646 protein-coding genes, 8 tRNA genes, 1 other RNA gene, 1 pseudogene and 2 riboswitches (2 of these 658 cut by a window edge) are annotated in these 922,746 nt (G+C 40.9%); of the genes and pseudogenes, 457 read left to right on the forward strand and 199 right to left on the reverse strand.

What is annotated here, in order from left to right; translation table 11 throughout:
• Both LH29_RS05255 and LH29_RS05260 read right to left on the reverse strand, forming a co-directional pair.
• Positions 1-272, reverse strand: partial view of a carboxypeptidase-like regulatory domain-containing protein gene (locus tag LH29_RS05255; RefSeq protein ID WP_052670611.1) — the 5' end (the start) only. It extends 2,932 nt beyond the left edge of the window; the window shows 272 of its 3,204 coding nt (coding positions 1-272); the start codon lies at positions 270-272; its stop codon lies off the left edge, out of view.
• Positions 273-455: 183 nt separating this feature from the next.
• Positions 456-1,577, reverse strand: a complete 1,122-nt coding sequence (locus LH29_RS05260) for an AraC family transcriptional regulator (RefSeq protein ID WP_045026427.1) — start codon at positions 1,575-1,577, stop codon at positions 456-458.
• A 342-nt stretch (positions 1,578-1,919) separates the two neighbouring features.
• Here LH29_RS05260 and LH29_RS05265 point away from each other — a divergent pair, with 342 nt between their 5' ends.
• The 5 genes from LH29_RS05265 to LH29_RS05285 all read left to right on the forward strand — a co-directional run bounded on the left by LH29_RS05265 (position 1,920) and on the right by LH29_RS05285 (position 9,144).
• The gene (locus LH29_RS05265) at positions 1,920-2,906 is read left to right on the forward strand and encodes a 3-keto-disaccharide hydrolase (protein ID WP_045026429.1); all 987 of its coding nucleotides are present in this window, start codon (positions 1,920-1,922) and stop codon (positions 2,904-2,906) included.
• Between the two features lie 275 nt (positions 2,907-3,181).
• On the forward strand, positions 3,182-4,186 hold the full coding sequence (locus LH29_RS05270; RefSeq protein ID WP_045028745.1) for a glutamate ligase: 1,005 nt from the start codon (positions 3,182-3,184) through the stop codon (positions 4,184-4,186).
• Positions 4,187-4,210: 24 nt separating this feature from the next.
• The gene (locus LH29_RS05275) at positions 4,211-5,578 is read left to right on the forward strand and encodes a glutamate--cysteine ligase (RefSeq protein ID WP_045026432.1); all 1,368 of its coding nucleotides are present in this window, start codon (positions 4,211-4,213) and stop codon (positions 5,576-5,578) included.
• Between the two features lie 18 nt (positions 5,579-5,596).
• The gene (locus LH29_RS05280) at positions 5,597-7,363 is read left to right on the forward strand and encodes an ABC transporter ATP-binding protein (protein WP_045026434.1); all 1,767 of its coding nucleotides are present in this window, start codon (positions 5,597-5,599) and stop codon (positions 7,361-7,363) included.
• Entirely contained in the window at positions 7,363-9,144 is a 1,782-nt protein-coding gene (locus LH29_RS05285) for an ABC transporter ATP-binding protein (RefSeq protein ID WP_052670612.1), read from the forward strand. The genes LH29_RS05280 and LH29_RS05285 overlap by 1 nt, the downstream gene beginning before the upstream one ends.
• Here the strand turns inward: LH29_RS05285 and LH29_RS05290 are convergent.
• Positions 9,141-9,761 carry a YqaA family protein gene (locus LH29_RS05290; RefSeq protein WP_045026436.1) on the reverse strand — a complete coding sequence of 207 codons (621 nt, stop codon included), beginning with the start codon at positions 9,759-9,761 and terminating at the stop codon, positions 9,141-9,143. The two genes, LH29_RS05285 and LH29_RS05290, sit on opposite strands and share 4 nt — an antisense overlap.
• Before the next feature lie 537 nt (positions 9,762-10,298).
• On the opposite strand from LH29_RS05290, the gene LH29_RS05295 reads away from it, so the two are divergent.
• The gene (locus LH29_RS05295) at positions 10,299-10,631 is read left to right on the forward strand and encodes a hypothetical protein (protein WP_045026438.1); all 333 of its coding nucleotides are present in this window, start codon (positions 10,299-10,301) and stop codon (positions 10,629-10,631) included.
• Positions 10,632-10,993: 362 nt separating this feature from the next.
• Here the strand turns inward: LH29_RS05295 and LH29_RS05300 are convergent, their stop codons facing one another.
• From LH29_RS05300 to LH29_RS05325, 6 genes are all read right to left on the reverse strand, one after another.
• Entirely contained in the window at positions 10,994-11,401 is a 408-nt protein-coding gene (locus tag LH29_RS05300) for a response regulator (protein WP_157493573.1), read from the reverse strand.
• Positions 11,402-11,482: 81 nt separating this feature from the next.
• Positions 11,483-12,853 (reverse strand): sigma-54-dependent transcriptional regulator, encoded by a 1,371-nt coding sequence (locus LH29_RS05305; RefSeq protein ID WP_045026441.1) that lies wholly within the window; start codon positions 12,851-12,853, stop codon positions 11,483-11,485.
• A 66-nt stretch (positions 12,854-12,919) separates the two neighbouring features.
• The gene (locus tag LH29_RS05310) at positions 12,920-15,349 is read right to left on the reverse strand and encodes an ATP-binding protein (RefSeq protein WP_045026443.1); all 2,430 of its coding nucleotides are present in this window, start codon (positions 15,347-15,349) and stop codon (positions 12,920-12,922) included.
• Positions 15,350-15,528: 179 nt separating this feature from the next.
• On the reverse strand, positions 15,529-15,753 hold the full coding sequence (locus LH29_RS05315) for a hypothetical protein (protein ID WP_045026446.1): 225 nt from the start codon (positions 15,751-15,753) through the stop codon (positions 15,529-15,531).
• 39 nt (positions 15,754-15,792) lie between these two features.
• Complete coding sequence (locus LH29_RS05320) at positions 15,793-16,158, reverse strand: hypothetical protein (RefSeq protein WP_045026449.1); 366 nt, start codon at positions 16,156-16,158, stop codon at positions 15,793-15,795.
• A 33-nt stretch (positions 16,159-16,191) separates the two neighbouring features.
• The gene (locus LH29_RS05325; RefSeq protein WP_052670614.1) at positions 16,192-16,488 is read right to left on the reverse strand and encodes a YtxH domain-containing protein; all 297 of its coding nucleotides are present in this window, start codon (positions 16,486-16,488) and stop codon (positions 16,192-16,194) included.
• A 299-nt stretch (positions 16,489-16,787) separates the two neighbouring features.
• Between LH29_RS05325 and LH29_RS05330 the strand changes: the two genes are divergently transcribed.
• Entirely contained in the window at positions 16,788-16,997 is a 210-nt protein-coding gene (locus LH29_RS05330; protein ID WP_045028756.1) for a hypothetical protein, read from the forward strand.
• 142 nt (positions 16,998-17,139) lie between these two features.
• Here the strand turns inward: LH29_RS05330 and LH29_RS05335 are convergent, their stop codons facing one another.
• Entirely contained in the window at positions 17,140-18,048 is a 909-nt protein-coding gene (locus LH29_RS05335) for a YihY/virulence factor BrkB family protein (RefSeq protein WP_052670615.1), read from the reverse strand.
• A complete protein-coding gene (locus LH29_RS05340) occupies positions 18,045-19,139 on the reverse strand; it encodes an AI-2E family transporter (RefSeq protein ID WP_082063419.1) in 1,095 nt (364 codons plus the stop codon). The genes LH29_RS05335 and LH29_RS05340 overlap by 4 nt, the downstream gene beginning before the upstream one ends.
• A 184-nt stretch (positions 19,140-19,323) precedes the next feature.
• On the opposite strand from LH29_RS05340, the gene LH29_RS05345 reads away from it, so the two are divergent.
• On the forward strand, positions 19,324-19,575 hold the full coding sequence (locus tag LH29_RS05345) for a DUF7218 family protein (RefSeq protein ID WP_045026451.1): 252 nt from the start codon (positions 19,324-19,326) through the stop codon (positions 19,573-19,575).
• 55 nt (positions 19,576-19,630) lie between these two features.
• Here LH29_RS05345 and LH29_RS05350 read toward each other — a convergent pair whose 3' ends face one another.
• Positions 19,631-20,512: a diacylglycerol/lipid kinase family protein gene (locus LH29_RS05350; RefSeq protein WP_045026454.1), complete on the reverse strand. Its 882-nt coding sequence runs from the start codon at positions 20,510-20,512 to the stop codon at positions 19,631-19,633.
• A 53-nt stretch (positions 20,513-20,565) separates the two neighbouring features.
• On the opposite strand from LH29_RS05350, the gene LH29_RS05355 reads away from it, so the two are divergent.
• The 5 genes from LH29_RS05355 (at position 20,566) to LH29_RS05375 (ending at position 36,617) form a co-directional block, all read left to right on the forward strand.
• Positions 20,566-21,699: an App1 family protein gene (locus tag LH29_RS05355; protein ID WP_045028764.1), complete on the forward strand. Its 1,134-nt coding sequence runs from the start codon at positions 20,566-20,568 to the stop codon at positions 21,697-21,699.
• 58 nt (positions 21,700-21,757) lie between these two features.
• Complete coding sequence (gene bamA / locus LH29_RS05360; protein WP_045026457.1) at positions 21,758-23,563, forward strand: outer membrane protein assembly factor BamA; 1,806 nt, start codon at positions 21,758-21,760, stop codon at positions 23,561-23,563.
• 8 nt (positions 23,564-23,571) lie between these two features.
• Complete coding sequence (locus LH29_RS05365) at positions 23,572-27,450, forward strand: translocation/assembly module TamB domain-containing protein (RefSeq protein WP_045026460.1); 3,879 nt, start codon at positions 23,572-23,574, stop codon at positions 27,448-27,450.
• Between the two features lie 216 nt (positions 27,451-27,666).
• Positions 27,667-29,280, forward strand: a complete 1,614-nt coding sequence (locus tag LH29_RS05370) for a tetratricopeptide repeat protein (RefSeq protein ID WP_045026470.1) — start codon at positions 27,667-27,669, stop codon at positions 29,278-29,280.
• Positions 29,281-29,528: 248 nt separating this feature from the next.
• The gene (locus tag LH29_RS05375) at positions 29,529-36,617 is read left to right on the forward strand and encodes a S8 family serine peptidase (protein WP_045026480.1); all 7,089 of its coding nucleotides are present in this window, start codon (positions 29,529-29,531) and stop codon (positions 36,615-36,617) included.
• Between the two features lie 112 nt (positions 36,618-36,729).
• Here LH29_RS05375 and LH29_RS05380 read toward each other — a convergent pair whose 3' ends face one another.
• On the reverse strand, positions 36,730-37,038 hold the full coding sequence (locus tag LH29_RS05380) for a hypothetical protein (protein WP_045026482.1): 309 nt from the start codon (positions 37,036-37,038) through the stop codon (positions 36,730-36,732).
• A 228-nt stretch (positions 37,039-37,266) separates the two neighbouring features.
• Here LH29_RS05380 and LH29_RS05385 point away from each other — a divergent pair, with 228 nt between their 5' ends.
• Complete coding sequence (locus tag LH29_RS05385) at positions 37,267-37,725, forward strand: hypothetical protein (protein WP_157493574.1); 459 nt, start codon at positions 37,267-37,269, stop codon at positions 37,723-37,725.
• 34 nt (positions 37,726-37,759) lie between these two features.
• On the opposite strand, the gene LH29_RS05390 is transcribed toward LH29_RS05385, so the two are convergent.
• From LH29_RS05390 to LH29_RS05410, 4 genes are all read right to left on the reverse strand, one after another.
• A complete protein-coding gene (locus LH29_RS05390) occupies positions 37,760-38,983 on the reverse strand; it encodes a serine hydrolase domain-containing protein (protein WP_045026488.1) in 1,224 nt (407 codons plus the stop codon).
• A gap of 71 nt (positions 38,984-39,054) precedes the next feature.
• Entirely contained in the window at positions 39,055-41,817 is a 2,763-nt protein-coding gene (locus tag LH29_RS05395) for a phosphoenolpyruvate carboxylase (RefSeq protein WP_045026490.1), read from the reverse strand.
• 278 nt (positions 41,818-42,095) lie between these two features.
• Positions 42,096-42,467, reverse strand: a complete 372-nt coding sequence (locus LH29_RS05405) for a hypothetical protein (RefSeq protein WP_045026495.1) — start codon at positions 42,465-42,467, stop codon at positions 42,096-42,098.
• A 239-nt stretch (positions 42,468-42,706) separates the two neighbouring features.
• A complete protein-coding gene (locus LH29_RS05410) occupies positions 42,707-45,253 on the reverse strand; it encodes a M14 family zinc carboxypeptidase (protein WP_045026498.1) in 2,547 nt (848 codons plus the stop codon).
• A 223-nt stretch (positions 45,254-45,476) separates the two neighbouring features.
• On the opposite strand from LH29_RS05410, the gene LH29_RS05415 reads away from it, so the two are divergent.
• The 9 genes from LH29_RS05415 (at position 45,477) to LH29_RS05455 (ending at position 60,173) form a co-directional block, all read left to right on the forward strand.
• The gene (locus tag LH29_RS05415; protein ID WP_157493575.1) at positions 45,477-48,194 is read left to right on the forward strand and encodes a TonB-dependent receptor; all 2,718 of its coding nucleotides are present in this window, start codon (positions 45,477-45,479) and stop codon (positions 48,192-48,194) included.
• Complete coding sequence (locus tag LH29_RS05420) at positions 48,194-49,255, forward strand: DUF4249 domain-containing protein (protein ID WP_045026501.1); 1,062 nt, start codon at positions 48,194-48,196, stop codon at positions 49,253-49,255. Before LH29_RS05415 ends, LH29_RS05420 begins: the two co-directional genes overlap by 1 nt.
• A gap of 11 nt (positions 49,256-49,266) precedes the next feature.
• The gene (locus LH29_RS05425; RefSeq protein WP_157493576.1) at positions 49,267-50,916 is read left to right on the forward strand and encodes a hypothetical protein; all 1,650 of its coding nucleotides are present in this window, start codon (positions 49,267-49,269) and stop codon (positions 50,914-50,916) included.
• Positions 50,913-51,638, forward strand: a complete 726-nt coding sequence (locus LH29_RS05430; RefSeq protein WP_045026507.1) for a hypothetical protein — start codon at positions 50,913-50,915, stop codon at positions 51,636-51,638. Before LH29_RS05425 ends, LH29_RS05430 begins: the two co-directional genes overlap by 4 nt.
• A 62-nt stretch (positions 51,639-51,700) precedes the next feature.
• Positions 51,701-52,471 carry an outer membrane beta-barrel protein gene (locus LH29_RS05435; RefSeq protein ID WP_045026510.1) on the forward strand — a complete coding sequence of 257 codons (771 nt, stop codon included), beginning with the start codon at positions 51,701-51,703 and terminating at the stop codon, positions 52,469-52,471.
• Between the two features lie 13 nt (positions 52,472-52,484).
• Positions 52,485-53,765 carry an LVIVD repeat-containing protein gene (locus LH29_RS05440; protein ID WP_045026512.1) on the forward strand — a complete coding sequence of 427 codons (1,281 nt, stop codon included), beginning with the start codon at positions 52,485-52,487 and terminating at the stop codon, positions 53,763-53,765.
• A 252-nt stretch (positions 53,766-54,017) separates the two neighbouring features.
• The gene (locus tag LH29_RS05445) at positions 54,018-54,932 is read left to right on the forward strand and encodes a lytic transglycosylase domain-containing protein (RefSeq protein WP_045026515.1); all 915 of its coding nucleotides are present in this window, start codon (positions 54,018-54,020) and stop codon (positions 54,930-54,932) included.
• Positions 54,933-55,012: 80 nt separating this feature from the next.
• The gene (gene uvrA / locus LH29_RS05450) at positions 55,013-57,886 is read left to right on the forward strand and encodes an excinuclease ABC subunit UvrA (protein ID WP_045026518.1); all 2,874 of its coding nucleotides are present in this window, start codon (positions 55,013-55,015) and stop codon (positions 57,884-57,886) included.
• A gap of 622 nt (positions 57,887-58,508) precedes the next feature.
• The gene (locus LH29_RS05455) at positions 58,509-60,173 is read left to right on the forward strand and encodes a nucleoside kinase (protein ID WP_045026521.1); all 1,665 of its coding nucleotides are present in this window, start codon (positions 58,509-58,511) and stop codon (positions 60,171-60,173) included.
• A gap of 214 nt (positions 60,174-60,387) precedes the next feature.
• Here the strand turns inward: LH29_RS05455 and LH29_RS05460 are convergent, their stop codons facing one another.
• The 6 genes from LH29_RS05460 to LH29_RS05485 form a co-directional block, all read right to left on the reverse strand.
• Positions 60,388-61,482, reverse strand: coding sequence for a glycoside hydrolase family 53 protein (locus LH29_RS05460; RefSeq protein ID WP_045026524.1), 1,095 nt, complete (start codon positions 61,480-61,482; stop codon positions 60,388-60,390).
• A gap of 73 nt (positions 61,483-61,555) precedes the next feature.
• On the reverse strand, positions 61,556-62,857 hold the full coding sequence (locus LH29_RS05465; RefSeq protein ID WP_045026526.1) for an MFS transporter: 1,302 nt from the start codon (positions 62,855-62,857) through the stop codon (positions 61,556-61,558).
• 82 nt (positions 62,858-62,939) lie between these two features.
• Positions 62,940-63,692: a subclass B1 metallo-beta-lactamase gene (bla, locus tag LH29_RS05470; RefSeq protein WP_045026528.1), complete on the reverse strand. Its 753-nt coding sequence runs from the start codon at positions 63,690-63,692 to the stop codon at positions 62,940-62,942.
• A gap of 133 nt (positions 63,693-63,825) precedes the next feature.
• Complete coding sequence (locus tag LH29_RS23660) at positions 63,826-66,216, reverse strand: ATP-binding protein (RefSeq protein WP_052670619.1); 2,391 nt, start codon at positions 66,214-66,216, stop codon at positions 63,826-63,828.
• A gap of 284 nt (positions 66,217-66,500) precedes the next feature.
• Positions 66,501-66,836, reverse strand: a complete 336-nt coding sequence (locus LH29_RS05480; protein WP_045026531.1) for a hypothetical protein — start codon at positions 66,834-66,836, stop codon at positions 66,501-66,503.
• 417 nt (positions 66,837-67,253) lie between these two features.
• On the reverse strand, positions 67,254-69,536 hold the full coding sequence (locus LH29_RS05485; RefSeq protein ID WP_045026534.1) for a glycoside hydrolase family 3 C-terminal domain-containing protein: 2,283 nt from the start codon (positions 69,534-69,536) through the stop codon (positions 67,254-67,256).
• Positions 69,537-69,767: 231 nt separating this feature from the next.
• Here LH29_RS05485 and LH29_RS05490 point away from each other — a divergent pair, with 231 nt between their 5' ends.
• Positions 69,768-70,763 carry an adenosine kinase gene (locus LH29_RS05490; protein ID WP_045028772.1) on the forward strand — a complete coding sequence of 332 codons (996 nt, stop codon included), beginning with the start codon at positions 69,768-69,770 and terminating at the stop codon, positions 70,761-70,763.
• Positions 70,764-70,896: 133 nt separating this feature from the next.
• Here the strand turns inward: LH29_RS05490 and LH29_RS05495 are convergent, their stop codons facing one another.
• Both LH29_RS05495 and LH29_RS05500 read right to left on the reverse strand, forming a co-directional pair.
• Entirely contained in the window at positions 70,897-71,514 is a 618-nt protein-coding gene (locus LH29_RS05495) for a deoxynucleoside kinase (RefSeq protein ID WP_045026537.1), read from the reverse strand.
• Between the two features lie 40 nt (positions 71,515-71,554).
• Entirely contained in the window at positions 71,555-73,075 is a 1,521-nt protein-coding gene (locus LH29_RS05500) for a GH3 auxin-responsive promoter family protein (RefSeq protein WP_045026540.1), read from the reverse strand.
• Positions 73,076-73,312: 237 nt separating this feature from the next.
• Between LH29_RS05500 and LH29_RS05510 the strand changes: the two genes are divergently transcribed.
• The 3 genes from LH29_RS05510 (at position 73,313) to LH29_RS05520 (ending at position 75,351) form a co-directional block, all read left to right on the forward strand.
• Complete coding sequence (locus tag LH29_RS05510; RefSeq protein ID WP_045026545.1) at positions 73,313-73,837, forward strand: CvpA family protein; 525 nt, start codon at positions 73,313-73,315, stop codon at positions 73,835-73,837.
• A complete protein-coding gene (locus tag LH29_RS05515) occupies positions 73,821-74,912 on the forward strand; it encodes a DUF3667 domain-containing protein (protein WP_045026548.1) in 1,092 nt (363 codons plus the stop codon). The genes LH29_RS05510 and LH29_RS05515 overlap by 17 nt, the downstream gene beginning before the upstream one ends.
• A gap of 79 nt (positions 74,913-74,991) precedes the next feature.
• Positions 74,992-75,351: a DUF6249 domain-containing protein gene (locus LH29_RS05520; protein ID WP_045026552.1), complete on the forward strand. Its 360-nt coding sequence runs from the start codon at positions 74,992-74,994 to the stop codon at positions 75,349-75,351.
• 75 nt (positions 75,352-75,426) lie between these two features.
• On the opposite strand, the gene fmt is transcribed toward LH29_RS05520, so the two are convergent.
• Positions 75,427-76,401 (reverse strand): methionyl-tRNA formyltransferase, encoded by a 975-nt coding sequence (gene fmt / locus LH29_RS05525; RefSeq protein WP_045026555.1) that lies wholly within the window; start codon positions 76,399-76,401, stop codon positions 75,427-75,429.
• Between the two features lie 2 nt (positions 76,402-76,403).
• The gene (locus LH29_RS05530) at positions 76,404-76,604 is read right to left on the reverse strand and encodes a DUF5522 domain-containing protein (protein ID WP_045026558.1); all 201 of its coding nucleotides are present in this window, start codon (positions 76,602-76,604) and stop codon (positions 76,404-76,406) included.
• 66 nt (positions 76,605-76,670) lie between these two features.
• Between LH29_RS05530 and LH29_RS05535 the strand changes: the two genes are divergently transcribed.
• On the forward strand, positions 76,671-77,066 hold the full coding sequence (locus LH29_RS05535) for a hypothetical protein (protein WP_045026560.1): 396 nt from the start codon (positions 76,671-76,673) through the stop codon (positions 77,064-77,066).
• Here the strand turns inward: LH29_RS05535 and LH29_RS05540 are convergent.
• From LH29_RS05540 to tyrS, 3 genes are all read right to left on the reverse strand, one after another.
• A complete protein-coding gene (locus LH29_RS05540) occupies positions 77,063-78,523 on the reverse strand; it encodes an O-antigen ligase family protein (RefSeq protein WP_045026563.1) in 1,461 nt (486 codons plus the stop codon). The genes LH29_RS05535 and LH29_RS05540 overlap by 4 nt on opposite strands.
• Position 78,524: 1 nt before the next feature.
• The gene (locus LH29_RS05545) at positions 78,525-79,475 is read right to left on the reverse strand and encodes a GumC domain-containing protein (RefSeq protein ID WP_045026565.1); all 951 of its coding nucleotides are present in this window, start codon (positions 79,473-79,475) and stop codon (positions 78,525-78,527) included.
• Positions 79,476-79,544: 69 nt separating this feature from the next.
• Positions 79,545-80,837, reverse strand: a complete 1,293-nt coding sequence (gene tyrS / locus LH29_RS05550; RefSeq protein ID WP_045026568.1) for a tyrosine--tRNA ligase — start codon at positions 80,835-80,837, stop codon at positions 79,545-79,547.
• 250 nt (positions 80,838-81,087) lie between these two features.
• Here tyrS and LH29_RS05555 point away from each other — a divergent pair, with 250 nt between their 5' ends.
• Complete coding sequence (locus LH29_RS05555; protein WP_045026570.1) at positions 81,088-81,669, forward strand: RNA polymerase sigma factor; 582 nt, start codon at positions 81,088-81,090, stop codon at positions 81,667-81,669.
• Positions 81,662-82,021 carry a hypothetical protein gene (locus tag LH29_RS05560; protein WP_045026573.1) on the forward strand — a complete coding sequence of 120 codons (360 nt, stop codon included), beginning with the start codon at positions 81,662-81,664 and terminating at the stop codon, positions 82,019-82,021. The genes LH29_RS05555 and LH29_RS05560 overlap by 8 nt, the downstream gene beginning before the upstream one ends.
• Before the next feature lie 47 nt (positions 82,022-82,068).
• Here LH29_RS05560 and LH29_RS05565 read toward each other — a convergent pair whose 3' ends face one another.
• The 3 genes from LH29_RS05565 to LH29_RS05575 all read right to left on the reverse strand — a co-directional run bounded on the left by LH29_RS05565 (position 82,069) and on the right by LH29_RS05575 (position 85,449).
• Positions 82,069-82,458 (reverse strand): hypothetical protein, encoded by a 390-nt coding sequence (locus LH29_RS05565; RefSeq protein WP_045026576.1) that lies wholly within the window; start codon positions 82,456-82,458, stop codon positions 82,069-82,071.
• A 235-nt stretch (positions 82,459-82,693) separates the two neighbouring features.
• Positions 82,694-83,629 carry a glucosaminidase domain-containing protein gene (locus tag LH29_RS05570; RefSeq protein ID WP_045026578.1) on the reverse strand — a complete coding sequence of 312 codons (936 nt, stop codon included), beginning with the start codon at positions 83,627-83,629 and terminating at the stop codon, positions 82,694-82,696.
• A 251-nt stretch (positions 83,630-83,880) separates the two neighbouring features.
• The gene (locus LH29_RS05575) at positions 83,881-85,449 is read right to left on the reverse strand and encodes a carboxylesterase/lipase family protein (RefSeq protein WP_045026581.1); all 1,569 of its coding nucleotides are present in this window, start codon (positions 85,447-85,449) and stop codon (positions 83,881-83,883) included.
• A 120-nt stretch (positions 85,450-85,569) separates the two neighbouring features.
• On the opposite strand from LH29_RS05575, the gene LH29_RS24920 reads away from it, so the two are divergent.
• A complete protein-coding gene (locus LH29_RS24920; protein ID WP_045026583.1) occupies positions 85,570-85,800 on the forward strand; it encodes a hypothetical protein in 231 nt (76 codons plus the stop codon).
• Between the two features lie 34 nt (positions 85,801-85,834).
• A complete protein-coding gene (locus LH29_RS05585; protein ID WP_045026585.1) occupies positions 85,835-86,317 on the forward strand; it encodes a cytidine deaminase in 483 nt (160 codons plus the stop codon).
• A 204-nt stretch (positions 86,318-86,521) separates the two neighbouring features.
• Here the strand turns inward: LH29_RS05585 and LH29_RS05590 are convergent, their stop codons facing one another.
• Entirely contained in the window at positions 86,522-87,229 is a 708-nt protein-coding gene (locus LH29_RS05590; RefSeq protein ID WP_045026588.1) for an RluA family pseudouridine synthase, read from the reverse strand.
• Between the two features lie 174 nt (positions 87,230-87,403).
• On the reverse strand, positions 87,404-88,219 hold the full coding sequence (panB, locus tag LH29_RS05595; protein WP_045026591.1) for a 3-methyl-2-oxobutanoate hydroxymethyltransferase: 816 nt from the start codon (positions 88,217-88,219) through the stop codon (positions 87,404-87,406).
• Positions 88,220-88,388: 169 nt separating this feature from the next.
• On the opposite strand from panB, the gene LH29_RS05600 reads away from it, so the two are divergent.
• The gene (locus LH29_RS05600) at positions 88,389-89,735 is read left to right on the forward strand and encodes a hypothetical protein (RefSeq protein ID WP_045026592.1); all 1,347 of its coding nucleotides are present in this window, start codon (positions 88,389-88,391) and stop codon (positions 89,733-89,735) included.
• Positions 89,736-89,738: 3 nt separating this feature from the next.
• On the opposite strand, the gene LH29_RS05605 is transcribed toward LH29_RS05600, so the two are convergent.
• Positions 89,739-90,848 carry an acyltransferase family protein gene (locus tag LH29_RS05605; RefSeq protein ID WP_045026593.1) on the reverse strand — a complete coding sequence of 370 codons (1,110 nt, stop codon included), beginning with the start codon at positions 90,846-90,848 and terminating at the stop codon, positions 89,739-89,741.
• 152 nt (positions 90,849-91,000) lie between these two features.
• Here LH29_RS05605 and LH29_RS05610 point away from each other — a divergent pair, with 152 nt between their 5' ends.
• From LH29_RS05610 to LH29_RS05820, 43 genes are all read left to right on the forward strand, one after another.
• The gene (locus tag LH29_RS05610; protein WP_045026596.1) at positions 91,001-92,392 is read left to right on the forward strand and encodes a hypothetical protein; all 1,392 of its coding nucleotides are present in this window, start codon (positions 91,001-91,003) and stop codon (positions 92,390-92,392) included.
• Between the two features lie 244 nt (positions 92,393-92,636).
• Complete coding sequence (gene dnaK / locus LH29_RS05615; protein ID WP_045026598.1) at positions 92,637-94,550, forward strand: molecular chaperone DnaK; 1,914 nt, start codon at positions 92,637-92,639, stop codon at positions 94,548-94,550.
• Between the two features lie 242 nt (positions 94,551-94,792).
• Positions 94,793-95,362, forward strand: coding sequence for a helix-turn-helix domain-containing protein (locus LH29_RS05620; RefSeq protein WP_045026601.1), 570 nt, complete (start codon positions 94,793-94,795; stop codon positions 95,360-95,362).
• 11 nt (positions 95,363-95,373) lie between these two features.
• On the forward strand, positions 95,374-96,633 hold the full coding sequence (locus LH29_RS05625) for a site-specific integrase (protein ID WP_045026604.1): 1,260 nt from the start codon (positions 95,374-95,376) through the stop codon (positions 96,631-96,633).
• Between the two features lie 1,002 nt (positions 96,634-97,635).
• Complete coding sequence (locus LH29_RS05630; protein WP_045026607.1) at positions 97,636-98,313, forward strand: hypothetical protein; 678 nt, start codon at positions 97,636-97,638, stop codon at positions 98,311-98,313.
• Positions 98,314-98,424: 111 nt separating this feature from the next.
• Entirely contained in the window at positions 98,425-98,775 is a 351-nt protein-coding gene (locus LH29_RS05635) for a helix-turn-helix domain-containing protein (protein ID WP_045026610.1), read from the forward strand.
• Positions 98,775-99,179 (forward strand): hypothetical protein, encoded by a 405-nt coding sequence (locus LH29_RS05640; RefSeq protein ID WP_052670620.1) that lies wholly within the window; start codon positions 98,775-98,777, stop codon positions 99,177-99,179. Before LH29_RS05635 ends, LH29_RS05640 begins: the two co-directional genes overlap by 1 nt.
• Positions 99,133-99,858: a hypothetical protein gene (locus LH29_RS05645; RefSeq protein WP_157493577.1), complete on the forward strand. Its 726-nt coding sequence runs from the start codon at positions 99,133-99,135 to the stop codon at positions 99,856-99,858. Before LH29_RS05640 ends, LH29_RS05645 begins: the two co-directional genes overlap by 47 nt.
• A 216-nt stretch (positions 99,859-100,074) precedes the next feature.
• Complete coding sequence (locus LH29_RS05650; RefSeq protein WP_045026616.1) at positions 100,075-100,443, forward strand: plasmid mobilization protein; 369 nt, start codon at positions 100,075-100,077, stop codon at positions 100,441-100,443.
• A gap of 9 nt (positions 100,444-100,452) precedes the next feature.
• Entirely contained in the window at positions 100,453-101,355 is a 903-nt protein-coding gene (locus tag LH29_RS05655; protein WP_045026619.1) for a relaxase/mobilization nuclease domain-containing protein, read from the forward strand.
• A 289-nt stretch (positions 101,356-101,644) separates the two neighbouring features.
• The gene (locus tag LH29_RS05660; RefSeq protein ID WP_045026621.1) at positions 101,645-102,667 is read left to right on the forward strand and encodes a LacI family DNA-binding transcriptional regulator; all 1,023 of its coding nucleotides are present in this window, start codon (positions 101,645-101,647) and stop codon (positions 102,665-102,667) included.
• Positions 102,668-102,848: 181 nt separating this feature from the next.
• Entirely contained in the window at positions 102,849-105,956 is a 3,108-nt protein-coding gene (locus LH29_RS05665) for a SusC/RagA family TonB-linked outer membrane protein (RefSeq protein WP_052670621.1), read from the forward strand.
• Positions 105,957-105,967: 11 nt separating this feature from the next.
• Entirely contained in the window at positions 105,968-107,461 is a 1,494-nt protein-coding gene (locus LH29_RS05670; RefSeq protein ID WP_045026623.1) for a RagB/SusD family nutrient uptake outer membrane protein, read from the forward strand.
• Between the two features lie 234 nt (positions 107,462-107,695).
• Positions 107,696-109,090, forward strand: coding sequence for a hypothetical protein (locus tag LH29_RS05675; RefSeq protein WP_157493578.1), 1,395 nt, complete (start codon positions 107,696-107,698; stop codon positions 109,088-109,090).
• 8 nt (positions 109,091-109,098) lie between these two features.
• Positions 109,099-111,960 (forward strand): glycoside hydrolase family 38 N-terminal domain-containing protein, encoded by a 2,862-nt coding sequence (locus LH29_RS05680; RefSeq protein WP_045026628.1) that lies wholly within the window; start codon positions 109,099-109,101, stop codon positions 111,958-111,960.
• Positions 111,961-111,984: 24 nt separating this feature from the next.
• On the forward strand, positions 111,985-114,645 hold the full coding sequence (locus LH29_RS05685) for a glycoside hydrolase family 38 N-terminal domain-containing protein (RefSeq protein WP_082063424.1): 2,661 nt from the start codon (positions 111,985-111,987) through the stop codon (positions 114,643-114,645).
• A gap of 12 nt (positions 114,646-114,657) precedes the next feature.
• Positions 114,658-117,363, forward strand: coding sequence for a glycoside hydrolase family 38 N-terminal domain-containing protein (locus LH29_RS05690; protein WP_052670622.1), 2,706 nt, complete (start codon positions 114,658-114,660; stop codon positions 117,361-117,363).
• Between the two features lie 67 nt (positions 117,364-117,430).
• Complete coding sequence (locus LH29_RS05695; protein WP_045026633.1) at positions 117,431-118,876, forward strand: sugar porter family MFS transporter; 1,446 nt, start codon at positions 117,431-117,433, stop codon at positions 118,874-118,876.
• Between the two features lie 36 nt (positions 118,877-118,912).
• The gene (locus LH29_RS05700) at positions 118,913-119,335 is read left to right on the forward strand and encodes a hypothetical protein (RefSeq protein WP_052670623.1); all 423 of its coding nucleotides are present in this window, start codon (positions 118,913-118,915) and stop codon (positions 119,333-119,335) included.
• A 2-nt stretch (positions 119,336-119,337) separates the two neighbouring features.
• Positions 119,338-120,030 carry an RraA family protein gene (locus LH29_RS05705; protein WP_045026635.1) on the forward strand — a complete coding sequence of 231 codons (693 nt, stop codon included), beginning with the start codon at positions 119,338-119,340 and terminating at the stop codon, positions 120,028-120,030.
• Positions 120,031-120,047: 17 nt separating this feature from the next.
• A complete protein-coding gene (locus LH29_RS05710; RefSeq protein WP_045026638.1) occupies positions 120,048-120,848 on the forward strand; it encodes an SDR family NAD(P)-dependent oxidoreductase in 801 nt (266 codons plus the stop codon).
• A 49-nt stretch (positions 120,849-120,897) separates the two neighbouring features.
• Positions 120,898-121,950 carry a lactonase family protein gene (locus LH29_RS05715; RefSeq protein WP_045026641.1) on the forward strand — a complete coding sequence of 351 codons (1,053 nt, stop codon included), beginning with the start codon at positions 120,898-120,900 and terminating at the stop codon, positions 121,948-121,950.
• 25 nt (positions 121,951-121,975) lie between these two features.
• Entirely contained in the window at positions 121,976-123,115 is a 1,140-nt protein-coding gene (locus tag LH29_RS05720; RefSeq protein WP_045026643.1) for an extracellular solute-binding protein, read from the forward strand.
• Between the two features lie 4 nt (positions 123,116-123,119).
• Positions 123,120-123,890, forward strand: coding sequence for an enoyl-CoA hydratase/isomerase family protein (locus LH29_RS05725; RefSeq protein WP_045026646.1), 771 nt, complete (start codon positions 123,120-123,122; stop codon positions 123,888-123,890).
• Between the two features lie 2 nt (positions 123,891-123,892).
• On the forward strand, positions 123,893-125,080 hold the full coding sequence (locus tag LH29_RS05730) for a CaiB/BaiF CoA transferase family protein (protein WP_045026649.1): 1,188 nt from the start codon (positions 123,893-123,895) through the stop codon (positions 125,078-125,080).
• A gap of 20 nt (positions 125,081-125,100) precedes the next feature.
• On the forward strand, positions 125,101-128,520 hold the full coding sequence (locus LH29_RS05735; protein WP_045026652.1) for a glycoside hydrolase family 38 N-terminal domain-containing protein: 3,420 nt from the start codon (positions 125,101-125,103) through the stop codon (positions 128,518-128,520).
• A gap of 15 nt (positions 128,521-128,535) precedes the next feature.
• Positions 128,536-129,612: a mannonate dehydratase gene (locus LH29_RS05740; RefSeq protein ID WP_045026655.1), complete on the forward strand. Its 1,077-nt coding sequence runs from the start codon at positions 128,536-128,538 to the stop codon at positions 129,610-129,612.
• Between the two features lie 220 nt (positions 129,613-129,832).
• A complete protein-coding gene (locus tag LH29_RS05745) occupies positions 129,833-133,393 on the forward strand; it encodes a glycoside hydrolase family 38 N-terminal domain-containing protein (RefSeq protein WP_198152347.1) in 3,561 nt (1,186 codons plus the stop codon).
• 61 nt (positions 133,394-133,454) lie between these two features.
• Positions 133,455-135,764: a GH92 family glycosyl hydrolase gene (locus LH29_RS05750; protein WP_045026657.1), complete on the forward strand. Its 2,310-nt coding sequence runs from the start codon at positions 133,455-133,457 to the stop codon at positions 135,762-135,764.
• A 12-nt stretch (positions 135,765-135,776) separates the two neighbouring features.
• Positions 135,777-136,382: a hypothetical protein gene (locus tag LH29_RS05755; RefSeq protein ID WP_157493579.1), complete on the forward strand. Its 606-nt coding sequence runs from the start codon at positions 135,777-135,779 to the stop codon at positions 136,380-136,382.
• A 142-nt stretch (positions 136,383-136,524) separates the two neighbouring features.
• Positions 136,525-137,562, forward strand: coding sequence for a sugar kinase (locus tag LH29_RS05760; RefSeq protein WP_045026663.1), 1,038 nt, complete (start codon positions 136,525-136,527; stop codon positions 137,560-137,562).
• 36 nt (positions 137,563-137,598) lie between these two features.
• Entirely contained in the window at positions 137,599-138,267 is a 669-nt protein-coding gene (locus LH29_RS05765) for a bifunctional 4-hydroxy-2-oxoglutarate aldolase/2-dehydro-3-deoxy-phosphogluconate aldolase (RefSeq protein ID WP_045026666.1), read from the forward strand.
• A 584-nt stretch (positions 138,268-138,851) separates the two neighbouring features.
• Positions 138,852-140,339: a Gfo/Idh/MocA family protein gene (locus LH29_RS05770; protein ID WP_045026668.1), complete on the forward strand. Its 1,488-nt coding sequence runs from the start codon at positions 138,852-138,854 to the stop codon at positions 140,337-140,339.
• A 176-nt stretch (positions 140,340-140,515) separates the two neighbouring features.
• A complete protein-coding gene (locus tag LH29_RS05775) occupies positions 140,516-141,559 on the forward strand; it encodes a FecR family protein (protein ID WP_045026671.1) in 1,044 nt (347 codons plus the stop codon).
• A 181-nt stretch (positions 141,560-141,740) separates the two neighbouring features.
• Positions 141,741-144,950 carry a TonB-dependent receptor gene (locus tag LH29_RS05780; RefSeq protein WP_052670625.1) on the forward strand — a complete coding sequence of 1,070 codons (3,210 nt, stop codon included), beginning with the start codon at positions 141,741-141,743 and terminating at the stop codon, positions 144,948-144,950.
• A 20-nt stretch (positions 144,951-144,970) separates the two neighbouring features.
• Complete coding sequence (locus LH29_RS05785; protein WP_157493580.1) at positions 144,971-146,443, forward strand: RagB/SusD family nutrient uptake outer membrane protein; 1,473 nt, start codon at positions 144,971-144,973, stop codon at positions 146,441-146,443.
• 30 nt (positions 146,444-146,473) lie between these two features.
• On the forward strand, positions 146,474-148,744 hold the full coding sequence (locus LH29_RS05790; RefSeq protein ID WP_045026677.1) for a tetratricopeptide repeat protein: 2,271 nt from the start codon (positions 146,474-146,476) through the stop codon (positions 148,742-148,744).
• A gap of 88 nt (positions 148,745-148,832) precedes the next feature.
• Complete coding sequence (locus tag LH29_RS05795) at positions 148,833-149,441, forward strand: RNA polymerase sigma-70 factor (protein WP_157493581.1); 609 nt, start codon at positions 148,833-148,835, stop codon at positions 149,439-149,441.
• A 91-nt stretch (positions 149,442-149,532) separates the two neighbouring features.
• Positions 149,533-150,225, forward strand: a complete 693-nt coding sequence (locus LH29_RS05800; protein ID WP_082063430.1) for a Crp/Fnr family transcriptional regulator — start codon at positions 149,533-149,535, stop codon at positions 150,223-150,225.
• A gap of 323 nt (positions 150,226-150,548) precedes the next feature.
• Entirely contained in the window at positions 150,549-151,460 is a 912-nt protein-coding gene (locus LH29_RS05805; protein ID WP_045026685.1) for a discoidin domain-containing protein, read from the forward strand.
• Positions 151,461-151,517: 57 nt separating this feature from the next.
• The gene (locus tag LH29_RS05810; protein WP_052670626.1) at positions 151,518-154,505 is read left to right on the forward strand and encodes a SusC/RagA family TonB-linked outer membrane protein; all 2,988 of its coding nucleotides are present in this window, start codon (positions 151,518-151,520) and stop codon (positions 154,503-154,505) included.
• Between the two features lie 33 nt (positions 154,506-154,538).
• Positions 154,539-156,200: a RagB/SusD family nutrient uptake outer membrane protein gene (locus LH29_RS05815; RefSeq protein ID WP_052670627.1), complete on the forward strand. Its 1,662-nt coding sequence runs from the start codon at positions 154,539-154,541 to the stop codon at positions 156,198-156,200.
• 89 nt (positions 156,201-156,289) lie between these two features.
• Positions 156,290-157,621, forward strand: coding sequence for a DUF3472 domain-containing protein (locus LH29_RS05820; RefSeq protein ID WP_045026688.1), 1,332 nt, complete (start codon positions 156,290-156,292; stop codon positions 157,619-157,621).
• Positions 157,622-157,719: 98 nt separating this feature from the next.
• Here the strand turns inward: LH29_RS05820 and LH29_RS05825 are convergent, their stop codons facing one another.
• The 3 genes from LH29_RS05825 to LH29_RS05835 all read right to left on the reverse strand — a co-directional run bounded on the left by LH29_RS05825 (position 157,720) and on the right by LH29_RS05835 (position 161,266).
• Positions 157,720-158,814, reverse strand: coding sequence for a phosphotransferase enzyme family protein (locus tag LH29_RS05825; RefSeq protein ID WP_045026690.1), 1,095 nt, complete (start codon positions 158,812-158,814; stop codon positions 157,720-157,722).
• 1 nt (position 158,815) lies between these two features.
• A complete protein-coding gene (glmM, locus tag LH29_RS05830) occupies positions 158,816-160,192 on the reverse strand; it encodes a phosphoglucosamine mutase (protein WP_045026693.1) in 1,377 nt (458 codons plus the stop codon).
• A gap of 171 nt (positions 160,193-160,363) precedes the next feature.
• Positions 160,364-161,266 carry a nucleotidyltransferase family protein gene (locus tag LH29_RS05835; protein ID WP_045028796.1) on the reverse strand — a complete coding sequence of 301 codons (903 nt, stop codon included), beginning with the start codon at positions 161,264-161,266 and terminating at the stop codon, positions 160,364-160,366.
• A 317-nt stretch (positions 161,267-161,583) separates the two neighbouring features.
• Between LH29_RS05835 and LH29_RS05840 the strand changes: the two genes are divergently transcribed.
• The 8 genes from LH29_RS05840 (at position 161,584) to LH29_RS05875 (ending at position 168,506) form a co-directional block, all read left to right on the forward strand.
• Complete coding sequence (locus tag LH29_RS05840; protein WP_198152348.1) at positions 161,584-161,973, forward strand: hypothetical protein; 390 nt, start codon at positions 161,584-161,586, stop codon at positions 161,971-161,973.
• A 110-nt stretch (positions 161,974-162,083) separates the two neighbouring features.
• Positions 162,084-162,872, forward strand: coding sequence for a toxin-antitoxin system YwqK family antitoxin (locus tag LH29_RS05845; RefSeq protein ID WP_045026698.1), 789 nt, complete (start codon positions 162,084-162,086; stop codon positions 162,870-162,872).
• A gap of 698 nt (positions 162,873-163,570) precedes the next feature.
• A complete protein-coding gene (locus LH29_RS05850) occupies positions 163,571-164,653 on the forward strand; it encodes a S8 family serine peptidase (RefSeq protein ID WP_394330984.1) in 1,083 nt (360 codons plus the stop codon).
• A gap of 2 nt (positions 164,654-164,655) precedes the next feature.
• A complete protein-coding gene (gene xseA, locus LH29_RS05855) occupies positions 164,656-166,086 on the forward strand; it encodes an exodeoxyribonuclease VII large subunit (protein WP_045026701.1) in 1,431 nt (476 codons plus the stop codon).
• A gap of 4 nt (positions 166,087-166,090) precedes the next feature.
• Positions 166,091-166,291 carry an exodeoxyribonuclease VII small subunit gene (gene xseB / locus LH29_RS05860; protein WP_045026703.1) on the forward strand — a complete coding sequence of 67 codons (201 nt, stop codon included), beginning with the start codon at positions 166,091-166,093 and terminating at the stop codon, positions 166,289-166,291.
• 28 nt (positions 166,292-166,319) lie between these two features.
• Positions 166,320-166,550, forward strand: coding sequence for a putative signal transducing protein (locus LH29_RS05865; protein WP_045026705.1), 231 nt, complete (start codon positions 166,320-166,322; stop codon positions 166,548-166,550).
• A gap of 3 nt (positions 166,551-166,553) precedes the next feature.
• Complete coding sequence (gene deoC, locus LH29_RS05870) at positions 166,554-167,234, forward strand: deoxyribose-phosphate aldolase (protein WP_045026708.1); 681 nt, start codon at positions 166,554-166,556, stop codon at positions 167,232-167,234.
• Between the two features lie 141 nt (positions 167,235-167,375).
• The gene (locus tag LH29_RS05875; protein WP_045026711.1) at positions 167,376-168,506 is read left to right on the forward strand and encodes a chorismate transformation enzyme, FkbO/Hyg5 family; all 1,131 of its coding nucleotides are present in this window, start codon (positions 167,376-167,378) and stop codon (positions 168,504-168,506) included.
• A 586-nt stretch (positions 168,507-169,092) separates the two neighbouring features.
• On the opposite strand, the gene LH29_RS05880 is transcribed toward LH29_RS05875, so the two are convergent.
• Positions 169,093-171,534: a TonB-dependent receptor gene (locus LH29_RS05880; RefSeq protein WP_045026714.1), complete on the reverse strand. Its 2,442-nt coding sequence runs from the start codon at positions 171,532-171,534 to the stop codon at positions 169,093-169,095.
• Between the two features lie 42 nt (positions 171,535-171,576).
• A riboswitch (TPP riboswitch) is annotated at positions 171,577-171,677 on the reverse strand.
• Between the two features lie 215 nt (positions 171,678-171,892).
• Here LH29_RS05880 and LH29_RS05885 point away from each other — a divergent pair.
• On the forward strand, positions 171,893-174,592 hold the full coding sequence (locus LH29_RS05885; protein WP_052670629.1) for an alpha-L-rhamnosidase: 2,700 nt from the start codon (positions 171,893-171,895) through the stop codon (positions 174,590-174,592).
• Here the strand turns inward: LH29_RS05885 and LH29_RS05890 are convergent, their stop codons facing one another.
• From LH29_RS05890 to LH29_RS05915, 6 genes are all read right to left on the reverse strand, one after another.
• Positions 174,593-175,012 (reverse strand): acyl-CoA thioesterase, encoded by a 420-nt coding sequence (locus LH29_RS05890; RefSeq protein ID WP_045026717.1) that lies wholly within the window; start codon positions 175,010-175,012, stop codon positions 174,593-174,595.
• Positions 175,013-175,014: 2 nt separating this feature from the next.
• A complete protein-coding gene (locus LH29_RS05895) occupies positions 175,015-176,055 on the reverse strand; it encodes a glycosyltransferase family 2 protein (protein ID WP_045026720.1) in 1,041 nt (346 codons plus the stop codon).
• 3 nt (positions 176,056-176,058) lie between these two features.
• Entirely contained in the window at positions 176,059-176,535 is a 477-nt protein-coding gene (locus LH29_RS23665; protein WP_052670630.1) for a hypothetical protein, read from the reverse strand.
• A gap of 71 nt (positions 176,536-176,606) precedes the next feature.
• Complete coding sequence (locus tag LH29_RS05905; RefSeq protein WP_045026724.1) at positions 176,607-177,404, reverse strand: inositol monophosphatase family protein; 798 nt, start codon at positions 177,402-177,404, stop codon at positions 176,607-176,609.
• Between the two features lie 32 nt (positions 177,405-177,436).
• On the reverse strand, positions 177,437-178,741 hold the full coding sequence (gene mtaB, locus LH29_RS05910) for a tRNA (N(6)-L-threonylcarbamoyladenosine(37)-C(2))-methylthiotransferase MtaB (protein WP_198152350.1): 1,305 nt from the start codon (positions 178,739-178,741) through the stop codon (positions 177,437-177,439).
• Between the two features lie 85 nt (positions 178,742-178,826).
• Positions 178,827-180,158, reverse strand: a complete 1,332-nt coding sequence (locus LH29_RS05915; RefSeq protein ID WP_045026729.1) for a PhoH family protein — start codon at positions 180,156-180,158, stop codon at positions 178,827-178,829.
• A gap of 145 nt (positions 180,159-180,303) precedes the next feature.
• Between LH29_RS05915 and LH29_RS05920 the strand changes: the two genes are divergently transcribed.
• The 7 genes from LH29_RS05920 (at position 180,304) to LH29_RS05945 (ending at position 182,851) form a co-directional block, all read left to right on the forward strand.
• Complete coding sequence (locus tag LH29_RS05920) at positions 180,304-181,554, forward strand: bifunctional folylpolyglutamate synthase/dihydrofolate synthase (protein ID WP_232302819.1); 1,251 nt, start codon at positions 180,304-180,306, stop codon at positions 181,552-181,554.
• A 100-nt stretch (positions 181,555-181,654) separates the two neighbouring features.
• A tRNA-Val gene (locus LH29_RS05925) sits at positions 181,655-181,729 on the forward strand.
• Between the two features lie 65 nt (positions 181,730-181,794).
• Positions 181,795-181,869 (forward strand) — tRNA-Val (locus LH29_RS05930).
• Positions 181,870-181,912: 43 nt separating this feature from the next.
• Positions 181,913-181,981: transfer RNA gene (locus tag LH29_RS05935), tRNA-OTHER, on the forward strand.
• Positions 181,982-182,136: 155 nt separating this feature from the next.
• Positions 182,137-182,382 (forward strand): GIY-YIG nuclease family protein, encoded by a 246-nt coding sequence (locus LH29_RS23670; protein ID WP_052670737.1) that lies wholly within the window; start codon positions 182,137-182,139, stop codon positions 182,380-182,382.
• A tRNA-OTHER gene (locus LH29_RS05940) sits at positions 182,373-182,449 on the forward strand. Before LH29_RS23670 ends, LH29_RS05940 begins: the two co-directional genes overlap by 10 nt.
• Positions 182,450-182,605: 156 nt before the next feature.
• A complete protein-coding gene (locus tag LH29_RS05945) occupies positions 182,606-182,851 on the forward strand; it encodes a GIY-YIG nuclease family protein (protein ID WP_045026735.1) in 246 nt (81 codons plus the stop codon).
• A 209-nt stretch (positions 182,852-183,060) separates the two neighbouring features.
• Here the strand turns inward: LH29_RS05945 and LH29_RS05950 are convergent, their stop codons facing one another.
• The 4 genes from LH29_RS05950 to LH29_RS05965 all read right to left on the reverse strand — a co-directional run bounded on the left by LH29_RS05950 (position 183,061) and on the right by LH29_RS05965 (position 186,550).
• Positions 183,061-183,597, reverse strand: coding sequence for a glutathione peroxidase (locus tag LH29_RS05950; protein WP_045026738.1), 537 nt, complete (start codon positions 183,595-183,597; stop codon positions 183,061-183,063).
• 112 nt (positions 183,598-183,709) lie between these two features.
• Positions 183,710-184,321, reverse strand: a complete 612-nt coding sequence (locus LH29_RS05955; RefSeq protein ID WP_045026740.1) for a hypothetical protein — start codon at positions 184,319-184,321, stop codon at positions 183,710-183,712.
• Between the two features lie 119 nt (positions 184,322-184,440).
• Positions 184,441-185,640, reverse strand: coding sequence for a SpoIIE family protein phosphatase (locus tag LH29_RS05960; RefSeq protein WP_045026743.1), 1,200 nt, complete (start codon positions 185,638-185,640; stop codon positions 184,441-184,443).
• On the reverse strand, positions 185,618-186,550 hold the full coding sequence (locus tag LH29_RS05965; protein ID WP_045026746.1) for a PAS domain-containing protein: 933 nt from the start codon (positions 186,548-186,550) through the stop codon (positions 185,618-185,620). The genes LH29_RS05960 and LH29_RS05965 overlap by 23 nt, the downstream gene beginning before the upstream one ends.
• 235 nt (positions 186,551-186,785) lie before the next feature.
• Between LH29_RS05965 and LH29_RS05970 the strand changes: the two genes are divergently transcribed.
• From LH29_RS05970 to LH29_RS06015, 10 genes are read left to right on the forward strand one after another with little or no spacing between them, the layout of a single operon-like run.
• Entirely contained in the window at positions 186,786-187,130 is a 345-nt protein-coding gene (locus LH29_RS05970) for a hypothetical protein (RefSeq protein ID WP_045026749.1), read from the forward strand.
• The gene (locus tag LH29_RS05975) at positions 187,130-187,540 is read left to right on the forward strand and encodes an ATP-binding protein (protein ID WP_045026751.1); all 411 of its coding nucleotides are present in this window, start codon (positions 187,130-187,132) and stop codon (positions 187,538-187,540) included. The genes LH29_RS05970 and LH29_RS05975 overlap by 1 nt, the downstream gene beginning before the upstream one ends.
• Positions 187,540-188,910 carry a [Fe-Fe] hydrogenase large subunit C-terminal domain-containing protein gene (locus LH29_RS05980; RefSeq protein ID WP_082063434.1) on the forward strand — a complete coding sequence of 457 codons (1,371 nt, stop codon included), beginning with the start codon at positions 187,540-187,542 and terminating at the stop codon, positions 188,908-188,910. The genes LH29_RS05975 and LH29_RS05980 overlap by 1 nt, the downstream gene beginning before the upstream one ends.
• Complete coding sequence (locus LH29_RS05985; protein ID WP_045026755.1) at positions 188,897-189,229, forward strand: DRTGG domain-containing protein; 333 nt, start codon at positions 188,897-188,899, stop codon at positions 189,227-189,229. The genes LH29_RS05980 and LH29_RS05985 overlap by 14 nt, the downstream gene beginning before the upstream one ends.
• 4 nt (positions 189,230-189,233) lie before the next feature.
• Positions 189,234-189,974 (forward strand): PHP domain-containing protein, encoded by a 741-nt coding sequence (locus tag LH29_RS05990; RefSeq protein WP_045026756.1) that lies wholly within the window; start codon positions 189,234-189,236, stop codon positions 189,972-189,974.
• Positions 189,971-190,519: an ATP-binding protein gene (locus LH29_RS05995; protein ID WP_045026758.1), complete on the forward strand. Its 549-nt coding sequence runs from the start codon at positions 189,971-189,973 to the stop codon at positions 190,517-190,519. The genes LH29_RS05990 and LH29_RS05995 overlap by 4 nt, the downstream gene beginning before the upstream one ends.
• A 19-nt stretch (positions 190,520-190,538) precedes the next feature.
• Positions 190,539-190,934: a (2Fe-2S) ferredoxin domain-containing protein gene (locus tag LH29_RS06000; RefSeq protein WP_045026760.1), complete on the forward strand. Its 396-nt coding sequence runs from the start codon at positions 190,539-190,541 to the stop codon at positions 190,932-190,934.
• A 17-nt stretch (positions 190,935-190,951) separates the two neighbouring features.
• Positions 190,952-192,745 (forward strand): NADH-quinone oxidoreductase subunit NuoF, encoded by a 1,794-nt coding sequence (locus tag LH29_RS06005; RefSeq protein WP_045026761.1) that lies wholly within the window; start codon positions 190,952-190,954, stop codon positions 192,743-192,745.
• A gap of 17 nt (positions 192,746-192,762) precedes the next feature.
• The gene (locus LH29_RS06010) at positions 192,763-194,514 is read left to right on the forward strand and encodes an NADH-dependent [FeFe] hydrogenase, group A6 (protein ID WP_045026763.1); all 1,752 of its coding nucleotides are present in this window, start codon (positions 192,763-192,765) and stop codon (positions 194,512-194,514) included.
• Positions 194,515-194,562: 48 nt separating this feature from the next.
• On the forward strand, positions 194,563-195,045 hold the full coding sequence (locus LH29_RS06015) for an NADH-quinone oxidoreductase subunit NuoE family protein (RefSeq protein ID WP_045026765.1): 483 nt from the start codon (positions 194,563-194,565) through the stop codon (positions 195,043-195,045).
• Between the two features lie 77 nt (positions 195,046-195,122).
• Here LH29_RS06015 and LH29_RS06020 read toward each other — a convergent pair whose 3' ends face one another.
• The 4 genes from LH29_RS06020 to LH29_RS06035 form a co-directional block, all read right to left on the reverse strand.
• Positions 195,123-195,902 carry an alpha/beta fold hydrolase gene (locus LH29_RS06020; protein WP_045026766.1) on the reverse strand — a complete coding sequence of 260 codons (780 nt, stop codon included), beginning with the start codon at positions 195,900-195,902 and terminating at the stop codon, positions 195,123-195,125.
• A 102-nt stretch (positions 195,903-196,004) separates the two neighbouring features.
• Positions 196,005-196,778, reverse strand: coding sequence for an NIPSNAP family protein (locus tag LH29_RS06025; RefSeq protein WP_045026768.1), 774 nt, complete (start codon positions 196,776-196,778; stop codon positions 196,005-196,007).
• A gap of 33 nt (positions 196,779-196,811) precedes the next feature.
• Entirely contained in the window at positions 196,812-197,999 is a 1,188-nt protein-coding gene (locus LH29_RS06030) for an aldo/keto reductase (RefSeq protein WP_157493584.1), read from the reverse strand.
• A 156-nt stretch (positions 198,000-198,155) separates the two neighbouring features.
• Positions 198,156-200,582 (reverse strand): alpha/beta hydrolase family protein, encoded by a 2,427-nt coding sequence (locus LH29_RS06035; RefSeq protein WP_082063436.1) that lies wholly within the window; start codon positions 200,580-200,582, stop codon positions 198,156-198,158.
• Between the two features lie 200 nt (positions 200,583-200,782).
• On the opposite strand from LH29_RS06035, the gene surE reads away from it, so the two are divergent.
• The 8 genes from surE to LH29_RS06075 all read left to right on the forward strand — a co-directional run bounded on the left by surE (position 200,783) and on the right by LH29_RS06075 (position 208,717).
• On the forward strand, positions 200,783-201,556 hold the full coding sequence (gene surE, locus LH29_RS06040; protein ID WP_045026771.1) for a 5'/3'-nucleotidase SurE: 774 nt from the start codon (positions 200,783-200,785) through the stop codon (positions 201,554-201,556).
• Positions 201,557-201,566: 10 nt separating this feature from the next.
• Positions 201,567-201,869, forward strand: coding sequence for a hypothetical protein (locus LH29_RS06045; RefSeq protein ID WP_045026773.1), 303 nt, complete (start codon positions 201,567-201,569; stop codon positions 201,867-201,869).
• Position 201,870: 1 nt separating this feature from the next.
• Positions 201,871-203,016 carry a lipid-A-disaccharide synthase gene (gene lpxB, locus LH29_RS06050; RefSeq protein ID WP_045026776.1) on the forward strand — a complete coding sequence of 382 codons (1,146 nt, stop codon included), beginning with the start codon at positions 201,871-201,873 and terminating at the stop codon, positions 203,014-203,016.
• Between the two features lie 8 nt (positions 203,017-203,024).
• Positions 203,025-205,433: a gliding motility-associated ABC transporter substrate-binding protein GldG gene (gene gldG, locus LH29_RS06055; RefSeq protein WP_045026779.1), complete on the forward strand. Its 2,409-nt coding sequence runs from the start codon at positions 203,025-203,027 to the stop codon at positions 205,431-205,433.
• A 113-nt stretch (positions 205,434-205,546) separates the two neighbouring features.
• The gene (gene dnaN / locus LH29_RS06060; protein WP_045026781.1) at positions 205,547-206,674 is read left to right on the forward strand and encodes a DNA polymerase III subunit beta; all 1,128 of its coding nucleotides are present in this window, start codon (positions 205,547-205,549) and stop codon (positions 206,672-206,674) included.
• A 74-nt stretch (positions 206,675-206,748) separates the two neighbouring features.
• Positions 206,749-207,555, forward strand: a complete 807-nt coding sequence (locus LH29_RS06065) for a 3'-5' exonuclease (protein WP_045026782.1) — start codon at positions 206,749-206,751, stop codon at positions 207,553-207,555.
• A gap of 40 nt (positions 207,556-207,595) precedes the next feature.
• Positions 207,596-208,210: a fumarylacetoacetate hydrolase family protein gene (locus LH29_RS06070; RefSeq protein WP_045026783.1), complete on the forward strand. Its 615-nt coding sequence runs from the start codon at positions 207,596-207,598 to the stop codon at positions 208,208-208,210.
• Between the two features lie 84 nt (positions 208,211-208,294).
• Positions 208,295-208,717, forward strand: a complete 423-nt coding sequence (locus LH29_RS06075) for an acyl-CoA thioesterase (protein WP_045026785.1) — start codon at positions 208,295-208,297, stop codon at positions 208,715-208,717.
• Here LH29_RS06075 and LH29_RS06080 read toward each other — a convergent pair.
• From LH29_RS06080 to LH29_RS06090, 3 genes are all read right to left on the reverse strand, one after another.
• Positions 208,714-209,334 (reverse strand): hypothetical protein, encoded by a 621-nt coding sequence (locus tag LH29_RS06080; protein ID WP_045026788.1) that lies wholly within the window; start codon positions 209,332-209,334, stop codon positions 208,714-208,716. The genes LH29_RS06075 and LH29_RS06080 overlap by 4 nt on opposite strands.
• 5 nt (positions 209,335-209,339) lie before the next feature.
• Positions 209,340-209,978, reverse strand: a complete 639-nt coding sequence (locus LH29_RS06085) for a YkgJ family cysteine cluster protein (RefSeq protein ID WP_045026790.1) — start codon at positions 209,976-209,978, stop codon at positions 209,340-209,342.
• Positions 209,979-210,085: 107 nt separating this feature from the next.
• The gene (locus tag LH29_RS06090; RefSeq protein ID WP_045026792.1) at positions 210,086-211,459 is read right to left on the reverse strand and encodes an alanine/glycine:cation symporter family protein; all 1,374 of its coding nucleotides are present in this window, start codon (positions 211,457-211,459) and stop codon (positions 210,086-210,088) included.
• Between the two features lie 183 nt (positions 211,460-211,642).
• Here LH29_RS06090 and LH29_RS06095 point away from each other — a divergent pair, with 183 nt between their 5' ends.
• From LH29_RS06095 to LH29_RS06115, 5 genes are all read left to right on the forward strand, one after another.
• Entirely contained in the window at positions 211,643-212,131 is a 489-nt protein-coding gene (locus LH29_RS06095) for a hypothetical protein (protein WP_045026796.1), read from the forward strand.
• 27 nt (positions 212,132-212,158) lie between these two features.
• Positions 212,159-212,647: a hypothetical protein gene (locus tag LH29_RS06100; protein ID WP_157493585.1), complete on the forward strand. Its 489-nt coding sequence runs from the start codon at positions 212,159-212,161 to the stop codon at positions 212,645-212,647.
• 2 nt (positions 212,648-212,649) lie between these two features.
• On the forward strand, positions 212,650-213,135 hold the full coding sequence (locus LH29_RS06105; protein WP_045026800.1) for a hypothetical protein: 486 nt from the start codon (positions 212,650-212,652) through the stop codon (positions 213,133-213,135).
• A gap of 102 nt (positions 213,136-213,237) precedes the next feature.
• Complete coding sequence (locus tag LH29_RS06110) at positions 213,238-213,642, forward strand: hypothetical protein (protein WP_045026801.1); 405 nt, start codon at positions 213,238-213,240, stop codon at positions 213,640-213,642.
• Positions 213,642-213,842, forward strand: coding sequence for a helix-turn-helix transcriptional regulator (locus tag LH29_RS06115; protein WP_045026802.1), 201 nt, complete (start codon positions 213,642-213,644; stop codon positions 213,840-213,842). The genes LH29_RS06110 and LH29_RS06115 overlap by 1 nt, the downstream gene beginning before the upstream one ends.
• An 86-nt stretch (positions 213,843-213,928) precedes the next feature.
• On the opposite strand, the gene LH29_RS06120 is transcribed toward LH29_RS06115, so the two are convergent.
• The 6 genes from LH29_RS06120 to nuoE form a co-directional block, all read right to left on the reverse strand.
• Positions 213,929-214,762, reverse strand: coding sequence for an endonuclease/exonuclease/phosphatase family protein (locus tag LH29_RS06120; RefSeq protein ID WP_045026805.1), 834 nt, complete (start codon positions 214,760-214,762; stop codon positions 213,929-213,931).
• Complete coding sequence (locus LH29_RS06125) at positions 214,759-215,718, reverse strand: alpha/beta hydrolase (RefSeq protein ID WP_052670631.1); 960 nt, start codon at positions 215,716-215,718, stop codon at positions 214,759-214,761. Before LH29_RS06125 ends, LH29_RS06120 begins: the two co-directional genes overlap by 4 nt.
• A 234-nt stretch (positions 215,719-215,952) precedes the next feature.
• The gene (locus LH29_RS06130; RefSeq protein ID WP_045026807.1) at positions 215,953-216,438 is read right to left on the reverse strand and encodes a methylated-DNA--[protein]-cysteine S-methyltransferase; all 486 of its coding nucleotides are present in this window, start codon (positions 216,436-216,438) and stop codon (positions 215,953-215,955) included.
• Between the two features lie 51 nt (positions 216,439-216,489).
• Complete coding sequence (locus LH29_RS06135; RefSeq protein ID WP_045026809.1) at positions 216,490-218,280, reverse strand: NADH-dependent [FeFe] hydrogenase, group A6; 1,791 nt, start codon at positions 218,278-218,280, stop codon at positions 216,490-216,492.
• A gap of 21 nt (positions 218,281-218,301) precedes the next feature.
• On the reverse strand, positions 218,302-219,486 hold the full coding sequence (locus LH29_RS06140; protein WP_045026812.1) for a complex I 51 kDa subunit family protein: 1,185 nt from the start codon (positions 219,484-219,486) through the stop codon (positions 218,302-218,304).
• A 10-nt stretch (positions 219,487-219,496) separates the two neighbouring features.
• Positions 219,497-219,973 carry an NADH-quinone oxidoreductase subunit NuoE gene (gene nuoE, locus LH29_RS06145; protein WP_045026815.1) on the reverse strand — a complete coding sequence of 159 codons (477 nt, stop codon included), beginning with the start codon at positions 219,971-219,973 and terminating at the stop codon, positions 219,497-219,499.
• 442 nt (positions 219,974-220,415) lie between these two features.
• On the opposite strand from nuoE, the gene LH29_RS06150 reads away from it, so the two are divergent.
• The gene (locus LH29_RS06150) at positions 220,416-220,817 is read left to right on the forward strand and encodes a carboxypeptidase-like regulatory domain-containing protein (RefSeq protein WP_045026817.1); all 402 of its coding nucleotides are present in this window, start codon (positions 220,416-220,418) and stop codon (positions 220,815-220,817) included.
• A 24-nt stretch (positions 220,818-220,841) separates the two neighbouring features.
• On the opposite strand, the gene LH29_RS06155 is transcribed toward LH29_RS06150, so the two are convergent.
• Positions 220,842-222,485: an alkaline phosphatase family protein gene (locus tag LH29_RS06155; protein ID WP_045026821.1), complete on the reverse strand. Its 1,644-nt coding sequence runs from the start codon at positions 222,483-222,485 to the stop codon at positions 220,842-220,844.
• Between the two features lie 216 nt (positions 222,486-222,701).
• Between LH29_RS06155 and LH29_RS06160 the strand changes: the two genes are divergently transcribed.
• The 4 genes from LH29_RS06160 (at position 222,702) to LH29_RS06175 (ending at position 227,726) form a co-directional block, all read left to right on the forward strand.
• Positions 222,702-223,724 (forward strand): hypothetical protein, encoded by a 1,023-nt coding sequence (locus LH29_RS06160; RefSeq protein WP_157493586.1) that lies wholly within the window; start codon positions 222,702-222,704, stop codon positions 223,722-223,724.
• A gap of 105 nt (positions 223,725-223,829) precedes the next feature.
• On the forward strand, positions 223,830-224,321 hold the full coding sequence (locus LH29_RS06165; protein ID WP_045026825.1) for an RNA polymerase sigma factor: 492 nt from the start codon (positions 223,830-223,832) through the stop codon (positions 224,319-224,321).
• On the forward strand, positions 224,314-225,174 hold the full coding sequence (locus LH29_RS06170; RefSeq protein ID WP_052670632.1) for a FecR family protein: 861 nt from the start codon (positions 224,314-224,316) through the stop codon (positions 225,172-225,174). The genes LH29_RS06165 and LH29_RS06170 overlap by 8 nt, the downstream gene beginning before the upstream one ends.
• The gene (locus tag LH29_RS06175; RefSeq protein ID WP_045026828.1) at positions 225,174-227,726 is read left to right on the forward strand and encodes a TonB-dependent receptor; all 2,553 of its coding nucleotides are present in this window, start codon (positions 225,174-225,176) and stop codon (positions 227,724-227,726) included. Before LH29_RS06170 ends, LH29_RS06175 begins: the two co-directional genes overlap by 1 nt.
• 251 nt (positions 227,727-227,977) lie before the next feature.
• Here the strand turns inward: LH29_RS06175 and LH29_RS06180 are convergent, their stop codons facing one another.
• The 4 genes from LH29_RS06180 to LH29_RS06195 form a co-directional block, all read right to left on the reverse strand.
• The gene (locus tag LH29_RS06180) at positions 227,978-228,820 is read right to left on the reverse strand and encodes an SDR family oxidoreductase (protein ID WP_045026830.1); all 843 of its coding nucleotides are present in this window, start codon (positions 228,818-228,820) and stop codon (positions 227,978-227,980) included.
• A gap of 123 nt (positions 228,821-228,943) precedes the next feature.
• Positions 228,944-229,828, reverse strand: a complete 885-nt coding sequence (gene ygiD, locus LH29_RS06185) for a 4,5-DOPA-extradiol-dioxygenase (RefSeq protein WP_082063438.1) — start codon at positions 229,826-229,828, stop codon at positions 228,944-228,946.
• Between the two features lie 84 nt (positions 229,829-229,912).
• Entirely contained in the window at positions 229,913-230,476 is a 564-nt protein-coding gene (locus LH29_RS06190) for a YceI family protein (protein ID WP_045026834.1), read from the reverse strand.
• A gap of 11 nt (positions 230,477-230,487) precedes the next feature.
• Positions 230,488-230,865, reverse strand: coding sequence for a hypothetical protein (locus LH29_RS06195; RefSeq protein WP_198152352.1), 378 nt, complete (start codon positions 230,863-230,865; stop codon positions 230,488-230,490).
• A gap of 239 nt (positions 230,866-231,104) precedes the next feature.
• Between LH29_RS06195 and LH29_RS06200 the strand changes: the two genes are divergently transcribed.
• Positions 231,105-231,815, forward strand: a complete 711-nt coding sequence (locus LH29_RS06200) for an AAA family ATPase (RefSeq protein ID WP_198152353.1) — start codon at positions 231,105-231,107, stop codon at positions 231,813-231,815.
• 6 nt (positions 231,816-231,821) lie between these two features.
• Here LH29_RS06200 and LH29_RS06205 read toward each other — a convergent pair whose 3' ends face one another.
• Entirely contained in the window at positions 231,822-232,412 is a 591-nt protein-coding gene (locus LH29_RS06205; RefSeq protein ID WP_045026839.1) for a Crp/Fnr family transcriptional regulator, read from the reverse strand.
• Positions 232,413-232,540: 128 nt separating this feature from the next.
• On the opposite strand from LH29_RS06205, the gene LH29_RS06210 reads away from it, so the two are divergent.
• Complete coding sequence (locus LH29_RS06210) at positions 232,541-233,092, forward strand: DUF1697 domain-containing protein (protein ID WP_045026842.1); 552 nt, start codon at positions 232,541-232,543, stop codon at positions 233,090-233,092.
• Here the strand turns inward: LH29_RS06210 and LH29_RS06215 are convergent.
• The 11 genes from LH29_RS06215 to LH29_RS06265 all read right to left on the reverse strand — a co-directional run bounded on the left by LH29_RS06215 (position 233,089) and on the right by LH29_RS06265 (position 242,349).
• Positions 233,089-234,069: a CHAD domain-containing protein gene (locus LH29_RS06215; protein ID WP_045026844.1), complete on the reverse strand. Its 981-nt coding sequence runs from the start codon at positions 234,067-234,069 to the stop codon at positions 233,089-233,091. The two genes, LH29_RS06210 and LH29_RS06215, sit on opposite strands and share 4 nt — an antisense overlap.
• Positions 234,070-234,153: 84 nt before the next feature.
• Entirely contained in the window at positions 234,154-235,272 is a 1,119-nt protein-coding gene (locus LH29_RS06220) for an ABC transporter permease (RefSeq protein ID WP_045026847.1), read from the reverse strand.
• Positions 235,273-235,319: 47 nt separating this feature from the next.
• A complete protein-coding gene (locus LH29_RS06225) occupies positions 235,320-235,670 on the reverse strand; it encodes a four helix bundle protein (RefSeq protein ID WP_045026849.1) in 351 nt (116 codons plus the stop codon).
• Positions 235,671-235,742: 72 nt separating this feature from the next.
• Complete coding sequence (locus LH29_RS06230; RefSeq protein WP_045026851.1) at positions 235,743-236,849, reverse strand: ABC transporter permease; 1,107 nt, start codon at positions 236,847-236,849, stop codon at positions 235,743-235,745.
• An 88-nt stretch (positions 236,850-236,937) separates the two neighbouring features.
• A complete protein-coding gene (locus LH29_RS06235) occupies positions 236,938-237,663 on the reverse strand; it encodes an ABC transporter ATP-binding protein (RefSeq protein WP_052670633.1) in 726 nt (241 codons plus the stop codon).
• Between the two features lie 81 nt (positions 237,664-237,744).
• Positions 237,745-238,119, reverse strand: a complete 375-nt coding sequence (locus LH29_RS06240; RefSeq protein WP_045028824.1) for a four helix bundle protein — start codon at positions 238,117-238,119, stop codon at positions 237,745-237,747.
• Between the two features lie 49 nt (positions 238,120-238,168).
• Positions 238,169-239,071 carry an ABC transporter ATP-binding protein gene (locus LH29_RS06245; protein WP_045026852.1) on the reverse strand — a complete coding sequence of 301 codons (903 nt, stop codon included), beginning with the start codon at positions 239,069-239,071 and terminating at the stop codon, positions 238,169-238,171.
• Between the two features lie 30 nt (positions 239,072-239,101).
• The gene (locus LH29_RS06250) at positions 239,102-239,479 is read right to left on the reverse strand and encodes a four helix bundle protein (protein ID WP_045026854.1); all 378 of its coding nucleotides are present in this window, start codon (positions 239,477-239,479) and stop codon (positions 239,102-239,104) included.
• A 76-nt stretch (positions 239,480-239,555) separates the two neighbouring features.
• Complete coding sequence (locus LH29_RS06255; RefSeq protein ID WP_045026857.1) at positions 239,556-240,437, reverse strand: HlyD family secretion protein; 882 nt, start codon at positions 240,435-240,437, stop codon at positions 239,556-239,558.
• A 23-nt stretch (positions 240,438-240,460) separates the two neighbouring features.
• Positions 240,461-241,738 (reverse strand): TolC family protein, encoded by a 1,278-nt coding sequence (locus LH29_RS06260; protein WP_045026860.1) that lies wholly within the window; start codon positions 241,736-241,738, stop codon positions 240,461-240,463.
• Positions 241,735-242,349, reverse strand: coding sequence for a TetR/AcrR family transcriptional regulator (locus LH29_RS06265; protein WP_045026862.1), 615 nt, complete (start codon positions 242,347-242,349; stop codon positions 241,735-241,737). The genes LH29_RS06260 and LH29_RS06265 overlap by 4 nt, the downstream gene beginning before the upstream one ends.
• Before the next feature lie 161 nt (positions 242,350-242,510).
• Between LH29_RS06265 and LH29_RS06270 the strand changes: the two genes are divergently transcribed.
• Positions 242,511-243,332, forward strand: coding sequence for a 3-keto-disaccharide hydrolase (locus LH29_RS06270; RefSeq protein WP_045026865.1), 822 nt, complete (start codon positions 242,511-242,513; stop codon positions 243,330-243,332).
• A 152-nt stretch (positions 243,333-243,484) separates the two neighbouring features.
• On the opposite strand, the gene LH29_RS06275 is transcribed toward LH29_RS06270, so the two are convergent.
• Complete coding sequence (locus LH29_RS06275; RefSeq protein WP_052670635.1) at positions 243,485-244,414, reverse strand: DMT family transporter; 930 nt, start codon at positions 244,412-244,414, stop codon at positions 243,485-243,487.
• A gap of 229 nt (positions 244,415-244,643) precedes the next feature.
• Here LH29_RS06275 and LH29_RS06280 point away from each other — a divergent pair, with 229 nt between their 5' ends.
• The gene (locus tag LH29_RS06280) at positions 244,644-245,108 is read left to right on the forward strand and encodes a MaoC family dehydratase (protein WP_045026866.1); all 465 of its coding nucleotides are present in this window, start codon (positions 244,644-244,646) and stop codon (positions 245,106-245,108) included.
• Between the two features lie 103 nt (positions 245,109-245,211).
• Here the strand turns inward: LH29_RS06280 and LH29_RS06285 are convergent, their stop codons facing one another.
• The 5 genes from LH29_RS06285 to LH29_RS06305 form a co-directional block, all read right to left on the reverse strand.
• A complete protein-coding gene (locus LH29_RS06285) occupies positions 245,212-245,718 on the reverse strand; it encodes a low molecular weight protein-tyrosine-phosphatase (protein ID WP_232302822.1) in 507 nt (168 codons plus the stop codon).
• Positions 245,719-245,771: 53 nt separating this feature from the next.
• Complete coding sequence (locus tag LH29_RS06290; RefSeq protein WP_045026868.1) at positions 245,772-246,521, reverse strand: shikimate dehydrogenase family protein; 750 nt, start codon at positions 246,519-246,521, stop codon at positions 245,772-245,774.
• Positions 246,522-246,593: 72 nt separating this feature from the next.
• Entirely contained in the window at positions 246,594-247,529 is a 936-nt protein-coding gene (locus LH29_RS06295; protein WP_045026869.1) for a DUF368 domain-containing protein, read from the reverse strand.
• A gap of 282 nt (positions 247,530-247,811) precedes the next feature.
• Positions 247,812-249,224 carry a tetratricopeptide repeat protein gene (locus tag LH29_RS06300; RefSeq protein ID WP_045026870.1) on the reverse strand — a complete coding sequence of 471 codons (1,413 nt, stop codon included), beginning with the start codon at positions 249,222-249,224 and terminating at the stop codon, positions 247,812-247,814.
• A 52-nt stretch (positions 249,225-249,276) separates the two neighbouring features.
• Positions 249,277-250,803, reverse strand: coding sequence for a DUF4301 family protein (locus LH29_RS06305; protein ID WP_045026871.1), 1,527 nt, complete (start codon positions 250,801-250,803; stop codon positions 249,277-249,279).
• A gap of 158 nt (positions 250,804-250,961) precedes the next feature.
• Here LH29_RS06305 and LH29_RS06310 point away from each other — a divergent pair, with 158 nt between their 5' ends.
• Positions 250,962-251,906 (forward strand): TIGR01212 family radical SAM protein, encoded by a 945-nt coding sequence (locus LH29_RS06310; RefSeq protein WP_045026873.1) that lies wholly within the window; start codon positions 250,962-250,964, stop codon positions 251,904-251,906.
• 4 nt (positions 251,907-251,910) lie between these two features.
• Here the strand turns inward: LH29_RS06310 and LH29_RS06315 are convergent, their stop codons facing one another.
• From LH29_RS06315 to LH29_RS06330, 4 genes are all read right to left on the reverse strand, one after another.
• Entirely contained in the window at positions 251,911-253,860 is a 1,950-nt protein-coding gene (locus tag LH29_RS06315; protein ID WP_045026874.1) for a DUF3857 domain-containing protein, read from the reverse strand.
• On the reverse strand, positions 253,860-255,719 hold the full coding sequence (locus LH29_RS06320; RefSeq protein ID WP_045026876.1) for a DUF3857 domain-containing protein: 1,860 nt from the start codon (positions 255,717-255,719) through the stop codon (positions 253,860-253,862). Before LH29_RS06320 ends, LH29_RS06315 begins: the two co-directional genes overlap by 1 nt.
• A 243-nt stretch (positions 255,720-255,962) precedes the next feature.
• Complete coding sequence (locus LH29_RS06325; RefSeq protein WP_045026879.1) at positions 255,963-256,718, reverse strand: DUF4197 domain-containing protein; 756 nt, start codon at positions 256,716-256,718, stop codon at positions 255,963-255,965.
• Positions 256,715-258,574 (reverse strand): YgiQ family radical SAM protein, encoded by a 1,860-nt coding sequence (locus LH29_RS06330; RefSeq protein ID WP_045026881.1) that lies wholly within the window; start codon positions 258,572-258,574, stop codon positions 256,715-256,717. Before LH29_RS06330 ends, LH29_RS06325 begins: the two co-directional genes overlap by 4 nt.
• Positions 258,575-258,799: 225 nt before the next feature.
• Here LH29_RS06330 and LH29_RS06335 point away from each other — a divergent pair, with 225 nt between their 5' ends.
• A complete protein-coding gene (locus LH29_RS06335; RefSeq protein ID WP_045026884.1) occupies positions 258,800-260,590 on the forward strand; it encodes a GNAT family N-acyltransferase in 1,791 nt (596 codons plus the stop codon).
• Positions 260,591-261,098: 508 nt separating this feature from the next.
• Here LH29_RS06335 and LH29_RS06340 read toward each other — a convergent pair.
• The 3 genes from LH29_RS06340 to LH29_RS06350 form a co-directional block, all read right to left on the reverse strand.
• Positions 261,099-261,299 (reverse strand): YwbE family protein, encoded by a 201-nt coding sequence (locus LH29_RS06340; RefSeq protein ID WP_045026887.1) that lies wholly within the window; start codon positions 261,297-261,299, stop codon positions 261,099-261,101.
• A 71-nt stretch (positions 261,300-261,370) separates the two neighbouring features.
• The gene (locus tag LH29_RS06345; protein ID WP_045026888.1) at positions 261,371-262,987 is read right to left on the reverse strand and encodes an ABC-F family ATP-binding cassette domain-containing protein; all 1,617 of its coding nucleotides are present in this window, start codon (positions 262,985-262,987) and stop codon (positions 261,371-261,373) included.
• 536 nt (positions 262,988-263,523) lie between these two features.
• Positions 263,524-264,246: a DUF6261 family protein gene (locus LH29_RS06350; RefSeq protein WP_045026891.1), complete on the reverse strand. Its 723-nt coding sequence runs from the start codon at positions 264,244-264,246 to the stop codon at positions 263,524-263,526.
• 647 nt (positions 264,247-264,893) lie between these two features.
• Here LH29_RS06350 and LH29_RS06355 point away from each other — a divergent pair.
• A complete protein-coding gene (locus LH29_RS06355) occupies positions 264,894-267,785 on the forward strand; it encodes an HD domain-containing protein (protein WP_045026894.1) in 2,892 nt (963 codons plus the stop codon).
• A 223-nt stretch (positions 267,786-268,008) separates the two neighbouring features.
• Here LH29_RS06355 and trpB read toward each other — a convergent pair whose 3' ends face one another.
• The 3 genes from trpB to LH29_RS06370 form a co-directional block, all read right to left on the reverse strand.
• Entirely contained in the window at positions 268,009-269,217 is a 1,209-nt protein-coding gene (trpB, locus tag LH29_RS06360; protein ID WP_045026896.1) for a tryptophan synthase subunit beta, read from the reverse strand.
• A 225-nt stretch (positions 269,218-269,442) separates the two neighbouring features.
• On the reverse strand, positions 269,443-271,107 hold the full coding sequence (locus LH29_RS06365) for an AMP-binding protein (RefSeq protein ID WP_045026898.1): 1,665 nt from the start codon (positions 271,105-271,107) through the stop codon (positions 269,443-269,445).
• A gap of 86 nt (positions 271,108-271,193) precedes the next feature.
• On the reverse strand, positions 271,194-272,405 hold the full coding sequence (locus LH29_RS06370) for an S-adenosylmethionine:tRNA ribosyltransferase-isomerase (RefSeq protein WP_157493587.1): 1,212 nt from the start codon (positions 272,403-272,405) through the stop codon (positions 271,194-271,196).
• 186 nt (positions 272,406-272,591) lie between these two features.
• Here LH29_RS06370 and LH29_RS06375 point away from each other — a divergent pair, with 186 nt between their 5' ends.
• The 3 genes from LH29_RS06375 to rnpB all read left to right on the forward strand — a co-directional run bounded on the left by LH29_RS06375 (position 272,592) and on the right by rnpB (position 274,570).
• Positions 272,592-273,632: a DUF2027 domain-containing protein gene (locus LH29_RS06375; protein WP_045026904.1), complete on the forward strand. Its 1,041-nt coding sequence runs from the start codon at positions 272,592-272,594 to the stop codon at positions 273,630-273,632.
• A 97-nt stretch (positions 273,633-273,729) separates the two neighbouring features.
• Positions 273,730-274,092 (forward strand): four helix bundle protein, encoded by a 363-nt coding sequence (locus tag LH29_RS06380; RefSeq protein ID WP_045026907.1) that lies wholly within the window; start codon positions 273,730-273,732, stop codon positions 274,090-274,092.
• A 66-nt stretch (positions 274,093-274,158) separates the two neighbouring features.
• Positions 274,159-274,570: RNase P RNA component class A (gene rnpB, locus LH29_RS23765), an RNA gene on the forward strand.
• 175 nt (positions 274,571-274,745) lie between these two features.
• Here rnpB and LH29_RS06385 read toward each other — a convergent pair.
• From LH29_RS06385 to LH29_RS06415, 7 genes are all read right to left on the reverse strand, one after another.
• On the reverse strand, positions 274,746-276,560 hold the full coding sequence (locus LH29_RS06385; protein ID WP_045026910.1) for a rhamnogalacturonan lyase: 1,815 nt from the start codon (positions 276,558-276,560) through the stop codon (positions 274,746-274,748).
• 364 nt (positions 276,561-276,924) lie between these two features.
• Entirely contained in the window at positions 276,925-277,485 is a 561-nt protein-coding gene (locus LH29_RS06390; RefSeq protein ID WP_045026912.1) for a fused DSP-PTPase phosphatase/NAD kinase-like protein, read from the reverse strand.
• 147 nt (positions 277,486-277,632) lie between these two features.
• Entirely contained in the window at positions 277,633-278,946 is a 1,314-nt protein-coding gene (locus tag LH29_RS06395) for a class I SAM-dependent methyltransferase (RefSeq protein WP_045026915.1), read from the reverse strand.
• Positions 278,947-279,065: 119 nt separating this feature from the next.
• On the reverse strand, positions 279,066-280,118 hold the full coding sequence (locus tag LH29_RS06400; protein WP_045026917.1) for an NAD-dependent epimerase: 1,053 nt from the start codon (positions 280,116-280,118) through the stop codon (positions 279,066-279,068).
• 9 nt (positions 280,119-280,127) lie between these two features.
• Positions 280,128-282,056: a sulfate adenylyltransferase subunit CysN gene (gene cysN / locus LH29_RS06405; RefSeq protein ID WP_045026920.1), complete on the reverse strand. Its 1,929-nt coding sequence runs from the start codon at positions 282,054-282,056 to the stop codon at positions 280,128-280,130.
• A gap of 79 nt (positions 282,057-282,135) precedes the next feature.
• Entirely contained in the window at positions 282,136-283,044 is a 909-nt protein-coding gene (gene cysD, locus LH29_RS06410) for a sulfate adenylyltransferase subunit CysD (RefSeq protein ID WP_045026923.1), read from the reverse strand.
• Between the two features lie 224 nt (positions 283,045-283,268).
• Entirely contained in the window at positions 283,269-285,077 is a 1,809-nt protein-coding gene (locus LH29_RS06415; protein WP_045026925.1) for an SLC13 family permease, read from the reverse strand.
• A 316-nt stretch (positions 285,078-285,393) separates the two neighbouring features.
• Here LH29_RS06415 and LH29_RS06420 point away from each other — a divergent pair.
• The 14 genes from LH29_RS06420 (at position 285,394) to LH29_RS24525 (ending at position 305,135) form a co-directional block, all read left to right on the forward strand.
• Positions 285,394-285,469 (forward strand) — tRNA-Lys (locus tag LH29_RS06420).
• Between the two features lie 375 nt (positions 285,470-285,844).
• A tRNA-Lys gene (locus LH29_RS06425) sits at positions 285,845-285,920 on the forward strand.
• 652 nt (positions 285,921-286,572) lie between these two features.
• Positions 286,573-287,154, forward strand: a complete 582-nt coding sequence (locus LH29_RS06435; RefSeq protein WP_045026931.1) for an RNA polymerase sigma factor — start codon at positions 286,573-286,575, stop codon at positions 287,152-287,154.
• Between the two features lie 64 nt (positions 287,155-287,218).
• On the forward strand, positions 287,219-288,211 hold the full coding sequence (locus LH29_RS06440) for a FecR family protein (RefSeq protein ID WP_045026934.1): 993 nt from the start codon (positions 287,219-287,221) through the stop codon (positions 288,209-288,211).
• 216 nt (positions 288,212-288,427) lie between these two features.
• On the forward strand, positions 288,428-291,652 hold the full coding sequence (locus LH29_RS06445; RefSeq protein ID WP_198152355.1) for a SusC/RagA family TonB-linked outer membrane protein: 3,225 nt from the start codon (positions 288,428-288,430) through the stop codon (positions 291,650-291,652).
• Between the two features lie 12 nt (positions 291,653-291,664).
• Positions 291,665-293,272: a RagB/SusD family nutrient uptake outer membrane protein gene (locus LH29_RS06450; RefSeq protein WP_045028830.1), complete on the forward strand. Its 1,608-nt coding sequence runs from the start codon at positions 291,665-291,667 to the stop codon at positions 293,270-293,272.
• A gap of 111 nt (positions 293,273-293,383) precedes the next feature.
• Complete coding sequence (locus LH29_RS06455; protein WP_045026936.1) at positions 293,384-294,904, forward strand: glycerophosphodiester phosphodiesterase family protein; 1,521 nt, start codon at positions 293,384-293,386, stop codon at positions 294,902-294,904.
• 54 nt (positions 294,905-294,958) lie between these two features.
• Positions 294,959-296,437: a sulfatase family protein gene (locus LH29_RS06460; RefSeq protein WP_045026938.1), complete on the forward strand. Its 1,479-nt coding sequence runs from the start codon at positions 294,959-294,961 to the stop codon at positions 296,435-296,437.
• Positions 296,438-296,452: 15 nt separating this feature from the next.
• The gene (locus LH29_RS06465; protein ID WP_082063440.1) at positions 296,453-297,985 is read left to right on the forward strand and encodes a sulfatase family protein; all 1,533 of its coding nucleotides are present in this window, start codon (positions 296,453-296,455) and stop codon (positions 297,983-297,985) included.
• A gap of 3 nt (positions 297,986-297,988) precedes the next feature.
• Positions 297,989-300,115, forward strand: coding sequence for a DUF2961 domain-containing protein (locus LH29_RS06470; protein ID WP_045026941.1), 2,127 nt, complete (start codon positions 297,989-297,991; stop codon positions 300,113-300,115).
• 55 nt (positions 300,116-300,170) lie between these two features.
• Entirely contained in the window at positions 300,171-301,328 is a 1,158-nt protein-coding gene (locus LH29_RS06475; RefSeq protein WP_045026944.1) for a glycoside hydrolase family 172 protein, read from the forward strand.
• 169 nt (positions 301,329-301,497) lie between these two features.
• Positions 301,498-302,664, forward strand: coding sequence for a DUF6786 family protein (locus LH29_RS06480; RefSeq protein ID WP_045028834.1), 1,167 nt, complete (start codon positions 301,498-301,500; stop codon positions 302,662-302,664).
• A gap of 17 nt (positions 302,665-302,681) precedes the next feature.
• Positions 302,682-304,112 (forward strand): L-fucose:H+ symporter permease, encoded by a 1,431-nt coding sequence (gene fucP / locus LH29_RS06485; protein WP_045026947.1) that lies wholly within the window; start codon positions 302,682-302,684, stop codon positions 304,110-304,112.
• A gap of 885 nt (positions 304,113-304,997) precedes the next feature.
• Positions 304,998-305,135 carry a hypothetical protein gene (locus LH29_RS24525; protein WP_157493590.1) on the forward strand — a complete coding sequence of 46 codons (138 nt, stop codon included), beginning with the start codon at positions 304,998-305,000 and terminating at the stop codon, positions 305,133-305,135.
• Positions 305,136-305,333: 198 nt separating this feature from the next.
• Here the strand turns inward: LH29_RS24525 and LH29_RS06495 are convergent, their stop codons facing one another.
• Complete coding sequence (locus tag LH29_RS06495; protein WP_045026949.1) at positions 305,334-307,703, reverse strand: WD40/YVTN/BNR-like repeat-containing protein; 2,370 nt, start codon at positions 307,701-307,703, stop codon at positions 305,334-305,336.
• 203 nt (positions 307,704-307,906) lie between these two features.
• Between LH29_RS06495 and LH29_RS24530 the strand changes: the two genes are divergently transcribed.
• From LH29_RS24530 to LH29_RS25050, 3 genes are all read left to right on the forward strand, one after another.
• A complete protein-coding gene (locus LH29_RS24530) occupies positions 307,907-308,083 on the forward strand; it encodes a hypothetical protein (protein ID WP_157493591.1) in 177 nt (58 codons plus the stop codon).
• 292 nt (positions 308,084-308,375) lie between these two features.
• Complete coding sequence (gene rlmD / locus LH29_RS06500) at positions 308,376-309,791, forward strand: 23S rRNA (uracil(1939)-C(5))-methyltransferase RlmD (RefSeq protein ID WP_045026952.1); 1,416 nt, start codon at positions 308,376-308,378, stop codon at positions 309,789-309,791.
• Positions 309,792-309,936: 145 nt separating this feature from the next.
• Entirely contained in the window at positions 309,937-311,481 is a 1,545-nt protein-coding gene (locus LH29_RS25050) for an OmpA family protein (RefSeq protein ID WP_052670638.1), read from the forward strand.
• Between the two features lie 110 nt (positions 311,482-311,591).
• On the opposite strand, the gene LH29_RS06510 is transcribed toward LH29_RS25050, so the two are convergent.
• The 11 genes from LH29_RS06510 to LH29_RS06560 all read right to left on the reverse strand — a co-directional run bounded on the left by LH29_RS06510 (position 311,592) and on the right by LH29_RS06560 (position 322,685).
• Positions 311,592-312,245, reverse strand: a complete 654-nt coding sequence (locus tag LH29_RS06510) for a response regulator transcription factor (protein ID WP_045026955.1) — start codon at positions 312,243-312,245, stop codon at positions 311,592-311,594.
• 9 nt (positions 312,246-312,254) lie between these two features.
• Positions 312,255-313,493 (reverse strand): sensor histidine kinase, encoded by a 1,239-nt coding sequence (locus LH29_RS06515; protein WP_045026958.1) that lies wholly within the window; start codon positions 313,491-313,493, stop codon positions 312,255-312,257.
• A 117-nt stretch (positions 313,494-313,610) separates the two neighbouring features.
• Positions 313,611-314,081 carry a hypothetical protein gene (locus tag LH29_RS06520; protein WP_045026960.1) on the reverse strand — a complete coding sequence of 157 codons (471 nt, stop codon included), beginning with the start codon at positions 314,079-314,081 and terminating at the stop codon, positions 313,611-313,613.
• A 21-nt stretch (positions 314,082-314,102) separates the two neighbouring features.
• Positions 314,103-315,938: a V-type ATP synthase subunit I gene (locus LH29_RS23685; RefSeq protein ID WP_052670639.1), complete on the reverse strand. Its 1,836-nt coding sequence runs from the start codon at positions 315,936-315,938 to the stop codon at positions 314,103-314,105.
• Complete coding sequence (locus LH29_RS23690; protein ID WP_052670640.1) at positions 315,935-316,543, reverse strand: V-type ATP synthase subunit D; 609 nt, start codon at positions 316,541-316,543, stop codon at positions 315,935-315,937. Before LH29_RS23690 ends, LH29_RS23685 begins: the two co-directional genes overlap by 4 nt.
• A complete protein-coding gene (locus LH29_RS06535; RefSeq protein ID WP_198152356.1) occupies positions 316,543-317,031 on the reverse strand; it encodes a DUF2764 family protein in 489 nt (162 codons plus the stop codon). The genes LH29_RS23690 and LH29_RS06535 overlap by 1 nt, the downstream gene beginning before the upstream one ends.
• A gap of 11 nt (positions 317,032-317,042) precedes the next feature.
• Entirely contained in the window at positions 317,043-317,648 is a 606-nt protein-coding gene (locus LH29_RS06540) for a hypothetical protein (protein WP_045026962.1), read from the reverse strand.
• Positions 317,649-317,667: 19 nt separating this feature from the next.
• The gene (locus tag LH29_RS06545; RefSeq protein WP_052670641.1) at positions 317,668-318,972 is read right to left on the reverse strand and encodes a V-type ATP synthase subunit B; all 1,305 of its coding nucleotides are present in this window, start codon (positions 318,970-318,972) and stop codon (positions 317,668-317,670) included.
• Positions 318,969-320,741 carry a V-type ATP synthase subunit A gene (locus LH29_RS06550; RefSeq protein ID WP_045026964.1) on the reverse strand — a complete coding sequence of 591 codons (1,773 nt, stop codon included), beginning with the start codon at positions 320,739-320,741 and terminating at the stop codon, positions 318,969-318,971. The genes LH29_RS06545 and LH29_RS06550 overlap by 4 nt, the downstream gene beginning before the upstream one ends.
• A 288-nt stretch (positions 320,742-321,029) precedes the next feature.
• Positions 321,030-321,899, reverse strand: a complete 870-nt coding sequence (locus LH29_RS06555; protein ID WP_045026966.1) for a universal stress protein — start codon at positions 321,897-321,899, stop codon at positions 321,030-321,032.
• A 36-nt stretch (positions 321,900-321,935) separates the two neighbouring features.
• Positions 321,936-322,685: a hypothetical protein gene (locus LH29_RS06560; protein WP_045026969.1), complete on the reverse strand. Its 750-nt coding sequence runs from the start codon at positions 322,683-322,685 to the stop codon at positions 321,936-321,938.
• Between the two features lie 1,455 nt (positions 322,686-324,140).
• On the opposite strand from LH29_RS06560, the gene LH29_RS06565 reads away from it, so the two are divergent.
• The 6 genes from LH29_RS06565 (at position 324,141) to LH29_RS06590 (ending at position 334,257) form a co-directional block, all read left to right on the forward strand.
• On the forward strand, positions 324,141-327,317 hold the full coding sequence (locus tag LH29_RS06565; RefSeq protein ID WP_052670741.1) for a SusC/RagA family TonB-linked outer membrane protein: 3,177 nt from the start codon (positions 324,141-324,143) through the stop codon (positions 327,315-327,317).
• Positions 327,318-327,336: 19 nt separating this feature from the next.
• A complete protein-coding gene (locus LH29_RS06570; protein WP_045028846.1) occupies positions 327,337-329,151 on the forward strand; it encodes a RagB/SusD family nutrient uptake outer membrane protein in 1,815 nt (604 codons plus the stop codon).
• A gap of 97 nt (positions 329,152-329,248) precedes the next feature.
• Positions 329,249-330,544, forward strand: coding sequence for a Gfo/Idh/MocA family protein (locus LH29_RS06575; protein WP_045026975.1), 1,296 nt, complete (start codon positions 329,249-329,251; stop codon positions 330,542-330,544).
• A 292-nt stretch (positions 330,545-330,836) separates the two neighbouring features.
• Positions 330,837-331,640: a ThuA domain-containing protein gene (locus LH29_RS06580; RefSeq protein WP_082063442.1), complete on the forward strand. Its 804-nt coding sequence runs from the start codon at positions 330,837-330,839 to the stop codon at positions 331,638-331,640.
• Between the two features lie 31 nt (positions 331,641-331,671).
• Positions 331,672-333,024: a Gfo/Idh/MocA family protein gene (locus tag LH29_RS06585; RefSeq protein ID WP_045026977.1), complete on the forward strand. Its 1,353-nt coding sequence runs from the start codon at positions 331,672-331,674 to the stop codon at positions 333,022-333,024.
• 21 nt (positions 333,025-333,045) lie between these two features.
• Positions 333,046-334,257 (forward strand): MFS transporter, encoded by a 1,212-nt coding sequence (locus tag LH29_RS06590; protein WP_045026980.1) that lies wholly within the window; start codon positions 333,046-333,048, stop codon positions 334,255-334,257.
• Positions 334,258-334,492: 235 nt separating this feature from the next.
• Here LH29_RS06590 and LH29_RS06595 read toward each other — a convergent pair whose 3' ends face one another.
• Together LH29_RS06595 and LH29_RS06600 are read right to left on the reverse strand one after the other, a co-directional pair.
• Entirely contained in the window at positions 334,493-336,373 is a 1,881-nt protein-coding gene (locus LH29_RS06595; RefSeq protein ID WP_045026983.1) for a hypothetical protein, read from the reverse strand.
• Between the two features lie 112 nt (positions 336,374-336,485).
• Positions 336,486-339,002, reverse strand: a complete 2,517-nt coding sequence (locus tag LH29_RS06600) for a glycoside hydrolase family 9 protein (RefSeq protein WP_045026986.1) — start codon at positions 339,000-339,002, stop codon at positions 336,486-336,488.
• A gap of 947 nt (positions 339,003-339,949) precedes the next feature.
• Between LH29_RS06600 and LH29_RS06605 the strand changes: the two genes are divergently transcribed.
• The 3 genes from LH29_RS06605 (at position 339,950) to LH29_RS06615 (ending at position 345,492) form a co-directional block, all read left to right on the forward strand.
• Positions 339,950-343,183, forward strand: coding sequence for a SusC/RagA family TonB-linked outer membrane protein (locus LH29_RS06605; RefSeq protein ID WP_082063443.1), 3,234 nt, complete (start codon positions 339,950-339,952; stop codon positions 343,181-343,183).
• 30 nt (positions 343,184-343,213) lie between these two features.
• Positions 343,214-345,073 (forward strand): RagB/SusD family nutrient uptake outer membrane protein, encoded by a 1,860-nt coding sequence (locus LH29_RS06610; RefSeq protein WP_045026988.1) that lies wholly within the window; start codon positions 343,214-343,216, stop codon positions 345,071-345,073.
• 125 nt (positions 345,074-345,198) lie between these two features.
• Positions 345,199-345,492, forward strand: coding sequence for a hypothetical protein (locus tag LH29_RS06615; protein WP_045026991.1), 294 nt, complete (start codon positions 345,199-345,201; stop codon positions 345,490-345,492).
• 18 nt (positions 345,493-345,510) lie between these two features.
• On the opposite strand, the gene LH29_RS06620 is transcribed toward LH29_RS06615, so the two are convergent.
• Both LH29_RS06620 and LH29_RS06625 read right to left on the reverse strand, forming a co-directional pair.
• The gene (locus LH29_RS06620; RefSeq protein ID WP_045028853.1) at positions 345,511-346,989 is read right to left on the reverse strand and encodes a TolB family protein; all 1,479 of its coding nucleotides are present in this window, start codon (positions 346,987-346,989) and stop codon (positions 345,511-345,513) included.
• 25 nt (positions 346,990-347,014) lie between these two features.
• Positions 347,015-348,733, reverse strand: a complete 1,719-nt coding sequence (locus LH29_RS06625; RefSeq protein ID WP_045026994.1) for a DUF6057 family protein — start codon at positions 348,731-348,733, stop codon at positions 347,015-347,017.
• 362 nt (positions 348,734-349,095) lie between these two features.
• Here LH29_RS06625 and LH29_RS06630 point away from each other — a divergent pair, with 362 nt between their 5' ends.
• The 65 genes and pseudogenes from LH29_RS06630 to LH29_RS06950 all read left to right on the forward strand — a co-directional run bounded on the left by LH29_RS06630 (position 349,096) and on the right by LH29_RS06950 (position 464,620).
• A complete protein-coding gene (locus LH29_RS06630; RefSeq protein ID WP_045026996.1) occupies positions 349,096-349,932 on the forward strand; it encodes an alpha/beta hydrolase in 837 nt (278 codons plus the stop codon).
• Positions 349,933-349,992: 60 nt separating this feature from the next.
• Positions 349,993-351,753, forward strand: a complete 1,761-nt coding sequence (locus LH29_RS06635; RefSeq protein ID WP_045026999.1) for a glycoside hydrolase family 43 protein — start codon at positions 349,993-349,995, stop codon at positions 351,751-351,753.
• A gap of 111 nt (positions 351,754-351,864) precedes the next feature.
• The gene (locus LH29_RS06640; protein ID WP_045027003.1) at positions 351,865-353,790 is read left to right on the forward strand and encodes a glycoside hydrolase family 97 protein; all 1,926 of its coding nucleotides are present in this window, start codon (positions 351,865-351,867) and stop codon (positions 353,788-353,790) included.
• Positions 353,791-353,803: 13 nt separating this feature from the next.
• Positions 353,804-356,413, forward strand: a complete 2,610-nt coding sequence (gene xyl3A, locus LH29_RS06645) for a xylan 1,4-beta-xylosidase (protein ID WP_045027004.1) — start codon at positions 353,804-353,806, stop codon at positions 356,411-356,413.
• Positions 356,414-356,516: 103 nt separating this feature from the next.
• Complete coding sequence (locus LH29_RS06650) at positions 356,517-358,874, forward strand: endo-1,4-beta-xylanase (protein ID WP_045027009.1); 2,358 nt, start codon at positions 356,517-356,519, stop codon at positions 358,872-358,874.
• Between the two features lie 29 nt (positions 358,875-358,903).
• A complete protein-coding gene (locus tag LH29_RS06655) occupies positions 358,904-360,274 on the forward strand; it encodes a glycoside hydrolase family 43 protein (RefSeq protein WP_045027011.1) in 1,371 nt (456 codons plus the stop codon).
• 49 nt (positions 360,275-360,323) lie between these two features.
• Positions 360,324-362,369 carry a glycoside hydrolase family 5 protein gene (locus LH29_RS06660; protein ID WP_082063444.1) on the forward strand — a complete coding sequence of 682 codons (2,046 nt, stop codon included), beginning with the start codon at positions 360,324-360,326 and terminating at the stop codon, positions 362,367-362,369.
• Positions 362,370-362,386: 17 nt separating this feature from the next.
• Positions 362,387-365,179, forward strand: coding sequence for a T9SS type A sorting domain-containing protein (locus LH29_RS06665; protein ID WP_052670643.1), 2,793 nt, complete (start codon positions 362,387-362,389; stop codon positions 365,177-365,179).
• A gap of 20 nt (positions 365,180-365,199) precedes the next feature.
• The gene (locus tag LH29_RS06670) at positions 365,200-365,763 is read left to right on the forward strand and encodes a DUF3237 family protein (protein WP_052670644.1); all 564 of its coding nucleotides are present in this window, start codon (positions 365,200-365,202) and stop codon (positions 365,761-365,763) included.
• A 184-nt stretch (positions 365,764-365,947) separates the two neighbouring features.
• Entirely contained in the window at positions 365,948-367,312 is a 1,365-nt protein-coding gene (locus LH29_RS06675; protein WP_045027018.1) for a glycoside hydrolase family 43 protein, read from the forward strand.
• Between the two features lie 182 nt (positions 367,313-367,494).
• Positions 367,495-369,885 carry a glycoside hydrolase family 127 protein gene (locus LH29_RS06680; protein ID WP_045027021.1) on the forward strand — a complete coding sequence of 797 codons (2,391 nt, stop codon included), beginning with the start codon at positions 367,495-367,497 and terminating at the stop codon, positions 369,883-369,885.
• Between the two features lie 35 nt (positions 369,886-369,920).
• Complete coding sequence (locus LH29_RS06685) at positions 369,921-371,885, forward strand: alpha-L-arabinofuranosidase C-terminal domain-containing protein (RefSeq protein WP_082063445.1); 1,965 nt, start codon at positions 369,921-369,923, stop codon at positions 371,883-371,885.
• Between the two features lie 81 nt (positions 371,886-371,966).
• Positions 371,967-373,550 (forward strand): glycoside hydrolase family 43 protein, encoded by a 1,584-nt coding sequence (locus LH29_RS06690; protein ID WP_045027023.1) that lies wholly within the window; start codon positions 371,967-371,969, stop codon positions 373,548-373,550.
• Positions 373,551-373,588: 38 nt separating this feature from the next.
• Positions 373,589-375,478 carry a sialate O-acetylesterase gene (locus LH29_RS24745; protein ID WP_198152357.1) on the forward strand — a complete coding sequence of 630 codons (1,890 nt, stop codon included), beginning with the start codon at positions 373,589-373,591 and terminating at the stop codon, positions 375,476-375,478.
• Positions 375,479-375,506: 28 nt separating this feature from the next.
• Entirely contained in the window at positions 375,507-376,658 is a 1,152-nt protein-coding gene (locus LH29_RS06700; protein ID WP_082063446.1) for an alpha/beta hydrolase-fold protein, read from the forward strand.
• A 24-nt stretch (positions 376,659-376,682) separates the two neighbouring features.
• A complete protein-coding gene (locus LH29_RS06705) occupies positions 376,683-380,552 on the forward strand; it encodes a glycoside hydrolase family 3 C-terminal domain-containing protein (RefSeq protein ID WP_157493592.1) in 3,870 nt (1,289 codons plus the stop codon).
• 20 nt (positions 380,553-380,572) lie between these two features.
• Positions 380,573-381,544 carry a hypothetical protein gene (locus LH29_RS06710; protein ID WP_045027025.1) on the forward strand — a complete coding sequence of 324 codons (972 nt, stop codon included), beginning with the start codon at positions 380,573-380,575 and terminating at the stop codon, positions 381,542-381,544.
• A gap of 122 nt (positions 381,545-381,666) precedes the next feature.
• Positions 381,667-385,479 (forward strand): glycoside hydrolase family 3 C-terminal domain-containing protein, encoded by a 3,813-nt coding sequence (locus LH29_RS06715; protein ID WP_045027027.1) that lies wholly within the window; start codon positions 381,667-381,669, stop codon positions 385,477-385,479.
• A gap of 25 nt (positions 385,480-385,504) precedes the next feature.
• A complete protein-coding gene (locus tag LH29_RS06720) occupies positions 385,505-386,704 on the forward strand; it encodes an alpha/beta hydrolase (protein WP_045027030.1) in 1,200 nt (399 codons plus the stop codon).
• A gap of 28 nt (positions 386,705-386,732) precedes the next feature.
• Positions 386,733-387,908 (forward strand): alpha/beta hydrolase, encoded by a 1,176-nt coding sequence (locus LH29_RS06725; protein WP_045027032.1) that lies wholly within the window; start codon positions 386,733-386,735, stop codon positions 387,906-387,908.
• Between the two features lie 242 nt (positions 387,909-388,150).
• A complete protein-coding gene (locus tag LH29_RS06730; protein ID WP_045027035.1) occupies positions 388,151-389,275 on the forward strand; it encodes an alpha/beta hydrolase-fold protein in 1,125 nt (374 codons plus the stop codon).
• Between the two features lie 3 nt (positions 389,276-389,278).
• The gene (locus LH29_RS06735; RefSeq protein WP_045027037.1) at positions 389,279-390,421 is read left to right on the forward strand and encodes an alpha/beta hydrolase-fold protein; all 1,143 of its coding nucleotides are present in this window, start codon (positions 389,279-389,281) and stop codon (positions 390,419-390,421) included.
• A gap of 10 nt (positions 390,422-390,431) precedes the next feature.
• Positions 390,432-391,604, forward strand: a complete 1,173-nt coding sequence (locus LH29_RS06740; protein ID WP_082063450.1) for an alpha/beta hydrolase — start codon at positions 390,432-390,434, stop codon at positions 391,602-391,604.
• Positions 391,605-391,622: 18 nt separating this feature from the next.
• Positions 391,623-392,819: an esterase gene (locus LH29_RS06745; RefSeq protein WP_045027042.1), complete on the forward strand. Its 1,197-nt coding sequence runs from the start codon at positions 391,623-391,625 to the stop codon at positions 392,817-392,819.
• A 17-nt stretch (positions 392,820-392,836) separates the two neighbouring features.
• Positions 392,837-394,402, forward strand: coding sequence for a carboxylesterase/lipase family protein (locus LH29_RS06750; protein WP_045027045.1), 1,566 nt, complete (start codon positions 392,837-392,839; stop codon positions 394,400-394,402).
• Positions 394,403-394,435: 33 nt separating this feature from the next.
• Entirely contained in the window at positions 394,436-395,326 is an 891-nt protein-coding gene (locus LH29_RS06755) for an alpha/beta hydrolase family protein (RefSeq protein ID WP_045027047.1), read from the forward strand.
• 315 nt (positions 395,327-395,641) lie between these two features.
• Positions 395,642-397,597, forward strand: a complete 1,956-nt coding sequence (locus LH29_RS06760; protein ID WP_045027049.1) for a glycoside hydrolase family 97 protein — start codon at positions 395,642-395,644, stop codon at positions 397,595-397,597.
• A gap of 27 nt (positions 397,598-397,624) precedes the next feature.
• The gene (locus LH29_RS06765; RefSeq protein WP_045027052.1) at positions 397,625-399,697 is read left to right on the forward strand and encodes an alpha-glucuronidase; all 2,073 of its coding nucleotides are present in this window, start codon (positions 397,625-397,627) and stop codon (positions 399,695-399,697) included.
• 44 nt (positions 399,698-399,741) lie between these two features.
• A complete protein-coding gene (locus tag LH29_RS06770; RefSeq protein WP_045027054.1) occupies positions 399,742-401,094 on the forward strand; it encodes a family 43 glycosylhydrolase in 1,353 nt (450 codons plus the stop codon).
• Between the two features lie 49 nt (positions 401,095-401,143).
• On the forward strand, positions 401,144-403,591 hold the full coding sequence (locus tag LH29_RS06775; protein ID WP_052670646.1) for a glycoside hydrolase family 95 protein: 2,448 nt from the start codon (positions 401,144-401,146) through the stop codon (positions 403,589-403,591).
• Between the two features lie 43 nt (positions 403,592-403,634).
• Positions 403,635-404,903: a glycosyl hydrolase family 8 gene (locus tag LH29_RS06780; RefSeq protein WP_157493593.1), complete on the forward strand. Its 1,269-nt coding sequence runs from the start codon at positions 403,635-403,637 to the stop codon at positions 404,901-404,903.
• Between the two features lie 44 nt (positions 404,904-404,947).
• Positions 404,948-406,483 carry an alpha-N-arabinofuranosidase gene (locus LH29_RS06785; protein WP_082063452.1) on the forward strand — a complete coding sequence of 512 codons (1,536 nt, stop codon included), beginning with the start codon at positions 404,948-404,950 and terminating at the stop codon, positions 406,481-406,483.
• A 307-nt stretch (positions 406,484-406,790) separates the two neighbouring features.
• The gene (locus tag LH29_RS06790) at positions 406,791-410,708 is read left to right on the forward strand and encodes a hybrid sensor histidine kinase/response regulator transcription factor (protein ID WP_052670647.1); all 3,918 of its coding nucleotides are present in this window, start codon (positions 406,791-406,793) and stop codon (positions 410,706-410,708) included.
• 302 nt (positions 410,709-411,010) lie between these two features.
• Positions 411,011-412,753 (forward strand): glycoside hydrolase family 43 protein, encoded by a 1,743-nt coding sequence (locus LH29_RS06795; protein ID WP_045027056.1) that lies wholly within the window; start codon positions 411,011-411,013, stop codon positions 412,751-412,753.
• A gap of 205 nt (positions 412,754-412,958) precedes the next feature.
• On the forward strand, positions 412,959-416,114 hold the full coding sequence (locus tag LH29_RS06800) for a SusC/RagA family TonB-linked outer membrane protein (RefSeq protein ID WP_198152358.1): 3,156 nt from the start codon (positions 412,959-412,961) through the stop codon (positions 416,112-416,114).
• An 11-nt stretch (positions 416,115-416,125) separates the two neighbouring features.
• On the forward strand, positions 416,126-418,060 hold the full coding sequence (locus LH29_RS06805) for a RagB/SusD family nutrient uptake outer membrane protein (protein WP_045028876.1): 1,935 nt from the start codon (positions 416,126-416,128) through the stop codon (positions 418,058-418,060).
• Positions 418,061-418,103: 43 nt separating this feature from the next.
• Positions 418,104-420,950: a SusC/RagA family TonB-linked outer membrane protein gene (locus LH29_RS06810; protein WP_045027058.1), complete on the forward strand. Its 2,847-nt coding sequence runs from the start codon at positions 418,104-418,106 to the stop codon at positions 420,948-420,950.
• A 25-nt stretch (positions 420,951-420,975) separates the two neighbouring features.
• On the forward strand, positions 420,976-422,748 hold the full coding sequence (locus LH29_RS06815) for a RagB/SusD family nutrient uptake outer membrane protein (protein WP_045027061.1): 1,773 nt from the start codon (positions 420,976-420,978) through the stop codon (positions 422,746-422,748).
• Positions 422,749-422,781: 33 nt separating this feature from the next.
• Positions 422,782-423,816, forward strand: coding sequence for a DUF5627 domain-containing protein (locus LH29_RS06820; RefSeq protein ID WP_045027063.1), 1,035 nt, complete (start codon positions 422,782-422,784; stop codon positions 423,814-423,816).
• A gap of 20 nt (positions 423,817-423,836) precedes the next feature.
• Positions 423,837-425,993: an endo-1,4-beta-xylanase gene (locus LH29_RS06825; protein ID WP_045027066.1), complete on the forward strand. Its 2,157-nt coding sequence runs from the start codon at positions 423,837-423,839 to the stop codon at positions 425,991-425,993.
• A gap of 181 nt (positions 425,994-426,174) precedes the next feature.
• Positions 426,175-427,383: a glucuronyl esterase domain-containing protein gene (locus LH29_RS06830; protein WP_045027069.1), complete on the forward strand. Its 1,209-nt coding sequence runs from the start codon at positions 426,175-426,177 to the stop codon at positions 427,381-427,383.
• Between the two features lie 246 nt (positions 427,384-427,629).
• Positions 427,630-430,179 carry a glycosyl hydrolase 115 family protein gene (locus LH29_RS06835; RefSeq protein WP_045027072.1) on the forward strand — a complete coding sequence of 850 codons (2,550 nt, stop codon included), beginning with the start codon at positions 427,630-427,632 and terminating at the stop codon, positions 430,177-430,179.
• Between the two features lie 3 nt (positions 430,180-430,182).
• Entirely contained in the window at positions 430,183-432,108 is a 1,926-nt protein-coding gene (locus LH29_RS06840; protein ID WP_045027074.1) for a sialate O-acetylesterase, read from the forward strand.
• Positions 432,109-432,139: 31 nt separating this feature from the next.
• Entirely contained in the window at positions 432,140-433,594 is a 1,455-nt protein-coding gene (locus tag LH29_RS06845; protein ID WP_045027078.1) for an MFS transporter, read from the forward strand.
• 59 nt (positions 433,595-433,653) lie between these two features.
• Positions 433,654-434,802 (forward strand): endo-1,4-beta-xylanase, encoded by a 1,149-nt coding sequence (locus LH29_RS06850; protein ID WP_045027080.1) that lies wholly within the window; start codon positions 433,654-433,656, stop codon positions 434,800-434,802.
• Between the two features lie 119 nt (positions 434,803-434,921).
• Positions 434,922-435,893, forward strand: a complete 972-nt coding sequence (locus LH29_RS06855; RefSeq protein WP_045027083.1) for a glycoside hydrolase family 43 protein — start codon at positions 434,922-434,924, stop codon at positions 435,891-435,893.
• 191 nt (positions 435,894-436,084) lie between these two features.
• Positions 436,085-436,891 carry an SDR family oxidoreductase gene (locus LH29_RS06860; RefSeq protein WP_045027085.1) on the forward strand — a complete coding sequence of 269 codons (807 nt, stop codon included), beginning with the start codon at positions 436,085-436,087 and terminating at the stop codon, positions 436,889-436,891.
• A gap of 225 nt (positions 436,892-437,116) precedes the next feature.
• Positions 437,117-438,331 (forward strand): mannonate dehydratase, encoded by a 1,215-nt coding sequence (gene uxuA, locus LH29_RS06865; protein ID WP_045027088.1) that lies wholly within the window; start codon positions 437,117-437,119, stop codon positions 438,329-438,331.
• Between the two features lie 295 nt (positions 438,332-438,626).
• A complete protein-coding gene (locus LH29_RS06870) occupies positions 438,627-439,859 on the forward strand; it encodes a pyridoxal phosphate-dependent decarboxylase family protein (protein WP_045027090.1) in 1,233 nt (410 codons plus the stop codon).
• A gap of 261 nt (positions 439,860-440,120) precedes the next feature.
• A complete protein-coding gene (locus LH29_RS06875; RefSeq protein ID WP_157493595.1) occupies positions 440,121-440,693 on the forward strand; it encodes an RNA polymerase sigma factor in 573 nt (190 codons plus the stop codon).
• A 204-nt stretch (positions 440,694-440,897) separates the two neighbouring features.
• On the forward strand, positions 440,898-442,052 hold the full coding sequence (locus LH29_RS06880; RefSeq protein WP_052670648.1) for a FecR family protein: 1,155 nt from the start codon (positions 440,898-440,900) through the stop codon (positions 442,050-442,052).
• A 102-nt stretch (positions 442,053-442,154) separates the two neighbouring features.
• Positions 442,155-445,742 carry a SusC/RagA family TonB-linked outer membrane protein gene (locus tag LH29_RS06885; protein ID WP_045027096.1) on the forward strand — a complete coding sequence of 1,196 codons (3,588 nt, stop codon included), beginning with the start codon at positions 442,155-442,157 and terminating at the stop codon, positions 445,740-445,742.
• An 18-nt stretch (positions 445,743-445,760) separates the two neighbouring features.
• Entirely contained in the window at positions 445,761-447,173 is a 1,413-nt protein-coding gene (locus tag LH29_RS06890) for a RagB/SusD family nutrient uptake outer membrane protein (protein ID WP_045027099.1), read from the forward strand.
• Positions 447,174-447,270: 97 nt separating this feature from the next.
• Entirely contained in the window at positions 447,271-448,446 is a 1,176-nt protein-coding gene (locus LH29_RS06895) for a TlpA disulfide reductase family protein (protein WP_045027102.1), read from the forward strand.
• Positions 448,447-448,728: 282 nt separating this feature from the next.
• The gene (locus tag LH29_RS06900; RefSeq protein WP_045027105.1) at positions 448,729-450,021 is read left to right on the forward strand and encodes an L-cysteine desulfidase family protein; all 1,293 of its coding nucleotides are present in this window, start codon (positions 448,729-448,731) and stop codon (positions 450,019-450,021) included.
• A 694-nt stretch (positions 450,022-450,715) separates the two neighbouring features.
• Positions 450,716-451,291, forward strand: a complete 576-nt coding sequence (locus LH29_RS06905; protein WP_045027107.1) for an RNA polymerase sigma-70 factor — start codon at positions 450,716-450,718, stop codon at positions 451,289-451,291.
• 151 nt (positions 451,292-451,442) lie between these two features.
• Positions 451,443-452,426: a FecR family protein gene (locus LH29_RS06910; protein WP_045027110.1), complete on the forward strand. Its 984-nt coding sequence runs from the start codon at positions 451,443-451,445 to the stop codon at positions 452,424-452,426.
• 107 nt (positions 452,427-452,533) lie between these two features.
• Complete coding sequence (locus LH29_RS06915) at positions 452,534-455,905, forward strand: TonB-dependent receptor (protein WP_045027112.1); 3,372 nt, start codon at positions 452,534-452,536, stop codon at positions 455,903-455,905.
• Positions 455,906-455,916: 11 nt separating this feature from the next.
• On the forward strand, positions 455,917-457,407 hold the full coding sequence (locus LH29_RS06920; RefSeq protein ID WP_045027114.1) for a RagB/SusD family nutrient uptake outer membrane protein: 1,491 nt from the start codon (positions 455,917-455,919) through the stop codon (positions 457,405-457,407).
• A 222-nt stretch (positions 457,408-457,629) separates the two neighbouring features.
• A complete protein-coding gene (locus LH29_RS23695) occupies positions 457,630-459,450 on the forward strand; it encodes a family 43 glycosylhydrolase (RefSeq protein WP_052670649.1) in 1,821 nt (606 codons plus the stop codon).
• A gap of 125 nt (positions 459,451-459,575) precedes the next feature.
• Entirely contained in the window at positions 459,576-460,949 is a 1,374-nt protein-coding gene (locus LH29_RS06930) for a carbohydrate binding domain-containing protein (RefSeq protein ID WP_045027116.1), read from the forward strand.
• A gap of 87 nt (positions 460,950-461,036) precedes the next feature.
• A complete protein-coding gene (locus tag LH29_RS06935) occupies positions 461,037-462,488 on the forward strand; it encodes a sulfatase family protein (protein ID WP_052670650.1) in 1,452 nt (483 codons plus the stop codon).
• A gap of 128 nt (positions 462,489-462,616) precedes the next feature.
• Positions 462,617-462,853, forward strand: a pseudogene (locus LH29_RS25200) (transposase); the annotation flags it as partial.
• Positions 462,854-463,373: 520 nt separating this feature from the next.
• Positions 463,374-463,718 carry a MobC family plasmid mobilization relaxosome protein gene (locus tag LH29_RS06945; protein WP_045027119.1) on the forward strand — a complete coding sequence of 115 codons (345 nt, stop codon included), beginning with the start codon at positions 463,374-463,376 and terminating at the stop codon, positions 463,716-463,718.
• Positions 463,715-464,620, forward strand: a complete 906-nt coding sequence (locus LH29_RS06950; RefSeq protein WP_045027121.1) for a relaxase/mobilization nuclease domain-containing protein — start codon at positions 463,715-463,717, stop codon at positions 464,618-464,620. The genes LH29_RS06945 and LH29_RS06950 overlap by 4 nt, the downstream gene beginning before the upstream one ends.
• Positions 464,621-464,947: 327 nt before the next feature.
• On the opposite strand, the gene LH29_RS06955 is transcribed toward LH29_RS06950, so the two are convergent.
• The 3 genes from LH29_RS06955 to LH29_RS23700 form a co-directional block, all read right to left on the reverse strand.
• A complete protein-coding gene (locus LH29_RS06955) occupies positions 464,948-466,228 on the reverse strand; it encodes a site-specific integrase (protein WP_045027124.1) in 1,281 nt (426 codons plus the stop codon).
• Positions 466,229-466,521: 293 nt separating this feature from the next.
• Positions 466,522-466,596 (reverse strand) — tRNA-Pro (locus LH29_RS06960).
• A complete protein-coding gene (locus LH29_RS23700) occupies positions 466,573-466,842 on the reverse strand; it encodes a GIY-YIG nuclease family protein (RefSeq protein WP_052670742.1) in 270 nt (89 codons plus the stop codon). The genes LH29_RS06960 and LH29_RS23700 overlap by 24 nt, the downstream gene beginning before the upstream one ends.
• Positions 466,843-467,167: 325 nt before the next feature.
• On the opposite strand from LH29_RS23700, the gene trxB reads away from it, so the two are divergent.
• Entirely contained in the window at positions 467,168-468,172 is a 1,005-nt protein-coding gene (gene trxB, locus LH29_RS06965) for a thioredoxin-disulfide reductase (RefSeq protein WP_198152359.1), read from the forward strand.
• Positions 468,173-468,251: 79 nt separating this feature from the next.
• Here the strand turns inward: trxB and trhA are convergent, their stop codons facing one another.
• Both trhA and LH29_RS06975 read right to left on the reverse strand, forming a co-directional pair.
• A complete protein-coding gene (gene trhA / locus LH29_RS06970; protein ID WP_045027130.1) occupies positions 468,252-468,905 on the reverse strand; it encodes a PAQR family membrane homeostasis protein TrhA in 654 nt (217 codons plus the stop codon).
• Between the two features lie 160 nt (positions 468,906-469,065).
• On the reverse strand, positions 469,066-469,572 hold the full coding sequence (locus LH29_RS06975; protein ID WP_045027132.1) for a VOC family protein: 507 nt from the start codon (positions 469,570-469,572) through the stop codon (positions 469,066-469,068).
• Between the two features lie 112 nt (positions 469,573-469,684).
• On the opposite strand from LH29_RS06975, the gene LH29_RS06980 reads away from it, so the two are divergent.
• Entirely contained in the window at positions 469,685-470,092 is a 408-nt protein-coding gene (locus LH29_RS06980; RefSeq protein WP_045027134.1) for a hypothetical protein, read from the forward strand.
• Between the two features lie 42 nt (positions 470,093-470,134).
• On the opposite strand, the gene LH29_RS06985 is transcribed toward LH29_RS06980, so the two are convergent.
• Together LH29_RS06985 and LH29_RS06990 are read right to left on the reverse strand one after the other, a co-directional pair.
• Positions 470,135-470,584: a hypothetical protein gene (locus tag LH29_RS06985; protein WP_045028884.1), complete on the reverse strand. Its 450-nt coding sequence runs from the start codon at positions 470,582-470,584 to the stop codon at positions 470,135-470,137.
• A 132-nt stretch (positions 470,585-470,716) separates the two neighbouring features.
• Positions 470,717-471,559 (reverse strand): N-acetylmuramoyl-L-alanine amidase-like domain-containing protein, encoded by an 843-nt coding sequence (locus tag LH29_RS06990; protein ID WP_052670651.1) that lies wholly within the window; start codon positions 471,557-471,559, stop codon positions 470,717-470,719.
• A 343-nt stretch (positions 471,560-471,902) separates the two neighbouring features.
• On the opposite strand from LH29_RS06990, the gene LH29_RS06995 reads away from it, so the two are divergent.
• Positions 471,903-472,592 (forward strand): hypothetical protein, encoded by a 690-nt coding sequence (locus LH29_RS06995; protein WP_045027137.1) that lies wholly within the window; start codon positions 471,903-471,905, stop codon positions 472,590-472,592.
• A gap of 23 nt (positions 472,593-472,615) precedes the next feature.
• On the opposite strand, the gene LH29_RS24535 is transcribed toward LH29_RS06995, so the two are convergent.
• The 10 genes from LH29_RS24535 to LH29_RS07040 all read right to left on the reverse strand — a co-directional run bounded on the left by LH29_RS24535 (position 472,616) and on the right by LH29_RS07040 (position 481,628).
• Positions 472,616-472,771: a hypothetical protein gene (locus LH29_RS24535; protein ID WP_157493596.1), complete on the reverse strand. Its 156-nt coding sequence runs from the start codon at positions 472,769-472,771 to the stop codon at positions 472,616-472,618.
• Positions 472,772-472,890: 119 nt separating this feature from the next.
• On the reverse strand, positions 472,891-473,394 hold the full coding sequence (locus LH29_RS07000) for an O-acetyl-ADP-ribose deacetylase (protein ID WP_045027139.1): 504 nt from the start codon (positions 473,392-473,394) through the stop codon (positions 472,891-472,893).
• Positions 473,395-473,450: 56 nt separating this feature from the next.
• Positions 473,451-473,951: a hypothetical protein gene (locus LH29_RS07005; RefSeq protein WP_045027142.1), complete on the reverse strand. Its 501-nt coding sequence runs from the start codon at positions 473,949-473,951 to the stop codon at positions 473,451-473,453.
• A 42-nt stretch (positions 473,952-473,993) separates the two neighbouring features.
• The gene (locus LH29_RS07010) at positions 473,994-474,659 is read right to left on the reverse strand and encodes a C40 family peptidase (RefSeq protein ID WP_045028889.1); all 666 of its coding nucleotides are present in this window, start codon (positions 474,657-474,659) and stop codon (positions 473,994-473,996) included.
• Between the two features lie 11 nt (positions 474,660-474,670).
• The gene (locus tag LH29_RS07015; protein WP_045027144.1) at positions 474,671-476,251 is read right to left on the reverse strand and encodes an amidohydrolase family protein; all 1,581 of its coding nucleotides are present in this window, start codon (positions 476,249-476,251) and stop codon (positions 474,671-474,673) included.
• 303 nt (positions 476,252-476,554) lie between these two features.
• The gene (locus LH29_RS07020) at positions 476,555-477,289 is read right to left on the reverse strand and encodes an MIP/aquaporin family protein (RefSeq protein WP_045027147.1); all 735 of its coding nucleotides are present in this window, start codon (positions 477,287-477,289) and stop codon (positions 476,555-476,557) included.
• Between the two features lie 56 nt (positions 477,290-477,345).
• The gene (locus LH29_RS07025; protein WP_045027150.1) at positions 477,346-478,905 is read right to left on the reverse strand and encodes a glycerol-3-phosphate dehydrogenase/oxidase; all 1,560 of its coding nucleotides are present in this window, start codon (positions 478,903-478,905) and stop codon (positions 477,346-477,348) included.
• 23 nt (positions 478,906-478,928) lie between these two features.
• Entirely contained in the window at positions 478,929-480,434 is a 1,506-nt protein-coding gene (gene glpK / locus LH29_RS07030; RefSeq protein WP_045027152.1) for a glycerol kinase GlpK, read from the reverse strand.
• A gap of 5 nt (positions 480,435-480,439) precedes the next feature.
• The gene (locus tag LH29_RS07035) at positions 480,440-480,799 is read right to left on the reverse strand and encodes a PadR family transcriptional regulator (RefSeq protein WP_045027155.1); all 360 of its coding nucleotides are present in this window, start codon (positions 480,797-480,799) and stop codon (positions 480,440-480,442) included.
• Positions 480,800-480,974: 175 nt separating this feature from the next.
• Complete coding sequence (locus tag LH29_RS07040; protein ID WP_045027157.1) at positions 480,975-481,628, reverse strand: carbohydrate-binding family 9-like protein; 654 nt, start codon at positions 481,626-481,628, stop codon at positions 480,975-480,977.
• 164 nt (positions 481,629-481,792) lie between these two features.
• On the opposite strand from LH29_RS07040, the gene LH29_RS07045 reads away from it, so the two are divergent.
• Positions 481,793-484,735 (forward strand): DEAD/DEAH box helicase, encoded by a 2,943-nt coding sequence (locus LH29_RS07045; protein ID WP_045027158.1) that lies wholly within the window; start codon positions 481,793-481,795, stop codon positions 484,733-484,735.
• A gap of 287 nt (positions 484,736-485,022) precedes the next feature.
• On the opposite strand, the gene LH29_RS07050 is transcribed toward LH29_RS07045, so the two are convergent.
• Both LH29_RS07050 and LH29_RS07055 read right to left on the reverse strand, forming a co-directional pair.
• On the reverse strand, positions 485,023-485,763 hold the full coding sequence (locus tag LH29_RS07050; protein WP_045027159.1) for an NYN domain-containing protein: 741 nt from the start codon (positions 485,761-485,763) through the stop codon (positions 485,023-485,025).
• A gap of 47 nt (positions 485,764-485,810) precedes the next feature.
• Positions 485,811-486,263 (reverse strand): cold-shock protein, encoded by a 453-nt coding sequence (locus LH29_RS07055; protein ID WP_045027160.1) that lies wholly within the window; start codon positions 486,261-486,263, stop codon positions 485,811-485,813.
• Positions 486,264-486,861: 598 nt separating this feature from the next.
• Here LH29_RS07055 and LH29_RS07060 point away from each other — a divergent pair.
• From LH29_RS07060 to LH29_RS07085, 6 genes are all read left to right on the forward strand, one after another.
• Positions 486,862-487,116 carry an OadG family protein gene (locus LH29_RS07060; protein WP_045027161.1) on the forward strand — a complete coding sequence of 85 codons (255 nt, stop codon included), beginning with the start codon at positions 486,862-486,864 and terminating at the stop codon, positions 487,114-487,116.
• Between the two features lie 134 nt (positions 487,117-487,250).
• Positions 487,251-489,146, forward strand: a complete 1,896-nt coding sequence (locus LH29_RS07065) for a biotin/lipoyl-containing protein (RefSeq protein WP_045027162.1) — start codon at positions 487,251-487,253, stop codon at positions 489,144-489,146.
• A gap of 9 nt (positions 489,147-489,155) precedes the next feature.
• Entirely contained in the window at positions 489,156-490,361 is a 1,206-nt protein-coding gene (locus LH29_RS07070) for a sodium ion-translocating decarboxylase subunit beta (protein WP_045027163.1), read from the forward strand.
• 938 nt (positions 490,362-491,299) lie between these two features.
• Positions 491,300-491,695, forward strand: coding sequence for a hypothetical protein (locus LH29_RS07075; RefSeq protein WP_045027166.1), 396 nt, complete (start codon positions 491,300-491,302; stop codon positions 491,693-491,695).
• Between the two features lie 204 nt (positions 491,696-491,899).
• Positions 491,900-492,301, forward strand: coding sequence for a hypothetical protein (locus LH29_RS07080; RefSeq protein ID WP_045027168.1), 402 nt, complete (start codon positions 491,900-491,902; stop codon positions 492,299-492,301).
• A 58-nt stretch (positions 492,302-492,359) separates the two neighbouring features.
• The gene (locus tag LH29_RS07085; protein ID WP_082063457.1) at positions 492,360-493,241 is read left to right on the forward strand and encodes a transglutaminase-like domain-containing protein; all 882 of its coding nucleotides are present in this window, start codon (positions 492,360-492,362) and stop codon (positions 493,239-493,241) included.
• Positions 493,242-493,270: 29 nt separating this feature from the next.
• On the opposite strand, the gene LH29_RS07090 is transcribed toward LH29_RS07085, so the two are convergent.
• Entirely contained in the window at positions 493,271-494,539 is a 1,269-nt protein-coding gene (locus LH29_RS07090; protein WP_045027170.1) for a replication-associated recombination protein A, read from the reverse strand.
• A gap of 516 nt (positions 494,540-495,055) precedes the next feature.
• A complete protein-coding gene (locus tag LH29_RS07095; protein WP_082063459.1) occupies positions 495,056-497,032 on the reverse strand; it encodes a tetratricopeptide repeat protein in 1,977 nt (658 codons plus the stop codon).
• 233 nt (positions 497,033-497,265) lie between these two features.
• Here LH29_RS07095 and LH29_RS07100 point away from each other — a divergent pair, with 233 nt between their 5' ends.
• From LH29_RS07100 to LH29_RS07130, 7 genes are all read left to right on the forward strand, one after another.
• Positions 497,266-497,829: a DNA-3-methyladenine glycosylase I gene (locus LH29_RS07100; RefSeq protein WP_045027175.1), complete on the forward strand. Its 564-nt coding sequence runs from the start codon at positions 497,266-497,268 to the stop codon at positions 497,827-497,829.
• A 154-nt stretch (positions 497,830-497,983) separates the two neighbouring features.
• On the forward strand, positions 497,984-499,186 hold the full coding sequence (locus LH29_RS07105; RefSeq protein WP_157493597.1) for a C1 family peptidase: 1,203 nt from the start codon (positions 497,984-497,986) through the stop codon (positions 499,184-499,186).
• Between the two features lie 168 nt (positions 499,187-499,354).
• On the forward strand, positions 499,355-500,254 hold the full coding sequence (locus LH29_RS07110; protein WP_045027181.1) for a hypothetical protein: 900 nt from the start codon (positions 499,355-499,357) through the stop codon (positions 500,252-500,254).
• Positions 500,255-500,338: 84 nt separating this feature from the next.
• Positions 500,339-501,286 carry a glycosyltransferase family 2 protein gene (locus LH29_RS07115; RefSeq protein WP_045027183.1) on the forward strand — a complete coding sequence of 316 codons (948 nt, stop codon included), beginning with the start codon at positions 500,339-500,341 and terminating at the stop codon, positions 501,284-501,286.
• A 75-nt stretch (positions 501,287-501,361) separates the two neighbouring features.
• Positions 501,362-502,045: a TonB-dependent receptor plug domain-containing protein gene (locus tag LH29_RS07120; protein ID WP_045027186.1), complete on the forward strand. Its 684-nt coding sequence runs from the start codon at positions 501,362-501,364 to the stop codon at positions 502,043-502,045.
• Positions 502,046-502,075: 30 nt separating this feature from the next.
• Positions 502,076-502,525: an SRPBCC family protein gene (locus tag LH29_RS07125; protein ID WP_045028893.1), complete on the forward strand. Its 450-nt coding sequence runs from the start codon at positions 502,076-502,078 to the stop codon at positions 502,523-502,525.
• Entirely contained in the window at positions 502,522-502,749 is a 228-nt protein-coding gene (locus LH29_RS07130; RefSeq protein ID WP_038559178.1) for a putative signal transducing protein, read from the forward strand. Before LH29_RS07125 ends, LH29_RS07130 begins: the two co-directional genes overlap by 4 nt.
• Positions 502,750-502,801: 52 nt before the next feature.
• On the opposite strand, the gene LH29_RS07135 is transcribed toward LH29_RS07130, so the two are convergent.
• From LH29_RS07135 to LH29_RS07160, 6 genes are all read right to left on the reverse strand, one after another.
• Positions 502,802-505,549 (reverse strand): S9 family peptidase, encoded by a 2,748-nt coding sequence (locus tag LH29_RS07135; protein WP_045027190.1) that lies wholly within the window; start codon positions 505,547-505,549, stop codon positions 502,802-502,804.
• A gap of 174 nt (positions 505,550-505,723) precedes the next feature.
• A complete protein-coding gene (locus LH29_RS07140) occupies positions 505,724-506,119 on the reverse strand; it encodes a hypothetical protein (RefSeq protein WP_052670654.1) in 396 nt (131 codons plus the stop codon).
• Between the two features lie 80 nt (positions 506,120-506,199).
• Complete coding sequence (locus tag LH29_RS07145; RefSeq protein ID WP_045027193.1) at positions 506,200-507,327, reverse strand: saccharopine dehydrogenase family protein; 1,128 nt, start codon at positions 507,325-507,327, stop codon at positions 506,200-506,202.
• Positions 507,328-507,369: 42 nt separating this feature from the next.
• Positions 507,370-508,017 (reverse strand): response regulator transcription factor, encoded by a 648-nt coding sequence (locus LH29_RS07150; RefSeq protein WP_045027195.1) that lies wholly within the window; start codon positions 508,015-508,017, stop codon positions 507,370-507,372.
• Positions 508,018-508,188: 171 nt separating this feature from the next.
• Positions 508,189-509,232 carry an ATP-binding response regulator gene (locus tag LH29_RS07155; protein WP_198152360.1) on the reverse strand — a complete coding sequence of 348 codons (1,044 nt, stop codon included), beginning with the start codon at positions 509,230-509,232 and terminating at the stop codon, positions 508,189-508,191.
• A 234-nt stretch (positions 509,233-509,466) separates the two neighbouring features.
• Complete coding sequence (locus LH29_RS07160; protein ID WP_157493598.1) at positions 509,467-510,075, reverse strand: hypothetical protein; 609 nt, start codon at positions 510,073-510,075, stop codon at positions 509,467-509,469.
• 28 nt (positions 510,076-510,103) lie between these two features.
• On the opposite strand from LH29_RS07160, the gene LH29_RS24930 reads away from it, so the two are divergent.
• The 4 genes from LH29_RS24930 to LH29_RS07175 all read left to right on the forward strand — a co-directional run bounded on the left by LH29_RS24930 (position 510,104) and on the right by LH29_RS07175 (position 513,092).
• Entirely contained in the window at positions 510,104-510,247 is a 144-nt protein-coding gene (locus LH29_RS24930) for a hypothetical protein (RefSeq protein WP_157493599.1), read from the forward strand.
• A 355-nt stretch (positions 510,248-510,602) separates the two neighbouring features.
• A complete protein-coding gene (locus LH29_RS07165) occupies positions 510,603-510,929 on the forward strand; it encodes a 4a-hydroxytetrahydrobiopterin dehydratase (RefSeq protein ID WP_045027203.1) in 327 nt (108 codons plus the stop codon).
• Between the two features lie 69 nt (positions 510,930-510,998).
• The gene (fumC, locus tag LH29_RS07170) at positions 510,999-512,414 is read left to right on the forward strand and encodes a class II fumarate hydratase (RefSeq protein WP_045027206.1); all 1,416 of its coding nucleotides are present in this window, start codon (positions 510,999-511,001) and stop codon (positions 512,412-512,414) included.
• A 12-nt stretch (positions 512,415-512,426) separates the two neighbouring features.
• Positions 512,427-513,092: an FAD-binding oxidoreductase gene (locus LH29_RS07175; protein WP_045027209.1), complete on the forward strand. Its 666-nt coding sequence runs from the start codon at positions 512,427-512,429 to the stop codon at positions 513,090-513,092.
• Between the two features lie 370 nt (positions 513,093-513,462).
• Here LH29_RS07175 and LH29_RS07180 read toward each other — a convergent pair whose 3' ends face one another.
• The 4 genes from LH29_RS07180 to LH29_RS07195 all read right to left on the reverse strand — a co-directional run bounded on the left by LH29_RS07180 (position 513,463) and on the right by LH29_RS07195 (position 516,731).
• Positions 513,463-513,819 (reverse strand): SpoIIAA family protein, encoded by a 357-nt coding sequence (locus LH29_RS07180; protein ID WP_045027211.1) that lies wholly within the window; start codon positions 513,817-513,819, stop codon positions 513,463-513,465.
• Between the two features lie 18 nt (positions 513,820-513,837).
• Positions 513,838-515,853, reverse strand: coding sequence for a copper-translocating P-type ATPase (locus tag LH29_RS07185; protein WP_045027214.1), 2,016 nt, complete (start codon positions 515,851-515,853; stop codon positions 513,838-513,840).
• Between the two features lie 55 nt (positions 515,854-515,908).
• A complete protein-coding gene (locus LH29_RS07190) occupies positions 515,909-516,124 on the reverse strand; it encodes a hypothetical protein (RefSeq protein ID WP_045028899.1) in 216 nt (71 codons plus the stop codon).
• Positions 516,125-516,401: 277 nt separating this feature from the next.
• The gene (locus tag LH29_RS07195; RefSeq protein ID WP_045027217.1) at positions 516,402-516,731 is read right to left on the reverse strand and encodes a LapA family protein; all 330 of its coding nucleotides are present in this window, start codon (positions 516,729-516,731) and stop codon (positions 516,402-516,404) included.
• 363 nt (positions 516,732-517,094) lie between these two features.
• Between LH29_RS07195 and LH29_RS07200 the strand changes: the two genes are divergently transcribed.
• Positions 517,095-517,550, forward strand: coding sequence for a hypothetical protein (locus LH29_RS07200; RefSeq protein ID WP_157493600.1), 456 nt, complete (start codon positions 517,095-517,097; stop codon positions 517,548-517,550).
• Positions 517,551-517,606: 56 nt separating this feature from the next.
• Here LH29_RS07200 and LH29_RS07205 read toward each other — a convergent pair whose 3' ends face one another.
• Together LH29_RS07205 and LH29_RS07210 are read right to left on the reverse strand one after the other, a co-directional pair.
• Positions 517,607-518,056, reverse strand: coding sequence for a plastocyanin/azurin family copper-binding protein (locus LH29_RS07205; RefSeq protein WP_198152361.1), 450 nt, complete (start codon positions 518,054-518,056; stop codon positions 517,607-517,609).
• A 177-nt stretch (positions 518,057-518,233) separates the two neighbouring features.
• Entirely contained in the window at positions 518,234-518,899 is a 666-nt protein-coding gene (locus LH29_RS07210; RefSeq protein WP_045027222.1) for a BON domain-containing protein, read from the reverse strand.
• A gap of 302 nt (positions 518,900-519,201) precedes the next feature.
• Here LH29_RS07210 and LH29_RS07215 point away from each other — a divergent pair, with 302 nt between their 5' ends.
• From LH29_RS07215 to LH29_RS07310, 21 genes are all read left to right on the forward strand, one after another.
• Positions 519,202-519,654 (forward strand): hypothetical protein, encoded by a 453-nt coding sequence (locus LH29_RS07215; protein WP_045027225.1) that lies wholly within the window; start codon positions 519,202-519,204, stop codon positions 519,652-519,654.
• Between the two features lie 148 nt (positions 519,655-519,802).
• Positions 519,803-520,393: an RNA polymerase sigma-70 factor gene (locus LH29_RS07220; protein ID WP_045027227.1), complete on the forward strand. Its 591-nt coding sequence runs from the start codon at positions 519,803-519,805 to the stop codon at positions 520,391-520,393.
• A 129-nt stretch (positions 520,394-520,522) separates the two neighbouring features.
• Entirely contained in the window at positions 520,523-521,503 is a 981-nt protein-coding gene (locus LH29_RS23705; protein ID WP_052670657.1) for a FecR family protein, read from the forward strand.
• Between the two features lie 223 nt (positions 521,504-521,726).
• A complete protein-coding gene (locus LH29_RS07230) occupies positions 521,727-525,101 on the forward strand; it encodes a TonB-dependent receptor (protein WP_045028907.1) in 3,375 nt (1,124 codons plus the stop codon).
• A gap of 20 nt (positions 525,102-525,121) precedes the next feature.
• The gene (locus tag LH29_RS07235) at positions 525,122-527,008 is read left to right on the forward strand and encodes a RagB/SusD family nutrient uptake outer membrane protein (protein ID WP_045027230.1); all 1,887 of its coding nucleotides are present in this window, start codon (positions 525,122-525,124) and stop codon (positions 527,006-527,008) included.
• Between the two features lie 18 nt (positions 527,009-527,026).
• Positions 527,027-527,713 (forward strand): DUF3823 domain-containing protein, encoded by a 687-nt coding sequence (locus LH29_RS07240; protein ID WP_045027233.1) that lies wholly within the window; start codon positions 527,027-527,029, stop codon positions 527,711-527,713.
• Between the two features lie 100 nt (positions 527,714-527,813).
• Positions 527,814-530,318, forward strand: a complete 2,505-nt coding sequence (locus LH29_RS07245) for a glutaminase family protein (protein WP_157493602.1) — start codon at positions 527,814-527,816, stop codon at positions 530,316-530,318.
• 244 nt (positions 530,319-530,562) lie between these two features.
• Positions 530,563-530,799: a glycoside hydrolase family 88 protein gene (locus tag LH29_RS24245; RefSeq protein WP_198152362.1), complete on the forward strand. Its 237-nt coding sequence runs from the start codon at positions 530,563-530,565 to the stop codon at positions 530,797-530,799.
• Between the two features lie 171 nt (positions 530,800-530,970).
• Positions 530,971-532,077 carry a glycoside hydrolase family 88/105 protein gene (locus LH29_RS07250; RefSeq protein WP_045027235.1) on the forward strand — a complete coding sequence of 369 codons (1,107 nt, stop codon included), beginning with the start codon at positions 530,971-530,973 and terminating at the stop codon, positions 532,075-532,077.
• A gap of 156 nt (positions 532,078-532,233) precedes the next feature.
• A complete protein-coding gene (locus LH29_RS07255) occupies positions 532,234-533,844 on the forward strand; it encodes a sulfatase family protein (RefSeq protein ID WP_045027239.1) in 1,611 nt (536 codons plus the stop codon).
• 91 nt (positions 533,845-533,935) lie between these two features.
• Entirely contained in the window at positions 533,936-535,333 is a 1,398-nt protein-coding gene (locus LH29_RS07260) for a 3-keto-disaccharide hydrolase (protein WP_045027242.1), read from the forward strand.
• 42 nt (positions 535,334-535,375) lie between these two features.
• Entirely contained in the window at positions 535,376-536,788 is a 1,413-nt protein-coding gene (locus LH29_RS07265; RefSeq protein ID WP_045027245.1) for a Gfo/Idh/MocA family oxidoreductase, read from the forward strand.
• Positions 536,789-536,942: 154 nt separating this feature from the next.
• A complete protein-coding gene (locus tag LH29_RS07270) occupies positions 536,943-537,866 on the forward strand; it encodes a glycoside hydrolase family 43 protein (RefSeq protein WP_232302823.1) in 924 nt (307 codons plus the stop codon).
• 7 nt (positions 537,867-537,873) lie between these two features.
• Entirely contained in the window at positions 537,874-538,932 is a 1,059-nt protein-coding gene (locus LH29_RS07275; RefSeq protein WP_052670658.1) for a glycoside hydrolase family 43 protein, read from the forward strand.
• A 13-nt stretch (positions 538,933-538,945) separates the two neighbouring features.
• On the forward strand, positions 538,946-540,100 hold the full coding sequence (locus LH29_RS07280) for an aldose epimerase family protein (RefSeq protein WP_045027250.1): 1,155 nt from the start codon (positions 538,946-538,948) through the stop codon (positions 540,098-540,100).
• Positions 540,101-540,357: 257 nt separating this feature from the next.
• Positions 540,358-541,458: a glycoside hydrolase family 43 protein gene (locus LH29_RS07285; protein WP_045027253.1), complete on the forward strand. Its 1,101-nt coding sequence runs from the start codon at positions 540,358-540,360 to the stop codon at positions 541,456-541,458.
• 12 nt (positions 541,459-541,470) lie between these two features.
• Positions 541,471-543,033 (forward strand): family 43 glycosylhydrolase, encoded by a 1,563-nt coding sequence (locus tag LH29_RS07290; protein WP_052670659.1) that lies wholly within the window; start codon positions 541,471-541,473, stop codon positions 543,031-543,033.
• Between the two features lie 8 nt (positions 543,034-543,041).
• Positions 543,042-544,037, forward strand: coding sequence for a glycoside hydrolase family 43 protein (locus LH29_RS07295; protein WP_232302824.1), 996 nt, complete (start codon positions 543,042-543,044; stop codon positions 544,035-544,037).
• Positions 544,038-544,064: 27 nt separating this feature from the next.
• Entirely contained in the window at positions 544,065-546,068 is a 2,004-nt protein-coding gene (locus LH29_RS07300) for a beta-L-arabinofuranosidase domain-containing protein (protein WP_045027256.1), read from the forward strand.
• Between the two features lie 134 nt (positions 546,069-546,202).
• Positions 546,203-547,177 (forward strand): glycoside hydrolase family 43 protein, encoded by a 975-nt coding sequence (locus LH29_RS07305; RefSeq protein WP_045027258.1) that lies wholly within the window; start codon positions 546,203-546,205, stop codon positions 547,175-547,177.
• A gap of 27 nt (positions 547,178-547,204) precedes the next feature.
• Entirely contained in the window at positions 547,205-549,019 is a 1,815-nt protein-coding gene (locus LH29_RS07310; RefSeq protein ID WP_045027261.1) for a glycoside hydrolase family 2 protein, read from the forward strand.
• 109 nt (positions 549,020-549,128) lie between these two features.
• On the opposite strand, the gene LH29_RS07315 is transcribed toward LH29_RS07310, so the two are convergent.
• From LH29_RS07315 to LH29_RS07350, 8 genes are all read right to left on the reverse strand, one after another.
• Positions 549,129-550,148: a family 43 glycosylhydrolase gene (locus tag LH29_RS07315; RefSeq protein ID WP_045027264.1), complete on the reverse strand. Its 1,020-nt coding sequence runs from the start codon at positions 550,146-550,148 to the stop codon at positions 549,129-549,131.
• A 104-nt stretch (positions 550,149-550,252) separates the two neighbouring features.
• Positions 550,253-552,988 carry a glycoside hydrolase family 76 protein gene (locus LH29_RS07320; RefSeq protein WP_045027266.1) on the reverse strand — a complete coding sequence of 912 codons (2,736 nt, stop codon included), beginning with the start codon at positions 552,986-552,988 and terminating at the stop codon, positions 550,253-550,255.
• A 126-nt stretch (positions 552,989-553,114) separates the two neighbouring features.
• Positions 553,115-554,254, reverse strand: a complete 1,140-nt coding sequence (locus LH29_RS07325) for a SusE domain-containing protein (protein WP_045027268.1) — start codon at positions 554,252-554,254, stop codon at positions 553,115-553,117.
• Positions 554,255-554,286: 32 nt separating this feature from the next.
• Positions 554,287-556,215, reverse strand: a complete 1,929-nt coding sequence (locus LH29_RS07330) for a RagB/SusD family nutrient uptake outer membrane protein (protein ID WP_045027270.1) — start codon at positions 556,213-556,215, stop codon at positions 554,287-554,289.
• A gap of 29 nt (positions 556,216-556,244) precedes the next feature.
• Positions 556,245-559,553, reverse strand: coding sequence for a TonB-dependent receptor (locus LH29_RS07335; protein ID WP_045028920.1), 3,309 nt, complete (start codon positions 559,551-559,553; stop codon positions 556,245-556,247).
• Positions 559,554-559,761: 208 nt separating this feature from the next.
• Positions 559,762-560,928: a FecR family protein gene (locus LH29_RS07340; RefSeq protein ID WP_045027273.1), complete on the reverse strand. Its 1,167-nt coding sequence runs from the start codon at positions 560,926-560,928 to the stop codon at positions 559,762-559,764.
• A gap of 82 nt (positions 560,929-561,010) precedes the next feature.
• On the reverse strand, positions 561,011-561,616 hold the full coding sequence (locus LH29_RS07345; protein ID WP_045027275.1) for an RNA polymerase sigma factor: 606 nt from the start codon (positions 561,614-561,616) through the stop codon (positions 561,011-561,013).
• Between the two features lie 287 nt (positions 561,617-561,903).
• Positions 561,904-562,635, reverse strand: coding sequence for a GntR family transcriptional regulator (locus tag LH29_RS07350; RefSeq protein ID WP_157493604.1), 732 nt, complete (start codon positions 562,633-562,635; stop codon positions 561,904-561,906).
• A 227-nt stretch (positions 562,636-562,862) separates the two neighbouring features.
• On the opposite strand from LH29_RS07350, the gene LH29_RS07355 reads away from it, so the two are divergent.
• From LH29_RS07355 to LH29_RS07380, 6 genes are read left to right on the forward strand one after another with little or no spacing between them, the layout of a single operon-like run.
• Positions 562,863-565,988 carry a GH92 family glycosyl hydrolase gene (locus LH29_RS07355; RefSeq protein ID WP_045027278.1) on the forward strand — a complete coding sequence of 1,042 codons (3,126 nt, stop codon included), beginning with the start codon at positions 562,863-562,865 and terminating at the stop codon, positions 565,986-565,988.
• 10 nt (positions 565,989-565,998) lie between these two features.
• The gene (locus LH29_RS07360; RefSeq protein ID WP_045027281.1) at positions 565,999-567,273 is read left to right on the forward strand and encodes a glucosidase family protein; all 1,275 of its coding nucleotides are present in this window, start codon (positions 565,999-566,001) and stop codon (positions 567,271-567,273) included.
• 14 nt (positions 567,274-567,287) lie between these two features.
• Positions 567,288-569,621, forward strand: a complete 2,334-nt coding sequence (locus LH29_RS07365; protein WP_045027284.1) for a GH92 family glycosyl hydrolase — start codon at positions 567,288-567,290, stop codon at positions 569,619-569,621.
• Positions 569,622-569,678: 57 nt separating this feature from the next.
• Positions 569,679-571,442: a class I mannose-6-phosphate isomerase gene (locus LH29_RS07370; protein WP_045027286.1), complete on the forward strand. Its 1,764-nt coding sequence runs from the start codon at positions 569,679-569,681 to the stop codon at positions 571,440-571,442.
• A gap of 5 nt (positions 571,443-571,447) precedes the next feature.
• Positions 571,448-572,383 carry an ROK family protein gene (locus LH29_RS07375; RefSeq protein WP_198152363.1) on the forward strand — a complete coding sequence of 312 codons (936 nt, stop codon included), beginning with the start codon at positions 571,448-571,450 and terminating at the stop codon, positions 572,381-572,383.
• A 13-nt stretch (positions 572,384-572,396) separates the two neighbouring features.
• Positions 572,397-573,539: an MFS transporter gene (locus LH29_RS07380; RefSeq protein WP_045027292.1), complete on the forward strand. Its 1,143-nt coding sequence runs from the start codon at positions 572,397-572,399 to the stop codon at positions 573,537-573,539.
• An 18-nt stretch (positions 573,540-573,557) separates the two neighbouring features.
• Here LH29_RS07380 and LH29_RS07385 read toward each other — a convergent pair whose 3' ends face one another.
• Positions 573,558-574,136 carry an RNA polymerase sigma factor gene (locus LH29_RS07385; RefSeq protein ID WP_045027294.1) on the reverse strand — a complete coding sequence of 193 codons (579 nt, stop codon included), beginning with the start codon at positions 574,134-574,136 and terminating at the stop codon, positions 573,558-573,560.
• Between the two features lie 163 nt (positions 574,137-574,299).
• Between LH29_RS07385 and LH29_RS07390 the strand changes: the two genes are divergently transcribed.
• The 99 genes from LH29_RS07390 (at position 574,300) to LH29_RS07895 (ending at position 752,962) form a co-directional block, all read left to right on the forward strand.
• Positions 574,300-575,271: a FecR family protein gene (locus LH29_RS07390; RefSeq protein WP_045027297.1), complete on the forward strand. Its 972-nt coding sequence runs from the start codon at positions 574,300-574,302 to the stop codon at positions 575,269-575,271.
• Positions 575,272-575,461: 190 nt separating this feature from the next.
• Positions 575,462-578,806 carry a TonB-dependent receptor gene (locus LH29_RS07395; RefSeq protein WP_157493606.1) on the forward strand — a complete coding sequence of 1,115 codons (3,345 nt, stop codon included), beginning with the start codon at positions 575,462-575,464 and terminating at the stop codon, positions 578,804-578,806.
• 11 nt (positions 578,807-578,817) lie between these two features.
• Complete coding sequence (locus LH29_RS07400; RefSeq protein WP_045027299.1) at positions 578,818-580,455, forward strand: RagB/SusD family nutrient uptake outer membrane protein; 1,638 nt, start codon at positions 578,818-578,820, stop codon at positions 580,453-580,455.
• A 47-nt stretch (positions 580,456-580,502) separates the two neighbouring features.
• Positions 580,503-581,642 carry a SusE domain-containing protein gene (locus LH29_RS07405; protein ID WP_045028928.1) on the forward strand — a complete coding sequence of 380 codons (1,140 nt, stop codon included), beginning with the start codon at positions 580,503-580,505 and terminating at the stop codon, positions 581,640-581,642.
• Positions 581,643-581,708: 66 nt separating this feature from the next.
• Positions 581,709-582,854, forward strand: a complete 1,146-nt coding sequence (locus LH29_RS07410; protein ID WP_045027302.1) for a glycoside hydrolase family 76 protein — start codon at positions 581,709-581,711, stop codon at positions 582,852-582,854.
• Positions 582,855-582,891: 37 nt separating this feature from the next.
• Positions 582,892-585,279, forward strand: a complete 2,388-nt coding sequence (locus LH29_RS07415; RefSeq protein ID WP_045027304.1) for a LamG-like jellyroll fold domain-containing protein — start codon at positions 582,892-582,894, stop codon at positions 585,277-585,279.
• Positions 585,280-585,328: 49 nt separating this feature from the next.
• Complete coding sequence (locus tag LH29_RS07420) at positions 585,329-587,326, forward strand: glycoside hydrolase family 97 protein (protein ID WP_045027307.1); 1,998 nt, start codon at positions 585,329-585,331, stop codon at positions 587,324-587,326.
• A gap of 37 nt (positions 587,327-587,363) precedes the next feature.
• Positions 587,364-589,526: a GH92 family glycosyl hydrolase gene (locus LH29_RS07425; protein ID WP_045027309.1), complete on the forward strand. Its 2,163-nt coding sequence runs from the start codon at positions 587,364-587,366 to the stop codon at positions 589,524-589,526.
• Positions 589,527-589,560: 34 nt separating this feature from the next.
• Complete coding sequence (locus tag LH29_RS07430) at positions 589,561-590,997, forward strand: glycoside hydrolase family 125 protein (protein ID WP_045027312.1); 1,437 nt, start codon at positions 589,561-589,563, stop codon at positions 590,995-590,997.
• Positions 590,998-591,395: 398 nt separating this feature from the next.
• Positions 591,396-593,591 carry a family 43 glycosylhydrolase gene (locus LH29_RS07440; RefSeq protein ID WP_198152364.1) on the forward strand — a complete coding sequence of 732 codons (2,196 nt, stop codon included), beginning with the start codon at positions 591,396-591,398 and terminating at the stop codon, positions 593,589-593,591.
• Positions 593,592-594,435: 844 nt separating this feature from the next.
• Entirely contained in the window at positions 594,436-595,722 is a 1,287-nt protein-coding gene (locus tag LH29_RS07445; RefSeq protein WP_045027319.1) for a glycoside hydrolase family 27 protein, read from the forward strand.
• 113 nt (positions 595,723-595,835) lie between these two features.
• Positions 595,836-597,305 carry an arylsulfatase gene (locus tag LH29_RS07450; RefSeq protein WP_198152365.1) on the forward strand — a complete coding sequence of 490 codons (1,470 nt, stop codon included), beginning with the start codon at positions 595,836-595,838 and terminating at the stop codon, positions 597,303-597,305.
• A 16-nt stretch (positions 597,306-597,321) separates the two neighbouring features.
• Complete coding sequence (locus tag LH29_RS07455) at positions 597,322-598,737, forward strand: sulfatase (protein ID WP_045027322.1); 1,416 nt, start codon at positions 597,322-597,324, stop codon at positions 598,735-598,737.
• A gap of 429 nt (positions 598,738-599,166) precedes the next feature.
• Positions 599,167-600,594 carry a glycoside hydrolase family 27 protein gene (locus tag LH29_RS07460; RefSeq protein WP_052670662.1) on the forward strand — a complete coding sequence of 476 codons (1,428 nt, stop codon included), beginning with the start codon at positions 599,167-599,169 and terminating at the stop codon, positions 600,592-600,594.
• Between the two features lie 215 nt (positions 600,595-600,809).
• Positions 600,810-604,022, forward strand: coding sequence for a SusC/RagA family TonB-linked outer membrane protein (locus LH29_RS07465; protein WP_045027326.1), 3,213 nt, complete (start codon positions 600,810-600,812; stop codon positions 604,020-604,022).
• 18 nt (positions 604,023-604,040) lie between these two features.
• The gene (locus tag LH29_RS07470) at positions 604,041-605,912 is read left to right on the forward strand and encodes a RagB/SusD family nutrient uptake outer membrane protein (RefSeq protein WP_045027328.1); all 1,872 of its coding nucleotides are present in this window, start codon (positions 604,041-604,043) and stop codon (positions 605,910-605,912) included.
• Positions 605,913-605,946: 34 nt separating this feature from the next.
• The gene (locus tag LH29_RS07475) at positions 605,947-608,970 is read left to right on the forward strand and encodes a SusC/RagA family TonB-linked outer membrane protein (RefSeq protein ID WP_198152366.1); all 3,024 of its coding nucleotides are present in this window, start codon (positions 605,947-605,949) and stop codon (positions 608,968-608,970) included.
• 12 nt (positions 608,971-608,982) lie between these two features.
• The gene (locus LH29_RS07480) at positions 608,983-610,647 is read left to right on the forward strand and encodes a RagB/SusD family nutrient uptake outer membrane protein (protein WP_045028939.1); all 1,665 of its coding nucleotides are present in this window, start codon (positions 608,983-608,985) and stop codon (positions 610,645-610,647) included.
• Positions 610,648-610,659: 12 nt separating this feature from the next.
• On the forward strand, positions 610,660-611,691 hold the full coding sequence (locus LH29_RS07485; protein WP_052670664.1) for a DUF5627 domain-containing protein: 1,032 nt from the start codon (positions 610,660-610,662) through the stop codon (positions 611,689-611,691).
• A gap of 188 nt (positions 611,692-611,879) precedes the next feature.
• Positions 611,880-613,466, forward strand: a complete 1,587-nt coding sequence (locus tag LH29_RS07490; RefSeq protein ID WP_052670746.1) for a sulfatase family protein — start codon at positions 611,880-611,882, stop codon at positions 613,464-613,466.
• A 203-nt stretch (positions 613,467-613,669) separates the two neighbouring features.
• Entirely contained in the window at positions 613,670-615,916 is a 2,247-nt protein-coding gene (locus tag LH29_RS07495) for a T9SS type A sorting domain-containing protein (protein WP_045027334.1), read from the forward strand.
• 36 nt (positions 615,917-615,952) lie between these two features.
• Positions 615,953-617,626: a family 16 glycoside hydrolase gene (locus tag LH29_RS23710; protein ID WP_052670665.1), complete on the forward strand. Its 1,674-nt coding sequence runs from the start codon at positions 615,953-615,955 to the stop codon at positions 617,624-617,626.
• 112 nt (positions 617,627-617,738) lie between these two features.
• Positions 617,739-619,913, forward strand: a complete 2,175-nt coding sequence (locus LH29_RS07505) for a hypothetical protein (RefSeq protein ID WP_157493607.1) — start codon at positions 617,739-617,741, stop codon at positions 619,911-619,913.
• A gap of 2 nt (positions 619,914-619,915) precedes the next feature.
• Positions 619,916-621,661 (forward strand): DUF5060 domain-containing protein, encoded by a 1,746-nt coding sequence (locus LH29_RS07510; protein ID WP_082063467.1) that lies wholly within the window; start codon positions 619,916-619,918, stop codon positions 621,659-621,661.
• A 9-nt stretch (positions 621,662-621,670) separates the two neighbouring features.
• Positions 621,671-623,200: a nucleoside hydrolase-like domain-containing protein gene (locus tag LH29_RS07515; RefSeq protein WP_052670667.1), complete on the forward strand. Its 1,530-nt coding sequence runs from the start codon at positions 621,671-621,673 to the stop codon at positions 623,198-623,200.
• A gap of 7 nt (positions 623,201-623,207) precedes the next feature.
• Positions 623,208-623,996 carry a 3-keto-disaccharide hydrolase gene (locus LH29_RS07520; RefSeq protein WP_045027340.1) on the forward strand — a complete coding sequence of 263 codons (789 nt, stop codon included), beginning with the start codon at positions 623,208-623,210 and terminating at the stop codon, positions 623,994-623,996.
• 7 nt (positions 623,997-624,003) lie between these two features.
• The gene (locus LH29_RS07525; protein ID WP_045027343.1) at positions 624,004-625,053 is read left to right on the forward strand and encodes a TolB-like translocation protein; all 1,050 of its coding nucleotides are present in this window, start codon (positions 624,004-624,006) and stop codon (positions 625,051-625,053) included.
• A complete protein-coding gene (locus tag LH29_RS07530; protein ID WP_045028953.1) occupies positions 625,043-626,464 on the forward strand; it encodes an arylsulfatase in 1,422 nt (473 codons plus the stop codon). Before LH29_RS07525 ends, LH29_RS07530 begins: the two co-directional genes overlap by 11 nt.
• 168 nt (positions 626,465-626,632) lie before the next feature.
• A complete protein-coding gene (locus tag LH29_RS07535; RefSeq protein WP_045027345.1) occupies positions 626,633-627,880 on the forward strand; it encodes an alpha-amylase family protein in 1,248 nt (415 codons plus the stop codon).
• Between the two features lie 26 nt (positions 627,881-627,906).
• Complete coding sequence (locus LH29_RS07540; protein WP_052670669.1) at positions 627,907-629,706, forward strand: SLC5 family protein; 1,800 nt, start codon at positions 627,907-627,909, stop codon at positions 629,704-629,706.
• Positions 629,707-629,742: 36 nt separating this feature from the next.
• A complete protein-coding gene (locus LH29_RS07545; RefSeq protein WP_045028956.1) occupies positions 629,743-631,050 on the forward strand; it encodes a glycoside hydrolase family 27 protein in 1,308 nt (435 codons plus the stop codon).
• Between the two features lie 69 nt (positions 631,051-631,119).
• Positions 631,120-635,352 (forward strand): hybrid sensor histidine kinase/response regulator transcription factor, encoded by a 4,233-nt coding sequence (locus tag LH29_RS07550; protein ID WP_045027350.1) that lies wholly within the window; start codon positions 631,120-631,122, stop codon positions 635,350-635,352.
• Positions 635,353-635,710: 358 nt separating this feature from the next.
• Complete coding sequence (locus tag LH29_RS07555; protein ID WP_082063468.1) at positions 635,711-638,686, forward strand: SusC/RagA family TonB-linked outer membrane protein; 2,976 nt, start codon at positions 635,711-635,713, stop codon at positions 638,684-638,686.
• A gap of 96 nt (positions 638,687-638,782) precedes the next feature.
• The gene (locus LH29_RS07560; RefSeq protein WP_045027356.1) at positions 638,783-640,420 is read left to right on the forward strand and encodes a RagB/SusD family nutrient uptake outer membrane protein; all 1,638 of its coding nucleotides are present in this window, start codon (positions 638,783-638,785) and stop codon (positions 640,418-640,420) included.
• Positions 640,421-640,608: 188 nt separating this feature from the next.
• A complete protein-coding gene (locus tag LH29_RS07565; protein ID WP_045027359.1) occupies positions 640,609-642,243 on the forward strand; it encodes a glycoside hydrolase family protein in 1,635 nt (544 codons plus the stop codon).
• Positions 642,244-642,276: 33 nt separating this feature from the next.
• A complete protein-coding gene (locus tag LH29_RS07570; protein WP_198152367.1) occupies positions 642,277-643,692 on the forward strand; it encodes a sulfatase family protein in 1,416 nt (471 codons plus the stop codon).
• A gap of 7 nt (positions 643,693-643,699) precedes the next feature.
• Positions 643,700-644,731 carry a nucleoside hydrolase-like domain-containing protein gene (locus tag LH29_RS07575; protein ID WP_157493609.1) on the forward strand — a complete coding sequence of 344 codons (1,032 nt, stop codon included), beginning with the start codon at positions 643,700-643,702 and terminating at the stop codon, positions 644,729-644,731.
• A 422-nt stretch (positions 644,732-645,153) separates the two neighbouring features.
• Positions 645,154-646,719, forward strand: a complete 1,566-nt coding sequence (locus LH29_RS07585; protein WP_045027368.1) for an arylsulfatase — start codon at positions 645,154-645,156, stop codon at positions 646,717-646,719.
• Positions 646,720-646,828: 109 nt separating this feature from the next.
• The gene (locus LH29_RS07590; RefSeq protein ID WP_198152368.1) at positions 646,829-647,500 is read left to right on the forward strand and encodes a 3-keto-disaccharide hydrolase; all 672 of its coding nucleotides are present in this window, start codon (positions 646,829-646,831) and stop codon (positions 647,498-647,500) included.
• Between the two features lies 1 nt (position 647,501).
• On the forward strand, positions 647,502-648,488 hold the full coding sequence (locus LH29_RS07595; RefSeq protein WP_045027372.1) for a hypothetical protein: 987 nt from the start codon (positions 647,502-647,504) through the stop codon (positions 648,486-648,488).
• Positions 648,489-648,544: 56 nt separating this feature from the next.
• The gene (locus LH29_RS07600) at positions 648,545-650,146 is read left to right on the forward strand and encodes a glycoside hydrolase family 43 protein (protein WP_045027374.1); all 1,602 of its coding nucleotides are present in this window, start codon (positions 648,545-648,547) and stop codon (positions 650,144-650,146) included.
• Between the two features lie 116 nt (positions 650,147-650,262).
• Complete coding sequence (locus LH29_RS07605) at positions 650,263-651,909, forward strand: glycoside hydrolase family 43 protein (protein ID WP_045027377.1); 1,647 nt, start codon at positions 650,263-650,265, stop codon at positions 651,907-651,909.
• A 32-nt stretch (positions 651,910-651,941) separates the two neighbouring features.
• On the forward strand, positions 651,942-652,610 hold the full coding sequence (locus tag LH29_RS07610) for a TonB-dependent receptor plug domain-containing protein (protein ID WP_045027379.1): 669 nt from the start codon (positions 651,942-651,944) through the stop codon (positions 652,608-652,610).
• Between the two features lie 231 nt (positions 652,611-652,841).
• Positions 652,842-653,921 carry a family 43 glycosylhydrolase gene (locus LH29_RS07615; protein ID WP_045027382.1) on the forward strand — a complete coding sequence of 360 codons (1,080 nt, stop codon included), beginning with the start codon at positions 652,842-652,844 and terminating at the stop codon, positions 653,919-653,921.
• 9 nt (positions 653,922-653,930) lie between these two features.
• On the forward strand, positions 653,931-655,991 hold the full coding sequence (locus LH29_RS07620; protein ID WP_045027385.1) for a glutaminase family protein: 2,061 nt from the start codon (positions 653,931-653,933) through the stop codon (positions 655,989-655,991).
• 7 nt (positions 655,992-655,998) lie between these two features.
• A complete protein-coding gene (locus tag LH29_RS07625) occupies positions 655,999-658,146 on the forward strand; it encodes a hypothetical protein (RefSeq protein WP_052670670.1) in 2,148 nt (715 codons plus the stop codon).
• Between the two features lies 1 nt (position 658,147).
• Positions 658,148-659,272: a glycoside hydrolase family 43 protein gene (locus LH29_RS07630; protein ID WP_045027387.1), complete on the forward strand. Its 1,125-nt coding sequence runs from the start codon at positions 658,148-658,150 to the stop codon at positions 659,270-659,272.
• Between the two features lie 108 nt (positions 659,273-659,380).
• Positions 659,381-661,309, forward strand: coding sequence for a glycoside hydrolase family 97 protein (locus LH29_RS24250; protein ID WP_082063470.1), 1,929 nt, complete (start codon positions 659,381-659,383; stop codon positions 661,307-661,309).
• A 291-nt stretch (positions 661,310-661,600) separates the two neighbouring features.
• The gene (locus tag LH29_RS07640; protein ID WP_082063472.1) at positions 661,601-662,932 is read left to right on the forward strand and encodes a family 43 glycosylhydrolase; all 1,332 of its coding nucleotides are present in this window, start codon (positions 661,601-661,603) and stop codon (positions 662,930-662,932) included.
• A gap of 6 nt (positions 662,933-662,938) precedes the next feature.
• Positions 662,939-664,327, forward strand: a complete 1,389-nt coding sequence (locus LH29_RS07645) for a sulfatase (RefSeq protein WP_052670671.1) — start codon at positions 662,939-662,941, stop codon at positions 664,325-664,327.
• 18 nt (positions 664,328-664,345) lie between these two features.
• A complete protein-coding gene (locus tag LH29_RS07650) occupies positions 664,346-665,875 on the forward strand; it encodes a sulfatase (protein WP_045027393.1) in 1,530 nt (509 codons plus the stop codon).
• Positions 665,876-665,908: 33 nt separating this feature from the next.
• Entirely contained in the window at positions 665,909-667,345 is a 1,437-nt protein-coding gene (locus LH29_RS07655; RefSeq protein WP_045027395.1) for a sulfatase family protein, read from the forward strand.
• Positions 667,346-667,690: 345 nt separating this feature from the next.
• Entirely contained in the window at positions 667,691-669,169 is a 1,479-nt protein-coding gene (locus LH29_RS23715) for a DJ-1/PfpI family protein (protein ID WP_157493610.1), read from the forward strand.
• 126 nt (positions 669,170-669,295) lie between these two features.
• Positions 669,296-670,402, forward strand: coding sequence for a hypothetical protein (locus tag LH29_RS07665; protein ID WP_052670673.1), 1,107 nt, complete (start codon positions 669,296-669,298; stop codon positions 670,400-670,402).
• A 167-nt stretch (positions 670,403-670,569) separates the two neighbouring features.
• Positions 670,570-673,698: a SusC/RagA family TonB-linked outer membrane protein gene (locus LH29_RS07670; RefSeq protein WP_082063474.1), complete on the forward strand. Its 3,129-nt coding sequence runs from the start codon at positions 670,570-670,572 to the stop codon at positions 673,696-673,698.
• 18 nt (positions 673,699-673,716) lie between these two features.
• Positions 673,717-675,468: a RagB/SusD family nutrient uptake outer membrane protein gene (locus tag LH29_RS07675; protein WP_045027401.1), complete on the forward strand. Its 1,752-nt coding sequence runs from the start codon at positions 673,717-673,719 to the stop codon at positions 675,466-675,468.
• Between the two features lie 22 nt (positions 675,469-675,490).
• Complete coding sequence (locus LH29_RS07680; RefSeq protein WP_198152369.1) at positions 675,491-676,156, forward strand: DUF3823 domain-containing protein; 666 nt, start codon at positions 675,491-675,493, stop codon at positions 676,154-676,156.
• A gap of 151 nt (positions 676,157-676,307) precedes the next feature.
• The gene (locus tag LH29_RS07685; RefSeq protein WP_157493611.1) at positions 676,308-676,976 is read left to right on the forward strand and encodes a GntR family transcriptional regulator; all 669 of its coding nucleotides are present in this window, start codon (positions 676,308-676,310) and stop codon (positions 676,974-676,976) included.
• Positions 676,977-676,987: 11 nt separating this feature from the next.
• Complete coding sequence (locus LH29_RS07690; RefSeq protein WP_045027408.1) at positions 676,988-678,280, forward strand: MFS transporter; 1,293 nt, start codon at positions 676,988-676,990, stop codon at positions 678,278-678,280.
• Between the two features lie 48 nt (positions 678,281-678,328).
• On the forward strand, positions 678,329-679,192 hold the full coding sequence (locus LH29_RS07695; RefSeq protein ID WP_045027410.1) for a sugar phosphate isomerase/epimerase family protein: 864 nt from the start codon (positions 678,329-678,331) through the stop codon (positions 679,190-679,192).
• A 63-nt stretch (positions 679,193-679,255) separates the two neighbouring features.
• A complete protein-coding gene (locus LH29_RS07700) occupies positions 679,256-679,717 on the forward strand; it encodes an RpiB/LacA/LacB family sugar-phosphate isomerase (protein WP_045027413.1) in 462 nt (153 codons plus the stop codon).
• Between the two features lie 18 nt (positions 679,718-679,735).
• Positions 679,736-680,740 carry a dihydroxyacetone kinase subunit DhaK gene (locus LH29_RS07705; RefSeq protein WP_045027415.1) on the forward strand — a complete coding sequence of 335 codons (1,005 nt, stop codon included), beginning with the start codon at positions 679,736-679,738 and terminating at the stop codon, positions 680,738-680,740.
• 11 nt (positions 680,741-680,751) lie between these two features.
• On the forward strand, positions 680,752-681,393 hold the full coding sequence (gene dhaL, locus LH29_RS07710; RefSeq protein ID WP_045028972.1) for a dihydroxyacetone kinase subunit DhaL: 642 nt from the start codon (positions 680,752-680,754) through the stop codon (positions 681,391-681,393).
• Between the two features lie 73 nt (positions 681,394-681,466).
• Positions 681,467-682,435, forward strand: a complete 969-nt coding sequence (locus tag LH29_RS07715) for a sugar phosphate isomerase/epimerase family protein (protein ID WP_045027418.1) — start codon at positions 681,467-681,469, stop codon at positions 682,433-682,435.
• Between the two features lie 39 nt (positions 682,436-682,474).
• The gene (locus tag LH29_RS07720; RefSeq protein ID WP_045027421.1) at positions 682,475-684,295 is read left to right on the forward strand and encodes a DUF5060 domain-containing protein; all 1,821 of its coding nucleotides are present in this window, start codon (positions 682,475-682,477) and stop codon (positions 684,293-684,295) included.
• A gap of 15 nt (positions 684,296-684,310) precedes the next feature.
• Positions 684,311-685,084, forward strand: a complete 774-nt coding sequence (locus LH29_RS07725) for a hypothetical protein (protein ID WP_198152370.1) — start codon at positions 684,311-684,313, stop codon at positions 685,082-685,084.
• A 406-nt stretch (positions 685,085-685,490) separates the two neighbouring features.
• On the forward strand, positions 685,491-687,356 hold the full coding sequence (locus tag LH29_RS07730; protein WP_045027423.1) for a family 43 glycosylhydrolase: 1,866 nt from the start codon (positions 685,491-685,493) through the stop codon (positions 687,354-687,356).
• A 3-nt stretch (positions 687,357-687,359) separates the two neighbouring features.
• Positions 687,360-688,367: a glycoside hydrolase family 43 protein gene (locus LH29_RS07735; protein ID WP_052670674.1), complete on the forward strand. Its 1,008-nt coding sequence runs from the start codon at positions 687,360-687,362 to the stop codon at positions 688,365-688,367.
• A 6-nt stretch (positions 688,368-688,373) separates the two neighbouring features.
• Positions 688,374-689,735 (forward strand): sulfatase, encoded by a 1,362-nt coding sequence (locus tag LH29_RS07740; RefSeq protein WP_052670675.1) that lies wholly within the window; start codon positions 688,374-688,376, stop codon positions 689,733-689,735.
• A gap of 175 nt (positions 689,736-689,910) precedes the next feature.
• Entirely contained in the window at positions 689,911-694,167 is a 4,257-nt protein-coding gene (locus LH29_RS07745; RefSeq protein ID WP_082063476.1) for a hybrid sensor histidine kinase/response regulator transcription factor, read from the forward strand.
• A gap of 150 nt (positions 694,168-694,317) precedes the next feature.
• A complete protein-coding gene (locus tag LH29_RS07750) occupies positions 694,318-698,388 on the forward strand; it encodes a hybrid sensor histidine kinase/response regulator transcription factor (RefSeq protein WP_045027428.1) in 4,071 nt (1,356 codons plus the stop codon).
• 97 nt (positions 698,389-698,485) lie between these two features.
• Complete coding sequence (locus LH29_RS07755; protein ID WP_157493612.1) at positions 698,486-700,825, forward strand: family 43 glycosylhydrolase; 2,340 nt, start codon at positions 698,486-698,488, stop codon at positions 700,823-700,825.
• A 98-nt stretch (positions 700,826-700,923) separates the two neighbouring features.
• The gene (locus tag LH29_RS07760; RefSeq protein ID WP_045027433.1) at positions 700,924-704,028 is read left to right on the forward strand and encodes a SusC/RagA family TonB-linked outer membrane protein; all 3,105 of its coding nucleotides are present in this window, start codon (positions 700,924-700,926) and stop codon (positions 704,026-704,028) included.
• Between the two features lie 22 nt (positions 704,029-704,050).
• Positions 704,051-705,517: a RagB/SusD family nutrient uptake outer membrane protein gene (locus LH29_RS07765; RefSeq protein WP_045027436.1), complete on the forward strand. Its 1,467-nt coding sequence runs from the start codon at positions 704,051-704,053 to the stop codon at positions 705,515-705,517.
• Positions 705,518-705,630: 113 nt separating this feature from the next.
• Positions 705,631-707,799: a Sip1-related alpha-galactosidase gene (locus LH29_RS07770; protein ID WP_045027438.1), complete on the forward strand. Its 2,169-nt coding sequence runs from the start codon at positions 705,631-705,633 to the stop codon at positions 707,797-707,799.
• Between the two features lie 79 nt (positions 707,800-707,878).
• Positions 707,879-709,945: an alpha-L-arabinofuranosidase C-terminal domain-containing protein gene (locus tag LH29_RS07775; protein WP_052670676.1), complete on the forward strand. Its 2,067-nt coding sequence runs from the start codon at positions 707,879-707,881 to the stop codon at positions 709,943-709,945.
• Positions 709,946-710,070: 125 nt separating this feature from the next.
• Entirely contained in the window at positions 710,071-710,397 is a 327-nt protein-coding gene (locus LH29_RS07780; protein ID WP_198152371.1) for an alkaline phosphatase family protein, read from the forward strand.
• Positions 710,398-710,453: 56 nt separating this feature from the next.
• Positions 710,454-712,004: a sulfatase family protein gene (locus LH29_RS07785; RefSeq protein WP_045027441.1), complete on the forward strand. Its 1,551-nt coding sequence runs from the start codon at positions 710,454-710,456 to the stop codon at positions 712,002-712,004.
• Positions 712,005-712,084: 80 nt separating this feature from the next.
• Positions 712,085-712,855 (forward strand): RagB/SusD family nutrient uptake outer membrane protein, encoded by a 771-nt coding sequence (locus tag LH29_RS07790; RefSeq protein ID WP_052670677.1) that lies wholly within the window; start codon positions 712,085-712,087, stop codon positions 712,853-712,855.
• A gap of 365 nt (positions 712,856-713,220) precedes the next feature.
• Positions 713,221-714,807 (forward strand): beta-N-acetylhexosaminidase, encoded by a 1,587-nt coding sequence (locus LH29_RS07795; RefSeq protein ID WP_045027442.1) that lies wholly within the window; start codon positions 713,221-713,223, stop codon positions 714,805-714,807.
• Between the two features lie 1,045 nt (positions 714,808-715,852).
• Positions 715,853-718,981: a glycoside hydrolase family 2 TIM barrel-domain containing protein gene (locus LH29_RS07800; protein WP_045027443.1), complete on the forward strand. Its 3,129-nt coding sequence runs from the start codon at positions 715,853-715,855 to the stop codon at positions 718,979-718,981.
• Between the two features lie 13 nt (positions 718,982-718,994).
• Positions 718,995-719,360 (forward strand): hypothetical protein, encoded by a 366-nt coding sequence (locus LH29_RS07805; RefSeq protein WP_045027444.1) that lies wholly within the window; start codon positions 718,995-718,997, stop codon positions 719,358-719,360.
• Between the two features lie 114 nt (positions 719,361-719,474).
• Complete coding sequence (locus tag LH29_RS07810; RefSeq protein ID WP_157493613.1) at positions 719,475-722,009, forward strand: alpha-amylase family protein; 2,535 nt, start codon at positions 719,475-719,477, stop codon at positions 722,007-722,009.
• 555 nt (positions 722,010-722,564) lie between these two features.
• The gene (locus LH29_RS07815; RefSeq protein ID WP_045027450.1) at positions 722,565-723,074 is read left to right on the forward strand and encodes a glycoside hydrolase family protein; all 510 of its coding nucleotides are present in this window, start codon (positions 722,565-722,567) and stop codon (positions 723,072-723,074) included.
• An 85-nt stretch (positions 723,075-723,159) separates the two neighbouring features.
• Positions 723,160-724,608 carry a sulfatase gene (locus tag LH29_RS07820; protein WP_198152372.1) on the forward strand — a complete coding sequence of 483 codons (1,449 nt, stop codon included), beginning with the start codon at positions 723,160-723,162 and terminating at the stop codon, positions 724,606-724,608.
• 324 nt (positions 724,609-724,932) lie between these two features.
• On the forward strand, positions 724,933-729,015 hold the full coding sequence (locus tag LH29_RS07830) for a hybrid sensor histidine kinase/response regulator transcription factor (RefSeq protein ID WP_198152373.1): 4,083 nt from the start codon (positions 724,933-724,935) through the stop codon (positions 729,013-729,015).
• A 480-nt stretch (positions 729,016-729,495) separates the two neighbouring features.
• A complete protein-coding gene (locus tag LH29_RS07835; RefSeq protein WP_045027458.1) occupies positions 729,496-732,666 on the forward strand; it encodes a SusC/RagA family TonB-linked outer membrane protein in 3,171 nt (1,056 codons plus the stop codon).
• A 19-nt stretch (positions 732,667-732,685) separates the two neighbouring features.
• Positions 732,686-734,491, forward strand: coding sequence for a RagB/SusD family nutrient uptake outer membrane protein (locus tag LH29_RS07840; protein WP_045027461.1), 1,806 nt, complete (start codon positions 732,686-732,688; stop codon positions 734,489-734,491).
• A 23-nt stretch (positions 734,492-734,514) separates the two neighbouring features.
• On the forward strand, positions 734,515-737,583 hold the full coding sequence (locus LH29_RS07845) for a SusC/RagA family TonB-linked outer membrane protein (protein ID WP_045028988.1): 3,069 nt from the start codon (positions 734,515-734,517) through the stop codon (positions 737,581-737,583).
• 18 nt (positions 737,584-737,601) lie between these two features.
• On the forward strand, positions 737,602-739,392 hold the full coding sequence (locus LH29_RS07850; RefSeq protein WP_045028990.1) for a RagB/SusD family nutrient uptake outer membrane protein: 1,791 nt from the start codon (positions 737,602-737,604) through the stop codon (positions 739,390-739,392).
• 17 nt (positions 739,393-739,409) lie between these two features.
• Entirely contained in the window at positions 739,410-740,294 is an 885-nt protein-coding gene (locus LH29_RS07855) for a DUF1735 domain-containing protein (RefSeq protein ID WP_157493614.1), read from the forward strand.
• Positions 740,295-740,364: 70 nt separating this feature from the next.
• Complete coding sequence (locus LH29_RS07860) at positions 740,365-741,843, forward strand: arylsulfatase (protein ID WP_045027467.1); 1,479 nt, start codon at positions 740,365-740,367, stop codon at positions 741,841-741,843.
• Between the two features lie 84 nt (positions 741,844-741,927).
• Complete coding sequence (locus LH29_RS07865; protein ID WP_082063548.1) at positions 741,928-743,373, forward strand: sulfatase; 1,446 nt, start codon at positions 741,928-741,930, stop codon at positions 743,371-743,373.
• 78 nt (positions 743,374-743,451) lie between these two features.
• On the forward strand, positions 743,452-745,524 hold the full coding sequence (locus LH29_RS07870; RefSeq protein WP_045027472.1) for a sulfatase-like hydrolase/transferase: 2,073 nt from the start codon (positions 743,452-743,454) through the stop codon (positions 745,522-745,524).
• Positions 745,525-745,539: 15 nt separating this feature from the next.
• Complete coding sequence (locus LH29_RS07875; protein ID WP_045027474.1) at positions 745,540-747,435, forward strand: sulfatase family protein; 1,896 nt, start codon at positions 745,540-745,542, stop codon at positions 747,433-747,435.
• A 79-nt stretch (positions 747,436-747,514) separates the two neighbouring features.
• Complete coding sequence (locus LH29_RS07880; protein WP_052670679.1) at positions 747,515-748,612, forward strand: glycoside hydrolase family protein; 1,098 nt, start codon at positions 747,515-747,517, stop codon at positions 748,610-748,612.
• A 285-nt stretch (positions 748,613-748,897) separates the two neighbouring features.
• Entirely contained in the window at positions 748,898-750,403 is a 1,506-nt protein-coding gene (locus tag LH29_RS07885) for a sulfatase family protein (RefSeq protein ID WP_045028995.1), read from the forward strand.
• Between the two features lie 527 nt (positions 750,404-750,930).
• On the forward strand, positions 750,931-751,545 hold the full coding sequence (locus tag LH29_RS07890; RefSeq protein ID WP_082063479.1) for an ankyrin repeat domain-containing protein: 615 nt from the start codon (positions 750,931-750,933) through the stop codon (positions 751,543-751,545).
• A 175-nt stretch (positions 751,546-751,720) separates the two neighbouring features.
• Complete coding sequence (locus tag LH29_RS07895) at positions 751,721-752,962, forward strand: glycoside hydrolase family 140 protein (protein WP_232302825.1); 1,242 nt, start codon at positions 751,721-751,723, stop codon at positions 752,960-752,962.
• Between the two features lie 189 nt (positions 752,963-753,151).
• On the opposite strand, the gene ribB is transcribed toward LH29_RS07895, so the two are convergent.
• A complete protein-coding gene (ribB, locus tag LH29_RS07900; RefSeq protein WP_045027477.1) occupies positions 753,152-753,820 on the reverse strand; it encodes a 3,4-dihydroxy-2-butanone-4-phosphate synthase in 669 nt (222 codons plus the stop codon).
• A 99-nt stretch (positions 753,821-753,919) separates the two neighbouring features.
• A riboswitch (FMN riboswitch) is annotated at positions 753,920-754,041 on the reverse strand.
• A gap of 542 nt (positions 754,042-754,583) precedes the next feature.
• Between ribB and LH29_RS24545 the strand changes: the two genes are divergently transcribed.
• The gene (locus tag LH29_RS24545; RefSeq protein ID WP_157493615.1) at positions 754,584-754,736 is read left to right on the forward strand and encodes a hypothetical protein; all 153 of its coding nucleotides are present in this window, start codon (positions 754,584-754,586) and stop codon (positions 754,734-754,736) included.
• A gap of 973 nt (positions 754,737-755,709) precedes the next feature.
• On the opposite strand, the gene LH29_RS07915 is transcribed toward LH29_RS24545, so the two are convergent.
• Positions 755,710-756,930 carry a site-specific integrase gene (locus tag LH29_RS07915; RefSeq protein WP_045027484.1) on the reverse strand — a complete coding sequence of 407 codons (1,221 nt, stop codon included), beginning with the start codon at positions 756,928-756,930 and terminating at the stop codon, positions 755,710-755,712.
• 492 nt (positions 756,931-757,422) lie between these two features.
• Here LH29_RS07915 and LH29_RS07920 point away from each other — a divergent pair, with 492 nt between their 5' ends.
• From LH29_RS07920 to LH29_RS08125, 42 genes are all read left to right on the forward strand, one after another.
• Positions 757,423-758,628 (forward strand): site-specific integrase, encoded by a 1,206-nt coding sequence (locus tag LH29_RS07920; RefSeq protein WP_052670681.1) that lies wholly within the window; start codon positions 757,423-757,425, stop codon positions 758,626-758,628.
• Between the two features lie 2 nt (positions 758,629-758,630).
• Positions 758,631-759,362: a hypothetical protein gene (locus LH29_RS07925; RefSeq protein ID WP_045027486.1), complete on the forward strand. Its 732-nt coding sequence runs from the start codon at positions 758,631-758,633 to the stop codon at positions 759,360-759,362.
• A 199-nt stretch (positions 759,363-759,561) separates the two neighbouring features.
• On the forward strand, positions 759,562-760,002 hold the full coding sequence (locus LH29_RS07930; RefSeq protein WP_045027489.1) for a MerR family transcriptional regulator: 441 nt from the start codon (positions 759,562-759,564) through the stop codon (positions 760,000-760,002).
• An 89-nt stretch (positions 760,003-760,091) separates the two neighbouring features.
• Entirely contained in the window at positions 760,092-760,559 is a 468-nt protein-coding gene (locus LH29_RS07935; protein ID WP_045027490.1) for a hypothetical protein, read from the forward strand.
• Between the two features lie 25 nt (positions 760,560-760,584).
• The gene (locus LH29_RS07940) at positions 760,585-761,256 is read left to right on the forward strand and encodes a hypothetical protein (RefSeq protein WP_045027492.1); all 672 of its coding nucleotides are present in this window, start codon (positions 760,585-760,587) and stop codon (positions 761,254-761,256) included.
• 4 nt (positions 761,257-761,260) lie between these two features.
• Positions 761,261-762,589, forward strand: coding sequence for a replicative DNA helicase (locus LH29_RS07945; protein WP_045027495.1), 1,329 nt, complete (start codon positions 761,261-761,263; stop codon positions 762,587-762,589).
• Between the two features lie 21 nt (positions 762,590-762,610).
• Positions 762,611-763,147: a helix-turn-helix domain-containing protein gene (locus LH29_RS07950; protein WP_045027498.1), complete on the forward strand. Its 537-nt coding sequence runs from the start codon at positions 762,611-762,613 to the stop codon at positions 763,145-763,147.
• Between the two features lie 241 nt (positions 763,148-763,388).
• On the forward strand, positions 763,389-763,832 hold the full coding sequence (locus LH29_RS07955; RefSeq protein WP_045027500.1) for a hypothetical protein: 444 nt from the start codon (positions 763,389-763,391) through the stop codon (positions 763,830-763,832).
• 51 nt (positions 763,833-763,883) lie between these two features.
• On the forward strand, positions 763,884-765,998 hold the full coding sequence (locus tag LH29_RS07960) for an ATP-dependent helicase (RefSeq protein WP_082063480.1): 2,115 nt from the start codon (positions 763,884-763,886) through the stop codon (positions 765,996-765,998).
• An 817-nt stretch (positions 765,999-766,815) separates the two neighbouring features.
• Positions 766,816-767,826 carry a LacI family DNA-binding transcriptional regulator gene (locus LH29_RS07965; protein WP_045027503.1) on the forward strand — a complete coding sequence of 337 codons (1,011 nt, stop codon included), beginning with the start codon at positions 766,816-766,818 and terminating at the stop codon, positions 767,824-767,826.
• 23 nt (positions 767,827-767,849) lie between these two features.
• On the forward strand, positions 767,850-768,461 hold the full coding sequence (locus LH29_RS07970; protein ID WP_045027505.1) for an RNA polymerase sigma factor: 612 nt from the start codon (positions 767,850-767,852) through the stop codon (positions 768,459-768,461).
• Between the two features lie 189 nt (positions 768,462-768,650).
• Positions 768,651-769,649 carry a FecR family protein gene (locus LH29_RS07975; protein ID WP_045027508.1) on the forward strand — a complete coding sequence of 333 codons (999 nt, stop codon included), beginning with the start codon at positions 768,651-768,653 and terminating at the stop codon, positions 769,647-769,649.
• Positions 769,650-769,779: 130 nt separating this feature from the next.
• Positions 769,780-773,184, forward strand: coding sequence for a TonB-dependent receptor (locus LH29_RS07980; protein ID WP_082063481.1), 3,405 nt, complete (start codon positions 769,780-769,782; stop codon positions 773,182-773,184).
• Between the two features lie 11 nt (positions 773,185-773,195).
• Positions 773,196-774,851, forward strand: a complete 1,656-nt coding sequence (locus LH29_RS07985) for a RagB/SusD family nutrient uptake outer membrane protein (protein WP_045027511.1) — start codon at positions 773,196-773,198, stop codon at positions 774,849-774,851.
• A gap of 573 nt (positions 774,852-775,424) precedes the next feature.
• Positions 775,425-776,939, forward strand: coding sequence for an alpha-L-fucosidase (locus LH29_RS07990; RefSeq protein WP_082063482.1), 1,515 nt, complete (start codon positions 775,425-775,427; stop codon positions 776,937-776,939).
• A gap of 333 nt (positions 776,940-777,272) precedes the next feature.
• The gene (locus LH29_RS07995; protein ID WP_045027514.1) at positions 777,273-777,827 is read left to right on the forward strand and encodes an RNA polymerase sigma-70 factor; all 555 of its coding nucleotides are present in this window, start codon (positions 777,273-777,275) and stop codon (positions 777,825-777,827) included.
• 66 nt (positions 777,828-777,893) lie between these two features.
• Positions 777,894-779,048: a FecR family protein gene (locus LH29_RS08000; RefSeq protein ID WP_045027517.1), complete on the forward strand. Its 1,155-nt coding sequence runs from the start codon at positions 777,894-777,896 to the stop codon at positions 779,046-779,048.
• 76 nt (positions 779,049-779,124) lie between these two features.
• On the forward strand, positions 779,125-782,580 hold the full coding sequence (locus LH29_RS08005) for a TonB-dependent receptor (protein WP_045027519.1): 3,456 nt from the start codon (positions 779,125-779,127) through the stop codon (positions 782,578-782,580).
• 10 nt (positions 782,581-782,590) lie between these two features.
• Positions 782,591-784,495: a RagB/SusD family nutrient uptake outer membrane protein gene (locus tag LH29_RS08010; protein ID WP_045027522.1), complete on the forward strand. Its 1,905-nt coding sequence runs from the start codon at positions 782,591-782,593 to the stop codon at positions 784,493-784,495.
• A 25-nt stretch (positions 784,496-784,520) separates the two neighbouring features.
• Positions 784,521-785,702, forward strand: a complete 1,182-nt coding sequence (locus LH29_RS08015) for a DUF5000 domain-containing lipoprotein (RefSeq protein WP_082063483.1) — start codon at positions 784,521-784,523, stop codon at positions 785,700-785,702.
• 19 nt (positions 785,703-785,721) lie between these two features.
• Complete coding sequence (locus LH29_RS08020; protein ID WP_082063484.1) at positions 785,722-786,936, forward strand: DUF4998 domain-containing protein; 1,215 nt, start codon at positions 785,722-785,724, stop codon at positions 786,934-786,936.
• Between the two features lie 1,208 nt (positions 786,937-788,144).
• Positions 788,145-790,625 carry a GH116 family glycosyl-hydrolase gene (locus tag LH29_RS23720; RefSeq protein WP_052670683.1) on the forward strand — a complete coding sequence of 827 codons (2,481 nt, stop codon included), beginning with the start codon at positions 788,145-788,147 and terminating at the stop codon, positions 790,623-790,625.
• 6 nt (positions 790,626-790,631) lie between these two features.
• Positions 790,632-791,612: a family 43 glycosylhydrolase gene (locus LH29_RS08030; RefSeq protein ID WP_082063487.1), complete on the forward strand. Its 981-nt coding sequence runs from the start codon at positions 790,632-790,634 to the stop codon at positions 791,610-791,612.
• A 27-nt stretch (positions 791,613-791,639) separates the two neighbouring features.
• Positions 791,640-792,611 carry a hypothetical protein gene (locus tag LH29_RS08035; RefSeq protein ID WP_045027532.1) on the forward strand — a complete coding sequence of 324 codons (972 nt, stop codon included), beginning with the start codon at positions 791,640-791,642 and terminating at the stop codon, positions 792,609-792,611.
• A 135-nt stretch (positions 792,612-792,746) separates the two neighbouring features.
• Positions 792,747-793,613 carry an alkaline phosphatase family protein gene (locus tag LH29_RS08040; RefSeq protein ID WP_045027534.1) on the forward strand — a complete coding sequence of 289 codons (867 nt, stop codon included), beginning with the start codon at positions 792,747-792,749 and terminating at the stop codon, positions 793,611-793,613.
• A 126-nt stretch (positions 793,614-793,739) separates the two neighbouring features.
• Entirely contained in the window at positions 793,740-794,885 is a 1,146-nt protein-coding gene (locus LH29_RS08045) for a DUF6786 family protein (protein WP_052670684.1), read from the forward strand.
• Between the two features lie 25 nt (positions 794,886-794,910).
• Positions 794,911-796,206, forward strand: coding sequence for an L-fucose:H+ symporter permease (fucP, locus tag LH29_RS08050; RefSeq protein WP_045027537.1), 1,296 nt, complete (start codon positions 794,911-794,913; stop codon positions 796,204-796,206).
• Positions 796,207-796,226: 20 nt separating this feature from the next.
• Positions 796,227-798,521: a family 20 glycosylhydrolase gene (locus tag LH29_RS08055; RefSeq protein ID WP_045027539.1), complete on the forward strand. Its 2,295-nt coding sequence runs from the start codon at positions 796,227-796,229 to the stop codon at positions 798,519-798,521.
• Between the two features lie 143 nt (positions 798,522-798,664).
• Positions 798,665-800,626, forward strand: coding sequence for an alpha-L-fucosidase (locus tag LH29_RS08060; RefSeq protein WP_198152375.1), 1,962 nt, complete (start codon positions 798,665-798,667; stop codon positions 800,624-800,626).
• 15 nt (positions 800,627-800,641) lie between these two features.
• A complete protein-coding gene (locus LH29_RS08065; RefSeq protein WP_045027545.1) occupies positions 800,642-802,693 on the forward strand; it encodes an alpha-amylase family protein in 2,052 nt (683 codons plus the stop codon).
• A gap of 76 nt (positions 802,694-802,769) precedes the next feature.
• Positions 802,770-804,836 carry a glycoside hydrolase family 172 protein gene (locus tag LH29_RS08070; RefSeq protein WP_198152376.1) on the forward strand — a complete coding sequence of 689 codons (2,067 nt, stop codon included), beginning with the start codon at positions 802,770-802,772 and terminating at the stop codon, positions 804,834-804,836.
• Positions 804,833-806,323 (forward strand): glycoside hydrolase family 172 protein, encoded by a 1,491-nt coding sequence (locus LH29_RS08075; RefSeq protein WP_045027548.1) that lies wholly within the window; start codon positions 804,833-804,835, stop codon positions 806,321-806,323. The genes LH29_RS08070 and LH29_RS08075 overlap by 4 nt, the downstream gene beginning before the upstream one ends.
• A gap of 2 nt (positions 806,324-806,325) precedes the next feature.
• Complete coding sequence (locus LH29_RS08080) at positions 806,326-808,080, forward strand: glycoside hydrolase family 172 protein (protein WP_052670686.1); 1,755 nt, start codon at positions 806,326-806,328, stop codon at positions 808,078-808,080.
• 36 nt (positions 808,081-808,116) lie between these two features.
• Positions 808,117-810,162, forward strand: coding sequence for a glycoside hydrolase family 172 protein (locus tag LH29_RS08085; RefSeq protein WP_045027550.1), 2,046 nt, complete (start codon positions 808,117-808,119; stop codon positions 810,160-810,162).
• A gap of 17 nt (positions 810,163-810,179) precedes the next feature.
• Positions 810,180-811,808 (forward strand): beta-N-acetylhexosaminidase, encoded by a 1,629-nt coding sequence (locus LH29_RS08090; RefSeq protein WP_045027553.1) that lies wholly within the window; start codon positions 810,180-810,182, stop codon positions 811,806-811,808.
• Positions 811,809-811,888: 80 nt separating this feature from the next.
• Entirely contained in the window at positions 811,889-813,553 is a 1,665-nt protein-coding gene (locus LH29_RS08095; protein ID WP_045027556.1) for a ribulokinase, read from the forward strand.
• A 61-nt stretch (positions 813,554-813,614) separates the two neighbouring features.
• Positions 813,615-814,448, forward strand: coding sequence for an inositol monophosphatase family protein (locus LH29_RS08100; RefSeq protein ID WP_045027559.1), 834 nt, complete (start codon positions 813,615-813,617; stop codon positions 814,446-814,448).
• 91 nt (positions 814,449-814,539) lie between these two features.
• On the forward strand, positions 814,540-817,026 hold the full coding sequence (locus LH29_RS08105) for an outer membrane protein assembly factor BamB family protein (RefSeq protein ID WP_052670687.1): 2,487 nt from the start codon (positions 814,540-814,542) through the stop codon (positions 817,024-817,026).
• A 23-nt stretch (positions 817,027-817,049) separates the two neighbouring features.
• A complete protein-coding gene (locus LH29_RS08110; protein WP_045027561.1) occupies positions 817,050-817,730 on the forward strand; it encodes a DUF2490 domain-containing protein in 681 nt (226 codons plus the stop codon).
• A 209-nt stretch (positions 817,731-817,939) separates the two neighbouring features.
• Entirely contained in the window at positions 817,940-819,721 is a 1,782-nt protein-coding gene (locus tag LH29_RS08115; protein ID WP_157493617.1) for an L-fucose isomerase, read from the forward strand.
• Between the two features lie 568 nt (positions 819,722-820,289).
• Complete coding sequence (locus tag LH29_RS08120) at positions 820,290-820,997, forward strand: hypothetical protein (protein ID WP_045027563.1); 708 nt, start codon at positions 820,290-820,292, stop codon at positions 820,995-820,997.
• A 32-nt stretch (positions 820,998-821,029) separates the two neighbouring features.
• Positions 821,030-821,746: a GNAT family N-acetyltransferase gene (locus LH29_RS08125; RefSeq protein ID WP_045027565.1), complete on the forward strand. Its 717-nt coding sequence runs from the start codon at positions 821,030-821,032 to the stop codon at positions 821,744-821,746.
• Between the two features lie 22 nt (positions 821,747-821,768).
• On the opposite strand, the gene LH29_RS08130 is transcribed toward LH29_RS08125, so the two are convergent.
• From LH29_RS08130 to LH29_RS08140, 3 genes are all read right to left on the reverse strand, one after another.
• Positions 821,769-822,638, reverse strand: coding sequence for an SOS response-associated peptidase (locus tag LH29_RS08130; RefSeq protein WP_045027568.1), 870 nt, complete (start codon positions 822,636-822,638; stop codon positions 821,769-821,771).
• 207 nt (positions 822,639-822,845) lie between these two features.
• Positions 822,846-822,934: transfer RNA gene (locus tag LH29_RS08135), tRNA-Leu, on the reverse strand.
• A 99-nt stretch (positions 822,935-823,033) separates the two neighbouring features.
• Positions 823,034-823,363: a hypothetical protein gene (locus tag LH29_RS08140; RefSeq protein WP_045027571.1), complete on the reverse strand. Its 330-nt coding sequence runs from the start codon at positions 823,361-823,363 to the stop codon at positions 823,034-823,036.
• 368 nt (positions 823,364-823,731) lie between these two features.
• On the opposite strand from LH29_RS08140, the gene purL reads away from it, so the two are divergent.
• Positions 823,732-827,421, forward strand: coding sequence for a phosphoribosylformylglycinamidine synthase (purL, locus tag LH29_RS08145; protein WP_045027572.1), 3,690 nt, complete (start codon positions 823,732-823,734; stop codon positions 827,419-827,421).
• A gap of 186 nt (positions 827,422-827,607) precedes the next feature.
• Here purL and LH29_RS08150 read toward each other — a convergent pair whose 3' ends face one another.
• Positions 827,608-828,156: a DJ-1 family glyoxalase III gene (locus tag LH29_RS08150; RefSeq protein WP_045027574.1), complete on the reverse strand. Its 549-nt coding sequence runs from the start codon at positions 828,154-828,156 to the stop codon at positions 827,608-827,610.
• Positions 828,157-828,401: 245 nt separating this feature from the next.
• A complete protein-coding gene (locus LH29_RS08155; RefSeq protein ID WP_038554909.1) occupies positions 828,402-828,911 on the reverse strand; it encodes an RNA polymerase sigma factor in 510 nt (169 codons plus the stop codon).
• 311 nt (positions 828,912-829,222) lie between these two features.
• On the opposite strand from LH29_RS08155, the gene LH29_RS08160 reads away from it, so the two are divergent.
• Together LH29_RS08160 and LH29_RS08165 are read left to right on the forward strand one after the other, a co-directional pair.
• Positions 829,223-831,319 carry a TonB-dependent receptor plug domain-containing protein gene (locus tag LH29_RS08160; protein ID WP_045027579.1) on the forward strand — a complete coding sequence of 699 codons (2,097 nt, stop codon included), beginning with the start codon at positions 829,223-829,225 and terminating at the stop codon, positions 831,317-831,319.
• Positions 831,320-831,466: 147 nt separating this feature from the next.
• Positions 831,467-831,889: a DUF5606 family protein gene (locus tag LH29_RS08165; RefSeq protein ID WP_045027581.1), complete on the forward strand. Its 423-nt coding sequence runs from the start codon at positions 831,467-831,469 to the stop codon at positions 831,887-831,889.
• On the opposite strand, the gene LH29_RS08170 is transcribed toward LH29_RS08165, so the two are convergent.
• Positions 831,886-832,425 (reverse strand): 3'-5' exonuclease, encoded by a 540-nt coding sequence (locus LH29_RS08170; RefSeq protein WP_045027584.1) that lies wholly within the window; start codon positions 832,423-832,425, stop codon positions 831,886-831,888. The two genes, LH29_RS08165 and LH29_RS08170, sit on opposite strands and share 4 nt — an antisense overlap.
• A gap of 162 nt (positions 832,426-832,587) precedes the next feature.
• Between LH29_RS08170 and LH29_RS08175 the strand changes: the two genes are divergently transcribed.
• Together LH29_RS08175 and argS are read left to right on the forward strand one after the other, a co-directional pair.
• Positions 832,588-833,889, forward strand: coding sequence for an OmpA family protein (locus LH29_RS08175; protein ID WP_052670689.1), 1,302 nt, complete (start codon positions 832,588-832,590; stop codon positions 833,887-833,889).
• A gap of 103 nt (positions 833,890-833,992) precedes the next feature.
• Positions 833,993-835,783, forward strand: a complete 1,791-nt coding sequence (gene argS, locus LH29_RS08180; protein ID WP_045027586.1) for an arginine--tRNA ligase — start codon at positions 833,993-833,995, stop codon at positions 835,781-835,783.
• A 347-nt stretch (positions 835,784-836,130) separates the two neighbouring features.
• Here argS and LH29_RS08185 read toward each other — a convergent pair whose 3' ends face one another.
• The 8 genes from LH29_RS08185 to LH29_RS08220 all read right to left on the reverse strand — a co-directional run bounded on the left by LH29_RS08185 (position 836,131) and on the right by LH29_RS08220 (position 845,238).
• Positions 836,131-836,769 carry an MOSC domain-containing protein gene (locus tag LH29_RS08185; RefSeq protein ID WP_045027589.1) on the reverse strand — a complete coding sequence of 213 codons (639 nt, stop codon included), beginning with the start codon at positions 836,767-836,769 and terminating at the stop codon, positions 836,131-836,133.
• A 103-nt stretch (positions 836,770-836,872) separates the two neighbouring features.
• On the reverse strand, positions 836,873-837,607 hold the full coding sequence (locus LH29_RS08190; RefSeq protein WP_045027591.1) for a TerB family tellurite resistance protein: 735 nt from the start codon (positions 837,605-837,607) through the stop codon (positions 836,873-836,875).
• Positions 837,591-838,190, reverse strand: a complete 600-nt coding sequence (coaE, locus tag LH29_RS08195) for a dephospho-CoA kinase (RefSeq protein ID WP_045027594.1) — start codon at positions 838,188-838,190, stop codon at positions 837,591-837,593. Before coaE ends, LH29_RS08190 begins: the two co-directional genes overlap by 17 nt.
• A gap of 2 nt (positions 838,191-838,192) precedes the next feature.
• Positions 838,193-839,182, reverse strand: a complete 990-nt coding sequence (locus tag LH29_RS08200; protein WP_045027595.1) for a CdaR family protein — start codon at positions 839,180-839,182, stop codon at positions 838,193-838,195.
• 135 nt (positions 839,183-839,317) lie between these two features.
• Entirely contained in the window at positions 839,318-840,235 is a 918-nt protein-coding gene (locus tag LH29_RS08205) for a DUF4249 domain-containing protein (protein WP_045027596.1), read from the reverse strand.
• Positions 840,236-840,240: 5 nt separating this feature from the next.
• Entirely contained in the window at positions 840,241-842,589 is a 2,349-nt protein-coding gene (locus LH29_RS08210) for a TonB-dependent receptor (protein WP_198152377.1), read from the reverse strand.
• A gap of 226 nt (positions 842,590-842,815) precedes the next feature.
• The gene (locus tag LH29_RS23725) at positions 842,816-844,003 is read right to left on the reverse strand and encodes a T9SS type A sorting domain-containing protein (RefSeq protein WP_157493618.1); all 1,188 of its coding nucleotides are present in this window, start codon (positions 844,001-844,003) and stop codon (positions 842,816-842,818) included.
• A 209-nt stretch (positions 844,004-844,212) separates the two neighbouring features.
• Positions 844,213-845,238: a LacI family DNA-binding transcriptional regulator gene (locus tag LH29_RS08220; protein ID WP_045027597.1), complete on the reverse strand. Its 1,026-nt coding sequence runs from the start codon at positions 845,236-845,238 to the stop codon at positions 844,213-844,215.
• A 121-nt stretch (positions 845,239-845,359) separates the two neighbouring features.
• On the opposite strand from LH29_RS08220, the gene kduI reads away from it, so the two are divergent.
• From kduI to LH29_RS08235, 3 genes are all read left to right on the forward strand, one after another.
• The gene (gene kduI / locus LH29_RS08225) at positions 845,360-846,202 is read left to right on the forward strand and encodes a 5-dehydro-4-deoxy-D-glucuronate isomerase (protein ID WP_045027600.1); all 843 of its coding nucleotides are present in this window, start codon (positions 845,360-845,362) and stop codon (positions 846,200-846,202) included.
• A 36-nt stretch (positions 846,203-846,238) separates the two neighbouring features.
• On the forward strand, positions 846,239-847,036 hold the full coding sequence (locus LH29_RS08230; protein ID WP_045027602.1) for a gluconate 5-dehydrogenase: 798 nt from the start codon (positions 846,239-846,241) through the stop codon (positions 847,034-847,036).
• A 93-nt stretch (positions 847,037-847,129) separates the two neighbouring features.
• Positions 847,130-848,395: a DUF4861 domain-containing protein gene (locus LH29_RS08235; protein WP_045027605.1), complete on the forward strand. Its 1,266-nt coding sequence runs from the start codon at positions 847,130-847,132 to the stop codon at positions 848,393-848,395.
• A gap of 190 nt (positions 848,396-848,585) precedes the next feature.
• Here LH29_RS08235 and LH29_RS08240 read toward each other — a convergent pair whose 3' ends face one another.
• Positions 848,586-850,817 (reverse strand): GH92 family glycosyl hydrolase, encoded by a 2,232-nt coding sequence (locus LH29_RS08240; protein ID WP_045027608.1) that lies wholly within the window; start codon positions 850,815-850,817, stop codon positions 848,586-848,588.
• Between the two features lie 44 nt (positions 850,818-850,861).
• Entirely contained in the window at positions 850,862-851,740 is an 879-nt protein-coding gene (locus LH29_RS08245) for a hypothetical protein (RefSeq protein WP_045027610.1), read from the reverse strand.
• 405 nt (positions 851,741-852,145) lie between these two features.
• Here LH29_RS08245 and LH29_RS08250 point away from each other — a divergent pair, with 405 nt between their 5' ends.
• The 3 genes from LH29_RS08250 to LH29_RS08260 all read left to right on the forward strand — a co-directional run bounded on the left by LH29_RS08250 (position 852,146) and on the right by LH29_RS08260 (position 858,574).
• Entirely contained in the window at positions 852,146-855,316 is a 3,171-nt protein-coding gene (locus LH29_RS08250; RefSeq protein WP_045027613.1) for a SusC/RagA family TonB-linked outer membrane protein, read from the forward strand.
• 37 nt (positions 855,317-855,353) lie between these two features.
• A complete protein-coding gene (locus tag LH29_RS08255; protein ID WP_045027616.1) occupies positions 855,354-857,186 on the forward strand; it encodes a RagB/SusD family nutrient uptake outer membrane protein in 1,833 nt (610 codons plus the stop codon).
• A 155-nt stretch (positions 857,187-857,341) separates the two neighbouring features.
• Positions 857,342-858,574: a nucleoside recognition domain-containing protein gene (locus LH29_RS08260; RefSeq protein WP_045027619.1), complete on the forward strand. Its 1,233-nt coding sequence runs from the start codon at positions 857,342-857,344 to the stop codon at positions 858,572-858,574.
• A gap of 432 nt (positions 858,575-859,006) precedes the next feature.
• On the opposite strand, the gene LH29_RS08265 is transcribed toward LH29_RS08260, so the two are convergent.
• The 10 genes from LH29_RS08265 to LH29_RS08310 form a co-directional block, all read right to left on the reverse strand.
• Positions 859,007-859,426 carry a Dabb family protein gene (locus LH29_RS08265; protein ID WP_045027621.1) on the reverse strand — a complete coding sequence of 140 codons (420 nt, stop codon included), beginning with the start codon at positions 859,424-859,426 and terminating at the stop codon, positions 859,007-859,009.
• Between the two features lies 1 nt (position 859,427).
• Positions 859,428-859,904 carry a hypothetical protein gene (locus tag LH29_RS08270; protein ID WP_052670693.1) on the reverse strand — a complete coding sequence of 159 codons (477 nt, stop codon included), beginning with the start codon at positions 859,902-859,904 and terminating at the stop codon, positions 859,428-859,430.
• A complete protein-coding gene (gene kdsA, locus LH29_RS08275; protein ID WP_045027623.1) occupies positions 859,905-860,726 on the reverse strand; it encodes a 3-deoxy-8-phosphooctulonate synthase in 822 nt (273 codons plus the stop codon). It lies immediately after the preceding gene.
• A 50-nt stretch (positions 860,727-860,776) separates the two neighbouring features.
• On the reverse strand, positions 860,777-862,159 hold the full coding sequence (locus LH29_RS08280) for an efflux transporter outer membrane subunit (RefSeq protein ID WP_045027624.1): 1,383 nt from the start codon (positions 862,157-862,159) through the stop codon (positions 860,777-860,779).
• Positions 862,149-863,183, reverse strand: a complete 1,035-nt coding sequence (locus LH29_RS08285) for a hypothetical protein (RefSeq protein WP_045027625.1) — start codon at positions 863,181-863,183, stop codon at positions 862,149-862,151. The genes LH29_RS08280 and LH29_RS08285 overlap by 11 nt, the downstream gene beginning before the upstream one ends.
• Positions 863,173-864,309 (reverse strand): HlyD family secretion protein, encoded by a 1,137-nt coding sequence (locus LH29_RS08290; protein ID WP_045027628.1) that lies wholly within the window; start codon positions 864,307-864,309, stop codon positions 863,173-863,175. The genes LH29_RS08285 and LH29_RS08290 overlap by 11 nt, the downstream gene beginning before the upstream one ends.
• Complete coding sequence (locus tag LH29_RS23730; RefSeq protein WP_052670694.1) at positions 864,287-864,748, reverse strand: potassium channel family protein; 462 nt, start codon at positions 864,746-864,748, stop codon at positions 864,287-864,289. Before LH29_RS23730 ends, LH29_RS08290 begins: the two co-directional genes overlap by 23 nt.
• A gap of 812 nt (positions 864,749-865,560) precedes the next feature.
• Complete coding sequence (locus LH29_RS08300; RefSeq protein WP_045027631.1) at positions 865,561-867,351, reverse strand: alpha-L-fucosidase; 1,791 nt, start codon at positions 867,349-867,351, stop codon at positions 865,561-865,563.
• A 34-nt stretch (positions 867,352-867,385) separates the two neighbouring features.
• Positions 867,386-868,522, reverse strand: a complete 1,137-nt coding sequence (nspC, locus tag LH29_RS08305) for a carboxynorspermidine decarboxylase (RefSeq protein ID WP_045027633.1) — start codon at positions 868,520-868,522, stop codon at positions 867,386-867,388.
• 70 nt (positions 868,523-868,592) lie between these two features.
• A complete protein-coding gene (locus LH29_RS08310) occupies positions 868,593-869,786 on the reverse strand; it encodes a saccharopine dehydrogenase family protein (protein WP_045027635.1) in 1,194 nt (397 codons plus the stop codon).
• A gap of 454 nt (positions 869,787-870,240) precedes the next feature.
• Between LH29_RS08310 and LH29_RS08315 the strand changes: the two genes are divergently transcribed.
• The 3 genes from LH29_RS08315 to LH29_RS08325 all read left to right on the forward strand — a co-directional run bounded on the left by LH29_RS08315 (position 870,241) and on the right by LH29_RS08325 (position 872,978).
• Entirely contained in the window at positions 870,241-871,656 is a 1,416-nt protein-coding gene (locus LH29_RS08315; RefSeq protein WP_045027638.1) for a type III PLP-dependent enzyme domain-containing protein, read from the forward strand.
• 241 nt (positions 871,657-871,897) lie between these two features.
• Positions 871,898-872,464, forward strand: a complete 567-nt coding sequence (locus tag LH29_RS08320; protein ID WP_045027641.1) for a nitroreductase family protein — start codon at positions 871,898-871,900, stop codon at positions 872,462-872,464.
• 37 nt (positions 872,465-872,501) lie between these two features.
• Positions 872,502-872,978, forward strand: coding sequence for a hypothetical protein (locus LH29_RS08325; protein WP_157493619.1), 477 nt, complete (start codon positions 872,502-872,504; stop codon positions 872,976-872,978).
• A 478-nt stretch (positions 872,979-873,456) separates the two neighbouring features.
• On the opposite strand, the gene LH29_RS08330 is transcribed toward LH29_RS08325, so the two are convergent.
• From LH29_RS08330 to LH29_RS08345, 4 genes are all read right to left on the reverse strand, one after another.
• Positions 873,457-874,911 carry an aminoacyl-histidine dipeptidase gene (locus tag LH29_RS08330; RefSeq protein ID WP_045027647.1) on the reverse strand — a complete coding sequence of 485 codons (1,455 nt, stop codon included), beginning with the start codon at positions 874,909-874,911 and terminating at the stop codon, positions 873,457-873,459.
• 65 nt (positions 874,912-874,976) lie between these two features.
• Positions 874,977-875,576, reverse strand: coding sequence for a carboxymuconolactone decarboxylase family protein (locus tag LH29_RS08335; RefSeq protein ID WP_045027649.1), 600 nt, complete (start codon positions 875,574-875,576; stop codon positions 874,977-874,979).
• A 16-nt stretch (positions 875,577-875,592) separates the two neighbouring features.
• Positions 875,593-876,624, reverse strand: a complete 1,032-nt coding sequence (locus LH29_RS08340; protein WP_045027650.1) for an AI-2E family transporter — start codon at positions 876,622-876,624, stop codon at positions 875,593-875,595.
• A gap of 155 nt (positions 876,625-876,779) precedes the next feature.
• Entirely contained in the window at positions 876,780-878,138 is a 1,359-nt protein-coding gene (locus LH29_RS08345; RefSeq protein ID WP_045027651.1) for a saccharopine dehydrogenase C-terminal domain-containing protein, read from the reverse strand.
• Positions 878,139-878,742: 604 nt separating this feature from the next.
• Here LH29_RS08345 and LH29_RS08350 point away from each other — a divergent pair.
• The 7 genes from LH29_RS08350 (at position 878,743) to LH29_RS08380 (ending at position 887,454) form a co-directional block, all read left to right on the forward strand.
• On the forward strand, positions 878,743-880,311 hold the full coding sequence (locus LH29_RS08350) for a hypothetical protein (protein ID WP_045027652.1): 1,569 nt from the start codon (positions 878,743-878,745) through the stop codon (positions 880,309-880,311).
• The gene (locus tag LH29_RS08355; protein ID WP_198152380.1) at positions 880,304-881,026 is read left to right on the forward strand and encodes a 3-oxoacid CoA-transferase subunit A; all 723 of its coding nucleotides are present in this window, start codon (positions 880,304-880,306) and stop codon (positions 881,024-881,026) included. Before LH29_RS08350 ends, LH29_RS08355 begins: the two co-directional genes overlap by 8 nt.
• Positions 881,010-881,666, forward strand: coding sequence for a 3-oxoacid CoA-transferase subunit B (locus LH29_RS08360; protein ID WP_045027654.1), 657 nt, complete (start codon positions 881,010-881,012; stop codon positions 881,664-881,666). The genes LH29_RS08355 and LH29_RS08360 overlap by 17 nt, the downstream gene beginning before the upstream one ends.
• Positions 881,667-881,684: 18 nt before the next feature.
• Positions 881,685-883,028 carry an aspartate aminotransferase family protein gene (locus LH29_RS08365; protein WP_052670695.1) on the forward strand — a complete coding sequence of 448 codons (1,344 nt, stop codon included), beginning with the start codon at positions 881,685-881,687 and terminating at the stop codon, positions 883,026-883,028.
• Complete coding sequence (gene pcaF, locus LH29_RS08370; protein WP_045027660.1) at positions 883,021-884,223, forward strand: 3-oxoadipyl-CoA thiolase; 1,203 nt, start codon at positions 883,021-883,023, stop codon at positions 884,221-884,223. Before LH29_RS08365 ends, pcaF begins: the two co-directional genes overlap by 8 nt.
• A 121-nt stretch (positions 884,224-884,344) precedes the next feature.
• Positions 884,345-885,886: an L-piperidine-6-carboxylate dehydrogenase gene (gene amaB / locus LH29_RS08375; RefSeq protein ID WP_045027663.1), complete on the forward strand. Its 1,542-nt coding sequence runs from the start codon at positions 884,345-884,347 to the stop codon at positions 885,884-885,886.
• 218 nt (positions 885,887-886,104) lie between these two features.
• Positions 886,105-887,454 carry a saccharopine dehydrogenase C-terminal domain-containing protein gene (locus tag LH29_RS08380; RefSeq protein ID WP_045027665.1) on the forward strand — a complete coding sequence of 450 codons (1,350 nt, stop codon included), beginning with the start codon at positions 886,105-886,107 and terminating at the stop codon, positions 887,452-887,454.
• 17 nt (positions 887,455-887,471) lie between these two features.
• Here the strand turns inward: LH29_RS08380 and LH29_RS08385 are convergent, their stop codons facing one another.
• The gene (locus LH29_RS08385; protein WP_045027668.1) at positions 887,472-888,260 is read right to left on the reverse strand and encodes an endonuclease/exonuclease/phosphatase family protein; all 789 of its coding nucleotides are present in this window, start codon (positions 888,258-888,260) and stop codon (positions 887,472-887,474) included.
• A gap of 95 nt (positions 888,261-888,355) precedes the next feature.
• Between LH29_RS08385 and LH29_RS08390 the strand changes: the two genes are divergently transcribed.
• A complete protein-coding gene (locus LH29_RS08390) occupies positions 888,356-889,630 on the forward strand; it encodes an outer membrane protein assembly factor BamB family protein (RefSeq protein WP_082063495.1) in 1,275 nt (424 codons plus the stop codon).
• 97 nt (positions 889,631-889,727) lie between these two features.
• Here LH29_RS08390 and LH29_RS08395 read toward each other — a convergent pair whose 3' ends face one another.
• The 3 genes from LH29_RS08395 to LH29_RS08405 form a co-directional block, all read right to left on the reverse strand.
• Positions 889,728-890,219, reverse strand: coding sequence for a DUF4252 domain-containing protein (locus LH29_RS08395; RefSeq protein ID WP_045027671.1), 492 nt, complete (start codon positions 890,217-890,219; stop codon positions 889,728-889,730).
• A gap of 98 nt (positions 890,220-890,317) precedes the next feature.
• Positions 890,318-890,806 (reverse strand): hypothetical protein, encoded by a 489-nt coding sequence (locus LH29_RS08400; protein WP_045027673.1) that lies wholly within the window; start codon positions 890,804-890,806, stop codon positions 890,318-890,320.
• Positions 890,799-891,293: an RNA polymerase sigma factor gene (locus tag LH29_RS08405; RefSeq protein WP_045027674.1), complete on the reverse strand. Its 495-nt coding sequence runs from the start codon at positions 891,291-891,293 to the stop codon at positions 890,799-890,801. Before LH29_RS08405 ends, LH29_RS08400 begins: the two co-directional genes overlap by 8 nt.
• 305 nt (positions 891,294-891,598) lie before the next feature.
• Between LH29_RS08405 and typA the strand changes: the two genes are divergently transcribed.
• From typA to LH29_RS08500, 19 genes are all read left to right on the forward strand, one after another.
• Positions 891,599-893,410: a translational GTPase TypA gene (gene typA / locus LH29_RS08410; RefSeq protein ID WP_045027677.1), complete on the forward strand. Its 1,812-nt coding sequence runs from the start codon at positions 891,599-891,601 to the stop codon at positions 893,408-893,410.
• Positions 893,411-893,816: 406 nt separating this feature from the next.
• On the forward strand, positions 893,817-895,028 hold the full coding sequence (locus LH29_RS08415; protein WP_045027679.1) for an outer membrane protein assembly factor BamB family protein: 1,212 nt from the start codon (positions 893,817-893,819) through the stop codon (positions 895,026-895,028).
• Positions 895,029-895,137: 109 nt separating this feature from the next.
• The gene (locus tag LH29_RS08420; protein WP_045027681.1) at positions 895,138-896,193 is read left to right on the forward strand and encodes a sensor histidine kinase; all 1,056 of its coding nucleotides are present in this window, start codon (positions 895,138-895,140) and stop codon (positions 896,191-896,193) included.
• Positions 896,186-896,911, forward strand: coding sequence for a LytR/AlgR family response regulator transcription factor (locus LH29_RS08425; RefSeq protein ID WP_045027684.1), 726 nt, complete (start codon positions 896,186-896,188; stop codon positions 896,909-896,911). The genes LH29_RS08420 and LH29_RS08425 overlap by 8 nt, the downstream gene beginning before the upstream one ends.
• A gap of 19 nt (positions 896,912-896,930) precedes the next feature.
• The gene (locus LH29_RS08430) at positions 896,931-898,163 is read left to right on the forward strand and encodes an outer membrane protein assembly factor BamB family protein (protein ID WP_045027686.1); all 1,233 of its coding nucleotides are present in this window, start codon (positions 896,931-896,933) and stop codon (positions 898,161-898,163) included.
• Between the two features lie 59 nt (positions 898,164-898,222).
• Entirely contained in the window at positions 898,223-899,650 is a 1,428-nt protein-coding gene (locus tag LH29_RS08435) for an outer membrane protein assembly factor BamB family protein (protein ID WP_045027690.1), read from the forward strand.
• A 26-nt stretch (positions 899,651-899,676) separates the two neighbouring features.
• Positions 899,677-900,651 carry an NHL repeat-containing protein gene (locus tag LH29_RS08440; RefSeq protein ID WP_045027692.1) on the forward strand — a complete coding sequence of 325 codons (975 nt, stop codon included), beginning with the start codon at positions 899,677-899,679 and terminating at the stop codon, positions 900,649-900,651.
• Between the two features lie 14 nt (positions 900,652-900,665).
• Positions 900,666-900,872 (forward strand): hypothetical protein, encoded by a 207-nt coding sequence (locus LH29_RS08445; RefSeq protein ID WP_045027695.1) that lies wholly within the window; start codon positions 900,666-900,668, stop codon positions 900,870-900,872.
• Between the two features lie 130 nt (positions 900,873-901,002).
• Positions 901,003-901,581, forward strand: coding sequence for a 4Fe-4S dicluster domain-containing protein (locus LH29_RS08450; protein WP_045027697.1), 579 nt, complete (start codon positions 901,003-901,005; stop codon positions 901,579-901,581).
• A gap of 8 nt (positions 901,582-901,589) precedes the next feature.
• A complete protein-coding gene (locus LH29_RS08455) occupies positions 901,590-902,915 on the forward strand; it encodes a 4Fe-4S binding protein (RefSeq protein ID WP_052670697.1) in 1,326 nt (441 codons plus the stop codon).
• Between the two features lie 27 nt (positions 902,916-902,942).
• Entirely contained in the window at positions 902,943-904,802 is a 1,860-nt protein-coding gene (locus LH29_RS08460) for an outer membrane protein assembly factor BamB family protein (protein ID WP_052670698.1), read from the forward strand.
• 19 nt (positions 904,803-904,821) lie between these two features.
• Positions 904,822-907,164 (forward strand): NAD(P)H-dependent oxidoreductase subunit E, encoded by a 2,343-nt coding sequence (locus tag LH29_RS08465; protein WP_082063497.1) that lies wholly within the window; start codon positions 904,822-904,824, stop codon positions 907,162-907,164.
• A 60-nt stretch (positions 907,165-907,224) separates the two neighbouring features.
• Positions 907,225-908,778 (forward strand): FAD-dependent oxidoreductase, encoded by a 1,554-nt coding sequence (locus LH29_RS08470; protein WP_045027700.1) that lies wholly within the window; start codon positions 907,225-907,227, stop codon positions 908,776-908,778.
• A gap of 178 nt (positions 908,779-908,956) precedes the next feature.
• On the forward strand, positions 908,957-910,063 hold the full coding sequence (locus LH29_RS08475) for an outer membrane protein assembly factor BamB family protein (RefSeq protein WP_045027703.1): 1,107 nt from the start codon (positions 908,957-908,959) through the stop codon (positions 910,061-910,063).
• A 38-nt stretch (positions 910,064-910,101) separates the two neighbouring features.
• Complete coding sequence (locus LH29_RS08480) at positions 910,102-911,397, forward strand: glycosyltransferase family 4 protein (RefSeq protein ID WP_045027706.1); 1,296 nt, start codon at positions 910,102-910,104, stop codon at positions 911,395-911,397.
• Between the two features lie 48 nt (positions 911,398-911,445).
• The gene (locus LH29_RS08485; protein WP_045027709.1) at positions 911,446-911,772 is read left to right on the forward strand and encodes a GIY-YIG nuclease family protein; all 327 of its coding nucleotides are present in this window, start codon (positions 911,446-911,448) and stop codon (positions 911,770-911,772) included.
• A gap of 38 nt (positions 911,773-911,810) precedes the next feature.
• The gene (locus LH29_RS08490) at positions 911,811-912,488 is read left to right on the forward strand and encodes an ABC transporter ATP-binding protein (RefSeq protein WP_045027712.1); all 678 of its coding nucleotides are present in this window, start codon (positions 911,811-911,813) and stop codon (positions 912,486-912,488) included.
• A 43-nt stretch (positions 912,489-912,531) separates the two neighbouring features.
• A complete protein-coding gene (locus tag LH29_RS08495; RefSeq protein ID WP_045027714.1) occupies positions 912,532-915,774 on the forward strand; it encodes an FtsX-like permease family protein in 3,243 nt (1,080 codons plus the stop codon).
• A 132-nt stretch (positions 915,775-915,906) separates the two neighbouring features.
• Positions 915,907-917,208, forward strand: a complete 1,302-nt coding sequence (locus tag LH29_RS08500; RefSeq protein ID WP_045029043.1) for an NAD(P)/FAD-dependent oxidoreductase — start codon at positions 915,907-915,909, stop codon at positions 917,206-917,208.
• 73 nt (positions 917,209-917,281) lie between these two features.
• Here LH29_RS08500 and LH29_RS08505 read toward each other — a convergent pair whose 3' ends face one another.
• A complete protein-coding gene (locus LH29_RS08505) occupies positions 917,282-917,614 on the reverse strand; it encodes a type II toxin-antitoxin system PemK/MazF family toxin (protein ID WP_045027717.1) in 333 nt (110 codons plus the stop codon).
• Positions 917,601-917,843: a CopG family transcriptional regulator gene (locus LH29_RS08510; RefSeq protein ID WP_045027719.1), complete on the reverse strand. Its 243-nt coding sequence runs from the start codon at positions 917,841-917,843 to the stop codon at positions 917,601-917,603. Before LH29_RS08510 ends, LH29_RS08505 begins: the two co-directional genes overlap by 14 nt.
• 98 nt (positions 917,844-917,941) lie before the next feature.
• On the opposite strand from LH29_RS08510, the gene LH29_RS08515 reads away from it, so the two are divergent.
• The 4 genes from LH29_RS08515 to glmS form a co-directional block, all read left to right on the forward strand.
• Positions 917,942-918,415: a nucleoside deaminase gene (locus LH29_RS08515; protein ID WP_045027722.1), complete on the forward strand. Its 474-nt coding sequence runs from the start codon at positions 917,942-917,944 to the stop codon at positions 918,413-918,415.
• A 65-nt stretch (positions 918,416-918,480) separates the two neighbouring features.
• A complete protein-coding gene (locus tag LH29_RS08520; protein WP_045027725.1) occupies positions 918,481-919,470 on the forward strand; it encodes a PAS domain S-box protein in 990 nt (329 codons plus the stop codon).
• A 185-nt stretch (positions 919,471-919,655) separates the two neighbouring features.
• Positions 919,656-921,689: a DUF4954 family protein gene (locus tag LH29_RS08525; protein ID WP_045027728.1), complete on the forward strand. Its 2,034-nt coding sequence runs from the start codon at positions 919,656-919,658 to the stop codon at positions 921,687-921,689.
• Between the two features lie 17 nt (positions 921,690-921,706).
• Positions 921,707-922,746: the 5' portion of a glutamine--fructose-6-phosphate transaminase (isomerizing) gene (gene glmS, locus LH29_RS08530; RefSeq protein ID WP_045027730.1), read on the forward strand. The gene runs 799 nt beyond the window's last position; only the first 1,040 of its 1,839 coding nucleotides appear in the window; the start codon lies at positions 921,707-921,709; its stop codon lies off the right edge, out of view.

The raw sequence follows: 922,746 nt of genomic DNA on the forward strand, positions 1-922,746 counted from the left end.
GTAAGTACGATATAGGTTGAGCGGATTTCTTTAAAATTAAAAATCCTTCGGCTTAAATCGTCGGCCAGGTTTTTATTTTGACTGGCCATAAAGAGTGTAATCAAAACCGGAGCCAGTAAGCCTAAAAATGCAATAATGCTGGCCAATGATTGTGGTGCTGAACCATTGTTTTCGATGTGACTTATATGGCCCGCCAGAATCCATAATATCCATGGAATTAGTGTTGCCAGACCATAAAATAAAGCTGTTTTGTTGTAAATCCTGGTGTTCATAATTTCGCGTTTTAAAATTGTTTCTGAGGCAAAGATTTATCAAAAACAAAGGCGCATCGCCCAAACGTGAAAGACTGAACTTTTTTGAGGTACAAACATACAGGAGTGTACCCTAAATTGATTGTGAATGAGTGTTTTGGCTGATTTCTGCTAAAATGTAATTTTTAGACTGAAAAATGTGATTCAGAACTTTAATTCTGAAATGTATTGCGAAGGAGTGACTGATTTGTGTTTCCTGAAAACATTGTTAAACGACGATTTTGAATTAAACCCCGAATCGAGCGCATGTGCCAGCAGGCTAAAATTTTTATTGGATTGAACCCGCTGAATAAATTCTTCAACACGATACTTATTTACAAAATCGTGAAAGTTTACCTGCTCGTATTGGTTAATGATTTGCGACAGATGATTCGAAGACAATGATAAAGTGTTCGCCAGTTCGCTTAAAGTTAGTTTGGGATTTAAATAGGGTTTTTCTTTTTGCATTAATTCCAGCAATTCACCGTGTTTCTGGATAGCTAATTCCTGTTTTAATCCCGATCTTTTGTATTCGCTTTCAGTCCTCAGCAAATCAATTTCATTTTTCACAGTGTTGGTAAAAAGATCCTGTTGCCGTATTCCCGAATATCCGATAAATACCACAAATGCCACAATAATTGAATAAAATAAAATGTCGGCGTTAAACGGAAACTGAAGGCGCAGCATTTCGCGCATGATGGTAACTGCAGCAGCGGTTATAAACACAGAGCCAATTCCAAGAATCGCAAAACGCAGCCAATTCATATCGATGCGGTTACTGTACGAGTAATTATCCTCAACAATTTTATGTCTTTTCAGTAACATTCTGTAGGCTAAAATTGCATAGGCGATTCCTGATATAATGAAGGATAGGAGAAGAATTGTTGAAAAAAGGCCGTAATCGTCAATCAGGCCTTTGTCAACCTGAACTTTTTCGTCGGCGGTGTATGTAAAATAGAAGGGCATCATTAGCAGGTAAGAAACCAGTGCCGGGGCAAAATGGATATAATCTCTTTTTTGTATGTGTTTTTTACTCTTTAACGAATACCGAACATAGAGGTACAAAAAAGGGCCGTATAAAAGCGGGAAAGGCGCGGTAATTCCAATCAGGTGAGGATATAGATCCCAGTATCCCTTATAATTTAGAAAATACCCGGTAAGATGAATTCCGATAACGACCAGCCACAACGATAGTATGTTGTCGGTAAGCACTTTGTCTTTTTTCGAAAATAGGAGAATACCCAAAAAGAATGAGAGTACAATTCCGATATTTAAAACAACAGTCATATCTTATCTAAATTAGTCATGCAGGTATTTCCTTCCAATTTAGTTTTTAATTGGCACGAATAAAAAAATTGTATGAAATATAGGTAGAAAACAGTCATTTATATCTATTTGTTGAATTGAAAATGTATACAGCCTGTTGGGAAACTGATAACCTGTTTCTGCAAATCGGGGAACAACTTCTTGCTGTTGCCTATGAGTATCTGCATAAATAGTTGAATAAGAGTGTTCCCGCTATTTTGGAGAGATAATTTTCCTATTTGTTTTTTAACGAACACTGTTTTTAAGTAGTTTTGTGTTTATTAGAAACAAGATGATCAAGTTTAATCATCAAAATAAATAACAATGAACAAACTAAAACCTATTATTTTATTAATTGCAATTGCATTTACGGCTATTGTGCCGGCACAGGCACAACGTGTTGAAAGCGACTCGCCATTAATTGGCAAGTGGGATCTTACGATAAATATGACTGAAAAGCAGATCGAGAATCTAGGTCTTTTCCGCCATGGATTAATGACTTCCAACGGTTTCCCAGGGTGGCTTATGGTTAAATTATCAGGTTTCTCTACGCTAACCGGATACTATGTTGGTTATGAGGGAAGTGCCCGACCAATTTCGGAAGTGGTTTACGATGAAGCTACGGATAAATATCATTTTACCATTCCACCGCAATGGATGGATATTGATGATCTGTATTTTGAGTTTTCGCTGAAAGATGATAAGCTGACAGGTTATCAAATGCTTGATGGTAATAAACTGGAATGGACAGGTGTTCGTGCTCCTTCGCTGGAAAGAACAGAACCACCGATTTGGGGAAATCCTATTGAGATGATTACCAATAACATGGAAAAATGGGTTATTCCACAGAACAGCAAGTTCCAGATGATTGACGGTGTAATGGTAAATACCGAATCAGGTGGTAACCTGGTTAGTATTCAGAAGTTTGAGGATTTTAAACTTCATGTTGAATTCCGTTACCCGGCAGGAAGTAACAGCGGAATTTATCTCCGTGGCCGTCACGAACTACAGATCGAAGATTCAAAAGGAAGAACTGACGATGTTAGTATTGGTGGTATTTACGGTTTTATTGCACCTGCGGTTTATGCCGCTAATGCTCCGGGCGAATGGCAAACTTATGACGTGACACTTGTTGGCCGCCATGTTACCGTTTTGCTTAATGGAATAGAAGTTATTTCTAACCGCCCTATTCCTGGAATTACAGGTGGTTCGTTGGATAGCAACGAAGGAGAACCTGGTCCATTTCAGATTCAGGGTGACCACGGACCGGTGGAATTCCGCAAATTTACTGTTACTCCGGCGGTTAACTAGAAAGTTGCAGCTTTCTGCAAATCATCGCATAAAATATTTAAGAGGCCTTACTATAAGGCCTCTTTTTTTATAACATTAATTTGAGAATTGTCATCGAGGAAACCTAAACAAACGGATCTGGATTGGATTTCCTTTCGCATTTCAAGCCAACTTTAAATTACAGGCAATAATTTGTGCTTTCGAAAACTATTCTAAACACAATGTGTTAATTTCAAATGTTATTACGAAGAGGGATGTTTCGCCGCATTGGAATATTTCCCGAAAAGCAATTTGTTATGATGGAAAAAAGCAACTATAATTTTAAACCGCTACCTGGTTATGAGCAATTTGAAGCCACAACCCAGATTATCATTGCTGAAATTCTTCGTCGTAAGCTGAATTTTGAGATTATCGATGCCGATAATAACCTCATCTCGGTTCAGTACAACCATAAAGAATACATTATTCACGAAGGAACCATTTCGGATGCCAACAGCCTGATTGCCTTCTGGATATCAAACGATAAATGGATGACCCGGCAATTCCTTCAGCGAAAAGGTATTCACCAGGCAAAAGGTATTTTGCTAAAGCCCGGTTATCAGGCCGATGTGCTGGATGCGATTCCTTTGCCCGCTGTGGTAAAACCGGCTAATACCGATCATGGAATTGCAGTAAGTACAAACATTCAATCGCGCGACGAGCAAATTGCCGCTATCAACAATGCATTTAAATTTTCGGATAAAGTGATTGTTGAAGAATTTTGTCCGGGGCAGGAATACCGCTTTCTGGTAATCGATTATGTGGTTCGGGCCATTGCCTGGCGTGAACCGGCCAATGTATTGGGCGATGGAAAATCATCAATTCAGCAATTGGTTGATATGAAGAATAAAGGCCGCGGAACGGATTATACGCATCCTTTGTTAAAAATAAATATTGATGAGGAAGTGATCCGACATTTGAAGGCGCTTTCGATGACCCCGGAAACGATTTTGAAAGAGGGAGAGAAGGTGTACCTGCGTAAAAATTCAAACCTGAGTACCGGAGGAGACAGCATTGATGTAACCGATGAAATTCCGGATTTTTATACAAATGTTGCCGTTGAGGCTGCAAAATCGGCAGGCCTGAAAATTGCCGGGATCGATATTATAATCAAAGACATGGAACAGACTGCTTCGCACGATAATTACATTGTGGTGGAACTGAATGCGCCGGCCATGTTGTCGATGCACGACTATCCGTACATCGGGAAAAACCGTCATGTGGAAAAATATGTTCTCGACAGCATTTTGAATTCAAAGTGATCGCTGACAGCAAAAAACAATTAAATGACAGAAACAGAAAAAAGAATAGAAATAAACCATAAATCGCAACTGATCGATTATTTCGAGCGGGGGAGCAAACCTCCCGAGAGATGGGGAATTGGTACTGAAAACGAAAAGTTTCTATTTCGCAAAGAAGATTTTGGCCGCCTTCGTTTTGAGCAGGATGGCGGAATTTTGAAGATCCTGAACAAGATGCAACAAGATGGCTGGGCGCCAATTCTTGAAAACAATATTGCCATTGGTCTTCGGAAGAATGGTGCATCAATTACGCTGGAGCCCGGTGGGCAATTCGAGCTTTCGGGCGATAATTTTAGCACGATTCACGAAACGTATCGCGAAACCAAAAAGCATTTTAAGGAACTCAACACGATAAGTCAGCACTACAATTTTTTTAGTCTGCCAATGGGCGTTGATCCCTTGTCGGACGTTGCCGATGTGCCGTGGGTACCTAAAGAACGCTATCGTTGGATGCGCAATTACATGCCCACAAAAGGCGATCTTGGGCTGCACATGATGACAAACACCGCATCAACACAGGTAAACCTCGATTTTTGTAGCGAAAAGGATATGGTGAAAAAGATGCGCGTATCGCAGGCATTACAAGCGGTTGTTACCGCGATTTTTGCGAACTCGCCATTTTCTGCAGGAAAACCCAATGGCTATTTATCGTATCGTTCGCATATCTGGAATTATACCGATCCGGATCGATGTGGTTTTTTACCTTTTATTTTTGATGAGGGATTTGGTTTTGAGCGTTGGGTTGACTACTTGCTGGATGTGCCGATGTATTATATTTTGCGCGATGGGGAGTATATTTCGACAAACGGACTTACCTTTCGTGGATTTTTTGAAGGCAAACATTCGCTAAAGCCAACGCAGGAAGACTGGGAAACGCATGTATCAACGATTTTCCCGGATGTACGGCTCAAACAGTTTATTGAGATGAGAGGCGCTGATGCAAGTTGTGTGTCGCACATTGCAGCTGTTTCGGCCTTGTGGGTTGGTTTGTTGTACGATGGTGATAGTCTGGCAGAAGCCGATGAACTTATTTCTAAATGGGACGTTGACACCATGCAGGAGCTTCGTGCCCAGGTTCCCGTAAAAGCGTTGAATGCAGAAAGTGGCAATCTGCACGCCGGGACTATTGCAAAACAAATTTGCCGAATTGCCTCAGATGGACTTAAGCGGCGAGCAAAGGTGCGCTGTTCGGAAGATGAAAGCCGGTTTTTAGCTCCGGTTCAAGAAATTACCGAAAGCGGAATTACCGTGGCAGAAAGGCTGTTGAAGCGCTATCACGAGGGTAACGAGACCTTGCCGGAACTGGTATACAACTGGCAAAACGAGCAGATGCAAAAATATATTGATGCTTAAAAGGCAAAAACTGGGAGCATGTTATCGAAACTAAAATTCTTATTAAAATACACGCATCAATACCGCTGGTGGTACACAGGGGGAATTATCTTTCTGATACTTACCGTTTGGACTTCGATTACGATTCCCGGATTTATCCAGAAAACCATCGACCTGATTGCCGCCGGCCGTGTAGGAAATGAAAGTGAGTTTCATAAAAATGTTTTGATAATTGTAGGTCTGGCTGTCGGATTGATTTTGGTAAGAACACTTTCGCGGATTTTGATCTTTTTCCCGGCCCGTTTGATCGAACGGCAATTAAAAGGCGAAATGTTCCAAAAGCTGGCCTCTTTCGGGAAGGATTATTACGATAAAAACTCAACCGGAAATATCATATCGAGGGTGAATAACGACATTAACGGTGTGCGAATGATTACCGGCTTTGGCATTTTGCAAATCGGTAATATACTCTTGTCCTTGTCGCTTACGCCATACATGATGTGGAAACTGTCGCCCATGCTCACGTTGTATTGTATCATCCCTATGGTGGTGGTTTTTTTTATTGTTCGTTATGGCATGAAGGTGATGGTTAAAAACACACACGCCAGAATGGATACCCTGCAAATGCTTTCCGGAAAAATCATCTCTTTTCTTTCGGGAAACAGTGTGATTAAAAGCTACAATATTTACGAACATGCGGAAAATAAGGTGGAGACCGATAATATTTCTTATTACGAGGCCTCGCTAAAAATTTCGTGGATTCGCTCATTTGTTATTCCCTTGCTTGGCAACCTTGGGCAGATTTTAAAAATCATCATCTTTTTTGTGGGTGGCATGTATGTTATCAACGGCAAATTCACTATTGGCGAATTAACCGAATACATTGCCTACGCTGCGCTGCTGGCTCATCCGATTATGGGGCTGGGCTGGGTGCTCACCATTTTCCAACAAGGTATGGTGGGAATCAGCAGTATTCAAACCATTATGGATAGGAAAGGAACCGATGATGATCGGAAAGCGCTGCCCGAATCGAAAAAGAAAGAGCTTTTTAAAGAAGGAATTCGCGTAGAAAATCTGAATTACACTTACCATAACGGCGATAAACCGGTTTTGAAGGACATCTCGTTTTCGATAAAACCCGGTCAGATAGTTGGAATCACCGGAAAAGTAGGATCAGGTAAAACCACTTTGATTCAGTGTTTAAATGGTTACTTACGACCCGGAGCAGGACAGATCTTTTATGGCGATATTGATGCCGATTCAATACGAAGCGAAGACATCAGGTCGGTGGTAAATACGGTAAGTCAGGAGGTGTTTCTGTTTTCCGATTCCATTGAAAACAATATTGGGTTAACATCGGACGAAACGATTGACGAGAAACGTTTTGATGATGTAATTTACAAAAGTGCTTTTGCCGACGAACTGTTGCGTTTCCCCAAAAAAGGCCAAACAATGGTGGGCGAAAAAGGTATTATGCTTTCAGGCGGGCAGAAACAACGAATTAGCCTGGCACGGGCACTTTATACGCAAGGTGAATTGTTAATCCTCGACGATGTATTTTCAGCTGTCGATACTGATACCGAGCGTTTTCTGATCAAACAGATTGTGGAAAACTATGCAGTGAAAAGTATGGTTGTGATTTCGAACCGGGTGAGTGTACTGGAGAAAACCGATTTTACCATTGTGCTGGAAGATGGAAAGATGGCGGCCATAGGAAATCACGAAGAATTGCTAAAATATTCGGATTTCTACCGCGACATTGCGAAACTGCAACAGGAAGGTGAAACGAAAAAAGAAAGGCAGTAATGAGCAAAGGCAAAAACAATATTATAAAAAATGTTGACTGGCAGTTGTTCCGAAAGTTTGCCGGCTATTTTAAACCGCACAAAAAGTGGTTCTTTCTGAGTCTTGCTTCCATTCCGGTTACCACCGGAGCAGGCATTCTGTTTCTTTGGTTGATTGAAGATATCGTTGATAATTATATCGTTCCGGGCAATGTGGACGGCCTGATCAGACAAAGCATTTTTCTTGCTTTAGCACTGATTCTGAATATTCTGTTCGACGGGGTTTACAGTTACTCTTTTTCAAAAGCAGGGGGGCTGGCAGTGGTTGATTTGCGCCGGCGCTTGTTCGGAAAATCCTTACGTTTCCCATTGAGTTATTTTGATAAAAAGCCTATTGGAGTAACCTTGTCGCGGTTGACCAGTGATATGGAATCGGTTTCGGATTCGTTTGCTGCCGGGGTGCTCGGTTTGCTGGCCGACAGTATAAAAACCTTGGCGCTGGTGGGCTACCTTTTTTACATCAACTGGCGACTTACCTTGGTGTTGTTACTGGTGGTTCCGGTAATTATTCTGGCAATAAACTTTCTGCGAAAAAAGATCAGAAAAGCTTACAATACATCGCGTACCAGTTTAGCAAAATCGGCTGCTTATTTGCAGGAGGCATTAACAGGAATGAAAACCGTTCAGCTTTTTGCCGCTGAGGATAAAGTGTTGAATAAGTACGACGACCTGAACAAACAATTTTGCGATGCCCAAAATAAATCGAATGTTTACGATTCGTTCCTTTATTCGATTGTGGAAGGAATTACTTCGGTAGCCACAGCCTTGGTGATTTGGTACGGCGCTGTGCAAATATGGGATTACGGTTATACGCTTGGAATCCTGATTGTTTTTGTAACCACTTTAGAGCGCCTTTTTGTGCCGGTAAAACAGTTTGCCCAGCAAATTTCAACCATCCAGCGGGCCATGTCGGCGCTTGAGCACATCAGCGAAATGTTCGATCAGCAGGTGGAAGATCCTAAAGCAGAGTCTTCAGACACAGTTCCCGAAGCAATTGCTTTGCAGGAAATCGAGTTCAAAAATGTGTTTTTCCGCTACTCCGAAGATACGCCCGATGTACTGAAAGATGTGTCGTTTAAATTGCAAAAAGGCGATCGGCTGGCCTTGGTTGGAACAACCGGATCGGGAAAATCAACCATTATCCGTTTATTGGCAAAAACATACACCGGTTATCGCGGAAGCATAAAAATTAACGGAATCGAATTGTCTGAGATTCCAATAGGACAGATTCGCGAAACGATTTCCATTATGCAGCAGGATATTTACATGTTTAACGATACGGTTGAATTTAATATCTCGCTGGGACGTAAATCCATTTCACGTAACGATGTGGAGCAGTCGGCATCGTTTGTTTATGCCAATTATTTTATCGACCAGTTGCCCGGAGCCTACAACTTTGTTATTCAGGATAATGGTGATAACCTTTCGAAAGGACAGGCGCAGTTGATCTCGTTTGCACGAGCCATTGCCGGAAACAGCGAGCTTATCATTCTTGATGAGGCAACCAGTGCTGTTGATTCAATTACCGAACAGTACATCCAAAAAGCTATTGCCAATATTTTCTCCCGAAAAACGGTAATTGCTGTAGCGCACCGCTTAAGTACAATAAAAAACTCGGATATGATTCTGGTGCTGGAAGACGGACAGATCATTGAACGTGGCAATCACGAACAACTTCTGAAATACGGCGGAAAATACGCCCGGCTTTTACACCAGTTTGAGGAGGAAGAGCAGCAAGCTTAAAAAATTCCGAAAATTACCAGGGCATAAATTACAAAACGAAAATATCTAAAGAGCGACCAAAGTAAATAGCTTTTAAAATTGTATCCGATAAGGCCTGATGCAAGGCTAACAACTGAGTGGGGAACAGGCGAAACAGCTCCCAAAAAAACAAATATGCCACCCCATTTTCGAAGGTTGACGATGTGTTTCTGCACTTTGTTTTCGATGTGGTTTTTTACCGAAGGAATAAGAAACAGGCGTGTTCCCAAAAAGTAGGAAATAATACCGCCAATGTATGATAAGGTGGCTAAAATAAACAACGCTCCCCAAGGAATTTCCAGTTTCGACGCCCAGGCGATAAACATTTCAGGAGGTACCAATCCTAAAAACGTTTCGGATAAAAGAAATACCGAATAAATAATCTTTGGCGAATAAGTATCCACCAGGTTATTGAGAATTAAATTGAAATCCAACAGAAAAATTTCGAGGCTAACCAACAACAGCACAAACACTGTTGCAATTGTTGCAGCTTTGTAGGCAGTGCTTTTCAGAAACGGATAAAACTGCGTTATGCGGTAATAGCGGTTTAATATCAATAAGCGCCTGGGGGACAGACTATATAGTAAATTCCTAATCATTATGTTCTATTATCGGTACCGTAAAATCAAAAAACAGTACTATATAACACAATTTGATTTTGAAATGTTGTGATGTGAGGCACAAAAAATAAACTTTAACATCTTATTAACGGGGACTGAAAAGGAAGCTTAAATTCTTTATGGAATGAAATATCAGTTGATAGTAAACTAGGTGAGGCTTTTTATCCGGACGACTGTGTGGATTTACCTACTCATTTTGGGGAAATTATAAATGTATTTCATTTTTCCTGTAAGTTCAGGAAACATAACCTGTGTTAAAGAATTTTATAAACTTGCTCAGAGATAGGGAAATGGTGTTTGGTTTAAGAGTCAGAAAATCAGGTTGTTGTGTTGGTTTTCACCAGGCGCTTAAACAATGGTGACTTGATTGATATTTAGAAAAAACATCCTGATTAACCTTGATAACAAAATGGCAGGATTTTGCCATATAGTATAGTAACAGGGGATTATGAAATTTGGAGAATTGAACAGGTTTCAGGAATTCTCGCGATTAGTAACGCTATAAAATTTAAAGAAATGAAACGAGTAAATAATAATTACGAAACAATGGTGGAAGCCATTGAAGACCTAAAATCAAGAGGTTATACGCACAACTTTAATGTTGAGCCGAACGGAGTACTTTCTGAAGGAAAAAGTTCGCGCAAATATTTACCATCAAGTGTTGAGCTGCATGAGTTGCACCGTTTCGAAGGAGCAACAAATCCATCGGACATGAGCATTTTATATGCTGTTGGAACCGATACTGGTGAGAAAGGAACAGTTGTAGATGCATTTGGTGTTGATGGTTCGGAAACCGTTTCGAAGTTTATGAACCATGTGGCTCAGAAACAATTTGAGATGGGGAAATAGTAAATAGATTAAATAATACGATCGTTCAAGGCAGGCAATTCGCTCTGTCTTTTTTTGTGAAAGCCAATAACAATTTGTAGCAAAATGTACTTCAAAATTTATTGACTCACCCTGATTATGCCTTCGACACAATCGTCCCTCTCTTCTCTCGAAGAGAGGGAATGAGGGAGAGTTCGCTGAAAATTTGCATTACTTTCATCACTGTTGGTGATTCACCGGAATCATGATTGTTTTTTTATGAAAGCACCGGGATTCAATAGCTGTGTAAAAATCTGGAAAATTTGAGCATAAAAAATTGCCTCGGTGTTTTCAGGCAAGAGGAGGTGTTGTAGATTTTTTTATACAAATTGAGGAAACAGCTTCTAGTGCTCGCAATCTTCAATCAACAGTTCAAGAAAATCAGTCGACAAGGGTTTTTCAAGGTATGCACTTACAAATGGATATTGCATAACCTTATTCCGGTCGTCTTGTTTTTGTGAAGATGTACATACAAAAACCTCTATCGATTTTTTCAATTTTTTCAGCTCGTTAAAATATTGCAGAAACTTAAATCCGTCCATAACCGGCATATACAGGTCTAAAAGAATGTAATCCGGTAGATCTTCCTTGTTTTTTATTTGTTTTAAATAGTCGATACCTTTCTGAGCGTTTTCGAAATGTATGAGATAATCCGATAGTTTTTTTTGTTCCAAAATAGAGTTATAAATACGCACCATCTCCGTATCGTCATCTATGAATATAATTTTCTTATATCCTGTATTCATCTCCATTTTATAATTTGTTTTGCTATTGGTAATCCAAATACTATTCCAAAAACCAAGCAGCAAACTTCATTATTAAACGCATTTAAACTATAGTTTTATATCATACAATTTAATTTTGTTGTAGAGTGTTTTGCGGTCGATATTCAGAATTTTTGCCGCCTTCGATTTATTGTAACCGGCTTCCTGGATGGTTTCAATGATCAGCTTTTTTTCAATTTCCGAAGACGCATGTTTTAATTTCGAATCGGTGTTAATGTTTTGTACCGTAACGGTTTGAGTATGGTTGCTACTGGTCTCCGGATGTAAAATCTCTGAGGGGAAACATTCGGTGTCAATTTGTTCTCCTTCAGCCATTAACACCGCTCTTTTTATCACATTCTTCAGTTCGCGGAGATTGCCGTACCACGGATATTTTAAAATAACCGATTCGGCTTCGGGCGTAACGCCACTAATATTTCGCTTAAGCTCTTTGTTGGCACTGTCGATAAAATGGCTCAAAAAAGCCTTTATATCTTCGGGGCGTTCGCGCAGTGGGGGCAGGGTAATTTTAAATTCGTTGAGGCGGTGATACAAATCCTCTCTGAAATTGTTTTCTTTTACCTCGTGGTTTAAATCTTCGTTTGTTGCTGCAATTATGCGTATGTCAATACTTTTTTGCTTGTCATCTCCTAAACGCGAAACAACCCGTTCCTGGATGGCGCGTAAAAGTTTTAACTGAACATCATAACTCAGGTTACCTATTTCATCAAGAAAAAGGGTGCCACCATCGGCTTTCTGAAAAACACCAACTTTATCGGATATTGCACCTGTAAACGACCCTTTTATATGTCCGAAAAGCTCGCTGTTTGCCAGCTCTTTCGGAATGGCACCACAATCGATCGCCAGAAATGGTTTGTCTTTTCGCAGGCTGTTTTCGTGAATAAAACGCGCAATGTATTCTTTCCCAATTCCGGTTTCGCCCGAAACAATTACCGACATATCAGTAGGTGCTACCTTTCGAGCCAGGTTAATTACGTACTTTATTTTTGCGCTGTCGCCAATAATAAAATCGCCGTTTGAATAAACCGTTCTCCGGCTTTTTTTTGCCACTGAAGGCTCAGGTTTTGACAATAGTTTTTTTATCAGCCCCAAAAGTTCCTCTTGCTGAATGGGCTTTGTAATGTAGTCGCTGGCACCCAGTTTCATTAATTTTACTGCCATTCTTACATCCGCGTAGGCGGTCATTATAATTACCGGAACCGACTGTTTTATAGATTTTAGTTGTTGCATCAGGTCGAGTCCGCTGGTGTCGGGCAACCTGAAATCGCATAAAACAAGGTCGAATTTATTCTCCTTAAAAAGTTTGAGTGCGCCTTTTCCGTTAAAAGCAATTTCGGCACTGTACTTATTGTTTTGAAGATGTTTTTTTAATAGCTCACAGATGAATGTATCATCGTCAATAATCAATATCTTCTTCATATATTGAATTTATGTTGGTATAAGTTTATACAAAAGTGTAACTAAAAAGTTTACCCGACCTGGTGTCTATTTTTTAGCTGCTTTTGCCTGTTTTACTATCTCTTCTATTTGGGCGGAAACCTTCAGCACCGTATCGGGCAGCGCATCAAACTGCCGGTCTTTTAACGCCAGATCCTCGATTTTTGACAGTACGTTTGCTGTGCCGTTTAGTTTAAAAAATTTAAACGATGGAATGGCTTTATGTGCTCTTTCTCCAATAGTTTTCCAATCCTCGTTTTTCAACCCAACTTCAAATTCTGCCAGCAATGTTGCTGCATTATCGGTAAAATTGTCAATCATCGAATTAAAAAACTGCTTGTCGCCGGCAGCTGTTTTTTCCAGGTCGTGTACATTAAATGTATCGCCAGTTTCCGGTTCTTCAAAAATGGTTTCGCTGATTACCGCACTCGGTTTCTCGTTATGCTCAATCTGCAAAATGTTACAAACTTTATTGTATAAATCAAGCTCGTAGAAAGGTTTAATAACATAATCGTTAAAACCCACTTTCAGATAGGTATTAATATCGGTTTTTAACGCATTTGCCGTTAATGCAACAAATGGTGTATCGGCATTCAATCCTTTATTAGCACGTACTTTTTTTACCACATCAACGCCATTTTTTCGTGGCATGTGAATATCCAGCAATACCAGATCGAACTGTTTATCTTTTAGTTCTTCCAAAGCTTCTGCTCCGTCTTTTACCAGTGTGAAATCAGTTTGCCAGCCTTTTAAAATCAATTCTGATAACATGCGGTTATGCTTGTCGTCGTCGGCCAAAAGAATTCTTTTTCCACGCAGAAGACTTTCGTCAAGATCGTACGATTTTACTTTTTCTTTCCGCGGTTTAGCCTTTGATAATTCCAAAGGGATGTTTACCCTGAATGTGCTGCCCTCGTTCTTTTTGCTACTCACGGTAATGTCGCCTTTAAAAAGAGTAACAAGCTTTTTGCATATTCCCAAACCCAGCCCGGCACCGCCGCGAATTTTTTCCGTTCGTTTGTTTCCCTGCTCAAAAACATCGAATATATAAGGCAGGTCTTTTTCATCAATTCCAATTCCCGTATCGCTTACCTCAAAAATCAGTTCAACCATTTTTTTTGTTTTTCGGGTAACCGTTGTACTGAAGGTAATTTCACCTTTTTCCGTGTATTTTAAGGCGTTAACCAGCAAATTCATTAGTATTTGGCGTAAGCGGAAAGGATCTCCCTGCACAAATTCGGGGATTGCATTGTCGGTTGCCATCTTAAATTTCAGGTTTTTCGCGGCAGCTTGTTTGGTATAATCATCAGCCAGCTCGTTGAGTAATTCTTTAATCGAAAAGCTGGTTTTTTCAATGTAAACCTTGTCCATTCCCAGTTTAAAAAGGAATACAATTTCGTTTACCAAATAAAGGAGGTGCTCGGATGAGTTATTGATTAGCGAAATAAATTTCTGCTGCTGTGCATCCAGTTTTGTTTTCTTTAGCTGATCGGTGAATCCGATAATTGAATTAAGTGGAGTGCGGATTTCGTGGCTCATATTGGCCAGAAATATCGATTTTGCCTTGTTGGCACGCTGTGCTTCCTCTTTACTTTTAATCAGCTTTTCTTCCAGTATTTTGTCTTTTGTAGCATTCTGCGATATAAGAATTCCGGCTACTGTATTTCCTTCAATGTCTTTTACCGGAGCTGCAGCAATGTAATACACGTCTTTTTTATACCGAACTTCTCCTTCGGTAAATTCGCCGTTTATTGCTTTGTTGTAAAACGGAAAATACCGGCGTTGATCTTGTTTGGTATACACATCAAAAAGTGTTTTCCCGATAAAGCTTGAGTTGGTTAAATTGTACTTCTCTTTTTCTTTTCCACCCGCCAGAATATAACGGTATTCCGGGTCGAACAGAAATACATCCATTCCAGGTAGGTTATTTAAAACAATTGATTGGAAATCGGCCAGGTGCACATGCTGAAGATCCTTGAACGAATAATAAACAATAACCCGGTTGTTATCGGTATTACTGGCCAACATATCAAATTCAAGAACACATTCGCGCTGCCGGTTTATACCCGTTTTAAGCAGCACTTCGGCTTTTGTGTTCTTTTTTTCGCTCAAAGCTTCAAGAAATGCTGAATTAAATTCGTTTAGCGAACTTTCTTCAACCAAATCGGCAAGATTCAGTTTCTCCGGACGCTCGGTATAGTCGTTATGATAATTCTGAAATCCGGGGTCGAGAAGTATATCTCCGGCAGTATTTAAAATAAAAACGCCATCTTTCTTTGTGCGTTCTTCGGTTTCCTTTTCCCCAACGATGGAAACATCTTCGAGTTTTCTTATGCGTATTTTATTGAGATGAAATGACAACCACTGTTCTATCTGAATCAGGTTTTCTTCGTTCAGTTCCTTTTTATTCAGTAAGCTGTTAATCGTTTTTGAAAGTGAACTAAGGGAAAGTTTAAAATTATTTGAGTTGTCGGGCATTGATTATAATTGAAATACACTGTTATTAAAAGCATAAGATAAAGATACTTTTGCGGATTAAGGAATAAAGTGTCTATTATTTATACGATTTTAACGAATTGCCCAATTTTAGAAAAGTGATGCGTCTGGCAAATATAGTTTATGGCTTATAGGTTGATGAAGTGCTGCGATGGACGTTTTTATTCTTCTTCTTCTTCTTCTTCGCGAGTTCTATTTTTGCTACCGCGAATTAAATCAAGGAACAAATGGGTGCCAAATTCAAACGCCCAGTCTTTTAGCCCATCGGTAAAGTTATTAATTATCCCCACCGACGAACCCAACAGCTGCTTTTCGTTTAATTTCTGGCGGTACTCCAGGTTTTCCTTCATCAGCTCCAGTTCCCGCATATTTTTTACTCGCTTCATATTTGTAATGGTTTATGCTAATTTTTCTTCCCGGTTAGTTTATTTATGGTCTACTTCATCATCCTCGAACAATATTTCCGAGAAATTTGAAAGGAAGAACGAGGTCAATAGTTTGTTTCGGAATAAAAGAAAAACGATAAGAAGTACAACTAAACTGCCGAGCACAATAAATGCACCATCAAGGTAACTGCCGTAGGTTTCGCCATACCAAAAGGTGAACACAACCCCGGCGGAAGCCAGTATTAGCGTACACAATAAAATTATAATGAGCATCCCGAACAGAATGCTCATGTATTTCGATGTTTTCTTTAAAAACAGGAGCTTAACCAAGTCGATTCTTGTTTGCACATATTGTTTAACGGCTTCGTTAAGCCCTGCTATACTTTCTGTTAAATGATCACTCATTTTTTTACTTCTAATTGTTATTAATTACAATTATTAGTTCGCGGCTGCATCTTTGGCTGTTTTAGCCTTCGAATTCACTTTTTCTTTAATTTTTTCTTCCGTTTCTTCGGCTTTCGAGCGCATTTCAGAAACAACATCGTTCAGTTTTTCTTTAATATCATCCACTTTTTCACTAATGGTGTCCGATACATCTTGTGATGTTCTTCTAATCTGTTTGTTTAGTTTCTTACGTGTTTTCACGCCTTTGTCCGGAGCTACTAAAATTCCGGTTAAAGTTCCTGCTGCTGCTCCGGCAATAAATCCCATCAATACATTTGTTGCTTTACTCATGATAAAAGTTTTTAAGGTTATTATTAAATTGTTTCTAATCTCTGTACTCCCTGATAGAAAATTCCATTCCACTGTGCCAGTCTAATGTTTTGAATTGATATAAGGGCCAGATTTAAAGAGGTGTACGAGGTTTCGTGTAGTTTGGTTGCATACCGCCATTGTTGAGAATATTCTACAGTTTTTGTGTATTGTGTAGAATTGTTTCAGTTACGAGAGTGTTGAACCATTGTGTTTTAAAAGCTTTTTTGTGCATGGCACAATTTTCCCTTTTGTTAAGCGAAACATTAAATATGAAAATTATGAAAGCAATAGGAACTATTTTACTTCTAATTGGATTAGCAGGAACAGTATTTTTTGGAATAGAGGCCATAAATAACTCAGAAATATTTAGCTTTTTAGGCGTTGATGTTGCCTTAAGCAGTGCCAACTGGACACCTGTAATTATAAGTGGCGCCGTAGCGGTGTTGGGGATTGTTTTACTATCGGTGAAAAAGAAAAAACTGGCGTAAATTTTCAATATATAAACTTACTCATTTAAACATAAAAACGCAGTTGCAATGCTTGTTGCAACTGCGTTTTTATGTTTAAAGTTGCTGGTGTTTGATGAAGCAGAATATGTAAAAAGCACTTCCTGTTTTAATACCTGTAAAGCTAGTCGTTTGCCGCGCTTATTTTAAAGGGCTCGGCAAATTTTAATGGTTTATTGTCATGCTTATAATATACCGAATACTGATGGCTAAGTTGTACCCCAAAATAAAAAATTAACGAAACATAATAGATCCAGAGCAGAGTAACTACAAACGAACTGGCTGCCCCGTAAATTACGCCAAGTTGACTTTTTCCAATAAAAATACTAATGAGGTATTTACCAATAAAAAACAGCACCGAAGCACAAACGGCAGCAAATAAACTTGCTTTCCATTTTACCTCAATATCCGGAAGATAACGAAAGATTAGCGTAAATACGACCACCGTAATTAATAAAGCGGCACTCATTTCCAGTAGGTTAAAGAGGGTAATAAACTCCGGATCGAAGGTGCTGGATAACCAGTCCTGGAAAATGCTCATGGATGCGTCGATAACCAAGGAAATAAGCAATACCAGCCCAAGGCTTAAAATCAGTCCGAACGAGAACAGGCGGTCTCTTAAAAATTTCAGCACATTTAATTTCAGTTTCGATTTTACCCGAATTCGCCAGATATAGTTAATCGAGTTTTGCATAATGCTAAAAAGTGTTGTTGCCGAAATCAGAAAAAGGCCGCCTCCGATAAGTGCTCCCAAACCGCTTTTTTCGCTGATGTTGTAATTGTCGATGGCGGTTTGTAAAAGCCGGCTGCTGTCGTTACCAATCAGCCCCGATACTTCGTTAAAAAGTTTTGCCCTGATAATGGCATCGTTGGTAAACATACCAAACACCGAAATGATGATAATAAGCATGGGAGCAATGGAAAAAATAGCAAAAAACGATGTTGTCGCGGCCATTCCAACCGGATTATTCGCCGCGAATCTTTTTATTGCTTTCAAAACTATTTTTAGGTGATCTCTGAGTATTCGCATCATTTTTTATTCTTATTTTTTCGTTTGAAAATTTTGAGCCGATATTGCTCGGTTCCTCTATCGCTTATCAGGTATGCATAAGGTTTTAAGCTATCGATTTGACGCATAATAATTTTTAGTGTTGCCAATACCGGAATTACCACCAACATACCTGCTATACCCCAGATTATATTGGCAAACAGTAAACTGACTATAATCGCCAATGGATTTATTTTAATACTGTTTCCTACGATGTTTGGTGTTAGTAAGTTATTCTCAATAAATTGTATAATAATAAACAATACCACAACTTTTAGCATTGTTGGCAACGGATGCGGATAAGTAAAAAAGACATACATGAACGGTATAAAACCACCCAGAAACGTTCCAATGTAAGGTATAAGGTTGAGAAGCGCCGCCAGTACTCCAAGTACCAGGGCATGTTTAATTCCGATTATTAACAGCCCTGCCGAATTGAGAACGGCCAGTATCGCAACAACCAAAAAAAGTCCGCCAAGATATTTGGTTATAACTTTCGATATTTCGCGTAAAATCGTTAGCGTAACAAACTTTTTGTCTTTTGGAGTAATGCGTAAAATGAAGTGTGCTGTTTTTGTTCGGTAAAACAAAAGAAAGAAGGTGAACACCGGTAAAATACCAATCTGAAAAATTGTTGTTGTTGTAGTCGTAAAAACATTTCCTATTCCGGCTTGCCAGGTGTCAATAAAATTTTCTACAGCCCGGTCGAAATATTGCTCCACTGTTGACACATCAATTTCCAGTTTATCGGTTAGTACATTTTGTACATTAAGGCTTTTTTTGTCAAACTGCTCTTTTACATCATTAAAATCAATTTCAATATTTGAGGCTTTTAACGAGAATAAAAGTGCAATACCACCAATAAAAGTAATTACCACCAGCAACACCATTAAAATGGAAATAGCCCGGTTTACTCCCCATCGTTCAATTTTCCATACCACCGGGTAAAGCAAATAGGCGAAATACATCGCTATTACAATTGGGATAAGAATATTTTTGGTCAGGATTATAAAAGTCACAAATAGTGAGATTATAACCATAAAAAGTGCTGTTCTTGTTAATCCTGTGCTATTCATGCTGTTGGTGTATTTGCAGGATATATTGTAATAATTGTGCCAATTATCGGATTTACTACAAGCTCGCCATACATGCAATTACGTTTGGTGAAAAACAGGCATATGATTTCAATGCAGTTTTCCGGTTTTTCTTGAATCTGGCAAGGTGTTTTCTGTTTGTTGGTTAAATCAAAACAAATTAGTTATGGCAAAAAAGAACAATATTCCACAAGTGAAAAACGAAGAACAATACGAAGCCTTACGAGACAAAGGCTACAGCAAACAAAAGTCGGCACGAATAGCCAATACGCCGGATTCGGGAATAAAAGGCGGAAAAAGCAGTAAATACGAAGAACGCACAAAACAAGAGTTGTACGAAAAAGCCCAACAAGTGGGAATTAAAGGGCGAAGTAAGATGAATAAAGAAGAGTTAATTGAGGCCTTACGGAATAACTAAGAGCTATCGGTTGACTATCAAGGCAGGGCGATGAACTGCCCATGAAAAATTTTGTCTACGGAATAATCATCTCCACACAGCGGGGTAAAATTTCTACATTTACATGTAGTGGCTGACCCATAATTTCCCCATCAATTTGTAAGTTCTGCAGCTCCGGATTTTTGATTTTTACCTTTTTGCATTTGTAAGTATCAACAAAATCAAGGGTGTGAATCTGGCGGGTGTAGAAAGGTACAAGCATCTCCAGAAATTCGCTAACATTTTGCGGGCGAAGAATTACCAACTCAAAATAACCGTCATCAGGTTTTCCTTCGGGATTGATAACCGCGCCGGTTCCAAATTTCGAGGCGTTGGCCAAAACCACCATAAATGCTTTTTTCGATACGGTTGCGTCTTCTAAAGTAATTTCAAAGGCTGCCGGATCTGCATTTCCAAACTCCTCGATAAACGATTTGGTATATCCCAATAATCCTCTGCTGTCGCTTTTTTCGTAGGTGCTAATCAGTTGCGCGTTAAAGCCTATGTCGCTTAAATGCAGGCAAATGTACTTTTCGTTTATTTGCAGCACATCAATCTTTTTCGATTTTCCTTTTGTTATCAGTTTCAGGTTTTCTTCAACGCCTGTTGGCAGGTTAAGTTCCGATGCCATTCCGTTTGCCGAGCCCATGGGGAGTATACCCATTTTTGTGGGTTGGTTTAACACTGTTTGTGCTACCAGGTTGATAGTGCCGTCGCCACCTACGGCCACTACAGTCGATGGCTGCAACTTTTCGATTTTAGCACTAATTTTTTGCTTGTCATTTTCTCCGGTGGTATAAAAGAATTCAACAGCCTGGTCGTGTTCTTTCATAAAACGGCGAATCTCGTCCTGTAAATCGTCCTTTTCAATGTCTCCCGAAATAGGATTTATCACGAATAGTAACTTTTCTTCTGGCATATCTTATGTATTTGTTTCCCGTAAATAGTATAAATTCTGTGCCGAAAACAGCTATGACAGACAAAAATGAAATGACCGATTATTTTGAGCGGAAAAACAAAGGTTTCCTGAAAAAGCAAAAGTTCAGGCTAAAAAATAAACTGGGTTGGCTTGGCGTTCCACAGGTTGTTCCTTATCGTGGATTTGGCTCGTACGCATCGGCCGAAGCCATCATTACCGGGGCATTGTACGAAGATAAAGGACTGGAAAAACCTGAAGGGAAAAATTCATCGCGCGAAAATATACTGGCCATGTTAAAGCGGTATTCGGGTGATCAGATTCCCGGAGCACGAATAAAAATTTATTTAGGAAACGAGCAAAAGCAACGATTAACCGAAGAAAACGGTATTTTTAAAGTAACAATGCCCTTAAATGAAATGAACGGTGAACGGAAAACTAAATGGATTCCTTACCAGGCCGAGTTGATGGATCAGATAGGGCCTGAAACAAATAATTCCAGGGTACCGGGTGAAATTTTAATACCGGGAAAAGATGCTGCATTTGGTGTGATTTCAGATATTGACGATACGATAATGATCAGCCATTCTACACAAACATTGCGAAAGTTGCGGTTAATGCTTACCCATAATTCGCGAACCCGAAAACCATTTCCGGGGGTAGAAGCTTTTTACCGGGCGCTGCACAAGGGGGCCAGCGGAAACAGCAACAATCCGTTTTTTTACCTGTCGAGCAGCGAATGGAATTTGTACGACCTTATTGATGATTTTTGTTCGTACAACCAGTTTCCGAAGGGCGTTTATTTGCTTCGCGAAATTAATCCGGGGCTTTTAAATTTATGGAAACAGGGTGGCGGAAATCATGAGCATAAATTTGATAAAATAATCAGGCTTTTTAAAACCTATCCCCGGCTGTCGTTTGTGCTGGTGGGCGATAACGGACAGCACGACCCCGATATTTATGCCCGCGTGGCACGTTTATTTCCACAGCGTATTAAGGCCATTTATATTCGAACGGTGCGGAAAAAGAAAGACCGGCACATGAAAAAACTGATTGCCGAAATGGAAGAATTGAATGTGCAAATGGTTTTTACACCCGATACAATTAATGCAGCTCAGCATGCGCAAAGTATAAATCTTATTGCCGAATCTGCAGTTAAACCAATTATCGAAAACAGTTTTACCGATTAAGGTGTTTTATGTTTGCCACGCAATAATTATGATCAAAAAAATAGTCAACATATTCTTCATGTCGTTAATCCTGCACCTGTTTGGCTTCGGTCTGCAAGCCCAGGAAAATTACGAAATCAGAAAGATAAGTTTCAAAGGAAACCGATCGTTGGAGAGTAGCTATTTGCTCGATAAAATGGTGGTTGATGAGGTTTCGTACCTGGAGAAATTGTTAACCGATAACGATCCTTCGTTGTTTAGCCGCGAGTTACTGGATTTGGATTTGGAACGCCTGAGAAAAACCTATCAAAGCGAAGGTTTTGTGAAAGCGCGGGTAGTGCTTGATTCGCTAAAAGTAAACGATGAGAAACAGACTGTAAAACTCCATTTTATTATCAACGAAGGCGAACCATACACCATTGATACGGTAATTTTTAAATTGAAAAAAGCCAATCCTCAGATAAACATTGATTCTATTGCCAGCCGAAACATCCGAAAACTTTCTTTAATCCATTCAAAACGATTCAGCGACGAGGCTTTGAAAGTAGACATTGCCGCAATCCGAAATATTTTTTTAGACATGAGTTATGCTTATGTTGATGTAGATTATGAAATTCAGCTCGATACCACACAGCAGCTGGTTGGGATTACTTATCTAATAAATCCCGGGCCTGTCAGTCATTTTGGAGCCACAACCATAAAGGGAAATAAACATGTGGATGAGGAATTTATTCGGAAGCAGTTTAACTACAGGGAAGGAGAAGATTACAATAAATCGCTGTTAGATAAAACGCGCGAGTCTTTGTATCACTTGCAGCTTTTTAGTGTGGTTTCGGTGCTTCCACAAAAGGATAAAACAACTTTGCGCGACCCGATTCCGGTGAATCTATACATTGAAGAAGCGCCACGATTGAACACCGAGTTTGGTGCCGGTTATGGTACCGAGGATAAATTCCGTGCCTTTGTCGATTTAACTTATCTCGGATTTTTGGGTACCGCCCCGCGCATCAATATTTACGCAAAACATTCGGCAATTGAGCCTTATTACCTGAGTATGAAATGGACGCAGCCACAGGTGTTCGATAAAAAAGGAAGCGTTTCCATCAATCCATTTCTGGGGAGTAATAAAGAGCCGGGGTACCAAACGCGTACCTATGGATTAAACCTGCCTTTAACCTATCGTTTTAACAAAGAGCTTGATGCAACGCTCACGTATTATTACGAGAAAGTAAAACAGCAAATAGAAGAGGGCGATCCTGAATTTCCCGATCCGGAAGATGAGAACTATCTCTACAATAAATCGGGTGTGTTGTTAAGTTCGGTTTTTTCAACAGCGCGCCCGAAATTTTCGCCTGATCAAGGTGTTAACCTGTCGATGGGAATGAAGCTGAACGGTTATAAGTTTGGTGGCGATTTTAGTTATCTGCGTCTTTGGGGCGATTTTCGAACCTATCAAAAAATTGATGATCTGGTGTTGGCACTTCGTGGCATGATCGGGGGGATTCACTCCTCTGACGAAAGTGGTTTTATTCCTGTTGAAGACCGTTTTTATTCCGGAGGCAGCAACTCAATCCGTGGTTGGAGCCGCTCGGATTTGGGGCCAAAACGCGAAAGCGGAACTCCCCTGGGCGGTAAAAGTATTTTGGAAGGAAATGCAGAGCTTCGATATCCGCTTTTTTGGCGCCTGAGTGGTGTAGCCTTTTTTGAAGGAGGTAATGTTTGGGAGAAAGCGTTTAGCTACAAAATAAACGAACTGGCATACGCAGCCGGTGGTGGATTGCGTGTTGAAACGCCAATTGGTCCGGTGCGTTTTGATGTTGGATTTCCGTTGTGGAACGAGAAAAAAAGCCCGCAGTTTTTTATCAGTGTCGGACAGGCATTTTAAGGAAAAGAATGAAAAGTATAGTTCGGAAAATATTGCTCGTTATGGCTTGGCTGCTGGCCGGCATCATCATTTTACTGCTCCTTTCCGGATTGCTGATTCAAACACAGCCGGTAAAAAACAAACTCGCACGAGTGGTTGTAAAACAGGCTGAGAAAGTTGTAAATGGGGAATTGACGATTGGTAAAATAAGCGGCAACTTTTTCTCCAATTTATCATTGGAGGATGTGCTCTGGACGTACCGGGAAGATACTTTTATATACATCAATTCGGTAGCTGCATCGTACAGTTTGTGGCCGCTAACCCGAGGTGAGTTACAACTGTCAAAGGCCAGTATAAATGCACCATACGTAAACTTTCAGCAACACCAAGACTCCACCTGGAATTTCAACTCTTTAGTAAATGAACAAACTGAAAGTTCAACGGATACTACGTCGGCATCCGGTAATTTTCGATTGCTTTTATCCAACTTCCAAATTAACGCAGGCCGGATGCAAATTCAGGCGCTCGATTCGCTTATTCCCAACGAAGTGCGAAATATAAATCTGGAGGCAGACGGCGCTTATTCCTCCAAAGAGCAAACGCTAAACTTAAAGCGCTTTGGTTTGCAAACTCACAGTCCTGATTTTGATTTACGCGAATTAAGTTTTGCCGCCCGACGCACTGAAGAAAACATTTCGCTTAATGACTTCCATTTAAAAACAGCACAAAATGGGTTGGATGCAACAGCTAAATACTCCGGTGATGAAACGAAGGAAATTTTTGCTGAAATGCAAACAAACCCAATAACCATTAATGAGTTTGAGTTTTTGTTGCCAAATTTCACTCTTCCTGCTCAACCGGAAATTAGTTTCAAGGCAAATTCTACACAAAAGGGCGTTGAAGCAACACTTTCTGTTCGGGATAAAAATCAGCAGTTAAACCTCGATCTTTTTTCCGAAAATCTACTGCAGTTTATCAATGGTAGTGATAAAACAGGGCTGAAATACAACGTTTCCGGGAACATAGAAAATATTAATCTGGCACACTGGATTGGGAACCCGGAGTTGGATCATACGATAAACGGCAACTTTAAAATTGATGGAAACGGAACAGATCCGAAAACTGCAGATATAAAAGTAGATGGAGATTTTAGGGATTGTGTCTTTGCGCAAAAGCCGGTTAAAAGGATAAATCTGAAACTCCGGATGAATCATGGAGATCTTTCGGGAAGGATCAATGCCAAAGGAAATTTTGGATCGCTTACCGTTCTGCCGGAAATAAAAGATCTTTTGGAGCGTCCAACATCCAAAATGCAGCTGGTGACAAAAAATTTGAACCTGGCGCCTTTGTTGGGTAACGATTCTTTACAATCGGATATCAACTTAAAAGCCGATTTGAGTGGTGAAGGTTTTGATCCTGAGATACTGCAGGTCCGTGCAAATTTGAAACTGAGTAAGTCTTCTTTAGCCGGATACCAATTGGATTCTATGATGGGGCAGGTTAATTACAGCCAACAAAATATTGTAATAGATTCGCTTTGGGCAAACGCAGAATCGCTGCATTTAACGGCTTCGGGGAATTACAATTTAGCCGGAAGTTCAGCTATTGAGTTGGTGGCAGAATTTGAAAATCTAGAGGATTTTTCAGCTTTTATACCATTGGATAGTGTCTACGGGAAGGGAAATGTAAATGCCCAACTTTCGGGTAGACAAGACTCTTTGTCGTTGGCAGCAAACGTAGAATTACAAAAAGCAGGATTTACTGATATCTCAGCCGGAAAACTTGTGGTGAATGCTACCGGACAACTTACTCCGGGTGATACCACTTTTTCTGCAGTTGCTCAGCTAGAAAGTTTCAAAGCCGGAAGTTTTGAGTTGGATAGCATTCGTGCCGCTGCCAATTATTTTATCGATTCATTGCAGTTGGAGATGCAGGCAAATGGCAACGAGCTTCAAACACAACTGAAGTCCGAAATCGCACTTGGAAATGTGATAAAGATTGCTCTTTCGGAATGGGATCTGGATTTTAAAAACCAACATCTGCACCTGGCTGAAACACCTGCGGTACTCGAACTGGATTCGTTGGAATACAGGCTAAGTAACCTGAAAATGGTTTCCGATAATACCGATTCAGCCCAGTACATAAAAGCCGGTGGAGTATTTTCGCAGCACGGCGATGAAGATTTTGAGTTTGAAGTGGCCAATGTGGATATTCCCGGCTTGCTGGAAAGTTTTGGGGTAAATGCCGAAATTTCCGGAAGAATAAATGCTGAAGCGAGACTTAACGGAACAGCGTCGTTGCCGGAGTTGAATGGAAGTTTGGAAATTGATGAGGCCCTGGTTTATGGTTATAAATTTACCGATTTTGGCGGAACGTTTAACTTAAAAGACGACCGTCTGAATTTTGACGGACAAGTTGTTCCGCTTGATACAGGCATGCTTGAAATAAAAGCCAATATTCCTTTAGAGGCCAGGTTTGACAGTATGAGCTTTTTAGTAGACTCAAATGCCGCGGTTAGTGGTGGGGTAACTGTGCAGCGTTTTCCCTTGTCGGCAATGCAGTTTTTAGATGAGGCCGAAAAGGTGGAAGGATTTTTAGACGGGCAGCTAAATTTGGGCGGTACCTTAAAATCTCCTGAGCCGGATGGAAATCTAAGCCTGAAAAATGCTGAAATTTTAATTCCCAAATACGGCATTGAATACAAAAACATTATACTCGATCTTCAGTTTTCGGAAAATGCGGCTCAGCTCGATTCGTTTTTCATAAAAACGGACGACGGAAATCTAAAAGCCACCGGTGCAGTTGATTTTGGATCTGCCATTTACAACGGAAAAATCAAACAATCTGAAATAAATATTCATTTCAACTCCTTTAATCCGGTAGATCACCGGCAGTTTAATATGGAAATGTCAGGCGATGCCAGTTTAAAGGCCGAGGGCGGGAAAATGGTTTTTGACGGCGATCTGGAAATACCTGAAGCCAATATTTATTTGCCGGCAATTATGAATTTAACCGGGCAGTTTACCAAACCGGAATTACCTGAACCGGTATTGATGCGCGAAATACAAAAACTAAAAGACACAACAATTGTATCCGTGGCAGTAAACGATACGATTTCTGTAAATGATACGCTCAGTATTGGTTCGCTTTCTAACTTAACCGGGCGGCTTTCTGTTAAAATTCCACAGAATACATGGATAAGAAACAAGGAGCTGTATGTGGAGGTCTCCGGAGATCTGGAGGTTATAAAAAACCCTGAGTTTTTCGAGCTTTTTGGAAGTATTAATGTGGTGCGCGGACAGTATCAGCTTCTTGGAAAAACCTTCAAAATTGATGAGGGAAGCATCACTTTTCAGGGCGGAGAAGAACTGGTGCCGCGGCTGAATATTCAGGCAGTGTATGCTTTTCGTAATCCCGAAAAAGTAAAGCAGGAACTAACGGCCCGGGTGTCGGGAACTGCCGGTGAGCCGGAGATTAGCTTTACACTCGATGGTAGCCAAATCAGTGAAGGTGATGCCCTTTCGTATATTTTGTTTGGTACGGCAATGAACGAGTTAAGCATTGCACAACAGGAGAATGTTTCTGGAGCTGGGCAAATTGCAGGTTCGGCAGCTATGTCGTTGCTTTCGTCGCAATTAACCGAGTTACTGGGCGAGAAACTTGATGTTGACTACATTGAGCTAAAAGGTGAAGGTGATTTTGAAAATGCCACTGTTGTTGTGGGCAAATACATTACCAACGACCTGTTTGTAAGCTACGAACAGCGCTTTGGCGAAACCGATGAAAAAGATCTTTCAAAGTACGAAGTAAAACTGGAGTACGAACTGTTCCGGTTCCTGTTTCTTCAGCTAAATAACTCGTCGAGCGAAAGTGGTTTTGATGTGATTATAAAACTCAATTCGAATTAGTTTACGAAGCAGCGATTACCCGCATAATTTCAAATTCAGGATTAAGTTTTAAAAATGGGGCTGTGCTAAGTGGTTTAATAACAGAATGGTGATTAATATTATTTCTGTTTTGTTTTTTGTTAAATTACGATTTTTCAGATGTTACACAACTACAGTATAACTATATTTGCCACGAATTCGTAGGTGTAGTACCGGATAAAACTGAAGAGAGATAAAATGAATAAAATTGTATGCTTGCTGTTAATACTTCTTTTTTCGTTTTCCCTCAAAGCACAAAATAATACCGGCTTTCGTTCGCTTTTGCAGCAACTTCAGCAGGCTGACGATGATGCAACCAGAACCGAGTTACTCATCGAACTTTCACGACAAACCCGGGCCCAAAACCTTTCCGAAAGTTTGAGTTATGCACAACAGGCTTTAACTACTTCTGAAGAACTTGATGATCCGTTGTTAACAGCACAGGCGCACAATAATATGGGCATTATTTTGTACCATATTGGCGGGTACGACAGGTCTTTGGAGCATTTTCTCGAAAGCAAAAAAATATATGAAAATACCGGCGAAGATAACCTGTTGATTGGGCAGATCAATAACATCTGCGGGGTGCATTTGCAATTGGAAGAATACGACAAAGCCTGGATTTTATACCAGGAACTGTTTGATAAACAGAACGAATTGCTGGCACGGGGCGATTCGTCGAACCTCCCGCAAATGCATGTTTTTTATAACCGCATGGGAATTATCAGCGAAAAACGGGGAGAGCTGAAAAAGGCACAATCGTTTTTTGAAATGGCGGTTGAAAATGCGACCAAATACAACTATCAAAACCGGCTGGCTTCGATTTATAATTCGATGGCAGAGAATTATTTTCGCTTAAATCTTGAGGAAGAAGCACTGCAAACCCTGCAACTGGCTGTAAAATTTAGCGAGGAATTCGACGACATGATCGAATTATCGCGGGCAAACCGGCAGATTGGCCAGTATCATTATGAGAAAAACAATATTGACGAAGCGCTGACAAAAGCATTACAAAGTCTACAGGCTGCCGAAAAAACAAAGTCGTTTGTGCTGGAAAGTGAAGCTTATTATCTCTTGTACGAGATTGAGCAAACGGCAGGCAATTTTTCCGATGCACTGGATTATTATAAAAATTATACCACCCGGCAGGATAGCATTTTTAACGAGCAAACCATTAAGGAAATTACGCGTCTTGAGATGACGCACGAGTTTGAAAAAAAGCAGGAACAATACAAAAACCAAAATGCTCGAGTAAAACTTACATACGGAATAATAATTCTGGGACTGCTTCTTGGCCTTATCATTTTTGTATTGTATTTCAGGCTAAATAAAAGCAAAGACAAAGGTGCGTATCTGGCCATGAAAACACTGGAAAAGGATCTGGAATTACGCGAAAGAGAACTTGTAATGAAGGAACTTTACCTGGTGGAGAAAAACCAAACCTTACAAAAAGTTATAAAACAACTTTCGGATGCCAGGGGTAAGGCCAGGGCGGAAGTGAAAGCCATAATTGAAGATTCGGAGAAGTTGTTAAAGGCAAGTTTAAACACTTCGGTGTGGGAAGAGTTTGAAACCAGGTATCAGCAGGTGCACGAAGGATTTTATGAAAAAATTCGTGAACGATTCCCTGATCTGTCGCCAACCGAAGAGAAATTGTGTGCTTTACTGCGACTCGGAATGTCGTCGAAAGAAATTGCCGAGCTGTCGCAACAAAGTGTAAAAAGTGTTGAAGTTGCCCGGTCGAGGTTGCGAAAAAAGCTAAATCTTACCAATACCAATGTTAATTTAAGCACATTTCTCGCCAATCTGTAAACGAACTTATTTTCTCTTTTAATTTTTACTTCTTTTTCGTTTGATATTGAAGGTTTATGCCGTGTAAGTGTCATGTGTTTAGTGTTTTATGTGAACGTGCAACTGCTGGTTATTAGGTGGTAAATTTCGTGTGAGTGGTATTGTTATGGTCGTTTTTTAGGTTGTAGTGCACAAGCTAAGGAGCATCTTATATAATAATATCTCATGAATTTGATATTTGTGTTCCATAAAATATAAAAATTCTAAAAATGCGAAATTTCTACATCTCTAAAAAAATTGCTTTTGTTTTCCTGATGCTGTTTCTTGTAGCAGGAAAATTATTTGCGCAAGAGCCGGATGCCAGTCCGGTGAAAGGCGTTATCCGGGTAAAACTAACCCAGGAAGCTGCTCTTCAAATGGAGGGACACTCAGATGTTTCCCAGTTAAACCCGCTTCAAACTGCTATTCCCGGGTTTAATATTCTGAACAAAGAATACAACGCAACAAGCATGAAGCCGGTTTTTCGTGTAGCCGGAAAATTTGCCGAACGTCAACGAAAATATGGTTTGCATTTGTGGTACGAGATCAATATCGACAGCACCACAAATTTAAGCGATGCACTTTCGAAATACGGAGATCTGGATGCTATTGAATCAGCCGAATCAAAGAACCACTACTTTAGTTTGTCGGGTGGTGAAATGGTTGAAACTTCACCTGCAACAGAAAGAACTTTAGATGAAAAACCCAACGATCCGCTGCTTTATACGCAGTGGCATTACGAAAATATTGGACAAAGCGGCGGTACTCCGGGCGCTGATATTAACCTGATTAAAGCCTGGAAACTTGAAACCGGTAATCCGGATGTAGTGGTGGCTGTTATTGATGGTGGTGTGGATTATCAGCACGAAGATCTGGCAGCCAACATGTGGACCAACGAAGATGAAATTCCAGGAAACGGAATTGATGACGATAACAACGGTTACATCGATGACTTTTATGGATGGAACTTTGTAATGGGGGTTCCAACCATTGTTCCGCACGAGCACGGAACACACGTAGCAGGAACTATTGCCGCGGTAAACAATAACGGTATAGGTGTTGCCGGTGTTGCCGGTGGAAGTGGCAACGGCGATGGTGTTCGCATCATGTCGTGCCAGGTGTTTAGTGCAGTTCCGGGAGGTACTGATGAGTACGCAGGTGGTTTTGAAGAGGCGTTTATTTATGCTGCCGATAATGGTGCCACCATTTCGAATAACTCGTGGGGTGGTGGTGCTCCAAGCCAGGTAATGCTGGATGCCATCAACTATTACATTGATAACGCCGGTATCGACGAAAACGGTAATTCAACCGGCCCGGTACAAGGTGGCGGACTTCCAATTTTTGCTGCAGGTAACTTCAATAGCTACAGCGACTACATTGGTTTACCACGTGCTGCATACCCATCACAATATGATCTTGGAATTTCGGTGGCCAACACCAACCACTACGATATGAAATCAACATCGTCGTACTTTAGCGAGGTGGTTGATATTTCTGCTCCAGGCGACCAGATTTATTCAACACTGCCGGGCAACCGCTACGGTGGTCCGCACTGGGGGGGAACATCAATGGCCTCGCCACACGTTACCGGTGTAGCTGCTCTTATTGCATCAAAATATGCCTATCACATTACTACTGATGAAATCACAGAACGCTTGTTAAGCACTGCAAAAGATATTTATCACCTGAATCCGTCATTTACAGGCTACCTTGGAAAAGGACGTTTGGATGCCTACGCCGCGTTGGTTGATAATCCCGGAGTTGTTCCGGCAATTGATGACTGGGGATTTTACAGCATTGATGAAAATACTTTCCACATTGGTTGGATGCTCGTAGAAAATATTCAGGGAATCACCATCACCGATTACGAAATTTTGGTTGCTCCCGGCGAAATCACCGATACTACTTTCTTCAAATCAACCGCAACTGCCAGTGCTTTCCACTCAGCAGCCAGGTATTCATTCGATCAGTTTTATATCGAAAACCTGGAGCCAAATACAACTTATACAATAGCTGTTCGTGCCAAAGACCGTTTTGGCAATTTATCAGGTCTTTCAGAACTGTTTACAGCAACAACCTGGAAAGCTGCCGATGTGGAATTGCTTTCGAACGATACACTGGAAGTAAATATCGATGTTCAGGAAAGTAACCTGGGCTACGATAATTATTCTTTCCGTAACAGAGGAGAGGCATTTTCGCGTTATGACTGGGTAGTTAAAGGTTACGAAACTTTAGAGTTAAAATCGGCAGAGACTTTGCCTTCAACATACGGATTCCGCCTGGCCATGCAGGAATTAAGCGACGGTGGCCAAATTAGTATTGGAATGTATGCCAGCCCAAGCTGGAACGAAGAAACGTCGACTTACAGTTTTACCGACTCGGTTAGCCATGAAGATTTAAGTACACCTGATGAAATGGTGGGCCCCGGAAACTTAAGTTATGCCCAGGAAACTACCTACGAGAGCTGGATGTATGCCAACAAATTCGTGGCAGATCATGATATGGAACTTTCGCATGTGGGAGCATATATCGCAACCGAAATGTACGATGGATCGATGTTTAATTTTTCTATTCACGTAGGAGGTGAAGAATACCCCGGAGGCGAACCGGTGGCATCAGGCGGAAGTTATATAACCGGTTACCGCGATGGAGGCTGGTACCACACTACGCTTTCGAAAAATGTGGCCGTGAACGAAGGCGACATTTTCTGGGTTACCGTAACTGCGCCAAGAGGTGTTTACTTGCCTCTTGGAGCTAAAAATGCAACAGAATACAGCTACCTGCGAAAAGGGAAAAGTTATGCCCGTGTAGCTCCCGAGCAAAACTACATGACCGATATCGGTTCTGTGTTTGGCAAATACCTGATGATTCGTGCATACGAGTCGGTACGCAACAGCAATCTGGTAAAATTTACTCCAAGAAACGGAGACATTCAGCCTGATTCTGTTCAAAAGATCGACATTGAAGTAAACGGTAACTATTTCGATAATGGTACCCATCTGGTTGAACTGATGATGCGACACGATGATCCGAAAAAAGGAGCTTTATCGAAATTTGTAAAAGTTAATATAAGCGGACAGGAACCTAAGCTGGAAACCAACCTGAGTGCAGTTGATTTTGGCACCCAGTTTTTCGGAACTACAGAAAAAATTGAGCTGGAGTTAATGAACAAGGGCAAAGGAAACCTGAAAAACATTAACCTGAGCGGATTGAACAGCGAGTACGTAACCGTTTATCCAACTTCAATTCCGGAGTTGAAAGCGGGACACAAAACAGTTGTTACTTTAACAACAAAACCACAAAATACAGTGGCTTATTACCAGGGAGCATTAACCATTGGCAGCGACGATGGTCAGTTGCAAATTCCGGTACTGGCGAATTTTATTGAAGGTCCGGTTTTGGAAGCCACTGCACCAATGGAATGGTTAGGCGAAAACGCCCGTTTATCAGGCGATATTATCGATACCACCCTTGTTATTCATAACGTTGGAACTTATCCTACAAATTTCAATATTTCGGGCTATAGTTACCTAAAGAATATTACTCCTGAAAGTGGTGTTATTCTTGCCAACGACAGTGTAGTCGTTCATCTTACTGTTGATTTAACCGACCGTTCAGCCACAAATTCATCGAATACAACAATGACTGTTTATTACGATGGAAATCAACGTTTAAGTATTCCTTTCAAGGTTGAAATTCTTGGCGATCCGGAAATTACAATCGACACCAATTCGCTTGACTTTGGTAGTTTTATTGCCGGCAGCGGTATTACTGCAGCACAATCATTTACGGTTACAAACACCGGAACTGCAAGCGCTTATTACACGCTCGACAAACCATCGGCACCGTTCTCGAACAGCGAATATGTTAGTGCATATTCGTCAATTTCTCCGGGAACCAGCAAAACCTTTACGGTTGATTTTGCTCCTCAGAGTGTTGGAACATTCACCGATCAAATTGTTTTCAATCTGCTAACAGAACGCAGTGGTTCAGTAGTTGAATCATACATTGTTAGCCTTAATGGAACAGGAGGTACTTCGCCTGAAGCCGGATACAATTTTGCAGGCGATTTTAGCAAGGATACACTGGCTTATGGCAATAATCTGGGTAAATCGGCCAATATTACTATTAGCAATACCGGATCGGAAAAAGACCTGAACTGGTCAGTTTCGGCACCGGGATTTATTACCATCGATGGTAAAAAAGCAGAAGCCGATGGTTTTGATAACGGATATGGCTACTCGTACAATTATACCGATTACGAATGGATTGAGATTTCAGAGACGGGAACGTCTTTGGCCGATAACTTCACAAATTCAAGTCAGCGTTATGCTACGCTTAGCTTCGATGGATTCAAATTTCCTTATTTCGGAAATGAATACACTTCTCTTGTTGTTTCACGAAACGGATGGTTTAGTTTCGATCCGGCACCAGGAGCGTATTTCGGAAGCACTCCACACGATCTTCCTAACAGTTCAGCCGGCTCAAGCTATGCAAATGCTGTTGTTGCTCCGTTTTGGGTGAGCAATGGAGCCTTTTTAAGCAACGAATCGGATCTGTTGATATACGAAACCGACGAATATGTTGTACTTCAGTGGAACCACATTGGCTACTACTACCGTGGTTATGGTGGTGATTTCACTTTTCAGGCTGTTTTGTATCCAAATGGCGATCTCAAATTCCAGTACAAAGCCATGGAGACAACCGGCGAAATCTACCTGCCATATTACCGCGTAGGATTTGAAGGACCTCACGGAATTTATGGTTTAACAGAGAACGAAGATTACAGGTACGGACATGCTGCTTACCAGGGTAAAGCAATTAGAATTCAGCCGCCACTTTCAGGAACACTTGCAGCAGGCGAATCAAAAAACATTCAATTGCAATACACATCCGAAGGTTTAGAGGTGGGCGATTACACCGGAAAAGTGAATATACTTACAAACGACGTTAATAATTCAACTAAAGTTGTTGATGTGGCGCTTGCCGTTACAGGTGAATCAAATGTTACAATCAACCGCAACGAAGTTGTTTTTAATGATGTAAGTTATTTGTCAGCAAATCCGATAAGCGGAACAGAAACATTGTTGTTGGCCAACAGCGGAAGCAAACCGGCAAAATTAATTTCTGTTGAATTTGCAGGTGCAAATCCTGAGTTATTCTCTACCGATTTGGCTGTTAACGCTGAAGTTCCGGCATTCGATACAATTGCCTTTGAAGTGATTTTTGCAGCTGAAAATGCGGAAGCCAATACGGCTGAACTGATACTGACTTTTGAAGATGGAACTGTACTAAACGTTGCGCTTTCCGGCGATGCGGTTCTTCCTCCGGTATTTGCATACGACCTGTTGGAAACACTCGAAAACGATACCATGAAACTGGTGGTTAACGAGAATGAGCAAAACAATTTCCTTATTCAATTGGCTAACCAGGGAACTGAAAGTGCGTTGAATTATTCCATAACAATGGGAATTCTGCGCCAGGGCTGGGGAACCGATGGAATTAGCGAAGCAAGCCAAACCGGTGAAATTTTTGCCGACTCGCTGAACTATGATATGGCAGGCGAACCAATGGGACTATATGGTAATGGTGGCGAAGCAAAAGTTAGCACTGCTACTTTGTTTACTGTATCGCAACCTGAAGGATTTACTTTAACGCACATCAGAGACTACTTTAAACGTGGCGAAACAACCGCACCATACGTGATCCGAATTCTGAAAGGAAACGACCTGAGCACTGCCGAAACGATCTACTCCGAAGAGTATTTTACCGACGAGTCGGAGTTTGGCTTGTATACCATTCCTCTTTCGCAATCATTCTACTTCGAACAGGGAAGTCAGTTCTTTGTGGTTATCGATTTCCCAATGGAGATGCAATCGTTGTTTGGTTTCGATTTTGGCTCGCCAAGTACCGAAGGAAAATACTGGATATCGTACGACGGATCGACAACCTGGGAAGAGCTGCCTTTTACTTATACCTGCAAAACACACGCGCTTTCTGCCCATCCGGGACAGTGGCTGACTATTGACCCAAGAACGGGAGGAATTGTTGCCGGCGCTACGCAAGATGTTAATATCACTGTGGATGCTTCATTGTTTGAAGCCCGCTCGTACGAGGCAAGAATGAGCATTGTTCACAACGATCCAACACAGAAGAACCTTAACGTTCCGGTAGTGTTAAGGATCAATTCGGCACCTGTTATTGAGTTGCCTGATACCTTAACGATTGCAGAAGGAGAAGTTAAAGTGCTGGAAATTCCAGTTACCGATTCTGATAATGATTTAGTTGCTTCAGTTGAAGAAACTGCACCACTTATATTCTCCGAAAGCAATTACGCAAATGGAATGCTGACAGTGACTTTATCTCCCGATCATTTTGCAGCGGGAACATACACACTTGCCTATAAGGTTACTGACGAGTATGGCGCAGCAAAAGAATACTCTTGCGAAGTAAGGGTTGAAAATTCCAACCGCGCCCCCGTGGTGGTAACTGATTTGAGCGATCAAACATTGCATGTGAACTACGATTACCGCTTTAACTTTGGGAAATTATTCGCCGATCCTGATGGTGATTTGTTAACGTACACATTAACCACTGATGTTGATGGTGTGGTTGAAATTTTCACAATGAATTCGGAAGCTATTATTGTTCCGGTAGAGAAACACGCGGAAACTGTACTGAGGATAACTGCGACCGATATCTACGGCGAAAATGCTGAAACCAGCTTCATCGTTTCAACCAAACCCGGAAAGCAAACCTGGGTGCCAAATGTTTGGAATCCGAATGCTATGGTGATCGAGGCCGGAACTCAGCACGAAGAAGTATTTGGTGTTACCATAACAAAATCGGCCGAAGTTGTAGAGAGTTACATTGCTGAAGGTCCTGATTTTGTTTCTGCAAGGTTGAATGGAAAAGATATCGTGCTAGAAATGGATCCGGATATGAATGTTGAAGGCGAGTATTTTGTTAGCCTGGTAACGGAAGATGAAGACAATAACACTGTTTACCACGAAATTAAGGTAGATGTTCTGAAATCGGGCAGTACAGTAACTGACATCGACGATTTGAATGATAAACCTGAAATAAATGTTTATCCGAATCCGGCTACTGAACTTATACATATCAGCGGATTGGAAAATACCGGGAAACAAACCGTGCGTATTTTCAATAGCCAGGGAGCGGTTGTTTACAGCAAACTGCTAAACGAGTTGAACAATGACATTTTCGAATACAACGTTTCTGGGTTGACCTCAGGAACTTATCATATTCAAATTATTACTGACAATGATGTTGTGAGTAAAACCTTCATTAAATTGTAATAGTTAACTGTAGCTGTTAAAGCCGCCGGGGTTTCCGGCGGCTTTTTTTTGCTTAATATTTCTGAATCTGGTTCGCTTGAGGTATATCTAAAACAGATTAGAATATTTTGATTTAGTCTCTTAATTCAAAAAGGATATCGATAATTTCAACCGAAGGGGGTTCAACAACTTTGTAGGCTTTGCCAATGGTTTGGGCAAGTTCTGATTGGCGAAACTCATTCAGCGATTCATGTGAATCCCAGATGTAAACACCACCAAATTCGCCGGGGGCTCCAAGTTTTACATAGTACTTTTGAACAATGCCAGAGAGGGCTTTAAATTGCGGTTCTCTTTCGTGTGCTACCTGAAGCAATTCTTCTTCAGACAATGTTGTTTTTAAGCGAACAAACTGCATCACGGTACCTTTTTTCTTGTCACTCATAGCTTTTGTTTTATTTGTTCCGATGGTGGTTTTTCCTGCCCGAAGCGGACTCTTACATCATCTTTTCTGTTAGTATAAATTCAACAAGCAGGTTTGTGAATTGGTTTATATCGATCTTTAGGGCTGGCTGAATGTGTTGTTTGGTAGGTGAATGAATGTATTGGTTTTTCCAACTTTTTTGTAATTTCACTTATAATAAAAAATGGTTTTCCAAAAACGCTACCAGTCATGAAACACACATCCGTCATTTTTTTATTTGCTCTTTTGTTTTCGTGTTCTACCACCGGGAAATTAACCGATGAGGTGTTTAAGTCTACCTTGATCGGGAAGAGTGAAATGGAAATATATGCCCGATTGGGGCAGCCTGCCAAAACAGTTCCCATTGCCGATGGCGGGAAAGAAGTGATTTACGAATTCTACGGTAGAGACATTTCATTGGTACCTGACAAATCTCCGGTTGTAATAAATTCTCCCGGAGCGCAATCGAGCTATCGTACTCAGAACTGGAACAACTCAACTCTTACAACATCGCCCGATTACTCGGCCTACAACCGAAATGTAACCTACCTGAAAGTGTTGTTTGATAAAACAGGCAAAAGTTACCGTTTTGAACAAAACCTGTCGCGCGAGCAGCAGGAAATGTTTTACGAGAGCTTTAAACAATACCTGCCTGAAGAGAAGAAATAAAACGCCTGTTACGGGCCCAAATTGCTGTGCTTGTTTATTTTAACTTGTCGGCTACATTCCAAAGATCAAAATCACCGTAGTGTTCCAGCGAATTGCCACAGTGAACGATGATGATTTCCTTGTGTGGAATTACATAAATATTTTGTCCCAGGTTGCCGGAAGCCACAAACTGAAAAGTTGAATCGCAATTGGCGTGTCCCCACCACTGGTAGGTGTAATACACATGTTTACAATTATCGCCACCAAACCAATCGGGATAAATGTTACGAGCAATATCTTTCTTCTCGCGGGTAGATTCGGTTACCCAGTTTTCGGAAATTACCTGCTTGCCGTTCCAGTTGCCGTTATAAAGGAAAAGCCTGCCAAAACGCGCATAATCAATGGCACGTGCAATTAGCCGGCTGGGCATGTATTCAAAGCCCGATCGTTTACTGTCGATCGAAAACAGTGCATCGTACGCCATAATTTTCGACCACAATTTTTCTTCCAGGTATTCCGAAACGGTTTTATTTGTTACCCGTTCAACAATCAATCCTAAATAACTGGTATTGTAATTATTGTATTGAAACGATTTTCCGGGTTCTCTGGCGATTTCAACTTTCTTAAGTAATAGTTTTCTTACATTGGGGTGATAGTATCCAACCGCCTCGGCATGCCACGGAAGATGAATGTAAGTGCCCGGAATATAACCGGTAAAATATTTTAATCCCGAACGCATTTCAAGCAGATTTTTAATTGTTATTTTCTCAAAATCAGGATCACGTTCCTTTAGTTCGGGAATGTATTTTGTCATCGGATCATCGATACTTGTAATCAAGCCATCGTCAATAGCTGCACCGATTAAAAAGGAGATAAACGATTTGGCCATCGATTGCGAATGGAAATAGGATTCGCGCGAAAATCCGTTAAAATATTTTTCATAAAGAATGGTGTCTTTACGGATGTAAATCAGTGCTGTTGTTTGCGATTTCTGTGCCCATTCGTCAAATGAATCAAAGCCCGATTGATCGACTCTATCCTGAAATAAATTCTCCACATAATCATCATCAATCATTTTAACAAACTCAAAAGTGTCTGTAGAGCCTTCTATTTTTCGGTTCTCAAATTTTTGATAATCGTAAACATCGGCCACATTCATGATAGCCAAACGATAAACATAAGTTGGCGAATATTTTAAACACAACACCAGCAGGAAAATTACCAGCAGAACAAGAGGCGATAGGAGGACTATTTTTAGTACTTTAAAAAGGGTTTTCATTGTTTTGATTTATTCCTGAGATAGGTAACGTTTTGCGGTTTTAATTACAGCATATTTTTTGGGTATGGAAATTAGCCGGTAGTTCCCATGGCATTTGCAATGGCATTTACCGATAACAACAACTGGTTAAGCATTTCTTTGTTTTCGTCGGCATTGGCATCTTGTTGCCCGCGCCACTTATTAATGTAATGTACCTGGTAATTGTGAAGCGTATTAAGCGCTTCGGCACGTAACTGCGTGGAATAATAATGACTTTTTCGCCGCTCCTGCATCGGGCGTCCCAACAGCTCATTCATAATTTGCTGTGTTTTTTCAAACTCCTGCAGCAAGAGGTTTAAAACCTCAGAACGTGTTTCTTCATCTTTTACCAGGCCGCCGTAAAGCTGCATAATGTCTTTGTCGGTACTGGCCAAACTGGTATCAACATTGGTTAAAACATAGCGAATAAACTGGTTTTTCGGAATCAGCTTTTTTAGTTTGAGATATTTGTCGGGGTATTCTTTTTTCATTTTTTCAAGTGTTGATCCAACCCCGTACCAGCTGGTAATGTGGTAACGTGATTGTCCCCAGCTAAATACCCACGGAATGGCCCTGAGATCGGAGAAACTTCTTTTGCCGGTTCGTCGTGCCGGGCGCGAACCAATTTTACTTTGCTCAATTACATCGATGGGGGTGGCCTCCTGGTAAAAATCAAGGAAATGCTGATTTTGAAGCAATTCGGTGTAGGTGTTGAAACTTTCCTGCCCCATAAATTCCATTATCTCAGCAATATCGTCGCCATCTTCTTCTGGCATTTTGTGCAGCAGCGTGTTCAATGCATTCCCCGACATCATTAACTCGAGGTTGTAAACGGCATTTATTTTATTGGCAAATTTCTTTTCAATGCTTTCACCCTGTTCGGTAATTTTAAAATTGCCCGAAAGTGTTCCGTGTGGTAACGAACGCAAAAACCAGTGAATTGGCCCGGCACCGCGGCTTATCGAACCTCCTTTTCCGTGGAAAAATTTAATGTCGATACCATATTTTTTACCCACTTCCGTAATTTCTTTTTGCGCTTTGTATAAAAACCAAGCACTGGCCAGTATTCCTCCGTCTTTATTGCTGTCGCTGTAACCGATCATAATTTCCTGTGTTTTTACCGGCAGGTTTTGTGCCTTGCGCTGGTACTCCAGGCTGTTCTGAACTTCAGGATAACTAAAATATTCATCTAGTATGGCCGGACTGTCAATCAAATCCTGAATGGTTTCGAAAAGCGGAACAACATGCAGTTTTACAATCATGGTGTCGCGGAAAAGTGTAAGGCCGGCTTCGCGTGCCAGAATGTAAACCGTTAGCAAATCGCTGGCACTTTGGGTCATGCTAATAATTAGCGAGCCGATGGAATAGTGCGCATATTTTGAAATGTGGTTGTTAAGCAACTGAAAACATTCGATGGTGTTTTTCGATTCGGTATCGAGCTGGCTGTAGTCGTGCGTAAACGGACGCGCCGAGCGTAATTCCTTTTCCAGAAATGCTTTTTTAGCCTCCCCGGTCCATTCAGTATCTTTGGCGTTAAACGGATCTGATTTTTCTACCAGCTGTTGTAAGGCCAGGTGGTAATAGCGACTGTTCTGTCTGATGTCGAGTTCGGCAAGATGAAAACCAAATGACTGGATAAAATATATCGAGCGGTTAACCGATTGGTGGGCAATGTCGTTATAATTTGCTTCCAGCAAGGCGCGTTTTAGCAATTCCAGGTCTTCAAGCAATTGTTTTGAATTATCGTAAGTGCCTTTTTTTTCATCCAGCTCAAACAACTGCGAGTTTCCGATATTAAGCGGCAGCTTATTAATAAAAAGCTGTACAATAAGTTTAAATGCTTCGTTTTTCGATGCCGAAATAATCTTTTTCGTTTTATTACCCGTTTCGGCCACCAGTTCTTTAAACCGGTTAATCATAAACTCAGGCAAATCCGATATCTCGAAATAAAAACTCAGGTCGTCGGACAATCTGTTCAGTTCATTCTTAACCGTGATAAATGCGTTTAACCGAAGTTTATGTAAGGCTTTTTGGGTTACCTCGGCAGTAACCAGCGGATGTCCGTCGCGGTCGCCGCCAATCCATGTTCCAAATTTTAATCGCGGAAAATGGTTGTTCTGAATGAGTTGAGTAGAGTCGAATCCGGAAAATTCCCAGGCCTGAACAAGTCGCCGGTTTAACAGCGGAACCACTTCGGGGAAGACATTTACAAAGTAGTGAATCGCATTATCCAGCTCGTTTTCAACGGTTGGTTTTTCCATGTAAAACTCGTCGATGTGCCAGATGGAGGAAATAACACGTTTCATTTCCTCGCGGTTTTCCTGCAGTTCGTACGAATTGTACATCGAGTTTTCGCGTTTTACCAAAAGCAGGTACAGTTCGCGGTATTTTTTCAGAATTACCGGACGTTTGGCTTCGGTGGGGTGTGCGGTTAAAACCGGCTGAATCGAAATGTTATCAAACGATTCAAGTATTTTTTCTTCGGCAATTCCTTTTTCTTTTAAAAGATTTATGCTGTTGGCCCACAGTCCGTTTGTTGCCAGTAGTGAGTTAACTTCTTCGGTTTTTCGGCGTTGTTGCACAGCTCCGTTTGTTTCGGCAAGGTTTAACAACTGAAAACAAACCGAATACATATTAAAATGTTTTTGCGAAAAATGCCCGGCATTTTGTGAGTTTTCGTCACCAATCCACGGCATTACAGCTGCTACTTCGTTTTCGCCATTTTCGATTAGTACTTCGCGGAAACAGGTTAAGAGAAATTTGAGATCGGAATATGGTTTTCCAAGTTCTTTGATCAAAATCTGCAGATTCGACATCTTGCTATTGTTTTTATTTATAAACCATAACAATTTAAAAGAAAAAAGTTTTTCGTCATAATATTTTTTGCCGGGGAGTGGTTGGCAAAATCTGTTTGTTTGGGGTGGCAGGTTGTTGAAATTAAGTGTTTTGAGGTTAGTCGATTTCTGGTTTTATTGAAAAGCTGTGGTGCCGGGAACTTTGGCTTATGCCGGGCAAATGACACTAGTAAAAAGGCGCTGCTAACACTTATGGAAATTTGGGAAAGCAGACAGGTTCAGTGTTTTCTGCAATATTTTTAAGCAGGAACGGCGCACATTCGCATGGCTTCTTCGTTTAAAAAGGCCTGTGCCTGACCATAAGATTGCAGGTTTCTTTTTGTGGTGAAAATATGAATCTTCAGATCAGGGTGATCAACCTCTTCTGAAAAAACTTTAAGTTTCCGCGGAACATTTTGCATTGGAATAATTTCACCGGTTTCGTAGTTGTACGTGTAGTCATCATGCTCGGCAAACACAAACTCAATACCTGATTGTCCGATTGCCAAATCGTAAAAACGCGAGAAAACGATGTAAATCCTTCCGTTGGGCATTCCGTAATAATGCGCCGGGAAAGCAGTGGGGAGGTATGATGCGGGGGTTTGGTGAATGATTTTTGCAAGTGCTTTCATATCTTTTTAAATTAAAATGTATCAATAAGCGTATTGAACCAATTGATATTGATATCGACTATAGCCAGTCGTAACACTATTAACTCATCATAACTCCACTTTTGGTGGTGCCTGATTAATTTGCCTATATAAGTATGTTAAAACGTCCTTCTACTATATATTCTGCAAATTGCCAAAAGGTAATCCTGTAGTGCTTTGTAATTAACCGATTTAAGGTTTTTTGAACAGGATCTAGGCAATTAGCGGATTATGTCTCCGAAAAATACTGAATTCGAAAATAGCTTATTGGTGCCCAGCCATGTTCCTCTGAAAGTCATATTATCATGGTAGCTTATCAGCTTACCTCTGCCAATATTTTGAACAGTAACAACAGGCGCATTTTTTAGCCGGTTTATATTGTCATCCGAAACCCATCCGCTGAGGTAAGGCGATTGGCTGAATTTAACCGGCTCGACATATTTCTTTTCTAGTGAATTGGCAACTGTTGTGCTCGATTTAAAAATAGCCAGTTGTTTATCGGAATAGCCAAAACATAATGGGTGTGTTACGTCGATGTCGGTTTCGAAAATAGCGCCGCTAATGTAATTCAGACTTTCTTCTTTACTGCGTTCTGCATAGCTTAAATAACGTGTTGAATCGGGCGAAACGGGCTTTTGAAAAGTGGTGTTGCCGATTTGGTTTTTGGCAGCCCAGGTGGTTGCGTCTTTATAGGCGATTAAAGTTCCGCCTTCGCTAACCCAGCTTTTTAACTTGTTTATCTCTGTTGTTCCCCATTCCGTGAAATTTCCACTCAGGATAATCGTGGTGTAGCTACTAAGTTTTATTTTGCTTAGCGAACTGCTTTCGGCAAGTGTTAAAGGAATATGATAACGTTGATCAAAAAGATGCCAGATCTCGCCAATATCGCGGCTGCTGGCACTGCCACCGGCAAAAGTTAAAATTTTAGGTTTGGTAAGCGGCTCAAAGCTGTTGCTTCCCAAATCAATGCCTGTGGGTGTTAATCCGCTCGATACGGCGTAGATATCAACTCCGGTATTTTGTGCAACATTTTCCAGAAACGCCTTTGCCTGGCTGCCCGACATAATTTGGTCCTGAACCGGAATAAAAATACTCCCGTACGAAAATGCTTCTTCCTCGTCATTGCCCGCAATCGTGAATTCTTTTGTGGCTGCATAGGTACGCAACCCGGCATTCTGAATTTTATAAAGTGCTTCGGCTGTTGAATATTCGTCCCAGCGGAACAGGTAACCAACTGGATTATCTGCTTCAAGAAGTTTCCCTGCAATTTTTTGAGCTTCAACCGGCTCGTCGGACAGTGAAACGCCGTTAAGACTGCCTAGTTTTGCAGCGTGCAAATCGTAGGCGTGCGGGAAAGTCCAGGTGGATACATCGTAAAAAGTAGTGTCGGTAAACTCATGCACTTCTTCAAAAATTGAATGGATCAGGCGGTATTGCTTTTGATTAAGCGGAACAACATAAGAAGTGCTGCTTTCAAAAGTTTGTCCATCGGCTTCCAGCTTACTTTCGTTCTCGTAAACTTCAATTTGATGGCGGTTTAGCAAATCAACAAAATGTTGCGTTTTAACGCGGTCGGTGCTACCGCCAAAAATGTAGGCTTTGGTTTTGCTTTTCGCCCCAAGGTCGAGTGCCGAGCTGTAAAATTCTTTTTGCATATCAAGCAATTCGTCGTGTAAATTCATAGCGGCTTCCAACGTCGACAGGCTGGTTGCAAACTGGTTGCGTATACCAAATGCCAGAGCCTTTTGTCCATTCGATGTATTTCTGTATCGGCCTCTAAATCCAGCTTGCTCGAAAAGAATACCAATGCTTCCGTTCACATCTGGATATGATGATCCTTTGCCGAAATAATAGTCGTCAAATTGTTCTTCAGTAAAATATGTTGAACCGATTTTATCCAAAAACTTTGCGTGGTAATCGCCTATTTTATGGGTAAGCTCGTAGTTCTTTTCGGGAGTAAGCGGATTGTTTCGGCTTGGTACACCCGGCTGAAAGAAGAAAGTGGAGTTGGCTCCCATTTCGTGGTGGTCGGTAACAATGTTCGGTTTCCATTCGTGAAATTTCTGCACGCGACCTCTACTCTCGGGATGTACCAACAACAAATAATCACGGTTCAGGTCGAACCAGTAATGATTGGTTCGTCCGGCCGGCCACACTTCCTGAAACTGGCGGGAATTATTATCGCCGTTGGGTGTTGCACTTTGGTGCATGTTGGCCCACATGCTGTGACGTGTAAATCCATCGGGATTTAAACACGGATCAACAATAATGATGTTCTTTTCCAGGAGTTTATCAATTTTTGCCCCTTCGGCGGCAGCCAGGTAGTAGGCGGTTAGCACCGAGGCATTTGTGGCACTCGATTCATTTCCATGAACACCATAAGTTAAACTAACCACCAGCGGCACATCGCTTTTGGCAATATCTTTTCCCGGCTCAGAGAAATTATAATGTAGCTCTTTTAATTCGTCCAGATTCTGCTGGTTTTCGGGCGAAGTAAAAACCAGGTGAACCAGCGGTCTGTTTTCATACGATCGGGCATATTCATATAGAATTGCCCGGTTGGAACTTTGGGCAATTGTTTTTGCATAGTACAAAACCTGGTCGTGGGTGAGGTGCCATTCTCCCATTTTTTGACCGAAAAACTTTTCAGGTGTGGGTATTTCACTATTATAAGTAACGTCGTCAGGTAAAAAGTAGGACAGTTTTTCCTGCGCTTGTGAAAAAATAATAAGAAATAAAATAAAAATTGTTGTAACAGATCGCTTCATTTTTATACTATTGTTAAATAAGAAGAAGGGTAATTGGTTTATTGGTTTCGAAGATTGAAAAAATATCAGACATTTCAAATAAAGATGCTAAAAAAAGCCTTGTTGCAATGGATGATTGTTTTTGTTTATTAAACTTATTAAACAAATTGTATAAAATTCTTAGAGGCTTAAACCTACAGAGTAAATCAAAGTCAAATAAATTCTAAACCAAGGTTCAAAAAAATTGAAAAAGTCTTTAATTAGTTATGTGCTCCTGTTTTTAGCTCTTTTGTTGGGGAATAATACTTTTTTGTATGGCCAGCAAATTGAAGAGATAAAAATAACTGGTTCGTACCAAAATCAACCACTTGAGCAATTTTTGAATGACCTGGAAACCAATTATAGCTTACGGGTTTACTACAAAAAATCGTGGGTTGATAAAACTACCATTTCCAATCAGTTTGAAAATACGCCTTTATTGCAGGCGCTAAATAATGTATTTTATGATTCTGAACTGAGCTATGATTTCTTTCAGAATGATGGAATTGTTGTTTTCAGAAGGTCGGCTGATACCCGGTCGAAGTTTGATGATTACTCTCAAACGTTGGTGGTTGGCGATCCAATGAATTTAGGACGGTACAAAACAGCAAAGTTAAAAGGGCGTATCCTCGATGGAAAAGACGGTACTCCACTGGTTGGTGCCGTGGTTTATTGCAATAAGCTGCAAAAAGGCACAACATCTGATGCAAACGGAAGTTTTGAACTGGACTTGCCTACCGGAGATTTTAAATTAACGATCACCTACATTGGTTTCGAGGGCTCTGCAATAGATATTCGCCTGATAGAAGATGGCACAGCAGATTTTCGCTTGTTTGAAGAATCGCATAACATTGATGAGGTAACCGTACTGGGATCGGATGGTGATGTGCCACGCGCGCAAATGAGTATGGTGCAAATGACCGGGAAAGAGATTCAGCAATTACCTGCATTAATGGGCGAGGTTGATGTGTTAAAAGGGCTCACTATTTTGGCAGGGGTACAAACGGTAAGCGAACTGTCGTCGGGGTTTAACGTGCGTGGTGGAAACACCGACCAAAACCTTATTCTGGTAAATGGCAGCCCTGTATTTAATTCGTCGCACCTTTTTGGCTTTATGTCGCTTATTAATCCCGATGTTGTGGAGAATGTACGACTGTTTAAAGGCGGCATGCCGGCGCGTTACGGCGAGCGGGTGGCATCGGTAATGGAGGTCGATTTTAAAGAAGGGAATGACGAAACCATACGCTTTTATGGTGGAATTGGAATTATAAACTCGCGCCTCGCGCTTGACGGGCCACTAACAAAAAATAAAAAGTTTACCATTGCTGTTGGCGGCCGTAGTTCGTATACTGACTGGTTGTTACAGGAAATTCCTAATCTCGACCTGAATGAGGGAGTTACCCATTTTTATGATGTGTCGGGGAAACTTACTTATAAGTTCAATCAACACAACAAATTAAGTGTAATGGCTTATACCAGTTTCGATGAGTTTAGTACCAGTTCGCAATCGATAACCGAATACGGAAACCTGCTGGGCAACTTAAAATTGAACAACCGTTTTGGTGAAAAATTTTACGGTGAGCTGGATGCGGCTTACAGCCGTTACGATTACCGACTTTCCGACCTGGCCGACAATAAACCTTTTGAAGCTTATTATCTCGATAATCAGTTGCAGTACAGTTCTGTTGCCTATAACTTTAAATGGCACCCCAACGAGCGCCATAATTCCGAAGCCGGTTTTAAAGTTGTTTACAACGAAATCAGTCCCGGAGAAATTATTCCGAAACAGGATACAACGGTAATTGTTGGTCGTAAATTAGCAATGGAGAAAACACTGGACTGGTCGGTGTATGTAAGCGACGAATTTCAGGTTTTGCCAAACTTCTCGATAGTGGCCGGTTTGCGTTATAATCATTTTAGTAATATTGGCACTCCGGTTGTTTATTTGTACGATGAGGGTCAGCCTAAAGAACCCGGAACGGTGGTCGACTCGCTGCAGTTTGGCAAAAACGAGGCTTCTGCAACTTACGGAGGAATTGAGCCAAGGCTGGCAATGAACTACGATCTTGATATGAATACCTCGCTGAAGTTCAGTTATCAGCGCACACGACAAAATATTTTTCAGCTTAGTAATAATGCGGTAATCTCGCCGGCCGAAACATGGAAGGCAGCCGATTACCATTTAAAACCACTTATTTCCGATCAGGTGGCAGTTGGTGTTGAAAATAACTCCTTGTTATCACGTGTTGACCTTTCCGCCGAAGTGTACTACAAATACCTGCAAAATCTGATTGAGTATAAAAATGGTGCTCAGCTGATTATGAACGACCATGTTGAAACGGCACTTGTGCCTACAAAAGGTTATTCATATGGAATTGAGCTGAGTGCACGCAAAAATACCGGCCGCTTAACCGGTTATGCCAGCTACGTGTATTCACGAACAATGCGGAAAAATACCAGCGATTTTGGTGAAGAAAATTTGTGGAACGGCGATTATTATCCGTCGATTTACGATAAGCCACACGATTTTTCGCTTACGGCAACCTATAATATTAGTCGCAGGTGGCGTTTCTCCGGTAACTTTGTTATGGTTTCAGGAAGGCCAACCACTTTGCCCGAAATTAAATACAGATTTGCCGGCGAAGACCTGGTTTATTATTCCGATAGAAATAAATACCGCATGCCATCGTATCATCGATTGGATTTGTCGATCACTTTCGATCAAAACCTGCGAAAAAAACGGATGTGGAAAGGCAGCTGGACCTTGTCGGTATACAATGTTTACGGCCGCAATAATCCGTATTCGGTGTATTACAAAAAATCGGTGCCGGGCGAAAGCAATAATTACACGCGTTACTCGCTGTTTAAACTGTCGGTAATCGGTATTCCGGTACCTTCGCTAACGTATAATTTTAAGTTTTAATGAAGCGCATTGTAACATATAGTTTTATACTATTCATTCTGCTGGCAGGCTGTGAGGATGTTTACCGGCCTGAAATTGATGTGGTTGACAATGTTCTGGTAGCCGATGCACGAATAGCTGCCGACCAATCGGTTAATTACATTGATTTATACGAATCGGTAGCTTACTACGACAATGCAAGCACCGGCCCTGCTGTTACCGATGCTATCGTTCGGCTTATTGATAATAACGGTAGTGAACTGAAGCTGCCGCATTATTCCGGAGGCCGATACAGGTTAAATAGCCTTCTTAACCCGAATTTACAATATAAATTGAAAATTGAATACCGGGGAGAAGAATATGAATCGGCCTTTGAGGTTGTGCCCCAGAAACCATCGATTGACAGTGTTTATGGATTTGAGGAAGTTGAAATAAGACAGGAAAGCGGTGATAACGATGTTGATAACGTGGATCGGTTGGAAGGAGTTCGTTTGTATGCTGATATAACTCCCAATAACGAAAATCCTTATTGCCGGTTTACAACCCGCTTTGTTTTGCAATATAATTATGTAATTGATGTTCCCGGGCCTTTTGGCAGTACGATGCCTGAAACCGTGTATGGATGGAAATCCTCTTATCCGCAGAAGACATTTAATATTGCCGCACCACCTGAATATTCGGCTTCTAAAGAAATTAAAAAGCACCCCTTATACTTTTTAAAAAATAGAGTAAAATACAAAGATGATCATATTTTCTCGGGTTGGATTGTGATCCTGTATCAACACGGAATAACTAAAAGTGCTTACAACTATTACGATGATTTGAACAAGCAGCTTGAAGCCGGTGGAAAAATATTTGATCCCTTGTATGTGCAGGCACGAAGTAATTTGAGATGTACAACCAACAGTGATCAGAAGATACTCGGAAATTTTGAAATATCAGTGAATAGCGAAACAAGGTATTTTTTGCGATATATTTCTGAAACATCAGGATTTGCATTACATGAGATTGAGGAGCGTTACCACATCCCTTCATCAGGCGAACAAGTGAGTATTATGCCCGAATGGTGGGAGCATCCCTAAATAAAGAACCAATGAGCAGAGCATTCAAAATATTATTTCTTGTTGTAATGGTATGTGCCGGGTTAAAATCCATGGCGCAAACCACCGCCAACAGGGAACTTGTAGTTTTTACCGATCGCGATTTTTGTATTTCGGGAGATACGCTATGGTTAAAAGCATATGTACCAAAAGAGTTGCAACGATATGGTAATATTGTTCATTTGCAGCTGGAATCGCAAACCGGAAATTTAATTGCTTCGCGTGCCGTAAAATGCAACAATACACAAGCCGAAGGTTTTATTGCTGTACCCGATTCCCTGCAGACCGGATTGTATTTTGTGCATGCATTTTTTAATGCGCAACGTAGCAATGGCGTTCTGAAATGTACAGGCAGGTCGGTATACGTTTATAATCGTTTTGAGGAAGCCATTGAACGGTTACCGGTTGTGGAAGATAAAGCAGCCGTTGTTACACCGGAAAGTGCCGATAACCAGATCGATATAGATCTTGAGGATAAAAATTACCGCCGGCGTGATGAGGTAAAGGGGAGTATTAATACCGGAGATAACGAGTTTGTATACATGGTGGCAAGTGCGCGGATAATCGAACCTTTTTCTCATAAAAATTCCGGGTTTATGCGCTTTGGAATGAAAGACCGGAATACGGGTATTCCACCATTCCCTGAAGAAGACGGCGTATTGATAAGTGGTAGTCTTAGCAACCGGGAAACAGGTGATGCAGCCAACAGTCTGGTGTTGTTAACAGTAACCGGAAACGAAACATATTTTGATTATTATTATCCCGATTCAACAGGGCTGTTTCATTTCTTCCTGCCTGATGCAAGAGGTAATGCCAATCTAATTCTTCAGCCACTTGCTGTTGGCGATAAACAGTTTGATATTAAGCTGACCCCGAATTTTATGTCAGCCGTAGAACAACTAAAATTCGACTCCACTTTTGTAAATCCAAAGCAGGCTGAAATTATTGAGAACAGCATAAAAGGTACATTCTTTAATAAACTTTTCAGAGGTGTTTCAATCAGAAGTAAGGATGATTTCGAGATGCCAAATCCTTACGGAATGCCATTTTACGGTCAGCCCGATAATCATATAGTTCCCGAACTCTTTATTGATTTGCCCAATTTTAAGGAAATATCGCGCGAATTACTTATAGGGTTTCAGTACCGCGACAGAAACGATGAGGTTACTTTCAGAATGTTAGACTACGGACAGGATCGGTTTTTCGACACAGAGCCGCTACGCCTTATCAACGGAATTCCGGTGTTTAAAAATTCATTCTTTCAGGATTTACAATCTACTGACATTGCCTCCATCGATTTGGTAAAAAGTGAACGTATTTTTGGCGACCTTCGTTTTAAGGGCGTGCTAATGGTGTCGTTAAATGATAAATCGAATAGCTGGCTGGCGCAACAACCAAATGTTTTTCAGCTAAAAGTGCCGTGTATCGAATTTCCGAAACAGGCGAACTACAACCCGATCGCTGAGGGCAGAACACAACCCGACACCCGTTGGCAGTTTTTAAACGAAGTGGTTGACTCCAATGAAAAATGGCCATTTAGTTTTCAGCTATCTGATGTAAAAGGAGATTTGGAAATAAAAGTTGAGGCGATAACAAAATCGGGTAAACTCTACAGAACGTCAAAAATAATATCGGTACAATGAGCAGCTTAATAAAATATACAGGAGTGATTTTGGGAGTGCTGTTGGCTTTTGTTGTACAGGCTCAGGAGATGGGAATCGATACCTACGAACTGAATAGTGAATCCAATAATCTTCAGGGTAAAATGCTCGGCGAGGTTATTACGCTTGATGCTGAGGTTAATACCTATTTTTTGTATCCCGATGATTGGGTGCCGGGCTCGCTAAAATTTACAAACGGTAATGTATTCGACAACCTGCGAATACGTTACCAGGCATTTACCGATGAGCTGATTACCTATAATAAGAACGGACGGTTTTTATACCAGATAGAGAAAGAGTTGGTAGAAAGTTTTACGTTTCAGGATGGAAGCCAAAGTCGCAAATTTGTTCGCCTTACAAAAAACAACAACCAGCAGACCAATATGTATTTGGAAGAGCTGTATAAGGGAACTGTTAGTTTGATGGTTAACTGGTATATTTACGAACAATCGGTTAGTCCGTATAAGGATAAAAACGGCATAACACGCGCTGTTGAATACCACCTGCGCAAAGACTATTATTTATACACCGAACAGGATGGTTTAACTAAAATACGACTTAATAGAGCCGCTTTACTCTCCCGGTTTCCTGAAAATCAGAGGCAAATAAGAAAGCTCCTGCGTCAAAATAAATTGCACGTAAACAACGAATTCACAATGGTTAACGCCCTTCGGCTGTTAGCCGAAAACAATCTTACAGAATAAAAATTTCTGTTTAACGCAACCAAATCACAACGCATAACATCTTCATAAAAACAAAAAACATTATGAAGAAACTAATTGTGCTGCTGTGCATCTCGGCATTGTCGCTTTCCGTTTTTGCGCAATCCGAAAAAGGTCATGTCTACCTGAAAAACGGTTCCATAATAAAAGGAAAATACACGTATATAAACGACGGAAAACAATTGCAAATTGAATCGGCAGGAAATGTATGGATTTTCGATGCCGGTGAAGTGGATCACATCGCCTCAAAGCGTGACGTAAAAACAATGTTCGATGAAGAAACGGTAACGGATGTAAAATGGTTTTTCAGAACCGAAATGGGTGTTTTAGCCGGAAATTCGGATAACAGCCAGTCGGCGCCATTTTCCCTTACCGGATCGGCAAACTACCTGGTAGATCAGAATTTATCGGTAGGTCTTGGCTTTGGGGTTGAATTTCTGAAAGAGTCGTATATGCCCGTTTTCGCCAATTTCGAATACCGTTTTAAGAACCAATTATCGAGCCCCTATGTGTTTTTAAAAGCCGGTTACCAGGTTCCTATCGAAGACTCCAACGAAATTTATTACGATGTGTACCCCATCTGGAGCAGTTTTGCGCCCTGGCCGCAAGATATGGGGCAAAACGGTTTCGACTGCAAGGGTGGAGTGCTTATTAATCCCGGACTTGGATATCAGCAAATGCTTTCCAATGGTTTAGGGATAAACTTTGCCGTGGGCTACCAGTTTCACCGCCTGAATTATGATGGAGAAAACGACTATTCGCTCGACATCGACTACAACCGCGTAACCGTTAAAATCGGTATTATTTTCAACTAAAAAACCACAGAAAATGAGAACAATCAAAAATATATTCCTGCTACTGTTTATTGCGCTGACTTTTTCAGCGTGTATGGATGAGTACACCGAAGAGTTTACGGCCAATTCACCTGTTTACCTGTCGTATGAAGATTTGCGTGCCGCAGTTAAATCTGTCGACTCGCGCGAACTTGTAAACCCGGGTAAAATCTATTTTAAAGATGGTTACCTGTTTATTGTTGAGGAATTTGAAGGCGTGCATATTATCGACAATCAAAATCCGGCCGATCCGCAAAATGTGGGTTTTATCGAAATTCCCGGGAATGTGGATATTGCTATAAAAGAGGATATTCTATATGCCGATAGTTACATCGACCTGGTGGCCATCGATATTAGCGATATAAATAACCCCGCAGAAGTTGACCGTGTTGAGGATGTGTTGCCGTACACATTGCCACCTGCCAATGACGAGTACCGTTTTGCCGAAGTTGACGAAGAAAAAGGTGTGGTTACCGCTTGGGAAATTAAAAAGGTGCGTCAGGAAATGGAATACCATTATTACCCGATATATCGTTGGGGCTACGCCGAAGATGCTCTGTCTAATGCCGCGCCGAAATTGAGCAGCGCAGGAGGACAAAGTACATTTGGTGTTGGCGGGTCGATGGCGCGCTTTGGTTTGTACGACGATTATTTGTATGCGGTTGATGAAGCCAACCTTCATGTTTTTGATGTAAAAGTTCCTGGAAATCCATCGGAAATCGGGCAGCAAAACGTAGGTTGGAATGTCGAAACTATGTTTATATATGACAATCACATGTTTTTGGGAACACGATCGGGCATGCGTGTTTTTAATATCGAAGTGCCTACTTATCCCGTTTATGTAAGTGATTTTTGGCACGTTACCAGCTGCGATCCGGTAGTAATTGCCGATGGTTATGCTTACGTAACTTTGCGTGGCGGAACTACCTGCGGAAGCACGGTTAACCGGCTGGATGTAATACAGCTGGCCGATGATTATGTGGATAACGATTTAATTGCATCGTATCCGCTGCACGGCCCATACGGGCTGGGAATTGATGGCGATGTGCTTTTTGTATGTGATGGTGATGCCGGACTTAAAGTTTACGATGCTGAGGATAAAACTGCCATCGACGACCATATGATCTCGCATTTTACCAACATTAACACTTATGACGTGATTCCATTGGGCGGTTACCTCTTTATGATTGGCGACGATGGATTTTACCAGTATGATTATTCTGATTTGCAAAATATTACCCAGGTAAGTCACATCCCTGTATATCGCGAAGATTAACAGGTGAAGGTACCTTGGGTCCTCCAACTCTTTTAAGATATCTTAAGGCTCGGCAAACTGTCGGGCCTTTTTATTGTTATACCGTTTAAAGTAATTGATTGCGATTAATAGTCGGCCGATAGCTATGTGAAACCCAATAATGAACAACGTAAATTTATTGATGATTTTCAACTACAAATCGGTAATATTCAATCAGTAATCGAGTCAAAATTGTATTTTTGTTATTTGAAAAACTAAAGGAAGAATAGACGGATGAAGACGAAAATTTGGAGAAGATTTGTAGCACCTTTATTGGTGGTGATGAACATTGCAGTGGTAGTAGTTATTCTGGTGTCAGCGCAATCGGGAAAAACTGAAGTAATTGTGGAAAAGGAGGTCATGTACGAACCTGTTGAGTTACCTGACGCGGTTAGTTTTGCCGGAGAAAAAATGCCGCTCGAACGGTTTTATGTGAAAGAAGCACTCGACCGCGAACTGCTTTCCAACGCCTATTTCCATTCGCAAACCATTCGCTACATAAAATTGGTACCTCGTTATTTTCCTATTATCGAGCCCATCCTGAAAGAACACGGAATTCCTGATGATTTTAAATACCTGGCAGTAGCCGAAAGCGGTTTAGACCCGAGGGCCATTTCGCCTGCGCGGGCAGCCGGTTTCTGGCAATTAATGGAAGGTACAGCAAAAGATTACGGACTGGAGATAAACAGCGAAGTTGACGAGCGTTACCACATCGAAAAAGCAACACATGTTGCCTGCGAATACATAAAAAAAGCCTACGAAAAATTTGGAAACTGGACCATGGTTGCCGCAGCCTATAATCGCGGAATGACAGGGGTTAACCGTCAGGTTGTAAGGCAAAAAGAAGATGATTATTACGATTTGCTGATTACCACCGAAACAGCTCGTTATGTGTACCGAATTGTGGCCTTGAAGTTGATTCTCGAAAATCCGGAAAAGTATAAGTTTTTTATTCCCGAAGAGGATAAATACCAGATAATTCCAACAAAAAAAGTGGAGATTAAAGGCTCAGTTGCCAATTTTGCCGACTATGCAATTCAGCATGGAGTGAATTATAAAGTACTCAAAGATTTTAATCCGTGGTTACGGGAGAATGAACTCACTTATTCGGGAAGAAAAAGGTACTGGGTAGAAATTCCGGAATTGTAAAAGCAGATTACTAAAGTTACATCGGCCCAAACTTATATTGATTGTGATGCTGAATTGTTGGCAGCACGAAATTGCTTAAAATGACTAAAAAGAAAGTAGAAACAGATACCGAGGTGCAACTGGCTGAACTTGAATCGGAAGAGAAGATCATTATTCAGGGAGCCCGCGTGCACAACCTCCGCAATATTGATGTTACCATTCCGCGAAATAAACTAACCGTTATAACCGGATTGAGCGGAAGTGGGAAATCATCGCTGGCATTCGATACGATTTATGCCGAAGGGCAGCGTCGTTACATCGAAACATTTTCGGCTTATGCGCGCTCATTTCTCGGAAACATGGAACGCCCTGATGTGGATAAAATCACCGGTTTAAGTCCGGTAATTTCCATCGAACAAAAGGTAACCACCCGAAATCCGCGCTCAACAGTTGGAACGGTAACCGAGATCTACGACTTTTTGCGTTTGTTGTTTGCCCGCGCCGGCGAGGCATTTTCGTACAACACCGGCGAAAAAATGGTGAAGTACACCGAAGAAAAGATCATTAACCTGATTAAAAGTGATTTTGCCGGGAAACGTATCAATATTCTGGCACCGGTGGTAAAAGGCCGTAAAGGGCATTATCGTGAATTGTTTGAGCAAATCCGCCGGAAAGGATTCCTTACTGCGCGTATCGATGGAGAATTGACCGAACTGATGCACAACCATAAAGTGGATCGTTACAAAAATCACTTTATCGAGATTCTGATCGACAAACTGGTGGTTGACGAAGCCAGTACAAAACGCCTGAAAGACAGTGTGCAGACGGCCATGAAACATGGCCATGGAATTCTGATGATCCTTGATCACGATACCAACGAAGCTAAATATTACAGCCGTTTGTTGATGTGTCCGACAACCGGAATTTCATACAACGAACCGGCTCCGCATAACTTTTCTTTCAACTCGCCGCAAGGTGCTTGTCCAAAGTGTAACGGACTTGGCCGCGTAACCGAGATCGATTTGGATAAGATTATGCCCGAGAAAGACAAAAGCATTAACAAAGGTGGAATCGCGCCGCTTGGCCCTTATAAAAACACGCTCATTTTCTGGCAGATCGAAGCGCTTGGAGAGAAACACGGTTTCACGCTAAAAACGCCGGTAAAAGATATTCCCGAAGAAGGGCTGAACGAAGTTTTATTCGGCACCAACGACCGCATTCAGCTAAAAAATACGCCGCTCGGTAATAGTCTGAACTACATGATGAGTTACGACGGGGTGATAAAATACATCGACAATCAGCGCGAGGAGAGTACATCGAAAACGGCGCAGAAATGGGCCAATCAGTTTGTAAAAACCATTGAGTGCCCTGAGTGTAAAGGCATGCGACTGAAAAATGAATCGTTGCATTTTAAAATCGATGGAAAAAACATTTCGGAACTGGCAAAAATGGATCTCGACGAACTGGGCGAGTGGCTCAATGGTTTGGAAGAACGTATTTCAGAACGCCAGTTAAAAATTGGCGCTGAGGTGATCAAAGAAATCCGCGATCGTCTTGGTTTTATGCTGGGCGTGGGTTTGAATTACCTGGCACTTGATCGCACTGCACAAAGTCTTTCGGGGGGAGAATCGCAACGTATTCGTTTGGCTACACAAATTGGCTCGCAGCTGGTAAACGTGCTTTATATTTTGGATGAGCCAAGTATCGGGTTGCACCACCGCGATAACCTGAAGCTGATTCAGGCGCTTGAGCAATTGCGCGACTCGGGTAACTCTGTAATTGTGGTGGAACACGACCGCGATACGATGTTACATGCCGATCACCTGATTGATATGGGGCCACATGCCGGTCGCCACGGAGGAGAGGTTGTGGCCGCCGGAACACCGCAGGAAGTGCTGAAATCAAAATCACTCACTGCTGATTATCTCAACGACAGAAGACAAATTGAGGTGCCGGCCGTGCGCAGAAACGGGAAATCGGATATTTTAAAAATCACAGGTTGTACGGGTAATAACCTGAATAACGTAACGCTCGAAATTCCGCTGGGTAAATTTATCTGTGTTACAGGTGTTTCCGGTTCGGGAAAATCAACGCTGATAAACGAAACACTACAGCCTATTTTAAGCCAGCATTTTTATAAATCATTAAAAGATCCGCTGCCCTACAAAAAGGTGGAAGGACTGGAACTGATCGATAAAGTTATTCGTGTCGACCAGTCGCCGATTGGACGCACACCGCGCTCGAACCCGGTTACCTATACCAATGTTTTTGGCGATATCAGAAGTTTGTTTGCCCAATTACCTGAGGCCAAAATCCGTGGTTATAAACCCGGTCGCTTTTCATTTAACGTAAAAGGCGGACGCTGCGAAGAATGTCAGGGTGGAGGCTTGAAACTTATTGAAATGAACTTCCTGCCCGATGTGTATGTGCATTGCGATAAATGTAATGGCAAACGCTACAATCGCGAAACACTTGAAGTGCGCTACAAGGGAAAATCCATCAGCGATGTGCTGGATATGACCATCAACCAGGGAGTGGAGTTTTTCGAGCATATCCCATCCATAGCCACTAAGCTGAGTACTTTGCAGGATGTTGGTTTGGGCTACATCACGCTGGGGCAGTCGTCAACTACGCTTTCGGGTGGTGAATCGCAACGGGTAAAACTGGCTGCCGAGCTGGCCAAACGCGACACCGGGAAAACCATTTATATTCTGGATGAACCTACAACAGGTTTGCATTTCGAGGATGTACGTGTACTGCTCGAGGTGCTGAACAAGTTGGTGGAAAAAGGAAACACCGTAATAGTTATCGAGCACAATATGGATGTTATAAAGGTTGCCGATCACATTATCGATATTGGTCCGGAAGGCGGAAAACACGGAGGAAAAGTGCTTTGCACCGGAACACCTGAAGAGGTTTGCAAAAACAAAAAATCGCACACCGCTAAATACCTGAAACAAGAGTTGGGATTGTAAAATTTATTAGAGACAACCCAATCCTTGAAGAATCATAAATTTTAGAGGTTGGTTTTAATTGGCTATAATCATAGGTTTCAAGGGGTATTGTAGCTTTTCATTGGACTTTGTGTGATGGATAATTTATGTTGCTTTTGTCTTCATGCCAGACGGGCAGTTCCTTTTCCAGTCGATGAAAAGGAACCAAAAATCTTGTCAAAAAATAACCTTTGCGTTTTTTCAATGCAACGAATTAGCCCGACTGACGGATTTTTGACGAGCCCGCATAAAATTTGCCCTATAGTCCGCCTTCGAGAAAAAGCGTTAAGAAAATAAATGGAAAGAACGTAAAGAAATCAAGTTTGTTTGACGCTCGTTAGACCTGAAGCATGAAGGTCTAAAAGGAGGAGTTTCTTGATTTTAGTGCAAGGAATTTATTTTTAGTTTTTTATCGTCAGCGGTGGCTTTTTTGAATACTTTTTCAGCTATAGGAAAAAGTATTTCCCGTCCGGAAGGACAATTGAGAAAAGTTGTTTATAAAACTGAACGTTGTAGGTACTCCATACCTGAAAAACTTGGGTCACTACTGTAATTGCTCATCGCATTTTCATACTTTTACCTGAAGAAACAGATGACAGTTACTATGAAAGACATTGAAATTTATTGCCGAAATACACATACATCCCATACTTATCCTATGGGTACCTCATTGCTCGAAATCAGTAATGACCTGAATATAAAACTACAAAACCAGGTTTGCGGTGCTATTGTAAACCACCAGGTTAAGGAATTGTCGTTTTGTGTGGTAAAACCCAAGCACATCGAGTTTATCGACTTTTCACATCCCGACGGAATGAGAATGTACATCAGGAGTTTGATTTTTGTGTTGTATGCCGCCGTTAAAGAGGTTTTTCCGCATGTCGCATTTAAAGTGCAAAATGGCATAAGTAACGGCTATTTTTGCGAATTGCAGGGACTGGAACGCGAAATTTCCGAATCTGATATTTTTTCCATAAAACAGGAAATGAATGCGCTTATCGAGGCCGATATACCTTTTGTAAAGAAAGGTATTATTACATCGCACGCCGTTGATTTACTGGCAAAACAAGGGCTGGAAGATAAGGCTCAGTTATTCGAGCAGCAGGGGCGTATGTACTCGTACCTTTATTTTCTGAACGATCTTGGCGATTATTTCTATGGTAACCTGTTGCCCTCAACCGGATACATTTCGAATTATGGACTGGTGCCGTATTTTGATGGTTTATTGTTGCAGGTGCCCCGGCGAAAACATTTCAAAAAGCTGCATAAAGTCGTATACAACGATAAACTGTTCGAGATTTTCCAGGAGCAAAAAGACTGGGCCGAAATTCTGAACGTTTCCACCATTGGCAGTTTAAACGATTTTGCGCTTCAGAACCGAAGTGGCGATATCATAAAAATATCGGAAGCACTGCACGAGAAAAAGATTGCGGAGATTGCCAACCAGATATCGGCACGCGGAAACGGAACCAAGGTGGTGCTTGTTGCCGGACCGTCGGCATCGGGGAAAACCACATTTAGCAAACGTCTTGGCGTGCAGCTGGCAGTAAACGGTATGCGCCCGTACCAGGTGTCGCTCGACGATTATTTTGTTGATCGCGAACATACCCCGAAAGATGAAAATGGCGAATACGATTTTGAAGCGCTCGAAGCCATCGATATAGAGTTCTTTAACCACCAGCTGATCGAACTTTTTGAAGGCAAGGAAGTACGCTTGCCGAGGTTCGATTTTCATAGTGGCAAACGTATGCAAAATGGCAAAACGCTGAAACTCGAAAAAGATGATATTCTGATTGTCGAAGGTATTCACGGAATGAATCCCGGCCTGCTGACCGATGTGGCGGAACAGAACACCTTTAAGATTTTTATTTCGGCACTTACCCAGATTTCGGTGGATGAACATACGCATATTTCTACAGCTGATAACCGTTTGCTGCGCCGTATGATTCGCGACAGCCGATACCGCGGCTACCGTGCTGCCGATACGATTAAACGTTGGCCATCGGTGCGTAAAGGTGAGGAGAAAAATATTTTTCCTTACCAGGAAAATGCCGATATAATGTTTAACTCGGCAACCATTTATGAGCTGGCCGTTTTGAAAAAATATGCCGAGCCGATATTAAAATTGGTGCTCGAGAATCAGCCGGAGTACATGGAATCTACGCGTTTACTGGAATTCCTGTCGTACTTTAAACCCATCAGCGATGTGGAAATCCCGCCAACTTCGCTATTGCGCGAGTTTTTAGGGGGAAGTAGTTTTGCGTATTAAATTGGAGTTTAAAGCTTAATTCTGGAATTATTTTTTGCACCGTTCTTTAGAGCGGTGGTTAAGCACAGAGTAAGTAGCTGTAATTTTTTAGGATTTTTGTATCATGAAGTATACAAAAATCCTAAAAAAATATTTTGTCTGGGCAAATTCATATCACCGCCTTGAAAGACGGTGCAAAAAATACGGTTCTATTTGAGCGTATTTTCAAACCCAATTATTCCCCAAAAACCATCAACACCGGCAATGCTTTATTGTCAAAATCGAAAACAGCCTGGTTTTCCCATGGTGATGCGTCGGTGGCTTCCGGGCCTTTCCACGCAATGAGTTCGGCTCCCCAGTAACAAAAGCCACGGCCTTTTTCCACTTCGTCAAACGAAATTTGTTTGATCCGTTCGATAAACTGTTGCTGTCCCGTTTGTGTGGCCGGGTAATCGGGCTGAATCAACTGGTCGTTTTGCCCCACAATGTTGTTGGTCCAGTCGTTCCAGGCAAGCGTAAAAGGGTAGGCGGTTTCAGCCAGTACAATTTCTTTGTTAAAGGTTTCACTCAGGTTGGTCATGGTAGTTTTCAGGCTCGTTAAACTTTTGCCATGCCAAATAGGATAGTACGATAATCCAATCATGTCGTAATCGAGGTTACGGACCACATTAAAAAACCAGTCGGCATTGTTGAGGCCTGCATAATGGATCATAATTTTTGTGGTCGACGAGTTATCGCGTACAGCCTGAATTCCGTTTTCCATCAACTCCAGAAACTGGAAAGTCTGGTCCTGAATGTTTCCTTCAGGATGTAAAAAACCACTGTTAATCTCGTTCCCGATCTGAATGTAGTCAGGCGAAATTTCGGTCATTATTTTTTGTGTGTAGGCATAAACGCTGTCTTTTAAAGCCGGGTAAGAAATGTTGCTCCAACGTGCCGGTTTGTTTTGTTGTCCCGGATCGGCCCAGGTATCGGAATAATGAATCGTTAGCCAGATCGCGAAACCTTTGGCCTTTAGCTGGGTGACAAAAGTTTTCACCTCGTTAAACCCCGAATGTTCGTTCTCCGGATCGACCCACAAACGCAGGCGAACCGTATTTACACCATTCTCTTTTACAATGTTGAGAAAGTCTTTTACATTGTTTTCATGATCGTAAAATGTTGGGTTGCTCAATTCAATTTCAGGTAACTGCGACAAATCCATGGCCGAAATCAGTTCCTTAGTTTCCGGATCGGGAGTCGGATCAACCGGATCCTTATTATCGTCGGAGCAGGCAGCAAAAAATAGAACTGCCACCAGTAGTAAGTGTATCCATTTAATTCGTTTCATCTTTTCTGTTTTCTTATCATTTTCAGAATAACAAATGTACTTTTCATGGGAACAAGAACCAACTTCAGTAGCCCTAAATTTGCTCCACATTAGGCAGTTTGTAACTTTTGTAAGCACCGGCTAGTCCAAGAACCGACAACAGTAGAATCACGCCTTCAACCGACAGCAACGAAACCAAAGCACTTAAGCCACCTACCATTAAAAGTATAATGCCAATAACGGTATTGCTAACCGACACGTAGCTGGTGCGCTCATTTCCGGTGGCCATATCGATTACATAGGTTTTGCGGCCCAAACGAACGCCCTGATGGGCAATGCCTAAAATAAACAGCACAACCGGGTAGAGCCATTTTGCACTTCTCAAGGCCTCGAAATACGAAATGGTGAAAAAGATAAATATGCCAAGAACGGAAGCGATAAGCACCGCCACCGCCATAATATTTTTGCTCGACTTATCGGCATATCTGCCCCAAATCGGCGAGCTTACTATCGATGCAACACCTTTGGCAATAATAAACAAACCGAGCAGGTAGGCCTCTTTACCCACATGCTCCTGCGCCAGTACAACATAAAACGGAGCCGACAAAGCGGTACATAAAAGCAGGGTGCGGGCAATAATAAAATCGCGGAAATGTTTATCGGTTTTTAGCAATTTAAATCCCGATAAAATGCTTTCGGTGTTAGAGGACTTCTCTTCAACCGGGCTTGGGAATTCCTTAATTCGTGAATAAATAAATGCTGCCACCAGCCAGGTTGCCGATGCAAAAAAGATGATATTGGTGTAAAAGTTTATGGTGGTATCTTTTTCCGACTGATACAACATAAACAAACCTGCCACCAGAACCAATACTCCCGACACCGAAACGGAATAACCTTTCATACGCCCGCGGCGGGTTTTGGGGATGGTTTTCCCGATAATGTCTTTCGAGGTCAGCGAGCTCATACTTCGCGATAAACTAAAAAGTACAACCGCAGCCACGATTAGCCATCCGGCAGTAAAGCCTTTAAAGTTCAGAGCAATAATACCAATGGCGCCGATGGCCAGAAACTGCAATAAAGCCCCAATTACCCATAGCCATTTTCGTATGGCGCGTTTGTGGATAATGGGAACAAAAAACACCTGTGGCACCATCGACCCCGATTCGCGCAACGGAACAATTAAACTAATCAGGTACACCGGTGCGCTTACATAGCTCATTAACCAGGTTAAAACGGTTTTGGGGTTGCTCAGCGTATCGCCAAGCTGGGTAAATACATTACTGAAAATTTGTAAAAAGAAGTTGCGGGGAACATATTTGCATGCCTCGTCGGTAATGTCGGTGCAAACACCTTTTTTGTCTCCTTTATTCAGGTAATGGTAAAGTCTCTCAAACATGCTTTGTTTCTCTGTTCAGCTATATTTTTGAAAATTACTGGTATAACATTTTTTCAGAGCTATGGTTTGTTGAGGCTGGGATTTATTTGTTTTTCTCGATGGCAACCAAATCTATTGTGTGTGTTAAAAGCTCCGATCCTCCCAAAGCACCGTGCCCCGGAACTATTACTTTAGCATCAGCATATTTGGTTTTTACCTGCTGAGCCGTTGTGTCCCAGTCTTCTACAATTGCATCACCCAGATTGCCGAGATTTCTCGAATTGGCCGATTTTACCAAACAGCCACCGAACAGAATCTTTTCCGATGGAAGGCAAACCGTAATGTTGTCGAACGAATGACCGGCACCAAAGTAGCGGCATTCGATGGGCTCGCCGTAAAAATCAAAAATCAGCGAGTCGGTGAAAGCAGTTAACGGTTCTTCGATTCCCAGTTCTTTGCATTTACCGATGGTCATCGAATTTGCAATTGATTCCACTCCGATGCGGTGAAGGTAGCTGAGGCCTCCCAAACAATCGTCGTGGAAATGACAGGCGATAAGTTTTTCCACTTTGGCAGAAAACGAATCCTGAATGTATGTTGTAAGCTTTTGGGTTTTCTCATTATCCATCGGCGAGTCAATAAGCAAGGCATGGCCATTTCGGATAATGACCAAACCATTGGAAGAAAAGCGGCCAAAGTTTTCCAGTTCGTCAAAGGTAATATGCAGAAAAACCGAATCCTGAAGATGTACCAGTTGGATATCGTCGTTAATCACAATTCGGTCACTGGTTTGCGCATCACAGAAAGTGATTGTGATTAGTCCGATTATCAGAAGAACGATGCTTTTGTTGTTCATTTTGTTTCTGGTTGTTGTTGACTTTTTCGTTTTTAACGGTTTAGCTATACGAAGTGCAGGTCTTTTAAATGCTTAACAGCCGCGAATCACTTTGCCAAATCATGAACGACGAATTGACCTTGTTTGCAACAAATTAATTCACCCTGTTTTTGAATAGTTTGCGGATTAATGAAACTAATTCGTGTTTTTGTATTGGTTTTGCAATGTAATCGTCGCAACCCGCTTCAATTGCTTTTTCTCTGTCGCCCAATTGTGCAAAAGCAGTTTGTGCTATAATTATCACATCCTTATTTAATTCGCGTATTTTCCGCGTTGCTTCGTAGCCGTTTACAACAGGCATTTGAATATCCATCAGCACTAAATCAACATCAGGATTATTTTTGCATGCCAGAATTGCCTCCATTCCTGATTGAACATTTATTATTTCGTGCGCGAAATCGTTAACAGAAATGGTAAGTAGTTTATTAGATATTTCATCATCGTCAGCAATTACTATTTTCAGATTTTTGTGTTGTACCGGATCTGCTTTTATGGCATCAGATTCAACAATTTCAGATAGGTCTCCTTTATCATATGCTATTGTGAAATAGAATGTTGATCCAATGTTTTTTTCGCTTTCCAGCCATAATTTACCCTCCAGCATGTCGATATATGCTCTGGCAATTGCCAAACCTAAACCGGCACCTTGCCTTGCCATTTTATCTTCAATATCAGCTTGTACAAACCGTTCAAAAATTGCAGTCTGCCTGTCTTTTGGTATTCCTATGCCGGTATCTTTTACAAAAAACTCCAGTTCAGAGCCCGGGGCTTTCAAATGATATCCAAACTCAATGCTTCCTTTGTCGGTGTATTTAATCGCATTTTTTAGCAGATTGGAAAGAATTGCATAAAGCTTGTCGCTATCTGTATTCAGCACTGCATTCTTATCCGGTAAGCCTTTTATCAAACGTAATTCAATTGATTTTCGGTTGGCTTCTTCTATAAAAAAACCATATAAATCTTCCAAAACCTGATTTACATTCAATTTCGTGTTAACCACAGCCATTTGCCCCGATTCGATTTTGGAAATATCAATAATGTCGTTAATAATATTGAGCATGCGATCGCCACTTTTAACTATGATGTCGACATACTTATTGTGCTTTTCATTTTTAAGGTTTGCATCTTTTAATAAATTGGCAAATCCCAGAATACCATTCATCGGGGTTCTGATTTCGTGACTCATATTGGCCAGAAAAGCCGATTTCAGCCGGTCGCTTTCCTCTGCTTTTTCTTTGGCTTGTGTTAACTCAAACTCGGTTTCTTTGAGTTTGGTTATGTCAAAGGATATTCCTCCTATTCCCGGCTTATCATCAGGTAATTGAATAAAAAACTTATAATCGTGGAGCCACGTTTTTTTATTGTTCAGGATACATTCGTATTGTAATTTCATTTGTTTTGTCTGCGAAGTCAAAATCTCCTGATCAGTTTTCTCAAGCATTGCAGCAATATGTGGTTCAAAAATAGTTTTCGCCGAACTGTTTTGTTCTTCACCTGCTACCTTATTTACCATATCTACCATTCTGTTCCGGTAAATATGATTTAGCTTGCTGTCTTTTATGTAAACATAGGCAGGGGTGTTTTCCATGAACGTTTTAAAAATCTGTTCGCTATGTTTTATTTTTTTAGTGGCTATTTTAACCTTATAACGAAGTAGCCCAATAAAGATTATCAAAATTAAAACGATAATTAATGTCAAATAGATCAGTTCTTTTAACCATTCCGGGAAAACCTCTATCGCCCCAACTTTATCGTGCGACCATTTTTGGCGGGCAACATTAAAAACTGAATTTCTATCGTGTTTCCAGCTGATCAAATAGTTATCTAAAAGTTCTAAAAGCTCATTGTTTGAGTCTTTCTTTACGGTTAGAAAAATATCAAATGGATTTAAAATAATCCCGGTGGATAAAAGTCCGTATTCAACCGATTTGGGAGAACCAAATGTATTGTTAACAACACCGGCATCAACCTTTTTATCGTGTATTAATTTGAAGACTTCTTCAAAATCTGCCACTTCAATAAAAGAACAGTTTATTTCCAGTTTTTCAATAAGCTGTTTTAAGTGCCCGCCATTATAATCCATTTTCATAATGGCTATTGTTTTCCCTTCCAAGTCTAAAATCCCGTGAATTTCTGAATTGGGGAGTGTATAAACTTCGCTCCAAACGGTTAGTAAGGGCGTGGGTACGTAATCCATATAATTCAAGCGCTCATCAGTAAGTGCAACGCTTGTCAATACGTCAATCTCTCCGTTTTTAATGCGTTCAAGTCCTTCTTCCCATGAACCGTAAACGTAAACAAAGTTTATATTTTCTTTTTTCCCGAGTTCAGTCAACGCATCAACATAAAACCCTTCAATCTCTCCATTGTCAGCCTGGAAAATCCCGGGATAAAAGTTAAAAGCACCAACTTTAACAACTTCCTGTGCTTTTGAACTTCCCAGAAATGAGATAAATAAGAAAAAAAGATAAACTGTTTTTTTCATATGATTAGTTGACAATAATCGACAATTGTTCCGATAAAGCGTTTTTGCAATGTAAGAAATTTTTCAGCATTGGCTTTATGTAGGTGTATGTTAACATTAATATCCATCTTATTTCGTGTATTATTGCGAGCTGTTGTATTACAAGTGTTTTCAGAAAAAATCGGGTTGTTTTCAGCTACTGTATTGTAAGAACAGGTTTTTAATGGGTTCGTCAATTTTGATTTTCACACCAATAAAAATAATATTTTTCCAACAGATTGGAAATAACCGGTATATAGCTGTTTTTATTTTCCGGCCAGTTCGCGAATGGTTTGCCGAAGTATATTAACTTCCAGCTCCAGCTCTTTAACCCGGTTTTGCAGGCTTGCATTTTCTTCTACCTGTCCCTGATCGGCACAATCGGGTTCTGCATAGGGGAATTTGGTGCCCAGTTCGCGAAAGAAGTTGTATTGCAGTAAATCGCTCAGGTCGGCCAGCTTTTGCACCTGTATGGTAGGGCGGTGTAACATTCCGTTAACCGAAGTGGGGTGCAAATTTAGTTCCCGGGCAATGTCGGCACCTGTAATGTTCCTGCTTTTCATTACTCTTTTTACGATCGGAAGTACTGAAATCTTCTCCATAAGTATTCGTTTAATAGTATTTACCTTTAAATATATGTAAAAAACATAATAGGATAGGTACAAAGCATTAAACGCGATGCTAATAACATCAAGCTCGATGCTAATAGCTTCGAAAAAGATGTAAAAAGCATTTAAAAATAGTTATATAAGATTTAAAAAGATGTAATAAGTATTTATAAGAATGTATAAAAGCTCGAAAACTATTGAATAAGCCTATGTTTTGATGTGCGGAAGTACCTCGTTTGATCTAAAAGCTTCATCTTAGTTGGGAAAGCATGTGCTGGTCGGTTTCCAGATGGAGCAGTAGAACAGTTAAGCGATAAAATAAAAGCCCGGCATAAAACCGGGCTTTTGAAAACTATTTTTCTTTAGCAGAACTGCACTTTTAGCTTGCCGCGCTGCTTCATGATAAGATCATTATTTCAGCGAAACCTGTTTCTTTAAACGAATATCGGCCGATGAAGCGCCAACCAGCAATTCAATATCGCAAAGGTCGTTGGCCCAGGCCTGGGTTTCTTCGTTCCAGTATTGCAGGTCTTCCACCGGAATTTCCAGTGTTACGGTTTGGTTTACACCCGGCTCAAGCGGCACGCGTGTAAAAGCTTTTAGCTCTTTAAACGGCCATTCAACCGATGGGTTAATACGGTGCACATACACCTGAACCACTTCTTCGGCAGCCATATCTCCGGTGTTGCTCAGGTTAAACGACAACGAAATAGTTTCGTCGGCACCGTAACTTTCCTGCGTGGTATTTATATCGGCATACGCAAATTCGGTGTACGATAAACCGTACCCAAACGGATACATTACCGGTTTGTTTTTGGTGTCGAACCAGCGGTAACCCACAAGCGACTCTTCCGAATAATAAGCCGTGTTCGGATCGTTTTCCAGTTTACCGTCGGCAGCATGTGCTTCCGATTCCTTCTCTTCAACAAGGTCAACAAAAATATCGCCTTTTTTTGCTCCCTGCGGATAGCTGCCCAGCGCATAAGCCGGCGAATCTTCCAGTTTTATTGGCAGGGTAAAAGGCAAACGTCCGCTTGGCGAAATATTTCCAACCAGGATGTCGGCCAGTGCATTTCCGCCTTCGGTACCGTTAAACCACGATTGCAACAAGGCTTTCGACAGTGGTTTTACGGTGTTTAAATCGTTGGGCGCGCCGCTAACCAGCACAGTTACGATATTTTCGTTTACCGCACTAATTTGTTGAATTAAATCATCCTGTCCCGATGGCAGGAAGATGTTTTCGCGGTCGTTGGCTTCGGTTTCCACGGCACGGTTGTCTCCACCAATGAATAACACAATATCGGCTTTGGAAGCCAGTTCAACCGCTTCTTTATTTAGCCTTTTGTTCAGTACTGCTTTTTCTTTATCCTCACGGTCGATATCTTCCTGTGATTTGCCACCGAAAATACGTGCAAAATCCAGCTCCACCGGAACATAACCCTGTGCATACTGAATTTCGGCTCTGTCGCCAATTCTGTTTTTCAATCCTTCAAGCGGAGTAACTTCGTACAGCGTTTTAACGCCTGCACCAATACCTCCGTTACCCATTTCGCGAACGGCGTTTTCGCCAATTACAGCAATCAATGGTTTTTTACTTAAATCGAGTGGAAGGATACCTTCGTTTTTCAGCAGCACTACCGATTTACAAGCCACATCATAAGCAATTTTCTGGCTTTCGGGTTGCGAGGTAACTACCTGGTTGGCCTCTTCGGCAGGAATGGGCTCGATTGCCAAACGCACACGCAGAATCTCGCGTACACGCTGGTCAATCACTTCTTCCGAAACAGCACCGGCTTTTACCGAGTCGAGCAGGGCCGTGCCCAAATAACGGCTGTCGGGCATTTCAACGTTCAGTCCGTGTTTTACCGATTCAACAGAAGAATGTGTACCATTCCAATCTGATACCACAAAACCACCAAATCCCCATTCATTGCGCAGAATCTGGTTCAGCAGCACGTCGTTTTCGGCGCACCACCAGCCGTTTACTTTATTGTAGGCCGCCATTACACTGTAAGCATCTGCTTCCTGAACAGCCGCTTTAAATGGTGGCAGGTAAATTTCGCGCATGGCACGCTCGCCAACAATTACGTTTACCGTTCCGCGGTTGTTCTCCTGGTTGTTCAGCGCATAATGTTTTAAACAGGCCGCAACACCATTGTCCTGCGCACCTTTTGTGTACTCAACTGCCAGTTGCGAGCTTAGGAACGGATCTTCGCTCATGTACTCGTAGGTACGTCCGCCGGTAGGAATTCGCTGAATATTAATGGCCGGCCCAAGAATTACATCTTTTCCTCGTAAACGGGCTTCTTTTGCCATTCCTGTTCCGTAAGCATAAGCCAACTCCGGGCTCCAGGTGGCTGCGAGCGCCGATCCGGTAGGGAAGAAAGTGGCTTTGTCGTTTTCCCAGCCAAGCGGTGCCCAGCTTTTGGGTTCCATTTCCTCGCGAATACCAAAGGGCCCGTCGGCATAAACCATGTCGGCAATACCCAGGCGCTCAACTCCGGCCGAAACAAACATGTATTTTCCGTGCAGCATATTTACTTTTTCGTCCAGTGTCATTTGTGAAATGATACCGTCGATTTTTTCGTCGTACTGCAACAACGACGAGGTAAAAGTTTTTGTTTTCGAAGATTCTTCTGTACATGCTCCGAGCAAAACTGCCAAAAGCATTACGATTGTGATTTTGTAGTTCATAGTATAATTTGGTTTTATAATTCTTTTCGCCTCAGTAGCGTTGCAAATAACACTCCGGTATAAAAAAGCGTTAAAATATTTTCATATGGTAAAAATAACAAAAAGAAATAGATTACAAGTCTAATTGGTTTCAAAATGTCATAATAACACAATGGAATTTTTGATCGGGTGATTGTTTTTTTTCGCTTCGATAAAAATGCTGATATTTGCAGCACAAAAAATTTGATAAAAATGACAAAACAAAATATTCCGGCTGTACTTGGTATGGGCAACGCTTTGGTTGATGTAATCTCGGTTTTGGAGAGCGATGCTTTACTTGAGCAGTTTGGATTACCACGAGGTAGTATGACGCTGGTTGATGCCGCTCAGTCGAAAACAATTTACGATGCTACTTTCTCTGAAAAGAGTGAGGTGGCCACCGGCGGATCGGTTGCCAATTCCATTCGTGCCTTAGCCAACCTGGGCGGAAAGGCCGGATATATGGGAAAGATTGGCCGCGATGATCTGGGTGATCTTTTTCGTAACGACTTCGAAAAACGAGGTGTAAAAACACATTTGTTCCACAGCGAAAATGCCACAGGAAGAGTGATGGGACTGGTTAGTCCTGATTCGGAAAGAACCATGGCAACCTACCTGGGCGCTGCTGCCGAAATGCTTCCTGAAGAGGTGACCGAAGAGCTGTTTGCCGGCTACGAATATGTTTACATCGAGGGCTACCTGGTTTTTAATCACGACCTGATAAAAGCCTGTGCCGTGGCTGCCAAAAAAGCCGGGGTGAAAATCGCTGTCGACCTGTCGAGCTTTAACGTAGTGGAGGCCAACCTCGAATTTCTGAAAGAACTGATTCGTGATTATGTGGATATTGTGTTTGCCAACGAAGAGGAAGCCAAATCATACACTGGACTGGATCCGGAAGCTGCACTTCACGAAATTGCAAAAGGCGATAAAATTGCCGTTGTAAAAGTGGGGAAAGAGGGGTCGATGATTAAACAGGGCGATGCGGTTGCCCGTGTTGGAGTTATTCCGGCAAAAGCACTGGATACCACCGGGGCGGGAGATGCCTATGCGGCCGGTTTCTTTTATGGCCTTACCAATGGTTACGACCTGGAGAAATGTGGCAAAATTGCCGCACTGGTTTCAGGGAAAGTAGTTGAAGTTATGGGGCCAAACCTCGCCGACGAACAATGGCCGGAAGTAAAAGCTGAAATTGCAAAGATTGTTGGTTAAAATTAAAGCAAAAAAAAACTGTCATTTCGATCAGTCGGCTGACGGAGAGAAATCTGCTAAAGATTTAGCTTCGCTGATTTTCAATTCTCAGCCATTCTTCCTTCGAAATGACAGTTTTTATTTTATATCTAAGCTACTGAAATAAACCGTGGATTTGTGCATCGATCCTGTCGATAACAAAACTCAGGTCTTCGGGATTGGCTGTAAAATCAAGGTCATCCACATTAATCACCAGCAATTTCCCCATTTTATAACTACTTATCCAGTTTTCGTAACGCTCGTTTAGCTGTTTCAGATAATCCAAACGAATCGAGTTCTCGTATTCACGGCCCCGCTTCTGAATCTGGTTTACCAGCGTTGGAATCGATGCGCGCAGATAAATCAGCAAATCAGGCGGCTGAATCAGGCTGGCCATCAAGTCAAATAACGATTTGTAGTTGCCAAAATCGCGGGTGCTCATCAATCCCATGGCGTGCAGGTTGGGAGCAAAAATTTCGGCATCCTCGTATATTGTACGGTCTTGTATAATCGTTTTTCCCGACTTGCGGATATCGATAATCTGTTTAAAACGCGAATTCAGGAAGTATATCTGCAGGTTAAACGACCAGCGTTGCATGTCGTTGTAAAAGTCATTCAGATACGGATTTTCGTCTACGTCTTCGTAATGTGGGGTCCATTTATAGTGTTTCGCCAAAAGTCCGGTCAGTGTTGTCTTACCGGCACCAATGTTACCCGCTATCGCAATGTGCATATTCAATAATTTTTTTTTGAAATTCTAAAGTATAAAAAAATTACCTGCCGGACCCCAGAATGTTCATAAGTTCGTCGAGATATTTTCGGTTATTGGCCAGGCGAGGAATTTTATTCTGCCCGCCAACTTTACCACGTTGTTTCATCCAGTTGTAAAACGTGCCTTTTGGTGCCACCGTAAGATGCAGCATTTCAAGGGTCATGTTTTTATGGCGCTTGGCTTCGTAATCCGAGTTCAGCGTTTTTAACGAATTATCCAGTATGGTTTTAAAATGATCGATGTCTTTTGGTTCTTTGGCAAATTCAATAATCCACTGGTGAGCTCCTTTGCTGTTGTCGCTCATAAATACCGGTCCGGCAGTGTATTCGTTTACAATTGCCCCGGTGTGGTGGCAGGCAATTTTCAGTGCTTGCTCGGCATTGTCGATGATTAGCTCTTCGCCAAAGGCATTAATAAAATGTTTGGTGCGGCCCGTTACTTTTATCTTGAACGGGTATTTGCAGGTAAATTTTATGGTGTCGCCAATTACATAACGCCACAACCCGGCATTGGTAGAAATTACCATGGCATAATTTTGGTCCAGTTCCACATCTTTAAGATTAACAACCGTTGGATTTTCGCTGCCAAATTCCGACATCGGAATAAACTCGTAGTAAATACCATAGTCGAGCATTAATAGCATATCGTCCTGGTGCTCGTTATCCTGGATGCCAAAAAAACCTTCCGAAGCATTGTAGGTTTCCACGTAATGCATTTGCGGCGACGGAATAATTTTCCGGTACTGTTCGCGATAGGGCTCAAAATTTACACCTCCGTGCGCAAACACTTCCAGGTTGGGCCACACTTCCAGCAGGTTCGATTTGCCGGTTTTTTCCAGCACGCGTTTAAACAATACCAGGTACCACGACGGAACACCTGCAAAAGCAGTAACATTCTGGTCGAGGGTGGTATCGATTATCTTTTCTACTTTCTCTTCAAATTCTTCGATAAGGGCAATTTCTGCTGCCGGTGTCCGGAACAGATCCGACCAAAAGGGTTCGTTCTCAATCATAATTGCCGACAAATCGCCATGAAACGAATTGTTGTTAAAAGAGCTGACACGGTGGCTGCCTCCCAAAGTCAGTATTTTTCCTTTTAAAACTTTCGATTCGGGATTGGAGGTAATATACTGGGCAAAAATATCTTTTGGGCCGCGCAAATGGCATTCTTCCAGTGCTTCGTTGGTAACCGGAATAAACTTGCTTTTGTCGCTGGTGGTTCCGCTCGATTTGGCAAACCACTTTACCTCGCCCGGCCAAAGCAGGTTTTTTTCCCCCTGACGCAAACGGTCGATGTATGGTTTTACATCTTCGTAGGTCTGCAAAGGCATTGCTTTTTGGAATTCGCGGTACGAGGTTACATCATCAAAATTGTGTGCTTTGCCCCATTGCGTATCTTTTGCGCTTTGCAAAAGCTCAAATAAGGTTTCACTTTGAATTTCATGTGGATATTCGCGGTAATACTGTATTTGGTAGGCACGTTTTATATTCACCCACTTGATAACTGAATTTATGAGAGGCATCTGTTTCGTTTAATTTTATGAAGTCCAAATTTATGAATAAATGTATCAAATATGCAATCAAAAGTCATCTTGAAAAGGGCAATAATTGCGCGTCCTGAAAAATAAATTGAGGAAAAAGTTCGTTTAACCATAAAATCTGTTCGCTGGCCGATTGGCCGGTTTTTTAACTGATCACGAATTTTTATATTTACCGCTGCAAATTGTTTCGGGAAACCTAACATCCATAGAAATTACAGTATGAACTACATCGATATTATTTTAGGCATTTTGTTGCTACTGTCGGCAATAAATGGTTTTAGTAAAGGCCTTATTTCAGAGGTGGCCTCTATTGCAGCACTCATTTTAGGAATTTGGGGAGCTATTAAATTTTCATACGTTACCACCGAATTTCTGATCGAGAATTTCAACATGCATTCGAAACACATGAATATCATTTCGTTTGTAATCACCTTTGTAGTTATTGTAATTTTGGTGCACATTGTTGGCAGTGCGGTAAGTAAAATGGCCGAAACCGTTTTGTTGGGATTTGCCAATAAACTGGCCGGACTGGTTTTCGGTGTTTTAAAATCGGCCTTGATATTAAGCATAATATTGGTTATTTTTGACAAAATCGATGAAGACGTGCATATTCTTTCGCGCGAAACCAAAGAAAATTCACGGATGTATGAACCGATTCGATCGTTTGCACCATCGATCTTCCCCTTTATTGAAGGGTGGGAAATTGACATGAAAGAGAATCGCGAATATGAAGATGTGGTCTAAACTTACAGAGCGTTTTAAGGGGAAAGACAAATCCTCCTGGCACACTGATGTTGATTGTTTAAACTGTGGAACAAATTTTTCGGGGCATTTCTGTCCGAATTGTGGCCAGGCAGTTAAAGAGTACGACAAACCTTTTGGGTTTATATTTTTCAATTTTCTCGGCGATTTTTTTGCTTTCGATACCCGTTTCTTTAAAACATTATTTGGCTTAATTGCTCGCCCCGGTTTTCTTACCAAAGAATATTTTGCCGGTCGCAGAGTTCGCTATACCCCTCCATTGCGTATTTTTATTTTTGTGAGTTTTATACTGTTTTTGTTGTTACAAATTGTTACTAATCGTGGTTTGTCAACCGTACTGGACTCGGATTTAGAAGATGCAAAAATCGGGCTCGACTCCGTTTCAGTAGCGGCAGCCGACTCTATCCTAAACCAGGTAAACGATAAGATAGCATCCGAAGAAAAGCAGGCATTGGATAAAGTTCTGAGTAAGGGAAATATTCAGCTGGATAGTATCGATGTGGCCAAATCAGCCAATGAGTTGGATTTGGGAAGTTGGGGCGGTGCACGAAATATAAGACTGGCATTGAATAACTATGCCGACAAAATGGAAAAGGAACTGGAAGAGGAAAAAGACCCGGGTAAGCGAGCCGAATTGCAGGAAAACATTCGGATGTTGCGCTCGCCCGAAGCTACCATGGCCAAAATACTCAAGTACATCTCGTACGCATTTTTCCTGTTGCTACCACTTTTTGCGCTTATCTTAAAGCTTATTTATATTCGTAGGCGCCATAACTACATGCGGCACCTGGTTTTTTCCATTCATATCCATTCGTTTATTTTTTTGGTAATGACTGCCATAATTGGCCTGTATCTGTTATTTGACAAAGACTTTGCTACTGTGTCAGGTATTTTATTCTTGTCGGTTCCCATTTATATTATAATAGCTTTAAAGAAATTTTACGGGCAGTCACTCGGTAAGGTCGTGCTTAAATTCTTCGCACTTTCGTTTATCTATAACATCGTATTTTTCACCGTAATACTGCTCGCCTCGCTGGATGCGATTAATGTGCTCTGAAAATTATTTTAAAAAAGTTGCAACATTTCATTCTTCCGTGTAGTCAAACGGTCAGAAAATAAATTTTAAAACAATAATTATGGAAGAATTAATTGCAGTAGGCGTAGTATTTTTTGGAGCATATCACATTATCAAACTATTTTCTACTCACTTATTAAAACGAAAACTGATTAAAGCCGAACAGTACGACAGAGTTGGTATTCTGGAAGAGCCAAAAGTTGAAAATGATGAATCGAACCGTTATCCTTCGTTGAAATGGGGCTTGGTTGCCTTAATGACCGGTTTGGGATTTATAATCATTGAAGTGATGGGATTATTTAACCGTGACATGGTTAGAGGCCGTGATGCCGTTTTACCACTGGGAATTTTGATGGTTTGTATTTCGCTCGGATTTCTGATCTACTTCTTTATTATGAACGGAAAAGCCGTTAAGAAATAACAACGACAAACAAAAAACAGTAAAAATATACACCCGGCAACTTTGGTTGATCCAAAAGTTTGCCGGGTGTATATTTTACAGAAATGTATAATCTCCTATTTGCTGAAATCCCCGAAGAAAATCCTGAACTTTCATTCTTTTTTTACCTGCAATTTGCAGATCGGTAATTTGCAGCCAGCCATTGGCGCAGGCCACTTTTAAAAAGTGTTTGCCATCGCTTTCCAATGTTCCCGGAGGCGTGTTTTTATTGTCTTCAACACGCATGGCCATAAATATTTTGGTGGCAGTTTCTTGCCCCGTTTCTTTGTGTTTTAAGTTACTCCAGGCAGCCGGGTAAGGCGATAGTCCGCGAATAAGGTTACGAACCGCATCTGCATCTGCCGTCCAATCTATTTTGCAATCTTCCTTAAAAATTTTCGGGGCATGTTTTATTTCTTCACCGTCCTCAACCAGCTCCTCCTGTGGAATGGCTTTGTAATCTCCCGCAGCCAGCGCATCAACGGTTTCAACAACCAGTTTGGCACCAATGCCCATCAGTGCATCGTGAATCGTTCCAACGGTGTCGTTTTCCCAAATGTCAATTTCTTTGCGGAAAAGTATTTTACCGGTATCAATTTCATGAGCCAGCAAAAATGTGGTTACCCCGGTTTTTGTTTCGCCGTTTATAACCGCCCAGTTTAGCGGGGCAGCACCACGGTATTGTGGCAACAACGATCCGTGCAAATTAAAAGTTCCCAAACGCGGCATGTCCCAAACCACTTCGGGTAACATTCTGAAGGCAACCACCACCTGTAAGTCGGCTTCCAAAGCTCTTAGTTCATCCAGAAACTCCGGGTTTTTAAGTTTTTCGGGTTGCAGAACATTTAGTCCTTGTTCAACAGCATATTGTTTTACTGCCGATTCGTGGAGTTTTTTTCCGCGTCCTGCCGGTTTGTCGGGCGCTGTAATTACACCAACAATAGTGTAACCGCCTTCAACCAGGGCCTGCAAACTGGCCACGGCAAAATCGGGCGTTCCCATAAAAACGATTCTCAGGTCTTTTCCTTGCATAACTATTTTTTTCTGAGATTGGTATTTCCTTTTTGCGCTTTTGGCCAGTACGGGCAATGGCGGCATCCGTTGGCACAACAGTAGCCGCGGTTGGTAAGATAAGATTCGGTCATCACCCGGTAGCCATTTTCCATGTAAAAATCTTTCCCCTCCTTTAATTCTTCCTCGTATCGGTCAGGAAAAAGGTCATCGAAATATCCCATTCTCAAATTTTTTTCAAAAGTAGCCAAATTGACTTATCTTTCAGAACACGAATCACAGTTTTTATCATGGGAGTTGAGAAAGATTATTTAATGCGGCAGCTGATGATGTTGTTTGAAGTCATCCAGAAAATTTTGCGTCACCGCAGAAAAGGCGAAGATGAAGAGGCTGAAAAGCAAATTCAGTTTTTTTATGAGTACCTGAAAATTGATGAAGATGTGGAGAAACTTTCGGTTGAGGCTTTAATCGATTTATTGGAGAAAGATAAAAACCTGGTAAACGAACAGTTGGAAATGGTGGCTTTTGTGCTAAAAGAACAGGGCGAGCTGGCCGCCTCGGATGATAAACGTTTGGATTTTTTTAGAAAATCATATTTCATTCTGCAAAAGGTGGAACGCGAAAGCATTTCCTTTTCAATGGACCGCCAAATGAAAATAGCAGAACTGAGTGCTTACCTGAATTAATCTTGTTTCTGTTCAGTATCCATTTCCTGCTTTCGTGAAAGAATATCAATGGCAACTATCATGGCAGTGAACCCCCAAAACGGCACCGAAATTTTGTCGGTATCCAAAAAGTTATTCAGAAATCCGTGGATGTAATAAGTAACCAGCCCAATAAGCGCCGCTAAAACTATCGACCGTAGCCTGTAATCGCTTAAGCGCGTGTAAGTGCTAACCGCAGTATAAATCACCAGGATTATAATTAACAGGTAAGTTGCCAAACCAAGCACTCCCGATTCGGCCATGGGGCCAAGGTATTCGCTGTGTGCATTTCCACCGTCGGCAGAGTTGGTACTGATTATTGTGCGGTCTTTGCTCAACTGGTATCTGGCATATTTAAACATGTAGGTTCCCGGGCCGAAGCCAACTACAGGTTTGTCGGCAAACATGCGCACGGCACAACTCCAGCGGTTAATACGCTCCATGTTCGATGCATCGGAGCTAATGTTCGATATCGAGGAAATGTGTGTCATTATATTTGCCGACGACTCTTCCGAGTTTTGCTCCAGTTTCATAACAATTTGCGATTGAAAGGTGAAGAACAAAACAAGTACAGAAACCACGGTTATAAAAAGAGGCTTAAAGCGTATTCGCAATTTTATGATGGTCCAAACGCCAAAAGCAACTATTATACTCAACCACGCTGCCCGACTGTACGATAACAAAAATCCCAGCGTTACAACGGCAAGCGCTCCGGCTGCCAGTAAGCGGACGTTTTTCGAATAGGTTTTACTCAGAATAAACATAACCAAAAAGGGGATGTAAATGGCGGTGGCAGCACCATACGAAGTGTGGTCGCGGTAAAACGGCGAAACCACAAAATGCGCAGCTTGTTTGTCCCACAAACCATAACCGAGATGCCGGTATGTAGAATAGAAAATTACCAGCATCAGTGGAATAACGTAAAGCCACACGTATTTTTCCATGTTTTTGCCGTCTTTAAATATTTTGGCGGTAAGCAGGTAAAGACCTACTACAAACCAAATGCGCATCAGCAAAAACTTAAACGAGACCATGGGCATGGTGCTGGTTACACTGGTAATGAGAATCCAGAACAGGTTGAGATAAACGGCCAGTGATACCGGGTGAAGTAATATTTTACGATCGAATTGACGTTCCTGTATAACTTTCAGAATAAAAAGCAGCAGCAATCCAAACAGCAGCGGTTCGGTGGGGATGTACATATCAAAACCGATTCCGGGCAAATATTCACGCAGTGGAATGGATAAGGGCGCCAGAAAAGCGATGAGGTAAATAACTTTATCAAACGAATAAACGGCCAGTAAAAGAACAGCAAAAACAAGCGGAAGCACATTGGCATACAGCATATGTTTTTCTACCACAAACCAAAGGTTCAGAAAAATAAATCCAATGGAAATGAGATAAAAAAGTGCAATTCGTATGACTGCTTTTTGTGGCACTTTAGTCTTTTTTTCTGTAGTCGAGAACCAGGAAAACCAATAGTGCAAAAAATACTGCCGACAGCGTTGTAAAAGCAACGATCAGCCAGCGAACAGGATAAGCTTTTTTATCAGCCGGGAATGGGTATTCCACCACGTGGCTGTAAGTAATTTCTTTTTCGTATTCAGTTAAGTAGGTGTCGTAAACGATCGAGAGTGAATCAATGACCTGAATAGTTTTATTGTATTTGTTTTCAAGCATGTAAGCACGCGAACCTTCTTTCGAAAAATTGTCATAAAGCTGTTCAATTTTCTTTGTATCGCCTGCCGATCCACGTCCTGCCGCAAGTGCATTCATATAACCACGGGTAATTTCATCCACCTGGTTGTTATAACTGATAATGCCATATTTCTCACGTATGCTATCCAGTTGGTTTTCGTAACCTTTCAACTCAGTATATTTCCTGTCGAGCTGTTTGCCGGTTATGTCAACCATTTCCTTTTCTTTGGTTTTATGCAATTCCTGCACTTTTTGGTTGAAAAACGAAATGATTGAATCGCACATATCTGAAGCACGTTGCGGGTCTTCATCCAACACACTTATTTCAGCGGTTTCGTATTCTGTTTTACCGGTACTCACATTGGTGTTGTATTCGCCAAGCATATACGTAATGTACTGCGGATCATCTTTTTTAATGTCGTACACCTTGGCGAGGTCAAACGAATCGAACATTCTGAACTTGATGTCATTCGAATTCAGAATCTCAAGCATCTGTTCGGTCTCCGACTCATCACTCATCGTCCAGATGTTTGTAGGGTAGAGGCGCGCCGTGGATTTAAATTTGGGTGTAATAAACGCCGGGCCCGAAAAAATGGCCGATAAAACAACAGCAATTGCACCAATTAGTACAAAATGAAATTTGCGTTTCCAGATGAGTTGCAGGATACGTTGGTTGTCAAAAAAGTTATCCATAAGGTGTGGTTTCAATTTGATCGTGTAATTTCAACGCACCCGAACTGTTTTTAGTATCTAAACACCTGATTATTCAGCAATAATAAGGAAGTAGTTTTTCTTCCCTTTTTGTGCCAGAATGTATTTGCCGCCAATTAAAATGTCGTTGTCTACAATCAGCTCAGGATCGTTGATCTTATCTTTGTTAATGCTCAGTCCGTTACCTTGTATAGTACGGCGCAATTCTCCTTTCGATGGAAATACCTCTGTTTTTTCAGCCAGCAAATCGATTACATTAATACCGGCTGCCAACTCGTCTTTCGAGATATTGAATTGAGGAACGCCTTCAAACACAGCAAGGAAAGTACTTTCGTTTAGTTTGCGTAACTGTTCGGCAGTACCTTTTCCAAACAAGATCTGCGAGGCTTCAACAGCCATGTCGTACTCTTCACGTGAGTGAACCATTATGGTTACTTCCTCAGCGAGTTTTTTCTGCAACGCACGGGCATGTGGTGCTTCTTTGTGCGCTGCAACCAGTGAGTCGATCTCTTCTTTCGATAGCAGCGTAAATATTTTTATGTAACGTTCGGCATCGTCATCCGAAGTGTTCAGCCAAAACTGGAAGAATGCATAAGGCGAAGTACGTTCCGGGTCGAGCCAAACGTTGCCCGATTCTGTTTTTCCGAATTTGGTACCGTCGGCTTTGGTAATCAACGGACAAGTTAATGCAAAAGCTTCACCTCCGTCCATACGGCGTATCAACTCCGTACCTGTTGTAATGTTTCCCCACTGGTCTGAACCTCCCATTTGCAGTCGGCAGTTGTTGTTTTTGTACAAATGGTAAAAGTCGTAGCCCTGTACCAACTGGTAAGTAAACTCGGTGAACGACATTCCTGATTTTGACTCTTCACCCAAACGTTTCTTTACCGAATCTTTGGCCATCATGTAGTTTACGGTAATACGTTTACCCACGTCGCGAATAAAATCAAGGAACGAAAACTCCTTCATCCAGTCGTAGTTGTTTACCAAAAGCGCTACGTTGTCTTCCTTGCTTTCAAAATCGAGGAATTTTGCCAGCTGAGCTTTAATACATTCCTGGTTGTGGCGCAGTGTTGGTTCGTCCAAGAGGTTACGCTCCTGCGATTTTCCTGATGGATCGCCAATCATTCCGGTAGCACCACCAACCAATGCAATAGGCTGGTGACCTGCAATCTGAAGATGTTTCAACATCATAACACTTACCAGGTGGCCAATGTGCAACGAATCGGCAGTTGGATCGATACCCACATAAGCCGCAGTTAATTCTTTTTCCAGTTGTTCTTCAGTTCCCGGCATTATATCGTGCAACATGCCTCTCCATTTCAGCTCTTGTACAAAACTCATCAGTGTAAAATTTATTTATGATCGTGATCGAATCAATCGTTTCTTAAAAATCTGCGCAAATATATAAAATGCTGAGTGTTATTCGGTGGCTTTCCGTTCAAAATCAAATCCTGCGAAGGAAATTAACGATTTGCAAACCACCATCTTCTTTCACTTCCGACTCCCGGCTTTGGTCTTCCGACTTCATTCTTCAAACTTTTCAAAAATAATTGTAACATTTGCCTACCTTGTTTAGTCTGATGAGATAATTATGAATGATGCGCAACTGGTTCAACAGGTTTTAAACGGAAACAACCATGCGTTCAGGTTTTTGGTATCGAAGTACCAACGGCTTGTAACGCATGTGGTTGGACGCATTATTCAGCAGGAAGATGAGTTGGAGGACATTTGCCAGGAGGTTTTTATAAAAGTGTTCAAAACACTGAAACGTTTTCGGGGCGATTCGAAACTGTCGACATGGATTTCAACCATTGCTTACAATACGGCAATAACGCATTACCGAAAACTGAAACGAAGAGGTGAACTGTCCTACAGCGAAGAACCCAACCTTATTCTTGCTGAAAAAGACCCGGGGCTGAACCAGAAAAGTATTGAAAAGGAAGAAGCTAAAAAATATCTCATGCAACTGATTGAGTCGTTGCCGGTGAACTACCGAACGGTGATTACGTTATTTCATCTGGAGGAGTTCTCGTACAAAGAGATAGAAGAGATTACAGGAATGCCCGAAGGAACTATAAAAAGTTACCTGAGCCGGGCACGAAAATTATTAAAAGGCAAGATTGAAAAAGTTGCCCGTTTGGAACAAACTAATATATTTGTTGACTATGTATAACGAAGATCGGAATTTTGACACAGACAAACTGCTGAAAGAGGCATTCACTTCGGAGCCTGAATTCAAGCTGTCGGAGAATTTTACCGATGCCCTTGTTAAACAGGTGGAGCGGCGTTTTGCCTGGAAACAATACCTCAGGGAATTTGCTATTTACCTGGCCGTTATACTCGGAATTATGTTGGTTGCTGCAGTACTGGCCTTTGTTTGGTACGATGTTACCGTTTCGGGCTGGATGGCGTTCTTTACAAAAAATGCTTCGCTGGTGGTTGGCATAAACCTTTTGCTGGTGTTTGTTTTGTTTGCCGACCGCGTACTGTTAAGGTATTTCATGTACAAGGCATCAACAGAATAATACCTCGATTTTCAAATTAAGAAGGTGCTTAGGAAAATAAGCGCTTTTTACTCGGTTACCTTCCTGTAATCGGTAAGGAAAAGAAGAAAAAGTGCGATAAAAGCAATATCGATCAGTCCAAATACGGCAAAAACAACATGCGGCAATTCGCCAATTCCCCAGTTGTATAAAGCTACCCAGGCATAGGCCAATTTGTAGGCTACCGCTACTTTTACAATGTCGACATTTCGTTTAATGTTGCGGTAAACAAACCAGTACAGTATTCCCTGTGCAAAAACAAAAGCGGCATTCAGTTGCAGGTAAGCTTCTGTTTCGGGCAGCGGAATGTTAAACATGGCGTACACATTTGGATACAGCAGAAAAAAAGAAACGCCCAGAATAAGATCGTAGGCGGCAGCAATAAGAAAAACTGTTTTGTAAAATTTCAATGTTCTCATAGTGGTTCCTCCTTTCGGTTAAAGAACGCTGAAGCAGCGATTTTTGGTTATCTATCGCTGTTTACGAGAAGCAGGTTGAAATGGTTGTGGAAATAGAGTTGCATGCCACAAGTTGGAGATCAATAGAAAAATCTGTGATGATTTATTAACGCATTTAATCATTAACGCATTTCCGCATTAACACAATTACCCATTCATCAATCAATCCATTGGTCTTTCAGTCCCTCATTCCTTCTCACTTCTTATTCCGCAGGTAAATCACCTGGCCCAACCGGGGCTGCTCACCTTTTTTCATATCGTTGCGGCGGTAAAGCGGTTTCAGTTTTATACCATACAGTTGCGAGATGTAATGCATGGTTTCGCCTTGCTGTGCACGGTGTGTAAGATGGTCTTTTCCTGATTTATTCTTTTTGTACTGAATATAAACCACCTCGTTAGGAATTGGGCGGTGTCCGGGTGGCTGATCGTTATATTTATACAACTCCCAGTCTTTTAAACCAAGCTCCTGTGCCAGGATTTCGTAGGTGTCGCCTTTTTGTGACACCACAGCTTTTACACGGTTAATTTTGGTAACCTTGTGCGTGTTGAATGGCCTGATCGTAAGTGCTCCGGTTTTATCGGTATCAAGCACATTGTGTGCCGTTTGTTCACCCATGGGGCGAAAAGTCATTTTCTTGTCGAGCCGGTGAAGTTTGTTCTCTTCAATTATTCGAATCAGACGTTTGTCGTAATCGTGAGCCGTAGCATAACCCGCTTTTTTTAATCCTTTTGCCCAGGCTTTGTAATCGGTAGGGTCGAGCAGAAACAAGGAGGCGTAACGCGGATTTTCCATCAGGAAATTGGTGTGGTCGATGTACGAATCTTCCACCGAGCGGTAACTTCTGAAACACTCGTTACGGCGGTCGTCGTCGTAATACACTTTTTTACCTTTCCAGCTACTTTTACATTTTATGCCAAAGTGGTTATTTGATTTTCGCGACAGTTCGCTGTTGCCGTTGCCCGACTCCAGACAGCCCTGTGCCATGGTAATACTTGCCGGAATTCCACTGCGGTTCATCTCTTCAATAGCCAGTAGTTGCCACTGCCTGATGTACTCTTCGCGTGTTATGTTTTGCGAAATTGCGCTTGCGGCCAGTAAAATAAAAAGGATAAAGGAAATTATGTGTCTCATGTTTCTGTTACAACGTTTGCTGATGCCAAAAATAAAATACCCTGGGGCATTTGCCTACCAAATGCAGAGCATTTTATAAACAATGAAACGTGAGTAAGATGGGTTTATTGGCTATTGATGAAAAGAAATTGGGGAGAGAACCACAATATTATGTCAGTAAATGGCTGTATTGGCAGAATTACTAATTGCCCGAAGACGTTTTCATAAAAGTTGGGATTTCGGAGCCGGTTCTCCATCAAGGTGTAATAACTTCAATGGAGAACCGAGACCCGAATAAAATTCATCAACGCTCTGTCGTGATTATTTACAATTCTACATTCGTTATCAAAATACATGGTAGCACCGTTTTCCGGAGTGTATTGCTCCCATGTTGGCAACACACCCTCAACATTAGGATTGCCTGTTTTTACAAAGTTTATCCATGCCGAGCTCATTTTGTCAGCCAATTCCCAGGCTTCTTCCGTATTGCCGGTCCAGTCAGCTCTCAGGTCAACCGTATTGAATGCCAATGGAATGTCGAGGCCATGAAATGAACCTTTCGAAGCATTGTCAACAGCGCTTTTCCATGCCAAAAAGTAAACGTACAGCGGGGCATCTGTTTCCTGTGCCCGAGCGTCGGCAGTTCGAATGGTAAATGGCCTGAAAGTCTTGTCAACAGAAAGCAGATCCTGCGGAGTGAAATCGGGATAAGCCTCTGCAAACAGCGAAATGTATTCATCGGTTTTGTCGCCATATTCTTTTGCCAGGCGTTCTTTAGCCTCTTCCAAAGTCAGTTCTTTTTCGCCATAAGCGGTACGCATCAGCTCATTTAATGTGGTACCTATCATCAACGGAATATCTTTTGAAATGTCTGCAAATCCCGGACTGAAAGGTTGCTGAAGTAAAACATCGCCATCGGCTGATGGAGCAAATCCAAACATGGTTGGCGAGCCCGGTATTCTCGGACCCGATGTTTTGGCAATGGCATCGTTTCCTGCTTTAACCAGGTCTTTGTAAGGAATCGTATTCAGTTTGTCAACCTCATCCGGTGTAAGTCCCAGGTTTTCAAGTACGGCTAATCCCAGGGCTTGCGATTTCTCTTTGGTCATAGTATTTATCAATGTTCCACTCTGAATAATGGCCTTGTGAAACAAACCTTTTACCGCCGGCATACACATTATGGTACCCACTTTTCCACCGCCTCCTGATTCGCCAAGAATGGTTACATCAGCAGGGTTTCCACCAAACTGCTCAATATTTTTATGAATCCATTCCAGGGCTTTTACAATGTCGAGCACACCCACATTGGCCGATTTTGCATACTTATCGCCACATGCCGAGAGGTCGAGAAAACCAAGAATGTTTAAACGGTGATTAATGGATACAAATACTACATCACCTTTTTTCGCCATTGCTTCACCATAGGTCATCGGATCGTTGCTGGCGCCGGTGTGGAATCCGCCACCATGCAACCAAAGCATCACCGGGCGCTTTTTGCCATCCAGTATTCCCTGTGTCCAAACATTTGCACTAAACAGTTCTTTTTCGTTTTGAACCGAATCGGGATACCAGGGTACCACTTGTCGGGCTACCGGCCCAAACTCGGTGCATTCGCGAACTCCTTCCCAGGAATCCGGATCCTGCGGAGGCATAAACCGTTCGGCTTTGGCGTAGGGAATTCCCTTAAAAGCGTATACACTGTCGTTAATACTGCCCGAAATATCACCAGCGGTGGTTTTTATAACCGGTTGCTGATTGATGTCTGGATTTGGCGTACAAGCCGTTAAGCAAAATCCGGCTGTTAGGGCAAAAAGGAATATAACCTTAACTATTCGTTTCATACTTTTAAATTTACTTAGGTTTAAATCTTATTCAATACACTGCTGAAATCTCATTTTATTGTTTGTTAACCAGATAGTGGTATGTTCTGATCTGGTATTATAATATGCTTTGACTCCGAAATGAAAAATGGTTTAATCGCTGATTTAAACTTGGTTAAACCAAATGGATTATTGTGGGGGGGATCGGGAAACGCGGTTTTCATTGCCATGTGGATTTTAATTGAGAAAAAGCAGAACAACAAAAGGCTGCCCATACCAGGAAATCTTTTTGTATCAGGTAGTGTCCTGCTCTCACGTATGCTTTCTGTAAGTATAAAAAGCGACCATAGTGAAGAACATACTTCCATTTAATATAAAATTGTACATTTGAGAAAAATACCCGTTTATGCGAAAGAAGGAACTCACAATAAAGGTTTGCGAATACGATGCGGTAGAGGAATTACCTGAGAGCGATCAGAAATTGTTGCAGGCAGCCCGCGAAGCCAGTAAAAATGCTTACGCACCTTATTCGAAATTTTGTGTGGGAGCCGCACTTTTGCTCGAGAACGGCGAAGTAATTACCGGCAGCAACCAGGAGAATGCCGACTTTACCGATGGCCTGTGTGCCGAGCGGGTGGCCTTGTTTTATGCTAACTCTACTTACCCCGATCAGGCTGTAAAGGCCATTGCCGTAACGGCACAAAACTCGCACGGATTTCTGGAACTTCCGGCGCAACCTTGTGGTTCGTGCCGCCAGGTAATGGTTGAAACTGAGGTGCGCTACAATGAGCCCATTCGTATAATTATGGATGGCCGTAAATATATTCAGGTATTTGAAGGTGCCGACAATCTGCTGCCCTTTGCATTTAAACCTGGCGATTTGGAGTAAAAGAAGCTACGAGCTGCTAGCTACGAGTGGCGAGTTTTATGTTATAGCAGAAATCATGGTAGGGTATTGACGCATTTCTGTATTGAAGCGCTTTAACCGCAAAGTTAAACAAAGCTGAAAACAAGATTGAATCATTAAAGCATTGCCGCATTTACGCATTAAAGCATTAATTCACTCAATCCTTCAATCCCTCTGTCCTTCAATTCAAACTTCCACAGGACTAAATTTCCCGGCTTTAAAAAGTTTCATAAACTCGTCCCACACCGGATCTTTTGGCGGGTCGGCAACAATAGTAAGCGGTTCTTTGCGCACGGGGTGCATCAATTCTACTTTGCGTGCATGCAAGTGAATGCCTTTGTTTTTGTTCGACCGTGGTGCACCGTATTTTAAATCGCCTTTAATGTGCATTTTTAGCTGGCGCAGCTGAACCCTAATCTGATGATGACGCCCGGTGTGAATTTCCACCTCCAGCAAATGATAGCGGTCGATACTGGCTACGTGACGATAGGTGAGGCTGGCAAATTTTGATCCCGGTTTTGGCTCGGTATAGGCGTAACTTCGGTTTTTCTCTTCGTCTTTGCGCAGGTAGTGTTCTAGCGTTTCGGTGTATTTTGGCGGACGTTTATCAACCACTGCCCAGTACACTTTTCGCATGCCGTCTTTGGTTTGGAAAAGTTTGTTTAACCTTGGCAGTACTTTGCTGGTTTTTGCCAGGATAAGAATACCGCTTGTTGGGCGGTCGAGGCGGTGCGGAAGGCCAAGGTAAACATTGCCCGGTTTGTTGTATTTCACTTTCAGGTAATGTTTCACCTTGTCCAAAACGGTTTCGTCGCCGGTTTTATCGCCCTGCACAACATCGCCGCATGCCTTGTTTATTGCAATAATATGGTTGTCTTCGTATATTACTTCCATCGTTAGCGCCTAGCTTTTCCTATTCAAAATTAATCTCAGTTTCGTCATCCCCCGGTTCTTCGTCCCTTCCCCCTTCGAAGGGGGACTATGGGGGATGTAACTTTTCTGACTTTTTGCCTTTTACCTTTTGCTCCCGACGCTACGGTCGGGATTTCACTGCGTTCAACTTGAATCCTAATACTGTTCCTTATCGCTAGGGAAATCCTGCGATTTTACATCGTTTATATAATTTCCTACGGCGCCTTTAATTTCGGCTGCCAGGTTGTGGTATCTACGTAAAAAACGTGGCGAGAACTGTTGCGTAATTCCCAGCATATCGTGAATTACCAACACCTGACCGTCAACACCGCCACCGGCACCAATTCCAATTACCGGAATCTTTAGCTCATTGGCAACCTGTTCGCCAAGTGATGCAGGAATTTTCTCCAGCACAATTGCAAAACAACCGGCTTCTTCCAAAAGTTTTGCATCGTTGATCAGTTTCTCTGCTTCTGCTTCCTGCTTGGCACGAACGGTATAGGTTCCAAATTTGTGAATCGACTGCGGCATTAAACCCAGGTGCCCCATCACCGGAATTCCGGCCGAAAGGATACGTTTTACTGATTCTATTACTTCTTCGCCACCTTCCAGTTTTACCGCGTCGGCAGCTGTTTCTTTCATAATACGAATGGCTGAATTTAATGCTTCGCGCGAATTGCCCTGGTAGGTTCCGAAAGGAAGGTCGACCACCACAAGCGCACGGTTTACGGCACGCACTACCGACGACCCCAGAAAGATCATTTCGTTAAGTGTAATAGGCAGCGTGGTCTCATGGCCCGCCATTACGTTCGAGGCCGAATCGCCAACCAGAATAACATCTATACCGGCTTCATCAACCAACTGCGCCATACTGTAATCGTAGGCTGTTAACATCGATATTTTTTCACCGCGCAGTTTCATTTCTGATAAACGGTGCGTGGTAACTTTTCGAACTTCGCTATGTACTGACATGTCTGTTTGTATTCAAATTAGAAGGCAAAATTAACCAATCCTTTCATTTTAACCCAAAAGCAGCCATTTTTTCGCTCGCCGATGGTTGGTGCTTAACTTTTATTAACCGGTTTATGCGCGTAGTTTTCAGAAGGTTTATTTTCTTTGTGGCTAATTTCAAAGTCGGAAAATGAGAAAACTAAATAGCGTATTCCTTCAAATTTGTTTGCTCCTTATTTTTGTATTTACCGTGTTTATTGCCGGGGCGCAGCAGCAGGAGATCAATAACGAGGTGGTTTCGTTTAAAAAACAAGAACTGAATTGGGGATTGATTTTGGGCGTGAGTAAAGAGACGGAAGAATTGTTAAGCGACGAAAGCCGTTTTGATGAAGATCGTACTTTGCTGAATGGCAAATTCAGAATTGAAAATACCTATTGGAATTTATTGGATTACAAACAGGAACGTTTGAATATGCGATTCGAAGTTGGTCCGTATGGCGGTTATGGCGATTGGATCGACAGCTCGAAAGTGGAATACATTATTGCCGATCAGGATTTTTATGGCGTAAGAACTTCGGCGAATATCGATTACAGTTACCGTTTTTATTACGATACAAAAAGTTATACCGTAATTGACGTAAGCGCCTGGGGGCGTTACGAAGTGTATAAACAAAACCTGGACGGAACCAGCACCGACTCGCTGGGTGTAACTACGCCGGTTGACGTAAGTGATACCAAAGACCGCCTGCGCTATGGTTTAAATGCAAAAGGAGGTTGGGGATCGGGACGTTTGAGCCCGATGAACCATTTAATGACCGCACACTATCTGCTCGAAAAATATTACCCGGGGCGTTTGTTCTCGGATTACGAAATTGCACAGTTTGCACAGGTTATTGCCAATATAAAACACAACCGCGATTTTAAAGGAGGACACGTTCCTGAAAAAGAAATGGAGGAAGTGGTCGATTTTATCCGCAGTACTTTTGTGCTGGCTTCTCCTGAATCGATGGCTGCCGAATGGCATTTCAGCGAATTTGACCCGCGTTACCAGGGAAACCGCTTCGAGATTGGCCCGCATTTTAAGTATTACAACCAGGAGCCCGATTTTCTGTTTGGTGGCTATATTCAGTACGACAATGCCAAATATGTGAACGTAAAATGGAACCGTAATCTCTCGGCCGGGCTGGTGTATAACCGCTACACCAAAACAGATATGGAGTATATTGATGAGTACCTGGTTAACTCGAATGTGAGCCGCGACTGGGCAACCGCAGATATTAACCTGGGCTGGAGTTATTACCCCAACCTGAAAACACAGTTCGATTTTGGAATGCGCTATGTGCCCGGTATTCAGCTGAACAATTTTGATGAAGTGGGTACGTTAAGTAATAATTTTATTCCTTATGTAGCCTACTTCACCCAACTGAACAGCAAGTCGAGGGTAAATCTGAACTTTGCCTGGCGTATAGCCGATGGCGAACAGTTTGTTGTACCGGGACCGGAATTTTCATTGTCGATTTACCGCAGTAAATATTAGAACTTAAACCCGCAGGAAAATCTTCTTTTTGTACATATAATAAAGTAGGCCCCAAATCAGTGCAAGTCCAAACAGTAACATCAGGAATTGGCCTGCTTCGCCCATTGGTTTTGTGATCCATCCAAAAAAGAATTCGGTAACAAATTGCATATCAATGATGCGCACAAAAAGGTAAACGAAAATGGAGTTCATTCCAATTACCCTGAAATAGAATGCCCAACCACGTATTTTCCAATGGTCGATAATAAGGAAAAACAAAGCCATCAGCAGAAAACTAATTCCACCGGCAAGCATATTGAATGTTGAAGTCCAGCAGCTTTTGATAATGGGGTAGAAGGTCGAAAAGGCAAGTGCCAGAGCGATCAACCCAACTCCGGTGGCAGCCATGTAGCCAATTTTTTGCCAGTCGGTGGTTTTACGGTTTCGCAGGATGTTACCGGCAATGGTGCCCATCAGTGTAATTCCTGTTGCTGATAGGCTGCACATTATTCCTTCCGGATCGAAGGTCCCGCCATATAATCGTCCCGGTAAAAACAATTGGTCGATGTAGCCGTTTATACAACCTTCGGGAGTAAGCACTCCTGCTCCAACTCCCGGCACCGGAATAAGCAACTGAATAATTCCGAAACCTGCAAGAATACCCGCCAGCCAGTAGATCCGGCTTTTAAACGAATGGAAATAAATAACAATAAGCGAAGCGAAAAAGTACCCGATACCAATTTGCCCCAGCACACTGGCAATGCGGCCGTTGGCGAATCCGTTTTGGAAAACACCATTGTAAAGAATTCCGAGGATGATTAAAATAACCATCCGTTTTAGGGCTTTTAATGCCAGTCGTTTTTTAGGTACGTTTTTTTCAATTTTTGCTTTTATCGAAAATGGTATCGCTACTCCGGCGATAAACATAAAAAGCGGGAAGATCAGGTCTTCGAAATGAAAACCGGCCCACTTAACATGGTGCATTTGTTCGCCAAGCCAGTCGGCACCGGTAATTTTCGAAATAGCTGTTGCCAAAACACCGCCTCCGGTTATCCAAAACATATCAAATCCGCGAAGTACGTCTAGTGATTGAAGTCTTTTTTGTGGTTCAGTTCTTAAAGATTTAGTTGCCATAATGGATTTAGTTTAGTTGTCTTAAAAATAGTAAACATTCTTGAAGCAGACAGCTAAACCATTTTTTAGTTTCATGTTGTATAATATTATGTATTTTGTTAACTGGCATAGTTGTTGCAAACCACTCAACATTATCTTAAAAACCAATTACAATGAAACGAATTTACCCTTTTTTCGCATTACTGTTTATCAGTTATTTTTCTTTTGCCCAGTTCGAAAACTTTGATCTTTCGAAGTATAAGTTGCCGGAGATAAAGCGGCATCAGTTGGATTTTAACTTTAGTTACAATAACAACAACCAGAAGCATTATAATGATGATACACCTGATCATTCGAATTTTGACCTGGATAATGATTTGAGATTGGATTATTCTTTCGACAGGAATACGCCAAGAGTTCAATCGAATGGTTGGGGAAGCTTATCTACCACGATGACTTTGGATCGGGAAAAGTATGAAGACAAAGAAAAAGTTAAAGATGACTATTTCAATTTTAGATTTAACGCTGGTTTCCAGAAACGTATCTATCCCAAAAATGATGACAGGTGGTTTTTGTTATGGTCCCCAAATCTTAACGTCAGCAACTCTTTGAATCGAGACCAGGATTTTTTGGATTACAACAATAATCAAATTGAAAAGTATAAGACTCGTTATCTTACTTTTCAACCAAGATTAAATGTTGGAGGTGGATTTGGACGAATTGAGCAGACTAGTGATGCTCGGAGAGCTATTTATATAGTTGAAGATTTATATAAAAAGGATAAGTTAAACCGGCTTCCGGATGAAGATGAACTTATCGTTATCGCCAACAGGGTGGCAGAACTTCGTAATCAACGATTTTTCGATGCACGATTACGGCATATCTACGAAATGGAAAGTTTGGATTCGCTATTGAATACAATGGAGTTGGTTTCGGATAATGATATTGGTTATTTCACCTCATTAAACGATATGTGGTCGTATGGTCACGAATCAAGGTATTCCGGAACGAGATTGCAGGCTGTGGTTGTAGGTCAGTTAGACTATCGTTTTGTTAAAGAAAAGACTGTAACCGATGATTACGAAAACTCAAGCGTTACTATTGAAGATGATAATACTGATTATAACGAAAATCTTCAATTCGGTCTGGCACTTAGTTCATACAAACCAATAGGATTGAAATGGCAACGTTATTTGTTTGCAAATGTTAATGCCAGTAACTATTTTAATGATTCAAATGTTAATGCTTGGTCAACAGATTTCAATAGTTTCTCAGGGATTATTAGTTATGGTTACGACTGGTTCTTTAATACACGAACATATGCCTCGTTTGGGGTGAATGGTCAGTATTCGAGGTATGACTATGATGAAGAAGAAACGAATCGTTATGATAGCAATAGTTTTTATACAGGCATTTCAGGAAGTTTGAATTACTATTTTTCCCCTAGGTTAAGGGCTAGTTTTCGAATTAACTCCAATTATAACTGGTATCAGAACAGTGATTCATCTTATGACAAACAATTTCGTTTCGGAAGCAGTGCCAGTCTTAATTACGCCATCTTCTAAAACCAATTCAGCAGGTGACTTTAAACCGAACACAGGAGTCACCTGCTAAATCTAAAATCGTTAATCGTCATTCAGAATTCGTTATTCTCCTGTCGTTTTGTCACCACATCTGACATGATTTTTACTGTTGCGGGGCAATACCATGTCAGATTTTACATTCATTCCACTGATTTTCCCATGGCACAATCATTGATTATTTCATGACGTAAATTTTTGAAACAATAAAAACTTAAAAAATATAACAATGGGAAAAATTATCGGAATTGACTTAGGAACCACAAACTCTTGTGTTTCTGTAATGGAAGGTAACGAACCTGTAGTTATCCCTAATAGCGAGGGAAAACGTACAACACCTTCTATCGTTGCTTTCGTAGAAAACGGAGAACGCAAAGTTGGTGATCCTGCAAAACGTCAGGCAATCACTAATCCTACAAAAACTATCTTCTCGATTAAACGATTCATGGGAGAAACTTTTGACCAGGTATCAAAAGAAGTAAACCGTGTACCTTATAAAGTTGTGAGAGGCGACAACAACACACCACGTGTTGAAATTGACGACCGTAAATATTCACCACAGGAAATCTCGGCAATGACACTTCAGAAAATGAAGAAAACAGCTGAAGATTACCTTGGACAGGAAGTAACAGAAGCAGTAGTAACTGTTCCTGCATACTTTAGCGATTCGCAACGTCAGGCAACAAAAGAAGCCGGTGAGATTGCCGGTTTGAAAGTACGTCGTATCATTAACGAACCTACTGCTGCATCGTTGGCTTACGGTTTGGACAAGATGGACAGAGACATGAAAATCGCAGTATTCGACCTTGGTGGTGGTACTTTCGATATTTCTATTCTGGAGTTGGGTGACGGCGTTTTCGAAGTTAAATCAACCGACGGTGATACGCACCTTGGTGGTGACGATTTCGACCAGGTAATAATTGACTGGTTGGCCGACGAGTTTAACAGCGAAGAAGGCATAGACCTGCGTAAAGACCCGATGGCATTGCAACGTTTGAAAGAAGCTGCTGAGAAAGCAAAAATCGAGTTGTCGAGTTCTTCTCAAACCGAGATCAACCTGCCATACATTATGCCGGTTAACGGTATTCCAAAACACCTGGTGAAAACCTTGTCGCGTGCAAAATTCGAGCAGTTGGCCGATTCGTTGATCAACGCTACAATTGAACCTTGTCGTAAGGCATTGAAAAATGCAGGAATGACAGCAAGCGATATCGATGAGGTAATCCTTGTAGGAGGATCAACACGTATTCCTGCCATCCAGGATAAAGTAAAAGAGTTCTTTGGTAAAGAAGCTTCAAAAGGTGTAAACCCTGACGAGGTGGTTGCAATTGGTGCAGCTATTCAGGGAGGTGTTTTAACCGGTGAAGTAAAAGACGTTCTTCTGCTTGACGTAACTCCGCTTTCATTAGGTATTGAAACCATGGGTGGTGTAATGACCAAGTTGATCGAGTCGAATACAACTATTCCGACTAAAAAATCGGAAACATTTACAACCGCTGCCGACAATCAGCCTTCCGTAGAAATTCATGTTCTGCAAGGCGAGCGTCCAATTGCATCGGGTAACAAAACTATCGGTCGTTTCCACTTAGACGGAATTCCTCCTTCACCACGTGGTATCCCACAAATCGAGGTAACTTTCGATATCGATGCAAACGGTATTCTGCACGTACACGCAAAAGATAAAGCAACAGGTAAATCACAATCAATCCGTATCGAGGCTTCTTCAGGTCTTTCGGATGATGAGATCAACCGCATGAAATCGGAAGCAGAAGCAAATGCTGAAGCCGATAAAAAAGCAAAAGAAACCGCTGACAAAATCAACCAGGCTGACAGTTTGATCTTCCAGACTGAGAAGCAGTTGAAAGAATACGGTGACAAATTGCCTGCTGACAAAAAAGGTCCGATTGAAGATGCATTGAAAAAGCTGAAAGAAGCACACGCTTCAAAAGATTTGGCTGCAATTGAAGCTGCAATGAACGAGTTGAACACTGTATTCCAGGCTGCTTCGCAGGAGATGTACAACGCTTCGCAAGCACAGGGTGGTGCTCAGCCAGGTCCTGATGCCGGTCAGCAAGCCGGTCCACAAGATCAACCAAAAGACGACGGAGAAGTAACCGACGTTGATTTTGAAGAAGTCAAATAGGGCACGATTATTAAGGATAATCAATAATTAGTAAAACGCAGTAAGTTTCTGACTTACTGCGTTTTTTGTTTGTAGTGATTTGATTTAGTTAACTTGTTTTTCATATGTTTTTAGCATATATTTGTACCGTATTTGTACCGCGCGCTATTTGACGTTGATGTGCGCCTTAAACAGTCATATTAGGTCTAAATAGGTCTTATTTATGCTTTTTTAGCTTGGTGTAGTGATAATTGATAAAATATATGGCAAAAAGTAAACTTAAAATACCCAAGATATGTGAGCAGTGTGGAAAGCCATTTGAAGCCAAAACCGTAGCAACTCGATTTTGTAGCCCTTATTGTGTTGATAAATCAGGAAGAGTAAAAAGAAGACGAGCCAAGGAGGCAATAGAAAAGCAAACATTGTTGGAAGAATCGATAAATAAGATAGCTGAGATCCAAACTCGGCCATTTATTTCGGTTTCAGAAGCTACAGTTCTTTTTGGTATATCAAAAGATACTATTCGTCGACTTATTAAAGCAGGGAAAATTCCAGCTTATAATTTAGGACAACGATTAACTAGAGTTAGTCGAGTACATATAGAGGCAATGTTTACAGCCGTAGACTTACCTGAAGATCCTGAAGAAAGGCCTGTTCGAATGCAATACGATAAAAGTGAGTGTTATAATATTGCCGAAGTATCAGAAAAGTTTGGAATATCTCCTTCGACCGTAAACAAAACGATCCGTAAATACAGCATTCCCCGAAGGCAGATTGGGAAATACGTATATGTACCCAAAGAGCAAATTGAAGAGCTATTTTCAAAAAAATAAACTAATACCCCATGAAACAATTATCCAAAACTAAAGTAACCGTTAGGCTTCGCAAGGCTGAAAATAGAAATGAGTGGTACATTTATTTAGAGAGTTATCCCGTATTTGTTCCAGGAAGGAAAACGCCTAAACGTATTCGGGAATATCTGAATAGAAGTGTAACTTCAGTGTTATGGAATAAAAAGGGGAATGTCCGAATGAACACAAAAGGAATAAAGACCTACAAACCTAAGCGTGATGATAATGGAATAATTATTTGTAAGAGTGAAGTTGACCATGAAAGCATGTTATATGCAGATGGCGTTCGTAAACTCCGACAACTTGAATATGATCATTCTGATCTATACAGTGATACGGAAAGCGCTCAGGCCGAGCAAAAGGAGCGATTACAGCAGAATTTTATCGATTACTTTACCAAAGTATCCTATAAACGTCATTCAAACAGCTCGAAATCCATTTTGATAAATTGGGAGCGTTCCATTGAGTTCCTAAAACTATTTGCAGGAGATACACTTTTATTTTCTGAATTAGATATACGTCTGGCAGAAGATTTCAGACTTTTTCTTTTGTCAGCACCACGAGGGGGCAACAAAGGTGGTAAGCTATCCCATAATTCCGCATCCACCTACTTTTCTGTTTTTAAGGCAGCGCTCAAACAGGCCTTTATTGATGGTTATCTGGCGAGTGATTTATCAGCTAAGATAAAAGGGATTCAGTGGCAGGAATCTCGTAGGGAATACCTAACCGTAGAGGAACTAAATAGACTTGTAGCTACTCCCTGTGAGCGGGATGTTCTTAAAAGAGCTGCGCTTTTCTCTGCTCTATCAGGATTGAGGCTTATTGATATTCAGCAACTAAAATGGAATGAAATTATTGTTGATGGAAATCAAGCGCGTTTGCAATTTACACAACAGAAAACCAAAGGATTTGAGTATACTCCAATTTCAGAACAAGCCTTGCAGCTTTGTGGGGAAGTAGGAACGCCAGAGCAATTGGTCTTTGAAGATTTGCCGGGGCCGGCATGGATTTCGCGGCCATTAAAAAATTGGATTGAAGCTGCAGGTATCAAAAAGAAGATCACATTTCATAATTTCAGACATACATTTGCAACCCTGCAATTATCAAGCGGTACAGATATCTATACGGTTAGTAAAATGCTTGGACATACAAATGTAAAAACCACTCAGATTTATGCAAAAGTGGTGGACGAGAAGAAAAACAAAGCAGCACACGCTATAAAATTGGATGACATCAAAAACATAGGTGAATAGTCTTTCGATGTTTCATATTATTAAAATTTTAGAACACTTTTCAGATAATCAATTTTTGATTCATGCTATAGGGGTTATGCTCTGAGTGGTTTTCAAAGAAGAAAAGCGAAATAACAATACAAGAACTTTATTAAATATCGATAATGAGTAGTAGGGCTACTCAATAAATGATAAATTTAAAGTGGGACATGCTAAATTTCTGGAAGTGAATATTAGTCCATTCTGAATCACGTATGAAAAGTTACCTGTATCAAATCTGATACAAGTAGTTATATAGGTAGTGCGACAGGTACTGATACCGGAAGTAATACCGGAAGAATTGTAGTAAATGAATTATCGTTACAAATGATCTGTTTCTTCCTGTGCCGCAGCCATTTCCCCTGACCGACTCTAATACTCCCTGATCCCGTTCGCTCACTCACGGAGAATGGTCGCTTTTTCCGCCGTTACAGCGAAAAGCGCCTTCAGGCACCGCACATAAAAGAGCCATCCTTTCGTTTCACTACAGTCCTGCACTTTCCCTTAGCCGCCCACATATACGACCTTACAGGTTTTAATGACCTTACAGGTGGAAAAACAAAAAAGAAAACCAAGATCGCCGGCCTCCCCACAAATCCCACGCTTGGAAAAATGCAAGATCAAGATGAATGCCCCGGATTAGTCATTTTGTAGGTAGCTCTAATATTTTCACAGGTATCCGTGGCAATCCTGCATTTTATCCACGGCCGTCAACTATCCGGCTTTCTTTTCTTTTTTTCCCTTTTTTCGTTTCTTTTGAGGAATGTTTTATTTGTTCAAATAAAATCAATTCAGATTTTTTGTTTCACAGGTATTATTTATTGGGTTGAGTAACAACACTCAAAATGCATATACATCTTTTGGATTCAATTTTCATTTGTTACCTTGCAATAGTTAGAAACACATATCATTAATTAGATTCAATAAAAACCACGGAATTACAGAAGTTTGTAGCTCTGCATTTAAAAGTAAGCTGAGAAAGAGATGCACTCCAAATATTTTGAAAATATCGTTATTTATTTATCCGTATTACTGGCGTGTATCATTCTGGGTGTTGTTGCAAGAATGTTTGTAATCGGTGTTGGAGCAGATGAGTTCACGGCTAATATTGTTTTTCTGGCCGTTACTTTGTTTGGAGTACTGGTTTATGGTCTGCTTTCTATTTTTATAAAGGACCTCTTTACAATTATAAAGAAAAGATTCTTCCCTAAAAAGAAACAGTTAAAAGAGTCCAATGAAAAAGCTAATGATACGGCCAGGGTCAATAAAATCAGGATCGAACAAATACAGTTGATCACAGATCAGGAAAATAATAAGATTGCCATCGCAGTTCAATACACACAAACCGTTTTCGCAGCCTATACCTCCGAAAAGGATTTAGTTCTGCTTTCCCGGAACATAACATCCTATGCAGAAAAGAAGCCGACTAGTGAAATACTACCGGTAGAAGTAAAAGAATTAAGCAGCATCGACCTTTATCATTTTGGCTGGAATATCTGGAACCATTTCAGAAACGGTAATCAGCTGCAAATGGCCGCCTTTCTTAAAAAAGTCTTTCCCTCGATTCTTGGTAATGTGGAAACAGAAACCATCAAACGGCATTTGAAAGACGATGAGCAGAGAGGTATAATTCAAATCAGGAAAGATCTTTCCGAAGAATAAGCACAAATAAAAATCATCATCTCCTGTGTTTTTTTAGTGTTTCTCCTGTGTTTTTCCGACACAGAAAAAACACTGGCTTTATTTGCTTCATAACGATTAAAAAACATAGTTATGGATGTCAATGAAATTTCTTTTGAAAACTTACCCAAAGCAGTAGCCCACCTGGTTACCGAAGTGGCGGAATTAAAAGTTCTGGTTGAAAAAGGTCAGACACCTGTTGAAAATCAAAAACGTATTCCGATCGGAATTGACCAGGCGTGTAAAATCATCAAAAAAGCCAAACCAACTGTTTACACGCTTGTGCGCAAACGTATGATTCCCTGCTACAAAAACGGAAAACAACTCTACTTCTTCGAGGATGAATTACTCGAATGGATCACCAGTGGCAAAAAGAAAACACTGCAGGAGATTGAAAACGAAGCAAAAGCCGGATTCAGAAAGCGTTCGCAAGTGAAAGGATAATGAATCTGTTTGAGTTGATTAACAACTTCTGGCGACTGGATGAACAGCTGAATTTTACCGGAAATGAAACCCGGTTGTATTTCTTTTTGCTTCATGTGGCCAACCGTTCACGATGGTCGGAATGGATCGAATATGCCGACAAACGACTGGCAGCGAATGCAAATGTTTCGTTGCAGGTACTGAAATCGGCCCGGGGACAATTGAAGGAAGCGGGCTTGTTAAACTATGTTCCCGGGGGTGGATTTAGGGTTAAAACTAAGTATCAGATTCTGACACCTAGGTCTACACTTAGGTCTGACCTTAGACGCACACCCTATAATATAAATACTGAAGACAAAAACATTAAGACAAAGACGAATGGAAAAGGGAAAGGATTTGTCCACACAGGAAGTGATTTCGACTAAGCAAAAATTCTGTGAAGTATTGCTTAACGATGCCCAAAAGATAATTGCCGGTGAAAAAGAAAAAATGCGCCGCCGCCGATTAATTTTTCCTTTTGAATATCCTGAATTTCAAAATCTGATAAAAGCATTCGGGAACACGTGCCTGGCTCAACGAAATCAGGACCGGAATTTTGTTATCGATAAATTCAACGAACCGGTGATAAGGCAACTTTACTTGTACGTTACCTGCAATTCTTCTTTCACCGGGGATCTCGCAAAGGGATTGTTATTGCAGGGAAAATACGGATGTGGCAAAACAGTTTTGCTCGAAACCTATTCCATGCTTCATAACCATATCGTCAGAAAATTGAATCTGAATTATCCGGTACTTCGGTTTATTAAATCCGTTCAACTCCAGGAGCAGATAAAAGAGCAGTCCATGGAAATGTTTGTCAAGAGACCCTTAATCATCGATGAGTTTGGAAGGGAATCAAAAACAGTTATGGATTACGGAAATATCAGCCGGCCTATCTCCGAATTAATAAGCCTCAGAAGTGATGTCGGAACCATAACTCATGCCACTTCAAATTTTACACTCAAGACCCTTTCTTCCGATGAATTTTATGGTGGAATGATCGGTGACCGGCTAAAAACAATGTTCAATTTTATCACTCTGCAGGGAGAAAGCAGAAGAAAATAATTCAGTAAGGATTGACTTTTTCATGGATACAATTTGGGAATTCCCCGACCTGAGAAGACCTCGAAAAGTCACTAAGAAATAACTACGGGGGGAGGGGACTGCAAGATGTGTTTTTATTACCATAAAAACCTTCGGTATCTTGTCTGGCAGGAACCCCTGGTTTTTACCAAACCAACTTGCAGTCCCCTCCCCAAAAAAACAAAATAAAAGTAAAGTATGCGACCAATATTACCGGAGCACGAAAAACGAACCGAGATCATTCGGCTGCTTCTTACGAAAGAGGAAAAGCAGCGACTGGATAGTTTGGTGCGTACCGGAAAGTTTGGCTGCCGGAGTGATTATATTCGCTATGCCATATTTCGGAGATCAGTTAAGAAAGAAGTTCACTTAGATCCGGAGACAAAAGATCGGTTGAACAATCTGGACTATGAATTGAACAGGATTGGTGTGAATCTTAACCAGCTTTCCAAGAAAATGAATTCATTTTCTACATACAATGTTGGAGATAATGACCGACACCTACTAAGACAGGCTTTTCAGATGATGATGCAATGCCTGGCATTTTTACAAAAACACCTGCGCTAAATTTTTACTATGGTCATCGTAATCCATCAGTCGGGTAATACGCAAAATGCTTTGTTTTACAACGAAAAGAAAGTAGAACAAAAGAAGGCACACTTTTATAAAAGCGGCAATACGCCAACCATAAATCCTTTTGCCGGAACAAAACACGACCGGCTGAATATTCTGAAAGAGATTGAGGATAGAAATACACGGGTGAAAAAGAAGGGTTTGCATATCTCTGTGAATCCAACAGTAACGGATTTAGTAAAAATGGGAGATAAGGGAATTCGCACCGAAATCGGAAACCTGATGGAGCACATGGGCTATGGAAACCAGCCTTACTTTGTGTATAAGCATTCAGACCTGGACCGGACACACTTTCATATTGTTTCCACACGGATTGATTGCCAAACCGGGAAGAAGATCAAGGACAATTATGAGAAGGAGAAAACACAACGTTTCATCAAATCCCTGGAACAAAAGTATGATCTCACCAAAGAACAAAACCAGGCACGATCTAATTTGAAATTTTCAGCAGGTAGCAGAAACCTGAAACAGAACCTGGAGAGTTTATTTTATCAGCTAAACCAGATTGAATCCATATCGACAAAACAACTTTACGATAAATCGCTGGAGCTTTTTAATGTGGAAGTACGGAGATCGGGAAGGGGATACGTTGTTTTTGTTACTGATGAAATAGGGAATCCGATACGATATCCGATCAGGCTTTCCGAGTTTCAGGAAAGGCCAAAGTTTTATTTGGCAAAAAGTGCCGAACAGGAAATCCAAGTTCCTATACAGATGATTGATAAATTTCAGATGGCACAGTGGGCGAGAGATCTGAGTCGGTTGGTAGAATGGAATAGCCGACATCAAAATGAACCAGTGGTGAAGTATAAAGTGAAGAACAAGGATAGAGGAATTACTCGCTGATGCCTTTGATTTTTGATATGTTTTGAACATTAGTGAATTGATCAACAATTAAATTTGATCTAACTAATAATATAGTTCTGCTATTTGGATCAGTAAGCTATAAAGAAACAGATAACAAAAGCTTATATTCGTATAATTTTTTTTGTAGAATAAGTGGTTTAAACGTCATCTCTATTTTTTATCTTTTATAACTCGATTAATTTATTAAAATATTTTTTTTCATCTTAATATTTGCATTTGTGAAAATTTTTTATCTATATTTGCCAAAACGGTTTGGCAATTGGTTATTATGATGAAAAAAGTTTCTTTACAAGACATTTCACAGAGCTTGAACATCTCTAAAGGTACAATATCATTGGTATTGAACGGTAGAGGAGATGAGAAACGTGTTAGCAAAAAAACTCAGGAAAAGATTATCAAATTTGCTCAGAAACATAACTATAAAGCAAACCAACTTGCGCGAGGACTTAGCATGGGCAAGAGTGATATGATTGGCCTTATTGTTCCAAATATATCAGATAGTTTCTACGCGAGGATTGCCCGTCGGATTGAACGGAAAGCAAGGCTACATGGATACAATGTTGTGTTTAGTAGCGCAGGAGAGAGTAAAGATAGAGAATCAGAACTTATACAATCAATGCTTGACAGGCAAGTGGATGGACTGATTATTGCATCATCCCAAAAAAATGAGAACGATATTAAACGACTTAAAAGAAATAAATTTCCCTTTGTACTTATTGATAGGCATTATCCAAATATTAAAACCAATTATGTTGGTGTGGATAACATCGGTGGTATTTCAGCGGCTGTTGAACAGCTTATTACTTTGGGGAGAAGACGCATAGGTTTTGTTACATTAAAACCGGGATTGGAAGCAATACATGAACGTGCTCTTGGTTACACGCAAACTATGGAAAAGCATGGGCTTTCTATCGAGGAGGGGTTTATTAAGGAATTAGATTATGAAAATATTGAAGTCGAAATATCCAATGCTATTAAAACCATGGTAAGTTCCCCCACCAGTATTGAAGGTATTGTCTTCGCGACGCATTATTTGACCGCAGCAGGTCTGCGGGAACTGAAGAAATTGAAAATACGTGTACCATACGATGTGGCTATTATAAGTTTTGCTCAAATGAGTGCATTTGATTTAATAGAACCTCCGATAACGTCTGTAATTCAGCCCGTTGATGAACTTGGTGATAAGGCAGTTGATATTCTCTTAAAGAATTTGAGAAAAGAGGTTAAAGATTACGAACGATTTAAATTGAAAACTGAACTTGTTATCAGAAAATCATGTGGAGCACAATAGATTTTTTTGTGAACAAAAGCCAAACCGGTTTGGCTAAATCGAGTTAAAATAAAATCTTTAAATATGAATAAGTACTAACCAAAAATGAATTGCTTATGAAATAAGGCTCTGTGATTATTAAGGAAATTTATTTTAAGAATGAGAAGTGGATAAAATTAATTAAATCATCAAAATTTGACTTATGAAAAAACTATTAAAATTGTTAGTAGTTGTGTGCGTGATACTGGTTGCAAATGTCAGTTGGGCACAACAAAATAGAGTTACAGGAACAGTAACGGACCAGGATAGAAATAGTCTGCCTGGAGTAACAGTGGTCGTTAAAGGCACTACGCAGGGAACGGTTACAAATGCTGATGGGGAGTATTCTCTTGCAGCTATTCCTGTAGATGCGACGTTGGTGTTTTCTTTTGTTGGCATGCTAACACAGGAAATTGCTGTAGACAATCAATCCACAATTGATGTGACAATGACTGTTGACGCCATTGGTATTGAGGAAGTTGTGGCTGTTGGGTATGGTACAGTAAAACGTTCCGACCTTACCAGTTCGATAAGTACTGTTTCGAAAAGTGAATTGGAAACCCGTGTAACAACGAATCCTCTTCAAGGATTAGCTGCCAAAGTTCCCGGACTTAACATATACAATAACAACGGAACTCCAGGAGGAGATCTTAGTTTTAATATCAGGGGATTTTCTTCTATTAATGGTTCAAATACACCATTAATTCTGGTGGACGGAGTGATAACATCAAATATGTCAGGATACTCTGCTTCAGATATTGAATCAGTTTCTATCCTAAAAGATGCTTCAGCAACAGCAATTTATGGTGCGCGAGGAACAAATGGCGTTATTCTGATGACTACCAAAAAGGCCAAAAAGGGGGATTTTAGCATAAACTATGATGGCAAAGTTAGTATTGGTGTACAAGCACGCCGGATTGAAATGCTGGATGCTGCAGGTTACATGGAGTTATTTAAAAGAATGTGGGAGTATAACCCGGCTAGAGGGGCATATGATAGTGTAATTAAGCCGCGACTTCATAGTGATTATCCCCTTTTGTTTGATGCCAATAATAATCCGATTTATGATACAGACTGGCAGGATGAAGCTGTTGGAACTGCTATCTCGAACTATCATCATGTATCAATAACCCAGGGAACTGAGAAGTCTAGGTCAGGAATATATCTGGGAATGAATAATGAAAGAAGTCTTTTCGAAATGGATTATCAAAAAAAGTACACTTATCGATTCAATTCTGAATATAATTTGAGGAAATGGTTAATTGTTGGGGGCGAATTAAGTGGTTGGTCAGTTGACCAGCAAATAAGGGGTGCATCAGGTACGGGGGGATTAAACCTTGCCAGAACATTAATTGAGACTCCTCCAATTTTACCGGTACAATTTCCTGATGGTACTTTTGCAACGTTTCGGGATTGGGGATATAATGCAAATGGTGAGCCACAACAATATTATTCACAAGGGAATAATCCTGTTGCACAATCAAATAATTCTTTAGGATTGTCTCCTGTTAAAGCTTCAAATTTGAGATTAAGCCTTTATACAGATATTAAACTTAATGATGAGTTGACATTTAAGTCGATATATACCAATGAAAGAAGTAATCGATTGGCTTACGATTGGGGAATTCACACCAATATTGATGGAAATGGACTGGGACATGCTAATGGAAATACCAGTCGAGTTTCCACCTGGACATCAGATAATACGATTACTTACGATAAAATAATTAACGAGGAGCATCGTTTAACAGCACTTCTGGGGGCTCAATGGTCTTCTTCATATACCAATTCATTGTCAGCATCCAGTTCCGGATATACAACCGATTTCTATAAGTATTATAATATGGGTGTTGGTTCGCAGCCTTCATCTGTAGGTTCTGGCTATAGCGCTTTTTCTACCAATTCCTTTTTTGGTCGTTTGAATTATGTCTACGACGATAAGTATTTGGTTACCCTTAGTTCCCGATACGATGGTTCATCTGTATTTGGAGCTGATAATAAATATGCAATGTTCCCTTCCGGTGCATTAGGCTGGATTCTTTCTAACGAAAATTTCTTTGCTGATAGGGCAACACTTTCCGACCTAGTTTCTTTCTTTAAAATAAGAGGTAGTTATGGTATAACAGGGAATTCGCCCAGCGCGTATTCTTCTCTCGGTACAATCGGAAACTACACGCTTAATTTAAACAATCAAATTATTAAAGGTTCCGGAATTGGAGGAGCCCCAAATGCAGATTTGCGTTGGGAGAAAACGGCTCAATTGGATATTGGTGCTGATATAAAAATGTTTAAAAATAGGTTATCACTGACGGCTGACTGGTATTCAAAGAAAACCGAAGATCTTTTATTCAATGTTCCGGTATCAGTTGTGTCGGGTTACACTTCGGTAACAACAAATATTGGTAGTGTTGAAAATAAAGGGGTAGAACTATTTATTTCAGGAGATATTATTCAGAAAAAAGATTTTAATTGGAACGCAAGTGTTCTATATGCAAAAAATAATAATAAAGTACTTGCATTAGGTACTAATGATGCAGATGTGATTACCTCTGGCTTCTTGGGTGCTTCAACAATTCTTCGGGTTGGAAAACCAATGGGATCATTTATTGGAGTTGAAAGAATTGGAACCTGGGGAACTGATGAAGCTGCAGAAGCTGCTAAGTATAATAAGAAGCCAGGCGATATCAAGAGACTTGATGTTAACAAGGATTACAAATTTGATCAGGAGGACATGCAGTTTTTAGGAAGTCCGTTTGGAAAGTATGACATGACTTTTTCAACTTCGGTAAGATATAAAAACTGGGATATGAGTGTTGATATTCAAGTGAGACAAGGGAACAAAATTGAGAATGTTGCTGCGTTAACCGTTGAAGATAGAACTTGGTATGCAACCGGATATGCTACAATATTGGAAGAAGCCTGGACTCCAGACAATCAAAACACCATGGTACCGGCAATTCGAATGCATGTTGACCCTTGGAGTACTGATTTTGGAAGTTATATGGACAGCCATTGGTTAGAAGATGGTTCTTTTATTAGGGGACGAAGTTTAAACTTGTCTTACAGAATGCCTAAAGATATAATTAGTTTCTTAAGCCTGCAAAGTGCAAAGTTATATGTAAATCTTGACAATTTCTTTTTGATTGCTAAAAATAGGGACTTCGATCCAGAAGCATCATCATTTGGAGGTGGATATTCAGGACAAGGACAAACTTTTTATGGTACACCAAGGGCTCGTACATATACTTTGGGCTTAAATATTAACTTTTAAAAAAATAGAAAATGAAAAAATACATAATAATATTATTTGTTTTATTTAGCTCTGTGTCTTGCGAGGAATTTCTTGTAGAAGATGCACGTAGTGTACAAACAAGTGATAATTTTTATAAAACAGAAGCAGATATGAATTCTGCAGTAAACGCAATTTATGCTTTTTTATACAGCCCGTATAATAAGAGTGGTTATGATGATTTACCATGTGCTATGTTAGAAATGATAACTGGGCAATGGAACAATGTATCACAGTGGCCTGAAACAGGTTTCTATTACGATTTGACAAATTCATCAGGAAGTTCATATACGCTTAATTTTTGGCAAAATTGTTACAAAGGAATTGAGTCGGCTAACTTAGTCATCGATAAAATTATAGACGTTCCATTTAAAAATGAAGCAGATAAAAATAGTCTCATTGGAGAAGCGAAATTTTTAAGAGCCTACTATTATTATTTATTAGTAAATATTTTTGGTGATGTTCCAATGAAAACTACACATACATCGTCTCCAGCAAATGATGGTTTGCTGCCAAAAACTTCTGTAAAGACAATTTATGAGGAAGTAATTGTACCCGATTTGATTTTTGCAGAAGGGAATTTAAAATATGCTACTACAGTTGGTAATGGAAGAGTATCTGTTGGTGCCGCCAAAACGCTTCTTGCAAAAGTATATTTAAGCATGGCGGGAAATCCAGTTAATAGCACTACTACTATGAATTTGGCAAAAACTAAAGCTTTGGAAGTCATTACTAGTAATTCATTTTCATTGTTTCAAAGTGATGAAAACTTAACTTGGTTTGATAAGTTAAATAATTCTAGTTATGATAACACAGAGGAGCATATATGGGATCTGAATTACAATTATCCTGATTTCCAATCAAGCATGAATATATATTTTCTTCCTAAAGACAGAGTTATGACAGAAGCAGGATTTCCAGGATTTGGTGGTTTTTATCCTGATGCTGATTATTTGAATAGTTTTGATGCAGATGATTTAAGAGGGCGAAACAATATGGGATTCTTTTATAATAGTTATACTATTGATGGAATTACCTACGAATTTCCCTGGGCAGTATATAAGTTTTTCGATAAAGAAATAATACAGACAGGTCCTGGAAGTGGAAAGAATTTTCCTCTTTTAAGGTATGCCGATCTTTTGTTGATGTATGCTGAAGCACAAAATGAGTCAGATGGCAGCCCAAATGCAACAGCCTATAAAGCGGTAAATGATATTAGAGAAAGAGCAGGTCTTGCTCCTGTTTCTGGATTAAGTCAGGATCAGTTTAGAGAAGAAGTGTGGAAACAAAGATATTGGGAGCTAGGAGCCGAAAATAAAACATATTTCGATATTGTTAGAACCCAAAAGGTATATGATGCAAAACAAAATGCTTTTGTACCGATTGTAGGTTTTGAATTACCTAGTGGAGCGGTTGTAAAGGAAGGTTACTTACCATTTCCAATTCCAATGACAGAAGTTCAAATCAATCCTTTATTGGCGGATTAATAGTTGAGTTAGTTAGAGCCCGGCATTTGCCGGGCTTTTTAAAATAATGTACATATTCTGATTGCTTATTTTCATTTGTTAGAGTTTTATTGCTGATAAGTATTTTGTCGTCAGGTATTTAGGCTATGCTGAAAGTTTAGAGTCGGGAGTTTTAAGTCACATGTAACGCAAGTCATTTGTTTTGTTAAAACGGTACAGCTATAGGTACAAAGGATAAAGAATAAATCTATATACATGGACAGAAGAAAATTTATACAATTCACAGGAATCACTGGCTTGTCAATCGGTGGTGGAGTTTCTTTGTTTTCTTGTTCTAATTCTACATTAAATAAGGAAGAAGAAATCAAAACGAAGTCAATTCTGGCCTTTAAGCGTTTTGAGGAAGTTTGGGACTTCAATGATTTCTGGAAAAGGGGAAATACATTCGATGCCTGCCTTGTTTTTGTGCAGGCTGTTCAGCAACGCTGGCCCAATCATCCACAGGTAAAAGAAATGACAACTGCTGTTCATGAAATGCTAAAAAAGAATCTTGCTTTTTTCAGAACGGTCAAGGTGGAAGATATGTGGGCCGACGATTTTGGCTGGTGGGGACTTATGGGATTAAACGCACGTAAGTTTTTACTCAAGATGGGCGAAACCGAACTGGCAGATCAATACTGGGAATTAGCAAACGATTTGTGTTGGGAATACAAAAAAAATACGGCCTACGATTACAGCAACGATGCCCTTCCTGTTCCTCACGGATGTCGAAATGGCGATGCGGCGGGCAATAGTTTGGGTGTGAAAAACACTGTCACTAATGTGCTGCTGTTTTTATTATCGTCACGAATTTACAGGGTGGCAAAAGATGAACAACGGCAAGATACAGACAAATACCTCGATATGGCTTTCCGCCAATGGTTATGGTTCCGCCAATGGTTTAAATTAGAAGAATTTCAGTATTTGAAAAGTCTTTCTACCGAAGAAGGAGCAATGGTGCAGGAGCGCCCCATGGCTGAGTCTGAAGGCTCTGGCTACACCGAGAAAATTCACCCGCCCTGGGCCGAAGGTTGGGTGTGGTCTGGTGATCAGGGAATGCTTGTAGCTGCCCTAACCGATATGATTGCCGTGAAAAACGACCTTGAACTTCATGTGAAAAAGAACAATCCGGACACAGCATTCAAGGCTGATGAATTTAAAAATCAAGCCTTGAATATAATTCAGCAAATAGGTAGCGGTGTTAAAAACGCCTTGGTTGCCAATGTGGATGGTATTATCCGCGAAGCGCCTTGCCTGGCGAGTTTTGGACCGGAACATGGACGCGATTATGTGGCAGGTCGCGGAATAATGATGCGCTATCTGGGTAGTGCCGAAGAAAAAGCGCTTTTGGGAGTCAAGCTTGATAATGAAGTTGAACAAACAGTAAAGGCTATTTGGGAAACCAGAGATAATAACAACAACCAATTTCAACCCGAATTTACCAGCGAAGAAAACGATATGTTGTATGTGGAGCAGTTCCAGGAATTATGGGGAATTGCAGACAATGTGTATAAATGGAACCTGGATAAAATGATAGAAAAGAATAAGTATGGCGTTTGTCAGGCTATTGGTTTAGATATGATTGGAGCTGCCATAAAAACAATTAAATAAGCATTGATATGAAAAAAATAGTATTGTTATTGATCGCCGTTGGGCTACTGTTTAATTTGGTATTTGCGAAGCCAAAAGAAAAGATGTTAAACTTTAGCTATGATAAACCCTACAAATATGAATTAACAAATGGAAGGTACTGGGTTTCGGCTATAGTTACTGAGGATTGCTGGACAGAGGAAATGAAACTGAGTTTTAATAACGAAATTCTTTCAGTTGTAAAACTGGAAAATGGCGACTGGGAAATTGAACTCCCATTGATTGGCGATCCAGGATTTCTGGAGATTTCAAAAAGTGAAAAAGAGGTACAGAAGCAGTATTTCGAGCCGCTGATTCCGGCCGACTGGGATTACTTTACCGGAGGAAAAGTTCATCTGATTGTTTCGTCGCATCAGGACATTGCCTGGATGAATACCCCCGATTATTGCCGTGACGAACGGGTGCATAAAATTGTTTTGCCAGCCTTGGATCTTATGGACAGCGTACCTTCTTTTAAATTCGAGATGGAGCAAACGCTTAATTTGATGGAGGTGTTGGAAGATTCTCCTGAAAACCGACAACGTTTAATCGATACCTATCAATCGGGCAACTTTGAGTGGGGAGCCACATTTACCCAGCCATACGAAGGATTTGAATCGGGTGAGCAGCTGGTTCGTCAGTCGTATCTTGGCCGCCGCTGGATTAAAAAGAATCTGCCGGGCATGGATGCCGTTGTGGCCTACAATGTTGATGTTCCTGGCCGTTCTATTCAGGTGCCTCAGTTGTTCAAGAAATCGGGCATCGATTATTTGTTTGTTTCGCGAATGAAAGAAGGATTTTACAACTGGTACAGTCCTGATGGTTCAAGCATATTCACATACAGCCCGGGCAACTATGGCTGGTATCATTACCACGAAAAAATATTCGATGCCGATGCGATTACTGCTATTCACGAAATGGCCAAAATACTGAAAAGCTGGAACAGTTATTACCGAGAACGAAACATCCCGGCACACTACGGAGCAGTAATGAGCGCCGATGCCGGAGGCCCTAAATATTACAAAGAGGTAATTGAAGACTGGAACGAAATAGCCAAAACAGCAGGCATCAATATGCCTGAAATTCACCATTCAACGGCATTGGAATTTTTGCAAGAAGTAAATGTTCCCGAAGCAAAAATCGATTCCATTTACGGCGAGCGACCTAACCTGTGGTTGTACATTCACGGTGCAGCGCATTACCAGGCTGCCAAAGCCAAAAAAGAAGCCGCAGTAAACATTCCTTCTGCTGAAATTTTCAATACTATCAATTGTCAGCTGGAAGACGATTTTTCAAAATACCCTCAAGACGAACTCGACAAGGCCTGGTTTAATGCCATATTCCCCGATCATGGCTGGGGCGGAAAGCATGGCGAGATAACCGACAGTATCTTTCGCGCAGCACTGGAAACCGGAAACGAAATAGGTAAAAAACTGCTCAACGAGTCGCTGAACAGTATTTCGGATAAAATTGATTTGTCAGAATCACAAAACATTGTTGTTTTTAACGACCTTTCATGGAACAGAGATGGCTTTGCAAGTACAGATATCTCACACCTGAAAGGAAACGAATGGGTTGTGGTTGACAACAACGGGAAAGAAGTTCCCACCCAACTGGTTCAATCCGAAGGCAAAAAGGAATTGGTTTTCAACATCGATGAGATACCTTCCATCGGTTACAAAACTTTTAGTATCAAGAAAGGCAAGCGACAAACTCCTGCCATAACCGTTGCTACAAACTATTGCGACAACCAGTTTTATACCATGAGCCTTGGCAAAGGTGGCATCACCAGCTTGTTCGATAAAAGCCTGAATAAGGAAGTGTTCAACACAGCTACCATGGCTGCAGGCGATTTGTTCCATATGGGATACAGCGGAAACGGGGCAGGCGAGTTTGTAATTATTACCGCACCCAATTATGGCGGTATGGAACGTGCCCACGAAAAAGAAAGCAGCTGGAGTTTAGTGGAATCCGGCGTCGTGTATTCCAAATTCCAATCGGAATACAAAATGACGAACTTCTCAGTAAAGCAGTATATCACGGTTTATCACCAGAAAAAACAAATCGATTTGGAATACGATATTCCTGATTGGCCGGGCGAACACAACCGCCAGATTCGGGTGATGTTCCCGCTGAACATGGAAGAAAATGCTCAAATATCGTACGATGTACCCATGGGAATGGTGCATGTTGGCAAAGACGAGTTGCAAATGCGTCCTGGCGGTTCAGCCTGGGGAGGCACTTATCGCCAAAAGTCAGAAGAAATTAACCCACGTGAGATTCAGAACTTCATGACCGCCAATGGCAGTGGTTTTGGATTTACCATGTCAACTAATGTGGTAACGGCTGATTATGTCGATCCGAGCATGAACTCGGCACCTTATCCTGTAATCAATTCTGTGTTGCTTTCAACGCACAAAAGTTGCCATGGAGAAGGGCCTTATTACCATCAGAAAGGGGCACATTCGTTTAAATTCTCCATTAAATCGCACGAAGAAGGATGGAAAAACGGTTTCCAATTCGGGATAGCTGCCAACCACCCGCTGCATGCGCTTTTAAAATCGGGCAAACAAAAAGGGGAGCTTCCTGCTGAGAAAAGCTTTGTGAGCACTTCAAATCCGTTTGCAGTGATAACAACCATCAAGAAAGCAGAAGACGATAACGACATGGTGATCCGCTTGTTGGAAGCAGAAGGAAAAACAAAGGCTGTAGAACTGAACCTGTTTGAAGCTGTTAAGGAAACCTTAAAAACCGATATGATTGAGGAGAACCCCATAGACATGAAACAGGCTGGAAAGGAAATAAAATTAAACTTAAAAGGACATTCAGTTGAAACGTATAGAATGAAGTAGAACTTAGATAAACCAATAAAAATCATGAGAAAGATTTCTATAATACTAATTATACTAGTCAATTCTTTTCTGCTTCAGGGACAGGAGAGCATTAAAGACCATTCTTATTTTAAAGGTGGACAAATACATGTTGTAAGTTCTTCGCACCAGGATATTGCCTGGATGGATACACCTGAAAAATGTATTGAATTCAGGGATGTTAATATGATAACGCCAGCATTAAAGCGCATGGCCGAAAATCCTGAATTCAAGTTCAATGTTGAAAATGCAATGAACTTGTATGAATACCTGGAGCGCCATCCTGACAGTTTTGATGAAATTAGAAAGTTTACCGAATTAGGTCAGCTGGAATGGGGAGCAAACTACAATCAGCCCTATGAAGGAATGTATGATGGCGAAGCACTTATTCGCCAAACATATTTAGGTAAGAAAAGACTTCGAAAAATGATTCCTGGTGGAAATTATACGTGTGCCTGGGATGAAGATGTACCTGCACGTGTTATGCAACGTCCACAAATGTTTGCCAAAGCTGGTATCAAATATTTACAGTTTAGTCGTTTCGAACCCGGTTTGTATAACTGGTATAGCCCGGATGGTAGTTATATTTCATGCTGGACACCAGGACAATATGAATGTTCGGGTAGACCAATCCGAAATGCGAAAGGTGATGATAACCGGACTGCTGCATTCACTGAAATCCTAAATAACTGGAACGACTATTACAAGCAGAGAGAGTTTTCGCCAGATTACATTTATATCAGTTCTCATGATTTCTCGAAACCACTGGATTACGATTCATATTTTTCGGAATGGAATAAAAAGGTAGATAATGGTGAATCTCCTTTGCCATATATAAACTACTCTACCGGTGCTATGGCAATTGAGGCGGCAGTTCGTAAGGGAAAGCCTGACTCAATTATGGGAGAACGTCCTAATGTGTGGTTATATATACATGGACCAGGGCATGAAAGGGCATTGAAAGCATCTCGTTATGCTTCCCGAAGATTAGTCGCTGCCGAAAAGTTTGCAACTTTTGATGCAATGCTAAAAAAAGATTTCAGCGATTATCCACAAGAAAAGTTGACCAAAGGTTGGGAAGATGGAATTTATGCTGATCACGGTTGGGGTGGTCGTTTTGGGCATATTACCGATAAGCTTTTTCGTACAAAGTTTGAAAATGCAGGAGAAGTTGCTGATGAGGTTGTTGAAAAATCCATCACCTGTATTGCCAATGATATCAATTTTAAAGAAGATGGAATTCCTGTAGTCGTGTTTAATTCACTTTCGTGGGAGCGCAACGATCCTGTTACTTTCAGTTTGAATACAGAAGGGATGTATGATCAGGATTTCAAGCTAATTGATGGTGAGGGAAAAAGTATAAACTATCAGTTTATCCCTACTGACAACACAGATAGTGATTCCTGGTTAAAATTCGTTTTTATTGCAGAGGGCGTTCCTGCTCATGGCTATAAAACCTACTACTTGATGCCGGGTCAGTCGGGCGAAGATGAAAAGCTCAGAATGGATTATGATGGTAAAGAGTTAACCAATCAATTTTATAAAATAAAATTAGAACAAGGTGGAATTAGCTCAATTATGGATAAGTACATCCAACAAGAATTGGTTTCTGAAAGCGACTTTCTGTTTGGAGAAGTCTTTGCATTGGAATCGGTAGGACACGGTGCAGGGGAATTTACAAGAGTTCAACAACCCACCATGAAAGGATTTGCTAAAATGAGCCAGTATTCTCCGAATTGGCAATTGCTTGAAAATGGTGCCGTACGCACTGTACTGGAAACAAGCCACCCTTGGGAGCATTGTACTGTAAAACAACGTTTAATTGTTTATAACAGTTATAAAAGAATTGATTTTGAAGTTGATATTTTGGGATTCGATGGTGTTCATTCAAGAGAATATCGTTTAGCATTTCCGATGAAAAATGATGCAGGAAGAGGCAAGGTCGCATACGAAAGCCCAATGGCTGTTATTGAAGTTGGTAAAGATGAATTGCCTATGCCTGGTGGCTTTTCAAAACCTGAGCAGATATATGATACGCCATGCCCTGAGATTCACCCACGTGAGGTACAGGATTGGTTTTCGTATTGGGACGAAAATAAAGGAGTAACGATAAGTACCGATGTTGCAGCATTCGATTGGGTTAATCCGGCAAATAATAATTCAAAGGAAATTGTATTACAACCCATTCTCTTTGCTACCCGAAGGAGCTGTAACGGAAGTAGTGATTCCAACTGGTATCTTCAACGGGGAAACCACCATTTTAAGTTTAGCCTTACTTCTTTTGGTAGCATTTGGTGGAGTCCGTCGTCGGATTTTGATTGGAAAGAAGGGCGTCAATTCGGCGATCAGGCCAACCAACCAATGGATGCGCTGGTAATTATGGAAAAGCTTCAAAACGGGAAACTCCCTGATAAATATTCATTTGTAAAAATAAATAGCCGAAATGTAATTGTTTCTACCATAAAAAAATGTGAGGACGACAACAATGTAGTGCTACGCTGTTACGACATTGAAGGAATTGACTCAGATGTTAAAGTAGATTTCTTTAAGCCGGTAAAAGAAAGTTGGCTAACGAATATAATTGAAGAAGAACCTGTAAATACATGTAAAGACAATGTATATAAAGTTGGCAAATATGCCATCGAAACATTCAAGTTAAAATTTTAAAACCGAATCTATATGAGACAATATCATCAAATATTATTCAATATTCTTTTTATTGTATTTTGCTTTAATGCTACAGGTCAGGAACGTTTAGAAGTTGACAATGAAACGTTTGATATTTTAAAGAAAGCTTCAGAAAGTGCGCTTGCCAATGGCAGCATTTTATTGTCGTTAACTACACACCAGGATTTGGCTTGGGCAGATGAAATTTCTAAATGCGTAATCTGGCGTGATGAGCAATGGATTAGTCCTTTTATGGAGAGATTAGAGAAGGAAAGGGGATTCGAAATGGATATCGAACAAACTTCTATTATTCAGGAATATATCGAAAGGCATCCGGAAAAAAAGCAGGAAATAACAAAACGTTTGAAAGAAGGACGAATGTTGATTGGGTCAACTTATACCCAACCTTATGAGGAAATGTATTTTTCCGAATCATTAGCTCGCCAGTTTTACCTTGGAAAATTGTGGTTGAAAAACGAATTTGATGGATATAATGCCACATCATATTATAACTCCGATGTTCCCGGAAGGAGCTTGCAAATGCCACAACTAATGGCAAAAGCCGGCGTAGATAATATGTTCATCAGCCGTCATGAAAGAGGTGTGTTTGATTGGCTAAGCCCTGATGGTTCTGCAGTAACTACCTATTCGCCTGGGCATTACATTGACTTTTATAATATCCTTGGAAAGGAAAATGACGAGGCTGTTAAAGAGTTGGCCAAACAGGTTTTGGTATGGACCGATGGTTACAATGATATTGAAAGCGAAGAGGCTGTAATGCCGGCTGTATTAAATTTTGAGCCTATTTGGGATATGGGACCGGTGGAAAACCTCGACCCGTTTTTAACGCTTTGGAATAATCTGACCGAAGTTGAAAATGAAGATGGCGAAATATTAAACGTACAACTCCCTGCAATTAGATTTTCCACCCTCGATAAATTCTTCAAACAAATACGAAAGTCGTCAAAAGAAATACCGAGCATTATGGGAGAACGCCCTAATGTTTGGATTTACATACACGGACCATCTCATCATTGGGCAATGGATCATAGTCGTAAAGCAGATATATTGTTGCCGGCAGCAGAAAAGTTTGCTACAGTAAATGCTTTGGTCGACGGGTCTTATAGCAAATATCCGATAGATTTATTTTGGCAGGCATGGGAATCGAAAATATATCCCGATCATGGATGGGGTGGAAAAGGAGGTGTAAGTACCGATAATATTTTTCTGCAACGCTTTGCCGATGCTCATGAAAAATCAAAGCAACTGTTAGGTAAAGAAATTGAAACTTTAGCTTCAAAAGTAAAAATATCCGAAGATAAGGGAATTCCTGTAATGGTTTTCAATAGTCTTAACTGGAACCGCACCAGCCCGGTTGTTTGCAAAATGAACTTTGATCCACAGAGCGCCAAATCTGTAAAACTATTTTCAAAAGAAGGGAAGGAAGTTGCGGTCCAATTGGAAAATGTAAAAGCGGATAAGGACGGATTTTTAAAATCAGCAGAAATTAATTTCATCGCGGAAGATGTACCTTCTGTTGGTTTCGACACCTACTATATACAACCTTCGAAACAAGGTTTAGACGAAGTTGATAAAACAGTAGAATCGACTTTTGAAAATGATTTTTTTGTTGCAGAACTGGGCAATGGAGGTATCTCAAGTATGTTTGATAAGCAATTAAACAAAGAGTTGATTAATTCAGAGTTTTTTAAAGCCGGTGAAATTTTTACAATGAAATCAGAGGGAAACGGGGCAGGCGAGTTTGATGCTGTTCAACAACCAACTATGGAAGGATTTGATAAAACTGGTAATTACCAAACCAAATGGGAAATAATAGCAAATGGAAAGGTTTTCAAAACCTTCAAATTCCGCCAGCCAATACGAAATTCCGTCGCTGAAGTAGAGGTTACATTCTACAATCAGATAAAAAAGGTTGATTTTGATGTAGCGGTTAAAAACTTTGATGGTACAATGTATCGTGAATACCGTATGGCACTTCCTTTAAAAATGGAAAATAACACAGTAAGTTATGAAGTTCCTTACGGAGTAGTTGAAGTTGGCAAAGACGAAATGCCCGGTGCAGCTGGAGAAAGGTATTATACACCGTGTAATGAATTGCATCCTAGGGGAATTGAAAACTGGATCAATGCTTCGGGTGATGGTTTTGGCGTAACATTGGCATCAAGTGTAGTGGGGATGGATTATCTCGATCCTACTGGAAACGGTTTAAAGGGAACCATTCTGCAACCAATTTTATTAGCTTCCAGAAAAAGTTGCCATTGGGAAGGTAACGAATACCATCAAACCGGTCATCATCATTTTAATTTTTCAATCACATCGCATGACGAGGGGTGGAAACATACAGGACTACGTTTTGGAAAGGAAAGCAATGAACCCGTTTTTGCGGTTGTTGCACCTATCCAGTATGCCGATGCTTCTCTAAATGAAAGCGAATGTTTCTTGAAGGTTGACAATGATAATATCATTGTTACGGCCATGAAAAAAGCTGAAAACGAAGAGGGAGTGGCAATTCGCTTTTACAATCTTGAGGACAATGACTTGAAAGTAAAATTTCAATTATTTGATAAATTTAATCAAGCTTATAGAACAAACCTTATTGAGGAAGTAGAGGCTGAACTAAAGCTGAAAGGGAAAGATTTGGAATTAAATGTTGGCAAATTTGAAATTGGGACAGTTAAACTGAAAAAGTCAAAATAAGTGTAAGTCTAATCCCAATTTAAAGAAATCTAACAATGGTCTCTAATTTTATAAGAAATAATTGAAAATGAAGACGAAAGGTTCACTTTATCTACTCACTATTAGTTTTGTATCTACCATTGGAGGGTTTCTGTTTGGTTACGATACAGCTATCATTTCGGGATGCAACACGTTTTTGCAAACCCATTATAACCTGTCAGCAGCTATGTTGGGATGGGTAGTGTCATCGGCACTATTAGGTACTATTGCCGGATGTGTGGTTTCCGGAATTATTACGGATAGAATCGGGCGTAAAAATGCACTTATTGTTGCAGCCGCCTGTTTAACCCTTTCTGCAATTGGATCCATGCTTCCACCACAGTTTTTGGGAAACATAGATCATACGCATTGGATAAGTTCCAGTGAAACTTTTTCATTTAGTTTTCTGATTGTATTTCGAGTAATAGGAGGAATTGGTGTTGGAATAACCTCAGTAGTGGCACCCATATATATATCAGAATTAACGCAGCCTGAAAAGCGTGGTAAGTTTGTTTCCATCTATCAGTTATCAATAACACTGGGAATTCTGCTGGCTTTTTTGGTCGACTGGATTGTGCTTAACAATGCAGGAGATGCGGCTGGTGTAATAACAAATGAAGCCTCTGGATTATTTAGCTGGTTGTTTGTTTCTGAAATCTGGCGAGGCATGTTCGGAACCGAAATTCCTATTGCTACGCTGTTCCTTGTTCTGCTTGTCTTTTCTCCTAAAAGTCCGCGTTGGTTGGTGGCACAGGGAAGAAACAACGAAGCTTTGGGGATAATGGAACGCTTAAATGGCAAGGAAGAAGCCAAAGCACAAATGGCTGAAATTAACGAAATGGTTAATGAAGAAACAGGCGGTTTTAAAGAGTTAATGAAACCGTTTATGCGCTTGCCACTTCTAATTGGAATCCTGCTTCCCATGTTCTCACATTTAAGTGGAATTGCGGCCATCATGTACTTTGCTCCTAATATTCTAAATGAGTCGTTTCAAAATGTTGAAAGTTCGTTTTTAGGTGCTGTTCTGGTTGGTGTGGTGAATTCGGCATTCACGTTTGTGGCAATTCTGAATATTGAAAAATTTGGTAGAAGAAAATTACTATTGGTAGGGGTAACCGGAGCTTTTCTTTCGCTAACCGGAGTGGGACTTTTGTTCACAATTGGTTCTAATTTAGTGATTATTCCATTGTTGTGTTATGTGGCCAGTTTCGCCTTCTCATTTGGACCGGTTACCTGGGTTATTATAAGCGAAATTTTTCCGACCCGTATTCGAGGGTTGGCTGCATCAATAGGAAGTTTCTCACTTATGGTAACAGGTTTCTTTATCACCCTTACCAACCCTGTATTTATTAAAACAATAGCTCCTGGCGGCACATTCTTCTTATACGGAATACTTACGTTGCCTGCTATTTGGTTCATCTGGAAATTTGTTCCCGAAACCAAAGGAAAAACACTAGAGCAGATTGAAAAATACTGGCGCGAGAAGAAATGGTAGTCACCCAAACAATTATAGTTTAAACTGATTTAAAAAATGGCATTGTTAGAAAAATACGAAATAAAGGAAAAAGGATATGATCCGTTTTTAATACGTGAAGGTTGGCAGGTAGCTCAACTTAATGCGGATGAAAACCAACGTGTTGAGAATATTGTACGTATAGATATTCACTATCAAACGGATGAGGTATTTGTATTGACCAAAGGAAATGCTGTGTTGATTACTGCTGCCATAACCGACAATGAGCCCCGGTTTGAACTGGAACTGATGCAGCCGGGGATTACATACAATGTTCCGGTTAAAACATGGCACAATATAGCCATGCAAGAGGGTAGCGAAGTAATCATTGTGGAAAAAGACAATACCCATTTAGGAGATTTCGAATTTTTCGATTTATCAAAGGAAAAGCAAAGCCAATTGGTTGAACGTGTTAACGAATTATTCAATAAAGTTATATAGAAATGAAGATTTGGAAAGATGACAAGGAGCTATATAGTATAGCAAAAAAGGAACTTTTTGTTGCCTTGGTTGGAGATGTTCTGGATAAGCTGGGGTATCAACACCAGTTTCTACCGCCAACAATAAAGCCATTAAATACAGATTTTGTGGTAATTGGACGTGCCATGACTGTTTTGGAAGCTGATGTTTTCGACGAGGTGGTTGAGGAAACCAACAATCCAATTATGAAAAAGCCTTTCGGAATTATGTTCGAAGCGCTGGACAGCTTAAAAGAAGACGAAGTGTACATCTGCACCGGATCTTCGCCGCGTTATGCACTTTGGGGCGGATTAATGAGTACCCGGGCTATGAAATTGGGAGCCGCAGGAGCTGTATTACATGGTTATTCGCGCGATACCAACGAGGTGCTGAATCTGAATTTTCCTACTTTTTCTTATGGTGGTTTTGCACAAGATCAGGGACCCCGCGGAAAAGTAATTGACTACCGTGTTCCTATTGAAATTGACGGGATTAAGATTAACCCAGGCGATATTGTTTATGGTGACCGCGATGGAATTGTAATTGTTCCGAGGGAAGCAGAAGAAGAAGCTTTTACGGGGGCTATTGAAAAAGCACGCGGAGAACAATTGGTAAAAAAAGCGTTGGAAAATGGAATGAGTACCGTTGATGCTTTTAATAAATTCGGAATAATGTAAAATTATAAAATCTTACTATGAGTAATATAGATTTGACAGGAAAGAAAGCTTTGGTTACAGGGGGAAGTAAGGGGATTGGCGCAGCCATTTGTAAAGAGCTGGCAGCATGTGGAGCCGATGTATTAATTAATTATTTCTCTCATAAAGAAGAAGCAGAGCAACTTGCCAAAGCGGTTAGGCTGGAGTACAATGTGAATACGTGTGTTGTAGGCGCTGATGTATCCAATTCACAGGAGGTTAAACAAATGTTCAATGTTATGGATGCGGAATTGGGAGGCATCGATATTTTGGTAAATAATGCTGGAACAGAAAGTGTAATTCATGTTTTAGACATGGCAGAACGTGAGTGGGACAGGGTGATAAATACCAATCTGAAGGGATCGTTTTTGTGTGCTCAGCAAGCTGGTAGAAGAATGGAGAAAACCGGCGGTGGTGTTATCATTAATATTTCTTCGATACACGATACAACGCCCCGAAAAGGATTGATTCACTATTGTTCGGCAAAGGCAGGAATTAAAATGCTAAGCAAGTGTTTGTCGCTGGAACTGGCCGAAAGTAATATCCGGGTAGTATCGGTTGCCCCTGGCGCTATTGAAACGGAAATGAACCGTGAAGAGATAAAAAAATTCGGTAAGGAGAAATTTAATAACTGGATACCTTCCGGCAGAGTGGGTGATGTTTCTGAAGTAGCCAAAACAGTTGCTTTTATGGCAAGCGATATGGCCGATTATATCAACGGTGCCGACTTGTACATCGACGGCGCTTATATGAATCATACCATCCAGTACGATCCGCGCCCGCCAAGAAAGAAATCGTAAACAGAGAGGCAGAATGAATCTTTATTTTTTGACTCTAATTATCAATGCCATGGTACTATTTTTCACCGGAAGTTATACGCAGGACGGGTCACCTGCTTCAAACCCAACAGGCAAAGGAATTGGCTGTTTTCAGTTGAATACGGAAACAGGCGAAGTAAAATTTCTACGTTATTCAGAACAACGAAGTCCGAGCTACATGGTGGTAAGCAACGACAAAGAGTATTTGTATACAGTTGAAGAAATGTATGAGAACCTGAATCCTGAGGTTTACGCCTATAAAATTGGAGAAAAGGGGGAACTAACATTTCTGAATAAGCAAAAGATTGCTGGCGATTATGCCTGCCATCTGGCTATCATTCACGATCGCCTGGTGGTTGCAAGCTATGTATCGGGTAATGCGCTGTCGTATCCAATTCTGGAAGATGGTAGTCTTGCACCTTTCAGTCAGGAAATAAAGCATGAGGGAACGGGGCCGAATACCGAAAGGCAGGAAGCAGCCCATGCGCACATGGTATATCCATTCGGGGAAGATCAGATGTATGTGGTTGACCTGACTTTGGATATGGCCAAAGCCTATCAGCTTGATACCGAATCGAAACAATGGACAGCAACTCCAAATCTGGATATCAGGGTTGATTCAGGAAGTGGCTCGCGTCACATGGTTATGGATCAGAGAGAAGAGTTTGCCTTTGTTTTAAGCGAGTTAACCGGTGAAGTATTTGTGGCTGATTTGCGTGGTGGCGAACCTAAAATCATTCAAAAAGTTTCATTCATTCCTGAAAGCCACAATGGAGCTGTTGGAGGTGCGGCTATTCGCATACATCCCAACGGCGAATTTCTGTATGCTTCCAATCGTGGCTCCGAAACCATTGCTATTTTCAGAATTGAGAAAGATTCACAGGAACTATCGCTCGTAGGTTTTCAGTCAACCGAAGGTAAAACACCACGCGATTTTAATATCGATTCCAGCGGGCGGTGGCTTATTGCTGCCAATCAGGATTCGAATACCCTGGTTGTGTTCGAAATCAATCCCCAGGACGGAACCTTGAAAATGAAGTCGAAAGTTGAGGCAGAAACCGTAGTTAATATCTGCTGGTTATAAAAACAGAAAGAAAGTACATTCGAAAATGATTGAATTAAAAGGAATAGCATGGGATCACCCCAGGGGGTATGAGCCACTAATTGCAGCAGCAGAGGAATTCAAAAAGAATAATCCTGAAGTGAGCATCAAATGGGATGTGCGCTCACTAAAGGAATTTGGCGATATGCCCATCGAAAGCCTTATTGAACGTTACGACCTCATTACCATTGATCATCCGTACATGGGGCAGGCCGACAAAAACGGTCTGTTGCTTAAGTTAGAGCAACACCTTTCTCCGGAAGTGATTAAAAAGTTGGAGGATGAATCTTTGGGACAGTGTTTCAATATTTATCACTACAACAAGCACATGTACGCCACGCCAATTGATGCGGCGGCTTTGGTGGCATCTTACAGGAAAGACCTAATTGCTGAAATTGGAGTTATATTGCCAAATTCGCACCAAGAGCTAAAACGTTTTTACAAGAATTTACCTGCCAATTATAAAGTTGCATGGGCACTTTGTCCTACCGATATTTGGTGCACATTTCTTAGTTTGTGCGCACAAAATGCGGGTCGTAGTTTTATAAATGAAAAGCATATTGACAGCAAAGTTGGAGCAGATGTTATTGATGAATTAAAATCTCATCTTGAATACTTACATCCTGAATCGATGAATTGGAACCCTATCCAAATTTTGGATCGCATGGGCAAAGAGGATGAAATTGTCTATTCTCCTTATTTATTCGGGTACACCAATTATTCAAGAGCGGGCTATACGAAGAATCTTGTTCATTTTGCTAACAGCCCGGTTGGTCAACAGGAGAATATCTCCACCATTATGGGAGGTGTTGGTTTGGCAGTTTCGGCATTGACCAAACATCCTGGAGTGGCTGCGAAATATGCAGGATACGCGGCTGCCGCTGAAATTCAGGAAGCAATTTTTACGCGAAACGGTGGTCAGCCAGCTAATAAACTAGCTTGGCAAAGTGCAGATAACGATAAGCTATGTACTAATTTCTTTAAGGATACGATGTGGACCATCGAAAACGCCTACATCCGCCCGCAACATCCGGGCTGGAACCATTTTCAGGAGCAGGGAGCAGATATTATTCACGAAGGAATATTGAAAGACACGAATTCAGATCAAATTATGCGCCAGTTAAATGAATTGTATAAAACGATTTAAGCACATGAAAACATTTAAAACCATACAGATTGAAATAAAGGATAAAATCGGGGTGTTGAAATTCAACCGTCCCGATCAACTCAATGCCATGAACAGGCAAATGATGGATGAAATAATCGAAGGTATTCATTTCATCAACAATAACGACAATGCCGCAGTGGCTGTTATTTACGGAGCAGGCAGGGCGTTTATGGCGGGTGCCGACATCAAGGAGTATGGCAGCCAAACTACCGAAGAATTTGAGGCCTTTCAGGAAAAAGGAAAGCAGTTGTACGCTGCCATTGAAGGGGCATCGAAGCCATGGATTGCTGCTGTTAACGGATTTGCTTTAGGGGGCGGCTTTGAAATTGCATTGTCGTGCGATATGATTGTTGCTTCCGATCGGGCTAAAATGGGATTGCCCGAGGTATTTTTAAGTCTCATTCCCGGAGGCGGAGGTACCCAACGTTTAATCCAAAAAATTGGTATTAATCGTGTTAAGGAGATGTTGTTTTTTGGCGGACAGTTCGATGCAGAAACCATGTACAATTGGGGGATTGTTAATCACGTATTTGTTGACGATCGCTTTTTAGTTGAAGCCATGAATTTTGCGGGCAAACTTTCGCGCCGACCAAAAAACTCAATTGCACAATTGAAAAGATTGGCCAACCTGAGTCTTACCGAAATGGCCTTTGAAAAAAAGATTGAAGACGAAGCGAATACGGTTAAAGCGCTGTTTTTGCACGATGAGGCACAAACAGCCATTCAAAACTTTATAAAAAAATCGGAGAAGTAATTATGGAACAACATGGACCATTGAAGGGATTGGTGGTGGCCGACTTGTCGCAATTGGCACAAGGACCGTGGGCAACACAAATGATGGGAGATATGGGGGCAGAGATCATTAAGATTGAACCTCCCAAAGGAGATTGGATGCGCCATTACTCCTATGGAAACCTATACCCCGAAGGGGAGAGCATTTCATTTATCAGCTTTAACAGAAACAAGAAAAGTATTGCGCTTGATTTAAAGTCCGATGAAGGAAAAAAGATAGCTAGAGATATCATTGCCAAAGCCGATATATTGTTGGAGAATTTCCGCCCCGGAGTGATGGAAAGGCTGGGACTTGGTTACGATGAGATGATAAAGCTGAACCCAAAGTTGGTCTATTGTTCCAGTTCTGGGTATGGTTCATCAGGTCCCTATTTAAAACGCCCGGGTCAGGATTTGCTGGCGCAATCTTTAAGTGGTGGTCCATTCTTAAATGGGAAAAAAGGCGATTTGCCCGTTGTAACCGCTGTTGGCCAGGCCGATTTGTTAACCAGTTTATTTATTGTACAATCGGTTTTGGCAGCCATTTATTCGCGCTCGGTAACCGGCAAAGGGCAGAAAATTGAAGCGAACCTTCTGAATTCTGCGGTTGGTTTTCATATACAGGAAGTTACAGCTTACCTGCATAAAGGCTCTAACCCGGAACGTAGCCAAAGTGGAATTCCCAATCCTTGGCTGGGAGCTCCTTATGGCTTGTATGATACCTCCGATGGATACATTGCTATCGGTATGAGCTCTGTTCGTAAAGTAGCAAAAGTTATTGGTCTTACTAAATATGATGAGGAGAAGTTCGATTCCAATAACATCATCGAAAACCGCGATCAGATACGCTGGGATTTTAATGCTGTTTTCAAGACAAAAACCACCAGCTCGTGGCTTGAGTTATTGCTCGCCGACGATGTTTGGTGCTCACAGGTAAACAGCTTTGATGAGATGGTGGAAGATCCGCAGATCAAACACAACAATATGATTTTGGAGTACGAGCATCCAACTGTGGGTAAGGTTAAAACCACCGGGTTCCCGGTTAAGTTTAGCGACACACCACAGAAAATTGAGAAACCCGCTCCATTACTAAATGAACATGCTGCCGAGATTCTGAAAGAATTTTGTGGTTACCCTGAGGAGAAGATTCAGAAGTTTTTTAATGACAAATAAACCAGTAAAAATAGATAAGAATGAAAAGCAGATTTAAAGTTCTAAATTTTTTATTGCCAGCATTATTATTTTCCATAATTGTGTGCACAAACCATACATTTGCACAAAACAATGAAGCAAATATTGCCCTGTCAAAGTGGGGAACAACGGCAACGGCCAGTAGCTTTCAAAAGGATGATTACGGGCCATCGTATGCCATTGATGGCAAATGGTCAACCAAAGAGGACAACATCGGGCGCAAGTATTTGTGGAATTCGCAACCGGGGCAAAAAGAGCATTGGCTAGCACTTGATTTTGGATGCGAACGAAACATCCATAGAATTGTAATAAGGCACGAAGGGATATACGAAATTGATCCAAAATACAACCTGGCTGATTTTACGCTGCAATATGCTAATAGTTCTAAAGGTCCGTGGAATAACTTAACAGAACCGATTGTAGGCAATACGCTTAGTATTTCGGAACACGTATTTAATCCTGTGAAAACCCGCTATTTGCGCATTTGGATTGATAAAGCCGAACAAAACGGCAACGAATGGGCACGAATCCATGAAGTGGAGGTGTATGCAACACTTTCCTCCGAAGAAATGTTGGTTGATACTGAATTTTTACCTTCAGATATTCGTATGGGTGAAAAAGAAGAAGAAATAAAAATGGTACTAAGCCTTATACCCCAAAATGCTGCCGATACCTACAAAAGTTTTAGTATTTCGTCTGGAGATTCGCAATTAATAATAAATAAAGATGATCTGGTAGCCTACGGTAATGGCTACGCAGTTGATGTTTGGCTGCCTGTGAGTATGATTGCTAAGGAGCTTCAGCTCAATGGAGTAATTGGCGGCAAAAGTCAGAAAATAATGGCATTGCCCGATTACTATTCAGATCTAAACCGCTGGGACTATCTGGCGAATGGTGAAGTAAAAATTGTGTGTTCAAGCCACCAGGATATTGGTTGGGAAGATACCCCAATGCATACCGCTGATTACAGAACGACTAAATGTATTCTCCCGGCTCTGGAGCGTATGCGTATGCGGGACGATGTAACCTTTAGCATGGAGAATGTGCTATACATGGATGAGTTCCTGGAACGCAATCCTGAATTAAAAGATGAGGTTTTTGCCTTGTCGGCTGCCGGAAGATTTGATTGGGGGGCTACTTATAATCAACCGTACGAATCGCTATTGTCGGGCGAACAATTGGTTCGTGAAGTATATCGTGGAGCAAAAAAAATCCGAAAAATGGTCGCGGGGATAAGTGCGCGAGTGGCATACAATGTTGATGTTCCGGGGCGTTCGTTGCAAATGCCGCAAATTCTGGCAAAAGCAAATGTTCCATATTTTGTGTTGAGCCGCCACAAACGCGGACTGTTTAACTGGGAAAGTCCTGATGGCAGCAGTATTCTTTGCTGGAGTATGGATCATTATTACGATGCACACCGACTCGGGTTTATAAACGAAACCAAAGAGTTTATGTCGATTATTGAAGGGAGGGCACAAGCCTGGAAACCTTTTTATGAAAAATATGATTTGCCTCCCGTAAACGGGGTGCTTTATTCGATGGATTATATCGGCCCGGGCGATTTCGACAAATATATCGACGAGACAAAAGAGATTCGAAAAGAGATGAAGGAAAAGGGTGTAAAAGAAACTTCACGTTATTTTCCACCAAATTTTAAGTACACATCTACTGAACTGTTTTTTGATAAAATTGCCAACAGCAATGCAGATTTGCCAACCATAAAAGGCGAACGACCCAATATGTGGTTGTATATTCACGGACCAACGCATCATTGGGCCGTTAGCTCAAAACGCGAGGCCGGTATGTTGCTGCCGGCAGCCGAAACATTCACTACCATCAACTCGGTATTGGAAGGATCGTTTGCCAATTATCCTCAGCAGAAATTCGACGAAGCTTGGGAGGCCTCAATTTACGACGACCACGGATGGGGTGGAAACAACGGCCACATTACCGATTCGGTTTTTAAAGCCAAACTCGACTTTGCCAAAGAACAGGGGCAGGAAATGTTGAATGACGCTTTGGTAAGCCTTACCGAAAAAATCAGTACCAACGATCAAAAAGGAGAAGCCATAGTATTATTCAATGCACTTTCGTGGGAACGAACCGATCCCGTGGTTACTACCATAAAAGCTAAAAACAACAAGTTTGGTATTGTGGATCGCGAAGGAAAAATGGTTGCTCACCAGATTTTGGAGCAAGTAAATGGCGAATACAAGGTGATGTTTATTGCCGAAAGCATTCCTTCGATGGGCTACAAAACCTATTATGTAAGTAAATCGGGAAAAGGAGCTCCTGCCTCAGTTAAAACCGTTGCAGCCAATAAGTACGAAAACAAGTTCTATAACATTGAATTTGGGAATGGTGGTATTCAGCAAATTATGGATAAGGAACTCGGTAAAGAGCTGATTGATGTGAAAAATTTCAGAGCTGGAGAGGTGTTTACCATGGCATCGGTTGGAACCGGAGCTGGTGAATTCTTTAGTATTCAATTGCCTGACATGACCGATTTCGATCAGGTAAGCTTGCATTATCCTGAATGGAAATTGGTGGTTGATGGACCTGTTTTTGCAAAATACGAATTGGAACAACCGCTTAAAAATGTACGCGTAAAACAATACCTAACTATATATCATCAGTTAAAGCGCATCGATTTTGGTGTAGATTTATTGAATTGGAACGGCACAAAAAACAGGGAGTTACGCATGGCGCTGCCGCTAAAAATGGCTGATGCTAAAGTAACCTACGAAGTACCTATGGGAACTGTAACCATTGGCGAAGACGAAATGGACGGTTTTTCCGGAGCGCGCTACTGGCCTGACAATAAGGATGTTCATCCTCGCGAAGTACAAAACTTTGTATCGACCAATAACAGCGAAATGGGCGTAACCATGAGTTCAAGTGTGGCGGTGTTCGATCATCTCGATCCTACCGATAACCCAACAGAATATCCTGTTATTCAGCCTTTATTATTGGCTGCTCGTAAAAGTTGTCATTGGAATGGTAACTGGTATTTGCAAGAAGGCGATCATCATTACAGCTTTTCGGTGTTCTCGCACGAGGCAGGCTGGGAGAATGGTTACAAACAAGCCATTCAGGCCAACAATCCGTTGGTTCCTGTAAACAGTGCCAACAAAAAGGCAAGTTTACCATCGCAAAAAAGCTTCTTCTCCGTTTCGCAACCCAATACCCTGGTTAGTACCGTTAAAAAGTGCGATGATGATGAGAATGTGGTGATTCGTCTGGTTGATATGGAAGGGAAAGACACGAATGTAGATGTCAATACCTTCTTTAATATTTCAAAAGCAGCGCATACCAATATCATTGAGGAAGATGGAAAAGCAATTCCTGCATCGGGTGAAATGTTGAAAACAAAAGTGGGGCATCATGCCATTGAAACGTATAAAATTGAAGTAAAAAAATAAGTTAATCAGAATATAATGAAACTGGGATTTGGATTATATCGTCACATGCTGAATGAGCAGCATTACAAATTTGCCAAACAATGTGGAGCTACTCATCTGGTGGTACACATGGTTGATTATTTCGGAAATGCCGATAACGACAAGTCGAATGCCAATCAGCCCATTGGTGCCAAAAAAGGCTGGGGAAGAGCCGGAAACGGTGAACTCTGGTCGTTGGAGGAATTGCTTAAAATTAAAGCTGAAATTAACAGTCATGGACTTGAATGGTATGCCATCGAGAATTTCGATCCCTCCATTTGGCACGATATTCTTTTGGATGGCCCCAAAAAAGCGGAACAAATGGAATTGGTAAAGGAGCAGATTCGCATTGTTGGAAAAGCTGGTATTCCAGGTTTTGGCTATAACTTTTCTCTGGCAGGCGTTTCGAGTCGGGTGGTAAAACCCTTTGCCCGTGGTGGCGCTGTTTCAGTGGGGATGGAAGGTTCTGTTGACGAATCTCCCGTTCCCAACGGCATGGTTTGGAACATGGTTTACGATGAAAATGCACCTAAAGGAAACGTGCCTTGCGTAAGCCACGATGAACTGTGGAACCGTTTGCAATATTTTTTGGAGAATCTTGTGCCGGTTGCTGAAGAGGCCGGAGTAATACTGGCGGCACACCCCGATGATCCGCCGATGCCTTATGTGAGAAATACGCCTCGTTTGGTTTATCAGCCGGATATGTACCAACGCCTTATTGATATGGTGGATAGCAATAGTAATCAGTTGGAAATGTGCTTAGGTACTATTGCCGAAATGACTGAGGGAGATGTGCATGATGCAGCAGATATCTATAGCAAACAAAATAAGGTAGGGTACATTCATTTCAGAAATGTAGTGGGTAAAGTCCCCACTTATAAAGAAGTATTTGTTGATGAGGGGGATATTGATATGATGAAAATTTTAAGCATTTTGAAAAAGAATAATTTTCAAGGTGTACTTATTCCTGACCATACACCGCAAATGAGTTGTGATGCTCCATGGTATGCCGGCATGGCCTATGCCATGGGCTATATGAAAGCGGCTATATCGATTGTACAGAACGACAATTAAAGTTTGAAATGGATGATAAGTTCTCGTGTTTTCGTCACAAGAGAACTATCATACGTATTTATACAAATGTTTTACTTGCGAGAACAAAGTATAAATTCTATTTTGTACCATTATGATGGTAAGAGAATAGGTTCATATCTGATTAGCAGATGTTAGCCTATTTTTTTACCAAAAAGCCAAACCGATTTGGCATGTGTTGAAATCAATGAAACAAAAGAATATGAAAACTACAGCTTGTTCAAAATGGAAACGAGTAATTTATTCAATTATTGGTCTTATAATTTTAGTTCCGGGATACATACGAGCTCATGAAAGTGCCGGGAAAAGCAAAATTCACAGTGTAAATGTTAATTATGAATTGTACCAAATTAGTAAAGACGATATTGAAGGATTTTCTGAACAACTCGGTGGAGGTATGTATTCATACCCATCGTTAAGAGACGATGTTAGAGACGCAATGATAGCCCGTGCATCAACCGGTGAAGCAGGATTTGAATTTCTTACTGAAATGGTGCCAGCCAATTATCCAAACGAAGTTGTTAACTTCTTTTTTTATTCCGATATCGATTTAAATATTAGGGAGCCATACGATATCTTGGTAAATGGGAAAGCCTTACTTACCCTTAAAGCGAACGAAAATGGCGGGCTGGAAATACTCCAAAACCCGGGCAAGGGTAACGCAACTTACTATTTGTACCGCCGCGATGGCAATGGCGATGGTATTGGTGCTTTTCGTTTAACGGTACCAACCGCTATGCTGAAAAAAGGAGAAAAGGCGCAAGTTAGCGTATATGGTCAGCACATGGGTACAAACGGTTGGTTTATGCTTTTTAAACTTCAGAATGCCATATCGTGGTTAAAAGGTGCGGGATTAAATGATGTTTCTTTTTCCATCAAACAATTTAACGATAAGCTTTTAATTGATGCTCCGGTTCATTTGGTGGGCGAAAAAGTTTCGGTAGTGGCAGATGGCAATAAAAGTAACGAGGCTGTATTTAAGAAACAAGGCGAAATGGCTAAAGCATCTGTAGTTGCAGAAGCTCCCAAAAAATCGTTAACAATTAATTACGGCGACAAAACGTATGACGTAAAATTTAAGAAAGGCAACGGTGAAATCAATGAAAATGTAGCTGCAGGTGAATTTTATTATAATTCAAACGCTCATTTTCATAACAGTTGGGTAGCTGATTTTACAAAACGTTATCGACCTGATTTCTACGCTGCATACGAGCCATTCTTCGAAAATAAATACGAGAAAGGTTTGATTTCGATTATGAATTCGAGTCATCAGGATATAGCCTGGGTAGACCGCCCGGAAGCGTGTATTATAATGCGCGATACCCTATTGTTAAGCCCCATTATTAAAGATGCTTTTGTCCGTAAAGACTACGGCTTCGATATTGAAGACGGTTTAATGTTGAGAGAATACCTGGAGCGTCATCCCGATGCACAAGAGAAATTAACCACATTACTGAATCGCAAGTTGCTTTCGGTAGGAGCCACTTACAACTGCCCTTACGAAGATATGTACGATGCCGAAGATTTGGTACGCCAACTTTATTTGGGTAAACTTTGGGTGAAGAAATATTTTGGTGGTTACGACTCAAAGGTATATTGGAATGTGGATGTGCCGGGTAAAACTATGCAGTTCCCACAAATTCTGAAAAAAGCCGGGGTAGATTATATGATTATCAGTAGACACGCTAAAAGCATGACCCACTGGGGGAGTCCCGACGGAAGCACGGTATTTACATATTCACCCGGCCATTATGGCGAAGATTTAATCCACCTTTCAAAAGATATTGACGAAAAAGTAAAATATGGCGCCGAGCAGGTAGTATGGTGGAGTCGTTATTTCAAAGATAGTGAAACGCAAACACCATTGTTGTCAAGTCAGGATATGTTGCCGGCTATCGATTATTCCAATTTTATTGAAACATGGAATGCTACAGAAGAGGTGTATAACGAGAAGGGTGAGAATATTGATGTTCATTTCCCAAACATGGAGTTAATGACCGTTGATGAATACATGCCATTGGCCGAGCAACATGCTATCAGTGTGGATACCATTTGGGGTGAACGCCCTAACGTTTGGGTATATATTCACGGCCCCGGACATCACGATGCTTTAACGGCCAGCCGAAAAGCCTCAAAACTACTCCCGGCAGCCGAAAAATTCTTAACAGTCGCTGATGTGTTAGATGAAGAAAGAATGCCTTATCCTTATGAGGAGTTGGACAAGGGATGGCAAGCTAAAATATTCCCCGATCACGGATGGGGGGGACACGATGGCGACATTACCGACAACCTGTTCAAAGAGCATTTAGTAAAATCGCAGGTAATTGGTGAAAAACTATTGGACGATGCTACAACGTTTATCGCACAGCGTGTAAAAACCAGCGAGAAAAAGGGCATTCCGGTGGTACTTTTCAATAGCCTTTCGTGGGAACGTACTGACCCGGTTACCGTTGAGCTTGATTTTCCTAAAGGTAAAGCAAAAGGATTGAAAGTAATTACAAACGATAATAAAGAGGTGCCGTTTCAGTTGGCAAAAGTTATTAAATACGACGACGGAAGTTTCAATCGTGCCAACATTGTATTTGTTGCTGAGAACATTCCATCTGTTGGTTACAAAACCTACTATGTACAGACCAAAACAAAGAGAAATACCATAGCTGATGATGTGGCTTTTAATCCGGTATATGAAAACGATTTTTACAAAGTAACATTTGCCGAGGGAGGTGTTGAGCAGATATATGATAAGGAACTGAGCCGCAACTTATTTACAACTAAAGCATTTAAAGTGGGTGAGATATTCACCTTGCAATCAGAGGGGAATGGTGCCGGCGAATTTGGCGATGTGCAACAACCCTTTATGAAAGATTTTGACCAGGTTAGTGTGCATGGTGCAAAATGGGAGTTGGAACAAACAGGCGATGTGTATACAACGTACAAACTGCAACAGGAAATTAAGCATGCTCGTGTTGAGCAGCGAGTTACTATTTACCACCAGCTAAAGCGCATCCAGTTCAACAATAAACTGATTAACTGGGATGGTACTTTATACCGCGAGTTCCGCACGGCATATCCGGTGGCTATCAAAAATTCAACCATCAAACACGAAGTGCCTTTTGGTACGGTAGAAGTGGGGAAAAACGAAATAACAACGGCAGGAGAGCGTTACACCGTTCTTTGTAAAGATGTTCATCCCAGAGCGATTATGGATTGGATTTCGGCCAATAACGAAGATGTTTGCGTTACCGTGAGTTCTTCGGTAGCAGCTGCCGACTGGATCAATCCAACTCAAACTACAGATGCCGACTTTTTACAACATGTTTTACTGGCCAGCCGTACGTCTTGTCATTGGGAAGGTAACGAATATTCTCAGGCCGGAAGTCATGACTATAGCCATGTACTCACTTCAACAAAAGAGGGAGATATTGCCGGTTCGCGCATTGCAAAACAGTTTAATGAACCCATTAAAGTGGTGGTAAATCCGGAGCAATCGGTAAAAGCTAATCTGGAAGAAAGCATTTCGTTTTTCAATATAGACAAAGAAAATGTAATTGTTTCTGCAATAAAAAAGGCAGAAGATGGCAAGGGGCTGGTAATGCGTTTATACGATGCTGAAGGGAAAGCTGCAGCGCCTCATTTGAATTCGTATTTCAAATTAAATAATCTTCGACACACCAACCTTATTGAGGAAAATCCTAAACAGGTTAACCAAATTAAAGTGAGTCCTTACAGTATTGAAACGTATATCTTAAATTCAAAACAGTAAGTTACAATTCCTGCATTACTCGAATGGTCTTTAATAAGCAATAAAATCGGTTACAGAAAATATGCGATCAACAAAACTTACTTTTTACCTTTTGTTAATTCTGCTTGTTTCATTGCTTTTTCCGGCATGCAACAGTAAACAGCCAGAAACAGACTATACTCAATATGTAAACAGCTTTATCGGTACCCAGCACGAGGGGCATTGTTTCCCCGGAGCAACAGCGCCAATGGGCATGGTACAACCCAGTCCAGAATCATATAATAATCATTATCCCGGATACGAAATGGATCATGTTACAGGATACCAGTATAACGATCCATGGATTTGGGGGTTTACTCAAACACATCTAAATGGAGTGGGTTGTCCTTCTATGAGCGATATATTGTTGCTGCCTTACTGTAACAACGAAATTGATCCATCGTTGCGCAGCAATTTTAAATCTACCTATGATAAAGAGAGCGAATATGCTACGCCTAGTTACTACAAGGTATACCTTAACAATCATCATGTAAATGTGGAATTAACGGCTACCGAGCGAGTGGCTTACCACCGATATACGTTCGATAATCCTGAATCGGCAAAGCTTTTAATAGACTTACAATATGGCGTTTCGTGGGATATTAGCACAATCTCAGAAAACATTATAGAGGCTTCACAGCAGTTTGAAGATGAATATACACTCACAGGGTATCGTAAGGCAAGAGAATGGACTCACCGCGAATTGTTTTATGTAATTAAGTTCAGCAAAAAAATTGCTAATAAAAAAGAACTTGAAACTCCGGAAAACAAAGAAGAAAATGCACCACGGTATTTGTTGGATTTCAATATGGATGGCAATGAAAAATTAGAAGTTCAGATTGGCGTTTCAACGGTAGGAATAAGCGAAGCAAAGGCGAACCTAGACGCTGAGATCGACGGCTGGAATACTTTTGATAATGTTCGTGAAGCGACTAACAAAAAGTGGAATGACATTCTGTGCAAGGTTGAGTTAAAAGGAGATGAAGAAAAAAAGATCGCGTTTTATACTTCCTTGTACCATCTTTATATTCAACCAAACAATATTGCCGATATTGATGGTCGTTATCGCAGCAGAGAAAATAATATTGAGCAGGCTACAGGAGGTGAGTTCTTCTCAACATTATCCATTTGGGATACCTATCGTGCAGCAAATCCAATGTACACTATTTTAAGTCCTGATTTGGTGAGTAAATTTCTTACATCGATGATGGACAGCTACCGCACCATGGAGCCTGACCCTAATAACCCAAGGGAGGCCAATAAATATCTTCCGCGTTGGCAATTGTGGGCAAAAGAAACACATACCATGGTGGGGAACCACGCTGTGCCAATTTTTGTTGATGCCTGGTTGAAAGGCATCAAAACTTCGGGCTATTCCGAAGAGCAGGTTTTTGAAGCCATCTGGAATTCTGTAAACAAACCACATTACCGAAACCACGTAGCGCTGGTAGATTCATTTGGATACATTCCATACGATGTTCAGCTTTCATCTTTGGATGACGGCCGGGAAACAGTAGCTCGTTTGTTGGAAAACATTTACGACGATTATTGCGCTGCCTTGTTGGCAAAAGAGTTGGGCAAGGAAGATGAATTCAATTTTCTTATGAATCGGGCAGGTTTTTATAAGAACGTACACCACACCGAAAGTGGATTCATGCGAGGTAAAAATGCTAAAGGTGAGTTTAAAACTGATGTGGATTTATCAGAAGTAGTTGGAGAATGGTTGCCAGAATCTGACTTTACCGAAGGCAATGCCTATCATTATCAATTTCATGTGCAGCATGATATTCCTGGTTTACTTGAATTAATGGGTGGCAAAGAAAGATTTGCTCAACATCTCGATTCAATGTTTTTTTCAAGCGAAAAGCCGGAAGTGAAAACATTGGTTTGGAATATTCATGGTACCATTGGTCAGTACTGGCACGGTAACGAGCCTTGTCATCATGTGCCATATTTGTACAAATACACCCATCAGCCCGAAAAAACCGATAAGTTAATACGCCAATTGGTTGATGAGTTTTATTACAACAAACCTGATGGATTAAAGGGTAATGATGATTGCGGACAGATGTCGGCGTGGTACATGTTTGCAACTCTTGGATTTTATCCTGTTAACCCTTGTGGTGGAGAGTACATTATTGGTGCTCCTCAGGTAAGTGAGGCAACCATTAATTTACCAAATGGTAAAATATTTACAGTTAAAGCCCACAACTTGAGCAAAGAAAATTATGTGGTAAAATCGGTTCAAATTAATGGTAAGGTTATAGATAGGAATTATTTAACACACAGCGAAATAATGAATGGAGGGGAATTGGTTTTTGAAATGAATCACATGAATCACCATCGAAAATAAAATTACAGACGAATGAAAAAGTATAGAGGACTACAATTAGGAGTTTTAGTTGTGCTGGTTTATACTTATGGTCTAAAAAAAACGGATACCATCGTATTAAATTATGTTGATACCCGGGTAGGTCCAGCAACCAGTATTGCCGATATAACGGTTACAGAAGAGGAGGAACCTATGGGATATGTATCACCCATTGTAGGAAACCCATCGGCGCTAACCCATTGGAAACCACAAACTGCTTTATGGACTGATCGTGTAATAACCGTTCCCGTTCCGTATTGTTACGATCGGGAAAAGATGCAAGGCTTTCGAGGAACCCGTTACCCCAATGGTTCGGTAACCGGAGACTGGGGAGCCATGTGCATAATGCCTCTTGTAGGAGAGGTGAAAATTAAAGCAAAGGAACGTGCCTCGGCTTTTAGCCATGATACAGAAATTGCAAAGCCGCATTATTATGCTGTTCAGTTAGACGATTATAACATAAAAACAGAATTTACAGCAGCTGTTAAAACTGCGTTTTTCCAGTTTCCTTTCCCCGAATCAGAGCAAGCTTCGTTACTGTTTGATGTGGATTATCTGTCGGGTATCTTCAGAGTTATTCCTGAAACAAAACCGGTATGAAAGAATACTTATTCCGGATCAGATCTCGCGAATGTGTTGCGACGGTTCGAGGTACTCCGAAATAGCTTATGCAATGAGTTATATGAATGCTGCAAATTCACTATATAGAAATGAATCTTAATTTACAATTAGAAATAATCATATGAAGAAAAAAGTAGTCACTTTTGGAGAGATAATGTTAAGGTTATCCACTCCTGGATATTTGAGATTTACTCAAACGAAAGAATTTACAGCTACCTATGGAGGTGGCGAGGCAAATGTTGCTGTTTCTTTGGCCAATTATGGTATACCTGTTGATTATGTGAGCCGTTTACCTGAAAACGATTTGGGGCGAGCTTGTAGAATGGATTTACAGAAATATGGAGTGAATACTGAGAACATAATTCACGGTGGCGACCGCCTTGGTATCTATTTTCTTGAAACCGGAGCAGTTAGCCGGGGTAGTAAGGTGGTTTACGATCGTGCTAATTCGTCTTTTTCAGAAATCAAACCGGGAATGGTTGATTGGGCAAATGTATTTCAAGAAGCAAGTTGGTTCCATTGGACCGGAATTACACCTGCAGTTTCACAGGGAGCAGCTGATGCTTGTCTGGAAGCTATCCAAAAAGCCAATGCAATGGGGCTAACAGTTTCGTGCGATTTGAACTATCGCAAAAATCTGTGGAAATATGGGAAGGCCTGTTATGAGGTAATGCCCGATTTAGTTTCAGGGACAGATGTGGTTTTGGGGAATGAAGAAGATGCTGCAATGGCATTAAACATACACCCGGAAGGTGTTGACGTAACAGCGGGTCATGTTGAGGGGAGAGCATATGAGTCGGTATCGAAACAAATTATGGAAAAATTTCCGAAGGTTAAAAAAGTAATTACTACGTTAAGAAGTTCAATCAATGCGAATCACAATAATTGGGCAGGTGTACTGTATAATGGAAAATCATTATATGAGTCGCACCAGTACCAAATTACGCACATTGTTGACCGTGTAGGTGGAGGCGACTCATTTATGGGCGGATTAATATATGGATTACTAAGCTATGAAGGAGACGATCAGAGAGCGCTGGAATTTGCGGTAGCGGCCAGCTGTTTGAAACATACTGTATTTGGTGATTTTAACCAGATTAGGATAGAGGAGGTGGAGAAGCTGATGGGAGGAGATGCTTCAGGTCGTGTCGCACGATAATTTTGAATATAGAACTTTAAACCAGAAACATTTGTAATGGCAAGATTCTCAAGAATAGAAGTAGCATTAAAAATGAAGGAAACAGGAATCATACCCGTTTTCTATCATAAAGATTTGGAAGTATGTAAAGCTATCGTAAAAGCCTGTTATAATGGAGGCATTCGATTGTTTGAATTCACAAACCGTGGCGATTTTGCGACCTTAACTTTCGCCGCCTTGAATCAGTGGATTATTGAAGAATGTCCTGAAATGATAATGGGTGTTGGTTCGATTATAGATGAAGCAACTGCTGCAATGTATATTGGTTTGGGGGCAAACTTTATCGTAGCTCCCTTGATTGATGAGGCAACAGCAAAAGTGTGCAATAAACGCAAAATTTCCTGGAGCCCTGGTTGTGGTTCGGTAACCGAAATAGGTCGTGCGCATGAATTGGGTGCAGAGGTTGTAAAAATATTTCCAGGTTCACAAGTAGGAGGTCCTAGTTTTGTAAAAGCGATAAAAGGCCCAATGCCCTATGCAAACATAATGCCTACGGGTGGAGTATTACCAAACAAGGATAATTTGAAACAGTGGTTCGAATCAGGGGTGACTTGCGTTGGGATGGGATCTCAACTATTTCCAAATGAGGTCCTTGCTGATAAAAACTATACGTATATTACTGAGAAATGTAGCGAATTATTGGCAATTATTAATCAGCTACGATAGTATAATTGTAGATCATAAATACAAAAATAATGAAACGGTCTCAGAATAGAATGGCATAAATCATTATGATAGATGAATTTGAAATTTAACAAAGAATTGGATGATTGTTCATTGCAGACCTTGATTTTTTATTTCAAAAGATTCATCAACGATATAGAATCATTTAAATCTAAAATGATGGCATTCCGGTTTTTCTTAAGTATTTTTGTTTTATTGAAAAACGGAAATGATACCGATGTGGCGTAGAAAAATAGATGATTTATTTTGTGTCATATTTGTACCATTAGCTTGTAAAGTATTCGTAGTCAGATGTGGTTATTTTTGAAGAAGTGAAATAAAAGACGATTAGTAAAATAATCAATAGATTAAAGCGCAGTAAGTTCCAACTTGCTGCGCTTTTTGTTTCTGCAAACTGCTCCCAAATCATTTTCTGATACGCTATCATTTCTATTCACAACTTTTTACATCATCTGATAAATCCATTTTGGGTATTCAGATATTCTGCATTTCAGTGTAGGGTAGAGCCATTAAATATTCGTCAATAATTCAAAACAGTTACACGAAAACTAAAATTAACGAATAAGATGAGTACAAATCGTAGAACATTTTTAAAAAATATTGGACTTGGAGCAGGAGTTGTTGCCAGTACACCACTAATGGCATCGGGTAGTGTTAGTGAAAAAGAACAGGTTAAATTTATCCGCAAATCGGCTGAGCGACTTCCTTCAATGAACTTTAACATGTGTGGTTATGCCGCACCAAAACTGGACAAAGTACGAATTGGTTTTGTAGGAATTGGCGACAGGGGTATTGGTGCAGTAGATCGTATGGGTTTTATTGATGGTGTTGAAGTTACTGCCCTTTGCGACACACGTCAGGCGGCCATTGATGGAGCCCAGGCTTCTTTGGCAAAATCCGGCCTGCCCAAAGCAAAAGAATTTACAGGAAGCGATACAGCATTTAAAGCACTGTGCGATAGCGGACTGGTTGACCTGGTTTACATTGCAACCCCATGGGAGTGGCACGTACCTGTTGCTTTGGCAGCAATGCGCGGTGGTAGCCATGCAGCTGTTGAAGTTTCAACTGCAAAAACCATGGACGAATGTTGGGAAATGGTTGAGGTTTCGGAACAAACCAAAAAACACTGTGTAATTCTTGAAAACTGTTGTTACGATTTCTTTGAACTGTTAACCTTGAATATGGCTCGCCAGGGTGTATTTGGCGACCTGGTGCATGGTGAAGGCGCTTACATTCATGATTTGGATTACTGGCACTTTAATAAACCACAAGACGATAAACCACGAGGCGATGGAGCCTACGATAAATTATGGCGTTTGCACGAAAACACACGTAAAGCAAACGTTTACCCAACCCATGGTTTAGGCCCGATTTGCCAGGCAATGGATATTAACCGGGGCGACCGTTTGGATTACCTTACTTCAATGATATCGGACGATTTTACATTAAAAAACCGCATAAAAGAATTAGCACCTGATCGTCCGGATTTACAGCAGTTTATAGGTGTTGAAATGCGTGGAAATATGGATATGCAAATGATTCGTACCGTTAAGGGGCGTACAATAATGATTCAGCATGATATTTCATCTCCGCGCCCATATTCACGTATTCATATGTTGAGCGGTACTAAATGTTTTGCTCAGAAATGGCCATTGCAACACATTGCATTCGGGCACGAAGTTGCCGATGAGGCAAAAATGAAAGAGTTGCAGGAAAAATATACGCCTGAGATTGTTAGTAGAATTGGTACTATGGCAAAACAAGTTGGAGGTCATGGAGGAATGGACTTCTTAATGGACTGGCGTTTAATCGACTGTTTACGAAACGGTTTACCAATGGATATGGATGTTTATGATGCCGCAACATGGTCGTGTATTACGCCATTAAGTGAATGGTCGATCGCAAATGGTTCGAAACCAATCGACGTTCCTGATTTTACCCGCGGTGCATGGAAAACCAATAAACCGATTGAATTAACATTGAAAGGTGGCGGCACAACAAAAGTGAAAAACCTGAACAATGCCAATTCCGAAGGTCAGCTAAACGTAAAATAAGCAGTCGGGAAAAAATAGCTGAACGGACAGAGTATTCTGCCTAAGAATTATAATTTTGAGCCATATAAATGGCCTGAAAGATTAGAACTTGTGCCTTAATCTCAAAAAAAAATAAAATTTGATGTAGGGGGTGCACAAGCGGGATACGTCTTATAAAAAGGAATCAATTTGAATTAATGTCTGGTACGAATAAAAATATCGAACACCTGCTCTCGAAATCCGTTTTTGGTGGATTGAGTGATGAGGAGAAATCGCAGCTCAATGGATGGATTTCAGATTCGGAAGAGAATGCCCGGGAATACGAGGCTTACCAGCAACTTTGGAAAAAATCGGAAGATTTGGTTGTTGGTGGCGCTATTGACGTTGAGGCTTCTTTGCTAAAAACAAAAGAGCGAATTTCATTTACCCAATCGAAGAAACGGTGGTTGGTGATTGCAAGGCAGGTAGCTGCTGTTTTATTGGTGTCAATTGCAATTTCCTCGCTGTATAAACATATTTCGTCGTCAGGGAAAGAGCATGTTGTGTACCAGGATATATCAACAGCTTTTGGCACACAAACACAGTTTGAACTGGCTGATGGAACCAAGGTTTGGTTAAACTCGGGAAGCCGCCTGCACTATCCAAACTCTTTCGATAATTTGGAAGAAAGACGTATTGAATTGGTTGGTGAAGCCTTTTTCGAGGTGACAAAAAATGCAGCGAAACCATTCATTGTGCAAACATCGGCGCTTGATGTTAAAGTGCTGGGAACGGCGTTTAATGTTTCGGCCTACGAGAATGCACCTGAGTTAACTGTTGCTCTCAAAGAAGGAAAAGTAAGTCTTCTTAAAGCAAATTCCGACGATGAGGATGCTTTGGTTTCGTTAACACCAAACGAAGTGGCTATTTACAATAACGAGAAACATAATATCGTAATTCAAAAAGAAAAGAGTTTGAATAAGTACAATGCCTGGAAAGATGGAAAGATTGTATTTTTTGAGGATGGAATTGAAACGGTAGTACAAAAACTGGAAAATTGGTACAATGTGGATATTGAACTTGCTGACGACGATTTGAATGTGTTGATATTTACAGCAACATTCATTAACGGATCGATCGATCAGGTGCTTGATTACCTCTGTATCTCATCGCCTATTGAATACTCCATAATTCCGGCATCGAAAGATCAGGACGGTACTTATTCGAAAAGAAAAATCATATTAAAGGAGCGCAATAAATAGAAGTAGTTTTTAAGTTTTAAGAAAAAAACACAGGGAGGATTGGAACTCTTCCCTGTGTAACTTACCTGAATTGCCCTCAGGTAATAAATTTGATTGAATCTAATTCACGTCAAAAATAATAAAAAATGCAGATTGACAGGTTTAACTGTCGATACCATTTTATTTTTAAGTGTATTAGATTATGAAACTGGTAATTTTTGTAGCAACATTACTAGCCCTCTCATTTATCTCAATAACGGCTAATTCGCAGGATTCGCGCATTAGCCTAAATCTGGTTGATGTAAGCATTAAAGAAGTTTTGCTGGAAATTGAAAATCAAAATCAATATTATTTTCTATACAACAACAATTTAATGGATGTTGAACGAAAAGTTGATTTGAATATCCAAAACAAGAGCATAATTGAAGTTGTAGAACTTCTTTTCGAGGGGCAGAATGTGGATTTTACGATAAAAGACCGGCTCGTAATTCTGTTTCCTGTTGATGTGGATGAAATCGATAGCGATAAAATTATTGTTGAAGGGAAAGTCGTTGACAAGTCGGGGCAAGCACTACCGGGAGTTACAGTAATCGTTCGCGGAACAATATTGGGTGCCGTAACAGATGCTGAAGGAAATTTTAGTCTTAACGTAATTAAAACACCGGCAATTCTCGAATTCTCGTTTGTTGGTATGGAAAGCCAGACGGTGACTTATACCGAAAAGCAATTTTTAATTGTAACCATGAACCAGTTGAGCCGCAATATCGATGAGGTAATTGTGGTGGCCTATGGCACGCAGTCGGCATCTTCGCTTACCGGTTCTGTTCAGGCATTTAACCAGCGACAGTTGGCGAATGTAACCAGTCCACATTTGCTGAATCAGTTGCAGGGTGAAGCAACAGGAGTCCTGGTTTCCAGTTCGTCAGGAACACCCGGCGAAAAACCAAGCCTGCGCATTCGCGGCGAAGGATCAATCAACTACACAAACGAACCACTTTGGGTGGTTGATGGTGTTATTTTTGGAACTACTTCGCCCGATATAAATCCTAATGATATTGAGTCGGTTTCGGTACTTAAAGATGCTGCAGCAGCGGCCTTGTACGGTTCGCGGGCTTCAAACGGTGTCATCATGGTTCGGACCAAAACCGGAAAAATTAACTCATCAAGTTTTAACTTAAAAACCAGTACCGGAATTACGCAGGTGAATCACGGTAATTTAACCCTGATGAACGGGCAGGAGTTGTACGATTATGTGATGTCGATGGATGGCGATAAGTTACCGGGGCAGTTTCCTCCGGCCAATTCTGAAAATGTAATAAATGGTGTCGATTGGCAGGATATTGCCTTTCAAAACGGCATTGTTCACGATTATAATTTATCGTACAGCGGCGGAAATGAAAAAACAATGTTGTACACCAGCTTGGGCTACTTTAACGAAGATGGAGCTGCGCGCGGGCACCAATGGGAAAAGTTCTCGGGCCGCGTAAACCTCGACTATAAAGCTTCTGATAAATTAAAATTGATACTGAAAGTGGAAGGGATCTTCCAGAATAATTTCAACAACGAAAACGATTTGGTGTTTGGCTCGTATGTGCTGCTTCCGTGGGATAATCCTTACTTCAGCGACGGCACAATAAAAGTTGGCCGGACAGAAGCGGATGGCGTGAAGTGGTATAGCCGAAATCAGGGGAATCCCTTGTACGAAATGCAATACAACTACATTAAAAGCCGAAGCACCCAGTACATGAACGACGTAGGAGTGGAATACAAACTCACCGACTGGCTTACCTTTGTTTCGAACAACCGGATTAAAACAAGAACATCGCGATTTGAACAGCTCTCTGATTCGCGTACACCGGATGGAGAAGCTGATTCCGGAATTTTATACAACGCTTATGGATATACGCGTGATTTGTCGACCAGTAATGTGTTGCGTTTTAACAGAGAATATACCGATCATTCGGTATTTGGAATTGTAGCTTACGAGTATACGCAGTCGTACATTGATGGAATGAACGGCGAAGGGAAAGGTATTTACCCCTCGCTTGAAATTTTGAACGGAGCTTCAGAGTCAAAATCCATTGGAGGAAGTAAATCAAAATCGGCCTTTTTATCCATTTTGTCGAATGTGCAATACGTGTACAAAAACAAGTATATGATGCAGCTTTCTTACCGCCGCGACGGATCGTCGAGATTTGGTGCCAACCAACGATTCGGAGATTTTTATTCGGTGGGTACGTCGTGGATTGTCACAAAAGAGGATTTTATGCAGTCGCTGGGTTTCGTAAATAATTTAAAGCTGCGCCTTAGTTATGGTTCGGTAGGAAATGCCAATATTGCCGATTACGTAGCGCTGGGACTTTATAACATGACCGTGCAATACAATGGCGAACCCGGAGGATTTCCGCGCAGGTTACCTAATCCCGATCTTACCTGGGAGTCGAACAAAAACTTCAATTTCGGAATTGACACGCGATTGTTCGACCGGGTAAACATAACAGTTGATGCCTATGATAAAAGGACTGATAACCTGCTGCAGGATGTTCCGTTACCATTGGTAACCGGCTTTTACTGGTATACCGACAATGTGGGCTCAATACAAAACCGCGGACTGGAATTCAGCCTGGAAACCGAAATTGTAAAGTCATCTCCATTTTTATGGAATACCAGCCTGAATATGAGTTTTAACAAAAACAAGGTGCTGAAATTAAACGATGGGAAAGACATTTCGAAGGGCACCAAAATTATTCGCGAAGGCTGGGATATCAACACCTGGTACATGCGTAAATGGGCAGGTGTAAACCCATCGGATGGTAATCCGTTATGGGAAAAAGTAACCACAGCTGAAGACGGCACGAAAATCATTGAAAAAACATCGAAATACAGCGAGGCAACGTTGCAAAACATGGATAGCTCGTCGCCCAAATTTTTTGGAGGTTTTATGAATACCTTCGTCTACAAACAGTTTAAGCTTGATGCCAACTTTAACTTTGTTTATGGCAATAAAATCTATCATTTGTTGCGCGAGTCGCTAGATAACGACGGTGCTTACCCCACCTATAACGCAATAAAATTACCCGACGGTTGGAGCCGCTGGGAAAAACCGGGCGATATTGCCACACATCCGCGGCCGGTGTTGCTGGGCAATAAACTGTCGAACAAACCATCGTCGCGTTATTTAGAGGACGGTAGTTACCTGCGCCTGAATTACCTGAGTTTATCTTATTCAATACCTGTAAAGTGGGTTCATAAAGTAGGGTTAAACCGTGCCGAACTTAAACTTGCCGGCGAAAATCTGTGGACATTAACCAACTTTTCAGGAATGGATCCTGAAGTGGGAATTCAAGGATATGGCGGAACGCTGTATCCGGTTACGCGCAAGTATATATTTGGAGTAGAAGTAAACTTTTAAATCAGCAAATGGAATTCACGATGATAAGGAGATTGTTTTTATACCTGCTAATTTTATTTGGTACTTTCGGCTGTAACTTAAATTACCAGCCTTACGAAGGGATTCCAGAGTCGGAACTGAAAGAAGACATTATTGGTTTAAATGGCGCCACAGTTGGGAATTACAACTATTTGAAGGATAGTTATTACCAGCGTAATTTCCACTTTTTTGGCGAATATGGCGGCGATAATGTTTCGTTGAGCGGAACAACCAGCGACGATTTATTTTATTGCTATAACTACCAGCATTTTCCGGCTATGTATACCACCTCTCACTTCTGGGAAAAAGCGTACCAGTTAATGGTGGGTTGTAACAAAGTGATTTTGTCAGTTGAAGATGATTCTTCAGCCGAACTAAAACAACTAAAAGGCGAAAATCTGTTTTTACGGGCACAAACGCTGTTTCACTTGGTAAATACGTTTGGTAGGCCTTATTACCAAAGTCCGGAGACGAATCTGGGTGTTCCAATAAAATTAGACGACCAGGTTATAAATGTGCCGAATCGTGGAACCGTAAAAGAAGTTTACGACCAGATAATTACCGATTTGTTGCAGGCCGAAGCGCTGATGGGAAGCGAGCGGTCGAATATTTATGCGTCGAAAGAAGTGGCGCAGGCCATGCTTTCGCGCGTGTATCTGTACATGTCGGGTACACCCGAAAATCCAAATGTAAGCTATGCGCAAAAAGCAAAAGAATATGCCAGTAAAGTCATCGAATCCGACCGATACCGGCTTTTGGGAACCGAAGATTTTAAAACGTATTTCCGAAAATTACCCGAGCAAAATACCGAAACAATATTTGCGGTAAAACACAATGTTGATGTCGACGATCGTGGGTGGGAATCAATCGGTTCCATGTATAATCACATCGCCAGTCAGGGCTGGGGCGAAATGTATGCATCTGAACCTTACCGCGATTTGCTTGACGAGAATCCAGAAGATGCACGCCATGCTTTTATCGAACCGCAATACGAAAGCGACGGTGTTACTTTAAAAGAACGAAATGGCTACCCGATATACTACATCAACAAGTTTTCGATGCAGGAAGAACGGCCCACTTTAAGTTCGCCGGTGTACCTGCGTTTAGCCGAAATGTATTTAAACCGCGCCGAGGCCAATGCCAAACTGGGCCTAAACGGCGAGGCCATTAACGATGTGAATTTAATTCGTGAACGTGCCGGTTTAAGTGGTGATGCGCTTTATTCTCCAAACGATTTAAAAGGCCGGGAAAGTGTGTTCGCAGTGGTGCTTGAAGAGCGCCGACTGGAACTGGCTTTTGAAGCACAACGAAAATGGGATATTTTCCGGAATGGTTTGACTTTGGATCGCAACTACCCCGGAACCCACGAGCAGGGTGACGCCTTGTTGTTTGTGCCTCCCGATCATCCACGAGTTGTGTTTTACATCCCCGAATCGCAAATTCTTGTGCAGGATAATTTAGTTCAAAATCCGTAGGACCAAAATGGTCATTGTCAATCAATTTATATGCAAAATAAAGCTATCATCGTAAAAACAATTTTCGTATTCGCTGTAAGTGTTTTAATGCTGGCGTGTAATACGCAGCCTCCCAACACAATTGATGCGAAAATCAGTTATCCGGCCGATGGAACTGTTTTTCCACCCGAATTTCCGTCTCCAACATGTTTTTGGGAAACTACTGACAACACAAATCCGTTGTGGAAGATAAGTGTGCTGGATGCTGAAAATCAAGTTCTGCACGAATCAAAAGTTAGCAGCGAAATGCGCTGGTCGCCGTCAGCTAAAGTTTGGGAAGCGCTTAAACAACAAGCAAAACAGCAGTCATTATCACTTGTTTTGGCAGCTATCGACGATAAACAAAAAGCATTTCCGGTAGATACGGTTTCCTTTCAGTTTTCTAAAGATTCGGTTGGGGCACCCATTTTTTACCGCTCGGTGCCGCTGCCTTTTAAGTTTGCCCGCGAAAATTTAACCGAAGTGCGTTGGCAACTGGGCAATATCGGTTCTTCCGACGCTCCGGCTACTGTTTTAAGCGATATTCCGGTTTGTGGTAACTGCCATTCGGTTTCGGCCGATGGAGGAACTTTGGCCATGGATGTGGATGCCCGCGACGAAAAAGGAGCGTATGCAATTGTTGAGGTGGGCGAAGAAACCGTTATGTCGGAAAAGGAGATCATGAACTGGAGCAATTTTGTAAACGGTGAGTTTACTTACGGTCTGCTTTCGCAAATATCGCCCGACAGCCGATATGTGGTTAGTACACTTAAAGACTCGGAGATTTTTGTCGACCGTAACGACCTTGAATATTCGCAGTTGTTTTTTCCGTTTAAAGGTATTTTGAGTGTTTACGATCGGGTAGAAGAAAAATACTTCGAGTTGGAAGGAGCCAACGATACCAATTACGTACACAGCAATCCCAGCTGGGGGCCAAATGGCGAGTACATTTACTTTACGCGCTCGCGTGCTGCTCACCTGGAAGAAAGTGGAATTTTCAGAGGTTCGCAAGCCGTCGATTACAAAGCGTACAACAAATTTTTGAATGCTTTTTTAGAACGCGAAAAACTTTTTAAGTTCGATATTTACCGCATTCCTTTTAACAATGGCAAAGGCGGAAAAGCCGAGCCCGTTCCGGGAGCTTCAAACAATGGTATGAGCAATTATTTTCCACGTTTTACTCCCGATGGTAAATTCATGATCTTTTGTAAAGCCGAAAGTTTTATGTTGCTAATGCCCGACAGCAAACTGTATATTCAGCCGGTTGAAGGAGGCGAAACACGTTTAATGAATTGTAATTCGGAGAACATGAACTCGTGGCACTCGATTTCGCCAAATAGCCGCTGGATGGTGTTTTCATCAAAAAAATACGGGCCATACACGCAGTTGTTGCTCACGCATATTGACGAGGATGGAAATGACTCGCCACCGGTTTATCTCGAGTATTTTGCTTCAGGAAACCGGGCTGCCAATATTCCTGAATTTATTAATATGTCGCCCGAAGCAAAATTTGAAATCGTTCCTAAATTTTTGGAAGACGATGCTTTTGCATTGCGTATGGGTGAAATCAAATCAAAGGAAAATCAGTACGGGGAAGCGCTGGAATATTTTAATAAAGCGCTTGAATTTAATCCCAAAAACGCGGATGCACATCATGGCAAAGCACATGCGCTGATGATGCTGAAACAGCCAACTGAAGCAATAAAGCATTTTAATAAGGCAGTAGAGCTAAATCCCGGGAAAGCGGAATATTTGCTAAGCCGTGGAAATGCCAATCTTACGTTAAAAAACGAGGATAAAGCTTTAGATGATTTTAACCGCGCCATTGCCATCGACGAGTTTAATTTTATGGCTTACAGCAACCGCGGAATGTTGTGGCGCCAAAAGCGAAATCTGGAAAAAGCACTGGCCGATTTTAACCGCTCAATCGAGCTGAATCCCGAAAGTAATGTTACGTATATCAACCGTGGCGTTATTCATGCTATTACCAAAAAATACGACGAGGCACTTGTCGATTTTGAGGCTTCGATTCGATTAAATCCGTCCGATTTGTCGGCTTATTTTGGTAAAGCTAAAGTGTATCAGGAAATACAGGAAAATAACAAGGCGCTGGAGGTGTATTCGCAGGCCGTTTCGCAGGCGACGAATAACCCCGAAACTTATTTTAACCGTGCAATGTTTTTTATGCAAACCAACGATAAAACATCGGCAAGGAACGACTTGCAAATTGCAGCCGGAATGAATTACCAACCGGCACTAAAAATGTTAAGCGAGATGCGCTGAAACGGGCATCATTAGCAGTGTTCAAGAGTTTTGTTAAATAGGAAAACAAATGTGATTAACCAGTGAATTTAGGCTTTAATGGCTATATTTGAGCCGAGAGAAAACAGGAATGCCGGAAAGCGAAATCCAAAATAATAGCTTCGTATTAGCTGAACTTGCCAGGGGGCAGGAAAGAGCGTTCGACTTTATTTTCAGAAAATACTACAAAGCACTGTGTGCCCAGGCAACGGTGTATGTAAAAGATATTGATGAAGCTCAGGGCATTGTTCAGGAATCGTTTATTAAACTTTGGGGAAAACGCGAAGAGGCAGAGTCGATAAAAAACCTGCCCAGCTACCTCACTTCGATGGTGCGTAACCAGTGTATCGACCATATGCGAAAGGTGAATGTGTTGAATAAAACGCATCAGCAGGGAGCCGCAAACGACGAGGTTGAAAACACCACCGAAAACCTGGTTTTGGCACACGAGTTCGAGGAAAAACTGGTTGTAGTATTATCGAATTTACCCGAACGCTGCCGCATTGCTTTTGAATACAGTCGCTTTGAGAACCTCACCTATCCCGAGATTGCTGAAAAAATGGGAATCTCGGTAAAAGCTGTTGAAGCACTGATTAGCCGTGCCTTAAAAACACTACGCGCCGAACTAAAAGAATATCTTCCACTTCTGGCTCTGCTCTTCAAAATATCACAATTTTAATTTCTCAAAGTAGGGTACACGCGTCTCACTTTCGTCAATAAGCAAATGGCAGACGAACTGCATCATTCAGTAAATTAATAGTGAGATTGAATTGAAAAAGAGTAGAATAAATAGTACAACCGTTAACGTAAGGTTTATTCATTTATTTAAACACTTAACGCTTGAAGAGCTGGCTGGCTTGAGTAAGGATTTACAGTTGGTTGAGCTGAATGTTGGCGAAACGCTTTACCGCCCCGGACAAAAATTGAAAGGGATTTATTTTATTGAGCGCGGGGTATTAAAACAGTTCAAAATCGGATCGAAAAATAAGGAGCAGATTTATCAGATACTTTGTTATAACGATATGGTGGGTTTCGATTCGGCATTAAACCAGATACCTGCCACCGAGTTTACAACCTGCATGGAAAAGGCCCGGTTGATTTTTGTTCCCATTCAAATTGTAAACAAACTATTTGCCGAAAATGTACAGGTTCGGATGATGCTTTTACAACAAAGCTGCCGGGAGTTGGGAGCCGCACAAAATACCATTCTTAGTTTTTCGCAGAAAACGAACAGGCAGCGGATTATTGACCTGTTACTGGATTTGCGCGAACGGTTTAACCTGGACCAGGACAATATGATAAACGTTTCGATAAAACGAATGGAAATTGCCGGACATATTGGAGCTAACGAAGAAAATACAATACGAATATTATCCGATTTACGAAAAAAACGACTTATACAAACTAAAGGCAGAAAAATAGGCATACTGGAATTAAACCGTTACGGAGAAGCTTATTCCTGATCCGATTTATTCAACTTCCGCGCTTCAACTTTCTTAGGTTGAGGCTTATACAAAACATAGCATAATCGACTTTGGGTTGATGTCAATTTGCTGTGGATTTGCGCAATTATAAGAATTAAGCAATAGTACTTGCCGTAAATTAGACAAAAATTCATCTTTCTTTCATTTTTATCAATTTTTGGCATAGGGTGTCCTGCATTGAGGCTCGTCAGTTTATAAATAATTGGCGGGAGCTTATTCTTGAGCCACGCCGAGAGGATACAAGAATTAATAATTAGTTGAGAGAATTATTTATGTCAAATTAATCTACAAAAATCAAAAAAATGAAAAGAAGTAATTATGAAAAAATGCTGCATAACGGTGCTACCAAACTCTCCGTTTTTATGCTTGCATTGGCGGCAGTTTTCTTTACTGCAAGTTGCGACGACGAGGAAGTTGGTACCCTGCCAACCACTGTAACCGGCGAGGTTACTGAAATTGCTGACATTAACGCAGTGGTTAGCGGAAGTCTTACCGACAACGGTGGATCGGATGTACTTGCATTGGGAATTTGCTGGACTGATGAAGACCGTGAACCAACAACAATGGATAATTTTGTTCCTGTTGGAAAATTCACCCAGAATGGAATACCGGAAGAATACTGGAACTATTCGATTACGCTGGGTGGTTTAACCGCAAAATCGGACTACAAAGTGCGCGCTTACGCTGCCAACGAAGCCGGTACTTCGTATGGCGAAACAATCGCATTTACAACCAAAGCTGGAAAAACCTTCCATCCGCTTACTGCAGGCATGTTAGAGACTTTTACACAGGAAATCTGGGAAGGCCCGAAAGAAAATCTTGTTGATGGTGATCCTTCAACTTTCTGGCATTCGGCATGGTCTGATGAGGAAACTGCAATCGTACAACCACTTCCTCACTACATTCAAATCACTTTCCCTGAAGCCAAATATATTGGTGGATTCCAGTTCTGGACCCGTTCACCTTCTGCAAGAGGTATCGACCCGGCTCAGTTCGATGTTCAGACCAGCTCAGATGGTACAAACTATACTACCGTGTGGACTTCAGATCGTTTTGATGCAAAAGTACGCCCCGACTATAACGAGTTGTCGCTGGACAAAAACTACTCTTCAAAATATTTCCGCATCCGGATTTTGGATACCCGTACCACCGGTCAGTCATTTACCACAATGGGCGAGTTGAAAGTATTCGATGATGGTTTGCTTGATTACTAAGGCAGAGCAATTACGGATAAAAAGTCATTCTAAAGTTACAGAACAAAGACAAAAATTATGAGATATATACAAAATTTCGGTTCTGATCGAAAAAACAATAAAAACACTTTCCTTTCGGGCATAAACAAGGCAATCGGCCTGGTTATGTTTATGTTCTTGTTTGCAATAGTTGCAAATGCACAATCAACCACAATTTCCGGTACCGTAACGGATAGCAAAACCAACGAATCGTTACCGGGTGTTAGTATTATTATTAAAGGCACCACAATGGGTATTACCAGCGATTTTGATGGTAATTATTCGCTTGAAGTGCCCGATGCCAATGCAACTTTGGTGTTTTCGTTTGTAGGTTACGAAAAACAGGAGATTGCAACAGAAGGCAAAACTACAATTGATGTTTCGTTGGTAAGCTCAACTACCGACCTCGACGAAGTAATGGTTGTGGCATACGGAACTACCAAAAAATCGAATTTAACAGGTTCGGCAGTTGCCATCGACGCTGAAGAACTAAAAGATGTTTTTGCTCCAAACGTAGCAGCAATGTTACAAGGTAAAGTGGCAGGTATGCACACCAGCGCCAGCAGTGGTAAACCGGGTGCAGGAACACAAATTACTATTCGTGGTAAAGGTTCGTTGTCGGGTACTACCAAACCACTTTGGGTTGTTGATGGTATTATTATGGGTAACGACGATCCGGGTTTTAGCCCAGACGACATTGAAAGTATTACCGTTTTAAAAGATGCATCGGCAACCTCGTTATATGGTTCGCTGGCTGCAAACGGTGTTATTCTGTTGCAAACCAAAAGAGCTGAAAAAGGTATGTCGGTTGTTAATGTTAACGCATCATACGGTGCTACTACATTTAATACCGGAAACTTTTCGTTAATGAACTCTCAGGAGTTATACGACTACCAAAAAACCTGGAATCCGAACATTACTGAAGATGTATTGAATACCGATACCGACTGGATGGATATTGGTACACAAACCGGACAAGCACAGGAATACAATGTAAACTACTCGGGTGGAAACGATGTTATTCTGGCTTATTTGTCGGGTACGTACTACAACGAAACAGGTGCATTGAAAGGCTACGAATATGAGCGTTTTTCTGGTATTGCCAATCTTGAAATCAATGCTTCAAAACGACTGGTGATCAAAGCAAATCTTTCAGGTAACTATACCAATACATTCAACCAGGAGCACTCAACTTATAACATGTTTACTTACATGCCATGGGATGAGCCTTATTTACCTGACGGATCAGTTTTGGATCCACGAGTTGACAGTGGCAAAAAATACTTGCTTGACAATGGTAAAGTATGGTATGGCCGCGATGAAAACAACTATTTGTATGACCTTCAATACAATTACGGCAAATCGCGCGGTAACAATTTCCGCATCAATGTTGGCGTTGATTACAAAATTAACGAGTGGCTTACATTCTCGTCGATGAACAACGTTGCCTTAGGTTACGGACAAAACGAATCGTACACCGATCCACGTTCAATTGGAGGCCAGGCCGACCGTGGAAGATTATATGAAGCATATAGCTTTAGCAGAACACGTTTCACCAACCAGATGCTTCGTTTTAAGAAAACATTCGACAAGCATAACCTTAATGCCTTTGTGGCATGGGAATACAGCGATTATTATTCAGATGGTGCCAATGCAACAGGTAAAGGTGTTGCGGCTGGTTTAACTGTGCTTAATGCAACTGCCGAAGCTGTTAGTGTAGGTGGTTCGAAATGGGAAAGTGCCAAACAAAGTATGTTGGTAAACTTGCAGTATGCTTACGATAACAAATACCTGGCAACTGCATCTTTCAACCGTCAGGGTTCAAGTAGTTTCGGCCCGAACAATCAATACGGTAATTTCTGGTCGGCAAGTTTAGGTTGGAACCTTCACCACGAAGATTTCATGAGCAACGTAAAATGGGTTGATGTATTGAAATGGTCAGCCAGTATGGGACAGGTTGGTAACGCTCCGGGCGGATTCCAGTACCTTGGTTACTATGCATTTGTTGCTCAATACAACGGAAACAGTGCAGCAACTCCATACCAAAAAGGTAACCCTGATATTAGCTGGGAGAAAGTTACCAGCTACAACACTGCTATTAACACACGTTTATTTAACCGCGTTGGTTTAAACCTCGATGTGTATTATAAAAACAGCGACAACCTGTTAACTTATGTACCACTTCCGGCATTGTCGGGTTACAATGGTGTTTGGATGAACGTTGGTCGTGTTACCAACAAAGGTTACGAATTATCGGTAACTCCTGAGATCGTAAAAACGTCGAAATTTAACTGGGACATGACCATCAACTTTGCCTATAACAAAAACCGGGTAGAGGAATTGTTTGAAGATAAAGCTTACACATCAGGTAACGTGCGTATTGAGCAAGGTTACGACATGGATTCGTACTACCAGCGTATTTGGTACGGTGCAAATCCATCGAACGGTGAGCCTTTGTGGGAGCAGATTGTAGTAAACGAAGATGGTACTGAATCCGTTGAGTTGACATCGAACTATGCCGATGCAACTTTACAGTATACCGGCTCGAAAGCTACACCAACATACACCGGTGGAGTTTTGAACACCTTTACTTACGATAACTTTACTTTAACTGCAAACATCAGTTTTGTTGAAGACATTTATAAATACAACGGTAACCGCGAGTTATTTGACAGCGACGGTTCGTATGCATCGTTTAACAACATGAATCTGGCTGATGGCTGGAGTCGTTGGGAAAAACCGGGCGATATTGCTACGCATCCGGCACCATTTAACGGTGGTGTTAATGCGAACAAAAACTCATCGCGTTACCTGGAAGATGCCAGTTACATTCGTTTGCGCAACGTAACCCTGTCGTACCGTTTGCCAAAAGTAGCTACTGAGGCTATCAAGGTTAAAAACGCTTCGGTTTATATCAGTGGCGACAACCTGGTAACTATTTCCGATTGGTCGGGAATGGATCCTGAAACAGGAGCGCTTTACCCACTGTCGAAAAAGATATTGGCAGGTATTAAAATCGACTTTTAAGCAAAAACAGTATTCATGAATAACAGTATTAAGATGAAAAAAATATATTCTTTTATAGCCATTCTTGTTGCGCTCTCTTTCGCAGCCTGCGATATTACACGAGACCCGTTTCAGGATTTATCAGACGAAATGGTGTTTGCCGACGAATTAGGAATTGAGGCAGCAGCATTAGGAACCTATGCCTTATTAAAAACCAATGAATTTATGCGCCCTTACCATTTTCATGGTGAATTTGGTGGCGATAACATTGCACTTAGCGGATCAACTACCGACCATTTGTACTACATGTACAACTATCAGCATACACCAACAAACTATCACTTGAATAGCTTGTGGTCAACCTGTTACAAAGGTATTGTTAACGCCAATAAAGTAATTGATAAAGCGCAGGAAGGAACCGACCGTATGAACCACGTAATTGGCGAAATGTATTACCTGCGTGCTTTCTTCTACTTCAACCTGGTAAATATTTGGGGCCGTCCTTACAATCAGGATCCTGCCAACAACTTAGGTGTGCCTATCGTTTTAGATGCAGAACCTGATGTAGACAACATGCCTCCGCGTGCCACTGTACAAGAGGTATACGATCTGATCATCGAAGACCTGACAACAGCAGCCGAGCTGATGAGCAACTTTAAACGTGTAGATTCTGAGTACAATATTTATGCTTCGGAACAAGCTGCAAAAGCATTGTTGTCGAGAGTGTATCTGTATATGGAAGACAATGCAAAAGCATCAAGTTTTGCTACCGAAGTTATTGAATCAAACAATTTCGCGTTGTTGCAGGGATCGGATTACGAAACTTTCCCAACGATGGTTCCTGAAGATAACTCGGAAGTTATTTTCGCTTGCCGCGCATTAAAAGACGAAGACGACTACGGTTGGTATGCGTTTGGTGGAATGTATGCAACAATCGACGGAGTTGGTTGGGGCGAAATGTACGCTTCAGAACCTTACCGCGACTTGCTTGATGAAAATCCGAGCGACAGAAGACACAAATTTATCGATCCGCAGTACATCGATGGCGATACTTACGAAATCACTTATTCATACGACAAATCTTCTCCTGCTGGTTCGAGAATGTTTAAAATGTACGATGTTACAAACAACGGCGACAGCTGGGAGTACGAGTACAACGGAACGCAAACTGTGATGACCGAAGACGTTGATGGCGTAACAAAATATTACATCACCCAAGGCGAATTCATTAGCGGAAAAACCTATGTGCGTTTGGATAAAAAAATGCCGGTACGCCAGGGATATCCTAAGTTCTTCGTAATTAAATGTTCGAACCAGGAAGGTCAGCCACAATTGTTCTCGCCAATTATTTCGCGCTTAGCCGAAATGTACCTGAACCGTGCAGAAGCCCGCGCAAAAACAGGCGATACCGATGGTGCTCTTGAAGATGTTAACCTGATCAGGGAAAGAGCAAATATTCCTACTTACGATGACGTTCCTGAAGGAAAAACAATTCTTGATGTTGTTCTTGAAGAGCGTCGTTTAGAGTTGGCTTTCGAAGCTCACCGTCGTTACGATATTTTCAGAAATGGTTTAACATTGGATAGAAAATATCCCGGAACTCACGACAGGGGAGCAAACCCACTGTTAACAGTGCCTGCAAGCAGCCCACGTGTAGTGGATTATATTCCTGAGCCACAGATTTTGGCACAACCGAATTTAATTCAAAATCCGTAATCAATTATATAGATAATAAATCAGGCTTTTGTGGTGTATATTTACATCAGCGAAAGCCTGATTTTTTTAACAGCAAACAGATGAGACAGATGAGACAAAAATTTAGACTGAATTTGTTATTTGTATTATTGGTTTTTCCACTTTCGGTTATTTCATGCCAAAAAGATGAGGTACAAGTAGAGGAAATTCCAACGATGTCTTACCAAATTCCGTGCGAAGGAAACAGTTGGTTTGTTACCAATGTTGGTGGAAACCAGTTAAAAACTGACGATTTTAAAAATTTCAACTGGAGTTCAAAATCTTCAATTCTGCGTACCTGGTTTCGGGTGGAGTCAGCAGGCAGCATCCATATTGGTGTAAAGGGAAAAGTAAGTAGCGGTAGCTCTACACTAAAGGCTACTTTTTTGAATGAAACAAGAGAGCTTGTTTTTGATAACACCACTAACCGGATGGAATTTGTTGGAACATTCACCGTATCAGAGCCGGGCTATTATTACCTCGATTTACAGGGAGAAGATAAAACTGCCGATCAGTTTGCAACAATTGAATCGGTTTCGCTTGGTGGCGATGCTTGCAAGTCAGGCGTGCATTATTCAAACGAAGATTATTTTTACTGGGGACGCCGCGGACCGTCGGTGCATTTAGGTTACATAGTGCCTGCTGAGGCATCGGATGTAGTTTGGTTTTACAACGAGATCACTGTTCCTGTAGGTAACGATGTAATTGGCTCGTATTACATGGCAAATGGTTTTGGACAAGGCTACTTCGGAATGCAGGTAAATTCTGTCTCTGAACGCAGAGTACTGTTTTCGGTTTGGAGCCCTTATTCTACCGATGATCCAAGTACAATTCCTGAAGATCAGCGCGTACAACTGCTTGCCAAAGGGTCAAATACAACCACCAACGATTTTGGAAATGAAGGTTCGGGTGGACAAAGTTACATGCAGGTGAACTGGAAAGCCGGAACTACTTACCGTTTTTTACTGAAAGGTGAACCAGGCGGAGATAATAAAACTGATTATTCGGCGTGGTTTTATGATACCGAGCAGGAAGAGTGGCTTTTTGTTGCTAGCTGGCGACGTCCGAAAACAAGTACCTATTTAACCAGTATGTATTCGTTCTTAGAAAACTTCGATACCAAAACCGGACCGATTGAACGTATGGCTTACTACAATAACCAGTGGGTTTACGATACAAACGGTACATGGCACGAAGTTACCAAAGCAAAGTTTACTGCTGATGCTACAGCACGCGATGAAGCACGCCTGGACTATGCCGGAGGTTACATTAGCGGCGACAATGGTTTTTATTTAAAAAACTGCGGATTTTTCAATGAAACTTCTGTGGTTGATACCAACCACGAGCGCCCGGTTTTGGGAGTGGCTCCAACAATCGACTTTAGCACTTTGCCACAGGAATAATTCAATTGGAATATTTCGGGAGTTAGCCCGGAAGTTTAAAACGAAGAAATCACCAAAAGACAATTTATTTCAATTGTCTTCTGGTGATTTTTTTATGCTTAATTAGCAGTTAAACTGCTTACTACCTTTTTCATTTCTTCAAATTGTTGCTCAATGCTTTGCAACAATTTGTATTGGGCATGTGTACGCACAAGGTTATGTTTCGGACTTTTTATTTTGTAATAATTATCGCCGTCAATGTAATCCATTAAAAAGCGCAGTACCTGCTCGTAGGTGATGTATTTAGCCGAAAACGCCAGATAATCAAGCTCCGGTTTTGTTAAAAATGAGCTGGTTTCTTTAAGATAACCCTGGGCATAAGCCGTAAAAGTTTCCATATTCATCGAAACGTTTTCAAGATTCTCGTCGTCTTCCAAGCCGGTGTTGGTATACGAACGGATCGCATCGCCAAAGTCGTTTAGGGCGGTGCTGCTCAATACCGTGTCGAGGTCGATCACACATAACACATCGCCTTTGTCATCAAAAAGAATGTTGTTGATTTTGGTGTCATTATGCGTTACGCGTGCCGGAATTGTTCCGTCTTCAACCAACTTCCAGAAGTTGAGCATTTCTTCTTTGCGGCTTTCAATCCAGCTGATTTCCTCCTGTACTTCGGCTTTTCGTTGTACCGGATCTTCGGCAAGCACTTTGTCCCACTGCTCAAAACGATAGCGGATGTTGTGGAAACCGGGCAGGATATCAGCCAGTGTTCCTTTAAAATCAGAAGTCATCGCCTGAAATTTGCCAATTCCCCGTCCTCCGGCGTAAGCCAGTTCCGGAGTGTCAGCTTTTTCGTAAGTAACACTACCTTTAATAAAATAGCACATGGCCCAGAATTCACCTTCTTCATCCTGGTAATAAAGTGCGTTGTTTTTACTTTTTGTGACGGTCATAGCTTCGCGCATCGGGTCGCCGCCGTTGCTTTTAATCTTCTCTTTTAAATGAAGCGTTACGCGCTCGATGTTGTCCATCATTGCCGGAACGTCGGTAAAAATCGATTTGTTTTTACGTTGCAACAGATAGTCGGGGGTGTCTTCTTCAACGGTTTTTAAATAATAAGTGTCGTTAATAAAGCCCTCGCCAAGAGGTTTTATCGACTCGATTTCTCCTTCGATTTGAAAATTTGCTGCGATTTGTTTTAGATCAGCGTTCATATTAATTGGTTTTAGTGATTGAACGAATTTTACTGTTTATCTCTTTAGCCTTGTCAAGCGATGTACTTTCAATATAAATCCTGACAATTGGCTCGGTGTTCGATTTGCGCATGTGTGCCCAACCATCTTCGAAATAAAGTTTTAAGCCATCAATTTCATTTGTTTTACATTCCGGAAATGATGCTTTAACGTCCTGCAATAATTGGTTCAAATCAACATTTTCATCAAACTCAATTTTGTCTTTCAACATTTCGTAACTGGGGTATTGCGCCCGAATTTCTGATGCACTTTTTTTCGACTTTGCCAGTTGCGTAAGAAACAATGCGATGCCTACCAAAGCATCGCGGCCATAATGAAGTTCGGGATAGATCACGCCTCCGTTTCCTTCGCCACCAATTACTGCGTTCACTTTTTTCATTTGCTCCACAACATTTACTTCGCCAACTGCCGACTCGTAAAACTGAACATTGTGTTTTTTGGCAATGTCTTTTAACGCGTTGGTCGACGAAAGGTTAGCTGCAATTGTTCCGGGTGTGTTCGCCAAAATGTAATCGGAGATCGATACCAAAGTATATTCCTCGCCAAAGGCTTTTCCGTGTTCGTCAACCAGTGCCAGTCTGTCCACATCGGGATCGACAGCAATTCCAAGGTCTAAATTATGTTCGCTAACAGTTTTACACAGCTCGGTTAAGTTTTCTTCCAGCGGTTCGGCAACTCTCGAGAAAAGGCCATGTGGTTCGGCAAAAATTTCAACCACATCATTCACGCCCAAAGCTTTTAACAATTTTGGAATTGACGGATTACCAACCGAGTTTACAGTGTCGATAGCTACTTTTAGTTGTGCTTCTTTTATCGCTTCTTTATCTACCAATGGCAGGCTCAAAATGCTTTCGATGTGCTTGTCGATGTACGATTCATTTGTAATGTAGCTCCCAATGTGTTGTGCTTCTACAAATTCGAAGGTGGCTTTTTGTGCCTGTTTCAGAATTTCTTCACCATCAGCCTGCGAAATAAATTCGCCTTTGCGGTTCAGTAGTTTTAGGGCGTTCCAATTGCCGGGATTGTGGCTGGCGGTGATAATTATTCCTCCGTGTGCATTTTCCATCGGGATGGCAATTTCCACGGTTGGGGTTGGTGCCAGTCCCAAATCAATTACATCGATTCCGAGGCTGTTTAATGTGCCAACAATCAAATTCAGAACCATCTGCCCCGAAACGCGTGCATCGCGACCAATAACTACTGTTGGTTTCTCTGCTGTTTGTTTTATCCAGGTTCCGTATGCACCCGCAAATTTTAGTACATCAAAAGGGGAGAGCGACTCTCCGGGCTGCCCGCCAATTGTTCCGCGGATTCCTGATATTGAACTTATTAATGTCATTTTATTAATTTTTTATTTAGATTTTTTTAATTCTGGATCATAAAAGCAAATGGGTACTTCCACTACTTTTGCGATGGTCTGTTTTGTTTAGGATCCCAGCTTCTAAAAGCTGGAATCGATACATGGTTTCCCATAAAACTCCTGGCTGGTAGCTTAATTCGTTGGCAAGCTTTAGTTTTGCCAGAGTTTAGCAGGATAAACATTTTTTTCGATCAGATTATTGATCGCTTCAACCGCTTTCGCTTTGTCTTCGCTGTAAGTAACTCCAAACCATTGCGCATCCGACTTCAACACTTTAAACTGCGTAACTTCACTTTTGATAATTTCCGAAACTACAAATGGTATGTAAAACTCGGACTTAAGTTCTTCGCCTCGTTCATCCAGAAAGGCGATAAACTGTGCTTCCAGGTGATTAAAAAGCTGTGGTGTAAATCCCCAGAAATTCATCGAAACGGTTGTATCAGCTGCAAGCGAAATCCACTGTTCATTTTCCTTGTAGGCAATACCGTTTTTTGTTTGCTCAATGTGTGTGCGTTCATTTACCTCTTTCAGAAAACCGTTTTTATCGGTTGAACAAACACCTCTTGAAACGTAACCGTTTTCCGAGATTGTATTTTTTAAGTTGTAACCTATCATGCAGTTTTGTTCGTCGGTGGCTTCGGTGGCAAGAAAATCGGCCATTGTTTTAAAGGCACCGGCTCCGTAATAATCATCGGCATTAATAACCGCGAACGGTTCGTTAATGCAGTTTTTTGCCATTAATATGGCGTGACCCGTTCCCCATGGTTTTTCTCTTTCCGGATTGTACTTTGAATTCTGCGGGACTTTATCAATCTCCTGAGTTACATACTCTACTTCAATTCTTCCCGCAATTTTTGAATTAAAGAGTGCTTTAAATTCCTGCTCAAAACTTTCCCGAATAACAAAGACTATCTTGCCAAATCCGGCTTCAATAGCATCGTAAATCGAGTAGTCGATAATCGTTTCGTTCGATGGGCCAATCGGATCCATCTGTTTTAATCCTCCGTATCGGCTTCCCATTCCGGCCGCTAACACTAATAATGTAGGTTTCATTTCAATATGTTTTTCTTTCATTTTTGTTGTAATCATTGCTGTTTTATCAGCCTTAAATTTTTTCGTTTGATACCTGATTTCATCATATCTGTATCTTTTTATAAAGAAAACATATTAAAAATATTAAAAAGATGATATTTTAAAGGAAATAAAATTAATAATTAAATTTCTTGCGAGTTTGGGAAATAGTTAAGTTTCCTGTAAGTGTTTGTTTAGAGCATATTTATATACAATCTGTATGGGTTTCGTTCCATCAGATTCGTTATTAAAGTGGCTTTTTTGTTTCCGCCCTAAACTTTCCCAATAAAATTGTGTTTGTGAAATATGAAATAAAAAATGCAGAAATGAGCAACGAATACGAAGAAACCAGAAGAAGCTTTCTAACAAAATTGGGCTTAACCCTTGGAGCCGGTGTTGTGGCAGGAGAGAAACTATCAGCAAAAGTATTGAACGATAAAACTGAATTTCCGTTGGAAGCCGATCAGCAAAAATTAATGGACCGTTACGAAGACTGGATGGATGAATTTATCCCGGTAATTAAAGCATTTCGTGCCGATCCAAACGATAAAGAAGCCGGTCGACGTATTGCAGAACTGTCGGAAGAAGCAGAAGGCTGGCGCGAGCAACTTACCGTTTTTATGAAAGACGATAACTTTGCGCGTTACTACATGACGGCTACCGAACGTATGACGAAAGAAATTTACTAAGGACACACTTTATTTACATAGTTGCAGGCTTTTCATCGATTGATGGAAAGCTTTTTTTATGCCAACTGAAATAAATCCCTAATTTCGCGTTCTACCTAAAATAGTGTGTTATGAGATACTTACTTGCTTTACTCATCTTTCTTCCGTCGTTGGTTTTTGCACAAACAAACCAAACCGATGCCAATGGTTTGCGCCAGGGGTTTTGGCAAAAAAAACAAGACAACGGGCGTTTGTTGTACGAAGGACATTTTAAGGATGACAAACCGGTAGGAGAGTGGAAACGCTACCATCCCGGGGGGCAGGTTAAAGCACTTATCGAGTATAAAGGCGATACGGCCTACACGCAATTGTTTGATGTTTGGCGAAAGAAAGTGGCCGAAGGAAACTACGTAAATCAGCAAAAGGAAGGTGTCTGGAAAATTTACAAGAATGAACAGCTTACTGCCGACGAAGAATATAAACTTGGTTTGAAATATGGTAAATCGCATAAGTATTACGATACCGGCGAAGTAATGGAAGAAAAAGAGTGGGTAAACAATCAGGAAGACGGCGATTATCAGATTTTTTATAAAAGTGGCGAACCCTACATGCAGTGCAAAATGAAACTGGGAATGCGGCATGGTTTGTTTTTAGTGAGTTACGAAAACGGTCGTCAGGAAATGGTTGCCGAATACCGTAATAACCTCCGCCACGGCGAATGGAAGTACTTCGATAAAGAAGGTAACCTGCAGTACACTCTTTATTACGATAACGGGCAAATTCTGAATCCGGCTGTTCGCGACAGTGTCGATAACCTAAAAATGAAAGATCTGGAAAAAAACAAAGGTTCTATCCCCGATCCGGAAAAGTTTTTGCAAGACCCGTCGGAATATATGATGCGCGATCAGCGGCAGCGATAAAACTGTTTTCCCTTCAAGGTAAAAAGCTATTTATTCATTAACTTGGCTTTTTTATTGGTAAGGTGTAAGAGAAACTTTTGATGGCGTCGTTTTGGGAGCTAAGCAAACTTCTCGTTGCACAAAGAATAGAACATTTTATAAGAATGAGGTATATAATTTTACTCCTTGGCACGCTGTTAATGGGTTTGCAACAAGTTAGTGCGCAGAATTATTTCTGGATCGGTTTTACCGATAAAAATAATTCGGAGTATTCGCTTGACAATCCTGAACTATATCTTTCAGAGCGCGCTATACAGCGCCGTTTCAATCAAAATATTGCTATCGATTCATTAGACCTTCCGGTAAATCAGAATTATATCGACTCGGTGCTCACGCTCGATGTGGAGTTGGTGCACACTTCAAAATGGTTAAATGGTATTACCGTGCGCTGCGATTCGGCAACTTTGGCCGACAGCCTTGGGTACTGGAGTTTTATCCGGGAGGTTCAGCTAACGAAACCCGATTTAAGTACCAAAAGTACATTTAATAAGTTTGCAGATGAAAGTTCGATTGATGCAGCACCCATCGATACTTCGTTGTATGGAAGTTCGGTGTATCAGGTCGGATTAATGGAAGGACAGTTGTTGCACAATGAAAACTTTCGCGGACAGGGAATGCAAATTGCCGTGTTGGATGCCGGCTTTTATAAAGTTGATGAGTTGCCGGCTTTCGACAGCCTGTGGGTGAATAACCAGATTTTGGGAACAAAGGATTTTGTAAATCCCGCCGTTGATTTTTATGCTACCAATTACCACGGTATGAGTGTACTCTCCTGCATGGGAGGAAATATTCCCGGAGAACTAATCGGCACTGCACCCAAAGCTTCATATTGGTTATTGCGTTCGGAAGACAACGATTCTGAATACATTGTTGAAGAAGACAACTGGGTGGCAGCAGCCGAATTTGCCGACAGCGTTGGAGTTGATATTATTAATTCCTCGCTGGGGTATACCGAATTTCAGGATGCCTCAACCAACCATACTTATGCCGATATGGACGGAAAAACAACACGTGTAACACGCGGGGCTAATATTGCAGCTTCCCGGGGTATACTGGTGTTTTCAAGTGCCGGTAACGAGCGGAATAATTCCTGGTTTCGTATTGTGGCACCATCCGACGGAACAAATGTAATTGGTGTAGGTGCGGTGGATATGAATTTTGAACCGGCCTATTTCTCATCTGCCGGTCCGGCTGTTGATGGGGCTTTAAAACCAAATGTGTCGGCAATGGGCTACCAAACGGTCTTGCAACGATCTAACGGAACAGTTGGAATGGCCAATGGAACCTCATTTTCGTCGCCGGTATTGGCAGGAATGGCAGCCTCGCTGTGGCAGGCCTATTCTGAAAAAACGGCTGAAGAAATAAAGGATGCTCTGGAGAAAAGCGGGCACCTGTATTCAACACCCGATTCGTTGCAGGGTTACGGTGTGCCCAATATGCGGGAAGCCACTTCCTTGCTGAATCCTCTGTCGGTGGAAGTTCCTTCAGAATATAAAACGTGGATTGTCTTCCCAAATCCTGTGCAAGACCGGATTGAACTGCAGGCTACAACAAGCCAACAGGCAGACAACCTCGATATAAAACTTTATGCGCTGGATGGGCGGGTGGTAAAAAGCTGGCAAGTTCCGGTTTCTCCTACCGTTACGCTGAATGATCTGGGAACAACAGAGCCGGGGATTTTTCTGCTTGTTCTAAAAACAAAAAATAGTATTGAAACCTTTAAAATCAATAAAATCAGGTAACAATGAACCAGCAACTCACCCTTTCTCAATTAAACGGATTAATTAAAGATGCATTGCTTGATGCATTTCCGGGAACGGTGTGGGTAGTTGCCGAGGTGAGCGAGTTAAAGCATAACCGAAGCGGCCATTGTTACCTGGAGTTGATTGAAAAGGAAGGAAACACGATAACGGCGCGTTCGCGGGCTACAATTTGGTCGTACACTTACCGCATGTTGAAGCCGTATTTCGAAACCACTACCGGGCAGCTTTTTACCGAGGGTATAAAAGTGTTGGTTCAGGCAACGGTTGAATATCATCCGGCGTATGGTTTGAGTTTGAATATTAAAGACATCGACCCCACTTACACGGTTGGCGACATGGCCATGCAACGAAAGGAAATTATAAATCGATTGAAGGCCGAAGGTGTTTTTGATATGAACAAGGAACTGGCACTGCCGCTGGTGCCACAAAAAATCGCTGTTATTTCGTCGGCAACGGCTGCGGGTTATCAGGATTTTATGAACCAGCTGGAAAACAACGAATACGGTTTTAAATTCTACACCAAATTGTTCGAGGCCTATATGCAGGGCGCGGAAACGGTGCCGTCAATTATTCGTGCGCTGGATCGGATTTTTGCGCACGACGATTTTTTCGATGCGGTGGCTATCATCCGTGGTGGAGGGGCAACTGCTGATCTGAGTAGTTTTGATGATTACGACCTGGCCATGAATATTACCCAGTTTTCGCTGCCGGTAATTACCGGAATTGGCCACGAAAAGGATGATACCATTATCGACCTTGTGGCGCATACCCGCATGAAAACGCCAACAGCGGTGGCCGAATTTTTTGTAAGTGGGGTTGAGCGCTACTACGAACGTTTACTCGAACTGGAAAATGGCATTGTGCAGCTAACCCGCGAAACTTTGGATACGCAGCAGGAAAAGCTGGAACGAGTAGCCGAAGGTTTAAAATATTCAGTAGCCGATTTTATTAACGACAGGCAGCGAGAGTTAAGCAAACGAGGCAACGAACTGCAGCAAAATGTGAGTCTGTTTTCGTTTAAAAAGCACAACGAGCTGACAGAACTGAGACATCATCTGGATTCCGGACTTTCGGTGTGGTTTGTGGAGACGAAAAATAATATCGGCAAAACGCAACGAATCCTGAGGAGGCTTGTTGGAGAGGCAGTGTTTAAGGCGGATGCAAAATTGAATCATCAGCAGGATATGTTATCCGGACGTGTACGAAATGTGCTTGCAAAAGAGCGTGATCGTATTCTGATAAACGAAAATTCAGTACGTTTATTGAATCCTGAGAATGTATTGAAAAGAGGATTTACACTAACTTTGAAAGAAGGTAAAATAATAAAATCGAGCAAAGATGTGGCAGTTGGAGAAGAACTGGAAACACGTTTTGCCGATGGAAAAGTAACGAGCAAAATCACAAAAAAATAAGATAATGGCAACTAAAAAGATTTCATACAGCGAGGCGATGGCCGAGATAGAAGAAATTCTTGAAAAAATAGAAAACGAAGAGCTGGATGTGGATGAACTGGCCGAAAAAGTAAAACGCGTGTCGGTGTTGCTAAAAACCTGCAAAGACAAACTGACCAAAACAAACGAGCAGGTGGAGCAGATTTTAAAAGAAATGGAAGACTAACGATAGAAGAAATAGAAAACTAAATACTATGAACGATCACGGTAAAATTGTAGAGCTTTACTCAGGCGACGAAGTAACCATTCAGCACTTAAAGCAGGAATTGGAAGCTGCCGGAATTGCAACAATGTTAAAAGATGGTTTTAACCAGGGAAATGCCGCCGGTTTTGTTGGCGGAACGCCTTCAGTCGTTGAACTTTTGGTTAATGAAAAAGATTTGTTGCGGGCGCAGGAAATCCTAAAAACAATCCAGGGAGCGTAAAATATGTATACAAAAGAACAAGTAGCTCAGACTATCGACCACGCGGTTTTGAAGCCGGAACAAACACTGGCCGATTTGAAAGCCAATGCAGAAATGTGCATTAAGAATAAGGTTTTTAGTATGTGCGTGAAACCTTGCGATATAAAAGCCGCCAAAGAGTTATTGAAAGACAGTGGGGTAAAAGTATCGTGCGTACTTAGTTTTCCGCACGGGGCTGATGCAACACCGGTAAAGGCTTTTCAGGCCAAACAGGCGATTGAAGACGGTACCGATGAAATTGATATGGTTATGAATATCGGCCGCTTTTTATCGGGCGAATACGATTATGTTCGCGACGATATTAAAGCCGTAGTTGAAGTGGCTCATCAACACAATGTGCTGGTAAAAGTTATCCAGGAAAGTGGCCATTTAACACTCGGGCAAATTGCCAAAGCCTGCGAATTATCGTATGAAGCAGGTGCCGATTTCGTAAAAACATCAACCGGATTCGGACCGGGTGGCGCCAAACCTGAATACATTGAGGTGATGGTAAAAACCGTTGGCGATAAAATGCAGGTAAAACCTTCGGGTGGCATCCGCGATTGGGAAACGGCAGTTGCTTTTTTGGAGCAGGGTGCCGATCGATTGGGGATAGGTTCAACAGAGGCAGTGCTAAACGGAGCAACTGCAACCGGCGATTATTAGTCAGGTTAGAATGTTTGTTGTTAATGTGAAGTGTAATAATAGCTCATTGTACTTGTAACAAGAAATTTGACTGAAATCGTCTTTTTCAACTAAAAAACGCGCATATTTGTGCTTCATTTCTTTTTGAGTGAGAGGAGTAGGATGTATTTTCTAAACGGAGACAGAACATATATAAAACCTGAAAACGGCTGTAAAGGCTTAAGTTTGCAACTTCAAAATTGCCTGGAGCAGCTGGAAAAAATCAATTCAGGGAAACGGATCTTCAAGCTAAATTTCTTTGTCGATACCAATTCAAATTCAGAGTACGATAAACTGCTAAAGGATCTTCGTATTCAGGTTAAGGAACTGATAGGAAGCGAAATTCTGATAAGTTTTATTTCGCAAGCGCCATTAAGTTGTAAGGTAATCGTTGAGGCATATTATTACGATCCTGAAAACTGGGATTGCCAGATGCTTTCGGAAGGCGAAAACGGCACGGCCTTGTTTCTGAATGGTACCACCGAGATTTTGATGGGAACCGTTCATGCCAATCAAAACAGCGATTGTAAGTTAAATGCCGAGAAAGCATTTGATGAACTTGTTGAGACTTTTGAGGAAGCACAGTTTCCGTTGAATTCGATTGTGCGCCAGTGGAATTACCTGGAAGATATTTTGGGTTTTGATGGCGAAGAGCAGCGCTATCAGGAGTTTAATAACGTGCGATCGGATGCCTATGGGAAAGCTTTTGAGCAAAGCGGATACCCGGCAGCAACAGGAATAGGAATGAGCCACGGAGGTGTGCTTATCGAATATGTTGCGGTAAAATCAAAAGAAGTGCTTACCCAACCGGTTGATAATCCCGACCAGATTTCGGCACATCAATACACCGAACAGGTTTTGGTTGGCGAGGCGTGTAACCTGAAAACCACACCAAAGTTTGAGCGGGCGCGTTATTTCAGGTACCGCAATAAAAAGCTGATCTTTATTTCAGGAACCGCATCTATAATCGGCGAAAATACCGTGGGTGTTGGCGATGCGGCAAAACAAACCGAAGTTACCATTCAGAACATGCAGCGTTTGTATGCCGATGAGGTGCTGGCTGCCTTGCCCGACGAGGTTGCTAATCCAAAATTCGGACACACCCGTGTATACGTTAAAAACCGAAAAGATTTCACTAAAATTCGTAGCGTGGTGAAAAAGTTTTACGGCGATTTGCCGGTAGTTTATATTCTTGCTGATATTTGCCGCGATGATTTGCTGGTTGAAATTGAAGGCAAGGTGATTCTTTCTTAATAAAACAATTTCATTTTGCCTCTGAGGACTGTGGGATAGAAACCTGTCTCAATTAATGTTATGCCCACTTATTGCTTAAAGTAGCTAACTGCTTGATATAGGAAGGTCCCCCGAGTACTATTTGTAGCTTTCGTAGGGCTACGAAAGGTGCAAATTCTCCATTTTAGTCTTTTCGTAGCAATACGAAAGGAGTAAATTACCCAATTTGGTGCTTTTGCAGGGCTACAATTGTTTCGCTATAATCAATTTGGTCGTTTCGTACCTGTACGATAGCACTTTTGTGTTTAAAAAACCACTTGCGAAGAGCTACGATAGCACTTTTGAGTCCAATTTGTTGCTAGCGTAGAGCTACGATAGCACTTCTGTCATCAATTTAATACTGGCGTAGGGCTTCCGTAGTAATTTTGTCTGCAATACGGGGGCGTTAAATTTCTGCACGATATGTTTTGTGATTGTTTTGCTGCTTTTGTGGTTTTGCAACGGGGGGTAAACCTCAAATTGACAGATAAAAAAATAACGATTGCAGAACCGACCGTTAAATCAGCATTCTGCAATCGTTAATCTTCAATCTTTATTCTGGTGTGTCTTAAAACGTAAAGTCTATTCCGAACATGAAGTGTACACCGGCTTGCGGATAATAACCATCCATTTTATAACGCTCGTTACCAAGCAGGTATGGGTAAACCCATGCATTGGTTTCATATTCCACATCAAACAGGTTGTTAGCCATAAAATGCAGCGAAATCTCATCAAACAGATTCGTTTTAAAGGTGTAATCCGCTTTCAGGTGGTTTACAAAATATGCATCCAGCATACGGTCGTCGCTCGATGTGTTGTCGATGTACTGATCACCAACATACTGCGAAACAAAGGAGATGCTAAAATGCTCTCCGGGAGTGTAAACAAACTGGCTGTTGGCAATTACATTCGGAGAGAATGCCAAATCGGTAGTTCCCAAATCAAATGCATCTTGTCCCCAGGTGTCCCAGTTGTCAACGTATTCAGTAAAATCTTTAATCTTGTTAATGCTTAAAGTGGTGTTACCGTTCCATTGAAAATCGGTGGCAATTTGTACGCCCGCCTGTAATTCAATTCCGGTGCGGTAACTCTTATCAACATTAACCATAATTGCCGAACCCACATCGTTGATCTGTCCGGTTACCACCAACTGGTCTTTGTAGTTCATAAAATAGAAGTTGGCTCCCAACGAGAATTTCGATGAAGCATAGTTGTATCCCAGCTCCCAGTCGTGCAATGTTTCGTGCACCGGTGGCTCGTTACCTTCCGGGTAATCGACAAAAGCAGTGCGGTTCGGTTCGCGGTTGGCCACTGCAAACGACAGGTATAAATCCTGGTTGTCGGCCACCTGATAGAATATACCAAGCTTTGGGTTAAAGAAATTGAAGTCGTGATCCTGGTCAAGATTACGAAGATCGTCGTCGATTCCTTCAATGGTGTAATCAATCCGGCGGTATTGCAGGTCGGCAAATAAATTCAGCTTTTCAGCTACCTGCCAGTTGTATTTCGCGTAAACGTTAAAGTCTTTTTTCAAACCAGTGCCGCGGTACCATTCGTGGTTAAAATCGGCTTCGCCCAGGTACTGCGCCCAAATTACATTTCCATAGTGACGGCCATCGTACACATTGTAGCCACCGCCCAGCGTAAAATCGCTGTTGTTATTATTGTAGTTCAGCGAGTAGGTAAATCCGTAAAAATCGTTGTCGAGCCACTTGCGGTTGATCAAGTCGGTGGTTTCAATCACTTCGTCACCAATTTCAATGTTAGGCAACAGGTAATCGGCCAGGTCTTCGTCGGCTTTGTAGTTCTCGTAATAACCATTACCATAAGTGTAGTGCAGCGAAGCATTTAAATTCAGGTGCGGATTAAATTTATGCGAGAAATGCAACTGGTAATGATCCTGCACATAGTGGTCAACCTGGTTTTCGTAGGTATAATAATTGTAGGTACGGTTATCCGAAGCCATCATGTGGTCAACTTCTTCCTGAGTCATTAGCCAGTGGTCGGCATACTGCTGCATTCCTGCCATATCGTTGTTCAAGCGAACAGAAGGTACACCGTACCAGGCCTGGTAGGTTTCTTCGTAGCCGGAAAATACATTCACTTTTAGTATGGTGTTTTCCGAGTAATAACCGCCTGAAATAAAGTACGATTTCAGATCGGAACTGGCGCGGTCGATAAATCCATCGGACGTAACCTTTGACAAACGAACATCGAAAGTAAAATGATCGTTGATCAGTCCTGTTCCTGCCGAAACGGTGTTTTTGAACGTATTGAATGTTCCGGCAGCGGTTTTATACGAACCGTATGCTTCTTTGTTCAGCGAATTGGTTTGCAGGTTTATACTGGCACCAAAAGCTGCAGCACCGTTTGTCGATGTTCCCACACCACGCTGAATCTGTACATTCTCCAGCGATGAAGCCATATCCGGCTGGTCCACAAACCATGTTCCGTGCGATTCTGCATCGTTCAACGGAATACCGTTCACACTCACATTAATCCGGTTCAAATCGGTACCACGCACACGGAAATTGGTGTAACCCACTCCGGCACCGGCGTCAGAAGTTGTAACAAACGAAGGTGTAAGGTTCAGCAGGAAGGGAATGTCTTGCCCCATGTTACGTTTGGCAATTTCGTCGCTGCTTACGTTGCTGTAGGCTACCGGTGTTTTATTGCCTGCACGAGTTGCAGAAATCAACACTTCATCGGTCATAATAACATTGGGTTTCAGGTCAACGGCAATGTTTTTACTGGCTGAAAGTTGCAGGTCGATCTTTTGAGGTTCAAAACCGATAAACGAAACCAGCAGGGTGTAATCGCCGGGTTTCAGGTTTTTTAATTCAAAACTTCCGTTGGCCTTGGTCGATACGCCATAAAACGATTTTTCGATTACCACGCTGGCACCGGCCAAAGTTTCTCCATCTCCTTTAACAACACCTGTTAAATTAATTTGCCCGAAAGCAATTACTGCCATAATTTGCAACAGCAGCACTAAACTAAGTCTTTTCATTTTTTTTGAAAAATTGGTTAAAAACTAACCAATGAGGTAGGACTTTATCCTTTTCGCTCTCCCTACGCCGGTGCTAACCGGATCAGGTTCATTGAGTATAATCTCAGTCCCGAAGTTTAATCGGGACACCCCATTGCGTAAATGTCGGGTCAAAGTTATAATGGATTTTTAAACCAACAAAATTAGGCTTAGAGAAAAGGTGAAATTCGTATTTTATTAATAAATGCCTTAACACTTCATCGATGTGATTTATTTAAGTGTATCGGCATAATTAATTTGGAATGCAGTATTCAACTCAATAATAAATTAGCAATATTTGTGGTTGCATGATTTTTTTTATGACTTAAACCAACTGAAAATGAAGATTCGGGTAGTAGCATTTTTCATTCTGTTATCAATTAGTAATTATTTGATTGCTCAAACACATGGGGAATCAGTTTCCAATCTTCGATGCGAGTATTTGCATAATCCGCTCGGAGTAGATTCGGCACAGCCCCGCTTGTCGTGGAGGTTAAATGATACGGAATTAGGAGCAAAGCAGGTAGCATTTGAGCTGCTGGTTTCTACCGATTCGTTAAACATAGTCAATGGTGAAGGGGATGTGTGGAATTCCGGGAAAACGACGTCAGACAAAATTCTTACGCGTTATGCAGGAGAGAAGCTGCGGCCTTTTACTCGTTATTTTTGGTCGGTATCGGTATGGAACAATCGAAATGAAAAAGTCTCTTCTCCGGTGGCTTCATTTGAAACAGGAATGATGGGCGTGGAGAACTGGACCGGATCATGGATCAGCGATGATAAGGATATTCACGAAAAGGCTGCCCCTTATTTTCGGAAAGAGTTCAAACTGGAGAAAAAAGTAAGCCACGCCAGAATTTATATTGCAGCTGCCGGTTTGTATGAGCTTTCTATTAATGAGGAGAAAGTTGGTAACCATGTGCTGGATCCTGGTTATACACGTTTCGATCGCCGTAATTTATATGTAACACACGATGTAACCAATGAACTAAAAAATGGCGAAAATGCCTTGGGTATTTTGCTCGGAAACGGCTGGTATAACCATCAGTCAACTGCTGTTTGGTACTTCCATAAGGCCCCGTGGAGAAATCGTCCTGCCTTTTGTTTGGATCTGCACATTACATACGAAGACGGTACAAAAGAGATTATTACTTCCGGAAAAGACTGGAAAACATCACTTAGCCCGGTAGTTTTTAACAGTATTTACACCGCCGAACATTATGATGCCCGTTTGGAGCAACCCGGCTGGTGTTCACCCGGTTTTGACGATTCAGAATGGAATGATGTAATTTACCGTGCTGCGCCATCTCAAAATATAGTGTCGCAAATGATGCATCCCATCCGGCATGTGGAAAAGATTGTACCCCAAAGTATTTCTCAGTTAGATGATACAACATTTGTATTCGATTTGGACCGAAATATTGCCGGGGTTAGTGCCATCACACTAGCCGGTGAAGAAGGAACCATTGTGCGACTAAAACACGGCGAACGTTTGTATGAGAACGGACACGTCGACTTATCAAATATTGATGTTCATTACCGGCCTGTTGATGATTCCGATCCTTTTCAAACGGATATATACATACTAAACGGGAAAGGTGAGAAAACTTTTATGCCGCGTTTTAACTACAAAGGATTTCAGTATGTTGAGGTAACTTCAAATAAACCAATAAATATCAGTAAAGAAAGCCTGGTGGCTTATTTTATGCATAGCGATGTTCCCGAAAGTGGCGAATTAGTGACCACTAATCCGACATTAAATAAGATTTGGGAGGCCACTAATAATTCCTATTTGTCGAATTTGTTTGGTTACCCAACTGATTGTCCTCAGCGGGAGAAAAATGGCTGGACCGGCGATGCACATATTGCCATTGAAACAGGCTTATACAGTTTTGACGGGATAACGGTTTACGAAAAGTGGCTGGCCGACCACCGGGACGAGCAGCAGCCAAATGGCGTTTTGCCGTCGATAATTCCTACTGATGGTTGGGGATACGAGTGGGGAAACGGCCCTGACTGGACCAGCACCATTGCGCTTATTCCCTGGAATATTTACCTTTTTTACGGCGACGCATCGTTGTTGGAATCGTGTTATGAAAACATCAAACGTTATGTCGACCACATTACGCAAATTAGTCCTTTGGGAACAACCACCTGGGGTTTGGGCGACTGGGTTCCTGTTAAATCCAAATCGCCGGTTGAGTTAACTTCTACCTGTTACTATTATGCCGATGCTGTTATCCTGTCGGAAGCCGCTAAACTGTTCAATAAACCGGCAGATGCCAATAAATATTCAGCTTTGGCAGCAGAAATAAAACAAGCTTTCAATAACAAATTTTATCACCCGGAAACAGGTATATACGCCAGCGGAACTCAAACCGAATTAAGCGCACCGCTTTATTGGGGATTAGTGCCTGAGCAGGAAAAGGAACGGGTAGCCGAAAACCTTGCCAGAAGAGTTGAGGCCGATCAATTTCATTTAGATGTAGGTTTGTTGGGGCAAAAATCAATATTAAATGCGTTGAGTGAAAATGGATATGCCGAAATAGCCTACAAAATTGCTGCACAGGAAAGCTATCCGTCGTGGGGATGGTGGATTGTGAATGGTGCAACAACACTGTTGGAAAACTGGGATATACATGCACAGAACGATATTTCGATGAACCACATTATGTTTGGAGAAATTGGTGCGTGGCTGTACAAGGGATTAGGGGGAATATATCCTGATCCGAACAATCCGGGATTTAAAAATGTGATTCTGAAACCTGCTTTTATATCAACGCTTGAAGGTGTTGATATTTCGCATCAGTCGCTTTATGGCGAAATAAAGTCTGCCTGGAAACACGAGGGTAAATCGGTAGTTTATTCGGTGACTGTTCCTGCCAATTCTTCTGCCGACTTTTATATTCCTGAAGGTTATGAAATACAAAAAAGCAGTGACGCAGTAACAGGGAAGAAGATAAATTTACTTTTAGCCAATGATGGCACTTGTAAATTACAAGCCGGAAATTATTTGATTGAGTTGTTTGAAAAGAAATAGCTACAAATCGGGCAGGTAATATTTGTTAAAATTCTCTCTGTATTTTACAAACTTACGTGAAGGACGTTGTGTGGCGCGGTCGATGAACAAAACTTTTTGTTGCGCGGTAGAGCAGATTTCACCTTTTTCGTTGCGGAAACGGAATTTAAAGTTTGCCGATACATTAAAGATCTCTGAAACCCACACTTCAACATGCACTTCGTTACTCAGGAAAAATGGCTTTTTGTACTGAATGTTTGTTTCTGTGATGATGGGCAAAATATCGTCTTCGACAGCAATTTGAGTAATCGACAAACCCATTGCTTCGATGAGTTTTACCCGGGCGTTTTCCAGCCATTGCACGTAAATAATGTTGTTTACGTGGCCAACAAAATCAATGTGATAAGTATAAACGGGTTCCTGAAATTTTAATTTTTGCATGTTTATTCCGGCTTAAAATTTAGTTCGGCAAAGTTATGTTTTTTCTGTACAAAGAACTTCCACATAATACTTTTTGGGTAAATCTGTTTGTGATTGTTAACGCTTGCCAACTTTAGCAATTCCTTTCTTTTTTTGCGAAGTGCCGAAAGGTTTTTGTAAAAATCGCGATGTGCTTTTGCCACGGCACCGAAAGCTTTAAACTCTGCCCCCAGCAGAAACTTGGCAGCAGCAACGCCATCTAAAATCATTCGCGTTAAGAAGATGGGCAGGAACTTCTTTTTCGGCAGGTTTTTAAATAGCATGTAAAGGTTGTTGCGAAAGTTGAGATACACCTTTTTCGGGTTTCCGTATTCGAGGCTCCCGCCACCCAAATGATAAACTACGCTGCGTGGTTCGTATACAATTTTAAAGCCCTGGTTTTTCCAGCGCCAGCACAAATCAATTTCTTCCATGTGTGCCCAGAAATCGGCATCAAGGCCGCCCGAGTTTTTTAAAGCTTCTGCTCTCACAAACATACATGCTCCGCTTGCCCAAAATATTTCGCCCGGCTTATCGTATAGATTTTCATCTTTTTCTACGTGATCAAGAATACGGCCACGACAAAACGGATAACCAAACTTATCAATAAAACCTCCGGCTGCACCGGCATATTCAAAAAGTTCGGGTTCGTTAAAACTCAAAATTTTGGGCTGAACGGCAACAACTTTTTCATCCTGTTCAAATTGATCGATGCAAGGTTGAATCCAGTTTTCTTCCACTTTAACATCCGAATTCAGCAACACAAAATAGTCGGCCTCAATTTGATTTAGAGCGACATTGTAGCCTTTAGCAAAACCGTAATTTTCTTTGAGGTCGAGTAAGGTTACTTCCGGGTAATTGGCAGCAAGAAATTCCAGCGAATGATCAGTCGATCCGTTGTCGGCAACAATTACCTCAATATTTTCGCCTTTTGAATGTTCGATTACAGATGGGAGATAATCGGGGAAAAGTTTTACCCCGTTCCAGTTTAAAATAACTATGGCAATCTTTTTGTTTTTGCTCATAAATCAGCTCAAAAGTAGTTTTGCGATCAGCAAAGAAAGGTTTTCTTTGTCAAGATTTTCAAGAATTTCGCCGATTTTTTTCGCTCTCTCTTTTTCGTCTGATTTTATCAAAGCATCAATTTCTTTCACCTGTTTTCCGGTTAATTCGTCCTGCAGCAATTCCCAAAGTTTTTGCGGTTCTTCTTCTCCTTCCGGCAGTCCCAGTGTTTCCAATTCAAGAATAGTAGCTTCCAGAATTTCGCTGGCACGCATTTTTACCGGGTCTTTGTCTTTTGTTTTTCCGGCAGCAGCTGTGTCGCGCAGGCTCCAGCTCGAATAATCGTAATGCAGGTCCTGAATGAGTTTCAGCTTCGAATTGTCTTTCCCGAAAATACGTTCCAAAAAAATAAGGGTGTGCGTTTTCCAGGCATCGAGATCGAATTTCTTTTCGTCTAATTTAGCCAGCTGCTCCCGAAGAATTGCAATTTGTTTTTCTGCCATGGTATTTTGTTTTCTGCAATTTACAAATTTTACCACAGAGTTTACTACGAGAAAACTACCGGGAAAGAAGATTATTTCTCGCCGAGATACTTGTTTACAATTCCAAAGAATTCTGGGAAATAAGCGTTGCTGGCCGAAACAATTTCGCCACCAAACAACCAGTTGTCGCCACCACTAAAATCGGTAGTTTTTCCACCGGCTTGTTGTAAAATAAATACGCCCGCTGCCACATCCCAGGCATGCAGGGCATGTTCGTAAAAAGCATCGAAACGACCGTCTGCAACGTAACACAAGTCGATAGCTGCTGATCCAAAACGACGAATTCCGCGGGTTGATTGCATTAGTTCTTTCATTGCTCCAATGTACTCATCCACTTTGTCGAAATCGTAATATGGAAATCCTGTGGCAATCAGTGTGTCTTCCGATTTTGAACGTTTTGCTGTTTCAATGATCTCTTCGTTGCAGTACGCCGGGCCACCTTTCCACGAATAAAACATCTCGTCGGCGCCAATTTCATATACAACGCCCAATACTAATTCGTTGCCTTCGGCCAAAGCAATACTAACCGAATGCGGTGCCAATCCGTGCAGGTAGTTGGTTGTACCATCCAGCGGATCGACAAACCAGGTGTATTTTTCGTTATTTGATTCGGCAGTTCCTTCTTCGGCAACAAAACCGGCTTCGGGAAGCAGCTCTTTTAAAGCATCAACAATTTGTTTTTCTGCCGTTTTATCAACGTAGGTTACCAAGCTGGCAACACTTTTAATCTCAATATTTTTCTCGGTAATCTTTTTTTGTTCTCCACGAATAAAATTACCTGTGCTGTGGGCAATATTTTGTACCTGAAAACAAAGTTCTTTGTAATCCATCTTTAGCTGTTTTGCACAAAAGTATTGAAAAATCAGGCGTTGAATTCTACCGCAACGTTACCGTTTGGCAGAATTGACTTTAATTTTACGCTGCCCAGCTTATTTACCAGTTCTTCCTGAAAAGGCACCTCCACTTTAATATAGTTTTCGGTGAAACCATGCATGTTATCCTGGCTTTTCTGCGCCTCGAATAGTGCTGTTTGTGATGAGCCTATGTGTTTTTCGTAGAAAGCACGTAGCTTTTTCTCCGACAGGTTGATGTATTTCTGCGTACGGTTTTTACGTTCTTCCACATCTACTTTCCACGGAATTTTCAATGCCTGCGTTCCACTTCTTTCCGAGTAGGTGAAAGCGTGCAGTTGCGAAATCTCCAAACTATTGAGGAAGTCGAACGATTCCTGGAAATACTTTTCGGTTTCGCCATTGGTGCCGGCAATTACATCAACTCCAATAAAAGCATGCGGAACGATTTCGCGAATACGATCCACACGTTTTCGGTACAGGTCGGTAGAATATTTTCGTTTCATCAGCGACAAAATTTCATCAGAGCCCGATTGCAAAGGCAAATGAAAATGCGGCATAATGACTTTCGACCTGGATACCAGTTCTATAATTTCGTCTTTTAACAGGTTGGGTTCGATTGATCCTAAACGCAGTCGTTCGAGGCCCTCTACCTGCTCAAGCGCTTTTAACAAATCAAGAAAATTCTCTCCGGTAGATTTGCCGAAGTCGCCAATGTTTACTCCGGTAAGTATAATTTCTTTGTAGCCTTTCTGAACGGATTTTTGTGCTTCTTTAACCGTATTTACAACATTGTCATTTCTGCTTCGTCCGCGTGCATACGGAATGGTACAAAACGAACAGTAATAATCGCAACCGTCCTGCACTTTCAGGAAACTACGTGTGCGATCGCCCCACGAAAATGCTTTGTGGTAACTTTTTATGTTGGCTAAACGTGTTGTTTTAATTTCGGTGGTTTCGCGTTTTTGCAGATCGCCAAGGTAGTGCGGAATATGAAACTTTTCCTGCGTACCCAGCACCATGTCAACGCCTTCAATGTGTCCTACTTCATCAGGTTTTAACTGCGAGTAGCAACCCACCACAATTACCATGGCATCAGGGTTTTGTTTTACGGCCTTGCGCACAATATTACGACTGGCTTTATCGCCCTGGTTGGTAACCGAACACGTATTAATCACGTACACATCAGCTTTTTCATCAAACTCAACCCGATCAAACCCAACCTCTTTAAAAGAGCCGGCTATGGTCGACGTTTCTGAAAAATTAAGTTTACAGCCTAATGTATAAAAAGCAGCTTTCTTCCCCTTGTAGTCCATCTTGCTATCTTGAATTATTCTAAATAGGCTGCAAAGGTAGAAAAAAGCTGCTTATTGCAAATACTTCTTTATGAATCAATTATTCTTATAACAAGTTACTTGCCAGTTCGGCCAAATAACTACGTTCGCCTTTCACCAAATTAATGTGTGCAAACAATTCCTGGTTGCGCATGCGGTCTACCATGTAGGCCAAACCGTTCGATTTCATATCGAGGTAAGGCGAGTCGATCTGCCACAAGTCGCCGGTGAAAACCATTTTTGTTCCTTCGCCGGCACGTGTAATAATGGTTTTGATCTCGTGCGGAGTAAGGTTTTGTGCCTCGTCGATAATAAAAAAGGCGTTCGATAAACTTCTACCACGAATGTATGCCAGCGGAGTGATGTTCAGCCTTTCTTCCTTCACCATTTCTTCAATGAGCTGATACTCGTTGCTTCGAGGGTTAAAAGTATGTTTAATTACAGCCAGGTTATCGAATAACGGCTGCATGTACGGATTGATCTTTTCGTTGGCATCGCCGGGCAGATAACCAATGTCGCGGTTACTTAATGCCACAATCGGACGGGCCAAAAGTATCTGTTCATACTGGCGGTGTTGTTCAATTGCGGCAGCCAAAGCAAGCAAGGTTTTTCCCGTTCCTGCTTTTCCGGTAAGTGCTATCAGCCTTACTTCCGGATCCATCAGCATGTTCAAACTAAAAGTCTGTTCGGCATTTCGTGGTTTTATGCCATAAGCTGATTTTTTCTCTACGCGGTAAATGCGCTCAGATTTGGCGTCGTAACGCGCCAATGCGCTCGACTGGTTGCCTCTGAAAATGTAACATTCGTTGGCATCGGGATTAAAACCTTTTACATCGGCTTTTGCAAATGAACCCTGTTGATAAAGCTGGTCGATAACCACATCATCAAAATTATCGAAGGTAGTGATGGTTTTGTCCAGCACATTCTCATCGGTAACCTGGTCGGTTTTGTAATCTTCAGCCTGAATTCCCAGCGACTTGGCCTTCATCCGAAGGTTAATGTCTTTACTGATCAGAACCGTTTTCCGACGCGGATACGTCTTTGCGGTAAAATCAGCAATAGCCAGGATTCTATGATCGGGAATATCCTCACGAAACGAAGCTTTTAACTCATCCGAGAATGGTTTTCCCGTTTCAATTCGTAACCGGCCTTTTCCTACACCAAGCGATTTCCCGCCGTTAAAAATGTCATCTCCAACAATTTCATCGAGCACCCGGGTAAATTCGCGTGCCTGAAAGTTGATAAGGTCGTTTCCTCGTTTAAACTTATCCAGCTCCTCGAGTACTGTAATCGGAAGGATAATGTCGTTATCCTGGAACTGGTAAATACATGTGTGATCGTGTAAAATTACGTTCGTATCAAGAACGAAAATTTTACTCTTTTTGGTTTTACTCAGCATATATAAATGATTTGTTCTAAATGTATATAATTTCGTCAGAAATCGGGGCTGATGCGCCAAAAATTAATAAACTTGCACCAGTTAATAAATATTGAATTCATTGGATTACAAAGCTACTTTAGACTACATGTTTAGTCAGTTGCCTATGTTTCAGAGAACTGGGCCTGCTGCCTATAAAAATACCCTGGAAAATACTTTGAAACTGGATGAAAATTATGGTCATCCGCACCGAAAGTACCGAACAATCCACGTTGCCGGAACAAATGGGAAAGGATCGGTTTCGCATATGCTGGCATCGGTGCTTCAGGCGGCCGGGTACAAAACAGGTTTATATACTTCGCCACACCTTAAAGATTTTCGGGAACGCATAAAAATTAATGGACAGATGATGCCGGAATCGGCAGTGGTTGATTGGGTAAGTAATTTTAAAGCTAACAACGAATTGTGGAAAATTCAGCCTTCGTTCTTCGAACTGACGGTAGCTATGGCATTCGATTATTTTGCCGATCAGGAAATTGATGTGGCTGTAATGGAAGTGGGGCTTGGCGGACGGCTCGATTCTACCAATATTATTACGCCCGATGTAAGTATTATTACCAATATTGGGTTGGATCATACCAATCTGCTCGGAGATACTTTGGAGAAGATTGCCGGCGAAAAAGCCGGGATAATAAAATCGGGTGTTCCGGTGGTGATTGGAACTACACAACCTGAAACTGCTCCGGTTTTTAATGCCAAAGCGCAAGAGCTTGATACTTCAATTTATTTCTCCGACCAGGAATACAACGTTGCCTATTCGCTGTTGAGAATGGATGGCAAACAACAACTGAATGTGGCAAAGAATGGGAAAGATGTTTATCCTGAATTGGTATTGGATTTATTGGGTCAATACCAGCATAAAAATATTCCGCCCGTATTAAAAGCTGTTGACCTTTTAAATGAGAAGGGGTATAAAATAACAGAAGATAATTTACGCGCAGCACTTGCAAGTGTGGTTGCAACTACCGGCTTGCTGGGGCGCTGGCAGGTAATTGGCAATAATCCGTTAACAGTTTGCGATACCGGGCATAATGAAGACGGAATAAAGTCGATTGTTGAGCAGTTGAAAAATACAGCTTACAAGAAGTTGCATTTTATTTTTGGCACTGTTGGCGATAAAGATCCGGGGAAAGTTTTGGCACTTTTGCCCAAACATGCAAAATATTATTTTGTAAAAGCTGATATTGCCCGGGCCATGGATGCGGAAGAGCTGGCAAACAGAGCAAAAGACTTTGGGTTGGTTGGCGAAGTTTATCCATCAGTAAACGAGGCATATAAGAAAGCACAGCGTGTTGCGGATAAAACGGATATGATATTTGTTGGGGGCAGTACATTTGTAGTAGCGGAAGTACTTTGAGAAAATTCTTGAAAAAACTTTTGCAGAACTAAAAATAGGTTTTATATTTGCAGCGCCTTACTGAAAAGGGGGCGCGTTCAGAAACAGAAATAAGCATATTGGGGGGTTAGCTCAGTTGGTTCAGAGCACCTGGTTTACACCCAGGGGGTCACTGGTTCGAATCCAGTACTCCCCACAAAAGAGGTTAATTTCGGTTGACCTCTTTTTTAATGTGTTTCGCTGTTAATGTTTAAAATATTTGGGGGGTTAGCTCAGTTGGTTCAGAGCACCTGGTTTACACCCAGGGGGTCACTGGTTCGAATCCAGTACTCCCCACAAAAAGAAAGGTCGACGTTTGTCGGCCTTTTTTGTTTTAAAATACTCAGTTGGTTCAGAGCATCCCGATGTTTTATCGGGAGGGTCACTGGTTCGAATCCAGTAGTTCCCACGAAAAAAAGGTCGACGTTAGTCGGCCTTTTTTGTTTTCAAAAATCTCAGTTGGTTCAGACCCTCCCGATTTGCATCGGGAGGGTCACTGGATGGAATCAATTACTCCCTGCAAGAATAGTCGACATTTGGATCGCTTTTTTGTATTTTAACCTCATGTATTATTGTTACATAATATATTCTCAAAAATTGGACAAATTCTATATCGGTTCTACAGCTGATCTCGAAGGCCGATTGCAACGCCATAATACTTCAAATACAGGATTCACTTCAACCGGGAAACCATGGGAGTTAAAATATTATGAAACCTTTGATGAAAAAAGTGATGCAATGAAACGCGAGATGCAACTTAAAAAATGGAAAAGTAGAAATGCAATTTTGAAATTAATAGCGGAGTTTTAGCTCATTTGGTTCAGAGCATCCCGATGTTTTATCGGGAGGGTCACTGGTTCGAATCCAGTAGTTCCCACGAAAAAAAGGTCGACGTTGGTCGGCCTTTTTTGTTTTCAAAAATCTCAGTTGGTTCAGAGCATCCCGATGTTTTATCGGGTGGGTCACTGGATGGAATCAATTACTCCCAGCAAGAATAGTCGACATTTGGTTCGTTTTTTTGTATTTTAACCTCATGTATTATTGTTACATAATATATTCTCAAAAATTAGATAAATTCTATATTGGTTCTACTGGAGATGTGGAAGGACGTTTACAGCGACATAATACCTCGAATAAAGGATTCACCTCAACCGGGAAACCATGGAAGTTAAAATATTTTGAAGCCTTTGAGGAAAAAAGTGATGCAATGAAACGCGAAGCGCAGCTTAAAAAGTGGAAAAGCAGGGATGCAATTTTGAAATTGATAGAGGAGTTTTAGCTCAGTCCCGATAAAACAGAAATCTATGATTTCATTTTTTATCGAGGATGCTCGAAAATTTAAGAAATCAAAGTTTAAAGGTTTTCGGCATTGGTTCAGGGCATCCCGATCTGCATCGGGAGGGGTCACTGGTTCGAATCCAGTAGTTCCCACGAAAAAAAGGTCGACATTTGTCGACCTTTTTTGTTTAGTTATATAAATTACTGCAATTAATTCGTAATCCAGCTGATGATTTTAGCATCATCAGGTTTTACTTTGGGTTCAATTACCTCAACTAATTTTCCGTTTTCGTCGATCAGGTATTTTTGAAAGTTCCAGCCAACTTCCGAATCCTGTTTTCCGTTTTTACTCTTCTGAGTCAGCCACTGATAAACCGGATGCATATCATCGCCTTTCACCGAAATTTTCGACATCATGGGAAAAGTAACTCCATAGTTCATCTCGCAAAATTCAACAATTTCGGCGTTGCTCTTGGGTTCCTGGTTGGCAAAATTATTGGCCGGAAACCCGATAATAACAAAATCATCGCCACCATATTGCTCAAAAACACTTTGTAGTTGTTCAAACTGCGGAGTCAGTCCACATTTCGATGCGGTGTTTACAACCAATACTTTTTTTCCTTTCAATGTGGAAAGGTCGAAATCTTTTCCTTCAATATCTTTAACCGTAAAATCGTGCAGCGAACTTTGTCCAAAAGCTGTGATTACAGCTAAAAGTAATACGTTTATAAAAATTAGCTTTTTCATATTTTTTTCTTTTTTACATCTAAAGAACAGCCGGAATGCCTAAAAGTTTGTGTGGAGTTGTAAATGAGAATGATAAATGGGGTAGCGAAAAAGATATTTGTGATGAATTCTCCTACTTATTTTTCTTTTTCTCCAATTCCTCGCGGGTTTTAGGTGTAGAAAAATACTCATCCGATTGATCTTTTTTCCAGAGGGTGAAAAGTTTACCGACATTTTCGGAAGGAGAAAAACGGAAAAGGCTTATCGATGAGGCCTCAGAACGCATTAAGCGGTTATTTTCGGTCATGATCACGCTAACCGGATCACTTTCCTCTTCTGCCATACGAAATTTAATAGGTGGGTTATATTCCTGCATAAAAGCAAGGTTTTGTTCAGCCTTGTCTAATTCCGAAACCTGTTGGGGCGACACAACAATCTCCGGGATGTCGACATTTTCGGAAACCATCTCCACTTTTGGATTAACAAGCAGCGTGTGCACCGAAACTATTTTTCTGAAATACGAAATGTGCGAAAGTACCAATGAATCGCCTGGCGATACCCATACCGAAAATACACCGTTTTTCTGGCTGATATCTTTGTCGTGGTTGTCAAGATTTACAATATAGACATCACTAATCGGGTTGTCGTTTTGATCCACTATCTGTCCCTGAATTAAAAAACGTTTAATTTGCCCAAACGAAGTCAGAAACAGAATTGAGAATAAGATGGTAAATATTGTTTTCATATCCGGTCTTGTTTTTATTTTGAAAGATTCACTGTTCAAATTATGGGGAAGACCCTCAATAGTAGTACGAAATTCGGACTGCTTTGTTCAAGCTCTTACGGATATTCTTGCTTTTGTTGTTATACGTATTCGATTTTAACCTTCTTAAAGAATTTATGTATCAGTAATTTAACAATGCGTTTTACTACGAATTTCCTAAGTTCAAGTTCCAGCGGTTGTTCCGGATCCTGATGTGCCCAGTTAATACGGGTTCCCACAATAATATCTATGCAGTCGTGCTGCAGCAAAAGTTTCACAATTTCTTCGGGCGGGCTGTCTGTCAGTCGGGTATCGCTGTCGTAATTTTCTAATATTTCTTCCACTTTTCCTAGAGTCAGAATCCCTTCTGTAACCATTTCAAAACCCTGCATTTTAGCTGTTGGCGGTAATTTGTCCAGATTTTTATTGCCGTGTTGAATTTCAACAGTAAGGTCGAGTTCGCGGGCAATGATTTCGGCCGTGGTTCCTCCACAAATGATTTTCTTTCCTTCAAAACCCTGGATGCGGCCAACAAAATCGTAGTCTTTTATTTTGTAAAAAGGCGGACCGGTAATCAGCATAAATTTACGCGGCTCGCGAAAATACATTACGCCGCAACTGGTATCGTCTTTTACCGAAAACTGGTCGTTCATTACCGCCTGGTTAACAATTTTTCGTGCCAGTTTTGTAGCTGAAATATCAGGCATTCGTTTGATCTGGTTTAACGCAAAATCCTCGATATTTTCCATACCCCAGCCCAGCGGGTAGCGTTGGTTTCCAAGGCCCGATTGTGGTACACCGTCCGACATAAAAATTATGCGGTCTTCTTTACGTGCAGTAAATTCCTTGCAATGCAATACTTTGCCCTGGTTTTCCTCGCCCTCGATCGTAAGGTTGTATTCTTTTCCCTGCATGGCAACTCCGTTTCGGAGCACCAGAATTCCGGGGTTGTCGTAATTCACAATTCGCACATGTCCTTCGCCGTCCAGCTCGATTATAGTGAATGTGGCATAACTTTCTTTTCCGTCGCTGCTTTTTGGCAGGGTCTCCATTATTATACGTGCGGCCACTTCGGGTTTGGTGTGCAGCTGCGAATATTTTAATGCCATGGTGGAGGTTAGCGTTGCCAAAACACTTGCTTTAATTCCGTGCCCGATGCCGTCGCTCAATACCAAAATGGTGCGTCCTTCTTCGCGAATAATACTCGACTGAAACACGTCGCCACAGGCAATTTCGCCTTTCGGCCTTTTTTGCTGGAATTCTATTTCAACGTGGTAATCAGGATTTGTCGTCGTTACCATAGCGATAGGTTTCAATTATGGAGTTTAGCAATTCTTCTGTTTCGGCCGCGTTTTCGCCCAGCAGAAAAGCAATTTTCTGTACCGTTTCAATATTTTGTTTGTTGATTTTGCGGGCACGGTTAATAATTTCGTCCTGTACCAGCATTGGCGCCGACATATCGCGGAAAACCACGCCAACCACTTTGTTTTTGTACAGCGTGCGTACCGAAACGTGCATTAGCTTATTGTTGAACTTTAAGTCGCGTTCAGCCAGTTCATCGCCCGATGTAAGAACGCTCGAAATCATTTTGTAAATCAAATCAGGCACCAGTCCTTTAACGTCGGCTCCCGTGAGCCCTGGAATGGTTTCGTACAAATCTTCGGTGTCTTCGCCCATTAGTTTGGCAAAATATTCATTGGAGTCTACTATTTTAAAATTACTGTCCACCATTACAATTCCCGACGATATTTTATGAATCATTTGCGACGAAACCTGCATGGTTTCCTGAGCTTTCTCCAGGCGTTTTTCGGTTTTTTTCAGTTCGGTTATGTCGTTTATCGAACCAACAATTCCAACTATTTTATTCTCATTATCGCGGATCACCGCTTTATTCAAAATAACGTGGTGCGAGGTACCGTCGCCATGGCGTACCTGGGTGTTGTATACCTGCACATCGGGGTTGGCAATCAGCTCCTTATCCTGCGCCAGGTATTTATCGGCCATTTCTTTTACATGGACTTCGTGTAAGGGTTTGCCTAAAATTTGCTCCTTTGTTTTTCCCGTGAATTTTTCGTGTGCGGCATTACACATTTGGTAAACTCCTTCTGTGTCGCGGTAAAAAATCGGTATCGGCAGTGCATCAATAATTTTCTGATGAATTGCCGGGTCTTCAATATTGCCGGTCAGAAATGATTCTTTATCGTAAATCATGTTTCGTTTTTTCAGGTTTTACCACAGAAAAATACACATTTTACAAGGCATATAAAACCACAGGCACTTTATATTTTGGCGAATTGTTTAAAAACAGATTTTTAGAAATCGATTCATCAGAAATAGAGACGAATAGGGCTTGTTTTTATTCATTATAAATTCGGCATAACTTGACTTGTAGCAGTGAAAAAATTATTGGTAGAATTATCTTTGTGCCAAGTTTTAAACGAACCAAGTGAAGTTATCTGAGATTATTGATTTGACCAACGCAAAAGTGGTTGCCGGAGATGCCGAAAAAGACCGCGAATTGCTGAGAGCTTTTAGCTCCGATCTGATGAGCGATGTGTTAACGCTGGATACGGAGCATATACTTTTAATTACAGGACTGACCAATTTGCAAATTGTTCGTACAGCCGAAATGGCCGACATTGAAGTGGTGTTGCTGGCACGCAACAAAACTGCCACCCCCGAAATGATCGAGCTGGCCAACGAAACAGGTCTTGTTCTGCTGGAAACACCCTTTTCTATTTATCGTGCGAGCGGCTTGCTGTTTCAAAACGGTTTAGACCCGGTTTATTAATGAAATTGGAATTTGACATAGCGAGTGGCGATTTTAGCAAGGCAGGAAGAGCTTCGAGCCGAATTAAAAAAATGCTGAAACAATTGCAGGTTGATCCGAAAGTGATCAAACGAATTGTCGTGGCCATTTACGAAGCCGAGGTAAATGTTGTTGCTCACTCTGTTGGAGGAAAAATGCTGGCTGAAATCGACGGAACAGGAATTACAGTAATCGTGCAGGATAACGGCCCCGGTATTGAAGATATTGAAAAAGCAATGCAGGAAGGTTATTCAACTGCTTCCAAAGCCGTGCGAAATATGGGTTTTGGGGCAGGAATGGGATTGCCGAATATTAACCGAAACACCGATGAATTTACGATTGAAAGCGAGTTAGGAGTGGGAACAGTTTTAACTTTCAGAAATAATTTTTAATGATGAAGGTTGTAGAAAAATATCATGCCATAACAGTTGACAAAGATAAATGTACGGGCTGCACGCACTGCATGAAATCCTGTCCAACCGAGGCAATCCGGATACGTGGGGGAGTGGCAAAAATAAATGCTGATCGTTGTGTGGATTGCGGAAACTGCCTGCGCGCATGTCCGGTTGATGCTTTTTATGTGGAGCAGGATAGTTTGGAACAACTGAATAAATACAAATACCGGGTGGTACTTTTCCCGTCGGTAATGATCGGGCAGTTTCCCGAGATTTATACAGAAGGCAAAATTTACGAAGCATTGCTGAAACTCGGTTTTACGCATATTTTTGAGGTGGAACAACCCATCGGATTGCTGATTGATGAGATAAAGCAGGAAGTTCAGAAATCTACCCGTAAACCAATGATTTCATCGTTCTGCCCTGCTATTGTGCGTCTGATACAATCGCGCTATCCATCGCTGGTTGATAACATTGTACCGGTAAAAGCACCTCACGATTTGGCAGCTTGTCATGCCATTGAGCTGTTGGCCAAACAAGGCGTTAAACGCGAAGAAATAGGCACTTTTTATGTGTCGCCCTGTTCGGCAAAGATGGCTGCTGTAAAACGTCCTTTGGGCGAAGAAGTGTCGGCAGTGGATGGCCTGATAAAAATGAGTGATTTGTACAATCACATCATGCGGGTAATTGAAAAAGAAGAAAAAACGGATACGGCTCCCTTACGCAAAAACCTTACACTTGATGGTATTCTGTGGAGTCTTCCGCGTGGCGAAGCAAGGCACTTTAGACGCAACTCGATGGCGGTTGACGGTATACACAATGTGGTTAAAATTCTGGAACGCATGGAAAACGACGAGGTTCCGGTGCTCGATTTTCTGGAACTGAAATCGTGTCACCAGGGATGTGCCGGCGGAATTTTGCTTACCGGAAACCGTTTCTTAACTGTTGAGCGATTACAAAAACGTTCAAAACGTTATCCGCATGCTTCGTCCATCGATGTTTCGGCAGTAAGTTGTCTGGGGATAAAAAATAAAATGAAAGCGGATCCGATTGAACCCAGTTATGTTTTTGCACTCGATCCCGACCGGCTGAAAGCGCTGGAGAAAATGCAGAAAGTAGATCGAATTTTATGTCAGCTGCCGGGAATTGATTGCGGAAGTTGTGGGGCGCCCAACTGCCACGCACTGGCCGAAGATATGGTGCAGGGACAAGCAAAAATGACCGATTGCATTTTCTTGCAAAACAGATATTTAAACGAGAAAAAAATAAACATCGAAAAAGCGACAAAGAACCTGGAAAAAGCCTGGGGGAAAAATCGTTTTGACGCTGACTGTAACAGAAGAGGAGGTAGAAATGAAGGTTTCTGAACTGGTTGAAAAATTTGGATTAAAAGTTTTTTCCGGCGAATCCGGATTAGAGAATGAAATTTCCGGCGGGTACGTTTCCGATCTGCTGAGCGATGTAATGGGAAATGCGCAGGAAGGAGAGGTGTGGATAACACTGCAAACGCACCAGAATGTAATGGCCATTGCCTCGTTGAAGGAGCTGGCAGCAGTGATACTGGTAAAGGGTTTCGAGCCCGAAGAAGACACCCTTGAACGCAGTAACGAAGAGGGGATTCCTGTACTTGGAACCGACAAAGCTACTTTTGAAATGGCAGGTAATTTATACATTACTTTAACCTAATACGATGCAAAAATTCAGGGCCGACCTACATATTCATACCGTACTTTCGCCCTGTGCCGACCTGGAAATGGCTCCGCGTAAAATTGTGGAGCAAGCCCGGGAGGCCGGATTGCATATTATTGGAATCACCGATCATAACTCAACCTTAAATGCTAAAGTAATTCGCGATTTGGCGCGCGAAAAAGGAATACTGGCACTTACCGGTGCCGAAGTTACTACCAAAGAAGAAGTGCACTGCCTGGCATTTTTCGAAAATGATGAAGCTTTGGATAAGTTTCAGCAGTACCTGGAGCAGAATATTACCCGTATCCCAAATCCCGACGGCCACTTTGGTTACCAGCCGGTGGTCGACGAAAACGAAGAGGTGTTGGAGTTGGTTCCGTATTACCTCACATCTGCATTAAAAAAAGGTATTTCGTCGGTTCAAAAGTACGTGTACCAACTGGGCGGTATTTTTATTCTGGCCCATATTAACCGCCCGCTAAACGGATTGTTTAGCCACCTGGGTTTTGTGCCAACCGACCTTGAATTCGATGCCATGGGGATTACCGGAAAAACCAGCGAAAAGCATGTTCGAAAACATTATGATTTAAGTGATAAAATTTCCCTGATTTATAATTCTGATGCTCATTTTTTGGAACAGATTGGCACCCGGTATTCCGTATTTAATATTCACGAATTAACTTTTAGTGAGGTGAAAAAGGCTCTGAATCAGCAGGATGAGCGATTTGTTGAAATCAAATGAAAACACTGTCCGAACATATTCTTGATATTGTGCAGAACTCCGTAAGTGCAAAAGCGACATTGATTGAAATCATAGTTGAGGAGGATAAAATAGCAGATCTTTATTCTTTGGTAATCAGAGACAACGGCTGCGGAATGAGCAAAGAAACGCTGGCCAAAGCCATTAATCCGTTCTTTACATCGCGAACCACCCGAAAAGTGGGTTTAGGCATTCCTCTTTTAAAGCATAATGCCGAGGCGGCAGGGGGCAGTTTTTCCCTCGAATCAGAGCTGAATGTGGGTACTGTTTTAACCGCCCGTTTTCAGCTTTCGAATATCGATCGGCCGCCGTTGGGAGATATATGGGAAACCTTGTACCTGATGTTTTTAAGCTACACCGTTGGAAATTTGGTGTACCAACACAAAACCGAAAAGGGCGGGTTTCAAATAAGTTCCGATGAGTTAAAAGAAGTGCTAGGCGATGTTTCGTATCAGCAAAAGGAAATACGAGAAGGGATATTGGAACTGATAAAAACGAATTTAGAAGAAATAGAAGTAACGAAATAACAATAAATAAAATAGCGATATGACTAAAATTAAATCATTGGCTGATCTTCGGAAGATGAAAGAAGAAGCACAGTCGAAAATCAAACTCAGGGAAAATAGTACAAACCCTGATCAGGTGGTGCAAGTAAAAGTGGGAATGGCCACATGTGGTATTGCATCGGGTGCAAAAGATACCATGAAATATTTTGTGGAAGAACTGGAACAGGAAGCTATTGATGCGGTTGTTACTCAAACCGGTTGCATGGGCTACTGTTATGCTGAACCAACTGTTGAAGTAAAACTACCGGGAAAAGAACCGCTGGTTTACGGACATGTTAACAAAGAAAAGGTTCACGAAATAATTGATAAGTACATAAAACGCGGGGAGCTGGTAGACGGTATAATTCCGGTAAGTTTTAAAACCATTGACGACTAATTACTAAACCTTTAACTATGACTGATTATAAAATGCATCTTTTAATTTGTGGCGGTACCGGGTGTAAAGCTTCGGAAAGCGACGAAATTAAAAACAGGCTAAACCAATTGATTGGTGACCTTGGACTCGCAGATGAAGTTCAGGTGGTGCTGACCGGTTGTTTTGGTTTCTGCGAAAAAGGACCCATTATAAAAGTATTACCCGACAACACTTTTTATGTGCAGGTTACGCCAAACGATGTGGTTGAAATTGTAGAGGAGCACATTGTAAAAGGGCGTCCTGTAAAACGTTTATTATATACCGACCCAAACAGCGCTGAGCAAATCAGCGATTCAAAAGGCATGGATTTCTACAAAAAACAAATCCGTATTGCCTTAAAAAACTGTGGTTTTATCAATCCGGAAAATATTGACGAATATATTGCCCGCGATGGTTACCAGGCTTTGGGAAAATGTTTGTCTGAGCTGACGCCTGAAGAGGTTATTAAAGAGGTGAAAGACTCTGGCTTGAGGGGCCGCGGTGGTGGTGGTTTCCCTACAGGATTAAAGTGGGAGATCACAAAAAATGTAGAGAACGACCAGAAATATGTGGTTTGTAATGCCGACGAGGGCGACCCTGGTGCGTTTATGGACCGCTCGATTTTGGAAGGCGACCCGCACTCGGTGCTGGAGGCAATGGCCATTTGCGGTTATTGTATTGGTGCCGACAAAGGACTGGTTTATATCCGCGCCGAATATCCGCTGGCAATTCAACGCTTAAAAATTGCCATTAAACAAGCCGAAGAGTATGGTTTGATTGGTGATGATATATTAGGAACCGGTTTTAATTTCCATATTGAATTGCGTTATGGAGCCGGAGCTTTTGTTTGTGGCGAAGAAACTGCGCTGATTCATTCCATGGAAGGTTTACGTGGCGAGCCAACTTTTAAACCGCCGTTCCCATCCGTTTCAGGGTATATGGGAAAACCTACCAACGTAAATAACGTGGAGACTTTTGCAAACATTCCGGTTATTCTGAATAAAGGTGCCGAATGGTTCAGTAAAATTGGTACGGAAAAATCGAAAGGAACAAAAGTGTTTGCCCTGGCCGGAAAGATCAACAATGTAGGTTTGATTGAAGTGCCAATGGGAACAACCCTGCGCGAAGTGATTTATGATATCGGCGGTGGTATTAAAGACGGAAAAGAGTTTAAGGCCGTTCAAACCGGAGGACCGTCGGGAGGATGTTTAACGAAAGACTCGTTGGATATTCCAATTGATTACGATAACCTTCTGGCATCTGGTTCAATGATGGGATCGGGTGGAATGATCGTAATGGACGAAAGCGATTGTATGGTTTCTATTGCGAAATTCTATCTGGATTTTACGTTGGAAGAGTCGTGCGGAAAATGTACACCATGCCGTGTTGGAAACAAACGTCTTTACGAGCTGCTGGATAAAATTACCCAGGGAAAAGGAGAAGAACAGGATATTGAGAAGTTGAAAGATTTAAGTGTGGTTATTAAAGATACGGCACTTTGTGGTTTGGGACAGACTTCGCCTAACCCGGTGCTTTCAACCATATCTAATTTCGAACACGAATATAAAGCACACGTACACGACGGTAAATGTCCGGCGGGTCAGTGTAAATCGCTTTTGCGTTACGACATTGTTGAAGATCTGTGTACCGGTTGTACACTTTGTTTCCGCAATTGCCCGGTAGGAGCTATTTCCGGCGAGCGCCGTGCACCACATTTCATCGATCAAACATTGTGTATCAAATGTGGCGTGTGTTTCGAAAAATGTAAATTCAATGCAATAACCCTAACCTAATCAGAAACCTGGAAATTATGGATATAGTAAATCTTACGATAGATAATAAACCGGTTGTGGTAAAATCAGGAACCACAATTCTTGAAGCGGCATCGGGTGTTGGCATGCATATTCCAACGCTGTGCCACATGAAACTTGAAGACCTGAATATTGAGAACAAACCGGGTGGCTGCCGCATTTGTGTAGTGGAGGTGGAAGGAAGAAGAAACCTGGCACCGGCTTGCTGCACCGATGTGAGTGAAGGAATGAAGATCAACACGCACTCGATGCGGGTGATTAATGCGCGCAGAACAGTAATGGAATTGATTCTTTCAGATCATCCTTTCGACTGTCTGATCTGTGCCAAATCAGGCAACTGTGATTTGCAGGATATGGCGCACAACCTCGGAATTCGAGAAATTCATTATAAAGGTGAGCAGTCGACTTACCGCGAAGATACTTCGCCGGCCATCATTCGCGAGGTAGACAAATGTATTATGTGCCGCCGTTGCGAAACCATGTGTAACGAAGTGCAAACCGTTGGTGTTTTATCGGCCATTAATCGTGGTTTCGAATCGGTTGTTTCACCTGCTTTCGAAATGAACCTCGATCACTCGGTGTGTACATATTGCGGCCAGTGTGTGGCCGTTTGTCCAACCGGAGCATTAACTGAAGTTGACGAAACCGGAAAAGTGATTCGTGCACTTTCCGATCCTACAAAAACTGTAATTGTACAAACAGCTCCGGCTGTACGCGCAGCGTTGGGCGAGGAGTTTGGAATGGAAGCCGGATCGTTGGTAACCGGAAAACTGGTAGCTGCTTTGCGCCGTTTGGGTTTCGATCATGTTTTTGATACCGACTTTGCCGCCGACCTTACCATTATGGAAGAAGGCACCGAGTTGCTGAACCGTCTGGGAAAACATTTGGCAGGCGATAAAGAAGTAAAACTACCTATTCTTACTTCTTGCTGTCCGGCGTGGGTGAAATTCTTTGAACACCAATTCCCGGAAATGAAAGATATTCCTTCAACTGCACGATCGCCACAGCAAATGTTTGGTGCGATTGCCAAAACCTATTTTGCCGATCAGTTGGGAATTAAACGCGAAGATATGGTTGTGGTTTCGATTATGCCATGTGTGGCTAAAAAATACGAGTGTGGCCGCGATGAGTTTAAAACCAACGATAATCCGGATGTTGATCATGCACTTACTACACGTGAGTTGGCAGCGTTGATCAAACTTTCGAATATCGATTTTACGGCGCTACCAAACGAAGACTTTGATAATCCGCTGGGTGAATCAACCGGAGCCGGAGTGATCTTCGGAACAACAGGTGGTGTAATTGAAGCGGCAGTTCGTACGGCGTATGAAGTTCATACCAAAAAAGAATTACCAAAATTGGATTTTGAGGAGCTGCGAGGTATGGAAGGAATCCGCGAAGCTACTATCGATTTTGACGGATTGCCAATTAAAATTGGTATTGCACATGGATTGGGTAACGCGCGTAAACTGCTGGAAGATATTCAGGCCGGTAAAAGTGAATTCCACGCCATTGAGATTATGAGCTGTCCCGGTGGATGTATCGGTGGTGGCGGACAGCCATACCATCATGGTGATGCGGGTATTCTGAAAAAAAGACAAGCTGCCCTGTATACAGAAGACAAGAACAAAACGCTGCGCAAGTCGCACGAGAATCCACATATTATTGAGTTGTATGAAAAGTTCCTGGGTGAACCGATGAGTGAAAAAGCACATCATCTGTTGCACACCGAGTATTTCGACAGGACTTAGAAATGTATGCGTGAATTTTTGAATGTTTAAATTTTAAAACGTAAGAAAATGCCAAAAATTAAATTAGCAGAGAATACAGTACAACTCATAAAAGATATTTGCAAGGAGTTTGAAAATAAAGAAAGCGAGCTGATAAATGTGCTGCACCAGGTGCAAAGCAAATTGGGTTATTTGCCCGCTGAGGTTCAGGAAGTAATTGCAAAAGAGCTTAAAACATCGGTGGCTAAAGTGTACGGTGTTGTAACTTTTTACAGCTTCTTCACAATGATCCCACAAGGCGAGAATCCAATCTCAATTTGTATGGGAACGGCCTGTTATGTTCGCGGTGCCGAGCAGGTATTAAACGAATTCAAACGCCAGCTGAAAGTGGAAGTGGGTGAGTCGACCGAAGACGGTAAATTTTCCATCAACTGCTTACGCTGCGTGGGAGCCTGTGGTTTGGCTCCGGTGGTAACCGTTGGCGAAAAAGTGTACGGCAGGGTAGCGCCAACTGATGTAAAAAAGATTATCGCCGAATATAAGAACCACTAGACGGTTGGATAAAATATTGTTCTGATGAAATTTCCCTCCGTATTTTACGGGGGGATTTTTTTATAAGAGGTTTGAAATTAAGACGAGATACTTTTAATAAACTGAATACTTCGTTCGTTAAAAATATCGGGCTGATCGATATTGCAAACGTGACCGCTGTTTTTAATAATCTCCAGTTTTGAGTTAAAGTGTTTTTTCACCAGGTTCGATACGGTTGGTAAAAACATATGATCGCGGTCTCCCATCAGATACAAAACAGGAGCCGAGGCTTCTTTTATCAAAAACTCTTGCAGATTATCCTTAATTTCGGTCGACATGCGCAACCATTTCTTAAATTCTTTTTCACCTAAACGAATAGCTTCACGGATAAACAATTTTCGCGATGCAATATCTTTTTTATAAGGAATAAGAATCCACGCATTGATTCTGTACAGCCACATATACGGGAAAATCGTTTGCAGCAATTTGGCCACCGAAACAAGTGCGTTGATACGTGTGTTAAACTGAACCACAGCTCCGCCTAAAATAATCGACTCGGCACGGCCCGGAGCCAGTTTATCCATGGCGCGAATGACAATACAGCCTAACGAAATGCCTACCAAATGTGCTTTCTCAATCTTCAGGTGATCCATTGTTTTGATCACATCCAATGCGATTTCATCAAAAGCATAAATTTCAGCCTGGGTGTATTCTTTTTTCGATTTCCCATGCCCGCGCAGGTCTACCAACAGCACATTAAAATGCTTTTTGAATTCGCGCAGTTGCCTAAACCACACAACATTACTTCCCCCGGCGCCGTGTACAAACACCACCCAGGTATGCGAGCTTTTATGTGGAAACACTTTGTTGTAAAGCATGCTGCAAAAGTAAAATTATTTCAATATAACAGCAAGCCTGGTTTTTGGTTGGCTACAATAGGTCTTATTTTTAAGGATTATTAAGAGTCGCTTAGCACTAAATTAAAAATCGGAATAAGCGGTTGGATGGCACAACCAGTTGTCGATGTGCGAAACTGTATTGGCATAAGCTTTATCGTTTTTTAATACCTCCCATTTTGGATCGGTCCTGAATGCCTGCCAAAGTTTTTCATTTGTCTCGATGTTTTTAAACGAAGTCATGTAAATAAGATTAGGCATATTTGCTCCGGCCAAAACTTCGCCAAAAAACACAGCGTTAAAACCAAGGTTGTTGAAGATTGCAAGTTCTCCGCCCTCGTTAAACATTTCAACTTTCTTTTGGTAAAGTTTTTCGGTGGCCCCTTCATAACTTCTTATTTGAAAGATCTGTTCCTGTTTGGGCGTGTCGAAAGCCGGCTTGTGATAGACTGGCATATCCGAAAATGCTCTTAAAAGAATAGTCTCAACGCGTGTAAATGGCGGATTGTCGTGTGCTGCATTTATGTAAGCGGCACCTTCTGCATTTAATTCAACACGACTGAGTTGATCTTCTATCTTCTCAATTTCGCTCAGATTGTTTAAAGGAATGAAAACAAATATTTTTTTGCCGTAATCCGGATCGGTTTCAATGGGTTTAAATACACCAACGTGTTCAATTCCTGCCTTGTGGGCAGCCTGAATAAAAGTGCTTTTAAGGTAGTTATCAATACGTTCTTCCTGACCGGGATTTTCAATGCTGTATACTTTTATTTGGTAATAGTTGCCGGCAAGAAGTTGGGAAAAGGAAAACAATGCAATTATAAAAACTGCGATTTTAAGAATTGGTTTAGATTTCATTTTTAACGGTTTTTGGTTTATCGCACTAAGATATTAATTTTTAGCTAATTTGTATTCAGGTTTATACAAAGCCCGATGAGTTTCAGCAAGTAGTTCTTTTAGCGGAATATGACCAGGAATTTTTGAAGTATCAATTTTGTTCAAATTTGCTTGGGTGGGTAATTCTCCCGGAAACCAGTGGCTTTTTTCATTAAAGGTTTTGTAGCGGTATTTTGCAAAATCGATCATGTCGTATGATTTCCACAGCCTGCGCAAGCGCAAAACTTCTGGAATGTTTATTCCCGACGGATCGTTTTGCATCTCAAACCCCTCGAAAACGGCATACGGATCGTCGAATAAAAAGCTATCCAGTTTTATTTTGGTTTCGTAATCAGCCTTGCTCCATGGCGAAGTGTTTGGGAAAATGCCTTTCATTTCCTCAAAATGTTCTTTTTCGGTTATGCCGAACGAAAGCGTGTGAATGGCCGGATTATTTAAACAAAACCGGGCATTCCACTGAATGGGTGTTAACGGAGAAGTGGCATTTTTTACCTTGTCCGGTGCATTAAATAGTTGTCCGCCTTTATCGTTTGGCGAAATAATAAAAACCCCCATGTCGTGCACTTCGGCCATTTGTACCGCTGCCAGGTTTCGCTGGTTAAAATAGTAGTAGTGCAGGTTCACAAAATCGAACAAGCCTGTTTCAATGGCGCGCACAATAACCTCCACCGGGGCGTGTGTACTAAAACCAACGTGTTGTATTATGCCTTCTTCTTTTAATTTCAGCAGCGCTTCAACCGCTCCTCCTCTTTTGCAACTTTGTTCCAGCAATTCGGGGGTGTTTATTCCGTGCCATCCATAAAAATCGAAGTAATCGGTTTGCAAATCGCGCAACTGGTTTTCAACCATCTCATAGGTGGTATCAGCTGTCATCGGGTTTCCTTTGGTCATTAAATGATACGAGGTACGCGGAATGGATAATTCTTCATTTAACACTTTACCGTAAACGGTCTCGCTTTTTTTGTAGCCCCAGGCCGTTTCAATGTGGTTGATACCCGCATCGAATGCCAGTTGAACCGTATTCAAACATTCTTCCAATGTATCTTCAGGAATTTCTCGCCGCGGATCGTCCCAGCCATGCTTAAAACGCATGCCGCCAAGTGTTATCGTACTCAGGTACTTTTCGGTTTTCCCAAAACGTCGGTATTGCATTCCCTCTTTTTTATTCAGAATTTTTGGCATAACAATGCATCATTTTTTATCTACGATCGACAAAGGTAGGCTTTTATATCATCTTCGAAATTGAAAGTGCTTGAAGAAAATGTTAAGTGATATTTGAAATAAAAAGGCCCAAAATAGCTTTTAACTATTCCGGGCCTTCTACTCACTTTGGTGATCTTATTTCTTATTTTTTACATATTTTTCCAGCCATTGATCCTGCTCCCATAGCATGTGTGAAATTGATTCGCGGGCTGAATAACCGTGGCTTTCTTTTGGTAACATTACCAGTCGAACCGGTGCGCCCAATCCTTTTAAGGCATTAAAGTAACGTTCACTTTGCATTGGATAAGTTCCCGAGTTGTTATCCGCCATTCCGTGAATAAGCAATAGTGGTGTTTTCATTTTATCGGCATGCATAAACGGACTCATGGTGTAATAGACTTCCGGAGCTTCCCAATAAGTTCTTTCTTCGCTTTGGAAACCAAATGGTGTAAGCGTGCGGTTATAGGCACCACTTCGGGCAATTCCGGCAGCAAAAAGATCGGAGTGCGACAACAGGTTGGCAGTCATAAAAGCACCGTATGAGTGACCTCCAACTGCAACACGGTCACGGTCGATGTATCCCAACTCGTCAACCGCATCAATGGCTGCTTTTGCGTTTGCCACCAATTGTTCGCGGAAACTGTCGTTGGGCTCTTTATCGCCTTCTCCAACAATTGGGAACGCAGCATCGTCGAGAATTGCATATCCACGAGTTACCCAAAAAATAATCGATCCGTACGACGGGTAGGTAAACGTATGTGGTGATGAGGTCACCTGTCCTGCAGCTGATTTGTCTTTATACTCTCGCGGATAGGCCCATAATACCATTGGTAGCTTTTCTTTTTTGTCCATGTCGTAACCGGCAGGCAGATACAACGTTCCCGATAAGTCTAAACCATCTTCACGTTTGTAGTTAATTATCTCTTTGTGAATGTCGGCAATACTTTGGTAAGGATTTTTAAAGAAAGTAACCGGCTGTGGTGCGATACGTTTTTTTATGTTCCGGATGTAGTAATTCGGATACTGAGTGCTGGTTTCAACACGAGTTAAAAGAACACCTTTGTCGGCATCAATAACACGAATAATATTCTCAAGAGTTGTTTCTCCATCAGCACGCCATAACCGTTCTGTTTCTTTTGTTATCAGGTCAAAGGCATCGAAAAAGGGACGCATTCCTTCCGGAGAATAACCACGCCCGGTTAAATACAATGTGTTTTTGTCCATCTCGAGTGTGTAAGTTCCTAACTCGTTCTTGGTGGTAACAAATGATCCGGGATCGTTATAACGGTCATTTGTATTGCGGTCGAAAAGAACAATTGGTTCAACTGACGCATCGCCCGGGCTGAATAGATATGTTTTTTCATTGCGGGTATTCCACCACTCGTCGGTGGCAATTGCAACAGCATCATTTCCCCAGATAATTTTGCCAAAACGCTGTTGAGTTTTTAAAATGGATTTTGGTTCCCCTTCAAACGGAGCATCAAGCGTAAACACTTCGTCTCTGAAATCAACTTCAACGGCCGGGTCTCCTTCGTCAAGTGCTTTGACGTAACAAATAGTTGCCGGTTTGTCGGCACGCCAGCGCAGGCTACGTATTTCTTTTGTGGTCGACATAAAGCCTTTCGGACGTACTTCTTCAAGCGGAACATCGCGAATAACTTTTACCAGCGTGCCCGATTTGTCGTAAATAGTTGTTTTCGATGGAAAGCGACCGTATGTTACGATGTATGAAAATGGTTCGCCAAGTGTCGTGATCAGAATATATTCACCATCAGGAGAAAAACTCATGCCGGTATACATGGCGGTTTCTTTCCATTCCGACTTGTTTCCATCAAGATCAACCGTGTAAAGTGTCGACTGAGCTAATTGTTTAAAGTTGAACTCATCGGCTTTGTCTTTTAGCAAATCCTGATAAGTTCTGTTTTGAGCTTTTTGCCCGTCGCTAACCGAAACTTTTGGGCCGGTTGGTATCGCAGTCGATTTGTCAATCAACGGTTTTTTGTCGGCCGGAAGCATTTTTACAAGCAACTTACTGTTGTCTTCAAACCATTCAAATGCAGAGCCAATATTGGCGTTTAGATTTGCACCTGTAAGTTTTTTACATGTAGCTTCGTTAATATCCAAAATCCACAACTCAACACCTTCGTCAACAGTGTTGGTAAACGCCATTTTGCTTTGGTCGGGCGACCATGTAAAATTTGCAAGACGCCCGCTTGCCGGTACATTACTAACTTTAATTTCCTTTGGTTCGCCAACTTTCATTAACGAGATGTTGGTATAATAACGCGTTCTGCTACCAATGTTGGTTACCGGATTAATTCGTAATCCGGCCAAACGTAATTCGGGTTCCGATAATTCGTTAATGCTTTTAAACTGATTGCGATGCAGTAAAACAATATTTTCGTTTTTAGCATCGAAAGATGCTGAAGGAACCGCCGGAGCATCGATCAATTCCAGAATTTCTTTAGGTGGTTTCTGGTATTCGATATCTACCTGGGCCGTAGCTCCATACCAAATGAGGGAAACAATACAAAATGCAGTGAGTTTTTTCAAGTATTTCATTATTCAAATTTTAAGAATATGTTTCTGACCGAACTTATTTAAGACTTATAAAAACTGGCGATCAACGATCTCCGGAAAATATAAATAATACTAAGTACAAAATGTTCATAAATCCCATATGGGTAAGGACGTATAAGATATAGTTGGTATAAAATTGGTTTGATGCCACAAGATAGTAATTTCTAATTATCTTTGCTCTCATGCAAAAAAACGATTCTGAAAAACCATTAATTTTGGTTACAAACGACGATGGAATTCATGCAAAAGGTTTGCGTGAACTGGTGGAGGTAATGCAATTTTTTGGTGATGTAGTGGTCATTTCTTCCGAAGTTTCCATGTCGGGGAAAGCTTGTGGTATTACAGTTGATCAGCCGCTGCGGGCAGTGCCTGTGGAGAAGATTCATGGTGTACCAACCTATAAATGTAACGGGACGCCGGTTGACAGTGTAAAACTGAGTTTTAACAGTTTGTTCGAGCGAACACCCGATTATGTGGTGTCGGGAATTAACCACGGATCCAATGCATCCATCAGCGTAATTTACAGCGGAACAATGGGAGCTGCCATTGAAGGTGGCTTGCACGGTGTGCCGTCCATCGGTTTTTCACTGGATGACTATGGTTCAGAGGCAGATTTTTCGAAAGCGAAACTGGTTGTAGCCCGTGTATTTCAGAGTGTTATTGAAAATGGTATTCCTGCGTTTACCTGTTTGAATGTGAATATTCCGAAAGGGAAACCTGAGGGGATAAAAGTATGCCGCCAGGCGCATGGAAAGTGGATGGAAGAGTTTGAAAAAAGAACCGATCCACACGGAAGAGAATACCACTGGCTTTCGGGATATTTTCAGAATTTGGATGAAGACACCGAAGACACCGATATTTTTGCATTGGAAAATAATTTTGCCACCGTGGTACCCGTTCGGGTTGATATGACTTGCTACGAAACCATGGATCAAATTAAGTCGTGGAAGTTTTAATCCGTCTTCTATGCCAAAAAACAAACAGCATAAATACGACAAAGTAGGAGTTGGTGTTTTAACCGGACTGGTTTTGCCGCTGATTATTTTTTTTATCGTATATCTGACCGGCGAAAACGATATGTCGTTTCTCGATTACATTGCCGGAATGAGGCGCATGCAGGCGCTTGTTAAAATTGGCAGCCTGTGCGTTTTTACCAATGTTGGCGCCTTTTGGATCTTCCTGCACCTAAAATACGAAAAGGCGGCCCGAGGAGTGTTGGGAGCCACAATTCTTTATGCCTTACTGGTATTAATTTTAAGAGCAGGTTAATATGCGGTACTACATTATAGCTGGCGAAGCATCGGGCGATTTGCATGGTTCAAACCTGATGAAGGAACTGAAAGTTGCCGACAAAGAGGCTGATTTTCGTTTTTTTGGCGGCGATAAAATGCAGGCAGTTGGCGGCGAATTGGTAAAACACTACCGCGAAATGGCGTTTATGGGTTTTGTGAATGTGATTCTGAATATCCGAACCATAAAACGCAACATGGAGTTTTGTAAAACAGACCTGCTTAGCTATGAACCCGATGTACTTATACTGATTGATTACCCCGGATTTAACCTGCGGATTGCGGAGTTTGCCAAACAGAACAACATAAAAGTTTACTATTATATTTCGCCAAAATTGTGGGCCTGGAAGGAATACAGGGTTAAAAAGGTGCGGGCTTTTGTTGATGAAATGTTTACTATTTTTCCCTTTGAAACCGAGTTTTACAAAAAGCACGGCATTGAGGTAAATTATGTGGGAAATCCGCTGTTCGACTCGATTACGGAATTTGAAAACACAGCACAGCCGGCAGCTGATTTTAAAACCAAAAAGAATTTAGATGAACGCCCGATAATTGCCTTACTGGCCGGAAGCCGTGTGCAGGAAATAAAAGGAACCTTGCCGGTAATGAAAAAGGCTGTTGAGGGCCGCAATGATTACCAGGTGGTGTTGGCCGGTGTTTCGTCGGTCGACAAAGAGTTGTATGCCGGAATTTTGCAGGGTAGCAACATCAAAGTGATTTACGAATCTACTTACGATTTGCTGAATAATGCACATACGGCCTTGGTCGCCTCCGGAACGGCCGCATTGGAAACGGCTTTGTTTCATGTGCCGCAAACTGTGCTTTACAAAGTTGAAGGCGGCGTGTTGGTTCATTACATTATGGCTGCTGTTTTAAAAATTGACTGGGTGTCGCTGCCTAATATTATTTTGGGGAAAATGGCAGTAAAAGAGCTGCTTCAAAAAGATATGACCGTTAAGAAAGTAACGGCAGAACTGGATCGATTACTCAGTGATGAAACCTATCGTAACAGAATTTTATCGGATTACCGCGATATGCAAAAACTAATGGGCGAACCGGGATGCTCAAAACGGGCCGCTGAAAAAATGGTTGAATTGTTATCTTTGAGTTCTGAACATAAATCGTAAGAATACAAGTGTATAGCTTATTCAAAAAAGAAATAAAAACTTTCCTCGGATCGCTGATCGGGTACCTGGCCGTGCTGGTTTTTTTATTGGTTACCGGTTTGTTTTTGTGGATTTTCCCGGGGAATTACAATATCCCGGAAAATAACTATGCAACGCTGCAGGGGCTTTTTACGCTGGCACCGTGGTTGTACCTGTTTTTGGTTCCTGCTATTACCATGCGCATGTTTGCCGACGAAAAACGCAGTGGTACCATCGAAATCCTACTTACGCGGCCACTGGCAGATTTTCAGTTGGTAATGGCAAAATTTTTGGCCGGGCTGGTGCTGGTGGTTTTCTCGTTGTTGCCCACTTTATTATATTTTTTGTCGGTTTTTTGGCTGGGGAATCCGGTAGGAAGTATCGACACCGGTGCAACCTGGGGATCGTTTTTTGGGCTTTTTTTCCTGGCAACAATTTATGTGGCCATTGGTATTTTTGCCTCGTCGCTTACCGATAACCAGATCGTTTCCTTCATCTTCGGAATGTCGCTGTCTTTTATCTTTTACCTCGGTTTCGAGTTTGTGGCATCGGCCGAAGTTCCTTATTTGCTGGAGCAAATTTTTTCATGGTTAAGCATTAACGATCATTACCTTTCCATTTCGCGGGGAGTGGTTGATATGCGCGATATCCTGTATTTTATTGGTATGGCCTTTTTGTTTTTGTATGGCACCACTCTGATTTTACGAAAAGGAAAACTCCGAAAAACAAAAGCAAAAGTTCGGGCGGTGGTTGTTCCGCTAGCCGTTTTGCTGATACTCGCCATTTCATCGAACTTTTTATACCGTATCGACTTGACGGCCGAAAAACGTTATTCGCTTTCGGATGTAAGTAAACAAATGGTAGGCGGTCTGGAAGGTCCGGTGGAAGTGGAGTTGTATTTGAGTGGCGAGCTGGAAGCGGGATTGCGAAAAATACAAAACGAAGTGCTGGAAAAGATTGCTGTGCTGAATGCTTACAGTTCGGCTCCGATTCGGGTTCGCGTTTTTAATCCGTACAGTATTGCGAATATTGAAAAGCAGGAAGAATTTATTACCGGACTGATAAACAAAGGTGTACCGCGAATTAATTTTGGGCATAAAACCGAGCAGGGCGTGAGTTCGCGATTTATTTTTCCTGGTGCGATTATTCGTTATCAAAACAAAGAGCTGGCGGTTAATTTTCTGAAAAATAATCCGTACACGAGTTATGAAAATAACTTTAACCATTCGGTGGAAACCATCGAGTTCGAGCTGATAAACGCATTCCATAAACTGATGCGAAAGAAAAAATCGGTACTGGCATTTTTGCAGGGGCACGATGAGGCGAATCAGTACGAAGTGGCTGATATTGCACGGGCATTGTCTGCCGATTTTGAGATTGACATGATGGAAGCCTCTGATCTGGAAGATTCGGATGTTGATATTTTGGTAATTGCCAATCCCAAAAAGGAATTCCCGGAGACCTCAAAAATTGCCATCGACCAGTACCTGATGAAAGGTGGAAAACTGATGTGGCTGGTTGATCCGGTTCAGGTAAGTTTAGACAGTTTGAGTAAAGGATTTCAAACTTATTCATTTCCAAACGACATGAATATTGGCGACCAACTGTTTCGATACGGTGTTCGCCTGAATTATGAGTTGCTGCAGGATGTAAACTGTATTCAAATTCGGGTAAATACAGCCGCGCCGGGTAATGCGCCACGTTACACCTTGCATCCGTGGTATTATTCGCCATTGCTTACGCCCAACGATAATCACCCGATTAGCCGAAACCTAAACTGGGTAAAGACAGAATTTGTTTCATCGCTCGATACGGTTTCTGCCAGTTCAAATCTCCGAAAAGAGGTGATTCTGAGTACATCGCCTTATGCCCGCCGGATAAAAGCACCGTCGTCAGTGAGTTTGGCAAACATTAACAATCCGCCGGCACGTGAGTTGTTTACACAGTCGGATATTCCGGTTGGTGTTTTGCTGGAAGGCGTTTTTACTTCGAACTATAAAAACCGTATGGTGGAAAACTACGGCTATTCATCGGCAGAAATGATTACGGAAAGTCAACCCACACAAATGATCGTAATTGCCGACGGTGGTATGATGACCAACAAAGTAAATTATTCTACCAATCCACCTAAAATTCAGGAACTTGGTTTCGACGAAATATCGGGTCAGGTTTTCGGGAATAAGGAGTTTCTGATCAATGCCATTTCGTACCTCGATGACAGACAGGGAATTATGCAGTTGCGGGGCCGCTCGCTAAAATTACGTTTGCTCGACAAAGTTAAACTGCGCGAAGAAGCAGCTTTCTGGAAATGGCTGAATGTATTGCTGCCACTGCTTTTAATCATTGTTTTTGCACTGGTTTACAACCTTGTTCGTAAATACAAATACAATCGTTCATAAAAACGGGTAAAATCAAACGAAGCACGATAGGGATAATTCCTGAAAGTTTGTATATTCGTATACTTAGATGAGTTGTAAATAAGACAAGAATTCAAAAAAATAAATCGAAATAAATGAAGTTTGTAGTTTCAAGCACCGAATTACTGAGCCACCTTTCTGCAATTAGTAAGGTTATCAGCAGTAAAAGTACAATGCCAATTCTCGATAACTTCTTGTTTCAGTTAAGCGAAACAGAGTTAACCATAACAGCTTCCGATCTGGAGTCGACCTTAATTACCAGCCTCGAGTTGGATAATATTGAAGGCGAAGGAGCTGTGGCAGTTCCGGCAAAGTTGATCACCGATACGCTGAAAGAATTTCCGGAGCAGCCACTGACATTTCAGATCGATGGTGATTCTTATCATGTTGAAATTTTTTCCGACAATGGTAAATTCAGCATCATGGGACAAAATGCCGAGGATTTTCCTGAGCAGCCGGCGTTGGATGAAGAAGGTGCATCTTCAATTGATGTTAGCCACGTTGTACTTCAGAAAGGAATTGAAAAAACTTTGTTTGCCACGGCCGACGATGAATTACGTCCGGTAATGAATGGTATTTACGTTGAGCTTACTCCTGATTTTGTGAGTTTTGTAGCATCTGATGCGCACAAGCTGGTACGTTACCGTCGTTTGGATGCAAAAGCTGAATTCGAGTCTTCGTTTATTTTGCCTAAAAAACCGGCTAGCTTGTTGAAAAACCTGTTGCCAAAAGAAGAGTTTGATGTAAAACTGGAATTCGACGATAAAAACGCCTTTTTTACCTTAAGCAACTACAAACTTATCTGTCGTTTGGTTGAAGGAAATTACCCAAGTTATAATTCGGTAATTCCAACCAACAACCCGAACAAAATGATTATCGACCGCCTGAATTTCTTTAACACCGTAAAACGTGTTTCCGTATTCTCGAACCAGGCGAGCAACCTTGTAAAACTGAATATTACCGACAACCAGTTGGTGGTTTCGGCACAAGATATCGACTTTTCAATTTCGGCAGTTGAGCGCATCAATTGCGAATACGAGGGCGAAGAAATTGAAATTGGTTTCAAATCAACCTTCCTCCAGGAAATTCTTACCAATATTTCAACCGGCGATGTAAAGGTTGAAATGAGCGATCCAACACGTGCAGGCTTGTTGCTTCCGGCTGAAAACGACGAAGACGAAGATATGTTGATGCTGCTGATGCCAATGATGATTAACGTTTAAAAAGATACAACGATAAACCGAAAAGGTATCCGGGAACGCAGGTTTTAGGGTACCTTTTTTAATTCATACCCACCATGAAATTACATTTAAAAAACGCTTTGGTTTTTTTAGATCTGGAAACCACCGGAATAAACATTGTTACGGATCGAATTGTGGAGATTGCTTTAATAAAAGTAAATGTTGACGGTACCGAGGAAGAAAAACTGTTGCGGATAAATCCTGAACAACCCATTCCGATTGAGGCTTCTTTGATTCATGGAATTTACGATGAGGATGTAAAAGACGCGCCAACTTTTAAGGAAGTAGCAAAAACGCTGGCTAAATTTATGGAAGGATGCGACCTGGCTGGTTTTAATTCTAACCGTTTTGATATTCCCTTACTGGCCGAAGAGTTTTTACGTGCCGAGGTGGATGTTGATTTTAAAAAGCGCAAATTTATTGATGTGCAGGCCATCTTTCACAAAATGGAAAAACGCACACTGGCAGCAGCATACAAATTTTATTGTAACCAGGAATTGACTGATGCGCACAGTGCCATGGCCGATACAAAAGCAACTTATGAAGTGCTGAAATCGCAGCTCGATAAATACAAAGATGTGGAGTATGAAGATGCCAAAGGGAAAAAATCAACGCCTATTGCAAACGATGTGGAGAAGTTGAGCGAATTCTCGTCGTACGACCGCAATGTTGATTTCGTGGGCCGCATTGTTTACGATGAAAATGGTGTTGAAGTCTTTAACTTTGGAAAGAACAAAGGAGTACCGGTTGAGCAGGTTTTACAGGAGCAACCCGGTTACTTCGGCTGGATTTTGAACAGTGAATTTCCGCTGTATACAAAGAAAGTTTTAACACAGTTGAAACTAAGAATGATGAATAAATAAAGCTCGTAGCTAGAAGCTCGAGGCTCGTAATTAGATTATTATGAAAATAATTTGCATAGGAAGAAATTACGTGGCTCATGCCAAAGAGTTAGGGAACGACATACCCGAAGAACCCATCTTTTTTATGAAGCCGGATACCGCCTTGTTGCGAAATAACGATCCGTTTTATATCCCGGACTGGACCAACGAGGTGCATCACGAAATTGAGTTGGTGATCAAGATAAACCGTATTGGTAAAAACATTGAAAAACGCTTTGCTCATCGTTATTACGACGAGGTGGGCTTGGGAATCGATTTCACGGCCCGTGATGTGCAGGCGCAACTAAAAGCAAAAGGTCTGCCCTGGGAAAAAGCAAAAGCTTTTGATAAGTCAGCGGTGTTAAGCAGTACCTTCTTGCCAAAATCAATTTTCCCCGATCAGGAGGCAATCAGTTTTCGCCTGGACATAAACGGCGCTACTGTTCAGGAATCGCATTCGGGAATGATGATCTTTGATTTTGATGAATTGATTGCCCATATCTCTAAATATGTTACCCTGAAAATTGGTGACCTCATTTACACCGGGACACCGGCAAATGTTGGCCCGGTTGCCATCGGCGATCGTTTGGAAGGGTATCTGGAAGACAAGAAATTATTTGATTTCGAGGTTAAGTAAACCATAATAAATACATTTTCACCGGCTTTTAAGCCGGTGTTTTTATAAATTGTAGAATCAGGCTGTAGCCTTTAAACCTATAAAATGCAGGATTACCATTTTGAATTAGAGATGCAGGTTCGCGATTACGAATGCGACATCCAGGGAATAGTAAATAATTCTGTTTACCAGAACTATTTGGAACACACGCGCCATAAATTTTTGAACCACGTTGGGCTCGATTTTGCACAATTGCACGAAGATGGAATTGATGCTGTTGTTATTAAAGCCGAGTTGGAATACAAATTTCCATTGCGCCCCGGCGATGATTTTTTTGTTCGTTTGAAAATCGGGAAACAAGGTCGTTTACGCATTGTATTTTTGCAGGAGGTAATTCGTAAAGCCGATGAAAAACTGATGGTAAAAGGCCGCATTACTTCGGTACTTACAAAAAATGGTCGTCCATTGTCGCCAGAAATTCTGGAGAGTAAATTTGAGGAGGCTGGAATAGCTATTGAGGAAGTTTAGTTGCTGCTGTTGAGTATGGTACTTAAATGATCGGTTTTTGTATCGCTCCCAAATGTCGATATATAATCCTTTAGTAATTCACCGGCTTTATCGCAGTTTGAATTCTCTTTCTGGCATTCGTACACGTAGCTTGCTGCCAACCCGAAAAGCGCATCCTTGTTCTCAGCATTAACTTCTAAAACCCGGTTGAACTGATATCTCGCATTTTTGTAATGACTTTTATTTAGCCATTCATAACCGGAGTCAAGCAAATAGCTGATTTGCCCGATCGTAATTTCTGCTTTTTGCTTCTCTGCTTCAGAAACATAGGGGTGATAATTTTTTTGACTGATGCTAAAGAAAAATTGAAAGATTCCAAAAGTTATCAGGGGAATAAAGATTACCAATGATACAATGGTAAGAAATAGTGTACGTTTCTGATCTTTTTCAATTTTCGTTCGGTATTTCGTTTTTAATTGGGCGAGTTGTTCCGGTGAAACTTGTTTTGAAACCAGCTTATATTTGTTTTTGAAGATTAGTTTCTCACCCTTATCCCAGTTCTGGTAGGCATGGTGTTTGGGGCGCGCATTGGCGCGTAACGATTGTATCATTGCAAGAACCGATCCGCCAAATCCCATAACCGTTATTTTATTAGTTTCTCTTCAATACGAAATTCTTTAGCCTCAACACCATTGGTTTTTAGCGCCGATTTAAATCCTTCGTTCATCATTCGTCCCAAACGCATTGGCATATCCAAAAGGGCAGGGTAGGTGTTTTTATCATCGGGGTGCTTATAAAAGTGAACACAACTTTTCACATCCGACGAAAGATAAATACGGCAGGCCATCGGGCGAGCTTCATACGCGGAACATGCATCGTCTTTTAAAAGCGGGCAGGGATGTTTGGCATTCATCAGTTCATCGCCTTTTAATTGGCTCAGTTTGGCTTGTTTTTGTTGGGCTTTTTCGGTGATTACAGAAATCGTTTCAGCATCAAAAGATTTCTCAATAAACGCCTGTAAATAATCCAACTCATAATCCAGCGCAAAAACCGGTTGGTGGCAACACCAGCTGCAGCCCCGTTTACAATCGATACTTTGATTTTGTTGCCGGGCGTAAATAAACAACGAATCAATCAATCCGTCGATAGCGGCATACATTTCTTTTATTGACTGATGCACAGCTTCCTGCTCCATGTTGGCTTCAACAGCTTTCATGGCCAGTTGGTATCCATCGTGAAAAAAGGCTTTTTCGAGTTGTTCAAATTGCGGATTAGTGGTCATTTCAATATTTTGATTGAAAATATTGAAATTATGATAGAAAAACAACAATTAATCAATTTTGGGTAGTTAAAAGTTACACTTCTACTGAAAAATTGATTTTCACTTGTTTAGCATTTTCCCTTTTCTATTTTCAATCGTGCAAAATAATCTTTAGCTGCTCGTTTAACATGTGGCGAAAGCAGCATGGTTGTAATTACCGTGGGGAAAGCCATTAGTGCAAAAGCAATGTCGATTAAACCAATGATCGTGCGCAGGTTGGCAACGGCGCCCACTAAAATTACAGCAACAAAAAGGTAGTTGTAAATGTGTTGGTATTTGGTTCCGGCAACAAACCCGAGGCATTTTACCCCGTAATACGGAAAGGCAAACATGGTTGACATGGAAAAGAAAATTACGCAAATAGCCAGAATGTATTTACCGTAAATGGGAATGCTCGAATCAAAAGCCTGCGCGGTAAGAGTAATTCCATCGGCGCTGCTTACTTTCCAGGTATTGGTGATGATGATCGCCAGGGCGGTCATGGTACAAACAAGGATAGTATCGATAATTGGGCCCAGCATAGCTACTAATCCTTCACGGATGGGTTCATTGGTTTTAGCGGCTCCGTGTGCCATTGGCGCTGTTCCCAATCCTGCTTCGTTCGAGAAAGCAGCACGACGGACTCCGGTGATTATTATCGCTCCCAGCGATCCTCCCAATACAGCATTTCCGGTAAACGCATCTTCAAAAATGGTTCTAAACGCCGGAACAATTTCTGATGAGTTGGAAAAAATAATGTATAAAACGGTTACCGTATAAACCACTACCATGGTTGGCACCAGGCTGCCGGTAACTTTTCCGATTCGTTTAATTCCGCCGATTACAACCAGTCCCACAAGAATGGAAATAACAACTCCGGTTAAAATATTTGAGGTAAAATTGCCCTCAATTCCGTTGGGAACCAAAACCACATCGCGAACCATTTGGGTAAGCTGGTTGGCTTGAAAAAGAGGCGAGACACCTATCATAGCCATGATGGCAAAAAATACGGCAATGGGTTTCCACTGTTTGCCCAATCCCTCTGTGATGTAATACATGGGGCCACCCTGAATTTCGCCGGCATCGTCTTTTCCACGGAACATCACAGCCAGCGAGCAGGTGAAAAATTTGGTGCTAACTCCCAGTAATGCCGATACCCACATCCAGAAAATGGCTCCCGGGCCCCCCATGGTAATCGCTACGGCAACACCACTAACGTTCCCCATTCCTACCGTTCCGGCAAGGGCGGTAGATAGTGCCTGGTAGTGCCGCAATTGTCCGGCTTCGTTCGGATCGTCGTACTTTCCGGTTAAAATGGAAATGGCATGACCGATGTAACGCAGCGGTGCCAAACGCGAATACACCAAAAAGTAAAAGCCACCACCAAGCAGCAAAATTAAAATAGGAGCTCCCCAAATGCCATCGGAGATTTTTATAATGAGTTCACCAAGATTTTCAAACATTCCGCTAAGAAATGTAAAACTTATCAATTATCAAACAGCAGAATGAAAGATAAAAGTCAGGTTTTGTGATAAAATGATTGAAATGTTATTGATGGTAAAGATGTTGTAAAATATGTAAAGTATACTTGATTTTTTAAAAAATGTAAAGTATGTTTGTCATATTATAAAGTAAAGTTTACATGAATGGAAGCGCTAACTCTCATTAATTTCCTTTTTATGGCCGGGTACATTGGCTTGGGTAGCAGATTAATTAAAACGGTGAATAGAACATGGGATGTGCTGGAGTTACGTTTTAATCTTGCCCCTTATTATTTTAAATATATTGGTCTGGCTCTAATTCTAATTTCTATTGGTATTTATATTTGGGTTTCCAAAGTAAATAGCTTATCCAGAGCAGAAGAGATGCTGTTGTATCACATAAATCTTGGTTTTCTTTTGCTTGTTTTTTCTTGCGAGAGAAATGAAGATGAATTGTTTAATCAAATAAGGCAGAAAGCAATTGTGGCTAGTTTTATAGTAAGTTTGCTTTTGTATGCTATCGTTATTCCATCTGTAATAATACTAGAAGAAATACACCATGAATGGCTTTTAAGTTTTGGAGCCATATTGGTCTTTTTTAATCTTGGTTACCTGGTTTACTTTTGCTCCACCAAGTTCCGGATGAGAAGATAATTTAATTAACTGAAGGAGCTTTTATATATGAATACAATAATAGGTACAATCGTAATTATTAGTTATTTAGTAATATTTGTCAGAATTCTTCCAACCGGAAAAAGGAATATGGATGTTTTTGAACGTATTCCAGTATTGTTACCCTTTTGGTGGAAGTATATTGGGATAGGCTGGCTTCTTTTTGTTTTTGGTTATTCCATATATCAAGGTGATTTTAATCCCAGTACAAATACCTTTCTACTCTCAGGGATGTATTTTGGTTTGATACAGATTTCTTTTTCAAAAGAAAAAAATGAAGATGAGTTTGCCGAACAGACAAGAACAAAAGCAATGTTTCTTTCGGTAATTTCCTTGTTTATGCTTGTCGGAATCTACTCGGCTTATGAGATGATTGCACCAAACTCATTCTCAGAGAACTCGTTTACCTGGTTTATGATGTTGTTAAATGCGACCCTAATCGTGTATCTTGGTTACTTCTATTTCACAAAATACCGATCACTTAAAAATCAGAATTAATTATGGATATAAAACTGGTACAAACACTATTGTTCGTAGTTTTCATTCTCTCTCTCGGACTATTTTCATTGCTTTTTAAAGAAAAGAATGAGGAGGCGGTGTTTAAGAAACTCAAATTATTTCCACGATGTTTTAAACTTATAGGATTGGTAATACTGCTTTGTTCCGTTTCTTTGCCATGGATTTTTCAACGCTTATTGGTTGATGGGACTAACCATTTGGGAATGATATGTGTAAATTTTGGATTGTCTCTTATTTGTTTTTCGAGAGACAAAGTTGAGGACGAAATGTCGAACCTCATAAGGTTAAAATCATTTTATCGTAGTTTTGTGGCAGGGATTGTAGGATTCTTTTTTCTAACCTGGATGGAAAATAAGGTTTCAGATGGTTTTAGTCAACTTTCAGCGGACACATTACTGGGAACTATTTTAGGAATATACTTAGTGAGTTATTACGTTACCAAATCAAAAATACGAAGTGCAGAATAGGCTCAAAATAGAACGTGCTATTAAAAACCTCACACAAGACGATCTGGCAAAACTAATTGGTGTTTCGCTCCAAATCATACATTAATTGACAAATTTTACGTGATGAACAAAACTCAAAATAACTTGCGCCTATTGCCACGAAGATTTAAGAAAGCAGCCTTTAGTTTAATCGCTTTAACTATTTTTTTTGTAGTTCTTATTTTTAGTGAATTTGTTACGGTTGAAAAAGAATTAGCTAAAACAGTAACAAGTTCCGGAATTTTATTGTCGTTTTTATTATTGGCCTTAACAAGAGATAAGGTAGAGGATGAACTAACCCTGATAATAAGATTAAAAGCTTTGGCGGCGTCATTTATTTATGGAGTAGGTTATGTGGTAATAAGTCCTTTTGTAAATTTACTTTTCGATGGGGAATTTATAAACGATGAAATGGGAACGGAGGGATTGTTATTAACAATGTTTCTGTTTTATTTTGGAATGTTGTGGTTAATGAAAAAGAATAGATAGTGCAGAATAGGCTCAAAATAGAACGTGCTATTAAAAACCTCACACAAGACGATTTGGCAAAATTGATTGGCGTTTCGCGCCAAACCATTAACTCGATTGAAAAGGGGAGGTATGTGCCCTCAACTGTATTAGCCCTAAAAATCTCGGAAATATTTGATAAGCCGGTAAATGAAATATTTGAGCTGGAAGATACGGATTGAAAACATTTCCAGCCGATTACGCGGATTACGCAGAATCTCTTGGGAGACATATCTGCGAAAATCAGCGTAATCTGCGAGAACGATTCTTATTTTAACTGTATTTGCACAAAAATCGGCAAATGGTCAGATGGCGATCGGCCTTCTTTTGTATCGCTAATGGCTGCATATTCCAGCACCTTAATTTTGTCGTTCACAAAAATGTAATCGATGCGGTTATCGCCTTCACTGCCCGGTTTAAACCCGTTGTAAGTTCCAACTGGTCCGTAAGGTGGTTCTTGTGTAACTTCGCGGCTGTCGCTCATGTATCCTTTTATCAGTGCTATTGGTTGTGTCTCCGGAGTCAGGTTAAAATCGCCTGTCAGAATTACCGGCAACCCTGATCCCGCCGTAAACTCTTCCATTTTTTCATGAATCAGTTTTGCTGAATTTTTTCGGGCTTCTACGCCAACGTGGTCAAAATGGGTATTAAAAACGAAGAATTTCTTTCCGGTAACTTTCGATTTAAATTTGCCCCAGGTTACAATTCTGTTGCATGCGGCATCCCAACCCAGTCCCGGTTCATTGCAGTTTTCCGATAACCAGAAATGTCCTTTTTCTTCCAGAATCAATTTTTTCGGATTGTAAAAGATGGGCATAAACTCGCCGGCTTTATCACCATCGTCGCGACCAACGCCAAACCATTTGTATTCGGGCAAACCTTTTTCAATGTCTAAAAGTTGACCAAACAAAGCCTCCTGCAAACCAAAAACATCAGGATCGTAAAAATGCAGCAATCCGTTTACCATTTCAATACGGTTTGGCCAGGCATTAACGCCGTCGCTTGCCGTATTCATTCGGATATTAAAGGTCATTACATTCATTTGCTGCGCAAATAATATAGTTGGGAATAATAAAAGTATTCCTAAAATTAATCGTTTCATTCTGAACAGAAATTATAAGTGGTGTATTTATCCGTGTTTTGTTTTCCTTCTATAATGGTATCCCGTTGCTCATCTTTCTTGTCGATGGCAAAATCCTTACAAAATTCAATAATCTCATCGAAATAATCAGTAGTTGGTGTAATGTTTATTTCGTGACCGGCACCACATGATGTGTGTAACCAGTAAGGAGCTTCAAGTTGCCTCATTTTTTCAGCAATAGTGTACGATCCATGCAAGATCCAGTAGCCTTTAGTACCTTCATCGCAATAATGGTGAGGTGCCGTTCCGTAGGGAACCAGGTTATCGTCGGTTCCGTGGAATAAAAGCGACGGAATTGCCGATTCATCGTATAATGCCGTAGTGTCAGGTATGGCTCCGGCCATGCCAATTACTCCTGCAAACGAAACCGGCCCCGAATCCAGACCATAACAATAAGGCGGCTGGTAGGCCGTGTACAAAACGGTTTCTGCTCCGGCGCTGCTTCCCGACAAAATAACTTGCTGCGGATTAATAGCGTATTGATGACGGTTTTCTATCAAAAAATAGGTTGCATCCAATAAGTCTTCGCTGGCGGCATGAATGGTATTTAATTTTTCGGTAGCGGGGCAATCGCAACCAAAACCTTCGGGCTTTCCTTTGCGTGTTAAACGATAGGATATGGAAGCCACTACATAACCGTAATTGGCGAGTTGCGTACAAAATGTTTTAATGTTCTCTCCATTTCTTTGTCCACCACTAAAACCGCCGCCGTGTACATAAATTATAGTTGCACGTTCCTGCTCGTAATCGTTTTGCGGAAGGTAAATATCCATATCCAGATTTTCGCCATCCTTGGTCGCATAAGTAGCTGTTTCTACTCGTATCTCATCGAAAACGTTAGCTGTATATCTTTCCTGGGCCAGGCATACACCAGCCAGAAAGTACAACAGAATAACCAGGATCAATTTTTTAGGCATAAAATTTTTTGTGTGAATATAAGGATATATCAGACTTCATGCAAAAGAAAATGGAACCCATAATTGAGTTCCATTTCTAAGGTTAACTATATCAGTTTCCTTATTTTTTATCTTCCTGATTTCGTAAGAATAATTGCAAAGGGTATGCCATAATGTTTAATGTGCAAGTATCCAGTAGTATAGCAGTTTTGCTTTCCTTTAGAGGTTCTTCATTCTGGGACAATATTCCCGAAATTAGAATAATCGGGTGGTAGATGGAGTGTGTAACAACTCGTGATTGAGGAGCCAACGTTTGCGTTCCAAACCACCGGCGTAACCGGTAAGTTTTCCCGAACTTCCAACAATACGATGACAAGGAATAATAATTGGAATTGGATTTTTTCCGTTTGCCAGCCCTACAGCACGTGTATTTTTTTCTGAGCCGGATAGTTTGGCAATATCGAGATAGCTGGCAGTTACTCCATAATCAACGTTTTGCACCAGTTCCCAGATTTTTTGCTGAAAGTCTGTCCCTTCAGGAGCCAATTGCAGATTGAAGTTTTTTCGTTCGCCGGCAAAATACTCTTGTAGCTGAGTTTCAGTGTTTTCCAATATTTTTGGTTGAACAGCAGAATTTTCGGCTTTTTCAGCATAAAAACTGATCGCTGTTAATGCCATTTCTGTCGACTGTAGTTTGAGCCAGCCAACGGGAGAATTAATATATCGGGTAAATTGTGTCATAAAAAATCCGGTACCAAAGATACCGGATTTTAATAAAAGTTAGGTTAGTGATTAATACCTTTCGCGTTGCGTATATTTTGTGTGCAATAAATGATGCGATACTTCTCCAAGCGGTTCTTTTAAGAAGTCTTTGTACAACTTGGTAATTTCATGATTCTCATGTGACTTACGAATTGGCAATCCTTCATCTTCAGCGTAAATTGCCTCTGCACGTTTCTGCCTGATTTCCGGATTTGTTGGAATAGGCTGCCCGCCGCCACCAAGGCAACCGCCCGGACAGGCCATAAATTCAATAAAATGGTAATCGGAAGTACCGGCCCTAATTGATTCCATTACTGATTTGGCATTTATCAGCCCGTGGGCAATGGCGCATTTTAGTTCAACACCATCAAGGAATGCCCACTCTTCAACAGGGTTTTCTATTTTTATGGTTGCTTCACGAATACCATCAACTCCACGCACCGGAGTAATGTTGAGGTTTTCGAACGGAACTTCGCGGCCGGTAACTATTTCGTAAGCGGTACGCAAAGCAGCTTCCATAACACCACCGGTTGCACCGAAAATAACCGCTGCCCCCGATGATTCTCCCATTAAGCGGTCGTATTTTGCCGGCTCCAGTTTATTGAAATCCAAACCGGCTTGTTTAATCAGGATTGCCAGCTCTCGCGTGGTTAATACATAGTCAACATCGCGATAGCCACTGTCATGCATTTCAGGGCGGAAAGCCTCGTATTTTTTCGCCGTACACGGCATTATTGATACCGAAACAATGTCTTCCGGTTTTATATTTCGGGCATTGGCGTAATACGTTTTTACCAGCGCTCCGAACATCTGTTGCGGCGATTTACAAGTTGAGAGGTTTTTCAAATGATCGGGGAACATGTGTTCGATGTATTTGATCCATCCCGGTGAACACGATGTTGCCATTGGCAACGAAACCGACTTGTCTTTGTCGACCAGGGCTTTTTTCAAACGGGTAAGTAATTCGGTTCCTTCTTCAATGATGGTAAGGTCGGCGGTAAAATCGGTATCCAAAACCGAGTCGAAACCCAAACGTTTTAAAGCCGCAACCATTTTGCCGGTTATGCTTTTACCTGGTTTCATTCCCAGTTCTTCGCCCAATCCCACTCGCACGGCAGGCGCTGTTTGCACCACAACGTGTTTGTTCGGATTGGCAATGGCTTCCCAAACTTCTTCAATGTAGTTTTTCTCAACCAGCGCTCCGGTAGGGCAGTGGTTTACGCACTGTCCGCAGTTAGTGCAAACCACGTCGCGCATGGCTTTTTCAAAGAAGGTGGTGATTTTCATTTTGTCGCCTTTGTGCGCCACGGTAAGCGCATTAACACCCTGTAATCCGGCGCAGGTTCGCACACAACGCTGGCAGCGTATACATTTGCTGTCGTCTTTGATAATCGATGGAGAATAGGAATCTATTGAGGCGTGTTTTAACGGAACCAGTTCGATAAAGTCCTGGGTCATAATTTTATACTCAGAGGCGAGTGTTTGCAGTTCGCAGTTTCCGTTGCGGTAACATTTGGTGCAATCGGCGTTGTGTTCGGCCAACAACAATTCAATAATTTGTTTTCGCGAGTTGCGTACTTTTAAACTGTTGGTAAGAATTTCCATCCCCTCTTCGCAGGGTGTTGCACAGGCTGCCGATAAGCGGTTTTGCCCGGCTACCTCAACTACACAAACACGGCAGTTTCCGGCAACGCACAAATCTTTATGATGACAAAGTGTTGGAATGGTTATCCCTTGTTCTTCTGCAGCTTCAAGAATGGTTTTCCCGGCTGAAATCTCCACCGGAAAACCATTTATACTGATATTAACTTTTTTGTTCATAATCTTTCTTTTTCCGGTTTATTAATAGATCATCTCTTCTCTGAAGTTCTCGACAATCGACGAGAACGAATTCGCCACCGATTGCCCAAGGCCACATTTGGCCGTGTATTGCATCGTTTCGTTGAGGCGCAATAACTTGTCGAGATAGGAGGCCGGTTTTTCACCTCGTTTTACCGCTTTAATACCCAGTAATAATTGCTGGCATCCTACGCGGCAAGGTGTGCACTGCCCACACGATTCTTCGCGGAAAAATTCGAGGTAATTATCGAGTACATTAAACATCGAACGCGAACTATTAAAAAGCATCATCGATCCGCCTGTAGGCAGCGAAATACCAGTCAGTTTGCCTTTAAAACCAATAGCGGCATCTTTAAATTTTTTGCGCGGAACAAGAAAACCCGAAGCTCCGCCAACCTGTACGGCTTTGGTATCGCCGTCGCCAAATTCGTAAACGAAATCCTGCAGGCTCATTCCCAGCTCCAATTCGTAAATACCCGGTTTGGGTGTATCGCCCGATACCGAGAACAACTTGGTGCCACGCGAGTATTGAACGCCCAAATCATAGAATTTTTTTGCACCGTATTTAAAAATAGTGAAAGTGTGTACCAGTGTTTCCACATTGTTGATTACGGTAGGTTTTCCCATAAAACCGGCTTGCGTTGGAAATGGTGGTTTGTTTCGCGGCTCACCACGTTTTCCTTCCATAGATTCCATTAAAGCGGTTTCTTCACCGCAAATGTAAGCGCCACTACCCATAAAAATCGAGATCTTGAAATCAAGATTTGTCTCCTGGCAGTAGTAGTCGAACTCGTCGATGACCTTGTTTAACTCGGGCAACAGAAATTTATATTCGCCCCGTAAATAGATAAAGCCTCTTTTAGCTCCGGTAATGTATCCACAAATAGCCATTGCTGTTAGAACTTTATAGGGAACGCGCGATAATATTTCACGGTCTTTAAAAGTGCCGGGTTCGCCTTCATCGGCATTACATATCACGTATTTTTCTTTCTCTTTTGATTCCGCAGTCAATTTCCATTTTAGCCCGGTTGGAAATCCAGCTCCGCCACGTCCTTTTAGTTCTGAACTGATGAGCTCGTTGATAAGATCCTGTGGTTTCCTTTGTAGCGTTGAAGACAGAATTTTTTCCCAGTCGTTTTCATTTCTGAAAATGAAATCTACACGTTTTAATTGATTTGAAGTTGCCATAATTGCCGGTTTAGTGGTTTTGATTTACTTTCATGTAGGCCGATAATATCTCCCTCACTTTCTCAGGAGTGAGTTCGGTATAAATTTCATCGTTAATCAGCATTGCCGGTGCCTTGTGACACCAGCCCAGGCAGTTGGTTTCCAGCAGGGTGAATTGTTTGTCGGGGGTGGTTTCCCCTAAACGAATTTTTAGCATGTCTTGTATGGCAAACAAAATCTGGTTTTTACCCTTCATGGCGCAGGTAATGGTTTTGCACACCCGAATAATGAACTTTCCGGTAGGTTTGGTTTCAAGGAATGAATAAAAAGTGGCAGTTCCGTACACATCGGCAGCCGGAATATCAATTTCCCGCGCAATCTCGATCATCGAACGTTCTGAAAGGAAATTTTCCTGTTCAACCACTCCTTGTAAAATGGGTAAAACACTCTCCCGGCTACGACCATGTTTCTCAGCCAGGTTTTTAACTAAGGTTTGGATTGGATCCATGAGGCAAGTTTTAGTTATTAAGATTGGTTTTTAGTTGTTATTGTTAAGTAGAGCGCCAGTTAAGGCTGGATCGATTTTTAATTGCTGCATGAAATAAAGAAATAATTCTTTATTTATTATAAACAAATGTACGGAGTAATCGCATAAAATAACAGCATATTTGCTTCATAACATTATGTTTTTCAGCAGAAAACAGATAATGTGATCAAGTCGGGTTTTAAATTGAGCGGAGAACCTAATTTTTGTCATGTATAAAAGTGTTCTAAAAATGGTTAAGAAGGGGCGGAGTGCAATGTAGTCTAAATAAGAATTATTAGCTGAGGTCAAAACTTGAGATTCATTAACAATTTATTTAAAGAAAATTAAAGAATGAAGCAACCTTTTGGTGCTGTTTTTTGTCTAATTTTATAGAGCCATAAAACAATTTAACAAGTTCATTAAAATGAAAACAGTATTAATCACCCATTTCGCTGTTCTGTTATTAATTATTCCGGGCATGAGTTGGGCCCAAATTGTAACCATAACAGGTTATGTTAATAATGGATCCAACGGAAAAGCTATGGAAAACGTAAGTATTTTTGAAAAGAATTCAGGAATCGGAACAATTACCAATCAGAATGGATTTTATAAACTAATTCTTGATAAGGGCGATATTGATTTGTCCATTTCAAATGGAGGTTTTAAACCGGTTTTACACCACGTTGAAGCCGTTTCAGATACTACATTGGTAGTTAGCCTTCAGCCACTGTTGAGCAGTAAAAACCGACAGAAAAAGAACGATCAGGTACATGCTGAGCTGGAACTGGAAAAGAAGAATGATAGAAAGGGATTTAAACTATTCTAGCACCTTAGCCGGCCAACAGCTTTTCTATTTCGTTTCCACAATTTCTTTAATAATTTTTCCCTGGCATTTGTCGGGTCTTGGCACCGAGATTAATTCGGCCAGCGTTGGCACGAGGTCAACAGCATTGTGCGTTGTGCTAATGGTTTGAGCTTTAATTCCTTTTCCCCAGATTACTACCGGAATTCGCGACTGATCGGTGTAATTGGCACGTTTAAATTTATAACCCGGTTGCCAGCCTTCCTTTAAGGTATAGATAAAATCGCCCGAACGGTTTTTGTGGTAAGTATTGTACAGCGGTTCGAACAAGCCGTTTGCCGAACTGCCCTGTTCCAGCTGGAAAGCGGGCATCGATACCTGAACGCCGGTAAACTGGTTGATGAAATTTGAGGAAACCTCGCGCAATTCATTTAGCGTTACATTATCGTTTTTATTAATGATGTCGTGATCGAGGTAAAGCTGAAGATCGGAATAATGTTCGATCCATTTTTCTTCGCCGTAAGTAATATTCAGGTATGAAGTAAGCAGTGCAATGGCACTTTCAACATTAAAATAATCAACGGTCAGGTGAAATTCTTCTTTCAAATATTCAACGGGGTATGAAGCAGATGTGTTGGCTGTTAGGAAAAACAATACATTGTCTTTTCCGAATTTCTGTTCGGCGGCATCAATCAATTCGCCAATGTACTGGTCGAGATACAGGTAAGTATCTTCCATTTCAAGCGACGCCGGCCCAAATGAACCATTTTCGTAATCCATGCTCGAAAATACTGCGGTAACAAAATCGGTTATGTTGTCCGTTCCAATTTCCTCGTTTTCCAACAAACGCAGGGTAAAATCCTTGATCATCATATTGGCCGATGGCGTTGTTTTAAACGGCCGGAAATTGTTGGTGCGGCTAATGTATTTGTTTATAGAATGCGGGAAAGTATTAAACTCTCCGAAATAACCACGCTCCAGCAGGTAGTCGTCGCGCAGGCTTTCGGTGTATTCGATTTCCGGAAGCAGCGTTGTCCAGGTACGGTGACTGTAAATATCGGCGTAATTTTCGCTGTTGAACAAACGCACCCAGTCGGGGAAAGTGCTGATATAAAACGAACTTGATATCATTCTTCCCGATTCAATGTCGAACCAGTAAGCTCCGTCGGCAGCATGACCGGCTGCAAAAATGGCCGATTCGCGGTTTAAAGCAGCGCTAAAGATTTTTGCTTTTCCTCCGCTTAATATTTTCAAATTATCAGTAAGTGTTGTTGAAAGCAGGTTCTGTGGCGAGGCCGCACCGGATTTGGTATCGGCACCAACCGTAAAATAATAGTCGTCCTCGGTGCTGTCAATTTCCTTTTTCTTTAGTCGGTCGTACCACGAAGTTGAAACAATTCCGTGAATGGAAGGATGAACCCCGGTAAAAAGCGTTGCTGTTCCGCTGGCGTAGTTTTGCTCGTGCAGCGTAAGTTTCACATTCTTGCAAACGGCACCCTGCGTATAAATCTTCTTAAATCCGTTGGGTTGAAATTTATCCCAATAGCGCTGAATGTAATCGGGGCGCATGTTTTCAACAATAATACCAATTACCACTTTGGGTTTATCGCTGTTAAGCGGTTCATTGTTTTGTGCCTGTGTTTGCACACCAAAAAATAAAAGAATAAAACCTAAAACTACAACTGCTTTCATATTCTAAACTGATTTGAGCAGCCAAAAGTAAACAATTTGAGCGCTTTCAACAAAGGAATTTTGTAAAGCCTGTGAAAAAATGATTAGCTCAAGATGTTGTTTGTCAGAGGTTTGAGCTAATGGTCAAAAATAATTCTAAAAAAAATGCCCAAAAGAGTAGGGTGCTGGGAGTCTTGTGCGGATAACAGGTAGAAATAATCATTAAAATATAATGTCATGAAAAGAATTATTGGATTTTCAGTTATTGCATTAGCAATATTCATGTTCTCGTGTAATACAAATACCGATGAAGGTATTGATATTCCGGGGATGAGTGACGAACAGACCTTAAAATCGGCCGAAATTACAGTGGCCGAAGTGCAGGCTGAAGCAGCAGTTGCCGAATGTAATTACGAAGTGGAATTTTTTGCCAATGCCGAACGAATTCTTAGACGTTGGTGGCAAATGGGCAAATTTTTTGGATGGCACAACAAATTGCGCTATTTCGAAAATCAATGTCCGGATTTAACTATTGAGCATAGCGACAGTACCGCATATCCGCTTACAATCACGCTTGACTATGGCGATAGCACTGTGCTAAACAACGGTAAAGTGTTAAGCGGAGAAATTGTATTGGTAATTTCGGCACCACGAAACAGTCAGGATTATTCGCGATTGGTAAGTTTCAATGATTTTATGGTTGATTCGATGCTGATTAACGGTACCACGGAAGTAATAGTCGACAAAGTGGATAGTACATTCCGTAAGTTTGAGTCGGAATTAACCTTTGTGTATCCCGATGGTACAACTGTTACGCGAAGTGCCGAACGGGTTTGGCAATGGCTGGCAGGTCTTGATACTCCCGAAATTCAAAGTGATGATGTGGTGATTATTACCGGCGAAGTTACCGGAACCATTGTGTGGCCCGATGGAACCGAAGAAACCTACAGCAAAATAATTACCACTCCGTTAAAACGACTGGCAATGTGCCGATATATGGTTGAAGGAGTGGTTGAAGTGCGAATAGATGGTAATCTGGTTTCGGTACTTGATTATGGGTATAACGAAAGCGGCGAGGAATGCGACCATTATGCACTGTTGTCAACCAATGCCGGAGACGAAGTAATCGACCTCTCGGAAAAACATTATAACGGAATGGCAAAACAATATCAATATAGGAATCAGCATCAGTACACCGGAGAGAACGGAAATCAAAATGGTAGTCAGAATCAAAATAATAACCATAACGGCAACGGATAGTTAGTAATGGGGAGATAATACCGGGATGTGTTTTCATGGTCTCCCGGTATTTCTCATTCCCGTAAATTGCTGTAACTTTAAAAGTCTAATCATTGTTGCTGCGTTTTGACAAAAGAAGAATTCAAAAAGCTTTTTGATGAACATTTTAGCCAGGTTCGTAACTACATGTTCTATCGTTCGGGAGATACCGAACTGGCTACTGATATTGCGCAGGAAACATTTCTGAAGATTTGGGAGAAGAACAATAAAATTGACGACGCCAGGGTGAAAGGCCTGCTTTTTAAAATAGCCAACAACCTGTTTGTGTCGTACTACCGAAAAGAAAAACGTTCTTTTGAGTTTTTTAAACATTATGAACCGGATGGAAAATTGCGCACACCGGAGGAAGATCTGGTTTTCGGGCAATTGAAGGAAACTTACAATAACGCACTGCAAAGAATGCCTGAAAAACAACGAACCGTTTTCCTGATGAGCAGGGTTGATCAGCTAACCTACAGCGAAATTGCCGAAATGATTGGTGTAAGTGTAAAGGCCGTAGAAAAAAGAATGAAGCTCGCTCTGCACTTTTTACGAACTAGTTTAAAAACAAATGAATGATAAAAATAAACATAGCAACCCGTTAAACGATTTCGAAAAAGATCTTTTCGGAAAGGGAAAGATTAGCTGGGAGAAATCGGAGGCTGATGTTTGGAATGAGCTGCAAGGCAAAATGGTTATAAAACCGGCAAAAGTGGTCGCTATCCGGAACAAATGGATTCAGTGGTCAGCGGCGGCGGTAGTCCTGTTAATTTTTGGAATAGGGGCAGTCGTTTCGTCCTGGCAGAAAACCATAGAATGTTTGCCGGGTGAACATCTAACAGCTGTATTACCCGATGGCTCAAAGGTTAATTTGAATGCAGCATCAAAACTGGTTTATAATCCGATAAAATGGAAATGGGATCGTAAACTGAAATTTGAAGGGGAAGGTTTTTTTACTGTTGAAAAGGGATCAACTTTCACCGTTGAGTCCAAAAACGGAACAACGCAAGTGCTCGGAACTTCGTTTAATATTTATGCCCGCGCAGAAAATTACCGCGTAACCTGCCTCACAGGAAAAGTACAGGTAACATCGCCGGGCAACGAGAAAGTGATTCTACTGCCTCAAAACCACGTTGAACTGGAAGAAGGGAAACTGGTTGTTACCAGAATGTTTGAGCCCGAAAAGGCAATAAGCTGGAAACAAAATTATTTTTATTTCACCGGGCGCCCGTTAAAAGAGGTAATCGACGAAATTGAGCGTCAGTATGCCGTAACCATAAAACTCGATCCGCAATTAAATAATCGTAATTTTGGAAGTAATTTTTCAAAACAATACAGCGTTGAAGAAGTGTTGGATTTTGTTTGCAAACCAATGGGGCTGAAGTTTGAAAAACAAGCGAATAATGTTTACATCGTGACAGACGAAAGTTAATGAACAGGTTAACCGTTGTGGTTTTGGTAATGCTGCTGGCCATATCGCAAGTGGCGGCACAAAACCACGAAAAAATAGAAATCAACACACGCAAAACCCCGTTAAATCAGGTTTTAATCGATTTAAAGGAACAGTATGGCTTTCAGTTTGCTTACGACAGCGATTTACTTTCCGGCTTTTTAGTTAGTGCCAACCACAAATCTTTCGATAACGATGAAGAGGCGCTGCGTTTTCTCATTAAAGATTTTCCGCTCGAAATCGAACGATCGGGCGATGTAATACTGATCATACCAAAACGGGAACGCAAGCCGGAGCTCACACAAATTTCCGGACGAGTGCTGGAAGCCAACACTTTCGAACCTTTGCCGTATTCATACATTCTTATTAACCGCCGGCCGGTACAATCCGATTTGCAGGGACATTTTAATTTTATCGCTTCGGCCGATACATCATACAATCTACAGATATCGCACCTGGGTTATTTTGTTTACGATACGGTTGTTACCCAAAGTCTTTCGCGTAATTTTTTGCTTTATCCGCAAATCGAACGTATTCAAGAGGTGCAGATCTACAGCAATCCTATCGAAAAATCAACACTTATCGGTTACAATGCCGGACGAATGAAAATTAACCACCAAATAGCACCCATACTGCCCGGGTACGGCGATAATTCAGTGTTTAATCTTTTGCGCTTAATGCCCGGAGTAATGGCCTCAGGCGAACAATCGAACGATCTGCTTATTTGGGGCGCTTACGAGAGCCAAAGTAAAATCCAATTTGATGGATTTACTGTTTTTGGGTTGAAAAATTTTAACGATAACATTGCCGTTGTCAATCCATTGGTGGTAAAAAATATTGAGGTGATGAAAGGCGGTTACGAAGCCCGTTACGGCGATCGCGTTGGAGGAATTGTTGATATTCAGGGCAAAGACGGAAGCTTACAAAAACCAAGTCTTACATTCAGTATCAATTCAACTACTGTAAATTCGATGGTTCAGCTGCCGCTTTCAAAAAAGTCGTCGTTGCTGGCAGCTTACCGCCAAACCTACCATCAGCTGTACGGCCCAACACGAATAAGTGTTGTTACAAGAGAAGAAAGTTCAACACCGGGTTCCGGTGCCGGATCAGGAAATTTCCTGGGGAAAGGTCCTGCAGCCAGTCGTATTTCTGATGTAAAACCCGATTTTGTTTTTCGCGACGCCAACCTGAAGTATACATTTAAAGGCGATGACGGAAGCCGGTTTTCGCTTAGTTTATATGGTGGTGGCGATGATTTTAATTACGATATGGATGCCCGTATTGCAGGCGTTTTATGGACGAGGGAGGAGCAGGAACAGAATAACGAGTTGGGCGGATCGGCACAGTTGAATTATCCCTGGAGAAATGGGGATGCTACCAACCTGACTTTTGCTTATTCGGCATTCGAGCGTAAGTTGTACCAAAAAGCCCAAACAGAAAGGTCTCAAGACGGGTTTATCGAAATAAAGAGTCATTTAGACTCGGAAAATACCGTGGACGAACTAAGTTTTAATGCCGAACATACCCTAAATTTTCGTCAGGGACATCGTTTGTTGGTAGGTGCGGGAGTGATTAACAACAATGTTGAATTATCACGCTTTTCCGAGGGCGAACAACAGATTGATATCAATAACCAATCGCCACGTATTTATTCTTATCTGCAGGATGAATATCCGTTAGGGGAGTTGCTGGAGTTAAAAACGGGTGTTCGATTAATTTATAACTCCAAACCAAATAAATGGTATGTTGAGCCGCGTGTTTCGGCATCGCTCTCTGTTTTTGATGAACTGAAAATAAACGCTTCGTGGGGCCTTTCCAACCAGTTTCTATCGAAAACAACGGTGCTCGACAGTACAAATAATTACACCGAGTTTTGGACGAATTCCGATGAGGAACAAATTCCGGTTTTAAATGCCGAACATTTTGTGGCCGGAGTATCGTATCAAAAAAACGGATTTACGGCCAGTGCCGAGGCTTTTTATAAAACCACTGAGGGATTAAGTCGATATAGGACCGGCAATTTACGCATTAGTGAGGGATTTTATGAGGGGAAGGCAAGAAGTAAAGGCCTTGATATTTTTCTTAAAAAAGAGTACAAACGGAACATGGCCTGGATTTCGTACACCCTGAGTAACACGGAGGAGCAGTTCCCCTATTTTAGGGTTAATGTTTGGCGGCCGGCACCACACCAGCAAAAGCACGAGCTAAAATTCGCCGGGGTTTGCAATTATAAATCGTTTTATCTCTCGGCAAATTACGTTTACGGTTCCGGTTTCGAACGTTATGAATTTGAGGTTGATAACGACTTAAACTTCGATAAAGCTTACAGCCGGATGGATGCGGCTTTGGTTTATAAATTCAAACCGGGAAAAGTGAAAGCCGAAGCCGGAATTTCAATACTGAATATTTTTAATACAGAAAACATTAAATACTCGAACATAAGGATTAGCACCATCGACGAAGTGAGTCTTGTTGGTGTTTATTCCGATGCCATCTCGTTTACGCCTGCCGTGTTCCTGAATATTGAGTTCTAATAAAACAATCATGATTCCCATGAATCACCAACAGTGAGGAAAATAATTCAACCTTTCAGCGAACTCTCCCTCATTCCCTCTCTTCATGAAGAGAGGGACGATTGTGTCGAAGGCACAATCAGGGTGAGTCAATAAATTTAAAGCAGATTTTACTACTAATTTTTATTGGATCTTCAGAAAATAAAAGCTGCCTGCATACTTCCTTGCGGAAAAATACAGACAGCTTTTAACAAATGCTATTTTTAATAGATTTATAAAACGGCTTTTACAGCATCGGCCATTGGAGTTGTTGGTCTGCCAATTAATTCTGACAGTTGTTTTGAGTCATCGAACAAGTCTCCTTTTGATGCTCCCGTATCCCAACTGGCAATGGCATCGGCAAATAGTTCGGGTAAACCAATGCTTTTTAAAATTTTAGCGTACTCACCTTCAGGAAGGTTGTTGTAAGGAATGTCTTTTCCTGTTTGTTTCGAGATTTCTGCAGCCAGGTCGGTTAGAGTATAACTTTCGTCGCCTGCCAACTCGAAAAGTTTGCCTTTATGTTTTTCGTTTGTCAATACCACTGCTGCAGCTTCGGCAAAGTCGGCACGAGTTGCTGACGATATTTTTCCATCACCGGCGCTTCCAACAAATGCTCCGGCACCCAATGCCCCTGCTATCGAACCGGTGTAATTTTCGGTATACCAGCCGTTACGCAAAATGGTATGTTCAACACCCGAGTTTTTCAATGCTGCTTCGCTTGCCAGGTGTTCACCTGCCAAACTTAACGATGAGGTGTCGGCGTGTAATAAACTTGTGTATACGATCCAGCTAACACTGGCTTTTTTCGCCGCTTCAATCACGTTTTTGTGTTGTTGTTCGCGTTTTCCGATCTCGCTGCTTGAAATCAGTAGTAATCTATCGATACCTGATAATGCTCCGGTTAGTACTTCCGGTTTCTCGTAGTCGAAGGCACGTACTTCAACGCCAAGTCCGGCTGCTTTTTCAGGTGTGCGCACCAGTGCTACAATATTTTCTGCTGCTGTTTTTTGTTTTAATTGTTCAACCACCAATTGTCCTAATTGTCCGCTTGCTCCTGTTACTCCTATTTTCATTTTATCAAATTTTAATTGTTTATACTTAAAATAATTGTTTTAGTTTCTTGCAGATTTCACTGAAAGCGCAGATTTAAGAAATTCAAATTCTGCGAAAATCTGTGTTATCTCCGTGAAACATTTTTACCCGATTTTTACCGAGGTCATTGCTAATGAGCCACCAACCGGGTCATCATTAAAAATACTTATTTCGTCTTTTTTATCCTGCAGTGCCAGCGCGTAAAGCAATGGCAAATAGTGTTCAGGCGTTGGAATTGATAACTGGAATGCCCTGCCCAATTTTGAATAGTTGATCAAATCGTGGTGATTACCGCTCATTATCAATTCTTTCATTTTTTCATTGGCCTCATTGGCCCAGTCAAAACCAAAATTTTCGTTCAGTTTTCCCCAGTGTACCATTCGTAAATTGTGTACGTTGTTACCGCTGCCCACTATTAAAATCCCTTTTTCACGTAGTTTATTTAGTTCCTGTGCCAGCTCATAATGTTCCTGTGGTGTTTTTCTGTAATCCAAACTCAGCTGAATTACCGGAACATCGGCTTTGGGATACATGTGCCGGATAACCGACCAGGCTCCGTGATCGAGGCCCCACTTATCATCGAGATGAACGGTAGTGTTCTGCACGAGATCTTTTACATCCTGCGCCAGTTCTAGCATTCCCGGTGCCGGGTATTGCACTTCGTATAGTTCCTGAGGGAACCCACCAAAGTCGTGAATCGTCTGTGGTTGCTCCATCGCGGTAACGCGTGTTCCCTGTGTTTGCCAATGTGCAGATACAACGACAATTGCTTTTGGCTTTTCAATTTCAGAAGACACCTTTCTGAAACCCTGAACAAATTCATTCTCTGTAATGGCATTCATCGGGCTTCCGTGCCCCAGAAACAACACCGGCATTTTGGGAGTATTCTCCAACGATTCGGCTATTTTATTTAATGCGCTAAGTTTCATCCCTGCAACTGTTAGCGGCACTGCTGCCATTACTGTTTTTAAAAATTGTTTTCGTTCCATTTTTCACTTCCCCGCAACTGTTTTCATGCCTGTCGGCTGTAATCTCAAAACCGATTAATGCCTCATATTGTTCTCCGGCACTTTTTAAAGTGCAAGAGAAATCTTGAGGGTGAAAATATCGTTTATGGCTTTGTCGCCCAGGTTATCGAAGAATGAGTTTGAGCCGTAACGTACATCAAATTTCGCTCGGTCAATCTCAACTTCTGCGTTGTAGGCATTTCCTTCTTGAACAACATCGAACGTTATTTCTTCGGTGTTTTCTTTAATGGTGAGTTTTCCTGTTATACTGGCTTTCCCGTTTTCGAATTTTGTTGCTTTGGTAACCACAAATTTTGATGTCGGGTATTTCTCAACGTCAAAAAAATCATCTGATTTTAAGTGACCCACCAGTTTCTGATTGTACTCTTCGTTATCAAGGTCTTTATTGGTAATGCTATTCATATCAATTACCACTTCGCCACCAACAATGTTGTCGTTTTTGAATTCGAAATAACCGCTTTTTACATTGATCTCGCCGTGGTGAGACCCACCAATTTTTTTACCTGTCCATTTTACAAGCGATGTTTCTTGTTTTACTTCTTTTTTCTGTGCAAATGTTGCAACACTCGCTGCTAATACCAGCGCCAGTACTAATCCTGATGTTTTCATTGTCCTAAATTTTAATTGTTGTTATAAATTGTTTCACTAATTATTTGTCCATCGCAATTCCATTTTTGTAACGTAATGTGGCTGTACTTTTGTTCACCGATATCTTCGTGGATGTAATCAAATTCCCATTCCACCACCGAAATTTTATCGCCAATAATTACTTTTTTCACAATGGCTTTTCTGAACGCTGTTATACCGGTAACCAGATTTTCTTCTTGCAAACGACACGCGTTTTTTCCAACAATTTTTTCACAATCGTTTTTCTGCCGGATTACATCATCGGCATAAAATTTTTCGAATGCTTCTAAAATGTGTCCTCCAACAATCATGTCGTTAAGCTTTTCAACTCGCTCCTGAACGGATAATTTTTTGGGATCTATTTTTCGCATCGTTTTTTGTTTTAATTGTACAACACAAAAGTAGGGCACCGGCATGCCTTGCACACTTGACCTATGATAAGAAATGAAATTGATCTATGTTAAGCGGATAACATTCTGATTATGCTTATCTTCGGAATTCATTGAAAAATGACTGCGAATTTAAGCTGTTAGAAAGGGAAGCATTTTTTTTTAAGGGTGATAACGGCTTTTATCCAATTTTTGAAACCAATAACTTCAACATGTACCATTTGAACAGTATAGAACTTGAAGCGGAACAATACCCAACAAGGGAGCACTATCCGTTTAATCTTCCTTTGTTTGCGGAAACAAAAAAACTTGATTTTACCAATCCGGTTACTTTGTTTGTGGGGCAAAACGGGTCGGGAAAGTCAACATTGCTTGAGGCCATTGCAGTAGCAGCAGGCATTTATATCTGGAGGAATAATATGACTTCGCGATACATGGTTAACCGTTACGAAGCCACATTGCATCGGTATTTGAAGGTTTCGTGGGTGAATGGATCGGTTCCCGGTTCTTTTTTCGGAGCGCAGATATTCAAAGATTTTGCTTCGATGCTGGAAGAATGGGCAACAACAGATCCCGGCCAGTTGGAGTTTTTTGGTGGTAAATCCTTGATTTCACAATCACACGGTCAATCACTTATGTCGTTTTTTAGAAGCCGTTACAAGTTAAAAGGATTATACCTGCTTGATGAACCGGAGACGGCACTTTCGCCTTCCAGTCAGTTGGAATTACACCGGTTGATCAGCGAAAACTCAAAAGGGGGCCATGCCCAGTTTATTGTTGCCACACATTCGCCAATTTTGCTGGCGTGTAAAAATGCCACCATTTACAATTTTGATCAGATGCCGGTTTCGGAGGTGAAATATGAAGATACTGAGCATTTCAGGGTGTATCGCGATTTTTTAAATCATCGGGAAAAGTACCTGATGGATTAGCTAAATCTATTTTGCTGACTTTTTGCGGATGCGGCTCAGGCTTTCGGGTGTAATTCCAAGATAAGAAGCAATGTATACCAAAGGCACGCGCTGAAAAATGTCGGCATGTTCTTTTAGCATGTTGTTATAGCGGTCAACCGCCGATTCCCACATCGTAGCGTTTAAACGCTCCAGCGCATTAATGTAGGCCTTTTGGAAAAGAATTCTAAAGTAGCGTTCTAATTTTGGAACTTCGCTGTAAAGTTGCTCTAAACGATCAAACGAAATTCGCAGTAACTCGGAGTCTTCCAGAGTTTCGATGTAATATTTCGAAGGGCGTTGCGAAAAGAAACTTTCCAGGTCGCTTATCCAGCTGTTGTCTAACCTTATTTGGTAGATATGCTCGATCCCTTTTGCATCAACGTAATACGAGCGCAAACAACCTTTAATCACAAAATAAATGTATTTACAGGTTTCGTCGGGTTCCAGCACGTCTTTTTTCTTTTTAACAGAAAGCGGTTCAAAAGCAGCTAAAATCAACTTTTCATCGTCTTCAGAAATATTGTCGACCCACTTTTTTATGTAGTAAATTAATTTGTGATCTGTTGCTGTTGTCATTTCGTTTTTTGCTAGCCTTTAAATTTAACGCTTACAATTTAACCTTTGTTCTTTCTGCTGACGAAAATTGGTTTTGGGAAAAAAGACAAAGTATAAGAACTTACTTTTGGACTTGACGTTATGGAGGTATGAAAACGTATGTGGCCATTTTGCGCGGAATAAATGTTAGCGGGAAAAACAAAATAAAGATGGATATTTTGAAATCCTCATTCAGCAGCCTTGGTTTTGAACAGGTGCAGACCTACATTCAAAGCGGAAATGTTATTTTTCGTTATCAGGAGACAAGTTCCGATAATTTGGAAGAATTGATCAATAAACAAATTCTAAAAGACTTTGGATTTGATGTGCCGGTGTTGGTTTTAGATGAAAAGGAATTGGCGAATATCGTTAAAAACAATCCGTTTGCAGGTGATGGAAATCGGGATGCTCAATTCCTTCATGTTACTTTTTTGAAAGAACATCCGGCAAATGTGAATGATGAAAAAATCAGTGTTCATGTAAAAGCCGGAGAGGAATTTGCGATTTCTGATGACGCCATTTATTTGTATTGTCCGCATGGATATGGAAAAACCAAACTCAACAATAACTTTTTCGAGAGCCAATTGAAAGTGAGTGCAACTACCCGCAATTGGAAAACTACTTTGAAGTTATTGGAAATGGCGAATGAAGCTGATGCTTAATTGCCGTCGCAATCACATTGAATGTCATTCTTTGATTTGCGGCCACTAAAAAGCTTTAGATGTTTTTTATGTATCACCGCATTTTCCCAGTTTTTGAAAATGCGCAGGGCAAAAGCGTCGCTACTTTCTGTAAAACATTGTTCGCCTAGATCCTGAACGCGTTTTCTTAGAACCGACCGACGGTTGTATAAGTACCGCATCAGCTTTTTGCGTGAATCTTTATCGGGAATTAAAATGCTTTTGTTTTTTATAGCCTCATGAAATAAATTCAGGTCGTGCAGTTTTCCGAGCGTACTTCCCAATAAACTCAAATCGCTAATGTATACACGTATTGAATTTGGCCAGGCTTGATTGAGCAGCATTAAATGGTAGGTCAGGTATTTAACCTGTTTTCGCCAGTAGTGGTAAATCTCATCATCACTTAAAAACTCGGTGGTTTCAAATGCGCCTCGTGCTTTTTTATAAATATGTTGCAGGCTTTTCAGAATGAACGATTCCGGATTGCCTGCAAAATTCAGGCTATGCATCATTTGCTGCAGGCTCAGTATCATCTGCTTTATGTCTTGAGAGTGTCCGGATTGTTTAAAATGTTCAAATGCATTTTTTCTTTTTCTACGATGTTCGGATATAATTTTGTCGAGCGCTTTTGTAACCGCAGGATTACGCAACTTAACTTTTATTTCCTGGAGCAGTTCAATTTGTGAAGTATCGTCGCGTAACAGGGCTACTTCTTGCGCCAGATCGCGGTAGTAGCTGTTCATTTCGTTGTAGTTGTCTTCGCCGATTTCGTGTCGCAGCAAACGCAACAAACCTCTTATTTTTTTTATGTTTGTGCGTACTTCATGTATGTAAAAGTGCTGGCGGTTGGTGCGGGTAATAAACTTCGCAGAATCGGAATGCAGTTTATCAAGCACACGAAAAATGCCCTCTTCAAAATATTCACGTTCTTTTATTTCCAGACTAAAATCTTCGTTCATAGTACTGCTTTAATAATCGACAATTCATGCCATTATGCTGCTTACAGATAAACGATATCTGAATAAAAAGGTTAACAGCTATTGCTATGCCGTTTTTCGGTAACGCCAAATAGCCAGGCTTAAGAATGTAATTCCTAAAATCGACAGGGAAACGAGTTCCCGCAAAAGGTCGGAAATGTTTGAGCCTTTTAAAACAACCATACGCATTACCCGCATAAAATAGTAAATGGGGTTAAGCCGGTCGATGGTTTGTGCCCAGTTGGGCATACTTTCAACCGGGGTGAAAATTCCTCCCATCAGAATAAAGATCATCATAAAAAAGAAACTGACGAACATAACCTGCTGTTGGGTGTCGGCTACTGTTGAGATAAACAGGCCGAGGCCAAGCACTCCGATGAGGTAAATGCCGGCCATAAAAAACAGGGTGAACAAACTGCCAACAATGGGGAGGTCGAAAACAATCCAGGCAATGGTTAATCCAAAGGCCAGATCGAACAAGCCGATTATCCAGAACGGAACAAGTTTGCCAATAATAAACTGGTATTTTTTTAGCGGTGTTACGTTGAGTTGCTCAATAGTGCCAATTTCCTTTTCGCGCACCAGGTTCATCCCCGACATAAACATACCAATGATGGTAACCAGAATGGCCAAAATACCGGGTGCCATAAACCATTTGTAATCCAGCTCCGGGTTGTACCAGTAGTTCTCCGTAATTTCAACTTTTGTGGGTGGTGTAAATTCCGGGATTCCTTTCCAATCGGCAATAATGTTTTTGTTGAAATCGCTGATGATGTTGGCCGAATAAGAATAAATCAGCTGCGCCGAATTACTTTCGATAGCATTTATCAAAAGTTGCACTTTTGCCTCATCATCGCGGATGAGGTTACGTTCAAAATCGACCGGGAAAACAAGAATTGCATCTGCTTCGTCATTTAATAACTTGTCTTCCGCAAGTTTCTCCGACTGCTCTAAATGATGCACATGAAAAAAAGGAATTCCATCAAATTTGGCGATCAAGTGCCTTGAGTTTTCTGACATGTCGTGATCTACCACAACCAGATCGATACGTTTCATGTCGTAAGTTGCCGCAAAAACCAAAATCAGCATTTGCATAATTGGCACAACAAAGATCATCGGCAGGATGGTCTTGTTCCGAAATATTTGTCGGAATTCTTTTTGTAGTATGTAGAGTATTGTCTTCATAGAATGAGTTTCGAGTTACGAGGCGCGAGTTACGAGTTTGCCAAGGATTATTTTAGACTCTTTTGAAGTCCAATTATCATTTTTTGCTCTTCGTCGAGCTGTTGATTGAGACTGGAAAAGTCCTCTTCATTTATAAAATCCAATCGTTTGGCTATAATTAATTGTGTTTCCAGTTCAAAAGAAGAGCCCAAAGAAATATCAAGAAATCTATTGAAATCTCTTTTTGAACCTCTTCCTGAGCCTTCTGCAATATTGGAAGGAATAGAAATTGCTGAGCGTTTAATCTGACTGGTTAATCCGTATAATTCTTCATTCGGAAAATTGTTTGTTTTCTTGTAAACATCAACAACTAGTTCAATTCCTTTCTGCCATACTTTTAGATTCTTAAAGTTTTTCATATTTAATTATTTAAAGGTTACTATTCTTTATCTAATTACTCGCCACTCGGTTCTCGAAACTCGTCACTTCTTTTACTCCAACCTAATCTTAAACTTCTTCACACTAACCGCTATAAAAAACAATGTCATCGCAATTAAAACAGCTGTCTCTTTCCAAATAAAAAGGATGCCGGTTCCTTTCAGCATAATGGTTCTTACGATCGTGATAAAATAACGGGCGGGCATTATGTGACTGAAATATTGAAGTACTACGGGCATATTTTCTATTGGGAAAATAAAACCCGATAAAAGGATGGTGGGTAGCATTAACCCAATCATCGAAATAAACATGGCTGCCATTTGGTTTTTTGCTGCTGTGGAGATTAGAATTCCGAGGCACAGTGCCATCAGAATAAATAGAATGGTTTCCAGCATCAGTAAAATGAAACTGCCATTTACGGGGACACCAAATACAAAATGCCCGATTAGCACTATAATAAAGGCATTGGCGATTGAAAGTAAAAGATAGGGGAGTACCTTGCCAACAATTATTTGCACAGGGCGAAGTGGTGAAACAAGCAGAATTTCCATCGTCCCCAATTCCTTTTCGCGGGTGATAGAAATGGATGTCATCATAGCCGAAATGAGCATTAAAATCAGCGCCATTACTCCCGGAACGAACATGTAAGCACTTTTCATTTCTTCGTTAAAGTACATGCGTACTTCGGGTGTAATTTGCATAGGCAGCTGCATTTCGGGATACAGTTTTCGTATGTAGTCGTTCACGATAGCAGTTGTGTACGAAATGGCCAGTTTGGCGATGTTCGGATCGGATGCATCGGCGATCAGCTGCATTTTGGCGATTCCTTCTTTCCCTAGTGTTTGTCCGAAATTGTTCTCAAAAACAATTACCTCGCGCACTTTACCTTTTCTGAAAATGGCATCGATATCGTCAAGGTTATCCAGGTTTTTATCTAATATAAAATAGCCCGACGACAGCAGTTTATTGGTGATCTCAAGTGTTGTTTCATCTTTCGATTGGTCGTAAATGGCAATGTGCACATCCTTGATTTCGCTTTTAATCACTGTTCCGAAAACCAGCAGTTGCGCTACCGGAATGCCAAAAAGTATCAGCATCGTCCGCGGATCGCGAAAAATGTGGAAGAATTCTTTTTTTATGAATGACTTTAGTTGTTTCATTTTTTTAGTATTTAGTTGCAAGCCGCGAGTTCCGAGTATGCTTATGCAGAGGCTTTTTTACTCGAAACTCGTTTCTCGAAACTCTTAGCTATCTTGCTATCTTCAAAAACACCTCGTCCATGTTTGTTGCCTTGTATTTTTCTTTCAGTTTTGCCGGCGTGTCGAGTGCTTCAATTTTCCCGGCATTCATTATCGAAACGCGATCGCAATATTCGGCTTCGTCCATGTAATGTGTAGTTACAAAAACGGTAATACCGTTATGTGCTGCTTCGTAAATCAAATCCCAGAATTTACGTCGTGTAACCGGGTCAACACCTCCGGTTGGTTCATCAAGAAACACAATTTTTGGGTCGTGAAAAATAGCCACTGAAAAAGCCAGTTTTTGTTTCCATCCCAAGGGCAGATCGCCGATAAGTTTGTTTTTTACCTTCTCCAGTTCAAGCTTTTGTAACAGCTCAGCTTCTTTTACTTTACGCTGTTTACGGCCAATTCCATAAATCCCTGCATATAATTTAATGTTCTCCGAAATTGTCAGGTCTTCATACAACGAAAACTTCTGACTCATGTAACCGATATTCTTTTTGATCTTTTCAGTTTCATGGTAAATATCAAAACCTGCAACTTTCACCTCACCCGATGTTGGTGACGAAAGGCCACAAAGTATTCGAATTGCCGTTGTTTTACCGGCACCGTTCGCTCCCAGAAACCCGAAGATCTCACCCTTTTTTACTTCAAACGTCAGGTTGTCGTTTGCCGTAAAATGCCCAAATTTCTTTATCAGGTTTCTTGCTGAAATGATTGTTTCTTTTTCCATGATAGATAGTTTGCAGTCTCAGTATTCAGTCTCAGTATTCAGTCTCAGAATGCAGTCCCAGTAATCAGGTTCAGTTTACAGTTAAAGAACCGGGGCGCTTCCGAATTTCTCAGGATGGTTCATCATATAATTTAACAGTTTACCAATTTCCACACATTCGTTATATAGTTTCTTATGAATGTCATTGTTCAGGTATTCACAGGCGAATGCAAAATCAAGCCAGGTTGCAGTTTCGCTGTTTTCTCCATCGGAGTCGGTAAGCTTGCTTAAGAAGTGTTTTGGATATCGTCTTTTTCGATAAGCTTCTGCAATGTTAGTGCATGTTGAACGGGAAGATCGTCGTATTTGATCGGTAAGTGAATACTGCTCTTCTTTGGGAAAAGATTTCGAAATCTCAAAAATGTCCATCGCCAATTTAAAAGCTTTTTGATATACGATTAATTCTTTAAAATCCATGCTATTTATTTTTATTTTACTGTTTACTGCGACTGTCAACTGCGACTTCTCATTGTTCCATTAAACTCATAAAAACATCTTCAATGCCGGCCGGAATTTCTTCTGCAATTATTTTCTCATGACCAAGGTTTTGCAAATAACCTTCGAGTTCTATGGTTTCTACTTCATCATTGAAACCCGTAAAATGGGCAAACTGACCAAAAGCATAAACAGCTTCTGCTTTTTTGTAAGCACGTAAATCGTTGATGAGTTTGTACATATTTTGGGCTCCCACCTGAATAATTTTTCGTGGAAATTTATCCGTTATGCGTTTGGGAGAATCTACATCGAGAATCTGTCCGTTTTGGATCAGTGCCACCCGGTCGCAAAGGTCTGCTTCGTCCATATAGGGTGTTGATACCAAAATGGTGATGCCTTTTTCCTGAAGGTTTTTCAGCATTTCCCAAAACTCTTTACGCGAAACTGCATCCACACCGGTTGTTGGTTCGTCGAGCACCAGAATTTTGGGTTTATGAATTAAGGCACACGAAAGCGCCAGCTTTTGTTTCATTCCGCCCGACAGTTTTCCGGCCCGGCGAGTTTTAAACGGCTCAATCTGGTAATAAATGTCACGAATCAAATCGTAATTTTCCTCAACGGTGGTGCCAAAAACAGTCGCAAAAAAGTTCAGGTTTTCTTCCACGCTTAGGTCCTGATAGAGTGAAAACCGCCCCGGCATGTAACCAACCATTTTGCGGATATGTTTGTAATTTTTAACCACATCGAGGCCATCAAGTTTTGCTTCACCGGAATCAGGCAAAAGCAGAGTCATAAGAATGCGGATTAAAGTTGATTTCCCGGCACCGTCAGGTCCGATCAATCCAAAAAGTTCTCCTTCATCCACGTTTAGATTGATACCCGAAAGTGCCTTGGTTTCTTTGTATGACTTAGTTATGTTGTTTATTTCAATCATCTTTTTAGTATTCAGTCTCAGTCTCAGTTTTCAGTCCAGCACTTTGCTACTTCCAAATTTTTCAGGGTTACTCATCATGTAATTTAAGAGTTTTCCAATTTCCACACATTCGTTGTATAATGTTTCATGAATGTCATTGCTCAGATAGTTGCAGGAAAAAGCAAAATCAAGCCAGGTTGCAGTTTCGCTGTTTTCGCCATCGGAGTCGGTTAGTTTGCTTAAAAAGTGTTTTGGATATCGTCTTTTACGATACGCTTCAGCGATGTTGGTACATGTTGAACGGGAAGATCTTCTAATTTGATCGGTCAGTGAGTACTTTTCTTCTTTTGGAAATGTTTTGGAAACCTCAAAAATATCCATAGCCAGTTTAAATGCCTTTTGATATGCGATTAAATGTTTAAAATCCATAATATGTATTTTTGTTTTTACTGCTAACTGAAACTGCTAACTGAAACTGCTAACTGTGACTGATTACTGCGACTGGTCACTGCCAACTAACCTCACCAGGCATTCCAATTTTCAAGGTTCCGTCATTCTTTACGCTTACTTTAACGGCATATACCAGTTTTACACGTTCCTCCTTGGTTTGAATGATCTTTGGTGTAAATTCTGCTTCCGATGAAATCCAGGTAATCGTTCCGGTGAAATGTTGGTTTTCGGTAGCATTCTGATCGACCAATACGTCAAGTTGCTGACCAAGTTTTACATGGGGCAGCTGGGCGCCGCTTACATACACTTTTAGTTCCAGTTCGCTGATATCGGCAATTTTAAAGAGGGATTTACCGGCAGCGGTTAGTTCTCCTTGTTCGGCGTAGGTTTCCAATATGGTTCCCGAAACGGGTGATTTTATGTTGCAACGATTTAACTGATCGCTTACCGAAGCTTTTTGTGCTTCCAAAACTTCCTGCTCTTTGCTGATGAGTGTAAATTGCGTTTTTGTATTGGCAATCTGTTTGTCGATCACACTGATCTGTCCCTGAATATCGTCAAGTTGCTTTTGAGTAGCGGCTCCGTCATTCAGCATTTTCTGAATACGTTCCTCGTTGATCTTTAGGTTGGTCTTTTGCTCCTCGAAAACGGCAATTTGCGACTGAGTCGACTTACGTTTGGCCACTACCGCAGTTTGTTGTGCATCAAGTTGTAACAGCTGTAAGTGCAGTTGAACAGTATCGATGAGAGCAGCAGAATAACCGGCTTCAATTTTATCGCCTTTGTCAACATTTAGTTCAAGGATCTTTCCCGGAGTTTCAGCAGAAACAATAACTGTTTCTGCTTCGAAATTGCCATAAGCATCAGCCGTGTCGTTATTCGTTTGGCAGGCCATAAAAAGAAATGGCAGAGAAAAAATGTATAGTATCTTTTTCATGGTAATGATGTTTTGCTTGTTGTTTAGTTCTGTGTTAATGTGCCCGGTAAGGTTTTTCCTTTAATGAGGACATATTTTTCCCGGGCTTCGTTCAGTTGAATTTTGTGTAGTTCCTGTTTTAGTTTTGCTATTGTTTCTGCTTGCAATTCCTGAACATAGTCGGAAGTGGTAATTGTTTCATTCTCCAATTTTGAGGCGGCGGCTTTCGTAATCCCGGAACGCAGTTCTACCAGTTTTTCATCGTTGCTGATTAATTGTTCCAGTTTCCCAATCTGCTCTTTTTGTTGAATAAGTAAAAGATTGAGGTTTTGTATAAATGTGGCTTCCTGGCTTTGAAGCATTTCTTGCCGTAATTTGAGAATCTGTTGCTGTCGCGAAGTTTGTTTCCAGTCGAAGGCATTCCACGAAACGCCCACACCAAAAAGGTAGTATCCTTTAAATTCGTCGAGTAACATGTTTAATCCCGGTTTGCCATAACCTAACTGGCCAAATCCGAAAAGTTTCGGGTTTCTGGTTTTGGAAAGCATATTGCTTTGAACCACCAACTGTTCACGTTGATTACCCAGCAATTGTAATTCCGGGCGTAGCAATTCTGAATTGAATGAAAAGTTGGTTTGATAGGTGAATGTTCCGTTTTTATCAAACTGCTTGCCTGTCAGCAATTCAAGCATTTGGCGCGATGCATTTTTTGCAGCGTCCAGCTCTACTATATTTTGTTCGAGGTTTATTCGCTCGGCTTTTAATACCATAGCAGCCGAAGGTTCAGTCACTCCGTTACGGATTCCAGATTCAACGCGGCTCAATTGTTCATCAATGGTTTTTATTTGAGCGAGAATCACCTCTTTTTGCTGGTCGACAACCAAAGTTGTGAAAAACGCTTGTGCAACCTGCTCGTTCAGTTTATAGAGTTCCACCTCAAGTTGACTAAGGTTGCTGTTCAAAATGGCCGTTTCAAGGGTTTTGTTTGTTTTGGTAAGTCCACCGTCCCAAATGGTTTGTTGCAACTCGGCGTAAGCATTGTAACGATCTTTCGATACAGTTGGAATTGATATTCCGGGCATTGAAACAGGAACCTCGGTTACTGCCGATTGATAACTGATCTGCCCATTCAGCGTTACCTGCGGCAGGTAATTGGTTTCGTGGTTTTGTATGGAAAGCGAATTAATTTCTTTCCACAATTCCGTCTGTTTCAGGTTGGGATAGTTTTGCCGTGCCCACACATAACAACTGTCTAATTGAACGTTGTTTTGGGCAACTGCCAACTGAACCGGAAATAACAATAGAATCAGGATCTTTCTCATTTTATCAGGATTGAGTGAAGGACAAACTCCTTTACGGTTACTTTTCTTTTTTCGATAAATTCGTTGTAGCTTTTTGGGTCATCATCAAAAAACAACAGCGACAGTAGAGGTTTTGAGGCAATCGGAAATATGATTAAACTAAGTATGCTAATCAATAGGTCGCGTGGGTCCATAGTTCGAATAGTCCCCTTCTCTATTTCGTTTTTGAACATCTCAACAACTTTTTTGGGTTCCAGTCCGCTGCTTCTAATCAATCCTTCCAAAAACTCCGGATCCTGGTGAATTTCTTTTAGGATAAAAGTTGGCAGGAAAGGGTTTTTCATTAACACATCAATGTAATTTTCAATAAAGAATTCCAGCTTTACTTCAATCGGTTGGTCCGACTGAACCATGCGCATTACATTGGGTATTATTTTGGAAAAAAGACTTTCGAACGTAGCGTTAAACAACTGTTGTTTCGAACGAAAATAATAGTGAAGCAATGCTTTGTTTATCCCGGCTTCATCGGCAATTTCCTGCATGCGTGCTCCATCCATTCCTTTCCGAATAAAAACAGTTTGTGCGGCGCTCAGGATTTTTTCCTCGGTATTGTCTTTTTTTATGTTTGTCATGAAATGTAATTAACTAAATAGTTTAACCAGTTGGTCAAAAGTAGGCGCTTAAATTTAAATATCCAAGAAAATAACCAAATAGTTTAACCAAATGGTTAATTTTTGTTTTTTGGATAATAGTTTATCTTTACTGAGCATTACTAAACCAATTAAAAATATTGATGATGACAACTACGTATAAGTTTATCCTTGTGGCATTAGTGGCGTGTTCGGTAGTTCTTTCGGCATGCAACTCAAAACCGAAAACACAACAAAAGGCTGAAAAATCGGGCGAGGAGTGGATTCAACTTTTCAATGGGAAAGATTTAAACGACTGGCAGGTAAAATTCAAAGGCGAGGTGCTGGGCGAAAATTATAATAACACTTTCCGGGTTGAAGATGGTTTGCTTCGGGTGTCGTATCAGAACTGGGAAGAGTGGAATGGTAAATTTGGCCACTTATTTTACAAAGATGAATTTTCGCATTACCGTTTGCGCGTTGAGTACCGGTTTATTGGTGAACAGGCCAAAAACGGACCCGGCTGGGCATTCAGAAACAACGGTTTGATGATTCACGGACAAAGTGCCGAGTCGATGGAGTTGGATCAGGATTTTCCAACATCAATTGAAGTGCAGTTGTTGGGCGGCGTAACCGGACAAGGTGAACGTTCAACCATGAACCTTTGTACTCCCGGAACCAATGTGATTTTAAACGGCGAGTTATGGGAGCAGCACTGCACCGATTCAAAATCGAAAACACAATATGATGACGAGTGGGTAAGTGTTGAAGTGGAAGTGCACGGCGGAGAAGTGATTCGTCATTTTGTTGATGGAGAGGAAGTGCTGAGTTACGAAAAGCCACAACTGGATCCACGTGATCAGTATTTCGAAAAATTATTGCCGGCCGATGGCAATGAAATAATCAGCGGCGGAACGATATCCATTCAGGCTGAAAGTCATGGTACCGATTTCAGGAAAATAGAATTGTTGATTTTGGAAGAGTAATTTTAATTTGACAGAATCATTTAACTGTGCACAAAATCAATCTGTATTACCCTAATCCCTAAAGGGAACCAGATTGATTTTTTGGATTCACCCTTTAGGGGCGGGGTCAAAATCCAAAATATCATGTTGGAAAGTAATCTGTTAAAGAAGAGCTATTTCTGCTCCTTTTGGGCGGCCATTTTTTGTTCTCTGCGGTTGGCATAATTCAGGCTAAGCAACGACACCGCAATTATCATCATGCCAACAATTGAAACGAGATCTGCTTTTTCGTTGCTCAACAAAATCCAGCTGAGTGCTGCACCTGAAACGGGAATCAGAAATTTCCACACATTTAGTAACGAGACTTTTACGCCCGGACGTTTCAGTAATGAATACCAAATAGTAATGGCAGCTGCTGATAAAAAGCTCAGCCACGCCAAAGCGTACCAGTATTTTGGAGGAAATGGCCCCAGATGAATGCCTTCAACAGGAATGGAAACAATGGATAGCATCAAACCTCCGATAATGAGCGAAGTGGAGCTTAAAACAACCGGTGATATTGTGCCTGAGTGTTTCGCGACAATTACATTGGAATAGCCTGATACAATATTATTAACCAGTAGTATTATAATGCCAATATATTCCAGGTAGCCGGTCATCTCAACCTTCGAGCGGCCCAGTGTGATGATGGCAATACCTACCACGCCAATTAATATACTAAACGTTTTTAGCGGGGTCATTTTATCGTTGCTAAACGAGTAGTGTGCCACCAGTGCTATAAAAAGCGGTTGCGATCCCACGATCATTGCCGATAAGGAACCGGGAAGTAAATTTATACCACTGTAAAACAGCGCATATTGTGCAAATATTTGCACCACTGAGAGCAACAGGATAAATTTCAGGTTGTGTTTTAATTCTGAAAAATAGCGTTTTGGTTTTCCGAAATACAAAAACATAAGAAGGCCGGATATAGTAAAACGGATACCTGCAAACTGGAACGGACTATGATATTCCAGCCCGATTTTTACTCCCGCAAAGGCGGTCGACCAAAAAAGGCAGGCAACAATTGCCAGGAATGTTGTTGTTCGGAAAAGATTTCTCATGCGATAAATTGAAATGCAAAGGTGACCATTTTCTGATAAAAACCGGACGTGTAGGTCTGAATTTTTCAATATAACTTCAAAGTCGTTTTAAAAATGGAACATAAAGTATAAAAGTTCAGTTTTTCTTTGTGAAAGCTTTATAAAAACTAAGGATTCGCAACACTGAAAACTGCTATACTTGCGGAAAAAGGATTAACTTGGCACATCATTTACCAGAATTATTTTTTCAATGGAAAAACGAATTATCAACAACTACGAAGAGTTTGAAGCCCTTTTGGGGCAGGTTATTGGAGTTTCAGATTATGTTCAAATAACTCAGGAGCAGATAGATAAATTTGCAGATGCCACGCTCGATTACCAGTGGATACATACCGATCCGGAGCGTGCAGCCAAAGAATCGCCGTTTAAAACCACCATTGCACATGGCTATTTATCCTTGTCGATGCTGACTTATCTGTGGTACAATGTTGTTGATGTAAGAAATGTAAAGATGATCGTAAATTACGGTATCGAGAGTTTACGTTTTCAGCAGCCGGTAAAAGTGAACGACAAAATCAGGGCAACGGTATCGTTAAACGACATTAAAAACCTGCGTGGAATTGCTAAAATTCAGGTGAAAATTGTGGTTGACATTGAAGGTGAACGCAAACCTGCTTACGATTGTTTGGTAAATTTTCTTTACCACTTTGAATAAAAACAGAACTACTTATAAAGTTTTTTCATCCCCCGTTCCTTCGTCGCTTCCCCCTTCGAAGGGGGATAGGGGGATGAAAGTAACGTTCGAGGAAAACGAAACTTTAACTTATTTTTTCTAACAGCCCCTCGCAAGCATCTTCCAGCAGATCGAGTACCAGCTCAAAACCTTCGGCTCCACCGTAATACGGATCCGGAACCTCGTCGTATTGACCATCGCTGCAAAAATCTGTCATTTTGTGCAGCTTTTGCAGGTCGTTACCATTGCGGGCCATACTTTTTAAGTTCTGCATATTGCTGTCGTCCATCCCGATAATGTAATCGAAATAATCGAAATCGGAATGCGGATCAAACTTCCTGGAAAGCGATGTTAAATTATAATCGCGGCGTATGGCGTGTGATTGCATTCTTTTGTCGGCAGGTTCGCCGGCATGCCAGCCCGATGTTCCTGCAGAATCCACCTCAAACTGTTTGCTTAAACCTGCTTTTTTTACAACGCCGTTGAATACTGCCTCTGCACTTGGCGAGCGGCAAATATTTCCGAGACATACAAAAAGTACTTTTGTTTTATCCATGTTCTTTAGTTGCGAGCTACGAGTTACTAGTTTCAAGTTTAAGTACGCAGATATCTGAAAACTGTATACTGTGACTGATCACTGAATACCTACTCTTCCGCGTTCCAAATCTCATAAGACTTTTTTGCCTGGTTCAGCAACATCTCGTAGCCGTTTTTAACAGTGGCTCCGTTGGCTTGTCCTTTGGCCATAAACTGTGTTACCTCAGGATTGTAAACCAGATCAAAAAGCAAATGTTTATCAGTAATAAATTCGTAAGGAATATTCGGGAAAGTATCAACTTTTGGATAGGTTCCCAGTGGAGTGGCATTAATGATCAGCAAACGCTCGCATATTAACTGCTCATCGATGTCTTCGTAACGAATCTCATTTTCCTTTAACTCTTCAATCGATGCTGAAATATATTCGATTCCCAATTTTTTAAGAACATATTTTAATGCTTTTGAAGCACCACCTGTTCCAAGAATCAGTGCTTTTTTATGATGATCTTTTAAAAGCGGTTTCAACGATGATTCAAAACCAAAAGTGTCGGTATTAAATCCTTTTAAATGCACACCATTTTCAGTCCGTGTAACACGAATGGTATTAACAGCACCAATCTCTTTAGCCGAATCATTCAGTTCATCCAAATAAGGAATTACCTGCTCTTTGTACGGAATGGTAACGTTAAACCCAATCACTTCCGGGTTGTCTTTTACCACCTCCGGGAATTTAGTGATCGAATCGATTTCGAAATTGTCATAAGTTGAATCTATCTTTTCTGTTTCAAATCGTTCGGTAAAATATCGTTTCGAGAATGAGTGGGTGAGTGGGTAGCCTAATAATCCGTATCTTTTCATTTTATAAGTATTGAGTCGTGAGTATCAAGTATCAAGTATCAAGAATCAAGAATCAAGTATCCGGAAACCAGTTTACTTCTTCAATTTCTTTCCAATTCCTTCAACAACAAAAATGAGTGCAAATCCGGCAATTGCCAGTAGAATTGCACCAAGCAACCAGGCTTCGTGTCCTGTAATTTGCTCGTATGTGGCGGGTAAGATATTACGTTCGGCGATGGGTTTTAGTTCACCGTGACGGTCGATTATTGTTTGTGTAACTTCTTTCCACGGCCATACTTTGTTTAGCGATCCTACCATAAAACCAGCTAACACGGCAATTGTAGTATTGTGATATTTTTTCAGTAGCCACGATAATACATTTGAAAAAGCAATGATGCCAACTGCAGCTCCAATAAGGAAAGTAAGGATAACAGCAATATTCACATCGCCAACTGCCGATAGGATGAATTTGTACATGCCCAGCAGTACCAAAATAAAACTACCTGAAATTCCCGGTAGGATCATGGCGCAAATTGCAATGGCTCCCGACAGAAAAATAAACCAGTAGCTGGTGTTAGCTTCGGCAGGTGTGATAACTGTAATCAGGTAGGCAATTACAATTCCGGCCAAACCGCCAATAATGGTATCGGCTTTCCACCGTTTTATGGAGCGCGCCACATAAATAGCTGATGCAACGATCAATCCGAAAAAGAACGACCACACTAAGATAGGATAGTGGTGTAGCAAATATTCCAGCCCTTTGGCCAGTGAGAAAACACTGATGCCTACTCCGATGAATACACTGATAAGAAATGTTCCGTTAATGGCGTTCCAAAACTCAGCCAGTTTAAAACTGAATAAGAGTTTAATAGCGGTTAAATTGATTGACTTTATCGAGTTAATCAATTCTTCGTAAATACCGGTTATAAAGGCAATTGTTCCGCCGGAAACGCCCGGTACCACATCGGCAGCACCCATTGCCATTCCTTTTAATACCAGTGTAAAATAATCTTTTGCTGATCTGTTCATTTATGGTCTGAATTTGTAACGGTGTAAATACCTATTAGCTTCAAAATGTCGCATTTTTTCTTTCAGTCAAAATGTTCCTTTTTCAGTCTATCGGCATTAACCATTGTAAAATGTAAAATTTGCTTTGCGGCATTTTACATTACAATTAGTATAATTTTAATTTCGGGATGCCAAAATACAAAAACAAATTGTAAAACAGGGATTCGAAGAAGAAGGTTGACTCCCAGCTGCTGATTTTGATCGGGGATTTAATAAATTGGATAAAGAATAATCCTTAATTGTTTATTTATCCCCCCGGCGGAAATCGTCGACAACCTTTTTAAGCTGCTTACTTTTTAAAGCTCTCGGGTAAATATCGAACAGGTAATTGATGTTTTCAAAATCCTGCAGCATTGCCGAACGCAACCATTCATATGCTTCCTTGCGTTTCCGGTTCCCGAGCAATATGGCCACCAGGCGGTATTTTAGCATTGAGTCGTCGTTATTGTCGATCGCCTTTTTCAGAATTCGGATGGCACCGTTTGTATCACCGTTCTTCATCAAGGTCTCGGCCCATGTGAGCCAAATCTCGGTATTTTCAGCATCAACACGTGCGCCTTGTTTATATGCTTTTATTGCATCATCCAGGTATTCGGCATCGCTGCTAACTTTACCTAACGTCAGCCAATATTCCGAATTTTGCTTGTCGATTTTTATGGCCTTGTTGATGTAGTCGATACTTCTGTCGTACTTTTTAGCGATCCACATAATCAGCCCCACACCAAAATGAGCGGTATCGTTCTCCGGATTTATCGAAATTGCTTTTTGGTAATTGTGCTCCGATAATAACTGGTCATCCAGGTTCAGATAACACTCGCCAATGTAGCAGTAGGCATCGTCGTTATCCGGGTCAAACTCCAGAAATTCCCTGTATTTATCAATGGCCTCTTTAAAACGTCCTGAATTGGCCAGCGCGTTTCCGATATTGAACAGGGCCATATGGAAATTCTCGTTAATGGCCAGGGTGTACTCATAAGCCTCAATGGCTTTGTCGTGCATGTCGGCTTTGTTGTAAACAATACCCAGGTTAAACCATGCAGAGTAATTGTATACATCGTAATCAATAAAACGATTGTAATACTTAATACTGTTTTTGTAATCGCCAATCTGGTCGGTAAAAAATGCAAGATCGTAAAGTGCCAGTTCGTGTTTTGGATTCAGTTTTAGCGCTTTTTTGAAATAGGAGATGGCCTCACTTATTTCGCCAATTTGCACAAACGCCGAACCAACGTGATATAAAATATCGTCGGTTTCTCCGTTTCCGACTTTGATTGCTTTTTTGAATGATGCTTTTGCAAGATCTTCGTTGCCCATAATCAACGATGCCGAACCTCTTAACAGGTGAACATCGGGATTGGTGTTTTCAACTCTTTCAGCAAAATCGAGGTATTTCTGAGCCTGGTCGTATTTGCCTTTGCTCAGCAGAATTTGCGCATATTTTAAATGAAGAGGAACAGCATTCGGGTGGATTTGTATGCCTTGTTTAGCCGCAATTTCAGATGACTGCAAATCGCCTTCTTCCATTAGTTGCTCAACAATTCCTTCAAATTCCGACACATCGAAATACTTTGCACGTCCTGAGACCAAAGAGCTCTTAAAACGCTTAAGTGCTTCACTAATATCCTCTTCCCTCCAATTATCTCTTTCCTCGTTCATCGTATATTAAGTTCGCGAAATTAATAATTCGGCCCGAATCTCAAAAACAATCTTACAAGTGTTGATCGCGCAACAGGTCGTTCACCGTTTTTACCGGGTTGAATGTTTCAATCGGCACCTCTACAAAAAGGGTGTTCCAGTTGCTCATCGCTCCGTTCCACAAGCCCGGCAACTCCTGTGCTTTCAGCTCTTTTCCGTCTTTCGATTTTTGCGAAATAAAACCGGTTGCCGGGTCGGTAAATTGGGTGAGATCGTATTTTTCTCCTCTGTAATTTTTTACTGCACAAACCAGATCAACCGGATTAAAGTGAGTAGCGTGGTGAACAATATCCTGTTGTTGAATACTGTCCGGATCGATCTGCGAGCTTTCAACTACCTGCAACGAAATGGTTCCGTCGGCATTCATTGCCCAAAACGGTCCGCCACCCGGTTCGCCTTCATTTTTTACCATTCCGCAAACGCGCAATGGGCGGTTATATTTTTCTTTCAGGTATTGATAAAGTTCTTCGCGCTCGGTGTAATAATGATTTTTAGCCGGTTTGGTATTCAGCGTAAACTCCAAAAAGTTGGCGGCTTCGGCCAAAAAATTACTACTAAGCGCTGTATAATGTTTCTCGTTTAATTCATTCTGATAATAAAACAGCTTTTCCTGGTGTTTTAACAACACACCGGCCAGGCCTTTTTTGAAGTCGATTGTTGGCTGTTTCAAACGATCAGGAACTACATTGTCGATGTTTTTTATGAAGATAATATCGGCATCCAGGTCGTTCAGATTCTCGATTAACGCACCGTGGCCACCCGGACGAAACAACAAACTACCGTCAGAATTTCGGAAAGGTTCATTTGCCAAGTCAACAGCAATCGTGTCGGTCGAAGGTTTTTGCTGGCTGAAAGTAACATCAAATTCAACACCCAACTGTTCTTCGTACCTTTCTTTTATTTCGGCCAGCAAAGTTTCAAATCCCGGTTGATGTTCGGGCGAAACAGTAAAGTGCAGACTGGCTTTACCGTCTTTGTCGGCGGCGTATTTTGCGCCTTCCACCAGGTGTTCCTCAAAAGGAGTCCTTGCCCCGTCTTCATACGAATGAAATTTAAGCAACCCTTTTGGTTTGGCACCGTAATTCAATCCTTTTTCGTTTAGCAGATAGTCCAGTTTATTCATAGCAGAAAGTTGCTCTCCGGCATCAGCAACGGCCTTTTTTAGTTCTTCAGCAAAAGCAAATTTGTTGAGCTCGGTAACATATTGCGCAGCATCTCTGTTGGCGGCAAGTACATCTTCGTGTGGTTGATTTTCGAAGTCTTCCAAAGCCTGGAAAAGTGCTTTAAACATGCGGCTTGCGGCACCCGATGCAGGTACAAATTTTAAGGCTTTTGTTCCTTCTGCAATTTTGGCATCATAACGTTCGCCACGTTTTTTCAAATCTTCGGGGCTTAAACGAATAATGCCTTTTCCTACCGAAGCGGCGTCTTCAATTGCGAGGTAGGGGAAGCCTTTTTTGAAATTTTCGATCTGATTTTGCACGGTTTCGAGTTTACTCCCGCGCTGTTGAATTTGCTGCTTATCTTTATCTGAGAACATATCTGCCTGATTTTTCCTTAAAAATAAAGATTTGAAGCTGTATTTGAAAAGCAAAACCGTTGATATTCGCGGAAAGTTTTCAAGAGTTGTTGATAAGTTTTATGAAGAAAATCCGGATTCACAATTTTACGTACTTTTGCAATTTCAAATAAACGGGGATGCAAAACGGAACATACAGCTGGGGACACGACAGGAGATACAATGATTTTCCAACTTATTTCAGAGCGCTTTTTTCAGAGCGGGTGCAAAAAGTATCGATAGATGCCGGCTTTACCTGCCCTAACCGCGACGGGACAAAAGGTACCGGCGGATGCGCTTATTGCAACAACAAAACGTTTAAACCCACCTATTGCAACCTGGAGAATAGCGTAACCAGCCAGGTGGAAAAAGGCATTGCTTTTTTTGCCAGGAAATATAAGTCGATGCGGTTTTTGGCCTATTTTCAGGCGTATACCAATACTTACGCGCCTATTGAGGACTTGAAGCGTTTGTACGAAGAAGCGCTGGAACATCCAAAAGTAGTTGGATTGGTTATATCAACACGCCCTGATTGTATCTACCCGGAATTGCTGGACTACCTGGCCGAACTCAGCAAAAAAGTGTATGTAATGGTGGAGTTGGGAGTCGAATCGCACCTCGACAGGACTTTGGACAGCATTAACCGCGGGCACTCGTTTGCCGAAGCGGCATGGGCAATTGAGGAAACTGCTAAACGTGGCATTAACAATTGTGCACACATGATTCTTGGTTTGCCGGGCGAAACACGCGAAGAATTGCTTGATCAGGCAAAAACAATATCGAAACTGCCGGTAAAAAACTTAAAGTTGCACCAGTTGCAAATTCACAAAAACACGCTGCTTGAAAAACAGTTTCAGCAACACCCTGAAAATTTCGATCTGTACACTGCCGACGAATACATTGATTTGGTTATCGATTACCTGGAGCTTTTAAATCCCGAAATCATAGTTGAACGTTTTATCAGCCAGGCGCCACCCGAAATGCTGATCGCCCCAAAATGGGGATTAAAGAATTTTGAGTTTGTTGCCAAAGTGGAAAAACGCTTAAAAGAGCGTGATACGTGGCAGGGGAAACGGTTTATTTAACCGGCTATATTTTTTTAAGGACTATTTTCTCATTACCTCGTTTAACGATCTCATTAAAATAGAATTGAATTTTGGAGTAGTCGCTCGCATCGTACACAGATTCTTTAAAATCGGTTAATAAAATCACCCGAATACGATCTTCAATCTGCTCAACTGAATAATTAAGTTCAAACAGGTTGTTCTTTATTTTATAATTTTCAGGTTGGTAATCAAGTTCATATCCTTCAGGTATAATAATATTTGAAGTTAAAATCGATTTTGTTGGGTATGTCATGTCAATCGGATATGACCTTGACGGTTGATTTAAAGGATTATCCTGAAGGGATTTATTTAAGAAAGGTTTGATATATAATTTTTCGTTAATCAACTCCGGTGTCATTGTCAGATCATATTCATAACGAAACTCTTTGCTTTTATCTGAAATCTCAGAAAAATCAGCTCTGTCTATTTTATAATCTCTTTCTTCAAGGTAGTCATCAAGTTTATTTTTGTCATCACCGATAATACTTTTTAACCTGAAAGCTTTGTATTCAGAAGCGAATGATCTCACCATTACGTTTGAGGTTTCCTTTGCCGGATCGATGGTGAAATCGAGGGCTGAAATGGACGGGAATTTGCATTGTAAGCCAATCCATTTTACATCCTGATCGGGATTGATGATTAAACCTTTGTCGTTAATACACCGCGATGGAATTCTGTTATTTGCCACATTTGAATTAGTGGCATCGCTCAACACATTTTTTCCATCAATATTAGCCATCAGAATAACATAGTTAAAATAGTGAGCAAAAGGATAGTTGTCACTTACTTTTCCATTTTCGCGGGTGCTTATTAAAACCGGAGTGGCTTCTATTCCTGCGGCTCGCAATAACCCGATGGTTAGTAAATTCAGGTCTGCCGCATTACCATATTTATCCTTTAAAATATCATTTACTGATTTGGAGGAATATTTCCCATTGTACTCATTCCAGCTATAATTGTTTTTAACATAGCTAACTATGTAATCGAATTTGTCTTTTGTTGTTTTGTCTTTTAAAGCATCCAAGTCAATAATTTTGGAAGCTGACTTCTCACATTTTTTTACGTATTTGCCAAAATTGGGATGATCACTGTATTCCTTGATTAAATTTGGCCAGGTTGTCATTATCTCTTTATCACCACCATTCGGGTAATTAATTTTCGCGAGTTGGAAATCAAGTTTAATGATGTAGTCGTTTATTGAAGTGATATAGTCTTCGCTGTTAAATGCAGGTATGTCTCTCATCAAAAATTTGTTAATAACATCTTTGTACTCTATGCGGGCAAATTCGTGAGAGCTTTTGTCTGTATATGATTCTTTCTTAAGAGAAGTTCCTGTCCGTTGGGCCAGGTAAATGTATTCATAAAAAGGAATCATGGCTGCGGTATACTCGCTGTAGATGGTTGGTATTTTGCTCTGGAATTCCCAGTCTCGCAGATTAAAGACGTATTGTGAGGAGATTTTGTACGTAAACTCAATAATAGAACCTGCTTTTACGTTGGGCATCGCAATTTTTCTGACCATCCAGTAATCATTGTAAATTTCATCATTCCAGGAATCTGCTTGTAATTCGGTTCGGTTTAATCGTCCGTCCTCAAAATTGTAAGTGCAGGCCTTTAAATCATATATTTTTTCGTAAATGTTTCCTTCGCGATAAAATGGAATTTCAATTTCAGCATATTCAATTCCAGCTTCTTTTAGAATTTTGATTCGTTTTGATCTTTCAAAAATCAAATCGAAGCCACTATTAATATTCTGACGAAAATACGATGATCCTTTATCATAAATAACCACAGCCTCTGCGGTCTTATCTTTATCGTATTCTTTCAGGTCAATATCTGCTTTACTTACTTTTCCGTAATCAAAGGAGAAATTCTGGGCATTGGCAACACTAAAACAAAGAATAGTAAATAATGCGATTAAAAGGTTTTTCATTATAAGGATTTTTTAGAAAGGGTAATATAAAACTTGTTCTCAAATTCCACTATTTCGTTGATAAACGAGTAAAACGCCTGGTACTCAGAAATTGGATATTTTCCACTATTTAGCAGGAAGGTTTTACGTATTTTAAAGTGATCATCCACTTGCTCTGTTCGGGTTGAAAATGATCCGTATTTGCTCTCTATTGATTTGTGCTCAGGAATGTTATTGGCTATGTAGCCAGCAGGTATTTTGTAGTTTAATTCGTCTTTGTTGTAAATAGGGTAATCAATTTGGACGGGAAGAACTCTTTTTGAGGGTGAATCAAAACTACTGATTTCAAAAGGCAGAAGCCTGATAATCATATCGCTTCCGTATTTTTCATATAAACCGTTTGATTTTGCTGAGTAGGACAGCTCAGCTTTAAGCGAATCCTGTTTGGCTCGATGGTTTATAATTTCAATAGGCTCAAATCCGTCAGCAATGAGATGTTCTCTTACGATTTCCAGGTTGTCGTTTTCATTTGTTGAACTGATAAGATTGTGTAATAACTCGAAATCCTCTCCTCTGTAGGTATTGAAAAATTCGGTTTTACACTCATTTCTTGTTACATGTTCAAGATTAACATGGCGTTCGCAAAGCACTTGTTCTTTTGTTAGAGCCGGAATTCTTGAGAAGTGACTTTTTTCGCCATTAATAACAAATGCTTCCCGGTTTTGAATAAAGGTACCAATATATTCGAAGGGATTATCGCTTGTGCAATCCAGCCAAAGTGTATCATTTTTTACCGGCACACAAACAACGATGTGATTTGATTGCATCGAAGGGAGCGAATGATCGACCTCTTCGATCGGGTCTCCGGCTGCAAGTTTTGCGTAAAAGCATTCAATCCCGAAACTTTTTAGCAACGCCATAAAATAAATGCTTAGCGCTTTGCAATCTCCATAATGATTTTGAGATACATAACTTGCCGGATATGGTTTTAGTCCTCCGGTTTCAAGGCTAATATTTATGTACCGGGTTTCATTTTGCACATATTGGTATATGGTTTTAATTACTGCTTTTTCATCTTCAATTCCATTAATAAGATTTTCAATTGTTTTTACTTCATTATCAGGAATATCGAACAAACTGGCAATAAGTTCATCTTGCCAGCTACCATAGGTTTCCCATGAATCAAAAGAACCCTTAATTTCAAATTTGAATTTTTGAGGGACCACCTGTACCGAAGGAACATGGTCTAAAAGCGGAGGTGCAAACACTTCATTTTCCATACTTCCATCGTAGTTTGTTTTCCAACGATAACGATATTCATCATCAATAGAATCCCGGCTAAATGACGAAACAAAACTGTTCTTGTAAGTAAGCTCGATATCTTTTTCCGCAAGAACCTCCAACTCAGCGTTTAGCGTGGGAATATCCAGATCGAGAATTGGAACCCAATGCGCTACATAAAGAAACTGATCTTCTGATTCTTCATATTCATAGAAAAGGGTGTAGGGATAAACGTTATGCTTTAACTTGAATTCTTTTACAAATTCATCCTCGTAAAAGGTGCCGCTCGAAAAAGAACTTCTTTCAGAGATGTCGCTTTTCTTTAGTTTTTTTACAATCTCCCCGTTTTTATCTTTTATGTAAGCCTTTATGTTTGTGACTTTCAATAAACTTGAAAATGGGATTGTAACTTCAGTGTATTCTTCTCCGTGGCGATTATTGATAAGAATTTCAAAAGAACTGATTCTGGATAAGTTGTTCTTTTTTAATGCTACTGATGTTTTCTGGTTTAACAGAACTGCATCAAGGCATTGTGCAAAAAGTGTATGCTGAAAAAGTAGGGTAACAATAAAACAGAATAAAGTCAATCTGTTTCGCATAAGTACAGGGTTTGTTAAGTTAAATTAGTTATTTCTGAAAGTCTGCATTTTAGGTTCTTTGCTAACAAAAATAATATTTTGAATAAGTTAACAAAATGATTTAAGGGATTGAATAAAATTTAGAATGCGTCTAAAGTGTTGGTTGAGAAGGTTTAAATAAAAATGCCCCGAAAAATTAATTTCGGAGCAGCGATATTCTGATTTTAGAATGACCTGTCTGTAAGCAATAGTTAAGCCGGTCGTTCAGCTGTCAACCGAACCAAATACTTTTTTTAGCAAACTGGTTACACGTGCTGCCGGATCTTCCCGGATCAGTTTTTCTTCTCCGGCAATTTTCAGGAATACACCGTCAAGCGCTTTGGCGGTGAGGTAGTCTTCCAGCTGGGTGTCAACCTTTTCCAATCCCGCTGTTTGCCCGAGAAAAGAACCGGCCACCTGGTTCCATTTACCAACCATGGTGTCCCAGCTTTCTTTGGTCGATACACCGCCAACTAATTCTTTCTCCACCGATTCCTTAATTTTTGGTCGGTAAAGCTGAAAAAGCTGATCGTAAGTGGTTTTATGCAAATAGGCCGTAGCGGCATTGTCGTTGCCTTTTAAAATTCCAAGGGCATCGTTGAAAGTCATACTTTTTATGCTGTTCACAAAAATTGGAGCGGCATCCTTTGCAGCGTCTTCAGCAGCACGGTTGATATGTAATAATACATCATCGATCAATTTCTCACCTCCCGGAACTTTCCCTGCATTTTCAACAATCATATCGGCTTCGGGTGGAAGCAAAATTTTTACCAGGTCGTCTTTGTAATAACCGTCTTGCGCACCAAGAATATCCACCGAATTGTTAGTGCCTCTAATGAGCGCTTCTTTTAATCCTGCAACAATTTCCGATTGAGTTAAAGGCGTTTCTCCTTCCAGGGTTTGCTGGGCAATTTGCATTACTTCGGCGCAGCCCGATAGCATAATTGCTACTGCCAGCGTTAACATTCTGAGTATCTTCATTTAGTGTCGTTATTTTGTTTTTTACTGAAAAGCTGTTTCACGAGGTCTTCGCGGCCTTTTGCTTTTAGGTCGCGAATAATTTTATTCCGAAATTCCTTTTTATACCAGAAGAAGAACTGGCGTTGTTGTTCTTTGGCGTTTTTGTTTCGGGCCGTATAAATTTGCTCCATCGTGTAGGGGTGATACCCCGAATAATAAACCACGGTAGCCAGCGTCATCGGTGTAGGTGTAAAATCCTGCACCTGCTCGAGCTTGAAATTCATGTCTTTTGTCTGGATAGCCAGATTGGCCATGTCTTCCGATTTACTGCCCGGATGACTCGAAATAAAATACGGAATCAGCTGCTGATTCAGCTTTTCTTCCTTGTTTATTTTTATAAACTCCTGATTCAGTTCCTCAAACAGTTTAAACGACGGTTTTCGCATAAACTTCAGGACCTCGTCCGACGAGTGTTCCGGAGCCACTTTCAATCTTCCCGAAACGTGATGTTTGATCACCTCACGCAAATATTCCCGATTGGTTTCGTTTACTGCTTCATCATTGGTTTTCTCCAATATCATATCATATCGGATTCCACTACCGATAAAAGCCTTTTTTATCTTTGGATTGCTTCGGACTTTTCTATAGAGATCGAGCATCCCTTTATGGCTAACATCCAGGTTTTTACAAACCGACGGAAAAATACACGACGGACGTTTACACTTTCGGCAAATCTCCTCGTGAATACCTTTCATTTTGTACATGTTGGCCGACGGGCCACCCAAATCGGAAATGTAACCTTTAAAATCGGGCATTTCGGTTACTTTCTCTACTTCCCGAAGAACAGATTTCTCGGAACGGCTGGCAATAAATTTCCCCTGGTGCGCCGAAATGGTACAAAAGGTACAACCGCCAAAACATCCGCGATGGATATTTATGGAGTGCCGGATCATTTCATAAGCAGGAATAACGCCTTTATTGTTGTAGCGCGGATGCGGCAAACGTGTGTACGGCAAATCATAAATGCGGTCGATCTCTTTTTCCTTAAAAGTTGGCCACGGCGGATTTACTACCACTTTTTTATCGCCAATTCGCTGCACCAGCTTTTTGGCCTCCATCTTGTTCGATTCCTCCTCGATGTGCATAAAGTTACGTGCATACTCTTTCTTTTCCTGCAAACAGGTATCGTGCGAGGCCAGTTCCAGCTCATCCCAGTTCTTTTTGGTAGCATAGGCTTCATCAGCATCAACCATAAAAACAGTTTGCGGAATGGTGGTCAGCGAATCTACAGGAATTCCACGTTTCACCAGGCGCGCAAAATCAACAATCGATTTTTCGCCCATTCCGTAAAACAGTAAATCGGCCTGTGTATCAGCCAAAATCGAGGGCATTAAACGATCCGACCAATAGTCGTAATGCGTTAAACGGCGCAACGAGGCCTCAATTCCTCCGATTACCAGCGGCACATCGGGATACAGTTCTTTTAATATTTTCGAGTAAGTAATGGTGGCGTAATCCGGACGTTTTCCAATCTGCCCACCCGGCGTGTACGCGTCGTTCGAGCGTTTGCGCTTCCCGGCGGTGTAGTGGTTTACCATCGAGTCCATGTTTCCTGCCGTAACAGCAAAAAACAGGTTTGGTTTCCCCAGCTTTTTAAAGTCGCGTAAATCATCGGTCCAGTTGGGTTGCGGAACAATTCCTACGCGCAATCCTTCGGCTTCCAGTACCCGGCCAATAACAGCCGCTCCAAACGATGGATGATCAATATAGGCATCGCCGGTAAATAAAATTACATCCAGCTCCTCCCAGCCCAACTGTTTTACTTCCTTCTTCGATGTGGGGAGCCAGTCTGTAATCTGTAGTTTGTTTTCTGTCATTTATCTAATTTGTAACCTTATAACAAATAAAGTTCAAATATGATTAAAAAATTATTCTCAGTGGTCAAATTGCCGTTTTTAGCCCCCAAAGGGCAACCTTAAAATAATTGTGTAGTAATAATAATGTAACGGTGTTAATTCAAAAATCGTTTTATTTTTGTAATGAACTGAGTTCATCATTTAAACAACTCAGATAGACAGTGTATTTGAACTTAAAAGCAATAAATGGAATTACCAGAGCCAAAAGATTTGTTCAAAGACCAACTCCCTGCACCTGCCAACGGCGATTATTTCGCCAAGTTCCTGATGTTTATTCTTCGTTTTAAAAAGCTGGATAAAATTTACGAGAAGATTGTAGATAAGCGAGGTGTGGATTTTATCGACGAGCTGATTAAAATGCTGGAGTTCGATATTGAGTTTGACGAAGAGCAGCTAAAAAAAATACCAAAAGAAGGTCCGCTCATTATTGTGGCCAACCATCCGCTTGGAGGTTTCGACGGTTTGTTGCTGATTAAATACCTGTCGCTGGTGCGCAAGGATGTTAAGGTGCTGGCGAATTATTTGTTGAAAAAGATAGATGCTGTTTCGGAGTATTTTATGGAAGACAATCCGTTTGATGATTCGGAGCAAGGAACTTATTATGGATTAAAAGAAGCCGTTATGCATTTGAATAGCGGGGGAGTGCTCTGTCTTTTTCCTGCTATCGATGTACACACAAAGGACCCGTTTGGTGGCGTAACCGACAAAGTTTGGCAGTTTCCGGTGGTGAATTTTATTAAAATGGCGCGCGTTCCTGTTGTTCCGGTATTGTTTCAGGGAACCAACAGCCGTTTGTTGCATTTGGTGGCCAAAATCAATCCGGCTTTGAAAAGTGCACGTTTACCCTCGGAGATTTTGCGAAAAAAACATAAGAAAATAAAGTTGCGAATTGGCAGCCCCGTTAAAGTTGACGAGCAGGATACTTACAACGATGTGTATCAGCTGGGGCGGTTTCTGCGTGCCAAAACATACAGTATGGAATCGGACATTGAGGTGCGGCGCTTTTTTAACTATGCGTTGAAAGCCAATGTAAAACCCGAAACCATTATCGACCCGGTTCCGTTGGCAAAAATTCAGAAAGAAATTCAGCTGATAAAATCGAAGCACACACTGTTTACGCTAAAAAATTATACGGCGTATTGTGCACCGTCGTCGCTGATCCCGAATATATTGAATGAAATCGGTCGTTTGCGCGAAATAACTTTCCGCGAAGTAGGCGAGGGCACCAACCGCAGCATTGATATCGACGAATATGATTTGTACTATAACCAGATGTTTATCTGGGACGAGGACGAGCATCGGATTGTTGGGGCATATCGACTGGGGAAGGGCAAAGACATTATGGAGCAGCTGGGCCGGCGGGGCTTTTACCTGCATTCGCTGTTCCGCATCTCCGAAAATTTTAAACCCATTCTGAAAGAAAGTATTGAGTTGGGGCGCTCGTTTGTTATTAAAGAATACCAGCGCAAACCCATGCCGTTGTTTTTGTTGTGGAAGGGTATTTTATATTTTCTGCTGAAAAACCCGGAATACCGTTACCTGATTGGGCCGGTGAGCATTAGTAATAATTATTCAAAGGTGTCGAAAGACCTGATCATTAAGTTTATTATGAAGAACCATTTGAACTGGAAAATGGCTCAGCATATTAAACCGCGCAACAGCTACAAATTTAAAAGCGATAACGCGGATCTGAATTCACTGATGGAAAATGTTGAGCACGATATTAACCGGCTCGACAAAACCATTGGCGATTTGGATGAACTGAACTCAGGTCTTCCGGTGTTGCTGAAAAAGTACATTAAACTGAATGCTGAGATTATTGGATTTAATGTAGACCCGAAATTTAATAACTGCCTCGATGGACTGATTGTGCTCGACGTTTACAATGTGCCGAAAAATACCATCGAGTCGCTGTCAAAAGAAGCCAACGACGGCTCTATTCTCGACCGCTTTTATGGCAGCCGCGAAGTAGAGTAAAATCAAGGCAAAAGTAAAAAGTTGAGAACTGCTGTCATTTCGACGAGGAACGAGGAGAGATCTGTTACAAGTTTTCAGTCTCAGTTCTCAGTCTCAGTCACAGTTACCAGATAACAATTTGTCAATTTAGCAATTCAGCAATTTTCTTCTTTGAGTGAATGAGTTATTGAGTAAATAAGTTGGCAGTACGCAAGTAGCAGTATGCAAAAAGCCCCAAAGGAGCGAAATGCAACAGTCTGGTGCTGTTTTTTGTCGCAGTTTTCAGTCTCAGTAGCCAATCCCAGTAATCAGTTAACAATTTAACAATTCAGCAGTTTGTCAATTTACCTTTCCTAAAACCGCAAAGCCTTCCAGTATCCAGTATCCAGTATCAAGAATCCAATATCAAGAATCAAGGATCAAGGATCCAGCATCAAAAGACCTAACCACAAAAGAATTAAAGCATTTACGCATTAAAGCATTGCAGCATTCAATCCCTCAATCCTTCAGTTTTTCAGTCCTTCAATCCTTACTCCTCCTTCAAAATCTTTTGTACGCGGCCGACTTCTCCGCTTTCGAGCATAACTTTTATTCCGTGGGGGTGGACGGGTGAATTCGTCAAAATTCTTTTAACGATACCACAGGTTAACTCACCAGATTGCTGGTGTTCTTTTTTTACTACGGCTACGTTTAAGCCGATTTTAATATTGTTACGTTTCTGGTTATTCATGTGCTGATTTTTAAAATTAATGCTTTGCACCAGCCAGGTATGTTTTATCGGCAGTTTCTTCTAAAACAACTTTATTTCGCATAAAGTTTTTCGCGCAGTGCATGAATTTTATCGTCCTCAATATATTCGTCGTACGGCATTAGTTTGTCGATAATACCGTTAGGCGTTAATTCGATAATGCGGTTACACACCGATGAGATAAACTCGTGGTCGTGCGACGACATAAACACGTTTCCGGGGTATTTAATCAGGTTGTTGTTAAAGGCCTGAATCGATTCCAGATCGAGGTGGTTGGTTGGAGTATCCAAAATCAGCACGTTAGCGTTTAGCAACTGCATTTTGGCAATCATACAACGCATTTTCTCACCTCCCGAAAGTACGTTTACCTTTTTGTAGATCTCCTCGCCGGCAAACAACATTCGTCCCAAATAACCGCGAATATAAATTTCGGTAGTGTCGGTAGTGTACTGGCATAACCAGTCGAACAAGCTTAAGTCGCTATCGAAAAACTCCGAGTTGTCTAACGGCAGGTATGCTGATGTTATGGTTTGTCCCCACTGGTAAGTTCCCGAGTCGGCTTCACGGTTTCCGTTAATGATCTCGAAAAAGGCTGTCATTGCACGGTGGTCGCGCGACAGGAACACAATTTTTTCACCTTTTTGTGCCGTAAATTCCACGTCTTTAAAAAGTGTGGTTCCATCAATGCTGGCGCTCAGGTTTTCCACTTCCAGAATACGGTCGCCGGCCTCACGTTCGGGGTTAAAAATAATTCCCGGGTATTTACGTGTCGATGGCTGAATATCATCCACATTCAGTTTCTCCAACATTTTCTTACGGCTGGTAGTTTGTTTCGATTTAGCCACGTTAGCGCTAAAACGCGAAATAAACTCCTGCAGTTCTTTCTTCTTCTCCTCAGCTTTTTTGTTTTGAGCCTGCTGCTGACGAAGAGCCAGCTGGCTACTCTGGTACCAGAAACTGTAGTTTCCGGCAAACATTTTTATATCGCCGTAATCAATATCTATTGTGTGGGTAGAAATAGCATCCAGGAAGTGACGGTCGTGCGATACCACCAGCACGGTATTTTCGTAATTGGCCAGGTAATTCTCCAGCCAAACAACGGTTTCCAGGTCGAGGTCGTTGGTAGGCTCATCGAGCAGCAGGTTATCGGGATTTCCGAATAATGCCTGTGCCAGCAGAACACGCACCTTTTGGTTACCGCTCATGTCTTTCATCAGCGTGTAATGGTATTCCTCTTTAATACCCAGGTTGCTTAACAAAGTAGCTGCATCGCTTTCGGCATTCCAGCCGCCCATGTCGCCAAACTTTTCTTCCAGCTCGCCGGCTAAAATTCCGTCGGCTTCCGAAAAATCAGGTTTCATGTAAAGCGCATCTTTTTCTTTCATCAGGTCCCAAAGCTCGGCATGACCTTTCATAACAGTATCCAGAACAGTGAACTCATCAAAAGCAAAGTGGTCCTGGCTTAACACCGAAAGGCGCTCACCCGGTTCAAGCGAGATGTGTCCTGCGGTAGGATCGATCTGTCCTGAGATTGCTTTTAAAAATGTTGATTTTCCTGCTCCGTTTGCGCCGATAACACCATAACAGTTTCCGGCCGTAAACTTCATGTTAACGTCCTGAAATAGTATGCGTTTCCCAAACTGTATTCTTAAATTCGATACTGTAATCATTGTATAATTCTGTTTTCAATTTTTTCCCTTTTTCCAAGGGTGTGCAAACCTAGACAAATATTTGATACTGTGTGTTAAGGTAACAACAAGTAATGGTGGAGTTAGTCTTAAATTAATACAGGAAGGGGGACAAGGCTAAAAGTTAAAGGCAAAAGGCAAAAGTAAAAAGTAACTGTCATCTCGACGAGGAACGAGGAGAGATCAGTCTCAGTTTTCAGTCTCAGTTTTCAGTTAACAATTTTTGAATTTAACAATTCAACAGTTTGCTTCGTTGAGTGGATGATTATTGGGTGAGTGAGGGGGATGGACGAGATTGATGAATGAAGATGAACGATTTGAGATTGCAGAAGGATTGCAAATGTGCGCTGGGCTCCTTTTGCGTTGCTACCTGGTGATGCTCTCACTCCGAGTGAGGGTATCACTACTTTCAACACTTGCACGCAGATTTCGCAGATAAGCGCAGAAGAAGCGGGAAACAAAGAAAGGCAGTGTTTCGCAACACCGCCTTTTAACAAACAAAATCTATTAATTAAAATCTACTCACCATCCTCCGGTGTATTGTCTTTCTTTTTTCGCCGTTTTACCGCCTGGTTGTTTGCTGCGGTTATTTCGGCAACGGTTCGGGCAAAATTGCCATACACGGGTTCGTTAAGCTGCTCCATAACGTTGAGATACGGAACCAGCAAACCGTTAATCTGGTCGAGAACTGTTTTCTTCAGTTGGGTGGCATTCTCGAGGGTGCCTTCCTGGCCCTGGGCTTCCTCGAAACTTAAGCGGTTGGTTTCAAAATTATCCTGGGCCTCTTGCAGGGCGGCAATATATTCGGCACACTGCGGAACCAGTGCAATCGTATCAAGCAGTTGTGGTTTTTTGTAATCAGCCAGCATCGAATTCAACAATGAACTTTCGGTGGTGAAACCTTCGTTTTTCATTTCCAGTCCATATTGTTCGAAAATTTCGAGCAGGCGAAGGGCAGCAGCTTTGATTACAGCATCGGGATGGTGCGAGAAACTTACCAGAAGGAAATAAAATGCCGTTATTTTTTCGTCGCGGATATCATCGTAATACATTTGCTCGCTTTTGGCTTTAAGCCGTTTAATTGCCGACGAAAGTAAGGCCAGCGCATCAATAATCAGGGCAAAAATCTTCACCATGTTCTCATCGGTGTTCAGGGTGCTTTGCTGATAGCCATTAACAATTTGAGTTGCCGAACCATCAACCTCTGTTGTGCGGCTGCTGTAATGGAGTTTTTCAATCATAATAATTTAATTTTTAGTGTTAATAAGGATCTTCGGGCTGTGCTAAATGGTTAAATGTTTTTTTGATAATTCCCTTCAATTTACGACAAATGCGAGGAAACTTATTAAACAAAAGATCATGTTATGTAGCATAAACAGATATTTAAAAGTCACTTTTTACTTTTTAATGGAGCAAACAAATGTTTACACCTCTGCTTTTAGCCCGGGTAGGACATAAACAAATGTTTAAGTCCCCGATTTTTATTTTTTCATGCCTTAAACAGTTGTTTAACACCCCAAAAAGTAGAAAAACAAGGCTTAAATAGTTGTTTAAGGGGCAAAAAAATGATTTGGATGGCCTTAAACGTTTGTTCGTGCCACCAAAAAGTATTTTTTAAGGGTTTAAACAAATGGCTATGCCTAATGGATTGTTTTTTAGTGTTTTTGCACAAAACATAAAAAATATGTTTAGTTTTAATGCACCAAAAACAATAGCCATTGAATTCGCGCCCTGAAATAGTTGCTGAAAATTACGTTCGTAACATTGATTAGAGTATACCAATGCTTGATGTCTTTCATGTATAAGAGGTTATTTGGCTTTTGTTGATGAGAAAACTGGTTAGATGTGATGATAGGCTAGCATAAACAATATTTATAACTATAGTACTATGATTAAACTCCTAGAGAAGCTTCTTTACGAAAAAACGCAAGGGACCCAAAGTGAAATCTTGTTTGCACAGTGGAATTATGACAAAAAGGTGATTCCTGTTGCACTTAATGCAGTTTCTAGTTTATTTCCTCATTACAGCCTGCATGATGAGTCACATTCAATAACTATCGTTAATAATATTGTAAGAATTTTAGGTAAAGAAAAGCTAGACAAGCTTTCTGCAATTGATATTTGGCTAATTCTTGAAGCAAGTTATTCTCATGACCTAGGGATGGTTGTCTCAAGTGATAAACTTATTGAGGCTCTGACATCCAAAGATTTTTTTGATTTTTTTAATGAAATTCAACAAGACAAAAAGAATGGACTACATGAATTTGCGTTACAATTCAAAATTGAGGATGATAGAATTAAATACAATTCAAATGTATTAAGTTTAGAATATCATGATGGTATCAAATTCATTTTAGCTGAGTTTTTTAGAAGACAACACTCTGATAGGTCTAAGGAAATAATCACAAATCCTAATGGTGAATTAAAATTATCTTCTCCAAGAGGAGTTATTCCAAAACGAATTTTTAAGATTCTTGCAAACATCTGTTCGTGTCATACTAAAAGCTTTGAAGAAGTAATGGATTTGCCGTTTAGCGAAGTAGGTATTGATATTGAAAACGCACATCCAAGGTTTATTTCATGTCTTTTAAGAGTTGGCGATTTATTAGATTTGGACAATAATAGGTTTTCCGAGGTTATGTTAAGAACACTTAGTAAAATCCCAATTGACACTTTAAACCATAAGGCAAAACACCTTTCTATTGAATCTTTCAGAATTGACAATGAAATAATAGATGTTACAGCAAAATGTCTTGATTATGACACCGCCAATGTAACACAGCATTGGTTTAACTACTTGAATTCTGAAATAAGTCAGCAAATGATCAACTGGAATAATATTGTTCCTTCTAAAGAACTAGGATATTTGCCAACAATTGGGAGCTTAATAGTCGAGCTATCTAACTACGAATATATCGATGGTAAAAAGAAACCAAAGTTTACTGTTGATACTGATAAAGCAATAGAATTACTTCGAGGTGCTGGAATATACGAAGGGGCATATCAATGTATAAGAGAGATCTTACAAAATGCAGTTGATGCTACGTTGTTAAGATTATGGTTAGAATATAAGGAAGAACCAGATTTTGATTTAACTAATCCTAATTCCGTTGATTTTATTCGTGTAAAAAATGATTTTCCAATTTACATTAACATCAACGAAAAAGATGTTGTAGACCAATACAAAATTTGGGAGTTTAATATTACTGACAAAGGGACTGGATTATCAACCTATGATTTAGGATTTTTAATGAATACAGGAAGCTCCTCTAAAAATAGGAAAAGAGTTAGCCTTATTGATGAAATGCCTTTATGGATGCGACCTTCAGGGATTTTTGGGATCGGTTTTCAAAGCATTTTTATGCTAACAGAACAAGTTAAGTTAGAAACAAAAAGTTTTTTCAATGAAGAATTCCAAATCATAGAACTTAATAGTCCAAATTCGGCTAAGGATGGTGGGATATTGGTCCAGAAGATTAAAACCAATCACAGAATAAAACCTGGTACAAAACTTTCATTCGAACACAAAACAACAGCGATTCCAAAAAGATGGACAATAAAAGGAGAACAAAAGAATGCAAGTAGAATTGCTCATAATTATGATCCCTTTTCTCATGAATCTCTTGATATTGAACTAGGAAAGGTTTTTGATGAAATCTTTGACTTTACATCAAAATGCCATATTCCAATAAAATTATTCTTGAATGGAAAGGAAATAGAAACCCACAGCAACAATAACAAATTCAAGTATTTTGACAAAGAAAACTCGTTAGAACTAAATATTCGTTCTAATACAAGTGAAAGTAATAGACGTGGGGCAATTACATATTATAAAAATCAAAGAGCAGAAAATAATTTACAAATTAAATTCTTAGATATTGAGCTTAATATTCACAAAGACAAGGCTTCAGCGGTTTTAGAATTGAGTAGAAATAAGATAAGACCCGAATATAATGATGAATTAATCCGACAGCTTTTTACGAGTACATTTAAAGTGATTGTCGAAAATTTCAATGAAGTATTTGGTAGCGAAGAGGCGAAACAAATAGGAAGTATGTTTTTAAACTATTACCAAGAACAATTTGAATTTTTATCTAGGTTTGATATAAGGACGTTCAATCAATGGGAGCATTTTGAAATAAAAATTGGGGATACCAATTATAAAATGAAGGATTTACTAATTGCAATTGACAGCTTAAAAATAACTTATGACAGAAGAATAATTTCTTATTTTGGAGATATCTATGAAATCAATGACAATGCGCTATCAATAAGTTTAAAAGGTGGTTATCCATCTAACGGTTACACAACCTTTCTATTGGGTGAATGTAGTAAAATAATGACTTCAGTTAAAAAAGTTGAAGACATTGAGGCAAATGTGAAGCAAATTATCTTTTCTAAAAAAGCTCAGGGAAATCCTGTTGAGGAATCAGAAATTAAGCGTATTTTGATCAACACAAAAAACAATTACTACTCATCAAGATCTATAATTCCTTGTGTAGAAAAATACTTTAAACTTCGATTGAAGGACGACGCTCACGAAGCATATGTGTATCACTATAGGTTTGATTATTATCTTAATCTACGTTATCCAAAAATGCTATCACCGTTCATTTCAGTTGAAGACGGAAATGATAAGACAGAATTGCAACTCGTACTAAATGATAAGTTGTATAATTGGGTTTACGAAAACCGATATGATGAAAAGACGACATTAGAGGATATAAAAGAGTATTATCAGATGTTTATTGATGAATATAAAATTGAGGACTTAAAATAAGAGTGACTGCCCCATGTCTGCGCTGATTTAATATCGGTGCACGATTCGGAAGAATAGAAAAGAACAAACATTTAGCCTGTCACTGATGTGCTAAATCCCATAACATCGGAAAGGTTCAGATGGCTTACACGTGACTCTTGATCAATCATTAAAAGTTAGCTGTTCAAAACAGAAAGTCCCACTCAAACGAGCAGGACTTTGTATGGTATATGTGAGTAATATATTACGCGTTATCTTCTGGTAAACCATATTTCTCAACAACAAAGTCGATGTCTTTGTCGCCACGGCCACTCAGGTTAATCAGAATTGATTGTTGCTGGTTTTCTTTGGCCAGTTTTAACCCGTAAGCTACAGCGTGTGCACTTTCCAACGCCGGAATAATTCCTTCCAAACGACTTAACTCGTAAAAGGCGTCGATGGTTTCAGCGTCGTCGGCAACACCGTAATTTACTTTGCCCATATCTTTTAGCATACTGTGCTCCGGTCCAACACCCGGATAATCCAATCCGCTGGCCACCGAATACACCGGAGCAGGTTCGCCTTTTTCATCCTGCAAGGTGTAGCATTTAAAACCGTGAATAATGCCCGGCTTTCCGAAAGTTATTGTGCTGGCATGGTCGCCCAGTTTTGTTCCTATTCCTCCCGGCTCAACACCGTGTAACAGGGTATCTTCAAGATCGAGGAAGCCCGAGAACATTCCCATGGCATTACTTCCGCCACCAACACAAGCTACTACGTGATCGGGATTTTCGCCGGTCATTTCATAGAATTGTTCCTGTGCTTCAATTCCAACAACCCGCTGGAAATCGCGAACCATCATCGGGAAAGGGTGCGGTCCAACCACAGAACCAATACAGTAGATGGTATTTATTGGATCTTTTAAATACGATTCGAAAGCCGAATCAACAGCTTCTTTCAACGTTTTTAAACCGTGAGAAACAGGAACTACTTCGGCTCCCAGGATTTTCATACGCACCACATTCGGGTGCTCTTTGGCCATGTCAACTTCTCCCATGTGGATTTCGCACTCCAAGCCAAAATAGGCTGCTGCAGTTGCCAGTGCCACACCGTGTTGTCCGGCGCCGGTTTCGGCAATCAGTTTCTTTTTACCCAGGTGCTTGGCCAGTAACGCCTCGCCCATACAGTGGTTAAGTTTGTGCGCTCCCGAGTGGTTCAGGTCTTCGCGTTTCAGGTAAATGCGGCCTCCGTATTTTGTCGACAAATTCTGGCAGTAATAAACCGGTGTTGGTCGTCCCTGAAAGTGTTTGCGAATGCTGCGTAATTCAGAAATAAAATTATGCGATTTGCTGATGCTGTGGTAAGCATTGGTAATGTTATCCATTTCTTTTTGCAAATCGGGTGGAATAAACGAACCACCATATTCCTTGAAAAATCCCTCTTTGTTCGGGTATTGCTTGAAATAATCAGTCATAAGTTTTTTGAATTTTTAAATGAACCCACGAATGTAAAGTTTTATCTCTTTGGGTCGATTCTAAATAAGGTATCTGAAATAAATTTTTAGTGAATTGACAACGGATTGTGCCGTTCTGAAAGGACTAAACGTAAATAACCGTGTGTGAAACGCACGGAAGTAGATGGCGTATAAGTTTCAGCCCTGAAAGGGTTGAATAAATTACCACTATCGGTAAACTCCTGTTTAGTGATACAGGTAACGTTTGATTTTTTGAGTAGCCGTTTTTATAAAAGGGGTAGGGTGCGAAATAAAATCCTGAATTTTAGAAAACTTGTTCACCCGCGAATTGATATATTGTTTTAATTCGACACTTAACTCTTCAATTTTTTCATCTACGTGATGAGTGATTTCATCCATTTTGTCTCCAAGTTCAGAACGCATTTCTTTCACTTTTTGCTCCAGTTCCTCACGGTTAAAATGAACCAGCGCCACGAGTTTTCCTTTTTTCTGAACCACAATCGATTCCACCACATGTCTGAAATTGTTGATGATCGATTCAATTTCCTCAGGATAGATATTTTCGCCGTTGGCACCAACGATCATATTTTTTAACCGGCCTTTGTGGCTTAACCAGCCGTCTTTATCAAAAACACCAAGGTCGCCGGTTTTAAACCAGCCATCTTCGGTTAATACGCGTTGTGTTTCTTCCGGATTCTTGTAGTAGCCCAACATCACATTCGGCCCTTTTGTCCATATTTCGCCTTCGCCGGTTACCGGATTCGGATCATGTATCTTTACTTCGCTGTTGATCACCTTTGGGCCAATGGCACGGAAACGTGTTGTTGTCGGATTCGATCCTGCCACAAGCGGAGCAGTTTCGGTTAAGCCATAACCAATAGCATACGGAAATTTGGCATCGCGCAGAAAACGTTCCACTTTGCCATCGAGTTTTGCACCACCAATGCCAAAAAACTCAAGACGGCCACCAAAAGTTTCCATCAGTTTTTTCCCTGCCAATCGGTGAACCAACTTTCGTGTTGGTTTAAAACGATGTAATAATCGTGTCACCGCTTTTTTGTTAATGCCGGGAATAATGCTGTTTCTGTACACTTTTTCGATGATCATCGGAACCGTAAGCATAATGTGCGGCCGCACCGATTTTAACGCCGGAAGCAAAACACTTGCTGTTGGCGGTTTGTGCAAATAGGTTACACTGGCACCTTTGTAAATGGCCAGCAAAAATCCGATAGTATTTTCGTAAGTATGCGATAAGGGCAGAACCGATAAAAACCTGAACTCTTCACGAATCTCCTGAACAGCCGCCGACTGAACTACATTCGCCAAAATATTTTTTTGCGATAACATTACACCTTTCGAGTTTCCGGTGGTGCCGGAGGTGTAAATCAATACCGCCAGCTCATTTTCTTTTGGCTGATAGGCTTTGTCGCTGCTTGCTTTTTCATCGAAAACCACCGACTTGTCTTCAGCATTTAAAAGGCTAAAATCGTCGATCTTTACGAGAACATCCAGCGTTGATGCGTCAGCATCGTTCAATTTATATTGCAGGCTTGAAGAGATAAACATAGCTTTCGACTCGGAATGTTTGATCACATTCTCCAGTTCCACCGGACTAAAATCGGGAAGAACAGGAACAGCAACAATTCCGGAGCATTGCAGGGCAAAATACACAACTCCCCAGTTGGGCATATTCTGGCTGTAGATAATCACCTTGTCGCCCTCGCCAATGCCAAGTTTTTCCAAAAATGCCTGAACAGCGGAGATTTTTCTCCCCATTTCTGCGTAGGTCAGGTAGTCGCCATCAATAAAGCCCAATGCTTCATTGTTCGCATAGTTTTTTACTGACTCGGAAATAAAGGAGGAAAAGCTGTCGATTTTATCTCTCTGCATAGTAGCACAAATATGGTTAAAGTTCGCTTTTATGCAAATATTTCGTCTTAAAAAATGTTAGCGTAAAAGCTTTACTCAAAGGTAGTTTATTTAAGGTAGAGATTGCTGTCGCCGTAACTTAAAAAGCGGAAGTCGTTGGCCAACGCATAATCGTAAACTTCTTTCCACTTGTTGCCCAGAAATGCGCTGATTAGCAATAATAGCGTACTTTGTGGCTGGTGAAAGTTGGTGAACATTCCGCTGATCAGTTTAAAATCATAACCCGGCAGAATAATGATCTGCGTAGAAAAACGAATGGCTTTTTCGTTGTTCTCAACCAGAAAATAAATGATATTCTGCAAAGCTTTTTCAATTGAAATCTTTGCGTCGTTTTCGTATGGTTCCCATTGTTTTACCTCGGGATGAAACGGATTGAACCGTTGTTCTTCCAGTTGCAGGCCAATCCAGTACAAACTTTCGAGTGAGCGCACCGAAGTGGTTCCCACCGCAATAATGTTTTTGGGATTTTCCACAAACGAACGCAAAATATCTATCGGGATGATCACCTGTTCGTGGTGCATGGTATGCCCCTCAATGGTTTCCGATTTTACGGGCTGAAAGGTGCCGGCTCCCACATGCAGGGTAATTTCGTTGGTGGTAATGTTTTTATCCGCCAGTTGGGCAATTACCGGATCGGTAAAATGCAAACCCGCTGTTGGTGCTGCCACCGAACCATCAATTTTTGCATATACAGTTTGATAGCTTTCCTCGTCGCTTTCTTCGGTGTCGCGGTTCAGGTAAGGAGGAATGGGCAATTGTCCGATGTGTTCGATGATCTCGGAGAAGTGTACGCCGCCGTTCCACACAAACCGGATATGAAACGAATTGCCTTCCTGTCCTATTTTGGCCGCAGTCAGCTCTATGACTTGCCCATCGATTTTAAAAGTCTGACTCAGGAAACCTTCCTTCCATTTTTTTGAGTTGCCCACCATACATTTCCAGGTTACTTCTTCGGTTTCCTGAAAAGCTACCTGGTAATCGGCCGGTTCAACAGGCTCCAGACAAAAGATCTCGATTTTGGCACCTGTTTCTTTGTAAAAAAACAAACGGGCATGAATAACGCGGGTATTGTTAAAAACCAGCTGCGTTTCTTCCGGAAGGTAATTGGCGCAGTTTTCAAAAATATCCTGTGTTATTGTACCGTTCTGCCTGACAAGCAACTTCGATTTATCGCGCTCAGTAAGCGGGTATTTGGCAATGCGCTCGTCGGGCAGGTTATAAGTGTAATCGCTAATCTTTATGTCTTTGTATCTGTTCAAAACAATTGTCTTTTAGGACTGCAAAAGTAAGAATTTCTTTTTTGTTGTAATCAAAGTGGTAGTGAGGGCTGAAGCCCTTCCTGAAGTCAGCTTTTTTTCCCCGGGCTTCGTAATGGTGCTTCCCAAACGGGCTTTAGCCCTTAATGATAAATATTAATGCTACTTTTGCAGGAAAGTAAGAAAGTCATGATAAAAGTAGGCGATAAGGTTAAGTTTTTAAACGATGTTGGCGGTGGTGTAGTAACCGGTTTTGTAAATAAAAATACGGTAAATGTTGAAGGCGATGATGGTTTTGAAGTGCCTTGCCTGATAAGAGAGCTGGTGAATGTAAGTGCACCTGAGCTGAATGTTAGCAGTACTGCCCGCTCACAACAGGAAACGCCGGCAGCAGTGCAGCCCGAACCGGAATTCATCGAGCCGAAAGGCGAAATCATTAACGGCAAAAATGCGGCAGAATTTTATTTCTGTTTTGTTCCTACAAATCCAAAAAATCCGCTGTCGGGAGAGATTGAATTGTATTTGGTTAACGACAGCAATTATACGGTGCTGTTCAATTATTCCTATATAAAAACCGATGGTGTTGAGGCCATAAAACAAGGTTCGGTTCGTTCGAATTCAAGAGAAAAGATTGACGCTTTGGTACAGGAGGATTTTAGCGATTTGCCTGATTTTGGGTTTCAGCTGATTTATTTCCGCGAAACTGAAAGCGAATGGAACCAGCCAATGGTAAAGAAGTTCAGGGTAAACCCGGTGAAGTTTTATAAAGAATCGACTTTCCGCGAAAATTCATATTTCAAAAAGAATGCTTTGGTTTTGAAGATTACATCTGATACCTTTCAGACTGAGTTGGACAAATTAACGCAGGATGATTTCAAAAAAGTGGTTAAGGCAAAAGAATCTGTTGAAGCGCCAAAACGAAAGGAACGAAAACGCAATGCCGAAGAAATGGTGATCGATTTGCATATTACCGAGCTGCTCGACGAATCGGAAGGTTTGAGTAACCGCGAAATTCTGGATATACAAATGGATGCCGTTGAATCGGAAATGAACCTGGCCATTAAAAACCATACGAAACGAGTTGTATTTATCCATGGTGTAGGGCAGGGCATTTTAAAACAGGAGGTAACCAACCTGCTGAAACGCAAATTCAAAAAATACTATTTCCAGGACGCTTCGTTTAAGGAGTATGGCTATGGAGCAACTATGGTTATTCTGAGGAAAGGATGATTGATCAAGGATTAAGGATGAATTATAAAGATGAATGATTAGGGATTATTGGGGAGATTATGTAATTTGTTAGTGTAATCACCAAAAAACTTTAATCATGAACAAAGAAAACGACCTCAAACAAAGAACTAAAAGCTTTTGCATAGATTGTATTCGTTTAGCGGAAAGCTTGCCGAATACTTATTTGGGAAAACATATTCAAGGACAATTAATAAGAAGTTCATCGTCGGTGGCAGCAAACTACAGAGCCGCTAAATTGGCACAATCGACAGCTGCATTTGTTTCAAAAATCAGCATTGTAATTGAAGAAGCTGATGAATCATTATTCTGGCTTGAATTAATTGATAATCTGAAATTGTTCAATTCTGAACAACGAGATATCCTTGAAAAGGAGGCTTCAGAACTTGTTGCTATTTTTGTTTCATCGCGTAAAAAGTTGCATCAACGTAAATTCAATTAATCCTTTCAATTCATGCTTTTTATTCATCCTTTATCAATTATCCTTAATCGTTTTACTACTTTTGTGCCGGCAAGCCGCTTTATCGGGCTGACGATTACTGTCAGTCAGGAAAGTCCGGGCAACGCAGGGCGCCGTGCTTCCTAGCGGGAAGATCTTTGAAAGGGGATAGCAACGTAACAGAAAATAACCACCTTGTTGTGGCGTGTCCACGGCAGGGAACGGGTGAAAAGGTGCGGTAAAAGCGCACCGGTGGAGGTGGCAACATCACCAGCCGTACGTCTTACGGGTTGCAAAGCCATGTATATCCAAAGTGTATGCCGCTGTTGCGGTACAGCGAAACGGCCCGTTTTGCTCTCAACGCACAAGAGACTTTGGAGGGGTAGGCTGCAGGATCCCGGCAGTGATGTCGGGACTAGATAAATGATAAAGGTCCGTCTTTTGACGGATACAGGACCCGGCTTACAGGCTTGCCTTTTTAATGAAACTCAGGATTTGGAATCCGTCGGTAGACGGAGAACCAAATTCTGTTAGTTGAATTAATCCCGATAACAAAGTTCATCGGGATATTATAACTCAGCGGGTGACTGGTTATTTTTAACTTTAGTCACCCGTTGTGTTTTAACTCATACCCATTTCATCTAATCCAAAGCCTTTTATTTCATTCCTTCTCCCAGGAAAAACCCCGGAACAGGAGGTTGGTTATAAGCAACATTTTGCCACGAAATTGCGATTCGGTATTGCAGATCCTGCATTAATGTTACCATACGATAATTACTTGGAATGGTGGTTGAATAAATCCTAAGTTTCTGATTATCGCGTGTGCGCCAAATCACTTCTTCTCTCCAGTCGCCCCATAAATCAGCACTTAGCACAGGAGTAGATTTTGTCCCGTTATTTGAGGTGCACTCCGGATCGGTAAACAACAACTCTTCTTTTTTGTTTTCCCAATCCCATTTGGTTATCCTGTTACTGGTCAATAATTCACGCAGCAGATCGCCATCCCACCAAATGGCAAAGTTGCATGTTTGGGGAGCATTGCCTAGTTCCTTTCCCTGCGCTGAGTACAAAGTGCCAATATTTGACCAAAGTTCGCAGCCCGGGTAGTTGGGATCGATATCGGCAGCGCAGGCACGGCCTTCATCCTGCCCGGGATTATGACCAAAAATAATTTCTCCTGTCCGTGCATCATATAAAGCCTCTCCAAAACCATTTTCATATCCTTTCACGGGTACTTCGTTTTCATGCATACCCCATACTTCCTGTCCCGGCCGTGTTGGATCAATATCAGTTACATACATTGCATCGCCGTGTCGAAGTCCTGTTGTATACATTCCTGAACCATTGTCGTCAACAGCCATCGCGCCATAAATAATCTCATCTTTTCCGTCGTAATCCACATCGGCGACTGAGATACCATGATTTCCCTGCCCGGAATAAAGTTCCAGTCCCGGATCGGCACTATTAAATACCCAGCGCTGGGTTAATTCTCCCTCTCGCCAGTCCCAGGCTGCCAGAACCGATTTCCCATAATACCCGCGACACATCACCACACTGGGTAATTCCCTATCGAGGTATGCTACTGTTGCCAAAAAACGATCCGATCGGTTGGCTGTATTGTCATTACCTCCGTTGCCTCCAACGCCTCCCCAATCATCCAGATTTCCTCTTGCCGGTACATAATTGGTCGTAGCAAGTGCTGAACCTGTCCGTCCGTCGAAAATGGTAAAATATTCCGGGCCGGTAACAATCTTGCCAAATGTTCTGCTTTGTTGGTCCCGGTCGACCCAGTCGGCTTTTGAATCACCAATAACAGTTCCCGTTCCGTCAATGGTACCATCGGCTGTTTTCATGGCGACTTCGGCCCGGCCATCGCCATCAAGGTCATAAACAATAAACTGGGTATAGTGGGCTCCTTCGCGAATATTTTTCCCCAGATTGATTGTCCAGAGAAGGGTGCCGTCCATTTTGTAGGCGTGGAATATGGGGTCGGTGGTAATACCTAAATGCGAATTATCAGCACCTCGTCCTGTCATGTGAACAAGCAGGTCATAATGACCGTCGCCGTCAAGATCGCCCACCGAGGCATCGTTGGGGGAGTAGCCATCCGGGGTTTGCAAAGAAATTTCCCAATAAGGTGCCTGCCATACTTTACAGGAAGCAATCGACCGTTTATTTTCGGCTCCGTTTAAAAATTCTATCAATTCGTAGGTTGATCCTTCTATTGCGTCGACATCGGTATAGTTTGTCGTTTTTATCGGAGAAGAATTGATCTTTTCTCCGTTCCTGTAAAGATTAAAGGCAATCTGTTCGGGATCGGAATTTAACAGACGCCAGCTTAAAAATACTGAATTTTGTTCGGCCGGAATGGCTACCAAAGCCCTGTCCAGCTTTTCCATTACTTGTTGTGCCCTCGCGTTTGATAATCCAGTAATCAATAGAAGAAGAATGAGTAAGGTGTTCTTTATCATTTGCTTGTGTTATTTTGTTGCCATCGAATGCATACCAATATCACAATTATTTATGAGAAAAACATTTTTGGGAATGGTTTCATTTTATTGTCGAAACAAAAAGTATAAAATCGCTATGGCTTTTTTATCCTTTGGCACCGGAAAGCCCCTTTATCGTTCCTGACGATAAATGTCAGGATTGACAGGACCCGGCTTACAGGCTTGCCTTTTTTTAATGAAACTCAGGATTTGGAATCCGTCGGTAGACGGAGAACCAAATTCTGTTAGTTGAATTAATCCCGATAACGAAGTTCATCGGGATATCAATATTCATCGGGTGACTGTTTGTTTTTAACTTTAGTCACCCGATGAATTGTTTTTATGCTTATTTTAATTTCCAGTCAACCTCGTCTTTAAGCAAATATTCCAACGGAAACGAAAACTTGATCTGCTCACCAAATGCTATGGCATCTGCCAGTTTGTAGCCTTTGTATTCAACCAGGTAAGCCATCATAAAATAAGTAACCCGGCCGGCACTTCCACAATGAATTAATACCTTTTTGTATTTGCCATCCAGAGCTTCTGCAAATTTCTCCAGGTTTTCGGGCGTATAACCATCGTATCCTGCAACGGGCAGCGAAATGTATTTCATTTTCAGTTTGGCAACCATTTCTTCTTCGTTAAAGGCTTCCTCTGCAAAATCCTCGTTTTCATCATCTGTACGAAGATTGATCACCAAATCAACCCCCTGTTCTTTTAACCACTCAAAAGTTTCGAGATTGGGCTGACCGCTAAAAAACATGTTGTCGCTTTTATACAGGTTGGGCGCAATATCGAGCTCTTCAATCTCGGGAACTCCCTTTTTCTGAAGTGTTGAAGCATATGCAAATGGCGCATTAAAAAGAAGTATTACATAACTAAAAAGTAGCAGGGTAAACGTTTTCATGAGATAGAATTTAAGATTATCTCATAAAATTAGTAATCCGGAACCTCAATTCTGTTAATGAAGTGTTATTGCTTGTTAACGAGGTTAAAAACAAAAGTTCCGATTCTGCTCTGCGCGTTTTTTTAAGGAGCGTCTAAACTTTTGTAGTTACAATTGATGTTTTAGTTCAACAAAAAGTGAATAGTAAAACGGATCGGCATTGGTCATGCTTGCCATATAAAGATCAGCTTCGGAAACAATTGTTTTAAATTCGTTCCATTTTACGGCTTCGGCAAAGGTGTCAACGGCATCATTCCAAAGTGTGTTGGCATACAGAATTTTGTCGCTGTAGTACATCTCTATTTTTTTGGCCGTTGAATCGTCGTTTTGTGATTTGGCGAGCTCTCTTTTTAAGGATTCGATACCGGAATAGTACTGGCACAAAACGATAGAACCACCCTCTGTGAGCATGCTTTTGGCCTTGTCGATAATTTTCTTTTTGTCGGTAAAATTGAAATAGAACAACACATAATTCATTAGTACTACATCGTACTTTTTTCCGGGTTCATATTGAAAAAAATCGTCGTTAATGATTTCCACATTCTCTGCATTGGCAAATTTATCATTGGTGTCGGCAAATACTTTGGGATTTTTCTCGATACCCGTAATAAATGCTTCCGGGAAATTCTGCTGCACCACTTCCACATAATTGCCATATCCACAGCCTAAATCAAACAGGTTTATGGCACTGTTGCCTTTGGTGATGTTGCGTAAATAATCAAGAAAACGAAATTGGGTGAAATTATGGAAAGCATTCTGACCCGATTCCGTGTAATAAGCCTCATCAAAAGGACTCTCTATCTTTTGAGGTATTCTTAAATCAACCAGGTGATAAAGTGTTTCGCTCAGTCTGACTTCGTAATCCAGTTTTCGCTCTGTTATCAGGCTTTCCCATATCTCACTTTCCTTTCCTTTAATCGATTGAAAGTTGTACCCGGGGTTATTGTATTTCTGCACCAGATCGCGCACAAATCGAAAATCAATAATTAATTGTTTTTCTTTGCGGCTCAGCGATTTATAGGATAAGTTCCCGTCGTTTCGAATCAGTTTGCTTATCCTGTCATTTTCCAGGAGCGAGTTATAGTCTTTGTTGATTTCCATTTTATTTCCCGAAAATGATAGAATTCCGAAGTGAATCAGGAATTCGGTAAGCGATGTGCTGATTCTGTCTTTGTAATCAACGTCAGCCATTTTCTGTATACCGGGATTTTTAAGCTCAATATCCCGATTATTTGCTAAAACATACAAACCAATTGCCCGAAGGTAGTTGAGCATCTTTTCAAAATAATCGAGTTTGCAGGCTGTGGTATTGGGTTTGAATAAGCGGGTGGCATTAACAAGTAGGCGTTGGGTAAGATTCAAGGAAACAGGATCCGTTGATTGTTGGTGCGATGCGAAATCAATTTGCTTGTTGTTGATCATTGTTTGCTGGTTTGATAGGTGTAGAAGAATGAACCCTGTATGATTTCTCCTTCTTTAATTTATCAAATTGTCTAATTTAAAAAAGATCGGGGCGCGATTTTAATTCGTGCCCCGGCCTTTTATTTGAAGTAGGATTTGTACCACTTCACAAACTCGCCAATCCCTTCCGCCAGCGGCGTGTCGGGTGAGTAGCCAAAGTCGTTTTCCAGCGCACTTACATCGGCGTAGGTTTTGTACACATCGCCGGGTTGCATATCGTGGTATTCTTTAACGGCTTCCTGTCCCAGTGCTTTTTCAATGGTCTCGATAAAGTCCAAGAGTTTCACCGGGCTTGAATTACCAATGTTATGCACTTTGTAAGGAGCAACCACCCCGCCCTCCGGGCACCCCTCCTGCGAGGAGGGGAAACTCGAGCTCTGTGGCGGTGCGTTCAATATTTTAGTGATTCCCTCAACAATATCGTCGATATAGGTAAAGTCGCGGTACAAATCGCCATGGTTAAATATCTTAATGGCATCTCCGGCTAGGATATTCTTTGTGAACGAGAAGTAGGCCATATCCGGTCGTCCCCATGGTCCGTAAACCGTAAAAAAGCGCAATCCTGTAGTAGGGATACCAAACAAATGACTGTAGGTATGTGCCATCAATTCGTTGCTCTTTTTGGTAGCCGCGTATAAACTCACCGGGTTATCCACCGCATCATCAACCGACAGCGGCATTTTTGCACTGTTGCCATACACACTCGACGAGCTGGCGTAAACCAGGTGCTGAATGTTATTGTGGCGGCATGCTTCAAGGATATTGATAAAACCTACAATGTTACTGTCGATATAAGCCCGAGGATTTTCGATGCTGTAACGCACACCGGCCTGAGCAGCCAGGTTGCAAACCATATCGAACTTTTCGGTTTCGAAAAGCTGATCGATTTGCTCGCGGTCTTCCAGGTTCATCCGAACAAAGGAATATGCCGGATTTTTTGTACTGACAACCTTTTTATGCCAGTTTTCAGCCTCCCCGGAAATACCTGCTTCGGCCAAACGGGCATATTTCAGCTCGGTTGAATAGTAGTTATTGATATTATCGATACCAACAACTTCAACGCCTTGCTCCAATAACTTATTGGCAAGGTGAAAACCGATAAATCCTGCAGTGCCCGTTACCAGTATTTTCATTTCAAATTCCTAGTGGTTAGGAAATACTTTGTTTATTGCTAAGTAATCCAAAATAGCATCCAGGTTTTCTTCGTTTTGCTCCGGTTTGAAAACCAGTTTTGCGTTGTTTGGTGCTTCGTATTCCAGATCTACACCCGGCAAACCACTTGTTTTTCCTTGCTCAAGCATTTCGTACAGTTCAGGTTTATTGTTTTTGCAATATTCCAGATCTGCATCCATGTAGAATAGGTGAAAACGGTCTTTGCCAATTATCTCTGCCACCTGGTTGCGCAACGATTCGTTACGAGAGATGTACGAAGCAATGGTGATAATTCCCTGGTCGTTCAGCATTTTACAAATGTGTGCCACACGACGCAGGTTCTCTGCTCTGTCGGCAGGAGAGAAGTCCAATTCACGACTTAATCCTGATCGTACTGAACTACCGTCGATCAATACCACTGCAGCACCGTTGTCGAACAGTTTTTTCTCCAGACTAAAAGCCAGTTCGTTTTTACCCGAACCATGCAGACCGGTAATCCAAATGGTTTCACCTTTCTGGTTGTACTTCTGTACGTATTCTTCCGGTTTGATCAGCGCTTCACCCAAGGCAATTTTAGCCTTATCCACATCAGTAATACGCGAAGGCAAGCTGCTACTGCCCAGTTTATCGATGATCATACCCACCGCTACGGTGTTATGCGTTACGGGGTCGATTAAAATAAACGAACCGGTTTGATGGTTCTTTTTATACGGATCGAAGTAAAGTGGCTTGGTAGTGGTAATTACCACACGGCCAATTTCATTCAGCTTGAATTTTTCGATGTTCGATTTCTCAAGCGTGTTTACATCCACTTTGTATTTAATTTCGTCGATACGGGCCTTTGTATTGTTGTTGGCATGTTTGATGTAAAACTGAGTGGAAAGATTCATATCAGTTTCATCCATCCAAACCAGCATGGCCTCAAACTGACGCTCTACACGTGGCAGGTTATCAGGATGAACCAACATATCGCCACGCGAAATATCAATCTCATCTTCCAGCGTAACGGTTACCGATTGTGGTGGGAAAGCATAATCCAGTTCCCCTTCGTAAGTAACGATTTTCTCTACTTTCGATTTTTTCATCGAAGGCAGCACCATTACTTCATCGCCTTTTTTTATGATACCTGAAGCTACAGAAGTTGAGAACCCACGGAATTTAATATCGGGGCGCAATACATACTGAACCGGGAAACGCAGGTCGTCGAAGTTACGGTCGGAACTTACATGAACGTTCTCCAAAAACTCCAGCAGACAAGGACCATGGTACCAATCCATATTCTCGCCTTTATCTACTACATTGTCGCCTTTTAATGCCGACAGCGGGATAAAGTTTACATCAGGTATATCCAATTGGGTAACAAACGCTTTGTAATCGGCTTTAATTTCCTCAAAACGTTCCTGTTTGTAATCGGCCAGGTCCATTTTGTTAATGGCCACCACCACGTGTTTAATTCCCAGAAGGTTGGCCAAATAGGTGTGGCGTTTGGTCTGGGTAATTACTCCGTAGCGAGCATCTATAAGAATAATGGCCAGGTTGGCAGTCGATCCACCGGTAATCATGTTACGGGTGTACTGCTCGTGTCCCGGAGTATCTGCGATAATAAATTTACGCTTGGCAGTTGAGAAGTAGCGGTAAGCAACGTCGATGGTAATTCCCTGCTCGCGCTCGGCTTTCAAACCATCGAGCAACAAGGCATAGTCAATTTCCTCACCGGCATGGCCGATACGTTTACTGTCGCGGTGCAAAGCTTCAAGCTGATCTTCGTAAAGCATTTTACTGTCAGCCATCAGGCGTCCGATTAGCGTTGATTTGCCATCGTCAACCGATCCTGCAGTCAGTAAGCGTAATAAATCCTTTTTCTGGTCTTGATCCAGAAACTCTTGTATGTTAAGTTTTTTTGTAGTCATCTTTTTGATACTTGATGTTTGATACTAGATGCTGGATGCTTGATTCTGGATACTCGATCGATCAAGAATCCGGAATCCGGTATCCAGTCTAGAAATACCCTTCTCTTTTTTTCTGTTCCATACTTGCTTCCTGGTCGAAGTCGATAACACGAGTTGTACGTTCCGAAACGGTAACGGTCATCATTTCTTCCACAATTTTCTCGATGGTATCAGCTTCCGATTCAATAGCACCGGTAAGCGGGTAACATCCCAGCGTACGGAAACGTACCATGCGCATTTCTGCTTTGTCGCGCAATTCTTTTGGCATACGTTCGTCGTCTACCATAACAAGGGTGCCATCCATTTCAACCACCGGGCGCTCTTTGGCGTAATACAGCGGAACGATCGGGATATTTTCCAAACGAATGTACTGCCAGATGTCCAGCTCAGTCCAGTTCGAGATAGGGAACACACGAATGGATTCACCTTTCTGAACGCGGCTGTTATAGATATTCCAAAGCTCAGGACGCTGGTTTTTGGGATCCCACTGATGGAATTTATCACGGAACGAGAAAATACGTTCTTTCGCACGTGATTTTTCCTCATCACGACGGGCACCACCAAAGGCAGCATCAAATTTGTATTTATTCAGACCTGCCAGCAGCGCCTGTGTTTTCATAATGTCGGTGTGTACTTTACTTCCGTGAGTAAACGGACCAACGCCACTTTCAAAACCTTCTTTGTTGTAATGAACGATCAGATCCCAGCCTTTTTCTTTCGCATAGCTGTCGCGGAAATCGATCATTTCCTGGAATTTCCATTTCGAGTCGATGTGCATCAACGGAAACGGAACTTTACCGGGATAAAAAGCTTTTTCGGCCAGGCGAACCATCACTGATGAGTCTTTCCCGATGGAATAAAGCATTACTGGATTTTCGAACTCGGCTGCCACCTCGCGGATGATGTGGATGGCTTCTGCCTCCAGTTCGCGAAGGTTGGTTAATGAATAATTATCCATTCTTTTCTATTTTAGTTTTTACAGCCCGGTATGATTACTTTTTTGGGTATGTTGCTGATATCTACCAATAGTAGGCTGTAGCTGTATTAATTTCGTACTCTTATTTTCAAACGAATGCAAATATAGAATTTTATTCCGGTTGGCTTAAGGAATGAAGGGTTTTGTCCGGTGATCGATTTCTTTCTTAAGAATGAATTTAAATAAGGGGCAGAATGAAGTAAGAACTAGAAGCTCCAGAAATACGGAATAAGTAACATCGACAAAATAAATGCGATTAAATTCAGCGGAAGACCAATTTTTAAATAGTCGCGGAATTTGTAGTTGCCAATAGCCTGAATAATCAGGTTTGTTTGATAGCCGATTGGAGTTGAGAAACTTGCTGATGCCGCGATGGCTATGGTTACAAAAAATGGTTTCGGATCGACATTTAGCTGTTGAGATGCCGCGAGTGCAATCGGAAATACAAGTGCCGCTGCAGCATTATTGGTAATGATTTCGGTAAAAATAGCTGTAATAATATAAAGTGCCGCCATTACTCCGATAGGACCAAATCCTTTTGAGAAGTTAATGGTTGTTCGCGCAATGGCTTCGGCGGCACCGGAATTTTGCATGGCTTTACTTAGGGCAAAAGCACATGCAATGGTAATTAGTACATCCCAACTGACAGCCTTTGTGTATTTCTGATGAGGCATAATTTTTAACCAAATCAATAACATCGCTGCAATTGAGGCAAAGAAAAACATGTCGAGTGTAACACCATCGGGTGATGAGATAAATTTGCCGATTGTTGTTCCCACAACCATACCGATAAGAATGATAAAGGCAAGCCACTTTTTCCAAAAAGTACCTGTACTTCGGTAATCGCGGATGTACGAGGTGAGCAAAAAGATTTTTGAATCGCCCCAGTTTTCGATAAATTTTTCGGTGGTAAGTAAAACAAGGTTGTCGCCGGTTTTCAGGTGTAACTTGTCTTTATTGCTGGTAATGCGCTCCCCGTTGCGGTGTATGGCAAGCACCACCGCCTGGTAGTGATCGTAAAAGTTAAACTCGTGAATATTTTTACCAATTGCCGGAAAACGCGGAGATAAAACAGCCTCGTATTGTTTCAGGTTTTCCTTGGGTACATTCTTAATCAGGTCGATGCCACTTAGCTTTACATTTGAATTCGCAAGGATGTAATTTAAACGATCAGATTTTCCGGCTACCAGCAGAATATCGTCAGCCATAAGTTTAAACGAACCTTTTTTCGTTTCAATAATATTTCCGTCGCGGTTAATGGTTTGAATGATCAGGCCTTTTAACTCCTTCATTCGGCCATTTTTTACTTCAAGGCCAATCAGGTTGCTGTTTTCGGTAATAATAATGTCGTAATGGTAATCCTTGTATTCTGTTGAGCTTTTTGAGTTGAAAAATATTTTCTCGCCGGGAAGTAGCCTGTTACTAAAAACAGTCATGTAAATAGTACCGGCTATGGCAATAAACCCGCCAATTTTTGCCAGTTCAAACATACTAAAACCTTCGTGTCCGTTCTCCAGAATTAAACCGTGCACCACAAGGTTGGTAGATGTACCGATAAGTGTGCACATTCCACCAAAAATGGTAGCGTACGAAAGTGGTATCAGAAATTTCTTTGATGAGAGGTTAAGGTTCTCCGACCATCTTTTAATGATAGGCGCAAAAATAATAACCACCGGTGTATTGTTCAGAAAAGCAGAGAGCACCGAAACAGGAAGCATAATTTGCGGAATCAGCGAAACCATTTTTCTTCTTTTTCGGGGCAGATAGGTTTGTGCCAGTCGGTTTAGTATACCAGATTGTCGTATTCCTTCGCTTACTATAAAAAGAATACCAATGGTAATCATTCCCTTGTTTGAAAAGCCGGCCAGCATCTCCTTATCGGTAATCGCTCCCGTTGCCATAAGTATAATTGCGGAAGAAAAAAAGATAAGGCCTGGGCGCATCAATTCTTTTGCCAGGGCAATTATGGTTATCAAAACAATAGCCAGTACAATATATCCTTCGGTACTAATCAAATTGATGCGGTATTAAGTTGTTGCTCTGTTCAAACTTAGTTTTCAAGAAAAATCAAAACTAATATTTAAATTTTTTCTCATCAAATAAATCTTCTGAAATAAAATTGGCCTTAAAACCAAATGTGTTGTAAGTTGTTGTAAACGTGGGGAAAGCCCTTGTAATGAGAGCTGAAAATATGTGTGGTGCGGGTAAGTGTTGTTGGCCGGAAGTGACGAAATTTTAATTTTTTTGAAAAAAATAGCTTTGTGATTTGTGTGAAAAAAAATAATGATTACTTTTGCACCCGCCTTTGAGAAACAAAGGTACTATAAGGATGACTCAGTAGCTCAGTTGGTAGAGCACATCCCTTTTAAGGATGGGGTCCTGGGTTCGAGCCCCAGCTGAGTCACCAAGTCGGAAATCATTCCGAATCGAAAGCGCTTAAATCGTTGATTTAGGCGCTTTTTTATTTTGCGAAATTGGCGGGATTGAACGACAACGGTGAAGAGCCTTTGGGTATTCATTTTGATTTTGCCGGAAAAGGTGAATGATAAGCCGTTTTCTACCAGTCTGAAATTTCTTTAATGTACGTGATTTAAAAAATGTATTTGATTGTTTGAGTGCATTTTTTTTGATTTGCAGAATTGCTTCTTTCCCAGATTATTCGCTGGTAAGAAAGATGCATATTTGATGTGAAAGTCCAGCGGTTGCTGCTACATTATTTGTATGAAAAAAAATAATGGTTACTTTTGCATCCGCCTTTGAAAAACAAAGGTATTATAAGGATGACTCAGTAGCTCAGTTGGTAGAGCACATCCCTTTTAAGGATGGGGTCCTGGGTTCGAGCCCCAGCTGAGTCACCAAGTCGGAAGTTGTTCCGAATCGAAAGCGCTTAAATCGTTGATTTAGGCGCTTTTTTATTTTGTGGTAATTCAAAGTGAGTCAAAAAACACCAAAAAAAAAGGGGACTAAATCGAGACCCATCCATTTTTGGCTTAAAAATAGGTGTCTTTTTTGTAACTATTTGATATTCATGATTTAATTTGGTTTGAATTCGTCTCGTTTGCTGTTGTGAAACGGCACTTGTTGGGGGAATTTTATCCAAATAGAGACCTGAAGAGACCTTAAAATTCAAAAATTTAGGAGTTATGAGAGTCAGAATTAATCTGTTGTACTCTGTCATGAGCTCGACTCCATTTTTTAATCGCATTTAATTCAGGTGTTTGTAACGACAGTAATAACGTGGTTCCCGAATTGTAGGCCGCCTATTATATCTTAATCAATGAACTTACTTCAATAAGATTAAGAAAGATTATTTTGGTGATCCAACAACAACAAACCTTAATGTTATTGGATTAATTAAATTTTGTTATTACACGCTGTGCTATTTGCATAATCTAGTCACAACTAAAAAGTTGTTGATAAACCTTATGTTTATGAGTCCCCGGATTTTCAAAGATACGATATCGACTTTCATGAAATAATTTCTATGTTTGTATGACTTAACTAACTAAAATGCCTGATAAAATAAACCTGGATAAAATAATACCTGAACTTTCAAAAGATAACGAAGAGCCGCTTGAGGAATTATTCAACTATTACTATCCACGTTTATATAATTTTTCCCGATCGATTTTAAAAATTGAAGATGGTATTGATGATATTCTGCAAGAAGTTTTTGTAAAAATTTGGCAAAACCGTGATGGCATTAAAAATACAGCCACATTTAATTCTTATATATTCACCATCACCCGAAACCTTTTATTAAACGAACTGAGAAGCCGTTTAAACAAGCAAAGCACAAAAGAGGAAATCAGTAAACTTTCTGTTGCTCCTGAATATTCGTTAATGGAGCAGATTGAATACACGGATTTGAAAGAAAAGGTGGACCATATTGTAAATGAACTTCCCCAACGGCAGAAGGAAATTTTTATTTTAAGCCGAACCGAAGGTTTATCGCACAAAGAAATTGCAGAAAAACTTAAAATCTCTACAAAAACAGTCGAATATCATATCGCGCTGGCAGTAAGGTTTTTAAAAGATGAATTAAAAGGATTCGGACTGGTTTCTTTACTCTATTTTTATCTTTTTTTCTAATTTTTCACCTTTTTTACTAGGGATAAACCTTTTTGCTGTGTATTAAATAATAGTAAAGCACAACATGAAGAATTTATTCAAAAAATATTATCACTCGATATTACGTCCCAACGAATTTTCAGAGGTCTCTGATTTTATAAAAGACAAAAAAAATGAGACTGTCGTTGTAAGCCTGATGAAACCTTATTGGGACAAAGAAATAAATGAAGCGGAAGTTTCTCCTAAAACAAATCCTGCTCTTCTTGAGCGAATAAAAGAAACCATTTTGCTTGAAAAACAAATGGCCGCACAACGTAAAATGAATATTTACATGTGGGGATTTCGGGTAGCAGCGGTTTTAGTAGTTGCATTACTGCTAAGTAATATTTTATTTTTTCAGAAATCGGCGAAAAATCAATTTGCAGAAACTCTGCAAACCATTACAACTCCCCATGGAGCAAAAACAAACATCACTTTACCCGATGGTTCATCAGTTTGGTTAAATTCTGGATCAACACTTTCATATCCCGCAAAATTCAGGAAAGACAGACCGGTAACCCTGGTGGGCGAAGCGTATTTTGAGGTTGTAAAAAATGATAAGCCATTTTTAGTAACTACAGTATATGGAGATGTGGAAGTAAAGGGGACTTCATTTAATGTTCAAGCTTATAACGATGACGATGCGTTTGCGACAACATTGGAAGAAGGAATTGTTGCCTTTAGGGTAAAAGATACAGAACATGGTGTTACGCTAAACCCTGGCGAGCAGTTAGTAAAAACAGACAAGGGATTTACTGTACAAGAGGTGGAAACAAAATACTATACCTCCTGGAAAGAAGGTAAACTAATATTCAACAGAGAACCATTCCCAAGCTTTATCAAAAAGCTAGAACGCTGGTACAATGTTAAGATTGAATATAGCGATGAAAAGTTGAATGATTTGTGGTATACCGGTACAATTGAAATGGAAAGTATTAGTGAGGTAATGGAAATGATTAGTAAGGCAGCCCCGGTTACCTATAGTTTCGATAACAAGACTCGTGTTTTTACAATAAAATCAGCAATGACTAACCAATAAGAGAATAAAAAAATCAGAACAAATAAAATTCTGCTTATGATATAAAAATATCCTGCTCAACTACCAGGTAAAAAAAGAAGCAAGAACTCGTACTTCTCACTTCTTTCATGTAGTTGATAAATAATTGTAGTTACTTAATCAAACCAGTTCAAAATTATGGAAAAAAAACGAAGTATCCATGGTCTAAGTCCGTGTGTATTGCAAATGCTTAAAATTATGAAGCTAACTATTTTCTTGATGCTGATAACCTTTGTTGGAGTATTCGCATCTGAGACCTATTCGCAAACTACTAAACTATCGTTAAAGGTAGACGAAATTAGCCTTGAAGATTTCCTTATTAAAATTGAAAATCAGAGTGAATTTCGCTTCTTCTACACCGGAAATATTGATGTGGAACATAGAGTTTCCGGTAAATTTAAGAATCAAAAGATCACTGAAGTCTTAGACGACATTAAAGATGAAGTAGGTATTCAGTACGAGGTAATGGGACGTCAAATTATCCTTTCACCCATTGATTCTGAAAAAACGTTTAAAAGTATTCAGCAACAAAAATCCATAACAGGAATCGTAACCGACGCTAATGGAGACCCGTTACCAGGTGTAACTGTGTTAATAAAAGGTTCGACTCAGGGTACTGTTACCAATGCAGCTGGCCAGTATACTTTAGCCGATATTCCTGAAAGTGCTACCCTGCAATTTTCGTTTATTGGCATGAAAACAGAGGAAATAATTGTTGGTAAAAAAAGCACTATTAATCTAACTATGGAGCCCGATGCAGTTGGGCTTGACGAAATTGTTGTTGTTGGTTACGGATCTATCAAAAAAAGTGACCTTGTTGGATCGGTAGCCAGTGTTGATGTTCAGGAAGCAATATCCATCCCAACAACAAATGTGTCGGAGATGTTAAGAGGTAGAGCTGCCGGTGTTCAGGTGAGTTTGGCAGATGCCCGACCCGGAGGAAATTCAAATATCATTATTAGGGGTAAGGTATCTATCGATGGTGGCAATGAACCGCTCATTATTGTAGATGGAATACCTTACGACAATATAAATGATGTTGCTTCGGAAGACGTAAAAAACATTGAAATATTAAAAGACGCATCTTCTCAGGCTATTTATGGTGCCCGCGCTGCCAATGGTGTAATATTAATTACAACAAAAAGAGGGAAACCCGGCGAATTTAAAGTGAACTATCATGGTTATGTAACAATGCAGTCGTTAACAAAGAATTTTGATCTATACACCGGCGAAGAGTTTGCTCAATTAAGAAGAGAAGCGCAGCGCACAGATAATGACGACGAATACAGACCTGACGAGGACATTTTTAACGAATTCGAATTGCAAACGCTTCAAGATAAAAAATACGTAGATTGGGAAGATCTAATCTTGCAGGATGCATACATTACAAGTCATTCGCTAAATTTCTCCGGAGGCGGAAAAAACACGCGGATTTTTTCAAGTTTGAATTATTTTCTTCAGGATGGATTGATTCCAACTTCCGGATATGAAAGAGGAAATATAAAGGTTAATATTGATCAAAGGATCAACGATAAGTTGAATTTTCAAATCAATACTAACTTTCAAACCAACAAACAGGATATCGAAAGTAACTCACTCGACTTCATAAGTATTTCGCCTTTGGCAAAACCATACGATGAAAATGGTAACCTGAATAAGTATCCTTTGGGTACCGGATCGCAAATGGTTAATCCTCTTTGGAATATCGAGGAGTCTACCAATGAAGTTAGCACACAGTTGGTTGATATCAATATTGTGGCGAATTACAATTTCTCGCCGTCTCTTTCCTATAAATTGAACACTTTTTTAAGAAACAGAAATGCAGAGCAAGGCATATATCGCACAAGCAAACATTCCTCAGGAGATGATGGAATTAACGGAAGAGGTGTTTTAGGTACAAAAAAGTTTAGAGAATTTTTAATTGAAAATATAATAAACTACAATCCGACAATAAGCAAAAAACATAAACTTGATTTTACTTTTGTTCAAGCCGTAAATCAACGAAATAATTGGGAAAAATCAATTACAAAAGAAAACTTCACAAATGACTATTTGGGATTCAATGGGAATGCCTCTGTTCTTGCTGATGCTACAAGAGATGTGAGTGAAAGAAAAATGTTGTCGTTTATGGGGCGTGCAAGATACAATGCTTTAGATCGCTATCTATTTACATTTACCGCAAGAGCTGATGCATCCTCCGTTTTTGCAGAAAACAATAAATGGGGATTTTTCCCGGCAGCAGCAGTTGCATGGAAAGTGCACGAGGAATCGTTTTTGAAAGAAAGCGAAGCTGTAAATATGTTAAAATTAAGGCTTAGTTATGGAGATACCGGTAACGAAGGTATTAAACCTAGCCAATCGTTAGGAGTAGCCGGTTACTTACCCTATGTTTTTGGAGGCGTAGCTACCGGCGGTAATGCCGCCCTCACAAGGTTACCAAACCCTGAGCTGAAATGGGAAACAACAACATCGTTAAACCTTGGTGTTGATTTTGGAATCCTGAATAATTTGTTTATTGGTACAATAGAATGGTACAAGTCTAACACACACGACCTTCTTCTTGATCGAATATTATCAGGAGTTTCAGGGTATTCAGTTACACGGTTTAATATTGGAGAAGTTGAAAATAAAGGACTTGAACTAACACTCGATGCCAATGTCATTCGGAATAGAGAGTTTACTTTGTCGCTGGGTACAACGTGGTCAACCAATGATAACAAGATACTTGAATTGGATGGAAGTGTTGACGAAAATGGTGAGCCACTCGACTTTGTAACTCAAGGATTATTTATTGGAGAGCCCATCGACAATATTCGAAATTATGTATTTGATGGTATCTTTCAGGAAGACGACGATTTCGAGAATTCTGCTCAGCCAGATGCGCAACCTGGTTTTATTCGGGTTAAGGATATCAATGAAGATGGCAACATTGGTCAGGAAGATTTAGTGATTTTCAGAAAAACTCCTGATTGGTATAGTTCAGTATACCTTACCATGAAATATAAAGGCTTTGATTTATTTGCTGATGTTTATATAGTTGAAGGTGCCACCAGAATGAACAGCTACTTGTCTGACTGGGACAAAGGAGCCACGCTTCAAGGTGTAAGAAATGGTATTAAAGTCGATTATTATTTACCTGAAAAACCATCCAATCTATTTCCCCGACCCAACATTGGTGCTCCCGGATTCCTGTCTTCAGCAGCAATTAAAGATGCATCCTACGTAAGGCTAAGGACGCTTTCCTTAGGGTATACTATTTCAGCCTCCAGTATTTCTAAAATTGGTCTGGAATCAGCGAAGTTTTATGTTACAGGAACAAACCTGCTCACATTTACCGATTATAAATCGTATAGCCCGGAAAATAACGCAGGTGCTTTCCCCGATGCTAAAGGGATTACAGTTGGAGTTAAACTAGGATTTTAAAAAATGAATGTTATGGAAAATATAAAAAATTATTTCAAACTTAGCATAATATTAACCACCATTAGTCTGCTAATGGTTACATCATCGTGTGAAAATTATTTAGAGGATGAATTGTTATCTGAAACTTCGGTAGATTTTATTTATAGTACACCGGAAGGGCTTGAATTAGCAACTGTTGGATTATATAATATTAACCGTCAGCTTTATCAAAGTGGGGGCCTATCTAATTCAGCAATCCCGCTAGTTCCTTCAGCAAAAACTGATTTGGTATTGCCCCGTGCAGGCGAACTTGCTTTTATGTCGCGTCAGGTAAGCTGGGGTGTTGATCAAACCAGATATGGAACAAAAAGGCTCGATGTATTCTGGAAACATTACTATCGTTTAATTGACCGATGCAATGCACTTATTGCTTATGCCGAAGATGTTAATTTTGAAGATGAAAACAGAAAACAAGTATTGTTGGCTGAGGCCAAGTGTTTCAGAGCAAATTCGTATTTTACATTATACAGGCAGTTTAATAACATATTTGTTACAACAGAGCCTACTACTCCTGATAATGCTTTTGAAAGACCTGAGAATAAGTCATCTGTTGAAGAGATTTTCGCGCTACTAAACAGCGATTTGGATGATGCTATAAACAGTTTGGAGTGGACCACCACTGAACCCGGTCGTTGGACCCAGGCAGCAGCTCGACATTTAAAAGCCAAAGTAGCCATTTGGCAAAATAACTATGAAGAAGCAGCTGCACAGGCCGATGCCATTATCAACAACGGAAATTATGCCTTGGTTCCAACTACCAATGAGGTATTTCTCAACGACATGGACCATTCTGAAAATTTATTTTCGATCCAATATAAAGAAGATGACTATATTTCTGGTGGTGGAAGAAACCAAATGAATTTCCAGCTAATTCCGCAATATGATGTTATTCAGGGTGCCACCTTTTCAATTGAAAACGGAGGTAATGGACTTGGTGGATTGTTAATGAATGATTATTTACAAAGACTATTAGCTGAGGATCCCGACGATGACAGAGATGATGGCAATTATTACATTACAGTTTATCGGTATAATGATGCAGAAAATCTGCCTGAAGGAGTTGAATTAGGGGATACTATAAAAGTATATAGCCCTAATGGTAACAAAAATGAAAGGAAGAACTACTACCGAATGCTAAATCCAGGGTGCATTAAGTACAGGCAGGAAACAGCAGAACCTTCCAATGCCAGTCACATTTCTACTATTATGGTTTACCGTTTGGCCGAAACCTATTTAATTGGCGCAGAGGCTTATCTGATGTTGGGAAATACATCCAAGTCGTTAGAATATATTAATACCGTTAGAAACCGGGCAAATGCCGAAAGCATAGCAAGTGTTGATATGCAGGCAATAATGGATGAAAGAGCACGTGAATTGGCATTCGAGGGGCAACGTTTTTATTTTCTAAAGCGTACAGGCACGTTCTTAACACAGATACAACAATATGCCGGCGATGACGCTGGTGACTTTGATCATGCAAGAACCGCGGTGCAAGCTCATTACGTAAATTGGCCCATACCAATTGCCGAGCTAAATCTTTTAGGTACAAATTACCCGCAAAACGAAGGATATCCTGAGTAAACAATCATTGGGTATTTAAATTATCTAATACTTATACAATTTAAGGGCAGTTGTTCTGTCCTTAAATTGTATAGTTCAACTTTTATTTACAAGAATCACTATTCAATAAGAATGAATATACGTATCCTATTTGTATTTTTTCTGATAGGCGTTAACACGCTTCATGCTTGTGCCCAAGAGAAAATCAGTTTTGCGAATAACAAAATAATTGCTCATCGCGGAGCGTGGAAAAATGCACAACTGCCTGAAAATTCGATTGCAGCGCTGCAACAAGCAATAAAGATGGGTTGTACCGGGGCAGAGTTTGATGTGCGGATGACAAAAGACGAAGTGTTAGTTGTTAATCACGATGCTGAGTTTAATAATTTGATAGTTGAAGAATCCACATACAAACAATTATCAAAATTTAAGCTCTCTAACGGTGAAAGCATTCCCACATTAAAAGAGTTTATTAAAGCCGGACTAAAAGACAACAACACAACCGGTCTTGTATGCGAAATAAAAGCCACAAAAAATAAAGACCGGAATATCAGAATGACCGATAAGGTATTGGAATTGGTTAGCAATCTAAATGCTGAAAACCATATTCTTGCTTATATCAGCTTCAACTACGATGTATTAAAACGAATTAAATCAAAAAGTCCGAATGCAAATACTCAGTTTTTAGGTGGTTATAAAAGTCCGGAGCAATTGCAAAAAGATGAAATTGGAGGCTTAGATTACAAAACACAAAAGTACAAAGAATCACCTGAATGGATTTCTGCAGCTAAAACTTTAGGCCTAAGTTTAAACGCCTGGACTGCCAACACCAGACAAGATATGGAGTGGTTGTTAGGAAACGATTTTGATTACATAACAACCGATGAACCAGAGCTTTTAAAAGAACTTGTTAATAACGTTGAATACATTCTGGATTGGAAGTTAATCTGGAACGATGAATTTTCAGGTGCCGGAATTCCCGATACCACAAAATGGAATTTCGATATCGGTGGACATGGATGGGGAAACAACGAAAAACAGTATTACACCAGTGCCGATACATTAAATGCGAAAATAGAAAATGGTAAACTGATTATTACTGCCCGCGCCCAAAAAACGGATAAAAATGATTATACCTCTGCCAGATTAACAACCAAAAATAAAGGGGACTGGAGATATGGTAAAATTGATGTTCGGGCAAAGTTGCCGAAAGGAAAAGGACTGTGGCCGGCCATCTGGATGTTGCCCACAGAATCTGCTTATGGGGGATGGCCCCGAAGTGGAGAAATAGATATAATGGAATTTGTGGGCTATTCACCCGACACTATTTTTCAAACCGTACATACCAAAAGCTTTAATCACCTATTAGGAACACAGGTTGGCAAGTCTACCAAAGTTGATAGTATTGGCGATAAATTTCACAATTACAGTATAATCTGGGACAGCGAAAAGATCCTGTTTTTTATCGATGGTAGAAATACCCATCAGTTTCTGAATAAGAATCAAACATCAGCAGAATGGCCATTCGACCAGGAATTTCATCTCATTCTGAATTTGGCCGTTGGAGGTAACTGGGGTGGAAAATTTGGAATAGATGATTCCATTTTTCCGTCGCAGTTTGAAATTGCTTATGTAAGGGTTTATCAAAAATAATTACCCTTCCGACCATTTTCCTGTTTATGTTGAATTAAAAGTAAATGAAGAGTTATGAGCAAACTGATTAGCTTAATACTGCTTTTAGCTGTTTTCTCTTGTGCAAACCAGGAGAAATCAATTAAGGCAGAAAAACACCCAAATATTTTATTAATCGTTGTTGATGATCAGGGATATGCTGATTTTGAGGCTTTCGATAACAGCGATCCCAGAGTGGTAAACCCCAATATAAATAAACTGGCTCAATCGGGTATTGTATATACGCAAGCCTATACAACAGCTCCTGTTTGTAGCCCATCTCGTGTAGGAATGCTCACTGGTAAGAACCAATTTCGCTGGGATATTCCTGCCAGCTGGGGGCCGGGTTTACCCGAATCGGTAAAAACCATTGCAGAATATCTGAAGGAGGTAGGTTATGCTACAGCAAGAATTGGTAAGAATGATTTAGGCCGAAATTTTCATAAATACGATACCCGGGAATATCCCTTAAAACATGGGTATGATGAATTTTTAGGTTTTAATGCACATGCCCATGATTACTGGCTGCTTTCTAAAGATATTAAAGACCGGACACCCGACCCAAGTGGCACAAGTGCTGTACTTGGTCCGCTTATGCATAATTACGGAGAAAAAAGTTATTCGGATGGATATCTTACCGACATTTTAACTGATGAAGCCATACAATACATTAAAACGGAACGAGACAAACCTTTTTTTCTTACCCTGGCTTATAGCTCGGTGCACCATTTAATTCATGAAGTACCACAAAAATATCTGGAAAAGTACAATGCAGAACCGATTGAAAACTACAATCCCGATAGTATGTTGGCGTATGGCTCTCATGAGCCGGGATCTTACTCAGCATATTACGACAAATACTCGAGAATAGGCGCAATAAATGAAACCGACATACGAAACTATTATCTCGCAAACCTGGATTGTTTAGATGAAAATATTGGGAAACTACTCGAAGCCATATCAAATGAAGGAATTGATGAGGAAACAATAATAATCTATGTGTCGGATAATGGCGGATCGCCATTAACAGGTGCAAATAACAGCCCGCTAACTGCAGGCAAATATTCACTTTGGGAAGGAGGGATTCGGGTGCCCATGCTCATAAGCTGGCCGGGCAAAATTAAACCGGGACAAACTCAAACCGACTATGTTTCAACACTTGATATACTCCCGACTATTGCTGAAATATCCGGCGTAAAAATAGAGGATCACACAATAGACGGTATAAATTTATTTCAACCAGACTCTAACCGGCTTTTAGTATGGAAATGGCAAAAAACGTGGGCCGTTAGAAAGGGAGACTGGAAGTTGACCAATACAAATGAAAACCACTGGAAGAGCAGACCATCCAATTTCTATATCAAACCGATCGTGAATGATACAACATTGAAACTTTTTAACGTGAAGAATGATCCGGGTGAACGTATAAACCTTGCAAATACCAATCCGGAAAAACTTGATGAGTTACTGAATGATTACGATGTGTGGTGTACAAAAAATATCGGCAATTATTAAAAAATAATCCCTTCTATGATGAAGTTTATAAATATGATTCAGCTGATTCTTGTTTTTGCACTTACAAGCTCATGTAATCAGTTATTGAAGTCTGAAAAATCAGAAAAACCAAATGTAATACTTATTAATGTTGATGATTTGGGCTATGGCGATGTAGGTTGCTATGGAGCAACCAAAGTTAAAACACCCAATATTGATAAATTGGCTATAGAAGGAATTAAATTTACCGATGCTCATTCTGTATCTTCTGTATGTACTCCTTCAAGATATGCACTATTAACCGGACAATACCCTTTTCGCAAGGATTTATGGCACCCTGTTTTTTATAAAAGTCCACTTCTTATCGATACTACTCAAACAACCATTGCAGGTGTTATGAAAAAAGCAGGTTATGCAACAGCCTGCATCGGGAAATGGCATCTTGGCTTTGGTTCTGAAAAACCTGTGGACTGGAACCAGCCGCTTAAACCCGGCCCGCTTGAAATAGGCTTTGATTATTACTTTGGGGTTCCTGTGGTAAATAGTCACCCACCATTTGTTTATGTTGAAAACCACAAGGTTGTAGGTTGGGTGCCTGAGGATCCTTTGGTTTATGGCGAAAAAGCAGAAACACAGTGGTTCCCCGAGAAAATGGGGATGGATTTAATGGGTGGAGCAAAAGCAGCCCACGCAAAATATAACGACCGGGAGGTTGGAACTAAACTGAAAGAACAAGCTGTTGATTGGATAAAAAAACACAAAAAGAAGCCATTCTTTTTATACTATGCAACTACCAATATTCATCATCCGTTTACCCCGGCAGAAAGATTTGTTGGCACCTCGGAAGCTGGCCGATACGGTGATTTTATTCACGAACTGGATTGGATTATTGGTGAAATAATGACGGTATTAAAGGATGAAGGATTGGATAAAAACACCTTAGTAATATTCACAAGCGATAATGGTGGAATGTTGAACCAGGGAGGCCAGGATGCCTGGCGTGCCGGGCACAAGCTTAACGGAGAGTTGCTGGGATTTAAGTTTGGAGCATGGGAGGGTGGCCACAGAATCCCGTTAATTGCCAGGTGGCCCGGGAACATTGCTTCAGGAATTGAATCGGATAAATTAATTGGGAATGTTGATATGCTTGCCACTTTGGCTACACTAGTCAATCAACCAATTGATTCATCAAAAATTGACAGTAAAAATATGTTGCATGTTCTACTGGGAGATAATGATGCCAAAGGAAGGCATCAAATAGTCTTATGCCCTTCTCGGAAAAAAAATATTGCCATAAGAAAAGATAAATGGGTTTACATTTCAGCGCAAAACGAAGGTGGTTTTAACGGCAAAAATATTGGCGACCATAATTTAGGTGGCGCTGCCGCCCATTTGCTAACCGGGCAGGTTAATAGCGATATTGAAAATGGCAAAATCAAAGAAGATGCACCACCGGCACAACTCTACAATTTAGATACAGATCCTTACCAAAAAACAAATGTATACCTCAAATATCCCGAGGTTGTTTCAGAGTTAGAACAATTGTTGAAAAATGAATTAAATAAATAGACAATGAAAACATCGATATACAAAAGCATTTCGCTTGCATTGTGGATTGTATTTACAGGTATAATTGTGAGTTGCACCTCTCAGCCAAACGAAATTTCAATACAATCATTGCTGCAGGAAATGACAAACCGGGAAGTGTTGGCAAAATTGCCGGAGGCACCTTATAAACTGGGGCAATTTAGCAGCTACGACAGAAATGCTGTTGCCCCCGATAGCAATTGGTTTGCAAACGACGACCGAAATAATTACACCCGCGCTGAATTTAATCAGGGAAGGAAAGAATTTGTATTGATGGATTTTGAAGGACCAGGCGCTATTGTCCGATTTTGGATGACTTTTGCCGGTAAAGAACCTGGAAGCGGAACACTCCGGTTTTACTTTGATAACGATACGATTCCAGAAGTTGAAGGTCCCGTTCTTGACTTATTAAGTGGGCAAGCACTAGTTGGAGAACCTTTGGCAACTTCAGTTTCTGATTTATCTCCGCTACTTCGGCGTGGACATAACTTATATTTGCCTATTCCGTTTCAAAAAAATTGCAAAGTTACCTACGAAACCAAATTCGAACCCATTGAAGGGAAACCGAAACGTTCAGGCGAAATTGTTTATTATGCTATAAATTATCGTGCCTATCCGAAAGGAACTCATGTGCAAACATTCAGCAGGCAACAACTTTCGGAGGCCAGAGAGCTGATTGAAAATGTGCAAAACGATTTAACACAAAGAACCGACGGTTTAAAAACCGGAAGTGACGGCAAGGAGACAATCTCATCAACCTTGAATCCGGATGAAATATATTCCGCAACCATTAGTGGTAGTAAAGCCATTGAAAGCTTAATAATTAAATTAGAAGCTGACAATTTAGAACAGGCATTACGTTCAACTATTTTGAGCATTGAATTTGATGGTGAAAAAACCATCTGGTGCCCCGTAGGTGACTTTTTTGGAACAGGGTATCAGATACGAAATATAAATACCTGGTATACCAGGGTTGACACAACTGGTTTAATGCATGCATTCTGGCTAATGCCTTTCAAACAGGAAGCAACCGTTTCGATAAAAAACATAGGCAGCCAGCAGGTAAAAATAAATGGTAATATCGCTTTGCGTAAGTGGACGTGGGATAAAACCAGTATGCATTTTGGTTGTTCGTGGCATCAGTACACCAATTTATTTACTCGCGAAGGATTAACAAACAACGATAATGGTAATTATTTCGACATCAATTTTGTTGAATTAAACGGGCAGGGAGTTTACGTTGGCGATGCTTTAACGCTTTTCAATACGGCGTACAATTGGTGGGGCGAGGGTGATGAAAAAATTTACATAGATTCAGATACCTTCCCTTCTCACTTTGGAACTGGAACAGAAGATTATTACGGATATGCCTGGGGAGGCGATTCAAAAGCATATTCAAACCATCCCTATCTGGCTCAACCCGATGCTACCGGAAATGCAAAGCCCGGATACGTAGTAAACAGCAGATACAGAGGTTTGGATGCGTTACCTTTTAACGAGAAGCTTAAACTCGACATGGAACTTTGGCACTGGCAGGCTACTTCAATCAATTATGCGCCCGTGTCGTTTTACTATTTATTACCTGGCGGGAAGTCTAACATTAAACCAGATTACCTTGCTGCACAGGAAAAAGTGGCTCTTGAATTTACCGATATCATTCCTAATGAGTTGAAAAACGGAAAGATTGAAGCAGAACATATGGTGTTTTCTAATTCATGCGGAAACAAGAAAAGAAGTATGGCTATGATACCTGATACACAATTTGATTTAAGCAATAAAGTATATGTAAAGTGGTACGATGGAGCACCTGGCGATACCATCACTTTCTACTTCTATTCTAATGTTGAAGGAGAATACAAGTTGCAGAGCGGATTTGTTGGGGGAAAATTTTATGGAGATTATCAGATCAATTTTAACGGTAAAAAATTGAACCATAAGATCAATCTTTATGAGTCCGAACCTCATTATAAAAAGAAAACCATTGGAGCTGTTTACTTAAAAACCGGTGAGAATAAAATTGAATTTATTATCGCGGAAGAACAACAAGGATACCCCGAATGGGCTCCAAACTATTTTTCCCTTGATTATTTGGAATTTACTGAAATGCGTTAAACAAAAAGTTCGTGTAACTTTACAATACTGCTTAACCGATTAATTAAAATAAACTATGAAACGAATTGTAATTTTATTTATGGCTTGTTTTTTGGCTGGTCAGGTTTTTTCCCAAACTACATTTAACGGACTGGAAATGAATATGGGAAATCTTTACCGATTGTCCGATGCTCAAACACGCTCAATCAGTCCCGAGAACTTTACCGGTGAAAAAGGAAAGGGAGGTATGGCTATTCCGAATCCGGATGCTCCTGTAAATACTGCAAATGCATCTCAAGCTGCACGGGATTTGGGACAAGGCTGGAAGGTCAATCCTTATGTACGAATTAAACCGGGAGAAACTTTCACGTTGGCAGAAATTAATGGCCCGGGTGCGATTCAACATATTTGGATGACGCCTACAGGGAATTGGCGTTTTTCTATTATACGGATTTATTATGATGATGAAGAAACGCCATCAGTAGAAGTACCAGTAGGTGACTTTTTTGCGATGGGTTGGGGAGAGTATGCACCACTTGTATCGCAGGCTGTTTGTGTGAATCCGGGTAGCGCTTTTAATTGTTACTGGCCTATGCCTTTTCGCAAAAAATGTAAAATCACGATGGAGAACATCAACGACATGAATGAGATGCGGTTATACTACCAAATTGATTATACCCTGACAGATGTGCCAGACGATGCAGCCTATTTTCATGCTCAATTTAACAGAGCAAATCCCAATGAAACATCTGATTATACAATCATCGATAAAATTAAGGGAAAAGGACATTTTGTAGGACTTTACCTAGCTTGGGGAGTTAATAATAAAGGCTGGTGGGGTGAAGGAGAAATAAAATTCTTCATCGATGGAGATGGAAAATTCCCTACAATTTGCGGTACTGGTACCGAAGATTATTTCTGCGGTTCATATAATTTTGACAGAGAAGGACAATACAAGGAATTTTGTACTCCCTATGCCGGTCTGCATCAGGTTATTCGTCCGGATGGAACATATAAGTCCCAACAGCGGTTTGGGCTTTATCGATGGCACATTGTAGATCCAATTCGGTTTGAAGAAGATTTAAAAGTTACCATACAAGATTTGGGATGGAGACATGGCCGAAGATATTTGCCACAGAAGTCCGATATATCCTCGGTTGCATTTTGGTACCAGGCTGAACCACATGCAAGTTTCCCTGAACTGCCTGAATGGGAGGAGCTTGAAGTTAATTAGTAAGGATGACGGCATGCCTCAATTGCAAGGTGTTATACAACTGAAAGAGAATAAAACCTGACATAAAATGAATAAAACTAAAACCTTCTTGATAAGAGGATTTACATGGGGAATTACGTTACTTATTTTTGTTTCCTGTGCAAATTCCGGAGGAAAAAAATCAAACCAAGTGAATAAATTACTTAATGGGTTCGAACAAGGAACTTATGGATATGATGTTGCTTTCTTAAAAGAGAATAACATTGAAACAGTAGAGTTAAAAGATGAGAATACCGGTGCGATGGTTCTACTTGCTCCCGGATATCAGGGGCGGGTAATGACCTCGTCGGCCAATAAAGAAAAGGGGAATAGTTATGGTTGGATAAATTATGATTTAATTCAATCAGGCGAGGTAAGTGAACAGTTTAATCCGGTAGGAGGAGAAGAACGGTTCTGGCTGGGGCCGGAAGGTGGTCCTTTCTCCATTTATTTCGAAAAAGGGAAAGAACAAGTTCATTCCAACTGGAAAGTTCCCGCGGTAATTGATACGGAGCGATTTGATATCAAGGATAAAAGTAGCGCGCATGTTACTTTTGAGAAAAACACCGAACTAATAAATGCTTCCGGCACTCATTTCAATTTTTCAATTAGACGAACCATCGAGCTTCTGTCAGAAGATACTCTTTCAACGCTGTTCGAAGCTGATTTCCCGTCAGATATTCTTGATGTTGTTGCTTACCAGTCGGAAAATACCATTACTAACCAGGGAGATAAAGCCTGGAATAAAGATGGCGGTTTGTTGTCGATATGGTTATTGTCAATGTTCAATCCTTCTCCAACAACAACAGTTTTTATCCCATACGAAACAGGTGCAGCGGGCACAGTAGTGAACGATGAATATTTCGGGAAAGTGCCATCGGATCGTTTGATTGTAGAACCGGGTACAATCTATTTTAAAATTGATGGCAGGTATCGCAGTAAGATCGGTATCCCACCGGGAAGAGCACAAAATATGTGCGGGAGCTATGATTCCGAAAAGAACATACTTACACTGGTATGGGGGTCATTACCTAAAGAAAAGGCTGAATATGTAAACTCACAATGGGGAGATCAGGACGATCCTTATGACGGAGATGCTGTTAATGCGTATAATGATGGTCCGCTGGAGGATGGTTCTATCATGGGGCCATTTTACGAGATAGAGACTTCATCGCCGGGAGCAATGCTTCAGCCGGGACAATCTCTTACACATATTCAAAGGGTTGTACATGTCCAGGGTGATCCGATTCAAATGGCCGGATTAGTTAACGACCTATTCAATTTAAACCTGCATTCCATCTCACAAAAGTTTAATTAATTGACGCATAAAACATCATGGAAAAACAACCTATCGTTGCGAAAAATATTATACTACCATTTATTCTTTTAACCACACTGTTCTTCGCCTGGGCAATTCCGAATAATATGACTGATACCATGTTGGCAGCATTTAAAAGGATAATGAGTCTTACGGACGCCAAGACCGCCTGGATACAACTGTCTTGTTACTTGCTCGGTTATGGAGGGCTGGCCATACCAGCAGCGCTTTTTATAAAAAAATACACCTATAAATCCGGGGTGTTATTGGGCCTTGGCATGTATGCATTGGGTACATTTATGTTTTATCCTGCAATGCAACTGGCTTACGTTAATATCAACATTAGTTTTATGATGTTTCTGCTATCCTTGTTTGTACTTTTTGCCGGGCTGTCTATTCTCGAAACATCCACAAATAACTATGTCTTCGCAATTGGTCATGAGTCGACTGCAACACAACGATTGAATTTGGCTCAGTCATTCAATCCTTTTGGTGCAATAACAGGTGTTATTTTGAGCCAGGTATTTGTCCTGTCTCAACTAAATACGATGAATGCCGAGGAAAGGACTTTGCTTCCAAAAGACGAATTACTCAGGATTCAGGTTGGAGAACTAAATGCAGTAACCATGACCTATATGGGTCTAGGGCTAGCAATGGTTGGTCTTTTTCTGGCCATTTATTTTACCCGGATGCCTAAAATGAAAGAAGGGGAGAAAAATCTTGATTTTGCAGGTACTTTTTGCAGATTGATTAAAAACAAGAACTATGTGTGGGGGGTTTTTGCCCAATTTCTTTATGTAGGAGCTCAAATAGCCGTTTGGTCGTTCGTAATCAGGTACGTCATGCAGCAGTTTAACCTTGATGCAGCAGTTAACAACCTGGGACCCAATCCTAATATGAATAGTATCGTGGATACGCTGCGCGGTATTGAACCAATAGCTGCAGGCTTTTACAATGTTACCGAATGGTTGGGATTAAAGGCTTTTTTACCTAGAACAGCAGAACAAGCAGGGGCTACCTATTATATTCTTTCTCTTATTCTTTTTGTAGTTGGAAGGTTTTTATGCACAGGCTTAATGCGTTATTTCAAACCAAGAACACTTTTAACAATTCTTGCAGTTTTAGCAGTCATTTTTAGTGTTATTACCATTTATGCCGAAGGCTGGATTGGGGTTTATGCGCTAATGTGTATTTCGGGATGCATGTCGCTAATGTTTCCGACAATTTATGGCTTGGGTATGAGAGGCTTGGGCGAGGACACAAAAATTGGAGGAGCAGGAATGGTAATGGCCATCGCCGGTGCTGCTGTTTTAACACAAATTCAGGGAATTGTTTCCGATCAATCGGGAAGTATCAAAATGGCCTTCTGGGTTCCGGCCGTTGCTTTTATAGTCATTGCCTACTACAGTGCAGTCGTAAGTAGGAAGTATTTATCTACTAAGGATTAAAAAGTCTACGTTTATGAAAAATCAATAAAAATGTCGAAATTAGATCTTAGTGGATAGTAATTACTCATATGGAACCAGATAAGTATTTGCAAATAAGACCACTAGAGTCTGATTGGTTTTTACTTTGTAGGTATTAAAGCAAAACTTATAATTGCATTGTTTCTATGGTGAACATCACAGGTTTCAAAAGCCTTTTTACTTTGGACATTTTTGCGTACAGCTGCTATGGCAACCAAAATGCTAGCACTCCAGCAATTGATAAGTTGGCCGAAGAAAGAGTCCGTTTTACCTATGCATTCTCAACCGGAACAGTTTGTTCTTCAAAAGAAATACCATAATAACCGGTGTGCGCACCTATGAAATAGGAACTGGAAATCATCACATTAACTTTCCAATCTCTTCGTTTATTCCTGGCTTTCCGTGTTATTTGCAACAAGAAGGATATTACGTAATAAATAATGTCAAAACTGACTACAACGTTGGTAATGTAGAAGTATTTACAAAAGAAGCGTGGAACGAAAGTTCGAACAAAGCAGGTTGGTGGAAACGTAAACCTGGGCAGCCCTTTTTTACTGTTGTTAATTTCGAAGATTCGCACCAATCTTGAACAATTACAAATCCATACGAATGGTACCGGAATAATATATGGGAAAAATTGTTGGTATTGGACAGAATTGGTGAAACAGAATTTGACACGCCTCCTATTTGCGGTGATCGTGATGAAAAAATAATTTGCGTACAGTACTTTAATTTTCTTTTTTGCCGATCACGGCGAGAGAGCCTCGTGGAAAGACCAATGGTATTAATTATGATTATCGGGTGCCTTTTGTAATCTGGTTTCCCGAAATGTATAAACAACTTTCACCTGGGGGAACGAGTGGGTTTATGACTGATGAGTTAATTGATTTTGGTGATTTGGTGCCAATTGTAATTAGCCTTGCCAGTGGTGGGCTTCCCGATTATTTGAAAGGTCGGATTTTGATGGGCAAAAACCGTTCGGAAACGACCGAGCATTTAATTTAATCAACCGACCGTTCCGATAATGGAATAGATATGGTCCGTAGTATTACGGATGGAAAATATGTACTAAAGAAATTATAGGCCATTTATTCCAGCGCAACGCTATTTTCGATATTGTTTGAAAAAAACGGATTTAAGGTAATAAAACAAGGTCGTTTAAGCTAAAGCAAACGACCTTTTATTCTATCGGGTAATAAACCTTTATGGTTCAGGTTCAAATCTTCTTCTGCGCATAAACTTTTCTTTCTCGTTAACCGGATTTGCGTCCATCACAAAAACCCCACGGCCATGTGTGGCAATTATAATCATGTTGTCGCGCGGATGAATTTGCAGATCGTGTACATATGCGAAAGGCAGGTCGCCCAATACGTTCCAGCTGGCACCTTTGTCTTTGCTGATATAAACGGATGCGTCAGTTCCCAGGTATAAAATCTCGGGATTGAACGGGTCTTCGCGAATAACGTTAACCGGACCAACAGGAATTTTACCGGAAATGTCCTCCCAGGTTTCTCCAAAATCGGTCGATTTCCATACGTATACCTGGAAGTCATCATCACGTCTGCCGGTCTGTGTCATGTAAACGGTTCCCAGTTCGTATTTCGATGCAACGATTCTGGACACCCAGCGCTGAGGCACGGCTCCGTTTCTTATTTCGTTCCAGTTTTTCCCTCCGTCTTTTGTGCGCCAAATTCGGCCATCGTCAGTTCCGGCATAAAGTAAACCATGTAAAAGCGGCGATTCATCCAAAGTCTGGATGGTTTGATAATTAATATCTCCGAACTTATTGGGATTGTTAAAAGTTAAGTCGTGGCTAATTTTTTCCCATGTACTTCCTTTGTCCACTGATTTCATAACGTACTGGGTGCCAAAATAAATAATGTCGTTGTTGTGTGCTGACATTACAATTGGTGAAACCCACTGTCCGCGCAAGGCCGGTTCATCAGGATAATTCGGAGGAAGTACCTGTTTGGTGCTCGCCGGATAACTATCCACTTTGGCACGGGCCAGATTCCCGTAAAATACGCTGGCATAAACGGTGTTATTATCGCGCGGATCAATTACGTGTGTGCTTCCTTCGGCTCCCAAAGTGTGTTCAAATTTAACTTGTCGGGCCCTGTCTCTTCCATACGAAAGATCTACTGTTCCGTAATAACTGTGATGATCCTGTATTGAGCCGAATACGCGAAATGGTGTGCTGTAATCAAAAGCTACATTATAAAATTGTGCAAGAGGCAGCGGTTCAATAGGGTGTTTCCATGTGTCACCTTTATCGTAAGATATCGAAATTCCTCCATCTTGTGCATCAATAATATAGTTAGGGTTGTTCGGATCGATCCAAAGTCCGTGGTGGTCGGCATGCGGTTCGCGAATGCTTGTGAATGTTTTTCCTCCGTCAGTTGATTTGTTCAACCATATGCCCAGGGTATAGATGGTGTTCTCATCTTTCGGATCAATTCTGATCTGACCGAAAACCCAACCATATGTTCCCGAATGATTTTCCATATATACTTTTGTCTCAGGAGTTAACCCACTGGTTTTCTCCCATGTCTCTCCGGCGTTTATTGATTTGTAAACTGTGGCACCTTTTATTACATCTTGTTTCTGACGGTTGTATGAGTCCAGTTCTCCTTTTTCTGCCTTGTAAGCAATTTCATAATTATCGAGTAAAGCGTAGAGGACATTTGGGTTGCTTGGCGAAATGTCAATCCCTATGCGTCCGCGATTTTTTGCTTCAGGCAAACCTTTATTGATTTGTTTCCAGTTCTTCCCTCCGTCGGTTGATTTCCAGATTCCACAGTGCCTGGTTTTTTCGAACGTTCTCGGGTCGTTCCATTTCAGGCGCATTCTTTCCCAGCTTGTGGCGTAAATTGTTTCCGGGTTTGAAGGATCAAGCACCAGGTCGAATACGCCGGTGTTTTCATCTATTTCCAGGATTTTATCCCATGTTTCTCCTCCGTCGGTAGTTTTGTATAATCCACGTTCTTTATTGGGGGTCCATTCGTGGCCAGTTGCCGCAACGTAAACGATATCTGAATTTGAGGGATGTACTCTAACTCTTCCAATAGTATGAGTGTTTTCCAAACCCATTGCTTTCCACGATTTTCCTCCGTCGGTGGTTTTAAATATACCACATCCGGCATTCGAGCTTCTGAAAATGTTCGCTTCACCGGTTCCAACCCAAACAACATCATTGTTTTGAGGGTCGATAGCCAGGTCGCCAATGGAAGCGGTAGGCATTTCATCAAACACGGATTCAAAAGTCGTTCCTTCATTTACCGATTTCCAAACGCCTCCGGTTGCTGATCCGACCCAAATGGTGTACTGGTTGCCTCGTGGTGAAATGGCTTCAACATCAGTACATCTGCCACTAATATTTGTGGGGCCAATATATTGCCAATGATGATCTTTGTAGGGCGATGATTCTGCGAATTCCTTTTGCTGGCTGAACATTTTTATTCGCTCTGTTCCTGATAATACAGGTTTCTTTTCCTGCGCATAGCTGGCAAAAGTGGCAAGAATGAGAATTGACGCAAGCCCTTTTGTAAAGATGGTTTTTAGATTTTTTTTCATTGTTGATATGGTTTTGAATTTCCAAATATTGTTTCAGCTGGTGTGAAAATGACAAGGTATGTAATATATTGATAACATTTGAATGGTACATCATAACATTGATTATCATTATAACAATTGTTTTAATGATGATAGTTTTTTCGATGTTAGGAGATGGTTGACCAGCTTTTAAAATCGTTTATAAGATCACAAAGAATTGACTAATGTTAGCTATCAGAGGATTGGCTGAAAAACAATTTGTGTTTGGCGTACTCTGTGAACACGATCGCCAATATTTTTTATTGGGAGGAATATTGCAGATGGGAATTGTCAAAAATGCAGACATAAAAAATGCCCTCGCGGGCAAAAAGGAAGGGGAAAGCTCTATGGACGCTTTTTGAAGATGATTGATAATTTACAAACCCCTAAACACAAAACCAATCATAAATACAGAAGTCGCTTTCCCCTTTTAAGTTTTACTTATTGAAAATAAAACCAACCATTAAATCAATAGCAAATATAAGGAAATGATTAAAGCAGAAAAGCTTTGTAAAACATAAAATCACTTCTGTGTATATAAAAAAGGTTGGTTTTCCCAAAATGGGAAAAACTATGTTTATTTGGGAAATCACTGCTAAAGCAATAATAATGCAGTATTGATTATTGAATTATATTTGCGCAAAATTAGAAAGCGTGGGAAGAAAAAAAAGAAATAAGCCGTTTTACGAGGATGTAAAAATTGAAGATATTGGTGCAGAAGGAAAAGCCGTTGCACGCGTAGGTGATGTGGTTGTTTTTACTAAACTGGCCATTCCCGGCGATGTGGTTGACTTGCAGGTAACAAAGAAGAGAAAACGTTATCAGGAGGCCAATGTAAGAGCGTTTAAAGCCTACAGCGAAGACAGAACTGAGGCTTTCTGCGAGCATTTTGGTGTATGTGGCGGATGCAAATGGCAAATTCTGCCATACGAAAAGCAATTGTTCTACAAACAAAAACAGGTGCAGGATCAGCTAACCAGAATCGGTAAAGTGGAAATGCCTGAAATGTTGCCAATTAAGGGGTCTGAAAAGAACACCTTCTACCGAAATAAAATGGAGTACACTTTTTCGAATAAACGCTGGTTAAGTTACGAGGAAGTGGAAAGCAATGAGGAAATTAAAGATCCGAATGCGCTTGGTTTTCACGTTCCCGGCTTATTCGATAAAGTGGTGAATATTGATAAATGCTGGTTACAGGACGATCCATCAAACCAAATTCGCAACTTTATTTACAACTATGCCCTCAAAGAAAAACTATCATTTTTCGATATTCGCGAGCAGAAAGGATTCCTGAGGACACTGATAATCAGAACCACATCAACCGGAGAGGTAATGGTTATCGTAAGTTTCTTTCACGAAGATGAACCGGCACGCGAACGCTTGTTGGAAGCTGTTCAAAGCGAGTTTCCCGAGATAACATCATTAATGTACGTTATTAATACAAAAGGAAACGATACGATCACCGATCAGGAGATAAACGTGTTTTCGGGGCGCGATTATGTGCTGGAAGAAATGGAGGGATTACAATTTAAGATCGGTCCAAAAAGCTTTTATCAAACCAACTCTGAACAGGCTTACGAGCTATACAAGGTAACGCGCAATTTAGCCGAACTAACAGGAGATGAGATCGTTTACGACCTGTATACCGGCACCGGTACTATCGCTAATTTTGTGGCAAAAAAGGCAAAAAAAGTAGTGGGTATTGAATATGTACCGGAGGCAATTGAAGATGCCAAAATCAATTCGAAACTCAACGATATAACAAATACACGTTTTTTTGCCGGTGATATGAAAGATGTTCTTAACGACACATTTATAAGCGAGCACGGCAACCCCGAAGTGGTAATTACCGACCCCCCGCGGGCAGGTATGCATGCCGATGTAGTTGAGACTATTTTAAAGATGCAGCCACATAAAATTGTTTATGTTAGTTGTAATCCTGCCACCCAGGCACGCGACCTCGGAATGCTTGATTCGTTGTACCAAATTGAGAAAATTCAGCCCGTAGATATGTTTCCTCATACACATCACGTGGAAAATGTGGTAATGCTCAGAAAAAGACTTGATTAATTACATAAAATAGTCTAACTTGGTGTCTCTAAATGCAATTAAAAGTTGCAAAAATAAGGGTCGTATTAAGAAGCCGGATGCTTTCTTAATATTTTATATGTATAATATTGAACAAGTTTTCTGAAAATCCTAAATTCAAATAATTATGAAAAGAGTATTACTTTTTCTTTTTGCATTTATACCAATGTTGGTGTTTGCTCAACAAGAATGTATTTATTTTAAAAAAATGGTCAAACTCGAAACCGAAAAGACCAACCTAAATACAACACAAAGTGATTTTGGTCCCGGTTTCGTGGGCGATGAACTTTGGTATTCGGCTTATACCGACGAAGAGATTGAAAAGTTAAATAGTGGTTCAAAAAAGAAAATCTATTATAACCTTTATTCAACTCCAACGGACGCGACAGGTAATGTAAAATCAGGTAAAAGCGCTATGCTGGCCGAGGCAAGCGAAGGTTACCATGCCGGCCCGGTTTCGTATTGCGAGGCGACCGGAGAGCTTTTTGTAACCTTAAGTAATTTCGAAAATCCGATTGTACGCAATAAAGTTTATCAAAAGGCAGATATCCGGCTAAAAATCATCATCGCCAAAAAGATTGATGGCGAGTGGCAGAAAACAGGTGAGTTGCCATTTAACGATCCGGCTTATTCGGTGGGGCATCCCAGCGTAACAGTTACGGGCGATACCTTGTATTTTGTTTCAGATATTCCTGAAAAGGGGCTCGGAGGAACAGATATTTACAAGGCGGTTCGCACAAACGGAACCTGGGGCGAAATGCATAACATGGGCAGCGGCGTAAATACAGATAAGAACGAAATGTTTCCGTTTATTTACAAAGGCAAATTCCTGGTTTTTGCATCAAATGGAAGAGAAGCAAGTGAAGATTTGGATATCTACAATGTTGGACTGTTTGGCGATCAAATGAGCGGAGTTGCTGAACTAACCGAATTAAACTCTGAAGGAGATGATTTTGGTTTTGTAATTCATCCTGAAGGAGAAGTTGGTTACTATTGCTCGAACAAAGAAGGAGGAATGGGTAGCGATGATATTTATAAGGTTCTGATTGAAGGTTTATACCATCTTGAATTGGTGGTTATGGATAGAAAGACAATGGAGCCGATGGAAGATGCAAATATTACATTTGACGGCGTAGCCGAGTTGATTGCGGGTACTGTATTTAAGAAAGAATTGGAAGGAGGCAAAAGCTATCCTGTAGCCAGTAATATTGATGGCTATATGAACGATTCGAAAACAATTACTACAGTTGGAAAACCTTTTGGTGTAGTTCGCGATACCTTATGGGTTGAAAAAGTTGAAGTTAAACAGAAGTTCGTTATGGAAAATATTTATTACGACTTCGACAAATGGAATATTTTACCTGCATCAGAAGTTGAGCTGGATAAGTTAGTAAAAGTTATGCAGGATAATCCTGACTGGAAAGTTGAATTAGGATCGCACACCGACTGTCGTGGTAGTGATGCATATAACCAAATCCTGAGTCAGAAACGTTCAGATTCAGCAGTTGGATATATCGTAAGCAAAGGTATAGATGAGGACAGAATTACTGCTAAGGGATATGGCGAATCGCAGTTAGTAAACCATTGCGATGATGGTGTTGCTTGTTCAAAAGAAGATCATCGTAAAAACCGTAGAACAGAATTTACGATTCTTGAAATGAATGGAAATTAGTATTAAGTAATATATACCAATCATCTGAAAGCTGTTCTTTTCTAAGAGCAGCTTTCTTTTTGCTCAGAAGTTTGGACTTGTTGTTTTTTCTTTGAATGGATAACGGATTGTTACAGCGAAATAAGCTGATTTTTAAACGCGTAAATAACCAGGTTAACGGTATTGAAAGTTTCTGTTTTTTGGAAAAGATTGCTTTTGTGTTTCTCCACCGTTTTTGGGCTTAAATGAATTAATTCGGCAATTTGTTCGTTGTTTAGGCCTTTACAAATCAGATTCAGAATTTCTTTTTCGCGCGAAGTAAATTTATCTAGTAGTTGCTCGCCCGACTTACGCTCTTTGTCTTTGTATAAATTGCGCGAAATTACTTTAATGATTTCTGCAGAGAAGTAACTTCCGCCATCGGCAACTTTTTTTATGGCCTCCTCAAAGTCTTCAATATCCGAGCGTTTTAGCATGTAGCCTTCCACGCCGGCCGAAATCATCTGCTCTATATATTCATCGTCGGCAAAAGAAGTAAGTGCAATTACCTTTAACTCAGGATATTTTTTGAGTGCATGTTTTGTGGCTTCAATGCCGTTCATTTTTGGCATGTTAATATCCATTAAAACAATGTCGGGTTCTACATCTTTAATAAGTTCCAGAAATTCTTCACCATTGGCAGCTTCGCCTACAACCGTTACAAAATTGAAATTGCTTAACAGCATTATCAAACCATCTCTAAAAATCTTGTGGTCGTCAACGATTATAATGTTTGTGTTCTCCATGTTCGTGAATTATATCATGAAACTTAGCTTTATTTCTACGCCCTTTCCTTCGCCGGTGTTAATTTCGTATTTACCTCCAAACGACTCAATGCGGTTGATAATATTTCGCAGTCCCATTTTTTCTTCATCTGATGTATAAATAAGCTCGGGATTAAAACCTTTCCCGTTGTCGCGATAAATTATAACCACTGTCTTTTTAATTTGTTGAATGTCGATATACAATTTTGAAGCACCGGCATGTTTAAGTGTATTGTTGATCAATTCGTTACAAATGCGGTACACGTTTAGTTCCATATTCTGATCTAACTTGATTTCAGAATTTGTTGAATTTACCACGCAGGAAACTTCTCCAATATCGTTTATTTTATCGCAGAGTATTTCAAGCGATTTTATTAAACCGTATTTATTAAGGATTGATGGATTTAAGTTGTTTATTGTAGCCTCCAGGTTTTCCAAAGCAATTCCCGACAGTTCCTTAACCTGAACCAGACTTTTGTTTTCTGCATTATTTGTGCAGTCTTTTTCGATTAATTTTATGAAAAGAGCAATGCTAGAAAGTATTGAACCCAATCCGTCGTGCAGGTCGGCTGCTATTCTTTTTCGTTCTTTGTATTCAACTTCAAGAGCTCTGAGTGCCTGTTGTTTTTCAATTGCATTATACGAATTGATTATTCTGTAAATTAAAAATATACATACTAATAACAGAACCAGGGTTAACAGCACGAGCGTAAATACCCGTTGTCTGAATACGGTATTTTCATGCAGGATATAATCATGAATCTTTTTGTCCAATTCCTGGTAGGCCAGCTGAAAATCACGATATTCAGTTAAAATGGCCACGTTAAATTCTTCCACATTATTTTGAAGTGATGTTGCTACACTATTCTGTAGCAGTTTAACCTGGGAAGCAACTTCTTCAAGCGAATTTCGAAGGCTGGCTTCACGGCTTCCTTTATATTTCGCTGAAATAAGTGAATCGAGTGAAGTGGTGTATTTCCCGGTATTAGTAAAGCAGTTTAAGATCGTTGATTTTTTAGGGGAGTCGTTTAGCAAAAAGTAGTCATCTAAAAATATTCGACTGTGAGAAATTTCGAGGTCGATGTTTTTTGATAGTTCCAGTAACAAAAGGTGTTCGCGATCGAGACGCAAACTTTTTATGGAGGTGTAAATAATTCCGGTACAGGTAATTATTGTGAATATTATAATGGCCAATAAGACCCTTCCGCGAAATAATATTTTTAAACTCATCTAGTAAATTCAACGATTTCTTTTGATAAAGATATTCAATTGTATTTACATATATAAAATAAAATCCCCCGCCGAAAAACAGCGGGGGAATATTATAGTGTCATGCTTTGCGTATTATTAAGCACTCGGAATGCCTCCCATACCAAATACCATGGCAAGAAGTGCAACAGTTTCGATGATACCCATGGCGGCTATGTACATACCCGATCCCTGTTTGTCATCAACAGCTAAGTTGGCACAAGCTGCAGCACCCACACGTCCCTGCATAATTGCAGAGGCAGCAATGGCGATACCTACAAAAAATGCCCAGATCATCTGATTGGTATAACTGTCGGGACTCAGGTTTGCACCTATCATCGAATTCATAAAAATCATACCATAAATTACCTGGCTTAATGGCATACCTACCATTGCCAAAGCCAGCGAAGGAAGTTTTTTCTTATCTCTGATCGATTGTTTCCAAAGCCCTAAAGCTCCCATGCCTGCAATACCGGTTCCAATTGCTGAACCTACACCTGCAATACCCAGAGCAATAGCGTGTCCGCCAAAGCCTGTAACTGTTGTTGCTAAAATTGTTGTTAAAGTCATTTTTATACTATTTTAAAAATTTTATTGTTTGTTGTCCTTCAAATTGAAGGGTTTATATTCATTTCCTGAAAACTCAACTTCGGCGTGGCCTGCGTACTCGAGCATGTTTAAGCGTACGCCATGAACCAGTACTGCCATTGCCGCCAGAATCATATTTAATCCGTGTCCGAGAATTAATACCAACACAGCACCAATTCCGGAAGCCACGGTAGTTATACCATCGCCAATAGCCATTTGGTTAAAACTTGCTGCCATTAAAACGGTTGACAGACCAACTGCATAAAGCCGGATGTACGAGATAATGTCGGAAAAACCGTTGATGATGCTGAGTGGCAAATTACCGATGGATGAAAGCATGCCTTTAAAGAAGCTTGTTCCCGGTTTTGAGAACAAGGCCACAAGCAGTGCGCCACCAATAAACAGCCAAACCATTAAGCCCGGAGCTTCAATGCCCAGTACCATTTGGTTTACAATTAGGTACAAGCCCCAGATAATAGCTATCCATCCGAATTGCGCAATGGCCCTAACGCTGTTATTAAATTTCCATGCAACCTGCAGGTGTCCGACCGTTAGGTGAACAGCACCAATCAGGAACATGATTTTTTGTATAATCAGGTTGTCGCCACCAAAGCTGGCCAGTGCATCAATTTTTAAACTGCGAAGTACGGGAAGTTCGGCAATTGCTTCCGATCCGAAATAGGTTCCGGTTAACACACCCCAAAACATAATCGATACCGAAAGTGTATAGATCAACCCAAACTCAATCTGTTTGGCAAATTTTTTCTTCCGGTGGGCCAAAAAGGTGATCAGCAAGAATACCAGGCCATAGCCGGCATCACCCACAAGAATTCCGGTGAAAAAGGTAAAGAATACCATAAATACCCGGGAAACATCCATCTCCTTGTAGCCCGGAACCAGACCCATAAAATCCATAACCGGCTGAATACGTTGTGCCCATTTTGGCGTTCTCACAAGGGTAGGGACCTCTTCCTCTTCTTCCGGTAAAGGATCCTCTATCACATAACCCCAATGACGTTTTTCAGCTGTTTCGATAAATTCGTCAACGTGTTCCAGCGGAATAAAGCCTTTCCAGAAACGAACGTGTTTATCCACAGCCAAACCTCCAAACTGCACATTCCGAACATCATAACGACGCAAGCGTTCTTTTAAGCCGTCTACCAATACAGCTTTCTGTTCGCGTAGCTGAAGTAAAAACTCCTTGTTACTTTCCAGGTCCTTAATGGTTGCAGCTAATAATTCTTTTGCGTTTTCCAACTCGTTCTGAGGAAAAGGTAGTGCTTCCATATCCAGCAACCGTTCGCTGGCATCCTTGGTTAATAAAATAACCTGGTTCAGATCTGAGAATTTGCCAACAACCTGGATGTCATCACGATCAGTTACTTTTTTTAAGTCCTTGTCGTCAAGTAGATAGGTTTTTATCCAAATTCCTTTATCGTTGAGGTCTTTAATATCCTTTAGGGTAATATTTCCCCAATTCTCGAACCACCTTATGTCGCTGGTTAGGTTGAGTTTAATATTTTCCAGTTCCAGCCGGTGGTTTTCAGCATCCAGCACCTTTTCCATCAGAAAAACCGCTCCCCGTTCCAGTTTCGAGTAATCCGGAATTTCCTCATCTTTTGGGCCGGAATACTGTTCGTTATCGTATTGATTCAGAACCTCGATGGCATTTTTGAGCTGTTTTATCCGGGCATCAACACGTTCAATCGATTCGTGTTTTGCCGGTTGCAAAGGCGCAATGTGTAACACTCCAAGCTCTCCCAATGCGGTAAGTTCGGCATCAATATCATCGGCCGAGTCGGGCATAAACAGCATCAGTTTCTTCATTTCTGCTATCATAAGCTGCCCTCCTTTTGTTTGCTTGTTTTAACCACTTTCGCCGTTGCAATTGTAAGACGTTCGTCGTCCTGCAGCTTCTGACCAATTTTACGGATGGCCAGTTTTGCATTCGGAATTCGTCGATTTTCGAACAGTTTTACCCGTGCACGAACATCCAGCAACTCTTCTTCCAAAAGTTCGATTTGTTCTTTCAAACACTCGATTTCGGCCAGCAGTTGCAATTGTACCTGCATCAGTTCAATGGCATCGTCAACCCACAAAGGGGTGTTGTCGTTAATTGGCATTACGTTAAAGTCAACCTTAACGAACTGCTGCACACGAACTCCGGCCACATCAATGGTTTTGGTGATAATTTTATTCACCGAAATGTATTCATTGATGTTTACCCACGAGTCGCTCATCACGGCTGTCCATGGTTCTGCTGCCTTTCGGTTCTTTTCAATCTCTTCGCGAATTTGCTCAATCCGTTCAGCGATGGTATTTATCGTTGCCATCAACGATTTTTCCATCGCTTCAAACAACGGCAGCATCCTTTCCGATACCTTCAGAATTTTCTTCTGACGGGCCCGTTCTGTTTTTGTATATTTTATTTTTATACCTGCCATTATTTGCCCTCCTTGTTTTTCCCCGGGTTTACCACCGATGCCAAAACTTCGGCACCCTTAATTTCATCGAAGGAATACAATCTTACCACCAGCTGAAGTTTTAGTTTATACACCAAAACTTCTGTAAGGGTGAATGTTTTTCCGGCCTCAATGTCCTGCAATTCTTCCCATTGCCACTGCAAGATATTCATCTCGCGCTCCATGGGATTTCCGCGCAGCAACGAATTTGGCATCCGTTCCGGCTTCGGCTGACGGTTTTGCGCTTTGGCCGTTCTAACTTCTGAAAGATCTTCCTTAATACTGTTTAAAAGCGAGAAAATGCTTTTTACTCCAACCTTAGCATCCAATTTTTGAATATCAACCGATTGCAGCGCCTTAAAATGTCGTGTAGACAGCTGGCGTTTTGCGTCATCGTTAAATTCATCAATTGTAATCGGAGGTGCCTCTCCCAGGGACAACGATGGCAAACTGGTCATAAGATAAACCATGTTTGACATATTTAATCCTCCTGGCTTTTAATGATTCGGTCAACTAAATCCTTGTTGAGTAAGGAAAATAAACCACTCTCAATTTCTTTTGAGCTTACTACGAAACTGATTCCGTCTTTGTCGGTCGATTTTACTTTTATTTTGGCTTTACTTGCCGAAAGTGGTTGTAAAGTTACCTCTTCCTGAAGTGCTTCTTTTAATAAAAATGCTTCCATTTCTTTGTGCAACTCCGGCGGTACTTTTATCGATTTTTTTCCTGAAATAGAATCGATCACCACTTTTAGCAGTTCTTGCAGGTATTCTTCCTGACGGAATAAAGTTTTGCACTCTTTACCAAACACCTTTTTCAGGTGGTTTAAGATGGTTATTTTTGTGGCTTCAACCATATCGCGCGAAGCCTGAGCAATTGCTTTTTCTGCATTTTTTTCGGCTTGCGAAGCTTTTGTTTCAGCCTCCTCAACAATTTTTTTGCTGGTAGCTTTTGCTTCGGCAATCAGCTTTTCGGCTTCCTGCTTTGCATTTTCAATTATACGTTGTTTCTCTGCTTCGCCGGCATTAACTCCCTGCTCTTTTAGTTTGGAAACAATTCCTTCCAGGTTTTCTTTATTTTTTGTCATCTCTTTTTCCGATTAGTAGTTAGTTCCAATATTGCTCGATCAGTTTTTTACTCAACCCTGTTTCGGTTGGTTCAAAATGTCGTTTTAAAATATCCCAGCATTTGTCTAATGCGGCTTCCAGCTCGATGGGTTCTCCAAATGGTTCTTCCATATTTGCGATAAAATCTTCGCGGTAACGCAGCAGTTTTTGCGAGAATGTATCGTTTGCTGCACCAACTTCAGCTGCTTCGTATGCTTTTTCAGCATCGGCAAGTAACGATGCCATTGCCGTCATAATAGGGCGGTGATCATCTCGGGTAGTGTCGTTAACCTGCTGCTTTAAACGCGACAGCGAACGTGCCAGTTTTAGCTTGCCATTGTCAAGGAAAAACTGTCCCTCGGTAATATAACCGGTATTATCAGGAACCGGATCTTCAAGCGATTCAAGCGTTGTTGCCCCGATAATAGTTATCGAACCGGCGCCTTCAATGTCGGCAGCCACCTCGTAACGTTTGGCCAGCTCTGAATACAACGAACCCGGATAACCCTGCAACGAAGGAATCTGATCCTGATAGTTGGCAACGTTACGCAAAATGTTCGACCAGTTGGTCATGTCGGTTAGCAGTACCAACACGTCTTTTCCCTGGTCGGCAAATTCGCGCGATACACTTAATGCCACATCGGGTAACATAAGGCCTTTAATCTGTGAATCGCCGGCAAGGTGAGTAAACATGATGGTTTTATCGATATTACCCGATTGCGACAGCTGCTCCTTGAAGTAGTGGTACTCGTCGAACTTCAAACCTATACCGGCAAAAATAATTACGTCGGCCTGCGCACCCTGTGCAATCTGCGAAAGCAAACGGTTGTAAGGCTCGGTTGGACCGGCAAAAATTGGAATCTTTTGCGATTTTACTAGCGTATTAAATACATCAATCATCGGTATACCTGTCCACAGTGGTTGCTTGGGAACCAAACGAACCGTTGGATTTAAGGTATCTAAACGCGTTGAAACATATTTGTCGAAAATAATTTCCGGGCCACCGTCGGCCACATCACCAATTCCATCGAAACTACGGCCCAGCATATTGTACGAGAAACCTGCAGTTAGCGGAACCTCGTGCATGCGTATTTTTGTTTGTGTGCTTAAACCCTGCGTTCCGTTAAACACCTGGAAACGCGTTGAGTCTTCGGTAATATTAATGGCTTTGGCAAACGAAAGACTTTGGTTGGTTCCGGCCTCCAGCAATTCTACCACGTGGTTGAGTGCCACACCCGGATTTCCTTCAACCGAAATCAGTGCTTTACCAACTTCGCTAATTCTGTTTATTTCTTTTCGTATCATAGTGTGTACTCTTCTTGTAAAATAAATTGTTCAACTTTTTGTGGAAGAACGGCCATTTCGTCGATGGTTTGTGCAGATAAGTTCCAGTCTTTCCACCACTGGCGCAATTCATCAAATTTTGCTTTTACCATTTCTTTTACTTCTTCATCTTCCTTGTCGTCCTGCGCAAAATTGATGGTGCTATCGATAAGTTTCTGAACGGCCTCGTTAATAACAATCAGGCGTTCAGGTCGGGTACACGCATCCAGCTTGTGGAAAGCATTTTGCTGCATCACACAGAAATCGATGGTGAGTCCTTTTTGATAAAGCACGTATTTTTCTACCGGAACCTTTTTCAAACCAATGGTGCTGATGGTTTGATCGATACCATTTGCTTCGTAAAGCGTTTGAAGCATTTTATTGCGGTCGTCCCACGAAATAAAACTGTCGTACACCGATGATGTGTATGAAAGCGGATCGATTGCAGGGTATTTTTTTGCATCGGCACGGTCTTGCGACAAGCCCCAGAAACCACCGGTTGCATCCATTGTTGCCTGCGTTACCGGTTCCTGAAAGTTACCGCCTGCAGGCGAAACCGTTCCGATAAAGGTTAGCGAACCTCCTGTGCCCTGATCGGCACCGGCACGCTGGTACATCCCTTTAATCTGATCAGGGATATCCATAGGGAAAGCTTCCGGACCCGGAATATCTCCCTGGCGGCCACTACGCTCACGAAGTGCCTGTGCCCAACGCGAAGTTGAGTCGGCCAAAAGCACCACATTATAGCCCTGGTAGCGGTAATATTCGCCTACGGTTAATGCGATAAATACACTGGCCTCACGTGCGGCAACAGGCATCGAGCTGGTATTCCCGAAAATACACATTCGGTTCATCAGCGAATCGCCGGTTGACGGATCTTCCAATTCGGCAAAATCTTTAAACACCTCAACAGCCTCTCCGGCACGTTCGCCACAGGCTGCCATAATAATAATATCGGCCAGGGCATATTTACACAGCGAGTGCTGCAATACGGTTTTACCGGCACCAAAAGGACCCGGATTTCCAACCGTTCCGCCATAACTAACGGGCGCAAGTAAATCGATAACACGCACTCCGGTAGAAATTGTTTTACTCGGGATAGCGCGATCCTTGAACGGAATAGGGGATTTAACCGCCCAGCGGAATGCCAGTTTTAACTCGTGTTTTGTGTTTTGACTATCAGAAATAACAGCAACGGTTTCGGTAATATTCACCTGGCTTTTTTCGATAATGCTCTCCACTTTGCATTTGCCAAAATTAAAAGGTACCAAAATGCTGTGGGTTAAACGTCCTTCAGGAACGGTACCGATGGCATCGCCACCATTTACTTTGTCGCCAACTGCTACCGATGGGGTAAATTCCCACAATTTTTCTTCATCAAGTGCCGGAGCTTTCATGCCGGGCACCAGGTAAGCATTCTGTTCGCCCAGTTTGTATAAGGGATTTTGCAGTCCGTCCCAAATACTGGTTAGCAACCCCGGACCCAGAAGTACCGATAAAGACTTGCCTGTAAATTCAACCTGATCGCCAATCTGAGCACCTGTTAAATCCTCAAAAACCTGCATTTCAACAATTCCCGCATCCGCATGTTTCGGATCGGGAATAATTTGTAACACTTCGGCTTGTAACGACTTACCATCTACGATAACATTGGCAGTTTCACCCATAATCACATTTCCGTAGAATCGTGCTTTCACCAACGAATCCTGAATGGATATGAGTTTGCCTGTTCTTGTTGTATTATTATTCATGTTATTTTATATAGAATGTCTAAAAAATCTTAATATACTTTGTTTACTAAATATGACGTGATTATGAATATTTATTTGTGTAATATTTTAATATATCTTAACGTTTAATGACATGTTGTCAAAATGACACTTATGTTTGTCTGCAATGTTTTAAGCTCAAATAACACACTCTTTGCGATTGTGATGTCAAGCTGGTTTCTCTTTCATCGAATGAAATAAAAAGTTCCTCAGTGTTAACGTTCAAACTGGTAATTGGTTGGCTGAATACGGACATTTTTCTTTATTTTTTTACAGAAATAGTGAGTCGATAGGATTGGGCGTATAATTAACCGTAAAAACGGGCAATTGACTTCCATGAACAATTTCGGAAACAAATTTTCCGATGTTCTTATTCGAGAATATCGATTCCTGATGCGTGCGAATAATCATTAACTCGGGTTTTTCTTCTTTTATATATTCCAGAATAACCTGGTGCGAATCCTGATTGTATACTTTAAGTATTTTTATATCACACTGGATATCATGATCCTGAAGCAACTGTTGAATTTTCTGCGCATTTTTTAAAGCCAGGCTTTTTTCAACATCAATATTTGCTTTTAGTGCCGACAGTATGGTGATTTTTGCACCGTGCTTTTTCGCCAAAAATTGCGCCCACAAAAGTCTTTTCTTAGTCGATTGGGTAATATCAATCGGAATGGCAATATTCTTGATTTCGGGTACGCCAAAATCTTTGTTTACCGTTAATACAGGGCATTTCGACAGGCTTATTAATTTGTCGACTTCCTCTTTTGTCAGAGCTCCCGGATAATTACTGTCGCTTTTATCAATCAAAAGAAACTCCAGACTGTCGGTTTTCGATTTTTCCAGTAAAACATCCACCGGATCTCCGGCCCGCACCGAAATAACAATATTGTTTGGTATTTCCTTACCAATTACTTTCCTCACAAAATCGGTAAGTTCCTGTTTGGCATTTTTTATGGCCAACTCAGTTTCTTCGGGCTGGAAATTTCGCTCAAAAAAACTGGGCTCTTTTATAACGTTTAAAATTACCAGCTTTACCTCCAGTGTATTTTGCAGGTACAATGCTTCTTTTAAAACCGTCTCCCCTTCTTTATTTGGCGAAATAAGCGCCAAAATGCTGTAATCTTTCTGTTTCATTGCTGTTGTTTTAGTCTGACTGCTTTCCAAAAACTGTCAATCGTTTTCAATTACAATTAAATCGCGGTTTGTCTGATTCAGGTAATTGTTAATTCCCTTACACTTTGTTTTATATTGTATGGTATTCAGTGTAATATCAATCCCATCAAAATATTCGTGGAAGTATGATTTTACATCTTCGTTTATATTCTGGTTTTGGGTTTTCAATACAAAAAGTACTTCCAGATTCGATTTTGTTTTGCTACATATTTCGCTAACCTGGTTGCACAATAGTTCCGATGGTTTTTTATCGGGATTCGCCACAAACAGAATCCTTTTTGATGTTTCGCCTTCAAAGGTGTCGGGTAAGATAAAAAGTGGATGTTTTGCGGTATCAATAATCTTTTCAAGGCATCCGTTTTGTCTTTTGCACGAATCTTCAAAGGAATTATGGGTGGATAAAACTAAGTTGTGCTGGCCGTTAATAATTGGCTTATAATTCAGAACCGTATTAAGTTCGCCTTCAATAGAAAGGGTGTTAACCTTTTGTTTTTCAATATTAAAATGCTTTAGTAGTCTGTTTTTTAAAGCCCGTAGTTCGTTCTTCGTAATTTTTCTTAAGTGATGGCTAAGTTTGCGCATCATTAAATGACCCCAGCCCGGATTCTGGTAGGTTTGTAAGATCGATACCGGCGATTTTTCTTTGTATAGAAATTTCATGGCAAACGAAGTTGCATGCCAGCTTCCGTCCGAGAAATCGGCCAGTATTAATATCGATGGTTGATTATTTATGGTTCTTACATTCATTTGCTCACTTATTTTGTTTTTAACAAAATTACCATGGATAAAGAGTAATTGCTACAGGTGAAAACCTACTTATAAGGAGGAAAAAATCTAACAAAAGGTAGGGAAATCCCTAGTACTGATTGCGAGACTTAATTACTTCTGATTGCATGAAATCGTGATTAATTTTTCTGGTTAGAGGTGGCTTTTACAACTATAAAATAACTATCAGTAGTTCATGCTGTAAGCCATTCTGAAATTTTTACCACAAAGCATTGAAGGGAGTTGGAATTACTGCGTGTAAGAATAATCTGATGTGTTTATAAGGCTTATAAGTAATCTTGCTTCCCATTAATTTCCAAACCACCTAATGGATAGAAGAAGCTGGCATTTTAATTGAAACCAAATCAATGGAAGAATATGATATTGCTTTAGATAGATAATCAATATGTTATGGATAATGGCGTATTGTGCTCCTATTCTTTGATAAAATCTGACATAATATTAATAATCCGAACAGAAAAGAATAGCACAGGCAGAATAAAACTTCAAATTTTAATATAATTATCTGTTCTTTATTTGACAATATTTTCTGTTAAGATTTATTTGCAATTATATCGAGCATATATTTTGAAGAGCGCAGAGAATCAGTTATTTTAGACTTCCTATGAAGATTGTTAGACAGTTCGTGTATTTTTAGCTTTTTTAATCAAAACCTAAAGAGGAATTCTTCAATCCTTTCTTATTGTGTTAATTGCACACGTATGTTATACAGCATTTTCCTTATTTGACGCGACTTTGCGGACTACCCTTTTTTTTAATAAAAGTTGTTCGTAACAGATAATTTATTGAACTTTGTTGAAGAACAGAGCAGAACAGAATGCATACAGTGGGATAATTTCTTTTTTTAATTAGATAATGCTCTTAAAATCAAATCATTTTTTTAGGTTAAAAGCTAAACTGCACATTATATAACACCAAAAGAATATTGAAATAACCAATTGTCAATTATTATGAAATAATAAATCTACTAAATGAAAATTGTATACAGTATAATGAATGCTAGATGTAATAAAATACCTAAATAAGCCTTCGCTTATTTTTGTGATCACTACAAAAACTAACCAAAATTGTAATCAAAAAATTTGTGAAAAGGAATAAACTAAACTCAGTTACAAAATTTGAAAACCAACTAGTCTTTTAAATAATTATTAAATATTTCAAAAAAAAGAGAACCTACATCGCTAGTACTAATTTTAAAACATGGAAATAAAAAAATTAAAGGAGGAATTATTGTATGATTTAACCATTTGTATGAAAAAAACCGGTAGCTGCTCCATCAACTACCGGTAAATTAATTTACAGGTGTTAAAACACCTAATAACTTTAACTTAATAATTTGAATTTATGAAAAAAAATGCAACCTGTTTTTTTCTGTATTTTAACAGGAAAAAGAAATTTTTGCTTTCATTGAAACTAATGTTGATAATTCTCTTAACAAGTTTCACTACCGTTTCTGCCAGTAATTATTCGATTACCGACAATTCCGAAAAAAAACAGGCATCTAGTGTGCAACAAAATGTGGTTTCCGGAAAGGTTGTCGACGATTCTGGAGCGCCTCTTCCCGGTGTAACCGTTGTAGTTAAAGGAACAAATAATGGAGTAATTACCGACACCGACGGGAATTTCTCATTAAGTGATGTTTCGCCGGATAATGTCCTGGTATTTTCTTTTATCGGGATGCAGTCTCAGGAAGTAATCGTTGGTAATCAATCGGTTATTAACGTAACCATGAAAGTAGATGTAATTGGTATTGAAGAAGTAGTTACCATCGGTTATGGTGTGCAGAAAAAAACCACTGTAACCGGTGCAATCAGTACCGTTAAAGGCGAAGAATTGGCTGAAATTCCCGTTCCAAACATTTCGCAGGCCATGGCTGGAAAACTTGCAGGTGTTAGTATGCGCTCAAGTAACGGTGCTCAGCCAGGTATGGACACGCCCGATTTACATATTCGAGGAGTTGTTTCTACTGGTAATAATAGTCCATTAGTAGTTGTTGACGGGGTGAAACGGAATAATATTATGCAAATTGACCCGGCAACTATTGAAAGTATTACTGTATTAAAAGATGCAGCAGCTGTGGCGCCCTACGGTATTGGTGGAGCAAACGGTGTAATACTTATAACAACTAAAAAAGGTAAAGCAGGTAAACCAGTGGTGCGGTTAAGTACATCTTACGGTTTTCAAAATCCAACCTATGTGCCTGATATGTTGGATGCAACGGATTATATGTCGCTGCAAAACGAAGGCTACTACAACCTAACACCTAACGGAACTACTCCTCCAAACGCCCCGGACTTGATTGCCAATTATGCAAGCCTTCATAAAGAAGATCCGTACCGCTATCCTGATTCAAAATTTATTGATGTTTGGAATGATAATGTTCCTGTACAAAACCACAATATTGAATTAAGTGGCGGAACAAACAATATTAACTACCATGCCGGTTTGGGTTACTACGACCAGAAAGGTTTATTTGACCCCGTTGGCTACAAACGTTATAACTACAACTTAAGCCTCGAGATGAAAGCCACCAACACCACAAAGGTGGGTATGTCCTTATATGGTTCGGTTGAAGAAACCAACGACCTTGATCCGGGTGAAAATGCAACCGGTCACCTCTTCCGTGCATTCTATAAGTTTGTTCCTATTCAGCAGCTGATTTATCCGGATGGAGAACACTGGGGAGAATCTTCAGCAAGTACTCCTGTGGGTGCTTTAAGATCAGAAGGATACGAGCAGTGGGATAAAAACACTTTACTGGCATCAGTATACCTGGAACAAGAATTGCCGTTTATCCAGGGACTAAGTTTTAAAGGTGTATTTAGTTACGACCCTACCAGTCAGAAACAAAAACAATGGCACATTCCTTTTGTGTATCATGTAATTGATTTGGATGCAAATCCCTATACTTTTACGGAGGTGGTTTCAACGCAGGAAGGTAATTCGCCTACCTATACCTATTTACGTCAGCAAAGCAACGATTGGAAAAACTACACCGGACAGGCGTATTTGAACTATGCGCGCACATTTGGCGACCATAGCGTAACAGGTTTGGTCGTTGCAGAAGCACGTAAAAATACCTACGAAACATTCTGGGCCCGCAGAAACAATTACGCATTGGAAATTGATGAACTTAACTTTGGTAGTTCTGATAAGTTGGACTACGACAACGGTGGTTCATCGAGCGAAGGAAGTGAAATTGGTTTCGTTTATCGTTTAGGATATAGTTATCAAGACAAATATATGTTGGAGGCAGCAGGTCGATACGATGGTCACTATGCTTTTGGTCCCGGTAAACAGTGGGGATACTTCCCTTCATTCTCAGCAGCATGGCGTGTTTCAGAAGAAAGTTTTATGGCAGATATGACATCTGTAAACAACCTGAAATTTCGCGCGTCGTGGGGGCAATCGGGTAACTTGCCTTATATCGATGGTAATTTGGCCGACTTCCAGTTTATGCCCGGTTATACCTTAAGAGGTAATGCTTATCTGTTTGGCTCTTCAGGCCTGGTGCAAGGTTCGCGTGTTGATAAGGAAGCCAACCCTGATATTACCTGGGAGGTTTCTTCGAAACTTGATGTGGGTTTCGACCTGAATATGTGGGATGGATTATTAAATGTTGAATTCGACTATTTCCACGAGAAACGTACAGATATGCTTTTGGCACCGCAGGTTACCTTACCTGTTGAATACGGCTTAAGCATTGCGCAGGAAAATGCCGGCGAAATGAAAAACAATGGTTTTGAAATTACGGCCAGCACGCGCAAAACATTCAGTAATGGTCTGGAATTAGGTATTAGTGGTAATTTTAGCTATGCTAAAAATAAAATGATTGAAGTTTTTGAAACCGATGCACAACGTAACAATCCTAACCGTACCTTAACTGGTCGTCCTTTCGGAACTCCGTTTGGCTACCATGCCCTTGGTTTATTTACCACAGATGAAGACACTAACGGAGATGGAATTATTAATGGTTCAGATGGTTATAATATAACCCAGTTTGGTGATTTACACCCCGGTGACATTAAATATGCCGACCTAAGTGGGCCTGACGGTGTGCCAGATGGATTGATAGACTCGAATGATGAGATCGCCATCGGAGATCCGGTTTACCCATTAATGACGTATGGAATAACTCCAGAAATCAATTGGAAGGGTGTTGATGTATCAATGTTCTTTCAGGGAACTGCAATGTCAAGCATCAACATTCGCCAGTTTATGACTGTTCCTTTTGAAAATAATGGATCGAACACTGCATACGAGTATTTTGATAATCGATGGACTGTTGATAATCAGGGGGCGAGATACCCAAGAGCAACACCATCACCATATGGTAATAATACGAAAGATTCTGATTGGTGGACTGTTAGTTCAAATTACTTAAGGTTGAAAACTATGATTGTAGGTTATAATATTCCTGAATCAATTGTTGATAAGATAGGACTTGATGGAATTCGCATTTATTATACAGGTCAGAATTTGTTAACCATTAGTAATATAAAGCATATTGATCCAGAAATGGGATATAACCAACGAGAGAATTCTTATCCGGTAATGCGGTCTCATACATTTGGACTAGATATAACTTTTTAAACCGTAAATGATAGAAAAAATGAAGAGTTTAAAATTTAAATATATAATAGCAGCAATTTGTGTGTTGGTCTTATTCACCACAAGTTCATGCGACACTGAAGATTTTCTAGACAATGAAAATAAGTCGAACCTTACCGACCAAACACAATGGGCTTCTGAAGGTAATGCTGATATTTATCTCAACGATGTTTATAGCGAGATAATTAAAAAGTGGAATAATGCTGAAAATTTAGATTATTACACCGATGATTATAATATCAGTCATTACTATACTGCGTCTAACTGGAGACAAGGAATATGTATTGCTCCATCAAGCAGCACAACAGGAGTTTGGGGAGGAACCCACGGTCCCACCGATGGTTACAGTTGGAGTAATTTCTTTACCAAACTTAGAAAGTGCAATACTTTTATTCAAAAGGTTGATGAGAATAGAGAGAATTTCTCGGATGAGTGGTATAATAAAAGAATGGATGAAGTCAAATTTATGCGTGCATATTTCTATAGTGAGTTTTTTATGCATGTGGGAGGTCTTCCAATCATTGAGATTCCTCTTGACAGAAACACAATGTCTGAAGACGAAATGTTGTTTCCGAGAGCAACGTTTAAAGAAACATTTGAATTTATCGACAACGAATTAAATACCATCGTAAATAATGGTAATTTGCCTGTAAAGTATAGCTCAGGCGATCCGGAAGCTGGTCATGCAACTATAGGCGCTGCTTTGGCAATTAAAGGTTGGATTGAATTGTTTGTTGCAAGTCCGTTATTTAATACAGCAGATCCGTATTTGCCAGATCCTGACAACTTTGTTCATATGGGTAGCTACGATGCTGGGCTTTGGACAAAAGCTGCTGCAACTAACAAAAAATTTATTGACGAGATGGGTGGTGGTGCTCCTTATGCACTTTTCTCTGATGCTAAAAACCTATTTAGAGCTGCAAATGAATATAATTCAGAAATTATTTGGGATAGACAGATGTTAGATGTCACTGGTATGGGATCTAATTATGAACGTCGTGGGGGGCCAACATATGTATTAGGGCAATATATGTGTTGGGGTAATTATAACCCTACACAGGAAGTAGTTGATCAATATTGTATGGCAAACGGTAAAGTTATTACTGATCCTGAATCGGGCTATGATCCGCAAAATCCTTATGTTGGAAGAGAACAGCGTTTTTATAACGATATTGTTTTTGATGGCGCGGAATATAAGTTAGATTGGATGCCTGCAACCGATGTTATTTACACTCGTATCGACGAAACTTATGCAAATCCGGATAAAACCAATCAAATAGACCTTGCAGGTAAAACTGACGTGGGAGACTCGGGTTATTATCAACGTAAACGATTAAATCCTGATGCTGCACCAGCAAACGATGCAAGTGGTCAGAATGAAATTTACTATCGTTATGCTGAGGTTTTGTTAAACTTTGCCGAAGCTCAAAACGAAGCTACTGGACCCAATGCTGATGTTTACGCCGCTCTCAATGAACTACGCGCACGTGTTGATCTTCCTGCTTTGCCAGAGGGTCTCTCTAAAGATGAAATGCGTGAAGTTATCAGACGCGAACGCCGTGTTGAACTTTGCTTTGAAGGTAAAAGATACTTCGATAACAAACGCTGGAAAATTGCTGAACAGACCATGGGTAATCAGCGTCATAACATGGTTATTCGCAACTCAGTGCCCTCTAATAACTCAGGCGTTTGGGTTTATAGTATAGAGGAAGAAGTAAAATGGACTGCTAAATTTGAAATGAAACAGTACATGAATCCAATTCCTACAGATGTAATTGATCAAAATCCGAATATTAAGCAAAACCCAGGTTATTAATGTGTAACTAGTTTCGTTAAATAAGTAAGGTCCCGAAAAAATGTTTCGGGACTTTCATACCTTTATTTCTAAACTTAAATCAATTAAATAAAAGAACATGAGTAATTTTTCAAGAAGAGGGTTTATTCAAAGCTCAATGGTAGGAGCTGCCGGTTTAACGCTTATGCCTTGGTCGCAAGTATTAGCAACAGGTGCAAACGACACTATCCGCATTGGTTTTATTGGACTTGGGCAGCAAGCCATGAACCTGTTAAATGGTTTTAGCCAAATTAAAGGTGTTGAAATTGTAGCAGGAGCTGATTGTTATGGTGTTAAACGCGAGCGTTTCGAGCTTAAGGTAAATGAATTTTACAAAGCCCGGAATCAAAAAGTAGATGTAAAAACTTACAAAGATTACCGCGAAATTATCGATCGGAAAGACATTGACGCGGTTGTTATTGCAACACCCGACCACTGGCATGCCATTATGGCTATTGATGCCTGCGAGGCCGGAAAAGACATTTACCAGGAAAAACCAATTACTTTCACCATTAAAGAAAGTATTATGGTTGCAGCAGCCGTACGTAAACACAATGTAATTTTTGCAACCGGTAGTCAGCAACGTTCCGACAATAACTACCAACATGCCGTAAATATGGTGCACCGCGAAGCATTTGGCAAGCTTACCAAGGTTAATGCTTATGTAGGGCCAGGCCCCGATCCGTATAACTTACCAAAAGAGGAAGTTCCTGCAGATCTTGACTGGAAACAATGGTTAGGCCCCATGCCTTACGTACATTACAACCAGGCTTTAAATCCACCTATTACTATAGATCCTGAAACCAAAGAAACGTTCTGGGCACGCTGGCGTTACTACAAAGAAACCGGTGGTGGTTTTACCTGCGACTGGGGTGCACACAATTTTGATATTGGCCAGTGGGGATTGAAAAAAGACCATAGCGGACCGGTTGAAGTAATTCCTCCGGGATACAAAGGCACCAAGTTTTTAACTTATGTATACGACAATGGAGTTACCATGACCAACGAAGCCTACGACGATAAAAATTCGCGTGGTGTAAAATTCTGGGGCGAAGATGGTTGGATTGAAGTTAGCCGCCAGGGCATATGGGCGTCTGATCCTGTATTGTTGCCTGAAAAAGAAGCTGTTGAAGCCGGGATGTACGAGAAAAGTTCAGGTCACTTGGAGAACTTCATTAACGCTGTTCGTATGCGTATCGATCCAATTGTACCTGTAGAAATTGGTGCGCGTACAGCAATTTGCAGCATTTTGGGTAATGTGGCTTACGAACTACAACGTCCTGTTGCCTGGTCGCCTGAAGAACAGTATTTCATCAACGATCCGGAGGCAGAGAAGTTCTATCACCGCGAATATGAGAATGGATACAAACTGTAATCAGGTTTTCTAAATGAGGTTTAGACTTCATTAATCGTTAATGAGTTTCATAAAAAATCCCGGTGAATCAACATTTCATCGGGATTTTATACCAAATTGACCATAAATGCCGCATTTAAACTAATTCTTTTTTCAATTCATCTTCGTTGAAGAATTATAGCGTAGCGAAGGCTATGCTAAAATTTATTATCCTGATAAAAAGAAAAATAATGATATATCCAATACGGTATTTTATGATCCAATTGGTGTTTTTTATTTTTAAAGCAATCAAAACAACTAAAATTAATAAATCATGTCGGTTTCAAGAAGGAAATTTGTAAAAGCAACAGTGGTGGCCGGAGCCGGAGCCATGGTAGTACCCGGTATATCGATGGCAGCAAATAAAGAAAAGCTGGTGCCAAGCCTGAAAAGGAAAAAAGTGCTTTATGTTTATGGAGGATGGAAAGGCCATGAGCCGAAAGAATCAGTAGATATTTTTGTTCCGTGGATGCGTTCTGAAGGAGCAGAAGTTACTGTTTCTGATACCCTTGATTCATACCTCGATGAGGAGTTGATGAATTCACTTGACCTGATTGTTCAGATTTGGACTATGGGAGAGATTTCTAAAGAACAGGAAAAAGCACTACTAGCGGCAGTTAAACGTGGAGTTGGACTTGCCGGTTGGCACGGAGGAATTGGTGACTCGTTTCGCAATAACGTAGCATACCAGTTTATGGTTGGTGGGCAATGGGTTGCTCATCCCGGTGGAGTAATCGATTATTCGGTTAAGATTACCAATAAATCAGATTCTGTGACAAAGGGTTTGAAAGACTTTGATATGCACTCAGAGCAATATTATATGCATCTTGATCCTAACGTTAAGGTATTGGCTACAACCGAATTTTCAGCCGAACATGCCGAGTGGATTGACGGTTGCATCATGCCGGTTGTGTGGAAAAAATACTATGGCGAAGGACGTGTGTTCTATTCATCGCTGGGACATGTAATGAAAGACTACGATGTGCCAGAAGCGTTTGAAATACAAAAACGAGGAATACGGTGGGCCAGCGAAAGTAAATATCATCCCAAAGAAAGTTGGGTGAACCCTGTCTACTAGTAGTTAAGTAAGAACTTATAAAATGTAAGCAATGATAAATATTGATAGAAGAAGATTCCTTCAATCTGCTTCTGCGATTGGTGTAGGTGCAGCATTAATTCCAAATTTATTGAGCTGCTCGCCTTCGCAAAAAGTTAATATAGCTATTATTGGAGTTGGTGGCCGGGGTCGTGAAAACTGGAGTAAAAGCAAGAGTGAAAATATTGTTGCTATGTGCGATGTAAACGACGAAAGTGCCGCAGAAGGTTATAAGACTTTCCCAAAAGCCAAACGGTATAAAGATTACAGAAAAATGTTCGATGAAATGGCTGATGAAATTGATGCGGTTATGGTATCAACACCCGATCATAGTCATTTCCCGGCAGCAATGGCGGCCATGCAATTGGGCAAACATGTTTTTGTTGAAAAACCATTGGCTCATAATGTATGGCAACTACGAACACTTAAAAAAGCCGCTGAGTATTACAATGTAATCACGCAGATGGGCAATCAGGGGCATACAACTGATGGAATCAGGAAAGTAAAAGAATGGTACGATGCAGGTGTAACAGGCGAGGTGAAAGAAATATTTGCCTGGTTTAACGGACCCGAATTTGGAGAAGGAAAATATTTCACCAAACCAGGGCAGTTTCCCCCTGCAGAACAAGCTATTCCAGAAAGTCTGGATTGGGATTTATGGCTGGGGCCTGCTGCTGTTCGGCCTTACAACAAGGTTTATGTTCCCCGCTCGTGGCGGGGCTTTTATGATTTCGGAAATGGCGAATTAGGCGACTGGGCTTGCCATACACTCGATGCTCCGTTTTGGTCATTAGAGTTGGGAATGCCCAATGTTGTGGAGTCGGAATTTCATTCGGGTTCGCCCGAAGGTTTTGTACCCGATAAATCGGTAATCCGTTTTGAATTTCCGGAAAGAGGAAATAAAGCACCGGCCGTTTTGAAATGGTACGAAGGAGGATTAAAACCCGAAAACAGACCTGAATGGGGAATCGATGAATTGCCTCCTTCGGGAATGATAATGGTTGGCGAAAAGCAAAGTATAATTACCGGTGGACGGCCAAACAATGCAATGCTGATTATGCCAGATGAAGAGTGGGAAGATTGGGTTGCCAACAAAATGCCCGAACCTTCAATTCCGAGAATTGAGGGAGGGCCTGTTAAAGAATTTTTGGATGCCATTAAAGCTGATGGCCCAATGCCCGGTTCGAACTTCAACTATGCAACCGACCTGACAGAAATGGCTCTGATAGGTGTACTTGCACAGCGTTTTAATACTCGCATTGAATACGATGCAACTAACATGAAAGTAACCAACCACCCTGAGTTGGATCAATTCATCAAAGAACCCGTTCGTAAAGGATGGGAATACGGTGAAGAACTTTGGTAAATTCTAATTAAATCTAAGCATATGAATAAAATCAGAACGTCTTTGTTATTTAATACCAGCTGTCTGGCGCTGGTAGTTACAGCCCTCTCTTTTGGAACCCGTGGTGGATTTATAACTCCGTGGATGGAAGAATTTAACCTCGCAGGGGCAGAGGTTGGGTGGATTGTAGGAACCGCTTTTTGGGGATTTACACTTGCCATGGTAATTTTTGGTCCCCTGGTTGATATTTTAGGCATCGGAAAAGTTATGGCTATCGCTTTTGCCTGCCACATTATTGGCCTTACCTGGACCATATTTGCACAGGGCTTTTGGTCGCTTTTCTTTTCAACCATGTTTATTGGTATTGCAAACGGAAGTGTTGAAGCCGCAGCAAATCCATTGGTTACGGCCTTGTATCCGAACAATAAAACGGCAAAGCTTAATCGGTTTCACATGTGGTTTCCGGCCGGTATTGTAATCGGAGGTCTTATCGTTTTCTTTTTAAACGAAATTGGCATTGGGTGGCGTATTCAAACAGCCGTAATGTTATTACCCACTTTGGTGTACGGTTTCTTATTCTTCCGCCAAAAATTCCCGAAAACGGAAAGGGTTACAGCGGGTGCATCGTACAAAGATATGCTTAAAGCCTGTGTGTCTCCATTATTTCTTTTTATGGCTTTTTGCATGTTGTTTACAGCTGCCACCGAATTAGGAACCAACCAGTGGATTGCTGCATTATTTAATGATTCGGTAAGTAATTTATTTGGCGAAGGGATTGGAGCAATTTTGATCCTGGTTTGGATTTCAGCAATTATGGCTTTGGCCAGATTGGTTGCTGGTCCGGTTGTTCACCGTTTATCGGGTATCGGAGTATTATTGTTCTCCGCTGTTTTTTCCGGAATCGGTCTTTATTTAATGAGCATCTCATCCGGTGCTGTATTATTTGCCTCAGCAACGGTTTTTGCATTGGGCATAGGATTCTTTTGGCCAAATATGTTGGGAGTGGTTGCCGAAAAAGTACCAACCAGCGGGGCTTTGGGATTAGCCATAATGGGAGGAATCGGATTCCTTGGAGGAGCTATTGCCCAGCCCGTATTGGGTAAAATCTACGATGTGCAAACTACCAAGTTTGGCGATGATTTGCTTGCCGGAGCAGCTACGCTTCAGTATGTAATTATTCTTACAGCATTTCTTTCGCTGGCTTTTTTGTACCTGTTTTTAAAACATAGAAAACAGAAAGTGGCAGAAGCATAGAAAATATACTAATTATAAATAGTTTGATTAGTTTAGTTAGTTTACATCAGTATTGGCATTTGATTCATTATCATTATTGCCAATACTGATTTTTTTTGTAAACTTTTAATCTAAAAGTGAACTTTGAAACGAGCATGTAAAAAAATTACACCCAGGAGTATAATTAAAACTCATGCGAGTTCCATACTATACCTTTGAAAACAAACAATTTTAATAGTATGAAAATTGGTTAATTTCAATTCTTCTTAAAAAACCGGTATGAATGTGGCATTAAAGTAACCCTGAATTTACTGGTCTTTTCAGGCCCTCTCATTCTGCGGCTAAAGAAGCTTGGTGTTTCTTCGGGCAGTTTTTCAATAGTAACTCTTTCGGAAATATCGGAGATGGTGGAAATATCTTCCGTGCTAACCAGTTGAATGGTTACCGGTTCATCCAAAAACGACTCAATTATAAATGTATTATTGTCGTATACAAACAAGCTTACTTTGGCCGGTCCCTCGATGTACATGCCCAAATCTTTGCTCATTACCTGGCGAAATACATTCAAAACTCCATCGGGCAAATCGTAAAGGTTACCAAAATCGTTGGGGATTGTTATAACATACAGGTTTCCCTTTGAATACTGGCCTCTAAGCAGCATCGGGTAACCGCTAACTCCATTTGTTAAAGGTCTTCCGGCGCTTACAATCTCCCAGGCATCGTTGGTTTGATACTGCACCTGTGTAATAAGGATGTCTTTTTCGGCTTTTCCGAAGAAACCAAAATCGTTAACCAGTGCGTCCTTGTCTCCTGCGCGTAATTCTACAATATCGGCAATGTCGTTTTGTATGGCTTTTAGCAAGCCGCTGGTAATTACGATATCGCCGCCTTTCTGTAACTGCTTTTTCATTTTGCTTACAATATCGCTATCGTACTTGGCTTGCTCGGTTAGCAGTATTACTTTCTGATCTTCAGGAAATTCGGAATACATGTCCATGGGCAGACCAATCATTCCGAGGTAATTCTGCAGGAAATCGTCGCCCAACGAATGATAAGGTTTGTACGATTTAATACCGATTGGTTTGCCCAATTGGCCAACAACTTCATCAGCTTGTTCCAAAGCTACACCGGCCACACGTGCTAAGGTCGATGGTGTTACAGTTTTACCATCGGGCAATTGAACGGGTTTCATCATCTCGTCGTAATCAAAACTGGTTCCCGTGCCTTGCCATTGTTTCCGATGAATTTCGGGGCGCAATTGCACGCCGGTTAGCTGGTTATAGGCAAATAGCATAATTTCGGGTGCTTTGGCAAACATAGTCAGCCAGAGTTGTTCAGCGTAACGATCCATTCCCATGTTCGATCCGCCGGCATCAACCCATCCGCCAAAGTTGTAACCCGGGCGTAAGTTGTCGAAATAGCGAATAATATTAAAACTCAGGTAGTTTTGCAGATGCTGTGCAGATGAAGGGTCGCGGGTTTCTGTGCCTGTCCAAACTCCGTCGAAAAGGTGTGGCCCGTTTTGCAGGTCAAAACCCAATCCTTGAAAATGATCGTACCAGTTCGGGTATTTAATAATCACTTTTACATTGGGATTAACTTTTTTCGCCGGATCCAGAACCAGTTCTTTTCCGGCTTTGGTCATTAACTTTGTTCGGTACTCCGTCCAGCTCATGTCACCTTTAGCTTCAATTTCAATATCAGATTTACAGCTGGTAAAAAAGAAATCGTCGAGAATAAAATCGTCAAAATGACGGGCGGTATGTTCGGCAATCTGTTGCACAATTTCCCGATGTTCCGGATTGGAATAGCAAAAGGTTTCAAAATTGTTCGACTCATCAATGGTGTAGGTGATTCCTCCTCCAACTTCCATGCCTTTATCCAAAAAATATTGTTTTGCCTGCTCCAGTGTTTCATCCGGAACAATCAGTAAATCGCGATGGGTTTCCAGGTAAATTTTGTCGATTTTTATCTGGTTCGAAATGATGGTCCAGGTAGAGTCGAGCCAATTCAGGTCTTTCATCTTTTCCACTTCGTAAGCCCGGACATACACCGACACTTTATAATTTTTGTAATTTCCGGCCTGCGAAAGTAGAGTCATACCGGCCAGCACAAGTAAAATAATAATTCGTTTCATAGTAGGTTTTTATTGGTTTCAAAAAATTTACATCGATCCGTTTTTCGTATAATGATTAAAACTTCGCTCTCAAAGTTTTGTCGTTGAATTTTATATCTCGCGAATATTCCGCTTATTCTTCGGCCAGTAGCTGTTGAGCCGCCAATGCCAAAAACATATAATGCGACGAGCCGCCGCCAAGCACGTATTCAACCTGTTGCCACAGGTATGGGAATTCAAGCAGTTCAGGAAAATCAGGGCGAATAAGTGCCGTTCCCGACACAACGCCACCCGGAATGTACGACCAGTCGGCGCGATTTAAACCATAACCAACAGTTGCCGAGCGAGCACCAATTCCCGAAGCAAACGAAGAAGTATTGGAGCCCGGATGACAACCCAAAATAAAATTGAGTGCATTGTAAATGTATTCTGAGCTAAAAATATCGGGGTAGGCGGTATGCAAAAAGTATTGCCTGAAACCAAATGACTGAATATCCCAGCCTGCACCCCAGATACGCGGACGATAAGGAATTCCGTAAGGAGTTTCGGCACCTTGTTTTGTTATCTGTTCGTTTAGCCCGTTCATGGCTTCTCTGATCGCTTGGGTAAAAGCAGGGTCATTAATCTTTTTTTCGGCGCGGCCAATGTACCAGCCTACAAATCCAATAGCTTCTGTAATAAATTCAGTTTCAGAAAGCAAGTAATCCTTATAAACGTCATCGCCGGTAGTAAGTAATAGTTCGGTTGCAGCGTGTATTTTTGCCGATTTCGAACGTCCGCTTGCATCAGTAATCTCAAATAAGGTTTTGGCACAATCGAGAGCCTGCGTGCTGAGCGTATCGTTAAAACCTTTTAGCACCCGCGCTGTGGCTGCCATCTGTGCAGCAGTGGTTAATTCGCGGTAAGGATTGTCTTCGGTAAATACCCAGCGGTCGTCGTCGTTACCCGGTTCGTTGTCGGTCATTGCCGCCGCGTCGCCCAGCATAACATATTGCCTTAGGTTATTACAAATTATTCCGCGGTAAAGACGGCCCAGGGCACGGTATCCGCCAACGATTGTAAGTGCACCGTTTTCAATTTGTTGCAGGATGTCGGCTTTCCCATCGGGCTGGTGGATTTCGGTAATTCGTTTTTGCTGATCGATGGAAGTTACATCATAATCCACCCCAAATGCTTCGTAGGCCAGTGCCAGAATGTACGTTTCGCCGGCCTGTGATTCAACCCGCAGGTCGAAGTCGCCGGCATCGTGCCAGCCACCAATATTTAATCCGGGCACCATATCGCCGGGCGAATAATCAGTTAAAGTGGATTCTCCTTGTACATAGCCATCAATGTGGTTAAAATTAACCGGAGCCATTTGCGCATCATCCATATGGCAGTCGTCGTGCCAAACACGGTATTTCTCGTTTACTCGCATGTGACACATCTGTACGGGTAAGAAATATTCCAATACCGGTTGCCAGACTCCGCGATCGTAAACCGCATCATCAATCCGAAAAACCGGAGAAGCAGAATTACCGTATCGCACCTGGTAAAGACCGGGGTCATTTATTTCCGAGAAATCGAACTTCAGGTAGTTGTAGCGCAAAAATTGTCCCCATTCTTCACCTGATTTACTGAGTACTTCTTCTTCTCCCGAAGCGGTAATTTTGAACAGTGCAGGAGTCTCTGTTTTTTCGGTGCGTTTATCGAGTTCAATAATAGCTGTTTTTTGTTGATTGCTGTGATAGCCGATTTGCGAAGTTTGAACAACCGGCGTATACTGCCAGTCTTCAACAACATTGGGTGTAATGATCCATTTTATGGCCTCTTTTGTTTTTCCTGCGGAAATTTCGCTTCGCACAACAAACCAGCCATTGTTGTGATTCATTCGGCCATCGTATAGCTTTAAGGCAGCTCCTTCACTTTCAATACTGAATTTCCCGTAAGGATCGTCGGGGCGGACTACAAAGTGGTGCCCCTGAGCATAAGGCTCGGCAACAATATCGTCGGCAATTATCGGGCTATATCCCTCTCCGGCAAGGTGTTCGGCTGAGGCTTTTCCTTCCGAATTAAAATTCCCCGGATCGTTGTAATGCGAAGGTTCGTAACGGGTTGGCCCATTGGGTTGTTGCGGAAAAATTCCCGTTTCATCGTCCATAATCCAGGGTTTACCGAATAATGCTCCCGGAAACAGTTCCATATTAAAACCCACTTTTCCCAGGTAATTTTGCGGAACGGGTTGCTCCAGGTCAACGGTAACGATAACCGAGCCGCCTTTGCCTTCAACATTTACAGTGTAATTTAACTGCAGATCGGGATAAACCATAGGGTTGAAGCCGGTAATGTGGCGCGATGAGTCGGGAAAACTCAAATATGCAGTAATCGTATTTTTTTCCTGGTTCGTAACACGGTCGTGTTGTTTCGGCACCGGCTGCCATTGTCCGGGAGTGGGTTCCAGCCTGATATCGCCGTTGGTGGCAATGCGGTTTCCGTGCATAATCAGCGATACGCCTCCCTGGTGTCCTTCAGGATAAATATCATCGAAGGCCATAATATCCACACCATGGTTTTGGAAATATCCGGATGATATAAGTTTAAATTCCTGGGCTTTGAGGTTATTGGTGAAAAGGATTACCAGAAAATAGAAAAGGAAAGAAAATTTCTTCATAATTCAGATTTTAGGTTGTTGGTTTTTTATACTATTTGGATTCTTTATTTCTCATACTTAACAAATTTATAAAAAATTGTAATTAGTACAATAAGTATCTTTGTTCTTCAAAAAAATGTAGTGGTAACTGATTTGGGATTGGAATCAAACAGATCATATGTTTTGAACAAATCATACATATTGTGACCATTGAAGTTAGTGTCAGGATTCAAGTGTCCGAATTGAGTTAAAAGTCAGTAATACAGCATTTTGGCGTTTGTAAGGTTTTGAGATTAGATGGGTGTATATGCCTGGTTGGAAGCATTAAAAGCATTGTCTGACTGATTCTTGTAATGTTGCTTTTCAGGCTGTCACAAAGAGGAAATTTATCTAAACTTGAAACTAAATTATCTAAAATTATAAGTCATCTATATATTGATAGTGTAGTTTTGACAATTACTAACAAACGATATTATCAAACTTGAAAGAATGGACTGTAAAAAACTATTATCATTAACCGTCTTTTATAAGAACACAAATTTCGCTTGTGCTTTCCGATTATGGAATATTGTCGGACAAGTGATGCATTTACACCGATTTAATTCGTTCATATTATCGTTCACCTGATGTGCTCTGTTTGGGGGTGTTAATGCAAACACCATTTAACCATTGTGCAAATTATTTGTGTTTAGTGAAGCAGGACGAAAGATCGGAGTTGAACTTTTTCGCATAGAAATTATTGCTGCTATTTTTCTGAAAATTTCGTTAAACACCAAAGTTTTAAAAAAAGGATTTAGTTGAACGCACGGTGGAATATTGGTGATGCATAGGATCCTATCATCAGAAAACTCAGAATGAACGAAAATATAACTAAGAGGTTGGCGCTTTTTAAAAGGGCTATTTCCCCCGATAAATAAACGCTTTCAACTTAGACTTAATTCCAATTTATTAATCAAAACTATTTATTTATGAAAAAAGGCAAATTATTTCAGGTTGCACTAATGATGCTGCCTATGATGCTCTTAACACTCTGGGGTTTTGGACAAAACATCAATTTGCAGGGTACTGTAGTTGATGATGCCGGAAGTCCGATTCCGGGTGTTTCAGTTTCTGTACAAGAGACTACTATCGGTACAGTAACCGACTTTGATGGCAAGTTTAGTCTGGATGCTCCTCAGGGATCAAAAGTTCTTGTGTTTAGCTTCGTTGGTATGGAAGTTCAGGAAGTTGAAATTGGTTCGCAAACCACTTTTAACATTACAATGAAACCCGATGTGGTTGGGATCGATGAAGTTGTGGTTGTTGGTTACGGTACAATTAAAAAGAGTGACATCTCAGGTTCCGTGGCTTCCGTAAGTACTGAGGAAATGATGCGAAAAGCACCAGTAAACGTTGCACAAGGTTTACAGGGAGCTGCTGCCGGGGTAATGGTTACCTCACAAGATGGTGCTCCTGATGCGAATGCTGCAGTACGTATCCGCGGGGTTGCTACGATTAACGGTTCTGCTTCTCCTTTGTACGTGGTTGACGGTGTGCAGGTTGGTACTAACGCAAACTTTCTTAACCCGGCCGACATTGAAAGTATTGAAGTATTAAAAGATGCTTCAGCAACTGCTATTTATGGTGCACGTGGTGCGAACGGTGTAATCATGATTACCACAAAACATGGAACTAAAGGTTCGGCCAGAGTTGAATTCTCAGCCAACTTTGGGGCACAAACCTTGCCTTACAGCCTTGATGTGCAAGATGCTGATAGCTACGCAAAATCAATTCGTACGGCCCGTGCTTCTGATGGGGGAGTACCGGTATTATCTATCTGGGATGCACAATATGATGGTAGAAGAAAAACCATCAACTGGCAAGACGAAATGACACGTATGGCTCTCAGACAGCAATACAATCTTTCGGCCTCAGGTGGTACTGAAAAAACTCAGGCAAACTTCTCATTAGGTTACCTGGATAACGAAGGTCTTGTTATAAACAGTTACTACGAGCGTATAACTTCGCGTGCCAATGTTAAAGTAAACGTTGCTGACTTTATTGAAGTGGGTGGTGATGTAAATTTTGTTCACACCGAATCGATGGGTAGTAATGCGGCGCTTGGAAACAATACCAACCTATCAAGTTTACGCGATATGGCATTTATTACACCAACTATGGACTATATTAGTGACGATGGTGAATACATTAGCCCTAACGTAGTTAATCCTGACGGAACCTATGGTGTATTTTATCAAACTTCTGTTGCCAACGAAATTGGTAAAGGTTATGATAACCCATATGCCCGCCAAATGGAATTGGACAATCCTTCAAAATCAAACCGGGTATTCGCAAGTGCTTATATTAATCTTGATCTTTACAAAGGTTTGTCTTTCAGGTCAATTGCTTCGTACAATTTCACTTCGCGCGATGGTTACAGCTGGACTCCGTTAAGGTATCGTTACAACAATGGAGAATCAATTGAGCTTTACGGTGTGGATATGACTGAACAATTTTCAATGAATGCTTCTCAAGGTAATGATTTGGCTCTTGAAAGTTACTTTACATACAATTATAAAACCGACCTTCACAACCTTACATTAATGGCTGGTAATTCAGTTAGTAAGAGTTATGGCCAGTGGCTGAATGTTTCGGCGAGAGATTTCCCTGCATCTAATATCCGCGATATTGGTTTAACCAATGACCTGGATTCAAAAACAGCAGGTGGTGCTTTCAATTTGCAAACCCGTTACATCTCTTATTATGGAAGGGCGATGTATAGCCTTAAGGATCGTTATATCTTAACAGCAACTATGCGTCGCGACGGTTCTTCAAACTTTGGTGCAGGTAACCGTTGGGGATCTTTCCCATCAGCCGCATTGGCGTGGCGTATTTCTGAAGAAAGCTTTATGGATGTCGCGCCGGTAATCAGCAACCTTAAGTTGCGTTTAGGATGGGGACGTACAGGTAATGCAGGTGGCGCTACCGATTTGTCAGTAGAGCAATTAAGTTCAGCAAATAATCTGTATCACTTTTACGGCATCTCATCAAGCAGCCAGAGTAGCTCTGCTGCAAATGGTTTTGCTCAGCAAAGTGTAATCGATACCAACCTGAAATGGGAAACCAACGAACAGATAAACATTGGTCTTGATTTAGGCCTGTACGATAACAAGTTGAATATTACAGCCGACTATTTCGAACGTACCGCAAAAGATCTGTTAATTTACCAAACTATGCGTCCTTCTACAGGTTTTACAACAGTGTACACTAACTTTGGTGAAATTCAGAATAAAGGTTTCGAATTCAGTATTAATTACAATACAAACATTGGAAGAGACTGGCAAGTTGGAGCAACTTTAACCGGTTCGTCTCTTAAAAACAAAGTAATTGAATCTGGTTCAGATATATTCAATACCAATTCAGGTACAACCAACGACGGAAGTAACGTAGGTGCTGTTGGTGGCGGTCTTAGCTGGGACAACCACTCAATTTGCCGCGAAGGTTATGCTGTCGGTTCTTTCTACGGATACAGAGTTGCCGGTATTTTCTCTGATCAATCAGAAATCGACCAGTTAAATGCTGCGGCAGTTGCTGCTGGCTACGATTACTACCAGGAAGCTCAAACTCAGCCTGGCGATTTCAAATATGTAGATATTAACAACGATGGCCAGATCAGTGAAGAGGATATGGACGTTCTGGGTAACGGTTTCCCAAAACTGAACTACGGTTTAATGCTTGACGCTACTTATAAAAACTGGGACTTCTCAGTATACATGTATGGCGTATTAGGTCAGGATATTCTTTCTTACTCGGCAATGAAACTGTCTACTATGACACCATCTGACGACTGTGTATCGAATATTTTAACTGATGTTGTAGCTGATGCATGGTCGCCAACCAATACCGACGGAGCATATCCACGTTTATCGATTACCGACCTTAATGCCAATACCCGTACTTCTGACGCATGGATTAAGAAAGGTGACTTCCTGAAGATTAATAATATCCAGGTTGGCTATACTTTACCAAACAATATTGCCAAATCGCTAAAAATGTCTGGTGCCCGCGTTTATGCTTCTGTACAAAACCTGGCTACTTTTTCATCGTACAACAAGTACGGCGATCCTGAAGTAGGACAAGGAAGTGTGCTCTATACAGGTCTTGATACCGGCCGATATCCAACACCACGTACCTATACATTTGGTGTGAACATTAAATTTTAATTGTTCCATAATAAACAAAAGATTAACATTATGAAAAACATATTAAGAATATTATTTATAGCCGCTTTTGTTGGGACTGTTTTATTCGGAACAACTTCTTGCGACAATGAAGAGTTTTTGACAGTTGACCACTATACGATCCTTGCGTCTGATCAAATGTTTAAGAGCGAAGAAGACGCAGCAAAAGGTTTGGTGGGATGTTACGACATGTTCTTCCCTGGAACCAACGCAGACGACTGGAACTACAAACCTCAGTTATTTGTTGGTTGCCACCCTACACTGGAAACCCAGGCTACCGGATGGGATAAACAATATGGTAACCAGCAGTGGACTGCTGATGATCCAAGTTTAAATGCAGGTTGGATGTATGCCTACCGTGCCATTGGACGTTGTAACGTATTTTTGGCAGGTTTGGAAGCATCAGAAGAGGCTGCAAGCTGGTCAACAGCCGCATCTATGGCTGGCCAGGCGAAAGCAATCCGTGCCTATTTTTATATGTGGCTGGCGCAAACCTGGGGAAGAGTACCAATGCTGGCAGCTGGTGAAACTTTCTCAAATACGCCTGACAAGGCTGCTGCCGAAACTGATGACGAAATGTGGGATTTCATTATCCAGGATTTGAAAGATGCTTCTTTATCACTTGAGTGGGCTCCACAAAATAACGAGTACGGCCGTTGTACAAAAGGTATGGCACTTTCATACTTAGGTGAAGCGTACTTGTGGAAAGCTTACAAAGCCCGTGTAAATGGTGAAGGCGATGCCAAGAGCAACGAAAATATCCAACTGGCTGCTGCTGCTTTAAAAGAAGTTATTGATGACGGACCTTACGAATTGGCACCATCCTACTCAACTTTATGGGACGTAGGTCTTGCTTGGCCAAAAGAAGCTGTTTGGCAGGTTGTTATGGATATGGGTGCAGGAAACTATTCAAATTGGGACTCTAACGCGCACAACTTTGTGAACTTTTTCGCCGGTTCTACCAATGGTGGTGGAGGCTGGGGCTCACAGTACCTCTCGTGGGAATTGTATTTCGCTTTTGAAAAAGGAGACAAACGTCGCGATGCATCACTGGCTACTAATCCTGTTCCGGAACTTCCTGAAGATCAGCGTTCAGAATATTGTTATGGTTACAACCCATTTTTACAGCAAACAATTGGAAGTACACCTGATAAAAACAGTTTTAAAATGAATAACGGTGGCGACTATGCCCCAGGTATATGGACGATTAAACTTTGGAGAAATCAGCGCTGTCAGTGGTCATCACCTCACTCACCGGTTCATTTCTATTACAAACGTTATTCAGGCGTATTGCTCGACTATGCAGAATGTCTGTTCCGCTTAAATGGTGGAGATGATGCAACTGCCTGGGATCTTGTTAATCAAGTTCGCGATCGTGCGTTTGGAAACCTGGAAGTAGGTAAAGCGGAGGCATTAACTAGTACGTTCTTACCTTATTTCCAATCACTGGAGAATATCAATGGTTCTTATTCTGACTATGTGGCTCCAACAGAATACCCTATTCCATTTAGTACTGAAACTGTTGAAGTGCCTGATGCCAAAACTTATTACACTACAGATGCCGCCGGTAACGAATACCACCAAGCCTTCTCTGGTCTTGAAGTTTGGGAAGTTGCCCTTGGACAGGAGCGCCGTAAAGAGTTTAATTCAGAATGGAACCTGAAGTACGACCTGCAACGGTCTGACTTCCTGATCCCTCATATTGAATCCAATTATCCAAAAGGTGTTGGTGTTCCTAATACCGACTTAAATGCATTGACTAACTGGCATACTTATCGCGAATGGGATTTCAACCAACAGAAACTTGTTATGCCTATTCCAACAAATGAATTGCTTAGAAATCAGCTGATAACCCAAAATGAAGGTTATTAGAGTTTAGAATTCATAAAAATAAATTTGATTGTTTTGAAAGGGGATTTCCGAAAGGTTTTCCCCTTTTTTCTGTGGTATTAAAGCCTTTCATCCATTATTACCTCCCTAAAACTTTTTTCGCAACCATGAATAACACCATCGTTTTAGCTAAATATTACATAAACCCGTTCCATTTGGGTGTCATGCCTTTGGGATTTAAAAATTGCCTGAATTGTTTGCAAAAAGGTATGCTATCGAAGTTGAAAGGGGGCATTTGGGCAAAAAAATGCCACCTATCGCAGGCTGCAACCATTATTTTAGCCCAAAAGTGGCACCTGCCGCATATGAAAGGCAATGTTTATTGGCGAAAGTGCTACCTGTTGCATGCGAAAGGCAGTGTTTTTTCAAGAAAATGGTCACTACGAAATGTTCAAAGATGAAAGCCCTGAAAGAACTCGTTAATTTTTGAATAGCACATCAATACCTTTTTCATTTCGGGCTGTTTCTGACACCTGGTAAGGAGTAACGTTTACCTTTCCTTTTACAAACTCCGGAATATTATACGATTTGAGGAGTTGCGTATAATAATCCACATCGTCTTGTGGCAAAACAAAAGGTTTCGAAGCCACTCCGTTTTTATCGATGTGGGCAATAAACGGGCGGGAGTAAAGCCCATCCAAACGGCGACTGCTAAACACTACCCAGCGGCTGTTGCTGCTCCACGAATGGTAACTTTCGGTTTCGTTACTGTTCAAAATATCCAGGGCAGTTACCTTTTTATCAGCCAAACTCAGCAGATACAAATCAGCTTCGCGATGCCAGATGGAGAAATTACCATAATTAAACAGTGTAAACATCAGGAAATTACCATCGGGAGAAACGCGGGGAAAGGAAATACTTTTACCCATTGAGCTGGCGTTAACGAGTGTATCCACTTCTTCACCAAACCGGCGGGAGGCAGGGTCAAATGTAATGCTGCAAAGGTTGTATCTGACCTTCTCATATTCATCGGGAATTGTTACGCTATCGGCCGAACAAAAATACAGCGTTTGCCCATCCGGTGAGAAAGTGGGGAAGGTTTCAAATGCTGATTTGGAAAACAGTTCAGGAGTACTAAAAATCTCGTGTTTTTCTACGTCGTAAATCACTACATCCGATTTGTAATCGAATACTTCAATACGGTTACGGTCGGAGGTATGAAACATCTGTTTGGTACTGTTTACCGAAAAGGCTACAAAGTTGCCCGATGGATGCCACGATGGATAAACAAGCGGAGACATGGTTTCGGGTGTTTTGGTATTAAGTTTCTCAATTTTGTTGCCACGCATAACTAAAGTTCCGCCAAAATCCTTTCGTATATGAAATAACATGGTGTCGGGCGATTGCATACAAAATGAGTGGCAGTTTACACAATTATAATCCATGGTTTTATTGGTTGCAATTTCCGTTTGTTTAAACGTTTCAACACAACGCTGGTAAATTCCCATTTCGTTCCATGTTTCATAACCCGGCTCTATCAGCCGATAGGCAATATACGGGTCAACACGATCGGGCGAAACAAAGAATTGAAAAGGTTTATACGCCACCCATTTCTCGTCTGTTTTTGTCACTATCTTCACATCAATAGCGCCTTCCTGTGCGCTTTCAATGAGTTTTTTCCATGCCGATTCGCCAATTGCAAACTGTTTTCCGTATTCTTTAACTTTTATCTGCTCTGTGCCTGTTTCAAAAATGGCATAAGCATCGCTATAATCGCACGATTCAGCTAATTTAAAGTGCAATGGAGCAATATTCTCAGGAACGGTAACGCCTGTATAGTCGGGAAAAATCTGAGGTATTTTGTTGAGGTTCTCATCTATATTTATATTTCCGGTGCAAGCCCAGAAAAAACCAAGGCCAATACAAAACAGTAAATGGGGTAAACGACTTTTCTGCATTTTCACTATCATTTTAATTTTCCAATTACTTCAATAAAAAGTTCAGGTACACATTCTGGCTATTTCTTTTGTTTTTATAGGCTTCAAAACCCTGAATCACCTGATCCGAGATCGCATAATATTTTAACGCTGTTGTATCGTTGGCGGCAAAAAGCATTACTCCTTCCTGAAATCCTTTGGGCAACGCGGGTAGTGCCGGAGTGTTGTAATACTTTTCAACCATCGTTTTAAACCCCTCAATGTCGCGTAACAACAGATAAATGGCACCCAAATATTGAATGGAGGCCTGATGTGTTGGATTGTGGTCAATAATATGTTTTAAATCCGAATCAAAACCATTTTTTCCCGACAAAACATTTTCAGGGAATATACACTTCCGTTTGGAGCCTAAAAACGGATCGCTTTCCACTGCCTCGTCGTTCTCAAGAAATTGCTTTTGAGCTTGCGCCCAGTCGGCATAGTATTTTGTTTTTTCAAGAATAGCAATATATTTTTTGGCTACCGGATAGGCGCCATAGATCAGGTTCGTCTGAATCAAACGTTTTAACATCCGCGGATTGTAGTTGTTTACGCTCTCGTTCGATTCGAATGCCATCCGCTGAGCGAGGGCAATGTGGCCCATAGAAAAATACACATCGCTTAATAAAACCGAAACGTATGGTGTTTTGTCCCAGTTCAAATAAATACTCCGAAGGTCTTGTTGTTTATAATCAAACAGGTTCTCTGCCAACAGTCCTTTTTCGGCCAGCGCAACATTCCTGCAATTTTGATACAGATAATTGTTCATGTCAATTTCCCTGCATCGTTCAAGTAGTTTATCCCAATTTTCCTGGCGCATATAATAATCCAGCTCTTTAAAAATTTCATGCCGCGAGTCGATCATAAATGACGAATTAAATACGGCGAGCCATCCAAAAACAACAAATTGGATTACCAGTGCTGCAACCTGAATATTTTTTTTCACCTGTTTAATCTGTCCGAATAGCAAAGCCAACAACAAAACAGCAAGCATAAGCAGCCAGGGCTGGTAAATCACATTCCCAGCCTGAAGTTTCCAGGTAAAATAGCCATCAGGTAGTAGCAGGTATTTTAGTTCGCCTGCAACACCTAAACGTAGGCTCACTACAGCCGACAAATAAACCAAAGCAGCAGGAAGCAAGAAAAAATAGAAGCTTCGGAAATTGACGAATAGTTCGGTAAGCAATATTGCTGCAACAAACAAGGAAGCCACCGGCCCGGCCAGCCAGTAAAGTAGCAGCGAAAAACACGCAGTATAAATGATTCGTGGCACGAGCGACTGTATTTTTAAATAAAAAACAAAGGCGCATAAAAACATCAAAAATGCAATCGTTCCGCTCAGCTGGTAGTTGATGTTAAACTGTAAAAACAGTAACGAAATAACGGGTAGTAATGAAAGAACCGAGAGGTGTAAAGCAGGTGCCAGACGTTTTAAAATTATACTTGTAACTATTCCAGTTGCGGTAAACAGAATGGCTGAAATAAGAGCTCCTAAATACGGGATTATAAAGAACTGTATTAGAAAGTCGGCAATGAGCCGGGCCAGTCCTCCCGGTTGCCAAAGTACTGATTTTACAAACGGCCAGTCGTATAAAAATATATTCCATTGCTCTGTAAAATAAAAGCTGTAGCGTTCCTTTATTTGCATGTAAAGAAACAGGGTAATAAAAACCACAATCCAGCCAACAATATATATATACCTGACTTTTTCGAATCTGTTTTTCATTATTAGTCGATTACCTGATATCCTGTAAACTTAAAAGAAATTAGTTAATATATCCAACCCAATTTTGCATTCATTTGCGATCAACCGGCCAAAATTCCTCAAATTATCTAAAATTAGAAATAGAATATCCATAATCAGAGATTCATCTAACCCCCTATGCATAATTTTACCTATACCAAAACCAAGAGACCAAAAAGTCATGTATTGATATAAAAATTTACAGACAAAATGATATCCGAAAAAATATTTAAGTAAGAATAATGTGCAGTATATCAATTAGTTGTTTTGGAAAGGACAAGAAGTGGTAACTGCGCATGAACAGGTAGAATTAAAAACCTAAATAAAAAGAACTTATAAATAGTATGAAAAAACTTACATCCTTATTTCTTCCTATCCTTATTATTATTCTCAGTTTAGGAGTAACTGCGCAGGTGGGCCAGGCTCCGGCCGGATTTGACGTATTACGTAATTCCATTCCGCATGGAAAAATAGATACAGTAGTGTACACCTCTAGTACAGTAGGTGCTGAACGAACCACACTGGTTTATACACCTCCCGGCTATTCAGCTGAAAATAAATACCCGGTTCTTTATCTTTTGCACGGAATTGGTGGCGACGAATTTGAATGGTTGAACAACGGCCATCCTGAGGTTATTTTGGATAACCTGTATGCCGATGGAAAAGTGGAGCCGATGATTGTGGTTCTGCCTAACGGCCGTGCCATGAAAGATGACCGTGCCACAGGTAATATATACGCTGCCGACAAAGTTGAAGCCTTTGCCAACTTTGAAAATGATCTTTTAAAAGACCTGATTCCATTCATAGAAAATAAATACCCTGTTATTGCCGATCGCGAACACCGCGCCATTGGCGGTTTATCGATGGGAGGCGGGCAGTCGCTGAATTTTGGATTAGGCAACCTGGATGTGTTTGCCTCGGTAGGCGGATTTTCATCGGCACCTAATACCAAACAGCCTGCAGAGCTGGTTCCCAATCCGGAAAAAACCAAAGAGCAACTGAATCTGCTGTTTATTTCGTGTGGCGATAAAGACGGACTGTTCAGTTTTAGCAAGCGAACACACGATTTTATGAGCGAACACGAAATAGAGCACTATTACTATGTGATTCCTGAAGGACAACACGATTTTGCAGTTTGGAAAGACAGCTTATACAATTTTGCCCAGTTACTTTTTAAGTAGCAAAATCAGTTTGCAGAACAAAAATTAACCGAAAAAAGTAGAATAAATCTATCGATTAAAATGAAGAAAAGAATTTTTAGAACGAGTTTAACTTCTCAATTAACCGCTTTGGCCATGTTGTTTACTTTTGTTGCAAATGGTGCTCAGCCCGAAAAGAAAGTTAAAAGCACAAATACCCCAGTATTCTCCAATTTTGTATATCAGGGCGATGATGATGTGTACAAAAAATACCCGCTTGAAGAAGGCGAATTTTACAGCCCCATTTTACAAGGCTGTTATCCCGATCCGGCAATAACTCGCAAAGGCGATGATTATTACCTGGTTTGTTCATCGTTCGCCATGTTTCCGGGCGTTCCTATTTTCCATTCAAAAGACCTGGTAAACTGGACCGATTTGGGAGGAGTACTTGATAATCCCGAAACATTCGATACGCACGACTGTGGAATTAGTGCAGGGGTTTATGCTCCTGGAATTACTTACAACCCGTACAACGATACATTTTATATGATTACCACTGCTTTTACAGGTGGTTTGAATAACATTATCGTTAAAACAAAAGATCCTAAAAAAGGGTGGGGCGACCCAATAAAACTAGCTTTCGGAGGTATCGATCCATCGATTTTCTTTGATGACAACGGTAAAGCATATATCGTGCATAATGATGCGCCTGATCGTGGAAAAGAATTGTACAACGGTCACCGTGTAATCAAAATCTGGGAATACGATGTTGAAAAGGACCAGGTTATTGAAGGAACCGACAAAATTATTGTTGATGGTGGTGTTGATCTGTCCAAAAAACCAATCTGGATTGAAGCACCGCACCTGTACAAAAAAGATGGAAAATACTACCTGATGTGCGCCGAAGGTGGAACTGGCGGCTGGCACAGCGAGGTTATCTTTAAAAGCGACAGCCCAACCGGACCATTTATTCCGGCACCAAGCAACCCGATTTTAACTCAGCGACACTTTCCACGAGAAAGAGAAAATAAAGTGGATTGGGCAGGGCATGCCGATATTATTGAAGGTCCAAACGGTCAGTGGTACGGAGTGTTCTTGGCCGTTCGACCAAATGAGGAGCAACGTGTAAATACTGGTCGCGAAACCTTTATTTTGCCGGTTGACTGGTCGGGAGAATTCCCTGTTTTTGTTAACGGACTTGTTCCAATGGAACCAAAAATTGATATGCCTAAAGGTGTAGAGAATAAAACCGGTCAGGATGGCTTTTTCCCAAATGGTAACTTCACTTATGAAGAAGATTTTTCGTCGGATGATTTGGATAAACGCTGGATTGGTTTGCGCGGACCACGTGAAGCTTTCATCGAAAAAGCAAAGGGTGGCGTTCGGATAAATCCATTTGAAACGAATGTAAAAGAAGTAAAACCAACTTCAACTTTATTCTATCGTCAAATGCACAACAGCTTTTCATATGCTGCTACTGTGGATTACAAGCCTGAATCAGAGAAAGATCTGGCAGGAATTGTGGCCTTGCAAAGCGAAAATGCAAACTATGTGTTTGGTGTTACCAAAAAAGGCGATGATTATGTATTGGTTTTGCAACGCAATTTTAAGAGACGTTTCCGTGGCGAAATGGACTCAAAAGTAATTGCAAGCAAAAAAATCGACCTCAGCAAGCCGGTACGTTTACAGGTTTCGGCAAAAGGTGATAAGTATGAGTTTTCGTATGCTGTTGAGGGTGCCGATTTAGTACGCCTGGGAGAAACTGTTTCAGGCGATATTCTTTCTACAGATGTAGCAGGTGGCTTTACAGGTTGTTTACTCGGACTGTATGCAACTTCAGCCAACGATGCAATTCCTGAATAGGACCATAAATTTGAATTACTATATATTTCCGGTGTTGGGCCAAAGTTATTCTTTGGCTCATCGCCGGAATAGGTTTTTTTAGAAAGGCAGACTAATACTTAACTAAACAAGATGCGGACCAATAAAATTTTATTAACCGGGCTATTCCTGTTGTTTGCTGTGGCGGCTTTTGCTCAACAAATGAGTGTTGTGTCGCCCAATCAGAAACTAAAAGTTGAGCTTTCACAGTCAGAAAATAGCGAGTTTTCATCGTGGTTTTTAAAAGTTGATTACCGGTCTGATGAAGATTTTACTCCTGTAATCCCAAAAATCGATTTGGGTTTACTACGCAACGATCAGGATTTTTCAAAGGCCTTGAGCCTTACAAAGGTTGAACCAATCCAATTGATCAAAGAAGAATATACCGCCATACACGGAAAACGTTTGCAACGAAAAAATACCGCCAACGAAATTACCTTCTGTTTTGAAAATGAAAACAAATCGAAACTGAATTTAATTGTTCGGGCCTGGAACGATGGAGTTACTTTTCGTTACGAGTTTCCTGAAAAAGAAGGTGATTTTGTGATTCAGGACGAGTTAACCGCCTATACCATTCCCAATAAAACAAACCGCTGGCTGGAAGAATTCGATCTCTCAAATGAACGGCTTTACGCCAACAGCGACAGTGCTTCCGTTCAGAAAAACTGGTCGTATCCGGCACTTTTCGAAATGCCGGCAACAGATTGCTGGTACCTGATTCATGAAGCAGGTTTAGATAGAAACTACTGTGCAACAAAACTGAGCAACTACAGTGTTGCCGATCAATATAAAGTTACGCTTCCGCATCCCGGAGAAGGCGAGGGCGAAGCGTTGCCGCAGATTACACTGCCCTGGAGATCGCCCTGGCGCGTTATTGTGGTGGGCAGTTTGGCCGATGTTGTGGAATCAACTTTGGTCGATGATGCTTCAACACCATCAGTTCTTGAAAATACCGAATGGGTAGTACCCGGTGTGGCATCGTGGAATTACTGGTCGCATAACCACGGAACAAAAGATTTTAAAACTGTTTGCGAATTTGCAGATTTGGCTGCCGAAATGAACTGGCCGTACACTTTACTCGATTGGGAATGGGACCAAATGGAAAACGGCGGTAACCTGGAAGATGCAATCGATTATATCCATTCATTGGGCCTTAAGCCACTGATGTGGTACAATTCGAGCATGTTTAAGTGGATTACTTCAACTCCTGTCGACCGGATGAAAACGCATGAAAACCGCGTGGAAGAATTTACCAAACTGAATAACCTGGGCGTTTACGGGGTGAAAATTGATTTCTTTTTAAGCGAGAAACAATACATGATCGACTACTACCTCGATATTTTAGAGGATGCTGCGCAGTTTAATATCATGGTTTATTTTCATGGTTGTTTGGTGCCGCGTGGTTGGCAGCGTACTTACCCGCACCTGATGACTTACGAGGGAGTTCGTGGTGCCGAATGGTACAACAACGGCCCGGAACTTACTGCTGCGGCACCTGAACACAATAATGTATTACCGTACACAAGAAATGTTGTCGGGTCGATGGATTATACACCTGTAACATTTACCAACTCACAATATCCGCATATTACATCTTATGCACATGAGCTGGCACTAAGTGTTGTCTTCGAATCGGGCATCCAGCATTTTGCCGATCGCCCCGAAGGGTTTCGGAATTTGCCCGATGCGGCACGTACATTTTTAAAAGAAGTTCCGGTGGTGTGGGACGAAACAAAATTGCTGGATGGTTATCCCGGCAGGTTTACCGTAATCGCACGCAAAAAAGCCGGTAACTGGTACGTTGGCGGCATTAATTCAGAAGGAAGAAGAGAAAGACAGCAATCACTTGATTTTGGCTTTCTGCCCGACGGGAAAAAATACCGATTAACATTAATTGCGGATGGAGAGCATGATACCGTTTTTTCTACGCAATACATGGTGGTTGATAACAGTAGTTCGATACATGTGAAAATGCTTCGCAGAGGAGGATTTGCTGCTGTACTTAAACCGCTAGAATAACAAACGAAAGAAGATGATAAGACATTTCCTAAATAGAACGATCGTGGTTGGTGCCATTTTGTTGGGAGCCTTCTCGGCATGGGCACAACAATACCCGTATCAAAATCCCGAATTAAGTTCGGAAGAACGTGCAAAAGATTTGGTTTCGCGATTAACGCTCGAAGAAAAAGCAATATTGATGTGCGACCAGTCGGATGCCATTCCGAGACTCGGGATCAAAAAATTTAACTGGTGGAGCGAAGCTTTGCATGGCTATGCCAACAACGATAATGTAACCGTTTTTCCGGAACCCATTGGAATGGCGGCTTCGTTTAACGACGAATTGCTGCTTGAAATTTATGATGCGGTTTCGGATGAAGGACGGGCCAAATACAACGAATGGATCAATGCCGGAAACGAAAACAAACGTTTTCTGAGCCTTTCGGTGTGGACACCAAACGTAAACATTTTTCGCGATCCGCGCTGGGGGCGTGGTCAGGAAACTTATGGCGAAGATCCATACCTGACTTCCAGAATGGGCGTTTCAGTAGTAAAAGGTTTGCAGGGGCCGTCCGATGCCAAATACCGCAAACTACTGGCTTGTGCAAAACACTTTGCCGTGCACTCAGGGCCGGAATGGAGCCGTCACGAGCTCAACCTGAACGACATTAGTCCGCGCGAATTGTACGAAACATATTTACCCGCATTTAAAGCTTTGGTGCAGGATGCCGATGTGCGCCAGGTAATGTGTGCTTATCAGCGCCTCGACGATGAACCTTGTTGCGGAAACACCCGCCTTTTGCAGCGCATATTGCGCGACGAGTGGGGCTATCAGTACATGGTGGTTTCAGATTGTGGTGCGGTTACCGATTTTTTTACAACCCACAATGTTTCGTCCGATGCGGTGCATGCAGCCTCGAAAGCGGTTTTGGCCGGTACCGATGTGGAATGTGTTTGGGAAAATTATCCGTTTATGAATCTTCCTGAGGCCGTTGATCGCGACCTGATAAAAGAAGAAATTATTGATAAAAGCGTGGTGCGTTTGTTAACCGGGCGTTTTGATCTGGGCGATTTCGACGACGATGCCATTGTTCCCTACGCTCAAATTCCTCCATCAGTTTTAAACAACGAAAAACATCGCCAACTGGCACTCGACATGGCCCGGCAAACCCTGACTCTTCTTCAGAATAAAAATGAGGTGTTGCCTTTATCAAAGAAGACAAAAAAGATTGCTGTGATTGGCCCCAATGCCAACGACGAACCTATGTTGTGGGGAAATTACAACGGAACACCGGTTCGGACCATTTCTATTCTGGAAGGCATAAAAACCAAACTTCCGGAGCAAAAAATACTATACGATAAAGCTTGTGATTTGGTAGAAGATAAAGTAACCGAAAGTTATTTTAACCAGTGCAGTTTTGAAGGGAAACCGGGAATTAAAGCAAGGTATTGGAACAATCCCGACCGTGAAGGCGAGGTTGTAACAACTGACCAAATTGTAAATCCGATTAAAAAGACCACAGCCGGACAGCACGAATTTGCTTCGGGAGTTAAACTGGAAGGTTTTTCTGCCATCTACGAAACAGAATTTACCGCCAAATCAAGCGAAGAAATTGTTTTTAAAGGCGGTGCTACCGGACATTACGAATTGTTGGTAAACGGCGAAACAATTATTCAATACGATAATTGGAGAACACTCCCTTCGCGAATTCCATATCAGTTGGAGGCCGGTAAAAAATACAAAATCGAAATTCGCTATGCGCAGTTGAATAACTGGCAGGCAAATATTGAATTTAACTTAGGAAAAGAAGTGGATGTGGATTATACCGAACTCATAAAAAAACTAAAGGATGTTGAAACCGTGGTATTTGTTGGTGGTCTTTCCGGAAACCTGGAAGGGGAGGAAATGCCGGTTTCGTACCCCGGTTTTAAAGGAGGCGACCGTACCAATATCGATTTACCCGCTGTTCAGCGAAACTGTTTGAAAGCTTTAAAAGACGCAGGCAAAAAAGTAGTTTTTGTAAACTGTTCGGGCTCTGCAATCGCTTTAACGCCGGAAACTGAAACCTGCGATGCCATTTTACAGGCCTGGTATGCCGGCGAATCGGGTGGGCAGGCCATCGCCGATGTGCTTTTTGGCGACTACAATCCTTCAGGAAAACTACCGGTTACTTTTTATAAAAGTTCCGATCAACTGAACGATTTTGAGGACTATTCGATGAAGGGGCGCACTTACCGCTACATGGAAGATGCCTTGTTTCCTTTTGGTCATGGCCTGAGTTATACCAATTTCGAAATTGGTGAAGCCACACTTAGCAAATCAACTTTTAATAAAAATGAAGCGATACAGCTAACTGTCCCGGTTGCAAATACAGGTTCGTACGACGGAACCGAAATCGTTCAGGTGTATGTGCGTAAAGTCGATGATATTGAAGGACCTCTGAAAACCTTGAAAGGCTTTAAACGCCTTGAAGTGGCAAAAGGAAAATCGAAGGATGCAGTGATTGATTTACCACCGTCGTCTTTCGAATTTTACGATTGGGCACAACGCAAAATGACTGTGACTCCGGGGCAGTATGAAGTACTGTACGGAAATAGTTCAGATGCAAACGATTTAAAGAAACAGACAGTCACTATTCAGTAATCCTGTTTACGCATTTTGCTTCATCAAAAATGATGTGGCAGTGGATAGAGGTGGAGTATACCCGAAGTTGGGGATTTCCATTAACAATAGACGATAGAAGTAGATGAAATACAATAGAAATTATACAAAGAACATTCAGCGACGAATTATATACCTTGTTTTCCTGTTCGCTGCAATGCTTATTTTAGGGAAAGAAGCTAAGGCTCAGTCGTATGCAGCCTGGTATCGGGATGCGCAAGAAAGAATTGATACACTTCGGAAAGGCGATTTTGGTATTAAAATAATTGATAAAGACGGCAACCCGTTTACAGGTGACGTTTCGGTGCGCATGAAAAAACACGAATTTCCCTTTGGGATGGCTTTCGATTTTTATGAAGGAGAAGCAAGCATGGGAAATTCATACAGCACCACGGCTGCTGTTCAGGCCGTTAGCGATGCTAAAATATACCAATCCGAACGGTGGAGTGATTACCTGGCTTACGCCATTCCGGCAGAAAGCGGTAAAAACTATAAGCTTACCTTAAAATTTGCTGAGATTTATTTTGGCTCAGGCAATTCGCGGGTATTTAATGTAAAGGTTGAAAATCAATTATTTCTCCAGAATTACGATGTTTATACCGAGGCCGGAGGAAAAAATATAGCTGTTGATACGGCTCTTACCATTTTGGCCACCGATAACCAAATAAATATTGAATTAACATCCGTTACCGATAATGTTGCAATTAAAGGAATTCAACTGGAGGAAATTGGAGGGACACAGGTAACACGAATCAATTGCGGGGGCCCGGAATTAACCACGGGCGATGGGAATTCCTATCAAAGCGAGCAGGGATTTTTCGATCCTGATGTAAATACAGTTGCCTCAGGTGAACAGTGGATGAAGGCAACCATGTACAAGTATTTTAATTACGGAGTTACGGGTAATTCGTTTAAATGGAGTGGTGTTCAGCCCAATCATACAACCCCGAATTATTCCAATTTCGAGAATGCTCTCCGCTGGACCCAAAAAGTAGGCTGGAAGCTTAGAGGCCACAATTTACTTTGGGGAGGCGATGATGCACATTCCACCCCCGACTGGGTTCGGAACCTGCCAACGACAGAGGCCTTTGTTGATACCTGTAAAATGAGAATTATTCGCGATGTTTCGCGTTATAAGGGACTGATATCAGAATACGATGTAGTGAATGAACCTTTATCCGGTCATGCCGACTGGATGCGCAATACACATGGCGATTCCATTATCTGGAATAGTTTTAAATGGGCACGTTCTGCCGACCCAGATGCCGATTTGTATGTAAACGACTACAATGTTGAATACAATTGGGGACAAGCCGCAGAATACCGCGATTTAATCCTTGAAATTATTGAAAACGGAGGACCAATTACCGGAGTAGGTATGCAGGCGCACTTTTGGGACTGTTGCCGGCCAAACGTTGATGAACTGATTAAAAATATCAATATTATTGCAGAGGCCGGGTTACCAATCAGGTTAACTGAGTACGACTTTGGTGGTAATCTCACCGAAGAAGAACAGGCCGAAGATCTTATTAAAGTATTGACAATTGCTTTTTCGCACCCATCGGTAAACGGAATGATAAGCTGGGTTTTAAGGGATTCGGACAATGAAGATGGCTGGCGTCCGAAATCAGGCTATTTCAACTTTGATTATACGCCAAAATTAGCTGCCGACACCTTGTTGTATTATACCAAAAAGTTGTGGGCTACCAATTTCGATTCGCAAATTAGTAGCACCAGTCCCCTGGATTTTAACGCCTACTATGGCGATTACGAAATTGAAGTGGCTTTTGGCGATAGCGTGAAAGTTTTTACGATACCATGCCTCAAAGAGAATGAAGATTCGGTTTTTACGCTGTATGAAAGCAATGCAAAACTAAAAGGGCCTCAGCTTTTAAACGCCACATTCGAAGCCGATAATGTGGTAAAACTCGAATTTGATAAACCCATCGATAACAGCTCCCTGGTTCGAAGCCAGTTTAAATTCTTTTCAACTGATGGAATCGGGCTCGACGCTGTAGAGGCTGACCAGTATAACGATAAGGCTATTCTTCTGCAGCTCGACAGGAATGTTAACACAGATGACTACAACACAGTAGCTTACTTTCCGGGAAGCTTGAAAGCCACCGATGGAAGTTCTGCCGAAGCATTTGGGCCTAAGAAAATTGGTACCCCGGATACCCAGGTTGGAATTGAGCTTGGAAAAGACTTTGATAATGAACTCAGAGTATTCCCGAACCCGGCAACAACAGTTTTAAATATCGAATATTCTGAAGCTCCTTACAAAGTTTCGGTTTACAACAGTATTGGGGTGCTGGTACATTCGCTGGAAAGTTCTGAGCCGCTGATAAATATTAATATAGACAGCTATACAAAAGGATTATACCTGGTTCGGATTACCGACAACGATAATAACGTGTTAACCCGCAAAGTGATAGTTAATTAAGTTTTTAACCGTTTTATAATTCAATTAAAATGAAAACAAAGTTTAGCCTGGTTTTATTCATCGGAATGTTTCTTGCAACGATGGGCTACGCGCAAAACCCTATAATTCAAACTTATTACACGGCCGACCCGGCACCAATGGTGTACGATGGTACGGTATATCTTTATACGAGTCACGACGAGGATTCAACAGTAAATAACTTTTTTACCATGTACGACTGGCGTTGTTATTCGTCAACCGATATGGTGAACTGGACCGATCACGGTGCAGTGGCTTCGCTGAAAAGTTTTGCATGGCTCGATAAAACAAATGGCGCATGGGCACCACAGTGCATCGAGCGAAACGGAAAGTTTTACCTCTATGTTCCCATACACGGAGAAGGTATTTCGGTATTGGTTGCCGATTCTCCAACTGGTCCGTTTACCGACCCGCTCGGAAAACGTTTGATCGAAACGGATCACATTTGGCAGGACATTGATCCTACCGTGTATGTCGACGATGATGGCCAGTCGTATCTGTACTGGGGAAACCCAAAGTTGTGGTACGTGAAGTTAAACGAAGATATGATTTCATACGACCAGAGTATCGGGCAAAATGGAGTTGTTTCAACCGAAATGACTACTGAAGCTTTTGGCTCGCACAAAGGTCGCGATGGTAAACCCGGTCCTTCTTATACCGAAGGCCCCTGGTTTTACAAACGCAACAATTTGTACTACATGGTTTATGCCGCTGCCGGTATTCCCGAGTACATTGCCTATTCCACTTCAACATCGCCCGAAGGGCCATGGACCTACAAAGGATTTGTTATGGAAAGAGCGCCACACCTGGCTTTTACAAACCATTCAGGGATTATCGATTTTAAAGGAAACTCCTATTTTTTCTATCACAGTCAGGAGTTGTCAGGTGGAGAAGGATTTAAACGATCAACAAGTGTGGAACAGTTTGAATACAATCCCGACGGGACCATTCCTGTAATTGAACCTACAAAGGAAGGCGTAACCACAAGTGTTGAAAACCTGAATCCGTTTAAACGGGTTGAAGCCGAAACCATTGCCTGGTCGGAAGGACTGAAAACAAAATCGGATGAAACAGTTGGTGTTTATGTAAGCAGTATCGATAACAACGATTTTATAAAAATACGAAGTGTTGATTTTGGCAAAGGAGCCAAAAAGTTTGAAGCCGGTGTTGCTTCAGCACAATCAGGAAGTATTGAAATCCGCATCGATGAAAAAGACGGTGAGTTATTAGGCGTTCTTTCGGTTACCGGAACCGGAGGAGAACAAAACTGGAAAACGCTTTCAACCAAAATGAAGGAGGCCAAAGGTGTTCACGATGTTTACCTGGTTTTCAAAGGAGAAGACAAGGACTTATTCAATTTCGACTGGTGGCAATTTAAATAAGAGACCTGGCAAATATAAAACGAAGTAAAAACAGACAGAGGAGATATAGATGAAGAAGATTTTAGTGTGGTGCGTGGTGTTGATGATTTTTATGCCAATTACTCATTTGTTGGCATGGGAGGGAATGCCTATGCCAAAACTTCATGTAGAAGGACGTTATTTAAAAGATTCTACCGGGCACGTTGTAAATCTGCATGGATTTGCACAAACCTATTCGCCCTGGTTTAACGAGCGAAATACCCAATGGAATAACTACGATGTTCAAGCGTGTTTGAATTACAATCAACAGATTATCGATGATATTTTAACAGCCGGTTGGGAAATGAACTTTGTGCGTTTGCACATGGACCCATACTGGAGTAATACGCCCGGCTGTTCAGGCCGTTACGAAGGTGAAGAATGTTTTAGCGAAACGCGTTTTGTAAAATACCTCGATGAGGTTTTTGTGCCTATGGCCGAATATGCTGTTACAAAAGGTTTGTATGTGGTGATGCGTCCTCCGGGAGTATGCCCCGATAGCATTGAAGTTGGTGGCGTTTACCAGGAATACCTGCTTAAAGTGTGGGATATTGTAGCGCAACATCCGAAATTGAAAGATAATCCGAACATCATGTTCGAGTTGGCCAACGAGCCTATTAAAATACTTGGACCTGACGGAACATACGGATCAGGAACGCAGGGGCATTTCGATAATCTGAAAACCTATTTTCAGGCCATTGTTGATACCATTAGAGCCAGCACGGATAACATACTTTGGATACCGGGTCTGGGATGGCAGTCGCAATATTCGGGTTATGCCATTAACCCCATCGAAGGAGAAAATATTGGTTATGCCGTTCATGTTTATCCGGGCTGGTTTAACAGCGGAAACGGATACGAGCCTTTCCAAAGAGGATGGAACGAACAGGTTCAGCCGGTGGCCGATTTTGCTCCGATTATGGTAACCGAAATGGACTGGGCACCGGAGAAATACGAGTCCTCGTGGGGTAAAGATATTACCGGTACTGCGGGCGGCGAAGGTTTTGGTGCCAACTTTAAAAAAATTACCGATGAATGTGGCAATGTAAGCTGGTTGCTTTTTACCAGCCCTGATCTGCTGGACGATTTTACAGGAATTGCCCCGGCAGCCGGAGAAGAGTTTACTTTTTTGAATGATCCTGAAGCTTGTCCATGGCCAATTTATCAATGGTTTAAGGACTACAGACAGGAGTACGATTTTGAAGGGGCATCAGAAGACTATTTAACGCTCACTGATCTGATTGTTGAGAATGGCGAGGCCTTATCGGTGATGACAAGCAGTTCAACAAGTTTAACAGTAAACGCTGTTTTTGCCGACGGACACACGGAGAACATCAGCTCTCTGGCAGAATACACAATTGACAAGCCCGAAATTATACAGGTGTTAAGGGGACGAATTCATGCACTTAAGGACGGTGAAGCAAATATCGTAATTTCTTACACCGGGCCGGGCGGAAACAAAATGCAGGCAACTGTACAGGTTAATGCCAGCACATTTCCGTTAAGCAACGAAGTGTTTAATCCTGATATTTGGGAAGACGGATCCTTTGATGAAACAAGCGGTACACTCATTACCGGCCAATATGGTTTTGGAGGCTGGTACTACAGTAACGGTGTCGATCTTTCAAACTATAAATACCTGGTAGTGAAACTGGGAAATACAAATGCCTGTGGGTTTTCATTCCGTTTATACGACGAAAACAGTTACTGGACAACACCAGGAATTTATGATGTTGGCAACGAAGACCAGGTGGTGGTTTCGCTCGATAATATGTACAAAGACGGAACAACAACCCAAATGGATCCCTCACATATTTATTATGTTGGTTTCTGGTCAACCGGTGGTTGTCCGCTAATCATCAATGATATATACCTCACTAACGACGAAAATTACGCAAAGCCTACCGGAATATATGATCTTTTTCCTGTCGATTCTGAACCCGAATTTGTTGATGTTTACACCATTACCGGTGCAAGAATACGCTCACAGGTGAAAAGGTCCCAGGCAACAAAAGGGCTAAAAGATGGGATATACATAGTTGGTAGAAAGAAAGTTGTTGTGGTTGGAGAATACTAAGAGTAGGATTAGAAAGCATGGCCGAAGTAGAAAAAAATAAAGGAAAAGCCAAATACCCCGGTTGGAAAAGCATCATTTGCTTAATTATTTTATTGGTGGCAGGTACTTCGATGCAGTATCAGGTGTGCGCGCAAAAAGCAGGTGTTAAAATCGATAGTGAAATTACACATCAGAAAATTACAGGATTTGGAGGTTTTGTTTGCAGTGGAACTTTTCAGTATAACCACATGTCGCATGACGAAATCCGAAAACTGTGGGGTGCAAACAGCGAAGCCGGTTACAATATTATGCGCTTGTACATTCCCGACGAAAATCAGTGGAGCTCAACGCTCGAAACGGCTCAGTTTGCACAGTCGTTGGGAATTATAATCTTCGCCAGCCCCTGGTCGATGCCAGCAAGCTGGAAAACAAACAACCACATTGCTGCAAAATATGTAGATAACGATGGCGTAGAACACCTCGGCTACCTGAAAGAGGAATATTACGATGATTACGCACTGTATCTCAACAGGTATGTAACTTACCTTCGCGAGAACGGAGTTGAACTGGATGCCATTTCCATTCAGAACGAACCTGATATGCAGTCAACTTACCACGGTTGTTTATGGACTCCGGAACAGTTGACCACTTTTTTGAAAGAATACAGGCATTTGATAGATTGTAAAGTGATGGCTCCGGACGCAGTCGGTATTACAAACAACTACGCTGAGGCTTTTGCCGCCGATGACATGGATGATAAATTCGATATTTTTGCAGGGCATCAGTACAGTTACATTCAGGATGGATTGGAGTTGATTCGTGCCAAAGGTAAGGAAGTTTGGATGACCGAATACCTGATTAACTGGAATGCGGACGAACCTACAGAAAGAAACGTAAACTGGCAAAAGGATGCCTTTAATTTCGCCGGAAAACTGAACGAGGCCATGCTTTTAAATGTTAATGCCTGGGTGCATTACGCTTCAAAACGTTGGTACGGACTTATGGGCGATGGTACCTGGGGGACGCCAAACGGCGAACTAACAAAACGCGGCTACATTCTTTCGCATTATGCAAAATACACCACCGGAACAACCCGGATTGAAGCTGCCTGGAACGACGATTCAAGTACTTTGCAAGGTTCGGCTTACCTTTCAACGGGCGGAGACAGTATTATTCTGAATGTTATCAATCCTTCGGAAAACGATTACCAGCTAACTGTTGATTTACCGTTTTATACCAACTCCGGTAACAGTTTTGTTACAACAGAACAATTGAGCATGTCTGCTTCAACAGTAAACATTACCGGCGAAACTTTCAGACCAGAAGTAAGTGTAAATGCATCAAGCGTTTCAACATACATTTTTGTAGAAAGTGCCGAACGTACCGCCTCGCAAATGACTGGCGAAGCCATTTATTACAATAAAATTGAAGACCAGACAGTAACTCAAACCGCGTTTGGAACCTCCTATAACTTAAGCGGGAAAACCGTTACTTTCGATCACAGCAACAGCTTAATCAGTAATAATACATCGACTGCAAACGGTTATCTTGAGTTAAACGATCGATACAACCAATTGATCTTTCATGTAAAATCTTTTTCTTCAGCCAATCAGAATAATTCCGACAACACCACTTTACACTATGTAAATGCAGATGGAGTTGTAAAATCACACAACTACGGAAGAATAGATTTTCCGACAGGAACTGAGTTCGATATCACTTTTGACATTTCACGAAACGTGCTAACCGAAGGATGTATCGGCTTGCTTGGAATCAGCAACTCAAATTACAGCTCGGTGCTTACCATGAATTTTGGCGATGTTTACCTAAAACTGGGTAATGAAAAAATGTATAAATTTTCGGGTATTTACAGCCCCGATGACAGCTACCTGATTGATGGTTTGGAAGATGAAAAAGCAACATCAGTTGATTTTACAGAAACAACCGGCATCAGTTCAAACCTGGATTGGAATGCGGAAGCCGCCAATACCAACTGCATTTTTTATGTAGCCGAAGGTGTGAACAATACCAACACAAATGTCGTGGTTGATACGGTTTGCAGCCAGTTGGCATTGGATGCTACGGGTGGTGATTTTTATGCGCCGCATAATTTTAAAGCTGAGTTGGCAACTTTCACTTGCACTGTTAATGGTTACCGCACCTTGGTTTTGCCCTTCGAAGCAACAATACCCGAAGGCGTAAAAGTTTATACCATGGAACCCAGCTCATCGGAGATATTTTGTACCCGCCTTGATGTAACCAATATAGCGCCAAACCAGCCTGTTTTAATCAGTGGGAACGGAACTTTTTCCTTCGAAGGTTCGGGTAAAGTTTCTACACCTCATGCAATAAGCGAAAACAAAATGAACGGTGTTTACATTGGTATTCAATCGCCGCCAAACAGCTATTACCTGAAAAGCGAAGGTGGTGTAACCGCATTTGACAAGGCTGCTACCGGAAATACGCAGAAGGTTGATCCTTTCTCGGCTTACCTCACCGAAGAGAATTCGTATTCGGCGGCATCGCTTCCCTTAACGTTCGACAATGCTACCGGAGTAGATGCACTGGTTGGGACAAATACTGTGATTAAACTTTATCCAAATCCGGCAAACAATCAGTTGTTTTTGCAGCTGGCATCAACCAAAAGCGAAGATGTAATTATTTCGGTACTGGATCTTTCAGGAAGAACAATAAAAAATACGATAAAACATTTCGATGGGCATTCTGCAATTAATATTAAAATATCCGATTTGCCTGATGGCTTTTATGTGCTACAGGTAAAAAATAGAGATGGGGTGACTGCTTCGAAATTTTTTGTCAGGAATGAATAATTAAATTAAAACAGTAGCCTATGAACTTTAACCTTCAGAAAAAATGTTTAGGAACGGTAGCCCTTGTGTTGCTGCTTATCTGCTCGGTACATGGTTTTGCTCAGAACAGTAATTCTGAAAACAGTGAAAGCATTTATCGTGATTTTAAAACCGAACTGATGTGGAAGGCTAATGTAAAAATTGGTACGATGATAAATGTTGGCGAGAGTAAACGCGGAACTCGTCGCGTAATTCCTATCACCGGCGGCACATTTAGCGGACCAAAAATAAAGGGCGAAGTTTTGCCCGGCGGGGAAGACTGGCAATTGGTTCGCCCTGATGGCGATACCGAACTGTATGCCCGTTATTTAATGAAAACTGATGACGGCACGGTATTTCAGGTTCTAAACAAAGCATTAATGCATGCCCCTGCACAAGGAGAAGAAGGTGGCTTTTATGTAAAATCGGTGATCGACATTGAAGCGCCAATAGAAAGTTCATACGATTATTTAAACCACGCTATATTTTTAGGAACACTCGAAATGCCTCAGTTAAAACCCAACGAAGAGCCTTATGTGATTATTGGGGTTTACAAGGTTTTGTAAGAAGAGCTGAGAAAGCACAGAAGCAAATTAAAATAAAAATAAGTACAGATGAAACGAACATGATTTTATTAATCATTAAATCACAAAGGAGTAAGATTAAAAAAATTATGTGAGAGCGAAGCGGTTCCATGAGTTTTAAATTTTTAATTAACTCATTAACCGGTAATTATAAAATTTTAAACGAATGAAAAATAGAATAAAAATAGCAGCAATAATAGGGGGGCTGGTAATGACCTTCTCTTCAATTGCACAAAAACCAATTATTCAAACCAAATACACAGCCGATCCGGCGCCGATGGTTTACAACGACACGGTATTTCTTTATACCAGTCACGATGAAGATGATGCAATGGGATTTAAAATGCATGATTGGTTGCTTTATACTTCAGTTGATATGGTAAACTGGACTGAACACGGCGCAGTGGCATCATTAAAAAATTTCGATTGGGTACCCTACGACAATGGTGCATGGGCAGTGCAATGTATTGAACGTAATGGCAAATTTTACCTGTACTGCCCGATGCCCGGAGGAGTTGGTATTGGAGTATTGGTAGCCGATAGTCCGTATGGTCCTTTCAAAGATCCAATTGGAAAACCTCTTATTCATCAGGGAAATCACGACATAGACCCAACTATATTGATCGATGATGACGGGCAGGCTTATATGTACTGGGGAAATCCAAAAGTATATTACGTGAAGCTGAACGAAGACATGATTTCCTATTCAGGACAAATAATTGAGGAAGCAACAACACCAAAAAATTATCAGGAAGGACCATGGGTTTGGAAACGTGATAATCATTATTATCTGGCTTACGCTTCCACTTGTTGTCCTGAAGGAATTGGGTATGCCATGAGCGATAGCCCAACCGGGCCCTGGGAATATAAAGGTATGATTGTAGATGCATCGGAAAAGAGCAGGGGAAATCACCCGGGTATCATTGAATTTAAGGGCAAATCGTATTGTTTTGGGCATAGTTATGACCTGCTGAAAAGAACCACACCAAAATTTTATGAACGCCGCTCGGTTGACATGGATCTAATGGAATACAACGCGGATGGGACCATCAAAAACCGGCATTACTGGTCGGTAGAAGGACCTGAACAAGTGCAGACCTTAAATCCATTCAATCGTGTTGAAGCAGAAACAATGGCTTGGAGTGAAGGAGTGAAGACGCGCTTTGAAACAGAATGGGAAGGTGATTTCGATTGGGCCAGAGGGAAAAGAATTGATGATCATTTGTTTGTGACAGCCATTAATCATGGTGATTATATTAAAGTCAGTGGCGTCGATTTTTCTGATGGAGCTGAATGGGTTGAAGTAAGTGTTTCCCCGGTTTATGGAGGCATAATTGAAATACGCGCAGATAAAATTGACGGGCCAATCATTGCAACAGTTGACATAAATACTGCACGCGAGGAAGGCATTTGGAAGTTATTTACTGCACCGGTTAACAAAAACATCAAAGGAGTTCATGATATGTACTTTGTATTCAAGGGAGAAAAAGACTTGTTTTATTTTGATTGGTGGAAATTGAACGCAAAATAACATCAGATTAGAAATGTACATCGCGATTGGCAATGACATAAGTAGTTATAAACAACATAAAAAAGAAAGTAAATCGCGGGGATTTTCAGATATAGACTGAATGAATTAACTGACAAGCAGAATTAGTAATGGTTCTGAAAAAATGAAGAAAAATTACAATTAGACTATTAAAACGTACGAACATGAATAAACTGATTTACCTGATTCTGATGGCTTCTTTTGTACTTGGTACAAGCAAGTATTCAAAAGGCCAGTCCAAATTATATCCCAACGAATTTCCTTTAGTTGATGTTCAACTGCTGGATGGCCCGTTTAAACACGCGCGCGACCTGAATATAGAGGTTTTGTTGCAATACGATGTCGATCGTTTTCTGGCACCATACCGTAAGGAAGCCGGCTTGGAACCTCGCAAACCAACCTATCCGAACTGGGACGGATTAGACGGTCATGTTGGCGGTCATTACCTATCGGCTATGGCAATGAACTATGCCGCAACAGGTAATAAAGAGTGCAAGCGCCGGATGGATTATATGCTAAAAGAGTTAAAAGAATGCCAGGAAGCCAATGCGGTAAATAACCCCGAATGGGGAATTGGTTATGTAGGCGGTTTCCCGAATAGTGCTAAACTTTGGTCAACGTTCAAAAAAGGCGATTTTGGAGTGTATTTTGGTTCGTGGGCGCCTTTTTACAACCTGCATAAAATGTTTGCCGGTTTGCGCGATGCATGGCTTTACGGCGAAAGTGAAGAGGCCAAAGAATTGTTTCTGAAGTTCTGCGACTGGGGAATTAATCTTACTGCAAATTTATCTGACGAGCAGATGGAGAAAATGCTCGGTATGGAACATGGTGGCATGAACGAAGTTTACGCCGATGCCTACCAGATTACCGGCGATGAAAAATACCTGAATGCAGCAAAACGCTATTCACATAATGAATTTTTGGAGCCTTTATCAAAAGATATCGATAATCTTGATAATCACCATGCAAATACACAGATCCCAAAATTTATTGGTTTCGGGCGTATAGCCGAGCTAAATGATAGTGAACAATACCTTGAGGCGGCACGGTTTTCATGGGAAACCATTACTCAAAACCGGTCGCTGGCATTTGGCGGAAACAGCCGCCGCGAGCACTTTCCAAGCGAAACTTCGTGTATCGATTTTGTACATGTAAACGACGGACCCGAGTCCTGTAACTCGTATAACATGCTCAAACTTACTGAAGATTTATTCCGTGTTTATCCCGAGGCCCAATATGCTGATTATTACGAACGTACTATGTTCAACCATATTCTTTCCACACAACACCCCGGGCACGGCGGTTATGTGTATTTTACTCCGGCACGGCCACGTCATTACCGGGTGTATTCGGCACCAAACGAGGCCATGTGGTGTTGCGTAGGAACCGGTATGGAAAACCACGGGCAGTACAACCGTTTTATTTTCACGCATGCTGATAACGAGTTGTACCTGAATTTGTTTGTGGCTTCAGAACTCAACTGGAAAGAAAAAGGCATTCAACTAAAACAGGAAACAACATTTCCGTTCGCAGAACAAACAAAACTTACCATAACAAAAGGTACTTCTAAGTTCAATTTAAAAGTAAGGTACCCGGCTTGGGTAAAAGAAGGAGCACTAAAAATTAAAGTAAATGGCAAAGCGCTTGAATATACTGCTCAACCTTCGTCTTACATCAATATCAAGCGGACTTGGAAAAAAGGCGATGAAGTAGTAATTGAATTGCCTATGCAAAGTACCATCGAGCATTTACCAAATGTGCCTGAATACATCGCGTTTATGCACGGTCCAATTTTGTTGGGAGCAAAAACCGGAACCGAGGATTTAAGGGGATTGATTGCAGACGATGGCCGCTGGGGACAATATTCAGGTGGCGAATATTTGCCGGTTGATAAAGCGCCGATCCTGGTGGAAGACGATATGGAAAACCTGGGCGACAAACTGGAGCCGATTGATGGGAATCCGCTGCATTTTAAGCTGAATGTGAAGATGGTGAATCCGATGGATTTGACGCTTGAACCGTTCAGCCAGATTCACGATTCGAGGTACATGATGTATTGGCTGGCTTTAACCAACGATGGTTACCAGGCTTATGTGGACTCGCTTGCAGCCAACGAACAGGCAATGCTGGCAATCGAAAAAAGAACCGTTGATTATGTAGCCACCGGCGAACAACAGCCAGAAACAGACCATGACATGCAACAGGAAAGATCAAGGTCGGGAAATAACCAAAACCAATTCTACCGCGAGGCCGCCGGTGGTGGTTATTTTAGTTACGATTTTGCAACTAACTCCGAAACAAACCTAAGCTTGCTGGTGCGTTACTGGGGAGCAGAGTGGGGAGGCCGCAAATTCAATATTTATATCGACGATGAAAAGCTGGTAACGGAAGACAATACCAGGCGTTGGGAGATTTCAGCCTTTCAGGATATCGTGTATCCGATCCCCAATTCGATGGTTGTAGGCAAAAGCAATGTACGCATAAAGTTTGAAGCACTTCCCGGGAATACGGCCGGAGCAGTTTATGTAGTCAGGTTATTGCGTGCCGAAGAATAAGTTGAACGAATCTGAATAACAAATAAACGAGTACTATGGTACATTTAAACCGATTAATTATAGCTGCCACACTGTTGTTTATTACAGCGGTAACTTTAAATGCGCAGGTTCCCAAAGGTGGGAAAGAAATCAGCTCCAACCTTTTTGGCCTGTTTTTCGAAGACATTAATTATGCTGCCGATGGTGGTTTGTACGCCGAGTTGGTACAAAACCGTTCGTTCGAATACAATCCAACAGAGCAACGCGACTGGACACCGTATTCGTACTGGGAATACATTTCTCCCGGTTTTTCGTACGGCAGAATCAGCGTGGAAACCAAAGCTCCGGTTCATCCCAATAATCCGCACTACATGGTGTTGGAAGTCGAACATGTTGGCCACGAAGCTAAATTTTCTGGCATTTCTGGAGTGGGAATAAAGAATTCGGGTTTTGATGGCATAGTGGTTCGTGCAGGTGAACAGTATAACTTCTCGATGTTTGCACATCAACTTTCCGAAAATCCAATGGAATTATTGGTGAGCCTTGAAGATACTAAAGGAGAAGTACTTGCAAGCAAAACCATTCAAACGGATTCGGGCGACTGGAAAAAATATACAGCAGTATTAAACGCGGAAGCTTCTTGCGACAGTGCTTTTCTGGTAGTTCTGGCACGCTCGAACGGAGCGCTGGCTATGGATGTGATTTCGCTTTTTCCGGAAAAAACATTTAAAAACCGGGCAAACGGAATGCGTGCCGATTTGGCGCAGGTATTGGCCGATATGCAGCCAAAATTTATACGTTTCCCAGGTGGATGTCTGGTACACGGCGATGGCCTTGGAAATATGTACCGCTGGAAAAATTCAGTTGGCCCGCTGGAACAACGGGTTGAACAACGCAATATCTGGGGTTATCATCAATCGGCCGGATTAGGTTATTTCGAATATTTTCAGTTTTGCGAAGACCTTGGTGCCAAGCCTGTTCCTGTGGTTCCGGCTGCGGTAAGTTGCCAAAACTCTGGCGGAACCTGGCGCATTGGAGGCACGGGGCAAAAAGCTCTTCCTGAAGATGAGTTGGATGAATACATTCAGGAAGTACTCGACCTGATTGAGTGGGCCAACGGACCTGTAACTTCCGAATGGGGAGCTATACGTGCAGCTGCCGGGCATCCTGAGCCATTTAATCTGGAGTATGTTGGCATTGGAAACGAAGACAAAATGACACCTGAGTTTGAGGAGCGTTTTAATTTGATTTACAGAGCAGTAAAAGAAAAATATCCTGAAATTATCGTGATCGGTACAGTTGGACCTTTTCTTGAAGGAGAAGACTTTGAGAAAGGCTGGGAAATTGCCGATCAGCTCAAGCTGGAGATGGTGGATGAGCATTACTACACGCAGCCTGAATGGTTTCTGGGTAATCAGCAGCGTTACGATAGCTACAAACGAAATGCAACCAAAGTCTACCTGGGCGAATATGCATCGTGGGGCAATAAAATGTGGAATGCCATTGCCGAAGCTACCTACATGACTGCTCTCGAAAGAAACGGCGATGTGGTGGATATGGCTTCGTATGCGCCTTTGCTGGCCAAACGAAACTTTACACAGTGGACCACCGATATGATCTTTTTCGACAATACAAAAATTTGTCTCACTCCCAATTACCACGTTCAGAAAATGTTTATGAGCAACCAGGGCGACTTGTATTTTGATAAAGTGGTTGAAACAGCGCAGAACGATACTACGCTTGCTGCTTCGTGTGTGTACGACAGTCAATCAGGCGATATTATTCTGAAAATGGTGAATGCCGGCAACACCGCCAAAACGATGAAAGTTAACCTTTCCAGGTTCCGGAATATAACGAATGAAGCCAAACTTACTTTTCTGACAGCAAACCGTGAAGATGAAAATACCTTGGAAAATCCTGAAAATGTGCTTCCTGAATTATCGGATTTTACGGTTCATAAAAAGTTCGACTACGAAGCTCCGGCCATGTCGTTTTCGCTAATCCGAATAAAAACAAATTAAACTTTGTTAAATAAAACGAGTCTTGAATAATAGTAAGGTGAATTCTATCATAAGCCTTTAATAATAAACAACTTTAATAAGATGAAAACACGTTCTTTTTTACTGATAATCCTGATGCTGTTTATAGTATCAAATAGCCGTGCACAAGCGTTAAAAGCCAAAAACCCAATCATTCACGCCGATGTACCCGATGTTTCGATGATTCGCGTTGGCGATAATTATTACATGAGTAGCACTACCATGCACATGGCGCCGGGAGTGCCGATTATGAAATCTACGGATCTGGTAAACTGGGAGATGGTGAGTTATGCCTACGATAGGCTGGCAGACAATGATGCCATGAATCTTGATAAAGAAAAACGCGCCTATGGAAAAGGATCGTGGGCGAGCTGTATCCGTTACCATAACAACACATATTATGTCTCAACCTTTTCGAGTACAACCGGTAAAACATATGTTTTCTCAACAAACGACATTGAAAAAGGCGAATGGAAGAGACACGAATTTTCTCCGAGTTTGCACGACAATACCTTGTTTTTCGACGACGATGGCAAAATTTATATGATTTGGGGAGCCGGAAGATTAATGATTGCCGAACTGGAACCTGATTTTTCGGGTGTTAAGGAAGGAACCGAAAAAGTATTGATTGAAAATGCAAGTGCACCGGCTGGCGACAATATTATGCTGCCTGCCGAAGGTTCGCAACTTTTTAAAGCAAATGGAAAATACTACCTGTTTAACATTACCTGGCCGCGCGGTATCATGCGTTCGGTTGTTATTCACCGGGCCGATAATATAAATGGCCCGTGGGAAGGCCGCCTGGCCTTGCAGGATAAAGGTGTTGCGCAGGGCGGATTAATTGACACACCCGATGGAAAATGGTTTTCTTTTCTTTTCCGCGATTATGGTTCGGTAGGCCGCATTCCGTACTTAGTGCCTGTAAAATGGGAAGATGGATGGCCTGTTTTGGGGGTTGATGGAAAAGTTCCCGAAACGCTGGATTTACCGGCAAGCAAAGGTTTAATCCCCGGAATTGTAAACTCTGATGATTTCGACCGCAAGAAAAAGGATGCAGACCTACCGTTGGTTTGGCAGTGGAACCACAATCCGGTGAATGAACTTTGGTCGGTTCGCGACCGCAAAGGTTACCTCCGGTTAACCACCGGCCGTGTTGACGATAGTTTTGTATATGCAAGAAACACCCTTACTCAGCGAACATTTGGCCCTGTAAGTTCGGCCAATACATTAATGGATGCTTCGGAAATGAAGGATGGCGATTTTGCCGGATTGTGCGCCTTGCAAAGAAAGTATGGACAAGTAGGCGTAAAAATGGTTGATAGCGAGAAATTCATTTACATGATCAGTAACGAAACCGATACCCCGGTTGAAATGGAAAGTCTCCCGTTAACACAAAACGAAGTGTACTTTAAAATCGACTGCGATTTCCGCGACAGAAAAGATATTGCCCGCTTTTATTACAGTCTCGATGGTAAAACATGGACAGCAATTGGCGGTCCGCTAAAAATGGAGTATACCCTGATGGAACATTTTATGGGCTATCGTTTTGGATTGTTTAACTACGCCACAAAGAATACCGGAGGATACGTTGATTTTGACTATTTCAGAATCATTGATCAGATTTCAGCAGACACTGATAATAAATAAACTGCATTCTTAAAAAACTAAATCAAAATTGTAAAACAATGAAACTTAAAACTTATGTTCTTCTACTGGCTGCCCTTTTGGTGGTTCAGTTAAAAGGATTTTCGCAGGATCCTAATTTTCATATTTACCTCTGCTTTGGGCAATCAAATATGGAAGGGAGTGCGCGTATTGAAGCGCAGGATACTGAAGATGTAGATCCGCGTTTTCAGGTAATGTCAACCATCGATTGCTCCGAACTTGGCAGAACAAAAGGAAGCTGGTACACGGCTGTACCGCCTTTATGCCGTTGCAAAACAGGTTTAACGCCTGCCGATTATTTTGGCAGAACACTGGTCGAAAATTTGCCTAAACATATTAAGGTTGGTGTTATTAATGTTGCCGTTGGCGGTTGTAAGATTGAATTGTTCGACAAGGATAGTTGTGAATCATACGTGGAAACAGCTCCCGGTTGGATGATGGGCATGCTCAAACCTTATGATAACGATCCTTATAGCCGTTTGGTTGAAATGGCTAAACTGGCTCAAAAAGATGGTGTTATAAAAGGTATTTTGTTGCATCAGGGAGAGTCGAATACCGGCGATTCGTTATGGACTGAGAAAGTTAAAGTTGTATACGACAACCTGGTTGCCGATCTTGGCCTTCAGGCCGAAAATGTGCCTTTACTTGCCGGAGAAGTGGTTGGTGATGATCAGGGTGGCAGTTGCGCAAGTATGAATAAAATTATTGCCACGCTGCCCGATGTAATTCCCAATGCCTACGTAATTCCGTCGGTTGGATGTCCGCAACGTGGCGATGGCCTGCACTTTACCTCCGAAGGTTACCGCATGCTTGGAAAACGTTATGGTTTACGTATGCTCTCGTTGCTTGACTATAAAAGTGCTGAGCCAAAAGTTATCAGAGGCGAGGGTGCTCCACGGGCAAATGCGGGGCAACTGAACTTCGGTGGAACAATGCTTCCGGGGGGACAACGCCCTCCAAGACCTCCTCGTCCGACACCCGAAATAAAAACCGTTTCGCTGGATGAAATATCGATGAGCGACCCGTTTATTTTCCCTGATAAAACAACACAAACGTACTACTTAACCGGAACAGGTGGCCGCCTTTATAAGAGTAAAGACCTGAAAATGTGGACCGGCCCGTATTCTATAATCGACCTCACCGGAACCTGGATGGATGGGCATTTTGTAGCTGCTGCCGAAATTCACCAATTTGGCGATAAATATTACCTCGCCGGAACCTGGAACGACCACGGTAACCCGATTGAACATGTTGCGCGCCGATATACTGTGCCTACCAACCAAACGCAGCTTTTGGTGGCCGATTCACCCGAAGGCCCTTACAAACCACTGGTTGAGGAATATGATTTTTGCCTTGGACCACGCGATTGGGATATTATTGATGGAACCCTTTACGAAGAGAACGATACCGTATACATGGTTTTTGTGCACGAGTGGACACAACTGATTGACGGCACCATGGATTACATGCCGCTATCAAAAGATCTGACACACCGGACTGCTGAGCCTATCACAATGTTCAGGGCCAGTGAAGCAGCCTGGTCGAAAGAAATGAACAGCATTGGCGAAGCTACTTTTGGAATGAAAATGCCGGGCTGGGTTACCGACGGACCGCAGTTGTTTAAAACACAAACCGGAAAATTGGGTATGTTATGGTCGAGCTGGGGCGATACTCGCTATGCTCAGGGTATTGCTTACTCTGAATCAGGAAGCATAAAAGGCCCGTGGGTTCAGGAAGAAGATTCTTTTAAAGGCGATAACTCTGGCCACGGTATGATCTTTACCACTTTCGATGGAGAGCGGCTTTTTATCATTCACCATGCCGAAGAAAATGGCCCTCGTAAACCTCAGGTTTATAAAATCGACGACTCAGGAGATAAACTCATTCTGGGCAAAAGATACAAACTGTAACTTAAATCAATAAACCAATAAAATAATCATGAGAAAATTATATATAACATTGGCTGCAATATTCCTTTGCAGCGTGGTTTCAGCCCAGTTCGCAGGCATTCAGCGCGGACAAAAGCCCGTGCCTCTACCCGAAGGTTTTAAACCTTCCTCAACAAATACATTTTTGGCGCGTTATCCGGCGGTAAATGCCGAAACACGTGAGGCGATCTTTAAAGTGGTGGCACCTACCGCACAAAAAGTGCAGGTGGATCTGGCCGGAAAAAAATACGATATGACCAAAGATACAAGCGGTGTTTGGACCTGCACGTCGGATCCGCAGGTAGTTGGTTTTCATTACTACGCAATATTGATTGACGGTGTAGCAGTGATGGACCGAAATAGTGAAGTATTTTTTGGAAGCAACTGGGAATCGTCGGGTATTGAGATTCCTGAAGGCCCCGAAGGCGATTACTACCGTTTCAACAAAGATATTCCTCACGGGCAGGTTCGTTCCATTCATTACTGGTCGGATATCAATGGTTTGGAGCGCCACATCAATGTGTATGTTCCTGCCGAATATGAAGCCAATCCGAATAAAAAGTACCCGGTTTTGTACCTCGTTCATGGCTGGGGCGAAGATGAAAATGGCTGGTCGGTACAAGGCCACATGGCCAATATTATGGACGGATTGATTGAAGCCGGAAAAGCGGAACCTATGATTGTGGTAATGCCGAGTGGCGATATCAAAACCAATTCCGATGTTCGCGAAGCTTCTGGAAATGTAACTGAAATTTTTGCCAAAGATTTGGTGCCATACATCGATAAAACCTTTCGTACAAAGACCGACAGGGAAAACCGTGCTATGGCCGGATTATCACGGGGTGGTTTCCAAACCACAATGACCGTATTCGCCAACATGGATATGTTTGCCTGGATGGGAACATTCAGTGGATTTTTTGTTCGTGGTGATGCAGTTGACGCTTTTAACGGTGTGTTTAAAGATGCCGATGCATTTAATTCAAAAATGAACCTTTTTTTCATTAGCACAGGTACCGAAGAACGGAACCCGAAAGATCAGGTACTCGAACTCAAAGAACACGGAATCAATAATATCGTATTTCACGAATCTCAGGGAACAGCTCACGAGTGGCTTACGTGGCGACGGGCATTGAATGAATTTGCACCGTTGCTTTTCAAATAATTGAAACATTCAATTCACTGAAAAATGTTGAACAAGAACAACAAATTTATAAAAAGAAGCCTGTTAGTTTTTGCGGGAATTATCGCCATTGGTCTGTTTATGGCCTTAAAACCTGCTGAAAATAAAACGCTGGTTTCTAAAATGCCAATCTACCTGAATACGGCTTATTCGTTTGAAGAACGTGCCGCCGATCTGGTATCGAGGCTGACATTGGAAGAAAAACAAAGCCTGCTTGGAAACAACATGGCGCCGGTTCCAAGGCTGGGTGTAAAAGCCTATAATACCTGGAGCGAGGCTCTGCACGGAGTGTTGGGATTTGCCGATCCCGGCGCCGGGATTCAGGGGCCAACATCCTTTCCCAATAGTGTGGCACTGGGTTCTGCCTGGGATATTGAACTGATTCAACGCGAGGCTGAAGCTATTTCCGACGAAGCCCGGGCAATTAATGCCACCGGAACAAAAGGCCTTACTTATTGGTCGCCGGTGGTTGAACCAATCCGCGATCCGCGATGGGGAAGAACAGGTGAATCGTATGGGGAAGATCCGTTTTTGGTGTCGCAAATTTCCGCGGGTTTTGTTCGCGGGTTGATGGGTGATGACCCGAATTACCTGAAAACTGTTCCAAGTGCCAAACATTACCTGGCCAACAACAGCGAATTCGACCGGCACGTAAGCAGCTCGGATATGGACAGCCGCGATATGCGCGAGTTTTACCTGTCGCCTTACAAAAAACTGATTGAAGAGGACGATCTGCCTTCCATTATGTCGTCGTACAACGCGATAAACGGAGTGCCAACTTCGGCCAGCCCGTATTACCTGGATACGATTGCCCGCAGAACCTACGGAATGAAAGGTTACATAACCGGCGACTGTGCTGCCATTGAAGACATTTATACCGGCCACTACTATGTTGAAACCGGAGAAGAGGCAACGGCACAGGGTTTAAAAGCCGGCGTTGATTCCGATTGTGGGAATGTGTACCAGCGCTCTACCATCGATGCGTACAATCAGGGACTTATTTCGATGGCCGATATCGACCGCGCACTGCTAAATATTTTTACGATAAGGATGAGAACCGGCGAGTTTGATCCGCCGGCACAGGTTCCTTATGCATTGTTCCCGCCAACAACCGTTAATTCGGAGGCGCACAGACAACTGGCAAAAGAAATTGCCACAAAAACTCCGGTGCTGATGAAGAACAATTTGGTGGCAGCTACCAATCGGCAGGCGCTTCCACTGTTCCCAAAAGAGTTAGGCAAAATTGCCCTGATCGGGCCACAGGCCGATGAAGTGGAACTTGGCCCGTATTCCGGACGACCGGAAGCCGATAATATGATCACTCCGCTAAAGGGAATTGAAAAATACCTGGAAGAAAAAGGATATGATACTGAAGTTGTGCACAGTTCAGGTGGAAATACTTTAAGTAAAAGTAACCTGCTTTACGTAGCCGATTTTGAATTGTATAAAAGCAACGGTTCGGTAAGTAAACACGATGCCACAAAATATTCCGCTGCCTCAGAAGGAATAACCGTAGGCTCAGGAATGGGCTCAACCGAACAGGTAAGAACCATTGACGACGGCTCGTGGACAGCCTACGAAAACATCGACCTGGCAGATGTCGACAGCATGGGAATTGTGGTGAATATTCCAACAGAAGGTGGAATTATTGAAGTGCGGGTGGGCTCACCCGACGGAAACCTGGTGGCTACGTTAGAAGCTACCGTTGCTTCAGGAAAACGCGCCGGAGGTGTGTATGGCGGAGGAAGCATGATGAAAATCAAGGTGAACAAACTGGGGGTAACCGAAGCGCAAACTTTGTATTTCTGTTACTCGGCACCCAACGATGCACCAATTGATGAAAAAACCATAGAAACGGCTAAAAATGCAGATGTTGCCGTTGTGTTTGTAGGTACCGATGAAAAAACAGCTACTGAAGAGGCCGACCGTCTGACCTTGTTGCTTCCGGGTAACCAGGTTGATCTGATTAAAGCGGTGGCAGCCGTAAATCCGTATACCATTGTTGTTATGCAAACGCTGGGATGTGTGGAAGTAGAGGAATTCAAACACCTGCAAAACATTCCCGGAATTATTTGGGTTGGCTACAACGGACAGGCGCAAGGCGATGCCATTGCCAGCATTTTGTTTGGAGACGCTAATCCCGGAGGAAAACTCAATGCAACGTGGTACAAATCGCTAAACGATCTTCCGCCGATAACCGATTATACACTTCGTGGCGGAGCCAATAAAAATGGCCGTACGTTGTGGTATTTCGATAAAGATGTTTCTTACGAATTCGGATACGGATTGTCGTATACCACGTTTGAATACAGCAATTTCAGAATCAACAAAAATACAATCACTCCAGGTGATAAAATTACAATCAGCGTTGATGTGAAAAATACCGGAATTTACGATGGCGATGAGGTGGTACAGGTTTACATGACAACTCCTGAAAGTCCTGCAGAACTGGAGCGTCCAATCAAACGCCTGAAAGGATTTCAGCGTGTTACCATTCCCGTGGGGCAAACCAAAACTGTTGACATCGACATCAACTGCGCCGACCTCTGGTTTTGGGATATGGAAGAAGATAGAATTACCTATGATCAGGGAAAATATGTCTTCGAAATCGGAACGTCTTCCAAAAATATTAAGGGAACAGTTAGTGCTACAATGAGTGGAAAAGCGATTCCGGAGATTAAAACAGTGGTTGCCGATTGTGGCACGGTTGTACTCCGAAAAGGAGAGACTGCACAAACCAGTGTTACCGCAGCTTTGACCGACGACAGTTTCATCGACATTTCGAAGGCTAAAGTGGTTTACAGCTCCAATAATCCGCTTGTTGCTGATGTAGACAAAAACGGAAAAGTAACAGCAACCGGAACCGGCGTTGCTACCATCTTCGCGCATGTTACCATCGATGGAAAAACAAAATCCGACGGTTTTCCGGTAAAAGTAATGCCCGATCTGAAAGCGGCATCGATTAAGGTGAATAACAACCCGGTGAAAGGATTCAGCCCGGAAACGGCACAATACAGTTTCCTGATGAAAAACAGTTCTGATGAGGCACCTGTGGTGGAGGCCTCGGCAAACGATGCGAATGTTGAAGTGAAGATTGACCAGGCTAATGGCGTGCCGGGAACAGCATCCATTTCGATGATCGATCACATCACTTTCGATAAAAATGAATACGCCGTGAATTTTGGTGTGGCCTCAGAAAGCGACGAATTTAAAGCTGCAGAATTGGGTAAACAATGGAATGTTGTTCGCAAGAATGCGGAAAACCTGAGCCTAACAAAACAAGCAGGCTCGCTGGTGATTACCAGTGCCAAAGGCGGTATTGCCGGCGAAAGTAACGATGCTGAAAACCTGATTTTGCAAAGTGCCAACACCGATTGGACCATCGAAACCAAAATTGTATGCTCGCGAAAACCTACAGGATTTTCGGAAAATGCAGGTTTGGTTGCCTACCAGGACGATGACAATTTTGTAAAGCTGGTGTACAAAGCCAGTTTTGGAAGAAGAGGATTTGGCCAGGGGGCAGGAGAGCAACCCGGTGCTGTGGAACTCTCGGTTGAATATGGCGGCGATGAAAAATCGACAGTGAACATCAGCATGGCTGACATCATAAAAGACGACAATACATTGGTGTTGAAGCTGGTGAAAAAAGGAGAAACTTACACCGCTTTCTGCTCAACTGACGGAAAGAAATACGAAGAAGTTGGAACAGCCAGCGTTGTGCTGAAAAATATTCAGGCCGGAATGGTGGCTTGCGATGGTGTGATGCCTGCCCGCATGGTACGTTTCAGAAGATTTATGCAGCAAGACAACCAGCCAAAATCACCTTTTGATGTGTCTTTTGATTATTTCAAAATTGAAAACAGTGGAATAAAATAAGCACTTTTTATATACAAATTATGAAGAGAAGAAACCCGATATCAAAACTGTGGCAACCCTTAGTGTTAGTAGTTGCCTGTTTTGGTCTTGGGTTTTCTTTTTCTTCTGATTTGAATGTTGAAAAAGAAACAGACAACATTTCGGTTGCAGCCTTTGGCGATGGATTCATAACTGTTTCAGAAAATGGCGGTATGAACTGGATTTCAGGTGATGGAAAGATAGTTCAATCGAAAACCATTCAGGATGTAAAGTTCAGCACTGTTGCTGCCAACGAGAGATATGTGGTTTCTGCGGGTAGCGATGGGACAATCTATTGCGTTGACGAGGATAGAGTTTTTAAACCAATCCATTCGGGAACAGTCAAAAACGTTAATTGCCTGACTTTATTCAAAAACAAAGTTTTGGCAGGCTATAATTCAGGAGAATTACGAATCGGGTCTTTAGACCAAAAACTGGAATTTGCCAACGTGGAACTAAAAGGAAACATTCTATCCTTATCATCAAATGAAACTTATTGCTACGGACTTACGAACCATGGCGAAATTTTTTATACCAGCAATGGAACAGAATGGAACGTAATCGATTTTAATGAAACGTACAAAGGGTATTACCAATCGTGCACGTTCAATAAAATACTGCTTACCCAAAATCAAATTGCAGTGGTGGGTAAAAATACCGATGGGGAACCTGTTTTGTATTTTTCATCAAAAGGAAGTGTTTGGACCGAACGCCCGTTGATTTACACTGATGAGGAAGGTTTTAAAGCAAAACTAAATGAAGAACCCCGTGATATTTTTTACGATGCAATGCACGATCAATATATCTTATTACTGCAGCAGGGAAGAGTAATGACCATCCCATCCTGCTCGCATTGTCATCAGCTTTATAAAATCACGGATGCCGAAATTCACGCGATTTCAGGAAATGACAAAAACATAATTCTTGTAGGCGAGAAGGATTACATAAAACTAATAAGTACTGAGTTCCTCTGAGTTAGGAACGATGAAAATTGAACGTAAACGATAAATAATTGCCGGATAAATTCCGTAGGAATAATAACTAAACATATACACAAATTGAAATACCTTTTAAATAAACAATACTCCATTTGATTATGAATTTTAAACGATCAACATCCCTGATTTTAATACTAATCTCGCTGCTGGCGCTGGCATTTATTCCACAAAGCCAAATAGCGAAGCAACCCATTTACCTCAACACGGCTTACTCGTTTAAAGAGCGGGCCATCGACCTTGTTTCGCGGATGACTCCCGAAGAAAAACAAAGTCAGTTGGGAAATACCATGCCACCTATTCCGCGGCTTGGCGTAAACCATTACGATGTGTGGGGCGAAGCACTGCACGGAATAATGGGCCGAAACAACAACAGCGGAATGACAGCCACTTCGTTTCCAAACAGTGTAGCCGTGGGCTCAACCTGGGACCCGGAGCTGATTAAACGCGAAACAAAAGTAATTTCCGACGAAGCGCGTGGTTTTAACCACGACCTGATTTTTACGCTGACTTACTGGTCGCCGGTAATTGAACCGGCCCGCGACCCACGTTGGGGAAGAACCGCCGAAACGTTTGGTGAAGATCCGTTCCTGGTTTCTGAAATCGGAAAAGGTTTTATTCAGGGCCTGATGGGCGACGACCCCACCTACCTGAAAACTGTCCCTTGCGGAAAACATTATTTTGCGAACAATACCGAGTTTAACCGGCATTCGGGCAGCTCAGATATGGACGACCGCGACATGCGCGAGTTTTACCTGCTTCCTTACCGGACGCTGATTCGCGATTACAATTTACCTTCTATAATGACTGCTTATGGCGCTGTTAACGGCGTTCCCATGTCGGCCAGTAAATATTTGGTGGATACGGTAGCGCGAAAAACCTACGGAATGGACGGATACGCTACCGGCGACTGCGGTGCAATCGACGACATCGTTCGCGGCCATCATTTTACGGATAGTTATGAAGAAGCAGCGGCGCTGGGTTTAAAAGCCGGGGTTGATACCGACTGTGGCGGAGTGTATCAAAACCATGCTTTGGGTGCTTTGGAAAAAGGTATGCTTGCTCAGGCCGATATCGATAAAGCGCTGATTAATATATTTACCACAAGGATGCGTTTGGGAGAGTTCGACCCGGCAGAAATTGTACCGTACGCAGGTATAAAACCGGATATTGTGAATGATCCTTCGCACAACGATCTGGCCATTGAAATAGCTACAAAAACACCGGTTCTTCTAAAAAATGAGGTAACAGTTAAACCTGCCGAAAAAGCATTGCCGCTTAATACCAAACACATCAAAAAAATTGCGGTTTTGGGGCCACAGGCCGATAAGGTGGAACTGGGCGATTACTCGGGGCCAATTGAACCTCATTTAAGTATCTCGCCGCTTTTAGGTATTCAGAATTATATAAAAAAGCATAACCTCGACATTGAAGTTGTTTCTGCATCAACAGGAAATACGGATAGAAATACCGATTTTCTGACCATGAACAGTTTCTCAACAGTTAGAGGTAGCGAAGTAGTGGCCGAATTCGATGCTACAAAATATGATGATTCGGCACCCGGATTAATTGTGGCAGCACGTTTTGGACGAACCTCAATTCGCGGTGTAAAAGATGGCGACTGGACGGCTTACGACAATGTGGATATTACCGATGTCGATTCGATCCGCTTTAACGTAGCAGCCTCCGGAAACGGCGGTTTGCTAGAAGTGCGTGTTAGCTCGGCAACCGGAAATATTCTGGCAACTCAAAAAATTGAGGCCGTTCAGCAAAGCGGTGGATTCCGTGGATTTTCCCGTCCGCAAAATGTGGCGGTAAAAATCAATACGCTGGGAATTTCAGGGCCGCAAACGCTGGTACTGGTTTACCGCAAGGCCGAAAGTTCTGCAACCGATCAGGAAACACTTGAAATGTCTGCTACTGCTGATGTGGTGCTGGTTTTTGTGGGAACCGATCAAACTACCGGCCGCGAAGAGTCTGACCGTTTTGCGATTACTTTACCCGGAAATCAGAATAAACTCATCGAGGCTGTGGCTGCCGAAAATCCAAACACCATTGTGGTAATGCAAACCATGGGAATGGTAGAAGTGGAGCAGTTTAAAAACAACCCGAATATTCCCGCAATTGTCTGGACCGGCTACAACGGGCAGGCGCAGGGAACCGCGATGGCGCGCATTTTATTTGGCGATGTAAATCCCGGTGGAAAATTGAATGTTACCTGGCATAAATCGTTAAACGACCTGCCCGGATTTAACGATTACACCTTGCGTGGCGATGGCTCGAACGGAAGAACTTACTGGTATTTTGATAAACCGGTTTCGTATGAATTTGGTTATGGATTGTCGTACACCACTTTCGAATACAATCGCTTCAGTATCAGCAAAACAAGACTAACGCCTCACGATAAGGTTACCGTAAGTGTTGATGTGAAAAATACTGGTGCGGTTGACGGCGACGAGGTGGTGCAGGTATATGTGAAAACACCCGACAGTCCGGCAGAATTGGAGCGCCCCATAAAACGACTGAAAGGATTTAAACGCGTAACCATTCCGGCAGGGCAGACAAAACGTGTTTCGATTGATATCGATTGCGACGACCTTTGGTTTTGGGATGCCGAAGCCGGTAAAATTACCTTCGACCAGGGACGTTATATTTTCGAAATCGGGGCATCGTCAAAAGACATAAAAGCCGAACTGGAAACGATTATGAGTGGTGAATACAAGCCGGTGTTAACAACCGTAGTTGCCGAAAGCGACAAGGTGATACTGCGTCCCGGAAATCCAGCACAAACAAGTGTGACCGCTGCTATGTCGGACGATAGTTTTTACGATATTTCGAAAGCTGAAATTGAATACAAAAGCAATAATCCGGCGGTGGTAAGCGTGGATGAAAACGGCAAAGTAACTGCTACCGGAGTAGGTGTTGCATTGGTATTTGCTTATGTAACTGTTGATGGGGTAACCGAATCAAGCAGCTTTCCTGTTAAAGTAATGCCCGACCTCAACCCAAAATCAATTTTGGTAAACGGCAAGCCCATCGAAAGCTTCGATAAAGATGTAAAAGCTTACAGTTATCTGCTGAAAGATAAAACCAAAGTGCCTGAACTAAAAGCAACGGCCGCCGGAAATGGAATTACTGTTGATATACAGCAGGCAAAACAGATTCCCGGAACTGCCGTGGTGAAATTCATCGACAACATCACACTCGAAACCAACACCTACTATTTCAATTTTGATGTGGAAGCCGTTAGTGACGAGTTTATCGGTGCTGTTGGAGGTCAGTGGCAGTGGATCAGGGAAAATGCTGCAACACACAGTCTTTCGGCAAACGATGGCAGCCTGACCATTACCAGCGAAGTTGGCGATGTTTCAGAAGGTACCAATAATGCCAAAAACATTCTGCTGCAAAGCGCCAATAACGACTGGACGGCGGAAACAAAACTGACGGCTTCACGGATGCCTTCTCAACCTGAAAATACAGGGATTCTGGCTTACCAAGACGATGATAATTTTGTGAAACTCATGTTTCGTGCAGTAATAAAAACCACACGCCAAAGAGAACCGCAACCCGGAACCATCGATTTGATGATGGAAGAAAACGGCATTGCAAAATCACTGGCCTCTTTCAACCTGAAAAACGAAATCACCGGCGACCAGGCCTTGGTGCTTAAACTCGATAAAAAAGGAAGTATTTATACGGCTTCGTATTCGTTGGATGGCGAGAATTTCAAAATCCTGGGTACAGCAGATCTGGCATTGGAAGACATAAAAACAGGTTTGATGGTAGGCGACGGAATTATTACCGGCTATATGAAAAGTACGTTCTGGTTTGATTCCGACACAACAAAACCGGATTCGCCGTTTGACGTGGCATTCGATTATTTCAGGATAACAAACAGTGGACTAAAACAGTAAAACATAAACTTTCAACAAACAAATTATGATGTCTAAATTTTTAAAAATATTCGTTATTCTTTTGATGGCCAGCGGAATTAGCTTCGCACAATCGTCATCAGAAGTAGTGGAGGATTTTAAACCCTCGTCAGTAAATCAGCCCGGAAAGGAGTACCCCATGGTAAATTCCGTAGGACGGGTTCGTGTACAACTTTCGGCACCTGAGGCTGAAAAAGTTCAACTGGATATTAGCGCAGTGAAATACGATTTGGTAAAAGACGAAAACGGTGTGTGGACCGGTGAATCAGCACCACAGGACGTTGGTTTTCATTACTACCAGTTGTGGGTTGACGGAGCCGCGGTTCCCGATCCAAACAGCCTGTATTTTTACGGAGCCAGCCGTTGGGGAAGTGGTATTGAAATTCCTTCCGACGACCAGGATATTTTTGCTTTAAAAGATGTTCCACATGGCGATTTACGCGAGGTGCACTACTATTCAAAATCGTCGGACAAAGTTCGTCGTGCCTACATTTACACGCCTCCCGGTTATGAAAAAGACCAGTCGAAAAGCTATCCGGTACTGTACCTGCAACACGGTATGGGCGAAAACGAAACAGGTTGGGGAAACCAGGGACATGCCGGGCTAATTATGGATAATTTAATTGCTGAAGGGAAAGCGCTTCCGTTTATCATTGTCATGGAAAACAGCAGCGTAAATTTTGAAAGGCCACGCGGGCCGCGACCTGAAAGAGGAGCAGAAGCCGATTCAACACAAAGAAGAAGAGGCGGACCGATGGGCGGTTTTGATTTTTCTGCCGATTTCAAAAAAGTATTGCTTAACGATCTGATTCCTTATGTGGAAGCCAACTACCGCGTTATTGCCGATCCTGCCCACCGCGCTATGGCCGGATTATCGATGGGAGGTATGCAAACACGGCTGATTACTTTGGCCAATCCCGAAGTATTTACACAGGTTGGCATGTTTAGTGGCGGAAGCATAAGCGCTGAAGACGTTGAAAACTCACCGGCTTTTAAGGAGAATGTAAAACTATTGTTTGTTAGCTATGGCAGCCACGAGCTCGATAACCGCAGAATGGGTTTTGGCGGCGATCCGAAAGCGAACACCGAAGCATTAAAAGAAGCCGGAATGAACACTCATTTTTATGTGTCGCCCGGAACTGCACACGAATGGCACTCATGGCGTCGCAGCCTTTATCAGTTTGCTCAACTGGTATTTAAAAACTAAAACCATTTAAAACTTCAAAACTAAGTTTATGAAACGATATTCTTTTATTTTAACGGTATTGTTGGCCTTTTCTGCTGTATTTGCCATGGCGCAAACAGCAGAACAAACAGTAGTTGAGGATTTTAAACCCTCTTCCGTAAATCAACCCGGAAAGGAATACCCCATGGTAAATTCCGAAGGACGGGTACGTGTTCAAATTTCTGCGCCTGAAGCAGAAAGAGTGCAACTTGATATAAGCGCAGTAAAATACGATTTGGTAAAAGATGAAAACGGAGTGTGGACCGGTGAGTCGGCACCACAAGACGAAGGTTTTCATTACTACCAGCTTTGGGTTGACGGAGCCGCTGTTCCTGATCCAAACAGCTTGTATTTTTACGGAGCCAGCCGATGGGGAAGCGGTATTGAAATTCCAGCACACGACCAGGAGTTTTATGCCTTGAAAAATGTTCCGCACGGAGAGGTACGCGAGCTTCAGTATTTCTCTGAAAGCAACAATGCCATGCGCAGGTGTTTTGTTTACACGCCTCCGGGTTACGACGAAAATCCTGAAAAACGCTATCCGGTGTTGTATCTGCAACATGGTGGTGGCGAAAACGAAACCGGCTGGTCGAGCCAGGGGCACGCAGGTTTGATAATGGACAATCTGATTGCCGAAGGAAAAACCGTTCCGTTTATTATTGTTATGGACAACGGAAACTGGGCAATGCCAAGGCCTCCGCGTAACCGCGAAGGTGGTGAGCGCCCGCGCACATGGCCACCCGAAGGTTGGGCCGATGGTTTTATGAACACCTTGCTGAAAGATATTATTCCGATGATTGACGGGAAATACCGCACGCTGGCCAATGCCGAAAACCGTGCTATGGCCGGTCTTTCGATGGGAGGAATGCAAACACGAGTAATAACACTGGCCAATCCCGATGTGTTTTCGCATGTGGGAATGTTTAGCGGTGGCAGCATCACCATGGACGACATTGAGCAACATCCTGATTTTAAGGAAAAAGTAAAACTGCTTTTCGTTAGCTACGGAAGTCGCGAGATTGAAAATCCGCGCCCCGGACCATGGGGAGATCCAAAGGAAAATACCGAAGCGCTTAAAAAGGCCGGTATGAACACCCATTTTTATGTGTCGCCCGAAACTGCCCACGAATGGCAAAGCTGGCGCCGCAGCCTTTATCAGTTTGCACCTTTATTATTCAAAAACTAATAAGAAACAAGTTTTGACTAACCCGGGGATTTATCCCCGGGGAAACAAGTTGCAAGAATATATGGGCTTTAGCCCAAATTGTCAGAAATTGAGGACTAAAGTCCGGGAATAGTGCAACTCAAGATCACCGGCATAAATGCCGGCGTTAGTCAACTCTAACAAACTTTTTCAGGATAGAGTAACCAGAAAAAATCAATTTGGATATTGACAATTACTTCAATAAAAACTTATTATAACCATTTATGAAATACAAGATATTCAGTTTAATAATTGTGCTGGTAATAACAGGCAGCTTTTGCTTCGCACAAACCAGCAAGGTAGAGATAAAAGAAGATTTTAAACCTTCAGTTTTAAACCAGCCCGGGAAAGAATATCCCATGGTAAACTCGCAGGGTTATGCCCGTTTCCGAATTGAAGCGCCCGAAGCACAAAGTGTGGTGGTGAGCCTTGGTTTGGGTGGAACAAGAGGCGGAACTCCGCTTACAAAAAACGAAGATGGCGTTTGGATGGGAACCACTGCCGGACCAATGGACGAAGGTTTTCATTATTACCATGTTACCATCGATGGTGGTGTTTTTAACGATCCGGGAGCATTGAACTACTACGGTTCGGTACGTTGGGAGAGCGGTATTGAAATTCCGGCACACGATCAGGATTTTTATGCGCTGAAAAATGTTCCCCACGGACATGTTCAGCAGGTGATTTTTCCTTCGCCAAGTACAGAAACCTCGCGCAGGGCTTTCGTTTACACACCTCCGGGTTACGATAAAAATCAGTCGGAGCGCTACCCTGTATTGTATTTGCAACACGGCTGGGGCGAAGACGAAACTGCGTGGATGAACCAGGGACGTGCCAACCTGATTATGGATAACCTGATTGCGGAAGGTAAAATCGATCCGTTTATTATTGTGAATACCTATGGCATGACCAACGAAATTAAGTTTGGCGGCTTGCGCAATTTCGACATCACTCCGTTTCAAACTGTTTTGGTAGATGAACTGATTCCTTATGTTGACGAGCATTTCCACACTATTCCCGATCAGGCACACCGCGCTATGGCCGGCCTTTCGATGGGAGGTATGGAAACAAAAGATATCACCTTAAACAAACCGGAAGTGTTTTCGCATTATGCCCTGTTAAGTGGCGGTGTTTATGCACCTGAAGATCTTAAAGATCATGCGAACCTGAAACTGGTATTTATTAGCTGCGGAAGCAAGGAACGTCCGGATGGTGTGAAAAATGCAGTTGTGGCTTTAAAAGATGCCGGTTACAATGCGGTTTCTTATGTTTCGGAAGGCACTGCCCACGAGTTCCAAACCTGGCGCAGAAGTTTGTATCAACTGGCTCCGCTACTGTTTAAAGAATAGATTATGAAGAATACATTCGTATTAATTGCGGCTTTATTCATATGCGGAATTTGTACCGCTCAGGATGTGGTTGAAGATTTTAAGCCGTCATCGGTAAATCAGCCCGGCAAACAATATCCTCAGGTGAATTCTGAGGGCCGGGTTCGCGCACAGATTTTGGCACCCGAAGCCAACAATGTGAGGCTCGATATTGGTGGTGTAAAATATGAAATGGTAAAAGACGAAAACGGCGTGTGGACTGGTGAATCGGAACCTCAGGATGTTGGTTTTCACTACTACCAGTTAAATGTTGATGGCGCTTCCGTTCCTGATCCCGGAACCAAATATTTTTATGGTGCCGGCCGCTGGGGAAGTGGTATTGAAATTCCGGCCGACGATAGGAATATTTATGCGCTAAAAGATGTGCCGCACGGTTTGGTTAGCGAGCAAAACTATTTCTCTGAAATTACACAATCATTTCGCCGTTGTTTTGTTTATACGCCTGCCGAGTACACCAATAATCCTGAAAAACGTTATCCGGTATTGTATCTTCAGCACGGAAGTTTTGAAGACGAAACCGGATGGCCCGGACAAGGACAAGCCAACTGCATTTTGGATAACCTGATTGCAGCGAATAAGGCGGTGCCCATGATTATTGTTATGGACAACGGCTATGCCTATAAGCCTCAAACTTCAGGGGGTGGTCGTCCGGCTATGGTTTTCGAAGAAGTGATGCTCAACGAAATCATTCCGATGATTGATAATCGCTTCCGAACAATTGCTGATCGCGAACACCGGGCTATTGCCGGTTTGTCGATGGGCGCCAACCAAACCATGCGGATTTGTATGAACAACCTTGATAAGTTTGCTTATTACGGCGGTTTTAGCGGTACTTCAAACTACCCCAGTTCCGACGAAATTAATGTGGAAACCTTTTTAAACGGAGCCTTCAAAAACGGAAAGTCTGTAAATGACCAGATAAAAGTTTTCTGGCTGGGATTGGGAACCAAAGAACCCGAACCATTTCCCGGCTCGGTTGGTGCTTTCCGCAACATGCTCGAAAAACAAGGCATTGATTATGTGTATTACGAATCGCCCGAAACTGCCCACGAGTGGCAAACCTGGCGGCGCAGTTTACATCAGTATGCACAGTTGCTTTTCAAATAAAAACTGAATAATGAACTATATACTCAATAAAACAGATTTCAGGCGAGCAAAGCTGTTGGTCATGTTTTGTTTGCTGGCTGGTTTAGTTTCGGCACAAATGCCCGAAAATGCCATTCCGGCACCTACCAACAACAACGCCAACCAGTGCCCGTGCATTATGCCCGATAACTCGGTGGTGTTTCAGGTAAAAGCGCCCAATGCCCAAAAAGTGCAGATCGACCTCGGTAAAAAGTACGACATGGAAAAGGGTGCTGATGGTGTTTGGTCGGTTCGTACCGAGCCTATTGTTCCCGGCTTTCATTATTACTTTTTGGTGATTGATGATGTGCCGGTTGCGGATCCGGCTAGCCAGTCGTTTTACGGAACCGGAAAAATGACCAGCGCCATTGATATTCCTGAAAAAGGAGTGGACTTTTATGAAATAAAAGATGTTCCACACGGTGCTTTAAGTTCGAAATACTATTATTCGGAATACACCAAAAGCTGGAGGCACCTGTTTGTTTATACGCCTCCGGGCTACGATAAAAATACCCGCGAAAAATATCCGGTGGTTTATATTCAGCACGGTGGTGGCGAAGATGAAACCGGCTGGGCTGTGCAGGGAAAAACCGATATTATATTGGACAACCTGATTGCCGAAGGAAAAGCCAAACCAATGATTGTCGTAATTTCCAACGGAAATGTTAGGGCCCCCGGCGGAGCTTTTGGTGGCTACAGCAGCCAGGGAATGGCTCCTTTCAAAGAAGAAATGACGAAGAATATTGTTCCGTTTATCGATGAGAATTACCGCACACTGACGGATGCTAAAAATCGTGCCATTTGCGGACTCTCGATGGGAGGCGGGCAATCATTTTATGTGGGGCTGGAAAGCCCTGAATATTTTGGCTCTGTTGGTGTATTTAGCACCGGGCTGTTTGGTGGAATCAGAACTTCGGGAAGTGGTTTTGATGCCGAAAAAGAAATTCCGGGACTTTTATCAGAGTCTGAAAAATTCAATAAAAACCTGGATTTATTCTATATTTCGTGTGGCGAGCAGGACATGCGTATTGAGCATACCAAAAAAGCGGTAAAAACAATGCGTGAAAACGGACTGGATGTGGAGTTCAATTCTTTTCCCGGCGACCACGAATGGCAGGTTTGGCGAAAGTCATTACACGATTTTGCATCAAGAGTATTTCAGTAAAAAACTAAAATCTAAATTATGAGAAGAATAAAACATCTGTTGCTGGTTTTTATAACTGCTTTGTTTGTGTGCCCGTTAGTTTCACAAGCACAACAGGCCAATGTTAACCTCGATTATAATCCGCAAAAAGACACCGAAGGACTGATTCCTTTTAGTGCGCCTTTAAATTCACCCGAAGTGCACGACGACCATACGGTAACTTTTCGCTTAAAAGCTCCCGAAGCCAAGGTGGTTACGATTACCGATGGAACGATTCTTACTGCTCTTGGCAGAGGTCGTGAGCCACTTCCGCTAGTAAAAGGAGAAGATGGAATTTGGTCGGTAACCGTGGGGCCTTTCAAACCCGATATGTATGCTTATCATTTTAATGTTGACGGCATGCAAATTTGCGATCCGAGCAATACAATGGCTGCTTTTACGGCCATGCCGCCTTACAGTCAGTTGATCGTTCATGGAGATGGCCCGGCGTATTACGATGCCAAAAACGTACCTCACGGAAACGTTACGCGCCACATTTATCATTCGGATGTTACCAATGGCGAGCGCGAAATGTATGTGTATACACCTCCGGGTTATGATGCTTCTAAAAAATATCCGGTGCTTTATCTTGTGGGTGGTAGTGGGGAATTGCCATCAAACTGGATTTACGATGGACGTGCCAACCTGATTTTGGATAATCTACTGGCCGAAGGAAAAGCGGAACCGATGATCATTGCAATTCCGAACAACCAGGTGATTCACCGTAATCATCCACAGCATACCGAGCTCACTTTCGATATTTTTGAAAAAGAACTGCGCAACCATGTTATTCCATTGGTTGACGCAAGTTACAGCACCATTCAAAATCCAAAAGGACGCGCCATTTCAGGTTTGTCGATGGGTGGACGACACAGCATGTTTATCGGTTTCCGTTCGCTCGATTTGTTTGCAAACTTTGGAATCCTTAGCGCTGGTGACGCAACAGCCGAAACTACACTTTCGCACTTTCTGAATGATCCGAAGGTAAACGACAAAGTAGATTATCTTTTTATCGGACAGGGAACGGAAGAAGCTAAAGGGTTTTTTAGCCGGCGGGTTGATGGATTGTGTAAGGCACTTGACAATCATAATATTGAATACGAATATTATGTGGGCGGCAGTGGTGGCCACGATTGGTCAACCTGGAGGCACTTGTTGTATTACCGGTTTCTGCCAAATCTCTGGAAAAATGAATAACCCAAAATAGTATTAGCATGAAGAAATTAATGTATTTACTCGCAATAGCAATTGTATTTATAGCAAATGCTTGTTCTCAGCTTCCGCCCGAGCAGGTAAAAGTTGAACAGGGAATTGTAGAAGGAACCATCGAGGACGGGCTTCGGATTTTTAAAGGCGTGCCGTTTGCCGCACCTCCGGTTGGCGATTTGCGCTGGAAAGCACCTCAACCTGCCGAAAAGTGGGAGGGAGTCAAGGAAACCAAAGAATTTGGACCTTCTCCCATGCAGGGAGGTAATCCTCCGGCTGGAAAAAGCGAAGACTGTTTGTATCTGAACATCTGGACTCCTGCAATGTCGGCCGACGAAAAATTGCCCGTGCTGGTTTGGATTTACGGCGGAGGTTTTAGTGGCGGAGCAACTTCGTATTACGATGGAACGATACTGGCTAAAGAGGGAGTTGTTCTGGTAAGTGTTACATACCGCGTAAATCAGTTTGGCTTTTTGGCGCACCCCGAATTGAGTGCCGAAAGCCCGAATAATGTGTCAGGAAACTACGGAATTCTCGACCAGATTGCCGGTTTGCAATGGATACAGGATAACATTGCCGCTTTTGGTGGCGATCCTGCTAAAGTTACCATCTTTGGCGAGTCGGCCGGTGGGATTTCGGTAAGTATGCTGTGTGCATCGCCTTTGGCAAAAGGACTTTTTAGCGGTGCCATTTCGCAAAGTGGAGGTTCGTTTGGGCCAACCCGTCCAAGAACTTTCCCGGGCGAAAACATGAAAACACTGGAAAAGGAAGAAGCCGATGGCGTGGAGTACATGCAAAAAGCAGGCGTTTCCAGTTTGGCAGAACTTCGTGCTTTGGATGCCGACGAAGTGCCAAGTGGTTTTGGAATGGCCGGCGGATGGCCAATTGTTGATGGTTATGTAATTCCCGACGATCAGTATAAACTTTACGAAGAAGGAAAATACAACGATGTGCCTGTGCTTATCGGGTACAATTCGGATGAGGGAGCAAGTTTCTCGCGCGAAAGGGAACCCGAACAATATTATGCCGGGGTAAGAGCGCGGTACGGAAAATTTGCCGACAAACTAATTGAAGCTTATCCGGCAGGTGAGAACACGGTTCCCAAAACTGCACGCGACCTGTCACGCGATGCCGCTTTTGGCTGGCATACCTGGAGTTGGGCGCGATTGCAATCGGAAACCGGACAATCGGATGTGTATTTGTACTATTTCGATCAGCACCCCGATTATCCTGAAGATTCGCCTCGTTACGGTTATGGTTCGCCACACGGACAGGATGTTGCTTTTGTTTTTGGACTGAATCCTGAAGATAAACATGAGAATGAATCAGACCTTGCGCTTTCGGAAGTAATGGTTGATTACTGGACCAACTTTGCAAAATATGGTAACCCGAATGGCGAAGGAGTTCCTGAATGGCCGGTTTTCAGCAACGAAAATCCCGATGTGATTTACCTAAAAGGGACAACACCTTTTGTAGGCGAGGTGCCAAGTGCAGCATCGTTAGAGGTCCTGAACGAGTACTTTGAGTGGCGGCGTTCACCCGAAGGCAAAGAATGGGTAAATAGCCTGGAATAATTATAGACGTATAAATTATAAATCAGAATTAAAATGAAAAAAATACACAGAGTTTTATTTTTACTAATTGCATTGGCGGCAGTGTTTGCCAATCAGCTTACAGCACAGGAAAGTGCTTCACGAGTGGTTGAAGACGGCGGAACCGGCGAATACAAAGCCATTATGATTTCAGAGCCTTCGCTGGCAACACACACTGTTTTCCGTCCACAGGATTTGAGTGTTTTTGGTAAGAAAAGCAAACTGCCTGTTATTGCCTGGGGAAACGGCGCTTGTGCCAACTCGCCCTGGGAGCACATTAACTTTCTGAATGAAGTGGCATCGCACGGATTTTTGGTAATCGCAATTGGCCCGATGCCGGCAGAAGGCGAGCGTGGCGGTGGCCGCTCACAATCGTCGCAGTTAACCGATGCCATTGACTGGGCTATCGCGCAAAACAGCGACAAAAACAGTCCGTATTACAAAAAAGTAGATGTGGAAAATATTGCCGTAAGCGGAATGTCGTGCGGAGGGCTGCAAACCCTTGAAATGGCACCCGACCCACGTGTAACGACAGTGGTTGTTTGCAACAGTGGTGTTTTACCAACTCCGGGCGGAGGTATGCCGGGAATGCCGGCTTTGGTAAAAGACGACCTGAAAAAGTTACATACACCTACGCTCTACCTTTTGGGAGGCGAAACGGATATTGCCTACAATAACGGAATGGACGACTACAAACGTATAAACCATGTGCCGGTATACGTGGCAAATTTGGATGTAGGCCATGGAGGAACTTATCGTGAGCCGCATGGTGGCGAATTTGCAAAAGTGGCAACCGCCTGGTACCAGTGGCAGATGAAAGGCGATGAGGAAGCATCGAAAATGTTTGTAGGCGACGACTGCGGGTTGTGTAATGATGATGAATGGAAATTTGAATCGAAAAATTAGAACTTAAACGGGGGCCTCAAAATGTAATATGCAACAGAACCGGAAGCGGATTGTTGCGTATTCCATTTTGAGGCCTTTTTATTCATAAATTTGCTTAAAAGCTTGCTGGCTGGGGCTAATTCCAACGGAATTTTCAAATAATATCTAAAATTAGAATTAGATTATCTAAAATAAAAAATATAATCGGTGATATTGAGGTTACTTTAATTTTTGAAAGAATCGTTTGTTTCCGGAGTCAGATGAAATGAAAGAAGCAGGCGGTTGGTGAGAGAGAGATATATAGAAAACTAAATCAATTAAAACTAATTCAAACAGATGGTGAAAAATTATATTCTGGCAATATTTTTTATTCTTATTCTTGGCCCAATCACAGCACAACAAAATCAGATAACAAGTCCTGATGGAAAACTTGTTGTTTCAGTAAAAATAGATAATGGAGTACCTGTTTACAGCGTTTTGTTAAACGGTAAAACTTTCATAAAAGAATCGCCTCTTGGAATGGAAACCAATATTGGCGATTTTACCCAGGAACTTACCCTTTCCGAATCGGTTGAAAGAGGTGAGATAAACGACTCGTACGAACTTCGAAACATCAAACAAAGCAAGGTAGATTACACGGCTAACGAAGCTGTTTTTTCATTTCAGAAAGATGATAAAACAGTTTTAGATGTTGTCTTTCAGGTAAGCAATAACAATATAGCCTTTCGCTATAAAGTGCATCCGCAAAAAGAAACCCGGAGTTGTGTGGTAAACAGCGAATCAACAGGTTTTGTATTCCCCGAAGGAACAACAACCTTTTTGTGCCCGCAAATGAAACCCATGACCGGTTTTGCCCGCACCGCTCCAAGTTACGAAACCGATTATACCCTCGACGATGAAATGGGGAAAAACGGATGGGGATTTGGATACACTTTCCCTTGTTTGTTTAAGGTGAACGATGCCGGTTGGGTGTTGATTTCTGAAACCGGAGTTGACAGCCGTTATTGTGCCAGCCGTCTGGTTGGAAATGAAGACAAAAGCTACTCAATTGCCTATCCTTTAGAAGAAGAAAATAACGGAAACGGAACAAATACTGCCGGTATTCCTCTGCCTGGATTTACTCCATGGCGAACCATTACGGTTGGCGAAACACTGGCACCTATTGTAGAAACCACCATTCCTTTTGATGTGGTGGAGCCACTTTACGAAGCCTCACAAGAATATAAATACGGAAGCGGAAGTTGGAGTTGGATCATAAAAATGGACGGTGCAACAACTTTTGATGTTCAAAAAGAATACATTGATTTTAGTGCTGCCATGGGATTTGAAACCGTTTTGGTAGATGCCTTATGGGATACGCAGATTGGTCGCGAAAAAATTGAGGAACTGGCAAAATATGCTGCCTCAAAAGATGTTGCCTTGTATTTGTGGTACAATTCGAACGGGTACTGGAACGATGCTCCGCAGGGACCACGCGGAATTATGGATAATACCATTATCCGACGCAAAGAAATGGCGTGGATGCAACGAATTGGAATTCGTGGTATTAAAGTTGATTTTTTTGGTGGCGACAAACAGGTAACCATGAAGGTGTATGAAGACATTTTATACGATGCCAATGATTACGGTCTGTTGGTTGTTTTTCACGGTTGTACCTTACCACGTGGATGGGAACGTATGTTTCCGAACTTTGCCTCTTCCGAAGCCGTTCGTGCCAGCGAGAATCTGCATTTCGGTCAACGAAGCTGCGACCTCGAAGCAACAAATGGCTGTTTGCATCCTTTTATTCGCAATGCCGTTGGTAGCATGGATTTTGGCGGAAGCGCCCTAAACGAGTTTTACAATGCCAACAATACGCCGGGAAGAGGAACGAAGCGAATGACTTCGGATGTTTATGCCCTGGCAACAGCTGTTTTGTTTCAAAGTGCAGTGCAGCATTTTGCACTGGCGCCCAACAACCTGACTGATGCCCCTGCATGGGCCATTAATTTTCTGAAAGAAGTACCTACCACCTGGGACGAAGTACGTTTTATCGACGGTTACCCCGGAAAATATGTGGTGTTGGCGCGCAGGCATGGCGATACCTGGTATGTGGCGGGTATTAATGCTCAGAAAGAAACCCAGGAGTTAACGATAAAGTTACCAATGATAGCTGCCGGAAGCGACTACCGGATTTATAGTGACGATGCAGCGTTGAATGGAAAGCTTGAAACGGAACGACTGGCTAAAAGTCAGGAAATAAATATTTCGATTCCGGGCAATGGCGGACTACTGATCGTAAACCAGAAATAAAAATCGACAAAAAGAAATTTAAAGAGGATGATTAAGTTACTGACAGCACTTTTTGTTTTTGTTTTAATAAGTACCGGAGTAGGGGCCGAAAATGGTCACAAGTTGTGGCTGAGAGCCAATAGCACTATCCCGGTTGAAGTGAGGTGTTCAAAAAAATCGCCTACCATCGACATTGCAATTAACGAACTAAAGAATGGTTGGCAGGGAAAAGCCGGTCAGCTTATTGAGTTGAAGATTGTAAAGGATAAACTGCTGAAAGACGATGGTTTTCGTATAAACGGTGCAACTATACAAGCCAAAACTGACGCAGGCTTACTATACGGCGCTTTCGAAATTTTACGCAGGCAACACGCCGGTGAATCAATCGCTGAAGAAATTGTAAATCCGTCCTATAATTTGCGCATACTAAACCATTGGGATAACCTGGATGGAAGCGTTGAACGAGGGTACGCCGGACGTTCCATTTTTTGGCGTGGAATCGATTCGCTGGAAGTTACTTCAGGCGATTTAAACCTTTGGAAAGAGTATGCCCGTGCCAATGCTTCGGTAGGAATTAATGCAACGGTACTGAACAATGTAAATGCTTCACCATCCGTATTAACAACACCTGTTTTGGAGCGGGCAAAAGCTGTTGCTGATGTACTGCGCCCTTGCGGAATAAAAACTTACCTGGCTGTTAACTTTGCTTCGCCTGAAGTAATTGGTGGCCTTGAAACTGCCGACCCTTTTGATCCTGCTGTAAAAGCCTGGTGGAAGGAAAAAGTAAAAGAAATATATACGTTAATTCCCGATTTTGGTGGTTTCCTGGTAAAGGCAAACAGCGAAGGACAGCCCGGACCGCAAAACTTTGGGCGTAACCACGCCGATGGTGCCAATATGATGGCCGAAGCGCTCGAACCTTACAACGGTATTGTAATGTGGCGGGCGTTTGTTTATGATCCCTCGGATGAAGACCGTGCCAAACAGGCCTATAATGAATTTATGCCACTGGATGGACAATTTCATGACAATGTGATCATTCAGGTAAAAAACGGTCCTATCGATTTTCAGCCACGCGAACCGTTTAGCCCCTTATTTGGAGCAATGAAAAAGACAACTGTAATGCCCGAATTGCAGGTTACAATGGAATATCACGGACAGTCGGTGCATCTGGTTTTTCTGGCTACTATGTGGGAAGAATTTCTAAAAAGCGAAACCTGGCAGGAAGGTGCAGGCAGTACGGTTGCCCGTTGCACCGATGGCAGTATTTTTAATCAGAAATACAGCGCTATTGCGGGCGTTGCAAACATCGGGCTCGATACCAACTGGTGTGGTCACGATTTTGCTCAGGCCAACTGGTATGCTTTTGGACGGCAGGCCTGGGATCATTCGATTAGCAGCGCACAAATAGCCGATGAATGGTTGAAACTTACGTTCGGGCCACAAAATATTGATAAAGAAACAAGCTCTTATGACCTGGAGTGGAATCTGTCGTTTTTACAGCCCGTGAAACAAATGATGCTCAACAGTCATGAAGCTACTGTTAATTACATGATGCCTTTGGGGCTTCATCATATTTTCTCAGCACACGCACATTACGGCCCCGGGCCATGGTGGGCTCCGCGTGGTATGCGTGCAGACTGGACTCCTCCGTATTATCATCAGGCCGATTCTTTAGGAATTGGATTCGATCGTACGGCTTTGGGTAGCGATGCAATTAGCCAATATCACGAGCCGCTTGCGGGGCAGTTAGCCGATCTGAATACCTGTCCCGAAGCGTATTTGCTTTGGTTTCACCATGTTTCGTGGGATCATAAAATGAAAAGTAACAGAACGCTTTGGAATGAGCTATGCTATCGGTATGACGAAGGAGTGAAACAAGTGCGCGAATTTCAGCGGGTTTGGGACAAGGCAGAACGTTTTGTCGATGCGGAACGATTTGCAGCCGTTCAGCATAAACTTACAGAACAGGGCATGAATGCACAGGAATGGAAAGACGCCTGTTTGCTGTATTTTCAGCAATTCAGTAAACAACCAATCCCTTATGAACTGGAACGGCCATTATTTAACCTGGATGAGCTGCTCGAACGTGACAGACAGCGGGTTCGACGAAGTCGGTAGTTTGAATCACAGTTGAAAATAATTATACCTATAACCTAATTAAAATGAATTTCAAAAAATACTTTATCCTTGCCCTGCTCTATGTAGTACCGGCATTTACGGTTTTGGCACAAAATCCAATAATCAGAGATCAGTTTTCAGCCGATCCTACGGCACGTGTAATGAACGGAAAGGTATACGTTTTTCCTTCGCACGACATTCCGGCTCCGCCCAATAAAAACCTGCGCGAGAATTGGTTTTGTATGCCCGATTACCATGTGTTTTCATCTGAAGATCTTGGCGAATGGACCGACCATGGCGTAATTGTTAGCCAGAATAAAGTGGCTTGGGTTGATTCTACCTCATACAGCATGTGGGCTCCTGATTGTATCGAGCGTAACGGAAAATATTACTTCTACTTTCCGGCCAATAAAAATGTAGCGGGCCCTAACGGCCGCAAAGGTTTTGGAATTGGAGTGGCCGTTGCCGATAAACCTGAAGGTCCTTACGTTCCGGAGGAAAATGCTATTGAAGGTGTTTTTGGTATCGATCCAAATGTTTTGATCGACAAAGACGGACAAGCTTATTTGTATTATTCGATGGGCAACATATACGTGGCAAAACTAAAAGAGAACATGACAGAACTGGCGACGAAGCCGGTTGCCATTGCCAATTTGCCCGAAAAAGGGATGAAAGAGGGACCTTTCGTTTTTGAGCGAAACGGAAAGTACTACCTTACTTTTCCTCATGTGGAAAACGATACCGAACGGTTGGAGTACGCCATGGGCGATAGCCCCGAAGGCCCGTTTACCATGACCGGAGTGATTATGGACGAATCGGAAACAGGGTGTTGGACCAATCATCATTCGTTGATCGAATACAACGACCAGTGGTATTTGTTCTATCACCATAACGATTATTCGCCTCAATTTGATAAGAACCGTTCGGTGTGTATCGATAGCCTGTTTTTTAATGCCGATGGAACCATTCAAAAAGTTATTCCAACAAAACGAGGTGTTGGTGTAACCCCGGCATCCGGTAAAATTCAGCTCGACCGTTACAGCGCGATAAGCGAAAATGGCGCAACAATAGCATTTAACGATACCACCAATACTTTCGCAGGTTGGAAAACCACGCTGGCCAATAAAGGTGCATGGATTTCATACAACACGGTAAACTTTGAAAAGAAAAATTCAGGGAAAGTTGTGGTGAATGCCGGTGCACTAAACGGTGGAAAAGTTGAACTGAGAATTGATGCAGTGGATGGCCCTGTTCTGGCTGAAATAGATGTGCCGGAAAGTAAAGAAATGACCGTATCAAAAACAAAAATAAACAAAGTTGAGCCCGGTATCCATAATATTTTTGTGGTGGCGGCCAATGATAATCCGGTGGAAATAGACTGGATAAGTTTTGAATAGAACAAGAAGAAATGCCTCTTTGTAAGAAGAGGGTTAATAATCTGGAAAGATGAAGAGATTTGTATTTTTATTATTCATTGCCTTTTGTGCCTGCGCACAGCAACAACCCGAAGACGAAACTTTACTTAAACTACGCTACGATAAGCCGGCTGAACAATGGGTTGAAGCACTTCCGGTTGGAAATGGCCGTTTGGGGGCGATGATATACGGAAACCCTGAAAACGAAATTATTCAGTTAAACGAGAATACCATTTGGGCCGGACAACCCAACCGAAACGATAATCCGGATGCCAAAGCATCATTAAAAAAGGTGCGTCAGTTGATTTTCGATGGAAAATACAAAGAAGCACAGGATCTCGTTAATCGTGATTTTATTACCAAAAAATCGCATGGAATGCCCTACCAAACTGCGGGAAACCTGAAGTTGACCTTTGAAGGGCACCAAGATGTAAGCAACTATTCGCGCGAATTGAACCTGGAAAAGGCTGTGGCTTCATCAAGCTACCAGGTTGGCGAAGTAACTTATAAAACAGAGGTGTTTTCATCTTTCCCCGATCAGGTTATTGTGGCGCATATTTCTGCAGATAAATCAGGTGCATTGAACTTTTCGGCAACACTTGACCGGCCTACAAAGGTAACGGTTACTACTAACGGAAACGACGAGTTGGTGATGACAGGAGTTACCAGTAGCCATGAAGGTGTTAAAGGAGCTGTTGAATTCGAAACCCGGGTAAAAATACTAAACGACGGTGGAGAAGTTACAGCCGATGAATCGGAACTGACTGTGAGTAACGCAAAAGCGGCAACCATCATTATTTCGATGGCCACCAATTTTAACAATTACAACGATATTAGTGGAAATGCCAACGAGCGTGCAACCCAATATTTGCAGGCAGCCATCCAGAAAAAATACAAGGATTTATTAGATGATCATATTGCTGATTACCAGAGCTATTTTAAACGTGTTGATCTTGATTTGGGGATAACCGAATCGGTAAACAAAATGACGGATATTCGGGTGGAAGAATTTGCAACGGTAGACGATCCGCAGTTGGTGGAGCTCTATTTTCAGTTTGGAAGGTACTTACTTATTTCATCGTCGCGTCCGGGTGGTCAGCCCGCCAATTTGCAGGGGATTTGGAACGACCAGTTAATGCCACCGTGGGACAGTAAATACACGGTAAACATTAATGCCGAGATGAATTACTGGCCATCGGAAATTACCAACCTGAGCGAACTGAATGAACCACTGGTTCAGATGGTGAAGGAATTGTCGGAAACCGGCCAGAAAACCGCTCAGGATATGTACGGAGCCAATGGCTGGGTGCTGCACCATAATACAGATATCTGGCGTATTAACGGGCCAATTGATGGCGCTACCTGGGGCATGTGGCTGATGGGTGGTGCATGGTTATCGCAGCATCTTTACGATAAATATGCTTATAACGGAGATACAGAATACCTGAAAAGTGTTTATCCGGCCATGAAAGGAGCAACATTGTTTTTCCTCGATTTTTTGATTGAAGAACCCGAAAATGGATGGCTGGTGGTTTCGCCTTCTGTATCTCCCGAAAATACTCCGGCAGGACACGGTTCGAACATTGCCGCCGGAACAACCATGGATAATCAGCTGCTTTTCGATTTGTTTTCGATAACTGTGAAAGCCGCTGAGATTCTGGAAACTGATACAACCCTGGTGGAAAAAATAAAGGCTACCATGCAGAAACTGCCGCCAATGCAAATTGGAAACTGGGGTCAACTGCAGGAGTGGATGTACGATTGGGATAATCCCAACGATCATCACAGGCACATATCGCATTTATTTGGACTTTACCCTTCCAACCAAATATCGCCATATCATTCACCCGAATTATTTGAGGCTGCACGCACTTCTTTGGTTGCCCGTGGCGACGAATCAACCGGTTGGTCGATGGGATGGAAAGTAAATCTTTGGGCACGTTTGCTCGATGGTGATCATGCCTACAAACTAATTACCGACCAGCTAAAACCTGTTGCGCGTAGCGGCAGAAGAATGAGCGGTGGTACTTATCCGAACCTGTTTGATGCGCACCCGCCTTTCCAGATTGACGGGAACTTTGGTTGCACTGCAGGAATTGCCGAAATGTTGATGCAAAGCCAGCACGGAGCCATTCACCTGCTTCCGGCACTGCCATCAAAATGGAGTAAAGGATCGGTGAGCGGATTGGTCGCTCGCGGAGGTTTTGAAGTGGACATAAAATGGGAGAATGGCGAAGTACAAACCGCGGTTGTTCGATCGAAACTGGGCGGAAATTGCCGTATTCGTTCTTATGTTCCTTTAACTGGTGACGGTTTGAAAGAGGCTACCGGCGAAAATCCAAATTCTTTTTATTCCATTCCTAAAATAAAGGAGCCAAAAGTAAATGCTGAAGAAGTGAAACTGCCGGAGTTGAAAAAAGTATATGAGTATGATTTGGAGACAATTGCCGGTCAGGAAATACTTCTAATGAAATTATAGCATGCAAGAAAGAATAAATAGCTTAAAACCTACGATGATGAACATGGGAAGAATACTTTGTCTCTTCGTTACAGTGCTGCTGTTGTTGCCGGCAACCAATATATTCGGCCAGCAGCAGGATAACAAACAAGGGGCCTATTACACCGGTAAGTACCGAAACCTTTTTGCAGAAGCCGGGTATGCACAAAAAGATATTGATGAGAAATTGAAAAAGGCGTATTCCGATCTTTTTGAGGGGCCCAATCGCATCTATTTCGAGGTTGAAGATTCGCTGGCTTACGTTTCGGATATTAAAAATAAGGATGCACGAACTGAAGGCCTTTCGTATGGTTTGATGGTGGCTGTTCAGTTCGATAAAAAAGAAGTGTTTGATAAACTTTGGCGATGGAGCAAAAAGTATATGCAGCACCAGTCGGGGCCACGCGAAGCCTATTTTGCATGGAGCGTTAATCCGGAAACCAATAGAATGAACTCGGTAGGATCAGCTTCGGATGGCGAGCTGTATTTTGTAACCTCACTGTTGTTTGCATCAAACCGTTGGGGCAACGATACCGGAATTGATTATTACGCCGAAGCACGCCGTATTTTAGACGCTATGTGGGAAAAAGACGGCTCCGAGAGAATACATCACATTATCAATGTTGAGCATAAACAAATTAGCTTTGTTCCCGAAGGGGATGGTTACAACTGGACAGATCCTTCGTATCATGTTCCGGCATTTATGGAAGTATGGGCCGATTTTGCCAACGACGGACACGAGCAGTTTTACCGCGATTGTGCCGATACTGCACGGGTTTTTCTTCATCGGGCCTGCCATCCTGAAACCGGATTGAATTACGATTATGCTAATTTTGATGGTTCGAAACACGATGCCCGCTGGATGCCTCAGGCATTTCGCTACGACTCGTGGCGAGTACCCATGAATATTACCATGGACTACATTTGGTTTGGGAAAGACAAAAACTGGCAGGAAGATTATGCTGGTCGCTTCCAGGGATTTTTGCGATCGGAGGGAATTAACGACTTTGCCGATCAGTACAACCCCGACGGCACAAAACCGGAATGGATCCTTCAGGCAGGTGGTTTCAGAAAATTACGGCATTCGTTGGGATTGATATCTACTTCAGCAACGCTTTCTATGGTTGACGATGTTGATCCGGAGTTTGATTTTGTACATAAACTCTGGAACGCAAAACTTGAACCTTACGAAGATGGATATTTCGATCCGTATTACGATGGTTTGCTGTACCTGTTCAGCTTAATGCACCTGAGCGGAAATTACCAGGCAATATTACCCGCTGAGCACCAATAATGAAAGATGAAATAATTTGAATTCCAACTAAAAAATAATATCAAATGATGACTAGAATGAAATTAACAGTGGCCGTTTTGTTAGTGCTTACATCGAATGTACTATTTGGCCAAACCAAAATTACGCTGTATTCAGATCAGGCGGAAACAAAAATTAATAAAGAAATATACGGTCATTTTGCCGAGCACCTGGGCCGTTGTATTTATGGCGGAATATTCGTTGGCGAAGACTCAGAAATCCCCAATACCCGTGGTTTTAGGGATGATGTTACCGGTGCTTTAATCGATATGAAAATACCTTTGTTACGTTGGCCCGGAGGTTGTTTTGCCGATACCTATAACTGGAAAGACGGCATTGGCCCGCGCGAAGAACGCCCATCTATGGTAAATGTGCACTGGGGGGGAGTTACCGAAGACAACAGTTTTGGAACACACGAATTTCTTGATTTTTGTGATTTGATAGATGCCGAACCATACATAAATGTAAACGTTGGATCGGGTACTGTTCGTGAAGCTTCGGAATGGATAGAATACGTAACATCATCGAACATTAGCCCGATGACAGATTTAAGAAAGAAAAACGGACGTGAAGAGCCCTGGGATGTTAAGTACTGGGGAATTGGCAACGAAAACTGGGGCTGTGGTGGAAATATGACTCCTGAGTATTATGCCGATGTTTACAAACACTTTGCGACTTATAGCCGTGGAGCTGAATATAAAATTGCCTGTGGAGCCAGCGATATTGACTATAACTGGACTGATGTTTTAATGAAAAAAATGCAGGATAAAAGAAACCTGATGCAAGGATTATCATTGCACTATTATACCATTACACATAACTGGAGTAAAAAAGGATCGGCTACTGATTTTGATGAAAAAGAATGGTTTACCACGCTTAGCAAAACCTTGTTTATGGATGAACTGATCCAAAAACATTCAACTATTATGGACAAATACGATCCTAATAAGCGTGTTGGTTTAATTGTTGATGAGTGGGGAAACTGGTTTGATGTGGAACCCGGAACCAATCCCGGATTTCTGTATCAGCAAAATACCTTGCGCGATGCACTGGTTGCCGGTATAAACCTCAATATTTTTAATAATCACGCCGATCGTGTTAAAATGTCGAACATTGCACAAACCATTAACGTGCTGCAATCGGTTATTTTAACCAAAGAAGATGAAATGGTGCTAACTCCTACGTATTATGTATTTAAAATGTATAGTGTACACCAGGATGCAACATTAATACCTGCGAACCTTAAAACCAGCAAGTACGAAATGGACGGGGAGTCGGTTCCGGCCGTAAATGCCTCAGCATCTACAAAAGATGGAGTAATTTCAATTACCCTGTGTAACCTGAATCCTAACGAGAGCGAAAATGTTGAATTATCGCTACCTGCCGACGAAATTTCAACAGCGAGCGGACAGATTATTACGTCGCAGAGTATAAACGATTTTAATGATTTTGGTAAAAACGAAACCGTTAGCCTCAAGGAGTTTAGCGTGGCAAAACCAAAAGACGGAAAACTTACTTTTGAGTTACCTGCAAAGTCGGTTGTTCTTGTTCAGCTTAAATAAAAATACTTTGTTTTATTGGATAGGTAGAAAGAGGAAGCGGATGAGCTTCCTCTTTTTGTTTAAATACTAAATGCCATAAAACATCTAAAAAAAAGGTAAGCGCAAATCTCAATTGATAACGCAGCTGCTTTTATTGATGATTTACCAATTCGGCTCGTTTAAAAAGCACATGGTGAGATGTTTGTGTTAGAATGAAGTCAGGCTCCACGTAAAAGAATTGTCTTTTAAAATTGGAATGATCAGCCAGACCGGTTTTTGTTTATTCTTCTTAAATTTCTATATTCCGTCTCTGTAATAAAACTAAATCATGAATACCGGAAAATATTATTTTTTTCAGCTTGTTTTCATTTTCCTAACTTGTGTTACTGGTGTTACCTCCGCTAAGAATTCAAACCAGTTTTACAACCTAAACGAAGACTACGGTATTTCTATTCGCGAAACCAACCAGGTTTGTGAAGATGATGATGGTTTTATCTGGATTTCTTCAAAAATTGGAATAGTACGCTATTCCAGAGATGATATCAGAACCTACCAAATACCTTATGATTCAGAAGACATAATCGCTGTTCGAATGGAATATACCAACGGGAAATTATATGTATATACCAACAACGGGCAGCTGTTTATATACAATAAGATTCAGGATAGATTTGAGCTGATAACCAACCTGGCCAAGCAGGTGAAGGACCCGCATGTAGTTGTGAACAGAATGCTGGTCGATTCTGAAGAAACTATTTGGGAAGCAAGTACTTCCGGTTTGTTGCGCTATAATAAAAACGATGGTCTGAATACCTTTTTTGATAACCGAAACATCCATTTTTTGGAATGGCTAGATGATTTTCGTTTTTTTTATGGAACCGAAGAATACATTGGTATTTTTGATATTACTACCCAAAGTTCAGAGGTGTATTACACTTTTCCTGAAGACCTGCACTTGTTTTTTTCATACATTGAGTTCGACCGAAAGGAAAATACCTTGTGGTTAGGAACATTAAGCGATGGTTTATATTGCCTGAGAAAAGGGAATAGCGGGGTCGAATTGATTGCTGTAGAAAATATTCCCAATCAGCCGGTTCAGGCAATTTGTCCTATTTCAACTTCAACCTTGCTTATTGGTGTTGACGGACAGGGTGTTTGGGAAATGGATAAGCGCACACAGGAGATACTTGCCGTTTATAAAGATGATGCTGATAACCCAAATTCCTTAAAGGGAAACGGAGTTTATGATATTTTTTGCGACCGGAATAACAGAGTGTGGATTTGCACCTATAGCGGAGGAGTTTCTTTTTTCGATCAGGCAAGTAGTTCTGTTGTTACCAAAGTGGCACACATGGCGAACAACCCAAATTCGCTGGTAAATAACGATGTCAACAGTATTCTCGAAGACCGGAACGGGAATCTATGGTTTGCCACCAATAATGGTGTAAGCTTTTGGAATACAAAAACCAATAAATGGAAATCATTCTACCACAATAAAGAACAGCACGCCCAGGTGTTTTTGGCACTTTGCCAGGATTCGTATGGAAGAATTTGGGCCGGTTCTTATTCATCGGGTATTTATATTCTGGATGAGAATACCGGAAAAGAACTAAGACATTTAAGCCATGAAAATACTCCGGGTGATTTTGCAGGCGATTTTGTGTTTAATATAATTGAAGACCAAAAGGGCGATATCTGGATCGGTGGAGTTCGGGGTGATTTGATTCGATACAATTACAATTCCGATACTTACACCTCTTATCCGGATTATACAATATACAATATTGCGGAATACGGGCCTGATAAATTATTAATGGGAACCACCTACGGATTGTTACTTTTTGATAAAAGTTCGGGTACTCATGAAGTCCTGGTCGAGGGTTTTGTTGTTTCTGATCTGTATATTTCAGAAAATATAGTTTGGATTGGAACCAATGGTAACGGCATAGTTCGGTATAATTTAACCAATAAATCAACTCATTCTTACACAGCGGATAACGGACTTCCAAGTAATTTTGTAAGTAGCATTGATTACGCAAATGGTTACTTTTGGATAGGTACGGAGCTGGGCTTATGCCGGTTGAATGAAGCAGACCAAACGATATTAACTTTTAACTCTTTACTATACCTTAGCAATGTTTCTTTTAACCAGGATGCGCAATGTATTTTAAAAAATGGCGATTTGGTTATGGGTACCAATAAAGGTGCTTTAATGTTCAGCCCTAATGATTTGAAGCTTACCCCGGAAGAAGGCCGTATCTATGTTCAGGATATTTCAGTTTCAGGACGATCGATACGCGAAATTGAAGATTTGAAACCGGAAGTGCCACTTAATGAGCTAAAAGAAATAAGCCTCAGGTATTTTCAAAATACAATAAGTTTAGAACTCATTCCACTTGGAGTTATTTCTCCCGGAGCGAAGTTCTCATGGAAAATTAGTGGTTTGGACCAGGAATGGAGTAAGCCGGTTGATAACCGGGTTTTATCCTATTCAAATATTCCGTACGGAACCTACACCATTCAATTACGAATGGTAGATAATTCAATAACAGGTGTAATTGCCGAGCGTGAGATAAAAGTGAATATCGTCCCTCCGTTCTGGAAAACTAGTTGGTTTATCCTGCTGGTTATTTTCTTTGTTGCAGGTTTGGGTATTTTTGGTGTTTATTTTTATATCGACAGGTTAAAGAAAAAGCACTCGGAAGAGAAAATCAGGTTTTTTGCCAATACCGCACACGATATTCGTACATCATTAACCCTGGTTAACGGGCCAATTGAGGAACTTAATAAGGAGTCAGGGCTAAGCGAAAGAGGTTCTAATTATCTTCATTTGGCAACAGAGCAGGTTCATCGTTTGTCAACGGTTGTTACACAATTGCTTGATTTCCAAAAAGTAGACGTTGGGAGGGAAAGATTGACATTCAGCTTTGTTGATATTGTTAAAACAATTAATGACCGGGTGATGATGTTTGAAGCTTATGCCAAGAGCAGAGATATTGATCTGGTTTTCAGCTGTAATTGTGTGAAATTCGACACTTCTGTTGATGAACGAATGATACAGAAAGTTGTTGATAATCTGATTTCCAATGCCATAAAATATTCAAATCCGAATTCCCGTGTAAATATTGAGCTCCGATGTGCGGCAACAAAATGGACGCTTGAAGTTCAGGATCATGGAATTGGAATTACCAAAAAGGCGCAAAAAATGTTGTTCCGGGAATATTACCGGGGCGAAAATGCGATCAATTCAAAAATAGTTGGCTCGGGTATCGGACTGCTTTTGGTGAAAAACTATGTTTCATTACACGGCGGTAAAGTTACCTGTTACAGTCAGTCTGGTGTTGGATCCACTTTTTTAGTAACCATCCCGTTTATTGCAAAGGAATATTCGGAAAGAAAAAAAGAAGCACCTTCAAAACCAGTTGAGAAAGATGTGCTGAAATCATCGATAATTAACCCTGTAACTGAAAAGCAGGCGGTAGACAAACGAGGGAGTAAAATGTCGGTTTTAATTGTTGAAGATCACGATTACCTGAGAGAATTCCTTCAATCGGCCATGCAGGATTTATTTAGTATTTACCTCGCAGAGGATGGAGAAAAGGCCTGGGAAATCGTTCAAAAACACAACCCTGACCTGATTGTTTCTGATATTATGATGCCCAAAATGGACGGCTTTGAATTGTGCGAAAAAGTAAAATCAAATTTCTTAACGGCGCATATCCCAGTAATTCTGTTAACCGCACTGGCCGGAAAAGCACAACAAATGCGCGGATTAGGAATAGGTGCCGATGATTATCTAACCAAACCATTTGACGTTACTTTGCTTCAGCAACGAATAAAATCAATTCTTAAAAACCGCGAAATTATCAGAGACAAGGCCATGAAAATGACCAGCGAAAGTAAAGAGCCGGTTATTTTGGAAAATGAACTGAACGATAAGTTTTTAAAACGGATGATAGCGGTTGTGAATGATAATATTGGTAATCCGAATTTTTCTAAAAATGAATTTGCTGCCGTAATGAATGTAAGTCCTTCGCTCCTCTATAAAAAGATAAAATCCCTAACCGACCAGTCGCCTATCGAATTTATAAGAACCATAAGGCTGAACCATGCTTATGATTTGTTGTCTTCTAAAGAACACTCCATTACTGAAGTTAGCGAATTATGCGGATTTAGCAGTGTTGGTTATTTCAGTACCGTCTTTAGAAAACACTTTGGCAAATCGCCTACGCGAGTACTGGAATAACACTCAGTACTTGTTTTTTTCGGATGTTTTCGTCCGGTATTATGATAGCTATCCCTTTCAATTTTAGATATTAGGGCGAATAGCTACTATTAAAACTGTTGAATATCTATCTTTTAGGTGTTCTATATGTCCTGTGTGTCAGGGTGTTAGGGATGTTGTGTCCAAGAATATCCCATTTTAAAAATCAAATGTCTAAAATTAAAAACCCCGACATATAATGGATTTTATTTTTGAAAAAGTGAAGGTGTGACAAATACCTGTTTGATAAGAATAAAACTATTATACCTAATTGGACAACTTTGATGAAACTAAACTATTTCATTCAGATATTGATGATAAGTCTTGCGCTGGCCGGAGCTTTTATTTTTGATTCCTGTCAGTCAATATCCGGTTCCGGTAAGCCAAAATTTGTAAACGATAGTATGGTTGCAAATTTTGATTATTTCACTTACAAAGGCAACGATGATTTTTACAACGATAATCCACTTCCCGGTGATGATTATTATTATAACCCAATTCTTCCGGGGTGGTATTCCGATCCAAGTGTTTGCACCAACGGAAAGGATTATTTTCTGGTAACATCAACCTTTAGTTATTTTCCTGGCGTTCCTATTTTTCACAGTACCGACATGCTAAACTGGAAGCAGATTGGTAATGTGCTTAACCGCCCCGAACAATTACCACTGGAAGGGCAGCGCGTAACCCGTGGAATTTTTGCTCCTGCAATTAGTTATAATCCGCATAACGAAACTTATTACATGATTACCACCAACATGAAAGGCGGTAATTTTTTGGTGAAGACACAAGACCCGTTCGGCGACTGGTCGGACCCGATTTGGTTGCCTGATGTTCACGGTATCGATCCGTCGTTGTTTTTTGATGACAACGGCAAAGCTTATATCGTAAATAACGATGAGCCGGATGGTGGTTCAACTTACGAGGGACATCGTGCCATTCGTGGTATTGAGTACGATGTGGAAAACGATAAAACCATTGGAGAAAGTATAATGCTTGTAAATGGTGGAGTCGACCTGTCGGAGAAACCAATATGGATTGAAGGACCACACATGTATAAATTTAATGGCAGCTATTACCTGATGTGCGCCGAAGGAGGAACTTCAGTTAATCACCGCGAGGTAATTTTCAAAAGCGATTCGCCATTTGGAAAATATACACCATGGAATAAAAATCCGATACTTACGCAAAAGCATCTCAATCCGAACCGCGAATTACCTATTACCTGTGCCGGTCATGCTGATATTATTCAGAAAGACAACGGACAGTGGTGGTCGGTATTTTTGGCCTGCCGCCCAATCGATAATAAATTCGAAAACCTGGGGCGCGAAACGTTTATGATGCCTATTCGCTGGAGTCAGGAAGGGTTTCCATACATGACCAAAGATGATGAACTGGTACCGCGCATCATTCGTATGGAAGGCGTAAAAAGAGATTCATCAATCACCTTCGGGAACTTCGAAAAGAACGATGATTTTAACGCCGCCGAACTGGGAATGGAGTGGCTAACCATTCGTGGAAACGCAGAAGGCTTATATAATTTAAAAGAAAATCCTGGCTTTCTTTCTTTAAAATGTGCCGATGTAACATCCAACGAATTAAAGGTACCGGCTTTTGTAGGGCGTCGTTTACAGCATCATAAATTTGAAAGTACCACTAAAATGTACTTCACCCCCGGTTTCGAAACAGAGTCGGCCGGAATGGTATTAATGAAAAACGAACTCCATCAGTATTTACTAGTAGTAGAAAAGGTTAATAACCAGGTAGTTGTAAGTGTGAAAATGCTTACTGATACAGCTGTTGAGGTTATTAACTCAGAAGCCATACATGCTGAAGATGAGCCTGTTCTTCTAAAAATTACATCGAATGGTACTGAATTTAGTTTCTACTATGCGCAGGACAATAATGAATGGAAACTGCTGGCTGATAAAGTTGATGCATCGTATTTATCGACTGCCAGAGCCGGAGGATTTACGGGGACAACGATTGGAATGTATGCTTCGGGGAAGAAATTTGAATTTAATCAATAAATAATTACGCACTTAATTCAATGTCAAATTTATAAATGAAAAACTTAGATCTTATGAGGAAAAACACTTACGGACATTCTGTCCTTCATTATTTCTATTCGACAACTCATTCTTCACCATAGTTAAAACGCGGTGTGAAGCAGAGTGAATAAAATCAACTTCTAATGAATATTAGAACTCTTTTGTCAATTTAATAGAGAATATAATGAAAAACAGAATTAATTTATCATCTCAAAAAGCTTTGTCAGCTTTGATGAAGAACTACTTGATAAAAACACTGGTAGTTATACTTGGGATTTTTATCAATTTATCATTGTTTGCTCAGGATACCAAAACCATAACTGGTACGGTGGTTGATGAGCAAGACAATCCGGTAATTGGTGCTACAGTAATCGTTAAAGGTACGCAAATTGGTGTGCCTACTGATCTGGATGGAAAATTTGAGCTGCAAGTTCCTACTGATAAGGAGATCCTGCTGATCTCGTTTATTGGAATGGAACCACAGGAAATTAACATTGCTAACCAAACTAAACTGGAGGTTGTACTTGCGCCATCGAGCGTACAACTGGAGGAGACTATTGTTGTTGGTTACGGCCAGCAAAAGAAGGAGAGTGTTGTTGGAGCAATTACCCAAACAACGGGTGAAGTTCTGCAACGTACAGCCGGTGTTACCGATATAGGTATGGCATTAACCGGTAACCTGCCGGGTGTAATTACCATAAACAGTTCGGGTATGCCGGGCGAGGAAGATCCGCAAATTATTATTCGTTCGGCAAGTTCGTGGAACAACAGCGACCCTCTGGTATTGGTTGATGGTGTTGAACGCCCGATGAGCGGTGTAGATATGAACTCGGTTGAGTCGGTTTCGGTACTGAAAGATGCTTCGGCAACAGCGGTATTTGGTGTGAAAGGTGCAAACGGTGTAATCCTTATTACAACAAAACGTGGTAAGGAAGGATCAGCGCGTATTGATGTTTCGGCCAACATGACCATGAAAGTACCTTCGAAACTTCCTAACAAACTGGATTCGTACGATGCTTTAATGGCACGTAACTATGCTATTGAGCACGAATTGGGTGTTTATCCTGATTCGTGGGGATATATGACTCCGCAGAATATTATTGAAAAATACCGCTACCCGGCTGATTTGGCTGAGGCCGAGCGTTATCCGAATGTGGACTGGCAGGATGTATTGTTTAAAGATTATGCCATGTCGTACAATGCCAACTTAAACGTATCAGGTGGTACTAAGTTTGTAAAGTATTTTGCCTCGGCAGACTTTGCACACGAAGGTGACCTTTTTTATGTTTTCGATAACGGACGTAATTACGATTCGGGTTATGCTTTTAACCGTATTAACGTAAGAAGTAACCTCGATTTCCAGCTTACAAAATCTACCATGTTCAGGTTAAACCTGGCGGGATCTAACGGACAAAAGAAAACTCCTTGGGGACAAACCAATTCGGGCGACTGGGCTGTTGCTCAGCAGTGGGCCGGTGCCTATAACATTGCTCCCGATGTGTTTTTGCCACAATACTCTGATGGATCATGGGGATTCTATCCAAACATCTCCAATGTTTCCAATTCGGCACAAAACCTGTCGCTTTCAGGAACCATGCTTTCTACAACAACACGAATCAACACCGACTTCATTTTGGAGCAAGAGTTGGATTTTATTACTGAAGGCCTGAAGTTCCGTGGTTCTATTTCGTGGGATAATACTTTCCTGGAGAATAACAGGGGAATTAACGACCTTTACAATGATGCACAGCAAAAATGGATCGATCCTGCTACAGGTATTGCCACTTATAAAAAGGAATACGAGAATAACAATAAATTCGATTTCCAACAGGGCGTGCTCTGGAACACTTCTGCCGGTTCGGTTCAAAACTATGCAACACAACGTAACCTGGAATACCAGTTGCGTTTAAACTGGGATCGCCAGTTTGGTAGCCATAACATTACCGCGATGGGTATGTTTAGCCGTAAAGAACGCGCACGAGGCAGTGTAATTCCAGAATTCCGCGAAGACTGGGCATTCCGTGCCACATACGACTATAAATCACGCTATTTCTTAGAGTATAATGGTGCCTATAACGGATCCGAAAGATTTTCCAAAGATTATCGTTTTGCATTCTTTAGTTCGGGTGCGATTGGCTGGATGATCTCTGAAGAATCATTTATGGAAAGTCTTGGATTCCTGGATATGTTAAAACTAAGGGCTTCCTATGGTGAAATTGGTGACGACTTTATCAATCAACGTTGGTTGTACCTTACACAGTGGGCCTACGGGGGTAACTCGTCACTCGACTTAAACCACGGAACCAGCCCGTATGACTGGTACCGTGAATCAGCAGTTGGAAACCCTGATGTACGCTGGGAGACCGTTAAAAAGTTTAATGCCGGTGTAGACTATGCTTTCTTCGACGGATTGCTGGCCGGTAGTGTTGAATATTTCCGCGACAAACGAGTTGATATCCTTATTGGCGGAGGCGACCGTGCAGTACCGTCTTACTATGGACCGACACCACCAACAGCTAACCTTGGTGAGGTAGAAACCAACGGGTACGAAATACAAGTGCGTGTAAATAAAGTACTAAATAACGGTGTTCGTTTGTGGGGAGATATGAGTATGACACATGCAGTAAATGAGATTCTTGAAAGAGATGACCCTGCATTGTACGAAGATTACCGTAAACAAGCCGGTTACAGCCTTGGACAAACAAGAGCCCATGTTGATGCCGGTTATTTTAATACCTACGATGCTTTATACGGCAGTCCGATACATAATACTAACGATGCGTATAAAGTTCCCGGAGACTATTATATCCTCGATTTTAATGCCGATGGTATAATCGATAGCAAAGACCAGATCCCTTATGGATACGCCGGTTCACCACAAAATACCTACAATGCCACAGTTGGTGTTGAATGGAAAGGTTTTAGTGCATTTGTGCAGTTTTACGGTGTAAATAATGTAACCCGTAACGTGCCATTAACCAGTTTCGGAAGCAACCTGAATACCGTTTATGATTTCGGGACATGGTGGTCGAAAGAGATGCCAAATGCCGATGTAACTGTTCCGCGTTGGTTGTCGGAGCCTAGCTACCATTCAGGAACTCAGTACTTGTTCGATGGTTCGTATGTTCGATTGAAAAATGCTGAATTAGCTTATACCGTTAACGGTGGCTGGATCAACTCGATTGGTTTCCGTACGCTGAAAATATTTGTTAACGGTAACAACTTGTGGGTATGGTCGGATATGCCTGATGACCGCGAATCAAACTTCGCCGGATCAGGAGGACAGGGAGCTTACCCAACTATGAAACGATATAATTTAGGAATAAGATTTACACTATAATTATGAGTACAATGAAAAATATACATAAGACGCTTTTGAAGAGTGGTGTACTGTTCATCATGTTATTGGGGCTCTTTTCCTGCGAAGAATACCTGGATAAAGCACCCGAATCGATCGTATCGGAGGAGGTAGCGTTTAGTAATTTCACCAATTTCCAGGGTTATATTGAGGAGATCTACAACTGTATCCCTGATAAAGAAAAGAAATACTGGACCACTTCCTGGAACTGGGGTGACGATGAGCTTTTTAACCTTGAAGGTAGCTGGCACATGACCAACCAGGTTGATATTGGTAACTTTTGGGCATGGCAAAACAATGCCGGCACATGGTTTGACGATAATAATGCAAATCCAACTTCTACCAATAAATTTGATCATGGTTTGTATGCGCATGCCTGGTATTGTATCCGTAAAGCCAATATGGGGCTTGAGAATCTTGACTTACTAACTGTGGCAACACAGGAGGAAAGAGATTTTATTGAAGGGCAACTTTACTTTTTCAGAGCATGGTGGCATTTTGAAATGATGCAGTATCTTGGCGGGTTGCCTTATATTGATTACGTATTACCCGCAGGCGAAAAACTGACCTTGCCACGTTTAAGTTACCAGGAATGTGCAGACAAAGCCGGAGCCGATTTAAGAAAAGCGGCTAACTTATTGCCTATCGACTGGGATAATACAACCGTTGGTAAAAATACTCTTGGTAAAAACCAGTTACGCGCCAATAAAATTATGGCTTTGGGTTATTTGGGAAAAAACTACCTGTGGGCAGCAAGTCCGTTAATGAAAAACGGCGCTGAAACCGGCGGTGCCAATACCTATAATTACGACGAGGACTATGCGCGTAAAGCGGCCGAAGCTTTTGGTGAGTTGCTGAGCCTGGTTGAAGGTGGGCAGACACAATACGCGCTGGTTGATTTTGAATACGATGATATTTATAATCACAAGAAATCGAGCGGTGCTGAATCGAAGTACAGCGATATATTCTATACCACAGGACAAAACTGGTTAATGCCGGGTTCAACCGAAGCTATTTTCCGTGGTCCTTCAACCGATTACAACGGTAGTAACTGGAATACCACAAAAACTTTCGGACCAAAAGTAAAAGGTTTGGTGGAACATGACAACATCATTCACCATCCAACAGCTAATTACGTAAAGAATTATGGTATGGCTAACGGTTTGCCTTTGGATGATCCGGAATCGGGTTTTGATCCTGAATATCCTTTTAAAGACCGTGATCCACGTTTCTATCACGACATTGTTTTCGATGGATTTAAGTACGTGAATGCCACAATGCCTGCTGATATGGAATACCTGCGTTACACAGGTTTGGCTACAAACGGAACCATGAGAAATCCTGCCGATGGTAGCCGAACAGGTTATCTGATTCAGAAATTGGTACCGCATACAGCCAATAAATACGACGGAGCTTATAACTGGAGTTATAACCTTCATACCTACCTGCCATACATGCGTTTGGGCGATATCTATACCATGTATGCCGAAGCATGTGCTGCATTTGGTGGCGCATCAGGTAAAGCATCAAATTTCACCAAAACAGCTGAAGAAGCGATTAACACGCTTCGCGATCGTTGTGGAGCCGGCCATGTTGCTGCTTCGTACACGGCAAGCCGCGAAAAATTCATCGACGAGGTGAGAAGAGAACGTGCTGTAGAGCTTTCATTCGAAGGCTTCCGCTTTAACGACTTGCAACGTTGGTTGTTGCTTACCGAGTATCCTTACAATGTAAAAACTTCTCAAGAGTTTGACCGGGTAGAAGACCTTGAATTCTTTGAGAACAACGATCCAAAAGATGCAAGGGTAGCCAACTTTAGAGAAGAAGTCATTTTAACACGTCAGTTTGGAGTTAAACACTACTGGTTCCCGCTTAAAATCGAGGATGTATCTATGTATCCTGAATTTGGGCAGAATCCGGGCTGGTAGCCAGATTGAGTTAAAGTATTATGTAATTATAATCGAATAAGCAATGAAACATATACAAAAGAGATTCATTTTATTTGCCCTGTTTGCAGTAGTTCCCTTTTTAATGAACGCGCAAACTACGGCAGGAAATGAAACGGATACAATCATCATAACCGATGACCCATTAGTGCAGGTACCTTATCGTAAGGTAGCTCAAAGCGACATTCTGGGTGGTGTTTCGGTGGTTGATCTCGAAGAATTAACCAAAAAGAACTATAATACCTATAGTTTAGACAATATGCAGGGCTACATTGGTGGTTTCACCGGTAATGCACTGTGGGGCATGGGCGATTACCTGGTGCTGGTTGACGGAATACCACGTGCTGCCAACAATGTGCTGCCAACCGAGATTGAGCAGATTACCTTCCTGAAATCGGCGGCTGCAGTTGTACTTTATGGTAGCCGTGCTGCAAAAGGTGCCATTTTAATTACCACCAAACGTGGTAAAGAAACACCACTTGAAGTGAATGTACGGGCAAACACCGGTTTTCATGTGTCAAAAAGCAATCCTTCTTATTTAGGGTCAGCACAGTACATGACTTTGTATAACGAAGCGCGTGCAAACGATGGTCAGTCGCCACTGTTTAGTGATGACGAAATATACCATCATGCATCGGGCAGCAATCCATACCGTTATCCGAATGTGGATTTTTATTCATCGGATTATTTAAAGTCGTACTACAACCGTACCGATGTTTCTACCGAAATATTGGGAGGTAATGAACGTGCCAGATTTTATACGAATATTGGTTACTACCGTCAGGGAGATGTTCTTGACTTTGGTGAAGCTACTGATAATTTTACCGACCGCCTGAATATCCGCGGTAATATTGATCTAAATCTGAATGATTTTATCAGTGCCTACATTAATACGAATGCGACCTTCTACAATGCAAGAAGTGCAAATTCGAGCCAGGAAGGTGGCAATTACTGGACAGCTGCATCTACACTGCGTCCTAACCGTATTGCACCTTTAATTCCGCTTGATTTTATCGATCCAAACGATCAACAATCGTGGAATTTGGTAAACGGTAGCGAAAACATTATCGGAGGTCAGTATTTCCTTGGTGGAACTAAGTTGGATCGGACCAATATATTTGCTGATTATTACGCAGGCGGTTACAGCAAGTGGACAAGCCGACAGTTTCAGTTTGATACAGGATTGGATTTCGATTTGAAAGGAATTACTGAGGGATTAAAATTCCATACACAGTTTGCTGTTGACTATGCTACTTCGTACAGCACATCTTATAATAACACTTATGCTGTGTATATACCAAGTTGGTACGATTACAATGGTACCGATGTTATTGCCGGAATAGAGAAGGAAGGTAACGATGAAAAATCGGGTCAGCAAAACGTTGGAGGAAGTACCAGCAATCAAACTATTGCGTTTTCAGGGTATTTTACCTACGACAAAACAATAAATGCAGACCACAACCTGAATGCGATGTTAATTGCATCGGGGTATCAAATAACTAACTCTGGTCAATATCACCGCACCAGCAGTGCAAATGCCGGTTTGCAGTTGGGTTACAACTACAAGAAAAAGTATTATGCTGATCTTAGTGCATCGGTAATCCACTCGGCAAAACTGCCCGAAGGAAACCGCCAGGCATTGTCGCCAACGGTAAGTTTAGGTTGGAAAATCAGTGAAGAGGATTTTATGGCCAACTCATCGGTATTTGATGAATTAAGTCTGAACGTGTCGGGAAGTATCCTGAATACAGACATTGATATCGAAGATTTTTATATGTACGAAGCCACTTACACTCAGGCCAGCGGTGCATGGTGGGGATGGTACGATGGTGCATCGGAGCGCTCAACCAACTCGAAACGAGGAGGAAATGACGAACTGGACTTTGTAAAACGCAAAGAAATATCTGCTACCCTGATGGCCTCGCTTTGGGAAAAACTGTTAACGGTGAATACCTCGTTTTTTATCAATTCAACTGAAGGATTGCTGATTACTCCTTCAACTATTTTCCCAAATTATTTCTTCACCTGGTGGCCAGAAGCTTCATTTATTCCTAACGTTAACTTCAATAACGATAAACGTGTTGGATTCGACTTTAATGTGAATGTAAACAAGCAGGTTGGCGAAGTAGATCTTACATTGGGTGTTTCTGGTATTTATTATACTACGGAAGCTACACAACGCGACGAAAATTACGAATACGATTATCAGTACCGCGAAGGTTTAGCGCTAGATGGAATTTGGGGATTAGAAAGTGCCGGTTTATTCCAGAGTGCTGAAGAAGTTGCCAGTTCTCCTGAACAGAAATTTGGTGGAACGGTTAAACCCGGCGACATCAAATATGTGGATCAAAACGGCGACAATATGATCGACGATAAAGATGAAGTATATCTTGGCCGCGCCGGATGGAGTGGAGCACCGCTTACTTTGGGTGTAAACTTTACAGCTAAGTACAAAGGCTTTACATTCTTTGCTCTGGGTACCGGAAATTATGGCGCTTATGCCATGAAAAATGACGCGTACCACTGGGTTTATGGCGATAGAAAATACTCGGAGGTAGTGCTCGACCGTTGGACGGAAGAAACAAAAGCTACAGCTACTTATCCGCGACTGACAACAGAAAATGGAAGTAACAATTTCCGTAACTCTGATTTCTGGATGTACAAAACCGACCGTTTTAACCTGGCGAAAGTACAGATCACTTACGATCTGCCACAAAGCCTGATTCAAAACAGTGTGTTCGAAAGCATCTCAACATACGTAAGTGGAGCAAACCTGTTAACTATTTCGAAGGAAAAAGATATTCTGGAACTGGAATTCGACAGTGCTCCGCAAACGCGATTCTTTAACATTGGTTTAAAGGCCACATTCTAATAAGTAACACTAAAGAATTTTTACGATGAAGAATATAATAAAATTAGTGGTTCTTGTACTTCTTTTCACCGCCTGCGACGATATGTTCGATCCGGCTTTGGAGAACAACAGGGGACTTGACGCGATGTACAACGAACCTACATATGCACAAGGTATTTTGGCCAACGCATACATATTATTGCCTTATTCGTCGGCTCCGCAAAGCGATGTGGCAACAGATGATGCAGTAACCAACGATAACGATAACGATTACCTGGCAATGGCCACCGGATCGTGGACAGCCAGTACCAATCCAATGTCGCAATGGCAGGGCAGAAGAAATGCTATTCAGTATATCAACCTGTTTTTAGCCAACACCGACGAAGTGGTTTGGAGTAAGGAAGAAGTGATTAACACCATGTATAACGACCGTTTAAAAGGTGAAGCTTATGCGCTGAGAGCCGTTCAAATGTTGGCACTTTTAAAGGCACACGGTGGTTGGACTGCAGGTGGAGAACTGTTAGGTGTACCAATTGTTACCGAGCCGGAAACGGCTGAGTCAGACTTTAACCTGCCACGTAATACATTCCAGGAATGTATCAATCAGATTATTGCTGATGCGAATACTGCAATGGATCTTTTACCATTGGATTTCGGCGATATCTCTGATGGCGAAATTCCATCAAAATACCAGTCGCTTGGTGTTACCAATGCCGGCGATTACAACCGTGTAAACGGTAACCACATGCGTGGTCGTATTACCGGCCGTATTATTGAAGCCGTTCGTGCACAGGCTGCTTTACTGGCTGCAAGTCCGGCCTACAATGCCGGTACAACAGTATCGTGGGAAGATGCTGCAAACTTTGCTGCTGATGTATTGGACCGTGTTGGTGGACCAAACGGTTTGGCTACTGATGGACATACCTGGTATGCCAATATCAGCCAAATTGAAGGTTTGGCTTCAGGTGTAACACCTCCTGAGATTATCTGGAGAGGAGATATCGGTCAGAATAACGACCTGGAAACGGACAATTTCCCTCCGTCGTTATATGGCAACGGACGTGTAAATCCTACACAAAATTTAGTTGATGCATTCCCAACTGTCGATGGCTACCCAATTACTGATCCGGCGAGTAACTACGATCCTGAAGATCCATATGCAAATCGCGACCCACGATTAAACGATTATATTGTGGTAAACGGCAGTACACAAGGCCCAAACAGCGAGGTAATTGTTACCGGTATTTATGCCGACGACAAAGACGGAATTAACCAGGAAAACGGAAGATCGACTCGTACCGGTTACTACCTGCGTAAGCTTTTGCGTTATGACTGTAACCCAAATCCTGAGTTCGATACTGAGCAAAAGCACTACGCCGCGCGTATTCGCTACACCGAAATATTCCTGGCATATGCTGAGGCTGCAAACGAAGCCTGGGGACCAACAGGCAATGGCGGAAACTCGTATTCTGCTTACGATGTTATTAAAGCGATCCGCGAAAGAGCAGGTATTGGCCTGGAAAATGGCGATGCTTACCTGGAATCGGTTAAAGGCGATAAAGATGCAATGCGCGAGCTGATCAGAAACGAACGTCGTATCGAGCTTTGTTTCGAAAATCACCGTTTCTGGGATTTACGTCGCTGGAACGTGGCAAACCTCAACGAAACGGCTCGTGGTATACGAATTGAAGATGCGAATGGTACATATACGCTTGTTGATGTGGAGTCGAGAAATTATGCCGATTACATGTATTACGGACCGGTTCCTTACGGTGAATTACAGAAATGGAGTAACCTGGAACAAAATGCAGGTTGGTAATTTTCTGAATATTAATTGAAAATATTGAAAGATATGAAACAGATTAAATTTTTAATGATAGTGTCAGCCGGAATATTTGCAATGCTATTCACGTCTTGCGAGAATCAGGATGTAGAGTTCCCGGATTTTGACTACAGCACCGTATATTTTGCCTATCAATATCCGGTAAGGACTATTGTGCTTGGCGAAGATATTATCGATAATACGCTGGATAACGAACATAAATGCGAGATATACGCTACCATGGGTGGTGTATACGCTAACGATCAAACCATTGGTATCGATGTAACTGTCGACAATAGCCTGGTCAGCAATCTGTATTTCGATACTGAGTTTACCATGCCGGTTCAGGCTATGCCAAGCAACTACTATTCGTTGGCTGCCGATAAAATCTATTTGGATCAAACCATGTCGGATGGTGTTGAGGTACAACTTACTGAGGCATTTTTTGCCGATCCGAATGCGCTAAGCAACAGCTATGTTATTCCTTTACGAATGACTAATGTGGTAAATGCCGACTCTATTCTTTCAGGAGTCGCGAAGTTTGACGGAGCTGTTAGAGGAAAGGATACCGACTGGGATATTTTACCTAAAGACTATGTACTTTATTGCGTAAAATTCATCAATCCATGGCATGGTAACTACCTGCGCCGTGGAGAAGATGTAATTACCGAGGGTGGCGAAACCAGCACCGTAACACGTGGGGCTGAATACGTTGAAGATGACGAATTGGTTGCTTTAAGCACTGCTTTGTTAAACACGGTTGAATTCCCGGTTACGCTTGTTGGTGAAAATGGTGTAAACGTAACATGTACTCTGCTACTTACATTCGATGACCAGAATGCCTGCACTATTTCTTCAGCAACTGAAGGGTTTACTGCATCGGGTAGTGGTTCTTTTGTTGTCGATGGCGAGAAAAACAGTTGGGGAAACAAAGATCGTAATGCGCTATACCTGGATTATACCATTGACATGGGTAGCAAAAGTTATGCTACAAGTGACATACTGGTTGTTCGCGACCGCGGTGTTGCAATGGAAACATTTTCACCATCATATAATGTAAACTAATCGCTAAAATCAAGATGAAGATGAAATACATAAATAAACTTTTGCTGGGTGCCGTTTCTGTTCTTTTTATGGCATCCTGCGTTGATGATAGTTTACTCGATTACAGAGTCGATAAACCGGAAAGTGTTGTTCAACAGGAGTATTTGAATGAATACGATGTGTTGAAATCATATGTTGACAGAAGTGCCAGCCCTGATTTTAAATTGGGAGCAGGAGTTTCACTAAACGCTTTCAACGAAAGAGGGTTGGTGTACAGTCATATCATGTCAAACTTCGATGAAGTTACTGCAGGATATGCAATGAAACATGGTGCAATTGTAAAGAATACCGGAAGTATGGACTTCTCAGGAGTGGAAAAATTTATTGCTACCACTCAAGAAGCCGGTATTACCATTTACGGACACACACTTGCGTGGCATGCCAACCAGAATGCTGAATATCTGAACAGTATTATTGCTGATAGAGAAATTGAAATTGATCCTAATGATGCCAACAACGCTTTGCATGCTGTTACATCCGAAGCAAAGGGCAATATCTGGGATTGGCAGCTTGAATACACACTACCTACGCCATTAACACAGGGAGTGGAGTATACATTAAAAATGCGTGCAAAAGCCTCAAGCCCATTTACGGTGGCCTTTTGGCGAACTGATGGTTCATCAACCAATTACGGACCTGACATTGCGTTTGGAGATAGCTGGGGCGATGCTTCCGTAACATTTACACCGACTATGGATGCTACCAGATTACAATTTTGTTTCGGAACTTTCGCAGGTGATCTTTATTTTGATGACATGGTTCTTACCGCAAGTGGTTCTGAAGAGAATTTAATTGAAAATGGAGCCTTCGATGACGAAGATTTAAGTGGATGGGGAAAACCAGGCTGGCATTCTTACACCTTTGGGGTTGAACCTGTTGCAGCCGGCCCGGCTACGTGGTGGACAAACCTGGTAACCAACAGCGATGTTGAAGGTGATGATGTTTCCAGCTTTTTCGCCACAGAGATTACAGTTGGTCCAGATCCTGCTACAATTGGTGCTGCAGGTACTGGTGCAGACGGTGTGGGTAGAGCGATTGTTGTTAAATCGGGAGATAACCCCACTAATTCATGGGATACCCAGTTTTTTGTAAAAGCACCTCAGCAACTGCTGGCAGGTCAGGCTTATCGGTTCAGCATGAAGGTTAAAGCTGATAAACCAGCTACAATATCTTCTCAATCGCATAATAATCCAGGGGGGTATGTACATTGGTCTATGATTGGTAGCCCGGCAGTTACTACCGAATGGCAGGAATATACAAGTTCAGGAGTCATTTCTGGCGATCAGGCAGGCAGTAATGGCATGAACACTATCGCTTTTAATCTTGCAGAATTGAAAGAAGCCAATACCTATTATTTTGATGATATCGTATGGGAGATCGAGGAGTCGGGAAATACAATCCCACTGACCCCCGAAGAAAAGGCAGATACCCTTTCGTGGGCATTGGATAACTGGATTGCCGGAATGCTGGAAGTTACCAACGGATATGTAAAAGCCTGGGACGTGGTGAATGAACCAATGGATGATGGCAACCCGTATGAATTGAAAACCGGTGTTGGTAAAACAGATATGGCTGCTGATGAATTCTACTGGCAAGACTATCTTGGTAAAGACTATGCCGTTATGGCTTTCAACCTGGCAGCGCAATACGGTAGCCCTGAAGATAAATTATTCATCAACGATTATAACCTTGAATACAACATTGATAAATGTAAAGGGCTTATAAAATATGTTGAATACATCGAAGAGCAGGGAGCTCGTGTTGATGGAATTGGAACACAAATGCACATTAACACCACCTCTGATAAGGACAAGATTGTTGAAATGTTTAACCTGTTGGCTGCTACCGGAAAACTGATAAAAATATCAGAACTTGATATGGGTATTGCCGATGGAGTAACAACGGCAAATGCAACGGAGGAAGATCTTCAAGCTCAGGCCGAGATGTATCAGTTTGTTGTTGAAAAGTACCTGGAATTAATTCCGGCAAGTCAACAATATGGTATTACTGCCTGGAGCCCGCTTGATAGTCCGAAAGAATCTTCATGGAGAGCCGACCAACCAATTGGTCTTTGGAATCTCAACTATTTTAGAAAACCGGCTTATGCCGGATTTGCAGATGGCTTATCTGGTGAATAGTATCACATAGGTTTAGTTTAGGTAAAGGGACTGTCTGCTGAAGACAGTCTCTTTTTCTCTTTTTTATATTCTTCAGATTCTTTGTAACGAGATAAGTTCTGATAAAGAACAAAACGACTACTAGCCAATAGATTTTGAAACTAAACTAAATTAAATAAGAACTTAAGAAACCTGAAACGACATGAAACCCATAACCCAACTAATACTTGTCTTATGTTGCTGTTTTGCAATTCTTTCATGCAGGCAACAACAACCAATCCCCAAAGTATACAGTGTAGAAAACAGAGGAAAAGATTTTGAAACACCGGTGTTGCCCGCTTTGGACGAACTGCCGGTTGTAGAAGGTTTAACCGATCCTTTTGCCTGGTCAGATGGCAGCGGGCGTTCTACCAAATTCAGCGACTGGAGCAAACGCCGCAACGAAATAGCTGCCGAAATTCAGCATTATGAAATCGGTCCAAAACCCGCTCGCCCCGATTCAATCACCGCCAATTTTGAAAACGATACACTTACGGTAAATATCACCGTAAACGGAAACACATTAACATTAAAATCAGGTATTATTTTACCCGAAGGCGAAGGGCCGTTCCCTGCTGTAATTGGTATCGGTCGAAGTTCGGGAAGTTTGCCTGCCGACCTTTTTTCTGAAAAAAATATTGCTCAAATTACCTACGATTTCGGTCAGGTTGTTGCCTGGCAGCAAAAACGTGGTAACGAGCCTATCAATAAATTATACCCCGATCTGGCGTATATGGGATCGTATGCTGCCTGGCCGTGGGGTGTTAGCCGCCTGATCGACGGATTGGAACTGGTGGCTGATGAATTACCAATCGATATAGAACACCTTGCCATTACAGGTTGCTCTTTTGCCGGAAAGATGGCACTCTTTTCGGGTGCTTTCGACGAGCGTATTGCACTTACAATTGCTCAGGAATCAGGTGGAGGAGGAGCTGCCGCCTGGCGGGTTTCCGAAACCCTTGGCGAGGTGGAAACACTGGGACGAACCAATAATGTTTGGTTTATGGAAACTATGTTTCAGTTTGCCAATGATGTGCAAAAACTGCCCTTCGATCATCATGAGTTGATGGCGATGATAGCGCCGCGTGCCTTGCTTGTACTTGGAAATCCTGATTACGAATGGCTGGCCGATGAATCGGGATACGTTTCGTGCCAGGCTGCAAAAAAGGTTTGGGAAACGTTTGGAATTGCAGACCGGTTTGGATTCTCAATTGTTGCCGACCATCCGCATTGTCGGTTACCCGATATACAACGGCCCGAGGTTGAAGCTTTTCTCGAAAAATATTTACTGGAAAACGATACCGTAAATACCCATGTTGCCATTCACCCGTTTCCGGAGGTGGATTATAACAAATGGATCGATTGGCAATAATCAGTTATTCAGATTGAAGTGTCATAGAATCATTTTTTCCTCTGAAATGACGAAAAAATGTGTAAAAGTAGAAATCAAATATCCAAAAACTACAATGCCTCAAAGGGCATAGTCTTATTTTTGAGGAAAAAGTACACGATTTTATACCTGAAAAAGAGAAGTAATAGAATTATGACCGTTCGCGATATTGATTAATCAAATCCATTTAATGACGAATCAATACGAATACTGAATTAAACCAATAAAATGAATAATAAAGTTTTTGAGCTATATAGAATTGCAACCGTTTGTCTTGTCTTTGTCCAGATTACACTTTTTACACCCTTATTTACAACAGCTCAGGACAGAATGAATTATATCGCGTTTACGGAAGAAGAAGGATCTTTTGGGCTAATTGCAAATGGTCAACTGACTTCAGTAGTACTTGGACAGAATGACTTTCCGGGCGTAAAAACAGTAGCAGAATGGTTTGTAAACGATATAAACCTGGTAAGCGGCCACACCCCTGCAATTATAGCTGCAGATGCATCCTTGCCTGAACAAATAATTTTGGTAGGAACATTGGGTAAAAATGAATTAATCGATCAATTAATTCGTTCCGGGAAAATTGAAGCGTCTGATATGGAAGGTCAATGGGAACGTAGTTTAACCCAGGTGGTTGAAAATCCGTTTCCGGGTGTAAAAAAAGCATTGGTTTTAGCGGGAAGCGATAAACGTGGAACGATTTACGCCATGCTCAACCTGTCGCGCGAAATGGGCGTTTCTCCCTGGTATTGGTGGGCCGATGTTCCGGTTGAAAAGAAGGAAGCGTTGTACGTAAAAGCCGGACGTTGGGTAACCGAATCTCCAAAAGTTAAATACCGTGGTATTTTCTTAAACGATGAAGAACCGGCTCTTGGGAATTGGGTTCGCGAAAAATTTGGAGGATTCAACCATGAATTTTACGAAAAAGTTTTTGAGCTGATTCTTCGTCAACGTGGAAATTTTCATTGGTCTGCAATGTGGGGCAAAGCATTCTTCGACGATGATCCGGAGAACGGCCCTTTAGCCGATAAACTTGGAATTGTTATGAGTACCTCGCATCATGAGCCGATGGGAAGGGCTCAGGCCGAATGGCATCGTTATGGTTCCGGCCCCTGGGATTACAACAAAAATGCGGAGGAATTGAAAGCTTTTTGGAGAAAAGGGATGGAGCGTAACAAGGATTACGAAACGGTTGTAACCATTGCGATGCGTGGCGATGGCGACGAAGCCATGGAAGAAGGAACAAACATTGCCCTTTTGGAAAAGATTGTAAAAGACCAGCGTGAAATAATCAGTGAAGTGACCGGAAAAAAGCCGGAAGAAATACCACAGGTTTGGGCACTCTATAAGGAAGTACAGGATTATTACGATAGCGGTATGCGTGTTCCTGATGATGTTACCTTGTTGCTTTGCGACGATAACTGGGGGAATGTACGCAAACTACCCGATATAAATGCTCCGGAACGAGAAGGCGGTTATGGCATGTATTACCATGTTGATTATGTTGGCGGGCCTCGCTCTTACAAGTGGATCAACGTTAGTCAGATTCAGCGAATTTGGGAACAAATGAACCTGACCTATGCGCATGGAGTTGATCGTATTTGGGTGTTAAATGTAGGCGATTTAAAGCCCATGGAATATCCGATCAGTTTCTTCATGGATATGGCCTGGGATCCTACAGCGTTTAATGCAAACAACCTGCATCAATACATTGTTGATTGGTCTGCTCAACAGTTTGGCGAGAAATATGCCGAAGAAGCTGCCCGCATCCTTAATCTGTATACAAAATATAACCACCGGGTAACACCGGAATTGCTTAACGCCAGAACTTTCAGCCTGGAAAACTACAACGAGTTTGAACGGGTTCGGAATGATTACCGCGATCTTACGCTTGATGCCTTGCGTTTGTATAATTTCATTCCAAACGAGTATAAAGATGCATTTGACCAACTGGTGCTTTTCCCAACCAATGCCACCTCGAATTTGTACGAGATGTATTACGCGGTTGCAAAAAATAACCAGCTAGCAGAAGCTAATGATCCTGAGGCCAATTATTGGGCCGATGTGGCAAAGCAGTGTTTTGATCGCGATTCGTTGTTTACGGTGCATTACAACCAGCAAATTGCCGGTGGTAAATGGAATCACCAAATGGATCAAATTCGCATTGGATACAGAACCTGGGCCGAACCACGCCGCAGGATTATGCCAAAGGTTCTGCGGGTTGAAGTCCCGGAAACACATCGTTCGGAGTTAGCTTTTCAGGAAGCCGACGGTTATGTTTCTATTGAAGCGGCCAATTATCAGTTGGCAAAAGGGACAGACAAAATACGCTGGGAAGTAATTCCTGATCTTGGAAAAACAGAATCAGGTATTACCACTTTCCCACAAAATGAATATCCGCAAAGCACTGATTCTGTTTACCTCGAGTATGCAGTTAAGTTCGAGTCGGTGGGAGAGTTTGATGTAAATGTAATGTTATCCACTACATTAAATTTTAATGCCAATAAAGGATTACGTTATGCGATCTCTGTTGATGGTGGAGAAGAACAAATAGTAAATACAAATGGGGCTTATCGGGGCGAATTAGGAAGATGGCAGGCTGTACGGATAAATGAAACAATAACACAGCACACCATTCAAAAGCCCGGATTACATCGCCTGCGGATCCGGGTACTGGAGCCTGGAATCGTTTTACAAAAAATACAGATAGACACCGGAGGTTTGAAACGCAGTTATCTGGGAGCACCTGAAAGTAAACAAGTTAAATTTTAAGGAATGAACAGAAAGAGAATACAGTACAGTTTTTTAGGGTTATTACTCCTTTTCCTGTTTTGCGGAGAACTAAACGCTACTGTAAAATTACCACGTTTGGTAAGTAATGGAATGGTGCTTCAGCGTAACGAGCCGGTTACTATTTGGGGCTGGGCTGATGCCGGTGAAAAGATTGAAATAGAGTTTTTAGGAGATATATTTAAAACCAAGGCAGATAGGAACGGAAACTGGCAGCTTGAGCTAAACGCAATGGCTGCCGGTGGTCCGTATTCCATGACCATAAACGATGTGGTGCTAAACGATATTCTCGTTGGCGATGTTTGGCTGGCTTCGGGGCAGTCGAATATGGAGCTGCAACTGCGTCGGGTAATGGATTTGTATGCCGATGAGATTTTGAAAATAAATACCGATCAGATTCGTCTTTTCCGTTCTTCAACACGCGAAAATGCTGAGAGCGAAAAAGCCGATTATCCCGATGGAAAATGGCTGTCATCAACGCCTGAAAATATTATGGAATTTTCGGCTGTAGCCTGGTTTTTTGCCGACAAGATTCATCAAAGTCAAGATGTTCCGGTGGGTATAATCAGCACCGCAATTGGCGGCTCGCCGGCCGAGGCCTGGTTGAGTAAAGACAAAGTAACACCATTCCTTGACGAATGGTTAGAGCAAGGTGAAAAGATTGACTCGATGCGTGCAGCCTACATTGAAGAGCATGGAGAGATAAAAAGATACAATTGGGGTGCCGAAGTAAACAAAAATGATCCCGGAGTCGGGAAATGGTCGAAAGATGATGTGGATGTTTCCGACTGGCCACAGATTTCTTTGCCGGGATACTGGACAGACAAAGGTGTTAACTTTTGGAATGGTTCAATATGGTTTTACAAGGAATTTGAATTGGATGAATCGTTGGCCGGAGAAGAAGCCATTTTACGTTTGGGGCGTATTATCGACAGCGACTCGGCTTTTGTAAACGGAACTTTTGTTGGCAACATTACTTACCAATATCCTCCACGAATTTATACCATTCCCGAAGGCGTTTTAAAAGCCGGCACAAACAAAGTAATGGTACGCGTATTTAACCAGGGCGGACGAGGTGGTTTTGTGGAAGAAAAACCATACGAAGTGCGTGTTGGAAACGAAGTGATCGATATTACCGGCGACTGGAAATACCATATTGGAGCAGAGTTAAATCCTCCGAGAACAAATTTTGGAGGCCTTGGATTTCGTCCGGGAGGTTTGTATAATTCGCTGATAAATCCAATGAAAGAATACACCGTTAAAGGAGTGATTTGGTACCAGGGAGAAACCAATGCCGGACGTGGCTTTCAATATCGTCAGTTATTTAAAGACCTGATCGTGGATTGGAGAGACCAGTTGGATAAACCAGCTTTGCCGTTTCTGTTTGTGCAATTGGCAAATCTTGGGCTTCCGAATAAACAACCTGTTGAAAATGGCTGGGCCGAAACCCGCGATGCACAACGCCGTGCACTGGAACTTCCAAACACCGGAATGGCAGTAGCTTTTGATATTGGCGAATGGAACGATATTCATCCGCTCAACAAAAAAGAAGTAGCACGTCGTCTGGCTCTGGAGGCCGAAAGAGTGGCATACGGAAATGATGAGCTAGTTAGTGCCGGTCCGCTTTACGAATCAATGAAAGCAGAAGATGGAAGTATTTTGCTCACCTTCTCGTCTGTCGGCTCGGGATTATTTGCAAACAACAAACTCGAAGGTTTTCAGATAGCAGGAGAGGATGGTGAGTTTGTTTGGGCAAATGCCGTAGTGATGAGCAAAAATACTGTTAAGGTTTGGAGTAGAAAAATAAAAGAACCGGTGGCAGTTCGTTATGCCTGGGATGGAAACCCGGCCGGATCGAACCTGAAAAATAAAGAAAACCTGCCCGCATCGCCTTTTACAACTGAAGACTAAATCGAAGAAATTATAAATTAAAAAAATTCAAATGAAATCGAACTCACAGAAAGTTTCTGTACTGGAAAAAATAGGATACAGCCTTGGCGACCTTGCTGCCAATCTGGTGTTTCAAACCCTGGTTACTTTCCTTGCATTTTTCTATACTGACATCTATGGACTGCAGAATGATCATGCCTCGGTAATTATGCTGGTTGTCGGACTGGTAGCAGCCTTTGCTTTTAACCCGATTATTGGTGCCCTGGCCGACCGAACACGCTCAAGATGGGGGAAATTTCGCCCATGGATTTTGTTTACGGCTATTCCGCTTGGGGTAATTGCTTTGCTGGCATTTACAACTCCCGATTTTTCGTACAAAGGGAAGCTGATTTATGCCGCCGGAACGTATACGCTTTTATTGTTGGCATATGCGGCAAGTAACCTGCCATATTCAGCTTTAAGCGGGGTGTTAACCGCTGATATGTCGGAGAGAAACAGTCTGTCTTCATATCGTTTTGCAGCCGTAATGTTTGCACAGTTTTTTGTGCAGGTATTTATGTTGCCTATTATTTTGCATGTGGGAGATGGCGATAAAGCAGCCGGAATTGAATCGGTAATGACCTGGATGGCTATCATCGGTACCGTATTATTACTAATCACATTTCTTACTACAAAAGAACGTGTAATTCCTAGTCCGGAACAGGAATCGAGTTTAAAAGACGATTTGGGCGACTTGTTTAAAAACCGTCCCTGGATTATTATGTTAACACTTACTATTCTTGTTTTTGTAACACTGGCTATGAAAGGTGGATCGTACGTTTATTATTTTAATAATTACGTTGATGAGGCAGCACTGCAAGGTTTTCTTCAGCCGATTTTAGATTCGCTGTCGGCCATGGGAATGAACTTTTTTGGATCAGATATTGCATCGGCAGGGTTTGGATTGTTTAACGCCGGAGGAATTATTTGCTCCATGATCGGTATCGCCGTTTCCAGTAAGCTGGCCAACAAATTCGGAAAACGCGATGTATTTGGCACAACGTTATTTATTGCTACCCTTTTTATTGTCTCCTTCATTTTTTACAAACCAGAGAATGTTCGCATGATGTTTATGGCACAGGCATTACACATGTTTTTCTATGGTGTAACAACACCAATTCTTTGGGCAATGATTGCCGATGTTGCCGATTACTCAGAGTGGGTTAATAATCGTCGCGCTACGGCCATAATCTTTTCGGCAATGATGGTGGGCTTAAAAGCCGGATTGGCCATTGGTGGTGCTATTGTTACCTGGATTCTTGGTTTGTACGGCTACGTATCGAAAGATGCTGCGGTGGCCGGTCAGGAATTGGTTCAGCCCGAAAGTGTGGCACAGGGAGCAAAAATGCTGGTAAGTATTTACCCGTCAATTCCGTTTTTAATTGGAGTTGCCTTACTGTTCTTCTACGAAATCAATAAAAGTAAAGAAGTTCAGATTCAGGAAGATTTAATTAGCAGAAGACTCTGATGGACTATCAGCAAGTTGTTTGTAGGAGAAAGATATTTCAAACCATAATACCATAAAAAATGAAAAATAGAAATGGATTTATTTTAATTGCGCTGTTAGCTGGCCTTTTGATGTCGTGCAACAGCGGAACAACACGGTCGCAAAAAACACCAACTTTAAAAGACGCTTTTGCCGGTAAATTTCATATTGGTACAGCTTTAAACGAATGGCAAATTACCGGAAGAGATTCAGCCGGAGTTGAGGTGATAAAAAATCAGTTTCAGGCAATTGTTGCCGAAAACTGCATGAAAAGCGGCCCCATTCATCCAAGAAAAGACGAATACAATTTTGATTTACCTGACCAGTTTGTAGAATTTGGTGTAGCAAACGATAAATTTATAACCGGACATTGTTTAATCTGGCACTCGCAGGCTCCGCGCTGGTTTTTTACCGATGATGAAGGAAATGATGTTTCGCGCGAAGTGATGATTGAGCGCATGAAAGAACACATTTACACGGTAGTTGGCCGTTACAAAGGTAAAATTAAAGGCTGGGACGTAGTTAACGAAGCCATTATGGAAGATGGCAGCATGCGAAACAGCAAATTCCTGCAAATCGTTGGTGACGACTTTATTAAACTGGCTTTCCAGTTTGCACATGAAGCCGACCCTGATGCAGAATTGTATTACAATGATTATAACGAATGGTTTCCTGGTAAACGCGATGCAATCGTTCAGATGATACGTGATTTAAAAGCTGATGGAATCCGCATTGACGGCATCGGTATGCAGGGACACATTGGAATGGATAGCCCATCGCTGGAGGATTATGAAGCTGCAATTGTAGCCTATGCCAACGAAGGAATGAAAGTTATGGTTACCGAACTTGATATGTCGATTTTACCGAACCGTAGCAGGGATGTTGGTGCCGATATTGCTACAAGTTTTGAATATCAGCAGAGCCTGAACCCTTATACAGAAGGTGTTCCGGTAGAAAAAATGAACGAGTGGGATGAGCGCATGCTCGACTTTTTCCGCCTGTTTCTGAAACATTCTGATGCAGTTACCCGAGTAACCATGTGGGGTGTTTCTGATGCTACATCGTGGAAAAACAATTTCCCAATTCGCGGACGTACTGATTATCCTTTGTTGTTCGACAGAAACTATGAGCCAAAGAGTATTGTGGCAAAGTTAATTGAAGAAGCAAACAAAGCTGAAAATATAGATTAAGTTAGTTAGTTAGTTAGTTAGTTAGTTTTTCCGGGGGTTGCGCAATAGTGTGGCTCCCGGAAATTTTGGCTAAATTAACACGAAGAAATTGAATAATTAGTAAGAAAAATTTATTGAAAATGAAGAAAGCACGATACCTTGTTGACAACCTTTATACCGCCGATCCGGCAGCACATGTTTTTAATGGAAAAATCTATATTTACCCATCGCACGATGTGGAATCGGGCATTCCGGAGAACGACAACGGCGATCATTTTGATATGCGCGATTACCACGTTTTTTCAATGGACGATATTGATGGAGAGGTAACCGATCACGGAAATGTGTTGGATGTGAAAGACATTCCTTGGGCCGGACGCCAGTTGTGGGATAGCGACTGTGCCTGTAAAAACGGTAAGTATTACCTCTATTTTCCGTTGAAAGACCAAACTGATATTTTCCGCATTGGTGTGGCTATCAGCGATAAACCTGAAGGGCCATTTGTGCCGCAGGAGGCGCCGATGAAAGGAAGTTATTCCATCGATCCTTGTGTTTTTGAGGATGAAGATGGTAGCCATTACATGTATTTTGGTGGCCTTTGGGGCGGCCAGTTACAGCGTTACCGCGATAACAAAGCTATTGAATGTGGCCATGAACCTGCCGATGATGAGAAGGCACTTCCGGCACGTGTAGCTAAACTAAGCGACGATATGTTGGAATTTGGCGAAGAACCAAAAGCATTGGTTATTCTGGACGAAAACGGTGAGCCGCTAAAAGCAGGCGATCACGACCGACGTTTTTTCGAAGCCTCATGGATGCACAAATACAAGGGCAAATATTACTTCTCTTATTCAACCGGTAACACACACAAATTGTGCTATGCAGTTGGCGACAATCCTTATGGTCCGTTTACCTATCAGGGTGTAATTTTAACGCCGGTTGTAGGCTGGACAACACACCATTCAATTGTTGAATTTAAGGGCAAATGGTACCTGTTTCATCACGATTGTGTGCCTTCAAATGGCAAAACCTGGTTACGCAGCTTGAAAGTTGTGGAAATGGAGTATGATGCTGAAGGGAAGATAATTACCATTGAAGGAATGGCTGAATGAAAAGGATCATTTTTTCAGATTCGTGATATTCTAGTTGAGGTTAAGAAAGTATCAATGTATGCAAATTTCGAGTCACGTTTGTTTTGTATTGCATTCTATTTTTGTGTCCTTAAAATTAATTATACCAATTTTCAACCCTTATTTGGTGTCCATTTTGGTAGAATAAACAATGGTAAAAGGAGAGATAAAAAATGTTTGATTTAGAAGGAAAAGTAGCCGTGGTTACAGGAGGAGGCGGTGTTCTTGGTGGAAGTATCGCACAAAGTTTAGTGGATGCCGGAGTAAGAGTAGCCATTCTTGACATTCGAAAAGAACAGGTTGATAACCGTGTTGATGAGTTACAAAAAAAAGGTGGAGAAGTTCTTGGATTTGTTTCAAGTGTTCTTGATGTTGAAGACCTGAAGAAAACCAGGGAGCAATTGCTTGAAAAATGGGGCAAGATTGATATATTGATTAACGCGGCTGGGGGAAATATGCCCGGAGCCACTTTAACCGAACAACAAACAGTGTTCGATATGAAGATTGACGACTTTCAAAAAGTAACGGATCTGAACTTAAACGGTACTGTTTTTCCTAGTCTTGTTTTTGGCGAAGCAATGGCAAAAAGAGGAGAAGGCAGTATCATAACCATATCGTCGATGGCCACATATTCGGCCATTTCACGTGTTCTTGGTTATTCGGTATCAAAAACCGGTATTAATATTTTTACGCAGTGGATGGCTATGGAGATGGCCACAAAGTTCAACGAAAAAATACGGGTAAATTCAATTGCTCCGGGCTTCTTTATTGGCGACCAGAACCGGAATGTGCTGATCAATCCTGATGGATCGTACACCGAACGCAGCAAAAAAGTTCTGGCCCGTACTCCAATGGGGCGTTTTGGCGATATAAAAGAACTAAACGGCGCAGTGCAGTTTTTATGCTCCGATGCGGCATCTTTCATCACAGGTGTAATTCTTCCTGTTGATGGTGGTTTTAGCTCGTTTAGCGGTGTTTAAAAATTAAACCCGATCCTATTTAATTTGTTTAAGTAATTAATAAAACGAAAGTGGTATACCTGTTTTGGTATTGCCACTTTCGTTATTTTTAATGTGCGGAAAGCTGCTTGCAGATTTTGCGTATGTGATTAAACGTTCAGCTAATTTATCGGCGCAAATCCACATGATTTGCGAGAAATATTTTTCAGTTTCGAAGTTTGTTCAAAAAAAGTAAATAGAAGGAAAATGGCTTTAGAAAAAACGTGGCGTTGGTTTGGAGAGAAAGATTTGGTAACGCTCGATGATTTGCAACAAATGGGAGTGGAAGGAGTGGTTACCGCCCTGCATCACATTCCCAATGGTGAGGTTTGGCCGGTTGAAGAAATTTTAAAGGTAAAAACAGCCATCGAAAAACGTGGCATGCGTTGGAGAGTTGTGGAGAGTCTTCCGGTTTCTGAGGGGATAAAAATCTGTTCGAACGACCGCGAACGTTTAATTGCCAATTACCAACAATCGGTGCGAAACCTTGGAGATTGTGGCATCGATACCATTTGCTACAATTTTATGCCGGTTTTAGACTGGGCACGAACCGATCTGCATTTCAAACTGAAAAATGGCGGTGAATCGATGTATTTTGATTTTCCCACTTTTGTGGCTTTCGATGTTTTTATTCTAAAACGTCCGGGTGCCGAGAATGATTATCCTACCGAAATTGTTGAAAAAGCCAAAGCGGTTTTCGAAAAAATGACGGAACAGGAAGCGGAAGAACTGGCCTACAATATTATTGTAGTTACACAGGGATTTATCGATGGTGTGATTGATGGTTCTGTGGCCGATCCAAAAGGTCTTTTCCTGGAGTTTATCGACCGTTACAAAAGCATTGGGAAACAGCAGCTGCGCAATAATTTAAAAGCTTTTCTCGACGATGTAATTCCGGTTGCGGAAGAAGCCGGAGTAAAACTGGCCATCCACCCTGACGATCCGCCGTTTCCGGTATTGGGATTACCGCGAATTATTGGCCAGTTAGAGGACTACGAGTGGCTTTTTAAAGCCAATACTTCTGCGAACAATGGTGTAACTTTTTGTGCAGGATCACTCTCGGCACGAAAAGAAAACGACTTGCTGGAAGTGATTGAAAAAACACGCGACCGCATTCATTTTGTGCATCTACGAAATACCCTGCTGCTTGATGATGGCAGTTTTTATGAATCGGGGCATTTAACCGGTTCGCAGAATATGATGAAAATAATGTTCGCCCTGATAAAAGAACAGAAGCGCAGAATACAAGCAGGCAGAAGCGATGTTAAAATGCCTGTACGACCCGATCATGGCATCCGGATTATGGACGATTACAAATACGATTACAACCCCGGATATCCGCTAATAGGACGTTTAAAAGGCCTTGCCGAGCTGGATGGGCTAATGCATGGAATTGAATTTATGCTGGCGGAGGAAGTGTAACTCTACCATTTTCGAATTAAGAATAATCAGATGATTGAATTGATCGAGAGTTCGATCTGTGCTCAAAAGAAAAGCTAACTTCCGGGTAGCTGTTCTATAAAATTTGTTGTTGGGTATTGATTTTCTAACAAAATCGATTCACCCATTTTGCCCCAATTGATCTCTATTATAATACAGCGTAGTTTCTTCATAAATCAGGAGAAATATGGGCATTTCGAAATGATATCCTTTTTGACGTTTATAAATGGATTATGGTAAGGTAGTATAAACAGTTACAACGAAGTAGTAATTAATTATGAATTATTGGCGAAAACTTACACGTAAAGAGATTAGCGAGCGCATTAAAGACGCATTGAGTAAAAATGTTGATTATTACGAACGTTCTATCCTGGGTATTCCAGCATCGCATTTAGACGAAGATGTGTTTAATAAAGATGCTACCTTCCTGAACAATGCACCATTTCTGAAAACAATGGTTGATAACCCGAACCATATTGGCTGTCACACGATGGGTGACTCTGAGCCATTTTTTGCCGGAACACAAAAGCTGGAGCAGGAACTTCTGGGTATTGTTGCCGAAGATATTCTCAAATGCAGTGAAGGTCAGTACGATGGTTATGTGGCATCGGGAGGCACAGAGGCCAATATTCAGGCTATTTGGATTTATCGAAATTTATTCAAAAAAGAGTTTGGGGCAAACTACAACGAAATGTGTATTCTTTGCTCAAATGATTCGCACTATTCGATGTATAAAGCCGGTAACATACTGAACCTGGATGTTGTAACAATACCTGTTACCGAAAATAGTAGAGCAATAACTCGCGAATCAGTTGAGAAACATATTCAATCGGCTAAAGCTGAAGGCAAAAAATATTTTATTGTCGTGGCCAATATGATGACAACAATGTTTGGTTCAGTGGACGACATTAATGTGTACACCGAGGCTTTAATAATGTCAGGTGTTCATTTCAGGATACATATCGACGCTGCTTTTGGCGGTTTTGTGTACCCTTTTAGTTCCAATGACGGTGCTATGACCTTTGAAAATAAACACGTTAGTTCGGTAACTCTCGATGCGCACAAAATGTTACAGGCACCCTTCGGTACAGGTATTTTTATTGCACGAAAAGGATTGATAGACTATGTATTTACCAACGAAGCACAATATGTAAGCGGGCTCGATGCAACGCTTATCGGGAGCCGGTCGGGCGCTAATGCCATTGCAGTTTGGATGATTCTTCAAACCTACGGGCCACACGATTGGTTTGAAAAAATTCATGTCCTTAATTACCGTTCAAACTGGTTATGCAATCAACTGAAAGAAATGGGAGTGGATTTTTATCATTACGCAGGATCAAATATTGTGACTATTCGGGCAAAACATATAAACAAAGAACTTGCACAAAAATATGGCCTGGTTCCTGATAAGCACGACGGAAAACCAATGTGGTATAAAATAGTAATTATGGGGCATGTACACATTGATCATTTAAACCCATTTTTAGATGAATTAAAAGCGATTAATTAATCCGGAATTTTTTGAACAGAACATAAACCGTATAGTGAAATATTGGTTTTATAAATCTTGTTCTTTTTCAAAAAGAACAAACTCCAATGTTAATAATGGCACCTGATTATTTCGGAGTAAGGGAAAATCAATATATAAGTTTCTTCAAAAACAAACCGATTACCGCTTAAATCAGCCACTTTGCCATAGAACACGTTAGAATTTTATATTTTAGCGCATTCTGGAACGAATGGACGGGAATTTTATTCAATTCCTCAACCTTTGTGTTGTTTAGAAGGTAATATGGCAGACTTTGAGCAAAAAATTTTAAATAATTTGAGAAGAGGAGACGAAAACAGTCTTCGCGAATTATTTGAATTGTATTATAAACCCCTATGTCTGTTTGCCCTTAAGTTTGTTGATTCTATTGAACAGGCTGAAGATATTGTACAGGATACTTTTATTAATTTCTGGAACTCCCGGAGTTATAATAATATTCATTCCAATATTAAAGCCTATCTATTCAGCGCTGTTAGAAATAACGCCTTGTACGCTATTCGGAAAGAATCAAAATTCAGGTTTGAAGAAATTGATAATCATGTTCAGAGCCTGATTGAAGACGAATTGCCGGAGGATGAATTAAAGAACTTAAAGGAGCTACTTTTTAAACAAATTGAGCAATTGCCGCCAAAAGGAAGAGAAATTTTCAAGGCAATTGTTTTTGAGAATATGAAATACAGAGAGGTGGCGGAACTTTATGGTATATCTGTGAATACCGTAAAAACGCAATACTCAAGATCGCTTTCAAAATTGCGGGAATTTCTTGATGTTCTTATCTTATTATTCTTGCCCTGAATTAAGTCATTAAAATAAAATTGACCGGGTAAAAGTCCCTGCCATACAAATACCATTCCTGATGTGTGGGTAACTTACATTGTGTAATGTTAGTAAGGTCAATGGTTTCAATTTGAAGATTTATTTTGCATTTCTGTTGAAAAAAGCAATTTTTTTTGTCACCCGATTACAAAAGTATTGCATCTATATTAAAAATGAATAGAGATGATTCAACCATATTCAAATATTTATCTGCTGATAGCCAAGTATAGCCAGGAAAATATCAGTGAGGAGGAATACCATATTTTGAAGGCATGGATGGAAGAGCATGCCGATAATAAAAAGGTGTTTTCAGAATACCTGATTTTTCTTAAAAATGCGCAAAGAGTACGTTTTTCTGCAAAGGTTGACGAACATTTAGCCTGGAAAGTTATTCATTCAAAGCTTGAGAAACGAAAAACGTTCAGCTTCCGTCCATATTTTAAATATGCGGCGGTTTTATTGGTGCTTGTGTCCTTAACCATCTCTTATCAGCTGTTGCAAAAGCCAGAAGAGAATAACAATTTGGTTTCCGAAGCCCAGGTAATTAAACCCGGAGAACCAAAGGCAAAATTGGTGTTGAGCGATGGTCGTAGTGTCGATTTGGAGGGGATGAATGATTCTACTTTATTGCTGGGTAACGGGCTTAATATTCAGATAAAAAATAAGACTATTGACTATAGCAAAGCCGGCCTTAATTCTGAGCTTATGAACACCATCCATATTCCCAAAGGAGGTGAATATAACCTGGTTTTATCGGATGGAACCCGAATTTGGCTTAACTCCGACTCTGAACTTTCATTTCCTGCAAAATTTAACGGCGAAAAACGGAAAATATATTTAAAAGGTGAAGCTTATCTGGAAGTTGCAAAAAACAAAAACTTCCCTTTTGTGGTTGGTGTGAAGGGTGTACAGGTTGAAGTTCTCGGTACATCGTTTAATGTAAAAGCATACGAAAATGTAGAAACTACTTTGGTGGAAGGCAAAGTAAATATTCTTACAAATGCTTCAACCGGTGTGATTCTACAACCCGGCGACCAGGGGATTGTAGATGCAAATGATAACAGTGTGGAGGTAAAGCAGGTTGACACCAGAATTTATACTTCCTGGGTAAATGGAATGTTCTCATTCAGAAGCATGACGCTTGAAGAAATTATGAAAACCTTTGAACGTTGGTATAATGTTTCTGTTTCGTATGAAGAGGAGGAGCTAAAACAACGCCATTTTTCCGGTAACCTGAAAAGATATGAAGAGATTAATCCGCACCTTGATTTAATTGGTCTTACAACAGATGTTGATTTTAAAATTTCAGGGAATAATATTTCGGTTGTAAAAAAATAAAAGTGAAGTGATGTGTTTATAATAAACGGGAAATGCTGGCACATCTCCCGTTAGTAAATGCATTAGAGTTTCTAATACAAATTGTTAAAACATTACAAATCTATGAAAAAACGAAGTGTAAACTATCTTTCGGAACATTTTTCGAAAGTTAAAAAGCTGTTTTTAATTATGAGGCTTACTGTTATTCTTACGCTGCTTTTCTCCGTTAGCACAATGGCTTCGGTTTATTCGCAGAGCGCGAAATTATCAGTTAATGTAAAAAACACCACGCTCGAAAGTGTTTTTGATAAATTGGCTGAGCAGAGCGAATTTCAGTTCGTTTATAATGATGAAGTAGTGGCGGTAGTTGAGAATATTACCGCAAATTTTGAAAATGCTACGGTTGAACAAATTTTGGATGAGGTTTTAAAAAACTACGACCTTGACTACCAAGTAGTCAATAATGTAGTAGTTATTACCCCTGCTCCCGGGAAAACAAAACCAAACAATGTTACTGAACCGGCTGAGCAGAAAAAAATCAAATTCTCAGGTAAAGTAATTGATGAAGAAGGTAAACCCGTTCCGTTTGCTGCGGTTGTTATTAAAAATACAACCATTGGTGCCGCTACCAATGAAAATGGTGAATTTGAATTTGAAGCAGAGGAAGGAGATTATTCTACACTGGTTGTGTCGAGCGTAGGGTATTTAAATGAAGAAATTGAGATTGGTAACCAAACAAATTTTGATATTGCTTTAACACAGGATATTGCCGGATTAGATGAAGTTATGGTAACCGGTTATCAAACCATATCGAGAGAACGTTCAACAGGTTCATTTGTAAAACTGAAAAGCGACCAGATAGAACAAAAACGTTTAAGCGATTTGAATACAGTGCTTGAAGGACAAATTGCCGGTTTTAGCGATGGAGTGATAAGGGGCGTTACTTCAATGCAAGGTTTAACAACTCCTTTGTATGTTATCGATGGTTTCCCGGTTGAAAACACACGTTACACCCAATACGGTTCTTTGGTTGAAAATCTTCCTGATTTAAACCTTGAAGATATTGAAAGTATAACTGTGCTTAAAGATGCCGCCGCAACTTCAATTTATGGTGCACGTGCGGCAAACGGCGTGGTTGTAATTATGACCCGAAAAGCATCAAAAGGGCAAACAAATGTAAGTTTCTCTTCAAACCTTACCGTATCGCCTTATCGTTATTATACTGAGACCCTTACCGATGCTGGAGACATTGTTGGGCTTGAACAAGAGTGGGCAACAGGAAATCCAAAGTTGCAGGCCACTGATGGAAGTGCTGCTACTTATGCACAATCGCTCCTTACCAATGCTGTTTTTACAAGCCAGGGTATGCAATCTATTTTGAATTATTATGCCGGAAATCAGTCTGAGGCAGAGATGAGCAGTCAACTGAGTGCATTAAAAGGTATGGGTTACCAGTATTACAACGATGTTGAAAAATACGCCAAACAAAATAAGTTCTACCAACAATATAATGTTAGCATAGGTAAGGCTACCGATCAGAATAATTTCATGGCGTCAGTAACCTATAAGAACAACAAATTTGAAGATATATATTCGAAAGATCAATCAGTTGGCGTGGATATGAGGAACACAACCGATATTACAAAGTGGTTGTCTGTTAATTTAGGTAACTACTTTAGTTATCAAAAAGGTACAGCTCAAACTTATAATCCGCTGGCACCAGGTTTTGTTTATCAGCCATACAACCGTTTGGTTGACGATTCCGGTAATCCTTTTGTTTCAACTGCTGAATCGCGACTGAGCCAATCAACCATTGATGCCATTAATAACTACGGTTTATATAATATGGATATTACACCGTTAGACGAATTGGGCATGAATTTACAACAGAGCAAAAATTTCGCCAACCGTACTAATGTAAAACTGAACATTAACATTACCGATTGGTTGAAATACAATGCAATGTTTCAGTACGAATATGCTGTTGACCGAACCGAACAATTGAAGAATAAAAAGTCGTATGCTGTTCGAAACCTGGTTAACCGAATGGCTTCTTTAAACTCAGGGAACCTGGTTTATAATTTGCCTTACGGAGATATATACAACGAAGTTCAGCAATACTCTAATTCTTACAACTTCAGACAACAAATCGACTTTAGTAAAACGTTTGCTGAAAAACACGACTTAACAGTTATTGCAGGTACCGAAACCCGAAATTCGAAACTGGAATATCGCGGAAATACCTTGTACAATTACGACGCTGATATTTTAAGTTTTACTCCGGTTGACCAAAACAGTTTGACTAGTTTCTACGGTTCGTTACTTGGAGGTTCAAGTATGAGTAACAGCGATTTTGCGGTGATACGCGAACTGGTAAACCGTTTTGTTTCGTTTTATGGAAATGCCGGATATACTTACGACGGGAAATATACCGCAACCGGAAGCTTACGTTGGGATCGCTCGAATTTGTGGGGTACCGACAACAAATACCAAAATAAGCCAACATGGTCGGCAGGAGCATCATGGAATGTTTCTAAGGAAGATTTCTTTCAACTTTCATCGGTTGATATGTTAAAACTTCGCTTTTCTTACGGAATCGGCGGTAATATTGCAAAAAACTCCGCTCCTTATATGACGGCATACTATTTCCCGAGCTCTACAGTTGGAGGCACATATGGTTATGTAAGAAGCCGTCCGAATCCGGAGTTATCGTGGGAGAAAACAGCAACAACAAACATTGGGGTTGATTTTTCAGTCTTAAAACAACGACTTTCGGGAACCGTGGAGTTCTACAATAAAAAAGGTTCTGATTTGTTGGCCAATACTCAAGGTGTTCCTACCGAAGGTTGGGGATATTCAACCTATACCATCAATAATGGAGAAATGCAAAACCGTGGTATCGAATTAACGCTGAATGGAGAAATCATTAAAACCAGCGATTTTGGATGGAACGCCTCTTTGCTTTATGGCTACAATAAAAACAAAGTTACTTATGTAAATGTGGAGGCCCCGGTTTATTTTCTGCAGCTTGATTATCCAAGTGAATTTCCAAGAATCGGAACTCCATATAATTCAATTTATGGATACAAGTGGGCAGGTTTAAGTGAAACCGGCTTGCCACAGGTTTATGACAGCGAAGGCAACGCACTTACGTATCAACCTTCCGATTTGGAATCGATTGAAAACCTGGGAACTACCGTTCCAAAACACAGCGGGTCGTTTAATACATCATTCCGCTATAAGAACTTCGATTTATCAGCTTTATTTATTTACCAGCTGGGACACAAAATCCGCAACACCTATTTGCCTATGCTGGGTAACAGCTATGTATGGCAGGCCGGAGGTTACATTACCAATATTGCTGTTGGTAACAACCGGATTAACGAACGCTGGCAACAACCCGGCGATGAGCTGACAACCGATGTGCCACGCACTGTTTACGAATACGACAGCGAATTTAATTATGCATTGTATTCCATCTATTCCAACTCGAGTGCAAATGTTTTGAATGCCTCGAATATCCGATTGAGCAATGTTTCTCTGGCTTATAATATACCGGAAAATTTACTGACAAAACTGAAATTGCAGAGTGTTCGTCTGAATTTCAACGTGGAAAATGTATTTACACTCGCAAAAAGTGATGACGCGAAATACATGCTTGGTGGATACAGGTCGCCGAATTACGTGTTTGGTATCAACGTTAATTTTTAATACTAAATTGAATTAATCATGATAAAAATATTTCAAAAAATAACATTGCTGAGCGCCTTGCTCTTAACTTTAGGATTCACCGCTTGCGACGAATACCTGGGAGTTATACCAAAAGGAGAAAAAATTCCGGAAACTTTAGCCGATTTTGAGGCTATGATTCGCTATGAATACGGGAACCACCGGGTTGATGTAAATCAAGCTCTAATTCTGTTGAATGACCAATGGGTATCCCCTTCATCGTTGTCGTACTACCCTTTATACGAAGCGAACTATTTTTGGGACGAATCGGCCGATCGGGTTGCATTAAACAACTCAGATGAAACAACTTATTACGCCAGTTATTCGGCTATTAATGCATTTAATCTAATCATTTCAAATGCATTAACTTCAACAGAAGCGAGCGAAAGCGAACAAAAAGAGGTTTGGGCCCAGGCAAAAGTTCTGCGTGCAATGACTTATTTCAACCTGGTAAATTATTATGCTGATACGTACGAGGCAGCAACGGCGTCTGAAAAACTGTCTGTTCCGCTGATTACAAGCGCCGATGTTAATGCCGCCTATACACAGGTAACAATTCAGGAAATGTATGATTTTATTTTGACGGATATGGAGGAAGCGCTTCCGTATCTGCCCGAAGTAGCCGCTACTGTTTTGCACCCCAATCTTGGAACAGCTTACGCATTTTATGCGCGGGTGTATTTGCAAATGAATAATTACGATAAGGCGTTGGAATTTGCCAATAAAGCGCTTGATGAAAGCGATGTACTTTTCGATTGGACAACTTACTATGAGGCAAATAAAGATCTGATTACAAATCCTGACTCATACATTCGTACTGCATCGCCAATGGGATTCGACTATATCGAAAACTATTCTTATCGTCATGGAAGCACGTATTATTCTTCCTCAGAAAAATCGCTGACAACAGAGCGTGCTGCTTCGTTTGAAGAGGGTGATGCACGTTTCCTGTCACGCTGGAAATTACGCACTGTAGGAGCAGATACTTACTATTACGGAACTTTACAGGGCTACTTTAACTATGGCGGAATAACCACCGTTGAGGTTTATCTGATTAAAGCCGAATGCCTTGCCCGAAGCGGTGATGTTAACGGGGCGATGGAGGTACTTAATGCAGTGAGAAAAACACGTATTTTGCCGGAAGAATATTCAGATCTTACAGCAGCAAATACGGCCGGGGCAATGGCAAAAATTATACAAACAAAAAGGAATGAATTAATTCTTACTCTCACTCCCTTTTGTGATATACGCCGGTTGAACCAGGAAGGTACTTATTCCATAACACTATCGAAAGTGGTTGATGGAGAAACCTTGACCTTGTCACCCGAATCTCACATGTGGACAATGCCTTTCCCGCAGGGAGCCATTGACAATCCCGGAAATGGAAGTATGGTTCAAAATGTAGAAAAATAAAAGAAGTATTAATTAAACAGCGCAAGAAGTTGCCCAACAGGTAAGTTCAATATTTACCTGTTGGGAGCTTGTTTGAATTGCTCAAGAAAAAGAAGAGATGAAAAATTTAATGGTCAAAGTAGCTTATATTTTATTAATCGCGTTGTTTGTTTCGTGCCAGCAGTCGGATACCGGTTACAAACTCAATGGCGAGTTAACAGGTGCCGAAGATGGTACAAAAATAGCCCTGGTTCCCTATGCCATGTATGATATTAAGCCGGAAGCGGAAACCATTATTGAAAGTGGCGAATTTAGTTTTATTGGCGAAGTTCCTGAGCCTCGTGAATACTACCTGGTGTTGGGCAATAAAGAAGATTATTACCGGATAATGATTGAGAATGCATCAATTAAAGTAAAAGGTAAGGTAGTGAAACGCCCAGGACGAGATGGAGTTTCAGAAACTTCCGGTTTTAGTGAAATAGAAGTAACGGGATCAAAAAGTAACGACTATTTATACAGTCAGCTTGCTGTAAGAGATGAGCTGGATAAGACATATCAGGCATTACACAAGGATTTTGCCGATGTTCAGGCACTTTTGGCTAAAGCCAGTGCATCCAGGAACCAGGCGATGATAGATTCTGTGATGTCCCTTCCGCGATACATCGAATTCAGAGAAGCAGACAAGAATTTTATTGCTACGGTTGAACAACGTTTCAACTACGTGTTTGATGCCAATAAAGAAACCTATTGGGGGCCTTTAATGATGTTAAACCTCTATGCATATCTAACACCCGATGCCCGTCCCGCTTTTGAAAACATGTCAATAGAAGCACGGGAAAGCTACTATGGCAAAATGGTTGCCGAAGATCTGTATCCGGCCAACCGCGCTGGGGAAACAGTTCCTGAGTTTACAACGGTCGATGCTGACGGGAATAAAGTTAGTTTGAATGACCTTATTAAAGACAAAAAGGTAATCCTGATCGACTTTTGGGCATCATGGTGTGCGCCTTGCCGCAAGGAACTTCCGAACGTAAAAGCCAACTATGAAAAATATGCGGCAAAGGGTTTTGAAGTAATTGGCTTGTCGATTGACACTAACCCGAAAGCATGGGAAAAAGCAGTAACTGATGAAAATTTAGAGTGGCCAAACTTTAATGATCTGGATATTTCTGCACTGTATAAAGTGAAATCCGTTCCAACCACTTACCTTATTGATAACAAGGGGCAGCTGATTGCGGAGGATGTCCGTGGAGAAGAGCTGGGCAAAAAGTTAGAAGAACTTCTTGGAAACTAAATTCAATTCAAAAAACAACTATCAATCCGGCTAACGGCATTATTTCTATATTTATTTGAGCCTGCCGGTTGAGGGCTATGTCCGTTCTCTGTTAGGGAATTGTCCCTAAATGCCTGATGTGTTACAAAAACTTTTGAAATGATAACAGAACAGGTGATTTGTCATGCAAATTCACCTGTGTATGTTAGCGTAATATCATGATACGTGTAATATCAACGTGCGTTTTATTCAATCAGAGAGATAAAAGCGGCAGCACTGAAATAAAGTAAAAACATTCAACAGATGCTACAGACAAAATATTCAGAATTATTAGACTTATTACATAAAGAGGTAGTTCCGGCAATTGGTTGCACAGAGCCAATTGCGGTTGCACTGGCCGTATCAAAAGCGAAAGAGCATATTGATGAAAAAGTTATCAGGTGCGAGGTTTATTTAAGTTCCAATATCATTAAAAATTCGATGGGAGTTGGCATTCCCGGTACCGGAATGATTGGCTTGCCTATTGCAATTGCATTGGGTATTGTTGTTGGGAAATCGGAATACGGACTTGAAGTATTAAAAGACCTGAACCCAGTAAAACTGGAAGAAGCCAAACAATTTGTTGACAGCAAACAAATCTTTGTCCATCTGAAAGAGGATGCCCCCGACAAATTGTATATTGAAGCTTGTTGTTTTGGTGAAAACACAAAATCCAAAGCGATAATTTGTGGCACGCACACTAACATTGCCTATGTTAAAGCCAATGATACTGTTCTTCTCGATGAATTGTTCGATAATAACGAGCAACAAACAGATGTGAATCAGGTGGAGCTGAATTTCAATAAAATATATGATTTTGCAACAACAACGCCTTTGGAAGATTTGGAGTTTATCCAGCAGGCGGCAGTATTAAACAAATTGGCCGCAGATGAATCTTCAAGCGGACTTTTCGGTCATTCTGTTGCACGGGTTATTCAAAGCAAATCGTACATAAATATCATGGGCGACAGTGTTTATAATAAGCTGGTTGCGGTAACCGCCGCTGCCTGCGACGTTCGTATGGCGGGAGCTATGGTTCCGGTAATGAGTAATTCCGGAAGTGGAAACCAGGGGATTACAGCTACATTACCAGTTGTGGTGTTTGCCGAGGAAATGAATAAAACGAGATATCAGTTAATCCGCGCCCTGACTTTAAGCCACTTAATGGTTATTTATATTAAGCGGGGATTGGGCCGTTTGTCGGGGCTTTGTGGGGTAACAGTGGCCGGAATTGGGGCAGCTTGTGGTATTACTTATTTAATGGGAGGAACCCGGGAGCAAGTTGCTTTTTCAATTAAAAACATGATTGGTAATATTGCCGGTGTTATTTGCGATGGCGCCAAACCAAGTTGTGCGCTTAAAGTTTCGAATGCCGCATCGTCAGCAACTTTTTCGGCTATGATGGCGATGGATAATAAAGTAGTAAGTTCATTGGAAGGAATTGCCGACGAAGATGTTGATAAAACGATAAATAACCTGAATGCCATTGGCTCTGAAGGTATGACAGAAACCGATAAAATGGTACTCAAAATCATGCTAAATAAAAAATCGGTGTAACTACAATGGTTTTTTATGGTGTATTTTATACTACTTGCTTATTTGAGCGATGACAGGATTTATTTGACAATGAATCCTAAAAAGGGAGGGATGCTCAACCTAAAACCTTTCTTTCACTTCGTTCGAAGCGTTTTCTTTTTGGGATTTCACTTCAATTGATATCGAGTTTTATTCCAAAAAGAAAACCTTACCGCAAAAGCGGAAAGGTTTCATGTTGTCGGGATGACAGGATTTGAACCTAGTCCCATTAATGCCTTTATATCAGTGATTTACTGAAGTCTGATTTTTACGGGTCACCGTTTAGTTCACATTTAAAGAACTTTACTTATTTGAGCTCAAAATAGGAAATTTTGAAAGGATAATCAACTTATTTTCAGTTTAGTCTCATATTAGCTATAGGTAATTATTTCAAGAGCTTTAAAGATTATGAAAGTAGGATCGAGACAATTATTAATGAATTTTGTTTAACCATCCTTACTTATATTCATCAATTTATCCAAGTTTGATTATACTTGTAGCTCCTTAATTCCTGTGAGAGCAACAATCTACCTTAGAATCTTATCGAAACGTGGTTGTTTCTTAAATAGAAACAGGTCCTTTAATGGAGCTCGATTGGAGAATAATGTATCTTTTAAAATAATCATTTCTTATTCATAAATAAAATATATTTTTGTTGTACTAACTTAATTTTAACTTGACGGACCTTAACGAGATAGAGCTATTACAAAAGCTTGCAAGAGGCGACTCATTGGCTTTTGCTCAATTGGTAAACGTTTATCACCATCGTTTGCTACATTTTTCAATGCATTATTTAAACAATCGCGAGCAGGCCAGAGATGTAGTACAGGATGTTTTTTCTGTGGTTTGGGAAGACCATGAAAAATTTTCAGAAGTCAAAAATCTATCTTCTTGGTTATTCACATTGACAAAGAATCAGTGTTTGAAGAAGATTGAATATCTGAAAGTACGTCAGAAGCATGCCAATACATTGCAATACCGTCAATTAGAAGTTATAAAGGATTCTTTAGCTCAATTAGATACATCTCCAATTATTTTTGAGGAGATAAACAAAATAATCAAGCAGATCCTTGAAAAACTTCCTTCACAATCGCGCCAAATTTTTGAGATGAGCCGTTTTGAAAACAAAAAGAACCGCGAAATTGCTGAAGAACTGAATATCTCCATTAAAACTGTTGAAGCTGCAGTAACCAAATCACTAAAACTCTTACGTCCTGCATTAAAACATTATCTACCAATCGTGTTTTTTTAGATTTTGGCTACAGCATGCTTGATTCTCGAAACCGTTGTTTAACTCCCTGGTTGAAAATATTTCGGTCTTCATAATCCCATATCCAATTTTTTTTTCAAAATAATCATAGGGTATTTATACTCTCACCGTACTTATTAATAAAAGCACTGAAATGAATAAGGAAAAACTACATAAATTCGCTTTAAATCAACTTGTAAATCAAACCGAAATTGAAGAGATTGTAAGTTGGATTGAGGCTTCAGCAGAAAACAAAGAAGAATTTGAAACTTTAAAAAACCTATGGGCTATAGCTGGTTTTGCTAATTACGATTCGTACGTTTCTGTAAAACAAGGCAAAGTCGTTTCCCTCAACCGTAAGCGAAGCATTCTCTTGAGTTTAACAAAATATGCAGCAATTTTTGTATTAGCATTTTTAGTAGGTAGCATATCCGTTTATTTAATTGGGAAACAAGAAGTACCAGAGTATGCTCTGAATGAGATAATAGTACCGGAAGGTGAAAGTGCCGAAGTGTATCTATCTGATAATACGCATGTGTGGTTGAACTCGGGGACAAAATTGACTTATCCAGCTCAATTCGATGGAGAAACACGTGATGTACAACTTAGTGGAGAAGCGTATTTTGATGTAACACACAATTCTGAAAATCCTTTTCATGTTAAAACCACGAACCTAACTGTAAAGGTTCTGGGAACAAGTTTTAATATGGAAGCCTATGAGGAGGCAAGAGATGTAAACATAACCTTGGTTGAAGGAAAAATTAATTTACAAAACAATGCTGGTGAAGTACTTACTGAGCTTGCTCCGGGCGAAAATGCAGAGTTCAACCTAACTCAAAAGAAAATAAACATTAGCAAAGTTGACACCGAATTTTACACCTCATGGAAAGATGGTTATCTGGTGTTTAAGGATGAGACATTAGAAGAAATTGCAGAAAAGTTTGAACGTTGGTATAATGTTAATGTAGTTTTCGACGATGAGAAAATCAAACAGTTGAGATATACAGGAACAATACTTAAAAGTAAACCAATCGACCAGGTATTGGAAATTCTAAAATACACAACTGGCATCGAATATTCAATTGAAATCATTAATAATAAACCAAGTATAATTCACTTAAAAAACAAGCCTATGTAAATGTAAACAAGAAGACCAGGAAATATTGGTAGTATTTCCCGGTCCGTATTTATTTACAATTAGTCTTCCGCAAGAAGATGAGTATTAATCGTAAACATTTCAAATTTATGAAAAAAATTTATTGTCGAAACCGCAATTGGTTTCAAAAAGTATTTAGGATTATGAAAATAACTTTATTTCTATGCCTATTTAGTGTTATTCAGGTTCTTGCACTTCCTTCGGTGGGGCAAGCAAAGTTCAATTTGAAAATGGAAAACACAAGTATTGAAGATGTTCTTCGAAACCTTGAAGAGAACTCGAGCTACCATTTCTTTTATAAAAGCGAGGATTTAGCCGGGAAACAAAAAATCAACATTGATGTTGAGCGGAAAAATGTATTTGAAGTATTAGACGAAATACTTCCTGATTTGCAACTAAGCTATGAAGCTTTTGATAAATATATTGCCATTAAGGCAACGGAAACGAGCAAGGGATCATATCAGTCAGGAGCAGATCAAAAATTGGTTACAGGAAAAGTAACCAACGAACAGAGAGAACCACTTCCCGGTGTAACTGTAATTATAAAAGGAACCAATAATGGAACCGTTACCAATGTGGACGGAAATTTTAGTTTGTCGGATGTTACAAGCGATGATGTTTTGATATTCTCGTTTGTAGGGATGACAACTCTGGAAGTCTTGGTTGGAGAGCAAACCTCTATCAACATAGAATTGGCTGCAGATGCTATTGGTATTGAAGAAGTGGTGGCAGTAGGTTATGGAATTCAAAAGAAAGAGAACCTTACCGGTGCGGTAGCTTCTGTAAACATGGAAGAATTATCAAACAGACCCACCTCAAACATGGTAAACTCATTGCAAGGTGTTGCTCCTGGCGTGTTTATCTCTTCACCGGGAGGCCAACCCGGAGCTGATCAGGGAAATATTTTGGTCCGCGGTATCGGTTCATTTCAAAATTCCTCACCACTCATCATAATGGACGGTGTATCAATTACTCTACAGGATATGGCCTCTTTGAATCCAAATGACATCAAAAATATAAGTGTTTTAAAAGATGCTGCATCCGCCGCAATTTACGGTTCCAGAGCTGCAAATGGTGTCATACTAATAACTTCAAAAGAAGGTAAAAATCAAAAATCAGGGATTCGGCTGGATTCTTATTATGGATTCCAAAGTGCTACCGTATTGCCTGAATTAGTAAATGCTGAGCAATATGCGCGTTTAGCAAATGAAGCAAGAATCAATGGTGGACAGGCTCCATATTTTTCTGAGGAACAAATCTCACTGATGATGAATGATGATCCATATGATGGATTTGATAACGTTGACTGGATAGATCAAACTTTCAGAACCGCACCACTGACAAGCCATACCTTGACTTTTAATAAAGGGGATGAAAAGCTCAGCACGACACTCTCGTTGGGGTATTTGAAGCAAGATGGTATAATGATAAAAACCGGCACGGAAAGGATTAATTTCAGGGGGCGTGTTGATTATGATATCACAAATTTTTTGAGAATTGGCATGAACCTGAATGGATACCGCACGAATAATAATCAATTTCTGGGCTCTGTTGGAGGTACCGATGGATCTATAATGCGCAGATTAGTTAGGACTCCACCTTCAGCCCCGGTTTATTATCAAAGCGGGGGTTACTTTTCTGAATTTGATAATGTTCCTGGATATAATACAATCCAAAACCCTCTGCGCATTGCTGATGGCGGAACAGACGACGAGCTTTCAAGACGTATAATTTCCAGTGTTTATGCTTCAATTCAACTGGCACATGGATTAACCCTGAAAACTCAGCTTTCCTATAATTACCTGAACAGGGATCAGGAAATTTGGAACAAACGTCAGATTATATATGATGACAATGGTGATTTAGTTGTTGACACTGGGAAAAATGCATTAAGAAATACTGCATTTAATCGGGAAGAATATCAGAATGAAACTTTTTTAACCTACGAAAAATTGTTTGCCGATAAACATGACTTTAAATTTTTGGCAGGTTATAGTTTTTATAAACTTAATACAAACCAGTATTCAGCTTATGGCGAAGATCTTCCAAACAACACAATAAAAGTTTTAAATGCCACTTCTGCAAATTTTAGTGTTTCTGGGAGTAAGTGGAGTAATGCGCTTGAGTCTTGGTTTGGAAGAGTAAACTATATTTTCAATGAAAAGTATCTATTTGAGGGTAATGTGAGGTACGATGGCTCTTCTCGATTTAATGAAGAGAATCGATGGGGCGTATTCCCTTCAGTTTCGGCAGGATGGATTGTCTCAAAAGAAAATTTTCTTTCAGGGCTTAGTTGGTTAGACCAATTAAAACTTAGGGGAAGCTGGGGATTGCTTGGGAACCAGAATATTAATGACAGCTATCCATATATACAAACTTACGACGTTGGACAGAACTACTTGTTTGGGAGTGTTCCAAGCCTAACCGGTGGAGTTGCTGTTACAAATATTGCAAACAATGCAGCAACATGGGAGAGTGCTGAGACTTTTAATATAGGCTTGGATGCAACTCTTTTTAAACGGTTGAATGTAAATTTTGATTATTTTGACAAAATCACAAATGATGTTCTGATTCAGTTACCAATTCCAGGCACACTGGGAAATGTTTCTGCACCTTATGTGAATGATGCAACTATCCAAAACAAAGGCTGGGAAGCAGTAATTTCTTACCGAAATAGTTTTAATAAGTTAACTTACAATATCAGCTTTAATATTTCAAATGTTAAAAATGAGATTATTGATTTAAAAGGGCAAGAGTTTTATCTGGATAACCGTATCCACAGAGAAGGTGAGCCTTTCGGATCATGGTTCGGTTTGAAAGCCATTGGGATATTTAAAGCCGAAGAAGAGCTTCAGAATGCTGCATTTCAACATAATCAAACAACACTTGGAGACATACATTATGCCGACCTTTCTGGTCCAAACGGTGAGCCGGATGGAATAATTGACAGTTACGATCGCACAATAATTGGGAATAGTTTCCCTGAATATGTATATGGTTTTAATTTGGGATTAAACTTCAAAGGATTTGATGCTAACGCATTTTTTCAGGGTGTTAAAAATGTAGATATTTATTCCAGTGAGACGGCTGAAAATACAGGTTCTAATAATGCTTATTATACTTGGACAACCAGGTGGCTCGATCGTTGGACACCGGAAAATCCGGATTCGCAATTACCGCGGCTAAGAACTGTTTGGGAACAAAATGAATTGGTTTCAAGTTTTTGGCTTGAAGATGCATCCTATCTGAGGTTAAAAAATATTGAGATTGGTTATACTCTGCCTAATGCTCTGACCAGTAAATTCAAAATTTCAAAATTAAGGCTTTATGCAGGAGGACAGAATTTGTTTACATGGACGAAATTGAAAAATTATGATCCCGAGAAGCGGACAAATGATGTTCGCAATGAGTCCTATCCGCAGACAAAAGTAGTTCAGTTTGGAATAAATTGTGAATTCTAAAATCAACAACAATGAAAAAATATATCATAATAATTACAGTCATTTTAATGACAGCATATGGTTGTAATGACCAGTTGGAACTTTATAATCCCAATGAGATATCAGAAAATACATTCTGGACATCTGAATCCGATGCTGAATTGGCATTGACAGGAGTTTATAATACTCTTCAGGCTGGTACTGTTTATGGAGCCAGATTTCGGGAATTTGATGGTTTTGGAGGTATTGGTTATTTCCAATGGCAGACAGATGGCCTTATTATCACAGAGGGAGGTGCTACCACCGAGAATGATTATTACAATATAATTTGGAAAGGATATTATAATGTGGTTAATAGAGCAAATCTGGTAATTGATAATGTCCAAGCTGATATTGATGGATTAAGTGATAACCGGGCAAATCAAATTGAGGCTGAAGCAAAATTTGTCAGAGCGTTGGCATACTTAACCCTAACAATGTTATACCGTGATGTTCCTTTGATAGCCCATGAACAAAAATTTAGTGAACGCTTTGTGGAAAAAGCAAGCCAAAGTGAAATCGTAAAAATTATATACGATGATGTGGATTTTGCTGTGAATAACTTGCCGGATAGTTGGAATGGAGATGATTCAGGCAGAGTAGATAAGTGGGGAGCTTTGGCGTTGAAAGCACGAGCTCACCTGTATTTTAAAGATTGGACAGTAGCTGGTAATGCTGCAAAAGAAATTATAGATGGTGGCAGATTTTCTTTATTTCCGGATTTTGGAAAACTCTTTTCGGTTGAAGCAGAGGGAAATGAAGAATCTATTTTTGCTATTCGTTTTGAATCAGGACTTGGAGAAGGAGAAGCATTCTCTGGGACATACAAAAGAGTAACTCGTGGTACTATGAGGCCCCTTCCTGAATATATAAACGCTTTTTATTGCACAGATGGCTTGCCTATTGATCAATCACCATTATATAATCCGTCATCAATGAATTTCAATAACAGAGATCCACGGCTCGATTTTTCCGTCCTTTACAAAACAGAAAAATGGGTAGATAATTTACCAATCAACAGTAATTCACCTACAGGATATGATATACAAAAGTATCAACGAAATGTTCTTGGGGAGTATAATGACGGGCCACAAGACTTTATGGTATTTAGATATGCAGATGTTTTATTAATGAGAGCGGAAGCATTAATTGAGCAAAATATTCTTACGCAAGAGGTATATGATCTGATTGATTTGGTTCGTCAGCGTCCGAGTGTGAATATGCCAAAAATTAAAAATATTGAAGGCACGGGTCTTTCTCAGAAGGAATTAAGAGAAATTCTTCACCATGAAAGAACTGTAGAGTTTGGCTTCGAGGGTTTAAACTTTTTTGATTTGAAAAGGTGGGATAAGCTGGAAGAAATCTATCGATCTGTCATCTTCCACAATAGAGTTTATATGGAGGGACGAACTGAAGTATGGCCTATTCCGCAACGCGAAATTGATAATAATCCAAATCTTGAGCAGCATTCTGAATGGAAGTAATCCCTGTTAAAGATTGACGAGTAGAAGATGTGATTGAGAGTATACTCAATTACATCTTTTACTCCTTTTACACCAATAACTTGCCTGCGTATATGTGAATGGATTTGCTTTGCAATAACCTGCAAAGGTTCTGATGTTTTGCCTAATTATGGTTAATATGAGGCATTTATTTGAAGAATTAATTTCTACCTCAAACATCATCTTTTAACATTAAATATAAATATGAAGACGATAATTTTTATTGCATTTATTTTTTGCACAAACTGCATTGTGAAAAATGCAAAAGGACAGATAGAAAATAGACTAATCTGGCCTGATAATAATGGAACCCATATTAATGCCCATGGTGGTTCTATAACTTTTCATAATGGAATTTATTATTGGTATGGAGAACATAAAATTGAAGATTTTAGTGAAATTAAATGCAGCTATCTGGATGAAGTTCCAAAGCAAGATTACATAGGTGGTTTATCAGAGGCAGGCATTCATTGTTATTCATCCAAGGACCTTAAAAACTGGAAAGATGAAGGAATCGTTTTATCAGTTAACTATAAGGATGAAACGGATCCTTTAGCATATGGAAGTATTGTAGAGCGCCCAAAGGTTTTGTACAATTCATTTACAAAACGATTTGTTATGCATTTTAAATTGAAATCAAAACAAACTGATGAAATATTTGCACGACATGGATCCCCGATGTACTATGGCGTAGCTACTAGTGATAATCCCAGAGGACCATTCAGTTATAGCCATAGATATCTCGCAGGTTTTTCAGATGAAGGGGCCGGTGATCATACTCTCTTTGTTGATAAAGGGAGAGCATATGTCTTTTTTGCAGCCAAACCTGGTCATATAATGTATTACAGCAAACTATCAGATGATTACTTAAACCCAATTGACGGATTTAAACGATGTGAAGGAATTGCCGAACGGTTTGAAGCTCCTGCCTTATTTAAGTACAATGAAAAATACTATATGTTTGGTTCAGGAACCAAGGGATGGGATCCAACACCTCCAAAATTTGCAACAAGTACTTCGATAGAAGGACCATGGACTGAACTGGATTATAGTAATGGCTTTTTAAAAGGAAGTGCTAAGAATCCAATGAGTGATATAGGTGCAGAAACCACTTTTGGTGGGCAGTGTACATATATATTAAAAGTACCAGGAACAGAAAAACAATTCATTGCTATGTACGATCTATGGGATCCCATTGAGCAATATAAATCTTCCTATTTCTGGCTACCCATAAACATTGACAAAACTGGAAAACCTGAAGTAAAATGGACAAATGAATTTGAATTAAGCTATAATCGAAAGGAACTCGATAATAATTCAAATAAAAAATGGGAATTGATTTGGGCAGATGAATTTAATGGGAACTCTGTAGACACAAGTAATTGGACTGTTCAGGATAGTTTTTGGAAAAAGCACCCAAAGTGTTTATATAAACCCGACCAGGTTGAGGTGAAAAACGGATCATTAATTATTACAGCGAAAAAGGTTGATGAACATTATGAAACAGGTAAGCTTGAATCAGTTAATAAGGTAGAAGTAGGAGTAAATACTAAAATAGAAGCCAGGATGAAAATGCCTTCCGGAGCAGGGCTCAAAACAGCATATTGGATGTTAGGTACTAATAAAGCAGAAGTAGGATGGCCAAAATGTGGAGAACTTGATATTATTGAGCAACTTGGAAAAGATCCATACAGATCGCATCACAATATTCATTTCTTTAATGATGACAAGAGTAAATATGGGCACAATGGATGCCATTTTACAAATTATAGAACGATGGTTGATGTTTTCCGGGATGTTAGCATCATTAGAACAAACGATCAAATTATATATTTCATAGACGGGGTTAAAATAAATGAAAAAAATATATCAGATGTAAATTCTGAAATGAATGGCGAAATGTACTTTATAATTCAGTTGGATGTTGGTAATGAAAAGCTTTGGACCGGATCAGTTGACCCGAATATGAACTGGCCTAAAAAACTTGAGTTCGACTATTTACGAGTTTATAAAGAGAAGAAGTAGTTGTTTTGTTGAATTGAAGGTAATCAACTGATTGTTAGGCTTCATTGCTATGTATTTAAAAATCTGGAATACTAAAAATAATGTATATAGAAGTCATATATAATAAATTTATACCATAGGATAATATGAAAAGTCTACTTAAAGTTTATATCATTTTATTACATATAGTTTTCAATTTTGCTTGTTCGAAATCGGATTTCGAAGTTTCAGCTAAAGGTCTTGATGATCAAACCGCTAATGACTCAACACACATGGCTGATAACTGGGAATTGGCTTGGTCAGATGAATTTGAAGGGAGTACCTTAAATGCAGAGTATTGGATAGTGGAAGATGGATTCTGGCAAAAGCATGTCGATAATCTTTACAAACCTGAACGTGTTACTGTTAAAAATGGCAGTTTATTCATTGCCGCTGATAAGGTAGGTGATAAATATGAGAGTGGGAAAATTCTGGGTAAGGACTTGATTTCAATCAGTGACAGTTGCAAAATAGTTGCCAAAATTTGTTTCCCAACTGGGAATGGGCTCAAATCTGCTTTTTGGATGTTGGGAACCAATAAAGATGAAGTGGGATGGCCCAAATGCGGAGAGATTGACATTATTGAGCAACTGGGGTCTGAAAGCAACCGTTCTCATCACACTGTACATTTTTGGGATGAATCAAATTCTATAAAAGATCAGATAGGGAAGGTATACCTCAATTCAGTCTCAATGCATCAAGTGTGGCATGAAATTACCGTTGAACGAGAAAATTCAATGATAAAGTATTATATCAATGGCCGACTAATTGAAACTAAAAATATAAGCTCTGGCATGACTGAACTCCAAAATTCAATGTATTTGATTCTTCAATTGGACGTAGGGAGAGAAGTTCTTTGGACTGGTGGAACAGACGATTCTACGCCCTGGCCAAGTCAACTTGAAGTTGATTATATAAGAGTTTATAAAAAGGGCGGAGGTGTTGTGGGAATGGGTGCAAACTACGATTATGGCCCCACCTCAGAAGGAGTTGATGAAGGTGATCCGGATAATCTTCTAGTCGATGGCAATTTTGAAAATACACCTTCTAATTGGAAGGAAGATGGGAAGGATTGGGAAACGCTTGAATACTGCGCACCCCGGGTTCACTTAAATGATGGACAGCGATATGACCCTGCTGGCATATACTCTGGTAACCGAAGTATGGCATTTACTGGCCATGATATAGTCCTGAGACATAAAGTAGTTGTTACTCCTGGTAAATCATATCAATATTCGTATTGGGCTAGAAAGGAAATTGAAGAATCAAATATTGCTTTTACAATTAAAAAAGCCAAAGAAGGAGGAGCCCTTGAGAATGTAATTAACCCAATTAAGATGGAGATCACTGATACAAATACATGGGTCAAATTTATTGGCACTTATGAACCTAGTGAAGGTGTTTCCGAGATCATCCTGAATTTTTACAAGACAGGAAATCAGGTGGGTTATATAGATGAAGTTGTTTTCAAAGAATTGTAATAAATAAGAACGTAAAGTAGAAATTATCAGGTATTATGAGCAGTTGTCATTGTGCATCTGCAGTAGTCCTCATAAAAATTAAACAAGATGAATAAACTAATAAAAGTTTTTGCTGGATCACTTTTATCAGCAAGTATTTGTTCCTGCAACATAAATACCGAAAATAATGTAAATGCAGGTGGTATCGAAAAGCCAAATGTAATCGTAATTTTTGCCGATGATATGGGGTATGGTGATATGAGCAGTTATGGTCATCCCACTATAATAACACCACATTTAGACCGTCTGGCACACGAAGGGCAAAAGTGGACAAACTTTTATGCATCAAATAGTGTATGTACTCCGAGCCGAACAGGTTTGTTAACCGGAAGGTTACCAATACGTAGCGGAATGTGTAGCGATAACAGACGAGTATTGTTTCAAGATTCCAAAGGCGGATTGCCTCAAACAGAAATCACGATTGCTAAATTGCTAAAACAAAAAAACTACAAAACGGCGTGTATCGGCAAATGGCATTTAGGTCATCTTGAAGGCTTTCAACCATTGGATCATGGATTTGATTCTTACTTTGGAATACCATATAGTAACGACATGGATCGCCCGGAAGGAGTCAATGCGCGTGAAGTATGTAATAATCCGGATATTAAATACTTTAATGTTCCGTTAATGCGAAACAGAGACATTATTGAACGGCCGGCAGATCAAAATACAATCACTAAAAGATATACAGAGGAAACTATAGATTTTATAAGAAAAAATAAACAGTCACCCTTTTTCATTTATCTTGCTCATTCCATGCCACATGTGCCACTATTCGCATCAGAAGATTTTGATGGTACAAGTTCCCGTGGTTTATATGGTGATGTTATTCAGGAAATTGATTGGAGTGTTGGGCGCATAATTGAAACCTTAAAAGAAGAGGGACTAGATAAGACCACTTTGGTAGTATTTACATCAGACAATGGTCCGTGGTTAGTATTCAACGAAAACGGGGGGTCTGCAGGACTGCTTCGAGATGGGAAGGGTACATCGTATGAAGGAGGTATGCGTGAACCAGCAGTCTTTTGGTGGCCTGGTAAAGTTAAACCAGGTGTAATTCAACAAATAGGATCAACATTGGATTTATTCCCGACCATTAATAAAATTGCCGGTATTGAAATTCCAAATGATCGAATTTATGACGGTTATGATATAAGCGATGTTCTTTTCAATCATAGATATTCAGAGCGTAAAAATATCTTTTACTATCATGGAGAAAAAGTTTTTGCTATTAGACATGAAAATTGGAAAATACATTATAAAACACTGGAGAATATTTATACGTCAGAAGCTAAGTTCGTAGAACATGATCCCCCTATGTTGTTTAATCTTGCAACTGATCCTTCTGAAAAATACAATGTTGCATCGGAAAATCCGGACATCATAAAGTCATTTAACAAAATTCTTGCGACACACTTGAAAACAATCAAACCGGTAGAAAACCAGCTTGAAAAGAGAGATGATATAGAGAAAGAGGGTGTAGAGAAGAGTAGTTTATAATAGTTTTTCACTCTTAACAGCACTATCTCATAAACTGTGTAAATAGGAATACCGGGAGTTGCACTCCCGGTATTTTTTTGCTTAATTTTGAACTTTACACAGTAATCAAAAAAGAAGATTTATTAAATGATGATTTTCTGAAACAGACCCAGAAGCGAGGCATCGAAAAGATGCTCGAAGGCGCACTTGATGTTCATTTGGGCTATGACAAAGATTAAAAGTATGATAACCCTAATGCCCGTAATGTCTATTCATAAAAGAAAGTCCGCACTTCCTTGGGAGAATCTAACATTCAGGTTCCACGAGATCGTGATGCTTCGTTTAATCCCATGATTGTTCCTAAACGCGGGAACATGGTTGATGGCCATACAAAATTGGGGCATCATCCTTAATCAGTTCTTAGTCATATTTGAGAAAAGGATTTAACTTTAGATAGCTAGCTTCATACCGTCAAGATATCTTCTATTATCACGTATAAGAAGTGTTTGCGATAAGACATGGAGATTGGAAAATACAGAAAACAACACCGCTAAATTTATCACTAAAGAGCATAAGGGAAACTTTAATTAACATATGGAGCGATAGTTCCGGAGATATAAAACAGAATAGAAAGTTTATATACATACACTTTGTCAAAAGTATAAGATCATAAAACTAATAATTACTTTTTATCTTAAAACTCATAATTTTTCTGTTTGTGCAAATTTCGTTTGAATTAATTTTATTTGACTGATATTGAGCTTATTTGCTGTTTTCTTTCTCTGTTCTGTTACCTAACTTTATTTCCATAAAAAGACCCTTTCGAGGTAGGATAGCAAGTTTATGTTTTGGTAAGACCAAAACCCATGTTTAGCATCCCGTTGGTCTAAAAAATGGTAATAAAATATGGTGCAATTTAACAAAGGTGGACGTCCACGAAAATTGGATGGTGAGAAGATGAAATATAAGGTAACGGTAAAAATGTCGACCGTAGAATATTACTGCCTAATTGGCAAATCGAAAGAAGCCGGAATTTCACAAAGTGAGTTAATCAGGCGTTCAATTATGAATGCAACAGTTGTTCAACGCCTGACACCCGAACTGAATGCTGAGATTAGAAAACTTTCAGGAATGGCCAATAACCTCAACCAGATCGCACGAAAAGCCAATGCCCTTGGTTACGATCATATTCGGAGCGAATACCTGTTTCTAGCACGTAAGATTGACCGAATCATAAATAAGATGTTATGATTGCCAAGATTACGACAGGTGGTGATTTTGCCGGGGCAGTAAATTATATTCTTGATCCAAAAAAAGCGGCTGAATTGTTAATGGGAGAGGGCGTACGTTTGAAAAATACCAATTCGATTACAAAAAGCTTTGTTGCTCAAACAGAACTCAATTCGCGGGTAAGCAAACCGGTAGGTCATATTTCCCTGGATTTCTCGGTTCAGGATAAAGCAAAGTTGAATAATGAGTTTCTTCTAAAAATTGCAGATGATTATCTAAACAAAATGGGAATCATAAATACCCAGGTTATAATAGCCCGGCATTACGATAAGGAGCATCCCCATATTCACATTGTATATAACAGGGTCAACAACCAGGGGAAAACGATATCCAATAAAAACGATCGTTACCGTAGTGAAAAGATCTGTAAAGAGCTTACACGAAAGAATGACTTGTATTTTGCCAAGGGAAAAGAAAATGTGAAGGTTCACCGGCTGAAAGAACCTGACAAAACAAAATATGAGATTTATAATTGTCTAAAAGAACTGATTTCCCAATGCAAAGATATGGATGAACTGGAAGCTAAACTGAAAAAAGTAGGGATAACAGTAAACTACAAATGCAGGGGGAATACGAATGTTGTTCAGGGGATTTCGTTTACTAAAAATGATTTAAAATTTAACGGTTCCAAAATTGATCGGCAATTCAGCTATTCAAAAATCAAGTACAGGCTGGATGAGAATAAGAGGCAGGAATACTTTGCTGTTATTGATAATCCATCACGGGATAAAGCTTTCTTTCAGTTAATAAAAGAGGGATTACTTCAGGCAGAGAAGGATGAAAAAAGACAACGTAAAAGAGAACCCAATCAACGATTTAAGCCTATTAAGAAAAAGAACAGGGGGAGGGGGCACCGAATGTAGATCATAAGGTTTTCCCAAATCTTCAACAAATTGATTTCAATTCAGGCAAACGTCAAAAGCTTACGGCATAAACGCAGCCAGCAAATTGACAAGAGTTTTGAAATGGTTTGTGTTCTTTGCTGCCAATACTCCTTCCTCATACTTCGAAAGGAGACTTGGCATCAAAGTATTGGAAAAACACTTGCCAATTTACTGTCCTCCGGCGCAATCTTTCAGTCCATTTATTCCGCCTTCTTTTGCCTAATGCCAGAATTGGAAAGAGCTGGTGTTTACGATTTGGGATTAAGGACAGTTATGGGAAATTGAAACGGATGTTTAAATGAATAATTAAGATAGCTTCTGTACCTTTCCTTTTTCTAATTCAGTTGAACTTTCTTTTTTGCTTTTGTTTCCAAGCTTTTCCTGAAGTGCTTCCATGTCTGTAGCGATCTTCTTTTCAACCACCTTGGCATAAATCTGGGTTGTTTTTAGGTTGGTATGCCCAAGCATTTTACTAACCGATTCAATGGGAACACCATTGGTAAGCGTTACCGTGGTTGCAAAAGTATGACGGGCAATATGAAACGTCAGATTTTTATCAATCTCACACAAATCAGCAATTTCTTTCAGGTAACTGTTTAGTTTCTGGTTGGAGATATTAGGGAAAACAGTGCCTTTGTTTTCTGAACGTGGATGATCCTTGTATTGGTCAATAATTAATTGGGCTTGTTTTAAAATTGGAATACGGACCGGAGTGGAAGTCTTTTCTCTTTGTGTTATGATCCATGACATACCATTAATTCCTTTTCTGATATTATTGGGAGCCAGGTTTGCCACATCGATATAAGATAATCCGGTGTAACAGGCAAACACAAAAAGGTCACGAACATAGCTAAGCCGTTCCATTTTGAATTTTTTCTTTTCAATGGCAGCTAATTCTGTTTCGGTTAAGAAATCGCGTTCTACTTTCTTAAAATGTAGTTTGTAAGCTGCAAAAGGATCTTTATCCAGCCATTCCATGCGAACGGCCATGGATACCATTTTTCGAAGTCGTTCGAGGTGTTTCATAACCGCATTATTACCCATTGGCCGTTGATGATCGGTTGGTTTGTGTTTGCGGAGATAAAACTCAAAATCAGTGATAAATCGGTAGTTTAGTTCGGTTAAGAAAATATCCTCCCTGTTCATCTTTTTTTGCAGGAACAATTCAATATATTTTGCAGTAGTATGGTAGTTTTTGAGCGTTCCCCATTTTAGGTTCAAATCCATGCTGACGTTGTGATATTCGATCAGTTCCTTAAGCGTTTTCCCGGTTTCTTCAATACCATAAAATTTGTCTCTGATAGCATCAGGCGTTATTACAGCCTTCTCTACAACAAGTTCCTGGTAGTAACTGGTTAATTGGGAGCGGATCTGCTCAAGATAGGAGTTAAGCCGTGCAATTTCGGGAGACTTTCCTTTTGCCAAACCTTGCCCTTTGTTCCAGTTGGTAGCAGGTATTCGCTTTTTTACAGAGATTTCACAGCGGTTGGAGTCAACCGTAATACGTGCGTAAATTGGAGCTGTACCATGCATGGTTTTAGCTCTTTTTAGCACAAAATGAATTCCGAAAGTACTTTTTGTTTTCATGTCAAATCATTTAATTTGGTTCAGGTTCCCAAAAAGGTCACCTTTTACTGCTGTTTTTTTGCTCCAAAGTGAACCAAACCGCACCATTTTGAATGAGAAAAAACCTATGTAACTGTCATATTGATAGCTTGTTATGAGCTGCGCGGTGACCTCTAAGGTATGAAAAATTAGAGGTCACCGGATCGGACCCATTTACAATGGTTTTTTATGGTGTTTTTTGACCTTATAAAAAAAAGAAAGCCTGTAAATCATTTGATTTACAGGCTTTTAGTGTTTTTTAGATTTTGAATCTGTCGGGATGACAGGATTTGAACCTGCGACCCCTGGTCCCCCAGACCAGTACGCTAACCGGACTGCGCCACATCCCGATGATTATTTATATAATTGAGTATTGCTTCTCTTTTCTTCCAGCCTTTTAACTGTTTTTCAAGTTTCATTGCTTCCGAACGAGAGTTGCAAATCTCTGAGTATATCAGTTTCCAAGGTCTTTTTGCAGAGGTAGAACGATTATAACCCATATTGTGTTTTTTCAACCGTGCTTCCAAATTTGCTGTTTGACCAATGTAAAAACTACTGTCAATTTCCGATTTCAATATGTAAACAAAGAACTTCATTTTTTTTAGTCTTTCAGACCAGTACGCTAATCCCGATTTTCTAAAATCCTTGATTTTATAGAAAATCGAGGATCCACGAACTTCGTTCGGGACCGGACTGCGCCACATCTCCCGATGCCTAAGCATCGAGGATTCTCGGTGAAACCGGAACCGAATCAGGATTGCAAAAGTAAGTTTAGAAATTATTATTACAAAACTTTTTCTTTCTTTAATCTACTATTTTATTGAACACATAGAATTCAGCTATCATTACTTCATTATTATCGATTGAATTTATGACAATCAATGAGGTATGTTTTGTATTTTTGTGCAACTAAAAATTTAAATGATGTTTAAACCACTTGATATTAACGATAACAACGAGAATAAAAACGTTGAACCAACTGACGTTGAAAAGGTAAAATGTTTGATTATAGGATCGGGCCCTGCAGGTTACACTGCTGCAATTTATGCTGCACGCGCTAACCTGAGTCCGGTAATGTACGAAGGATTACAACCGGGAGGTCAGTTAACAACAACCACCGAAGTTGAGAACTATCCGGGTTATCCGGAAGGTGTTACCGGCCCGGTAATGATGGAAGATCTGAAAAAACAAGCCGAACGTTTTGGTACCGATGTACGTTGGGGAATGGCAACGAAAGTTGATTTCTCGGGCGATATTCATAAAGTGTGGATCGACGGTTCGAAATTGATCGAAGCTGAAACGGTGATTATTGCTACCGGAGCAACAGCAAAATACCTTGGACTGGAAGACGAAAAGAAATATGCTGGAGGTGGAGTTTCTGCCTGTGCAACCTGCGACGGATTTTTCTACAGAGGGAAAGATGTGGCCGTTGTTGGTGGTGGCGATACTGCTGCTGAGGAAGCTATGTACCTGGCCGGTCTGTGTAACAAAGTATACCTGATTGTACGTCGTGATGTGCTTCGTGCATCAAGAGTGATGGCCGAGCGCGTGAAAAAAACACCAAACGTAGAAATACTTTGGAAACACCAAACAAAAGGATTGGTTGGCGACAATGGTGTGGTTGAAGGTGCAAAATTGGTTAAAAACCTTGGAGAAGAAGGGGAAGAGGAAGTTAACATTAAAATTGACGGATTCTTTTTGGCCATCGGTCACAAGCCAAACTCAGATATTTTTGCCGACTATCTTGATACCGACGAAGTAGGTTATATTTTAACTCAGCCCGGAACATCAAAAACAAAAGTTCCCGGAGTATTTGCCTGCGGCGATGTACAAGACTCGCAATACCGCCAGGCGGTTACTGCTGCCGGATCGGGTTGTATGGCTGCAATTGATGCAGAGCGATACCTGTCGGAAAAACATTCGTAAAAAGAAAGACACTTCGTAATAACTAAAAAAGCAGGATGAGAAATCATCCTGCTTTTTTGTATCTCTAATCTGTTAATTCCTAATTTAAACTGTAAAGTACCGAGAAGAAATGCATAATACTTCCGGCCAAAACAAAAAGGTGCCAAATACCATGGCCGTATTTTAAGCCTCGCCAGGAGTAAAAAATAACACCGATTGAATAACAGGCTCCACCAACAAACAAAAAGGCAATGCTTGACGCAGGCAGATTTCTGACAATTGGCCCAATGGCCAATAAAAACATCCAGCCCATGGCCAGGTATATGCCAACCATTAATTTCCGGAAACGGGTTAAATAAATCGATCGGATTACCATTCCTGTAATCGCCAATCCCCATATTATTCCAAAAAGAGTCCAGCCCAAAGCACCACGAATGGTGGTGAGCACAAAAGGCGTGTAGGTGCCTGCAATTAATAAAAATATGGCGGCATGATCGAACCGAACAAACAGGTTCTTCAATTTTTCGCGGGTGAAACTGTGGTAAAGTGTCGATGATAAATAGAGCAACACTAAACTGCTTCCGAAAATACTAAAACTTACCACATGCCAAACATTGCCTTTTATAGCTGCAAATACAACCAAAAGTACAAGCGCAGCAATGCTTAGCAAAGTCCCTATTCCATGTGTGATACTATTAAATATCTCCTCCCCAAGTGATAAGGTACGGTATCCGGCTTCAACTTTTTTTCTCATAAACGTTGCTTTTCGAATAAAACTTAATTCTGTTCGAAATTACTCAAAAAAATTATTGTTTGAATACAATATGTCAATTCCAAATAAATAATAATAATAACGTTTTGTTTGCCAGATGGTTATTGGTGTCGTTTTTCTGGTATTTAGAATTGCAAAGAAACTATTTTGGCCCAATCAACTCAATAAAAGTTCCATCGGGATCCTGAACCAGCAGGAAAAAACGGTTTTCACCGAGTTCTGATGGTTTACCGCTCAGTACTTTAATACCCTGTTTTTCAATCCGGTCTAAAACAGGCTGCAGATGTTTCACCATAATGGTAATGTACTGCATTCCGGTATCGTCGCTCATAAATTTCTGTTTCGGGTGTTTGGCTTTTGTACCCAAACTCATCAGCTTCCATTCGCTGGCTTCTTCGCTGTCTTCCAGTTTAAGAATAGTTACATCCAGCTGATAACTGTCGGTTAAACCCAGCTCAGTACATTGTTCTTTCGAAACCGAAAATTCGCCGGTTTTTACCATGCCAATAACATTGGTGTAAAAATCGATTGATTTCTCGAGGTCTTCAACAACAACACCAACACCAATTGCCGATTTGCTAAAATTGTTTTGGGCCATTGCGAAAAATGTAAAGAGAACCAGGGCGAGAGAGAAAAGACTTTTTTTCATCGTTTTAGATTTAATTGATTTTTAGTATCCGTAAATTTAATAGAATTAAAGGAAAGGCAATAAATGATTTGGCGAGAAATAAAGTTCATCTATCTTTATAAAAAGAACAAGAATGAAACTACCTGTTATAAATAACACCAACCTGGAAAACCTGATGGACAAGGCTGAAATAGTTCAGCAAACAGCCGAGCAGATCATGAAGGATTTTGGGATGTTTGGTGTGGAGATCACTTTTTCGGGCGATACCAATAATGCTTACCACGAATTGCACCAGCAATTAATTGATCAGATAACAGGTTTGGTGGAGACCAACTACGATTTGTTGTTATCGGTGTTGTACCAGGTTGATATTACCAACCGCGAAATCGTTCAGGCAGAGCAGGATTTGCCACATTATTCGCACATCGAAATTATTGCTCACCAGGTGATTGCCCGTGATTTGAAAAAGGTGTTGCTTCGCCGTTATTTCAAAATGAAAGATGGGGAGGGTGGAATAGAAAAAGGAATTGATAAGACATAAAAAAAGCGCCTTACGACGCTTTTCTTCTTATTTCAAGTGATGTTATTGTCCGAATACATACCTAACGTTAAAACCGAAACCCTTGGCATGAAAATCTGTATCTTCAATAATACTTAATGCCGGACGCCAATCTACTCCCAATGCAATAGGAATACTGTTAAAATGATATTCCAGACCAATTTCTCCAATTGCTCCCAGCCAAAACGGATCGTCAATCCACATATATGGACCAACTCCAACGTACCAGTTAAATGCTTCTCCGCTAAGTGGTCGGTAAAGGAAATCCCATAACAGGTCAATTCCAACTCCATCTCCGAATGACACATCAGCGTGAATACGGCTGAACTGCCCTGTACTAAAAATACCATCGATTGCAACATTTCCTCCGGAAATATCACCAAATCGAACTCCAAGTTCCTGTGCATTTGATGAAACTACACCACCAATTACTATAGCTAAAACAGCTATAAATTTTACCATTGTTTTTTTCATAATCTTTAATTTAATAATCATGTGTTTATGAATTCTAAGTTGATAAGTTACAGAAAAATTACATCTTTTGTTCAGTACAAAACAAAAAAAATGCAAAAAAAATGTATTGGGGTGATTGGTCGGAAATGTAATTTATTGCGGACGTGCGATCATTATTCCGGAAACTGAATCCCGGTTTGCCAAATATTCATACAGTGTTTGTTCCGAAAGAATTACTTTCTCAGCTTTTGATGATGCGTGCATAAAGTGAAGTTCATCATCTTTAAAAAAAGCTATTCCAACATGGGTAATATCCAGTCCGTCAACCGTGGTAGTGATGCCAAAAATATCGCCATCTTTAATTTGATCTTTTAGCAATTCAAGTTTCTCGGTAGGAATGTAATATAGTTTGGTTTTTGTTAACTCCTGTTCTTGTTTGTGCAGAGCCTCAATAAATACCGCATTGTTTTTTAATGGCTTATAGCTGTTGGGGTGCTGGCTCATAAAATTAATCGTTTTACTAAACCCGGTATTGCCAATTGATTGCGAAACTGATTTTACCGTGCCCTTTTTGTCGTTATCCAAAATCCAGTCGCTGAAATAATGCAATCGCGATGGGTAGCCGTTTATCTCGCCACCTCGATAACGGATAAGTTGCAACTCGTTTTTAAATTGTTTAAACGATGGTTTTCGTGTTTTGGCAGTTCGCGCCAGTGCCAGGCAGTTTTCGGCAAATGTTGTACAATCCAGTTCACGCAGATTTACGATTAATTGTTCGGGTTCCGTTTCCAAAGTGTGAGCAACGTATGGTGTATTCATCAATAGTTTTCCTGCTTCAACAACAAGTTCTGCCGTTGTATTATTGCTATACTGTTGCAATTCAGTAAGAATGTGTGTGCAAATTTCCTCGTCAGAATTATCGGTGCCATGTTGGGCAAATAGGCTTGTAAAGCCCAAAAACAGTGCAACGACCAACAGAAAAACCTTCTTGTTCATTCTTGATATATTTTTTTTGAAGCTAAAAATTAAAGGTATAATTTTTTTGTAAAAATGGTAATTCACATGGTGTGAATCTAGCTTGAAAACACTTCCATAAGACGAAGGCCAAACCATATGGTTAAAAAGAGCATTGCAAAAGCAAAAACCGAATATAAAATAATTCGCATTTTTCGATTGTCTTTATTTTTTCTTTGGCCCATGTAATTACTAGGTTTTAGCCTTCAGGTGATATACGAAAAAAAGAAACTGATGTTTGAATTAATTAAAAAAAAACTGGCAGAGAGATAGAATAAAGTGAAAAAACTGCTATTTTACGAAGGAATGATATTTAATCAACTTCATGAAAAAGTTAATACTGTTGTTCGTGTTTATTAACTCCTGCGTTGGTTTTAGCTTTGGGCAGATGTATTTGGCCGATGTTGAGTTCGATAAAGTGGGGTGCGAGCAGGTTGAACATTTCGTGAAGAGTCAGATTAAAAACAATACCGAAACTTTCTCGGATGTAAAAGCTTCGTTGCAACCAACTGCCAGCACCGAGGGTTTTCGTTTTCACGAGCGAGAATATGTTATAAAAGACAGCCTGGCCAAAGTTTGGTCGTTTTACGTGCATACCAATCCATCGATTGCCTGGAATGCGTCGCGGTTTTCATTTGCAATGTTGTTTTCGAAAAGTAATAATGAGATGATCTATCCGAACGGACACGTGGATGGAATTGATCCGGGACAGGTAATTTATTTAAACCTGAATGTTTTAAAAGTTAAAAAGCTAGCCACCGCATTTGAGATTACAACGGTTGACGACAAAAAGAAAGTAATTGAATTTAGCTACGTGGAGGATAATATTACACATGGAAAGCAGCAATTAACTTTTACAAAAATGCGAAAAGGATACACTAAAATTACACATCGTACTTATTTTAAAAGTGAGTCTGTTTTGCGCGACCACTTCTTGTACCCTTATTTTCATACGCGCCTTACCAATACCTACCACCGAAACATGAAACATTTACTTAAGGCGTCGGAGAATTAGCATCTTCCTGCCCCGATATCGAGTTATCCCACGCTGCTTGTAAGTTCTCCCGCGATTAAAGTCACTTTTCCCTGGTCCGGCGGCCGTTCTCCCATAAAAATAAGGCGTTCTCCCACGGTTTTTTGCTGTTCTCCCGGGGTCTTGGATGGTTCTCCCACGTTTGGACGTAGTTCTCCCATGCATTTATCCGGTTCTCCCGTGGGAGATTTTACAAAATGTCAGGGAATAGTGTTTTTTATATATGAAAATTTACTTTTTGTATGGGAGAGGTGCCCTTGTTAACCATTAGAAGCATCGGTTAGGTAAGCAAATTATTATAAATGGAGTAATTCTCTTCATCAAACACGCAAAATATCACCGTATCAAGTTCGTGATCATTTGCCAAAAAGTCTTTTACCGTTTGTGTCGCAATTTGTGCAGCCTCGTGTTTCGGGTAGCCGTAAATACCCGTGCTGATGTTGGGAAAAGCAATGGATTTTACACCGTTTTGCAGCGCCACTTCCAAACTTCGGTGGTAGCACGATGCCAGTTTCTCGGCTTCGTTATAGCTGCCCCCGTTATAAACCGGACCAACGGTATGAATCACATATTTTGCCGGAAGATTGTATCCATTTGTAATTTTTGCATCGCCGGTTTCGCAGCCCTTAAGCTGGCGGCATTCGTTTAAAAGTTCGGGGCCGGCTGCCCGGTGAATGGTTCCGTCGACACCGCCGCCACCCAGCAACGATTTGTTGGCAGCATTTACAATGGCATCAACCTCAAGTTGGGTAATATCGCCCCGGTGTAATTGAATTTTACTCATAGCTGTGGCTTTTTCTCTAAGATACAAAGTTTTCAAATACAACGGGGTAAACGGTGCTAGTCGTCAACCATGTCTTCAATGTTTTCGTCCGATTCGGGAATGAGCATTTCTGTTGATTTGGCACGAACATCGTCGAAATTAAGCTTTTTACGGGCAGCCTTTACCACCATGCCAATTACAAATTTTATGGCAATATGTTCGGCCATTTCCGGGAGGTAGGGTATGTCAATTTTATCGTTGGCAAGACGTGTTAAACGTCGCACCAAACGTTTGGCTTCCTTTTTCGAAATGCCATGATCGGTACTTCGGATAAGGTCGTAAAATTCGTTGGGTAAATGGTCGTATAAAAAGGTGTCGATTTTTAGGATTACTTTAATGAGTATTTTTTCTTCGCCACTTTCTTTTATAAAAGGAACATCAATTCTTTCGTTTAATCGAATGGCGAGATCTTTAATTTCTTCTTGCGACATTTTTTGTCGTTTTATAGGTTCTGCATAAAAATCATCCAGAAGTGCTACAAATTCATCCGGAGTAAGATCGGCTACTTTTGTTGTCATAATTTTTTGGATTTAATGATGAGTAAAATGTGTAATGTTTAGTTATGCCTGAAATAATGATTCCAGGAGATCGCGGGTTTCGTTGTTGTAAACGCCATTTATTTTCAGTTCCGGTTTGCGTGTTTGCAGCTCTTTTACGCCGTTTTCGGTTTTTGGGCCAAAATCACCGTCAGAAGTTCCAACGTTAATATTCAGTAGTTTTAGCGCGTCCTGCAAGGCAACCACAGCCGCGCCTTTACTGCCTTTTTGAAGTAACGGATCGGGAATAATGAGTTGCTCCCGAGCGGCCAGTCGCTGATACGATAAAACGGTATTTATGCGGTAAGCTGAAACCGATACGCGGTTGCCCTGGTTACCACCCAGGCAGTAAACACGCTTTTTGTCGGTAGAAACACCCAGGAAAAAACCAACATGCCCTTTCCACGATTCGGGACTTTCGCGCCAGAAAACCACCACATCACCCGGCTCGGGATTTATGGTTTTTACTCCCACATTGAGCCACGAACGCGCATTGGGTTTTTTCGAATATTCCAGGCCGGCTTTCATGGCCACCCAGTTTACAAAATTGCTGCACCACGGAATCTCGTCAGTGGTAACGCCTGCAATGCCTGCTTCTTCGGCGTATTTTAAAACTTCCGGGTTATGTTCCGAGCCAACAATTTCTTCGGTGCCCAACTCGGCAAAGGCTAATTTTAATAAATCTTCCATACCAATTTGCATTAAGGGTTAATACTTAGGAAACGTTTTGGATTAACACTGGCAATGGTGTCGAAATCATCGCCAAATGCTGCCTTAAAATCGTTGAAATATTGTTCCATGCTAGGCCCAAAAAACTGGGTGAGGTAATAATCGGAGCCATAAAGAATTTTCGATTTTTCGTAGCCGGAAAGTTTATCGTAGAAGCTGGTTTTAAAAGTGCTAAGTGTTTCGCGGATGCTGAAAACCATTTCCTGAGTGGTTGGCGATTCAATAACCGTTCCTTCCGAAAAACAGGAAAGGTCGGTGTAAGCATTCGGGTATTTCGGATTTTTAATGATATCGAAAATTGCTTTTGCCCAGTTGTCGATAAAGCCGGTTCGGTAAAGTGCATTCCACACTTTGGCACGTTCGGCAATGGTAAGGTCTTCGCGCAGTATTCGTTTTTTACGTTTTAAAGTGTAGGCCGCACGAATAATTTCCTTGTCTTTGTTCGACAGCGACATGATAGCATCTTCAAATTCTTCTTCGTCTACCCGTTTTTGCTCTTCCGGGAAATTGTAGTTGATGTAATCCATAATCTGGCCACTGCCACCAAAATGCGCAAAATTAATGGTCAGGTCAGGATACTTTTTCATTACCAGTTCCCACAGTTTTGGATGGTTTAATTTTTTCGCCCGCTCGGCAATGGCTTTGTGCACTTTGCGGCTAAAAAAGCGGTAGTCGAAAACAAGTGGCTTTTTAGGTTTTATGGTGTTTCCGTTAATAAGTACATCGCCGCGCACTTTAAGCACCGACGACAAACAGGCAAATCCGCTGTTTGAATTGTGCACCGTAATCGGAATATTGTGCTCCTGGCACAAGGCATAAATGCCGGTTGAGTTGCGGGTGCCCATTAACACCGGATCGGTTGGCGAGAAACCTGCCGGAGCATACAGTTTTACACCGGCAAAGCGACCATCTTCGGCAACAATCTTCTCTTTTAGCTTGTCAACCAGGTTGACGTTGCCTTTGTATTCACGGCGCGGATCGACACTAAAGAAAGGTTTTATTGTTTCGTATTTACCTGCCAGGTACTCCAAATCTGCAATTTGCTGGGCATAGTTGGCATTGTCGAAAATTTCCACTTCCTCATCCGATTTCCGATCGAAACTGTCTTCAAATTGTTTTACATGGTCTCTGATTTTGTCGAATGCCTCGGCCAGTTCTTCGCTCTGTAGTTTACGGTTTACCCGCATTTTAATAAATGGCAGTGCTACCGACAGCAGCCAGAAAATACGTTTTATTCGTTTACGGTAACGTTTATTCTGGTTCTCGTCGTCGTCGTTATCATCGGCATAAGTCAGGTCGAACATTAAAGGAGTAGTAACCACATTTCCCTGGTACACTTTGTCGAGCGCTTCAAACACATCTTCGCTCGATGGCTGCGTAACTTCTTCCAGCGTGCGGTTAATACCGTCAATTTTAAATCTCAGTTCGGCCGATGTAACTCCTTTGTCCACCAGGTCTTTAATGGCAAGTAGCGATTGAACCACATTTACAAGCTTGCGTATAATCACGTCTTTGTTAAAAATGTGGCAGTGGATGTCGTAGTAAGTTGTCATAATTATGGGTTTAAAAATATTAAGCTTTGTTTAGGCTATATCAATATCGAAGCCGCGGTATCATAAGAAACCGTAACTAAGAATATAAGCCTTGAATTGTTTTTCATGCGTCATTGGTTTGTGTTTGCAATCTCCGGGTCACAACTTTAGAGTTTGTAAATTGATTGGATATACAAGTTATGAAATGAGCCGAAAAATAACAACTAATTGGTATGAATATATTTAGGTAGTGCATTAAAAATAAAAAAGTCACTATCGTTTACTGATAGTGACTTCTTTATTATATCGGACGGCGAAATTGCTTTAACAAAAACAAAACAGCGCTGCAGCCAGGGCAGCTCCTGCAATTGGTCCAAGGATTGGAACCCATGCATAAGCCCAGTCAGAACTGCCTTTGTTTGGAGCTTTTAACAAACTATGGATGATGCGTGGTCCCAAATCGCGGGCAGGGTTTATGGCGTAACCTGTTGGGCCGCCAAGACTTAAGCCTATTGCCGTTACCAAAAGTGCAACCGGAAGCGCACCAATTGAACCTAAACCAACTTCAACAGTTTGCAGCTGCTGGGTTTCAAACTTAATATCGGTGATATAAAAGATCACAAAAATGAGTACAAAAGTTCCGATAAGTTCGGTTATAAAATTGTTCTTATAATTTCTGATGGCCGGCGATGTGGCAAAAACACCTAAAAATCCGTTTTTGTCGGTGTTGGCCTTAAAATGATCGCGATAAGTAAACCAAACCAATATGGCCCCGAGCATAGCGCCTATTATTTCGCCGGCAATATATACCGGAACTTTATCCCACGGGAATATTCCGCCCAACGCGAGGCCAAGTGTTACTGCCGGATTTAAGTGCGCTCCGCTAATGGGGCCGGCAACTATTACCGCCATCATTACTGCCAGTCCCCAGCCCAGTGAAATTACGATCCATCCGCCGTTGTGACCTTTGGTATTTTTTAGAACTACATTTGCCACAACTCCATCTCCAAGGAGGATCAGTATCATTGTGGCAATTATTTCCGCTACAAATTCATTCATTTCAGTTACAGGTTTATTTTAATATTCTTATTCGTTTAGTTTAAAGTAAATTGGTTTTACAGGTAATAACCTTTGGCAATTTCGGTAAATTCTTCAACTTGTTGCTTAATCCAGTCAGTATCTTTGTTTAGCTCGTTTGCCATTATTTGTGCCACTTTGGGCGCCATTTCTTCGGCTGCACGCGCATCAAGATATAAAGCTCTTACCCGGCGTGCCAGCACATCATCAAGTGTCATTGCCATTTCTTTTTTGCAAGCCCAGATAACCTCGGCAACAGTAAACTCAAGCCGGTCATGTAGCCTTTCTCCCAACGGCGGATCGTTTTCAATCATCTCTTTAATTTCTTTTGCTTCCGATCCGTACACATAAAAATGATCGTTATGATCAATGTTTTTTGTGTAGCCATGAATTGCCAGATTTTCGGTTTGGCAGGGGCGTTCGGGTAAGCCGGCCAATATAACCGCGTTGTGTATGGTGTCTTCACCCATCTTGCGATAGGTTGTCCATTTTCCGCCGGTAATTGTAATCAGTCCCGATAAGCTCATGATAACTTTATGGCTGCGGGAAATTTCCTTTGTTTGTTTGTCTTCTCCTTCGGGGGCAGCAAGTGGTCGTAGTCCGGCAAAAATACTTCTTACATCGCTTCTTTTGGGAGGGCGTGTAAGGTAGCGTTTGGCAGTATTTAATATAAACTCAATTTCTTCTTCCAGTGCTCTTGGTTCAAGACTGGCATTTTCAATCAGGGTGTCGGTAGTGCCAACTACTACTTTCCCGCGCCAAGGAACGGCAAAAAGCACCCGCCCGTCATCGGTTTTGGGGATCATTATAGCATGGTCGCCTTTCAGAAAATCATGATCGAGTACAAGATGGATTCCCTGGCTGGGTACAACTTTTTTTGGGGTGCCGGGTTCATCCATTTGTAAAATTTCGTCGGTAAAAACTCCCGTGGCGTTTACCACTGCTTTGGCTCTTACGTCAAATTCTTCGCCATCAATAACATCTTTAGCTTTCACCCCGCAAATCATTCCTTCTTTATCTTTTAGCAGACCAATAGCTTTGGTATAATTTACGGCCACTCCGTCGTAATCAATAATGGTTTGCGCAAGGTTTATCGAAAGCCTGGCATCATCAAATTGTCCGTCGTGGTATATCACACCACCTGTTAAGCCTTCTTCTTTCAGGGTGGGTAAAGCTTCCAGTGTTTCTTCCTTTGTGAGGTGCACTGAAGGCCCCAGCCCAAGTTTCCCGGCCATCATGTCGTAAACTTTTAAACCAATGGTGTAAAGTGGTCCGCCCCACCATTCGTAGTTGGGAATAATAAATGACTGGTTTTTTACCAGGTGAGGCGCATTTTGCCGCATTAATCCCCTTTCGCGAAGGGCTTCCAAAACCAGCGAGATGTCGCCCTGTGCCAAATAACGCACACCGCCGTGCACCAGTTTGGTACTTCGGCTCGAGGTTCCTTTGGCAAAATCGGCACCTTCAAGCAGCAGTGTTTTGTATTTTCGTGTAGCAGATTCGAGTGCGACTCCCAATCCTGAAGCGCCACCGCCAATTACAACAATATCCCATTCAATATCGGCCTTGGCTTTCCGTAGTTGTTTGTGTCTTTTCATAAATTTCAGGCTTAGTAAGTAGTTTATTCATCATCGTCGTCGTCAATCCATTCCTTGGCTTTTGTGAGTGCTTTTTGCCATTTGCGTATGGATTTATCCATCACCTCTTTCGAGATTTGAGGCGTAAAAGTTTTGTCTTTTTCCCACTGCGATTGCAGGTCGTTCAGGTCGTGCCAGTAACCAACAGCCAAACCGGCCAGATAGGCAGCTCCCAGAGCCGTTGTTTCCAGTTGGCGGGGGCGAATTACCGGCGATTGCAGTGTCTCCGACTGAAATTGTAACAGCAGGTTATTTGCTGCCGCGCCACCATCAACACGTAGTTCTTTAATTTCAATACCGGAGTCGGCTTCCATTGCTTTTAGCACATCCATCACCTGAAAGGCAATTCCTTCTATTGTGGCTCGTGCAAAATGTCCGTTTGATGTTCCCCGGGTTATGCCAACCACAATACCACGGGCGTACTGGTCCCAGTGTGGAGCTCCAAGTCCGGTTAATGCCGGAACAAAATAAACACCTCCATTATCTTCAACCGAAAGCGCCAGAGCTTCAATTTCCGGTGCACTGTCTATCAGGCCCAGTTGATCGCGAAGCCACTGAACGGCAGCCCCTGCAATAAAAATGCTTCCTTCAAGCGCATACGATACTTTTCCGTTTATCTTCCAGGCAATGGTAGTTACCAGGTTGTTTTCCGACAGGATGGCTTTTTCGCCGGTATTAAGTAGCATAAAACAACCCGTTCCGTAGGTATTTTTAGCCATTCCGGGGTGTATGCATTGCTGGCCAAACAATGCTGCCTGCTGGTCGCCGGCAATACCGGCAATTGGTATTTCGTGTGCAAATATTGTTGTTTTGGTGTATCCCACTATTTCGCTTGATGCACAAACTTCGGGAAGCATGCTTTCCGGAATATCAAAAAGTTCCAGCAGCTCTTTATCCCAACAGCAATCGTTTATATTGTATAGCAATGTTCTGCTGGCATTTGTAATATCAGTAACGTGTTTGTCGCCACGGGTAAGTTTCCAGATTAACCACGAATCAACGGTGCCAAACGCCAATTTTCCTTCGTTTGCTTTTTCTCGTGCACCTTTAACATTCTCAAGAATCCATTGCACTTTAGTCCCCGAAAAATAAGCATCAATTACCAATCCTGTTTTGGTGCGAATCAGTTTTTGATATCCTTTCTCTTTTAGTGCATCGCAATATTTGGCAGTTCGCCGGTCTTGCCAAACAATGGCATTGTAAACCGGTTCGCCGGTTTCTTTGTCCCAAACAATAGTTGTTTCGCGTTGGTTTGTTATACCAATTGCGGCAATATTTTTTCCGTTAATACCAATTTTTGTAATGGCCTCGGCTGCAACTGCTGCCTGCGACGACCAAATTTCATTAGGATCATGTTCTACCCATCCCGGTTTCGGAAATATCTGTTCAAACTCTTTGTGGGCAACCGATTTTATGGCACCGTGCTGATCGAAAACAATAGCACGCGAACTGGTTGTGCCCTGGTCAAATGCAAGTATGTACTTATTCATAAGGTTTATGGTTTTAAGTTCTTGATTTTTAGTAGCGAGTTATCGATCATCTCAAAATAGGCATTCATTAACTCTATTTGTTCAGTGCCCTTATTGGTAATCGTATAATATTTTCGTGGAATTCCTGATTCGAGCTCGTGCCAGCGAGATGTTAGCATTCCATCTTTTTTTAATCGGTTTAATAAGGGGTAAAGTGTGCCTTCCGCAATTTCAATCGACGATAACTCCCGGATTTTATCAATGAGTTCGTAGCCGTAGTAAGTTTTCTTCTCAAGAAAAAGTAAGATCATGTATTCAATCAGTCCTTTCTTGATTTGTGACTTCCATCGAATGTTAAAATCTTGCCCTGTTTTATTATTGGTCATAAACTTTGTTTCAGAAAATTTCCAACTAATGTATAAACAAATACATAGTAATACAAGGTAAGTAGTAAAATAGAATACTGTTTTATAGCATGTGTGCTTATTGGCGGAAAATATGAGAGGTTACATTGTTTGGGGAATTTGCATGTATTTCTGGAAAATGTCTGTAACGCTGCTATCAGCCATTAAACTTAACCGGAGCAAAAAACTCAGGGCGATGATAATCCGGATTTTCCGTGTTAACAGCATTCCAGGTAACAAAATGCGGATCGGAAGTTTCATCGCCACACTTGTAGAAATTGGCCGTTGCTTCCAGTCCGTTTAAAGTTTGTACTTTATCAAAAGCAAAGCACTGCGTAGGAATACAGATCATCATTTCCCATGAGAAATCTCCCGACTTTTCAGCAAAAGGCTGGTCGCCAAGACTCGATTCAATATCGATTTGTTTTACAACTTCGGGCAAAATGGGGGTGCGGTTTCCACGTCCCGGGCCATAACCCACATGAGGCGTGCCAATACAGTTAAACTCAAAATTGTAATAATTCTTTCCGTCAATCGAAATAAAAAACTCAACCGTACTGTCTTTGTAAACATCGCCGTTTATTTCGGTTTCCTGCGCCAGAATATTTTTCTCGCGAACGTAAAATTTTAACCAAATTTCGTTTCCGGTGTGAGCAATCCTGAATTTAAGCTCCGGTTTATATGGAAAGGCTTTTTCCCAATTCAGAATGTCAATGGCTTCAGTTTTTGTGTTTTTTTCCAAAAGCAAAGCTGCTTCCTGTATTGATAGCGAAGTTGTTGTATTGATTTTAGTAACGGTAAGATTCTTCATGCTGTAAGTTTTATGTCCGTAAAGATGTTATTTTTCTATAAACATTTTTGCTGAATAAAGTCAGGTTACCGGGCAGCTTTTATATATTTGAGGTTCTTTAATTGGAACTGCTATGCCGGGCAATACTAAAAAGTTCCGTGCGTATCTTTTTTTTGAAGAAGTAAATGGACCGATTTGAATTTATAATAGCCTTAACCGAGCACCGTTTTTTGGGGCTGGTTTTTCAGCCTTTTTTAATTGAAAAGAAGGAGCGTTTTTATTCGGTGGTGCGATTGGTAAAACCGCACGACTTGAATGATTCGGAGTACACTTTTAAACCCTACGAAAAAGAGCTGGTTCAGTTGATTGAAAAATACAGCGATGAAGGGCTTACCAAAAAGTTTTCACGTGCCGCAAGTGTGTCCGATTTTTACACATCGTTACGCCCCGGTTATTTCGAAAAACAGGTAACGCCTTTTATTGAAAAATGTATGATGCAGGTGTGTTCCATTTTAATGCTCAGCCCGGTACGTTTGTTTCGAAAAGAGGCCAAATATTCGAACCTGTACGACGAGGATCAACTTGAAGTTCCACCGTTTTTTGCCCGCCCTGAATTTGAATTCGAGCGCACCGAAACACAAACCCGTTACAGGCTGCACATATTTTTGGAAGAAAAGGAAATGCTGTTGTCGGCGCGATCGGTGGAGGTGGTAACCAACGATCCGTGTTTATTGATTTACCGAAACCAGTTGGTAGCGTTTGAAAAGCTAAATGCCAAAAAGCTGATGCCCTTTTTCGAGAAAGATTATGTTACGGTGCCCAACACCATCGAAGACAAGTATTATTCAGGATTTGTTCTGAATACTGTGCGCGATTATGATGTAAAGGCTAAAGGTTTTGAAGTCGTTCATGCATCGGCCGGTAAAAAGGCCGTGTTGTCGCTCGAAAATAACCTGCAATACCGGCCGTGTTTGGTGTTGAATTTCGAATATGGCGACGAAAAATTTCTGCCCGATTCTTCCCGCAAAATGGCGGTTAGCGTGAAAAAACAAAACGGCACCTTTGTGTATTACAAAACCACGCGCGATTTTACCTGGGAAAAGAAAGTACTTCAGCTTATTAAAAAGACCGGCTTAAAGGATGATAACGGATCGTACACGCTAAACGGAGTATCGATGCTTGAGCCGCAAAATGCACTGTACTATTTTGTGAACTGGCTAAACGAAAAAAGGCCACAGCTGGAAGAACAAGGGATTGTGATAAAACAGGAACAGCTGGAGAAGAAGTTTTATACCGGGAGCCAGAAACTGGAATTAAAAACGCAAACAAAAGGCGATTGGTTTGATGTTTATGCGGTGGTAAAGTTTGGCGAATTCAGCATTCCTTTTATTCAACTTAAAAAATACATTTTAAACGATATTCGAGAGTTTGAACTGCCAAACGGAGAAGTTGCCGTGTTGCCCGAAGAGTGGTTTGCCCGCTACAAAGGACTTTTGCCTTTTGGTAAACAGCAGGGCGAGCATATAAAGTTTGAGAAGCACCATTTTACTTTGTTACAAAACTCCATTCAGGAGGTTGACAAGGAGGTAAAGCAAAAATATGAGAAGCTGATAAACGCCGAAATGGAGCGTCCGGTGTTGCCTGCCAATTTAAAAGCCAAACTGCGAAATTACCAGGAAGAAGGTTTTAACTGGATGTATGGTTTGTACCGAAACGGACTGGGTGGTTGCCTTGCCGATGATATGGGGCTGGGGAAAACACTGCAAACGCTTACGCTTTTGTTGAAACTTAAACGATTGAAGCAGGAAATTAAAATTCATAATCCTGTGGACGCCAGCGGGCAGCGCGATTTGTTTGCCGACGAAACAAAATCGGAAACCGCTGTGCAACCGGCCAGTTTAATTGTTGTACCCACATCGTTGGTGCATAACTGGAGCAACGAAATCCGGAAATTTACGCCGGCACTTAAAGTTTATCAGCATGTGGGAACGCAACGCAAAAAGGCTGAGGAATTGGGAAAAGTGGCGTCGTATTACGACATTATAATTACCACTTACGGAACGGTTCGTAATGATATCGATAAGTTGCGGGGCACTGAATTCTTTTACCTGATTTTAGATGAAAGTCAGTCGATAAAAAATTCAAGCTCGAAAACCTACAAAGCGGTAATGGATATTAAAGCACGTTACAAACTGGTAATTACTGGAACGCCGATTGAAAATTCCCTGTCGGATTTATGGTCGCAAATGAATTTCCTGAATCCCGGAATGTTGGGGAACCTGGCATTTTTCCGCCGTACATTTATTACGCCCATTGAAAAGCATGCCAGCGAAGAACAAATGGACAAACTGCAGCTGATGATCCGTCCGTTTGTTTTGCGCCGTAAAAAAGTGGAGGTGGCCAAAGATCTTCCGCCGTTGATGGAAGAAGTGCGGATTTGCCCGATGGCGGGTGAGCAGCAAAAATTGTACGAGCAGGAAAAATCGGTTATCCGAAATACTATTTTATCGACCATTGAAAAAGAAGGCCTCAAAAAATCGCAGTTTGTCGTTTTACAGGGACTTACCAAATTGCGTCAGTTGGCCAATCATCCCTCGCTGGTGGATGATGAAGCGTCGGAACGATCGGGCAAATTCGATGAGATATTCCGCATGCTGAGTAACCTAGTGGCTGAAAAACACAAAGTGCTTGTGTTCTCGTCGTTTGTAACTCACCTTGAGCTGCTGGAGAGCAAAATTGGAGAACAAAAATGGAATTACAGCAAATTAACCGGGCAAACCACAAAACGCGAAAAAGTAATTAAAGCTTTTCAGGATGATGAGGATAACCGGATTTTCCTGATTTCGTTAAAAGCCGGTGGAGTAGGGCTTAACCTTACCGAAGCCGACTATGTTTTTATTATCGATCCGTGGTGGAACCCTGCAGCCGAAAACCAGGCGATTAACAGGGCGCACCGTATTGGGCAGGATAAGCATGTTTTTGTATATCGTTTTATTACCGAGAATTCGATTGAAGAAAAGATTCAAAAGCTAAAAGAACGGAAAAGCTCGCTGGCCGATAAATTCATTAATTCGAATAATCCGTTTGAGCAGGTTACGCAGGAAGAGATTGTTGAGTTGTTTAGTTAGGAGTAAGGCAAAAGTAAAAAGTTGAAAGGCAAAAGTTGAGATCAGCAAGGCTGGTCGAATTGAAAATCGGCTACAGCCAAATCCCGATCGGAGCTTAGGGATGAAAAGTTAAAAGTGGAAAGGTAAAGGGAAGATCTATTTCAGACGTGCTTGAGAAGATTGATGGAGATTGAAGGGAAGATTGATGTAGATTGAAAAATGCTTGCTACCTGCAACTCGTACTTGTTTTTTAGATCAATCTATTTCAATCTTAAAATCAATCTAAATTTCAATCTGAATAAATCCGGCTATCGTTTTTTATTCCGAACGTACATCAGCTTGTATTTTCCCTGGCCTACACGCTGATCGATTTCAAACATCCCGGTGGAGTCGATCAGCGGTGTCAGTTTTTCAAAACCATAGTTTCGCGAGTCGAAATTCGGTTGTTTCTTTTGGAGTAAACTCCCAACATCGCCAAGGAAAGCCCAGCCGTCATCGTCGGCCAGGTCCGATATGGTTTTCGAAATCAAGCGAATAACTTTGGGTGTTATCTTATCAACACCACCTTTTTTATCCGCTTTGCTCGATGTAATGTTTTCGTTTTCTTTCGAGCGGCTTTTTAATATTTCAATATAAATAAAGCGATCGCACGAAACGATAAACGGATCCGGCGTTTTTTTCTCGCCAATGCCAATTACATGCATTCCGGCTTCGCGCAGGCGTGTTGCCAGCCGGGTAAAGTCGCTGTCGCTCGATACCAAACAAAATCCATTTACTTTTTCGCTGTAAAGGATGTCCATGGCATCGATGATCATAGCCGAGTCGGTAGCATTTTTTCCTGCGGTGTAACCGTATTGTTGTATGGGTGTAATTGCATTGTCGAGCAAAAGGGTTTTCCACTTGGTTAAACCCGGTCGGGTCCAGTCGCCATAAATACGTTTAATGGTTGGATTGCCATATTTGGCAATCTCCTCCATCATTTCTTTAACGTAAGCAGAGGGAATATTATCGCCATCGATAAGTACCGCTAACTTTAAATCTTTTCCCATCTTATAAACTGTTTTGGCAGAAGCTGCCGTTTGTTTTGGTGAACAGATTAGCCCGAGATCTTCACATTCATCGCCGCAGGTCCTTTTGGTCCTTGTCCTTCTTCGTAGGTAACCCGGTTTCCTTCTTTAATATTGCCTTCAACTTCGTTAATGTGAACAAAGATATTTTGGTTGTTCGACAGGTTGCGAATAAAACCGTATCCTTTTTGTTCGTTAAAGAATGTAACTACACCTTGTTTTTCTTTAGGCTCTGCTTCTCCGTAACCGCCTTTTGGTACACTTACATCAATATCTTCAACGTTTACTTCCTCCTTTTGTGTTTCATCCGGCGGAGTATCGGTGATGTTACCAAACTCATCAACATAGGCAATCATGTCGTCCAGTCCTGAATTGCCTCCGGTTTCTTTACGAGCCTGTTTTCTTGCTTCTTTTTCTTTTCTCTTCTTTGCTTGTTTTTTTCTTACTTCTTTTTTACCAAATGTTTCTTTCGATCTTCCCATATATAATTTTAATAGTGATTTTAGCTTACTGACCTCGAATTTAATAAATATCAGCAGCTATTAAAAAAGTTTTTAATGTTAAGAAATGAGATTTAAAGAAAAGTCATATATCCTAAGATGGGGGATCAGGAGGTAAAATCAAAATTCTTAAACCTAAAATCTGGCGCAAAGGTACATTAAATTTAAACACTAAATAAATTCGATAGAACTGTTTATTGGTATAGCTGGGTTTTCTCCCTGCTTATGTTTTCAAATCGTTACATTTTTTGTCGCAATCAGGATATTCAGGTCTTAAGTTCATTTTGTTTTGCAATGTGTGTTTTGTACACAAAAAATCCTTCAAATCTAACCTTAATGTTAACTGCTTGATATTTATGTTGTAAAGCAGGTGTTTTGGAAATATTTTTTTTGACGACCTATAAACTCTTCATAGTTAAATATTTGCATATGTAAAAAGAAATAATTCTTTATTTAAAATTACAAAGTGATATTAAAACCCTTAAAAAAGTATCAAATCGTAAGTTAAATGAATCGCTATGTGATAATGAAATATATATTTGCAAGCTCTAAAAAATCAATTTAAACAAAAAACACAAAAATGAACGAAGCTTTAAAATTGATGCTTACGGGCATGAGTACGGTATTTTTTATCCTCATCATGGTGGTGGTTTTGGGTAACATTATTATTCGAATTACCAATCGTTTTGCTGTTGCTGTTATTGATCAATCGGGGGCTGCAGCAACTTCGCAACAGGAAATTAACCCATCAAAACTGGCCGCTATTGTTTCTGCTGTTGAAATTACTACCAAAGGAAAAGGCAGCGTTACATCGGTGGAGAAAATAAAAGAGTAGTTAACGGATATCAAGTTCAGTCACCTTTTCCCTGGAGGCAGTTCAACTAACCGCAAAGAATAGAGCAGGCGAGGGAAAAAACGGCGACGAAGTAAAAGGTATCTTTTTATCCAATAAAACCAAAATAAACAGAAATGAAGAAAGAAATCAAATTTAGCTTGCTGTATAGAGATATGTGGCAATCCTCAGGGAAATACGTTCCCAAAGTAGAACAACTTGAAAAAGTAGCACCCGCAATTATCGATATGGGATGTTTCGACAGGGTCGAGACCAATGGTGGTGGATTCGAACAGATCAACCTTTTGTTTGGCGAGAATCCGAATATTGCCAACCGCAGATGGACACAGCCGTTTAACGATGCCGGTATTCAAACACATATGTTGGAGCGTGCTTTGAATGGTATTCGTATGAGCCCGGTTCCTGCCGACGTTCGTAAGCTGATGTTTAAAGTAAAAAAATTACAGGGTACTGATATTGCCCGTTCTTTCTGTGGATTGAACGATCCGCGAAACCTTGAAAACTCGATAAAGTTTGCCAAAGAAGGTGGAATGATTTCGCAGGCAGCGTTGAGTTTAACCATTTCGGAAGTGCACACGGTGGAGTATTACACCAACCTGGCCAACACCTTAATTGAAATGGGTGCCGACGAGATTTGTGTAAAAGATATGGCCGGTATTGGTCGTCCTGCTTTCATCGGTAAAATCATTAAGAATATAAAAACTGCACATCCTAAAACTACTGTTCAGTACCACGGTCACTCAGGCCCAGGTTTCTCAATGGCAAGTATTTTAGAGGCTGCACGTGCCGGAGTTGATTATGTCGACGTTGCTATGGAACCACTTTCGTGGGGTACAGGCCATGCCGATGTATTGGCTGTGCAAGGTATGTTAAAAGATGCCGGTTATGCAGTAAAAGAAGTGAATATGAAAGCCTACATGGAAGTTCGTGCGATGACTCAGGAGTTTATCGACGATTTCCTTGGTTACTATATCAACCCGAAAAACCGTCATATGAATTCGTTGTTGATCGGTTCTGGTCTTCCGGGCGGAATGATGGGGAGTTTAATGGCCGATCTGGGTAACAACCTCGAGAGCCTGAATAAATGGCTTACAAAACGCAATAAACCAACCTTAACGCAGGATGATCTGCTGATAAAACTGTTTGATGAGGTAGAATACATCTGGCCGAAACTTGGATACCCACCGCTGGTAACTCCATTTAGCCAGTATGTTAAAAACCTGGCGCTGATGAACGTGTTGCAGGTAATTAAAGGCCGCGAGCGCTGGAGTATGATTGCCGATAACATCTGGGATATGATTATCGGAAAATCAGGAAAACTTCCCGGAGAACTTGCACCGGAAATTATCGAGCTAGCCAAAGCAAGCGGAAAGGAATTCTTTACAGGCGTTCCGCAAGAGCAGTATCCTGATAACCTGGATGTGTTTAAAAAAGAAATGGACGACAACGGTTGGGATTATGGTCAGGACGACGAAGAGTTGTTCGAGCTGGCTATGCACCCCGAGCAATACCGTGCCTATAAATCGGGTAAAGCAAAAGCCGATTTCGAAGCCGACCTTGCCGAGAAGAAAGCTGCTGCCGAGCCAAAACCAGAGGTAGTTGAACTTCCTGCAGCTGCGTTCGAACCAAAATCAATGATTATTGATGTAAACGGCGAGAAATTTAAGGTAGGTGTAAGTTATGGTGAGATTACCGCTGCCGGTGCTGCTTCGGGTAACGGATCGTCAGGTAATGGTGCTGCTAAAGAGGAAGCTGTTGCTGCTGCCACAAACGGAAATGTTGCTGCTGAAGTTATTGCGCCGCTGGAAGGAAAATTCATGTTAACAAAAGATACATCGGAAACCGCGCTTAAAGTTGGCGATACAGTAAAAGAGGGTGATTTGGTTTGTTACATCGAATCGATGAAAACCTACAACGCTATTGTTGCGGAGAGCGATGGTACTGTTGCCGCTATTTTAAAAGCCAATGGCGACAGCGTAGATGAAGACGATGTTTTGATTCAACTGTCATAAAACAGATTTATGGATATTTTATCAGAACTGTTTAACATGACCGCACTTGGCGAGATCACCTACCAGACATTGATCATGTGGGCGATTTCGTTTGTGCTGCTTTATCTTGGAATAAAGAAAGGGTATGAGCCACTGTTGCTTATCCCGATTGCATTTGGTGTGTTGCTGGCCAACTTTCCGGGGGGACAAATGGGTGTTGTAAACCCGGATCTGATTGAGCTGGAAGGACACCGGTATATGAACCTGTTTGAAATTGCGCACGATTACGGGATTATGAATTACCTGTATTACTCGCTGATTAAAACCGGCTTACTGCCTCCTATAATTTTTATGGGAGTTGGAGTACTGACTGATTTTGGTCCGATGTTGCGTAACCTGAAACTGGCATTGTTTGGTGCCGCTGCACAGATTGGTATTTTTGCCATCTTACTGGGGGCTGTTGCTGTTGGTTTTACGCCTAAAGAAGCGGCTTCGCTGGGTATTATTGGTGGTGCCGATGGCCCAACGGCTATTTACACTACCATTAAACTGGCTCCGCATTTGCTTGGCCCTATTGCTATTGCGGCGTATTCGTACATGGCATTGGTGCCGGTAATTATTCCGTTGGTTGCAAAGTTGTTTATCACGAAGAAAGAGTTCACCATCAACATGAAACAGATGGAGAAACAGTACCCGGCAAAATACGAGATCAAGAATATGAAAGCTGCCAAAATTATTTTCCCTATTGCTTTGGGAACACTGGCTGCTGTTCTGGTTCCGTCGTCGGTACCGCTGTTAGGAATGCTGTTGTTTGGTAACCTGATTAAAGAGGTTGGTTCGTCGACAAGCCGTTTGGCCGATGCCGCACAAGGACCGATTATGAACACCGCAACTATTTTCCTTGGGCTTACCGTTGGAGCAACTATGACTGCTGAGGTTTTCCTTTCGGCAAAAACACTGGGTATTGTGGTTGGAGGTTTTGTGGCCTTCGCCATATCGATTGCCGGTGGTATTTTTGCCGTGAAACTGGTAAACCTGTTCAGCAAGAAAAAGATCAACCCGCTTATTGGTGCAACCGGACTGAGTGCCGTGCCAATGGCATCGCGTGTGGCTAACGAGCTGGCATTGAAATACGACAAAAAGAACCACATTTTACAGTACTGTATGGCCAGTAACATCTCTGGTGTAATTGGCTCGGCAGTTGCTGCAGGTGTGCTTATTTCGTTCTTAATGTAGTTATATTATAGAATTTGATAGAAGAAGGGGAGACCGCAAGGTTTCCCCTTTTTTGTGCGCTATTCAGCAGGTGATTTCAAGTTACCTGATGAATTTGTTTACTACCACTCGTTTGTAACGAGGGATAAGAGAGAGCATTCCATCGAAGCCTCGAACCTGGCATTGCTGCTGTTTCCCCTCTTGAGGGGAAATGTCGACAGACAAAGGGGTAAAGCATGATATTGCCGTTCATAATTAAACAGCCCACCCCAAATGGGCAGGCTGTCAATGTCAAAAATTATAAATGAAAAACAGAATCCTGGATTCTGCAGTATTTTTGTTTTGCGGCAGAATTAGCCGTTGCTTATTTTGTTTCGTTGTTGTTTTGGTTATGAATAGGAATAACGATTTTTTTTTAAAAGATTAAACAATTTAAAGGATAGTCGAATTTTTATACAATTTACTGACATTCGTTCAGAAAATCAAGAGATTGGGTAAACTCTTTCTTTTTTTAATGAGATATTTTATTCGTGATTGATGTATTTTCCCCCATTGGTGAAGAAGTATATCAATAATTCGTTTTCCAGACATCTCCCGGCACATTTCATTTATGTTAATAATTTCACCATCTGTAAGCCGGAGAAATAAAAAATATGTTTAGTTTTAAATTACTAAAGCAGAATACCGTGAATACGCGCCCTGGAATAGCAGTAAAAAATAAGAAGAATATGATGATAGTGCTTTACATGCCATATTGGGCATATAGAGACACTTGTTGTAACGATATAAGCGATATAGAATCAAGATGAACAAAACACATACGCTGTGGTGCATTTTTGCACATCTTATATAAAAGCAAATATGTGAATCTCATGGGGATGGCTGAAAACTAAAAGACCGAAATTGGATTTAATTTTTTTTTTAATATCAAATTAGGTACTGATTAAAAACCAAAAAAAATGATTAAGAATGTAATTATCGTATTAACAGTTATTGTTACTTTCGGATATTCATGTAGCAACAACCAAATTAATGAGTTACAAGGTTTATATGTTATTGGGGGCTTTCGACAGCAACCAGACATCAATCCTGACACACTGTATAATCTGGTTATTTCAAAGTTTGGCGAGACTCCATTTAATTTTATCAGTAAAGATTCTGTCATCCTCGATGAAAAATTTGGTGAAACATTCTTTGGTGCTTCAGAATTTAAGTATCAATTAACCAACAAAACCTTAACCTTCATAGAAGGAGATAAAAGGATAACAATGAATTACACTTATGATGGTGCTTTTAGGCTAGATATTGATAATCCTTATTTAGTGCGATTGGATTTGATAAAAAAAACTAAATGATAAACAATAAAAAACGACACCACAACATTTTGTAAATTCCATTGCGGTTTCGGTGCAGGTTGTCGCCTCAGGTTCTCGCATGATTGTCTTTCGTCCTGCGGACGGACAATCACACGCAATCCGCAACCACAACTTACAATTTTCCGTTAAACCAAACATAAAAAAAACAAATCAAATAATTTATAAATAGTTAAAAATCATCTAATGGACCAAAAACAATCTTTTAACCTGAATGCCGACTTTTTAGGTGGATTTACCTCCGTTTTTATGAAACTGGTTTTTGTAATTATTGTCGTTTATCTTCTCTTAATGATATTGAATTTCCTGCGCGACAAATTCATAAATAAAGAAGCAACAAAGAAAAAGGAGGATATTTCCGATTTACTAATCATCCTGAACAAGTTATTTTATGTCTCCGGATTTGGATTTGTAATCGCTAATATTTTTCAGTTTTTACTATCGCAGATTGATAGCCGCCACGGTAATATGCCGTCAATGAATTTCAGAGGCGAATGGGAGTATTTAACATTTGGTATTATCATCATTTTTGTGGGTATTGGCTTTAAGGTGGCCAATAAAATTTTGCAAAAGAACAATTTGGAATAGATGTCGGACCGATACTTTTCACTAAACAGTTACACACAAGAATAAAAAACCAGAGATCATGCTAAAGAAACCGTCAGTAATTTTACTTTGCAGCGTATTTTTAAGTAGCTGCACTTCTTTTTATCAATTGGTAAACATAAGTCCTTCAAGTAAATTAAAAGAGATATCGTATTCGAACGATGCTCCGAATGAACTTTATACGTTTTATTATGCCGACACGGTGAATAACGCGTACCTGCATGAATTAGAAACCAATTACAATCTGAAACAGCTGGTAAATGGTGAAAAGGATGATGTAGGAAAAATCAAAAATATATTAGATTGGACCAGCAAACAATGGGAGCATAACGGAATCAACAATCCATCAAAACAAGATGCGCTGACCATTCTGAAAGAAGCTCACGAAGGCAAACAATTTCGTTGCGTAGAATATGGCATTGTTGCAACTGCCGCCCTTAATTGTATTGGAATGCCTGCCCGAACATTGGGCTTGAAAACAAGAGATGTCGAAAAAGTGAGGCGTGGTGCCGGTCATGTTGTTTCAGAGGTATATTCTGGTGAATTGGACAAATGGATTTTTATTGACCCTCAGTTTAATATTATGCCGACCTTAAACGCTACCCCCCTAAATGGTGTTGAGTTTCAAAAAGCGATATACAACGAAAATGTAAATTTAAAGCTTGTTAATAAACAAGGAGAGTTGAGTCGCGAAGAAGCAGAGAGTTATATAAATTGGGTAGCTAAGTATTTATTCTATTTTGATGTATTGTTCGACCAACAAACATTGAATTCCGATGATTTTAAAACGATAAACGGCATGACAAAACTGACACTGGTGCCGGTTGGATATAAAGAACCTCATATTTTCCAGCGACACAGCAAAATCAACTACAGTTACTACACCAATTCGTTAAACGACTTTTACAGAGCCCCAAACTGAGAAAGGTCAGCCAAACCACTTACTAGTGACTAAAACCGATTCCCCCACCATTTCTTCAATCGCTCCAGAATTTTCAGCTCTGCTGCGTTGTTTTGCGGCTGGTAGATACGGTTGTTTTTAATCTCTTTCGGTAAAAAATCCTGCTCCACAAAGTTGCCATCGTAGGCATGTGCATATTTGTAATCTTTGCCGTAGCCAATTTCTTTCATCAGCTTGGTAGGTGCATTTCGTATATGTAGCGGCACGGGCAGGTCGCCGGTTTGTTTTACCAGTGCAATGGCATTATCAATGGCTTCGTAGGCTGAATTACTTTTGGGCGAGGTAGCGAGGTAAATGGTACATTCCGATAAAATAATGCGCGCTTCGGGCATCCCGATTTTATGCACAGCATCGAAAGTGTTTTGTGCCATCAATAAGGCATTTGGATTGGCCAGACCAACATCTTCGGCGGCCAGTATCAGCAAACGGCGGGCAATAAATTTAATTTCTTCGCCACCTTCCAGCATGCGCGCCAGCCAGTACACTGCCGCATCCGGATCGCCACCACGGATACTTTTTATAAATGCTGAAATAATATCATAATGCATTTCGCCTTTCTTGTCGTATATCGAAAGGTTTTTCTGCAGCTTGTCGGTTACTTTTTTATCGGTAATTACAATGTTGTCGCTGTCTTCGCCAAGTGTAACCAGTTCCAGCACATTTAGCAGTTTCCGCGCATCACCACCCGAGTAACGCAATATCGCCGAATCTTCGCGCAGTGTTATCTTTTTCTCTTTAAGTACGGTATCTTTTTTTGCGGCTTGTTTAATGATCTTTAGCAAAGCAGCTTTATCCAAATGCTCCAGAATATAAACCTGGCAGCGCGAAAGCAGGGGAGAGATCACTTCGAACGAAGGATTTTCCGTAGTTGCACCAATCAATGTAATGGTACCATCTTCAACAGCTCCCAGCAGCGAATCTTGTTGCGATTTACTAAAACGGTGTATCTCATCGATAAACAGTATCGGATTTGGGCGACTGAAAAACTGTTGCTTTTTGGCCTTGTCAATCACGTCGCGAATATCTTTTACGCCCGAGTTTATGGCACTGAGGGTGTAAAACGGCCGGTCAAGTGTATTGGCAATAATACGGGCTAAAGTGGTTTTCCCCACTCCCGGAGGCCCCCACAAAATAAGTGAGGTTATCTTGCCCGAATCAATCAGTTTGCGCAAAACAGCATTCTTCCCTACAAGGTGTTCCTGCCCAATGTAGTCGTCTAAAGTTTTGGGTCGTAAGCGTTCTGCGAGTGGCTGATTCATAATTCAAGTAAAAAGTATAAAGTCAAAATATGACGAGGCAAAAGTAAAAAAATACAAGGTAAAAGTATAAAGGCAAAAGTAGAAAGTTGAGAACAGCTATGCTGGGCGAATTGAAAATCGGCCAAAGCCAAATCCCGACCGAAGCGTCAGGAGCAAAAGTAAAAAGTTGAAAGAATCTGCTACGAGCTACTAGCCACGAGATACATGTTTCAAGAAGTGAGAGCCAGGGATACAGGTAACAGGATTCAGTAATGCTTCTTATTAATTTATCAATTTGTCAATTCGAATATTAAAGACTTAACCACAGAGTTACCCGAAGAAGTCACGGAGTTACACAGAGAAAAACCCGGAACGTTAAGAACTACAATTCTACAATTTATCAGTTTAGCAATTCGACAGTTTTGCAATTTATCAGTTTTGCAATATCCAATATCCAATAACCAATAACCATTGGCTAATAACTAATGCCCAATCTCCATCAATCTTCTGTCAATCCTTTCAATCTTTTTTCAATCCCTAGTTACAATACCGTTTAATAATGTTGTACGCTCCGTCGATTCCCAACTCGCCGGCACGGCTTAAATCCAAAGCACCACCTTCAATATCGTCGAGGAAAATTTTTGTAAGCCCCCGGTTAAAATAAGCCTCTGCAAATTCCGGTTCCAGGTCGATGGCACGATTTAAATCTTCCACAGCGCTGCGGTATTCACCCAAACGTAATTTTATAAACGCACGGTTGTAATAGCCAAAAAAGAAATCGGGATCGAGGAATAGTGTGACTGCATAATCATCAAGAATTTCCTGGTATTCAACCACCGATGGCTTTTCATTGCTGTCATCTTTAATCGTTCCCTCGTTTAATGTCAGCGAATTGGTTGAACCCATTCCGGCCAAAAGCTCCACCTGTTCTTTTAGCTTATAGCGTGTGTTGGCACGCGTAAAATAGGCCAGCGAAATTTTTTCATCCAGCGCTATCGCTTTATCCAAATCGGCAAACGCACTGTTGTAATCGCCCGTAAGACTGTAAAAAATACCACGGTTTAAATAGTTATGCGCATTTTCCTGTACCTCGATTTTTTCATTAAAAAACAATATGAAATTCTCGAAAACCGACTGGTAAGTGGTTACCGGTTTATTCGAAATGGAGAGCAAAGGATTATAGTTGTTCTCAGCATTTAAATCATCAATTACCACGTTGTAATACTGGAATCGCTCATAATCCACAGCGTTTTTCTCAAAAGCCGAGATAAAGAACATGGGCTGCAAATCGATAACAATGTTTTTATTCTGAATCCGGCCATCGTCAACCTCCTCCACTTCCTCCGGAATATCGCGGGTGTCTTCAATAACCAAATCCATGCGCATCCGGCGTCGGCGTCTTTCAGCTTCCATTTCTTCTTTGCGTTTTTGCTCATCCGATTTCTGATCGGCAACCGATGCTTTGTTTTGCTGTGCCGATTGTTGCTGATTGTTTTGTGCCAACGCCTGTTGATTTGCCTGCGAGTTTTGCTGGTTATTATTTTGCTGCGATGATGAATTCTGTTGTTGTTTTTGTTGCTGTTGTTGCTGCTGTGCCAATTGCTCGGCATCAATTCGTCGCTGACTTAAATCGAACTGTGGATTGAGTCGTGCCGCAATCTGGTAGTCCTGCTCATAACCGAGGCGGTTTAATATTTCGCGGGCCATGGCGCGGTTAAAATAGGCACTGGCCATTTCCGGATTCAACTGTATGGCCATATCGTAATCCATAATGGCACTTTCGTAATCCTCCAGTTTGTGTTTTACAATACCCCGGTTATTAAAAGCCAGGGCATTTGTGGCATCAAAGCGGATACTTTGGTCGTAGTCGCGCAGTGCCGAGGCATAATCTTCCAGCTCAAAACGCGCCAAACCGCGGTTTAGGTAGGCAGCAGCATAATGCGGTCTGATTATAATTACCTGGTTTAAATCGCTGATTGCTCCTTTAATATCGCCGCTTACAATTTTGGCGTTACTTCGGTTCATAAGGGCATGTGTCGATTTTGGGTTTACCTCAAGCGCCTTGTCATAATCTTCAATGGCTCCTTCAAGGTTTTTCAGGGCCAGTTTTGCAATTCCGCGGTTGTTGTATATCGATTCATCAGACGGGTCAAATTCCAGTGCCCGGTCGTAATCCTCAATAGCACGACTGTAAAGCCTGAGGTTGTGATATGCCATCCCGCGGTTGTTGTAAGCGCGCGGGTAATAAGGTTTTATTTCAATTGCTTTATCGTAATCGGCAATGGCGCCGCGGTAATCTTCCAGCGAATGTTTTGCCATTCCGCGGTACAAATAAGCTTCTGCCAAATAGGGCTTAAATTCAATTACAATATTAAAATATTCGATTGCCCCCGTGTAGTTGCCAATTGATATGCGCGTTCTTCCAACCCTTATAAAGTGGTTGATGTTCAATTGCGCTTCGGCCAGGAAACTCATCGACAACAAGAGTGCAAAAAGTATGGTAAGTTTCTTCATGATTTTAGTACAGTGTATTTAGTCCCGAGTATTGAGAGTATCAAATTTTGATCCGTTTTTGTTGTTTGCAGAATAATATCATCATTTGAAATTTTCACACGAATACCTCTCGTCTCATTACTCATTACTGAAATCTCATATTCTTTTTTCTAAACAAACAAAAATAGTATTTTCATAGTTGGAAGTAATATGTTGTTAGGTTTTTTAACGAATAGCCACTAAAATCTAAAATTATGTGTAAACGCTGCGATTGGGGAACAAAAAACGAGTTGATGATTAAATATCACGATGAAGAATGGGGAGTGCCGCTTCATGACGACGATAAATTATTTGAATTCTTTGTGCTGGAGGGCTTTCAGGCCGGATTAAGCTGGCAAATCGTACTGAACAAACGCGAGAATTTTCGAAAGGCATTCGATCATTTCAACCCGCAAAAAGTGGCAGCGTATTCCGAAAATAAAATTCAGGAGCTTATCCAGGATAAATCAATTATTCGCAACCAGCAAAAAATAAGGGCTTGTGTAAATAATGCACAACGTTTTCTTGATGTGCAAAAAGAGTTTGGCACCTTTGATCGTTACATTTGGAAATTTACGGATTACAAGCCGATTATAAATAGTTTTAAAACGCTTGCTGAATTGCCGGCCAAAACCGAACTGTCTGACGCAATTTCGAAAGACCTGAAATCGCGTGGCTTTAAGTTTGTCGGATCGACTGTAATTTATGCTCACATGCAGGCTACAGGCATGGTGAACGACCACATGGTTGACTGCTTTCGTTACCACGAAGTTCAGTAACTTTAGTCACATAAAAAATTACATAACTTTTAATCTGAAAAGCGAGCTCTAATTTTTATTAAGTCTACCTTAAATTCTCTTTTCAAAAAAGAATAAATTGTTAATTTTGACGCTAATTCAAAAAAAAGAGGGGTAATAATTTAATAATTAATTGATGAAGTTGCGTTTTATTTTTACCGTATTAATTGCGGTATTTACACTAAGTGTATTTGCGGAGAATGATAAAAAGGAGGAGGAAAAAGGTTATGTTTTTGAAGACGAAATTTCATTGCCGGCCACTCCGGTAAAAGACCAATACCGTTCGGGTACATGCTGGTCGTTTTCGGGTCTTTCATTTCTGGAGTCGGAAATGATGCGCCTGGGAAAACCAGAAGTTGATCTTTCAGAAATGTTTGTTGTTTGGCACACCTACTCGGTAAAAGCCCAAAAGCATGTTCGTGTGCATGGGAATCTGAATTTTTCGGCAGGAGGAGCTTTCCACGATGTAACAAATATGATTCGCGATTATGGTATTGTTCCTGAATCGGTTTACGATGGTTTAAACTACGGCGAAGAAAAACATGTGCATGGCGAAATGGATAATGTATTGAAAGACCATGTTGACGCTGTTGTGAAAAACGGTAACCGAAAACTGAGTACTGTATGGCATGAAGCTATTGAAGGTACCCTGAACTCGTATTTAGGCGAGTTACCACAAAAATTTGAATACGAAGGAAAACAATATACACCACAAAGTTTTGCCAGCGATTTTGTTGGATTGAACATGGATGATTATGTAGAGATTACTTCGTATACACACCAACCGTTTTACGATAAGTTTATTCTGGAAGTTCCTGATAACTGGTCGTGGGATGAGGTATACAATGTTCCACTTGAAGATCTGGAGAATATTATCGATTATTCGCTGAATAATGGATTAACCATTGCATGGGCAGCCGATGTCAGCGAAAAAGGATTTGCCACCAGTAATAAGGGTGTGGCTGTTTTGCCGGCCGCTCCGGACGAGAACATGGACGATGCCGAAATTGCAAAATGGGAGGCTCTGCCACAAAAAGAAAAAGAAAAAGAACTGTATAAACTGGACAACCCGGTACCTGAATTGTTAGTTACCCAGGAAATGCGCCAGAGAGCCTTTGATGATTACGAAACTACCGACGACCACGGAATGCATATTATCGGTACTGCAAAAGATCAGGAAGGACGTACCTTTTACAAAGTGAAAAATTCGTGGGGCGATTACAATAAATACGATGGTTATTTCTACGCCTCGAAACCTTACGTGAATTACAAAACTATGTGCATTATGGTGCACAAAGACGGCATACCCCAAAGTATAAGAGAAAAACTTAAACTTTAATTTTTAAGCCCTTCAGTTTCCCTGAGGGGCTTATTTTTTTTCTTCCCCCATGTTTTTCCATAAAGCACATTGACAGCATTAAAAAAATCGTTTACATTTGGTATATCTTAACTACTTCTGAAGAAAGGGTCTTCTTCACGGGAAAAGATAAAAAGGTGTAAACCATCAATGAAACGATTACTTATTATTTTACTTGTATTCACAAGTACACTACAAATTGTTTCGGCTCAGGAAGACTGGTCGTGGTGGAATGATGCGCACGGCTGGGAAACCGGTGATCCGGGCTGGCGAAGCTGGCTGATTATTTCGCCTGCTTACCTGGGGCCAAATGCGCTGCCTGTACCGGAGCTTAAAAAAGGTTTTATTGAAGGACATATGGAGTTGGAGCTGACCGTTTCGAGCCACTTTCTTTCGGGCGATCCAACCCAGGATATTTCGGGGCGGGCGTACATTCCTTTTGCACAAAACAAAATTGCAGTTGAAATGTATGGCGTGTTGTTTGAACATTATGCTTACACCGAAGAAATACGTGACGAACGTTTTTCGCGCGATAAGGACGGAAAAGGTTATGCAATGGGCGATTTCCATTTCTCAACGTATATTCAGCTTTTTAAAGACCGTGCTTTTCCGAATACCCTGTTCCGTGCCATATTAAAAACCGCATCGGGAACCAACTTTGAAGGTGCCCGTTATGCTGATACTCCTGCGTATTCATTTGATTTTAGTTTCTCGAAAGATTACGGACTGCCGGAAACACTGCTCGTGAGGCCGCATGCCATGTTGGGGTTTTACAGCTGGCAAACCAATGATGAGCTTAACCTGCAAAACGATGCACTACTTTATGGTGCAGGTGCTGATTTTCAGAAAAACAACTGGCGTTTTACCCCATCGTGGACGGGGTATCTTGGCTATAAAAATAATGGCGACCGGCCTATGCAATTGAATTTGGAGTTCCGCAAAGAATACAATAAAAAAGCAATTTCAATAAAATACCAGCACGGATTACACGATTGGTTGTATAAAACCATACGTTTTTCATTCATTTGGAAACTTAATGGAATTGGGTAGGTTATCGTAAAACAGAATTTATACCTTTACGATCGCAAAATCAAGGTTGTATTTCATGCAGCTTCAAACAGATTAAAACAGATCATGAAAAAGCTTTCACTCGTAATTTGTGTTTGGAACGAAGAACCAAACATTAAACCATTATCGGAGCAAATAAAGGCCGCACTCGAAGGAATTGACTACGAAGCGATTTTTGTGGATGATGGATCAACCGATAATACACGTCGGGAGATTCGGAAGATTAACGACGACAGGTTTTTACTGGTTGAGTTAAAACGGAATTACGGGCAAAGTTCGGCGTTGCAGGCTGGAATTGATCAGGCAGAAGGCGAATTTGTAGCCTTAATTGATGGCGATTTACAGAATGATCCGGCAGATTTACCAATGATGCTGAGAATGATCGAGGAGGAGGAATGGGACATGGTGGCCGGTGTGCGTGCCAACCGAAAAGATGGTATGTTTTTGCGTAAAGTACCGTCAAAAATTGCCAATTATCTCATTCGCCGTGCTACCGGAATTTATATGAAAGACCTTGGATGTACCCTAAAGATTTTTACCAACGATACCATAAAAAGTATCCATATTTATGGCGAACTTCACCGCTATATTCCTGCCCTTGTAACGCTTGAAGGTGCCACAAAAATTACGCAGGTGGATGTGAACCATCGTCCGCGCGAGTTTGGAAGTTCAAAATACAATCTCAGTCGTACAACCCGCGTAATGAGCGATCTTGTACTGATGGTTTTCTTTAAGAAATACCTGCAACGCCCAATGCACTTTTTTGGTCAAATCGGTATTTTTACGCTTGCAATTGGGGTGCTGATTAACATTTATCTGCTCATACTTAAAATTATGGGTAATGATATTTGGGGAAAACCATTATTATTACTTGGTATTTTGTTGGTATTGGGTGGTATTCAGTTCATTACAACAGGCATTATCGCCGAGTTACAGATGCGTACTTATTTCGAATCGCAACAGAAAAAGCCCTACCGGGTGAAACGTGTAGCACCTGCTAAAGAAAATATATAATGTAATTTCGGGCATCTTGGCTTTTTGTTAAATTATTTTAACTTTAGCAAACAATAAAACAAAAAAGCCAATACAATGAAAACCCGAATTTCTCTCGTATTTCTCGCACTATTCTGTGTAGTTACAGTCAACAGCTTTGCTCAGGAACGTTTTATACAAGGAATCGTTACCACTTTCGACAGTATTACTATTGTAGGTGCCGAGGTGATGGTGAAAAGCTCCAAGGAAATTGTGAAAACTGACTCTCTGGGGCAATTCAAAGTTAAAATTGACGGAAGTGATAAATTAAAGATATCGGCAAAGGGATTTATTAACCAGAATGTTAAACTGGACGAAAAGACAAAGCTGGTTGCCGTTAATTTAAAACTTAAGGCCGGTGAAAAAGCCAGGGAATATGCCATAGGATATGGTTATGTAAAAGATGGCGAAAAATTAAATGCGCTGGCCCAAATGACAAGCGATGACGTCGATTTTTCGCAGTATACCAATATGTATGATCTGATGCGTGGACGTTTTGCCGGTGTGCAGGTTCAGAGTAACGGAGATATAATTATTCGAGGGGTTAATTCGATAAACCTGAGCAGTGCGGCACTAATTGTTGTGGATGGCGTGCAGGTAGATGGCAGCGTTATGAGCACACTGGTTCCTTCGCAGGTAAGAAGTATCAATATAATTAAAGATGGTAGCGCGGCAATTTATGGCTCACGCGGTGCAAATGGAGTGGTGGTGATTGAAACCAAAAAAGGTTTGGATGATTAATACTCCAGCGGGTTATTGGGATATGAGGCAATGAAAAAGGGAGATGAAATTATTGTTGAACAGCTACTTGATACCCAAATTGCAAACGTTTGGACAGCGATAACCAACTTGCCCCAAATGAAACAATGGTATTTCGATAATATCAATCATTTTCAACCGGAAACCGGCTCTGCTTCTCAATTCGTTGTTCAGTCAGGTAACAGAACATTTACACATCTATGGAAGGTGACTGAGGTTAACGTGCCAACAGAAATTTGCTACACGTGGAAATATCTCGAATATCCGGGAGAATCTCTTGTTCGTTTTTATTTGACGGACGATAATGGGCAAACTAAATTGACGTTAACACATACAGTTCTGGAAGATTTTCCGGATGATATACAAGAGTTTAAGAATGAAAGCTGGCGGGCTGGCTGGAATTATTTTCTGGTAGACCGATTACCTGCTTTTTTGCACAAAAATAAAAGTAAAAACAAATGAGTAAAGCCGTAACTGTAGCTACATTCACCAGCAATTTCGACATGAAGTACATGTTGTTTAAAGAAATGCTTGATGAAGCCGGCATTGATTTTATGCTGGTAAACGAAATTACAAGTACTATTGACGGTACTTTTAGCGGAAGTCCTACCAACATTGGTATTGAAATCAGGGTAATGGAAGATAAATTTGAAGAGGCCCTGGAGATTTATAACTCGATAAAATAACAATAACAAAAAAGCGATGTGCTTAACTAGAAGTACATCGCTTTTTTGTTTTTTATTCTACCAACTCATAGCCCATATCCACTCCTTTATTTGTTGCCGGAATACCTTCATTCATCCATTTTGGCATTGGCGCACCTTTTAGATAATGATCGAAAAAGTGGGCCATCCGAATCTGGAAATCGTGCATATCACGAAGTTTTGTTGGCCAGTGGTCGGCTTCGTTGTAGTTAAGCATCCAACTTGGTTTTTGCAAACGTCGAAGTCCGATAAAAAACTCAATTCCCTGGTACCATGGCACAGCACCGTCATCGTAGTTATGCATAATCAGAATTGGCGTATTAATCTTGTCGAGAGTAAACAACGGTGAGTTCTCAAGATAACGCAACGGAGCTTCCCAAATTGATTTTCCGATGCGGCTTTGCGTGTGTTCGTACTGGAACGACCGGTTTAATCCCGATCCCCAGCGAATACCACCGTAGGCACTAAACATATTTACCACCGGAGCTCCCGACTCTATAGCCGCAAACATATTGGTTCGTGTAGCGAGGTAAGCTACCTGGTAACCGCCCCAGCTGTGCCCCTGCGCGCCAATGTGTTCTTCATCAACAAAACCTTTATCGATTAGCGCTGTAATGCCGGGCATCACACAATTAAATGCCGATTCACCCGGGTAGCCTTCCTTGTAATACACATCGGGATTAAAAATAATATAACCGTGACTGGTGTAATAGTGATAATCGATTGTTGAGCGATGGTTTTCCGGCATGCGGTAGCTCAACAGGTTTTGTGAACTTTTTTCATAGAAATTTACGATCATCGGATATTTTTTGCCCGGATCAAAATCTTCAGGTTTATGTAAAGTGCCTTCCAACACCAATCCATCGAGTGAGCGCCAGGTAACCAATTCGGCAGTTCCCCACTTAAATTCGTTTTGCTGCGGTGCGGCATCGCTAATTTGCACTTCCTTTTTAAATCGCAGATCGGTTGCAATCAGGTTAGGGTAGGTTTCAAAATCTTCTTTTGTAAAAATGATCAAATCATCTTCCTTCGCTTTTTCAGGTCTACCCAAGCGGTAATTCTGACTGAAAAGAACTTCCGGAGCTTTGTTTTTGCTGAGGTCGAAAGCGAAATATGCATCAGCACGTGAAACTTCATTATGCCCGGTCAGCAGAACGGTTTCTTCCGGATCGATACCGGTGTTTGGTTCAGGATTAAATCGCACCAGGCGATAGTTAATCTTTTCAGACCTGCCATCTTTAGTAAGGTTTACCGGATCGACTGAGTTCGTTGGATCAACTTTCCAAATGTCGTAACGATCGTATATCAAAATCGCTTCATCGTTTAGCAACCAGCCAGCAGTGCGATATGATCCGGGAAGATTAGGTACATCGTTTAATTCGTCTGCTGTTTGAATAGTTACCGGATCAGTAATTTGATATTCCTTACCACTTGCCACATCATAGGTATTCCAGGTTGTATCGATGGCATTGTACCAGTAAACAAACTTCCCTTTGGGAGAAACCGATGGAGTGGCCCGGCAATCGGTTTTAATCTTTTCGGCCTCGCCTGAATGGATATCAACAAGGTAAAAATCGTTGTGATAGGGGCCGCCTTCCCACATGGTTTGCACCGCGTATGGACGGTTGCTGTATGTAAGTAATTGATCGGCATCGCCATTTTGAATTTTTCGAATGCCAGAGAAAAGTTCTGTTTCCAACTGAACCGTTTTTTGCGCATCAAGATGAACAACGGCCAAATAGGATTTCTTCAAATCTTTTTCCCTATTGTTGAGTTGAACGGTTTGAAGTTGTTCTTCATTCCATGTCCAGACATCAAGTGCCGGGATTTCTTCTTCCAGTTTTGTGGTATCTTTTTCGGGAATTTTAGGAGCAGTACCAAAAAATAAACGCTCGCCATTATCTGAAAACGAAAGATTGCCATTCTCGCTTATTTCCCAATTTTCAGGAATGGCCTTGTTTGAATTGTCGGTAACAATCGCTTCATTCTCACCATTCCAGTAATAAAGCGCAAACGATGGCTTTTCTGCATCGGTTGTATCGGCTAAAAAAGCAAGTTGTTCACCACTGTCGGCAATACAAAGTTGTTTGAATTTTCCTTCTGCTTCTATAATCGCGGAAACTTTGTCGGCCTTTAAATCAACCAGGTAAACTCCTGCTGTAAAGGTGCTGTCGCCTTCCGAAATAAAACTGATAAATGGCTGATCTTTTGCTAGTTCGTAACTGCTAACTGCAGGATATGTTTTTATTGATCCGGTGTTGAGATCTTTGATGTACAAAGGATTATTTTTATCCTTTTCGTTTTTTGTGGAATCATTTGGATCTTTCGTCTGATAAGCGATCCAACCCGACCATTCTTCGGGAACTTTCACCGATTTCAGGTTTTCAATTTTTTCGGATTTATTCTCACCAACATTAAAAACAACCAGTTTATTCTGAGGCAAGTCTTCCTTTTTCGTTTTCTTTAGTTTAAGGGCACGAATAGTATCTGCTTCAGGAACTTCTGTGAATATCAGGAATTTTGAATCAGCTGTAAACTGTGCTTTATTTCCGCAGTTAAATGATGCAATTTCTTTGGCATCGGGAGTGCTGATTTTCAAAGTCGCGTCACCTTTCCATGGTTCTTCTTTCCAGGCAATGTATTTCCCGTTGTTCGATAGATGGCTTTCGGTAATTCTGTTCCACTTTAGGATTTCTTCAAAGGTAAGTGGTCGTTTTTCTGGTTGGGCCGATAAACTTGCTGAACTGATTACAAGAACAAGTAGAAGAAAAAAGTTTTTCATAGAATTGAAATTGTTGGTTTTACCTAATTGGATGAAAATAATATGTAAAAATCAACGGTTTTTACACAAAGATTTTATGAAGATAGAAATATTTTCTGTTGAATAAGAACGTAATTTTGCAATGCTCTTATCACAACGAAAAAAGTAACAGGAGGTTCAATTGTAGTAGGATGTTTAAGCTTCGGCCATTAGCATCCGGGCTTCACTTTTTAAAATGGCCGGAAGCTGAATGTGCCGGCGCTCAATGCTTAGCAGCCAGAACTTTATTTCCTCGGTTTTTAAGGTGTACAAAACTTCGCGAAACTGTTCTATCTGGTTGTTTGTGTATGAATTTTCGTCGATATTTTTATATGCGTCAAGTTCCTCGTCGTCGTAATATTCAACATGCGATTCGTTCATTTTCATCTGATCGAACTCACAGATCTCGTGCGCACCACAACAGTCGGATGGTGGTGCAACTACTTCTTCCTGTTTCGTCGCTGTCTTCCCGTTTTTTTTATTTGCTTTTACTAAAAGAAAAACACCAATAAAGGTGAGTAGTAAAAAAACAAGTCCAATAATCATTTCCATGGTGCAAAAATAGCAATTTGCTACAAATGATTATTTGCTTTGGGTTAAGGTTAAAATAATTTTAAGTGAGCGAGTTGCAACTACTCCGAAAGCTGGTAGATTACGCCTCGTTCTTTCAGGTATTGGAAGATGTAACCGAGGTTTCCGGGTTGTGCCCCAACTGCTTCGGGGGCATTAACTCCAACCGAATTGAAGGTGCCATAAAGAACGAGATTTGCAACCGAGGTACACGCATAGCCGGTTGTTCGTGCCATTGAAATGGTTTGGGTGTCTCGGTCGTATTTGTCGAGCAAATGGTAGGTAAATGTTTTTTCGGTACCGTTTTCCACTCCTTTAATAACGATTCGCATTATTGTAAAATCTTCCTCGCCGGGTTTTAGCTGCCACTTTGGGAAAAGTAATTTAGCCGTAACATCAATCGGTCGCACTTTAACTCCGTTTACCTCAACCGGATCGTACGAGAAAAATCCCGATTCCCGTAAAACGCGAAGGTACTCAATGCATCCCGGGTAACGCAGTGTTTTTTCAATCATATCGGGAATGTTCTTCATGGTTTGCATCAGCGAACGTAAACCATCGGAGTTCCACGATTCAAGCGTGCCAATTCCATCAAAATGGATTAATTCCGGATCAGAGAGAGCTTCTTTTTCTACCAGCTCGTAGTTTTGGATGTAGCGCGCTGGGCGTGTGTATTCTTCAATTACGTCGATGGGCGAGAACACCGCTTTATATTCGTAGGGCCATTCGCGAATAACGGGCAGCCCGCCAACAAGACATTCATATGATTTTACTGTAATTTGCTGGTTGTGATGCCCCAGAATAATATTTCCCATGCCGGGAGCAACGCCGCAATCGGCCACAACACAAACCTTATTTTTTTTAGCCAAACCGTTTAACGACAGAAAATCTTCGGGCATAAACGAAATATCAACCATGTTCTTTCCGGCTTCAATTACCGCTTTCATGGTTTGGTATCCCATAAAACCCGGAACTGCTCCAATTACAAGGTCGTAACCGGAAACCAGTGATTTTATTTTTTCGGGTTGGCTCAGATCTTCCTGAATGCATTTTATTTCGGGGAACGCAGAAAACTTGTCTAAGGCTTTTTTGTCAAAGTCAACACTGGTAACCTGGTGGTTCTTCGATAAATCTTTGGCAATTGAACTTCCTACAAGTCCGGCGCCCAAAACAATAACATTCTTCTTCATCCGGTTTTAAATTAGGTTTTGGTTTAATGCGTGAAAATCCCGCTAATCGAGTTGGATCAACCCTTTTTTCAAGGCATATTTTACAAGGTCGGAATTGGTTTTTAAATCCAACTTTTCAAGAATATTTTGTTTGTGTGTACCAACCGTTTTTACGCTGATAAAAAGTTTGTCGCCAATTTCGCGTGTTGATTTTCCTTCGGCAAACAGCAGGAATATTTCTTTTTCGCGATCGGATAATTGCGAGTAGGAATCGTTATCATCGGCACGCGAATTCAGGTAACCATTAATAACAATTTCGGTAATGTCTTCGCTCAGGAATTTTTTGCCATCGTGCACCGAGTTTACCGCATCGGTAAGCTGCCGGTAGGTGCAGTTCTTTAGAAGGTAACCATCGGCACCTGCCTCCAGCATCCCTTTAACATATTGTTTGTCGGAGTGCATTGATACGGCAATAATTTTTACTTCCGGCATTTTGTCTTTTAGAATCCGTGTGGCTTCTATGCCGTTTATTTTTTCCATTGCAATATCAACCAAAAGTACATCGGGCTTAAAAGCTTCCACTTTGTCTATTGCATCTTGTCCGTTCTCGGCCTGGGCAATTACTTCGATGTTGTCGGCCGAGTGTAGTAGGTTTATTAAACCTTCTCTGAAAAGTTGGTGATCGTCAGCAACTATAACCTTTATTTTCATACTATTAAATTGTTTGTTTTTAGCGGTATTGTAAGAAACTCGCAGGTATTTTTATATTCTTCCTGAATGTTCCGCCAGCTGGCGGATTACCTGCTCGTTTCATTTACTTTTATTTTCCGGTTCAATAGCAAATCGGTTGCGAAAATGCCGTAAAAACCTGTTGTTATTAGATTAATTTTGATCAAGAGAATACGGTATTTCAATTTCGGCTTTTGTTCCTTTTTCAAGGGCTTCAATATTAAAAGTTCCGTTCATACTTTCAATTCTCTCTTCAATGCTTAACAGCCCAAAACCGCCTTTGTTTGATGCCGGTTTCGAGTGCGATTTGTCAATGCCAATCCCGTTGTCTTCAACCGAAATATAGTACATGCCGTTGTTTGTTGCCTGTATTACTGTAACCTCTGTTGCTTCGGCATGTTTTGATGTATTTGTTAGCAGCTCGCCAACGGTACGATACAGAAAAATATTATTCTCCTTGCTGAGTTGTGTATTCTTGTTCTCAACAATAAGATTTGTCTTTATATTAAAGTCTTTCTCAAACTGCTCAAGTTTCCACTGAATGGCGGGCAACAAGCCTAACTCATAAAGTATTGGCGGACTTAAATCGTAGGTTAACCGCCGCGATTCCTCTATGGCTTTATTAAGCAATTTTGAAGTGAATTTAATGGTGTTTTTTATGGCTGGAGAACATTCATCAACGTCAATCGACGACAGGTTCATAAATGCCAGCCCCAGTGTTTGCCCCAAACTGTCGTGCAGGTTTTCAGCAATTCGTCTTCTTTCCCGTTCCTCAACCAGCGTAATTTCAGAGTTTAATTTTTTAAGCTGCAACTGGTACGATTTTATACGCAGCGCCACATTGATCTGCGCTTTTAATTCAACCTGATCGAACGGTTTCGAAATAAATGAATCAGCTCCTGCATTCAATCCTTTGGTACGTTCAACACTATCGCGCCCCAGTGCCGATACCATTATAATAGGGATTTGTTTAGTCCGGTTATTCTTCTTTAATAACTTACAGGTTTCGTAACCATCCAGGTCAGGCATCATTATATCCAGCAAAATCAGATCGGGATTTTCATTTTGGGCAATAGTTATGCCCTCTTTGCCGTTTAACGCGCCAATGAATTTAAAATCGGGGTAGTATACCTTTACAATCTGCGAAATAAGTTCCAGGTTGATGTTGTTGTCATCAATCGCCAGGATTTTCTTCATAAATTCTATTTCATTGTTTGGTACCAACATAATAAATAATCAAATAGGGTTTTAATCTTCAAACGTCAATTGGTCTAAAGATACCAAAACTGTCGGAAACAATGAAGCATGGAGGTAATAAATACTTAACAAAATATCAGTAAATTGCCGAGGCGCTTATAAGAAGTGGGGGAGGTAGCGTAATAATTAGTTTTCTGATTGGCGGTTACAATTTAAAATCGGGCTACGGTAGAGTTAATTGTTTTTAATAAGTCCGTACATAATTCCTATTCCTGCACCAATATAAGTTTGATTGCTGTTAACAACAACCATCGGCCCTACAGAGCATCCCACTGTTGCGTGCAAGGGCATTTCAAGCTTCGGGTTAATAACCAGACTTAGTTTTTTTGATGTTTTCGTTTCAAAGTTATATTGGCTGTTTGAATTAACAAGGGCAAATTCCGGTTCACGAAATGTGGTAATTCCGGGGCCCGCCTGAATAACAACACGTAAATTCTTTTTTTCATTCAGGTTAAAAATTCGGCCCATCATCATATGCAAATTCTCCGAATTCTCGAAAGGTTCAACCGAAGTGGCAGGCGTAACGTTTGTAGCCGATTTCAGAAAGTTATCAGAAGGCGTAACTGTTGTTTTAAATGTAGCCGAGTATCCAACGCTTAGTATATACTTATTGTTGTAGGTATAGCTCATGCCTAATTTCCCGGCTTGCTGATCGCCAACCAAATATTCTCCTGACGAATATAAAGTATGTTTTGTTGTGGTTGATGGCTTGCTATCAGTCCACTGGGCACCAGATACCAAGGTAGCCATACTAAAAACCGTGATTAATAATAGTGTTTTCATAGGCAAACTATTTTGTGATCTTCGACTTATGGTAAACATTGGGTTTGAAATGTTTACTGAAGTAAAAGCACGTTTTGATTTAATGGAGTGCTATTACCCTATAAAATTACAGCGTTTGGAAGGGCAAAATAGAATTGATGTTGCTGATTTATGGGGTGCGAAAGGATCATAATATAGTCAGAAAAATGGAAGTTACTATGAATTTAGGGAGTTGGTCAGGCCTTTTGTGGTTAAAAATAAGAGATTGTAAGTAAGTGAAATACCTTGTGGGAAGAGGCCAGAAACGGATTCCTGACCTGGGCGTGAGGACAAACAAATATTGCAGAAAAGAACGGAACAATAAACCCGCTTTGTATTGGGCAGAAACTGTGGAAGTGCGGATTTGGTATGGTCTCATTTCACAACTTGTGGAAATTGTACCCGTATAATGTTATCGTTCCGGTTGGTAACCAGCTATTTCTGTTTTGGCACATTATTTTCATTAATGATTTACACAGGCATTTTCCTGCAGATAAAATATACAGATTATGAGTGAATTAAAAGAAAAGCACTGTACACCGTGCAAAAAAGAAACAAAACCATTAGATGCTGAAGAGATTAAGCATTTTAAGGCGAAAATAGACGACAACTGGAAAGTAGTGGATAACAAAAAGATTTGGAAAAGTTTTTCGGTGAAGGATTTTAACGAAGCCATTGCATTTGCTCAAAAAATTGCTGTGCTGGCCGATGAAGAAGATCACCACCCTGATTTGGGTGTGCATTATGGTTCGGTTGATGTAGAACTCAGTACACACAATATTGGTGGCTTGTCGCCCAACGACTTTATTCTGGCCGCCAAAATAGATGCTATTTAGAGCCAAACTTTAGCAACACTTAGAATACGAAATAACTGAAAGCAAGAAAACAGAATTAAAGGAGGAGTTATGAATTATCGCGTTGAAAAAGACACACTGGGAGAAATAAATGTACCCGAGAAGAAACTTTGGGGGGCACATACGCAGCGATCGCTGGAGAATTTCAGGATTGGCCCGGAGGCTTCAATGCCAAAGGAAATTATTGAGTCTTTTGCGATTATAAAAAAAGTCGCAGCCCGCAGTAATCATAAACTGGGAATACTCTCTACAAACAAAAAGCAGCTGATAGAAACCGCTTGCGACGAAATTTTAGCCGGAAAGTTAGAGCAACATTTTCCGTTGGTAATTTGGCAAACCGGCTCGGGCACGCACACTAATATGAATTGCAACGAAGTGATCGTCAACCGGGTAAAACAAATTGTAGAAAACGATTTTCAGTGGGAAAATATCGAGCTTCACCCTATCGATGATGTGAATAAATCACAGTCATCAAACGATACATTTTCGGCAGCCATGCACATTGCAGCATACAAAAAGCTAACAGTTTCATTGTTGCCGGCACTGAAAGAGTTGCATGATACTTTTAACAAAAAATCGGAGGAATTTTCGGCAATCGTCAAAATTGGCCGAACCCATTTTATGGATGCCGTACCGATTACTCTAGGTCAGGAATTCTCTGCCTATTCTACGCAAATAGAAAAAGGAATAAATGCATTAAAAAATACCTTGCCCGATTTGCAGGAGTTACCCTTGGGCGGAACTGCTGTTGGAACAGGATTAAACTCTCCGGCAGGTTTCGACGACGAAATTGTAAATGAAATAAGCAACGAAACAGGATTGCCGTTTATCAAAGCCAAAAATAAGTTTGCATTGATTGCCGGGCACGATGCGTTTGTGCAATCGCACAGTGCAATAAAGCAGCTGGCCGTTAGTTTACTGAAAATTGTTAACGATTTGCGGGTAATGGTTTCGGGGCCGCGAGCCGGAATCAGCGAATTGAATATTCCTGCCAACGAAGCCGGTTCGTCGATTATGCCGGGAAAAGTGAATCCAACCCAAATCGAGGCACTTTCAATGGTTTGTACCCAGGTAATGGGTAACGATACAACCATTTCGGTGGCCAATTCTTACGGGCATTTTCAGTTGAATGTTTTTAAGCCGGTTTTGATTCGCAATTTCTTGGAATCGGCAACATTGTTGGCAGATGCGTGCAAATCATTCAATAAAAACTGTTTGCTTGGAATAACTCCTGATACCGAAAAAATTGATGCGCATGTAAATAATTCGCTGATGTTGGTTACCTCGCTAACGCCTCATATTGGCTACGACAAAGCCGCACAAATTGCCAAATATGCGCATGCAAACAAATGCAGTTTAAAGGTGGCGGCTGCAGAACTAAAACTGGTAGACGAAAAACAGTTTGATGAATGGGTAAAACCCGGTGAAATGACCCGCCCGAATGTAACAGTAAATAAGAACAAGTAATTAAACAGAATAATGGAACATAAAATAGAGATTAAACAAAAAAGCTGGTTAAATCATAATGTGATGCAATTTGCCCTTGAAAAACCGGAAGGATTTACTTTCAATGCCGGGCAGGCGGTTGAAGTTACACTTGATGATCCGGAGTTTAAGGATGAAGCGGCACCATTTACATTAACAAGCTTAAACGAGGATGAACATTTGGAGTTAACTATAAAAGCTTATCCAAAACATGAAGGAATAACATTGGCCCTTTCAAAATTGGAAAAGGGAGATCATTTACTGATTTCTGATGCCTGGGATTCGTTTAAAAATAATGGCCCCGGAGTATTTATCGCCGGCGGAACAGGGGTTACTCCCTTTATCGCGCTTTTGAGGCAAATGGAAGCAGACGGTTCGGTAGATGGAAGCCGGCTGATATTTTCAAACAAAACAGAAGCTGATATTTTTCTGGATGAGGAGTTTAAACGGATATTGGGAAATAATTATGTGAAACTGTTGACACAGGAAAAGAAGACGCCTTATCACTATGGGCGAATTGACAGCGCGTTACTTAAAAATATAGTCGACGATTTCGACCAGCCGTTTTACCTGTGTGGACCAGAAAATTTTGCAGCCGATATAAAGGAATACTTAAAAGAATTGGGGGCCGGAGATGATCTGGTGAATATTAGTTTGTAAAAATATAAATGCCGCTTTCGGCATTTTTTTTTGGCATAAAAAACCGGTTGGGCAACTGAATGCCGCAACCGGTTAAACAACAATTAGTATTGATGTATAAACCTGAATTCGATTTTAAAATATTATCACAGAAAGTCATAATTGCGTCAGATTTCCATTTAGAATTATGCAGGAATAACGGGTTATTTTAAAGAATTCTAAATGGAAAGATGGCGTGAGAAGGACTTTCCATTCATGGCTTTGCTCTTTTTGCCATAAACTTCCAACAATTTTCTTGTATTATCCCGATAGTACTTCGAAAACCGTTGAAAGTTTCTGTCTAAAAATAGCTAAAGCTGTGAGCTATTTTAAAGTCGAAATCAGGTTATAATTAATCCTTAACCCACTCCCGGGCTTTGTCAATATCGGTAAACTCAAAATATTTTACTTCGCCGGAAATAAATGGAGCAGCCAGTTCCGACCACAATTTTTCCCAACGCGACTTTCCAACAACAGCAATCTTTTTCATGTCGTTAAAATGTTTCAGGTAGGTTTTTACGTCTTCCCAAAAGGCTTTTGGTGAAATCCCGTCCACATAATTTAGCTGGACATACAGTTTTACCTTACCAAAATCTTTAACCGCCTTTTCAATCAACGGAGTAATTTTGTTGTAGTCATTTTCGGTCAGTTTCCCTTCAACTTCAAGAGCAATCAACTCTTCTTTTGTAATATCAATTATTTTAAACATAGCTTTTACTTTTAAATGTTACTTGATTCCTTTTTTTAATAGTTGCGCATTTATGGCAACAATAATGGTACTTAAACTCATTAGCACTGCTCCCAACGCCGGGCTGATCATTATTCCATATCCGATCAGTACTCCGGCAGCCAGCGGAATAGCAGCCACATTATAAGCGGTAGCCCAAATAAAATTTTGTATCATTTTTCGGTGGGTTTTCTCTCCGAAATGCAGCAGAGCCGAAATATCTTTCGGATTACTGTTCACCAAAACAATATCTGCTGTTTCTGCGGCCACATCAGTACCCGATCCTATGGCAATACCAACGTCGGCAGCTGCCAGTGCCGGCGCATCGTTTATCCCGTCTCCGGTCATGGCAACAAACTCGCCTCTATCCTGGATCATCTTAAGTTTATCCAGTTTCTGATCGGGCAACAATTCGGCAAAGTACCCGTCGAGTTGCAGCTTGTTGCTAACTGCTTTTGCAACGTTTTCGTTGTCGCCGGTCATCATATAGATTTTAATTCCTTGTTTTTTTAACATTTTTACCGCTTCAAAAGATTCTTCCCGAATCTCATCGGCAAGAGCGATAACTCCGGCCAGCTTGTCGTTTGCCACAACAAAAACAATAGTTTCCTGGCTGTCGGTGTCTACTTCTTCCGGAATGTCAATGTTGTTCTCTTCCAGGTATCCGGGACTAACAACTTTAACTTGTGTGCCATCTACATTCCCTTCAATTCCTTTTCCTGTAATGGTTTCAACATCCGAAACTTTCGGAATTTCAATAGCCTCTTTCTTTACTTTTCGCAAAATTCCTTCGGCCAGCGGATGCTCCGATTCGGATTCCAATGCTCCTGCCATTGCCAGAATTTGTTGATCGGAATAGGAGTCGTACAAGCTTTTAAAGCGGGTTACGCCAAAGTTACCTTTGGTTAGTGTTCCGGTTTTATCAAACACAACAACCGAAACTTTTCGTGCATTCTCGAAAGCCGTCCGGTTCCGAATAAGCAGCCCCTGTTTAGCCGATACCGATGTAGAGATAGCAACCACCAGCGGCACTGCAAGGCCAAGCGCGTGTGGGCAGGTAATTACCATCACACTTGCCATGCGCTCCAGCGCAAAAACAAACGATTTGCCCAGCACCAGCCACGTTGTGAGTGTTCCAAAACCAACCGTTAAAGCAATAATGGTGAGCCAAAATGCAATTTTATCGGCAAGATGTTGTGTCTTCGATTTTTTACTTTGTGCATCGCGAACCATCTGGATTACTTTATTCAGATAAGCTTCTTTACCCACCTGTTCAACGGTAATTTTTAGCGAATTGGTTCCATTCACCGTTCCGCCAATTACTTCATCATCTTTCGATTTACTCACCGGTTGTGATTCTCCGGTTACCATCGATTCGTTTATATTACTTTTCCCTTCAATAATTTTTCCATCCACCGGGATTTTCTCTCCGGGGCGAACCAGCACGATATCGCCTGCTTTTAGTTCATCAATTTTTACATCGCGCGTATCGTCACCTTCAATTAAGTGTGCCTCGTCCGGCATTAAATCAATCAAACTTTGCAGCGCTCCTGAAGCATTTACCACCGATCTCATTTCTATCCAGTGGCCCACCAGCATAATGTCTATTAATGTGGCCAGCTCCCAGAAAAAGGAGTCGCCTTTTAACCCAAAAGTTGTGGCTGTACTGTAACCAAAAGCTACGGTAATGGCTACCGCAATTAAGGTCATCATACCCGGTTGCTTTTTCTTCAATTCGTCGGCTAAGCCGGTAAGAAAAGGCCATCCACCATAAAAGAAAATGATTGCCGATAAGGCAAACAGGATGTATTTATCAAAACTGAACTGAATTTCGTAACCAATTATTTGTTGAATAAGTGGCGATAAAACGAGTATTGGAATTGTTAGTACCAGCGAAATCCAGAACCGTTGGCGAAAATCAGCGATCATGTGTTTATGATGTTCGGTATGATCGTGATGTCCGTTTTCGTGGTGCTTATCTTGCGAGTGCTTATGTTTTTCATGGTGTGAGTTCATAGCTATGTGTTTTTTGATGAACAGCTATTTGGGAGCTATATTTTCGGTATGAATTTTATAAATTCTCGGTGCTTTCGCTGGGAATAAGGCTGAAAAGTATTGTTGTTAACTGCTCTCTGTTCATTCCCAATTTTAGCTCCAGATTATGCAGAAATTCATTCTCATAACCGTCAACATACGTGAGGTCATTTTTTGATAACTGTGGGTATTTTTCTTTTAGCCCAAGTTTGATAAACGACCAGTTGTTTTTTATTGGATTATTTGTTCTCATAACTAATTGTTTTTTAATCGTTACAGCTTTAGTTTGGCCAGAAACTTGCCACGAAACACTTTTTGCAGTCATTATTTTGATAGCGATACCAGTTGCCCGATATGCCTGAACTTATGTGGCTTTACGCTGGTAGCAGAGAAATAAACCGCTAACTGAGTAGTGTGGAAAGATGTCACACTTTGCGGAAAAAAAACACAATTCAAATGTTAGCGATTATTGAAAACCGGCATATCAGAACAGTGCTCTGAGCAACCGGCAATACATCGAGATTAAGCAGTTAGTCTACCATCTCATTTGGTACTTTATGTTCCTTGCTTTTTTCGTTTACCGCAAATTTGATTTTGTTTTCCAATTGACGAACCTGATTCTCGAGCTGTTTAATCGATTTGTCTCTGTTTTTAATTTCGTGATTCTTTTTTGCACGATAGGGCAGCGATAAAATAAAGCTGGTCATGGCACCAAACGTAACGGCTACAATTATTACCAGCGACAAATTGGACTCGATGCTCCATTCCCAGAAATTAATAGAAACCACTGCCGAATTGTTTAATGCAAACAAAACAACAGCCAGTATAACGAGTAGTATTCCTATAAATGTTTTTTGCATGGTTATTTATTTTTATTCCTAATTTTCAAAATTGATGTAGGCGGGGATTTGTCCGGGTGAAAACATTATTTCGTTTAGTACTCAGTGTTTTAATCACCCTGTTACACCATTTATAAGGCAACATACGTGCCCGGCATTCTTAATAATGTTTATTCACCGGAAAATGCAGCAGGTACGCGCTTTTGATAGATGGACTGCGGGCAGGTACTATTGCTGTGCAGGTTTCCGGTTGTAGAATTTTAGAGAATAGTGTGGAAAAAATTCACTTTATAAGGCGTGTTTGAGAGATAGACAGCCAACTGTGTGCATGGCATAGTATTTTCACCAAATTCTACTGTTGAATTAAAAACAAGTAACATGAAAATGAAAAACATCACAATGAAAGCATTTACAAAAGAGATGAACTGGATTTTTATCCTATTACTTTCTGCCACAATTATTTCGTGTAGTTCTTCGAACAAACAAAACGATAACAAAGAAGAATTGGCCGAAGACCTTCAGGAAGTAAAACAGGATGTTAATGCTATTCTGGAAAAGGATAAAAAGGAGTTAAAAATGGAAATTGACTCTGCGATTGCCGATTTTAACGAAAAGCTTTACGATTATGAAGATGAGTTAAGAAAAGGTACCAAGCAGGTAAATACCGAGCCAAAAGATTTAATTGAGGAACTAAAGATTAAAAGTGACTCGTTAACCGTTAGGGTTGATGAAATGAAGGACCAGGGAGAAGAAACCTGGGACGAATTTAAAGAAGAAGTACAGTACGACACCGAAAATTTTAAGGAAAGTGTTGCAGCATTCTTTGAAGATAATAAGTAAAAAATATGAATACGAAAAAAGCCCCGGCAACTTTAAAGTTGCCGGGGCTTTTTGTTTTACTCAACAATTAGTTTTCCTTTCATTCCGGCCTGGTAGTGTGCCCTGAAGGTACAGACATATTCGTAAGTCCCTTTTTCATCGGGCACATTAAAAACGATTGAATCTGTTTCGCCAGCGCCCAGCATTTTTGTTTTGGCAATAACTTTTCCTTCAAGTGCCGGATCGATAAAATCATTGTCTTCGTGCTGTAGTCCCTTGTTCACAAAGTTCATCCCGTCGGTGCCTTTCTTTAAAAGCACCCAGTTATGTGCCATCATGCTTTTATCATCGATATTACTAACTGTTTTCAGGGTAATTTTCAACTGCTCTCCCGGCGATGCTTTAATGTTTTCAACCGTAAAGCGCAGATTGTCGTGTCCTTCCATTTTAACTTCTCGTTGTGCCCAGGTATTTACTGCCAAAAACAGCAGCAGCAAAACCGGGGCAAGTTTTTTTAGTCGTTTCATCTGTATAAATTTTATTTTTTTTTGATGATGTGAAAATTCTAATCTGACAGATGGAACCGCTCCATCCGTCACTTTCACATAAAATTTATTCATTCTTCTATTTGTAGTTCCTGAATGAAAAATTTCATGTTCGTTTCATCGCTTTACTTTTACTTGTTTTGGTGGCGACAGGAGATTTTATCCCACGGTAACTTCGTTCACTACCTTATTTACACCTTTGGTGTGCATGGTCTGATCCTCAATTTCTTTCCTGATGGGATCGTTGGCCACACATCCCGAGATGTAAACAGTACCGTTCTCCACCTTTGTTATAATCTTGTTCTCGTCGATTAGTGCACTTTTTTCAAAAGCATTTTTCAGTGTCTGCTGAATTTGCCGGTCGTTGCTGATCAATTTCGGATTTACCTGGATGCGGTTGTCCATATCGATGACTCCCTTGGTAGAGCTTACAATTTTTCCGGCAGCAATGCTCTCGCTTTCATTCGAAACATAGCCCGACAATACCACTTTACCCTTGTCAACTTCCACATTAACATTCATCGGGTTAATGCTTTTTTGCCATTTAAAATACTTTTGAATATTGTCCCTGATATCTGTATCGGAAACGGTCGGCTGATTGGGTTGAAAATCTACCTGAAGATCATTTACCACGTTAAAATCTTTGGCCGCTTCGGTAGCATCGCGAAGTGCTTCAATTTTTGCACTGTAACTGGGTACATGCCCCTGCAGATGAACTACGCCATCCGTAATACTTACAAATATGTGGTTGATATTCACCGCATCGTTATTGGTTAGCCGGTCAATAATGTTCTTTTTAATAATTTCTTCTGGTAATGGTTTCATAATGTATCTGTTTTTATGTTTTACTTTCTAAAAGTGTGCGATATCTGTACCAGACAGGTGTTTTGTGGAAGTATATTTTTTTCCCCCGGACACTCCCTGTTGTCAGAGCTTTATGGCGGTTTGGTTTTTAAGAAGTAATTAGCACTCCGGAAATATTGTGGAAAGATTGGCCGCTAAGTGTGTAATATTTCAACAGGATGTGGAAAAGGAAGAGTTGTGTTTCTTGTCAATCCTGCATTGTGTTTTCCGGCAGATATGCGTAACTTAAATCAAATAAAAGAACCGATAAGAACCGACTTGTTATGCTTACACAATATGTATTGCTTGCTGTTTTTGGTATCGCCATGGCACATTTCGAGGGAGTGGTGGTGGTTTATCTTCGAAAAGCCATCGGACTGTTGGATGCTGATTCGGAAGCGGGAAATAAAGAATTGCTGGAGAAGATTCCAAAACGAACGATAAAGATTGAAATGACGCGCGAGGCCGCAACCATTATTATGTTGGTAACACTGGCATTACTGGTTGGTAATTCATGGCTTGACCGGGTAATGGTTTTTCTTTGGACTTTTGCTTTCTGGGATCTGTTCTACTACGTGTCGTTGTACGTGGTGATAAAGTGGCCTACACGGCTAACAACAATCGATGTGTTATTTCTGATTCCACGTCCGTGGATTGCCCCGGTTTGGTTCCCGGTGGGCATTTCAACACTCACCATTATTTGTATTGCTGTTTTTTATTTGTTACCGGGGATGTAAAAAAATACAAAAGCACCCAACCCAAAGGCTAGCGGCTTTTGTATCCTAGCCTAGCTACTATTTTAAATGTATTGAGAGTCAGCCTAAACATCAGAAAATACTTTTTTGTTTTTTTTGTTTATCATTGCAACTTCAATTTTACTAATTGATGAAAGCACTAACTAACGAGATATTACAACTTTTGAATAAACATCAAGAGGCTGCTTTTGAAGTGGTTTTTAAACTGTATTATCCGCGGTTAGTGTATTTTGCAAAAGAGTTTGTTCCCGATAGTGAATCCAAAAACCTGGTTCAGGATGCCTTTATTTCCATGTGGGACAAAAAGCCTCAGTTTATTAACGAATCGCAGCTGCAAAGCTATTTGTACACCAACGTAAAAAACAACTGCCTCATGTTTTTACGACACGAAAAGGTGAAGAAAAAATACAAATCAGAGGCAGCTTTTCAAAAACAAAATCAGATTTATACCGAAGCTTTGAATGGCCTTGATACTTCAACGGTAACTTTCCAGGAAATCGAATCGATTATTGAAAAAACGCTTTCGGAGCTACCGGATCGTTGCCGCGAGGTTTTTATTCTGAGCCGTATGGAAGGCAAGAAAAACAAAGAGGTGGCCGAAGCTTTGGATATTTCAGTAAAAGCCGTTGAGGCACAAATTACCAAAGCCCTTAAAACACTCCGGGTTTCGCTTAAAGATTATCTCCCATTGGTAGCCTGGCTACTCATCAATGTAAAATAAAAAATATATCTGCGTAATTATTCAGATTATCAAGAGTTTAAAGAGCTGCTGTTGTGGTTCGTGAAAGTTTATTTGATTTTTTTATAGGGTAAAATCGTAGTTAAGCATTTAACTGGTAACAAACGAAAAATGGATTCGGAAAAACTAATACATAAAATCACAGAGAAGAAAGCACTGAAAGATTCGGAAGAGCTTTTAAATTATGTCAGTGAGTCGGGCGAGAACACCAAAGAGTACATCCGTTACAAAACGCTTTGGGCCATGCTGCAAACCGGAAATGAAATGGACGAAGAAACCGTTAATCAAGGTTACAAAGCGGTAAAACGCAATGTTAATGGACGAAGAAAGTCCATCTTGCTAAATATTGCAAAATACGCAGCCATTGTTATTTTGGCCGTGTCGGCCGGATATTTTATTCAGTATAGAGATATAGATTCTGAAATTGCAATGAACGAGATCTTTGTGCCAAAAGGAAACCGCACATCAGTAGTGTTGCCTGATGGTTCAAAAGTTTGGCTGAGTAATGGCACAAAACTGGTTTATCCCGAAAGTTTTGTTGGCGATTTCAGAAATGTACAGTTGGAAGGAGAAGGATTTTTTGAAGTTATACATGATGAACATCATCCGTTTATTGTAAACGTGGGGGAACACCGCATAAAAGTTTTGGGGACAAAGTTTGCTGTGGTGGCATACCCCGATGACGATGAGGTAAAAGCAGAACTGGTTTCAGGAAAAATTCAATTTGATATTCATTCTGGTGCTACCGAAGAGAGTTATAAGTCTTTTATGGTAAAACCTATGCATAGTTTAGTTTATGACAAAACCTCCGGGAAGGTTTATGAATCAATCATTCCGGATGGTTTTCATGATTACTGGCAAAAAGGAACTTATCGTTTCCGAAATGAATCTTTTGATTCGCTGGCAACAAAAATTGCTCGTATCTATAACGTGGAAATCATATTTAGCGACGAAGAACTTAAAACCCGAACCTTTACCGGAACCTTAAGTGTTGACGACAATATTTACACTCTAATGGAGGTATTTAAAAGTGCTTCGGGTAAACCCTTTGGATATAAATTTGACAGTGGAAAAATATATATAGACAAATAACTAAAAACGGAGCGTATGTAAAGAACCAAATTTATGAATTAAAACGGGAAATGCCTGCTCGCACTTCCCGTCTGTCAGGAAACACGCCAATGTTTCCTTTTGAGAATCAATAAATAAGCCAATCGGCTCAATTATCGAACTTTAACACGTTAAATGTATGAAAAAAACTAACATTTGCAATGGGGAGAGTTGTATGCCTCATTTCAAAAAACTATTGAAAATTATGAAGATCACATGTTTGCTTGTAGTGGTAGCATTTGTGCAGGTTTCGGCCTCAACTTATGCGCAATCAACTAAGTTAACATTGGACATGAAAAATGCCAGACTAGCTGAACTATTTGAACAAATTGAAAAAACCAGTGAATTCCGCTTTTTTTATGACAGTGACGAAATTGATCTGTCGAAAAGAGTATCAATAACTCAAACAAATTCCAATATCGTAGATATTCTCTCGGAAGTTTTTGCCGGAACAGAATATACCTACGAATTAATGGACCGACATATAATTGTCAAACATTCAGAAGTACATAATCCTGCTGATGGAATAGCGATTGCATCCCAACAGAGTGGGATTACAGGTATAGTTACCAACAGAAGTGGTGAGCCGTTACCTGGTGTAACCGTTGTGGTTAAAGGAACGACAAAAGGTACAGTAACACAGTTTGATGGAAGTTACTCTTTATCGAATGTAAAACCGGGTGCAGTACTTGTCTTCTCTTTTATAGGAATGGAATCACAAGAGATCGAATTGGGTAACCAAACTTCTGTTAATGTTGAATTAAATGAATCAACTATTGGATTGGAAGAAGTAATTGCCATTGGATACGGTACACAGAAAAAGGAGTCGTTAACAGGTGCAATTGCCGGTGTTTCGGCAAAAGATATCGAGCAGGTTCCAGCAGCAACGGTTGGTTCTGCACTGGCAGGTAAAATTGCCGGTGTTTCTTTCCGTATGCCCGACGGACGTCCGGGGGCACATGCCACCATCCAAATTCGTAACATGGGAGATCCGTTATATGTTATCGACGGAATTCAGAAAGAGTCTGGTCACTTTAACAATTTGTCGCCTAACGATATAGAAAGTATTAGTGTGCTAAAAGACGCGTCGGCAGCAATTTATGGTGTTCGTGCAGCAAATGGTGTAGTTGTGGTTACAACCAAACGTGGTTCGAAAGGAACCAAAAACTCTATTAATGTGAATGCCTATACGGGTTGGCAAAACTGGTCGCGTTTTCCTGAAACCGTTGGTGCATACGAGTGGATGCTTGGAAAGGCTTACTCTGAAATGAACCTCGACGGGCATACCAATATTACACAGGATGAGTTGGATAAATGGCAGGCAGGCACTGAAACTGGTTACAGAAGTTTCGACTGGTACGATTTTATTATTCAACCTAATGCCCCACAAACATCAATTAATGTAAGCACTTCGGGTGGATCAGATAAAATTAACTACTACCTGTCGTTAACACGTTTAGATCAGTCATCGGTACTGGGTCGCGAGTTTACTTTCGGCCGGACCAATTTTCAGTCGAATATCGATGCGCAAATCAATGACCGATTTAAAGTTGGTGTTTCCATAAACGGAAATATTGAAACACGCGATAATCCTGGTGTTCCGGGAGGTGATGATTATTGGGCACCTCGTTTTGCGCTGTTCCGCAACCGTCCAACCGAAAGGCCATACGCTAACGATAATCCCGAGTATATAAACAACATTGGTCACATGGCTGAAAACTGGGGTTTGCTAACCAAAGAAAACTCAGGTTACTGGACTGAAAACTGGCGTGCATTGCAATTGAACTTTGTGGCCGAATACGATATTCCGATCGACGGACTGAAGTTTAAAGGAACTTATTCGTACTTTATTAAGGACCGTATTATGAATGGTCACGAATACACTTACGAAGCTTATTCTTATTTCCCTGAAACCGATGAGTATAAAGTAACTTTCTCGATGATGAATCCATGGCGCGAACGTGGTACACACAAACAATTTGAGAATGTAATGATCGGGCAATTAGACTATGTGAAATCGTTTGGAGATCATAATATTTCAGCAACTGTTGCCAACGAGCGTATCGAGCGCCGCGATCTGGATGTTTGGGTACACGCTGTTCCAAAAACCAATGCTTTACCGCTGATTCAGTTCCCTGATATGGATACGTACAACGATAGGGATTACGAAAGTGCCCGTATCGGATACATTGGCCGTTTTAATTACAACTATGATAATAAGTATTATTTCGAGTTTGCAAGTAGGTATGATGCTTCATGGAAGTTTGTGTCAAGCAAACGTTGGGGATTCTTCCCTTCAGTTTCTGCAGGATGGAGAATTACCGAAGAAAATTTCGCCAAAGCATTGTTAGGTGAAAGCACTTTTAACCTGAAGTTACGCGGATCTTACGGTGAGCTTGGTGACGACAATGTAGGTATTGGTGACTTTGATTATATGACGGGTTACAATTATGCATCGCAAGCAGTTGTAATGGATGGCGAGATTATTACCGGAGCCCGCGACCGTGGTGTGCCAATTACTTCTATTTCGTGGTTTACCAGTAGAATTACCGACATTGGTGCCGATTGGTCGTTGAATAATGGAAAACTTAGTGGTACTGTTGATTATTTCTACCGGAAACGTGAAGGATTACGAGGTCGGAAATACGATATTTTAATTCCGAATGAAGTAGGTTACGGTTTACCTGATGAAAACGTAAACAGCGATGCTACAATGGGAGCTGAAATGTCGATCGCATACGATGGCAATGTTGGAGATTTTCATTATTCAGTAGGTGGTAATATTTCGTATGCAAGAAATAAATTCCTCGAATCGTATAAACCACGTTTTGGTAACTCATGGGATCATTACAGAAATTCTCAGGAAGATCGTTGGACAGGAACCTTCTGGGGATACGAAGTTGTTGGTCAGTTTGAGTCTTTCGAACAAATTAATAGCTGGCCGGTAAATAACGACGGTGTTGGTAACCGCGATATGCTTCCGGGCGACCTGATTTACAAAGACGTAAACGAAGACGGCGTTATCAATGGTTTAGATGTACGTCCGATTGGTTATCCAAGAGATCGTAACCCAATTGTAAACTTTGGTGTTAACCTGGCTGCTCAGTACAAAGGATTTGATATCAGAGCAGACTTCTCGGGTGGTTCAGTATACTCTTACAACCAAAACTGGGAGATGCGCTGGCCTTACCAAAATACTGGTAACCTGTTAAAGCAATTCTATGATGACAGATGGCACCGCGAAGATCCTTACGATTTAAACAGCGCATGGGTACCGGGACGTTATCCTGCATTACGTTTCAATACTGGATGGCATAATAACTACAACAAACAATCAACTTTCTGGTTGACCAATGCTAAATATATCAGGTTACGTACGTTTGAAGTTGGTTACAGCCTGCCGGAAAAACTGATTACAAAGGTAGGAATGCAACGTTGCAGGTTATACGTGAATACCTATAACCTATTCTCTCTTGATAACCTGAAAAAACTAGGTGTTGAGCCGGAGGTAATGGATCCGAACGGATTGCAATATCCTCAAAACAGCATGGTTAATGTTGGTGTAAATCTAACTTTCTAATTTTTAAAATTTGAATGAATATGAAAAAGATATTATATATACTGATCTTTCTAATGGCCTTCAACTGGGGCTGTAACGATGATGATTTTCTGGACCGGGAGCCAACCAATATCCTGCTTGACGAACAAGTTTGGAGTGATGAAGCGCTGATTTTTTCAGTTATCAGCGATTTGTATTTTCGGATTCCTGAGTATCAGTCGGTAAATTATTGGCAAGGTTATGCTGATTTTGATGAAGCATTTGCTTCGAATTTCGGCGATTACGGGCGTCATAAAAACAACGATTGGGGATATGGCGAATGGGGACTTTGGAACTATGGTTACATTCGCGAATTGAACCTGTTCATTCAGAAGGCTCAATCAGATCTTACCAGTGATTTGGATCCTGCTGTAAAAGCTCGATTTATTGCTGAAGGTCGTTTCCTAAGAGCCAATGCATACTTCGAATTGGTAAAACGTATGGGTGGTGTTCCTCTTATTCTTGAACCATTGGAATATGATTTTAGTGGCGATGCAACATATTTGCAACATCCGCGAGCAAAAGAAGCTGAAATCTATGATTTTGTGCTTAGCGAATTGGATGCTGTCAAAAGCGACTTGCCAGACGATGCAAACATAAAAAGTCGCGCAACACAAGGCCTTGTTTTGGCAATGAAAGCACGTGTGGCAATTTATGCTGCATCAATTGCAAAATACGGTGTAAACACACCTAACGTTAGCTTGCCAGGAGGCGAAGTTGGTATTGCTGCCAACCTTGCCGATGGTTATTATACTCAGGCATTAAGTGCTGCTGAAGAATTGATTAAAAGCGGAACCTATTCGTTATACAACAAGAAAGAAGATCTGTCGGAAAATTTTGCCAATATTTTTATTGATAAGGCGAATAACCCGGAAGTGATTTTTGTACGCGATTACGTTCAAAGTGAACGATTTGATGGAAGAGCGAACACCTGGACTTTAGTGAACCAGCCTTGGTCTGGTGCTGAGGATTTGGAAGGTGGTCGTACAAATCCATCTTTAAACCTGGTACAGTCGTTCGAAATGCTGGATAATAGTTTTGCCACTTTCCAAACAACTACTGAAGAGGGTGATTACATTTTCTTCAACGATCCTATGGATATGTTTGCAGGTCGCGATCCCCGTCTGGCAGGAACAGTTATTCTTCCCGGATCAAAATTCAAAGGTAAAGATCTTGATATTTGGGCTGGATATCAACTGGCTGATGGAAGTGTAATTACCGGCGACGAGTTTGGACAACGTAAGGTGTTGCCTGGTTCGGAAACTCCTGTACAGGTAGTAGGTTTCGATGGTCCTATCGACGGCCGTGAATACAGTGCTCAAAGTGGTTTTTATGTACGCAAGTTTATGGATACTGCAACCGGTTCAGGTCAGCGTGGTTTGAAATCGGACAGATGGTGGGTTCGCTACCGTTTGGCAGAAACTTACCTGGTTGCTGCTGAAGCTGCTTTTGAGTTGGGTAATTCAGGAAAAGCTGCCGATTATATGAATGATGTTCGTCGTCGTGCCGGATTTACTACAGACCTTACTGCTGCTGATATTACTTTCGACCGTATTGCTCACGAACGTAAAGTTGAGTTGGCTTTTGAAGGACACCAGCTTTGGGATCTGAAACGCTGGCGTTTGGCCCACATTGTATTCAATGGCGAAAAAGTTGATTTAACTGATAAACCCTGGAAAGCCGACGAAGTGAGTACTCGCGTATTTGGTTTATGGCCATACAAGTATTACGAGCCGGGAAGTCCGAACGATGGTAAATGGATTTTTAAACAAGTTCTGCCGGGACAGGTAACCGGAGCCGATCGCTTCCGTTTAGGAAACTACTACTCGTTTATTAACGATGATATAAGAAATAACAATCCGCAAATTGTTAAGAACCCTAATCAATAACCTTTAAAGGAGAATACAATGAAGAAGTTAAAATTTATATTCACAATACTTGTTGCTACTGCGATTTTCGCGTCATGCGACTGGGATAATTACGACGAACCGGAATCATTCCTGAAAGGAACTATTGTATACAATGGCGAGCCGATTAACGTAAGCTACAACGATGTAAACTTCCAGCTTTGGGAGCCGGGATGGGAATTGTCTTATCCTATTGATGTTGTTATTGATCAGGACGGTAGTTATTCTGCTTTGTTATTCAATGGAAACTATAAACTGGTTTTTCCTGACGGACAAGGTCCATTTCGCACCATTGGTGCCGATACACTTGATATTACTGTGAATGGCGATAAAAACCTGGACATTGAAGTGGAGCCGTATTATATGATTCGTAATGCGCAGTTTTCGGCTACAGGTGGTAATGTTACTGCTACTTTTCAGGCAGAAAAGATTATTACTGATGCTGATGCACGCGATATTGAGCGTGTAAATCTATATGTTAATAAGAGTCAGTTTGTTGATTTCAGAACAAATATTGCCAAAACCGAAATCGGTGGTGGCGACATTGCCGATGCAAACTCGATCAGTATGTCGGTTGCAGTTCCTGAAATTACACCAACTCAAAATTATGTGTATGCCCGTGTTGGACTAAAAGTTACCGGTCGTGAAGATATGATATTCTCTCCGGTGCAAAGAATAGATCTATAACCAACTATCTGTTGAGGTTGTCCCGGTGATTGTGCCGGGATAACTTCATTGGCAGCCTTTTTATTTAAACCAACTATTTTTCATTTTAATCTCAATTCTAATGTTTAGCAGAATACAAATTTGCAGTATTGTTTCAATACTTGCCTTGCTGTTTATTGCCTGTTCACCAACCAATAAAGTAAACGATACGGTTAAAAAAGAGTCGTTCAGAGCACCTTCTTATCCCCTCATTACTATCGATCCATATACCAGTGCCTGGTCAAATGCCGATCAGTTATTCGATGCTCCGGTAACACACTGGACAGGGAAAACTCATTCGCTCATCGGAGCACTGAAAGTGGATGGCGAGGTCTATCGTTTTCTGGGGAAAGAAATAATTCCTCCCAAAGTTATTTTTCCCATGGCAAATTACGAACAGTGGGAAGGAAGTTATACTGAGAAACAACCAGGTGAAGGTTGGGAAAGAGCAGGCTTTGATGATTCTGCATGGAAACGAGGGAGAGCAGCATTTGGTACTTCAGGGATGCAGGCTTTGGTAACATCATGGGAAAGTGAAGATATTTGGGTGCGCCGCTCGTTTCAACTTCCTGATGAGTTGGGAGAGGAAGATATCTATCTGGTGTATTCTCATGATGATATTTTTGAATTGTATCTGAATGGAGAGCAGTTGGTAAAAACCGAATACGAATGGCACAACAATGTACTGCTAAAATTGGATCGTGAGAAATTAAAACTCGGAGAAGAAAACATTATCGCAGCCCACTGTCATAACCGCACAGGCGGAGGTTATGTTGATTTTGGAATTATACAGGAACGGAAAGAAAAAGAAATTTTTGCAACAGCTGCAATTCAAAACAGCGTAAACATAACTGCAACAGCTACAAAATACAATTTCACCTGCGGCCCGGTCGATCTTCAGCTTGAGTTTGTATCGCCTTTGCTACCTGATGATCTCGATGTATTATCGCGTCCGGTAAATTACATCAATTACGAAATTCAGGCCAACGACAACAAAAAACACGATGTTCAGATTTATATTGAAACAACACCCGAATGGGCTGTAAACGATTTAAGCCAGGAAGTACTATTAACGAACGGGGCACAACAAAATATTAGCTGGGTGAAAGCCGGAACTATTGAACAGCCTATTTTACAAAAGAAAGGCGACAATGTGCGAATTGATTGGGGCTATCATTATCTGGCAACTGCAGAAAAACCTGAGACGTGGGTTCTTATTGGGGATTATCTAATGTCGAAACAACAATTTGTGAACGATGAATTACCCTTCCGTGGTGTGGATGAATTTACCACGAAAATGAGCCAATCGATGCCAGCCCTTGTTTATACCGAAAATTTGCAGGAAGTAAGCGATCGATCAAAAAATGGGTTTGTATTGCTGGCATACGATGATATTGAATCCATTCAGTATTTTGGCGACAACCTAAAAGCCTGGTGGACCAAAAACGGGGCAATAAGTATTGAAGAAGCTTTAAAGGCTGCAGTTGATGAACACGGGAATATTCTTTCACGATGTGCCAAACTCGATCAGGAAATCTATTCTGAAGCATTTAAAGCAGGTGGCGAAAAATATGCTAAACTCTGTGAACTGGCATTTCGTCAATCCATTGCGGCGCATAAACTGGTAAAAGATACTAAAGGAAACATTCTTTTCCTTTCTAAAGAAAACTTTAGCAACGGTTCTATCGGAACAGTTGATGTTACTTATCCCTCCGCACCATTATTCCTGAAATATAATCCTGAGCTATTGAAAGGAATGCTAAATCCTATTTTCTATTATTCAGAAAGCGGTAAGTGGACAAAGCCTTTTGCAGCGCACGATGTAGGTACTTATCCGTTGGCTAACGGACAAACCTATGGTGGCGATATGCCTGTGGAAGAATGTGGTAACATGATCATTCTGACCGCTGCTATTGCCGATGTGGAAGGAAATGCAGATTATGCAGCCGAACACTGGGAAGTGCTTACAACGTGGGCAAACTACCTGCTCGAAAATGGTCTTGATCCGGAAAATCAATTGTGTACCGACGACTTTGCCGGTCACTTTGCTCACAACGTAAACTTGTCGGCAAAAGCGATAATGGGGATTGCCGGATACGGAAAATTGGCAGCCATGTTAGGCAAAAACGATATTGCTGAGAAATACACTTCTGAAGCAAAACAAATGGCTCAGGAATGGATAAAAATGGCCGACGATGGCGACCACTATCGGTTAACATTCGACAAACCTGGAACATGGAGTCAGAAATACAACCTGGTTTGGGATAAACTGCTGAATCTGGGAATATTCCCTGAAGATGTAGCTCAAAAAGAAATTGCTTATTACCTGACCAAACAGAACAAATACGGCTTACCACTTGATAACCGCAGAACTTACACAAAATCAGACTGGATTATTTGGACCGCAACTTTGGCTGACGATACAGAGACGTTCCAAAAGTTTATTGATCCGCTTTATGGATTTGTAACTGAAACGCCAGATCGTGTTCCAATGTCCGATTGGTACGAAACTCCCGATGGAGAACAGGTAGGTTTTCAGGCACGTTCGGTAGTTGGCGGCTATTTTATAAAAATGTTGGAAGAGTAGGGGAGCTTAATAATTTACATACTATTGTTATAATTCCGGGCTTCTCAAAAGGTACAAAAGAGCAAGAATCTGACAACCGAAGTTGATGCTGTGGAAACAACTTTTACAGACCTCGTTTGATATGGTTCGGATTCATGAATGGTAAAATAGAGCTATAATTATATTTTCTGTTTTTCACGGAATAATGAAATGAAAGTTTAATTTCTAAACCCGTGACTTAAAGAGTTGCAGCAAAAAATCCTGAGTGGTTGGTAGAATTAAACGGTGTCGTTTAGTTGAGGGAATATATACTCCTATAGCCCGAAAAGCCTGGATGGCTCTGGTTCCGTACGTTGATGAAGATGGGGCAGTAGCGGAAGTTTGTGTTGGAACCAACAAAAAAAATGACAAGCAATACTATTACGACCGTCCACGAAGAAAAGGAGATTATCACGGGCAGGCTCCGTACCTTTGGTGTGTGAATGCGCTTTTGGAAAAATAGAAGACAGTACATTCGAAAAGAATGTCAATATGTACAGTGAGCTGCCTATCAATAGCCTAAAGTATATTTGTCTTTAAAAAAGAACAATTGTACTATGAAAAGTACATCATAACTGTTATTTTCAACCTTTACTTTGAAACCAATCTAAACTTTGAATAAATCTATCAAAAAATGAAACTATCAACTTATTTATTACTGGCAGTTGCACTGTTGCTGACTAATATTTGCGTAGCTCAAAATTATTTTGATGATTTTCCTGTAATGGCAAATCCAAAAACGGTTGGCGATAAGCTGAGCACACGTTTTCTGGAAAGTAAACACCAGCTTTATGGCGACCGAGGTATCCATTATGCTGAAGTTTGTACATGGTACGGGGCGCTTAAATTCGCCGAACTTACCGATGATCAGGATTTGGTAAAGGAACTGAGGACACGTTTTGAATTATTGTTTCATATCGAAAAAGACCTTCTCCCTCCTCCGATTCATGTAGATCAGAATATGTTTGGTAGTCTGCCGTTGAGATTATATACCATGACCAAAGATGAACGTTACCTCGAACTTGGATTGCCTTATGCTGATTCGCAGTGGATTCTTCCACCCAATGCGAACGAAGAAGAACGCAAATGGCACGAAAAAGGTTTTTCATGGCAAACCCGACTTTGGATCGACGATATGTATATGATCACAGTTGTACAGAATCAGGCATATAAAGTAACAGGTGATCCGAAATATATTGATCGGGCGGCAAATGAAATGGTTCTTTATCTGGATGAAATACAGCGTCCCAACGGACTTTTCTATCATGCACCTGATGTGCCTTATTACTGGGCGAGAGGAAATGGGTGGATGGCAGTAGGAATGGCCGATTTACTTTATGATTTGCCTGAGAATCATAAGGATCGTCCACGTATTATGGAAGGTTATTTAGCCATGATGAAAAGTCTTAAAGCGTATCAAAGCCCAGGTGGTATGTGGAATCAGCTGATCGATGAACCAGATTTTTGGCCCGAAACATCAGGAACAGCAATGTTTACCTATGCATTTATTATGGGTGTTAAACATGGTTGGCTTGATGCTGAAGAGTATGGTCCGGCGGCACGTCAGGCCTGGTTAGCCATGGTACCGTATATTGATGAGCAAGGTAACGTAACCGAAGTTTGCATTGGAACAGGTAAAAAGAACGATAAGCAATATTATTATGATCGTCCACGCCCTGTTGGAGATTTTCATGGACAGGCTCCATATATATGGTGTGTAAATGCCCTTTTGGAGAAATAGGCAGCTTCGTTTCAAAAATTGTCACGAGCTAATGAACGAAAAAAATGAATATTCTGATCATGCTGTTAGTGTAGTTTTATGGAACTATTTGAAGTGGGGAAGAACAAAAAAGATGTATTGAAATGACAATAATTCAATAGTCAAAATGTAAGTTTCATGAAGGAAATAAAGTCTGTTTTATTCATATTACTTCTGTTATTTTCGTTTGTATCATCGGCAAACAGAAAAGATAACAGACCAAATATCCTTTTTGCGATCAGCGACGACCAATCATTTGCACACACAAGCTTTGCAGGTTGCAAGTTTGTAAATACTCCGGCTTTTGACATGGTAGCCAGCGAAGGTGTTTATTTTAGCAATTGTATTGCCGGATCTCCGGGATGTGCGCCAAGCCGCAGTTCGATTGTTACAGGCCGCCACCACTGGCAAAACGAGCAATCGGGGCAACACGCTTCTTCATGGATGAAAAAACACATTCCATTCGTTGATTTACTCGAAGCTAACGGTTATGCTACCGGCAGAACCGGAAAAGGTGTTGATCCATTTCAGTATGCCCGTTCGGTAGATGATTCACTTTGGCGATCGACTAATGCTGCGGGTATCGAACATAGCCATATTGTATACAGAAAAGGAACGCCCGGCGATGAACGAACCGCCAACGGAATTAGCGACATCAACTACTTCGAAAATTTCAAATATTTTCTTGAAAATGTTAAGGGCGAAAAACCATTTTTCTTCTGGTATGGCGCTAAAGAGCCACACCGGGGCTACGAAGAGGATTCATGGAAACGAAACAACAAAAATCAGGATGACATAAAAAAGGTACCTGAGTTTTTCCCGGATAACGGCATTATTCGGGGAGATATGCTTGATTATGCAGTTGAAATTGAATGGTTTGATTTGCATTTGCAACGTATGCTCCAGTATCTTGATGAAATTGGCGAACTGGAAAATACCATAGTAGTTATTACGGCTGACAATGGAATGCCGTTCCCGCGGGCAAAAGCCAATGGCTACGATTATGGTATACATGTGCCCATGGCCATTCGGTTTCCAAAAAACTTTCCCGGAGGGCGTGTAGTCGATGATCCTGTAAGTTTTGCCGACCTTGCTCCAACCATTCTTTCTATTACAAAAACCGGTTCCGAAGGCATGCTTTCCATGTCGGGAGAAAGTATGATTAATATTCTTGAATCGAAGAAACAGGGAATTGTCGATCCTTCGAAAAAGTATGTATTCTCCGGGCGTGAAAGACACTCGTCTTCACGTTATGAAAACTGGGGTTACCCGCAGCGAATGATTCGCAGCGAAGATTTTCTGTACATCTGGAACATTAAACCCGAACGTTGGCCTGCCGGTGCTCCTCAGCGAATAAAACCCGGAACAGAGGATGAATTATTGCCGATGTATGGAATTGATGAAGATGGACAGCACCATTCCGACTGGGCATTTACCGACATTGATGCGTGTCCCACAAAATCGTACATTGTGGAACATTACGATGAGCCCGAAATTCAACCTTATTTTAATCTGGCGGTTGCAAAAAGAGCAGAAGTTGAATTTTTCGACATAAAAAACGACCCGTATTGCCTGAATAACCTGGCAGGGAATCCAGAATATTCGTCTATAGAACAGGAAATGAAAGATGCGCTGATGAGTGAATTGAAGAAATCAGGCGATCCGCGTGTTGTAGGGCCGGATAAGGAAGTTTTTGATTCGTATATTCGTTACAGTCCAATGCGCGAATTCCCGGCACCTGAGAAGTAGGAAATATAGCGCCGGACAATAGGACAATGTATTAGAATACGAACCTTAATGAATTTAAAAAGTATAATGAATATTATAAAAAAAACAACCAATGAGAGTATTAGTATTATCTGGTTTGCTAGTGGTGCTTTCCTTGTTAGGAAATGCTTATACTAACAAATCATCCAACGAATGGAAACAACTATTCGATGGCAAATCATTAAAAGGCTGGGAAGTTTTAAACGGAACAGCCGAGTATAAAGTTGAAGATGGCGAGATAATCGGCACCAGTAAAGCAGGTACTCCAAACACATTTTTAGCTACTGAAAAAAACTACGGCGATTTTATTTTGGAATACGAAATGAAAATGGAAGCCGGCCTGAATTCAGGAGTGCAAATCCGCAGCAACAGTCTGAAAGATTACAGAGATGGCCGCGTTCACGGCTACCAGGTAGAGTGCGACGATTCAGAAAGACGCTGGTCGGGAGGAATTTACGATGAGGCACGCCGCGGCTGGCTTTACCCGCTGGAATACAACCAGCCGGCAAAAAAAGCCTACAAAAACGGCGAATGGAATAAATACCGTGTTGAAGCCATTGGTAATACCATTCGCACCTGGATTAATGATCAGCCGGTTGCCAACCTGGTTGATGATTTAACTGCCGAAGGTTTTATCGCACTTCAGGTACATTCAATCGGAAACAGTACAGAAAAGGAAGGCAAAACCATTCGCTGGAAAAATATCCAAATTAAAACCGAAAACCTGGAAAGCGCCCGTATGCCAATGCCGGAAGGAGTTCGGGAAGTGAGTTATTTAACCAATACGCTTACCGAAAAAGAAAAGAGCAATGGCTGGAAATTGCTATGGGATGGCAAAACCACAAAAGGCTGGCGCGGAGTAAAACTGGATAACTTTCCGCAACGAGGCTGGCACATTGAAGACGGCACTTTGGTGGTTGAAAAAGCCGATGGTGCAGAATCAGGAAATGGCGGCGATATCGTTACCGAAAAAATGTATAAGAACTTTATTCTGGAAGTTGATTTTAACCTGACTGAAGGTGCCAACAGCGGAATAAAATATTTTGTACAGGGGAACTTGAATAAAGGAGAAGGTTCTGCTATCGGATGCGAATTTCAGATCCTGGATGATAAAAAACATCCTGATGCAAAAAAAGGCGTATTGGGCAACCGCACACTGGCATCGCTTTACGACCTGATTCCGGCTAACGGAACGTTTTATGATCCGAATCTCCGGCAGAAACGATTTAACGGCATAAACAGCTGGAACCGTGCCCGGGTTGAAGTAAAAGGCAATCATGTAACGCATTATCTGAATGGAATAAAAGTAGTTGAATACGAACGCAATACCCAGCAGTGGCAGGCGCTGGTAAACTACAGCAAATACCAGCAATGGGAAAATTTCGGAAATTTTGAAGAAGGCCATATTCTTCTGCAGGACCATGGCGACAAGGTGCAGTTCAGAAATATAAAAATTAAAGAACTGGATTAATTAAAACTATAGCACAAATTTTTAATCTTAAATCGACTAAAAATGCAAACAAACAGAAGAAAATTTATACGCAATTCGATGCTCGGAATCGGGGCAGTTACTATTGTTCCAAGCCATGTAGTATTTGGCAAACCGGGCCGTGTAATGCCCAACGATAAAGTGAACCTGGCTTTTTGTGGAATCGGAAACCGGGGAGGACAAATTCTAAGATCGTTTATGAATACCGGAATGGTAAATAACGTTGCCATGTGCGATACCGATATGGGAGCCAAACATACGCTGGCCTCTATCGAAGCCAATCCAAAAGCAACACAATTTCAGGATTTCCGTGTAATGTTCGATAAGGCAGCGAAGTCGTTTGATGCGGTGGTGGTTGGAACACCCGATTTTTCGCATTTCCCGATTACCATTCTGGCCATGTCGATGGGTAAAGGTGTCTATACCGAGAAACCACTTACTCGTACTTTCCAGGAATCGGAATTACTGATGAAGGCAGCCAAAAAGTACGGAGTAGTAACGCAGATGGGAAACCAGGGGCATTCTGAAGGCAACTATTTTCAGTTTAAAACCTGGGTGGAAGCCGGCATTATAAAAGACGTAACCAAAGTAGTGGCACACATGAACAGTGCCCGCAGATGGCATGGCTGGGACACCGGCATGACTTCATTCCCGAAAGCCGAGCCAATTCCTGAAACGCTGGATTGGGACACCTGGCTGGGCACGGCACAGCACCACGATTACAACAAAGATTTTATAAACGGACAATGGCGTTGCTGGTACGATTTCGGAATGGGAGCATTGGGCGACTGGGGTGCTCATATCATCGATACCGTTCACGAATTTTTGGACCTGGGCTTGCCTTACGAGGTTGATCCGGTAAAAATAGAAGGTCACAATCCGCTGTTTTACCCGCAGTCTACCACGCTCGATTTTAAATTCCCGAAACGGAAAGGCATGCCGGCGCTTACCATCAGTTGGTACGACGGTGTAAACAATCAACCCGAACTGCCCGAGAATTACGGAAAATCGGAACTGGCAGAAGGAATTCCAGCAGCAAGTACAGGTCAGATCGAAACACGAAAACTGAATCCGGGAAAAATCATTTACAGCAAAGATTTGGTTTTTAAAGGAGGCTCGCACGGAAGTACTTTATCGATACTGCCATCGAAAAAGGCAGAAAAAGTGATGCAAAACCTACCGGAAGTTCCCAAAAGTCCATCCAGTCACTTCGAGAACTTTGTACTGGCTTGTAAGGGAGAAGAGAAAACACGCTCGCCGTTTGAGGTTTCCGGTCCGTTGAGCCAGGTATTTGTTTTGGGAACACTGGCGCAACGCCTGAATACCACACTGAAATTTGATCGCGAGAGCAAGCAGATCACAAACAGTTCGCTGGCAAACGATTTACTACAGGGACCACCGCCGCGTAAAGGCTGGGAAGAATTCTATCGTTTGTAGTCAATTACATTTATCAGAATAGTAAGAAGTAGCATAAAACGGAGAGGCGTGCATGTACGCCTCTCCGTTGAAATAAAGAAAAATGCAGTTGAGAATTTATATAACATTGTTCTTGCTGGTGATGGTTTTTTGTGCCTGCGCTAAAAGTGAAAATTTGCCAGGCAAGATTGATGGCGGCAAAACACCGGACCAAATAAAGAACCAATTTTCACTGGTGTTGGGCGACCCGTTTATTTTTTATCACGAAGGCCGGTATTATGCCTACGGAACACAATCTCCGAATGGTATTGTGGTATATGTTTCGGATGATCAAGAAGCATGGAAAGTGCCGGCTGAAGCAAATAACGGCCTGGCATTGCACAAAGATGACGTGTATGCCGACAGGTGGTTTTGGGCACCGGAAGTCTATTTTGTAAACAACAAATTTTACATGTATTACTCGGCCGATGAGCACATTTGTGTGGCTACTGCCGATAGTCCGCTTGGCCCTTTTAAACAGGAAATAAAAAAGCCCATGATAGTAAATGAAAAGTGCATTGATAATTCACTTTTTATCGACGACGACGGTAAAGCCTATCTTTCTTTCGTTCGGTTTACTGATGGAAACGCCATCTGGATTGCCGAACTGGAAGAAGATTTAACTACGCTGAAAATGGAAACCTTAAAGCCGTGTTTGAATGTGTCGCAGGACTGGGAAAAGGAAATGGGACGCGTTAACGAAGGTTCGTTTATTGTAAAACACAATGGCATTTATTACATGAGTTATTCGGCTAACCACTACGAAAGCCCGATGTACGGAGTAGGTTATGCCACGGCTACAAATATTATGGGACCATGGGAGAAATCAGCAATGAATCCAATTCTGCAAAAGCCCAAAGGCTTGACAGGAGTGGGGCACAGTGCTATGTTTCGGGACAAAAATGGAGATTTACGAATTGTTTTTCACTCGCATAACAGCAACACTAAAATTCATCCGAGACTAATGCACATTAGCCGGGTAAATTTCGAAAATGTTGATGGGGAGGAAGTAATGCAAATTGGCGACGACATTCTTACGCCGGTTTTAAAGGAGGAATAAAATAGATATGAGATTTTACTTGACATTATTTTTAGTGGCGGCTTTTTGTGCCTGCGCTAAAAGCGAAAACTTACCGAAAGACTCGGTAGAAACAACTTTTACTAATCCTGTCTGGAACGGCGCCGATCCGTGGATGGTAAAACAGGGCGACGATTATATTTACTGTTTTTCAAGAAACAACGGAATTGCTGTTTCCAGTTCAAAATTAATGACCAAAAGAGAACCGGCAAAAACCATTTGGAAAGCACCATCAACAGGATGGAACAGCAACTGCGTATGGGCTCCGGAAATCCATTTTATTGATGGGCACTGGTATGTTTATTATGCTGCCGGCGTTTCGGGGCCACCTTTTATTCATCAGCGAACAGGGGTTTTGCGCTCGATAAACGATGATGTTTATAGTGAATACGAAGATATGGGGATGTTGAATACTGGCGACAATCCTGAAGATAGCTCAAAAAACGTTTGGGCTATTGATATGACCGTGCTGGAGCATAACGATAAATTGTACGCAATTTGGTCGGGATGGCTGGAACAAAGGGACACCGATGCCACACCGCAGCACCTTTTTATACAGGAAATGGAAAATCCATACACCTTAAAAGGAAAGCGTGTTTTGCTGTCATCGCCCGAAGAAAGCTGGGAAACCGGTGGTCCGTTAAATTTGAACGAAGGGCCCCAGGTTTTAAAACATGATGACCAGGTTTTTATCATTTATTCCTGTCGCGAATCGTGGCTGAAAGAATACCGTCAGGGAATGTTACAGCTAAAAGATTCAGGCGCCGATCCGCTCGATCCTGAAAGCTGGATTAAAACAGGTCCGGTATTCGAAGGAAATGATTCTGTTCACGGAGTGGGGCATGTTTCTTTTGTAAAGTCGCCGGACGGCACCGAAGACTGGATTATTTATCACACGAAAAAAACAACAGAACCCGGATGGGATCGCGATGTGCGAATGCAGCCTTTTACATGGAACGCCGACGGAACACCTGAATTTGGCGAAGCTGTGAAGGCAGGAAAACCATTAAAGCGTCCCTCGGGAGAAGTAGAAATAGAACAAAATTAGATAAACAAATAAAATGAAATCAAGAAACCTATTTATTGCACTTGTTTTGGCAACTCTTGCTGTTGCCTGTAATCAAAAACCTGCAGAGCAATTAATCTGCGGAAGTCTTAAAGAAGCAGATTTTAAAGCTACAATCGCTGGTAAAGAAACCGGTTTGTACGAGTTGAAAAACGGAGAGCTCACCATGGCTGTAACCAATTATGGTGGTCGTATCGTTAGTTTACTGGTACCCGGTAAAAACGGAGAAATGGCTGATGTGGTTCTCGGATTTCCGTCAATAGATGCTTACCTGAATGCCAAAGAAGTATTTCACGGAGCATTAATCGGTCGTGTTGGAAACCGGATTGCAAAAGGTAAATTCACGTTGAATGATGTGGAATATACCTTGCCAATTAACAACGATCCTAATCATTTACACGGTGGTCCTGAAGGGTTTCACAATGTAGTTTGGGATGTAAAAGCAGTGAACGACACTTCCATTGTTCTCAGCTATTTGTCGAAAGATGGCGAAATGGGCTACCCCGGGAATGTGACCGTGGAAGTAACTTATACGCTTACTCCTGAGAATGAAGTTAAAATGGCCTACAAAGCCACAACCGATAAGAGTACGCCGGTGAATTTAACCAATCATGCCTTTTTTAACCTGAAGGGTGAAGCCAACGGAACGATCAATGATCACCTGTTGACGATCAATGCTGATAAGTTTACTGCTGTTGACTCCACATTAATTCCGTTTGGTGAAAATGTGCCTGTTGAAGGAACGCCATTCGATTTCAGAGAAGCAAAAGCTATTGGTGCTGATTTGGCATTGCAAAGCGAAAACGAACAGTTGCAAAACGGTTTGGGCTACGACCATAATTTTGCACTGAATAAAACTGCAGATGGAGAAATGTCGTGGGCAGCAACCGTTGTTGAGCCGGCAAGCGGAAGAAAGATGGAGATATTTACGAAAGAGCCTGGCATTCAATTTTACGGCGGAAACTTTATGGATGGAGCAGATACTGGAAAATATGGCAAGACCTTTGATTTTCGTGAGTCGTTCGCTTTAGAAACACAACATTTCCCTGATTCACCAAATCAGCCTGCTTTCCCGTCAATTATTTTAAATCCGGGAGAGACTTATTCTACGGCCAGTATTTACCGCTTTAGTGTAGCGGATACTCAATAAGAATTTAGAAAATTAATCGATTCAAAAAGGGAATACTTTTACCTGTCCAAAACCAAAAATCCATCAGGGAAGAATCCGGTTTCGGGCAGGTAATTATTGCCAATGGCCTGAATTTGATTATTTTCGTAATGTATACTAAAACCAACGACCTTTCAGTTGAAATAGCCCGAAGAAAGAAGATCGTAAACAACGAAACCGGGTTCATTCAATGGAAGTTTGATTGGTGGAAATTTTTAACTTAAAACCACATACCTATCATGAAACAGAATCGTTTTCACAACTTTTCTCTTATTTTGTTATTCCTGCTAACGACATTTTTTATTGCTTGTCAGTCGGAGAAAAAGCAACTAAAAATCGAGAATCCTTTACCCGTTGAATTTGGTGACCCATATATTCTTAAAGCGTCGGATGGAATGTACTACATGATTGGAACCGGCGGAGTAACCGACGGTTTTAAAATGTATTCTTCATCAGACTTGAAAAACTGGAAAGATGAAGGCCGTATATACCAGGGAAATACTTCCGACTCGTGGAATATTGCCAATTTCTGGGCTCCGGAATTGTACGAAAAAGACGGCAAATTTTACCTGCTGTTTAGTGCCGACTGGCGCGAAAATCCTACCAACGAATTAGAAAATTTCCGTATTGGTGTGGCAGTTGCCGATAGTCCAACCGGACCATATACCGACTTGTTCGATCGTCCGATTTTTGATCCGGGCTACCCGGTAATCGATGGAAATCTTTGGTTCGAAAACGATAAAGTATACCTGTATTATTCGCGTTGTTGCTATAAAAACCCTGTTGAAAGCGAAGTGGCCGACTGGGCACGCGAAAAAGGTATGTTCGACGAAATTGAAGAAAGCTGGGTTTACGGCGTTGAGCTTCAACCTGATTTTTCGGGAATTATCGGTGAACCAAAACTGTTGTTGCGTCCGCCCTTAAAAATGGACGATCAACAGGCAGAATGGGAAAGCCGTTCGGTAACTTCGGGCGAGGTAAACCGCCGCTGGACCGAAGGATCGTACCTGTTTAAAAATGAAGATACCTACTACATTATGTATTCGGCCAACTATTTTGGCGGAAAGAATTACGCAGTGGGTTATGCTACTTCCGATTCGCCACTGGGGCCTTTCCAAAAAGCCGATAACAACCCGGTTTTGCAAAAAAATGTTGAGCAGGGTGGAATTGTAACCGGAACCGGACACAACTCGGTAACGGTAGCGCCTGATGGAGAAACGATGATTTGTGTTTACCACGGAAGAACATCGGAAACAGGTGATGAACGCGTTGTATTTATCGATCCGATGGAAATTACCGCCGATGGAAAATTAGTTGTTCACGGGCCAACCACAAAATAAACTAACTCCAGGATGAGGATAAAATATTTGGTTACACTGGCGGCTGCATTTTTAATGCTGGCATCGTGTACATCGGTACAAAAAGAAAACGAGCCGGTATATTATAAAAACCCTGTGATTAAGGGAGATTTGCCCGATCCGTCGGTTATTAGGGTAGGAGACAAGTATTATGCCGTTGGCACCACCAACGATTTTGCTCCGGTATATCCCTTGTTCGAATCAACCGATCTAATTAACTGGACAAGTATAGGAGCCGTTTTTAATGAGCCTCCTGCATGGGCGTTGGAAGATTTCTGGGCACCGGAACTTTATTATAACAACGGCACATTTTTCGTGTATTACACCACCAAAAGAAAGGATACCGGAATTGCCTGTATCGGAGTGGCAACTACAAAAGATATTCACAAAGGATTTACCGATCAGGGGATTATAATTGAATGGGGCGACGAAGCCATCGATGCTTTTATTTTTAAAGATGACGATGGAAAGTTATACATTACCTGGAAAGCTTACGGACTAACACCTGACCGCGAGATTCAGATTTTAGCGTCGGAATTAAGTGATGACGGTTTGAGTTTAGTCGGTGAACATTTTTCCCTCACCGATCAGTCAAAAGGTTGGCAAGGCCCCGGACACGAAGGCCAATGTTTAATCAAACGAAACGGGTATTATTACCTGTTTAATTCGGCCGGAGGTTGTTGCGATAACCGTTGCGATTATCATGTACTGGTGGCTCGTTCCAAAAATTTGAGAGAAGGCTGGGAGCAATTTCCGGAGCCTATTTTGCATGGCGGAGAAACCTGGCGTTGTACCGGTCACGGAACTTTGGTCGAAACACCCGCCGGAAGGTATTTCTACATGTATCATTCGTATAATGCCACCGATTTTGAATTTATTGGAAGGCAGGTAATGCTGGATGAAATGTTATGGAATGAGGAAACCGGCTGGCCCTATTTTAAAGGTGGTACACCATCAGAAAAGGCTCCGGTTCCGTTTGAAAACACCATTCAAAAAGTTGATTCTGTTTATACGGATGATTTTTCAACCGATAAAAATTTAGCAGGCTTTGAGTGGGATGTAAAAGGGGTGAAATTCGATTCGAAAATTGAGGCCGGCGAGTTGGTAATTAGCACTCAGGAAAGCGGAGCTGCATTTTTGGGATTACGTCCTGAAACCGGAAATTACAGTTTAATGTCAGAAGTTATTCCTGCAGAAGAGCTCAGCGGAATAGGCATCTACGGCAACCAGGGCCATGTATTGAGTCTGGCCGTGGATAAATCAAAATTGGTACTTTATCAAATAAACAAGGGCGAAGAACAGATTCTTGCCGAGGAGAAATTGAATAATCCTGCATCAGTGTTCCTAAAGTACGAAGCTGTTTCAGGGCGATACTTTCAGTTCTTCTGGTCGGAAAATGGCGAAGACTGGCTTCCTGTTGTGGTAAACAATGAACAGCAGGTTGACGGAACATTTCTGGCACAATGGGGATTTGCTCCGCGAGTTGGATTCGTTACCCGTGGAAACGAGAAAAGCGCTTTCCGTTTTTCAACATTAGAAATTAAATACAACTATTAACAATTGATATGATGACAATCCGTAAAATTTCAAGTTTATTACTCATTTCCTGTTTTTTAGTATTGTTTCTGAGCAGTACAGCTCAAAAAAGAACAGGCAACAATCATAACCCGGTTTTTGAAGGTTGGTATGCCGATCCTGAAGGAATTGTATTCGGCGATGAATACTGGATTTACCCAACTTATTCGGCACCATACAACGAACAGGTTTTTATGGATGCTTTTTCATCAAAAGACCTGGTGACCTGGGAAAAGCATGAGCGAATTATAGATACTACAGAAGTAAAGTGGGCGTGGCGTGCCATGTGGGCACCGGCCATTATTGAAAAAGACGGAAAATATTTCCTGTTTTTTGCAGCCAACGATATTCAGAGCGATGAGGAAGAAGGTGGAATTGGAATTGGTGTTGCCGATACTCCGGGAGGACCATTTAAAGATTACCTCGGTAAACCGCTGATCGATAAATTTTACAACGGCGCACAACCCATCGACCAGTTTGTTTTTCACGATAACGATGGCCAGTATTATATGTTTTATGGTGGCTGGCGTCATTGTAACATTGCTAAGCTAAAAGACGATTTCACTGGCTTTGTTCCTTTTGAAGATGGTGAAACTTTTAAAGAAGTTACGCCCGAAGGGTATGTGGAAGGCCCGTTTATGTTTATCCGCAACGGCAAGTATTATTTTATGTGGAGCGAAGGTGGCTGGACCGGCCCCGATTACAGTGTGGCCTATGCTATTGCCGACTCGCCATTCGGACCATTTGAGCGTGTTGGAAAGATTCTGAAACAGGATCCGGAAGTAGCAACAGGCGCCGGACATCATTCGGTAATCCATGTTCCCGGAACCGATGAATATTACATCGTTTATCATCGCAGACCGCTGGGTGAAACCGACGGCAACCATCGCGAAACCTGTATCGACCGCATGTATTTTGATGACGAGGGATTTATCAAACCGGTGAAAATTACTTTCGAAGGAGTGAAGGCACGGCCTATAAAATAAAACCTAAAACAGTCAGAACTTAAACCAATGAAAAAATTACCACTACTTTGCCTTGGCCTGATTCTGATCGCTTTTTCATCTTTCGGAAAAGAGAAACGAAACAGCCATTATATTACCAACCAGGTACCTTTGGTTAATCAACCCTATACGGCACTTCCGTTGGGAGCAGTGAAAGCTGAAGGATTTTTGCATGAAATGTTAAAGATCCAGCGAGATGGGTTGACCGGCCATCTGGATAGTATTTACGAAGTGGTGTGTGGCGATAATAACGGCTGGTTGGGAGGAACCGGCGATGGTTGGGAGCGCGGACCATACTGGCTTGACGGACTCGTCCCACTGGCTTATCTTTTAGATGATGACGAATTAAAAGCGAAAGCCCAGAAATGGATTGAATGGAGTATTAATAACCAGCAGGAAGATGGCTATTTCGGGCCAAAACCATTGCCCGAAGGGTATACGCCCATTCCCGGTACGCAGCAAACCATGCGTAACGACTGGTGGCCTAAAATGGTAATGCTGAAAGTATTACAGCAGTACTACACGGCAACCGGCGACGAGCGCGTAATCACTTTAATGACCAACTACTTTAGGTACCAGCTAAAAATGCTTCCTGAAAACGAGTTGGGCTATGTAACTTACTGGGCTAATCGCAGGGGAGGCGACAACCTTGCTGTGGTTTACTGGCTTTACAATATTACCGGCGACAAATTTTTGCTCGAACTGGCAGAGATCATTCATGAACAAACTTTTGACTGGACAAATGTGTATGCCGGAGATATGATTCGGAAGCTGAACCCATTACCCGATTTACACTGTGTAAATGTAGCGCAGGGATTAAAAGAGCCAATCGTTTATTATCAGCAGCATCCCGAGGAAAAATACCTGGAATCGGTAAAGAAGGGACTGGCATCACTGAAAGATGTACATGGTTTTGTAAACGGTATGTATGGTGGAGATGAACGTTTGCACGGAAACGATCCAACACAAGGTTCAGAGCTGTGTTCGGCTGTTGAAATGATGTTTTGTTTCGAAAATATTATCCCAATAACCGGCGATGTTTATTATGCCGACTACCTGGAAAAAATAGCTTACAACGTGCTGCCAACCCAAAGTACCGATGATTATATGCGGAAACAATATTTTCAGCAGGCTAACCAGATAAAGGTATCGGATGATGAAAGAAATTTCTTTGACGACCGAAATGGAAGAAACGTATTCGGCACTACCACCGGATATCCGTGTTGTTTGACAAATATGCACCAGGGATGGCCAAAGTTTGTACAAAGCACGTGGTTTGCAACGGCAGATAATGGTTTGGCGGCATTGGTTTATGGCCCTACTACTGTTACCGCAAAAGTTGCAAATGGCGAATTGGTGACAATAAAAGAAGAAACCGGCTATCCGTTTAAAGAGCAAATTCAATTTACTATTGATTGTGAAAGTGCTGTGAACTTTCCGTTTCATCTGCGAATTCCTGAGTGGTGCAAAACATTCACTTTGAAGGTAAATAATTCTATTCAGCAAGTAGAACCGCAAAATGGAATTGTAATTCTTGATCGCGAGTGGAGCTCAGGCGACAAAGTTGAATTGAATTTAGGAATGGATTTCAGATATAGTTACTGGCACGAAATGTCCTTGGGAATTGAGCGTGGTCCTCTTGTTTACGCGCTGAAAATTGATGAGGAATGGCGTGAAGTAACAAACGATAAATACGATGATACTTTCTGGGAAGTGTTGCCAAAATCGCCCTGGAATTATGCTTTACTAAAAAGCGAAATAGATGAAAACAAGCTCGAGGCTGAAGTTAACAACGAAATTGCTGACAATCCCTGGAATCTGGAAAATGCGCCGATTATTGTAAAAACAAAAGGCAAGCGTATGCCTATCTGGACAGAGGATCGTAATATGGCTGGCAAAACACCTTCTCCATCATGGCCGCACCGGATTGTTGAGGAAAACGAGGAGGAAATCATATTGATTCCTTATGGTTGCACAACTTTAAGGATTTCGGAATTCCCGGTTACTAATTAAAGCGAAATACTTTTCTTAAGACTGATAGTTTAGCTGAAAATATTGCCTGGGTGAATTCATACTGAAGCATACGGCAAATAATAGTAAAAAAGGATTTTACCAAGTACTGTAGAATTAATAATAAAACTACTACTATGAAATACAAAATTCCGTTTACAGTAATTATTCTCTTGAATACTTTGGCTGTAATAGCACAGCCTGAAATGTATTATGGAGACACTTCACGTTCGGGAAAACCCTTTTCGAAAGATCCACATGTTATCCGTTTTGACGGAAGATATTTAATGTACACAAGTGCTCCACCTTCAGATGGCGGAGATGATGGAATGCAGGGCTGGGAAATTGGAATAGCTGAAAGCACTGACCTCGTTAACTGGGAAAAAATTGGCAGTGTACCACCTTCTGGCGACGTGGAATCAAAAGGTATATGTGCTCCGTGTGCATTGGTAGTAAACGATACGGTACATCTTTTTTATCAGACTTATGGCAACTGGAGAAATGATGCAATTTGTCATGCCTGGTCTGTTGATGGTATTCATTTTGTCCGTAATACGACAAATCCGATTTTCCATCCAAAGGGAGAATGGACCAGTGGCCGTGCCATCGATGCAGAAGTTTATTCATTCAATAATCAGTATTATCTCTATTTCGCCACGCGCGATCCCGATATGCGAGTTCAGATTATGGGTGTAGCAGTTTCTCCGCTTAGCGGTGGATTTAAACGTGAAAGCTGGACACAAAAGTGTGACAAACCAATACTGGCTCCCGAATTTCCGTGGGAAGGATTGTGTACCGAAGGTGCATCTGTAATTCAGAAAGGCGATTGGCTTTATATGTTTTATGCCGGAGCTTACAACAACAAACCTCAGCAAGTTGGAGTTGCAAAAAGCAGTGACGGATTGAAGTGGGAAAAATTATCGAATAAACCTTTCCAGACCAATGGCGATCCCGGAACATGGAACTCCAGTGAATCGGGGCATCCTCATATTTTTGAAGACCAGGATGGCAGAACGTATTTGTTTTTTCAGGGAAATAATGATCAGGGAGAAACCTGGTATATATCAAAAACAGAGGTCGGCTGGAATGAAAGCGGACCCTATTTAAAATGAATTTTTTAAACCAACTAATATTTTAAAATGAAACAAAGTTTTATTGTTCTGATTTTTGCGCTGAGCGCATTAACGAGTGTTGCCCAATGGAAGCCGGCAGGCGACAAAATTAAAACCCCATGGGCCGAAAAAATCGATGTAAATAATGTGTTGCCTGAATATCCGCGCCCCATTATGGAACGTGCCGACTGGCAAAACCTGAATGGTTTGTGGAATTATGCCATTACCGATGCAGGTCAGGCACAGCCGGCTGAATTCGATGGTGAAATTCTGGTTCCTTTTGCAGTTGAATCAAGTTTGTCGGGTGTCCAGAAAACCGTTGGCGAAACAAAAGAATTGTGGTACCAGCGTACATTTACAGTTCCTTCGGCCTGGAAAGGGAAGAAAGTACTGCTGCATTTTGGTGCTGTGGACTGGAAGGCAGAGGTGTGGATTAACGACATAAAAATTGGTTCGCACAAAGGTGGTTACGATGCCTTTTCGTTTGATGTAACTCCATTCATAACCAAGTCTGGCGAGCAGAACCTGGTGGTAAAAGTTTGGGATCCTTCGGATAAAGGATTTCAGCCGCGCGGAAAACAGATTGGCAATCCTCACGGAATTTGGTACACTCCGGTTACCGGAATCTGGCAAACCGTTTGGCTCGAGCCTGTAAACGAAAAACACATTACCGATGTTGTTGCCATTCCAAATATCGACAACGCAAGTTTAAAAGTTGATGCCTCAGTTTGTGGTACAACTTTTGGCGATGTTTACGAAGTAATTCTGAAAGACGGAAATAGTGTTGTATCAAGTGGAAAAGCAGTTGCCGGACAATCGGTTGAGCTGGCCGTTCCTAATGCAAAATTATGGAGCCCCGAATCACCGTTTCTTTACGATCTGGAAGTAAAACTTATTAGCAATGGAAAAACTGTTGATGCGGTTGACAGCTACACAGCCATGCGCAAAGTTTCAAGTAAACGCGATGAAAACGGAATTGTACGCCTGCAACTGAATAACAAAGATTATTTCCAGTTTGGCCCATTGGATCAGGGCTGGTGGCCCGATGGTTTGTACACTGCTCCAACTGATGAGGCATTGAAATACGATATTCAAAAAACCAAGGATTTTGGTTTTAACATGATCCGTAAACACGTAAAAGTAGAACCGGCACGCTGGTATACGCATTGCGATGAAATGGGGATTTTAGTATGGCAGGATATGCCAAACGGCGACCGCTCGCCGCAGTGGCAAAACCGAAAGTATTTTGATGGTACCGAGTTAAAACGTTCTCCTGAATCGGAAGCCAATTACCGCACAGAATGGCAGGAAATAATGGACGAACACATGTCTAATCCATCTATTGTTTGCTGGGTGCCGTTTAACGAAGCCTGGGGACAATTTAAAACCGAAGAGATTGTTGAGTGGACCAAAAACCATGATCAAAGTCGTTTGGTAAATCCGGCAAGTGGCGGAAACCATTACCGTGTTGGCGATATGTTAGACCTGCACAATTATCCGGGACCCGATATGTATTTGTATGATGGAAGCCGTGCTACCGTTTTAGGCGAGTATGGTGGAATTGGTCTGGCTCTTGAAGATCATTTATGGGCCACTGACCGCAACTGGGGTTACGTTCAGTTTAAAAACTCAAAAGAAGTAACCGATAAATACATTGAGTATGCTGAAGAGTTGTACAAAATGGCAAAGACTGGTTTTTCTGCTGCAGTATACACACAAACCACTGATGTAGAAGGCGAAGTAAACGGGTTAATGACTTACGACCGAAAAGTGATTAAACTGGATGAGAATCGGGTTCGTGAAATTAACCAGAAAGTATGTAAGGTTTTAGACGAAAAATAGATTTGGGACAAATTCAGTTTGCGAATAGTCTTTTATTTGTTATGGAGTTTAACGTTTAACGTTAAACTCCTTTTTTTTTGATAGACTAGCAATCTGATAATAGAAATGTTTATTCAAAAACCGGTACTGAATTTTGTGTAGAAGGAGATTGTCCTGTTACCTCCGGCCATCCGTTAACCCAATGTACCTGGTCCATCAACACTACACGACCTTTATCCGGGGTACTTCTTATGTACGAGTGGTAAAGTATCCAGTCGTTTCCGGCATCGTCTGAGATGATTTCCGAATTGTGGCCCGTTCCAACAAACTTGCTGTTGCCCTGAATAAGAACTTCGTATTCATTATCCAACATTGTTTTTCCTGCTTTATTTACATAGGGGCCAAATAAATTCTCCGAACGCCCCACAACGGTTCTGTAGCTGCTGTTGGCACCTTCGCAGCATGAACCAACAGAGGCAAACATGTAGTAATAATTTCCTTTTTTATGAATGTAGCATGCTTCAAAGGCAGTGCCTGCAACCTTTCTGGTTGTTGCAGGTTTCATACTCAGTCCGTCATCGTTAAGTTCTAAGGCATAAATTCCAAAAAAACTTCCCCAGAATAAATATTTTTTACCGGCATCTTCAATGTAAAAAGGATCGATAGAATTATGTACTCCGATCTCATTGCTTCGGAATAACTTCCCGTTATCAGTAAACGGCCCTTCCGGTTTTGTTGCCGTTGCAACACCTATACCACAGGTATTTCCGCCTCCCCAAACCGACATTGAATAATACAAAACATACTTTCCGTTGATATAATTAATGTCAGGTGCCCAAATTCCACCATTAGGTTCCCAGGTTGGGCGGGTTTCATTGGTGAAGGCAGTTCCTAAAACTTTCCAGTTGAGCAAATCTTCAGAACGAAGAATAGGTGTATTGCGAATGTCTTCGGTAGCGTACAAATAAAAATAACCATCTGCGGCCTTTATAATTGTGGGATCGGGTAAACTTGAGGGAATAACCGGATTATTGTAGGTTGTGTTTTTATTCTCATCTGTGGGTTCATCATCAATATTCAAATCGTTTCCGTTTGAACACGCTGTGAGAAAAAGGAATATCAGGGGGATTGCAAAAAGATAGTATCTCATAATTTTAAAATTTAGTTGATTCGCAGAAACCTTTTATTTCAGCTTAATTAAAAGCAGAAGAAAGAGCACCTGGAATGTTTATAAAGTCTATATGTATAAGCGGTTTATTTTATGAATTTTCTTACGATTCTGCTATTTGTTTTAGTAACAAAAGAGATAAGGTACAGGCCATTTGGTAAGTTGGCTACATCAATTGTCAATTGATCATCATATTTTGTGTTGTTGCTGTAAATCGTCTGACCTTTTACATCAATAATTGTAGTTCTAATGACCTGTTGATTGTTTGGTTTGATTTTAATGAAAGAAGTTGCTGGATTCGGAAACACCAGAATATCATCTTCAGCCTGTTCGATTAATTCAGGAATGGATGTTACCGTGTTTTTAGCATGTAAAAACAGTTGAGAGCTTGGAACTACTTCTCTTTGCTGCTGAGAACTTTCCCATTCGAGAACAACATTTGCTCCTCCAATATCATCAAAAAACTCTACCTTAATATCGTAGCGTTCACCGGCGTTAAGAGTTATCTTGCCAGAGTAGGTAACATCGTAGTCATTTAGCCACTTGTCAATAATTAACTCATTGTTTATCCAAACCCTGCGACCATTATCTGATGTGATGTAAAAAGTATATTCGCCCGAATACAGCGGTTCTATTTTTCCGGTCCATCGCACTGAAAAATAATCGGCAGGTACCTCTGCTGCAGGATATAGCTCTTCCCAATTAAAGTTCACATTCGGATCAATTCGTTCGAGCAGCTGTGTTTCAAAGTTCATTCCGTCAAAGTATTGACCAATCAATCCGTTTGTGTCAGAAGTAGGTGATTCAGCTTCAATAAATTTGAAATTATTAATGTTGCAAATGTATCCCGTTCCTTTATATACCAGGTAAATGTTTTGCAGGCCTTTCACATTCTCAACAGGACAAGTAATTGTTGTATAAGTTGACCAATTACCGGTATTGTCAGTTGTGGCAGTCCCTATCAACTCTCCGTTTGGCGCGCCTAACCTTATTTCAATATGATTTCCTGAAACAAGGCTTGAAATTCTGAACTCAGCAGCTACTGCTCCGGTGGTTCCGAAATCAACATTGTAATAAGCTGTATGATACTCGTTCTGAATTCCTCCTAAGTTAGACGTCTCATCATCAGGTGTAGGTTGAACAACCATAACACCTTTGAGGTAATCAAAATCCTCCGACTCAATTTTTGAATAAGCATCTTTAACCGTTGTCGTTTTATAAGGACAATTTATCATTAATGATACAGCTGTAGAAGCATTAAAACCCCGATATTCCACCGTTTCTTCGGCTCTTTTACTCCATATTGTAGAGATAATATTTTCAGAGTTCCTGTTGTTATAAGCCACCTTCGCATTTAATTGTAGCCACGGAATGAAATTTGGACGATTACAGTCAACCACATATTTACGGGCATAACGCATTAAAATTCCTTTAAAACCGTCTAAGTCAGGGCCTTCTTCGTACCACATTACGCTTGAACGAAACATGTTTTCTTCTGTATATCGGGCTATCCGATCGGCAATTTTTAGGTAAGTTGGGTCTTTTGTGTAATTGTAAAGCATGACCGACGCTCCAAGGTAAGTTCCCTGATTGTAAGTAGAGCTCCAGTAATTTGTAGCACCGTCGCCATTGGAATTATAGCTGTCGTACACTTCCCCTGTTTCGGTTACAAGCAGGTTGTTTTTCGACCAATCATATAATTTAATCGCCTTTGTATAATAATCATTGTTGTTTGTTGCTTGCGCTAAATAGCAGCATGCAACCATTGACGGACCATTTATACACGAATTGGTTCCGGGTACGCCCATTTTCCATGTCAGCCAGCTACCGTTGGCATGAATGGCACGTTCATACATTTTATCGAACTGGTCTTTTGCTTTGTTTATGTAGGTTTGGTTATTTAAAATTATTCCTGCCCGCACACAGGCTAAAACCATCCAGGTAATGTCGTCGTTAAAGTCATTCCACATCCAGTCGTGGCCATATTTAGTAAGAACCTGATTATACATCTCGCTAAACATGGTTGCATATTTTAGGTTTCCGGTCACTTCATAGGCATCAATAACTATTTCCATCATTTCAGCTACTCCCCAATAACCTTCATCGGGAATTATTTCATCGCCTGTTCGTGCGTCGTAATATTTTTCTTTCCACGCAGCAAAAATCTTATCTGCAATTTCAGGTGTTGGCGCTGCCTCTCTGGCGTCTTGTTCCTCAAAAATCCAGCTTTCTCTATCTCCTCCGGCTGATTCGCTTAACTCAACATTTGAGCCATCGATGGTTTCTGTTCCCGCAACAGACAGCGCAAAATCTGAATCCGATTCGCATTTTATCGAAAAAGTGCCATCTGTATTTTCAGCAATCTGCCACAAAACGGTAGCATCATTTGTATTTTTATATTGATCGATGTTTAGCTGGTTCGCCGGGGTAGTTCCGGCTATGTGAAGTAATTTACCACTTGCTACGTTGGTAAGGGTGAATTGATTGTCGCTGACAGAAGTTAACCGCCATCTCTGCGCATCAGAATCCGTATCCGTCCAAATACACACATTGGCGTTATCAGACAGCTCTGAATTAAGTACATCAAGTACTTTGCCCGATGCCTTTGAGGTGATTTTATAAATACTTCCGGAGCTAATTGCGCTGGATGAGCTATTCTCACTATCAATATCCGGGTTGGCAGTTTGGAGAGGATAATTTTGAGTGTTATCTACTGCACCGGTAATTGAAGGTGTGCCGGTAGTGATACCTTTTACTTCGTTAGAAAATATGGACAGCCAAAAAAGAATTGCTATTGAAAATAGTAATTGCTGAGGTTTCATGAAATCTTAGGTTATAGGTTTGTTAGGTATAAATAAATCGAAAGAAGTACTAAAAGTACTTCCTTCGATATTTAACTTATATGAATGTTTCCTGCTTACTTGAAGCAAGAGAATAATAGATTTTACCTATTGCTTTTCGAGTGTAATTGTTTCGTTCAGTGCATCGATTGTTACAATAGCGGGGCCAGCTTGTTCTTCGGTAACCCACCATTTTAAATCATCACCATAACCGGCAGGCGTTGCCTGAATACGATTATCTTCCCATATATTTGCGTTGGCAACTATAGGGCGAAGGAACGGACATCCCCAACCTGCACTTTGATCATTGTACGGCAGTTTGAAATCATTGTTGGCCTGCATATTACACTCAAGAGTGAAAATGCTTGGATTTCTTGGATCCCAGCTAAACTCGGTTGAAGATGGCATATTCCATGCAACACCAATTCCGGTACCTACGGCCCAAACATGGCTAAATCCTTTATATCCAAAAATGATCTCTTTGTCGTTTTTGTTTAAAATAATCGAGTACAAACCAGACTTGGTCACGGTAAATTCCATATCAGAACTACTGTTCGTTGAATTCTGCACTAACTCGGTAGAACTTGCTCCCATACTCCATGAGCCTTTATCCTCAACCAGGGAATTAACGAACTTAAAGGTTCCAATTTGTAAATTCCCTTCCCATTGATATTTATTACCAATATCTCTGCCTTCGATAATTTCAGTTAGCTTAATGCCATCACTGATTTCCGATCCTTTTGGGTTAGCAGAACCAACCAGGTACAGATTTACCGGTTCGATCTCGAAAGTGGTTACCAATACCTTTGTGGTTGAGATTTCAGGTTTTACAAAATAATCTCCTTCTGATGAGGCAATTATTTCGGCTTCAATCTCGGTGCTGCTTCCGTAGTTTACTCCAAGTCCGTACAGCATTGTATTTAAATCGAAATGCGAGATACTGTATTCCGAAACGCCTGCATCTAATTCAATTTTATCGATGGCGTTGGTAAGTCCGGGTAGTCCCAGTTTAAAATAGTAGGTTATCGTACCATTGTTTGCGCGTTCCTGTGCCGGATCCCAGCTGAATGTAATGGCGGGTTCATTCATTAAATCCTGTGATAAGGTAATCTCCTCAACGCTGGGAGTCAGGTGCATGCCGTCTTCAACGGTGTCTATCTCAATTTTTACATCGTACTCTTCATCGCAACTGCTAAAAAGTAGCATGCCCATTGCGAAGATTACGAATAGTATATTTATTTTTTTCATCTGTTTCAAATTTGTTAAAGTAGTTTTCCCAATTATTCAGATTCTGTCCAGTAAGGTGATTGTACCAGGTTTGGATTTTTGTCAATCTCATCCTGGTAAATCGGGAACCAGTAATATTTTTTCTGATATACCCTTTTCTGGTATTGCGTACGCACGAAGAACGCTTTTGGATTTGACGGGTCATCCGATTTATCGGTACCTGAGAAATTCATACCATAGAAATCTCCATCCAGCACATCTTCCGCTTCTTTCCAGCGTCTCAGATCGTCGTAACGAACACCTTCACCGCATAGTTCAACACGGCGTTCGCGGCGGATAAGTTCACGCATTTCGTCCTGGTCAGTCAGATTTACTGCGATATAACCATCTTGTTGAGAAGTTGCATATTGAGGAATACCGGCTCTCTCGCGAATCAGGTTCAGGTAAGTAAGAATTTCCTGGTTTCCCGGGCTTACCTCGTTAAGTATTTCGCAATAGCTAAGGTAGGCTTCAGCAAGGCGGTAAACGATGCCCGGACGATATTGCCATGAACCATTTTTAGAATCGGAGTTGGGATGTTTTCTTTTTAATCCTAAATACCCGTTCTGAGGTGCATCGTGGGTGTAATTGTTGTCTTTTCCGTATTGGTAAAAATCAACATTCCGACGGTCCCAGATGTAATAACGTTCGTTCCAAAGAATGGCATTGTAGAAACGTGGTTCGCGGTTTACATACATGTTGAAAGTTCCTGCTTTTGCCGCCACTTTTTCTTGGCCGTCGTACCAGTTCCAGTTATCGGTATTTCTTACATCATCGTTTGTTGAAAATCCACTTTCAGTATAACCCGATTCCGGGTTGATGATAGGCTTGGTTTTATCTCCGTTCTCATAGCCCAAAATTGGCGAAAGGCCATTATCCATAAAGAAAGCGTCAACTACAGATTGAGTCATACCCAAACCTCCGTTACCTCCTGCTCCGTATGGAGAAATGTGTCTGTCGAATTCCGTTTGGTTTTGCGGACGAGCAAATAGTATTTCTTTATTACCATCGGCATAAGTACGGGCATGCACCCAGGCTGTTGATGCAAATGCATCGATACTGCCATCGTCGTTGTACATTTTGTACAACTCATGGCCTGCCGCTTCAGCTTCCTGAATCAGCAATCGGTGTGCCTCCAGCGCTTTTGTCCATTTGTTTTGATCGTATGAGCTGTTGAAAAGCGGAGTTCCTTCAGTATCTGTAAAGTTGGCATAATCAGGGTTGCCGTTTACCAACGGAGACGCTGCAAAAAGTAGCATGCGGGCACGTGCCGCCAAACACATTACTGAAGTAACGCGGCCATATTTTATTGCCTGTGTATAGCTTGCTGGTAAAATTTTGGATGCTTCCAACATTTCATTGTCGCACCATTCAATTATTTCATCGTATGGAACGGGGCCGGTAAGTAGCTCTTCTGTCGAACCATTGGTAGGTGCAATATAATCGGGCTGAAAAGGGCAAACACCATAACAGTTTACAAACAAACTATAGTAGTAAGCCTGTAAAAAACGACATTCGGCCTGAATGTATTCAACTTCCTGCGCGGTGATTGTAGTTCCTTCAATTGGCACAACATTGGCACGCAAAATATTTGCTGTACGAATGCGTTTCGGTAGATCTCCCCAGTAACCACCAGCCCATGGGGTTGCGGTGTTCCAGTTACCGGTAATTTTTGGAATGGCATCCCATCCCCATTGTTGCCAACGTTCAGAAGGTGTCCAGTCGTCGCCCATTACGCCCCATCCGGTTCGGTTTAAAGAACCCCAGGTTGGGTCGGGTATACCGGAATACACATAAGCCAGCATACTTTCCATTCTGTCTTTGTCGGTGAAAACCATATCCATGGTTAATTCTGTATCTGATTCTTTATCCAGGTAATCCGTGCAGGAAAACATGGTGCCCAGCAGCAGTATCAGGAATATATATTTTAGTTGTATTTTCATCTTTCTATATTTTATAGGTGATTTCATTATCAGAATATTAAGTCGATTCCGAGCATAACTGATTTAATTGGAGGATATTCAGTTCCGTTGGAAGTTGAAAGTTCAGGATCCCACAATTTGAAATCAGAAAATGTTAACAGGTTATTTCCGTTGATGTAAATACGACATGCTTTAAACATATCTTTTTTTACCGATGCAGGAATGTTGTACCCGATTTCAATTTGTTTCAAACGCAGGAAGCTCATATCCTTTTTCCACCAGGTAGAATTTGCGTTGTTGTTGTAATTTGTAGCATACGACAAACGTGGATAGAAAACATCTTGCGATGGATTTTCTTCAGTCCAGCGATCAGTATAGTTGGTGAAGATATTTCCCTGAATACCCTGTCCTGATCCCGGAATAAAGTACTCACTTTCGTCGCCAATAAAGCGGTAGGTGTCTCCAACTCCCTGGAAGAATACACTAAAATCGAAGCCATGTAACGAAATGTTTCCGCCAAATCCGTAAACCATTCGCGGGTCGTTGGTTCCACCAACATAACCTTTGTCTTTTGAATTGATTACGCCGTCTTCGTTCCAGTCAAGAATTTTAATGTCACCGGGACGAACTTCAGCCAGTTCGTTTTGGGGTAGTTCAGGCAGCAGGTTCCCTGAAGCATCAAAGTCTTCTGCTGTATACAACCCGATTGCCTCATAACCGTACAGTTCGTTTATTGAATGGCCGGTAATATCCTGGTGGGTTCCTTGTTGCCCTGCCGGAACATCAAATTCCAGAATTTCGTTTTTGGCATAACTTACGTTGGCAAAAAACGAGATATCGGCCTGGTTTATTTTTTTATTGTAAGTAATTGCAGCTTCACCCCCCTGGTTTTTCACTTTTCCGAAGTTGGCATAAGGAGTGCTTAGCAAACCTGCCTGTGTTGGAATGGTGCGTCGTTGCATAAAAATATTGTCGCGGTATTCATGAAATGCATCCAGTTGAATACGTAATGCAGATTTAATACTGAATTCAATACCAACGTTCTTTTTTGTTACCGTTTCCCAGGTCAGGTTATTTACACCTATATCACCCTCGGTAACTCCTGTTTTGTTGTAGTCGGCAGAGTTCCCCCAAGCGTAACCCGGGGCATTGGTATTCATTGTGGTTAAGTAGGCAAAGCGTCTGGCAGATCCGATCTGGTCGTTTCCGGCCTGACCCCACGATGCACGGATTTTCAGGAAATCAATCGTTTCTTTCATGCCTGCCCAGAAATTCTCTTCAGACACCAACCATCCCAATGCAAACGATGGGAAGAATCCGTATCGTTGTCCTTTGGCAAAGTTTTCCGATCCGTTATATCCGAAGTTAAATTCTCCTACATATTTATTTTTGAACGAATAGGTAGCACGGCCTGCAATACCCTGGTTACGGTAGGGTTGAATGCCTCCGTCGTCGTAACTACGCTGGTTAAATAATAGTAAGCCAGATAGGTTGTGGGCTTCGTTAAAAGTATGGTCGTAATTCAGAATCCATTCCAGGTAAGTTTGGTTGTTTCCATAATCACTTCCTTCTTCGTAGTTCAAAAACTCAGAACCTGAACTTAATAAGGTCAGCTCCAATTCCCCTTCATCATCGCGCGTTGTGGCCGGAAGATAGTAAGTTGGATTTTTACTACGGGTTAACGAGCTATAGCTGTAGTTATCGAAAGAAAAAGACAGTTTTGTGCTTAAGCCTTCAGTAAGAAAATCCAGTTTTTGCTCTATGGCAAACAGCGATTCCAGTTTACTGCTGGTATAAACGCCATATCCATACTGGGTAAGGTAAGCCCATGGGTTTACCCTTGAACTGCGTACCGGAATTTTTCCATCGGCATAAATGGCCGGGTGTACCATTGGCGGCGTGTCAAAAGCATAGTCCCATACGGTATTTGTTCCGTTCGACTGTTTGCGTAGTTTTTGCAGGTAACCCCCAACGCTCAGTCGCATTGATGTTGTTTTTGTCAGGTTCAAATCTACATTCGAACGCAGGTTGTAACGTGTTAAGCCTGTGCTGGTATCGTACGAAAGCGAATTGTCTCTTTTCATGATACCATCCTCATTATACGCCGAGGCAGTGAGGTTATAACGTAACATGGCCGAGCCACCGTTTACATTCAGGTTTGCCCGGGTGTTGTAGGCATGATCTTTCGAAATAGCCTTTATCCAATCCACATTCGGATACAATTCCGGATCGTATCCGCTACGGGTACGGTCAATCGCCAGTTGCTCGTAATACGGAACTTTAAATTCTTCGGCAGCCAAATCGTTTAGCAGTTGCATATGATCGGCAGCGCCAATAAACTCAGGCATTTGTGTTGGAGCAGTTACAGCATGTTCAACCCGAACATTTACCACTGGTTTCTGAATTTTTCCGCGTTTGGTATTTACGATAATAACACCGTTTGCCCCGCGTACACCGTACATGGCACTTGCTGCAGCATCTTTAAGTATCGAAAATGATTCGATCTCTGAAATATCCAGATCATCCAGCGAACGTTGAACACCATCAACCAATACCAGTGGATTGGTACTTCCCGAAAAGGACGAAATACCACGAATCCAGAAATTGGACTGGTTGTACCCCGGTTCGCCCGAACGGGTTACTGCAATTACACCGGCCAGTTTTCCGGCCAAAGTATTTGAAATATTTTTTGATGAACTAATCTGTAATTCTCCCGGGTTGATGTTTTGAATAGCACCAACTACTGAAGCCTTTTTCTGTGTACCGTAACCAACTACCATTACTTCATCCAGGTCGGTGGTTGCTTCTTCCAAAACAATGTCGCGAGGAACTTCATTAACAGGAATTTCCTGGTTTTGCATTCCGATAAAAGAAAAAGTTAATACCGCATCTTCCGGGGCATTTATAGTATAAATACCATCTACATTTGTAATCGTTCCGTTAGAAGTACCTTTGATAACCACAGAAACTCCCGGCAGGGGAAGTCCCTTGCTATCGATAATTCGCCCACTAACAGGTTTTTGATCCTGTTCCGCAGGCTCTTCTTCCTTTGTCTCTTTTACGGGAACCAGAACAATTTGCCGGTCGATTATTTTATAGGTCAAATTAGTGTTGGCCAATACTTGTTCCAGAATTTCATCCACCGAAGATTGATCAGCAATCACATCGATTTTTCTTTCCAGATCAACCTGACTGTCCCTGTAAAAGATGTTAAACTCGCTCTGGTCCTGAATTTTCTCAAAAACCTGTTTTACGGTTACATCCCTTAACATGAACGAAAATTTGGCACTTTGAGAATAAGTAGTGTTGGCAAAAACACTGCTCATTCCAACGAGCAAAAGAAAGATTGTAATCCTCATAATCCGAAGAAATTGGGTGCCTCCTTTGCCCAAAGAGCAATAGGGATACCTCGTTTTACTTTTTTTCATAAATTTGTTTGATTTATAAATTTTAAAATACATTGCCTGGCAGCAATGTTGATTAATTTTTACAGCCTGCAGATGTTCCAGCATCTGCAGGCTTTCTCATTTTTTTAAGACAAAAACAAGTGGTTTTACATAGGCTTAACTAGTTTAGATTTATGATTAGCTTATTGTTTTCTCTATTTAGTTTAATCTGAGTGGTTTCAGCTATAATATTCAGCACCTCTTCTGCGGTGTTTCTTAGGTTTAAATTTCCAGAGAATGTTTCCTTGCCAATGGTCGCATTTTGTAATTCGATATCAACATTGTAATAGCGCGATATTTTTTTAAGAATGGTTTCAAGTGGCTCTTTTTCAAGAATCAGGTAGCCATCGCGCCACGATAAATAGTTTTTTACATCAACCTGGCTTTCCTCAAAACGTTCCGTGTTGTTGTTGTAAACAATTCGTGTTCCGGGTAAAATTGTTCTTTTCTCGTTATTAAACAATGTATTGTTATTCGAACTGATTTCTATTTTTCCTTCCGCCAGAACAGTACCGCTATTGTTATCATCTTCGTAGGCGTTTACATTAAAAACTGTTCCCAATACCTTGATTTTGAAATCTTTGGTATTTACATAGAACGGTTTGTTATCAATATGTGCAACATTAAAAATGGCTTCACCATCAATGTATACTTCGCGTTTGTTGCCTGTATTCGTTGCCGGGTATACCAATTTCGATCCTGAATTCAGCCATACTTTCGATCCGTCGGCAAGGGTAATTTGTGTACGTTTTCCGTAGGGAACAACCAGCGTGTTAAAAACAGGCTTTTTGTTTTCTAACGATTGCGTAATTTTTTGAGTAGAATCGATGGTAATATTCTCTCCTTTTGCGTCGTACAAAATCTTCGATTCTTCCTCGGCAATTAAAACCTGGCGGCCATCCTGAAGTATAAGTTGTGTTGCAGTATCGGGTTGCGAGAGTTGCATGGTTTCAACCAAAATGTCGAAGTCGCTTGTATCAACTGTGCGTTGTACCTGCCACACCGAAAACATAACAATAAGAAATGAGGCGGCCACGGCCCAGCGCGCAAGTGTTTTTTTCCGCTTATCCTGCTGAATTGAAGAACGGAGCTGCGCCCGGACATTTTCTTTATCCTGAGATGAGGGAGTTTTTTTATAAGAAGTCAGAAAGGAATAAATAGTGCTGGCCAACTCTAATTCCTCAGTTTCCGATTCTTTTTTATTTTCAATTTTTTCAACGGTCGAATCGATACTGAATTTTTCATCAGCCAAAATATCGTATGCCTTTTTTACTTCGTTGTTCTCCATTATAGTTTCAATCTACACCTACATAAAGTGAGTGGAAGTAAAAACATAGACAAAAAAAATAAAAAAAATTTGTCTGCCCGGTCTAAATCCGGTTTCTAAGCATGAAAAACAGTAGTATGGAGTTACTCGTTTTGCCTTTTTTTATGGCTTTGCGTAACTCTTTTAATGTTCTGTATATCATTGTTCTGGCCGATTCAACCGAGATGTTTAAAGTATCGGCAATTTGGGGGTAACTTAAGTTGTGCTCAAATTTTAGAGATAATGCTTCACGTTGTTTTTTTGTCAGTTTTTTCATGACATCGGCAAGTGCCTTGAAATTTTCTTTTTTTGTTTCGTCGGCTATAATTTCATCCTCCAGTGATACTACCGGGGTGTCGTTCAAATGCAATAGTTGCTCATCGTGCAGAAGCGTATTTCTTTTTGTTCCTTCTTTGTGTAATAACCGTCTTAGCGAACGTAACAGGTAATACTGAATGTTATCTGTTGAAGAAAGTGTTTTGCGGTATTTGTAAAGATTTAGAAAAAGGTCGTGGATGCAGTCTTTTATAAAATCCTGGTCTTTCGAAAAATTCAGGGCATACGAGTACAGTTCGTTAAAATACTGGTCGTAGATACGGTAAAACGCATCATCGTCACCATTCTTAAAACGCTCCCAAAGAAAATATGAAGGATTTTCTTTATTCGCCATCTGTCCCTAAAATGTAATTGTCCCTCTAAAATATGGTGCGAATATACATAAAATGATATTCCGACCTCATTATTATAGTTTTACATGTTTGGTGGCATTGTTTTTTATGGACATGCACACTTTTATTTAGAGTCGTCTTTTCTATCTCACTATCGTTTTTCACGATTTAAGGTCCAATTTAAAACAAAGGGTGTGGGCTTTTGGTTTTTTATTTTTCTGAATCAATCAGAACTAAAAAAATAGAACGATCCGGAATGATAAACTTATGGCGTTGTATATTTCTGCAGCTATTTCCGCTCACTCTCCACCGAAAATACAAAACTATCGCCACGGTAGTATCCCAGGTTGAATTCGATCGGGCGTTTGTTCTCGTCGTACACCAACCGGCGCCGAAAAAGAACAGGGTCATCGTTCGGAATATTTAGCTTTTTACACAAAAAGGGTGTTGCTTTTATGGCGCTAATCTCTTCGTACGAAAGTGATGCTTTTACTCCGTATTTTTTTTCCAGGATTTCATACAATGGATTGGCAAAATTTTCATCGCTGCTAATACCCAGTTCCGGGTTGAAATAGGAGATGAAGTAAACAAAAGGAAAGTCTTTTTTTCCGCGCAACCGTTCTAAGGTCAGCACTTGTTGGTCGGGTTGCAAATTAAAAAACGAAGATACTTCGTTGCCGGCAGTTTGCCAACTTACATGAAGTTCAAAATTCTGAACCTGAATTCCCAGTGCCTGCATTTCCTGCGAGAAACTATACCAGTTTTTTGCCCGCCCCGATATGCCTTTCGCAGCCACTTTTGTGCCATATCCTTTCTTTCTGATGAGTAATCCTTCGTAAACCAGTTTGTTAATCGCCTGGCGTAAAGTATTTCTCGAAATATTGAGTTGTTTTGACAGGTCGACTTCGTTAGGAAGCAATTTCCCCTTTTGGTATTCTTCCCTTTGTATCATTTCCCGAAGAAGCGCTTCAGCTTGTATATGTAGTGGTGTTTGACTCTTATGATCTATGTTCAACTTCATGTTTATACATTTATCTGCGCCCAAAGATACGCTAAACACAATAAAATAAAATATATTCCTCAATATTTTAAGTTTTTAAAAATATGTATATGTTTGCACAAGAATTTAAATGTATGAACATATGAAATTCGCAATTGTAAGTTACCTGATCATTTTTGGCCACATAAAATGACGGATTGTAGTAACTTGTAGTTTTTCGGAACTACGCGATTTTAATCTAAACCACTATGTACAAATTACTAAAATACTTGCTGGGGATTCTGTTCATTTTTAACGGAAATATTTATTCTGAAGTTGTTTGGGAGATCGGAACAAGCAACAATTCTTCGGCAGATCTTGCCCTTGGTCCATCGGATTACAAGAATTTTTTGAGTAATGATTTTGGATTTGAAGACCGCTATTATTTAATTGGCGAATCATCTCCAAAAACAGATTTTCCCTATGTGTTGCCCGGACCGAATGATACCTGGGGCGGAACCTGGGGAACTGCAGGTTGGCGTACGCATGAAGTAAATATTTTGTTTGGCATAAAAGACTTGCCTGCCGGAAAATGGAAATTGGTTATCGATTTGATTGATTCCAACCCCGATAAGTCGCTGGTGAAGGTTAAAATAAACGATCAGTCGGCAAAATTCCGTTTAAAAGGAAAGTCGAATGAATCGATTGATGGTACTATTGATCAAGGTGCCGAAAACATTCTGGAAATCCCGGTTGATGAGGGAATTATAAAAGAGGGCGGAAACTCCGTTATCATAACCATTCTGGAAGGTTCGTGGATTGTTTTTGACGCCATCAGAATGGAAGGCCCGAAAGGAGTGGTGCTTTATAAAAATAAGGCAGGTTTTGTGAGGAATGTGGAAGCTGCTGACTACGAAATAGCAAAAGGGGATACCAATTTTCAGCCGCTGTTGGTTGATGTTGAGCATCTTTCAGGTTCTCCTGTTTTGCAGGTGCATTTGGATGAACGGGCGATGTACTCAACTCAGCTGGATACCGGTCGCTACCAGTTAGAGGTTCCAATGCCGGCGGTTTCAAAAGAAAAACGAAGCAATTATAAGATATTGATTGATGGTGAAGAGGTGCAGACGGGCGAAATAGTGCGGGCATCGCAGCAATTGCAAACACTGGCTGATTATGTGGATACAAGAATCGGCACGGCGCATTCGCGTTGGATGATCGCTCCCGGCCCGTGGATGCCTTTTAGTATGGTAAAAATCAGCCCCGATAATCAGAATTCGGGATGGCAGGCCGGTTATCAGCCTACTTTCGAATCGCTAGGTTGTTTTAGTCATATTCACGAATGGACAATGGCCGGGTTGGGAATGATACCCACCAATGGCGAACTGCAAATTCAGGTGGGCGACCAGTTTGAGCCTGATTCGGGCTATCGGTCGCGCATTGATAAATCTACTGAAGAATCGCCGCTCGGCTATTACAAGGTGTTTCTTACCGATACCAAAATAGAAGCAGAAGTAACCGCTACCACGCGCTGTAGTTTTCAGCGTTACACTTTCCCGAAGGAGCAGGACGGGCGCGTGATGATTGATCTGCACATTCCGGCAGAATATGATTATTTACTGAAGGAGGTGGGAATTAAGCAGGTGAATGCAACCCGTATTGAAGGGAGAAGTCACCAGATATCGCCAAGGCCAACCGTGTGGAGTAACGACGCTGATCAGGAATACACCGTTAATTTTGTTATTGAGTTCGATCAGCCGATTAAGAAATTTGGAGGTTGGAAGAATGACGAAATTTTCGACTCGAAGATTATTTCCGGGAAAGATTTAAAAGATGCTGGAGTGTATGTAGAGTTCGATACAAAAAAGTCGAATGTGGTTCAGGTGCGAACCGGTATTTCGCTGGTAAGTATTCAAAATGCTGCAGAAAACCTTGAAACTGAAATTACAAAACCGTTTGGCTGGAGTTATGGGGCGGTTGTGGAAAATCAGAAAGAGGTTTGGAACAGCTACTTGTCGCGCATTCAGATCGAAACAGATAATCGCCTGGAGAAAGTTCGTTTTTACAGCAACTTTTATCGCTCGATGTGCCGAAATACGTGGAGTGATGTAAACGGAGAATGGATTGCCCCGGATGAGACAAAACAAAAATTTTCAAATCCCAATCACCTGGCATTGGGCTGCGATGCCTTTTGGAATACATTCTGGAATTTGAACCAATTCTGGAACCTGGTAACGCCTGAATGGTCGTCGAAATGGGTAAACTCGCAACTGGCCATGTACGACGTAAACGGCTGGCTGGCAAAAGGACCGGCCGGAATGGAATATATCCCGGTTATGGTTGCCGAGCACGAAATTCCGCAAATGGTGTCGGCCTGGCAAATGGGAATTCGTGATTTTGATGCGGAAAAAGCATTTGAAGCAATGAAAAAAATGCAGACCACGCCTGCAACACAGGTAGCCGGGGGCTTTGCCGGAAATCGCGATCTGGTGGCCTACATGAAATACCAATACGTTCCTTCCGATTTAGGGCGTTTCTCCAATACGCTCGAATATTCGTACGACGATTGGTGCCTGGGGCAGTTTGCAAAAGTTTTAGGAAAGGACGATGATTATAATATTTTTAACGACCGTGGAAGCTGGTGGAAAAATGCTTTTAATACCGAAACCGGTTATGCTCAGATGCGCTATAGCACAGGCGATTTTGAAGATCCGTTTGATCCTTTCCAAACCGGCCGCAATCATCATTATGTAGAAGGAAATGCCTGGCAGTTGAGCTACTTTGTGCCACAAGATGTTCCTGAATTGGCGAACTTTATTGGTGCCGACAAATTTGTTGAACGCCTGAACTGGGGCTTCGAAGCCAGCGAACCTTTGCGGTATAATGCACCAAACGATCAGTATTGGGATTACCCGGTGGTTCAGGGAAATCAGCAGTCGATGCACTTCGCATTTCTTTTTAACTGGGTCGGAAAGCCTTGGTTAACACAACGCTGGAGCCGCTCAATTATTGAAAAATATTATGGAACAGGCACTGCAAATGCTTACCTCGGCGACGAAGACCAGGGGCAAATGAGTGCCTGGTTGGTAATGGCCTCCATTGGCTTGTTTCAAACCGATGGTGGTTGCCGAACAGAGCCGGTTTACGAAATTGCCAGCCCTCTGTACGAAAAAATCGTTATTGATTTGGGCGAACGTTATGGCCGGGGAGAGAAGTTCGAAATAATTGCAAAAAATGCGTCCCGAAAAAATAAATATGTACAAAGTGCCCGTCTGAACGGGAAAGCCTTAAACAGCTTCTTATTTCCGGCTTCTGAATTATTAAAAGGCGGAAAGCTGGAATTGGAAATGGGAGCCCAGCCAAACAAAAACTGGGGCGTAGCAGAAAACAACTAACACTAATAAAATGAGACGAATAGTATTTTTTATCCTTGCCATTTTGGTGCTTATTTCTTGTCGGAGTCCTGAAAAAGAACTTAAGACAGAACTACAAACTAATGAGTCAATTCTTTACACAAAAGAAAAAGCGCTTGAAATTGTTAAAACAGGTTTTAACGCCGGAGACGGTTATGCCGAAGTGTGGATTAGAGATTACAATACTTTTATTGAATTGGCAGCACAGGTTTATCCGGCTGAAGAGTTGAAAAAGAACCTGCTGGTATTTTTCAGGATGCAGGGAGAGGATGGGAATATCATTGATGGTTTCACCCCCAGAAAGGATACAATTATTCGCGAGGACTTTATTTACACTGATCGGGAGCCTCGTTACGCCGGTCATAAAAATACGGTGGAAACCGATCAGGAATCATCGCTTGTTCAGGCCGTTTATAAGTATGTGCAGGCAACCGGCGATCGGTCGGTATTAGACGAAGAAATTGCGGGCAAAACAGTAACCGAACGTTTGGATTGGGCGATGGAGTTCTTAAAAGAGCAGCGCTATTCAGAAGAATTTGGTTTGTTATGGGGTGCCACTACTGTTGATTGGGGAGATGTTCAACCAGAACATAGCTGGGGCGTAGATCTGGATGAAAATACCCACCGCGCAATTGATGTATACGACAATGCAATGATGATTATTGCATTAAACAACCTGGTAGAAATGGTACCTGATTTGGCAGATAAATGGGCTCCTTTTTGCGAGCAACTATCTGCAAACTCTCGTAAACATTTATGGGATGATGAAAAGCAGCAGTTTATTCCTCATATCTATATAGAAGGCTCGCCTTTTCCTGACGAATTTGACGAGAGTGCCATCTATTATTTTGGCGGAACCGCCGTTGCCATTGAGGCCGGTCTACTGTCGAAAGAAGAAATTAAAGCATCACTTAACGAAATGATATCGAGGGTTGAACAGGCCGGGGCGGCTTCCATTGGTCTTACTTTATACCCTGTTTATCCCGATGGCTTTTTCCAAAACCCGGGAATGAAAGCGTATAGTTACCAAAATGGAGGAGACTGGACCTGGTTTGGTGCACGTATGGTGCAGCAATTGGTTGCCAACGGTTTTCTTAGCGAAGCCTACGAGCAGCTTTTACCAATGACCGAACGAGTGTTGGAAAATGAAGGTTTTTACGAATGGTACACCGTAAAAAATGAACCTCGTGGATCTGGAACTTTCCGCGGTTCGGCAGGTGTACTTTACACCGCAATTACAAATCTTGAAAAATCAGTAAACAAATAAATTGCAAGTATAACATGAAGAAAATTACCCTTTTAGTATCGATCATTACACTATTTACGAGCTTTGTTTTCGGACAAGAGCTTACAAAATATGTCGACCCAAATATCGGAACTGCCCATTCGCGCTGGTTCTTTTATACGCCGGCAGCGGTGCCGTTCGGAATGGCAAAACTGGCTCCGTCAACCAATGCACATTACGGGAATGAGCAGGGCTGGGAAGCCGTTGGTTACGACGACCGCGACAGTTCAATCGAAGGTTTTGCGAACCTGCACGAGTTTCAGGTGGGTGGAATTGTTTTTGCTCCAACAGTTGGCGAACTGCAAACTGTTCCCGGAGATCTTGACAATCCTGACGGCGGATACCGCTCTCGTTTCGACCGCAAAAATGAATATGCAACAGCCGGTTATTATTCGGTTTGGCTCGACGATTATAAAGTTAAAGCCGAACTGACTGCCACAAAACGTGTTGGATTTCATCGTTATACTTTCCCTGAAACAGCGTCGGCCAATATTCTTTTTGACATTGGCAACCAACAAGGTGAAAGCGGAAAAGTAAAAGATGCGGAAGCTGTTATAACAGCAGATGGGCGAATTGAAGGTTATGTGATTACCGAACCTGAGTACGTAAAAAAATACCAGAAAGGTGCCGATGTTAAAATGTATTTCACGGCTGTTTTAGACAAAAAACCAACAGCATACGGAACTTTTAAAGGCACTGATATTTTCAGAAACGAAAAGAAAATTAGCGGTGTAGGAGCTGGAGTTTTCCTTACATTTTCAACTAAAGAAAATGAAGCGGTTACCATTAAAGTTGGTTTGTCGTATACTTCTGTTGAAAATGCCAGGCTGAACCTTGAAACCGAGGCAAAGAATCTGACTTTTGAAAAGGCAAAGAAAGCCAGCCTGAAAACCTGGGAGGATTACCTGGGTCGCATTAAAGTTAGTTCCGATAACCACGATGATAAAGTGAAATTTTACACCGGGCTTTTCCATGCTCTGTTAGGGCGTGGTTTGGCCAGCGATGTGAATGGCGCTTATCCGAAAAATAATGGCGAAGTGGGACAAATTGCGCTGGACAGCAAAGGAAATCCTGTTCATAACCACTATAATACCGATGCCATTTGGGGAGCTTTCTGGAACCTGACACAATTGTGGGCCATTGCTTATCCTGAATATTATTCCGACTGGATTCAGAGTCAGTTACTCGTGTATAAAGATGCCGGCTGGCTGGGCGACGGAATTGCGTGCAGTAAATATGTTTCGGGAGTGGGAACCAATTTTACCAGCCTGGCAATTGCTGCGGCTTACAATTGTGGAATTCGCGATTTTGATGTGGAGCTGGGTTACGAAGCTGCGCTGAAAAACGAAATTGAGTGGAAAGGCCGTATCGAAGGCGCCGGGAAGATGGATGTCCGTCAGTTTGTAGAGCGTGGTTACAGCCCGTACGACGAACGTTATGCCTGGATAACCGTAGACGATGGATCGGGATTTTCAGCTTCACACACACTGGAATATTCATTTAGTAGTTTTGCGGTAGCTCAATATGCTAAACACCTTGGCAAAACCGATGATTATAAATTGTTATCCCGCCTGTCTGATGGATGGAAGTTGTTATTTGATGAAGAAACAAAACTGATTAGGCCAAGAGACCTCGACGGTAATTTTATTCAGAACTTTGATCCCCTGGCACCATGGATTGGTTTTCAGGAAGGGAACGCCATTCAATACACCTTTTATGTGCCACACCAGCCTGAAGAGTTGGTGGAGAAACTGGGACGGGAAACCTTTAATAATCGTCTCGATAGCATTTTTATTGCATCGCAAAAAAATATTTTCGGAGGTGGAAAAGAGGTGGATGCTTTTGCCGGACTGAAAGCACTGTACAATCACGGAAATCAACCGAATTTACATATCTCATGGATGTTCAATTTTTCGGGAAGACCCGACCTGACTCAAAAATGGGTACGCGCCATTTGCGACGAATTTTACGGAACAGAAGGGATTCACGGTTATGGTTACGGACAGGATGAAGACCAGGGGCAGCTTGGTGCCTGGTACGTAATGGCCGGCATTGGCTTGTTCGACGTAAAAGGACTTACTGCAACTGATCCTGAAATGCAGATTGGAAGCCCGCTTTTCGATAAAATAACAATACAGTTAAATCAGGATTACTACAAGGGAAAGCAGTTTGTTATTGAAACGGAAAATAATTCGAAAGACAATGTTTATGTGCAAAAGATTGAGTTGAACGGAGAAGTTCAAAATTCACCTTTTGTTAAGTTTCAGGATATTGTAGATGGCGGCAAACTTAAATTGAATATGTCGGGAACGCCAAAAATCAATCAGTAATAAGTTAAACTCAATTCTCTGTTTGCGACCAAAGTCGCGTAAAATGTAAATTAGATAATGGAAAAACGGAAAACAACACAGTTTTTAATGCCTGTTGAAAAAGACGGCGCGGTGGTGAATGGCTACGATATATATCCCTCGTTAAAATTGGGAGGCGATGTAATTTCAACCGACTTATCGGCACTTGCCGAACAGCTTAAAGGAGAAAGTGCAATTATTATCGACGGCTATGTTGGAACGTACTTTGAAAACTTCAGGTTGTTATTGGATAATGCGCTCACCGCAGTGGGAAAAACGACAAACTGGGTAAATGTGGAAACAGCCTTAAAACCGGAAAACGAAATCGATGAACTGATTTCTCCGTTTTTGGGCGACGAAGATTCGATATTCGGAACAAGAGCCACCATAAAGCTGGAAGATTATTTTGATTCAGAAAAACTGAAAAATATAACAGCTGAAGCCAATGTAAATATTAATGTGATTTATGGTGCCGGAGCTTCTCTTGCAGGTTGGGATGGAAAGCTATTGTATATCGATTTGCCCAAAAACGAACTGCAGTTTCGTGCACGTGCCGGTAGTGTGAAAAACCTGGGAGCCAGCCAGTGTTTCGACATGAAAAAGATGTACAAACGGTATTATTTTGTCGACTGGGTGGTGCTGAATAAACACAAAAAAGAGATTTTAAAAACCATTGACGTGATCATTGATGGCCAGCATGAGGATGTTTATTCATGGATGGATGGTGAAAATTTGCGCGCAGGTTTGAAAACAATGGGTGAGAACTTTTTCCGTGTACGTCCGTGGTTTGAGCCCGGTGTGTGGGGAGGAACCTGGGTAAAAGACAATATCGAAGGTTTAAATTCGGATGTGCCTAATTATGCGTGGTCGTTTGAATTGATTACGCCCGAGAATGGGATTGTGTTTGAAAGCTCACGAAAACTGCTGGAAGTTTCGTTTGATTTGCTGATGTTTGGCGAAGGCGAAGCAGTTATGGGAGAAGCCGATCATACAAAATATGGCGATGAGTTCCCCTTACGATTCGATTTCCTGGACACTTTCGATGGCGGAAATTTGTCGGTGCAGTGCCATCCGCGTCCGGAGTATTGTAAAGAGCATTTTGGCGAAGACATTACGCAGGAAGAAACTTACTACATTCTCGACCGGAAAAATGATGCTTCAGTGTATATCGGATTTCAGGACGACATAGAACCGAAGAAATTTGAAACCGCTTTGTGGGATAGTTTCAACACAAACACGGCGATTGATATAACTAAATATGTGCAGGTTTTTCCGGCAAAGAAGCATGATCTTTTCCTGATTCCTCCGGGAACAATTCACGGATCGGGTATCGATAACCTGGTGTTGGAAATCAGTACAACGCCCTACATTTTTACCTTTAAAATGTACGATTGGGTACGTCCTGATTTAGATGGAAATCCACGTCCGCTGAATATCGAACATGGAATGAAAAACCTGTATTTCGACAGAAAAGGGGAGAAGGTGAAAAAGGAACTCATCTCGGAGCCGGTATTGCTTCAGGAAGCGGAGGACTGGAAGCAGTACGAACTTCCAACACACGAAAAACACAGCTATGGCGTTCATCGTTATCATTTTACCAATGAGGTTGAAATTGAAACAGGAGGAAAATTTAATGTACTGAGCCTGGTTGAAGGAACATCTGTAACTGTTAAATCAGCAAACGGGATGGAAGATACGTTTAAATTTGCTGAGACTTTTGTAGTTCCTGCAGCCGCAAAAAGTTACACTATTCGTAATCATTCTGATCAGGAAGCAATGATTGTTGTGGCATTCATGAAATAATGGCAATGAGTATGAAATACGCAGTTGGAGTAGATATAGGAGGGAGTCACATTAGCTCGGTTGTGGTTGATATGAATTCCGGCGAAATGCTAAAAGATAGCCTGGCTGAAGTTGAGGTCGACAATCAGGCTGCTGCCGACGAGATTCTGGATAAATGGGCCGCTGCAATTAGTGAATCCATAATGTCAATCGACAGGGATGATCTGATTGGAATTGGCCTTGCCGTGCCCGGGCCATTTGATTATAAAAATGGTGTTGCCTTACTAAAGAACGTGGCAAAATACGAGAGCCTTTATGGAATTAATGTGGGCGACGAAATGAAAAAACGTTTGGATTTGCCCGCTGAATTTCCTTTTCGCTATTCCAATGATGCGCTATCATTTGCTATTGGCGAATGCTGGGGTAGCAAAGCTGCAAACTATAAAAATGTAGTGGCTATTACTCTGGGTACCGGATTTGGCTCAGCCTTTTTAAGCAGCGGCGTTCCAGTAATTGAGGGCGATCGGGTGCCTGAATCGGGATATGTTTACCACATACCATACGAAAACGGGATTGCCGACGACTATTTTTCAACACGTTGGTTTCTTGGTGAATATAAAAACAGAACCGGAACTGTCTGCAGTGGTGTAAAAGAGATTGCAGACCGAGTTGGCAACGATGAGGCTGCCAAAGCACTTTTCGATGATTTCGGAAGAAATCTGGCCAGTTTCCTTGTTCCTGTTCTCGCTAATTTTGATGCTGATTGTTTGGTGATTGGCGGAAATATCTCGCGGGCTTACCCATTGTTTAGTACTGCTTTCAAGCGTGTTTTGAATGAGCAGGAAATAAACATTGAAATAATGATTTCGGAGTTAATGGAGTCGGCAGCAATGGTAGGAAGCGCCCGGCTTTTGGATGAAGAATTTTGGACTAAAATGGAGCCACTGGTGGCTAAAATTTAACGATCAATAACTTATGAGCAAAAAATCGAATTTAGCCGTACTGCCGGTTTTGTTTAGCTTCTTTATTATGGGCTTTGCCGATGTGGTCGGCATTTCATCCAGCTATGTAAAGCAGGACTTTGGCCTGAGTGATTCAATGGCCAACCTCTTACCTATGATGGTTTTTCTGTGGTTCGCCGTGTTTTCTGTACCCACGGGTGTGCTAATGAACAAACTGGGGCGGAAAAATACCGTATTGCTGAGTATCGTGGTTACGCTGCTGGCATTGCTGGTGCCATTGGCCACTTACAGTTATACCATGGTTCTGATTGCCTTTGCTTTGCTGGGTATCGGAAACACGATTTTGCAGGTGGCATTAAATCCGCTTTTAACCAATGTGGTTAGTGGCGAGAAATTAACCAGTAGCCTTACACTTGGCCAGTTTGTAAAAGCCATTGCTTCGTTTATAGGGCCTATTGTTGCAGGTGTGGCATCAGGCACATTCGGAAACTGGAAACTTATATTTCCATTTTTTGCTTCAGTTACTCTGTTGTCAGGATTGTGGCTTTTATTGGCTCCGATTCAAAAAGAACAATCAAACAGTGAAACGGCCGGCTTTGCCGCAAGCTTCAAATTGTTAAAAGATCCGGTTATGCTGAGTTTCTTTTTTGCAATTGTGGTTTTAGTGGGAATCGATGTTGGGTTGAACGTTACTTTACCCAAGTTTTTGATGGAACGTACCGTGATGCCGTTGGAGAAAGCCGGACTGGGTACGAGCTTATATTTTGCGGCCCGTACCATCGGTACTTTTATCGGCGCCATTTTATTGATGAAATATTCGGGGCGGAAATTTTACATCGGCAGTGCGGTTTTAGGAATTTTTGCGCTGGTGGTTATGGTTGCTGTTCCCGGTCCGGTTTCGCTGATGTATATAATGATATTTTGTTCCGGGCTGGCAGTTGCCAATGTGTTTTCCATCGTTTTTTCGGCAGCATTGCGCCGAAAGCCGGAGTATGCAAACGAAGTTTCGGGCTTGCTGATAATGGGAGTAGCAGGTGGTGCAATAGTTCCGCCGGTTATGGGTGTGGTATCCGATACTGCAGGACAAACAGGGGCAATGCTTGTTGTGCTTTTGTTATTTGTGTATCTTTTGGTAAACGCGTTAAAAATGAAATAGCGGGTAACGCCGGAGCTGTTATTTGGAGTTAACAAACAGGTCGATAAAAAGCAGGGCAAGGAAACCGTATTCGGTTAAATTCTTTTTGATGAATTTGCTTGCTTTGCTTAAATGGTCTTCAACTGTTTTTATTGAAATACCAAGTTCGGCAGCAATTGTTTTATTCGCTAAACCTTGTTCTTTGCTAAGTTGATATATTTTTTTTCGTTGCGGAGGTAGTTGTTCTATCAGGTCGTTGAGCTTGTCGGATAACTGGTTGTAGTTAAACTGCGACTCAGTATCGATGCTATTTGTTATCGATTTGTTTTTCAGGTGTTCCAAATAGTCTTTTTCGGAAAGTTTTTTGCGAAAAACAGAAACGATGGTGTTTTTAGCCACCGTAAATAAGTAGGCGTCGAGATTTGAGTCTTTCTTCAATTTGTTTCTGTTCATCCAAACATTAACAAATACTTCCTGTACGATATCGAGAACTTCAGATTCCGATTTTAGGTATGCCATTGCAAAGCGATACAGCCTTGGGCTATATTCGGCATACAAATCATTAATGGCAGTTTTATCGCCGTCAATAAATCGATTAATTAGTTTCTCGTTATTCATCTGTCGCTGTTAGCTAGAACTCACAAATCTATAAAATGTTTTCAGATTCTGGCTGAATGAAACAGGGGAGTATGATTCATGAAGATAGAAAAATGAAAAAAATGTAAATCCGAAGCAGGGGTTTTTTATACTTTACACGTTTAACAAGCGAGTACAAGATTATATGAAAGAATATTACAAAAAATATATCGATAACAATTGCACGGAGGATGAGTTTCAGCAGTTTGTTGAATTGTTTGTAAAACCGGACAAGCAGTTGGTTTTGGATGCCAATATGAAGGAGCATTGGAAACATACAAAAGCTGAGGAAACAGAAACTCCCGATTTATCGGATACGCTACACAAAATTCATTACGAAATAAATAGCCAGGAACCACGAACAGGCAAAACCCGAAAATTAGTAACTTATTTAACCCGGGTGGCAGCAGTTCTTTTTATTCCCCTGGCCATTGCTCTGTTTTTTACACTTGAGAAATCGAACAGTAGCGCCGAGCTGCAGACTGTTTCAACGCCGCTGGCCTCAAAAACCCATTTTGTTTTACCCGATGGTTCTGAAGTTTGGCTGAACTCAGGTTCTTCCATAGAATATCCGAAAGAATTCAGCAGAAAAAAGCGTTTGGTTAAACTGAGTGGAGAAGCCTATTTTGATGTTCAGAAAAGCAAAACACCATTTGAAGTTGTTACTGAGAATGTACAGGTAAATGTATTGGGTACGGCTTTTAATGTAATGAGTTATTCAAATACCAACCCTGAAGTAACATTGGAAAGGGGAAAAGTACAATTGATTTCAAAGTCGGGTGAAGAAAAAGTTCTGGCACCCGGACAGCAAGCTGTAATTGATGCTGAAAACTCTTCAATTCAGGTGCAAAAAGTGGATACCGAAATTTATTCGTCGTGGATTGATAATAAGTTGATATTCAGAAATGAATCGTTGAAAGATGTTGTTGAACGGCTGGAGCGGTGGTATAATATTTCGATTGAACTGGATGATCAATATATTTCAGACAAAAAATTGACGGCAACAATAGAATACGAGTCGATTACAGAAGTGATGGACTTGTTGGAAATAACAATGTCGTTAAAATATGAATACGATAAGAACGAAAGAAAACTGATTGTAAAACCAATAAAATAACATATCTGCCTATGGAATAAGTAACCAGAACTAAACCTCCAAAAACATAAAAGAAGTGGAGAAGCCACCAACTTCCCCACCTCCGAAAAATAATTATCAGAATTATTAATCTTAATACGTCAAATCTATGAAAAAAAAGAGATTGAAGGAAATCCCTTTGTGGAGTTTCTTCTTAAAACTTTTAAGACTTATGAAAGTAACTTTGTTTTTGTTATGTATTAGTGTTTTTTCAGTAATGGCTAAGGAAAGCTATTCGCAGGTAACACGCTTATCTGTTGAACTGAAAAATACGGATGTCAAAAGTGTCCTTGAAGAAATTGAAAATCAAAGCGAGTTTTATTTTTTCTACTCCGAGGATGTAGTCGACACAGAGCGTAAAGTGTCAGTTAGTTTTAGAAATACTGACATCGAGAAAATTCTAACAGAAATATTTTATAACACCGGTGTTGAGTATAAAATTGTTGGCAGGCAGGTAGCCCTGTTTAAAGGCGAGTTTGATGATGCAAACTTTCCGGCGGTGCAACAACAGTCCGTAACCGGAACGGTTACCGGAGCTGATGGTTTGCCAATTCCGGGTGTTACAGTGTTTGTAAAAGGTACTACCCAGGGAACGGTTACCGACATTGATGGAAATTTCCAGGTAAGCAATGTTGGACCTGATGCCATGCTGTCTTTCTCATTTGTTGGGATGCTATCGCAGGAAGTTGTTGTGGGCAACCAAAGCAATATTTCGGTGGTAATGGAAGAAGACGCCATTGGTATCGAGGAAGTTGTGGTAATTGGTTACGGTACCATGCAAAAGAAAAACCTGATTGGTTCTGTTGATCAGGTAAACTCAGATTTAATTGAAAATCGTCCGGTTGCAAATGCGGTACAGGCTTTACAGGGAGCTTCGGCTAACCTTGTTATTCAGCAACGCAGCATGAACCCGAACGACAATAACATGAATATTAACATTCGTGGTGTAAGTACCATGAATAACAATAACCCATTGGTGGTAATCGACGGAATGATCACCGAGATGGGAAGTTTAAATAACCTGAATCCGGCGGATATTGAAAATGTATCGGTGTTAAAAGACGCCGGTAGTGCTGCTATTTACGGTTCGCGCTCGTCAAATGGGGTAATTTTGGTAACCACTAAAAAAGGTGCGAAAAGTGATAAGCCGACTGTGCGTGTTAGCTCAATGACAGGTTTTCAGGATCCGGATGTATTGTTTTCTCCTGTAAAAGGTTACGAAAATGCCTTGTTAAAAAACCAAGCATTAATTAATGCGGATGCACCACCACAATATACTCCTGCAGAAATCAGAGATTTTCAGCAGAACGGCGATGGACAGTGGTTTCTTGATGGAATTCTGCAATCAGCCTTGCAGCAAAATTACAACGCGAGTATTTCAGGTGGTAACGAAACTTCTACCTACATGGTTTCTGCAGGTTATTATAACCAGGAAAGTAACTTTGTTGGCAGTTTCGGAATTGAGCGTTACAATTTCAGAACCAACCTGGTAAACCAATACGGTAAATTGAAATTAAGTGCTTTAATGGCTTATAATCGTACCATGCAGAATGCGCCAAATGCCAGTACAGGATTCCTTATCGTTGACGGTTCGCGAATTCCGCCATACTACACTTACCAATTGCAAGCCGACAACGGTAAGTACCTGATCAACGATGCACTTTCGCAATTTAACCCTCTCGGACAATTGGCCGGTGGTTTTCAGAAAAAAGACGATGATAATTTTCTTGGAAGTTTGAACGCCGAACTGGATGTGGCAAAAGGTTTAAAGGCAAAAGCTATGTTAGGCTTCGATTTAGGAGCAAACCACCGTTTTATCAGAGGTTTGGAAGTTCCGTTCTACTCCAGCCCAACTGCTGAAGTACCAAGTTCGTATGCCAACGAAACAAGACCTACAGAAGATTACAACGAGAAAAGGTATATTCTGAATACACAGTTTTTATTGGATTATAACCGTTCGTTCAACGAAGACCATAATGTGTCCGGTTTGATTGGGGTTTCTAACGAGTCGTATAAACGTCAGGCCAACGAGATAAGGATGAGATATACCGACCCTGATCTCGGATTACCGGAATCTGATACAGAAATTGATCCGGATAGTTACAACACACCGGCACAAACACAAGAAAGAAGTATTTACTCTATTTTTGGCCGTGCAGGTTATAACTATAAAGACAAATATTACGGCGAATTTAGTTTCCGCTACGATGGTTCTTCAAAATTTGCTGAAGACTACCGCTGGGGATTTTTCCCGTCGTTTACTGGTGGCTGGCGTTTGTCTGAAGAAAGTTTTATGGACAACTACAAAAGCAATATTGGCGACCTGAAACTTCGTGGTTCCTATGGTGTGTTGGGTAACCAAAATGTTGATGATTACGCGTACTTTACAACCTATACCGTGTATAATAACAGTTATGGTTTTAACAATGAGTCAGTTGCAGGGACAGGTTTCGATTTAGGAAATAGTCTGCTGCAATGGGAGCAATCAAAGAACTTTAATATTGGTGCCGATGCTACTTTCTTCAATTATCAATTATCGGTATCAGTTGATTATTTTAATAAGCTTACTTCCCAAATTTTGTTAACACCGGTTTTCCCTTCTTTATTTGGAGGTGCCTTCCCAAAAGAAAATGCAGGCGAAATGAGAAACCGTGGATGGGAAGTTACCATAAACTATCATGCCAAAACAGGGGATGTTGGACACAATGTGAGATTAAATCTTGCTGATTCTCAGAATGAAGTAGTTGATTTTGGTGGTAACGAACGAATCGATGAAAATGATCAACTACGTAAACTTATTCGCGAAGGCGAGGCATTGGGATCGTATTTTGGTTTTAAAACGGATGGCTATTTCCAAAGCTATGAGGATATCGAAAATAGTGTTTTACCAATTGGAGTAACTGTTGAGCCTGGTGATGTAAAATATGTAGACAAGAATAACGATGGTGTTATCGACGACAAAGACCGTCAGGTTTTAGGAAATGCATTCCCCCGTTATACTTTCGGATTGAACTACGATGTTACCTGGAAAGGATTTGACCTTGGTATGTTAATTCAGGGTGTAGGAAAACGCGATATGTTCCTGCGCGGTGAGCTTGTGGAGCCTTTCCACGCGAATTACTCGTACGTAATGTACCAGCATCAGTTGGATTTCTGGACTCCGGTAAATCCTGATGCGGAATGGCCACGACTGTCGGCTCCCGGATCATCATCTTCTATACATAACTGGGGCAAACCATCTGATATCTACATTTTTAATGCGGCTTATGTGCGCTTAAAAAACATCCAGTTGGGTTACACATTACCAAAAGAATTGACCTCAAAAGTAGGTGTTCAAAAATTGCGATTGAGTGTAAATGCTCAGAATTTGTTCACACTTTCAAATGTTTCCTTTATCGATCCTGAATCAACAGAGTTTGGAAGTAATATGGGGGGCGTTGGAGGAATTGGAGCGAATAGCGGCCGGAATTACCCTACGCTTAAGTACTACGGTTTTGGTTTAGAATTAGAATTTTAAAATTAAATGACATGAAGATGAAATTTCTAAAATATAGTGCCGGCGTTGCAAGTTTAATTTTAATACTATTTACTTCTTGTAACGATTTGGATTTGGCACCAACAAATAGGTTTACAGAAGCCAATTACTGGACATCGCCCGAAAAAGCCAACCTGGTTTTAAACATGGCCTATAGCCAGATGTATAACTCGGGCTACTTTTTCTCTACAGAAGCGCTTAGCGATAATATTTTTGAAGGTAGAGGAGTGAGTTCGGAGAAAATTATTTCTTCTGGACAGGCTGATGCGTCAAACAATCGTTTTGCAAACGAATGGAGAGATTGTTACGCCGGTATTAAAACCTGTCATACTTTTCTTGAAAATGTTGACAGGGTAGAAGGGATGGACGAAGACCTGAAAGCAAGAATGAATGCCGAAGCGCGTTTTATCCGTGCTTACCTGTATTTCCGTTTAACTACATGGTATGGCGACGTTCCGTTATTTAAAACCGATATTACGTTGGATGAATCGAAAACAATTGCAAGAACCTCGCAAGAAGAAGTGCTGGCTTTTGTACGTAACGAGCTTGACGCAGTTGCTGCTGTATTGCCAACAAACGAAGAATACAGTGAAGAAGATAACGGTAGAATTACTGCCGGAGCTGCTGTGGCACTTAAAGCCAGAACTTACTTATACAGTAACGACTGGCAAAATGTGGTAAACACCTGCGAAGAGTTGATTAACTCTGATCAGTATGGTTCATACAGTTTGTTCCCATCGTACGAAGGCATTTTCCTTCCTGAAAATGAATATAACGATGAAGTAATTCTTGATTTGGGATATGTGCCGTCGTTACGCACCTGGGGAGAATATTTCGATTATGCACCACTTTCAGTTGGAGCACGTGTAAATCAAATGGCTCCAACACAGGAATTGGTTGATGATTACCTGATGATGAACGGAAGAACCATTGATGATGCAAACTCGGGATACGACGAGAACGATCCGTATGTTCGTCGCGACCCACGTTTAACAGCAACTGTGGTTTATCACGAATTCCCTTGGAAATTGCCTAGCGGAACAATTCAGACCATTTACATTAAGCCGGGTACTGCGCCTGACGAAAGTGCCGAAGTGGATGAATACAAAGGTCAGGGTACCAACTCTACATCAACAGGGTATTACATGCGTAAGTACTACGATCCGCAATCACTGGCATCGTTTACTTCGGGCCTGAATTTGATTTTGATTCGTTATGCCGATGTGCTGTTAATGTACGCCGAAGCTAAAAACGAACTGAGCCAGATGGATGAGAATGTTTGGAACAGTACTATTAAAGTTATACGCGAACGTGCCGGTTTTTCGGATGCGAGTGCTTTAAATTTTGATAGTTCGTTAAGCCAGGCTGATCTTCGTGATATTATTCGCCGCGAACGCCGCATAGAGCTGGCTCTGGAAGGATTACGCATTTTTGATATTCGTCGTTGGGAAACTGCAGAGACCGTTTTAAATGGTAATCCGCACGGAGCTAAATATGGCGATCCAAGTATGGATAATGGTTACATCAGACTCGATAAAAGAACCTTTAATCCCGAAAGAGATTATTTATGGGCAGTTCCGCAGTCGCAAAAAGATATAAATCCAAATCTTGGTCAAAACCCAGGCTACTAATTTAAGTGATTCAAAAAATGAACAATAAACACAAACATATATCGATTATGAAAACACTAATTATAAAACTTACCATATTAACTTCATTACTTATTGCCTTTGCAGGATGTGAAGACGAAGTACTAAGAGACACACGTGTTACTGCAGTACAAACTTTGTACGAACCTGCCGATAACAAGGTATTGGTGTTACAAACCTCGGCAACGGCTTCCGAATATTTTGAGTGGGAGCCAGCAAAAGCTGAAGACAGTGGAATGGTACTTTACGAAGTGGCCTTTGATGTTGAAGGAGGTGACTTCTCAGCACCGATTTATAAAATGGCCTCGGATAATAACGGAGGTTATAATCACGCTTCAATTACGCACAAACAGTTAAATAAAATATGTGCGCTCGCGGGTATCGGTTCAGCAGAAACAGGCAAAATCATATGGACTGTATTCTCTTCAAAAGGAATTAACGATTTGAAAGGCGAGGAAGTAAGAACGATGGAAATTACCCGATTGGCTGGTTTCGCCGATGTTCCTGGTGATGTTTTCGTTACAGGTGCCGGATCGGAAGGTGGAAGTGATTTAGCCAATGCAAGCATTATGAAAGGAGTTGCACCAGGTGAATTTGAAATTTACACTAAACTTACTGCGGGCGAAGAGTACTTCTTTACCGATGGAAAAGCCGGTGAAACGCGTCAGTTCTACATCGATAACGGTGTAATTAAAGAAGGTGCTTCAACAAGTACAGTTGAAAATACTGCAGTTTACCGTATCAATATCGATTTTACTGTTGGTTCTGTAGTAATGACTGAAATTGTTGACTTCCAGCTGCATTTTGCTCCAACTGATGAGTTCTTGTATTCCTTGGCATACCAGGGTGGCGGTATCTTTAAAGCAAGCAACCAGCCGCTTGAATTCAAGCAGGAAGGTTGGGGACGTGATGAGCGTTACAAATTCAGAATGACCATTAAAGATGCCGATGGTAACGATGCTTACGAATGGTGGGGTACATTGAATCAAACCGATGGCCGCCCAACTGGAAACGAAGAATATTACTACATGGCACCTGTTGCTGAATCGAGATGGGACGACAAGTGGAAATTCGATGGAATTATGGATATGGCCTACATCGATGTAATTGCCTATTTCTGGGCAGAAGGACCTTATACACACAATGTTATCAAAGTTGGTGATCAATAGATAGAGTTAAGGTAGAACTGGGGCAGGGGAAACCCTGTCTCAGTTTATTTTTTTAGAAATTGAGGTATGAGTAAAAGATTGATAGTATTAGCGATAATTAGCCTGTTTGTTTTCCAGGCATGTGAGAAGGATGAAGTTGATCCGGGAAATGGCGGTGGTGAAGAAACTGCAATAAGCTGGGCAGCGGCTGCCGACAGCAGCAGCTCGTCGTTTATTTATTCATACTGGAATCCGGCAGCAGCATATTTTCATTACAATAACCTGAATAACACTGATTTTCACTACTGGCCGCAGGCTCATGCGCTGGATGTTGCCATAGATGCCTACGAAAGGACAGGAGACAATTTTTACCTGACTACCATTAATGACTGGTACGAAGGTGTAAAAGCCAAAAACGGCAACACGTTTTTAAACGTTTTCTACGACGATATGGAATGGAATGCACTGGCTATGTTACGTGCTTATAATGCAACCAACCAGGAGCGTTATAAAACAGCGGCTATTTCGGTTTGGGAAGACATACAAACCGGATGGAACGACAATGCCGGTGGTGGTATTTCGTGGAAAAAAGATCAGCCATACAGCAAAAACGCCTGTTCAAACGGACCGGCCTCTATTTTGGCTGCACGACTTTATCAGCAGTTTGGCAATGAGGAGGATAAAGAATGGGCGCTAAAGATTTACGACTGGGAAAAGGAATATCTTTTTAATCCTGCCAACGGAGCAGTTTATGATAATATTGACAGTCGTACCGGAGATATTCAAAAAGCCTGGATTTTTACCTATAACCAGGGAACATTTTTGGGTTCGGCCCTCGAATTATATAACATTACGGGCGAGAAAAGTTATTTAAACGATGCGCAAAAAGCTGCCGATTATACACTGAATACTTTGGTAAATGGTAGCGACCGGTTGTTAAAAGATGAAGGTGCCGGCGATGGTGGTTTGTTTAAAGGAATATTTGTACGCTATTTCACACAACTCATTCTTCATCCTGATTTATCAGACGGTACCCGGAACCGCTACCTGCAATTTCTGAAATACAATGCAGAAAAACTGTGGCAGGAAGGAACCGATAAAAATAAATTGCTTTACGGAACATATTGGAAAAACAAACCGGGAAGCACCAGCGATTTAACCACGCAAACCAGTGGAGCCATGTTAATTGAGGCCGCCGCTTTATTGGAAGCAGAAGGGCTTATTAATCCTTAATCTAACTTTGTTATTGATTAAAAGACTAACAAAACAAATGATACGATCGGTATTTATTGGTATTGCGACGCTGGTATTTATATTGTGTGCAGTGCATTCAAAAGCACAGAGCTATGTGCTGAAATTCAATACCAATGAGCCCGAAAGTTATATCGATTGCGGAAATTTTGATGAGTATGTTTCCGGTGATTTTACCATCGAAACCCGGATATATATCGACAGTTGGGCCGGAAACTACATACTTGCCGATGAGTCGTGGAACGCTGCTTCCGGTTCGGTTGGATTTGCATTTCGGTTTAATTCAAACGGAAACGTAGAAGTAAATGTGGGAACCGGAGAATGGGAAGCCGTTACAACTACCGGAAACCAACTCGAAACAGGCAAATGGCAACATGTTGCCGTTTCTGTGAGTACCAACAATGAGGTGAAAATTTTTGTTGATGGCATTTTGGTTGGCAACGGAACTTTGAGTAAACCAATGATTGCATCGGGAACCCATGTTTTTATGGGCGAAGGTTCGGAGTGGAAAAACCGCCGTTTGGATGGTAAATTATCCGATTTCAGAGTTTGGAATACAGCTCGAACAGCAGAAGAAATTAACTTAAATAAAAGCATTCAACTCAATGGCAACGAAGATGGTCTGGTAGCCAACTGGCTGTTGAATGAAGGACAGGGTGATTCCATTATGGATCTAACCTCACAGCATAATCTGAAAAGAGGAGCAGGAACAGAATGGACGCAAAAAGACAATATTCTCGTTAACGGAAGTCTGAAAATTCTGGACAGTGGAAAAGACTCGGTGTTGTTAAGTGTTGCCGGAGAAGTTATTACCGATTGGAGTGTGACAGAAACCAAAATCCCAGGCGAGTTTTCATTCCGGAAAGTTGACGATCAATCTGCATATCTGGTTTACACTGCCGAAACTTCAAACTATCAAAACGATACAATTTCGATAAAAGGTACCACTGCTAATGCTAACGATATTGAAGCGTTAGTGCCGGTTGATTTATACGACAATAAATACCAGTACTTCGGTGAAAGGTTACTGGATCAAATTCACCACGAGTTTTACAACAAAAGCAATGGTTTGTATGCAGAAGCAATTGATGAATCATCAAATTTTAAACAAGCAAGCAGTTTTGTTTGGCCGGCTTCGCATATGTTACGGGCATTAACAAATGCCTGGAAATTAAATCCTGAAAAATACGAAAGGCTTTTGTTTAACTACCTGTGGGCTATCGACACGTACAAAGTTACAACAGCGGGAAGAACCGGTTATGCGGTACTTCCGGGAAATACAGGAAACCGTTTTTACGATGACAACGGACAACTGATGATGCCGTTCAGTATGATTTATGATCAGGCGCAGGATGCTACCGCTCTTGAAAATCTGAAAGTGGCCTACGAGTTTAACAACGAAATTCGCGACAGTCGCTACGCCATTCCGCAACACGAAGATCAACTTGGCTTTGGAATGTTATTTTCCATGTCGGTTAATTACACCAGTTACGCCGCTGCCAAACTGTATCAGTACACAGACGAAACCCGATACCTGAACGAAGCATTGACTTATTACGAGTTGGAGAATGATTTTTCGGTAAAAATTAAAGATTCGAATACAAAACTGTTTAACCAGGCCAGTTATTACCAAAACGGCAGCTGGTCGCTGAATGGTACAGTTAACGGAAATCAGGCCTGGGGAGGTGGTTATCGGGCCTACCAAACCACGGTTGTTATTCAAAATGCAATTCTTTTGTATCAGCTTACAAACGAGCAAAGATACCTTGATGATGCCCACGAAATGATGAACAGTTGTATCGATCGTTGGTATAAACCGGGACAAGGCTTAAGCGAGATTTCGTTTTGGGGTGGCGATGATATGATTGATGCTTTGTTGGATATGTACCGGGAAACGGCAGAGGATCGATTTTATAACATTGCGGCTGATATTATGGATTTTCTAAGTGCCTACAACAGAGATAAGCGCGGTTACTACGCAAGTAGCTATAACGATGTGGATGGAAAATGGAATCTGAACAGAATAAACGAAAATCCTTCAGATATTGGTATGATGGGGCAGGCTGCTGCCGCTTCATCGTTTTTAAATGTTGCTTACAGCACTTTAAATCCGGTTACTGATGTAGACGAAATTGAAATTTCCGAAAAAAGACAAATGCTAACGATATTTCCCAACCCGGTTTTGGCAGGCGAGGAAATCAGCATTCATTTGCCGGAAAAAACAGAGAACGAATGTGATCTGTATTTGTATAACCAGGCGGGGCAGTTGATGCAAACATTCAAATCAAAAGATTTATCAGATAGCGGGCAGATCTCTGTCTTACCGGAAATCAGGACTCCAGGAATTTATTTTATTCGAGTCATCACGGGAAATAAGTCATATCAGGCAAAAGTAATTATGTACTGAAAATGGATTAATCGGATGATGACGACTCAATTACCTAAATCAACAATAAATGAAGCGATTAGATTTCAAACTAAAATTATTTAAGATTACGAAAGTATTTTTTGGCATTTTACTGGTTTGTCTGTATTCCGGTTCTGCGATTGCCAAGGGAGGCATCGAAGAACTAACATCTCCTGATAACAATATCAAGGTTCGAATTGAATTGGCCGACAGAATTTATTACTCGGTTAGTGCCAATAACTTTTTGTTGTTGGAAAAGAGCTACTTGGAGCTCCGGTTAAAAGATCAGATTTTGGGTGAAAACCCGAATCTTACCCAAAAAAAACGTAGTACCATTCAAGAGCAGATCAACCGTGAAATTCCATTAAAGAACGCTGTTGTTGATAATCATTGCAATGTTCTTTTGTTAAAATTCAAAGGTGATTATTCTGTTGAATTCAGAGCTTACAATGATGGAGTTGCTTATCGTTTTATCACAAATAAGGGTGACAAAGACATTGAAGTATTGGATGAAGCGGTTCATCTTCAGTTTCCGTCCACTTTCGATGCCGTGCTCTCACCGACACGTTCATTCAAAACTTCGTACGAAATATCGTATGTTGAATCGAATACAGCTGACGCCGAAGGTTTAGCTAAAAGCACACTACCTATTCTGATTGACAGTAAACAGCGTTTCAAGATTTTATTTTCAGAAGCCGACCTGTTTGATTATCCATGTTTATTTATGAAAGGCGTTGAAGGAAATGCGATGAACAGTACATTTCCTAAATGTCCGCTTGAATTTGGCGAAGATGGTGACCGCAGTCTGAAGATAATTAAAGAGGCGAACTATATTGCAAAAACAACAGGATCGCGCCGTTTCCCATGGCGTGTTTTTATGATCAGTAGCGAAGACAAACAAATCTTCGAAAATGAAATGGTTTTCAAATTATCGCGGCCCAATGAATTGGGAAATGTTGACTGGATAAAACCAGGGCAGGTAAGCTGGGAATGGTGGCACGATGCACGTTTGTATGGGGTGGATTTTAAATCAGGATATAACCTGGATTCCTATAAATATTACATTGATTTTGCTTCTGATTTTGGCATTCCTTACATCATAATGGATGAAGGCTGGGCAAAATCTACCCGCGATCCCTATACTCCAAATCCCACGATCGATTTATTCAAGCTAATTGAATATGGAAAGACTAAAAATGTAAAAATTGTTTTGTGGTTAACATGGCTGACCGTTGAAAACAATATGGATTTATTTAAAACCTTTAGTGAATGGGGAATTGCCGGAGTTAAGATCGATTTTATGGACAGGAGCGATCAATGGATGGTAAACTATTACGAAAGAGTTGCACGCGAGGCTGCCAAATACCATCTTTTTGTTGATTATCACGGATCTTTTAAACCGGCGGGGATGGAACGTGCCTTGCCAAATATTCTTTCCTATGAAGGTATCGTAGGCATGGAACAAAATATTGGAGGCGGACGGGCAACCACTAAGAATAACGCGTATCTCCCATTTATAAGAAATGCTGTTGGGCCTGCAGATTTTACTCCCGGAGCAATGAATTCTGTTCATCCCGAAGATTATAAATCTACCCGAACAAACCCGGTTAGTATCGGTACACGTGCTTATCAACTGGCTTTGTACGTAACACTTGAAAGTGGAATTCAAATGCTGGCAGATAACCCATTTTATTATTATCGTGAGCGGGAATGTACCGAATTTATTACCAGTGTTCCGGTTGTTTGGGACGAAACCCGTGTTTTACAGGCGAAAGCCGGAGAGTACATTGTTGTTGCCAGGCGTAGTAAAGACAAATGGTTTATTGGTGCAATTACCGATACCAAAGAACGTAGCTTCAAATTAAATCTTGATTTTCTTAACGAAGGAGCTGCCTATAAAATGACCGCTTTTCAAGATGGTGTAAACGCCAATGTGCAGGCTATGGATTATAAAAAAGTAACTAAGAATGTGAGTAGCGGAGAAACGATTGAAATAGATCTGGCCAGAGACGGAGGTTGGGCTGCTGTTATTGAACAAGTAAAATAAATTAGAAATACATAATTTCATATTTGAACCAACTAAAATGATACGAACAATTCTACTAATTACATTTATTTTTGCAATGGTTGGCTGCCATACGGCAAGTAACCATTCCAGTCCAAAAAACCCTGAAAAGCTTACCCAATATGTGAATACGTTTCTGGGTACTGCCCCTTTGCAAGACAGCATCGACTGTGGTTACAATCCGCCAAAAGACTGGCGTGTGTGGGCCGGATTAACTTATCCCGGTACTTCGTTGCCAAATGCCATGGTGCAATTGAGCCCAATTACCGAATGGCACAGCGGAGCCGGTTACGAGTACGAAGACGATGTTATTTTAGCTTTTACTCACACCAACAAAGGCCACTGGAATTTGTGTCACATACCGGTTCTTCCGGTTACTGACGGTTATACCACAAATGATTTTGGATCAAAATTCAGCCACGAAAACGAAGCTGCCGAACCGGGTTATTACCAGGTAGAACTCGATCGTTACGGAATTAACGTGGAGCTTACAAGCACCTTGCACTGCGGTTATCATAAGTATGAATATCCAAAAGGTAAACCGCAAAACATGATCTTGAACCTGTCGAAATCGAACGAACGGGTGCGCGACTGGCATATTGAACAGGTCGGTACAAATGCTTTTAAAGGATTTCAGCAAACAGGCGAAAAAATATATTTCTATGCCGAAACCAACCGGACAATAGTAAACCTGAAAACAAGCGGCGATGCACGACGTGAGGTCGCCCTTGTTTCTTTTAATGAATCAGACGAACCGCTCGAGCTTAAACTGGCGCTTTCGTTTGTAAGCACAGAAAATGCGAAGCAGAATCTGGAAGCGGAGTTATCCGGTAAGAGTTTTGAAGAAGTGAAGACTGAAGCTTCGCAAACCTGGGAAAATTTACTTGAAAAAATTAAGGTTGAAGGCGGTACAGAAAAAGAAAAGGAATTGTTTTATTCCTCGTTGTACCGTTCGTTTTTGTGGCCGGCTTTGCGCAGCGATGTAAACGGTGATTTTACTGATGCAACCGGAAAAATTGTAAACAAAGGATTTCGTTACTACACCAATCCTTCATTGTGGGATACTTACCGTAATAAGTTGGTTTTGCTCGGAATGCTTTCGCCCGATGTAACTGCCGATGTTATTCAGTCGCTGATTGATAAAGGCGAAAAAACAGGTTTTATGCCTACCTTTTTTCACGGCGATCATGCAGCACCCTTTATCTCCGGTTCGTACCTGCGCGGAATTCAGGACTATGATATTGAAAGCGCTTACCAGCTGTTGCTAAATAATGCAACAAAAGAAGGAGGTACACGTCCGCATATTACCGAGTACATCGAAAAAGGATACATCTCAACGCCCGAAGTTAAAAATCCGCATGTGGAATCGAAAGCCAAAGCCGGCGTTACCAAAACCCTGGAGTTTGCTTACGATGATTATGCCGTGGCACTTCTTGCAAAAGAACTGAATAAAACGGATGACTATGAGATGCTGATGAAGCGCACTTCAAATTACAAAAACCTGTTCGATCCGTCAACCGGGTTAATGCGCGGACGCCTTGAAAATGGTGATTGGGTATCGGACTTTAACGCAGAATACCCGTATTACGAATACATGTACCGCGAGGCCAACGCCTGGCAGTCGTCGTTTTTTGCACCACACGATACCAAAGGTTTGATTGACTTGTACAAAAGTGAGGCGGAATTTGAGGAAAAGCTGGATTCGTTGTTTTCAATTCCATGGAACAGTTCGCACATTGCCCGCAACGTTTCGTCTTTTATCGGCCAGTATTGCCACGGTAACCAGCCCGATCACAGCTTCCCTTATTTGTACACCTTTATCGGAAAGCAGGAAAAATCGCAGATGTACCTCGATAGTATTATGAACCGTTTTTACGGAATGGGCGAGTGGGGGAATGCGCTTTGCGGAATGGACGATGCCGGTGAAATGTCGGCATGGTATGTTTTTGCAGCCATGGGAATTTATCCATACTCACCGGCCGATGACGATTACATTGTTTCGGTTCCGATTTTTGATTCCGTTAAACTGGATTTGGGTGAGGAATCACAAGTAACCATTACAAAAAAGAATGAGGGGAGAAAGATTAATGATATTATCATTGACGGAAACCAGCTTGACGGGTACTTTGTGTCGTACGATCAACTGAAAACCGGCAATGAATTAATTATTTTAGCCGAATAAAATAAACATCGAAAAAGTTATAAAACCAATAAGAATGAATTCAAGAAGAGATTTTTTAAAAGCAGGAGCGTTAACAGTTGCCGGAATCGGAATTGCCGGAAGTTCGTCGGTTTGGGCAGCAACAGGTAGAAAAAACTATGTAAGCAATCGTCCGGCAGCCGGCGAACGTAATTTTGTGTCGAAAGCTGTAGAAGAAACGATTGCAGCAGCAAAAGCAAAAATTAAAGATCCGAAACTAGCCTGGATGTTCGAAAACTGTTTTCCAAACACTTTGGACACAACGGTTGAGCACGGAACATTGAATGGGAAACCTGATACCTTTGTAATTACAGGTGATATTCATGCTATGTGGTTGCGTGATTCTACTGCTCAGGTTTGGCCTTATATGCCACTTGCCAATCAGGATGACGAATTGAAAACATTGCTTGCAGGAGTAGTTCACCGTCAAACGCAATGTGTTTTGCTCGATAGTTATGCCAACGCTTTCAACAAAACAAAGGAAGAAGAAGTACACTGGATGAGCGATATGACGGATATGAAACCCGGTTTGCACGAACGCAAATGGGAAATTGATTCGTTGTGCTATGCCGTTCGTTTGGCCTACAATTACTGGAAAACTACCGGTGATAAAAGCGTTTTTGATGCCGACTGGCAAAAAGCAGCAGCGCTGATTGTTAAAACATTTAAGGAACAACAGCGCAAAGATGGTCTGGGACCTTATAAATTTCAGCGCGAAACACCTCAGCAGTTAGATACAGTTGCTAATCATGGTTATGGTCGCCCGTTAAAACCTGTTGGATTAATTAACTCTACATTCCGTCCATCTGATGATGCCACGACTTATGGTTTCTTAATTCCTTCAAATATTTTTGCAGTTGTATCATTGAACCAATTGGCAGAAATTAGCAATGAAATTACAGGCGATAAGGCATTTGCAAAAGAATGTTTGGCTTTATCAAAAGAAGTGGATGCGGCAATTAAGGAATATGCCATTGTAGACCATAAAAAATACGGAAAAGTTTATGCTTTTGAGGTAGATGGTTTTGGTAACCATACGTTTATGGACGATGCAAACGTGCCAAGTTTACTGGCTTTGCCTTACCTCGGACTCGTTGATAAAGACGATAAAATTTACCAGAACACACGCAAGCTGGTTTGGAGCGAAGACAATCCATATTTCTTTAAAGGAAAAGCAGCCGAAGGAATTGGCGGTCCTCACGTTGGATACGACATGGTTTGGCCGATGAGTATAATTATGCGTGCTATGACGAGCTCGGATGATAAAGAGATAAGCTGGTGTATTAAAACACTGCGCGATACGGATGCCGATACCGGTTTTATGCACGAAACTTTCCATAAAGACGATCCTGCAAACTTCACCCGTTCGTGGTTTGCATGGGCAAATACTTTATTTGGCGAGCTGGTGTTAAAGCTGGTTAACGAAGGAAAAGAAAACCTGTTAGAGGTTTAATTGGTCTTCCAAAAAAAAGATACATCACAAAAAGCAACAATCTATTTTAGGTTGTTGCTTTTTTATTTGGTAAAGCTGTTCTTAATTCAACGATTTTTAGTTTTTGATACCAAACCTCTTTGTTGCTGAAAAATTCTAAATCACAATAGGTAATGAGGCCTGAAAATTAGTCCTAAAATTAAGGATCGTTGCGCAACGACAAACCGTAATTAAACAGAGGGATGAATACAATATACTTTCGGGTTAAGTTTTGAAAAAAGGAAACAATCGCTATAATTGATCCTTTTTTGAGCGGTTTTTCGAATTTGTTTCTGCAATTTGACGATTCTGTTACAGTAACCAAGCTATCAGTTAAATAAATTTGTAGCAATAGAAATCAGTATATAAACTACATACAAATGAATAAATCAAAACCTAAGTCAGTAGTGACAATGCTAAAATGTCTCCTGTTTTTTGCCGTACTGTTTCCAATCGTTTCGTGTCAAAACAAAACACCACAAACTGATGCCTATCTGTTTACCTATTTTACGGGTAATGGGCCGGGGGGTGAGGCCATTCGCTATGCGGTAAGTACCGATGGTTATAACTATCGTGCACTAAACAACAACCAGCCGGTTTTGGATTCCAAAAAAATAAGTACGTCGGGTGGTGTTCGCGATCCGCACATTTTACGTGGCGCCGATGGTAAAACCTTTTACATGGTTGCCACCGATTTATATGTGCCCGAACAAGGCTGGAATAATTTCGCGATGATCTTGATGAAATCGACAGATCTGATTAACTGGAAAACAACAGTAATTAATATTCCTGAGACGTACCCCGAAGAGTATGGTGATGTAGACCGTGTTTGGGCACCGCAAACCATTTACGATAAAGCCACAGGAAAATATATGGTTTACTGGTCGATGAAATACAGTGGTTCCCATCCTGATATTATTTATTATGCCTATGCCAATAAGGATTTTAGTGGTTTCGAGGCAGCACCAAAACAGTTGTTATACAATCCAACCAACAATGCTTGTATCGACGGGGATATTATTGAAAAAGACGGTAAGTTCTATTTTTTCCACAAGTCGGAAAGTGGTGCACCGGGAATAAAACTGGCTATTTCTGATAAACTCACAGAAGGGTACACGTATCCGAATTTTGATCGTGTGGATAAAGAAACGGAACGGGTGGAAGGCTCAGGCGTTTTCAAACTGAATAATTCTGATGAATATATACTAATGTACGATGTTTATACCAACGGCCGCTACCAGTTTACAAAAAGCCCTGATTTACAACATTTCGAAGTGATCGACGAGGAGATTTCGATGAATTTTCACCCGCGGCACGGTACGGTAATGCCGATTACTACAGAAGAGTATAATCGTTTAATGGCAACTTATGCTAAAACCAACGATTTGTTTATTGATGTCACTGCCGATCAGTTAAAAAGGAACAATGTACTTATTAACGGGGAGGAAAAGACGATTTATCTTCCTGTAAAAGTAGGCACAGATTTAAGCACATTTGATCCGCAGTTTACCGCCTGGCGAGGTATTACAGTTGCGCCGCAAGGCCCGCAGGACTTTTCGAAAGGTGCAGTTGACTATACATTTACCATTGTTGGGCAGGAGCCGGTGGTTTACAACGTAGCCGCATCAGAACACCATAACCCTGCGTTGGTTGGGTTTTATGCCGATCCGCAAGTGTTGTATTCCAACAAAACCGGGAAATACTACATCTACCCAACTTCTGACGGATTTCCGGGTTGGTCGGGCTACTATTTCAAAGTGTTTTCTTCTGATGATTTAGTGAACTGGAAAGATGAGGGCAAAATTCTGGATATGAAAGCCGGCGATGTGCCGTGGGCTGACGGCAGCTCGTGGGCACCAACCATTGTGGAAAAGAAAGTGGGTGACGATTATAAATACTACTACTATTTCAGCGGAAACTATGTGGCCGGAGGAGGCAAACAAATTGGGGTAGCGATTGCCGATGATCCAACCGGACCGTTTGTTGCCAGGAAAGAGCCGATGATCAAGGAATCTCCTGCAGGCAGGGGACAACAAATCGATCCTTGTGCTTTTATCGATCCAGTTTCAGGTAAAGCATACATCTACTGGGGTAATGGTTATCTGGCAGCAGCAGAGCTGAATGACGATATGCTTTCGATCAAAAAGGAAACAATAAAAGTTTTAACGCCAAAAGGAGGAACGCTTGCTGATTATGCTTTCCGCGAAGGAATTTATGTGATTTACCGCGAAGGGACTTATTATTTTATGTGGTCGGTTGATGATACCGGTTCACCAAACTATCATGTTGCCTACGGAACTTCCAAATCGCCAATGGGGCCAATTAAAGTGGCCGAAAACCTAATTGTACTCATTCAGGATGCAGACAACAGTATATACGGAACCGGACACCACTCGGTACTTCAGGTGCCCGGTAAAGACGAATGGTATATTGTGTATCATCGAATCAATGCAAAGCATTTAAAAGATGGTCCCGGATATCACCGCGAAGTTTGTATCGATAAAATGGAATTCAATGAAGATGGTACCATTAAACCTGTTTTCCCGACTATTAGCGGAATAGATCCTGTTCAATAACTTTTGCAGGGAAAAGGAATAAACTAGTTTTAAAACGATCTGTGAATCTATTATATTAGTCCAATAAGCTGTAACGCATATTTTGTACTAGTCATATAAAAAAAGAAAAGCAACAAACTAATTTAGTTTATTGCTTTTTGTTTGGTGCCCAGAACAAGGACATGATTTATTTCGTAATGCGCTAATTGTCAGTGATTTTTATTCCTGTTTCTTTTAGTGGTCCCTTTAGGGTAACTCTATAAATACTTGTTGTTTAATAATTCAAATATCGTCTAAATATACTAAATTTTATGTAGTTCCAATAATGTGAATTTAAGATTCTTGAGAAATTTGGGAGTTTTGTTTTGGAGAATTCACACACTATTTTAATGTTCAAATAGGAGGAATTATTAAGCTCTCAGTAAACACGATAATCACAGCTGTTATTCCCACTGGGATTATGACTTGATCCTGCATGTAAACAAAGTTTAAAAGAATGGATTGGTGGCATAAGCAAATTTTATCGAATTCAATAATTTTATAATAATCTTGAATTTATCGATTGCATTTAAACGAGCAAATGTTAAAAGAGATGACAGATTAATGTTTTGTTTAAGTAGTTTAAATTGAGTGTGATATTATTTTTTCATTTCATTAAGCTGTATGATCCGGCAAAAACTATGTTCAAATGAACAAGCCAAAATTATCTTTGATAGATATTTTTGTGTTTGATATTTACATTTTCTAATTCAATAAATCACATTTGATGAAAAAGGTTTTTTCACTTTGCTTTTTTATATCCGTTATAGCGTTTTCTGTCCAAGGGCAAAGGTTCGATTTTAAGAACTGGGCCGAAACACCTCCAATGGGATGGAATAGTTATAATTGTTACGGTGCAGCTGTTCAGGAAAAAGAAGTAAAAGCCAATGCCGATTACATGGCTGAAAAATTAAAGAATTTAGGTTGGGAATATGTAGTAATTGATTATTGCTGGTCGTACCCGCATCCACCAAACAGTACCCAAAATAATCCGCCACAATTTCGTTTAAGTAAAGATAATGCGCCGGTACCTTGGCTGGCAATGGACGAGTGGGGAAGACTTTTGCCTGACCCTCGTAAATTTCCATCTACAACTGGAAATGGCAGTTACAAACAGCTTTCGGATTATATACATAGTTTGGGATTAAAATTTGGAATTCACGTAATGCGGGGAATCCCACGTCAGGCTGTATGGGCGAAATCACCTATTAAAGGAACAGATGGAATTACTGCCGATATGATTGCTGATACAACATCAATTTGCCCATGGTTAAACCAAATGTATGGAGTTGATATGAGCAAAGCCGGTGCTCAGGAGTATTATAACTCCTTAGCTGAGTTGTACGCCGAATGGGGAGTTGATTATATAAAAATAGATGATATAGATTTAAAAGAAGGTTATCCATATCGTGGTAGTGAGGCGGAAGCCATGCACAAAGCAATTCTGAATTGTGGACGAGAAATGGTGCTAAGTCTTTCGCTAAATATGAAGCTGGAAAATATGGAGCATGTAAAATCTATTTCAAATCTGTGGCGTATTTCAAAAGATTTTTGGGATGACTGGAATTTGCTGAAAAACCAGTTTGAATTGCTCGATAATTGGGAAGCAGCCCGGGAACCCGGGAATTGGCCTGATGCCGATATGTTACAATTGGGGTGGATTTCTCGACGTGGGCCGCATGGTCCGGAACGTGAAAGCCAGTTTACAAAAGACGAGCAAATAACACATATGACATTGTGGTGTATTGCTAAATCGCCACTTATGATGGGGGGCGATATGCCAGATAATTCTTCATTTGTCGAAAAACTTTTAACAGCCGATGAAGTATTGGAAGCCAATCAGAATTCTTATGATGCCAGGCAGTTGTATCGAAAAGATGGACATGTGGTTTGGACTTCAAAGATCCCTGATTCAGAAGATATTTATGTGGCATTTTTTAATCTGAATGAAAAAACGGAAACTGTTTCTGTTGATTTCAAGGAACTTGGATTAAAAGGAAAGTGCCATGTGCGCGATCTTTGGGAAAAAGAAGATGTTGGCAACTTCAGTAAAAGTTTTAGCCACGAAGTAAATTCGCATGGTGCACAAATTTTTAAAATAAGTAAAAAATAGAACTTAGTGGAATATGGGACTTAGTGTAAAGGGTGAAAACTTTCGTAAATACGGAAATAGTAAAATCAAGTAAGTTCTATCTTATTCTGTAGAAAACAAACAATATCAATAAAATGAAAAAATTAATTAATGGATTGCTTATCGGTATAATGCTTTTTAGCATGGCCTGCACTCCAACGCAAAAAGAGCAAGAAAAGAAAGTGCCTGAATCACCAAATGTTATTCTGGTATTGGTGGACGACATGGGGTACGGCGACCTGAGTTTTTACGGGCAAAAAACCCTTTCAACCCCAATCATCGATAAAATGGCAACCGAGGGTATGCATTTTACTAATATGTATACCGGCTCAACAGTTTGTGCACCATCGCGGGCTTCCCTAATGACTGGTAAACATACCGGACACACTAATGTTCGTGGGAATTTACCTGCTCAATTACTTAGCGACGATGAGTTAACCATTGCCAAAGTATTCAAGAATGCTGGTTATGTTACGGGTGGAATTGGAAAATGGGGGATCGGTCACCCTCCTCCATCCGATGATCCTCAGAAAAAAGGTTTCGACTATTTTTATGGTTACATAAACATGTGGCATGCGCATAACTTCTATCCTGAGTTTTTAATCGAAAATGGAGAAAAAGTTCCGTTAAAAAACAAAACTACTTTGGTTGATGGAAAAAATCCTTGGGCCGACATGCCTGAAGGAACTGGTGTTGCTGCTGTTCGCGAAGAGTATGTTCACAACCTGTTTGATAAAAAAGCTATTGACTTTATTGAAGAGAATAAGGACAACAAATTTTTCTTATACATGGCTTATAATGTTCCGCATGCCAACAATGAAGGAGGTCCTTTTGCAGGCGACGGAATGGAAGTTCCCGATTATTATGAGTTTGCTGAAAAAGATTGGCCACAACCCGAGAAAGGTTTTGCATCGATGATTCGGAACATAGATAATTCAGTTGGAATGTTATTGGACAAGGTTAAAGAACTTGGATTGGATGAAAATACCATGGTAATTTTTTGTTCGGATAATGGGCCACACCAAGAGGGGCGTCATGTCATGGAATTTTTTAACTCAAACCGTGAATTACGCGGAATGAAGCGCGATTTTTACGATGGTGGTGTTAAAACGCCATTTATCGTTCGTTGGCCTGGTTCAGTTAAAGCTGGTTCAAAATCGGAACAAACTTTTGCTTTCTGGGATTTCTTACCAACGTTTGCCGATCTGGTTGGAGGTGAAAAGCCTGTCGAGACAGACGGTATTTCTTTCCTTCCAACTTTGCTCGGAGAAGAACAAGCGGTAGAGCACGATTATTTATACTGGGAATTTTTCGAATTGGGAGGTAAACAAGCCATTCTAAAGGGAAATTGGAAAGCAGTGAAGTTGAATGTTCGCGGACCAAAAGAAAAAGTGATTTTCGAATTATATAATCTTGAATCGGATCCGGAAGAAACAAACAACATAGCTGATCAGCATCCTGAGTTAGTAAAAGAATTTGAAGAGTTATTCCTTTCTGCCCGTGATGAGTTTGCAGTAACACCACTATTTGAGTCAGATGGAAAGGAAGTAGAAACTCCTTTTTAAGAGCCAAAGTTGAAAAATGAAAATAACCAGATCAATAATAGCAGTTTTCCTTATAGGTTTATCTATTTTGTCATGCGGTGCACGAGAGATAGTAGCCGAGCAAAACGAAAACAAACCCTATAATGTCCTGTTTATAGCCATCGACGATTTAAACGATTGGACAGGTTTTGCAGGAGGACATCCGCAAGCGCAAACCCCAAACATGGATAAATTGGCCAAACAGGGGGTTGTTTTTGAAAATGCTTATTGTGCCGCCTCGGTTTGCAATCCGTCGCGTGCAGCTTTAATGAGTGGATATCGACCATCAACAACAGGTGTATATGGAAATGGCACCCAAATGCGGGATTCTGAAGTGTTAAAAGATGCATTAACTATTCCGCAATGGTTTTCGAAACATGGTTATTTTACAACGGCGCGTGGTAAGATCTTTCATTCGGCAAATGGCGAAAAAGCGGATACCATTTCGTGGGATAAATGGGTACAAACCACAGGTGGATACGGAGCTGTTAAAAAACAAGCTGGTTACTTGGTAAATGGGATACCAAAAGGAGAAGCCGATGAAAATTTTGATTGGGGACCAACCGATGCAGCATTCGAAGAAACGCAGGATTATATTACCGCCAAATGGGCTGCCGACCAGCTGGATAAGGACTACGACAAACCATTCTTTTTGGCTTGTGGAATTTTTCGTCCGCACCTTAAATGGCATGTTCCGCGAGAGTTTTTCGATAAGTTTCCTGAAGAAGAAATGATCTTACCCGAGGTAAATGAAAACGACTATGACGATATTCCAAATTCAGCGCTTGGTCCATCAAAAAATTACTTCGCTGCAAAAAAATATAAAAAGCAGCAAGCGGCTGTTCAGGCGTACCTGGCATGTATTAATTATGCCGATGCTTGTGTTGGAGTCGTTTTGGATGCATTGGCAAATAGCAAATACGCCAACAATACTATAGTTGTACTCTGGGGCGACCACGGCTGGCATTTGGGCGAAAAGCTTCGTTACAAGAAATTTACCCTTTGGGAAGAGGCCTGCAACATGCCACTAATTTTTAAAGTTCCTGGTGTTACTGAGGCTGGTTCTCGTTGCAACAATCCGGTAAGTTTAATGGATTTATATCCAACGCTTTCAGAATTGTGTGGCTTGCCTAAAAATGCTAAAAACGAGGGCAATAGTATTGTCCCTTTATTAAAAAATGTAAATGCTGACTGGGATAAACCAGCACTTACGACACTCGGATTTAACCGTCACACTGTGCGCAATAAAAAGTGGCGGTATATAAGATATCAGGATGGTGTGGAGGAATTGTACAACCATGAAAATGACCCGTTGGAATGGAAGAATCTGGCGAATGATCCACAGTTCAACTCAGTCAAGAATGAAATGAAAAAATACCTTCCAAAGGTCAATCATTATGAAGTAGAAAATTAATGTACTCTATAATAATGGATTAATTTGGTTAGTTAGTTAGTTAAATTAGTAGTTAGTTTGTTAAAGGACTTTTCATTTATTTGAAAGGTCCTTTTTTAGTGTCTTAATCTGCCTCAAAAACTGATAATCAATTTAACTGAACTGAATCACTTTCTACACAGAGATTGAAATAAATTTTATCACACACTTACAGAGTGTAAAAATCCTACAGAACATTTACACTCTTTTGTAACTATATAAAAATAAATTGTACAAAACCTGGGTTTAATAGAAAGGCGTGCCTGTTAATGTATTGATATACAGGGAGTAGTGGGCGTATACAAAAGAGCAAAACAAGTGTACAACCAGATAAAAGCTTTTTAGGCTTAGAAAATATATTTGTTACTGAATTCGTGTTGAAATACCATTATAACGAAAAATAACAAATTTATGAAAAAGCTAAAATACCTGGGAATTGGTATAATATTATTGGCATTTTATGCATTTGCCTTTTCTACTTCTCAAGAATCAGATTCAGTAAAAAAGAAGGTTGAGGTAAAAGTCGCACAAACACCACCATTGGGATGGAATAGCTTTGATGCTTACGACTGCCGAATTAACGAGGAGGAATTTAGAGGTGTTGTTGATTTTATGGCTGACAATCTACTGGAATACGGTTGGGAGTATGCAGTTATAGATTATATATGGTGGCATCCCGAGCCCGGAAACTGGGATACTCCGCGTAGAAAAGGTCATCCAAATTTGCGTTATAAAAGTCCGGGCGAACCTTTATATCCAGAGTATACAACACACGATGAATACGGTCGTTTGATTCCTTCGGTTGAACGTTTTCCATCTTCAGCAAACGGCCAGGGTTTTAAACCCATTGCCGACTATGTACACAGTAAAGGCATGAAATTCGGGATTCATATCATGAGAGGTGTACATCGTTACGCTGCTTTTCAGGATTTACCAATTAAAGGGACAGATTATACATTAAAGCAGATTGCAGAACCCTGGGACACTTGCGCTTGGTGCAACCACATGTGGGGAGTTGATCCAACCAAACCGGGTGCTCAGGAATATTACAACTCGCTGTTCGAATTGTACGCTGATTGGGGTGTCGATTTTATTAAGGCTGACGACACAATGTATCCGCCATACCACGAAGGCGAAATTGCAATGATGCGTAAGGCCATTGAAAACTGTGGCCGCCCGATTGTTCTAAGTTTATCATGCGGAGAAGCGCCACTTGGTCAAGCCGACCACCTTAAAGCAAATGCTAATATGTGGCGCATTTCTGCTGATTACTGGGATAAATGGGAAAGTCTTGAACACAATTTCGATTTGCTGAATGTTTGGGCTCCACATGCTAGACCAGGTGCCTGGCCCGATGCCGATATGATTCCAATCGGAAAAATATCGCTCGACGACCGCCCGCACGGCCCGGAACGAATGACCAAATTTACAAAAGACGAGCAGCTAACCATGATGACCCTATGGAGCATTGCGCAATCACCGTTAATGCTTGGTAACGATATGTTAGATGTTGACGATTTCACCCTTTCTCTGATTACCAATCCTGAAGTGCTGGCTGTTAACCAAAATGGAAATGATGCACGCCAGATTTTCGAACGAAACGGACAACGTTTCTGGATATCAACCGACAAAGAAACCGGCGATAAGTTCATTGCGCTTTTTAACCTGAATGAGGAAGAAAAAGAACTGGCATTTGATCTGGAATGGGATTACCTGCGTGATGCTTACACTTTGCGTGATTTATGGAAGCGGAAAGATATGGGAACAGTAAAAGGAAAAGTGAAAGCAAAACTGCCTGCACATGGGGCAGCATTATATCGCTTATCAAAAGTTCAATAATAACTTATCAAAAATCTAATGTTTATGAAAAAAACTATTCGAATGAAAAACCTAAAAGAACATTTACAAGGAAGTCCTTAATTCTCTTTTATAATGACTAAGCCAAGGTCAATTCAATTTTTATCAAAACAAACGATGGAAAGTCGCATATAAAACCTACTTATCTAAAACCATTGGGGCTTTTCAGTAAGGAATTGATTAACTAATAATTTAAAATGATGCAAAAACTTAAACTTTTAATCATTCTGTTGTTTATCAGCGTCCAGGCTGTTTTTGCGCAAACAAAAACAATTAAGGGAACTGTTGTCGACAGTGAAGGGCTTCCTCTGCCCGGAGTTACTGTGGTAGTGGTTGGAACTACAACAGGAACGGTTACCAGCATCGACGGGAATTTTACCATCGATGTAGAACCAGCAAATGAGCTTCGTTTTTCGTTTATCGGATTTGCCGAACAGGTAATTACTGTTGGAGAACAAACAGTAATTAATGTTACTTTGGCTGCCGATACTGAGGAACTCGAAGAAGTTGTGGTTGTTGGTTATGGTACACAAAAGAAGGAGAGTGTGGTTGGAGCCATTACTCAAACCAAAGGAGAGGACCTTAAAAAACAAGGTAATGTTTCAAATCTTTCGGATGCACTGGCAGGTGCTATGCCTGGCGTTTCGGTTATGACTGGTACCGGTCTTCCCGGAGGCGGTGGTAACTTAACCGGTAACAACTACGAAGAAACCGAAATTTTGATCCGTGGTAAAGCTACCTGGAACAATTCATCGCCACTTGTATTGGTTGATGGCATTGAACGTAATATGGATGATATTGATGTAAACGAGGTGGAAAACATTTCGGTTCTAAAAGATGCTTCGGCCACTGCAGTTTATGGTGTTAAAGGGGGTAACGGAGTTATTCTTATTACCACAAAACGTGGTTCGGTAAGTAAGCCCAAATTTACATTCGAAGCCAACACAACCTGGGAAAACATTAGTAAAATTGCGCAGGTTGAAGATGCCTACACCGGAATACTTTCACGTAACCGGGCAATTATTAACGAAGCAGCTGTAAATCCTGATAGCTGGAACGATTATGTCCCCGATGAGATTTTAGGCTACTACCGCGATAATACTTATCCTTATGCTTACCCAAGTTTAGATCTTACCGAAACCATGTTGAAAGACTACGGTCGATCGCATCGTTTTAATATGAATGTAGCAGGGGGAACCAACTTTGTAAAATACTTTGGATCGCTTAGTTACAACCACGTAGGTGATATTATGGCCACCGAAGATGTTGGCCAGGGATATAATCCTGAATATTCGTACGACAGATTTAACTTTCGTTCTAACCTCGACTTCGCAATAACAAAAACTACCGACTTATCGGTTAATTTAAGTGGTTTTTATGGAGCACAGCAAACCTCAGGAGCCAACTACCATACCGTATGGTACGGCTTATATAATCATGCACCTGATTGGCCGGTAACGGTATACGAAGATGGAATATATGGTAACAGCGAAGGTACCTACGAACGCGTAGGTGAAAATGAATTGGCAGGACTTTTGTTTCAGGGATACAATAAGTTTAATAATACTGAAATCAATACAGACTTTAAATTGAACCAGAAACTTGATTTTATTACCAAAGGATTATCGGCAGCAGGTAAATTTGCGTATGATAACAGTTTTGTGACCGCTGGTGAGAACATAAGTGATGATGGTGTTTTAACAAAAACAATTGATCCTGAGTTTTATACATCTGGGGGTTATTGGGATGAAGCTTCACAAAGTTATAAACACCCGGATGGATTGGATGTAGAAGATTTCACTACCTATTATTATCCTGAAGGATACAATGCAAGTTCGGGTTTTAACTGGAAAGAAAATCCGCTGGGATATACCCCTGAGAATGTGCAAATTGGAAATACCAATTATTTAAACAGAACAAGAAGAAACTTGTATTATGAGGTGGGTTTAAACTATAACAGAACTTATGGAAAGCACGAAGTAACGGGTTTAGCACTTTTCAGCCGTCAGCGTACCGAAATAGGCAGCAATTGGGCCCAGTTACGTGAAGACTGGGTAGGTCGTGCCACTTACTATTTCAATCGTAAATATTTGTTGGAACTGAATGGTTCTTATAACGGCTCCGAGAAATTCGGGCCTGGTTATAAGTTTGACTTCTTCCCTTCGGTTGCAGTGGGGTGGACCGTTTCAAACGAACGTTTCTTTAAAGAAAATTTGGAATTTGTAAATCTATTTAAGATAAGATATTCTGATGGTGTGGTTGGTAACGACCGCCTAAGTGGAATTCAATGGGGTTATGCAACCATATGGGACGATGGCTCGATGTGGAGTGGCAGCACTCAAGCTCAGGAGAGATTTGGAGATGAATTCCTGGTTCAGGGACCACTGAAATATAACGAAGGTACGCCAGGGAATCCTGACTTACAATGGGAAACTGCACACAAACGTAATCTTGGTTTCGAATGGGGTGCGTTTAAAAATGTATTTACCGGTTCGTTAGATGTGTTTTGGGAAGACCGCGACAATATGTTGGTTGCAGCCAATCAGCGTAATATTCCTGAAACCTTTGGTCAAACAGCACCTGCGGCAAATATTGGAGCTGTAAAATCGAATGGTATGGAGGTTGAGGCCAGCATTCGAAAAAGCTATAGAAATTCATTTAGTTTTTATGTCTCAGGGAACTGGACCATTGCGAAAAATGAAATTTTGGAAAAAGAAGACCCGGAATTAAAGCCTGATTATCAGAAACAGGAAGGTTATGCCATTGGTCAGAACCGTTCTACACTTGAAAGTGAAATTATGCAAAGCTGGGACGATGTGTACACTGGTGTGCTGGATTATTCAAACAACAGCGATGTGTTGCCTGGCGATTTCCGTTTTGTAGATTTTAATTCAAACGGAGAGATTGATCCTAATGATGGGGTACCTTATGGTTACCCTATTTATCCGCAGAATACCTATGGTTTTTCCGGTGGCTTGTCGTATAAAGGATTTAGTTTGAATGTGCAATTTTATGGTGTTTACAATGTTACTAAAAACATACGTTTAGACAGATACTCTTTCGATTCACCAACCATTTATGAGGTTTTGTTGGAAGATACCTGGACTCCTGAGTATGGTAATGCTAATCCGACTTATCCACATTTGACCTATAAAAAGCAGAACAATGGTACTGGTGCTTATAACCTTTGGGATGCCTCGTACCTACGTTTAAAAACTGCAGAACTTTCTTACTCATTGCCATCCCGTTGGTTAGACCCTATTGGTTTAAGCCAACTGAGAGTGTTTGTGAACGGAAACAACTTGTTTGTCTGGACCGATATGCCTACCGATGGCGAAGGTGCAAACTTCGACATAAAAAATTATCCGGTCAAGAAGCAAATGACATTAGGCTTAAACCTTCAGTTTTAACGATTAAAGCTTATAATTATGAAGAAGATATTTAAACAAATCATATTTGTAATGATAGTTGCCTTGGGAGCATGGAGCTGTGAAGATTACCTGGATGTTCCGCCCGATGCAAATATCTTGGAAGAAGATATTTTTAGTAATTACAACTCGTTCCAGGGGTTTGTTGACCAATGTTACGAGTTTATTGTAGATTATAACTCTCACGCTATATGTGTAAGTGGAAACCTTGGTGGCGAAGTAATGGGATCAAAACCGTGGATTTCTGGTTATCATGGTTCTTACGGTTTATACTGGAGCCTGGCAAACGATGGCGGGCAACGTTCCATTTTTAATGGTTACAATAGTGGTAACAATCTCGATCAAAACGGAATCTGGGACTTTTGCTGGGATGGTGCACGTATTTGTAACATTGGATTATCCAACTTTGATATGCTCACAAATGCCACACAGGAAGAAAAGAACATTATTAAAGGACAATTGCATTTCTTCCGCGCTTTTCTGCATTGGGAAGTAGTTCGTGCCTATGGTGCAATCCCCTATGTTGACACAGTATTAACAGCAGATAACCTAAAAATGCCACGTTTTTGGGAATACCAGAAGAACGGTAAAACTTATAAAAACACACAGGCTGTTTTCGAACGAGTAGTTGACGATCTGGATGTTGCAATAGGTTTGTTACCTGAAATTTGGGATGCACCAGAAGCTCTGGCCGGAACCAACCAGCCAAATTTGGGACGAATTACTAAAGGAGCTGCTTTAGCTCTTAAAGCAAAGGCCTTGTTGTTTGCCGGTAGCCCTTTGTTTAATGAAGAGTCGGGTGGTTCGGCAACATTCGATACTGATTACATGAACCGAGCAGCACAGGCGGCCGGAGAAGTGATAAAATTGGCCGACAAAGGAATTTATGGTCTGGAAGAAATGATTCCGGATGAAGACCTCGACCCTTACCGCCAGATGTTTGCTACTGTTGACGGAACCTACCCATACAGTGCAAAAGAAACATTGTTAGGTCGTATTCGCAACCGAGGAAAAGGAAAGGGACGTTTTGACAACTCTTTGTCACGACTTTATTCAACTGGTAACGGTGGGGTTAACTTCGGAGGTAATGCTCCTATTGAAACACCTACCCAGAATTACCTCGATAAGTGGGAAATGGCTGATGGTACACGCTATAAACCAGGTAAAGCATCCGAAGGTGGTTACGACGACGATGCTGATAAACGCTGGGAAAATCGTGACCCACGTTTCCGAAAAACATTTTGGGTGCATGGTGATGATTTTGGAAAGTTTAAATTAAACTGTCAGGTTGGAGGAAAAGATAATTCAGCCGTAGTGTTGAATCCTGTATTTATTCATAAGTATTGGCCAAAAGGAGTAGACCAAAAGAATAAGAATTGGAGACAATTCGATTTTTCAACTCCAATGATTCGATTGGCTGAAGTTTACTTAATCTATGCTGAAGCAATATTTGAAGGAACAGGCGATCCCAATGCATCTGTTTCAGGAGTAGGTATGAGTGCTGTTGATGCAGTAAATAAAGTGCGGGAACGTGCAGGAATGCCACCAACTACTGCAAATCCTGTGGCCTACCAAAACATTTTGGAAGGGCATGGAGAAACTTCTTCCGACCATCCTTTCCGTTTGTTGGTTCGCAATGAAAGGGACGTAGAATTGTGTTTCGAAGGACATTACTGGTGGGATATACGTCGCTGGAAGATTGCACATACGCTTAACAAAAATTTATACCGCTTAGACTTTGATAAGGATGTGACCTATACATCGCGCGAGGTAGTACAAGAGTACTTGTTTGAAACACGTCATTACTGGTTGCCATTTAAAACCAACGTGACTTTGATGTACGAGGGATGGCCACAAAATCCGGGGTGGTAGTAAACAAAACAGAAAAATTTAAATGAAGGTTAAAATGAAGAAAATAACATTAATAATATCATTGCTTCTGTTTGGTTTTACCCTTGCCTTTGCGCAAAAAAACTACACAGGAACAATTACCGACGAAAACGGTACTGCCATTGCCGGTGCCCTTATTTCGGGCGACGAAGGCTCGGTGCAGGTACTGACTGATGCTGATGGAAAATACACCATTCAGATAAAAGGAACGAAAATTCTGGTTGAAGTTGCCGGTTTCGATCCAATGCTTGTGGATGCCAATGCAACAGAAATAATGCTTACCAAACCTGAGATTCTTTCAGGAAAAATTAATACCGTAAACGTACCTTTTGCAAAGGTTGAAAAGCGAAAAACAACAGGCTCAATCAATCAGGTTATTATTTCCGATGAAATGGAATTTGACCAACGCTTGAGCTTACAAGCCGCCTTAGATGGAAAAGTGCCGGGTTTAAAAGGTGCCTGGAACATTTGGGGACGCGGCGACGCAATTGTAGTAGTTGACGGTATTCCGCGCGAAGCTGAAAATTATAACCTGAATGAAGTGGAATCAATTACCGTTTTGAAAGACCCGGTTTCGCGCGCTTTGTACGGTGCACAAGCCGACCAGGGCGTAATTATGGTTACAACAAAACGCGGAAAAGCCAATAAACGCGTGCTAAGCTTTAGGGCCGAAACAGGTGTAAGCATGGAAAAAGCTCTTCCTGAATTTTTGGGAGCTGCCGATTATATGACTGCCTACAATCAGGCTTTGATTAACGATGGAAGTGCGGCAAAATATTCAGCCGAAGATATTAGTATGGCCGGAAAGAATCCATTCTATCCTGATGAAGATTTTTACAGCGACACCTATTTAAAAGGGAGTAAAAACTTTACGAATATTAGTGCAGTTGCTTCCGGCGGAAACGAAAAAACGCAATATTTCGTAACCATGGGCTGGCAGCACAATAGCGGTTGGTTCGAGTTGGCCGACGACAACGAAAACAAGTTAAACCTGCGAGGTGCGGTTGATTTTGATATTACCGAAAACGTTTCTATGAATTTGGATGGTATTGCAAAAATCGATTTCCGTAATATGCCAAACGTTACCGATTTCTGGCAACGTGCTTCTTCAACAGTGCCAAATGCATACCCTGCACTTTGGAACCCGAGCGTTATCACAGATGATGCCGAGCGCCAAGAAATTATGGCTAAGGCAAAACTAATTAACGGAATGCTTTTGGGCGGTAACAATACGTATACACAAAACATTTACGGCGACTTTTTAAAAGGTGGCGAACGTAAAGATATGGACCGTTTTATGCAATTTAATACCGGACTGGATTGGGATTTAAACAAAATCACTCCTGGATTAAAAGCAAGTGCCTATTTTACTTTCGATTTTATGAATCGGTTGACAACAGCACAGAACAGTAAGTATGCAGTATATAATCCAATTGAAAACGCAGATGGTACTGTTAGTGCCCAGGTGATAGGTGAAGATAAATCGGTAGGTAATTTCTCAACAGAAACTTCTTCGGCAACTTTCCACCGTAGGTTTGGTGCTTATGGCACTATTAGCTACGAAAAGAAAACCGAAAACAGCGATCTCTCGGTTGTTGGAGTGGCTTACCGTGACCAGATTTCGTTCCGCGAACAGCTTCAGGACTTCAAGAATCTGACCTTTGGTTTATCAGCAAATTATGCATTCAAAGGAAAATATTTGGCCGATGTTGCAGCTGTTATGGTTGGTTCGCAAAAATTATCTGACGATAACAACATGGCTTTTACACCTGCATTAGGTATTGGCTGGATTCTTTCGGAAGAAGATTTTATGAGTGACAACCAAACCTTTGATTTTCTGAAATTGCGTGCCAATTTTGGGATTCTTAAAAACGACCTTTGGTACACTGCCAATGATGCGTGGAGCGGAGATGGCGATTATTCAGATTATTTCTTATACGAAACAGCTTATCAGCGTGGAGGTAATTTCTTCTATAACAACCGCAATAATTCGAATGAAGAGATGAATATTGCAACACGTGCTAGTAACATTGGTTGGCAAAAACGTACCGAGTTTGTTTTAGGAGCCGATGCTGCCATGTTTGATAAAAAGCTGTGGTTAGAAGCCTCTTTCTTTAGTTCAAAACTGGGAGATATTGTAACTGAAATGGAATACACCTTTCCTAGTTTAATGGGGGCGGTTCCGTTCTACAGTAATTACAATGCTGAAAGTAATACCGGTTTCGATTTAGGAATTAGCTATAATACAGGCGGAAGTGATTGGGATTTAACCGTTGGTTCAAACCTGGTTTATTCTATTCCAAAAATTACGCAAATTGAAGAGCCAATGTACGACAATTTGCATTCATATCTAAGTAAAGACGGTACTGCAACTGATGCAATCTGGGGGCTGGAAGCCAATGGATTATACAGTGAAAGCGATTTTACAACCATGGATTACATAAATCAGGTTTTCACCCTAAAAGATGGCATGCCAGTTTCTTCTTATGGTAATGTTCAGCCAGGCGATATTAAGTATGTTGATCAGGACGGTAACGGAATTATCGACAACGAGGACCAGATGGAGATTGGAAACAACTCATCACGTATTCAGTATAGCTTGTATGTAAAGCTTAAATTTAAAACGTTTGAATTGTACGCACTGGGAATTGGTCAAACGGGAAATTACAATAATCGTTCAAATAATTATTACCGTTTTTACGGCGATATGAAATACCCTGAGTTTGCAAACCAGGCTTACGGTCCGAATAACAAAGATGCAAATGCGTCATATCCACGTTTATCATCATCGAAAAACAATAACAACTACCGTAATTCAACTTACTGGTTGTACGAAAACAATTGGTTTAAAATTCCAACACTACAAATTGCTTACAATATAAAAAGTAACAATGTAAATGGAGTTTTAAAAGATGCAAAAGTGTTTGTTCGCGCTGCAGAATTACTTACCATCAGTAAAAACAAGGACCTTACTGAAGTGAATTGGAACAGCGCACCACAAACAAGAAGTTTTTCAATCGGATTTGTAACTAAATTCTAAATGATTAACACTATGAAGACTATAAAATTAATATTATCAGTTATCGTAATCCTTAGCTTTATTTTTACGGGCTGCCAGGATTATTTAGAACCGAACGACGACAACCGATTGACCTTGGATATTGTTCTTAGCAATCCTGAATTTGCCGAGGGATTTATAATGAAAGCATACAACGGTCTGCCAACCAACTATAACTTTAACGAAGCGATTGCTTCTGATGATGCGGTAACCAACGATCCTGCTTCAAACATTGTATCAATGGTGACAGGTGGTTGGAATGCACAAAATAATCCGCTCGCAACATGGAATGGTTCTTTCGAACGTATCCTGTATTTGAATACTTTTCTCGAAAATATGGATGGTGTGGAATGGAGCTGGGAAAGCACTATGCAAAACGAATTGTTTGCCAAAAAACTGCGTGCCGAAGCACACGCTTTGCGTGCGTGGTATAACTTCAATTTGTTACAAGCTCACGCAGGCGTTGGTAAAAATGGCGAATTGTTAGGTTTCCCTATTGTTAAAGAAGTTTTAGACCAGGAAGACAACTACGAAATTCCTCGCTCATCATTTGCCGACTGCGTAGATTTTATTTTGAGCGATTGCGACGAAGCATTAAAAGCGCTTCCTAATAAATGGGAGGATACCGGTGATGCCTTGGTAGATCAGGTAAACGGTGCACGAAACACTAACCGTATTAATGGTTTGGCTGTTCGTTTACTAAAATCGAAAGTTACTCTTTACGCAGCAAGTCCATCGTATTCTGCAAGCGGTTTTACAATGGAGCAAGCTGCACTGGCAGCTGCTGATGTAATAAATGCAAAAGGGGGCCTGGACGGATTAAAAGTATCGGATCTTGAATTTTACAACAATCCTGCCAGTTCTGAAATTATTTGGGCATCAGCACGTCAGACTAACCAAACAAATTGGGAAAAGAATAATTTCCCTCCATCGTTATTTGGTGAAGGAAAAACAGGACCAAGCCAGAATTTGGTAGATGCATTCCCAATGGCAGATGGTACACCTGCACAACCAGGGGCACCCTACGAAAACCGCGACCCGCGTTTAGCAAAATATATCCTTTACAATGGCGCTTCGTATCATGGAGGTACAATTTATACCTACAGCGGTAGTGGCATTGATGCTCCAGGGGTAGATAAGTATTCAACAAAAACAGGTTATTATCTGCGTAAATTTTTACAAGAAGGCGTTGATATCGACCCTGCACTTTCGAGTCCGGTTGGAGGTCAGCATTTCTACACCTACGCGCGTTATACCGAGGCTTTGTTAAACTTTGCTGAGGCTGCAAACGAATCTGTTGGCCCAAATGACGTAATTGGCGGTTACGCTGCTGTTCAAATCGTTGAAGCCATTTGGAATCGAGCTGGAATACCAAATACATATTTGGCTAGCTTAGATCAAGCCGGTTTACGCGAAGTTATCCGTAACGAACGTCGAATCGAACTTTGTTTCGAGGGGCACCGTTTCTGGGACATTCGTCGCTGGGGATTAACAAATGTTATGAGCGAATCAGCGAAAGGAATCAGCATTGCTCCCGATCAGGTTACAATGTCGGTAGTAAACGTTGAGGGACGTAATTACGATTCGCACCATAAGTATGGACCTATTCCTTACGCCGAAACGTTGAAATACGACCTAATTCAAAATGAGGGATATTAAAAATTGAATATGATGAAAAAATTTATAATACTATTTGCATTTGCAGTTGCCTTGTTTAGCTGCGAAAATCAGGATAACGACTTTGAAGATTATGATTTTCAAACGGTTTATTTCCCGATTCAGTATCCTGCACGTACTTTAGCTTTGGGTGAAAGCCGTTCGGATAATAGCATTGATTTAGAGCATGCCTTTAGCATTGGTGCATCGGTTGGCGGCATGTATGAAAATACAAAAGAGCGTGTGGTAAAAATCCGTCTGGCACCCGAATTAGTTAATGGGGCTTTTGTTGCCGGTCGTCCAGTTCAAATGCTTCCATCAAATTATTACGAAAATACCGATTTCTCAAGTATTACCATTCCTGCAGGCGAATTCAACGGTAAATTACGTGTAAATTTAACCGACGCATTTTTTGCCGATACACTTTCAACCGAAGTGAATTATGTAATTCCTTTGGTTATAGAGCAAAGTACAGAAGATTCGGTTTTATCCGGTGTCCCTCTTCCTGAAATTGGTGCTTCAGCCGACCGTCGTGTTGATGCTGACTGGATGCCTGGTTTCGAACCAAAAGATTACACGCTGTTTGCAGTAAAATATATAAATCCTTACCACGGAATGTTTTTGCATAGCGGTGTTGATGAAACGTTGGATGAAAGCGGTAATGTTGTTGAAACATTCACCTATAGAGCTGATTACGTGGAGCAGGATCTTTTAACACTGTTAACCACAAAATCGATGACAACGTGTTATATGGATCGTTTAGGAGGTCAAAATCAGGGCGACAATTTTAAAGTTGAGCTAACATTCAACGAGTCGGGCAATATTACAATAGAATCTGCAAACGGCGATGATACCGTTTCTGGTACCGGTACATTCGTAACTGCCGATGATCCGAACGCAGTAGAGTGGGGTGAAAGGGGACACATGACCTTAAATCTGGATTACTACTATACTGTTGGCGGTGTTACCCACCATGCTGTTGACCAACTGGTTTACCGCGACAACAATATGCAGTATGAAGAATTTTCCATTACAATTGAAGACTAAGATTTTGTTTGTAACTCGAAACTTTTGAGATGCAGCTAAAAAAAATAGGTAGGTTAGGTTTAATTGGTTTTAGATAGAAACCTTGGCAAAGAGGGTGCAGACCGTTAACGGTAGCATCCTCTTTAACTTTAAAACCAAATATTCTATAATCAATGAGTAATTTTGTTTACATCAAAACCAGATCAATAATGAAACAAATACTTTTTGTTCTAATTACTTTTATTGTTGGTTTTTCTTCTTGCAAATCCAGCATCAAAAATCCAGCATCTGATATCGAACGCCCTAACATACTTTTTGCAATTGCCGACGATGCATCATGGAAACATTTTAGTGCCTATGGCTGTAGCTGGGTGAAAACTCCAGGCTTTGACCGTGTCGCAGAGCAGGGTATTCTTTTTACCCGCGCTTATACGCCAAACGCAAAGTGTGCACCTTCGCGTTCGTGTATTTTAACCGGACGAAACAGCTGGCAACTGGAAGAAGCTGCGAATCACTTTCCGAATTTTCCGGCAAAATTTAAAACCTATGCCGAAGTTTTGGGCGAACACGGGTATTGGGTAGGGAGTGTAGCCAAAGGTTGGGCGCCAGGTAATCCGGGAGAAATAGGTGGAAAAAAACGTGAACTTACCGGCCCTAAATTCGATAAGTTTAAAACAACACCGCCGGCAAAACATATCTCGAATATCGATTATGCAAAAAATTTTGAAGACTTTTTGGAAAGACGCCCAAAAGAGCAGCCTTTTTGTTTTTGGTATGGAAGTACAGAACCACATCGTGCATACGAATTTGAAGCAGGAGTTAAATATGGCGGAAAATCGACTGATGAAATTGACGAAGTGCCCGCTTTTTGGCCTGATGTGGATACTATACGCAAAGATATGCTAGATTATGCCTTCGAGATTGAATATTTCGACAACCATCTTCAACAAATGCTGAAAAAGTTGGAAGAAATAGGCGAATTGGAAAATACCCTGATAATTGTTACTGCGGATAATGGAATGCCTTTTCCGCGTATAAAAGGGCAGGTATACGAATATTCAAACCATTTACCTTTGGCAATTATGTGGCCTGATGGAATTAAAAATCCAGGCAGGGTAGTGGATGATTTTGTAAATTTTATTGATTTTGCACCAACTTACCTCGAGCTAACCGGATTAACAGCAGAAGAGACAGGAATGCAAGCTGTTACCGGAAAAAGCTTAACCGATATATTTTATTCAGATAAAGAAGGAACAGTTACTGAATATCGCAATTTTGTGCTAGTTGGTAAAGAACGCCATGATATTGGCAGACCGGATGATCAGGGATATCCGGTTAGGGGGCTGATAAAAGGAGGATACCTTTACCTGCGTAATTTTGAAACTGATCGTTGGCCATTGGGAAATCCTGAAACAGGATACCTGAATTGCGATGGTAGCCCGACAAAAACCTACATTTTGGATACTCGTCGTAAAAAAGGAATAATGGAGTACTGGCAATTAAATTTTGGGAAACGTGTTTCTGAAGAATTATATGATATTAAGGCTGACCCGTTTTGCCTGAAAAACTTGGCTGATAGTTCTGGATATATTAACCAAAGGGAAAACATGTTTGCTGAAATGAAACAAAAGTTAACAGAACAAGAAGATCCCCGAATACTAGGGAGAGGGGATATATTTGACAACTATGAGTATTCTGGTTCCGATCGTAACTTTTATAATCGTTATTTCAGTGGTGAAAAGCTTTCTCCGTCGTGGATTAATGCATCAGATTTTGAAACGGATTTGAAGGAATAAAGCTCAAGTGGTCCTCTCAAAATTGGCACGAACATTATTATTTGCGAATATAGTATTTCGTAACCCTATTTCGTATCACCTTTTTTTTATACCAGCATCCTGAATAGTAACAGGGATGTACACCAAAACAAAACAAAAAAACACCAAAACAAAAGCCTCGAAACTTTACGGCCTAGATTTGGAACAGATTAAAATCGTTACCAATGAAACAAATATTTTACGCCTTTTTACTAAGTATTTTTTCGTTTGCCAGTCTGGCACAAGTCGAAATTTATCCTTTTCCAACATCTGATTCGGAAATAATTTCAGAACAATATGCCGTTCGGATTCGTATTTTAAAAGCCGATGGAAGTCATGATAGTTGGCAGGAAATTACAGTACTGAATGTTGTTCCTCGGGAACCATACGAACATCCAATTTGTGGCGAACAATCCAGTGCTTTTAATATAACCGGCGACCGCCGGACAAGCTTTGCGCCCTTTGGATTTTCCGGACCAATTGAAGTAGAAGTAACTAAACAGTTTGGAACCCTTGCTACAAGTGTAGAAATTACACCCAAAGCTTACTCCATTAATCCACATTATTTCGATGGTCAAACAGTACGTTTTGCAATAAACCAATGGGGGTACATTAGCGTAAATTTTGTATCTGAAGACAACCGCGACGGCGATGGGGCAGGAGGTATGCATATAAAACATGGCTTAATGCTTTTTGCCGATAGATCCGAGAGTGAAGCAGGTTACGATATTCCTCTTCCTAACGATCAGGGGGTAGTAGTTTGGAATAATGATACTGATATTGAAACCTTAAGAAATGCAGATATTATTTACTTCCCGGCTGGCGACCATAAAATGAAAGAGCATAAGGACAACGAACAGGAGTTTCTAACAGTACCTGGAGACATGGAATCGTCGCCGTTATATCATGGACAACTGCGTTTAAAAAAGTCGCAAAAAATCTATCTCGCTCCCGGTGCTTATGTTCGAGGTTGTTTTAATGGGCGTGGAAACGATGGTGTTTGGATTTATGGAAGAGGGGTAATTTCCGGCCGTGATCACTTGTTTCATGAAATCCTCATACCGGAGTTCGACAATGAAGGCAACTGGGTACACCGAACTGCTACAAAAGAAGCTTTTGTAGATTTAATTGGCTGCGACGATATTCGAATGGATGGCATTTGTATCATCGAACCTTTTCATCATACTTGCCCATCGGGGAATAGAGGATTGATTAAAAATATTAAAATTCTAGGTTTTAACTATAATAACGATGGTGTTCGCCCCGGAGATGGGACAGTAGTTGACGAAATTTTTATAAAAACCATGGATGATTACGACTACGCAAGGGGTAACCACATGTTTAAAAATTCAGTTATCTGGCCCATGTTTAACGGCTCGGTGGGGATGATTTCGTGGAGTACTCTGGGTGGTGAAGGCTGGTGGTTTCATAACAACCATATCATTAATTCCGAAACAAAAAATAATTATTCGAATAACGATGGAATTGTGGGCTCGCAAGCCGATTTCGGTATTCAAACACACAATATTGAACTGAAAAATATTCATGTTGATCATCCGATTACCAACCTGGTTGATGCCCTGATTCTCGATGAGGGAACATCAACCAACTACGATACCTGGTTTCGAGATTTCAGGTTTGTAAACATAAAAGCCGATTACCCGTTTCAACGCACCAATGGAGAGGTGCAACTCAACCGTTTAAAAGGTATGAAGCGCGATAACCGAATTGCCTGGGTCGAGAATTTTACCTTTACTAATTTTGTGGTCGACGGTACATTGGTAACTTTCAATAACTACAAAAATTATTTCGATCTGAATCTGCAAGGGGCAAATGGTGTAAATACTGATGTTGATAATTATGTCCGGAATATTACTTTCAATTCAAGCGGTGAACTCTTTGTAATTGATGAAATCTGTGGCGAAGGAGGAGAATGTTTTCCTAAGGGAACAAGCGGGAAAGTTGATTGTCCGTCGGGAACGTCGCAATCAATTTCAATAAAACCAAACCTAGGTTTTAAAATAAAAGAAGTAATAGTTGATGGAAAAAGCATTGGACGAGAACAAATTCACCATTTTAACAATGTTCAGCAAAACCATACACTTGAGGTTCTTTTTGAAGAAGGTGACGATTATTTTGATTTGCCGGTCAATACAGATATCTTTTCTGTCATAACATCAACACAAAAGGATTATAACTTAAATGACAGATTGCTGGTTTATCCGAATCCCGCTACTAATCAGGTTACTATTTCAGGATTAGTAGGAAATGGACAGCTTCGTTTGTGCGATATTTCCGGAAAAGTTATTAGAGCTATCGATTATTCAACATCGAGTAGTTTGTTCGATATCTCTGATTGTAGGAAGGGCATTTATCTTTTGCATGTCATCAGCGGAGTGCAAATGCAGGTTAGCAAGCTAATTGTCAACTGAAGTATTTATATCTTCAGGCAATCTAAATTACCAAAAATGATTAAAAAGACTTTTTTTCTTTCGCTGATTGCAACTTTTCTTTTAGTTACAGGACACAGTTTTGCACAGTCATTATCGGATTACCGTTGGACAACCATTGGTGCCACTGGCGAAGCAACGGGCCGCCACGAAAATGCTTTTGTTGAATATAAAGGTAAATTTTATTTACTGGGAGGGCGCGGAATAAATCCTGTAAATGTATTCGATCCTGCAACAAATACCTGGGAATCAAAAGGGAAGTCGCCAATGGAAATTCACCATTTTCAGACAGTGGTTTATGGCGATGCAATTTGTTTAATGGGTGCTATGACCGGAAAATATCCAAAAGAAGTACCCATGGAGAATATCTGGAAATATTATCCTGAAACCGATACCTGGGAGAAAGGACCCGAAATCCCGGAAGACAGGAGACGAGGTGGAGCCGGAGCGGTTTTATACAATGACAAAATTTACCTGGTTGGAGGAATTGAGTATGGTCATACCAGCGGTACCAACAATTATTTTGATAGTTATGATTTGAAAACAGGTGAATGGCAAATATTAACAAAAGCGCCTCATATTCGCGACCATTTTCCGGCAATAGTGGTGGATGACAAATTATACTGTGTTGGCGGAAGAAATACAAGCGTTCATTATCCTGACAATTTTGGAGCTTTCTTTGCCGCTACAATTCCCGAAGTTGATGTATTTGATTTTAAGAAAGAAACCTGGGCTACTCTGAAGGAAAAACTGCCCTTTCCATCAGCTGCCGGTGGTTTGGTTGAAATCGATAATAAACTTATTTATATGGGAGGCGAATGCAGTTGGGCGAATGCCAGTTTTCAAACCCAAGCACTCGATCTGGAAACCGGGAAATGGGAACAACTGGCTTCATTGGTTATCGGACGTCACGGTAGTGGAGCGATAGTTTACAACAACAATATTTACCTGGCAGCCGGCAGCCCTAACAAAGGCGGAGGAAACATGAATTCCATTGAGGTTTTTTCAGCACTGCACGATTGGAAGAAATTATTTAATGGAGAGAATCTCTCAGGTTGGGAGGTAAAATGTACACAGCAGGATAAAGGAAAGAATTACTGGACGGTAGATAACGGAACAATTTTGTGTGATACCAAAGGGAATTCTGATCATCAATACATTTGGTTGCAATCGAATGATGAATTCACCGATTTTGAATTGCGCTTAAAATTTCAGGCAAGCGCCGAAAATAAAGGGAATGCCGGAGTACAAGTCCGTAGTCGATACGACGATTTCGCTAAAGTTGACAGAGACGTTGTGGGTTGGATGGACGGGCCACAGGTGGACATCGATCCAACGAATCCGTGGCGTAACGGTTTTATTTACGATGAAACACGGAAAACCCGACGCTGGATAATTCCAAGCCTGCCCGATTGGAAAATATCAAAAGAGGAATATGCACCTAAAAAAGTGATCTACTACTGGGATAATGAAGGAACTGGTTGGAACGATATACGCATCATTTGTAAGGATAAACACATCACGACTTACGTAAACAACCTAAAAGTGGCTGACTATGATGGAACCGGCGTTTTGGATGACAAGGACCATACCATAAACAACGTTGGTGCAAGAGGGCACATTGCTCTTCAGCTGCATATGCATTCTAACAATTTTATTCGTTTTAAAGATATTGAAATAAGGGAGTGGTAAAATTTTGTATTAATACAGTTAAAATATCCTCTGTACAATCGAGGTAGATTTCAGAACAAAAGAACAATTCAATTAAAGTGAATTGTTCTTTTTTTGCTTTAAACCTATTGCAATGATTAAACTAAACCAATTAGCATCAATTATCATTCTAGTCTGTTTATGGTCGTGTAAGGCTGGCAATACTAATCTTGTTGAAATTTTAGACAATTCACCACAGGCTCACTTTGCTTCAGAACAAATTAATCGAGCATTGTATGATTTAGGAACGACTTCAAAAGTACAGGTAATTTTAAAGATTGATTCTACGCTCAATGAACAAGCATACACCATTCAAAAGAAAAACAGAAAAATTGTTGTGAGTGGGGGCGATGATATCGGCCTCATGTATGGAGGATTAGAGTTGGCTGAAATAATAGCTGTTGAAGATAGAATTCCAGAGCTGGCAGAAACGATATCCGGAAAACCACACATTAAAAAACGAGGATTAAAATTCAACATTCCACTTGACATCCGCACTCCAAGTTACCAGGATGCTGGCGATGCTGCACAAAATAATATCGTGGAAATGTGGAATATAGATTTTTGGAAAGCCTATTTAGATATGATGGCCAAAAACCGTTACAATGTGCTTACACTTTGGAATCCGCATCCCTTCCCATCGATGATTAAAATGGAGAATTATCCCGATGTTGCATTGGAGAATGTTTGTGGAACCAGTTTTCCGCTCGATACGGAACGAACCGACGAGCCCGATGCCACATTTATTGCAGGCTGCGGTGTTTCAAAAGATGTGCTTGATAATCTGATTGTACTAAAAGAGCTGACAATCGACGAAAAAATTCAGTTCTGGCGTGCTGTGATGAAATATGCGAAAGACCGGGGAGTGGAAGTTTATTTTATTACCTGGAACATTTGGATGAACGGTTTGGCCCCGCCCGGGTGGTACCGCAATCAGGAAAATAAAAAAGGTGATGAGGGCAAATACGGAGTCAACAACGATCAGGGAAATCCACTTACCATTACCTACCTGCGCGAGGCAGTAAAAGAATTTATTCTCACTTATCCTGATTTAGCAGGTATTGGAACCACTGCGGGAGAAAACATGGAAGACCGCAACGATGAATTCGACCGTGAAAAATGGTTGTGGAATTCTTATGGGCAAGGTGTTTTAGATGCTAAAGAACTTCAGCCTGAACGAGAAATAAAATTTATCCATCGGTACTGGCAAAGTGGTGTCGACAAAATTGTCGACGATTTTATGTCAAAATATCCCGATGAAATAAATTTGAGCTTTAAGTACGCACGGGCGCGAATGTATGCTACTCCAAAACCCGAATGGGCAAATGAATACATAAAAGAATACCGAGCATTTGGGTTCAAAAGCTGGTGGAATATCCGTAACGACGACATCTTTCATTTTCGCTGGGGCGATCCTGGATATGTATCTGAGTTTATGAAGAACCTGCCCGAAGAAGAATTAACCGCCGGTTATTTTATGGGCTCCGACGGTTATGTTTGGGGGCGCGAGTTTATCAGTAAACACCCGAAAAATCCAAGAGAACTCGAGATCGATAAACATTGGTATAATTTTATGTTGTGGGGCCGAATGGGATACAATCCTGACTTGGAGAAGAAACGGGTGATAGGATTAATAAAGCAAAAGTATCCCGGCGTAGATGTTGGCAGATTATTTAATGCCTGGGCAACCGCATCGAAAATACCCTCGTTGGTAACCAATTTTCATTGGAATGACTGGGACTTTCAGTGGGCTGTGGAAGGTTGCCTCGACCTGCGAAACGGATTTCATACCGTAGAACGTTTTATTACTAATCCAACTCGGCAAGGTTCCGGCATTCTTTCGATTCCCAATTTTGTGGAGTTGCAGAAAAAACAAAAAACAATAACGGAGACAACTCCACTTGATGTGGCTGGCAAACTCGACTCTATGGCTAATGAGGTTCTCCGTTTTGTTGACATTCAAACTGAATTTGCGGATCCATCTTATGCAGAATTGGTTTACGACCTTCAAGCCTGGGCATACATGGGTAAATACTATGCCAATAAAATACGTGGAGCATATCAGCTGCATGCTTCACGGAAAGGTATTGAATACGCAAGTTTATCTCAAGCTAAAGAGTCCTTAGCCATGGCGTTGGATATGTGGAAAAAGTATGCCGAAGCTGCCACTAGAAACTACCATCCGCAGTTTATGGCAAAAACACGAACCATTGACTGGAATGCCCTTACGAATAACGTAAAAGAAGATATAACTCAAATAAAAATGTAGAAATGAGGCAATTAGTATTCTGTTTAATCATTGCAATATTACACGGATGTACTTCATCACAATCTAAAATTGATGGTACTTTATTTAAGTGGGAACCGATTACCATGTCTTTTATTGGTCCCAATTTTACTGAGTCGTCCGAAGTATTCAGAAATTATCGTTTAAATGTTACTTTTTATAACGAAAAGGATACGCTGATTGTGCCTGGTTATTTTGCCGCCGATGGCGATGCCGCAAATACATCTGCAAATTCTGGGAATATTTGGCAGGTTGTTTTTACACCCACCAAAGAGGGTGTTTGGTCTTACAAGGTTTCGTTTCAGTACGGCAAAGATTTGGCCGCCAGCCTTGACCCAAACGAAGGAAAGCCTCTCGCTTTTGATGGTGAAACCGGGAATTTTGAGGTGAACGGAATAAATCCCAATGCAAAAGGAGCTTATGCCAAAGGGAAATTAATATACGTTGGACAACGCTATCTTCAGTATACCGGAACGGGTGAATGGCTTATAAAAGCCGGCCCCGGAGGCCCTGAAAACTTTTTTGGGTACGTTGATTTTGACAGCACTTTTAACGTGTCGGGAGGTATTAACGACAGCGCCTTAGGGCCTGACGGCCTGCACAAGTACTCGCCTCACATACAGGATTGGAAAGAGGGTGATCCTGTGTGGAAAGGCGATAAGGGTAAAGCCATAGTTGGAAGCATTAATTACCTGGCCGAAAAAGGTGTAAACTCGCTTTACCTGGTAGTAAACAATGTAAACGGAGATGGACGGGATTGTTGGCCCTGGGCCGGGTATAACGATCGAGATATTTATGATGTTTCAAAATTGGCGCAGTGGAATATCGTTTTCAAACATATGAATGAAAAGGGAATTCAACTGGATTTTTTGTTTTGGGAATCTGAAAATACCACCTTGTTGAATAATGGTAATTTGGGCGTGGAAAGAAAAATTTATTACCGCGAGTTACTTGCACGTTTTGGGCATTTGCCTGCAATACGATGGAATATATCGGAAGAACCAACAGCAACGCCAGAACAGATTTTGGCCGATGTGGATTTTATCAGTCGCATTGATCCATATGGTCACGCAGTTGGAGTTCACTGCGGATATACCGTTGAACGTCGCGACAATGAATATCCTCCTCTGCTTGGAAAAGAAAATTTTGACGGGGCATTTATGCAATGCCACGAGAACTTGCACGACGAAGTTAAACGCTGGCTTCAGAAGTCCGAAAAATCAGGTAAAAAATGGGTGGTAAGTGTCGATGAATCTTTACCAAACCATCCTGCTGATATCGAAAAGGTTCGTCGCGAATTTTGGGAAGTAGTTACCGCCGGAGGAGAAGGCTACGATGTGTATTTCGGCTATGGAACCGGAACATGTGATATTGCCAATGAAGACTTCCGTAATCGCGATAAAAAGTGGAGCCAGTTAGCTATAGGATTAGATTTCTTTAACAACACCGAGTTGAATCAGCTTCTCCCATATATGAAGAACTATGATGATTTGGGAACAGGGTATATTCTTGCAAAACCAGGAGAGATGTATGTAATGTACACCACCCTGGATAAAAATACCATTGATTTGACCGACTTTACTCAAGAGTTTGAGATCGACTGGCTCGATATTAATAACGAAAGCGGACTTTTAAAAGGCAGTATCGAAAAGGTAATGGGGGGCCAGATTGTTGATTTGGGGAATGCCCCGTCAACAAAAACAGATTGGGTGGTTTGGATTCATTATTAGGATTATTACATGGAAAAGAGAAAAAATATGAACTCCGGATTTGCATGCAGCCTGATTTTCATTCTTTACTTTCTGGCAGGATGTGAAACAAAAACCAAGCTTTTTGTTGAAGAGCTTCCCAAACACCGGATTATTGTTTTAACTGATATATTAAATGAACCTGATGATTCGCAGACTTTGGTTCGGCTGCTGATGTACTCAAATGAGGTAGATATTGAAGGGCTCATTGCTGTGTCCTCTTGTCATCAGTACAAGGGAAAAAACGATCCAAATCCAGACAGGAATACCGTTCATCCGGATGAAATTAGAAAATACATCAGCGCATATGGTGAGGTACGCGAAAATCTATTGAAGCATAAGGATGGCTGGCCAACCACGGCTTATTTAATGGAGGTAGTTGGTGCTGGCCCGGAAGGATTTGGAACCCGGGATATTGGGCCTGGGCTGTCAACCTCTGGCTCTGAGATAATTTGTAATGCCATAAAGAAGCATGATAAGCGACCACTTTATATCATCATTAATGGAGGGGCCAATTGTTTGGCACAGGGACTCATCGATTTGGGACAACAAAAATCGGGGGAAGAACTCGACGAGTTGTTAAAAAATGTACGGGTATGTGATAATGCAGGACAAGACAATGCCGGAGCCTGGATAGCTCATAATTATCCCGATTTACACTATAAACGAAGCTCACATCAGGTTTACAATTTTATGAATCAGACGGGGCCCGCAGTTTGGGATACTACCTGGTATCCTGGGAAAGCCCAACATTTGTGGGCTGCAGAACATATACAAAACAACCATGGTGCACTGGGAGCAATTTATCCTACCCGCATGCGATGGAAAGATCCGACTACCTTCAGTACAATCGAAGGGGGAGGTAGCGGAAACTTTATCGGTTTTGTAAACAGAGGACTTTACCATCCTGAACACATAGATTGGGGAGGCTGGGGTGGTCGTTTTAAAACTGAAAAGGAAAAAAATATTTATGCCAATCAGCTGAAATGGGCAGAAGAAGATTTGTTTTATTCTGAAGATGAATTTAAACCCTACTTTATGTACCCCGAAACCAGCGATAACTGGACCGATCCGATTACCGGAAAAGAATACAATGGCATTGGTGTGCCAATATTTCGGTGGCGACGCGCTTATCAGAACGACTTTAGGGCACGAATGGATTGGTGCGTAGATGATTTCCTCACGGCCAACCACAATCCGGTTGCCGCTGTAAACGGAGATAAAACCGACGGTATAGTTCATGTGAACGTAATAGCAGGGAGTACAGTAATGCTAGATGCTTCTGCTTCAACAGACCCCGATTCTGATGAATTGTCTTTTCGGTGGTTTTTTTACTCTGAGGCAGGAACTTACCAAGGTTCAGTTCAATTGAGTGAAAAGGATAATGCGGCAACGGAAATCCATGTGCCCGTAGATGCTGGCGGAAAACAAATTCATATTATTCTGGAAGTAGAAGACAAACATCCCGAAGTTCCGCTAACTGCATATCGAAGAGTTATTATAAAAGCAACCAATAAATAATTACAAAATGAGAATAATTACCAAAATAGGTATCGTACTAACAGCATTATTTGTGGCATGTAGTGCCAATAATGGTTCCGTTCCATTATTTAACGGGAAAAACCTGGATGGATGGACCATTCAACTTCGAAAAGGTGGCAATGGTCTGGAAGAAAAAGTATTTGGTGTTAACAATAGTGGAGAGGTTCATGTATTTCAAGGATTGCCCGATAGATACCAGCTTGGTACCGGATCTGATACACATGGAATGATTTGGACAAATAAGGAATACAGCATGTTTCATTTCCGGTTCGAATATAAGTGGGGCAAAAAGATCTGCAATAATTTTCATCAGTTTCAGTACGATGCAGGATGTTATTACCATGTAAATGATCAGGAAATATGGCCCAAGGGTATCGAATATCAAATTCGGTACAATCACGAAACCAACGAGAATCATACCGGTGATTTCTGGGCGTCAAGTGTGGATTTCCAATGGTATGTAAATGATAATAATGAGTTCTTACCTCCGGCAGAAGGGGGAAAACCAATGGAGAAAAGAATGGGAGAACATCGCGCCAAAAGAACCGATAACTACCATGCACTTGATGATGAGTGGAATATCTGTGAAGTTATCGTTATGGGCGACAAGTATGCCATTCATAAACTGAACGGGGAGATCGTGAATTATGCAACTGATTTGGGGAGATCATCAGGTATAATTGGGCTGCAATCTGAGACTGCGGAGATTTTCTACCGCAATATTGAGATAAAGGAATTTTATGAATTTATTCCGGCTGAAGAATTTCTAAAATAGATGAGGTATGAGAAGAATAATTCTTGTTGTATTGCTGTTTAAAGTGTGCCTGCTTTATGCACAAATGAAACCCAATACCAATTTACCTTATAATCCGATGCCCCCGTATCTGGAGAAAATAACAACTTTCGGGCAACGTTGCGATTGGTCGCACGATGGGAAACATCTTATTTTTCTGGAAAAGACTTTTGGCGATGTATACGAAGTTGAAGTAGAAACAGGAATATTAACGCCACTTACCCATCATTTTTTTCACGAAGGATTTGTTCGGGCCTTGTACCTGGCTAATGGCGATATCTTATTATCCGGGGCGAAAACCTTCGATGCCACTGAACCTTGGAAAAGCCGTAGCCCTGAAAATGCCGAACTTTGGGTGTTAAAACGCGATTTGTCAGGTCCGCCAACACCGCTGGGAGTATTTTGTAAAGAAGGGCCAACCTGCTCGCGAAAACAAATGAAAATAGCCTGGACGGTTGACGATATTTACATGGCCGATATTGTATATAAAAATGGTATTCCTCAATTGTCTGAAATTGATACTCTTGTTAAATCTGAAAACCTTCCGGAACCCCTGAATGGTTGGCGATTGGAAACCCAGAACTTCAGACCTCCTTTTGATAACGAACTGATTTTTAACGCACATTTTCCCTCCGTAGAATACGAAGCAGAGGTAATGGGCATCGATTTACAAACCGGAAAAATTGTAAACTATTCGCAACGGGAAGACCGTTACGACGAGCCGGAGGGAATTTTCCCCGATGGAAAACACATTTTGGTGGAAAGTACCCGACACCATCCTAAACGGGGAGAAAGAACCACCTGGGATTACATCGATTTGTATAAACTTTCTTTGGATGGTTCGGCCGAAATGGAACGACTTACCTTTTTTAACGAAGGATTAAAATTCAAAGCAACAAATCCGGTGGTAAGTGATGATGGACGATATATGGCTTTTCAGTATTCAATTGTTGGAGAAACAACTGGTATTGGACATGGAATTTTGATTTGGGATTTTGAAAAACAAAAACAGTATAAAAAACAACAAAATGAGCAATAGATTTTTACTCGCATGGATTCTTATCTTGTCTTTGCACAACTGGGCAGCATTTGGCAGCTCATCACAAAAAAAGCAACAAATGCCAAACATTATTCTGGTTTTTGTCGATGATCTCGGATACGGAGATTTAGGTTGCTATGGTCAAAAATTGATACAAACACCCAATATCGATAATATGGCAGAACAAGGTATTCGTTTTACCGATTTTTATGCCTCAAGTCCGGTTTGTGCCCCATCTCGCTGCGGGTTAATGACCGGAGAACATGCAGGTACAGCGTGGATTCGTCACAATATGAACGTGTTACCAATGGGGCAAATGCCTATTCCTGATGAAGAAATTACTATTGCAGAAATATTGCAGGACAATGGATACAAAACCGCAGCCTTTGGTAAATGGTCGTTGGGGGCTCCCTGTAATTCCGGGGATCCTCAAAAACAGGGATTCGATCATTTTTTTGGATATTACTGCCAATGTTATGCTCATAATTACTTTCCGGAGGTACTTTGGAAAGATGGTGATTCAATTTTGCTAAAAAATGAAACCACTCCTGTTCATGTAAATTTTATCGATTATCCTTTATCATATGCCACAAAAAAAGTGGAGTATTCTGCCGATTTGATTTTTGATGAGGCATTAAAGTTTGTGGAAGATAATCGCGATAATCCATTCTTTTTGTACTACGCTTCGGCGTTGCCGCATTCAAATGGCGAGGCTCCTGTTAACGAGAGATTTGAAATACCGGATTGGGGGATTTATGCCGATTCGGCCTGGACACCAGTAGAAAAAGGTTACGCGGCAATGGTTACCTTGCTTGATAAACAAATGGGGGAAATTAATGATAAACTTACCGAGTTGGGAATTGCTGATAATACCCTGGTAATTTTTACCAGCGATAATGGCCCAACCAAATTTGCCAAACGTTTTGAAAGTGCAGGAGCTCTGCGTGGCCGAAAACGCGATTTGTACGAAGGTGGAATCCGGGTACCTCTTGTTGCACGTTGGCCAGGTATTATTGCTTCCGGAGAAACTGTTTCAAAGCCCGCTGCCATGTACGATTTAATGCCAACTTTTGCCGAAATCATCAATGCCGAAATTCCTGAAGAATGTAATGGTGAACCGATTAATGCATTTGTTAAAGATAAAAGACATTCACAAAAGCGGTATTTGTACTGGGAGTTTTACGAAGGCGATCGGGCTCCCAAACAGGCAGTGCGTAAAGGAGATTGGAAGCTTCTTCGTTTTAATTTTGACAGCCCAGAAAAAAGCGAACCAGAGTTGTATAACCTGGCTAACGACTTTGGGGAGAAGAAGAACCTTGCAAAAGAGTATCCTGAGGTGGTCAAAAAACTGTCGAAGATTATGGACGAGGCACACAAGAATTATCAATTTGCTGATGTAGATCCAAAATAGTCAGGTGTTATTTTTTGTACTGGCGGTGAAGTCAACGTATTGTTTGATGCTGACTTATTTTTTGGTATGCACAAATAGGCTTAAAGAATGTACAAACAACCAACTCAATGAATCAATTTTAAACTTATTTGCAAAAAAAAAATCATAAACCATATAACTTGATAATTCATGATGAAGTCTTTTTATTTATTTCTACTAGTTGCAATTGTAGTTTCAGCTTGTACTGTTTCTAGTAAAACAGATTCAACAATAAAATCGGTTAAAACGCGTATTCAATCCCGTAATTATCCTTCGTTATTTCAGGCTTGGTATGGAATTGATATGCCCGAATATCCGCAAACCACCAATGAACAACGTTTGCAGGCAGCCGCAAAACACGATTTGCTGTGGGAAGAACCATTAAGTCAGTTAGGCGAAAATGTTGATCTTACCCTAGGGCTTGTTTGGGATCATGATAATCATGGATTGGCAACTAATTTTACTGAAGAAAGTCTGTCTCATGCTTTGGCGAATAGAAAACGCATGTTGGAACTGAATCCGAACATGATATTTTTATTTGAGGTGCGCTGGCGGGATGCTCCAATGAGCTTCTTACCTGAAAACAGTGACTGGTGGCTACGTAACGATGAAGGGGAAATTGTAAAAGGTTGGCTGGGAGGCTGGGAGCCTTTTTATATGTTGAATTATAATAATCAGGATTTTCAGGAAAACGTGGCGCGTCAATGCAAAATTGCCATCGAAAGCGGGGTATATGATGGTGTGATGTTTGACTGGAGTGGCCATCTTGAAATCATTAAAAAAACACGAGCTGCCATTGGCGACTCTGCTTTAATAATCGTAAACATTCACGATGATATTCACCATGGTATGGATTATCAACCGTACATAAACGGCTCTTTTATGGAATTGAATCCTATTGACAGCCTGAGTTTACCTGTTGATGAACTTGTGTTGAATAGCAAAGATGATGTAAATGCACGTACCTGGGATAACATAAGAGATGCTTTAATATGGTTTGAAGAAAACCTACAAGAACCCAGAATTAATTGTTGCGAGGTATGGGGAAACCGCGATGATCTCTCGCGTATGCGCGCCGTAACAACATTAACTCTAACACACTCTGATGGCTACACTTTGTATGCTGATCCAAATCCATTGAAAACTCCGGACCACTATCACGACTGGTACCCGTTTTGGGATGCTGATCTGGGAAAACCACTTGGCAAGAGAATAGACAGGGAAGACGGTGCTACTTTACGCGAATTTGAAAATGGTACGGTGGTGTATAACCATTACGGGAATAATTCAGTTAAAATTGAATTTAACGAAGAGTACAAACGCATCTCGGATGGTAGCACAGACAAAGTATTTAATGTTAATGGTCGCGATGGAGATATTTTTTTAAAGATCAAATAGATTAACTAATTCATAATCTGGAAAATATGGCTTTGCATTGGCTCGATTTTACTGCCTTTTTTACTTACTTCATTTTACTCAGTGTTATTGGCTGGCTGGCAGGAAGAAGTAAAAAACAAATGGCATCTGATTACTTTTTGGCAGGGAAATCATTACCCTGGTATGTTGTTGGTAGTTCGTATATTGCCGCAAATATAAGTACCGAACATTTTTTAGGAATGATTGGTGCCGCTGTACTTTATGGTATTGTGGTTGCAACTCCTGAATGGAGTGCAGTTATTGCTTTTACCTTTCTGATTTGGTTGTTCATTCCTTTTCTTCTTTCTTCGAAAGTATATACAACTCCCGAGTTTCTGGAAAAAAGATTTAATAGGCAAATTCGGTTTATTTTCGCTTTAATAACAATAATTGCAAATATTTCCGCATTTATGGCACCCGTAATTTATGGCGGAGGATTAATTGTAGAAGAAGCCTTAGGATTTAACCAGTTGTTTGGATTGAATGTTGAAGCAATTAACAATGGTGCCGCCACAAACTGGGGATTGTTTTTCTCAATTGCCTTAATTGCTTTCGCTGCCGGAATATGGGCCATATGGGGGGGCTTAAAATCCGTGGCCTGGATGGATGTACTTACAATAGTAATAATGGTTGCCGGCGGATTAACCGTAACAATTCTCGGATTGGCTTACATTAGCGATGGACAAGGTATTGTTGCCGGCTTCAGGAAAATGGTTGATATTAATACCGCTAATAGTGGCTGGACAAAAGAATGGCTTGATACACATGTGGTAAATATCCTGAATGGTGCAACAGAGGGGGCTTCTTATAAACGACTTTCGGTATTGCAACCCATTAATCACAGCGTTACGCCATGGACTCACTGGGTGTTTTCATTCTTCTACATTGGCTTGTGGTACACGGTAATAAACCAACACATGATTCAAAAGGTGTTTGCAGCAAAAGATATCTTTCATGCACGTATGGGAATGGTATTTGCTTCGTTTTTGAAGCTCTTACTACCTTTTATAGTTGTTATACCCGGATTGATCTATTTTGCAATGAATCCTGATTTTCTGCATAGTAATAATTGGAACTTTATGCGAGAAGAGGCCAATAAAACATATATTTTGATGATTGGCAGATTAGTGCCTGTGTTTTTAACAGGATTTCTGTTGGCAGCCTTATTTGGAGCAATTCAAAGCACAGTTAGTTCAGTACTCAATTCGACCTCAACCATTTTTACTATGGACTTTTATAAAGAGTACTTAAACAAAGAAGCAAGCGAAAGAAAAGAAATTAGAATGGGTAAGATATCCGGAACTGTAATTCTCATATTTTCCATAGCACTGGCTATTTTTCTGGCGCTAACCAAAATAAACATCTTTGTGTATATACAAACCATGTATACGTTTATTGCTCCGCCATTTTCAGCTATTTTTCTTATCGGTATGTTGTGGCGGCGGATTAATGGTAAAGATGCTTTGTTTGCCATTATTGGTGGTTTTGCTCTGGCTGCCATTTTAAAATACCTGGAACTTGGACCATTGGCAGAGGTAGATACACCATTTGCCAATTTTATTAAACCCTTTGCCAATCAGGGATTAATTGTGTGGGGATTTAGTATGTTAATTGCTGCAGTTTCAGGATTAATTACTCCACCACCTGCTCCTGAAAATGTAGGAGACGGACTTGCTTTCAATTTCAGAAAGATGAGCCTGTTAAAAGGTGGACTGGGCACTAATTGGTACAACAGTGTTACGCTTTGGTGGGGCATCTGTTTCTTGCTGATGATCGTGTTTGTTTTGGTGTTTTCGTTGTATATATAATCGAATGATAAGGATAGATTTTTTTGAATGAACATTATGAATAATATTAGTGATTTGGCACCTCAACCCCCAATGGGATGGAATAGCTGGGATTGTTTTAGTGTGACGGTAACTGAGCAGGAAGTTAAGCAAAACGCTGATTTTGTTGCCAAACATCTTAAAAAATATGGATGGGAATATATTGTGGTTGATTTGGCCTGGTTTGCACCGGGAGCCGACCATACAAATTATAAAAAAGAGAATATACCTCAGCTGATTGACAAATTCGGGAGACTCATTCCTGATCCCGAAAAATTTCCGTCATCCGCTAACGGAGCCGGCTTTAAACCACTGGGCGATTATGTGCACCGCTTAGGGTTAAAGTTTGGCATTCATATTATGCGAGGTATTCCAGTGCAGGCGGTCGAACAAAAGTGCAAGGTGAAGGGTACCGCTTTAACTGCCGACCAGATTTCGTACGATCGCGAACGTTGTCCGTGGTATAATAGTTTGCGAACCCTTAATTTTGCAGATAAGGGAGCACAGGAATACTATAACTCAATTTTCGAATTATATGCCTCGTGGGGAGTAGACTATATTAAGGCCGACGATTTGAATGCATGGCACGAAGTAAACAACAGCGATGGTTCGCCAACAGGTGAAGGTTCTCCATATCGTATTGATGACATTGAAGGAATTGCCAGTGCAATAAAAAATTGTGGAAGACCAATGGTACTTAGTATTTCCCCAGGGGGACCGGAAACAACAGTTATAAATCACTTACGAAATCATACAAATCTATGGCGTATATCTGCAGATTTTTGGGATGAATGGGGTTCGCTAAAAAAGCAAATGGACCGATGCGCAATCTGGGCTCCTTTTATAAAACCTGGCCACTGGCCCGATGCCGATATGCTACCTCTCGGATATATGCCTCGTGGCGAATCTGGCGGTCAGCAACGCTTTAGTAACTTTACTGCTGATGAACAGAAAACCGTTATTTCGTTGTGGTGTATGTTTCGTTCGCCATTAATGTTTGGTGGAAATTTGCCACAGTGTAATGATGAAACAATTGCATTATTAAGCAATAAAGATGTTTTGGAAATTAACCAGTATTCAAAAAATAACCGTGAGGTTTATTGCGATGATACTGTTCGGGTTTGGACAGCTGAGTCAACACTTCTGGACGCAAAATACCTGGCTGTATTTAATATTTCAGATGTAGATATAACTTACAGGTTGGATGTAGATGATTTTGGGATAAAAAAAACTGAAAGTGGTGTAGACTTGTGGAGTAAAAATAGAATAGTTTTTCATAACGAACTTAAGGTAAATGCCCATGGAGTTCGTTTATTTAGGTTTTAGTTTGGTTAGTTATTGAGAGAAGTATCCCACATGGGATACTTCTTATTTTAATTCAAACTCTTTGAGGCGATGAATAAGGTTTCTTTCATATTTTTGGTTTCACTTTTTCTGGTAAGTCATTTATATGCTCAGAATCTTAAACGTTTTAAACATCTCGATCTTAATAATGGCCTCTCTCATACTGATGCAACCTGTTTTGCTCAGGATGAAGTTGGATATATGTGGATAGGCACTTATAACGGACTTAACCGTTACGATGGATACGAAATTAAACAGTTTATTAACGAACCAAATAATCCGGAAAGGGTTTATCTGAACCGCATAAATGTATTAAAAACTCAAGGAAATTATTTGTGGGTTGGGACTCAAAAAGGCATTCATCTTTTTAGTACCGAATATTTGAAATTTAGTAACCTGAATGTAGTTGATGGGAATAAAAAACAGTTGAATCTCGGGAATATTAAATCGATTTATACTCATGATTCAACACTTTGGTTTACTTCAGATAATAAACTTTTTAAAGGAGTTTTTTCGATCCAGAACTCGACATTGGAAGTTGTTTCAATAGATGAATTTGTAAAAAAAATTCCAAAAGAATTTGAACACTTAATCTTAGGAGAAATAACAGGTGTTGATGATAAGGTTATCTGGTTAAGTACCAGTAAAGGATTTTATGAGCTCGAAAAAGCAGAGAACCTTTACCATATTAAAAAAATACCACTATCGAATGATAATCTTACCACCGAAATTGCACATAGCATAACACGACAGGGAAACATGTTATATGTTTCACACGGGCATTTATTACATATCTATCTACTCCAATCCAATTTTTCGGTAGGCTCGCTTATTAAATCTATTGACGTATGTGCCTTGATTGAAAAGGAATACAAAATTAGTACGATTGATTTATTTGCATTAAAGGTTGATCGGGAAATGAATTTATGGTGCTCAACAACCAAGGGAGTGTTGTTGCTTTCTGACCTTTTGTCGAAGAAAACTTCCGTAGATCTGTTGCGTCATTCCAAGTATGATGCTCATTCAATCTCAGGGGATCATATATCATCTCTTTATATGGATAACAATAATTGTTTATGGATTGGAACGTGGGGAAGTGGTGCCAATATATTAAATCTTGGGCAATATAAATTCAATGTTTTGAATCAGAATCCTGATCGCCAGAAATATAATCTTTCAAACGACTTTGTACGCTGTATTGCTGAAGATAAACAAGGTAATGTTTGGATCGGATATAAAGGTGGCGGGCTTGATATGTTTAATCCTCAAACAGGTGTGACTACCCCATTTCGTTCAGCGAATGGAGCCGGGCAAGAAACGCTGTTCGATGATGTACGAAGTATAGATGTTGGAAATAAATTTATAGCAATAGGATGCACAAAAGGTTTAGCGCTTATTGATTTAAAAACCAGATATGTGTACGAGTATATGTCTGATCCTGAAGATGTAGGTTCTATTTCTCAGGGGCCGATATTTTCCGTTAAAATAGATGACTTAAACAATATTTGGGCAGCAATGTGGGAAAGTGGCCTGAACAGGATAAAAGTAGATGAAAACTATCAAATCAGTGTAAAAAAACTTAATGCAACAGATTCTCCTCTGCTAACTTCTAATTCCATTGTGTTCCTGGCTTTTAACAATGATCGAAATCAACTTTATGCATCTTCAAATAGAGGATTAAATCGAATATACCTGGATAACAACAGAAATGTTGAGCGTATTGTACATTACAAAGCAAATGACTCGGATTCATCCTTAAGAAGTGAATATGTTTGGCCATTGGTTGTTGAAAATGATTCAACACTTTGGATAGGCACATTGGGCGGAGGCTTGCATCTTCTTAACCTGAAAAGTAAGGTAATTGGTACTATTGGAACCTATTCAGCCGAAAACTTCTTGTTTAAAGTAATGAATACAATGGATGTAGAAGTTCTGGAAAAAGATAATAATGGTAACATTTGGGTTGGTAGTCGTGGTTTGGTAAGGTTGAATCCAAAAACAAAAAACTATCAATATTTTGATGAAGACGATGGTTTACATGGTAATGGATTTAAAATTGGTTCCTCATTTTTGTCACAAAAGGGTACCGTTTATATGGGAGGTATTAATGGATTAACCTATTTTGATCCAAAGGAAATAAACCGAATGGAACTATCCTGCAACGTAAAGTTGATAAAGCTTAAAGTTAACAACAAAGAGGTAGTTGTAGGTGATTCGATAAACGGGCGCAGAATACTTGAAAGAGAGCTAGCCTTAACCGATAGAGTGGTATTAAAACACGATGAGAACGATTTTTCAATTCAATACGGGAATTTGCACTTTTTGAGCCAGGGAAAGGAATGTATCCGTCATCGTTTGATACCGGTACAAGACGAATGGCAAGCCGATAACGACTTTTCAATGGAGGCAAAATATTCAAACCTATCTTACGGTAGTTATATTTTTCAGGTAATTGGAGCAGGAAAAGAAGAGGGTGATAAGGGGAATATTGTTGAATTGGAAATAGTTATTAAAGCTCCATGGTATTTAACTGGTATTGCAATTATTGCCTATTTTCTTCTGGGAAGCCTAATATTTATAGCAATTCTGTTGTATGCCCGGCGACTGATGTATATGAAACACAATCTTAGGGTAATGGAAGCAGAAGAACAAAAACGAGAAGAACTTCATCAGCACAAATTGCAGTTTTTTACTAATATTTCACACGAATTTAAAACACCCTTAACTTTAATTCATTCTCCTCTTGAAAAGCTATATGACGAAGAAAAGCCGCAAGGAGAACGTAAGGAATTATATCGTTTGGTTTTTAATAATACACAACGTTTAAGTCGTTTGATAAATGAATTAATGGATTTTCGAAAAGCTGAGCTAAATAAACATTCACTGAAACTACAGACAACTGACTTAAATTCGTTGGTAGATGATGTATTTAAACAATTTAGTTCTCTCGCCGCGAATAAAGGAATAGCTTTGTCTTATAATTCCAATTCCTGTCCTAATATTTTAGTGGATAGAGACAAGGCTCAAAAGGTAATTACCAACCTGTTTTCAAATGCTTTAAAATTTACTCCTGAAAATGGCAATGTTGATGTAAGAACATATAGTGGCAATATTGATAATCTAGATTTTAAATTTGCAAATAATTATTCGGAAGTTGGAGATTGTCAGTGCGAAAAATATGTTTTTGTTGAGGTTGAAGATACAGGGGTTGGGATATCCTCAAAATCGATTAATGCAATTTTTGACCGTTATTTTCACGAAAACATCGACCATAATAACCATTTGGGATCTGGAATTGGTTTGGCACTGGTTAAAAGTTTTATATTGTTGATGCAGGGGTGTGTTTTCGTTTCCTCGGAGCGTAATAAAGGAGCTCAATTTATTGTTGGATTTCCTTGTGGAGATGCACATGTTTTGAAGACAAATTCAATAATTGTAGATAATGAAGCATTGCATGACGATGGGGAGGAATTCGACTTAATAACTGGTAAAGATGAATCCAAGGACAAAAATGTTTTGTTATTTGTTGAAGATAACTCGGAATTACGGAATATGCTGATTCAGCACTTTAAAACACAGTACAATGTTTTTGGCGCAGAAAATGGGCAGGTTGGCTTGTATACGGCAAAAGAAAAAGTGCCAGACTTGATAATATCCGATGTAATGATGCCGAAAATGGATGGTGTAGAAATGTGCCGTCTGATACGTGATGATTTGAATACCAGTCATATTCCAATTATTTTGCTAACGGCCAAATCATCAATTGATAATCAAATTGCGGGTGCTGAAAGTGGTGCGGATAGTTTTATCTCAAAACCATTCAGTTTAAAACTGCTTGAGGCAAATGTGACAAGAATTCTTGAACATCATCGCGTTTTAAAAGAACGGTACTCAAAAAATATCTTCTCGAATACCCGCGAGATTATACGCAATGCAAAGGACAAAGAATTTTTTGATAAACTGATGGGGATTATTGAAGAGAATATTGAAAATCCGGAATTTACTGTAGAAGATTTGGTGCCGGAATTGGGTATAAGCCGAACAAAATTATATCAGAAAATAAAGGGAGTAACCGGAAGTTCTCCTCTTGAATTTATACGTAGTCAACGTCTCAAGTTGGCAGCAAAGATACTTTTAACCGAAGGTGTGACAATTTCAGAAGTAGTTTATCGGGTTGGCATCCAATCAACCAGTTATTTCTCGAAAGCTTTTAAAACTGAATTTGGAATGACACCATCAGAATTCTTAAAAAAATACGAGAAAACAGGCGAAAAAACATTGTAGTACAGGGTCGTATTTTATAAAATATTTCATCAATATTATTACTCCTATGTGCATAGGTTTGAAAATGAATTACGATCAGAGATAACATGCTTATATTTTCAATGCTGAAAGTAGTAATATGATTTAAGTATGCATATGGTTAGAGGTATGAAGCAGTGTTGTTTTGGATAATTATTTTTTATGAATTTTGCCTTGTTATGGTGTTGATAATAAGCGCTTATTGAGCGTGTGAAGAAATGGGCTAATTAAATGTACAATTGAAATAGTCTGTTCTGTATTGTGGGGCTACATTTGATTTTGATATTTGACCAAAAGACAATGAATATGGGTCAGCTAATCTAAATTAATAAAAGAGCTTATGAAAAATTTAAATTGGAAAGTATTACTTTTTCTTTTTATGCTTCCTTGTTTTGGCTATGCACAACAAGCTATAACAGGAATGGTAACTGAATCTGATGGTGTTTCACCAATACCGGGGGTAAACATTGTAATAAAGGGAACGACTTCGGGAACGATTTCCGGAATGGACGGTTCCTATTCAATCAATGTGAATGAAGGTGAAACATTGGTTTTTTCATTTGTAGGATTTGTGTCTAAAGAAGTACTGGTTGGACAAGAATCGACTATAAATGTATCCCTTGAAACAGATGCAATTGGACTAGAGGAGGTTATAGCAGTTGGTTATTCATCTAAAAAGAAAACCGAAATTTCAAGTGCAGTTGTAAATGTTTCAAGTGAGAAACTACAAACATCAACAAGTCATGATGTAGCAACAATGTTACAAGGTAAAGTAGCAGGTTTACAAGTGATGTCCGATCAACAAAGTGTTGGCGGTTCGCCTCAAATGCGAATTCGGGGGTCAGGTTCCATTTCTGCAAGCAGCTCGCCGCTGTGGGTTGTTGATGGTATTATTGGTGGGTCATTCGATCCTCAGGATGTTGCCGATATAACCGTGTTGAAAGATGCAGGTGCAACAGGTTTATATGGTTCCAGGGCGGCTGGTGGTGTAATTGTTGTAACTACAAAGAGAGGTAAGGCAGGAGATACAAAAGTTCGTATTTCATCAACAACCGGAATTGTAAAGCCAAACTGGGGAAATCTGGAATTCATGGATGGACCTGAATTCTATGATCTAATTAGACGTGGATTTGCCTTAGGAGGAAAAACCGAAAGCGAGTTCCTTGCACTTTTCCCCTCCGAGGTTCGTAATGTGAATTACGACTGGATGGGATTTATGTATGACCAGGGATTTGTTACTACTAATAATATTTCATTATCAGGAGGTAACGAAAAAACAACATTTTATTTAAGTGGTAACTACAATCACGAAGATGGAATTTTAAGAAGCGATGTTTACGACCGAGGGAGTGCTACTTTAAACTTGTCTCACAAGTTGTCAGATAAACTTTCAATTCAGTTAAATACCTTTTCTTCATTTGTGAAAAATCAGAATACAACATCGTTCACGGTATTTAATGTGCCATTTGATACTCCGTATGATGAGGATGGCAACGTTAGACCACAGGACTGGGTGAGAAATAACTATTACACTCAGGAGCGAATAAACTTCGCTTTACCCGAAGAACTTGGTAGTTATAATGAGCGCGGAACGTTAACACTTAATCCATCGTTAAAACTTGATTACAATCCTACCGAGTGGATGTCGGTCTCTGCATCCACCAGAATTAATTACATGTCTTCAGTACTGGAGCGTTATGATGCAGACGGGGCACAATCAACCGATATTGGAGGAGAGGTTCGAAATAATTTAACACGTAACAGTGATATTTTAACTAATGCTATTTTACGTTTATACAAATCGTACGGAGAACATGCATTGTCAGGAATAATTGGTGGAGAGTTTAATGAAATTACCCATAAATATTTTGAGGCACATGGAGCAGGATATTCAGGCGAATCAACAATTCTTGACGTTGCTGCAGTTCCTCAATCAGTATCAGGAAACAACAGAACAACAACCTATAATTCATTCTTCTCGCAAGTAGACTATAACTATCAATCGAAGTATTTCTTTACCGGTTCTTACCGAGTTGATGGATCATCACGTTTTGGAGCCAATAACCGTTATGGCCAGTTCTGGTCGGTGGCAGGTAGCTGGATGTTGAGTAACGAAGACTTTATAAATGATTTGGGACTATTCAATTCATTAAAGCTTCGCTCAAGCTACGGTTTAACAGGTAATGCCAGCCTTGATGACTATGTGCATTTAAATACTTTTACACTTGATGCTTCATACATGGGTGAAAATGCTTTATCTGCACTATCGATTGGAAATCCTGATTTAACATGGGAAGTTGCGCGTACTTTCAACTTGGGGGTAGATGCATCTGTTTTAGATAACAGAATAAGTATGACTCTTGATTATTACTATTCAAAAAATTCAGATTTGTTGTTCCGCGTGCCTCTACCTGCTGAGTTTGGCTATTCTGAACAGTGGCGTAACATTGGCCGCTTGGACAATTGGGGTTATGAGTTAGCTCTGGATATTGCTGCAGTTAAAACACCGGATTTTAATTGGAATGTAAACTTGCAGATTGGTTATAGCCAGGATGAAGTTAAAGAATTACCGGGCGAAGCAATTGATGCTGACGAAGATGGATTATTGGATAACAGCATTGTATATCTTGGTTCAGACCTATTCTCAAATAAAATTTTACAGGTAGGTGGTAATCGTAGCATGTTTTATGCAGCTGAGTGGTACGGTGCTGATCCACAAACGGGCGGTGCACGCTGGGTTTCTGGGTATAACAATGATGGCTCGCCAGTTTTAACTGACAATAGAGAAGAAGCATTATGGTTAACAGCCAAAGGTATGCCTGATTTTATGGGTGGATTTACTAACGTATTTGAATATAAAGGATTAAGTCTTGAAACGGTATTCTCCTATGCTTTTGGCGATTTTACTATAATTCGTGATAATGCATACGATAATGATGGACAGTATTTATTTCGCCCGGAAATGGTTGTTTACGGGCAGGAGGACAGATGGGAAAAGCCAGGTGATGTTTCATCAAGAACACCATGGGTTTATCAGGGAGATTTAAGAAGCTCTCAATATTCATCAAAATATTGGGAAAATGGTAATTATCTCAAACTGGCTTCACTTTCATTAGGATATTCATTTAATAAAAATGTTACTCAACGTTTAGGACTTGGAGCATTGAAGGTTTTTGCAAGAGGCGAAAATTTAAAAGTTTGGCACAAATCAAGTGGTATCTCACCTGAATTAACGGGATTTGATGCTGATGCGCCTACACGAAACTCAAGACCTTTGCCATCAAAAGTTGTATTTGGAATAGATTTAACACTATAAAAAATTTACACTACATTATAATTCTTGTTTATATGGAATTTATAATGATTAGAGAAAATTTCATTCATTATTTTATAAATAGTAAATATTGAAAAAATGAAAAAAATAAATTATATATATTTAATAATCCTACTGCCATTATTGTTCAGCTGCGAGCTGGAGCAACTACCCAGTGATTCTGTTTCTTCTATTCAGGCGTTTAGTTCTGTAAAGGGAATTGAGCAGGCTACGGTTGGCCAATACGATACTTTCAAAAAAAATATAGTAATACGTGGGAAAAGAAGTTGGCAGTATAATATGCCAAGAGTTATCGATATGGTTAACCTTCAGGGGGATGATATTTATATCACAAACTCCTACAATGATTTAACCAGTTTTAATCAGTACAATCCCGAATCAAGATTACTTGATGGAGGTTTCAATCTGGCTAATTGGGCAGCGCATTATAAAAATATTGCCGTTTGTAATAAAATCATTTCGGATGTTGATGGAACGGATGCTGAACTAAAAGCCTTGGTTGGTGAGAATTATTATCTAAGAGCACTTTGGTATTTGTCACTTACACGTACTTACGGACGACCATATACACACGGAACAGATTACTTGTCCGTTCCGCTTAGGTTAGATCCTGATGCTGATGTACAGGAAAGAGCGACAGTAGGAGAAGTTTATGCCCAAATTATTTCTGATTTGGAAATGGCAGCCGAATTATTACCAGAGGTAACCATGCGAACCCGACCTTCAAAGGAAGCTGCATGGGCACTTTTATCTCGGGTTTATACCTGGATGACGGATCCTACCGATGCATCAACAGTAAATTACGCTGATTTGGCAATTTCTTATGCAGATAAAGTGATAAACTCGGGGAAATTCCCACTTACTTCAACCTCCTCCTATTTTGGATCGTCAGAAATTCGTCCTAAAAATATGCCGGTTGGAACGCCAGTTAATCATTATTTCTCTAGAGCTAAAGAGGAGAGCGAAACAGTTTTTGCCTTAGGTGTTCTTGCATCTGATGCAGGGATTATTGCACGTGGAAAAATGTTTATGCAAACATATGAAGGATTAGGCTTCGGACAGTACTGTGCATCAGAGTATTATCGTGATATTTTGGCTTCGGATAATAACGATCTTAGAACAAATTTTGTGGAACCCCGATATCAATTAGATGAAAACGGAAATGTAAAAGTTGATGAGAATGGTAATGATATGATATTTAATCATAAAGGTTACGTACAGTATAACATTAATAAATTCTCATATATGGGAGGAGATCCATTTTTGGCTGATATCGTTTATCAACGTTCTGCAGAGGTTTATTTAAACAGGGCTGAAGCATATGCAAAAAAAGGATTATTTGGAGATGGCTCAGCGATTCAAAAAGCATTGGATGATGTAAATACTATTCGAACGAGAGCACATGCAGCTACCTATAATTCAATTTCTGATTACAGCGCAGTGTATCCATCGAATCCAGGGAATCCGGTTGCTGATGGAGAAACACCAAATGGCGCAGACATATTGGATGTTGTTCTCACGGAACGTTTTCTTGAACTAGCCTGGGAGTTTAATCGTTCCGTTGATGTATTCAGAAACAAAAGAAACATGTATCGTAATTACTTAGGTCCACATCTTATTAAAGGAATTGTAAATTGGGATAATAACAGAATTATTGCTCCTATTCCATTGGATGAAATGAACGCAAATCCATTGTTAGAGCAAAATCCAAACTAGAAATAGTCATTTATAAAGACAGGGAGGCCATTTCAAAACAAGTTTTTGAGATGGCCTTCTTTGTATATCTATTGCATTTTTCATAGCCATAAATTTGTACTGCAAATCAATAATCTTGGACAATTGAGCAATTCGGTTTCATCTAAATCCTCTTATTTTGATTGTTATTAAATCAATAATAAACCACAATGAAGTTAATTTCGATTGTATTGGTCTTGCTGTTGCTAGGAACTCAACTTTGGGCCGAAAATCCTATTCTCGAAGTATATTCAGCTCCCGGTGGCATAAAAAAGTCACAAAATTTTTCGGTTGATGTAAGTCAAAATGGAACCTCAAAAAGCTCTTTTGTATATTACAGTTCTCCGCTTGACAATGATGCTGATAATGCAAAGGCCATCCAAAGTCAGGTTATAAGAGGAATTAATTCGAACCCTGTTCTTCGGGATTTTTATTTTGGAGGAAAGGAAAAACGGATGGATACCCAGCAGTCATGTTCATATACCTGCTTTTCCTTTTCAGGAGAAGTACAGGTAAAAGTTACTGGAAAAGAATCAATCAATTCATTTAAAATACTTCCTTCTTCCGCCGGAATTGAGGGCAAAATTGAAGGAAATACACTCTTTTTTTCGCTCGAAAATCCACAAAAGCTGGGCATCGTTTTAAATAACGATTACCTGAATCCCCTGTTTTTATTTGCGGATGCTCCCGAACAAGGTGTCCCTGATAAAAATGCTATTGGAACTTTAATAATAAAAGAAGGAGACAATTGTGATGACTTAACAGAAAAAGTAAAAAAAGCTTCAGTAGTATGGTTTGAACCCGGGGTACATCATATAGGTGTAGCTTTTCAGATTTACGAAAACCAGACCATTTATCTGGAAGGAGGTTCGTATTTATTGGGTACGATCCATGGGTATATGGCGCCCAATGTTACCATCAGAGGGCGCGGAATCCTGGCTGGTGATGCAATTTCGAGAAAGGCGGTTTTAGCTTTGAAACGTGAAACAGGTTTTTCCAAACGTATTGTAGAACGAATGCGTTATCATGCAATAAATATGCTCAGCACCCAGAATGATTCCAGTTGGAATGCATTTGCCAATTATCCCGGAAGTGGCTGCGATAATTTAACAATCGAGGGAATTACCATTGCAAGTCCGCGTCAGTTTTTCATTCGGGCAACTGGTGTACCAATGACAATATATAATGTGAAAATGGTTGGCTCGTGGCCTTACAATACAGATGGCTTTTCTGGAATAGGACAAGCTAATACTACCGTTTTCGATTGTTTCTTTCACTGCAATGATGATGCGATCTATGTAACACCAAATAATTGCCACGTTCACCATTGTAATTTCTGGCAGGGAAACAATGGTTGCGTATTTCAGTTTGCCTGGGGAAGTGCACCTAAAACACAGGGTGGAGGATTTATCCATGATTGCAACATTTTGCATGTAGGCCATGTGGAAGAGGCAAATAACCGAATGGTTTTTGGCTCTCGAAAAAAGGGACCCGGCGATATTGAAAACATTCATTTCAAAAATATAAATATTGAAGGTCCGGTGTGGAGCTTAATTCGCCTTGAAACAAACGGTGGTGGCGATTTAGGGTCATTCCGTAACATCACTTTTGAGAATATTAATGTTACGGGGCCGGTGTTGCATAAAAGCACTGTTATTTCAAGTAAAGGCAAAAGCAATGATGAGGCTTCTACTTCCTGGATTGAGAATATTACGCTGAAAAACATAAAAATAAACAACCAGAATATTACCTCTGACGATTTTATTATTGGTGATTTTCAGGTTAAAAATATTTTATTCAAATAATTGTTTATAAAGCCACTCGCAAAAATATATTATATGAAACTTAATGCAATTTGGGTTATCCTTAGTTTTATCTGTTTAGGTGCAATGTCTTGCAAAAAAACGGATGATGGATTAGTAAAGCCAAATGTAATTATAATCTTCACTGATGATCAGGGATACCAGGACTTAGGATGTTTTGGCTCTCCAAATATTAGAACACCAAATTTGGATCAAATGGCAAATGAAGGCACACGTTTTACAAATTTTTATGTAACGGCTTCGGTTTGTTGTCCATCCCGTGCATCCATTTTAACCGGCAGATACTCGGCACGTAATGGTATTGGAGGTGTTTTACTTCCCGGAGCAAAAGGCATGCGTTCTTCAGAAATTACAATTGCCGAACTTTTAAAACAAGCTGGATATAAAACAGCGTGTTTTGGCAAATGGCATCTTGGCGATCAGGAGCAAAGTCTGCCAATGGCACAGGGTTTCGATGAATACTATGGATTGCCATACAGCAATGACATGCATCTGGGTCCTGCACAGGAGTTTTCTCCTGATGCTGTATTTACGAACGGTTATACACTTGAAAAGGCAAAAAAAGATATTGCTTTCAATGCTTCACATACACGGAAAGAGATAGAGGAAGAAGGATTGAGAAACCTGGTGCCATTACTCGAAGGTTCTAAAATTGTTGAATATCCTGCAGATCAGGGTACGCTAACAAGAAGGTATTTTCAAAGAACTATAAATTTCATTGACAAAGCTGGTAAAGATCCTTTTTTTGTGTACTTGACTCCTAATATGCCACACATACCTTTATTTGCATCAAACGACTTTGAAGGAACCAGTGAGCGTGGTTTATATGGCGATGTTGTTGATGAAATTGACTGGAATGTGGGTAAATTAATGTCTTTTCTGAAAGAAAATGATTTAGATAAAAATACGATGGTGTTTTTTACTTCAGACAATGGACCATGGCTAGGATATGGCGATATGGCCGGGAGTGCGGATCCGCTTCGGGGAGGTAAGTTTACCAACTACGAGGGAGGAGTTAGAGTACCATGTGTAATGCGGTGGCCCGGAATATGGGAAGAAGGAAAAACAAGTGATGCGATAATTTCAACGCTTGATTTTCTGCCAACTATAGCTCATTATGCAGGAGTTGAAATTCCCCAAAATTTAATTGACGGAAAAGATATCTCGAGGCATTTGGAGAATACCGACATGGATTTATCCCAAGAGATTGTGTACTATACAAAAGGAACTGAGATTGTTGGAGTGCGAAAAGGAGAATGGAAATATTTGCCTCATAGCGGAGCTAGAAATATTACCGAAGATAGCGAACCAGAACTGTTTAATCTGAAAAACGATATTGAGGAGACAAGAAATGTATATGATGAGTATCCGGAGATTGTGGATACATTATCAGAACTTATATTGAATTATAACCAATCTGTTAGAAATTAATTTGAATATGAGTAATTGGATAAGAATGATTGAGCAATTTGTATTTGCAGCATTAGTATTATTTGGGTTGGAAACTCAAGCCCAAAAACCAAAAGTGTGGATTTATACAGATATGACAGACAATACCCTGCCCGGAAACAACCATATGGGAACAATAAACGATCCCGATGATATTTCGGCAATGGCAGGTTACCTGCTAATGGCGAATATGTTTGATACCAAAGGAATTGTGGTTGCCAGTACGCACAGAAAAGAACACAAAACAACGCCACATCAGGGCGAATGGGCAACCCGTTTTTGGGGTGAAGCCTATCAGAAAGATGTAAAAAACCTGAACAAAGTAATCGGCGGCTTTCCTGAAAAGGTTGATTTTGTGCAATCATGTATAAAAGAATCGGCAGAACGTTATAATCCCGACTATGAATATACATCGATAGCCAACTATGCAACTGTTAAATCTTTATTTGATTTGGCAGCTGATGAAGACGGAATTATTAATGTTTTGTGTTGGGGCTCGCTTACCGAACCAGCAATTTTAGTGAATCATTGCATCTCAACCGGTAGGCAGGATATCCTTAATAAACTTCGTTTTATCGCCCACTGGACCAATTCTCCCTGGCATCAGGGATCTCCGGAGCACCCTGAAGATGTTGCCAACTGCCGGGAAGATGCCGATGCTTGTGCTTATTTGAAATTAGTGGCATTAAATGGTTATATAAAATATTACGAATGTGGTGCGATTGGTCAGCATGGAATCGTTAGTGGAAGCCCCAAAGGCGAAGAATATTATAAGCAGTTTGCAGGAAGTGCGCTTGGGCAGAAGTTCATTCAGGGAAAATTTGTACAAAATGCAGTAGATCATTCTGATTCTGCTACTTACTGGGTATTGCTTGAAAATTGGGGAGTACGACTGGCAGATTTAAAAAATAACGGAGCAAACCCTCCGGAAGTAGAAAAAGCCAACGAAGAGAAGTTTAAGAATTGGTCGGAGCGGATTCATAAAGAATTGTTGAGAAGGATATTGGTTGCCGCAGGGTAATAGATCTTTGAAAAATCAGACATTAATTACATGCTTATCTAACATGGATAAATGTAGCCTCCCAATAATTATAGTTTGTGGCCTTGCATATGAATGTCCAAAAGGTAAAATTAGAGATAAGGAATGTCCACTGAGGGAGTTGGAATTTCTTTCTTTCTCTGAAAAGGTCCATTGGATTGATCAAATTGATTATGAACAGATAAATGAAATTTTAGAACATCATAAAATTTGTTCAAGACAAAAGTAATAAGGCTTTTATGTGATTTAATACACAACTTTTATTTAATAGACGAATAGGTTTGCAAGGCATAAGAATATGAACCGGATCCAATCTGGTAATTAACGATAGGTGGAAGAAAATATGAGAAACAAAATAACATTAAGTGCTCCTTATTTTTTAGGATCACTAAAAACTGATCGAAATGATAAGGAATAACATTTTTATTTTAATCATCTGTTTTGTGCAGATTGGGTACAGTGGTTTTGCACAAAAAAAAGAACAACCTAATATTATCTTCATTCTTGCGGACGACATGAGTTATCGGGATTTGAGTTGTTATGGGCAGGAACGTTACCAAACACCAAATATTGACGCGTTGGCTGTAGGCGGGGTAAGGTTTACCCAAGCTTATGCCGCTGCACCTGAATGCGCTCCTTCGCGTTGTAGTTTATTAACCGGTAAACATACGGGACACTCTTCTGTCAGAACCAACTCAAGCGCACGTGGTCAGGATAATTTAAGAGACAAGGATCTAACCATTGCGAAAGTACTCAAAGAAGCGGGTTACAATACCTCCTTTACAGGCAAGTGGGGAGTTGGATTACCCGGGACTGAAGGTGTTCCCTATAAACAAGGTTTCGATCATGCTTTTGGCTTTTACGACCAAACCCGTGCACATACATATATTCCATATTATTTGCGCGAAAACGATAAAATGATTGAATACCCCGAAAATCAGGGTTTTGACATGGCACGTCGTTATGATTACAAAGAAAATAAAGCCCAGAATACCTACGATGAAAATGGAAAACTTTATATTGAAGAATTAAAAGATCCCAAGGGATTTACATACTCGGAAAATGAAATTCAAAAAGCAGCATTCAGTTTTTTAGATAAAAATTTACCTGAGAAAACTGGGAAACCATTTTTTCTCTATTATGCTACTCAGTTACCACATGGACCTGTTATTACAGACGACTTGGGAGAAATGAAAGATTACCCGGAAGTGAATCAGCTTTCGCGAGAATGGGGAGCGATGGTTATAAAACTGGATAATTTTGTAAGCGAACTCACTTCATACTTAAAGGAGAAAGGTGAGTACGAAAACACCATTATCTTTTTTGCTTCTGATAACGGGTACTCGATGTGTGGATATACCGAGCGAGGCAATGCCCCGCATTGGCCCAATGATCCGTGGTTACAAAACAAAGGCCCTTTTACCGGAGGAAAATTTTCAGTTTTGGAAGGTGGTTGCCGAATTCCTTTTTTTGTTAGCTGGCCTGCAAAATTTAATCCTGCAGTAATTAACGAACCTGTGTGGTTACCAGATTTTTTCCCAACTGCCTGTAAATTGGCAGGAATCAATGAAAAAGAATATGAATTGGATGGAGTAAATCTTCTTCCTGCCCTGGAAGGAAACCTGAATGACTTTGAAGGGCATGATTTTATGTACTTTTCAAAGGGCCGTGAGCAAGCCGTACGTATGGGGCCATGGAAGGCCTACCGTGAAAATCCTGACAGTAAAACCGAATTATACCTTGTCGAAGAAGATACTTATACCCAACGAAATCTGGCTGCACTTTATCCCGAAAAAGTAAAAGAAGCCGAAGAGATAATGAAGCAGGAACATCAGCCCAGCGAGTGGTACTGGAATCCATGGGAAACGCGAGAAGAATACCAGGCTAAACAAAAACGTGCTGAAGATACCGGCAATAAGCTTCCTGCATTCCGGCCAAATGGAATGGAGAGTTTGCCTTGGGAAAAATAGTTTTCGAATTAATTTATAAATACTAATGCGCACACATTTAATAATATTGTTCGTTCATCTACTCCTGTTTAACACCCTAAAAGGACAAAATATAAATACAGAAGGATCAGTGAATTTATTTAACGGCGAAAACCTTGATAACTGGGACATTTTAATAGATGACAAGGGAACAGACAAAAATCTTTTTACGGTTGAAAACGGGATGATACATGTGTATGCACAGCAAGCTGATCAATCCCTGCAGTCGTTTGGAGGTATTGTAAGCAAAGAAGAATATGGCAGTTATATACTAACCCTGGAGTATAAATGGGGCGAAAAGAAGTTTCAGCCCCGCCACGAATTTGTAAGGGATGCCGGAATAATTTTTCATATGCATGGAGATGATGTTATATGGCCCAACGGGGTTGAGTGCCAGATACAGGAAGGCGACACCGGTGATTTGTGGGCCATTGGTACACGTGTATTATCTACAGTACAAAATGTAATTCGGAATTATAGTGAAAAAGGCGATACAATAACCCGTGGAAACCAGGAACATCGTTTTCAGCGTTTTCATCGGGCTTATTGTTGGGAAAATCCTGGATGGAATACCGTAAAACTCATAGTGAAAGGCAATGAGGCCATTTACGAGGTGAATGGAAAAATTGTAAATAGAGCCTTTGATATGAAATATTGGAACGAAAATCTGAATGAATGGAAAGCCTTGACAAAAGGACGAATACTATTACAGGCTGAAGGTGCCGAGATTTTTTACAGAAATATTACCATTGAAATATTATAATATGACGCGAAATATAAGCTTGTTTATTGCACATTTTTTACTAATAGTTTCTGCCAGAGCCGGGGCACAAACAGTGCAAGAACTCCAAAAATATTATTCAGGGACAACCCATTGGAATGCTCAAAATGCAACACTAACTTTCGAATCTTCAGGCAAGCTTGAATTCGACAGGCAAGACACCTGTTTTAATTATTTTTGGAATGTACCCAACGAAGTAAAAAAGATTGTTATTAACGAGAATACAACTGTAACAGCAGGATTTCATACCTACAACGATTGTATTATTGAAGGTGAAAATCGAAAAACCTCAGTTATTTATGGTACACCCGAGCAAAGCTGGGCCAACAACCGCAAAATTGTTGCCTGGAAATACAGCCACATCTTAAACCATGGTGGTGTGCTTCGAATAAATAACCTATCGATGATAAATCCCTATTCGTTTTTTGTAAGGAGTTTCAACCAGTTGGCACATATCAGAAACTGCGATTTTATCGATTATCGAGGCGGACATCATAACCACAGTGATGGTTTTGCAGGTGGCGATGGCTCGACTGTTGATAATTGTTACTTCGCAACCGGCGACGATGCTATAAAGCTTTATGCCGACATGACAGTTACCAACACTACTATTGAAATGATAACAAACTGTGTTCCCATACAGCTGGGCTGGGGCAATTATTCTGATGGCGCTGTTGGAACATTTAAAAACCTCACAATTATTGGCGAAGCGGGAAGAAATAATTCCGATATGGCTGTAATTTCGGGTAGAAAAGGTAAATACGAAGTAACCGTTAATATCGATGGTTGCGAGATAAAAAATCCAAACGCAGTGCTGGTAAGTTTATGGGATGAAACCATGACCTTAAACGGAGAAATAAAAAATGCCCGCATCAATGTGCGTGCTTACTCCGATCGACGCACCGCTGGAACCGACAACCTTGTTGTTTGTGGAGCCCGGGAAAAGAAATCGAAATATAACTGTAAATAAAATCATTAATTGAATAACATAATCGCCGAAAGTCAAAATTTTGAAACTTAAAAGATATGAAAAAACTAATATTTATAATTGTACTGTTCGTAATTGGAAACACACTAATTGCCCAACCCGAAACCTACAAAAATCCTATCCTTCCGGGATACCATCCCGATCCGTCAATATGTCGTGTTGGTGAGGATTATTACCTGGTAAATTCAAGCTTCGAATGGTACCCTGGATTACCGGTTTACCATAGCAAAGATTTAGTAAATTGGGAACTAATTGGATATGGAATGCATCGGCCAGAACAAGTTGAATTACCCGTTGGACTGGGAGACTCTCGTGGCGTTTATGCTCCTACCATTCGTTATCACGAAGGTGTTTTCTATATTATAAACACCTGTGTGCAATGTAAGGGGAACTTTTACATTACTGCTACCAATCCTGCCGGACCATGGTCTGATCCGGTTTGGCTGGGCTCGCGAGGCATCGATCCCGATTTGTTTTGGGACGATGATGGAACGTGTTACTACACCGGGCATGCTAATATTACCGGAGTAAACGACTGGCCGGATAAAAACGGTGCCTGGATGCAAGAGTTGGATTTGGAACAGGAAAAGCTGGTAGGGCCACAAAAACAACTCACCCATGGTCATGCAAAAAATGCACGCTGGACCGAAGGCCCGCACATGTATAAAATTGGTGGAAAATATATGTTAATGGTTGCTGAAGGTGGCACCGGCTTTCACCATGCAACTACCGTTCACCACTCCGATAGTGTTTGGGGTCCATATATTCCGAACCATTCCAATCCGGTTCTAACGCATCGTCATTTGGGACAGAATTACCCAATTCATTCGGTTGGACATACCGATTTGGTGCAAACACAGAATGGCGATTGGTGGGCAGTAATGTTGGGTAAACGATCAGTTGATGGAAGTACGCTTCTGGCCCGAGAATCTTTTTTAGCGCCTGTTGAATTTCAAGAGCAGGAAGGCGTGTTAACACCGGTGTTTAATCCCGGAGTTGGCAAATTGCTGGAAGAACAGAAACGCCCCGATTTGCCTTGGACCCCGGTTGAAAAGCCAGCTGAAACTGACAATTTCGAAAAAAATGAATTGGAGTTGTATTGGAATTTCCTGCGTACACCTTACAAAAAATGGTACGAATTAAAAGATAACAAGCTAAACATACAACTCCGTCCTGAAGTGGCCGACAGTATGGTGAATCCGTCGTTAATTGCCCGGAGAATTGAAGACCATGTTTGGGAAGCTTCAACTTTAATTGCATTCAAATCAAAAAAAGCAAACGAACAGGCCGGTATAATAATTTATCGCAACAGCCAAAATCATTTTCAATTAGTAAAAGAAAAGGGCGAAGTAGTTCTGGTAAAAACAAAAAAGGGAGTTAAAACAGAAGTTGCACGAACAAATTGTACAGAAAACGAGGTTGTTCTAAAAATTAAAGCCAATAAAACCAGGGTTGAATTTAGTTTCGGAAAATCAGAAACAGAATTGAAGAATATCGGTGGAGAAGAAGAACTTACATTAATCTCCGACGAGGTAGCTGGTGGTTTTAATGGCCCGTATGTTGGAATGTATGCCACATCGAATGGTGAAGAAAGCAACGCAATTGCTTCATTTGATTGGTTTAAATATGAAGGGAAATAAAATCTTTTCAGTGTGCAACGAAAATGAATTTTAAGATATGAAAATTCACAAACAAGCATGTGTAAAATATTTCGTGAGTTACATCGACTACAAATGGAATAGACAATTTTAATGAGATGAAACCATTTTTAATTGTTGTTTTTGGTGTTTTGTCGCTGTGCAGTTTGGCACAGTTCGAAACATATACCAACCCAATCATTCCGGGTTTTTACCCCGATCCATCGGTTTGCAGGGTTGGCGATGATTATTACCTTGTAAACTCATCGTTCGAGTGGTGGCCCGGAATTCCGGTTTGGCACAGTCGCGACCTGGTTAACTGGAACCACATCGGTCACGCAATTCATCGAAAAGGACAAATCTGTACGAATCCAAATATTTGGGCTCCAACTATTCGATATCATCAGGGGAAGTTTTATGTTATTTGTACCGAGCGCCCGGGGTCAGTGTTTTTTGTAACAGCAGATAATCCTGCCGGGCCATGGTCTGATGCGGTATATTTCGATATCGACAAGGAAAAAGTTTCAGCAATTGATCCCTCGCTGTTTTGGGACGAGGATGGCACTTGCTGGCTGGCTTCAAACGACCGTAATAAATCGGGGACGATTAAACATTGGGTTTGGATTCAGAAAGTTGATTTGAAGCCGGTAAATAGAGGAGGAAGATTGGAGGCATCGTTCGTTGGCGAACGAAACTACATTTGCGATGGTTCGGGTGTTGGTCCAGATAATTATGCTGAAGGTCCACATCTTTTTAAAGTTGATGGCTTTTATTATTTGATGATTGCCGAAGGGGGAACTTGGGATAACCATGCTGTATCCTTTCTTCGTACCGATGACCTTGAAAAATCTGCCGAAGATTGGGAATATTGCCCATTTAACCCGGTTTTAACCCATCGCGATAAACAATCTCCTATAAGTGCAACCGGACATGCCGATATGGTTGAAACACAAAACGGTGACTGGTGGTTGGTACATTTGGGCGTAAGAAAACAAGATGGAAAACATAAACTGGGACGCGAAACCTTTTTGGTGCCACTTCAATGGAAAACTGATTCATTGGGAAGGAAATGGCCGTTAGCTAATCCTGACAAAGGCAATAAAACACTAATGGAAGACCAGTGGCCAAATCTTAGTTGGAGTCCGGAAAAACAACGAGCCAATATTGATGAATTTCAGAACGGAACGTTGGGGCTTCAATACAATTTTTACAACGAACCTGAAAATCTGGATTGGTACAAAATTGTAGATGGACAACTTCATATAAAACTGCTACCTGCAAAGGCAACCGACAAAGGACATTGCGCTTTTATTGCACGTAGGCAGCAACATCATAATTTCAATGTTGAAACAGAAATTTTTTTTCATCCAAAAAATGAAACTGAAGTAGCCGGTTTGATGACCGGTATAAAAAACACAAATCATATTCGTGTCGAAATTTCTAAACCGGGAAACGAAACAATGGCAACACTTTATTATGTTTCTCCACATGGAGAAAAAAATGTGGCACGAGTGAATGTGCCAACAGGCAATCATTATTTCTTACGACTCGAAGCTCGTGGTTGGAATTTTCAGTTTTATATAGGAACAAAGAAAAATAAATGGGTAAAACTTGGGGGCCTGCAAGATGCCCGAATTATGAGTTCCGAAATTGCCAAAGGATTTACCGGCAGTTATGTGGGAATGTATGCCTCTTCTAACGGAAACACATCGGATAACTGGTGCCGGTTTGAATATTTTATGTACGAACCATATCATAACAATTAAAGAAGATTTTACTGTAACTTCTAAAATAAATTATGCGAAGAATATTACTTGTATTGTTTTTATTTTTTATACTGTTTTCATCATACGGTCAGGGAAAAATAATACGTGGACAAATAACTGCCCACGAGGAAATTCCTTTAATTGGTGCCGAAATTTTTGTGGAAAGTTCAGGTAATCAATTTAGATCCGACTCAATGGGGAATTTCAGAATTAGTTGTCAGCAAAAGGATAAAATTAAGGTATCTGCCAAAGGTTTTCATTCCGAAGAAATAAAAATTAAGAAGAAGAACAAATATGTGCTTGTAAACCTGAAATTGAAGTCGGGAGAGGAAAATAAGAATTTGGCAATGGGATACATAAATATTGATAATAAGGATAAATTGTACGCCATAAAAGCTATCGATGATGATGAGATCGATTACTCAATGTATCGAAATATTCATGAAATACTAACCGGCAATTTCCCCGGATTACAGATACAAAATGGAAAAATTGTTATTCGAAATACGGCCTCGTTTACAGGCGATAATGCAGCTTTAATAATAATTGACGGTAGAGAATCGACTATGAGCTCCTTGGAAAACATAGCCACTTCCGATATTAAAAACATCAGCGTAATGAAAGATGCCTCCGCGGCGATGTATGGTTCGCGCGGTGCAAATGGTGTTGTAATTGTAAACACAAAACGAGGAGAGAAGTAGTGGCAGCAAGCAGTTCGCAAATATGAGTCGTAGTAGTCTGATTAAGGACTTTGGAGTGGGAACTGAAAGTTACAATATGGAAAAGACAAAAAAAGAACTTTTAAAGAGTTCATTATAAATAATCCCGGAGATTTATCATGGGGACAACAAATGGAGTGAATTAAAAGGTGCATTCACGTCCGTTAATAAGAAAGATAAAATGGCATGCACCATAATCAACAATAAATTAGTATGAAGCAAATTCTAATATTCTTAATTCTGGTTATTCCAACATTCCTAAACGCTCAGGAATACACTCAATCCATTTCAACGATCAGGGAAGCTATTGAGGCTCATGAAAAGGCCGTTCATATTTTTCACGATTGGCAGCGCGATCCGTTTATTACGCTTGCTCCCGATGGCAATTACTACTTAACCATGACCCAACATGGCGAAACCATTGACGAGCGGAAGTGCATAAACTGGGGAGCTCCTTTGTACAAAAGTAACGATTTAGCCGATTGGAAATTCGCCGGATATTACTACGATATTTCAAAAGATGCTGGCAATTACAACGACTATCTCAAACGTTGGGAGGAACGTAAAAGTCAAAAAGGACTAACTGACCCCTTAAAACTATGGGCACCAGAAATTCATTTTATAAACGGGAAATGGCACGTTTTGCATACCTCTAATTCGGGATTGGGAAATTTTGCCACAACACAAGGCGAAGAACTAGAAGGGCCTTATTCGGGCTGGAACGAAAAATTTGCACAACAACACGACCCAACGCTTTTTCAGGATGACGATGGCAGTGTTTGGCTGGTTTCGAGGTGTACCCAAATTCAAAAGCTGAATAAAGAGTTAACTGCCTTTGAAGGAGAGCCGATTAATATTGGACCATCGAACCGTAAGATGGGACACGAGGGGGCTTATATCATTAAATTTGAAAACAAATACATTTTGTTTGGAACAGCGTGGAGTACCGATACCATGCGCCATGGAACTTACAATTTGTATTACTGTACCTCTGATAAATTGGAAGGACCATACAATGAACGAAAATTTGCAGGCCGTTTTTTAGGGCACGGTACTCCGTTTAAAGATAAGGAAGGCCGCTGGTGGTGCACGGCTTTTTATAATGCAAATATGCCAACACTCGAACCTGGAGATGCTCAAAATAAAAATTTAAGCGACACGGCATACACCATAAATAAACAAGGTTTAACTTTGGTTCCACTCGATATTAAAAAGGTAAATGGCGATATAGTGGTTACTGCAAAAGATGAAGCCTATCGTTATCCTGGGAAAGAAGAAGTTCAACAATTTTAGGTCGGGAGAATGAAAAATATCAAATTGAATTTAATCGTTCAAATCTTTCTGTTTCTCGGTATAAATGTGTTTGGGCAAACCCAGTATTTTCGGGCACCGTCCTATCCGTTGGTTACACATGATCCGTATTTTAGTATTTGGATAAATGATGAAGTGCCAACCCGAACGGAAACGACACATTGGACACAAAAACCTATGCCCATTCGCAGTACAATTAAAATTGATGGAAAAGCTTATCGTTTGATGGGTAAATCTCCGGCTTTTATTCCCGAAGCGAAATCAACAGGAGCAAAATTAAGCCCAACGCAAACCACATTTTTGTTTCAGCAGGACGGTACAGAAATTAAACTGAATTTTCTTTCTCCGATACTCATTGACGATTTGGATATGGTTTCCCGGCCCTTAACATATGTGTCCTGGCAGCTAAGCTCGCTGGATGGTAAATCTCACGCAGTTGAAATTTATTTTGAGATTTCGGCGCTGGCAGCGGTTAATACAAGAGGACAAAAAGTAAAATGGGAGAAATACCGTGAAGGTGAACTTCAAATTCTAAAAGTTGGAAATGTAGATCAACCGGTTCTGGAAAAAAGCGGCGACGATATTCGGATTGATTGGGGATATTTATATGCGGCAGCTAGCCAAAGTACGATTAGCCAGTTTTTTGCAGGAAGAAGCGAAGATGCATTGCCTGCATTTGTTGAATCGGGGAAATTGCCCGCCATTAATAACAACGATCAGGAGACAAGAGTAGTGGAGGGGCAAAAAGTATTGGCCTATGTCATTCCGGTAGAAGTTTCAGCAGCAAAAAAGGTTGAAAGACACCTTATGCTGGCTTACGATGATGTTTACTCAGTAGAGTATTTTGGAGAACGTTTGGAAGGCTATTGGAAAAAGAAATTTGATGGCATAAACGATTTGCTTCAAACAGCAGAGAAGGAGTATCCGGCCATAAAAAAACGGTGCGATACCTACGATGCCGATCTGATGCAAAAAGCCGAAAAGCTAGGCGGAAAAGAATATGCTGCCATCTGTGCACTGGCTTACCGGCAGAGCATGGCTGCGCATAAAGTGGTAAAAGACGCAAACGGAGAATCGCTGTGTTTCTCGAAAGAGAATTTCAGTAACGGTTCGATGGGTACCGTTGATGTGTTTTACCCGGCAGCGCCTATCTTTTTATACCTGAATCCGGAATTGATAAAAGCTCAGACAACTCCCATTTTTGAATATGCCGAATCAGGTCGGTGGCCGTGGCCTTATGCCCCGCACGATATTGGCAAATATCCGTTGGGTAACGGACAAAAATACGGTGGAGGAGAAGAAAGTGAAGACCGCCAAATGCCGGTTGAAGAATGTGGTAATATGCTGATTTTAACTGCGGCAATTGCCAAAACGGAAGGAAATGCTGCATATGCAAAGAAATATTGGGGCACTGTAACTAAGTGGGCTGAATACCTCAGAGAAAAAGGATTTGATCCGGATAACCAGCTTTGTACCGATGATTTTGCCGGACATCTGGCGCATAATGCCAATCTTTCGGTAAAAGCGATAATGGGATTGGCTTCGTATGCCATGCTTTGCGAAATGCAGGGAATGAATAGTGATGCGGATCAGTACAAGAACCAGGCACGGGAAATGGTTGCCAAATGGATAAAAGCTGCCGATGACGGCGATCACTATCGTTTGGCTTTTGATGCCGAAGGCAGCTGGTCGCAAAAATACAATATGGTTTGGGACGATATTCTCGGGTTTAATATTTTTCCTGAAGAGGTTGAAAACAAGGAAATAGCATATTATCTGAAAGTACAAAATCGTTACGGCCTACCATTGGATAACCGTGATAGTTATACGAAACTCGATTGGATTTTGTGGACCGCCTCGCTGGCTAATTCACAGGAAGAATTCAAACAACTTATGACACCGGTCTATCGTTTCCTGAATGAAACGCCGGAACGGGTTCCAATGACCGACTGGTACTATACAAAAACTGGCGAATGGAGAGGATTTATTGCTCGTTCGGTAGTTGGCGGTGTGTATATGGAATTACTAAAAGAGAAACTTAAAACCAAATGATTATTTCATGAAACCAACTGTAAACCGACAACTTTTAACCGCCATTTATTGTCTCGTACTCGTTCCGTTTTTTTTGTCGTGCTCAGGCGAAATTAAGATTGAGGCCGACAAGGGGCCCAGAATTGATTTTGCTGTGACTGAATTAACAACAGCAATCAATGAACTTGACCAGGCAAATGATTTAAAAAAAATTACGCTGCAAATCAATTCAAACAATGAATTAGAAAAGCAAGGGTATACGATTAAGCGAAAAGGCAATGCTGAGATTGTGGTAAGCGGTGCTGACGCAGCGGGTGCCATGTACGGAGGACTTGAACTGGCCGAACAGATAAAACTGTATGGAATTGAGGGTGTGAAAGAGGTGAAGCAAAATCCTTATATGCAGCTACGTGGTGTTAAATTCAATATCCCACTTGATGTTCGAACACCAAGTTACACCGATCCATGTGATGCCGCTCAAAAGAACATTCCTGAAATGTGGAATTTTGACTTCTGGAAGGAATTTATTGATAACATAGCCCGGTATCGCTACAATTATATTTCGTTGTGGAGTCTTCATCCTTTCCCGTCGATGGTGAAAGTTCCGGGTTACGAAGATGTGGCACTCGACGATGTTCAGCGCTCAACAGTGCAATGGACAGAACGTTATAGTCTGAATGGCGTTGGTTTTGATGCACCGGAGATTCTGGCAAACCCTGAGATCGTAAAAACGATGACCATTGAAGAGAAAATCGAATTCTGGAAAAGAGTAATGGCCTATGGGAAAAGCCGGAATGTTGATTTTTACGTAGTTACCTGGAACATTTTTGTGAATGGTACGGATGGGAAATACGGTATTACAGATGATATAAATAATGAAACTACACGCGATTATTTCAGAAAAAGTGTCAAGCAGATGTTTGTTACTTATCCCGATTTGGCCGGAATAGGATTAACTACAGGTGAGAATATGCCTGGTGCCGGTTTTGAAGAAAAGGAAGACTGGGCTTTTGATACTTACGCGCAGGGAGTTCTGGATGCTGCAGCAGAAATGCCCGATCGTAAATTCAAATTCATCCACCGGCAACACCAAACGGGTGCCCAGGATATTGCTCGGAAATTTAAACCGGTAATCGATCATAAAAACATTGAATTTCTATTTAGTTTTAAATATGCCAAAGCGCATGTAATGAGTGCAACTGAGCAGCCGTATCACAAAGATTTTGTAGTGGATATTGGTGATATGAAAACCATCTGGACGCTCCGAAATGACGACAATTACTATTTCCGCTGGGGGGCGCCGGATTTTGTGAGGGAGTTCATCAAAAATATTCCTTACGATGTGTCGCGTGGATTTTACTACGGTTCCGATCAATGGATTTGGGGACGTGAGTTTACCATGAAAGAACCGGAAACGCCGCGTCAGATTGAAGTGGCAAAACACTGGTACCACTGGATGATGTGGGGCCGGCTCGGTTTCGATCCAGAACTTTCGGATGAACGATTTACGGCGATTTTGCAAAACCGGTTTCCTGAAATAGATGCGGCTAAATTGTTTGCCGCCTGGCAGGAGGCTTCGATGATTTATCCTGTTACGACCGGATTTCACTGGGGGCCGCTCGATTTTCAGTGGTACGTCGAGGCTTGCCGAAGTACGCCGGGATATGCCAAAAATGAAACAGGCTTTCACGATGTTAACCGGTTTATTAGTCTTCCTCCGCATGAAAATTCAGGATTCCAGTCGATCCCCGATTTTGTTCAAATGAGGCTGAAAGGAGGGACTACCGAACTATTAACGCCAATTCAGGTTGCAGCTTTGCTGCATACTCATGCAGACAAAGCGCTCGAAATCACCAACAATTTTGTTCCGATTAACAGCAAGGAACTGCAAGCGACCGTCCAAGACATCAACACAATGGCCTGGCTGGGGAAATATTATGCTCATAAGATTGTTGGCTCTACCCAATTGGCACTTTACCGCAAAACGGGCGGAAAATCGTATCAGGTAGCCGCTATTGAAGCGTTGGAGCACGCACTGGATGCCTGGAAAGAATATACAGAAAAAGCACTTCAGCAAAACATAAACCCGATTTGGACCAACAGAGTTGGATATGTTGATTGGGAAAAGATTTCAGAATGGGTAAAACACGATATTGAAATAGCAAAAAAAGGATAAAATGAAGTTGATTAGTAAAATTATTATGGTATTGGTTGTGGTTGTTCTTACCGCCTGTGGACCAATGAATAAACAAACTTTTGAGTACCAAAACCCAATTTCAAATGGAATTGATGAACACGGCCTGCGCGACTGCCAGGTGATACGTGATGGCAACTGGTGGTACCTTACCGGAACATCCTATCCACACTGGAGCCGCCAGGAAACCGATGGTAACCTAAACAAAGGCGTGGTGTTGTACAAGTCGCAAGACCTGTCAAACTGGCAATTTGTAGATTATATTGTGAAACGCCCGGGGATAGATAAGTGGTACTACAATCGTTTTTGGGCACCAGAAATACAGAAAATTGGCGGTAAATACTATGCCTTGTTTAACTGTAGAAACGATAGTTTAGGTTACATCGGGCAGCACACCGGATACGCCGTTTCCGATTACATTGAAGGGCCATATACTGTTGTAACAGAAAAGCAGCCACTTTGTAATGGTAATGATCTCACTTTTTTTGAAGATGATGACAACAAAGTTTGGGCATTCTGGAACCGGGGGCGTGAATTTGGAATCGGTTTTGCACAAATTGATTTGGAAACAGGAACTTTCTTGACAGAACCACAATCTGCCATTCAACCGGCAAAGGTAGATTACGAATACAACGACAAAGGAGAATTAGTAAACGAACCTGGTTACGATGGCCGTCCAATACCCAAAGTTGCAAAATATTACGACTGGGATGCAATTGGTATTGAGGGGGCTTATGTAATTAAGAATAACGAAACTTATTACCTGTTCTATTCAAGCTGGACTCGCGGTTACGAAATTGGCTATGCCACTGCTCCGCAAATTAACGGCCCCTGGACAAAACACCCCGATAATCCGTTTTATGGAGCAATGAGTAGGCAGGCATGTGAAAAGAATGGCTTTGAATGGGAGGGAGATCCTGAAAATCCATTTAACCAGGTTGGGCATAACGAAATATTTAAAGGACCTGACGGTCGTTATTGGCTCTCGTGTCATGGAATTGGTGAAGACGGAATTCCTCAGTTGGTAATTGATCCGATAGAATTTGATTTAGATGGGAATATATACGCTAACGGACCAACTTATACTCCACAAACAGTTCTGTGGTAACTATATGGAAGATGCACTTTGTGCCGGGAAGCTCGACGAAATAATTAGTTGCGCAGGAAGGGGTATTTTCCATTGAGTGGATTAAATAAAACTAAAAAAAATAGTATCATGTTAAAGTTAATTAGTATCGTTATTTCAGTATTCATTGCTGGCTTATTGGCTAATGCAAAAGAAGTTTCTGTAAAATCTCCTGATGGAAAATCAGAGTTTATTTTAAATGTTGGAGATAATTTAACCTATGCTGTTAATTTCAATGGGGAAGGTATAATCCAGAACGGGAGACTGGGTTTAAAAATGGTTAGCGCACCGGCATTTTGCAGTTCACTGGAAGTAGTAAATTCAGATATCAAAGAAGTAGATGAAACCTGGCAACCAATGCAAAAACAACATGAATACATCCATAATCATTACAATGAATTAGCAGTTGATTTTAAGGAAGAAAAGTATCCTGGACGAGCATTTAAAATTATTGCCAGGGCATATAACAACGGAATTGCCTTTCGTTACATTGTTCCATTGGGAGCTGACCGCCAGAAGTGTAACCTCGAAAAGGAACTAACTACATTTAATTTTACATCGGATGTAACCTGCTGGGTTGCGGATTATAAAAGCTTCGCGTCGCACCAGGAGGAACCATTTAACAAGAATATGCTGAGTGAATTAACTCCAGATGGCCTCTATGGTTTACCGATGACTTTAAAAGTTGCTGAAGATTGTTATGCGGCAATTACTGAAGCTCACTTGGATAAATGGTCGGGCATGTATCTGAAGACAACAAAAAATGAAACAGAGCTTAGAACGGAACTTTCGAATATTAAAAACGATGGAACTGAAGATAAATTTGTATGCAAGCTGGAGTTACCACATCAGTCGCCCTGGAGAGTAATCATGTTGGGCAAAACACCTGGTGATTTGGTTGAGTCAGAAATTGTCATGAATTTGAATCCTCCATGTAAGCTTGAAGATACCTCATGGATTAAACCAGGTCTGTGTGCCTGGGACAGCTGGTGGAGCCGCGGGGTGGTGATGGAAAACGAAGAGATTAAAAAATATATCGATCTGGCATCAGAAAATGAATTTCCTTATATGCTTATCGATTGGCAATGGTACGGTATGTATAATAAACCGGAAGCTGATGTTACAACTGTTGCCGACCAACTGGATATGCCGATGATTATTGACTATGCCAAACAAAAAAATGTAAAGTTATGGTTGTGGTTATATTGGACTGATGTGACTCGTAACATGGAAAAAGCTTTTCAATTATATGAAAGCTGGGGAATTGCCGGTGTAAAAATTGACTTTATGGCGTTAGATGGCGCTGAAATGGTGGAATGGTACCATAATACAGTAAAACTAGCAGCAAAACACCATTTGATGGTGAATTTTCATGGTGCTTATAAACCTACCGGTTTTAGACGAACTTATCCTAATTTGATGACACGCGAAGGTGTATTAGGGAATGAGTACAATAAGTGGTCGTATATGGTAACACCTGAACATAATGTAACATTGCCGTTTACAAGAATGCTGGCAGGGCCTATGGATTACACTCCGGGAGGTTTTAGAAACTCATTAAAAGGAGAGTTTAAACCTCAGATAAACACCAGGGTTATGGGAACACGCTGTCACGAGCTGGCTAAATTTGTGGTGTTCGATAGCCCGATAACAACCGTTTGCGATCACCCGGAGAACTACTCAGATCAACAATGTGTAGACTTTTTGCAACAAGTTAAAACAGTTTGGGATGATACCCGGGTATTAAAGGGAAAAATAGGTGAATATATTGTTATGGCCCGTAAAAGCAGAGATCAATGGTTTATTGCCGGAATGACAAACAGCGATGGACGAACTTTCGATATCGATCTCGGTTTTCTTCCTGATGGTATAAACAATCTTAGAATATATCGTGACTGTGAAGCCACAAAAAAAGATGCAACAAAGTTAGAATTTGAAGAAATGAAAATTGAATCAAAAGATCATCTTTCAATTACCTGTGCACCTGGTGGTGGCTTTGTGGGGATTATTTCAAAATAGTTGGTGACTAACGATCCGATAAAACCTTACATATAATTCTTTAAACTCCGCAGGCGATATTTACGTACCGGATAGAAGTGCTTCTAGAAAGAATTTGGTCAATATCTGGATTAAAAATTAACTACCTTTCCCTTTCTGTAGACGGAAACAGGTATTTCCTTGTGAACGATCACTTGTGTGACAATTATAAAATTGAAGTGAATTATTGAGAAACGCTCAAATCTTTCAAACGAGAGTACATTGATGCAAAAAGTTACAGTGTAATTAGCGAAATTTATAAGCAAAACGAGAATGAAAAGAATGTATCAAAAATTTACCTATAGTTTTATACTTATATTTTTTACACAGCAATTACATGCTCAGACTCCAATAAATCCGCCATTCTCCTGGCCCGATTTGAATATTATTCAGGTGGGCGAAAGGGCTTATGCTTTTGGCGGCACCGATGTAGAACCCTATAATTTCGACATACAAACCTTTATTATGCCTTATTGGCGTTGCTTTTCGTCAACCGATTTGGTACACTGGGAGTTTGAAAGTATGCTCGACCCCAAAGATTTATACATGGGCGAGAGTGACAAATGTTTTGCCGGTCACGGTATTGAAAGAAACGGAAAGTGGTATTGGTATTTCAGTAATTTTAATAAAAACACGGGCGTTGCTATTGCCGATTCGCCCCGGGGGCCATGGAAAGATGCTTTGGGAAAACCCCTGCTGCCTGAAGAACTTACCGATGCGCACGAATATGATAATTGTGTGTTTATTGACGACGATGGACAAGCCTACATGTCATTTGGTAATCATAAAAACAAAAAAATAAATTACTACATTGTTGCGCTTAACGATGATATGGTTTCGTTAAAAGAAGAACCGCGTAAGCTTGAGGTTATCGGCGATTATTCAAAAGGAGTAATTCCTGTTGATGCCTCTTTTATTCATAAACACGGCGATTATTACTACCTTTCGTGGAGAAGCCCTTACGCCATTTCAAAAAATATTTATGGCCCCTACACTTACATTGGCGAAGCCAGTGCAAAAGGTCATCTGGGCTATTTCGACTTTAACAACCAGAATTTTGTAAATTATACTGCTTTGAAAGAAGATATGCGCAGGCGTTATCGCTTTTGTTCCCTAGCCTATGTGCATTATAAAAAAGACGGTACAATTGCTCCGATGGAAGATATTATTGCCGAAAACGGGGTAGGACAATTTGATGCCAACTGGCCGGCAATTCAGGCCGAATGGTTTATGGGAATGCCCGATGGCCCCGAAAAGTATGAGTTTAAAGAAAACCAGTTTGTTATTCGTAACCTTAAAAATGGCGATTACCTGAATTTTACAAACGTAAGAAACATGCCCTACAGTGCTCAGATTGAATTTACCTACGCTTGCGATAATAACAATGGAGGCGATATTATTGTAAAAGCCTTTAACCCAAATGGGCCTGAAATTGGCAGGGCAACCTTCGGAACAACCGGTTCGTGGGAAACATACAAAACAGTTATTGTTCCCTTAAATCACACCCCCGAGGGCGAATATTCTGTATCGTTTGTGTTTGAAGGTAGTTCTGAAAAGGAACTTATTCGTATTGATTCATTTCGTGTTTTACCTTTAAATAAGTAGGTTCCCATGAAGAATATTTTAGGAATTATAGGTTTTATTGCCCTGCAGTTGTTTTGCATTGTTTCTCCTGGGCAGGAAGCTCAACCAACGAAGACTAACTTTCTGTTTATTATCGTTGATGATTTGAGGCCACAATTGGGATGTTACGGGAATGCTGAAACGTTGAGTCCCAATATCGACAGGCTGGCCGAAGAAGGATTGTTGTTCCACAACGCCTATTGTAATGTTCCGGTTTGTGGGGCATCACGTGCCAGTTTATTAACAGGCACAAGGCCAACTGCAAGCCGTTTTACCAATGCCGCTACCTGGGCCGAGAAAGATGTTCCGGATTTAGTTGATATTCCGGGCTATTTAAAACAAAACGGATACAAAACCATAAGTAACGGAAAAATATATCATCATCAGTTTGATAATGCAGCTTCGTGGGACGACAATTACAAGCCCAAAGATTTCAGAGATTATAAAACGCCTGAAAATATTGAGCTGATGAAGACAAAAGGGATGGCCGCTGCCTGGGAAATTGCCCAGGTTCCTGATGATTCGCTTCAGGGGGGAAAAATTGCCAATAAGGTTATTGCCGACCTGCGAAACCTGAAAAAAAGCGGGGACCCCTTTTTTTTAACAGCCGGTTTTACAAAACCCCACTTGCCGTTTATTGCTCCCGAAAAATATTGGGACATGTACGACCACAACAAAATTGAATTGGCAAAAAATCCTTTTGCTCCCGAAAAATGCCCGAAAGAAGCACTTCACAATTGGGGAGAGTTACGAAAACAGTACACCGGTATACCACAAACCGGGCCAGTGTCAGACGAAGTGGCACGTAATCTTATTCATGGCTATAATGCATGCGTAAGTTTTTCCGATGCCATGATTGGTCGGATATTAGACGAACTGGTGCAACTGGAATTCGATAAAAATACAGTGGTTATTTTGTGTGGCGACCATGGCTGGCAACTGGGCGAGCACGGTTTATGGTGTAAGCACAGTAATTTTAATACCTCATTACAAGTACCCTTAATCATTCGGGCTCCGGGTTTTGCTAAAAATGCAAAGGTTGAGGCTTTGGTTGAATTTGTTGATTTGTTCCCGAGTATTTGCGAACTGGCAGGTATTGAAATACCCAAACATCTGCAGGGGAAAAGTATGAAACCATTGCTCGGAAATCCTGATACAGAATGGAAAGAAGCTGTATTTTCACGCTTTAAAAATGGCGAATCGGTAAAAACCAAAGACTACCTTTATACCGAATACCGGGTTAAGGGAGAACGAATTTCGCAAATGCTTTACAACCATAATACAGACAAGGACGAGAATAAAAACATTGCAGATGAAAATGAATCTGTAACCGAAAAACTTCACTTCTTAATGAAATCGGAAGGCATTTTAAAGTAAACAAAACATAAAGCTGAAATGAAGAAACAAGTTTGTTGGATACTTATATTTGGCGTGGCAGGATTACTGTTTTCTTGTTCGTTGCAAAAAACAGAGAAACAAAAAACAAACAAGCCCAACATTGTTTTTATTCTGGCCGACGATATGGGCTGGGCTGATTTGCCGGTTTACGGAAACCGCTTTAACGAAGCACCACGTTTAGCCAAACTGGCCGAAGAGGGAACTCGATTTACCAATGCTTATGCTGCTTGTCCGGTTTGTTCGCCAACGCGTGCCAGTATACAATCGGGGCAGTACCCGGCAAGAGTTGGGGTAATCGATTTTATTCCGGGGCACTGGAGGCCTTTTGAGGAAGTTGTTGTACCCAAAAACCGAACGCAGCACTTGCCAACAGACATAACTTCTTTGGGCGAAGCTATGAAAACTGCCGGTTATAAAACAGGGTATTTCGGAAAATGGCACCTGGGATTCTGGGACGAGCATCACCCCTCGAAACGTGGTTATGATAGCGCTTACGAATACAAGGGCGGCGGCTTTTTTAATTCGAGGTTTAGCCCTCATTACGAAGTGAATAACCCGAAACAACCGCTTTCTGATGTTCTTACAGATATGAGCGTTAATTTTTTGGAAGAAAATAAGGATACTTCATTTTTTCTTTTCCTTTCGCATTACGATGTGCATGTGCAGTTAGACGCCGATTCGGCTTTAATCGACAAGTACCTGAAAAAAGAGAAAGTTGATAATTATCCTTGTAATGCCATTTATGCGGCTATGGTTGAAAGTGTTGATAAAAGTGTTGGCCGGGTACTCGATAAGTTGGATGAACTGGGCTTGGCCGAGAATACAATTGTTCTCTTTTTCTCCGATAATGGAGGGTTAAAGAGCCGTTTCGATGAGATTCCACTAATTGATGATTCCAAACAACATATTTACGAAAACGATTCGTTGTTATACATTGCGTCATCGAATACTCCGTTACGGGCCGAAAAAGGTACGGTTTACGAAGGAGGTATTCGCGAACCTTTTATTGTACGCTGGCCCGGTAAAATAGAGTCAGGTTTGGTTTCTGATGCATTAATCAGCAGCGTTGATTTTTACCCCACCTTTATGGCACTGGCAGGAGCCAACATGCCCGAAACACAGGTGTTCGACGGAAAGAACATTCTTCCTGAACTGATGGGAAATAACAGAGAACCTGAACGGGCGTTGTTTTGGCACTACCCGGTGTACCATCACGATGTGCCCAAAAGTGTTATTCGAAAAGGCGATTGGAAACTGATAGAAAATTTGGTTGACGGTTCTTTTGAATTGTATAACCTGAAAGAAGATATTTCAGAAACAAATAATTTGGCCGAAGTAAATATTGTCAGGCTAATGGAATTGAAAACAGAACTGAAAGCCTGGCAGAAAGACACCGGCGCCGCGTTGCCTGTAAAAAATCACGACTTTGATGAAACAAAAAGAAAACTTTGGAAGCAGCATCCTGATACAAAGACACTTTTTAAGAAGCCCGAGCCGAAAACAGCCAATGATATTATTCCCCAATAGGTTTAAAAGTAAAATTCAGAATTAACGTTAATCATGCAAAAAATAGTAGCAACATTTATTCTTGCGTTTTGTGCAATCAATTTCATTTTTGCACAGCAGCGTCCCAATATTATTGTAATTTTTACCGACGACCTGGGGTATGCCGATATCGGTGCAAACGGGATGGTTCCCGACATAAAAACTCCGAATATTGATAAACTGGCAGAAAATGGGGTACGCATGACATCTGGTTATGTTACTGCGCCACAATGTGCTCCATCGCGGGCAGGTTTGCTAACCGGCCGCTACCAGCAGCGTTTTGGTTCCGATGATAATGGTGTTCAACCGGTCCCGTTGGATGAAACACTAATTGCCGAACACATGTCAAATGCCGGTTATGTTACCGGAATGACCGGAAAATGGCATTTACAGCCTTTGTATGTGCAAACCAATTGGGTTCGCGAAAATGTACCCGGTATTCCGGATAAGGAGCGTTACTCGCCTAAGGATGTTCCCCTGGATTTAACGATGAAATATTATCCCCATGTGCGAGGTTTTCAGGAGTATTATTATGGTACAATGTATAATATTTGGGCAAACTACGACTTGTGCGGGAATTCGATTGAACCACAATGGATAAATGCCGATGGTTATCGCTTGGATAATCAAACCAATGCAGCAACAACTTTTATCGACCGTAATCACGAAAATCCATTTTTCTTTTATCTAGGCTATTATGCCCCGCATGTTCCTTTGGAAGCAACCGAAAAGTATTTAAGCCGTTTTCCCGGCAAAATGCCCGAACGTAGGCGGTATTGTTTGGCTATGATGTCGGCAGTTGACGACGGAGTAGGGAAGATTATTAATAAACTCAAAGAACATGGGGTTTATGAAAACACGCTTATATTTTTTATGAGCGATAACGGAGCACCCTTAAAAATATATAAAGAAGATATTCCTCTAACACACAAAGGTGGTGCCTGGGACGGCTCGTTAAATAAACCTTTTGTTGGCGAAAAAGGAATGATTTCTGAAGGTGGTATCCGCGTACCTTACATTGTTTCGTGGCCGGCAGTATTGCCCAAAGGGGAAGTATATGATAAACCGGTAATTTCTCTGGACATGGCTGCAACTGCCATTGAACTGGCAGGCAAAAAGAGACCAGGGGAGTTGGATGGTGTAAACCTGATACCATTCCTTACAGGCGAAAAGCTTGAAGAACCTCATGATAAATTATATTGGAGGTTTTGGGACCAAAGTGCCATTAGAATGGGGCGGTGGAAATTTCTAAAAGCCGGTAGTCGAGAGTTTCTGTTCGATTTGAGATCTGAAAAGCAAGAACATGAAAATTTAATATTAAAGCATCCGGAGAGAGCCGAGCAAATGAAAAAGGAATTGGTAAAATGGGGAAACGAGTTAAAAAATCCGGGAATTCCGGATGGTGACATAAAAAGGGAAAAGAATTGGTACGATTACTATTTTGCAGAATAAATTTTTCGATATCAATCCAACATGGAATGTATTTGTATCAATACCTTTTTAAGGGAAAATAAATACCGTTGTGGAAACTAGATAGAGGTTTACACGGTAAAATTTCATATTCCCTACATCCTCTTCGAAAAGTTGAAATGCCCGAAAGAATAGATCATTTTGTACCATATGGTTGGGTAACACTTCGTGTCGCATAGTTTAATGCTGTTTAAGTAGCAGAAAAAGAGAAGGTTGAAATGTGTATATGAGCCTCGTTCTCTATTTGTACGATAAGGATAATCTTTTGTACAATCGGCAAACATAGTTTTTGAAACAGTTCCTAACTTGGTTTCAAAAACAAAAGTAATGCAAGTAAACCATTTACTAATAGCTTTACTATTATTTCTTGCTATAGCATTCCATGCCAGGGCACAGAACCCAAAATTGTTAATGGTTGTTCCACCCGATAAATTTCATGATACTGAATTTTCTGACCCGATGCAGGCACTCGATTCTGCTGGGATAAATGTTACCATTTCAAGTCTTGTTACGGGTAATATCGGAGGAGTTAATGGCGATACAATACAGGCAAGCTTATTGCTTTCAGATGTTGAAGTCGATGAGTTCGATGGTATCTGCATTATGGGAGGAAAGGGAACCGGACAATACATTTGGGGTAATGAATTGGTAAATCATTTACTTCATGAATTTAAGTCGCAAAATAAATTAGTTACAGGTATTTGTGCCGGATCAGTTTCGCTGGCTAAGGCAGGTATTCTGGAAAAGAAGAATGCTACCACATACCCGGTAAAAGGTTTTATCCGGCAATTGAAAGAAAACGGTGCAATATATTCGACTGACTCAGTAGTCGTTGATGGAAATATTATTACATCAAATGGCCCAACTGGTGCGCGATCATTTGGGCGGGTTCTTGTACATAAACTTAATTCGGCAAAAAATGTGGGGTATTTGTTTGCTCATATGATGAAGGACGATTACGGTCACCTGTATTATTCCATTTCTGAAGACGGCTTAAAATGGACTTTGCTAAATAATGGCAAACGGATTAATGAGGAGTATCGTGGACATCCAGATATTTGTAAAGGGCATGATGGAAGATATTATCAAATAGGAGTGGAAGAGGAAACAGGCCGTCCGATACTTTGGATTTCAGAAGATTTAGTGGGGTGGAATGAAGAAAAGGACCTGCCGCGCGAAGTGTTTGAAAAAAATCTCGGCCACAAGGCCAATGCCTCATGGTATGGAGCACCAAAAATGTTCTTTGATGCGGCCACCGGAAAATATATCATTACCTGGCACTGCCCGAAAGATGGGGTAGCACGCGAAGATGCTTCCAATTACTGGTGCAGTATGCGCACTTTTTTTGTTACCACCAACGATTTTAAAACATTTACTCCGGCCAGCCGGCTTTTCGATTTTGAGATGGGAACCATTGATGTCATCATTCGGAAAGAGGGCGAATTGTATTATGCCATAATCAAAGATGAATGTGAAGCCACCGATTTATGGCCAACCGGAAAAAGCATCCGGGTATGCGTTTCGAAAAATCTGGAAGGACCTTATTCCTATCCCGGAGGAAAAATATCGCCCAGTTATCGTGAAGCGCCTACAGTAATTCCCCAAAAGCAGGGGGGATGGCTAATGTATTTCGAACAGTATCCCGGGGTGCAATATGAAGCTGCTCAGGCTCCTTCATTAATGGGGCCGTGGTACGATGTATATACCATGAAAATTAAAATTCCAGAGGAATGTCGGCACGGTTGTATGATTTCTTTAACTGAAACTCAGTATCAATCTATTTTGAAACACTACGGCACACAATAGTAGAAATGAGATGATAACACCGTTTTAATCAAATACTTTCTTTGAGAAGAAAATATTATCAACTTAAAAGAATACTGTATACAAAAAAATTAAATTTGAAGTTATAATCAATTAAAACTATTAATCATGAAATCCGTCACTTTATTTATTATCCTGGTAGTTATTTATTTTTCTTCTAATTCGTGCAAAATTAACAAGAATAATCCAAAAGAATTAGAATCGGGGAAAAACACAAAAGTGGAGATTCAAGGAGAGAAGTTTCTGATAAACGGAAAACCAACATTTGAAGGCCGGATTTGGAACGGGGTTTCCGTTGAAGGATTACTTCCAAATTCACGTATGGTTCAGGGGATTTTTGATGACCTTAATCCTGAAACGGTTACACGATGGAATTATCCTGATGGGAAATGGAGTGCTAAACGAAACAATGATGAATTTGTTGCTGCCATGAGCGATTGGCATAATTATGGTTTGCTGGCATTTACCATAAATATGCAGGGTGGAAGCCCAATGGGGTATGGTAATAAAAATTGGTATAATTCTGCGTATTACGAAGATGGGAAATTACGCAAAGACTATATGCAGCGGTTAGATAATATTCTTAAAAAAGCCGATCAATTAGGAATGGTTCCAATATTAGGGCTGTTTTATTTTGGTCAGGATCAAAACCTTAAAGATGAGGCTGCCGTTATCGCAGCAACAGATAACGCTATCGAGTGGTTATCGGAAAAAGGATATAAAAATGTAATAATAGAAGTAGGCAATGAAAGTAATAATAGAGCCTACGATCACAGCATTCTAAAGCAAGACAGAATTCATGAACTAATTTTGAGGATAAAAGACAAAGCTCCATATCTGTTTGTATCAACAAGTTTTAATGGTAATACACTTCCCACCGAAAAAGTTGTTGAGGTAGCCGATTTTATACTTGTCCACGGAAACGGAATTGAAAATTCGGAACGTATAACCGAAATGGTCAAACAAATTAGAGCTATGGATTCTTATAGTCCCAAACCAATTGTTTTTAATGAAGATGATCATTTTGATTTTGAAAAGGATCAGAATAATTATATTAATGCAACCCTGAATTATGCATCGTGGGGATTTTTTGATTATAGAATGGAAGGTGAAGATTTTGACGAAGGTTTTCAAAGTATCCCCGTAAACTGGGAAATAAGTTCAGACCGTAAATTAGCATTTTTCAAGAAAACACGCCAAATATTTATCAAGTAAACCCTTGCGTTTCAAATTGTAAATTTTAATCAAAAGTATCTATTGAAGTTACCTTAATGTTTTATAACATTGCTCTCTTTGTGTATATTGTATACAGAATATTGTATGTTTAAAAAGATTTTGAATACTAAACCAAGTATTAATAATTAAAACTTAACAATGAACTTATGAGACAAAGGCTTTTGATTTTTATTAGCTTATTTGTGTTCTTGGCAAATGTGGCCATAGCACAAAACAAAACCATTACAGGAACTGTTGTGGATGCAGATCAATCACCTCTACCGGGAGTTTCTATCATTGCCGATGGTACAACCAACGGAACCATAACTAATATGGATGGTTCATACGAACTCACCAATGTAAAACCAACCGATAAGTTGCGTTTTACTTTTATTGGGATGTTAACGCAGATCATTGAGGTTGGCGAGCAAACTCAGATTAATGTTACACTAAAAACCGATGTTGTAGGTCTTGAAGAAGTAATTGTAACCGGCTATGGAACACAGAAGAAAGTGGATGTTACAGGTTCGGTTTCTACGGTTAAAACGGAAGAATTAACCACAGTGCCAACTCCAACTATTGCTCAATCCATAGCAGGACGAACCAGCGGTGTATTCGTAACAACCAAAAATGCCCAGCCCGGAGACTATAATGGCGTTTCATACAGTATCAGGGGATTTGGCGATGCCCTTTTGATTATTGATGGAATGCCAGCTTCCAATGAGGAGTTTCTATTGCTTGATCCCAATGATATTGATGAATTTAATATTTTGAAAGATGCAGCAACAGCAGCATTATATGGAGCAAGGGCCGGTAACGGAGTTATTTTGGTTACCACTAAAAGGGGTAAAATTCAGGATGCCAAATTTAGTTATAATGGTAGTTATGGCGTTCAGAAACTTACCATGTTGCCAACTGCAGTAACATCATGGGAAAATGCCCAGTTTGAAAATGTTGCCCGTCAAAATGCAGGTCTCGATCCCTTATGGTCTATTGAAGATATCAATAAATTTAAAGCTGGCGATGATCCGGCCTATCCGAATACAGACTGGTGGGATCTTACTTTACGCGAATTTGCTCCTCAAACGCAACATAATCTGAGCGTTAGAGGCGGGTCGCACAAAGTGAAATATTTTGTATCAGCAGGTTACTACTATCAGGAAAGTGTTTATCGTTCTAATGATCTTAAAAATAAAAAATACAATTTACGTTCGAATTTGGATATAAATCTAACCGATAAACTTGATATGAGTTTTGACCTTGCCATGCTGGAGAACGATTACATTGGGCCAAGTTGGGACATGGAAAACAGAAACGGTCACCTTGGAGTAATGATGTTGTTATATCGCTCGAGGCCACAATATCCGGCAACTTATCCTGACCCTACTAAGTTTCCGGCAATGGGTGCCGATGACCTTAATCCAGTGTCGGCAACAAAAATCAGCGATGTTGGTTATTATAAATGGAATCAATTTACTGCCGACTCAAAATTCTCAATATCCTATAAATTGCCGTATGGTTTTGCTGCCAAAGCTAATTTCAATTATAAAAGGGTATTTCGTAGAGATAAACGAAAAGAAAATTTGGCGCCAGCGTACTGGTTCGATTATGATGCCGATGGGAACATCGTGTATCACAACCACAGAAACTTTAATAAATATAATTGGCTTCAGGAAAAAAGTTCAGGTTCTCAGGCACTCAACCAACAGTACATGTTAACCTGGAACCAACAATATGGCGATCATAGAATTAATGCACTTGCAGTTTACGAACGCTTATCAAGCGAAGGAGATTGGTTTAATGCCGACCGTATCAGGTATGAGTTTGATATTGACTATTTATTTGCCGGACCGGATTTGGATAAATCAAACGATGGCCGGGGGTGGCAAGATGGCCGGGTAGGGCAGATATTTAGTATGGATTACAGCTTCAGAGAGAAATATCTTTTAGGATTTAATGTCAGACGAGATGGTTCTCCAAAATTTCCTAAAGATTCTCGATGGGGGATTTTTCCATCAGTTTCAGCAGGTTGGAGGATATCAGAAGAAGCTTTCCTAAAGGACAATATTTCAGCATTAAGTAACCTTAAACTTCGTGCTTCGTGGGGAAAATTGGGTTACGACCAGACCGGTAATTATCAGTACCTTTCAACTTATTCCATTAAACCTGCTCAAATTATGGTAGATGGAGTTGTTCGGTCAGGTATTAATGCCGATAATATACCTAACTACGACATAACCTGGGAAAAAATGACTACCTCGAACATTGGACTCGATTTTGGCTTTTTTGATAACCGGTTTACTGGAGCTTTCGATGCATTTTATAGAAAAAGATCCGATGTGCTTGGAGACAGACAAGTTTCAATCCCGGATGTAGTAGGAGCAACCTTGTCAAAAGAAAACATTGAAGAATACAGCAACCGGGGTGTTGAAGTTTCGTTGGAATATTTGACAAATATAAACGAGGTGCAGATAACTATTGGAGGTAATGTCTCTTATTCCAGGGAGAAAATAGAATTTATTGATCAACCTCCTTATGCCTCGGAAGAAGATTACCGGAGAAACAATAAAATTGGCCAGTGGTCTGATATGAGGTGGGGTTATATGGCTGACGGCTTATTTACTTCTCAGGAAGAAATTGATAATTGGGCAATAATTGACGGGCGAAATAATGCTACAATTAATGTTGGCGATGTGAAACTGGTCGATTACAATGGTGACGGAGTTATCAATTCGCTCGACAATGTAATTATAGGACGAGGGCTTTCTCCCGACCTGATGTTTGGTGTTTATGGTTCGGTATCGTGGAAGGGGATCGATTTTAACATGCTTTGGCAAGGTGCAAGTTTATTCGATGTGCATTATGGCGCAAGCAACGATTTAAGTCAACCTTTTAGAGGTGGTAATGCTCCTTTTAGAGAAATGTACGATATGTCGTATGTGCCTGAAAACGATTGGGGAATGCCAGCCAATTTGGATGGAGATGCCACATTTCCAAATTTTTATTGGCCCGGTTACGGAACACATAATACGAATAAAAATACCAGTTTTTGGTATAAAAATGGAACTTATTTACGTTTGAAATCTATCGAATTAGGATATAATTTACCAAAGAATTTAATCAGTAAAGCCAATATCGATAATTTGAAAATTTATTTCTCGGGATACAATGTGCTAACATTTCACGCACTTGATTTTATAGATCCTGAACTTCAGAAAAACGGTGGAGGAAATGATGCGGCTTTAAATTACCCATCAACTAAAACATTCAGCTTTGGACTGATTTTAGACTTTTAAATATTAAACAATTTGAAAATGAAAAATAAGATATTTATTATAGTATTAATTGCCCTGTTAATTGGAGCAAATAGCTGCGAAGATGTTCTTGATCGGGCTCCGCTAGATAAAATTTCGGATGCAGATGTTTGGGAGAGCGAGTCGCTTATGCAAGGATATATTTATGATCTCTACGCCAGGTTCCCTTCTTTTGCTTATGAAGACTATTATATGTATTGTGACGAAGCTACTACAAGCGGGGGTGGAAGTAATGCCATTTCGCAGGGAACAATGTCGAAAAGTAATGTCCCCGGAGACTTACAATACTGGGATTACGTTTATATTCGTGATATTAACGTGTTTTTGGAAAATGCTCCGGATGCGCCCATCCAGGATGATGTGAAAAATCAGATGCTGGGAGAAGTACGGGCTATGCGCGCAACCGTATATTTCGAAATGGCTAAACGTTACGGAGGAGTTCCGCTGGTTACCGATGTTCTTGATCCTTATGGAGAAATTGTAACTGAATTACAGGAACGTAACACGGAAGTTGAAATTTACGATTTTGTTGATACAGAATATACGCAAGCTATTCAATTATTAAGTGAAACAACCGGCCAGACACCAACCGCACGAATAAATAAATGGACTGCACTTGCACTTCAGGCCCGGGCCAATCTTTGGGCGGCTTCTATTGCAAAATACGGACAGGTTGAATTGGATGGTTTGGTAGGAGTTCCTGCAGACAGAGCCAATGAATTCTTTCAGAAAGCATCAACTGCTGCATCAACAGTTATAACTGATGGACCGTACTCGCTTTACAAAGGAAAAACTGATAAAGCTGAGAATTATCAATACATATTTCTAGACGAAGGCAACGATGAAATAATGTTTGCGAAAGAGTACAATGGTGTTGAGGTGAAACACGACTGGGACCATTGGAAAGCTCCTGCTCGTTTTGCAAGCGGACAGGGATCACGATGTAATCCATTGCTGGACTTTATTTTGGCCTACGAAAATGTTGATGGATCGGAAGTAGATTACACGCAATATTTTAATGAAAATTATCTGTTCGAAGATGGTTGGGATATTTTTAAAGATAAGGATCCGCGATTGTTTGGAACAGTGTTATTTCAAAAGGCTGATTTTGCCGGCGATAAAATGCAAACCTACGAAGGTATTGATACCGGAGAAGAGCCAAATCCTGATAATATTGTAAATAACCCAAGTTTAAGTTATAATGGTGTAAAACAAGTGGGTGTGGATTCAAGGTTAGTGGTTGGAGACGATAAAACTACAAACTCCGGGTTTTTAATCCGTAAATGGTGTGATGAACCGAACCTTCCTGTGCCTGCAGGTCAAAGTCAGGTTGATTGGACAATAATGCGGTTAGCCGAAATGTATATTACTCTGGCCGAAGCTGAATTTCAATTAAACAATAAAGTACAAGCGGCCACGGCCTTAAATGCAACACGCGAAAGAGCAGGTATTAGTCTTGTTGATGAGAATACTATCAGTATGGAAAAAATCAGAACGGAGTGGATGGCTGAATATGCATTTGAGAATAAACGTTTTTGGGATTTGAGAAGATGGAGAATTGCAGACCAGGTATTAAATCATCAGTTCGAGGGATTGAAAATAATCTGGCACTATGCATCTGATAAATATTACTTCTTACCGCTAAAAGCAGAGGCTTTTAACAGGGTATTCAGGCAGGAACACTATTATTTGCCAATGACAAATTCAATGATTAACAATAATCCATTGTTGGTTCAAAATCCATTATATTAATCAGAAAATTAAACAAATGAAAATGAAATATATAAAATTGTTTGTACTTATTGTTGTGTCGTCTGCAATGATTAAGTGCGAATATCAAGATACCGATTTTGGGTTCGATGGCTCAATAAAAGGAATGGTGAAAGATAACAGCGGAACTCCGGTTTACGGAGATATGAGCAGTAACAACCTGGTTGTAAAACTGCTGGGTGAAAATGATGAACAAGCTTTAGAAATACGTGTAAATGGAGATGGTACTTATCAGAACCTCAAAATGTTTCCTAAAAAACATGAGGTGTGGCTTGAAGGACCAATTGTAAACAGTGCACACACAACCGTGGATTTTAGTGTGGATCCTGAGCAAGTTCTGGATTTTACAGTTACTCCCCTGGTCTCTCCAAAGCTAAACAGTGCGTCAGGCAGCGGAACTTCGATTTCTGTTTCCTATGATATTTTACCAAATGATGGTAACACCATTAAGAAAATGGAAGTGTACTGCAGTACGGTTAAATATCCAACAGCCGCCATCGGTTCGCGTACCAATGTTTATTTTACTAAAAAAGTAACCTTAACCGAATCTTCCGGTTCTGTGGTGGTCGATGGGCTTGAGACTGGAGTGCATTATTACATACGTTTGGGAGCTCAGGCAGACGGTGCCTCATCAATGAACTACAGTAACCAAATAGAAGTTGATCTTTAATAGTTTAGTTAGTTAGTAACATTCTTCCGGAGTATTATGCTCCGGAAGAATTATTCTCATTTTAAATTGGACATACATCTCAAGTGTTAATTAATAGTATGAATTATCGAGAGGCATGGTAGTTTCTGAGATAAAAAATTAAATTTGTCTTTTGTATACAAAAAACAAGAAAAAGATGGAAATAATACATACAGATTTAAGCTTTGAAGTTTACAAAAGGCTAAAAACGATGATTCTTGCCAACGAGTTTGAGCCGGGAGAGAAATTGGTTCAGGAGCAAATTGCTGCTATGTTTGGTGTTAGTAGAATGCCGTTGCACAAAGCATTTCAAATGCTGGAAAATGAGATGTTGGTTGAAAATTTGCCAAGAAGAGGATTTTATGTAACGGAAATTGATAATGCTAAATTACTAGATGCTTTCGAGTGTCGGGAAGCATTGGAGGGAATTGCAGCAAGAAGAACAACACAGGTTATTACGGAAAAAGAGCTTGATGATTTAAAATCACTTTTTAAACCGTTTATTAGCAAGATTAAGATAGATATTAAAAAATACATTGAAGCCGATCAGGCTTTTCATAACTCAATATTGCAGTTAAGTGGGAATCAGATTCTACAGAAATTTGAAGTGGTAAAAAACATTACTTCTCAAACATATAGAGGAGGTTTAATTCGTCAACCTGAAGAAACCCTGCCCGAACATTTAGCAATAATTGATGCCATATCAAAAGGTGATGCGCAACTTGCCGAGCAATTAATGCGTGAACATTCGGTTAAAACCCAGGAATTAATCCGGGAACAAATCAATAAAGAAAAAACCTAAGCAATAATTTCATGAAAAAAACAATCATTCCGCAACGTTTTGTGCTTGTAACTTTTACTTTCCTGATATCAGTTTTAATGTATGTTGACAGGGCGTGTATTGGTGCTGCAAAAGGAAGTGCAAGTAGTGAATTTGGTTTAAACAACATACAATGGGCGTGGGTGATGGCAGCCTTTACTTTGGGGTATGCGCTTTTGCAAACTCCATCGGGTAAACTGGCCGATAAAAAAGGTGCTCGTTTGGTAATGAGCCTTATTATTACGATATGGTCGGTGTTAACAGCATTAACTGGTGCTGCCTGGAACTTTATATCGATGGTACTTATTCGTTTTCTGTTTGGAGCAGGCGAAGCAGGTGCCTTTCCAACCTTGTCAAAAGTGGTTTATAAATGGTTTCCTGTAAACGAACGGGGAATCATTCAGGGCATAAACTTTTCTGGTTCAAGAATAGGTGGCGCTGTGGCTTACCCAATTGTTGTTGCTTTAATTGCTTCGTTAGGGTGGAGAGGAAGCTTTTTTATTTTTGGTGCTGTTGGATTTGTTTTTGCTTTAGTTTGGTGGCTCTATTTCCGTAATTCGCCCGAAGAATCAAAATTAATAGGCGAAGAAGAAAAGCAATATATTTTAGAAACCCGTCAGCAGGACGGATCAGGTAAAAAAGGGACGCTTACTTTTGCCAAAACTTTAAGATCTAAAAATATGTTGCTAGCCATGTTACAATATGTTGGCAGCAACTTCACCTTCTATTTTACCCTAACCTGGATGTTCCCGTATTTAAAGGAAGCATTAAAAAGTACCGGTACCACAGCCAGCTTTTGGGCTATGGCTCCTTTAATTGGCGGTGCTGTTGGTAACTGGGTTTCGGGAATATTGGTTGATAAAATTTATAAATCGGGTAATTTAACTCTGTCAAGAAGATTGCCGGCTATAATCGGATTTTCTTTGGCCGCAGCAGGAGTGGTTTTAATGACCAATGCCACGAGCGATTTGTATAAAGTGATGTTTTTAACCCTGGCCATTTTCGGAGCCGATATGACCTTAAGTCCTTCGTGGGCATTTTGTATCGATATTGGAAAAGAAAATGCAGGTGCGGTTTCCGGAACCATGAACATGGCCGGCAACCTTGGTGCCTTTACCTCGATTCTGGCTTTTGGATACCTGGCCGACGGTTTAATAAAATCGGGGGTGGATGCCAAAGAAGCACTTGCCGGAAATGACATGTTTTTCTATATCTGTGCCGGGCTTAGTATTGTTTCTATTGTGGCCTGGTTATTAATGAATCCGAATAAAAGTATAAAAGAATAAAAGCGGGAAGAAAAAAGTACTTCTTCTGAAAAAAAGATAGAATAAGAAATGAAACTAGCATTAAATACTCTTGTATACGAGGTAGGGAATAAAGGCCCTGAAGAGTCGCTTCGTTCGGCGGCAAAATATGGATTTAAATATATCGAATATGCCGGTATCCGAAAGGGAAATCCGCAAACCATGAGCGCAGAACAAAAAAAGGAAGCGATCAGAATTGTAAAGGATAACGGCATTCATAGTACCCAAATGTTATTGGTAGCTACAAAAGATACAGCTCATCCGGATAAGAAAAAACGCGATGCTGTTTTCGACTATATGAAAACCTGTGCCGAATTTCAGATGGAACTGGGGGGCCGGCAGTTGCTGGTGTGTTGGGGAGGCGGTTTATATGAACTGGGTGTAAGCCCCGAGCAATCGTGGTTATATATGCTCGAAAATGTTGGACGTTTTGCCGAGTGGTGTCTCGATAAAAACCTGCTGGTGGGTATTGAACTCGATCCGCATGTATATTTTATTTGCAATAACACCTATAAACTGGCAAAAGCGGTTGAAGACATTGGATTGCCAAACATTTACCCCAATATCGATGTGGGGCACCTTGTAATTACCAGGGAAGAACCCGCACAACTTGAGAAATTGAAAAGCCGTATGTTGCATGTACATTTAAGCGAAACAGAAAGTTTTGCACATACAAACAGTATTTTAGGAACTGGTGCCGTGCCGTTCCGTCAGTATGTTGATAAATGCATCGACTTGGGGATTGAAGAAAATTGCGCTAAAATAGGTGAACCTTGCGTTGCCGGTATTGAAATGGGAAGTGAAGCCAGTGGAGGCTTTGTCGAAGATCCTGATTTTTGGGTGGAAGAAAGCCTGAAATTTTTGGAGAAAGAACTTCCTCATGTTAAAAGGTAAGGCTTCGTTTTTTTATAGCATGTAAAAATGTATACAGTATAATGAATTCTAAAAAGGGCAAATATGAAAATATGTATTGATTGCGACGATGCTGCAGTAACCTTGAAAAAAGTGATCTACGAGCATTTAAAAAGCAAGGGAATTGATATAACCGATCTGAATTATTCAGAAGGAAAAGAAAATGCTTTGTACCCCGAAATTGGATTTAACCTGGCAAAAGAAGTTGCTGCAGGTAAATATGACAGGGGAATCAGTATTTGTGGAACAGGATTGGGCATGGCAATGATTGCGAATAAAGTGGAAGGTGTATTTGCCGGTACCTGTCACGATGTGTTCTCGGCAGAACGATTACGGAAAAGCAACGATGCTCAAATCATAACAATGGGTGAACGTGTAATAGGGCCTGAGCTTGCAAAAAAAATTATTGATGCCTGGCTCGGATCTGAATTTGAAGGAGGAGGATCTGCTCCCAAAGTGGCGCAAATGCGTAATTTGGAAAGAGGTTCGTTTCACCCGGAACTATAAAACCAAAACTATATTATCATGCAAAAATTTGTAAACGATCCGTCGAAGGTAGTTGACGAAATGTTAGAAGCTTATGTAAAAGTGCACGCCGATTTGGTTAGCACTACCGAAAACGAACGGGTTATAAAATATAAACACGCACCCGTTAAAGGCAAAGTTGGAATTGTTACCGGGGGTGGTTCGGGGCACAAACCGGCTTTTGTGGGGTATGTTGGTAGAAATATGGTTGATGCGGTTGCTTGTGGCGAAATATTTTCGTCGCCGCCTGCTCAAATGTTTTACGATGCCATTAAAGCTGCCGATGGAGGAAAAGGAGTAGCGCTGTTATATGGGAATTATGCCGGCGATAATATGAATGTTGCTATGGCAATGGATGAAGCAGAAGATGAGGGTATTGAAGTGAAAAAGGTAGTAGCCAACGACGATGTGCCTTCAGCTCCAAAAGGAGAGGAAGCCAAACGCCGTGGTGTAGCCGGTGAAATATTAATGTGGAAAGTTGGTGGTGCCAAAGCCGCCATGGGAGCTTCACTTGATGAAGTTATTGCCGCTGCACAAAAAGCCATCAAAAATACCCGTAGTATGGGAGTTGGCCTGGCTCCCTGTGCAATCCCCGAAGTGGGGCATCCTAATTTTACCATCGAAGAAGGCAAAATGGAAGTGGGTATAGGGCATCATGGGGAACCGGGTATTGAAGTGTGCGACCTCGAACCTTCAGCAAAAATTGCTCAACGTTTTTGCAATGTAATTCTTCCCGATCTTCCGTTCGAAAGTGGCGATGAAGTTGTTGTTCTTATATCCGGTTTGGGTTCAACCCCCGTAATGGAGCAATATATTGTGTTTAACGATATTGAAAAAATACTAAAAGAGAGAGGCATCAAAATTTATCTTTCTTATGTAGGTAACTATTTTACATCGCTCGAAATGGCGGGAGTAACCTGTACTTTAATGAAGTTGGATGAAGAGCTGAAGGAATGCATGGATTATGAATGCGATTCGGTGGGTATGCAACAGTTTCAACGATAAAAATGGCAAAAATGAAGACATTTTCGAATAAAGAGGGAGCCCTGATCATTGACAAAATGATTTTGGCCATACAGGAAAATAAGCAATATCTAAGTGATATTGACGGTTTAATTGGTGATGGTGATCATGGTATAAACATGAACAAAGGATTTACAATGTGCCGTGAAGAGCTGGATAATAATCCGGGGGATTTGGCGCATTCTGCAAAAATCCTCTCAAAAATCTTAATGATGAAAATTGGCGGATCGATGGGGCCACTTTATGGAAAACTATACCGAGGTTTTGCCAGCGAATTAAGTGGCAAAGATGAAATTGGAATTTCGGAAATGGGAGCGGCACTCGAAGGAATGCTTTCTTCTATACAGGCGATATCTCCGGCCAAACCTGGCGACAAAACACTAATCGACACGTTGGTACCGGCAGTAGAGGCCTTTAAAAAAGCACAGGCCGAAGGAAAAGAGTTCGATGTTGCACTGGACGAAATGAAAGCAGCAGCTATAGTTGGCCGCGATTCAACAAAAGATATGCTTGCCCAACTGGGACGGGCCAGCCGCCTGGGTGAACGCTCACGCGGGGTTCTGGATGCCGGTGCAACCTCGTGTTGCTTGCTTTTGGGCGTGTTGGCCGATACTTCAATTGAATTAGTAAAATAGAAAAACTCTCACAAAGCTGCGAAAGTACATTCTTTGTGTCTTAGCGCCTCTGCGAGAAACAAAAACAAATATTATGTCAGAAATAAAACAAGGAGTTATAATTGGTTTTCTGGGAAAAACACAGGATCGTTTTTCTGAATACCAGGCGCCGGTAACTACCGAGCAGAAATTAGAATTTGTATCGAAAATTGATGGTTTTACCGGAGTTGAAATGGTTTTTCCGTACGAAAATGAAGGACCGGCAGAAACCAAAGCTTTAATGGATAAATACGGACTTGAGTTCGCAGCAATAAACGTAAATATAAAAAAGGAAACCGAATGGGTACCCGGAGCTCTTTCGCGCCCCGATAAAGGGATTCGCGACCGTGCAGTTGCCATGATTAAAAAAGCAAAAGACTTTGCAAAAGCTGTGGGCGCACCACATGTAACTTGCTGCCCTTTAAGCGACGGATACGATGTGCTTTTCCAGATAAACTATAAAACAGCATGGAACCACATGGTGGAAACTTTTGCTGAGGCTGCCGATTATTTACCTGAAATTCCTTTGTTTCTTGAACCAAAATATTCAGAAACACGTGTACATTGCCAAATCGATTCAACCGCAAAAGGTGTGCTGTTGTTAAAAGATATTCAGTGCAAAAACACCGGGATTACAATTGATATGGGGCACTCGTTGCAAAGTCAGGAAAATCCGGCGCAGGCACTTTCCCTCATTTATGAAAACGGATTTGATGCCTACATTCATACCAACGATAACGATACCAAGGCCGACTGGGATTTAATTGGTGCCAGCCGCCACTTTTTGCATTACATCGAGCTGATGTTTTGGGCACAGGAATACGGTTACAATAAATATTTTACAACGGATGCTTCACCACGTATTTTCGATGTCTTGGAATTTTTTAACCGTCACTCGGAAATAACCACTGGTGCTTATAAACTGGCACAAAAATTAAACCGCCAACAAATTCTGGAAATGATGCGCATTGAAGATTACAACGGATTAATGCAAATGGTTAATAAAGAAATTTACAGGATATAGAATAAATTTAAAATCAACTAAAACAATAAATACTAAATCATGAAACATCTACTGATTTTTGCATTGGCGGCATTTCTCCTCTTTTCGTGTACGCCCAATAAACCTGAGATTACAGGAGAATTAAAAACCTGGCACAAGATAACTTTAACCTTCGATGGACCTGAATCATCCGAAATGACCACACCCAATCCGTTTACTGATTACCGGCTGGATGTAATCTTTTCGAAAGGTGATCAGAATTTTGTAGTGCCGGGCTATTTTGCTGCCGATGGTCAGGCTGCTTTTACATCTGCGGATTCAGGAAATAAGTGGCGTGTTCATTTTTCACCAAATGCGGAAGGAGAGTGGACCTACAAAGTTTCATTTAAAAAAGGAGCAGGTATTGCCGTTAGCAAAGATGAAGGCGAAAGTGCTAAATTTATGGACGGTGCAACAGGGACTTTCATGGTTGAAAAAACCGATAAATCAGGTCGTGATTTGCGTGCGCACGGAAGACTGCAATACGTAGGCGAGCATTATCAGCGATTTGCCGAAACAGGACAATATTTTTTAAAATGTGGTGCCGATGCTCCTGAAAATTTTCTGGCCTATTACGAAATAGACAATACGCCAAATGTAGGCGATCGTTTAAAGAAATGGGAAGATCACGCTGGTGATTATAACCAGGATGCTGAAGCATTTTTATGGGGGCCGGACAAACAAAAAGGAAAGAATCTCTTAGGTGCAATTAACTACCTTTCATCGAAAGGAATGAATGCTTTTTCGTTTCTGACCTTTAATATCGATGGCGACGACCGTAACGTTTATCCATACTTGCTGAAGGTAAGTAACGAAGAATACGAAAAGGCCGCTAACGTGAAAAAGAATCCGAAACAGTGGGAAGAGCTTACTATTCACGATCGGTTTGATGTGTCGAAAATGGACCAGTGGGAACAGATATTTGCTTATGGCGAAATGAAAGGGATGTTTCTGCACTTTAAAACCCAGGAAAACGAAAACGACCAGAAAATGGATGGAGGCGAGGTAGGACCTGAAAGGAAACTTTATTACCGCGAACTAATTGCACGTTACAGTCATCATTTGGCGTTGAACTGGAACCTTGGCGAAGAAATGACACAAACCGTTCAGCAGGTAAAAGACATGGCGGCTTACTTTGCTAAAAACGATCCGTATAAAAACCTGGTTGTGGTGCATACTTTTCCCGAGCAGCATGATAAGTATTACGCTCCTTTGGTTGGCGAAAATTCAGAACTTACCGGCTTGTCGATACAAACCAATCAACCCGATTTTTCGCGTGTGCACAGTGCCGTTAATAAATGGGTAAAAGCGTCGGCTAAAGCGGGCAAAAAGTGGGTAGTTGCTGTTGACGAACCTGGTGATGCTCAGCACGCATTAATTACTGATGAGGAAAATCCGGAGCATAATGACGCTCGCATTAACGGACTTTGGGGAACATTTATGGCCGGTGGCTGTGGTACCGAATGGTATTTTGGCTATAAACACCCGCATTCCGATCTTACCTGCGAATCGTGGCGTTCGCGCGACCTGTTTTGGGATCAGTGTAATATTGCGCTCGATTTCTTTAACGAAAACGAAATTCCGGTTGAAACCATGGTTAATGCCAACGAGCTTACCTCTACCGAAAATGATTATGTGTTTGCAAAAACCGGCCAGGTGTATCTTATATACAGTAAAACCGGCGAGAATATCGAAATTAACTTACCCGATGTTGGTTACACCGCTACCTGGTTTAATCCAAGAAACGGAAAAAGCTTGCAAATAACCGAAAGTACAGCAAACGAAGAAATTAAGCTCCAATGCCCTACAGAACAGGATTGGCTACTTTACCTACAAAAATAAGCTAAACAAAAGTAAATGAAAGAAAAAATAGCACTCCTGTTGACATGTATTTGTTTGCAGGTTTTTTCAGGTTTTGCTCAAAACTTCTCAAATCCAATTGTAGAAAACAATGTTGTTTTTGAAGAAGAAAAGGGCATGATAGCCGTTGAAGCTGAATATTTTTTTAAGCAATCAAAAAATGATGTCAGACAATGGTATCGGACTTCGAAAAACGAGCAGGCAAAAGTTGGTCGCGACGAAGATGGCTCGCATTGTAAAAATGCCGGGAACAATGCCTATGTTGAAATATTGCCCGATACCCGAGTTACGCATGGCGATAAATTGATTACCGGCGAAAACTTTAGTAATAAAGCTGGCGAAATGGGCATTTTGCACTATAAGGTAAAAATTAATAATCCTGGACGTTATTATGTTTGGGTGCGTGCATACAGCAGTGGCTCGGAGGATAATGGGATACACGTTGGAATTGATGGAGAGTGGCCCGATACGGGGCAGCGAATGCAGTGGTGCGAAGGCAAAAATACCTGGCGCTGGGAAAGTAAACAACGAACAGAAAAAAATCATTGCGGCGAGGCCTACAAAATTTACTTTGATATTGACAAAGCAGGCGAGCATGAAATAATGTTTAGCATGCGCGAGGATGGTTTTGAATTCGACCGCTTTTTGCTAACTACTGAAAAAGAATACAGACCGGAGGGGATCGGCCCGGATGTTAAAATCGCTTCAGGGAAATTGCCTAAATCCTGTCCAGTGGTGACAGAAAATCCGATTTCAGAAAAATCATTATAATATACTTGGGAAAGGGGGTAATGGAATGAAACTCTTTCGTGTATCGTCACTTCCAATTGAAGAAACAAATTATTACGCAAGTTAGAACGGGCAATGCCCGCCATAAATCCCAAAGAGTATATGATAAGCATCGTCAAGGCTCAACGGCACTGAGGATTACAACGCATTTTAAATAGGGACGATAAAGGTAGTATTCCACTGGAAAAGGATTAACACGGGGTAGTGCTTTTGAGTAAGCTTTGATTTTTGAAAAATAATTATAAAGCATTGAGAGGTAGCAAAATGGCTGCCTCTCTTTTTTTGCTTTGTGTACAATTGTGTTAAACTTGCGTACTCATAGGGAAGTACAAATGACACTAAAATAATAGGTTTGCGTTGAAAAAAATAACTATTCGAACTTAAAACTATGAACCTTAAATTGCTCTTTATTTTTATTCTTGGTTTAGGAATAACTTTAACCTCTGGTGCCCAATTTTTGGTTCACCCCGATTACGATGCCCAACCAATAAAACCTTTGTTAAAAGGTTTGTCTCATCCACAGGTTTGTGTTGCTCCTGATGGTTGGTACTACTTAACGGGAACGGTGGGTGAGGCCAAACAAAGTTTTGAGAACGATGGAATATACCTCTGGAAATCGAAGGATTTGATTGAATGGAAGGCGTTGGGGAAAGTTTTCGATGTGTCGGAAATTACCTGGCAAAAGAGAGGGGAGCCTGTTTACGGCACCAATCATTCCAAACGCAGGGAAGGATGCAGGGGGGCGGAATTGCATTTTGTTAAGGGGAATTATTTCCTGGTGTATTCAACCGTTTATCAATCAATTGGAATTTTAAAAAGCAAAACCAACAAAGCAGAAGGTCCTTACGAAGATTGGGCTAAATTATTACCGTGGGGCTACGATCCTTCATTATTCGAGGACACCGACGGGAAAGTCTATTTAACATGGGATGGAGCCAATATTGCCCGTTTGTCGGATGACCTGAAAAAGCTGGACGAAAGTCCCCAAACGATTATCCCTGAAATTTTTCCGCCTAAAGGATGGGGTGAATATCCCGTATTGGATAAAGTTGGCACGGCAGGCGCACACATCATAAAATTGGATGGGAAATACTGTTTTGTAGCAAGCGATATGCAACACCGAATGGGAACCTGGTGCGACGACCTTTTTCTTGCGGTTTCCGAAGGAGACATTTATGGTCCGTATCATCGACGTGAGTTTGTAGTACCTCATGCATCGCACTCTTCAATATTTCAAGATAGGGAAGGAAACTGGTGGAGTACATTCGCCGGAAATCCTGACGATCCTTATGCCATGTTTTCCGGGGCAACAGGTTTGCTCCCTTTGGTGAAAGGATCAAAATACAGATTGAAACCTTCCCCCGGGCTAATTCTTGAAAAAGGAGTAATTGGCAGCATGCATCCGGTTCAATCGGTAAAGGATATTTTTATGCGCGATCCCAGCATTTGTGTGGGGCACGATGGTGCCTACTACCTCGTTTCAACATTGGGCGAACCTTCTCAACCTCCGCACGGAGGGCTTAAAATGTGGCGTTCAACCGATCTTGAAAACTGGGATTCGCTTGGCTACATCTGGAACTGGGATAAAAATGCCACCTGGCAAATCAACAGAAAAAGAGATGAACCCGGGCGAAAAGAAATGCTTTGGGCTCCCGAGATCTCCTACATTAACGGAACGTACTGGATATGTTTCAGCCACAGCCTAACCCCCAGGGTAACATCCCTAATAAAGAGTTCTACAGGTTTGCCTGAAGGTCCTTACGTCGATCCGATAAGTGGTCCGGTTAGCGATGGAATTGATGGCTTCCTCTTTCAGGATGATGATGACGAAGTGTACTATTTGTGGGGAGGTGGACAAATGGCAAAAATGAAAAAGGATATGAGTGGTTTTGCTGAAGAACCGATAACTATTTTAGCCGGAGGTTGGGAGAAAATGGGATACGAGGGTTGTTGCCTGATCAAACACAAAGACAAATATATTCTCACTGCATCCGACCATAGTGGCGACCATAATGGTACATACGATTTAATGTACGCGATTGCCGATAATGTGAAGGGACCCTATTCCGAACGTCGCTTTGCAGCGGGACATGCAGGACACGCAACTTTATTTCATGGGACCGACGGCAAGTTGTATTGCACGGTTTTTGGCAGCGATTCACATTGTCCGGTTCATCAGCAACTCGGAATTATTGAGGTTGATTTTGATAAGGAGTTTAATTTCATCATGAAAGACTCAAAGATTGGGTACTAACTTATGAAAGGTATACTGGTAATAGTATTAGTTTGGTTCAGTCAACTACTTGTTGGCCAGGAAATCAGAAAATGGGAATTGAGCGATATTCCTCTCCGCGATCCGTTTATTTTAGCCGATGAGCAAAATCAAACCTATATATTGTTTGCTGCAACCCGCGGTGATTTGCGTGGACCAAACGGAAGACAGGGCGTTTGCGCCTATAAAAGTAAAGACCTGAAAACATGGGAAGGGCCTTTTATTGTTTTTGAAAATCCAGAACGATTTTGGGCCGATCCCAATCATGACGTATGGGCACCCGAGGTTCACCACTACCGGAACAAATATTACCTTTTTGCCACTTTTACAAATCCTACTGATACCATCGAAATCAGGTCGGATGGAATACCTGTTGTCCTTCGCGGAACACAAATTTTGGTAGCTGATGATCCAATGGGACCATTCAATCCATTTGATTTGGAAAAACCAACAACATCAGCTAATTGGTCAGCTCTGGATGGAACTTTATATGAAGAAGATGGTAAACCCTATATGGTTTTCTGCCACGAGTGGGTTCAAATCAATGAAGGTACTTTCGAGCTGGTTGAACTTAAACCTGATCTTACCGGATTTGCAGGCGAGCCTGAAACAGTTTTTAAGACCAATGATGCTCCCTGGGTAAAACGTATGGATGTACTGGGAATTAAATACCGTGGACAGGATATTCCCGGCTTTGTTTCCGATGGCCCGTTCATTCATCGGTTGCCATCAGGGAAGTTAATATGCCTGACCTCCAGTTTTGGTGAAAATGGCTATTCGCTTTCCTATGCGCTTTCGAAATCAGGAAAACTCAAAGGTCCATGGATACATCCACAAGAACCTTTATTGACCGATGGACACGGACACGGCATGATATTCCGAACTTTTGATGGAAAATTGATGCTGACTTGTCATTTCCCAAATGCAAATCCTTCTCGGGCAGTGATTTATGAGATTGACGAAATAGTGGATGGAATAATAATGAAAAGCTGAATTAAAATGAAAAAACTAGTTTTGCTTATAGTTCTTTGTGCTTCGATATTTGCAAGTGCCCAACAAAAACCAAACGTACTTTTTCTGATTGTTGACGACATGAACGACTACGGTTTTTATGAAACAGTGTCGCAAATTAAAATGCCCTATCTCAACAAATTCAAAGAAAGTGCAGTGGTTTTCGAGAATGCCAATTGCGGTTCACCGGTTTGTACGCCTTCACGTGCCGCGGTATTCAGTGGTTTGTTTCCACATCATACCGGCGCTTACTTCAATGGTTGCGATCCCTGGAATAAATCAGAAAAACTAAAGCAACAGGAGACACTTCCTGAAATGTTTAAACGAAATGGCTACGAAACATTCGGTCGGGGAAAGTTGTATCATGCGCAACTTAGTGAAGGTAGAATTGAAAAAAACTTCGATAACAGGCCAATTTATGGAGGTGGATTCGGGCCTTTTCCTGACGAAGAACACCAGATTAAGGGAAAATTCTGGGGAATACAGGCATTTCCTGATTCCATATTTCCGGACGTAAAAAATGCAAATGCAGCGATTGAATTTCTGCAGCAGGATCACGATAAACCTTTCTTTCTTGCGCTGGGATTGTGGCGGCCACATACGCCTTTTACCTGCCCGCAACGTTTTTACGATATGTACGACATGAACGATATTGAACTTCCAAAAGGTTACAATGAAAACGATTTGTCGGATATACCGGAAATTGCCAAAGAATTGCTCGATCCGTTTGGCCGATTTAATCCGAAAAACAAACAGGAATGGAAAGAATTGATTCGGGCATATTTTGCCTGTACCACCTTTGCCGACTGGAGCGTTGGAAGGGTTATTGAAACCCTAGACAATAGTAAATATGCAGAAAATACCATTGTTGTTTTTTGGTCGGACAACGGTTATCACTGTGGAGAGAAGAACCATTGGGAGAAAAATACCTTGTGGGAACAGGCGGCAAAAACGCCAATGGCAATTCGTGTTCCGGGAGTAAAAGAAAATGGTAAACATTGTTTTGCTCCGGTGAGTTCGGTTGATTTATATCCAACTTTAACAGAGTTGTGTAATTTGAATCAGAAAAGTAAGACCGACGGTAAAAGTTTGAAACCCTTGCTGGACAATGTAGAACTTGACTGGAAACCGGCACTTACAACTTTTGGCGAAGGGTTCGCATCCGTTCGCGATAAACGGTTTCGTTACATACGCTATTCCGATGGAAGTGAGGAATTATATGATCATTTGAACGACCCTTATGAATGGAATAATATTCAGGGGAAACATGCTGTTCAAAGAATTAAATTAAGATTGGGGAAGTATATTCCGGAAAAATTTGCCAAAGAATTGCAAGGGAGAAAAAATTAAGTAAAATGTTGTTATGTCGAAGGAGTAGCTTATAATTTTATTTGGGGAACAGAAAAATCTGTAAAAGAATGCTATTTTACCGATTTATTGATGTTCGTTAACTGATAACAATGCTTTAATTTGATTTATTTAAATTTAATAGTTACAATTTATTGTGTTAATGTAAAATGAGAATATGAAGAGGATTTGGATGGTACTAATTTTGTTTTTTGTTTTGAGTGATATAAATGCCCAAAACAATAAACTTTTTCGCCATTTAGACATTAACCGAGGCTTGGTGCATACTGATGCAACTGCCATAACGGAAGATGAAAAGGCTCTAATTTGGATTGGCACAAACGCTGGAATACAAAGATTTGATGGCCAACAAACCAAGTTATTTTTTAATACAACGTCTAAATCTAACCAGGTTTACAATAATCGTATTCTCGATTTGTATACTCAAGGAAAGTTGCTTTGGGTGGCCAGCGAAGGAGGTTTGCACCTTTTTGACCTTGAGAAAGAGAGACACATTCCTTTGAGTTATTCAGGGGTGAATTTTAATGCTAATCCTCAGCGGGTATCAAAGATTATTGGTTTACAAAACGATCTATGGTTAATTAGCCAGGGTAGGCTGTTCAGGGCTCGTTTAAACAAAGGTAAGCAAGAGCTGGATATTCAGAAAATATCGGACTTTGCAAACGTTCCCGAGGCATTTAAGACTTGTGAGAAAATTTCATTGGAAACAAACCAGAAAGATGTATTATGGGTAGGAACCAGCGTGGGGGTAGCTACTTTGTTATTGAATAATGATACTATCGAATTTCTTGATTTTACCAATAATAACAAACAGGCTTTGGGATTTATTCAGGCAAGAATAAACCATCTTCAGTTTCACAATAACCAGTTATGGTTTGTAACGCCCAATTATTTGCAGGTATTTTCACTCGAAAACAACAATTACCGTATACGAAGTTTGTTAAAAACCATCTCTCTCGATGAGGCTTTTAAAGGCACGGAATGGGAACATGAGCTTCGAAGTTTGAATGATTTTTTGGTTGATGCTGAAAACAATTTTTGGTGTGCAACCAGTGCCGGATTGCTCTTTATTAACGAACCTTTAAGCCAAAATCCACAGTCGCAAATATTTAATCAATCGCAGTATAATCCTTTTTCCATTTCTTCAAATAATGTATCGAGATTATTGCTCGACCACTCCAACTGTTTGTGGGCTACAACTTGGGCCGGTGGCGTGTCCTTCCTCGATTTAGAGCAAAAGCAATTTAATCTATTGGTGAAAGACCCAAGCCGTAATGGCTATTCGCTTACCGATCCCTTTGTGAGGGCTATTACTCAGGATAATCTGGGACGAGTTTGGGTGGCGGGACAAAGTGAAGGCATTGATTTTTATAATCCTGAAACAGGAAGATGTGTCCCTTTTAAAATTGGTAACATACAAAACGAATCGCTTACCAGTACACGGGTGAGGTCGTTAAAATATCACAAAAATAAAGTATACATTGGATCCACCGAAGGGCTTGATATTATAGATTTGACAACGAACAGGATTTATAATTATCCCGGAATATTCGGCCAGTCAAATCCTGCCTATTCTATGGATTTTGATACTTATGATAACCTCTGGGTAGGTACTTGGCGTGGAGGTCTGTTTCAGTTTAAAGTTGAGAATAATAATCCCATTAAGATTTTGGAGATTAGTGAAAACAAGACGAATCGTTTATGCTTAAGTTCTAATCAGGTGAACTATGTGTTTGTTGATAAGACTAAAAATGAGGTTTTGGTTGGTACAAAAAAGGGATTAAACCGGTTGTTGCTTGGAAATTATGGATGGGTGAATAACATTATTTATTATCGCAGCAACGAGACCGATTTATCTTTGAGCAGCGAGTACATTTGGCCAATTCAGAAAGAAAGCGATACTGTGTATTGGGTAGGAACACTTGGAGGTGGGCTAAACCGTTTTGTTTTACTTGACGGTTGGGACCAAAACCATAACGGGAATTATAAGGCCACTTCTTTTTCTGTTGAACAAGGTGCTCCTGCAAATGATATTGAATCATTACTAACCGATGATGACGGTAACATCTGGATTGGTTCGAAAGGCCTTTCAATGTTTAATCCCAAAGATAATGAGTTTTGGAATTTTGATGTAAACGATGGGCTACAAAGCAATGGTTTTAAAATTGGCTCAGCTTACAAAAATGATGATGGGATTTTGTTCTTTGGAGGCATAAGGGGAATGAACCATTTTGATCCTCGCGATATTAAGCGCAATGAAATAAAGCCCACCATTATTTTAAATGGTTTACGTATTCGTAATACCGAAATTATACCGGGACAAGAAGTAAACGGGCGCGTTTTATTGGAGTCGGGCTTAGCTTATAAAAATGAACTGGAATTAAATTATAAAGAAAATGAGTTTTCATTATCGTTTGCTTCTTTGCACTATGCCAATCCTGAAAAGTGTCACTATAAATACCAACTGGTAGATTACGATTCCGATTGGAATTTTATTTCGGGGCAATATCCGGTGGCCAATTATTCGAACCTTAAATATGGGGACTACATTTTTAGGGTTGACGCTACCAACGGAGATGGTTTATGGAGCGAAACCCCTATTGAACTAAAAATACATATTAGTCCGCCATGGTGGTATAGCGGATGGGCTTATCTTGCTTATTTTGTTTTGTTTGTAAGCATATCGGGAGGTGTGCTTTATTACACGAACCGTTGGATGAAATTACGAAACGAGTTAAAATTGGTTGAATCCGAAGAACAGAAAAAGGAGGAGTTACACCAGATGAAACTGCAGTTTTTTATGAATATTTCACATGAGTTTAAAACACCATTAACCCTAATTCAGACTCCAATTGAGAAATTGAAATTGGGTAAGCTGCAAGATGAAGAACAAAACAAAATGTTGAATCTGATCTCGGAAAATGCCAATCGTTTATTAAAATTGGTTAACGAGCTTATGGATTTCCGAAAGGCAGAAGTGGGGCGCTTGGAATTACATGCAGGTAAAGGCAATATAAAAGAGTTTGCCGAAAAAGTGTACCTGCAATTTGTACCCCTTTGCCAGAAAAGTTTAATTGATTATTCGTATTCGTGCGAAGCTGTTCCTGAAGTTTGGTTCGAACCCGAAAAAATGTCGACAATTCTGTACAATCTACTTGCCAATGCCATTAATTACACAGAAGAAGGCGGTTCAGTAAAAATGAACGTTTTCCAGCGGGAACGAAAAGAGGTACAGGTCTTTTATGACCATAGTATTGAAGTAGGTGAAGCCAATGCAACCGATAATTATATATATATTCAGGTAATTGATACAGGTATCGGAATTTCTAAAAAGTCTATTGGTCAGATTTTCGACCGCTTTTACCACATGAGTACTTCGAAAACCAAGCACCTTGGTACAGGAATTGGTCTGGCATTGTTGAAAAACCTGGTTCTGCTACATCACGGGCATGTTATTGTGAGTAGCCAGAGAAATGTAGGAACCGAATTTTTGGTAGGTTTACCTATTGGCGATAGTCATTTGCAAACCGAAGAAAAAGGATTGGAAATGGCCGATGCCATGCAAATGGAACTGGAAGAAGTGGCAATTCAGCAATATGAGGATACCTCGGATTTGACAAACCACACAATCGATGAATTAAAAGCCATGCCCTCATTGCTTTTGGTTGAAGATAACAGAGAGTTACGCGATGTATTGCGTGAACATTTTACCCATGATTTTAAAGTTATTGAAGCTGAAAATGGAAAAGATGCTTTGGCAAAGATGGAACATAAAACCATTGACTTGGTGATGAGTGATATTATGATGCCCGAAATGGATGGTTTGGAGTTGGTTAAAGTTTTGCGAGAAGATATTCAAACCAGTCACATCCCTATTGCTTTGTTAACTGCAAAATCATCGCTTGAAGACCAGATTGCCGGAACCGAAGCTGGTGCCGATTTGTATTTCCCCAAGCCGTTTAGTCTGAAGTTGATGGATTTGAAAATTAGGCAATTACTTGATTCTCATCAGAAGCTGAAGGATAAGTATGCCTCCAATGTTTTCGCCGAAAGCCGAGAACTGGCACGCACCCAAAAAGACAAAGAGTTTATGGAACGTTTTATAGAACTGGTAGATGAAAATATTGATAATAACGATTTCTCCATCAACCATATTTGTCGAGAAATGAGCATTGGACGTACCAATTTATACAAGAAAATACGTTCGTTAACTGGGCAATCAATGGGTGAATTTATTCGTGGGTTACGATTAAAGAAAGCGGCAAAAATTCTTATTTCCGAAGATGTTTCTATTTCCGAAGTACTGTATCGGGTAGGAATTAATAGCAATTCGTATTTCACAAAATCTTTTAAAGCCCAATTCGGAATGACTCCGACAGAATTTATTCAACAGAATATGGGAAAGTATAATTGAGATGAGGTTCATATTTTGTAATTCAAACAGTAAAGGAAAAACGGGAAGCGAAACACTGTTTGGAAGACAAGTTAATCCATAAAAGCATTAATGAAGATTATTATTTTATAAAGGATAAAAGTTTCAGGTAGATCGTATTTTTGAGGTAGAATGGGAAGGGGAATCATCTATATTTTAGTCTTATTGCTGTTGAGTATTTCTGCCGGCGCAATTGAAAATCGTTACGTTTTCAAAAAACTTAACAACGAAAATGGGCTGACCTATAATACCGTTCATGATATTGCCCAGGAAGAGTCAGGAATAATCTGGTTTGCGACTAAACAAGGCCTCAATAAATACGACAGCTATAATATTAGTCGTTACTACAAAGAAGACAATGTAGGTATCCCATCCAACTTTTTTACTTCTATTCTGATTACTAAAAATAACCGTTTGTTCGCCGGAACCGACCGGGGGGTGATTGAATACAACCGTCGTTTCGACAAGTTTGAGCAGCTATTATTTAAAGGAAATAGTTTACCGGCGGTAACAACAATATTTGAAACATCTGACGAGGTTGTTTTAATTGGAACTTCCCAAGGAATTTATGCCTATCATCCAAAAACGAATTTCATAATACGGTTCATTTCATTACAAAATGAGAACATAAAATCTATAGCAGAAGGTGATACGAGAACTCTGTATGTAACCACGAACTCAGGAATTTATGTGTTAAATACTGATGGTGTTTTGCTGAAGTATTTTAACACTACCAATACCCCTGAATTACATACCAATTTTATCAATAAGATATATATCAGCAAGGCAGGTAATTACTGGATTGGCACAGAGAATCAGGGGCTGTATTTGTTTGAAAAATCACAAAATAAGTTTAAGAAAGTCCGGCTTGCGAAATCCGAGCAGGATGAAACTACCGTGGTTCGCGATATTGAGGAAGATTCAGAAGGAAATATCTGGATTTGTAGTGAAATTGGGATTTTTATTCTTAATCCATCAACCTTTGAAAGTGTTAACATTCAGCACTCATTGGAGAGTTCGGAATATTTGTTGAACGACAATGCCACCTATTGTGTATTCCGTAGCAAAGAAGATATAATGTGGATAGGGACCTATTTTGGGGGAATAAACTATACCAACTTAAGCAATTTTAAAGGATTTTTCAATCTCTACCCCGGCGATGGCGAGAATGAGTTAAGAGGTAAGGCGGTTAATAAGCTATATAAAGATTCTAACGGGATTTTGTGGATTGCCACGGAGGATGGAGGCGTTTGTACATTTAGTACCGATACCAAGGAGATAATAAAATATTATCAGCATAAAGGAAATGAAGGCCTTAGTTCCAATAATATTCATGCCATTTGTGAAGACAAGAACGGTAATATTTGGTTTGGGCATTTTATGACCGGAATTGACATCTTTGATCCTAAAACAAGTAGGTTCAAGAATATTTCCATTCTTCCTAATGTTAGGTATAGTATTTCTGAAAACTCGGTGTACAGTGTTTATAAAGACTCCAAAAATGATATATGGGTGGGAACTCGGAAGGGCGTATATGTATACGACTACCAAACGGAGAAATTAGTGCCGGTTAAAAAAAATGAACTGGGACAGTTGTTTATTTACAACATTTTGGAGGATAGTAGCGGGAAAGTATGGTTTTGTATCCGGCATGGTGGAATTGCTTGTCTTAACAAAGAATCCGATTCCATCAGTTTTTACAGGGAGGATGAATTTCTTTCAACGAATAAAATCATTGCTATAAACGAAGACAGCAGCGGTAAAATCTGGTTTGGGACGGTTGATGGTGGTGTTAATATTTACAATCCTGAAACCGATTCGTTCAACCATCTTAGCATGGAAAATGGTTTACCAAACAATACTGTTTACGGAATGTTGGAAGATGACAACAGTCATTTGTGGCTAAGTACCAATCAGGGCCTGTCTATGTACAATCCAGAAACCAATTCGTTCAGAAATTATAACCGCAACGATGGGCTGGCACAAATGCAGTTCAACTTTGGTTCGTATTTCAAAGATTTTGATGGTACGCTTTATTTCGGACATGTGAATGGTTTAACCTATTTTAATCCGGCTGAAATTGTAGACAACAAAGTAAAACCACAACTGGTGTTTACCGATTTTAAGCTGGCAAACGAAAGTGTTCGTGTTTCTGAAAGAGGTATTTTAACCAAACCAATTGATCAAACCGATAAAATAGTCCTAAGTTATTCACAGAAAGCATTTTCTATCAATTTTGTTGCGGTAAATCACATCTCGGCCGGAAATAATAAATTCTATTATTACCTGGAAGGTTTTGATGCGGATTGGAATGAAATGGGTAACAAAACCAACGTAAACTATACTAACTTACTGCCGGGTGAATATATCTTTCATTTAAAAGCGGAGAATAACGATGGTATTGAAAGTGCCAATACAAGGAGCCTTGTCATTCGGATCAGCCCGCCAGTTTACCTTTCTACAGGTGCTTTTATCTTTTACTTACTGCTTATTGTTGGAATTTTCCTGATCTATCGCAAAATTACCATCGACAAACAAAAAGAAAAGGCTGCTCTGGACATGGAGCGGATGGAAAAGGAGAAAATTAAGGAGTTGAATCAGCAGCGACTGAATTTCTACACCTATATCTCGCACGAATTTAAAACACCGCTCTCCATAATTATTTCAAGTATCGATCAGATGATCGGGAAAAATGATATTTCTGATGATTTGAAAGTACGCTTTCAAAGGCTAATCAGGAGTTCAAAACGGCTTTCTTTTCTATTTAATCAGTTAATGGATTTTCGAAGAATTGAGACAAAACATGCAAAACTTATTTTGCAGAAAGGAGACATAATCGACTTTCTGCGTGAATCCTGTTTAGTTTTTACTCCACTTTTTGATGAGCATCGTGTGAATTTTGAATTTAAAGCCAATCGTGAAAGCTTTGAATACTGGTTCGATCCTGATAAGATTGAAAAAATTATTGTAAACCTTATTTCTAATGCGTTGAAGCATACGCCGGTTCATGGTAAAATAATTTGTGAAACAATAATTACGGATGATGTAATTCATTATGAACAAGGAAGTTTGAGTATTTGCATTTCGGATAATGGGAAAGGTATTTCGGAAGAGGAACAAGGAAATCTGTTTACACCGTTTTACATGAATTACCAGCATAATGAACAAAGGAGCGGTTCGGGAATCGGGCTTACGCTGGTAAAGAGTTTGGTAGAATACCTGCACGGAACAATAAATGTAAGTTGCAGGCCAAACGAAGGAACCCGATTTAAAATTCAATTGCCGCTGGAGTATAAGGGATTTTCTAATATTAAACTGGAAAATAACACAGAAACAATTAATCGTAATATTGATTTGGAAAGTATTGCAGAAGTGAGTTCAAGACAACTACCTGCGAAAGAAAAAACAAATAGCGATAGAGCGTTTAAACTTTTAATTGTTGAGGATACATTCGACCTGGCAGAAGTGTTAATGGAGCATTACTCGAAAAACTTTGATGTAAAGTGCGCCCAAAACGGGATAGAAGCAATAAAAATTGTAAAGGATGAAGAACCTGATATCATTATTAGCGATGTAATGATGCCCGAAATGAATGGTATTGAATTTTGTGAAAAAATTAAGTCAGACGAAACCACCAGCCATATTGCAGTTATATTACTTACCGCAAGGACCACCCACGAAGATAAGATTGCAGGTTTACAGGCCGGTGCTGAAGCGTACATACGTAAACCTTTCGATCTGAACGAACTGGATTTGCACGTGCGCAATTTTATTGAGATGCGTAAAAAGCTCAAAGAGAAAGTGGTTACCGGCGCACATATTGATCTTGAAAAGCTGAATTTTCAAGATAAAGACAAAGATTTTATAGAGAAAGTTTCAACGATCATAAAAGAGAATATTGAAAGCGAAACCCTGAATACCGAAGAACTGGCCAAACAACTGGGTATGAGTAAAACCCTGGTTTACCTGAAACTTAAGAAACTACTCAACATGTCTGGTTCTGATTATATCCAGTCACTGCGATTTGAAAAAGCAATTGAGTTGATGGCCGATTCCAGCCGCAATATCTCCAACATTGCCTATGAGGTTGGTTTTAACGATCCTAATTATTTTAGCAAAGTATTTAAGAAGGTATACAAAAAAACACCAACTGTCTATCGAAAAGAATTGTTGAAAAATATTAAAAGTATGAATATTACTTGATTAGTGTATTTAGTCTTTCTGATTTTCCCTGTTTTTTAATCCAAATTCCAGACCCGGAAACACATTATTGCCGATTCTTGCATCAAATATTTTACTTATGCAACGAATCAAATTTAGCTTATATCTTTTAATCGTTTTCATTGTTTTTGGAAACGGAACATTAAAAAGCCAAACCTTAAACCCAAAGGTATCGACGATGTTCGAGAGCGCGATCGACAGTATCGAACCTCAGCTACCTGTTGTTTCTCCCTTGTTTAAATACCATTTGCGAGATGTTGCTGTTTGCAAAGCTCCCGGTGGTAAATATTACCTAACCGGAACTACTGACGACAACTGGGGAGTTGCTGAAGGAATCCGGGTTTGGGAATCATCAGATTTAAAAGACTGGCAAATGATAGGCGAAAATGGCTTTGTATGGACCTTTGATAAAGATGCCAGCAACGATGCACAGCGGAAAATAAAGATTGCCAATGGCCGTATGATCCGTGGCATTTGGGCTCCCGAAATTCATTATATCAACAATGATTTCTGGATTACCTATTCGGTTAGTGGAGGTTACGGTTCTGGCTTGCTGAAAAGCACCACCGGAAAACCTGAAGGTCCCTACGAAGATGTTAAAAAAGATGGCGCCATGGTTAAAGGCATCGATGCCACTTTGTTTAAAGATGTTGATGGAACTGTGTGGTACATCTGGGGCCCTGGAAATATGAAAAAGCTTAAGCCCGATATGATGGGATTTGCAGATAATAAACCACCTGTGTTTCCTAAAGATGCCAGAGGTAAGGAAGTGGGGTACGAAGGGGTGAATATGTACTACAAGAATGGTATTTATTACCTGATGGCCGCTGAGTGGAATACTGAAAGTCCTAAAAAGGGCCACGTTTTTGGTAATACTGATGTTAACCGGCGCACTGCCGATGGTCGATATGATTGTATGATCGCCATGTCTAAAAATATTACCGGTCCATATTCTGAAGCTTATATTGCCATTCCGCATGGTGGTCACAACATGATATTTGATGATTTCGACGGAAACACATGGGCAACCATGTTTGGCAATGATGAAGCCGCTGCACAGTGGCGCGAAAATGCAGCACTGGTGCAAATGAAAATGGACGGGCAAAACCGTCTGATACCGGTTATTCCTTATCCTTCAGCGGCAACCGAAGATATGCCTGTACTATTTGTTTCTGAAAATGGAAACAACACCAATGGAAAATCATGGAAGTCGGCTTTTACATCGCTGCAAAATGCTGTTGAAGCAGCAAATCCCGGAACTCAAATTTGGGTAGCTGAAGGCAGTTATGGAAACAACTTAAAGATTGATGGAAAAACAGCACTTTATATTTATGGTGGTTTCAAGGGAGATGAAAAAGTCTTGTCTGAAAGAAATGAACTGACAACAACAAAACTTGATGGAGAAAAGAAAACGGCACATGTACTAACCATTGTAAATTCAGAATACATCAGAATTGATGGCTTAACCATTTCAGGTGGTAAAAACATCGGCGAAACAGCTAAAGGAAATGGTGCCGGAATATGGCTGGAGAATGGAGGCGAATCAGTTCGGTTTGTCAACTGCACTATTTCCGATAATTATGCATCAAAAGACGGTGCCGGAATATATGTAACCAATGGTGCCAGCCCCTTGTTTGTGGGGTGCGATATTGTTAACAACGAGGCGCACAACAACGGAGGTGCAGTGTATGTGAATTGTAATGCCGACAACGGCTATCACACGCGTTTTTACAATTGCAACATCAGCAATAACAAGGCACAGGAAAATGGTGGAATTGCATGGTTTATTACAGACCTAAAACAAACCGGCACACTACGTTTCGTCAATTGTTTACTGGATAACAATTTTACCTTGCTTGAAGGTGGAAATATTGTAATGAACGGTGGCGCAACTTTGTTGATGAGTCATTGCACGGTGGTAAATAACCGAGGCATGTCGAAAGGTGCGGCAATCGTTCAGTTAGGTCGTGTTCCTGCACAAAACCGCATTATCAACTCAATCTTTTCAAATAATTATGGAGCCGCACTTTTTGTCGCAGATGCATATGAGGGAGCTGACCCGACTTCGGCTAATAAATGGCATTGGACAGAGGTACAAAACAATCTTTTTCATAATAACCAGACCTTAAGTCTTTGTCGTTATTCTTACAAAGCAGAAGATTACGATAATGTTACGGAATTAAATGCAGTGGATTGGGCTTCCGGAAATATTGAGGGTGATCCCCAATTCATTGATATAGAAAATAACAACTTTAATATAAAACAAACTTCTTCAGCAATTGGAATAGGGACCTTAAAAAATGCTTTCCCGGTTGACAACAAAGGATGCAAGCGATTTTCTGATTTTGATAATACTGATGCCTCAGTCGATGTAGGATACTTTAATTATTCGAATCAAGTCAGTTTTACTGATAATTAAGGAGGGTGATTCAGATTCCAGTTTTTATGAATCATTCTCAAGAAGAACAAATGTCTAAGAACACAATATTTGTAGAACTAAATTAATAAACAAAATTTATGAACAAGCTTAAATTATTATTTCTAACCTTGTTTTTCCTCCCGTTGACACTATTCGCGCAGAATAGAATTTCGGGTGTGGTAAAGAGCGATGCCGGAGAAGTACTTCCCGGTGTAACAATTGTTGTAGAAGGAACTACACAAGGTACAACTACCAATCTAAATGGTGAATATGCTATTACAGCCCCGGCTGGTGCAAATCTCTCTTATAGTTTTATTGGCTATATTAAACAAATTGTTCCAGTTGATGGAAAGACAACAATAGATGTTGCTCTAAAACAGGATTATGAAGAGTTAGAACAAGTTGTTGTAATTGGTTATGGCTCGGTGAAAAAGAGCGATTTAACAGGGTCGGTTGTTTCCCTAAGTGAAGAAGATTTAAACAAAGGAGTAACAACCAGTGTTGACCAAATGCTTACCGGTCGTGCTCCGGGGGTAAATGTTTATCAAAATAGCTCAGAACCAGGTGGCGGCATGAACATTCAAATTCGTGGGGTTGGTTCTATTAATGCAGGTAACGAACCACTTTATGTCATCGACGGGCTTCCTGTCGATAATTCATCTCCAATTACCGGTTCCGGTGAAGGATTTACAGCTTCACGCAACAATAGGAATCCATTAAATGCATTGAGTCCAAACGATATTCAATCAATTGAGGTATTAAAGGATGCATCAGCAACGGCTATATACGGTTCGCGTGGTGCAAATGGCGTAATTCTTATTACAACAAAAAAAGGTAGTTCGGGCAAGCTAAAAGTTAATTATGATGCCTACTATGGTGTACAAAGTGTGATTAAAACCACAGAAGTAATGACTGCAGATGAATACATGACTACTTTAAATGAACTTTTCGATGCTGGTGCTGTAAATGCCGGTGTTGGCGAAAGAGTAGAAGGTATTGCAGATGGCGGAACAAATTGGCAGGATCAGGTTTTTAGAAGCGCTCCGGTTCAAAGTCATAACCTGTCATTTTCGGGTGGCGATAACAATACCAAATGTTTTGTGTCGTTGGGATATTTCAAACAGGAAGGTGTTGTTATTAGTTCTGCTCTTGAACGTTATTCTGCACGTTTAAATGTTCAGCAGGAAATAAAAGAGAAATTCCGTTTTGGTACAAACTTAAACAGCAGTTATGTTTACGATGATTTTGTTCCGAATGGTATTGTTCCAAACGAAGCTGCTGGTGTTATAAGTACGGCAATTGATTTCGATCCAACTTTGGCAATTATTGATCCTGAAACAGGAAGTTATTCAGTTTCTCCATTTATTACAAAAGACAATCCCTTAGCGGTTGCTTATGGCAAAGATGCCTATTCGCGATCATTCCGTACTTTTGGAACAGCATACGGCGAATATTTTATCCTTCCGGCGCTGTCAGTTAAATTAAACCTTGGGGGGGATATTACTGCTTCTAAACGCGATGTGTTTGTTGATTCAACAACAAAAGAAGGCCAGGATAACAATGGTCTGGGAACTGTATTTTCCGCATTAATGTATAATTACCTGGCAGAAGCTACTGTTAATTACCGAAAAAAGTTTAACGATAAACACAGCATAAATGTAATGGCAGGTGCGACCACACAGAAATTCTTTATTGAACGGTTTAGTGCAAGTTCGAAGGGTTTTATCTCAGAAACTACCGGAACAAATAGCTTGCAGTCAGGAACACAAGCCACTTTCGATATAAATACAAGTAAAATTCCGAATACTTTGTTGTCGTATCTTGGACGCGCTAATTATAACTACAACGACAAAGTTTTGTTAACTGCAACAATACGGGCTGATGGTTCTTCTCGTTTTGGTGAAAACAATAAATTTGCTTATTTCCCATCCACAGCGGTAGCCTGGAAACTTGGGAATGAAGATTTTATTAAAGATCTGAATACCTTTAGTACATTGAAACTAAGAGCTGGTTGGGGACGGACAGGTAATCAGGAAATCGGAAACTTCAGATCGTTAACCACTTTTAGGACTGGTAATACACCAATGATTTATGGCGATTCGCAATATGTAGTTATGGAGCCATCTCGAATGGCAAATCCCGATTTAAAATGGGAAACAACAACCCAAACAAACATTGGTATTGATGCAGGTATTTTAGATGGAAGAATTTCAGCTTCGTTCGACTATTTCACTAGAAATACAACTGACCTGTTGCTGGCACTTCCAGTTCCGTCGCAAACGGGTTTTGCCACTAAACTATCTAATGTAGGAGAAATCACCAATAAAGGTTGGGAAGTAAATATCGATTCCAGAAACTTTGTAGGAAACAAGTTTACATGGAGTACCAACCTGAATTTTTCATCGGTTAAAAATGAGGTTATCGACCTGGGTGAAATTGATTACATAACCATGGGAGACCTACAGTTTACTAACGATATTTCAATAATCAGGCCTGGTGATGTAATGAATAGTTATTATGGGATTGAAGTCGAAGGTGTTTGGCAGGAAGGAGACGATTTTACGAATGCTCCTGCAGGAGTTCAGCCGGGCGACTGGAAATATAAAGATCAGTTAACAGTTGATAGCGACGGTGATGGAGTAGCTGATGCTACAGATGGTAAAATTACTGCAGATGACCGCGTAGTATTAGGCGATCCATTACCTGATTTTACATGGGGAATGACCAATGACATTACTTTTGGCCCTTTATCATTAACATTTAACATACAGGGAGTACATGGCGTACAATTATTAAACAACCAATTGGCCGAAAGCTTGTATCCAATTAATTTTCGACGAAACAAACTTGCTGATCCTTATCTAAATCGATGGACACCGGATAATCCAACCAATGAATGGGCTTCGTTTATCAATCCTGCATCCCAGGGTACATATAAAGTTAATTCAAAAACAGTGGAAGATGCCGGTTATGTGCGCTTGCAAAATGTTACACTGGGTTACGATCTTCCCGTTCAAAAAAGCACTGTCTTTAGCTCGTTTAATGTTTATGTTTCTGCAACCAACCTATTCACTATTACTAATTATAGTGGTATCGACCCGGGAGCAAATGTTAACGGAACAAGTGCTGCTGCCGTAAGGATTGATTATAACGCATATCCTTTGGCAAGAACTTATACTCTGGGTGTTAATGTAGGTTTTTAATTTCAACTAAAACAATAATATAATGAAACGAATAAATATAATATTAATAATACTTGGTTTAGCTTTTGCTTTTATAGCTTGCGAAGATTATTTAAAAGAGAATCCTCCCGGGGAGTTGGCTCCTGAAAGTTTTTTGGCCACCCAGGAGGGAGTGGAAGCTGTGTTGAATAGTGCATACGTACAGTATAAATTTAATTACTCTCAACACAATTTATTAACCCAAAGTTTCGAATATCCGGGCGATATTATGTACGAAACAGGTGGAGGGATGAATATTAATTTTGTACGTATGGCTAATTTTCAATGGACTTCATCGTCTTCTGATGCGAATGCGGTTTGGAATACAAAATACGAGTCGATTAGAGATGCAAATATTGTTATCGATAATATCGATAATATTGAGGATGAAAATATAAGAGCTGCTCTATTGGCAGAAGCCAGGTATATTCGTGCGGTAGGCTATGTTTATCTGTACGATCACTTTGGACCAGTACCTTTGCGCAATTCGGCACTTGACGCACCAGATTTACCGCGAGCTACAGAGGAGGAATTTCAAAGTTTTGTAATTTCTGAATTGGAAGCTTCCGCTACAGGACTTCCGAATCCTGGAACTGAAGTTTACGGAAAGGGAACCAAAGGGGCTGCTTTAGCATTTCTTACCCGCTTTTATATGACCATTAAAGACTGGCAAAAAGGTGCTGAAACAGCAAAAAGAGTAATGGATTTGGGGTATTATGAATTATTTCCGTCGTACCACGATTTATTTAAGGTAGAAAATGAACACGATAAAAATCCAAATAATAAAGAAATGATCGCTGTATCGGTTTGTACACATACCCATCCATATGGTAATAAAATACCTACAGTTGCATTACCTCCTGGTTTTTGGTACACCGATGAAATCCCTGAATTTAAAGCTGAAGGCATTGCCAATTGGGCCGCCAACTTCCGTTTTTACGACTGGTTTATTGAAACATTTGATAAAGAAAAAGACGACAGGTTTAGTTTAATTTTCGGATCGTATGTTAATAATAAAGGCGTTGTAGTTGATTTAACTACTCAGGCTCACAATTACCGTACGTTGAAATATTTTGACAATATGGCCGAAGGTGCAACTCATGGAGCAGATTTTCCGATGTTCCGTTATGCTGATGTGTTAATGCTTCGTGCTGAGGCGCTTAATGAAATGAACGGCCCCAATGCAGAAAGTATCAGCTTAATTAACCAGGTGAGATCAAGATCTGGTGTAGATTCAATAGATGCAGCCGACTTTACCAAAGAATCATTACGTGATTTCATTTTGGAAGAAAGGGGACGCGAATTTTATTATGAAGCTCTACGTCGCTCAGACTTGATTCGTCATGGTAAATTAATTGAAAGGGCAAAGGAAAGAGGGATTGCCAATGCGGCCGACTACCACAACAGGTACCCAATTCCACAGGCTGAAATGGATGCAAATCCGAATATGGAACAAAATCCTGGATATTAGTTTTAAGGTTAATTAGCTCACATAGGTTTAAGTTAGTAGTTAGTAAAATTAGGGCTGTTGGAGCGTTTCCACAGCCCTCTTTTAACGTTTGCTTAGTAAAGGATTATAAAAAAATGAAAAAACTATTTTTAAAACAGGCGTTTATCTTATTTGTAGCCATAAATTTAATTTTAAGTCTGCTTGGATGCTCCAACCTGGCCAAAGAAAAAGAAACAAAAATATTAACTGATAAAGGTTCAGTCATTCACGCAGATTTAGCGGAGGGCACTGGTGTAGTTGTTCTGGAAGATTTTGCGGCTGCTCCCATAAATGGAAATTTAAAAACCTTAAGCACAATTCTCCCGCAATACGAATCGCTTGTGTATTTTAGTACAGACGGACGGGAGAGAATGCTGGATGCAGCAAACCGCATTTTCCCTTGGGCAGCAAACAATCTAAAAACAATTGTAAGCGATGGTTTTAAGCCTGATCCAAAAGCTGATGTGCCTTCGAGAAATGGATTGCTGGCACTGTTTAAACTAAAAGACGGCAATTATTTGGTTTTACAGGGGATTGCAAGCCCAATGGCATACGCACACTTAAGAATAAATGATAATGGGGATTTATCCGTAATACTTACGAATTTTGGTGTTGATCCGGTGGCTGGAGACATCCCAATACTGGCATGGGCAAAAGATAAAGACATTTATAAGGCATTTCAGGGAGCATGGCAGAGTGCAATTAATACAGCTGCTTTGAAAGAAAGGACTGCAATGCGTTACGAGAAAGAGTATCCCGAAATATTCAAATACCTCGGTTGGTGTAGCTGGGAACAGTATCGCCGTAAAATTTCCAGTGATTTAATGGTCGATGCCATGAATAAAATAGAAAAAAACCCTTTGCCTATTCGTTGGGTTATGGTTGATGACGGGCATCAACACCAAACAGGTTTTACCATGGGCGACAGCCGCATGTTATCTTTCGGAGCACACCCGGAGAGTTTTCCCAGCGGATTTAAGCCTTTGATGGACCTAAAATCTGACAAAATAAAATGGATGGGAATCTGGCATGCCATGAACGGACAATGGCAGGGATTAAACCCTGAGCATGAAATGAAGGAACTAGCCCCTTATATGATCAGGGTTTCAAAGAAATACAAAGGTGAACCAATGGATGTAATGATGCCAAAGGGTGACTCTGTTTCTTCCTGGATGTTTTATAAAGGACTTGTTGGATCGAGTAAAGATCATGGGTTTGATTTTGTTAAGATTGATAACCAAAACCGTCAAATGGCTTTTTATAAAGGGCTTGGAAATCCGGTAAAAACTGTTTCTCAACATGCACAATCCCTGGAACGAGCGGCGCACGAATTGTCTGGCGGTTTAATCAACTGCTTTTGTGCCGACTTATTAAGCCTGATGAACACCAAATACAGCGCTGTTTCGCGTGTAAGTGTAGATTATTTATTAAATAATGAGGAGAAAGCAAAGTCGCATTTGTTTCAGTCTTACCAAAATACACTTTGGATGGGACAAGCCATTTGGCCCGACCACGATATGTTTCATTCGAGTGATAAATTTGCAGGTCGGATGATGGCGGTAAGCAAAGCCATGTCGGGTGCCCCCATTTACCTTTCAGATGCACCGGATGATTTTCTTAATGAGATGGTTACCCCATTATGTTACAGCGATGGCCGCTTATTGCGTCCCCTGGCACCTGCAGTGCCTTTGCCCGAGTCGGCCACTATTTCGGCATTGAGTGAACCAAAGGCATACCGGGTGGTAGCACCATTGCCACATGGAGCAGCTGCATTTGTGGTTTACAACCTGGCTCATCCGACACCTGCTGAAAGTATCAAAACCCAAATATCTGCAGAAGACTACACGTATGCAGGTTCATTTATACAGCCTGCTGTTGATCAATGGAAAGTGCCAGAAGAAGGTTTGGTTTACTATGATTGGTACGAAGGTAAAGGTGGAATTTTGAATGAAAAATATGAAATCGAACTGAACGGTTTTTCCGACCGATTTGTTCAGCTTACACCGATTGTAAACGGTTGGTCAGTTATTGGTAGCACCGACAAATATTTATCTGCTGCAGCTGTCGAGACCATTGACTATTCTGAGAATGAAGTAAAATTGAAATTAATAGAGTCGGGCTCGATTATAGTATTCAACAGGAATAAAATAAACTGTGCAGCAGCCCAAAAAATTGAAGATCTGGGAAATAATTTATGGAAAATTATGCTTCAATCGGGTACGAAGGAGGTTGAAATTTCCATAATTGCAATCGATAATCAGTAATGAATGGATTAGAAAGGATAATATCTGTTTTTTGAAAGATAAAATATTTATAAGGTTGAACAACCTAAAATTAGTAGTAATGAAACCAATATACCTAATCTCGATCTTTATTTTATTTCTTCTACATGTATGTGTCAAAAGGCATGCGCAGTCAAAAATTGATAAAAATATCCTCCAGATTGATTTGGCCAATCCCAAAAAAATAACTCCAATTAAATACGGCTGGCATTACGAAGAAATCGGTATGATTGGCGATGGAGGATTGTATGCTGAAATGGTTCGCAATCGTGCTTTTGAAGAAGCCAATCCTCCAAAAGGAATGGACATTGAAAACGGATTTTATGCCAACGTTCCAAATCCAACTGAAAATCCACGGAAAAAAGCTTACACAATAGATCCGCTAATTGGCTGGGAGAAATTTCCAAAAACCAATAGTAATATTGAATTACGAATAGTTGATAAAGAACCTCTTAATGAATTGAGCCCTCATTCTTTACAAATCGGACTAAACGGAGATACACACGGAACTTCCGGGTTTGTGAATAATGGTTTTTTTGGAATGTACTTTAGACAAGGCAATTTATATAAGCTTTCATTTTATTCGAGAGGCGAGGATTTTAAAGGAAGTATGAATGTTTTTTTGTGCGATTCAACAGGAAGGAAGATTTCGAACGTATTTGAAATTAATAACTTATCCGCTGATTGGGATAATTACTCTGTAGTTTTCGAAGCAGAAGAAACCACCGACAAAGGAATGTTGTTTTTTCAGACAAAAGGAGCCGGAAAAGTGTTTCTTGATGTGGTCTCCTTGTTTCCCGGCGATACCTGGGATGACGGCAAATCAGTATTTCGTGCTGATATCATGAGGAACTTAATTGATTATGCACCCGATTTTTTGCGCTTTCCCGGAGGTTGTTTGGTGCACGGTGTGAATGTGGAGACCATGTATCATTGGAAAGAAACCATTGGTGATATTGCCGAACGACCGGGGGCATGGTCAAAATGGTCACCAAATTACCGCACAGATGGACTTGGTTACCACGAATTTTACGAATTATGCGAATACCTCAATTGTGATGCAATGTATGTTACCCCATCTGGGTTAGTTTGTACCGGTTGGGTATTCGAAGCAGAAGAAAGGGATCATTACCACCATCCGGATGTGGATGTGCAGGAGTATATTAAGGATGCTTTGGATGCCATTGAGTATGCTATTGGTCCGATTGATTCACAGTGGGGTAGTAAACGCGCAGAAAATGGTCATCCCAAGCCATTTCCATTAAAATATATTTCAATTGGGAATGAAGATTTTGGACCAACCTATTATCGTAATTACGATGCCTTTTATCGCGCAATAAAATCTAAGTACCCAAATTTAAATATCATTGCAAACAGTATAATTGGCAACACACCCGATCGTACTGAAAAACGTGAAAGACTCGTCGATTTCAAAGATATTACAACGATTGATATTTTTGACGAACATTATTATAAAGATGTACCCTGGGTAATTCAGAATTATTACAAGTTTGACACCTATAAAAGACCTGGCCCTGATTTGTTTATAGGCGAACTCGGCATAAGAGGCGAACATCCTTTTGATATACTTGGTGAAGCAGTTTTCATGATGGCAATGGAACGTAACGCCGATTTGAATCCGATGATGGCTGATCGTCCGTTGATGCGTAATTGGGATTTTGTAAAGGGTAATGGTAATCCGCTGTTTTTTCATACAAATTCAAAAAGTTTTAAAACTTTCAATTATTATATGTCCAAGTTGTTTAGAGATAATAAGATCGAGATTTGGTATGCTTCAGCTAATCTGTTTGGGGAAAATGAAAAGAAATTAGATGCCAATTACCTCTTTTCATCGGCAGGATATGATTCTGAGACAAACGAAGTAGTTATTAAAGTTGTAAACTTTCAAGACAAGATTGTTTTAACAAAACTTAAGATTGGAAATGAAGCCAAAATCGTTAATGCACAAATAACAACTCTAAGCAGCAACAGGACCATGAAGCATACACTGCAACGCCCTTATGCCGAAGTTCCGCATGCCCATGCAATGAAACTAAATCTGCAAGGCGAATATGAATTTGAACCCAAATCCCTTACCGTATTCCGAATAGAGCAAGATGAAAAATAAAGAAACAGTTGGTTATATTATTCTCCAATGTTTCTTTCTTTTTGTTCATTATCAATACTGTTTGAATAATTTAACCAAGAAAAATACGTAGTGGTGCTATCCATCTTCCATTAATTTTTATGAAAGTGGCAGGCACAAAACCGGACAATAATGTTAAGAATGTTGGAGAACGCATGTATGCAGCAATATCCGGTGTAAAACAGGTAAAAAGAAGTAAGTTGCTCTTTTGGATCCGTTCTGCTTATCGACGCGGTGATAATGGAAATAATTCGCCGGATTTGGGAATGCCAAAAAGAGATTATAAAATGATGATCGATTCTGATGGTTCGCATATTCAACTTTACAATGATGAAAAGGACATGGGGAAATCTCAAAATTTGAAGGACACAGAACCTGACAAAACCGCGGAATTAATGAATGAATTGGAGGACTGTTGCCAATCATCCTCTTGATATAGATTTTAAAAAGTTTAGCAACTTAAATTAGTAACGGTTAAAAATAGCGAATAATGAAATGGTTAGTGTATTTTTTATTTTTTGTAATGTTTACAGGAATAACTAGCTCCTGTCAATTCGAAAAGAAACAATTATCAGAGGAATCGAGAAGCCCGAATATAGTGATCATTTACCTGGATGATTTGGGCTATGGCGATGTAAGTGCCTATGGTGCTACAGAAATTCAAACACCAAACATTGATCGTTTGGCAAAAGGAGGCGTAATGTTTACTGATGGACATGCATCATCGGCAACTTGTACACCGAGTCGTTATGCCCTGTTAACCGGAGTTTATCCGTGGCGAAATAAGGATGCCAAAATTTTGCCGGGCACTGCACCGCTGATTATTGATACCGCACAGGTTACCATTCCTAAAATGTTAAAAGAGCAGGGGTATTATACCGGAGTGGTTGGAAAATGGCACCTTGGCTTAGGTAGCGGTTATGTAAACTGGAACGAACATGTTTCGCCGGGGCCAAATGAAGTGGGTTTCGACTATTCGTACATTATGGCTGCCACGCAAGACCGCGTACCAACAGTTTATCTTAAAGACGGCTTGGTGGAAGGCCTTGATCCGAACGATCCGATAGAAGTGGACTACAGTAAGAATTTTGAAGGCGAGCCAACCGGCAAGGACAATCCTGAAATGCTGACCATGAAATGGCATCACGGGCATAACAATTCAGTCGTTAATGGTATTCCGCGAATTGGCTTTATGAAAGGTGGCGAGAAAGCTAAATGGAGCGATGTGGATATGGCCGACCATTTTCTTGCAAAAGCTCAGAACTACGTAAAACATCACAAAAACGAGCCATTCTTTTTGTATTATGCCCTGCAGCAACCTCACGTTCCGCGTACACCACATCCGCGATTTGTTGGCAGTACCGACCTTGGACCGCGTGGCGATGTGATTGTTGAAGCCGACTGGTGTATAGGTGAGTTTTTAAAAACACTGGAAGAAGAGGGAATTCTTGAAAATACACTGATCATTCTCTCGAGCGATAATGGCCCGGTACTTAACGATGGCTATTACGATGATGCCGTTGAGCGAATTGGCAACCACGACCAAAACGGAGGCCTGCGAGGAGGAAAGTACAGTTTGTTTGAAGCCGGTACCCGCGTACCGTTTATTACTTATTGGAAAGGACAGATAGAGCCTAAAAAATCGGATGCCTTGGTTTGTCAAATTGATTTTCTGGCTTCTCTGGCTAAGATGACAGGTAAGGAAGTTAATTTCACCGATAGTGAAGAATTATTGGATGTATTTATGGGGAAATCGGATGAAGGAAGGAAAGAATTGGTCTTGGAAGCCTCAACAAGAACTGCATATCGTCAGGGAAGCTGGTTAATGATTCCACCTTACAATGGACCGGCGGTTGCAGCGCAGGTTAATATCGAATTGGGAAATTCTCTAGAATATCAGGTTTATAATCTGAATGATGATTTTGGGCAGAGGGAAAACCTGGCTGAACGCAACCTAGAAAAATTAAATGCGATGATTGCGGATTATGAAGAAGTTATGGGAACACACAAAAAGGAGGTAGAAGCTTTGGAATTGCAATAGAAGAACTGCTGGATTCAGATGGTTATCCTGTAAAAGATGAATCAAAGTATGACCTTGCAGCGAAAAAAGCAAAAGAAGTTATGGATAATGCAGATGTTTATGGCTATCGTCTTTTAGTTGATTTTGCCGATTTATGGACACCCGAGCAATTTAATGATGAGATTGTTTTTGGATTGGTTTATGATAGGGGAATATCTCCCTGGACCTGGGAAAATGGAAATATGTGGGCTCCATTGGCCTGTAAGCCTGAAGAAGAAGGTGGTTGGGATGATTATTTTGCCGAAATTAATTTCTTCAATAAATTTACCGAAGGTTCACGAAAGGATGCTACATTCCAAACAATTATTAAACCGGATGCGGAAACAACTTGGCACTGGACTGAAGGAGTTCAAAAACATCCTTATTATAAAAAAATGCAGCAAATTGAAGGTTACGATCCTGAAAAACCTTGGGAGTACATTGATTGGTGGTCAAGCCGTACCAATATTGTTATCAGGTATGCCGAAGTATTGTTGATTTATGGCGAAGCGCATGCCATGGCTTCCAGTCCTGATCAATCAGCCTACGATGCTTTAAATGCAGTTCGCATCAGGGCAGGATTGTCAGAAATGACACCAGGTCTTTCCAATGAAGCCTTTAGAGATTCGGTAGTAATGGAACGTGCATGGGAATTTGCTGGGGCAGAAATAAATCCAGCCAGATGGTATGACCTTGTACGTTTAGAAAGAGTAGAAGAAGCAGCTCAGGATAGGCATGAGTCAGAACTTCCAATTCTGAACCCTCCAACAAAGAAGGATTATTTTGCTCCAATAGCAATTAGCGAAATACTGATTAATCCCAACCTGGAGTAATAGTTGTTGCCATAATAAATTATAGGTAATGGATTAATTTTCAAATTTATATATTTAGTTTGGTTAGTTAGATTCGAAGGGAGGTAGTGTTATACTGCCTTCCTTCTTTAAATCTTACAGAGGTAGAATTGCATTTAATTGAAACCGAAAACCAATAAAATTCTCTGTAAAAATATGTTTTACTCTTTTTATAATTATTATTGTATGTACACGACTAAATATTTTAAAAATATTCCAAAGAATTTACCTTTATGCTAAAATATTTATTTAGTAAAAGTATATTCCATGTTTTCTGATTATTCCTTATTGCAGTATTTCTGAAACAATTACTCTAAACAATAGAAAAACCATTTACAAATTTTTATATGAACAACAACTTAAGATTACTGATTATTGCGTTAGTAGCCGGTTTTATGGCATCGTGTACAACATACGAATGTCCGGATCAACCCGTTGAGATTATTCCCTATCCAAATCAATTACAGGTAGGTGATGGTTGTGTTAACTTGGCAAAAGGTTTTCAGGTTATTGGAGAAACAACTCATGCTGCATACCTTAGCTCTGAATTAAGTAAACATGGAATTGAGGCCGGTAAAGGGGTAAAAATACTTTTTAAAGTGGCTGAAAATCCTAATAATCTGGGTGAAGAAGGTTATCGGTTATCTGCAAAGAAAAAAACAATTACAATTGAGGCCAACGGCATCAAAGGGCAATTCTATGGTATTCAAACTCTGCTTCAGATGGTAAATGGAGCAACTGTTGCTGCCGTTGAAATTGAAGATGTACCTGCCTTTGGATGGCGTGCATACATGCTTGATGAATCGCGTTATTTTCATGGCGAAACATTTGTCAAACAAGTGCTCGATCAAATGGCATACTTAAAGATGAATGTCTTTCACTGGCACCTGATTGACGATGCCGGATGGCGAATTGAAATAAAGAAGTATCCTTTGCTTACCGAAGTTGGTGGTTCTCGGGCAGATTCTGAGATAGAAACTTGGAAAAGTGGTAAAACAGCGGGTGTTCCGCACTCCGGCTTTTATACACAGGATCAAATTAAATCGATTGTAAAATATGCTGCCGAAAGGAACATTACTATTATGCCGGAATTCGAAATGCCGGGCCATTCAAGTGCAGCAATAGCGGCATATACCTGGTTAGGTACAGCAGGTAAAGATATTGATGTTCCGATTAAATTTGGCCGTCATTACGATAATTACGATGTTACAAAACCTGAGGTTGAGCAATTTGTGAAGGATGTTTTAAACGAATTGTTTGAATTGTTTCCTTCAAATTTTATTCATATTGGTGGTGATGAAGTTGGCTACAAATCATGGGAAGATGCTAAACATGTGCAGCAATACATGAAAGAGAACGGAATCAATACCCCGGCAGATTTACAAATTGCCTTTACTAATAAGATATCAAAATTCGTCGAGAGTAAGGGGAGACGCATGATGGGTTGGAATGAAATTGTGGGAATCAATATTCATAAAGATTTTGAAGAGAAAAAGGTTGATAAGGAGGCTGAAACAGAATTGGCTAAAAATGTAGTTGTTCACTTCTGGAAAGGCGATATTAAATTGATTACCGACGTTGCTCAAAGAGGTTATAGCATTGTTAACTCATTACATTCTAGCACGTATTTGGACTATGATTACAAAAGGCTTGATCTAAAAAAAGCATATGAATTTTATCCAATTCCTGAAGATTTGGATAAAGAATACCATAAAAACATAGTTGGCTTAGGATGCCAGATGTGGAGTGAGTGGACTCCAACAAATAAGGATGTTGAACGTCAGACCTTTCCCCGGATTGCTGCCTATGCCGAGACAGGTTGGACGAAAAAAGACAATAAAGATTATACCAGGTTCCGCAAATCGATGGATAACTTAATCCTTGTATGGGATGGATTAAACATTAGTTACGGTCCATTGGACACAAAAAAATAGTCTACAACAGGTTATACAAATATGGAAATCATAGATGATATTCGAAAAATGTGATATATTGGGGGAAACACTCAGGCTAACCAAAATATTTCTTTCCTTAAAGAAACAAATGGGGTAACGGAATTAAACTGTGCTGAACAGCGAAGATAACCTGTTCCCTATATCAAACGATTGATTTCAATAAAGCGCACAAGATAATTTTGGCATTCTCTTAATCATATCGAGGATGTTGAACACAAAAATTTTATGTAAGTCCTTTTTGATAATATGTCTATCATAACAGGGATTAACAGGCTCGTTAAACAGTTCAAGGCCATGTTAAAAGCAGGTTAAGGGCAGATTTGCGAATGGATTCATTCAGTCGAAACAGCCAAGGGGAAATTGCCTGGTCTAAAGACTTTTGCTAATGAACTAAAACGTGATATTAGAGCGGTTCAGAATGCGATACAACTAGGTGGAGCAATGGCCCCGTTGATGGTCATGCTAAAAGATTTAAAAGTACTAAAAGACGAACGTACTGGAGGGCAAGCTTTGAGTTACTTCGTAAGTAAGTTTTATTGTCCAAGTTAGGGGGATTCCCCGAAATGGACGAAAATCCTAAAATCTTATAGCTAAGATCTCTTTGTTTTTTACAAAAAGTGATGGTCGTCTGTATGTTATAAAAAGAAGAGATGCTAGACTGTTGCAGTTCTAAAAAGGAACTCAATTAATCAGTCTTCCTGGTAATTTATGGATTCTTGTTTCTATTAAATATCGGTCAAAGAATATGAAAATTTACTCGTGATTAGTGGGTAACTATAATTGTATTAGGTCGGTAGTTGTGTGATTGTTTTTGGCGATCTATTGCACGATATTTTTTAGTCATTGAAATAGTGAATTGATATTTTTGTTAGTGTGTCTAATACCGGACCTATTGTTTTGATTCGCATGCATAAAATGATTATTGGTAACCAGACCGATGCAGGAAGAATAAGGGACGGCCGATATTTCTGAAAAGCTGAAAAAATTTGACCGTTTCTATAGTAGAAAAACTAATTGTTTAGAGATGAAAAAGATATTTTTATTCCTTTTGTTAGCAGTTGTATGTAGCTCTTTAATTGCACAGGATTGGAGAAATTCCAGTGTTGTTGGAATCAATAAAGAAATGCCCCGGGTAATAACGGTGCCATATGAAAGTATGGAAGCTGCTGCAAAATTTGATAAAACAACTTCGAAGTGGTATCGCTCATTAAACGGGCAATGGAAATTTCATTTTACAGAGGAAACCGAAAAAAAGCCTAAAGACTTTTATGAGCCCGGGTTTGACGACTCAGCTTGGGAAACAATTAAAGTTCCCGGAAATTGGGAGCTACAAGGGCACGGTATTCCCATGTACCTTAACCATCCTTTTGATTTTTCACCGGATAAAAGACCAGAGTTCCCTTTTGAACAAGCAATACCAGAGAATTCGAACCCAGTGGGATTGTATCGCCAAACCTTCACAATTCCTGAAGAGTGGGACAAACGTCAGGTGTTTATTCATTTCGGAGCCGTAAAATCGGCCATGTATTTATGGATAAACGGTACGAAAGTGGGCTACAGCCAGGGCTCAAAAACGCCGGCGGAATGGAATATTACCAAATATTTAAATGAAGGAGAGAATACCCTTGCCGTTGAAGTGTACCGCTGGTCGGACGGATCGTTTTTGGAATGTCAGGATTTTTGGCGCATCAGTGGTATTGAACGTGATGTTTACCTGTATTCAACACCCAGAACCCGTGTACGCGACTTCAAGGTTTCGGCTTCTTTAGATGAACAATATGCCGACGGCCTGTTTAGCCTCGAAGCGGAAATAACTTCGGCAACCAATAAAAAAGGTTCCTGCCAGCTTGAATTCCTGTTAACTGCTGGAGACAAAAAATTCTCCGGGGAAAAAAGTGTTAAGCTGTTCGGTAAGACTGGAGTTGTTAAATTGGAGGCCAGGTTACCAGAGGTGAAAAAGTGGTCGGCGGAACAACCCAATCTGTACGATTTGTTTCTAACGCTGAAAGATAGAAATGGCAATGTCCTTGAGGTTCATAGCTCTAAAGTTGGTTTCCGCTCAACTGAACTAAAAAATGGACAACTCCTTCTTAACGGCCAACCAATTTTAATTAAAGGGGTGAACCGACATGAACACGACCCGGTTGAAGGGCATTACATCTCACGCGAATTGATGGAACAAGATGTTAAGCTTTTAAAGCAATTTAATATCAATGCTGTTCGAACCTGTCATTATCCATCCGATCCTTACTTCTACGAGTTATGCGACAAATATGGCTTGTACGTTTGTAACGAAGCCAACATTGAATCACATGGTTTGGGGGCTGCGCAACAGGCACCATATAAAGAACCGCATATTGCAGATTTGCCTGAATGGGAAAAAGCACACCTCGATCGCATTGAAAGGATGTACGAAAGAGACAAAAACCACCCCTCGGTAATTGTTTGGTCACTGGGGAACGAGGCAGGCGATGGTTGTAATTTTGAAGCAGGTTATGCCTGGTTGAAGCAACACGACTCGCGCCCTGTTCAATACGAACAAGCCAGCCTGCGCAAACATACCGATGTGTATTGTCCCATGTATGCTTCGCGCTGGGAACTGGAAAATTATGCGTTGCGTCCCGGCATTTATCGGCCGGCAATTATGTGCGAATATGCCCATGCCATGGGCAACAGCGTGGGCAACTTAAAAGATTATTGGGAAACCATTGAAAAATACCCTGCGTTGCAAGGTGGTTTTATCTGGGATTGGGTTGACCAAGGAGTTCTTACTAAGAATGAAAATGGTATTGAATATTTTGCTTATGGTGGCGATCTGGAACCGGAAGGAATGCGCAACGACAATAACTTTTGTTTGAATGGCTTAATCAGTCCCGACAGGAAACCAAATCCACACATTTGGGAAGTAAAAAAAGTTTATCAAAATATAGCGGTTTCACCTGTAAATATATCAGAAGGCAAATTCGAAATTCATAATAAATTCTTTTTTACCAACCTTATTGAATTTGATACGGAATATGAAATAATGGCTGACGGGGTAGTTGTGGAAACCCAAAGCCTGGAAGTCGATATTACGCCCCAAACCCGGAAGCTGGTTACCATTGATAACAAAATCCTGAAACAAAACGGGAAAGAATATTTCATCAACTTTTATTTCAAACAAAAAAAGGAGAATGATTTATTACCCGTAGGCCATATTGTGGCGGCAGAACAAATATTGTTGCAAAAAGCAGAAAACAAGCCAGGCTTAGGGGAAGAAGGGGAATTCGTCATAAACGAAGATGAAAATAGTTTACAATTGGTTTCCACCCATTTAGATGTTACATTTGATAAACAGGAAGGAACAATACTGACGATGCTGTTTCAGGGGCAACCGGTAATTATTAAAGGGCCGCAACCCGATTTCTGGCGTGTGCCAACCGATAATGATTACGGTTTTGGCATGGTGAAAAAAATGGGTGTTTGGAAAGATGCCAACAAAGATAGCCGGGTAAAAGCTTTTGATATTGTAAAAGAAAATAGCGGTAAGGTTTCAGTTGTTATCAAAAAAGAACTTCCCGAAGCAAGCCTTTCCTATAATACCAAATATACCGTTTTGGCCGGTGGCGAAATAAAGGTAGATAACGAAATAATTCAGGCACCAAATGTAAAGAAACCGAACATTCCCCGCGTTGGTTCAGAGTTGGTTATTGACGGTTCGTTTAAAAATGTGGAGTGGTATGGCCGCGGTCCCTGGGAAAATTATATCGACCGGAACTCATCGGCATTTGTCGGCATTTATTCCTCAAGTGTATCGGCCCTTAATTATCCATATATCCGCCCCCAGGAAACCGGATACCGTACCGATGTGCGCTGGTTGAAGCTTGAAAATGATAAGGTAGGGATTGAAATAGAGGGCGAGCCGCTTATCTGTTTTAGCGCACAAAACCTGAAAAAAGAAGATTATAACAACGAAGTAAATAAAAAAGACAACTTGCAACATCAATTCGACTTAATACCACGAAATGAAATATATCTTAATATTGATTACCGTATGATGGGTATTGGGGGCGATAACAGCTGGGGAGATGAACCTCATATAATTTATCAGTTGCCATCATTCGACTATAGCTACAGTTATACCATTAAACCGTATTCAATAGAAAACAAATAAAATATTTCATAGTGTGAAAACATTTCTGGCTATTGCAATAGCAGCAACGGGACTACAGGTATTTTGCAAAGAAAAACCAAATATCATCATAATGAAAGCAGCTGATTTCGGGTATGGCTATCTGGGATGTTGCGGAAAGAAGAAAATGAAAAATACTCAACTCGATAAAATGGCACGGGATGTGAAGCTGTTTACCGATTTCAATGACGGTGGTTTCAGTCATATTGGCCCCTTTAGGGACATGATGGTCCCTTTTTCCGAATTGGCTGACTTTACAAAATTCCGGAATACCGACGGTATTTCATTTCTTCCCGAACTGCTAAAAAAACAGCCAAAGGAATATACAGCACTCCATCTGGAATATTATAACATTGACTAAAAGTGGACACCGGAGATGAAAACAATACAGCATTAGCTAAAAGTCAGACTGTGCCGCGAGGAAAACGGAAGGCGATACTTACTAAAAATAAGTACAAATTAAAACGATAAAGAAATGACACAAAGAATCCTATTTAACTTGCTGTTAATATTCCCTTTTTTTTACTGCCAAGGAGCCAATACACTTGACGAAAAATACGGGCATGCTTCGGCAAAATTCGACGGAGAGAAATTGGTTGTAAACACCGGGGCTTTTGAGCGCAGTTGGGTGTTAAAACCTTATGGACTGGTTACTACAAGCATTAAAAACCTGACTACCGGGAAAAACTGGGCAACAGCAGAACCTTCGAATTGCGATTGGGAATATTATGGATTAATTGATCAAAACACCCAAGGCAAACTCATTGGAATAGAAGCAGTGGAGAGCACTGATTCCGGTTTTACTTCACCTCACTTGTTGGTGGTTGCCGAATTTCAGTATCCTGAGGTTGAAACTTTTGTAAAGTATGAAATTCGTGCTTATCCCAATGCTGAAGGCCTTTTTACCAGAGTAGCATTCAAAGGGCTTCCTTCAAAGTATATTGAAAAAGTAAATCGGGAAACGAATATTCGTTTCAATCTGGTTGATGGAAAGGAAAAGTACGATTATGCTATGCACGGGTTTACGGAAGATTATATTGCAAATTATGTGGTTGATACCAAGAAAATTGAATACTTGGTCGAGGGGCTTGACAAAGCAAAGAAATACGAGGTAAATCTTTCATGGTGGGATTTTAAAACTTCTAACATTGTTCAGAGAGTAAGTGTTTCGAGTGTCGATGGCGAAAACGTCTATGAGATAATTAATGCTCGGGAAGTGCCCAGTCATCTAAAAAAGCAAAAACCGGAAGAGCTTTCGTTCGAGCTCCCGCCCAATGTGCTGCTCGACGGTTCATTTCGGTTGATTATAGAGAAGGTAAGTGGGGAAAAGGTCACGCTATCCGAGATTTGGATTAACGAAAAAGGCGATAAAAACCACTATATTGCCGGAAATACTGACCGGATTGACCTTTTGCGGGAAAATATGAAAGACGGTTATACGCTTGCAGGATACTTGAATTGTGGCGAACGAAATAAGGTGGAAGTCTCACAAATCTCTGGGCGTGTTGATTTTTTGCCTGTTGATGCCGCTAAACTTACTCGCAGGTATGTTGGTTATTACAACGATACCCAGCATCGCAACAAACGCGAAACACATTTATTGAAAGAAGAGTTGCTGACTGCTCCGCTTCCTGAAAATGAGAAAAACACCTGGGCGAGTGTTTTGTACCTCGAAGACAGGGACGAAGTGCTGATTGTGGTGAAAGAATCGCATAAATGTGTCAACCAGTATGGTTACGATACAGGTGATTACGAACTTTCAAAACAAGGAATATCTAATACGGGCACAGGGCTTTCGCCTGTCGAAGTGTTGCCCTATCGCTACCGCCATGCTTGGGCTTCGTGGGTTATTTGCGGAGAGAACAGCGACGAAGGCCGACAACTGGCACTAAAGAAATTCGAGCGACAACGGTTTCCAGTAAATCCCAAAACCGATATTTACATCATTGCTAACACCTGGGGAAGCGACCGGGGTATAAATGCCGCAACCGAAAGCAACGCGATAATTGAACTGAAGAGTCAGCATTATTTAGGGATTGATGTTCAACAAATTGATGATGGATGGCAAAAGAACAATGCAGGAAAACAAACCGTAGGCTGGTATCCGACTATCGATAAGTTCCCAAACGGATTTGAGCGTGTTAAGAACGTAGCCGACTCATTGGGGATGAAGCTTGGGCTGTGGTTTGCCGCCCAACCCGTAAAGCTCCAGGAAATGAAAGATAATCATGATGCAGGCGGATTTTCATATTATAAACTCGATTTTGCAAACCTGAGGAACCACGACCAGATTGAACAAATGATAGAAAAAATAAGGGCGTATGAATTGTATACAGACCATAAAAGCAAGGTGAACTGGGATGTTACCGAAAATGCCCCGCGGTTTGGCTATTTCTGGGCAAAAGAATACGGATGTGTGTTTTTGGAGAACCGAAAACCCAAATTTCCAGAGAATGTGGTTTACACACCTTACCTGGTGTTGCGCGATTTATGGCACCTGTCGAAATACTGCAACCTGAATAAATTCCAGGGCTCGGTGCAAAACATCGACAAGGTCGACACGCTGGCCAGCGATGCCTATCTGCACAACCATCCTTATTCGGCTGCAATTCCTCTGATGTCAACTCCTCTGTTTTTTCAGGAAACCCAGTTCTATTCACCTGAAGCCAAAGAGCAGATAAAAAAAGTATTGACTGCCTATAAACAGGTGCGCTACGACATCTATCAAAGTTTTGTATTTCCCCTCGGTGAAGAACCCGATAATGCAAGTTGGACGGGGTTTCAGGCTCATCATCCAACAAAAAATATAGGCTTTATTAATATCTTCCGTGAGATTAATAATTCGGAATCTGTTAAAAAGATTCAGTTGAAGTTTTTGAAAAACCAGAAAATTGAATTTACGGACCTGATGACCAATAAATCGTTTTCGTTTCGGGCAGATAAAGATGGTTTTGTAGAATTCAACATCGACAATGCCTGCGATTTCAGGATGCTGAAGTACAGCTATTGAGATAGCCAGCTATGTTTTAAAACTTAGCTCTTAAAAAAAGAGACATAAAAAGATTGGGAATATTTGCAGTAATGGCCGCTTTAATAATTTTAGTTCTTTCATGCACAAATTCGCTACAGCATTGGGTTCTGACGGAATACTCAAGCAGAAAAAAAACAGAATTTAGATTAGGAAACCTAGTTCCTTTCCTAAAAAAATGATGGTAAAATGCACGAAGTGTTGGTTGGACGCTCGATGACTGGCAACAAGCCGGAATACGGATGGAGAATAAGAAACTTGTCTGCGAGATCAGGAGAAAAGACTGGGTATTTAACCTTCCATAAGATGTTGGCGAAGAAAATGATATTGCAGCGGAAGATTTGGAATTGAGCGGGAAGCTGGAAAATGAATTGGATACCTGGAGGTAGGCATTAACCAAAGAGTTTGCTTTTCCCGGACAGGAAAGAAGGAACAAATGCCGCGCGTAATAGGCTCAAGCCTAAACTTCCGTTAAGCCCGGAATAACAGGAGTGGCCGCAACCAAATCCATCCCGCCAACAAATATATATATTGAAGATGAAGAAGAAAACATTCTCATTCGTATTGTTTATCTGGGTAATTTCCCATGGTTTTGCTCAGGCTGTAAGCTTGACTTATACTAACCCGGTTTGGGAAGGCTACTTAGCCGACCCTTTTACATTAGAGGCAAGCTACAGGTTTTACTGCTCCACTAGAATCGGATTGAATGACACTTATTTCGAAAACAATGGAGAGTCGGAATACGAACACCATTTACAAATGCTCAAATCAAAAGACATACAAAATTGGGAACTCGCTGGGGGAGTGTTGCGCGACTTGGAAGAACCTTTTATTAGGCGTAACTGGGCGCTAGAAGCAGCCGAAAATGGGGGCAGATCCTTGTTGTTTAATGCTGCCGACAACGAAACCTGTTTTTTGGTAAACCTTTTGTGGAACAAGGAACGGACTAAACACCAATTGTGGTTGGATATCCTCCTTGTATGGACTTGTAAAAGCATAAAATTTACCAGCCCCCATGTGGCAAAAAAACAGTGGCAATTTGTTTGAGCATAGCATGAAACAATTTGTAGTTGAATCATATTATTCCCTTGTTATGCAGATTGAAAAATTTATAAACAAAACGTACAAACAGATGTATCTAATTCAAAAAACAATTACAATTGTCTTTATTTGTTGTGTTTCAATTATTGGTTTTGCACAGCAACAAAGACCAAATATCGTTTTTATTCTTGCCGACGATCTGGGTTGGATGGACGTGGGCTACAACGGGAGTGAGTATTATGAAACGCCAAACCTGGATGCGCTTTCAAAAAAAGGTGTTGTTTTTAACAGGGCTTATGCTGCCGCTCCGGTTTGTGCGCCCACGCGTGGCAGCATCATGAGCGGAAAATACCCGGCTACATCGGGGTATACCGGTTTGCCTGGACAGGTAGGAAGGCCGGCCAAGGGGAAACTGGTTGATGCCCCATCACTCCCGGCCTTGCCACTTGATGAAATTGCACTTTCCAGGGTTTTAAGAGATAATGGATACAGTACCTGGCACGTGGGTAAGTGGCACGTGGGCGAAGGTGCTGGTCATTCACCTGTAAACTATGGCTTTGAAAAGGAGATAACGGGTTATGAAGGGGCTAAATGGGTAGGCAAACGTTTTCGGCAAAACGACAATATGTTTATTACCGACCATCTTACCGATACGGCCATGTATCTTATTGAAAACAGGGATGATAAACCGTTCTTCCTAAACCTATGGTATTACGCGGTTCATACGCCAATAAAGGCTAAGGCTGCTGACATTGCCTATTTTGAGGAGAAGGCAAAACGAATGGGGCTTGATACGATAAATCCTTTTGTGGAGGGGGAAAACTATCCTGCCAATCCCTGGTTCGACAAAGATCGGATGAACAAAAGAATTAGCAGGCGAAAAATTCAAAGTAACCCAGTATATGCGGCTTTTGTCTATTGTCTGGATTATAACGTAGGCCGTTTAGTTGCAAAGCTCGAAGAAGAAAACCTGATGGAAAACACCATTTTTATTTTCTTTTCGGATAATGGGGGACTTTCAAGCGCTGAAGGATCGCCAACCTGCAATGCGCCGTTACGCGAGGGAAAAGGCTGGATGTATGAAGGGGGCTTTCGGGAACCATGTATTTTTTATTGGAAAGACAAAATTGGCAGTGGGGTCATCAACCAGCCTGTGGTAAGCACCGATTTTTATCCCACTATTTTGGATTTAGCCGGGTTGGAACAACTGCCAAATCAACACACTGATGGTGTTAGTATAAAACCTTTGCTTACAGGGCAGGATACATTTAGCAGAGGGCCAATTTTTTGGCATTCGCCTCACTACTTTAATAATGGGGGATACCCGTTCAGTGCCATCACCGACGGTGACTGGAAATACATGTTCAACTACCATTCAGGAAAAGCAGAATTGTATAATCTAATGGTCGATCCCAGCGAAAGGAAAAACCTTATTGACTCCCGTTTAGATAAGGCTATGGAGATGGAGAAGGAACTCAATAATTGGTTGGAGACTTTAAATCCGAAGTTTCCTGAGCCAAATACCGATTCTAAACAATAAATTAAACTGATGATCCTTATCTTTAAACAGCCAATAAGAAACCGGCAAAATGTTTTGCAAATGGCGGAGTTAAAACTCTTTGACGTATAACACAAATCGGAAGTAGTAAGAGTGGATTAAAACAGCAATAAAAAAGTTTGCTTTGTCTTTTTTGTAAAAGTATCAGGTTCGTCTTAGTTGCTGTAGTTATGAGTATTGGGATTATACGCTGCAGCCAGGTGTTATTATATTTGTTAAAATATTCGATAAAACATTTTCCGAACATATTCTTATCTTTAACCAGCATTGAATATTTTCTAAATATCCAAAACTGAGATGTTTATTATGGTTAGATCGACAAGCCTGCTTCTTTTTCTGTTGTGTTTTGTACTTGTTCGGGGACAAGATATTGCCAGTTTTTATTTCGAAAGAATTGATAGCGAATCCTCGGGAATGATCTCAGATGTGGTAAACTCGATTTATCAGGATGAGAATGGTTTTATGTGGTTTGCCACCGATGAAGGTATTTTACGTTACGATGGTTATGAGTTGAGAAGCTTTAAAAACGATCCAAGTCTGGGTATGTTATATGGTGTGCAGGTGAATAAGATAGTAACCGATAGCGAAGGCCGTAAATTATTATGTACGAATCAGGGATTTTATGCTTATACCCGGACTTTTGAACCCACCTTGCAATTTGCTGTTGACGGTTTGGTGAACAAAGACATAACCGAGTGCCTGGTTGCCAGTAGTGGTAAAATTTATGTATCCGCTGGTGCAAACTTATTTGAGGTTGATCCCGTGGCCCGAATAGTAACCATGCTCAAACTAGATGATGGACGCGTTAATTTTTATCCAAAACAAATTGTCGAAGATGCCAGGGGAAGAATTTGGTGTGGGAGTTGGAACAGTGGCCTTCTACTGCTTCAGCCGGGACAAAAAACGCTTTCGACTTATAAACCATTCAACAACGTGTTGAGCGAAGGGGTTGAGAATTCGGTTTACGCTCTTTTTCTCGATAGCCGTGGCTATTTATGGATTGGAACCTGGGGATGTGGTTTGTATGTGGCTGATATCAGTTCAGACAATGAGGTCAATATAATAAAATCTTTTATTCATCAATCAGGAAACCGCAATACATTACCGGGCAATATTATCCATACCATTAATGAAGATAGTGATAATGCGATTTGGATTGGTACTCCTTATGGCTTGGCAGCTATTCGTTACCCTTTAACCCGGAAGCATAAGTTGATCCGCTATAATACGATTAACCGTGGGGATATTTCAAGTAATGTAATTAAAAGTATTTTTAAAGACCGATCTGATTTGCTGTGGATTGCCACGAAAGGAGGAGGGGTGATGAAATTAAACCTAAACCAAAAAAAGTTTACTACGATCCAAATTCCGGAATTGGATCCTCAATTAAGGACGCAAGCCGTTCATGCATTCGAAACAGATCATAAAGGAAGATTACTTATTGGGGTCTTAAGTTTGGGCTTTGTGGTTTATGACAGTAGGTTCGATAAGTTTTTTAATTACAAGGATATCCCAGAATACCAAAAGCTTGCAGACGATTTCGACCTGAATACAGTTAACACATTTCTATGGGATCAGGACTCAGCATTGTGGATGGGGACCAGATATAATGGTTTGATTCGATTTATCCCAAAGAGTGGCGAAATAGAATATATAAATAGTAACTCAACAAACAGAGCATTTCGCGGGCGCGAAGTTAACATCCTGTGTTTAGCAAATAACGGAGACGTTTATGCTGGTACAGAATTAGGTTTGAACCGGATATCGCATGATGGTAAAGGTGGTTTTAATACATACTATATTGATTTTGACAGCTATATTTCTAACCTGACAGGACGAAAAGGAGTTACAGGAATCGTTGATTATGAAAACCATAGCCTGCTGGTTGCAACCGAATCGGCTGGTTTGTTCCAACTGGAACTGGATAAAGGTTCAACCAAGGTAGTCCAATGGTCTGGAGATGAAAAAGCACTGAAAATCATTACTATGTTTAAAGATTCCAATAAACGAATTTGGATTGGGACCAAAGGGAAAGGGATACTGTATATCGATAAGGATGAACAGAAATTTGTGTCGCCCAATCCCGAGCAATCGGTAATTGGCGATATCGTTTATGGAATTAACCAGGATTCCTATGGAAATATCTGGTTTACAACCAACCACGGGTTGTCAAAATTTTCATGGAATAAACCTTCCGCTGTTGAAAGGTATTCATATAGAAACGGTTTGCAGGGAGATATTTTCATTGCACGTTCTTTTTATAGAGATAAAAATGGATATTTCTGCATTGGGGGGCATAATGGATTTAACCGATTTGATCCGCTCCAGATTAATAGGGGAAATGACCCGTTTAATATTGTTATCACCGATGTTTTTGTTGATGGCGTGAGGTATCCATATTTTCAGAATGAGACAAAAACAATAGAAATAAATCATACGCACAATGATTTTAGTATCGTATTCGCTTCCTTAAGCTATATCTTTCCTGAGGCAAACCAATATGCCTACAAAGTGGATGGCATTGATAATGATTGGAAATATGTGAATGCCCAAATGAGAAGTGCTAACTATAGTAATCTGGAGGCAGGTACTTATACTCTGAAAATTAAAGGGACAAACGCCCAGGGGGTTTGGAACAATGATGGTGTTGCAATAGATATTGTCGTTAAACCTAATCCATATTTTTCGTGGTGGGCTTATTTAATCTATCTGCTTTTTATTCTCTCCATTCTGGTTACTATAGCTTATTTCAGGCTGAAAGCCTTTCGGGTGAAGCAACTTTTACGCATCGAGCAAATAGAGCATCAAAAGGCTGAAAAACTCAATCAATACAAACTAAGGTTTTTTACTAATATTTCGCATGAGTTATTAACCCCGCTATCAATCTTATCATCGGCCGTAGAGATTATGAACCTGAAAAAAGAGTATTCACCCGAAACGATTTTGGTTATGGAACGGACAACCAATAATCTAAACCGCTTAATCCGGTCACTGCTCTTGTTTCGCAAGGTTGAGACTGGTAATATGAAGTTGAAATTAACCGAAGGAGATATCTCAGGTTTTGTTTTCGAAACTGTTTCCAGTTTCAAATTATTATCTTCAAAAAAGAATATCCGTTTCGATATTAATATTGAACCTGATGTGTTTGGTTATACGGATTTGGAAAAGTTGGAGATGATCTTGCACAACTTGCTTTCAAACGCATTCAGGTACACTCCGGATGGGGGAGGCGTGTCATTTAGTTTAAGGTGTCCGGTTGCCGATAACGGATTTTTTGAATGTGTTGTGGGGGATACCGGTATTGGGATTTCGAAAGAATTGGCCCCGCATATTTTTGATCGGTTTTATCAATTAAAAAACGAAAACGGAGGAGGAGGAATTGGCGTTGGGTTAAACCTGACAAAAAGCCTGGTGAATATTCTGGGAGGAGATATTACAGTTGAGAGCGAAGAATCGCTTGGGGCTTTGTTTACAGTCAGGCTCCCTTTAACCATCGAAGCAATGAATCTAAAATCGAAAAGCGAAGAGGAAGGCTTTGAAATCGAAATAGACAATGAACAATTGGGAGTTGTTGACAAGGCAGATGTAAGCCCGGAAGTATTCCCGGAACCGGAGAATTGGAAAAAATACACCTTATTGATTGTAGAGGATAAAGACGATTACCGGAAAATGCTGACTGAAGCCCTTCATGAAAAATTCCGGGTAGTTGAGGCAACTAATGGGGCCGAAGCATTGGAAGTTGTCAAGGAAAAAGAAATTGATTTAATAGTATCTGATGTGCAAATTCCTTTATTATCGGGAAGGGAACTTTGCCGTCGTATTAAAAATGATCTTCAAATTAGCCATATCCCAGTTATTTTGCTTACCGCTAAAGTTGGCGAAGAAGAAAGGCTTTCAGGTTATGAAGCCGGGGCAGACGCTTATCTCGAAAAACCAGTTAAGCTTAAATTGTTAATAATTCGTATTCAGGCATTGTTGAGGCAGAGAATCGCAATTATGCGAAACTTTAAGTCTGAACTCATTTTCGAACCTGAAAATGTAAGTGTAACACCGCTTGATGAAAAATTTATAATCGAAGCAAAAAATGTAGTTGAGAAATATATTGCTGATCCTGACTTTTCAGTGAAAGTTTTAGCCGAAGAACTTAATGCAAGCAATTCAATGTTATATCGTAAAATGCGTACCCTGATAGATGTTTCTCCAAGCGAATTTATTCGGAATATTCGTTTAAGAAGGGCTGCTCAATTACTCGAAAATGAAGCTTTTTCTGTTTCAGAGGTTGCTTACAACTGTGGTTTCAACGATTTGAGCTATTTTGGCTCATGTTTCAAAAAAATGTACGGTGTTACTCCCACTTCTTATCAATCAGGCGATCGCCGGAAGACATAACATGAATTTCAGCGAATTAATTATCCATATTTGATCAAATTATTCCAAGTCGCTTATCATTCCTTAGTTTAACCAGGAATGCATTTCTGCATAGCTATCCCTTCTACGATAATTAGTCACACGGTTGTGACTTTCTGTATTGATAAGAACTATATAAACCTATTTCTATCAGTATAAGTTCTAGCCTTCGGGATCAATATATCATGAAGAAACGAGCATGTTGAATATTAACTCCCAATAGAATTACTAAAACGAGCGAGTTCCGTGTTATACGGCTAAAAATAAACAACCTTTATAGTATGAAGAATCCTTCTTTTATTCTGGTGTAAAATTCAAGATGATTCAAAAAGTATTGATAATCAGTAGTTTGTTGTATTGGCGAATCATTCTTAATTTTTGCATGTATATGAGTAATGATTGGTAGGTCGATAAAATAAATTTGAGTTTGAAAAATCATTTTTAAAAACTTAATCAAATCTTATGCAAAGACTTGGATTTTTTATTTTATTATGCCTCATAACAACAGTGGGTTGGGCACAAAAGATTTCCGTCAGCGGTATTGTGTTTGATGAATCGGGGTCTCTTCCCGGGGCATCAGTAATCGTAAAAGGATCGGAGGCTGATCAGTTAATAGGTACAGTAACCGACCTGGATGGTAATTTTACCTTAGAAACAGCTCCTAACTCAATTTTGGTAATTTCCTTTATGGGTTACCAATCACAAGAAGTTTCATTAGAAGGGAGAACATCGTTAAAAATTCAGTTGGTTAGCGAAACAACCGAACTTGACCAGGTTCTTGTTGTTGGTTACGGCGTTCAAAAGAAAGCATCTTCTGTAGCGGCTATTTCGCAAACTAAAGGAGAAGATTTGCTGAAAGTGGGAAGCCCTAACACTGTTTCGGAAGCCCTCCAGGGAATTATGCCGGGTGTTACCGCGATAGTGGATAACGGAAAGCCAGGTGCCAGTTCAGCTGAGATCCTGATTCGGGGAAAGGCCAGTTGGCAGAATAGTGGCCCCCTGGTTCTTGTTGATGGAGTGGAGCGGAACATGAATGAATTGGATCCGAATGAAATCGAAAACATTTCAGTATTAAAAGATGCTTCGGCTACAGCTGTGTTTGGTGTTAAGGGTGCAAATGGAGTTATCCTGATTACTACTAAGAGGGGAACCCTGGACCGGCCAGTGGTTAGTTTTTCTGCCAATTTTGGCTTTAAAGTACCTACTGCACAGCCTGATTTTGCCGATTATGTGTCGTCGATGAAAGCTTGGAACGAAGCTTTAGCCAACGATAAAAGATGGTCTGATATGATCCCCGAATCGACTATCAGTGCATGGGAAGGTGCTTTTGCCACTGGAAACTATGGCCCTTACAACGATGAGTTTCCCCAGGTAGACTGGTGGGGAACGATGGTAAAAGATGTTGGGTATCAGCAGAATTACAATATCAACGTTAGGGGAGGTAGCGATTTTATGAAATACTTCCTTTCCTTAGGGTATTTAAATGATGGGGACATTTTTGAAACCAAAAAAAATGAATTGTTTGATCCTTCATTTAACTATAAAAGATATAACTGGAGAGCGAACTTTGACTTCTCCATTACTAAAAGCACAACCTTTAGTGTAAATATTTCCGGGTCGCAAGGCAACCGGAATCAAACCGGTTACCGCATCAACGGCGAAGGTGAAGATGGTTTCGGACAAGATCAGTTTTTTGCGCAATTGTATGGTGCAAGCCAGAACTTGTTTCCTATTCGGTGGAGCGATGGAACTTATGGTGTCGATTTTGCAGGAGGAGGTAATCTGGTTGCCTTGTTTGATATGGGGCAACGGACCTATAAATACTATGAAGGGTATTATGACTTTAAACTCAAGCAAGACCTTGATTTTGTAACAAAAGGTTTAAGTACCAAACTCTCGGTTTCATATAATTCTGAATCAAATACGGCCTCACGTATACAACGGTATTCAGGCGGTAACTTTGGCGAGCAGTCTCAAATCGCTTTTTCGCGGATTTATGATTATTCGCAACTGAACTCCAACGGGACTTATCCTTATGTTGAAACCCGCTGGCAAAATGATGATTTTCAGTCACCGAATCCTGGGGCGGTCTATGATTATATGTTGAACGGAGGTTTCAGAAAACATTTATACTACGAATTGGCCTTAAATTATAACCGAACTTTTGGGGTGCATACAGTTACAGCTTTGGCGCTTTTCAGCCGACGTGAAAATGAATATTTACTGGGTGGCTCTTCCAATACATTTGGCATTCCACGTCGACAAGAAGACTGGGTGGGCCGTGTTACTTACAATTATAAAGAACGTTATTTGGCCGAGATTAATGGTGCTTACAACGGTTCCGAAAACTTTGCCCCGGGCAGCCGTTTCGGGTTCTTTCCTTCTGCCACTATTGGTTGGCGTATTTCAGAAGAACCTTTGGTAAAAGAAATAGCCGGATCATGGTTAACCAACCTGAAGGCAAGGTATTCTTACGGACAGTCGGGTATGGACCGTTTGTCTGAGGGGCAACGTTTTGCCTATCTGCAAAACTTTAACAGTGGAGGCAATGTAAGTTTTGGAGATTATAATCGCACTAATTACGGACCTTTGTATAATGAAGGCCCGGCCGCTAACGAAAGCCTTACTTGGGAAGTATCCACCAAAGAAAACTTAGGCTTTGAATTTACATTCTTTGAAAAACTTAGTGGTAGCCTGGATTTATACGAAGAAAAACGCGAAAACATTCTTATGGATGTTTGGTCTCCTCTTTGGTATGTGCAGAAGTCGGCTACAGGTAATATTGGTGAAACAAAAAACCATGGACTTGAATTCGATTTAGGATGGAGTGAAAATATAGGAGCAAATTTCAGATACTCAGTTAAAGGAAATATTGCCCTTAACGACAACCGGATTGTATTCCGTAACGATGGTGCAAATGCTGAAAACTATCAACGTCAGGCAGGTAAACCTATCGGGTGGCAATCCCGTTATTTGGTTGCAGACTATTATCAAAGCCTTGACGATATTTTCAACGGTGCTGTTCCTAATGACCGGACATTGCAAAGCAACCTGATTCCTGGTGATTTTATGTTTATCGATTATAATGCAGATGGTGTAATTGATGAGGATGGAGACAAGGTTGTTGTTAAAGACCTTCAATACCCGGGGACAACTTATGGCTTACAACTTGGTGCACAGTATAAAGGCTGGGGAATTAATACCTTGTTTTATGGAGTTACTAACGTAAGCAAGTTGTTACCAAATACTATTTTGTATGACAACCTTGGTGGAGAACAGGGGGTATTCAAATCCGGTCCGGATGTTATGAACCGCTGGACTTTGGAGAATGCAGCTAATGCTGAAAAACCTGCTTTTCACTCACTGGGAACTATCTCTGGTTATAGCCAGTCTGCAAGTACTTTTTCCTATCAGGATGCTTCTTACCTGCGGCTAAAAAACGTCGAAATAAGCTATAAGTTTAAGAAAAGCTTTATTCAGAAATTCGGATTTGAGAATTTTGAATTGTATTGTAACGGGAATAATCTGATTACCTGGACCAAACTTGACAAGAGGTTAGACCCGGAAACAAGAAATACGAGTGTTTATCCGATAGTGAGACGTTATAATTTGGGTGTAAGAGCTTCATTTTAAATTTGCTAAATAATAAATTATGAGATATATAACTTTAATATTTGCATTCCTGCTCATACTGGGGCTAAGTTCTTGCGAGGATTTTTTAAACCTGGCACCGGAATTGGAAATTTCAGAAGGGGATGTATTCGAAAACTACCTGTCTACTCAGGGATTTCTAGATAACTGCTACAAAGCATTAGAGAACAATTATTCCAATTGGAACGGACAAGGACTGCAACGTAACCATGTGGATGCAATGAGCGATTTTGCCGCCAGTACCTATGGTGCCGCAATTCGTAATATTATGAACACTGGAGACTGGTATAACCGTGGTGGAGCATCTGAGGTTGGTTATGACAACGGAGGAATTGGTGGTGAAAACGGGGCCATTATAACAAATGCCTTTTATAGTATCCGAGTTGCGAATAAAATAATAGCCAAAGTTCCTGAAATAGTTAGTATTACCGACAGCGAAAAAGACTTGCTACTCGGTCAGGCTTACTTTATGCGTGCCTGGAATTATTTTGAAATTATCAGGAGGTGGGGAGGAATGCCTGTTTTCGATAAAATCTATGAAGTGGACGATGAACTGGATATGGAACGTTTGACATACCAGCAATCTACCGAGTGGCTGATGTCCGACTGCGACGAAGCATTTCAACTTCTACCTGAAGAATGGGATGCTGCTAACACAGGGCGTGTAACAAAAATTGCTGCATTGGCCTTAAAATCGATGGCAGCCATTTATGCAGCCAGCCCGCTAATGGATAACCCGGTTGGGGTAATCGATAATCATGGGTATAATAAACAGTGGAGCGAAACTGCAGCGAAATGTGCATACGATGCCTTGAAATATATCAAAGACAAATATCCGGAAAAAGATATAACCAATGGCGTTCCTTACGAACACATCTTTTATCATGAAGGGTTTGTAGGGGCGGAATCGCTTTGGTATTTCAATTCAACAGGTAAAAATAGGAATCCGGATATCCCAATTCATTTCCAGAATATTCGCTTTTCAAAACGAAACGGTAACTGGGGATGGGCAGTTACAACCCCTTCACAAAATCTGGTTGATATGTTCGAACTAGCCGATGGAACTCCGTTTGATTGGAATAATCCGGAGCATGCAGCCAGTCCATTTACCAACAGAGACCCTCGTTTTTATAATAATATTTTATACCCCGGAAGAGATTACGGTGTAGACAACAAGAATAAAACGATGTACCTGGAAACTTGGGAAGGTGGACGGGATCTTAATTCAAACTATACACGTAGCGTGCCAACCGGATACCTTTGTATTAAGTGGTGGTGGCCCGAAGCAAACGGATATACCAACGGGCATAGTTTATACAACTACAATGCTATATATATTCGTACTACCCAGTTGTATCTTGATTATGCCGAAGCAATGAATGAAGCCTACGGCCCCAATTCAGATCCTGAAAACTATGGTATGACAGCGGTAGAAGCTATTAACGCAGTTCGTAACCGGGTTGGAATGCCCGGGGTTCAATCTCAATTTACCGGTTCAGCAGATTTATTCCGCGATCGTATTCGCAACGAAAGGGGAATTGAGCTCATGTTTGAAAATCATAGGTGGTTTGATATTCGTCGCTGGATGATAGCAAAAGACTTGTTTAGCGACACCTATCCTATAAAGGGAATTAAAGCAATTGATACTACACCGGGACAAAAAGACGTGTCACAAAAAGAATTTACCTACAGTGTAAAGGATGTTGATTCCGAAATACGTGTGTTTGATACAAAGCACTATTGGTATCCGATATCCAGAGACCACGAGTTCCAGTTGTCTAATTTTAAACAAAACCCTGGTTGGTAGAAATCATTCAAAATAGCAGACAAATGAAAAAAAATAGCAAAATAACATACCAACTTTCAATGATAATGATATTTGCAATATTGTTTACCAATCCGGTTTTTGCCCAAAAGGGGAAAGGTAAGCGTGCAAAGAAAGCAATCATTGAAGTGGCATCTGTTTTGACCAATGAGGCAGGAATGCCCATAAAAGACGCTTTGGTTGTTGCCAACGAAGGTGCCAACCAAATATATACCGATGAGAAAGGAGCCTTTTCGCTTAAAGTAAGCGAAGGTTCTGTACTTCTGATTGAGGCCTTTGGCTATGAAACGAAGATGATTAATGTAAATACAGGAGAAGTTGTTCCTTCGCAAATTTCTTTAGCAGTTGCCCCCGTTTATATGGGGCAAAAAGATCGGGTAACCTTACCAATGGAGGTTCAGGAATATCGCCGTAACATTGTTGGGGCGGTAACAACGATTCAGGGTGCGCAACTGGAATCTCAATTGGAGCCTGAATTAAGCAACACGCTTCAGGGACAAGGAATGGGACTGATTGCCCGAACGAATACCGGAGGAATGGCAAACAATCCTGCCAGTTTATTTCTTCGCGGACTGCACAGAGACGGACAAAATGAAGCAATTACGGTTGTGGATGGTATTGAACGCCCTATAGATGATTTAATGGCAGAAGAAATTGAAACAATTGAACTGTTGAAAGATGCAACCGCTAAAATCCTCTATGGGCCACGAGCCGCAAACGGAGTAATATACGTGACTACTAAAAAGGGAACAAGCCATAAAAAAGAGATCAATGTGAGTTTGGATTATGGTATTGGGACTCCGAGCCGGATGCCTGAATTTCTGGATTCGTATAATTATGCTGTTCTTTATAATGAAGCAAGGAAAAATGACGGTCTGGTGCCTTATTATACCGATGCTGATATTCAAGGCTATCAAAACAGTAAGGGACCAAATGATTTACTCTACCCAAACGTAGATGCCTACAATTATTACCTCAGGGACAATGTAAACTATACAAAAGCAACTACGGAATTTATGGGAGGTAACGACGCTTCACAATATGCGGTTGTGTTAGGTTATCTCGGATACTCAGGCTTGCAGGATGTAGGGGCTCAACCGGCTAAAAACCGGTTCAATATCAGGGGGAATCTCAATGTAAAAATTACCGATGCCGTAAGTGCCTTTATGGGGGTTGCCGGACGCATCGATTATTGGAAAACCGGAGGGATAAACCATGCAGAAACTTTTTCCCGTTTAAGTACCCACCGACCAAATGAATATCCTGTTTTTATTGAACATGAAGATGCACCGGTGTCGAAGAAGTTTCCAACCCTGGGCGGAAGTTTCGACAGGGCAGGTAACATTTATGGAGCTCTGGCTTTTGGTGATACGCATGAAAATTATTTAAATGGGCAGGTGAATTTCGGTATGAAATTTAATCTTGATGAATTAACAAAAGGACTGACCGCCAAAACTTTTATCACTTTCGATAATTATTTTACGGGAACCAGGGTTTTAAATCAGGAGGCACCAACCTATGCCCAACGTTGGATTACCGGCCCTTCGGGACAGGATTCGCTAATTTTTGTAAAAACGCAGACAGAGAACAGGAATACCGATTATACACTTTCTACAAGCAGTAATATCCGTAACTCAGGTATCAACGGACAATTCAATTACAACCGGGCATTTGGAGGGCATTCACTGAATGCAGACCTGGGATTAATGTACTTTAATAAACAAGTTCCCGGTTACGATCAGGACATTACTAACTCAAATAGTTTTCTGCGGGCCAATTACAGTTATAGCAACAAGTACATTGCCGAACTTGATTTGGCACTAATGGGCAGTAATCGCTTTGTAGAAGGTAACCGGACCCAAATGGCCTATGCCATTGGCGCAGCATGGATCATGTCTGAAGAAACATTCATGGAGCAATCAGATGTTGTGGACTTTTTAAAACTTAAAGCAAGTTGGGGAGTGCTGGGATACGATGCAGCCACAAGTCATTTCCTATACGAAAACAGATGGTATAATAATGGAAACGTTAGTTTCGCAGAGCGTAATACCAACGGCCTTACCCGCACAACCTTAGACCTGATAGGGAATCCTGATCTGGGTTGGGAGAAATCAAGGGAACTTAACATTGGTGTTGAAGCCATTTTGTTACAAAACAAGTTAAGTTTTACGATGAACTACTTTAATGAACTTAGATATGATATCATTCAAAAAGTAAGTGCGGAGCACAGCGCCATTTTCGGAGGTCTGTTCCCCTACTACAATTGGGGGAAAGTAAAAAACAGCGGAATAGAAGCGGAAATTCAATGGACTGAACGGAAAGGCGATTTTGAATATTCGTTGGGTGCTAACATGATTTATGTGAAAAATGAGCTGGTAAAAGGGAATGAAGTTGAATATCCCGACCAGTATAGGAGCACAATTGGTCTTCCAACTGATGCTATTATGGGATACCAGTCGCTTGGTATTTACGGGAAAGATGTTGCGCTGGCCGGTGCTCCACAGCAAACATTTGGAAAATATGGTATTGGATCATTAGCCTATGCTGATTTGAACGGCGATATGGTGATTGATGACCGTGACCGGAGCCAAATTGGCAATAATTTCCCCAGAACAAGTTTAGGAGTTGATGTTGATTTGAAATACAAAGGATGGGGACTTTATGTTCTGGGGACCTCAGAATTAGGTGTTGATGCCTGGATGGACAATGCCTACTTCCGCAACGCTGGGAATGGGAAATACTCGGTTTTGGCTTTAGACAGGTATCATCCGGTAAACAATCCCGAAGGTGTTTCTCCTGCTTTAACTACAACACAGGCTGATAATGATTTTGCAGGTTCCGACTTTTGGTTGGTAAACAGCAGTTTTTTCCGTTTGAAAAACATTGAGCTGAGTTATACATTCACTTTTAAGGAACCAACGGCTGTGGCCAAAAACATAAAGGTTTATACCAGGGGAAACAATTTGTTAGTACTATCGAAAATGAAAGATTTAGATCCGGAAGCAATGAATTCCGGCGTTAACAATTATCCTGTAATGACAACTGTTGCGGCAGGTGTATCAGTATCTTTTTAATCACGAAAAATGGAAATTATGAAAAACATTAAATATTTAGCCATTTTGTCATTGTTTCTCGGATTGTTTAGTTGTGATGATATTCTTGACACCAAACTGGACGACCGCTATGGTGACGAATGGACATGGGGCCTTCCATACAAGGCCGAGGGTGTGCTGCTGAATGCGTATGCCAATATTCCCGGGCAGTTTGATAATTACGGCAACAATTTTTTAGATGTAATTACAGACAATGCCGTTACCAACGATTTTGGTTCAAGTATGTATCAAATGGCTTTAGGTGGCATTAGCGCAACCAACCAACCGGTAGGTAACTGGAGTACTGCCTACGACCAGTTCAGGAATATTAACTTATTCCTGGAGAATGGATTGGAAGACACTATTAGTTACAAGCTTTCCGATCCCGCCATTGATAAAGCCATTAAAGAGCGGCTATATGGCGAAGCACATTTTTTACGTGCATGGTGGGGAATGGAACTGTTGAAAGTTTATGGTGGTGTTGCTTCCGACGGCGAAGCGCTGGGCTACGTAATTAGCACCAGCACAATAACTGATGAAGACAAAGAAAGCGTTGCCAACCTGCGTCGAAATACTTACGAAGAATGTATCGCGCAAATTCTGATGGATTGTGATACGGCCATTGCCTATTTACCCATGGCGTACGATGCTTCGATGGATGGTTTCGACAGCGACGAAATTGGTCGTGCAACTCAAAAAACGGCTTATGCATTAAAATCGCGTGCGGCATTGTTTGCTGCCAGCCCGGCTTATCAACCCGAAAGCAGTTATTCCGGTTCTTCTGACGATTTGATTCAAAAGTGGGAGCGTGCAGCAGTACTTGCTTTTCAGGCAGTAACTGATGGCCAGTTGGGGAATTATTCAGCTTTAAAAGAAAATATGATGTACGGAGGTAATTTAAATGTCACTCCCGATGATTACCTGCTTCGTAAATTCCACAACAACAACAGTATGGAGAATCGTAATTTGCCCCCATTTTTTTTGGGTAATGGTTACACCAATCCATCTCAGAATTTAGTGGATGCTTTTCCGGCTTCCAACGGATTCCCGATTACAGATCCTCGTTCCGATTACGATCCGCAGAATCCTTATGTGGACAGGGACCCCAGGTTAGCCCTTACCGTAATTTACAACGGCGCTTCAGTTGAGCAGGGTGGCCGTGGTGCCGAAATTTATTTCGACCAGGACAGTGGAAAACCAGGACTGGATGCGCCTGGCTACGACTACAAAAATACGCGTACTGGATATTACCTGAGAAAGTGGATTTCAAACCAGCCCGGAATGTTGATTGTAGGCGAGAAGAAAAACGACTTTCACATGCATGCCGTGCTAAGGCGCGCAGAAGTGTATTATAACTGGGCCGAAGCAGCAAACGAAGCCGTAGGACCAACAGCAGTTGTTCCGGGTACCGACCGTAGCGCACTTGATATAATGAGAGACATCAGGAAAAAATCAATTGGTGTGAATAATGATATCTATCTTGATGAAATTGCTGCTCAGGGAAAAGATGCGTTCAGGGAGTTGATCTTAAATGAAAGAAGGATTGAGTTTGCTTTTGAGAATCAGCGTTATTTCGATTTGAGAAGGACTTTGCAGCCACTTAATGAAGGGGTTAAGGGAGTTACAGTGAATAAAACAGGCGACATGTTTACCTATGTTGGTACTAATCCTAACGCCGAATCTCTTATTGTTGAAGACAGGCCATTCTCAGATATGAAATATTATTATACGCCTATTCCTTATAGTGAGCTTCTGAAAAGTCCAAATATGAAGAATAACAAAGGGTGGTAATCATAAAATCAAAAATTATGAAGATTAAAAATTATATTATTTATTGTTTACTGGTCCTGCCACTATTGTGGGGGTGTAGTGAATACGAAGATTACGTGGAAGATTACGATTATTCTGCAGTATACTTTGGTACTCAGAAACCGCTACGGACAGTAGTGGCCAGAGACGTAATGCAATTTAAATTTGGTGTTGCTCTTGGTGGCAAAAGAGAAAATACCGTTTCCGAAACTGCGAAATATGTAATCGATCCGAACTTGCTTCAAACAGTTGAAGGAGCTGACCAGTTTACGCTTCTCCCAACTGATTACTATACACTTAGTGATGATGGTGAATTTGTAGTATCGGCCGGAGAATTTATCGGTGATGTTACACTCACGTTGGATAAAGCGCTTTTTACTGCCGATCCGGATGCAGTTGCCAATACTTACGCTTTGCCGGTTCGAGTTACCGAAGCGACTACTGATACTGTTTTGGCCGGTATGGATTATTCCATTATTGTGGTGAAGTACATCAGCCCATATCATGGCACATATTACTCAAAAGGAGTAGAATATGAGCTGGATGGAACAGGAACACAGGTAAATTCGGTCGTTTTTAGCAATAAGGATCTAAGTAAAAATATGACGAAGGATTTCTCTACGCTTGCTTTAAATACGATAAGTACAGACAAAATTTCTGCGGCCACAAACGGACAAATAGATTTAACCGTAGGCACTGATAACTCGGTCGAGATTACAACAACAGCTGTTGATGTTTCCGAGAATAATTCGGTATATGACTCGGAGTCTAAAACGTTTTTTCTTGACTATAAATTCGAAAAATCCGGTACACTCTACCATACCTTAGATACTTTGATTCTTCGACAGGATCCGGAGGCGGATCTTCGCTTTGAAGAGTGGTAATAGAAATATCCAATTCTAACGGCAGGAGAGGTTCTTCCTCTTCTGCCATTATTTTAAAGAAACAATCTGAATGATGAATTTTGGTAAAATAATTCCGGTGTTTATGGCAGCAATTCTCCTTGCTGCCTGTCAACCTACCGGAAAAACTGCTGATAGCAAAACGGTTAACAAAGAAACCCCGAATATTATTTATATCCTGGCTGATGATCTGGGATATGGCGATCTTGGTTGTTATCAGCAAAAAATTATTAAAACTCCCCATATTGATCAATTAGCCCAAAACGGGATGAAATTTACCCAGCATTATTGTGGTTCGTCAGTTTGTGCTCCATCCCGCTCGTCTTTGTTAACCGGGCAGGATACAGGACATACACCAATCCGTGGAAACAAGGAAGTCCAACCGGAAGGACAGGCCCCACTACCGGCTGAATCAGTTACAATTGCCGAACTATTGAAAAATGCCGGATATATTACTGGGGCATTTGGCAAATGGGGATTGGGTTATCCGGGATCTGAAGGCGATCCAAACCACCAGGGCTTTGATGAATTTTTTGGGTATAACTGTCAGCGCATGGCGCATCGTTATTATCCTGAGTATATCTGGCACAATCAGGAGAAAATATATTTAGAAGGTAATGGATGGAAGAATACCGTGAGCTATGCGCAAGACGTTATTCAAGAAGCAACCCTGGAATTTATTGAGAACAATAAGGATACTGCTTTTTTTGCTTTCATTCCTTACATATTGCCGCACGCTGAATTGATTTCACCCGATGATTCTTTATTACAACAATACAGTGGAGAATTTTCTGAAATTGCTTTTGAGGGATCGAAAGGAGCTGATTACGGCGACAGCCTCGTTATATGGAAATATTGTTCACAAAGACAACCACGTGCTACATTTGCATCGATGGTAAGCCGCCTCGATGTTTATGTCGGGCAAGTTGTTGAAAAATTGAATCAACTTGGCCTTGCTGAAAATACAATTATTATGTTTGCAAGCGATAATGGTCCACACCAGGAAGGCGGTGCTGATCCTGATTTTTTTGACAGTAATGGAGAACTGAGAGGATATAAACGTGATTTATATGAAGGAGGAATCCGTACACCATTTATTGTGTCCTGGCCTGGTAAAATTGAGGCAGGTTCTGTTTCCGATCATATTTCGGCTTTTTGGGATGTGATGCCGACCGTTGCAGAGTTGGCAGGTGTTACGGTAAATGTGTCAACTAATGGAATTTCTTTTTTACCAGAATTATTGGCCGATACTGCAAACCAGCCCAAACATGAATACCTGTACTGGGAATTTCATGAACGTGGCGGACGGAAAGCAGTAAGGATGGGCGACTGGAAAGGGGTACAATATAATTTGGCAGGAAAGAAATCGCCCGAAATTCAGTTATTTAATTTGGCAAAGGATATCGGTGAACAAGAAAACCTCGCAAGTCAATATCCCGATATCGTTGAAAAGATAAGCGACATCATGAATGGGGCAAGAATATCTTCTGATGATTTCAACTTTAGCATGAACACTTTAAATGGCAACTAACCGGAGTCGGTGTTTATGGTATGTACCTTTCTGCATGAAGGGACCATTTGAAGTCATAGTATAAAGTTAATGTATATTAATTTGATGAAAATATCAATATGTTTTAGATTGTTGGCGGGCACCATATTTCTGTTATTGCAGGCGTGTTCGGTTTCTAATAAAAACAGCATAACCAAAACCCCAAATGTTATTTTTATAATGGTAGATGATTTGGGATGGACCGATACCGGTTTTATGGGAAGTGATTTTTACGAAACGCCCAACCTGGATGAAATGGCATCGGAAAGTTTGGTTTTTACCAACGCTTATGCCGGGGCTGCCAATTGCGCGCCAAGCCGTGCCTGTTTGATGTCTGGTATGAACTCGCCCAGGACAGGTGTTTTTACGGTTTCGCCATCCGACCGCGGAAATGCAAAAACCAGAAAACTGGTACCAATTGAAAATACTGAATTTCTTGCCGACAGTGTTGTTACAATGGCAGAAATGTTCAAAAGTGCCGGGTATATAACTGGTAATTTTGGGAAATGGCATATTGGCGAGGATCCTACAACGCAGGGGTTTGATATGAATGTTGGTGGCGGACGATACGGACACCCAAAAAATTATTATGCTCCTTACAAAGTGCCTGACATTTCTGCCCCCGAAGGTGAATACCTTACCGATCGGTTGACCAACGAAGCAATCCGGTTTATAGAGAACAACTCGGGAAATAAGTTTTTCCTTTATCTCCCTTTTTATACGGTACATACACCTATTCAGCCCAAACAGGCAATCAAAAATAAATACATTAAAAAGAAAATTTCCGGGAACCATGATAATCCCGCTTATGCGGCAATGATTGAAGTTATGGATTATAATATCGGGCGAATACTTAAAAAGCTTCAACAACTTAAGCTGGAGGATAACACGCTTATTGTTTTCACTTCCGATAATGGTGGGTTATTCTCCGTTTCAAAACAATATCCGATGCGAGCAGGAAAGGGATCTTATTACGAAGGAGGTATTCGTGTTCCATTGATGATTAAATGGCCGGGAACTGTTCGCTCCGGTAAAACCGACATGCCTGTAACAAATCTCGATTTTTATCCGACATTTGAAGAATTGCTTGGTACCGGGTTTAAGACAAATCAACCTGTAGATGGTAATAGTCTGATACCAATGCTAAAGGGGGGAGTACTTCTCCCCGAACGGCCCATTTTTTTCCACTTCCCAATTTATCTGCAAGGCAACAAACAAATTGCAGACGAAACACGCGATCCGCTGTTTCGAACTCGGCCGGGCTCAGTTGTTCGCAAGGGAAACTGGAAATTGCATTATTATTACGAGGACCAGGCGTTCGAGTTATATAACCTGGCCGTTGACATCGGGGAAACAAAAAATCTTGTTGATGAATACCCGGAGGTGAAAAAAGAACTTGAACGGCTATTAAACGACTGGTTAAAAGAAACAAAAGCTCCGTTGCCAACTAAGGCAAATCCGTTTTATGACGCTTCATTTGAGAAAGAAGCTATTCAAAAAAATAGTTTATAACTAGATTTGGTTAATCGTTTTTGTTAAAAAGACAAATTTATACTGTATTAAGATTCAAATCCTGAAAAGAATATTTTTATGAGAAAAACAATTTTGACAGCTATAATCGTGTCCATTTGTTTATTTAGCTGCTCAACGGACCAAAAATCAGAATCTGTAAAACCTAATATCATCCTGGTGTTTACTGATGATTTTGGCTATGGCGACATGGGAGCCATGTTTCAAAATAAACGAGGTGAAGAAAACAAGCGGAATAATCCCTGGGCTTTTACGCCGAAGTTGGATATATTGGCACAAGAAGGGGCTTTGCTCCCTCAACAATATTGTGCAGCACCAGTTTGTGCGCCGTCACGGGGGTCGCTGCTAACCGGACTAAGCCAGGGGCATGCAAACGTTCGGGATAACCAGTTTGATAAGGCGTTGGCAGACAACCATACCTTGGGAACAGTATTACAGGCCGCCGGATACAATACTGCTGCTTTTGGCAAGTGGGGCATCCAGGGAAAAGGAAAAGGCCCGGACTGGCCAGCCCACCCAAATAAAAGGGGTTTTGATTACTATTATGGTTATATTAGGCATGGTGACGGACATGAACATTATCCGAAAGAAGGTGTGTATAGAGGTCGGAAAGAGGTTTATGAAGATTATAACGAAGTATCCGCCGGTTTAGATAAATGCTACACCGCAGATTTGTGGACTGCTGCCGCTAAGCAGTGGATTATTGATCAGAAACAGGACAAAGAGGCAGACAAGCCATTCTTCGTATATCTTGCTTTCGATACTCCTCATGCCGTTCTGGAATTGCCGACACAGGCTTATCCAGAAGGAGGAGGTTTGAAAGGAGGCTTACAATGGCTAGGTGAAGCCGGACACATGATTAACACTGCTTCCGGAGAAGTTGATAGCTACATTCACCCGGATTATATGAATGCGACCTGGGACGATGATAATAATCAGGATACGCCCGAAGTACCGTGGCCGGATGTATATAAAAGGTACGCCACAAGTACACGCCGCATCGATGATGCAGTGGGTGATTTGGTACAATTGTTAAAAGATTTGGATATAGACGAAAATACCGTCATTATTTTTGCCTCGGACAATGGCCCGTCGAAAGAGTCATATCTTGAAGAAGGTTATAGTCCTGAATTTTTCCAAAGTTACGGGCCGTTCGATGGGATTAAGCGTGACTGTATGGAAGGGGGAATACGTGTACCGGTAGTGGCTTGGTGGCCCCGTAAAATACCCGCAGGACAAATAATAAATACACCTAGTATTTCGTACGATTGGCTTCCAACGTTTGCCGAAATTGCGGGAGTTCCGGCACCGGTAAATACTAACGGTGTTTCATTAGTTCCATCGCTTACCGGGGGTGGCGAACAAAAAGAGGGTTTAGTTTATGTGGAATATTTTCAAAAAGGAAATACACCAAAATATGCTGATTTTACGGAGGAACACCAGGGGCGAAGGCGCAACCAAATGCAAATGATCCGATTTGGCGACCTTGTAGGGCTTCGTTACGACATACAATCACACAACGATGATTTTCAGATTTTTAATGTGAACAATGATCCTCAGCAGACAACAAACCTGGCTCTGAACATGGGGATGGATTTAGTTCAGCAAGAAATGAAGGACAAAGTGCTTCAGTCGAGAAGGCCGGATGCAACCGCCCCGCGACCCTATGACAACGAATTGATTCCTGCGGTAAAAAGCAATAATCAGTTACCCGGAATAAAATGGGCTTTTTATCCCGGACAGTTTCCTTGGGTACCCGATGTGTCGGGTTTATCTGAAGAGAAAAGAGGCATTGTAGAAAAGCTTGTTTTTGAAGGAATTCCCGATGAGCAGAATGGCGTTGTTTGTTTTTCCGGGTATATCAAAGCTCCCGCTGATGGTGAATACCAGCTAAAAATGGATGCCAAGTCGAATGCTTTTTTAAAGTTGCATGGTTGTAATGTTATTGACGAAGATTATGGATATAGTGCTGGTGAAATCCGTTCTGAAACGATAAGGCTACAGGCAGGAATGCATCCTTTCCAACTCTATTATCTTTGCAAAAAAGGTAGTCAGCCTAAAATCAACTTAAGATGGAGTGGCCCGGAAATTTCAGATCAACAAATCCCGTCCACCGTATTTTTTATGGACTAACACGAAGAGCAGAGGATGAATTTTAGAAAGTTACTCGTCATACCGCTGCTAGGATGCTTGTCGTTGGCGGCACAACAAAAACCGAATATTCTTTGGATAACCATTGAAGACTCGTCGCCTCAGTTTTTTGGCTGTTACGGAAATCAGGATGCCCATACACCGGCAATTGATAAGCTCGCCAGTGAAGGAGTTCGGTTTACCAATGCCTTTTCAACCGGAACGGTATGCTCTCCAAGCCGGAGTACAATAATTACCGGAGTGCGAACTTTTAAAGCCGGCACCGGAAATCACCGAAGCAATTATCCTGTTCCCGAATCAATAAAAGGTTTTCCGTATTACATGCAACAACAGGACTACTATGTGTCCAACAATTCGAAAACCGACTATAATGTTGCAAATGCAAAGGATTTTATTCGCGAAGCCTGGAACGAAAGCTCGGGAAAAGCAGGGTGGTGGAACCGAAAACCGGGGCAGCCATTTTTTGCCATTTTTAATTTTAACGAATCACACCAGTCAAGAACCATGACCATGCCCTATGTATGGTATACCGAAAATGTATGGAATCAGCTGGATGAGGATGAACGCATTGCCGAAGATGGTTTTGAGATGCCGCCCATTTACCGTGAAAGTTCTGAAATGCGTAAACATTTTGCACGTGTTTACAATTCAATTTCGCTTACCGACAAGCGAATCGGAGAATTGCTTGATCGGCTTGAAGCGGATAATTTACGCGACAGCACTATTATTTTCTTTTATGCCGATCATGGTGAAGGTGAACCACGTGGAAAAACCAACGGTATAAACTATGGTTACCGCGTGCCTTTTGTGGTGTGGTTTCCTGAAATGTATAAACATCTGTCGCCGTGGGGAACAGCTGGCGTTGTAACTGATGAGCTGATAAGTTTTGAAGACCTGGCCCCGACGCTGATAAGCATGGCCGGCGGAGAAATTCCGGAACATTTGGAAGGCCGTATCCTGATGGGAAAAGATCGGTATGAAACCACCGATCATTTGCTGTTATCAGCCGATCGGTCCGACAATGGAATTGATATGGTACGCACTATCACGGATGGCCGGTACATTTATTCACGCAATTACCTGCCCTTTATCCCGCAGGGGCGTTACATCCGATACATGTATATTGGAGAGATTGTTCAGCAAATGCGAAGCGATTACCGCGAAGGATTGCTCGATTCGCTTCAGCAAAGTTATTTTGAACCCCGACCGGATGAATATTTATTCGATATTGAAAATGATCTTTGGGAGACAAAAAACCTGGTTTCAGATCCGGAATACAAAACCGTACTCGAAAGGATGCGAAAGGAACTGGACGAAAACTTACTGAATGCCCGGGATGTGATGTTTTTACCTGAATACGAAATTGGGCTAATTTCAAAAAACACTACACCATATGAGTACCGGTTGAACAAGAAAGAATATCCCTTTGAGGAGATTTATTCCGCTGCTTCATTGTCGGGGAAAAGAGGGCAAAGTTTTGCCGAAAAACAGGTTAAACTTCTGAACAGTGAAAACCGGATTGTACGGTATTGGGCAATTATGGGATTACGCAGCCAGCCAGCCAAAACACTGGAATCTTATCGCCAAAACATTGAAAAAGCAATGAATGATGACTATGCTTTGGTTCGGATCGGGGCAGCTGCAATTGCTTACCAACAGTGGAATAACGGGCAGGCAAAAGATATTCTTGCTGAAAGTTGCCGGTCAGAGAATATGGATATCGCTCTGTTAACCATCAATTTCCTGATGTACATTGAAAATAAGGAGCCATTTATTCAAACCATTACGGCGGTTCATGATTTGCCCAACAGAAGTTATAATGTAAAAGCAGCGTGTATGGATTTTTTGGGAAGTTTGAATTTGGTGCCTAATAATTATGAATACGGAGAATAAACGGAAGATGAGAAAGATGGAAATATTCAGTAAGTCTGTTTAGGATAAATCTAAGTTGTACTGAATAAAAATTTCATTTATGAGTATTAAAATTGAAAAAATGACCAATTATAAAGTCCTATTAATACTGATTTTGTTATTGATGTTTTATCAGAAAGGAGAATGTCAGGTACGTCGCACGAATCCAGTAGCTATGCCTGCTCCAATTTTTATCGATCCAAACTATCAGGGATCCTGCGATCCGGAGATCATTTGGAATGAATACGAGCAGCAGTGGTTCATTTATTATACAGCGCGTCGTCCGATGCTGGAAAATACCTGGCTGCAAACACCAATTGGAGTGGCTGTTTCAAAAGATATGCTAAACTGGGAATTTAAGGGTTATTGCAAGTTCGATGGTGTTGGTGGCGAAAAGGATGCATCGTCAACATTTTGGGCGCCTGCAATTATTTCGGCCAACGATACTTTGCACATGTTTGTTACGTGGAAACCCGACACCATCCCAACTCAGGGAGCGTGGGGAGGAAGGGGATGGATTGTACATTATAAAACACCTCTTAATAACCCCGTTGATGGATGGCAAAAAGTTACAGCACTGCACGATTCAACATTAAACACAATCGATGCGACGGTTTATAGAAATAATGGTCTGTTTCACGTCTGGTTTAAAGGAAAAGAAAAAGGAGCAAAGAAAAATGAACTCTACCATTTAACCACTACGGATTTTACTAACTGGCAAGAAGCCGGTTTCTCAAAAAGCGATGTATTTAATGCCGAAGCAACCGGTTCAAATTTCGAAGAGGCACCTTATATTTTTCAGTGGAAAGGTAAGTATTGGTTGATTACCGATCCGCATGACGGCTTTTTTGTTTACAGTTCCGTTGACGCCGAAAACTGGAAATTTCAGGGTACAATATTAAAAGAAGGTGGCTCACGAAATCTGGATAATTCGATGGCACGGCATTGCAGCGTTGCGGTAAAAGACGACCGTGCATTCATTTTTTATCATGTGGAACCCTGGCGCCGGTATGATCTGGAGCAGAAAAATGGAGAGGAACGAGTTCGGATATTTGATCAACCACTCAAAAACAGAGAAAGTGTACTTCAGATGGCAGAATTGGAAGTATTGGATGGAAAGCTATTCTGCAATAGGAACAAGGTCGTAGAACTGAGATAGAGAAAGTTATTTTTGATTTAGTAACACGAATGACCTAAAAATGCATTAATTTTTCAGGAATGAATAATCCTCTTTTTTTACATCGAACTGACGCTAATTTAGATTCGAACCGACGATTTCGGTCTTTTAATTGACAAATTACATCCTTATGCCGATACTCCGGTAAAATTAGAAGGTAAAATGTTAGATACTTCCGGCAAAACCGCTAAGGTAAATTTAGTGCCGCTAGGCATTACAATTCTTCGGCGAACATCTTTTGAAACTTCTCCTAAATAGATGTTACAAATGTCAAAGATTTATCAATTATACATATTTATTTTCTTTGCCATTCTTCCGTTTGCATATGGGGGCAAAATATATGGGAGCAGCAAAGAAAAACCTAATATCATCTGGATTTTTTCCGATGACCATTCGTATCAAACCATTGGTGCTTATGGTGGGAGGTTTGCATATTTAAATCCGACACCAAATATCGACAGACTTGCTCATGAAGGTATGCGATTTGATAGGTGCTATGTTGAAAATTCTATTTGTGCCCCGAGCAGGGCAACACTCTTGACCGGAAAATTCAGTCATGTTCATGGCAAATATCTTAATCAATCAAGTATTAAGTTTGACCATAATCAGCAGCAGTTTCAAAAACTATTGCAACAGCATGGGTATCAAACGGCGATGATCGGTAAGATTCATTTAGATGGTAAGATGCAAGGCTTCGATTACTGGGATGTGTTACCGGGTCAGGGTAAATATTACGATCCCGAGTTTATTAACGAATCCGGCAAGTACGATACTCGGGGATACGTTACTGATATTATTGTGGATAAGGCTTTAGACTGGATAAAAAACAAACGGGACAAAAGCAAACCCTTTATGCTCATGATACATCAAAAAGCTCCACATCGCACATGGATACCGGCTAAAAGGCATATGAGCAAGTATGCAGATGTTGTTTTGCCGGAATCGGATAATTTGTTTGATGATTATGCTTCACGCACTACTGCGGCATACGAACAAAAAATGTCGATTGATAAGGATATGACCCTGGAAAGGGATCTGAAGCTTGAAGAAGGCAACGGTGTGCCTGACGGAATGTATGATAATCGACAGGAGTGGTTCGAAAACAATAAACCGGAAGGAGAAGAACTGGTGCGCTGGAAATATCAGTCCTATATGAAAGACTTTCTACGTTGTGTTTGGGGAGTGGACGAAAATGTAGGCCGTGTCTTAGATTTTTTGGAAGAAAGCGGACTTGGTGATAATACAGTAGTTTTCTATTCTTCCGATCAGGGCTTTTATAATGGTGAACACGGTTGGTTCGATAAACGATTTATGTACGAAGAATCCTTCCGTACACCCTTATTGGCACGCTGGCCGGATCACATTAAACCTGGAAGCGTGAACATGGATTTGGTTCAAAATATCGATTTTGCAGAGACTTTCCTTGATTTGGCTGGTGTTGATATTCCTGGGGATATGCAGGGATGTAGTCTGGTTCCTTTATTACAAGGAGAAACGCCTGAGGATTGGCGCGAATCGCTTTACTATCATTATTACGAGTATCCTGGAGCGCATAGTGTTCGCAAGCACGAAGGTGTTTCAGGCAAGCGCTTCAAATTGATTCGTTTTTATGGGAATGATACACCTGATGACGAGGAGTGGGAACTATATGACCTCAAGAAGGACTCTGCAGAGATGAATAATCTATATGACAATCCTGAATATACTCAAACTGTGCAGCATATGAAAGAAGAGTTGAATAGATTAAAGGAGAAGTATAAGGTAAAGGAGTAGGTTACTTATTGTTAAACGTAATGCAAGGCTAGCTGCTGATGTTTGCAGATTTTTAATTTAATTACTCGAAACAAAAAGTAGGAACTAATAATCGGATGCCTTGGTTCGTTTGATCAATACAGGAATTATGTGCATAGATCATGGAATCTAAAGTTGACTTAAATGTTAATTAGGAATTGTTAGATGTGTTGACTTTATTATTGATCTAGGACAGCACAAAATCTTCCTAAAGCAAATCTCTATCAACTTGAAATAGGATGGAACGATTCTCATTTTGAATTGTGGATGTTTCGATAATAATAACTACTAGGGAATTAGGCATTAAGTAACTGAGGAGTGATTTGAGAGTTTGGAAACACCAAATAACAAATAAGTAGTGTTAATTCAATTCGTTACGAGAATTTAGTAATATAGAAAGGAAATAAATAATTCTATATACATAAATTGAGGATGGTAAATCAAAAGACAGTTGTATTTTAGATATTTATATAAATATACAATATCCGAAATCATAAAATCACCTATACATGAACAAAATAAAGATAGTAACGATGTTAATTATTCTCGGTCTGCTAATATTATCATGCGGAACGAATACCAGGAGCGATAAGGGGAATGAAAAAAAAATAGCGGATATCGGTTCAATCGAAGCAGAGGCAATACAGTTTGACACAACTTCAATTTTTCAGGCTGCACTTGAAGGAAATACACAAATTGTACAAGATGCGCTAAACAATGGATTTGATCCTAATTCTGTTGATGAAAATAAAAGAACGGCTTTAATGCTGGCTGCTTACAATGGAAATACTGAGATTGTGAAGCTTCTAATTAATAAAGGAGTAGATGTAAATTTTACCGACGAAATCGAGAGAACGGCCCTAATGTACGCATCAACAGGCCCGTTTGTAAACACTGTTTTAACCTTATTGGAGGCTGGAGCCGAACCAAATTTGATAGAGAAAGAAGAAAATTGGACAGCTGCTATGATGGCGTCATCAGAGGGGCAGCTGGAAGTTCTAAAAACACTTATTGCTTATGGTGCCGATCTTGATATGGTCGATGTTGATGGCGAATCTTCTTTGGATTTTGCCAGTTCAAAAGGACATACTGCTGTCGTTGAATACATAAAATCAAAAAAATAAGAAGTCAATTTTTGCGAAGCAATTAAACGAATATTATGAGAGCCTTAAACCTGAAAGGAATAGTATTTCTTCTATTCGGACTATTTCTGATTGATGCACGAGGACAAGAACTACCGGTTTTAAAAATATCGGACAATCAAAGATTTATTGTAACTCAGGATAATCAGCCTTTTTTTTGGTTAGAGGTACAGCATGGGAATTGATTCATCGTTGTAATAAAGAAGAAATTGATCAATATCTGATAGATAGGGCTAAAAAGGGATTTACAGTTGTACAAACAGTAATTCTTGCCGAATTGGACGGTCTTAATACCCCAAATGCCTATGGTGAGCACCCATTATTTGATTACGATCCAGAAAAATTGAACCCTGCATACTTTGAGTTGGTTGACTATGTCGTAAAAAAATCAGAAGAGCTTGGCCTTTATGTGGGATTACTGCCAACCTGGGGAGATAAATTTAATAAAGGTTGGGGTGTTGGACCGGTTATTTTTGATGAACGAAATGCAGAAGTTTATGGACAAACATTGGCAGGGAGATACAAGTCAAATAATAACATTATCTGGATATTGGGAGGAGACCGCGTGCCTGAAAATGAGCAGCATTTCAATATTATACGCTCAATGGCAAAAGGTATTCGAAAAACAGACTCAACACATTTGATTACTTATCATCCTTCAGGAGGTAAAAATGCGATTGATTATTTTAATGAAGACTGGCTTGACTTCGATATGTTTCAGAGTGGCCATAGCAGACTTGTTAAAGAGTATCAATATGTATTAAAGGCGAGGGAGAAATCACCAGACAAGCCTACCGTTAATGGTGAAGCGAGATATGAAAATATAGAAGATCGGTTTTGGGAGAAAGAAAAATTTGGATGGTTGGATGATGCCGATGTAAGAGTTTCAGCTTATTGGAGCATAATATCCGGGGCCGCCGGTTATACTTACGGTTGTAACGATATATGGCAAATGTATGATATCTACAGACAGCCTAATTTACAAGCGCGTACCGACTGGAAAGTTGCTCTTAACCTACCTGGATCTTCGCAAATGGGATTTATGAGAAAGATGTTTGAGCTATTTCCCTGGCAAAATATGAATTATGACTCGTCATTGATTCTTAATGAAAACGCAGAAAATGAATCATATATAATTGCGTCAATTAGTAAGGAAAGAGACTTTATTTTAGCGTACACACCAACAGGGAAACAGATTGATCTTGATCTGTCAAGGATGAAATCAAACACTGTTTATACTTATTGGTTTAATCCCCGTAGCGGAAAATTTAAGTACATTGATCAATACGGAAGAGATTCTCAACCTGTATTTAAACCATGGGCAGAAGGTTGGGGGTGTGATTTTGTTTTAATCGTTACCGGCGAAAAACTTGATATTGCGAAGTTCTATAATGAGTAATATCAATATCAGTAGTCATAGCAATTACAGGCAAAGACGGAGTCTTTTGCGTTTAAATTCAACAGGAATAGCAAAATATATAATACAGAGGTTTCGAAAGCCCGGAGTAACCTGAAAAACTAATATAAAATGAGGTACATCCCGGTATTTTGGTCGGGATGCGTCTACTCGATAATATGTAACTGTTTTTTAATTAGCTATTTCTAGTTTTTCTTTCTTATTATTTGTTATCTCACGATATTGATAAATATCTTCAATCGAGACCACACTCATTTTATGTTTTTCTGCAAATCTGCAAATCTCAGGTAATTTTGACATTGTGCCATCTTCATTTGTTAATTCGCATAAAACTGCTGATTCTCCTAATCCTGCAATTTTTATCAAATCGACACTCCCTTCCGTATGTCCTCGTCTTTCAAAAACTCCATTTCCACGTGCCAATAATGGGAATACGTGTCCAGGGTGTGATAAATCTTCAGGTTTGGCATTTTGAGCAATTGCTGTTTTTATAGTTACTAATCTGTCTTCTGCTGAAACTCCTGTAGTTACTCCATTTTTTGCTTCAATAGATATAGTAAATGCTGTTTGGTTTTTACTCGTATTTTCAACAACCATTTGCCTCAAACCAAGTTGCTTGCATTTGTTCTCAGTTAAACACAAACAAACGATTCCACTACACTCACGAATCATTAAAGCCATATCTTTTACTGTCATCTTTTCAGCGGGGAAAATGATATCGCCCTCATTTTCACGATTCTCATCATCTACAAGCAATATTCCAAAACCTTGTTGTAATTTTTTAACAGCATTCTCAACTCTTGTGTTGCTGTCTTTTCCAAACGAATCCAAACCATTCATCTTTACTCCTTTTTATTGATTAGTAATATTAAATCTTCGGAGCAAATCTGATTAACAACAATTATACAACTGATCGAATCAATTGTAATTGTCATTATTTGTTTTCTTCTCTCATCCAGACTTTAACTGTCGGTTTTGGAATTTCACCAAATCAGTCCTTTTTCAAGGAGTCGCGGACTTTTACCGCCGGTAGGGAATTGCGCCCTGCCCCGAAGAAAATCAGCGCAAAATTATATATTATTTTTACATTTTTATCAATCTATCAACACTTTCGTAAGATCTCATAGGAATTACATGCAACATATTCAAAACTGTTTTGAGTTTGAACGAAGGAAATGAATTATATCAAACATCAAACCACTTTATTTGAACGATTTGCTGATGATGTCAGTATCACGCCATATCATATCAGTCTTCACTTCGCACTTTTTTAGCTATGGAATAGAAACCGTTTTCGGAATCCTTTTCCCGTTCTCAAGGGGGAGGTGATGTTTTTAGCGCATAGCGGTTCTACCAATACCTATGCAAAATATATAAAATAGCTTCGGGATTGGGATATCTCTTACGGAAACCTGATACCAGTTGGAAAGTTTCCTGTACCACATTTGATACAGGAACTGCGACGAGAACTGATATCAGAAGTGCGACGAGAAGTAATACCAGAACTACGACTGGAAGTGATACCGGAACTGCGACGGCATGGAAGAAAACATTAGAAATAGATCAAACAGGAATAAACAGGATCACCATAAAAACTTTAATAATGGAAAGCAAAAGAAATCCACAGGTCACCTCCACATCAACAACGACAAAGATTATTCGGAATCCGAATAAAGAATTTACTCTGTTTAAAGATGGGATGTTACGATTTAATTTCACAGAAAGCAGAAACTGGCTGGAAGATCAGGGGAAATAAGTCTTTGTTTCACACTTTTATATTGATCCGCTTGATTATCCACTGATTCATGACCTCTTGATTTATGCCAAGAGACAAAGAAACAGCAAGAAAACGATACTTGGATCTGTTCTGTTCATCGGAGCGGTTGGATGCGGGAAAATATCCATGATAATGCTCATACGTTATTTCTGAAATCCGTAGCTAGGATACTGGCAGACCATCTCTTTTTGCTATACTTACCTCCATCCCTGCTCTTATCATCTGACTGAGCACATGTGGTATTAAAAGGTAATCCTAGACATTTTTTTTTTGCCACGGTCTTTTCTCCTGCCAGTCTTCGACTCTCCCTAAATCTGTTCACCCTCTCATCGGAAACAGTCGCTGGTCTCGTTCGTTCAGTGAAAAAAACCTTTAGGTACCGCATGTATAGAGCCATCCTTACGTTTCACTCATGTCCGGCACTTTCCCGAAGCCTGCAGGCATTACTACCTGACAGTTCATTGTTTTTTTTTAGGTTGAAAACAAAAAAAAGACGCCCAAAGATCACCAGCCTCCGCTAAAGCCCACGCCCGTTAAACCGCAAGGCTAAATAAATGCCCCGCTTTATGGGCATAAAAATTTGAATTTATAGTTGAAAGAGACGGGACAGCCTTGCCGTTTATCCCCGGATGGCAGTCCTCGGGCTTTCTTCTCTTTTTTTCTTTTTTTCTCTTCTTTTAGGGAATATTTTATTTTACCATATGAAAATGAAAGAATCTATTGGGATTACTAATTCGTTACCACCGAAATCTATGTAATGGCTGGAGGGGGAGGGATTGGCAAGATGTGATTTTGTTTCACAAAATCCCTTGTGCCTGTCCGGCAAGGACTTTTAATCTGGCGATTAAAAGCTTGATTAATTCTTCGAATTAAGGTTTTTGAGGAAATATGAAACGATTTTAAAATACAATTTCCGTTGCGATCTAAGCAACGGAAATTGAAATGTTATTCATCAAATTGCTTTTTTCTTTTCACTAAGTCTTGTTTGAAGCAAATCCATATCTTCTGAGATTTTCTGATCCAGAACTTTTGCATAAATCTGGGTTGTTTTTAACGATGTGTGTCCAAGGATTTTCGAGACAGTTTCAATTGGAACTCCGTTTGCCAATGTTACAGAAGTTGCAAAAGTATGCCTGGCAATATGCATAGTAATGTCCTTATTTATGTTGCAGATATCACCCAATTCTTTAAGGTAACTATTCATTTTTTGGTTAGTTAAAACCGGAAGTAATTTTCCGCTATTTTCATTTTTAGGATAGTTCGAATATTTATTCAGGATTCTTTTTGCTTCAGGTATTAATGGAATCCGGCAACGATTACTGGTCTTGGTCCGGTCAATAATTATCCAGTCCTTTTTGTCGATTCCTTTATGCAGATGACTTTTGTTTAGTTTATAAATATCAGAATAAGAGAGCCCAGTGTAACATGCAAAAACAAAAATATCGCGAACAACTGACATGCGCTCAATCTGTATTTCCTTTTCCTCTAAACGTGTAAGTTCTTCAATCGTCAGAATTTCCCGGTGCGTTGGCTCAAGTCCTACCTTATACTTATTGTATGGATTTTTTGAAATATGCTCCATAGAAATAGCCAGGTTTAGTATTCTCCTTAAATGTTTATGGTAGTTCCATGCCGTATTCTGATGGACTTTAAATTTTTGTTTGAGATAAACATCAAAAGCATCTAAAAATGCAAATTTTATTTTTTCTACAGGGAAGTCATTTTGTTTATACTTAAATCGGATAAAAGTTGCCAGTCTTTTTCTCGACGATTTATAGTGTTTGTAAGTCTCCATTGAGTATCCTTTATTTAATTTGGCAAGGATACTTTCAAGGTAATAATCAAAGATTTCTAATATCCCCTTTGAGTTAGTTACCTGCAATAAATAATCTTTGATCGTTTTTACCGAATAATCTTCTCCGCTTGATCTTAGCTGATTAAAATAGTCTTGAATTTCGGTTTTTAGTTTATCAAGTCTTTCATTGACATTGTAAGCATACGGAGCGCGGTCTTTAACTCTTCCTTTTGCATCACTCCAATGTTTGGGTTGAATAAACAATCCGGTGGAAAGATCTACTCTTTTTGATTTAACCGTGAATCTAACATAGATGGGCAGTTGACCATCATCATTTAACCTCGATTTTCGAGGATAAAAATGGATAATAACTCTCATAATTACCTCCTTTTAAAATTGTTAATAAATGATTCCGGTTGATGCTTAAAACTACTGAATATTGAGTAAAATTAAAACAGTAAACAGCACCAAAAAGAACCAAATAAAATGTTAAAAATCAAATAATTATAGAGTTTCGAGGGACCATGGATTTGTGAAAATTGCTATGGTCCCTCTGTGGTCCCTCCAAATAAGGCTATATATGGCCTTTATTGGTATTTTACTAAAAAAGAAAAGCGCTTAAAATCAATGATTTAAGCGCTTTTGCTGTTTTTTAGTTTCTTAAGTCGTGCCCAGAACAAGACTAAATTAGGTAAATATAAATGAATTGTAGTAAATTAAAATCTGCACTTAAAGTAGACATAATATTGATATAGAGTATTTTAAAGTAGGTGTAATTATTTAGTTAAATTCACTTTTGTTCATAACTTTAGGGTATGAATTTTTGAAGTCATACCCTGTATTTGTATTTTGGTTGCAAATATAGATCGAATGGCAAAGGTATATTTTAAAGTATTAACCAAAACAACTGATCCTACTAAAGACGTATTTATAAGGATTCGGTTTAAGGTTGGTAAAACAGACCAATCTACAACCACTGGTGAAACTGTCAAACTTGAATACTGGAGCCTCGAAAAACAGGAATTTACAAAAGCCTATTTTAAAGGCAAAGATGCACAACAAAACAGATTACAGAAGTTAAAAAGCCATGTTTTTGAAGAATCCCTGAAAACGAATGAATATCCGAAGGGATGGCTTTTATCTGTTGTTGATCAATATCGTTTCCCAAAGAAATACGAAAAACTGAATAGTACAGCCATATATGACTGGGCAGAACGACATATTGCCTCGATAAATGTATCAAAGCGAACGAGGTATAAATATGAAGCAATGCTGAAAAGCCTAAAAGAGTTTGATCCCGAATTGGATTGGAAAGGACTTGATATGGCTTTTATGAAGAAATATAGCAGACAGTTGGAAAGGCAAGGACTGGCTAAAAATACGATCTTCGATAGAATGAAGGTGATTAAAGCCATGGCAAGTGCAGCCGAAATTGAGAAAGTTAATCCTTATTCCGATTACAAAACGTTTAAATTAAAAACAGAAGAAAGTGATAGCATATATCTGACCGAAGAAGAAGTTTCGAGGATTTCGAAGGTAAACCTGGACAGACATCCATGGCTTTATGATACCAGGGATTTGTTTGTGATCGCCTGTTGGGTTGGTGCCAGATTTGGTGACTTTTACAAAATAAGCCGGGATAATATTAAAGGTAATCTTATTTATTTCAAACAGGCCAAAACAAAAGGGCGTGTAATTATTCCACTTCACCCAATAGTTAAAGAAATTTTGGAACGGTACGACTGGAATCTTCCTACACCCAAAGCAAATCAACCATTCAATCGTGATTTAAAACTTATAGCCAAAGCTGCACGGCTTCGCCAGAAGGAGATAAAAGGAATAACCAAGGGAGGAACTTACTCGGAAAAAACACTCGAAAAGTGGGAGATGGTTACCAGCCATACTGCCAGGAGAAGTTTTGCGACGAATTTATATAACCAGGATGTGGAGGTTATTACCATTATGAAAATGACAGGGCATAAAACTTTAAATTCGTTTTTAAGATACATAAAAGTATCTGAAGAAGAACATGCAAGGAAGCTGGAAAAGCACTGGGAGAAAATTTATAATATTTAAATATGGAAAAAAACGTCAATACCGACGACCAATCACCTTTAGAGTTAGATTACGAGAAAATATTAATGGATGTATTAGCTCGTGGGTATGAATTTATGGAGTATTACCTAAAAGAAGAATGGGAAAAGGCAGAAAGAAAAGGGATAGCATCTGATGATTTCAAAAAAGGTTGCGTAGAAATGTTGTCCGAGATGCAGGGTTGGATTATGGATAGTATCGTGGGATTGTATGACCCTTATTCTTGGAATGAATATGGCATTGAAGCAGGTGATCAAGGCAACTTTATTTCTCTATATGAAATAAGTTTGTTTAATGATGTAATTAAAAAAATTGCTAAAGAAAAAAAAGGAGCCGAGACAACTCCTCCCAGGCCAACACCACCTAAATGGAAAGATTTTCACTTACTCAGACCTATTTTTGTGGAAAGATTTCAGGAAGACCATTATAATAATTTGAAGCAATATTTTACACCTCAGGAAGAGTTCTGTAAGTTTGTGTTTGGTGAACCGTTTAGTTTTCCGATAAATTTCAATGGAACACAGAATCAATTTGCCTGTTTATTCAAGAAATTAAAAGAGGACGGAGAAGTACATTTCCCTGCCTCGAATGAAAAGACCGCAATCTATCTGCATTCGGCTTTTGTTTTCAAAAAAAAGTTTGGACGATCGCTAGTACGATACTTCACCGGGAAGACGCCAATAAATCCAGACGACTGCATCGATTCCGCAATCTAGAATCATAAACCGCTGATTATTCTTCAGCGGTTTTTTTATGAATCATTACCATGTCATCTCATCCCCATTAGTAAAAATGATGCTCATTAGGGTAATCATTAGGGGATTCATTAATAGCCATTGGGGTAACCGTTAGGGGTCCTATTTCTTTTGATTTATCGGTGCTTTAATTTTGATCAAAACGCGAGATATTAATGCTATGAACAAATCAAATTTCAAATTAAAAGACTACAAAAATGTTCGTTTGGTGTTTTCGCCAGGAGAGCTTTACGAGTTTCATAAAGAGACTGAAGGAATGCCAGATAGAGCATTTATGGATTCAATGGTACAAAAAGCCATTGAGGTAAAAAACTCTAATACAGATCTCCAAACCGTAATTCGGGAATCAGGAGTAATCCGATCCACGGACGTAGCAAATTTACCACCAATTTCAAAAGATGAATCCTCCGACAGTTCGGAAGAGGAGGACAAGCTGATTACACGGAAAGAGGCAATGCGGCTTCTAAACGTCAAAACAGTACTTACCATGATCCGGTGGGAAGAAAAGGGAATACTCAATCCACTAAGGATTAATAGCCGGATTCGATATTGGAAAAGTGAAATCCTCGATGCCGCCGAAAGCTTTCAAAGACTACGATAGCTAATGCATTTCAATAACAAAACAACAACAGCCGGAGCCGCACACCGCGGTCGGTAATACTAATTATTAAAAGATAAATTTTAAATGACATGAAAGAAAAAAAATCAAGCAACATGCCACAAGGCGAGGAAAAAACTTCTCTTAAACAAGGATCAGTAGAAAAAAAATGGATTATAAATCTGTTGGAGAAGGAGAGGGAACGAGTAGAGGAACATTATGGAGAGGTTACCAACGCTTATTGGAAACATGAAATGAACAGGATTGATCTAAAATCGATCGCAAAACATTTTACAAAAAAGACTGGAGTCAGGATCAGTACTCATTTCATTTATAGGTGGTTGTATGATAGAGGTTACATCGATTCTGACGTATGCGCACCAGCGAGTTATATTTTGGAGGCGATGCTCGAACTGGACACTAGATTGTCAAATTTTAGCAAATATTCCAAAGCAATGATGCGTGAGCTAAGACGAGATCTTGATAATAGTTTGGCTGAGGAGTATAATGCTTATGAGGATGAGAAAGTTGAATTGACGTCGGACATCGGATTAATTTGATAGGCAAGGTTCTTTTATTGTAGTTATGGAGAAAGTGATTATGAAAGAAACATTCATCAAGCTTTACCGAAAGATCGAAGACTGGCGCTGGTACACTGATGCCAATGTATTTCGGGTATTTATCCACCTCCTGATAAAAGCCACTTACGATCTGTTTAACTGGAAAGGTCGGGATTTGAAGCCAGGACAAGTCGTTACTGGCAGGCGGAAACTGGCAGCCGAATTATCGCTTACGGAGAAGCAAATCCGCGGGGCACTTTTAAAGCTCGAAAGCACCGGAGAAATAAGCATTGAAAGGACCAACAAGTTTAGTGTAATAACCATCAATAACTGGGGGCTTTATCAGACTCCATCAACCAGGGCTGGGCCATCAAAAGGGCCAACAAAAGGCCAACAAAGGGCCACTGTTCAAGAAGGAAAAGAAATAAAAGAAGAAGAATTTAATCGATTTTGGACTATGTACGATAGGAAAGAGGGCAAAAAGCAATGCAAAAAGGTATGGAACAGTTTACAACCGGAGGTTCATATGCAGATTCTTGAACACGTTCCAAAATACGTTGCGTCAACACCTGAAAAGAAATACAGAAAACTTCCGCTTACCTATTTGAATGGGGAACACTGGGAAGATGAAATTATAGATCGTAACCCGGAAAAACAGAAACCAGAACCGAGAATAAAAAAAAGATTAGAGCGATAAGAATATGCAAAAAGTACACGAAATACCAGATAAAATACCGCCACAGGCACTTGATGCCGAAAGCGCGGTTTTAGGTGCATTACTGCTTGAGAAGGATGCTTACGAGAAGGTAAGTGGCCTGATTGATTTTAACCATTTTTACCTGGAAGCTCACCAGGAAATTTATAAAGTCATCAAGGCGAAAGCAGCCAAAAAAGAAGCTATTGATCAGGTAACCATAACAAAAAGCCTTAAGGATGCTTCAATGTTGGATTCTATAGGCGGGCCTGGTTACCTTATTCAATTAACTAAAAATGTTGTTTCTGCTGCTCACATCCAGGCTCATTCCCGGATTATAGCTGAAATGTATTATAAAAGGCAGTCGATACTTAAAGCAACGCAAATTATCGAAATGTCGTTTGACGGCAGAGATGTGGAAGAATTAGGCTTGCAGTGGCAACAATCATGTGTACAGCTTGAAAATATCTTCACGGTGGTTGATTCGGGAACGCCTATTCACCAGGTTCTGAAAAATACCATTGAGGAAATGAACCAGGACTGCGCCCGGTTAAAGGAACGACAAACGCCAGGTATTCCCTCCGGCTTTGAAGCCTACGATACTGCATCTGGAGGATGGCGTGCTGGTGACTTGTCAATACTGGCTGCACGTCCGGGGGTTGGAAAAACTTCATTTGCCTTGCATTTTGCCCTAATGGCAGCAATCGCCGGTAACTGGGTTAACATCTATAGCTGGGAAATGAAAAAAGAAGACCTGGCACGGATTCTTTTGGCAATTGTCAGTGGTATTTACCGGTCAGATATACGCGATGGTAAATTAGATCTGGGTGCCTGGAAAAAGATCAACAAAGCGGTTGGTGAACTGGAAAATCTGCCAATAATCTTTAGAGACGCCAGCGGAATGAACATTGAACAGGTACAGGCCACTGTTAGGGAAAACCACAGGCATGGGCGATGTGATTTTGTGATTGTCGATTACCTGCAGCTGATAAGTCCCGTGAAAAAATCGGTTATCCGTGAACAGGAAGTAGCACAAATCAGCCGCACACTAAAAATGATCGCACAGACCCGTAATATCCCCGTATTGGCACTTTCTCAATTAAATCGCACAGCAGAGGGCGAAACTCCAAAACTGTCGCATTTGAGGGAAAGCGGCGCAATAGAGCAGGATGCTGATAATGTACTCTTTCTTCACCGGCCTGACGATGATCAGAACGTAATCGAACTAAAAATGGCCAAGCACAGAAGAGGAAAGTTGGGAGACATCGAAATTCGGTGTAACGACCAGATGACCCGGTTTAAACAAGCAGAGGAAGTTTTTGAGAAGGAATTTTAATAACCTAAAAAAGATAAAATTATGAGTGAGGATAAACGTAAATATGAAAAATCATCTCAACAGCAAAAGTTAAGGTATATGAGAGCTCTTGAGGCAAATGGTCTAAACCAGGCGCTAACGGCCAGGGAACTGGGGATCTCACGTTCCACAATGGCACGCTACTACAAGAAATACTGGAAAGAGTATAAGGATAACAAAGCAGCTGTATTTGCAGAATCAACGGATATTGGAAGGAAAAAGCTTCTGTTGGATGCAGACCTGGAAAATATCTCTGTAAAACTCCGCGGAACCTTTCTGAAGTCACTAAACCTGTTGGAGCAGCGGCTTAAGAATGATCCGGCCAGTATTAAAACCAAAGACCTGATCCAGTTCCTATCTGTGGCCGCTCCGTATCTGATGGAAAAAATGGCCGTTGCCGGAGCAAAGGATACAAAGGACGATATGTCAAACTCAGTAATGGCAACCCACTCTACTTTTGTCCAGAATATTGTAAACCAGATCAATAACGCAAAGAAGGACAAAGACCAACACAACAGCTCGTTTAATAGTTCAACATAGGACACATTTCGGATTTGCTGCACAAATAGGTGATTTGTAGTCGCAGCAAAGAATACCACAACGATTTTTGAATAACCTCCAAGGCATAATGTGTTGCACTGATCAGAATTTACCCTTAGGGAAGGTCTCTGGTCTGTGAATGGGGAAGTTCTGTTTCAAATTTTAATCACTTCCGAAAGTGTTTTGATGAAGTGATAGGGAGTAAGTAATTAAATATTAACCAATTAAAATTAACTGTTTTATGAAAAAAATTGAAGTTTACGAGTGCAGTTACTGCGAAAAAAGGAGTTACAAGTTGAAGGCATCGTGCGCTGCACATGAAAGAAAATGTTTTTTTAATCCGGTTACCAGAAGTTGCGCATCATGTGCATATTCACGGTTTAGTAATTTTAGTGTTCACAAAGGAGCTTTTACTAAGCTTGGAACCTGCCTGTTAAATGAAAACATACTGGAGAAAAAGAGGACGCAATGCGAGAAATATCTTTCCCGGGATGATAGGAGGGTCTGGCTGTCTATTTTTGTTGCCCAGATTAAGTACAACGCAATTCCTTATGTGGAAGAACATCTCAGACTAAGGTTTCCGGATAAAAAGTTAAAAGTAAGGGATTTGCAGCCTTTAAAACCACTCAAAATCCTTCAGCACAAGTATACTTTTTCGAAATACGGAATATCTGACCGGATATGACAGGGGTGTTAATCCCCGATCCCTATTTATAACATTTAACACATACTAAAGATGAAAACAAATTCTGAATTTCAAAGTCTTATTACGTTGGCAGGCAGAAAGAAGAACCATACAGATCGTTTCGGTTCTGACAAGCTTACAGGTAAAACAGGACAAGTGTCAGGTCAACAGGAGTTAATTATAAGTAATGATCTGCGTAGCCGCATAGAAGAATTACAAGCTATATCACGATCCATTGATAACAAAATAGTCAGCCATCAAATTGATGATCCGGCAAAGTATAATATTGATTATGGGGGAGAACTAAATCCACAGCAGCTAAGTGCCGTGCTTGAAACAGATAATCCGCTACTGGTGATAGCCGGCGCAGGTACTGGGAAAACGCGTGTGATCACTTATAAAGTAAGCTACCTGATCGAAAAGGGCTACCTGCCGGAAGAGATCCTTTTGCTGACCTTTACCAAGAAAGCATCAAAAGAAATGCTTAACAGGGTAAATGTTCTTCTGAAAGGAGCTAATCCCGGGAATGTTTTTGGAGGAACCTTTCATTCGTTCGCCAATCATATACTTCGGAAGTACCATCATCTTGTAGGCCTGCAACCAAACTTTACAATCATTGATTCGCAGGACGCGGCTGATATAGTTTTTTTGGTAAAAACTGAATGTAAAATAAGTAAAGGGAAAGGCCGAAAGGCTTTTCCCTGGAAAGAAACCATCTACGACATTATCTCCAAGTCGCATAACCTGGAAAAGCCCATTGATGAAATTGTCTTTCAGTATTACAGTAATCTGATCGAATTTACGCCACAGATTGTTAAAATTGAAGAAGGTTTCACTGCATATAAAAAGGCAGCTAATCTGCTCGATTACGATGATTTGATGGACAGATTACGCATTGGATTGAGAGAAAATCAGGAGTTCCGACAAGTACTTCAAAAGAAGTTCAAATATATCCTGGTCGATGAGTTCCAGGATACAAACACCGCTCAGAACGAGATTGTTGAACTGCTCACAGGTAATCGTAACTGTGTTACGGTTGTTGGTGACGACTCGCAAAGCATCTATGGCTTCAGAGGTGCGAATTTTGAAAATATATTACGCTTTCCATCTCGTTATAAGAACTGTAGTGTGGTGAAAATCGAACAGAATTACCGCAGCAATAAACAGATACTAGCCTTTACTAACCGGATCGTTGAATCAGCCGTTCTCGGATTTAAAAAGACTTTGTTCAGCGAAAGAGATTCTCCACAGAAGCCAGTAGTGAAGAAACTCTATGATATGGAGCAGGAAGCTGAATACATTGCTGAGCGCATAGAGCAGATAAAAGAGCAGGGGATACCATACTCGGATATTGCGGTTTTGGTTCGTGCTTCGTGGCACTCCAATGTTATCCAAATCGAACTGAAGAAGCGAGGGATTCCATTCGTGGTAGTTGGTGGGGTAAGATTTGTAGAAAAGCGTCATATTAAAGATGTAATGGCCTTTCTGAAGATTGGATTCAATGTCTATGATGCTGTGTCCTGGCAACGAGTTCTGAAGCTGATCCCGGGTATTGGCAAAGTAACCGCCGGGCAAATTATAGGGGAGATCCATCGACAGAAGGGGAGTGCTAATTTTTCGGGATTCTCAGGGAAAAAGTATTACCAGACATTATTAAAGTTATCAGATCTGATCAACACCCTTTTGCAAAAACAAGAAGAACCTGTAGATGCGATAGAAGCTATAATGCGTTATTATAATCCGATTTTGATGTCTCTGGTTGATGATTACGAAATCAGGTATAATGATCTTGACATACTGAGCTCTATGGCTGGGAAATACCAAAGTGTGGAACAATTCGTGAGTGACTTTACGTTGGAGCCACCTTCTGAAAAGTTTCAGAGTTCATTACGACCGCAAAAAGATGATGAAAAGCCAATGACAATCTCCACGATACATTCTGCAAAAGGATTGGAGTGGCATAGTGTCTTTATTCCTTTTGCTTTGGATGGACTGATCCCATCTGTAAAAGCACTCAACAGTATCGACGAGTTGGAAGAGGAACGCCGGCTTTTTTATGTAGCATGCAGCCGTGCAAAGGAAAATCTGGTAATTACCATGCCATCATATATGGCTTCAAGGGATGCTTTTTTTACGTTGCCTTCGAGGTTTATAAATGATTTATAATAATTGGACTTAAAAAAGGTAGAATTATGCCAAATCATGTATACAATACAATAACAATTAACGGAACAAAAGAACAAGTTCAATCAGTATTGGAGTTTTTGCGAAAAAAGATTGATTAAGATAATCCTTCTCGAGTCCTAATCGGACTACATTAAAACCGAAGGATTATCCATGCAAGTTTAATTCTATATTCAGTTAAATGGTCGGGATTCTAGGTTGTTTGATGTTAGTATACTTCCATTATAATTCAGAAGAATATTTAAGAAAAAAATCATAATTATTAATTTTAAATGTAAAAAGTATCTCTTAAGTTTATAGAAAAATTTGTCCAATAGGTTCTGACGTTAAACAGTTCATAACCATAAGTTGACCTTCAAAAGACAAAAACGCAAATCTTAGTTATAAAGGAATATGTACGAGATAGTTCAAATCATATTTCACCGCCAAACAATACAAGGTTATTCCCCAAATAGACAGAATTCTCATGGGAGTTCGTTCTTCTTTTGCTTATTTAAATGGTAGTAAAGTGTAAAAGAAAAGGTACACTATTTTGTAAAAGCATCACTTGCCTTAGCTCAAATGAAAGGGTATGTCTTAATCTAGAATATTATCAGAGTTTTTTTTGTAAGGTTTTGTTAACGACTTGAAACCTTAGCCATAGATAATTATCTAAATTAAGCTAAAATAATTTAGCATTATTAAAGAGCAGACAATAAGACAGATAGGAGGGTTTGTGCTGTGTAGCATGTTTTTTAAATACTCGTAAATATTATTTTTGCAATTAAGTTTAGCTTAATTTCTTAATTCGTAATTAAAAATGAAAAGAATTAGCATTGGCGATATTGCAGAACAACTAGGGGTTTCTACTACCTTGGTTTCATTTGTTTTGAACGGTAAAGCAAAGGAGAATAGAGTAAGTGACGAAATGGCTAAAAAGGTATTGAAGCTTGCTGACGAGTTAAATTATAAACCAAATTATTTTGCCAAAAACCTAAGAAAAGGCAAAACCAATACTATCGGTTTGATCGTAGGAGATATCTCAAATCCATTTTTTGCAAAGATTGCGCGATTCGTGGAAGATGATGTTGCGAAAGCCGGTTATCAACTAATTGTTGGTAGTTCAGATGAAAATGCAGAAAAAACAAGAAAGATAATTCGCCTTTTCGTTCAAAAAAATATTGATGGTTTAATAATTGCCCCAGGATCTGATAGTTCAGAAAGTATTCTATGGCTTAAAAAACAAAACATTCCATTTGTTTTGATTGATAGGTACTTTAAAAGAATTAAAACAAATTATGTCGGAGTTGAAAATAGTGCAGGAGCGAAGCTTGCGGTGAAATATCTCGTTGATAAAGAATATGAAAAGATTGCAATGATCGCTTATGAAAATGGCACAAGTAATATTAAAGAAAGAATTGAAGGATTCAAAATTGCCCTTCGAGAAAATGGTTTGAAATTGCACCGAAACTTTATTCAATTTGTTTCTTACGAAGATCCTGCAAACCACATAAAGGAGGTAATTCAGTTTTTGCTCAATAGAAGAAATGTTCCAAGAGCCATAATCTTTGCAACAAACAGTTTAGGTTTGCTGGGAGTGCAAGAGTTAATTGCAAATGGAGTACGAATCCCTCAAGATATATCTGTTGTTAGTTTTGATGATGATTTCGCTTTTCGGATGTCTTATCCTCCAATAACGGTTGTAGAACAGCCTCTACAGGAGATTGCTTCAGAAGCCGTTTCAATTCTGATGGAAAATATGGACAAACAAGATAGTTATGAGATTAGGCATGTTGAAAAATCAGTTCATCTAATTTCCAGAACTTCATAGTTCTAAGGGTATTTTAAGTTGGTATGAAAGGGATAGATTCAAATACAGACCGGCTACTAATTAGTGGTTTAAAACATGGAAATCATACATGTTTTGAGAAACTTTATGAATTGTATGCTACGCAGTTGTTTAATTTTTCATATAAACTTTTAAAATCAAAAGATGCTGCTGAAGATATAGTACAAGAAACGTTTGTTAAAATCTGGCATAAAAGATCAGATATAAAAATAAAAGGTTCATTCAGGTCACTACTAATAACAATAGCTTTAAATGATATTCGCGCATCATTTAATAAAATCGCCAAAGAAAATGGTCTTAAAAATGATCTTCTTTATCATCTAAGTGCTAATTCAGAGAAATATTCGGCAGAAGATGATTATGAAAGGCTTCTGACAATTCTTGAGAATATCGTTTCAAGCTTACCGGAAAAAAGAAGAATAATTTTCACCAAAAAGAAATTGGAAGGGAAAAAGGCCCGGGATATAGCAGCGGAGCTAAATGTCTCGGAAAAAACAGTTGAATACCATGTCACTCAAGCAATGAAATTTCTAAAATCAGAATTTAAAGTTCAGGGAATTTCAGGTGCCATTCTTCTTTTCATATTAACTAAATTTCATAATCGTCAGTCTTTATAAGTTGTTGATAGATAGTATTATGTATTTTTTTTTAAGAATGATTCTGAAAAAAAATATAAAAATACTTTAGGGATTCTATTCAATCTGTGATGTACTATAAAAGGACAGGAATAGTCTTACGCATAGATTTAGTTTGGTTAGACAAGGAGGGAAGAGATCAATTATCTTCTCTCCTTTAAAAAGTTTAGAATGACAAGGCTTCAAAAAAATAAAATACTTACGAAATATTTTAATGGAGGATACTCATTGTCCGATTATCTTCAATTGAAAAGTTGGTTTGAAAATGATTCTGATTTTTCAGAGCTTGGGGAAATTATCGCAGAAAAATGGGAAAAAGAAGAACCTTCCGAATCAGAGAATTTAAGTGACGAAGTTTTTGGTATTGTACGAAGTGCTATTGGGTGCGATGAAAAGAAGGAGAAGAATCATAGAAGTATAAGTAATTTGTTTTTTAAGGTGGCAGCAGCCTTAGTTATTGGTTTACTTGGCGGGTACTTTATTTCGTATCTAATGCCGGATAAATATGAACCTGTAATTATTACAGCTCGCGCTCCTAAAGGCTCACTTTCGGAAACAGTTCTTCCTGATGGAACACTAATTATTTTAAATGCAGGTTCTGAACTCCAATATACTGTTGGAGAAAATAATCAGGTTAATGAAGTAAGTTTGATTGGTGAAGCTTGGTTTGATGTATATAAAAATCCACAGAGAAAGTTCATCGTAAAAACACCGTTTTATCATGTTAATGTGTTGGGAACCCAATTTAATGTGAAAGCGTATCGTGAGGACAAGTTCTTGGAAACTACACTTGTGGAAGGACAGGTCGAGATAACTTCAAGCGCGCGAATAAAACTGGCTGCTCCGCTTAACCTTAAACCTGGAGAGCAGTTTGCATTTCAAAAAGAAACAAAGAGTGGTATAATTCGACAGGTAAATACAAAGATTTTTACTTCCTGGAAAGACAATAAACTGATTTTTATAAACATGGATTTACAAGAACTTTTTGTTCTTCTTGAAAGAAAGTTTGGAGTTGAAATAGAAGTAATAAGTCCAGAAATTCTTGACTTCCATTATACCGGAAGCATTAAGAATGAATCGTTTATTGAAATATTGGATCTTATATCACTAACACTACCTATTGAATACGAGATCATTGGACAACAAATAAAAATATCACGAACTAAATAAATGAATAGTGCTTATGGAGGAAAACTAAATCGAGTCTAGTAAAAAGCCGGTAATGCTCTAACATCAACCGGCCTTCAAGTTAAATCATGGTGCTCTAACACCACAATTATTTACTAAAACATTCAAATTTATGAAAAAATTTATTTACCGGGCTATTCCTTGCTTCAGGATAGCGCGAAAATTAATGATTATTATGAAACTAACTTTGATCTTACTAATTGCCGGGATGCTACAAGTTTCCGCATCGGTATATTCTCAGTCGGTTAAATTTTCGCTTAATCTCAATAATCAAAAAGTAATAGAAGTATTAAAAGAGATTGAAGAAAACAGCGAATTCCGTTTCTTTTACCAGAACGAACAAATTGATTTGGACCGAATAGTTACGGTTAAAACTAAAGAGGCTAATATTGAGCAGATTTTATCCGAAGTATTTGAGGATACTAATGTGAACTATTCCATTAAAGAAGAAAAACTTGTACTACTGACAACAGAGAATATTAAAGCTTTAGATAATCCCGGGGAACAAAAGCAAGTAACTGGGAAAGTAACTGATGAAAGCGGAGATCCACTTCCAGGAGTTACTATTCGCGTAAAAGGTACAACTAACGGTACAGTCTCAAATGTAGATGGGGAGTACAGTCTTTCAAATATTGGCCCAGAAAGCACTCTTGTATTTTCCTTTGTAGGGATGCTTTCGCAAGAGGCGGTTGTTGGCAATTTGTCGAATATAGATATAGTCATGCAAGTCGACGCTATCGGAATTGAGGAAGTTGTCGCTATTGGTTACGGAACCAAGTCAAGGGCTTCATTATCGGGTGCTGTCGATGTTGTTACAGCCAAAGAATTAGAGTCACGCCCAGCAACGAATGCTTTAGCCTCAATACAGGGGGTTTTACCCGGTGTAACAATTACCAGAGGTGGAGGACAGCCAGGTAATGAGGGTTATAGTATCAACATCAGGGGGCTTTCTTCTGTTAATGGAGGAAATTCTCCATTAATTTTGGTTGATGGCAATCCTACAGAAGACTTCAATACTCTTAATCCAAATGATATTGAGTCGATGTCTGTTTTAAAAGATGCATCAGCAGCTATCTATGGGTCGAGAGCAGCAGGAGGCGTTATTCTTATAACCACCAAGTCGGGTAAAAAAGGAGAACCTAAAATAAGGTTTACGGCTAACCGTGCATTTTCAAAACCTTTAAATAAGGTGCAATATCCAGGTATGTTGGCGTTTGCCGAAATGAGACGAGAAGCAGAAGAGAATAATGGTGTAGCACCATTTTGGAACGACGAACGTATTCAGAAAATCAAAGATGGAGCTGCTCCAGAACGTTTTGAAGGATCTCCAGAATTTCAGTTTTACGAAAGTACAGATTGGGTTGATGAATTTTATGGAACCGGTTCGCAGCAGGATTATAATTTAAGTGTAACCGGAGGGGGAGATAAGTCTGATTATTATTTCTCTTTGGGATACAATGATAATGACGGTCTTGTAGAGCAAGCTCCGGATCAAGCTCAACGTTATAATCTTAGAATGAATTATGCCTATCAGTTATTGGATAATTTACGTCTTGAGACCAGAATGAGCTATGATAGATTAGAAACTACTGAATTGTATTGGCTTGGCCGTGCTATTAACGCCGTTCGATTAAATCCTATTTTCTTCCCGGTGAGAACCGAAAGTGGTGAACATTATTTTTCTCAGTGGGGATATTCTAATCCGGTAGCGATGGCACGCGAAGGTGCCCCTTTGGAGAAATGGACAAACAGAATTTCACCGAATTTTAAAATTGATTGGGACATTGTTGATAATTTAAAATTCATTGGTCAAGCGAGTCTTACCTTTGATAGCTTCGACTCGAGAAAGGTAACAACCCCAGTTCCTTATTATTTCTGGGATGATAAATTTGCCTACTATGAATATGCGACAGATCCTAGTAGTGCTGAATATGTATTTGGAAAAACAAATCAACGTAACTATTTAGCCCAGCTCCAGTATGATAATACTTTTAATGAAAATCATAATGTGAGTATTATGGCTGGCTTTACTCATGAAGAGTATGACAATGACTGGTTTAGTGCTTACAGAGATGATTTTATTTCAGACGAGCTTTTCACCTTAAATCTGGGTGATACAGAAAATATGAGTAATAATGGAGGTGGATCCCATTGGGCATTGGAATCATTCATTTCACGTATTGGATATATTTATAAAGACAAATATATTTTTGAAGGTAACTTAAGATATGATGGTTCATCGCGTTTTGCATCAGATCAACGCTGGGCTTTGTTCACCAGTGCTCAGGTAGCATGGCGTTTGTCTGAGGAGGAATTTATTAAATCATTAGGAATATTTGACAACTTAAAGTTACGTGCTTCTTATGGAGAACTGGGAAATCAATCCGGCATTGGTCTGTACGACTATGTTCAGAATATCAATATTGGTGGTCAGTATCCATTTGGTGACTCGCAGAAAGCTCAAGCGGCTACTTTAGCTGGCATGGTTTCTACCTCCAGAACATGGGAAACATTAATCAGCCGAAATATCGGTGTTGATATGACATTGCTAGACAGTCGTTTAGATATGAGTTTTGATTACTACAAAAAGACCAATAAAAATATGTTATTGGGTGTAACAGTACCTTCAGTATTAGGTGCAGCACCTCCACAAGCCAACAATGGAGAGTTAGATTCTTGGGGGTGGGAACTTCGCCTGGGATGGAACGATAGAGTTGGCGAGTTCAAATATGGAGCCCAAATAGTATTGAGTAATAATGACAATAAAGTAACGAATCTTGGAGGATACGACAATTATGGTCCAGGACAAAATGGCTTTAGGGAAGGATATCGTGCAAATCTTTATTACGGATATGTATTTGATGGAATTATCCAGGATGAAGCAACTTTAACAGAATATAAAAAATTGGATGGTGTGCCCGGAAATATTGGTATTGGAGATGCCATGTTCAAAGATGTTGATGGCAATGGACGTATTGATGCCTATAGCGATGAACGCGAGAATGGAGATTTAGAGATACTGGGAACAACTGATCCTCAATACCTTTTTGGTATTAATTTAAATGCTGAATGGAAAGGATTTGATTTAAAAGCATTCTTTCAGGGTGTTGGGAAACGTACAGTTTACAGAGATGGGGAAGCGCGTATTCCATTCGCACAGCCATGGTATCATGCACCAAGCGTGTTTTATAATAATACCTGGGCAGAAGATCGCACTGATGCAAAATATCCTAAACTGTCTGATAGCAATATTCGATGGTGGAACTACGACCATTCATCAAACAATCAGGAGAATGGTGCATACATCCGTTTGAAAAATATTCAGTTAGGATATAATCTTCCAGAAACACTACTGGTTAAGACCGGTTTTATTGAAAAGGTAAGAATTTACGCCAGTGGCAACGATCTATGGGATTATCATAATTTGCCTGGTGGTTACGATCCGGAGGATAATTCATGGGGTAGTAATTATCCATTCGCAAAATCTATGTCGTTTGGTATTGATGTAACATTTTAAATTTTAAAGAGATGAAGACAAAAAATATATTACCATTAGTATTTTTACTAATTCTACTTGGTTCATGTGCCAAGGATCTGGATTTATTTCCAAAAGATCAGGTTTCTGATGGTTCTTTCTGGAAAACGTCAAGAGACTTTGAATTAGCAGCCAATGCATTTTATGGAGGACTGCCAGGTTTTGCTTATCCACGTGACACGGAATCAGAATCGACATTTGGTCAGGGGCCAAATGAAGTAAGTAATGGAACTTATTTACCGCCTGATGAATCGGGCCGCTGGAATAATGCGTATTCAGCACTAAGAGGTATAAATTATTTGCTGCAGCAAAGTGAGAATTATGAAAATTCTGACGAAATTAAACGCTGGGTCGGAGAAGCTTACTTTTTCAGGGCATGGCAATACTTCGGTTTGTTGCAACAATTCGGGGGTGTTCCTATTGTAACCACTGTTTTAGATTTGGATAGCGAAGAACTAAATGCTCCCAGAGATTCACGTGAAGCTGTTGCTGATATTATTATTGCTGATCTTCAAAAAGCAATTGAACGTTTGCCAAATCAAAGTGCTATCCCGGCCAACGAACTGGGAAAGGTTTCAAAAGAAGCAGCTCAGGCATTTTTAAGTCGTGTTGCACTTTTTGAAGGAACACACGCTAAATTTCATGGAGGAACAAAAGCAAGCGAACGTTTAACAATCGCAGTACAGGCTGCCAAAGCCGTAATAGATGGAGGACAATTTAGCTTATTTACTGATTTTGGAACAGATGAAAGCTATCGCAGATTATTCATCGAAGATGGTGAAGATTGTAGTGAAGTTATTCTTTCAAGAAGATATGTGAAAGATATTAATGGCACTCATAATGCCACCCGTTGGTTGGAACAGAACATCATGAACCCAACCCGGAGTTTGGTAGACGATTATTTATGTGTTGATGGACTTCCCATCAGCCAGTCAGAACTTTTTCAGGGATATGCTACAATGGCTTCTGAATTTGAAGACAGGGATCCACGTTTGATGCAAACCATATTAAAACCGGGAGTTAACTATATTGGCACAAATGCTGTTGAGATGGTGTATGAAAAACCCAGAATGGAAGGAGCATTAACACGTACCGGTTATACTGATTATAAATTTTTGGGCGAACTTGAAAAATCTTGGGCTGGCCGATGTGAATATGATAATATTGTTATCAGATATGGTGAAGTGTTGTTAAACTATGCCGAAGCTAAATTTGAATTGGACGGTTCTATTTCTGACTCTGATTTAGATTTATCGATTAACAAACTACGCGACCGAGTTGGCATGCCTCACTTAACCAATGCATTTGTTACTACCAATGGCTTAGACATGCAAACAGAGCTTCGTCGAGAACGAAAAATTGAATTGGCTTGCGAAGGATTCCGCTATCAAGACCTGATGCGTTGGAAAACTGCTGAGACAGAGATGCCCAAAGCAGTTAGGGGTATTAAATTTGTTGGTACAGAGTATGAAACTGTGTTTCCTGAGTTAACTCCGGGAGTGCATTTTAATGTAGATGCTGATGGTTTTATTGTTGCAGAACCTGCATCAGCAAGAACATTTGATGCATCAAAACATTATTTAAGGCCATTACCGAAAAAACAAATAAAATTAAATCCAAACTTGGAGCAAAATCCAGGATGGAATTAGACAAGTATCAATTGGTTTAAATTAAAGATTTGTGTTGTTATAAGCCCCGCGATGTTTTGCGGGGCTTATTTCAAAGTAAAGATTTGATTTAAGGATGACCTCATAAATCGGTTAGGCTATAAAAAGCGTATTAAAATTTTCCTGAAATTAGAATCCATTAGATGTTACAAAATCAGATAAAAACAGTACAATCCATAACGGCTCTTTTAATTTTATAATCCCCAAACAATTAAAGGATGTATAATTGAAAATAAATACCCTTTAGATATGCGATCAATTGAACTATCCTCTATACGATTAACCAACAGTAGTATATGTATAAAGTTGCTTGTTAAAATAGGCAGGTGAAAGAAAAACGGAGAATTGAAAAACATGATGATTCAGGAAGGTTAAAGAAGAGACTAATTCAAGGAAGAAACAGGGTTAAAAACCAAATGGGAGCCCAACCAAAACTTTATCAAAAGTAAGAGTAAAAGAGGACTTATTAAATGATATTACAAGTGGACGTTATATTGTGGGTGAAAAAGCAAATTCAAAAGTTGAACAAATAGTAATTTATTAAAAACTAGAGACATGGTAAAGAGATTAATGATATTAATTGTACTAATAAATACTTGTTATTTATTAAATGCGCAAGAGGTAAAAAGAGAGTGGGATACCGGAGCTGCAAATGAGGAGAATTCCAAAATATGGGAGAAGATTGATGCCCGTCCGGTTCCCGCATGGTTTGGCGATGCAAAATTTGGTATTTTTATTCACTGGGGGCCGTACTCAGTGCCAGCATGGTCACCGGCAGGAACATACACGGAATGGTATCAGCGTTGGTGGTATTCTAACAGTATTTTCGGAAATAATAATCCTCAGGCAAATGCCATACCTGATTTTCAAGAGAAAACTTATGGAGAAGAATCGAGCTATTATGATTTTGCAAAAATGTTTAAGGCCGAACTCTATAATCCTGTTGAATGGGCCGAATTATTTAAACGTTCAGGTGCAAAATATGTAATCCTCACATCAAAACACCATGATGGATTTACTCTTTGGCCAAATAAAGAAGCTCAAAATGCCCGTTTTTTCCCTTGGAATGCTGCCGAAATAGGTCCAAAACAAGATCTGATTGAGCCATATATGGAAGCTATGCGCGATGCAGGATTAAAAGCCGGCTTATATTATAGTTTGTATGAATGGTATCATCCATGGTATCAAGAGCGTAGTGAGAAATTTATTACACATCATTATCACCCACAGTTCAAAGACCTGGTAAACCGTTATGCGCCTGACCTTATTTATGCTGATGGTGAATGGAACGACGAAGATAGCTACTGGCATAGTGGGGAATTGCTTACATGGTTATTCAACGAATCTCCATGTAATGATGATTTGGTAATTAACGACCGTTGGTTTAAAGGAAGTCGTTTCAATCATGGCGGTTATTATACAACGGAATATGATGCTCATGCTGTTGAGGGCGAAAGACCCTGGGAAGAAATAAGGGGGATGGGACTTTCATTTGGTTATAACCGTGATGAAGATATTGAAGATTATAATTCTCCAAAAGCTTTAATATTGATGCTATGCGATATTGTGGCAAACGGTGGTAATCTGTGTTTAAATGTTGGCCCATCTGCCGATGGAAAGATTCCAGTTATAATGCAAGAACGTTTGCTTCAAATGGGAGCGTGGCTTAACGTAAATGGTGAAGCGATTTACGGAACCCAAAAGTGGAAAAAGCCATTCCAGTGGTCTAATGGTAGCCGTGAATATAACTTCAAAGAAGGAAAGGCTTATATCGAAGGAGATTATATCTTGAAGCAAACCGTAGACCCGATTCCAGGCAAAGCTGTTAAAGAAGTTTTCTTTACAACAAAAGAAAATGCGGTCTATGCGATTCTTCCTAAATGGCCAGGCAAATCAGTAGTTATAAGAGATATCAATCCTAAAAAAGGTTCGAAAATAAAATTGCTCGGTGTAAACAGCGAACTATCATGGACAAAGAGTGGGAATGGAGTTCTTGTGGAATTACCTGATTATGATCCGGCATGGGAGTTATCAGATTATGCATATACTTTAAAAATAGAGGTGCGATGAGAAACTTTTAAGGATATATTTTGCAGGTGGCTTTTATTCTGTTGATTGAATATTGTTCAAAATCCACTGTTTAGCTAGGAAGTTGATGAGCTGCACTAAAAGGTATATTCTGAAGGTAACAATATGAACTATGGGTAACTTTAATTAGGATGTTTAGAGGAGACCAAACAAAGTTGCACACTCGGAAAAAGCTTGATTATTAGGAGAAGCCATGGCTTCTCCTAATACTTCTTGAGCTTATTATAGTGCAGAGAAGCTCAGATAACTATCATTGGCAATATTGAAATGAAAATGACATTCTTTTCTTAGTTAGTATGAACTATTTATTTCAAAATGACTATTGAGGAAAAAATATTACTTAATGAAATAAAGAAAAAAAATAAAGAAGTTTTTGAGCTTCTGTTCGATCAATATTACCCTGTTCTGGTTAAATTTGCTGAAGGATATCTCCACGATTTAGATGCTTGCGAAGATTTGGTTCAAACTTTTTTTATATCATTTTGGACTGGTTCCCAAAATATGAATATCACCACTTCAATTAAGTCCTATTTTTTTAAGTCGGTTAAAAATTTGTGCTTAAATCAAATTCGTGATTTAAAGGTTCGCGATAAACATGAAATTCAATATGTTGAATCTTTAATAAATATTGAACCGGATGAGAAACTAATTGATCCTGACATATTATCCTTTATTAATGAAGCCGTAGAATCCCTTCCAATACAAATGTCAGAAATATTCCGACAAAAATATTTTCAGGGGAAACAGGTAAAAGAAATTGCTTCTAATATGGGTATTAGTGATGGGACTGTTAAAACTCAGCTATTTAGAGCTAGAGCAATTCTTCGAGATAAACTTTTCGATTTAACAAATATTAATTTTATTTTATAATTCTAATCCTTTCTTGTCAACCTCTTTTAAATGCTCGTGTCATAAGCTGAAAACAGTTTATGGTTTATGACGGAATATTTTGACATCAGTATTATTTGGAAAAAGGTTCATAAGATAACTAGCACTGCTGAAGAAGAAGAATTAACGAAATGGGTGAATGAGAACACCGCGAGGAAAGAATATTTTCAAAAAAAGACCAACTTTTTTCAGTATGGCTCTTCAATAAAACCTGAGAATATTGATGTTACTAAAGCAAAAAGAAAAGTTTCGTTTCGAATATTTGTAATTCCCAAATTAAGAACTTTTTCTAAAGTTGCAGCTGTATTTGTTGGAATAGTTGCTGTTACTTTTTTCTCTCAATTTTATCATAATATTGAATCTAGTACAGTTGTTGAGGAGATTAAACCTGGAACAGCCAAAGCAACACTGATCCTTTCAGATGGTTCGAGTCATAATTTGGAAAAACCAAAAAATAAACAATTAGAAGACCAAGGTTCGGTAATTGTAAATAAAGGGAAAGAGATAAATTACAAAGACAGTTCAGCGAAGAATAAATTACAGCTTAAGAAGCTAAGAACACGTTATAATTCCCTTATTATCCCACGTGGAGGTGAATTCGTTCTTACCCTTTCTGATGGAACAAAAGTTTGGTTAAATTCTGAATCTACCCTTACTTACCCCTTGTTATTTAATAATAATGAAAGAAGAGTTAAACTCATTGGCGAAGCCTATTTCGAGGTAACTCATAATCCTGATAGTCCTTTTAGGATTGAAGTTAATAGTCAAGTTGTTGAAGTTTTGGGAACATCTTTTAATGTAAATGCTTACCCCGATAAAAATGCTACTTATACAACACTAGTTGAAGGTTCCGTAAAGGTTAATATTAACGAAACCGAAGAAAGTATTTTGCTGAATCCTGGATTTCAATGCCAGGTTAATAAAACGGACAATCAATCAGCTATTATTCAAGTAAATGTTAGAGAAGTGATCGCATGGAAAGATGGTAGTTACATCTTTGAAAATGAGTCATTGGAAGAAATAATGTCAATTCTATCCAGATGGTATGACTTCTCATTCTCTTTTGAAAATCAACAGGTATGCCAACTTAATTTCAACGGAAAACTAAAACGGACTGAAAAGTTCGAAGATATATTAACCATAATAGAAAATACCAATGAAGTAAAATTTAAAGTAGAAGAAAAGCAAGTGTTTATTTATTAAAAGCAAGCGACAGGTACTCGTAATACCCATCGCTTAAAGTGTTTAAAAATCACGTTTCTAAACTCAAATCTAAATTATGAAAAAAAAATGGAATGTCTTGCCATTTTGGCGAGGTAGTGATCTATTGTTGCATTTGAAATTTTTAACTTTTTTTCTTTTTGTGTTTGTAATTCAAACGAATGCTAGTGTCTATTCGCAGAATGCAAAACTTTCGCTAAAAGTGAAAGATACAAGCATGGAAGATGTACTCAAGCTCTTTGAGGAGCAAAGCGATTTCTCCTTTATATATCGCTCCGATCTGTTTCAGAATGAAGAGAAAATCGATCTTAACGTAAAGAATATCCGCATAGAAGATTTTCTTAAAGATTATGTTGTACCTAATGGATATACATATGAGGTAGTAAACCAGACTGTTATAATAAAAGAGGAAACCAAACCGGATAAACCCAATGAAACAAAAAGTGAAAAACAAGACGACAAAAAGGTTACCGGAAAAGTAAGTGATAACGATGGTGCTCCATTACCTGGTGTAACCATTACTGTTCTGGGGGAGACAAGAGGGGTTATTACTGATATCGATGGGAAGTTCGAAATTTCCAATATTGAACCAACCGATAAATTGGTTTTTTCGTTTATTGGAATGGCCGATCAGATTATTGAAGTGAATAATCGAACAAATGTAAATGTTATTCTTCAGCAGAAAACCGAAGAATTGGAAGACGTGACTGTTGTAGCCTTTGGAAAGCAAAAGAAAGAGAGTGTTTTAGCTTCTATAACTACAGTTAAACCATCTGAATTAAAAGTACCTTCGAGCAATCTGACAACGGCACTAGCGGGGCGTATGTCAGGTATTATCTCATATCAACGAAGTGGAGAGCCAGGAGCTGATAATGCTGAGTTCTTTATTCGAGGAGTTACTACATTTGGTTATAAAAAAGACCCATTAATTTTAATTGATGGAGTAGAGCTCTCATCTAGCGATTTAGCTAGAATGCAACCCGACGATATTGCTAGTTTTAGTATCATGAAAGATGCAACAGCTACTGCATTATATGGTGCTCGAGGTGCAAATGGTGTAATTTTGGTAACTACCAAAGAAGGGAAAGAAGGAAAAGCAAATGTGTCAATCCGATTTGAGAATTCATTTAGTTCACCAACTCAGGATATTAAGTTTGCAGATCCTGTAACCTATATGAGGTTGCATAATGAAGCAATAAAAACCCGCGATCCGTTAGGAATATTGTTATACTCTAAATCGAAAATTGATAACACTGAGAAAGGTGAAAATCCATTAATATATCCTGCGAATGATTGGCATGATATGTTGTTCAAAGATCAGACTGTTAATCAACGCTTAAATTTTAATGTGAGTGGAGGTGGTAAAGTGGCCCGTTACTATTTAGCAGGTACTGCAAGCCAGGATAATGGTGTTTTGAAAGTAGATGATCGTAATAATTTTAATAGTAACATTGACCTGAAGCGTTATTTGTTACGATCTAATATAAACATTGATATTACCAAAACAACTGAAGCTGTAGTAAGATTACATGCTACTTTTGATGATTATACGGGACCTATCGACGGTGGTACTGCCCTATACAACAAAGTAATGCGTTCTAATCCTGCGTTGTTTCCAGCCTATTATCCATTAGATGAGAATACTAAATATACACAGCATATCATGTTTGGTAATCATGGCTCAGGTAATTATATCAATCCATATGCAGAGATGGTTAAAGGTTATAGAGATGAAACAACATCAATGATGCTGGCTCAATTTGAACTTAAGCAGGATCTTAACTTTATAACTGAAGGATTAAGTGCCCGTTTTTTAAGTAGTGTTAACCGGTATTCAAATTTTAATGTAAGTCGTTTTTATAATCCTTTCTACTATCAGGCAGGAGGCTATAATCGATTAGAAGAAACTTACACTTTGAATTTGTTAAATGAAACAGAAGGTACTGAATACTTAAATTATAATGAAGGTAGTAAAAATATTACAAGTAATAGTTATTTTGAAGCAGCTACTGATTATAACCGGACTTTTAATAAACACGGAGTCAGTGCTCTGTTAGTTTTTACCCGAAGAGAACAGCAAATTGCTAACGCTGGAGATCTGCAAAGATCCTTACCTTATCGGAATATTGGTCTTTCAGGTCGTTTTACTTATTCATATGATTCAAGGTATTATACTGAGTTTAATTTTGGTTACAATGGTTCCGAACGTTTTGCTGAAAATGAACGTTTTGGATTCTTCCCATCAGCCGGTATTGGCTGGAATATATCAAATGAAATTTTTTGGAGTGGATTGAAGAAAACTATTTCGCAGCTGAAATTCAAAGCTACTTATGGTTTGGTTGGTAATGATGCTATTGGTAGTGCAAATGATCGCTTCTTTTATTTGTCAAGTGTAAACTTATCAAATGGCGGTCGAGGCATGTATTTTGGTCGTAATTGGGGCGAATTTCAAAGTGGAGTTTCGATAGGGCGTTATGCTAATGATCAAATTACTTGGGAAATAGCAAAAAAAGGTAATGTCGGTATTGAACTTGAGTTGTTTGAGAAATTAATGATTAATGCCGATTGGTTTAAAGAGGAAAGATCCAATATGCTTATGAGCAGGGCAAGTATTCCGGCCACAATGGGATTGCAATCATCAGTTAGGGCAAATGTTGGTATTGGCGAAAGCGAAGGATTTGATATGTCTTTGGATTATAACCATTCCTTTAATAACGATCTTTGGTTGACGGCCCGTGCCAATTTCACTTATTCTACAAATAAATGGACTCAGTATGAGGAACCGGATTATGCTTCTGTTGGCTTAAGTTATTTATCTGCAATTGGTCATAATTTTAATCAACAGTGGGGATTAGTGGCTGAACGTCTATTTGTAGATGAAGACGAAATATACAATAGCCCTGTACAAAATTTCGGGGAATACAAGGCTGGAGATATAAAATATTATGATGTTAATAATGATGGGCAGGTTAATGATCTGGATAAAGTACCTATTGGATATCCAACTATACCTGAAATCGTTTATGGGTTTGGTGTATCAACTGGATACAACGGATTTGATTTATCTGTGTTTTTTCAGGGATCTGCCAGATCATCATTTTGGATAGATCCCCAAAATACAGCTCCTTTTGTTGATGTTGATGGAGATGGAGGCATCATCTCAAACAATGCTTTATTGCAAGTATGGGCAGACAATTATTGGTCTGAAGAGCAACGAAATATTACAGCCTCATGGCCTCGATTATCAACAACAGTGATTCAAAACAATACACAACGTAGCACTTGGTTTATGAGGGATGGTTCATTCTTAAGGCTTAAATCTGCTGAGTTTGGTTATACTCTTCCTAAATCATTGACGAAGAGAGCAAATATCGAACAATTAAGATTGTATGTGAGTGGAACCAACCTGTTGACATTTAGTAAATTTAAATTATGGGATCCAGAAATGGCTGGGAATGGTTTAGGTTATCCAGTGCAGCGAGTGGTTAATTTGGGGATTCAACTTTCATTCTAAAACTAATATAATGAAAAAGATTGTTATAATATTATGTATGGCTTTAGGTACAATGTCATGCCAAAATTATCTTGATATCGTACCTGATAACATCGCAACCATTGATTTGGCTTTTAATAATCGTTTAGGGGCAAAGTCATTCTTGTATACGTGTTACAATTATTTACCTGATGATGGAGACATAACATCAAATCCAGCCTTGATTGGAGGAGATGAAATGTGGTTGCACCCCAAAGGACCTGACTTATCGTCGTTTTTTGGAAGCACCTGGTTGTTCGATTTAGCAAACGGAGAGCAAAATGCGAATAATCCAATTGCTGATTTCTGGACTGGAGATAAACAGGGGAAGAATTTATTTATTGCCATTAGAGATTGTAATATCTTCCTAGATAATATTCAGAGAGTTCCTGATATTGATGATTGGGAAAAAAAGCGTTGGATAGCTGAAGTAAAGTTTTTAAAAGCTTATTATCATTATTATTTGCTCAGAATGTATGGGCCCACTCCAATTATTGATGACAATTTACCCATCTCAGCTTCTCCTGACGACGTTAAAGTTGAAAGGCAGCCAGTTTCAAAAGTAGTATCTTATATTGTTGACTTACTTGATGAAGCTGTTATTGACTTACCTTTAAAAATAGAAAACGAAACTGTTGAATTAGGGCGAATTAATCAGGTAATTGCATATTCCATTAAAGCAAAAGTACTTGTTTTAGATGCAAGTCCAATATTCAACCGATCTGGCGTTTTTGATGATCTTTTATCAAGTGATGGTCAAAAACTAATTGATAAAACAGAAGATGATAAGAAATGGGTTATTGCGAAAGAGGCGGTTGAAATGGCTATTGAAAAAAGCCATGAGGCAGGTATTCATCTTTATACTTATAAAGATAGTAAGGTAATAACTGACAGTACCCGCTATAAAATGAATATTCGAGGCTCATTTAGTGAAAGGTGGAATTCTGAAGTCATTTGGGGATTGACTTTTACCTCAACAGATCATATGCAGCGCCTTGCTCAGCCTCGTTTCAATTCAGCTCATATCAGTACTCATCAGGTACGTAATATGTTATCGCCTACTATGCGAATGGCTGAACTATATTATACTGGTAATGGCGTGCCAATTAATGAAGATGTTAGCTGGAATTTTGATGAGAGATTCAAGACGCATGTGGCGGGTGAAGAAGATCGCTACTATATTAAAAGAGGATATGAAACTGCTAACTTAAATTTTGATCGCGAACCTCGTTTTTATGGCAGCTTAGGCTTTGATGGCTGTATTTGGTATGGGAATGGTAAATACGATGATAATGCTTCATACCATTTGGAAATGAAAGCAAGGCAATTTGCAGGAGTAATGTCTTCAGAGAAATACAATATTACTGGTTATTTACCAAAGAAGTATGTCAATTATGAAAATACCATTGATGGTAGTGGAAATTACTCAATTGAAAGATATCCATTTCCAGTTATCAGATTGGCAGACTTATACTTGTTATATGCAGAAACCGCAAATGAGAGTGGTGCTGAAAAAGTAGAGGTGTTTAAATATCTTGATCTAATAAGAGATAGGGCAGGTCTGAGTGGTGTTGTAGAATCATGGTCTGCATATTCTAATAATCCTACGAAACCAGATTCAAAAGAAGGTAGGCGTAGTATCATTAAACAGGAACGTATGATCGAATTGGCCTTTGAGGGGCAGCGTTTTTGGGATTTGCGTCGATGGTTGGATGCTTCTGATGTTATGAATGAGCCAATTAGGGGATGGAATATTCGCGAAGCTTCAACGAGTGATTATTATAAGGTAATAACACTTTATGATATGAAATTCAATAGAAAAGACTACTTCTGGCCTATTCAGACAAGCGAAATATTAATTAACAATAAGCTGGTGCAAAACCCAGGATGGAAATAAGCAATTGGTAAAAGAAAATATTTATATGAAAAGAATAATTTTTTTATGCATTACCATCATGTTAATGATTAGTGCATGTGAAGAAGACAAGATAGCTTTACACGAGTCGGGTGATTCAATACCTCCGCAAAATGTAAGTGAAGTCAATATTGAGCCATTGGCAGGTGGTGCCAAAATAACTTTTTCTTTACCAAAGGAAGAGGATCTGTTAATGGTTAAAGTTATCTATGAGATTGCTCCCGGGCGAAATCGGGAAGCTAGTTGTTCTTTGTATAGTAATGAATTAGTTTTAAGTGGATTTGGGGATATAAGTGAAAAAAGATTCGAAATTTTCACGATTGACCGAAGTGGAAATGAATCTGAACGTAATTATTTTACTTTTATGCCACTTACTCCACCTGTACAAACAATCTTCTCAACATTAAAAATTCAATCCGATTTCGGAGGTGTTCATATTAATTGGGAGAACGCAGGGAATGAGGAGATTGCAATAATAACACTGGTCCAGGATACTTTTGGCGATTTTAATGAGGAAGATGTATTATATACAATGGTGACTGAAGGAGATTATGCCGTAAGGGGGTTTAAAGCTGAAGAAAAAACATTTGGGTTTGTTATACGTGACCGATGGGATAATTTTTCTGATACTTTATTTGCTAATCTTACACCTTGGTTTGAGGAGGAGTTGGAACGGAGTAAATTCCGTCAAATGGGATTACCCGGTGGGGCTAATTTATCAAATTGGGGGGGGAATTTTTCTCAAATGATAGATGGCGTAACAACGGTTGATGGCAATTATGGCCATACATCAGGCAACCCGTCATTACCTGTAGTTTTCTCAATTGATTTAAAAGTTAAGGCTAAATTAAGTCGTTTCATTCATTGGCAGAGATGGGCGTGGTATTACAGGCATCATAATCCAAAAAAATGGGAACTATGGGGTTCAAATGATCCAAATCCTGACGGAAGTGATGATGGTTGGTTTAAGTTGGGAGAATATGAGTCATTTAAGCCTTCTGGATTGCCTATTGGGAAACTGTCGAATGAAGATATTGATTATGCCAGCACAGGAGAAGAAAGTGTTATTCCTCTCGATGCTCCTGCTGTACGCTATATTCGATATAAGATGACTGAGAGTTGGGCTGGAGGTACTGATTTTATGGTTGGTGAAATAACAGCTTATGGTCAGATAGAGGAAGAATATTAATGGAGATTAATCAAGAATTATGAAAGATAATAAAATATTACATATAGCAATTTTGTTCGCATTGATATTTGGATTCAGCCAATGTAGTGACATGAATGAATTGCATGAACAATACTTGCAAGGCGAGCGTATTTATATTGGCCGTCCTGATTCTGTAGTAATAGGTTCTGGCAATAACAAGGTAAAAATAAATTGGTGGTTAAACGCTGATCCGAATTTAGCAGAAACAGTTATTTATTGGAATCAAAAAAATGATTCGCTGGTTGTTCCAATAAATGAAGAAACAGAGATGTCAGTTTTTATCAACAACTTAGAAGAAGCAACACACATCTTCGAAGTTGTTAACAAGAATGAGAGTGGTTTGGCATCTATACCAATTGAAAGATCAGCCATTGTATATGGGGCCAAATACATAGATGGGCTTTTAAACAGGGGTATAGCTAAAATAGATGGTTTTACTGATAAAGTAGTACTTACATGGTCAACTGCTGCTGCCGAAATAATAGATACGAAGTTAGAGTATACGAATAATGAAAACCAACAAGTTTCTTTGATTGTAGCGCCAGAGACAATGGAAACTGAAATAACCGATTTTGTACCTGGAGGTGAATTTCATATTAGTACTTCATATAGGCCTGATGAAAATGCAATCGAGAATTTTTACTCCAATTCAGAGACCTATAATTTTTCTAATGATCTAATGCTTTATGGATCAAATATGTCAGATATGGATTTGCCATTTGATTTAACTGGTCAATGCTGGGGTGGCGACATCAGTAAATTATTTGATTATTCATTAGGCGGATACTATCATAACAGTTGTGGCGGGGAGTATGACGGAAAAGTTCATCATTTCACAATTGATCTGGGAGTTGAAGTTGAACTCTCAAAAATTAAGTTATATCCTCGTCAAGATTGTTGTCAGAATAGAAATTGGAAGGAATTTCAGCTTTTCGGCATTTTGAATATAGAGGAAGCTGAAACAACTGTTGTCCCCGATGATCCTAATTGGGAAACAGAGATGCTTAGCAAAGGTTGGATAAACTTGCTAAATTGCACGGACGGTAAAACGACAGATGAATCATGGAAAGGATCAGCGTCACCGTTAACCATGGAGGTTGAAGATCAAAGTCGGGTTCGTTTTATAAGGTTCAGAGTATTGAATACCTGGGATGAAAATACTGTTGAAACTGCGTTAACTGAAATTTTGTTTTATGCTAGTAAGGTATACTAATTTGAGAAAAATTGACTGCAAGTATAAAACATTACTACTTCATATAAGTCAAATCACCAGTCTTAAATAACCGTTACAGGTCTACACGAGACACTATCCCATAAAGCACTATTTCATAAATTGTGTTGATAAAAATACTGGGAGTTATTTCCCGGTATTTTTTATTTGATTTTAAAATATTTCACGGACATTTAGAAATGTTTATTATAAATTTAGTTGTATTAGAAAAAAAGGGCCGGTCTTAAATCGTTAATCCATAAGAATGTCTTAATGTCTTTAATTTCAGTGGAATAAATTGATAGTATGGTTGTGTTCGCAGATTTTAATTGCAAGTATATACGTAAAGTTGAGGAAAAATCTCGAAAAAAAATGAACAAAAAAGACCAGATCAATACCAAATAAATTTGCAAAAACTGATTAAGCGACTTCATGTTGACCACTTGCCCCAAAGGTGATTACTCAGGCGAAACGTCAGTGTATCTAGGTGGAGTTTGGTCTGTGTATTAGCTAGCCTTAATATAAATTTTTAGATTCTCGCGGCACTTATAGTTATAAAAGCTTAAGCTATTTGGCTTGATTGTCGACTAAAAGAAGGATATCAATACGCTTGGGAAACTTCGGGTTTAATGGAAATCCATATGGCGATTATAAGTCGGTATTTTATGTTGGAATTGATATAAGTCACTTATTACGTAGAAGATATGTTTTTGGATTGGGAGGAATAATGCAGTTGACATAGTAAAATCGAGATGCAATTTCAAGCCAATATAATACTACCCTAGAAATGCTTGCTACGATGAATTGTGTAACCAGAGTAGAGGAATGCAATCAAAAACGCATTCTTGTATGTATGTAAATGTGGACGAGGATAAAACCTTCCACCCAAACGCATGGTATGCCTCTGGTGTAGATATAAGAGCTGTTTTTTACCTAAAACTTCGAAAAGGATGAGATTGGAAATATTTGTAATGGATTTTGGTTGGAAAATAAATGGAAAAAACTTTAGGGAAATTGGACATTAACCAATGTATAATGTAGAAAGAAGCAAAAAATAAAATCCATTTTCTGGTATTTGAAAGATATAAAGAAAGTAGAGTATTGGCTCAGAGAAGATTGAGATTATGAAGAGGATATCTGTTATAGTGTTATTATTGATCATTGGTAGTTCAGTTTGGTCAATTAGACCCCAAAATCTTAAATACATCGGAATGCCTGTTGGAGGAATATGTACAGGTCAGGTTTATTTGGGTGGAGACGGACAACTCTGGTACTGGGATGTTTTCAATATTGCAGCAATTGATCCGGGAGGTCCTGGAGACAGATACTACTTAAATCCCCTGACTCAAGAAAAAAAGTTTGAGCAAGGGTTTGGGCTTACGGTTAAAGAAGGAGATCGGGTACATGTTAGATCACTCAACAGAAACGGATTCTCAGATATCTCGTTTGAAGGACAGTACCCTATCGGAAATGTATATTTTTCAGATCCCACCGTACCTGTTTCTGCACATTTGCAGGCATTTTCCCCCTTTATTCCCGGTGATGCTGAAAATTCAGGTTTACCATTAACGGTAGTGCAGTATACACTTACTAATAATACTGCCGAAGAGGTAGAGGTTGAAATAACAGGATGGTTGCAAAACATGGCAGGCTTTCAAACCGGGAAGGGGAAAGATGATGTGCATGAGAATAAGGCCATTACTGTGGATAATAACGCCCAGCTTATTTGCACGATTAGTGATAAATACCAACATGAGATGGCTGATTGGGGGAGCATGAGTTTAACTTTGATTGATGAAGGTCAGGCCTTTGCAAGGGCAGAGCACCCAAAGGGAATAAATGTTTATAATGGAGTTTCCAATACTTCTGACGAACAAATTGCACTGGGAGAAAAACTGGTAGGAGCAGTATCGGGAAAAGCAAACTTGAAGAAAGGGGAAAGCAAGACATTTACCTATCTGCTTAGCTGGTACTTCCCCAATATCCACTTGTGGGATAAAGCCCATCGCTGGAAAAATATAGAGAATTTACGTCACTATTATTCTTCAAGATTTACCGATGCAGCTCATGTTAGCAATTATGTAGCTCAAAACAGATGGTTGCTGGAAACAACAAAAGAGTGGAATCACACCTGGTATGACTCATCACTGCCTAAATGGTTTCTTGATCGCACATTTGTAAATTTGAGTACATTGGCTACCACTGCCTGCGTGCGTTTTGATGATCTAACAGATAATCCGGAAAATGAGGGACGTTTCTATACCTATGAAGGAGTATACCAGGGGGAAGGAACCTGTACACATGTCCTTCATTACGAACAAGCTTTGGGGAGGGTATTTCCCGCTTTGGCGCGACAATTACGGGAACAAATTGATCTGGGATTATCTTATAATGATGGATTAATTAGGTACAGAGGAGAGTTTAGTAATATGGGAAGGCATGATGGACGTGGTTTTGCTATAGATGGGCATGCCGGTACTATTATGCGTATCTACCGTGAACACTTAATGGCTCCGGATGCAAAATTTTTAAATAACAACTGGAATAAGATCAAAAAGGCCATCCAGGTGATGATTGATCAGGATAAGTCAAAAACAGGAAAACCTGATGGAATTTTGGAAGGTAAACAGTACAATACACTTGATAGAACATGGTATGGGAAAATAAGCTGGATAAGTGGATTGTATGCAGCTTCGTTGAGAGCAGGTGCTGAGATGGCAAAAGAGATGGGGGATCTCAAATTTGAACGAACCTGCCGCGACATAGCTCAACTAGCCTATCAAAATATAGCTGAACAGTTATTTAATGGCGAATATTTTATTCAGTTAACAGATCCCGAGCATCCGGAAGCTCCCAATACTAACATTGGTTGTCATACTGATCAGTTACTTGGCCAATACTGGGCTGCTCAAACTGGCTTAGATCCAATAGTGCCTGAAGAACAGATTCAGATAGCATTGCAGTCGATCATGAAATACAACTTTGTAGAAAATTATGGCGCTTACCTGGATACTGCATCAATCCCCATAAAGAGGTGGTACGCCGACGACGATGAAGCAGGGGTGATTATGTGTACTTTCCCTAGAGGAGGGACAGATATTGCTCCCGGTATAATCGAAAATGAGTGGGAAAAACTGGTTATTGGTTATTTCAGTGAGATTTGGACAGGACAGGAACATCAACTTGCCGCAACCTTAATTTCCGAAGGACTCATTGATGAGGCAACAAATGTAATTCAAGCGGTAAATAGAAGGTATTCTGGCGAACGTCGTAATCCGTATAATGAAATTGAATACGGTAATCATTATACCCGTGCCATGAGTGGTTATGCGCCATTTGTGTCAGCCTCAGGTTATACATATAATGGGCCTGGAGGAATAATTGGTTTTGCTCCTAAATTAAGCACCAAAGATTTTAAGTCTGCTTTTATTTCTTCGGAAGGTTGGGGAAGTTTTACACAAAAATTTGATAGAAAAAAACAAGCCTGCGTATTAATCCAGAACTATGGAATCCTTAATGTTCAGGAGTTAAGGTTGGTTTCACTTTTGGGAAATGATATAAACAAGGTAACAGTTAATCTGGATGGTAAGGAGCTAAAATCTAAGTATACTGTATCGGGAGATAAAGTAAGAATCATGTTTGAACCCATTGAGCTAAGCGCGAAACAAGAGTTGGAAATAACAATCAATTAATAGAATATGAAACTTTTTATTACACTTTCCTTATTAGTAGGCTTTTTGTTTACTAGTTGTGATTCAGGCAATAATAGAACTGAAACAGTAGAGACCAGAAGGGTGAAAAAGCCTGTAATTACAGGGGAATGGAAACATATATTTAATCCCAATGACACCCGCTCTGATATTGATACAACCTGGTACACTAATGACCATTGTTTTGTAAAAGGAGCTGACGGCAAATGGCATGGTTATGGGATTATCGGTCATAAACCAATCAATCCATGGACAGGAGAAACACGCTTTTTTCATATCTCTGCAAAGATGTTTGATCAGGATAAATGGGATGATCATGATTATGCTCTAGAAACAAAACCGGGAGTTGAACGGGTGTTATGGGCTCCGCATGTATTTCACGAAAGTGATAGTGATACATGGCACATGTTCTATAATATTGGCAACCGCCAGAAAAATGCGCCCAACTATGCTAGCTGGGGACAGCTATGCCGAGCTGACTCTAAAGATATGTTTAACTGGGAACGTTATCCTTTAAATCCTTTGTTTTCTGATCCAGGACATGCCCGGGACTCTTACATTCTAAAAGATGAGAATATTTATTACTACTACTATACCCGAACTTTCGATGAAGTTGACTTACGATCCTGTGTAGCAGTGAGGACGAGTCCTGATTTGCAACATTGGAGCGGGCCAAAAATTGTTCATACGCAATCATTTGAATGTGATTGGGGAGGTGATGCAGAAAGTCCTTTTGTTGTAAAGAAAGATGGTTTGTTCTACCTATTTATTTGCAGGGCAATGACAGAGTACAATCAAACACACGTATACTGGTCAGAAACACCAGATGAATTCCCCGTTGAAAATTTTGTTTGTGAATTGCCAACTCATGCTTCAGAAGTAATAAAAGTGTCAGACAATGAATGGTATATATCAAATACCGGCTGGGACAAAAAAGGGGTGTATATCGCTAAACTGGAGTGGAACTAATTATTTGAAATATATAAAAATTTACATATGAATAAGTTATTAATAATGTTGTTGGCAGCTTATACAGCTATTTCTTGTGATTCTTCAAACCCATTAGATGAGCAGGCGAAAGAACCGGCGATTCCGGTTTTGGCAGGCGAAAGCCGTAAAATGATTGATGCAAAACCCGATTTTATAACTGATGAGTCAAAGTGGTTTACCAATGACCACTGTTTTATAGAAGATAAAGAGGGGACGTTACATTGGTTTGGTATTAATAACCCTTACCCGCCAGAGGGAAAAGAACTTTATCGTTATCATCCTTATTTAGGACATTGTACTACTACTGGTTCAGTAATGGACTGGAAACGTGAGGAATTTGCCATTGATGAGAGTAATGGATCGGAGTACATTGGAGCTCCTTATGTTGTGTGGCACGAAGAGAGTCAACGTTATGTAATGGTAGTTGAAGTTTGGCACGAACAACGCCGTTTACAGGTATATTGGTCTGATGATTTGTATAACTGGACTCCTCAGGAAGGATATATATTACCTGATAACTTATGGATTGGTACTCGTGATCCTCATATTATGAAGGGAACTGATGGGAAATACTGGATACATGTGGTAGGTACCGGTAATAAAGGTGTAAAACAGTCACAAGTATTGCGAATTAAAACAACAGACTTTAAAACGTTCGAAGAACCTCAAACCATTCTGGGCATTAATGATTGTACCTGGGCAACGCTTATTGAGTCTCCGTTTGTCGTTCAGAGAGAGGATAAGTGGTATCTCTTTTTTACTTATGCGCACCGCAGATATGCAGAAACGTTGGTTGTTGTTTCAGATGATCCGGATCATTTTGATTATGACAATAATACCATTACAACCTTATTTGGCCATGCAGCCGAAATATTCACCTATAAAGGGCAGGAGTACATTACCTCATGCGGACCTGAAGATCAGCATTATTTAAATCATCAGTCGGTAAGTATTGCTCCATTGAAATGGATTAAATAGTTAGAAAAGACATTTTGGTAATTTGAAATATACCTGGAAGTGATGATTTAAAATTAGCCAAAATTACTATCCATCAGGATGATTGTTCACGAGGTGAACTCTTTAAGTTACCAATGAAACTAAAATTATAAACCAATGAATAGAATCTTATTTCTACTAGTACTTTTTGTTGTATCATACAATATTTTTGCTCAGGGCAGAGAGAAGAAAGTTCTTATAATCGGGATAGATGGCTGTCGTCCTGATGTTTTGAAAGAAGCTCAAACTCCGGCAATTAATAAACTTATTGGTAATGGTGCTTATTCTTTTAGCGCAAAAACCGATCCCATAAGCAGTAGTGGTATATGTTGGACCGGAATGTTGACCGGAGTATGGCATGAGAAGCACAATGTTGTTTCAAATTCATATAAGAATCCCAATATAGGCGAGTATCCCCATCTTTTTAGAAGGATAAAAGAATTCAATCCTGAGTTAAAAACTTATAGCATAGTAAATTGGAATCCAATTCATAAGATTTTGCAAAAGGGAGAAGCTGATATTGAAGAAAGCTATTCTCCGGATAGAAAGGTTACAAAAAGGGTTGTTGAAGTTTTATCTAAAGAAGATCCTGATGTGGTTTTTGTTCAGTTAGATGATGTTGACCATGCAGGTCATACCTACGATTATTTATTTGAAAGCCCAAAGTATGTAAAGGCAATTCAGAAAGCTGATAAGCAGATTGGGAAAATGGTTCAAACCATAGCTAAAAGAAATACAATTAAGAACGAAGACTGGCTTATCATTGTAAGTACTGATCATGGAGGGAGCAACTTTACGCATGGAAAGGATATCCCGGAACACACAACCATTTTTTATATAGCAAGTGGCAATGCTACACAAAAAGGTGAAATAGATGATGTAAATGTTGTTGATGTGTGTGTAACAACTCTTGCTCACATGGGAGTTAAAATAGCTCCAGAATGGAATTTGGATGGTAAGGTTAGAGGATTGATTGAGTATTAAATGGAATTCTATTAATCGAATAAAAATCTAAAAATGAGACGTTTTTCCTATTTGTATTTAGTAGGTGTATTAGTAGTAATTACACTGTTTAGTTGTAATACTCAGCCTAAAACTAAAAAAAGTACAATGAATAAGGCTAAAGATGGAACATATCTTTTTGATAAAGAGTTTCTTGAGAAATATACAAAACCAGTTGAATTGACTAACGGAGATGCTTCAATTCTTGTTTTACCTGAGTACCAGGGAAGAGTAATGACTTCGACTTGTAATGGAGACGATGGTTTTAGTTTTGGATGGATCAACTACGATCTGATAAAACAACAAAAGTTTGTGGAACATTTTAATCCATTTGGCGGCGAGGAGCGGTTTTGGATTGGACCCGAAGGAGGACAGTTTTCAGTCTATTTTGATAAGGATAAAGATTTCGTATTTGAGAATTGGTTCGTACCTGAAGAAATTGATACGAAACCATTCGATATGGTCTCGCAGGATGAGAATACTGTCCAGTTCAAAAAGGCGATGCATTTAACGAACTACTCGGGTACTAATTTCGACTTTCTGGTTACACGTAATGTTCAGTTACTTTCAAATGAGCAGGTACAAAGAGACCTTGATATTTCAGCGGCTAATATATCTGTAGTTGCATACAAATCTTCAAATACAATCAGAAACACTGGTGAGCAAGCATGGAAAAAAGAAACGGGCTTGCTTTCAATTTGGATGTTAGGAATGCTAATTCCTTCGCCCGAGGTTACTGTTGTAATCCCAATAAAATCAGGAGATGCGAAGCTTCTTGGCCCTAAAGTGAATGATGATTATTTTGGTAAAGTATCAGATTCCAGACTTAAGGTACAGGGAAACAAAGTGTTCTTTAAGGCCGATGGTAAAAGTCGTGGAAAAATTGGAATACCACCTTTACGCTCTACTGGTATTATGGGGAGTTATGATGCAAAAAATGGAGCATTAACAATTTTGGAGTGTAAACTACCCGAAGGGAATACTGACTATGTAAATTCTACCTGGGAATTACAGGAAAATCCTTACAAAGGAGATGCTTTAAATTCTTACAATGATGGACCACTAGATGATGGTTCCCAAATGGGACCGTTTTACGAACTGGAAACTTCTTCACCAGCTCTTGCCCTAAAATCAGGGGAATCTTATACGCATATTCAAACAACCTATCATTTCCAGGGGGCTAAAGAAGCCCTAAATCAAATCAGTAATAAAATATTGGGAGTTTCAATAGATGCATTAGAAAATATCTTATAGGAAATTCCTTTTAAAACAATCGTTTATGAATAAAAAAGAAAAAGTAGTACCCAGAGAGTTGCTGGTACCTTTTATAATGATCACCTGCCTGTTTTCCTTGTGGGGATTTGCCAATGACATTACAAATCCAATGGTGGCAGCATTTAAAACAGTAATGGAAACTACCAATGCCAAAGCCTCTTTAATTCAATTTGCTTTTTATGGAGGTTACGGAACAATGGCCATTCCTGCTGCTTTGTTTGTAAAACGTTATACCTATAAGAAAGGAGTTTTGCTTGGTTTGTTATTATATGCCACTGGCGCATTATTATTTTATCCAGCTGCAAGATTCGAAATGTTTGGTTTCTTCTTAGGATCATTATATATCCTGACTTTCGGTTTGGCTTTTCTGGAAACCACTGCAAATCCGTATATTCTTTCAATGGGAGATGAATCAACCGCTACGCGCCGGTTGAATCTCGCTCAATCGTTTAATCCTCTGGGTTCTATCTTCGGAATGTTTATAGCATCAAAGGTAATTCTTGCCTCTTTACAATCTGATGTTCGTGATGCCTCGGGTAATTTGGTTTTTGAAACTATGGATGCAGCAGAAAAGGCAGCAGTCCGTACTCATGATCTTGCCGTGATCCGTGATCCTTATGTGATGCTTGGCTTTGTCGTACTTGTAATGTTTGTGATTATTCTGGTGTCTAAGATGCCTGAGCGTCAGAATGCGGATCATTCTGTTCATGCTAAAGACTCCTTTAAAAGACTATTTAAAAATCGCAAATACCGTGAAGGGGTGATAGCTCAGGTATTTTATGTTGCAACACAGATTATGTGCTGGACGTTCATCATTCAATATGCCGAAAACTTAGGATACGATAAAGCCACCGCGCAGAACTATAACATTGCAGCAATGGCACTTTTTATCACAAGTCGTTTTATTAGTACGGCTATGATGAAGTATGTAAATGCTCGAAAAATGTTGACATTCTTTGCGATTGGAGGAATGATAACCACCACAGGGGTGATATTGATTGAGGGACAACTGGGACTTTACTGCCTGGTGGCTACTTCCGGTTTTATGTCATTAATGTTCCCAACCATATACGGAATTGCACTTCATGGCTTAGGGGATGATGCCACTATAGGTGCAGCAGGTTTGGTGATGGCCATTGTGGGGGGGGCCTTAATGCCACCGTTACAGGGAGCCATAATTGATATGGGGGAGATTGGTTGGCTGCCGGCCGTTAATGTCTCTTTTATACTACCATTTATATGTTTTGTGGTAATTGCCATTTATGGCTATCGAACATTAACCGTTTTTGCAAAAGAATAAATACAATTAAATAGTACAATATGAATTTAAAAATTGGAAGCATAGCCATCCTGCTGATGGTATTATTGGCATGTAATGCCGAAAAGGTAGAAAAACCATATAACAAAGGTATTAGTGTGACTCCCAGACCGACAAGTATCGTGAAGGGTGAAGGTGTTTTTACGCTTAATAGAAAAACTGTTTTTGTTGCTGAAAGCGAGCAGATTTCTGAGGTCATAACACTTTTCGCCAAAAAGCTTAAAACCTCCACTGGCTATGAGATGGATGTAGTGAATACAAACCCCCGGGATAATTTCATTAATGTGGTAATTGAAACTCAACAATTAGCAAATGATGAAGCCTACAAGTTGAAAGTAACATCAAAAAATATTGAGATCACAGGAAGTACCATCAAAGGAATCTTCTATGGTTTACAGACTTTACTTCAATTGCTCCCTGCGGAGGTGGAAAGTTCAACATTGGTAACAGATGTGGATTGGAATATTCCCATTGTAGATATCCAGGATGAACCCCGTTTTAAGTACCGAGGTTTACATTTGGATGTATGTCGTCATTATGTGCCTGTTGAAGACATCAAGAAACATCTTGATATGATGGCGATGTTCAAAATGAATAAATTTCACTGGCACCTGACCGAGGATCAAGGGTGGCGAATCGAGATAGAGAAATATCCATTGTTAACACAAATCGGTTCTAAGCGCATTGAGGGAGAGGGAAATGAATACGGTGGTTTTTATACGCAACAAGAGGTTAAGGAGATTGTGGCCTATGCATCAGACCGTATGATTGATGTAATTCCTGAGATTGAATTGCCGGGACATGCCTTGGCGGCTTTAACCGCATATCCCGAGTACTCTTGTACAGGCGGTCCTTTTAAAGTAAGAAATATTTGGGGGGTTGAACCTGATGTGTATTGCGCCGGGAAGGAAGAGACTTTTGAATTTTTGGAAGACATCATTGATGAAGTAGTGGCGCTTTTCCCGTCAGAATATTTCCATATTGGAGGCGATGAGTGTCCCAAAACCAGATGGGAAAGTTGTATGTTATGTCAGCGCCGAATGAAAGAGGAAGGCCTGAAGGATGAGCATGAGCTGCAAAGCTATTTTGTTCAGCGCATTGAAAAAGTGCTTTTAGCACATGGCAAAAAGATGATTGGTTGGGATGAAATTCTGGAAGGAGGCCTGGCTGAGTCGGCAGCAGTCATGTCGTGGCGAGGCGAAGATGGAGGGATTGAAGCAGCTACGCATGGTCATGATGTGGTTATGACGCCCGGTAATTGGTGTTACCTTGATCATTTTCAGGGGGATTCAAGAGTTGAACCCGTAGCTATTGGTGGTTATACCACACTTGAAGAGTCCTACTCTTATGAGCCAGTACCTGAACAATTGAAAGCAGAAATGGCTAAACATGTGCTTGGAACTCAAGGTAATGTCTGGACTGAATACATGTATACTCCGGAGTTAATTGAATATCGTGTCTACCCAAGAATCATTGCATTGGCGGAAGTGAACTGGACCTCTAAAGAGAATAAAAATTTTACGGATTTTGCCAGACGAATGGACAATCAGTATGTACGCATGGATATGCACGATATCAACTACCACATTCCGTTACCGGAAGGACCCTGTAATAAGGTGGTTTTTACTAATTCTGCTAAAGTTGAATTTACAACAACACGTCCTGTCAAAATGGTTTACACACTGGATGGTAGTGAACCAACTGCTGAGTCGGCAGTTTATGAGCAGCCTTTTAACCTTTCTGAGAATACAGAGATAAAAATAGCCTCAGTATTAAGTAGTGGTAAAATGAGCAAAGTGCGCACCATCGTGGTTGAGAAACAGCCATTTAAGCCTGCAGTAGACGTGGGAACTAAAAGGAAAGGTTTAAAAGAGAAATATACCAAAGGTGATTTTATTTATGTGGCTGATTTGGAGAAGGTAAAGGATTGGACGGAAACAGCCAGTGATGTGAACCTGCCCCCCGCCTACACCAACGCTCAAATTGATGAACCATCAGCTCACATATTATCCGGCTATATTGAAATGCCTGAAGATGGAATCTATGAGTTCTCGACGAATGTAGATCAGTTCTTTTTAGGTGGTCAGTTGCTTATCAATAATGATGGAGAAGTGAAACGCTTCTCGAGAAATAATACCACCGTTGCCCTAAAAAAAGGGAAGCATGAAGTAAAACTGATCTATCTGAACAACATTATCGGAGGCTGGCCCCAGGCATGGAATGGTCCGAGGATTGATTTCAGGTTACAGGGTACAGATGAATTCACAAAGGTATCTCAGGAAATGTATAGCTTTTAAAAATTGAAGATATTGAAATTATGAAATACAAGAAATTAGGCCTTTGGGCGATATTATTAATATTTATTACTTCGTGCAAGCAGGTTGATCCACCCTTAGCAGTAGGGCCAGTTCCAACTGATGCACAGCTTAAATGGCATGAAATGGAACAATACGCATTTGTCCATTTTAGTATGAATACTTTTACCGATATTGAGTGGGGATATGGTGATAAAAGTCCAGAACTGTTTAACCCAACCGACCTGGATTGTCGCCAGTGGGCCAGAGTGTGCAAAGAGGCCGGATTGAAAGGAATTATCATCACGGCCAAACACCACGATGGATTTTGTTTGTGGCCTTCGAAATACACCGAATACTCAGTGAAAAATTCACCCTGGCGTGATGGGAAAGGTGATTTGTTAAGAGAGCTTTCTGATGCGTGTAAAGAATATGGATTAAAGTTTGGAGTTTACTTGTCTCCCTGGGATCGAAACCATCCCGATTATGGAAAGCCGGAGTATATCACCTATTTCCGTAACCAATTACGAGAGTTACTGACCAACTATGGTGATGTGTTTGAGATTTGGTTCGATGGTGCTAACGGAGGATCTGGATACTATGGCGGAGCAAATGAGACCAGGAATGTTGATCGTAAAACATACTACGATTGGGAAAATACCTATAAGATTGTACGCGAATTACAACCTAATGCCATTTTATTTAGTGACGCTGGCCCCGGATGTCGCTGGTGTGGTAATGAAGAGGGTTGGGTTGGAAAAACTAATTGGAGCACGTTGCGTAGGGATGAGGTGTGGCCGGGATGGCCTCATTACGAACAACTTCGGTATGGGCATGAAGATGGTACCCATTGGGTGCCGGCTGAGGTTGATGTATCTATTCGTCCGGGATGGTTCTATCATCAATCAGAAGACCACAAAGTGAAGACCTTACCACATCTGTTGGATATTTATTACCATTCAGTAGGACGAGGAGCGACTTTACTGATAAACTTCCCTGTTGATCCAAGAGGTCTGATTCATGAAACGGATGAGGAGCAGATATTAAAGCTTTCGAATGCACTGAAGGCCGATTTTGCTGTTGACCTGGCACAGGGGGAAGATGCAGAAGCCGATAACGAGAGAGGAAACTCTGGAAAATACAAGGCTGCTAACGTAACCGATGGTGACAAGGAAACCTATTGGGCTACCGATGATCAAGTATCGGAAGCATCACTGACGATCAATCTTGAAGAGCCTACTGAATTTAACCGTTTCCTGATCCAGGAGTACATCAGATTGGGGCAACGTGTTAAAGAGTTTACTTTGGAAGCTTTGGTTAACGGAGAATGGAAGACTCTGGCTGAAGAAACGACCATCGGGTACAAAAGGATATTACGGTTACCAACCACAACAGCAACAAAGGTGAGGGTGAACATTAAAAGTGCCAAAGCTTCACCGTTGATTTCTAACGTTGAAATCTATAACGCTCCAAAAATATTAACTGCACCAGTCATTTCCAGAAATAAGGAGGGATTACTTAAAATACACTCGGCTGACAAAGAAGTAAAAGTGTATTATACTATGGATGGTTCTGAGCCTAACGAGAAGTCAAATAGCTACACCGAACCATTTATTTTGGATCGTAAAGCCATAGTGAAAGCCATAACTGTGGATCCGTTGTCGGATAAAAGAAGTCCCGTAAGTAGAGAAGCATTTGACATAGTCAAAAAGCAATGGAAAGTTGTTGGCGTAAATGATGAAAATGTCAATAAAATATTTGACGGTGATCCATCCACCGTATGGCATCAGAAAGGAGCAAAAATGCCGGTTGATTTGGTGGTTGATCTCGGTGACGTAAACTCAGTTAAAGGATTTAGGTACCTGCCTGACCAGAGTCGTTGGTCAGACGGAATCATTTTTAATTATGAGTTTTATGGATCAGAAAACGGACGTTCATGGAAGTTGTTGAGTGAAGGTGAGTTTTCGAATATTAAAAATAGTCCTATATGGCAAACCAAATATTTTGAGCCGGTTAAAGTAAAGTATTTGAAGTTGAAAGCATTGAACAATACAAATGATAACCATGCTGTTGGTTACGCTGAATTTGATATTGTAACCAACGATTAAAAGAAATAAAAGACTATGAATTTGATACGTATCATCCTATTAATACCATTTTTTTGTGCATTTATAAATGCAAACGCACAAAAAAGCGGTTTGTTTACCGAAGGATCACGGCAAGTACATCTGGATTTTCATACAACTGAAAAACTAGAGAATATCGGGAAAGACTGGAATAAAGAGAATTGGCAGCAGACTCTCAAAGTTGGACATGTGAATTCTATCAACATATTTGCGAAGGGACATCACGGTTGGTGTTATTACAATACCGAGGTGGGTAAACGTCACCCCAATCTGGATTTTGATTTATTTAAAGCGCAGTTGGAGGCATGCCACGAAATAGGCGTGACCGCTCAGGCTTATGTTACCGTTGGATGGAATGTATTGGATGCACATGAACATCCCGAATGGGTTTCTACCGGGAAAGACGGAAAGAACCAGTTTGCCGAAATGGAAGCAAATGCCAAACCCGGAGAGCCATTTCCCTGGGGGTGGCCCACTTTATCGCCGGAAGGTGGATATCTGGAACATTTGCTGAAACATACCGAAGAGATAGCAAAGAACTACGAGGTCGATGGTTTTTGGTTCGATATTGTTCCGGTTGGCAGTATTAACTACAACGAATGGAGCAAGAAGGATATGGAAGCCAATGGGGTAGATTGGAACAACGAAAAAGAAGCATGGGCACATCATTGTAAAAAAATGCACGCGTTTTTTCAACAAACCAATGCTGTAATTAAAAAGTACAGACCTAATGCTACAATTTATTACAACTGGACTACGGGAATGAACGATCCCCGGATTTTAAAGGAAGCTTACTATCAATATAATACTAAACAGGATTTAGAAGATTTGCCAACTACCTGGGCAGGTTACGATGTGTTTCCGGTTCGTGCAAAATTTTATGCCAACACAGGTAAGCCCATTGTGGCTATGAGTGGTAAATTTCATTCGGCCTGGGGTGAATTTGGTGGATTCAAACACAAAAATGCAATCTGGTACGAAGCGGTAAACATGTTGTCGTTTGGTGCAATGGCTAACTTTGGCGATCAACTGCATCCAACCGGAAAACTGGAGAAAGCAACCTACGACAATATTGGATATGCCTATTCTTATATCGAAAAAATTGAAAAATACTGTGTGGATGCCAAACAATTGGCAAAAACAGCTGTGTGGTTAAATTTTTCAGGAAAAGACAATGATCTTACCCGAATGCTTCTCGAACATCAGGTAAACTTTGTGGTTGCAAATAATCTGAAAGACTGGAGTGCCGTAGATGTGCTTATTCTTCATAGCGGTGTTAGGTTGAACGAACAAGAATCCAAACAAATTAAGGAATTTGTTGACAACGGTGGAAAGTTGTTAATTATTGGTAAAGGAGCATTTGAGGATGGAAAGTGGAAATTCGATATTGGAGCTAAGTATCTTGGAGAGTCAAATTATCAAGTTGATTATACTCTTGTGTCAGACAAGTTAAATAACAATTTGGTTCAATCGCCATTTTTGAATCGGAATCCTGCTATACGAGTTGAACCGGAAAATGAAACCGAGATATTGGCGCAAATATATGAGCCATACTTCGACCGCACTGTTGAACATTGGACTTCACACGATAATGTTCCATATCAAACAACACCCGCAACACATCCTGCAGTTATAAGAAAAGGAAACATTGTATGGTGTGCACATGATTTAGAAACTATTTATTCAAAAGAAGGATCTCAAGTTCATCGTCAGTTGTTTTTTAATGCCTTAAGTCAATTACTTTCTGATCCTTTGGTAAAGGTGGAAATGCCAAGTTGCGGACGCTTAAATTTATTACATCAACCCCGGGAGAATCGCTATGTGGTGCATCTTACCTACGGAACACCTCATAAGCGTGGCAGGGCACAAGTGATTGAGGATTTGGTGCCCTTGTATAACGTACCTGTGAGTGTTGATTTCGATGAAAAAATCAAAAAGGCATATACTATTCCAGGAAAGCAATCATTGAAAATGAATAAGGTTGATGGTAAACTACACATAGTGGTGCCTGAATTCAAGTGCCATACTGCAGTAGTTTTTGAGTATTAGATTAGGCTGTGTACGGATGATCTTATTGGTTTTTCGATTATCAATACCCTTTGGAAGAATGATAAAAATAAACATCATGCTACGTAAAATTATAATTGTTGTCCTTTTTCTTTGTGCTATCTCTGTTGTAGTTGAAGCAAAATCAAAGAAAAATGTCAAGAAGGGGGAAGTTACCTTTCGATCTTTGTTGGATGAGATGATTAACCGTGATGCTCTAACGCGTTACCCTGATCCGTATTATACTTTTAAGCAGTTTAGTAGTTACGATCGCCGTTCAAATGTCATCAATGACTCTACCTGGTTTGCCAATTCCGATTGCGACCAGTTTATCAGGGTAGAAAATAACGAGGGACGTGAAGAAAGTGTATTGATGGACATGCAGGGGGCTGGCTCTATCGTTCGATTTTGGATAACAGGTAATAACCATGGTGCAGGAACTTTGCGCATTTACCTTGATGGTAACACGAAACCGATAATCGAAGCCAAGCTAATTGACTTTGTCAGTAAAAATGAGGTCGGCGCGCCTTTGAGTTCGTCTGTGTCACCTCAAACAAATTATATGCGGCGCGGGCACAATCTTTATCTGCCCATTCCATTTGCAGAAAGCTGCAAAGTGACTTATGAGATGCGATCGGTAAATAAAGACGAAACTTTATACTATTGTATTAATGCTCGGGAATATGCCAAAGGAACCAGGGTCGAAAGTTTCTCTGATAAGTCGATTGAGCAAAACAAAGTTTTGATTCAGGAAGTGAACAAGGTTCTAAGTTCAAACGGGACTTCTGTGGCTGATGGGAAAATATTTAATCTTCCGCTGGCAATTGGGAAAGAGACATCTATAAAGTTAGATCAGGAAGGACGTGCAATCAGTAGTTTAAGTGTAAAGATAGAAGGAGTTAATCTGAAACGAGCATTGCGCGATATCATTGTAAAGTGTACATTTGATGGTGTTCAGACAGTTTGGTGTCCGATCGGTGATTTTTTTGGTACAGGTTATGAACTTCATGCATCAGAAACTTACTACACCAAAGTGAAAGAGGATGGAAGTATGACGGTTTACTGGCTCATGCCATACCGGGAAAACTGTAGTATATCATTCGAAAATATTGGAAATGTACCTTATCAGTTATCGGGTAATGTAACCACAAAGCCGTACAGCTGGACCCAAAACTCAATGTATTTTAATGCCAGTTGGAAACAGTTTACAGCTCTTTCAACAGGAGAAAACAAGGCGCGTATTGGCTATGGAGGTTGTTTCGATATGAACTTTGTAACACTTAACGGAAAAGGAGTATACGTGGGAGATGTGATTACACTCTTTAATACGTCCTTAGGCGGTCACTGGAAAAGCTGGTGGGGTGAAGGTGATGAAAAAGTTTACCTGGATGGTGAAACTTTTCCTTCCATCATAGGAACAGGTACTGAGGATTATTATGGATATGCCTGGTGTGAATATGCTCCTTTCAATCACCCCTATCTGTCGCAACCCATTGGAGGAGGTAATTTCAAGTTCGATATGACCGTGAATATGCGTTACAGAGGTCTGGATGCAATGCCTTTTGCCCAATCACTCAAGTTCGATATGGAGATGTGGCACTGGACCAAAACCAGACTTAATTTTGCACCAACAACATTCTATTATATGGTTCCAGGCGGCAAAGATAATAGTATTGCTGATTATGAAGGAGCGAAAGCAAAATTGGCTTTTGATCGGTTTGATATTTTAAAAGCAGAAGCAGAAGATGGTAAGCTGGAAGGTGAAAATATGCGTATTATCGGAGTTGATAAAAACACCTATGGCTTTTATGATAATAGTGTATCAGGGGGCGTTGCTATGATGTGGCGAAATGGAGAGTTGGGTGAAACCCGCACTTTTGAATTTGATGCGGATGCTCATAGCCGTATGACTCAAATTGCCCTTGGTTCTTCTGTTGCGAATGGAATCTACGAGATAGAGCTTAATGGAAGGAAAATCCTCACCTGGGACAGTAATCTTAATAATACGCTACCTCAAATATTTGAATTGGATGCGGTAAATCTGAAACGCACCAATTCATTAATTGTGAAATTGCTATCGAAGAAAAACGATGCTGGAAACTGTGATTTGATAATCGATTATTCATTAATTAAAAGAAATCAATGAAACGAGGATTGAAGTCGAGAAATGTTTTGTTCTGTTTCGTAATTATTTATCTGATATTGCAGGGATGTTCCTCGAATATTGACGTATACAAAGAAATTTCAGACGTTTCCCGGATGGCTAAGGAGAAGTCGACTTGGCAAGCACATATGTTCAGTAGTTATGATCGTAGTGGTGGTAATGACGATGGATTCGCCGGAACCTACTCTCAACTTCGGGTTGAAAATGGGAACAGTGTATTGGCCGAAGCTACCGGTGCTGGTTACATCAGTCGTATCTGGTTCACCCATTCCGAACATCACCGGGATGGATTGCTGAACCTGGAAAACGAACACATTCGGATTTTTATCGATAATCATACCGTGCCTACCATTTATTTGCCACTGGAGGCTATTTTTAACGGTAGAGAATCCGGCTTCCCTTCTGGATTGGTTGGGAAAGGATTGGGTGGCTGGTATTGTTATGTTCCGATTCCATATTCCAACTATTGCCGTGTTGAGGTTGAGGGAACAGGCGTTCGTTTTTATCAGATCAATCTACAGGAATATACAGGAGATAAAAAGGTAGTAAGCTTTCGGAGCAGAAACATTGACAAAGCCAATCAGCAACTGAAAGCAGCAGGGCAGTTGTTACTGACTGGCCTGGCAGATGGAGATGAGCTGCAGCATCAAACATTGAGTATTAACGCTGAAAGTAAGGGCTTTGTAGAATTAAGTAGGGTACAGGGGCAGATCAGCAGGCTATTTCTAGAGACAACACCTGAAAAACTGACGGCTCTTTTAAACAGCAGAATCCGCATTTTTTGGGATGGGCAAAAGGAGCCGGCTGTTGATGTGCCGGTGAATATGTTTTTTGCAATTGCAGATCGTCATTGTTTGCACCAATCATTATTGGCAGGCTTCAGAAATGATAGATTGTACAATTATCTTCCCATGCCATTCTCTCGGGGGGCAAGGATTGAAATTGAGGCCGCTGACGAAGCCTTTGATGTAAAGATTGGCTACCAGATCGAAAAATACACCGCTGATGAGGTGCTTTACCTGTCGGCTTTTTATAATGAAGCGTTACCGGCTAATGATGTGGATCGACCTTTTCTGTTGCTCGATACAAAAGGAGCGGGGCACTATGTGGGTACCTTTTTAATGACCGAGGCCAAAACCCATGGCGATGAGCAGTTGCCTGTTTGGCTTGAAGGGGATGAGGTATTCACTTGCGATGGAGAAATGCGTATCCATGGAACCGGAACTGAAGACTACTTCAACTGTGGTTGGTATTCCGTTCCGGGCAGATTAAATAATCCGGGCAGTTTCCCTTTGCATGGATTTCCGCAATTTAGTATGAACGAAATTGGCAAAGCCTCGGCATATCGCTGGCATCTTTCAGATCCGGTACCTTTTAAGGAGTCGATTCATGTAAGTGTGGAGCACGGCACCAACAATACTATTGTGGGAGATTATAGAAGTGTGGCGTTTTACTATTTAAAGTATTAACAATGAGTAAAATATTTAAAACCGTAAATTTTTTGTTTGGTGTTTCTCTGACCGTATTCTTTCTGGGCTGCACGGTAATCGATCAAGCGAATAATCAGGTAGTCAGTGTTACCTCCCTGCTACAGGAAATGACCTCGCGTGAACAATTGAGCCGTTATCCAAAGCCGGCATTTATTACCAAACATGTGAGTAGCTATGATCGATCAAGTGTCTCACCAACCGAAAAGAACTGGTTTCATAACTGGGATATGAATCAATGGGAAGGTGTAGAGCAAACGAAGAACGGGAAAGAATATGTGTTGATGGATGAAAAATCACCAGGAGCGATTACACATTTTTGGATGACTGGTGCCGGAAAGGACAGGGGGCAAGGGACTTTGCGCATTTATATTGATGGTAATGAAAAACCTGTGATCAGTCAGACCATAAGAAGTTTTATCGGAGAGAATAAGGAGGTGGGGTATCCTTTGAGCTGTTCGGTGTCACCGGAAACAATAGCGGATGAACGTGGACATAATTTATACTTGCCAATACCCTATGCCAAATCGTGTAAAATAACTTACCAATCGGATTTGATTAAGGATGGAAATCCCTGGGAGACTGGGAGTGAAATTTTATATTACAATATTGATTACAGAGCCTATGCAGAAGGGGTAGAAATTGAGAGTTTTACGGATCAATCCATCGCTCAAAATAGATCGCTTATTGCAGCCACCAATCAAATGTTATTGGAAGGTAGGTTTCGTGAAGAATCAGAATCAGAAGCGATTGAGAATTTTCAGATGCAAATAGCACCTGGCGACGTAAAAGTGCTATCGAAAAGAGAGGCAGGAGCAGCCATCAATGAGTTAAACCTGCGTATCCAGGAGGATGAACCAACGCAATCGTTAAGATCGTTGATTATTAAATGTGAATTCGACGGAAAACAAACGGTTTGGGCCCCCGTAGGTGATTTTTTTGGTGCCGGCTACCGAATAGATGCCTACGAAACACGGTATAACAAAGTAAGTGTGGATGGTAACCTGACCTCTAAATGGCTCATGCCATTTGAGAAAGCTTGTAAAATATCGGTGGAAAATATCGGAGAAGAGACCATTGGAATTAACGGTTCCATACAATTTGCCGCCTATAAATGGAGCAATAAGTCCATGCATTTTTATACCTCATGGCACCAGTATACCAAATACGATACAGGGACTCCTAAAGGGATGTTAGGAGGTAATGGAACTAAAGATGTAAATTTTGTATCTCTAAAAGGAAAAGGAATTTACGTTGGAGATGTTCTAACACTTTTTAATGATAATTTACCTCCTGGAAAAGCCACCTGGAAGAAAGAAGATGGATCATTTTCTATGAGCTGGTGGGGCGAAGGTGATGAAAAAATATACATTGACGGAGAAGTGTTTCCTTCGCATTTTGGGACAGGTACCGAAGATTATTATTGTTATGCCTGGTGTAAGCCCGAATCCTTTTCACACCCATTCATTGCACAACCTTCAGGTGAGGGGAATCTAACTCCTGGTTATACTGTTAATGCAAGAGTCAGAGCATTGGATGTGCTTCCATTTAACACAAGTTTGCGATTTGACATGGAGCTTTGGCACTGGAATAAAGCTAGGGTAAATTATGCACCTACTACCTTTTATTACATGATGCCTGGGGGCGAAACGAATATAAAACCGGATTATGAAGGAGCAAGGGAACAGGTGTTGCTTGATTTTGAAAAAATGTATTCAAATTTTAATGAAAAAGAGTAAATGAAATTTCAATAAGCTCTAAAAATAAACACAACAATGCGACGATCATTTTTAATTATTTACAGTTTTGTCTTTGTCATATTTATTGGGCAAGCTTGCATAAGGAAACCCGGTGAAAAGATAGTAACCATCGACTTACTGTTAAAAGAGATGACCGACCGGGATGGATTGGCTAAGCTCCCTCAGAATAATTTTAAATTGAAGCAGGCCAGTAGTTACTCCCGAAAATCCATAGCTCCCGATGAGGAAGGATGGTTCGATAATGCAGATGCCAGTCAGTATGTTCGTACTGATACCATTGGAGGGCGCATCGAGCATGTTCTTATGGATGTTGATGGCCCTGGAGCGATTGTTCGTTTTTGGAGCACATGGCACGCTCAGCAATTTTCAATGGGAACACTCCGGTTCTATTTTGACAATAGTCCTATTCCTCAAATAGAAGGTCAAATTAGTGATATAATCTCAGCCAATAAATATGTCGGTGCGCCACTTTCGCAAACTACATCACCCTTTCTGGAGAATGGTGGTTGGTTTTCTGGTCACAATCTTTATTTCCCTTTACCCTATGCAAAACACTGTAAAGTGACTTATCAGAAAGCAGATGAAAGTATAAATGATGTGCTTTATTATCAGATTAATTATCGAAAGTATGAACCCGGCACCTTGGTTGAGAGCTACACAAAAGGTGACTGGGATAGTGGAAAATTCAGTGAAATTATTGCTGAAGTGAGTAATAAATTGAGACATAATGAACCGCAGATAAACCAGAGTGTAGTTACCCAGCTCAAAGGTGTGATGAAGCCGGGAGCATCATTGTCGGCAAGTATTGAAGGAGAGCAGGCCATTAAGAAAGTGGTTGTAAAACTGGAAGCAGAACAGGTAGAGCAGGCCCTGCGCTCAACAGTCATAAGCATGGAATTTGATGGCAAACCTACTGTTTGGGTGCCTGTTGGTGATCTGTTTGGTATAGGCTATAAAATTTCTCCCAGTAAATCCTGGCTAAGCACTGTTGAAGAGAATGGTGAAATGAGCTTGTTTTTTCCTATGCCATTCCAACAATCAGCAAAAATTACGATACACAATTTCGGTAAGGTTGATGTGGAACTGGTGATGCTGGAGATGCATTACGAAGCCTGGAATTGGGATGGGCAAAGCCTCTATTTTCATGCCAACTGGCGAAATTATCCCGATTTTAATACTTCAGAGAAAAGGGATGTAAACTATGTAAGTATTTCCGGTAAAGGGAAATATGTGGGTGATGTGCTTACCCTTTTTAATGATAGTTATGACTGGTGGGGCGAAGGTGATGAAAAAATCTATGTGGATGGAGAATCCTTTCCGTCTACCTTTGGAACAGGTACCGAAGATTATTACGGTTATGCCTGGTGCAGTGTAGTTGATTTTTCGTTGCCTTTCATTGCTCAGCCTAGTGGTGATGGCAACCGAAGTCCCGGATTGACGGTGAACAGTCGCTGGCGTTCGCTGGATGTAATTCCATTCGAACAATCATTAAAGTTCGATATGGAGATCTGGCACTGGGGCAATACGCAAATAGACTATTCCCCAACTACCTTTTGGTATGGAACAAAGGATGCCCGGGTAGAGGTGATGGAAGATGTTGACGGAGTGAAGATTCCTGTAAAATTTCCAGAGCGATTTGAAGGCGAGGGGTTTAAAGTCAGTAGGATCACTGGAGGAGAGGTAATCACTCAGGCGTTCCTGTCGTATAACTGGAGTGCCCGCAATCATTTGCTTTGGCAGGGTATTAAAAAGGGAGATGAATTGGAGGTTTACTTTTATTCAGAAAAAGAACGAAAAGGGCAATTGAAAGCTGTATTCACGCAGGCTCCTGACTATGCCACGGCGGACGTATTGCTTAATGGAGATCTTATCTTCAAAGATCTTGATTTGTACAATAGTGAATTAGGTCTGAAAGAACTTTTTTTCAAGAATGGAAGAATTAAGAAGGGAAAGAACATTGTAAAGCTGATTGTAAAGGATGCTAATGGTGCAGGTGAAAGTCCCAATAAGTTTGGATTAGATTATATTCTTGTTTTAGCAGACCGAATATTTAATAATTAGAATAAATAAAAGTATATATGAAACTGATCAGATTAGCTTTTTTCGTTTTGGCTTTGTCTACAAAAAGTGTTGTTGCTCAGAATGGAAGTGTTATTCCGCAGCCTCTTAATGTTGAGCAAGTCAATGTTGAGTTTATTATAGATTCAAAAACAATAATTGTTGCAGATGATGCCAATCAGGCTAATGCGCATTATCTGCAGAAACTTATTGAATCACTAGTGCTGTCCAAGCCTGCAATAAAAATGAAAGGAACCAAGGGGATAATTCTTAAGCTGGATGAAAGTTTAGCGGAGACATTGGGTGATGAAGGCTATCTATTGGAAACAGGTAAAAACTCCTTGGCAATAACAGCTCCTACTACAATTGGAATATTTTATGGAATTCAGACTCTACGTCAGTTGATGAATAAAAATAGTGGTGTAGATAAAAGGGGAGCAGAGTGGTTGGTCGAAGGAGTGCGCATTGAAGATAAGCCAAGGTTCAAATGGAGGGCTTATATGCTTGACGAATCTCGTTATTTTATGGGGGAAGCATTTGTGAAAAAGATATTGGATCAGATGGCTTTGCTAAAGATGAATGTTTTTCATTGGCATTTGACTGATGATGCAGGATGGCGGATGGAAATAAAAAAGTATCCATTGCTGACAGAAATCGGAGCTTTTAGAGATGACTCAGAAATTGAGGGCTGGGGTAGTGGCAAGACAGCAGGCGAGCCACATGGCGGCTTTTACACCCAGGAACAAATGAAAGATATTGTGACTTATGCAGCTGAACGAAATATTACTGTAGTTCCCGAGTTTGAAATGCCCGGACATTCCAGTGCTGCTATTGCTGCTTATACCTGGTTGGGTACCGCAGGCAAAGATATAGATGTACCAGTAAAATTTGGAAGGCATTATGATAATTATGATGTAACCAAACCGGAAGTGTTTCAATTCGTAAAAGATGTACTTGGAGAAATGTTTGAGATTTTTCCATCAGAAGTTATTCATATCGGGGGAGATGAAGTTGGTTATAAAGTATGGGAAGAGTCTGAGCACGTTCAGAAATATATGAAAGAGAAAGGTATTAAAACTCCTGCAGATTTGCAGATTGCCTTTACTAATCAGATTTCCAATTTTATTGAACAACAAGGTCGGAGAATGATGGGATGGAACGAAATTATGGGGAAAAATGTCCATCAAGGTTTTGAAGAGAAAAAAGATGATAAGGATGCTGAAACTTCATTGGCTCCAAATGTGATTGTTCACTTTTGGAAAGGTGATCTTGGTTTAGCTACTGAAGCTGCAAAAAAAGGGTATGGTATTGTTAATGCACTTCACTCAAATACCTACCTCGATTATGGCTATAAATCTATTAGCTTGGAGAAAGCATATGCATTTAATCCAATTCCTGAAGGGTTAGATGAGAAATTTCATGAAAATATTTATGGATTAGGGTGTCAGATGTGGACAGAATGGACTCCGACTTATTCAGATGTTGAAAGGCAGACATTCCCACGTATCGCTGCTTATGCCGAAGTAGGTTGGACTAATAACACCCGAAAAAATTATAAGGTATTTCGAAAAAATCTTAATCAGTTATTGAATTATTGGAAAGGCCAGGGAATTGGATTTGCTGAGAAGTTTGAAGAGAAGGATTTTTAAAAAGATTCACAGAATAGGATTGAAAAGCAAATAGCTACCAACAAATACAAATAAAGAGTATTAATAAAAATAATCATGTAATGACAAAATATACAATAGGATTGGATTACGGTTCGGACTCTGTACGTTCTCTAATTGTAAATACTGAAAACGGAAAAGAGCTAGCCAGCGTTGTGTTTGAATATCCACGTTGGAAGGATGGAAAATATTGCAATGCGCTAAACAATCAATTTCGTCAGCACCCAAAAGATTATCTGGAAGGACTGGAATATACTATAGTTGAGGCTTTAAAGCAGTGCCCCGAAGGTGTCGCGGAAAATGTAGTTGGAATTTCGGTTGATACCACCGGTTCTACTCCAGTTGCAGTTGATGAAAAGGGAACACCACTTGCGTTGACTCCTGGTTTTGAGGAGAATCCAAATGCCATGTTTGTTTTATGGAAAGATCACACCGCTGTTAAAGAAGCTGTTCAAATTAACGAACTGGCTAAAAAATGGGACGTTGATTTCACCAAATTTGAAGGTGGAATCTATTCTTCAGAGTGGTTTTGGGCTAAATTGTTACATGTAATTCGCGAAGATGCAGGTGTGTATCGTGCAGCCTATTCGTGGGTGGAACATTGTGACTGGATTTCCGCTGTTTTAACCGGAGATACAAATCCAAAAACTTTAAAACGCAGTCGTTGTGCTGCCGGTCATAAAGCAATGTGGCACGAAGCTTTTGGCGGATTACCTGCCGAAGAATTTTTAGTAGAACTTGATCCGCTACTTTCGGGTTTAAAAGACAGACTTTACAAAGAAACATTTACCTGCGATGTAGCTGCCGGAAAATTATCTGCTGAGTGGGCTGAAAAATTAGGTCTATCAACTGATGTTGTTATCGGTGTAGGTGCATTCGATGCACATCTTGGTGCCGTTGGAGCAGAAATTGAGCCTTATTATCTTTCAAAAGTAATGGGAACTTCTACCTGCGACATGTTGATTGCGCCGATGGAAGAAGTTGGTGATAAATTTATAAACGGAATTTGCGGACAAGTTGATGGTTCAATTATTCCAGGAATGATGGGATTGGAAGCTGGACAGTCAGCGTTTGGTGATATTTATGCCTGGTTTAAACGTTTGTTGGAGTGGCCGCTAAAAAATATTCTGGCTGAAAGTGAATTGATTGATGAAGCAACCAAGCAGAAACTGATTGAGGAGACTTCATATAAAATCATTGCTAAATTAAGTATTGAAGCAGAAAAAATACCGATTGCTGAAAGCGGAATTGTAGCGCTCGACTGGATGAATGGTCGTCGTACTCCTGATGCCAATCAGGCCTTAAAAGGTGCCATTACCGGATTAAATCTGGGCTCGGATGCTCCACGTATATTCCGTGCATTAGTTGAAGCTACTGCCTTTGGCTCAAAAGCTATCAACGACCGTTTTATTGCTGAAGGTGTTCGTATCGATGGTGTAATTGCTTTAGGAGGTGTGGCCAAGAAATCGAAACTGGTAATGCAAATTATTGCTGATGTTTTAGACATGCCAATCAAGGTTGCCCGCTCGGAACAAGCTTGTGCCTTGGGTACTGCAATGGCTGCTGCTGTCGCTTCCGGTGTTTATTCAAACATTGCAGAAGCTCAGAAAAATATGGGTAGTGGTATTGAAATGGAATATCACCCAATTCCTGAGAATGTTGAGAAGTACAAAATGCTTTACGAGGATTACAAGAATCTTGGATCTTTTATTGAAAACCAAGTTTAATACTAGGTGGATATGCCATTTAGATTTGGATCTTCTAGACTAATTAGATCATTATAAGACGATGAAAAATAGTGACCGAAAGAACTTGAAGTCAATTACTGAAACTGTTAGAGAAATTGTCTCTGAAGTTGCCAATTATATCAAAAATGAGAGTAATAACTTTCAGCGGCAGGATATAGAAACCAAAAATGTAAATGACTTTTTCTCGTATGTGGATAAAGAGTCGGAAAGACTCTTAGTAAAAGAACTTTCATATGTTATCCCTGGTGCAAACTTCATCACAGAAGAAAAAACGATAGATCAGGGGGACGGTAACGGTTATTGCTGGATTATTGATCCTCTAGATGGTACTTCAAACTTTATACATGGCTCTACTCCTTATGCCATAAGTGTAGCCTTGCAAAAAGATCAGGAAATAATTGTAGGAGTCATCCATGAAATCACAAGAAATGAATCGTTTTATAGCTGGAAAGATGGTGGTGCATATTTGAATGGAGCGAGAATACATGTTTCATCTGTGGAGTGGGTTTCAGATGCTTTAATAGCAACTGGGAGACCACATAATTATGTATATCATTATTCAGAATTGATGGATCTATTTAATCATTTCCAATATAATACTCATGGCTTAAGGCAGAGTGGTTCTGCAGCTACTGATTTGGCTTATGTTGCGTGTGGGCGCTATGACGGACGTTATGAGTCGGGATTAAGCCCTTGGGATATGGCTGCGGGAATTCTTATTGTAAAGCAAGCAGGTGGCAATGTCTGCGATTTTAATGGGAAAGAAGATTACCTAAAGAATGGAACACTTATCGCTTCCAATCAATTAATATTTAATGAATTTGTGTCGATTGTTGATAAAATATGCTACGGTAAAAAGCTAAGTGTTGAATGAACTTAATTGTAACTCGTAACATCATGAAACGCATTGAAAAAGTGATTGCCATTAAACAAATAAGAAAAGCGATTTACATAACTAAACAGTAATGAATAGAGTACTGATTATTTTGAGCTTAAACCTGCTCTTTTTTGTCTCAGAGGGAGCAGTTACAAAAGGATTTGAAGGACACGTTTTTGACGATATTAACAAGAGTGGTACTCAGGACAAGAATGAAAAGGGGATAGCCGGGATTAAAGTCTCAGATGGATTTAACGTTGTTGTAACGGATAAAAATGGACGTTTTATTCTTCCTGGATGGAAGAAAAGCAGGTTCATAACTGTATATCAACCCTCAAATTATTCCTGTAATGATTGGTATTTACCCATCAGTGAAAAAAGAAAGGATTATGATTTTGCTATGTCTGCAAAACGGGTGCGACAAAAGGTAAACTTTGTGCAAATTTCAGATACTGAAACTTTTGAATACAAAGAGTGGGTGAATAATGTGCGTGAGTATGCTGATGTAAATCAATCTGCTTTTATCGTACACACGGGAGATATCTGCTATAAACGGGGGATGCGGTGGCATTCTGAAAATATCACTTCAAACACTATGGGAGTGCCGGTATACTATTGTTTGGGGAATCATGATATGGTAGAAGGACAGTATGGTGAGCAATTTTATGAAAAGTGTTTTGGGCCAGCCTGGTATGCTTTTGAAGAAGGAAATACCCTTTTTGTAGTAACACCCATGATGAGAGGTGATCATAAACCATCGTTCACTCATGAGGATATTGGCCGTTGGTTAAAAGCATTGTTAGGCAAGTATGAATCGGCTCAACCAAAAATTATCTTTAATCACGACTTGCTGACTGATGATGAGCACTTTGTTTTTCAAATTAATAAAACTGATTCGATAAATTTCAATAACTATAATTTGAAGGCATGGCTATATGGGCATTGGCATAATAACATGGTGAAGAATCACGGAGGCAATGAGCCAGTAATTTCATACGGAACAGCAGTGGCTGCGAAAGGAGGAATAGATCACTCTCCATCATCATATCGTGTTGTTAACATTGATGAAAATGGCAATATTAGCTCGACGCTGCGCTGGACTTATGTGAACCGAAAGATTGAAGTGGTTGCACCGATTGGCAATGACCTGTTGCTGAAAGATGATTCAGAATTAGGAGTATCTGTTAATATTTATCACAGTGGAGCAGAGGTTCAAAGGGTTAATTATCGGATATGGGTATCCGGTGATTATCCAGACTGGCATGACCTCGATGACTTAGAACATTGGAAGACTATGCAACAGTCCTCAGATTGGAACTGGCAAGCACAATGGTCTGTTCAAGATTATCAGGATGGAGAATATACGCTGACTGTGAATGCTTTCCTTAAGGGGGGAGAAGTGCTGGTTAAACAAGTTCCTTTTACATTAAATAGAAAGTCAGTGGATGCCAACAAAGGGGACAACTGGATTAATTTTTTGGGAAATGCTATGCATAACAGACATTCCAATGCATCAACAGAAGCACCAAAGCTTGTCTGGAGTACTAACCTAGGTAGTAATATTTACATGACTTCGCCGGTCATTTATGATGACAAAGTATTTATGGCCACATTTGATGATAACAATGCCGAAAATTGTGCGATTGTTGGACTTAATGCAATCAGTGGCGAAATTATCTGGCGATATCAACCGGATAATTCAATAAAAAATACGCTTGTTGTAGCTAAGGGCATAGTCGTAGCGACAGATATGCAGGGTATAACTTATGCTCTAAATACTAAATCGGGTGAACTGGTTTGGAAAAAGGATTTAGGCTATAATCGTTTGCCTGGTTTTGTTTCTGGATTAGTCACTGATGGTGAAATCATTTATACTGGTTTTGGAAGTTCTCTGTGTGCGATAAAAGTCGAAGATGGATCCTTGATATGGAAGAATGAGGCCTGGAATGGAGGAGAGGGTTCTGTGCCAACAATGACATTAGCAGATGGCGTATTGGTAACGTCATCGCATTGGCGTGCTTTATACGGGCATAATGCCTTAACGGGGAAACTCCTCTGGACAAGAAAGGATGAGGGCCTCAGATACAGGGATGGAACATTAAGCTACAATCAGGGCAGTTTATGGGCCACCATTGAAGATAAATTAGTGGAGTTGGATGTGAAAACAGGTGTTACAAAAAACGTGATGAAGACTGGAATGAGACACGCCGGAAATTCGACACCTGTACTTGCTGATAGCTTATGGATCTTAGGTAGTGCACATCCTGGAATAGGTGCTTTTGATCGGAATACTTCCAGCCGCAAATGGATATTTGAAGTTGAACCGGCTATCTTTTATACCCCGTCTTATTTTTCCGATAATCAACAGTCAATTGAATCATCACCGCTTATACTGTGTGATAAAGTTTTCTTTGGTGCCATGGACGGAAATATATATTTGTTGAATAGCGAGAGTGGAAAATTAATTTGGAAGAAGTCACTCGGTGTTCCAGTTATGTCTTCTGCGGCTTCCAATGAGAATCAGGTTTACGTGGCTGATTTTGCTGGGAATGTTTACTGTTTTTATCTGAATTAAATTCATTGAGAAACTGAAGTCGTATGGCAAGAATCAAGAAGCATAGGCTCTTTTCAACTGCACTGTTATTTGTAATTTTCTTATTCCCGCTTCGATCAGTAGGTGAAAAACATGAAGAGAGTAATGGTTTTGATGAGTTTTGGCAGGAGTTATATGTCTACTCGTCACCAAATGAGAGGATTACACTTGGGCTGTTGTTGAATAACTTATACGCATTTCCGGTGGGTAAATATGATTGGTTTATAGAAGGAGGTGTGAAGTATAAAGTCAATAATTGGTTAGAGGCTGAGGCGATTTATCGACAAGAATACATTAAAACAGAAGGCATTTGGACTTATGAAAACAGACCTATGTTACGGATTGGCGGAAGAAAAAATGTCGGAATTTGGAGGATAAAAAATAGGCACAGATTTGAAATGCGTCATTTTGAGAAAATTCCTACCAGATTTCGTTATAGGACTGATGTAAAAGTTTTACCCATCCTAAATATTACCACTTGGAATTTGAATCCATACGTTCAAGAAGAACTGTTTGTGAGTGAAGGACGAATCTCAAGAATAAGGAGTTATTTGGGGATTATCGGGAAAAAGGGAATTATTGAGCCATCTGCTTACTTTTTGATTCAGACAAAATTGCATGGGAGAATGTCAAAGAATAATTTGATATGTGGAATATGTCTTGGATTGGAACTTTCAAAAATATAGATGATATGATGAGGGAACCAAGATTATTTCAGATCAGGGGAGTATATGTAGTTTTCGACTGAATTATACTATAACCAGAGAGCTTTTGGATGTTCTGGATGATCAGAATAGTGAACGTAATACGTGTGATATATAAATAATAAAACCTTGTGTAGATCGGATAATGTGTTCGAGTAACAAGTAAAAACTTTGCAAAATAAATTTAAAATATGACTAACAGATTAATAGGAAGACTTCCTAAAATTGGAATCCGCCCAGTAATTGATGGGCGTGAAAGAGGAGTGCGCGAATCGCTTGAGTTGCAAACCATGAAAATGGCAAAAAATGCTGCAAAGTTGATCGAAGAAAATTTGCGTTTTCCAAGTGGTGAAAAGGTGGAATGTGTTATTGCTGATACTACTATTGGAGGAGTTGCCGAAGCCGCAGCTTGTGCTGATAAATTTGAGCGAGAAGGCGTTGGTGTTTCCTTAACGGTAACTCCCTGTTGGTGCTATGGTACGGAAGTAATGGATTCTACTCCGTTAATTCCTAAAGCCGTATGGGGATTTAACGGAACAGAACGTCCCGGTGCAGTTTATTTGGCTGCAGCATTGGCTGGGTATACACAGAAAGGTCTACCAGCTTTCGGTATTTATGGCCGAGATGTTCAAGATGCAGGAGATGAGACGATTCCTGGAGATGTGCAGGAAAAAATACTTCGCTTTGTAAAGGCCGCATTGGCTGTAGCTCAAATGAAAGGAAAATCATATCTGTCGTTGGGATATACATCGATGGGTATTGCCGGTTCAATGGTAAATCCTGAGTTCTTTCAGGAATATTTGGGAATGCGGACCGAATTTGTTGATTCAATAGAAATAAAACGTCGTTTGGACGAGGGAATTTATGATCCGGTCGAATACGAAAAAGCTTTGGCCTGGACGAAGGAGAATATTATCGAGGGTGATGATTATAATGTACCGGAACAACAATCTGATCGTGAGAGAAAAGACTGGGAGTGGGAAGTCGTTGTGAAAATGACGCTGATTATGCGCGACCTGATGATAGGTAATCCTCGTTTAAAAGAACTTGGTTTTGGCGAAGAAGCTCATGGTCGAAATGCTATTGCTGGTGGTTTCCAGGGCCAACGCCAGTGGACCGATTATTATCCTAACGGTGATTTCTCTGAAACAATTTTAAACACTTCATTTGACTGGAATGGCATTCGTCAGGCATTTGTATTTGCTACGGAGAACGACAGTTTAAATGCAGTTCCGATGCTGTTTGGGCACTTGCTTAGTAATACTGCACAAATTTTCTCAGATGTACGCACCTATTGGAGTCCGGATTCGGTAAAACGTGTAACAGGAAAAGAATTGAGGGGAAAAGCAAAAGATGGTATTATTCACTTGATTAATTCGGGGTCTACAACCATGGATGCTACCGCACAACAAAAAGATGCCAATGGCAATCCTGTAATGAAACCTTATTGGGATATAACAGAACAAGATGTAAACGCCTGTTTGGAGAATACCCGCTTCTGCCCGGGAGATAAAGGATATTTCCGAGGTGGAGGTTTCTCAAGCCAGTTTAAAACTGCTGGAGAGATGCCTGTAACCATGAGTCGTGTAAATCTGGTGAAAGGTCTTGGACCTGTTCTTCAAATTGCAGAAGGATTTACGGTTGAATTGGAAGATGAAGTACATGCAATTCTTGATGAACGTACCAATCCAACCTGGCCAACAACATGGTTCGTTCCTAAATTGACTGGAAAAGGTGCATTTAAAGATGTTTATTCTGTAATGGCGAACTGGGGCGCAAATCATGGTGCAATATCATACGGACATATTGGAGCAGATTTAATTACACTTGCTTCTATTTTACGAATTCCTGTATGCATGCATAATGTGGACGAAGATAAGATATTCCGTCCAAGCGCATGGAATGGTTTTGGCGAAGATAAAGAAGGAGCAGATTATCGCGCATGCGAAACTTTTGGCCCGCTGTATAAATAGTTTGACTTAATTTATGAGAAAGGCTGTTTTGAGTTTATGGCCTTTCTCATAATGTTTTGGTTTTATATATAAGAGTTGTTCCTGAACTATTATTTACTTGGATTGAAAGAAAAGCTATTTAACCGAAATATCCACATAGCACCTACCAAAATGAGATTGATTAGATTTACTGGAACAATGATTATTTTGCTTAGAGAGTGGGAGTAACGATGTATCAAATTTCCTGTCAAAAGGCTGACACAACCTGAGCAAATATTCAAACCATAATCAAAGTATTAAACGTATTTGGTAAATACCTTTTAATTAATATTTTATAACTTTCCTTTATTCCCTAAAAGAAAAATATTTATTAACGCCGGACTAATATCCGGCTTTTTTGTGTCTTACCCATGGAAGGTATTAATATAACAAAAATTGTACGATTGGTTGATTGTTAGGATGTAAAAATAGAGTTGTTAAAACTTCTGACACCCCTAATCATAATATCAAAGAACTTTTAAACAATGTCCACTTTGCAATAGAAAATAATAGTCAGTTTTTGTAACTTAATAATCCAATTATCATCATTATGGATATTGAAAACAAGCACATCCCCGACGATGCAAAATACCTCGCCAGACGAGTATTCCACCACCACGAAATAAAGCTATACTCGTGGCAGGGCAGCTTTTATGAGGTAAATACTATTTACGGCACCAATTCAATATGGGACATAAGACGTATTAACAATGCAAGCACATTAGACTTGTATATTGAAGCAATGCACCGCATTGGAATGCCGGAACCAGGAGGACGCGATCTTTATGGAACACTAAACGAAACTGGGCAGATTATTGCCGGAATTTTGAAAGCGGATCATCTGGATTTCTACTACAAGTTACTTTGGGATGAACACCTGCACTGGTATTGCGATATGTTGGAAGTCCGTGCAGCTTATCTTTTGGATGATATTCTTACTGGTGACATGAAAGTTACCGAAGCCAGGGAAATTGCGATAAAACAACTATTAACGGGTGATCCAGAGAGGCATATCGGGGAACCATATATTCAAATTAGTGATTACAACCGTGCTATATCATTTCCCTGGTGGTTCATGAATCGTAAAAGCGAGCAGAATTGGTTAATTGAAGATGAAATGCCTTATGGCGATGGAATACGCGATGTGCTATGTCGGCTATATGAATATGGTGGTTGGGAAGATGCTACTGCCAAGGAGTATTGGGATGAACAGACCCGGAAGATTGAAGAAATCAAGCGTAAAAGGAGAATAGGCTAAGCTAATATTTAAACTGATGACAATTAAAACTCATGAAGAATGAACTGACGATAAATTTGACACCTACGGAAACAGATTTGAAAGTTATTGGAGAATGGCTTTCATCTGAGAATAAGAAATATAGAGAAGGATTTTACTGTAATTGGAGTACTATTGTAAGATCATACAGCCTAAACAGAATGATCTCTTTTAATTTAAGAGACAAGATAATAGGCTTCTTAGTTTATTCTCCTGATGAAATATCCGTTGAAATAGACATATTTGAAATTCAAAGAAAGTATCGCGGTAAAGGATATGGTAAAATTTTCTTTAAACAAGTAGCCGATGAGTTCAAGATTCAAAAATTTAAAGCAGTTTCGCTATTTTGCGAACCAGTTGAATCAGAACGTTTTTGGAGAGGTTTAGGATTTCTAAAATTTCCAGAAAGAGGTTACTCCGAGCCTGACCTTCGATTTTACAAACCTTTGATCTCCTTCACAGAAGTGACAGAAAGTCCAAATGAATTGAATAAGCTGGAACTTTGGGACGTTGAGCCATTTCAAAAAGACGAAGTTCCTCCATGTTGGAGTTGGAATATTGAAAACAGCAAACTGTTAGAACCAATAATCCAGCCTTGTAATGAGAACTGGAATTTAAGGTGGACACAGAATGGTAAGATTATAAAAGAAGGTAAAGTAAAACGTTTTTCAACAACCAATTTCCCTGTTATTTTTGATTCATTTATGTACATTGAGAACTTAGTTGAATAATCAATAATAAATTGCAACTAAATCATCCCTCCCTCCCCATTTTGGCAACTTCTCCCATGGTAGGAGAATCCATCGGCTCACGAACAGGCTTTACACGTTTCCTGGAAAGAGGCTCCAGCTTTTCGCTATATAGCCGCCTACCGACTGGCTGAATCACCGACAAATCATTATTAGCCGGATTGCTGATACTCTCAGAAACAGGATAAGCGTTCAGGAGATGTGCCGGATAAGGTTTAAGCATATCAAGAACCTGCGACAAGGTGTTGGATATTGATAGCCAACGCCTTTCACTATACTCAGGGATTATCACTGGCATCCGGTCGTATCCCAGCTTTCTGATCAACGGATTAGCGACCGTTGTTAATATGCCAAACGAGTATATTTCATTTCCATCTGTATCGTTAGCTTTATTCCATAGTCCGGCAAAGCCGAATGGTCGTTTCTTATTCTTCATATAAACCAGGTATGGTCGTTTATCAATGCCAACAATAAAGGCATCAGCAAGAACCAGGCATCGTTGTTCCCGAATGATCTTTTTGTAATGCGGTTTAAGGAAGATGGCTTTTGATCCTGTGTAATGTGGATCGTTGCTCTGGTTACGATCTCCTTCTGCCCGGATGAAGTTCACGGTATTCTTTTCTACGCCCTGTAAGCCAAAATTAAACGACCTGATGACTTTGGATGGCTTCCTTTCTTCAAAAAAGGCTTTCAATACCGGATTCATACCGTTCCTTTCTGGAGATTCGTTTAAGCCAGGTATGATTACGTAAGCGGTGTGACCCGGGGCAATGTTATATGATGGGATGTATTCTTCTCCTTCCGGCAATGATGCCATGTCGAACTTGGATCGGATTCTTTGGTAGCTACTGGCTAAAATGTATCGGTCGAACATCGTGATATTATTATTATCAAAGCTGTTCTGATAAGGTAGAGAAAATATCCTTGCAACGAATTAATAATTTTTGAATCTTTGTTTATGGTGATAGAGCAGGGGAGTATTGAATAACACCCTTAATTGACTTTGAGGGTATGTATTCGGGTATGATGAAAAAGAAAACCCGACGTATTTATTTGTTATACATCGGGTTGCCTTTTTGTTTGGTGCCCAGAACAAGACTCGAACTTGCACGGGAAAATTCTCCCACAAGGCCCTCAACCTTGCGTGTCTACCAATTCCACCACCTGGGCAATAATTTTTTTTGAACGTGCCTGCAAAACTATAAAATTTCTTTAAACCTAATTAATACAATTTGTTTTTTTGCAGTTATCAGCAGATTTCGGTTGTAATCAATTGTTGCGATCGTATTGTTCTTCCAGCTCTATTTTCGTAATCACTTCATCAACAACGGTAACTGTGTAGCGCGATGTTTTTTTCACCTTTGGTGTCACCATCGGGTCAAGCGTAAGTTTATGCTGGCTGATTTCAGTGCTTTCCAACATTTCCACTTTTTCAAAAATATAAATGTCACCACTTTCTTTGTTAAAAACGGTTTGAGGTTTTCCCAATTCCGATTCTAACGACGACAACGGTTTTCCGATATATGTTTTTTGCAGATTTCGTTGCGAGCTGCACGATACCATAATAATTACAGCAACAATAAATAATAAAACTCTCATGTACCTAATTTTGCCCAAAGAAAACCAGAAAAAATGAAATCCGCCGGCTTTTAACCTGATTAATTCATAAAAATGAATTAATCACCCGTAGGGCAGACGAAATAATTGGGAAACAATTATTTGTCAGGGTTAACCTTGACAATGAAAATCATTCAATTAGTATTGTTCAATACATATGGTCTGTTAATTTTCATTCGTCAACACTGAGTGTGAAAAATTGAAAAATTTTTCAGGTTAATCCTATTTAACGTTTTTGGTGTTAAAAAACTGTTGTCTTATTGTTATAACTTAGCCGACTTGCCAATTAATATTTTTTATCTTTGCAGCGTGTTTTACAACATGTTCTTAAATTAATAGTTCGCTGCAACATGATTCAATTCTTTAAAACTCAAAGTAACAGTATTATCGCAGTTTATTCTGCACAGCCCTTAGGCGATGAAAATACCGAAAAACTGGTATGGTTATTTTCCGGAGCCGAAAGTTTAAAACCTCAGCAAATCGATGGTTGGTTTGTAGGCCCGCGTAAGGAAATGCTTACTCCGTGGAGTACCAACGCCGTAGAAATTACCCAGAATATGGGCATTGAAGGAATCCGCCGTATGGAGGAATTTTTCGAGGTAGAAAACGAAAAAGCAAAGTTCGACCCGATGCTTCAGGCTATCTACAAAGGGCTTGATCAGCAGGTTTTTGCAATCGACAAAGAACCCGATCCGATTTTGAATATTGAAGATATTGCAGCGTACAACGAACAGGAAGGATTGGCTTTGAGCGACGACGAGATTCAATACCTGAATTCGGTGTCGAAAGAAATGGGACGCCCGCTTACTGATGGCGAAGTTTATGGTTTTGCCCAGGTAAACTCGGAACACTGCCGTCACAAAATATTTAACGGAACCTTCATTATTGATGGAAAAGAAATGGAATCGTCGTTATTCCAGATGATTAAAAAGACATCGAAGGAAAATCCAAATAAAATCGTTTCGGCATACAAAGACAACTGTTCGTTTGTTCAAGGACCGGTTGTTGAGCAGTTTGCTCCGAAAACACAAGATAAACCAGACTTTTTTGAAGTAAAAGATATTGAAACGGTTCTTTCATTAAAGGCCGAAACACATAACTTCCCCACAACAGTTGAGCCCTTTAACGGTGCAGCAACAGGAACAGGTGGAGAGATTCGCGACCGTATTGCCGGCGGAAAAGGCGCTTTGCCAATTGCCGGAACGGCGGTTTATATGACATCGTATCCACGTACCGAAGCACAACGTTCGTGGGAACAGGCAACCGAAGAACGCGAGTGGCTGTACCAAACTCCTGAAGAAATTCTGATTAAAGCATCAAACGGTGCCAGCGATTTTGGTAACAAATTCGGTCAGCCGCTTATTACAGGATCACTGCTTACTTTCGAGCATTTCGAGGACTTTGTGAAATATGGTTACGATAAAGTAATCATGCTTGCAGGTGGTATTGGTTTTGGAAATAAAAAGGATAGTCTGAAAGACGAACCGGTAAAAGGCGATAAAGTGGTATTGCTTGGTGGCGATAACTACCGCATTGGAATGGGCGGTGGAGCTGTTTCGTCGGTAGCAACCGGTGAGTTTGAAAATGCCATCGAATTGAATGCCGTGCAGCGTGCCAACCCCGAAATGCAGAAAAGAGCTTACAATGCCATTCGTGCATTGAGTGAAGCCGATGATAACCCGATCATTTCAATTCACGACCACGGTGCAGGTGGACACCTTAACTGTTTGTCAGAGTTGGTTGAAACAACCGGAGGAAAAATCGATACATCGAAATTACCGGTTGGAGACCCAACACTTTCGCAAAAAGAAATTATTGGTAACGAGTCGCAGGAGCGAATGGGACTGGTTATGAAACCGGAACATGTTGAACTGCTTCGTAAAATTGCGGAGCGCGAACGTGCACCGATTTACGAAATTGGTGAAACAACCGGCGATATGCAGTTTACCTTCGAAAACTCAAAAACCGGCGAAAAATCAATCGACTGGCAGTTGGGATACATGTTCGGAAATCCTCCGAAAACAATTATGGAGGATGAAACCATCGTTCCTGAGTTTGACGAATTAGAATACAACTGGGAAGAAATATACGACCTGGTTGAACAAACCATTCAATTGGAGTCGGTGGCAAGTAAAGATTGGCTGACCAACAAGGTTGACCGCTCGGTAACCGGACGAATTGCCAAACAGCAATGCGCCGGCGAATTGCAATTGCCCCTGAATAACTGCGGAGTAATTACACTCGACTACCAGGGAAAAGCCGGATTGGCAACAGCAATCGGTAATGCACCGGTAGCCGCACTTGTTGATGCTGAAAGAGGTTCAGTGCTTGCAATTGCCGAGTCGCTGACAAACATTATCTGGGCGCCAATGCCTGATAAAATCAAAAGTGTATCGTTGAGTGCCAACTGGATGTGGCCGGCTAAAAATCCGGGAGAAAATGCCCGTATTTACAACGCCGTTAAAGCAGCAAGCGACTTTGCCTGTGCATTGGGAATCAACATTCCGACAGGAAAGGACTCAATGTCGATGACACAGAAATACAAAGACGATGTTGTTTTGGCACCGGGTACGGTTATCATTTCATCGTCGGGCGAAGTTACCGATGTGAAAAAAGTTGTTGAGCCGGTATTGGTAAACGACGAAAGCAAAGAAATTCTTTACATCGATCTGTCGTTTATGGAACGTGCGCTGGGCGGAAGTGCTTTTGCACAGTCGATCAATAAACTCGGAAAAGTTGCTCCAACAGTTGCCGATCCTACAAAATTTGTAACGGCATTTAATAAAGTTCAGGATCTTATCGAACAGGACCTGATTCTTGCCGGGCACGATGTGGCTTCGGGTGGTTTGATCACTACTTTGCTTGAAATGTGTTTCGCCAACGTAAAAGGCGGAATGAAGGTAGATGTTACTGCTTTTGAGGAAGAAGATCTGGCCAAAATATTGTTGGCGGAGAACCCCGGAATTGTTATTCAGTGTGCTGATAACGATGAGGTGAAAAATCAACTGAAAGCAGCAGGAGTTGAGTTCATGTCGTTAGGTTTCCCTGTTCCTTACCGTAAAGTAAGAGTGATGAACCGCACTATTGAAGCCGACTTTGATATCAACTCCTTACGCGAAATGTGGTTTAAAACATCGTATTTGTTAGACCGCAAACAAAGTGGAGAAGAAAAGGCGCTGGAACGTTTTAAAAATTATAAAGATCAGGCTTTAAAATTCGACTTTAAAGATTTCACTGGTAAAGCTGCCGATTTGGGCATCGACCTGAAACGTCGTACTGCTTCGGGTGTTAAAGCTGCAATTATTCGCGAGAAAGGTGTAAACGGCGACCGCGAGATGGCTTACGCCATGTACCTTGCCGGAATGGATGTGAAAGATGTTCACATGACCGATCTGATTGCAGGCCGCGAAACGCTTGAAGACGTGAACATGATCGTTTTCGTAGGTGGTTTCTCTAACTCCGATGTACTGGGGTCGGCAAAAGGCTGGGCCGGAGCATTCAAATTCAACGAAAAAGCACGTGTTGCACTGGAGAAATTCTACCAACGTGAAGACACGCTGAGTTTAGGTGTTTGTAACGGTTGCCAGGTAATGGTGGAGTTAGGCGTTGTTTATCCGGAGCACAGCATTCAGCCAAAAATGTTACACAACGAATCGGGTAAATTTGAGTCGTCGTTCCTGAATGTTGATATTCAGGACAACAAATCGGTGATGCTTGAAAATATGGCCGGCATGAAACTGGGAATCTGGGTTGCACACGGCGAAGGTAAATTCTACCTGCCGTTTAACGAAGATCAGTACAATATTCCGATGAAATACAGTAACGAAGGTTATCCGGGTAATCCAAACGGATCGCACTTTAATGCAGCTTCATTGTGTTCTGATGATGGCCGTCATTTGGTAATGATGCCTCACCTGGAGCGTGCTTTCAAACCGCACCTTTGGGCGAATTACCCTGCCGACCGTAAAGCCGACGAGGTAGCTCCATGGATTCAGGCTTTTGTAAATGCCAAAAACTGGATTGAAGAGAAAACGAAATAAAACATCGCGAGTCATAGTATCACTACAAGTGATGCTATGACTTTTTAAGTGACGAATAAAAATTCCGAAAAAGGATATAAGAAAGCCGCTATCGTTTAACGAGGCGGCTTTTATTTTTTTCAAAGTTGATTACGAAATATATCCCGGATTGCATTTCAGATGCCCATCAATGAATATAGAAGGTTGTTAATCGGCAATCATTTTAGTTGCCAGTTCGTCGGCAACGTCCTTTCCTTTGAACTTCTCTACAATCTTCAAGGCAAATTTGATAGCTACACCAGCACCTTTTCCGGTAATTATGTTTTCGGCTTCTTCCACCGCTTCTCCTGTAATAATTGCCCCGTGTAGTTCTTCTTCAAATCCCGGGTAACAAGTTGCCTTTTTTTCTTTCAGCAAACCCAGGTTCCCGAATACCATTGGAGCAGCACAAATCGCAGCCAGCGGTTTTTTCATATCATTAAAATTTAGGATTTGCTCACGCAGGCCGCTGTGCGCTTTTAAATTTGCCGCCCCCGGCATTCCTCCCGGAAGCACTATCATATTGATATTGTCGTAATCCAAATCTTCAAACAGCGCATCGGCTTTTACGGTAATTTCGTGTGCCCCGTTTACCTCCATTGATTTATTCATCGATACAACTGTAACGTCAAAACCGGCCCTGCGAAGTACATCAATAATACTTATGGCTTCAATTTCTTCAAATCCGTCGGCTAAATGAACTGCAATTTTTTTCATGGTATTAATTTGAGATTCGAAACATAACCCCTCTGTCAACCCGCCTTTAAGCCTTACGCTGACATCTCCCCTAAAATTAGGGGAGAAAATAAGGTATAAATTATTTTATAAAAATAAAAAAGATTTAGGGTTTGTGTAAGCAAAAAGGATGTCATCTTTTGTAAAAGATGACATCCTTTTTGTCCATAAAAAAAGGCCTTCAAAATTGAAGACCTTTTAAAAACCAATACACGTTATCTCTATTATTAATTTTCTGAATATTCGTTCAAAGCTTTTTCCAGTTTCTTACGGGTAAAGAAAATGCGGCTTTTAACAGTACCTAAAGGTAAATCAAGTTGTTCTGCAATTTCTTTGTATTTATATCCTTCTAAAAACATGCGGAAAGGAACGCGATATTCATCTTCTAAAGCATTAATGCTCTTATTAATTTCTTTTGAACTGTAGAACGAATCCGGCGCAGGATAAACTTTGTCTTTCGAGAACATCAGATGGAAATCGTTGTTTGAACCATCAAAGGTGTTCTTTGTTTTAACGTTTCTACGGTAGTCATTGATGAAGGTGTTCTTCATAATGGTGTAAATCCATGCCTTGAAATTCGTGTTCTGTGTAAACTTGTCGCGATAAGTTAATGCCTTAAGGAAAGTCTCTTGTAACAGATCGTCAGCTCTTTCCGAGTCAGCAGTTAAACTTAGTGCATAGTAATGCAATTTGTCACTCAATCCGAGTAAAGCGTTATTAAATTGAATCTGAGTCATGGCGTCTTATTTTTAATTTGTCTAAACAAATTTAAGTCAAACGAGTCCCTTTTTGCAAATAAATGATGACCTAAATCAGTTGATTCTATCTATGCAGGATAAAGATTCTCTATTGTGGTAACGCGTTGATTCGGTAAAGGTTACGAAAAGCATTGTTAAGTCTGTGTTTCCATAGGAACCACTCGTGATAGAGCTTGTCGATATATAATTGTAAAGCGTATATTTGTCATTCGAATTTGAGACAGGATAAGTCGATAATAAAAATCAAGCGTTTAATGTATCCTGTCTGTTAAAGTTCAATTTGAATAATAATGAAAAATTTAAAGTCTAATCATGATGCACAATCTGTTTTAACTTTCAGAAAGTGGGGGAGGAAGAACTATTCTTCGTTTCTAACTGTCAGGAAACAAGTTGTCATTTCAGTATTATCGGTGGTGTATTTTCTGTCAACACCGGTAATTACAATGGCTACTGTTCAGGACACTTCTGAAGTTAAAATGGAATACGACCTTGATGAGATCGAGGTTAGTGCACAACGAACACCTGCATTATATTCGCAGGTTGCACGGATAATTTCCGTGATTGAGAGAAAAGAAATTGAGGCGGCGCCGGCTCAGAGTGTTCAGGACTTGTTAGAGTATGTTGCAGCTATCGACGTACGGCAACGGGGAACTGAAGGAGTACAGGCGGACGTTAGTGTTCGCGGTGGTACTTTCGACCAGACGTTAATCCTGCTTAACGGCATCAACATCACCGACCCGCAAACCGGCCATCACAATTTAAATCTGCCAGTTAGTTTAGCCCAAATCGAGCGAATAGAGATTCTCGAGGGACCGGCTGCACGTGTTTACGGACCCAACGCTTTTTCGGGGGCTATTAATATTGTAACACATCAGTCGGTTGATTCCGAAATTTCTGCTGCCGTTTCGGGTGGTAGCTTCGGTTATTTTGATGGAAATCTTTCAGGCTCGCTTTCAACCGGCAAAATGCTGCATATGCTGGCTTTCAACGGAAAACGATCGGATGGTTACACCAATAATACCGATTTTGATGAGCTGAACGGGTTTTATTCCAATCAGTTGAATACCGAAAAAGGGGTGTTGAAGTTTCAGTTGGGCCTATCGGAAAAAGGGTTTGGGGCAAACAGCTTTTACACGCCAAAGTATCCAAACCAGTACGAAGCCACAAAAACATTGTTCACCTCACTGAAATGGGAAGGAAAGGGGCCGCTTCACCTTACGCCGGTGGTTTATTACAGGCGGCATCACGATCGGTTTGAATTGTACCGAACGGATAAATATGGTTTGACTGATGATGGTTACAAGGTTTGGCAAAACGACACACTGCCGGGCTGGTACAGCGGACATAATTATCACCTTACGAATGTTTATGGTGCCAACCTTAACTCGTGGGTAAAATGGGCTGCCGGGAAAACAGCGTTTGGTGTTGAATTTCGCCGAGAACAGATATATAGTAATACGCTTGGTTTGGATATGGACGAACCGAAAGACGTGCCCGGTGAAGATGCACAGTTTACCAAATCGGATGACCGCAATACGGTTTCCGGATTTTTGGAACACGCATACTATATAAATAAGTGGACGTTTACAGCCGGACTGATGGCAAACTACATTTCGGGAAGTGATTTGGGATTAAATGTATTTCCGGGAATTGATGTAAGTTATAATGTATCGGATGCGGTAAAACTGTACTCGAGTTACAACACGAGTTTGCGCATGCCAACTTTTACCGATTTGTATTACGATGGCCCGTCGAACATTGGTAACCCCGATTTAAAACCTGAAAAGTCGGCCACCTTGGAAGGTGGTTTAAAACTACGATCGAAACTGTTGCGCGGGCACGCTGTTATTTTTTACCGCCATGGAAAAGATATTATTGATTGGGTAAAAGAAGACCCGACTGCCGAAATCTGGCAACCGCAAAACCTGACCGAGATAAATAACCTGGGTACGGAGGTTCAGGCGCAGTTGCTGTTACGAAATGAGTATGGAAACCACTATCCAAATATTCAAATCAGTTACCTATATAATAATGTAGAAAAAGGAAATGCCGATTTGGTATCGAATTATGCTTTGGATAACCTGAAACATAAACTGGTTGGTTCGCTTAGTGAGCAACTGATGAAAGGGCTGCAGCTCGATTTGCATTTTGTTTTCCAGGACAGGGAAGGCAGCTACACCCGGTTCGAAAATAAAATGCCGGTTGGGGAAGCGGCGTACGATCCGTTCTGGGTTTTCGACGGCAAGTTAAGCTACCGGAGAAAGCAGTTCTCAGTTTTTGCTTCGGTAAACAACATTTTCGATAAACAATACAACGATATTGGTAACGTAATACAGCCCGGACGTTGGTTTAAAACCGGGGTGATATACAAAATAGGATTTAATTAAATTGTTTTTAACGCTTGATTTAAGATCTTAAAAATTAATATTTTGAGCCGGGAGTTCGCCAAAACAGGCAAGCTTCTGGCTTTTTACTTCATGTACTTACTTTTTGAAATCTACAAAAATTGTATCTTCGCCGAAAATTAGATAGTCATGTTAAAAGGTATATTAGCAATTTCAGGACACTCGGGACTGTTCAAAATGGTTGCCGAAAGTAAAAACAGCATTATTGTTGAATCGTTAGACACGCAAAAGCGTATGCCGGTTTATTCAACCGCAAAGGTATCGGCATTGGAAGATATAGCCATTTACACTCACGAAAGTGATGTGCCGTTAAAGGATGTTTTTAAAGCCATTTCTGATGCCGAGGACGGTGGAGCAGCCATTTCGCATAAATCGTCGGGAAATGAGTTGAAGACTTATTTCGAGAAAGTACTGCCTGATTACGATCAGGATCGGGTATACGTTTCCGACATTAAAAAAGTACTTCAGTGGTACAATGCTTTGCAGGAAAAAGATATGCTTGACTTTTCAGAACCAGAAGAGGACGAAACAACAGAAGAAAAAGCGGATTAAAACAATTTATAATTGTTAACGGCTTTGGGGTTGCCCAGCGAGTCGTTTCGATCCAGAAGAATATCAAAAAGTTTTGCAGTGGCCAGTGCATCGCCGGCAGCGCGGTGCCTGCCATTAATTTCAATACCTAAATCGGCACAAAGCTTCCCCAGTGAATAGGACGGATGTCCGGGGAGCAGTTTTCGTGATAGTTTTACCGTACACATTGTCTTACGGTGATAATTGTATCCCAGACGTGTATATTCTTCTTTTATAAACTTATAATCGAAACTGGCATTGTGGGCAACAAAAGTTCTGCCCATTGTCATCTCAATAATTTTTTTTGCCACCTGGTAAAATTTTGGAGCAGTTCTTACCATTTCATTATTTATTCCGGTTAACTCCGTAATAAAAAACGGGATGTCCATTTCCGGGTTAATAAGGGTCGAAAAAGAGTCGGTAACCTCTTGTCCGTTGTGTTGATAAATAGCAATTTCGGTAATTTTGCCGTTTTTATAACTTTGGCCGGTCGTTTCGATATCGATTATTGAGAACAAAATGTTTAATATTTTGAATTAATTGAACTTAAATATTTAAATTTGTGAAAAAAATATTCTTAAGCATGAAATTAAGACTGCTAACTTTTTTTGATACCTGCGAATTAATTTCTAAATTGCCCGTAGAATTCAACAAACAACAAAAAAAATAATTTCAAAACTATGAAAAAAATTACTCTTTTCTTATTTGCATTGGTTTTGTCCCTTGGTTACACCATCGCACAAAATGCAGACAACAAATGGGCCATTGGAGTTGGCCCCGGGTTTGAATACAACATTGAAACCGAAGCTACCGGGATTTTAGCTGATTTTTATGTTAGTCGTTACCTGTCTCCAAGGTTCGATTTAATGCTTGACAACAGATGGTCGTTCAATGATGCCGGAACTGATGTAGTTGCATCATTGTTGAACCTGCGTTTGAAACTTTACAATGACGATATGGCAATTCAGCCATACCTTTTTGGTGGTCCTGGTTATATGTGGGATAACGATGAAAGTGATTTTACTTTCGACTATGGTGCAGGATTGAAATTCCCTGTTGGTGAAAAAACTTCACTTTTCGTATCAGGTTCTTATGTGAATAGTATTAAAGGATACCATTCAGATGATCCAAACAATGCTTACGGATGGACTGACGAACATTTTCAGGTTACCAGTGTACTTGAATTCGCAATGGGTAAAGCTAAAGATGAAGACGGTGACGGAGTAAGTGATCGTAAAGACGAATGTCCTGGCACACCTCCGGGAGTACAAGTTGATGAAAAAGGTTGTCCTATCGATACTGATGGTGACGGCGTTCCAGATTACAAAGATGACTGTCCTACTGAAGCTGGCCCGGCATCTTTAAACGGCTGTCCTGACAAAGACGGTGACGGAGTTGCTGATAAAGACGACGACTGTCCTGATACTCCTGGATTGGCTAAATTCAATGGCTGTCCTGATACTGACGAAGACGGTGTTCCAGATCCAAAAGACAAGTGTCCTGATACACCAAAAGGATGTCCTGTTGACGCTGACGGTTGTCCGCTTGATTCAGACGGCGACGGTGTAATTGACTGTGAAGATGATTGTCCTTCTGAAGTAGGTCCTGCAAGCAACAATGGTTGCCCAGACTGGAGTGAAATTTCAATTCCAACTATCTACTTCGATTTCGACAAGTCGACTCTGAGACCAGAAGCAAAAGCTGAATTGGATAAATTAGCTGATCAGTTGAATGCTGCTAAAGAATACGATATCGTAATTGGTGGTCACACTGATAATATTGGTACTGAATCATACAACATGGGACTGTCAGAAAGACGTGCTCAGGCTGTTGTTAAGTACTTATTGCAAAAAGGTGTGAACAACGCTTATGTAGGTTCTAATAACTATGGTGAAACTAAACCGGCTGTTCCTAATACAACATTAGATAACAAACGTAAAAACCGTAGAGCAGAATTTGAAGTAGCAAAAATTCGCAAATAAGCTTTAATTAAATATTTTCGAAAAGCTCTGTCATTTGGCAGGGCTTTTCTCGTTTATGGCCGTAATGTGTTATATTTGCGGTCTCTAAAAAATAAGCTTAGTTATGAGTATCGAAAGTTTGATTCAGAAAGGAACCGTAGAAGCGATGAAGTCTTTGTACGGTGCAGATTTACCGGAAAATCAGGTACAGGTTCAGAATACCCGAAAAGAGTTTGAGGGTGATATTACCGTTGTGGTATTTCCTTTTTTACGATACTCAAAAAAAGGGCCGGAGCAAACTGCCGAAGATCTTGGAAAATATTTGGTTGAAAATATTGAAACTGTTGAAAACTACAATGTTATTAAAGGCTTTTTGAATTTGGAGATCAGCCAGAGCTATTGGCTCGACGTTCTTAAAAACAGCTTTACCAGTTCTGAATATGGATTAAAACCCGTAACCGACGACAGTGAGTTGGTAATGGTTGAATACTCGTCGCCAAACACCAATAAACCACTTCACCTTGGTCACATCAGAAACAACCTGTTGGGATTTTCAATTTCTGAGATTTTGAAGGCCAACGGTAAAAAAGTGGTAATGACCAACATTGTAAACGACCGTGGTATCCACATCTGTAAATCGATGTATGCCTGGAAACAGTGGGGCAACGGAGAAACACCGGAAAGCACAGGAATGAAAGGCGACCACCTGGTTGGAAAGTACTACGTTGAATTTGACAAACATTATAAAGCCGAAATAGCTGAACTGGTTGAAAAAGGTGTTTCAAAAGAAGAAGCCGAAAACCAGGCGCCATCAATTATTGCCGCCCGCGAATTGTTGAGAAAGTGGGAAGCAAAAGATGAGGAAACAGTTGAGCTTTGGAAAATGATGAACAACTGGGTGTACGCAGGTTTTGATGTAACTTATAAAACGCTGGGAGTTGGTTTCGATAAAATTTATTACGAATCGGACACTTACCTTATAGGTAAAGAAGAAGTGCTGAGAGGCCTTGAAGAAGGAACCTTTGAAAGACGCGAAGATAATTCGGTTTGGGCCGATCTTACCGGTGACGGACTGGATCAGAAAATACTTCTTCGTAGCGATGGCACTTCGGTTTATATGACTCAGGACATTGGTACGGCGAAAATGCGTTTTAACGATTATTCGATCGATAAAATGGTTTACGTAGTGGGTAATGAGCAAAATTACCATTTCCAGGTGTTGGCTATTTTGCTGGATAAACTTGGATTTAGCTGGGGAAAAGATTTATACCACTTCTCGTACGGTATGGTTGAATTGCCATCGGGAAAAATGAAATCGCGCGAAGGAACTGTTGTTGATGCCGATGATTTGGTGGATAACATGGTTGAAGTGGCCCGCGAAATGTCAGCTGAGTTAGGAAAGCTTGATTCGTTAACAGGTGACGATGCCGAGAATACCTTTAAAATGATTGCACTTGGTGCGCTGAAGTACTTTATACTGAAAGTAGACCCGCGAAAGAATATGATGTTTAACCCCGAAGAATCGATTGATTTTAACGGAAATACCGGGCCATTTATTCAGTATACTTATGCTCGTATTAAATCGGTGCTACGTAAGGCTGCCGACCAAAATATTACTATCGATGAAAACGTGGCGGTTGAGTCGCTGTCATCAAAAGAAAAGGATTTGGTGAAACGTATTTCGTTATTTCCTGCAGCAGTTGAGGAAGCTGGCGACAATTATAGTCCGGCGATTATTGCCAACTACTGTTACGAGTTGGTTAAAGAATTTAATCAGTTTTATCACGATCATACAATACTTGGAGAAGCCAACGAAAGCGTGAAAAACTTCCGTCTGGTGCTGGCATCAGCAGTGGGGAAGTTGGTGCAAACCGGTATGGGTTTACTTGGTGTTGAAATGCCCGAAAGAATGTAGATCCATTGACCTTGGTCATAAATAGGCAACACTGATAGTTTTACTATTTTTATAGATTGACAACCCGTTTCAAGACTCGATTTGAAACGGGTTGTTTTTTTATAGCTTAATCGTAATGAGATTTTAGGTCGAAAAATTTTTTTAAAAAGAAAGGAGGCCATCTTCAAAGCCTCCTTAATGTCTTTTGCAACTTTATGTTGCACTTCTGATTTAATGGTTGAAAGAGGTTTGCACTTCCTTCCTTGTCCACTTATATATTCTGAAAAAAGGGGAAAGGTAACCTTTAAATCTATGAATTAGTTGCTATTTAAAACCGTTCTATTTGGAAGGTTTTGGTGTCTAACGGCTTACAAATAATCGCCCCAGCGTTTTATTAAATCACTTTTGCAACTTTCGGCAATTAAGGGATCGTTTATTGCTTCTTTTACTTTTTCATCGAATTCATCGGCGTAAAGCAGGGTGTAAACTTCGTGGATTGACAACGATTGTTTTTTATCGATCAGCATCATGCTGTCGCCGGGATTTACGTGGCCTTTTTCCAAAATTCTGACATAAACACCCGAAAAACCGGAGTCGACAAACTGGCGCACAATATTGTTATCGTTAAATCGGAACTGCAACTTAAAACAGGGCTGGCGAGGTTGAGTAACCTGTACTACAGCTTCTCCAATTTTATAGGTGTCGCCAATATTTATTTCTTTTTCGTGCAGGCCTTCCACGCTCAGGTTTTCGCCAAACATTCCCCAGGGCATTTCCAAATCAGGATAAAGATTCTGCCAGTATTGGTAATGATCTGCCGAATAAAGGTAACAGGCTTTATCAATGCCACCATGGTATCTGCGGTCCATCACATTGTCGTGTTTTACATCCTCTTTACCCAGAAAGATTCCTTTGTCGACACCAAATTTGAATAAACCGGTGGGGACTTCTTTTCCCTTCCAGTTAATTATCCGGGCTTCAGCAATGTTTGTTGAGATGATTTTCATTGTGTTGTTATTTCGAACGAGGTGATAAAGGGCAGCCAAGCTTCAGGATAAGAAAGTAGTCGGCAACTGCTAACTGAGACTGTATACTGCGACTGTAAACTGATTACGCTATCTTCCGTTCCTTTTTAATGTTCTCGTAGGCCTGATTTACTTTCTGGAATTTCTCTTTTGCAGCATTCTGAACTTCATCGCCCAGTGTGCTTACTTTATCAGGATGGTATTTCATTGCCATACGGCGGTAGGCCTTTTTCACATCGTCGTTGCTGGCCGAGCGCTCTATTTCAAGTATTTTGTAATCGGCATCGGTGTTGGGCACAAACATAGCCTGAATCGATTCAAAATCGTTATTACCAATGCCCATCTGGTTGCATATGTGTGTAATCAGCTTTTGCTCTTCCACATCAACCTGCCCATCGGCCTGGGCGATGCCAAACAAAAAATGCACCAGCTGCAGGCGTGCCGAATAGTTCATGTTTGCTTTTATCTGTTGGCAAACCTCATTAACCGGAATGGTTTGTTGCAGCAGGTCGCGCAGCATTCTTATCGCCTCCTGTGCCGAATCTTCGCCAAAGTTGTGCACCATAAATTTCTTTACATAGTCTAGTTCCGATTTCAGCACTTTTCCATCGGCTTTCATTACGGCAGCCACCAAAACCAAAAGGCTCATTACATATCCGCCGGTGGTTGTTCTGCCCGAGTAGCCTGTTCGTGTTCCGCGTTTAACGGCTTCCTGTCCGCCGTCGAACATCGAACCTATTGTAAAACCTATAATTGCGCCGATAGGACCACCGGCAAAAGCACCTAGTCCGGCTCCTATCCATTTACCAAATTTTGCCATATTTTTTTAGTTGTTTATCGATTTCAATGATCTGAGGAATCAATAATGTTTTGTTATCGTTTTTAATTTCTTTTGAAGCGAGTTTACTTTTTTGCTCATCGTTCCATTGTTTGTCCATCCGTTCTTTAACAGCTTCGATTGTTGAACCGTCGCGCTTCGTAACGCGGTCGATCCGCATATTTTCGGGTGCAGTTACCAGAATCGTATAATCCATCATTTTATAGAAACCGCTTTCAAAAAGAATGGCCGCTTCGTGAACGACATACGGACTGCTTTGTTTATCCGCCCAAATCATAAATTCCTGTCGCACCACGGGATGAATCAACCCGTTTACTTTCTGCAACTGTGTGCTATCTGTAAAAATGATGCCAGCCAGCTTTTTCCGGTCAATTGTGCCGTTTGGTGAATAAATGTCGGGGCCATACCAGTCAATAAGTCCGGTTTTTATTTCAGAGTGCGTATTTACCAGTTTCTTTGCCCAAATATCAGCTTCAAAAACAGGAGTTCCCAGAAGCTTGAAAACCTGACAAATTACCGATTTTCCACTTCCAATTCCACCTGTAATACCAATCTTTAAAGCCATTTTTAATACGTTTCAATAAGGTATTCTACCGATTCGGGGTTAAAGCGAGAGATCTCAACAAACGATGGTTTATCGGTTATTTTCACCCTCAGGCGGCTTTCGCTGTTACTAATCGATGCATAATCGACCACTGCCCGAAAATCGGTCTCCGAAATATTGTCGAATTCGCTCAAACCGACAAGGCAGTTAAGCGTAAGTTCCGAGGGGAAAAGTTTAATTCTCACATCGGCCGGTTTATTGATAACCTGTATGGGAAGGCGAACCTGTTTCTCGGTATATTTTTCCACCTCAATTTGTAACAACACTTCTGCCGGAACAACTGTGATGGTTTCAGGATGAATGAGTTTAGCGTTTCGGGTAATCGTTTTATCCACTTCTTCAAACGATTTTTTTGTTGTTGAAAGAAAACGAACCGTATCGACTACCGACGCCGGACCGGTAATATTAACTTCAGTGGGTTTTACCTGTACCTGATTTTTTAAATTAAACTGAGGTTTAAAGTCGATTGTAACATCGGCTTTAACGGGAACCGATTTTGTTTTTAAACTGTCGAGTACAATCCGGATGATGTCAGGATTAACCTGTTGAAGGCTTATTTCGCTGCTTATCTGGCTCGAAATGCGTCGGTTTAAAGTATTTGTCGGTACCAGGTAAGTACCATTCGCCGATTCCAGGTTTTGGGTAATATTCGTCAGGTTTAAAATAATTGGCGAATACGAAAAATTGAGTTTATGACGCAAAAGAGTAAAGCCGTGCGCATCAACTTTTAAATCGAGTTTTTCAGGTGGTTTGTTGGCTAAAAACTGGTGGTTGGGTGGACTTACATACCGAACTGGGTAAGCAATAGTTGTAGAGTAATCTTTCTCCAAAGCATTCAAAAACCACAAAACTGTAGCAATAAGCAAACAAATTAGATAAACAATCACTCGTTTATCGTTTTTAAGTTGCTCAATTTTTAAATAGCCCGTTATTTTCTCAATGTTCTTGTTCATTCCAGTAAAACAGCAAAATTAACGAAAAGTAGCAATTAATACCGATATGAAAAACGAAGCTTGCTAATTTCATGGTGCAAGCTTCGTTTTTTCCTGTGAAATGTTTATTTCAAACTTTAATTGTATGAATCGATGTTAAATTTCGGGAACGCTCGATACCAAAGGTGTAAAATTTGAGTCGTCGATTATCACCGTATTGCCTACCGATATATCGCGTGCCGAAAACAGTCCCAGAATTCGTTTTCCATCGCTCGATGTCAGGTTGCTGGGCACATTTGCAGGCGGTACACTAAACGGACCTCCGGCCCAGGCCTGGTCGCTCAGTCCCCAGTAAAATTCGTAAGCAGCCTCCGAAATGGAGAGTTGCTCCACAACTACTGTATCTCCCAAATGGAGTATTTTGTCTTCTTCTTCGTCTTCCCAGTCGAGGAGGACCAGCATGTCGTAAATGTAATTTCCATCTACCAGTTCATCGCTGGCAAAAGCCAGGTCTTCACCGTCATTAAGTAATTCGCCGTTTAGGTAAATATCCCATTTGTAATAATGTCCCAAACCGGGTGTTTCCTGCGAGTTGATATAAATTCCCAGGTATTCGTAATTGCCACGGTCGCTTAAATTTACTTTTACCGTATCAAGCGTTTCAACTTCCTGTAAATATTCTTCGCCGGTAATTACGGTTCCGTCCGGAGTGGTTATTGTTAAGGTATAAGTCCTGCCTGTAACGCCCGGATAATTAGTGCCGGCGGGCAGCATATAAATTCCTGTGGTTCCTTGCTCTTCGAGTGTTACGGTATTTGGCGAATCGGCATTGTCGCTTATTTGAACAACGGCATTACTGATTACCGGATTTTGTGCTGTTTGATTTACCGCAAGCGTACGTTCAAGTTTTACGTAAACATTGTTTTCTGCTTTGGTGCTAATATACGCTTCAACGGCTATCAGGTCAATATCTTCGTCGTTCAGTTCCACCTCAACCACATCTTCGCATGCGGTGAATGCAACGATGGCAAACAGAAGAATGATAATTCCTTTTATTATTTGTGCTGTTTTCATGACTTCTAGAATTTGAAATTATAAGTGATGGATGGGATAGGAGCTCCGATAATCGACAAACGGATAAATTCTGTTTGATTCGGATTGTCTTCGTTTGCCTCCGGAGTAATCGAATAAGCATTTCGTCGTCCGTAAACATTATACACCGACACGTTTATCGATTGTTTAAAACGGCGGTTCGCATTCTTTTTAAAGTCGTAGGTAAACGAAAGATCCAGGCGGTTGTAATCCGGAATCCGGTTGCTGTTGCGGGCCGAATATTCGTAAACCTGGTTGCCCTGAACATAGTATTTAGCCACCGGGTACGATGTTGGATTTCCGGTTGCATAAACAAAATTGGCTGCAAAGTTCCAGCGGTCGTTCAGTTGGTAACTCGATACCAGCGAAAGATCGTGTGTGCGATCGTACGACGATGGATACGGATTTCCGTTGTTAATACCCGGAATTTCGCGCTCGGTTTTCGACCAGGTGTAACCCACCCAACCGGTAAGTTTCCCTTTCGATTTTTTTACCAGTGCTTCCAGTCCTTTCGAGGTACCTGAGCCGTGCAGCAATTCGGTTTCAATAGCATCGTTCAAAAACAGTTCCGCTCCTTCAATGTAATCCAGAACATTATGCATGTCTTTGTAATAAACCTCAACAGATGTTTCATACATGTTTTGCTGGAAGTTTCGGAAATAGCCGAGCGATACCTGATCAACTTTCAGCGGTTTGATGTAAGTGCTCGATGGCAACCAAATATCAAGTGGTGTAGGTGATTGTGTATTCGAAATTAGGTGCAGGTTTTGCACCATTCTGTTATACGATCCTTTTACCGAACTATTCCGGTCGAGGGTGTATTTCATGCTAAAACGTGGCTCCAGATGAACAAAGGCATCGCCGATTTTATCGTTCTTTCCGTAGCTAATGGTTTCAATAATTTCATTCTTATCAGGATTTTCAGGATCTGCGTAAATATTAACTTCTCCTTTACCAACCTGCTGAAAATGACTTAAACGCACGCCGTATTGCATTGAAAAACGATCGGATAATTTCTGTTCGTTCGAAAGATACAACGCACTTTCAATGGCATTGTAGTGTGCCAGTTCCATGTCCGAAAACATGGAGTTATCGCCGTTGGTAGTAATCTTGCCCGGGCGGAATTCATGTCTGATGGTGTTCACTCCAAACTTAACGGTGTTTTGTGGATTTGCAAACCAGGTAAAATCCGCTTTTCCGTTGTAGTCTTTTATCCTTGACGACCAATCGAAGTTATCGGCATTATCTCCCGGAACTCCAAGTTTGTAGTCGTAGTTGGAAAAAATGGCCGAAATATTCATAAAAATCTTATCTCCGAAAATATGGTTCCAGCGGGCGGTGGCTGTGGCATTTCCCCAACGCATGTACATCGATTCGCCCAGCTCAAAAACATCTTCGCCCATATAACCGGAAAGGTAAATGCGGTTGTTGTTATTGATAACAAGATTTGATTTTCCGTTCAAATCGTAGAAATACATGGTGTTGTCTTCCAGCTCATCCAAACCGGCTGCTTTTCCCAGAATGTCGTAATAGGTGCGGCGTCCGGCCAGCAGAAAACTCCATTTGTCTTTTATAATCGGTCCTTCCAGAGTTAAGCGGCTCGACAGGTTTCCAATTCCACCATCGAATCCAAACTGTTTGGAATTACCGTCTTTTTGTCGGATATCGATTACCGAAGAAGCTTTTCCGCCATACTCGGCCGGAATTCCACTTTTGTACACCTGAATATCTTTAATGGCATTTGAGTTAAACACCGAAAAGAAACCCATAAGGTGCGAGGCGTTGTATACCGGTGCTTCGTCCAGAATCATCAGGTTTTCATCGGGGCCACCACCTCGAACGTATAAACCCGAGCTGGCTTCGCCGCCGCTCTGAATTCCGGGCAACAGCTGAATGGTGCGGATAATATCCACTTCGCCCATAAATGCCGGAAGCTTTTGAATGGTTTTTACCGGAAGTTTTTCCATTCCCATTTCAATACGTTCCACATTGGCATTGGCAGCTTCGCCGCTTACAATAATCTCTTCCATTACTTCGGTATTTTCCTGTAACGAAAGCGAAATGTTAGTACTTTCCCGGGCATCAATTTTCTGTTTTACGGTTTTGTAACCGATAAACGAAACCTGAAGCGTGTAGCTTCCTTCGGGAATGGTGAGCGAGTAAAATCCGTAGGCATTTGATGCGGTGCCCTGTTTCAGTTCTTCAACATAAACCGTAGCACCAATTAGCGCTTCTCCGTTGGAAGCGTCTCTGAGGTACCCACTTAAGGTAATGTTCTGTGCTTGTACTACAACTCCAATAGAAAGGAGAAGGAGTAACATCATTGTTTTCATCATTTTTTGGCTTTTGTTTCTAATTGTTTTTTGTTTTGGATGTTTGGCTGAACATCCACATTGTTTTCTAGCTCCAACAAAAGTAATACATCATATAAATGTGTTTTTAAAAATCCGACCAATTACCGATTTTAGTCGACAAATGATACGAATCCATATTTTTGTCGGTTCTGTAGTTAGTGACAACAAAAAATGATGAGGGTTACAGTTTTAGGAATTTTTTTTGAAATCAGTGCTGAATAGAAATCTTTTGAGAATGCTGATATGAGCCTGCGCTAACGGTTACAATATACATTCCGTTCGTCAGGTCCAGAACCGGAATACGATCGTTGCTGTAGGTGGTTTTATAAACCTTTTTCAGCTGACCTATTGTATTATAAATTTGAATGGTTAACTGCTGATCAAATTGTTGTTCGGGATTGAAAAACTGGAACGATTCAGAAGCGGGACTTGGAAAAATATAGGCCGATTGTGAAGAAAGATGGCTGGTGTTATCGCGCCAGTCGCGAATGCCGTTTTGATTTGAATCGCCGGGAGTAGTGCTACTGGCCGTTGAGTTTTGCCAGCTCGAACCTTTCACTACAATGTCAAAAAGATCGTCAAGTCCATCGTTATCCTGATCCGAAAGAAGGAGTTGAATTCCGGCCTTGCTTAGGTCTCCCAAGTCGTATGATTCAAACAAATCAGAACTTCCATCATCATCCGAATCAGTATCAAGCATATCGGGTATTCCATCGCGGTCGGTGTCTACCGGATTATAGCATGTGCCGCCCATTTCTGGTTCGTATGCATCATCCCATCCGTTTTGGTTGGCATCAATATTTGAGGGCTGAATGTAATTGCGCTCTTGTTGCCATTCAATATTATCGGTAATGCCATCGTTATCGCTGTCGATATCAAAATTGTTCGGAACACCATCATTGTCGGTATCCAATCCTATTCCATCCAAATAATCGGGTAGGCCATCGTTATCGTTATCCAGGTCAGCGTAATTCGGTATGTCATCCAGATCGGCGTTTTCTATGATTTGAATAAATACTCGGGCTTGAGCACTGTATTCATTTTCGGTAATTTCTTTAATGTAATAGTCGAAACTAATTGTTCCTTCACATTTATCCGGTACCTCCAACTTGAAATGCCCGTTTTTTTCCATTGACAGCTTACCCTCTTTTGGAGAAGCTGCAAATAAAATTTCGATCCTGTCTCCGTTGGGATCATAATCGTTCCCAAGTACATCTCCGTAAAATATAAGATTGTATTGGGCGGTTAAAAGAAAAGTATCGTTTTCAGCTATGGGAGGAACGTTCAAACCGTCATCATTGTTGGTAAGATTCGATGCTCCTTGTGTTGTATATAAACTACAAATAAAGAAAACCAGAAGCACGCCTGCGTTCCATATCTTGGCTCGTATTTTCAAAACGGGTTTGTATTATTCAAATTTACGCAGATAATGAGGGCTTTAGCGAATAATATTTGCTGAAATGGTGGGGTGAAAAGATTGTTTTTAAAAGGCGTTTTACTTAGTGGGACTAAGTTTTATTGTGTTGTGTGTAAGGTATTTGCGCGTAAAACATCTGTTTTGCTTAGTGTTGGCTAAGGAATTGAGAAATGCAGGATGTGATTGTTTTATTTTTGTTGTGATGAATTTCGCACAATCAGTTCTGTTTCCATCATTATCGTTTCGTAGTTTTTGGGTTTTGTTTTGCTGCCAATTTGTTTAATGAGCAGCTCGGCTGCCTTTTGACCCATTTCAAAACCGGGCTGTTTTATTGTAGATATTGAAGGTGTTACCAATTCGCTAAACGGCTCGTTACTAAAACCTACAATCGCAATATCTTCAGGCACCTTAATGCCTTTTTCGTTTAAATGAATGATAGCACTCAAAGCGGTGGTGTCGTTGGCACAAAAAATGGCGTCGGGTCGTTCTTTTGTTTTCAGAATCTTTTTAATGGCATTTAGTCCGTCTTCGCGGGTAAGGCTGTTATGCAAAATCTGATTTTCGTTAATTTGCAATCCGGCATCACTAATTGCCTTCCGGTAACCGGCTTCGCGTTTTGCGTAGATTTGCAGGTTCAGTGGCCCTCCAATATGTGCAACTTTTTTTCGTCCCTGCTCTATAAGGTGCTGCGTGGCCCGGTAGGCACCGCCAAAATCATCGACAACAATTTTATGCGCCGGAATTTCGTCCACAATCCGATCGAAAAATACCAGCGGAATATTTCTTTCCGAAAAAAGTTTCAGGTGATCGTACGACTGAGTTTCCATACCTATCGATAAAATCAAACCATCAACACGGTTTGCAAAAAGAGTGTGGGCAATGGTACTTTCTTTCTCCAGATTATCGTTTGACTGTGAAATGGTAACAGCAAATCCTTGTTTGTAGGCCACATCTTCAATTCCGGAAATTACCGATGAAAAGAAATGACGGTTGATCAGCGGAACAATAACTCCGATGGTATTGGTGCGCCGGGTACGCAAATTAGCCGCCATTACATTAGGCCGATAACCCATTTCTATTGCCGCTTTTTTAATCTTCTGTCGTGTTGCTTCACTAATCAAAGGATTGTCTTTTAAAGCACGCGAAACTGTGGAAGCCGAAATATTCAGCTTTTTGGCTATATCGTGAATTGTAATTTCCGGTTTTTGCGCCATTTGTTGTCTTATTTACGGCAAAGTTAAGAATATTTTTTAATCAATGCAATCGATTGCATTTCTGTTTCTTTCTTCTTACATTTGCACAACTAAATGGTTTAAGAATTAAAAAATAAATACAATGGCAACAATTTATGAAAGAAGGTATGCTTATCATCCTGAGGATTTTAAGAAATACGATACAGAAAAAATAAGAAAAGAATTTTTGGTGGAAAACCTGATGGAAGAAGGTAATGTTCGTATGGTGTATTCATCGATTGAGCGTTACATTGTTGGTGGTGCTGTTCCTGTAAAAGACGAACTTCCTTTAGAAACCATCGACCCCTTGAAAGCTGCCTATTTTTGCGAACGTCGCGAAGTGGGAGTAATGAATGTTGGTGGCACCGGAACCGTAGTAGTTGACGGTATAGCGTATAAAATGAATTACAAAGACGCCTTATATATTGGACGTGGCAGTAAGGAAGTCATCTTTAAATCAGACGATACAGCTAAACCTGCTCACTTTTATTTTAACTCGGCACCGGCACACAAAGAATATCCAACCAAGCAGGTAACGTTGGCCGATGCCAATGTGCTGCACCTGGGAAGCCTGGAAACATCGAACGAAAGAAATATTAACCAGCTGATGATTAATACGGTTGTTGATACCTGTCAGCTGCAAATGGGAATGACTGAATTAAAACCGGGTAGTGTTTGGAACACCATGCCGGCACATCAGCACTCCCGTCGTAATGAGGTATATTTTTATTTTGAAGTACCCGAAAATCAGGCAATATGCCATTTTATGGGTGAGCCACAGGAAACACGTCATATCTGGATGAAAAACGAACAAGCTGTTATTTCTCCTGAGTGGTCGATTCACTCAGCTGCCGGAACTTCAAACTACGTTTTTATATGGGGAATGGCGGGCGAAAATCTCGATTACACCGATATGGATGTTATTCAACCACAAGAATTGAGATAAGACACAACAAGCAATCATAAAAAAATATTAATTGAAATGATACAAGAATTATTCAGCCTAAACGGAAAAGTAGCACTAATAACCGGTGGAACTCACGGTATTGGAATGGCAATTGGAAAAACGTTGGGTCAGGCCGGTGCAAAAATCTGTGTTAACGATATTTCTGATGAAAAACTGGAAGAATGTAAGGCAGAATATGCCAAAGCGGGTGTTGATGTATACACTTTAAAATTTGATGTTACCAACGAAGAAGCTGTTGATAAAGGAATTTCTCAAATTGAAGAAGAGGTAGGCGATGTGGATATTTTGATCAACAATGCCGGAATCATCAAACGTATTCCAATTCTGGATATGCCGGTTGCTGATTATAAACAGGTTATTGATATTGACCTTGTTGCTCCTTTGATTCTTGCCAAACGAGTTGCGCCAAAAATGATCGAAAAACGTGCGGGAAAAATCATCAACATGTGCTCGATGATGAGCGTTTACGGACGTAACTCAGTGTCGGCTTATGCATCGGCAAAAGGAGGCTTAAAACTGCTAACCGCAAATATGTGCTGCGAGTGGGCAAAATACAATGTACAGATTAACGGAATCGGTCCGGGGTATATTGCAACGGCTCAAACAGCGCCAATTCGCGAAGGAGGCCATCCGTTTAACGATTTGGTGATGATGCGTACACCGGCTAACCGCTGGGGAGAACCTGAAGATATTGGAAATGCTGCGTTGTTTTTAGCCTCAAAAGCGGCTGATTTTGTAAACGGTCAGGTGCTTTATGTTGACGGTGGTATTTTGGCCAATTTTGGCTACGTAAAAGGCGAAAACGATATATAATAATAAACAAGAAGAATGTGTGTTAGAAACAAAGTTGCGGAATGGTTGCTTGTTTCTGATACACTTTTTCTAATCAATAAATCTGGACCTACTATGAAGAACATTTTCCCATTTGGTATTTTATCTCTGATGCTGTTTGCCGCGTGTACACAGCAAGCTGCAATTACTCTGGAAAATCCACTGGCGGAAGAACGAACTGATGAAGTGATTGTATTTTCACGCGAAGAAATTGCCGCTAAAATAACTTTGCAGGAAGGCAAACTACCGGTTTTTAAAAACGGCGAAAAAACTATTCCCAGCCAGGTTGATGATTTAGACGGTGATGGAGCCTGGGACGAAGTGGTTCTGTTGGTAGATATGAAAGCCAGCGAAACTATTGAGGCAACAATCGAATTGGTTGCGGAATCGGATTATCCAAAAGTTGAAAAACGTACTAACTTACGTTTAGGAATTGCACAGGTTGACGGAACCTACAAAGAGGTAGATAAGTATAAAGCAATTCCGGTTAGCGAGCCTTTTAAAATTATTGCACAGGGAGAAGGTGTGACCTGGGAGAATGAGAAGATCGCTTTCAGGGTTTATTTCGATTGCCGGAATGTAAAAGACCTGTTTGGAAAACGCAAACCGGTAATGGTGGCCGACGATGTTCATACTGCTGCCATACACGATTACCATGTTTTGAACGACTGGGGAATGGATGTGCTACATTGCGGTAGCTCGCTGGGATCGGGTGGCATTGCATTATTGAGAAATGACTCACTGATTCGGCTGGGATCGACTGATGTGTATGAATATCAGAAAATTGTTGAAGGCCCGATTCGTTCGGTTTTTGATTTGAAATATTCGGGTTGGGATGTTGATGGTGAAGAGATGGAAGCTGTGGAGCGCATTACCATTTATCCCGGGAAATACTGGTTTGAGTCGGATGTAACGGTTTACGGATGTTCAGAAAACGATCAGATTGTAACAGGAATTGTTACCTCGCAATTAAAAAAGGAACCGTTCCGGTTCGATGCAGCCGGTTTTACCTGTATCGGCACGCACGATGTACAGTCGTTGAATAACGATGAGTTGGGAATGGCAGTAATTGTACCTAAAACCGAAGCCGGTAAAATAGGAAGAACTACCAATATCAACTGGTTTAAAGAAGGTGTTAAAACGGTGCCGGAGAAAAATTTTAGCCATGTGATTTCGGAAACGTATTACATCGGTCAAAAATGTAAAGATGCCCAAGCTGCCAAACATTATTTTTTCTCGGTTTGGGGATTGGACAAAGACCAGTGGAAAACGGAAGATGGTTTCAGGGAATACATTACTGCTGAGGCTAAAAAGCTTTCGTCGCCTATTCAAAAGCTGTAGTTATTTTAAGTGAAATAATATTTTTTGCACCGTCTTTTAAGGCGGTGGTTTAAAAATTTCCGAACCAAGCAGATTTAATAGGATTTTTGTAAAATTAAGTTTACAAAAATCCTATTAAATCTTAAATGAGTGGATCTCTTTTACCACCGCTCTAAAGAACGGTGCAAAAGTTAGTCATCTGCTGAATTTTTTACTTCAAGAAGTTCAACGTTCCCCCTTTTTGCAAATCCTCGTGGTTTATTTTCGTGGCACTTTCTTTTCCGTTTAATTTAACGGAAGTGAATAGGTTTGACGATGTTGCTCCTTCGGCATTTAAAACAAACTTGCCTCCCGGGTAATAATTCTTATCCAGGTTAAGTGTAACCTTCTCAAATATTGGCGACGACAGTTGATATTCGTTGCTTCCCGGGCACATCGGATAAAAACCCATAGCCCCAAAAACATACCATGCTGAAAGTTGTCCGGCATCGTCGTTTCCTGACAGTCCGCCACGTCCTAATCCATATTCTGTGCGAAGAATATATTTTACCGTTTTTTGTGTTTTGTCCCACTCGTTGGTGAAATTAAAAAGGAAAGGAATATGATGACTGGGCTCGTTGCCATGCCAGTACAATTTTTCATCGATTAGGTTGTTCAGTTTTTCGCTAAACGCCTCTTCTCCACCTATCAATCCGATCAATCCTTCAACATCGTGCGGAACAAACCAGGTGTAATGTTTGGGCGTACCTTCTGTTATAAAAAATTGCTCTGTGTTGGCATTAAAGTCTTCATAAAACCGGCCATCGGCATATTTGCCGTTCACCCAACCCTGGCTTTCATCAAAAACGTTTGAATAGTTATACGAACGGGTAAGCAGGTCATTATAATCGTCGGTTTTTTCTAATTTCTGTGCAAGTTGAGCTACGCACCAATCGTTGTAGGCATATTCCATTGTTCGCGAAACCTGCTCGTTCTTATGAAATGCATCGGCAACTGCATCATCGAGCGGAACATATCCAAACTCGATGTACGAAGTTAATGCACGGCGTCCTTTTCCGTCTTTGTAAACTTCTTCCTCAGGTGTTTCGTAGGCATTCTTTCGCATAAATTGATAGGCCTTTTCTAAGTCAAAATCAAAGCCTTTCATTGCGGCATCACAAAGTATAGATGTGCTGTGGTCGCCAATCATTGCCGAGGTGTAATTGTTCCACATCGGGAAAATAGGAAGCCAGTCACCATCTTCAGCCATTACAACAAGTGATTTTACCATGTCGTTGTATTCTTTCGGGGCAATAAGACTTAATAATGGCATTTGTGCCCGAAAGATATCCCAGTTCGAGAAATCGCCATAATAATCAAAATCGCTGTTGTTCCTGGTTTCATATTGTTTCGAAAATGCCGGGTAGTCGCCGTTTACATCGCTCATTAAACGCGGATGAAACAATGAGTGGTAAATAGCGGTGTAAAATTTAGTAAGTTCCTCCTTATTTTCCGATTCCACATCAACGCGCCCAAGATAATCGTTCCAGGTATTCTCCAATTTTTGTTTGGTGGCATCAAAATCCCAGTCGGCAATTTCTGTTTCCAGGTTTTTACGCGCATTTTCGATACTGGTAAACGAGGTACCCACTTTTAGTTTTACCGGCGCATTTCCCTCAAGGTTGAATGTTACATAGGCCCCGATTTTTTGCTGATCCTTGCGTTCTGTCGTCTCATGTTCATATTCAAAATCGCCCCATGTTCCGTATTTAACAATCTCCTGATCGAATTTAGCCACAAAATAACCCGATATGCCAGCCGGTTTGTTTTGCCCGCTATAGATGCGGTAGACCGGATTATAACCATATACTTCCTGTTTTTCCAAATCGATTTTTATATATCCTTTACCTTCATCGCTGTTAATGTCGAACATGATAGTTGGATTTTTCTCTTCCAACCACGAGAAACGAAAAAAGCCACATCGTTTTGTGCCGGTCATTTCCGACAATATTGTTTTTGCCGGAAACAGAAACGAAGCATAAGCCGGCGACATATCTTCTGTTTTCATTAAGCACAAGGTTTGGCGCTGCACCGGTTGAAAGCTAAAACCGGTATTTAACACGGTGGGGTAAATGGTAAAAGAACCATAATCCTGTGTGCACGAACCGCTAAGCCAGTGGCTGGCCCTAAAACCTTGAATCATAGTTTGACCGGTGTAAAAAGGCGCAATACACTTTTGTTCGTTATCGTAAATTTGTGGTGTCCATTGTGTCATTCCGAACGGAGCTGTAACGGCAGGAATTGTTTGTCCGTTACTCACATGGTCGCCGGGATGATCTTTCGCAGCTAATGTTGATGCAGGCCCGGTTCCAATAAGCGGATCGACATAACTGATGTAATTTTTTTCGGTTTTGTGCGTGCAGGAAAACAATAGTATAAGTACAAGCAGATACCAGTTCTTCATATTAGTTCGATTTAGTTAGGAATGGCAAAATTAAAATTTTCGGTTTAAATGATTAGCACCTGAATCCAGCCCTGAATGATTTCTCCGGTTTCAGGATCAAGTTGCGAGCCATACATACTGTGTGGAATTGAATAAACAATCAGCATAACTATCGATGCAACGATGGTATACACCGGACGTTCTTTTTTCCGGTTCATAACAAATGCCAGAATCCAGAAGATAAAGGCTACAAGTGTTTTATTGTCGGTTAAATCCCAGGCAAACGGAATGCCGGCCCAGGCTTCGCCAAAAGCATGCAGCTGAACAATTGGCCCCAAAATCATGCCGCCAACCAGTAAGGTAGCCAGCGTAATTGTGGTGTAAAATTTATACCGCTGATGCCTGAAAACAGCCATAATTCCGGCAAGGTTGCCCAACAGCATGGCAAAGAACATAAAAAAGATATGTGGTGCCAAAACCGATGAGGGGACCGCTCCTTTAAAACGTATTACAACCGGTGTTTTATCCATGTATGTTTTTGTTCCGTTTGAGTCGGATATTTCAAAATAGTACTGAATTTTTCCAGCGGCAGGTTGTTCGGGCACCGGTGCAAACCACCCTTTCTCTTCGGTAATTTTAAACACCTTATTCATAAGGTACGAATCAACAGCTTTCTCTTTATAAACGAAGTCGACCGATTGGTAAGGATTGTCTGATTGAAACTGTTTGTAAAACAAACGGGCATCAATATTTTTATCATCAATGGCCAGTTTTACTTCCGTGTTGCTGCCAATTTCAATACTGCGTACCAGTTTAACTTCGTATGGGGTATTATTAACTTCTACCGACAGCTTTTTGTCGTAGGTGGGGCCCGTTTTTCGTTGGTAGATAACAGCAGCAAGAGTGATAACAATAGCCAATAACCAGTAAAATACTTTTTTCATTGTTGATAGTTTTGAATAGCATTACAATAATAGAATGATTTTTTGAATAACTCAAGCTCATAAAAAACACATTTAGTTAACTAATGAAAGAGCTTATTATCTGGTGGAGCGATTGTTACGTTCATAAGCTTAGTGTAAAAATGACAATTATGTTTTTTAACACATGCTGTACTTTTCTATTCTTGAAATGAAAAACATACTTTAGCAATCAAATCAAAAATATTTAACCTGTATTTCTGATTTAGAACTAAAACTAACGAAGAGTCTATTTTACTAACTAACTAATTAATTAAACTTATGGATAAGCCGCACTGATCCTTACTTGGAATTGTAGCTTCACTACAGTTCTATCCAGAATAAATTTTTATTCAAATTTCTATTTATTAATACCAAAACTTAAAATCTATGGAAAAAAATCCTTTAAGAGGTTTTTTAACCTTGCTTATGATGTCTGTATTCATGGCATTTTCTCTAGGTTCTTACGCGCAAACTGCTGTTACCGGTACTGTTACCGGTGAAGATGGCGTGGGGATACCTGGTGTGTCGATTGTGGTTCAGGGAACCACTCAGGGAACAATTACCGACCTAGATGGTAATTACACCTTAACATTACCTGATGGTGCAGAGAAATTAACTTTCTCTTACATTGGTATGTTAACACAGGAAGTTGAGATTGCCGGTCAATCAACAATTAACATTGTGATGAAGGCCGACGTAATCGGTGTTGACGAGGTGGTTGTTGTGGGGTATGGTACCCAAATGAAAGAAGAGTTAACAGGTGCAGTTTCAACTGTTTCAGCTGAAAAACTGGAGACTACTTCTGAAACCAGTGTTGCCAGCCGTTTACAAGGTCAGGTAGCCGGTGTTACCGTTACTTCTGCTAACCGTCCGGGTGCTGATGCAACGATTCGTATTCGTGGTATTGGAACCATTAACGATCCTAACCCATTGTACATCATCGACGGTGTACCTGCCGGTCCGGGGAACAATATCCCTCCGGGTGATATTGAAAGCATTTCGGTGTTAAAAGATGCATCATCTGCAGCTATTTATGGTACACGTGGTGCAAACGGTGTTGTAATTATTACCACCAAACGCGGTCGTGCAAACCAACAGCCAAGCATTAACTTCTCAGTACGTACAGGAGTTACCAAAGCAACAAACAAATACGATTTGTTGAATACTCCGGAATATGCCGAAGCTGTTTGGTTATCGTTTGCTAACAGGGGAATAGCTCCTTCTCACCAGCAATATGGTTCAGGATCTTCTCCTGTTATTCCTGATTATATTTTGCCTGGTGGTGCTATGAATGGTGAAGTTGATGAATCAGCTTACAGCTATCCTGGTAATGTTATCTTTAAAGCGAACAAACAAGGTACTGATTGGTACGATGAGATTTATCAAACCGGTATCATTCAGGAGTACGATCTTTCAATTAGTGGTGGTGGTAAAAACTCTACTTACGCATTCTCTGCCAATTACCTTGACGAGGAGGGTATTTTAAAATGGACAGAATTCAAACGTTATACCATGCGTATGAACTCGGATGCCAAATTTAACGACTGGTTAAAAGTGGGTGAATCATTACAAGTTGTATACATCGACGAGAATGGTAACTTTGGTGATAACGGTGAAGGAACTGTAATTTCGCAAGCTTACCGTTCACAACCAATCATCCCAGTATACGATATCGCCGGTGAATTTGCAGGTTCAAAAGCGCCAGAGATGGGTAACTCCGCAAACCCAGTTCGTGTGCTTTATGACGCACGTAATAACAATGGTAAATGGATGCGTATTTTAGGTAACGCATTTGCTGAAGTTACCTTAGCTGAAGGCCTTACTGCTAAGACTTTATTTGGCGCGAATATGGGACAATGGAATTACAAAGGTTATGTTCTTCCAACCTACGAACATTCAGAACCAAATACTGTGAATGGAGTTGATGTAAACTCGAATTACAGTATTCAGTGGAACTGGTCTAATACTTTAAACTACAATAAAACATTTAACGATGTTCACCGATTGAACTTGTTGGTAGGTACAGAGGCTGTTGAAAATACATATCAATCGTTAAATGCAAGTCGCCGCGTATACTTCTCAGAAGATCCTAACTACATGCAGTTGGATTCAGGTGAAAGTAATAAGGAAAATAGTGGTAACGCATCAGAATGGTCATTGTTCTCTGTATTTGGTCGTGTAAATTATAACTACATGGGTAAATATTATGTGGAAGGTACAGTACGTCGAGATGGTTCTTCTCGTTTTAGTGAAGAAAACAAATATGCTGTTTTCCCGGCTGGTTCTGCTGCATGGGCAATCTCTGAAGAGAGCTTTATGCAAGGATCTCGTAGCTGGTTAGATATGTTGAAACTTCGTTTAGGTTGGGGTATGTCAGGTAACGATCGTATTGGTAACTATAACTCATATTCAACTTATTCAACTGATGCATATAAAGCATCGTATGCAATAGACGGATCGAATACTAGCGCTGTTTCAGGTTTTAAACCAGCTACTTTAGGTAGTGAAGATGTAACCTGGGAAACAACTAAAACAGTAAACATCGGTATTGATGCGAATATGTTAGATAACCATTTGGCAGTTGCTATTGACTTGTGGCAACGCGACACAGAAGATATGTTGTTCCGCGAGCCGATACCACAGGTAATGGGTATTGCAACTGCTCCTTATGTAAACGTTGGTGAAATGCGTAACAAAGGTGTTGATTTTGAAATATCGTATAATAACACTGCTATAGGTGGTGATCTTACGTACAACATTAGCATGAACCTGTCGCATTATAAAAACGAAATCATGAGACTTTCAGGTGATCCTGATCGTTATATTGATGCCGGAAGTTTGCGTCAAAAGACGTATACACGTTATGCAGCAGGAACTGCATTCCCGGAATTCTTCGGATATATCGTTGACGGAATATTCCAGACTCAAGGTGAAGCTGATGCACACGCTCCGTATGGTGATTCTGATTATAACAAACCAGGTCACTTTAAATACAGAGATGTGAACGGTGATGGAACAATCACTGCAGATGACAGAACTTTTATCGGAAGCCCACATCCTGATTTAGTTGGTGGTTTGAACCTTAATCTGGGTTATAAAAACTTCGATTTAACAATGTTCTTCTATGGTAGCTTAGGTAATGATATGGTGAACTATGTAACTCGCTGGATTGATTACGGTCAGTTTAATGGAGGTTTAAGTAAAGATGCATTGTACAATTCTTGGGGAAGTCCTTACCTGGATAATAACTCAAAAGCAAAATTACCAATGTTGGATCAAAATGATTATTCTCAGGAACCTTCTACTGCATTCCTGGAAGATGCTTCTTATCTACGCTTGAAAAACTTACGTCTGGGTTATACTGTTCCTAAATCATTGCTTGATAGAGCAGGAATTAAAAGTTTAAGACTTTACGGACAGGTATCTAACGTATTTACTATCTCTGGATATAGTGGATTGGATCCGGAAGTTAATTCTTCAGGTACCACTATGGGATTGGACCAAGGTGCGTGGCCAACACCACGTCAGATCATGTTCGGTGTTCAACTCGGTTTATAACAGTTAATTTAATTTGAATATTAAACAGATAAGAATTATGAAAAAACTATCAATATTAATGGTTATAGTGTTTTTACTAACCATGTCATATTCATGTTCCGAAGAATTCCTGACCAAGGAACCTCCCGGTTCTACATCAGAGAATGTTTTCTATGATGCTACCGGTATTGACGCCTTGCTGATCGGTACTTATGCAATGGTGGGAGGTAGTTCTCTTTGGGAAATTTCGTGGGGAGCATCTATCCAAAACTGGACTTATGGTTCTGCTGCATCTGACGATGCTTATAAAGGATCGGAAGAAGGAGACCAGACTCCTGTTAATGATATCGAACGTTGGCAGGTTCAAACAACCAACGGATATCCATCAAATAAGTGGCAATGGGCTTTTGGTATGGGTGTTGACCGTGCCAATAAAACCATAAAAGTGATCAATAAAACTGAAGAGGATGGAACTATTACTGCAGATGAGGCTACTCAATTCAGAGCTCAGGCCAGATTCTTGCGTGCCCTATTCTATTTTGAAGCCCGTTTGGTATTTGGAGATTATATTCCGATTCTGGATGAAAATACAGAAGATCCTTCACTGGTTACTAATGTTAACGCTGATGGAGCAGTGCTTAAATTTATCACTGATGATTTAGCTTATGCTGCAAGCAACTTGCCTGCATCACAGGCTCAGGTGGGTCGTGCAACTAAATATGCAGCGATGGCATTGGCTGCAAGAGCATACCTGCAGGATTTGAAATATTCGGAAGCGGAGGCTTTACTTGATCAGATCATTGCCAGTGGAAAATTTACATTGGTTCCTGATTTTATGGATAACTTCAATATTGAAACAAACAATAATGAGGAGTCGATCTTTGAAATACAGGCAAACGTAAACGATATAAACGAGTCGTTGAATGCCGAGATGGGAATTGGTTTGAACTGGCCACACGGTGGTGACATTGGTATGTGCTGTGGTTTCCACCAGCCTTCACAAAACCTTTTCAATGCCTACAAAGTAGATGCAAATGGTCTGCCAATGTTCGATACATTTAATGATACCGATTTGGCAAATGATGCTGGAATTGGATCGGACGAAACTTTTGTTCCTACTGATCATGCTCTTGATCCACGTGTTGATCATACTCTCAGCCGTCGTGGTATCCCATATAAAGATTGGGGTATTAACCGCGGTAATGCATGGGTACGTAAACAAACTGATGGTGGTCCTTATCTGCCGGTTGCAAAACCATTCTTTAAAAAGTCAGAGCGTTTTAGCTTGTCTACAACTACAGGATGGCAAACAGGTATTAACGCCAACAACTATCGTTACTTACGTTACACTCATGTAATTCTTTGGAAAGCTGAATGTGCTGCTGCCCGTGGCGATTTGGAAACTGCTCGTACTTATGTAAATATGATACGCCAGCGTGCTAAAGATAGTGACGTGGTTATGGGAAAAGTACTTATTACAAAACTTCCTCCTGAAGCATATCCTTGGGGTATAGGTTCATCTGACGCCGATTATTTAACCGGAGGAGATGTAGACTGGACTCAGCCAGCTGCTAATTATCAGATTGGATTATATACATCGTTTGCTGATGCAAATGCTGCTATGGAAGCTGTACAGTGGGAACAACGTTTGGAGTTTGCTACTGAAGGTATGCGTTTCTTCGATCTTCGTCGCTGGGATGATCTTCCTAATCAGATTGGTGGTAAAAGTATGGCAGAAATTCTTAATGGTTTCGCTACTGCTGACCTTAGAGTTCGCCCATCATTCTTGTCGGGGGCAAACTTCAGTGATAACGACAAATATATGCCAATTCCGCAAAATCAGTTAGATCAACAAGTCGGTGTTCTGGAACAACGTCCGGAATACAAATAATAAATAGAGATTTGGTTTGAATGAAAGAGGGGCTGTAAAGTCCCTCTTTTTTTATGTTTGCAGAAAAGAAAACTTCATCTATCTTTAGATGCCAAACTTATGAAGCACAATTTTTAGCATAAAATCTTGAATAAATTCAAAATTCAACTGGCAGAATGGCACTGAATTATCTTTTCATCTTCTTTTTTGTAATCGCATTTATAATTGCTCTGGTAAAGCTTGTGTTTATGGGCGATACACAGGTTTTTACCGACATGGTGCAGGCCACTTTTGATATGGCCAAAACCGGTTTCGAAATATCGCTGGGATTAACCGGTGTGCTTACCCTGTGGATGGGGATTATGAAAATAGGGGAGAAAGGCGGGATTGTTCATGTGTTTTCGAAAGTAATAGGGCCGTTTTTTAATAAACTGTTTCCCGAGTTGGGGAAAGAACATCCGGCACATGGTTCCATTTTAATGAACATTGCGGCCAATATGCTGAATCTCGATAATGCAGCAACGCCAATGGGTTTGCAGGCCATGAAAGAAATGCAGGAAACCAACCCCAACAAAAAAACGGCATCGAATGCACAAATTATGTTTTTGGTGCTGAATACTTCGGGGCTGACCTTGTTGCCCATAAGTATTATGGTTTATCGTGCCCAGTTGGGAGCGGTAAATCCGTCAGATATATTTATTCCTATTTTATTGGCTACTTATTTTTCAACCATTGCCGGACTGATTTCGGTAGCGCTTTATCAGAAAATAAACCTGCTTGATAAAACCATTTTAGCTTACCTGGGCGGATTAACGGCCATCATTGTGGGTATCATCTGGTATTTTTCAACCCTCGATAAAGATGCCATTACGCAGGTATCGAATGTAGCCAGTAATTTTATCCTGTTCACGGTAATTGTGGCCTTTATTCTTATGGCTCTGTTTCGTAAAGTGAATGTTTACGAGGCTTTTATTGAAGGGGCAAAAGACGGCTTTAAAACGGCTGTGAAAATTATTCCTTACCTGGTTGCCATTTTGGTTGCCATTGGTGTATTTCGTGCTTCCGGAGCTATGGATTGGTTGGTTGCCGGTGTTACCTGGTGTTTTGAGCAAATGGGCGTTAATGCCGATTTTACCCCGGCATTGCCAACAGCATTAATGAAACCACTGAGCGGAAGTGGTGCACGCGGAATGATGGTGGACGCCATGACAACTTACGGTGCCGACTCGTTTGTTGGCCGTGTGGCAAGTACTGTGCAGGGAGCAACCGATACAACATTCTATATTTTAGCTGTTTATTTTGGTGCCGTGGGAATTAAAAACACACGATATGCCGTAGTGTGCGGATTAATTGCCGATTTTGTAGGAATCATCGCATCGATATTGCTGGCTTATCTTTTCTTTTATTAGGGATTGCCCGGGGAACAGGAAAATCGGCGGATGGAAAACATTCGATAGCCAATTTTACCGGAAAATTCATCAACGGATGGACTACGAATGCCAATTCTTTCAAAAAAAATAGCCGATGGGAGGGTATACATAGCCATAGGAATAATAAAAAATAGCCATTTGACGCGTTAGATTGCCAAAGGACGAGGTTAAACAGCCATTTGTCGCGTTAAATTGCCAAAGGACAGGTTTAAACAGCCATTTGTCGCATTAAATTGGCAAAGGACGGGATTAAGCTGCCATTTTGCTCATTATATTGCCAAAGGAAGGGGTAAAACTGCCGTTTGGCAGGTTAAATTGCCATTTGGCGCATTAAAGTGCTGGGGGGAGTAGTAAAATCAGCAGGTGTAAACTTCACGGAGTTGAAAAAGAGTATGAAATCTCTGCCCGAACTTATAAAGCCTGATCCATCGAATCATAAACCACAACCTTACTCCACAAATGCTGGTTCTCCTCTACAAATTTCAGGTGAATAGGATCAACCTGGTACGAATCCTGATCGGCCTGATTATCAAACATAGCCATATACGACACCGAATAGGAATGGTCTACCACATCGCGGTCTTCGGTTGATGCCGGAAAACCAATGTGACTCAGTTTTATGGTTTTTACTTTGGTGAGTTGGTTCAAGGCCTCTACCAGTTGTTTTTTGTGCTGCTCGTTTGCAGGTTCTTTTAACCAAAAAAATACATGATGTATCAGTGCATCCTTAAGTTTTACCTCGCCGGCAGTGGCACTTTTGGTAATAGGAAGCAAGGCCGAAAGGGTAACTCCCGCAATGGCTTTCTTTAAAAACGATCTTCTTTTTTGCATCTTATTGTTGGTTTAATAGTTCTTCAATTTCTGCAATATGGAGTTTAAAATGTCGTGGAAAATCTTCCACCATATCTTTTAGCGAGACGAACTGGTTTGTGTCTGCAATCCATTGCTGATCAAGTTTTTTCGTATTTATATTTCGGATAAGATGAATAAAATGCAGGTGCGCATATTTCCAGTGGTTTACCAGCACATTCCAATTTTCTTCCTGGTAATTCTGAATGGAAATCCACCTGTCGTTGTTGCCATAGGTGGCATAATTCGGAAATTCAACCGGCGATTTTCTGTATTGCAGATGAACAACTCGGTGTGTATTATTCGAGGCCGAATCAACCATGTGGCCAACGATTTGCCGGATCGAACGATCCTGGCTATTTCTTCGGCCGGCAATGGTTCGAGCCGGCAATTTTTCGAACTTATTTGCCCAGTTCGCTACCAGCTCGTTTAATTCCTCTGCAATTGTTTCAAATGCCATTTATCCCAGTTGATTGACGGTTTGTTTTAACAGAACCAGTTTGGTTAAAAGTTGCTCCAACAGATCGAGTTGCAACATATTCGCACCATCCGATTTAGCTTCGGCCGGATTTGGATGTGTTTCAATAAAAATACCATCAGCACCAACGGCGATTCCGGCACGCGCAACAGTTTCTATCAACTCCGGTTTGCCACCGGTTACCCCGCTGGCCTGGTTGGGTTGTTGCAGCGAATGGGTAATATCCAGAACAACCGGAACATTCATTTCTTTCATTACAGGAATTCCGCGGTAATCCACCACTAAATCCTGGTAGCCAAATGTTGTTCCCCTTTCGGTAAGTGCGATATTGTTGTTGCCGCTTTCACGAACTTTGTTCACTGCAAATTGCATGGCATCAGCCGAAAGAAACTGTCCTTTTTTGATGTTTACCACCTTCCCGGTTTTGGCAGCAGCCACCAAAATGTCGGTTTGGCGACACAAAAATGCGGGTATCTGAAGCACATCAACATATTCGGCAGCCATCGCCGCTTCGTCGGCAGTATGAATATCGGTAACCACCGGAATATTATAGGTTTCGTTGACTTTTTTTAGAATCTTTAATGCTTTTTCGTCGCCAATTCCTGTAAACGAATCGATGCGCGAACGGTTGGCTTTTCGATACGAGCCTTTGAAAATATACGGGATTTTGAGTTTGTCGGTAATGGCAACCACTTTTTCGGCAATTTCCATCGCCATGGTTTCGCTTTCAATGGCGCACGGGCCGGCCATCAGAAAAAAGTTGCCCGCGTCGGTCTGTTTTAGATTTTTTATCGTAGGAATCATGTTCTGAATTTTAGTGGGTAAAGGTAGTAAGAAAATGATTTGCTACGGCACTAATCAGCATCAACATAAGCCTCATATTCCCAGCCACCGCCAAGCGCCAAATACAGTTTTACTACCGATTGCAGGTAATTCATATACGAATCCGATGCTTGCAATTGCGCACTAAACAGCGAGTTTTGCAAGTTTATAAATTCGAGGAAAGTCGTCACACCTTCTTCGTAACGCACCCAGGCCAAATCGAGTGCTTCCTGCGAAAGATCGAGTTTTTGTTTTTTAATCTCGAATTCGTTTTGATACGAATCAATGGCAATCACAGCATCCTGCACTTCCTGTAAAGCCAAATAATACGACTGGATGTAGTTATTTACCAGGATATTGTATTCTTCCTGTTGCACGGAAATCGATTTATTTATTCGTCCGGCATTGAATATCGGCCCCAGCAAATCAGCGGCCAATTCGGTAAATACCATTGATGGATCTGTAATTTGTGCACCCACATCAAGCGATAAGGTAAGATTCGGATAACGCAAAGCCTGGGTAGCGTCGATCATACGCAGTTGTGCTTTTAATTTCTTCTCGTTGATAAGAAGGTCGGGGCGGCGCTGAAGCAAATAAACAGGTACACCCAATGGCATTTCAGATGTAATAATTTGTTGCTCCAGTGGCAGACCGCGCGGGATAGATTTTGGTGCCGAGCCCAAAACAATGCTAATGGCATTTTCCAGCTGGCCGCGGGCACGAAGTAGCGATTCCAACGTTACTTCAGCATCTTTTACCGCAATTTCCGACTGGTTAACATCTACTTTCGAAACAAATCCTCCCCGGTATCGCGCACCAATAATGTCGTGAAAATCGTTCATGTTCACGATCATATTCTCGGCTACAATGATTTTGTTGTCGATATCGCGCAATGTAAAATACAAACTTGCAATTTGAGTTACCAGCGTTGCTTTTACCTGGTGATAACCAATTTCGGTGGCGAGATAAGCTTCCAGTGCGGCGTCGCGCTGGTTGGTAAGCTGGCCCCAAAAATCGAGTGTATACGAAACATTTGCCAGTGCTGCCACGCTGCCTTTAAAAGTGCCCGAGGATAAGGAGTTTGCCGAAGTAGATGCACTTCCTCCGTAGTTTACCGCCGGAATTAACATGGTTTTAGCAATTTCGTACTGCAACTCCGACTGTTTGATCGAGGTCGCCATATTTTGCACCTGCAGGTTGTTTTCCAGTCCTTCGCGAATGAGTGAGATAAGCATACTGTCGTTGAAGATTTGCCACCAGTCGACATCTGAAAAACTGCTGCTGTCGGCCGCCGCATCAGTATACGTTTCCTGAATTTCAATTTCGGGTTGAGTGAATTTCTCGTGAACATTACACGAAAAAATAAACATTCCGAACAAACAGGTGATAAGCGAATATGTTATTTTATTTTTCAATTGCTGAGATTTTAGGATTATTAAAAGCGGTAACCACAACATATGCTAAGGTGGTGTAAACAATAGCAATACCGATCTGTAATAAACGATTCCAGACTTCACTTCCTGCTCCACTGGTTGAGGTGGAAATTATTCCCATAATCACAATAAATGTATTAAAACTTGTTGCGAAAACGGGGGCTATTTTTTTTGTAGAAAACAGGTTGATCATAAAAAAGAAAGCGACTGACAGAACCAGGAAAATATAGAACAGGTAGGCGGGTACAATAATTAAGAGTTGATAAGCCAGCACACCAAAGAATCCACCCAGAATGTTGGCTACGATTATTACCAACCCTTTTTTTGATTGGTATACAAAAGGATCAAATCCAAGGATAATGGTAAAAACAAGTGTAAGCGTTCCAACGGTGGCATTAAAAAGATAGAATAGTACTACCAGAGGGAAAATCACCAGCACACCGTTAAAAGCCACTTTGTTCATGTCGAGCGGATTTGGAGGCGCTGCACTTTTCTTTTTCGTGGAATTGGTACTTACCGGTTTATCGGGGAATAACGCAAACGCAATCTTTACGATGATGAGTGCAATAATCAAATTCAGTAGTAATACCTGTAGAATTATTCCGCCAATGGCGTTGGCTGTTATACTGTTAAAGGGTATAAGCACGATCAACATCAAAAATACCAAACGGATGGGGGCTGGTATTTTTACCAGTTTGAAACTCCAGAAAATGGCCAGGGCCAGTAAAGGCAGAATTACAAGCGGGTAGTCGATAAGTCGGTTACCCAGAAATACGCCGATAGACCCTAGAACATAAATTAAAAACGGAACAATAATTTCTTTTTTTAGCCCGAGTGCCTGTTTCCCCGGACCGATGAACATCATGGTTAAAATGGCCGTGAGGTGAGGAGCCGGATAACCAACAGTGGTGGCAAAAACCAGTGCAAGCGTAACGGCAAAAACTGCACGTAAAACAGGGTATTCGTTTCTTAAATCAGCAAAATATGTTTTGATTTTATCGGACATACGAAAGTTTCGACATGATTCTGATGCGTAAACGGGCAATCATATTCAGTAGTGGCTTTTTGCCGGTATACACTACAATTTCGGCCTGGCTGCCCTGGCGTAGTTTGCTTATAATTTCTTTGTCTTCCAGCTCAATCATCACCGGAAACCGTTGCGGATCTCGCAACCAACCCTGGGCCGATGATACTTTTGGCAAACCGTTCGGATTGGTATTGTCGACGGATACACCGTAAGAAATACTGGTGAGTTTTCCTTCGAAAACCTTGCCGGGTTCAATGTCAAAAATCAGTTCCACTCTGTCGCCAGGTTCCACTTTCGAGAGGTTATTTTCTTTCAGGTTGGCCTGAATCCACATATCGTTGTTCGAAACCAGCGACATAAGTGAATGCCCTGCCGCAGCAAAATAGCCATCTTCAATGTTAAAGCTTTCCACAATTCCATCAGATGGAGCAATGACCGCTGTGTACCCTAAATTTATTTGTGCATTCTCGAGGTTGTTTAAGGCAGCTTTTATTGTTGGATTGTTTTCGTTAAGCGGTCCCAAAGCTTCGGTTTGCCGCTCCAGGTCGGCTTGCGATGATTTTACCGATTCAATAGCCTCAAGGTACGAAGCTTCCGATCGGTCTATGTCAGCTTCGGAAAGGGCTCCTTCGTTTTCTGCCAAAACTCGCTGGGTGCGTTCCCAGTTTTTTGTCGATCGTTCGAGTTTTACTTTTGCACGGCTTAAACGTGCCTGTGCCGATTTTAACGTCGATTCACCCGCATCAATCGACTGAATGGCTTTTTCAAGGTTCGATTCGGCAACTTTTACGGCAATTTCGTACGATGTTGGGTCAATGATAAACAAGGTGTCGCCTGCTTTTACACGCGAGTGCTGGCTTACATTGGTTTGGATAATATAGCCGCTAACCATTGGGGCTACCGGCAATACGAGCCCTTTTACCCGAGCCTGATCGGTGTGAGGCGTATGGCGATCGGAAAGGACATTGATGATAAAAATAAGTACCGTGATGATAAGGACGATAAGACTTATTTTCTTCACCGGGCTTTTTTTCGCCGGTGTTTCCTGTTGCTTGTTTTCAACCGGTTCTTGTTCTTTTGGTTCAGTTTTTTCGTTGCTTGCCATTTTGTTCTCGTAAGGTTTTATATATAATTTGAATCAACGAATACATCAATGCTGTTGACCATCCAATTAGCATTATCCCGTTTATCGCCTCAATTCCCGACAGAATTTTCCATTCTGAGCTAATTGTCATATCGCCATAACCAAGCGTTGTAAAGGTGACAATCGAGTAATAGAAAATGTCGTGAAAACTGGCAAAATCGGGCTGTATGCTTGGGATAAGATACAGACAATAGGCCCAGATCAAAGAGTGGATTGCATGTAAGAATGTTAGAAAAAGGAAGGAATAAACAAGCAGGCGTAATATTCGCATATTATTGAGCTTTTTCTTCCACTCGCTTATAACACTTACTGTTTTTCGTGTAAGGTAGATATTTGCCCACGCCTGAAGAACAACATTAAAGGCGATTATGGCAAAACCAATTATTAGAATTTTAAACATTTTATTTAAGAATTTTAAATAACAGTGTAATCACCAGACAGAAAGGTCGGGAATTAAACTTGTGTTTTGTTAAAATTACATAATACTAAAACGTAAATCAAGAGCTGGAATGAATTTATGTGGATTGTTTTGGGAATATGAGGGAGAATGATCGGTTTCTATAAAACACAAATGGGAACTATTCTGTTACAAATAGCTCCCATTCACTTTCTAGCAACCGAAGTTACTATTGGTGCCAGGTTACGGTTATTACGACCGGCGTTGGCTTTTTCTTTCGAATCCGCCTTTGCCTTAACTTTCGGGCTGTGCTTTCTACGGCTCAGCCTTCCGGTTGTTCTTTCGGTAATCGCGCTTACCTTCCTGAACGAAGTGTCTTTCAGTGTATTCAGCTAATCCCTAAGGATGTCCCCTTTCCAATCAACGGGTTTGAGTTGCCTCGTTTTCGTTGTGCAGTTTCGCAGTTAAGACCTTGATCTTGTTACTTCCTGCCTGATGACCCAATCTTGAAAGAACTTCTGGATTTTCTTCCAGATGATTGCCTGAACTTTGATACTCCAGAATATCGCGTTCAAACTTCAGCTTTTTCATTGTGCCGCCCCGAAGGGTGGGATGAAATGGTTCCGGTTTCGACTAAGAAACTTTTCCCGTTTCCACAATTTCCAAGCAGCCTTTTATCGCTCACCTGATAAATCAAATATACAGCGAAAAATGAAAAATGCAAGTGATTTTCAGTCGTTTATATCCACCATGAATTAACCGCGGTTATCAACAATTGTTAATAAGGTCGTTTAGTCTTTTATCGGGCTACATACTTATTTAATCCACAACCATTGGAACTTGATCGGGTCTGCTTCGGTTGGTTGAATACTGAGCTCGATGGTGTAAAAACCTGGTTTCAGAAAATTGATCGTTCCTATTTCGTTCGATTCGAAATTATCGATATGCCAGTTCTGGTTGGGTTCGCCAACTGTTTGCCCGGTTGGATGCACCGGATGATACAACGATTGCTCCGCAGCGTTTAAAACTATCTGGCTGTTGTTTCTGTTACCCTGAAAACTATACGACACATCCACACGTTTTTCACCCGGTTTGTCAACGTAGATCTTCCAGCTAAAATCAGTAACACCATCAGCTGATACATGAGCGGGAACCGTACCGTGTTTTACCGGAGACGCAATCTTCATTGATTCAGGCTGCGGATTCTGATTTCCGGGAAGCAGTGAATAGCCATCATCGCTTGTTTGGGCTACCAGCCCATCCATAATCTCCGGTTTCGATTGGTATTCAACCACTAGTACTGAAACATACGGATCCGGTTCGTTATCGGGAAGTATGATTTGAGTAAATGCTCCGGAATGTGAAAAGGAGAGAGGTGATTTCTGTGTATCGGCCAGCAGGTAGATTTTTTCAGGAGTCGCGGTAATTCCTGTTAGATTGATGAGTTTGTTTAACGGCCAGTTGTAAACATGCAAAAACAATTTAAAGCTGTTTCCATCTTGCTTACAGGTAATTTTTCCCCAGTCGTGAAGGTCTTTGTTTAGGTCGAAAGCTTCTGCACCGTAAATCGATTCTCCATTCACCTGAAGCCATTTGCCCATTTCAAGCATGCGTTGCGAAATTTCAAAAGGCACATCGCCGTTGGCACGTGGCCCGATATTCAGCATAAAATTTCCATTCAAGCTAACGTTGCCAATTAGTGATTTCAGTAATGTTGTTGTTGATTTCCATTGCGAATCAGAAGAATGGAAACCCCAGGAATGAGCAACTGTTGCCGGCGATTGCCAGGGGAAATCCTCCTTCTTTTCGCCAAGTTGGTTGTCGCCCAGTGTTTTGTAATCAATGTCGGGATCTTCTTCGATAGACAAACCTAAACGAGAATTTACAAGGCAATTGGGTTGTAACTCGCGAATCAGTGATTTTAGCTGAAGTAGCTGGTCTTTGCTAACAATACTTTCGGAGTGATGGATCCACATATCGAACCAAAGCATCGATATTTCGCCGTACTTGGTTAGCAGCTCGGTAATTTGCGGTATTACTTTTTGCTGCCAGTAGCGGTCGTAATCACTTTCCGATATTTTATAGATTTCGCGGGTATGGTCCCAGCCAAGCGGATGTTCCCAATCCACCCAATGCGAATAATACAGACAAAGCTTTATGCCGTGTTTTTTGCAGGCTTCGGCCATTTCGGCGATGATATCGCGTTTGGGGTTGGTGTAATTTCCCAGGTCGTAATCGCTAACCTGGCTGTCCCATAACCCAAAACCATCATGATGTTTGGCTGTAATGGTAATGTATTTCATCCCCGAATTTTTAGCCAGAACTACCCACTCCTCGGGATCAATCTCGTCCCATCGAAAGCGGTCGAGGAGTGTAACATATTCGTCGCGTTCAATACGGTTTCGGTATAAAATCCATTCGGCGTAGTTGTTGTCGTGACGCAGTTTTTCACCTTTCCAGTAACCTTCGGCACCACTGTAAACGCCCCAGTGAATAAACATTCCAAAACGCGCGTCGGTGAACCATTTGGCGCGTTCATTGGTGTTTTTCTGGCCAAATGAAGTTAAACTGCAAAGCAGGCAAATTAAAACAATAAGGTTTTTCATAAGTTGGTTAGTTAGTTTAGTAAATAGCTTATAACTACGACAACCGGTTTTTAAAATCCTCGTATTTAAATTTCCGAATAATCTGTAGTTCATCATCTTTTGTCCAAATGGCAATTGACGGATGATTAACACCGTTAAACATGGTGGTTTTTACCATGGTGTAATGAATCATATCAAGGAAAACGATCTGTTCACCAATTTGTAACTCTCGTCCAAAATCATAAGCTTCCATAAAATCACCTGCCAGACAACTGCCGCCTCCCAAACGATAAAGGTATCGGCTTTCTTCTGATGGATCTTTGGCCCCAATAATTTTCGGGCGGTAGGGCATTTCCAGCGTGTCGGGCATATGGGCGGTAAACGAAACATCCAGAATCGCTGTTTTAACGCCCTGATGTTCCACAATGTCATGAACGGTTGAAACCAAAACGCCCGTTTCCCAGGCAATGGCACTGCCGGGTTCCAATATAACTTTTACATCGTATTTTTTTCTGAAATCTTTCAGCAGTTTGATGAGGTGTTGGTGGTTATAGCCTTCCCGTGTCATCAGGTGGCCGCCACCCATGTTCACCCATTTTACATGGTGCAGGTATTTACTGTATTTATTTTCGAGGTTCTTGAGTACTTTTTCGAGGCTGAATGAATCCGATTCGCACAACACATGAAAATGAATACCTTCAATTCCTTCAGGCAGTTCATCCGGCATTTCGTTGCTTCCAATTCCCAGTCGCGAACCCGGAGCACTAGGGTTGTAAAGATCGGTACCCACATCCGAATATTCAGGATTTACCCGAATACCACAAGAAATTTTATGACCGGCAGTTTGCGTGCGTTGGTAATATTTATCAAACTGTTTAACTGAATTAAAAACAATGTGGCTGCTGTAACTCATCAACTCATCAAATTCATGATCAAGGTATACCGGCGAATAAAGATGCGCGCGGGTTTTCATTTCCTCGAAACACAAACGTGCTTCGTACAACGAGCTGGCTGTTGCGCCTTTCAGGTATTCGCGTACAATGGGGAAGGCGCTCCACATGGCAAATCCTTTAAATGCAAGGATAATCTCAATGCCGGCTTCCTGCTGAACACTGTTGATCAGTTCCAGATTGTTACGCAGTAGTTTTTCATCGAGCACAAAAGCCGGCGATGGTATTTCTTTATAATTCATTTTGCTAAGGGCTTAGCGCAAAGAGCAGAGGGAAAAGGCGCCGTGCTCTTTGCCCTCTGCGCCTGGCTTGTTACACTTCCAGATCGCCATTAATTTCTTCGTTCCACGGTAAGCCGTGTTCTCCGATTTTTTCCATAAACGGATCCGGATCGAATTCTTCAACGTTAAATACGCCTTTGCCCTGCCATTTTCCGGTAAGTACCATCATGGCACCCAACATTGCAGGAACGCCGGTGGTGTAAGATACACCTTGAGTCCCGGTTTCTTCAAATGCCTTTTGGTGGCTGCAGTTGTTCCAAACGTAGTAGGTTTTTTCTTCGCCGTCTTTTACTCCTTTTATGCGGCATCCAATCGATGTTTCGCCGGTGTAGTTATCGCCAAGATCTCCCGGGTTTGGAAGTACCTCTTTCAGGAACTCCAACGGAATAATGTCAATACCTTTGTATTTAACGGGATCTATGCGGCTCATACCAATATTCTGGATCACACGAAGGTGAGTCAGGTATTCCTGGCCGAAAGTCATCCAAAAACGTGCGCGTTTCAAACTTGGAAAGTTTTTGGTCAGCGACTCCAGCTCTTCATGATAAAGAACGTAGGAGTCTCTGGCACCAATATTCGGGTAATTTAAGGCCTGTTTAATCTCAAAAGGTTTGGTTTCCACCCATTGTCCGTTTTCCCAGTAACGTCCGTTTTGTGTAATCTCGCGAATGTTAATTTCCGGGTTAAAATTGGTGGCAAATGCTTTTCCATGGTCACCGCCGTTGCAATCTACAATATCAAGGTAGTGCATTTCATCAAAATGATGTTTGGCTGCATAAGCGGTATAAATGCTTGTTACACCGGGATCGAATCCGCAACCCAGCACAGCCATAATACCTTTTTCTTTAAAACGATCGTGGTAAGCCCACTGCCAGCTATATTCAAATTTAGCTTCGTCTTTTGGTTCGTAGTTGGCAGTATCAAGGTAGTTTACACCGGTTTCCAAACAGGCATCCATAATCGGAAGATCCTGGTACGGAAGCGCAACATTGATAACCAACTCCGGTTGAAATTCGTTGATTAGTGCAACGGTATCGGCAACATTATCGGCATTTAACGAGGCCGTTTTAATTCTTCCTTTACCAACTTCTTTTGCTATTACATCGCATTTCGAGACAGTACGGCTGGCCAATAAAATTTCAGAAAAAACTTCAGGGTTGTCAGCACATTTACTGGCAACCACACGGCCAACACCACCAGCTCCAATTATTAATACTTTACTCATTTTCTTAATCAATCATTTTAATTCAATAACATAAAACATATTCTCATGAATATTGTAATTTCGTTCGAAGATTACAAAAAAATCAGAGACAAATTAAGCATTTTTTTTAATGGGTGAAACTTTCGAAAATAAAGATTTTAATGCAAATGGTGTAGGGCTGAAAAACGATAATATTATTGAGCCTTCGTTTGGTAAAATTGTGGCAGGCGTTTGTTGTTTTCCTGATTTTAATATTTCAGCCGCTTTAATAAATAAATTAAGTTGTTTGGCCTGTTAATTTTGATTGGTGCTACTTATTTTTTTACTTTGAAAGAACGTTTCAATTTGTTTGGAACATTAAAATAGGAGAGTGTTTGGGGTGATTTCATTTTATGGCGCATTTATTCGAAAAAATTATATTTATTTGCGCTTTGAAAAAAATACAAAAACACTAATAATTTTTATGGCTACGTAGATGAAGAATACTTATTTTGATTTGATTGAACAAAGCTACTACTTCCCGCAGGAAGGCTTTGATTTAAGAGGCGATTCGTTAACGTTTCACGGAATCTCTTTAAAATATCTGATTAAAAAATACGGTACCCCGTTTCGGTTTATATACCTGCCGAAAATTGGGGAGCAAATCAAAAAATCGCGTAACCTGTTTAATAAGGCCATAAAAAAGAACAATTATACCGGCAAATATTATTATTGTTATTGTACAAAATGTAACCACTTTTCGCATGTGGTTAACGAGGCTTTAAAACACAATGTAAACCTCGAAACTTCTTCATCATACGATATCGACTTGATCTTGCATCTTTTTAAGGATAAAAAGATCGATAAAAACCGTAAGATCATTCATAACGGATATAAAACGCAGGAATACCTTACAAAGATTATTGAGCTTCAACGGCTTGGGTTTAAGAATAATATTATTGTTTTGGATAGTATTAACGAACTGGAGCGAATTGAAAAACTGGCCAATGGCGAAAAGGTAAAAGTGGGTATCCGAATGGCCATAAACGAGGAGTCGCAGTCGGCTTACTACACCTCGCGATTGGGAATCAGACACACCAAGATCCCGGAGTTTTTTCAAAATCAGATTAAAGGAAAGAAAAACATCGAATTAAAGATGCTTCATTTTTTTGTTGATTCAGGAATTAAAGACAGTTTGTATTTCTGGGGCGAGTTCCAAAAAGCCATGAAGCTGTACGTGGAGTTGAAAAAACAATGCGATACGCTCGATTCGTTTAACCTCGGTGGGGGTTTCCCAATTCGTAACCACCTGGGGTTTGAGTACGATTATGAGTACATGATTAAAGAAATTGTTTCGAATATAAAAACAGCCTGCTCGGCTGAAAACCTGCCTGATCCGGATATTTATACCGAGTTTGGCAAATATACGGTTGGCGAAAGTGGCGCGATTATTTTCGAGGTGTTGGAGCAAAAGCAGCAAAACGATACCGAAAGCTGGTACATTATTAACAACAGTTTAATGAACACCATTCCGGATTCGTGGTCGATCTTCGAGAAATTTATTTTACTGCCGATCAACAAATGGAATAACGAATACAAACGTGCCAATATTGGCGGTATCAGTTGCGACCACTCGGACTATTACAACTCGGAAGACTTTAACCAGGAGGTTTTGCTGCCTTCGTATTCCGACGATGACAAGGAGCCGCTGTATCTTGGGTTCTTCCACACCGGTGCCTATCAGGATGCCATTAGTGGTTATGGTGGAATTAAACACTGTTTGATTCCGGCACCAAAACATGTAATTATCGATCGCGACGAGAAAGGTAATTTCTTCGATTATGTATATCGTAACGAGCAGTCGGCTGAGGAAATGTTCAAGATTTTAGGTTATACCAAGGACGAGGAATAGTTTTCAGTCTCAGTTTACAGTTTACTTGTTTGTCGTTTCGGGAAAGAGCGAAAGCTGTTCCCGGATGCGGGTAATAATTGATTAATAGTTTTATGTGATCGGATGGAGATGCCTATTTTATTTTAAACATCAATCTTTCATCAATCCCCATCAATCTTTTTCAATCCTTTCCTGCGGCTTAATGGCTTTGCAAAATCATTCAACTTTTTTAGGGGAACTGTGTTTTTCTTAAAAAAACTATATGTCAGTTATAGAAATTATAAAAAACCGAAGAGCGACACCTCCCCGTTTATTTGCAAAAAAAGACTTGCCAAACGGCTCGGTAGAAGAGTTGTTGAGAAGTGCCAACTGGGCACCCAACCATAAAAAAACAGAACCCTGGCGCTTTAAAGTGTACCGTGGCGAAGCCAAAGCCAAACTGGCCGCTGATGCGAGGACTTTGTTACTTGAAAAGCAAAAGGAAGGTTATCCGGTTGCTCCCGAAAAAATAGAAAAGTTTGCCTCTACAATTGAGCAGGTACCTGTGGCAATTGCGGTAATCTTACAGCCCGATTCGGCCGGGCGTTTACCCGAATGGGAAGAAATTGCCGCGGTATCGATGGCCGTGCAAAATATGTGGTTAACGGCTACAGAAATGGATTTGGCTGCGTTTTGGGCCACACCAACTTTTATAGAGTTGTTTGATAGATTGCTTGAACTGGAAAACAACCAAAAAAGTTTGGGCTTCTTTTATGTTGGGCAGGTAATGATGGATTTTCCTTCGCCGGGACGACGCGACTGGAAGGAAAAAATTGAATGGAAAGATTGAAATTGTTACCTTCAGCTTTTCAAAAAAAATCTGAATCATGCGAATAGTGGGAATCTTTTTAATGCTGGTACTTGGTTTTACAACACAGGCACAAACCGATCAGGATGTATCAACCTTGGTTGACGGGAAAGATTTTCCAAACCCGGTTTTTATATCACCCGATCCGCCAAAGCCCATAAAAGGCTGGGAAATAACAAAGGTTTCGAACGAAAAGATACTGCAGGGAGAATACCCCGGCGAGATTATCAAATTTCGTTTTAAAGGAACGGCCGTTGGTATTTTGGTTTATTCCGATAACAATTCAGGAATTATAGAATACAGCCTGGATGGGCAGCCCTGGTTTGAGCTTGATGTTTATTCAAATAAGTCAGATGCAACATTAAAAGGTTTTACGCTGAATAAAGATTTAAAGAACCGAAAGCACACGCTGCAGATTCGGATTGTCGAAAAGCGGAATCCTGAAAGTTCAGGAACCAGCATTGCATTACGATCATTTTATTTTAATAAAGAATAAAAAAAGGAGTTTCAATTGAAGCTCCTTTTTTTTAACGCCTATTCGGGATTAAAGCTGTTGCTTCTTTATACATCGCTTTTATATAGGGCTGTTTTAATTCTCGTCCGGAACAACCATCAGCGTTGAACGATTTTCTTCGCCGGACGATTCACATGACAAACTTTTACTTTAGCCCGGGGCGGCGTAATTCGAAGAATTACTCTGCCCCGGGCTAAAGTAAAACGCACTTTTAGCGCTATTTGTTAAGAGCCCTAAAGGGGCGGCAGCCAATAACCCGGTGCGACTGACGGAGTCAGGAAGCGCCGGGAAAGGGCATGAAGTCGATTTCGTCCGGCGAAGAAAGCAGAATCGGGGTTGTTCGTGATCCCGGACGAAATAAATAGAAAGTAACTATAAACTGATTGTCTAAATAAAAGAGATGAGAAAATTCTTTCACTCCTGTTGGTGGTCTCTGATAATCAAGATTATATTATGCACACTACCTTATATTTTCAAGCACATCAACTAGGTGTTTCCAGAATTTTTCAGTGGTTGAGATGTCAAGTCTTTCATCGGGCGAGTGAGCTCCTTTAATGGTTGGCCCAAACGAAACCATATCGAGGTGCGGGTATTTTTCAAGGAATAATCCGCATTCCAATCCTGCGTGGATGGAGCGAACAACCGGCTCAACACCAAACAGCTTTTTGTAAGAATCAACAGTGGTTTTTAAAATGTCAGAATTTGGATTTGGTGTCCAGCCCGGGTAACCGTCGCTGTGTCTTACTTTTGCCCCGGCAAGGTTGAAAACAGCTTTTACGGTTTCGGCAGCGTAATATTTACGTCCTTCAATTTCGCTACGCTGGCTGGTGGTTATCACTATTTTATTGTCGTTGGTAAATTTTACCGAAGCAAGGTTTGTCGATGTTTCCACCATCCCTTCCATGCGCGAACTCATTTCCAAAACACCGTGCGGACAAGCATACACTGCATTTAAAAGTTTGTTCTGCGTATCGGAATCAACAACAAAAGCCGGTAGTTCAACTTCTGCACAATTGATTTCCAGTTTTGGCTCGGCAAACTGAAATTCATCTTTTATGGAAGCCGCCATTTTGTTGAATGAAGCCAGCACATCATCTTTTTTTCCGGCAGGAATGGTAATAATGCCAAAAGCTTCACGGGCGATGGCATTGCGTAAATTTCCACCGTTAAAATCGGCGAGGCGGATTTCAAAATCCTCGTTCCAGTTCCATAAAAAGCGGTTGAGAATTTTATTGGCATTTCCAAGGTTTTTATGAATATCGTCGCCCGAATGTCCTCCCAAAAGTCCGCTAACTGATATTTTTAGAGCAATTGAGTTCTCATGAGTCTCTTCCTGCTGGTAATCAAAAGTAGCCAGCGTGTCAATTCCGCCGGCACACCCGATAAACAGTTCTCCTTCGTCTTCCGAATCGAGGTTCAGTAAAACCGAACCCGATAAAAAGCCGGGTTGCAGGTTAAAAGCACCGGTTAATCCGGTTTCTTCATCCACTGTTATCAAACATTCAATTGGGCCGTGTTTTAGTTCTTTTGAAGTCAGTACCGCCAATTGGGCTGCAATACCAATTCCGCAATCGGCACCCAATGTTGTTCCGTTGGCTTTTACCCAACCATCAACAATCATCGTCTCAATGGCGTCATTATCAAAATCAAATTCCTTGTCCGAATTCTTTTCGCAAACCATATCCATGTGCGTTTGCAGAATAACGGTTGGCGCCTGCTCCATTCCTTTACTGGCAGGTTTTTTTATCACAACATTCCCAATTTTATCGGTGGTTGCTTCAAGCTTATTCTGCTCGGCAAAATCAAGTAAATACTGTCTTATTTTTTCCTCTTTTTTCGATGGCCGTGGCACCTGGCAAATGGTTTCGAAATAGTTAAAAAGAGGCTGTGGTTTTAACGCTGCTAATGTTTTCATTCTCCAGAAATTTAGAAGTACAAAGTTGGAAAAACAAACGGAAAAATTTGTTGACGGATGACAGGTTAGTACGAGTGTTTCCCGGTATTCCAGCCTTTTTGTCCAAGCAGTTTTTCGCCCGATTCTATTGCTCCGCTCTCAATTTCAGTTCCCATCGAGTCGTTCCAACGGTTGAGGTAGCCAAATAAAGCAACTACGCCGGTAATTTCTACGATCTCGCCTTCGTGCCAATGTCTTCTTAAATTTTCGGCAATTTGGTCATCAACACTATTTGGAATAATGGATGCTGCAAATGCAAAATCCAGTGCCGCACGTTCGGCTTCAGAGAATGCTGCGTGTGTTTTATAGTCCCAAATATTGTCAAGTTTTTCCTGCTCAGCACCATAACGTTCTGCAGCTCGTATGGCGTGTGCCTGGCAATAACGGCAGCCTGCAGCATTGCTGCTGATATAGGCGATCATTCGTTTCAAAGCACTGGTAACCCGACCTTTGTTTTCCATCACGGCTTTGTTCATTTCTATAAAAGCATAAGCAATTCGCGGCCGGTGATGCATGGTTTTTACGCTGTTGGGGCAGAAACCAAGCGTCTCTTCGTAAAATTCTATAAGTTGCTGTAATTCCGGATCAGATTCTCCGGTTTTTGGAGCTACAAGTGGTTGTTTCATTTTCTTAAAACAGATTTTATTCGTTAATGGTGCCGCGTTGGCTTAATAATATGGCAAATGGTCGTGTACCCGGAAATTCAGACATTATAATGATGAGGATAACTGTGATTGGTACACTTAACAGCATGCCTGAAATTCCCCAGATCACACCCCAAATGGCCAGTGTAAGAAATACCACGAGCGGGCTTATGTTTAGTGAATTGCCCATTAATTTAGGCTCGATAAAGTTGCCAACAACCAATTGAATGGCGCCCACAATTGAGAGAACTAAAATTCCGGGAGTGATTTCGCCGAACTGTAATATGGCGAATATGGCCGGAAATGCAGTGGCAATAAGCGATCCGATGGTGGGAATAAAGTTGAGCACAAAAATGAGAAAGGCCCAGAAAACCGGTGCATCGATACCAATAAAAAGTAAGGCAAAATAACTCAGAAAACCAGTTAAAAGACTGGTCAGGGTTTTCAGTGCAATATAGTTTCCAATGGAGTGATCAATTTTATCAACCAGTTTTTTTACATGTTCATGACGTTCCTTATCAGGGTACATGGCTTTTAATTTCTTTGGAAAAATTGGCTCTTCCAACAGCAAAAACAGGAGATAAAGTAACACGGTGAAGGCGTTACCAAATAGTCCGGTTAAGGTGCTGAAGAGCGATGAAAGAATGCTCCCGAAGTTCAGGTCCTTGGCAAAATTTCCGGCCATATCCATGAGGTCGATATCAAATTGCTGGTTGATCTGCTGGGCTATTTTATTTACGTTGGCTTCGTAATCCGGTAAAGTATTCGACAGCGTTTTAATGTTTTTCGAAATCATGATAACAGCCAGTGTCAAAAAGCCGATCAGCACCAGCGTGGAAAACAGGGTGATAATCCATTTGGGCATGCGGCCAATGAATTTCACTTTCACCAGTAACTTTTTAATTACCCGGATGAGGAACCAAAATAATATGGCCAAAATAAACGGGATAATAATGGATTGGGCGTAAATACAAACCACAACAATTGTGATAAGGACTAAGAAAATGTAAATCTTTTTGCTTGTTTCCATGAGGTAGAAATTAATTGGGGAAAATACAAAAAACTTCGTTGCCCGTTTACAATGGCTTTTGCAAACTTGTTCAGACAGGAACAATAAGTTTGTTATAGGCTTTAAAATTAAGCGACTAACCGAACTTTTGTTTTCCTGAAATCTTCTAATTCATATCAGCAACTGATTTTTGCCGATTCTTTTAAGCCCCATTCTTCTTTCATGGTAATTCCAAGTTTCTCCAGTTCTGTTAAAACAGGCTCATAGATACTTTTTGAAACCGGAATATGAACGCCAGTGTCGGTAATTTTTCCGTCCAGGATCATTTTAACAGCAATGGCGGCCGGTAACCCAACAGTTCTCGCAATCGATGTATCTTCTTTAGTGGCAAAATCAAGTAGTCGCGATTTAATAACTTCAATGCTTCCGTCGGCATTCTTAACCAAAAATGAGTGAAGCATGATAACCATATCGCGGGCACCTTCGGGCAACATCATTTTTTTGAGCATCAGGTCGGTAACCATATCAAAGTTTGAGCCTTCGTCCATTGCAACCATATAATCGCTGAAAAGCCCCAGCCATTCCATTGCTAAAATTGCCGGGCTGTCGATTGGCAGCCGTAGGCGCTCAGCAGCTTTTTCTTTAATGTTGGCCGGATAAACATCCAGCTGGCGTGCCATAATTTTTTTGTAGGTTTTTCCGGCAAAACTTTGTTTGTCGTATGTAACCAATCCAAGCGTTTTTATGGCATCCATTATTTCGCACCAGTTAGGGTAACGGAAAGTTCCGCGATACATGGTTGTAACATCTTTTAATCCGTACTGATCGATGTATGCCAGCGAGTCGCGATTCGGATAAACCTCCATTTCCCCAACTTCAGGGAAATCAATTTTTAATGGATTTTTAAAGAGGTCTTCTGTTGGTAGCTCAACAATTTCTCCGCCTTTTAAATATTTTGCACCGTTATTTCCGGCCATAATCACACCTTTTGGCGACCACGAGAATTTATATTTAAACGGATTGTTGGTTTCTTCGGGTGCTGCCAACGCACCACACAACGAGTAAAATTCTTTAACCTTGCCACCTTTGTCTTTCACCTTGTCGATAATTCGCATGGCCGTCATGTGGTCGAATCCCGGATCAACACCTATCTCGTTCAGAATAATAATACCGGCTTTTTTCGCTTCTGGATCTAAAGCTTTCATTTCTTCCGATACATACGAAGTGGTAACCATGTTTTTTTTGTGTTGAATACACAATTTGGCAACTGTTACATGATACGCATAAGGCAGCAGACTGACTGTTAAATCGTGGCTTGCAATTAACTCATCCAGTTGAGTAAGATCATCGGTGGTCCATTGCGTGGCTTTGCCGTTGGCACGGTTTCTTATTAATTTATCGGCTTTGGCAAGTGTGCGGCTGGCAATGGTTAATTCTATTTGGTTATCAAGAATATAATCGGCAAGTGGTTTGGCCACCATCCCGGCGCCAAGTAATAGTACTTTCATCGTATTAAAATTGTTTTTAAAAGGCATAAGATGGAACTCGCATGATAGTTATAATGCCTATTTCTGACAGTCTTTTTCATGCTCGTTTCATTTTTTCTGCTTTCTGTTTGTTTCCAATTATTCAAACGAAAATTATAAGAATTCGTTCGATAATTTTCACCCTGGTTTCTATCTGAATTTATTGTCCTGATCAAAAAAAATGGATTTTTAATTGATGCAATAAACTTCTTTTTTTCAGCCCCTTAAGTTGCTAAAAATTTACTGAACAAAAGATGATATCTACCATTTTTATAAATTATGGTAAAAATCATGGGCTTCTGGCTCAAATTTTTATAAATTGTGCACATGGTACAATCGTATTCATGTCCTGTATTTTTCTATCTAGGCATGCCGGAGTGCCTCGATGATGATACGGTTTCACATTAGCTGCAACCGCAGTTATTTTTATTCCATAACTCTTATTGACGCTTGTCAATGTTTTTTACTGTATTAATTCCTTTCAAATCGGTGTGTCGATAAGACGGATTCGGAATGAAGCGCAACAGCCTTACTACATGGTTCGTATACAACTGTGTATGTGCTATTGTGTGTATTATGAAATTTTCAATATGAACTTTTAATATCAAAAGAGATGATTAGTACGAAGGAGTCATTGAATATTGCAGAAATGATGCGTGCTTACGATTTTACGCCCGAAACAATACAAACCATTAATAACGAGAAACTTTTGCCTGCCGGTTTAGTTCGGCGTTTACAAAAATGTTATCCTCAGTATTCCCAATTTTCAAAACAAAAGGACCCACTTTTTAAAGGAAAAACACATTACTCAGGATTAAACGGTTTTCGCGAAATTTTACAGGTGCTAAAAGCTAACGGAGTTGAGCTCGACAACATTAAGGAACGCGAGTTTTTCCTGGAGGTTTACCGTTTTATGGCTACCAAACATATTCTGAATACAATTGATTGGAGCAACTATAAAAATGATCCGAATTATTACCTCGTATTTCCGCAGCCTGATATGATTAACAAAGCGGATGTACAAAGATACCTGGACGCCGACAGCGACGAAGAAAGACGGAAAGTTGTTGAAGCCTACCAGTTAAAAACCAATCCGCACGACGGGAAACAGAAACTAAACAAACCTTTCTTTTATAACGAAGAGGGGCAAATAGAAATTCTGGAAGGTAGCCAGCACAAGTACCCGCCAATTAAACTGATTTTGGATGCCGGAACACAAAACTGTTTTGCTTTTTGCACTTACTGTTTCAGGCATGCACAGGTTCGTGGCGACGAGGACATGTTTGTGCAGCACGATATCAACCAGGTGCACAAGTACCTGAAAAAGCACAAAGAAGTCACCGACATTTTGATTACAGGTGGAGATGCAGGGTACATTTCTTACAGGCGTTTAAAAGAATACCTCATACCAATTCTGGAAGATGACGAGCTTTTGCATATTCGTACGCTACGAATCGGCTCAAGGGCTATTACTTTTCATCCTGAGCATTTGCTGACCGATCAGTTCAAAGAAATACTGGAACTGCTGAGAATGACCGTTGAAAATGGTATTCAGGTGGTTTGGATGTCACATACATCAACACCGCGTGAAATACTGAATCCCGGAGCAATTGCCGCCATTCAGCGACTAAAAAAATACGGCATTAAAGTGAAGAGCCAAAGTCCGATTATGAACACCATTAGTTTGTATAAGGATGAAAATGGAAAAGTGGACGTGAATCGTTCGGCACAAAACTGGATAGATTTGGGCAATATTCTGGCCATGGTAGGAATTGGTTTCCATTCGATGTACTGCGCACGGCCAACCGGCGAGCATCATCATTTTACGGCTCCACTGGCCGACATCACAAAAGTATTCAATAAGGTGTATCGTAGTTTGGCGTCGATAAATCGCCCGTCGCGATACATCACTATGACTTCCTCTGCCGGAAAAACTTCTCTGATGGGAACAACCGAGATTGATGGCGAAAAAGTGTTTGTGCTCAAATTCAACGAAGCCCGGAACATGGAGTGGATGGACCGCGTATATTTTGCCGAGTACGACGAGCAGGAAAACACGATAGAAAAGTTAAAGCCGTACAAGACTGACAAATACTTCTACGAAGAAGAACTGGAGGAGATTGAGGGCAGACTGGAAGAGGCGTTAAAAAAAGAATCGTTAAAAATGGCAAACCATGATTAACAAGATCGTGAATTCGGCAAAAGAAGCGGTTGCCGGAATTTTCGATGGAGCAACCGTAATGATAAGTGGTTTTGGTGAGGCCGGCAGCCCGGTGGAATTGATTCATGCGCTGGTCGATCAGGGAGCAAAAGACCTGACCGTTGTGAGTAACAACGCCGGAAGCGGGCATGTTGGGCTGGCAGCACTTATCGAAAACCGGCAGGTAAAAAAGATTCTCTGCTCTTTTCCGCGTACTGCTATTTCTGTTGTATTTCCGGAGTTGTACCGGGCGGGCGAAATTGAACTGGAACTGGTGCCGCAGGGAACGTTAGCTGAACGCATTCGTGCAGGCGGCGCAGGAGTTCCGGCATTTTATACACCTGCAACTGTAAATACTCCATTGGCAGAAGGGAAAGAAATACGCGAGTTTAATGGACGGCAATACGTAATGGAAGAAGCTATTCAGGCCGATTTTGCTTTGGTGAAATGTGCTGCTGCCGATAAGTACGGCAATCTCATTTACAACAAAACAGCCCGCAATTTTGGGCCGGTAATGTGTATAGCTGCAAAAACAACTATTGTACAAGCCAAACAGGTGGTTGAGCTTGGAACTATCGATCCCGAACATGTAGTAACACCGGGAATTTTTGTTCATCGCGTAGTGGAAATTTCCAATCCGGCAGATGAATCGAAACTGGTTGCCGAAAATGTAAAGTACCATGGAATCAGACAATAAAATTACAGGTTGGAGCACCGGCGAAATGGCGCAAAAAGTTGCCATGGATATTCATGACGGTGCATATGTAAATCTAGGGATTGGCATTCCTGAAATGGTTGCCGGATTTATTCCCGAAGGGCGCGAAGTGATCTATCATACAGAAAATGGATTGCTGGGTATGGGAAAAGTCGCTGAAGTTGGTTGTGAAGATCCGGAGTTGGTAAATGCCGGTAAAAAGTATATAACAGCGATTCCCGGCGCGGCTTATTTTCATCATGCCGACAGTTTTGCCATGATACGCGGCGGCCACATTGATGTATGTGTGTTGGGTGCATACCAGGTTTCGGAAGAAGGCGATTTGGCCAATTGGTCTACCGGAAATGCAAATGATATTCCCGCAGTGGGAGGTGCCATGGATTTGGTGGCCGGTGTGAAAACCATTTATGTCATCACAAAACACACGACCAAAACCGGCGAATCGAAAATTGTAAAACAGTGTACTTATCCTTTAACGGGGAAGAATGTGGTGAGTCGAATCTATTCCAATTATGCGATAATTGATGTCAAAGAGAAACAGCTTTTTGTGAGGGAACTGGCTCCCGGAGTGAGTTTCGATTTTTTGCAGAAACATACCGAAGCAACGTTGCATCAGAAATAAATCAGTAAGTACAGAAAGATGGCTAAAAAAGAAAATAGCGAAGAAATATATAACAAGGCACGTCAGGTAATAAGTGGCGGAGTGAGCCGGAATACAGTTTTCCGGATGCCATATCCGAATTATGCCAACAGTGCCTCAGGTTGTTACATTACCGATATTGACGGTACAGTACGCACCGATTTCGCCAATAATATGGCAGCATTAATTCACGGGCATTCGTTTCCGCCAATAGTAGATGCGGTTATCGGGCAGCTAAAAAAAGGAACAGCCTACACACTTGCTTCCGAAATTGAAGTTGCTTTTGCCACTCACCTGATCGAACGTGTGCAGAGTTTCGAGCGTATACGTTTTATGAATTCAGGTACCGAAGCGGTAATGGCCATGATAAAAGCTTCGAGGGCGTTTACCGGCCGGCCAAAAATTGCAAAAGCCGAAGGCGCTTATCATGGTACTTATGATTTTGCGGAGGTGAGTCAAATGGCAGATCCAACAAATTGGGGGAAGGAAGATCAGCCCAGCAGTGTTGCGTTGGCTCATGGGACACCACAATCTGTAACCAAAGACGTGGTTATTTATCCGTACAACAACATTGACCGAACGCTGAATATCTTGGATAAACATGCTTCAGATATTGCCTGTGTTATCGTTGATCCTGTTCCTCACCGGGTAGGTCTGGTTCCCGGTAACAATGATTTTATAGAGGCGCTTTACAGCTGGACCAGGAAAAACGAGGCTTTACTGGTTTTTGATGAGGTGATAACTTTTCGGGTGAATTATGGCGGGGCACAGGAAAATTATTCCGTAAAACCCGATCTGACATCGCTTGGGAAGATAATCGGTGGCGGATTCCCTGTTGGTGCTGTTGCCGGAAGAGCAGATGTGATGCAGGTTTTCGATCCACACGAAAAGAATCTTCTGTTGCCTTATTCCGGAACGTTCTCGGCTAATCCGATAACCATGACTGCCGGTTACCAGGCCATGAAGTATTATGATTCGGAAGCGGTGACGCAGCTAAATCTACTTGCCGATGTTGCAGTTAAACAGATACGCGAAGTGATAAAACTTGCCGGTGTTCCGGTTTCGGTTACCGGCGCCGGTTCAATGTTAAGGATGCATCTTCGTCCCGATCCGCCGACAACTTACCGTGAGGCTTATATGGACAAAGAAGGCAAAAAGCTGGTTAATGAATTGCTGGACTATATGTATTACAAAGAAAATACGCTGATGATCAATACTTTCTCGTGTATGCTTTCAACGGTAATGACACAAAAGGAAATTGATCAACTCTCTGAAGGATTGCACCGGGCGTTCACAACATTTAAACCAAGGATTGAAAAACTAAACAAAGATAACTATGAATAACGTTTTTATTTGCGATGCGATACGCACGCCGGTTGGAAAATATGGAGGTTCACTGTCGGCGATCCGGGCAGATGATCTGGCGGCCATTCCCATAAAAACTTTGCTGGAACGTAACGATCAGATCGACCCGGCAGCGTTTGATGATGTGCTAATGGGATGTGCTAATCAGGCCGGAGAAGATAACAGAAATATTGCACGGATGGCTTTGCTTTTGGCCGGAATGCCGGAGTCGGTTCCGGGAGTGACGATAAACCGATTGTGTTCTTCCGGGATGGAAGCCATCGGAATGGCGGCGCGCGCCATAAAAGCAGGCGAGGCTGAGCTGATGATTGCCGGTGGAGCTGAAAATATGTCGCGATCGCCATTGGTAATGCCAAAAGCAACACAGGCTTTTTCCCGAAATGCAGAAATATATGACTCAACCATCGGCTGGCGTTTTGTGAACAACAAATTTCAGGAAAAATATGGAACAGATCCGCTTATTTGCACTGCTGAGAATCTGGCCTCAGAATTTAAGATCAGTCGCGAAGATCAGGATCGTTTTGCACACAACAGTCAGCTTAAAACGGCTGAAGCTCAGCAAAACGGGGCACTGGCCCGGGAAATAATTCCGGTTTCCATTCCGCAGCGAAAAGGCGATCCGATAATCTTTGAAATGGATGAACACCCGCGGCTGACTTCGCTTGAAAAACTGGCGTCGCTAAATCCTGTTTATGGACCGGGAACAACAGTTACTGCAGGCAATGCATCGGGCATTAACGACGGGGCAGCAGCTGTAATTGTAGCATCGGAAGCGGCAGTTAAGAAGTTCAATCTAACTCCGAAAGCCAGAATTTTGGGCACGCAGGCAGCTGGTGTACCACCACGTACCATGGGGATTGGACCGGTACCGGCCACCAATAAGCTTTTAAAACGATTGGGGATGCGACTGGACCAAATGGATATTATCGAATTAAATGAAGCATTCGCAGCACAATCGCTGGCCTGCATCCGTGAGTTTGGAATGGCAGACGATGATCTACGAGTGAATCCGCTTGGCGGAGCAATTGCACTCGGACACCCGCTGGGAATGTCAGGAGCGCGTTTGGTTACCACAGCAATTTATCAGCTGCAAAATTCAAACTCAAAATTCGCGCTTTGTACCATGTGTGTTGGCGTTGGCCAGGGAGTTTCAATGGTCTTGGAAAAGGTTTAAAAGATAAGAATATATCTGCCCGCTTGTAGGATAGAGTTTTCCCCTTGAGGGGAAGTGCCGATAGGCAAAGGGGTGATGATAATTTAATAAGTAGAATTTATAAACAACTAAAAATAGTACAATGAAAATTGACATCTCAAAAGAATTAAAACAGTTAGGAATTAGTGAAGTTAATAATGGTGTTTGCACCGGAATCGAATGGAAAACAACGTCCGGTGCAGCTGTTGAATCGTTTTCGCCATCGGACGGGGAATTGATTGCAAGCGTAAATCAGGCAACCGCTACCGACTACCACGAGGTGGTGAAAAAAGCAAAAGATGCTTTTAGAGTTTGGCGGATGGTGCCGGCTCCAAAACGAGGCGAGATAGTGCGCCAAATTGGACTGGAACTTCGTAAATTCAAGGAACCGCTCGGAAAATTGGTTTCGTACGAAATGGGTAAAATTTACCAGGAAGGTTTGGGCGAGGTGCAGGAAATGATCGATATCTGCGATTTTGCTGTTGGTCAGTCGCGCCAGTTATATGGTTTTACCATGCATTCGGAACGGGAAAAGCACCGCATGTACGACCAGTATCATCCGCTTGGAATTGTGGGAGTTGTCTCTGCTTTTAACTTTCCGGTTGCTGTTTGGGCCTGGAACGCAATGATCGCTTTGGTAGCGGGTGATGTGGTTATTTGGAAACCTTCATCAAAAGTATTTTTATGTGCTATTGCCGTTCACAATATTGTTGCTAAAGTTTTAAAAGAAAACGATGTTCCAGAAGGTGTTTTGAGTCTGGTAGCCGCTGGTTCGCGCGAATTGGGCGATGAGTTTTTCAGCGACAAAAATATTCCGTTGGTGTCGTTTACCGGCTCAACAAAAATTGGTAAAAAAGTTGGTGGTCTTGTTGGTCAGCGTTTGGGGAAAACAATCCTTGAACTTGGCGGAAACAATGCCATAATAATCACTCCTGAGGCCGATATTGAAATGGCGCTTCGTGCAGTTGTTTTTGGTGCAGTGGGTACTTGCGGTCAGCGTTGTACTTCCACACGCCGCATTATTGTTCACGATTCGGTTTACGAAGATTTTAAAAACCGATTGATCACCATTTACGGGCAGTTACCCATTGGTCATGCCCTGGATGAAAAAACACTGGTTGGCCCGCTGGTTGATCGCTGGGCTGTGGATACTTACCTGGCCGCCATCGAAAAGGTAAAAGCACAGGGCGGAAAACTGTTGATCGGCGGAGAAGTGTTGACGGGAGAAGGATACGAATCAGGTTGTTTTGTAACTCCGGCTATCGCTGAAGTGGAAAATCATTACGAAATCGTTCAGGACGAAACGTTTGCTCCTCTACTATACATGATTCGCTATTCCGAATTTGATGAAGCCATTCGTTTGCACAATGATGTACCGCAGGGATTATCATCGGCAATTTTCTCAACGCACCTATTGGAAACCGAAAAATTCCTTTCGCATGAAGGATCGGATTGCGGAATTGCCAATGTAAATATTGGAACGTCGGGTGCCGAAATAGGCGGCGCTTTTGGTGGCGAGAAAGAAACAGGCGGTGGTCGCGAGTCGGGCTCCGATGCCTGGAAAGCTTACATGCGACGCCAGACCAACACAATAAATTACAGTACAGAGCTTCCATTGGCTCAGGGAATTGAGTTTAATGTTTAATAGATCAGTCGAGATGTCAAAAAAGTAATAGTAGAAATGACGTGTTCAATTTTTAAATAATGACCCCACCCGGCCTCCCCAAAGGGGAGGAGAAAGTCCCCCTTTGGGGGATTTAGGGGGTATTTGATAAAAACGATCTCAGTTTGTACATCATTTTCTATTTTAACTTTATAGACAGTCCATGTTAACTCGTGGCTCGTAGCTAATAGCTAAAAAGTATGAAAAACATATTAATATTTGGTGCCGGTAGGTCGAGCGTATTTTTGCTCACCTATCTGGCCGAACGTGCATCAAAATATCACTGGCACATAAAAGTTGTTGACGCTGAAGAAAGCGAATTGGCAAGATCGTTAAAACTGGCTTTTGCGATTTTAAATGTGCGGGATGAATTTGCCCGTGATCAGGAAGTTCGCGAAGCCGACCTGGTAATTTCCATGTTGCCTGCACGCTTTCATAAACTGGTGATGCAATCTTGCCTGAAATATTCGAAAAGCTTGTTTACGGCTTCTTACGAAAGTAAAGAGATTCAGCAGGTTGAAGATGAGGTGAAAAGTAAAGGTCTGTTGTTTTTAAACGAGTGCGGATTGGATCCCGGCCTCGATCACATGTCAGCCATGCGTGTGATCAACCAGATTAAACAGGAAGGCCATCAGTTGGAGGCTTTTGAATCATTTACGGGTGGTTTGGTTGCTCCCGAATCGGATGATAATCCGTGGCACTACAAGTTTAGCTGGAATCCGCGAAATGTGGTGTTGGCAGGGCAGGGCGGACCTGCAAAATTTATCCAGAAAGGAAAAGTAAAGTACATTCCGTACAACCGTTTATTTCGCAGAACGGAGTTGATTAATATTGATGATTACGGTTGGTTTGAAGGTTATGCCAACCGCGATTCGTTGAGTTATATCGATAAATATGGATTGCAGGAGGTTCCCACTGTTTTCCGGGGAACTTTGCGTCGACCGGGTTTTTGTAAAGCATGGAATGTGTTTGTGCAGTTGGGTGCTACCAGCGACGATCACTATATCGACAATGTGGAAGACATGACCTACCGCGAGTTTATCAACTCCTTTTTGTATTACCATCCTGCAACGGTCGATCTGAAACTGTATCATTCGATGCAAATTCCTATGGACTCGGAGATTATTCCAAAACTGGAATGGTTGGGAATTTTTGATAACCGGAAAATTGGTTTAAAACGTGCCACGCCTGCCCAGGTGATGGAAAAGTTACTTTCGGAAAAATGGCAATTGATGCCCGAAGACAAAGACATGATCGTGATGTGGCACAAGTTTGAATACCTGGATCGCGATACTAAGGATAAAGTGGAGAAGAACAGCTCGTTGGTGGTAATTGGAGAATCGGGAGAGAAAACAGCTATGGCAAAAACCGTAGGTTTACCGCTTGCCGTTGCAGCCAAATTGTTTCTGACCGATAAACTCAACCACCGTGGAATTTATATACCAACGCATCCCGATATTTATGAACCTATTTTAGACGAACTGGAAAGTTTTGGTATCAAATTCACCGAAACGGAGAAAAAGTTAGTAGGACAGGAAGATACGTTTTAAAGAAAAACAATCTTCCCTTATTTTATCAATCTAAGTACGGATAAAACGGCACAGTGGTCGGAAGCAATTTCATCGCAAATAACTTCCGTTTCCACAACTTGCCACTTGCCGGCAGGCCTGAAAAATATGTAATCGATCTTTATTTCAGGATCATTGGATGGATAAGTAAAAGCGCCTTTTTGGTCGTTTGCTGTCCAGTATTCTTTAAGAATTGAAATTGGTTCGCTGTTGGGGGTAGCATTTAAATCTCCGGCTAAAATTGTCGGGTACTTGCACGGGGCAAAAACTTCATTGATGGTTTTTACCTGGTCGATTCGGTCTGTACTGTTTTCCTGGTGCTCCAAATGAGTGCCGATAAAACTGATGGTGTCGCCTGATTCCAGTTGCACCAATACCTGAAGTGCTGCCCGCGGTTCATTGTTGGGTGAGTGAGGTAGCGGTACATTTTTGCTCGACAGGATGGGCATCTTTGTCAGTATTCCTTCACCGTATCCGCCACCGTCATAAGGCATGGCAATACCAAATAAGGGCGCCATTTTCGTTCGCCAGCCCAGCTCGGTAACCAAGTCGTAATTTTTGGCGCGGTTGGTTTTAAAGTCAACTTCCTGTAAGGCTACGAGGTCTGGATTTGTGCTCTTGATTACCGATGCGATCTTGTCTAAATCAAAATCGCCTTTGGTCGTTGCACCGTGCAAAATATTGAAGGTCAGAACGCGAACCATTATTTCTTCATCACTTGTATTCTGTGCAGTAAGTGTATTGAATGTTAAAACGAGAGTGAGTATAGAAAGTATCAGTTTTGTCATTTTTATCGATCTTATATTAAAGAGGTGAAGGTAAAGATTAAATTTTTGAAATTCCAGAATTCATTTAACTTTGGATGTAACAAACTTTACCTAAAATGATGACCAAAAGAATCAACTTTACCGCAATTGTTTTCCTTTTTTTTGTGTTGGCAGCCTGCCAAAATAAGCAACAAAACTGGACCCACTTTCGTGGTTCGGATATGGATGGACATGCAAATGTGGAAACTGCTCCGCAGAATTGGAGCGACACTGAAAATATAGTTTGGAAAGTGCCCGTAAAAGGATTGGGCTGGTCTTCGCCGGTAGTTTATGATGGTCGTATTTGGGTAACGTCAGCCGAAAAAGACGGCCACGAATTTTACCTGTTTTGTTTCGATTTGGAAACCGGCAAACTACTGAATGAACAAACCTTATTTACGGCAGAAGATCCGCAACGTATTCACGGAACAAACTCGTATGCCACGCCAACTCCGTGTGTTGATGAAGAACACGTTTATGTGCATTACGGAAGTTTTGGGACGGCCTGTGTTGATACCAAAAGTTTTGAAGTGATTTGGAAACGAGATGATTTACCATGTAAACACATGCAGGGACCGGCTTCGTCGCCAATTATTTACAAGGATAAATTGATTGTGCATCTGGAAGGAACAGAAGATCCGTATGTAATTGCGCTGGATAAAAATACAGGAGAAACAATCTGGAAAAGTATTCGCCCTAAAGAAATTTACGATACACTGGAGCCGGTTTACCGGAAGTCGTACCAAACGCCAATTGTAATAACTGTAGGCAACCGTGATTTATTAATCAGTAATTCGGCTTACATGTGTTTTGCGCACGATGTTACTACCGGCGAAGTAGTCTGGTCGTTTAAGTATGGTTACGACTCAACAGTAAGTCAGCCTTTGTTTTACAACGGTCTGGTATTTGTCAATTCCGGCTGGATCTTTCTCGACGGCGTACCGTATTTTACCCGCCAGTATGCCATCGATCCAACAGGAGAAGGCGATGTAACAGAAACCCACCAGGTGTGGATGTACGAAGATGAGGTGCCGCAAATTCCAACGCCGCTAATTGTCGACGGTAAAATGTATATGGTACACGACCGCGGAATGGTAACTTGCCTGGATGCAATGACCGGCAATGTAATCTGGAAAGAAAAACTGAAAGGCAACTTTAATTCATCGCCCATTTATGCCGGTGGAAATATTTACTTCATCAATGTAAAAGGATTTTGTACGATTATAAAACCCGGTGATTCATTCGAAAAAGTTGCTGAAAACGATATCGGTGAAACCGTTAAAGCGGTACCGGTTTTTGTTGGCGATAAAATGCTTTTACGGAGCGAGAAAAATTTGATTCTCATTCAGTAGTTTTTGCACTCAGATTACGCTGATTTTGCAGATTTACGTGAGGATGTCATCTTTTTAAAAAGATGACATCCTTGCTATTTGCTCCTTTGAGTTACATCTACATTCCCATAGCACTTCCCGCTATTTCAATTATTTGTTCAAACTGCTGGATATTCTGCAGGTCGAGTGTGCCCGTAATGTAAATAATCATGTTTGTGCTTACCAGGAGAAACTCATTCTCATTTTTACCGTCCTTTTTGTAAAACGATATTTTAGAGCGTTGGTCTCGTTGGGTCATTAGCCGCGTATAATCCTTCAGATTCACATTGTTCATAATACTATTGTAGAGCTCTTCGCCAAGCACCTGGCGTTTTTCACCCCTTGGTTGAATCATTTTCAGTTGATGAAGCGTGCTGATATATTCCTTAAACTCGGGACTGATTTCCCGGGATTCCGACAGCATTTTAAACATGTCTTTGGTAACTTCAAAGTACGAAATGTCTTCGCGGCTGTCGATTAGTTTAAAGGCCTGATCGATACTTTTGTTGCCATTTTGTGCCAGGCTGCAGAAACTAATGAATAGAAAAAATAAGATGAATTTTGTTTTCATACGGTTAAATTGTTTGTGAATAAGGCATTGTATGGAACTCGCATTTTACAGCTGACTATTTCGATTGGTGCGATCCCACTTTCATGCTCATTTCATGATTAATTGATTTTAAGATCTTTAATTGGATTATCGAATTGAATATTCAAATTTCTCAACGATTCAACGTCGCTTAACGGAGCATTGATTCGTTTTGCGTTTTCAAGATTGGCAAGGCAGGCATTCATCTCTTTCGAAAAATGCCACAAAGCCAGCTTGGTATTTTCCTGTAGTTCAGTTAACTCATTTTCTGTTAATGTTGGCTGTTTTTCATTGCGCGTGTGATTTACACCAACAAAAACCAGGCTCACCACTAACAGAATTGAGGCAGCATAGGCAAACAAGCGTTTTGTTTGTAAGAAACGTTGTTTGTTATGTTCTTCTAATTTTTCGAACGGATTAAAGTTCGGAATTTCCGCGTTTATCCGGTCGTTCAGTTGTTGGTACGATTGCATAAACTCCTGTTCAACCGAATTATCATTTTCGGATTGGCTGAAATCTTTCAGATCGAAATCCTCTTCAGAAAAGTGTTTTGTTTTCTTGTTACACATTTGCTAACTCCTCCTTAAAAATTTCAAATAATTTTTTTCTTCCTCTCGAAACATGCACGCGTATGGTGTTTGCGCTTTGTTCCATAATTTCGCTTACCTCTTCGTAGTCCAGTCCCTGGAAATCTTTTAATTCTATAGCCATTCGTTGCTGAACTGGTAGCTGGTGCAATTCCTGTTTCAGTTTTTCTACAAAGTCAATGGCATCAAATCGTGTTTCTTCCATCTGTTCAGTAATGTTTGTCTGAAGATAGTTTTGGTGGTGTTTTTGTTTTCGTAACACATCGAAACAATGGTTTTTAACAGCGGTCAAACAATAACTTTCATGGTATTGCGAATTATCTATTAAACGCCTGTTTTTCCATAATTTCAACACCACTTCCTGCACCGCATCCTGTGCTTCATCGGTGTCTTTTAAAATGCTCAGAGCAAACCTGAATAGTTTATCTTTTTGTTGTATTATGAGTTTTTCAAATTCGCTCCTTGTCATCCTTAACGGGTTCTTGCTTTTTATGAATTACGTTTGAGTATCGGTTTCATAACACGGCTAAGGTAAAAAAATGAAACAATTGTATCATTTTCTGCGCTCCTTTTGCTGATTTCTAGTGTGTTGTGGCTGCCGATATTAAATTTAAATGTAAGAACTACTTTATTCATTGCAATCCTCATATTACACTGCAAAACTTTCTTACATTTGCGCGCCGATTCCGGAGTCGGGCTTTCAATGTCATAAATAATTGATTGAAAACAAATAAAGCCTTTCGGTGTTGGTTAGTTGGATTAGAAAAAAGTAAAATGACAGAAATCAGAAACATTGCAATTATTGCACACGTCGACCACGGTAAAACTACGTTGGTTGACCGTATACTTCACCAGGTAAAATTGTTCCGCGAGAACCAGGAGGTTCAGGAACTTTTACTGGATAACAATGACCTGGAACGTGAACGTGGAATTACCATTCTTTCGAAAAACGTTTCGGTACGCTACAAAGACACCAAGATTAACATCATCGATACACCGGGGCACAGCGACTTTGGTGGCGAGGTGGAGCGCGTTTTGAATATGGCCGACGGTGTTTTACTAATTGTTGATGCTTTTGAAGGCCCTATGCCGCAAACCCGTTTTGTATTGCAAAAAGCCATCGAACTTGGATTAAAGCCAATGGTGGTGGTTAATAAAGTTGACAAAGAAAACTGTACGCCTGAAATTGCTCAGGAAAAAGTTTTCGACCTGATGTTTAGCCTTGATGCTACCGAAGAGCAGTTGGATTTTCCAACCGTTTACGGATCGGCAAAAGCTGGCTGGATGGGCCCCGACTGGCAGACTCCAACTGAAGATGTGGTTTATTTGCTCGATCAGATTCTGGAACATATTCCACCAACAAAACACAAAGAAGGTACGGTGCAAATGCGCATTACCTCGCTCGATTATTCGTCGTACACCGGCCGTATTGCGGTAGGAAAAGTTACGCGTGGCGAATTGGTTCCGGGCTCGAGAGTATCATTGGTAAAACGCGATGGAAGCATAATAAAAACAGCTGCCAAAGAATGTTACCTGTTTGAAGGACTGGGAAAAGAAAAAACACAAGCTCCTGTACCGTGTGGCGAAATTTGCGCCGTACTCGGACTGGAAGGTTTTGATATTGGCGATACCATTGCCGACGCTGAAGAACCGGAAGGATTGACTCCGATTCAGGTGGATGAGCCAACCATGAGCATGTTGTTTGTTTCGAACAATTCACCATTTTTCGGACGCGATGGTAAGTTTGTAACCTCGCGCCAGGTACGCGATCGTTTGTTTAAAGAAACCGAAAAGAACCTGGCCTTGCGTGTTGAGGAAACCAATTCGGCTGATTCGTTCCTTGTTTATGGCCGTGGAATCCTTCACTTGTCGATTCTGATTGAAACTATGCGTCGCGAAGGCTACGAAATTCAGGTGGGACAGCCACAGGTAATTATAAAAGAAATTGACGGTAAAAAATGCGAGCCGATTGAGGCATTAACTGTTCAGGTTCCTGACGAATTTTCAGGAAAGGTAATTGAACTGGTAACGGCCCGTAAAGGTGATATTGCAAATATTGAAGTAAAAGACGACCGTGCACATTTGGAGTTTTATATTCCGGCGCGTGGTTTGATCGGATTACGTAACCAAATGCTTACAGCTACCGAAGGCGAGGCTATTATGGCTCACCGTTTGAAAGGTTACGAACCTTGGAAAGGAGAGCTGGGCGTAAAACGAAACGGAGCGCTTATTTCGCTTGAAACAGGAACGGCCATTGCCTATTCGATTGATAAAATGCAGGATCGCGGGCGTTTCTTTGTGAATCCGGGCGAGGAAGTTTACGCCGGACAGGTAATTGGTGAAAATACCCGATTGGATGACCTGACTATAAATATTATCAGAACCAAGAAGTTGAGCAACATGCGTGCATCTGGTTCCGATGATAAAACAGCCATTGCACCGGCAATTAAATTTTCGCTGGAAGAAGCTATGGAATACATCCGCAATGATGAGTACATCGAGATTACACCGAATTTTATGCGTATCCGTAAAATATACCTCGATGAGCACGAGCGTAAACGCCGTGCGAAAGTAATAAGCGAATAAGAAGCTAAAGAAATATAGGAAAGGCAGGTTGATAATCAATCTGCCTTTTTTTATGAGTTCCGTTCTATAAGTAGATCTTATTCACCCCACCTGGCCTTCCCAAAGGGGAGAAATTATCCTCCTTTGGGGGATTATACGGGGTCTTGCGGGTAGGATTTATCAGAAACCAAAATTGTAGCCAATTGTTACTTATTCCCAAAAACTGCTAATTCATACAATTCAATTCCTGTCGTTTTTGCAATTCACACATATGTTACAATTATTGTTCGCTACTTTTTATTTGTTAATAATTTCTAAACCAATTCTAAACATATCTTACTATTTAGATAGCTGATAAATTGCTGGTAAGCGTTGCTAATGTGGGGTTTTGGTTCTATTTTTAGGAGCAAAACTTAACGATAAAGTCATGATTAAAAAATGCTTATTTCTTGCTTCGGCACTGCTTTTTTCAGTAACAATTTTATTTGCCCAGGAACCTACGGTTTGGCGGGGCGAAAACAACGGAATATACCCCGAAACCGGTCTTTTAAAAGAGTGGCCGGCCAATGGCCCCGAAATTTTATGGACGGCTGAGGGACTAGGCGAAGGGCATTCGTCGCCGGTTTTTGCCAACGGTAAAATTTACCTTTCAACTTTGCAGGGTGAAGAGGGATATATAGTTGTTTTTAACCAGGATGGCAAGGTGGAGCAAAAAGTGAATTACGGAAAAGATTTTAAGGACAGTTATCCCGGCACCCGTTCGTCGGTTGTTGTTGCAGGCGACTTAATGTATATGTATACCGGGTATGGCGATTTGGTTTGTATGGATGCCAATTCGGGGGCTAAAAAATGGACAAAAAACGCATTTACAGATTTCGACGGTGAAAATATTCGCTGGGGAGTTACCGAAACCGTTCTTATCGATGGCGACGTTTTGTATTTAACTCCGGGCGGAAAGAAAAATAATATGGTGGCCTTAAACCGTTTTACCGGCGACTTGATCTGGACATCAGCCGGAAAAGGAGAACTGTCAGCTTATTGTACTCCTCTTCTGATAAATCTTCCGGCACGGAAACTTATCGTGACACACACTGCCGATCATATTATTGGTGTTGATGCCAAAACCGGGCAATTGCTGTGGGATTACCCGCATAAAAACCAGTGGAGCGTTCATCCGAATACACCGCTTTTTTACCAGGGCGATTTGTTTTGCTTTAGTGGCTACGGTAAAGGTGGTGTAAAACTCGATCTTAGCGATGATGGCAGCAGCGTAACAAAACAGTGGGAAAAACCGGAACTCGACAGCCGCATGGGAGGAATGGTTGTGCTTGATGGTTACATGTACGGATCGGGTGACAAAGGGCGCGAATGGCGCTGTGTAAACTGGGAAACCGGCGAAGAAAAATATGCATCGAAAGGCATTGCAAAAGGTGTTACCATTTATGCCGACGGCATGTTGTATTGCTACAGCGAACGTGGCGAACTGGCATTGGTTGAAGCTACACCCGAAAGTTTTAACATTGTAAGCCAAACAAAGGTTGAATTGGGAACTGCGCAACACTGGGCGCACCCGGTAATTAACAACGGCCGTTTGTTTGTTCGCCATGGCGATGTGCTTATTGCCTATAAAATAAAATAGATGGAGGAACTGAAAAAGGATGTTTGCAAAGTAAACATCCTTTTTTAGCCTGTATTTGTCGCATGTTTTTGATGGCCAATAGCTCAAAAAGTATATTTGAGAAAAAATCATGAACGAAAACCAACTACCAATATTTTTCCGCTACCGTTTTTTGTGGCACCTCTTGTTTTGGGTGGTTGTTTTTATTGGCTACTGGCTTACCTACGGTGGTTATCTTGAGCATTATCGTCAGGAATTTTTTATCGGTTTAACCTTATTGCCGGCCCGGATTATAGGAACATATACGCTTATTTACGGCATTCTACCGTATGCCATTGAGAAGAAAAAATTTGTAACATTTGGTATTCTAACCCTGATTCATGCACCGCTTTTCGGATTTCTGATCTACATGTCGTACAAGATTCCAAACTTGTATCCCGAAATGTTTGATTATTCAAAACTGCCATTTTTTTATGTGCCAAAAATCTTCAATAAAGTTATTTCCAATTATGGAATTCCGCTTTTGGCCGCATCAATAATCGTATTTAAAAAGTGGTACATCGACGAGCAAAAAAATAAAAAGCTGGCCGAAGAAAAGCTGGCCGCCGAACTAAATTTTCTTAAATCGCAGGTTCATCCGCATTTTCTTTTTAATACACTGAATAACCTGTATGCGCTTACCTTGATCAAATCGGAAAAAACACCTGATATTGTGCTAAAATTGTCGGGTTTGCTCGATTATATGATCTACAAAAGCAACGACGATTTTGTGCCGTTAAAAGAAGAAATTAAGATTATTGAAAGCTATGTGGAGCTGGAAAGCATGCGCTACAATAATCGCCTCGATCTGAAATACAACATTGAAGGAGATGTTGATCATCACCGGATTGCGCCGCTGATATTATTGCCATTTATTGAAAATGCATTTAAACATGGTGCCAGCAAAGACCGTAAAAACCCAAAGGTAGACATTGATATAAAGATTGACGAAAAATGCCTGACTTTACAGGTGACAAATTCAATCCATCCTGAGAAGGAAAAGGTAGAGAAGCTGAATGAAGGAATTGGGTTGAAAAATGTACGCCGGCGTTTGGAGCTGCTTTATCCAAAATCGCATAAACTTACGATCGATAAGCAGGATACGAAATTTGAGATTAACCTAAAAGTGTGCTGGGTAAATGAATAAAACAAGGTGCATAATAGTTGATGACGAACCGCTTGCGATTGAAGTGCTGAAATCGCATATCCAAAAGCTGGATTCGTTGGAGATTGTTGGAACCTGTGCCGATGCCATTGAGGCATTCGACTTTCTAAAGTCGCACAATGTCGACCTGGTTTTTCTTGATATCAATATGCCGGAAATGAAAGGGACTGACCTGGTGAAAACCCTGAAAAATCCGCCGGCCATTGTTTTTACAACTGCTTACCGCGAATATGCCATTGAAAGCTACGACCTGAATGTGCTGGACTATCTGCTGAAACCCATTTCGTTCGAGCGTTTTTTGCAGGCGGTTGAAAAATACAAGCAGCAAAATCTATTACTAGAAGAAGTTTCGTTACACAAAAACAACGGCGATTCGGAATACATTTATCTGCGCGAGAAAAATGTGATTCACAAAATACCGGTTACCGAAATCCTTTATGTTGAAAGTTTTGGCGATTACCTGAAGTTGCATACGCCCGACCGGGAAATTAACAGCCGCTGCACGATGGCAGCACTCGAAAAAGCATTGCCCGATAAGGGCTTTGTCCGGGTGCACCGGTCATTTTTAATTGCTGTTAGCCGAATAACCAGCTTTAGTCCGGTTATGGTAGCCATTGGCGATAAAGAGTTCCCGATAGGCACTCGGTACCGCGAAAAGACCTTTGAAAAACTCGATTATAATTCATTCTTGAACAAATAAAAACCTTAAATAAAAAAACATGAAGATTGCACTAACACTTTTGATTACCGCATTTGCTTTTTCAATAAGCGCACAGGTTACACAATGGCGCGGCCCAAACCGCGACGGGCATTACCCCGAAACTGGTCTGCTAAAAGAATGGCCCGAGGATGGCCCTGAATTGGTGATGCAGGTGGAGAAAATAGGAAAAGGATATTCGTCGGCAATTCCAGAAGGTGATATGATTTACATTACGGGAATGATTGATACGCTCGATTACCTTACTGCGATAAATCCAGACGGTTCGTTTAAATGGCAGGTACCTTACGGGCGTTCATGGAATAAATCGTTTCCCGACACACGTAGTACACCGGTTGTTGAGGATAGTCGGATTTATGTTCAAAGTGGAACCGGACAGGTTTCATGTATTAACAAAGAAAACGGGGAAACCATTTGGGAAGTTAACGTTGACGAATATTTTCATGGAGAATACCACATTTGGGGAAATTCTGAAACAGTTCTGATTTACGACGATAAAGTAATTGTTTCGCCCGGGGGAAAAGAAACCAGCGTTGTGGCGTTAAATAAAATGACTGGCGAGAAAGTTTGGCAAACCAAGTCGCTTGGAGGCCCGAGAGCTTATGCATCGGCAACCATTTACGAGTGGAATGGCTTCCGTTATATTTTGGCGGTAATCGGCACCGATCTTATGGCAATTGTTCCCGAAACTGGCGAGATAGCCTGGAGTTACAGGTATTGGAATTCTGATAAGTGGGATCAGAATGGATTGATCTGGACCAATACACCTGTTTTTAAAGACAATACTATTTTCCTTACGATGGGTTACGATTATCCGGCAGTGATGTTGGAAATGGACTCGACGGGAACATCGGTGAGCGAAAAATTTGTTGACCATACTTTTGATAATCATCATCACGGTGTAATTCTGCACGATGGATATTTGTATGGTTCAAATTGGTTCGACAACAAACGCGGGCGCTGGATTTGCATGAACTGGGATACTGGTGAGATTAAATACGTAGCAGATTGGGACACAAAAGGTGCAATTGTTATGGCCGATGGACTTTTATACTGCTACAACGAACGGGGAAATGTTGGCCTTGTAAAACCTGATCCTGATGGTTTTGAAGTAATAAGCCAGTTTAAAATTACCGAGGGAGCCGGACCTCACTGGGCGCATCCGTTTATAGCCAATGGTAAGCTGTATATGCGCCATGGCGACGTGCTGATGGTGTATAATATTAAAGCTTAACCCCGCGTTAACTCAAGTTTGCAGCAAAACTATTATCTTTCTGTTTTTTACCTGAATTAATGACTAAAAGAACCATAAATATCATTCTGATCTCGATCGGTACCATTGGATTTATTTCTATTTTTTGGTGGTTAAATGCCGATCCTACAAAAGATTTTACCGTTAATCTTGAAGGTGCCGATAACAGGGGGAAAGGAGTGCCTCCGCAAGATGTAACTATTGGTGAGCATTTCGAACAACTGGCCTCTGATTATGAGGTGCTGGAAGAAACGTGGACCAATTTTCGGGGTGCCGATTACGATAATATTTCAAAGTCGCCGGTAAAACTGGTGGAAAGTTTTGGGGCTGAAGGGCCAAAAATTCTTTGGTCGAAAACATTAGGTGAAGGACACTCAGGCGCTGCAATCTACAAAGGTTTGGCGTATGTGCTTGATTACGACGAAGAAGAGCGTGCCGATATTTTGCGCTGTTTTTCGGTGGTTACCGGAGAAGAGCAGTGGCGACGCGGTTACGATGTGGCCATAAAACGAAATCACGGAATGTCGCGAACAATTCCGGCAGTTACTGAAGACTACATTGTAACCATCGGACCCAAGTGCCATGTTATGTGTCTCGACCGTGAAACCGGAGATTTCCGCTGGGGGCTCGATGTAGTGAAAGAGTATCAGAATGAAATTCCTTTTTGGTATACCGGGCAGTGTCCGATAATCGACAATGGCGTTGCAATTATTGCCACCGGAGGTAGTAAAATGATGGTGGCTATTGATTGCGAAACCGGCGAGAAATTGTGGGAAACGCCAAATCCGGAAGGATGGAAAATGTCGCATTCATCAGTTATACCCTATACTTTTGGTGGCCGAAAAATGTATGTGTACAGTGCCATCGGAGGTTTACTTGGTGTGGCTGCCGACGGTCCTGATGCCGGGCAGATCTTGTGGGAAACATCTCAATGGAACCACTCGGTTGTTGCACCTTCGCCGGTTTGTATGCCCGACGGAAAGATATTTATGACCGCGGGTTATGGTGCCGGAAGTATGATGGTTCAACTATCGGAAAGTAATGGCGCTTTCTCTGCTGAGCCGCTTTACGAATATGCACCAAAAGATGGACTGGCTTGCGAGCAGCAAACACCGATTTTGTGGAATGGCTATTTGTTTGGTATCGTTCCGAAAGATGGAGGAGCCAACCGAAATCAGCTGATTTGTGTGAATCCAAATGATACCAGGAATGTGGTGTGGACAAGTGGTAAGGAAACCCGTTTTGGACTCGGGCCGTATTTTATTGCCGACAATAAAATGTTTATTCTGAGCGACGACGGAACCCTGACTATTGCACGCCCAAGCACCGAAAAATACATTCAGTTGGAACAGGTTAAAGTAATTGAAGACGGGCACGATGCCTGGGCTCCTTTTGCACTTGCCGACGGTTATTTGTTGCTGCGCGATGCAAAAACAATGATTTGTATTGATTTGAATGTGAACGGATAGAAAAGCATTAATGCAAATATATAGTCATGAAGAATAAAGGAATTGTACTATTTCTGATTGTACTGGCGGTGGTAATCGTTGGCATAATGGTGGTCGACTGGTACTCGAAGCGCCCGGATAACATGGAGGCCAATAAATTTGAGTTCAGTGTTGATGAGTTTCGAAACGTTCCGGAGGAGCTGGTGAAGTACAAAGAAACCCGGAATTTTAACCTGGGCTTTGTTTTGGCTGAAGCGCTGGAAGTTGCCAATAATAAAATATATGCAGTTGGCGATCAGGAACTGAAGATCGTTGATTTTTCAGGTACGCTGCTTGGCGAAGTTGGTTTTCTTGACGAACCCCACGGGCTGGATGTTGTTGGCGACACCATATATGTGGTTTTCGAGAAATTTGTGTGGATAGTTGATGAAACGGGCACTACCATTCATAAATGGGAAATTGAAGGAGAAGATACCTATTTAACTGCTGTGGCAGTTGAGGGAGAGGATATTATGGTTGCCGATGCCGGTAACCGACGCGTTCTGCGTTTTAATCACCAGGGAGAAATTGTGAATGAGTTTGAAGGAAAAACCGATGACGATTTAGCACACGGTTTTATAATTCCCAGCCCGTATTTCGACGTTGATATAAATGCTTACGGCGATTTGTGGGTGGCCAATCCGGGTATGCACACCATGGAAAATTACACCAAAGAAGGACGTTTGCGCGAGTTCTGGAAAGCTTCAGGAAATCAAACCGAAAATTTTAGCGGATGTTGTAATCCTGCTCATTTTTGCTTTTTGCCCGATGGCAGTTTTGTTACCAGCGAAAAAGGTTTGGTTCGTGTGAAGATCTACAAAGCCTCCGGAGAATTCAGCGGAGTTGTAGCACCACCGGCAAAATTCGATGAAAAAATTGAAGGACAGGCACCCGATGTGGCTGTCGACGACGAAGGAAATATTTATGCGCTTGATTTCGACAGAAATGTCTTACGTGTATTTGAACCAAAAATTTCAGAATAGATAATAGCTATTTTATGAAACGAAAAGAATTTATAAGAACAACAGGTCAGCTTTTACTTCTCGGAGGAATTACTGCTTCTGCAGGTAATTTGTTCGTGAATAAAAAAGTGTCTGCTGCTTGTTCGGTTTCCCCAACTTGTAAGAACTGTGGAAAAGTTTCAGCTTGTATAAATCCGGAGATTAAAGAGGAGCGGGGAGAAGTAGAAATAGCTCCAAAGTAATTTTGATTTTATAGCCCCGGGTTTTAACCCGGGGGAACGAGTGAAACGAGTAGGAAGGCGCTTTTGGTAAGTTGATTGAAAAGCAAAATTATCAAGCGCCGAAAAAGCAAACGTTGATTAGAAAGAACAAATGGAAAATAATAGCAAATCACAAAGCCGCCGGAAATTTATCCGTAACGGGGTACGCGCTTCCTTGTTATTATCGTTGGGCGCGGTAAGTGTTTCGGCACTTCGTAAGGTAAGTGGCGATGATTATGTGTGGCAGATCGATCCGTTTAAATGTACGCAGTGCGGCCGATGTGCAACCGAGTGTGTATTAAATCCTTCAGCCGTAAAATGTCTCCACGCTTTTGATTTGTGTGGTTACTGCGACCTTTGTGGCGGTTACCTGAAACCGGATGCAAACGCGCAAAGTACAGCTGCCGAAAACCAGTTATGCCCTACGGCAGCCATCGAACGTCGTTTTATCGAGGAACCCTATTTCGAATATCATATTAACGAGGATCTGTGCATTGGTTGTGCAAAATGTGTTGCCGGGTGTACTTCGTTTGGAAACGGGTCGATGCACCTGCAGATCATGCACCACATTTGTGTGAATTGCAACGAATGTTCCATCGCCAGGGTTTGCCCGTCCGACGCCATAAGCCGGGTAAAAGCCAGTGAAGCCTACAACGTAAAAGGCGATTTTACAAACAATCCTGAAGCCTGATATTAAAAATGAGAAATCAACTTAACCAAAATAAAAACCAAAATAGTTTCGGACTTCGAATTCCGGACATCAGACATAAGTTAAAGTACTTACTTTTTACTTTTGCCTTTTTCCTTTTCACTTTTAATTTGTCGGCGCAGAAACAACGGTTCCCAAAACCTGAATTCGATACCGGTTATACGCAACCAACGCCGGTAACACCCGAACCACGGGCACTGGCAATGGAATATTTCGATGTACTGGTACTGCTACTTGTGTTAGCGGCAGCAACTTATTTTGCCTTAAAAAGCCGCTCGCGACAAGGTATTTTGTGGCTTTCGGTCTTCACACTTGTTTATTTCGGCTTTTACCGGAACGGATGTATTTGCAGCATCGGTGCCATACAAAATGTTGCGCTCACCTTTTTCGATCCGGCCTATGTCATTTCGTTAACGGCACTGTTGTTTTTTGTTATTCCGCTTGTTGTTACGCTCTTTTTCGGGCGAACATTCTGTGCCGGAGCTTGTCCGTTAGGTGCCATTCAGGATTTGGTGGTGGTGAAACCGATAAGTTTGCCAAAGTGGTTAAATAAAACACTCGGGTTGATTCCGTATTTGTACCTGTCGCTGGCAGTGCTTTTTGCGGCTACCGGAACCGATTTTATCATTTGCCGCTACGATCCCTTCGTGGGCATTTTTCGTATGGATGCAAAATTCCTGATGATAGTTTTGGGTGTGGCCTTCCTTTTGATGGGAATGTTTGTTGCCCGTCCGTATTGCCGTTTTTTATGTCCTTATGGCGTGCTACTCAGCTGGATGTCGCGTTTTTCAAGCCGGCATCTAACTATCACACCATCAAAATGTATTCAGTGTAAATTGTGTACGCACTCGTGTCCGTTTGATGCCATTGATTTCCCAACCAATGAGAAAGAAGTCGTAAAATCAGGTCTGGGACCAAAACGCTTTATAACCTACGCTTTAGTAATTCCGTTGTGGGTCGCACTTGGGGTATTTGTAGGCGCAAAATCGCATACTTTCTTGTCGAAAGCCAATCAGGATGTATACCTGGCAGAATTGCTGATTGCACATCCTGAACTGCGAAATGATCCCGATAATATTGATGTACAGACTTTCCTTGCCTCCGGAAAACCGATGGAGCAGCTGGTAAGTGAAGCCACCGCAATTCGTGAGAAATTTTATATCGGAAGTATGATTGCCGGAGGATTTATGGGATTGGTAATCGGTATGACTTTACTGAATACGGTGGTGTTCCGTAAACGACAGGATTATGAACCTCATAAAGGAAATTGTTTCAGTTGCGCAAGGTGTGTGGATTATTGCCCTGTGGAAAAATAATGTTGAATAAAAAGAAGAACCAAAATAATGAACAACCAGGATAAACTAAAACTCTCGCATAACATAGCTTTAATTGCAGGTATTTTTTGTGCGGCTGTTGCACTGCTGCTCTTATTGAATTTTTGGCAGATTACAAAAACCGATCCCATTGAAAGTAAGGCTTTGGAAGCTTTGGTTCAACGGTTAAAAGACGATCGAAACAATGAGGAGTTAAAAGAGGAGATTCGCAATTTCGATTTACTGGCCCGTAAGGCATATTTTAACAGCCAGTGGCAGGTTGAAACTGGTGCCTACATGTTGCTGTTTGGTGCCATTGTACTGGCATTTGCACTGCGGGTTTATTACGCTGCAAAAAGTAAAATTGAAGAGCCTGAGAAAGTATTGGAAAATGAAATTGCCAGCCGTATAATTGCCCAAAAGGGAATTGTAATTGTTGGCGCCGCGGTTATGGTTTTGGCACTTCTGGCTTCTTATCTTTCGGTGAACCAGCTAAAATCGTACGATGCAACTGCTTTGGTAGCCGAAAACGAAACATCAGCAGAAGAGGCAATTGAGGTAATAAATGTAGCTCCGGCACAAACTGCTACCAACGAAGTTTCGGAAGAGGTAGCTGTAAACGAAACTACTGCTTCAGAAAATGTATCAGAGGTGCAATCTGAAGTAGCTTCTTCAGAAACAGTTGCAGAAACACCTGTTACAGAAACCAAACCGGCAGCTGCGTCATCAGGAATGACGCTTGCCGAACTTCAGAAAAATCATAACTCTTTCCGCGGTCCTTTGGCGCAGGGAGTGATTATGCATAAAAATATTCCAACCGAATGGGACGGTGCTGCCGGAACAAATGTGGTTTGGAAAGCTGAGGTGCCAAAACACGGATTCAACTCGCCGGTAATTTGGGGTGATAAACTGTTTGTGTCGGGTGCCGATAATGCCAGTCGCGAAGTTTACTGTTACAACCGTAACGATGGGAAACTGCTGTGGACCGGAGTGGCTGATAATATCTCAGGTTCACCGGCAACACCGCCGCGCGTTACCGAAGATACCGGTCTTTCCGCTCCAACTTTAACCACTGATGGCAACGCTGTTTTTGCCATTTTCGGAACCGGAGATCTAATTGCTTTCGATATGAATGGCAAACGTTTGTGGGCACGGAATCTGGGTGTTCCTGATAATCATTACGGACATTCATCATCGTTGATTAGCTGGAACGGAAAGCTTCTCGTTCAATACGATACCAACCGGGGAGGAAAAGTGATGGCTCTGGATAATAAATCAGGAGAAACGGTTTGGGAAACACAGCGTAATTCGAAGATTTCATGGGCAAGTCCGGTATTGGCTGAAGTTGATGGTAAGTATCAGCTCGTGTTAACCGCTGATCCGATTGTTGCCGGGTACGACGTGGAAACCGGAGAAGAACTTTGGTCGGTTGAATGTATGATGGGCGAAGTTGGTCCATCGGTTGGTTATGCCGATGGAATTGTGGTGGCTGCCAACGAATATGCACGAATGGTGGCTATTGATATTCGCACGCAGGAAGTACTTTGGGAAGACGATTTTTATCTGCCTGAAGCAGCGAGTATTTTGGCGCACGACGGATTGGTATTTGTCGCTACCAGTTATGGCGTTTTTGTTTGCTACGACCTGAAAGAGGGAGAATTGCTTTGGGAGGATGATTTTGGTTCGCCGGTCTACTCATCGCCTGTTTTTGCCGATGGGAAGGTGTATCTTATGGACAACGATGGAGTAATGCGTATCTACGAATTTTCAAGGGAATTGAAAAAGGTTGGCGAAAACGAATTGGGTGAAATGTCTGGCCCTACACCGGCTTTTGCTGATGGACGGATTTATATACGTGGAGAGAAAGACTTGTTTTGCATAGGGAAGTAGGACTTTTGAGGAGGAATAAATGATAAAAGAAAATAAATATATCGATCAGCTCATTCAGGAAAAAGGCGTAACAAAAAAGAGCCTGATTCCTATACTTCAGGCCATTCAGAAAGAGTACAATTATCTTCCTGAAGAAGTGTTGAGGTTGGTGGCTGATAAATCAGAGATTAGTCTGGCAGAGATAATTGGTGTGGCCAGTTTTTACTCACAGTTTCGCTTGCAGCCCGTTGGCGAGCACATGATAAAAGTGTGTGTGGGAACGGCTTGTCACGTAAAAGGTGCCGGTCAGGTTTACGACGCTTTTCGGCGCGAACTAAAGCTGGCGGAGGGTCAGGAAACAGAGGAGTCAGGAAAATATACGCTGGAGCAAGTTGCTTGTTTGGGCTGCTGTACGCTGGCGCCTGTAGTTCAGATCGATGAAACTACCTACGGTCATGTGGCTTCCGATCAGGTCGGTCAGGTAATTGCTGATTTTGAAAGCCTGAAAGGAATAAAAAAATCGAAAAAGGCACGCAAAGCTGACGGCTCCGAAATTCAGGGAGAGATTCGAATCGGGCTTGGATCGTGTTGTGTAGCCAGTGGTAGTAAGGAGATTCAGGAAGAAGTGGAGCACGTAGTAAACGAAAGTGGTTTGCGTGTGAGCCTAAAACATGTGGGCTGTGTGGGAATGTGCCACCAGGTGCCTTTGGTTGAAGTGGTGCCCAATGAAGGAGAAGCCAAACTCTACGCCAAAGTAAAACCCGAAGACGTAAAAAATATTGTAGAAAGCCATTTTCAGGCGCCGGGTTTGTTTACCCGTCTCAAAAATAAACTCTTACATACCGTTGAAGAGATTCAGACCGACCGTAACTGGGATGGAATTGAGCGCTACGAAATTAGCATGCGCGAAAAACCGGTAGCTTCATTTTTAGGAAAACAGATTCCTATTGCCACCGAATATCGTGGAATAATCAATCCACTCGATATTAATGAATACCTGAGCCGTGGAGGTTTTACTGCCGTGGAAAAGGTATTGAATAAAATGACACCCGAAGAGGTGATTCGCGAGGTAAAAGACAGCGGAATCAGAGGTCGTGGTGGAGCCGGTTTTCCATCTGGATTAAAATGGGAACTGGTAAAAAAACAGGAAGATCCTGAAAAATATATCATCTGTAATGGAGATGAGGGTGACCCTGGAGCTTTTATGGATCGTATGTTGCTCGAGTCGTATCCGTATCGGGTAATTGAGGGGATGATCATTGCAGCCTATGCTACGGGCATTAATCAGGGGTATTTTTATATCCGTGCCGAATATCCGCTGGCGGTAAAACGTATTCGCGAGGCGTTAACAATTTGCAAGGCTAAAAACTACCTGGGCAAAAATATATTGGGAAGTGGTTTTGATCTCGATCTGCAGATCTATGAAGGTGCCGGCGCTTTTGTTTGTGGCGAGGAAAGTGCACTTATTGCGTCGATTGAGGGAAATCGTGGTTTCCCGAGAATGCGCCCGCCGTTTCCGGCTGAGAGCGGTTTGTGGGGAAAACCAACCCTGGTAAACAACACCGAAACCTTGGCACAAATATCCTACATCCTGCGTGAGAGGGCTGAAGGATTTTCAAAAATCGGCTCAGGAAAAAGTACCGGAACTAAGGTTTTTGCCCTGGCTGGGAAAGTGGCTCGCGGCGGATTGATTGAGGTGCCGATGGGTATTACAATAAAACAGGTGATCGAAGAGATTGGTGGCGGAATCGCCAATGGCCGCCAATTTAAAGCGGTGCAGATCGGTGGTCCTTCGGGTGGTTGTATTCCGGCCGAACATTCCAACACGCCAATCGATTTTGAGTCGTTGGGAGAAATGGGAGCGATGATGGGCTCGGGTGGCCTTGTTGTGCTCGACGATACCGATTGTATGGTAGATATTGCCCGCTATTTCCTTTCGTTCACACAGGAAGAATCGTGCGGAAAATGTACCTTCTGCCGCGTTGGCACAAAACGAATGCTCGACATTCTTGATGGTATTGTTAGCGGGAAAGGCAAAAAAGGCGACATTGAAGAACTTGAGCATCTGGCGGAATGGACGAAAAAAGGAAGTCTTTGCGGACTCGGAAAAACAGCGCCAAACCCGGTGTTAAGTACCTTGAAACATTTCCGTGATGAATATGAAGCACATATTAACGGTACATGCCCCACCGGAAAATGTGCGGAGCTGATCACTTACTCGGTAAACGACGAGTGTATCGGTTGTACCAAGTGTGTGCAAAAATGTCCGGTTGATGCGATTCCATTTACGCCACACGAGAAACACAGCATTGATACAGAACTGTGTATAAAATGTGATGCATGCCGGGCTGCCTGTCCGGTTGATGCCATTGATGTGAAATAAGTTGTATAGTATTTGAAGTGATCCAGTATACAGAAACGAGTATCCAGTATTCAGAAACAAATGATTAAACTAAAAATAAATAACAAAGTAGTTGAGGTTGAACAAGGAACTTCGGTGATGAAAGCGGCGCAGCAGCAGGGATTTGAGATCCCGAATATGTGTTGGCACGACGAGCTGGAGCACTTTACTTCCTGCATGCTTTGTATGGTAAAAGACCACAAAAACGGAAGGCTTTACCCGTCCTGTTCGGTAAAAGCAGTGGAAGGGATGGAGGTGATTACTGATGATCAGGAGATCGCCGAATCGCGAAAAACGGCCTTGGAATTGCTGTTAAGCGAACATGTTGGCGATTGTGAAGGGCCATGCCAGATAGCTTGTCCGGCGCACATGGATATTCCGCGAATGAACCGGTTGATTGCTGCCGGAAAATTTGACGAAGCGCTGGCTGTGGTTAAAAAAGACATTGCTTTGCCTGCTGTGTTAGGACGTATTTGTCCGGCTCCCTGCGAAGGTGCCTGCCATCGAAAAACGGTTGATGAACCTGTATCAATTTGTTTATTGAAACGAATAGTGGGAGATAATGGCCTCGAACCAACAGCTCCGGACGTTGAAAAAACAGGCAAAAAAGTAGCTGTAATTGGTGCCGGTCCGGCCGGATTAGCGGCGGCCTATTACATGCAACTAAAAGGAATAGATGTAACGCTGTTTGATAAAAATGAAAAAGCCGGAGGTCTGCTTCGCACCGAATTGAGTGAAGAAGTTTTGCCAATGGATGTATTGGATAAAGAAATTGAGGCGATTATAAAAACCGGGGTTGAATTTCGTGGAGGACAGTCGATTGGTGCAGCTGAGTTTGAACAGTTGAAAAAGGATTTTGATGCTATAGTTCTGGCATCGGGTACGATTACTGACGATTCAGAAAAGTATGGTTTAAAAGCCAATCCAAAAGGAATCGACGCAGATAAAACAACTTATCAAACTTCCGATGAAAAGGTTTTTGCTATCGGCAATGTTTTGCGTTCATCAAGGTTGGCAGTTCGTTCGGTTGGTCAAGGTAAAGAAGTGGCTTTTTCAGTCATGCAGTATTTGGCCGGTCAGGAGATAAAAGGTGAGCCGCGTTTATTTAATTCGCGTTTTGGAAAAATGGTTGCCGACGAGTTTGCCGAATACCTGAAAGAGTCGGTGGAAGGTAAACGGAAGATTCCGGAACAAGGAAAGAATGCCGGTTTTACAAGGGAAGAAGCGATTGCTGAGGCAAAGCGGTGTTTGCATTGCGATTGCCGCGCTATAGATAATTGTAAACTGCGTGAATATTCCGACCAATACCAGGTAGATCAGAAACGCTTTAAAACCAGCGAACGCCGAAAGATTACAAAAGAGATCAATCATGATGTGGTGATTTACGAACCACAAAAGTGTATTAAATGCGGAATTTGTGTGCGCCTCACTGGGAAATACAAGGAGAAGTTTGGTTTTACTTTTATTGGCAGAGGTTTTGATGTGGAGATTGGCGTTCCGTTTAATGAAGACCTGAAATTAGGATTGACCGAAACAGCACGAAAAGTTGCTGACGGTTGTCCAACCGGAGCGATTTCGTTGAAGAATGATGAATGAAGAATGTCGATTAACGATTTGAGATTGAGTCGGCAGTTGGCAAATTGCAATAGGCAAAACGCTATTGTGTCCTTATGTGTCTATGTGGTTCAAAAAAGAACGAAGAGTGTTGAGTAGCGATTTTAGTAGTAAATCTACAATCGAAATTCGTTAATCAATATTCGCAAATCAAAAATTTATGAAGTATTGGATAGTTACTTTTTTTATAATACTGAGTTTTGGAGCTGTTGCTCAGCCTTCCGATTCGTGGCCCATTTTTCGCGGAGAGCAGCATCTTACTGGAGTTTCGAAAACGATGCTGCCAGATGCTCCGGATCTATTATGGGTTTTCGAAACCGGTGATAATATCAAATCAGCACCGGTAGTAGCGAACAATAAAGTGGTGATCGGTTCTACCGATGGTATTGTTTATTGTATTGATACTTCAGGTGAATTGTTGTGGAAATTCAATACCGAAAATTCGATTGAAGCGCCTGCACTTATTCTTGACAATACGGTATACGTTGGGAATTTGGATGGTATGCTATTCGCACTAAATCTCGATAATGGCGAAAAACTCTGGGATTATGAATGTGAAAACCAGATCGTAGGCTCGGCAAACTGGTGGACAGAAGGTGGAACAACCTATATTTTTATGGGCAGTTACGATTATTACCTGCATTGTGTTGACGCCAAAACCGGTGAGCTGAAATGGAAATACGAGTCTGATAATTTCATCAACGGAGCAGCGGCCTGTGCCAATGGAAAGGCCATTTTTGGTGGCTGCGACGGCTATCTTCACGTGGTTGACGTAACAACAGGTAAGCTGGTGAAAAAAATTGATGTGGCAACATATGTAGCCGGATCGGTTACCATTGAAAACGATAAAGCTTATGTGGGCGATTACGATGGCCGCTTTTTTCAGGTGGATATAAAAAATGATAAAACAACCTGGGAGTGGTCCGACGAAAAAACCAACCTACAGTTTATTGCATCGCCGGCTTTGTTAGGCGATAAAGTATTAACGGCCAATCACAACAAGTTTTTATACTGTTTCAATAAAAATACAGGAGAGAAACTTTGGGAATACAACACCGGTCGACAGGTGGAAGCCTCTCCGCTAATTGTTAAAAATAAGGTAGTTGTGGCAAATGTGCGTGGCGATTTGGCCATTGTGAACCTTTCGGATGGAAAGCCTGTTTGGACTTATGAAATAGGAAGCCAGATCATTAGTAATCCTGCGGTTGCCAACGGAAAGCTCTTTGTTGGAGCTTACGATGGCAACATTTATTGTTTTGGCGAATAATTGCCCTTTCATTCTTCCGGCTTCTAAATATTTAGCGCATGAATATAATTCAAATCATACCCGGATCAGGTGGCAGCTTTTATTGCGGTAATTGTCTGCGCGACAGCAAATATGTAGATGCCTTACGAAAACTGGATCATCAGGTGGTAAAAATCCCCATGTATTTGCCGCTTTTTTCCGATGAACACGACATCTCCGATATCCCGATTTTTTATGGGGCAATAAGTACTTATCTCAAGCAGGTTTATCCTTTTTTCAGAAAAGCACCGGCTTGGTTCGATAAGCTGCTGAATTCAAAACCCATGATGAAAATGGCTGCTTCTATGGCAGGTTCAACCCGTGCAAAAGGACTGGAAGATATGACCATTTCGATGTTACTGGGCGAACAGGGCGAGCAAAAGGAAGAGCTGGAAAAAATGGTTGATTGGATTGCTGAGCACTGCAAACCCGATGTTATCCATATTTCGAATGCTTTGTTGCTTGGTTTGGCCAAACGTTTGAAAGAAAAGGTTGGTGTTCCGGTGGTTTGTTCGCTTCAGGATGAGGATGTTTGGGTTGATGCCATGCAACCACAGTTTCAGCAGCCAATTTGGGATTTAATGCATGAACGTGCCGAAGATGTGGATGCGTTGGTTGCCGTCAGTAATTATTTTGCCGGTGAGATGAAAAAACGCATGCGCCTCGACGGTAAAAAGGTGCACACATTTTATCTGGGAGTTGATGTGGAGGATTATCCATACATCCCGGTTAAGGAGAAGCCGAAAAATGTTGGTTATATTTCGAGAATGTGCCACAAAGACGGTTTCGATATTGTGGTGGATGCTTTTATCGAATTGAAAAAGAAAGCCGGCTTTGAGGAGGTGAAACTGATTGCCACAGGAGGTTTGACCGGCGATGATAAAAAGTTTTTTAAAGAGCAAAAACAGAAGCTGAAAGAGGCTGGTTTATTGCATCAATTTGAGGTGGTGGAAGAGTTTGAAGGAGCTGCCCGTCACGAATTTTTTAAGCAGGTTTCTATGATCTCTGTCCCGGTTCGTATAGGCGAGGCATTCGGCATGTATTTACTTGAAGCAATGGCATCGGGAGTTCCGGTGGTGCAGCCTGCTTTGGGAGCATTTCCTGAGATTGTAGATGTTTCTGGTGGAGGACTGATTTATTCGCCAAATACACCTGAAAAATTAAGTGAAAGCTGGGCAGAACTATTAAATGATCCTGAAAAACTGGAAAAACTGAGCCTGGCCGGATACGAAGGAACCGGAAAGAATTTTAATATACATAACCATGCAGCCGAGATTGTTGAGCTGTACGAAACCCTTCGACTGCGCTCAGGGTGACGTCATCCTGAGCGGAGTCGAAGGATGAATTCAACCTAAAATATTTATATGAAAACATTCTATGTATATATTGTGAAATGCAGCGACGAAAGTTATTATGTTGGTGTTACGAATGATATAGAACGAAGGTTGGAGGAACATAATAAGGGGATATCTGCAAATAGTTATACCTATAAAAGAAGACCGGTAAAACTGGTTTTTTATGAAACCTATAATGATTTTCAAATTGCGGAGCAATGGGAAAAGAGACTGAAAGGTTGGTCAAGAAAGAAAAAGGAAGCATTGATTGAGAAAAACTGGAAGAAATTAAAAGAGTACTCTGCTTGCAGGAATGTGTCTCATTTTTCTAATTTTAAGGATAATAACACAAACTAAATACAACACCCTTCGACTACGCTCAGGGTGACAATACTATGCTATTACAACTAAAACAAATTTCAAAAGGTTACGGAAAATCCGGCGCTCACAGCTTTCGTCCGGTATTAAAAGAGCTCGATCTTGAATTGGAGAAAGGACAAAAAGTGGCTATAATCGGACCAAGTGGATCAGGTAAAACAACTTTGCTGAATTTGGTGGGAGCACTGGATACACCCGATTCCGGTGAAGTCATGTTTAACGGTACCAACATTACCGGGTTTAACTCAACCCAACTGGCAGCCTTTCGCAACAAGAATCTCGGTTTTGTATTTCAATTGCACCATTTAATGCCGCAGTTGAGTTTGTGGGAAAATGTGTTGCTTCCGCTTTTACCACAGGGAAAAGTTACGAAGGAACAAAAGGACTGGGCAGAATACCTTATTAAAAAGGTTGGTATTTCAGATCAGCGTAATCAGAAACCATCAGAAATGTCGGGAGGTGAGTGTCAACGCACTGCTGTGGTTCGTGCGCTAATCAATAAACCTGAGTTGATTCTCGCCGATGAGCCAACCGGTGCATTGGATGAGGGCAATGCCAATGCACTTTCTGAACTGCTTGTTCATCTCAGTGAAGAGGAAGGCGTAACGCTGGTTACAGTAACTCACTCAGCAGAGTTAGCCCAAAAAATGGATACAAAATATTTACTACGAAACGGTAAACTGGAAAAAGAATAATCTCCCCTTTGAGGGGAGTACGGCAAAGCCGGGAGGGGTGATTATGACCAAATTTCAATACATAATAAAATCTTTTCTTCACTATTTTAAAGCCAACTTGTTGGTGGCAATTGGTGTGGCTATCAGCACGATGGTTTTAACCGGCTCGCTTGTGATTGGCGATTCGGTAAGGCACAGTTTAACCCAGGCAACCTTTTATCGTTTGGGCGAAACAACGCATTTGGTTGCGGTAAAAGAGCGCTATTTTCGTCAGGAAATGGCTGCGGAGATGGAAACTGCAAATCCTGATCTGAAAGCTACTTCGGTGCTTTTATTGGAGGGAATGGCTGTAGCTGATGGTGGTCTGGAACGAGCGAATAAAGTTCAGGTGGTTGGCGTTAATACCGATTTTGAGGAGATCGCAAACACACCGTTTTTTGCAGAATTACAAAATAACGAAATTGCCATAAGTGAAAACCTGGCAGAGCGTCTGCAAAAAGGTGCCGGCGATAATATCCTGGTTCGTATAAAGAAAGCCAGTTTAATTCCTATGAACGCTCCCTTTGTATCGGCTGAAGAAACAAGTGTGGCCTTACGCGCAACCATAAAAAAAGTGGTTGGCAAAGAGGAGTTGGGGCGTTTTAGTTTGAAAAACTCGCAGACGGCACCATACAATATTTTTATGTCGATTGAACGTCTCAACCGATTAATGGAATTTGAAGGAAAGGCGAACCAGATCCTGGTTTCTACAGAGCTGGAAACAGAAGTGGTTTCTGAAGTAGTGAATACCTGTTTAACGCCCGCTGATGCAGGATTAACGTTGAAGAAATTAGATAATGGACGAGAGGTGGAAATTTCTACCGAGCGGGTTTTTATGGAGCCAAAAATTTCGGATCTGCTTGGAAGTTTGCCAGGCGCAGATATGATTTTGACCTACTTTGTAAACGCAATCGACCATAATCAATCTTCGGTTCCCTATTCATTTGTGTCATCGGTGAACGATCCAAAACTGACTCCAAATGAGATAATTTTGAACCGTTGGGCGGCAGATGATTTTAATGCGAACATAGGAGATACCATTCGTTTGCAGTATTTTGAGATTGGCCCTTTGCGCCAGTTGGTGAATAGGGAAGCAGCCTTTGTTTTAAAGGAGATTGTTCCAATGGATTCTCCATTGGCAGATCCAACGCGTGTGCCTCATTTGCCTGGATTATCCGATGCCGGTCATTGCCGTGAATGGGAAGCCGGTGTACCTATAAATTTGGATGCTATCCGCGAAAAAGACGAAAAATACTGGGACGACAACAAAGGCACACCAAAGGCTTTTATTTCAACAGAAAGTGCTTTGCGGTTGTGGTCCAATCGTTTTGGTGACTACACGGCTGTGCGCTTTCCCGCCGAAACATTTAGTGAGGATGCATATAAAAAGGAATTTGCTGCAGCTATTTCGCCGGCGGATTTGGGAATGATCGTTGAACCAATTCGTGAACAGGGAGTGCACGCTGCTCAAAACGGTACCGATTTTAGCGGACTGTTCATTGGTTTAAGCTTTTTTATCCTGGTTGCTTCAATAATTCTAACGGCATTGCTTTTCCGTTTGAATCTTGAAAGCCGTTCAACACAAATCGGGCTACTTGTCGCTCTTGGATTTCAGCAAAAACAAATCCGAAGTTTCTACCTGTACGAAGGTTTTGTGGTTTCGCTGTTTGGAGGAGTTGTTGGATTGGTGATTTCCTATTTTTATACCACGCTGGTTTTCCGCATATTAAATTCGTTGTGGTTCGACATTGTTCGTACCAATGTGCTCGAAATTCAATTGTTGCCATCTACATTGCTAATCGGATTAGTTATCAGTTTGGTGGTTTCGTTGGGTGCCATTGCCATTTCATTACGTCGCTTTCAAAAACAAAAAGCTGTTGAATTGCAAAAGCAGATAGCGGTTAAAGAAAGCCACCTGAAAACACGTCTGCTGAATGGTGTGTTGTGGGGAGCATTAGCAATGTCGGTTGTAGTTTTTGTTATGCAATTGTTTGCCAAACAAGCCGATGCATCCATGTTTTTTATGTCTGGCGGATTAATGTTGCTTGGATTGTTATTGCTGTTCAGAAAGTTGTTGCAAAATCGGGAAGCTAAAAAATCCCGCGAATTTCAGTTTAGTCAGTTGTCTGCCATAAATCTTACCCGAAATATCAGTCGGTCGACTACCATTGTTACGCTTTTTGCTTTGGGAACATTTATCGTTATTTCAACGGGTTCGTACAAAATGGATTTGATAGCCGGCGCGAACAAACAAACAAGTGGCACCGGTGGCTTTTTGTATTTTGCCGAAACTACTATGCCCGTTCTTTTTGATATTAACAACGAGGCAAAGAGGGCAGAAGAAGGAATTTACGAAGACTTTGATGTGGTGCAGTTCCGCAAAGTGGATGGCGACGATGCAAGTTGCCTGAACCTGAATCGTATTGCACAGCCTGCAATTCTCGGTGTTGATGCAGAAAACCTGGCCGGCCGGTTTGATTTTGCTGCAAAAATGAAAAGTTTGGAAGTTGATCCATGGCTAAGTATGGAAAAGGATTTTGACGATGGGACTATTCCAGCCATAGCCGATCAAACGGTTATTCAGTGGGGACTCGGCATGAAAGTGGGTGATGTTTTATTGTACCAGAATGAACTGGGCGATACCCTAAAGTTGAAGCTGATCGCCGGAACAAAACCATCTGTTTTTCAGGGTTATGTTATTATTTCGAACAAACATTTTCTAAAAAACTACCCAAGCAGTTCAGGATCGAATATATTTTTGGTGGATGGTGATGCCGAAAATGAAGTAGCGATCGGCGACGAGTTGCAATCGGTATTCCGTGATTATGGATGGGAAATGGAAAGTGCGGCAAAACGATTGGTTGAGTTTTATTCTGTAACCAACACCTATTTATCGATATTTCTGGCACTTGGTGCTTTGGGATTAATTCTCGGAACCATTGGGCTGGCTGTTATTCTGGCCCGAACCATTTTAGAGCGTCGGCGGGAAATTGCATTGATGCAGGCCATTGGATTTACAAAAAACTCCGTATTTGAATTGTTGAGAAATGAATATTTGTTGCTGCTGGTGTCAGGCGTTTTGCTTGGTTTTGTTACAGCCGTTGTGGCAACTTTACCGGCATTTTTGTCTACCAATACCGATGCTTCATTTTCAACAGTAGCAATTGTTTTAGCGCTGATTCTTGTGAACGGAGTGATTTGGATTACCGGATTAAGCTGGTTTTCGCTGCAAAAGAAATCGCTGATCAATGATCTTAAAACAGAATAGTTAGGGCGGAAAGTTACAATTTCGAGCTGGGAAATAATCGGTTTTTCGTTTAATGTAAACAAATTGTTGTATTGCACTTTTCATTAAAACCTTTCAGAATGAGCATTTGTTGCAGTGGTAAAAGTTACAGAAATGCCAGTAAATATACCCGAGACAGCTCAGAAGAGAGTCGTAATTATAGGAGCCGGTTTTGCCGGATTGCGTTTAGCCCGTAAATTATTTAAACACAATTTTCAGGTAGTACTGATTGATCGGAATAACTACCATCAGTTTCAGCCGCTGTTTTACCAGGTGGCAACATCGGGGCTGGAGCCAAGTTCAATTTCATTTCCGCTGCGAAAAGTATTTCAGAAATCAGAGAATGTATTTATTCGGATTGCCGAAGTTAGAAGAATCATGTCTGAAAAGAAGTTGATTGACACAACATTGGGCACAGTTTGGTACGATTACCTGATAATTGCAACCGGAGCCACCACCAATTTTTTTGGAATGGAAAGTTTTGAAACCAACAGTATTCCAATGAAATCGGTTTCTGAAGCTTTGTTTTTACGTAATACTTTGCTCGAGAATTTTGAAAAAGCAGTTACCATTCGCGATGAGGAAGAAGTTAGGCGTCTGCTAAATATTGTGGTAGTTGGCGGTGGCCCGACTGGCGTGGAGGTTTGTGGTGCGCTGGCAGAAATGAAAAAGTTTGTTTTGCCAAAAGATTACCCCGAGCTTGATTTTAACCTGATGAATATAACGCTGGTGGAAGCGAATACTCATTTATTGGCAGGAATGACGGAGGTAGCGGGCAAAAAAGCTCTTGATTATCTTGCCAATCTGGGGGTTGAAGTAAAACTGAAACACAAGGTTGAAAAATACGATGGAAACACGGTTGAGCTGGAAGATCAGGAAAATCTTGAAACGAGGTCGCTTATTTGGGCGGCGGGCGTAAAAGGACAAATGCCCTCCGGAATTAAAAAAGAAAATGTGGTTCGTGGAAATCGTATAAAAGTAGATGCTTATAACCGGATTGATGGCTGCGAAAATATTTTTGCCATTGGCGATATTGCCTACATGGAAACAAAGGCTTATCCGCAAGGGCATCCTCAGGTGGCACAGGTGGCATTGCAACAGGCCAATTGTCTGGCTGAAAACCTGAAGAAGATGCAGAGGAAAAAGGATCTGGTTCCGTTTAAATATCGCGATAAGGGATCAATGGCAACTGTTGGAAGAAACAGGGCAGTGGTTGACCTGCCTCATTTGCGTTTTGCCGGATTCCCTGCCTGGCTGGTGTGGATGTTTGTGCATTTAATGTCGATAGTGGGCGTAAAAAACCGACTGGTAATATTTATTAACTGGTTATGGAATTATATGACTTACGACCAGTCGCTTCGTCTGATTATCCGGCCTTCTGCTAAAAGTGTTGAGTGGCAAAAACGTCAGAAATAGGTGTGTTTTTATATGAAGAATTAGGCGATGAGGGATAAATGTTAAAGAGAATGTAGCGCTTGTAATTTGGCCGCTAATACCTCAATATGTCCGTCAAACCTGTCTTTAGTTCTTCCAGTTGTTTTTCAGTAATTTCTCCAATCTTTTTGATCAGTCGTTCTTTTGAAAGTGAGCGTATATGAAAAGTTAATACTTCAGATTTTGCCGTTAATCCGTTTGTTGAATTTGGTTTCAATACTATATTTCCTTTGTAGCCTTTAATTTTTGTAGTTAGCGGACATGTAATTACAATTGGCATGTAGTCGTTTAAAACATTGCCACTAATAATAACAACCGGGCGCATTCCTCTTTGCTCGCTGCCTTTTACCGGATTTAAATCGGTAATCCAGATTTCACGCTGTTTCATTGCCCAGTTGTTTAAAATAATCTTCCATTCCTTCTTCAGCAATCTCTAGTATGTCTTCGTCTTGCGTTGCTTGTTTGTACGATTTTATGTATTCAGCACGATTGAGTTGATCAAGGTAGATTTGCAGTGCTTTCTCAATAATTTTATTCTTGGGCATCGAAAGTTTTTGCGCCATTTCGTTTAAACGTAGCAAAATATCGTCGGGTAAAGTACTGGTGAAAGTTGCCATTGCTTGCTGATTTATATTTGTAAAATACAAATATATAATAAAAATATATTAGAGCAGTAAATAGTGTTATCTTTGTGTGACGATATAAATGTTAGACCATGGATAAACAAGAAATATTTATGCGGGCGGCAATTACGCTTGCACAACAGGGGATGGACGGTAATCATGGTGGCCCGTTTGGTGCCGTAGTGGTAAAGGATAATAAAATCATCGGAAAAGGATACAATCAGGTAACTTCATCAAACGACCCCACTGCACATGCCGAAGTAGTTGCGATACGGGAAGCGTGTAAGGTTTTAAATACCTTTCAGTTGGAAGGATGTACGATTTATACCTCGTGCGAGCCTTGCCCGATGTGTTTAGGCGCCATTTACTGGGCGCGCCCCGATAAGGTTGTTTTTGGAGCAACAAAACAGGATGCGGCAAGTGCACAATTTGACGATCAGTTTATTTACGATGAGCTGGAGACGGAGCTGAGTCGGCGCCACATTCAGTTTGAGAATATGATGCGCGATGAAGCCCGGGAGGTTTTTGACGCATGGAATAAAAAGGAGGATAAAAAGGAATATTAACTGCGAACTTCATTAGAAGAACTTTGTAAAAATCCACTCGACAATATTTTTCTTATTTTTATTGCATGACCGGCGAAAAGAATCAGGATCAGAACAAACGAACAGAAGAACTGGAGCAAGAGCTTTCGAAGCTAAAACTTGAACTGGAGAATGTTAAATTTCAGGAGGAGCAGGAGCGGGAGAAACGTTTGTTTTACCAGTTGATTGCCGAGTTTGCTTTTGCCTGGGAGTTGTGGTTTGAACCCAATGGCAAGATAAAATATTGTTCGCCCTCGTGTTCCGATCTTACAGGATATACCGCAAATCAAATTATTGCTTCGCCCGGAATTGCAGCCTTGCTTATTTACGATGCCGACAAAGAGAAATACAGTAACTTTTTAACCGGAGCTTTAAGTCAGACACTGGTTAACCAAACCCTCGAATTTCGAGTGCTTACGCGTACCAAACAACTTCGGTGGTTTATGATGAATGTGCGTGGTGTATACGATAAAATTGGCAAGTATCTTGGAATTAGGGCATCTGTAATAGATATTAGCCGACTGAAACAGGCCATGGGGCACATTTCTGAATTGGAGCGCACCAAAGAATTTGATAGCCGAAACAAACAGCGCCTGCAAACCGAACTGGAGATGAAAGACCGAGAACTGGTTTCGTTTTTATTGCAGCTGTCGCAGAAAAATGAGTTGTTGAATAAAGCGGTTCACATCCTTCAGTCGGATGAGGCAACTAAATCGAAAAAAGCTGTTACGCTTGTTCAGCAGTTAAAAGATTTATTGGAGGCCAATGCGGTTCAACCGGTTGATTGGTCGATGGTAGAAAACCAGGTGGATAAAATTCATCCGGGCTTTCTCGATCGCCTGCAAAAGAGACATCCTGTGGTTTCGGTCAACGATAAAAAATTGTGTTCCTACATTCGTTTGGGCTTATCGAGCAAAGAAATTGCCGGTTTGCTGAATATTACTTCCAAAAGCGTGGAAATCTCACGTGTACGACTGCGGAAAAAACTGGGCATAAACGAAAAAATCCGTCTGGTGAACTATCTCGGGCAATTGTAGTATTAGGTATTATTTTATTTGGTCATATTTTGATGTAGTGTTTTATAACTATATAAATCGCATTAAGACAGTGGATTTGTATTTTAGTGTTAGGTTAGTGTTTGTTTGTGTTGTGTTGTTGTTAGGTTGTTGTGCGACTTGGTATATTGTTTTTACAATAACTTTGGTTTTCAAAATAGTCCGTAATGACACAAAACACAGCAAACAATTACCGAAAGTTATATGATGAGGAAATAGGGCAGCTCGTTCATCAGGGGTGTTCGTCTTCCGATTGGAGTTTAGTAAAAGTCTCACACGATTTTATTCCTGACTGTATTGAGAACTGCAAGTTTTCAGGTAGTATACGTTTAGATAGTTTCGCCGGATCAGTAAAGCTGATAGGTGGTATTACGTTTAAAACAGGTATCTACAACGCCTGGTTGCACAACTGCGAGGTGGGAAAAAATGCACTGATCCACAACGTAAGAAGTTACATTGCCAACTACCGGATTGAAGAGAATGTGGTTATTCATAACATCACAACACTGGCTGTTGATGGCGAAACATCGTTTGGAAATGGTGTAGTGGTTGAAGCAATAAACGAAGGAGGAGGCCGCGAGATTCCGATTTACGATTATCTCTCAACACATGTTGCCTACATGATGGCTTTATACAGACATCGGCCCGAGGTGGTGCGTTCGCTTAAAAAAATGGTTGCCGACTACACCAAATATGTTAGTAGCGAAATGGGGGTGATCGGAGCCGATTCGAAAATTCTGAATTGTAACACCATTTTAAATGTTAAAACCGGACCGGCTACCATAATCGATGGGGCTAAAAAATTACACAACGGAAGTATTAATAGTAACTACGAAGCACCCGTAACGATTGGCGAAGGAGTGATCATGGATAACTTTATTATTAGTTCAGGGTCGAAAATCACCGATGCCACGCTGGTTTCAAAATGTTTTATTGGTCAGGGCTGCGTGCTCGATAAACATTATTCGGCCGAAAACTCCTTGTTTTTTGCCAATTTTCAGGGATTTCACGGCGAGGCCTGTTCTATATTTGCCGGACCATACACCGTTACGCATCATAAATCGACTTTGCTGATTGCCGGAATGTTCTCGTTTTTAAATGCCGGAAGTGGATCGAACCAAAGTAACCACCTGTATAAGCTGGGGCCTATTCACCAGGGAATTATGGAGCGCGGTGCAAAAACCACCAGCGATTCCTATGTGCTGTGGCCTTCGCGTATTGGAGCATTCTCGCTTGTAATGGGGCGCCACTACAAACATTGTGATACGACTGATTTTCCGTTCTCGTACCTGATTGAGAGTAAGGACGAAAGTATTCTTGTTCCTGCCATCAATCTGAAAAGTATCGGGACGATTCGCGATACACAAAAGTGGCCAAAACGTGATAAACGAACCGATTCGAACCTGCTCGACCTGATTAATTTTAATTTGCTGAGTCCGTACACCATTGATAAAATGGTTAAAGGGCGGCAGAGATTAATGGATCTCCAAAAATCCTCAGACGATAACGTGGAGGCGTATACTTACGATCGAATGAAGATCGAGAAACGTGCGCTCGACCGTGGAATCCAGTTGTATGAAATGGCAATCTGGAAATTTCTGGGTAACTCGTTAATTACCCGTCTCAACGGAAATGAGTATAAAACCGCAGCCGATATTCAAAAAGCTCTTCAACCCGACATGAAATTTGGTAGAGGATATTGGGTTGATCTGGCCGGTATGATCTGTCCTTTTGAGGCGCTTGACCAATTGCTACAATCAATAGAAAATGGCACGGTGCAGTCGCTTGAAGAAGTTAACTCGGCATTGGCAACTATGCATAAGAATTACTACAATTTCGAGTGGACCTGGACAGTAGACGTGCTCGAAAGTTTTTATGGAAAAAGTATTTCGGAGTTTGAAGCGTCTGATGTGATAAACATTGTAAAGAAATGGAAAGAAAGCGTGCTGGGAATCGATCGCTTTTTGTACGAAGACGCCCGGAAAGAATTTTCGATGAGTAAAATGACCGGTTTTGGTGTTGATGGGCAGGACGGGGCACGCGAACTTGATTTTGCCGAAGTGCGCGGCGAGTTTGAAGATAATGATACCGTAAAAGAAATTAAAGAGCATATGGAGAAAAAGGAACGGCTTGGTAGCCGGGTGATCGAGCAAATGATGCAGGTGCGGGTAGATAAGCAAACAGTTGAAAACAATATTTAAAACCCAAACAAGAAATTATGTGTGGAATAGTAGGATATATAGGAGATAAAAAGGCCTTCCCGATTCTAATCGGAGGACTAAAAAGATTGGAATACCGTGGGTATGATTCGGCGGGCGTGGCCTTGTTAAACGGTTCGCTCGAAAACTATAAAAAGAAAGGCAAGGTATCAGATCTCGAAGCCTTTGTGGCCGGCAAAGCTGATGGCGGAACCATTGGCATAGGGCATACACGTTGGGCAACACATGGCGAACCCAGCGATAAAAACGCGCATCCGCATGTTTCTATGAATGGTCATTTTTCCATTGTTCATAACGGTATTATCGAAAATTATGCGCAGCTGAAACGTGATCTGGAAACACATGGCTACACCTTTGAAAGTGACACCGACACAGAGGTGTTGGCCAACCTGATCGAGTATTTTTATTTGCAGGACGATGAAATGTCGTCGGAAGCGGCGGTGCAGCTCGCCTTGTCGAAAGTGGTGGGTGCATACGGAATTGCCGTGCTTTGCAAAAAGGAAACTGAGAAAATTGTGGTGGCTCGAAAAGGCAGCCCGCTGGTGGTTGGCCTAGGGAGCGGCGAATATTTTATTGCCAGCGATGCCTCGCCCATTGCCGAATATACCAACCAGGTGATCTACCTAAACGACGAAGATATTGCCATTCTGCAAAAAGATGGCTTTACCTTAAGCAATGTTCAGAACACCCCGGTTTCGCTGAAGATCAGCAATATCGATATGGAAATCGGGGCGATGGACAAAGGCGATTACGATTATTTTATGCTCAAGGAAATTCACGAGCAGCCAAAAACAATTGAAGAAACTTTTCGCGGACGTTTGCAAAACGATTATTCCGAGATTGTGCTTGGTGGCTTACTAAATGTTTTCCCAAAAATCGAGGCGGCAAAGCGGATTGTTATCATTGGTTGCGGAACATCGTGGCATGCCGGGCTGATTGCCGAATACCTCTTTGAGGAATACGCACAGGTTTCGGTTGAAGTGGAATATGCCTCCGAGTTTCGTTACCGGAAGCCGGTGTTGTCGTCCGACGATGTAGT

Source organism: Draconibacterium sediminis, assembly GCF_000949475.1.
GTDB lineage: Bacteria > Bacteroidota > Bacteroidia > Bacteroidales > Prolixibacteraceae > Draconibacterium > Draconibacterium sediminis.

Excerpts from the sequence above, each read along its gene's own strand:
- LH29_RS05260 (WP_045026427.1), bottom strand. The coding sequence starts at position 1,577 with ATGACTGTTGTTTTAAATATCGGAATTGTACTCTCATTCTTTTTGGGT.
- LH29_RS05265 (WP_045026429.1), top strand. The coding sequence starts at position 1,920 with ATGAACAAACTAAAACCTATTATTTTATTAATTGCAATTGCATTTACG.
- LH29_RS05270 (WP_045028745.1), top strand. The coding sequence starts at position 3,182 with ATGATGGAAAAAAGCAACTATAATTTTAAACCGCTACCTGGTTATGAG.
- LH29_RS05275 (WP_045026432.1), top strand. The coding sequence starts at position 4,211 with ATGACAGAAACAGAAAAAAGAATAGAAATAAACCATAAATCGCAACTG.
- LH29_RS05280 (WP_045026434.1), top strand. The coding sequence starts at position 5,597 with ATGTTATCGAAACTAAAATTCTTATTAAAATACACGCATCAATACCGC.
- LH29_RS05285 (WP_052670612.1), top strand. The coding sequence starts at position 7,363 with ATGAGCAAAGGCAAAAACAATATTATAAAAAATGTTGACTGGCAGTTG.
- LH29_RS05290 (WP_045026436.1), bottom strand. The coding sequence starts at position 9,761 with ATGATTAGGAATTTACTATATAGTCTGTCCCCCAGGCGCTTATTGATA.
- LH29_RS05295 (WP_045026438.1), top strand. The coding sequence starts at position 10,299 with ATGAAACGAGTAAATAATAATTACGAAACAATGGTGGAAGCCATTGAA.
- LH29_RS05300 (WP_157493573.1), bottom strand. The coding sequence starts at position 11,401 with ATGGAGATGAATACAGGATATAAGAAAATTATATTCATAGATGACGAT.
- LH29_RS05305 (WP_045026441.1), bottom strand. The coding sequence starts at position 12,853 with ATGAAGAAGATATTGATTATTGACGATGATACATTCATCTGTGAGCTA.
- LH29_RS05310 (WP_045026443.1), bottom strand. The coding sequence starts at position 15,349 with ATGCCCGACAACTCAAATAATTTTAAACTTTCCCTTAGTTCACTTTCA.
- LH29_RS05315 (WP_045026446.1), bottom strand. The coding sequence starts at position 15,753 with ATGAAGCGAGTAAAAAATATGCGGGAACTGGAGCTGATGAAGGAAAAC.
- LH29_RS05320 (WP_045026449.1), bottom strand. The coding sequence starts at position 16,158 with ATGAGTGATCATTTAACAGAAAGTATAGCAGGGCTTAACGAAGCCGTT.
- LH29_RS05325 (WP_052670614.1), bottom strand. The coding sequence starts at position 16,488 with ATGAGTAAAGCAACAAATGTATTGATGGGATTTATTGCCGGAGCAGCA.
- LH29_RS05330 (WP_045028756.1), top strand. The coding sequence starts at position 16,788 with ATGAAAGCAATAGGAACTATTTTACTTCTAATTGGATTAGCAGGAACA.
- LH29_RS05335 (WP_052670615.1), bottom strand. The coding sequence starts at position 18,048 with ATGATGCGAATACTCAGAGATCACCTAAAAATAGTTTTGAAAGCAATA.
- LH29_RS05340 (WP_082063419.1), bottom strand. The coding sequence starts at position 19,139 with ATGAATAGCACAGGATTAACAAGAACAGCACTTTTTATGGTTATAATC.
- LH29_RS05345 (WP_045026451.1), top strand. The coding sequence starts at position 19,324 with ATGGCAAAAAAGAACAATATTCCACAAGTGAAAAACGAAGAACAATAC.
- LH29_RS05350 (WP_045026454.1), bottom strand. The coding sequence starts at position 20,512 with ATGCCAGAAGAAAAGTTACTATTCGTGATAAATCCTATTTCGGGAGAC.
- LH29_RS05355 (WP_045028764.1), top strand. The coding sequence starts at position 20,566 with ATGACAGACAAAAATGAAATGACCGATTATTTTGAGCGGAAAAACAAA.
- bamA (WP_045026457.1), top strand. The coding sequence starts at position 21,758 with ATGTCGTTAATCCTGCACCTGTTTGGCTTCGGTCTGCAAGCCCAGGAA.
- LH29_RS05365 (WP_045026460.1), top strand. The coding sequence starts at position 23,572 with ATGAAAAGTATAGTTCGGAAAATATTGCTCGTTATGGCTTGGCTGCTG.
- LH29_RS05370 (WP_045026470.1), top strand. The coding sequence starts at position 27,667 with ATGAATAAAATTGTATGCTTGCTGTTAATACTTCTTTTTTCGTTTTCC.
- LH29_RS05375 (WP_045026480.1), top strand. The coding sequence starts at position 29,529 with ATGCGAAATTTCTACATCTCTAAAAAAATTGCTTTTGTTTTCCTGATG.
- LH29_RS05380 (WP_045026482.1), bottom strand. The coding sequence starts at position 37,038 with ATGAGTGACAAGAAAAAAGGTACCGTGATGCAGTTTGTTCGCTTAAAA.
- LH29_RS05385 (WP_157493574.1), top strand. The coding sequence starts at position 37,267 with ATGAAACACACATCCGTCATTTTTTTATTTGCTCTTTTGTTTTCGTGT.
- LH29_RS05390 (WP_045026488.1), bottom strand. The coding sequence starts at position 38,983 with ATGAAAACCCTTTTTAAAGTACTAAAAATAGTCCTCCTATCGCCTCTT.
- LH29_RS05395 (WP_045026490.1), bottom strand. The coding sequence starts at position 41,817 with ATGTCGAATCTGCAGATTTTGATCAAAGAACTTGGAAAACCATATTCC.
- LH29_RS05405 (WP_045026495.1), bottom strand. The coding sequence starts at position 42,467 with ATGAAAGCACTTGCAAAAATCATTCACCAAACCCCCGCATCATACCTC.
- LH29_RS05410 (WP_045026498.1), bottom strand. The coding sequence starts at position 45,253 with ATGAAGCGATCTGTTACAACAATTTTTATTTTATTTCTTATTATTTTT.
- LH29_RS05420 (WP_045026501.1), top strand. The coding sequence starts at position 48,194 with ATGAAGCGCATTGTAACATATAGTTTTATACTATTCATTCTGCTGGCA.
- LH29_RS05425 (WP_157493576.1), top strand. The coding sequence starts at position 49,267 with ATGAGCAGAGCATTCAAAATATTATTTCTTGTTGTAATGGTATGTGCC.
- LH29_RS05430 (WP_045026507.1), top strand. The coding sequence starts at position 50,913 with ATGAGCAGCTTAATAAAATATACAGGAGTGATTTTGGGAGTGCTGTTG.
- LH29_RS05435 (WP_045026510.1), top strand. The coding sequence starts at position 51,701 with ATGAAGAAACTAATTGTGCTGCTGTGCATCTCGGCATTGTCGCTTTCC.
- LH29_RS05440 (WP_045026512.1), top strand. The coding sequence starts at position 52,485 with ATGAGAACAATCAAAAATATATTCCTGCTACTGTTTATTGCGCTGACT.
- LH29_RS05445 (WP_045026515.1), top strand. The coding sequence starts at position 54,018 with ATGAAGACGAAAATTTGGAGAAGATTTGTAGCACCTTTATTGGTGGTG.
- uvrA (WP_045026518.1), top strand. The coding sequence starts at position 55,013 with ATGACTAAAAAGAAAGTAGAAACAGATACCGAGGTGCAACTGGCTGAA.
- LH29_RS05455 (WP_045026521.1), top strand. The coding sequence starts at position 58,509 with ATGAAAGACATTGAAATTTATTGCCGAAATACACATACATCCCATACT.
- LH29_RS05460 (WP_045026524.1), bottom strand. The coding sequence starts at position 61,482 with ATGAAACGAATTAAATGGATACACTTACTACTGGTGGCAGTTCTATTT.
- LH29_RS05465 (WP_045026526.1), bottom strand. The coding sequence starts at position 62,857 with ATGTTTGAGAGACTTTACCATTACCTGAATAAAGGAGACAAAAAAGGT.
- bla (WP_045026528.1), bottom strand. The coding sequence starts at position 63,692 with ATGAACAACAAAAGCATCGTTCTTCTGATAATCGGACTAATCACAATC.
- LH29_RS23660 (WP_052670619.1), bottom strand. The coding sequence starts at position 66,216 with ATGAAAAAAACAGTTTATCTTTTTTTCTTATTTATCTCATTTCTGGGA.
- LH29_RS05480 (WP_045026531.1), bottom strand. The coding sequence starts at position 66,836 with ATGGAGAAGATTTCAGTACTTCCGATCGTAAAAAGAGTAATGAAAAGC.
- LH29_RS05485 (WP_045026534.1), bottom strand. The coding sequence starts at position 69,536 with ATGAACTACAAAATCACAATCGTAATGCTTTTGGCAGTTTTGCTCGGA.
- LH29_RS05490 (WP_045028772.1), top strand. The coding sequence starts at position 69,768 with ATGACAAAACAAAATATTCCGGCTGTACTTGGTATGGGCAACGCTTTG.
- LH29_RS05495 (WP_045026537.1), bottom strand. The coding sequence starts at position 71,514 with ATGCACATTGCGATAGCGGGTAACATTGGTGCCGGTAAGACAACACTG.
- LH29_RS05500 (WP_045026540.1), bottom strand. The coding sequence starts at position 73,075 with ATGCCTCTCATAAATTCAGTTATCAAGTGGGTGAATATAAAACGTGCC.
- LH29_RS05510 (WP_045026545.1), top strand. The coding sequence starts at position 73,313 with ATGAACTACATCGATATTATTTTAGGCATTTTGTTGCTACTGTCGGCA.
- LH29_RS05515 (WP_045026548.1), top strand. The coding sequence starts at position 73,821 with ATGAAGATGTGGTCTAAACTTACAGAGCGTTTTAAGGGGAAAGACAAA.
- LH29_RS05520 (WP_045026552.1), top strand. The coding sequence starts at position 74,992 with ATGGAAGAATTAATTGCAGTAGGCGTAGTATTTTTTGGAGCATATCAC.
- fmt (WP_045026555.1), bottom strand. The coding sequence starts at position 76,401 with ATGCAAGGAAAAGACCTGAGAATCGTTTTTATGGGAACGCCCGATTTT.
- LH29_RS05530 (WP_045026558.1), bottom strand. The coding sequence starts at position 76,604 with ATGGGATATTTCGATGACCTTTTTCCTGACCGATACGAGGAAGAATTA.
- LH29_RS05535 (WP_045026560.1), top strand. The coding sequence starts at position 76,671 with ATGGGAGTTGAGAAAGATTATTTAATGCGGCAGCTGATGATGTTGTTT.
- LH29_RS05545 (WP_045026565.1), bottom strand. The coding sequence starts at position 79,475 with ATGGATAACTTTTTTGACAACCAACGTATCCTGCAACTCATCTGGAAA.
- tyrS (WP_045026568.1), bottom strand. The coding sequence starts at position 80,837 with ATGAGTTTTGTACAAGAGCTGAAATGGAGAGGCATGTTGCACGATATA.
- LH29_RS05555 (WP_045026570.1), top strand. The coding sequence starts at position 81,088 with ATGAATGATGCGCAACTGGTTCAACAGGTTTTAAACGGAAACAACCAT.
- LH29_RS05560 (WP_045026573.1), top strand. The coding sequence starts at position 81,662 with ATGTATAACGAAGATCGGAATTTTGACACAGACAAACTGCTGAAAGAG.
- LH29_RS05565 (WP_045026576.1), bottom strand. The coding sequence starts at position 82,458 with ATGAGAACATTGAAATTTTACAAAACAGTTTTTCTTATTGCTGCCGCC.
- LH29_RS05570 (WP_045026578.1), bottom strand. The coding sequence starts at position 83,629 with ATGAGACACATAATTTCCTTTATCCTTTTTATTTTACTGGCCGCAAGC.
- LH29_RS05575 (WP_045026581.1), bottom strand. The coding sequence starts at position 85,449 with ATGAAACGAATAGTTAAGGTTATATTCCTTTTTGCCCTAACAGCCGGA.
- LH29_RS24920 (WP_045026583.1), top strand. The coding sequence starts at position 85,570 with ATGAAAAATGGTTTAATCGCTGATTTAAACTTGGTTAAACCAAATGGA.
- LH29_RS05585 (WP_045026585.1), top strand. The coding sequence starts at position 85,835 with ATGCGAAAGAAGGAACTCACAATAAAGGTTTGCGAATACGATGCGGTA.
- LH29_RS05590 (WP_045026588.1), bottom strand. The coding sequence starts at position 87,229 with ATGGAAGTAATATACGAAGACAACCATATTATTGCAATAAACAAGGCA.
- panB (WP_045026591.1), bottom strand. The coding sequence starts at position 88,219 with ATGTCAGTACATAGCGAAGTTCGAAAAGTTACCACGCACCGTTTATCA.
- LH29_RS05600 (WP_045026592.1), top strand. The coding sequence starts at position 88,389 with ATGAGAAAACTAAATAGCGTATTCCTTCAAATTTGTTTGCTCCTTATT.
- LH29_RS05605 (WP_045026593.1), bottom strand. The coding sequence starts at position 90,848 with ATGGCAACTAAATCTTTAAGAACTGAACCACAAAAAAGACTTCAATCA.
- LH29_RS05610 (WP_045026596.1), top strand. The coding sequence starts at position 91,001 with ATGAAACGAATTTACCCTTTTTTCGCATTACTGTTTATCAGTTATTTT.
- dnaK (WP_045026598.1), top strand. The coding sequence starts at position 92,637 with ATGGGAAAAATTATCGGAATTGACTTAGGAACCACAAACTCTTGTGTT.
- LH29_RS05620 (WP_045026601.1), top strand. The coding sequence starts at position 94,793 with ATGGCAAAAAGTAAACTTAAAATACCCAAGATATGTGAGCAGTGTGGA.
- LH29_RS05625 (WP_045026604.1), top strand. The coding sequence starts at position 95,374 with ATGAAACAATTATCCAAAACTAAAGTAACCGTTAGGCTTCGCAAGGCT.
- LH29_RS05630 (WP_045026607.1), top strand. The coding sequence starts at position 97,636 with ATGCACTCCAAATATTTTGAAAATATCGTTATTTATTTATCCGTATTA.
- LH29_RS05635 (WP_045026610.1), top strand. The coding sequence starts at position 98,425 with ATGGATGTCAATGAAATTTCTTTTGAAAACTTACCCAAAGCAGTAGCC.
- LH29_RS05640 (WP_052670620.1), top strand. The coding sequence starts at position 98,775 with ATGAATCTGTTTGAGTTGATTAACAACTTCTGGCGACTGGATGAACAG.
- LH29_RS05645 (WP_157493577.1), top strand. The coding sequence starts at position 99,133 with ATGGAAAAGGGAAAGGATTTGTCCACACAGGAAGTGATTTCGACTAAG.
- LH29_RS05650 (WP_045026616.1), top strand. The coding sequence starts at position 100,075 with ATGCGACCAATATTACCGGAGCACGAAAAACGAACCGAGATCATTCGG.
- LH29_RS05655 (WP_045026619.1), top strand. The coding sequence starts at position 100,453 with ATGGTCATCGTAATCCATCAGTCGGGTAATACGCAAAATGCTTTGTTT.
- LH29_RS05660 (WP_045026621.1), top strand. The coding sequence starts at position 101,645 with ATGATGAAAAAAGTTTCTTTACAAGACATTTCACAGAGCTTGAACATC.
- LH29_RS05665 (WP_052670621.1), top strand. The coding sequence starts at position 102,849 with ATGAAAAAACTATTAAAATTGTTAGTAGTTGTGTGCGTGATACTGGTT.
- LH29_RS05670 (WP_045026623.1), top strand. The coding sequence starts at position 105,968 with ATGAAAAAATACATAATAATATTATTTGTTTTATTTAGCTCTGTGTCT.
- LH29_RS05675 (WP_157493578.1), top strand. The coding sequence starts at position 107,696 with ATGGACAGAAGAAAATTTATACAATTCACAGGAATCACTGGCTTGTCA.
- LH29_RS05680 (WP_045026628.1), top strand. The coding sequence starts at position 109,099 with ATGAAAAAAATAGTATTGTTATTGATCGCCGTTGGGCTACTGTTTAAT.
- LH29_RS05685 (WP_082063424.1), top strand. The coding sequence starts at position 111,985 with ATGAGAAAGATTTCTATAATACTAATTATACTAGTCAATTCTTTTCTG.
- LH29_RS05690 (WP_052670622.1), top strand. The coding sequence starts at position 114,658 with ATGAGACAATATCATCAAATATTATTCAATATTCTTTTTATTGTATTT.
- LH29_RS05695 (WP_045026633.1), top strand. The coding sequence starts at position 117,431 with ATGAAGACGAAAGGTTCACTTTATCTACTCACTATTAGTTTTGTATCT.
- LH29_RS05700 (WP_052670623.1), top strand. The coding sequence starts at position 118,913 with ATGGCATTGTTAGAAAAATACGAAATAAAGGAAAAAGGATATGATCCG.
- LH29_RS05705 (WP_045026635.1), top strand. The coding sequence starts at position 119,338 with ATGAAGATTTGGAAAGATGACAAGGAGCTATATAGTATAGCAAAAAAG.
- LH29_RS05710 (WP_045026638.1), top strand. The coding sequence starts at position 120,048 with ATGAGTAATATAGATTTGACAGGAAAGAAAGCTTTGGTTACAGGGGGA.
- LH29_RS05715 (WP_045026641.1), top strand. The coding sequence starts at position 120,898 with ATGGTACTATTTTTCACCGGAAGTTATACGCAGGACGGGTCACCTGCT.
- LH29_RS05720 (WP_045026643.1), top strand. The coding sequence starts at position 121,976 with ATGATTGAATTAAAAGGAATAGCATGGGATCACCCCAGGGGGTATGAG.
- LH29_RS05725 (WP_045026646.1), top strand. The coding sequence starts at position 123,120 with ATGAAAACATTTAAAACCATACAGATTGAAATAAAGGATAAAATCGGG.
- LH29_RS05730 (WP_045026649.1), top strand. The coding sequence starts at position 123,893 with ATGGAACAACATGGACCATTGAAGGGATTGGTGGTGGCCGACTTGTCG.
- LH29_RS05735 (WP_045026652.1), top strand. The coding sequence starts at position 125,101 with ATGAAAAGCAGATTTAAAGTTCTAAATTTTTTATTGCCAGCATTATTA.
- LH29_RS05740 (WP_045026655.1), top strand. The coding sequence starts at position 128,536 with ATGAAACTGGGATTTGGATTATATCGTCACATGCTGAATGAGCAGCAT.
- LH29_RS05745 (WP_198152347.1), top strand. The coding sequence starts at position 129,833 with ATGAAAACTACAGCTTGTTCAAAATGGAAACGAGTAATTTATTCAATT.
- LH29_RS05750 (WP_045026657.1), top strand. The coding sequence starts at position 133,455 with ATGCGATCAACAAAACTTACTTTTTACCTTTTGTTAATTCTGCTTGTT.
- LH29_RS05755 (WP_157493579.1), top strand. The coding sequence starts at position 135,777 with ATGAAAAAGTATAGAGGACTACAATTAGGAGTTTTAGTTGTGCTGGTT.
- LH29_RS05760 (WP_045026663.1), top strand. The coding sequence starts at position 136,525 with ATGAAGAAAAAAGTAGTCACTTTTGGAGAGATAATGTTAAGGTTATCC.
- LH29_RS05765 (WP_045026666.1), top strand. The coding sequence starts at position 137,599 with ATGGCAAGATTCTCAAGAATAGAAGTAGCATTAAAAATGAAGGAAACA.
- LH29_RS05770 (WP_045026668.1), top strand. The coding sequence starts at position 138,852 with ATGAGTACAAATCGTAGAACATTTTTAAAAAATATTGGACTTGGAGCA.
- LH29_RS05775 (WP_045026671.1), top strand. The coding sequence starts at position 140,516 with ATGTCTGGTACGAATAAAAATATCGAACACCTGCTCTCGAAATCCGTT.
- LH29_RS05780 (WP_052670625.1), top strand. The coding sequence starts at position 141,741 with ATGAAACTGGTAATTTTTGTAGCAACATTACTAGCCCTCTCATTTATC.
- LH29_RS05785 (WP_157493580.1), top strand. The coding sequence starts at position 144,971 with ATGATAAGGAGATTGTTTTTATACCTGCTAATTTTATTTGGTACTTTC.
- LH29_RS05790 (WP_045026677.1), top strand. The coding sequence starts at position 146,474 with ATGCAAAATAAAGCTATCATCGTAAAAACAATTTTCGTATTCGCTGTA.
- LH29_RS05805 (WP_045026685.1), top strand. The coding sequence starts at position 150,549 with ATGAAAAGAAGTAATTATGAAAAAATGCTGCATAACGGTGCTACCAAA.
- LH29_RS05810 (WP_052670626.1), top strand. The coding sequence starts at position 151,518 with ATGAGATATATACAAAATTTCGGTTCTGATCGAAAAAACAATAAAAAC.
- LH29_RS05815 (WP_052670627.1), top strand. The coding sequence starts at position 154,539 with ATGAAAAAAATATATTCTTTTATAGCCATTCTTGTTGCGCTCTCTTTC.
- LH29_RS05820 (WP_045026688.1), top strand. The coding sequence starts at position 156,290 with ATGAGACAAAAATTTAGACTGAATTTGTTATTTGTATTATTGGTTTTT.
- LH29_RS05825 (WP_045026690.1), bottom strand. The coding sequence starts at position 158,814 with ATGAACGCTGATCTAAAACAAATCGCAGCAAATTTTCAAATCGAAGGA.
- glmM (WP_045026693.1), bottom strand. The coding sequence starts at position 160,192 with ATGACATTAATAAGTTCAATATCAGGAATCCGCGGAACAATTGGCGGG.
- LH29_RS05835 (WP_045028796.1), bottom strand. The coding sequence starts at position 161,266 with ATGAAACCTACATTATTAGTGTTAGCGGCCGGAATGGGAAGCCGATAC.
- LH29_RS05845 (WP_045026698.1), top strand. The coding sequence starts at position 162,084 with ATGAGATACTTACTTGCTTTACTCATCTTTCTTCCGTCGTTGGTTTTT.
- xseA (WP_045026701.1), top strand. The coding sequence starts at position 164,656 with ATGAACCAGCAACTCACCCTTTCTCAATTAAACGGATTAATTAAAGAT.
- xseB (WP_045026703.1), top strand. The coding sequence starts at position 166,091 with ATGGCAACTAAAAAGATTTCATACAGCGAGGCGATGGCCGAGATAGAA.
- LH29_RS05865 (WP_045026705.1), top strand. The coding sequence starts at position 166,320 with ATGAACGATCACGGTAAAATTGTAGAGCTTTACTCAGGCGACGAAGTA.
- deoC (WP_045026708.1), top strand. The coding sequence starts at position 166,554 with ATGTATACAAAAGAACAAGTAGCTCAGACTATCGACCACGCGGTTTTG.
- LH29_RS05875 (WP_045026711.1), top strand. The coding sequence starts at position 167,376 with ATGTATTTTCTAAACGGAGACAGAACATATATAAAACCTGAAAACGGC.
- LH29_RS05880 (WP_045026714.1), bottom strand. The coding sequence starts at position 171,534 with ATGAAAAGACTTAGTTTAGTGCTGCTGTTGCAAATTATGGCAGTAATT.
- LH29_RS05885 (WP_052670629.1), top strand. The coding sequence starts at position 171,893 with ATGAAGATTCGGGTAGTAGCATTTTTCATTCTGTTATCAATTAGTAAT.
- LH29_RS05890 (WP_045026717.1), bottom strand. The coding sequence starts at position 175,012 with ATGCAAAAATTAAAATTTCAGGAACCCGTTTATACTTATCACATTGAT.
- LH29_RS05895 (WP_045026720.1), bottom strand. The coding sequence starts at position 176,055 with ATGAGCAAAAACAAAAAGATTGCCATAGTTATTTTAAACTGGAACGGG.
- LH29_RS23665 (WP_052670630.1), bottom strand. The coding sequence starts at position 176,535 with ATGGCAGAAAAACAAATTGCAATTCTTCGGGAGCAGCTGGCTAAATTA.
- LH29_RS05905 (WP_045026724.1), bottom strand. The coding sequence starts at position 177,404 with ATGGATTACAAAGAACTTTGTTTTCAGGTACAAAATATTGCCCACAGC.
- mtaB (WP_198152350.1), bottom strand. The coding sequence starts at position 178,741 with ATGGACTACAAGGGGAAGAAAGCTGCTTTTTATACATTAGGCTGTAAA.
- LH29_RS05915 (WP_045026729.1), bottom strand. The coding sequence starts at position 180,158 with ATGCTGAGTAAAACCAAAAAGAGTAAAATTTTCGTTCTTGATACGAAC.
- LH29_RS05920 (WP_232302819.1), top strand. The coding sequence starts at position 180,304 with ATGTTTCAGAGAACTGGGCCTGCTGCCTATAAAAATACCCTGGAAAAT.
- LH29_RS23670 (WP_052670737.1), top strand. The coding sequence starts at position 182,137 with ATGTATTATTGTTACATAATATATTCTCAAAAATTGGACAAATTCTAT.
- LH29_RS05945 (WP_045026735.1), top strand. The coding sequence starts at position 182,606 with ATGTATTATTGTTACATAATATATTCTCAAAAATTAGATAAATTCTAT.
- LH29_RS05950 (WP_045026738.1), bottom strand. The coding sequence starts at position 183,597 with ATGAAAAAGCTAATTTTTATAAACGTATTACTTTTAGCTGTAATCACA.
- LH29_RS05955 (WP_045026740.1), bottom strand. The coding sequence starts at position 184,321 with ATGAAAACAATATTTACCATCTTATTCTCAATTCTGTTTCTGACTTCG.
- LH29_RS05960 (WP_045026743.1), bottom strand. The coding sequence starts at position 185,640 with ATGGTAACGACGACAAATCCTGATTACCACGTTGAAATAGAATTCCAG.
- LH29_RS05965 (WP_045026746.1), bottom strand. The coding sequence starts at position 186,550 with ATGATTTACGATAAAGAATCATTTCTGACCGGCAATATTGAAGACCCG.
- LH29_RS05975 (WP_045026751.1), top strand. The coding sequence starts at position 187,130 with ATGAAATTGGAATTTGACATAGCGAGTGGCGATTTTAGCAAGGCAGGA.
- LH29_RS05980 (WP_082063434.1), top strand. The coding sequence starts at position 187,540 with ATGATGAAGGTTGTAGAAAAATATCATGCCATAACAGTTGACAAAGAT.
- LH29_RS05985 (WP_045026755.1), top strand. The coding sequence starts at position 188,897 with ATGAAGGTTTCTGAACTGGTTGAAAAATTTGGATTAAAAGTTTTTTCC.
- LH29_RS05990 (WP_045026756.1), top strand. The coding sequence starts at position 189,234 with ATGCAAAAATTCAGGGCCGACCTACATATTCATACCGTACTTTCGCCC.
- LH29_RS05995 (WP_045026758.1), top strand. The coding sequence starts at position 189,971 with ATGAAAACACTGTCCGAACATATTCTTGATATTGTGCAGAACTCCGTA.
- LH29_RS06000 (WP_045026760.1), top strand. The coding sequence starts at position 190,539 with ATGACTAAAATTAAATCATTGGCTGATCTTCGGAAGATGAAAGAAGAA.
- LH29_RS06005 (WP_045026761.1), top strand. The coding sequence starts at position 190,952 with ATGACTGATTATAAAATGCATCTTTTAATTTGTGGCGGTACCGGGTGT.
- LH29_RS06010 (WP_045026763.1), top strand. The coding sequence starts at position 192,763 with ATGGATATAGTAAATCTTACGATAGATAATAAACCGGTTGTGGTAAAA.
- LH29_RS06015 (WP_045026765.1), top strand. The coding sequence starts at position 194,563 with ATGCCAAAAATTAAATTAGCAGAGAATACAGTACAACTCATAAAAGAT.
- LH29_RS06020 (WP_045026766.1), bottom strand. The coding sequence starts at position 195,902 with ATGCTTTACAACAAAGTGTTTCCACATAAAAGCTCGCATACCTGGGTG.
- LH29_RS06025 (WP_045026768.1), bottom strand. The coding sequence starts at position 196,778 with ATGAAATCTAAACCAATTCTTAAAATCGCAGTTTTTATAATTGCATTG.
- LH29_RS06030 (WP_157493584.1), bottom strand. The coding sequence starts at position 197,999 with ATGCCAAAAATTCTGAATAAAAAAGAGGGAATGCAATACCGACGTTTT.
- LH29_RS06035 (WP_082063436.1), bottom strand. The coding sequence starts at position 200,582 with ATGAAATACTTGAAAAAACTCACTGCATTTTGTATTGTTTCCCTCATT.
- surE (WP_045026771.1), top strand. The coding sequence starts at position 200,783 with ATGCAAAAAAACGATTCTGAAAAACCATTAATTTTGGTTACAAACGAC.
- LH29_RS06045 (WP_045026773.1), top strand. The coding sequence starts at position 201,567 with ATGCCAAAAAACAAACAGCATAAATACGACAAAGTAGGAGTTGGTGTT.
- lpxB (WP_045026776.1), top strand. The coding sequence starts at position 201,871 with ATGCGGTACTACATTATAGCTGGCGAAGCATCGGGCGATTTGCATGGT.
- dnaN (WP_045026781.1), top strand. The coding sequence starts at position 205,547 with ATGAAGTTTGTAGTTTCAAGCACCGAATTACTGAGCCACCTTTCTGCA.
- LH29_RS06065 (WP_045026782.1), top strand. The coding sequence starts at position 206,749 with ATGAAATTACATTTAAAAAACGCTTTGGTTTTTTTAGATCTGGAAACC.
- LH29_RS06070 (WP_045026783.1), top strand. The coding sequence starts at position 207,596 with ATGAAAATAATTTGCATAGGAAGAAATTACGTGGCTCATGCCAAAGAG.
- LH29_RS06075 (WP_045026785.1), top strand. The coding sequence starts at position 208,295 with ATGCAGGATTACCATTTTGAATTAGAGATGCAGGTTCGCGATTACGAA.
- LH29_RS06080 (WP_045026788.1), bottom strand. The coding sequence starts at position 209,334 with ATGGGATTTGGCGGATCGGTTCTTGCAATGATACAATCGTTACGCGCC.
- LH29_RS06085 (WP_045026790.1), bottom strand. The coding sequence starts at position 209,978 with ATGACCACTAATCCGCAATTTGAACAACTCGAAAAAGCCTTTTTTCAC.
- LH29_RS06090 (WP_045026792.1), bottom strand. The coding sequence starts at position 211,459 with ATGTTTGAAAATCTTGGTGAACTCATTATAAAAATCTCCGATGGCATT.
- LH29_RS06095 (WP_045026796.1), top strand. The coding sequence starts at position 211,643 with ATGGAAGCGCTAACTCTCATTAATTTCCTTTTTATGGCCGGGTACATT.
- LH29_RS06100 (WP_157493585.1), top strand. The coding sequence starts at position 212,159 with ATGAATACAATAATAGGTACAATCGTAATTATTAGTTATTTAGTAATA.
- LH29_RS06105 (WP_045026800.1), top strand. The coding sequence starts at position 212,650 with ATGGATATAAAACTGGTACAAACACTATTGTTCGTAGTTTTCATTCTC.
- LH29_RS06110 (WP_045026801.1), top strand. The coding sequence starts at position 213,238 with ATGAACAAAACTCAAAATAACTTGCGCCTATTGCCACGAAGATTTAAG.
- LH29_RS06120 (WP_045026805.1), bottom strand. The coding sequence starts at position 214,762 with ATGAAACGATTAATTTTAGGAATACTTTTATTATTCCCAACTATATTA.
- LH29_RS06125 (WP_052670631.1), bottom strand. The coding sequence starts at position 215,718 with ATGCCTAAAAAATTGATCCTGGTTATTCTGTTGTACTTTCTGGCTGGT.
- LH29_RS06130 (WP_045026807.1), bottom strand. The coding sequence starts at position 216,438 with ATGACACAATTTACCCGATATATTAATTCTCCCGTTGGCTGGCTCAAA.
- LH29_RS06135 (WP_045026809.1), bottom strand. The coding sequence starts at position 218,280 with ATGAACAAAAAAGTTAATATCAGTATAAATGGTTTTCCGGTGGAGATT.
- LH29_RS06140 (WP_045026812.1), bottom strand. The coding sequence starts at position 219,486 with ATGGCAACTTCAAATCAATTAAAACGTGTAGATTTCATTTTCAGAAAT.
- nuoE (WP_045026815.1), bottom strand. The coding sequence starts at position 219,973 with ATGGATCCAATCCAAACCTTAGTTAAAAACCTGGCTGAGAAACATGGT.
- LH29_RS06150 (WP_045026817.1), top strand. The coding sequence starts at position 220,416 with ATGAAAACAGTATTAATCACCCATTTCGCTGTTCTGTTATTAATTATT.
- LH29_RS06155 (WP_045026821.1), bottom strand. The coding sequence starts at position 222,485 with ATGAAAGCAGTTGTAGTTTTAGGTTTTATTCTTTTATTTTTTGGTGTG.
- LH29_RS06160 (WP_157493586.1), top strand. The coding sequence starts at position 222,702 with ATGAAAAGAATTATTGGATTTTCAGTTATTGCATTAGCAATATTCATG.
- LH29_RS06170 (WP_052670632.1), top strand. The coding sequence starts at position 224,314 with ATGAATGATAAAAATAAACATAGCAACCCGTTAAACGATTTCGAAAAA.
- LH29_RS06175 (WP_045026828.1), top strand. The coding sequence starts at position 225,174 with ATGAACAGGTTAACCGTTGTGGTTTTGGTAATGCTGCTGGCCATATCG.
- LH29_RS06180 (WP_045026830.1), bottom strand. The coding sequence starts at position 228,820 with ATGAAAATAGGAGTAACAGGAGCAAGCGGACAATTAGGACAATTGGTG.
- ygiD (WP_082063438.1), bottom strand. The coding sequence starts at position 229,828 with ATGGAACGAAAACAATTTTTAAAAACAGTAATGGCAGCAGTGCCGCTA.
- LH29_RS06190 (WP_045026834.1), bottom strand. The coding sequence starts at position 230,476 with ATGAAAACATCAGGATTAGTACTGGCGCTGGTATTAGCAGCGAGTGTT.
- LH29_RS06195 (WP_198152352.1), bottom strand. The coding sequence starts at position 230,865 with ATGCGAAAAATAGATCCCAAAAAATTATCCGTTCAGGAGCGAGTTGAA.
- LH29_RS06205 (WP_045026839.1), bottom strand. The coding sequence starts at position 232,412 with ATGACAACAGCAACAGATCACAAATTAATTTACTACATAAAAAAGTGG.
- LH29_RS06210 (WP_045026842.1), top strand. The coding sequence starts at position 232,541 with ATGAAAACGTATGTGGCCATTTTGCGCGGAATAAATGTTAGCGGGAAA.
- LH29_RS06215 (WP_045026844.1), bottom strand. The coding sequence starts at position 234,069 with ATGAACGAAGATTTTAGTCTGGAAATAAAAGAACGTGAATATTTTGAA.
- LH29_RS06220 (WP_045026847.1), bottom strand. The coding sequence starts at position 235,272 with ATGAAGACAATACTCTACATACTACAAAAAGAATTCCGACAAATATTT.
- LH29_RS06225 (WP_045026849.1), bottom strand. The coding sequence starts at position 235,670 with ATGAAAAACTTTAAGAATCTAAAAGTATGGCAGAAAGGAATTGAACTA.
- LH29_RS06230 (WP_045026851.1), bottom strand. The coding sequence starts at position 236,849 with ATGAAACAACTAAAGTCATTCATAAAAAAAGAATTCTTCCACATTTTT.
- LH29_RS06235 (WP_052670633.1), bottom strand. The coding sequence starts at position 237,663 with ATGGAAAAAGAAACAATCATTTCAGCAAGAAACCTGATAAAGAAATTT.
- LH29_RS06240 (WP_045028824.1), bottom strand. The coding sequence starts at position 238,119 with ATGGATTTTAAAGAATTAATCGTATATCAAAAAGCTTTTAAATTGGCG.
- LH29_RS06245 (WP_045026852.1), bottom strand. The coding sequence starts at position 239,071 with ATGATTGAAATAAACAACATAACTAAGTCATACAAAGAAACCAAGGCA.
- LH29_RS06250 (WP_045026854.1), bottom strand. The coding sequence starts at position 239,479 with ATGGATTTTAAACATTTAATCGCATATCAAAAGGCATTTAAACTGGCT.
- LH29_RS06255 (WP_045026857.1), bottom strand. The coding sequence starts at position 240,437 with ATGAAAAAGATACTATACATTTTTTCTCTGCCATTTCTTTTTATGGCC.
- LH29_RS06260 (WP_045026860.1), bottom strand. The coding sequence starts at position 241,738 with ATGAGAAAGATCCTGATTCTATTGTTATTTCCGGTTCAGTTGGCAGTT.
- LH29_RS06265 (WP_045026862.1), bottom strand. The coding sequence starts at position 242,349 with ATGACAAACATAAAAAAAGACAATACCGAGGAAAAAATCCTGAGCGCC.
- LH29_RS06270 (WP_045026865.1), top strand. The coding sequence starts at position 242,511 with ATGATGACAACTACGTATAAGTTTATCCTTGTGGCATTAGTGGCGTGT.
- LH29_RS06275 (WP_052670635.1), bottom strand. The coding sequence starts at position 244,414 with ATGAGAAATCTTTTCCGAACAACAACATTCCTGGCAATTGTTGCCTGC.
- LH29_RS06280 (WP_045026866.1), top strand. The coding sequence starts at position 244,644 with ATGGAAAAACGAATTATCAACAACTACGAAGAGTTTGAAGCCCTTTTG.
- LH29_RS06290 (WP_045026868.1), bottom strand. The coding sequence starts at position 246,521 with ATGAAAAGATACGGATTATTAGGCTACCCACTCACCCACTCATTCTCG.
- LH29_RS06295 (WP_045026869.1), bottom strand. The coding sequence starts at position 247,529 with ATGAACAGATCAGCAAAAGATTATTTTACACTGGTATTAAAAGGAATG.
- LH29_RS06300 (WP_045026870.1), bottom strand. The coding sequence starts at position 249,224 with ATGAACGAGGAAAGAGATAATTGGAGGGAAGAGGATATTAGTGAAGCA.
- LH29_RS06305 (WP_045026871.1), bottom strand. The coding sequence starts at position 250,803 with ATGTTCTCAGATAAAGATAAGCAGCAAATTCAACAGCGCGGGAGTAAA.
- LH29_RS06310 (WP_045026873.1), top strand. The coding sequence starts at position 250,962 with ATGCAAAACGGAACATACAGCTGGGGACACGACAGGAGATACAATGAT.
- LH29_RS06315 (WP_045026874.1), bottom strand. The coding sequence starts at position 253,860 with ATGAAAAACCTTTTAATCGCATTATTTACTATTCTTTGTTTTAGTGTT.
- LH29_RS06320 (WP_045026876.1), bottom strand. The coding sequence starts at position 255,719 with ATGCGAAACAGATTGACTTTATTCTGTTTTATTGTTACCCTACTTTTT.
- LH29_RS06325 (WP_045026879.1), bottom strand. The coding sequence starts at position 256,718 with ATGAAGATACTCAGAATGTTAACGCTGGCAGTAGCAATTATGCTATCG.
- LH29_RS06330 (WP_045026881.1), bottom strand. The coding sequence starts at position 258,574 with ATGACAGAAAACAAACTACAGATTACAGACTGGCTCCCCACATCGAAG.
- LH29_RS06335 (WP_045026884.1), top strand. The coding sequence starts at position 258,800 with ATGGAATTACCAGAGCCAAAAGATTTGTTCAAAGACCAACTCCCTGCA.
- LH29_RS06340 (WP_045026887.1), bottom strand. The coding sequence starts at position 261,299 with ATGAATAACCAGAAACGTAACAATATTAAAATCGGCTTAAACGTAGCC.
- LH29_RS06345 (WP_045026888.1), bottom strand. The coding sequence starts at position 262,987 with ATGATTACAGTATCGAATTTAAGAATACAGTTTGGGAAACGCATACTA.
- LH29_RS06350 (WP_045026891.1), bottom strand. The coding sequence starts at position 264,246 with ATGATTGAAAAACTCCATTACAGCAGCCGCACAACAGAGGTTGATGGT.
- LH29_RS06355 (WP_045026894.1), top strand. The coding sequence starts at position 264,894 with ATGATTAAACTCCTAGAGAAGCTTCTTTACGAAAAAACGCAAGGGACC.
- trpB (WP_045026896.1), bottom strand. The coding sequence starts at position 269,217 with ATGACTGATTATTTCAAGCAATACCCGAACAAAGAGGGATTTTTCAAG.
- LH29_RS06365 (WP_045026898.1), bottom strand. The coding sequence starts at position 271,107 with ATGCAGAGAGATAAAATCGACAGCTTTTCCTCCTTTATTTCCGAGTCA.
- LH29_RS06375 (WP_045026904.1), top strand. The coding sequence starts at position 272,592 with ATGATAAAAGTAGGCGATAAGGTTAAGTTTTTAAACGATGTTGGCGGT.
- LH29_RS06380 (WP_045026907.1), top strand. The coding sequence starts at position 273,730 with ATGAACAAAGAAAACGACCTCAAACAAAGAACTAAAAGCTTTTGCATA.
- LH29_RS06385 (WP_045026910.1), bottom strand. The coding sequence starts at position 276,560 with ATGATAAAGAACACCTTACTCATTCTTCTTCTATTGATTACTGGATTA.
- LH29_RS06390 (WP_045026912.1), bottom strand. The coding sequence starts at position 277,485 with ATGAAAACGTTTACCCTGCTACTTTTTAGTTATGTAATACTTCTTTTT.
- LH29_RS06395 (WP_045026915.1), bottom strand. The coding sequence starts at position 278,946 with ATGATCAACAACAAGCAAATTGATTTCGCATCGCACCAACAATCAACG.
- LH29_RS06400 (WP_045026917.1), bottom strand. The coding sequence starts at position 280,118 with ATGAAAATACTGGTAACGGGCACTGCAGGATTTATCGGTTTTCACCTT.
- cysD (WP_045026923.1), bottom strand. The coding sequence starts at position 283,044 with ATGGATAATTATTCATTAACCAACCTTCGCGAACTGGAGGCAGAAGCC.
- LH29_RS06435 (WP_045026931.1), top strand. The coding sequence starts at position 286,573 with ATGCCTGATAAAATAAACCTGGATAAAATAATACCTGAACTTTCAAAA.
- LH29_RS06440 (WP_045026934.1), top strand. The coding sequence starts at position 287,219 with ATGAAGAATTTATTCAAAAAATATTATCACTCGATATTACGTCCCAAC.
- LH29_RS06445 (WP_198152355.1), top strand. The coding sequence starts at position 288,428 with ATGAAGCTAACTATTTTCTTGATGCTGATAACCTTTGTTGGAGTATTC.
- LH29_RS06450 (WP_045028830.1), top strand. The coding sequence starts at position 291,665 with ATGGAAAATATAAAAAATTATTTCAAACTTAGCATAATATTAACCACC.
- LH29_RS06455 (WP_045026936.1), top strand. The coding sequence starts at position 293,384 with ATGAATATACGTATCCTATTTGTATTTTTTCTGATAGGCGTTAACACG.
- LH29_RS06460 (WP_045026938.1), top strand. The coding sequence starts at position 294,959 with ATGAGCAAACTGATTAGCTTAATACTGCTTTTAGCTGTTTTCTCTTGT.
- LH29_RS06465 (WP_082063440.1), top strand. The coding sequence starts at position 296,453 with ATGATGAAGTTTATAAATATGATTCAGCTGATTCTTGTTTTTGCACTT.
- LH29_RS06470 (WP_045026941.1), top strand. The coding sequence starts at position 297,989 with ATGAAAACATCGATATACAAAAGCATTTCGCTTGCATTGTGGATTGTA.
- LH29_RS06475 (WP_045026944.1), top strand. The coding sequence starts at position 300,171 with ATGAAACGAATTGTAATTTTATTTATGGCTTGTTTTTTGGCTGGTCAG.
- fucP (WP_045026947.1), top strand. The coding sequence starts at position 302,682 with ATGGAAAAACAACCTATCGTTGCGAAAAATATTATACTACCATTTATT.
- LH29_RS24525 (WP_157493590.1), top strand. The coding sequence starts at position 304,998 with ATGACTGATGAGTTAATTGATTTTGGTGATTTGGTGCCAATTGTAATT.
- LH29_RS06495 (WP_045026949.1), bottom strand. The coding sequence starts at position 307,703 with ATGAAAAAAAATCTAAAAACCATCTTTACAAAAGGGCTTGCGTCAATT.
- LH29_RS24530 (WP_157493591.1), top strand. The coding sequence starts at position 307,907 with ATGTTAGCTATCAGAGGATTGGCTGAAAAACAATTTGTGTTTGGCGTA.
- LH29_RS25050 (WP_052670638.1), top strand. The coding sequence starts at position 309,937 with ATGAAAAGAGTATTACTTTTTCTTTTTGCATTTATACCAATGTTGGTG.
- LH29_RS06510 (WP_045026955.1), bottom strand. The coding sequence starts at position 312,245 with ATGGAGAACACAAACATTATAATCGTTGACGACCACAAGATTTTTAGA.
- LH29_RS06515 (WP_045026958.1), bottom strand. The coding sequence starts at position 313,493 with ATGAGTTTAAAAATATTATTTCGCGGAAGGGTCTTATTGGCCATTATA.
- LH29_RS06520 (WP_045026960.1), bottom strand. The coding sequence starts at position 314,081 with ATGACTTTAACAACAATTTTAGCAACAACAGTTACAGGCTTTGGCGGA.
- LH29_RS23685 (WP_052670639.1), bottom strand. The coding sequence starts at position 315,938 with ATGATAGCAGAAATGAAGAAACTGATGCTGTTTATGCCCGACTCGGCC.
- LH29_RS23690 (WP_052670640.1), bottom strand. The coding sequence starts at position 316,543 with ATGGCAGGTATAAAAATAAAATATACAAAAACAGAACGGGCCCGTCAG.
- LH29_RS06535 (WP_198152356.1), bottom strand. The coding sequence starts at position 317,031 with ATGGTTTATCTTATGACCAGTTTGCCATCGTTGTCCCTGGGAGAGGCA.
- LH29_RS06540 (WP_045026962.1), bottom strand. The coding sequence starts at position 317,648 with ATGACAAAAAATAAAGAAAACCTGGAAGGAATTGTTTCCAAACTAAAA.
- LH29_RS06545 (WP_052670641.1), bottom strand. The coding sequence starts at position 318,972 with ATGATACGAAAAGAAATAAACAGAATTAGCGAAGTTGGTAAAGCACTG.
- LH29_RS06550 (WP_045026964.1), bottom strand. The coding sequence starts at position 320,741 with ATGAATAATAATACAACAAGAACAGGCAAACTCATATCCATTCAGGAT.
- LH29_RS06555 (WP_045026966.1), bottom strand. The coding sequence starts at position 321,899 with ATGAAACAGAAAGATTACAGCATTTTGGCGCTTATTTCGCCAAATAAA.
- LH29_RS06560 (WP_045026969.1), bottom strand. The coding sequence starts at position 322,685 with ATGAATGTAAGAACCATAAATAATCAACCATCGATATTAATACTGGCC.
- LH29_RS06565 (WP_052670741.1), top strand. The coding sequence starts at position 324,141 with ATGTTGATAATTCTCTTAACAAGTTTCACTACCGTTTCTGCCAGTAAT.
- LH29_RS06570 (WP_045028846.1), top strand. The coding sequence starts at position 327,337 with ATGAAGAGTTTAAAATTTAAATATATAATAGCAGCAATTTGTGTGTTG.
- LH29_RS06575 (WP_045026975.1), top strand. The coding sequence starts at position 329,249 with ATGAGTAATTTTTCAAGAAGAGGGTTTATTCAAAGCTCAATGGTAGGA.
- LH29_RS06580 (WP_082063442.1), top strand. The coding sequence starts at position 330,837 with ATGTCGGTTTCAAGAAGGAAATTTGTAAAAGCAACAGTGGTGGCCGGA.
- LH29_RS06585 (WP_045026977.1), top strand. The coding sequence starts at position 331,672 with ATGATAAATATTGATAGAAGAAGATTCCTTCAATCTGCTTCTGCGATT.
- LH29_RS06590 (WP_045026980.1), top strand. The coding sequence starts at position 333,046 with ATGAATAAAATCAGAACGTCTTTGTTATTTAATACCAGCTGTCTGGCG.
- LH29_RS06595 (WP_045026983.1), bottom strand. The coding sequence starts at position 336,373 with ATGAAACGAATTATTATTTTACTTGTGCTGGCCGGTATGACTCTACTT.
- LH29_RS06600 (WP_045026986.1), bottom strand. The coding sequence starts at position 339,002 with ATGAAGAAATTTTCTTTCCTTTTCTATTTTCTGGTAATCCTTTTCACC.
- LH29_RS06605 (WP_082063443.1), top strand. The coding sequence starts at position 339,950 with ATGAAAAAAGGCAAATTATTTCAGGTTGCACTAATGATGCTGCCTATG.
- LH29_RS06610 (WP_045026988.1), top strand. The coding sequence starts at position 343,214 with ATGAAAAACATATTAAGAATATTATTTATAGCCGCTTTTGTTGGGACT.
- LH29_RS06615 (WP_045026991.1), top strand. The coding sequence starts at position 345,199 with ATGAATAACACCATCGTTTTAGCTAAATATTACATAAACCCGTTCCAT.
- LH29_RS06620 (WP_045028853.1), bottom strand. The coding sequence starts at position 346,989 with ATGCAGAAAAGTCGTTTACCCCATTTACTGTTTTGTATTGGCCTTGGT.
- LH29_RS06625 (WP_045026994.1), bottom strand. The coding sequence starts at position 348,733 with ATGAAAAACAGATTCGAAAAAGTCAGGTATATATATATTGTTGGCTGG.
- LH29_RS06630 (WP_045026996.1), top strand. The coding sequence starts at position 349,096 with ATGAAAAAACTTACATCCTTATTTCTTCCTATCCTTATTATTATTCTC.
- LH29_RS06635 (WP_045026999.1), top strand. The coding sequence starts at position 349,993 with ATGAAGAAAAGAATTTTTAGAACGAGTTTAACTTCTCAATTAACCGCT.
- LH29_RS06640 (WP_045027003.1), top strand. The coding sequence starts at position 351,865 with ATGCGGACCAATAAAATTTTATTAACCGGGCTATTCCTGTTGTTTGCT.
- xyl3A (WP_045027004.1), top strand. The coding sequence starts at position 353,804 with ATGATAAGACATTTCCTAAATAGAACGATCGTGGTTGGTGCCATTTTG.
- LH29_RS06650 (WP_045027009.1), top strand. The coding sequence starts at position 356,517 with ATGAAATACAATAGAAATTATACAAAGAACATTCAGCGACGAATTATA.
- LH29_RS06655 (WP_045027011.1), top strand. The coding sequence starts at position 358,904 with ATGAAAACAAAGTTTAGCCTGGTTTTATTCATCGGAATGTTTCTTGCA.
- LH29_RS06660 (WP_082063444.1), top strand. The coding sequence starts at position 360,324 with ATGAAGAAGATTTTAGTGTGGTGCGTGGTGTTGATGATTTTTATGCCA.
- LH29_RS06665 (WP_052670643.1), top strand. The coding sequence starts at position 362,387 with ATGGCCGAAGTAGAAAAAAATAAAGGAAAAGCCAAATACCCCGGTTGG.
- LH29_RS06670 (WP_052670644.1), top strand. The coding sequence starts at position 365,200 with ATGAACTTTAACCTTCAGAAAAAATGTTTAGGAACGGTAGCCCTTGTG.
- LH29_RS06675 (WP_045027018.1), top strand. The coding sequence starts at position 365,948 with ATGAAAAATAGAATAAAAATAGCAGCAATAATAGGGGGGCTGGTAATG.
- LH29_RS06680 (WP_045027021.1), top strand. The coding sequence starts at position 367,495 with ATGAATAAACTGATTTACCTGATTCTGATGGCTTCTTTTGTACTTGGT.
- LH29_RS06685 (WP_082063445.1), top strand. The coding sequence starts at position 369,921 with ATGGTACATTTAAACCGATTAATTATAGCTGCCACACTGTTGTTTATT.
- LH29_RS06690 (WP_045027023.1), top strand. The coding sequence starts at position 371,967 with ATGAAAACACGTTCTTTTTTACTGATAATCCTGATGCTGTTTATAGTA.
- LH29_RS24745 (WP_198152357.1), top strand. The coding sequence starts at position 373,589 with ATGAAACTTAAAACTTATGTTCTTCTACTGGCTGCCCTTTTGGTGGTT.
- LH29_RS06700 (WP_082063446.1), top strand. The coding sequence starts at position 375,507 with ATGAGAAAATTATATATAACATTGGCTGCAATATTCCTTTGCAGCGTG.
- LH29_RS06705 (WP_157493592.1), top strand. The coding sequence starts at position 376,683 with ATGTTGAACAAGAACAACAAATTTATAAAAAGAAGCCTGTTAGTTTTT.
- LH29_RS06710 (WP_045027025.1), top strand. The coding sequence starts at position 380,573 with ATGAAGAGAAGAAACCCGATATCAAAACTGTGGCAACCCTTAGTGTTA.
- LH29_RS06715 (WP_045027027.1), top strand. The coding sequence starts at position 381,667 with ATGAATTTTAAACGATCAACATCCCTGATTTTAATACTAATCTCGCTG.
- LH29_RS06720 (WP_045027030.1), top strand. The coding sequence starts at position 385,505 with ATGATGTCTAAATTTTTAAAAATATTCGTTATTCTTTTGATGGCCAGC.
- LH29_RS06725 (WP_045027032.1), top strand. The coding sequence starts at position 386,733 with ATGAAACGATATTCTTTTATTTTAACGGTATTGTTGGCCTTTTCTGCT.
- LH29_RS06730 (WP_045027035.1), top strand. The coding sequence starts at position 388,151 with ATGAAATACAAGATATTCAGTTTAATAATTGTGCTGGTAATAACAGGC.
- LH29_RS06735 (WP_045027037.1), top strand. The coding sequence starts at position 389,279 with ATGAAGAATACATTCGTATTAATTGCGGCTTTATTCATATGCGGAATT.
- LH29_RS06740 (WP_082063450.1), top strand. The coding sequence starts at position 390,432 with ATGAACTATATACTCAATAAAACAGATTTCAGGCGAGCAAAGCTGTTG.
- LH29_RS06745 (WP_045027042.1), top strand. The coding sequence starts at position 391,623 with ATGAGAAGAATAAAACATCTGTTGCTGGTTTTTATAACTGCTTTGTTT.
- LH29_RS06750 (WP_045027045.1), top strand. The coding sequence starts at position 392,837 with ATGAAGAAATTAATGTATTTACTCGCAATAGCAATTGTATTTATAGCA.
- LH29_RS06755 (WP_045027047.1), top strand. The coding sequence starts at position 394,436 with ATGAAAAAAATACACAGAGTTTTATTTTTACTAATTGCATTGGCGGCA.
- LH29_RS06760 (WP_045027049.1), top strand. The coding sequence starts at position 395,642 with ATGGTGAAAAATTATATTCTGGCAATATTTTTTATTCTTATTCTTGGC.
- LH29_RS06765 (WP_045027052.1), top strand. The coding sequence starts at position 397,625 with ATGATTAAGTTACTGACAGCACTTTTTGTTTTTGTTTTAATAAGTACC.
- LH29_RS06770 (WP_045027054.1), top strand. The coding sequence starts at position 399,742 with ATGAATTTCAAAAAATACTTTATCCTTGCCCTGCTCTATGTAGTACCG.
- LH29_RS06775 (WP_052670646.1), top strand. The coding sequence starts at position 401,144 with ATGAAGAGATTTGTATTTTTATTATTCATTGCCTTTTGTGCCTGCGCA.
- LH29_RS06780 (WP_157493593.1), top strand. The coding sequence starts at position 403,635 with ATGGGAAGAATACTTTGTCTCTTCGTTACAGTGCTGCTGTTGTTGCCG.
- LH29_RS06785 (WP_082063452.1), top strand. The coding sequence starts at position 404,948 with ATGATGACTAGAATGAAATTAACAGTGGCCGTTTTGTTAGTGCTTACA.
- LH29_RS06790 (WP_052670647.1), top strand. The coding sequence starts at position 406,791 with ATGAATACCGGAAAATATTATTTTTTTCAGCTTGTTTTCATTTTCCTA.
- LH29_RS06795 (WP_045027056.1), top strand. The coding sequence starts at position 411,011 with ATGAAACTAAACTATTTCATTCAGATATTGATGATAAGTCTTGCGCTG.
- LH29_RS06800 (WP_198152358.1), top strand. The coding sequence starts at position 412,959 with ATGAAAAACAGAATTAATTTATCATCTCAAAAAGCTTTGTCAGCTTTG.
- LH29_RS06805 (WP_045028876.1), top strand. The coding sequence starts at position 416,126 with ATGAAAAATATACATAAGACGCTTTTGAAGAGTGGTGTACTGTTCATC.
- LH29_RS06810 (WP_045027058.1), top strand. The coding sequence starts at position 418,104 with ATGAAACATATACAAAAGAGATTCATTTTATTTGCCCTGTTTGCAGTA.
- LH29_RS06815 (WP_045027061.1), top strand. The coding sequence starts at position 420,976 with ATGAAGAATATAATAAAATTAGTGGTTCTTGTACTTCTTTTCACCGCC.
- LH29_RS06820 (WP_045027063.1), top strand. The coding sequence starts at position 422,782 with ATGAAACAGATTAAATTTTTAATGATAGTGTCAGCCGGAATATTTGCA.
- LH29_RS06825 (WP_045027066.1), top strand. The coding sequence starts at position 423,837 with ATGAAATACATAAATAAACTTTTGCTGGGTGCCGTTTCTGTTCTTTTT.
- LH29_RS06830 (WP_045027069.1), top strand. The coding sequence starts at position 426,175 with ATGAAACCCATAACCCAACTAATACTTGTCTTATGTTGCTGTTTTGCA.
- LH29_RS06835 (WP_045027072.1), top strand. The coding sequence starts at position 427,630 with ATGAATAATAAAGTTTTTGAGCTATATAGAATTGCAACCGTTTGTCTT.
- LH29_RS06840 (WP_045027074.1), top strand. The coding sequence starts at position 430,183 with ATGAACAGAAAGAGAATACAGTACAGTTTTTTAGGGTTATTACTCCTT.
- LH29_RS06845 (WP_045027078.1), top strand. The coding sequence starts at position 432,140 with ATGAAATCGAACTCACAGAAAGTTTCTGTACTGGAAAAAATAGGATAC.
- LH29_RS06850 (WP_045027080.1), top strand. The coding sequence starts at position 433,654 with ATGAAAAATAGAAATGGATTTATTTTAATTGCGCTGTTAGCTGGCCTT.
- LH29_RS06855 (WP_045027083.1), top strand. The coding sequence starts at position 434,922 with ATGAAGAAAGCACGATACCTTGTTGACAACCTTTATACCGCCGATCCG.
- LH29_RS06860 (WP_045027085.1), top strand. The coding sequence starts at position 436,085 with ATGTTTGATTTAGAAGGAAAAGTAGCCGTGGTTACAGGAGGAGGCGGT.
- uxuA (WP_045027088.1), top strand. The coding sequence starts at position 437,117 with ATGGCTTTAGAAAAAACGTGGCGTTGGTTTGGAGAGAAAGATTTGGTA.
- LH29_RS06870 (WP_045027090.1), top strand. The coding sequence starts at position 438,627 with ATGAATTATTGGCGAAAACTTACACGTAAAGAGATTAGCGAGCGCATT.
- LH29_RS06880 (WP_052670648.1), top strand. The coding sequence starts at position 440,898 with ATGATTCAACCATATTCAAATATTTATCTGCTGATAGCCAAGTATAGC.
- LH29_RS06885 (WP_045027096.1), top strand. The coding sequence starts at position 442,155 with ATGAAAAAACGAAGTGTAAACTATCTTTCGGAACATTTTTCGAAAGTT.
- LH29_RS06890 (WP_045027099.1), top strand. The coding sequence starts at position 445,761 with ATGATAAAAATATTTCAAAAAATAACATTGCTGAGCGCCTTGCTCTTA.
- LH29_RS06895 (WP_045027102.1), top strand. The coding sequence starts at position 447,271 with ATGAAAAATTTAATGGTCAAAGTAGCTTATATTTTATTAATCGCGTTG.
- LH29_RS06900 (WP_045027105.1), top strand. The coding sequence starts at position 448,729 with ATGCTACAGACAAAATATTCAGAATTATTAGACTTATTACATAAAGAG.
- LH29_RS06910 (WP_045027110.1), top strand. The coding sequence starts at position 451,443 with ATGAATAAGGAAAAACTACATAAATTCGCTTTAAATCAACTTGTAAAT.
- LH29_RS06915 (WP_045027112.1), top strand. The coding sequence starts at position 452,534 with ATGAAAAAAATTTATTGTCGAAACCGCAATTGGTTTCAAAAAGTATTT.
- LH29_RS06920 (WP_045027114.1), top strand. The coding sequence starts at position 455,917 with ATGAAAAAATATATCATAATAATTACAGTCATTTTAATGACAGCATAT.
- LH29_RS23695 (WP_052670649.1), top strand. The coding sequence starts at position 457,630 with ATGAAGACGATAATTTTTATTGCATTTATTTTTTGCACAAACTGCATT.
- LH29_RS06930 (WP_045027116.1), top strand. The coding sequence starts at position 459,576 with ATGAAAAGTCTACTTAAAGTTTATATCATTTTATTACATATAGTTTTC.
- LH29_RS06935 (WP_052670650.1), top strand. The coding sequence starts at position 461,037 with ATGAATAAACTAATAAAAGTTTTTGCTGGATCACTTTTATCAGCAAGT.
- LH29_RS06945 (WP_045027119.1), top strand. The coding sequence starts at position 463,374 with ATGGTGCAATTTAACAAAGGTGGACGTCCACGAAAATTGGATGGTGAG.
- LH29_RS06950 (WP_045027121.1), top strand. The coding sequence starts at position 463,715 with ATGATTGCCAAGATTACGACAGGTGGTGATTTTGCCGGGGCAGTAAAT.
- LH29_RS06955 (WP_045027124.1), bottom strand. The coding sequence starts at position 466,228 with ATGAAAACAAAAAGTACTTTCGGAATTCATTTTGTGCTAAAAAGAGCT.
- LH29_RS23700 (WP_052670742.1), bottom strand. The coding sequence starts at position 466,842 with ATGAAGTTCTTTGTTTACATATTGAAATCGGAAATTGACAGTAGTTTT.
- trxB (WP_198152359.1), top strand. The coding sequence starts at position 467,168 with ATGATGTTTAAACCACTTGATATTAACGATAACAACGAGAATAAAAAC.
- trhA (WP_045027130.1), bottom strand. The coding sequence starts at position 468,905 with ATGAGAAAAAAAGTTGAAGCCGGATACCGTACCTTATCACTTGGGGAG.
- LH29_RS06975 (WP_045027132.1), bottom strand. The coding sequence starts at position 469,572 with ATGAAAAAAAGTCTTTTCTCTCTCGCCCTGGTTCTCTTTACATTTTTC.
- LH29_RS06980 (WP_045027134.1), top strand. The coding sequence starts at position 469,685 with ATGAAACTACCTGTTATAAATAACACCAACCTGGAAAACCTGATGGAC.
- LH29_RS06985 (WP_045028884.1), bottom strand. The coding sequence starts at position 470,584 with ATGAAAAAAACAATGGTAAAATTTATAGCTGTTTTAGCTATAGTAATT.
- LH29_RS06990 (WP_052670651.1), bottom strand. The coding sequence starts at position 471,559 with ATGAACAAGAAGGTTTTTCTGTTGGTCGTTGCACTGTTTTTGGGCTTT.
- LH29_RS06995 (WP_045027137.1), top strand. The coding sequence starts at position 471,903 with ATGAAAAAGTTAATACTGTTGTTCGTGTTTATTAACTCCTGCGTTGGT.
- LH29_RS24535 (WP_157493596.1), bottom strand. The coding sequence starts at position 472,771 with ATGGGAGAACTACGTCCAAACGTGGGAGAACCATCCAAGACCCCGGGA.
- LH29_RS07000 (WP_045027139.1), bottom strand. The coding sequence starts at position 473,394 with ATGAGTAAAATTCAATTACACCGGGGCGATATTACCCAACTTGAGGTT.
- LH29_RS07005 (WP_045027142.1), bottom strand. The coding sequence starts at position 473,951 with ATGACAACAAAAGTAGCCGATCTTACTCCGGATGAATTTGTAGCACTT.
- LH29_RS07010 (WP_045028889.1), bottom strand. The coding sequence starts at position 474,659 with ATGGAAGATTTATTAAAATTAGCCTTTGCCGAGTTGGGCACCGAAGAA.
- LH29_RS07015 (WP_045027144.1), bottom strand. The coding sequence starts at position 476,251 with ATGACAACTTACTACGACATCCACTGCCACATTTTTAACAAAGACGTG.
- LH29_RS07020 (WP_045027147.1), bottom strand. The coding sequence starts at position 477,289 with ATGAATGAATTTGTAGCGGAAATAATTGCCACAATGATACTGATCCTC.
- LH29_RS07025 (WP_045027150.1), bottom strand. The coding sequence starts at position 478,905 with ATGAAAAGACACAAACAACTACGGAAAGCCAAGGCCGATATTGAATGG.
- glpK (WP_045027152.1), bottom strand. The coding sequence starts at position 480,434 with ATGAATAAGTACATACTTGCATTTGACCAGGGCACAACCAGTTCGCGT.
- LH29_RS07035 (WP_045027155.1), bottom strand. The coding sequence starts at position 480,799 with ATGACCAATAATAAAACAGGGCAAGATTTTAACATTCGATGGAAGTCA.
- LH29_RS07040 (WP_045027157.1), bottom strand. The coding sequence starts at position 481,628 with ATGAAGAATCTTACCGTTACTAAAATCAATACAACAACTTCGCTATCA.
- LH29_RS07045 (WP_045027158.1), top strand. The coding sequence starts at position 481,793 with ATGGACCGATTTGAATTTATAATAGCCTTAACCGAGCACCGTTTTTTG.
- LH29_RS07050 (WP_045027159.1), bottom strand. The coding sequence starts at position 485,763 with ATGGGAAAAGATTTAAAGTTAGCGGTACTTATCGATGGCGATAATATT.
- LH29_RS07055 (WP_045027160.1), bottom strand. The coding sequence starts at position 486,263 with ATGGGAAGATCGAAAGAAACATTTGGTAAAAAAGAAGTAAGAAAAAAA.
- LH29_RS07060 (WP_045027161.1), top strand. The coding sequence starts at position 486,862 with ATGAACGAAGCTTTAAAATTGATGCTTACGGGCATGAGTACGGTATTT.
- LH29_RS07065 (WP_045027162.1), top strand. The coding sequence starts at position 487,251 with ATGAAGAAAGAAATCAAATTTAGCTTGCTGTATAGAGATATGTGGCAA.
- LH29_RS07070 (WP_045027163.1), top strand. The coding sequence starts at position 489,156 with ATGGATATTTTATCAGAACTGTTTAACATGACCGCACTTGGCGAGATC.
- LH29_RS07075 (WP_045027166.1), top strand. The coding sequence starts at position 491,300 with ATGATTAAGAATGTAATTATCGTATTAACAGTTATTGTTACTTTCGGA.
- LH29_RS07080 (WP_045027168.1), top strand. The coding sequence starts at position 491,900 with ATGGACCAAAAACAATCTTTTAACCTGAATGCCGACTTTTTAGGTGGA.
- LH29_RS07085 (WP_082063457.1), top strand. The coding sequence starts at position 492,360 with ATGCTAAAGAAACCGTCAGTAATTTTACTTTGCAGCGTATTTTTAAGT.
- LH29_RS07090 (WP_045027170.1), bottom strand. The coding sequence starts at position 494,539 with ATGAATCAGCCACTCGCAGAACGCTTACGACCCAAAACTTTAGACGAC.
- LH29_RS07095 (WP_082063459.1), bottom strand. The coding sequence starts at position 497,032 with ATGAAGAAACTTACCATACTTTTTGCACTCTTGTTGTCGATGAGTTTC.
- LH29_RS07100 (WP_045027175.1), top strand. The coding sequence starts at position 497,266 with ATGTGTAAACGCTGCGATTGGGGAACAAAAAACGAGTTGATGATTAAA.
- LH29_RS07105 (WP_157493597.1), top strand. The coding sequence starts at position 497,984 with ATGAAGTTGCGTTTTATTTTTACCGTATTAATTGCGGTATTTACACTA.
- LH29_RS07110 (WP_045027181.1), top strand. The coding sequence starts at position 499,355 with ATGAAACGATTACTTATTATTTTACTTGTATTCACAAGTACACTACAA.
- LH29_RS07115 (WP_045027183.1), top strand. The coding sequence starts at position 500,339 with ATGAAAAAGCTTTCACTCGTAATTTGTGTTTGGAACGAAGAACCAAAC.
- LH29_RS07120 (WP_045027186.1), top strand. The coding sequence starts at position 501,362 with ATGAAAACCCGAATTTCTCTCGTATTTCTCGCACTATTCTGTGTAGTT.
- LH29_RS07125 (WP_045028893.1), top strand. The coding sequence starts at position 502,076 with ATGAAAAAGGGAGATGAAATTATTGTTGAACAGCTACTTGATACCCAA.
- LH29_RS07130 (WP_038559178.1), top strand. The coding sequence starts at position 502,522 with ATGAGTAAAGCCGTAACTGTAGCTACATTCACCAGCAATTTCGACATG.
- LH29_RS07135 (WP_045027190.1), bottom strand. The coding sequence starts at position 505,549 with ATGAAAAACTTTTTTCTTCTACTTGTTCTTGTAATCAGTTCAGCAAGT.
- LH29_RS07140 (WP_052670654.1), bottom strand. The coding sequence starts at position 506,119 with ATGGAAATGATTATTGGACTTGTTTTTTTACTACTCACCTTTATTGGT.
- LH29_RS07145 (WP_045027193.1), bottom strand. The coding sequence starts at position 507,327 with ATGAAGAAGAATGTTATTGTTTTGGGCGCCGGACTTGTAGGAAGTTCA.
- LH29_RS07150 (WP_045027195.1), bottom strand. The coding sequence starts at position 508,017 with ATGAAAATAAAGGTTATAGTTGCTGACGATCACCAACTTTTCAGAGAA.
- LH29_RS07155 (WP_198152360.1), bottom strand. The coding sequence starts at position 509,232 with ATGAAGAAAATCCTGGCGATTGATGACAACAACATCAACCTGGAACTT.
- LH29_RS07160 (WP_157493598.1), bottom strand. The coding sequence starts at position 510,075 with ATGAAAACACTATTATTAATCACGGTTTTTAGTATGGCTACCTTGGTA.
- LH29_RS24930 (WP_157493599.1), top strand. The coding sequence starts at position 510,104 with ATGGTAAACATTGGGTTTGAAATGTTTACTGAAGTAAAAGCACGTTTT.
- LH29_RS07165 (WP_045027203.1), top strand. The coding sequence starts at position 510,603 with ATGAGTGAATTAAAAGAAAAGCACTGTACACCGTGCAAAAAAGAAACA.
- fumC (WP_045027206.1), top strand. The coding sequence starts at position 510,999 with ATGAATTATCGCGTTGAAAAAGACACACTGGGAGAAATAAATGTACCC.
- LH29_RS07175 (WP_045027209.1), top strand. The coding sequence starts at position 512,427 with ATGGAACATAAAATAGAGATTAAACAAAAAAGCTGGTTAAATCATAAT.
- LH29_RS07180 (WP_045027211.1), bottom strand. The coding sequence starts at position 513,819 with ATGTTTAAAATAATTGATATTACAAAAGAAGAGTTGATTGCTCTTGAA.
- LH29_RS07185 (WP_045027214.1), bottom strand. The coding sequence starts at position 515,853 with ATGAACTCACACCATGAAAAACATAAGCACTCGCAAGATAAGCACCAC.
- LH29_RS07190 (WP_045028899.1), bottom strand. The coding sequence starts at position 516,124 with ATGAGAACAAATAATCCAATAAAAAACAACTGGTCGTTTATCAAACTT.
- LH29_RS07195 (WP_045027217.1), bottom strand. The coding sequence starts at position 516,731 with ATGCAAAAAACATTTATAGGAATACTACTCGTTATACTGGCTGTTGTT.
- LH29_RS07200 (WP_157493600.1), top strand. The coding sequence starts at position 517,095 with ATGAAAAACATCACAATGAAAGCATTTACAAAAGAGATGAACTGGATT.
- LH29_RS07205 (WP_198152361.1), bottom strand. The coding sequence starts at position 518,056 with ATGAAACGACTAAAAAAACTTGCCCCGGTTTTGCTGCTGCTGTTTTTG.
- LH29_RS07210 (WP_045027222.1), bottom strand. The coding sequence starts at position 518,899 with ATGAAACCATTACCAGAAGAAATTATTAAAAAGAACATTATTGACCGG.
- LH29_RS07215 (WP_045027225.1), top strand. The coding sequence starts at position 519,202 with ATGCTTACACAATATGTATTGCTTGCTGTTTTTGGTATCGCCATGGCA.
- LH29_RS07220 (WP_045027227.1), top strand. The coding sequence starts at position 519,803 with ATGAAAGCACTAACTAACGAGATATTACAACTTTTGAATAAACATCAA.
- LH29_RS23705 (WP_052670657.1), top strand. The coding sequence starts at position 520,523 with ATGGATTCGGAAAAACTAATACATAAAATCACAGAGAAGAAAGCACTG.
- LH29_RS07230 (WP_045028907.1), top strand. The coding sequence starts at position 521,727 with ATGAAGATCACATGTTTGCTTGTAGTGGTAGCATTTGTGCAGGTTTCG.
- LH29_RS07235 (WP_045027230.1), top strand. The coding sequence starts at position 525,122 with ATGAAAAAGATATTATATATACTGATCTTTCTAATGGCCTTCAACTGG.
- LH29_RS07240 (WP_045027233.1), top strand. The coding sequence starts at position 527,027 with ATGAAGAAGTTAAAATTTATATTCACAATACTTGTTGCTACTGCGATT.
- LH29_RS07245 (WP_157493602.1), top strand. The coding sequence starts at position 527,814 with ATGTTTAGCAGAATACAAATTTGCAGTATTGTTTCAATACTTGCCTTG.
- LH29_RS07250 (WP_045027235.1), top strand. The coding sequence starts at position 530,971 with ATGAAACTATCAACTTATTTATTACTGGCAGTTGCACTGTTGCTGACT.
- LH29_RS07255 (WP_045027239.1), top strand. The coding sequence starts at position 532,234 with ATGAAGGAAATAAAGTCTGTTTTATTCATATTACTTCTGTTATTTTCG.
- LH29_RS07260 (WP_045027242.1), top strand. The coding sequence starts at position 533,936 with ATGAGAGTATTAGTATTATCTGGTTTGCTAGTGGTGCTTTCCTTGTTA.
- LH29_RS07265 (WP_045027245.1), top strand. The coding sequence starts at position 535,376 with ATGCAAACAAACAGAAGAAAATTTATACGCAATTCGATGCTCGGAATC.
- LH29_RS07275 (WP_052670658.1), top strand. The coding sequence starts at position 537,874 with ATGAGATTTTACTTGACATTATTTTTAGTGGCGGCTTTTTGTGCCTGC.
- LH29_RS07280 (WP_045027250.1), top strand. The coding sequence starts at position 538,946 with ATGAAATCAAGAAACCTATTTATTGCACTTGTTTTGGCAACTCTTGCT.
- LH29_RS07285 (WP_045027253.1), top strand. The coding sequence starts at position 540,358 with ATGAAACAGAATCGTTTTCACAACTTTTCTCTTATTTTGTTATTCCTG.
- LH29_RS07290 (WP_052670659.1), top strand. The coding sequence starts at position 541,471 with ATGAGGATAAAATATTTGGTTACACTGGCGGCTGCATTTTTAATGCTG.
- LH29_RS07295 (WP_232302824.1), top strand. The coding sequence starts at position 543,042 with ATGATGACAATCCGTAAAATTTCAAGTTTATTACTCATTTCCTGTTTT.
- LH29_RS07300 (WP_045027256.1), top strand. The coding sequence starts at position 544,065 with ATGAAAAAATTACCACTACTTTGCCTTGGCCTGATTCTGATCGCTTTT.
- LH29_RS07305 (WP_045027258.1), top strand. The coding sequence starts at position 546,203 with ATGAAATACAAAATTCCGTTTACAGTAATTATTCTCTTGAATACTTTG.
- LH29_RS07310 (WP_045027261.1), top strand. The coding sequence starts at position 547,205 with ATGAAACAAAGTTTTATTGTTCTGATTTTTGCGCTGAGCGCATTAACG.
- LH29_RS07315 (WP_045027264.1), bottom strand. The coding sequence starts at position 550,148 with ATGAGATACTATCTTTTTGCAATCCCCCTGATATTCCTTTTTCTCACA.
- LH29_RS07320 (WP_045027266.1), bottom strand. The coding sequence starts at position 552,988 with ATGAAACCTCAGCAATTACTATTTTCAATAGCAATTCTTTTTTGGCTG.
- LH29_RS07325 (WP_045027268.1), bottom strand. The coding sequence starts at position 554,254 with ATGAAAAAAATAAATATACTATTCGTAATCTTCGCAATGGGCATGCTA.
- LH29_RS07330 (WP_045027270.1), bottom strand. The coding sequence starts at position 556,215 with ATGAAAATACAACTAAAATATATATTCCTGATACTGCTGCTGGGCACC.
- LH29_RS07335 (WP_045028920.1), bottom strand. The coding sequence starts at position 559,553 with ATGAGGATTACAATCTTTCTTTTGCTCGTTGGAATGAGCAGTGTTTTT.
- LH29_RS07340 (WP_045027273.1), bottom strand. The coding sequence starts at position 560,928 with ATGGAGAACAACGAAGTAAAAAAGGCATACGATATTTTGGCTGATGAA.
- LH29_RS07345 (WP_045027275.1), bottom strand. The coding sequence starts at position 561,616 with ATGGCGAATAAAGAAAATCCTTCATATTTTCTTTGGGAGCGTTTTAAG.
- LH29_RS07350 (WP_157493604.1), bottom strand. The coding sequence starts at position 562,635 with ATGAAGTTGAACATAGATCATAAGAGTCAAACACCACTACATATACAA.
- LH29_RS07355 (WP_045027278.1), top strand. The coding sequence starts at position 562,863 with ATGTACAAATTACTAAAATACTTGCTGGGGATTCTGTTCATTTTTAAC.
- LH29_RS07360 (WP_045027281.1), top strand. The coding sequence starts at position 565,999 with ATGAGACGAATAGTATTTTTTATCCTTGCCATTTTGGTGCTTATTTCT.
- LH29_RS07365 (WP_045027284.1), top strand. The coding sequence starts at position 567,288 with ATGAAGAAAATTACCCTTTTAGTATCGATCATTACACTATTTACGAGC.
- LH29_RS07370 (WP_045027286.1), top strand. The coding sequence starts at position 569,679 with ATGGAAAAACGGAAAACAACACAGTTTTTAATGCCTGTTGAAAAAGAC.
- LH29_RS07375 (WP_198152363.1), top strand. The coding sequence starts at position 571,448 with ATGAGTATGAAATACGCAGTTGGAGTAGATATAGGAGGGAGTCACATT.
- LH29_RS07380 (WP_045027292.1), top strand. The coding sequence starts at position 572,397 with ATGAGCAAAAAATCGAATTTAGCCGTACTGCCGGTTTTGTTTAGCTTC.
- LH29_RS07385 (WP_045027294.1), bottom strand. The coding sequence starts at position 574,136 with ATGAATAACGAGAAACTAATTAATCGATTTATTGACGGCGATAAAACT.
- LH29_RS07390 (WP_045027297.1), top strand. The coding sequence starts at position 574,300 with ATGAAAGAATATTACAAAAAATATATCGATAACAATTGCACGGAGGAT.
- LH29_RS07395 (WP_157493606.1), top strand. The coding sequence starts at position 575,462 with ATGAAAGTAACTTTGTTTTTGTTATGTATTAGTGTTTTTTCAGTAATG.
- LH29_RS07400 (WP_045027299.1), top strand. The coding sequence starts at position 578,818 with ATGAAGATGAAATTTCTAAAATATAGTGCCGGCGTTGCAAGTTTAATT.
- LH29_RS07405 (WP_045028928.1), top strand. The coding sequence starts at position 580,503 with ATGAAAACACTAATTATAAAACTTACCATATTAACTTCATTACTTATT.
- LH29_RS07410 (WP_045027302.1), top strand. The coding sequence starts at position 581,709 with ATGAGTAAAAGATTGATAGTATTAGCGATAATTAGCCTGTTTGTTTTC.
- LH29_RS07415 (WP_045027304.1), top strand. The coding sequence starts at position 582,892 with ATGATACGATCGGTATTTATTGGTATTGCGACGCTGGTATTTATATTG.
- LH29_RS07420 (WP_045027307.1), top strand. The coding sequence starts at position 585,329 with ATGAAGCGATTAGATTTCAAACTAAAATTATTTAAGATTACGAAAGTA.
- LH29_RS07425 (WP_045027309.1), top strand. The coding sequence starts at position 587,364 with ATGATACGAACAATTCTACTAATTACATTTATTTTTGCAATGGTTGGC.
- LH29_RS07430 (WP_045027312.1), top strand. The coding sequence starts at position 589,561 with ATGAATTCAAGAAGAGATTTTTTAAAAGCAGGAGCGTTAACAGTTGCC.
- LH29_RS07440 (WP_198152364.1), top strand. The coding sequence starts at position 591,396 with ATGAATAAATCAAAACCTAAGTCAGTAGTGACAATGCTAAAATGTCTC.
- LH29_RS07445 (WP_045027319.1), top strand. The coding sequence starts at position 594,436 with ATGGGATGGAATAGTTATAATTGTTACGGTGCAGCTGTTCAGGAAAAA.
- LH29_RS07450 (WP_198152365.1), top strand. The coding sequence starts at position 595,836 with ATGAAAAAATTAATTAATGGATTGCTTATCGGTATAATGCTTTTTAGC.
- LH29_RS07455 (WP_045027322.1), top strand. The coding sequence starts at position 597,322 with ATGAAAATAACCAGATCAATAATAGCAGTTTTCCTTATAGGTTTATCT.
- LH29_RS07460 (WP_052670662.1), top strand. The coding sequence starts at position 599,167 with ATGAAAAAGCTAAAATACCTGGGAATTGGTATAATATTATTGGCATTT.
- LH29_RS07465 (WP_045027326.1), top strand. The coding sequence starts at position 600,810 with ATGATGCAAAAACTTAAACTTTTAATCATTCTGTTGTTTATCAGCGTC.
- LH29_RS07470 (WP_045027328.1), top strand. The coding sequence starts at position 604,041 with ATGAAGAAGATATTTAAACAAATCATATTTGTAATGATAGTTGCCTTG.
- LH29_RS07475 (WP_198152366.1), top strand. The coding sequence starts at position 605,947 with ATGAAGAAAATAACATTAATAATATCATTGCTTCTGTTTGGTTTTACC.
- LH29_RS07480 (WP_045028939.1), top strand. The coding sequence starts at position 608,983 with ATGAAGACTATAAAATTAATATTATCAGTTATCGTAATCCTTAGCTTT.
- LH29_RS07485 (WP_052670664.1), top strand. The coding sequence starts at position 610,660 with ATGAAAAAATTTATAATACTATTTGCATTTGCAGTTGCCTTGTTTAGC.
- LH29_RS07490 (WP_052670746.1), top strand. The coding sequence starts at position 611,880 with ATGAAACAAATACTTTTTGTTCTAATTACTTTTATTGTTGGTTTTTCT.
- LH29_RS07495 (WP_045027334.1), top strand. The coding sequence starts at position 613,670 with ATGAAACAAATATTTTACGCCTTTTTACTAAGTATTTTTTCGTTTGCC.
- LH29_RS23710 (WP_052670665.1), top strand. The coding sequence starts at position 615,953 with ATGATTAAAAAGACTTTTTTTCTTTCGCTGATTGCAACTTTTCTTTTA.
- LH29_RS07505 (WP_157493607.1), top strand. The coding sequence starts at position 617,739 with ATGATTAAACTAAACCAATTAGCATCAATTATCATTCTAGTCTGTTTA.
- LH29_RS07510 (WP_082063467.1), top strand. The coding sequence starts at position 619,916 with ATGAGGCAATTAGTATTCTGTTTAATCATTGCAATATTACACGGATGT.
- LH29_RS07515 (WP_052670667.1), top strand. The coding sequence starts at position 621,671 with ATGGAAAAGAGAAAAAATATGAACTCCGGATTTGCATGCAGCCTGATT.
- LH29_RS07520 (WP_045027340.1), top strand. The coding sequence starts at position 623,208 with ATGAGAATAATTACCAAAATAGGTATCGTACTAACAGCATTATTTGTG.
- LH29_RS07525 (WP_045027343.1), top strand. The coding sequence starts at position 624,004 with ATGAGAAGAATAATTCTTGTTGTATTGCTGTTTAAAGTGTGCCTGCTT.
- LH29_RS07530 (WP_045028953.1), top strand. The coding sequence starts at position 625,043 with ATGAGCAATAGATTTTTACTCGCATGGATTCTTATCTTGTCTTTGCAC.
- LH29_RS07535 (WP_045027345.1), top strand. The coding sequence starts at position 626,633 with ATGATGAAGTCTTTTTATTTATTTCTACTAGTTGCAATTGTAGTTTCA.
- LH29_RS07540 (WP_052670669.1), top strand. The coding sequence starts at position 627,907 with ATGGCTTTGCATTGGCTCGATTTTACTGCCTTTTTTACTTACTTCATT.
- LH29_RS07545 (WP_045028956.1), top strand. The coding sequence starts at position 629,743 with ATGAATAATATTAGTGATTTGGCACCTCAACCCCCAATGGGATGGAAT.
- LH29_RS07550 (WP_045027350.1), top strand. The coding sequence starts at position 631,120 with ATGAATAAGGTTTCTTTCATATTTTTGGTTTCACTTTTTCTGGTAAGT.
- LH29_RS07555 (WP_082063468.1), top strand. The coding sequence starts at position 635,711 with ATGAAAAATTTAAATTGGAAAGTATTACTTTTTCTTTTTATGCTTCCT.
- LH29_RS07560 (WP_045027356.1), top strand. The coding sequence starts at position 638,783 with ATGAAAAAAATAAATTATATATATTTAATAATCCTACTGCCATTATTG.
- LH29_RS07565 (WP_045027359.1), top strand. The coding sequence starts at position 640,609 with ATGAAGTTAATTTCGATTGTATTGGTCTTGCTGTTGCTAGGAACTCAA.
- LH29_RS07570 (WP_198152367.1), top strand. The coding sequence starts at position 642,277 with ATGAAACTTAATGCAATTTGGGTTATCCTTAGTTTTATCTGTTTAGGT.
- LH29_RS07575 (WP_157493609.1), top strand. The coding sequence starts at position 643,700 with ATGAGTAATTGGATAAGAATGATTGAGCAATTTGTATTTGCAGCATTA.
- LH29_RS07585 (WP_045027368.1), top strand. The coding sequence starts at position 645,154 with ATGATAAGGAATAACATTTTTATTTTAATCATCTGTTTTGTGCAGATT.
- LH29_RS07595 (WP_045027372.1), top strand. The coding sequence starts at position 647,502 with ATGACGCGAAATATAAGCTTGTTTATTGCACATTTTTTACTAATAGTT.
- LH29_RS07600 (WP_045027374.1), top strand. The coding sequence starts at position 648,545 with ATGAAAAAACTAATATTTATAATTGTACTGTTCGTAATTGGAAACACA.
- LH29_RS07605 (WP_045027377.1), top strand. The coding sequence starts at position 650,263 with ATGAAACCATTTTTAATTGTTGTTTTTGGTGTTTTGTCGCTGTGCAGT.
- LH29_RS07610 (WP_045027379.1), top strand. The coding sequence starts at position 651,942 with ATGCGAAGAATATTACTTGTATTGTTTTTATTTTTTATACTGTTTTCA.
- LH29_RS07615 (WP_045027382.1), top strand. The coding sequence starts at position 652,842 with ATGAAGCAAATTCTAATATTCTTAATTCTGGTTATTCCAACATTCCTA.
- LH29_RS07620 (WP_045027385.1), top strand. The coding sequence starts at position 653,931 with ATGAAAAATATCAAATTGAATTTAATCGTTCAAATCTTTCTGTTTCTC.
- LH29_RS07625 (WP_052670670.1), top strand. The coding sequence starts at position 655,999 with ATGAAACCAACTGTAAACCGACAACTTTTAACCGCCATTTATTGTCTC.
- LH29_RS07630 (WP_045027387.1), top strand. The coding sequence starts at position 658,148 with ATGAAGTTGATTAGTAAAATTATTATGGTATTGGTTGTGGTTGTTCTT.
- LH29_RS24250 (WP_082063470.1), top strand. The coding sequence starts at position 659,381 with ATGTTAAAGTTAATTAGTATCGTTATTTCAGTATTCATTGCTGGCTTA.
- LH29_RS07640 (WP_082063472.1), top strand. The coding sequence starts at position 661,601 with ATGAAAAGAATGTATCAAAAATTTACCTATAGTTTTATACTTATATTT.
- LH29_RS07645 (WP_052670671.1), top strand. The coding sequence starts at position 662,939 with ATGAAGAATATTTTAGGAATTATAGGTTTTATTGCCCTGCAGTTGTTT.
- LH29_RS07650 (WP_045027393.1), top strand. The coding sequence starts at position 664,346 with ATGAAGAAACAAGTTTGTTGGATACTTATATTTGGCGTGGCAGGATTA.
- LH29_RS07655 (WP_045027395.1), top strand. The coding sequence starts at position 665,909 with ATGCAAAAAATAGTAGCAACATTTATTCTTGCGTTTTGTGCAATCAAT.
- LH29_RS23715 (WP_157493610.1), top strand. The coding sequence starts at position 667,691 with ATGCAAGTAAACCATTTACTAATAGCTTTACTATTATTTCTTGCTATA.
- LH29_RS07665 (WP_052670673.1), top strand. The coding sequence starts at position 669,296 with ATGAAATCCGTCACTTTATTTATTATCCTGGTAGTTATTTATTTTTCT.
- LH29_RS07670 (WP_082063474.1), top strand. The coding sequence starts at position 670,570 with ATGAGACAAAGGCTTTTGATTTTTATTAGCTTATTTGTGTTCTTGGCA.
- LH29_RS07675 (WP_045027401.1), top strand. The coding sequence starts at position 673,717 with ATGAAAAATAAGATATTTATTATAGTATTAATTGCCCTGTTAATTGGA.
- LH29_RS07680 (WP_198152369.1), top strand. The coding sequence starts at position 675,491 with ATGAAATATATAAAATTGTTTGTACTTATTGTTGTGTCGTCTGCAATG.
- LH29_RS07690 (WP_045027408.1), top strand. The coding sequence starts at position 676,988 with ATGAAAAAAACAATCATTCCGCAACGTTTTGTGCTTGTAACTTTTACT.
- LH29_RS07695 (WP_045027410.1), top strand. The coding sequence starts at position 678,329 with ATGAAACTAGCATTAAATACTCTTGTATACGAGGTAGGGAATAAAGGC.
- LH29_RS07700 (WP_045027413.1), top strand. The coding sequence starts at position 679,256 with ATGAAAATATGTATTGATTGCGACGATGCTGCAGTAACCTTGAAAAAA.
- LH29_RS07705 (WP_045027415.1), top strand. The coding sequence starts at position 679,736 with ATGCAAAAATTTGTAAACGATCCGTCGAAGGTAGTTGACGAAATGTTA.
- dhaL (WP_045028972.1), top strand. The coding sequence starts at position 680,752 with ATGAAGACATTTTCGAATAAAGAGGGAGCCCTGATCATTGACAAAATG.
- LH29_RS07715 (WP_045027418.1), top strand. The coding sequence starts at position 681,467 with ATGTCAGAAATAAAACAAGGAGTTATAATTGGTTTTCTGGGAAAAACA.
- LH29_RS07720 (WP_045027421.1), top strand. The coding sequence starts at position 682,475 with ATGAAACATCTACTGATTTTTGCATTGGCGGCATTTCTCCTCTTTTCG.
- LH29_RS07725 (WP_198152370.1), top strand. The coding sequence starts at position 684,311 with ATGAAAGAAAAAATAGCACTCCTGTTGACATGTATTTGTTTGCAGGTT.
- LH29_RS07730 (WP_045027423.1), top strand. The coding sequence starts at position 685,491 with ATGAACCTTAAATTGCTCTTTATTTTTATTCTTGGTTTAGGAATAACT.
- LH29_RS07735 (WP_052670674.1), top strand. The coding sequence starts at position 687,360 with ATGAAAGGTATACTGGTAATAGTATTAGTTTGGTTCAGTCAACTACTT.
- LH29_RS07740 (WP_052670675.1), top strand. The coding sequence starts at position 688,374 with ATGAAAAAACTAGTTTTGCTTATAGTTCTTTGTGCTTCGATATTTGCA.
- LH29_RS07745 (WP_082063476.1), top strand. The coding sequence starts at position 689,911 with ATGAAGAGGATTTGGATGGTACTAATTTTGTTTTTTGTTTTGAGTGAT.
- LH29_RS07750 (WP_045027428.1), top strand. The coding sequence starts at position 694,318 with ATGGGAAGGGGAATCATCTATATTTTAGTCTTATTGCTGTTGAGTATT.
- LH29_RS07755 (WP_157493612.1), top strand. The coding sequence starts at position 698,486 with ATGCAACGAATCAAATTTAGCTTATATCTTTTAATCGTTTTCATTGTT.
- LH29_RS07760 (WP_045027433.1), top strand. The coding sequence starts at position 700,924 with ATGAACAAGCTTAAATTATTATTTCTAACCTTGTTTTTCCTCCCGTTG.
- LH29_RS07765 (WP_045027436.1), top strand. The coding sequence starts at position 704,051 with ATGAAACGAATAAATATAATATTAATAATACTTGGTTTAGCTTTTGCT.
- LH29_RS07770 (WP_045027438.1), top strand. The coding sequence starts at position 705,631 with ATGAAAAAACTATTTTTAAAACAGGCGTTTATCTTATTTGTAGCCATA.
- LH29_RS07775 (WP_052670676.1), top strand. The coding sequence starts at position 707,879 with ATGAAACCAATATACCTAATCTCGATCTTTATTTTATTTCTTCTACAT.
- LH29_RS07785 (WP_045027441.1), top strand. The coding sequence starts at position 710,454 with ATGAAATGGTTAGTGTATTTTTTATTTTTTGTAATGTTTACAGGAATA.
- LH29_RS07790 (WP_052670677.1), top strand. The coding sequence starts at position 712,085 with ATGGATAATGCAGATGTTTATGGCTATCGTCTTTTAGTTGATTTTGCC.
- LH29_RS07795 (WP_045027442.1), top strand. The coding sequence starts at position 713,221 with ATGAACAACAACTTAAGATTACTGATTATTGCGTTAGTAGCCGGTTTT.
- LH29_RS07800 (WP_045027443.1), top strand. The coding sequence starts at position 715,853 with ATGAAAAAGATATTTTTATTCCTTTTGTTAGCAGTTGTATGTAGCTCT.
- LH29_RS07810 (WP_157493613.1), top strand. The coding sequence starts at position 719,475 with ATGACACAAAGAATCCTATTTAACTTGCTGTTAATATTCCCTTTTTTT.
- LH29_RS07815 (WP_045027450.1), top strand. The coding sequence starts at position 722,565 with ATGAAGAAGAAAACATTCTCATTCGTATTGTTTATCTGGGTAATTTCC.
- LH29_RS07820 (WP_198152372.1), top strand. The coding sequence starts at position 723,160 with ATGTATCTAATTCAAAAAACAATTACAATTGTCTTTATTTGTTGTGTT.
- LH29_RS07830 (WP_198152373.1), top strand. The coding sequence starts at position 724,933 with ATGGTTAGATCGACAAGCCTGCTTCTTTTTCTGTTGTGTTTTGTACTT.
- LH29_RS07835 (WP_045027458.1), top strand. The coding sequence starts at position 729,496 with ATGCAAAGACTTGGATTTTTTATTTTATTATGCCTCATAACAACAGTG.
- LH29_RS07840 (WP_045027461.1), top strand. The coding sequence starts at position 732,686 with ATGAGATATATAACTTTAATATTTGCATTCCTGCTCATACTGGGGCTA.
- LH29_RS07845 (WP_045028988.1), top strand. The coding sequence starts at position 734,515 with ATGAAAAAAAATAGCAAAATAACATACCAACTTTCAATGATAATGATA.
- LH29_RS07850 (WP_045028990.1), top strand. The coding sequence starts at position 737,602 with ATGAAAAACATTAAATATTTAGCCATTTTGTCATTGTTTCTCGGATTG.
- LH29_RS07855 (WP_157493614.1), top strand. The coding sequence starts at position 739,410 with ATGAAGATTAAAAATTATATTATTTATTGTTTACTGGTCCTGCCACTA.
- LH29_RS07860 (WP_045027467.1), top strand. The coding sequence starts at position 740,365 with ATGATGAATTTTGGTAAAATAATTCCGGTGTTTATGGCAGCAATTCTC.
- LH29_RS07865 (WP_082063548.1), top strand. The coding sequence starts at position 741,928 with ATGAAAATATCAATATGTTTTAGATTGTTGGCGGGCACCATATTTCTG.
- LH29_RS07870 (WP_045027472.1), top strand. The coding sequence starts at position 743,452 with ATGAGAAAAACAATTTTGACAGCTATAATCGTGTCCATTTGTTTATTT.
- LH29_RS07875 (WP_045027474.1), top strand. The coding sequence starts at position 745,540 with ATGAATTTTAGAAAGTTACTCGTCATACCGCTGCTAGGATGCTTGTCG.
- LH29_RS07880 (WP_052670679.1), top strand. The coding sequence starts at position 747,515 with ATGAGTATTAAAATTGAAAAAATGACCAATTATAAAGTCCTATTAATA.
- LH29_RS07885 (WP_045028995.1), top strand. The coding sequence starts at position 748,898 with ATGTCAAAGATTTATCAATTATACATATTTATTTTCTTTGCCATTCTT.
- LH29_RS07890 (WP_082063479.1), top strand. The coding sequence starts at position 750,931 with ATGAACAAAATAAAGATAGTAACGATGTTAATTATTCTCGGTCTGCTA.
- ribB (WP_045027477.1), bottom strand. The coding sequence starts at position 753,820 with ATGAATGGTTTGGATTCGTTTGGAAAAGACAGCAACACAAGAGTTGAG.
- LH29_RS24545 (WP_157493615.1), top strand. The coding sequence starts at position 754,584 with ATGGAAAGCAAAAGAAATCCACAGGTCACCTCCACATCAACAACGACA.
- LH29_RS07915 (WP_045027484.1), bottom strand. The coding sequence starts at position 756,930 with ATGAGAGTTATTATCCATTTTTATCCTCGAAAATCGAGGTTAAATGAT.
- LH29_RS07920 (WP_052670681.1), top strand. The coding sequence starts at position 757,423 with ATGGCAAAGGTATATTTTAAAGTATTAACCAAAACAACTGATCCTACT.
- LH29_RS07925 (WP_045027486.1), top strand. The coding sequence starts at position 758,631 with ATGGAAAAAAACGTCAATACCGACGACCAATCACCTTTAGAGTTAGAT.
- LH29_RS07930 (WP_045027489.1), top strand. The coding sequence starts at position 759,562 with ATGAACAAATCAAATTTCAAATTAAAAGACTACAAAAATGTTCGTTTG.
- LH29_RS07935 (WP_045027490.1), top strand. The coding sequence starts at position 760,092 with ATGAAAGAAAAAAAATCAAGCAACATGCCACAAGGCGAGGAAAAAACT.
- LH29_RS07940 (WP_045027492.1), top strand. The coding sequence starts at position 760,585 with ATGGAGAAAGTGATTATGAAAGAAACATTCATCAAGCTTTACCGAAAG.
- LH29_RS07945 (WP_045027495.1), top strand. The coding sequence starts at position 761,261 with ATGCAAAAAGTACACGAAATACCAGATAAAATACCGCCACAGGCACTT.
- LH29_RS07950 (WP_045027498.1), top strand. The coding sequence starts at position 762,611 with ATGAGTGAGGATAAACGTAAATATGAAAAATCATCTCAACAGCAAAAG.
- LH29_RS07955 (WP_045027500.1), top strand. The coding sequence starts at position 763,389 with ATGAAAAAAATTGAAGTTTACGAGTGCAGTTACTGCGAAAAAAGGAGT.
- LH29_RS07960 (WP_082063480.1), top strand. The coding sequence starts at position 763,884 with ATGAAAACAAATTCTGAATTTCAAAGTCTTATTACGTTGGCAGGCAGA.
- LH29_RS07965 (WP_045027503.1), top strand. The coding sequence starts at position 766,816 with ATGAAAAGAATTAGCATTGGCGATATTGCAGAACAACTAGGGGTTTCT.
- LH29_RS07970 (WP_045027505.1), top strand. The coding sequence starts at position 767,850 with ATGAAAGGGATAGATTCAAATACAGACCGGCTACTAATTAGTGGTTTA.
- LH29_RS07975 (WP_045027508.1), top strand. The coding sequence starts at position 768,651 with ATGACAAGGCTTCAAAAAAATAAAATACTTACGAAATATTTTAATGGA.
- LH29_RS07980 (WP_082063481.1), top strand. The coding sequence starts at position 769,780 with ATGAAAAAATTTATTTACCGGGCTATTCCTTGCTTCAGGATAGCGCGA.
- LH29_RS07985 (WP_045027511.1), top strand. The coding sequence starts at position 773,196 with ATGAAGACAAAAAATATATTACCATTAGTATTTTTACTAATTCTACTT.
- LH29_RS07990 (WP_082063482.1), top strand. The coding sequence starts at position 775,425 with ATGGTAAAGAGATTAATGATATTAATTGTACTAATAAATACTTGTTAT.
- LH29_RS07995 (WP_045027514.1), top strand. The coding sequence starts at position 777,273 with ATGACTATTGAGGAAAAAATATTACTTAATGAAATAAAGAAAAAAAAT.
- LH29_RS08000 (WP_045027517.1), top strand. The coding sequence starts at position 777,894 with ATGACGGAATATTTTGACATCAGTATTATTTGGAAAAAGGTTCATAAG.
- LH29_RS08005 (WP_045027519.1), top strand. The coding sequence starts at position 779,125 with ATGAAAAAAAAATGGAATGTCTTGCCATTTTGGCGAGGTAGTGATCTA.
- LH29_RS08010 (WP_045027522.1), top strand. The coding sequence starts at position 782,591 with ATGAAAAAGATTGTTATAATATTATGTATGGCTTTAGGTACAATGTCA.
- LH29_RS08015 (WP_082063483.1), top strand. The coding sequence starts at position 784,521 with ATGAAAAGAATAATTTTTTTATGCATTACCATCATGTTAATGATTAGT.
- LH29_RS08020 (WP_082063484.1), top strand. The coding sequence starts at position 785,722 with ATGAAAGATAATAAAATATTACATATAGCAATTTTGTTCGCATTGATA.
- LH29_RS23720 (WP_052670683.1), top strand. The coding sequence starts at position 788,145 with ATGCCTGTTGGAGGAATATGTACAGGTCAGGTTTATTTGGGTGGAGAC.
- LH29_RS08030 (WP_082063487.1), top strand. The coding sequence starts at position 790,632 with ATGAAACTTTTTATTACACTTTCCTTATTAGTAGGCTTTTTGTTTACT.
- LH29_RS08035 (WP_045027532.1), top strand. The coding sequence starts at position 791,640 with ATGAATAAGTTATTAATAATGTTGTTGGCAGCTTATACAGCTATTTCT.
- LH29_RS08040 (WP_045027534.1), top strand. The coding sequence starts at position 792,747 with ATGAATAGAATCTTATTTCTACTAGTACTTTTTGTTGTATCATACAAT.
- LH29_RS08045 (WP_052670684.1), top strand. The coding sequence starts at position 793,740 with ATGAATAAGGCTAAAGATGGAACATATCTTTTTGATAAAGAGTTTCTT.
- fucP (WP_045027537.1), top strand. The coding sequence starts at position 794,911 with ATGAATAAAAAAGAAAAAGTAGTACCCAGAGAGTTGCTGGTACCTTTT.
- LH29_RS08055 (WP_045027539.1), top strand. The coding sequence starts at position 796,227 with ATGAATTTAAAAATTGGAAGCATAGCCATCCTGCTGATGGTATTATTG.
- LH29_RS08060 (WP_198152375.1), top strand. The coding sequence starts at position 798,665 with ATGGAACAATACGCATTTGTCCATTTTAGTATGAATACTTTTACCGAT.
- LH29_RS08065 (WP_045027545.1), top strand. The coding sequence starts at position 800,642 with ATGAATTTGATACGTATCATCCTATTAATACCATTTTTTTGTGCATTT.
- LH29_RS08070 (WP_198152376.1), top strand. The coding sequence starts at position 802,770 with ATGCTACGTAAAATTATAATTGTTGTCCTTTTTCTTTGTGCTATCTCT.
- LH29_RS08075 (WP_045027548.1), top strand. The coding sequence starts at position 804,833 with ATGAAACGAGGATTGAAGTCGAGAAATGTTTTGTTCTGTTTCGTAATT.
- LH29_RS08080 (WP_052670686.1), top strand. The coding sequence starts at position 806,326 with ATGAGTAAAATATTTAAAACCGTAAATTTTTTGTTTGGTGTTTCTCTG.
- LH29_RS08085 (WP_045027550.1), top strand. The coding sequence starts at position 808,117 with ATGCGACGATCATTTTTAATTATTTACAGTTTTGTCTTTGTCATATTT.
- LH29_RS08090 (WP_045027553.1), top strand. The coding sequence starts at position 810,180 with ATGAAACTGATCAGATTAGCTTTTTTCGTTTTGGCTTTGTCTACAAAA.
- LH29_RS08095 (WP_045027556.1), top strand. The coding sequence starts at position 811,889 with ATGACAAAATATACAATAGGATTGGATTACGGTTCGGACTCTGTACGT.
- LH29_RS08100 (WP_045027559.1), top strand. The coding sequence starts at position 813,615 with ATGAAAAATAGTGACCGAAAGAACTTGAAGTCAATTACTGAAACTGTT.
- LH29_RS08105 (WP_052670687.1), top strand. The coding sequence starts at position 814,540 with ATGAATAGAGTACTGATTATTTTGAGCTTAAACCTGCTCTTTTTTGTC.
- LH29_RS08110 (WP_045027561.1), top strand. The coding sequence starts at position 817,050 with ATGGCAAGAATCAAGAAGCATAGGCTCTTTTCAACTGCACTGTTATTT.
- LH29_RS08115 (WP_157493617.1), top strand. The coding sequence starts at position 817,940 with ATGACTAACAGATTAATAGGAAGACTTCCTAAAATTGGAATCCGCCCA.
- LH29_RS08120 (WP_045027563.1), top strand. The coding sequence starts at position 820,290 with ATGGATATTGAAAACAAGCACATCCCCGACGATGCAAAATACCTCGCC.
- LH29_RS08125 (WP_045027565.1), top strand. The coding sequence starts at position 821,030 with ATGAAGAATGAACTGACGATAAATTTGACACCTACGGAAACAGATTTG.
- LH29_RS08130 (WP_045027568.1), bottom strand. The coding sequence starts at position 822,638 with ATGTTCGACCGATACATTTTAGCCAGTAGCTACCAAAGAATCCGATCC.
- LH29_RS08140 (WP_045027571.1), bottom strand. The coding sequence starts at position 823,363 with ATGAGAGTTTTATTATTTATTGTTGCTGTAATTATTATGGTATCGTGC.
- purL (WP_045027572.1), top strand. The coding sequence starts at position 823,732 with ATGATTCAATTCTTTAAAACTCAAAGTAACAGTATTATCGCAGTTTAT.
- LH29_RS08150 (WP_045027574.1), bottom strand. The coding sequence starts at position 828,156 with ATGAAAAAAATTGCAGTTCATTTAGCCGACGGATTTGAAGAAATTGAA.
- LH29_RS08155 (WP_038554909.1), bottom strand. The coding sequence starts at position 828,911 with ATGACTCAGATTCAATTTAATAACGCTTTACTCGGATTGAGTGACAAA.
- LH29_RS08160 (WP_045027579.1), top strand. The coding sequence starts at position 829,223 with ATGAAAAATTTAAAGTCTAATCATGATGCACAATCTGTTTTAACTTTC.
- LH29_RS08165 (WP_045027581.1), top strand. The coding sequence starts at position 831,467 with ATGTTAAAAGGTATATTAGCAATTTCAGGACACTCGGGACTGTTCAAA.
- LH29_RS08175 (WP_052670689.1), top strand. The coding sequence starts at position 832,588 with ATGAAAAAAATTACTCTTTTCTTATTTGCATTGGTTTTGTCCCTTGGT.
- argS (WP_045027586.1), top strand. The coding sequence starts at position 833,993 with ATGAGTATCGAAAGTTTGATTCAGAAAGGAACCGTAGAAGCGATGAAG.
- LH29_RS08185 (WP_045027589.1), bottom strand. The coding sequence starts at position 836,769 with ATGAAAATCATCTCAACAAACATTGCTGAAGCCCGGATAATTAACTGG.
- LH29_RS08190 (WP_045027591.1), bottom strand. The coding sequence starts at position 837,607 with ATGGCAAAATTTGGTAAATGGATAGGAGCCGGACTAGGTGCTTTTGCC.
- coaE (WP_045027594.1), bottom strand. The coding sequence starts at position 838,190 with ATGGCTTTAAAGATTGGTATTACAGGTGGAATTGGAAGTGGAAAATCG.
- LH29_RS08200 (WP_045027595.1), bottom strand. The coding sequence starts at position 839,182 with ATGAACAAGAACATTGAGAAAATAACGGGCTATTTAAAAATTGAGCAA.
- LH29_RS08205 (WP_045027596.1), bottom strand. The coding sequence starts at position 840,235 with ATGAAAACAGCACAAATAATAAAAGGAATTATCATTCTTCTGTTTGCC.
- LH29_RS08210 (WP_198152377.1), bottom strand. The coding sequence starts at position 842,589 with ATGATGAAAACAATGATGTTACTCCTTCTCCTTTCTATTGGAGTTGTA.
- LH29_RS08220 (WP_045027597.1), bottom strand. The coding sequence starts at position 845,238 with ATGGCGCAAAAACCGGAAATTACAATTCACGATATAGCCAAAAAGCTG.
- kduI (WP_045027600.1), top strand. The coding sequence starts at position 845,360 with ATGGCAACAATTTATGAAAGAAGGTATGCTTATCATCCTGAGGATTTT.
- LH29_RS08230 (WP_045027602.1), top strand. The coding sequence starts at position 846,239 with ATGATACAAGAATTATTCAGCCTAAACGGAAAAGTAGCACTAATAACC.
- LH29_RS08235 (WP_045027605.1), top strand. The coding sequence starts at position 847,130 with ATGAAGAACATTTTCCCATTTGGTATTTTATCTCTGATGCTGTTTGCC.
- LH29_RS08240 (WP_045027608.1), bottom strand. The coding sequence starts at position 850,817 with ATGAAGAACTGGTATCTGCTTGTACTTATACTATTGTTTTCCTGCACG.
- LH29_RS08245 (WP_045027610.1), bottom strand. The coding sequence starts at position 851,740 with ATGAAAAAAGTATTTTACTGGTTATTGGCTATTGTTATCACTCTTGCT.
- LH29_RS08250 (WP_045027613.1), top strand. The coding sequence starts at position 852,146 with ATGGAAAAAAATCCTTTAAGAGGTTTTTTAACCTTGCTTATGATGTCT.
- LH29_RS08255 (WP_045027616.1), top strand. The coding sequence starts at position 855,354 with ATGAAAAAACTATCAATATTAATGGTTATAGTGTTTTTACTAACCATG.
- LH29_RS08260 (WP_045027619.1), top strand. The coding sequence starts at position 857,342 with ATGGCACTGAATTATCTTTTCATCTTCTTTTTTGTAATCGCATTTATA.
- LH29_RS08265 (WP_045027621.1), bottom strand. The coding sequence starts at position 859,426 with ATGCAAAAAAGAAGATCGTTTTTAAAGAAAGCCATTGCGGGAGTTACC.
- LH29_RS08270 (WP_052670693.1), bottom strand. The coding sequence starts at position 859,904 with ATGGCATTTGAAACAATTGCAGAGGAATTAAACGAGCTGGTAGCGAAC.
- kdsA (WP_045027623.1), bottom strand. The coding sequence starts at position 860,726 with ATGATTCCTACGATAAAAAATCTAAAACAGACCGACGCGGGCAACTTT.
- LH29_RS08285 (WP_045027625.1), bottom strand. The coding sequence starts at position 863,183 with ATGTCCGATAAAATCAAAACATATTTTGCTGATTTAAGAAACGAATAC.
- LH29_RS08290 (WP_045027628.1), bottom strand. The coding sequence starts at position 864,309 with ATGGCAAGCAACGAAAAAACTGAACCAAAAGAACAAGAACCGGTTGAA.
- LH29_RS23730 (WP_052670694.1), bottom strand. The coding sequence starts at position 864,748 with ATGTTTAAAATTCTAATAATTGGTTTTGCCATAATCGCCTTTAATGTT.
- LH29_RS08300 (WP_045027631.1), bottom strand. The coding sequence starts at position 867,351 with ATGAAAAACCTTATTGTTTTAATTTGCCTGCTTTGCAGTTTAACTTCA.
- nspC (WP_045027633.1), bottom strand. The coding sequence starts at position 868,522 with ATGAATTATAAAGAAATACCATCGCCGGCTTTTGTGCTCGATGAAAAA.
- LH29_RS08310 (WP_045027635.1), bottom strand. The coding sequence starts at position 869,786 with ATGAGTAAAGTATTAATAATTGGAGCTGGTGGTGTTGGCCGTGTGGTT.
- LH29_RS08315 (WP_045027638.1), top strand. The coding sequence starts at position 870,241 with ATGAAGAATACTTATTTTGATTTGATTGAACAAAGCTACTACTTCCCG.
- LH29_RS08320 (WP_045027641.1), top strand. The coding sequence starts at position 871,898 with ATGTCAGTTATAGAAATTATAAAAAACCGAAGAGCGACACCTCCCCGT.
- LH29_RS08325 (WP_157493619.1), top strand. The coding sequence starts at position 872,502 with ATGCGAATAGTGGGAATCTTTTTAATGCTGGTACTTGGTTTTACAACA.
- LH29_RS08330 (WP_045027647.1), bottom strand. The coding sequence starts at position 874,911 with ATGAAAACATTAGCAGCGTTAAAACCACAGCCTCTTTTTAACTATTTC.
- LH29_RS08335 (WP_045027649.1), bottom strand. The coding sequence starts at position 875,576 with ATGAAACAACCACTTGTAGCTCCAAAAACCGGAGAATCTGATCCGGAA.
- LH29_RS08340 (WP_045027650.1), bottom strand. The coding sequence starts at position 876,624 with ATGGAAACAAGCAAAAAGATTTACATTTTCTTAGTCCTTATCACAATT.
- LH29_RS08345 (WP_045027651.1), bottom strand. The coding sequence starts at position 878,138 with ATGCCTTTTAAAAACAATTTTAATACGATGAAAGTACTATTACTTGGC.
- LH29_RS08350 (WP_045027652.1), top strand. The coding sequence starts at position 878,743 with ATGATTAGTACGAAGGAGTCATTGAATATTGCAGAAATGATGCGTGCT.
- LH29_RS08355 (WP_198152380.1), top strand. The coding sequence starts at position 880,304 with ATGATTAACAAGATCGTGAATTCGGCAAAAGAAGCGGTTGCCGGAATT.
- LH29_RS08360 (WP_045027654.1), top strand. The coding sequence starts at position 881,010 with ATGGAATCAGACAATAAAATTACAGGTTGGAGCACCGGCGAAATGGCG.
- LH29_RS08365 (WP_052670695.1), top strand. The coding sequence starts at position 881,685 with ATGGCTAAAAAAGAAAATAGCGAAGAAATATATAACAAGGCACGTCAG.
- pcaF (WP_045027660.1), top strand. The coding sequence starts at position 883,021 with ATGAATAACGTTTTTATTTGCGATGCGATACGCACGCCGGTTGGAAAA.
- amaB (WP_045027663.1), top strand. The coding sequence starts at position 884,345 with ATGAAAATTGACATCTCAAAAGAATTAAAACAGTTAGGAATTAGTGAA.
- LH29_RS08380 (WP_045027665.1), top strand. The coding sequence starts at position 886,105 with ATGAAAAACATATTAATATTTGGTGCCGGTAGGTCGAGCGTATTTTTG.
- LH29_RS08385 (WP_045027668.1), bottom strand. The coding sequence starts at position 888,260 with ATGACAAAACTGATACTTTCTATACTCACTCTCGTTTTAACATTCAAT.
- LH29_RS08390 (WP_082063495.1), top strand. The coding sequence starts at position 888,356 with ATGATGACCAAAAGAATCAACTTTACCGCAATTGTTTTCCTTTTTTTT.
- LH29_RS08395 (WP_045027671.1), bottom strand. The coding sequence starts at position 890,219 with ATGAAAACAAAATTCATCTTATTTTTTCTATTCATTAGTTTCTGCAGC.
- LH29_RS08400 (WP_045027673.1), bottom strand. The coding sequence starts at position 890,806 with ATGTGTAACAAGAAAACAAAACACTTTTCTGAAGAGGATTTCGATCTG.
- LH29_RS08405 (WP_045027674.1), bottom strand. The coding sequence starts at position 891,293 with ATGACAAGGAGCGAATTTGAAAAACTCATAATACAACAAAAAGATAAA.
- typA (WP_045027677.1), top strand. The coding sequence starts at position 891,599 with ATGACAGAAATCAGAAACATTGCAATTATTGCACACGTCGACCACGGT.
- LH29_RS08415 (WP_045027679.1), top strand. The coding sequence starts at position 893,817 with ATGATTAAAAAATGCTTATTTCTTGCTTCGGCACTGCTTTTTTCAGTA.
- LH29_RS08420 (WP_045027681.1), top strand. The coding sequence starts at position 895,138 with ATGAACGAAAACCAACTACCAATATTTTTCCGCTACCGTTTTTTGTGG.
- LH29_RS08425 (WP_045027684.1), top strand. The coding sequence starts at position 896,186 with ATGAATAAAACAAGGTGCATAATAGTTGATGACGAACCGCTTGCGATT.
- LH29_RS08430 (WP_045027686.1), top strand. The coding sequence starts at position 896,931 with ATGAAGATTGCACTAACACTTTTGATTACCGCATTTGCTTTTTCAATA.
- LH29_RS08435 (WP_045027690.1), top strand. The coding sequence starts at position 898,223 with ATGACTAAAAGAACCATAAATATCATTCTGATCTCGATCGGTACCATT.
- LH29_RS08440 (WP_045027692.1), top strand. The coding sequence starts at position 899,677 with ATGAAGAATAAAGGAATTGTACTATTTCTGATTGTACTGGCGGTGGTA.
- LH29_RS08445 (WP_045027695.1), top strand. The coding sequence starts at position 900,666 with ATGAAACGAAAAGAATTTATAAGAACAACAGGTCAGCTTTTACTTCTC.
- LH29_RS08450 (WP_045027697.1), top strand. The coding sequence starts at position 901,003 with ATGGAAAATAATAGCAAATCACAAAGCCGCCGGAAATTTATCCGTAAC.
- LH29_RS08455 (WP_052670697.1), top strand. The coding sequence starts at position 901,590 with ATGAGAAATCAACTTAACCAAAATAAAAACCAAAATAGTTTCGGACTT.
- LH29_RS08460 (WP_052670698.1), top strand. The coding sequence starts at position 902,943 with ATGAACAACCAGGATAAACTAAAACTCTCGCATAACATAGCTTTAATT.
- LH29_RS08465 (WP_082063497.1), top strand. The coding sequence starts at position 904,822 with ATGATAAAAGAAAATAAATATATCGATCAGCTCATTCAGGAAAAAGGC.
- LH29_RS08470 (WP_045027700.1), top strand. The coding sequence starts at position 907,225 with ATGATTAAACTAAAAATAAATAACAAAGTAGTTGAGGTTGAACAAGGA.
- LH29_RS08475 (WP_045027703.1), top strand. The coding sequence starts at position 908,957 with ATGAAGTATTGGATAGTTACTTTTTTTATAATACTGAGTTTTGGAGCT.
- LH29_RS08480 (WP_045027706.1), top strand. The coding sequence starts at position 910,102 with ATGAATATAATTCAAATCATACCCGGATCAGGTGGCAGCTTTTATTGC.
- LH29_RS08485 (WP_045027709.1), top strand. The coding sequence starts at position 911,446 with ATGAAAACATTCTATGTATATATTGTGAAATGCAGCGACGAAAGTTAT.
- LH29_RS08490 (WP_045027712.1), top strand. The coding sequence starts at position 911,811 with ATGCTATTACAACTAAAACAAATTTCAAAAGGTTACGGAAAATCCGGC.
- LH29_RS08495 (WP_045027714.1), top strand. The coding sequence starts at position 912,532 with ATGACCAAATTTCAATACATAATAAAATCTTTTCTTCACTATTTTAAA.
- LH29_RS08500 (WP_045029043.1), top strand. The coding sequence starts at position 915,907 with ATGCCAGTAAATATACCCGAGACAGCTCAGAAGAGAGTCGTAATTATA.
- LH29_RS08505 (WP_045027717.1), bottom strand. The coding sequence starts at position 917,614 with ATGAAACAGCGTGAAATCTGGATTACCGATTTAAATCCGGTAAAAGGC.
- LH29_RS08510 (WP_045027719.1), bottom strand. The coding sequence starts at position 917,843 with ATGGCAACTTTCACCAGTACTTTACCCGACGATATTTTGCTACGTTTA.
- LH29_RS08515 (WP_045027722.1), top strand. The coding sequence starts at position 917,942 with ATGGATAAACAAGAAATATTTATGCGGGCGGCAATTACGCTTGCACAA.
- LH29_RS08520 (WP_045027725.1), top strand. The coding sequence starts at position 918,481 with ATGACCGGCGAAAAGAATCAGGATCAGAACAAACGAACAGAAGAACTG.
- LH29_RS08525 (WP_045027728.1), top strand. The coding sequence starts at position 919,656 with ATGACACAAAACACAGCAAACAATTACCGAAAGTTATATGATGAGGAA.